This window comes from Massilioclostridium coli, from assembly GCF_900095865.1.
GTDB classification, from domain to species: domain Bacteria; phylum Bacillota; class Clostridia; order Oscillospirales; family Ruminococcaceae; genus Massilioclostridium; species Massilioclostridium facile.
The window spans coordinates 519,042-1,441,787 of the sequence record NZ_FMIZ01000007.1 but is presented as its reverse complement, the minus strand read 5'-3'; the positions used below and the strand labels follow the sequence as shown (position 1 = coordinate 1,441,787).

Here is a 922,746-nt window from a genome sequence, read left to right as displayed (position 1 = left end):
AGGGTTCTTCAGCCTTTTCCTGTCGCACAAAATCATGTTATTCGATAATGCGTTTAAGCCGTAATACAACGCTTCGCCGCTTTGGAACAGCTCTTGTACCGTAAAGGGGACGAAAATGGCGGTGCTGGAAGTCGTCAAGCCCCGCTGGATTTGGATTAGGTTTTCGCCCAATGGGATAGAGGACATAAGCCCCTGTTCCTGCCGGTAGTCAAGGCGGGTGAGCATACAGTTGTATTTCTGTGCGATACTTGCGGCCTGAAATACGTCGTTGTCCAATTTCTGCTTTGTGTCTGCCACATTCAAAACTAACAGCGTAAGCAAAAACATTCGCTCGTTCCGGCTCTGCAAATCCCGCAAAAGGTTTTTCGCTTCGCCGCCGTAGGTGGCAAGGTCGGACGGAATTATATCCATATCGTAGCCGCTGCGGATTGCCTTTTTCTGTTCCTCGATTTTCATACGGTCAAGGTCGGTGATTTTCCGCTTGATCGTCTTGATCGCTTCGTTGTGGTCGATACTCTGAATGTGCAGATTGACGACAATCCCGTTTTCCGCTTCCATGAAGTCGGCAAGCATACGGTCTGAAAGTTCCGGCGCGGCAATCTGCAAAAAGGAAACCGCGCCAAACTTCCCGCCCATTTGAAACATTCGCCCGTCGCCAAAACGGAAAGAGGACGGGGCAATAAAGTCTTTGACGGAAAGGCCGCTTACGGGTAGCCATTCCCACGCAAAGTTGAAGCGTTCCCCGTCCGGGTGGAAAAGCCCATGCAGCACTTCAAGCCGCTGCTTCCCGTCCAATACCCGCGCCGCCGCGCCGATCACCTTAAAATGGTTGAGGGTGTCCGTTTCGATACGGGCAAGCCGCGCCCGCGCCGATTTAATATCTTTTGCTTCAATGGTAAAGGTGAGAAACTTTGTCTTGATAAGCCCGTTGTTGCCGCGTTCAAGCTGTGTTTGCAGCATTTCGGTGTATTCGGCTCTGATACTGTCAAAGTCGTCATTCTGTGGGGCAATCGTGATACTGCTCTTGAAATCCTCCTTGTTCGCATGGCGGCTGATTAAGGAAAGCTGCACACTGATAGAAGCGTCAAAAGAGTTATACATATCGCAAAGGGCTTCAAAAATGGCGGTCTTGTCGTCCGGCTGCGCAAGCTGATAGTTAATATCTTCAAACTCAATGCACTTGGAATACCGCCCGTTTGCAAGGCGGCAAATCCCGTCCTTATACATTCGTTCAAACGGTATGCTGTCCTGCGCCGTATGGGGCTTCCCGTCGCCCTTTGACTGCCGGATAAGCGCGTCGATCTGTTTCTTTTCCTGCCGCGTAAGTTTACGCTTTTTGTTTTGGGTCTTTCCCTTTTCCTTTGACAATCGCCCGTACCTCCTTATCTAATCGCTCCTGCCGCGCAAGGGCGGTATAAAAATTGTTGGTCTGATAAGGTCGCTCTTTGGGGCGAAGAAACTTCACTTCCACAAATTGCCGTATAATCACTTCCAGCGGTTGCCCGTTCTTCTCGTACATAGCGAGTAGGAACATGGGCAGCATGGCAAGCACCATGCACAAAGCCGCCGTTGTCGTTCCCGCGCTGTCCTTTGTCAAAAAGAATAGCGGTAGCCCGATAGCCACCGCCGCGCCGAAACAGAGTAATTGTCTTTTGGTAAGGTTGAACATTACCTTGCTCTTGATTTTGGTTAAATCCTTTGGGACGGTTACATACGCCATTTCAAACCTCCTTTCCGGCAAACCGTATGTCGCTTTTGATTTCATTTCCCCATACGTCCCAACCAGGGGTATGCTGCCTTGCAAACAGTTCAATACGCGGTAGGTCGCCCATAAGGGCAAGTATCTTTTCCCGCGTTATATCCGGCTTTTTGCTGTGCTGCTCAACAGGGGAAATAATAAATTGATGTACCTTGTTTGATTGTCGCTTCGGGTGTCCTTTGGTAGCAAGCAAGCAGATTTCCGCATTTCCTCGCGTCCAAAAGCCCAAGCCATAAAACCAAGTGGGCGATTTCCGATTTTGCTTTAACCATACAAAGGCAACGGATTTATAGGTAAATCCCCAAGCCTTGATTAACTGCAACGCTTCTTTAAGCTGCGGGAACGTCGCCCATAGGAATAAAATACAGTCCTTATCCGCAATTTCTTTGACGGGTAAAGCGCAAAGTTCCTCAATACTCATAGTGGGATAGTGCTTTTCCGCTGCGCCCTGTACCTTGCTTCTCGCGTATCTCCAAGGGGGATCGGCGTAAATGATTTTGTATTTCTTCATCTGCACCCCCTTAATGCGCGCTGAATACGGATTTTGCAAGGCTTCCCGTTTTGAAAAGCGTAAAACACAAGAGGACGGTATAGCCCATGCAAGACCAGATCGCGCCGGATATGTCATCGGTTGCTGCGATTGTCTGTATCAAAACCGCATAAATACCGACGCACACAAGAATTAGAAAAGCCTGAAAACCGAGGGCAAGCAAGGATTTTAAGTAGTTCTGTCCCATGCCGCCCCATTCACGATTTACCATTGTCGCAACGGGGATAGGGGCGATACTCGTTACAAGGTATATTTCAATCATGCGCCCGTACACCACCAGCATGATACAGATAGACAACGCTTTCATGGTAAGCCCCACAAAGAGTGATTGAAACCATAGCCCCAAAAGCCCGCCGACGCTCATAGCGTCCAGCTTTGCTTCTATATCGGTGATAACGGTTGCAATATCTATGCTTGTGTCGGATATGATAACGCCCGCGCTGTCGTTGACGACGCTCTGTGTAATGTCAAATACGCCCATGACGATGTTCCAAGTATTTGTTACCAGCAGCACCGCAACAAAGGTTTTGAAAATCCACTTGAAGAAAATCCAAGTGTCGAGATCGTGCAGATTGTTTTTCTCAATTACAAGCTGGATTAGTTCGTAGCACATGGCGAAGTAATTGATAATATGAAGAAAGATCTACCTGGAACCATAGCAGAATCATTCTATAGCTTTATATCGGCAAAACAGTATCATAAATATCCAGAAGCATTTTGTAGTAGCAAAAATGTTGCAATGATACCGATGCGTTATAAACCTCCAAAAAAGAATCTCTATGGATTTAGTAAGGATGCCTCTAAGGAAGTATTTGAGGGATTAACAATTACATATACATGCATACAACTTGCTGTATATATGGGATTTTCTGAGATATATCTCTTAGGTGTTGATCATAACTATTCCATTGAGATTGATGATGATGGAAATATAATCAAGCAGAATACAGGGGAGAAAAATTATTTTGCAGAGGCGGAAGTTCCGATTGATTCAATTAATTTACCAAAAGTTGTAGAAATGACACGGGCGTATCTTACAGCAGAAAAATATTGTAAAGCTCATGGCATTCATATCTATAACGCTACAAGAGGAGGTAAACTTGAAGCTTTTGAAAGGGTGGATTTTGATTCCATTATTGTAACAGAAAAAGACAAGGGGCAGGATAATGCATAAGATTAATCAGGTGAAAGCAGGAGCAATTGTTTCTTATATCACAATTTTTTTCAATATTATTTCAGGTTTTCTCTATACGCCATGGTTAATAGGGCAACTAGGCCAATCCAATTATGCATTATTTTCTCTTGTCAATTCAGTTATGACTTATTTTGTATTGGATTTTGGATTAGGTGCCTCTATTACACGATTTATTGCTCGGTATCGTGCTGAAGGAGCTGAGCATAAAGTTGAGCAATTATTAGGTGTTACAACAAAACTATTTTTAACTTTAGATTTTATTATTTTGATTGCTCTTATTACTGTATATTCTCTTTTAGGGAAAATTTATGTTAGTTTGACACCTGCCGAACTTGAAAATTTTAAAGGCATTTTTATCATCGCTGGAACCGTATCCTTATTATCGTTTCCGTTATTGCCTGTAAATGGAATCTTTACAGCATACGAACGATTATATGCTCAAAAACTGTTTGATTTATTGGCTAAAATTATTACTGTATCCGCAGTAGTAATTGCACTATTGCTGGGAGGGTCACTGTTTACAGTGGTCTTTTTTAACACATCAATTATATTTTTAGTAAATTTAATAAAGTTTCTCTATATTAAGAGAAAAGAAAAAATTAAAATTCAAATTACATATCGTGATAAAGCCATGTTAAAATCAATTTTTGGTTTTTCAATTTGGGTTATGATTGCATCAATAGCAGATCGATTCTTTTTTACTTTTATCCCATCTTTACTAGGTATTATCTCTAATACAGTTGAAATTTCTATATTTGCTGTTGCGGTTTCGGTTGAAAATTATATTTGTTTATTTGGTTCTGCATTTAATAATTTATATCTCCCGCAGGTAACACGTATGGTAATTGCAAAAGAAGATAAAAAAAAGATTACAGATTTAATGATAAAAGTGGGACGAATACAACTGATTATTGTTTCTCTGTTTGTAGTTGCACTTGTTTCTATGGGAAAAGAATTTGTCATATGCTGGGTTGGGGAAAAATATATCCGGTCTTATTATGTAATGATTTTAATTTTAGTCCCTTCTTTGGTGCATTTTTCCCAAGCAATTGGAACTGAAATGATTTACGCAACAAATAATGTAAAATATAGGGCGCTAGTGTACTCTTTGGGGAGTGTTATAAGTATTATTACCACACTTACTTTGGGGAAAAGCTTTGGAGCTATTGGAGCGGCAGTAGGGATATCTTTAGCCCTTATTTTATCACATATTATCCTAATGAATTATATTTATTACAAAAAGCTTGGCTTGGATGTTATGCGATATTTTAAGGAATGTCATTTTAAAATGTATATCCCATTATTAATTTCTTGTGGGATTGGATTTGTTATCTCCTCAATTTATCCAACTACATCTCTACGGCTATTTATTGTTAAAGGCGCTATTTGGGGAGTTATTCATTGTGTAATATTATGGTTGTTTGTTTTGAATTCTTCAGAGAAGGCACTTGTTAAAGGATTTATTTATAAATTAAAAAAAGGAGCGAAAAAAAATGGCTAATTTTTTGGTTACTGGAGCAGCCGGTTTTATTGGTTCACATCTTGCAAAAAAACTCGTTATAGATGGTCATCAAGTAACAACAATTGATAATCTGTCAACAGGTTTTATTGAAAATATTCCCTCTGGGGTAAAATTTATTGAAGGAAATGATTATGATCCTGATATAATTGCAAAGTTAGGAGAGCAAAAATTTGATGCAATTTTTCATATTGCGGGTCAAAGTGGCGGTATGACAAGTTTTGATGATCCAATTTATGATATGAACTCAAACATTGCAAGCACCCTTATTTTATTAGACTATGCCAAACGGACTGGATGTAATCGATTTATTTATGCAAGTTCAATGTCAGTATATGGAGATGAAAATCCATGCCCTGTGACAGAAGAAAGCGAAATCAAGCCAAAAACTTTTTATGCAGTTGGCAAACTTGCTAGTGAACATTATATGCGAATCTATTCAACATTTGGTATTCGTTGTACCTCGCTTCGATTTAATAATACATATGGAATTGGACAAAATATGCAGAATTTGCGACAGGGAATGGTTAGTATTTTCCTGGCACAAGCAGTAAATACAAAACGGATTCATGTCATGGGAGATAAAGAACGTTTTCGTGATTTTACTCATGTTAGCGATAATGTAAAAGCCTGTTTGCTAGCTGCCCAAGGACAAGAAGAGTCATTTTATAATGTGTACAATGTATGTACAAATCGAAAAACAACTTGTGAAGAATTAATCTCTGAGATATGTAAACATTTACCTTATTCTGTTGAAATTGAGTATAGTGGCAGTACACCTGGTGATCAATTTGGAATTTATTGTGATTATACCAAAATTCAAGAGAAACTTGGCTGGGAGCCTACAGTACAACTGGAATCTGGAATAAAGGAAATGGTTGAGTGGGCTTTAGACAATAAAACAAATAATACTTGATGTAGTAAGTAATAGATAAGAAAGTGAGAGTCAGATGAACGCAGAAAATAAAAGGATGCTTCAAATTATAAAAGAACTTCGAGAAGAGTATGGGATGATAGCGATTAAAGCTGAATTTGAGGCTGAAGGCAGTAGACTTGATGAGCTTATTATGCTAAATCAAGTTGTATTTTGTGGGAACACCAAGCTCAATATTAAAATTGGTGGATGCGAAGCTATGCGAGATATTGAGCAATGTAAACTTTTAGATGCATCCGGTATAATGGCACCTATGATTGAAACGCCTTTTGCTATGAAGAAATTTAAGGATGCTGCGAATAAAGCATATGCAGATCATATCGAAAATATTGAATGGATTATAAATGCGGAAACTGTTACCTGTGCGCAAAATTTTTCTGATATCTTAAACGTTGCAAAAGGTTTTTTGAATACGGTGGTAGTGGGGCGTTCTGATTTAAGTGCTTCCATGGGAGTTAGTAGAGATAAAATTGATGGTGAGGCAGTTTTTCAACAAGTTTTACAGCTTTGTGAGATGGCAAAAAAAGAAGGTTTAGTATCTTCTATTGGTGGCGGTATATCAATTGATACAGTGCCGTTTTTGATGAAACTTGGCGATTCTATTGATTTATTTGAGACTCGGAAGGTTGTTTTACCACGTCCTGATTCGGAGGCTAAAGCTACAAGAATGATAAGTTTAGCTTTAGAATTTGAGCTTTCTTATCTTCGTAATAAACATCAATTTTATCATCATATGGCAACAGAAGATCTTGCGAGGATGAAAGCGTTAGAAGAACGATTAAAAGAAAATGGACTTAAACTGAGATAGATTGATTTAAGAACATTTTTACTTTTGAAAAGGATATATTATCTTTAACAAAGCTAGTATATCAAACAATTATAAACTTTATTTTTGGTAGTGCTTAGTTTAAGAAAGAGAGCTATTTTACTAACCATAATAGTTGGCAGGTAATGGCTTTCCTGCCGGTATTACATAGCTTTATAGCAAATAAAGATTATTATATTTGCTGCTGTTTCAAACATATTACAAAAAAGGCAGAAAAGGATTTTAATTGGATACTTTAAATTATGATTCAAAATCATTCTATGGTTCTGCTAAATTGATAATTATTCAAATGGGAGAGGATATAATCATGAGTGAAATATTTAATCCATCAGTTTTACCAATAAATATTCCTGATCGTATGAAAAACGCTACTCTTTTAATTACAGGAGGGACAGGCTCTTTTGGGAATGCGGTTTTAAATCGTTTTATTACATCCGATATCGGAGAAATCCGTATTTTTTCCCGTGATGAGAAAAAACAGGATGATATGCGGCATGAATATCAGGCACGATTTCCTGAGTATGCGGATAAGCTAAAATTTTATATAGGAGATGTCCGTGATATAAATTCAATTAATACCGCTATGGTTGGAGTGAACTATATCTTTCATGCCGCAGCCTTAAAACAGGTGCCATCTTGCGAATTTTTTCCGATTGAGGCAGTAAAGACCAATGTAATAGGAACTGATAATGTCCTTACAGCGGCGATTGAAGCTGATGTAGAGACAGTGGTTTGCCTATCAACAGATAAGGCGGCATATCCTGTTAACGCTATGGGAACCTCAAAAGCTATGATGGAAAAGGTTATCGTCGCTAAAAGCCGCACTAGTAAAAATACGAAGATTTGCTGTACCCGTTACGGTAACGTGATGTGCTCTCGCGGTTCGGTGATTCCGTTGTGGATTGATCAGATTCGAGCTGGTAAACCAATCACAATTACAGAACCATCCATGACAAGGTTTATTATGTCCCTTGATGAGGCAGTTGATTTGGTGTTGTTCGCTTTTGAACATGGTCATTCAGGGGATATCCTTGTACAAAAAGCACCTGCTTGCACGCTTGAAACACAAGCAAAAGCTGTTATGGAACTTTTTGATGGTTGTGAGAAAGACATAAAGGTTATTGGTATCCGCCATGGTGAGAAGATGTATGAAACACTACTTACCAATGAGGAATGCGTCCATGCCATTGACATGGGTAACTTTTATCGAGTGCCATGTGATAAAAGGGGCTTGAATTACGACAAGTATTTTACAGAAGGAAATACTGAAAGAACCAAACTCAGCGAGTTTAACAGTAATAATACACAGTTGTTAACTGTAGAAGAGACAAAAGCTAAGATTGCTTCACTGGCCTACATACAGGAAGAATTGGCAAAGGATGGACGATAGAATGGGAATGAATATCTTAGTAACCGGTGCCAAAGGTATGGTAGGTACCGCCCTGATGGCCAATCTGAAGAATATTAAAGAAAAGAAAAACCATACTCGTCCAGGAATCCAAATTGATGAGATTTACGAGTACGATATTGATTCTACACCAGAAGATTTGGATGTCTACTGTCAATCTGCTGATTTTGTATTTAATCTAGCAGGAGTCAACCGCCCAGAAAATCCAGAGGATTTTATGAAAGGAAATTTTGGCTTTGCAAATCTTCTTTTGGATACTCTAAAAAAATACCAGAACAAAGCTACTATCATGCTTTCTTCCTCCATTCAGGCAACTTTGGCCGGGCGCTTTGGCAATTCTGAGTATGGCCGTTCCAAGAAAGCTGGGGAGGAACTGTTTTTTGATTACTCCAAAGAAACAGGGGCTAAAGTAGCGGTTTACCGCTTTCCAAACCTCATGGGGCATAGCCGTCCAAAATACAATTCGGCGGTATCTACTTTCTGTTGGGCAGTAGCCAACGATGAGCCATTTACGGTCAATGATCGAAGCACCGAATTGGAATTGCTGTATATTGATGATTTGATAGAGGGAATGTTTGACCTGCTGGAAGAGAAAGAAATTCACTGTGAATTTGATGGTGTGGAAACAGTAGTAAATCCTGAGGGACGCTACTGCTGTGTACCGGTAACCCATAAAGTGACGCTCGGTGAAATCGTGGATCTTTTGCAGGAATTTAAACAGCAGCCAGTTACGTTAATGATGCCGAAGATGCCAGAGGGTTCCTTTGCGAAGAAACTGTACAGTCTGTATCTGACCTATCTTCCTGTGAAGAAGTTTAAATACGCCTTGAAGATGAATGTGGACGATAGAGGTAGCTTTACAGAACTTATCCACACAGCTGATTGTGGTCAAGTATCTATCAATATTAGTAAACCAGGGATCACCAAGGGGCAGCATTGGCATAATTCCAAATGGGAGCTGTTTATCGTTGTGGCTGGACATGGCTTGATCCAGGAACGCAATATCCATACAGGTGAAACAATTGAGTTTGAAGTGAGCGGTGATAAGATTGAAGCTGTCCATATGATTCCGGGATGGACCCATAATATCATCAACTTGAGTAATACAGAAAACCTTGTAACGGTGATGACGTGCAATGAGATTTTCAACCCACAGCGTCCGGATACCTTCTTTGAACCAGTATAAGAGAACGGAGCGTAAAAAACATGAGTGAAATAAGGATAGATTATTCTGATATCCATTTTAAAGACAACGGGAAGTTAAAACTTCTCATTATCGTTGGAACCCGTCCGGAAATTATCCGCCTGGCGGCAGTTATCAACAAATGCCGGAACTATTTTGATTGTATCCTTGCCCATACCGGACAGAATTATGACTACAATCTGAATGGTGTATTTTTTCGAGACCTTAAATTGAATGATCCAGAAGTTTATATGGATGCTGTTGGGGATGATTTAGGATCAACTGTTGGCAATATTATAAATTGCTCTTATAAATTAATGAATCAAATAAAACCAGATGCGTTACTTATTTTAGGGGATACCAATTCCTGTCTTTCCGCAATTGCAGCAAAACGACTTCATATTCCGATTTTTCATATGGAGGCAGGAAATAGATGTAAAGATGAGTGCCTGCCAGAAGAAACAAATAGGCGGATAGTAGATATCATTTCTGATGTTAACCTAGCCTATTCTGAGCATGCTCGGCGTTATTTGGCTGAATGTGGGCTGCCTAAGGAACGCACTTATGTGACAGGTTCTCCTATGGCAGAGGTATTACACCAGAATTTGGAGGAAATTGAGAAATCCGATATCCTAACGAGACTTGGATTGAATCAAAAGCAATATATCCTGCTTTCAGCGCACAGGGAAGAGAATATTGATACAGAAAAGAATTTTATCAGCCTTTTTACCGCGATCAATCGACTAGCAGAAAAGTATAATATGCCAATTCTGTATTCTTGCCATCCTCGCTCCAAAAAACGTTTGGAACAGTCTGGTTTTCTATTGGATCCTCGTGTGATACAACATGAACCCTTGGGGTTCCATGACTATAATAATCTTCAGATGAATGCCTATGCTGTTGTTTCGGATTCTGGCACCCTACCAGAAGAATCCAGTTTTTTTACTTCGATTGGCAAGCCATATCCAGCTGTATGTATCAGAACATCTACTGAACGTCCCGAAGCACTTGACAAGGCATGTTTTATCCTTGCTGGAATTGATGAAAAGGGACTGATACAAGCCGTTGAAACAGCGGTGGATATGGTAAAGAATGGGGACAACGGTGTTCCTGTACCAGACTACACTGATGAATTGGTATCCACAAAGGTTGTGAAAATCATCCAATCTTATACTAGTGTAGTGGATAAAATGGTATGGAGAAAATTTTAAAATAGATGTTTATGTTAAATTGAACAATATACTTGGTTTTGTCCTCAGTTCTATAAGAGGAATCTGTGTGATTTAACGGAAAATTTTTAATTCTAGTTATATAGCCTACTGAGTCCCCATTTGGCTATGATCTTTTAGAATAGCATACACTCTATTGAAAAAATGCAAACGAAATCTTTCTTTATTACGATTTAAACATTTTATTATATTTTTAATTGTCTATTATCAGATCGCTATATGGAACCATGGCTTTCGTTTTTTGATTAGGGATCTTCTTTCTTCTGTTTTTGGAGATAGTTCAATTCGTTTAGATTCTGTCTTTCCCTATCGTATAAGGAACCTACACGGATACAGCACCATAAACAAAATAGCACGATAAAACTAATCGAAACGCCAGTTATTAGTAAAATGATTTTCATATGGAACCCCTTTCTGAAAACAGGCACTATCAATTTATATGAACAGTGAAATTTTATACTGCGAATCTAGTTTTCAAAGATAAAAAATAGATTTTATTCTTGATTAACATGTATCGTAATATATTTTTGTTATGATCATTCAGGATAGTATAACGCTGCTTTTTTAAATGGTATATGATTCATGAAATATTAATAGTATTTTCAAATCAGAGTATTTTATACAGCTTTATAGCTGTTAGGTAGCAAATTATTGATTAAGTTTAGAAAGAGATAAAGCAATTTCATTATAAGTATTTTAACTTAGTATAGAAATCTGCATAAAAATATATTTTACAATCCATAAGCAAAGAGAATAGGAGCTGAAAAATGGGAACAATCAGTAAATTAATCCAAGGGGTCGAATGGATCTCAAATGGACTGTTAAATGTACCAATGGTATTTATTTATATATTAATAGGAGTTTTCCTCTGTTTAGTTGGAGTATATTTGTTCGCCAGTCTGAGAAAAACATTCGATATTCGGGAAATATGTAAAAAATACAGCCTTTGGGGAATGCTGGCTGTATTTGCTATTTGGGTGATAGGGGTAAAAATATTATTCCATTCTCCTGTAGGCAGCTCAGGATTTCAGGTGGTACCAACAACTTTTCATATGGAATGGATTTTAAAAGCGATATGTAATGTTATACTGTTTATTCCAATTGGATTTTTTCTGTTCCTCCAACGGAAAAACAAAAAAACAATCTATTGGGATTGGCTCATAGCTGTTGGATTCAGCTTGGTTGTAGAATTGGCACAATGGATCTTCCAAAAAGGCGTTTTTGATTTTGTTGATATCTTATGTAACTTGATTGGAGCGGTTTTAGGATCTTGTATTTTATTATTATTCCAATTTTCCTTTACAAAAAAATCAGCCCTTCGTATTTTACTGCGTGTTGTCATTATCTTAATTTGTTTGGGGATTTTATTATCCATGACAGCGTTTGGAACTTACCATATTTTAAAAGTAAATGGTGCGAATTCTTTTGCGGCAGCAGTGCAGGGCCAAGTTCCAGAAACACAGGAAGAACAACCTGCGGAGCTACAGGAAGGGGATATTTATTATAACGGAAAAGTATACCGTTGTAATCAAGATACTATTAATATCCTGTGTATGGGGATCGATAAAAAAACAGAAAATATTGAAACAGTAGAAGGAGTATCTGGACAAGGTGGACAAGCAGATGCGATCTTCTTGATTTCTTTAAACCCGACAACCAATGATATGAATATCATTTCAATTTCTAGGGATACGATGGTTCAAATCAAAAACTATGATTATTCTGGGAACTTTACTGGAGAATCAGTTAACCATTTAGGATTAGCCTATTCCTTTGGGGATGGGGCGCATACCAGTTGTGAGATGATGAAAGAGGCGGTATCCGGATTATTTTACCAAATGCCGATTCATGGTTATTGTGCCGTGAACCTGGAAGCAATTGAGAAACTCAATGATGCGGTAGGAGGAGTTACGGTTACCGTTCCAGAAGGATTTTCTAAATTGGTTCCATCTTTACAAGATGGGAAAACAGTAACGTTACAGGGAGAACAGGCAAGTAAATTCCTACAACAACGGGATACTGGTTTGGAAAGCAATGACGACAGGATGAGCCGGCAAAAACAGTATGCGGTAAACTTCCTAAAGGCAGCAGAACAAAAAATGAAAGAAAACCCAAGTCTACCATTACAGATGTATCAAGAATTGTCACAGCAGATGGTTACTAATATCGGGATAGACCAGGCAATATATTTAGCTTCCTTGGTATTGAATTCTGGATTTACAGCGGATGATATGGTAAAACTTCCAGGGGAAACCACCAGTGGAGAATATTATGCGGAGTATCATGTCAATGAAGATGAACTTTATCAGATGATCATCGACAACTATTATGATGAAGTGAAAGTAGGGGATGGGACAGAGTGAAAACAAAAAAGATATGGCTACTCCTATCCATTCTATGTGTATTATTGGCGGTAGTTTTGACAGCAGTGTTTGTGGGGATGAGCTTGCAAAAGAAAACCGCACAGCAATTCTATGAGGATGAAAGACAAAAGGCAACAGTTTCCCAAACTTCAGAACCAGAAGAGCAGGAAGTGAAACAAGCGCCTCCAGTGGATATTAAAAAATTACAGGAAACAATGCCGGATGCTTATGCGTGGATTAATATTCCGGGTACAGTGATTGATTACCCTATTGTGCAACATCCGACCGATAATTCCTACTATATGTACCGTACCTCTGACGGGAAAGAAAATGTAGCAGGTTCTATTTTTACAGAGAACTATAATACAAAGGATTTTCAAGATCCAAACACCCTGATTTATGGGCATAACATGAAAGATGGTTCCATGTTTGCAGCACTTCACAAATATGAAGATAAAGGGTTTTTTGATCAGAATAAAACTGTCTATATTTATACCGAAGATGATATCTTAGAATACCAGATTTTTGCGGCTTATTTGTATGATAATCGACACTTGATGCAAAGCTTTAATTTTAATGACCCAGAAGTATTCTCTAGGTATCTAGAAGGAATTTTGGATACTCGAGACATGAGTAGTAATATTGATAGAAATATTAATTTGACAAAGGAAAGCCATATTATCACATTATCCACTTGTGACCGCCATGGAGATAATTATCGGTATCTGGTACAAGCAGTAATGGTGGAACAATAACATAGGTAGAAGTATGGAATTGTAGGCATATATAATTATAAAATTTTTGAGAAAGGAGGATGGTAGAGATGAAAAAACTTAAAAAAATGTTAGCAGGGCTTTTAACAGTAGCGATGGTAACGATGATAGGTGCAACATCTGTAGGAGCTGTAGAGTATAACAGTATTTCCAATGGTACTGGCGGTATTGTAAGCGCTGATGTGCAAGGCGGAACAGTAACGTTAAATGACACCTTTGAAACAGCAGAACTACAAAAGGAAGTAGACCAATTAAATACCCAATTGAAAGAAAGCTTAAGTGAAGCATTGGGGATAGATAAATTGGATTTATTCTCAGTAGAGGGAGCTTATGAAGGTACAGCCGATATCAATGAGTATCATTTTTTAACGAAAATTTATAACATGGATTTGGACGTATCTCCAGCACCAACAAAAAGCAATCCAGTAAATGTGGATTTTATTTGTAATACCACAACATCCAATATCGATGTATTTGTACTGCACAAATGTGCGGAAGATGGCTGGGAACTGTTAAATACAACCCAGAGTGAAAACAAAGTAACAGCAGCGTTTCACTCCGCGTCTCCGGTAGCATTAGTATATGTAAACAAAGGGACAGATGGATCTGGAAGCACTGGAACATCTCCTCAAACCGGGGATAATCAAATGGGGCTGTTATTGCTGGTAGTAGCTGCAGGGTTAGCGACCAGTGGAGTAGTATTTTATAAAAAATATAAAAACATAAACGGTTAACGCTCATAAAACATCCAATAAAGGATGCAAACAACGAGGGTTAAACGAAAACAGGAACATATCTGCTTACGACATACCTTCTATAGATAGAGGATAGGATAGATAATCTATTCTGTCCTCTTTTTGTTTTGGTCAGTTCTACTGGAGATAAAAACAAAGTCTCTATGGAAGCAGTGTTCTATTGATATTAATCTCATTTTTAGAAAATTTACGGAAATCTATCTAATGTTAAATATGCATAATAAAACTAGATAAGTTTTATGAATTTATTCTATTGTGATGAAATCTATATCAGAGTATAATAAGCTTGTATTTTATTTGGAAGCTATGGTTATTCCAATGAAAACACAGTTTTAAAATCTAGGAGGAAAAAGAATATGAAGATGAAACGGCTTTTAAGCGTTGTGCTTTCTGCAACGATGGCAGTATCTGTTGTTGGTACAGTACTTCCAGCGTTTGCCTTAGAGGGCGATGGTTTGGAAGTCTCCGCTTTCCAAACAAGTTCTAATAGTGATATTGGAATTGACGCAGATAATGTGCGTTTCGCATGGAATATTAATGCGCAAGAACGTGGAGTATTACAAACACATTATTCTGTTATTGTAAAAGATACACAAGGTAATCCAGTTTGGGAGAGTGGCTGGGTAGAATCGGATGACCAATCCGGTATTACTCCAAAAAATTTAAAACCAGAAACGGTTTATACCTGGCAGGTTAATATTCGTGACCAGCATGGACATGAATCTGGATTTAGTGAACCAGAAACATTTGAAACAGCACCAGAACAACTAAATGGAAATTGGATTGGGTCTGGTTATGGAGTAGTTCGTAAGACTTTCCAGCTTGATCAACCATTGGATCAAGTCGACCGTGCTAGAGCTTATATGACATCTACCTCTATGATTGAAACCAGAATGAATGGACAAAAAGTAGGGGAATGGGTTCTTGGACCAAAAAAACCAGTTCCTGATGTTCGGGTATATTATAATACTTATGATATTAAACCTTATCTATTAGATGGGGAAAACACAGCAGGGATTATGCTGGGTAATGTTACTCCAATGGGTGGAAAAACTTTAGGAACAATTAAAATCTATTATAAAGATGGCAGTGTTCAGGAGATTAACACTGGAACAGATTGGAGAGGAAGCACCAGTTCTCCGGTAACCAGAGCTACTTTTGAAACAGGGGAAGACCAGAACCCCAACTTGCTGGTTGGATGGGATACCAACGATTATGTAGAGGATAATACTTGGTCCAACGCCAGAATTTGTGGGTCCACTTCCATGTACTGCGAAGATGGCAAGTTGGTAGTTCCAGCAAATGCAGGCACTTACTACACCAATCAGTCTTTCTCCGGCAATTATACTATTGAAACAAAAGTTTCTGTTCAACAAAACGCCTTTGGCTTGGTTTTTGGTTCCGGTAATCCAAATGGCGCTTTGTGGCAATTTAATGTAATTGAAGGGAATCTGTTTAAAGTACATAATCCGGGTAACTGGTCTACCAACCAGTCCTACGTCAATGACCAAATCCAGTATAATCAAGATTTGATCATGAAAGTTAAAATAACCGGAAATACCGTGGAATCCTACTTAGAGGATACTTTGATTGATACCCGCACTTTTGAAGATGGGCAAACCGCTGGCAAAATTGGATTCCGTTCCACAGTGGATGAAGCCTTTACTATGGATTATTTAAAGGTAACCGATGAATCTGGAAACATTTTGTTTGAAGATCATTTTGATAAGATTGACTCAGATAAATGGAATGTTCCAGCTGACCCAATTGTAGAACCTGCAGTTTCCGCAACAAAAGTAATTAAAGAAGTAGAACCAGTTAGTATTCAAAAAGTTACGAAATACGATAAATCGAAACCTTATGCGGCGGATGGTCAGCTATATTTACCTAGAACAAGTGGCGAAGAGACTTATTATACCAATCAAAGCTTCTATGGAGATTATACTATTGAAACAGAAGTAACGGTGAAAAATACTGCTTTTGGGCTTCTGTTTGGTTCTGGAAATCCAAATGGAGGATTGTGGCAGTTCAATGTTGCGGAGGGAAATGTGGTAAAAACACATCAACCAGGAGATTGGTCACAGCGTGATTCCTATCCAAACACTAAAGTCCAATATGATACCCCATTAAAGATGAAAATTGAGGTAAAAGGCAATGAAGTAAAAACTTATTTGGAAGATGAATTGATTTGTACCAATACCTTTGCGGATGGGCAGACCTCGGGGCGATTAGGGCTTCGTGCTGGTGTTCAAGAAGAATTCTCCGTAAATTACATCCGTGTAAGCCAAAACGGTGAAGTGATTTGGTCAGATGAATTTGACAGTGTGGATACAACAAAATGGAATTTCCCAGAACCAGGAGAAGCGACAGAATGTTATGTTGTTGACTTCGGCAAAAATATGTCCGGATATGCGCGGTTGAATGTAAAAGGGCAAAAAGACGACGTAGTCACCCTGCGCTATGCGGAATTACAAAACGATGATGGAAGCATTTACGCAAATACTACCTACCATTTCCCTTATAATAACTATACCTTGACTGGTGGAAACGATACATTTGAACCAAAATTCTTCTCCACTGGGTTCCGTTATGTTGAAGTGGAGAATTTTCCAGGGGAACTGACAGCAGAAAATATTACAGCTTGTTTTGTCAGTGATGATATTGAGGAAACAGGTAGCTTTACTTCTTCCAATGATAGATTAAATAAAATATATGACATGTACCATCAATCCCAGTTATCTAACCTGGTGGGGAACTACACCGACTGCCCTCAACGTGAAAAAGATGGCTGGACAGGGGACGCTTCTGTTATTAAAGAGGCAGCTTCTATGATGTTGGCAGATTATAACTCTGCGGAAGCATATATGAAAACCATGTATGATAATATTTATCCAGATGGCCAGCCTTTAGTTCGTGTACCAAAACCAGCATCTATGCCTCAAGGTACTGATGAATACGGATATATTGATCCAACCTGGACATCCGCTTATTTTGTATTCCCATACCAGACCTATATGCAAACCGGAGATTCCTATTATATCGAAATGGCTTATCCAAGTATGATGGAAGTATTCCAATTCTATCAAAATTTGGACACTGACCACGATTATATTATTACAAACAATACTTTTGGCGACTGGCTGGGCTATGATAACCAAAATGGTAAAGTGGACCGTAATTGGCTTTCCGCTTCCTATGTATACTATTCCGGTGTATTACTGTCCGAAATGGCTGAAATCATTGGAGAAGACCATACAGAACTGGATGCTTATTTGGAAAATATGAACCAGGCAATCCAAGCTAAATTTAACCAGGGAACTTATTATAGTAGTGATACTCAGACAGCGAATGCTATGGCAGTAGATTTGGGGATTGTTGCGGAGCAGGACAAAGATACGATTGTCCAAAGCATTTTAAACAATGTTTCTAACGCAAATACTACATTAATGACAGGCGTATTAGGGACAAAATCCATTTATGATACATTATCCGAAGCAAACCAACACAAAGTGTTGTTGGATTTGACAACCACTCCAGATAAATGTTCCTTTGGATATATGTTAGACAATGGCGCCACAACCTTGTGGGAATACTGGGATAAAGCAGGTGAAACCTTTAATTCCAACAATCCTCCAGGGGAGAACCGTTGGGATTCCCAAAACCATGCGATGATGGGCGGCGGTTTAGGAGCCTGGGTATATGAAGGCTTAGGCGGAATTACAGCAACTGGAGCAGGTTATGAGGAAATTATCTACCGTCCAGGTATCGAAAGCGAACTGGAATATGTAGATAGCTCAATTGATACCATCAGAGGGTTGGCGGAATCCAATTGGGATATAGTAGACGGCGATCTGGTATGGGATGTAACTGTTCCAGCAAACAGCACCGCAACGATTAAAATCCCAATGAAAGACGCAAAAACTATTACCGAATCCGGCAATGATATTTTCCAGAAAGATGGAAATGGAATAACCTATGTAGGCCAGGAAGAAAACGGTGACTATGTATACACAGTAGGCAGTGGAAGTTACCACTTTGTAGCGAGTGAACAAGGTAGCGTAGTAGAAGAATCAGATAAAGATATCTTGAACAAAGTGATTACCTACGCAGAAGAACAGAAAGCATCTGATGACTTTAACAATGTCATCAAAGATGTACAGGAAACCTTTAATGCAGCATTGGATGCAGCGAAAGAAGTAGCAGCAGATCCAGCAGCAAATCAGGAAACAGTAGATGCAGCATGGAAGGCATTAATGACAGAAATTCATAAACTGGGCTTTGTGAAAGGCGATATTGCTTCCTTAGAATCTTTGGTAGTATTGGCGGAAACCTACGACATGAATGACTATGTAGAAGCAGGTCAAGCAGAATTTAAAGAAGCATTGAAAGCAGCACAGGAATTACTTGCGAATAAAGATAACGCAATGCAGACAGAAATCGAAACAGCAGAAAACAACCTGTTGAATGCGATGCTGAACCTGAGATACAAAGCGGATAAATCCATCCTGGAAAAAGTAATTGCAGAAGCGAATAGTAAAGATGCAAGTGCATACACAGAGGAAAGCTATGCAGCACTGCAAGCGGCAGTAAAAGATGCAAATGACGTAATGGCAGATGAAAATGTGACTCAGAAAGAAGTAGATACAGCAGTAACAAATGTACAAACTGCAATGGATCAGTTAGTAGCAGTAGATGGAAGTATTCCAGAAGAAACAACACCATCCACTAATGATACAGCTACTCAAACTGGACAGGAATCTACAACAAAAGCAAATGCAGCAAAAACAGGCGATGTTGCTCCAATTGCAGGGTTAATAGTATTGGCAGCAGCGGGTGCAACAGCCATTGGAGCAAAGAAACGGAAAAAATAAAATTTAGTTGTAATAGCGAAATAAGCTATTGGAATGAATAAAAAAAGCCACCAGTTCTATTTTAGAACTGGTGGCTTTTGTACTTCGTGTTTTCATATAGTGCTATAAATCAATTTAAAAAAATTCTATTGTAATTGGTTAGTAGGAAAGACAATGGAGTAAAAATCCAGTTTTTCTCTACTAATAAAGCTTTTTCCAAAGCTTATAGAAACACTTATAATTATGATGTGGACTTTAATAAACAGCATACAGGCCTAACATAGACAAAGGATAATGCACAATGTCTTTCGACAGTTTTACGCTTTGAAAAATAAGGGACTATCCGCTATGTGGGTGTATATCAAAGGCTATACCAAAAATATCCAATCAGATACAAGTTAATTCTTCTTTAGATATGATGAATGTAGCAAAATACTACAAGGATTAAACAAAGGAAAAATAAGTCCACGCATGAATACTTTTCGCTTTGTACAAACCATCTGTTTAACAGGTGATTCTAATGGAAGGCAAGATAAACTAAGTATCCCGCTGTACATAGAACAGCTCCAACACTATAAATTACGGTTTGCAATTTAGGCTTTAACTTGTCCTGTTTTGATTTTGCTAATAGCAGCAATGTGAGAACTATCGTAGAAATTGATCCATAAACCAACAAAGAAACTCCACTTTGGTCGTAGATAGTACCATGTACCAAAAACAGATCTGAAACAAATAAAATAGTAAAATTAAATAGATTGCTTCCTACAATATTGCCAACAGTTGCATTGAAATTTCCACGGAACACTAAACCGATGGAGGAAGCTAATTCTGGTAGGGATGTAGCAACCGCAAGTAACAGGGCTCCTGCAAATGTTTTACCTAAGCCTAAATCAACAGCGATTTGGTCAGAAATAATTGTAATCAGAACGCTAGCAACTACCAGCAATATACTGTTGATTATAAATCGAATGACGATTTGTTTGGTGCTCATATCAATGACCAATGGGTCATTTTCCTCTTCCCCTTCTGAAGAGGACATTTTCCGTACCGCAAATAGATAGACTACCATAATCGCAATGGATACCCAACTTACTGTAAAAATTTGAAATTCTAACTGGGCATATAACACTAAAGATACCAATACCGTAACAACTAACAAGGCATAACATGTATTTTTGTGGGCAAATGCTAAAGAAGAGTTTTTGAATTTTTTCATACCAAACAGCATCAATGCTCCTAACACCGTAATGTTAAATAGGTTACTGCCTAAAATATTTCCAATTACCATATCTGGCTGTTTTACAATTGCCACCGCAGTAATGCTAGTAATCAGTTCTGGGATACTGGTGACAGCCGCCAACATAACCCCGCCTAAAAACGCCCCAGATAAACCAGTGGTTTTATCCAGTAAATCAATGTAATAAGAAAGCCTTGTAGCAAATAAAATGACGGCTGCAGCTAAAATAAAATAGAATAGATAGATCAATCCAACACCCTCCGTTAATTTGCTTTTTTGTCCAGAATATGGATATCCATCTGTTGGTATGGAATATTGATATTGTGTTCATCAAAGCATTTTTTAATTTGTTCCTGTAAATCAAAGTGTAGATTCCAATAATTTTCGGTTTTCACCCAGACACGGGAGGTAATATCAATAGAGCTTGGACCCTGCTCTAAGACGCCAAAGAATGGTTCCGGATCTTTCAAAGCAAGGGGATGGTTGCTAACAATTGTTTTAATCAGTTGCTTTGCCTCGTCAATATTATCATCATACCCAATAGAAAAAGTTAAATCTAAGCGGCGGACAGGCTCTGCGGAATAGTTGATAATCTTAGCGGAGGTGAGTTCCCCATTTGGAATCATAATGTTTTTATTATCCGGGGTAATCAGGCGGGTGTAAACCAATTCTATTTTTTTCACAGTGCCTTCTACTCCGTTGGCTTCAATATAATCCCCTATTTGGAAGGGCTTACTAAACATCATAATGACGCCCTGCGCAAAGTTTGCTAGAGTTTCCTTAATTGCTAAGCTAAGTGCTAATCCAACTGCACTGAATAACGCGACAAACTGTGTGGTTGGTACGCCAAAAATAGATAATACCGCCAATGCGATAAAAATATAAAATGCTACCTTAATAATTGCTTGAACAAATTTAATGGCCTGTTCACTGACTGTTGTTTTTTTGATCGCTACATTGGTGATTTTTAAAAGGAACTTTAAGATTATTCTTCCAATGATAAAAATAATTAAGCACAGCAGCAATTTTCCTCCATATTTAATAATAAAATCGAGTGCTGCGGCTCCAATTTGTTCCCAGTTCCATTGCATGGAAATTCCCTCCTATGTTATCGATTATCTATTATAGCAATAATGAGTATTTTATGATTTAAAACCATTATATCGGTGTTTTTGGCTGACGTCAACTTATTTTCAAAAAAGCTTTGTATCTTTCAGAGAAAAAAAGAATTATTATTTGGCTATTAGTTACAATATTTTTTTGTATTTGAAACAACAGGTAAAATTAAGCCATAAAAAGGTAAAATAAGTACCTTGTAGGGATTAGAAAATTTTTTTATAATAAATCTAAATTGATATAAATAATTTATTTATATAGTTATTTATAGTTAAATTTCATAAAATTATTGGGCAAAAGGAGAGTGTAAAAAAAATGAAACAAAAAAAGACATCAAGGCTGTTGGCATCTGTCTTGGCAATCGCAATGGGCGCTACTATGACAAGTGGATTGTTCACAGCACAGGCACAAGAAGAAATTGGAGAGAACACCATTATTCATGCATTTAAAAATATTGATGTGGACTCCAAACCGATGGCTCGTTTTTGGTTTCCTGATGCTGGAGCAGGAGCGGATGCGGATGACCTAATTTCGGAGCAAATTGAAGCTATGGCGAAGGGCGGTTTTGGCGGCGTTGAAATTGCGATGATTGCAGACGAAACTACTTATACCAATCAACAGGCGAAAGAATATGGCTGGGGTACAGAAAACTGGGTAAATGTACTGAAAAAGACGTTGCGGGCCGCCAATGCGATTGAAGGCGGTTTTAAGGTGGATATTACAATTACCTCCCATTGGCCGCCGGTTATCAATACAATCGACCCAAATGAAACCACCGCTTCCACAGAATTATCCTACCAATATACCAAAATCACACAGGATGATTTAAACAATGGGACAAAAGATCTGGCTATGCCGGAACAAAAAACAACGGACAGCAGAAATGGTTACTTCTTAACAGTAGACCGTTTTACCGACGCTTCCGCTATTCAAGTAGAAAGTGTTGACGCGGATGGAAATTTAACGTTTGATTTTGATTCCATTACCAGCTTGAAAGATTCTGTTTCGGTGAAAGAAGGAGCTGGATATGCGGCCGGTATTCCGGACGAGGCAAAAGCGGAAGAAATGGCCGGTGGCGATAAAACGCAAAAACAGGCTATTTTAGATAATATATATGAAGCATTTGGAGATGTACCAACAGAAGAAATCCCAGATGGGGAAAAATTTGATTCCCAGGGAAACCGGAAACGGATGGCAGACTGGCAGGATATCTACCAAGCAGACCTGAGTGGTTTGAAAGACCAACTGGGGGCTCTGGATAATGACATGGAGATCAAAGCGGGCGATTGGGTTTTATTTGGCGTATTTGAGAGAGGTACAGGACAGGTTCTCTCTGGAGGCGGCATCAATACCATGTATGGCCGTACCTATGCGACTGATTATTTTAGCACAGAAGGGATTCAAGAAGTAATTGATTACTGGAATGAGCATTTCTTAAGCGATCCAGAACTAGTTTCCTTATTAAAAGAAAATGGAAGCAGTATTTTTGAGGATTCTATTGAAGCAAGCCACACAGGGCCATTCTGGACCCATAATATGCTCAATGAATTGGATGAAGGGTATGCGTATGCAGATGAGTTTGCCACAGTAGTTGCAGTTAACTCCGCAAAATCATCCGGTGGAGGATTCCCAGGAGGCCCTGGTGGTGGCGGAAATACTACACCACCAATCCAGTTTAACAATGATGTTACAAGCCGGATTGTAGAGGATTACAACCTAAAATTAGGGGAATTATATGAGAGCGACCATGCTTCCGTGATTAGTGAATGGGCAAAAACATTTCATTATAATTACCGCGCCCAGGGCTACACCTTAACCGGGTTGGATATTGCCGGCGCAGCAGCGGCTTTGGATATCCCAGAAGGGGATAACGCTACTTCCGGCGATGGCTTGAGAAACCTTTCCGCAGCGGTGAATATGTACGATAAACAATATCTTTCGATGGAAGCAATCACTACTATTAAGATTGCAAGCACCTGGGAAACAATTGCTGGTATTTTGAACTCTAACTTTTCTCATGGTGTTAACCGTGTGATCTTACATGGTACACCATACGCAAAAACATTTGATAATAATCATACTGCTTGGCCAGGCTGGGGCTGGGGCGGCGGTGGCGCCGGTGTTGGTGAGTTTACCGCATGGAACCAACGTCAAATCTATTGGGAGGATGTCAATACCATAGCTGATTTTATGTCCCGCAACCAGGCATTATTGCAAAATGGTACAGCAAAAGTAGATGTTGCTCTATTAAATGACACCAGTTCTTCCTTTAGTATTTTATCCGGTAACTGCATGCAGGGATTGTTGGACAACGGTTATTCCTATAACATTTTAAGTGAAGCCTTATTAAAGAGCGAAAACGCAAATGTGACCAACGGCGTATTATATGAGGATGGCCCGTCCTATAAAGCGGTTATTTTAAATGAAGCAAACGTATTATCTGTGGATACTTTGGAAAAACTGAACCAGTACGCAGACGCCGGTTTGCCAATTATCCTGTATAATTGCAGCCCATCCCAGGTATATGGAACCGAAACAGCGGACAATAATGATGAAACATTGGTACAATTGGTGGACCAATTAAAACAGCATGAAAAAGTAGCAAGTGTTTCCTCAGAAGAGGAGCTGTTAACAATACTGGATCAGCTTCAGGTTTCCTCAGCAGCTTCTTACCAGGCTTCGGGTATTGAAACTTCCCACCGCACCGATTCCACGAATTCCGATTACTATTATATCTTTAATAGTACAGAGGAGACACAAACCACAACAATGACATTAGAAGGGCAGGGAACTCCTTACATAATGGATTCTTGGACTGGTGAAATTACTCCAATCGCTCACTATACCCAGACAGAAGATACCATTACCTGTGATGTTACCCTGGAACCACAAGAATCTACCATTATTGCAATTGCACCGGACCAGGAAGAATTTGGATCTTCACAGGATGTTCATGTAGAGGAAGCAAATGGAACCGTTGTGTATGATGGAAACGATATTGTATACCGTTCTAATACGGTTGGAACCGATATGGTCAAATTCTCGGATGGAACTACAAAAGAAATTACGATTGATGAAACAATGGCAGAGATTGATTTGAGCGGAGAAGGCTGGAATCTCCAACTGGACAGTTATGGGCCAGATGACAGTCCAGAAAATCTAGATGAAAACGGGGAACTGATTGATCCAACCGCACATAAAATCACTACCTTAAATTACGCAAATATCGCATTGATTCCTTGGACTTCTTTGGATGTTTCCGAAGATGATTTAAAAGCGCTGAGTACTTCTCTCAATGAAGTCACCAGTATGCGGGATGTATCCGGTATTGGCTATTATACCAAAACCTTTACTTTGCCAGAAGATTGGGATTCCTCTAAAGGTGCTGTTGTTACCTTTGCTCATGATGAAGATATGGTAACAAAAGTAACTGTGAATGACACAACCATTGATAAGATCGACTCTATCAATGAAGTTGTAGATATTGGAAATTATCTGAAGCCAGGAGAGAACACCATTCAAATCAAATTAGATACCACTGTAAAGAACAGGATTAGTTTGGAAACAGGTTATGTGGATTCTCCATGGGTTACAGAGAGCCGTGATACGGATTATGGCTTAACCTCTGTAGTTCTCAAGCCGTATACAGAAGTTGTCCTATCCGCGGATATGCCAGAGGAAACCGCTGATAAAGGTATTTTAAATTCTGTCATCAAATATGCGGAAAATGCGAAAGCCAGTGGAGAATATGATAATGCCATTGAAAGCGTACAAAAATCCTTTGACGCTGCTTTGGAAAACGCGAAAACAGTAGCCGCAAACTACAGCGCAACTCAGGAAGATGTAGATGCAGCATGGAAAACTTTATTGAATGAAATTCATAAATTAGGCTTTGTAGCTGGCAATAAAACAGAGTTAGCAAGCTTAATCGCAGCGGCGGAAAAAATTGACCTGAGTAAATATGTAGAAGCGGGTCAAATAGAGTTTACCGCGGCTTTGGAAACAGCACAAACAGTATACAAGAATGGAGACGCAATGCAGTCAGAAATCAATGAGGTATCGGATAATTTATTAAATGCAATGCTAAACTTACGGTTCAAAGCAGATAAATCTGTTTTAGAAGATGTTCTTGCACAAGCAAATAAGATTGATGCAAGCGCATACACATCAGAAAGCTACGCAATACTGACAGCAGCAGTAAAGGATGCAAAAGCAGTACTGGAAAATGAAAACGCAACCCAGGAAGAGGTAGATGCAGAAGTAGCAAATGTACGTGCAGCGATAGAAGATTTAATATCAGTAGAGAATACAACAGAAACCTCATCTACTGATAATAATACTATCCAAACAGGGCAGGAAAGCACAACCACAAAAGCGAATACAGCGAAAACAGGCGATTTTGTCCCAATCGCAGGCTTGGCAGCAATCACATTGGCTGGTGCAGCATTATTACTCACCTGTAAGAAAAAATAATAAATAGTAAATTTCTTTTTCTCTTAATATAAGCAAAAGGCTGGTTTTTAACTAGCCTTTTGAAATATCAGTAATTAGGTAGAAAAATAAATGATTAATAAAGTCTAGTCAGGAAAATGTTAAATAGGAAAAGTGAAAACAATAGATTTAATTGTACTCATACACCCTATACCAGCTTCATATAACAAAGATAGTTTGATAAGAATTAAAAAAGGACATCTGTTCAAATAAATAGATATCATTTTTGTATGTTTTACTATTTTTCAAGTTCGCAAAATATATAATAGAGGGTTTCTCGTTCATTCATAGAAATTACTCTATCATATCTTTAACAATAGATAAAAGATTATTAAATTGTATAGGTGTTAATTTTTCAAGTAAACAATAATCTCGTTTACTTTTTCTGAATTAGAGTTATCAATATCAAATTTAAAATAATCGCACATGCTTAAAAATGCTGACATGAAAGGCAGATTTTTACCTGATTTTATATTTTAAATCCTTGATAGATTTCATTATTTTTTGAGCGACTTGATTACATTCTTCTAAGCTTTTACGGAACGTAGATTCTCCAAATGATTCCCTAAAAATATTGTAGATTAATTTTCCCAAATCATTTTCTTTGCGAAAAGAATCTACTATCATCCGACTTTCGCCATCGTACTCATCATTTGGGCAAAAAGCCAATAAATCGATAGGGTCCCATTCATCAATATGTTTTTTTACAGTATTAAAATCTAATATTTCCATCACATCTATATGGGTTACTTAATATAAAAATCTGGATTACGCTTTAACCAAGCATGATCTCCATTATAATCCATATTTTGATCAACCTCTTCTAAATCAATATTTTCAATATTTTTATTATTTAAATCCCCAAATACTCCAATGAATCTTAAGTCTTTTTCAGGAGTCCCTAGTAGAATTCCTCGTGCATGTTCACTATGATCAAATTTTTCTTGATAATAATGTAATACGATTTCCATTATATCATCGGCATCTAATTTTATATATTTTATTTTTTTACCCATTTCATTACCACCTATTTCATGTTATGCCTACATTACTATAACCTAAGTTTACACATAAAAGGGATATTTGTAAAGAAATATTTTTATATGTACGGAACAGTAAATGCTATTTTGGAATAAGGTAAAATTTTTATTTTTAGCAACAAAAAAGAGCTGCTTTTTAGCAGCTCTTTTTCTATAGAATTTGTGATTATTTATTGCAAGCTTCATATGCAGCAACTGCACATGCAACAGTAGCACCAACCATTGGGTTGTTACCCATACCGATCAAGCCCATCATTTCAACGTGAGCAGGAACGGAGGAGGAACCAGCAAACTGAGCATCACCGTGCATACGGCCCATGGAGTCAGTCAGACCATAGGAAGCAGGACCAGCAGCCATGTTATCTGGGTGCAGGGTACGTCCTGTACCACCACCGGAAGCAACGGAGAAGTATTTTTTGCCGTTTTCGATTGCCCATTTTTTATAGGTACCAGCAACTAAGTGTTGGAAACGGGTTGGGTTGGTGGAGTTACCTGTAATGGAAACGTCAACGCCTTCTTTTTTCATGATAGCAACGCCTTCGAGAACGTCGTTAGCACCATAGCATTTTACCTGAGCTCTTTCACCATCGGAGAAAGCAACCTGGCGAACTTCTTTTACAGTGCTTGTAGCAAAATCAAAATCAGTTTCCACATAGGTGAAACCATTGATTCTGGAGATGATGTAAGCAGCATCTTTACCCAGACCGTTCAGGATAACGCGCAAAGGTTTTTTACGTGCTTTGTTTGCGGTTCTAGCAATACCGATTGCACCTTCCGCAGCTGCGAAGGATTCATGACCAGCTAAGAAGCAGAAACATTCTGTTTCGTCACGCAGCAGCATTGCGCCTAAGTTACCGTGACCTAAACCAACATTTCTCTGTTCTGCAACGGAGCCAGGAACGCAGAATGCTTCCAAACCTTCACCGATTGCTTCAGCAGCGTCAGCAGCGGTTTTGGAACCTTTTTTAATTGCGATTGCTGTACCCAGAGTGTAAGCCCATACAGCATTTTCAAATGCGATTGGTTGGATGCCTTTTACCAATTGTTCACAGTCAACGCCATGCTCTTGACAAAAAGCTTGTGCGTCTTCGAGAGTAGACCAGCCGTATTGAGCCAGGCATTTCTCGATTTTAGGCATTCTTCTTTCTTTACCTTCAAAATTAGCCATAGTACGAAACCTCCTTAATTATTCTTCACGAGGGTCGATATATTGTTCAGCATCTTCATAACGACCATATGTAGCGATATTTTTTTCGTAAGCTTCTGCTGGAGCCACGCCGTGACGGATATCTTCCATCATTTTGCCCAATCTTACGAATTTGTAACCGGTAGGTTCGCCTTGGTTGATAGCAACGTTTAAGATGTATCCTTCTGCTAAGGACAGGTAACGAACACCTTTTGCTTTTGTGCTGAAAGTAGTACCAACCTGAGAACACAGGCCTTTTCCTAAGTCTTCCAGAGCAGCGCCAACTGGCAGGCCATCTTCAGAGAAAGCAGTCTGGCTTCTACCATATGCCAACTGTTTGAAAATTTCACGCATAGCAACGTTGATAGCATCACAAACCAGGTCGGTATTTAAAGCTTCCAACAAGGTTTTACCTGGCAGAATTTCGCCAGCCATAGCAGCGGAGTGGGTCATACCAGAGCAGCCCAATGTTTCTACTAAAGCTTCTTCGATAATACCATTTTTAACATTTAAAGTTAACTTACATGCACCTTGCTGTGGAGCACACCAGCCCACACCATGGGACAAACCAGAAATATCAGAAATTTGATAAGCTTTTACCCATTTTCCTTCTTCAGGGATTGGAGCAGGACCATGGTTGGGACCTTTTTTGAGAACGCACATGTTCTCGACTTCATGTGAATAATTCATAAAGAGACTCCTTTCGGTTAGTTTCCAAAAATAAAATTGCCGAAGCAATGCAGACTTAAGTAATCACAAAATTACTCAATTATTTTTATTATAATATGTTTCTTTTCTTTTATCAAGTGGAAACAGCTAGTTTTTTAGCGAATCCCAAAGAATCGTTGTATTCTAACGAGAAAAAACGAACAAAAAAGTATTTTTTTGTATGATGGGTTAAAATGTTAACAAAGAGATGGAATGATGGCATAATCTATTTCAAAGAAAGAAAAATAAACAGGATATTTTTGCTTGGGAACCGGAAAAACCTCCATTCCAATTCAAAAAATCACATAAAATCAGTTCGGACAATCCTAAAAAGGGAGATTGGGCATGGTTCCATTCTTTTGATGGCTGCATAAGATAAGGTGAGCAGAAAAATCCGCAGACAGAGCGGGGAGAGTGGCTTGGATGGACGAAACAGCCTATTACAGGCCTGCAGGGGAGCTTTCCCCAAATGCGAATCTGCTTCAAATAAAAGGCCCGCTTTTTTGCAAGATAGAAAGCGGGTCCGATTTTATAGTAATATGAATTATGGTGTAAATAGTTAGCGATAATGATTAAAATAATGTTATCTTGCTGAGAATACTATATTTATTAAAGGTGGGATTACCATGTGGTTTGTATTTCATATTATCTTCCCAGTTGTTTTGATATAGAGTAATTGCATAGCGGCTTTTATTACCACAACAGTTGGGATACCATAATTAACGCAGGGATTGTTATGATACATAAAATTGTGGATACGGTAAATACTGAGCTGGCCGTCTCAATATCGCCGCCAAACCGGGACGCAAAAAGCATTGTTCCCGTAGCGCATGGAGCAGCGGACAGAATGAGCATGGTAAGTTTTACTTCATAATCCAAAGGGAGTATCGTCAGGATCATCAATACAATTGCGGGGATTAAAATCAATTTTAAAAAGGAAACAATATAAACACGTATTGAGGTAAACGCTTTAATCAAATTGGTCTGGGCAATAAATACACCGGATACCACCATGGAGAGTGGTGTCATCAATCCAGCCAGGGAGCTGACAGCAGAAGCCACTGGGGCAGGAAATTTAATTTGAAATAAAAACATAGGAAGCCCGATTATAATGCTGATAATAGCAGGAGAAGTAATTGCAGTTAGGATCAGTTTTTTATCCATTTTCCCAGTTAAAAGGCTTACCCCTTGGGTCCAGGTCATCAAGTTAAACGCGATAAAAAACGCGCTGGCATAAAAAACCCCTGTTTCGCCTACCGTTGCCAATAGCAATGGTATTCCCATATAGGCGGAATTTGGATAAATAGTGCCAAAACGTTCTGTAGCAATAGTATCATGGTTTTTTCCTTTCCATTTTAGAACCAGAGAAACGATGACTCCAAGAAACAGGACAAGCACGGAAAGTACAAAACAGATTCCAAGATTAGCAATTAATTTTGGATTGGAATCCGTTTGATAAGTATCTAAAATTAGGGCGGCAGTAACAATGGTAAGGACAAAATTAGAAATTTGTTTGTTCGCACGATTAGTAAACATTCCAATGCGATAACATACAAATCCAACTGCGATTAATACAAACATCATAACTACTTGGCTTAATATTGTAAGGGCAGAATCCATAATAACCTCCATCCTGCTTTGCAAAACTGGTTTACAGGGCAGGTTCTATATATGATATATTATTTATACTAGTTCATAAACCGTTCACACGGTTTGTTATTATACCCTTGATAGAAAGAAAAATCAAATAAAAAGATAAAAATAGGTTAGATTTCTAGTTTATTGTTAAAAAATTTGTCCATTGGATAATGCTACTATTCATAGTGACGAAACCAATTCAATAATTTTTTAAAATTTTACAATTTAGGTTGACGGATAGAAAAGAATCAGCTAATATAGTCATAGGTATCATTTTATAGTAAGAAAACTGGCGTTATTTACTCTAATAGTAGGAAAATAACCCGTTTTTCTATGAGAAAATCAAAAAATTCTGTTCTGTGTTCAGATTTTATCAATATTTAATCAGTATAATAGAAAACAGAACAATGGAGTATGATCATAAAGGAGTGTTATTTGTTGCAGAAAATTTGCCCTTCTATTTTGTCGGCTGATTTCGCTGAATTGGCAAAAGATGCAAATCGTATGGCAGACGCTGGTGCGGATATGCTGCACGTGGATATTATGGATGGACAGTTTGTCCCAAATATCTCGTTAGGGCTGCCTGTATTAGAGTGTTTAAATAAAAAATGCGATTTACCAATGGACGTGCATTTGATGATTGTCCGTCCCCAAGATTACATCCAACGTTTTGCAAAAGCAGGAGCGGATATCATTACTTTTCATGTAGAAAGTGATTGCAACCCGTTGGAGTGTATTCAACAGATTAAAGCCTGTGGGTGTAAAGCGGGAATTAGTATTAAACCAAATACTCCCGTTATGGAAATTAAACCATATTTGGCTTTGGTAGATATGGTTTTGGTAATGACAGTAGAGCCTGGCTTTGGCGGGCAAAGCTTTATGCAAGATATGATGGGTAAGGTGTGTGAACTGCGCAACATTTGCCCTGATTTGGATATTGAAGTAGATGGTGGTATTAACCATGAAACAGCTAAGATTGTAACAGAAGCAGGTGCTAATGTATTGGTAGCTGGTTCTTATCTATTTGGTGCAGAGGATGCCTCTGCAGCGATTGCTTCTTTACGTTACTAGTTTTTTGGATGGGCAAGGGTTTCGATCGCGGTAGTTGGAATAATGCATTGGCTGTATTCTTGTAGGGAAGCGGTATACAAGCTGCCTTTTCCCTGTAAAATACCATACTCGCTAATAATAGCGGTAAGTTTTTCTTCCAGCTTGCAAAAAGAATAGACAGATAGGAAATAAATATTGCCCATTCGATAAAGAGAACTTTTAAAAATAAGGTGGCTGTAATACTGGAACAGTGTTTCGCATACACGAAATACTTCTTCGATAGAAGAAAACGAAAATACCAATGGAATATTACATTGGCTTGTTTTATTGGAGACCTGTTTGCACATGTTGATATATAAAATACAACCGTCTGGCTCAACAGGAAAAGCTTCGATGAAAAGTTTTCCTTTGGTTAGATCTACACAAGTTTGTTCTTTTATCCTATATAACATGGCAACGATTGCTCTGCGTGTTACTGGATCATTATAATCCATTTCTTCATAAGTGATATCAAATTCCTGCATATCATCTGAAGTTAAAATCACTTTAATTGTTTGCTGATCCAGTAGTTCTATCTTCAAAATGGTTCACCTCTTTTTTTCAGACGTAATGAAGCCAACTAGTTGGGAGGAGTTATGAGAACTTTAGTGGGAACAAAAAAAGGGCAACGTTATGATGTCATGTTAGCCCTGTTGGCACTTTTTGTGCTACCAATATATTATTATGGAGTCCGTGTATTGATTATGCTGGCTCTTGCGTTGGTTACGGCAATTGTGGTAGATTTTGCCGCACGAAAAATTTTTAAATATAAACCGGGGCGTCGTGTCCGTTATAAAATAGATAATACTTCGATTATCACAGCTATGATCTGTACTTTGCTGTTGTCAGCAGCTGTACCTTATTGGATGGTGGTTGTAACAGTAGCAATTGCTTTATTAGTAGGAAAGTATCCATTTGGTGGTAGGGAGCACAATATTTTTAATCCTGCTGCTGTAGGGTTAACATTTGTAGGTTTATGTTGGCCTGAGCTTGTATTCCAATACCCAGAGCCAATGCAGGCTGTGGATTTAAGCAATCGGGTTGGAGGAAAATTAGTCCATTCCATGGAGTACCAGTTAGGTTTAGGTGGTGTTCCAAGTGTGGATAAAATGGATGTTATCCTCGGAAAATTTGCAGGTCCAATGGGCGCTACATTGGCACTTGTATTGTTTGCGTGTGGAATTTATTTGCTGGTGCGTAGAACCATTTCGATTCATATTACAGCTTCTTTGTTGATTACAACGTCTTTGATGGTTGTAATAGCACCAAGGATTTCATCTAGTCTGAAAGCTACTTTGGGTTATGAATTGGTTGCTGGTGTATTGCTGTTTGGTAGTGTATTTTTAGCGAATGATCCAACCACAACGCCAACTAGTAAGTTGGGGAAAGTATATTTTGGTATTGTTTTAGGATTATTGACTACAATTTTCAAATACTATGGTGTAAACGAATATGGTTTCCTTTATGCGTTATTGATCGCGAATGCCTTATCTAGTTTTTGTGATAGTTTGGCGGATCATACCATCTCTCTTTGGAAACGCCGTCGTACTCCGAAAAAAAGCCATCCGATTGGAGAGGAGGAAAAGGCATGACACAGAATCAGAGAGAATTAAACTGGAAATCTTTAATTTTTGACAACATGGTATTGGAGCGGGGACTTTTATTAGCACCTGTGGTAATTATGTCCTATACCTTAAAAAATGCGATAGCGTTGAGTTTTGCATTTGCTGTGATTACGTTTATTACAATTTTAATCTCCTCTTTTGTTCCCAAAGCAATTCCATATACCATCCGTGTTATTTTTAATGTATTGCTTGCTTCTGTTGTGTTTATACCAGTGGCAATGCTGATTGATCAAATAGAAACCGGTTTGGTTTATAAACTGGGTATTTACCTTCCTTTATTGGTAACCAACTCGTTAATTGTACAAAAGAGTGAAACACGTTTTCGGAAAGCTCCTTCCAAAGGAAAGATGGTTCTTGACCTTTTGCTTCAAATGGTAGGGTTTACAATTGTTGCCTGTCTAGTCGGAGCAATTCGGGAATTGTTAGGACGTGGCACTTTATGGGGATACCAAATTGGGATGGAAATTGCCCCAGCAGTATTATTACCATTTGCCGGATTTATGATGATTGCGTTTTTATCTGCGATTGTCAACCGGATAAAACAGGAATACCATCCAAAAAAGAAAAGGAGGGGTTAGTAGATGTCATCACAATTAATTGGTTCTACTTTAAATTATACTGGTACCTTCTTTTCCATGATGTTAGTGGCAATTTTTTTAGAAAACACGATTTTTAGCCGTACTTTAGGGACCAGTACTGTGTTGTTAATGTTACGTAAAAAGATAAACCTGTTACTGTTTGGTATTATTTTAACAACTATTACAGTAATAGCTTCTATTATTACGTATTTTGTAAATCCATTGTTGCAGAACTTAGAGTATCGGTACTATATTACCCCATTAGTATATGTTGCTATTATTGGGGCTGTATATATTGCAGCTGTTTTATTGGTGAGCGCTTTACCAAATCGTTTCTCGAAAGAAATAAAGCCAATGATCCATTTATCTGCTTTTAACTGTACTGTATTAGGGGCGTTGTTATTAATCAATTCTTTAAAAACGATTAGCTTTTGGTCCGCAATTGGCTTTGGGCTAGGAACAGGGTTAGGCTTTATGTTAGCAGTATTCTTGCTGGCGGTATCCTATTCTTATTTATATAGTAATCATATTCCAAAACCATTTCGGGGTTTCCCAATTACTATGATGTATATTGGTATCCTTTCTATGGCTTTCTATGGGCTGATCGGGCATCAGCTTCCTGTATAAAAACAAAATATAGTAATAACAATATGGAGGTTTGCGCATGTCAAAGCCAGTTAAAGTAAAACGATATGATAAAATTTACCGTGGAAAAGGGCCTTCTGGTGGTGGGTTTTGGAAAATTTTCCGTTGGATAATTGCTTTTTTACTGATTGTAGCGATTGCGTTTTTTATCTTTAGCCAATTTTTGGGCAATCAAAAAAATAGTACGCAAACAAATAGTTCCAGTATGGATATATCTTCTGTGGATGCTTCTTCCGAAACATCTTCTGAGGAGACAACTTCTTCTGAACCTGAGCCAGAATCACAAGCTACAACTAGAGTGTCTGTGGAGATGCCAGAAAACCTGTTAACTAATCCAGCTGGATTGCAAAGCTTTTTAACACAATCCAAAACGCAAGGATATGATAGTGTTATTATTCCATTTAAGACAGAAAAAGGACAGGTACTGTATCAAACCCAGGTAGTTGCTGCAACCCAATGGGGCGCAGTAACCCAAAACCCAGTGAATGCACAGGAGATTTATACTACTGTAAAAAATGCTGGACTTACTCCAATTGCGCAGCTATCTGCATTCCAAGATTCTACTGCTGCAAATGGAAGCCGTGATAATGCGATTACTTACCAGGGACAGCCAAAAACAACCTGGTTACAAGGAAATGAAAAAATCCGTTGGCTGAATCCTTATAAAGATAGTGCAAGAGCATATATTAAGGATTTGGCTGCGGAATTGCATACAATGGGATATGAATATGTTATGCTGACGAATGTACAATTCCCAACCGCAAAAGATACAAGATATGATTTATTTGATAATGGTGTATCCAAACAGGATATTTTAAAGCAGTTTATTCGTGAGGTAAACGCAACTGGTGTAAAAGTAATTCTCTCTTATAGCTGGGATGCAGCAACAGGTGCTGGGGAAATGGCTTATGGTGGCGATCCATCTACTTATGGTGCTGCAATCAATGCCCCTGTAATTGATTTGTCTGCTTATCCATCCGGATTAGAACAAAATGGTTCTGTGATTACTGACCAAACACAAATTGTACAAACTGTTGTTACGACAATTCAGGCAAATTCCGGAAACTCGGAAGTGTTGCCGGTTCTTCAAGCAGACCAGAATAGGGATCAACTTTTATCCGCATTAAGTAGTATTAATGTAAAAAGCCATCTTGACTTACAGCCATAATTGTTATTGGGCACAATGATTGAATATATTAAAAAGGGGTTATGTCATATGAAAGAAATGGAGCTTTACAATCAATGGAAATCTATGAATTTAGAAGATCAGGATTTGATTCGTGAATTGGCAGAAATTGAAGGCGATCAGGAAGCAATTAAAGATAGGTTTTACTGTGAGCTGAAATTTGGTACTGCTGGGCTTCGTGGTGTTATAGGCGCAGGTACCAACCGGATGAATATCTATGTTGTCCGTAAAACTACCCAGGCAATGGCGGAATATTTAAAACATGATTATGAGAATCCAGCGGTTGCAATTAGTTATGATAGCCGGATTAAATCCGATGTTTTTGCAAAAGAAGCTGCTAGTGTTTTAGCAGCGAATGGTGTAAAAGCTTATATATATCGTCAACTGATGCCAGTTCCATGCTTATCTTTTGCGGTGCGTGAGTTAAACTGTCAGGCTGGTATTATGATTACAGCAAGTCACAATCCTGCAAAATACAATGGCTATAAAGCGTATGGTCCGGATGGCTGTCAAATGACTTCTGAATCCGCTGATAAAGTGTTAGAATACTCCGCGAAAATAGATGCTTTCCACGATGTAAAATTAATGGATTTTGACCAGGCTGTCGCAGAAAGCAAAATTGAATATATTAGTGAAGCGGTAGAACAAAAATATCTAGATGCTGTGAAAGCCAGATCGATTCATCCAGAAGCTTTGGAAAAAGCCAATATGAGCGTTGTCTATACTCCATTGAATGGTGCAGGCAATATGCCGGTACGGAAGTTATTAGCACAAATGGGTGTTCAAAATGTTCATGTTGTTGCGGAACAGGAAAATCCAGACGGAAACTTTCCAACCTGTCCATTCCCAAACCCGGAAATCCGTGAAGCTTTGGAACTGGGAATCCGGGATTGCCAAACAGTAAAACCAGATATTTTACTGGCAACAGACCCAGACTGTGACCGTATGGGAATTGCGGTTCCAGATAAAGAGGGAAACTATGTACTGTTAACTGGAAACGAAGTAGGCGCGTTGTTGCTGGAATACATTTGTAAAGAGAGAACTGCCCTTGGAATTATGCCTAAAAATCCAATCGCAGTAAAAACTATTGTTTCTACTAATTTAGTTTGTCCAATTTGTGAAGAATATGGGGTTGAACTGAAAAATGTGTTAACTGGATTCAAATATATTGGGGAACAGATTGGCTTGTTGGAAGCAAAAGGGGAAGATGACCGGTTTATCTTTGGGTTTGAAGAAAGCTATGGTTATCTAGCAGGTAGCTATGTGCGTGATAAGGACGCTGTTATTGCTTCTATGATGATTTGTGAAATGGCTGCGTTTTATCGTCAACAGGGTATCAGCGTTTTAGATGCTTTGAACCATTTATATGAAAAGTATGGGGTATATCGCCACGCTACCATTAGTTTTGTTTGCGAAGGGGCTTCCGGTATGGAACGAATGGCTCAGATTATGTCGGATATTCGTAAAAATCGCCCTACTTCTATTGGTGGCAGAAAGGTAATCCGTTATGCAGATTACAACGCTTCGAAATCCACTGATATTGCAACTGGTGAAGTAACAGAAATTCATCTTCCCAAATCCGATGTTTTAGAATACATTTTGGAAGGTGGAGCAACTGTTATTTTACGTCCATCTGGTACAGAACCAAAAATTAAAGCTTACTATACTGCTACTGCCCCAACTTTGGAGGAAGCAGAACAAATCCAAAAAGAACTGCAAGATGATTTTACCAAAATTTTAGGGTTCTAAGGATGATTTTATTTGATTCTATTGATCAATAGTAAAAATTAAGCTTTTCAGAAAAGCAATATGTTGTTATGATAATGAAAAATACTGGCTTCGTTTTTTAAGCGGAGTCAGTTTTATTTTGAGTTAGATGTATTCCTTTTAGAAATCTACAAAATGATAATAGTTCCATCTTGTAAAAAATTAAATTCATTTATTTGCGTTCTAACAAAAACAATTGTATAATAAGACTGGAGTATTTAGCTCAGTCTTATTATTGATAAACAATCTTGATACCTCCTTATAAAAATAGAAAAGAAAGAAGGAAACTGAGTGGAAAAATCTACAAAAACAAAAAATTTTCAACTTATCAAAAGGTTTGCCCCTTATTTTAAAAAATACCGTTGGATTTTAATGATGGATTTATTTTGCGCATCCTTAACTACGATATGTGAGCTGGTGCTGCCTTTAATCGTGCGTTATTTAACCAATTTAGGGATGAACGATTTACAGGCATTGTCAGTAAAGGTGATTTTATCTGTTGGTATTTTTTATTTGATTTTGCGGATTATTGATACATTCGCCAATTATTATATGGCGAATATTGGACATGTAATGGGTGCCAAGATTGAAACTGATATGAGAAAAGATTTGTTTTCCCATTTACAAAAATTATCTTTCACTTATTTTGATAATACAAAAATAGGACAGATTATGGCACGTTTTACTAGCGACCTGTTTGATGTAACAGAATTTGCCCATCACTGTCCGGAAGAATTTTTTATTGCTGCTTTAAAAATTACCGTTGCATTTATTATTTTAGCTCAGGTAAATGTATGGTTGACTTTAATTGTATTTGCGTTTATTCCAATTATGCTGTTTTGTTCTTTAAAATTCAATAAAAGTATGAGAAGAGCATTTAAAAAGTCCAGGGACCAATTGGGGGAAATTAACGCCAAAGTAGAGGATAGCTTGTTGGGAATCCGTGTAATTAAATCTTTTGCTAACGAGGAAATGGAGCAGGAGCAATTTCAAAAAGGGAATCATAAATTTTTGGATATAAAAAAAGAGATGTATCATTTTATGGCTGGATTCCAAAGTTGTACCCGTATTTTTGATGGCATTATGTACATTGCTGTGGTAGTAGCTGGGGCATTATTTATGTTGTATAGAAAAATTACGCCAGGAGATTTTATGGCTTATTTATTGTATATTACAACATTGTTAACCTCGATCCGCAGAATTGTCGAGTTTACAGAACAGTTTCAGCGAGGTATGACAGGTATTGAACGTTTTACTGAAGTGATGGATGTTCCTGTAGATTTAGGGGATTCACCAGAGGCCATTCCTTTTCAGCAGGTGAAAGGAGAAGTTACCTTTGATCATGTTGGATTCCAGTATGCCGATGGAGGAAAAGAAGTATTATCCAATATCAATTTAAAAGTTCCTGCCGGAGAAAATATTGCGCTGGTTGGGCCATCTGGTAGTGGAAAAACGACTTTATGTAGTTTAATACCACGTTTTTATGATGTCACTTGTGGAAAAATTTTAATTGATGGAGAGGATATTAAACGCTTTACATTACATAGTTTACGTTCTCAAATAGGGGTAGTACAACAAGATGTTTATTTGTTTTCTGGATCAGTTTATGATAATATTGCCTATGGAAAATTAGGAGCATCTAAGGAAGAAGTAATAGAAGCTGCTAAAAAGGCTGGTGCGCATGAATTTATCATGAAACTGGAACATAAATATGATACCTATGTAGGAGAACGAGGGGTAAAACTGTCTGGAGGTCAAAAACAGAGGATTAGTATTGCTAGGGCATTTTTAAAGAATCCACCTATTTTAATTTTAGATGAGGCAACATCTGCTTTGGATACCGAGAGTGAACGGTTAGTACAGCGTTCTTTAGAAGATTTATCGGTGGGGAGAACAACATTTACCATTGCCCATCGTCTTTCTACGATTAAAAATGCGACTACAATTTTGGTGTTAACTGAAAATGGAATTGAGGAGCAGGGCAACCATCATGAGTTATTGCAAAAAGGCGGTATTTATGCCCATTTGTATGAAGATTCTTTGCCGGAGGATGTAGGATGAAGTTACTTGTAAGTGCGTGTTTATTAGGAATAAATTGTCGGTATTGTGGAACAGGATGTAAAAATGAACTGGTGTGTTCTTTAACAGAACATCACCAGTTGATTCCTGTCTGTCCAGAACAGCTAGGAGGGATGTCTACACCTAGAATTCCCTCCGAGATTGTTTCGGAACGAGTAATTAACCAAATTGGAGAAGATGTTACAAACGCCTTTCAAAAAGGTGCTGAAGAAACATTACGTATAGCAAAATTATTGGATTGTTCAGCAGCGGTTTTAAAGAGCCGTAGTCCTTCCTGTGGATATGGAGAAATTTATGATGGGAGTTTTACTGGTACCAAAATTGTGGGGAATGGAGTTACTGCGGAATTATTATTTCAAAATGATTTTGCGATTTATAATGAAGACAACTGCAATGCTTTAAGAAATATGAAATAAATTTATTTAAATTATATAAAATGTTTAAAATATTTAAATATTTTTATATAAAAATACAAAATAATGTTGTCTGAATTTTTTTGCGAAAAAAATCAAAAAAACTGTTGACAAATCAAAAACAGTCTGGTATAATAATATTCGTCGCTGATGAGGATTACAACTTGCGGGTGTAGTTCAATGGTAGAATCCCAGCCTTCCAAGCTGGTTGTGTGGGTTCGATTCCCATCACCCGCTCCATTATGTAACATTTGTTACATACGCGCCAATAGCTCAGTTGGATAGAGCAACTGCCTTCTAAGCAGTAGGCCTCAGGTTCGAATCCTGATTGGCGCACCATTAGTTATGGTGGATTTAGCTTAGTTGGTTAAAGCGCCAGTTTGTGGCACTGGAGACCATGGGTTCGAATCCCATATTCCACCCCACTAAATTGTAACTGGAAGAAGTTCTTCCAGTTACAAATCTTTATTGGACTGTCGCCAAGTGGTAAGGCAACGGACTTTGACTCCGTCATCCCGCTGGTTCGAATCCAGCCAGTCCAGCCAAAGCCTTACATTTGTAAGGCTTCTTATATTGGGGTGTCGCCAAGTGGTAAGGCACCAGATTCTGGCTCTGGCATTCCGAGGGTTCAAATCCTTCCACCCCAGCCATGTGTGGCGAACAAAATAGATATCGCCTGAAAAAAGCCCGAGATTTCGGGCTTTTTTTCATTTTTCTAGAGGATTTTTAGGTGACACGCTCCGTAGATATCTTTTCGTAAAAAATACGGACTAGAAGGGTTCGAACCTTCACAACAGAATAGAAAGATAATAGTAAGCAGATAAAAAGCAATTTTTATCTGCTTTTTTGTATAAGAAAACCCCCGACTGTGTCAGGGGTTCCCAAAAGCTTTAGCGGTGAGTATGCAAAAAAACTCCTTTTGGTAAAATATAAGTGCGGCCTGACAACTGCACAAAAAACCAAAAGGAGGACATTCGAGATGAATGACAATAAAAGTTTAGCACACACAACATGGAATTGCAAATATCACATAGTCTTTGCGCCAAAATACAGAAGGCAAATTTTCTATGGAGAGCACAGAGTAGAAGTGGGGAAAATATTAAGGGAATTGTGCGAATGGAAAGGGATAACGATAATAGAGGCGGAAGTGTGCCCAAATCACATACACATGCTGGTAGAAATACCACCAAAAGAAAGTGTATCAGGATTCATGGGATATTTGAAGGGAAAAAGCAGTATATTGATACACGAAAGACATGGAAATTTAAAGTATAAATATGGGAACCGAAGCTTTTGGTACAGGGGATACTATGTAGATACAGTAGGGAAGAATAAGAAAAAGATAGCAGAGTATATACAAAATCAGCTGAAAGAAGACCAATTACATGACCAACTAACATTGAAAGAATACATGGACCCGTTTACGGGTAGCAAGTAACAATCCATTCGCAGGTGTCAGGACGTAAAAAGCGCCTGGGGGCGCTGCTAGTAACAGAGCCTTACAGGCGCATCTGTAAAACCCCCGGCTATGCCGGGGGATATTTATTAAAAATAGAAATAATTAATTTTTTAGAAAGACTCAATCTATATCATGCAAAAAATGATAAAAAAGCAATATCCAAATTTATTGAGTAGTCCAAAATAGACCATAGAGTTATAAAAAATATTTTGATTCATCAATTCGAAGAAACAATTCTTTGTTCCACGGATACTTTAAAAGGAAAATAGCCTATTATTCACCTTAAAATAGATAAGAAAAAACCACCTTCCATTGGACAGGATAGCTGTGTCCAAGTGATGGAAGGTGGTACCTGTCATCATGACAGGAGAAAGGGAACTCATCATAGTAAAGATATATTATTACAGAAAATATAATTAAAAATAATTATATTTTATATATAGTATTTTTTCAGCTATTTAAAATATTATAAATTTTTAATGAAAATTTAACAATAGATAAATTAAAATGGGGTTCTTGTTAGTAATAACAAATAAAAAACGACAAAACCTCAATTAATCAGGATATGGAGAAAAAACAAACCTAAATTTAATAATCTGCTAATTTTGATGGTGTTTTCGATATTGATATGGCGTTAATTGATAGCGTTTTTTAAATTGTTTATTAAAATAAGTGCGATTGGAATAGCCTAATTCTTCAATAATGTCTGAGATAGAAAGATCGGTATCTTCCAAAAAACTTTTTGCCCGTTTTAACCGGGCATCTAATAAAATCTCAGAAAAGCTGACACCGGTTTGTTTCTTGATTAATTTTGAGAGGTAACTGGGATGATAGTTGAATTTTTCTGCTAAAGAAGCAATAGTAATACAATCGCAATGATCGGAAATATATTGGATCAGATGGGATATATCCTGACTATTCAGTTCTTCTTCAGTATGAATTTGTTGACTGAAATTCCGTACCAGACATACCATCAAACAGGTAAACAGATGGTTGAGCATAATATCACGGCATTCGTTGGCCTCATAAAATTCGTAAATTAAATTCTGGATGATTGTTTCACATTGGAAATCTGACTCATTGTGAAATACAAGATATTGGTCCAGCTTTTGCTTATTCTGCATCGCTTTTAAAAACAGCTCATAATCCAACTGATGGTTGGTAATTAATTTCATGTTGATACTATCAATAAAAGATTGTTGTATCATAATGTTAAAAATGATATTTTCAGGTTTATTATCCCGGATGACATGAATCGCATTGGTATTCAAAATACAAATATCCCCTTGTTTTAAAGGAATAGAGCATTGCTTTTGTCCAATTTGAACCCAGTTGGTACAACTGCCATGATGGACATAAACCATCTCAATAAAACAATGGGAATGAAATTTTCCATATTGGTCCCGTGGATGGGGCATAATCCAAAAACTAGTTTGATGGTTGCCAAAAAAATACCGGTCGCTTAACGTCCTCTTTTCTAGAGAATTTGGACGTTCTGCCTGCCATTGTTTTTCGTGCTGCCGTAAAAAGCGCAAAAATTTTTCTGCTTCTTTTTCGTAATATGCGGATAAGTCCATAAGAACCCTCCCATGTCTTGATTTCGTTTTTAACAATTATACCATATCTTAATTGTGAAGTAAAATAATTTCTGTTGATATAGAACATCAAAGGATACAAACAGTACTTCAATTGATATAGGAAACTGTCAAAATATTTGATATAGTAGAGTAGTCAGTAGACAACTAGATACTTAAATTGAGGAGGAAGTAATTTATGAAGAAAAAGTATTCGTTAGTTGCTGCGCTATTAAGTACAGCAATGGTGGCAAGCATTGTTACATCAGCTATGCCTGTTGCCGCAGTATCGTCCAATACGATGACGATTGGTAGCTTGACAACAGAATTCCAAGAATTGGCGGAGGGGTTAGAAGTAGAGCAACCACGCTTTGGATGGAAGATGGATTCCAATCTGATTGGGGCAAAACAAACCGCATACCAGATTGTGGTAAAAGACATGGGTGGAAAGATTGTCTGGGATAGTGGAAAGCAAAAAGATGATTGTTCTATTTCGGTGCGATATGGTTCTACAGGAACAGCGCAGGAACTAAAACCGGAAAGCAAATACCAATGGAATGTTACCGTATGGGATGAAACTGGTGTAAGTAATACCTCTGATACCAGCTATTTTACAACCGGCTTATATGGCAATTGGGATGGCGCGCAGTGGATTATACCATCTAAACAGGAAAGCGGAGCACCTATGCTAAGGACGGAAAAATCTTTAAAGGGTAAAGTTGCGGATGCGCAGTTGTATATAGCTTCTTTAGGGGTTTACAACGCGTATCTGAATGGACAGGAAGTTATGAGGCAGGATGTAGACGGCAATATAATTGATGACACGTTAAATCCGGGCTGGACTGACTACAACAGCTATGTGAACTATCAAACCTATGACGTTACCCAATATATCACTGGTGATGCCGTGGCATTAGGGGTTCAGATGGGAAAAGGATGGTACGCAGGTGAAATTGCACAGAGTTATTATACAGGAGTAATCGGAGAAGATGACGCCAGCGAACTTGCTTTGTTGGCAAAGCTGTCCATTACCTATGAGGATGGAACAACAGAAGTCATTACGACGAATCCAGCTGATTGGAAATCCTATGACAATGGGCCAATTATATTTAATGATTTTTACCAGGGGGAACACTACGACGCACGTCTGGAAGAAACTGTAGCAGGCTGGAATCAACCTGGATTTACGGAAGATAATTGGGACGCGGTAATAGCAGGGGAATACACTGGAGCAGTATGTGCGGCAAACACAGCAAACTACGCTTATATTCATGAGAATTTGACGCAGCGGCCAATTGGTGGGGAAGATTGCTATAAATATCGGGAAGATGAAATCCAAAAACCGATATCTGAAGGGGGAACCTCAGAATATGCAACCGGTAATGTAGTAGAATATCCTGTAGACGTCAATGACGATATTACATTGTTGCCTGGAGAAACTTTAATCCTAGACTTAGGCCAAAACATGGTGGGTGTATCAGAACTGACAATTTCTGGTGCGGAGGGGACAACCATCCAAGTGCAGCATGCAGAGATGCTGAATGATGGAAATTTAAACCCCGAAATGGAAACAGGCGGCAGCGACGGCCCAAAAGGAAGCCTGTATCAAGCTTCGTTACGAGGTGTGGCGGCAATGGATTCCTATACCTTAAAAGGAGATGCAGAAGAAACCTGGAAACCATCCATAACCTTTCAGGGATTTCGATATGTTGGCATCACGGCTGATTCGGAAGTGACTATCCATAATATATCTGGCAAGGTGATCAACTCTTTAAATGGCCAGACTGGTTATATTGAAACTTCTGATAGTGCAATCAATCAATTATATAGCAATGTTTTGTGGAGCCAAAGAGGAAACTATTTATGGTTGCCAACGGATTGCCCACAGCGTGACGAACGCTATGGGTGGTCTGGAGATGCCCAGGTGTTCGCTGGCACAGCAACCTATAATTTTGATGTGGCATCCTTTTTGCAAAATTATGTTACTATGGCAAACGACCAGGCAGCAGGCAATGATGATGTATTTGGCGCAATCATACCAACCTGGGGTGGCATGGGTGGAGGAATCTCCAAGCAGCTAGCTTCCGGTTGGAGCGATGTAGGGGTAATCGTTCCTTGGACTTTGTACCAGAAAACCGGTGATATTTCCTATATTAAAAATAGCTATCCTTCTATGGATGCTTATATGGATGCAGTAGCGGAAAAAGGCTATGGAAAATCCATGTTTGGGGATTGGCTGAACTTCCAGGCAACCGCTGTGGCTTATATGAACACCATGTACCGTATTTATACCGCTGATTTGATGAAACAAATGGCAGAGATTATTGAAGACGACACAATGGTAGAAAAATATACGGAACTTTACAATACAGAAAAAGCTGCTGCCATTGAAAAATATATTACTGCTGATGGCAATGTGCTGTCCTCTTCCGCAGATGGCGTTTTAGGTACTACCGATATGCACGATTCTACTTATGTAGATAACTCCCAGGCATCTATTTTATGGGCTTTAAAATTAGGATTGTATCATACGGAAGAACAAAAAGCGACCATGGTGCAGAACCTCTTAACTGATATCGCCAATAAAGGCGGTTCCATCCGGAAAGGACAAGGGGAAGATACCTTGGCAATCGGCTTCTTAGGTGTAAATGTAATTCTTCCCGCCTTGACAGATGCGGGTTGTGTGGATACTACCTATGATTTGTTATTGCAGGATGAAATGCCATCCTGGTTATATGAAGTAAAAAATGGTGCAACAACAATTTGGGAAAGATGGAATTCCTACTCCAAAGACAATAGTTTTGGGGATTCTTCTATGAACTCTTTTAACCATTATTCCTATGGAGCATGTGTAGAATGGATGTACCAGTATATGGCTGGCATTGATACTGACCAAGGGGAAGGTGTTGGATTTAAACATATTATTTTACAGCCAACCATTGATGCTTCTGGCAGAATTGATTTTGTGAACGGGTCTTACAACAGTTATTACGGCAATATTGTTTCCAATTGGGTTGCAACAGACGGTAGCCTGAGCAACTATGAAGCAGTCATACCAGCCAATACTAATGCTACCTTATACTTGCCAGTAAGCGAAGAGGCAGTAGCGAATTTTGCAGCAGTGGATGGAGTTACCTATATAGGCATGGAAGAACATAATGGTCAAATGGCAGCAAAATTCAACCTGGAATCAGGCGGTTACAACTTTGAACTGAAAGATGGCAAACTATTAGCAAACATTACGGATGGATATGTAGTAGGTGAAACAGCGGATAAAGGCATTTTAAATTCTGTGATTACATACGCAGAGGATGTCAAAGAAAGCGGGGAATATGATAATGCCATTGAAAGCGTACAGAAATCCTTTGATGCTGCTTTGGAAAATGCAAAAGCAGTAGCGAAAAATGAAAATGCAAGTCAAGAAGAAATTGATCAAGCATGGAAAATACTGCTGAATGAAATCCATAAATTAGGATTTGTAGCAGGAGATAAAACAGAACTGGCATCCTTGATTGAAGCAGCAAATGAAATCAATGCAGAACTTGACCGTTATGTAGAAGCAGGCAAAGCGGAATTTACTACAGCTTTGGAAGCAGCAGTAGCGGTATATGAAGATGGCGATGCCATGCAGGCAGAAGTAAATGAAGCAGCAGACAATCTGTTAAATGCAATGCTGAACCTGAGATACAAAGCAGATAAGTCTATCCTGGAAGAAGTCCTTGCAGAAGCAAGCAAAGTGGACGCGAACGTATACACAGCAGAAAGCTATGCAGCATTACAAGCAGCAGTAGTAGAAGCAAGCAATGTATACAGCAACGAAAACGCAACCCAGGAAGAAGTAGATGCAGCAGTAACAAGAGTACAAACAGCAATGGATAACTTGATAGCAGTAGATGGAACACCTGCAGAAACTCCAACCGAAGACAATGGAACACAGACAGGACAGGAATCTACAACACCAAAAGCAAATGCGGCGAAAACAGGCGACTTCGCACCAATTGCAGGATTGGCAGCGATCAGTCTGGCAGGCATAGCACTGTGGATCACCCGTAAGAAAAAATAATCAATTGTAAATTTCTTTTTCTCTTTTCTTTCATATAAAAAACACCAGCTTTTCTATTAGAAAGGCTGGTGTTTTTTATATGAGAGATTATAATTGTTACAATTAAATAGAGAAAAATATGGCTGAAGATTATATGGTATTAAATTTTTTTAACGTAGTATGTTTCTTTCGATATTCTGCAGGGGTAATGTCGCAATATTGTTTAAAAATTTTTTCAAAATAGCTTCGTTCATGGTAGCCTAGTTTATCTGCAATTTCCTCAATCGAAAGATTCGTATAGGATAGTAGATAGTAGGAATTTTTCAATCGGATACTCCGTAAAATATCTGAAAAAGTCCGTCCAGTCTGTTTTTTAATATATTTACTCATAGATGTTGTCGTATAATGGAAATGATTTGACATGTCTTGTAAAGTTACAGTTTTATAATGTTGTGAAATATACTCTATTAAACTGGAAAATTCTAAATTTTTATCAGGTGACGTTTGTGTAAGAAAATCTTGGTATTGTTCCGCCAGCTCATATAGTAAACAGATGAAATTCGCTTTTTTTACCTGTTGTTTTTTATCCGGGTTTTGGACACATTCCACAATCAGTTTTCTTAAATAAAATTCACAATCCGTATCGGTTAAAATATCAAAAATGTAAAATTTGGATTTGTTTTTTCGGTTATAGATAGAATCTAAGAAAAATCCTAAAAAACTGTCGTTTTCACTCATTAGCTGAACAAAAATTTCATCAAATAATTTTGTGCTTATCAAAATATTTAAAATAACAGAATTAGGATAAACATACATGGTATGCAAGGTGTCCGTGTTCATAATGCACAGCTGATTTTGATAAAAAGTATGTTCTATCCCATCTAAAAAACATTGGCAGCTTCCCTGATACACATAGATTAACTCAAAATATTCATGGCAATGATACAATAATTTACCATTAGGAGAAAGTACTTTAGGACGATGTAGGTCAGGAGAAACAATAATATTATTCTGCTGATCTTCTGTGTAAACAACATATTCCAATCCTTGCTTACTTTTAACTGGTAAATTATTATATTTAAGGATATTTTTTATCCCAACTTTTTTAATAAAATCTGCTATATTAAGTAGATATTGATTTATGATTTGATTAAAGTTTTGCATGATAACTCCATTCCCATGTGTTTATCAAACTTATATAAAATATTATTTTATATTTCATTTATTATAACAATAAAAAGCAAAAAAGTATATATAAATAGGCAAAAATCTATCTACCATAAAATAAAAAAATTTTTTATACTTTAGATATCATTTGAGTTCAAGGAGGAAATAAAATGAAACGAACTAGAAAACATAAAGTGGTTGCTTGTATGTTGGCCGCTCTCATAGCAGTCAGTGTAGGATCATATTCTATGACTGCATTGGCGCAAACAGATTCAAGTGGAACCAATACATTATCGAATGAATTTAAAAATGTTCCCAAAGAGGCAAAATCCAGAATTCGTTATTGGGTTCCACAGGCCGCCATGGAGGAGGAAGATCTAAAGCAAGATATTAAAAATCTTGCGGATATGGGGTATGGATGCGTTGAAGTAGTTGCGATAACGGTATCTGACAGTATTGGAGAAGAGAATATATGGGGTACGGATAATTGGAACCATATGATGAAGATTATCCTTCAAACCGCAAAGGAATGCGGAATAACAGTTGACTTTACCAATGGACCAGCATGGCCAATTGCAATGCCGAATATCTCTAGCGCCGATGATGAAGCGGCGTTATATGAGATGACCTATGGAGTAGTAGATGTTGCGGGGGGAACGACATATCAGGGAATTGTTCCAGAACGGACTACTATTCGGCAAGAAGGCACACCTAAATTAAACGCGGTTTTAGCTTATCGAAAAACAGCGGATAAAACGATTGATTTTAACAGTAGGATAGATTTGACTGACCAGGTTGTATTAGATTGGGAAAATCAAGCAAACAGTACGATCACCTTTACTGCTCCGGATGATGGAGACTGGGTATTATTTAGTTTTTTTGAACAACCAGCAACACAAAAAACCAATGGGGATTATGTCATTGATCATATTGGATTAGCGGGAGCGCAGGCAGCAATTGATTTTTGGGAAAACAATCTGATTCCAGAAATCAAAGACTATTTGGATGTAGTAGATTCTATTTTCTGTGATTCTCTAGAATATGATGTAGCGATGGAGTGGACAAGAGGATTTGAGGATATTTTCTATCAACAAAAAGGCTATGATATCAGACCATATCTTCCTGTAATCGGTCAGACAGGAACTTATCCGGTTACCAATATTGCAGGTTATCAATTTAGCGATGATAGTTTGACTGAGCAAGTAAGAAATGATTATTTAGATGTAGTCAGTTATTGTTATAATGAATACCATTTAAAACCAATGCAGCAGATGGCAGAAAAATATGGCTTAAACTTGCGTTATCAAGTGGGATATAACAAACCATTTGAGGTGGAATCTGCTGCATTATATACTGGAATTCCAGAGGGAGAAGCTTTAGGCAGAAGATCAATTGATAATCTTCGTACTATGTCAGCAGCCGTGCATATGGGGGATAAGCCACAGTATTCTTTTGAAGGTGCCGCCGAGTTCATAAATGGTTATGGACAAACCTGGGAGGATTTAATGTGGTGGCTCAAACGCAGTTGGGCCGGTGGTGTTAATATGCAAACATTGCATGGTGCCGGATATGCTGGAAATTATTATGGCCCTGGAAATGAAAATGGGAATGTTCCAGGAAATAAATGGCCTGCATTTTCACTAGGAAGCGGAATGGTTTCTAATGTATGGAATTGCATTACTTCCCCTGAACAAGCTTCTTATTATCTTAACTATATGGGACGTCATAATTATATTTTACAAAAAACTACAAAAATGGATATAGCCGTTTACCGAAATGAATATTTAAATGATGGGGTTGGTGGAGATGGAAGCTATATCTATCCAGATGATGGCATACTAAACAGTTATGGATATAGCTATGAATTTGTTTCTCCTACTTTGTTGGATTTGGAAAATGCTACGATCATCAATGGATGTCTGGATGAAGAAGGTCCAGCTTATAAAGCAATGGTCATTCATAACCAGAAAGGGATGCCGGAAGAAACAGCAGAAAAATTGCTTTCCATGGTAGAACAGGGATTCAAACTAGTATTTGTAGGGGAGACTCCATCCCAGGAAATGTATTATGAGGATGTATTATCTGGAAACAGCGACGAAAAGTTACAACAGACAATACAACAAATATTAAACAACCAAAATGTCATTCATGTGGACAACTATGATCAGGTACCGCAGGCATTAGAACAATTAGGGGTTCAGCCAGATGCGGATTATGAAACTCCAGCCGATGTACTGTCTATGCACACAACGGATGAAAATATAGATTATTATTATCTCTATAATTACAACAAAGTCCCATATGAACAAGGTAGTGAAATGTTTGGTGAAACAGATGCTTCTTATCCTAATATTAATAAGGAAAAATATTTTGTAGATAGAACGCTTAATATTTCTTTGGAAGGAGAAGGAAAACCATATTTGCTAAACGCCTGGACAGGTGAAATCACCCCGATTGCAGAATATAAATTAGAAAATGGCAAAGTAAATCTTACTTTAGATTTTAAAGGCGACGAGGAAATGATGATTGCTATTTTAGACGACCAAACCGCAATTCAAAATGGAATCCAGCCAATGAATACCTATGTGGAATCTTCCCAAACCCAGTCTGGAAATCTAGAATATGTAGACGGAAATTTGATATTCAAATCCATAGAGCCAGGAGAATATCAATTCCAATTAAACAATGGAATTGTAAAGGGAACAGCGCCAAATGTGCAGGAAAGTTTACCAATTGAGAACTGGAACCTGAAAGTAAATTATGTAACTGCGCCAGAAAACGGTAGCACCTCCTATTATGACTCCGTGTGGAAAGAATCAGAAACCATTCAATTAGACCAGTTAAAATCCTGGAGTGAAATCGCAGGAATTGAAACAGTTTCTGGTGTTGGAACCTATACGACAACATTCAATCTGGAAAAAGGCTGGGCAGAAGGATATGGTGCTACTATAGATTTAGGCGATGTAGAGGACAGTTTCACTGTAACAGTAAATGGGACGAAAGTACCATTTCCAAACCAACTGGATACTGTAGTAGATATTGGACCATATGTAAAATCTGGAGAAAATACAATTGAAATAGAAGTAGCATCTACATTATACAATGCAGTGAATAACAAAGCAGAAAAAATATCTGGATTATTAGGAAATGAAGGCGTTGTTAACGTAAGACCATATGCCTGTGTAGAAATAAAAGAAACAGCGGATAAAGATATTTTGAATTCTGTGATTACATACGCAGAAGCTGCCAAAGAAAGCGGGGAATATGACAATGCCATTGAATCGGTACAAAAATCCTTTGATACAGCATTGGAAAACGCCAAAACAGTAGCAGCAAACGCAGCAGCAACTCAAGACGAAGTGGATGAAGCATGGAAGACACTGCTGAATGAAATCCACAAATTAGGCTTTATCGCAGGAGATAAAACAGAATTAGCAAGCTTAATCGCAGCGGCGGAAGAAATCAATGGAGAATTAGACCGTTATGTAGAAGCAGGCAAAGCGGAATTCACCGCAACACTGGAAACAGCACAAACAGTATACAAGAATGGCGACGCGATGCAGGCAGAAATCAATGAAGTAGCGGATGATTTGTTAAACGCAATGTTGAACTTGCGGTTTAAAGCGGATAAAAGTATTCTGGAAGAAGTAATAGTAGAGGCAAATAAGATTGATGCATCTGCATATACAACAGAAAGTTACGCAGCACTGACAGGAGCAGTAAATGAAGCAAAAGTGGTACTGGGAAATGAAAACGCAAGCCAGAAAGAGGTAGACGCAGCAGTAACTAATGTACAGAGTGCAATGGATAGCTTAGTAGCAGTAGAAGGTATAAAAGAAATACCATCTACAGAAGAAAATGCTACCCAAACAGGGCAGGAAATGACAACTACCAAAGCGAATGCAGCGAAAACAGGCGATGTTGTTCCAATTGCAGGCTTGGCAACAATCACATTAGCAGGAACAGCATTATTATTTGCCCGTAAAAAAGATAGATGATTGTAAATTTCATTTATTTATTATAAAAAAACATCTCCAGCTTTCAATGAAAGTTGGAGATGCTTTGTTTTTTCTGTATGTGTAAATTAAATAAAAGGTAAATAAATAACTTTTGAATGGAAAACCACATTAGTAATTATGAGTTCTTAGTAGCGTTCTCTCCTTTATATTGTTTGCGATATTCTGCAGGGGATAACAAAAATTTGGATTTAAAAAGTTTATAAAAATAACTTGCATCATTAAATCCTACCAATGATATAATTTCTGAGATAGGAAGATCGTTGGATTCAAGGTATTGCTTTGCCTTATTTAACTTAAATTCTTTTATAATTTCCACATAATTTTTGTTTGTATGCTTTTTGATCATGCGAGAAACATAGCTGGGGGAGTAACCAAATTTTTCTGCAATGGAATCCAATGTTGCGGTAGAAGAATGTTGATTCATATATGCAATAATATCTGCTACTGTACGGTTTTTTTGTTCACCATTTATGGTATTCGCGTTATTTTTATAATACATCCTAGTAAGCTCAGCAAATAAGTAAATTAGCATGGATTCGATTACCTTTTGAAAACAAACATTTTTATTAATATATTCCATAATGATGGTCTCCATAATAATAGCAATTTTACTTTCTGGATCATAAGGAAAATACAAATAATCGTTTGCTTTATTAATCTGATACATATAGTCAATAATAAAATTAGAAAAAAGGTGGTTGTCAGAAAGCAATGTCAACATGGAGTTTTCTAAGATAGGGATCGGTATCTTTATATTAAACATACAATCTTGATCATTTAGTGTATATGGGCAATGCAAAGTATTTGGATTAAGCAGCAAAATATCTCCTTGTTTCATTTCAATCCGTTTATTTTCAAATAAATTTACATTACCACCCTGATAGATATAAACTAATTCATAATAATCATGACGGTGCAGATATCCTCTTTGGTCAAATTCAGAAGGAAGTTTATGTAGAGAGATTTCTATTGTATCTTTATAATAAGAATGAACAACCCAAAATCCATATTTGTTGACAGTCTCTACAATATACTCTTCTAATTTTGGCCTTCTAGACTTATCAAACTTTTTTTCTTTATCACGATGGATTTTAATATATTCATTGATTGAATAGATTTTTTCCTTTTTTTCCATACGAATGCCCTTTCTTCTCAATTGTTTTCATATTAAATAGTACCGTGTCTGGAAGGACTTGTCAAGCTTTGTAAGAGAAGAAAGATAGCAAAGGACAAAAAATTACCAGTATTTAGTTCATAAATGCCCATTGTAGCAAAAATGGATAAATGTTATAGTATTAATTGCAAACACAAAATATATTTTATATATTTTGTCGGAGTTTCCTGTTATATCATTAAAATATAATAGGGTTATCATTTTCTTTGTATAGTGGAAAAATAAAGTGATTGCTATAGTTATAGTTGGGCAGCATGTTTGGCGTAATTGGCTAAAAAACCATTCTATTTTTAGTAAGATTTTTTGTTGTAAAGCCATCATGAAAGCAATCCGAATTTTGTCCTCTTTACAAACCATCCATTTCTAAAGGAGGAAAAACGATGAAGTTAAAAAACAAAGCAAAAAAAGCCCTTGGCGTATTGCTGGCTGCTACCATGCTTTCTACAGTAGCGGCATCTGCTGTTAGCGCGATTGGCGACAATGTTGCTGGCACAGCGGATTTTGCCAGTAAACTGGAATCCCAGTATACCGATCCAGATAGGGTGTACAGTACAGAAGTGCGCTGGTGGATCGGGGAAGCATCCAATACAGATGAAGCGCTGCTGGAAGAAATCCAGGCATTGTATGACGCAGGGTTCCGTGGCGTAGAGCTATGTATGCAGTCGGATGGAAACGCACCGGATGACACCTACGCATATGGTTCCGAGATGTGGTCCCACAAGTGGAAACTGATGATGAACAAAATCCTGGATCTGGGCATGACATTGAGCTTAACTTCTGGTACCAACTGGTCAACCTCAAACGTACCAGGGTTGGATCCAGATAGCCAGGAAGCAAGCCAAGTTGTGGCAATGGGATCCCAGGTAGTCAAAGCAGGGGAAAGCATTACCGCATTGCCAAAACCATCTACCCAGAGAGAAAGCAACAAAGGGAAATTTGTTGCCGCATATGCAGGGAAACTTGCTAGTACGGATGGAGAAAGCTATGTTGTAGAACCAGGTTCTATGATTGACTTAAGTAATCAGGTAACAGCAGTAGAAGGCGCAACTGTTTATGACCAGGCAATCAACTGGACAGCTCCAGCGGATTCTGATTATGTGGTATTTGGATACTGGACCCATGGGAACTACAAAACAGCTTCCCCAGCGGCGGAAACTTGCTACGCAACCAACTACTTTGATACCAGAGGGGTTGACGCTTTACGTTCGTTCTGGGAAGAGCATTATCTAAATGACCCAGAATTGAACGAGAAGATCAAAGAGGGCGATGTACAGCTGTTTATGGACTCCATTGAGTTGAATCCTGACGGTGGTATTACCTGGTGGACAGAAGATATCCGGCAAGAATTTATCAACCGCAAAGGCTATGATATCATGCCGTACCTGTTCTTAGTAGATGGCTTGCCACAGGTACAAGCAGTACATGATCCATATTATCCACCAGCAGAGGGTACTCATGACTTAGAAAACGATAAGGACACCCGGGAAAAAATTATCAACGACTGGGTAGATGTATTGACACAATTGTATTGTGAAAATATGCTACAACCATTAAAAGAATGGTTAAATTCTGTAGGAATTGAAACACGTGCCCAGATTTCCTATGGTCGGTCATTTGAAATTACAGAACCAGCGATGTACGTGGATTATCCAGAAGCAGAGAGCTTTAACCAATACAACCAGGTTGATATTTTAAGATTACATAGTGCTGGCAACCATCTGTTGGATAAAGTTCTTTCCAGTGAAACAGGGACAGAACTCAGCACCTATTATACCCCACAACAGCTTCGTTTGGAAGATGCTTATACCATGTATGCTTCCGGTTTCCAACGTTTGATTTGGCATATTTGGAGCGCAGGCTATACCTATGGTGAAAACGCTGCATGGCCAGGTTGGGGTTCCGGTTTTGACCGTTGGGGAACCCGTGAACCTTCCTACAAAGATTTTGATGAATTTAATGCTCATCTGGGACGTATCCAGCAGATGTTACAAACCGGTAATTCCAGAACCGATGTTGGCTTTATCCACAACAACTGGAACCAAGGTGTAAGATTTGGTGGAGAATCTGGAGATGGCCTCACTGGTATGCAGTACATGATGGCTCATCAAGGCGTTTACTACCGTTCTACTGAACTGCAGGATAACGGCTATACCTATGATTATCTCAGCCCTGATATACTCAAAGCAGAAGGTGTTTATTTTGATGAAAACACCAAGACAGTAGAACCAGCAGGTTATAAATCCCTTGTTCTTTACCAGGATTGGTTAGATGTTGACGGTGCGAAATTAATCTATGAATGGGCACAAAAAGGCCTGCCAGTCTTTATTATGGAAGGGGCTGCGGAACGCACTACCTTTAATGATGGTAAGGACGAAGAATTGGCTTCCATTATGGAACAGATGAGAGCCCTGCCAAATGTAAAAGATGTAGAAATTTACGATGCTTCTGAAGACTTTGATTACTTTGACAAAGTAGCGGAAGGCTATGACGATGGTCTGTACGATGCAATGCAGGAAATGGGCATCCGTCCATACGCTGAATTTAATGGGGCAAACCATCAGTTATTGACCCAAACCCGTGAAGCAGAAGATGGTAGCCGTTATTTGTATGCTTATAATTACTGCTCCAACGATTACCATGAAAACAGCTTCATTGATGAAGTAAAAACAGAAGACCATGGAACCAACATCAAGACAGAAATCCGGATGGATGGCATGTATATCCCATATACCATCGATTCCTGGACAGGTGAAGTAACTGAAATTGGTAATTACTATTATGAAGATGGTCAGACTGTATTCCCAATCGATTTGGACTATGATGATATCGCTCTATATGCGTTTGAACCAGTAACCGAGGAATCATTCCACGCAACTTCAACCAACGCAGATATGGCATATGGAACAGAAAATGGTGTAGCAGTACGAGCAACTCAAAGCGGCACTTATACTACTGAACTGAGCAGTGGCAGAACAGTAACAGAAGAAATCAACGTACCAGAATCCTACCCAATTACTAACTGGGATGTAACAGTAGAATCTTGGACACCATCCGAAAATGTACTCCGCAGTGAAGAAACGATTGGTGATGTACACACAGTAAATACTAAAGTTGACACTGATAAGACAGATATCAATGTAAAACTGGATGAACTGACCACATGGAATAATATTCCTGAAGTAGGGGAAAGCGTATCCGGTATTGGGTATTATGATGCGAAATTTAATTGGGATAGCAGTTCCGCTGATGGTGCATATATCGACTTTGGCGATGAATTCTATTCCAGCATGAAAGTATGGATTAATGGACAGAAAGTTGGCGGAGATGTAAGTACGAACCCAACCAAAGTTCCACAATCTGTAATTGAAGGATATGAAGGAACAGAACAATACACAGGTGGTATCAGTTCTACAGACCCAGTAGCGGATATCAGTGAATACCTGGTAGACGGTGAAAATACGATCCATATTGAATATAGTTCTCCATTAGGAAATGTTCAACTTTCCCGTGGCGCAATTAAACCTGGCGGTGGAAGAAACTGGTGGGGTGAAATGAGACAGACAAAATACTTACCATATGGACCAAGCCAGGCAGTAATCGTTCCTTTCGTAGATTCCGAATACGAAGTAGCGGATAAAGATATTTTAAACACTGTTATTGACTATGCAGAACAACAAAAAGCATCTGATGAATTCAATAATGTCATTGCGGATGTGCAGAAAACTTTCAATGCAGCATTGGATGCAGCCAAAGCAGTTGCAGCAGATCCAGCAGCAACTCAGGAAGAAGTAGACGCGGCATGGAAAACATTGATGACCGAAATCCATAAACTAGGCTTTGTGAAAGGGGATATCACTTCCTTAGAAACTCTAGTAGCATTGGCAGAAGGTTATGACATGAATGACTATGTAGAAGCAGGCCAAGCAGAATTTAAAGAAGCATTGGCAACAGCACAGGCAATCCTTGCAGACAAAGACAACGCAATGCAGGCAGAAATCGAAACAGCAGAAACTAACCTGTTGAACGCAATGCTGAATCTGAGATATAAAGCAGATAAATCGATCTTAGAATCTGTATTGGCAGAAGCGAATGGTAAAGACGCATCTGCGTATACAGCAGAAAGCTACGCAGTATTGACAGCAGCAGTAGCAGAAGCAAATGACGTAATGGCAGATGAAAACGCAACTCAAGAGGAAGTAGATGCAGCAGTAACAAACGTACAAGCTGCAATGGATCAGTTAGTAGCAGTAGATGGAAGAGTTCCAGAAGAAACAACACCGTCCACTGATGATACAGCTACTCAAACTGGACAGGAATCTACCACACCAAAAGCAAACGCAGCGAAAACAGGCGATTTTGCTCCAATTGCAGGATTAGCAGCAATTACATTAGCAGGAGCAGCTCTGTTGTTCACCCGTAAAAAAAGATAATTTATTTTGGGTAATGTTCTTGTTACAATAATATTGAAAATCTCCAACCTTTTTATATAAGGTTGGAGATTTTTTGTTCGGAAAAAGATAGTGGTTTATCAACTAAGAAAAGGTATCAATTTTTAATAAAGGATGATATCAAAGAATTGTTGAAATATAATAAAAATTAACTTATCATGCTTTTGCAATCATCATTCTACGGTACGTTGATTGAAAAATAACAGATTTTTGAGTACAATGTGTTTGGGGGTGAAAAAATGGATTGCAATAAAATTGGAGCCATGATAAGACAATTGCGAAATGAACTGAATATTACGCAAAAGCAATTAGCAGATCAAATGAACATTAGTGATAAAACAGTATCAAAATGGGAAAGGGGTCTGGGATGTCCCGATATTTCTTTACTGTCAGAATTAGCAGCCAATCTTGGGGTAACGATAGAAGATATTTTAATGGGAGAGAAATCTCAAAATGATTTTGTAGGAGGTAATATGAAAGATTCCAGTTATTATATATGTCCATCTTGTGGCAACGTAACGGTTTGCACAGGAAATGCGACAGTGTCCTGTTGTGGAAAGAAACTGTTTCCATTAGAGATTAATAAAGCTAACGAACAACATAAATTAACCATAGAACAGATTGAGGATGATTGGTATATCACCAGTGAACATCCAATGGAAAAAGAACATTATATTTCGTTTGTAGCTTTTGTTACGGGAGATAAACTACATTTTATAAAACAGTATCCTGAATGGAATTTGCAGGTTCGTATCCAAAAAAGAGGACATGGAAAATTATTGTGGTATTGTACACAACATGGATTGTTCTATCAATTGCTATAAATGAGATTGTAAGCTATTTTAAGGGAAAAGTTTAGTTTGGGTATAAATTGGTATAAGATTTGATGATCGTTAAAAACTCTCCATGGTTTTCATTCCATAGAGAGTTTTTTCGTTGTATTGTTTTTGTGAAAAGACTAGTTCTACCCATAAAAGTAAGATTTGGATATAAATATTAAATAAAAAATAGGATTTTAATAAGAATTTTGATTAAAAGAAAAAATTTTCTACCACAACAGGTAGTTATCGATTGATGGATGAGGAGAACGATATAAGTAGTGGATTTTTCATATTAATTTTGTTAATAAGATTTTTTCAATTTGCAAAAAGCCTTTAAGTCCATGAGAAGTATAATCAATTTTAATCTAAATAGAGAATTCATAGCTCTAAACTAACATCAAAAAACTTAAGAGTTTAGAGGATAAAAAGTAATGTTACTTACAGGTTTTACTAATCGAAAGATTAAATTACGACTTATATCAGTGGAAATTGGAAATTTTGAAAACAAAAATTCCTTCATTAAATATATACATATAGTAAGTATAAAATTGACTTATTCATGTAGAGATATAAAGAATGACTCGATTGTCCTTTCATTTATCAACAGAGTTATATGACTCTTTTAGTAAGGATAACCTTCTTCTTTTTTACCAATATGGGACCAAAAGTATAGCATTAATTCCCGAGCATTGGATGCGCAAAATACAGGATTTAGATCAATAACCTGTTCTGGGTCCGTAATCCCAAAACCATAAGTTACTGGAATGAAGTCTACTCCTGCTTGGATTGCTCCTTCTCCATCATATCTGCTGTCGCCAACTAAGACAGCAGAATCTTTTGATACACCCATCCGCTCTAACGCGATGGAAATCGTATCAGCCTTTGTCAAAGTTTCTTCTGCGTCTAGTCCAACAATTGTATCCATATATTCTTCCAATTGAAAATGAGAAAGAACACGATGAGCAGAAGTTTCTTTTTTTAATGTAGTGGTTGCCACATGGCAGTTCTCCTCTTTTAAAAATTTTAAAAGCCGAATGATACCTGGATATACTTTGCCATTTTTGCAACCTTCGATTAAATATTCATGCTGGATTTTTTTTGCTTTCCATGCATCTTCCTCTGTGAGATGATGAAAATTTTGATAACTGTATACTGGAGGCGGTCCAATGAATTTTCTCATTTCTTCTTTTTTGATTGGGGCTAGCCCCATTACCTTTTCTACATGCCGGATTGCTTTAAAGATACCAGGGGAAGTATCCACTAAGGTTCCATCTAAATCAAATAAAATGGTTTGGTATTGTTTTGGCATTTTTATTCTCCTATTCAAATCGATTTTTAGCAAGTTAATAAGCCGTCTCATCATAAATCTTAATGATAGTTTCTTTTTTATGATATCATAACCAAGCAGTAAAATCTACAGGAAACATAAAAATAGATGTTGTTTTTTAGTTATATATTTAAAATAATAGAAAAATTAAAAAAATATTAGAAAATAGATGAAAATAGGATGAAATTAAGATTTAATTTAATAAATTTAGAAATTTTGTCAGTTTATCACATTAGCGATTTATCGTGCTAAAGTATATAATATTATTAATATTAAAAACAAACTGCATGAAAGCAGAATTGGGGTTTATTATGGATTTTTTAAATATTATGCTAACTTTGATAAAAAGCGCAGGGTATACTGTTTCTCTGTTTGCGATTGTTATTATTTGCGCAATACCGCTGGGCTTTTGTGTTACGATGGTTGCAAGATGTAAATTTAAGCCGATTGCCTGGCTGGCAAGGGCTTATATTTATGTGGTACGTGGTACACCATTGTTATTACAACTTTTGTTCTTCTGCTTTGGATTATATTATCTGCCTTTTATTGGGCCTATGATTATGATTAAAAATCGTTTTGCAGCAGCAACCATTGCGTTTATTATCAACTACTCCGCTTATTTTGCGGAAATTTTCCGTGGTGGCTTATTAGCAGTGGATAAAGGACAATATGAAGCAGCACAAGTATTAGGTTTGCGGAAAGGCCAAACAATGATAAAAATTATCATTCCTCAAATGATTCGCGTCTGTCTGCCAACTTTAAACAATGAAGCTGTTACCTTAATTAAAGATACCGCATTAATGTATGCGGTGGGTATTGTGGAAATCCTAAATCAGGCAAAATCAATTGTAAACGGTTCGATGGATATTTCTGCTTATTTGGCAGCAGCAATTATCTATTTGGTGTTAAATACAATTTTGAGTTTTGGTTTAAAAAAGCTGGAAAAGAAATTTGCTTTTGGAAAAACCGATTGAGATTGAAAACCATACCACACAAGTATTACCGTTTTAAAATGGTAGAATGGAGTTTATGATTATGGCATTAATCCAAGTAGAACACTTAAAAAAATCCTATGGAAAATTAGAAGTGTTAAAAGATATATCATTTGAAGTAGAGCAAGGGGATGTAATTGCGGTTATTGGCCCTTCTGGTTCCGGAAAGAGTACCATGCTGCGCAGTTTGATTAATCTCGAAAAGGTAAATGGTGGTTCTATCAAAATTGATGATAATTATCTTGTAAAAGATGGAAAATATGTTTCTGGTTCCGAGATGAAAAAGGCTACTTTAAAAATGGGGATGGTATTTCAACACTTTAACCTATTTCCTCACTTGACAGTGCGCAAGAATTTGGAACTTCCACCTAAAACAGTCCAGAAAACAGTAAAAGAAAAACTCCGTGCAGACAGCAATTATTATTTAGAAAAAGTAGGATTGTTAGAAAAAGCGGATGTTTATCCGGCAAATTTAAGTGGTGGGCAGAAACAACGTGTTGCAATAGCTAGGGCGTTGATGATGCATCCTGAAATTTTGCTCTTTGATGAACCAACCTCTGCTTTGGACCCTGAGTTGACAGGGGAAGTATTGTCCACTATCCGCACATTGGCGGAAGAAAAAATGACAATGATTGTTGTTACACATGAAATGGGATTTGCCCGTGAAGTTGCAAATCGTGTTGTATTTATGGATCAAGGGGTCTTTTTGGAAGATGGGACTCCAGAAGAAGTATTCAATGCACCAAAAACCCAAAGAGCAAAAGATTTCTTTAATAAAGTAATTCATTAAATAGAAAAAAGCCTTCTTACTGAAAAAGAAGGCTTTTTTATGTAGTAGAGGCTTGAGTTACAAAACGATTTTTTGTTACATTATTTATGATTGAAATATTGCTAAGTGTTTAATTAGTTGAGAAAAAACTGCTAGATAAAAAATATAAATAGTAAAACAGCCTATCTTTTTAGATAGGCTGTTTTAACATAGGATATAGGGATTCTATTGATTTACATGGGAACTAGCAAATTTAATGTTCAATCATACGGCGCATCATAGAGAATTGTGGTCGCCGTACCGTAACAGAACCAACTTTACGTTTTGGTTCTACAAGCTCATACCGTTGCATACAAGCAAGTAATTTTTCTTTGGATACATCATCCATATCACACAATGGTAAACGACATTTTCCGGCGTTATATCCCATAAAGTTCATTGCCTGTTTTACAGGGATTGGATTGACATCAGAAAATAAATTTTCAATTAACTCTAAATAATAGAGCTGTAGGGTATCGCTTTCTACGGTATCTCCATTAAAATAACTTTGGCAGATTTGATGGGTATCCTCTGGTACTACATTTGCCAATACCGAAATAACACCTTTTGCACCTAGGGCTAAGGCTGATGTAATCTGGTCGTCATTTCCAGAATAGACATCTAATTGGTCACCACAAAGGGAAACTGTTTTTGCAATTTGAGAAAAGTTTCCGCTGGCTTCTTTTACTGCTACAATATTAGGGATTTTGCTTAAACGCAGATAAGTAAGAGGCATGATATTTACGCCAGTTCTACTTGGTACATTATACAGGATAACTGGAATGGAAATTGCTTCTGCACAGGCTTTAAAATGAAGATATAACCCTTCTTGGGAAGCTTTGTTGTAATAAGGAGTAACCAGTAATACAGCGTCAGCACCAACCTGTTCTGCCTGTTTGGAAAGTTCAATTGCGTGGGCTGTATTATTGCTTCCAGTCCCTGCAATGACTGGAATGCGGTGATTTACCTTTTGTACAGTGTGTTCGATTACATCTATGTGTTCTTTATCGGAAAGAGTTGATGCTTCTCCTGTCGTGCCAGTAATTACAATAGCATCTGTTTTATTTTCTATTTGGAATTCTAATAATTCGTCTAATGTCTCATAATTCACAGTTCCATCTGGGTTCATTGGAGTAATTAATGCAACACCAGAGCCCTTAAAAATAGTCTTTTTTGACATAAAAATGAATCCTTCTTTCTGAATTAACCTAAATTTAGGATTTTGTTCTGCTTATTACCTTAACACACACAGAATAAAAAGGGGATTAAGATACATTGTTTTTCCGTAAAAAAAGGATAAAGGCAAATGCGAAAAGGTAAAAACTGCAAAATTTCTTTTATTATGTGGGGAAGTATCACTGGATTTCTGAAAAATTTGCCTATGTTGCCTAAGTTTCAACGGTATCTATTGGGCATAATTAACAAGCAGAATCAAACTATTCATAAAAAACACTTGATTATGTATTGGTTAGTATATATAATAAATAGTATATTGCGTTTTGTAAGATACCGCCTCCCAGGCGGCCAGCTTAGGTGGCGCTAAATTTACGAAAAAATAAGGAGCTAGTACCATGGGTTTACTGGATAAAATTTTTGGTAGTTACAGTGAGAAAGAGGTTAAACGAATTAAACCTCTAATGCAAAAGGTTTTGGATTTGGAACCAAAATACAAAGAGATGAGCGAGTCTGAATTAAAAGACCAGACCAACATTTTGAAAAAACGTTTGGCTGATGGTGAAACAACAGACGATATTTTGCCAGAAGCATTTGCAGTTTGTCGCGAAGCTTCCGATCGTGTATTGGGAATGCGGCATTTCCCAGTTCAGATTATTGGTGGTATCGTATTACATCAGGGACGTATTGCGGAGATGAGAACTGGTGAAGGTAAAACATTGGTTGCTACTTTGCCAGCTTACTTGAACGGTTTGACCGGAAAAGGGGTACATATTGTTACAGTCAATGATTACTTGGCAAAACGTGACTCTGAATGGATGGGTAAAGTATACCGTTATTTGGGCTTAACAGTGGGTTTGATTGTGCATGATTTGGACAATGATGCACGCCGTAAAGCATATAACTGTGATATCACATATGGTACCAATAATGAATTGGGCTTTGATTACCTGCGTGATAATATGTGTATTTATAAAGAACAAAAAGTACAACGGGAATTCTACTATGCTGTTGTCGATGAAGTTGACTCGATCTTAATTGATGAAGCGAGGACACCATTGATTATTTCCGGACAAGGGGATAAATCTACTGAACTATATACTCTGGCGGACCGTTTCGCAAAAACCTTAACTGTACATAAAGTTGCGGAATTGGACGATAAAGAAGAACAGGAATCTGTAGATGAAGATGCTGATTACATTGTGGATGAAAAAGCAAAAACAGCTACTTTGACCCAGAAAGGTGTAAAAAAGGCAGAAGAATATTTCCATGTGGAAAATATTATGGATGCTGAAAACAGCACTTTGCTGCACCACATTAACCAGGCAATTCGTGCTTATGGTATCATGAGAAGGGACAGCGATTATGTTGTAAAAGACGGCGAAGTAATTATCGTTGATGAATTTACTGGTCGTTTGATGATTGGCCGCCGCTATAACGAAGGCTTGCATCAGGCAATTGAGGCAAAAGAAGGTGTAAAAGTAGCAAGGGAGTCCAAAACACTGGCTACTATTACCTTCCAGAACTTCTTCCGTTTGTATAAAAAACTGTCCGGTATGACTGGTACCGCAATGACAGAAGAAGGGGAATTCCGTGAAATCTACAAATTAGACGTTGTGGAAATCCCAACCAACAATCCTGTACAAAGAAAAGACTATAATGATGTAGTATATAAGACAGAACAGGGCAAATTTAACGCAGTAATTGAACAAATTATTGAATGCCATGAAAAAGGGCAACCTGTACTGGTTGGTACTGTTACCATCGAGAAATCTGAATTGTTAAGCTCTATGCTGAAACGCAGAGGGGTTAAACACGAAGTATTAAACGCGAAATTCCATGAAAAAGAAGCGGAAATCGTTGCACAGGCTGGTAAAAAAGGTGCGGTAACCATCGCAACCAATATGGCTGGCCGTGGTACCGATATCATGCTTGGCGGTAACGCTGAATTTATGGCAAAAGCGGAAATGCGGAAAAAAGGCTATACCGAAGAGTTGATTGCAGAAGCAACTAGTTATGGTGAAACCGACAATCAAGAAATTTTGGAAGCAAGGGAAACTTTCCAAAAATTAAATAAAAAACATAAAGATGAAATTGCTGGTGAAGCGGAAGAGGTAAAAGAAGCAGGTGGTTTATTCATCATTGGTACCGAACGTCATGATTCTAGACGTATTGATAACCAGCTGCGTGGTCGTTCTGGACGTCAAGGTGACCCTGGTGCTAGCCGTTTCTATCTGTCTTTGGAAGACGATTTGATGCGTCTGTTCGGTGGTGAAAAACTTCAGGCAATGATGAATGCACTGAAAATTGAAGAAGACCAGCCAATTGAAAATAAAATGCTGACCAATTCTATTGAGTCTGCACAACGCAAAGTAGAAGGCAGAAACTTCAGCATCCGTAAATCAGTATTGCAGTACGATGATGTTATGAACTCCCAACGTGAACTGATCTACGCACAGAGAAATAAAGTATTAAACGGTGAAAACCTCCGTGATTATATCGTAAATATGATTAAGGATATGGTAAGTGAAACGGTGGACCGTTATGTGGTAGAAACAGAGGTACACGATGATTGGAACATCGAAGGGCTGAAAAATTACTTCCTCCACTATATTTTGGAAGAAGATGATTTGGTTTACACTCCACAAGAATTGGAAGATGAAACGATTGATCATATCAAAGAAATTATTACAGAAAAAGCTTTGGCAAAATACGAAGCAAAAGAACAGGAAGTTATGCCAGAACGTATGCGCGAACTGGAACGTGTTGTTCTGCTGAAAGTGGTTGACTCCAAGTGGATGGATCACATTGATGCAATGGACGAATTAAAACGTGGTATTACCTTACGTGCATATGCTCAGAGGGACCCAGTAATTGAATATCGTATTGAAGGCTTTAACATGTTTGATGATATGATTGCCTCTATCAAAGAAGATACTGTACGTCTGCTCTTAACAGTACGTATCCGTAGCGAAGAAGAACCAAAGAGGGAACAAGTTGCAAAACCAACAGGAACTTCCGGCGGATCTGATACAGGTGCTGTTTCCAATCAGCCTGTTAGAAAAACTAAAGTAGGACGGAATGATCCATGTCCATGTGGCAGCGGCAAAAAGTATAAAAAATGCTGTGGCAGAGATGAAAATACAGAAGATTAATTCTAGTATGAAATAATATTAAAAGAGAAAAATCCAACCAGAAATTTCTGGTTGGATTTTTCTGTTTTATGATTAAGTGAGACAAAGGTAAAAACTCAAAAAATCACCACTATGAGGATGGATTAAGATATATCTAATTTGGTAAAATAAAGATAGTTTAATCCTTTAAAATTAAGTAGGATAATTTCTGTTTCGTTTGGAATACTCAGTAAAATATTAGAAGTTGTAGCGAAAGGTTATTTTTCTAATTGGAATGGAAAAATTGTAATATACTAAAAGAGCCTAGTAAAAGAAATTGATAATTATTTTTTCAAGTTTAATCACTAAGTGGTTTTAATAAATGGAATACTGATAATATTGCTAGTGGCTAAATCTTTAATGCATCTATTTATTTAAGTTTTTAAATGAAATCAGATCATTTTGATTTTTAATATTTTGAGAAGAGAGAGTTTCTGAATCAAAGAAGATTTAAACTAAAACTTATTCAGCTTGTTCTGGTGTAGCTATCAGCATATCTTTTTTATGGAAAGATTTTTTTACTGCTAAAAAGATTGCGTTACAGATAGGAACGACCATAGAAATGCCAAAACAAAGAAGGAGCTGTATGCCGCTTAATGGTACTGTACGGAACAATAAATTACATTGTGGTAGGTAAATTGCCAACAAAACAATGATGGCGGAAATTAGAACGGAACCAACTAATTTCATATTGTTAAATAGAGGAATGGAAAATATGGATTTTGTTTCGCTTTTACATTCGAATACATGGATTAATTGAGTAAGCACCAGGGTAAAAAACGCTCCTGTCCTGGCAGCATCTACACTTAAGGTCATACGGAACATCGTAATAAAAACAGTTAGCGTTGTTAATCCAATCAACACACCACGGAAAATAATCGTGTATACTAATCCATGGGCAAAGATGCTTTCTTCTGGGTGGCGTGGACGCTGTTTCATGACATCTTTTTCAGCAGGGTCCAATCCAAGGGAAATCGCAGGTAGTCCATCTGTTACCAAGTTTACCAATAAAATCTGCATGGGTAGCAGAGGCACAGGCATCCCCATCAACATTCCAGCGAACATGGTCAATACTTCTCCAATATTGCAGGAGAGCAAGTAACGGATAAATTTCCGTATATTTTGGTAGATAACGCGGCCTTCTTCAATTGCGGCAACTAAAGTGGAGAAATTATCATCTAATAGGATGACATCCGCCGCTTGTTTTGTGACATCACTTCCAGTGATCCCCATAGAAACCCCAATGTTGGCTTCTTTAATAGCAGGGGCGTCATTTACTCCATCTCCAGTCATAGCAATTACATTCCCTTTTCGCTTTAAGGAGCGGACAATTTTTAATTTATGACTAGGGCTGACACGGGCAAATACCGTGACTTTCTGTACTACATGATCTAAATCTTGGTCACTCATCTTTTCCAGCTCCCGTCCTGTTAGGCAAAGGTCACCTTTTTGATAAATGCCAATTTGCTTTGCGATAGCACAAGCAGTCAGTTTGTGGTCTCCTGTAATCATAACCGTTTTGACACCTGCTTTTCGGCAAGTAATTACTGCTTGTTTTGCTTCTTTTCTTGGAGGATCCATCATGCCAGATAATCCGAGGAAAATTAAATTTTTTTCCTGTGGTGTTCCTGATACAGGAGCATAGGCAAATCCTAGTACCCTCATCCCTGAGCCAGCCATCTTGTTATTTTGCTGCTCCAGTCTCTTCTTGTCTGCAGGGGTGATCATAGCGGCAGTATTTCCTTGTTGAATCCGGCTTGATTTTTCTAGAATGACATCATATGCTCCTTTGGTGAAAATCCATTCCTGACCTGCTTTGTCTTTGACAATGACGGACATACATTTTCTGGTACTATCAAATGGAATTTCCTCCATGCGTACATACTCTGTTTTCAAGCTTTCTGAAGTGATACCGGCTTTGGCGGCAGCCAATAAAAGAGCAGTTTCTGTGGGCTCTCCAACTGCTTTCCATCCAGATTTCCCTTTTTGATGGGAATGTTGTAACTGAGCATTGTTACACAGGACACAGATTTCCAGTATTCTCTTATAAGTGGGGTTAGAAGTTGGTTTGATAGGAACTCCTTGTTCGATGAATTGGTTGTCATGGGAGATTTCTACAGATTGGTTAAAAGTAATCAATTGTTGGACTGTCATCTTATTTTCGGTTAAAGTCCCTGTTTTATCAGAACAAATAACTCCTGTACATCCCAGTGTTTCTACTGCATGGAGTTTTCGGATTAATGCTTTTCTGCGAATCATCCGTTTTACTGCTAAAGCTAAGGAGATTGTGACAATAGCGGGTAATCCTTCTGGGACTGCTGCAACAGCCAGAGAAACACCGGTAATAATCATCTGCATCAATGGTTCACCCCGAATCAATCCTGCCACTGCTACAATAGCCGAAACAGCTAAGCAGCCAATCCCAATTAGTTTTCCAAGTTCGTTTAATTTGTTTTGCAACGGGGTCGGGTCCTCTTTGATTTCGGAAAGCATATGGGCGATTTTTCCCATTTGAGTGGACATTCCTGTGGAAATAATCTGAGCTTTTCCATGGCCTTTTGTTACCGTTGTACCCATATAAACCAAGTGGGGTTGATTTAATTTGTTTTCTAAGGTGGCAGAAGAGTTTTCCTGTTTATGGACAGGGACGGATTCCCCGGTGAGCACTGATTCATCTGTTTGTAGAGAAGCAGATTCCAATAAAATTGCGTCAGCTGGTACGCGGTCTCCAGCTTCAATTTCAATGACGTCACCGGGAACCAGCTTTTCGGTTTCTAGACGCACCAACTCGCCATTTCGGTAAACTTTTGCCATAGGGGCAGACATCTGTTTTAAAGCTTCCAGTGTTTTTTCTGTTTTAAATTCCTGGATAAATCCCATAATAGCATTGGCGAGAACGATAACCGCAATAGAGATTGCTTCCACCAGCTCCCCCATAAAAATAGAAGCAGCAGTAGAAATTAATAAAATCATCACGAGAGCATCTCGGAACTGGGATACAAAAATGGGAAGTGCCTTTACTTTTTTTCCGGATTTTAATCGGTTTTCACCATAAGAGGCTAGAAGCCGTTCCGCCTGAGCAGAAGTTAATCCCTTTTTTTCAAGAGATGGCTGCTGCCTTATTGGAGTGGGCTCAGATAAATCTCGGTTCATAAATTCCAACCATTTCACATTCATTCCTCCATCCTTGGTGGACAACATTTCTTACTGCTATAGGTATGAATGAAATGTCTGCTTTATGATTGGAAAAATCGCAATAAAAAACCCTTGAGGAAGTATCCTCAAAGGTAAACTTTTGTTTTTAACAATTTACACCTTTATTTCTGATACAAGAAATGGTACAATAATACAAGATTTTATTCTTCTGACAATTTGTGTTCGCAATTTTTTATGAGGTTTAACAGAGCCGATTTATCCGCAGGGTAACGCTGGTCTAAAACCTCCATCGAGATAGCAAGCTTGTCTTTGTTGCTGATTTGTTCCAGTTCTTTTGGAAGCGCACCCGTAGTAATTGCGGAGATAACTGCTTCATTTAGCAGCATGGCGGATTGTGCCTTTGCTGTTGCCAGTTCTTTTGGAAGCATAAACATTTCTTCATTATTATTTCTATTTGCCTGGAATATCAAACGGAACAGCCGGTATACACTTAGCGTCATAAAAGAAGATGCTTCGTTAATCAGTGTTTTATTTTCTGATTTTGCTAATAAATCGAATAGAATATTCATAGAACTGAACAGTAATTTTTTGTTATATACTGCGGCCAGTGTTTTGGGGTTAGGAAGTTCTTTTTTTTCAGCGGCATCTGGAAGTTCTTCCATGGTTAAAGTGGTACCTTGCCGTTCAGGAGACCTGCCCAATAAAAAATCGCAGGACACATGGTAAAAATCAGCAGCTTTTACAACAAAGGCTAAACCGCATTCACGGATTCCTTTTTCATAGTGGGATAATAATGCCTGGGATACTCCCAGTTCTTGTGCAGCCTGTTTTTGGCTGATTCCTTTCTCTTTGCGAAGTAAGGTCAAAATTCTTGGAAATTCTGAATTCATTAGTTTATCCTCCAAAATTGATAACGTATAGTAAATTATAGTATACCAGCTACCTTTTGTAAAGGAATTTTTGAAGAAAAAACATAGTTTTTTAGAAAAAATGTCGGTGCTGTTTTTGGGCATTTTGTCTATTGACATTAAACTATAGTAGATAAAAGAAACAAGATATACAATATTTAGTGGAATAGGAGATTTAGTTGACATGAAAACCTTTAAGCTTTATATGATTCGCCACGGAATTACACAGGGAAATTTAGAAGGAAAGTATATTGGTTCTACAGATTTGCCCCTTTGTGAACAGGGAAGGGAAGAGATTGAAACCTTGGTAGATACCTGTGAATATCCTCGTGTACAAAAAGTATATTGTAGCCCTTTAAAACGTGCAGTAGAAACAGCGGATATTATTTATCCGGATACTTTTATACAAAAAGTGGATGCACTAAAAGAATATGACTTTGGTGTATTTGAGAACCAAAGTTTGGAACAACTAAAAGAGGATGCCGCTTTTCAGGAATGGATGGAAGGAGATATGGATACTGCCCCGCCTCAAGGGGAAAGTAAAGAACAGTTCCAAAAAAGACTGGAATTTGGTATCAATCAAATTTTTATGGATATGATGCAGAATGATATTACTAGTGCGGCATTAATTACTCATGGTGGTGTAATTGCAGCACTATTAGCTGCCTATGGTTTGCCACAACGTGGAGAGTTAGAGTGGCAGACGAAAAGCGGAAAAGGATATACTGTAATGACTTACACCCAGCTTTGGATGAGGGACCAGTTTTTTGAGGTATATGACCCAATTCCTTATTCTACCTCAGAAGATGATTTTTCTTCTATGCAGGAATATAGCTTTTGGGATATAGAAGAACAGGATGAAGAAATCGAATAGAATGGAAGTGATAGAATGACAGTCAACAGCCATATCAGAAGGAATACCGGACGTGCTTTACAGGCAAACTGGAGCAAAGGGATAGCCATTGGCTTGGTTTTCCTAAGTATCCATATTTTGTTATTACTAGTAGAAAAGACAATATATACTTTTTTATCCAGTTCTGGATACAAAAATTTGTTTAGCTCTATTACTGCTGTACAAAAATGGATTAGCAGTGGCCAATATGATACAGTAGCCCATCTGGTTACCCTACTGATTGTGGGGATTGTTTCACTATTTTTGGTATCTCCTATTTGGTTTGGTGGTATTAAATGGGCATATGCAGTGGCTTCCGGTGAGAATTCCCCTATTGCTTTGATATTTTATTTTTATACCAGCGCAAAACGCTATTTTCACAGTATTGGTATTATCTTATCCGTTTTTTTCCGAATGTTAGGATATCTGATTGTATCTTTATTACCTGCCTGTGCTATATATTCTTTAGCTTGGTTTTATCAGTCTTCTGGCTATTATAGTGCTTATATTTATTGGGTCATGCTAGGATTTACTTGGCTGTTGTTATTTACAGGATTAATCTTTTTTATTTATGTTTGTTCTAAATACTATTTGGTGGGTTTTTTATTTGTAGAAGATAGTTCTTTGAAAATAGCACAAATGATTCGGTTATCTTCCTGTATAATGAAGGGGGAACGGTTCCAATTAATTATGTTATTGATTTGTATGGTTCCATTATTGGTGTTGTGTGTAATATTTATCCCTATTATTTTTGTCATTCCTTATCTATCAGTAGAACTAGCATTATTTGCAAAATATCAAATTGAACACGCCAAACGGGAAGTGCTGGCGGAAAGTTTATAAAATTAACTTTTCTATTGCGTCAAATTGTGCTATAATAAATCGGATATAGAAATTTTTAAGGGGTAATTGAAATGGCAAATACCAAGAATATACAAAGAATTGTCGTAAAAGTAGGTACCTCCACTTTAGCACATCCAACAGGAATGTTAAATATCCGCCATGTGGAACATCTGGTAAAAGTACTTTCCGATTTAAAAAATGCTGGAAAAGAAATTATTCTAGTTTCTTCCGGCTCTATAGGGGTTGGTTCTGGAAAATTGGGGTTAAAACAACGCCCTGCTGATATTCCTTCCAAACAGGCATGTGCTGCAATTGGTCAATGTGAATTAATGTATGTATATGATAAACTGTTTGGAGAATATAATCACATTGTATCCCAGCTATTGCTTACAAAATATATTATTGACGGTGGCAGGCGTGAAGTAAATGTGTTGAACACGTTAAATGCGTTGCTGCAATATAACGCAATTCCAATTATTAATGAAAATGATACAGTTTCTACCGAAGAAATTGAATTTGGTGACAACGATACCTTATCCGCTATTGTAGCGAAGATAGCAAAAGCGGATTTACTGGTATTGCTTACTGATATTGATGGATTGTACGACAAGAATCCTGCCAAATATCCAGAAGCACAATTAATTAAACAAGTAGATATTATTGATGACCATATTCGTGAAATTGCAGGAGGACGAGGCAGTTCTTTGGGGACTGGCGGGATGATTACGAAAATCCATGCAGCAGAAATTGCAACAGAAGCAGGAATCCCAATGTTTATAATAAACGGGGAAGAACCGGATTTGTTGTATCAAGTAATAGAAGGACAAAAAGTAGGGACTTATTTCCCAGTAAATCATCAGTAAAATAGAAATGGAGGATGATTATGGTTGAACAATTAGGAAAAAATGCGAAAGCAGTGTCCAGCATTATTAATACTGCTTCCACAAAACAAAAGAATGAAGCTTTACAGTTGATTGCTGAGAAACTGGATCAATCTGTTATGCTAATTATGGAAAAAAATCAGAAGGATATTGAAACTGCTCGTTCCATGGGAATTCCAGAAACAATGATTGACCGATTGCTATTGAATGAAGCACGTATTCATTCCATGGCAAATGCGGTAAGGAAATTAATCCAGTTAGAGGATCCTACCGGTGTTGTAGAAACTGGATTTACTCGTCCAAATGGATTGAAAATTACAAAAGTGCGTGTTCCAATGGGAGTAATTGGAATTATATTTGAATCCCGTCCCAATGTGTCGGTTGATGCTGCAACCCTTTGCTTAAAAGCGGGAAATGCTGTGATTTTGCGTGGTGGAAAAGAAGCAATCCAATCCAATACGGTACTGGTGGACTTAATGCGAGAAGCAGTAGAACAAGCTGGATTTCCCAAAGATATTATCCAACTGGTTACAGATACTTCCCGAGAGAGTTCCACTCAATTAATGAAACTAAATGGTTATTTGGATGTGCTTATTCCTAGAGGAGGCTCCGGGTTAATTCAGGCAGTGGTACAAAACGCTACTGTCCCTGTTATCGAAACTGGTACAGGAAACTGCCATATCTATGTAGATCAAGATGCAGATTTAGAAATGGCTGCTGAAATTGTGTACAACGCAAAAACCAGCCGTCCATCTGTATGCAACGCAGCTGAAAGTCTATTGGTACATAAAGCGGTTGCGGAAGAATTTTTGCCAATGGTGAAAGAAAAATTAGATAAAAAATCTGTACAGCTATTTGGCTGTCCAGAAACTATCCGTATTTTAGGAAAAAGTGTATTTCCAGCAACCGAAGAAGATTATGCTACTGAGTATTTGGATTATAAAATGTCAGTACGTGTAGTAGACGATATTGACCAAGCAATCTCCCACATCCAAACCTATTCTACAGGACATTCAGAAGCGATTATCACTAATTCTTTACCAGCATCTGAGAAATTTACTGCACAGGTAGATTCCGCTGCTGTTTATGTTAATGCTTCTACCCGTTTTACCGATGGCGGTGAGTTTGGTTTTGGTGCAGAAATAGGTATTTCTACCCAAAAGCTTCATGCAAGAGGTCCTATGGGGCTCCCTGAACTGACTACGATTAAATATATTATCCATGGAACAGGACAGGTTCGATAAATAAAGCAGGAGGACACTTATATGAGTAAGCAGAAAGATCAAAACCAAGATGTGAAGCAGGCTCCAGTAGAGCAATCTGTACCGCAAAAAACGGAAACCCTAGATAAGACGGAATCCTCCAAAAAAGAAATGCCAAAAGCTGTATTAACAGCACCTGCGGAGGAAGAACAGCAATATCATAATGGACCAAATAAATTTGTATTAACCATGAAAAAGTTTTGGAATGGTTTACGCCATATGGATAAAAATGTGGTTTTTGGTGGTATTATTGGTATTTTTGCAGTAATCGGGGTAATTGTAACAGGAATAAAACTGGTTGATGTAATTGGAGATGTTGCGACTAATCAGAAAGAAATTGCAAAATTTGAACAATTTTTAACTCCTGTTGTAATGCTAGACCCTGCACCAGTAGATGATATGAATAAACTAGGGGATTCTACTATCGTTTCCGCTGCGTTATGGGATATTATTTTAAACACTGACCAATCTGAATACGCAAGTGATGATTTTTCTATCTATATTCCAGCTGTTGATGTAGAATCTCATGTTAAAAAGTTATTTGGAAATGATATTACCTATCAAAATGTAGCTGTTACTGATAATGAATATATTTTTGAATATTCTCCAGATACCAAGATGTATATGGTTCCAAAAGAAATTCAGTTCCAAAATTATAGTCCTAAAGTAGAAAAAATAACAAAATCAGAGGGTATGTATCTAATTAAGGTTGGGTATATTGCCCAGAATAATGCTTGGGGTAGCAATTTGAAAGGTAACCACACGGAGGAACCTTTTAAATATGTAGAATACCAATTAAAATCAGATGAGAAGAATCAGTTTTATATCGTAGGCATGGAACAGGTAACAGAAAATACATCTTCTACAGAAACAACAAGTTCAACAGATGCTAGTAATGCTTCCTCCCAGGGACAGAGTGAGGAAACTGAAAATACTCAAACAGATGAGACATCTTCTAATCAAACAAATATTTATACAGAAGATGATACTATGGAATCTTCCAGTTCTCAGATAGAGATCCAACCGGAAGGTTAAATTGATGGTAAATGAAATCTCATAAATTGGATATCTTGTTATGAAAAAGATAAGTGTATTTTTATTTGCCTGTATTTTAGTGCTTTTTTCCAGTTCATGCTCTTTGAGAGGACCTCACTTAATGGAACGTCTTTTTGACACTGACACAGAGGTTGCGAATCGTAACTTTGAACAAGTGATAAAAGCAGTACAAAACCGGGATACAGATTCCTTAAAAACATTGTTTTCCAAAAACGCAGTAGAAAGTTCAGAGAATTTTGAAAAAGACGCTATTGCTTTATTTGATTTTTTTCAGGGAGAAATGGTTTCCTATGATGATTGGGGTGGAGGAGGCGCTGATGCAAGCAGGGATCAGACAGGTGAATGGAAATTCATACTCTCCACTTATGATGTAGAAACAGATAAAGCTCAATACCGTTTTGCAATCAAACAATTTACGAAAGATACCACTGATCCAGACAATATAGGTATTGATTCGTTATATGTTATCAGAGCGGAAAATTCTAATTTGCAATATGCCTATTGGGGAGAACATAAGTGGAAGCCAGGAATTACCGTTGAATAGAAAAATTAAGAAAAAGCTACTATGTAAAAAACATAGTAGCTTTTCCATTTGCTTTAAAGTTTTGCACACTTTATTTGATGTTATTTATCTGGATTTTAAGGAAAGAAGATAACTGTTTAAATACATTGACGGATTTTTGTTTCATATCGCAAAGAAATTATCTGGATAAAAGTAGTTTTGGTTTATAGCGTTTTATAAGAGTAACAGAAAAGACTTCTTGTTTTTCATCAGTAAGATAAAACCCGTTGGATTAGTAAAAAGCAAGGTTCTTTGGATTATCTTTAAGGAAAAATTACAGTTGGGGAATAAAGCTCCAAGTGGTGTAGTAGGAAAGAACCTACCCCCTGATTTTGTGATGCTGGGTGAATAGATAATTTACTTACATATCCTGTATCATTTTCCAATCTACCACGGATGGAACCAATTATTGTTTGGATATGATTTACTGCTTCCAAGATGACAGTTCCCTTTTGGTATTGCTGTTCTACTTCTTGCAATGTTTCTGTCAATGGCTGTATATTAAAAAATCCGGCAGTGCTCTGCTTCTTCAGCAAAATCAAGTTTTTGTATTGCGAAAATTTTCGGCAAATCATCAAATTTTACTTTTGTAATTGTAAACTGTTTCATTTGATTTTTCCGTTGGCCTTTAAATCCTGTTTTTTTAGCTCGCTACCCTCATAAAGTAAACGTTGCAAGGTAGCAAGATCACCTGTTAATAAAGCGTCTCGGTATTGGGAGAGGTGGGCAATGATCGTATTGATTTCATAGAGCAATGGTTCCTTGTTCAACCAGAATAACTCAGTCCACATTTTATCGTTTAACATAGCGACACGGGTTAAATCCTGGAAACTTCCTCCAGTAAATCCACGCTCATATAAAGCGGTAGGGCTTTTCATATAAGCGTTAGAAACAACATGGGCTAGCTGAGAAGTAAAAGCAATAATTTTGTCATGCTGCTCTGGCGATGTCCGCACAATTTCCCCGAACCCCATCCGGACCGCCAAATCCGTTACCAGATTTACCGCATCTGGATTGGATTGTTTGGAAGCAGTTACAATAAAACTCGCCCCTTGGAACAGACTATCCGTAGAATAGGAGAAACCAGAAAATTCGCGGCCAGCCATTGGGTGGATACCAACAAAGTGGACACCATAGGGTAAAAGGGCTTTTTCGCAATTGCTGACAATTCGGTTTTTGATTCCACAAGTATCCGCAACTACACTGCCAGGTTTAAACTGAGAAGCATGTTCTGTTATAAAATCAATGGTTTGTTGAGGATAGAGGCAAACAAAAGTTAAATCCGCAATGGAAATATCTTCAAAGTTTGCCTGGCGGTCGATCGCGCCTGATTCCACTGCTTGATTAACCGTATTTTGGTCAATATCCATTCCTAACACAGTATCTGTCGTATGTTTTTTTATGGTACGGCAAAAGCTTCCTCCAATTAAACCCAATCCAACGATAAGAATGTTCATATCTTACTCCTTATGCTTTTAATAGGGTTTTTCCTTCAAACTCCAACTGACGTTTGATGCTTTCCATTACATTATCAAATTGGTCAGGAGTCAGGGATTGTGCACCGTCGGATAGTGCTTTGCTTGGGCAGTTATGTACTTCAATCATAACACCGTCAGCGCCAGCGGCAATTGCGGCTTTCGACAATGGTTTTACCAAAGAAGTCAAACCAGTTGCATGGCTTGGGTCAACGATGACAGGAAGATGGGAAACCTGTTTTAATAGAGGAACTGCGGATATATCCAGGGTATTTCTTGTCATTGTTTCGTAGGTGCGGATACCACGTTCGCACATAATTACATTGGTGTTGCCACCAGCCATAATGTATTCCGCACTCATCAGCCATTCTTCAATGGTATTTGCCAAACCACGTTTTAACAGGATTGGTTTATTGCAGTGGCCTAATTCTTTTAATAGCTCAAAGTTCTGCATGTTGCGGGCGCCAACCTGGATAATATCTACATCGGCGAATAGGTCAATATCCCGTAAACTCATAATTTCGGTGACAATCTGTAGACCGGTAGCCTTTTTTGCTTTCAACAGCAATTCTAACCCTGTCGCACCTAATCCCTGGAAAGAGTATGGGGAAGTACGGGGTTTGAATGCGCCCCCACGCAGGAAATTTGCCCCTGCGGCTTTTACATGTTCCGCAACCTCAACGATTTGTTCTTCTGTTTCGACAGAACAAGGTCCGGACATTACAGTAAAGTAGCCTTGCCCAATTTTTTGGTTACCCACTGTTATGATGGTATCGTCTGGATGAAATTTTCTGTTGGCAGCCTTGTATGGTTCGGATACACGGCGTACATTTTCTACAACCTGGCGTGCCATCAGGTTTTCGATATCCACTTTGGTGGTGTCACCAATTAAGGTGATAATCTGTTTGTGTTCCCCTTTGATGACATCAGTTTTTAGTCCCAATTGGGTCAAATCGTTGAGTAAATGGTTTACATGGTCTTTTGGTGCGCCTTCTTTTAAGATAACAATCATTGGTAACAATCCTTTCGTCATAACTGCGGTTTTCATTGTTTACTCCTCCTCATTCTTAAGGGGAGTTTTTACAACTTATTATCTCCCCAGGCATTTATTTGGCAGATAATAAGTTGTGCAACAAAAAAGGTTGATAGCTGTCAAAAGCTATCAACCTAATTTCCGCTCCATCTATTTTGGATAAATCAATTATCGGTTTTCTAACTTATGACAACACAAATTACCTGCGCTAAAAAAGTAAGCCCAGTTAAAATAATAATATGTAAAGACAAAATTATTATTTTGCATTGTCATAACGTTTGATCTCCTCTGAATCGAATTTATTCTTTCTGCTGTTAGTATAGCAGACGAAAAACAGATTGTCAACCACTAATTTGAAAATTTATTTAACTTATTTTTGAATAACATAAAGAATAATATTGAAAAAACACAATTTTTAAGGAGACATTTTTTAATCGATAACTTTGATCTAGATTTATATAAATTTTAAAAGGAATATTAATTTTTATTACGCATTACAGATTCTGTTGTTAGTAAATAGGTGATCGAACCACAAATAAATTAAAAAATAAGCTATCAACTTTTAGTGATGCTATTGGAATAGTTTTTCTATTTATTCTAGTCAGGATAAAACGATTTTCACATAAGATTTTTCATTTTACTTAACAAAGAAGAATAAATCGATTGTCGTAATAATTGGTTTGGTAAGTTGTTTTTGTTTCATTTCTAATTCTCCTTTTGCTTGTTTCATTCATATTATAGATAAATAGATAAAGTCAAAGTTCCTCCCTTCTACAAATAAATAGTTTTGCTCCAGTATATTAAGCCAAAAATATTGTAGCAATAATTAAAGTAATTTTCAATAATAAAAAATATAATTATGGAAAAATTACAATTAATCTATCTTGGATTTGGAGATAATTTTAATAAAATAAGAATTTGTCATATAAAAAATAAAAATCTATTGACAAACCTTCGGTTTTTTACTATCATAATAGTAATAGAAAAATGCGATGATAGGGAAACAAGCATAAAATTTCTGGCACAGAGAACTGTTGGCTGGTGGAAAACAGGGCAGTGTTTATGTGATAAAATCCCCCTGGAGCAGTCTACTGAAACAGTAAATGGATTAGGTTGGAACGGTGTTCTCCCCGTTATAGGAGATCTGTATTAAAGGATACAGAATGAGTGGTCAATGGCGATGACAAAAAGAGTGGTACCGTGGAAGGTTTGCTTTCACCTCTTAACAGTAGGAGAGGTGGGAGCTTTTTTTATATCCAAATAACAACTTATTGTGGTTTGCCATTTTGTTCAAAAACCTGAGCAGACAAAGGTTTGCTTAAAAAATAAAATGACTTTTAGAGGTGATATTATGAAATTAACAGGGTCCCAAATTATTTTGGAATGTTTGTTAGAGCAGAATGTGGATACGATTTTTGGCTATCCTGGTGGGTCCGTCCTGAATATCTACGATGCTTTGTATGATTATCAGGATAAAATCCGGCACATTTTAACTGCTCACGAACAGGGGGCAACCCATGCGGCAGACGGTTATGCCCGTGCTACTGGAAAAACCGGTGTAGCTTTGGTAACTTCTGGCCCAGGTGCTACCAATACCGTGACAGGGATTGCGACCGCTTACATGGATTCTATTCCTTTGGTTGTTATTTCCGGCAATGTTCCAGTACCGCAATTAGGCTTGGATAGTTTCCAGGAAGTGGATATTACCGGTGTAACCATGCCAGTCACCAAACACAACTTTATCGTGAAAAAAGTAGAAGATCTTGCGCCTACGATTCGCCGTGCGTTTAAAATCGCGAATACAGGCCGAAAAGGCCCTGTATTGGTAGATATTCCTAAAGATGTGACAGCAGCAATCTATGAATATGAAAGAAAACAGCCGGAACCAATTGAACAGGTGTACAGTGACCCAAGTGAAAAAGCTCTGGCAAATGCTGTGGAACTGATCTCCAACGCAAAACGTCCGTTAATTTATACTGGCGGCGGTGTAGTGGCATCCGAAGAGGCAAACCTGGCAGTGAAAAAACTGGCAGAATTAATGGATGCGCCGGTATCTTCTTCCTTGATGGGGCAGGGAGGATTTGATAATTTTGACTCCCGATATATCGGCATGATGGGGATGCACGGCAGTGTTACTGCAGCAAAAGCAGTAACAGACTGTGATTTGTTCTTGGCAATAGGAACCCGTTTTAGTGACCGCGTGATTTTGAAGATCAGCCGGTTTGCGCCAAATGCACAGATTTTACAGATTGATATTGACCCTGCTGAAATCAATAAAAATATTAAAGCGGACAATATTTTGATTGGGGACGTGCGCCAGGTTGTAGAATTGCTCAACCAGAGGTTAACTCCAACACCTCATCCAGAATGGATGGCGCAAATTCAGGCATGGAATGAGGAATTCCCAAATATCCAAAAAGGGAAAGACGAAGACGCAGTTACCCCACAGGAAGTAATCGAGACACTTTGTGAACTGACCAATGGTGATGCGATTATCACAACAGAGGTTGGGCAAAACCAGATGTGGGCGGCACAGTATTATAAACTGAGACGTCCTCACCAGTTTGTTTCTTCCGGCGGGCTGGGGACGATGGGCTTTGGCTTAGGGGCTGCAATGGGTGCCCAAGTTGGCTGCCCTGATAAGCAGGTGGTTAATATTGCGGGTGATGGCAGCTTCCAGATGAACTGTAATGAATTGGTAACCATGGCGAAATACCAGATTCCAATGATTGAATTGGTGTTGAACAATGAAGTGTTGGGAATGGTACGCCAATGGCAAAGGCTGTTTTATAACAAGCGTTTCTCCCAAACCACCTTGGATCGTGGTGTAGACTATGTAAAATTAGCGGGGGCTTATGGAATAGAGGCATATAATATCACAAAAGCCAGTGAAATCCGCCCAACATTGGAAAAAGCTTTGGCTGCTCATGCTCCAGTTTTGATTAACTGTGTGATCGATCGAGATATCAACGTTCTGCCAATGGTACCAGCCGGCGCACCAATCGACGAACCAATTCTTGAAATTGAGATAGATAACTAAGGAGGGGCAATGATGGAACAAATGCATATTATTTCTGTATTGATGGATAACACTACAGGTGTATTATTAAGGATTGCGGGTTTGTTCAGTCGGCGTGCTTATAATATTTCCAGTATTGCAGCGGCAGAAACGGAAAATCCAGCAATTACTCGTATGACAATTGTAGCCCACGGGGATGACGCTACTCTAGAGCAGATTGTAAAACAGTTGATGAAACTGATTGATGTACGGGAAGTAAAAGTAGTGGATAGCAAAACCGCCGTCTGTAGAGAACATTTGTTGTTGAAAATGTACCACACAGATGAAAACCGTGTGGGGATTATTGGGACAGCAAATTTGTTTGATGCCAAGATTATTGATAGTTCTGAAGATACCATTACCTTTGAATTGACAGGGGAACATGCGAAATTGCTCTCTTTTATCAATATGATGAAACCATATGGAATTAAGCAATTGGTAAAAACAGGTATTTCTGCTTTGGAACGGGGCTAAAATTGGTTTTTCATTGTGGTGCCAGGGATGTCCTGGCGCCATTTTTTGTTATTGTTTTTAATAGAATCCCCCTTATGAAAAATTAAGTATATGATTTAAACAGATAAAATATTTACAGTGACAATAACTGATGCATCAAAAGTTTTGCAGCAAAAAAATACAAAAATTTTTTTAAAACAGTTTGAATCTATAACTTGCAATATTTATTCTTTTTCATGTTTATTATTTATTTTTAAACGAGAGATCATTTTTTAAAAGATTTATTTAATTTGTAGAGGTTTCCTAGGGAAAGACTTCTATTAGGTGACAGTGGTATAAGGATGAAGCTATTGGTTAATCCTTACAAAGAGGAATTGAAAAAAATAGAAGATTAACAGTAGAAAAAAACAGCAGTTTATGGTAAAGTAAAAGAAGAGATATCTTATTGGAGGATTTTATTTATGGCAAAAAAGTTGCTATTTATTATAAACCCAAGGGCAGGAAAAGCACAAATTAAAAACCGTTTGGTTCAAATTTTGGATTTGTTTACAAAATATCACTACGAAGTAACTGTACATGTCACACAGGCTAGGATGGATGGTTATGAATGTGCCAAAAAAATGGCGGAACAATATGATATTGTTGTATGCAGCGGTGGGGATGGAACCATGAGTGAAGTGGTAAAAGGAGTTATGGAGTGTAAACACCAACCTTTATTAGGGTATATCCCTGCAGGGACAACTAATGACTTTGCCTCCAGTTTGCATCTATTTAAGGATATGAATAAATCTGCAAAAACAGTGGTAGATGGGGTACCATATTTGTGTGACATTGGCCATTTTAATCAGGATATTTTTACTTATGTTGCGGCATTTGGTGTATTTACGGATGTAACTTATCAAACACCACAGGGGGAAAAAAATACATTAGGGCATCTTGCATATATTTTAGAAGGAGCAAAAAGGCTGCATACGATCCGTTCTTATCATGTCATCGTTGAACACGATGGAGAAACGATTGAGGATGATTTGATTTTAGGTATGATAACAAACTCCAGTTCCATTGGTGGCTTTAAAGGAATTAGTGGAAAGAATATTCAAATGGATGATGGATTATTTGAGGTTACTTTAATAAAGCCTTTGCGAAATCCTTTGGAATTTCAGGCTGCTGTAAACGCATTGATTTCCAAAACCCCAAACCCGAATTTGATGTATCATTTTAAAACTTCTAAAATAACGTTCCAATGTCAAGAACCAATTGCTTGGACATTGGATGGAGAATTTGGAGGGGAACAAACAGAGGTAACAATACAAAACCAAAAACACGCAATTACAATTTTGCGTCCAGTTAGAAAACGCTAATTGTTAAATTTACACGAAATTATATTGAAAAAAGAAAGAAAAGTTTTCGGATATAACGATAATAAGAATTATTACTAAAAACACTTGCATTTCTTATTTTAGTGTGTTATACTAAAGCCATACCAAATGGTTATACAAAATTTTAAATACATGATTACGTAATGGAGGAATAAAACTATGAAAAAATTTGTCTGTCAAGTATGTGGATATGTTTATGAAGGTGAAGCTGCTCCAGAATTTTGCCCACAATGTAATGCTCCTGCTTCGAAATTTACAGAACAAACTGGAGAAATGTCCTGGGCTGCTGAACACGTTGTAGGTGTAGCAAAAGGCGTTAGCGAAGATATTCTGGAAGATTTAAGAGCAAACTTCAATGGGGAATGCACAGAAGTTGGTATGTATTTAGCTATGGCTCGTGTTGCACATAGAGAAGGTTACCCAGAAATCGGTTTGTACTGGGAAAAAGCTGCTTATGAAGAAGCAGAACATGCTGCTAAATTTGCTGAACTGTTGGGTGAAGTTGTAACAGACTCCACTAAGAAAAACCTGGAAATGAGAGTAGAAGCGGAAAACGGCGCTACTGCTGGTAAATTTGATCTGGCAAAACGTGCTAAAGCTGCTAACTTGGATGCAATTCATGATACTGTTCATGAAATGGCTAGAGACGAAGCTCGTCACGGTAAAGCATTCCAAGGCTTATTGAACAGATATTTTGGTAAATAATTTTATCTTATAAATTTTAAAAGGATATGTTATCTTTAGGATAACATATCCTTTTTTTTGGTGCATTTATGCGTAAAAATAAACCCCCAGTTATACTGGGGGAAGATAGAAAACTTTAGTAAATAAAAAACCTTCTTGTTGTAAAATAGTAGTGGTTTGGCGACCGCATTACTAAAACAACAAGGAGGTTTTTGATAAATGAAGAACGAAATAAAAAGCACTGCACATTCAAAAAATCGCTGTGAATACCATATCGTATTTGCGCCGAAATACAGAAGAAAAGAAATATACGGACAGCTGAAAAAAGATATTGGAGAAATATTGAGAAAATTATGTGAGCAAAAAGGAGTAGAAATAATAGAGGCAGAAGCATGTCCGAACCACATCCATATGCATGTAAGTATTCCGCCATATATAAGTATAGCACAGTTTATGGGATATCTCAAAGGGAAAAGCAGTTTGATGATATTTGACAGACATGCAAATTTAAAATATAAATATGGACAGCGAACATTTTGGTGCAGAGGATATTATGTAGATACGGTAGGAAAGAATGAAAAAGTGATAAAAGACTATATAAAGAATCAGCAGGAAGAAGATTATACTAGAGATCAGATAAGTCTAAAAGAATATGTGGACCCGTTTACGGGTAGCAGGAATAAGTAAGCAAAAATAAACAGCCGCACGAGAGCGGCTGCTTGAAATAGTAATGCAGTGCTAAACTTCAGAGTCCCTTGAGGGACTAAGCCAGTAATGTCCCCTTTTAGGGGCTATGCAAACCACCAGTTCACTGGTGGTTTTGATTGAGGTGTTTTTATAAATAAAAAATATCCTCGTAATTTATTTTGGATTGGCTTTATCATCAATATTTTTGGGAGATTTTCTTTTTTTCTGGAAATTGTTTTATTGATTATGAGATTTGGAACTGTGTTTGTATATTGGAATTACGTTGTTCATTTTGATGGTTGCCATATCATTGATTCAGCAGCTATCATTCGGCACATTAGTTTGACAAGTGATGACCCTAATTTTAAAAAAATACAAAAAGCAATCCTTTCTTCAGATTGGAAAGAAAATACAATCAATATTGTGGAAAATCGATTGGAGAAGAAAGAGTAAATAACATTTTAGGATTTTAACTTTATTATATTTTATAAATTAAAAATCTCCTCTAAAAAATAAGTTTTTAAAATATCATGCAAAAACATCACTATAGTAAATTAATTGATATCCTAAAAATCCTAAGCTTAACATGATCAGCAATGCCAGCAAATAGTGTTTAGAATACCACTCTTTTTTACAATTGATAAAATATAACGAAATTCCAATAAAAAACCACATAAAAATAACATCTAGCATATGTGAATATTGTTGAAAATGGGATATTAACATTAAACTTTCTGATAAAAAAGTAGCGGGTAACATTACTTTACACAAATATTTTATGGTTCCTTTTCCATATTGTGATATGTTTCCTCCTAAGCCAAATATAAATCCGAATATAACTGCACAACAAAGCCATATTGCTTGATGAAATCCAATGGTAAAACCTGTTTTCCAACTGATAGAATAATATCAATATGTTGTTACGCATATTAACAAGTAAATCATGCTTGATATGATAGATTTCCATTTTTGTTTGTAAGATTTGGCGATATAAAATGCTGGAACAACCCAAACTGAACCAGAGTTTGCCAGACTATTTAACGCCCCTGGAAGATATTTTTGTCCAAATACAGTAGCTAGACCTACTACTATTCCAATAAAAAAGCTGAATAATAGAAATGAACATTTTTTTAACATTAATACCTCCAAAAATATTTCAAATTTTCCGATCAATCTTAATGTAGGCATTTTATTATATCATAATACCCTTAAAAACACTAGAATCTATTTTGAATTAAATTGTTATCTCGCTATAAAACAGGAATAGGATTATCTTAAATAACTAAAATAAAAACATTAAATTTATAATAAATTACAAAATTTTTAATAATTTAAAAGAATGGATTGACATTTTTGTTTTTTTGTAGCATAATACAGTAAGACACTTTAGCACCTAAGCGTGTTAACGTGCTAAAGTAAACGTTTGAGGTGAGAGTATTGCAAAAGTATGTAGTGATATGGGCGACAATTGTTATTTATATTGTTGCGATGTCTGTAATTGGCATTATTAATTCCAAAGCAACCAAAGGGATTGCTTCTTTTACTGTAGGAGGGCGAGATGCTGGAGGATGGATTTCAGCGCTAAGCTATGGTACAGCTTATTTTTCCGCTGTAATGTTTATTGGTTACGCTGGTACTTCCGGTTGGAAATACGGCTTATGGGCTGTTTTGATTGGTTTAGGAAATGCTATCTTTGGCTCCTGGCTTGCCTGGAAAGTATTGGCGTCTAGAACAAGGGAAGTTTCCCACCGGCTAAAGATTAAATCTATGCCGCAACTGTTTTCTTTGCGCTTCAAAAGCCAGCGGATGAAAGTATTTTCCGCTATCGTTATTTTTATCTTTTTAATTCCTTATTCTGCTTCTGTTTATAAAGGATTGAGTAGTGTATGTTCTGTACTGCTAGGAATTGATGTAACAGTATGTATGATTGTAATAGCGGTTGCAGCCTGTGTTGTTTTGGTAATAGGAGGCTATTTAGCAACCTTAAAAGCTGATTTTATGCAGGGTATTATCATGGCAGTTGGAATTGTTCTATTGATTATTTTTGTGATGATTTCTCCAGCTGTTACGGATAACGGTAGCATATCTGGCATGGTAGATTTTATGAAACAGAATAAAATGATGCCATTATCTACGGGAGATACAATTGCTTTGATTTCTACAATTTTGATGACCAGTTTTGGTACTTGGGGCTTGCCTCAGATGATCCATAAATATTACGGGATTAAAAATGAAAAAGAAGTAAAACGAGGTATTGTTGTTTCCACTATTTTTGCTTTGTTGGTATCTGTTGGCGGATACTTTATTGGTTCTTTGTCCCATTTGGTATTTGGCAACCAATTGCCAGAAGGTGGAGTAGATTATATTGTTCCTAGAATGTTAGACGCAGCGAATTTGCCAAATATCCTGTTGGGAATTGTTCTGGTATTATTAATTTCCTCTTCTGTATCTACGTTATCTTCTATTACATTGACAGCATGTTCTACTTTTTCTTTAGATTTGTTAAAACCTGCTTTTAAAATGAAAGAAAAATCTTCTGGTTGGGTTATTCGTATCCTATGTATTCTGTTTGTATTGGCTTCTTATGTTATCGCAAATACTAACACCCCAATTTTGGATATGATGTCCTATTCCTGGGGGATTGTCTCCGGTTCTTTCTTAGCACCTTATGTATTGTCCCTGTATTTAAAATGGTTGAATAAGGCAGGGGCATGGTCTGGTATGATAGGAGGATTCTCCATTGCTATGTTACCAGCAGTTAGTAAAATTATCCTGTTGATCATGGGTAGCCCTAATGGAACAGAAGGATTCATCGGAGGCTTAAATTTCTTAGCAGCTCAAGGTCCAACCTTTGCGGTAGTGGCTATGGTAATTTCCCTGCTACTTTGTGTAGTTGTAAGTAAACTGACAGCAAAAGAAAAAGTTGATAACCTGTTTTTCTATGAAGGTGTTATCGAAAACGAATAGTCTGTTGGTTTTTTCCATAAAACATGTTATAATCAAATTATTATATTTTATGATAAAAAAGCTATCAGTGAGAGAGTTCTATTTACTGATGGCTTTTTGTTGCCCAAAAAGGAGAACGTCTATGTATTTTATTGGAATTGATTTAGGTGGTACTAATATTGTAGCATCTGTAGTGGATGAACAATACCGAATGTTATCCAAAGTAAAATGTAAAACAAACCTTCCACGTTCTGCAGAAAAAATTTGTGATGATATGGCGAAATTATGCTATCAAGCAATGGAGGAAAGTGAAGTTCCTTTGCAGGAAGTGGATTCCATTGGAATTGGAACTCCTGGACATATTGATCCAGCACAAAAAATAATTGAATTTTCCTGTAATTTCGATTTTCATAAAGTACATTTGGCAAAGCTGATGGCAGAGAGGATTCCTCTTCCCGTTTATTTGGAAAACGATGCTAACGCAGCTGCGTTAGGGGAACTGCTTGTAGGAGCAGGAAAAGGTGCTTCTTCTATGGTAATGATTACGTTGGGGACCGGTGTAGGCGGAGGCGTTATATTTCATAACCAAATATATAGCGGATTTAATTACTGTGGAGGAGAACTAGGTCATACTGTTATAGAACAAAATGGATGGGATTGTAATTGTGGAAGGAAAGGCTGCTTTGAAGCATATTCTTCTGCAACTGGTTTAATCCGCATGACCAAAGAGGCAATGGAAACCCATCCAAAAACGGTTCTACATGATATTGTGGAACGGACAGGAGAATTGAACGCAAAAACTGCTTTTGATGCTATGAGGATGGGAGATATCGTGGCAAGCAAGGTTGTGGATACCTATATCCATTATTTAGCTTGTGGATTAACCAATATGATAAATATATTTCAACCAGAAATCCTATGTTTAGGAGGTGGTGTCAGCAATGAAGGGAATACCTTATTGCAGCCTTTACAACAAATAATAGATGCGGAAGATTACGCTAGGGGAACCGCTAAAAGGACAAAGTTGGCAGTAGCTCAATTGGGGAATGATGCTGGGATTATTGGAGCTGCATTTGCGTTCCGTTACCAATAAAATTCTATTTTAGGGTTGAAGAATTGGAAAAAATATTTTATAATGATAAAATATCTTAAATAGATTGATTGAATGGAGGAAATGCAATGAGCAATCCAATTGTAACAATTGAAACAAATCATGGTGGTGTAATTAAAGTAGAATTGTATCCAGAAATCGCACCAAATACCGTAAATAACTTTATCTCGTTAGTACAAAAAGGATTTTATAATGGTACTATCTTTCACCGTGTTATCCCTGGGTTTATGATTCAAGGTGGGGATCCAAACGGCATTGGTACAGGAGGACCAGGATACCATATTAAAGGAGAGTTCTCTTATAACGGATTTGAGAATAATTTGAAACACACAAAAGGTGTTATTTCTATGGCAAGAGCTGCCCATCCAGATAGTGCTGGCTCTCAGTTTTTTATTATGGTAGAAGATGCTCCACATTTAGATGGTCAATATGCTGCTTTTGGGAAAGTAATAGAAGGTATGGAAGAAGCAGAACGTATTGTAGGAGTACAACGTAATTTTAGTGATAAACCTTTATATGATGAAGTAATGGAAAAAGTTACAGTAGAAACTTTTGGTGAAACTTATCCAGAACCAGAAACTCTCTAATCAGTTGATGAAGAGTTAACATAAAAAGCATCTGCTTTTCGAAAAGCAGATGCTTTTTTCATAACAAATTAAAATAAGATTGACAAAGAATAAGCTTTTTGTTATAATAATTGTAAACTTAAAAATAAATAGGAGTTTACAATTATGAAAATGAGTATAAAAACAATGTGTGTAATCGCTATTATGACAGCTGTTATTTGTGTAGTGTCCCCATTTTCTATTCCCATCCCTGGTGTAGTACCAATCTCATTGGGTACACTAGGGGTTTACATTGCCTCCAGTTTGTTAGGGGCTAAAAAAGGGTTTATTGCTGTATTGTTGTATCTGATAATAGGCGCAATAGGACTTCCAGTATTTGCTCAGTTTACAGGAGGAGTCTCCATTATAGCTGGACCAACGGGAGGATATATGGTGGGCTACCTCTTGATGGCTTTACTGACTGGATGGTTTACAGATCACTCAAATAATATTGTATGGAAAATATCTCTTGGTATGGTATTAGGAACTTTAGCTTGTTATTTGTTGGGAACAATATGGTTGGCTTATACTATGAAATTAGATTTGATAGCAGCGTTATGGGCAGGCGTGATACCATTTATTCCAGGGGATATTGTAAAAATTGTTTTATCGGTTTCTTTGGCGAAAGTATTGCGTCCACAGTTGTCCCGATTTTTATCTTCAACCCAAAAAACTACCGCAGTATAATATTCTATAAAAATCCTGCTGAGTTAATCAGCAGGATTTTTATATTGTTTTTGTATGGTAAAACCGAGAATAGAAAATGAATTTATGCGTTATTTTTTATGGAAAATGGTTTTATGTAATTCGTACAATGCTACGATCTTATAGAATAAATGATTTGGATTGTAAATATTGTAGGAAAAATAAGATGTATTTTATTTATTTTTACAATAATTTTTTTCTGTTATTTTATTTTTTTATTTATTCAAAATTATTTAAATTTATTCCACTAAAATAATAAAATAAACCTTTATTTTTTGGGATGATTGCAGTATAATAAATCTTTAGAAGGGAAGTTTTACCCTGTTTTTGTACTTTTTTACTTGAAGAAAATGAATCAATCAAAAAAATAAAATTACGTTCTATTTTTAGTCAAACTACGTCCTTCAAGATCGAAAAAAAGTACGGTATAATAGTGATAAACGGTTGTGATAAATAATTAACAACCGATATTAGATTTTTTTACACATAGGAGGAAGTTAACATGGTAAGAAAAGGTTTTAAAATGCAGTTGTTCCCAGGACAAGAAGCTGAGTATGAAAAACGTCATAACCAACTGTGGCCAGAAATGAAAGAAATGATCCACAATTACGGTGGCCATAACTATTCTATCTATCTGGATAAAGATACCAAAGTTCTCTATGGCTACATTGAAGTAGAAGATGAAGCCAGATGGGCAGAAAGCGCTAATGACCCTGTATGTAGAAAATGGTGGGATTTTATGGCTGATATTATGGAAACAAATCCAGACAACAGCCCTGTTTCAATTGATTTACACCCAGTATTCCATTTAGATTAATTTATCGCTTTACCCGCGTTTTACGCAGATAAGGAGGCTTTATTATGATAGGAAAAATTCAAATTCCAGATACTGACCTGGTTGTTTCCCCCATCGGTTTAGGTACTGTAAATGCAGGTACCGCTTGGGATGGGGAAGAAGGATTTGCGATTCTGGAAGAATATATTAAAATGGGAGGAAACCTCATTGATACCGCCCGCGTTTACTCCGATTGGATTCCAGGAGAAATCGGACGTTCCGAACGTGTTATTGGTGATTGGATTGCACATCGTGGCCATCATGATGATTTTGTACTGATTACCAAAGGAGGGCATCCACCTCATGAAGATACTTCCATTAGCCGTATGACAAAAGCTGATATGGAACATGACTTGGAATTGAGTCTAAAAGCTCTTCGTGTGGACTGTATTGATGTTTATATGTATCATCGTGATGATACCAATCAATCTGTAGCGGATTTGATCGAAGTAATGCAGGAATTTGTAAATCAGGGAAAAATTCGTTACTATGGTTGCTCCAACTGGTCTGTATCCCGTATGGAAGAAGCAATGGCCTATTGTAAACAGAAAGGTTACAGAGGCTTTGTAATGAACGAAATGTTCTATAATATTGCATCCGATACTATGAGCGAACCAGAAGATCCAACCTTAGCAATTATGGATCAAGAAATGATTCGTTTCCATAAGAATTATCCTGTACTTGCGGTTCCATACTTTAGTGTTTGTAGCGGATTCTTCCATAAACTAATTAATAAAGGTCCTGAAACAGTTCAGGATAGCCCATATTATACACCAGCAAATCTGGAGTTAGCCAAAAAAATCCAAGGAATTGCAGTGCGCCATAACGCATCAATTTCTCAAGTATTATTAGGATTCTATTTCCAACAAGGCTTCCCAGTTTGTCCATTAACCGGAGTTCATTCTACTGCTCAGTTGAAAGACGCTATGGGGACTTTAAATGTGGAGTTTACTCCAGAAGAGTTTGCAAAATAGTTATTTAATGATTAAAAAAACAGGTATCTGAATATTTCAGATACCTGTTTTTTGTTGTCTTTAGGCTTAACAAAACCTTGGCGAAATAAGAAAATTTTACAGTGAAAATTCCATTCTGCTTGAGAATGGAATTGAAGATTTCGGAAAAAGCAATTTGAGAATTTTGCATACAGTTTTCTTTCCTCATAAGGGTACGGAAAGAAAACCCGATTTAGTTTACCAGTAGCAGAGAATGCGATGGTCGTCTTTCAATACCCCTACCAGGGGTCTGAACAAATCACTAGTTTACTAGTAGTTTTGATTTGGTTAAATAAAATTTTAGCGCTGTTAGTGGCAGAAAAGTTTATTCGCTTTAAAAATTATTTAGTAAACAGTTTATTTTCAAGAAATACAATATTAGAATACAAAAGCACCCGAATGAAAAAAATCTGTTTTTATCAAATTTGATTTTTATTAGAATTGATAAGCCTTATCAATAGTATCTCTGTTTTATAACTAACTCTAAAGAATTGAGGAAAAATACGATACGCTTTATGGATATAAGCAAAAAACAGGAAAAATTTATTTTTAAAACAAAAGATATAATCACATACTATGTTACACTTTATATCCATTTTATGATTAGTTTTTATGGGATTTGTATTCCTCTCCCCAATTTTGCATTGCTTCTAAAATTGGTTTTAAACTTTGACCGAGTTCAGTCAAGGAATATTCTACCTTAGGTGGCACTTCGGCATAAACTTTTCGATTTACTAACCCATTGGCTTCCATTGTCCGTAATTGAGCAGTCAGCACTTTTTGGGATACATTACCCAAAGATTTTTTTAATTCTCCAAATCGTTTTGTTCCTGGCATCAGGTCACGTAAAATCAATACTTTCCATTTATCTCCGATTAACATTAAAGTTGTTTCCACTGGACAATCTGGTAAATCTTTTCTTTCTGTTTGTTCTATCATAAATTCCTCCAAAAAATAAATAGATCTATCATCTAAATAACTCTAATAGTTTCTTTTTGGTAACTATAGCACAATAAAGTGCTTACTTTACAAAATTAAACTACAGCTTTATTATAAAGTTATAGAGGCAAAAAAGTCAAGCCTTAAATTGATATGGAGGTTATTATTATGAACAAAACTAATTTTACACTGGTGAAACTTACAAAAGGCGAAGTAAATATCTATGATTTTGGAAATATCAAGTTACATGCCTATAAAACCAATGATTTTATTGATGATGAAGTGTTTATTATTGAAAAAGAAGGAAAAACGGTTATTATCGAATCTCCTTGCTTTTTTGATAACAATCAGGAACTTACAGATTATTTAAAAGGAATGGAAGTTGTAGGAATATTAATAGCGTATCATGGAGCGGGAGCTACTTTCTTACCTAATGTACCAAAATATGCAACACAAAATGCGATTGAGTACTCTGAGAATGGAGGTGGCAAAGCCTTAATAAATCAATTTAGTAATGCTTTTGGTGAAATTTTTGATAGCTCTATACATCGTATTACAAATATATTAACAGAAGGGAAAAACAGGATAGGAGAAATTGATTTTATAATACATCCAACAACAGAAGCCTTTGATATTGAAATTCCAGAAATTAATCTGGTATATACTCATATGCTTGGACATGATTGCCACTCCATTGTCGCTGGTGTAACCCATGCGGATGTTATAATTGCTCAGCTAAAAGAATATTTGGAAAAAGGTTATACAATGATTTTAACATCCCATTATACACCAGAAGACTTAAAAGATGTGCAGGCTAAAATTGATTATATAGAAAATCTTAAATCTATTGCGCAAATGGCGGACAGTGCAGAAGAGTTTAAAAAAGAAATGCAGAAACAATATCCGGAGTATAGTGGAGAAAATTATTTGGATATGACAGCAAATTTTTTCTTTGCATAATGTAAATTCTAGATTTAAGGTGTTTTATGGATTAGTAAGATAAAAATAATTTAAGGCATAGCTTAATGAGCTATGCCTTATTGGTTAAAAATAAAAATATTAGAACTCGATTCCTATTCGTTAGGCTACAAATAAATCTTTTACTTTATATGCGCGGAACAAAAATAAAATAGTTAATACAAATAATACAACACCTAAGACAGGTAGGGCTATAATTAAAATTTGACATAGAGTTTGTCCCAAAGCCGCATTTACTGTTATAAAATTTTGGAACATTGTAGCGTAATCTAAAATGAGATAGAATAAATATTTAATCCACATTGCAGATGTAATAAGTCCTGCTGCGCCAACCGTTAAAGAAAGGATATATCCTGTTTTAGAACGTTGTTTAATTCCCCTTGTGGCCAGAAAAATTGGTAAAAGGAAAACCAAAGCAAAAATTGGAGAAAGGATAAACGGAGAAAGCAACAACACTAAAATAGAACATAAAAGAAAATAACGATAAAATCCTGTGATTTTAGATGTTTGTCCAGAAAAATCACCATATGCTGCAGTTAAATAAGTAAGATATCGATTAATTGTATCACTTAATGTTTTTGCATTCATACTGGGACGAAAATAATTTTCTACCAAAGCATTTCCTTTATTTACAAGGGAATCATATACTTCTTGATACTGTTCATCAATCGTAATGGATTGATAATCTGCCTTGATTTGATCTAGTTTTTTACAAAATTTATCTCGTTTATTCTGTAACAGATCAAAATGTTTGATTTTTATATTTAGTTCCTCAATAATATTCAACAATTCGGTTGGATTCATTTGGTATCCTCATGTTTTGATTGATTTGATTTTGTGGCTTTATTTTTGTCATCACGGATTACTTTTGGAATAGAAATTGCCATGGTAGCAAGGATAATGCCCCAAAATAGTATTAAAAAAATAATGGACGATACATGCATATTTATTACCTCCTATTGCTTAGATAATTCATGCTGGTATGTTTTCCGTAACATACGTAGCGTCATAATAAAGCCAAAAATAAATACGACAATAATCATACCACGGCCTAAATTAGTCCATAAAGCATAGGTAGCTGGATCCCCACCTTCTGGTACAATACCTGTCCAAGAGAAGAAACCGTTTTTGGCGTTTTCAATTGTTGCATTTACAATTACCAGTAATAAAATTGCTGGTGTGATAATACGAATAAATACTGTAACAACCCAAGAAGGTACTTTTGCTTTTGCACCAGAGTTAATTCCTTCCAATGTTTTTTGTGGTTTTACAAACCAACCTACAATAATTAATTCGATAAATCCTAAGAACAATACCAAATAACTACCTACCCAGGAATCCAGGGTTTCGAAGTAGATTTGAGTTGCGCCATTGCTTAACATTGGTTCTAGAACAACTGGGATACCAATTACAATCAATGAAACAAAGGCAACCCAAGAGGCAACTTTACGAGAAGAATGCAATCCTTCCTCAATAAATGTAACCAGATAGTTAAACAGTGCCAAGGCAGAGGTAAATCCCGCAAAGAATAGCAAGAAGAACCAACAAGCACCTACAATATTACCCAATGGCATATTCATAAATGCATTTGGAAGAGAAATAAACGAGAAGCCAATGCTTCCACCTTGCAATAAATCATCTCCCATAAATACATAGGCGAGAGGGACTACTGCGGTAGAAGCTAATACAACTTCCGCAAATTCATTTAAAGATACTGTAGCAATAGAAGATACGACAATATCATCGTCTTTTTTTAAGAAGGAAGCATAGTTTGAGATAAGCCCCATCCCTAAAGATAAAGTAAAGAAGATTTGCCCACAGGCAGCTAAAATAACGCTCCAGTTTACTTTAGAGAAATCTGGATGCCACAAAAAGTCTAACCCTGCAATTGCGGTTAAGTTAGGTGTTTCTGGGCGTGCTTGGGTAAACAAAGCAAAACACGCCAATACAATGCCGAAAATATATAATGTTGGCATCATTATTTTAGACCAGGCTTCAATCCCTTTTTTGATTCCTTTACTTGCAGCCACAGCTAACAATAACGCTGCGATTACCCAGAAGCCAATAGCTTGGACTGGATTGGAAATTGCCGATTGGTATGCAGCTGTTAAATCTGCTCCATGTCCTAATTGGTTAAACAAGGATTGTACCGCATAGTTGAGGGACCAACCTACAATGTGGTTATAATAAGAATTGATTAATACAGGAATAGCAAATGCCAATGCACCACAGATAGTACCAATTGCTAAAGCAGTTTTTGGCTTTACTTTTTCTCTTGCTTGTAAGTAGATCATTGGTCCGATAGTTCCATGGCCATGCTGTCCGCCAAAACGTCCTAAATGCCACTCTGTAATCATAATCGGCAAACCAACAACTACTAAAGCGATGAAATATGGTATCATAAATGCGCCGCCACCATATTCTGCTGCCATACGTGGGAATCGCCAGAAATTGCCTAATCCCACCGCGTTTCCAGCCATGGCTAAAATCAAGCCAAGCTTAGAGCCCCATTCACCGCGGTGATGGGTTCCTTTTTGTTTTAACTTTTCCATAATTGAATACCCCTATTTTGTTAGATATATGAATATATTCTATAATATTTTTTAATAAATTGCAATAGAAACATTACATAAATTCTGTTTAATAAGAATAAAATACAAAATTTTGGTATAATCGCACGAATTATATTTTACTTTTTTATGAAATAACACTTACAAAATAGCAAATTCTATTGAGTTAAACGCAATGTCTTGTTATAATAAAAGCGGAATAATTAACGACAAAAAATGATTTTAGTATTTAAGATAGATTTGATTGAGGTGTAAAAATGAAAAGAAGGATCATTTGCTTGTTGCTTTGTGTATGTATTAGTGTTATGTTAGCAGGATGTGGGGGTTCTGGTGACGCTACAGGAAAGTTGATGAGTTATAGCTTAACAGATGACCCACAAAGCCTTGACCCACAGGTAGCATCTGATTATAATTCCATGTTAGTCATCCAAAATATTTATGAAGGACTGCTGACGAAAGAGGAAGATGGCAAGTTGTCCGAGGGCGTTGCAACAAGCTATGATGTTTCTGATGACAAAATGGCCTATACTTTCCATCTTCGTTCTGATGCAAAATGGATGCACCGTTATAAGAATGACCCAGAAGATGGAACAGAAAGTTATAATACTCCGGTAACAGCATATGATTTTCAATTTGCTTTCCGCAGATTATTAAATCCCAATACGAATTCTCCTTTTGCGGCAAACTTTTATTGTATTAAAAATGCAAAGGCAGTCCATGAAAATGGGCTTTCGGTTGATCAATTAGGGGTAGTAGCGGAAAACGATACCACCCTTACAGTTTATTTAGAAGCACCAAATGCGATGTTTTTAGAACTGATGACAACAACGCCAGCAATGCCTTGTAATGAAACATTTTTTAATGAAACAAAAGGAAGATATGGTCTGGACTTAGAGCATACCCTTTCCAATGGCCCTTTCTATATGAAAGAATGGTCTGTAGAGCATTATGTGCGTATTCGTCAAAATCCAGTATACCAATCTGCTTTGCCAACAGTAGCTTCTGGTGCTAATTTGACGATCCGTACTTCAGAAGAGGCGCTGGAGGCGTTAAATAGTGATACCATAGATATTGGTATTTTAACAGCGAAAGAGTATTCACAGCTTTCCTCTAAGGACTTTGTTTCCAAAGATTTTGAAAATACAGTATGGGGACTGGCGTTTAATACAGAAAGACCAGAATGGAGTAATCAGGATATTCGGATGGCATTTATGATGAGCATAGATCGCAACCAATATGAGTCGTATTTACCAGAATCTACCGTAAACACTAATGCTGTTGTCCCTTCTTCTGTTAAGATATTGGATCAATCGTACCGAGACCTTCCAGAGTCAACTATTCCAAACTATTACAATGTAGAACAAGCAAGGCAACATTTACAAAACGGGTTAGCACAATTGAATTTATCTGATATTAATCAAAAAGAATTGATTGTACCAGAGGAAGTTGAAACGTTAGTGCAACAGATTTCTCAGCAATGGCAAAGTAATTTAGGAGTTTATTTTAAAATTACCGGTTTATCCGATAAAGAATACCAGCAAGCTTTAAAGACAAAAAATTATGATTGCGCTTTAATTTCTGTTACCAATACGGGAAGTTCTCCAGAAGATATATTATCTCAATTTTTGGATGGAGAACAGGTACAAAATTCTTCTCCTGCATTTGTTCAGGCAATGAATCGGGCAGAATCCGCTGTAAGTGTAGACGATATGATATCAGCCTGCCAACAGGCAGAACAGATTTTGTTATCTGACTCTGTATTTTTACCATTGTATTTTCAAAAAGAATATTTTGTCACCCGCACTGGGGTAGATCATTTGGTGTTTGATTCAGCTGGACGTCTGATCCAATTTAAATATGCAACAAAACAAAAATAGAATATGAGGTGACCATGAATGAAATGCGGGGTATCTACAGCGTGCTATTATCCAGAACTCACAGAAAATGCGTTATATGAATTGGTTTCCCATCAGGTTCCATACATTGAGATTTTTTTAAATACTTTTTCAGAACTAGAAGTTCCGTTCGTGAAAAGGTTACAGGAGATATTAAAGCAGGGGTTGACACAGGTAGTTTCTGTGCACCCCTTTACTTCTGGTATGGAACCACTTTTATTTTTTAGTAATTATAAAAGGCGTTTTGAGGATGGGGTTTGTCTATACCAGCACTATTTTGAATTTTGTAATAGGATAGGGGCAAAATATTTGATTTTTCATGGGGCGCATAAAGATGTTTTGTGTGAAGACAACCTATATTTTGAACGGTTTGATAAACTGAACGAGTATGCAAAATCAGCTGGAATAGAATTGTTACAGGAGAATGTTGCCCGCTGTAAAAGTCGTAATATTGATTTCATCCAAAGAATGAAACAACAACTAGGGGATTCTGTCCATTTTACTTTGGATACAAAGCAGTGTATTCGCAGTGAAGTATCACCAATAGAAATGTTAAAAGTAATGGGAGAGCAAGTACGCCATATTCACTTTAGCGACCGGAAAGGACAACAGGATTGTTTGTTACCAGGCAAAGGGGATGGAAAAATTTTGGGGCTGCTTCCCATACTTAAAAAACAAAATTATCAAGGAACTGTCTTTATTGAGGTATACCGTAAAAGTTATCAGGAGTATTCTGAGATTATACAAGGATATCAATTTTTAGAAAGCTATATGGCAAATTTGCTATAAAACGGCAATACCAATTGTGGACTTTAACGAAAAACGGGTTGCAAAAACGTTTTTGTTGTTTAAATAAAACAAATTGTCGTATTTTTACGAAGTGTTGATTTATTTTATAGAAATATTTTCCATATTGTATAATTTTTAAAATGAAAACAAATAAGTGGTAATCGGATTTAGCAATAATGTTGAAGTTTTGTGAAAAATAAACAACACAATACACATAGTGTTTAAATGTTTGTTGATTGTTGTCGAATAAAAATAGTGGATTATTATGGGAAGCTGTTATATAATAGTGCCTGGAAAATTAAAAACGCTTTGGGAGGAAAAGCAATAATGAATCAGGGCAAAATTATTAAAACTATTTTAAGTGATGGACAACATAACTATGAAATGACGCACCATGCTGTAAAGGACGTAGATATGGGAGAATTTACTGAATATGGTATTCGTATTACAGAAATTACGACAGGACAGTTAGTGTATGAATACCAAAACCTATCTGAGTCTGAAGAAACAACATGGTGTTTTCTTTCTTTGCTGGCAGAAAATGATGTTGACATTTGTCACATTGATGATGTACTCTATGATTTTTTAGTAGAAACCACATCAATTTATTAAGAAAAAGATTGTATTTTTCCAATTTTTATGATACTATAAAAAATAGAATAAGATTTTTATTCAAACCTATCGGTTAGTGAAAATAGGTACTATTTTATTTTACTTATGCGCATAAAAGCGCAACGTAATAAAAAATAGAATAAGATTTTTATTTAAACCTATCGGTTAGCGAACATGGATACTATTTTATTTGTTGACAACACATTTTTAACAGAACCAAATATTTAATTATTACAATGTATAATTAGTATGGTATTAAATTAGACTGATATAATATATGGTCTGATAGAATTTATTGTAGTATAAACACTTCATTGTTTTACTAGTTTACTATAGTAAATATTATTTTGTTTCTATCAATTTAAAGTGTAGCAGAATAAAATAGCACTGTGTTATATGTATTATTTTAATGAAAAAAATTTTATTTTGTTATGGCAGATTAGCTTAAAGAGTTAGTTTCATAAAAAGGGGAGATGTTCCAGTGAAATGCCCGTTTTGTGGTTATAATGAAAGCAAAGTGATTGATTCCCGTCCAACAGAAGAAGGATCTAAAATTAGGCGTAGAAGAGAATGCATCCAATGTGGTGGACGTTTTACTACTTATGAAATAATTGAAACTACACCGTTAATGGTGGTAAAAAAAGACCATTCCCGCCAGCCTTTTGACCGTCAAAAACTATTAAACCGGTTATTAAGGGCATGTGGAAAGCGTCCAGTTTCGATTGAAATATTGGAAAAGGCAGTTGCTGATATTGAGGCTTCTCTGCTTAATTCATTTGTTCGGGAAGTATCATCCAATGATATTGCCGAGTTGGCAATGCAAAAACTAAAGGATATTGATCTAGTAGCATATATCCGATTTGTCTCGGTGTACCGTGAGTTTTCTACTTTAGATGAATTTATGGAAGAGTTAAAAAGCTTGAAATAGTTATAATATATTGAAAAGAATAGGAATTTCGGCATCTCTCATATCCAACATCAGTTGTTGGATGTAGCTTAACCTGGAAGAGAACTCCGCATAATCTGTGCGTTGGAGGTATTGTTCTAATTCAGAAATTGTTTTGCTAATTTCATCTATATTATTATGGCGGATATATAATGTTAAATAACGGTGTTGCCGTTCCCAAAAGCCTGAGAGCTGATAATTCAGTTCTTGGGCTTTTGTTATATTGTTTTGGTCCAATGCGGTTTGTATGTTGGTGGTGTATTCCTCTACCTGGTCTGTCACAAAATTTAAATGCCACAGACCAACTAAACTGATCGTTAAAATAACAGTAATAATCCCTAACGAGACAAATAACCGCTTCATGATATAGCCTCTTTTCGAATAATCTGATAGGTTTGTTGGGGTGTAGTTGTCATAATAAAAACATCCTTTTGGGATAAATGTTTTTTCTTTAAAATTTCGTTTATCCAATTTGGATCAATATGATATTTTTCTATATTTTCTTTTACTAAAATGCCATCACTGATAACGATAGTAGGAGGGATTTCTTCCTGTACTTCCAAATTCAACATATTGGCTGTAATAGTTTGGCTCGCTCCTTTTTTTACCACGCTAATTTTGCCATTGGTTTCTACCAGAGCATATAATACTTCTGATACGTTAAAAATATCTTTGGAACGTAGACCTTCCATCAAGTCATCAATAGAGAACCGCAGCTTTTTTAATTCTTGTTGCTTTAGAACTCCATTTTCAATGATGACTACCGGACTTCCAGAAATAAATTTACGCAGCTTTTTCCATCTTAAAGTAAAGACAGAGAGGATAATCTCAAAACAAACTAAAATTAAGATAGGGACAGCTCCTGCAAGCATGGGGATATTGGTATCTTCGATTGGTAGGATTGCCATATTGGAAATCATCATTGTTATAACCAATTCTCCAGGTTGTAATTCACCAATTTGGCGTTTTCCCATAAAACGCATACAAAATATAATTAGAATATATAACAGAATTGCGCGGATCATAACAATCAACATACCAAAACCTCCTTTACTCCTTTTAGTATACCACCTATCGAGCGAATAAATGCAATAGTATTATGTATAATTAGAATCAGATGAAACAAGATAACAACAAACTAGAGAATAGGAGGATAGGCAAAATGGAACATAAAAAAGCATTGACAATCTATCGAAAGATTAAATTAACTAACGATATTATCACAATTGTTATTAACTGTATTACATTGTTGCTGTTATGGAGGGAATGGTATCGAAATAAAACCTGAATTTAACCACAACAAAAGGCTGAAATAGTGGATATGGATACAATGAAAATAAACCTTTCAATTATTTCTGTCTGATATAAAAATGGAGAGGAAATAAACGATATTGTAAATTTTAGAGGAAATTGATATCAAAAAACCTCAACCAGTTTTCTGGTTGAGGTTTTTTGATAATTGTTATATAGTTTCAATAAAGAAACAATGCTATTTTTTGCGTTTTCTCAAAGCGATTATCGCTGTACCAGCCAATGCTAACAAAACAATGCCCGCAATTGGAGCAACATCCCCTGTAGCAGCAGCCTTTTCAATAATATTTGGGCTATTTTGTTTTTCCAAGCTTGCAACTGCCGCAATCAAATTTTCCACCTGGGTATCAACTACAGATTGGTTTTCTTTACTCAGGTTTTCATCTTGTAATACCGTTTTTGCCTCTTGGATTGCCGCATTAAGAACTGCAAGACTTTCAGGGGTATAACCGGAAGTATCCATGGTTTCCAATTGTGCTACCATGTTTTCCAGAATAGATTTATCTGCCTTATAACGCAGTTGTAACATAGCATTTAATAAGGTGTCTGTTGCGCTATTGACTTCGTCTTGTGTTGCATCTGGCTTTGCATAAATGTTTTGAGCTGTTTTCAGAGCTGGCACAAATACTTCCCATGTATTTGGTGTGAATTGATCCTGTTGATAGCTATCACATTGTTGTAGCAAGTTTTCCAACTGGGATTTATCCACTGTTTCAGAAGGTTTTTCCTCCAATGCTTCAAAAGCAGACTTTAGTTCATTGTATGCTTTTTGAATTTCGGTGTCAAGGGCATTTTCGTCATCTAAAACAGTTTTGGCATTAGCTAATGCGGTTTTAAAGTTTTCTTTTGTTACGCCATCCAGATAATCATCTAAATTTGTATCTTTTACCTGGTCATACAACGCCTGTAATTCTGTTTTATCTCCTGCCTGGAAGCCTAATTTATGGATTTCTTTGATTAAATTGCTCCATGCTTCCACAACATCTTTTTGGGTTGCGGCAGGGTTATCATAGACATTTTGGGCGTTACCCAATGATTTTTGAAAAGATTGTTTTACAGCAGGAATTGCGTTTGCATATTCCTCTGTTTGCTGTAATCGTTTTGCCTCATCAATTACAGTTTTCAAAATCGTCTTATCTGTTTGAGAGGAAGAAGATGTATTTTCATCAATAATAAATACGGATTTTACAGCATCAATATCCAGTTTAATCCGGGTAATACCATTGTCCACAGTGTATTCAGGTGCGTATTTTGTTCCTGTATGTGGATCCCAAACCATTGGATTTTTAAACTCTTTGCGGATATTGACATAAGTGTTTACTGGATTATCGCTGGAATTCGCGAAATAGTAAATATCATTATTCTCTTTTACTTTGTGGATATAGGTCAAATCTCCGCCAGAAGTGGAAACAGGGTCAATTTCGACATCATAGTTTTCTACAACATTGTCCAATGCAGGTCCTAATGTTTCACGGAAATTAACACCGACAAACTGGCAACGTCCACCGTTTTCATTGCTGTTATCCGCTATTTTTTCTGGTTCTAATGCCAAGTTTTCACTATCATTATTGTATACTTCAAATTCCTGGATGGAAACACTATCGGAAACAATAGTATCCACGTACAAACGGAGTTTTGTTGTGGTAACTGGCTCAAAATAATTGGTTTTGTGATCTCCAATAGAAGTTCCTTCTGCGCAATTTACCCATTGAGAACCATCCCAGTACTGAATATGGTATTGAGTAACACGGTATGGAGCACTTTCGGTAATCACTGTTTTGTTTACTGTAGTAGGAGCGCCAAAATCAACTTCCAGCCATTGATCACCGCCAGAGAGGTCGCCGGCATTCCATCTGCTATCCAGGGAAGCAACACCATCAAACGCTTTTTCTGCTGCATAAGTAGGATTATTTTGGAAATAGGAAGATGCAGTGTAGGTTCTTGAGTGATTGCCATAGATAAAGTCTTCGTCTACACCAAACATGTATTTGATTGTGTCAACTACATCCTGGTTATGTCCTTTTTCAGACGACATATAAGGTAATTGAGTTGTTGCCACTACTTTGCCGCCGTTGTCGTAGAATTCCCGGATTTTTTTCAATGCTTCCCAACTGATGGTTTTACAACCGGGAATCACAATCACTTTGTAGTTTTCGTAGTTGACTTCATTATTCAGTTGAAAAGTATCGCCTTCTACGGTACATTTTTCCGCGATTACTTCTGGATGTAAATAGGTAAAATCACGGCGTAAGGTAGAAGAAAGATAATCTCCAACTTCCATGTAGTCCGCTTCTTCCGGGGTAACATTGCCGGTGTAAGGGTCGCCAATATCAAACTGGAAAGCGCCTTGCAGAGTATCGATTGGATAGAGAACCCCAATATCGGCTACATGACGTCCATTTTGCAGCAGTCCGCTGGTTCTGCCAATAAAATTGTTATAGTTGGCAAGTTCAGGACCGTACTGTTCGCTTCTCCAGGAAAGTTCTGGTGGATTTTGTACATTTTGGGTGTTGTTGTACCAGATTGCGTGAGGTACAACATAGTTAATTCCTTTTGCATATTGGTTCATGATGTCTTTATACATCACTGGGATGCCCATGCCTTCTCCCATGCCGCCGTAGGATTCGGTCATTACCAGGCCTTTATCCCAGTTGTTAGCGGAGGAGCTGACAATTTTATATGCTTTACGGGCACGGTCATAGCTGAATACTTCATCCACACCAGGTATATCCTGATATTTGAATACCTTCATCAGATCCCCGTCAGAAGTAACAGGGTTGACGTTTTCCTCTTGATCCATGTGGCCGGTCATTTTAATGCCATGTTCATGACACCAGTCAGTCATGGTTCCAATATAATTGGAAGCGAACAGTTCCGCACGGAATCCCATAAGTGCGTTTCTGGCATAGGAAGTATCTTCTCCGATATCATACCACAGAGCAGGGTAGAGGGTAATTGGATTATATCCATTTGCTTCCTCAAACATGGTATTGAATTCCCCAGTCCAGGTTCTGCCGGACGCACGGTAAAGTGGTGGTTCATCAAAGAAAGCAGAATCAATAACGGTTCCAAAATATTCAGAAAATTCCTGATAGTAGGCTTCATGAGTGATATCGACAAAGTGTTCTACAGCAGATTTGCTGAGATAGTCCACCAAATCATCCCCATCTTTTACAGTAGCAAAAGCCATCAGTTTCCAGTTCCCTTCTGGAACAGTATAGGTCACACGGTCTACCGATTCTTCCCCAGCGCTTGGGGGTGGGAGTTTTGTAGAGCCGTTGAATAGTTCTATTTCATAAATAGAGGCTAGTTTAGAATCATCATCTGTTCCGGTTAATCCAGCGCTGTGGATCATCAAACGGAACCTTTTCGCAGTGACTGGGGAATCAAATTGAATTTCTTTTTGTTCACCGATTGTGGTTCCGATGGAAATATCAATCCAGTTTTCACCGTCAAAATATTGGATTGCATAACTGTCAATTCTCCCTAAAGCCTCCCGGATTACGATACGGTCTACCGTGGTATCTTCCGCATAGCGGGCTTCCAGCCACTGGTCGGTGGTTTGACCTTTTCCGGCATTCCACCGAGTGGAATAGTCACCATCAAACGCTTTATCAGCAGTAAAAGTTTCCCCATTGATCGCAGGATGGTTAGAAGAACTATAAACACCTGGGGTATCCTCTGTAACATAGGAAACATGGTCGGAAATATCAATGATTTCCTTGGTATCCATATTCATTGCTACAGCGCCTAAATAGCTACGGTATTGTCCGGTTGGCAATGGTACAGAAGCTGTAGAGGGTCCGGTTACGTCTTTTTCGGTTTTGTCCAGGCGTTTTAGGGTGTCTTCTGGATATTGTTGTGCTAGCAATCCACCAGCACGTCCGCTTGGAAAACCGTTCTCATCATACAAACACATTTTCATACCAAGTTCTTCTGCTGTTTGCAGAGCATATTCGTATAACTCAAGATATTCGTCGCTCATATAGCCTTCCATCCAGTTTGGAAGGATTGCCACACCGGCATAACCGCTTTCCTCTTTGGATTTCACTAATGTTTCCCGAATTTCCTCTTTGCTCATGTTGGCAAGCTGGTCGTTCCAGAACCACAGAGGACGGGACTTGGTTTCAAAAGACGGATTTTGGAAAGATGACCATAACGCATCTGTGGAGGTTTTAGTCACTTCTGCCGCACTAACAGAACTCACCGCTACTGTTGCAGCCATTGTAACAGCAAGCAATGCGGATATTAATTTTTTCATGCTCTCTTTTTCTCCTTTACATCTAATTATTGATTGGTTATAAATACGATACGAATAAAGTATAGCAAGTTAAAATTATAAAATCTATCCTAAAATTATCCAAAAAATAAATTTGTTTTTCATCTATATTTCATGAGAAATACTTTTTGTAGTATCATCATTTGATTTATAAGAGAATAAATAGTTTGTAAGATGGTACACTTTAGTGTCTTGTAATAAATAATATGATATAATTAAGGAAAACAAATCAATTGTTGCTTGAATAGATTATAATATAAAAGCATTATATAGCATAACGCATTGACCAAGAAATCATAAAGGAGAATTGGATAATGAAATGGGCAAACCCTAAATTAAAACAAAAATTGGAGCATTGTTTTGATCCAATCCTACTAGAAAAACAAGCGGAACAGGAAGAAAAGACAATGTACCAACAGTTTGTGTTATTGGAATGGGCAGGAAAATCTCTGGAAAACGCGGATGTTACAGGATGTAAATTTTCAAATTGTCGGTTTACCGGTGCCAACTGTGCCCATTCCAGCTTTGTTGATACGGTATTTATCAATTGCGATTTTTCCAATGTAGATTTTCAAGATTGTTATTTCCAGCGCTGTAGTTTTCTCCAATGCCGGATGGTAGGGGCGGATTTTTCTCAAAGCATGATAAAAATGGTATTGTTTCAGGAAAACAACATGGATTTTGTCAATTTTGATCATCTTCAGGCAACTGGAATGAGAATAGAACAAACCAGTATGAAATCCAGCCATATTATCCAGAATAAATGGAAGCAAGTAGAGCTGAAACAGGTGGACTTTACTCAGGCAAATTTTTTGCATACCATGCTAAATGGAATGGATTTCCGAAAATGCCGCATAGACGGAATCTTAGTTTCTGGAAAAGAACTAAAAGGAGTAATAGTAGACCGTTTCCAAGCATCTGAACTGGCGAGGTTATTAGGTATTATCATATTGGAAGAATAAAAAAGCAGCTGTTCTGATGGATCAGAACAGCTGCTTTTGGTTATGTTTTTTATGATGAAATCGTTGGTTCTACTATAGGTAATGATAACGTATATTTTCTTTGTATTCGTTTCTGGAGGAATTAAATGGAGAAAAATTCACATTATTATAGTTTCGTATTCCGGAAAAGTATTTTAAAGTCCACTATATATCCGGTAGAATAATATGATATCATTTTTGTCTTACACTGCTATGTGTAAGTTTCATTAATTGAAAAAGTCACAATAAATAGATAGAATAAAAGCTAACAGGTAAGATTTTATTCATTTACTATAAAGTGACCATTCTTTCATGAAAAAATAGCTTACACAATCATCATGGCATCGCCAAAACTAAAAAATCGGTATTTTTCTTTTACGGCGGTTTGATATGCATTCATGATAGAGTCATATCCAGCAAACGCAGATACCAACATAATCAGGGTGCTTTCTGGCAAATGGAAATTGGTAATCAATCCGTCGATTACTTTAAACTGATACCCTGGATAAATGAAAATATCTGTGTATCCATCTTCCGCTACGATTTCACCATTATGTGCTGTGCCAACAGATTCTAATGTGCGGCAGCTGGTTGTTCCTACAGCGAAAACACGCTTACCATTTTGCTTGGTTTTCCGAATAAGTTCGGCAGTTTCTGGGGATATTTCATAGTGTTCTGAGTGCATTTTGTGTTTGGTGACATCATCCACTTTGACAGGGCGGAAGGTTCCCAGCCCTACATGCAAGGTGACAGCAGCAATATTCACCCCTTTTTGACGAATTTTTTCCATCAATTCTTTGGTGAAATGCAGTCCGGCAGTAGGAGCGGCCGCCGAACCAACCTCATGGGAATATACTGTCTGATACCGTTCCTGATCCTGCAATTTTTCGGTGATATAAGGAGGGAGGGGCATCTGCCCAATCTGATCTAAGATATGAAAAAAATTTCCTTCATAGTGGAATTTGACAATCCTGTTCCCATCCTCTAACACTTCCAGTACTTCCGCTTCCAATAGGTTATGGAAATTAAACCTGACGCCAGGTTTTGCTTTTTTGCCAGGTTTGCAGAGAATCTCCCAAACGTCCTGCTGCTTCTGTTCTAACAGCAAAAATTCTATTTTGGAACCTGTATCGACTTTTTCCCCATAAATGCGGGCGGGCAGTACGCGGGAGTCGTTTACAATTAGAGTATCCCCTTCGTTTAAATAATCAATGACATCATAAAAATGCTTGTGGGTGATTTCCCCGGTTTCACGGGAAAGCACTAGCATCCTAGAATGATCACGGGGTTCTATTGGGGTTTGGGCAATGAGTTCCTGAGGCAGATCAAAATAAAAATCACTGGTTTTCATAAACTTCCTCCAAAATATAATAAAATATTAATTGACATCTTTTACAAGAAATGATATGATAAAACTATAATTGAAAAACCGGATAGAGGTTGCGCGGTTCAAAAGTATGCTGTAACGAGATTTGGCCAGAATCGTTATTGAGTTTCAGCCGAAAGGGGAGAGCGCCGAAGCAGTTTAATTGGCCACTGAACTGCTGGTGGTACATTGAACAAATGTACTGCTGTCATCATGTATTATGGTGGAGAGCTATCGGCGTAATACGTCAATAATTTCTATTATATTGCATTTCTAGCCGGTTTTCAACCGGTTTTTTATATTTTACCAAGTAATAAATATTTTTGGAGGATTTGAAACATGAAAACATATAATGTAGGTATTATTGGTGCAACCGGTATGGTGGGCCAACGCTTTGCGACTTTATTAGAAAATCATCCTTGGTTCCATGTAGTGGCTTTAGCTGCTTCATCCAGAAGTGCTGGAAAAACTTATGAAGAAGCTGTCAGTGCAAAATGGGCTATGACAACTCCAATTCCAGCAGCTATGAAAGATATGATTATTATGGATGCAGAAAAAGACGTGGATAAAATCGCTGGTATGGTCGATTTTGTGTTCTGCGCTGTTGATATGAAAAAAGAAGAAATCCGCGCATTGGAAGAAAAATATGCAAAAGCGGAATGTCCAGTAGTATCCAACAACTCTGCCCACAGACACACCCCTGATGTTCCAATGGTGATTCCAGAGATCAATCCAGAACATCTGGAGGTAATTGCTGCACAGAGGAACCGTCTGGGTACCAAACGTGGTTTTGTTGCTGTAAAATCCAACTGTTCTTTACAAAGTTATGTGCCACCACTGCATCCATTGATGAAATATGGTGTGACCAAAGCATTGGCTTGTACTTACCAGGCAATTTCCGGTGCAGGAAAGACATTCAAAACATGGCCTGAGATGGTGGATAATGTAATCCCATTTATTGGTGGGGAAGAAGAAAAATCCGAAGTAGAACCACTGAAAATCTGGGGTAAAGTAGAAGGGGACCGCATTGTGGATGCACAGACTCCAAATATCACAACGCAATGTCTCCGTGTGCCTGTACAGGATGGACACACCGCTGCTGTATTTGTAAGCTTTGAGAAAAAACCAACCATTGAGGAAATTAAACAGGCTTGGGCTGAATTCAGTGGGGAACCACAAAAATTAAACCTGCCAAGTGCCCCAAAACAGTTTATCCATTATTTTGAGGAAGACAATCGCCCACAGGCAAAATTGGATCGCAATCTGGAAGGTGGCATGGCGGTTTCTGTTGGACGCCTGCGGGAAGACAAACAATATGATTATAAATTTGTTGGCTTATCCCACAACACCCTGCGTGGTGCAGCGGGGGGAGCTGTATTGTTAGCTGAATTATTAGCTGCCAAAGGCTATATGGATTAATTCGTCCATTACGATAAACGCATCCTGAATAGAATAGGAGTGGAAAATATGAAAAAAAGATTATTTACCGGAGCAGGTGTAGCGATTGTTACCCCTATGAATGCTGATGGTTCCTTAAACTATGACAAACTGGGACAGTTAATTGATGATCAGATTTCCCATGGTACTGATGCTATTATTATTTGTGGTACTACTGGTGAATCTCCAACATTAAACCACGAAGAACATGTTGGCGCAATTAAATTTGCTGTGGAACATACAAACAAACGTATTCCAGTAATTGCTGGCTCTGGTAGCAATGATACCGATTATGCGGTTGCTCTGTCCAAAGAAGCGGAACAATTGGGAGCAGATGGCTTGTTGGTTGTAACACCATATTACAATAAAACATCCCAAAGAGGATTAATTGTACATTACAATACCATTGCGGATAGTGTGAATATTCCATTGATTGTATACAATGTTCCATCTAGAACAGGGGTTACTGTTCAACCAGAAACGTTATATGAAATGTCCAAACATCCAAATATTGTTGCTGTAAAAGAAGCAAGCGGAAATATTGGTGCGGTTGCGAAAATCAAGGCACTATGCGGTGATAATCTGGATATTTATTCTGGCAACGATGATCAGATTGTACCAATCCTTTCTTTAGGTGGTGCAGGGGTTATCTCTGTATTATCCAATGTTATGCCACAGGAAACCCATGATATTTGCCAATTGTATTTTGATGGCAAGGTAAAAGAAAGTTGCGAACTGCAGTTGAACCTGTTGGATTTAATCAACGGCTTATTTATGGATGTAAATCCAATCCCAGTAAAAGAAGCGATGAATTTGATGGGAATGCAGGTTGGGGAATGCCGTCTGCCATTGTATAAAATGACGGATAGCCAGATTGAAAAATTAGCAGGGTTACTGAGAAAACACAATTTGATCAAATAAAAGGGCGGTTGTGAACGATGACAAATATTATCATAAGCGGAGCTTGTGGCCACATGGGTCGTGTAATTGCCGATGTTGTAGCGGGTAGGCAGGATTGTACCGTAGTGGCTGGTATTGATAAATTTATTGATAAATATGCGGATTTTGAAATTTATCCATCTGTTTCGGAATGTCCCGTAAAAGGGGATGTGATTATTGATTTTAGCAATCCTTCCTTATTGGATGACCTTTTAAGGTATGCGAAACAGAACCATACCCCAATTGTCATTGCGACAACTGGGTATACTCAAGAACAGATTGACCAAATTAAAGAGTCTGCAAAAGAAATTCCAGTATTCTTTACCTTTAATATGTCTTTGGGGATTAATTTACTGGTGGATTTGGCAAAGAAAGCGGTTGCTGTCTTGGGAGATCAGTTCGATATCGAAATTATCGAAAAACACCATAACCAAAAGGTAGACGCTCCAAGTGGTACTGCAATTATGTTGGCAAATGCGATTAACGAAGCATCTGGCAATCAATATGAGTATGTATATGACCGTCATGCAGTACGCCAAAAACGGGATAAAAAAGAAATTGGCATGCACGCTGTTCGTGGTGGCACCATTGTTGGGGAACACGAAGTGATGTTTGCTGGCAGGGATGAAATTATTACATTGTCTCATAGTGCCCGCTCCAAAGAAGTATTTGCGGTTGGCGCAGTAAATGCTGCAGTATTTCTGAAAGAACAGCCAGCAGGGCTGTACGATATGAGCCAATTAATTCAATAGTGATAAAAGGGATGCCATAAATTGAGGCATCCCTTTTTTGTATGGTGCTTTTCTTTCGGTGTGAAAAATACTAGCGGCGCAATCGATGTAAGCCTAGGAAGTATTATGTAAATCACAAATGGATTTCCATTTATTTGTTTAATGAATAGAAATACGGAATACCAATTATTATCCGTATAAGAGATAAACTGGTTAATGCTGTTGAAAGTGTAATTGTGCCAACAAAATCTTTTGATGAGGGATTTAAAAAAGAGTTTTAGTGGTAAGTATCAATATCTCAACTATAAAATAATACCAAATAGAGATGAAAGGAGTTATGATTCTGAAAATATATAGTTGATGACACAAAACAGGAAAATGGCTAAAGTAAAAAAATTATTTTTAGATAGCACATAATAGGCATATGTAAAGATAATATGGTGATAAACATTTTATAATTTTACAAAATTAGTTGAATGCAAAAAAATAGGTTTTATGATTGTTCCGTAAAACCTATTGCATTAAAATATCAAAATTAATTTCAAATGAATTTTTCTGTTTTTGAATGGTAATCAACTTGTTGTCATAAACAGAAGAAAACATAACATGGCTGGTATAGCTGGTTAACTGAGCTTTTTGGACATATTTAAAAATAGCCACTTCTGCCGCTAAAATATCTTTTTGATGACAGAGGGGTTTCACTGCATCATTCATGGTAGCATATAAATCCAAAGGAGAAAAATTCAACTCGGACACTTGGATTGTTCCCCGAATTTCAGAGATTTTTCCGGTGGGGTCTCCTGTTATCCGAAATTGTACTGCGCCTTCGGATAATTCATATTGAAGGATTTCCTGATTTGGGCTTTGCAGCTGTTCTGAAGCTACGGTATACGTATTGGGAGAACTATAAACAATCTGTCTCATATAATCGTAACTAACAGTTTGAATATTTCCTCTTCCAAACAACACCATTACTGCATTGATATTATAAACAACCGCGATGGTAATCGAAAGGATAATACCAATTATCAAAAACCATGCGATGAAATAACGAGGGGTATTTTTTGCAAACATTTTTTGATCTCCCAACAAAAACCCCCCTTTATCCTCTCGGTTCATTTTGGAAAATAAACTAGATTACCATACATATTTTGCGGTTTATTTTGTGTTCTATGTAAAATACAATTAATCCGCTTTATAATTTCCTAAAAATTTAAATCCAGTCAATTCCGAAGAAAGTTCGTTTAGTAGATGGATGGATTGTTCTTCCAATATATTTCCGGAAAAATCAAGATAGAATACCACATCGAAATTTTTATTACCAATTGGTTTAGATTCAATTTTGGTTAAATTAACGCCGTTAACCGCAAATTTTGTCAGCAGATTATACAAAGAACCAACTGCGTTAGAAATCGTCAAAGATGTGGCGATAGTATCGCATTCTGGGCGTGGATATAGCTTTTTGGAAATCACCATAAAACGGGTATAGTTTTCATCGTTGTTTTGAATATTCTGCTGTAGGATTTGCAAGCCATGGGTTTTGGCACTTTCTTGGGAACAAATTGCCGCAATTGGTAAATCGCTTTTCGCGACAAATTCAGCAGCAGCGGCAGTATTTGTATAAGACTCCTGTGGTAAGTGGTGGAGCGCTAAAAACTGGCTACATTGGCGCAACGCCTGGTTGTGGGAGTATACTTTTTGAATATCCGTAGCTTTGATTCCAGGACGTACAGCCAGGCAGTGGTCAATTTTAAGGGTAATGGTGTGGTTGATATAAAAGTTATGATATTTCATCAGCTCATATACTTCATCTACAGAGCCCGCGTTGGAATTTTCCAGTGGTAAAATTCCAAAATCCACTTTTTCATTCTGTACTGCCTGGAAAACATCCTCAAATTGGTCAAACATAGTAATTGTGGCATTTGGGAATTTTTTTTGGCAAGCTAGATAAGAATAAGCCCCTACAACTCCCTGACATCCAACTGTGGGGTGTTCTGGCTGCTGATGGCCTGCCTGGATTTCTTCTAATAGCTTCAGGGTATCCAACGTGTAATCCAATACTTCTTTTTGCTGTAGGCATTTGCTGATATTCATCAGGGTAGAAAACAATACCTTAGCGCCTTCTGCGTTTTCGGGCGCAGCTTGGGAACTAATCCGCTGTATAATCTGATCTTCCCGGTCTTTATGGAAAATAGGGAGATTATTTTCTTTTTTATAGGCCGCTACCCCTTTTACAATTTCCATTCTTTGCTCAAATAATTGCAGTAAATTTTGGTCAATCTGGTCAATCTGGCAGCGTAATTCATCCAAATTCATGGTTCATTAGGTCCTTTCTAGAAATCTATTCTTAATATTTAATAAGAAATCAAAAATTTCATTTGATATTATTATAGCGGAAAATAACTTCCTTTACAAGTATATGGAATAAAAACCAGCCATACTGTTCATACTTCTGCCAGGAGGTGGCATAATCAATGCGAAAAAAATTACATTATAGTTTGGAAAATCCCCTTGATATGGATTCCAGCATACGGTTAGAGAAGAAATTAAATGACATCAAAGGGGTAAGGGCGTTCGTAAACGGAGCAGCGGCAGAAGTAAATTTATCCATACCGAAACAATCTGATATGGAGGTGGGATTGGAACAGATTATTGATGATGAAGCAATGTTAAAATGCTTTCATGACCATGATTTATTCGATCCACAATATCAATTCTGGCAAATTTATGATGTTGCCACAATACCAGATTTGGATTTGGAATTTTTTGTGTCCCGTATGGGAGGGCTATTGAAAAGATCAAAACTTCCTTCTTATAAAGTGGTAGAATCCTTGGCAAAGCAGAACAAGATCAAGCTTTCCCATGTCAAGGGATTAGAGTGGGAAGAGCAGGCAATTAGTGGGAAAATACAGGGAAAGCGTGTTTCCTGTGGCACGGGGGAATATTTTCACCTTCCAAGGGCAACGTTTTCCCAACCAAAACTCTATTTTGCATGCGAAGATAATGTTTTGGGATATATCGAGTTTACAGCAGATAAACGGATATAATAAAATACCATGAATATTTCGCCTATAATAATAAGAATCTCCTGTTATAGTTTTACCCTATAACAGGAGATTTTTTACAATCCCATTTCTAAAAGGAACAGGAATTTATTGTTTTGTATGGTTCGTTACCTTATAACTTAAGGTCATTAAACTGTCACTAAGATGTACATTTTCCGCCACCACATTTGGGTAATCCATCATAATATCATAGTGGCTAAAATTCCAAAAGCCTTGGATTCCTAATTCAACCAGTTTTTCTACAATCGCATGGGCACTTGTCTTGGGCACACAGAGGATAGCGACAGTAGGGGAGTTTTGTTTGCAAAATTCACCCATTTCTTTTACATCTATTATGGTTTGATTCGCAATTTTAGTGCCAATCAGGTTGGGATCACGGTCAAATACCCCAATTAATTCAAATCCTTTCCCTTTAAAACTGGAATAGGAAATAATGGCACGGCCCAAGTTACCAGCACCGATTAAGATTGTTTTTTGTTGGCTTTGTAAGCCAAGAATCTTGGAAATCTCTTCGTGGAGATGTGGCACATTATAGCCATACCCCTGTTGGCCGAATCCACCAAAACAGTTTAAATCCTGCCTAATTTGGGATGCGGTCAACCCCATTAAATTGGATAATTCACGGGAGGAAACCCTTTCAACACCGGTACGGAGCAGTTCACCAAGAAATCGATAGTACCTTGGCAGACGGCGGATCACCGACATAGATACTTCGTTGTTTTTTGGCATGGTCTTTACCTACCTTTTTATTAGAGTTTTGTTGTGGTTTCCATGACATAGTTTCCGAATTCTTCTGTGGTAGCTCCATCAGAATGACCGGTTACTTTGAGTTTCTTTTCTTCATACATGCAGATATCCAAAGCACGTTCCAAGCGGTCTGCTTCTGCCTGGTAACCAATGTGAGACAACAGCAGTACGGTTGCACGCAGCATAGAGCATGGATCTGCGTATTTGTCACGGCCTTCATTTACCATACGTGGTGCGGAACCGTGGATTGCTTCAAACATTGCATATTGTTTTCCCAAGTTTGCGCTGCCGGCAGTACCTACGCCACCTTGGAATTCAGCAGCTTCGTCAGTGATGATATCGCCATACAGGTTAGGCAAAATGAATACACGGAAATCTGTTCTTCTTTTTTTATCGATCAATTTTGCGGTCATGATATCGATATACCAGTCATCTGTTGTGATTTCTGGGTATTCTTTAGCAACTTCTTTACAATCTCGCAGGAAATTACCATCTGTTGTTTTGATAACATTTGCTTTTGTAACAATGGAAACACGGTTTTTACCGTTCTTTTTCGCGTAATCATATGCCAAACGGGCAATGCGGTCGGTACCCTGTTTAGTGGTAACGGTGAAGTCGATTCCCAAATCTTCGTCTACATTGACACCGCAGGAACCCAAAGTGTAAGCGCCTTCTGTATTTTCCCGGAAGAAAGTCCAGTCAATCCCTTCTTCTGGCACTTTTACTGGACGAACATTCGCAAACAGATCCAGTTCTTTTCTCATTGCAACGTTGGCGCTTTCGATGTTTGGCCATGGGTCGCCAGCACGAGGGGTAGTAGTAGGCCCTTTTAGGATAACATGGCAGGATTTCAATTCAGCCAGTACATCGTCTGGGATAGCTTTGCCGCAAGCGACACGATTTTCGATGGTTAAACCATCAATTACTTTAAATTCAATTTTACCTGCCGCAACAGCATCTTTTAATAAGTATTCCAAAACTCTTTGCGCTTCATGGGTGATAACTGGGCCGATTCCGTCACCGCCGCATACACCAATAATAATTTTGTCTAATTTTTGGTAGTCTACAAAATCTTTTTGCGCTTTCATGCGTTCAATACGTTCCAGCTGAGATTTGACTACTTTTGCAAATTGTTCTACTGCAATATCCACTTTGCTCATGTTTTTGTCTCCCTTAATTTAATAATATCTTATACTTCTAGAATATAGCATATTGTTTAACAAATATTATAGCATATTGTTAAGATTATATCAATAGTTAGGATCGAATTCCGGTTGTTTTTATCAATTATAAACCCAAAATATAGAAGATAAAAATTTTTGATCCATGAATTATCTTGAAGTAGTACAATCGGTTGGTTTTTCTGTTATAGTTCTTATTTTTTAATCAAAAATAGGATAAACATGTTCGCTGTATACGATTGGTATAATAAAATTGTGTGAATTTTATTGATTCTCCCTGTTTTTTTCAGGATTGCAACTGGGTTGAATGTTGTGTCTGATTTATAGTATCACAAATTCTATCCCTGTAAGCAGAAGAATAGCCTTATCTATCGAACTGAGTATAATGTGTTCTACAATCCGTTTTTTGTGAATAAACTGCTATTTCAAAATCAACGGCTGTTTTGGGTCTGTATTGAAACAATATTTTGATGTTACAATTCATCATTTGTGGATTAGCAATACAATATTCCTATAATAAATTTCAGAACTACTTTATATCCACTTTTGGTAGAACTAGAGGTTTTCTATGAGAAACTCCTATAACAAAAAGCAGGCTACTACGGATAGTAACCTGCTTGTCATTATTTTAAAAATCCTTCAATGATGCGTTGGGTTGCCTGTTCTTCTGTTAAGCCCAAAGTGCAAAGCTTCAAAATTTGTTCCCCAGCGATTTTACCAATAGCCGCCTCGTGGATAAGTTCAGCGTCCACATGGTAGGCATCCAGCATGGGGGCAGCGCTTACTGTTCCTTGGTCCACTAAAATAGCATCACACTCAGAATGGCCCATACAACGGTTTTTTCCACTGATGCGGGAATAGAATTCCTGATGAGAGTGACCTTTTGCCACCGATCGAGAAATTAAGTCAACTCCAGAATCCTCCCCATTTAAATCCACTTTGAAGTCAGTTTTTGCTGTTTCGTTTCCATCGGTCATAATACGTTCCCGAACCAGTAATTTAGCTCCGGCAGCCAATGTCCCTGATGTGGTCCTGATGGTGGAATCTACCCCGCTTAATTGTACTGTGTCCATTTCTAAGCTGGCGTTTTCCCCTAAAGTGATTTCTGTGACAGGGTCAATCCTTCTGATGCCTTTTCCATTTCCAGTACCAATATGTTTTTCTTTGTAAAGCACATGGGCACCTTTGGATAAGAAAAAGCGGTGAATTCCGTTATGACGAGCGTCGTCTCCATCTGTATGAACACCACAACCTGCGATAATAGTGACATCCGCATCCTCGCCAATGTAAAAATCATTGTAAACCAGGTCGTCAATACCGCCTTGAGTCACACAAGCGGGAATTGAAACGGTTTCTCCTTTGGTGCCAGGCATTACACGTATCACCAGACCTGGTTTGTCCTGCTTGGTTTCTATTTTAATATTCTTGGTGGATTGTCTACCAGCACATTGTCCATTTTCACGGATGTTAAATGCTCCAACAAATTTTCCCTGAAAATCAGAAACAACTTTTAAAAATTCTTCTGTGATATGGTTCATACCTGTGCCTCCTCTTTGTGGAATGGGCAACGTGTTACTTTTTCATCCTGTAACAACGTTGGCAAAATCACTCGTTTTGGCCCTGCATCTCGTACTTTGCCATCTGCTACTACAATAATTTCATCTGCAATTTGCAAAATTCTTTCCTGATGGGAGATAATCATCAAGGTTCCGGAATGCTGTAAGCGCAGCTCTTGGAACGTTTCTACTAATCGGCTAAAACTCCAGAGGTCAATCCCTGCCTCCGGTTCATCAAAAATGGAAAGTTTTGCGTTTCTCGCTAGTACAGAAGCAATTTCAATCCTTTTAATTTCACCGCCAGATAAGCTGTCATTGAGTTCACGGTCAATATATTCATTCATACATAGTCCAACGTGACCTAAAAGATCGCATAGCTGGGCATCATCCAGTTTTTTTCCCGCAGCTAACTCCAACATGTCCCGTACGGTCAATCCTTTAAAACGCACTGGTTGCTGGAACGCGTAAGCAATCCCCAGGCGGGCGCGGTCCGTGATATCCATATGAGTGATATCTTGGCCATCGAATAGGATTGTCCCGGAAGAGGGCTGTTCAATTCCCGCAATCAATTTTGCTGTGGTTGTTTTTCCACCACCATTTGGTCCGGTAATAACAACTAGTTTATGATCCCGAACGGTAAAGTTCACGTCTTTGATAATTTCTTCCCCGTCTGGGAGTTCCCAAGCAATATGTTTTAACTGAAGCATAGTAATCCCTTTCTATTTGAGTACATAGCAACTTAACTTATTGTGTAGTGATTTTTAAAATGGGCTGGCCATAGAAATCAGGCTATTCCATTACATGTTCCATGCCTTGGTGGATGACACGGCATACATGGTCGTCTGCCAGAGAATAAAAAATCATTTTACCCTCCCGGCGGTATTTTACCAGCCGGTTGTTTTTTAAAATTCTCAGTTGATGGGAAACTGTAGTTTGGGAAAATCCCAACAGTTGGGCTAAATCCCCTACACAGAGCTCTGATTCCACCAATGCGCATAGTATTTTAATGCGGGTAGAATCACCGAATACTTTAAATAGCTCTGCCAGATCGCACAGAACCTGCTCGTTTGGCAAAGCTTTTTCCATCTGTTTTGCAGCCGCTGGGTGGAGGCGTAAATATTCGTTCGTTTCTGTTGTAGCTTTTGTTGGCATCAATAACCCGCCTTTCATATGATCAACTATTCATATGTTAAAATGAAATGTTTGATTTGTCAAGAGATAAATTATTTCGAACTTGCTAAATATGTCCAGTCCTGGTCCACAAATTCCTCTAAACAGCCATATTCCCGCATAGAAAGAGCATCTAAATTTTTTCCTACAATAATGTGGTCAATTAAATAGATATTTAATGCAGATAAAGCTTTTTTCAATTCAATTGTAGAAATTTGGTCAGATGCGGAAGGGTTGGCTAATCCAAATGGATGATTGTGGGCAAGTATTATGTTTTTAGCATTATAACGAAAAGAAAATTTTACAATTTCTTCTATGGGTAAGGAAACAGAATCGGAAAATCCTTCTGCAAGCTTTGTACAGCTTACCATATGATTGGTATTATCCAAACAGACAGCATATAAGACTTCCTGTTTTAAACCAATAAATTTAGGTTTAAAAAATTCCATTAATTTTTGTGGAGTATCATATTTTTGATGGGGCTCCGCCTTATCTTCCAAATAAGCCCTTGCTAAATCTGGTATGAGATGAAGCAGGATAGCCGCATGTTCCCCAATGCCATCCACTTCCATTAATTCATCCAAAGAGGCATCTAACACAGCAGAAAAAGAACCAAACTGGTTCATTAGCTGATGTGCGATTTCATTGGTATCTTTTTGAGGAATCGCAAAAAATAGTAAAAATTCTAAAATGTTATGGCCTGTAAACGCATCTAAACCTAGGCTGAGATACCGAGCCTTAACCCGTTTACGATGATCTTTATGTAAATTGTTTGCCATACCGTTCAACTCCATTGATTGATAAAAACACGACTAGTGGTTTTGTTCTATTATACAATAGATTGGAATAAAATGCTAGAATATATCAATTCAAAACAAAATTTTATCTCTTTCGTCGTTTCTTTACTATCTATTTGTTCTCATTTCTGCTATAATAAAATAGAATTTTATCCGCTTGTAACTCCATAAATATTATTTTGAAATCTTACAATATAAAAAAACAATGCGGATATTATACAATCTATTATGGAGGAACATTATGAAAGAATATACCATTGGTTCCAATGACGCTGGGCAAAGGGTGGATAAATTTATTTTAAAAGTAGCAAAACAGCTACCAAAGTCTATGCTATATAAGATGATCCGGAAAAAGCGGATCAAACGAAATGGAAAACGTTGTGATGCTGCCGACCAGTTAGTGGAGGGAGATTTGCTGCAACTGTATATCAATGATGAATTTTTTGGAGAACAAAAGGAATCTGTTATTTTTAATCCGCTGCGGCGGGAATTTGATATTGTTTATGAAGACCAGAATATTTTGCTGGTCAACAAGCCTATTGGGCTTCGGGTACATGGAGACCAAGGGGAAACTGAAAATACTTTGGTACACCAAGTACAACAATATCTGATTGAAAAAGGGGATTATTGCCCTGAACAGGAACAAAGCTTTTCTCCCGCATTGTGCAACCGTTTGGACAGGAATACCCAGGGGATTGTCATTGCCGCCAAAAATGCGGCATCCTTGCGGATATTAAACCAGAAAATCCAAGAACGCCAAATTCAAAAATATTATCTTTGTATGGTAACAGGAGTTCCAAAACCAGAACACCAACTACTGGTTGGCTATTGGAAGAAAAACCAAAAAAATAATCTGGTAACAATCTCCCCTCAACCTGTTCCGGATGGAAAAAAAGTGATGACCGAATATACAGTACAAAAACAAAATGGGGAATATAGCCTGCTGGAGATTCAGCTCCATACAGGGCGGTCTCATCAAATCCGGGCACATTTGGCATCGATTGGGCATCCTTTGGTAGGGGATGTAAAATACGGCGGGGAAAAACAAAAGGGATACCAATGCCTTTGTGCCTATAAATTAAAATTTCAGTTTGATACCGACGCAGGAATATTAAACTACTTAAACCAGCAGGAATTTTCCCTGAAACAAGTCTGGTTTAAAGACCAATCTAAGAAGACCCAGTAGAAATATTTCTACTGGGTTTTTATAAAGTGAAGTAATATAAAAAACATAAAAAAGTAAATTTACATTTATAGTTTAATATTTCTAGTTTTTCATTTCTTCCACTAAAGCTAACATAAAATTTAACTTTCAGGTAGTCCATTCTATACATTTCAATATAGATATCAGGAATACCTTCAGAAAAATAATTTTCTATATAAAAATCTTTTAATGGAGCTAAACATTTAGATTTTTTTATCATCTTTCCTTTCTGTATTTTACCATTCTTTTTTATTTTTGTTTGATATACCTTTATTGCTTTTATTCCATTTGAAGATGAAATTGAAATAATTTCTCCTTTTATCTGCGAATTCGTTAAACATAAGTAATTACACTTCTTTATTTCCTCTTTATTTCTTTGTATATTTATTTCTTTTTTAAATTCATCATGGGATAATATTTTAGATGTTTTTATTTTCCAAATAACCCCTATAATGTATACAATAAAGAGAAATAAAGTTATGATAGAACATATATTTGATATACATGACCAAGTTTGCATTTATATCTTTCCTCTAATGAATTATTTATTTTAGTATATCACTAGTTTTTTAAAATTTCTATTGTCAAATTATATCAAAATAAGTTCTATATTTTGTTACTAACGTGTTACTAGTAGAGTTATTAAAATACATTCAACGAAGTATTGCAGTCCAATGAAATTGCGGAAAAGCGGCAGTTTTGGGGCTTGATTTTGTTGAAAAAATAAGGTATCATATTTGGTGTAATATAATTTGGAATGGAACAAAACCTCAGTTTTTTACTGGGGTAAAGAAAGGAATCTTATAATAATGAAACATATTGTGATTTTATGTGATGGGATGGCAGATTATCCTGTGGAGCAGTTGAATGGGAAAACTCCAATGTCAGTTGCCAAAAAACCTCATATGGAACACTTAGCAAAAAATGGCTGTGTCGGTCTGGTTAAAACAGTAGCGGAAGGGTTAAAACCAGGTAGCGATGTAGCGAATTTATCCGTGCTGGGATATGACCCAAAATTGTACTATGCAGGGCGTTCTCCACTGGAGGCTGCCAGTATTGGGATTGATTTAAAGCAAACGGATGTTACTTTAAGGTGTAATTTAGTGACTTTATCTGATGAACCCAATTATGAGGAGAAAACAATTTTAGATTATTGTGGCGGGGATATTTCTACCGAGGAAGCTGAGGAACTTATTGAAGAACTGGAAGACCAATTGGGGTGTGAGGAGTTCCATTTTTATTCCGGCGTCAGCTATCGACATTGCCTTGTTTGGAACCATGGTACAACAGATTTGGGAACCGTTACCCCTCCCCACGATATTACAGGGAAGAAGATTAAAGAATACTTGCCATCCCATTCAAATGCAGCGAAGCTATTAGATTTGATGAGAAAAAGCTGTGAGATCCTGGAAAACCATCCTGTCAATAAAAAAAGGATTGCAAAAGGGTTAGCACCGGCCAATGCGATATGGCTTTGGGGTGAAGGCTATAAAAAACCATTGCCTTCTTTCCAAGAAAAATATGGCTTAAATGGTGTCATGATTTCGGCAGTAGATTTATTAAAAGGGATTGGGATTTTAACCAAAATGAAAGTAGTAGATGTTCCTGGCGCTACAGGTTACATTGATACAAATTTTGATGGAAAAGCAGAAGCCGCAATTGAAGAATTGCTGGATGGAAAAGAATTTGCTTATGTCCATGTAGAGGCTCCAGATGAATGTGGCCATCGTGCGGAAATAGACAATAAAATTAGGGCGATTGAATTAATTGATGAAAAAATTGTTGGCCCTATTATCCAAGCAATGCAAGAGCATAATTTGGATTATAAAGTAATGGTTTTGCCGGATCATGCTACCCCTATTTGTAAACGGACCCATACAAGTGACCCAGTACCATTTTTATTTTATTCCTCTGCGAGGGAATATGAATCTGACATTCCATGCTTTGATGAAGAAAACGCAAAAGAAACAGGCGTTTTTGTAGCAGAAGGTGACACTATTTTGGAAAAATTTATTGCGTATTAAATATTACATTTTAATGTTATATTTAATAAAACGCATAATCAAATATAACAAAAAGGCTCCATTGAATGAATTATTCAATGGAGCCTTTTTTGTTCTACAGAAAACAAATGTGGCTAAGAAAAAAGATAAAATAGGATTGTCATGATATAGAATAAATGCCGAAAATTCGACGTTTATCGACAATACAAAGACAAATTTATATACTTACTTTTTTTACAATTATGATAAATTTAGGGATCAAATAAAGAAGAAATTTTCTATTTGTAATAAGATTTAACGAAAAAAGTAAATTTGACTATCAGTTGATGTCATAATTACTTGCTATTCACATACAATGATTGCTAATGACAATTACTAGATGTCATGAGGTGATCGTATGTATAAAAACAGAAATAACGGTAGAAATAATGTTTGTGGTAAAAAGATAGCTAGATTAAGACAACAGAGGGTACCAAAAACTTCACAAAGGGCGTTGGCGGATTTATTACAGTTAGAAGGGATGGATCTGGATAAAAACACAATTCAAAGAATAGAAAGTGGAAAGAGATTTGTAACTGATATTGAACTAAAGGTTTTCGCAAAGATTTTTGGAATTACAGCGGATGAGCTATTGCGAGAAGATAGTTGAAATCAATCATTGAGTTTCCTGCAGTATAAGAAGGATAAACTTTAAAGAATGAAATTACAGCCTTACTTTTAAGACGAATTTCAATATATTATAACTGAATCAGTAAACTAGTGTATTGTTATTATTTTATGTATGGTGCAGTAAAAGCAAAAAATCTAGTAATTGTTATTGCCTATTGTGTTAATACAATATATTGTATTTTAGCGTTATCTACGATACGTGGAATTTGTCTACAACACCAAAATTGGATTGATTTTTGGCAGATTTACATTTATAATATCTTGTGTAATCTCGAGATGAATCAAACACGAAAGAAAGGTGTTGAAATGAAAAGAATAATTGCAGGTATGGTAGTGATTAGTATGTTGCTATTGGTTGGATGTGGCGGTAACCAGGAGTCAGAATCTAGCTCTATTCCTCCTGTTTCCAGCAGCAGTTCGCAGGTGTCTAGCAGTATTCCTAGCAGTTCTTCTGAAGAATCTAGTACCCCTCCTGTGGTGGTTGGGGATGGCAATGGGGAAAATGCAACTACTTCCGATTCTGTTGCATCTTCCCAACAAACCCCTCAGGTGGTTTCGGTTACCATTCCAGAGGGAAGTACTTTTATGGATATTGCTCGGGCATTAGAAAATAATGGAGTGTGTTCCCAGGCCGCTTTTTATCAAGCAGCACAAAATTATACAGTACAATCTTTTAACGTTCCATCCTCGCCTGATCGCTGCTTTAAAATGGAAGGCTATTTATTTCCAGATACCTATCAATTTTATGTGGGGGAGGACCCAACCAGTGTATTGCGGAAAATGCTCAATAATTATGCCGCAAAATCCGGAATGCCTTCGGATCAGACGTTGATTTTGGCATCTATTATTGAAAAAGAAGCACGCAGCACCGAAAATATGCAGCTGGTTTCTTCTGTTTACCATAACCGTATCAATGCGGGAATGCGGTTAGATGCAGACCCAACTAGAGAGTATGTGAACGATTATATTACAGGGAATTCCCTTTTGGGGGATACCAGCAAATATGCTGCTTTGTACAATACCTATAAATGTAGTATACCAGCCGGACCCATTTGTAACCCAAGCAAAAGGGCAATTGAAGCAGCTCAGAATCCACCGGCTACGAATTATTACTATTTCTTTTTTGGAAACGATAACCAAAACCATTATTCTGCAACTTTGGAGGAACACAATCAGCAAATAGCGCAATATGGGGTTCAATATCAATAGCAAATAGGCGGCAAAAAACAGGCGGAATTTTCCGCCTGTTTTTTGCCGCTTTCCCCCAATAAAACCCTCGTTTCTACCAAGGTTAGATCAAAAAACCTTGATTGAAAATTACTTTAGAATATTGTCGGCCCAATCAGAAACAAGTTTGTTATAATCCAACCAAAGATTTCGGAAGTTTTAGAAATTAGATGTAGGTAACAAAACTGGGGAAACAATGTGGTGATATTGTTCTGTATTCTTTTTGGGGGATTAAGTGAACCATTCGATTACGATTGTGGTCTACAAAAATTGAAATCATAGTTTGTGATTATCCCTTTTAAAACTGTAATTTTCATTGAATAGGTGGATTTTTCCCCTTTGATTTTATCAGCTATTTTTGTTGATAGGGAATATATGATTTCGTTATTAATCCTCTGAAAATCCAAATCCTTTAATTGCACGGAGAATATGGAGTTCCATCGCTGTTTTTGCCCCATGGCCATTCCTTTGAGCAATAAATTCCATAATTAGACGGTGATCATTAACGGTATCCTGGATAATGCCCTTGCTGTCCGCCTGATTGGAGAGCAAAACACCAGAATCAATTGCCTGATAAATCATCGGCATCAGCCGCTCCACAAAGCTATTATGGGCAGCCACTGTAATTGCTTGGTGGAAAGCTTGTTCAATTTGGGTACGGTCTTTCCCTTGTAAAATGAGTTCTTCTTCCTGTTTCCCATATTCCAAAATTCGTTTGATTTCCTGCTCTGTCCCTCTTTTTGCGGCATAATAGGCAGTTTGTGGCTCTACCATTAATCGCATTTCATATAATGCTTGGACATCCAACTGGGTTTTGGATAGTTCATTAAAGTCAATGGGATGTTCATAATCCGGACGTTCTACCACAAATGTACCTTTTCCACGTTTAATTTCCAATACATTATGGGATGCCAGAATCCGTATTGCTTCCCGCAATGTTGCCCTGCTTACCTGCAATTGGGCGGAAAATTCATTTTCATTCGGCAGTTTATCTCCTGGAACAAATTTTTTTTCAATGGTAATATAGGACAAGATGGTATCAGCAACCTGTTGAGCTAAATTTTTTTCGGTATCTTTCATAATCGTTTCCTTTGCAGTTAATGTTGTCTGACAACTATTATAGCGAACTATGGATTTAGATACAAGGGAAATTTATCAAATAATGAGAGAGAATTCGGAAAACTGTTGCCAAAAACAGCAACTTTGTAGTATAATAAACAGTAATTATAATAAGACTATCAAGCTTATTTGAATATCGTGAAAGAAAGTGGGAAATTTATGCGTAAAGAATTGGATAAGGTATATAATCCAAAACAATTTGAAGATAGGATTTACGCTGATTGGACTGAAAAAGGTTATTTCACTCCTGAGGCGGATCCCAAAAAACAACCCTATACCATTGTAATTCCTCCTCCAAACATCACTGGTCAGTTGCATATGGGCCATGCGTTGGATGAGACATTGCAGGATATTTTAATCCGTTGGAAAAGAATGCAGGGTTATGCAGCTCTGTGGGTTCCTGGAACCGACCATGCTTCGATTGCGACTGAAGCAAAAATTGTAGAGGCAATGAAACAGGAAGGTTTGAGCAAAGCTGACCTTGGCCGTGATGGCTTTATGGAACGTGCTTGGGCTTGGAAAGAAAAATTTGGCGGCCGTATTATTGAACAGTTGAAAAAACTGGGCTCTTCTTGCGACTGGACCAGGGAACGCTTTACCCTGGATGAAGGCTGTAGTGAAGCAGTAAAAGAAGTTTTTGTAAACTTATATGAAAAAGGTTTGATTTACCGTGGGGAACGGATTATCAACTGGTGCCCTCATTGTTTGACTTCTATTTCCGATGCAGAAGTAGAATACAGCGAGCAGGAAGGCCATTTCTGGCATTTGCGTTATCCTTTGGCAGATGGCAGTGGCTGGTTGGAGCTGGCTACTACTCGTCCAGAAACTATGTTAGGGGATACTGCAGTAGCTGTTAATCCAAATGATGACCGTTATAAGCATCTGGTTGGCAAAACACTGATTCTGCCATTGGTAAACCGTGAAATTCCAGTGGTAGCAGACGATTATGTTGATATGGAATTTGGTACTGGTGTAGTAAAAATTACCCCTGCCCATGACCCAAATGACTTTGAAGTTGGTTTACGCCACGATCTTCCAATTATCAATGTAATGACGGATGATGCCCACATGACCGAAGATTGCGGCAAATACGCAGGTATGGAACGTTACGAGGCGAGAAAAGCCATTGTTGCTGATCTGGAAGAAGGTGGATTCCTAGTAAAAGTGGAACCGCACAACCACAATGTAGGGGAATGCTACCGTTGTGGCACCACAGTAGAACCAAGAGTTTCCAAACAATGGTTTGTGAAAATGGAACCTTTGGCAAAACCTGCAATCGATGCGGTACGTAACCATGAAACTGATTTTATTCCAGAACGTTTTGATAAAATTTACTACCACTGGATGGAAAACATCAAAGACTGGTGTATTTCCCGTCAATTGTGGTGGGGCCATCGAATTCCAGCTTATTATTGTGACAGCTGTGGGGAAATGGTGGTTTCCAAGGAAGAAGTTCACACCTGTCCAAAATGCGGCGGGCATATGACCCAGGATGACGATACTTTGGATACCTGGTTCAGTTCTGCCTTGTGGCCGTTCTCCACTTTGGGCTGGCCGCATCAAACCAAGGATTTGGAATATTTCTATCCAACTAGTACCCTGGTAACGGGTTATGATATCATTTTCTTCTGGGTAGCCAGAATGATTTTCTCCGCTGTAGAACACACTGGAAAAGCACCATTTAAAAATGTATTTATCCATGGTTTGGTTCGTGATAGCCAGGGTAGAAAGATGTCTAAATCGTTGGGCAACGGGATTGACCCACTAGAAGTAATCGATGAATACGGCGCTGACGCGTTACGCTTTATGCTAGCAAATGGTACAAATGCTGGGAACGATATGCGTTACAGCGATGAAAAGGTAAAAGCGGCTAGAAACTTCGCCAATAAGCTTTGGAATGCAACCAGGTTTATTATGATGAATATTTCTGGCAGTGATGAAGAGGTGCTGGGTTTACCAACTGAATTGTCTATTGAAGATAAATGGGTATTGACCCAGTTAAACGATTTGGTTCGGGATATGACCGACAACCTGGATAAATTTGAAATCTCCGTTGCATCCCAGAAAATCTATGATTTCATCTGGAACATCCTGTGTGACTGGTATATTGAGCTAACTAAGCCACGGTTACAGGCTGGTGGGGAAACCGCTTTAAATGCGCAAAAAGTATTGGTTTATGTGATGACTAGCACATTAAAACTGCTGCATCCATTTATGCCATTTATTACAGAGGAAATCTGGCAAGCCATCCCACATGAAGAGGAAAGTATTATGATTTCCAAATGGCCAGAATACCATGAGGAACTGGATTTTATAGAGGAAAGCAACGAATTCCAGAAGGTAATGGATGCTATTAAGGGTATCCGTAACGCCCGTGCTGAAATGAATGTTCCTCCAAGCAAAAAAGCGAGCTTGTACATTCAAACAGAATCCCCTGCTATTTTTGAGCAATGTGCTGTTTTCTTTGAAAAATTAGCAAGTGCCCAATCGGTTGAAGTAGGTGGGCAATTCCAGATAGATGGAGCAGTACAGGTGGCAACTGACGCTGCCCGTATCTTTATCCCAATGGAAGAATTGATTGATAAATCCAAGGAATTGGAACGTTTAAATAAAGACAAGCAGAAATGTGAAGCTGATATTAAATTCCTGAGTGGTAAATTAAATAATCCAAAATTTGTGGATAAAGCACCTCAGGCAGTAGTAGACGCGGAACGTGCCAAATTGGAAAAAGCAACCCAGCGTTTGGAAAAAATCAACGAAAGTATTGCCGCGCTTGGCTAATCCAAACAAGAATTACCTGCCGCCCCATTTCCTTGTGAGGCGGCAAGTTTTTCCTATTATTGAATTGATTGCAACAGAATGGATTTTGGATGTTGAGGTGAAAGTTAGATGGAACAGGCCTACCAGCGCGCGTTGAATTTTGTGCATAATATGCCGGCTTTTAGTAGTGTGCCAGGGGTATTTCGGATTAAAAGGTTACTCCAGTATTTAGGGAATCCCCAGGAACAATTAAAATTTGTCCACATAGCAGGAACGAATGGAAAAGGATCTACAGCTGCTATGTGCGCAGCCGCATTCCAAGAAGCAGGCTATAAAACAGGGCTTTACATTTCCCCTTTTATTATTGATTTTCGGGAGCGATTTCAAATTGATGGGGAGATGATTTCCAAACATGAATTTGTAGAGCTTTATATTCAGGTAAGAGATGCTTATGAGCGGATAACTGCGGAAGGACTAGAGTGTAATGAATATGATTTTATCACTGCCCTTGCGTTCCTGTATTTTAGGAGGAACCACTGTGATATCGTTTGTCTGGAAGTTGGTTTGGGCGGTGATGCGGATGCCACAAATATTATTCCGCCACCTGAGGCTGCGGTCATTACAAAGATTTCGTATGATCATATGAAGGTATTGGGAAATACAATCCAACAGATTGCAAAAGCAAAAGCAGGAATTATTAAGCATGGTTCTCCTTGTATCTGTTATCCAGATCAGACAGAAGATGTTTTGGAAGTGATTATGCAAACCTGTGCCACGGTGCAATCTCCATTAATTTTACCGAATATGTACCAAACGGAAATCTTACGCTGTGATGAAAATGGTACCATTTTTCTATATGGTGGTAGGGAATACCATCTTAAGCTGTTAGGAAAACATCAGATTGATAATGCAATTACTGCAATAGAAACATTGCGCAATTTAAAAACAATTCAATTAACTGAGCAGCAGATTGCCAATGGTATAGCGAAAACGACTTTTCCCGCCCGGATGGAAATATTACAACATGACCCAATTGTTGTGTTAGATGGTGCCCATAATCCAAATGGTTTTGTTGCGTTGGCAAAGTCCATCCGTATGTTCCAATGTTCCCCGAAAATTGGGGTGTGTGGTGTCTTAAAAGACAAAAGCTACCAACAGGAATTGGCGTTGTTGGATGGGGTGTTGGATCATTTAGTTGTTACGAATGTGGATTCTCCCAGAGGATTGGCAGCAGAAGAATTAAAAAATGTAGCGGAAGGAAACCACTTTCAAGTTAGTTTATCAGATTATCCTCAACAAGCATACCAGCAGGCGATCAAACTAGCTGGAAAACAAGGAGGGGTATTTATCTTTGGCTCTCTTTTTTTGGCAGCAGATTTAAGAAAATATTTGCAAAAAGAGAAACTGTAGTTTCCTAAAAATGACAATATTTTTATTATAACTGTCTTATCATATGGATAAGGCAGTTTTTTATTGGATAAAAAATCATTGTTTTATTGGTGAAGGTGTCCTATAACAATATTTTGCTTCAAATATTAAACGGAATACAATCTTTCTGTAATAGGAAATTACCATTGGAACGGCAATCACTTGTTTAAGGCTGTGAAGCAAGCAATGAATGTGAAAACTATTTAGTATGTGGTTGTATCAGGGAAATAGACCTTCTTGGAACCCACTAGAATCAAGTTTAATTACTCGGTTTATTTTTCCGTAAGTTTTAAAAATCATGAACTATTGCTATTGGTATTTTTTATTGGTTTATCAATAACAGGGTTACAATATGATGATAAGATTTGGTGAATTTTTAGGATTGGCAAGTATAATTTCTTGGAAATATTTGTTTGTTAGAATATTTATCCTATCTCTATTTAGGCACAAAGAGAAGAAAATTGATTTTGAATGATATCCAACTAGGAGAGATCTATTTTTTCAAACATTAGATGTGTAACCTATAACATTTTTGGATCGTTTTGTAAACAGAAAAGGGGGATACTGTTTGATTGGAAAGTGATGAAATGATGGTAAATAAGAATGGAGGATATATAACATGGAAGTAAAAATTGAATTGAGCGGACAAGTGATGACAGCTTATCTGTCCGGAGAAATCGACCATCACAGCATACGTCCTGTTCGAGAAGAAATTGACCGTTTTGCGGAAGGTGCTATCCCAAAACTGTTATTACTGGATTTTACCGATGTTACTTTTATGGATTCCAGTGGAATTGGCTTAGTGATGGGACGGTACAAGCTTTTAAAATCAATGGGTGGAGAAGTAAAGGTGACTAATCCGACTCCCCACATCAAAAAAGTAATGCATTTGGCTGGTCTGGACAGGCTTGCAGTGATTGAGGACAAGGAGGGAAAATCATGATAGAAAATGAAATGAAATTGACAATTCCAAGCCATTCTTCTAACGAAAGTTTTGCTAGGATCGCAGTGGCGGGATTTTTTGCCCAGTTGGACCCTACCATTGATGAAATTGCGGATATTAAAACAGCGGTTTCAGAAGCAGTTACCAATGCCATTGTACATGGATACGGAGACAAGATTGGCTTAATACATATTCGGGCTCAAATTCATACAGACAACAAGGTCGTTATCCGCATCCGTGATACAGGATGTGGAATTGCTGATATCGAACAGGCTATGGAACCAATGTATACCACTTGTAAAAATGGGGAACGTTCCGGTCTGGGATTCTCTGTGATGCAAACGTTTATGGACAAAGTAAAGGTCAATTCTACTCAAGGGAAAGGGACAACCGTTGTATTGACTAAGAAATTAAAGTCCCGTAACCATGATTAAACCAGCGGAACGGCGGGAAGAATTTGTAAAGCAAAATCTTGGATTAGTTCATTCCTGCGCTCATCGGTTTTATGGAAAAGGCATTGAATACGATGACCTGTATGCTGCTGGCTGCATGGGGTTGGTAAAGGCAGTAAATGCTTTTGATGAAGAGCGAGGAGTTCGGTTTTCTACCTATGCTGTACCAGTCATTTTAGGAGAAATTCGAAGGCTGTTTCGAGATGGTGGAACGGTAAAAGTAAGTCGAAGCTTAAAAGAACTTTCTTTAAAAGTCACCAAAGAACGGGAAGCTTTTGCTCAACAATATGGGTATGAACCTACGGTTGAACAATTGGCGGAACGAATGGGAATGGATAAGGAAGAAGTAGTGGAAGCGATTGGAGCTGCTACGCCTGCATTATCCCTTACTGAAAGTGAGGAGGAAGGTGGAGGACAGCTAGATCTTCCAACAGAGCCAATGGAGGAAAAACTTGCGATTACCATTACCATCAAACAGATTTTACTGGAACTGGAAGAACGGGATCGAAAGCTGATTTTGCTGCGGTATTTCCGGGGGCGTACCCAATCGGAAACCGCTGAGGAATTGGGGATGACACAAGTACAAGTTTCCCGTAGAGAGAAAAAAATTCTTTCACATTTTAAAGAACAATTGGAATAGAATAAGGGGGAGAAGCTACTCCTCCTTATTTATTTGCATAATAGATAGAAATCGAAGAACTTCACGCAAGACAACCAATTTATTTAAAATAAACATTATGTTATAGAATCGTACAGCGATAAAATAGACTTTGTAATGATAAGTTAAGAGGTGGTTATATTATAAAATTTTTCATTTCTATTGTGTGGCAGTATGAAAAAACGAATTATCCTCTGTGTGTTGCTGAACCGATATAACGTCATTGCCGGAAATTAGGCTGAGGTAGTTACGATAGGAATACATCTTCGTTCAATACTCTTTTACTTTTCAAAGCTTTACATAAGGATATCAAAAGAATTGATAGGATGATGGAGATAAAAAAGAATTTTTGTAAAAATTTGTCTTATTCAAAAAACAAATAGAAAATGTTATTTATTTGTTCAAATATTTATGATATAATTTTTCGTTAATTAATGAAAAAGGTTGAGGAGGTGTTCAGATTGTTTTTCCATTATAAAGATCAAATTCCCTCTGACCAGGTGTTTCATGGGTTGGATATTTCACATATTATCGCATTGCTGGTAATTGCTCTGGTTGTTACATTATTGTTGCGGTATATGAAAAGAATGCCAAAAAAACAAGCGGATCATATCATTCAGATTGCTGCGATTGTACTGCCTTTAGTAGAGCTAATTCGAGTACTTTGGCTGATTATGGTTGGTCAGACAGATTGGGTCCGTTTATTGCCTCTCCAACTTTGTGGTACGCAGATTTTTTACATACCACTAGCTGTATTTACCAAAAATATGGCGATTAAAGAATTTACCTGTTCTACCGCTTTATTGGGTGGAATTGTGGCGTTGCTTTGCCCATCTGGTATTGCTGGATATTATCCTTTGCTCCATTTCCAAACATTACAAAGCTTTACTTTACATGCGATTTTATTATTTGTACCATTAGCTATGATGTATGTGCAAGGATTTCGTCCAAATATTAAGAATATGCCAAAGGTAATGGGAATTTTAGTACTAACCGCTAGTGTAGCTGGTGTTGTTGATGCATGCTTTAACGTAAATTATATGTGTTTGCGTACTCCACCAGAGGGAACGCCATTAGTGGATATTTATAATGCTTGTGGCTACGGATTCTATTTATTTGTATTAGCCGCCGCTATGACATTAGCTGTATTTTTAACTTATTTACCGCATATGCGGAAAAACAAAAAAGAGAAGCAAAAAGTATCTGCCCAACAAATTTCTTCTTGATTTTTATAATATTAATGGAAAAGCGCTCTGTTTTAAATAGGGCGCTTTTTGTTATTAATTTAGAGTTTAATCGAATCCTTAATTTTATTAAAAGCAAATAAAAACTTTTTGAAAATGGATTTGTAAAAACAAAAAATAAGGATTTTGGATTAATTTTTGAGCTAATTTATAATAAGCAAATATGATTCCCATGTCTTTTGAAACTGCGAAAGAAGTGTTAAATATAACTTTTAAACTATTATATTTATAGAAAAAATAACAAAATATACAACACAAAAACTCTGTTGAATTTATCATTCACAGAGTTTTTTTATATAAAAAAGATAGGAAACAGGAGAGTTTATTGGCTTCGTTCAGCAAATAAATAGAGAATTTTTCACACCAAAAACACCTAAAATTTGATATATTTCGACTTTTATAGGAATCATTCACATTTTTACTTTTCGATAATTATAATAAATTTAAACGGCAAATAAAGGAGAAATTTTCTATTTGTATCAATATTTAATCAACAAAGTAAATTTGACTATCAGTAAATGCCATAATTACTGGCCACTACCATAAAATAATTGCTGATGACAATTACTAGATGTCATGAGGTGATTATATGTATAAAAACAGAAATAACGGTAGAAACAATGTTTGTGGTAAAAAAATAGCCAGGTTAAGACAAGAAAGAGTTCCAAAAACTTCACAACGGGCATTAGCGGATTTGTTACAACTAGAAGGGATTGATTTGGATAAAAATGCAATTCAAAGAATAGAAAGTGGAAAAAGGTTTGTAACAGATATTGAGTTAAGGGTTTTCGCAAAGATTTTTGGAATTACAGCAGAAGAACTTTTACAGGAAGATAATTTTGATTAATATTATTTATTGTTAGTAAGAAAAATAATGGATTTTTGAAAACAAAATGGGATAGTAAATATTACGATTGTAACAACAAGTAAAGTAAGATCAGAATCTTCTGCTAAGAGTTGATCGTTATCCTATTTTAGATAATAACATCTAGTAATTGTTATTATCCATTATTGTATATTAACTTTTTGATTTAAAATAATCTGGATTTATTGGATAAATAAAAACGTTATTTTCTTTTTTACTGTTGGAGTATAGAGAACTTTTGGTTACAACAAAAATAACTTATATAACTATATTTTGGCTGTTGATAAATTGTGGAAGATGAGAGAATTGTAACTATTTTAATAATCTTTTTATTTTTTGTCATAATGCAGTATAAAATAGTATAAAAGTTCAAATTCTGTATGATTTTTCCATAAATAATTTGGATGAAATTCCATAAAAAAACTTGCAATTTATACAGCAATCCGATATAATAAAACTTAAGTGGTGAAAAGTGGTTGAAAAAGGTGAGTTTCCCCTAAAAAATTGATAGAAGGTGGTTGGAATATGTTAATCGGCGAATACAGTCATACGATTGACGCAAAAGGTCGTATTAATTTTCCAGCAAAACTTCGGGAATCACTGGGTGGAAATTTTATTATTACCAGAGGGTTAGACCACTGTTTGTATGCTTATTCTTTGGAGGAATGGGAAAACCTGACTGAAAGCATTAAAAGCCTACCTCGTTCAAAACGCCGCAATATGGAGCGCTTTTTCTTTGCTGGTGCGATTGAAGCCCAACCGGACAAGCAAGGAAGGATTATTGTGTCCCAAAATTTAAGGGAATATGCTTCATTAGAGAAAAATGTAGTGGTGGTAGGAGCATCTGACCGTGTGGAAATTTGGGACCAGCAGGCATGGCAACAGTCCTTTGAAGAATGTACCCCGGAAGCAATCGAAGAAATTATGGATGAGCTGGGATTTTAATTCTAGCTTGGATGAAAGATAGAAAAATGGTAGAAAGGAATTAAAATGGAGTTCAAACATTATTCTGTTATGCTACAGGAATGTATGGATGGCCTAAATATTAAGCCAGATGGTATTTATGTAGATGGTACTGCTGGTGGAGCAGGACATTCCACTGAAATTGCAAAACGTCTGACAACTGGTCGGTTGTATTCTTTTGACCGTGACCCAGATGCTGTGCAGGTAGCAACGGAGCGGTTATCCGTTTATTCTTGCGCTCAGGTAATCCATTCTAATTTCAGCAATATGCAAGAAGAGTTGATTCAACGGGGAATTACCCAGGTAGATGGTGTGTTGCTGGATTTAGGGGTTTCTTCCTTTCAGTTAGACCATGCGGAGCGAGGGTTTTCCTATTTGAACGATGGTGAACTGGATATGCGGATGAGCAAAACAGGATTGAGCGCAAAAGATTTGGTTAACACCTATCCATTAGAGGAAATTGCAAGGATTATCCGTGATTATGGAGAAGACAAGTATTACTACAGTATTGCGAAAAATATTGTAAAACACCGTGAAATAGCTCCGATTGAAACGACAAGTCAGTTGTCCGAGATTGTCAACAACTCTATGCCAATGAAGGCAAGAAGGGAAAAAAATCCAAGCAAACGGACATTCCAAGCAATTCGTATTGCCGTGAACCAAGAGTTGGAATGTTTATCTACTGGTTTGGCAAAGGCGTTTGATTTATTAAGCCCAGGTGGAAGGCTAGTGATTATTACATTCCATTCGTTGGAAGACCGAATTGTAAAACAGTTTTACACCGAAATGTGTAAAGGGTGTACTTGTCCGCCAGATTTTCCAATTTGTGTTTGTGGCAACCATCCAAAAGCAAAATTTATCAATAAAAAACCAATTTTACCTTCTAAAGAAGAACTGGATCAAAACCGTAGAAGCCAAAGCGCAAAATTGCGGATTTTAGAAAAACTATAATATGGCAGACGAAACACCGCTTTCTTCCCCTGTTGTGATAAGGGACAAGCCTTATTATAGAAAAATCAAATAAAAACAAAGGGGAAATCGTTATGAGCCGGAAATCAAATCTTGCATACCAAAACTATGAAACAGCCCAAGAACAAAAAAAGCAGCAGCCTACGATTAAAAAGGTTTCCAAACGCCGTACGGCAAATTATATTCGTCCCTATAAGGCGATTGCTTTAATTATCGTTGCAGTGGTGATTACTTCTTCTATGGTGTTGAGCATGGTACAATTAAATGAGATCAATGACCAAATTAGCGCTGCTACAGCAGAGCTGGAAACCCAGAAAAGTGAAGCAGTACGCTTGAATATGGAATTAAACAAAACGATGAGCATCAACAATATTGAAGAGTACGCAGAAACAGAGCTGGGAATGATTAAAATGCAATCGAACCAAGTGGAATACATCAGTTCATCCGCTGGGAACAGCATTGAAATTCCGGAAGAGAAAGATACCACTATTTTTGAAAAAATCAAAGACGCGTTTACTAATTTTTTGGAATACCTTGCAGGCTAATCCAATATGATACAATAAGATCAGATTATTTTAAGAAGAATACCATCATAGGGTTGAGAAAGGTTCTTAACCCTTGTTTTTCTTTCCTCACCTGAAATCGTTTGTGTGATAGGAGGCAGCAACATGGCAATATCACCGACCAAAAACATGAAATTTAAATTAAATATTATTATTTTTTCGGTTGTATTAGTGGCATTTGTTACCTTAATTGTTCGGATTGTATACATAGCTTGTTTCGCGGAATACGATGGTGTAAAATATGGTGTTAAAGCTTACAATCAGCAATTAGGCGCAGATACAATCAATGCAAATAGGGGGACAATCTATGACAGAAATATGACCCCTTTAGCGCAGAGTGCTACTGTTTGGACAGTATCCGTTGCGCCAAACCAGATTACTACAGATGAACAACGCCAACTGGTAGCCCAAGGGTTATCTGATATTCTGGGTTTGGACTACAACGAAGTGCTGGAAAAAACCAAAAAGAATACCAAATATGAAATTATCAAGAAAAAAGTGGAGAAACCCGAAGCGGATAAAATTACTGCTTACATCGAAGAAAAGAACAAAGAAATTGACGCGGAAAATGAACAGATTCGGGAGAACAATAAAAATGCCTTAGAAAAACAGGAACTAAAGCAAAAAGTAAAAGGAATCCACATGGTGGAGGATAGCAAACGCTATTATCCACAGGCAAATTCTGCTTCCCATATTATTGGATTTACTGGATCGGATAATCAGGGACTTTACGGTGTAGAGTTAGCTTATGATGAAGAACTAAGTGGCACTCCAGGTAAAGTGGTAATTGCCCAGAACGCTTTGGGCGGGGATCTGCCTTTTGACTATGAATATTACTATCCAGCTCAGGATGGAAACAGCTTGGTGTTGACAGTGGACGAAACCTTACAACATTATCTTGATAAGGCGATTCAGCAGGCGATTGATACCCATCATCCTACGAATCGTGTTGCGGGTGTTATGATGGATGTGAACACAGGGGAGATTCTTGCGATGTCCACCAATGGGGGATATGATTTGAATGACCCTTATACAATCAGTGACACCAATCTGCAATCCCAACTGGAAGGATTACAAGGGGATGAGTTGACCGAAGCTACCAAAAAGGCAAGGGAAAAAATGTGGACCAACAAGGTGATTACTGAGACCTATGAACCAGGTTCTGTTTTTAAAGTAGTAACAGCCTCCGCAGCATTGGAGGAGAAAACCCAAACATTGGATAGTACCTTTAACTGTACAGGTTCCATTCAAGTGGTATCCGGTGCAAAACCAATTCACTGTTGGAAAACCAGCGGGCACGGCTCCCAGAATTTTACCCAGGCGGTAGTGAATTCCTGTAACCCTGCCTTTGTACAGATTGGCCAGTCTTTGGGGTCGGATTTATTCTTCCAGTATTTTAAATTATTTGGGATGACTGAGGCAACTGGAATTGACCTTCCAGGGGAAAATAAATATCCATTGTATTATACAGCGGATCAGCTGGGTCCAGCTGAACTAGCTAGTGAAGCATTTGGTCAATCCATGGGAATTACCCCAATGCAGATGATGACCGCATTTTCCGCTACAGTAAACGGCGGCTATATGGTTACTCCCCATGTGGTAAAACAGATTATTGACCAGGATGGGAATATTACCGAAACTAACACCGGTGAAACCAAACGCCAGGCAATTTCAGAAGAAACTTCTGAAATGATGCGTGGGGTATTGGAACAGGTGGTTTCTGCAAATGGAGGGAGCAACGCTTCCGTTCCAGGTTACCGCATTGCCGGGAAATCTGGTACAGCGCAAAAGCTTTCCTATACCAATGCTACAGGGGACGTTGTATATGTATCTTCTTTCGTTGGTTGTGTCCCTGCGGATGACCCACAGTTTGCTTTGCTGATTTTAGTGGATGAGCCGCGTTCCGGATTATATTACGGTAGTGCGGTTGCATCCCCAGTATTTGCTCAGGTAATGTCAGATGCAATCCCTTACATGGGAATTTCGCCAGAATACACGGAAGAAGAGTTGCAAAACCAGGGGGCAGCGGTTCCTTCCGTAGAAGGTTCTAACTTAGCGGATGCCCAGACACGGATTAATAGTGCGGGGCTGGTGGCGGAAACCATAGGCTCTGGTGGAACAGTCGTAAAACAAATTCCATCCGCTGGCTCCAAGATGCTAAAAGGCGGAAAAGTAATTTTATATACAGAAGAACAGGAAACCACAAAGGTAACGGTTCCGGATGTCATTGGCAAAACCCAGGCGGAAGTAAACCAGATCCTGGCGGGATACGGATTGAATATCGCGTTGACCAATAGTGGAATTCAAAACCAAAAGGCAAAAGCTACCACTCAATCCCCTCCAGCGGGGACAGAGGTGGAAAAAGGAAGCGTTGTTACTGTGGAATTTTTGACCAATGATGAAACAGGTTGATAAATGCATAGAAATGAATAGAATGCCAATCTTTAAGGTAAGTCAGTAATTCAATGGGGAGGAACAAAAAATGAAGCTCATCCAATTATTAGACGGGATTAATTATACAGGAACAATAACTGACTGTGAGATTTCTGATGTAAGTTGTGATTCCAGAAAATTGACGGATTCTAGTGTGTTTGTCTGCATCAAAGGGGTGCAATCAGATGGACATAATTTTGCCCAGTCCGCTTTGGAGAAAGGCGTCCCTTATATTGTATGTGAACGGGATTTGGGATTGAAAAACCAGATTTTAGTGGAAAATTCCCATTATGCTTATGCAAAAATGTGCGCCAACATGCAGGGAAATCCAGCAAAAGACCTAAAGTTTATTGGGGTAACAGGAACCAATGGTAAGACAACAGTCACTAATATTATGAAGGCTGTTTTAACCAATATGGGCTTTAAGGTCGGATTAATTGGAACTATCCGCAATGAAATTGGGGACACTGTGTTCCATACCGAAAAAACAACTCCAGATGCGGCTGATTATCAGGCACTACTTGCAAAAATGGTGGAAGCTCACTGTGATTATGTTGTATTAGAAGTTTCCTCCCATGCGTTGGACCAATGCCGTCTGGCAGATACCCATTTTGAGGTGGGGATCTTCACAAATTTAACCCAGGACCATCTGGATTATCACCACACCATGGAAAACTATTTCCTGGCGAAAAAGAAGCTGTTCGATTGTTCTGATTGTGCTGTGATTAATATGGATGACCCGTACGGAAAACGTCTGATGGAAACAATCCCATGTCGTTATATTACCTATTCGGTGGAGAATCCATCAGCGGACTTTTTCGCGAATGAGATTGAGATAAATAGTTTGGGTGTCCAATTCCAGATGAGAATAGGGGATATTGCTAGCAAGATTCATTTTGGTACCCCAGGAATGTTCTCGGTGAAAAATGCTTTAGCCGCTGCGGCCGCCTGTATCCAAATCGGAATTTCGGTGGAAAAAGTGGCGGATAGCATTACAAATGCTTCCCATGTAAAAGGTAGAAGCGAAGTGGTTCCGACAGGACGGGATTTTACCATCATTTGTGATTATGCCCATACACCAGATGGATTAAAAAATATTTTGGATTCGATTAATGGCTATAAAAAAGGTAGGGTAGTAGCCCTATTTGGATGTGGCGGGGACCGCGACAACAAAAAGCGTCCAATTATGGGGCAAGTTGCCGCGCAAAACGCCGATTTTTTAATCGTAACATCCGATAATCCACGTACAGAAAATCCAGAGGCCATTATTGACCAGGTTCTGGTAGGAGTAGAAAAAGAAAATACCCCTTATGTGCGGATCACCAACCGGAAAGAGGCTATTTTTTACGCGGTACAACATGCACAAAAAGATGATGTTATCCTATTGGCGGGAAAAGGTCATGAAGATTATCAGGTTTTGGGAACGGAAAAAGTCCATTTTGATGAACGGGAAATTGTTGCCGAAGCTCTGAAAACACTGTCTTGATTCCATTTTTAACAAATTCTTTGCGATGATTTCCTTGTAATCTTTCCAGAAAAGGATTAAACTAGTATCAAGCAAAACAATGGAATCCATCAAATTTTTGGTTGCAAAAGGGAGAGATGAGATTGAAACCAATAGCTTTACAGGAATTAGAACAGGCAACAAACGGAACTTTATACCATCCAAAACCTCTTTTGATCAATGGTATTGTGATTGATAACCGGTTGGTAACGCCAGGATGTTTATTTGTAGCAATCCAAGGGGAACGGTTTGACGGCCATGATTTTATCCCTTCCGCAATAGAACAGGGGGCTGTAGCTGTGGTATCCCAGAAAAAGCTGGAGATTTCTACCCCATATCTATTGGTAGAGGATACACGGAAAGCCTTGCTAGATTTAGGACGTTATTGTCGGCAACAGTTTCATGGAAAGTTGGTAGGGGTTACTGGAAGTGTAGGTAAAACTACCACCAAAGAGATGATTGCCACAGTGCTTTCTTCCCAATACCACACTTTGAAAACCGAGGGAAACCTGAACAACGAAATTGGATTGCCCAAAACCCTGTTTGGTTTAGATGACCGTTATCAAGCTGCTGTGATTGAGATGGGGATGTCCAACCTAGGGGAAATCCATCGCCTTTCTACCACTGCTTTGCCTGATATTGGTGTGATCACCAATATTGGCGTATCCCATATGGAGAACCTGGGGAGTCGTGCTAATATTTTAAAAGCAAAGCTGGAAATTCTGGATGGAATGGAAGAGGGGGCGCCCCTTATTGTAAATGGTGACAACGATATGCTCTGCAATTTACAAGTGGAAAACCATCCTATTATATTTTGTGGTATTTCTGGTGAACATCTGAATTGCCGTGCAACCAATATCAAAACAGATGGATTATCCACTACATTTGAGATTGTGTATCAGGATACAAACACAACAGTGTCGATTCCAACTATTGGAGAGCACAACGTGTTAAACGCCCTTTTTGGTTTTGTTATCGGGCGGTTGTGTGGAATTACATCACAACAGATTGTGGAAGCACTAAAAAAATATCAACCTGCTGGAATGCGTCAAAATACACGGCTTGTTAATGGTATGATTGTAATTGAAGATTGTTATAATGCAAGTCCAGATTCCATGAAAGCAGCTTTTTCCGCTTTGCAGCAGATACCCGCAGAAGGAAGGAAAATTGCTGTACTAGGGGATATGCTGGAGCTGGGGAAAATTTCTTCCCAGGCGCATTATGATACCGGCGTATTGGCAAAACAATGCCATTTGGACGCACTGTTCTGTTATGGGTCGGAATCGAAACAGATTGCGGCTGGAGCAAAGGGAATACCGTTCCTTTGCCATTATGACGACAAACAGAAGATGGCTTCTGATTTAAAAGCCTTTCTTCGTCCAGGAGACGCTGTTATTTTTAAAGCAAGCCGTGGCATGAAATTAGAAGAAGTAATACAGGAATTATTTCAAAAAGATTAAGCAATAGAGAGGAATGTTTTGTATGACATGGATCGCTGGTATTACCACATTGCTGGTTGCATTTGCATTAACTGCGATTTCTGGAAAATTTTTAATCCCATTTTTAAGGAAGTTGAAGTTTGGTCAAACAATTAAAGAGATTGGTCCTACTTGGCATGAAAAAAAGAATGGTACTCCTACCATGGGTGGTATTATGTTCGCTTTTGGCAGTACTGTCGCTTTGATTGTGGGGATGTTTATCCTGACTATTAACCATACTGAGGCAACGGGCACAGAGGCGGTTGACCACATCCGTGTTTGGTCGGGTTTGGCAATTGCGTTTGGCTTTGGATTGATTGGATTTATTGATGACTTTATCAAGGTGGTAAAAAAGCGTAACCTGGGTTTGACTGCAAAGCAAAAAACCGTATTCCAATTAATTCTTTGTATTGGATACGTCGCTACTTTAGCGATGAGCGGTGCGGTTTCTACAACGGTTATCTTTCCATTCATCGGACAGTTTGATTTTGGTTGGGTATTTTACCCACTGGTTGTAATCGGCATTTATTTTGTGGTAAACGCGGTCAATTTAACCGATGGAATTGATGGGTTAGCTTCCTCTGTTACCGTTGTTTATGCCATTGTCTTTATGATTTTAACGACTATGTTGAAATTTGACAGCATGTATATTTTCGCTGCCGCAATCGCTGGCGGATGTTTGGGATTCCTAGTATGGAATTTCTATCCCGCAAAAGTATTTATGGGGGATACTGGATCCATGTTCCTGGGTGGTGCTGTAGTGGCGTTGGCTTTTGGCATCGATCGCCCAATGCTGATTGTATTTGCTGGTATTATTTACATTATCGAAGCTTTATCTGTTGTCTTACAGGTAATCAGCTTTAAAACAACCGGGAAACGCATCTTTAAAATGAGTCCAATCCATCACCATTTTGAAATGTGTAATTGGAGTGAAATCAAGATTGTATCTGTATTTACACTGGTTACCGCATTATTTGGTGCTCTTGGTATATTTTCCGTATTTCTGGAATTATAATAGAAAAGGGAATAGGAAAACAGATCCTTTCTGTTTGGTATAGGATCTGTTTTTCGCATATACATGACATTAGAAACAAAAGGAGGGAGCCTATGGCGGAAATTATTCAGCTTCCCACTCGGGGAAGAAAAAATCTAAAAAAGAAATCCAAACAAACAATCAAAACCGGTAGGTTGGACTCTGTCTTTTTGATTTTAATTCTGGTGTTGGTTGCGTTTGGCCTTGTTATGCTGTTTTCTGCCAGCTATGCCAATGCTTATTACTATGAAGGCAATAGTTTCCGGTATATCAGCAAGCAGTCACTAGCCTGTGTGTTGGGACTAATCGCCATGTTTGTCATTTCTAAATTTGATTACCATCATTGGCGGAAATTAGCGGTTCCACTGTTTGCAGTTGCTATCATTATGTTAATTGCTGTACTATTTACCAGTGGAGATGAAAATGGATTTAAACGGTGGGTTCAGGTTCCAATTTTAGGGCAGTTCCAGCCTTCTGAGGTCATGAAATTTGCCTTAATCGTATTGTTTTCCGCAATGATTTCCACCAATTATAAAAAAATGGGGACCTTTTTATATGGCGTCCTGCCATTTGGGATAATACTAGTCCTGGTTGTAGGGTTGCTGTATTTGGAGCCGCATCTTTCCTGTATTATTTTGATTGCGGGGATTGCAGCTGTAATGATGTTTGTTGGTGGAACAAAATTCCGCTGGTTTGCTATGATTGGCTCTGTGGCTATTGTCGGATTGATTGCCATGCTCCTACTCAAGGGGAATTATCAGAGCGACCGTTTTTATTACTGGCTCCATCCGTTTAGCGACCCATTAAATAAAACCATGCAGACCGACCAGTCATTGCTTTCGATTGGCTCCGGTGGATTACTCGGGCTTGGGTTGGGGAACTCCAAACAGAAATACATGTATCTGCCCGAACCACAGAATGATTTTATTTTTGCGATTATCTGTGAAGAACTGGGGGTAATTGGTGCGGTTATTGTCATCTCGCTGTTTATCCTGTTTGTGTATAAAGGGTTTTCCATCGCATCCAAGTCGCCGGATAAATTTGGTATGATGCTATGTGTGGGAATCTCTGCGCAAATTGGGATACAGGCATTATTAAATATCGCCGTTGTCACCAACAGTATTCCAAACACTGGTATCAGTTTACCCTTCTTCAGCTATGGGGGGACTGCGTTGGCGATGCAGCTGGCGGAAATGGGCGTGATATTGAATGTCTCGCGACATGCTTTAATAGAAAAAACATAGGTAAGGTGAAAAGAATGAAAGTTTTGTTAGCAGCTGGTGGAACCGCAGGACATATTAACCCTGCAATCGCAATTGCGGATACCATTCAAAAACAGGATCCATCCGCAAAAATCTTGTTTGCGGGGACGCCAAATGGGATGGAATCCACTCTGGTTCCCAAAGCAGGGTACCATTTTGTTCCCATTAAGGTAAGGGGATTTCAACGAAAACTGACCTTAAAAAATATTGCCCGTAATATTGACGCGGTAAAATGCTTGATGACTTCTGATTTTGTGGCAAACAAAATCATCAAAGAATTCCAGCCGGATCTGGTGATTGGAACCGGTGGGTATGTTAGTGGACCAATCGTAAGGAAAGCAGCCCAAAAAGGGATCAAAACGGCAATTCATGAACAAAACGCTTACCCTGGCGTTACCAATAAAATGCTTAGTAAACAGGTGGATTTGGTAATGCTGGCGGTGGAAGAAGCAAAAAAAATGTTCCCACAGCAGGCAAATATGGTGATTACCGGAAACCCGATCCGGGAAAGTATCTTATCCACAACAAAAGAAGAAGCTCGGAAAGAATTGGGGATGGATGATGAAATGTGCATCCTCTCGTTTGGAGGAAGTTTAGGCGCTGTCAAAGTCAATGAAATTGCGGCGGATATTATGCAGTGGCACAATAAAAAGAAAAAGGTGAACCATATCCATGCCTGTGGCAGATTGGGAAAGGATATTTTTCCACAGATGCTAAAAGAACGCCATGTGGATTTAAACGGAAACCCAAGAATAGATGTACGGGATTATATCCATAATATGGATACTTGCCTGGCAGCAGCAGATTTGGTGATCTGTCGTGCTGGAGCGATTACTTTAAGTGAATTAGAGGCTACTGGAAAGGCGTCCATTTTAATTCCTTCCCCAAATGTAGCGGAAAACCATCAATATCATAATGCGATGGTGCTACAAAACCATGGCGCCGCTGTTGTAGTGGAAGAAAAAAATTATGACGCCAAGGAAATGGTTGCCCTGGTGAATGGTTTTTATGAGGACCGGGACAAGTTGCGCCGATTTAGCAAAAATGCTTCTAAATTGGCAATTTTGGATACATCTGATCGAATTTACAACGCACTGCAAGAGATCATGCAGTAACGGTAGCAATTTTTCCACAAAATACATAGGATATCCTGCAAAGAAATTTTTATCTGCTTTGTGGGGGTGTTTTGGTTGGAAGAATTGAAAGTATATGGAGGCAATCCCCTTATAGGGGAATTGTCGGTGCAGGGTGCCAAGAACAGCTCTTTGCCGTTGTTGGCAGCAGCAGTTTTGGTAAAAGGAAAAACGGTATTACATAATTGCCCCCGTTTACGGGATGTAGAGATTGCGTTCCAGATTATGCGCCACCTTGGCTGTATTGTCAAACGGGAAGATGATACTGTAGAAATTGACAGCACAACGATTTCTTGCTCTGAGATTCCAGAAGTGTTAATGGGAGAAATGCGTTCCTCTATTGTATTTTTAGGAGCGATTGTAGCCCGTACAGGGATGGCGACCGTAAATTTTCCAGGTGGATGTGAGTTAGGACCCAGGCCAATTGATCTGCATCTGGCTTGTCTGCGTCAGTTGGGGATTCTAATTGATGAGCACAATGGAATTTTGGATTGTTCGATTGATAAACTAAAGGGGAGTAAAATTACCCTTTCTTTTCCCAGCGTAGGCGCAACTGAAAACGCGATCCTTGCTGCTTGTACAGCGGAAGGGGAAACAATCATTACTAACGCTGCGGCAGAGCCAGAAATTGTAGATTTAGCTTGTTTCCTGAACCGTTGTGGAGCTAAAATTTATGGGGCTGGGGAAAAGACAATTGTGATTCAAGGAGTTTCCCGGCTACAGGCATCGGAATACCGGGTGATTCCCGACCGGATTGCTTTGGTCACCTGGCTTTGCGCTGGTGCTATTACAGGTGGAGAATTATTGTTAAAACAGATTGTTCCAGAACATATTGAAGGCGTACTTCCCTTTTTAGAGCAGACTGGCGTCAAATTGCTGGTAGATCATCACAATATTTATCTCCGTTCTACCGGAAAATTGAATGCCATGAGTGCTATCCGGACGATGCCATATCCGGGGTTCCCAACAGATGCCCAGCCCATGATGATGGCATTGGCTTCAAAAGCGGCTGGGACAACAGTTTTTGTAGAAAATATATTTGAAAATAGATACAAACATGCAGTGGAACTGACCAAAATGGGGGCGGATATCACATTGGAAGGCAAAGTTGCTGTAGTAGAAGGTGTCCCTACCTTATCTGGCGCCCGGGTAAGGGCGACCGATTTGAGAAGTGGAGCTGCATTGGTAGTTGCCGGTTTGGCCGCGGAAGGGATTACCTATATTTCAGATCCTTATCACATCGATAGGGGCTATGAGCCAATTGAGGAAACACTGTGCCAGTTGGGTGCGGTAATGAGCAGGATCAAATAAATCGGAGGTTTTGGATGAAAAAGGACGTTCCAATTAAGCGAAAAGTAAATCACCGTCCTGATCCCCGTGAACAGGCAAGAGCTGCAAGCGGGGTGAAGCGCAGAAAACGTCGTTTGCGCAAATACACCATTTACTATATACTGCTGTTGTTGATTGTGCTTACGGCGATGATTACCTTGTCTATGACGGTGTTTTTTAATATACGGGCATTTGATGTACAGCAAACTGGGGAGTACACAGCGGAACAGTTAATTGCATCCACTGGCGTACAAAAGGGAGATAATCTTTTACGCTTAGATACGAAAAAAATCCGGCAAGAACTTTTAAAACAATATATCAATTTGGATGATGTAGAGGTAAAAAGAAAATTACCGGATACCTTGCAAATTATTTGTATACCATCCGAGGTAAAATGTAGTATCCAAACTGACGGCGGTTATTTATATATTAGTAACGGAAATCGTATCCTCGAAATCAACCAGCCGGAACCAAAAGCCGGAACAGTTGTGATAAAAGGCTGTACGGTAGAGCAACCAGAAAAGGGAAAATATCTAAGTGAATTACATGTTTCTGATATAGACCGCTTACGAAAGTTGCAAGAAATACTTGGGATGATAGAATTTCCTGATATTACCTCTATTGATATTTCAAATCCATTACAAACAGATATTACCTATCAAAACCGTATTGTCATTCAAATCCAAAGCAGTGATGATATGGAGTATTTATTGCAGGCAGCAAAAAAAATTATTCAAGAAGATATTGGTGTTTCTGAAACAGGAAGGATTTTTTACGTACAAAGTACGCAGAGTATACATTTTCTGCCAGAAATGGTCGAATAACCCCTATTTTTCGGGATTTTTTCATGCAAAAACTTTTTGAAAAAATTATAAAATCTTCTACATAGTGTTGAAATTCTAATTGAAATCTGATAAAATAAACATTATGATTATTATGTTATTTATCATAGATTACAACGACCAATTTGGATGTTGATATAGGAGGACGTAACAGTGCCAAATACAATGATTGAGCATGGGGCAGAACAAGTTGTTAATATTACAGTAATTGGTGTTGGCGGTGGTGGAGGTAACGCCATTAACCGTATGGTAAGCGAAGGACTTTCTGGTATGGAGTTTATCGCAGTAAATACCGACCGCCAGGTGTTGAGTAAATCGTTGGCTTCCCAAAAGGTTGAAATTGGTTTAAAAGCAACCAAAGGAACTGGTGCAGGCGGTGACCCAGAAAAAGGGGAACAGGCTGCGGAAGAAAGCCGGGAAGAGATAGCAACCGTATTAAAAGGAACTCAGATGCTGTTTATTACAGCTGGAATGGGTGGTGGAACCGGAACAGGTGCAGCTCCCATTATTGCGCAGATTGCCCGTGAAATGGGAATTTTAACCGTTGGTGTTGTTACAAAACCATTTAAATTTGAAGGTGCCCGCAGAATGTTGCAGGCAGAAGCAGGGATTGCGGAATTGAGAAAAAGTGTAGATTCTTTAGTCGTTGTTCCAAATGAGCGGTTAAAAATGCTTTCTAATCAGAAAATTACTTTGGCAAATGCTTTTGAAGCAGCTGACAATGTGTTAAAACAAGGTGTTCAGAGTATTTCTGAATTAATCAATACTACTGGTTTTATCAACTTGGATTTTGCTGATGTCAGTACCATTATGCGTGATGCCGGGTATGCCCATATGGGTGTTGGATATGGCCAAGGTAAAGAAAAGGCAATTGAAGCAGCTGAAATGGCAATTTCCAGCCCATTGTTGGAAACCTCTATCGAGGGTGCAAAGGGCCTGATTATCAATGTAACAGCATCTCCAAATATTGAATTTGATGAAGTAGAAGCCGCTTCCGGTAGAATCAGTGAAGCTGTTCACCCAGATGCAAGTATTATTTTTGGTGTGGCGTTTGATGATTCTTTGGAAGATGAAATGCGGGTTACTGTAATTGCCACAGGGTTTGATACGGATTTTAAAGAGAAAATTTCAAAAACCACTATGGCAGATGTCAACAATAATACTCCAGCAGAAGAAAAAGCCCCAGAACCAAATCCTGCTGTAGGATTAGATCCAGATGACCATACTTTTGATGTAATTATGGATATCTTTAAAAATAAAAATTAAGGAAAAAACTATTAGGATTATATTAAAAATTCCCTCAGAAGAATCTGGGGGAATTTTTTCTTGTTCTCATAGAAATTTTTGATTTTACCATGAAAGGTATCACGTAAAAAGAATTTTCGATTCCAAGTTCAAGAGATTTGTTAGAAAAGCACTAGAAATCAAGGGTTTCAGGTTACAAGGAAGTATATTTTTCAATTAGGCGGTATAGCCCCGTTCAAGGGCTATGCCGTCTTTTCCTGTTTATTGGCTTCTTTCTGTTCTGCCTGCGGGTCAGTCGGCAAATGAATTTCTCCTACAAAGTTAAAGACAATATCTACTTTCTGAAAACGCTTGCCGTCTATCTTCTCCGGCGCATGGACAATGATTTTCTTCACAAACTCATTAACGATAGTGGGCGTTAATTCTGTTATTCCCACATACTTGCGGATAATAGCGGCGAAGCTGTCAAAGTCGCTTTTATTCTGTTCGTAGGTATCAACTTCCTGCTGTTCTGCCTTTACCTTTTCTGTCAGTTCTTTCTGTTCTGCTTCATACTCAGCGGACAGTTTCAAAAACCGCTCATGGCTGATTGTGCCGTTGATGTCGTCCTCATAAATCCGCACAGAATACTAAGCCGGAAAACATTCCCTGCCGTTCTGCCTTTGTGGGGCGGCGTTTATTTGCCCTTAATTCCTGTACCCGTTCAAAGACAGCTTCTTCAACGATTGTTTCATGGGTGTTGCGGAAAATCGCCTGCTGTTCTTTTGTGGTGGGAATACGCTTTTTCAGCTTGTGGGATTTGGAATAGCTTTTGAAGTTTACAGTATGCCCGCAGTAGTCCATGCGCTCTAAAATGCCAACAATCGTGCTGTCTTTCCAGTTATATGGATTGTCAGGCAAGGATTTTCCCTTTTTCTTTGAATAATATGCTTTTGCTATCAGCACTTTATCTGCTTTAAGTACTTTGGCTATTTGCGACGGTCCTTTTCCGGCAACACATAAATCAAAAATCCTCTTTACCACAGCGGCGGCTTCTTCATCTACAATCCATTTCTTTCTATCATTGGGGTCTACCTTATAGCCGTAAGGCGGCTTAGTCAGATGTTCTCCTGCCATACCCTGCGCCCGCTTGATTGCCTTTACCTTTTTACTGGTATCTTTGGCGTAAAAATCGTTAAACAGGTTTCGGAAAGAGGTAAAATCATTGTCGCCCTTTGCACTGTCTACACCGTCATTGATTGCGATATAGCGCACATCTCTTTCAACGAAAAAGATTTCTGTATAGTAGCCGACTTTCAGATAGTCACGCCCCAAGCGGGACATATCCTTGACAATAACGGTCGCTACATTTCCGGCTTCAATCTCTGCAATCATACGGTTAAAATTCGGTCTGTCAAAGGTTACACCGGAAACGCCGTCATCAATGAAAAAGACCGGATTTGTAAAGCCGTTATCCGAAGCATATTTTGTTAAAACTGCTTTTTGATTGACAATGCTGTTGCTGTCCCCGTCCAATGCGTCCTCTTGACTTAAACGGGCGTATAATGCGGTTATCTGTTCGGGCTTATATGTATTTGCTGTCATGTTCATTCCTCCTGTAATGAACGCCCGACAGACAGGTTGCTATCTTTATTATAGCGGACATCTTTTCCTTTGTCAGTAGGCGTTTTGAGGTTTTCTGATTTTATGAGCCGCTTCATCTTTTCAAAAAGTGGTTCAGAGCCGCCGCAAGAGGTAGACACTTCATAGAATGTGCCACCGATTTTATAAATCACTGTTTCATCTGTCGGATGCCCTGTTTCTGCCTATCATCTGTTATTTCCTGTTTTTGTTTCCGTTCCATTCCTTTCCCGTCCTTTCTTTGATTTGTAATGTGATAAGTTTCTCAGCAAGCATAGGAAAAGAGTACCCTTTTCCGAAAATGCCCTGCATTTTGCTTGTTGGGAAGTATCCCAAACCCTCTGATTTTCCTCTCACTACCTACAACACCGTACAGAGCGATTTTGCCGAAGTTTTGGAAGAAATTTTTCAAAAAGTTTTTCTTACTTCCAAGTACGCCGGATTTGCAAAAATGCCAAAGACAAGAAAAAGAAAAACGCCATAATCCAAAAGTGATTACAGCGTATTCGACCATATAAATTCAATTTTTATTTAAGGATTTTAATTCAGATTATTTTCTCCCCATTGTTTCATAAATTCTAAGACAGGCATAAAACTTTTGCCAAGTTCGGTCAATGAATATTCTACTCTGGGTGGGACTTCCTTGTAGTCAAAACGGGAAATAAAACCGTCTGCTTCCAGTTCACGCAATTGCTTTGTCAGAGAGGATTCTGTTATATCTCCGATGTGTCGGCGTAGTTCTCCAAAACGTTGTATATTTTGAAATCCAATATAATAAAGTATTTCAATTTTCCATTTTCCGCCTAAGATTTTTTGAATTGTAGAAACAGTGGCACAACGCTCAATCGACATTTGGCTTTTCTTCATGTATTAACCCTCCAATCAATTACAATATACCATTCTTACAATCAAAAATCAATGTACTATAAAAAAGTACAGTACTTTTCAAACAAGCGTACAGTGATATAATGAGGATAGCAAGGGAGAAAGGAGAGATTTTCATGCACTATACAGGAACGATTTGGCGACCGCCTTATGAAGCGTCTTCACTGCTTTTGGAAGTAACGGCAGGCTGTACACATCATCAATGTAAATTCTGCACTTTATATGACGATTTACCGTTTAAATTCAGAATGACACCTATGGAAGATATTGAAGCCGATTTAAAGGAAGCTAAGGGACAATTTCGTATATGGATTGGTCATAAAATATTCCGTACTTTTTTAACAGGGGCAAATCCTTTTATCTTAAAGGCTTCCCGTTTAATTGAAATTTCAGACCTGATACGGCGGTATTTTCCAACGAATCAATCAATCGGGTGCTTTTCAAGAATTACAGATATTACATTAAAAACAGACGAGGAACTTTTGCAGTTAAAAAATGCAGGATATGATGGCTTGACCATTGGAATCGAAACGGGTGATGACGAAGCCTTAACTTTTATGCACAAGGGATACACTTCAAATGATATTGTCCTCCAATGTCAGCGTTTGGACAGAGCAGGTATCAGCTATAACTTTTTCTATCTTACAGGAGTATCCGGTGCAGGAAAAGGAGAGATAGGAGCAAGAAAAACAGCAGAGGTATGCAATCAACTGCACCCTCAAATCATAGGCGCAAATATGCTTACCATCTATCAAAACTCTGAATTATATGAGGAAATTCAAAAAGGAAACTGGAAAGAAGAACAGGAAATCGAGAAATACAGGGAATTGAAAACCCTAGTCGAACATTTGAATATTCCTGTCTGGTTTGCCGCCGGAGGTGCTTCAAATGCTATTCCGATTCAAGGTACACTGCCGCGAGATACCAAGAAAGTTATTTCTGTATTGGAACGAATTATTAGCAGTGTTGATGAAAATGAACTGCGAAATTATAGAAAAAATCTCCGGCATTTGTAAAGGAGGAATCCAATATTGCACTTTACAGGAAGAACATGGCGACCACCTTATGAAGCAAGTTCCTTTATTGTACAAGTAACGTCCGGTTGTACACATAACAAATGCAGTTTTTGCAGCCTGTATAAAAATGAGTGCTTCCGTATGTCGCCATTAGAAGAATTTAAAGAGGACTTAGCAGAGCTGGCAAGTTATCAACCTACTGCAAGACGTATTTTTTTAACAGGTGCAAATCCTTTTGTGATGAGTTATGAAAATTTAGCAGAACGGGCATTGCTTATTCATGACTATCTTGTAGAATGTCAGACGATTGCTATGTTTTCCAGTATTCGTGATATAAAAAATAAAAAGGTATGGCAGTTAAAAAGGCTTCGAAGTTTAGGGATTAACGGAATCAGTATTGGTACGGAATCGGGCGATAACAGCACTCTGCTTTTAGCAAATAAGGGCTATATTGCAAAGGACTTGATTGAACAATGCAGAAAATTAGATGAAGCAGGAATTGAATACTATTTTGTATATATGACAGGACTTGCCGGAAAAGGAAATGGTTATCGAAATGCTGTCAATAGTGCGAAAGTATTCAGTAAAGTAAATCCGCGTTTTATTTCCGTAGATTCATTGACACTATTCCCCGATACAGAATTGTATCGAATGGCACAGGAAAGGGAATTTATCCCTGCGGGAGAAAAAGAGCGTTTAGAAGAATTACAGACATTTATTAAGCATTTGCAGATACGAACCCATTTATTTGCAAACTCTGTTTCTAATTTTTATCCAACCACTGCTTTTCTCCCAAAAGAACGTGATAGAATCGTAAGTGAACTACAATATATCATAGATACAGTCAGCGAAGAAGAAATGCAGGAATACAGAAGAAATCTTCATACGCTAGGATAATGTTAGTATGCCGTCCAGCGGTAATAAAAAAACCGTTGTTGCGGTAGAGTTTTCATGCGCTCAATTAAGATATGGATTGCCAAACGGCGGTTTTGAAATAACAAGCAAAACCGCCGTTTTCTTATCATAAAAATGAGAATACAGAAGGGGGCTGATGTCGCTCTTTCAGAAATATATGGCGGTATTCAGGAGGTATCGCCATGTCCCTTTTTTACAGTTATAACTTTATTTCGTTGTTAAAAAAAGCCCATTCCATGCAACGGGATTTTGCGGTTATGAAGATGAATACACAAATCATCATAATTGCTTAAATAACTCATATTACCAAACGCCTATGCGGTTTTATGCCTGCATGGGCGTTTGTTGTAATAGCCCCCTACTGGGAAGAAAGGGGGTGAGTTATGATGAAGTATTCTGAACAATTCATGGAGCATATCGAATATGCCTTTGCCGCGTTCTGTAAAATCGTTCTCCGCAATGCGGCAATCAGCGCGTACCGCGATTTTGGACGGAAACAGAAGCATGAAGTATCACTTGACTATCTGATGTCGGAAACGTCTTTTGAACCGTTAGCAACCGATAACTATTTTGAGCAGTATGTTTATGAGAAGCCGGCTGTTTCTGTCGTTCAAGGGAAAGAAGTGGTCGTGACAAGTAAACGATTAGCCGACGCATTAGCTAATCTGTCAGAACAAAGGCGTACTGCTCTGCTGATGAATTTCTTCCTCGGTTACAGCGAAAGAAAAATCGGGAATGAGTACGGAAGAAGCAGAAGTACAGTCAACTACTGGAAACTGGCGGCATTGAAGCAGTTAAGAAAAAAACTGGAGGAAACTAAACATGAGGAATAAGAAACTGATACCCTTTGAAACCATCGAGAAAGCTGTTGCAGGCGAGCCGGAAGCCATAGACGCGGTACTGCGGCATTACACTGCGCGGATTAAATATCTGTCTACCTATCGTGGACATATCAACGACGATATTCAAGACCGTCTGAAAGCACAGCTTATCAAAGCTATCCTGCAATTCCGTTTTGACAGGTAGTAGCAAAGCCCGAAAACGCCGTCAAGGATAAAATGAACGCAAGCGTCCTTGACGGCGTTCTATGCCCTTGCTGTCAGTCAGCCAAGAGCGCAATCGGATAAACCGCTTACGCTCCCAATTTATTATGGAATGTTATACGATAAAGTGTGCTTCTCACCTGATTTAAGCGGCATTACAGCGGAGATAAGGGCAGGGGGGAGGGTTTTATACTCCTACCCTTAAAAATGGTGTTCTACTGCGTAACATAACAAACGATATTTTTATATTGCTGTTCCATTCCTTTCCATTCCGGCGGCTCTGCCGCTTTGCCTTGCCCCAAAGGAGAGGGATTAGGGAAAGGATAGGAAGGGAATGGATATTTGATTAAATCCGTATTTGGTATTTCTTTAGTTATTTATATCTTTATTTAATTGCGTTGGATTTTCCAATGTCGGATAAACCGATGTCGGAAAATCCAATATCGGATAATCCAACAGCGGAAATTATGCTGTATTCAAAAACTGTCTAATCCACCTGCTTTATAAAACTGCTGATTTGGGGTTAGGTATGTTACGCAATAGAGGGGAAAAAACGCTTGATTTATGCGGCTTGCAGAACGTGAAAAACGCTTAGACGATATTTTATACTTCTACCCTCAAAAATGACGTTCTATTGCGTAACAAAGTGAAGATAGAAAAACAGAGAGCCGACCACTATTGAAAGTGATTAACTCTCTGTTTCTGTTTGCACCCTGTCTGTCAACGTTAGTGATAAGTTGTTGTGAATACTTCCTTATCGGCGTAAAACTAAGAATAAAATTGAATTTTTAATGGGACTTATATCAGCATAACTGGTTAATTTTTGGAAAAGACAAGGGTACTGACTAAGCATTATAAAGGAATATTGCCGACAAAAGTTTTAAGATATACTGAAATTTAGTTCCCTTGTGCTATTTGTCCTAAACACTATAAATGGGGAGTTATCTTTCTACTAACATTTTTTATTGAGAGATTGTTGTTTGCATCTTGCTAGTTTATCGAAATAAAAGTGTTTTTAGGGGACTCCTTTACAGACAGATCAATCAATGAAAAAGGAGCCATATGACGACGGCCCCTTTTTATCATCCAATCATTTCATTATCAGTATTCATGATATTTACATGTTTTACAGATATTAGCGTAGTCCTTTTTCTCTTTAAACTTTTTTGGCATAGAATGAATATCAATAATACCATCAATACAATCTTGGTTTTCAACACATTCGATATCCTGCACTTTCTTGTCTACCAGAGGGCAAAATGGAAACTTATTTGCTTTATTTACCATGTTTTTAGAAAGATATTAAGCGTATATTGTGATTAAGATAAAGCAATCATATTGTCGATTGCACGTTTCGCTGCAAGGCGGAGTGTTTCTTCTAATTGGATTTCTTCCCCACCTGTTCCATTAATAGCATGATATACATCCATCAAGTTGGTTAAACGCATGTTATCACAGATTAAGCGTTTGGATAATGGGATAAATTTGCGGTCGGGGAATTGGAGACTTAATACATCGGCAATGGTTTTCTCGGTACCAATAATGCAATCTTCTGTTGTATTAGCGGCAGCTTGTAAAATAGCGGCGGTGGAACCCACTACATCTGCATATGCTAAAATTTTAGCGGGTAGTTCCGGGTGCATTAAAACCTTTGCATTTGGATATTTTGCTTTTGCTGCTTCGCATTCTTCCACTGTAATAGCATGGTGCACTGGACAGCATCCATCCCATAAAATAATATTTTTGTCAGGACATTTTTCTTTTATGTAGGACCCTAGATTTTGGTCAGGAATAAACAGGATATTTTTTTCTTTTAGGTTACGAACAATATTCAATGCGCTGGAAGAAGTAACACAGACATCACAGACAGCTTTTAGCTCCGTTGTAGTGTTGATATAAGCCACTACTTTATAATCAGGATACTGTTGTTTGAATGCTACAACACGTTCTGGGCTGATTTGTTCCGCCATAGGACAGGTCGCTTCCGCAACAGGCAAAAGGACTGTTTTTTCTGGGGAAAGTATTTTAATGGTATCTGCCATAAACCGAACGCCACACATAATAACTGTTTGTTGTGGTAAATCTTGCGCTTTTACACTAAGAGCGAAAGAATCACCTGTAATATCCGCAATTTCTTGAATTTCTGGAGCTTGGTAACTATGGGCCAGGATCGCAATATTTTTTTCTTTTTTTAGTTGTAGGATTTTATCCTGTATTTCTCTCATCATAACCTTGTTCCGCACAAACTGTGCAATCCTCCTATATCATTATTTGCTGTTCCATTACCAGCACTACCATTTATTATATCCGGCTGTAAATTTAAAGTCAACTAAAATTATATGATATAGTCATGATCACCCGTTCAACGGGTGGCATGAACAAACCCTAGAAGGGCATAATACAGACAATACCCCTAAAGGGGTTGCCAACTGCATAATTTTTTCAGGCCGCCGCTAAAGCGGCTTATTTTTATACCTTGGTATTCTTGCTACCCGTAAACGGGTCTATATATTCTTTGAATGTTAATTGATCTGCTGCAATATCCTCTTGCAGCTGGTTTCGTATATATTTTGCTATTACTTTTTTGTTGCGCCCTACTGTATCTACATAGTACCCTTTGCACCAAAATTGCCGATTCCTATATTTATACTTCAAATTTGCATGTAGGTCGAATATCATCAAACTACTCTTCCCCTTGAGATATCCTATAAATTGAGATACGTTATATTACTTACCAGCATATGGATATGATCTGGGCATGCTTCTGCTTCGATGATCTCTACTCCTTTGTTCTCACATAATTTTCTCAGTGTTTTTCCAATATCCACTTTTATTTTCCCGTAGATAATTTGTCGCCGATATTTCGGTGCAAAAACGATATGATACTTGCAATTCCATTTCGTGTGCGCTAAACTATTTGTATTGTTTATTTTGAACGATCTCCTTCATGTTTTTTGGCGGTTGGCAAACCCATTTCTATTCTACATGAAGGAGTTATTTTTTCTACTCACTGGCTTCCGCCTTTTTAGAACCATGGGCTATGCCCATGGTTTTCGTTACATAAAAATATACCGCTACACTAGAAAAGTAGCGGTAAAACCTTGATAGAGGATTAAGCATATGTTACATCATAAATATAGTATCCTTGTATTTGAGAGACCATTTGGATAGTAACAGAACTATTTGACAGACTTTCTAGCATATCACGATTGCTTAAAATATGCTTAACTTCTAATTTTTCCATATCATTTACATTTAGGTCTAATTGAAATAGATCAGGTGACTCATTAGACTTAAATGTTGAATCTTCTGTATTAGTTAACTCAATTCCAATATGAGCATAACGATTATAAATATCATTATATTCACCTTTTGGGTCCAATAATTCCCAACGATCAATATTTGGATAAACATTTGTAGAGTTAATAGTCGGAGCACCCACCATAATGGGAAGATTAATAATAGGGAAGAAAGCGGAATCTACAATCCACTTTCCTGTTCCTTGATCTTCATGGGTAATATTATAAATTTCTTGTGTTAAAGGATTATCATAAACCACTGATAGTCCTTTATTTATTGGGTTAACAAGTCCACCTGCAAATAAAACCATTCCTATACATAGTAACGGAAAAATAGATTTTGCCCATTTTCGGCAGATTTGCAAAATAATAAAGGTGAAAATTGCTACCACGCAACATATGACAATTAAACGCATCTTAGTTGCATAGACGGGTTCATCAATATTACAAAGGAATGCAATAATAATTCCTGTAAAAATAGAAATTATTATTGATAATAAATAAGAAAATTTTGCTTTGAAAAGAGTAAGTGCACGGAATAGAACTAATAAATTAATAAAACCTAATGGTACTATAACACGTTCTGGCTGACAAAAACTGAGTAGAGTTATTTTGGATAATATTTCTGGCCACGGCAATGCGCAATATGCAAATAAAAAGATGTCAGAAATCATAAAGCTGATAAGATATGGGTCTCTTTTTTTCTGTTTGAATATAACCCATAATCCTAATAAGAATCCAATTGGTGCAAAGTCAATAAACGCAGAAGCTTCACATGTATTTTTAATAAGATTTTCATTCCAAAATGGGAAGAAGAGATTTAATAAGGAAGTAAATGCAGAAATGCCCTCTCCTCCGCCAGTTAGCTGCCTAGATCCAGGATATACTGTATTCATAGAAGCGGAAATAACATCATGGGATTTTAAAAATATGGCAGCCATACTTCCACCAAGTAGTACAATAAAGAGAAACCAAATTGGAATATCTTTTTTCCAATTAAAACAAAATTTTTTGCGATTTGCTAGAATAATACCAATTAAAACAGCTAAAAAAATGTAACCAAATGGTATTTGCCAAGATGGATAGAATGTTAAAATATATGCTCCACCGCAGATTACAAGTCCCAACATTAATAAAATGCGATAACGATATTTTTGAGTTCTCATATAATGGTAAACAATTAAAATAGCTAGTTGTCCGAAAATCAGCATTTCGACAAAACCACAAATTGCAAACCACCATTGTACTGTTGGGGCAAACGCAACTAATGCGGCATACGCAACAGATAAGCCTTTTCTTTGTTTGGTAATAAACATACCAAACTCCAAAGAAACAAGGAATAACGCGATTAACCTACCATACCAGAAAAAAGATAACCCTTTTGCTGGGCCTAATGCCAGATATCCCCAATGGAAAGGGCGAAAAATTTCTGCCCAAGTCCAAACAGGTTGAGAATAAACAATAAAAGTATCAGTGGCAGCGCCACGGATTGTATCACTAAAATACGGAAAGGGACCGGATTGATTGAAATATTGAGAAAATGCCATTGGTGTTTGTACTGCCCATTCATCGCTGCGGATGGTGCGTTCTATACCAAATACGACACTATCTGTATTGGTATCATTTGGAAGATAATGTTTCCACATTGCAATAGAAGAACCACTTAATTCAAAAATAACACAAATCGCCAAAATAATAATACCAATAACATATCTCCATCGATAAACTTGTTCTCCAATTTTTTTTCGATAGGGGAATGTCAAAAAGAACAACAAAAATGTTATTACAAATAAAATGAGTACAACCCAAATATTAATTGATGACAGCATATCTTTGGCACCAAGAACCATTTGATCGATTTGCTGCATTGTGCTTGAATTGCCTATTGCAAAAAAAGCAACTAAAAAAATAGAGACTACCAGAGAAATTAAGGCAACAAAGGCTGTGTCTTTTCCTGTTCGTCTCTCAGATAATAATTTCATAATAGCTGAATATTCCTCCTTTTAATTTCAAATTAAAATTATTTTAAATCACCGTTTTGTTGTATATTCTTTTTGCATTTTATTAACTTTACAACTATTCGGTAAAACTACGAATAATATTCTAACATTATGAGGGTATTTCGTCAATCAATATTTTATAGAATATACTATTCTCAAAAAAATAATATCTATGAAAATTTTTTATTTTAATTTTTTAAGGATTTAACATTCCGTTCATTGAACATTTTATTACTTTGGTGTATAATATATCATACTAATTCATAATAATTTTATGATTTTGGGAGGGTATCATGAAAAAGTTTTTGCAATTTGTGATGGGCGTTGCTGTTGTACTGGCTTCTATTCGATTGGTACAAATGTTGATAGAATACGCATATGAACATTTGGGCAAACGCTATGTTACCTCAGAGGAATTGAACCAGAAATAGAAATGGACAAGAACGGGCCGTCAATTTTAGGCGGTTTGTTCTTTTTGTTTTAGTTTACATTTTATTGGAAATGTGATAATATAATAGAATAGTTTCCATGATTTTAGAGATGGATTTCTTTCTTTTTTGGAAGAAACACTAATAAAATCTATTTTGTATTTACGCTATGAACTAACAGTAAAGATGGTGGGATAAATGGTAGAAGAATCAATTCAAACAGACCAAACCTTACAACAAGAAAAAATACAACAACTAGTAAAAATGAAGAGGAGAAGGTTCCCACCAATTCCAAAATGGAAAAAAGACTTGATGGATATGGTTGAGGTAATGGTAGCGGCATTACTGGTTTTAGTGCTGGTATTTACTTTTATTTTCCGTATTGTTGGAGTAAAAGGGGATTCTATGCGGGAAACTTTACATAATAATGACCGCCTCATTATTTCCCATTTAATGTATGAACCAAAACAGGGGGATATTGTAGTTGTAGAACTGCCAGAATTATTTGATACCCCAATTATTAAGCGTATTATTGCGACCGGTGGGCAAACAGTGAATATTGAAGAAGACGGGACGGTTACCGTGGATGGAAAAGCATTAGACGAAAGCTATACCAATGCCTTTACAGAACCAAAAGAACTTCAATTTCCAATTACCATACCAGAGGGAGATGTGTTTGTAATGGGGGATAATCGTACCAACTCTACCGATAGCCGAGATTTTGGCTATGTGAATGAAAAGAATATTTTAGGTAAAGTAGTGATACGGTTGTATCCAATTAATAAATTTGGCACAGTGAATTAAAGAAACAGAAAGGATATTAAAATTAATGAACGAGCAACAGCCTACCATTCAATGGTTTCCAGGGCACATGAAAAAAACCGAACGGTTGATTGAAAAAAATTTACCTTATGTGGATGTGGTAGTAGAACTGATTGATGCCCGTGTTCCATACAGCAGCAGAAACCCTTTGCTGGGAAAACTGATTGGAAATAAGCCACGTGTTGTATTATTAAATAAATGTGATATGGCTGACCCAAATGTTACCGCAAAATGGTTGCGCTGGTTCCAACAGCAGGGAATTCCAGCTATGGCGGTCGACTGCCGTACTGGGAAAAATATTAAGAAATTCCAGCCATTTGTCCGTGAGGTATTGAAAGAAACTATTGAACGTCGTGCCAATAAAGGGATGATTGGTAGAATTGTACGAGTTATGGTGGTAGGAGTTCCGAACGTGGGAAAATCTACCTTTATTAATAAACTAGCTGGATCAAAACGAGCAAAAGCGGAAGACCGTCCAGGAGTAACCCGTGGAAAACAGTGGGTTCACATTGAAAATGATGTGGATTTACTGGATATGCCTGGTGTGCTGTGGCCAAAATTTGAGGATCCTCAGGTAGGGATACACCTTGCGTTTACTGGAGCGATTAAAGATGATGTGATAGATTTAGAATATTTAGCAATGCAGTTATTGGAATATTTAGCACAACATTATCCAGAGCGCTTAAAAGAACGGTTTAAGTTGGAAGACACTTCTGATATGGAGGCATATGAACGGTTAGAAGCTGTGGGAAGAAAACGTGGTATGTTGATTTCCGGCGGGGAAGTGAACACAGAGCGTGCCGCAATAGTCACTTTGGATGAATATCGAAGCGGAAAACTGGGCTGTATCTCTTGGGAAGAGCCTTCGGAGGAAACAGCATGACTTTATATGATTATGACAGGGAACAGCAGATTTCCTGTCTATGTGGTGTAGATGAAGCGGGACGAGGACCTTTGGCTGGCCCTGTAGTGGCAGCAGCGGTTATTCTTCCATTGAATGAAGAAATTGAAGGAATCAACGATAGCAAAAAGCTTACTGAAAAAAAGCGGGAAGCCCTTTGTGAACAGATTAAGCAAAAGGCAATTGCTTATTCGATTGGTTCGGCCTCTGTAGAAGAAATTGATACTTATAATATTTTACAGGCCACTTTTTTAGCAATGAAACGGGCGGTAGAAGGATTAAATAGAAAACCAGATTTTGTATTGATTGATGGCAACAAAAATCCCGATGTGGGAATCCCCAGCAGGTTTGTTGTGAAAGGGGACGCTACCTCTGCCAATATCGCAGCAGCTTCTATTTTAGCAAAAGTGACCCGTGACCATTATATGATGGAACTGGATCAGCAGTATCCTGAATACCAACTTGCCAAGCACAAAGGATATGGCACAAAACTCCATCATCAGATGATTTTGGAATATGGAATGGCACCAATTCATAGAAGGAGCTTTTTGGTAAAATTGCGGGCAAAGGAGCCTTCTATTAGCTTATATCGTGGAGAATACGGGGAGAAGATCGCTTATGGCTATTTAAAGAAGAATGGCTATACCGTTTTGGCGAAAAACTATCACTCCCCTTATGGAGAAATTGATTTAATTGCACAAAAAGATGGCATCCTCAGTTTTATTGAAGTAAAATTACGTGATGTCAGTTGCCTTTATGAGGCGGAGGAATCTATTACTAAAACGAAACAAAAAAAGATTATCCAAACTGCAGAATATTTTTTGCAGCAACATTCAACCCAATTGCAACCTAGATTTGATATCATTGGCATTACCCTTTTAGGAGAACAACAGGTAAACATTCGATTTTTGTCTAACGCCTTTGTATTGGAGGAATCATGATGAATTATTTTGACCTGCACTGTGATACCATTTATGAATGCTTAAAAACTAACCAACAACTAGACCATAACGATTTGTCAATTGATTTGTATCGGGGACAATCCTGTTCCAATTGGGTACAGACATTTGCTTTTTGGATTTCCGATGATTTGCGAGGGGAAGCCGCTTACCAGGATTTTTTAAGACAGTATGATTTTTTTCAATCCCAATTGGAGCAAAATACACAATTGAGATTGTACGATGGTAAAGCTTTTTCTAACTATTGCAACGCAATATTATCTGTAGAAGGTGGAGCTGTTTTAGCAGGAAAAATAGAACGGATTCAAGAGCTTTCCAAACGTGGAATTCGCATGTTGACCTTGTGTTGGAACGGTGAAAATGAAATTGCTGGAGGGGCACTGTCTCAGGGCAGGTTTACCAAGTTTGGAAAACAAGTGGTAAAAGAACTAGAACAGCAAGGGATTATCGTGGATGTTTCCCATCTGAATGAACCTTCTTTCTGGGAATTGTGTGATTTTGCTGAAAAACCATTTATTGCAACCCATTCCAATGCGAAAGCGATTTGTAATCACCCAAGAAATTTAACTGATGATCAAATTATTGAAATCCGAAATCGAAAAGGTCTAATAGGTTTAAATTTTTATTTGGACTTTCTTGCAGAACGTACGCCGGTTATTATGCAGAACTTATTCCAACACATTGATTATTTCTTAAATTTGGGCTGTCAGGATGTATTGGCGATTGGATCAGACTTTGATGGCGCTACAGTGCCAGAATGGCTTTGTGGAATTGAAACAGTTGCAAACCTATATGAAAATATGGTAGAATACTATGGGCGAGACATAGCAAATAAAATTTATTTTGAAAATGCACAGAATTTTTTCTCTCACTAAGTTCTGTCATCTTATAAAAAGAAATCTATTTATGTTTTCCTAATAGGATAAAAATATGGATTGAATAATTGAAGACATATGCTCTATAAAGATAGTCGTCTCACAAAATATAGGAAAAACATAAATATACTCGTTTATCAAATCAGATTACTCCGTTGATATGAAAGAATGGATAGTATTATTGTAAAAATAGAAATTTTAATAATAAAGGAAGCGTGAAAAAAGATGTTGTATAACAGCACCCGAAACAATCAGGCAGAAGTTTCTGCTGCACAGGCTATTGTCCAAGGAATTTCCAAAGAGGGCGGTTTGTTCGTGCCGGAATCCTTTCCACAGGTTGCGATGGAAGACCTGGTTGCTATCAGTTCTAAAGGTTATGTGGAACGTGCAGAGTTTATCCTGGGTAAATTTTTAACGGATTTTACTCCAGAAGAGCTGCACCATTGTGTGAGCAATGCTTACCGCGCGGATAAATTTTCCAGTGACAGCACAGCGGAACTGGTACATATTTATAGCGGGCGTTATATGTTGGAGCTCTGGCATGGCCCAACCTGTGCGTTTAAAGATATGGCGCTGCAATTGCTCCCATATTTGTTAACCACTTCCGCAAAAAAAGTATTGTCTGATAAAGAGATTGCCATTTTAGTTGCAACCTCTGGTGATACTGGAAAAGCTGCTTTAGAAGGCTTTAAAGATGTAGAGGGGACAAAAATGCTGGTGTTCTATCCAGAAGATGGCGTCAGCAATATCCAGAAAAAACAAATGGTCACCCAGGAAGGGAACAACCTGGAAGTATGTGCGATTAAAGGGAACTTTGACGATGCGCAAACTGGTGTAAAGCAAATTTTTACCGATAAAGCGTTGGCGGAAAAATTAGCGGAACACAATATTGTATTTTCCAGTGCTAACTCGATCAACTGGGGCCGTTTGGTGCCACAGATTGTTTACTATTTCTCCGCTTATTGTGATTTGCTGAAAAACGAACAGATTCAGCCTGGAGAAGCAATCAATGTTGTAGTGCCAACCGGGAACTTTGGCAACATTTTATCCGCTTATTACGCAAAGAAAATGGGGCTTCCTGTTCAAAAATTTATCTGTGCTTCCAATGAAAACAATGTGTTAACTGATTTTATCGCGACTGGGATATATGACAGGAACCGTCCGTTCCACACCACGATTTCCCCATCCATGGATATTTTAATCTCCAGTAACCTGGAACGTCTGATATATGATATGTATGATCGGGATGACAAAGCAGTTTCCGCTTTGTTTGACCAGTTGGCAAAAGACGGGCGTTATGAAGTGTCCGATGCGGTAAAAGCAAAAATCCAGCAGGAATTCTATGGTGGATGCTGTGATGACGAACAGACAAAACAGACCATCCAGCATGTGTTTGAAAAGTATTCTTACTTGTGTGATACCCACACTGCTGTTGCGGTTAAAGTATATGAAGACTATCGGGAAAAAACTGGGGACACCACAAAAACGGTGATTGCTTCTACTGCTAGTCCATATAAATTCACTAACAGCGTATTGGCTGCCATTGGCGGGGATACCACGGTGGATGATTTCACACAGATTGAGGAATTAAGCAAATTGTCCAATACCGAAGCGCCAATCCAATTGGCAAGCTTAAAAGAAAAACCGGTTCGTTTTACCCAATCTATTGAGAAACAAGAGATGGAAGCAACCGTATTAAAGGCATTAGGATTATAGTAAAACAGAGGAAAAGGCGGGCAATTTTTCTGTCCGCCTCTGGTTTGTCCCGAAGTCTGGTAAGCTGGCTTTCTTGGCGACATACGGAAAAGGAGTTGGAACATGAGTTTATACACAATTGGAGATCTGCACCTTTCATTGGGAGTGGATAAACCCATGGATATTTTTCCAGGCTGGGAAGGATATGTGGAAAAACTAGAACAGAACTGGCGGCAAAAAATTCAGCCAGAAGATACCGTGGTCATTGCTGGGGACATTTCTTGGGGAATGAATATGGAACAGGCAAAACCGGATTTTGCTTTTCTCGACCAGCTTCCAGGGCGGAAAATCCTATTAAAGGGGAACCATGACTATTGGTTTTCCACTAAAAAAAAAGTAGAGGATTTTATCTCGTCCAATGGCTTTTCCACGCTGAACATTCTGTTTAACAATTCCTACGAATATGACAACTGGTCATTGTGTGGAACCCGTGGCTGGATCAATGAACCAGGGGAACCCGCCGACCAGAAGGTGTTGCTGCGAGAGGCGGGAAGACTGACCTTATCCTTACAAACGGCAATAAAACAGCCAATGGTATTTTTACACTACCCACCAATTTATGCGGGAAACCGCTGTGAGGAAATGCTTCATGTTTTGGAAGATTACCAGGTAAAGCGGGTATTTTATGGCCATTTGCATGGAAAATCCTGCGCCTATGCGGTAGAAGGGGTGCAGCATGGAATTGAGTACCGGTTAGTATCCGGAGATCATATTCTATTTAATCCTGTGAAAATTATGTAATTTCTATACAAAATTATCATTGGAATTGTAGAAAAAGAGAAAAAAAAGAAAAAAAGAAAAAAACGCTTAACAGTCCCTAAAATTTATGATATAATCAATGGGATACCAATTTAATTGAAATTTTCAGGAGGAATTTGAAATGGCGTTAGTAAAATTTGATAACGTGGCTACCAATAAATATGATGTGGAAGTTTCCGTTGACGCAAAAACTTTTAACGATGCCTGCGACAAAGCATATAAAAAGAATGTGAAAAAAATCAATGTTCCAGGTTTCCGTGTAGGGAAAGCTCCTCGCAAAATTATTGAAAAAATGTATGGTGCTACCGTTTTCTATGATGATGCAATCGAAGCAGTATATCCAAAAGCATTATCCGAAGCAATTGAAGAAGCAAAATTGGATGTAATTGCAGTGGAAGCTTTGGAACCTGTAGAAGCAAACACTGAAAAAGGTTTGGTATTTAAAGCTACTTGTGTAACAAAACCTGTTGTTACTGTAAAAGATTATAAAGGCATTAAAGCTACAAAAACCGTAAAAACAATTGCGGCTGCAGAAGTAAACGCTGAAATTGATAAAATGCGTGAAAGAAATGGTCGTATGGTAACGGTGGAAGATCGTGCTACTAAAACAGGCGATACCGTTAACTTCGACTTTACTGGTGCTGTAGACGGCGAACCATTTGATGGTGGCGAAGCTGAAAACTACACTTTGAAAATTGGTTCCGGTCAATTTATTCCAGGTTTTGAAGAACAAATGGTAGGAAAAAAAGTTGGGGAAGAATTTGATGTAAAAGTAACTTTCCCAGAAGAATACCATGCAGAGGACCTGAAAGGGAAAGAAGCTGTATTTACCTGTAATATCCATGAAATCAAAGCAACAGAATTACCAGCTGCTGATGATGAGTTTGCAAAAGATGTCAGCGAGTTTGATACCTTAAAAGAATTAAAAGCTGATGTAAAAGCAAAACTGGTAAAAGCACAGGAACAAATGATGGAAGTTGAAGTGGAAAACCAGCTGTTGGATACTGTTGTAGAAAACATGGAAGGTGAAATTCCAGAGGTAATGTACGAAAAGAGAATCGACGAACTGGCTCGCGATTTTGAATACCGCCTTTCTTCCCAAGGCATGAACATGGATATGTACATGCAATATACAGGTATGGATCAAAAAGCAATTCGGGAACAGTTCAGACCTCAGGCTGAAAAACAAGTAAAAACTCGTTTGGCTTTAGAAAAAATTGTAGAGCTGGAAAATATTGAACCAAGTGAGGAAGATATCGAAGCGGAATACAACAAACTGGCTGAACGTTATAAAATGGAAGCTGATAAAGTAAAAGCTTTAGTTCCAGTAGAAGAATTGAAAAAAGATTTAGCAGTGAATAAAGCAATTGATTTCTTAAAAGAAAACGCTGAAATTGAAGAAGTAAAAGTGAAAAAAACAACTGCTAAAAAATCCACAGCAAAAAAATCTACAAAAAAAGAGGATGCTGAGGATACTACTGAAGAAACCAAAGAAGAATCAGCTGAAACAGCAACAGAAGAAGCTTCTGACGCTGAATAAACAATTTTATCCGATTTCAATGATCTGCCCTTGTTTTCCTACGGGGGCAGATTTCCTTGATTACAGACCGTTTTGGAAAAGATATATTTTAATTTACAAATAGCTGCAAAATTTTTTTACATTTATATAGTAAAATAAATATTATCTGCAAAGAATAACTTTACAAAGAACGGAGAATGATAGATTATGGCTTTAGTACCAATGGTAGTAGAACAAACAAGTAGAGGGGAACGTTCTTATGATATTTTTTCCCGTCTGCTCAATGACAGAATTATTATGTTGTGTGACCAGGTAACGGATGCTTCCGCCAGCTTAGTAGTGGCGCAATTACTGTATTTGGAAGCACAGGACCCAGAAAAAGATATTCAGCTATACATTAATAGCCCAGGTGGTTCTGTAAGTGCTGGTTTGGCAATTTATGATACCATGAAATACATTAAATGTGATGTGTCCACTATTTGTATTGGTATGGCGGCATCCATGGGTGCATTTTTACTCTCTGCCGGCACCAAAGGCAAACGTCTTGCCCTACCAAATAGTGAAATTATGATTCATCAGCCATTAGGCGGTGCACAGGGGCAAGCAACCGATATCCAAATCCATGCAGAACACATTTTAAAAACTAGGGAAAATCTGAATAAAATGTTGGCGGAAGCAACTGGCCAGCCTTTGGAAAAAATCCAACTGGACACTGAAAGGGATAACTTTATGTCCGCACAACAGGCAATGGAATATGGATTAGTGGACAAAGTAATTGAAAAAAGATAAATCATGATAAAGAAATACTTTTAAGGAAAGGTGAACCATGGCAAATGAAACCAACGGTGGGATGATCCACTGTAGCTTTTGTGGGAAACCAGAATATCAGGTAGAACGGCTTTTGTATGGGCATAGCGCTTATATTTGTGATGAATGTGTAGATTTATGCTATCACATGTTGGTAGATGATGGCGTATTTATGGAGCCTTCAGGAGCTTCCCATGGCCGTTCCAGAAAAACAAAAGATAAAGAAGAACAGCAGACCTTTTTAAAGCCTGCTGAGATGAAAGCAATCCTTGACGAATATGTTATTGGACAAGATGAAGCAAAAATTGCGCTATCCGTTGCGGTATATAACCATTATAAACGTATTTTTGCAGCAAAAGATTCCGATGTGGAAATCCAAAAAAGCAATGTGCTGCTGTTGGGACCAACTGGTGTAGGAAAAACCCTGTTAGCCCAAACTTTAGCAAAAACATTGGAGGTACCGTTTGCAATTGCTGATGCTACCACATTAACGGAAGCCGGTTATGTTGGCGAAGATGTGGAAAATGTATTGCTTCGTCTATTACAGGCTGCTAATTTTGATGTGGAAGCTGCGGAACGAGGCATTATTTATATTGATGAAATTGATAAGATTACCCGTAAGTCTGAAAATGTGTCTATCACTCGTGATGTTAGCGGGGAAGGAGTTCAGCAGGCATTGCTGAAAATTTTGGAAGGTACCGTTTCCAATGTCCCACCACAAGGGGGAAGAAAACATCCAAACCAGGAATTTATTCAGATTGACACCAAAAATATTCTATTTATTTGTGGCGGTGCGTTTGAAGGGCTGGAAAAAGTAATTGGTAAACGGATGGACGCTTCTTCCATGGGATTTGGCGCCAAATTAAAAGATAAAAAAGAACAAAATTTAGCAGCGATGATTCAACATATTGAACCCCATGATTTAGTGAAGTTTGGTATGATTCCAGAATTGGTAGGGCGTATCCCAGTGATCACTACATTACAGGATTTAGATGAAGCCAGCCTGGTTCAAATTTTGACGACACCAAAAAATGCTTTGGTAAAACAGTACCAATATTTGTTCCAATTGGATGGTGTTACCCTGGAATTTACCGATGAGGCCCTTACCGCTATCGCCAAAAAAGCAATTGAAAGGAAAACAGGGGCCCGTGGTTTGCGTGGCATTATGGAGGGCATCCTTTCAAAACTGATGTTTGAACTTCCTTCTAAAAATGCTTCTAAGGTTATTATTACAGAACAAGTGGTAGAAGGAAAAGACGAACCAACTGTTATTATGTCTGATAGTACCAAAGCTTCTTAAAATATGGAAATGCTAAGTAAACTGTGGTGAATTGTAGCGAAAATGAAAGGATAAAAATAAAACCTCCTGTGGCAAATTTTTCCATAGGAGGTTTTATTTTTATCCTTTTTCATGGGGAATAAGATTGAGCAATACAAATGATACAGAAAAAGCGAATAGGTTGTATAGGAGAAGATACTTGTTTACTGGTTGCCTGAATAAGATGGTGCCCATACTATCAGTTATCGGTAGTTTTATTGATCTAAGAAGATACAAGTGTGGAAACATAGCAATGCAGTAATTTGAAATTATAATTTTAGTTTTAAAAGAAATAAAAAGTAATTATGACCATTAGAGAAACACAAATAAAAAATTATTAGTTAAAATATACGCTCGCCCAAAAACACGAAACAAATTCCTCGTATCTAGAGGAATTATGGCTGATTTTAGAAAAAATAAGTTTGTATTTAGAAAGATACTGTGACTGCTTGAAAAAATACGTCATTTCTTGTATAATAGTAATACTTATCAGTCGAGTAAATTTGTAAGTGATCGACTGATGATAGTGAAATGAGTGAATTGAAAAAAATGGATTTTTTTATACATAAGGAGAACGAATATGGCTTATAAAGTAACAGCGAAATGCAATTTAACAATGCCGGTTATTGCAGCCCGTGGCACCGTTGTATTTCCAAAATCGTTCCAACATTTGGATATTAGTCGTCCAAAAACCATTGCTGCCATTCGCAAAGCAATGGATGGGAACCGTAAGATTTTTGTGGTTGCCCAACGGAATATTATGATAGAAGACCCATCCGAAAACGATTTATATACAGTTGGTACTGTAGTGGAATTAAAGCAATTTGTGAAACGTTCTGAAACAGAATATCGGATTATGGTAAGGGGTGACTATAAAGCCCAATTGATCAGCTTGACATCCACCATTCCTTACCTAGAAGCTGAAATTAAACGGATTCCAAATAAACGCCAGCACGCTACAGAAGTGGAGCTGGAAGCGGCAATCCGTGCGGTGAAACAAGCATTTCAGGCTTATTTGATAATTGGACAGAAAATTTCCCGGGATTTGATCCTCTCGGTGGAAACAGAACAGGACCCCAATAGCCTGTTGAGTTTGTTAACCACCCATATTCCAATGAAATACGAAGCACGCCAGGCGATGCTGGAAGAACCAAATGTATTGGAGCGGCTGCATTTGCTGGTAAACGCTTTGACGGAAGAAGCGGCAGTGCTCTCGCTGGAAAAGGAAATTTTTGAAAAAGTACAGGATAATATTGACCAGAACCAAAGGGAATATTTTTTGCGGGAACAGATGCGCGTGATCCATGAAGAGCTGGGTACTGGTCCCGATGTAGATGAAGAAGAACAGGCCAATTATATTGAAAAAATTCAGGCGATCCAGCATATTTCGGAGGACGCAAAAGCGAAATTAATCTCTGAAGCCAAGCGCCTGGAAAAAATGCCACCAGGTTCCCATGAAACCTATGTAATTACCAACTATTTGGATACCTGTTTGGAACTTCCCTGGGATAATTTTACCGTGGATTCCTTGGATGTGAAAGCGGCAAAAAAACAGCTGGATAAAGACCATTATGGGTTGGAAAAAGTAAAAGAAAGAATTTTGGAAAATTTGGCAGTCCGTCAGTTTGCACCTGACCTAAAAGGACAGATTATCTGCCTGGTCGGTCCTCCAGGGGTGGGAAAAACCTCGATTGCCTCCTCTGTAGCCAAAGCTATGAACCGGCGATTTGTCCGGATTGCCTTAGGAGGAATCAGCGATGAATCAGACATCCGTGGACATCGTAAAACCTATGTTGGCGCAATGCCAGGGCGGATTATCGCTGGAATCAAACAGTCCAAATCCCGTAACCCATTAGTGCTGTTGGATGAAATTGATAAAATGGGTTCCAGCTTTAAGGGAGATCCATCTTCCGCTATGTTGGAAGTATTGGATGGGGAACAAAACGCCACTTTTGTGGACCATTATATTGAAGTGCCTTTTGATTTAAGCGAATGCTTGTTTATCACAACAGCAAATAGTTTAAGTACTATCCCAGTCCCATTGCTGGACCGTATGGAGGTGATTGAGCTTTCCAGTTATACCATGGAAGAAAAATTCCATATTTGCAAAGAGCATCTGATTCCAAAACAACGGAAAAAACATGGTATGGACGCCAAGACTATTCGTTTTACAGACGATGCGATTTATAGCATGATTGATCATTATACCAGGGAAGCTGGTGTCCGTAAATTGGAACGCCTAGTGGCGTCCCTGTGTCGGAAAACAGCCAAAATCATTGCGGAAGGAGAAGCGAAATCCGTCCGTTTTACAGCAAAAAATCTGGAAAAATATCTGGGACCAAAGAAATATTTAGGGGATAAAATACCAGATACCGATCCAATTGGCTTGGTAAACGGCCTTGCTTGGACAAGCGTAGGCGGGGAGCTGCTTCAAATTGAAGCGGGTATCATGGATGGAAAAGGTATTGTTCAGCTCACTGGCAGCTTGGGAGATGTGATGAAAGAATCCGCCAATACTGCTATCAGCTTTGTGCGTTCCATTGCCGCTAAGTATGGAATTCCAACCGATTTTTACCAGAAAAAAGATATCCATATCCATCTGCCAGAAGGCGCTGTACCAAAAGACGGCCCATCCGCTGGTGTTGCTTTGGCAACTGTATTGGTTTCCGCTTTGGCAGGGATTCCAATCCGCCGTGATGTGGCGATGACAGGGGAGATTACTTTGCGTGGAAGGGATCTTCCAATTGGTGGATTGAAAGAAAAAGCGATTGCGGCGTATAAATCCGGCGTGAAAACAGTGCTGATTCCTTATGATAACCAACCCGATTTGGAGGAAGTTGATCAGGCGGTAAAAGATGCGCTAACCTTTATCCCATGCAAAACTGCGGAGGAAGTGCTGGAATACGCTTTGGTACAGCCAAGAACAGATCAAAAGCCGCAGAAAAAACGCAGAAAAGGCAGCCTTTCAGAAAAAAATGGGAGTGTAACATATGAAATATAATCAGGCAAAATTTATCACTTCTTATGGTTTGCTTAGCCAGATTCCTCCTTCTGAGAAGATAGAAGTTGCCTTTGCGGGGCGTTCCAATGTGGGCAAATCTTCTTTGTTAAACCGCCTGTTTTCCAGAAAAAATTTGGCGAGGGTCAGCTCGGTTCCAGGAAAAACAGCGACCATCAATTTTTATCAGGTGGAGGATGTTTATTTTGTGGATTTACCTGGTTACGGCTATGCCAAAGTGGCCAAAACCGAAAAGCAACGTTGGAGCGAGCTGATTGAGGGGTATTTCCACAGTGATAGGGATTTGGCTTTGGTGGTACAGTTAATTGATATGCGCCACCCTCCTACCAAATTGGATTTACAAATGATTGATTTTTTAATTGAATCAGAACTGCCATTTTTGATTGTGTTGACTAAAATGGATAAATTATCAAAACGACAACAACAGGCACGTTTAGAGGAATTGCGGCAAGAACTGCCATATGCTGACCAGATTACCATACTGCCTTGTTCCGCGGAAACAGGGGAAGGGATTGAGGAGTTGCGGGAACTTCTGGACGATGTTTGTACCATAGAGGATGAGGATATATAACGTCCTAAAACAGGAAAGGGTGATAACATGTTTGTATCAAACAATTTAGCGGTTAATGAAAAAGGACATCTCACTTTTGGCGGGCTGGATACGGTAGACCTTGCTGTTCAATACGGCACCCCACTATATTTAATCGATGAGGATATGGTGCGTGACCACTGCCGCCAATATAAGCAATCAATCGAAGAATACTATGACGGAAAAGGTCTGGTCTGCTATGCGAGCAAAGCGCTTTCTTGTAAAGAAATATATCGGATTATGAAGAGCGAAGGCTGTGGTGTGGATACGGTTTCCATTGGTGAAATTTATACTGCTCTCAGTGCTGGGTTTCCAGCTAGAGATATGGTGTTCCATGGAAACAACAAAACAGAAGAGGCCCTTTCTTTCGCATTGGAACATGGGGTAGGCCGCATTGTGGTGGATAACCTGACGGAGTTAAAAAAATTGAACCGCCTGGCTGGGGAAGCTGGCAAAAAGCCAACCATCCTGCTCCGTGTAAAACCAGGTGTTGATGCCCATACCCATAGTTTTATCAGGACTGGACAGATTGATTCTAAATTTGGTTTTGCCATTGAAACCGGGGAAGCATTGGAAGCCGCTGTGGAAGCCGCAAAAATGGAACATATCAACCTGGTAGGGGCACATTGCCACATTGGTTCCCAAATTTTTGATATTGACCCATTTAAACTGGCTGCTGAAGTGATGTTGGGATACATGAAAGATGTCTATGAAAAAACCGGTGTGGTGCTGACAGAGCTGAATTTGGGCGGCGGTTTTGGAATCAAATACACAGAGGAAGACGCCCCTGTACCTTATGCGGACTATATGAAACAGGTTTCCGATGTAGTAAAACAAAAAGCTGCTGAATACGGGCTTCCTGTGCCATTTATCCTGATTGAGCCAGGCCGTTCCATTGTAGGGCCTGCTGGCATCACTGTATATACTGTAGGCGCCAGAAAGGAAATCCCAAATATCAGGAATTATGTTTCTGTAGATGGTGGGATGTGTGATAACCCACGTTATGCGCTGTACCAGTCCAAATACGATGCGGTTCTGGCAAACAAAGCGGATCAGCCAAAAGATGACGTGGTGACCATTGCTGGGGAATGTTGTGAAAGTGGTGACCTGTTAGGGGAAAACGTCCCATTGCAGCATGCGGAATCCGGTGATATTTTAGCTGTGCTGGCGACAGGCGCATACAATTATTCTATGTCTTCTAACTACAACCGTAACATGAAACCCGCTATTGTAGCGGTTTACCAGGGAGAAAGCCGCGTTATTGTAAAACGGGAAACATTGGATGATTTAATCCGCAATGATATCTAATAAACACATTCGCCCTTTGAATTGTTTCAAAGGGCGTTTATCGTTCCGGTTATATATTTTGAACTGTTTGGGAGGAACCTAAAATGGATCAGTCGTTATCCAATATGAATCCGAAATCGTTTCGTTATTTTACTACACAATCAATATCTGTAATAAAAAGCATAGCCATTAAAACGAAATCATAAGTGGGTTACAATCTAGATAAGTTATTTAAAAGAAGAATGGCCAACTGGTTTTTCAAAAGGCCACGTCGGTTTAAGAATACAATGAAAATTTTATGAATCCTGCTATCAGCCCTTTACTTTTACAGTTTAATGTGCTAAAATATTTACAAGATTTTGTTTTGTAAGGTGGTAGCCATGAATAATAAATTAGAAGACCAATATATGGATTATTTATTCCAATGTATTTTAACCCTAAAATCCGTGGAGGAATGTTACCAGTTCTTTGAGGATTTATGCACAGTAGCAGAATTAAAAGCCATGTCCCAAAGGATGCACGTGGCAAAAATGCTGACAGAAGACAGGGTATATAATGATATTGTAAAAATGACAGGCGCCAGCACAGCAACCATCAGCAGGGTAAACCGTTGTTTGAGCTATGGAACAAACGGTTACCGCATGGCGATTGACAGGGCAAAAGAACAATGAGTGGATACCAAGGATTTGCCTATGTATACGATGAACTGACAGATGATATTTCCTACCAAAAACGCGCGGCGTATTTTGATGGCATTATCCAGTCGGTCACCCATCAACGGGGAATCCTGCTGGATTTGGCCTGTGGGACGGGCTCTTTGTCCGAGGAATTCGCTAAACTAGGGTATGACGTGATTGGCGCGGATTGTTCGGAGGATATGCTGGCGGTTGCCATGGAAAAACGGATGGAAAGCGGTTTGGATATCATCTATCTTTGCCAGTCCATGCAGGATTTGGACCTGTACGGGACGGTGGATGCGGCTGTGTGCGCATTGGATAGCTTAAACCACATCACAGAGCTGGATGAATTGCAAAAGGCAGTGGATAAAGTGTCGTTGTTTCTGCATCCAGATGGGGTATTCGTCTTTGATGTAAACACCGTTTATAAACACCAGCAGGTGTTGGGAAACCAAAATTTTGTGTATGATTATGATGATGTCTATTTGGTATGGAAAAACACTTTACTACCCCAAAATACCATCCAAATTGATCTGGATTTGTTCGAAAAAGAAGGGGACCGCTATTTCCGTACCAGTGAAAGCTTTCAGGAACGCGCCTACACCCAGCAGGAGCTGGAACAGGTGCTGAAAAAAGCAGGATTGAAAATAGAAGCAATCTATCATGAAGATAGTTTACAACCGCCTATGGAAACAAGTCAGCGGTTGATTTATGTTACAACAAAGGAGAATCAAAAATAATGTCTAATTTGGTAAGGGCAATTACAGCGGATGGTTCCGCTGTGGCAATTGCGTTGAACTCGACAGAGATTGTGGGAGAGATTGAAAAAATCCACAAGACTTCCGCAGTTGTTACCGCTGCGTTGGGCAGACTGGCAACAGGAGCTTCCCTTATGGGATATATGTTAAAAAACGAACAGGATAGTATTACATTGCGTATCAAAGCAGACGGCCCAGCAGGGAGCTTAATCGCTGTGGCAAATAGCCATGGCAATGTAAAAGCTTATGTGCAAAACCCTGTTGTGGAAATCCCGTTAAACAGCAAAGGAAAATTGGATGTTGCTGGTGCTGTAGGGACGGATGGTTTTTTAAGTGTAATTAAGGATATTGGCTTAAAAGAACCTTATTCTGGACAGGTACCCCTTGTATCCGGGGAGATAGCGGAGGATATTACTAGCTATTACGCTATTAGTGAGCAGATTCCAACGGTGTGCGCTTTAGGTGTTTTGGTAAATCCGGATTTAACTGTCAAATCCGCTGGGGGTTTTCTTATTCAGCTATTGCCTTTTGCGGATGAATCCTGTATTGATATAATTGAAAAAAATATCAAAGAATTGCCCCCTATTTCAGAATTATTTGATTCTGGCTTAACACCGAAGGATGTTTGTATGCGTGTACTGCAAGGATTAGAACCAAATGTATTGGACGAGACCAATGTTGCATATAAATGTGATTGTAGCAGGGAACGGGTTTCCAGAGCATTAATCAGCCTGGGAAAAGAAGAATTACAGGATATGATTGATGGACCGGATGAAACAGAAGTAACCTGTCATTTTTGCAACAAAGCCTACCATTTTAGTAAAGATGAACTGCGAGGATTATTATCTCAAAAAAAATAAAAATAAAATGAAAAAAAGTGTTGACAAATAAAAAGTGGTCTGGTATAATAATATTCGTCGCTTGAGGGAACACCCCGGACGGCGGATAAATGGGAGCATAGCTCAGCTGGGAGAGCATCTGCCTTACAAGCAGAGGGTCATAGGTTCGAGCCCTATTGTTCCCACCATACGGCCCGTTAGTTCAGTTGGTTAGAACGCTTGCCTGTCACGCAAGAGGTCGTCAGTTCGAGTCTGATACGGGTCGCCAACCAGTTGTCTGAAAGAGATTGATTACAAGGGCGACTGAAATGCCTCTGTAGCTCAGTCGGTAGAGCAGAGGACTGAAAATCCTCGTGTCGATGGTTCGATTCCGTCCGGAGGCACCAAAAGACCTTTTCTGAAAAGAGAAGGCAAACATGCGGGTTTAGCTCATCTGGTAGAGCGCCACCTTGCCAAGGTGGAGGTAGCGAGTTCGAGCCTCGTAACCCGCTCCAATAAAATGGCGCCATAGCCAAGTGGTAAGGCAGAGGTCTGCAACACCTTCATCCCCAGTTCAAATCTGGGTGGCGCCTCCATAGAAAACCCTGAATCTAAATTAGATTCAGGGTTTTCTTTTGTTGATTAAGAAAAATCACCGGTTCTAGAGGTATCCTATAAAAAATTTTTAGCTACAGACATCGGGCAAAGTGAGCCGCTAACAATAATCTTGTGATAATAAAAGGTGCCGTTAACGCAGTGATTTTCTATTTACGGGATGTGGGGTAAGTGACGCAAAAGGAATAAAGTTTAGTCTATTTGGAGATATTTGCCAATAGACCCTTATAGGGTTAAATTAATCCACTAGCTTAGTGTATTTGTCCTATGATAAAGTAGACAAATAAAAACATTAAAGAGGGCTGGTTTACCAGCAGTGGAGCAAGCGATACAATGATCATACTCCTCTGAGGACTGAGCAAATCACTAGCGTACTAGTGGTTTTGATTGCTTGTTTTAGCACAATAAATCTACCAGGGGATGGATTGAAAAAAGGGTTCCTCTTCAAAGGAAAGTATTTGTGTAATAAAAAATATTATTTGCTACCACAAGGTTGTTTACCTATTTACCAGATAGCAGGGTATGTGATAATAAAATTTAATTATATAACCTCCCTTCTAGGAGCAGTATATGACTGGGTAGTTTTGATCACTTTATTATGTGGATGATAGAAAAATAATATTTTGTCAGTGATTATTTATGATCCTTTTATGGCGCCATAATTATTTTAATACTAGTTTTTAATTGAAAAACCATGCTATGATAGAAATATCAATATAAAATAATGAACACGAAACACAGTTTTAGCCCTGTTATATTTGTTTTATATTGATTGGCTTTCGATAAAAGGGTTTAGAGGGATACTATTTATGAAAAATAAAAAAATTTTGGTTATGATAATAGGCTGTATACTAATTTTATGGATCATTGCAATGGCTATATACATAACGTCAAAGTGTATGTGGTATCATGAATATATCAGCTCGGCTCCATTATGGGTCTATCTGATTCCTACTTTCTTTATTTATGGAATACCAGTTCTAATCGGGATTTTTACTATTTTCATTTTATTAAAGAGAAGATAAATATGAATAATATTTTATCAAAAGCAAAAAGAAGAAGGAAGATTCTGTACATTTAATGCAAAATCAGGAGTTGACATTTGTCAAAACGCACAGATATTACGATTATAAGTGACTTTTTGTTCGACATATGTTATAATAAATTTATCACGTTTACAAGGAGATAATCATATGTTTTTCAAAAGACGCTCAAAATCAAAACAAGCAGAAAATTCAGTTGAGGTAACACAACAAGACCAACTACAGCCAAAAGTTCCAGAAGAAGAAACAGATACTGTAGCAGAACAGCAGTTAGAGCCTGCTGCTCCTGATGAAACAAAAGAAACGCCCCCTGTTGAACCAGCATCACAAACAGAACCAGCTTCTGAAGAACCAGAGCCAGAAATCGGATCAATTAGAACAGAAACAACAGAAAAATTGTTAGCAAAGATTGAAACTTATCAAAAAGAATTGTTTGAAGCAAAAGCTGCTCGGGATGAAAACCGAAAAATGGTGACAAATCGCCAATTTACTTTGTTATTAGGCGGAGTTTCTACTTGCCGTAAAGTACCGGGTATTCCAGGTCATCCCGGTTATGATAACTTATTTTTGACCAAAGACGAAAATCAACAGAAGATGATTCGGGACCATCTTAGAAAAATGTATGGTGTTGTAGATAAAGAATCTTTAGAAAAAACTTGGCGATTTTTATTTACTTCCGGTGCAGAATATGAGGACTTTTTGCATTTTTGGAGCGGTACGCCATCCTTTGAATTGAATAAATTGAACCCAAAAGCAAAAGAAATCTTTTTAAAAGCAAAGGCTTATGCGGAAAATTTCCGTCCAATTGTGGGGGAAAAAGGATTTTTTGCCTGGGATATTAACGAAACGATTACATTATATCGTACAGCGTGTTCGGCTGGTATTATTACCCCACAGGAATTTTGGGAAAGGACACAGCAGTTGGTACGTTTTGCTATTGCACGTTACCATTCCTGGGAAGAATACGCTGTCAGCTTATTGTGCGGCGCTACTTATTTTATGTTCCGCCAAGATAAAATGCAAGAAACCATGTTAGAGAACTTCTTAAATATTAATATTAATATGGTACAATTTTTGTTTGGCCCACAAGGTAAATGGACTACTGCCATGTGGCCAGAACGATTAAATTAATGCACAGATAAACCAAATTGATATCTTTACCACAAAAAAGAACGGTATTGATTTGTATATCTAATGATAAAAAACCAGAGATATTATCTCTGGTTTTTTTAAATAATATCTTTAGATATAGAAAATCTTCTGGCTTTTATCGGGAAAAAGTAGTACAACAATCATAACGGCGAATTTTTTGCGGACCGAAAAAAGGCAATATGAAAAAATAGGTAATTAAAATGGTATTATTTGGTCGAAATGCCATTGATATCATAGGTTATAATCCAATAATAGTCCCTGTGTAAGCCATCAGTTGAGTGGTGGTTTTGATTGACATCGAATAAGCATAGTGATTTAATCGATGGTCAATAAAAGTTTAGTAAATGAAAAATAAGTTTCAAAATTAGCGGGAACCTAAAAATAGCAACATACTTTAGAAAATTCAAAAAAACCCTATAAACAGTTCTAAAGAAGGGGCTTGCATGCAATATATGATTAATATATTCTCTTTAGAGAGCTACCACAACATTCTTTTTTCTGTTCCAACCATATAGTTTCACGGAAAACTATAGTGGCAAATCTCGTTTCCGAAACGACACAATACCGGCTGCATAAAAAAGAACACCGAAAATCAACAAAATACCTGCCTGCCATAATGCAATGGATTCTCCGGCAGTAAACCCATCTACATTAAATAGGGTCAATGGGGTAATATAACGCAATACTTCAAATTTTTCCCCGACCTGTGCTACCATCTGTATCAATACAAAAAGGATACATAATCCAGCAGAAACTCCTACTGCCTTACGGGTTTCATTCCATACACAGGAACAGAAAAAAGCGATTCCGCTTAAAAAAATATGCAGGCATAACAACCCAACATTAAGCAGAAAGAATTTTGGTAAATCCAATTCTTTTGGAAACAGGATTCCAGAACAAATACTACAAAATACAGTGACATATCCAACTAAGAAAAATACACCAATCAATAATACAGCGGCCTGTGTTCCAGCAATTTTCGTCCTTGTAGTTGGAGTAGACAATAAATATGCCATGGATCCATGGTCTATATAACGTACCATTACCATACTGGATAGAATCAAGGAAAAAATCATGGGGAAAACAACAAACAAAAATCCATACAAGTAGTTGGCAATAAATTCAATCAGGCTGGTTCCAGCATCTGACATGCCAAATGCAGCGAATAATTGGGACATGCTTTGCTCCATCATTTTTAAGCTTTCCCCCAATTTAGGGTCAAACATACTGATAATCATCCCGCCATATATGGATAGGACAATGGTAAAAATCAATACTAATTTCCAATGAGCTTTTATTTCCCGGCGTAATAACACAGTACTCATTTTGTCTTTCCTCCATAATAATACAAAAATACTTCTTCCAATGTTTGAATGCTTTGTTGAAGGTCACGCACCGGATAGCTTGCTATCTTTTTTAAAAAGGAATCTATATCACCTGTAACGGAAACAGTCACAGTATCCCTTTTGCGTATTGTCCCTGTTATTTCTTGTGAAAGCGCAATAGCAGACGGTTCATCTTTCAATTGGACTACAAAGGTTTTTCGACGAGTACTGCGCAATTTTTGGATATTTTCCACGGTTACCAGCCGTCCCGCGCGTAAAATTGCCGCACGGGTACAGGTTCGTTCTATTTCCTCAAACGAATGGGATGACATGAAAACCGTTCGTCCAGCAGATTTTTGTTCATTGACCAGTTCTAAAAACCGGTTTTGCATGAGAGGGTCTAAGCCACTGGTAGGCTCATCCAGCAGCAAAACTTCTGGTCGGTGCATAAAGGCGCATATAATCCCCAGCTTTTGTTTTGTCCCTTTGGACATCCTCCTGATACGAGCTGTATCATCAAATTCCAATTGTTTTGCTAGTTTCTCCGCTTCACCTACTCCATCCATCCCTCTCATCTGTGACATAAAACGGATCAGCTCCCTGCCTGTCATATCCTCCGGAAAAGCGATCTCTCCTGGTAAATATCCAAGAGTTTTATGGATTTCAGCGGACTGGGAAAAACAGTCTTTCCCGTTTATCATTACCTGGCCTTGATCTGGATGAATAAACCCCATTAAATGCCGCAAAGCAGTTGTTTTTCCAGCGCCGTTTGGACCTAAAAATCCAAATACTTCCCCTTTTTGGATAGAAAAGCTGAGGTCAAATATGCCTCTGCCCTGTCCATAATCTTTGGTAATTCCATTTACTTCAATTACAGCCATTTTACAATCCTCCTATCGAGAATGATGAAAATACTTTATCTTGTATTATAAATAGTTTTATCTTGTAACACAAGGGGAAGGAAGATTAATTTTGCATTATGAATTCGATTAGAACATGGAAATTACCTAAATAGAAAAAGAATATTTATTATATAAAAACAGCCCTCTTAAAAAGAGGGCGTTGCTCCTATTAGGAAACTGTTTTTATTTGTGGGCATAAATATTCTTTAATAAAACCAAGTTTTTTATGGTACAGTTTTACAATAAGCCCTACAATAAATGCGGAGATAACTGTACCTTCTCGGATTCCTTGGAACTGATGAAAAAATAGGAGGGAAAGAAGAGTAGCTGTCAACATCAAAGTAACATCAAAACACACTTTAACTGAACCAAATTCTTTGTGGGTAACAGTAGCGATTGCGGCAACGATCCCCTCCCCAGGGACCATCAGTACATTTGCGGATACTTCCAAATAAATGCCAAACGCAAGGATTGCACAGCCCAATAACAAAGAAAATAGTTTCGTGAGATATGTTGCTGGGGTAAATGCTTGTAATAAAAACATGCTTACATCAATAAATCCACTGAATATAATATTCACAACAATTTGTAAGAATTGGATTTTTTGGAATTTCTTTCGCAACAAAACCACTTGAAGCAAGATAAAAATCATATTCATTACAAAAGTAAATTCCCCTAAGGTAGGACGAAACTTCAAACTAAGGACACAGGGAACACTGGAAATAGGGGAAGTTCCTAGTGCCGCTTTCGTAATAAAACCAATACCAAAGGAATTAATCAGTACACCAAGAATAAATACAAGATAGCGTTTGCATAGTTGTTTGTTCAAAATGATAAGACTTCTTTCTTTTGTAAATTTGTTAAAATATTATCTATAATTCTTAGTATACCATAATTTCGAATTTTTCGCAAGATTTAGAACTTTTCATCTTCTGTCATGTTATTTGTTAATTGGGAAGAAGAGGCGGGATTTACATGAACCATACAATGTTTTACAGTAGGAAAACGATGCTCGATTTGGTCGTGCACCATTTGCGCAATTTGATGTGCTTGGTTTAAAGTTTGCTCTCCATCAGCGCGAATTTCAATATCTACATAAACACGGTCACCAAATAGACGAGTTTTTATTTGATCAATCCCCATTACACCGGGCTGTTCCATGATAGTTACACGCATTTCTTCTTCGGTTTTTTCATCACAGGATTGGTCAGTCATTTTGCTGATTGCGTCCATAAAGATGGAAAAAGCGGCTTTTACAATAAAACAGCAGATCACAATACTAGCCAGTGGGTCGAGAATAGGAAATCCTAAGCGGGCACCTAAAATACCAACAAAGCTACCTACCGAGGATAAGGCATCAGAACGATGGTGCCAGGCATCCGCCATCAATGCGCTGGAATTGATTTTTTTGGCAGCATGCCTTGTGTACCAATACATCCCTTCTTTTACAATAATTGAGACAATTGCAGCGATTAACGCCAGCATTCCAGGTATGGATAGTTCGTTGGGATTACCAGAAATAATTTTGGTTATGCCAGTATAACCAATGCCAATACCAGTAGACGCTAAAAAAATAGCTAATAAGATGGCTGCAACACATTCCATTCGCTCATGCCCGTAGGGATGACCTTTATCCGAAGCTTTGCCAGATATTTTTACCCCAATCATGACAATAATCGTGCTAAATACATCAGAAGCAGAGTGGACGGCGTCAGATAGCATAGCGCCAGACTTTGCGAAAATACCCGCTAGAAATTTAAAAATAGATAATACAATATTGATTATCATGGTAATCCAAGATACACGCATGGCAATCTGTTGGTTTGTTTGTTGTTTCATAAAAAATCACTCCATTCAATGGGAAACAAATCTTTGCAGGGGGAGATAGCAAAAATTTTCCAAGAAATAAAAAAACATCTGCGGAACATAAAAAATGTCCCACAGATGCGAAATATTCTTCATCTGCTGTCGCAATTATGCAACCCGGCTACAAAAGATCTGCCTGCTCATTTTATGTGGTCAAATTGCTATTTTATCCCATAAACAATTAAAATTTTATTTATCATATCATATGCAGTTTGATTTGTCAAGGTGAAAGTTGTATAAATATTTTGAAATAGTCTGCATTAAAAATTTATTGGGTTTTACAAATAACAGAATAGGAATTTACTGCTAATAAGTCGGATCTTTTTATATTTGAATAGTTGGAGATACAGCAACATTTATATGATGTTAATACGGTATAGAACGAGTTTAATACTGTATTTATTTGATTTATGATACACTTGAATATAGAAATATGGAGTATTGTATATTCCTAAAGAAAGAAGAGATTATGATGTATCAAATATATTATGTACCAGACAAAAGATTAAACTTATGGTTCCGTTTTTGGAGGGCCTTTGGCAATAAAATAGAACAATTTCCAAATGCGGTTTGTTCAGCTATTTGTTTGGGGCTTCCCCTTGTTTTACTAGCTATTGTTTGTGCCGTTGCTTCTATTGCCGCGGTACCAATCGCTTTATTGTTTGGCTTTGCGTTTTGATTGGTATTAAGGAGGTATTTATGCACCATAAGAGAACTGCGGCACAAAAAACAATTTCATTTCCTGCTTGGGCAAAACACGCGGATGCCTCATCTATGTTATTACAAATACTATATTGCTTGAGTATAGAATTGGAAATTGATCCAAAAGTTTACCAAATGAAAAAAGACCATGCTTTATGGATCTTTTTCCCATATTCTTATTTTTTGTGCGATAGTTTTTGGGATGAATACGGAGTTTGTGCGGCTTTCATTTCTCAACAATATCCAATTTCTTTTTATGGGATGATTGGGGAAATGGAATCTGCTGAATTACAAGCAATCTGTTCAGAGGATCAGAAACAAATTCTACTTCAAAAACGGAATATTTCTGGAAAAGACTTTGGACAGATGGGTGAGCTTTGCGTAAAAATACAAGTAGAGGATTTGGAAGAATTAGAGGATCTGTATCAGATTTTACAGCATCTTACCTACCGCAGCAATTATCTACCTATCCGGCGTTCTATTCATAATCAAGACAAATTTTCAGATTTTACTGAGGTAGATCCCAACACCTTTTATCGATATTTAATTTTTGAATGCCAGGAACAGAAAATTTCTTTTTTGCAATCCCTTTCTGTAGAACAACAAAAATATCTTTGGATGTTATTTTTAAATGACCAGGTGAGTGTCATGGAATTTGAGTATTTAGTAGAGAAACTCCAAGAAAAAGAAGAAATTTCTTTATTTCAGTGGGAACTTGCTCTCCGTCTTGCCTTAAGCGAAAAAGGGATTACAATCTCCTATGATAATGAAGATTTTCGTGTCACTGACGCGAATGGGTTGAGGCTTCGGTTTGATTATCGGACTGGTTCTGCAGCAGAAAAAGTTTTTTTAAAAATTTTATTTCCAGTGGTTCCAGAACGAAATTAAAAGGAAAGTCTTTATATTATCTTAATACAAACTTCCTGTTCTTAATAAAATTCTAATATAGCAACAAGGATTATCTGCTATAATAGAAAATAAGAAACAATAAAAATGGAGGAGATCTTATTCCTTATGATGGATCAAAGACCGGACCCAGAGTTGTTGCTGGGCCAAATAAAAAAGGAACAGGAACAAAGCGCCCATAAAAGAGGAAGACTAAAAATATTTTTTGGTTATGCGGCTGGTGTGGGGAAAACCTATGCCATGTTGGAAGCTGCCCACCAAGCAAAGAAAAAAGGGGTTGATGTAGTTGCGGGCTATATTGAACCCCATGTACGTCCAGAAACTCTAGCATTGCTGGACGGATTGGAGGTTTTACCTCCTTTAAAAGCTCACCATAAAGGAATTGTGTTAAATGAGTTTGACCTGGATGGAGCGTTAAAACGTCATCCACAGCTTATTTTAGTGGATGAATTAGCGCATAGTAATGCGGATGAGTGCCGGCATATCAAGCGTTATCAGGATATTAATGAACTGCTTACAGCAGGTATAGATGTATATACCACCGTAAATGTGCAGCATCTGGAAAGCCTGAATGATATTGTTGCATCTATTACTGGCGTTACAGTACGGGAGCGTATCCCTGATTCTGTATTTGACAATGCAGACCAAGTAGAATTGGTGGATATTGAACCGGAGGACCTAATTTCCCGTTTAAATAATGGAAAAATTTATCGAGAGCAGCAAGCTCAAAAGGCGTTAGATAATTTCTTTACAGTGGAAAATCTAATTTCCTTGCGGGAAATTGCCCTCCGCCGTACTGCTGACCGGGTCAATAGGGTTTCTGAAAAAAAGAAGAAAAAATCAACTTCCTATACAGAAGAACATATTCTAATCTGTTTATCTGCTGCCCCTTCCAATGCGAAGGTAATCCGGACAGCGGCCCGTATGGCAAGCGCATTTAAAGGAATGTTTACCGCATTATTTGTTGAAACGCCGGATTTTGTGAATATGAACGATGCAGACCGGATGATGTTGCGGAATAACCTGAAATTGGCAGAACAGTTAGGGGCAAAAATCGCCACAGTATATGGAGAGGATATTCCCGCGCAGATTGCGGAATTCGCACGGTTATCCGGCGTTTCTAAAATTGTACTAGGACGCACCAACGCCAAAAAAAATCTTTTATTTCCAAAACCTTCTTTTGCTGACCGTTTAACTCAAATGGCGCCTAATCTGGATATTTATATTATTCCAGATAAACATACGCACCCTTACCGAAAAATGAATTTTCTACAGAAACATCAGTACACTTTTTCTGTCAAAGATACGGTAAAAGCATTGGGTGTATTGATCATAGTAACATTGATTTGTTTGGGATTTTTTGAATTGGGATTTAGTGAAGCCAATATTATTACTATTTATATTTTAGGTGTACTATTAACCTCGATTATTACCTCAAATATCGTATATAGTCTAGTTTCAGCGCTGTTTAGTGTACTTGTCTTTAATTTTTTGTTTACAGAACCCAGGTTTACCTTTTCCGCAAATGGGGCAGAATATCCAGTGACTTTTGTGGTAATGTTTATTGCGGCGTTTATTACAGGTACGTTGACTATGAAATTAAAAGACCAGGCAAGACAAGTTGCGAGAAGGGCATATCGTACCTCTATTTTATTGGAAACGAATCAGAAATTACAACAGGCGAATACGAAAAGTGAAATTATCTGTGAAACCGCAAACCAGTTGATTAAATTATTAGACCGCAATATTATCTTTTATGGCAGGGAAAACAATTCTCTCCGTCCACCAGCTGTTTTTTGTCGTTCTGAATATGAGGAGGATATTTTACAATATACCACTCATGAGGAGCAAGCGGTAGCGAAGTGGGTGTTTAAAAACAATAAACATGCAGGTGCAACAACTAATACTCTACCAGGAGCAAAATCCCTTTACATGGCGGTTCGGGGAAAAGAACAAGTGTATGGTGTGGTAGCAGTTGTATTGAACCATGACGAACTGGATTCTTTTGAAAACAGCCTACTGATTTCCATGCTTGGTGAATGTGGCCTTGCCTTGGATCAGGAATATTTAAATGAAACCAAAAAGCAGGCTGCTATGAAGGCGCAGCAAGAACAACTGCGTGCCAATTTACTGCGTTCCATTTCCCACGATTTAAGGACGCCATTAACCAGTATTTCTGGTAATGCAGGCATGTTGATGTCTAGTGCGGATTCTTTGGACAAAGATAAAAGGATGCAATTATATACAGATATTTATGATGACTCTATGTGGCTGTTTAATTTGGTCGAAAATTTGCTCTCTGTTACTAGAATTGAGGATGGCAGTATGAATATCCGCTCTGAAGTAGAGTTGCTGGAAGAAGTAATTACAGAATCTCTTCGCCATATTAACCGAGAAAGTGTAAAACATCATATCCGCGTGGAAATGGAAGATGATTTGATTATGGCGCGAATGGATTCCCGTCTCATGATTCAAGTATTTATCAATATAATTGATAATGCGATTAAATATACACCAGAAGGCTCTCACATTACGGTTTCAGTCAAGAAAAAAGGAAAATGGGTAGAAGTATCCATTGCCGATGACGGTAATGGAATTCCTGATAACGAAAAGGTGAATTTATTTGAAATGTTCTATACTACCCATAAAGGAGTGGCGGATAGCAGGCGAGGCCTTGGCCTTGGTTTAGCATTATGCAAATCCATTATCAATGCTCATGGAGGGGATATTTGTGTAAAAGATAATCACCCTCATGGTGCAATATTCCAATTTACACTACCGGCTGAGGAGGTAACCATTCATGAATAAACCATTTTTATTGGTTGTGGAAGATGATCATGCTGTCCGCAACTTAATTACAACGACCTTGGAAACTCAAGACTATAAATATCATACTGCAGTGAACGGAAACCAGGCATTGATGGAAGCGGTTTCTCAACACCCTGATATTATCCTGCTGGATTTGGGATTACCAGATATTGATGGGGTTGATGTGATTAAAAAAATCCGTACATGGTCCAATGTACCCATTATTGTGATTAGTGCTCGCAGCGAGGATCAGGACAAAATTGATGCTTTGGATGCTGGTGCGGATGATTATTTGACAAAGCCTTTTAGTGTACAAGAATTATTGGCGCGTCTTCGTGTAACATTACGTCGTATTAGTTATACCAATAGTATTGCGGAACAAGAAAAGTCTATTTTTGTAAATGGTGGCTTGAAAATAGACTTTGCTTCTGGCTGTGCTTATATTGATGGGAAAGAGCTGCACCTTACCCCAATAGAATATAAACTGCTTTGTTTATTAGCGCGTAATATTGGTAAAGTGTTGACCCACAAATTTATTCTAAAAGAAGTTTGGGGCAGTACTTTGGAAAGTGATATTCCATCTTTGCGGGTATTTATGGCGACATTGCGCAAAAAAATTGAGCAGAATACCAGTAATCCAAAATATATTCAAACTCATGTTGGAGTAGGATACCGGATGTTACGTATTTCTTCAGAAGAATAAAGAGAAAAACCTCCTTCTTTGTGAACACAAGGAAAGAGGTTTTTTAATAACAAGCACAAAAATAATGGGTTATTATCTGTAATAGTCAGGATAGGCATACAATGTGGTAAAAGAAATTTTTTAGTAACTTTTCATGATTAAAAATATTTATACTTAGTTGTAGTGAATCTGATTAAATTGGGGTAATTTTACTTTAGTGGAAACAAAAACACGTTGAAAAATAATAAAAATCCTATTATGATAATAGGGGATAAAAGTAACACAAATTATTTATTAAAATTGTGGTACTATATCTAGTATATTAGATAAGGAATAACCCAATTTATTCTATAAATTAGGAATCAATACTGCAATTTACACAAAAGATCCGTTTTGAACTGTGGATAGTGCCATATTGTGTGAATAAGTTTTCAAAAATCGAGAAATCACTTGATATTTTTCTGATTTTCAGTTAAAATTTATATGTTAAATAGAACTAAATTAGGGTATTTTGTTCTGTTTGGTATTGTAAATCCTGATATTTTTTTGGAAGTTCAATATCGCAGATCAGCTGCCAAAACTGATTTAAATGGCAAATTCTACAAAAATATTGGGTATCCAGTTTGCTGGAGTCAAACAATAAAATGGGCCGTTTGGTACTGTTAATAAAAGCTCTTTTGATATTAGCTTCATCTTCCGAAGGGACAGTTGCTCCAATGGTTAGGTCAATTCCTCTACTGGACATAAAAGCCAAGTCGGCATGGAAATGGGAGATGAATTCACAGGCAGCAGACCCAACAATGGATTTGGCATTTTGTCGAACCATCCCTCCAGCACAGTAAACCTTTACCCCTTTGTAATCTGCCAGGATATCCGCTACACGGATGCCATTGGTTACTACTGTAATATCCGAATAGTTTTTCAGGTAGCGGGCTAACCGGCAAACTGTACTACTGGAATCTAAAAAAATGGTTTGTCCATTTCGGATATACCGGAGCGCTTTTTGAGCAATCATGTCTTTTTGCTCCATGTTTTCACTTTCTCGTAAGGCAAGGGGAAATTCTGATGTAGTGCTCTCAATAATGGCAGCGCCACCGTGAGTTCGTTTAATTAGCCCATCTGCTTCCAGTTTTTTTAAATCCCTGCGGATCGTCGCACCACTGGAATAAAGCTGTTTGCAGAGGTCTTCCACAGAGGCAACATGCTGTTTGGATAAAATTTCTAAAATATCATTTTGTCTTTGTAATGGTAGCATAATTTTCTCCCGTTATTATTTTTGTAATATCCTTAAAATCAGTTGTGTTTTATTAAGGTTGATTATTTATGATTATTTATGATTAAATTTACCCCTATTGGTGTGCATTAATCTAAATTTACGCCAGATATAGACACAACAAGGATTTTCCTATATAATAATGGTAGCAAATTATCGGGAAAAAAGCAATCAATTTTAATCATAAATTAGAAAGGCGGTTGATTGATATGGACATTTCTGTGGTGAATTTAACACAAATGTACTATCATCCGCCCATTTGTGCTAAATTTTATTTTTGATTCCTATACTGTATTTATACAGTATTAAGATAACATATTTAAAGGAGATGTGAGTATATTGGGTAAAAAACGTGTGCTGGCATTCGATTTCGGTGCTTCCAGTGGTCGTGCAATTATTGGTGAGTTTGATGGTAAGTCCTTCCAAATGGAAGAAATCCATAGATTTACCAATGACCCTGTTATGGTGAATGGAACTTTTTATTGGGATATCCTCCGTTTGTTCCATGAAATTAAAACAGGTATTACCAAAGCAATCCATGCAGGCGGTTTTGATGCAATTGGTATTGACACTTGGGGGGTTGACTTTGGCCTGTTAGATAAAAACGGCAACCTGTTGCAAAATCCTGTCCATTATCGTGACTCCCGTACAGATGGTATGCCAGAAAAACTGTTTTCTGTTGTTCCAAAAGAAGAAGTGTACAATGAAACAGGAATTCAAATTATGAAATTCAACACAATTTTCCAGCTGTTCACAATTGCGCAAAAAGAACCAGAACTGTTGGAAAGAGCAGAAACAATGCTGTTTATTCCTGACCTGTTTGCTTATTTCTTAACAGGTGTGAAAAAAGCGGAATATTCTATTGTTTCTACTTCCCAGATTATGAACCCTAATACAGGGGAATGGACTTATGACCTGTTGGAAAAATTGGGTGTTCCTACTTCTATCCTTCCAGAAATCATTGACGCTGGTAGCATTTATGGCATGTTGTCTGATGATATTTGTGAAGAATTGGGCGCTCCAAAAGTTCCAGTAATTGCAGTATGTACACATGACACAGCTTCTGCTGTTGTATCCGTTCCTTCTGAAGAAAAAGACTTCATCTATATCAGCTGTGGTACCTGGAGCCTGTTTGGTACTGAATTGGATAAACCAATTATCAGCAAAGCTTCTGAAGAATTGAACGTAACCAACGAAGGTGGTTATGACAGAACAGTCCGTTTCCTGAAAAATATCATGGGTACTTGGCTAATCCAGGAATCCCGTAGACAGTGGATCAGGGAAGGCTTTGAAGTTACTTTTGCTGATCTGGAAAAAGAAGCACTAGCTTGTGAACCATTCAAATGCTTTATTGATCCAGATTGCTTAGACTTTGAAAAACCAGGCAACCTGCCAAAACGTGTACAGGAATTCTGTGAAAGAACCGGCCAATATGTTCCTCAGAACCGTGGCGAAATCATGCGTTGTATCTACGAAAGTTTGGCAATGAAATACCGTTATGCTTTCAATGCAATCCGTGAAGTAACTGGCAAAACTTATAACACAATTCATATGCTGGGTGGCGGTACCAAAGATAGACTGCTTTGTCAGATGACAGCAGATTCCTGTAATGTAAAAGTAGTTGCTGGTCCAATCGAAGCAACAGCTACTGGTAACATTGCGGTTCAGCTGATTGCGTTAAATGAAATTAGCGGTTTGAAAGAAGCTCGTAAAATTGTAAAAGATTCTGTTGAACCAAAAGAATATGATGTAAAAGACGCAGCGAGTTATGATGCAGCTTATAGCCGCTTCTTAGAAATCGTTGGTAAATAATATAACATAGATTGGGGCATATAAAAGTTATGAAGATTCTGGTTATTAACTCAGGAAGTTCTTCATTGAAGTATCAATTTATTGATATGGAGACAAATGATGTTCTCGCCAAAGGATTATGTGAACGCATCGGTATTGATGGCGTAATTACACATAAAAAAAGCGGCGCAGAAGATTATAAAAAAGAAGTGGATTTAAAATCCCACGACGAAGCAATTCAGTTGGTACTCAGCATGTTGCAGGATGATACATACGGCGTGATTAAAAGCATTGATGAAATTGATGCTGTTGGTCACCGTATCGCCCATGGTGGTGAAAAATTAAAAGAATCCGCCGTAATTAAAGATGAGGATTTGGAATATTTATATTCCATTCAAAATCTGGCGCCACTGCACGTTCCACCTGCAATCAAAGGGATTGAGGCTTGCCGTAAATTGATGGACGGTGTTCCACAGGTTGGTGTATTTGATACCTCTTTTTATTCTACAATGGAACCAGAGAGCTATGTATATCCTCTGCCTTATGAATTATATGAGGAACATCAAATTCGTCGCTATGGCTTCCATGGAACTTCCCATCGTTATGTTGCGTCCCGTGCAGCAGAAATGTTGGGTAAAGACATCAAAGATTTGAAAATTATCACTTGCCACTTGGGGAATGGTTCTTCCATTACCGCTGTTGACTACGGTAAAGCAGTGGATACCTCTATGGGATTCATGCCAAACGGTGGTATCCTGATGGGTACACGCTGTGGTGATATCGATCCTTCCATCCTTCCATACATGGTGAATGCATTGGGAATGAGTGGAGAAGAAGTAGAAACCATTATTAATAAAAAATCCGGTTTGTTAGGCGTATCCGGTGTTTCCAGTGACGCCCGTAATGTTAGGGAAGCCGCTGCACAGGGAAATGAAAGAGCACGCTTGGCGGAAAAAATTCTGGTACACGGCATTAAAAAACATATTGGTAGCTATGTAGCGGAAATGAATGGGCTGGATTGCATTGTCTTTACTGCTGGCTTAGGTGAAAACAGTGCGGATGTCCGGGAATGGGTATGTGAAAACATGGACTACCTGGGTATTCAAATGGACAATGAAAAAAATGCGTCCGCACCAAGAGGCCAAGAAGCAGATGTTACTGCGGAAGGCGGAAAGGTAAAAGTATTGGTAATTCCAACCAACGAGGAATATATGATTGCGCTTGATACTGCTACTTTAGCAGCACAAGATAAATAAAAAAACTTTAACTGAAAAAGTGAGGTAATGAAAAATGGTATCAGGATACGAAATCAAAAAAGAGATTTGCGAAATCGGTAGAAGAATTTACATGAACGGTTTCGTTGCTGCTAACGATGGTAACATCACCGTTAAAATCAGCGATAATGAGTATTACTGCACACCAACAGGCGTATCTAAAGGTTTTATGACCCCAGATATGATCTGTAAAGTAGACGCAAAAGGGAACAAATTAGAAGGTAGAGCTGACTGCAGACCTTCTTCCGAAGTTAAAATGCACATGAGAGTGTTCGCTGAAAGACCAGACGTAACAGCTGTTGTTCATGCTCATCCTCCTGTAGCTACTGCTCACGCTGTATGCAATATCCCTCTGGATACTTTCATCATGCCAGAAGCGGTTATCTTCTTAGGTACAGTTCCAATCTGTGAATATGGTACCCCATCCACAAACGAAATTCCAGATTCTCTGATGCCTTATATTCAGACAAATGACTCCTTCCTGCTGAAAAACCATGGTGCTCTGACCATCGGTAACACATTGGAAAAAGCATATTTCCTGATGGAATCTACAGAATTCTTTGCAAAAGTTAGCATGTACTGCCGTCAATTAGGTGGCGCTCAACAGTTAGACTGTGACCAAATTAACAGATTGCTCGAACTGCGTAAAGAATTTGGCGTACCAGGTGCACACCCAGGTTGCCCACAGTGTGAAGTTCTGCCAGGTTCCGCTGTACCAGTGAACTCTGCTAACCCAGACGGCAGCCAGGTAAGACATCCAGCAGCTGTAATCCCATCTACACCTCCAACCAACACTGCTGCAAACGTTGATAACAGCCTGATTGCTGAAATCACTAAAAAAGTAATCGCTCAACTGAACAAATAATTTTTTGACAGAAAAGCGAGTTTGGTTGTAATGCAAAGGGAACTTTGCACCCCAGGAACCATAGGTTCCATATCAAGTATATTTTAGAAAAAACCGTTTGCGCCCTTGTCCTCTTGGACTTAGGTTTTGACTAAAATCATGCTAGTAAACAATCATTAAAGGAGGTGGGCGATGAGTATTTATACGCGTAATGGCGATACAGGGTTTGCCAGTACAAAAAATCGTATGAGAATCCCAAAAAACAGCCCTGTGTTTAAACTGTTGGGAGCATTGGACGAATTCTCATCTGCCCTTGGTTTATCAAAACAAAAACTGCCTCAAACCATCAGAGATGTTGTAGAACAAATCCAGCAGGATGTCATTGCGATTTCTGGCGAAATCGCTGGCGGTGAAAAATTCACCACCAAAGAGAAAGTGGATCATCTGGAGCAAGCGATTGATTCCATTATGACCCAACTGCCAGAGATCAAATCCTTTATCCTCCCGGGTGAAACCGAAGGAGGAGCGGCTTTGGACTTAGCCAGAACGGTTGTACGCCGGGCAGAGCGTGAAGCTGTTGCCGCCTCTCAAATGGGTGGTATGTCCCGCGATACAATTGCATGGCTAAACCGGATTTCCGATCTGGTATATGCATTGGCTCGAATGGCTGATTTTTCCGGCGGCACACCAATTTCCAAACCTGAAGAAGAGACAGCAACCTCAACCCCTGTTGCAACTCCTGCGGTTGCGGTGGCAGCAGATGAAAAAATCACTGTCGACGGCAACCAATTTTGTGATAAGGCGGAGCGTTTATGTGAAGCTGTTATGACAAAAGCGCGGGCAGAAGGTTTGGGTGTTGTAACCGCAGTATGTGACAAAGGTGCCAACCTGGTCGCGTTCAAACGGGATGACAATGCATTTCTCGTCAGCATTGATGTGGCGATAAACAAGGCATATACAAGTGCCTCCTTAAAAATGACTACTGAAGAAGTAGCCAAACTGACCGAGCCCGGGGCAGGCCTAGAGGGCTTGCAATACACCACAAATGGGAAATTAATCCTGTTTGGCGGCGGTGTCCCCTTGTATGATAGTAATGGGGAACTGGTTGGTGCATTGGGTGTCAGCGGAGGTACAGCTGACCAAGATAAAGGGCTCGCCGAATATGGTGCTCAGCTCTTTACAAAATCATTTTAATATATTCGATTAAAATGAAATTTTCATGAAGGGGGTTTGGAAAAAGAATGGTATTTTCCCAAAATCAAATTGATTCAATTGTACAAAGTGTTGTTGCTCAGATGCAAGGTACAACTCCTACATCTGCTCCAGCATACGATTCCACTCAATATAACGGAAGACAATACTTGGGCGTTTACGCTACCATGGAAGAAGGCATTGATGCCGCTGCTGATTCTTATAAAGTAATCCGCAACATGAGCGTAGAACAACGTGAAAAAATCATCACCGAGATCCGTAAACTGACCCGTGCGGAAGCAGAAATTATGGCAAAACTCGGTGTTGAAGAAACCAAAATGGGACGTGTTGAACATAAAACACTGAAACATATTTTGGTTGCTGATAAAACACCTGGTACAGAGGATATTCAGACAGAAGCACAGTCCGGTGACGGCGGCTTGACTCTGGTAGAGATGGCTCCATTTGGAATCATCGGGGCTATTACACCAAGTACCAACCCAAGTGAAACAGTAATTTGCAACTCTATTGCAATGATTGCTGCTGGTAATGCGGTTGTATTCAACCCACATCCAGGCGCAATTAAAGTTTCCAACTATGCGGTAGACCTGGTAAACCGTGCATCTTTGGCAGCGGGCGGACCAGCTAGCCTGGTTTGTTCTATGGTAAAACCAACCATGCAAACTGCAGATGTAATGTACAAAGATCCAAGAGTTAGAATGTTGGTTTGTACAGGTGGTCCTGGCGTAGTAAAATCTGTTCTATCTTCTGGTAAAAAAGCAATCGGCGCAGGCGCAGGTAACCCACCTGTTATTGTTGACGATACTGCTGATATTAAAAAAGCTGCAAAAGACATTATTGATGGATGTACATTCGACAACAACCTGCCATGTATCGCTGAAAAAGAAGTATTTGCTTTTTCCAACATTGCAGATGAACTGATGTACAACATGCAGCAGAATGGTGCTTACTTTATTACAGCAGCTCAGGCTGATGAACTGGCAAAAATCGTTTTGGTAGAAAAGAAAAACGAAAAAACCGGTAAAATCACATACTCTGTTAGCAGAGACTGGGTTGGTAGAGATGCGAAGAAATTCGCAGCTGCTTTGGGGATTGAAGTGGACGACAGTGTTCGTTGCCTGATCTGTGAAGTAGAAGAAGACCACTTGTTTGTTCAGACTGAATTGATGATGCCAATCCTTGCTGTTGTCCGTGTCAAAGATATTGACGAAGCAATCGAGAAAGCTGTCCGTGCTGAACATGGAAACAGACATTCTGCTCATATGCATTCCAAAAACATTGAAAATCTGTCAAAATTTGCGAAAGCAATTGAGACAACGATCTTTGTTAAAAATGCTCCATCTTATGCTGGTATCGGTTTTGGCGCAGAAGGCCACACAACCTTTACCATTGCAGGACCAACTGGTGAAGGCTTGACTTCCGCAAGAAGCTTTACAAGAAAACGCCGTTGTGTAATGAAAGATATGTTCCATATCATCTAATTGGTTTTCCATTAGATGATATGGTAAATTGATAGAAAATAGAGGTGCATATAAATGGATTCTAATCAAATTAATGACATTGTACGCCAGGTTCTGGCTGAAATGAATGGTGCAAAACCTGCAACTCCAGCTGCTCCAGCTGCTTGCAACAATGCTCCAAAAATTCCTACTACTGCTAAAGTAGCTATGCTGACTGGCTTAAAAAACATTGAAGTAAAAGAATTCCCTATTCCAGAATTAGGCGATGATGATATCCTGGTTCAAGTTGAAGGTGCTGGCGTTTGTGGTACAGACGTTCACGAATGGAAAATGGACCCATTTGGTATCATCCCAGTTGTATTGGGCCACGAAGGTACTGGTACTGTAATCGCAAAAGGTAAAAACGTTACCTGCGATACTTCTGGTAAACCATTGAATATTGGCGACAAAATCGTTACTTCTGTAATGAGCTGTGGAGAGTGCGGTATTTGCCGTATGCATCCAGAAAACACAAACCTGTGTGATGGCCAAGGTGTATTTGGTTTGGTACAGGATTCCGATCATAACCATCTGACTGGTTGGTTCGCAACCCACATGGTAATTAAAGGGGATAAAAACCCAACTTACTTTGTTGTAAATGACCTGAACCTGAAAGAAAGAATGTTACTTGAACTGGTTACAGTTTGTGTACATGCTCTGGAAAGAGGAAAATCCACAGGTCTGTTGAACTTTGCTAGCACCGTTGTATTACAAGGCTGTGGCCCTGTAGGTTTGACAATGCTGTCTGTTCTGACAGTTGCTGGTATCAACAACGTCATTGCAATTGACGGCAATGCTCAGCGTTTGGAAATGGCGAAAAAATTAGGCGCTAACATGACCATTAACTTCTCTGAAGTAAAAGACTTGGAAGAAAGAGTTAAAATGGTAAAAGAATCTTCCTTGACTGGTTTAGGCGCAGACTTCATTTACCAATGTACAGGTGCACCAAAAGCAGCAGCTGACGCTTATGAATACATCAGACGCGGCGGTGGATTCTGTGAAATGGGCTTCTTTGTAAACAATGGTACCTATGAAGTAAATCCACACTTTGCTATGTGTCAAAAAGAAATTAACATGGTTGGTTCTTGGGACTACAGCGCTCAGGATTACCCAATCGGTATTGCATTCCTGAAACAAGCTAGAAAATTAGGCGTTCCAATCGAAGAATTGATCACTCATTCTTATCCATTGGATCAAATGAATGAAGCTATGGAAACAAACGTAGCTCAAAAAGGAATTAAGATTTGCTATATTGCCGAATAAGCAAAAGTATGTTATAATAATAACAAACAATAGCAACTCTGTAAGGGAGAAAGATTTATGGCATTAGGAATGATTGAAGTTTACGGTTTTGCAACATCCATTGTGGTAGCTGATGCGGCAGCAAAAGCTGGCAATGTAAAGATCGTCGCTATCGAAAACAACAAACCAGCTCCAGCAGTGGTGGATACTGTAGCAGTCCCTTTGGTAATGTGTGTGCGTTTAGAAGGGGATGTAGCAGCTGTGGAAGCAGCTGTAGAGGCAGGCTCAGCGGCTGCAAAACAACGCGATCTTTATATTACTTCACATGTGATTTCCCGTGCAGAATCTGACACCAATAAATTAGCTTATAAAAATACGCTCGGAAGAGATAAATTATATAAGCACAATAAAGAAACAAAATAAAAGATTTGTATAATAAATTCAATTTCAGAAAGGATTTGAATATCATGGTAGAAGCTTTAGGTTTATTAGAAACAAGAGGTTTAGTTGCTGCAATCGAAGGCGCAGATGCAATGTGCAAAGCTGCAAACGTTACATTAGTTGGTTCCGAAAAAATCGGTTCCGGTCTGGTAAACATCATGGTTCGTGGCGACGTTGGAGCTGTAAAAGCTGCTGTTGAAGCTGGTGGTCAAGCTGCTTCCCGTCTGGGCGAAGTTATTGCTACACACGTAATCCCAAGACCACACAACGATGTAGAAAAATTGCTGCCAACAAAATAATTAATTGAGGTGACTGCGATTGGATAAGGCAATTGCGTTATTAGAAGTGCAAGCGTTGACTGCGGCAATCGCCGGACTTGATGCTATGTTAAAGGCTGCCGATGTCAGACTTATCCACGTTGAAAAACGTTTGGGCGGTCGTTTGGTAACCATCGTAATTGATGGTACAGTATCTGCGGTAACCGCAGCTGCTGAAGCCGGTGCACAAGAAGCTGACAAAGTTGGCTCTGTAAAACTTTGCGAAGTAATCCCAAGTCCTCATGAGGAATTAATTCCATTCCTTTATTCGGATGATTTGGATGATTAATCAGCAATAGGTTTGCTGTGCAAATAATCGGTAAAGCCGAAAAAGCGCAGCTTCTAAATGAAAAAATTACCCCTATATAGGGAAGATGAATTCGGTGGCAAAACACCAATTTTCATTAGGAGGATATAATAATGGAAGCTTTAGGTATGGTAGAAACAAGAGGTCTGGTAGCTGCAATCGAAGCAACAGATGCTATGGTAAAAGCTGCTAATGTTACATTAATTGGTTCTGAAAAAATCGGTTCCGGTTTGGTATGCGTAATGGTTCGCGGCGATGTTGGAGCTGTAAAAGCTGCTGTTGAAGCTGGTGGTCAAGCTGGCTCCCGTCTGGGTGAAGTAGTTGCTACACATGTAATCCCAAGACCTCATTCTGATACTACAAAATTGTTCCCTAACTTATAATAGTTAAGCAATCAATCTGTTTTGTTGCCTGCCTTGTTTGGCAGGTGGCAAAACAAAATTTAATTTCAGAATAGAGGATGGCGCCTTATGAATGTTAATCCAGAATTAATTGCGAGTGTTGTAGCTCAAATTTTGGCTGAAGGTAGCGCAAAAGGCGCAGGCGAACCAAAACCTGTTCCTGTTGGTATCTCTAACAGACACATTCATCTGTCCCGTAAAGACTTGGATACCCTTTTCGGTGAAGGCTATGAATTAACTCCATTAAAGGATCTTTCTCAGCCTGGTCAATATGCTTGTAAAGAGCTTGTCACAATTGTTGGGCCTTCTTTAAAACCAATTACCAATGTAAGGGTTTTAGGGCCAATTAGAAAAGAAACTCAAGTTGAAATTTCTCGCACAGATAGTTTCGTGTTAAAGGTAAAACCTCCAGTACGTGAATCCGGTTCTTTGGAAGGTTCTGCTCCGATTATGGTTGTTGGGCCAAAAGGAGTTATTAACCTGGACAAAGGCTGTATTATCGCAAACCGTCATATCCATATGAGTTTGGAAGATGGTGCTGCTTATGGCTTGAACGATGGCGATTATGTTGACGTTGAAGTACAGGGCGAAAGAAGAACCAAATTCTATGATGTACAGGTTCGTGTAAATAAAGCGTTCTGCTTGGAAATGCATGTAGATACTGATGACGCTAATGCAGCTGGCTTAAAAAATGGTGATATTGTAACTGTTGTAAAAAGATAGTTTTGTTCCTGCTTTTGGCTGGTAAGGCGTACATAAGCCATTCTTCCGTATTTCCTATCAGGTTCGCTTATGCAAATTTAAGATAGAATGGAGAGTTACCATGTTAATGGGACAAGTAGTAGGGAATATTGTATCCACCAGGAAACACGAAAGCCTGGTCGGTTCCAAAATTCTTGAAGTCAAACTATTACACGAGAATAAAGATATAGATGAATTTATGATCGCAATTGATTGCGGCGTAGGTGCAGGTATCGGTGACCGTGTATTGATTACAACAGGTAGCAGTGCCCGTTTAGCGCTGCGCGACAAAGAAACAGCTGTTGATGCTGTTGTTGTAGGAATTATTGATGAATAATGCGGAGGGAAACTTGTTTTGAAAATTGATGAACTGAAAAGTTTAATAGCATCCGCTGGGGTTGTTGGAGCCGGTGGAGCCGGATTCCCAACTGCATTTAAACTGCGTGATGGTATTGATAAATTTATCATCAACGCCGCTGAATGTGAACCATTAATTTATACTGACTATTATTTATTAAAAAACTCCTTGAATAAAGTGCTGAAAGGTGCAAAAGCTATCATGGATGCCTGTGGTATTCCAGAAGGTTTTATGGCTGTTAAACAGCACACCGCTGCACGTCTTTCTTGGACAGATGGTCAAAAATTAACAGATGGTATTTCTGTTCATTGCCTGCCGGATGTATATCCAATGGGCGATGAAATCATCATGATTTATGAAGTAACTGGCAGGATTGTTCCTCCTGGTAAACTTCCTGGTGATGTAGGATGCGTTGTAAATAACGTAGAAACCCTGTATAATGTTGCAAATGCTATGGATAATCAGCCAGTAACAGAAAAATGGGTAACAATTAACGGTGATTTGACCAATAAAATGATGATTGGTGTTCCAATCGGTACCCCTGTCATTGAAATTTTTGATAAACTGGGTATTAAAGTTCCAGAAGGTGATATCGTTGTAGATGGTGGTCCAGCAATGGGGAAACCAATCGATTATAAAACTGCGGTTATCACTAAAACCACAAAATCTTTATTGATTTTGCCTGACAACATTCCTTGTACTGCAAGTATGTTAGGTGATATGCGTGTTACTATGACGCACGCTTCCTCTAACTGTTGTTCTTGTACTATGTGTACCGAACTATGTCCAAGGGCCTTAATTGGTTACCCTCTGGAGCCACATAAAATTGTTCGCTCTGTAACCAACCGCGTAACTAGCAATCCACAGGATTATTTGGTTGCTACTACTTGTAGTGGTTGTGGTGTTTGTGAACTATCTGCTTGCTGTCAGGGTATTAGCCCACGTAAAGTTTACACTGCTGTAAAAGGCGAATTGGGAAGAAATCGTATGAGATACGTTCATCCAGATGATAAACCTTTACAGGTAATGAGTGAACGTGACAACAGAATGTTGCCAAGTACAAGATTTATGCAGAGAATTGGTGTGGATAAATATGATACTGTTATCCCAGAATTCAAAGCAGAAGTAAAAATAGATCCAACTCACATCAGTCTCGCGCTGAGACAACATGTCGGCGCTCCTGCTGCACCAAATGTAAAACCTGGTGACAGTGTAAAAGTTGGCGATATTGTTGGTAAGGCTGCTGACGGAATTTCCGCAAACATCCACAGCTCTGTTAACGGCGTTGTAGAAAGCGTTGATAACGGTGTTGTAGTAATTAAAAGAGTGTGAGGTGAGAGACGATGTTACAAACAGTTGGAGTTATCGAATTAAAAAGTATTGCAAAAGGTATTCTGGCTTGTGATGAGATTTTGAAATCCGCTGAAATCCAGTTGATTTCAGCTCATACAGCATGTCCTGGTAAATACGAAATTATTATCACTGGTCAGCTCTCTAACGTACAAATCGCGATTGACCGTGCAACTGATAACTATGGCGAATATGTATTGGATTCTACTGTAATGGGTAGAATTGAGCCTACTGTTATCAAAGCGCTGTTTGGTGGCGTTGCAGATTGTGCGAAAGGTGCAATTGGTGTTATTGAAACATTCTCTGGTACCAGCGCAATCAAAGCAGCTGATAGCGCTGTAAAAGCGGCAGCTGTTGAAATTATGGAAATGAGCATCTCCCGTGGTATGGGCGGTAAAGGTTATGTTGTTGTAACAGGCGATATTGCTGATGTTACCGCTGCTGTTGAAACAGGTGCTGAATATGCGAAAAACCAAGGCTTGCTGGCAGGTACATCCTTGCTGGCTGCTCCTCACGAAGACCTGTGGCAGTACATCTAATGTAGATGATAAATATTTGATAAAAAAGACCAACCAAAATTTTTGGATGGTCTTTTTGTTTATTATAAATTTGGAGGAAATGATATGGATCAAATGATAGATTCTTTAAGACAGAGTATTGCAAAACCTATCCTGGAGATAGGGGCAGATTTTACTGAGATTGGAATAGATTCAATTATAGATTCCATTTTGGATAACGATATTTTGAAGTCTATCCCTGTTGTGCAAACCTTAATAGGAGTATGTAAAGTATCATACCATATTCATGAACGAAACTTAATGAAGCAGACTTTATGTTTTATTCAAGGAATTCATGATGGCAGTATTTCATCAGAAAAGCTTAATTCCCACTTGAGTAAATTAGATCAGGATCCGAAACAAGCGGAGAAAGAACTTGGTAGAGTATTAATCATTTTAAATAAGCAAATTGATGGTATACAATCGAAAATAGCAGGATGCTTTTATAGGGCATATGTAAACCGGAATATCTCTTGGGAAAAATTTTGCGAACTAGTAGAATCAAATTATCGTATGTTCATAAGTGATTATACAAAATTACAAGAGATATATGAGCAAAATAATATTGTGATAGATGGATCGATATCCTACCAGATAGATCGACTGGTTTCTTTGGGATTATTACGAATTACAAACCATGCTAATACGGTTGGTACAACATTAGGTGACTTGGATAATGGTTTTACAAAAAAACATGTAACTATTACATCCTTTGGAGAAGTTTTTTGCAAATATGGAGACTTATAGAAAAAGCTGTATATTGGAATGAATACACAGCTTTTTAATAAGTTAGTTTAAAAGCATCCTGCTAAATGAAAAATAACGGGTTTCCATATCGTTTGTTTCTAAACAATTCGATTTGATATACTAGATAAGCAAGCGAAAAAATATGAAGTTGGTGATTGGTATTTTAACTTTAAATAGGTTTTGTATTGGATGAATCCATTCTGCCTTCTTTGAGAATTTTCTGGTAAAGGTAACCTTCCCTCACACCATAAGGGCTGACCTGGATTTCCTCACAGCCAAAATGCTTTATCATTGTTTGTAGAACAATCATTCCAGGAATGATTGTATGGATCCGGTCTGGAATTACTTTCAAAACTTTTCGTAGTACTTCAGGTTCCATTTGGCTAAGTTGTTTGAGTAATTTTTTTACATTTTTTGCTGGAATTGATTTGTTTTCATCTGGTTGTTGAAAAAATGAGTTGTTTAGTTTTAAAGTTGCACGGATAGTTCCGCCTACACCACATAAAGCTGGAAATTGACTATCCCGAAAATCTTTTTGTTTATCTAGTTGTTTTTTGACATAATCCCGGATTTTTTTCTGTTCCTTTTTGGTGGGAAAAAGTTTACCGACAAATTGAGTAAATAATCCCAAGGAACCCACCTCCATACTGGAGGCTTGCAGGATAGATGCATTTTGGTAAGAAACCAATTCTGTGCTGCCACCTCCAATATCTACCAGGATACCTTCTTTCATATCTAAAATATGGGTAGCACCTAAAAAGTCCAGAATAGCTTCTCGTTTACCAGAAATGACATCAATTAGAAAACCCGTTTCTTTTTGGATCATCTTTACTGCTTGGATGGTGTTGGAGATTTCTCGTAAAGAGGCAGTCGCGAATACAGATACTTGTTGAATAGAAAGGTGTTCTAGTAGGGATCGGTATTGATTTAATACACGGATAGCAGTGTGGATCCCTTCTTCAGACATACATCCATCCTGAATATAGCTAGCCAGCCCAGCCATAGTTTTTTTATGCAATAAAGGAATAATGGTTCCTTCCTGTAGTTGGTAAACAGAAAGCCGAATGGTATTGGAACCAATATCAATGATGCTGCAAATCATAAAAATTCTCCTTTTTAATGATGATTATGTAACATTATAGCTGGTTTTTTACATAGAATAGAGTAAACCAGTTTGATAGGAGGTTTTGTATGCCTAGAATCTATTTAAGTCCGTCCACCCAGGAATACAATACTTATGTGAGTGGCGGAACAGAAGAATATTACATGAATTTAATCGCAGATGCTATGGAGCCTTATCTTTATGCCAGTGGAATAGAATTTGTACGGAATACTCCGCAAATGACTGCCGCATCTTCCATCCGTCAGGCAAACCAAGATGGAAATTTTGATTTTTATTTATCGTTACATTCCAATGCGGCACCGGAGAGCGATGCGGGAAAGTACCGTGGTACAGACGTTTATTATTACCCGGGAAGTATCAATGGAAAACGGGCTGCCGATATTTTTGCTGATAATTTAAAGGCGATTTATCCTTTGCCAGATAAGGTACAAACACGTACTACCACTTATTTAGGGGAAGTAACAAAAACTAGATTTCCAGCGGTATTAATCGAATTTGCTTACCATGATAATCCGGAAGACGCTGCGTGGATTACCAATAATATTGGAACAATTGCCCGAAATGTAGTTCTGTCTTTGACTGAATATTTTGGAATTCCATTTATTGAACCACAAGGTACTAAAAATGGGGTTGTTAATGTCACGAGCGGCGGTTTATATTTGAGAAATAAGCCGTCTGTAATTGCTGATATAAAAACTACAATACCAAATGGCTCCCGAGTAAAAATATATGGCAGTTGGCAGGATTGGTATGTGGTAGAATACAATGGTCAAGTTGGTTACGCCAGCAAACAGTATATTCAGTTGGTATAACAAGCTGGTAGTTTCAGTATAACCTATTTTAAGGCTTGTATTCTTTTAAACAAGCCACTTAACCGGATTTGAATAGCGTTCTACTTGATCTACAGTAGCGTGTAAGTTAGACAATGTGTGGCTAGAATCTTGTGATTAGTAAAATCGAATTTGTGTTTTCACTGGTAAATAATAAAAGTAATCGCAGGAAGTTTTGCTATTTTGGATTAGTTCATTCAGATTTTGATACCCCATGTTAAATCACCTCAAATTTATTATTTGAGGAAAAAGGATGACCATACGAAAGAAAATAATTTTATTTTAGTTGTATAAAACAATCAAACTATTTTTGTTTGTTATTCCTATGGTATAATAAAAAAGAAACTGTTATAATAATTAAGACATTAAATGTCGCCTAACCATTGTCGGACGGTTGGGCGGCATTTTTTTACTTTTTAAGGAGGATTTTTATGCCAAAAACAAAATTTCAAGAGTTTATTTTTACTTTATTAACCTCTGGCTGTATGATTTTTCTTATGGGAGTATACAATGTAGCGCTTCATACAGGCGGATTGCAGTATGGTACTTTTGTTCATGCGGCGATATCATTTCCGTTGGAATGGCTGATCGGGTTTTTATGTGCCTTTTTTATCGCCAGTAGGACAGCAAAATACCTTGCTTTGCGGATAGCGTTGCCGCAGGATAGACCTATTTTCAAAATTTTGTGCATCCAAACATTTACTGTTTGTACTATGGTTCCACTGATGAGTCTGTTGGGAACAATTGAGTCCAGCGGGTTAACAGTCAATATTTTAGTGATATGGATTCAAGCTATGGTACTCAACTTTATTATTGCCTTTCCATTGCAGATATTTGTGGTAGGTCCACTTTGCAGATGGATTTTCCGCTGTATTTTTAGTCGTACCAATCATAAGGAAGAAAAATCGATAGAACGGGAAATGATACAAAATGGATTTGCGGAATAATGCTTGTTATAGTCAAGACAAACTGCCAGTAGATTTTTTACTGGCAGTTTGTTATTTGGATTAAAATTTCTTTAATTTGGCGTAAAATAAGAAAAGAGCGGGGATTATCTGAAATAGCCCGCTCAAAAAATCAAAATAAAAAGTTGGTTTATTGGTGGGATTGGTTTTTATACTGCTGGTCAATCCAATCCAGGCAAGCAACAAAACCATCCTGGTCCAGAGGAAACTCCTGTTCCGCCAATAACTCGCTTTTTTCGTAACAGAACGGTCCAATCCATACAGCGGCTTTTAGGGTGTTTTCCATAGGAAAGATTTTATATTGGAATTCCTGATGGATACTTCCACTATATATATTTTTAAACTGGAAATAATCTAAATTTGGCATATCAAAGTGTTTGTATTTCATAAGTTCCTCCCCAAACAATACATTATCTATTATTATAATCCAAAACAGCTCATTCGGCAAGTTGAAGATAGGGGACATTTATGATAAAATGGAACTAATTTTAAATGGAGGTGTATCTGGTGAAAGAAAAGATATTGGAGCTGTTAAAACAATCGAATGAATACCATTCGGGTGAGGAATTGAGTCAGAGGTTTGGGGTGACAAGGGCAGCGGTTTGGAAGTCGATTAAACAACTGGAAGCCCTGGGCTATGTAATTGAATCCAAAACCAGAAAGGGATACCGCTTGGTTGGTACACCAGATATCTTGTTTGAATCCGAATTGACTGATTTACTACACTCCAAATTTTTATCTTATTCTATCCATCATTTAACCAACACTTCTTCCACCAATGATTTCGCCAAACAGCTGGCGGAACAAAATCAGCCAGAAGGGCATGTAGTGATTTCCGAATATCAAACGAAAGGCCGAGGTAAGAAACACAGCCAATGGGAAGCCGCTCCGGGAAAAGGGATTTATCTTTCAGTTGTGCTGCGCCCGGAAATCGGCGTCATGCAGCTGCCGAAACTCACCATTTGTGTACAAACCGCGGTTTGCTTAGCGCTGGAACAGGTAACCCAGGAAAAAATCCAGTGCCAATGGCCGTACTCCCTTTACTGTCACGGAAAAAAACTATGTGGGATTTTACTGGAAAGTTTCGGCAGTATAGAGCAACTAGATTATACCATAGCGGGGATTGGTATCCAGGTCAACGCGGATGAGGATGAACTGCCGGATGGGATGACCTCTTTGTTGCTGGTGACCCAACGGGAACAGGACCGGAAACAGCTTGCAGCGGCGGTTTTGAACCATCTTGACATTATCTATCACCAGTTTTGCCAGGGACAATTTGGGTCTGTTTTTCAGCAGTATTGGCACCATTATAGTTTCCAATCCATGCCGGAAGGGGATTGGGAGTATGCAGGCATTGCGGAAGATTACACCTTACAGGCAGTGGAGCAGAACACTGGAAAAACCATCTGTTTATGAATGAATAAAATGAAAAAACAGGCTGTTCTATATAGCCTGTTTTTTCATTACTTACGAAATAGATCGTCATCAAAAAATTCTTTTAATGAAATTTGAAACGCAACACAGAGTTTATTTGTCGTTATGATATCAATATCTTTTGATTTGTTGATTAATCCTTCCAGGTCGGCTGGAGATAAATTGGATAAATAGGTAAGTTGATTAAGAGGAATACTTTTTTCTTTGCAAAGATTTAATATGCGTTGCTGAACAGCTTCGTTCAAATTCATTTTAATCACAGTTCCTTTTCTAATAAAATAAAAGGATATTATTTAGGCTGTTTTTCAAACAAGCCTGTTGTTTATAAGTCTTTTTCCAATTCTAAAAAACTGGTATCATCTACTTTTTCATCCCCTCCAATAGGAGCATTATACCGTCATAAACACCATGTTTATACATCTGTTTTTCATATAAATATTGGTTTTCACGTTTTATTTTATCGTATTTTTCAATGTATTCAAAAACCAGCCTATAATCCTGAAAAGTATCTCGGATTTCCATTCTTAGTTGTTTTATAATGTTCATGTGTTGTTTGTACTCTTGGTTTTTTACAATGGCCATATGCATAATTTCGGCTCTTTCTTCACATAATTCGCCAATAAAATCATGACTTTTTTCTAGCTGTAAATCTTGTTCTAATTGATCCAATAAATTTTCAAATAAAGCTTTCGTCATATAAATCCTCCTTAACGATTTATCGTTAATATTGGGATGCAATGCTGTTATACTATGTTTATAAGGAGGCGGTGTTATGAATTTATCAGAAGCTGTAAGATTGAGGATTTTGCAACTATGTGAACAAAACCATATTACAATCAATGGCCTTGCTATGCTGTCTGGAATCTCCCAATCAACAGTGAACAGTATTATAGATGGCACAAGCAAAAATCCCACATTATTAACGATTTTGCGCATATGCTTAGGGCTACAAATAGAACTCAAAGATTTTTTCGATGATGAGGTGTTTTTTGATTTAGATGATGAATAATCCTGGCATAATACCGCTGTATCGGTAACGTTGTATCGTTTATTTTGCTATATTGATACAGAGGTGATGATTATGGATTTACAGCAAGCTGTAAAATATAGAATTTTAAATTTGTGTAATGAAAGGCAAATTACGCTAAATAAATTGGCTACGTTATCTGGCATGCCACAGTCGACGTTAAACAGTTTAATAGATGGAACCAGTAAAAACCCAACTTTATTGACAATTCTGCGTATTTGTCTGGGATTAAACATAGAACTGAAAGATTTTTTTGATGATAAAGTATTTTTTGACTTAGATGATGAATAACAATACATTACTTTCTGGTTGTATGTTTTGTATAGGACCTATCTTTCGTATAGCAGAAAATATCTTCTTGTCATTTATCATTTTTATAGTAACGAATAATCAGTTGCTAATTATTGAGGGAATCAGATAGAAAACAGGCTGTTTGTATGAAAAATAGCCTGTTTTTGTCTATCTGCCTTTTTGAATTTTTTCATTTTATTTACTATTTTTATAGGAAAAATTTTTTCCATAAAAAAGGATTGGTAGTTCAATTACCAAAAGAAATAGAAAAATTTGTTGTATTTGTTAATGCTTTGCATAAATTCACACTATTTTTGTGATAAGTTATTGAAATGCACTTTACATTTGCCTGTATTTCATGTAAAATATAGGTTAGATTAATCTGCTAAAACGCAATATTGAGAAGATGGAGGTTTAACACATGGAACCCAAATATAAGCGAGTATTGTTAAAATTAAGCGGTGAAGCTTTAGCTGGCGATAAAAAATTCGGCCTGAATTATGATGTAATTAATCCAATTTGCGAACAAATAAAAAAATTAAGTGATTTGGGCACACAGGTTGCCATCGTAGTAGGCGGGGGCAATTTCTGGAGGGGCCGTTCCAGCGGGGCAATGGACCGTACCCGCGCTGACCATATTGGTATGTTGGGAACCACCATGAATGCTCTTGGCGTGGCGGATGCTTTGGAAGAACAGGGCGCGATTGTACGGGTACAAACCGCGATTACCATGCAGGAAGTAGCGGAGCCATACATTCGCAACCGGGCGATGCGCCATATGGAAAAAGGGCGTATTGTCATTTTTGGCTGTGGTACTGGAAACCCATTCTTCTCTACGGATACAGCGGCAGCGTTGCGTGCAGCTGAGATTGAAGCGGACATCATTTTTAAAGCAACCATGGTAGACGGTGTTTACGACAAAGACCCAAATAAATATGACGACGCTGTAAAATATGATAATCTCACCTTTGATGAAGTAATCGCAAAAGGTTTAAATGTAATGGATAGCACTGCGGCTGCCATGTGCAAAGACAATAATATTCCAATTCTGGTATTTAACTTGGCTCAGCCAGAAAACATTGTTAAGGCTGGTTTGGGCGAGCCGATTGGAACCATTGTAAAATAGTTTACAGGAGGAAAGACAGATGAAAGAACTTTTGAAAAAAGCAGAGGAAAAAATGCAAAAAACCGCCGACCGTTTGGAGCATGAATATACCACCATCCGTGCTGGCCGTGCGAACCCTGCTGTATTGGATAAAATTATGGTAGACTACTATGGTGTGCCAACCCAAATCAACCAGATGGCGGCTGTTTCGGTAGCGGAAGCCCGTATTCTGGTAATTAGTCCTTGGGATGCTAGCAGCTTAAAAGCGATTGAAAAAGCAATCCAAACTTCTGATTTAGGGATCAATCCAACCAATGACGGTAAAGTAATCCGCATTGCTTTCCCTCAACTGACAGAGGAACGCCGTAAAGAGATTGTAAAGGATGTTCACAAACTCCGTGAGGAAGCAAAAGTGGCTGTCCGTAACATTCGTCGGGATTATATGGATAAGTTAAAGGCATTGAAAAAAGAAAGCGGCGTCAGTGAGGACGAAATCAAAGATGGCGAAAAGAAATTACAGGTTTCTGTTGATAAATTCTGTAAAGTTATCGATGAGATTGCGGCTGCAAAAGAAAAAGAAATTATGGAAATCTAGTAAGAAACGAAAAAAGGGGGAGCTTATCAACAATGAGCTCCCCATTGTCAGTTTAGGAGGTATTTGGAATGGAACAGTTAACAATTCCAAAGCATATTGGCATTATTATGGACGGAAATGGACGCTGGGCAAAAAAAAGAGGCTTGCCTCGTTCCGATGGACACACTGCTGGCGCCAAGCTCATCAAATCTATTGCCCGCAGATGCAACGAATTGGGAGTAAAAAACCTGACAGTATTCGCTTTTTCTACCGAAAACTGGGCGCGCCCACAAGAAGAAGTTAGTTCCATTATTAATCTGCTGCGTTATTACCTAAAGGAAATTGATAAATATGTTAAGGAAAATATCCGCATTCGTTTTATAGGGGATTGGTCTGGATTTGATCAGGATATCCAAGATAAAATGGCAAAATCAGAGGAAGCCAGTAAAAATGCTACTGGGCTGGTGTTCAGTATTGCGTTGAACTATGGCGGTCGTGCGGAGATTACCCATGCCGCGAAACAGATTGCTCAGGAAGTTGAAGAAGGGAAGCTCGCTATCGAAGAGATTACCGAACAGACTCTTTCTGACCACATGTATACTGCTGGCATGCCGGATGTAGATTTAATTATTCGTCCCAGTGGGGAATACCGGTTATCCAATTTTTTAATTTGGCAGTCAGCTTATGCGGAATATGTGTTTATGGATGATATTTTATGGCCAGACTTTAAAGTGAAAGATTTGGACCGTGCCATTGAGGAATATTCCAGAAGAAACCGCCGCTTTGGAGGCATTTAAAAGTAAACTAAAGGAGAGAATTGAACTATTATGAAACAGAGGATTTTAAGCGCTGTTGTTGGGCTATCGGTACTGGTTGTTATTTTGTGTTTTTACCAGACGGTTGTGTTAAATATCGGGATTGCCTTGATTGCTGTTATTGGAACCTATGAGATTTTAAAGACAACCGGTAATCTATCCCAGAAACTGTTTTCCGCTGTGTGTATGGTCTTTGCTGCCGCTGCCCCGTTTATGAAAATGGATGGATTTCCAGATGTGAGAACGATAGCGATTTTAATATTTTTATTGATTATATTTACCATTTTGCTCAAAACCCACAATCAGCTTCACGTTTCCGGTTTGGCAATCTGTGTATTAGGGACGTTTGGAATTTCTTTTACATTGTCCAATCTGGTTTATATCCGGGATGATTTTTCCGCTAACAGCCTGTACTACATTATGTTGATTTTTGTGTTGGCATGGATTTGTGATGGCGGCGCTTATTTTGTGGGGCGTGCTTTTGGAAAACACAAAATGGCTCCTCAAATTAGCCCCAACAAAACGGTGGAAGGTGCCATTGGTGGGATTGTCACCAATCTGGTTTTGGCGGTAGTGTTTACTTTAATTTATACCGCGGTATGCCATTTGGAATTCCCGGCAAAAAATTATATCCCATTGTTGATTTTGGCATTTATCTGCTCTTTCGTGGGAATTTTAGGGGACTTAACCGCTTCGATTGTGAAACGGCAGTATAAAATAAAAGATTTTGGGAATTTAATTCCAGGACATGGCGGGGTAGTGGATCGGTTTGACAGCATCTTTTTTGTTGCCCCAGTCATCTATGTGTTTGCTGGATTTTTCCCGATTTTGTAAGGAAAGGACGTAAAAATGAAACGAATTAGTATCCTGGGTTCTACTGGTTCGATTGGAACCCAGGCTTTGGATGTGGTAAAAAAACAGGGATTCCAGGTGGTTGCGCTAGCGGCAAAATCCAATTATCACCAGTTGGCAAATCAAGTCAGGGAATACCATCCAAGCCTTGTGTGTATATATGAAGAAGAATACCTGGTTCCTTTGCAGAAAGAATTGGACGGCATGGAAGTGCAAATTGTCACCGGCATGGAAGGTCTGTGCCAGGCTGTTACAGTTCCAGAAGCGGAAATGGTGCTGAACTCGGTTGTGGGGATGATTGGATTGCGTCCAACTTTGGAAGCGATCTATGCCCACAAAGATATTGCTTTGGCAAATAAAGAGACCTTGGTAACCGGCGGTGAGTTGGTAATGAAAGCGGTCAAGGAATACAGGGTAAACCTGTATCCGGTGGACAGTGAACACTCTGCCATTTTTCAGTCATTGCAAGGAAACAAAATAGAACAGGTCAGCAAAATTCTGTTAACTGCTTCCGGTGGCCCGTTTTTTGGAAAGACAAAACAGGAACTGCTTCATGTGGGGTTACAGGATGCTTTGAACCATCCAAACTGGAGCATGGGTAAAAAAATCACGATTGATAGCGCCACCTTAATGAATAAAGGGCTGGAGCTGATCGAGGCAGTTTGGTTATTCCAGCAAAAGCCGGAAAACATAGAAATAGTGGTACAGCGGGAAAGTGTTGTCCATTCCGCTGTAGAATATGTGGATGGTTCTGTGATTGCTCAACTGGGTACACCGGATATGAAGATCCCCATCCAATACGCCTTTACTTATCCGGAACGTGTGGATTGTGATGTCAAACGGCTATCTTTGTTTGATTATGGGACATTGTCGTTTTATCGTCCGGATTATGAAACATTCGATTGCCTAACAGCCTGTAAAGAGGCCATTAGTAGGGGTGGTTTGTATCCTACTCTGGTCAATGGCGCCAATGAAAAAGCGGTGGAATTGTTTTTACAGGAGAAAATCTCCTTCCTGCAAATTGGGGAAGTCGTAAAACAAGCTTTGGAACTTTCCCTGCCGTATCAAGAAGTAACCCTGGAACATATTTTACAGGCGGATCAAGCCGCGCGGGAATTTGTTACGCAATATTTTCATCTTTAATACCATAAGGGAGGTTCTTTGTTCATGTCTACTGTTGTCACCATTTTGATTACCATTCTCATTTTTTGCCTCATTATTTTGATACATGAACTGGGACATTTTCTAGTTGCGAAGGCAAGTGGGATTAAAGTCAATGAATTTTCCATGGGTATGGGTCCTGCAATATGGAAAAAGCAGGGGAAAGAAACCCTTTATGCCATCCGCATTTTTCCCATTGGCGGTTATGTGCAGATGGAAGGAGAGGACGAAAATTCCGAGGATAAACGTTCGTTTAACAATGCCCATGTATTAAAAAGGATTGCCGTTGTTTTAGCGGGGGCAATGATGAATTTTATTTTGGGTCTTGTGCTGATGGGGATTATCACGGCTTGCCAGCCTCAGGTTCCATTGGAGGAAGTTGGGGAGGTTACCAGCGACCAAAGTGTTTTCCAGCAAGGGGATAAGCTGCTTTCAGTTAACGGCCATGGAGTGGTTTCCGCTGCGGATTTCCGGTTCCAAATCCAGAGGGTTGCCGCGGATGAACCGTTAAATGTCACCGTAAAGCGGGACGGTAAAAAGATGGAATTAAAAGATGCTACTTTTAACACAGAATCAGATGGTCAGCAGGTTCGCTCTCTTGGATTTATGTTGCAGGTGGAAAACCTGAATGTGGGAAATTTCTTTTCCAGCACATTTGGCAACACAGCATTTTATGCCAAACTAGTGTGGACTTCTTTGGCAGATCTGGTGACAGGTCAGGTGAGCTTGAGTAGTGTTTCCGGCCCTGTTGGAGTTGGTCAGGCGGTAGGTCAGGCACAGAGCATGGGGATTTTATCCGTCCTTTCCTTGTTTGCATTAATTACGATTAACGTTGGCATTTTTAACTTGTTGCCATTCCCAGCATTGGATGGTGGAAGGTTTGTATTTTTATTGATTGAACTGATTTTCCGCAAACCGGTAAAACGGGAAATTGAAGGCTACATCAACGCAGCTGGTATGGCATTGCTGTTGTTACTCATGGTTGTGATAACCGGTAAAGACATTATACAGTTGTTTATTCATTGAAAATAGAAAGGAGCCCTGAAATGGTCAGACGGAAGGTAAAACAGGTGGCATTAAAAAATCTGGTATTTGGCGGGGAAAAGATTTATATCCAATCCATGCTGAACAAGCCAGCGGAAGATATTTCGGGCAGCGTGGAACAGGCGGTGGAGCTGGAACAGGCTGGCTGTGAGATTATCCGTGCCGCTATTCCGAACAAACAGGCGATCCGTTTAATCGACGCCATCAAGCAGAAAGTATCCGTCCCATTGGTGGCGGATATCCATTTTGATTATCACCTAGCACTGGAAGCAGTGCAAGCTGGGATTGATAAAATCCGGATTAATCCAGGAAATATCGGTTCGGATGACCGGGTAAAACAGGTAGCGGACGCTTGTAAAACTGCTGGTATCCCTATACGCATTGGGGTGAATTCTGGCTCGGTGGAAAAGCATATCCTGGCAAAATACGGCCGTCCTACGCCGGAGGCTTTGGTGGAAAGCGCCATGTATCATGTATCATTGCTCCATAAATTTGATTTTGATGATATTGTCATCTCAATTAAATCTTCGGATGTAGAAACTATGATTCTGGCGTATGAGCTATTGGCGGAACAGTGTGATTATCCTCTTCATTTAGGGGTGACGGAAGCGGGGACGGAACGCATGGGGCTGATCAAATCCTCCATTGGGATTGGCAGCCTGCTGGTAAAAGGAATAGGGGATACGATCCGGGTTTCCCTGACCAGCGACCCTGTCGATGAAGTTGCTGCTGCACGAGATATCCTCAAAGCCATTGGATTACAGAAAAATGAGATAACCCTCGTATCCTGTCCAACCTGTGGGCGTACCAAAATTAATCTGATTGAGCTGGCAAACCAGGTGGAACAGGCAGTACAGAATATTCACAAACCAATAAAGGTTGCGGTGATGGGATGTGCGGTTAACGGCCCAGGGGAAGCTAGGGACGCAGATTTGGGGATTGCAGGCGGAGACGGATGCGCTGTGATTTTTAAAAAAGGCGAGATCATTAAAAAGGTGCCGGAACAGGAAGTTTTGGCAGCTTTATTAGAGGAAATAGAAGCATATTAACAGGACAGAACGGAAGGAATATCATCGATTATGCAACATAGTTTGAAGCATCTTTTTGCTTCTTTTAGTCATTTGGAACCAGTACTCTCCCAATTGGATTGTGGGGAGATTTTACAGGTTATTTCTGCGGAACGGAGAACCGTACTAAAAATTCACCTGAAATGTACAAGCCTTGTGCCATATCAAACCCTCCATCAGTGCGAACAGGAATTGGCACAGGCGTTGCAGCTGAAACGGGTGGAGATCCATCCTAAATATACGCCGGATATGTTTACCGTTTCTTATTTTCCGGAAATTGTTTTAAAAATGAAGGAAACCTCCTCCATGATCAACGGATTTTTGGATGAATGTGATACCAATTACGAAGGAAATCACCTGACAGTATTCCTCAAACGGGGTGGATACGACATTCTTATGCAGTTACAAGCGGATAGAAGGTTGGCCGAACTGATTTTTGAACTCTTTTCTTTTTCTCTGACCATCAGTTTTGATGGAATAAAATCCATTTCCAAAGAGGAACAAAAGGAGCTTCGCAAGCAGATTCCAGAACCAGTTCCACCAATCCGGGAAGAAATTCCGTTACCACAAGATGCTCCACCATGGGAGGACCAACCTTCTTCCCTTGTGGCTTCTCCTGTTCCCCAAAAACAAGAAAAACCGCAGGAGATAGTGTTGAACCTTCGTGACTTGCCGTTTTTACGGGAAGGCTCTAAATTAATTTTAGGAAAAAAGATCAATATTCCACCAACTTCACTGAATGAAATACACGAACCACGGGAAGGGATTGCTGTTTGGGGTGACCTGTTTGACTCTCAAAGTAGAGAGTACAACGAGGGGAAAAAACAAATCCTCAGTTATTCAATTACCGACTACACCAATTCTATTACCTTTAAGCTCTTCTGCGACACTGACAAACTCAGCAAGTACAGCGACCTGAAAAAAGGCGCCACTGTCTTTATCCAGGGGGATATTGACTATGATAAATACGATCGGGAACTGGTCTTAAAGCCAAAAAACATGATGCTGGTGCAAAAGGCTCCAAGAATGGACACTGCGGAAGAAAAGCGGGTAGAATTACATATGCATACCAATATGTCTGCGATGGACGCTATTACACCGGCTTCTGAGCTGATCAAAACAGCCCACCGCTGGGGGCATAAAGCGGTTGCCATCACCGACCATGGTGTGGTGCAGTCCTTTCCAGAAGCGATGAGTACCGTGGATTCCATTCGCAAAGAGAATCCGGATTTTAAGGTAATCTACGGGGTGGAAGGTTATTTTGTGGACGATTGTATCGCCGCTGTATACGGAGGGCAAAATCAGCCTTTCGATGGGGAATTTGTGGTGTTTGATACTGAAACCACCGGTTTAAATGCTCAGGATGAACGATTGACGGAAATCGGGGCGGTTGTCGTAAAAAATGGGGAAATCCTGGAGGAATACGACGAGTTTGTCAATCCAGGAAAACCAATACCACCGAATATTACTGAACTTACTGGCATCACCGATGAAATGGTGGCAGATGCTCCAGGGGAACGGGAATCGTTGGAGAAATTTTTCTCGTTTGTCAATGGGCGTGTCTTGATCGCCCACAACGCCAAATTTGATATGGGATTTCTGTCAGCCGCTGCGGAACGTTGCGGTATACCATGTGAGTTTACTTATATTGATACGGTTCCAATTGCACGCACATTGTTCCCCAATATTAAAAACTATAAGCTAGATACTTTAGTAAATCATCTAAAATTAGGGGACTTCAACCATCACCGTGCCTGTGATGACGCCCGTGTGTTGGGATTAATTTATATTGAAATGGTAAAGTTGCTTCAATCGGAGAAAAAAATTCATTCCATTGCGGAAATCAACCATTCGTTGGGCGGTGCGCAGGATTTTAAAAAACAGCGCCCTTATCATCAAATTATTTTAGTTAAGAACTCTTTGGGACTAAAGAATCTTTACCGTTTAATTTCATTTTCTCATTTGGATTATTTCTTTAAAAAGCCTCGTATTCTGAAAAGTATTTTGAGTAAATACCGGGAAGGGTTGTTGATTGGAAGCGCCTGTGAATCTGGTGAGCTCTACTGTGCTATTAAGGAAGGAAAAAACTGGAATGAATTGAAGCGGATTGCCTCCTTTTATGATTATCTGGAAATCCAGCCTTTGGGAAACAATGAATTTATGATTCGTTCCGGTATTGTCCCAAATCGGGAAAAATTGATGGAGCATAACCGCACCATTGTTAAATTGGGGGAAGCTCTAAACAAGCCAGTTGTGGCAACTTGTGATGTGCATTTTCAGAATCCAGGGGATTCTATTTACCGCGCCATTGTTATGGCATCCATGAAATACAAGGATGCAGATCAGCAGCCTCCTTTATATCTTCATACCACCGATGAAATGCTCCAGGAATTCCAATACCTAGGAGAAGAAAAAGCTTATGAAGTTGTGGTGAAAAATCCGAACCTGATTGCGGATATGGTGGATAAGGATATCCGTCCATTTCCCAACGGAACCTATACGCCAGAAATTGAGGGAGCGGAGGAGGATTTGCAACGGATTACTTGGGAACGTGCTAAAAGTATTTATGGCGATCCTCTGCCGGAACTGGTCAGCAAGCGTTTGGACAGGGAATTGACTTCTATTATTGAAAACGGGTTTGCCGTACTGTATATGATTGCACAAAAGCTGGTTTATAAATCCAACCAATGTGGATACCTAGTTGGTTCCCGTGGTTCAGTTGGCTCCTCATTTGTAGCTACTATGGCAGGAATCTCTGAGGTAAACCCATTGGTTCCCCACTATGTTTGTCCTAATTGTAAATACAGTGAGTTTATCACCGATGGTTCGGTTGGCTCCGGTTACGACCTACCGGAAAAGAAATGCCCTAATTGTGGGGCGGAATTGAATCGAGAAGGCCACGATATCCCATTTGAAACCTTCCTTGGATTCCACGGGGATAAAGCGCCGGATATTGATTTGAATTTCAGCAACGAGTATCAGTCCAGTGCCCACCGCTATACCGAGGAATTATTCGGGAAAGACCACGTATTTAAAGCGGGTACGATTTCCACTGTGGCGGAAAAGACCGCTTACGGCTATGCGTTAAAATATCTAGAAGAACGGGAAATGACGGTAAATAAAGCAGAAGAACTTCGCCTCTCGATTGGCTGCCGTGGAATCAAGCGCACCACGGGACAGCACCCAGGGGGAATGGTAGTTGTCCCAGATGGCTATGATGTGTACGACTTTACCCCTGTACAGCATCCAGCTGATAAATCGGACAGCGATAATATCACTACCCATTTCGACTTCCACTCTTTGCATGATACTATTCTGAAATTGGATGAATTGGGACACATTGTCCCCACCATGTATAAGCATCTGGAGGATTTGACCGGGATTAAAATCAATGAAGTAACCACTAGCGATGAGCAGGTCATCAGTCTGTTTACTTCCCCAAAAGCTCTTGGAGTAACGCCGGAACAGATTTTCTGTAAAACTGGAACGCTCTCCTTACCAGAAATGGGTACCTCGTTTGTTGTACAGATGTTGATTGACGCACAGCCAAAATGTTTTTCCGATTTGTTACAGATTTCTGGCTTATCCCATGGTACTGACGTATGGCTGGGCAATGCTCAGGACTTGATCAAACAGGGGATTTGTACGATTTCCGAAGTAATTGGTACTCGTGATAGCATTATGACCTATCTGATCCACAAAGGATTGGAACCGGATATGGCATTTAAAATCATGGAGATTACACGTAAAGGAAAAGCCCCCAAACTATTGACAGACGAACACAAAAAGGCAATGAGGGATTGTGGAGTACCAGAATGGTATATTGACAGCTGTTTGAAAATCAAATACATGTTCCCACGAGCTCATGCTGCAGCTTATGTTATCTCTGCAATTAAGTTGGGATGGTATAAAATATATAAACCGTTGGAGTATTATGCAGCCTATTTTACAGTGCGTAATGGTGATTTTGATGTGGAGACCACGATGCAAGGACAGGAAGCTGTTTCCAGAAAGTTGGAACAGCTTCGTGCAAAGGGGAACGACCGTTCTGTAAAAGAAAATGATACCTATGATACTCTGCTGATTATCAATGAGATGCTTTGCAGAGGATATGAATTCCTTCCCGTGGATTTGTATCGTTCCCATGCGATCAAATACCTACTTGAAGATGGGAAGATCCGTCTCCCATTCTGTGCGTTGAAAGGCTTAGGTGAAGCAGCTGCGAACAACCTTTACCAAGCTGGGCAGGAAGGAGAATACATCTCGGTAGATGAGGTGAGTAATCGTGCCGGAGTTTCCAAATCAGTGATTGAAATTCTGGAAACAGCGAATGTTTTTGGCAATATGCCAAAAACCAGTCAAATGACTCTATTTAATTTATAAGAAAAGAAAATTGGTTAAAATATCGGGATGATCAACTCATCCCGATATTTTTGATTATGTTTTTAGATTAGAAAAAATCTCCTGGTTTTACCGGAGGAAGAAAAAGAGTAGTGCAAGAACAATAATGGCTAGCTTTATACGAATCCAAAATGGGAAAGGCTGTATGAAAAAAGATATCCAAGTTAAAGTGACCGTGTTTATAGGTATCAGTCATGTGATGCAATAATATAATTCATTACCTATTATAAGGGACTATTACTGTTTGAACTCGGTGAACTTGACTGTTTTATAGGGAGGATAAAGACATAATTTTCTTTGATTTTCTCAATTTGTTGCATACTTATATTTTACAAAAACATGATGAAAGATTTTAAAAATCAATAAATCGTGAATTTTGTTCTATAATTGTAAAAATAAAACAAAGGGCTTGATTTTAAATCAAAAAAGTATTATACTTTATTTTAGCACTCAAGGTATATGAGTGCTAAAACTTTGACTTAATTTTTAAGAGGTGTAAAATCAGCATGGAAAAGAAACAATTTAAAGCAGAATCCAAACGTTTGCTTGATTTAATGATTAACTCTATTTATACACATAAAGAGATTTTTTTAAGGGAATTAATTTCTAATGCTAGTGATGCAATCGATAAGCTTCATTTTAAATCCTTAACCGATGATTCTATTGGATTAACCCAAAGCGACTATAAAATCCATCTGGCTGCGGATAAAGATGCCCGTACTTTAACGATTACCGATAATGGAATTGGTATGACCAAAGATGATTTGGAAAATAACCTGGGGACCATTGCTCAGTCAGGCTCTTTTGCATTTAAAAAAGAAAATGAAACCGGTGATGATGTAGATATTATTGGTCAGTTTGGGGTAGGGTTTTACTCCGCCTTTATGGTGAGTAAACATGTTGCTGTCATCAGTAAAGCATATGGTTCTGATCAGGCTTACCGCTGGGAATCCGATGGTGCGGACGGTTATACCATTGAGGAAACCCAACGAGATGGTTTTGGTACAACAATTATCCTGACCATTAAAGATGATACGGAAGAAAATCACTATGATGAATTCCTGGACGAATATCGTATCCGTGGTTTAGTAAAGAAATATTCCGACTATATTCGGTACCCAATCACCATGGATGTAGAGAAGGAAAGGAAAAAAGAGGGCTCCGAGGACGAATATGAATCCTACATTGAGGAGGAAACCCTTAACAGCATGCAGCCAATCTGGAAAAAGGCAAAAAATGAAGTAACAGATGAGGACTACAATAACTTTTATAAAGAAAAATTCTTTGATTTTACCGATCCTATGAAGGTAATCCACAGCAAAACTGAAGGTTCTGCCACCTACAATGCATTGCTGTTTATTCCATCTAGAATTCCATATGATTTTTACACAAAAGGGTATGAAAAGGGCTTGCAGCTGTATTCCAGCGGTGTTTTAATCATGGATAAATGCGGAGATTTACTACCAGATTATTTTGGATTTGTAAAAGGACTAGTGGATTCTGAGGATTTATCTCTGAATATCTCCAGGGAAATGCTTCAGCACGATCGCCAGTTAAAATTGATTGCTAAAAGCTTGGAAAAGAAAATTAAAAACGAACTTACCAAAATGCTGAAAAACGAGCGGGAAAAATATGAGAACTTCTTCAAGAATTTTGGTATTCAATTAAAATTTGGGGTATATTCCGATTATGGTGCCCATAAAGACGAATTGAAAGATTTGATCCTGTTCCATTCTTCCTTTGAAAATAAATACACTACATTGCAGGAATATGTTTCCCGCATGAAACCGGAACAGAAAGAAATCTATTATGTTTGCGGTGATAAGTTGGAACAGATGGAACATCTACCACAGACCGAAATGGTAAAAGATAAAGGGTTTGAAATCCTCTACCTGACAGATGATGTAGATGAGTTTGCGATGAAGACACTGGGAGAATACGAAGGCAAGCAGTTTAAATCAGTATCCAGTGGAGAGCTGGACCTGGAAACTGATGAGGAAAAAGAACAGGTAAAACAGCAGCAGGAAGAACATAAAGACCTGTTTGCTGCAATGAAGGAATCACTGGGGGATAAAGTAAGTGAAGTACGTTTGTCCCAACGGTTAAAAACCCATCCAGTATGCCTGACTACTAGTGGGGAGATTTCCTTGGAAATGGAAAAAGTATTGAATTCTGTTCCAAATAACCAGAAAGTTTCCGCCCAGAGAGTATTGGAAATCAACGCAAATCATCCAATTTTCCAAAAACTTTGTGCTTTACAGGATAATAAGGAAAAACTGGCTTCTTACGCAAAATTATTATATACCCAGGCCAGCTTGATGGAAGGACTTCCGGTCGATGATCCAGTGGAATTCTCCAACCTGATTTGTGATTTAATGGTAGAAGAATAATCCCGTATTTTATTTCTAGCTGTGCCTAGAACTTACAGTATCGTTAAAAGCAACAGAAAAGTGTGATTCATATAGATGACAGCCTGGTAATTCATACATTGCCAGGCTGTTTTTTATGTTCTGTTTTTCAGGATTTTCACATGGAATAATAGATTTGAAATCCTCGATTTCATAGCAAAAAATTAAAAAACTCAATTATCTATTGTCTAAAGTGAAATATGAAAAGAACTGTTTACAACGATAATACAACAATTATAAAGCCTTATTTAATGGCTGATACGAAGAAAGAACAAGACAGGTGAGAAATAACACTTGAACTATTGTGTTATTTCATATATTCTATATATAATTGCAAAAGTAGAAGAGAAGTGACAATTCATTTTACTTATTTTATCATTTACTTGTTTAGGAAGGAGGACCTCATACATGAAAACAAAGGTAAGAGTGATTCGTCTGATTGGAGCTATTGTATTTGTACTGGCGATTGTTTTTTTGTATTGGGGAGTAAAAGGAATTACCAACATACGCCCTGCTTCTGATTATGAGGACATGGGTATTCATACTTTTGTGCCTGATCGAGTTTTGCCTGTTTCAGTGGAAAATACTTCTACCGGACGAGATAAACGGCTTTATCCTACCAAGACAATATATGTAGTTTATTATCAAGCTTTGGATGGAAGTGGATATCAATGGAAAGTAGAAACTGGCAACAAGAAAAGTGATGCTAATCAGATTCTGTACGAAGGAAAAAGTGTGAAACAGCGAGTATTGTCCATTAAAGATACCAAAAAATATATCACTGTGGAAGATGAACTGACAATTGATACTTATGTAAAAGGACAACTACACCAGTATATCTGGATGGTTGGATTGTCCATTGGCTATTTGATATTTTGTCTTGTAGTATGGATGGTTATAAAACGGCGTAAAAATAATAAAACAGAAGAATAGCAATCGTTTTGTCATGCAAATTCCTTGCTTATTTTGATATTGCAATAATGGAATCTATTTTTGATAAAAGAAACGATATATTGCCAAGTGTTATCAGAATAGGAACCGATTTTATACATAAAATGATGTGACTGACGATGAGAGGAATCTGTTTCTTTCCGTAAGTTTTTAAACGATCCATGATTTGTTTGATAATTGTTTGCATATTGATTCCTGTTGATTAAAAAATGATTTAAAAAGGAGGTTTATACAATGAAAAGAAAAAAACTTATTCCAATCATTAGTGTTGTTTTTTCATTTGTCTGTGCGATTCTGTTATTCCTAAATTGGAATGTAGAATCGTTATTTCAACAAGATGAAATGCCAGTTACCATGAGCAATATAAAACATGATACCAAAACAGATTTTACTGGATCTATAGCAGGTGAGGATATTCCACGATTGGTTAGCGCAGACGATTTTTCAACAATGCAAACGAAAGTGGATTATATGACAGCAGAGCCAATTGGGATTGTTGCTACTGGTGTTTCCAGCTTAAAACCATGGGTAGACCATTACGCTACAAAAAGCTATAAATGTAGAACGTCAACTGGTAGTCGTCGGGCCGAGGTAACCCAATCGAAATTTGATATTTGGAACAATTATAATCCATATTATCTGTTAGAACTTCCAGATCATACCTATCTATTGGCACAGATACCACAGACAGCAGCAGATGCAATCAAAAAAGGTAAAAATATAACTCTTCCGATCGGTCAAAAAGTAGGAATAACAGATACTGCTAAGAGATATCTTACTCCTATCTGCAAAGAATATGGGGTCGATATAAATGGTGTGTACTATGCTTTTAATAATCAATGGCAAAAAGAACACCACTCTACCTTTTTGTTGATACGCTTTGGAATCTCTGCTGTTCTTTGGTTAGTGCTATCTGTGGGAATAACCCTTTTGGGGAATAAAATTTTTTAAAAAAAAGAACAAGCTAAAATATAATAAGAAAAGAAACAATATCGGATTTTGGTGTGATGTTATTTTTAATAGGTAAAACAATTTCTCTTTGCATCATCAATGGGAACAATCTTCTGTGAAAATGTTGGTGTTTGTTGAATATATACAAATATTTAGGTAGATGTTTAGTAACTATAAATTTGTATTTTGAATCACTTTTTGCTATAATAGAGATGTTCAGGTGTTTTTTACATAGTAGCACCTGTTTACAATTTTCCATGTAAAAAAACTAAGTATGGGAGTAATGAACGTGTATAAGATCGTAAAAAAAAGAATGCTTTCTAGCAATATCTTTTTAATGGATATTGAAGCGCCACGTGTTGCCAAATCTGCAAAACCAGGGCAGTTCGTGATTGTAAAAATGGATGACAAAGGAGAACGTATCCCTTTGACAATCTGCGATTATGACGCAGAAAAAGGTACTGTTACGATTGTGGTGCAGACCATTGGTTCCTCCACAAAATTAATGGAAGAATACGAGGAGGGGGATGCTTTTGAAGACTTTGTTGGTCCTTTGGGCAACCCTAGTGATTTGATTGATGAACCAATTGAAAAATTAAAAGAGATGAAAATTCTATTTGTTGCCGGTGGTGTTGGTACTGCTCCAGTTTACCCACAGGTAAAATGGCTGCATGAACAAGGTGTGGACGCAGATGTTATTATCGGCGCAAAAACTAAGGACATTGCTATTTTAACTGAAGAAATGGCTGCTGTTGCAGGCAATTTGTACTTAGCTACCGATGATGGTTCTTCCGGCTTTAAAGGGATGGTAACCGATCGTCTGAAAGCTTTGGTGGAAGAAGAAGGCAAACATTATGACCGTGTTGTTGCTATTGGACCAATGATTATGATGAAATTTGTTTCTTTGCTGACCAAAGAATTGAATATTCCTACTATTGTCAGCCTGAATCCAATCATGGTGGATGGTACTGGTATGTGCGGCGCTTGTCGTGTTACTGTAGGAGACAAAGTAAAATTTGCTTGTGTAGATGGTCCTGAATTTGACGGGCATTTGGTAAACTTTGATGAAGCAATGCAACGCCAAGCAATGTATAAAACCGAAGAGGGCAGAGCTGAATTGCGCCGCAGAGAAGGGGATACTCACCACGGCGGATGTGGACATTGCGGAGGTGACGAATAATGGATAGATTTAAAAGAATTCCCGTAGCAGAACAACCTGCTGATGTACGTGCAAAAAACTTTGAAGAAGTTTGCTTGGGTTATACCGAGGAAGAAGCAATCCAAGAAGCATCTAGATGCTTGAATTGTAAAAAACCTTTATGTGTAACCAAATGTCCTGTAAGTATTCATATTCCAGAATTTATTCAACAAGTAAAAGAGGGTAATTTTGCAGAAGCTGCAAAAATTATTGCACAGGATTCTGCTTTACCAGCTGTTTGTGGTCGTGTTTGTCCACAAGAAACCCAATGTGAAAGTAAATGTGTATTGGGAATTAAAGGTGAACCGGTTTCCATTGGTAAGCTGGAGCGTTTTGTAGCTGACTGGGCAAGGGAACACGATGTTGATTTGAGTGCAAAAGAACCAGATAACGGCATTAAAGTAGCTGTAATTGGCTCTGGCCCTGCTGGTATTACTTGTGCTGGCGATTTGGCGAAATTGGGTTACGAAGTAACCATGTTTGAGGCCCTTCACGAACCAGGCGGAGTTTTGGTATACGGTATTCCAGAATTTAGGTTGCCAAAATCCACTGTTGTTGCCCATGAGGTAAACAACCTGCGGAAATTAGGCGTTAAAATTGAAACAAATGTTATTATCGGCAGAACAGTAACTATTGACCAACTGTTTGATGAAGAAAACTTCCAGGCTGTATTCATTGGCTCCGGCGCTGGTTTGCCAATGTTTATGGGGATTCCAGGGGAAAACGCCAACGGTGTATTCTCCGCGAACGAATTCCTCACAAGAAGTAACCTGATGAAAGCGTTCCGTGACGATTATGATACTCCAATCCGTGCAGGACAAAAAGTTGCTGTTGTCGGTGGCGGTAACGTAGCAATGGACGCAGCAAGAACAGCATTGCGTTTGGGTGCTGAAGTACATATTGTGTACAGAAGAAGTGAAGCAGAACTTCCAGCTCGTGTGGAAGAAGTTCACCATGCAAAAGAAGAAGGCATTATCTTTGACCTGTTGACCAATCCAGTAGAAATCCTGGAAGATGAAAAAGGATGGGTAAAAGGTATGAAATGTGTTCGTATGGAATTGGGTGAACCAGACGCTTCTGGTAGAAGACGTCCTGTTCCAGTAGAAGGTTCTGAATTTATCATGGATGTTGACACTGTTATCATGTCTCTTGGTACTTCTCCAAACCCATTGATCTCCTCTACCACAAAAGGTTTGGATATCAACAAATGGAAATGTATTGTTGCGGATGAAGAAAGTGGCCAAACTTCCCGCGAAGGTGTATTTGCAGGCGGTGACGCTGTAACTGGTGCAGCTACTGTTATCCTGGCAATGGGTGCAGGGAAAAAAGCAGCGGCAGCAATGGATGAATATTTAAAAAATAAAAATAAATAAGTTTATTGAGGACTAAGAAAAAACCTCCTGAAATTCCTTTTCAGGAGGTTTTTTCATGGTGTCTTTGGACATGAAAAAAAGAGTAGTGGAACAATTCTAACGACAGGCTTTATATGGGCTGAAAAAGGAAAGGCTGTACGAAAAAAATAGCGAATTGCCTCATTTATGGGTGGTATGTGCGATATTAGTAACATAGGGGATAAACTGGCAATAACATCTTTAGAGGCTGTGCAAGCTACCACTTGAACTGATAGTTTTGGCTCATAATTGTATTCGGAAACTCTTGGTTTTATCGGGAGAGGTATCTCGTCAAAAAGGTTTTCACTTCCGGCAAAGCAGGTTATTAGAAAAGAAACTGGAATCAAGAATAAAACGAAATGGAACTTCTTGAACAAGAAGGAGGGTAGATGTAGTTGAAGAAAATTTGCAGTGTGTTTTTCAATGCTTGTAGCTTGCCTTTTTAGGGCGATTCAAGCTTCCGACTCATTTGTAGGTTTAAACTAGAGAAACTAGGATAAATGGATAAGATGACGAGTAGATTGTGGCGTTTTAAATAATAAAATGGAACTAGTTGATATCCCCATTTATAAATAAAATGCTTATTCGATAGTATAATCACTTTAACTTTTTTCTGCTGGGCAAAACAGGAATAAGCATGACTTTTTAGGAATCAGATACAAAAAAATAGAAAATAATTTACATATTAACATATTTACTTTATTATAAATATTATCTATAATAAGAAAAGAAATATTGTTTTTTTAGGCGGAATAAGATATAAATACAACTGAATTGTTCGAATATGGTTTTGAATCAGTAAATGGATATTTTATTCCCAAATTCCACTTAGCAATGGTTGAAATGGGCAGTTTTTATCATTGCGTAATTTCATGAATAAAAGCGGGGTACTTATGAAACAGAAACTAGCATTAAAATTACTTTCTTTTTTTCTCTCGGGGATCATGGTGGCAGGGATAATGTCCACTACAGCATTCGCTTCAGAAAATACACAAACAACATCACAAATTATTTCTCAGTTAGAACAACAGAATGAGCCGGTAGAAATACAGCCTTTTTCCAATTATGAAGGAGGAGCACGGTTATCCAGTCAGGCAAAGGATATTTACAATGGGTTGTATGATCTGGTACAGAATATTGTTTCTGGCAAAACAAGGACAGCAAAAATAAGTTCTTTAAAAATTTCCCATTATAAATCCTCTACATTGAGTTCTGATTTTAACAAAGCATTAAACGCCTTATTAACGGACTTGCCAGAACAGCTATTTTGGTATGATAAAACCCAAGGCTGTGTTTATACCGATTATAAAAATGGAAATTTGGATGTTAAAATGAGTGTGGCCAAAGATTATCGGGATAGCAGCGCTTCTGCGGAATCAATCCGTATCAACGGCCAGACAAAATATTATTATTTTACAGTAGATTCTTATAAAATGAAACGCGCTACCAATGCTTTGATTACAGCCCAGAATGTTGTGGCACAAGTGGCAGGAAAGAGCTTAGTAGAAAAATTATCTTATTTTAATCAGTGGATTTGTGACCATGTAAATTATGCGGATGCTACTTCGTCTTCTTATGGCGACTTGTTCCAACTGGTTTATGTATTTGATGGCAACGCTTCAACCAATGTTACATGTGAGGGATATGCGAAAGCATTCCAGTATTTATGCGATATGGCGGGGATTCAGTGCTACACAGTAAACGGCTATGTAGGAAACACCGCTAGTTCTGCTTTTGCCCATATGTGGAATGTAGTGCCAATGAATGGTTCCAATTATATTGTAGATGTAACAAATAATGACAGTTTTCTCAACAGTGGTTTTGGATATGAAAGCTTTTTCCTGGCAGGTGGCCCTACCAGTAATGGCTGGACTACTATAACGGTGGATAGCCTAAACAAAGCCATGTACCAGTACCGTGATGATTCGATAAAACCTGTGATTTCCAACAGCAATTATAATAGCAATTCTGGCTATCAAACATCGGATAGCAGTACCAGGCAGACAGTTCGTGTATCAGGCGGCGTGGTCTATCGATATGGGGAAACTGGCAGCAGCACCAGTTTAACGGCACCAATGGGAACCCGTGTTACTGTCAAAGCGGACATGGCTAAAAACGAACTGTTTACTAAATGGGAGTTATCCGGCATTGATGCACTTCCAAATGTTTCTCCAGCAAACTGGGAAACTTCCGAAACTATTAGTTTTGACTTGCCTATCGGGGTAACCAGTCTGAACTTAACAGCGGTTGTAAAAGAATTGCCCGGTGTTTTGCCTTATTATGATGTTTCTTATAGTGATTGGTTTTTTAATGCAGCAAGGTTCAATTACGATAGAGGTATCATCACTGGAATGAATGAAACAACCTTTGGCCCAAGTGTGAGCATGACCCGTGACCACATTGTAACGATGTTATATCGTATGGATGGGAAACCAAGTGTAAGCTACAGTCCGATTTACCCAGATGTACCAGCAGGGGATTTTTATACAGATGCAGTCATGTGGGGACATCAAACAGGAGTAGCAACAGGCTATGATAATGGGTACTTTGGAATTGGCGATGAAATCACGAGAGAACAGACAGTAACTATGTTATACCGATACGCCCAGCATAAAAAATTGGATACATCTGAACGGACATCATTAGATGAATATCAGGATGGAAAGGATGTTAGTGGATTTGCGAAAGACGCAATGGAATGGGCAATCGGTACAGGAATCATCAAAGGGGAAAACAACCAGAATATTATCAACCCACAGGGATCCACTGACCGTGCGGGTGGAGCAACGATGATTATGCGGTTTATGGAATACTATGACTTATAAAATAGGAAAAATTGTTGATAGCATTTTAAAAATGTCATCTTCAGAGAGAAGTATATTAAGAAAGTAACTGTAAAGAATAGCTGTTTATAAAGTTTTATTTATTCTGATTTGGAAATACTGATTACATGATGTTTTTATTTTTATCAGTGAGTCAGATTGATGTAGTTCCAATGCGAATAGAGGAAAGCATAAAAGAAATATCATACAGGTTTCTATAAAAAAAGCCAGTAGGGTTAGTCTAGAAAGAATATCCCTATTGGCTTTTTCATTTCAAGAATGGTGTGTTGTCATACAACAAAATTATTTTTGTGAAAGAACCACAGTAATATAGTATTATTATGATGTGGTATCAGTATTGGTCAAGCATAAAAACAAGATAGATTTTTTTGTATTCTATCTGATTTTATATGTTGCTTTTCGTTATATATAAAATATAGTTGACCTTTATTTTTTATTGGATTTCTACGATATAGGCATCAAATTGAGGTAGGGTAACGGTAGAACCTAATACAGATTCATAGCTGGTTTCCCCTTTTAACTGTCCGTACATAGTGATCACGTCATCTTCCAAAACCCGGGTAGAAGATTTGGCGTAGTTTTTTACATAAATAGTGTCTGTCCAATAAGTAGAGTAGGTTCCTTGTTTGGTAATGTTGACCCGCAACGTATCATATCCATACCCTGCCATTACTTGAACTACTTCTCCTGTAAATACAGCATATTTTCCGTTGTATTCGGAAGGATTGCGGGCTATTTGTTCAAAGCTGTATTTTTGACAGTTGCCTTTTAACCATTGGTTCTTTTCTTCCTCTGTCATATTATAGGATTCGCTGTTAATAATTTGGCCGCAAACAGTACATTTTTGGATGCGGGTTCCGGCATCTGAATAGGTAGCTGGTGTTTGAATCTCCCAATCCGCTAAGGTATGGTCTAATTTTGGAATGATCTTTGGTATCCTTGCTCCACATACAGTGCATGTACTTTCTTTCGAGCCTTCCTGTGAACAAGAAGCAGGCTGGGTTTCTGTCCATTCACCTGGTGTATGCCCCAAAGCTTCTCCTGTCCGTTCGCCGCATAGTTTACAGGTTTTTGCTTCTGTGCAAGTAGCATCTTTCCATTGGTGGTCACCCAATTTATCATCTGCGGTTTTTCCACATTTGCTACAGGTTTTTGGTGCTTGGCAGGTTGCTTCTTCCCATTCATGGTCACATCCACAGGATGTTAAGAATAAACAGGTACAAACAACCGCAAGAACGATTGTTAATCCTTTTTTCATATAAATTCCTCCATAATTTTACTTTTCATCCCTATTATAGCAAAAAAATAGTATTTCGTCTACAATTTTCGACAAAATAAAATATAATTTGCAAACATATGTTTTTGTGATAAGTATTTTGTTCGTAATAATTTCATTTGTAATACAGATTTTTTTACAAAAATGGAAAAAAACTCTTGACTTAGAGTGCGCTCCAAGTGATATGATAAAATCCATAAGGAGGGAAAATAAATGGAATTAACAGAAACGAAACAACAAAAACAGTTTTTAAAGGAAAGCAGCTGTTTTTCAGAAACAGACCCGGAATTTTCTGAATTGTTCCAGAATTTTGCGTTTGACGCTGTAATTGACCAGGGAAATTTGGATAACCATACTCGAATGATGGCGATTATTTCCACTTTATTAGGGTGCCAAGGAATAGAAGAATTTACTGCAATGCTTCCAGTTGCAGAACAATCGGGAGTAACACCTGTTGAATTGAAAGAGATTGTTTACCAGGCGGTGGCCTATTTAGGTTGGGGTAGAGTGCGCCCATTTTTGTCTGCGTTAAACCAGTATTTTGAGAAACAAGGCATTTCGCTCCCATTGGAAGGGCAGTCAACTACTACACCTGAAACCCGTTTACAGGCCGGAATACAAACTCAGGTAGATATTTTCGGGGATGGTATGAAGGAATTCTACAAATCTGGCCCGGAAGAATCACGCCATATCAATTATTGGCTGGCGTCCAACTGTTTTGGAGATTATTACACACGTAAAGGATTGGATTACGCACAGAGGGAATTGATTACTTTTTGTTTCCTTTCTGCCCAAGGAGGATGCGAACCGCAATTGATCAGCCATGCAGCAGCCAACATGAAGGTGGGGAATGATAAGGAATTCTTGATCCAGGTTGTTTCCCAATGCCTGCCCTATATTGGGTATCCACGGAGTTTGAATGCGTTGCGTTGTATCAACCAGGCGGCGGAACAAGCATAAGGATGTGATAGGTATCATGGATATCTTAAAATGCTATCTTGTCTATTTGTAAACTGTTAGGCTATCAGTAATTTTTTGATAGATAATTTCTCGCAAGACCGAACGTATTCATTTGTTTTTATCATATCTCAAAGTGAAGAAAGGAAAAGACTGGTTGATAAGTGGCGGTATTTTGAGGCGGAAACATCGTTTTCAGGATCTGTTTTTTAAATTTTGCAAACGGTCTGTTTTGTGGATAGATTCCAGCCCGATGTTACGCTGAAGTTTGTATATGCTAGATACAGCAAAATAATAAAGCAAAAAGGAAGTGTTTGAATGAAACCATTGGTATTGTATTATTCTTACAGTGGAAATACAAAACAAGTTGCAGAAAAAATCCACCAGGAAATTGGTGGAGATATTGCCAGAATTGAAACAGTGACTCCTTATACTGGGGATTATAATACAGTAGTTAACCAAGGAAAAAAAGAGGTTGACCAGAGGTATCATCCTCCTATCCAGCCAATCGGGGTTGATATCAGCCAGTATGATACGATTGTGTTGGGATCTCCTGTCTGGTGGTATACCTATGCCCCTGCGGTAGCAAGTTTTTTGGAGCAAAATTCCCTGGCGGGTAAAAAAGTGTATCCATTTATTACAGATGGCGGATGGATTGGACACACAATTAAAGATTTACAACAAAGTTGTCCAGACGCCTTGGTACAACCGGAAATTGATATCTATTTTAGAGCTTCCAGCATGGCAACTTCCCAGGAGGAACTCAGCCGTTGGATTCATCAAATATCTTAAGGAAGGGAGGAATATTATGGAGTATCGGATATTAGGAAGGACAGGGCTACAAGTCAGTGAGATTGGTCTAGGATGTGAGGGTTTTAATGGACGTAGCATGGAGTTTACTAGAGAATTGTTTGAGTATGCTATTTCCCAGGGAGTAAACTGCATGGATCTGTATAGTCCAAATCCAGAATTGCGGGACAATATTGGAACGGTATTGCAAGGCAGGCGGGAAAACTTTATTATGCAGGCACATCTTTGCACCATTTGGCAGGATGGGCAGTACAAAGCCACCCGTAAACAAAATGAGGTAAAAGAATCGTTTGAGGATTTGTTAAAGCGCCTGAAAACGGATTATATTGATATTGGTATGATCCATTATGTGGATTCGGTGGAAACTTGGGATGAAATTGCCAATGGCGATGTGATACAGTACGCTCTGGAACAGAAAAAAGCGGGGAAAATCCGTTTTATCGGATTGAGCAGCCATAATCCAATTGCCGCGTTAAAAGCGGTAAAAAGCGGATTAATCGATGTATTGATGTTCAGCATCAACCCCTGTTACGATTTGTTGCCGGGGGATGAGGATTGTGAGAACCTCTGGTCGGAAGAAAGCTATTCCAAGGATTTGATCAATATGGATCCACAGCGGGAACATTTATATGAAGTCTGCCAACGCTTAGGCGTTGGAATCACCGTCATGAAGGCGTTTGGCGGAGGTGACCTGTTGAGTAAGTATTCTCCAGCAGGTATGCCGCTTACCGTTAACCAGTGCATCCACTATGCGCTGACCCGTCCCGCTGTTGCTACTGTCATGTCCGGCATCCATTCCATGGAGGAATTGCGGGCAAATCTGGAGTATGAAACCGCATCTGAGGAAGAGCGGGATTATGCTACAGCATTTGCGTCTCTTCCAAAAATCAGCTGGAAAGGGCATTGTATGTATTGCGGACACTGCGCTCCATGCCCGAAAGGGATTGATATCGCGGCAGTGACAAAGTTCCTTAACCTAGCCAAAGCACAGGGGGAAATTCCGGAAACAGTACGGGAACATTATGCTGCATTGCCTCATTTAGCTAGTGAGTGCGTCCAATGCGGGCAATGTGAAAAACGCTGTCCGTTTGAAGTACCTGTGCGAAATAATATGAAACAGGCACAAGATATTTTTCAGAAATAGAAAATAAAATCTAATTTTAAGGATACCTAGTGTTTATAAGAAGATATGCACACTATGGTATAACACAATCAAAATAAAGGAGATTTGACTATGTCTACTATTACATTGAATAAAACCGCATTTAAGGCAAAAACCATTACTACTATTTTGGCAATCGCTACTGCGATTGTTTTACCACAATTGTTCCATGTCATGGGAATTATTTCCGGTACTGGAGCGATGTTGGGCTCTGTATTTTTACCAATGCACATCCCTGTATTTGTTGCAGGATTAATGGCAGGGCCAGTTGTTGGCATCATTGCCGGTGCGGTTAGCCCATTGGTCAGTTTTGCGATTTCCGGTATGCCAGCAGCAGCGTTATTGCCGTTTATGATGTTTGAACTGGCTGGATATGGTTTGGTAAGTGGTTTGTTGGTTCATGTCAAAATGCCTGTATTCGCAAAACTGGTTATCGCTCAAGTTGCCGGCCGTGTAGTAAGAGGAATCGCCATCGCCATCGCTGTATTTGGTTTTGGAAACCAAGCGGTTCAACTTGCTTCTATCTGGACCAGTGTTGCCCAAGGTCTGCCAGGCATCCTGTTACAATGGGCAATTATTCCACTGTTGTTATACCGTATGGAAGGGCTCAAAAAATACTATGAATAATCTACAAAAAGCAAAGGAAATTTTGCTGCAACAGCCTTATACCTGTGTGGTGTGCAAGGAGGATACCATGTATACCAGTCAATCCAGAGGGGTTGCCCCTTTGGTGGAATGGATTCAAAGCGGCACAGATTTAACAGGGTTTTCCGCAGCTGATAAAGTCATCGGAAAAGCATCCGCGCTGTTGTTTGTGATGTTAGGGATAACAGCGGTGTACACTCCAGTTGTCAGCGAAAAGGCGGCGGAAGTGTTCACCCAATATGGGATTGAACTGGAATATGGTCAAAAAGTCCCTATGATTATCAACCGTGCGGGAACAGGTCCCTGTCCAATGGAAAATGCTGTGGAAGGGATTTCTGATCCGGAAACTGCTTTGCAGAAAATACAGCAAACCTTAATAGAATTAAACATAAAATAGGATTCTTTTTGCAAGCGAAACAATTTGTAAATTGGCATGTAAAAAGGATAATGATCAATATGAGAAAGAAGGGATTCCGTTTGAAACGGCTTGGATTTGGTATGATGCGCCTTCCAAAAATCGGGGAAGACGATGCTAATATTGACATGGAAACTGTCTGTAAGATGGTGGATACATTTTTGGAAAAAGGGTTTACCTATTTTGATACAGCCTATATGTACCATGAATTTAAAAGTGAAATCGCTTTACGGGAAGCATTGGTGAAACGTCATCCACGGGAGAGTTTTACTGTGGCGACTAAAATGCCCACCATGTTTTTGAAAAAGCAGGAGGATTTGGACCGGATTTTTCAGGAACAGCTGGAAAAATGTGGAGTAGATTACTTTGATTACTATCTGCTTCATAACCTGAAGATTGACCACAATCAGATTGCGGAAAAATTCCATGCCTTTGAGTTTATCCAGCAAAAAAAGGAGGAGGGAAAAATCCGCAACATTGGTTTTTCCTACCATGATAACGCTGAGTTGCTGGATGAAATTTTAACCAAACATCCAGAAGTGGACTTTGTCCAACTGCAACTGAATTATTTGGATTGGGAGAATGAAAGCATTCAATCCAGAAAATGCTACGAGGTTGCCACTAAACACAAAAAACCAGTTGTAGTTATGGAACCGGTAAAAGGCGGCACACTAGCAAATGTACCGGAATCAGTGAAACAACTGTTCCACCAGGCGCACCCAGACTGGTCGTTTGCTTCGTGGGCAATCCGTTATGTTGCCAGCTTGGAAAATGTAATGGTAGTATTGAGTGGAATGTCCAATATGGAACAGTTGTTGGACAATACCGGTTATATGGAAGATTTTAAACCGCTGACAGCAGAGGAACAAAAGGTGATCTCCCAAGCGGTAGATCAAATTAACAAATCCATCGCAGTCCCTTGTACTGCTTGTGAATACTGCGTAGCAGGCTGCCCAAAAAAGATTGCTATCCCCAAATATTTTGCTTTGTATAACGCGGAACAGCTATCTTCCAACAAGGGATTTTCCATTCAGTCGGTTTATTACGAAAATTATGCCAAAACTTATGGGAAAGCTTCTGATTGTATTGAGTGTGGCCAGTGTGAGCGCGCCTGCCCACAGCATATTGACATCATTCAGCAGTTGAAAAATGTCGCCAAAGCGTTTGAATAATTCTGCTGGAAGGGTAGGTTATTTCTATCGCTAATCGGGAAAAGGCGGTTAGGGGATAATGTTTCCGATTTTATCCAATGTTTGGAACTTCTGTGTTTTATTTTCTCATGCAATATATCATCAAATAAAAATGATAGAGAAAGGTCCTAATAAAAAACTGCTATAGTATCTATTCTCTAAATAGTTTTACGCTAAAAACTACCATAAAACTATTTATATAAAAAAACAAGCCATTTTAAAATGGCTTGTTTTTTTATATAAGGGTATACCTATAAGTTGTATTATCTAGCTAGGAAATAAAATTTCCCTTTTGCGTATTATAGAATGATCCTGTATCAGAGTGTTTTGTTGCAATTGACATCCGCAACCTTATACTTGATAAAATGGAGGATGTCCTATTATAAATACGAGAGAAAAATGAAAAAATTATCTTTTTCTGCGAGTGAATAATAGCATACCACTTGCAAAAGCGATGGCTGCCAGCCCTGCGATTGGGGCGAAGTCGCCTGTTTTTGCTCCGTTCGTTTTGGATGTAGTGGATTCCTGTCCGGTCTGGGCAACATTTTCTGTTGGTGTTTCAGCAGAAGTTCCATCTACCGCTACCAGGTTATCCATTGCAGTTTGTACATTTGTTACTGCTGTGTCCACTTCGTCCTGGGTTGCGTTTTCATTTTCCATGATTGCATTTGCTTCATTTACTGCTACTTGCAGTACTGCGTAGCTTTCCGCTGTGTAAGCGTTCGCATCTTTTCCGTTTGCTTCCGCAATCACTTGTTGCAGGATGGATTTATCCGCTTTTAACCTCAGGTTGAGCATCGCGTTTAACAGGTTGTCAGCCACGGTATTGACTTCTGCCTGCATGGCGTCGCCATCTTCATATACTCCTACTGCTGCTTCCAATGCTGCGGTAAATTCCGCTTTTCCTGCTTCCACATACAGGTCAAGTTTAGCGTTGATACCGTTGGCTGCTTCGATCAGAGAAGCTAGGGCGGTTTTATCTCCAGCTACAAATCCTAATTTATGGATTTCATTCAGCAATGTCCGCCATGCCGCATCCACTTGTTCCTGTGTCGCTGCATTATTTCCTGCCACTGCCTTGGCGTTTTCCAACGCTACGTCAAAGGATTTTTGTACGCTTTCAATGGCGTTGTCATATTCGCCGCTGGCTTTGGCATCTTCCGCATAAGTAATCACCGCATTTAAAATGGAAAGATCCAGCTGTTCCACTTCAATTTTCAGTTTTGCCATGGTTGGCAAGCCGTTGGCGAACCGGGCTACCACATAGGCGGAACCTTCCCGGTTTGCCGTCACAGTTGGCTGGTTGGTATCCAGGTTGGAAAGGCTTAAAACATCGGATACCATACCCTGTTCATCCTCAACAGTCCAAATCAGGGAGTTATCCTCCAGGCTGGAATTTTCCACTGTAGCGGTGACTTCCATCTGGCTGCCAGCCGTCATCCTGTCGGAACTGCTGGTTAAGGTAATTTTACCGGTTTCCACAGGGGATGAATCTATCTGTTCGTTGTAAACCTCAATTTCCGCCAATTGCAGCCGGTAGTAGTAGGTTTCCTGTTTTGCTGGAGTCCCCAGTTTGGTTGGGAAAATCCGAATATAACGGGAGGTCTGGTCGTCAAACTGGTAGGTTTGGGCGCCATCGATGGAAGAAGCCTGTTGCCCGGTTACCTCCAATACGGTTTGGTAATCCCCGTTTTCATCCATTACCTGAATCTGGAATTCCTCCGGATAGTTTGGGGTTTCCCCATCCGCGGTAGTGGTGTCGGTACGTGGATAGATCACCAACTCATTAAATTTGGAAGCGGTGCCAAGATCGATTTCGACCCAAGGCTGGTTGGAAGTTAATTCCGCTTCAAAATATTTGTTGGAGGAGAACCCTCTGGCGCCTTTGGTGTTGGAATCCGTCTTGCCATCGGTCAGATAATTTGGTTTCCAGTCAGAACTGTTTAAGCTGTTGTTCGCTTTTACGGTTTTTCCAGCCGCCAGGTTTACTTTTTCCACCTCGTGCATGGATTTAAACTGGGCGGTCAGGCTGATGTTTTCATTAAGCTGTACATAGAGCGGACGGTTGGTTGTTTCCATTTTTCCAGTCCATCCAATAAACTGGAAATCCCCTTCGGTTGCCGCCACCGCTTCTATGGAAACAATGCTTCCCGCTGGATAGCTTTTGTTGAATGGGAACTGTTCCAGTTGCCCGTTGATCCGTACAGTGCCCTCCCCAACAGCGTTCAGACTGAGGGTGCATTCTTCCGCCGGATGGTTTTTGTTGTAAACTTCCAGCTCCATCAGCTGTACACGGTAAGGGTTGATGGCGGATTCATCCGCTGCGTAATCCCCCATGCGGGTTACATGGATTCGGATATAGCGGGCGGTCTGCACCTCAAAATCGATGCTAACCGGTGTTTTGTTCGGATTGGGGTCTACCACCACCTGTTTCACATCGGTGAAGGTTTCCCCATCATTGCTGACCTGGATGGTGAATTCCCGTGGAAAGTTGGGGGAGAGGTACTCCTCTGTATGGGAATTTGTCCTTGGGTAAAGCACAACGTTGTCAAACGTCTGGGTTTGTTTCAGGTCAACGGTGATGTCATATGGGGTAATGCTGCCGTCTTCCGCCACGTTTTTAATGACATTGGTGCTCATGCCGGTGTCCAGGTTGCCATCGGTCAGATGCTGGTTGGTCCAGGTGGAATTATTGATGGTATTGGTGGCCGTCACATTCCCGCCAAGGGCAAAATTGCTTGTTTTGTTGTACGCCGCGTTTAACAGGATGGTGGTATCGTTGGTCACTGTCAGGGTCAGGCTGCGTTCTGTGGAGAACAGGCTGCCGCCCCAGTTGATAAAGGTATCGTCCAGCGCTGTAATGGTGGCGTTTTCATTTTTCGGTACGGCAATCGTAGCCGGAAGGGTGTATTCCGTCCCCTCGTACTCAATCCTGGATTGGGAATCCACAGGGTCCTCAATGTGGACCAGATAATACTGTTTTTCCACTTCATCCTTAAAGTTGGCGGTTAAGCGGACCGGATGGTCTACCTGGATTGTAATGGTAGGATCCTTGGAAGCGTAGCTGCCGGACCATCCGGAAAATACCTTGCCTTCTTCCGGAACCGCTTCTACTGTGAGTTCAGAGCCAGCGGCAACCGTGTCGGTATAAGGAAGGTTGATTTGGGTTCCGTTTAACAGGATGGAACCGGATGCCCCATTGATTTCGATTGGATACTCCTGTGCTGTTCCAGGCTGGGCTGCTTCCGCATGGAAGTTCCAGCTGCCGGGCTGTACTACAAAATAGATGTATTCGCTGTCGTTTCCTGTGTAGGTAACGCCCTGTACAGCATCCGCCGCTGCCCCGTTGGCAAATACCACAGTATCCCCAACAGAAACCGTCATGTTTTCTTCCGCGAAGCGTGGAATGGCGATGGTAGCAGTGGTGTTGGCAGGGGAGGTGAAACCAAAATCAAATGTTTTGGCAGCAGCGTCCCGTTTTAAATCCACCTTGATTTCCCCTTTTACGGTGGAAACAGTCGAGCTGATCTGGTTTAACTCACCCATATCCGGTTTGATCTGGTATTCCGAATACCCTGGGGCAGTTGGGGCAATGCCGGCCATGTATCTGGACATGGTAACCAGTGGGCCGCCTGACCAACCGTGGTTGTTGGTGCCGGAGCTCTTGTTCCAATACTCCCACAGTGTGGTGTAATCATCTTCCACCATTGGAGTATAGCGGGTTTTCATCCTTGCCTGGGCGTCTTCCATCAAATCCATTTTACACAAAGCGTCCAGGATGTATTTTTCCATATATGGGCTGGAATTGTAGGTGTTTTTTAACAGCCTCTGGATGGTTGGATACTGGGTTTCATCCGCCAAGCCCGCCAATACAGCGATGGCGTTTCCACGGTCATCCGGTTGGGCGACAGCGTTGGAGCGGAAACCATCCTCTGTCCAAAGCGTCTGGTAGCCACGGTAAAGGGTCTGCATCCGGGCATCGTATAGGGCGATATCCTCATCGCGTCCGATTTCAGCCGCCATTTTTTTCGCTGCCCCAAGCGCCAGGTAATACCAGGCGTTTTCCAGGGTAATCATATCGGCGTTGTCGCCCCAGTCGGGCCATTCCGCTGTACCATAATGGTGAACCACTAAACCGTCGTCCCCAATTTCCCAAAGGTTCAGGTAGTTTTTGGCGGAATCATACATTTGTTCCAGAATTTCCTTGTTGCCGCTGTACATATAGTAATCCCAGTAGCCGTTGATCCCCGCTAGCTGCTGTACCGGGTATTCCAATAAGCGGGCACGGATTGGCACAATGGTTTGCAGCACATCGGTTTCCGGGTCCACATAGTTGGCCATGGTGTCCAGGCCTTTTTCGTACAGCAAAAAGGCGGAGGGGTCAAAGGCGTACGCAGCGATGTTCATATCGTTGGTGGCGTCCCCCCACCACTGGGCACGTTCCCGGTCAGGGCAGTCCATAAAATTATCCCTCATATTAATATACAGGGAACGCTGCGCCTTTTGCCACAGGGTGTTATAAAAATCATCCTCACTGGAAAAACTGCCGGCAAATTCGGTATCATATCCAGTTTCTCGGTATTGCAGGCTGATAATCTCCACGCCGGCCGGGATGGTGTAGAACACATGCTGCCCATTGAACCAGCTCAGCGCCTCAAATTCCTGTTCCCCCTCTTTGGTGATGTAGGTGTTCATCACTGTGCCATAGCCCCGTTCGTTTACTTCGGTGCGCATTTCAATTTTCTTTCCGGCAGGGGCTTTCACCTTTAAGTATGGGGTGATCTGGGCATTGTAAGGCAGGTCCATCTGGATGACCTCATCCTCGGTGGTGACGTTTCCCCGGTAGGCATCCATGTTCAAATATTCTTTTAAGCCATAGTCCTTCCATTGTGGGATGGAGCGTTCGTATAGCTGGTTCCAAGGGGCGCAGGGGGCTTTGCCCAGTTCGGTGGCGTTTGCCCAGGAACTGTCATCAAAGTTGGGGTCAGTCCAATCCCCAATTTCCAGACGGGCATCATAATACACGTTGTATTCTGGCAGACGGTAGTTTGGCTGGTCTTCGTTAAAGGGGTTGTCGTCAATATAAGCGGCATCCTTGCAGACCTTCCAGCTTTTATCCGAAACCACTTTCCGGTCCCCAAAATCCGCCTCAAACAAAAAGCCGCCTTTACCAGAAGAATTATCCGAGAAGCTCTGGCTGAATTTTCCTTCCCCTAAAGCTACACGGGGACCCCAGTACCATACCTGTACCGCAATGGTATTTTCCCCTTCGTGAAGATAAGGAGCAAGTTCCACTTCATCAAAATAGGTGTCTTCCGGCGTTGGCCCACGTTTCAATTGGCCCTCGAATACCACCGGTTCCCCGTTTACAGTCAGCCAGTAGCGGGTGTCCACCGCGATTCTGGCTGTGACGGATTCCGGCACCTGGTCCAGCGTAATCTCCTTGCGGAAATTCATCCAGGTATTTCCGGTATCGCTGTCATCCCAAATCCAGTTTGCCGTCCAGTCAGTAGTGGGTTTGTTCTCCGCATCCTCCACGCTGGCGGTTACGGTCAGCACTGGCGTACAGAGCAGGCAGCAGCTTAACACAAGGCTAAGCAATTTTTTCATTTTCCTCAAAGTCTTTTCCTCCTTTGTGCTATGAAATAGTAAATTGATTGCTATCCTCCTTTTCCAACAAAATTGTTGTTACTCCAGTTTCCCTGTTCCTTTCCTTTTCAGTATAATCGATTTCAAAAGAAAAAAATATTTCCAAATTCCACAAATATTTTAGTCGTTATTTGTGAAACTAGAAAACTCTTAATTTAATTACCAATAAAATTAATAGTAAGGTATCTTTTACTTTATTTTATGATCACACTTGTTGGTGCGGCCCAAAAATAGGGCATTTCCTATAATTTTTATTGTTGAATATTGTTAAAATTTCTAAAAAGTATATAGAAGTATTGTGTTCATAGTAATTATACGATATAATAAAAACGTAAAATATATTTTTACATGAAAAACCATACTTTTTCTGTCGGAAAAAATATAGTAAAAAAGCCCATAAATGGGCTTAATTTGTAACAAAATACAAACTTTTTCCAACGAACGAAAAAGTATTACTATCCAGGCAGCTCCACAAAATGATGTGGATTACACTGTTACTGGCTGGACAGGAGACCAAACCGCAGAAGGTTCCACCATTACTGTAACTCCAACCAAAGATATGACATTAACAGCTCAAGTAGAATGGATTGGTCATGATAATCTGGCATTGAACAAACCGGTTAGCAGTAACGCTGGCTGGAATACCGGAGATTGGTCCAGTGAAAAACTGGTAGATGGAATTTTAGTAACCCAAGGCGGTAGTGCAGGGTTTACCACAACTCAAGGTCATACTCAGGATGTAGATTACTGGGTAGAAATCGACCTTGGAGAAGATACTACCTTTAACCGTGTACAGCTCTACCCAAGGTCAGATACTGTTGGCGTGAACGGTGGAGTAGCCTCCTTCCCAAGAAACTTCTCTTTTGAAGTAAAAGCGGATGGCGCAGAAGAATATACCACAGTATCTTCTTACGAAGATTACGAAGCAAGCCAGGGCAAACCATCTGTGTTTGAGTTTGAACCTGTAACAGCTCGGTATATTCGATTACACGTAACCAAACTGGGTGACGCAGCACAGGCTGACCCGAACTACTATTTCCTGCAATTGGCGGAAATGGGTGTATATGACACAACTGATATTCCAAATCCACCAGTAGAAACCAATAAAGATATCCTGAACAAAGTGATTACCTATGCTGAAGAACAGAAAACATCTGATGACTTTAACAATGTTATCAAAGATGTACAGGAATCCTTTAATGCAGCATTGGATGCAGCAAAAGAAATTGCGGCTGATCCAGCAGCAACTCAGGATGCAATAGATGCAGCATGGAAAGCATTGATGACAGAAATCCATAAATTAGGCTTTGTCAAAGGAGATATTACTTCCTTAGAAGCTCTGGTATCCTTGGCAGAAGGCTATGACATGAATGACTATGTAGAAGCAGGTCAGGCAGAATTCTTAGAAGCATTGAAAGCAGCACAAGATTTATTAGCGGATAAAGACAATGCAATGCAGACGGAAATTGAAACAGCAGAAAGCAATCTGTTGAATGCGATGTTGAACCTGAGATACAAAGCAGATAAATCCATCCTGGAAAAGGTAATTGCGGAAGCCAACGGCAAAGATGCGAACGCATATACAGCGGAAAGCTATGCAGTACTGGAAGCAGCAGTAGCAGAAGCAAACGCAGTGATGGCGAACGAAGATGCAACCCAGGAAGAAGTAGACGCAGCAGTAGTAAGTGTACAAGAAGCAATGAAAGGTCTGGTAGCAGTAGAAAAACCATCTACCGAAACACCAGATGACAACAAAGCAGACGGTACACAAACAGGGCAAGAATCTACCACAACAAAAGCAAACGCAGCCAAAACAGGTGATGTTGCACCAATCGCAGGAGTAATGGCACTGGTATTGGCAGGCGCAGCAGTAGTAGCTCTGAAAAAGAAAAAATAATTGTATTTCCAAAACAGGAAAATAGAAAAGTGCATAACCTGCTGTGTTAAGTAAAGAAAAATCCCTATGTGGATAAACTGAACTGCACCCCATTTGTTAGACAGTATGATATAATGTCTAACGGATGGGGTGATTTTAATGCCAAAAGGAACACCAAACAAATGATACACACTAGAATTTAAGAAACTGGTAGTGGAAACCATGCAGAAAGAAAAGCTGAGCTATAGAGAAACTGCACGAAGATTTGAAATCAATGACCACAAATGGATCATGGCATGGGAGCGCATCTACTCGACCGAAAGTTCGGAAGGCTTTGCCATGGAACGGCGTGGACGTAGCAGCAAAGGACGACCTCCAAAACAACTGCCAAAAAAGGTGGAAGAAGATTTGCTGGATGAAGTACAGCGGTTGAGAGCGGAGAATGACTACCTAAAAAATTTGCAAGCCTTGGTTTTGAAAGACGAGCGACACCAGCAGAAAAAACGCTGGTAGTTCAGAAGCTGAGGCAAAAACATTCTCTGAAGATACTTCTTTCAATCGCTCAATTGCCCCGAGCAAACTTCTACTATCATCTAAAACGGATGAAACACTCAGATAAATATGAATCATCTACTAAGGAAGGGATTATGGCGATCTACCACGAGAATAGAGGGCGATACGGTTATTGTCGCATCACGGCGGAGATGCTTAATCGTAGAATCAAGGTAAAGTGAAAAGGCTTGCCGCCTGTAATTCACAGACAGCAAACCCTTTCGACAGTTTGAATCATTTTTGATTTGAATTATTGTCTAATTTTTTGGGGTTACTTCAGCAAATTTACTGCTCCATATTGTGCAGACAGTACAAAAAAGACCTCTAGTGCAGAAATATTGAGTTTTAGCAGGAATAGCGCAGCATGAGCGTACTGTTTCGATCTGGATGCGCTCGTGTTTGTGAAAATGGATATATCGGTCAATCATATCGTTTGGTTCGGAGAAAGTAGCGGGTTTGTACCAGTAGATGCATTCTGCTTTGAGGATGGAGAAGAAATTTTCTGCCATTGCATTGGCATATGGGTCCTTGTATCTTTCTCCGGTTTGGTCAGTCTACCTACAAAACCGTAGTAATCATTTCGAGATACCTTAAAGAAATTGCACATACTTGTTACTGGATACTCTTCTCGATGACCATATATTACTGCATATTTTACTGGTGGCCTCATTTCCTTCCTGCCAACTGCAGAAAATTCCACAGCAGTTTGTTTTTCATTTGATTTTATATGCCTGTTCCGCTAATCCCTACTTACTTTCGTCCATCCTTTGGGCTGTAGCATAATTCCTGCTGCCTGTTTTCTTTGCTTACGATGTTCTCGTTTTAGCAGTTCTTTCACCACATAGTTATCTTTGAACCCAAAATATTCTGACTTTTTCCTGCCTGAATCATTCCCTTGATTTCTGGTAATATTTCCTATACGTGCGTGTAATTTCTTTTTTGCATAATTAAGCCCTCTGATGTATCTATTTTCCTACATCAGGGGGCTTCTGTCTATTGTTTGTTTTTACTGAATCTGTTCAAAAAACAGTGGAGGATTTTTATCGGTCATAAAGGAAATGGTACAATGTAACAAGAAATACAAACAATACTTCGTATATAGGATAGATGGAACGGAAACCCATAGAATCATAGTCCATCTTTGAAAAAATATGCTATCCTTTCCCATAGGAGAAGAGCAAGTTATGGAAGATTTGTATTCTGGAAAAAAGAGAAGTAGAAACCGTTTATGAAGCAGGCTGTTCCAGTTTGATGTTTCGGTTCAGTTTTCTCATTTCTGGAATGATGAAAAAGGCAACAATGACAGCGGAAGCTGCGTCCGCGATTGGAGCGGAATACAAGATTCCATTTAACCCCATGAACAATGGAAGGATCAAAATCAAAGGGATAAGCAATAAAAGCTGACGCAGCATGGATAGAATCGAAGCTTTTAGTGGTTGACCAGTTGCCTGGAAATAGTTGGTGGATACAATCTGGAACCCAGCACAGAAAATACTGAACAGGTAAATCCGTAGGCAGCTCACCGCAAAATCAGTAAACTGAGCGTTTTCGTTGCCAAAAATACTGATGATTGTTTCAGGCATTGTCTGGCAAAAAATCCAACCAATCAAAATTAATGCTGTCGCAAAGATAACTGCCATCAAATAGGTCTTTTTAATCCTTCTGTATTGCTGTGCCCCACGGTTAAACCCCAATATTGGCTGGGCGCCAATCCCAACGCCTACACCAAACGCTGCCATAATCATGGATACTTTCATCACAATCCCCATTGCGCTTAGGGCAACATCCCCACCAATTGAGCTTTGATTACCATAGTATACCAGTGAGTTGTTCATCACAACCTGCATAATACAGGCAACCGATTGGGTAATACCAGAGGAAACACCCAAGGTGATAAACCGCCAAATCCTTCTCCAGGATAGCTTTTGGTATTTCTTTTTCAGTCGCATGTGGATGGGCTTTTTCACCTTTTTCACAAAGTAGATTGTCAACACAACGGCGGAGATAATCTGGGATGTAATTGTGGCAATAGCCGCCCCTTTTACCCCCCAGTGGAATACAAAAATATAAATTGGGTCAAGGATGGTATTTAGCACAGCCCCAATCAGCATCCCATACATAGACAACCTTGGATGCCCGTCCGTCCTGGCGAGGTTGGATAAGACAATCCCGATCATGTTAAAGGGGGTACCAATTAAAATAATGGATGTGTAGTCAATAGCATAGGGCATAATATTTTGTGTAGCGCCAAATAAGGTTAAAATTGGTTTTAAAAAAATAAGCCCCAGTACCATCAAAGCTACACCAACCAAGATGGTAAATAAAAAAGCGTTGTTTAACGTACGTTCTGCTTCTTCCTCGTTCTTTTCCCCTAGGCGGATTGCGGCGTAGGCGCTGCTACCGGCTCCAATTAAGGTACCAAATGCCAGGATAATCGTCATGATTGGGAAAGCGACAGTGGTAGCGGCATTCCCCAAGTATCCGACCCCTTGGCCGATAAAAATCTGGTCCACAATATTGTAGATGGAGTTAATCAGGCAGGAAATAATTGCGGGGACAGAAAAAGAAATCAATAAACTGGAGATTGGTTTATATCCCAAAGGGTTTTTGGGTGTCTGTTGGGATATGGTAGTGCTATTTTCCATGGGTGCGTTCTCCTTTCTGTTCTGCTATTTCGGTTACAATCGCACAGGAATGTTCTGCCATCATCCGCAGGGTTTCGGTAATCTCCTGTTCCTGTTCTGGTGTAAAGCCTTCCACCAGCTGGTGTTTCCAGTGGTCACGGGTTGCGTATATGCGTTCCAAAACTGGCTTTGCTTTATTGGTAAGGTACAGGTGGCGGACACGTTTGTCATTCTGGTCCGTTTCAATCCGCACATAATCCATTTCGGATAATTTTTGTACTGCTTTGGTAACCGTTCCTTTGTCAAACCCGCCCATTTTTGCCAAGTCATACATGGTCAGGCCTTCATTTTCCGAGATAAATCCCAAAAAGAAATACTGTCCACTGCTAATTTTGGTATCCGATAAAGCCATATCAAAATAGCGGTTGGTGTTCCGGTATATCATCGAGATGTATTTTAATAAAGTAATTGGTAGCTTCGACAAATTTCTTTTCCCCTTTCTATTTGTTGGATAGCCAACTATTTTTGCTGGGGACTATTATAACGTAAATTAGTTGGATTGTCAACCTTTTTAGAATGGGCTTATTGCAAAATTAGGCTTTAGGGGAGGGGAAATCAAAAAAACAGGCAGGTATCCGCCTGCCTGTTTGGTTATCCATATATTGTATCCCATCGCTATTCTATGATAAATCCATTTCCTGCTCTGTGAATTGAGCATTTTGTTCCATTGTACGTATGGAGGATTTGGCAATCAAAGCAGCAATTAGGAAAGTGACGATTTCGGCGATTGGTACCGTCCACCAAACGCCGTCCATCTGCCAGAGGCGGGGGAGTACCAACACTAGTGGCACAATCAGGATAAAACCACGGAGCATCGAGATCAAAAACGATTGCCGGGCATGTGCCATAGAGGCAAAAAAGGAGGTGCATGCGATATTAAGCCCCATAAATAAAAAGCCGATAAAATAAATGTGAATACCACGGGTTGCCAGCTGTATCAGTTCCTGGCTGCCCTCCCGGTTAAACGCTGCGATAATGCCGCTGGAGAAAAACAATCCGGAGAGATAAAACAGTACTCCAAATCCCAGGGCAACCGTTAGTGCCATCCATAGGGTGCGTTTGACATTTTTGGTTTTTCCAGCGCCGTAGTTATAGCTAACAATCGGTTGGATTCCCTGTCCAATACCATTGTAAATAGAGAGGCATACCAAGGCAATATTGGCGATAATACCATATGCCGCAACCCCCATATCCCCAGTTAAATCCAGGATAACATAATTAAACAGTAGAATAACAGACCCGGAAGAAAGTTCCCCTACAAAGGTAGCCAGCCCATTGCTGAGGATTTTCCCGAACCGCTGCAGCATCAGTTTGCAGCGGGTTAGACGGAACCCATTTTTCTTGCGCAGGAAATGGGTGGACAGAATGATCAGGCTGATGACAGGGGAGCCTCCTGTTGCCAAAGCCGCCCCAAACATCCCCATCTGGCAGGGGAACACAAAAACGTAATCCAAAATAATATTGCTAAAACTGCCACACAGCATGGCAATCATTGCTAAATTGGGGTTGCCGTCATTGCGGATAAACGCCAGTAGACAGTTGTTTAAAATAAATACAATGGAAAACGAAAAAACAGTCCGGATATAAATCGAGGTCAATTCCATTACATTTTCATGGGCGCCCAGCAAAGTTGCCAGCTGTTCCGGGAACCCTGCACCAATCACAGTAAAAACCACACCAAGGCCAATTGCCAGCACAAATGAGTGGGTAAAAACCTTATTGGAAGTAAGGTGGTCTTTCTGTCCCAAAGCAATGGAAAATTGTGTTCCCCCTCCAATGCCAATCATTAAACCTGCCCCGTTGAGAACGCTGTAAATAGGGAGCGCCAGGTTTAAAGCCACAATCCCCTGGCTTCCAATCCCGTTGGCGACAAAAAAGGTATCCGCCAGGATATACAGCGAGAAACAAAACATGCTCAATACATTTAAAGAAACATATTTCGCAAAACTTTTGGTCGGGTTTTTTACTAATTCAGTGTTGTTCATCATGATCTCCTTATCTGTTTTATTTGCTAAAAAAGCAGAAAAAAAGAACGGCTCTTTCTGAAAAAAGCCATTATCATTCAATTGGATTAGAAAACCGCCAATCGTTGGTTTTCCATAAAAATAGGGCGGAAAAAACCGTCATAAGAAGAAGCGGGTTTTGGTTTGCTCACTAGAAGGGTTCCACAGTTGATTGTCAAAGGGTTCGTTCCCTCCCACTGGAATGCTTTGTAGCTGGAGTCCAATCCATGTGCTTCCAATAAATATCGCCATACTCGCTTGATTATATCAGTGTTTCTTTTGATTGCGTTTCTTATGTTGTGCCGAACGCGTGCATCAGAAAAAGAAAATAGCATCCATTTTATAAACAGCCAGGTTTGCATTTCAGAGGATACCCTGGCGTAGGGCAAGAATAGTGGATTGTCCCAGCAAAATTCCTTTGTTACCATTTCAAATCTTTTCTAAGGACACTATTTCCACATCCTGTTTGGCAGGGAACCAAATAAAAGAATACCAATACGCTATAAACCTACAACAACCTGTAGGCAACGCCATTCAATGGAATTTTTGTACCCATCTAATCTGTGTTTAGATAGTATTTCAAGTATCTATTTTGTTTTACCAGTTCCAGTATACCGGTCTATGCTAAAAATGTCAATCCTTTCTGAAAAAACGGGAAAACAGGAGATTGAATTCCTACTGATATTATAGTATAATAGAAGCGAGGTGATTCAATATGACAATTTCTACAAAAGGCCGGTACGCTTTAAGGGTAATGATTGATATTGCCCAGCATCCGGCAGATGAATATATTTCTTTAAAATCCATTTCAGAACGCCAGGAAATTTCTATGAAATATCTAGAGGCGATTGTGTCAATGCTGGCCAAAAGCGGGTTTGTAGAAAGCCACCGGGGCAAAAACGGAGGCTACCGTTTGGCACACCCCGCACAGGATTATACTGTCCGGGAAATTTTAGAGTTAACCGAGAAAAATCTGGCGCCAGTTGCCTGTTTAAGTTGTGATGAGAATACCTGTCCCCGGGCAGGGGAGTGCATTACTTTGCCCATGTGGCAGAAACTGGGGCAAATGGTGGATGGATATTTAGAAAGCGTTACCTTAGCGGATTTGGTCAACCGGGAATACCATTGATCTTTTATTGTGTTACACCAATAGTGCGCAAAAACAAAATAAAATAGTTCCTGTCAAAATAACCCCCTAAGGGGTTGTAGTAAAAGTCAAATCCTATTTTTTATTGTGTTGCACCGACAGTGTGTAAAAACAAAATAAAATAGTTCCCGTCAAAATAACCCCCTAAGGGGTTGTAGTAAAAGTCAAATCCTATTTTTTATTGTGTTGCACCGACAGTGTGCAAAAACAAAATAAAATAGTTCCCGTCAAAATAACCCCCTAAGGGGTTATAATAAAAATCAAATCCTATTTTTTATCATTCCAGCAGGCTTGTTGTTATCAAAAACAGCAAGCTTGTTTCGTTTTAGAAGAGAAAGAAAAGCTTCCCCAAAAAGTATGGGGAAGCCCAAAATAAACAAGTACTACATCAATAATTTGCCTTTTATTTCCGTTCTGTCTATTCCATTGGAGTAGATGCCTGCATCTGCTCGGTCTGCCCATCCTGCTTTTTTCGGATAAACACTTGGGTAACGTGGCGGTTTTCCACCTTGGTAACATCAAAAATTAAACCATAACATTCCAGGTGTAACTTTGTCCCATCCCTTGGAATCTCCTTTAGCTGGCTGAATACCAAGCCGCCTACTGTATCCACTTCCAGCTCCTCTGGCAGTTGGATGTTCAGTTCATCCTCCAGCATATCCAGTGGCAGGGTACCAGAAACACACCAACAGTTTTTCTTAATCTGGTAGATTTCCTTTTCTTCACTTGGGTCAAATTCATCGTAGATGTTGCCTACAATTTCCTCCAGTAAATCCTCTAGGGTAACAATGCCGCTGGTTTCCCCATATTCGTTGATGACAACTGCAATGTGGATTTTTTTCGCCTGCATGTTCCGGAACAGGATATCACTGTGGATAGTTTCCGGAATAAAATAGGCAGCGTGGAGCAGTTGGCGTAAGGTCTTTGGATGTTCCGCCCGCAGGTTTAGCAGGTATTCCTTGGCGTATAAAATACCGGTTACATGGTCAGGGGTGTGGTGATAAACTGGAAAGCGGGAAAAACCTGTGGTATGGATGGCGTGTAAAATCTCCTCAGTGGTTGCCTGGTCAGAGAGCGCCACCATATCCATCCTTCTGGTCATTACTTCTTTTACTGGGGTGTCATCAAATTCAAAGATATTCTTGATCATTTCCCGTTTGCCCTTTTGGATAGTGCCTTTTTCTTCTCCAAGGTCCATCATCATCAGGATTTCTTCCTCGGTTACAGCTTCATCTTCCTCTTTGGTTTTCATGCCCAGCAGGCGCAGTACGCCGTTGGTGGAAACAGATAAAAACCAGATAACAGGTTTCATTACCACCGCGATAAACGAAACTACGTTGGCAGCCAGTTTCGCAATTGCCATTGGCTTTTGCATGGCAATCCGTTTCGGCACCAGTTCGCCAAAAATCAGGGTAAAATACGAGAGGATAATCGTAATTAAAATAACGGTAATGGTATTTAAGGCGGAAGGGGAGATACTGTGGAAGCCAAGAGTATTGACCATCCAATCCACTAATGGGTCAGAGAAGTTATCCGCTGCGAACGCACTCCCTAAAAATCCGGCTAAGGTAATACCAATTTGGATGGTGGATAAAAATTTAGCGGGTGTTTCGGAGATTTTCAGGATTTTTTTGGCGGATTTATCCCCACTTTCCGCCTGCTTTCGCAGTTTGTTGGTGTTTAAAGATATCACCGCAATTTCGCTGGCAGCAAAAAAGGCGTTTAACGCAATCAATACTACCTGCAGTAAAAGCTGTAATAAAATGGTTGTCACAATGGTTCCTCCTTGTGTATATGTAATTTCATATTTTATAAAACAAAAACAAGCACAGGAGCCCCTTGCCTATTACAAAGGGATTCCTATGCTTGTTATTTCCAAAAAGAATGGTTGCTATTCGCTCCAGGGTCTCCGTCAGCCATAATCTTTAGTAGCCTTTCTCATAAATATGGTATCAAAATTTTGTGGGTAAAACTTGGCTCTATTGTACGATACCCTACGGGAAAAGTCAATGACAAAACCATGTCCAGTGTGAATAATTTGTAAATCTTACAGCAATTTCAGCAGGGATTCTACCACCAATACCCCGCCACAGGCATACAGCGCAACAGTAAGCAGTCCTTTTTCAAAATAGGCGAGGATTACCGCCACCACTAGCCCTGCTACTGCAGACCAGACGTTTCCGGTAGAAAAAAAGATGTCCGGTATGGTCATCGCAGCAAGCACCGCATAGGGAACATAAAATAGAAATGATTTGATAAAACGGCTTTGGATTTTCTTTTTAAAAATCACCAGGGGCAGCATACGGATCAAATAGGTCACCCCAGCCATCACCGCTACATATAGCAGAAATTTTTCAATACTCATGTTCATTGGGGGTCCTCCTCGTTAATTGGGAAGAATTTTGCGCCAATTGCCGCTGTAAGGATGGTGCAGATGATAATTACAAAACCGGGGGAAACCTGGTTCAGCACTGGCAGCCACCGGAATGCGCAGCTTAGTCCAGCGGAGAGCAGCACAATCCAAAGTACAGGGCGGAAATGCTTTGCCGGTGGGATGATAATCGCCAGGAACATGCCGTAAATCGCAATGCCCAGTGCGGAACGGATAAATTCTGGAAGGAAAGTGCTGGCTGCCGCCCCGATTAGCGTGCCAATCGCCCACCCAAAGTAAGGGGTGAGAATCAACCCGTACAGATAGCGTTTCCCCACTTCCCCCCGTTGGCCGCTGGCAACCGCGAACACTTCGTCGGTGTTGCAGAATGAAATCACAAACCGATCCAACAGGTTTACATGCTTCTCCAGCTTTTGGGAGAGGGAAAGGGACATCAAGGCGTAACGCAGGTTGATGATGAGCTGGGTCAATGCCATCTCAAACATCCCGCCAGAAGCCGCCATCAAGGAAAGCCCAGCAAACTGCCCAGCGGACGTAACATTGGTCATCGAAATCATTACCGCGCCCCATACTGGGATGCCCTGAGCCACAGCAGCCATGCCAAACGTAAAAGAAACCGATAAATACCCCAAAGCAATGGGAAGCCCATCCCAAAACCCCTTTGTAAAACTGTTTGTTACCATAACAAACCCAAACCTCCAAAATTTTTATTGTATCGTAGCAGGCGGTATCCGCCTATTTCAAAAACGAATCTATTGATGATTGCCTTGATCCCATATTGCAGGAAACAAGTTCCCTCCTAATAATGACTATTGGAAAACTGCCTACCAAAACCATGCACTGTAATGCTATGATATACGGCATCCATCTACCTTATGGGAAACAAAATCAATCCAATCAGAGGGGAATTACTACAAAAATACATGAAAACAACCGTAACCCCATACCTACAAAAAGCAGATGCGTTTCTTATTTACCCCCTCTAAAGGGGATACAGATACTGCAATCCTTCCACTTGCCAAAACCTTGAGGTGTCCTTTTCCCCTATATGAAAAAACGCAGATGCAGTATTGCTTGGTTATCCACAAAAAAATTTACTCCGATTTGGTTAAATCAAGGAACGAATTCCCATAATACAAGAAAAATGTTCCAGTTCTTTTTACAGGATAGCCGGAAAAAAGAGACACCTATCCAGTATGCTATCTTCTGGCATTTGGTTGAAAAATGCCGAAATTACCATAAACCAGCAATATTTTATTATAAATGCAAACCTGTTATTTGTCCAGTTTTTCTTTGCCGGAAATTCGGGGGAAAATATTTGTGTTTTTTTCAATTATGTGGTATATTAATTAAGATAGTAATGTTTTGCTTATCTGGTTAAATTTTCAACAGGAACCAAGGAGGAAACACCATGAAAATCAATCAAACCACATCTACGGGCCATTTAAAAATATCGGAAGAAGTAATTGGCGCAATTGTAAAACAAACGGTAATGGAAATAGAAGGCGTCGCTGGCCTTGCTTTGGTACCTGTCAGCAAAAAAGATTATTTGTTAAAAGCCAAAAAACCAAAGCAAATTATGATCGAAACCAATGCGGACAGCGTAAAAATCACCTTGGGTATTTTAATGGATAAAGGCTATGTGATCAAACGCACAGCAGAAAATGTACAACGGCAGGTAAAAGAAGCCGTCCAGAATATGGCTGGTGTCGCTGTATACCAGGTGAATATTTACATCGCAGGAATCCTTCAGGATTAGTTGCCCCGCAAGAAAGGATAGTACCATGAAAAGACATGAAATACGTGAAAACGCCTTTGTGCTCGTTTTTGAAAAGATTTTTAACGATGATGATTTAACACAAATTGTAGAAATTGCCAAAGAGTGTGACGACTTACAGGTAAACGAGGAGGTCATCCGCATTGTAACTGGCGTGCAGCAGCATGTGCAGGAACTGGATGCGGTGATTTCAGAACATTTGACCAAATGGAGTATTTCTCGCCTTTCCAAGGTGGTGTTGGCGATTTTGCGCCTGGCTGTTTATGAGATTCTGTTTGAGGACGCCATTGAGCCGCCAATTGCGATTAACGAAGCAGTAGAACTGGCAAAAACCTATGCTTCCCAGGAAGACGCTGCTTTTATCAACGGCGTGCTGGGTGGATTTGTACGGAAGCTGGAAGAAAAATAAATGAGAGTATTAGGGATTGATACTAGCAATTATACCTGTTCCACCGCGTTTTATGATACACAGTCCCGTCGGATGGAGATGGCAAAACACCTTTTGCCTACGCCGGAAGGAAGTTTGGGGCTGCGGCAATCCCAGGCGGTGTTTGAACACACGAAACTGCTGGGGAAGATGATGCAGCAGTTATTTGAAACCGCTGACGGGCTCCCCGAAGCCATTGGGGTTTCAGTGCGCCCGAGGAATGTGGAAGGTTCCTACATGCCCTGCTTTTTAACGGGCAAAATGGCAGCGGATTCCATTGGGGCGGTATTGGGGATACCAGTACATGAGTTTTCCCACCAGCAGGGGCATATTGCCGCTGCTTTGTATTCCGCCAAACGTCTGGAATGGCTGCACCACTCCGAATTTATCGCCTTCCATGTTTCCGGTGGTACTACCGACTGTTTATTGGTGAAAACTGGAAACGGGACAATCGACCAAATTAAGATGGTGGGGACTTCCCTCGACTTAAAAGCCGGTCAGGCAATCGACCGGGTAGGGGTGAGTTTGGGGCTGCCATTTCCATCGGGACCTTATTTGGAACAGCTTGCATTGCAATGTACCGATAAAATCAAAACGCATCCCATGCTCAAAGGGCTGGACTGCTGTTTGTCCGGCTTGGAAAACCAGTGCGGTAAATTAAAGGAACAAGGGGCGGAACCCTCCTATATTGCCCGTTATTGTTTGCAGTACATCCAACAGACGTTGGAACGGATGCTGTTGGCAGCGATGGAACAGTATGGCAAAAAACCGGTTTTATTTGCCGGTGGGGTGATGTCTAACCGGATCATCCGGGATTATTTCACCGGAAAATACCAGGCGTGTTTCGCGAAACCGGAGTTTTCCTCGGACAATGCGGGGGGGATTGCGGTATTAGCAGGAAAAATGGAGGAACTTGCGTGACCAGTTACAGTGTTTCGGATGTAAACCGGTTTATCAAACAAATATTATTGGCAGAGGATATCCTCCACCGGATTGCGATCCGTGGGGAGGTCTCCAATTTTGTCCACCATCTTCGGTCTGGACACTGCTATTTTACGTTAAAAGACCAGAATAGTGCCCTAAAATGTGTCATGTTCAAAAGCAACGTGGCTCATTTGCGTTTTATGCCAGAAAACGGCATGCAGGTAATTGCCCTGGGAGATATCCAAGTGTTTGAGCGAGATGGCGTTTATCAGCTTTATTGTACCGATATTCAGCCGGATGGTGCCGGTGCCTTGGCAATGGCGTTTGAACAGCTCAAGCAAAAGCTGGCAAAAGAAGGGCTGTTCGACCCGGAGCGGAAAAAGCCGCTACCAACTCAGCCCAATACCATCGGTGTGGTAACCTCCAAAACCGGGGCGGCATTACAGGATATCCTGCAAATTTTATCTAGGCGCTACCCTATTGGTACCGTGAAAATTTTCCCTGCCCAGGTACAGGGGGAACAAGCCGCTGGCTCTATTTGTTCTGCTATCCATTTGGCGGAACAGGTTGGGGTGGACGTCCTGATTGTAGGGCGGGGCGGAGGTTCCCTAGAAGACCTTTGGGCATTTAATGAGGAAGCTGTGGCAAGGGCGATTGCTGCCTGTTCCATCCCGGTGATTTCTGCTGTGGGGCACGAAGTGGATTTTACCATAGCGGATTTTGTAGCGGATTTGAGGGCGCCAACCCCTTCCGCAGCAGCAGAACTGGTTGCTCCGGATTTACAGTATCTATTATCCGGTATCGACAAGCAGCGGGAGTTGTTGTATAATTATACAGTAGATTGTATACAGCAGCGGGAACACCAGCTTGTTGGGTTGGAGCACCAGTTACGCCTCCATTCCCCGGCCGGCCATCTGGCAGCGGGGCAGGCAATGCTCCACCAACTGGACCATCGGCTGGAAACCTGTTTCCAGTCGTCTTATTCCCAAGCCCAGCAAAGGTTTGGCTCAGCGGTTTCCCTGTTGGAAAACCTCAGCCCGCTCAAAGTGCTGGGGCGTGGGTATTCCATCACCTTTAATGAGGAACACAAAGCGGTCAAAAATTCCCGCCGCCTGAAAATAGGGGATACACTGACAACAAAATTTTACGATGGTAGTATGGTGGAAAGCACCATTACCAAAAAAATGAGGTAACCAATGGAACAACAGCTTTCTTTTGAAAAAGCCATGGCAGAACTGGAAAAAATCGTAGCAAAACTGGAAAAAGGCAACCTGTCTTTGGAGCAGAGTTTGGAGCTTTACGAAAAAGGAACAAAGCTCTCCGCCATCTGCCATGAAAAACTTCAGTCAGCCCAATTAAAAATTGAGGAAATTACAAAACAAGAGGAAAATTCTGGGGGAGAACAATGAGTTTTACACAAACCTTACAAGAATATATCCAAATGGTGAACCAGCAGTTGGAAGAATACCTTCCGAAAAAAAGCAATTTGCAGCATGTGGTAGACGACGCTATGGCGTATAGCGTGGAAGCAGGAGGAAAGCGTCTCCGCCCAGTGCTTACCCTGGAGGTATGCCGTATGTTGGGTGGGGATATCCAACATGCCTTGCCATTTGCCTGTGCGGTGGAGATGATTCATTCCAGTTCATTAATCCACGATGACCTTCCCTGTATGGATGATGATGAACTCCGCAGGGGAAAGCCATCCTGCCATATTGCATTTGGGGAAGCCAACGCCCTTTTGGCGGGGGATGCCCTCCTGCTGTATGCCTTTGAGGTGATGGCAAAAGCCCATCAAACCCACGGGACAGGCTATGAGGAAATCGCAAAAGGGATAGAAACTCTTTCCCATTGCGCTGGTACCGACGGCATGGTAGGTGGCCAGGTAATTGATTTGACCTATGAAAACCAACGGATTGAATATGACATTTTGCATCAAATGCACCTGTTAAAGACAGGGGCGCTCATCCGTGCTGCCTGCCAGTTGGGGGCAATTGCCGCCAAAGCCTCTCCGGAACAAATCCAGCGGATTGGTGCTTACGCCGAAACTCTGGGGCTAGCATTTCAGATTTGCGATGATATTTTGGATGTGGTGGGAGATCAGCAGCTGCTGGGCAAACCAATCGGAAGTGATGAACAAATGCAAAAAACCAACTTTATCACCTTGTTCGGGTTGGAAGGTTCCCGCCAAAAAGCGGCTGAGTTGACTGAGTTGGCAAAACAGCAGTTACGCCAGTTTGACCATCCAGAATTTTTGCTGGAATTAACCGATATGTTGCTGGAACGGAAAAAGTAAAAGGAGAGGTTTTGTATGTACAGTATCACAGGGGTCCTTCATAATTATCCCTTGATTGCTGCTTTAGCGGCGTGGGTGGTGGCCCAGCTTGCTAAAACGTTGCTTGACCTGGTTACCAATAAAAAATTTAATCGGGAACTGCTTACAGCGTCCGGCGGTATGCCAAGTTCCCATTCCGCTACCGTGTGCGCCTTAACTTTGGCAATCGGACGATGTTCTGGATTAAATTCCGCCGCCTTTGCCATCGCGGTGATTATGGCGGCAATTGTGATGTATGACGCCATGGGTGTGCGGTATTCCTCTGGGGAGCAGGCAAAAGTATTAAATAAAATTATCCTATTGTTAAAACGGACAGACTGCCCGGACGATAATCAGAAACAACGGCTGGAAAACACCTTAAAATCTTTAGCAAAACCTTCGGAGCAATTGGACGCGGAGGAAGAGGACGACGAGGAGTTAAAACAAATTAAAGAAAAACTTGGGCATACACCGTTACAAGTATTAGCTGGTGCTTTATTGGGGATTGTGGTAGCGTTGCTCATTCCAACCTCCATTTAATTATTGTTATAACAGCACCGGGGGAGGGTTTATGAATCAAAATTCTTTATTAAGTCGAATCAATTCCCCAAGAGATTTAGACCAATTAACAGATGCTGAGTTAAAACGCCTTTGTGCAGAAATTCGCACCTGTATTATCCAAACGGTTTCCAAAACTGGGGGGCATTTGGCGTCAAATTTAGGGGTTGTGGAACTAACTGTGGCATTACACCGTGCCTTTGAAAGCCCCAAGGATAAAATTGTGTGGGATGTAGGTCACCAGTGTTATACTCATAAATTGTTGACAGGGCGGAGGGAACAATTTTCCACCTTGCGCCAGGAAAATGGGATTTCCGGCTTTCCACGCCCTTATGAGAGCGAGCACGATTCCTTTATGGCTGGCCATAGTACCAACTCAATTTCCGCTGCCTGTGGAATTGCCCGGGCGGAACTGTTAAAGGGCTCCAACCGCTCTGTCATTGCGGTGATTGGGGATGGTGCCTTTACCGGCGGAATGGCATATGAAGCCTTGAACAACGCAGCGGGGCTACATAATTTAATTGTCATTTTAAATTATAATGAGATGTCTATCTCCAAAACAGTGGGGAGCTTTGCCCGTTACCTTGCCAACCTGCGTTCGGAACCCACCTATTTGAAAACCAAAAGTTCATTGGAAAACATCCTGGACCACACCCCAGTTGTGGGGAAAGGATTGAAAAAAGTCCTTTCCAGCTCCAAAAAAGGGATTAAAAATATGCTGTACCACAGCAACTTTTTTACCGATTTGGGGTTTGCCTATCTGGGCCCGGTGGACGGGCACAACCTAGAGGAGCTATCCCGTGCCATGAACTGGGCAAAAAACGCGGATAAACCAGCGTTGATTCAGGTGTTCACTACCAAAGGGAAAGGCTATTCCAAAGCGGAACAAAACCCCGGAGCTTATCACGGGGTATCTAATTTTGACATTGAGCAGGGTAACCCTGATTTTATAGAAGAAGATAGTTTTTCCACCGCTTTTGGGAAAGAGCTGGAGCGGATTGGACGGATGGACAAAAAAGTCTGTGCGGTAACCGCCGCCATGAAGTATGGCACCGGTCTGCAATATTTTTCCTCCACGTGCCGTGACCGCTTTTTTGACGTAGGCATTGCGGAAGAACACGCCGTTACCTTTTGTTCCGGCTTGGCGTGCAATGGGATGCGCCCTGTATTCGCGGTGTACTCCACCTTTTTGCAGCGTGGATACGATCAGATTATCCACGACGCTGCCATCAGCCGGAACCATGTTGTGCTTGCGGTAGACCGTGCTGGCATTGTGGGGAACGACGGGGAAACCCATCAGGGGATTTTCGACGCCGCTTACCTAAGTCATATCCCGGGGGTTACAGTTTATTCCCCAGCGGACTATGAGGAAACCTGCATCTTTTTGAAAAAAGCACTATATGAAATTGACGGCGTTGTAGCGGTACGGTATCCAAGGGGGTCCGAGCCGAAATTGCCGGAGTTTCAGGAGAAAAATACGGATTATCAATGGATTGGGGAAGGCAATTGTCTGATTGTCACCTATGGCAGGATTTCTGCTGATGCTATCCAGGCTGCCCAAAAGCTGGGGGAAGTCTGTCCAACGGCAGTGTTAAAGTTAAACCGGATTTCCCCATTGCCGGAGGAAGCAGTGAAAAAAGCCAGCCAGTACCAAAGAATCTTTTTCTTTGAGGAAGGGATTCGCCTGGGTGGAATCGGGGAACATTTCCTTAACGCCCTAAATCAGTATGGTTTCCAGGGTTCCTATACTTTGACGGCGATTGATCACTTTATTCCTCAGGCATCCGTAGAGAGCAGTTTAAAACAGCTCCATCTGGATCGGGATGGTATGATAAAAACAATTGTAGAACAGATAAATGAGGTGTAGTTTTGGCAAAACAGAGGATTGATATTTTATTAGTTGAACGAGGGCTGGCACCCAGTCGGGAAAAAGCGAAAGCGTTTATCATGGCGGGGGAAGTACTGGTGAACAACGAAAAAGTGGACAAAGCTGGCCAAACCGTCCCAGAGGATTGCGAAATCACCTTAAAAACTGGATTAAAATATGTTAGCCGTGGCGGATTGAAACTGGAAAAAGCGATGCAAAAGCACCAGTTAGATTTAAACGGAAAAACCTGTATGGACATTGGGGCATCTACCGGCGGCTTTACCGATTGTATGCTGCAAAACGGGGCTGCCAAGGTATATGCTATTGATGTGGGCTATGGCCAGTTGGCGTGGAAACTCCGTACTGATGAGAGGGTAGTGAACATGGAGCGCACCAACGCCCGATACCTGACCCATCAGGAAATCCCAGAGGAAATTGATTTTTCCTCGGTAGACGTTTCGTTCATCTCGTTGACTATCATCCTGCCGGTGTTACATCTCCTGCTCAAAGAGGGCGGGGAAGCCGTTGTGCTGGTGAAACCACAATTTGAAGCGGGAAGGGAAAACGTCGGAAAGAAAGGGGTAGTCCGAGACCCCAAAGTCCACGAGATGGTAATCAAAAAGATTTTCCGTTTTTGCTGTGAAAACGGCTTTTATGTTAAGGATATTGACTATTCCCCAGTAAAAGGGCCGGAAGGCAATATCGAATACCTGTTTTATCTCCAAAAATCCGACCAGGTTTCCACTATTACTGAGGAGGAGATTGCCCAGGTAGTAGCTTCCTCCCATGAGGAACTGGAACAAAAACATTAACTGCTGCTGGATTACTAGCAGCTTTACTATAAAACCAACCTTGCCACAGGCGAGAGGAGTCCACTATGAAAATACTGTTTAACCTCAATTTGGAAAAAGAAAATACAAAGCAATGTACCGAACAGGCGGTTTCCATTTTGGAGCAGGCTGGTGCGGAATGTTTTTTGGAATACGGCATGGCATCGGTGTTCGATGATAGCTACCACTATGCGGATAAGGAAGCAACGATGGCGGACTTTGACCTAATTGTGGCAGTGGGCGGCGATGGAACCATCATGGATGTGGGGAAACAGGCAGCCCTGTATGATAAGCCGGTGCTGGGGATTAATTCCGGACGGCTTGGGTTTATGGCAGGGGTGGAAACGGATGACCTGACCCCATTGCAGCAGCTGGTAACAGGGGATTATACTGAACAGCCCAGAATGTTGTTGGAAATCGTACTCAAAGCAAAACATGGAGTGGTTCAACGGTATATTGCGGTGAACGACCTGCTCATTACCAAAGCGGCGTTGAGCAGCTTGATTGATGTGGATGTGTTGTGTGGAGAAAAGCTGGTGAATGAATACCGGGCGGACAGCATCCTGTTTGCAACCCCTACCGGTTCCACTGCCTATTCCCTCTCCAATGGCGGACCGATTGCCGATCCAACCTTATCGTATATTTCCATGTCCCCGATTTGCCCCCACTCTTTTGCCTCCCGCACCTATCTGTTCCACGAAAATACCGTGTTGACAGTAAAACTGGGGGATAAAAATCGCAATTCCGCTTATCTGGTGATTGATGGGCAGGTTGGTGCGGAGCTGGGACAGAATGATATCGTGGAAATTACAGCCAGCCAGCGGAAAATGCGGCTGATTTCCTTAAATAATAAAGAATTTTATGAGGTAGTAAGCAAAAAATTTGTTGTGAGCTAACGGCTTTATCAGAAAGAAGGGAAAAACGCAAATGAAATCCAAACGTCATGATAAAATTATCGAATTAGTATTGACAAAAAATATTTATACCCAGGAAGATTTGCTGCAAGAATTATCAGAATGTGGATTCCAGGTCACCCAGGCAACCATTTCCCGGGATATTAAAGAATTGCGCCTGACCAAAGAAATGGATGACCAGGGCAACTACCGCTATGTAACCGGCGCGAAAAAAGTGCTGGATTCTGTTTCCAGCAAATTTGGGACTATTTTTTCCGAGTCCGTATTAGGGGTGGATTATGCGGGGAATACCATTGTGGTAAAATGCCGCCATGGTATGGCAAACGCTGCCTGCGCCACGTTAGACGCCACCGAATGGGCAGGGGTTGTGGGTACTCTGGCTGGTGATGATACCATATTTATCTTAATGCGTACCCAGGATGATGCCGCTACTTTTACCAAGGAACTTTATAAATATCTTTCAAACTAGGATGGTGTCCCATGCTTACAGGTTTGTTTATTCAAAATTTAGCAGTAATTGAAAAAGTGTATATGGAATTCGGCAAGGGCTTCCATGTGTTTACTGGGGAAACCGGGGCAGGGAAGTCGATTGTCATTGACGCCATTAATGGGATTTTAGGCGGGCGCTGCTCCAAGGAGCTGGTGCGCAGCGGAACGGAAAAAGCGGTTATGATTGGTTCGTTCCAGGACGTTCCTCAGCAGGTAGTGGATATCTTGCGGGATAACGGTGTGGATTTAGAGGACGAACTGGTCATCCAGAGGGAAATCTCGGTGGACGGAAAATCCGTAGCTCGTATCTGCGGTCGTCCGGTTACCGTTGGGCTGCTAAAAGAAATCGGTTCCCATCTCATCAATATCCATGGGCAGCACGATAACCAGATTCTGCTTTCCCCCGAACGCCATATGGAAATACTGGATTGTTTTGGCGAAATCAACACCTTGCTAAGCGAGTACCAGCGGAAATTCCATCGCTTTACCAAGGTGGAAAAAGAACTGGAAGAGATCAACGAGAAACAGCAAACCAAAAACCAGAAGTTGGATTTGCTCCACTATCAAATTGACGAGATTGAGCAGGCAGATTTGGAGTTGGGGGAAGATGTGGAACTGGAGCATGAAGCAAGAGCGATCCGCAATTATGCCCGTATCACCGAGAGCCTGCATGAAGCGTACCAGGCATTGGATGGCGAGGACGAACTGCCAGGGGCTTCCTCCAAATTGGTGGATGCTGTCAACGCCTTGGAATATGCTTCGGAATATTATAACGGCGTGGATGAGCTCAAAGAACGCCTCAAAGGGATTGCTTATGAGGTGGAGGATATCCGCCATGAGGTTGCCTCAAAACTGGAAGAGTTCGATATGACCCCCAACCGTTTGGATGCCATTGAAGCGCGCTTGGATGAGATTTTCAAGTTAAAACGGAAATACGGGGCAACCATACAGGAGGTATTGGACTATCAGCAGAACTGCCAAAAACAATTGGAACAGATTGAAGGCTACGATATCCGGCAGAATGAGTTGATGGTAGAGCAAAAGCAGCTTCGTTTGGCATGTGGGGAACTGGCGGAACAACTGACGGAACAACGGCGTAAAGCCGCAAAACAGTTGGTAAATACCGTTGCCCATGAGCTAAAATTTTTGGATATGGCAAATGTTACCCTCCAGGTGCATTGGGAAAAAACACCCTTCCAATCCAAAGGGCGGGACAAAATTGAATTTTTGATTTCCACCAATGTAGGAGAACCGCCAAAGCCAATTGCCAAAATCGCTTCCGGTGGGGAACTTTCCCGTATCATGCTGGCAATTAAAAATGCTTTGGCGGATAAAGACCAAATCCCAACCCTGATTTTTGATGAGGTGGACACCGGTGTCAGCGGTTCCGCAGCGCAAAAAATCGGGTTAAAGTTAAAACAGGTTTCCAAGAACCGCCAGGTATTCTCGGTTACCCATTTGGCACAGATTGCTGCTTTAGCGGATATCCATTTCAGGATTCGGAAATCCGTAAAAGGGAACCGCACTTATACCGAAGTAATCCCATTGGATGAACACGGCAGGGTGCAGGAAGTTGCCCGTATTATGTCCACCGGGGAAATTACCGATTTGATGATGAAAAACGCCCAGGAGATGATCCAGCGTGGAAGGCAATCTGCTGAATCATAACAATTTCATTTCTAGAATCAATCATAAAATTTTTCCGATATGGTTGATAAAATGCTTCCTATCATGATTTGTCATATTAGGAAAAAATGATTGCCTTATCAAAGCAATTGGATTATTTCATTGCACACGCTATAACGGTACGCCTTGTACTTTGTCCTATATATTATTTTGCTTGGTGTGACCGACTTTTCGTTTGGACGCTTTTTATTTTAGCGTCAGTTAATACATTTTTATATGCTTGTTTCGCTTTGTTTGGATATAGCGTTCAACGGACAAACTATAATTCTATATTTACGATCATTAAATTATCTTTACTTGTTTTTGTTATTCTATTTTTTGCTTTATAGTTTGTCTATTTCATCAGAGATGATAAAAATAAGCTGTTAGCTTGGATTTTTTTATCTTACCATTCGCATTGAACCTGTTCGTCACAGATTCAATGGATCTGCCATAACTCCATCTTTATGATAATAAAACTATCAGTGTTGGTTTGTATGATTGTATTTTTGATTGGCTGTTTTAGATTTGCGTTTGTTAGCGATTATAAACAGTTTCTTAGAGAATTATTAGAGAATATAAAATGTACATTTCTTTCTACCATATTCTTTTTTCGTTTCGTTGTTTGATCAAAAGCATCCAAAGGTATGAATAGATGAAGCAGAAGGATTGGAATCAGTAAAATCCTCTCATAAGAAAACGAAGCCGAAGGTGATACAAAAAGCTATGGAATGAAAAAGCATATATGACGAAGCAAGCTGTTGAGCTTGCTTTTTTCTTTTTGAGTAGGAAATTATGATGTGAAAGAACACCATCAATATTCGCAAGTGTGAAAATTTATTTGTGCAGATTTCCAATGCCGCATTGCAGGATGAGAATCTGTCATTAAAAGCGAACGGGACTTTAACAGTGTATGGAATGAACTGAAATAACATGGATATTTAAAACAATACCTCATCCCCAATGCTAAAAATGGGTTCTTTGTGTATTAATATGAGCTGTTGGATAAGCCGGATTTATCACATACACCGCTACTGAATTTAAAATTGAATGGTGAAATTTTCGAACCAGACCAAGTGCAAAATGTAGGCGGTATCAATAATATTAAACATAAGAATACGAATCAGAATCATATGGAGGTATCATGTCTTGTAATTGTGGAACAGGATGTTAAAAACCTGAAATTCGTTACAAAAGACAGTACATATGTTATTTAAAGGCAAAATGGGATTACAATTAGAAAACTACTGACATGGAAGAAGGTCAAATAGCTGCTTTGGATACGGTGATTGGCTTTATTGGCGATTTACTTGTAACCAAGCGAAAATCATTGCGGATTGGACAACGGACAATTCAGACAACACAATTAAGGCAGCTCTTCTTAAACCTGAAATTTGAATATCTACAGGAAGTCTACGAAAATCTCTCCACTTGCAGATCAAAGATTAAGAATTTAAAGCAATATATCTGGTCGTGCTTGTATATCCTTTATCAAATGAATGTGACTAAGAAATATATTAACAACTAATATATTGCATATTGTTAAAATTACTTCGATTTACTTGAAAAAATTATCTTTCTTTATATAATATGAATGGGAAAAATAAGCGAAAAGCAGAAAATTATTTTTCAGTTACAAAATTTATTATTCATGATAGGATGCCTGTATTTGATTTTTTGCTTTTAGCTGTTGTTCCCGGTATTCTCCTGGCGTTAAATGATATTTTTCCTGAAAGAGCTTATGAAACCAGGTACGATTAGAATATCCCAATTTTTGAATAATTGAGGAAATAGATAGTTTGTTTTCCCTTAATAGCATACAAGCTTGTTGTAATCGAATATCTGTTAAAAGAGCTTGAAAACTACTTCCACTATATTGTTTAATTAATTTCGAAAGATGCTGCGGATGATATCCATATTTTTTTCCAAGTTCATCTAATGTGACAGTAGCACTATTTTGTTCAATATATTCTAACATTTTGGAAAAAGTATCTTCTTGTTTGTTTTTCATGTGGGATTGATCGACTGTAGATTGATAAGAACGGATTAATTCAATCATAAAGCAATCAAACAGGTATGAAATTTTAGGGGATTTATAGATTTTTTTAGAAAACTGTTCTTGAATCATTTTACAGAAAAAATCTGTTTGTTCTGTTTCGGTGTTATTGGAAAATAAAATATAATTTTGTTCCTGGCGTCGTTTATCAATAGATTTTAAAAAGAAATTGGTAACAAAATCATTAGAAGAATATATTTTAAAATGGAAACTATCCATGATAGATTCTTTAACCAGCAAATTAAAGATAATATCTTGTTTTACATTATTTAACTTTATCTGATGCATCGCGTTCGTGTTCATTAGGCAGATGTCTCCTTGTTTTAAAGGAATGGAAACGGAATCAATAATATTTGTACAGGAGCCTTGATGAATATAAACGAATTCAAAAAAATCGTGTTTATGGGGAGGGTTTCCATACGTATTCGTATGTGGAGCAATAACGATACTTGCGTCTTTAAAAGGATAATAATCCTCTTTTTCTGTATAACCAATGGGTCGTTCTCTTTTATCTTTCAATTTTAAAAGGATCTTAGCCATGAATTTTTGGTGATCTTCATAAAATTTCTGAATATCCATATTTTCACCTTACCTTTGTATTGATACACTAAAATTAGTTAATATGATATAGTCAATATCACAATAAAACATCTATTAACTTTGTTTTCGATACTGGTTAACTTGGATTTCGACATCGAAATTTATCCTCACTTATGATAACATAAAACTCAGTTAAGTTCAAATTGTATAAAAATAAATTTATTTGAAGAAATAATTAGATTTAATACACAATTTGAATGATGCGGTTTTATTTATTATCAACAAGGAGGAAGTAAAATTGAAAGGAAAACGGCTTAGTAAAGCGTTGGCGGTAGCCCTTGGGCTTTCTATTATGGCTACATCCATGGTATCTACGGTGTCCGCTATCGACACAACAGATGAAGGCGCAAAGACATTTGCGGAAAAAATGAACGATCGCTTTCAAAATCCAGAGAATGAGTACAAAGTAGAAACAAGATGGTGGTTAGCGGAAGGTTCCCATACAGACGAAACACTGCGGGAATCCATTAAAGAATTACACGATTATGGGATTGGTGCAGTGGAGTTTGTTACATTAGATGAATCCGCTTATTTGGATGATGCCACTTATGCATGGGGCTCTGAGGAGTGGATTCACGATTCCCATTTGATTGTAGAAGAATGTAATAAATATGGGATGGGAATTAGCTTTACATCTGGTACCCACTGGGCATCAGCAAACTTGACAACCATTAATCCAGATGAGGAAAAAGCTTCCCAGGAATTGAGTTATACTACAATTGATGTTTCTTCCGGTCAAAAATATGATGGAAAATTAATTTTACCGGAATTACCGGGTACTGCTACCAAAGCGGATCTGGTAAAAGTAACAGTAGCAAAAAAAGCCAGTACAGATGGTAAAGTTACCAACCTGGACCAGAATTCCATGCAGGATATCACCAGCATGGTAGCACAACAGGCAGATGGAAGTTACAACATCCAGTACACTGCTCCACAGGATGGAGATTATACTGTTTTCGCATTTTGGCAGCATGGTACTTCGGAGACTTATAAACCAGCTTCTACTGGAGAAGCCTACACCATTAACTATTTCTCTAAAGAGGGTGCTAATGCTTTAATTGAATATTGGAATGAACATGTGTTGGATGAATCTTTGAAACAGCTCATTAAAGAAAATGGAGATGTATCCTTGTACATGGATTCTCTGGAGCTTAGTCCACACGGTGTAAATACAACAGGGAACCTGTGGTGTTCCAACTATCTAGAAGAATTTCAAAACCGTCGTGGTTATGATTTAACCCCATATTTGCCGTTGATTATTACTCCAGGTTTCGCAGTACACACCGAAAAAAATTATATTTATAATCTGGAAGGAAATTCTGATTTATGTACCAGTATTTTAAATGATGTATTCCAAACCAATACCGAATTATATATGGAAAATTGTTTGGATGTGCTTCGTGATTGGTGCCATGAATTTGGTATGACATTGCGTGCGGAACCAGCATATGGACAGATGTTTGATATTACCCAGCCAATTAAATCGGTTGATTATGTAGAAGCGGAATCGTGGGAATTTGGTTGTGAACCAGAAAAATTCCGTAGTCAGGCCGGAGCAGCGCACTTATACGATAAAACATATTCTTCCGAGACCGGTGCGCTATTGAGTCATAACTATACTCAAAGTAACAACGATTGGCGACAGGTATACTATACCCAGTTTGCTTCTGGTGTGCAGAGGACAATTTTACATGGATATTCTTCCGCATATGGTCCAGAACAAAATGTACAATGGCCTGGATATGAAGGGATGCAGACAGTATTTTCAGACAGATTTAATAAACGCCAGCCAAATTCCATTGACTATGCAGATTTAAACCAACATTTAGCACGGACGCAGAAAGTCCTCCGTCAGGGTGTTCCACAAATGGACATTGGTATTTTACGAACGGATTATTATTGGAACTGCTTACAGTGCTTCCAGGGTTTTGATTATTCCCAAAATGTACTCCGCCGTCATGAAGGTATCTACTGGCAAGATATGACCTTGCAGGATGCTGGATATACCTATGATTATTTCTCACCAGTATTATTGCAGGATCAGGATATTACCTGTGAAAACGGTCTTGTTCAGGCGGACGGAGTAGGATATCAGGCTTTGATCGTATATCAGGAAGAACTGCCCTATGAAAGTGCCCAGGTATTATATGAATGGGCTAAAAACGGGTTGCCAGTAGTAATTATAGATGGCCCTACTCAGGAACAGATGAGAAACAGTATTGTGAAAACCAATGAGTCTGCTGCCATTACAACTGGCTTTAATGATGGTAAGGACAAAGAGTTAGCCAGTGTTATGGAACAATTGAAAACATTAGATACTGTAGCTGTTGTTGAAACACAGGCAGAAGCATACGATGCCTTAGTTGGATTGGGAGTTCATCCGCGTGCAGAATATACCGAATCTAACAACAACTTAATGTCTGTGATGCGGAAAGATGATGACGCAACCTATTTATATCTATACAACTACATGTATACGGAAAATGAAAACTATAAAGGACAAGTATCAGTAGATGGAATTTATCAGCCTTATGTATTGGACACTTGGTCAGGGGAAGTGACAGAAGTAGGGGATTTCGCTTATGAAAACGGTAGGACGATCCTAAATGTAGATTTAGCACCAGGAGATATTATGGTATTTGCGTTAGATCCAAATGATCAGGCAGCAAAAACAGTCGTATCTTCTACTAATGTGGATAAAGTAGTCATTGAAGACGGCAGTCCTATGATGTATGTTCCATCCACTGGGGAAGCATCCATTGCCTATAGCAATGGTACCAGCTATACCACGAGTGTGACTGTTCCGGAAGATATGACTCTGGATACCTGGAACCTGACAGTACAGGACTGGAAGCCTGGAGAGAAAGTAACCCGTACAGAAGATAGAGGTTTAGGATATACCACAACTGAAGTAACTTATGATACCAATAAAGTGGATATCAATGTAGGAGAAACAGAATTAATCCCATGGAAAGATATTCCTTCAGTAGGGGAAAAAGTATCCGGTGTAGGAACATATACCACAAGCTTTACATTACCAGAAAACTGGAATACAAAAAACAACGGCTTGATATTCCAAGTAGATTCCATGAATGGTGGTACTGCGGCGGTAACCGTAAACGGACAAAAAGTAGCGGTAAACATGGATAACTGTACTGCCGATATTTCCAAAGCCGTACAACCAGGTGAAAACACAATTGAAGTAAGGGTAACCAGCAGTCTGCGTAACAAAATGATTGATGTAGGATATTCCGGATGGATGATGGGTACTCCAGACATAGATAATTACGGTATGGAAGGTACAGCAACTTTACAAACTTATTCTAAAGTGACAGCAACAGATAAATCTATCTTAAATTCTGTAATTACCTACGCGGAAAACGCAAAAGCCAGTGGCGAATATGACAACGCCATTGAAAGCGTACAGAAATCCTTTGACGCTGCTTTGGAAAATGCGAAAACAGTAGCAAACAATGCTGGGGCTACCCAGGAAGAAGTGGACACAGCATGGAAAACCTTGCTGAATGAAATCCATAAATTAGGATTTGTAGCTGGGGATAAAACAGAACTGGCTTCTCTGATAGAAGCAGCAAACGGAATCAATGCAGAACTTGACCGTTATGTGGAAGCAGGCAAAGCGGAATTCACCGCAGCATTAGAAGCGGCACAGGCAGTATATGAAGATGGCGATGCCATGCAAGCAGAAATCAACCAAGTAGCGGATGATTTATTAAATGCAATGCTGAATTTACGGTTCAAAGCAGATAAATCTATCCTGGAAGATGTCCTTGCGGAAGCAGGCAAAGTGGACGCAAACGCATACACAGCAGAAAGCTACGCAGCATTACAAGCAGCAGTAGCAGAAGCAAAGGATGTATACAACAATGAAAACGCAACTCAGAAAGAAGTAGATGCAGCAGTAACAAGTGTACAAACAGCAATAGATAACCTGGTAGCAGTAGATGGAACCCCTGCTGAAACTCCAACGGAAAACAATAATACAGCTGGAAGCCAGACAGGACAGGAATCCACCACACCAAAAGCAAATGCGGCCAAAACAGGCGATTTTGCCCCAATCGCAGGGTTAGCAACGATTACTTTAGCTGGTACAACATTATTACTCACTCGTAAGAAAAAATAATATTTTTCCAAGGGTTTTCGGTTACAAGGAAGTATATTTTTCAATTAGGCGGTATAGCCCCGTTCAAGGGCTATGCCGTCTTTTCCTATTTATTGGCTTCTTTCTGTTCTGCCTGCGGGTCAGTCGGCAAATGAATTTCTCCTACAAAGTTAAAGACAATATCTACTTTCTGAAAACGCTTGCCGTCTATCTTCTCCGGCGCATGGACAATGATTTTCTTCACAAACTCATTAACGATAGTGGGCGTTAATTCTGTTATTCCCACATACTTGCGGATAATAGCGGCGAAGCTGTCAAAGTCGCTTTTATTCTGTTCGTAGGTATCAACTTCCTGCTGTTCTGCCTTTACCTTTTCTGTCAGTTCTTTCTGTTCTGCTTCATACTCAGCGGACAGTTTCAAAAACCGCTCATGGCTGATTGTGCCGTTGATGTCGTCCTCATAAATCCGCACAGAATACTAAGCCGGAAAACATTCCCTGCCGTTCTGCCTTTGTGGGGCGGCGTTTATTTGCCCTTAATTCCTGTACCCGTTCAAAGACAGCTTCTTCAACGATTGTTTCATGGGTGTTGCGGAAAATCGCCTGCTGTTCTTTTGTGGTGGGAATACGCTTTTTCAGCTTGTGGGATTTGGAATAGCTTTTGAAGTTTACAGTATGCCCGCAGTAGTCCATGCGCTCTAAAATGCCAACAATCGTGCTGTCTTTCCAGTTATATGGATTGTCAGGCAAGGATTTTCCCTTTTTCTTTGAATAATATGCTTTTGCTATCAGCACTTTATCTGCTTTAAGTACTTTGGCTATTTGCGACGGTCCTTTTCCGGCAACACATAAATCAAAAATCCTCTTTACCACAGCGGCGGCTTCTTCATCTACAATCCATTTCTTTCTATCATTGGGGTCTACCTTATAGCCGTAAGGCGGCTTAGTCAGATGTTCTCCTGCCATACCCTGCGCCCGCTTGATTGCCTTTACCTTTTTACTGGTATCTTTGGCGTAAAAATCGTTAAACAGGTTTCGGAAAGAGGTAAAATCATTGTCGCCCTTTGCACTGTCTACACCGTCATTGATTGCGATATAGCGCACATCTCTTTCAACGAAAAAGATTTCTGTATAGTAGCCGACTTTCAGATAGTCACGCCCCAAGCGGGACATATCCTTGACAATAACGGTCGCTACATTTCCGGCTTCAATCTCTGCAATCATACGGTTAAAATTCGGTCTGTCAAAGGTTACACCGGAAACGCCGTCATCAATGAAAAAGACCGGATTTGTAAAGCCGTTATCCGAAGCATATTTTGTTAAAACTGCTTTTTGATTGACAATGCTGTTGCTGTCCCCGTCCAATGCGTCCTCTTGACTTAAACGGGCGTATAATGCGGTTATCTGTTCGGGCTTATATGTATTTGCTGTCATGTTCATTCCTCCTGTAATGAACGCCCGACAGACAGGTTGCTATCTTTATTATAGCGGACATCTTTTCCTTTGTCAGTAGGCGTTTTGAGGTTTTCTGATTTTATGAGCCGCTTCATCTTTTCAAAAAGTGGTTCAGAGCCGCCGCAAGAGGTAGACACTTCATAGAATGTGCCACCGATTTTATAAATCACTGTTTCATCTGTCGGATGCCCTGTTTCTGCCTATCATCTGTTATTTCCTGTTTTTGTTTCCGTTCCATTCCTTTCCCGTCCTTTCTTTGATTTGTAATGTGATAAGTTTCTCAGCAAGCATAGGAAAAGAGTACCCTTTTCCGAAAATGCCCTGCATTTTGCTTGTTGGGAAGTATCCCAAACCCTCTGATTTTCCTCTCACTACCTACAACACCGTACAGAGCGATTTTGCCGAAGTTTTGAGAAAAATTTTCAAAAAAGTTTTTCTTATCTCTTAATACGGAAAAGTTTCTGAAATGCCGAATAAATAACCGTTTAGGGGAAAAATATTTCGAGTATCATTACTTAAAACCTTCCTCAATCTTGACACCGTAAAGTTTTGGCTTTATAATATAGACAGTGTAAAGATTGGAGGAATTAGCATGGCACAGCAACGACAGACTTATCATCACAGGGACTTGCGAAACGCATTGATTGAAACAGGTATTCAGATTGTAAATACAGAGGGAGTAAATGCTTTTTCTTTGAGAAAGGTAGCTGCGGCGTGTGGTGTCAGCCATGCTGCCCCTTATAGCCATTTTCAAAATAAAGAAGAACTGCTTGAAGCAATGCAATTATTTATCACAGATAGATTTTCTAAACAATTAGAAAGTGCCGTTCAAAAGAATAATAATGTTGCAGAAATATTGAAAGATATGGGGATAGCCTATGTATCTTTCTTTGTAGACAACCCCTCTTATTTTCAATTTTTATATTCTCAATCCAATATAAAAATTGACTTATCATTATCAATACCAGACGACCAAAACTATAAACCTTATATTATCTACAAAAATATTGTAAGTAAATTATTAGAGCAGACGCACTATTCGGAAGAAAAGCAAAATGATATTATCATAACCATTTGGGCTTTTATACATGGCGTTACTTCATTAGCCACCATGAATAATGTAAATTATGATAATGATTGGAGAGAGAAGGTCATTGATTTTATGGACGTTTTTCAACTTTCCTTTTTAGATAATACGGGAGAAAAAATATGATAGGGATTTATTTTAGCGGAACAGGAAATACAAAATATTGTTTAGAAAAGTTTGTTGCTCTATATGATAGGAACATTGAAATAACCCCTTTAGAAGATACAGGTACAATGGAAAAAGTTACATATCATAAAGACATTATTTTTGCTTATCCAATCTATTACAGTAACTTGCCTAAAATTGTACGGGATTTTATCTGCGAAAATTCTGATATATGGAAAGGAAAACGTGTTTTCATTATTGCAACAATGGGACTGTTTAGCGGCGACGGTGCGGGTGTAGCTGCAAGATTGTTCAAACGATACGGCGCACAGGTATGGGGTGGACTTCATTTGAAAATGCCGGATTGCATTTGTGATGTAAAAGCCTTAAAGCGTACTCCGGCTCAAAATAAGCAAATTGTTATACAAGCAGAAGAACGCATAAAATCAGCGGTGTGTAATTTGAAAAATGGTACTCCAACTAAAGACGGTTTGGGATTTTTATGCTATATTGCAGGGCTTTTGGGACAGCGGCTTTGGTTTTACCATAAAACACAAGAATATTCAGACAAAATACAGATAGATACCGACGCTTGTATAAAGTGCGGGAAATGTGCATTGGTGTGTCCTATGAATAATTTGTCATTATCCAAATGTAAGATTGTAGCAAACGGACGGTGTACCTTATGTTATCGGTGCGTAAATCAATGTAGCGAGAAAGCAATTACTATTTTGGGGAAACAAGTGATTTTCCAACATTCTGTTTATGATTTCCATTGAAAGTAGTCTGATTAGAAATGAGGTGGTGTATTGCAAAAAGAAAAATGGATTTTATGTCCTGTATGCAATAATAAAACTCGATTAAGAATACGGGAAGATACAGAAATAAAGAATTTCCCACTATACTGTCCGAAGTGTAAGCAGGAAAATCTTATCAATGTAAAAAATCTGAATATTTCAGTTATCACAGAGCCGGACGCATTGACGCAGAGCCGATAATCACAAGAAATAAATCTTATGATTATTGGCTCTTTCTGTTTTGTGATAGGAAAACAAACCGCCATTTCCTGTATATAAAATGGAATAGCGGCAAATACACAATTATTTTTTATAGACATGGCGGTGTCGGGAGATATTGCCATGTTTCTTTTTCAAAATTTTAATTCTATTCCATTGTTAAAAAAAGCCTATTCCATGCAACGGGATTTTGCGGTTATGAAGATGAATACACAAATCATCATAATTGCTTAAATAACTCATATTACCAAACGCCTATGCGGTTTTATGCCTGCATGGGCGTTTGTTGTAATAGCCCCCTACTGGGAAGAAAGGGGGTGAGTTATGATGAAGTATTCTGAACAATTCATGGAGCATATCGAATATGCCTTTGCCGCGTTCTGTAAAATCGTTCTCCGCAATGCGGCAATCAGCGCGTACCGCGATTTTGGACGGAAACAGAAGCATGAAGTATCACTTGACTATCTGATGTCGGAAACGTCTTTTGAACCGTTAGCAACCGATAACTATTTTGAGCAGTATGTTTATGAGAAGCCGGCTGTTTCTGTCGTTCAAGGGAAAGAAGTGGTCGTGACAAGTAAACGATTAGCCGACGCATTAGCTAATCTGTCAGAACAAAGGCGTACTGCTCTGCTGATGAATTTCTTCCTCGGTTACAGCGAAAGAAAAATCGGGAATGAGTACGGAAGAAGCAGAAGTACAGTCAACTACTGGAAACTGGCGGCATTGAAGCAGTTAAGAAAAAAACTGGAGGAAACTAAACATGAGGAATAAGAAACTGATACCCTTTGAAACCATCGAGAAAGCTGTTGCAGGCGAGCCGGAAGCCATAGACGCGGTACTGCGGCATTACACTGCGCGGATTAAATATCTGTCTACCTATCGTGGACATATCAACGACGATATTCAAGACCGTCTGAAAGCACAGCTTATCAAAGCTATCCTGCAATTCCGTTTTGACAGGTAGTAGCAAAGCCCGAAAACGCCGTCAAGGATAAAATGAACGCAAGCGTCCTTGACGGCGTTCTATGCCCTTGCTGTCAGTCAGCCAAGAGCGCAATCGGATAAACCGCTTACGCTCCCAATTTATTATGGAATGTTATACGATAAAGTGTGCTTCTCACCTGATTTAAGCGGCATTACAGCGGAGATAAGGGCAGGGGGGAGGGTTTTATACTCCTACCCTTAAAAATGGTGTTCTACTGCGTAACATAACAAACGATATTTTTATATTGCTGTTCCATTCCTTTCCATTCCGGCGGCTCTGCCGCTTTGCCTTGCCCCAAAGGAGAGGGATTAGGGAAAGGATAGGAAGGGAATGGATATTTGATTAAATCCGTATTTGGTATTTCTTTAGTTATTTATATCTTTATTTAATTGCGTTGGATTTTCCAATGTCGGATAAACCGATGTCGGAAAATCCAATATCGGATAATCCAACAGCGGAAATTATGCTGTATTCAAAAACTGTCTAATCCACCTGCTTTATAAAACTGCTGATTTGGGGTTAGGTATGTTACGCAATAGAGGGGAAAAAACGCTTGATTTATGCGGCTTGCAGAACGTGAAAAACGCTTAGACGATATTTTATACTTCTACCCTCAAAAATGACGTTCTATTGCGTAACAAAGTGAAGATAGAAAAACAGAGAGCCGACCACTATTGAAAGTGATTAACTCTCTGTTTCTGTTTGCACCCTGTCTGTCAACGTTAGTGATAAGTTGTTGTAAATACTTCCTTATCAGCGTAAAACTAATGGATAAGGGCTTTTTATTTATTATGCACTTACTTTTCCAAGGCCCATTTCCTGGCCAATGTTCAGGATGTGGTCGCCAATTCGTTCAAAATCCGTAAGCATTTCAGAATAAAGGATGCATGCTTCATCGGAGCATTTGCCTTCCTGCATCCGTTTTGTTTGGTTGGTGCGATAGGATTCTGTCATATCATCCATCTGCTGTTCCAAATCTGCAATCCGTTGTACTTCTTCTGGAGCGTTCTTTTTCAAGTTTTCCAGGCAATCCAGTGCTTCAATACTGACTTTTTTCATCTCAGCCATTTCAGAGAGTTCTTCTGGGGAAAAATGGATTTTTTTATCATGGATCATCTTGGTGTATTCGCAAATGTTCATTGCGTGGTCTCCAATGCGTTCCAGGTTTCCACATACCTTAAATAATGCGCTGATATACTGGGAATCCCTTGGATTACTTTCCTCTACCATGATTTTAGAGATGTATTTGGAGATCTCTTTGTTCAAATAGTCAATGTAATCTTCCCGTTCCTGTACTTTCTCCACCAGTTTTAAATCCCTTTGCTGAACAGCGTCAAAACCGTTATCTACATTATGTTTTACCATCTCCATCATACGGCGGAGTTCCTGTTTAATATTGGTAAGAGCAATAGCGGATAACCCAATTTGATGTTCCCCTCTGGCAACAACAGGACGGATAAATTCCAAATGCATTACGTCATCATGTTCTTCTTGTTTGTCTGGCAAGATTTTGGTTGCCAGTTTTGCTAAATAGGTACCAAATGGTAATAACAGAATGGTGGTAACAATATTAAAGATGGTGTGCATATTTGCGATTTGTGCAGCCACATTGTCCGGTGTAAGGCTTTCCACCCAAGAAGTAAGTGGGGTAGCAATACAGACAATCGTAAAAATAGTAGTACCAATTAAGTTAAACAGTAAGTGGATGATGGTTGTGCGTTTTGCGCTGCGGTTGGTACCAATGGAGGCGAGTACAGCTGTAATACAGGTACCAATATTTTGTCCAAACAATACAAACACCGCATTTGGCAAGCCGATTAAGCCGCTTACTGCCAAAGCCTGTAAAATACCAACCGAAGCAGAAGAGGATTGGATAATCGCGGTAAAAATCATACCAGCCAAAATACCTAAAACAGGGTTGGAGAATTTGGTCATTAAAGAAATAAACGCATCCGATTCCCGCAGTGGCATCATAGCGGAACTCATCATTTCCATACCAATAAATAGGGTACCAAGTCCTGCCACAATTAAACCATAATAATGTACTTTTTGTTTTTTAATAAATACAATCAAAGCAACGCCGACAAAAGCGAATAATGGTGCAATTGCTCCAATGTCCAACGCAATCAGCTGGCCAGTGATGGTAGTACCAATATTGGCACCCATAATAATCCAGACAGCCTGACTTAATGTCATCATACCCGAGTTTACAAATCCCACTACCATTACTGTAGTAGCGGAAGAAGATTGAATCACAGCAGTAATACCTGCCCCAACAAGAACGCCTAAAAATCTGTTTGATGTCAGCTTCTCCAGGATTTTTTTCATTTTGTTGCCGGCTGCTGCTTCCAAACCATTGCTCATCATTTGCATTCCGTATAGGAAGAGCGCCAATCCTCCAAGAAGACTAAAAATATCGGTAATCTTCATGTTTTCCTCCGTCATTTTACAAACTTTTTATTTTGTCTATATTATTTATACCGAAAATTTAAAGTAATCGCAATATATTATACAAAGATTTAACCTGATTTTACATAGATTTTACATTAGAGTAGAATTTGAGAGCGATAACGTAAATTTTTTATGTAAAATTATGGCGTAAATTTTACATAAATAGGTGGTTATTTTTACGGTTTCCTGTAGAAAGACAAGTCATTTTACATAGATTTAACTAAAATTGCGGGATAGCACCCGATTTTCTTCCCAATGAATTGGAATAATACAATTTTTGATTGACGAGAAATTTTTCCAATGGTATAATAATAGTATTCAATGATATGTCGAAATATCGCAAAAAAAGGAGGAATTTTTATGAAGAATAGGAAAATATTCAAGCGTGTCCTGGCAGCGCTTATCAGTTCCGCTATTGTTTTTTCCGCTACAGGGGTAACCGCTGCGGCGCAAGGGCTGGTGGAGCTGCAACATGCCATCGCGTCCGCCATCCAAACCCAAGACCAAAGTGATTTTCAAATCGAGGATGGCGTATTGGTAAAATACCTTGGTGACGGTGGCGATGTTATCGTTCCAGACGGTGTAACCAAAATAGGGGATAGAGCTTTTGCTAGTTGTAATGATTTGACCAGTGTAACTCTTCCGGATAGTATTACTACAATTGGTACATATGCATTTCTTTGGTGTGAAAATTTAAAAAATGTTGTAATTCCACCTGGTGTTACAGAAATAAGTGAAGGTATTTTTAATGGTTGTTCTAATCTTAAATCTGTTATCTTGCCAGATGGAATTATTACAATAGAAAGCTATTCATTTGCTGGATGTGAAGAATTATCTAACATTAATTTACCAGATAGTATTACTGCCATCGGAGAATTTGCTTTTGAGTATTGTGAAAAATTAACTGAAGTTACTCTTCCATCTAATATCAATATAATCGAAAACTCCACTTTTACTAATAGTGGCTTAACCAGCATTATTATTCCAGATGGTGTTGTTAGCATTGGGAAATTAGCTTTTATGGGATGTATGGATTTAAAAGCTATCCAGTTACCAGATACGCTAATGAAAATAGATTCTGAGGCATTTGAAATGTGTAGTTCATTAGATAATATTCAACTGCCTGATAGTATTAATCAAATTGGGGAAGGGGCTTTTCATAGCTGTATTTCTTTAACTTCTATAGTTTTACCAAATGGTATTACTGAAATTAAAGACGAAACCTTTGTTGAATGTAGTAGTTTAACTAATATTGTAATTCCTGATAAAATTAATCAAATTGGAGAATATGCTTTCAAAAATTGTAGTACTTTAGCATCTATTATTCTTCCAAGTGGTATATCTGAGATTAAAAATGGTGCATTTTTTGGCTGCAATAATCTTGATAATATTGTAATACCAAATCAAGTTACTAGTATAGGAAAGCAAGCATTTTTTCATTGTATAAGTTTAAGCAATATTACGATTTCAGCTAGTGTTAGCTATATTGATGATACAGCTTTTTCCAATACTGATAATTTAAAAACAATTTATGGCATACCCGGTTCCTATGCAGAAACGTTCGCAAAAGAAAACGGTTATGAGTTTCTCGATGTTAATACAAAAGGTGTTTTTCAAATAGAAGATGGTGTATTGATAAAATACCTTGGTGATGGCGGTGATGTTGTCGTTCCAGATGGAATTACAAAAATAGCGGATAAGGCTTTTGAAAACTGTGCTAATGTTACATCGGTTGTACTTCCAAATGGAGTTACTACAATAGGAAATAGTGCTTTTTACGGTTGTAAACAGTTATCCACCATCCATTTTCCAGATACACTTACTACAATTGGTACATTTGCTTTTGCTTGGTGTGATAGTTTAACGGATGTTTTACTTCCAAGTAGTATGACGGAAATAGGGGCAAGTGCCTTCGCTACTAGTGGTTTAACCAGTGTAATTATTCCTAATAGTGTTATTAGTATTGGAGACGAAGCTTTTTTGCAATGTAAAAATTTAACAACCGTTGAAATACCGGACAGTGTAACAAAAATCGGGAACGATGCGTTCCGCTTGTGTACAAAATTGGAAAATATTAACCTTCCCAATAGTATTCATGAAATAGGAGCAGATGCTTTTGGTAATTGTGATGCCTTAACATCAATTGTTCTTCCGAACGGTATTACTGAAATTAAAGAAGGTACTTTTTTTAGCTGTGATAATCTTGCCAATATTGTAATTCCTGATGGTGTTAATAATATAGGGGTATGGTCGTTTACTATGTGTAATAGTTTAGTTAGTATCACAGTACCATCTAGTGTTACTTTTATTGATGGAACAGCTTTTTCCCATAATGATAATTTTAAAACAATCTATGGAACACCAGGTTCTTATGCAGAAACGTTCGCAAAAGAAAATGGCTATCAATTCTTAGATGTAAATATAAAAGATGTTTTCCAAATCGAGGATGGCGTATTGGTAAAATATCTTGGTGACGGCGGTGATGTCGTAGTTCCTGATATTGTTACGGAAATTAAATCCTACGCTTTCCAAGGATGTGAAACTGTAACGTCTATTATTATTCCAGATAGTGTCACATCAATAGGAGAAGGTGCTTTTGATAAATGTAAAAATTTAAAAGAAATCGCTCTACCTAATGGGATAACCTCTCTTAATATATGGCTTTTCTATGGGTGTGAAAGTTTAACAACAATAGAGATACCGCATACTGTAAATCATATAGAAGGACAAGTATTTTATGGCTGTAAAAATTTAAAGTCTATTGTTATTCCAGGTAGTGTAGAAAATATAGAAGCAGGGGCATTTACAGGGTGTGAACATTTAACTTCTCTATCAATTCCAGATAGTGTAACAAGTATCGGAAATTTCTGTTTTAGAGATTGTACCAGTTTAACTTCCATCACACTTCCAAAACAAATCTCCACTATCAGTAATGAACTTTTTTCAGGATGTAAAAATTTAAAAACGATTTCTATTCCTAACAGTGTTACGAAAATTGGTGATTATGCTTTCCGTGATTGTAATAGTTTAACGGCTCTGACTTTACCAAATAGTATTACAAGCATAGGATTTGGAGCGTTTTATAATTGTGAGGCGCTGAACAAACTCAATATTCCACATAATGTAACTCAAATTGGTGATTTTGCATTTTATGGATGTAAAACATTAAATGCAATTCATATACCAAATGGTATAGAAAAAATAGGGACAAAAACATTTTATGACTGTAACAGTTTAACCAGCATGGAAATTCCAGATAGTGTTACCTCTATTGGGGAAGCGGCATTTTATGGATGTTCCAAATTGTCGGACATCAAATTACCAAACAATATTACCAGTATAGCAAAAGATACCTTTTATTCTTGCGAAAGTTTAACAACAATCAATATTCCAAAAGGGGTAACCAATCTAGAAGAAACCGCATTTTATGGTTGCTCTTCCTTAGAATCCATTGAAATACCAGCTAGTGTTATTGTAATTAGAACCAATGCGTTTGAGAATTGTCCAAAATTAAAAACAATTTATGGAACGCCAGGTTCTTATGCTGAACTATTTGCAAAGGAAAATGGTTATCAATTTACGGACATTAATGTTGCGAATGGGTTCCAAATTTCTAACGGCGTCTTGGTGAAGTATACAGGAACTGATAAAGATGTAGTAGTTCCGGATGGCGTTACTAGAATCGGTGCGGAAGCATTTCGAGGAATGCAAGATATATATTCTGTTACATTGCCACAAAGCGTTACTGCCATTTCAGACTATTCATTCCAAGAGTGTTATAGTTTAAGCTCTATTAATCTTGAACATGTAACTTCTATTGGAGAAAAAGCTTTTTTGCGTTGTCGTGATTTAATATCTGTTACCTTATCAGATCATTTAGTTAGTCTTGGTGTAGGAGCTTTCCAAGATTCGGGCTTAACATATATCTCTCTTCCAAAATCCATTACTACGATTCCAGATTTTGCGTTTTCTAAAACTAATATAGAAACACTTGCAATACCAACTCATATTACAAGTATTGGGGAAAGTGCATTTAGTGATAATCGAAAGTTAACTTTTGTTTCTTTGCCAAAAAGTATAACAAATATGGAAAGAAATGTGTTTCAAAACTGTAATAAATTAAATGAAGTAAAATTTGATGCAAACATTAGTGAAATTCCATATGGCACTTTTTCCAATTGTGATGCGCTTCAAACGATTACGATTCCAGATACTGTAACATTTATTGGTATGTCCGCCTTTGAAGATTGTGACCAACTTAATTCGATTGAAATTCCAGACAATGTAACATCAATTGGTTGGTATGCATTCAAAAATTGTGGTCAGCTTACCAATGTTAAATTATCAAAAAATATAAAAAGTATTGGGGGTCTTGCTTTTCAATCAACTCCTTGGGGATTAGAGCACCCTTATATCATCAAAGATACAATCTTAATAGGTACAGGATGCGCTGTGGGTGATATTGTAATTCCAGATGGTATTACTGAAATTGCCCCCAACGCTTTTGCGGAATGTGACATTTATTCCGTTTTATTTCCAGATAGTGTAACTGCTATCGGTAAATATGCCTTTTCTTCCTGTAAAAATTTATCTTCCATTAAATTCCCAAAAAATTTGACAACAATCGGTCAATATGCTTTTCAAGATTGTATTGCAATTACCTCTCTTGATCTTCCAAACTCTCCTATCACTATGGAAACAAAAGTATTTTCAGGCTGTGATGGTTTGACTACTCTTGAAATTCCAAGCAAAATAAAAACGATTACTGACGCTTTTTATGAGTGTAAAAATTTAAAAACCGTTACTTTTTATGGACCTACAAATGTAGATTGGTTTTTTGGCTTTTGGAGTGTAGAAACTATTTATGGTTTAAATGATACCCCTGCTCATTGGTGCGCATATCATCAGGGCATTGATTTTGTTTCCATCGACCTGCCTTATGCTGATGTCTCCGCATATGACTGGTTCTATGATGCAGCAAGGTTCAATTACGATAGAGGTATCATCACTGGAATGAATGAAACAACATTTGGTCCAAGTGTGAGCATGACCCGAGACCACATTGTAACGATGTTATATCGTATGGATGGGAAACCAAGTGTAAGCTACAGTCCGATTTACCCAGATGTACCAGCAGGAGATTTTTATACAGATGCAGTCATGTGGGGACATCAAACAGGAGTAGCAACAGGCTATGATAATGGGTACTTTGGAATTGGCGATGAAATTACGAGAGAACAGACAGTAACTATGTTATACCGATACGCCCAGTATAAAAAATTGGATACATCTGAACGGACATCATTAGATGAATATCGGGATGGAAAGGATGTTAGTGGATTTGCGAAAGACGCAATGGAATGGGCAATCGGTATAGGAATCATCAAAGGGGAAAACAACCAGAATATTATCAACCCACAGGGATCCACTGACCGTGCGGGTGGAGCAACGATGATTATGCGGTTTATGGAATACTATAGCCTATAATTTTTAAAAACAGTCTCTGAAAATATAGCATAAAAATAGCATCCTTTTTTTGGGATGCTATTTTTGTTATATCCGGCAGTTTCCAAAAGTAGTATCCTTATTTAGAACAGGTCAAAGTATCTATCAAAAAACCATAGAGCAAAATGCAATTAGAAATTTATAGCAACTATTCGGGATAGAAGTTGGAAAAATAAGACAAAGTTGTTGTATTATAACCATTCATGTTGTATAATATGGATAAAATCAGGACAAGGGGGAGCTAGAATGTATATTAACAAAATGGAAAATAAAGGTCCGACCTATTTAGCGGAAGGGGATATCTATGTTCATTTGGACAGTATGAAAATCGAGGAATTGGAAAAGATTATCCAGAACATTAAAAAGGAACTTTCCGCCGTTCCGGAGAAAGAGGCCAAAACAATTGTGGAAACAGTGGATACTGTTCATACGGAACTGATGAAGCCCAAGCCAAGATGGGAAATCCTCAAAAAATGTGTGGAAGGTTTAGGGTGCGCCGTTGCTATTACAGATAAAATTCCTACATTAGTAGAGAATATCAAAAATTTAATTGGAATTGTTTCTTCTTGCCTATCATAGGAGGTTTATATGGGACAGGACGGAATCCGGATTGAGGAGATGAAAAACCAGGGGCCAACCTACCTTTCGGAATACAATATCCATCTTCATCCCAACGGGGAAAAACAATACAGTATCCTCTGCTCAGCCATCCCGCTGAAAGAAGGGTTTGTTGGCAGGGAACAGGAGTTGGAAACACTGGAACAAAAATTCCAGGAAGGCAGAACGGTATTCCTTTGGGGGATAGGCGGCATCGGGAAAAGTGAGCTCGCCAAACAATATGCCACCCGGTGGAACGGTAGTGTAGTATGGGCAAATTACGCTTCCAGTTTGCGGGATGTTGTTCTAGGGATAACTTTGGGAGGTTTTTCTATTCCAGCGAAAGCGAAAGCGGAAGAATTAGAACAGTATTATTTGCAAAAAAAGGCCGTGATAAAACAATTGTGTGCCCAGCAAAGGGTTTTACTCATCGTGGATAATTTCAATGAAACAGAATCCGATGAGATGGAAGATCTGGAATCAATGGGATGGTATCTGTTGTTTACTACCCGGAATGATTGGAGTCAGTATGGGAAACAGCAGGTTAAGGTGATGCCATTGGAATCGGAACAGGCTAGGGAGGTGTTTTTTCATTCTTACGGAAGCACGGATTTTACAGAGGATGAACTTGCCCAACTGGATGAGCTGATTCAGCTGGTGGATCGACACACCATGACGGTGGAGCTTCTGGCAAAACAGATACGGGAGGAAGAAATCTCCCTGGCGGAAATGCTGGAGGAACTAAGGGAAAAACTCAAAGATCATCAGGATACCGTAATCCCCTTGAATAAGGACGGAAAGCAGTCCCAAAAAAGTATGTACCAACATTTGCGCGCTATTTTTGATATTAGCAGGGAGAAACTGTCGGAGGATCAAATTTATCTGTTAAGGAATTTATTGTTAGTTCCTTACACTGGTGTGGACGGGAAGCAGTTCCTAAAATGGTGTGGGATGGAATCAACCAAACTACCCCAACTGAAACAGTTGGTAGCCCGTGGATGGGTGCGGAACGAAAATACCCACTATTCCCTCCATCCTGTGATGGCAGATATTCTAGAGAATGACCTAACCCCCAACATCAAGGACTGCTGGTGTTATCTGGAAGCAATTTTCGATTATCTAGGTTCCTACTGCGATACCTGCCAGCAAAGGCAGGAGATTTCCCAGTTTGGAGACGCTGTAGCGAAACGGATTGAAGGGGATGACGTGGCATATGCTAATTTTTTCCTCAAGTACGCTGAATTGCTTCGCCAAGGAGCCAACTTTCCAAAAGCGTTGGAATATGATCAGAAAGCGCTTAACATTTTTCTCCAAACAGTTGGAAAAGAGGATGTGTATACTGCATCTGTTTACAATAGTATGGGGCTAGTATACTGCGATTGTGGCAAATATATGGACGCTTTGGCGTATTACCAAAAATCCTTGCAAATTGTCCGGAACACCTTAGGAGAAGAGTGCTTGCAGGTTGCTACAGAGTATGAAAATATTGGTATGGTATACCAATACCTGTGCCAGTATGATGTTGCACTGGAATATTACAACAAAGCACTGAATATTCATCAGAAAAAAATAAAAGAAGAGCTGCGGCTTTATTCCATTTATGGAAATATTGGATTACTTTATTTTGAAAAAGGGGATTATGCTGCAGCATTGGAATATTATCAGAAGGCGATTGCTTTGGACGAAAAATATTCCAAGGGGCATACAGCAGCATCGGTATACAATAATATGGGTTCGATTTATGTTATCTTTGGGGATAATGAAACCGCTTTAGAATATTATACGAAAGCGTTGCAAATCAACCAGAAGATACTGGGGGAAGAACATCCAGAAACCGCAGCCTGTTACCATAACATTGGAGGTGTCTATAGCAGGCAACAAAAATTAGGGCTAGCATTGGAATATTATCAAAAAGGGCTAGCAATCAACCGCAGGGTTTTTGGGGAACAGCATCCCAATATTATTGTCAATTATCTGAATATTGGAATGGTATACCACCGAAAAGGAGAATATACTACAGCATTGGAGTATTACCAAAAGGCGTTGGAAATCGACCAAAATCTTACAGAAGGATTTCATAAATCCACCGCAACGATCTATAACAATATTGGTGGAGCCTATTATGGTATGGGAGATTATCCAAATGCGGTGAGGTATTTTCAAACAGCACTGGAAATAGAGCTGGAATTGTTAGGGGAAAACCATCCCAATATTGTCACCTACTATAACAATATTGCTCAAATGTACCAGGATTGGAAACGATATCCAAAAGCGTTGGAATATTATCAGAAAGCGCTAAAAGTAACCCAGAACCTGTATGGAGAACAGGATACTAACGTGTCCATGGTGTATAACGCAATCGCCTATTTATATAGTTGCCAGAAAAATTATGCCAAAGCGTTGGAGTGTTATCAAAAATGCCTGCAAATCGAACAAGGGCAGACAAAAGAAAATATTCAGGCAGTCACAACCCTTTTCCATAATATTGGTCATCTTTACAGCCTCCAAAAGGAATATTCAAATGCGCTGGAAGCTTACCAAAACTCTTTACGTGCCAGCCAGAAGGCTTTTGGGGAAGAATCTATGGAGGTAGCAGAGGAATATATCTTAATTGGGGATTTATATGAAATCCAATGTTTGTATGATAAAGCGATTGGCTTTTACCAAAAAGCCTTACGTATTCATCAACATATCCTTGGAGAACTGCATCCGGAAATCGCTGTGGATTACAATGAAATTGGCCATGCCTACTTTATGCAGAGGAAGTTTTGTAAAGCATTGGATTATCTGGAACGCTCCTTTTTCATCCTCAGGGATACGCTGGGGGAATCCGACCCACAAACTCTTTCTTGTTTGCGTAACCTGCTCTTTTTAAAACAGCAGATAGAACAGCCATTTCAATAAATTTAGTATTAGCATTTCCAAATCAAAAGTTTTGGCGTTCCCTTGGCAATTGTACAGCAGCTATGTTATTCTATAGGAAAAAGGCTATTTAGCAAATGTATCAATTATATTCCTTTCTCGGTAAGTTAAAAATAAACGGTATGTAGAGAAAAGATCCTACAAATAGAAATTGAAACATATTATTATTCTAGGAATACGAAAAATCGTTCTCTCTATAGGAGAAACCAAGGAATACCTACTGCAACCCTCTTACATATTATAAGAACCCTCTACTTTTTTGGTAGAGGGTTCTATTGCGTATTTTTATTATATTAATAATTGGTAGAAATTTTTGGATAAGTCCATTTCGCAGTTTAATGTGGTAGTTTTTAAAAATAAAACTTCAAATAAAATTTTGTAATAAAATAGGACAACCAGTAAAACGCAATGAATATGCACGCATATATCAAACCGGTGTTCCAAAAAGCATCTATAAATCCATATGTGTACGCACTTCCTATGGATAGAATAGAAAATGTAAAACCGTTGATCAGAAAGAACAGCAGGATTAACGCTAAAAACCGCAAGCAGGGGATATTATATTTTTTTATTGCCCGGTATCCCAGTAGTAACCCAAAAACTGGTTGAAATAAAAAAACAGTTGGAAAATAGACCACGCAAAGCCAAAAATATCCCCACTCAATATCATTCACTACAAAATATCTTGCAATCATAGTAACCGCAACAAAGGCGTCATAAATCAAAAAATCCCGTATCGCTTTTCGCATAGCGGTTTTCCCTCCAATAAATCTTTATTTCAAAATACAAAAAACATGATAAACCATATATATAATAAATTTATAAAAATTTATAAAAAACAATTAAAAAATAGTTTAAAATATCAGTTTTACAGTTTGTGAAATGGAATTTTCTATAGGATTGTATACAAACAGTCACCATAAAAAGATTGAATTCATAGATTGGTCCATGTTTTTTATTTTGATTACTTTTTTGATAGGGACATTGGATCTATTTCCCTTATGATCGGGAATAAAATAAAAAATTCCAAAAATAGACGAAAATACTCTTGTTTAGACAGAAAAATTCATAAAATTGTGTTACAATGGAAACAATATCTAACATTTACAATAAGTCAATTCAGTAAAGGGGGAATTTTAAGATGTATCAGGCAAGGTTCCGGCTACAGGATGGAAAACAGCAGCCGTTACGGGAGCATATTTTAGGGGTCGCCAGTCTGTCAGAATCATTTGGGGCGAAATTAAACCTTTCTCAAACCATGCGCCTGGCGGGTTTGCTCCATGATATGGGCAAATACGACCAGCAGTTCCAGGATTTTATCGAAGGGGAACGGCAGCGGGCGTTGCAAAATCCAAAGCAGTACCTTTCCCAGAAACGGAAATCCGATTTTGACCATGGGGTATATGGGGCAAAATATTTTTTCCAAACCTTTTATCTGGGAAAAAGCCGGCGTGGCGCCATCGTGGAAATCATCGCCATGGCGTGCTGCTACCACCATGGCGGATTAAAAGATTGTGTGGATGTCTGTAATCAATCCCCTCTTTTGGAGCGGTTCGAAAAACTAGACCAACACAGGATGGAACAGGCATACCAACGGTTTTCCCAGGAAATCCAAGAAGATCTTACCAAACTGTTCCACCAAGCGTTAGAAGAACTGGTTCCTATTATCGAAGGGGTTACAAAAATGAAAGATGGGGTGTTCTGTTACCATCTGCTGATCAAAACCATCTACAGCATGCTGATTGACGCTGACCGGATGGACAGCATGTGCTTTGAGGAAAACAGGGGAATTTCCTCTGTAATAGAACGGGAACAGCAATTCCCAGTATGGGAGGAATACCAGGGTAGGTTTGAGGTTTATCTGTCCCAGCTCAACCAGAAACCACCTGCGGAACCCAAAACAGAGCAGGTAAACCGGATTCGGCAGGCGATCTCAGAGGAGTGCTTTCTGGCGTCCAGCAGAGGGACGGGCATCTATCATCTGACCGTCCCCACTGGGGGAGGGAAAACCCTTTCCAGTATGCGGTTTGCCCTCAATCACAACCGGCTACACCAAAAACAGCGGATTGTCTATGTCATCCCATATACTTCGATTATCGAGCAAAACGCTGAACAAATTCGGAAAGCCCTGGGCTACCAGTGCGATTTGCTGGAGCACCATTCCAATTTGTTGGAGGATAACCAGCAGGAGGATTACAAACTGCTCACCGAACGTTGGGACAGCGATATTATCTTTACCACCATGGTCCAGTTTTTAAACACCTTCTACCATCGGGGAACCCAGGATATGCGCCGGCTCCACCACCTGATGAACGCTACCATCATCTTTGATGAAATCCAAACTCTTCCTATCAAATGTATGGATTTGTTCACTAGTGCGATCAATTTCCTGCACCAGGTAGGGAATTCTACCCTAGTACTCTGTACTGCTACCCAGCCCTATAGGAATCTTTCAGGGCATCCCGTGATACAAGAATCAGAATATGCTGAAATCGTGCAAGATGTCTGCCGAAATTTTGAGAGGCTCAAGCGGGTACAGGTGGTCTATGAGCCAAAGAAATATGACTTGGAACAATTTCGACAGTTCCTTCTGGAACGGAAGCGGGAAGTAAAAAGCTTGCTTGCGGTGGTAAATAAAGTGGATACCGCTTCCACTGTTTTGGAAATGCTGGAGCAATCCCCTGAACTGGAGGGGACAAAGCTGTTTTATCTGAGCACCCGTCTGTGTCCAGCCCATAGGGGCAAGGTGTTGGAAGAACTGAAGCAGGCGCTAAAAGATGGGAAGGACTTAATCTGCGTCAGCACTTCACTCATTGAAGCTGGGGTGGATATCAGCTTTGAGGCAGCGGTCCGCAGCTTAACCCGTCTGGATTCGGTTGCCCAGACAGCGGGCAGGGTCAACCGCAATGGGGAGCGGGAACTGGGTTATTGCTACGCGGTAAAATTACAGGAAGGCTCTTACAATAACATGCCGGAATATCCAATTGGAATCGACCACGCGGATAGCGTGCTGCGGATGACCTCAGACGGCTTATCTCCATCCTCTATTAAGGAATTTTTTCAGCTTTATTATCAGGATATGCGGATTTCCGAACAGTTTTCTTATCCTTTGAATGGTTCCCCGTCTATTTATAAGCTATTGCAAAACAAAGGGGAAAAAAGCCAGCTGTTTACCACAGTAAAATTCCAATCGGCAGCGCAACCTTTTGAGGTGATTGGGAACGACACAATCCCGGTGATTGTCCCTTATGGGGAGGGGTTACAACTCATAGAGAAACTGGAAGAGCTTCATGAATTTTCTCCTATGGAGGAAAAGAAAAGGTTGCTCTCCCAATTGCGGAGATACTCGGTCAACTTGTACCGCTATCAGCTCCAGACGCTCAAAAACGCCGTTACCCAAAACCAGGCGACAGGGGCATACCTTTTAAGCTCCCTTCACTATGACGATTGCCTGGGGGTAACCTTGGAGGATGGCTTGGCGCTGTTTTAAGGGAAAAAAGAAAAGCTTTGCAACAAGCAAGGACACACCCTCACCTGTTACAAAGCAATTCTTTCGTCAAAATACAACACAATATTTCAATCCACGCAAATTGCGACACTTTTAGTATACCATAAAACTGTACAAGAAGAAAGCCACTTTTTTATGAAAAATTTCCCTTTACAAAATACGACAAAAGTGGTAATATAAATTTATATCAAAATACAAAACAATAAAGTTAGAAAGGAGGAACAGCGATGAAACCAAACCAAGTTACCTTTAAGGTTTCTGGTAGATTCGCCTTATTCACCGACCCCATGACCAAAATTGGCGGGGAAAAATCCACCTTGATGATTCCTACCGCCGAAGCATTAAAAGGCATTGTGTCATCGGTGTACTGGAAGCCCTCCATCCTGTGGTTCGTTGATGAGGTAACAGTGTTAAATCCCATCCGCACTGAGCGGAAAGGCATCCGCCCCATCAAATACTACGGGGGAGGGAATGATTTAGCGTATTATACTTATTTATCAAATGTGTCCTACATTGTCAAGGCGCATTTTGAGTTCAACCTATATCGTCCCGATTTAAAACAGGACTGGAACGAGCATAAACACTACTGGGTTGCGAAACGCTGCATCGAAAAAGGAGGCAGGCGGGATGTCTTTTTAGGGGCGCGGGAATGCCAGGCATACGTGGAACCAGTTACAGGGGAGGAACAGAGCTGTTACAGCGATTTGGAGCAGATGGACTTTGGGCTGATGTTCCACTCGTTTGTTTACCCTGACCAGAACGGTACCAACCAATTGGAGGCGTTGTTCTGGTATCCTAAAATGGAGCGGGGCGTGATTCGCTACTGTAAACAGGAGGATTGTGTCCAACGGATTCCAGTGAGGGAGATGAAACCGAAACGGTTTGATTCTTCCAACTTTTCCGGTTTGCAGGAGCCTGGGCTTCTGGAGGGCTACCAGGAAGGGGGCGGCGCCCAATGAGTTACATGATGACGTTGTACCGTACCTATGAAAGGCTGGAAAAAGACCCCGCTAATTTCACCCAAAGAGGGCTGCTTAAGGTGGGATTCTCCACCCAACAGGCGCATGTGGATGTCAAGCTGGGCAAGGAGGGGCAGTTTATCTCTGCAACCCCTGTGGAAAAAGATCAAGCGGATACGGTGATACCGGTAACTGAATATTCCGCCAACCGGACATCCAAACCATGCCCCCATCCTTTATTCGATAAACTAAAGTACATAGCGGGGGATTATCCTCGGTTCTGCAAAGAGGATAACGCCGAAGCCTATCAGGCGTATATGGAACAATTACAAACATGGTGTGAATCTTCGTACAGCAACCCAAAGGTCAAAGCGGTTTACCAGTATCTGAACCAGAAAACATTGATTCACGATTTGGTGGAACAGGGTATTTTTTCGGTGGATGAAAACGGAAGGTTGACAAAGAAATGGGAAAACCAGCCTAATTTAAAACTGCCGGTGGGCAACCAATCCGATGCCTTTGTACGGTTTTCGGTGATTGGGATTGATTCTGTCCCCGCGTTGTGGCAGGATGGAAAACTGCAAGACCAATATACAAACTACTACTTGAGCCAGGAGGGCAGCAAAAAACTCTGTTATGTCACAGGAAATCATGTAAGGGCCTGCACCATCCATCCGTCTAAAATCAGAAATTCCGGTGATAAGGCAAAATTGATTTCTGCCAATGATACCACCAATTTTACTTTCCGTGGACGGTTTGAAACAGCGGAACAAGCGTATACCATATCCTATGAGGCGTCCCAAAAAGCCCATAACGCCTTAAAATGGCTGATTCAGAACCAGAAGCAAGTTGCCAGAATTGGTGACCGTGTATTCGTTCTGTGGGGAGTGGATGGGGAAGAACTCCCCGACCCCATGGCGGATACATTCCAGTTCTGCTTTGAGGAGCAGAGTGTGGAAATTAATACTGAACAGGAGTTTGCCCAACAGTTTAAAATGGCGATTACAGGTTATCACGCTGAAATCAGGAAGGACAGCCAGCTGGTGCTGTTGGGGTTGGATGCTGCTACTACCGGAAGGATGGCGGTGGTTTTCAACCGAGAGTACAATGGACTGCAAGGAAACGAACTGATTGACAACATAGAGCGATGGCACAAAACCTGCGCCTGGAATATCCGTTATTACAACGAGATAAAAAAACAAGAATACCATTTTGGTGCGCCGTCCCCAGTGAATCTGGCAAAAGCGGCGTTTGGGGTGAGCAGGGGCAACTATCTGGAAGTGGGAAGTAATAAGCTGTTAGCAGATACTGTGCAGCGGATTCTGCCCTGTATCTGTGATGGGGCGAAAATTCCACGGGATATTGTAAAAGCTGCTGTCAACAAGGCGAAATTCCCACAAAACTATGGCTATGGGTCCTTATGGGAACAAGTTGCTTTTGCGGCATGCGCCTTATATAACCGTTATTTATATGATTACGATAAGGACAATCCGTTGATTTATAGAATGGAGGAATTTGTTATGGGAGAAAATGGTGTTTTTAATTGTGTAAAAGAAACTGATGATATTGAATACAATTGCGGAAGATTTGTGGCACTTGCTGATGCTATTGAAAATCAGGTGCTGTGGGGAAAAAATAAGCCGGATGACAACGAATCTTATAAAGAAGTTCGCCCTACCAATGCGAGAAGGCTTCTTACGCGGTTTTGCCAGAGCCCTTACGACACGTTAACAGTACTTTACAATAAGGTGAATGTTTACATTATGCAATCCAAGGGGATAAAACTCTGCGATTTATGCGATTTATTAGACGAAATGGTCAGTAGAATTGATACGAAAGAACTGAAAAAGAAACGAAATTTGGGGGCGGCATTTTTATCTGGTTTTTGCAGCCAAAGGATACAAATTATCAAAGAACGGCAAATAAAAAAATCACAGAAGATGGAGGAAGAATAAAATGGGTGTATTACAAAATAAAATTGATTTTGAGGCAATTATTACAGTAAATAACGCAAACTGCAACGGCGATCCCCTCAACGGAAATATGCCAAGAATCACTGATGAAGGGTTTGGGGAGATTTCGGATGTCTGCATCAAACGGAAAATCAGAAACCGCCTGATGGATATGGGGGAATCCATCTTTGTCCAGTCCGATGACAAAAATGTGGATGGTTATGACAGCCTGAAAGAGCGGGCGGATAAAAACCCCGCCTTTGGCACAGAACTGAAAAAAGGGAAAAAAGCCAATGCGCAAGTAGCCTATCAAGCCGCTTGCCAAGAGTGGATGGATGTACGCAGCTTTGGACAAGTATTCGCTTTTAAGGGGGAAGAACTTTCCCTCGGAATAAGGGGGCCGGTTTCCCTCCATCCAGCATTTAGCGTGGATCCAATCAATATCACCACTATCAAAATCACCAAAAGCGTCAACAGTGAGGATACCAAAGGAGGGAAAGCATCAGACACCATGGGGGATAAGCACCGGGTTGATTTTGGTGTGTACCTCTTAAAAGGGAGCATCAACGTCCAGCTTGCAGAAAAAACCGGATTTACCCAGGAGGACGCGGAAAAAATCAAAGAAGCTATCCGCACCCTTTTTGTCAACGATAGTTCCTCCGCACGTCCGGAAGGCAGTATGGAGATTCATAAGCTCTACTGGTGGGAACACAACTGCAAAATTGGCCAGTATTCCACCAAAAAGGTTCACGATAGCCTTTGTGTTTCCAAAAAACAAGAGGTCAGCACCCCAAAAAGCATAGACGACTATCAGATTTCCTTCACTCCACTGGAAGGGCTAAACGTACAAGAATATGATGGCCTATAAAGAGGAAGATTTCCTGATGCTCTCTGGGATACAGCACTTTGTGTTTTGCAAGCGGCAGTGGGCGTTGATTCATATTGAAGAGCAGTGGGCGGATAACCTGCGAACCATAGAGGGGAATATCCTGCACCAGAGAGCCCATGAGGGGTCAACTTTGGAAAGCAGGGGACAGCTGCTCATTTCCCGGGAGATGCGGGTGTTTTCCCAAAGGCTGGGTATCAGCGGGATTTGTGATGTAGTGGAGTTCCACCGCTGCACCCAGCAGGAAGGGATTTCCCTATTCCAAAAAGAAGGTTTTTACCAGGTTGTTCCGGTAGAGTACAAAAAAGGGGAACCCAAAATCAGCGATGCGGACAGGCTTCAGCTTGTGGCGCAAGCAGTTTGCCTGGAAGAGATGCTGTGTACCGATATCCCATATGGATATCTGTATTATGGTGCCACACGGCACCGGGAAAAGGTGGAGATTACCCAGGAGTTTCGTCAAAAACTGGAGAATGTATGCGCCCAGATGCACGATTTGTTTCAACGGCGACATACGCCAATGGTCAAACGAACAAAAGCCTGCAACGCCTGTTCCTTAAAGGAAATTTGCCTGCCAAAATTGTTAAAACGCCCTTCTGTCCATGATTATATCAGGAGGCAAACCGGGGAGGAGGAGCCATGAGAAAACTATTAAACACCCTTTACGTAGTTTCCCCCGAGCGATATCTGGCGTTGGAAGGGGAAACCGTACTGGTACTGGAACAGGGGAAAACGGTTGCCAGAGTTCCTCTGCACAACTTGGAGGGGATAGTTACATTTGGGTACACCGGTGCCAGTCCCGCCTTGATGGGAGCATGTGTCAAACACAATATTTCCCTCTGTTTTATGAGCCAGCATGGCAGGTTCTTAGCTAGTGTTGCCGGGGAAATGAAAGGCAACGTGGTGCTGCGCAAACAACAGTATCGGATTTCGGATGACGAAACCCAGTCAGTAAGGATTGCCAGGAATATGATTGTGGGAAAACTCCACAACAGCAGATGGGTTTTAGAGCGTGCCACCAGGGATCATCCCTTACAGGTAGATGTAGAAGAATTGAAAAAGGTCAGTTCTAATCTTGCGGGTTCTATCAATCAGTTAATGGAAAGCAGTTTATTGGAGGAAATCAGGGGAATTGAGGGAAATGCTGCCAGCCAGTACTTTTCGGTGATCGACCAGTTGATTTTGCGGAACAAGCAGGATTTTTTCTTTCGTGAACGGAACCGCCGTCCCCCCTTGGACAATATGAATGCCATGCTTTCCTTTTTGTATACCCTTCTTGCCAATGATTGTACCTCCGCTCTATCCTCAGTCGGATTGGACCCTTACGTGGGCTTCCTCCACTGCGAACGGCCAGGTCGAGCTTCCTTGGCAATGGATTTCATGGAAGAACTGCGAGCCCCGTTTGTTGACCGTTTTGTCATTGGATTGGTGAACCGGAACATGGTAAAGCCCACTGATTTTATCCAAAAGGAAAATGGGGCTGTGTTGATGACGGATTCTGGTCGGAATGCTATTTTAAAAGCTTGGCAACAGAAGAAAAAAGAGGTGATCAAGCATCCATTTTTGGAGGAAAAGATAGAATGGGGGCTAATCCCTTATGCCCAAAGCCTGCTGCTTGCCAGATATATCCGAGGTGAGCTGGATGAATACCCGGTGTTCTTATGGAAATAGGAGGGGACAATGCTGATTTTAATCACCTATGATGTGAATACTGAAACAGAAGCGGGCAAAAAGCGCCTGCGTAAGGTGGCAAAAGAATGTGAAAATTACGGCCAACGGGTGCAGAACTCTGTATTTGAATGTATCATGGATGCAGCCAAAAGCCGTGAAGTAAAAGAGAAGCTCCTCCGTCATATTGACGAGAAAAAAGATAGTCTCCGCTTCTATTATTTAGGAGAACAGTATCAGAAAAAAGTGGAACATTACGGGGTGAAAGATAGCCTGGAACTGGAAGGGGAGCTCTTAATTTAAGCTTGTGGGTTGGTGCGAACCATAAGCTCTCATAGAAACCTCGTGTATTCGCACCAGAAAATGCGGAATATGGCAAAAATACATCCTAATTAAGCGGTGTAATTTTGATGTTATCAGAACATTGCCGCAATATCTAGGTTGTAGTTTCTCATTATTGCCATATTTTGCGGTCGCTGCCCACACGGGCAGCGTGGATTGAAATCCATTTTTCCTCTTGAAACCGGATGCGGAAGGCTGGTCGCTGCCCACACGGGCAGCGTGGATTGAAATTATCTTTTCCTCCAAAAATGGATGCTTGATCACCGTCGCTGCCCACACGGGCAGCGTGGATTGAAATCTCCCCTGTAACTGGTTCCACGTATGCCTGGCATTGTCGCTGCCCACACGGGCAGCGTGGATTGAAATCAGATAGTTGCCCCTGCTCACCCCAAACGCCGCTGTCGCTGCCCACACGGGCAGCGTGGATTGAAATCTGATTTCAGCGTGATAACCTGTAATCGCCATTTGTCGCTGCCCACACGGGCAGCGTGGATTGAAATATATCCTGTTTTCTCTTTAATAAAACTATCCAATGTCGCTGCCCACACGGGCAGCGTGGATTGAAATTAAAAACTGAAAATAAAAAGCGTCCGCCATTGTAAGTCGCTGCCCACACGGGCAGCGTGGATTGAAATTTGTGGACATAAATGGTAGGTCTTGGACTGCTACAGTCGCTGCCCACACGGGCAGCGTGGATTGAAATATTGCTAAGTATTGCTGGTTGATTCAACATAATTGTCGCTGCCCACACGGGCAGCGTGGATTGAAATATTACACACTTACACCCACCGCCCCTGTATCTGGGTCGCTGCCCACACGGGCAGCGTGGATTGAAATGCTATTATACCCATAAAGTAGCATCCGTTTATGGTCGCTGCCCACACGGGCAGCGTGGATTGAAATATATTTTCACATCCATTTCTTAAATTTCGTCAAGTCGCTGCCCACACGGGCAGCGTGGATTGAAATGAAATCGCAAATAAAAACGAGAGCTCAATATAAGTCGCTGCCCACACGGGCAGCGTGGATTGAAATAGAAGTTAAAATAGGAGAGGAGGGAGCCCCCGTTGGTCGCTGCCCACACGGGCAGCGTGGATTGAAATTTTTTATTCCTTGTCCAATTTCATTTTTTTCCCAGTCGCTGCCCACACGGGCAGCGTGGATTGAAATAATTAAACAACTTTCACCATATATTTCCGGTGCAGTCGCTGCCCACACGGGCAGCGTGGATTGAAATTCAATTGTGTCCTGTCTTGTGCAAGTATGCACTGTCGCTGCCCACACGGGCAGCGTGGATTGAAATAATATGCCATTAAAAGAAGTAAGACAGTTTATAGGTCGCTGCCCACACGGGCAGCGTGGATTGAAATTAAATCAATATTTGTTAAGCACATTGTAATATAGTCGCTGCCCACACGGGCAGCGTGGATTGAAATTAAATTCAACACTTATATTAGTCCCAAACATTTTGTCGCTGCCCACACGGGCAGCGTGGATTGAAATATTTTTTAACCTCCTTATTCAATATGTCATTAAGTCGCTGCCCACACGGGCAGCGTGGATTGAAATTATAAAATGTTAAATATTATTAATATTTAATAAGTCGCTGCCCACACGGGCAGCGTGGATTGAAATATGCTTGTTATAGGATTGTACTAATTGATAAAGGTCGCTGCCCACACGGGCAGCGTGGATTGAAATAATTTTAGCCGTAGAAAGAGGAATTGCTGTTCCCGGTCGCTGCCCACACGGGCAGCGTGGATTGAAATTATGAAAAAAATTACACGATGTGTACACTCTTATGTCGCTGCCCACACGGGCAGCGTGGATTGAAATACCTTCTAAATGCAAACTATCCGTGTCAGCATATAGTCGCTGCCCACACGGGCAGCGTGGATTGAAATATTAATGGAAATGTGCAAAAAAGACAAAAACAAGTCGCTGCCCACACGGGCAGCGTGGATTGAAATAACAAGTAATTAAAAACATTGTTAGAGATTCTAGTCGCTGCCCACACGGGCAGCGTGGATTGAAATAACAAGTAATTAAAAACATTGTTAGAGATTCTAAGTCGCTGCCCACACGGGCAGCGTGGATTGAAATAATGATTTGTAATTCATTCATCATGCTACCTCCGGTCGCTGCCCACACGGGCAGCGTGGATTGAAATTAAGTAAAAACGATAAAGATATTTGTACTAGGAAGTCGCTGCCCACACGGGCAGCGTGGATTGAAATAATTCCTACCGGGTTTTCTCATGTCCATTATTCAAGTCGCTGCCCACACGGGCAGCGTGGATTGAAATCAGTTACAAGGCACGTTTCAAGGCGCACAGTTGGGTCGCTGCCCACACGGGCAGCGTGGATTGAAATTGGAATTGCAGCAAAATATGGGACAAGCTACCAGGTCGCTGCCCACACGGGCAGCGTGGATTGAAATTTTGGTAATTTTTTTGTTTTGTCTAACGAAAAAACAGGTCGCTGCCCACACGGGCAGCGTGGATTGAAATATTTATGGTCATTTGCTTGCCCCCATTACACATTGTCGCTGCCCACACGGGCAGCGTGGATTGAAATATTTTTACGTTCCTCCGTCTTGGTTTTCTCTATGTCGTCGCTGCCCACACGGGCAGCGTGGATTGAAATTATGAAAAAAATTACACGATGTGTACACTCTTATGTCGCTGCCCACACGGGCAGCGTGGATTGAAATACCTTCTAAATGCAAACTATCCGTGTCAGCATATAGTCGCTGCCCACACGGGCAGCGTGGATTGAAATATTAATGGAAATGTGCAAAAAAGACAAAAACAAGTCGCTGCCCACACGGGCAGCGTGGATTGAAATAACAAGTAATTAAAAACATTGTTAGAGATTCTAGTCGCTGCCCACACGGGCAGCGTGGATTGAAATAACAAGTAATTAAAAACATTGTTAGAGATTCTAAGTCGCTGCCCACACGGGCAGCGTGGATTGAAATCTAAAATCGCTGTTAAAAACTCACGGATAGAGCAGTCGCTGCCCACACGGGCAGCGTGGATTGAAATAAATTGTGGGGTAGCTTTCGCTCCAATTTTTCCGTCGCTGCCCACACGGGCAGCGTGGATTGAAATAAAAAATCTTCGGACGCAGTTTTAAGCTTATCGCCGTCGCTGCCCACACGGGCAGCGTGGATTGAAATAACTCCTTGTTGTACAGGTCCTTGCCATCCTTTGGTCGCTGCCCACACGGGCAGCGTGGATTGAAATATCTAAAATGTATTCTCTTGTAGAATTTAAAAATGTCGCTGCCCACACGGGCAGCGTGGATTGAAATTTGGCCACAATGTTGATTATGTAGCGTGATGAGTGTCGCTGCCCACACGGGCAGCGTGGATTGAAATCCCTGGAGATAATAGAGATTATCATCTTGTGGTGTCGCTGCCCACACGGGCAGCGTGGATTGAAATTAAAATCTCAAGAAAATGGTAATAAATAAGTTGGGTCGCTGCCCACACGGGCAGCGTGGATTGAAATGATGTCGTATAAATAGATATTAACCATAATTACGTCGCTGCCCACACGGGCAGCGTGGATTGAAATTTATCGTTATCTTTATTTTATCACATTTAATACAAGTCGCTGCCCACACGGGCAGCGTGGATTGAAATTTTTATATTATTACGGATAACCGTAATAATGTCGTCGCTGCCCACACAGGCAGCGTGGATTGAAATTATTTTATCAAAATCAATATAACAATAAAGTATAGTCGCTGCCCCCACGGGCAACGTGGATTAAAATTGTTCCTCGATTTTCATCTTGTGAAGGTCTGTTATTTTATTGTTGACATATAGGCAATGTGGATCGAAAGGATGAGCTGGCAATCGGGTTGAAGTTTTATCATATGCATTCTAAAAGTAAAAACACGGTATCCATTTGTTGGAAACCGTGTTTTTTATGCCCGTTTTCTATGTTCTGCCAGCAAAGAAATCAACAGATAAATTCCAAATGCCAACAGGGTGAAATTCAAATAATACGCTAAATATCCTCCAAAAATAAGCAACAATAGGCAGAATCCCCAGGAGCATATCTGAACGGACCGATAGGCAAGGTGGAACGGGAAGATACATTGGAACAGCAATTCCAATAATTTCCCTCCATCTAGGGACTTTACCGGGAGAAGGTTAAAACAGCCAATTAGTAGATGGATGCTGGCAAACAGATTTTGTTGCACTGCCAGATGGAGGAAGAACGCCAGAAAATTTACCCCGCTGCCCGCCAGAAGAATCACTGCTTCCTGCCAAGTTTTTAGCTGTTCCATTCTCTGGCCTTGCATGCGGATTCCGCCTAATTCAAACGAGATCAAACGGGGAGTCTGGTGAAAACAGAAAAACGCCACCATATGGCCGCATTCATGGATGCAGGAAGCAATCAGTGCCCATACAGGTATCCCAGTCTGGTCAGTCAACAAAATCACAGTAAGCACAGCAAAAAACAAAAAGTTCAGCCGTATCTCAATTCCAAACAGCTTAAACCGCAGCATAAGTATTTTCAGAAAAACTATCCAATGGATTCACCCAAATCCCGTCTTTTTGCATGGCAAAATGCAGGTGAGCCCCTGTAGAATCACCAGTGGAGCCAACTAGTGCAATCTTTTTGCCTTGCTTTACTTTGTCACCTTCGGATACCAGCAGTTTTTTGCAGTGGGCGTACCAGGTGGTAAAACCATGGTCGTTCTGTATGGTAAGGTAGTTTCCATAACTATCCGAATAGCTGGCAGTTTCCACCGTTCCCCCAATAGCTGCTTTGATTTTTGTCCCTTCGTCCGCTGCGATGTCAATCCCTTTGTGAAAATCCGCCTCCCCATTTAGGGGATATGCCCGGAATCCATAGCCGGAAGTGAGTTTGCCTTCCACAGGGGGAGTGAGCTGCTTAGGATAAGTCACGGTTTGTAGGGTAGCGTCTGTCGGGGTGGAAACGGCGGTTTCCGAAACTGGTGTTTGTTCCCCTCCAGCCGCTTCCTGGGAAGATTCTGCTGGCTGTGAGCTTTCTTCTCCAGAAGAAGCTCCCTCCGAACTGGTGGAATCTTGGGAGGAAGCCTCTTTCTCTCGTTGGATGGGCTTCATCTTGTCCATAATTGAACCGAATGTCTGTTGTACCTGCCCCATGGTTTCACTCCAGTGGATGTCCGCCTGGAAAGCGGATTGATACTCGGCAACAATTGCCTGGTATCCATCCGCAAAAAACAGTTTGCAAAATAATATGATGATGGCCGCTAAAATACAAATGGCCAACTGCATGGAAAATACCCCAAACCCAGATTTTTCCTTTTTGGATTCCTGGGGCGGTTCCCAAGGCAGTAGATTGTTCAAGTCATCCTCAGCTTCCGGCGGGAGAGGGGATTCTTCCAGCAAAGTTTGGTTCCATGGTTGTTCCATCAAATATCACCTCCATACCCGATTATATGTACCTCACCGTTGGAATAGAAGCTGTCACACAAAAATTGGTTTTTGCGTATGATAATACAAACAGAGGGAAACGGCGGTGAATCCAAAATGAGGAGAAGGAAGCGGAGGGATTGTTCCTGCACAATTATCATTGGCCTGGGAATTCTTCTATTATTTTTGACGATTACCCCGTTACGGAGCCTGTTGGTATTGGCGGCGTTTGCCCTAATTATTTCCGGCGTTATCCTGTGTGTTAGAAAGTGAGGAATTTTTTATGAAAGTAGTTGTAGTAAAAAGCCCAAAACTCCTTGCCCCATTCTTGCGGTTTCTCTTTAAGATTAAAAAGGAAACTACATAAAAATGAGGCATAAAATCCTCTCATTCTTGGATTTGATACACAATTTGAGGTAATCCAAAGAATGGGGGGATTTTGGTACTATTAAATGATCGAATCCTTTGAAAAAAACGAGAGGATTTCCTCTACGCTGACAGGGGACATCCTATTGGCATCCACACCGACATCATACCGGCGGATTCCCTGCTGTAGGTTGTGGTAATTATAATCTACATAGTTGTGTTGGTGCCCATGCAGGTGGATGCTTTGGTCAAAATAACCGTTCCACTCCAACATAGGGTAGTGGAACAGCACAAACCTGGTGTTACAGTACACCAGTTCCGCATAGTCTTTCACCCAACTAAACAGGGACTGGTCAAAACTAGGCCTGTCCACAAACCCGTCGTGGTTGCCACGAATTAAATATTTTCTTCCTTTTAATTGGGATAGGGCTTCCATCGCCAATACGGAACCCTTCATGGTCACATCCCCCAAAATATATACCTCGTCCTCAGGGGAAACCCGTTGGTTCCAGTTAAGGATTAGTGCCTGGTTCATCTGCTGGGCGTCATGAAACGAACGGTTCACGTGGGTAATGATTTTATCGTGGTAAAAGTGCAAATCAGCAGTAAAATAAATCATTTCATCTCCTCTTTTTGTAGTGATACTGTCATTGTAGCATATTTTACTGGAATCGTCATTGGGGTTTAGCAGTATCTGATTTTCTTGCAGTTATTGTTTTTAAATAATTAAAAAACTCCACTTTTATTTTCTGTTTTTTGGTTGAACCAAATTGCGAATTTTGTTATAATAAATAAAATGGTAGAGACAAACAACATCAGCCGGATGGCTTGGCAAAACGGGATGAACAATGTGGCTCAGTGGACAAGTATAGACACTTTGGCATATATTAAATAGGAGTGATTGGGGATTTTTCGATAAGTAAAAAATAGACTAGGGTTTTCTTTGAAATACCAACCAAGCACTCTATATTTATAAGTAGTATTTTACTGATGCACATGAGGATGCAATATAATATCTAGTTTCAAATACAACCTGACAATTATAGAATAGGTAGGATTTTTTATATACATATCACACCAACAAATATTGATTTATCAGTAACTTTATTTTACTGTGGCATACTTTCCCTATCACAAAAATACGTTATTTTCATCTTTTTACCGCTTACCTGTACGAACAATGCGGTACTACAATCATCAAACAGATAATCCATTGGTAATAAGAAAAAAGGGCTGTTCCCTGGAGGAGTTTATGACATTAGAACAACAATTTATTCCATTAAAACGAGCTTATTTGGAACAAAAATATTCCCATATGAACGAGATGCAGCGCCAGGCTATTTTTACGGTAAAAAATCCTTTGTTAATCCTGGCAGGAGCAGGCAGCGGAAAAACCACTGTTATTGTCAACCGCATTGCTTATATGGTGGCATTCGGAGATGCTTATGCTTCAGAAAAAATTCCGTTTGATCTGAGCCAGCAGGATATTGATCTGTTGCAGAGGGCAGTGGATGGTGAATCAGTAGATGAAGAACAGGTGCGCCAGTTGATTGCGGTGGATTGTCCACGTCCATGGAACATCCTGGCGATTACCTTTACCAATAAGGCGGCAGGGGAATTAAAAGAGCGTTTGGAAGCCATGCTAGGAGATGTCGCCCTGGACATCCATGCGGGAACCTTCCACTCCCAATGTATGCGAATCCTGCGCCGTGACATTGAGCGTCTGGGCTACCAGAAAAACTTTACCATTTATGATACGGACGATAGCATTCGGGTTATCAAAGATGGCCTGAGTCAGATGGGTCTGAATGATAAGATTTATCCGCCAAAAGCAATATTGGGGGAAATCAGCCGTGCCAAAGATCAGATGCTGACTCCAGAGCTATACGAAGCTCAAAATTATGGGGATTTCCGGAAAAAAGAGATCGCCAAACTTTACCGTTTCTATCAGAACAGCTTAAAATCCTCCAATGCCCTGGATTTTGACGATATTATCCGTTTAACGGTAGTGTTGTTGGAAGAAAATCCGGATATATTGGAATACTACCAGAACCGTTTCCGTTACATATTAGTGGACGAGTACCAGGATACCAACCATGCCCAATATCGCTTGGTCAGTCTGTTGAGCCAAGGACACCAGAATCTCTGCGTAGTAGGGGATGACGATCAGAGTATTTATAAATTCCGTGGAGCTACCATTGAAAATATTTTGAGCTTTGAGAACCAGTTCCAAAACGCAGTTGTTATCCGGCTGGAGCAGAACTACCGCTCCACCCAAAATATTTTAAGCGCTGCCAATGCGGTAATTTCCAATAACCTGGGAAGGAAAGGAAAAAATCTTTGGACAGACCAGGGGGACGGGGAAAAAATCAACGTTCTGCGGCTGCTCAACGAGAATGCGGAAGCGGAGTTTGTGGCGGATACCATTTCCAAAAACGTGATTGACGGTATGGCGTACCATGATCATGTGATTTTATACCGGATGAACGCCCAGTCCTCCGCATTGGAGCATTATTTTGTGCGTTCAGGTATCCCTTACCGGATTGTCGGAGGAATGAAATTCTACGACCGCAAAGAAATTAAGGATATCCTGGCGTATTTAAGTGTGATTAACCAAACCAGTGATAACCTCCGCCTAAAGCGAATTATCAACGAGCCAAAGCGGGGCATAGGAGCCAGCACGGTTGCTAAGGTGCAGGAGATTGCGGACGGTATGGGGATTTCCATGTTTGATGTCTTGAAAGAGGCGGATACCTATGCGGCTCTTTCCAAAAAATCCACTCCGTTAAAACAGTTTGCCGGAATGATTTTGGACTTGCAGGAACAGGCAATGGAACTGCCTCTCCAGGAATTGCTGAATCAGGTAATGGAACTGACCGGTTACAGAGATGAACTCAAACGTCAGGGCAAAGAGGGTGAAACTAGGCTGGAAAATATTGAGGAATTAAAATCCAACCTGATTAAATTCACCGACGAACAGGAGGAGGAAGCAACCCTCTCCGGCTTCCTAGAAGAAGTGGCATTGTATACCGACCTTGACCAGTACAACAGTGAGGAGGACAAGGTTACTATGATGACAATGCACTCCGCCAAAGGGCTGGAGTTCCCTGTGGTGTTTATCGTGGGGATGGAAGAGGGGATTTTCCCAGGCATTCAGTCCATGTCCGATCCAGAGGAACTGGAGGAGGAACGCCGTCTGGCATATGTGGCGATTACTCGTGCCAAAAAGCGGCTGTACATCACTAACGCCTCTCAGAGAATGCTGTTCGGGAATACCCGTTACGCTAGACCATCCCGTTTTCTTGGAGAAATTCCAGAACAGTATAAATCAACAGAGGATAAAACAGTTACCCATACATCTGAGGCATTCCGCCGGTCCACCCGTCCCATTCATATTAACCTGGGCAATGTGGGTACCACTCAAAAGCCAAAACAAGCAGTGGTAAATTTCGTTGTAGGAGACCGGGTGAAACATGCCGTGTTTGGGGAAGGCATTGTAGAATCCATGCAGCCGATGGGGAATGATACCCTGTTGGAAGTCAATTTCCAAACAAAAGGCAAAAAAAAGATTATGGCGAATTTCGCCAAGCTGACGAAATTATAAAGTCTATGATATCCCATTGTTGTAGCTGTTTATTTTCCTATACCAGGGGGTTATCTATTTCTATACATTAGGCTGTTTTGGTATCATTCCATAACAGCCTTATAATCGTGGTGTCTTGTAATAAAATTATTTTAGATGGTTTTTATTTATGCTAATAAAGTGTCGGATATTATAGAAGCCACACAATAAAATACGGCTGTTATGGGTTTTGGTACAGGCTCATATTAGCCGTATTTTTTTCATATTGTTCTATTATGAGGAAGTAAGTGGTATTGCAAAACAATGAATATAGCATTTTACACAAAGTTTAACCCGAAGATTTTACATAGATTTTATTGATATTCGACGAAAATTTGACATAAATCCCAATTAATAGGAAAATTGCTTTCTTTTTTTCGTTTCGTATGGTATACTTTTTCCATCACACTTAAAATGGGTATAGTATCTGCTATTTCCCAACCAAAAAACCCAAAAATGGGCTGAATCTGTACCTGTTTTTGTCGAACGAAAAGGTATGATTTTCAGTGTACGATAAAATACAATCACATATAAAATGGAGGTAAAAAAACAATATGGAGTTTACAACCAATCGAAAACGGATTACTATCTCGGCAATTTTAACAGCGGTGTTGTTGGTTTTGATTGTGTGCAATATCCCCGCTTTTATCGACCAAGATAGCAAGCAATTTCAGATTGGATGGTTTTTGCTTACAGTGGTAGTTGCTGGTTTGTTTGGCGCTGTAACAGCCTTCCGCATCCGGTTTCAAGAGGAAAAATGGGAAAAAAGAGTAAGCATCCTGCTGCTTTGCTGTTCCCCAATCATAACGTTTGGAATCGTTGAATATGTCAACAACAATGTTAATATCTTTTTTGATTTTAACTTAGCGAATTTTGTCATGAATTTGCTGTGGTATTACCTGGTATATGGAGTCATTTATGCCCTGACTAACCGGATAAGGGTGACAATTTGGATTTCTAATACTCTGTTTTGGCTGTTTGCAATTGTTAATTATGCGGTCACCCTCTTCCGAGGGGAACCAATCCTACCATGGGATTTTATGTCGGTTGGAACTGCACTGAGTGTTGCTTCTAACTACACTTTTGTTATGACCTGGAATGTATTGCTTGCTACTTGCCTGATGTTGCTATGGAATATGGTGGCTTCCAAGCTGACCTATGTGAACCGTAGCTTGAAAGCTAACATCATTGGCAAAGTGGCAATTGTTTCCGCCAGTATTGTATTTGTCACCGTCTTTTACCAGGAATCTACTCTGCCAAAGCTGGGACTTAGTGTCTATACCTGGCGCCAGGCACAGTCCACCCATGACCATGGCATCGTGCTTTCCTTGGCGATGAACACCCAGTTTTTGATGGTGGATTCCCCAGAAGATTATTCAGTACAGCAGGTAGAGGCGATTTCCAATCAGATTGATACCAGGGATTTTTATCAAGTGTCCGAAACTTCTATGGAACAAAAGCCAAATATCATCGCAATTATGAATGAATCCCTAGCGGATTTCCGTCAGGTGGGGGATTTCCAGACCAACCAGGAGCTCATGCCTTTTCTGACAAATCTCACCGAGAATACCATCAAAGGAAATTTATATATGTCCATCCATGGCAGTGGAACCTGTAACTCCGAGTTTGAGTTTTTAACCGGGAACAGCATGGCGTTTTTGCCCAGTGGCTGTCGGCCATACCAGCAGTATATTACAGACGATACCTATTCTCTGGTAAGTACCTTAAACGACCAGGGATATACCAGCTTGGCGGTGCATCCTTATTATGCGGCGGGTTGGAACCGTGACAGGGTATATCCATTGCTGGGCTTCCAGGATTTTGTTAGCATGGAGGATTTTGAAAATCCAGAGTACATACGAGAATACATTAGCGACAAATCTTCTTATGATAAAGTAATCGACCTGTATGAACAGAAGGACCCAGACGAAAGGCTGTTCCTGTTTAACGTTACCATGCAGAACCATGGGGGATATCTGGATTACTCCAATGGATTCCAGAACACAGTGGAAATCCTCAATAAGCCTGAGGGACAGGAGTTCCCAAAAACGGAGCAGTACTTGACTTTGATACAGGAATCCGACAAAGCGTTTGAATATCTGGTGAACTATTTTAGCCAGCAGGAGGAACCCACTATTATTTTAATGTTCGGTGACCATCAGCCTACTTTGGAAGATGAGTTTTACGATTTTCTAGTTGGCCCGTTTGATCAGCGTACCTTTGAAGAACAAATGCGGAGTTTTATCACTCCATTTTACATCTGGGCAAATTATGATATCCCAGAACAAACGGTGGAACATATGAGTGCCAACTATCTTTCCAATCTGTTGTTGGATGTTGCTGGGTTGGAAAAGACCGAATATAATCAGTTCCTGGATGGAATTCAGGAACAGTTGCCGGTGTTCACCGCCATTGGCTATGTGGATAATCAAAATAACTATTATCGGCTTGAGGATTATAAAAACGACCCTGTATATGCTTCCCTGATTGATTCTTATGATATGATGCAGTATAATTACCTATTTGACCCAAAAAACCGATTAAATAGCGTCTTTACCATTTCCGACCAGGCAGGCTAGTCCATCATGGAAATAGCTAGCTTAAATTACGATTTTTTCTATCATCAGTTGGAAGTGGGAAAACGGATCAACGAAACCTGCTTTTACTTTGCGGATGATGAGCGGGAAGAAGAACATTTTCTTGGGTTTATGTCCCAATACGAAAAACCGTATTGGGTGGGGTATTGTGATATTCCTAACGGAACGGCCTTTCCAACTGCCCAGGAGCTTGTAACTGCCAGGATATTTCAGGGGAAATCCCTTCAAGAAAGATGGCAAAATGTTCGTATAGTCAGTATTGAGGGCGTCAGTTTGAAAGACTGGCTGGAATCTTTGGAATACTTTTTCTGATACTTTCGTGTAAAAACAGGACATCCTTTAGAAGTTGTCCTGTTTTTTGCATATTTTCCCCAAATACTGCAACACTATGGATGAGGTGTTGTAACGTGAATGAAGTTTTGATAAATCTCCTTTCCATTGTGTTTCGGACGCTCCTTTCCTTTGTATTTTTATTTTTGCTCTCTCGCTTAATTGGGGTGCGGCAAATCTCCCAGCTCACCTTTTATGATTATATTGTAGGTATCACGATTGGATCTATTGCGGCTACGTTAACCATTGATGATACCATTCCAATTTATGCCTGTCTAGTTGCAATGGCATTGTACGCGATCCTGACAGTATCGATTTCGATTATTACGATGAAAAGCATCAAGCTGCGCCGTTTTTTTTCCGGTACCCCTACGATTCTGATTTATAAAGGCTCCATTATTGAAAAATCTATGAAAGACTGCCATTATGATATCAATGATTTACTGTGTGAATGTCGGAAAAATGGGTATTTTAATATCAGTGATATTGAGTATGGGATTATGGAAATCGACGGAAGTGTCAGCATTCTTCCAAAGACGGGGAAACGTCCTGTCCAGCCGGAAGATTTAGGGATGGCGCTGCCTCAGGAACATCTCTGCACTAACGTAATTATTGATGGGAAGGTAATGGAGCACAATTTGGAACAAACTGGCTATGATCTGGCCTGGCTAAACAAACAGCTAAAACAACAAAAACATCGTACGGAAGATGTGTTGTTGGGTTCTTTGGAAACCAATGGAACCCTTACCCTTTTACTGAAAAACCAGCAGTTAAAAAACAAAAATTATTTTATTTGAAAGAAATATACCATAATACCTATAACAAAAATCCCATCTAAAAAACAAATGGAAGAAAATGTTACCTAAACAGGTCAGAAAACGATAACTGCCCAAGCGAACGCAGCGAAAACAGGCGGTGTTGTTCCAATTGGGAGGTTGTCGGAAATCGCCTTAGCAGATGCAGCTCCCTCAAAAGAGATAATCTTTAAGATAACAAACAAATTTTTCTTTTCCATTGAGGAACAATCCGGAGAATCCGTCCTGGATTCCCGGGTTGTTTTTACTTGATAGAGTGTTAGATTTTATACCAGAAAGTACAAAAAATTACCACTTTTTAGTTCATGAATGCCCATTGTGATAAAAATAGATAAATATTATAATATTAATCGCAGATACAAAATATATTTTATATATTTTGTAAGCAATTTCTGTTATGTTTTAATAATATAACAGATTAATCATCTATCTTGTAAAGCGGAAAATAAAGTGATTGCCACATTTACAGTGGTGTAAAAGGATGTTTTACCATAGAAAACTGATGGAAACATTTAGTTTAGGGAGCATCTTATTTTACGGCTGTTTTTTGGGCGGCATGTTTGGTTTAATTAATTGCAAAAATTTAAAATAAATTTTTGATAGAAAACCATCATGTAGGCTATCCTGATTTTGTCCTCTTTACAAACCATCCATTTCTAAAGGAGGAAAAACGATGAAGTTAAAAAACAAAGCAAAAAAAGCCCTTGGCGTATTGCTGGCTGCTACCATGCTTTCTACAGTAGCGGCATCTGCTGTTAGCGCGATTGGCGACAATGTTGCTGGCACAGCGGATTTTGCCAGTAAACTGGAATCCCAGTATACCGATCCAGATAGGGTGTACAGTACAGAAGTGCGCTGGTGGATCGGGGAAGCATCCAATACAGATGAAGCGCTGCTGGAAGAAATCCAGGCATTGTATGACGCAGGGTTCCGTGGCGTAGAGCTATGTATGCAGTCGGATGGAAACGCACCGGATGACACCTACGCATATGGTTCCGAGATGTGGTCCCACAAGTGGAAACTGATGATGAACAAAATCCTGGATCTGGGCATGACATTGAGCTTAACTTCTGGTACCAACTGGTCAACCTCAAACGTACCAGGGTTGGATCCAGATAGCCAGGAAGCAAGCCAAGTTGTGGCAATGGGATCCCAGGTAGTCAAAGCAGGGGAAAGCATTACCGCATTGCCAAAACCATCTACCCAGAGAGAAAGCAACAAAGGGAAATTTGTTGCCGCATATGCAGGGAAACTTGCTAGTACGGATGGAGAAAGCTATGTTGTAGAACCAGGTTCTATGATTGACTTAAGTAATCAGGTAACAGCAGTAGAAGGCGCAACTGTTTATGACCAGGCAATCAACTGGACAGCTCCAGCGGATTCTGATTATGTGGTATTTGGATACTGGACCCATGGGAACTACAAAACAGCTTCCCCAGCGGCGGAAACTTGCTACGCAACCAACTACTTTGATACCAGAGGGGTTGACGCTTTACGTTCGTTCTGGGAAGAGCATTATCTAAATGACCCAGAATTGAACGAGAAGATCAAAGAGGGCGATGTACAGCTGTTTATGGACTCCATTGAGTTGAATCCTGACGGTGGTATTACCTGGTGGACAGAAGATATCCGGCAAGAATTTATCAACCGTAAAGGCTATGATATCATGCCATACCTGTTCTTAGTAGATGGCTTGCCACAGGTACAGGCTGTATATGATCCATATACTCAACCTGCGGAAGGTACCCATGACCTGTATAATGATAAAAATGACCGGGAAAAAATTATCAACGACTGGGTAGATGTATTGACACAATTGTATTGTGAAAATATGCTACAACCATTAAAAGAATGGTTAAATTCTGTAGGAATTGAAACACGTGCCCAGATTTCCTATGGTCGGTCATTTGAAATCACAGAACCAGCAATGTATGTAGATTATCCAGAAGCAGAGAGTTTGAACCAGTACAACCAGGTTGATATTTTAAGATTACATAGTGCTGGCAACCATCTGTTGGATAAAGTTCTTTCCAGTGAAACAGGAACTGAATTAAATACCTATTATACCCCACAACAACTTCGCTTGGAAGATGCTTATACCATGTATGCTTCCGGTTTCCAACAGTTAATCTGGCATATTTGGAGCGCGGGCTATAGCTATGGTGAAAACGCTGCATGGCCAGGTTGGGGCTCTGGTTTTGACCGTTGGGGAACCCGTGAACCTTCCTATAAGGACTTTGACGAAATGAACGCACATCTGGGACGTATCCAGCAGATGTTACAAACCGGTAATTCCAGAACCGATGTTGGCTTTATCCACAACAACTGGAACCAAGGTGTAAGATTTGGTGGAGAATCTGGAGATGGCCTCACTGGTATGCAGTATATGTTGGCTCATCAGGGTGTTTACTATCGTTCTACTGAACTGCAGGATAACGGCTATACCTATGATTACTTTAGCCCTGATATGCTCAAAGCAGAAGGTGTTTATTTTGATGAAAACACCAAGACAGTAGAACCAGCAGGTTATAAATCCCTTGTTCTTTACCAGGATTGGTTAGATGTTGACGGTGCGAAATTAATCTATGAATGGGCACAAAAAGGCCTGCCAGTCTTTATTATGGAAGGGGCTGCGGAACGCACTACCTTTAATGATGGTAAGGACGAAGAATTGGCTTCCATTATGGAACAGATGAGAGCCCTGCCAAATGTAAAAGATGTAGAAATTTACGATGCTTCTGAAGACTTTGATTACTTTGACAAAGTAGCGGAAGGCTATGACGATGGTCTGTACGATGCAATGCAGGAAATGGGCATCCGTCCATACGCTGAATTTAATGGGGCAAACCATCAGTTATTGACCCAAACCCGTGAAGCAGAAGATGGTAGCCGTTATTTGTATGCTTATAATTACTGCTCCAACGATTACCATGAAAACAGCTTCATTGATGAAGTAAAAACAGAAGACCATGGAACCAACATCAAGACAGAAATCCGGATGGATGGCATGTATATCCCATATACCATCGATTCCTGGACAGGTGAAGTAACTGAAATTGGTAATTACTATTATGAAGATGGTCAGACTGTATTCCCAATCGATTTGGACTATGATGATATCGCTCTATATGCGTTTGAACCAGTAACTGAGGAATCATTCCACGCAACTTCAACCAACGCAGATATGGCATATGGAACAGAAAATGGTGTAGCAGTACGAGCAACTCAAAGCGGCACTTATACTACTGAACTGAGCAGTGGCAGAACAGTAACAGAAGAAATCAACGTACCAGAATCCTACCCAATTACTAACTGGGATGTAACAGTAGAATCTTGGACACCATCCGAAAATGTACTCCGCAGTGAAGAAACGATTGGTGATGTACACACAGTAAATACTAAAGTTGACACTGATAAGACAGATATCAATGTAAAACTGGATGAACTGACCACATGGAATAATATTCCTGAAGTAGGGGAAAGCGTATCCGGTATTGGGTATTATGATGCGAAATTTAATTGGGATAGCAGTTCCGCTGATGGTGCATATATCGACTTTGGCGATGAATTCTATTCCAGCATGAAAGTATGGATTAATGGACAGAAAGTTGGCGGAGATGTAAGTACGAACCCAACCAAAGTTCCACAATCTGTAATTGAAGGATATGAAGGAACAGAACAATACACAGGTGGTATCAGTTCTACAGACCCAGTAGCGGATATCAGTGAATACCTGGTAGACGGTGAAAATACGATCCATATTGAATATAGTTCTCCATTAGGAAATGTTCAACTTTCCCGTGGCGCAATTAAACCTGGTGGAAATAGCAGAAATAATTGGTTTGGTGAAATGAGACAGACAAAATACTTGCCATATGGGCCAAGCCAGGCAGTAATCGTTCCTTTCGTAGATTCTGAATACGAAGTAGCGGATAAAGATATTTTAAACACTGTTATTGACTATGCAGAACAACAAAAAGCATCTGATGAATTCAATAATATCATTGCGGATGTGCAGAAAACTTTCAATGCAGCATTGGATGCAGCCAAAGCAGTTGCAGCAGATCCAGCAGCAACTCAGGAAGAAGTAGACGCGGCATGGAAAACATTGATGACCGAAATCCATAAACTAGGCTTCGTGAAAGGGGATATCACTTCCTTAGAAACTCTAGTAGCATTGGCAGAAGGTTATGACATGAATGACTATGTAGAAGCAGGCCAAGCAGAATTTAAAGAAGCATTGGCAGCAGCACAGGCAATCCTTGCAGACAAAGACAACGCAATGCAGGCAGAAATCGAAACAGCAGAAACTAACCTGTTGAACGCAATGCTGAATCTGAGATATAAAGCAGATAAATCGATCTTAGAATCTGTATTGGCAGAAGCGAATGGTAAAGACGCATCTGCGTATACAGCAGAAAGCTACGCAGTATTGACAGCAGCAGTAGCAGAAGCAAATGACGTAATGGCAGATGAAAACGCAACTCAAGAGGAAGTAGATGCAGCAGTAACAAACGTACAAGCTGCAATGGATCAATTAGTAACAGTAGATGGAAGTGTTCCAGAAGAAACAACACCGTCCACTGATGATACAGCTACTCAAACTGGAGAGGAATCTACCACACCAAAAGCAAACGCGGCGAAAACAGGCGATTTTGCTCCAATTGCAGGATTAGCAGCAATTACATTAGCAGGAGCAGCTCTGTTGTTCACCCGTAAGAAAAAATAATCAATAATAAACTTCTTTTTCTCTTAATATAAGAAAAGTCTGGTTTTTTAACCAGATATAGAATGTTAAAGGAACCCCAATTTTTCACGAAATTGGGGTTCCTTTTTTGTACCATGCTCTTAGCAGCTATTTCTAATCCACGGGAATAGGCTGTTTACCATTTACGTCAGATAGTGTAAAACTATCCTTCAGCAATTCCGGCTTTTTTCATAAACTCCTCTGTGGAGATTCCGCTGGGACGATTATACCGATTAAGGAAATACAAACACTCGGGATCTTTGGTAATGATGTTTTCATGTTCATAGCAGGAGAGGGAAGCCAGGAACCCCATTTCCTTGATCAAATCAATCGACCCTTTACTGGAGGCTCCATAGGGATAAGTGAAGGTAGTTGGATAACTTCCGGTATACTGGCGGAGTAAATCCTGAGTTTTTTGGAGGTCATTCTCAAAATTTTTCCGGTACTCCTCATCCGATTCCCCCCATTTCCGTTTTGTCCCTTTTCTTCCATTTCCCTGGTGGTGCATATCATAGCTGTGGTTTTGGAATTCTACTAAACCAGATTGGGACATCTCCAAAATATCATTCCAGGTCAGGTAAGCGTAAGCAGGATTGGGTTCATCAATTTCACTGAATTTTTGGCTATAGCTCCCTACAATAGAAATTACCGCTTTTATTTGATGCTCTTGGAGCAGTGGGAACAGATAGGTATAGTTGTTGTAATAGCCATCATCCAGGGTAATCATAACCGGTTTTTTTGGCAATGGTACATCGTCATATACATAATGGATTAAATCAGCCATAACAATGGTAGTGTATCCATGTTCCTTCAGGTAAAGCAAATCGTTTTCAATGGTAGTAGGGGTAACGGTGTATTTCCCTGATTTACTGGTGTCCTTTAAGATGCTGTGGTACATTAGGATGGGAACAAAAACCCCTTCTTCCTCCGTTGTTGAGGATTGAACTTCCGCCTCTGTGGGAATTGTTTTTGTACGGCCCCAACCCAACAGTAGGGCTATAGCCAAAACCACAACAAGCAAACCGCATAAAATTTTTTTCCAGTTGCAGATGATTCGTTTCATGCCAGCCTCACCTCTTGTTCCAGTATATTGGGTTTTCATTAAATTTATACAAATTTGTTTGTTTATTCAAAAGATGTATGATATAATAAAATTGTTATATCAGCATTTTGTTAGCATAGACTTACTATGACACTATTTTATCGCAGAAAGGAAATCATTTATGGGAATTGTAGGAAGCACAGTAGGCCTTATTTTAGCGGTTATTTCGTTAATCTCATTTGTATGTTGTGTATTTTCCCTAATCTGGATTAGCAAACTGCTAAAAGACCATCGGGAAAGCCTGGTGGAAGACGTGCAAAATATCTTTTTTATTCCAATGCGGATATTAAAAATTTCTCTGCCAATTACTGCCATATTTGCGATTGCGGTAATCTGTTATATATTTTATATTCGTTAATATACCGTTGAAGGAGGGCGGCAATGAAAATACAGGAATCAGGTGAAAATTACCTGGAAACAATTTTGGTATTGGAACAACGGAATGGAATTGTAAGATCGGTCGATATTGCCACAGAATTGGGGTTCGCGAAACCCAGTGTAAGTCGAGCTATGGGAATTCTAAAAAAAGCGGGCTATATTGTGGTGGATGGTCATGGGCATATCCTGTTGACAGAGGAAGGCAGGGAAAAAGCTCGTCAGGTTTACGAGCGACATACTACCATTTCGACGTATTTGCAGTTTAGCCTTGGAGTGAGTAAAGAAGTTGCGGATCAGGACGCTTGCCGGATGGAACATGTGATTAGCCAGGAAAGTTTTGATAAAATCAAACTATTAGTAGAGAGTTGCCGCGCACAGGGCGTGCTGTAAAAAATAGGATAAAAAAGGGGACTCCCAGCCAGGTGAAATGGCTGGGAGTTTTTTGTACTATATTACCGGGATACTCTACTGATTCCATGATGGATAAAAGAAACCTTTTGCTTAGAAAAATACTTGATGATAGAAGATTACCGTTTTATCATGTTATATATTCCTTTTTGTGGGTTTTAATTGTTTCATATTGCCGATAACAGCCCATTCATTTACCGCGTTTATATACACGAATTCATGGTTTCCTTAATATCGGGCAGCTAAAAGATATGGTTCCTGCTTTTGAAAATATTGCTCAATTTATGGGAGAAAGACAACTTTAACTGTTAGAAAATGTTAATTTTAACGATTAAAATGAAAATATTGTCGTAATATGTGGAAAAAAGTAGCTGCCCACAAAAATTTTTTTGCTATTTTGGTTTACAATATTGTTATTACACGAAAAGGAGGCATTTATGAAAAATGCAACAACAAAAGATTTATGGTTACATCCGTGTTTCAACCAAAGAGCAAAACGAAGATAGGCAATTAATTGCCATGCGGGAATTTCCGGTAGAAAAAAAGAATATCTACCTGGATAAATTCAGTGGAAAGGATTTCAACCGCCCCCAATACCAAAAACTGATGCGTCGCATTAAAAAGAATGATGTGATTGTTGTCAAATCCATTGATAGGCTGGGCAGGGATTATGAGGAAATCCAGAACCAATGGCGAATTATTACAAAAGAAAAACACGCCAATATTGTGGTGTTGGATATGCCTTTATTGGACACCCGGCAAAAAAATGATGATGTAATGGGTACCTTTGTTGCGGATTTGGTGCTGCAGATCCTATGTTATGTGGCGCATACTGAGCGGAGCAATATCCGCCAACGACAGGCGGAAGGGATTGCGGCAGCGCGTTTGCGTGGCGTGCGTTTTGGCAGACCTAGAAAAGCGATTCCAGATGCGTTTTGGAAGCTGAAAAAAGACTGGGAGCAACGAAAAATATCTTCCCGTGAAGCTGCCAAAATTTTGGAAATATCTCAAGATACCTTCCTTCGATGGGTACATGGAAAATAGGAACTATTATTTTACATAGCCTATATTTGTCATAAAAAACTAGACAAAATCGTTCACTTAAAATCAGACGGATTGCCCGTGTTAATTACAATTTCCCCCCTTCTATAGTAAGATAATTTTATTATATATTATTTGCAGGAAAAAGTCTACTTTATCAGGCAGCATTGCCGTTAGGGTGGAAAAACTTTAAAAGCTGGGCATGGATGGTAATGGGCAGTCCGTCCAGTTGGTTTTTAACGGCTTGTATTGCCTGTGAGGACATGCGATAAATGCATCAAATTTATTTAAAATTTTTGAGGAGGAAAATTTATGATGCAGGACATAGAAAAAAGCCGTTTTCGCCTGAAACACCGCTTATTGGCGTCTTTTTTGACATTGATGATGCTATTTAGCTGTGTATTCACGAATATCCCTGTAATGGCAGCGGATGACCCCATTGGGACAAAAACCGTTGACCCTATTACAATGAGGGATTGGTCGAACGACTATATATCAAATGATACCACCCGAGTTGGACGTATTTGGACCGATAAATCGGTATCGGCTGAAGACGTCACATTAAACCCATCTGGAACGGAAGAAATTCCAGTGCGGCGCTCTGACAGCGATAACTTCCTGGTAGGGCTATCCGCAATCAGTTCCAACAAAAGTATTGTGGGACAATCCACAATTCCAGTAGATGTTATGCTGGTATTGGATGTTTCCAACAGTATGTCTTCAACTTCGATTGAACGAATGGTAAATGCTACGAATGACTCTATTAAAAATTTATTAGAGTTAAACGTTAACAACCGTGTTGGAGTTGCGTTGTATGCTTCTGGTAATGGCGTTTTGCTTGAACCAGACCACTATTCCACCACTGATAATACCAGTAATTTTTTGGAATACAGTAGCTGGCGTGATGAAATTGAAGTTACCAATGTAGTACGGGATAGTAATAACAATCGCGTTTCAAACTCCCAATCAGTAGGAGGAGGAACTTACATCCAAAGCGGTGTTTATGCTAGTCTGCAAGAATTTTTAAAACTGCCAGAAGATTCGCTGTCAGTAGAAGGTACAAAACGTATTCCAGTTATTGTACTGATGAGTGATGGTAACCCAACTTATGGAACAACAAATTATACTGCTGTAGGGAATAGTAACATGGGAAATGGTACTTCTAATTCCAGTACCAATGAAGTTGGCTTTGTTACTCAATTGACCAATGCATATACCCGTTCCCAGTTAGAACAGCGCTATAGCAGAGATGCTTTGTTCTACACCCTTGGCTTTAATGTTGGGTCAAGTAATATTGCGAAAGCTGTATTAGACCCGTCTCGCAATAATACCCAAGGAATGCAACAATATTGGCGAACATATCAAAGTACGCCTGTGGGACAAAGTATGAATTTAGGAAGAAGCAGAATCACTGTAGTTGATGGAATTGACAGCATAGAATATGTTGATCAATATTTCACTGCAAATAATGAAGACCAACTGCAAACAGCCTTTGAGTCAATTGTGGAGGAAATTATCATCCAATCCCGTTATTATCCTACGGATACCGATTCCAGTGGTTCTGAACTTTCCGGCTATATTACCTTTGAGGATGAAATTGGTGACTATATGCAGATTAAAAACCTAAACGGTCTATTTTATGGGGAACGTCTGTATACAGGGGCAATTTTCACCCGAAGCATTAAGGAATCCATCGACTATTGGGGCGATTTGGATTATCAGGATGACGCATATGTTTACCAATATGTGCAATCCGTCATGGAGCGTCTGTCAATCGACGAGGCTACAGCAGTAGCTTTGATTGAGAACGCTTATCAGTATGGGCAGATTTCCTATACCAACGATAATGAGTTCAGCAACTATGTGGCATGGTATGGTGCAGCGGATAAAAGCTATATCGCTCCATATAAACCAGGTCAGCCTGCACCGGATAGCGCGGTTTATCTAAACCATTCTTATGTCTATTCTGGCGAACCAGGTATATCAGGCGGTGGGGTATATGGAACTGACCTGATGTATGTTGGTCCCCGTGTACAAACCGAGATTGCTACCGGAAAGCAAACGATGATGTTGTCAATACCGGCAGCATTAATTCCCGTGTTGCGGTATACCGTTACTTTAGATACAGACGATTTGGAAACAGCAACTACTGCACAAACTGATGTAACAGTAGTGTTCCCAATGCGTTTCTTCTATGAAGTTGGCGTAAAAGATGGAATTACCAAAGACAATGTTAGTTCGGTAGTTTCAGAGGATTATCCATATCAAAACGGAAATGGGGAATATAGTTTTTATACCAATGCTTGGAACGACCTTACAGACCAGGACGATACTGCTGGGACCCATGTGAATTTTGATCCATCCCAGGAAAACGAATTTTATTATTATCCAAAGGATACCATGATTTATGAAAAAATAGGGGAAAACTACCGTCCAGTAACATCTGAACCGGTGCAAGGTGAAACCTATTACTATCAAACCCAGGTGTTCAGTACGGAAAATAATACGATCCAGCGTAACTGGAACGAAATTACTCCACAGGCATTAGCGAAAAAAGATTACAACGCCGAGAGTGGATGGCATATCCCAAAAGGGACATCCAAATATACGAATTCCTCCTACGTTACTCCAAAAGCAGATAACACAACTGGCACAGCGGTAAACTCCTTGGAACCTTCCCTGGTGGTAGGGCAGGACGGGCATATCAGTGTGCAGGTTGGTTTGGGTAACAACGGTAAAATTGTTGTATCCGCCAATGATGGCAGTTTGACCATCAGCAAAGCGGTTGCTGGCGATTATGCGGACCAGCAAAAAGACTTTACCTTTACGATAAACCTGAAAGATACAAATAACCTGCCGTTATCTGGTAGTTTTGCTTACATCGGCTCCAAAACTGGAACTATCTCGGATGGCGATACCATTACTCTGAAACACGGGGAATCCATTACCATTCAAAAGCTTCCGATTGGAACCAATTACACTGTAACCGAAACTACAGCAAATGGTTATATCGCGGACCAATTGGTAAAAACAGGGGTAGTAAGTGGTAAGGATGAAAATGGTGCGGTAGCTGCGTTTACCAACACCTATAGTTTTGACCAGCCAGGCAGCCTTTCTGGCAGCACCTATTTATCCGGTACAAAAACCCTTGGCCGTGACTGGCTGGATACCGACGAGTTTACATTTACCTTGGCAGCAGGGAACGATAGTACCCAGCAGGCCATTACAGATGGAAAAGTGGTTCTTCCAACTGCTACAACTATGGTAAATAAGGATAACCAGAATTACCGTTTTGGCGATATTACCTTTACTGCCCCCGGCGATTATTCCTTTAAAATTACCGAGGAAAAAGGCAATATTCCTGGTGTGGGTTATGACAGCCATACCGTAATAGTCAATGTAAGTGTAACCGATGGCAAAGATGGTACCTTGATTGTAGGGCAGCCAACCTATACAGGTAGCCGTAATTTTGTAAACACCTATACGCCGGATTCTGTTACCGTAACAGGGAATGCCGCAATTAGTGGTACAAAATCATTGACAGGCGCTACCTTAACCAAGAATCAGTTCACCTTTACTGTAACCCCGCAAGGCAATGCGCCAGCTCCAGCAAAATCTACTGCCACCAATGATGGGCAAGGCAACTTCAACTTTGGTGACATTACGTTTGCTACCGCTGGAACCTATTCCTATGAAATCAGGGAAGTAAATGCCGGTGCGGGTGGATTTACCTATGATGACACCGTTTACACCGTGACATTCCAGGTAGAGGATAACCCTGCAACCGGAAAACTGGAGGTAACATCCAAAACGATTTCCAGCAATCCTGCAGGAAAAACCGCAATCGCCTTCAACAATGGCTATGACGCTACGGATACCACTTATACCATTCGTGGTAAAAAATCCGTCACCGTAACCGATGGCAATTTCACTTTGCAAAATGGTCAGTTTAACTTTACCTTAACATCGGTTAATGGCGCACCAATGCCAGATGGCGTCGCTGGAAGCCAGACTGTTTCCAATGTTGGGGAAGACTTCACCTTTGGAACCATCAACTTCACAGCCCCAGGTACATACCAGTACCAGGTAAAGGAAAACAGTGAGAACCCAATCACAGGTATCTCCTATGACGGTTCCACCTATGATGTCAGCATTCAGGTAGACGACCAAAACGGTACACTGAATGTTACAAATGTTTCGATTACAAAGGATAGTGTCCCGGCGGAACTCCGGTTTACTAATACCTATACTCCAGAAGATATTACTTTGGGTGAAGATGGAAACGCCGCTTTGGGCGGAACCAAAACAGTAACCCCAACCCCAGGTAATACCTTTGAATTGAAAGACAACCAGTTCAACTTTACTTTGAGCCCCGTTAATGGTGCACCAATGCCAGATGGCGTGGTTGGTAGCCAAACGGTTTCCAATACAGGTAGCAGCTTTGCCTTCGGCAATATTACCTATACCCATACTGGGGAATACCGGTATACCATTACCGAGGTATCCGGCAATATCACTGGAATAGGGTATGATACAACTACTTACACCGCAATTGTTACCGTATCGGATAACAACGGCAAATTGACCGCTAGTGTTGCTTATGAAGGTGGCACATCCACCACAACAGCAGCGTTCAACAATACCTACCAGCCAACCACCGTTGTAATTGGGAACAATACCAACGCTGGCATCGCTGGCAACAAAACAGTAACTGGCGATTATACCTTAAAAGGGAATGACTTTACCTTTACCCTAGCGGCCGTTACCCAAAACGCGCCAATGCCAACCCCAACCAGCGTTACAAACACTGCCCAGGGTGGCTTCGCGTTTGGTGAAATGACCTATACCGCTCCAGGGGTTTACCAATATGAGGTAAAAGAGGATAGCGCAGTGGCCCCAATCAATGGTATGAGTTATGATAACACTGTTTATCTTGTAACCGTTACTGTAAAAGACAATGGCGGAACCCTTTCAGCAGATGTTTCTTATGCTATAAAAGATGGGGATGCGGTTGATGCGATGGTATTTAATAATACCTACCAGCCACAGTCTGTTACTTTGGGCGGGGACGCTGCTTTAGGCGGAACCAAAACCGTAACAGGTGATTACACCTTAAAAGCGGATGAATTCAGCTTTACCTTAACCCCAGTAGATGGCGCGCCAATGCCTCAGGGGATTACTGGCAGCCAAACCGTGAAAAACGATGCTTCCGGTAATTTCAAATTTGGGGATATCACATTCACCAAGGCAGGTACATACCAGTATACCATTACCGAAGTTTCCGGTAACATCCCTGGTATGAGCTATGATGGTGCTAACTATACCATTACTGTGACAGTAGGGGATCAAAATGGGCAATTGGTCATTGAAAGAACTGTGATTGCCAGCGATAAAACGCAGGGCCCAATCCATGTGGTTCAATTTACTAACACCTATGAACCAACCGCTGTTACCGTTTCTAATTTAGGCGGTACCAAACAGTTAACTGGACGTGCCCAAAAAGCAGGGGAGTTCACCTTTGAATTAACTAGCAAAGATAACGCTCCAATGCCAGAAAAAGCGACTGCCCAAAACAATGTGGATGGAAAATTCACCTTTGGCAGCATCCAGTTCACCCACCAAGGGGAATACCACTATACCATTACCGAAAAAGCTGGGACAGACTCCCATATCGGTTATGATACCTCTAGTTTTGATGTTACCATAAAGGTAACCGATGTAGATGGCAAATTGCAGGCAGAAGTAGTTTATCCAGATGGTGGGGTTGTATTTAACAACACTTATACACCTGATGAAGTTATCGTTGGACCGGATGGAACGGTTACCGCAATTGGCGGGACAAAAACAGTAACTGCGTTGGAAGCTGGCAACAGCTACACCATGAAGGGCGGGGAATTTGAATTCACCTTAACCCCAGTTACCAAAGACGCCCCAATGCCAAAAGAAACTACTGTTACCAACGATCAAGCAGGTAACTTTGCGTTTGGCAATATCATGTTTGATAAAGAAGGCGAGTATGAATATCAGATTGCCGAAACCAAAGGGGATAATACACTGTTTACCTATGACCAGACTGTTTATACGGTAACCGTTCAGGTAACCGATAACAACGGCCAACTGGAAGCAGTTGTTTCCTACGCTGGTGGAACATCCACAGATAAAGCTGTATTTGATAATAAATACGACCCTGAGGACGTTACTTTAGGTGAAGATGGAAACGCCACTTTAGGCGGGACAAAAACTGTTACCGCATCTGAAGGCAACAGCTATACCCTTAAAGAGGGAGAATTCAGCTTTATCCTGAAACCGGTGGATGGCGCTCCAATGCCAGAAGGCACTCAGGGCAGCCAGACCGTTGCCAATGATAAGGATGGCGACTTTACATTTGGTAAGATTACCTATACCCATGCTGGTGAGTATCAATACACCATCTCGGAAGAACCAGGTAGTATCTACCATATGACATACGATGCCACCGTTTACAACGTAACTGTAAAAGTAACCGACAACAACGGTAAACTGGAAGCTGCTGTCTCTTACGCAGGCGGTACTTCTACTGATAAAGCCGCTTTTGATAACAAATACGACCCTGAAGAGATTGTTGTTGGGCCGGATGGAACAGTTGCCGCGATTGGCGGAACCAAAACTGTTACTTCATCCGAAGGCAACAGCTATACCATGCAGGGCGGGGAATTTGAGTTCACCTTAACCCCGGTTACCAAAGATGCGCCAATGCCAGCATCCAATACTGCTGTAAATGGCGTGGATGGAAGCTTCGCGTTTGGCAATATTGCGTTTGATAAAGTAGGCGATTATGAATACCAGATTGCTGAAACCAAAGGCAGTCAAAAAGGGATTGCCTATGATGAAACAGTATACACCGTAACCATCAAAGTGACCGATACCGACCAGGATGGCAAGCTGGAAGCAGCTGTTTCCTATACCGGCGGGACATCCACAGACAAAGCCGCTTTTGACAATGGCTATGACCCTGAGGACGTTACCCTGGGCAAAGATGGAAACGCAGCTTTAGGTGGCTCTAAAGAACTGGCTGGACGTGATTTGAAAGCAGGGGAATTTGAGTTCACCCTGACGGCAAACGACAAAGCCCCAATGCCAGAAGGCGTTACCGGAACCCAGACTGTGAAAAATGATGGCGCGGGCAACTTTACCTTTGGCAACATCACCTATACAAAACCAGGCAACTACGAGTATACCATCTCGGAAAAACCAGGCAGTGTAGGCGGCGTTACCTATGATGATGAAGTTTACACCGTCATTGTTGAAGTAACCGATAACGGCGGCCAACTGGTGGCGAATGTCCAGTATATTGATGGCGAAAACAACCAGGCTGTATTCCATAACACCTATGCCGCTGCGAAAACCAGCGTTACCCTGGGTGCGATGAAAAACCTGGAAGGCCGTGAATTAAAAGCGGGAGAGTTCTCCTTTGAACTGAAACAGAACAATATTATGGTCGATACCAAAACCAATGCTGGAACCGGTGCGATCCAATTCGCTCCAATCGAATTTACAACCGCCGGAGTCTATACCTATACCATCGTGGAAACAACAGGCAGTTTAGGCGGAATTGCCTACGACCCTGCTGTTTATACCGTAACAGTAACTGTAACTGACGACCTGCAAGGCCATTTGAACGCAGTTGCTTCTTACCAGAAAGACGGTGTGGACGTAACCAGTATCCAGTTCAACAACAGCTATAAAGCTGCTCCAACGGATGTAGTGTTAAATGCGACCAAAGTTCTGGAAGGCCGTGGCCTGAACGCAGGGGAATTCACCTTCCTGCTCAAGGACAACAGCGGCGATGTCATCAGCCAGGTAACCAACCAAGCCAATGGCAACGTTGCGTTCGATTCCATCCATTACGACCAGGCAGGCACTTACTACTACACCATCGAAGAATTGCCAGGCAGCTTGGGCGGTGTTCGTTATGATAAAACGGTTTATGATGTAACCGTTACGGTTACAGATACCAAAGATGGCAAATTACAGCCTTCTGTAGCGTATACAAATCAGGGCGTTGCGGTTGTTGGCAACCCTGTGTTTACCAACCAGTATAAAGCCGACCCTGTTACCATTGGGGAAGCAACTAGCAACGCATTGCAGGGCAGCAAAGTCTTAACAGGCCGCGACCTGCAAAACGGAGAATTTACGTTTGAACTGGTAGCAGTTACCCAAAATGCTCCAATGCCAGCGTCCAACACCGCTGTAAACCGGCAGGATGGCAGCTTTGTATTTGGGGATATCACCTATCATGAAGCGGGCAGTTATGTTTATACCATCAAAGAGGTTGCTGGCGATAAAGGCGGTATCAGCTATGACGCTGCTTCCTTCACCGCAACTGTCACCGTAATCGATGATGGTTCCGGCCAGTTGAAAGCGGAAGTTGCTTACAGCGAACAGCCTGTATTCCACAACACCTATACTGCTGCTGCAAGCGATGGCATCACCATTGACGCGACAAAAGTATTAAACGGCCGTGATATGACTGCTGGTGAATTTGAATTTGTTTTAACAGGCCAGGACGGCAATACAATGACAGTAAACAATACCGCTGCTGCGAACGGCCAGCCGGGCAAAGTGACATTTGGCCCAATTACCTACGATAAGGCTGGTACCTACATCTATACCTTAACCGAAAAAGCAAACGGTTTAGGCGGCGTTACCTATGATAGCGCTTCCTACACTGTTACAGTAACAGTAACAGATGATAACCTTGGAAAACTCCATGCAGCAGTAGCGTACAGCAAGGATGGCCAGGAGGTTTCCACACCGCAGTTTACAAACACCTATTCTGCTGGTACAACCAATATGACTTTCCATGCCAATAAACTGTTAAACGGTCGTGACCTGAAAGATCAGGAGTTCAGCTTCTCCTTAAAAGGCGAGGACGGAACACTGATCCAGCAAGTGAAAAATAACCAGGCAGGCGCAGTAGAATTCAGCCCAATCACCTACGATAAAGCTGGTACCTACATCTATACTGTTACAGAAGATAACGGCAGTTTAGGCGGTGTTGCTTACGATACCGCAGTTTACACGGTAACCGTTACTGTAACCGATGACCTGCAAGGGCATTTAAGCGCAGCTGCTTCTTACCAGAAAGATGGCCAGAACACAACTGGTATCCAGTTCACCAATACCTATACCGCAAAACCTGTAACCATTGGCGGAACTACCAGCACGCTGTTGGATGGCTCCAAAACGTTGGATGGCCGTAACCTAAACGCAGGCGAGTTTGAATTCGCCCTGGCTCCAGTTACTGATAACGCTCCAATGCCATCCGAAGCTGTTGTGAAAAATGTTGCTGGCGGCATGTTCTCGTTTGGTGAAATCACCTATACAGAAGCCGGTACCTACACCTATACTGTTGTGGAAAACAACAACGATTTAGGTGGTGTAACCTACGATAATACCGTTTACACTGTAACCGTTACCGTAACGGATGATGGCAACGGCAACCTGATTGCAGCTGTTGCGTACAGTAAAGATAACCAGCCTGTTGAACATATGGTATTCCATAACCAGTATACCGCTGCTGGAACACAGGCGACTATCCATGCGAACAAAGCACTGGATGGCCGAGATATGAAAGCAGGGGAATTTACCTTCCTGTTAACAGACCAGAGCGGAAAAGTTGTTGGTAAAGCTATTAATACAGCAACTGGTACTGTTTTATTTGACCCAATCAGCTATAACACAGCTGGAACCTATACCTATACTTTGACAGAACAGGATAACGGCTTGGGCGGTATTACTTACGATACTTCCGTTTACACCGTAACTGTCACGGTAACCGATGATGGCAATGGCCAGCTACATGCTGCGGTTTCTTACGCAAAAGACGGCAAGGCAGTTGATCAAGTACAATTCAACAACCTGTATACCACCGACAGTGTTACCGCATCCATCAGTGCGGATAAAGTGCTAAGCGGGCGCGACATGCAAACAGGGGAATTCTCCTTCCTGTTAAAGGATGAGGATGGCAATATTATCGGCAAAGCAACCAATGCGGCGGATGGTTTCATCCAGTTTAATGGGATTGAATATACCCAACCAGGTACCTATTTCTATACGCTTTCTGAACAATTCGGAAATGCGGAAGGAATGTCTTATGATGCTACGGTTTATACCGTAGTAGTAATTGTAACAGATGATGGAGAAGGGCACTTAGTTGCAACGATAAAATATTTAGGTGGTTCTAAACCAGTATTCTATAATACTTATACAGAACCTGTTGCTCCTCCAGAACCTGTTCCTCCAGTTGTAAACCCTGACGAGCCTCCAAAAACAGGCGACGATGGTTTATCAATCTGGCTTATGCTTCTAGCTCTTTCCACCTTAGGGCTTGCAGCATTTATGAAAAAATCACGTAAAAAACGTGGTTCCCATAACGGTTAACCCATTTTTTCCGTTATGTTAAGGAAACCGGCCTATCTAGGCCGGTTTTTTTATTTGTTGAAACGTGAAAAATCGTCCAGTTCTATCATAGGTGGATAAAAAATATCGTTTACAAAGGGGACAGGGAAAATTAATATTGGTGATGTTGTTATCCATCTACTAGCGGCTAGCATATGCCATTTCAAGGTGAAACCGAAAACAGGTATATTGTCCGTTTATGGATGGTTTTCTATTATATTTTTTCCTCCAGTAAAAACACTAACTTAATCATCATATAATGTTTTGCTTTGAAAAGCAGACGATGAAAGCAACAAAAAGAGGATTCCTGATTGTTGTGGAACCATTTTATTTTTAGAGGAAGAGCTGAAATACCGCGATTTCCGGCACAACGCCAAACCTTGCGGAAATATGGGTGGTGCCAATACCAGTATTTACATACAGGTTAAAGTTGGAAGTGTTCCCGATGGAATACATCCCTTCGCTGTATTTAGAAGATAGGGAAGTGTTGGATAAAGCAAATTCCTTTAGGGCAGGAAAAAACGGAATGTTGATTTGTCCTCCATGGCTATGTCCGCTAAAAGCAAAATCATAGTTGGAACTCAGGTAGTTTTCAGCGGTATCCGGCATGGGTCAATAGGATATGATAATCAAAATGACGGCTTTCCTTTGTACTTGGTAAGGAAGGATTTCCGAGCAAAGAATCGTCCAGCCCTGTAAACAAAATTGTTTTTCCGTTATTTAGAGTCACAGAATAGTCCTGGTTTTTCAATAACTGAAATCCAGCGGATTCCATAAGATACTGATACTCATTTTCCGCCCCTCCACCGTAATCTCGATTTCCCCAAATGGCAATTTTAGCATAATTTGCTTGGATTCTTTGTAACTCCGCAACAATGTTTTCGTCATCGTTGTATTGTGCATAATTGTCATATAAGTCCCCTGTGAACAGAACAATATCAGGGGTTTGCCCGTTTATCTTGTCCACTACTTTTTTCAGGTTTTGATCGGTAAAATCCTGTTTGATATGTAAATCGGATATCTGCACCATTTTGTAGCCAGTAGTACCCTCCTGTTGCTGGTTGATATTATATGGATGGACTTTAAGTCGGTATGGTTCTATCTGGAATGCGTAAAAGATACATCCGGCTATAGCAACGATGAAAATAAGGAATAATAGGGCAATGTTACGCAATACTTTCATTAAGATAACATCTCCTTTGTCTTGGTTTTGATAACACTATAAAGGGGAAATATGACGTTTATATGATAAAATAGAAAATAGTATGTAATTTTCAATAGGAATCTATAGGGTCCTGCGCAAAAATTTTTGACCGATGTAAACTAAAAAAGTTACGAAACAAATATTTTTTGATGTATTGCAGTTTCGGACTTACAAATCGTATTGGAGCGTCACGATATAGCGCCATCCTATATAAAAAAGGTAACTTTGTGGTGTTTTCCAATATTTTGGTACAATCAGGGGGATTTTGCTTGATTCAAAGGGAAAAAAATGTTATAATATACCCTGTATTATTTTCGAGAGGTGTCGGTTTGGAACAGAAACAAGCTGTTTTTATAACAGAACAAGAAAAACAACAGCAGCAGGAATATGCGCTGAAATGTAAAGAAATCCTATCCCAGCGGTATTTGCAGCAGCCTTTGTGCCATGTGCACACCTATGGCTGCCAGGCAAATGTGGCAGATGGGGAACGGATTAAAGGGATGCTGGTGGAAATGGGCTACGGCTTGACGGATACCCCGGAACATGCCAGCCTAATATTATACAACACCTGCGCTATCCGCGAAAATGCGGAGAACCATGTGTTTGGAAACGTAGGGCAGCTTTCCCATTTAAAAAAGGAACATCCTGATTTAATCATTGGGCTGTGTGGCTGTATGGTACAGCAGGAACATATCACCGAAAAAATCAAGCATAGCTACCCTTATGTGGATATGGTGTTCGGTACCCATGTGCTTCACCGCCTGCCGGAATTTGTTTACCGTGCGCTGCAAAAGCAAAAGCGTATTTTTGAGATTCCGGAGAGTGAAGGCGTTATTGCGGAAGACCTTCCGGTGGTGCGGGACAGCCAGTTTAAGGCTTCGGTGCAGATTATGTATGGCTGTAATAATTTTTGCACCTACTGTATCGTTCCCTATGTAAAAGGAAGGGAACGCAGCAGAAAACCGGCGGACATCCTCCAAGAGGTGGAAGGGCTGGTACAGCAGGGGTACAAAGAGATTATGCTCCTGGGACAGAATGTCAACTCCTATGGCAAAAATCTGGAAGACGGTATCCGCTTTTCCCAGTTGCTTCGCCAGATCAATGATATACCAGGAGATTTTCAAATCCGGTTTATGACCTCCCACCCAAAAGACGCTACCAGGGAATTGATTGACACCATAGCAGAATGCGATAAAATCTGTAAACATCTGCATTTACCGGTGCAATGTGGGAACAATAGGGTATTAAAAGCGATGAATCGCAGCTATACCCGGGAACATTATCTGTCTTTGATTGACTACGCAAAACACAAAATCCCAAACCTTTCGTTAACCAGCGATATTATTGTAGGGTTCCCAGGGGAAACCTATGAGGAGTTCCAGGATACCCTTTCCTTGATTCGGGAAGTGCGGTATGATTCTCTGTTTACCTTTATTTATTCCCCACGAAATGGAACCAAAGCGGCAGCTATGCCTGATCCAATTCCAGCAAAGGAGAAATCCCGCTGGTTCCAAGAACTGTTACAGGCGCAGGCAGAAATTGCTGTGGAAAACCTAAAACGGTACGAGGGGCAAACCATGCGTGTGCTGGTGGATGGCTTTGGCAAACAGGAAGGAACCCTTTCTGGTAGGAACCAACATAATATGGTAGTCAACTTTACCGGCAGCCCAGAGCTGATTGGCGAATTTGTAAACGTTCGGATTACCGAGGCCAGAAAATTGGCGTTGGTTGGCGATATAATTTAGAATTTATAAGGAGAATACAAGATGGAACCATTAAAATTAGCAAGAGAATTAGGGAAAGCAATTCAGGAGTGTCCAGAATACCAGGCACTGCACAACGCCAAAGTGGCAAACGACAACGATGCAGAATTAAATGATTTGATTGGCCAGTTCAACCTGAAACGGATGGAAGTGGAAAATCTGATGAATAATAAAGACGCTGACCAGGCGGAAACTCAACAGAAAAACGAACAGCTCCGCGACCTGTATGAAAAAATCATGGCAAACCAAAACATGCAGACCTTTAATCGTGCCAGTGACGCCATGAATAAACTGATGAACTACATCAACAATATTCTGGTTGCTTCTGTAAACGGCGACGACCCAGAAACCTGTGACATCGAGCCTCAGGGATGTTCTGGAAGCTGCTCTAGCTGTGGTGGCTGCCACTAATTTGTAACATCGAGATTTTGACACCCAAGGGAGGAACATGATGGATAAACTTTCACCAATGATGCGGCAGTATCAGCAAATCAAACAACAGCATAAGGATCATCTGCTGTTTTTCCGCCTGGGGGATTTTTATGAGATGTTCTTTGAGGATGCTCTGATTGCGTCAAAGGAATTGGAGTTAACCTTAACAGGAAGAGATTGTGGTTTAAAGGAACGTGCGCCAATGTGCGGCGTTCCTTTTCATAGTGTGGATACTTATATCAAACGGCTGGTGGAAAAAGGTTACAAAGTGGCCATCTGTGAGCAGATGGAAAACCCTGCCCTTGCCAAAGGGATTGTCACCCGTGAAGTGATCCGTGTCATTACCCCGGGTACTATCTCAGAAAGTAACATGTTGGAGGATGGCAAAAACAACTATATTTGCAGCATCCTGGTACAAGGCAAAAACTTCGGTATCAGTTTTGCGGATGTGTCCACCGGGACGGTGTTTACTTCCGAATTCCGCTCTTCCAATTTAATGGTGGATATCGTCAATGAGCTGCAACGGTTTTCCCCTTCCGAGATTCTCTTTAACCAGGAGTTTGTCAACCTTACGGATGTAGCAAAATACCTGAAAAACCATATGAAATGCACCGGGGAACTGATGGAGGATGAAAAATACCAATCGGCTGTGGTGCGGCAGCAGGTGGAAGAACAGTTTGGAAAATCCCTGGATGACCTGGGCTTGAGCCAGTTCCCGTTGGCAACCGGATGCCTTGGGGTCTTAATTGGCTACCTGATAGAAACCCAGAAAGACGGGGTAAAACGTTTGATTGACCTCCAGCTTTATAGTGAGCACCAGTATATGGGGGTTGATCTTGCTGCCCGTAAAAACCTGGAGTTGACCGAAACCCTCCGCAGCGGGGAAAAACGTGGCAGCCTGCTCTGGGTGTTGGACCACACCAAAACCTCTATGGGAAAACGCTTGATGCGGAAATTTGTGGAGCAGCCGCTGATTAACCCAGTGCAGATTCTAAAACGCCAGGATGCGGTGGAGGAGCTTTGTAAAGACTTAATCAAGCGGGACCGGCTGATGGAGCTGCTCTCCAATATTTACGACCTGGAACGGCTGATGACCAAGGTGATTTACGGCTCGGTGTCCCCAAGGGAACTGAAAGCCCTCTCGTTCACTGCCCAAAGCCTGCCCGAAGTAAAACAGGAACTTTCCACCTACCAGTCCTCCCTGTTGTGCGATTTGAACCAACGGATTTCCAACATGGAGGAGATCCACAATTTAATCGAGAACGCCATTATTGATGAACCTCCAATCACTATGAAGGAAGGCGGCGTAATCAAACCAGGGTTCCATCAAGAGCTGGACGAGTTGCGGGAAATCCGGGACAACGGCAAGGATTACATCCTGCAAATGGAGGAAAAAGAGCGGGAACGCACCGGCATCAAAAAGCTGAAAATCAACTACAACCGGGTGTTCGGCTATTATATTGAGGTGACAAAATCCAATCTGGCGGACGTGCCGGAAGATTATATCCGCAAACAGACCCTTGCCAACTGTGAGCGGTTTATCACCCAGGAGCTAAAAGAGTACGAACAGAAAGTCCTGGTGGCAAATGAGCGGATTATCGTCATTGAGCAGGAAATCTTTGAGGAACTGCGAAAATTTGTTGCGGAACAACTAGTTACAGTACAGCAAACCGCTGAAGCAGTTGCCACGGTGGATGTACTTTGTTCCCTGGCGGAAGTAGCGGATCAATACCATTATACCCGTCCGGAAATTGTCACCACAGGGCAGATTGTTATCCAGGATGGCAGGCATCCGGTGGTAGAAACCGTGTTGGATGTTCCGTTTGTACCCAATGACACCTTACTGGATACCAGCGACAACAAGCTGGCTGTGATTACCGGCCCGAACATGGCGGGAAAATCCACCTATATGCGGCAGGTGGCGCTGATTGTGCTCATGGCGCAGATGGGAAGTTTTGTCCCTGCCAGTTACGCGAAAATTTCCATTGTGGATAAGATCTTTACCCGTGTTGGGGCGTCGGATGACCTTTCCGCTGGACAATCCACTTTTATGGTGGAGATGAGCGAGGTTGCCCATATCCTTAAACATGCCACTAAAAACAGTCTGGTCATCCTGGACGAAATCGGACGGGGGACTTCCACCTTTGACGGGATGAGCATCGCTAAATCGGTGGTAGAATACATCATGAAATCCAAACAGCTTGGTTGCAAGACCCTGTTCGCCACCCATTACCATGAACTCACCAGTATGGAACACGAAATCCATGGGATTGTCAACTACAATATTGCGGTGAAAAAACACGGGGATGACATTACCTTTTTGCGCAAGATTGTACGGGGTGGAGCGGATGACAGCTATGGCATCGCAGTGGCAAAACTGGCGGGGATTCCTGCGCCGGTGGTAAAACGGGCCAATGAGATTTTAAAGGAACTGGAATCCGGTTCGTTGGCAACGGTACAGACCAATTCTCTGGCGGATCAAATCGAACAGGCACCGTTGCAAATTGCCTTGGGCGCCCCTCTAGTAGAAACAGTAGAACAGCCAGAACACCCTGTTTTGGAGTTGCTTCGCCAGATTGACCCGGACGAGCTGACACCAAAAAAAGCCATGGATTATTTATATGAACTCAAACAACTGCTAAAATCATAGGGAACGGAGGTGCCCTTGTGCCAAAAATCAACCTGTTAGACAAAAATGTATCCGAACTGATTGCCGCCGGCGAGGTAATTGAGCGTCCCGCTTCGATTGTAAAGGAATTACTGGAAAACGCCGTGGACTCAGGGGCAACCAATGTTACCATTGAAATCCGGCGGGGCGGTAAATCCCTCATCCGTGTGACGGATAATGGCTGCGGCATCGCCGCCGAGGATGTACCGAAGGCATTTTTGCGCCACGCTACTAGCAAAATTTCTGATCAGGATGATTTAGATCGCATCGGAACCCTGGGGTTCCGTGGGGAGGCACTAGCCTCTATTTGTGCTGTGGCTAAGGTGGAACTGTTGACCAAACCGGCGGAACAGGAATATGGAACCCGCTATCTGATCCAGGGTGGGGAAGAAGTTTCGTTGGAACCCTACGGCTGTTCAGCAGGAACTACCATTCTGGTGCGAGATGTGTTCTACAATGTGCCTGCTCGTTTGAAGTTCCTGAAAAAAGATGTAACCGAGGCAAATTCCATCCAGTCCATTGTGGATAAAATCGCCTTGAGCCATCCGGAGGTTTCGTTCCAGATGCTAAGGGAGGGGAAACAGGTGCTACATACCCCTGGAAATGGGGATTTATTCGCAGTGATTTACGCTGTGTTTGGTAGGGAATTTGCTACCTCTTTGATGAAGGTGGACAGTAATCATAAGGTGAAGGTAACCGGATTTACTAGCATCCCTACCCATACCCGCTCCAATCGGAGTATGCAGCATTTTTTCATCAACGGGCGCTACGTTAAATCCAAAACCTGTATTGCCGCTCTAGAAGAGGCCTATAAAGGCAGTATCATGGTGGGGAAATTCCCTGCCTGCGTGTTGGAGCTTTCCCTCCCATTAGATAGTGTGGATGTCAATGTGCATCCAGCGAAAATCGAGGTGCGTTTTTCGGACGAACAGGCGGTATTTGAAGCGGTGTATTTTGCGGTAAAACAGGCAATCGCTAAGGATAACCAGTTGACGCAGCAACCGGAGCAGCCACAGGTAAAGCCACATATTGAGCGGGTGGTATTCCATCCACGGCAGCAAGAACAGACTACACTTCCGAAAAAGGCAATATTCCAGCAAAGTAAGCCCGACTACCATTCTGAACCAGAACCGTCCATTAACCAAGAGAACTACCAGTTTTTAAGCCGGAGTTCCTTCCAAAAAAAACAACCAGAACAACAACCAGTTTCCCGCTTAGAGGACAGGATTATTTTGGAAGAACCTTTACCAGAGGAGCCAAAACCGGAATCTGTTCCAACATCAGAGCCACTTCTCCAACAGCAGGAAACCGTGGTGATGGAATCCCAACAACCTCCGGAAATCCGCCTGATTGGGGAACTGTTCCAGACTTATATTCTGGCAGAAATTGACGGAATGTTTGTGGCAGTGGATAAACACGCCGCCCATGAACGCATTTTATACGAGGAGCTAAAGGCTCAGAACGACCATCCCATGGAACGGCAACTGTTGCTTTCTCCCATCCGTTTGACCCTGTCCAGAGAAGAATACGGCTGTGTGTTGGACCACCTGGAACAAATTCAGCACATGGGATTTTTGGCAGAAAATTTTGGGGATAGCTCCATTTTAATCCGGGAAATTCCTTTGGTGTTGGATCAGCACAACTGTCAAGAGGTGTTTGAAGATTTAATTAACAACATCTGCCAGAATAAAAAGGATATTACACCAAAGGTGCTGGATGATTTGTATCATTCTATGGCATGCAAAGCAGCCATCAAAGCCAATGACCACAACACCCCGGAAGAACTCTATCAGTTGTTGCAACGGGTGTGGACGGATGAATCGATTCGGTATTGCCCTCATGGCAGGCCAGTCATCCTTACGTTTACAAAAGAAAGGTTTGAAAAACAGTTTGGAAGAACATAATAAAATTCCGTTAATCGTTGTAGTAGGGCCTACTGCGTCCGGAAAAACCGATTTAAGCATCCAAATCGCCAAGCGATTCCAAGGGGAAATCGTTTCGGCGGATTCCATGCAGATTTACAAAGGAATGGATATCGCCACCGCAAAGCCCACCAAAGAGGAACAGCAGGGGATTCCCCATCATCTGATGGATTTCCTTGACCCTCGCCAGCCATTCAGCGTGTCCGATTATGTACAGTTGGCAAACCAGGCGATTGATGGTATCCTTGCCCGTGGGAACCAGCCCGTCTTGGTGGGGGGAACCGGACTGTATGTGGATTCTCTGGTGGAAAATATCACCTTTACCGAAACGGAAACCGACCAGCAGTATCGAAAACAACTGCAACAGCTGGCGGAAGAACAGGGCGGGGAATATCTGCTGCGCCAATTGGAACAGATTGACCCAGAATATGCGAAAACCCTCCATCCCAACAACTGCAACCGAATTATCCGTGGACTGGAGATTTACCATACCACTGGTGTTCCTATGACCCAACACCTGCAAAACAGCAGACTACACCCTTCCCGTTTTCATCCGTGTTACATTGGGCTGAACTACCAGGACCGCCAGCATTTGTATGACAGGATTAACCTGCGGGTAGATTTGATGATGGAACAAGGACTGCTGCAGGAAGCAAAGGCTGTTTACGATACGCCGGGGCTGAAAACTGCTTACCAGGCCATTGGCTACAAAGAGCTGAGCCGTTATTTTTCCGGTGAGGAAAGCCTGGAACAGGCGCTGGAAACCATCAAGCAGCAAACCCGCCGCTATGCCAAACGCCAACTGACATGGTTCCGCAGAAATCCCAATATTCATTGGATTTTCCCCGATTCTGTGGAAACTATCCAAACAATTTATGAACAAAGCTTTGAAATCATAGAAAAATCCTTGTATTTGTGATAAAATTAAAACAATCAATCAAACGGAGGGGGATAACAAAAAAATGAGAACCAATGTAATCCGCATTATTACGGTTTTGTTATCCTTCTGTATTTTGATCAACCTGGGGTATCAGGTGTATTTGCGGTTGTCCGATCCCTACCAGACCGAGATTGTATATGATTATACCTTAAATGACAGCGTCCAAACCGAAGGGCTTGTTTTTAAGGACGAAACGATTATCCAGCGCCCAGAAGGAGAAGGGGTTGTAAAATACCTGTACCAAAATGGGGATAAAATCGCAAAAGGCGCCAATGTTGCCATGCTCTATCAGAATGAAGCAGACGTAGCAGCAACTGCGCAGATCGAACAACTGACAGCCCAGATTGAACAATTGGAAGAAGCGCAAAGCGAAGGGGTAAAACAGGAAGCTAACATTTCAGTGGTGAACCAGCAATTGACCAATACCTATGTGGAGTTTATCCAGCAGCTGGAACAGGGCGGGGGTTCGGATTATGCTTCTTATCGGAATGATCTAACTTTTATGTTGAACAAACGGCAGATTGTAACGCAAAAAGTCACTGATTTTAACGGTCAGATTCAAACCCTCAATCAACAAAAATCTGAGTTAGAGTCCTCAATCACCTCCCAACCCCAAGCGGTTAACGCCTCCCAGGCTGGCTATTTTGAGGACAAGTTGGATGGCTATGAGGAACAGTTGACCCACGCTTATTCTGATACCGTTACAGCTAACGAGTTAAAACAACTTTTGGAGCAATATAAGGAGCCAGATCCATCTGCGGAACAGCAAACCAACATTATTGGCAAAGTGATGACAAAACCAGACTTGCGCTATGTTGCTCTAGTGCCCACCGCTAAATTGGATCAGGTAAAACAAGGGCAGGCCTGTACGCTGCGGTTTGAAGATGTAGACGCCGCCATTGAAGCGGAAATCTACCGCATTGATAAAAATCCACAACAACACGAAAGCCTGGTGGTGTTCAGCATTACCCAGATTACCGGAAATCTGATTTCCATCCGTCAAAACAAGGCAGAAGTTATTTTTAATAGCCATACCGGTTTAAAAATCCCAAAAACCGCTTTGCATACGTCCGAGGATGGTACACCAGGGGTTTATATTAAGCATGGCGCCAACCTCAACTTTAAAAAAGTGGAGATTCTTTATGAAAATGAAGAATACATTTTGTGCGCGCATCATTCCACAGAGCAGGAGTATTTGCAATTATACGATACCATTATTGTACAAGGGAAGGATCTTTATGATGGAAAACCAATTCGATAGTCAACGGGTGGAGCAGATTCGTGCCAATGTGACGCGGATAAAAGCCAATATTGCACAGGCGGCACAAAAGGCTGAGCGCTCTCCACAGGATATCCAGCTGATGGCAGTGACTAAAACCGTCCCGCCTGAGTATGTTAACGTTGCTATTCAGGAAGGGGTTACCCTGTTAGGGGAAAACCGTGCTCAAGAGTTGATGGAAAAATACGATGCTTACCAGTTGAAAGCGGATCATATCCACTTTATCGGTCACTTACAGCGCAACAAAGTAAAATATATTATTGATAAGGTTTCCATGATACACTCGGTGGATTCTTTGGAACTTGCCAAGGAGATTGACAAGCAGGCAAAAAAACACCAGTTGATCATGCCCGTGTTGGTAGAGGTGAATATCGGCAGGCAGGAAACCAAAAGCGGTGTTGATCCTAATTTACTAGAACCTTTGCTGGATGGACTTTCCAGTTTAGGGAATATTTCGGTACAAGGGCTGATGGCAATCCCGCCAGCGCAAGAAAGTGAGAAATATTTTGCAAAAATGCAGCGGTTATATATTGACATCAAAGCACAAAACAGAGATAATATATTTATGAACTTTTTATCCATGGGAATGAGTGCTGATTATATGTTGGCAATCCAATACGGCGCAAATATTGTGCGGGTTGGTTCTGCTATGTTTGGCGCTAGAAGTTATCAAATAGGAGGATTTCAAAAATGAGTTTTATGGACAAACTAAAAGGTATGGTAGGCGTAGAGGACGAGGATTACGAAGAGTACGAAGAATATGATGACAACCGTGAAGTGTTTTCTGCCAAAGAAGAAAACGACCACAGATCAGATAGAGACAATAGTAAAAATAAAGTAATGAACATCAACGCAACTGCGCAATTAAAAGTAGTTCTGGTAAAGCCAGAACGCTTTGAGGATGCAAGTTCTATTGCGGACCACCTCAATGCGAAGCGCACCGTTGTGTTAAACCTGGAATCCGCTAGCAAGGAGATTGCCCGGCGTTTGATCGACTTTTTAAGCGGCGTTGCCTATGCCAACAACGGTCAGATTAAACGGGTAGCAAACAGTACCTTTATTATCACTCCATATAATGTGGATGTAATGGGCGACCTGCTGGACGAACTGGAAAATAACGGCGTATTTTTCTAATATGACAGAAGCGAACCAGGAAAAAGCACTACTGGAAGCGAAGGTGGAGGATATTTTCACCATTGCCCGGGAGAAAAATTATCCAAAGTACACCTCTTTTCTCAACGAAAGCCAGGTGTATTTTGCGCAGGCATATATCCAAAAACGCCATTATGCGAATTATCTGTTTTACGGTGGTTGTAAAAATAACCGTCGGTTGATGTTGGGGGCGTTTCCGGATTATATGCAGCCTGATCGTGAGGATTTTCCAATTGTTTCCCTGAAAATCCAACACCCTTCCCATTATGAACTGAGTCATCGGGACTTTTTAGGCTCCATTATGGGATTGAATATAAAAAGGGAAGCGGTAGGAGATATGATTCTTCAGCCAGGGGGATGTTCCCTCTTTGTCCGGGATAGCATCGCCCCTGTTATTTTACAGGAACTGTGCAAAGTAGGCAGGGTTGGAGTATCGGTCAGCCAGGAGGATTTATCTCAGATGGAACTGGTGGAATCTTTTCAGGAACGGGCGGGTACAGTGGCTTCCATGCGATTGGATGCTGTAGTCGCTTTGGCGGCTAGGGTATCCCGTGAAAAAGCGGTATCTTTGATTCAATCCGGCATGGTTATGGTCAACTATCTGGTAGCGCAATCCAACCATGTTGCATTAAAGCCTGCGGATATCCTTACCATCCGTGGTGTGGGCAAGTTTTGTATTACAGATGAAATCAGCCAGACAAAAAAAGGAAGGTTTCATATTACCATAAACCAATATACGTAGAGGGGGATTTGTTTTGAACGCCAATGAATTAAGACGGCAAACGTTTGATAAAGGCGCGTTTGGATTTAAACCGGACGAGGTAGAAGCTTGTTTGTCCAAAGCGGCAGATGCTTGGGAAACAATGGAAAATGAAAATAAAGAACTCAAAGAGGAAATTAAAAAGCTACATGCCCAGATTGAACGTTATCAGGAAGACGAAGAGAGTGTAAAAGAAATTATTGTCAGCGCGCAAAAACTGAGCAGCACCGTAGTACATGACGCCAAAATAAAAGCGGCTGCTATGGTGGAAGAAGCGGAACAGAAAAGCGATAAAATGATTACCGACGCCACCGCAAAAAGTAATAAAATGATTGCGGAAGCGGAGGAGCAAAGCCAGAAAATGATGGCAGAAGCCACCGTAAAAAGTTCCAATATGTTAAAAGATGCACAGGAAAAAGCAGGTTCCCTGGTTTCCGATGCGAAAACCCGCACCGAAACTGAAGTGCTGCGCTTGAAAAAAATGCAAAAAGAGGTTTCCGCTTTCAAATCTAACTTATTGGGAATTTACAAAGCCCATCTGGATTTGATTACAAAACTGCCGGAAGTAAAAGATACAAAACCAGAACCATCCAAACCAGTTGTGGAGGATATGCCTGAAGCGCCAAAGCCACAGGATATTCCAGCGGAAAAACTGGAAAAACCTCCAGTAGCAAAACAGCCGGCAGAAGTGAAACCTGTACCGGACCCAAAACCGGTAGAATCCGAAAAAGTGGTGCAGGAACAAGGTTCTCCATTCCGGATTACCATTACTGAAACAAAAAATTCGCCAAATGCTACAAATAATGCCAACCGCCCTGATTTTAAATCCAGGTTTAGCGATTTGAAGTTTGGCGAACAAAAATAAATTGTGATAAGACAGAAACAATATTAAGGAGAGAACAAACTGATGGCACAAGATTATAATAAGACTTTAAATCTTCCAAAAACGGATTTTCCCATGCGTGGAAACCTGCCAAAAAGGGAACAGCCTTTGTTCCAGAAATTTGACCAGGAAAGATTGTACTACAAGATGATTGAAAAAAATGAAGGCAAACCGTTGTACGTGTTGCATGACGGCCCTCCATATGCCAATGGTGCAATCCATCTGGGTACTGCGTTAAATAAAATTTTAAAGGATTTTATTGTAAAGCATAAAAATATGAGTGGTTATCAGGCTCCTTATATTCCAGGCTGGGATACTCACGGTCTCCCGATTGAATTAAAAGCGTTAAAAGCGGCTGGCGCGGATAAAAACACCATCACTCCAGTAGAACTGAGAAAAATGTGTGGGGAGTTTGCCCTGGAACATGTGGAAAATCAAAAAGCACAGTTTAAAAGCTTGGGCGTATTGGGAGATTATGAAAACCCATACCTGACCCTCAAACCGGAATTTGAAGCCAAACAAATCGAAGTATTTGGCGAAATGGCAAAGAAAAACTTTATCTATAAAGGCTTAAAACCAGTTTATTGGTGCCCAGAATGTAATACCGCTTTGGCGGAAGCAGAAATTGAATATGCGGAAGATCCATGTTATTCTATCTATGTAAAATTCAATGTGACCGAGGATAAAGGCTTCTTTGAAAAACAGGGGATTGATAAATCCAAAGTTTATTTTGTGATTTGGACTACTACTACCTGGACATTACCGGGCAACGTTGCCATCTGTTTAGGTCCAAATTATGATTATACTCTGGTGAAAAACGGGGATGAATACTATGTAATGGCTCGGGAACTGGCTCCATCCGCAATGGAAGCTGCTGGCATTACCGATTATGAAATGGTTGGTAACTTTGCTGGCTCTGAATTTGAATATATGAAAGTTGCCCACCCATTCCTCGATCGTGAATCTTTGGTAATTGTAGGGGATCACGTTACTCTGGAAAGTGGTACTGGATGCGTACACACCGCTCCTGGCCATGGTGTGGAAGACTTTGAAGTCTGCCGGAACTATAAAGAAATTCCAATTGTGGTTCCAGTGAATTCTGACGGTATCTTAACCGAAGAAGCTGGGGAATTTGCCGGCTTAAAAACCGATGATGCCAATAAGGCAATCGCGAAAAAACTGGATTCCACCGGAAACCTGTTTGCTATTAAAAAGATTATCCACCAATATCCTCACTGTTGGCGTTGTAAGAGCCCAATCCTGTTCCGCGCGACAGAACAGTGGTTCTGCTCCGTAGATGATTTTAAAGAGGATGCTGTAAAGGCAATCAAAGAGGTAAACTGGATTCCTGGCTGGGGTGAAGGACGTATTGAGAACATGGTACGTGACCGCAGCGACTGGTGTATTTCTCGTCAGCGGGTATGGGGCGTTCCAATCCCAATCGTTTACTGTGAAGATTGTGGCAAAGCGATTATCAATGATCAATCTATCCAGGCGATTGCGGATATGTTCCGTAAAGAGGGCTCCAACTCCTGGTATGAGAAAGATCCATCTGAGTTCTTGCCAGCGGATTTTGAATGTCCTGATTGCCATGGTAAAAAATTCCGCAAAGAAACTGATATCATGGATGTTTGGTTTGATAGTGGTTGTACCCATGCCTCTGTTGTGGATGAAAAGAATGGCTTGCGCTGGCCAGCGGATTTGTACCTGGAAGGGGCTGACCAATATCGCGGTTGGTTCCAATCCTCCTTACTGACAGCGGTTGCGACAAAAGGTACCGCACCATATAAAAACGTATGTACTCATGGTTGGGTAGTGGATGGTGAAGGGCGTAAAATGTCTAAATCCATGCAAAACGGTGTTGCACCAGAAAAGATTATCGAACAATACGGTACGGATATCCTTCGTCTATGGGTCGCTTCTTCCGACTATCATGCGGATATTAGAATTTCTCCAGAAATCCTGAAACAGCTCTCCGAAGGTTACCGTAAAATCCGTAACACCGCAAGATATATTTTAGGGAACTTAAATGGGTTCAATCCGGATACCGACCAGGTTTCCCTGGATGACCTGCACGAATTAGATAAATGGGCATTGTTAAAATTGGATGCTCTCATGAAAAAAGTGGATGAAGCATACAATAGCTTTGATTTCCATATTGTATACCATGCAATCCATAACTTCTGCGTTGTTGATATGTCCAACTTCTACCTGGATATTATCAAAGATCGTTTGTACTGTGAAAAAGCAGATGGCGTTGACCGCCGCGCCGCACAAACCACCATGTATCTGATTTTGGACGCATTGACTAGAATGGTTGCGCCAATCCTGGCATTTACTTCAGAAGAAATCTGGCAGAGCCTGCCACATACTTCCTCTGAGAATACCGAATCCGTTCTGTTCAATCAAATGCCAGAACCAATCGGCATCACAGTATCCGATTCTTTCATGGAAAAATGGAATAAAATCTACGAAATCCGTGAATGTGCGAAAAAAGCATTGGAAGAAAAACGTGCCGCGAAAGTCATCGGTTCTTCCTTGGATGCAAATGTCATCATTCATTGCAACCAGGAAACAGCCCAATTCCTGGAAGGCTTTAAGGACGACCTACAAACAATCTTTATTGTTTCCGGCGTGGAAATCTCCCAGGATGGAACAGGCGAGTTCAATTTTGAGGAACAAGGTCTTTCCATTGATGTTGTGAAAGCAACTGGAGAGAAATGTGAACGCTGCTGGATGTACAGCGATACCGTTGGTTCTCATCCAGAACATCCTACTTTGTGCTCTCGTTGTGCAAGCGTAGTAGAATAAGAGAATAAAAATAGGGCTGTTGCCATCGTTTGACGGCGGCAGCCTGTTTTTCGGTTGGAGGGCGTAATGAAAAAAATCATTTTTGGGGTAGTAACCGTGCTTTTGGTTGTGTTAGACCAACTGTTTAAATTCCTGGTAGCCCAATGGTTGCCTATGGAAAATGATACTACTACCATTATTCCAGGGGTACTAAACTTTACCCATATTGAAAACGATGGTGCGGCGTTCAGTGCGTTCGCTGGACAACGCTGGTTTATTATTATCCTTACAGTGGCGATTATGGCAATCTGCCTTTATTTTGTGTTTACCAATAAAATTAAAAGCTGGTTCCTTCACATTACTGGTGCCATGGTAGTTGCTGGCGGTTTGGGAAATTTGATTGACCGCTTGTTTCGTGGCGGACTGGTATTCGATTATATTGATGTGAACTTTGCCCCGTTTGAAAATTTTGCGGTATTTAATTTTGCTGACTGTCTAGTGGTAGTTGGAGTGATTCTGGTAATCATCGGCGTGTTTGTGGAGGATTATCAGGAAAATAAAAAGAATAAGCTTTCCCAGCAGGAGGGTGAATAAATGGCGGAACAGCTGGAGCTTGTTGTTGCCCAGGAGGAAAAAGGAAAGCGGCTGGATGTATTTTTAGGGGAACAGTTTTCAGAGAAAACCCGTTCTTTTTTGCAAAAAATCATTTCCCAGCAGGCGGTGACTTGTCAAGGTAAGCCTTTAACGAAAAACTACCGCCTAAAAGGGGAGGAACAACTTTTTATTGTCATGCCAGACCCAGTGGAACTGGATGTTCAACCAGAAGATATTCCTCTGGATATTGTGTACGAGGACAGTGACCTGCTGGTGGTGAACAAACCAAAAGGAATGGTTGTCCATCCGGCTGCGGGGAACTACACTGGTACGCTAGTCAACGCTTTGCTTCACCACTGTAAGGGAAGCCTTTCAGGGATTAACGGAGTAATCCGCCCCGGAATTGTCCACCGGATTGACAAGGATACCAGTGGGCTTTTGATTGTAGCGAAAAACGACCAATCCCATGTAAAGCTGGCGGAGCAGATTAAAAACCACTCGTTTGAGCGGACGTATGAGGCTGTTATTTATGGTAGATTGCCCCAGCAGGAAGGGGGTGTGGACAAGCCGATTGGCAGGAGTGAAAAAGACCGGAAAAAAATGTGTGTTACCCAGAAAAATTCCAAGCCAGCCGTTACCCATTATACAGTACTAGAGGAATATTCCCAGTTCTCTCATATCCGGCTGCGGCTAGAAACAGGAAGAACCCACCAGATTCGTGTCCACATGGCCTCCCTTGGACATCCCGTTGCGGGAGATCCCATTTATGGTCCGAAAAAATGTATTACAGAGTTACAAGGGCAATGCCTGCACGCCAAAACGATCGCTTTTGAGCATCCAACTACTGGGGAATGGCTCTCGTTTGACAGCGAACTGCCGGATTATTTTCAGAAATTTTTGGCAAAACTAAGGTAAATGGAAAACAACGAAAAGGAGTAGCCCATGAAGTTAGACCAATATTTTTTAGCAACGGATATGGATGGCACTTTGTTAACCAGCCAGAAAACCATCTCCCAGCGCGACCGCGAAGCAATCAAACATTGGAAAGAGCTAGGCGGGGAATTCACCATTGCTACTGGACGGTCTATGCTGTCCGCGAAACGGTATGTAGAAACCTTGGATATTACCATGCCCGTTATCCTGTTTAACGGCGGAATGGTGTACGACTACCAGCAGAAAAAAGTCCTGTGGAACGCCTGCTTATCCCAACGTTATATGGATGTAGTCAAACAGGTAAAGCAGAAGTATCCCCAGGTGGGGATTGAGGTGCTGGGTGCGGAAACTACATATATCTTTCATCCCAACGATATTGTGATTGACCATGTCAACCGGGAAAAGCTGGAATATCAGATGGTAGAGGAGAAGGAACTTCCCAAAGAGGCAATCAAAGTCCTGTTTGGCGTGCCGGAGGATTTAATGGAAGAGTTTGCTGCCCATATGTACCAATTAGAAGAAACTGAATTGGTATTTGTGAAAACCCACACCGTGTATTTTGAGATGCTGCCTGAGGGGATTAATAAAGGGGTAGGACTGGAACACCTTTCCCATACACCTCAGGCGGAAGGAAAACTCTCGATTGCGGTAGGGGACTTTTTCAACGATATGGAAATGCTGCAAAAAGCCCATTTGGGTGTAGCGGTGGGCAATGCGTTGCCAGAAGTAAAACAGATTGCCGACTTAGTGGTTTGCACCAATGAGGAAGGGGCAATCGCAGATACAATGGAATACGTCATCAACAATCAAGACAACGAAAAATGAGGAATGTGTAACAATGTTAAAATGGATTAAAAATATGTTATCAGGCTTAGTCATTGGTGTTGCCAATATCATCCCAGGGGTAAGCGGCGGTACTATGATGGTTATTTTAAATATGTTCGATAAAATTATTGGCGCGGTCAGTGATTTTAGAAAAGACGTAAAAGGGAATATTATTTTCCTGTTCCAAATTTTGTTGGGTGCCGCTGTTGGTATCATCCTGTTTAGTAAATTAATCACCTATATGTTGGAAAACCATCTGGTTGTAACCAACTTCTTCTTTATCGGCTTGATTTTGGGAAGTGTGCCATTGGTATTCCGCAATGCGTTCCCAAAAGAACAACTGAAAGATGGAAAGAAATCCGTTAAAATCAGTTCTGTTATCTGGTTTGTGCTTGCTTTAGCGCTGTTGATTGTGATTTCCTTTACCAAAACTTCCGAAACCACGACCAATATCCAAACAGTAACTGTTACTTTCCCAATGCTGTTGCAGCTGTTCTTTGGTGGCATTATTGCGGCGATTGCGATGATTATTCCAGGGGTAAGCGGTTCGTTTGTTATGGTGCTGTTGGGTATCTATCCATTGGTGTCCGGTACTGCTGCTGCATTGTTCCCAATAAACGTTTCCCTTTGGATGAGTACCTTAATTCCAATTGGTGCTGCCGCCGGCCTTGGTATTATCATTGGCTTGATTGTTGGTGCAAAACTCATTAACCTGGTCTTGAAACGGTTTACCCAGCAGACCTATTTTGGCATTTTAGGGCTGCTGTTTGGCTCCCTGTTCTGCATCTATCCAGGATTCCTCTGGAACGTGGAAGGCGTCGTGGCAATTTTGGTTGGTTTGTTTGGATTTGCCCTGGCGTTCTTCTCCAGCAGTGAAAAATTAAAACAATACTTTGAAAAGAAAAACCAAAACGCGTAATACATGAATCAATAAAAACGGCTCCTGCTTTCAGGGGCTGTTTTTGTCTGGATGGCTTTGTGGTAGATTGGAATTACAACCTGTTCGATGCCAGATAGATGGAACAGGATAAATGGGGGATAAAAATGGAAAAAATCTTAGTAATAGAAGATGACCAAAGTATTAAAGATGAACTGGTTACCCTGTTACATGCCAATGGGTATTGTACAGTGGAACAACCTCCTTGTGATTTGGCGTTGCTGGATGTCAATCTGCCTGGGGAGAGCGGTTTTGAAATTTGCCGGAAACTGCGCCTGCAATCGGATGTCCCAGTGATTTTTTTGACAGCCCGGGTTTCCTCAGAAGACGAACTGCTGGGCTTTGGGGTCGGAGCGGATGATTATATCCGAAAACCCTATAATTCTTCCGTGCTTCTGGCGAGGATTTCCCGCCTGTTAAAGCGGAAAACCAATACCGTTGTATCGGTAAAAGGGCTGACCCTAAACTTGGCGGAACTGACGGTGGGGTTTCAAGGGCAAACGGAGGAGCTTACCAAAAATGAAACCCGCATTTTAGCATGTTTGATGAACAAGGAGCTTTGTACCCGGGAGGAAATCATTGAAGACCTTTGGAACAACAGCTTATATATTGACGATAACACTTTAAGTGTGAATATTAACCGCTTGCGGGAAAAACTAAAACGCATGGGAGCCAACGAACATATCCGTACCGTAAGGGGAGTGGGGTATAGATTATGAAATTTCGTGAATTTTTCCGTTCCAAAGCAATTACCCTCTGCTTTTTAGGAATTGGTGGAATCATAATAACGGTATTTTTACTTTATAGTAAAGTATCATTAGGATTAATTGGGATTGCCATTGGATTTTTGGCACTGCTGGTAATCTGTTGGCTGGTGTGCAATTATCTCGTAGAGCGTTCCAAACTCAACCATCTATTTCAGCTGCAACAGCAACTGACTGAACCTTATTTGTTGGGGGAATTGCTGCCGTTGCCAAATAACCTGGTAGAACGGCAATATTATGAGGTAATGAAAATCATTTCCCGTTCCGCCATTGGCATTGTGGAACAATCGGTACGGGAAAAAGAAGAGTATTGTGATTATGTGGAGAGCTGGATTCACGAAATTAAAACTCCATTGACTGCCTGCTCCCTCATTTTAGCCAATGATGCAGACCCTAGAAAATTAAAACGGGAATTAAAACGGGCGGACAACCTGACCGAGAGCATTTTGTACTACGCACGGATGCGTTCGGTGGAACGGGATAACCAAATCCAGCGGTTCCAGGTTGCCCCTGTCATCAATGAGGCGGTAAAAAGCCAGATGGAACTGCTGATTGCCGCCAATGTCAGCATTGATGTTTCGGGTGATTTTATGGTGTATTCGGATCAAAAACCCCTTTGTTTTATTTTAAAGCAGCTATTGATTAACAGCGCCAAATACAGCCCGGGCTGCCACATTGTAATTACAGCAGAAAATGGGACGATTACTGTGGAGGACAATGGGATTGGGATTCCAAAACACGAATTAGGCAGGGTAACAGAGCGGGGTTTTACTGGAACCAATGGCAGAAGACTGGGTGGAAGTACAGGGATGGGGTTGTACTTGGTCAAAGAACTGTGCAACCAATTGGAAATTTCCCTGGAAATCCAGTCCGAACCATCCAAATATACCCGTATTTCCTTTACTTTTCCCAACCTTACAAAAATGTAAGAAAACCATAGGGATAGTGTTAGAAAAAAATCCCCTGTTTCGTGGTATAGTAAAAGACGAAATGGAGGATACGGTCATGAATGAAATTTTAAAAGTAAAAAATGTTGTGAAATATTATGGGAGTGGAAGCGTAGTAACCAAAGCGTTGGATGGAATTTCCTTTACCGTAAACAAAGGAGAATTCACTGCCATTATGGGGGCTTCCGGTTCGGGAAAAAGCACTTTGCTCAATGTGATTTCTACTATTGATAGGGTCAGCGCTGGGGAAATTTATGTGGAGGATAACAATATCGCAGAAATGAAAGAAAACCAGCTTTCCACATTCCGCCGGGATAAGCTGGGTTTTATCTTTCAGGAATACAACCTGCTGGACACTTTAACGGTAGGGGAGAACATTACACTTCCTCTGAATTTAAAAGGGGTTAGCCTATCCAAAACCAAACAGGCACTGGAGGTTATCTCCAAGGAATTAGGGGTATATGACCAGTTGGATAAGTTCCCCTATGAACTGTCCGGCGGACAACGCCAGCGGGTGGCCTGTGCCAGAGCGATTATTACCTCCCCGGCGATTGTACTAGCGGATGAACCAACCGGTGCGCTGGATTCAAAAAATTCCCGTATTTTAATGCAAACATTTGAGTTGATGAACAAATCCCTGAATTCTACCATCTTGGTAGTAACCCACGATGCAGTGGTTGGTTCCTATGCAGACCGTGTTTTGTTCTTAAAAGATGGGAACATTTGGAGTGAGGTCAACCGTGGTGACCGTGACCGGAAAACCATGTACCGTGAAATTCTATCGGTGATGGCAGCCCTTGGGGGTGATGCGGATGTTCGGTAAATTGGCTTTCCGGAATGTAAAACGTCAAGTTGGAAACTATCTCATCTATTTTATTACGGTTTCCATTACTGTGGCATTAATGTTCGCGGTAAACAATGTTATTTTTAACAAGCAGCTTATGGCTTTTGCGGAGTCCATGCAGGAGCTAAAAAGTGGATTAATCGGCATTACTGTATTTGTCTCGATTATTGTGGCATTTGTTTTGGGATATGCTACTTCCTTTATATTAAAACTGAGGAAGCGAGAGTTTGGAACCTATCTTACCCTGGGGATGACCCGGAAAAACATCCTTTCAATTTTTATCTTGGAAACCATGATTTTATGTGTAGCCGCCATTTTGGCGGGAATCCTGTTGGGAGTTTTTATCTACCAGGGATTGATGGCGTTGATTACCAACCTGATGGAGATGGAATTTTCATTCGCCTCCTACTCCGCCAGCGGGCTTTTGCTGACAATTGCTTTAGTGGTAACGGTATTTTTGTTGTCCTCTATCACTTCTTCTTTGTATCTCAACCGGGTAAGCGTGTACCATTTGTTGCATGGAGACCGGATGGTAGAAAAAAAGGTAAAACACCCTATGTTTTGGATGGCTATCGCTGTATTATCCGGCATTGCCATTGTGGGTTGCTGTGTAGTATTTTATCAAACTGTCCTCAATATGTTCCAAAATACCGATTCGGATCAAGCTGGATTTCTTATTTTTTCTTGTTTCGTTACACTAGGTGTTGCTTTAATTATCTTCCATATTGGGGTTTCCAAAAGCATTGTCAATCTATTATTAAAAAATGAAAAATTCCGCAATCGCAGAACCAATACTTTTATCCTAAGGCAACTTTCCGGAAAATTAAGCACCAACGCGGTGATGGCGGGGTTTCTGTCGTTTTTGATTGCGTTTGCCATTATTGGTTCCAATGTATCATTTATGCAGAAAACTAGTGAGAAACTGACGCTGGATAAAAATTATCCGTTTGATATTACAGCCAACCTAGATCCAAAAGACCCAAGCCCAATTAGTATGGAACAGGCGGAACAGACCATCCAGAATTATTCGGAGATTGAACGCAAAATTCCATATCGGTATTACGCTTCCCAAGATAATACTCTATATCGCCAAACCAAATGGTCTGGGGAAGGATATGAAGGGTTAAATGATACCTTTATTACCGAAAGTGATTTTAATCAGCTTTGTGAGGCATTGAGAATTCCCACTGTTACCTTAAATGGGACCTATAAAATTATAGCGGATATCCCACAAGTGCAGGCTTACGATTTTTCCTCCACCCAGTTGGATTTAAACGGTAAAACCTATTGTTATGGTGGAATTTTAACCGATGTTCCAATGTTTTCCTACTATTATTTCACAGCGATTGTGCCGGATGAAGCAGTACAGGGGTTAGACGTGGAATTGGATTGTATGGCGTATGATTTGAAGCAAGACCGCTATGATGCCGAAGCATTGCGCCAGGAGCTCAGCTATCAAACCACCAGCAGGAATGGGCAATATTTGATTGAACGCTGTGATTATGATTTAAAAGAGTATGGCAGAATCCAACGCAATAGTAATACCGCTATTTTTATAGTAGGTGCTTTGTATATTTCCATTGTATTTGTATTTTTGGCAATGGCGATTTTAGCGCTAAAAACACTCTCCAGTTTGTCGGATGACCGACAAAAATATCGGATTTTATTCCGGCTGGGAACAGGGGAACAGGAACAGAACAGGACGTTGTTTTACCAGATTTTCTGCTTTTTCCTGTTGCCGTTTGTAGTCCCAGTTTTGTTGAGCGTTCCAACTGCGCAAATCTGCATCAAAATTATGGAGATGTCGGGATATGCGGGGAATGTAAGCGAAGTTGTAACAACGACAACGGCAATTGCGTTCGTAGTGGTAGCCATTTATGTTCTGTATTTTATCGCTACCTATCTTATTGCCAAACGGAATATTGTCCATCATCAACAATAGTTTACAATCTGGAGTAATCATATGCCATTCCGTAAAGGGAGTTCCATATCTTTGTAAAATTAGAATTCTATTTCGGAAAACCAATACTTATCTGTAAGTATTGGAGCATATGATTTCTTCTAACAGAAAAATATACTTTTCACAAAAGATTGCTCTGTAATTTTTAAGAAGAAACTTAAAAACTCTAACATGGGTACAATAATCTACTCAAAAGTTGTTTTTCAAATCAAAACATTCATTAGATTAGCATCCTTACTGGCAACACATACATTGTGTAATTATAAATCTATAATATTCTTGTGTTTATCTTTTCTCTGCTATAAAAAAACCCAACTTTTCTATAGAAAGGTTGGGGTTTTTTTATAAGATTCAAATTTTACATTAAAATCAAAATAATGAAAAATATTAGGAAAACATTCAATGATTATCCATAAAACAGAAATTATATACCATAAAAATATTTTATTTAGTGAAATAATTCTATTGTTTTTTCTCAATAACGAAGGTATAATGAAATTATATCTTTTTTATAGGAGGAGAAAAAGACGATGAGGAAAAATTATATTTTAAGAGGAATCAGCACTATATTAGCAATGCTTTTTTTGTGTTTATACAGTATTCCTGTTGTGGCAAAAACACAAGAAAAAACTACTGGAAATCAACTGGAATTGATTGATCTTTCTAACCTGAACACAGAATCTGGTTATTTGTATGAACGTGCAAATGCAAATTACGATCGTTTAGAAAGCGACCAATATAATGTACAAAAAGCAATTGCTGGCGATCCAAGCTGGCCAGGAGATATGCAAGGACGTATTATTTTAGGTTTAGTTAGCCAGGCAAAGACATTGCACCAACGTGAACCAGTCACGTTAGAAGCAATGATGGATGAAATGGAAAAGAATTTAATCGATGGAGCATTTATGAACTCGAAATTAAATCCAGATATGGCAAATGAACAGTTGTTTTCTGGACATAGTTGGTTTTTGCGTGCGATGTGTGAGTTGTATCAATGGAATGGAGATCAACGAGCATTAAATGTTATCAATAATTTGGTACAGAAATTATTAATTGAAGGAAAACCTGCTATTGAAAGATATCCAATTGAGCATTTAAGCGGTGGCGGAGGTGTATCTGGAGAGATTATTGGTCAACAAAACGGTTGGGAATTATCTACAGATACAGGTTGCATCTTTATGATGTTAGATGGAGCTACCCATGCATATGAAGTGACACACAACCAAGAACTAAAACAGGTAATAGATGTGTTAATTCAAAAATTTATGAAAGCGGATGTAGTCGATTTAAAATTCCAAACCCATGCAACTTTATCGGCAACGAGAGGGTTGCTACGGTTTTATCAGGAAACAAATGATAAAAAATATTTAGATTATGCACTACAACGTATGAATGAATATATTACTTATGGTATGACAGAAGCATATATGAATTATAACTGGTATCAACGCCCAGAATGGACAGAGCCATGTGCAATTATAGATTCTTATCTTGTTGCTATGGAATTATTCCGCTTTACAGAGGATATTGCTTGGTTAGAGTTAGGACAAAAAATTTTATATAATGGTATTGGTGCGGCACAACGGTCCAATGGAGGTTTTGGAACAGATAGCTGCGTAGGTGTTTCTAACCAAACTTTAAATTTACACGGATTTGAGGCAACACAATGTTGCACAATGCGCGGTGGAGAAGGAACGACAAAGGCAATTCGGTATCAGTATATGATAGGGCAGGATAATGCTTTGTATGCCTTACAATATGGAAATAACACGCTAAAATTTAATGGTATTACCCTACAACAAATGAGCAATTATCCAGAAGACGGAAATGTTGAGTTTTCTGTATTAGATTGTAATCAAAATACTAATTTAAATCTTTGCTTATTTGTACCATCGTTTGTTTCATCTTATCAAGTTTGTGTAGATGGTAAAACGGTAGATGCTCCAGTAGAAAATGGATTTATCCACCTCAATTTATCTGTAAAAAAAGGTACAAAAATATCATTCCAGTTTGATTTGCCTGTTGTTTTTCACAATACAAAAGAACAAAATGGACATATTTCCGGTTTGATCTATTCAAAAGGTTTTGTAGAATTGGGATGGTTCCAAAACCAACAAAATATTGCGGAACAAAATCTACCTTTTTCTGAAAGAACATTAACACCAATCTATGAACGTTTCCACTTAAATTCAACTGAAATCAGTTCTACCCCAGTACAGATAATTTCTGACCGGTTTAATATAGCTTCATCGGGAATTGGAATTTCTTCCAGTGGAAATTATACTGGCATAAATGATGGAAATCGAACAAATGGGTGGTTCTCAGAATCTCAAGAAACCTCTAACAATTCACAATGGGTAGGTATTGGTTTTGATAACATCTGCCCAATTGATATAGTTTCTATTTATCCATCCAGCAGCCAGGGATTACCACAAAGTTTTACAATAGAAGTCTCGAATAACAATAAAGATTGGGAAGTCATTCAAAATGTTTCAGGACACAATCCTTCTTTACCATATATTTTGGAATTAGAACAGCCAAAACAACTTCAGTTTATTCGTATAACAAGCAGTGAACTTAGCCAAATGGATGATGGAAAATTCTATATGGCAGTAGGGGAGGTAGAGTTATACAGTTCCTCTTCAAAAGTTCTTTCTATTACATCAGATATGGCATCTATTTCAGATCAAATTTCTATAAATGGTAAAACTCCTGTTTCTTTGCCTTATCAACAATTAATTTTTCCAGGAGAAGAAATTCAATTGCAAATCATTCCAAATTTAAACAATGAATATACATTTTATCAATGGAATGGAGATATTCAATCGGATAAAGAAACCATCCATATCACACCACAGGAACATACAAATTTAATCGTTGAACACGCCTACAGTGGCATTGAAAATTTAGCATTAGGTGCAACAGTAACTTCTAATAACCAAATGTTAATTGACCCAGATTGGATGCCTCAAAACCTTACAGATGGAATTTATCAATATCCGAACCAAAAAGGTGCAAATGGTTTTACAAGCAATGGCTTATCCTCTCAAAATGTTGCGGAACAACCAATAGAAATTCAGTTGGATTTAGGGTCTAACCAACAATTTAATCAGATAAAGCTTTATCCAAGAACGGATTGTTTAGCTGAAGATGGTACAATTGCATCATTCCCCAAAGATTTTACAATTTCAATTAAGGGTGAGCAAGAGGAAGAATTTAAAACAATCTATACTGCAGTTGACATACAACCAGAAAAAGGTTCCCCATTTACTGTATTGTGGGACGAAATATATACAGCTCGATATATAAAAATTGCAACAACAAAACTAGGAAAAGCTGTATTTGATAATCCCACTGTGTATTACCTACAATTATCTGAAATTGTACTTAATAATACGTTAAACCAAAAAGAAAACTATACACTTGCAGTAGATGGCGCTAAAGGTGTTCCAGTAAAAGTAAACAATAAACAGGTTACCTTACCGTATACAGAAGAATTTAAACAAGGTACTAAAGTAACTGTAGAACCAATTCAAGATGATTTTTATTCTTTTTCAAATTGGGAAGGAGACATTTATCAGGAAAATCCAACACAACAAATTATTATGAATACAGATCATTCTTTGCGCTTAAATGTAACACAAGGTACGTTATTACCGCATTCTGAAATGACAGCTAGTGCTACTAGTGAAACAAATCCTCCAGATTTCATTAACGGTCCAGCATCTTTTGCAATTGATGATAACCCTACTACAATTTGGCATACCAACTATAAAACAAGTGGTCCAGTTTTGCCACAAAGTTTAACCTTACAGTTCCAACAGCCAGAAAATATTTTCCAAGTTGTTTATATACCACGTACTGATAAGGATAGTAAAAATGGTATTATTCAAAAATATCAGTTAGAAGGATTGTTACAGGATGGAAATTGGGAAGTATTATCAAAAGGAAATTGGCCAGGCAATAATGATACCCAATCGATTACAATAAAACCAACAAAAGTAACAGCGATTCGTTTAACAGCGTTAGAAGCAGTAGGTGGATATGCAAGTTGTGCGGAATTAAATGTTTATGTGGATAACCGTATGGTTCCATCTGGGGACAAAACAGTTTTGAATGCTATTATTGCTTATGCAGAAAATGCCAAAGCAAGCGGGGAATATGATAATGCCATTGAAAGCGTACAAAAATCCTTTGATACAGCACTGGAAAATGCCAAAACAGTAGCAGTAAATGAAAATGCAAGTCAAGAAGTAATTGATCAAGCATGGAAAACATTGCTGAATGAAATTCATAAATTAGGTTTTATAGCTGGGGATAAAGAAAGTTTAGCTAGTTTAATTGAAGTAGCGAAAAAAATTGACCTGAGTAAATATGTAGAAGCAGGTCAAGCAGAGTTTACCACAGCACTGGAAACAGCCCAAAGGGTATACCAAGATGGGGATGCCATGCAGGAGGAAATCAATGATGTAGCGGATAATCTGTTAAACGCAATGCTGAATTTACGGTTCAAAGCAGACAAATCTATTTTGGAAGATGTTCTTGCAAAAGCAAATAACATTGATGCAACTACATATACAGCAGAATCTTACAATATATTGACAATAGCGATAAATGAAGCAAAAATGGTACTGGAAAATGAAAACGCAACTCAGGAAGAAGTAGACGCAGCAGTACAATCTGTGCAGGCTGCAATGGATCAGTTAGTAACAGTAGATGGAACTGTTCCAGAAGAAATGACTTCATCCACGAATGATATAGCTACTCAAACTGGACAGGAATCTACCACACCAAAAGCAAATGCAGCCAAAACAGGCGATTTTGTACCAATTGTTGGAATCGCAACATTGGCAGTTGCAGGAGTTGTACTGGTTCTCTCCCGTAAGAAAAAATAATTGCTATACCGATTGATTACCAAATGATATGGTATATTGTTAAAGCATAGATATTGGTTTAAATGTACATGGATATACTTCAACTACATGGGTAGTTGAAGTACCTGTACGAGATCCAGCATATGGTGCGGGTTATTGGCGGCATTATCATGTTATAGAGGGTGGAAGACGAATAGAAGGATATAGACTCTATGTTTCATAAAATCAATATAAATTATAATGACATAATTCAGAACGAACAAATTCTTATTGAATTCCTTTCTAAATTTTCAGATAATTTTTCGATTACTGTATTAATTCAAAAGCCATATTCTCAAAACCCTCCAATTTATAAATACTGTAATCAGATTACTCCTTATGCTACTCAATTTATTTTTGAAAAAAAAAGACTGGCCAGTCGATTTTTTAGGACAACTGAGACATCAAATAATGATAATTTGCCGTTGTTGTAAAGAAAGCCGCAAAGAACTTTTAAAAATACCAAATCTTTTTATCACATCAGACGATGATGTACCAGAAGATATTTGTTTTTATCGCAATGATAAATTATGGTTTGCAACAGTAACACATGAAAAACTATCTTTTATGCAAAATCCAACGAAACAAGATCTTGCGTTTCTGAAAGAACATAAAATTGCATTTAACAATATTTGATGAAGTAAATATATCATTATTCTTTCAGTAGAGAATCATCTAAAAGCATAAGTTTTCGGATAGATTCTCCCTTCTAGGGGTATATCGCATTATCCAATCGAAAGTAGAGAGTATGTATTATAAAAGATATTGGAGATGAGATCTAAATATAAGAAAAACTACAGCTAAAAATTTATATGAACAACTATTTATGACAGAAGTAAAGTCCAATCCTTTGAAAAACGTAGAACATTTACAAGGTAATTATTATTATTCAAGATTCAAGATAGAAAGCAACTAAAGGATGGATTAAAATGTAACAAATCTTATAACACACCAGATGACTCAAAAGTGATAATTCATTTTGTATATAATACCAGAACCGGTAAATTTGCTGATTTTAAATTAAAGTAAAGGAATTATATCATGAAAGTAAAATGTGTTACAAAAAAACATATAACCGATACTGTGCCTTGTTTTATAAAGCCATACTCTGTTCCAAAGAATATTGATTATTTTGTTACTTTCAGTTTTGGTACTGGTGTAGATGGAGGAGTAGAATATCCTTTATTTGTTGGTGCGGAATATACAGTATATGGAATAATGGTTCATGATCATATTATGTACTATTTAATATCGTATGAGGAAGCTTGTCCACCGGATTGGATACCAAGTAGTCTTTTTCAAGTATCTGACTGTTCTATTCCATATTTTTGGGTTTTCCAAAATGGATTTAAAGAGAATGACGAGATTTTATTTATCATAAGCCATTATGAAATTGCAACTGATTTTTGCCATATGTTAGGTGTATTACAGGGATATTCATCGGATGATAAAAAATTTAGAAAGGCAATGAGTGAATATTAAAATTAGTAACAAAGTACTATGCCAATTGGTATAGTACTTTGTTATTCTGGTGAATTAGCGCAAGACTTTACAAATAGAATCTTAAGTGAAAAATATTGGTAAAGGTGCAGGCTCAGAATATAGTAAAATAAAAAAATGGGCGTATAGAACTTTAGGTTTAAAATAGGAGGGGTTTCATGTTTGTATATCAATTAACGCATCAACGAAAAGTAGAGTACGATAATAAAGAACAAAAATGGATTTATTGTGGTAAAACAATAGGATACTATTCTACTAGAGAAAATGCAGAGAAAACGATAGAGAAATATAAAATAATTGAGGGTTTTATAGATTATCCGGATGATTTTGTGATTGTAGAATACGAAATGGATTTTGATGATTTTGATTTTATATAGGAGGAAGACACTATGAAGTCAATTTTCGAATTAACACATTTTTATAAAGATGAAGATGGCGATGATATCGCAACAGATATTGCGGTATATTCTACCAGAGAAAAAGCGGAACAGGCTTTAGAAAAATTTAAAAAACACCCTAAATTTATCGATCATCCAGATGATTTTAATATTGATGAATATCGATTGGATGAGGATAATTGGACAGAAGGATTCTTTACTTATGAATGGTAAGTATGTTATAAAAGAATGTATATTTCTTTTTCGGAGCAAGCGATGATAACAGTTACATTTGTTCATAAGGACGATATTTTATCTGGCGAAGCACAGTATATCAAAAATGAGAATTCATTTTTTTATGAGCCATGGAATGATGTAAACTTTTCCATTCTAATTAGAAATGGATATAATAGTTTGGATGTGAATTTACAAACGAAAAAAGCGCTCCAATTAACAGGACTAAATCCTCAAATGAATTGGATTAGAAAAAATCTCATCGTTCCAAAGGCTCAACCAGGGAATTTATTCATACTACCTGACCAAAATTATCAAACAGGTACTGGAATTCAGTATGCTACAAATTGGCAGACATATTTTAACCCGGATACAGGTTGGGTTTGTATCGGAAATCCAAATGATTTTTGCGAAGATAGTGCAGTCCTATTTGCAAACAATACGATTGCTATGATCGAAAATAACAATATAAATTCCATCTGGATAAAGCCTACCTTTGTTTAAAAAAGTAGATATACTGAATATTTGACAAAAAAGTACGATGCCAATTGGTATCGTACTTTTTTCATATATCCCACAGCGTATTGATTATTTTACTTGATATGCTTTTTGTTATAAGCAAACTACATTTATTTGTCTCATTGGAACGAAAAATTTAACTGGGATAGATTGCGCTTGAACGCGCTTATCGAAAATGGTTATTTGTGTAATCATTGAAAAAGAACAATGGTTTCAAATCTATTGACTTACCCTGATCAAAACAGAAATCTCAATAACAACAGCAAACATTATCCTAAAAGAAACTGTTACAAATTTGTCATCCATTTCGTTATCTCTCTACAACAATTGTGAGGATAACGAAATCTTTATTTCCATGTTATGTTCAGAGTCCTTATTACAAATATGACAAGTTCTCTCACTTAAAATTTCCTCTCTGCCATCACAAATGGCTTTTTCCCACTTCTAAATAATACATAGTCGTCACTTGTTTCATGTTTATGCAAGCCGATTGAACCGTCTACATGAATGAAACAAGAAATCATTTTTTCTGTTCTTCCACAGCAACCCATCATATCTGTTTCATTATTTATTCCCTGCACAGACATTCCCTTTATCTCATTAAACTTCACTAACATATCCATTTTCCTCAATTTTAATGTTTCTATTATCGTACTGAGGAAATAATGTACAGCTATTAAGCAATCTTATTCTGGGATGGTAATATCATCTAAAATGCCTGTTAAATAAGCGATGGTAACCCCGTAGTTAGTCATAGGGATATCCTGCTTTTTGGCACGGTCAATCCGAGAAAGCACATATTTCCGGTTAAACATGCAGGCACCACACTGGATAATCAAATCATAAGGCGTTAAGTCCTGAGGGAAATCTGTCCCGCTGACCATCTGGATATCTAACCCTTGTCCAAATCGTTTGCGCAGTAGATTTGGTATCTTTACTCGTCCAATATCTTCGGATAAGGGTGCATGGGTACAGCATTCCGCAATCAACACTTTAGAGGATTCGGTTAATTTACCAATTGCTTTTGCTCCTTCTAAATAATACTGGATATCCCCTTTATGTGCGGCAAATAAAACGGAAAAAGAGGTGAGTAGAGATTTTTGGGGTTTACGTTCGTACACATACCGGAATACCTGGGAATCCGTAATTATCAGCTTCGGAGGGGATTGCAGGCTTGCCAAAGCAGCGTCCAGTTGGTCGGTGGTAACACTCATCACCAAGGCTTTTTTGTCCAACAATTCCCGGATTGTCTGTACCTGGGGCAGAATCAATCTGCCTTTTGGGGCTTGGATATCCTGTGGCATTACCAGTAAGACAAGGTCGCCTTGCTGTACCAAAGAACCAGTAATATCCTTTGCACCATAATCTTCTGGCAGAAGCCTTGCCAACGCAGGTTTTAACTGTTCGATCCCTTGACCTGTTTTCGCGCTGACCAAAAGAGGGGAAAGCCCGGTTTCATTTTGAATGGCTTCTGCAATCCCAGCCCCATCCTGGACATCTACTTTATTTACTACAAACAGGACGGGGGTATTTTTCTTTTTAAAATATGTATACCAGTTTAATTCACCGGATAATTCTGTATCCGAACAGACAATCACCGCTAGTTCTGTTTTTTCAGCAGCTAACTTGGTTTTTTCTACCCGGATTTCGCCCAGTTCTCCCACATCGTCAAACCCTGCGGTATCAATGATGACGCAAGCCCCTAATGGGTTGATTTCCATTGCTTTGTAAACAGGGTCAGTGGTTGTTCCGGCGTAATCGGATACAATCGAAACCTCCTGACAGACAAACTGGTTAATTAAAGAGGATTTTCCACTATTCCGCTTGCCGAAAAATCCGATGTGGAGCCGGTTAGCATTGGGAGTTTGGTTTAAATTTTCTGCCATAAATCCTCCTTAGAAACGAAAATCCCTCTTGCCATCTGCAATATCATGGATGTGTTCATAAGCGATTTTTTGTACTTTTGGGTTTGGTATTTTTTTCAATTCCTGCTCAATCAGGGCTTCTCCAATTTTTCTAGTGTCCTCGCTTGCGTAGTCCTCCAAATATTCTTTTAACGTCATTAAAGCGTTTGGATGGCAGCAGTTTAAAATCTGCCCGTTCTTACACAAACTCATAAACCGGTCGCCAGTTCTGCCTTCCCGGTAGCATGCAGTACAAAAACTTGGAATATATCCTAAACGCATCAGCCAATTTACTACTTCATCCAAAGTTCGATTGTCGCTGACATCAAACTGGGCAGAATTTTCTTCTTCTGGTTCTGGTTCGCAGTAGCCGCCCACACTGGTACGGGAAGCACCGCTGATTTGGGAAACACCCAAAGGCAGGACCTTTTCACGGACAGACTGGCTTTCTCTGGTGGAAATAATCATTCCGGTATATGGAACCGCAATACGGATTAAAGCGCAAATTTTTGCGAAAATATCATCACTAATACTGTTGTCAAACGCAGAAGGGTCAATATCATCCGCATGTTTGATCCTTGGTACGCTGATGGTGTGTGGGCCAACCCCGTGGACAGCTTCCAGATGTTCCGCGTGCATGAGCAAGCCGGCAAATTCGTACCGGTAAAGTTCTAGTCCGAACAATACCCCTAAGCCAACATCGTCAATCCCACCTTCCATCGCGCGGTCCATGGCCTCGGTGTGGTATGCGTAATTGTGTTTTGGACCTGTTGGATGGAGCTGTTCATAGCTTTCTTTATGGTAGGTTTCCTGGAATAAAATATAGGTTCCAATTCCAGCTTCTTTCAGTTTACGGTAGTTTTCCACTGTAGTTGCCGCAATGTTTACATTAACACGGCGAATCGCACCATTTTTATGCTTGATGGAATAAATGGTTTTGATACATTCCAAAATATATTCAATTGGGTTGTTCACTGGGTCTTCTCCAGCCTCAATTGCCAAACGTTTATGTCCCATATCCTGTAAAGCGGTTACTTCCTTTACAATTTCCTCTTGGGTCAGCTTTTTACGGGCAATGTGCTTGTTTTTAGCATGGTAAGGGCAGTATACACAACCATTGACACAGTAGTTAGATAAGTACAATGGGGCAAACATAACAATGCGGTTGCCATAAAAATCCAGCTTGATTTGGTGCGCTAGCTTGTACATCCGGTCAATTCGTTCTGGGTCCTCACACGCAAGCAATACAGATGCTTCTCTATGGGAAAGCCCTTTACGCAGTTCCGCTTTATCCAGAATTTGATCTACTAACTCCAGGTTGTCTTTGTTTTCATCCGCATATTGTAAAGATGCCAGAATCTCCTCGTGGTTGATAAATTCTTCTGCTTTTAATGATTTTGGGTCGTAGTTGTACATCATAAACATCCTCTCATTTTTGTTCTATTCTTTTGGATAGTCCCCACGGGAGGTTACAACCTGGTAACCAATCCGCTCCATCCGTTGTTTCAGGTCAGCGAGGCTTTCCGCTGCCTCTGCCCCTGTACTGATTTTATTATTGTATAATAGATATTTTTTCCGCACTGCGATAGGGGAAAGATTTGGCATGACCACATTTGCCCCTGCCAGTATTCCCAGTTCACGTCCGTTGGGGTCGATTGTCCCCAACGCGGTCGTGGCGGGAAGAAGTACTTTTGGCAACAAGAGTCGAATGATACTCAATAAATTCACCGTCATTTCCAGCGTACCAGCGGGTTCATCCGCAAACGGGGTATCACAATGGGGGATAAATGGTCCGATCCCTACCATTTCCGGCTGGAACTGAACCAAAAATTCTAAATCCTCTATCAAGTTATCCAATGTTTGGAATGGGGAACCCACCATAAAGCCGCAGCCGGTTTGGAACCCAATCTGTTTTAAGTCGGATAAACATTGCATCCGGTGCTTTAAGGTTAGTTCTGAGGGATGCAGCTTGGCATAGTGCCCACTGTTGGCAGTTTCATGCCTCAATAAATAACGATTTGCCCCAGCATCAAACAGTTTTTGGTAACTTTCACGGCTTCGTTCCCCTACAGAAAGGGTAATAGCACAATCTGGATAACGTTTCCGAATTTGTGCAACATAAAGGCACAGTTTTTCATCAGTAAAATAACCATCCTCTCCACCTTGCAATACAAAGGTTCGGAATCCCAATCGATAGCCAGTTTTACAACAAGATAAAACCTGTTTCAATGTCAAACGATATCGTTCCGCTTTTTGGTTGCTTTTTCGGATACCGCAATAGTAACAGTCGTTTTTACAGATATTAGTAAATTCAATCAACCCACGGATATATACATCCGTTCCATAATACCGTTTCCTCACATGACGGGCAGCCTGTTTTAATACTTCCCAAGCTGGATGAGTGGGGAAAGATAGTAATTCTTTTAATCCCTCTTTTTCTGGGAATTCCCCCTTTAATAATTGGGCTACTATTTTATGAATTCGCTCCATGGCCACCTCCAATGTTGGAATAAATTGTTTTTGCGCTAATCCCTTCAATCCGTCCAATTTTGCCGGACAATGCATTGATGGTATCCTGCGGAGCATCTACGGCAAGGCTGATAATATTAATATTCCTCTGGCGGTAAGGAAGTCCCATCCGACCAATGATCATATCGCCGTACTCGTGAAGCAATGTATTGAGTTTCTCTACCGATTCTTGATTTTCCACAATAATGCCAATTAGCGCAATCCTTGTTTCCATAAAAAACCTCCAAAAAATAGCCATGCCTGAAAAAAGACATAGCTATCCTGTATTACTGATAATATAGAATAGTCCGTCTTTCGCCTTAACCAGCGTTTTAGCGTCAGGAAAACTATCAATATGTTATCTGAACATGGAAAGAACCACTTACCATACAGACAAAATTTATTATACTTCCAAAAGAGAAAATCTTCAAGTAGTATAATAGCCAAAAATCATACCGATATTTTGGCGGAAAGAAACGATAAAAAGAAAAACTTGACAGTTCACAAAATGTTTTACTAGCAACAAATCTGTAATAAAAAGGGGTTATTTTTAAATGGCTCCCGTATAATATAACAATTTTGGTATTGGATTGACTTTTTGATTTGATTATGATAGCATCTATTTAGAAAATTTTCTAAATAGATAGCAAGGACGTGATTGATTGGGATTTGCGGAAACCTTTAAAGCTTTATCCGACCCTGTGCGGAGGCAGATATTAGTTTTACTAAAGAATGGAAAATTAACAGCAGGTGAGATTGCTAGCCATTTTGATATGACCCATGCGACCATATCGTACCATCTTTCCCAATTAAAAAAAGCGGATTTGGTATTAGAGTCAAAATACAAAAACTTTATTTATTATGAGATGAATGTATCAGTATTAGAAGAAATTATTTTATGGATTTCCCAGTTTAACGGAGGCGATTCAAATGAAAAAAGCGAATAAAACAATGGTAATTACTACAATCCTTTGTTTGCTACCCATTCTTCTTGGTGTACTTTTGTATCCTAAATTACCAGACCAAGTACCAGCCCAATGGGGAAGTGATGGACAGGTGAATTGGTACCAACCAAAAGCTATGGCGGTATTTGGTATGCCTGCTTTTCTTGCGATAATCAATTTAGTCGTCCATATTGGAGTGAACAATGACCCCAAACGAGCCAATGCAAGCAGAATGTTAAAAAATATTGGTTTTTGGATTTGTCCTATTATTTCGCTGATTTTTGTTCCCATTAGTCTATTTGCTTCGATGGGGATGGAAGTTCATGTTGCTTTCTGGACACCACTTTTTGTTGGTGTTTTGCTCATTATAATAGGGAATTATCTTCCCAAATGCAAACAGTCCTATACTGTCGGCATCAGGCTTCCTTGGACATTGGACAATGAAACCAACTGGAACAAAACCCATCATTTTGCAGGATACCTTTGGATCATTGGCGGTATTATCACTATAATCAGTTCATTTTTCTCTTTTTGGCCAGCAATTTTTCTTGTAATCCTCCTTATTGTACTGATTCCCATTGTATACTCTTTTGTGTTATATAAGCGGGGAAATCAGATTGGAAAAACCAAATAGTGGCTAACAATAAAAAAGAAACAACACAGGTAAGTCTGGTAAGGAGCCCACCTGTGTTGTTTTTTTACATATGGCATTAGTCAAGCTCGTAAAGTTATTGTACGATAAAATGACAAACTGGTTTTCTTTTATAAAAATTCATATTTCCCTTTTTCCAATCATACAATGCCTGTGAAAGGAGAGGGGACAATATGGATGGAAACGTAATTTTTGATTTGTTATCCCATTATGGCATGTTCGCTATTTTTTTGTTGATTATGATAGAATACGCTTGTTTTCCAATTTCCAGTGAAATTGTCCTTCCATTATCCGGGATGGTAGCTGCACAGCTGGGGCATAAGGTCACATTTGTTATTTTGATTTCTGTCATTGCGGGAATTTTAGGCTCCAGCTTTTGTTATTTTTTAGGAAGGATTGGCGGGAACGCTATGATGGAATGTATGTTGTGTCGGTTTCCAAAAGCGGCACGGCAATTCCAAAAAACTTGTGATTGGCAGCAAAAATACGGTAAACTTTCCGTTATGATTGCCCGGGTCATTCCGATTTTCCGCACCTATATTTCTTTTGCCGCAGGGATTACCAAACAGAATTATCTAGTTTTCGTGGTATATTCTGGTATTGGTATTTTATCTTGGAATACGATTCTGATTTCCTGCGGATATTTGTTAGGAGAAAACTTTGACGTGCTTGGGCCATACTTTAGCGCTTATTCCAAATGGGTCTTGATTTTATTAGCAGCCGTCATTACAATAATAATTATAGTAAAAAAAAATGCGAAACAAGAAAAAATGTAGTAAAATATAAAGGAAGTGTAATCCAATGGAACAACGGGAAAAAACTATCCGTCTTTGGTTTGATATGTGGCTACAAGGGAAAGACCTTGGAATAGATCGTATTTTTACCCCTAATTGTATTTATATCGAGAGCTGGGGACCAAAATACGAAAGTTTGAGTTTGATAAAACACTGGTTTGAGGAATGGAACACCCGTGGAAAAGTGTTGGTTTGGGAAATAAAGCAATTTTTCCATCAGAAAGACCAAACAGTGGTGGAGTGGTTTTTCCATGACCAGATGAACGACGGAAGGCAGGAAAAATTTGATGGCGTTTCTATCATACATTGGTCGGAGGATGGGAAAATCAGCTCTTTAAAAGAGTTTGGTTGCCGGATTCCCCATTATAATCCATACCAAAATGGAGATCAACCGGAATTCTTCCATTGTGATATGTGGATAAATGAATGAAAAACAGCCCTGTTTATGATTGAAGCAGGGCTGTTTTTTTAATGGATTGATGTTTTAGACTGTTAAAATATCCCAAATACCATAAGCGAGAACCGAAACCGCAAAAATAATAAGAAAGGCTACTATTACTTTTACCATCGACTTTTCGTAAATTTGTATGTGGTTGATTCCACTTCATGCCATCCGATAAAGTTTTTTCTGTTCTAATGTTAAATCAGGAGTGCTGAATTTTGACTTTTTTATATCTCGAATGAAGCATACAATCATATAGATAGTAGGGATTTCCAATGTAATCACTACAAGAATGGTGTGTTGGAACCCTGCTATCATCAAAATAATATTCGTTAGGAAGATAATAGCAAGAATAATTGTAATTCCTTTTTTCAAGGGGCTTGTATCCTTAAAAAAATTTCGTTTCATTTTATCCCGCCTTATTGTAACTTGAATTTACAAAAAAACAATAACTGGCACGAGTACAGCCATAAAAACCATAAGAGCAATCCTTACAATCATTCTGTAATACTCACGATCCTCATCTTTTGTTTCTTTTAAATGATATTGTTTCATATACCGTACCATCATTGTAATCATTGCAATGGGAATAAATTCCCATCCAACAAAAATAGCGATCTTACTTTTTACTCCAAAAGTCAACAGAAAAAAATTCAAGAAAAAGCCAATTACAAAAATCAATAATCCGCCTTTTAGTAGTGGCAGAAGGGATCTACGGTTTGGATCTTCCATGTTATTCACCTTCTTATAAGTTTTATCCTCTATTGTTATAATACCAAAACGTTTTTCTATTTGCTACTGTTAAAAAATATAAAAAACAAATTAAATTTTATACATGATCCCGAAAATAGCAGAAAAAATGTTCCAACCAAAAAAATAGTTGGAACATTTTTGTCTATTCAAAACGTTTTCCATCAGAACGGAGAATATCAGTACGCAGTACATCACAATGGGTCATTATGTTTGGATAAGTTTTGCAAAATTCATCCAGATATAGGCTTGGATTAATATTATTAGCACCGGCTGGCAGCTTTACTTTCCACAGCAGGCAATCTCCATCCAGTTGATACTGGCTTTCCAAAAGTTCCGGCTTAATATCAATTCTTTTCATGCCTTTTTTGGTTTTCTTTTCCACCTCAATCCAAGGCTCCGAAAGGAAATCTGTCCAAGAGGTTTCTAGCTCCTGTAAATCATCCCCATACAGCCGGATTTGGTAACAGGCTGCCGCAATTGTATCCACTTTATCCCGTTTTTCCGCTACACGGAATACTTCCAGCCCCTCTGGGAGTGCCTCGTTCATTCTCTGTTTGACTTCCTCAAAGGAAACTTCTTCAATTAAACGGAAGTCCATTACCTCATAGTTACTCTCATATCCTAAGGAAAGGGGGAGGGCAAACGTCAAATAGATATGGGTATTGAACCCCTGGGTATACCATACCGGTAATCCGGCACGTTTTAACGCACGCTGCATGCAACGATTAATATCCAAATGAGAAATATACTTTAACCGTCCAGTTTTTTTGTAGAAAACACGGATATCTTTAAAATCATTCAAAGCAAGGCCCCCCAATCAGTTTATTGGCAGAACAGCCAGAACACTGCAACCGGCAGTTTGGCGTCACTTTTGCCTGTTTTGCCTTTTCGTTTTCCCGTTTCAGGAAAGATTCGCTGATCCCATAATCCAGATGAGACCAGGGCAGCACTTCGGAGAAGTCACGGCGGCGGTTGGCGTAAAATTCCATAGTCAAACCGGATTCTTCCATCGCTTCCTGCCAACGGTCGAAGAAAAAGTTTTCTTCCCAGGAATCAAAATAACAGCCTTTTTTCCAGGCGCGGTAAAGGACTTCTCCCAAACGACGGTCACCCCGTGCCAGTACCGCTTCCAATTGGCTGGTATGGACTTCATGCCAACTCAAACGAATTTTTTTGGTCGTCGTGCTTGCTACCATATGTTTTTGTTTTTCTGCTACCATTTCTGGAGTATCCTGTGGTTCCCATTGGAATGGGGTAAATGGTTTTGGCACAAAAGTAGAAGCACTGATGGAAACACTGACCCCACCTTTTCCTTTTTTACGGTTTGGTAGGCTGTAATATAGGTCAACTACCTTTTGCCCCAGTTGGACAATCCCTGCTACATCGTCCATGGTTTCGGTTGGTAGCCCCAACATAAAATAGAGTTTTACGGAGGTATATCCACCTTCAAATGCAATCCGGCAGGTGGACATCACTTCTTCTTCGGTGACATTTTTATTGATGACATCCCGCAAACGTTGAGTTCCCGCTTCTGGCGCAAACGTCAAGCCGCTTTTGCGGACTTTCGCGATTTTTTCCAGTAATTCGTCGGAGAAATTATCAATCCGCAAAGAGGGGAGGGAAAGGTTGATTTTGTTTTTTTCGGTATAATCCATAAATGTGTCCAACAATTGTGGCAGCTGGGAATAATCGCTAGTAGAAAGGGAGGACAAAGAAACCTCCTCAAAGCCTGTGTTTTCACACAGGGCTTTCCCTTGGGCACAGAGGACATCCGCAGATTTTTCCCGCAAAGGACGGTAGAGGAAACCAGCCTGGCAAAAACGGCATCCACGAATACAGCCACGCATTAGTTCAATCATACCACGGTCATGTACTGTTTGGATAAACGGCACAATAAAAGTATCCGGATAGGTGACGTTGTCCATATCCTTGATAATCCGTTTGGTCACTTTTTCCGGTGCTCCATGGGTTGGTGTAATGCTGGCAATAGTGCCATCCTGGTTGTAATCCACTTCGTACAGGGATGGCACATAGATTCCGCCTATCTGGGCAGCTTTTTGCAAAAACGCTTCTTTGCTCCAGCCTTGCTGTTTTGCCTCATCATACAGGTTTACCAGTTCCTGAATCACTTCTTCCCCTTCTCCCAGCATAAAGAGGTCAACAAAATCCGCCAAGGGTTCCGGATTACAGGCACAGGGGCCGCCTGCCACGACCAGGTTGTGCAGCCCTTTTCGTTCTGAAGCCTTTACTGGAACACCACCTAAATCCAGCATATTTAAAATATTAGTATAGGAAAGTTCATATTGCAGGGTAAAGCCGATAATATCAAAATCGGATAATGGGTCAAAGCTTTCCAAAGCGTACAACGGGATGTTATGCTGTTTCATTTGCTTTTCAAAGTCCAGCCAGGGCGCAAAAACCCGCTCGCACCAGCAGTTTGGCATATCATTCAACACCTGGTACAGGATTTTCATTCCCAGGTGGGACATCCCCACCTCATAGGTATCAGGAAAACAAAAGGCGAACCGTACTGTTACCTGGTCTTTTTCTTTGTAAATACAGCCTAGTTCCCCACCTACATAGCGGGCTGGCTTTTGTATCAATGGTAGCAGCTGTTCAATGGTTTGTGGTACCATAATTTTAATATCCTCCTCATTTATTTGTGATAGAAAAGGCAAAACATAGCCTGTTTTTTAAAAAGACATATATTTTTAAATTATACCATAATTCCCGTTGTTTCTCAAGAACAAACAAAATAGAAGAGAAATTTTTCCTAAAATGCTGTTTGCTTCAAAATAAAGAGCTAGTTTCTACAAAAAATTTTTGTTTTATAGGTTATTATTCATATTGGAACCATGAAAAAATAGAAATTATCCAATTGCGATTAGAATAGTTTCCTTCCTTTCTGCCACACTAATAAGGAGTTTATAATGGTAAAAGGAGGAGCATTTATGAGCGAAGAAAATTTTGAGCCTGTGATTAAACCGGATGAGGAAACCAACAATGATAGCGCTGTAGAGGAACGCAAACAGGATTTAAACGAAATTATCGAAACAGGGTCGATTACAACCCAGGGGAAATATCCCATCCATTGTTTGACGATTATCGGACAGATAGAAGGACATTATATCCTTCCACCTCAAAATAAAACTACCAAGTATGAGCATGTGATTCCGGCATTGGTGGCGATTGAGCAATCTCCGGATATTAAAGGGCTTGTTATTATCCTGAACACTGTAGGTGGGGATGTGGAAGCTGGTTTGGCAATTGCGGAATTAATCTCCGGAATTAAGAAACCCACTGTTTCTTTAGTGCTGGGAGGAGGGCATTCCATTGGTGTACCATTGGCGGTTTCCGCGAAACGGTCTTTCATTGTACCATCCGCCAGTATGACAATTCATCCAGTTAGGATGAGTGGTCTAGTGCTTGGTGTACCACAAACCCTTTCCTATTTTGAGAAAATGCAGGATAGAATTATTGGTTTTGTCACAGAAAACTCCAATATTACAGAGGAAAAATTCCGCCAGTTGATGATGAATACCGGGGAATTAGTAATGGATGTTGGTACCGTATTAGATGGAAAAATGGCGGTGGAATCCGGTCTGATTGATGAATTGGGTGGAATTTCGGATGCGATTGAGTGTTTGTATCAAATGATTGAAGAGGAGGAAAAAGCGGATGATACAAACGATAATTGACTTAAATGAAGTATTTGATATGAACTATGCGAAAAAAATTCCTGAACAACAGTATAAAAGGGTTGATAATTGCATACTATTTGGTGTAAAATGTAATGAGGGTTTTCGTGTAAACCAGATTTTCAGCACCAATCCAGCTGATTATTTAAATCCCAGCTATCAATCGGGAAATATCATTCATTAACCTGCGGTTTTCGCAGGCTACATAAATGGAGGAGAATATTTTGTCAATTATCGAATCATTTATTCAAGCCATCGTACAGGGGCTGACAGAATTCCTGCCAGTTTCCAGTTCAGGACATCTTTCGTTAGTACAGCACTTTTTTGGGGTAAATGGGGAAAGCGCCGTATTTTTTACCATCCTGCTCCACTTGGGTACCTTGGTAGCCGTATTTATCGCGTTCCGAGAATTAATCTGGAAATTAATTAAAGAGTTCTTTTCCATGATTAAGGATATTTTTACCGGAAAATTCTCCTTTAAAAAGATGAATCCAGAGCGAAATATGATTATTATGTTAATCATTGCGTTGTTGCCGCTGATTCCAGTGTACTTCTTCAAGGATTTCTTTACCGGAGTCGCTTCCGATGCGGACATCGTTGTAGAAGGGATTTGCTTCTTATACACCGCAACGATCCTGTTTTTATCCGACCGTTGTGGTCATGGTAAAAAAACAATTGGTCAGATTAATACCCGCAATGCTTTAACCATTGGTATTTTCCAGTGTGTTGCGTTGCTGCCAGGGGTATCCCGTTCCGGTTCTACGATTTCCGCTGGTTTATTCTGCGGTTTATCCCGTAAAACAGCTGTGGAATTCAGCTTTGTACTTGGAATTCCAGCCATCATTGGCGGATGTCTATCCGAATTTGGAGACTTAAATGCAGAAGGGGTTGCAAGTATTGGTATCGCCCCCATGATAATTGGGTTTGTGGTATCCGCTGTTGTAGGTTTCCTAGCAATTAAACTGGTGCAATGGCTGATTAATTCGGACAAATTCAAAATTTTCGCAATTTACACTGCGATTCTCGGTGTAATTGTACTTGTGTTAGGCATTATTGAACATGTTTCTGGCCAGACAATTATGCAGATGATTGCGTAAAAATCGTTTTCAATAGTTTATGTTTATGGCAACACACTGGAAGGGAACCGTTCCTTTTCTTTGTGTTGCCTCATTGTCGTTTTATTGACATGGTTTTAAATTAAAAAAGACGGAGGAAGAGGGATGGCAACAAAAAAGCGGACATCCACCAAAAAGACAAAATCTGCAACAAAAAAAACAACTACACCCCGCAGCAGTTCCACTAAGGGAAAAACGCCTGTGAAAAAGACGACTACCAGAAAACCAGCTGCCAAACGGGAAGAACAGCAACAATACCAAAACCATCGGAGGCATCTAGTTTGCATTTTGACGTTTGGGATTGGTTTATTGGTTACTGCATTCGCCTTTATTACAGGGCAGAATATCTGGACAGGTGTCCACAACTTCCTGTTTGGTTTGTTTGGAATACCAGCCTTTTTTATTGGGCCGATTATCATGGTGATGGCGGTCCTTTCCGCAAGGGAAAGAACTGTTTTTTCCATCCAACAAAAACTGTGGCAGATTATTGTATTGTTTATCCTGATTTGTGGGGAAGTACAAGTGTTAAGCAGCCAGCAGCCTGTAGGCGCTAACTTGGGGGATAAACTGCTGTTCTGCTATGATACTGGAACCCAGATCAAAGGCAGTGGGCTGGTAGGCGGATTGATTGGAATGCCATTGACCGCTGCTTTTGGCAAAACGGCATCAGCGGTTTTGCTGGCTATTCTCATTTTTATTGTATTGCTCATTTTAACCGGCGCAACGTTAATTGGATTTTTCCGTGGTATGGCAAAGCCAGTGAAAAAACTGGAAGAAGGATATGTCCAACGTCGGGAACTGCGGGAAGAAGGGCAGGGAAGCCGGTTTGATATTGATGTAGACCTGGGACCGGAATCTATGCCAGAACATCCAGTAGCTTCCCCAAAACGGTTTTGTGTCCCCGATATTGGGGAAGAAGAACCAAAACAATCTAGAAAAGAGAAAAAACGAAAGAAACAGGAAGCTATCCCTGAGTTAACAACAGAGGAGATTTCTGCTGTTCCAGAAGAAGCCGCCCAGTTGGATGACCTGGTGAAAAAAGCGGCTGTCCCACCAGAAGAGCAACCGGAGATAAAATCCGACCCAACCATTGGGGACGAGCTTTCCACTCGTTTGCAGGAGGATCACCAAAACCAATATAAATTTCCTCCGATCAGCCTGCTAAAAGCACATACGAAAAGCAATAACCGGGATGTTAGTGGGGAACTGCGTGCCAACGCTGACCGTCTGGTGGATACCTTAAAAAGCTTTGGGGTGGAAACCAGGATTATTGATATCTGCCGTGGGCCAAGTGTAACCCGCTATGAATTGCAGCCTTCTGCCGGGGTGAAAATCAGCAAGATTACCAATCTGGCGGATGATATTGCCCTCAATTTGGCGTCTGGCGGAGTGAGGATTGAAGCACCAATCCCCAACAAAGCTGCTGTAGGAATTGAAGTCCCCAATAAGAAAAACGATATCGTCATGCTGCGGGAAATTGTGGAGGATCCTTCCTTCCGCCAGGCAAAAAGCCCGTTGTCCTTTGCTTTGGGTAAGGATATTGCTGGAAATCCAATGGTGGCGGACATCGGAAAAATGCCCCATGTGCTGATTGCAGGCTCTACCGGTTCTGGTAAGTCGGTTTGCATCAACTCGTTGATTATCAGCTTAATCTATAAGAGTTCGCCGGATGATGTCCGTTTGTTGATGATCGACCCAAAAGTAGTAGAATTAGGAATTTATAACGGCATCCCCCATCTGTTGGTTCCAGTGGTAACCGATCCCCGGAAAGCTGCTGGCGCATTGGGATGGGCCGTTACCGAAATGCTCAACCGATACAAATTGTTCGCGGACAACAGTGTCCGGGATATTAACGGCTATAATCGGATGGCACACAATTCAGAAGACGTTGCGCCGTTGCCCCAAATTGTGATTATCATTGACGAGTTGGCCGATTTGATGATGGCAGCCTCCAACGAGGTAGAGGATTCGATTTGTCGGCTGGCGCAGATGGCACGTGCAGCGGGAATGCACCTGGTTATTGCGACCCAGCGCCCCTCTGTGGATGTTATCACTGGCGTAATCAAGGCAAATATTCCAAGCCGTATTGCGTTTGCGGTTTCTTCCCAGGTGGATTCCAGAACCATTTTGGATGGCAGTGGGGCGGAAAAATTATTGGGAAAAGGGGATATGTTATTTTCCCCTGTTGGTTCCCAAAAACCCACCCGTGTACAAGGCTGTTTTGTCAGCGATGATGAGGTAGAACAGGTAGTGGAATTCGTTAAATCACAGGAAACCGCCGATTATAGCGATGATATTATCGAAGAAATTGAAAAACAGGCAGTGGCAGAACCGCAAAAACAAAATGGTGGTGGAGGTTTTGATGACCACGACGTCATGTTACCAGAAGCCATTGAGTGTGTTGTGGAAGCGGGACAAGCCTCTACTTCTTTCCTGCAAAGGAGGCTGAAGCTGGGGTATGCCCGTGCGGCACGAATTATGGATGAGATGGAACAACGTGGAATTGTCGGACCTCAAGAGGGGAGCAAGCCACGTCAGGTACTGCTCAATAAACAGCAATGGATTGAAATGAACCTCAATCAGAACAACGATTAGTTTAATTTTTTGGAATGGAGTTTTTTATGTCAGGATTTTTACCTATTTCCAAACAGGATATGAAAGACCGTGGAATAGAACAGTTGGATTTTATCTGTATTACAGGGGATGCTTATGTCGACCATCCCAGCTTTGGGATGGCCATTATCTCCCGTGTCATTGAATCCGAAGGGTTTACCGTTGGGGTAATTGCCCAGCCCAACTACCATAACCTACAGGATTTTCAAAAACTAGGGAAACCAAAATACGCTTTTTTGGTGAATTCCGGAAATGTGGATTCGATGGTCACCCACTACACCGTCGCAAAACGGCGTAGGCATGACGATGCCTATTCCCCAGGGGGAAAGGGAGGCTACCGCCCAGACCGGGCAGTCAATGTATACTGCCAAAAACTGCGGGAAGCTTTTGGGGAAGAACAGCCCATTATCATCGGCGGGCTGGAAGCCTCCCTTCGCCGTTTTGCACACTACGATTATTGGGATGACGCAGTCCGCCCCACAATTTTACTGGAAAGCAAAGCGGATTTATTGGTTTATGGTATGGGGGAATTGCAGACAAAAGAGATTGTCCACCGCCTTGCCAACGGAGAGTCCATCAAGGAGTTAACTGATATCCGAGGTACATGCTATTTGACAGAACCAGTCAACACCCCGTGGGGGGCAAAAGAATGTCCCAGCTTTGACCAGGTAGTCGCCAGTAAGGAAAGCTATGCGAAAGCTTGTAAAATCCAGTTCTTAGAACAGGATCAGATTACAGGTAAGACAGTAATCCAACGTCATGGAAACTGGATGTTGGTGCAAAACCCTCCCATGCGTTCCTTAAACCAGAAAGAGCTGGACCGTGTGTACGCTTTGCCATATATGCGGACTTACCACCCGGTATATGAACCAATGGGTGGTGTCCCCGCAATCCAGGAAGTAGAATTTTCTATTGCCCATAATAGAGGATGTTTTGGGGACTGTAACTTCTGCGCCATTACACTACACCAGGGCAGACATGTTACCTGCCGCAGTGAAAAATCCGTCCTTGCGGAGGCAAAAAAGTTAACCCAATTGCCAAACTTTAAAGGGTATATCCACGATGTGGGAGGGCCAACAGCTGATTTCCGCAAACCTTCCTGCCAGAAGCAAAATGAACATGGAATGTGCCGGGGCAAAAAATGCCTCGCTCCAACTCCATGCAAAAACCTGGAAGTAGACCACAGGGAATATTTACATATGTTGCGGGAACTCCGACAGTTGGACGGGGTCAAAAAAGTATTTATCCGTTCGGGAATTCGCTACGACTACCTGATCGAGGACCCTGACCCCACATTTATGAGGGAATTGGTAGAACACCATGTCAGTGGCCAATTGAAAGTAGCACCGGAACACTGTTCCAACCGGGTTTTGGATTGTATGGGAAAACCCCATGTGGAAATCTACAAAAAATTTATGGATCGGTTTTACCAAACTACAAAAGAGGTGGGAAAAGAACAATACCTTGTGCCTTACCTGATGTCCTCCCATCCAGGCAGTACCTTAAAAGAGGCTATTGAGCTGGCGGAATTCCTGAAAAAAGAGCATATACGCCCAGAACAAGTACAGGATTTTTATCCAACCCCCGGAACCATTTCCACCTGTATGTTTTATACCGGGTACCATCCATTGACCATGGAAAAAGTATATGTGCCAAAATCATCCGAAGAAAAAGCGATGCAACGGGCATTGCTCCAGTATTTTATGCCAAAAAACAAACCTTTGGTACTTAAGGCGTTACGCCAGGCCAAACGTTTGGATTTAATCGGAACAGGCCCTAACTGCCTTGTCCGCCCGGATGGTCCTTCCTCCAATCCACAAAAACAAGCGACCAAACAAACGAAAGGAAAACGGGGAACAAAATGGCAAAAAGGAAAAACTACAAGAAAAACCGGAAAACGAAACTAGGCCGTGTTGAAGGAATCATTGCCACAGTTCTGGTTGTGGCGGCAGCAATTGCCTATTTTATTTATGACCAGCTTCCTGCCCAGCCTTTGCCTGGGGATGGCGTCAGCGTCCATTTTATTGATGTCGGCCAAGGGGACAGTACCTTGATCCAATACGATGGGCATAATATTTTAATTGATGCCGGGGAAAATGATCAGGGGAATGTGGTAGTGGATTACCTAAAATCCCAAGGAGTGGATAAGCTGGACTTGATGATTGGAAGTCATCCCCATTCCGACCATATTGGTGGAATGGATACTGTTTTAAAAGCATTTGACACCGAAACCATTCTGATGCCGGAGTTGAGCAAAGAAAACACCCCCACCACGAAAACATATCTGGAGGTGCTTTCCGCAGCGGAGCAACAAGGAAAAGCCATTACAGCTGCAGCGCCAGGTCAAACGTTTACCTATGGGCAGGCAAAAATTTCGATTCTAGGGCCAGTTCAGGAGTATAATGACCTAAACAGCAACTCTGTTGTGGCAAAATTCAGCTATGGAGATACCTCTTTCCTGTTTGGTGGAGATATGGAAGCACAAGCAGAACAAGATCTCTTGGAATCTGGTGCCAACGTCAAATCAACGGTACTTAAATTGAGCCATCATGGAAGCAATACTTCCAACAGTCAAGATTTTTTAGATGCGGTACAGGCTAACGATTACGTTATCTGTGTTGGTTCTGGAAACAGTTATGGGCATCCCCATCAAGAAATATTGGACCGAATAGCTGGAAAATCTGTTTACCGCACCGACCTGAACGGAACCATTGTATTCCATTCGGATGGGGCAAATTTAACGGTTACAACCGAAAGATAAAGACAGGTGATGGATAATGTGGAGTGTAGACCGGATAGAAAATGGTATTGCTGTACTAGAAAATGACCATAGAATACGGAAGAAAGTCCCCCTGGATCAGCTCCCGGTTGATGTTACAGAAGGGGATGTTCTGGTGGTACAGGACGGCAATTATGTGGTGGACCAACAGGAAACCAACCGCCGCCGGGAACAGGCTTTTCAATTACAGCAGCGCCTTTTCCGAAAACAATAATAAAACAACCTTCTGTTTTTCATGACAGAAGGTTGTTTTATTATACAAGCCTTTATTGTTCAAAGCAGATTTGGTTTATTGTTGAGTTATCTGCAGTTATACCCAAACGAAACAGGTCAAAATAACCTGTTTCAGTAGATAATACAAACAGGCTATTCATTTTTTGGAGGATTAAAAGCCACAATATCACTTTTTTGTAGGAAAAGGTGATTGCGTATTCTGTGATAAAATTACGCAATCAAAAACCCAATTTTCTATGGATATAAATCTATGAATATAAATAAGTAGGATAAACGATTCAAATACATACAGACTACCCTTATTTTGCCTGCGTTTCGTTATATAGTCCGCCAGCACAACGGCGAAAAATCAAATTAATCAAAAAATTTTCCCTTATAAAAATTAGGGTTTCCAAGTTTTTTTGCTGTTAAGCGGAACATAACGCATCCGTCTGGACATACAATATCCTTGCTATATTTGCTGTTTCCTCCAATGTTTTCTAAATCGCCGCCACTTCTCACAGCCTCCATGATGGGAAACAGAACCATCATTACTTTGGAACAGATGCCCTGTCCATCCTGATTAACAGGGCACCCGTAAGTACAGGTGTATTGGTCACCAATTTCCTCTCCATTTCGGCAATACCGCTCTGTATGGTCGCCACGCAGAAAGCCTGTCACCTCAATTTGAAATTCATATTCCTCATCATACCATTTCTTCATATTTTAACCTCCCAATCATCTTTTATCGTTTTTACAATATAACTCAATTATACTATATAGCCACAAGGAATGCTATTGTTTTTTGATTGCTGGAAACAATCTCATTCAACATGCCACCAAGGTGATTCTATTGGTATCCTTTTGGTGTTTTCCTCGAAAAAATAGTTTGAATCTAACCCCGTTCCATGGTATGATAAATGGAGAAAAAGTTTTAGCAGACTTGTAAAAAAATTCTATTCCATCACAATTCTATGACAATTCCGTGGTAGAATCATACATGAGGTGAAATTATGCTGAAAATATTAGTAGCAGAAGACGAAGCAAAACTGCGGTATATTATATGCGGTTATTTAAAAAATGAAGGATATCAAGTAGAAGAAGCTGCGGATGGAGAGGAAGCTTTGGAAAAATTCTATAGCGACCACTTTTCTATGGTTTTACTGGATGTAATGATGCCAAAAATGGATGGATATGAGGTGTGCCAAGAAATCAGAAAAGTTTCAGATGTCCCAATTATGATTTTAACAGCCAGAAATACAGAGTTTGACGAATTGATGGGTTTTAAATATGGAGCGGATGAATATATTTCTAAACCATTTAGCCCTAAAATACTGGTAACCCGGGTAAAAAGCCTGTTAAAACGTGCTGGCCTGCTACAGGAAAGCGAGTTTATCCTGGGGGATTTAAAAATTGTATACCGGGAGCACTGCGTTTACCAAGGGGAGCAGAAAATTGCATTGACCCCAAGGGAATACGACCTGCTTTGTTATCTGGTAGCGAATAAAAACCTTGTCCTCAGCCGTGACCAGATCCTGCAATCGGTTTGGGGAATGGATTACGAAGGGGATTCCCGTACTGTAGATACCCATATTAAATGTTTGCGGGTAAAAATCCCAGTTACTCAACAGTGGATTAAAACGGTAAGAAAATGTGGATATAAATTTGAGGTTAATGAAGAATGAAAATCGGTATTAAAAAGAAACTATTTTTAATCATTTTCTTGATTTTTTCCCTCAATATTATAACCGTCCTTTTATTTGGCGGAACCTTTTTGGAACAGTTCTATATCCACAATAAAAAGCAGGAACTGATTCAATCCAGTATTTCTATTCAACAAGCCTATAGCCAAGATGGTATTACGGGATTACAGGAACCTTTACAAGAATGTGCCGCCCAAAATACTACTGTTTTGGTGTATGACCAAATCCAACGGAATTTTATTTTTTTGGGTAACCAGAATACCAATGTAGACCCAAGGATTGAATCTGAATTATGGCTCCGTCAAGCGGAACAAGACCAAATTTTTAATAAGCTGCAAGGACGAAAATATGTGTTTATGGAAGCGGATGGCCAGCTGACGGATTCCATTTATTTTTATACCAAACTAAATGAGCATACTTATCTGTTTATGGAAACTCCAAAAGCCTACATTGAAACAACAGCCAATACGGCGTTGCAGTTTTTTGCATATGTTTCTATAGGGGCTTTGGTGTTGGGAATTTTGGCAACCTATTTTATGGCGTCTAAAATTGTCCGTCCCATTAAACAGATTGACTCTACAGCACAAAAAATTTCTAATATGGATTTCAGCGAAAAATGCGATGTGCATACTGGGGACGAAATTGAAGCCCTTGCGAATAGTGTTAATAAAATGTCGGATGCGTTAAAACAGAATATCGATATTTTAAAACGGGATTTGGAGCGGGAAGAACAAACCAATAAAATGCGCCGTGAATTTGTAGCCAATGTATCCCACGATTTTAAAACCCCGTTGAGTTTGATTTCCGCTTACAGCGAAGCCCTAAGGGATAACACGGAACCAGAAAAATCAGGGGAGATTTGTGATATTCTTGTGGAGCAAAGCAATACCATGAGCCAACTAGTCAATCAACTACTTACCTTAACCCAGTTGGAAAGCGGGATGATGACATATGAAATGTCCTTTTTCAGTATCAATGAGCTGGTTTCTACCGTAATACACAACTGTAAAATTTTACTGGAGAAAAAAGGTATTACAGTGCAGTCCAACCTTGAGGAAGAAATGATGGTTCAGGGGGACTTTAACCGGATTGTCCAGGTGTTTACCAATATCTTTGAAAACGCGATCAAATATGTGGATGAAAAGAAAAAAATTTCCGTTTGGCTTACCAGGCAAAACGGAATGGTGCGGGTAAACCTGTTTAACTCCCATCCTCCTATTCCACAACAAGATTTAAACGAGGTGTTCGACTTATTTTACCGTGCGGATAAATCCCGTACGGCAAGTGCTAAAAGCTATGGGATTGGTCTCGCAATTGTAAAAACCATTATACAAGCCCATGAAGGAAATTGTGGTGCTTACCATAAGGATGACGGAGTTGTTTTTTGGTTTGAGCTCAAAGAATTTGTATTTGAAGATGACGAGGAAGAATTTGAATAAAATAATTCATTTTCTTGCTCATATCTGTTATAATATTATCTAGCTATAGAGAAACAAATCGTTTTTTGCCAAGTGCAATTTATGATGTTTCTATCAATAGATTTAAAACAGGAAAGGATTTTTATTACTATGGAAAATATTATACCAGGCTTACACGCAGAACAAACGATTACAGTTACTAAAGAACTGTTGGCATCCAATGTGGGCAGTGGGGACTGTGATGTATATGCAACCCCAATGTTGGTGAATTTCATTGAGAACACCGCCGCCAATCTGGTAAAAAACCATTTAAGCGATCCGGCGCTCACTTCAGTTGGAACATTGATAAATATCCAACATCTGGCGGCTACCCCAGAAGGAATGCAGGTTACAGCAAAGGTAGAAATCACCGAAGTGGACCGTAAACGCATTGTATTTACTGTTGAAGTACAGGATGCGGTGGACTTGATTTGTAAGGGCACCCATGAACGTTTTGTAGTGGAGAAAGAGAAATTTTCTTCTAAAGCAAAAAATAAAGCTAAAAAATAATCACTTGCTACTATATGGCTGATGAATTTATCAAATATAGATTCATCAGCTTTTTTGATAGAATGATTGTTTCGATAGGGGTTATAAATCAGTATCACAGTATAAGCTTAAGAGAAAAAAGGAGAATTTGATGGGGGTTTTAGGGGTTGTATTAATCATTATTGCCTGTATTTTTGTTATTTATCGGATGGCAACAGATAAAAACACAACTACAACACAATTTATACTGTGTACTGGCATATTTATATTTGCATTTATGATTCTATTCTTTATTCCAGAAAACCTGAAAAATTTATTTGGAATCCTTTTTAGTATCTATATGACAATAGCGCTTATCATAATGTGTGTTATCGAATGGAAAAAATGGAAAACTAAAAAGGAGAACCGAAAAAAATATCCCCATCGCCATAAAAAGAAAAGCCGTTGATTTATTCAACGTCTTTTTTATCAGTTGCTTTTTAATTGCCATCTGGAACCACGGTATCGGATCGCAAAACAAATAGCGCGGAATAACCAGTCAATTGTCATGGCAACCCAAACTCCAAATACTCCTAAATGAAGGAATTGCGCTAACACAAAGCTAAATGCGATTCTCCATACCCACATGGAAACAATCGAGGTGACCATACAAAAGCGTACATCATTAGAAGCACGTAGCGTATTTGGTAGAGTGAACGAAAACGGCCAAATAGTAACACAACAAATGGAATGGTATAGAATCAACTGTTTTGTAATCATCCCTGTTTCTGGAGTTAGATTATAAATCCATAAAATTAGTGGCAATCCCAGATCAATGATGATATTAATTAAAATCATCGACAGATAGGTAATTCGCAATAATTTACGGGTGTAAAATCGAACCTGTTCATAATCTCCGGCGCCGACGCAGCGGGAAACGACTGTAATCGTGGCTAAGCCAATCGCCATTCCAGGTAAAATCTGAAAATTCGCAATCGTGTTAGAAACAGCGTTTGCAGCAATGGAAGCGGTACCAAAACCAGCTACTAGGCTAAGTACTAAAATTTTTCCTAATTGGAACATACTATTTTCTAGACCATTTGGGATGCCAATCCGCAAAATTTTTTTGATGAAATGGAAATTTAGTTTAAACTGAAATGGTTTTGTGAGATGGACTAATAAATTCTGTTTCCGCAATAATACAATAATTAAAATCGCCGCAACAATACGGGAAAACAGGGTAGGGATTGCCGCACCGGCAACTCCCATTTGGAATCTGTATATTAAAATCGCGTTTCCAATCACATTAATGATATTCATAATAAGTGTAATGATCATCGAAATATTGGAGTTTCCCATAGTGCGAAATAGAGCGGCTCCTCCATTATACAGGGCGATAAATGGAATGGACAAAGAAACTATTACTAAATATGTATTGGCATACCCCATAACATCGCTATCAATTTTTCCAAAGACACCATGCAAAATCCAGTTTTTACACAGATACATTAGAACCATAATTATAATTGAAAAAAATGTAATAAACAAAACCAATTGGTCGGCAGCTTTGCAAGCCTCTTTTTGCCGCTTTTGTCCTAAATATTGTCCGGCAACGACGGCACCTCCTGTTGCCATAGCAGCAAACACATTAATTAACAGGATGTTTACGGTATCTACCAAAGAAACACCGGATACTGCCGCCTCTCCAACGCTTGCAATCATAACACTATCCGCCATCCCAACAGTAACTGTTAAAAATTGCTCTATAATCAATGGGATGATTAGTTTTACTAACATTTGATTGTCAAACATCAACGAATTTTTGGATAATTTTTTTGAAAATGATTTCAAATAACATCCTTCTCTCATCTTTATAGGATCGAAGCTATGACAAGAAATTTACTTGTCATAGCTATTATTGTTTCTATAAACTGTTTTAAAGATTCCTTATTTTTCTGGGAAAATCGGAATATTAAAAAAGTATTTCTGAATTTAATTTTATCAAATAGTTTTCAAACTAGACAAGTTGTTTTACTTTACATATACTAAAACGAGTTGATTGCCTTTAGCACTTTAAAAAACGTATTTCATAGAACATAAAATATTTGGCTTTGCTAAAAAAGGGAGTATTCATTGCTACTTCGCATTAGGAACTGACAATTAAAAGCTCAAAAACCCGCACTTGTAAAGTGACCCAACATCGTGTAAGCCTTCTAAAACTGGCTTTCCTTTAGCAGCTGTTGCAAAGCCAGTTTACTCATCTTCGTTAGAGCTGATTTTCCAAGGAAAAAGGAACACAACGAAAAAAGGAAACGTTGTACAACGTCTCCTTTTTTTACATAAAATTATTTTAGAATCCAAATTCCTTTAACACAATGGTTTTTGGTTTGATACCAACAATTTTATTTATCATTTTACCATCTTTCAGCAACATCAGGGTAGGAATAGTGCGGATTCCAAATTCAGTTGCCAATTCTTTGCTTTCATCAATGTTCATTTTTGCGACAATTGCTTTTCCATCCAATTCATCCGCAATTTCTTCTAATACAGGTGCGAACATTTTGCATGGAGAACACCAGTCAGCATAAAAATCCAAAATAATTGGCAAATTGGTGTTAAATACAACTTCATTGAAATTTTCTTCATTAATATGGATTGTACTCATTTTACATCTCTCGCTTTCTGTTCCATATCAGATATTTTAATATTGCCAGGATCATCGGTATTGCTGGCGAATAATGTTTCCGCTATACCGATATCCAAACAGTCAAAAAACATGCCGGCTGCTAGTTGCAGCATGGGAAAAAATTTGGTGGTATCCGCTCCACAGGTAGAGATTAAAACACCACGGCGCAACTTTTGGTTCACACCTTTTCCATCCTTGAATTTAACCGCATATTTTTGTTGAGCACGGTCAATCAATGCTTTTAAAGGGGCGGGGAAACCGCTAAAATAAACGGGGGATGCAAGAACTACTGTATCCGCCTGTTGTATTTTTTCCAACAGTTGGTCGTATTGGTCTTTTTGGTTCCAGATACACACACCAGTTGTATCACATTTTTCACAACCCAAGCATGGTAGATATTTTTTCTCGTAAGCATAAATATATTCTATTTCCATCTGGTTGTGCAGCTTATTCTGCAGTTGTTCTAAATATAAGCTGGTTAATATGTGAGTATACCCTTTTTTGTTTGGAGACCCAAACAGTACTAATACTTGTTCCGGTTTACTCATGGGCATCACAATAAGAACAACACATAACGCCATCTTTATCGCGGTAAAAATAACGTTTTAAATAAGTTTCACTTTGAGTAATACACCGTGAGTTAGAACAAATTTTTTCAGGATAAATTTCTCCTTTGATACTTGTTTGCGTATTTTGTTCCAAAATATGCAGAATTAAGGACATACGGGCGTACACGCCATGGTTTGCCTGCTTAAAATAAACAGCCCTTGGATCATCATCCACAGCGATTTCAATCTCATCCACTCTTGGCAATGGATGGAGAATGCAAAGGTCCTCTGGAGCCAAACGCATTTTCTGGGTATCCAACCGGTATACATCTTTTTGTTTCAAATATTCTTCTTTGGATTCAAACCGTTCCCGTTGAATCCGGGTCATATACAATACATCCAGTTTTGGAAGTGCTTCTTCTAATGTAGAAATTTCTTCGTATTCACAGTTGGAATTGAGGATGATTTTTTTCATGTAATCAGGAATCGTCAATTCTTTGGTGGAAATTAAAATAAATTTATTGCCAGGGTAATGGATCATCGCTTTGATGAGAGAATGGACTGTACGCCCGAATTTTAAATCCCCGCATAATCCAATTGTCAGATGGTCCAAATGCCCTTTTTCGTGCATTAAGGTTACCAAATCGGTTAACGTTTGGGTTGGGTGGAGATGCCCTCCATCGCCTGCATTGATAATTGGGCACTCTGCCACTAATGAAGCCGCTTTTGCGGCGCCTTCGGAAGGATGACGGATCGCGATTACATCAGCGTAGTTGCTGATTACTTTTACCGTATCCTTTAAATTTTCACCTTTGGAAACAGAAGAGGTTTGGGGGTTGTCAAACCCAATAATCTGCCCGCCCAGTTTTAACATCGCGGTCTGGAAAGACATCTGTGTTCTAGTAGAAGGCTCATAGAATAATGTTCCCAAAATTTTTCCAGATAATTTTCCATAATACGCTTCTGGATGAGCTTCGATTTCCACTGCCTTGTGGACAATTTGATCCAGTTCCTGGATCGAAAAATCATCAAGGTCAATTAAATGTTTCATCGTTTCACTCCCAAAATTATAATGACAATCATTTTATTTCTTACTTATTCTATCACAGTTTGACGAATTTTAAAAGAGCCATGCTTATTTTTTTGAAAAAGAAAAATTTTTGCAAAAAACAGTTGACAAACAAAATGAATCACGTTATAATACAAATAAAGAACAAATGTTCTTTTTGGATGAAAGGAGTTTTATTATGAAACGTTTTATGTATTTAGTTTCGTTCCTTGGTGTTTTAGTAGTATTAGGAGCACTTGGTTCCTTTGACACAGAAAAAATTAGTATAACTGTCTTTTTTGGAAAATCATTGGTAGGAATTATGCTGATTATTAGTGGTGTAATTGCATCTTCTTTTTGTGTAAAAGCAAAAGAGAAAAAGCGTCATCCTTATTTCATACGTTTTTTATCCAATAAACATATGAAAAAGCATTTTAACCATCCTGCTGCATAAAAGAACATATGTTTTATTCCATGAATTAATTTTTGCAATCCACATTTTTAGGTTGTGGTTCGGTGTAATAGGATTCTGAAATAAAAGTAAAGAATTAAACAACTCCCATGTTACATCCTTTACTTTTTAATTCCCCGATGCTCAAGTAATAAAAGGATTTCAGTATACTTTTTTCTGTTTCCTGTAACAATGAAACAGTATTGCCTCCCAACGATACCGTTTCAACGGTTATGCCTGATTCTATCCTCTAAAATTTCAGCGGACAGAAAACCACAACAATAGTATAAAAGCACTTATGTGCAAAATAAACCCTAATCTACAAAAATAGATTAGGGTTTATTTTTATTATAATAGGGAAAACTTTTTATAATCAATAAAATTATATAATATTTATTAAAATATTTTAAAAATTAATAAAAATACTATTTCGTTTTACTATAATATGGTGTATAATAAACTTAATAAAAGAAGAAAGGGATGACATCCAATGGAAAAAAGAAGCAACTTTTGTGGTGTTATTCAAAAAACAACCATTGATCTCTTACAATTCTAACACAAAACAGTATTAAAATAATAATAATATAAACGATTCTGATAGATGGCAAGCCGGCAAATATAGCTTCTTCTTATTATTTGTTAAACAGGCACCAGTTTTCTGTGTTGCCAAAAGATAAACCAGTTATTTTTCATAAAATTTATTTTCCATTGCATAATGCCGGTGTGATAGGAAAAAAATAGTTATGTTTTTGTCAATAATGCAGAAAATAGTAAAATTCATAAAAAATGGTTTCTTTTTCATCGTTTTGTGTTATAATAGAATTATGTTAAAAGTACATAAAATACTTTAAACGTTTTATTGTATTTATACAACACATCCTTCTGTGAAATTGAGCAATATATCAAATTATATCATTTGTATTTTGTTAATTATCCACAAATATGAAAGAAGCAAAGTGAGGTTTTCATTTTAGATGCTGGAACAAGTTATCAATATCGATCGAATGGAACATACTTTGGCATTGTTCGGTAGCTTTGATGAGAATATTAAATTGCTGCAATCTGAGTTTCATGTTACAATCATGAGCAGAGGTAGTGATATTAAGGTATCCGGTGAGGTAGAAAATGTTCTTTTAGCGCAAAAAGCGATTGAACAAATGCTGGTTGCCTTAAATCGTGGGGAAACATTAAACGAACAAAACGTGCGTTATATTATTTCCATGGTGAAAGAAGGCAAGGCGGAAAGCCTGACCCAGCTGGTGACAGATTGTATTTGTATTACCTCAAAAGGAAAGCCAGTTAAAGTAAAAACGCTGGGCCAGAAAAATTACACTGAAGCAATAAAGAACAACACAATTACACTGAGTGTTGGTCCTGCGGGTACAGGAAAAACCTATTTGGCTGTGGCAATGGCGGTGCGCGCCTTCCGCGCCAACGAGATAAACCGGATTATTTTAACCCGGCCCGCTGTAGAGGCAGGGGAAAAGCTGGGGTTTCTTCCTGGAGATTTACAAAATAAAGTTGACCCTTATTTGCGCCCACTATATGATGCTCTCTTTGATATGATGGGCGCGGAACATTTCCAACGGTATTTAGAACGCGGCAATATTGAAGTAGCCCCTTTAGCTTATATGCGCGGTAGAACATTGGACGACAGCTTTATTATTTTGGATGAAGCGCAAAATACTACATCAGAACAAATGAAAATGTTTTTAACCCGCTTAGGGTTTAACTCAAAAATTGTCATCACAGGGGATGTTACCCAAATTGACCTTCCAGATCGGCATAAGTCTGGTTTGATTGAGGCAACAAAAGTTTTAAAAGGGATCGAGGATATTGCAATTGTCCGGTTTACTGATAAAGATGTTGTGCGTCATAAATTAGTACAGGATATTGTAAGAGCCTATGACCAATACTATAAGGAGGATAAAAAAGGCCATGCAGAAAGTAAAAGTTCTCATAAGCAACAAACAAAACGCGGTTAAAATTCCAAGTGGGATCAGATTATTGATTCGCCGCTGTTGTCATGCTGTACTCAATTATGAGAATTTCCTGGAAGATGCAGAAGTAAGTGTTTCTTTTGTAGATAACAGTGAAATTCAAACATTAAATGCGGAGTATCGGGATAAGAACGCGCCAACTGATGTCCTATCATTCCCTTTAGGTGAAAACGGCGTGTACGATAAAAATCCAGATGGTGCCTGCATGCTGGGTGATATTGTGATTTCTATGGAAAAAGCGGTAGAACAGGCTCGCTTATATGGACATTCTTTACAGCGTGAAGTAGCTTTTTTAACGGTGCATTCTATGTTCCATCTGCTAGGGTATGACCATGAAGAAGGCGGCTTGCCTGCTGTGCAAATGCGTGAAAAAGAAGAAAAGGTACTTACAAATCTAGGTGTCGCACGTGGAGCAAGCTACGTATTAACGGATGAAATTTAATAACAAAGAATTCAAGGGGCTGGTAAAAAGTTTTTCGTATGCCTTCCGTGGAATTTGGTTTTGCATCAAAAACGAACGGAATATGCGGATTCATATTACCGCCTCTGTATTCGTTTTAGCCTTTTCCTTCATCTATGGTCTAACCCCAAACCAATATGCCATTTTGGCATTGACGCTGGGCAGCGTGATGATGTGTGAGCTTGTGAATACAGCAATTGAGGCAGTGGTAAATTTAACATCGGATTCCTATGATAACCTGGCACGGATTGCGAAGGATGTAGCCGCTGGGGCAGTATTGTTATGTGCTATTGCGGCTGTTGGCGTGGGAATTGCCTTGTTTGGAAATTGGGACAAGCTACTTGCTACCATCCAACAAATTATTTCAACACCTTGGTATATTATTGGATTTGCCTTATGGTTAGTACTTGGGATTGTATTTATCTTTCATGGGTTTCGGCCCAAAGAGCATACTGATACCGTCAAGATTTACCGCCCTAAAAAGTCCAATACAAAAATGAAATAGAATGACTATTCAGAAAAATAGCAATTCCAGCGATGAAACTGCTATTTTTCTGTTGTTTTATAGGAAGTTCACCATTTAAGGAGACAGCATGAAATATTTTACTGATGTACCTGCACAACACGAAATGATGTGTGAATTATTTCAGGCGATGAAAGAGTTAGGCGGTTCTGGCAGCCTTCACGAAATTGACGAAAAGACGATCGAATTGCTAAATATCTCACCGGAAATTCTGGAAGTAAAGCACAGTAGCAGCAATAAAACTGAGATTGAATATCGTCTGGCTTGGACCAGGTCTTATCTGAAAAAAGTAGGGATTTTGGAAAATTCCCTCCGTGGGGTGTGGTCATTAACCGCAAAAGGCCAGGAATTGGAAGAAATAGACCCAGTGGAGATTGTACTACAGGTACGTAAAATGTTGCGATTAAAAAAGCAGCCTGACCCAGAATATCCCGAACAGGAAGAAATAGAAAATGAAGGGTTAGCTGTACCAGATGAAATCCAGGATTGGCGTGACCAGTTAAAAAATCTTTTGTTCCAATTAAAACCCGATGCCTTTGAACGTTTAACCCAAAGAATCTTACGGGAATCCGGCTTTGTCCAGGTAAAAGTAACTGGAAAAACCGGAGACGGAGGCGTGGATGGTACTGGTATAATTAAACTAAATGGAATGATTAGTTTCCATATGATTTTCCAATGCAAACGGTATACAGGAACCGTCCCTTCCAAAGAAATCCGGGATTTCCGTGGAGCCATGCAGGGTCGTGCGGATAAAGGGCTGTTTATCACAACCGGACGTTTTTCTTCCTCCGCCATTCAGGAAGCCAACCGTCCAGGCACCACTCCAATCGACCTGATGGATGGCGACGATTTAGTAGAAAAACTAAAAGAATTACAACTTGGCGTCCTACCTGTTACCGATTATATTATAGACGAATCCTGGTTTTTATCAATATAGATTGACAATACCTCTGATACGGGGTAAACTAAAAAAGAAGATTGAGGAATGTTATGCTAACCGTTGATAGCCTAGTATTTATTTTTATAGCAGTATGTTTTATCATCGGTATTGGATGTGCAATCGTCCAGTATTTTGTAAAACGGAAAATACAAAAACAATTGTGTGAAATAGAGTTACAACATGAAACAGAGATAGAATCATAAAAGGAGTGGTTATGATCGATACACGTTCCGCATTTATTGCGATTGTAGGAAAACCAAATGTAGGGAAGTCTTCCCTGTTAAATGCTTTAACAGGTCATAAAATCGCGATTGTTACTAATCGCCCCCAAACCACACGTACCCGCATTACTGGTGTGCTGACAAAAGGACAGACACAGTTTGTATTTATTGATACCCCCGGCTTATTAAAAGCAAAAAATAAACTAGGGGAAAAGATGGTAAAGACCGTAAAAGACAGTGTTGCTGATGTGGATGCTGCTGTTTTGGTGGTGGAGCCAACTGGAGAGGTCAACAAGGCGGAACTGGATTTAATCGAAGGGTTCCGTTCCCGCAAACTGCCTGCTATTTTGGCGGTGAATAAAATTGACCTGGTAGAGCAAAAAGAAAAATTAATTGAACGGATTGCGAAATTTACACATCTTTACGATTTTTCCGCTGTCGTGCCGATTTCTGCCCTGCAAGAGGATGGGGTTGATATTCTGCTCCAGGAAATGGAACAATTTTCTATGGAAAGCGTCCATTTCTTTCCAGATGATGCTGTGACCGACCAGCCAGAACGTGTTTTAGCTGGGGAAATGTTGCGGGAAAAAATCCTGTTGAATATGCGGGATGAAATTCCCCATGGTACAGCGGTTTCGATTGAACGATTTCAGGAACGGGGCGATATTTTACATATTGATGCAACCATTTTCTGTGAGCGAGATAGCCACAAAGGAATGATTATTGGAAAAGGCGGAAATATGCTGAAAAAAATCGCCAGCGAAGCGAGAAAAGAACTGGAAGATTTTTTCCAGATCCAGGTAAACCTGCAATGCTGGGTCAAAGTAAAAGAAAACTGGCGCAACCGGGAAGGTGTTATGCGCAGTTTAGGGTTTGAATAAACTTGAACGAATTACCAGTTATATTTTTTCTTTGATTGGCGAACACTGTAATTAGAAAGTGTTCAATAGAAGGGGTGTTTGCCAATGGAAAGCCAGCAAGCGTGGAATATTTTTTGCCACACAGGTAAAGTTCAAGATTATTTAACCTATTGTTCTTTGAAGCAATCGGAGGGAAACCCCTGTTATGATCATCAAAACCCAAGGTGTCATTCTCAGCCAGCGGAGCTATCGGGACAACGAGAAATATCTGACCATCCTCACCAAGGATTGCGGTCTTATTGAAGCACGCATCCGTGTTTTTGGTCAGATCAAACGGACGATATTCCAATCCATCTGCCCGCCAGGCTACTATAAAATGGATTTGTTTGTCAACAAACAAATGTACTATACAGTAGATACAATTGAAAAAATAGAAGATTTTTTTACACTGCGTTATGATGTGGAAAAACTGGCTTTAGCAGGGTACTTTTGTGAACTCACGCAGGCTTTGGTGCCAGCCAAAGAACATGTGTGGGTTTATTTGCGTTTGCTGTTGAATACACTGTATTTATTAGAGCAGGAAAAACGCAGCCCGCTGTTTTTAAAGGCGGTGTTTGAGCTGCGCAGCCTTTCGATCAGCGGGTTTATGCCAAATCTGGTGTGCTGCCGGGAATGCTGTGAATATGAGCAGAAACAGATGTATTTCCTTCCCTTGGAAGGGGAGCTGATTTGCTCTGACTGTATGCGGGAACATCCCGTTCAGAGGAACGACCTCCCTATTCTATTAAACAAGCCGGTGCTTTCTGCCATGCGGTATATTATTTATAAGGATTTTGATAAGCTGTTTGATTTTTCTTTATCTCCTGTTTATTTAAAACAGCTCTCCCAAGTGACCGAGTATTATATGCTTACCCGCTTGGAAAAAGAATTTAACTCTTTGGTGATGTACAAACAGCTCAAAACGGAGGAACCATGAGAAAACTACATAAATACTATAAAATACTGGAATTGGATAAAATTTTGGACCAGTTGGCGGAGATGACCTGCTGTGAGGAAGCGGCGGAAATGGCACGCAACATCCTGCCGTTCAATCGTTTGGACAAGGTAAAGGCAGAACTTGCCAAAACAGATGGAGCCTCTGTCCTCTCTTCCCGTTTTGGTACACCTAATTTTATCCGATTCAAAAATCCAGAGGCTGACCTGATGCGTTTGGAATCAGGCGCTTCCTTAAATAACCGAGAATTGCTTAACATTGCGGCAATCTACCGCCAGTGCAGAATTCTGGGGGAATGGAAAGACCATTGCGAACAGGTTCAAACCGCACTTGATTCCTATTTTTCCAATTTGGCGGAAAACAACTATTTAGAATCGAAAATAACGGATATTATCTTATCAGAGGAAGAAATCGCTGACCACGCCAGCCCAGAACTGGCGAATATCCGACGTAAAATCCGACAAAACGGATTAAAAGCAAGGGAATCCTTAGAGAAGATCATCCGTGGGAACGCTCAAAAGTATTTGCAGGAAAGCATCATTACTATGCGTGATGGAAGATATGTGGTTCCAGTAAAGGCAGAAAACCGTTCCGAAATTCCAGGGTTGGTGCACGATACTTCCTCCAGTGGCGCCACCTTGTTTGTGGAACCTATGTCCGTTGTAGAAGCAAACAACGAAATACGGGTTTTGCTCAACAAAGAAAAAGAGGAAATTGAACGGATTTTGGCGGAACTCTCTGCTGAATGTGCCCAATACACCGAAAGTATTCAGAACAACTACCGTTTAATTCTGCTGCTGAACCTGTATTTCTGTAAAGGTAATTTGGCGGTAAAGATGAAAGCTGTCCTTCCGGAAGTCACAGATGATGGCTATACCTGTTTGAAAAAAGCACGTCATCCATTGATCGACCCACAGCAGGTGGTTCCAATTGATTTAGAGCTGGGAAAAAAATTCCACAGTTTAATCATTACAGGCCCCAACACAGGCGGTAAGACAGTAACCTTGAAAACCCTTGGTTTACTGACATTAATGACCATGTGTGGTTTTATGATTCCAGTAGCAGATGAAAGCCGCATCTCTATTTTCCGCCGTGTACTAGTGGATATCGGGGATGAGCAGAGCATTGAGCAAAGCCTTTCTACCTTCTCTGCCCATATGACAAATATTATCAATATTTTACGCTTGGCAGACCGGAATTCTCTTGTATTGGTGGATGAACTTGGTTCCGGTACTGACCCAGTAGAAGGCGCTGCTTTGGCGGTATCGATTATTGAATCCATCGCCAAAAAAGGCGCAAGGCTTGTGGCAACCACCCACTACGCGGAATTAAAAGCCTACGCCTTGAAAACACCAGGGGTAGAAAACGCCTGCTGTGAATTTGACGTGACAACTTTACGGCCTACCTACCGCTTGTTAATTGGCGTACCTGGACGTTCCAACGCTTTCGCGATCTCCCGCCGTCTTGGTTTGGAAGAGGATGTGATCCAGCGAGCGGAAAGCTATATCTCCACAGATGACCGCCGCTTTGAGGATGTTGTGGACCAATTAGAACAGACTAGGCAGGAATTTGAGCAGGAACGGGAAAAATACCGTGCTACCAATGCTGAGGTAAATCGGTTAAAAGCGGAATTGGAACAGAAAAATAAGACCATTGACAACCGGGCAGAAAAAGAGCTGGAACGAGCTCAGGCACAGGCACGGGATTTGGTTGAACGGATTCGTGGCCAGTATAACCTGCTATTAAACGAAATTGATGAACTGAAAAAACAGAAGGAAAAAACCGACCTAAAAGAGCTGGCGGAAAAAGCACGGAGCCAGATGGGTTCCAGGATTAACAAACTGTACAATGAGGCAAATCCTGTTCGGGAACGGAAACAGGAAGAATATCAGCTGCCCCGTCCGCTGAAAGTTGGGGATGAAGTATTAATTTATGATTTGAATAAAAATGGTACTGTCATCAGCTTATCAGACAAAAAAGGAATGGTTGGTGTGCAGATGGGCTTGATGAAAACCCGTGTGCCAGAATCCAATCTGCGCTTACTAGAGTCCAACACGACCAAACAAAAGCAGTCCACTGTCCGCAAAGTCCGTAACAATGCCCAGCGGAAGGTTTCCACTGAACTGGATTTGCGTGGCTGCAATATAGAAGAAGGGATTCTATTGGTGGACCGGTTTATTGATAACTGCGTACTATCCAATATTAACCAGATTTCTATTATTCATGGAAAGGGGACTGGACTGCTGCGAAAAGGAATCCAATCCCACTTAAAACGCCATCCTAGCGTAAAAAGTTTTCGCCTAGGTACCTTTGGTGAAGGGGAGTCCGGCGTTACTATTGTGGAATTAAAATAGGAGCAGGGAAGTATGTCAAACTACAAACCAAAAAATGGGTTACAACTGTTCATATCCTTAATTGGAAGTGTCATTTTGGGATTGGCCATTGGGTTTCTTGCGAAATACAGCGATACAATTTCAGGAGACGGCAGTTTGTTCAGCGGAATGATGCAAACGGTCAGCCAATTGACGACAGCGGTTGGAATATGGATATTTATTGGTTGCCTATTGGCAGCATGGAGTAGATCCGCCCCCATCGCCGCTGTTAAAGTGGGACTATTTTTTGGCGGGATGTTCGCCAGCTATTATGGATACCAATATTATGTTTATCATTTCTTCCCCTTTAAACAGTTTATTTTTTGGCTCATCATGGCGGTAATTGCTATTTTTGGTTCTATTTTTGTCTGGAAAGGCAGATACCATTATGGATGGGTTGCCGCATTGGGAGTGGCCCTTCCAGTAGCGCTTTTCATTTTAATTGGAAAAAGCTTTTTTTATACCTTCCATTGGCTAGAATGCCTGAATTTAATCTTTGGCATCCTATTGTTGGTGTTAATACCAAAATCCAAAGACTGGCGCCAATATCTTCAAATTTTATTTTTAACAGTAGTATTTTGCGCAGTAGGTTGGCTAATTCCACTACCTATTTAAGCAGTTCTATTAGAAAAGGAAAAGAATTGGGGGAAACATATATGGCAAAACGATCCTACTCTCAACAGGATAGAGAACAGATTAAAGAACAATTACTCCAAACTGGTTTGGAACTATTTGCGAAACAGGGATATAAAAATACTAGATTAAGCCAGATTTTTGAAACAGTTGGTATCTCTAAAACCTTTTTTTATACTTTTTTTGTTTCAAAAGAAGAACTAGTACTACATATCCTCAATTATCAGCAGGAAATTTTATTCCAGGCAGCTAAAGAAATCATGGAACAAGCAGAAACTACCTGGAAAGAAAAACTTCTTCATTTTTTCTCTATGTGCATCCATCACAAAGAATATGGGATTTTTATTATGACACAGGAAGAAGAAGTCATGGTATTCCGCAACCTTGCCCCAGAAAATTATCAGTTATTCCAACAAGGACAGATGGCTTTTTATGAAAATTTACTCCATATATGGGAAATTCCAACAGAAAAAATTAATCCTAAAGTATTATGCAATCTGGTATTATCCGTTGTGATAACTTATAATTCCGCAGCGGATTCTATGCCGTTCTTTTATTCCGATTTAGAGGTATTGGAAGAAACAGCCCGTTTACAATCCAATTATATTGTCACTCATTTAGAACGGATTAAAAATCAAAACAAACTAAAATAAAATTTATGCTTGAGTAGGGAAGAGTGGAAAAGGAGAAAGCATAGGCAATATTTTTGTTGCCTATGCTTTTTTTATATAAATTCTATAATACTTCCTATTTTTCGTTTCCTTTCGCCTTAAAATGTGCCAATGGGTTATTCTCCACTGCCTGCTGTACTTTTTCATTTGAAACATGAGTATAAATTTCAGTGGTTCCCACATTAACATGGCCTAATAGTTCTTTTAGTACCAAAACATCCACATCCCCTTGTTGGTACATTAACGTTGCAGCGGTATGCCGTAACTTGTGGGTAGAAAATCCCATACCACCAAGACCAGATTCCTTTAAAAATTTACTAACAATGAGTTGTACCTGACGGGCTCCAATCCGTTTTCCAGAACGGGAGGACAAAAACAAAGCCTGTTTATCTATAATAACCTTTAAGTTTGCCCGTTCCTGCTGTATATATTGTTTCAAAGCCTGTTTACAGGCATCGTTTAAATAAACTAGGCGTTCTTTGTTTCCTTTTCCCAGCAACTTTAATTCCGCTGCCTTTAAATCCAAATCCTGTATGTTAATTCCAACTAATTCGGATAAACGCATCCCACAGTTTAAAAATAGAGTTAAAATACAAAAATCACGCCAGCGGGTAGCAGACTTAGTTGCTTGGTAAGCTTGGTTTAACAGTGCAACGCTTTGATCCATATTCAAATGAACAGGAAGCGTTTTTCTTACAGTTGGCAACTCTAGATTTTTAACGGGATTTTCTTGCAAAATTTGGGTATTTACTGTTAAATATTTAAAAAATCCCCGCAAAGAGCTTACTTTTCTTGCCCTAGTTTTACTGTTGTTGTCTCGGTCTTTCATGGAGTAATTCAAAAATTCATAAACATCAGATAACTGAATGGTACGGAAAAAATCCGCGTTTAAATCATAGATTGGGATTTTTGCAAACTCTGTATCTTTGGGAATCAGGTTCCGGTGCATCTTCATAAAACGGAAAAATGTTCGCAAATCAACTGCGTATCCATCTACCGTGCGAACGGAACGGCCTTTAATGGTAAGCATATAATTTAAATAATCTTTTGCCAATGGTGGCATATCGTGATAATCGCTATAATTCATGGTAAACATCCTTACTTAACTTATGTAAATAATAAATATAAAATATAACTGTATTTATTATATCACAAAATGCATTACTTGTATCACAATATGGGATATTTGAAACAGCAACTATTTCTGTTTTCAGCTACCCTATATTTCGCTAAATTTTTATTTAGCGAAATTGATATAAAGATTTTTCTACCCTCCCTTACGATTTTATTTTCTTTTTTAGTGTTATTAAAATCACTTCAGGACGGTTATTAATCCGTAACGGAAAAAGGCTATTTCCCAATCCTCGATGGATAACGAGGTCTGTTTGTGCTATGTGATAGAGCCCTGCATCATGTTTTGGGAAAAATCCCTGCATTGGTGCAATCATTCCTCCTATCCCTGGAATACGGATTTGCCCGCCATGGGTATGCCCGCTTAAAACCAAATCCAATTTATTTTCCACATAAGCTTGAAAAAGTTCTGGCCTATGGGATAATCCAATGGTAAAAATATCTTTTCCTCTTTTCATTTTGTTTAATTTTTTATTTGTTTGTTCGCATAATTCCTGAAGGCTATTTGGAGATGGACAAATAAACCCTGGATCATCTAATCCAAGCAAGGCAATTGACGCCTCGTTTTTTACTAGAGGAACGGATTGATCCCGAAGAATAACTACTCCAATACCTTTAAGCATTTTTTCAAATTGTTGATATTCTGGTATACGGGATTCATGGTTTCCAGTAACATAATAAACAGGTGCAATTTCCAATGCCTGTTTTGTGAAGGATAATGCGATATCAAAATTAGTTCGTCGTGCGTCAACCAAATCTCCTGTAATAGTGATAATATCTGGTTTTTGCTCTTTCAATAACCGCAATAATTTTTTGTTATTTTTGCCAAACTGCGTATTATGGAAATCGGATAAATGTGCTATTTTAAAACCGGAAAAAGAACTTGGTAACCGATGGCTATAGATTACGATAGGATGTAATTGTAAACCTTTGTTTTGCCAATTTGCCCAAACTATAAATGATGCAACTGCTGTTGCTCCACAAGCAGCAGCAAACATCTGTTTTTTGTTGTGTTCAGAATTTGGTTTCATTTGTTTCCCCTTTTTACTGGTATTTTAAATTAGCATACCAAAAAATAATAGAAAAAATAATAGAAATTTTTAAATATACTGCAAAAAACGCTTTACCCTATTTTGAGTAAAACGTTTTTCTTGTTATTCGGTTTCATTAGGAACTGTATTTTCTTCTATAAGTGATGAATTGGAGAGTAAAATTTCTTTTTGTACCCCAATTTCCTGCTCTACAGTATATTCCATTTGCAATATTTGCTGCTCCCCTTCCTGTTGGAAATTTTCTTGACGGTTGATAATTTTTGCTCCTTTTAAATTTTCCGCTTCCCATTGTTCCGCTTGTTCTACTAACATTCTTCTAGCACCCTGCTCATCCAATTGTAAAGTTTCTGTTTCATATACCTGATAAGTAATTTCTTCAATACCAAACGGCATTGTCAGACCAAAAATACATAGTGGATGGTATTGTGTGGATTTTTCTTTCATATTGTCATTCGTTTTTTCAAAAAAGAGCGGAATCCTTCCACCAAAAATAGAAAAATATTTTTTGTTCTTATCGATACCTGTATAAATGGTGCGTTCTGAATTCAGATTTTGAGAAAAAGACGCTGTACGAATTACCTCCGCTGTTACTGAGCCATAAGCATGATAATAATGGGTTTGTTCTAACTGGTCATCTATTACCCCGCTAATCAATAAGTCTCCTTCTTTCACAACATCTCCAGATTTTACAACAGCCTGCCCTCCTAAAGGGTTGATATCTCGGATAATTCCTGTATATCCTGCCACAACATTACACGGAGAGGAAGGTGTAACGGTTTCTGGCTTTGGTTCGATTTCACTAATTTCAATCATAATATGGGTACCGATTTCATTGATGGAAATCCAGGCAAATCCGCCAAACTGTTGCTGCAGTTGACTTTCCACTTCATCGAAATTAATGCCAAATTTAAAAGCACCTTTTTTAATCCCCATTTGTTCTGCTACCTGTAATATCTGAGCATCTGATAGCCGATAGTTTCCGTTAATATCAATCTGCCACACAAAACAGGACATTACCATTAAAAAAGCAAAAAATCCAATCGTCCCTATTAACAGCCCAAACCGAAATCGATACCGATGGAGTAAAAATGGCAGACCATGGCGGGTTGATATTTTTATTTGACAGTGGCGCTTTCTTGCTATACGTGAAAATTTTTTGTAGTCACGGCAATAACAAGAGCATTCTATTTTTCCATCTTTTTTTTGTACCCTCCAGATGGAAATATCCTGATTCAATCCATCACTAATCGCTTTTCCAGACTCTGCCCCTATCAAGTAAAACGAAACCCATCCTTTCATCCACCGCAATCCATTTATCAATGTTTTACACCGCCATTCACATATTCTACCCGTTCTACCATGCCCTGAATGATAATGTTATGCTCTGTCATATAAAGCATACATAGTTTTTGCCCCATAATGCAAAGCAGATTTTTTCCATCTGTTAAATGTATCATGGTATCATCATAATCTAAAATGGATTTTACACCTTCTACAGTTGCTTGATGCCCACAGATTAATTCTATTTTCATTCTACCCAACAGCAATTCTGGAGCAAAATCCAACGACCGGTTTAATTTTTCAAGTAATTGTTTCAGATTTGGCTTGTTTTTCATACCGGTACTCCCCCTGAAAGATACTTCTTGTTTCATATCTATGAAAAAAATATCTGTGGTATACTGATAAAATAAAATCAATAAGGCTTTATGAAAAAAATACTGCTGGCAATTAAGCCAATTAATCATTGTTTTTCTTTTTTATTATGATATAATAGTTCCATTAATGATTTCAAATTTCATCAACAAAAAAGAAGGAGTATTATGGAAATCAGAGCTTATCACCCTACCGATTGTGAGCAAATTGCACAACTATTTTATGAAACAGTGCATACCATAAATGCGAAAGACTATACTCAAGAACAACTGGATGCTTGGGCTACGGGAACAGTAGATATGGTTTTATGGAATCAGTCATTTCTGATACATGATACTTTAGTAGCAGTTCAGGATGATAAAATCATAGGGTTTGGGGATATGGATCAAACTGGTTATTTCGATCGGCTATATGTACATAAGGATTATCAACGCCAAGGAATTGCAACATTATTATGTAACCAATTGGAGAGAAGATATCAAGGCAGATACATTTCTACCCATGCTTCTATTACAGCAAAACCTTTTTTTGAACATAGAGGTTATCTGGTTATCGCGAAGCAGCAGGTAGAGCGGCTAGGCATTCTGCTCGTGAACTACCGAATGGAAAAACAAAAATAAACGATTGCTGTTTGCAAAAAGTAGTGTTATACTGATACGAAATGGAGGATAATCAAGATGAAAAAAGTAAGAATTACCGTATTAAAAACCACATTGGACCAGGAATTAGTGGAAGAATATGGTGTCATTGGATTAAGAGCTTGCCCTATGTTAAAAGCTGGGCAGGTGTTTTATGCTGACTACGCAAAACCAGAACATTTCTGTGATGAAGCATGGAAAGCCATCTATCAATATGTATTTGCATTAGCACATGGGGATGGAAAAAGTTTGTTTTATTACGGTGATTGGATCAGAAAACCAGGTGTTGCAATTTGTAGCTGTAATGATGGCTTACGCCCAGTTATCTTTAAACTAGAAGCAACCGAAGAAGAATCTGAAATCAACTATATACCAATACAATAACCCAAATGCTGCCTTGATGATTCTGGGCAGCATTTTTTTCATAAAGCCTTGCTGTATCGTTTGTTAATACATATTTTTTCCATCCTTTCGTCATATATATCAGGTTAGAGGGGTGGTAAAATATGAAACTGAATCATAAAAAATTGGTGCAGCTTTTCATCGCAATTATTGGCTTGATATTTTTGGTTTTATTGTTAATATTCGCTGAACAAGTTGGAGATAGTGTTCGTACTGGAGTAGAAATCTGCTTATATACTTTGATTCCCTCCTTGTTTGTATTTATGGCCTTGGCAAGTTTCTTTGTCAATTCTGGATTATTAAATCATGTACTCTCCCCTTTTGGTTGGATTTGTGGGAAATTGTTCCATATCCCTAACCATTATGGTCCATTGTTGTTTATGAGCATGATAGGAGGATATCCTGTTGGAGCAAAATTGATTGCGGAACAAATTCAACAGGGAAAACTTTCTCCACAAATCGGGCAGAGGATGCTTTGTTATTGTGTTAATTCGGGTCCGGCTTTTGTCATTGGCAGTGTTGCCCTTCCCCTTTATCAAAATAGAAAACTGGGGTTTTTCCTGTTTTTTTCTAATATTGCGGCATTTTTTGTGGTGGGAATTTTAACGGGAATCCATCAAAAAGCGATTCAAACACCAATCCAGCCAAAACGTCAGCAAATCGCTTCTACTTTTGTCCATTCAGTTTTGTCTTCTATCAAATCCATGGGATCTATCTGTGGATTTGTATTGATTTTTTCCGCTGTCATTGGGTTGCTTTATGACACAGGGGTGATACAAAGTTTGGTATCCTTATTTGGTTTTTTTATGGATCCCAATTTGGCAAAGGGTTTATTGGTTGGCTGTTTGGAAGTAACCAATGGGACAATTGCCTGTGGAGATATTCCAGGAATTACTAGTATTCTAGCTGTGGCAGGATTAACGGCATTTGGAGGATTTTCAGTACATTTTCAAATTAAGTCCATCCTTTTGCCCACTGGTATCTCAATGAAACCCTTTTACTGTTACCGCCTGATATATGTATTGGTCAGTGTCGTAGGAGTTTGGGCACTGTTGCAATTGACCCAAACCAGTGTTTCTACTTTTGCGGCTGCAACTGGGGTACAGGGAATCTGGTTTAGTTTTTCACCGGTTTCCTCTATCTTTTTAATCCTTTTATCTTTGTTGTTATTGTTAAGTGATCGAAAATCTGATATAATAAAATAGATTAAGCATGTATATAGGGGGTAAAATGATTGTTTGAGAAATTTTTTCGTGGTAATATTCCACCAGCGTGTGAATACTGCGAATATGGTAAACCCACAGCGGACCATCAGATGATTTTATGTGGGCGCAATGGGGTTGTTTCTCCTTTTTTTAAATGTAGGAAATTCAAATATGACCCTTTAAAGCGGGTTCCAAAGGTCTTGCCTCCTTTGGATGGATATTCTGAAAAAGATTTTTCATTATAGGACAGGAGTAGCCATGAATTATCAATTAAATTTAAATCAATGGAGCGGAATGTTTGCCGTCCCAAACTGTGCTATGGAATATATACGGGAAGCCAGTGGAAATACAATCAAGGTATTACTAGCCATTTTACATAGCCCTTCCCAAAAACCAACCCCAGAAGAAATCGCTTCCACATTGAGTTTATCTTTGGAGGAAGTGAAAGATGGTATCCGTTATTGGATTGAAAAAGAAGTACTAACAGCAGTTACACCAGAACAGCAACCAATCGTAAAAATTAGTAAACCTTCTGCCACTAGTATTTCCTCGAAAGAACTGGCGGAACAGCGGATGAATAACGAAAAAGTCCGTTCCTTATTTGAAACAACCGAGCAAATTTATGGTAGACCTTTGAACACTACAGAACGGAAAACATTGTTATATATCTACCAATCCACCTTACTGCCAGTGGACGTAATCTTGATGATCATTGAATATTGTATCCGGATTGATCGGCAATCGATTCAGTATATTATGCGGGTTTGCCAAGACTGGGCAGATCAGGAAATTAATACCCACGAAAAAGTAGAAGAACAAATTCGTATACAATTAGAAAAAGACAAAGGGCAAAAATTGATTTGCAGCTGTTTTGGTATCCGACGTAAACTATCCAAAAAAGAAGAGCGGTATGTGGAAAAATGGTTGAACCAGTATCAGTTTAACATTAATATGATCCGTCTAGCATATGAACGTTGTGTAGATTCTATCAGCGAGCTTTCTTTTCCATATATTAATGAAATTTTGACCAGATGGCATAAAAATAAGATTACAACACCGGAAGAAGCAACTACCTACGATAGTAAAGTAAAGTCCCAGAAACAAGAGGATTCCAGTTCCCCATCTTATGATTTAGACGAACTTGCAAAACGTGGGATGTTTATTCCAGAACTATAATTTGCTTAGGATTATATTTGGTATAGTAATGGATAGGAAGGAAAAATAATTATGCTGAGCAAAAAAGAAATTTACGCGCAAGCATTGCGGATATTAGAACAGCGCCGGGAACAAACTCGTTTGACAGCGGAAAACCATTTATTAGAGGCTTGTACCCGTGCACCAGAAATCAGCCAATTAAAAAAGAAATTAGGTCAAACTAGTATTCAATTGGCAAAGGCGATTTTATCCCATCAAGGGAATACTCAAGCGATTTTAGAACAGATTGAACAGGAAAATATATTGACTCAACAGCGGATTAAACAAGTATTAGTAGAGCATCATCTTCCAGAAGATTATCTAGAGGAAAAGCCAAATTGTACAAAATGTCAGGATACTGGCTATTGCGGCAGAAAGCAGTGCCAATGCTTGCGGGATATTATTATCCGGATTTCCGCGGAAGAACTGCAAAAAAATACACAGTTAAAACTAAAAAGGTTTGAGAATTTTCAACTATACTATTATTCCAAAATTCCAGAGGATACTGGGGTTTCTCCCTATGACCACATGGGTCGGATCTTACAATATTGTAAAAGATATGCGGAACAATTTGAGCCTCATACCAATGGGATTTTTATGTCTGGAAAAACCGGGTTGGGAAAAACACATCTTTCTCTGGCAATTGCCCAGAGGGTGTTGCAACGGGGGTATACCGTTATTTATAGCTCTGTTTCTGAAATTGTACGAAAAATTTCTACCCAATACTTTGGGCGAGAACAAGGTAATCAATCAGAGGATATTTTTGAAATTCTAAACCAGGTTGACCTATTGATTCTGGATGACTTAGGGGCTGAGTTTGAATCCAGTTTTAGTACTTCCGCTATTTATGATTTAATCAATGCCAGGATTTCTGCTGGACACCCTACGATTATCAGTACCAATTTAACACCAACAGAACTGCAAAAACGCTATTCAGAGCGTATTGTATCCCGTCTATTCACGCAGCTTACCCCACTTAATTTTATTGGACAGGATGTGCGCACAAAACTGGCAGCAGATAACAAAAAGTTTTAAATAATAAATTATAACATTTTGAGTCATGACCTCCGGCAAAGCCGGAGGCTTGATTAATCCCTAGAAGGGTATTTTACTGGCGGGCATCTAAAGACGCACTGAACATTCTTTCTCTTGCATCTATCTACTGCTCCGCCGCACGTAAAACAGGCACTTATGCTTCTTTCCGAGCTTGTATAAACTTGCTAGATTTGTTAGTAGCTCGCTTCGCTCGATACTTGAAGCGAAAGCTTTTTTACGGGGCATCTCCACCGGCTATGCCGTTGATTTCCCTAATCAAAAAGAAAAAATAGGAGGTATAAATTTTTATGCCTCCTATTTTTTATAATGTCTTTGGATATGAAAAAATCCCCCAGTTTTACCGGGGGATGAAAAAGAATAGTAGTTAAGTTAAAACAGTACTATTTTTAATCTATTTATAGATTGTCAGTGCGTATGATACAATACAATTATAATTTAGTATCCTGGGGGCTAAACCGGTAATAGCCCCTTGAGGCTATGCAAGTCACCAATTCAACTGGTGGTCTTGGAAATAAATTTAAAATAGTTAGTCTACTTGAAATTGTAACTCATCCACTTTTTTACTGACCAAATCTAAAAAGTGGAGATAGAGTGCTTTCCCTAGTTCCTGGTAATCAGGTTCTCCTGTATGGCCACATAGTTCAGCAAAGGTTGCACCAATACATTCCACTGCATTAGCGGAGCTACGTATACATAAATTATAATAAGAAAATGCTGCATTTTGTTGTACTACTTGATAGATATGAGGAGCCTGCTGCTCAATAACAGTTAAAAATTGGTTTCTTGCTGTTTCAGCTAAAACTTGATTTGGGCAAAATTTATAGAAGCCAAACCGGACTGTATAAATCAATAACAAACGGCGCTGTAAAACTACAGTGTCATTTTCTTTGGTATCGTACCCAAAAACAAATTCGCCATCATTCCGGATGGATTCTTCTGCCATAATTTCACCTAAAGAACGGGCTTTATCCAAGTTTCCGTTCTCTTTTTGCAGGTACATCTGGGCAATTAAAGATTCTGTTTCCTTTAACTCTTGCTCAAAGGAAACCTCCTCCTGCTCAGATCTATCAAAAATTTTGATTGTTTCATCAGACATATAGAACCCTTCTTTTTCTTTGTATTATTGTAGTATTAGCGCCAAATTAAATTTGGTTTATTTGCTTTAACGCTAATGCTAACTGGTCGGGACAAGATGTATTTTTAAAACCACAGTGTATTCCTTCTAAACGTTGGATTACATCCTCTACAGGTTGTCCAACCGCCAAAGCAGCAATCCCTTTTAGATTACCATTACAGCCACCATAAAATTTAATCTCTTGAATAATGCCGTCTTCGACAGAAATATCAATCTGCTGGGAGCATACCCCTTTTGGACGATATGTATAGTTCAAAATAAACCTCCTGCTATTTTACACAACTTGCAACAGCTTCCGCTACTCGTAACGCTACCTGTTTATTTAATGCATCTGGAAGGATATACTCTGGATTTAATTCCTCATCTGTTACCATACTGGCAATTGCGTAAGCTGCTTTTAGCTGCATTTCATCCGTGATATCGGTAGCACGTGCCTGTAAAGCCCCTTTAAAAATTCCTGGAAATGCCAATACATTGTTAATCTGGTTCGGAAAATCGCTCCTGCCTGTGCCCACAATATAAGCGCCACCCTGTTTTGCTTCATCCGGCATAATTTCTGGAACAGGATTTGCCATAGCAAATATAATTGGTTTTTCTGCCATACTGCCTACCATTTCAGGAGTTACCAAGCCAGGACGGGATACACCAACAAAAACATCGGCTCCTACCATAGCATCTTTTAATGTTCCCTTTTTGTTGTTTTTATTTGTTATTTTTGCCATTTCTGCCTGAGCGTCATTCATAAAATCAGCACCCTCATATAAAATGCCGCCAATATCACACATGATTGCATCGCCAATGCCTAACTTTAAGAGGAATTTAGTAATAGCAATTCCTGCAGCGCCAGCTCCATTTACTACAACCGTAATATCTTCCAGCTTTTTGCCAGCTAATTTAACCGCATTGATCATAGCGGCAGCCACAACAATTGCGGTACCATGCTGATCATCATGGAAAACAGGGATGTTCAGTCGTTCTTTTAGTTTTCGATCAATCTCAAAGCAACGTGGAGCCGCAATATCTTCCAGATTAATCCCGCCAAAACTCAAACCAATTAGTTCAATGGTGCGGACAATTTCATCCACATCTTTGGAGTTTACACATAACGGAATCGCATCTACATCCGCAAATTCCTTAAACAGAGCACATTTTCCCTCCATAACAGGCATGGCAGCCAATGGACCAATATCCCCTAGCCCAAGTACAGCGGTTCCATCTGTAATAACGGCTACCAGATTACCACGGCGGGTATATTTATAGGATAAATCCGGGTCTTTCTCGATTAATTTACAAGGTTCCGCAACACCTGGAGTGTATGCCAAGGAAAGATCCTCCTTGGTTTCAATTTTGGCACGGGAAATCACTTCGATTTTCCCCTGCCATTTTTCGTGCATTTCAACAGCCTTTTGTTTTACGTCCATAATTTATAGCCTCATTTCACATCTTTGTCCAATTGGAATAATAAATCAATATATTTTTGAGGGGTATAACATTTCCCCACATTTGTCAAACTTGAATTGTACATACCGTGGAAATCCGAGCCACCTGTTGGAATTAGGTTATGTTCCAACGCCAGATTTAACAGATGTTCGGAATCCCCTTTTTGATTGCGGGGATGCCAGACTTCAATGCCATCTAATCGTTTTTGTTCTAATAGTTCGTCCAATAAATCAAAGCTATCATATACTCGCGGATGAGCTAAAACAGCAATTCCTCCAGCAGAATGGACGGTTTCCAACACTTCGTAAACATCTGGGTATTCAATTGGGACATTACAGCTGTGTTCTCCTGAACCAAAAAGTTTATCGTATTCTTCCCCATAAATCGAGAGCGCATAGCCAGCGTCCATTAAAGCATGCATAATATGTTGTCGATAAATACATTTACTGCTAAAAGAATACCGTGTAATCCGTTCCGCGGCAATTGGATATTTGTGCATCACCCGTTTTGCCATTTCGATCCCAGCTTTTTTCCGCTGTTCTGTAGTACGGTTACAAATAGCAACCAAACGGTCCGGTTTTTTCGGAAGGTAGCACAAGATGTGCACCTTTCTTTTTCTTTTTACATCGTAGGCGGATAATTCCACCCCTTGGATTACTTCTATTCCATATCGCTCCCCTAACACACGGGAACGGGAGAAAGAAGACATACTATCATGGTCTGTAATGGCTATAAAATGTAGCCCCACCAATTTGGCATTGCTGATTACTTCTTCAATCCCGACAGAACCATCGGATAAACTTGTGTGACAATGTAAGTCCCCACGCATGATTCATTTACCTCACTTGAAACTATTCTCCATCTCATTGTTGGTTGTATTGGTTGAAATGGGCGAACTATCCTCATTACTATTATGTACTTTTTGACGGCAATGATAAAGTGTAAAATTGTTAATTATGTATCAAATCATCAAAAATTTCACTAAAAAAGCCCTATTTTATCCACAAAAAGCAAAATTTACCCTTTTCGGTAGCATGTATCGTCTATTATCCATGCCTATACTCCGCCAAAAAAACCAGCAAAAAGAAAAGTACAAATACAATCAATCAATGCCGATACCAGTAAGATGCCAAATAAAACGCCAAATTTTGTACAATATAATTTGAGCATCCCCTTTGTTTCAAGATTTTTATCCGGTAACAAAACCGAAAAAAAGAGGTTTGAAAATTTAATGCTCTCCCTTGTCCCCAATATCAAAGCAAACGTAGAAATTGCCGCTGGCGGAAGGAGAAGCAACAGGCAAAACAAAACACCTTTTATACCATCTTGCAAATAAAAACTCCCCATAGAAAGTCCAAGACCTAGCCCTCGGAATATGGGAACAAATCCGGCAAAGGGCTGCCCTATGGCGCAAAAACCCAATAAAAACAACGTTAACAACAAGGATGCTGTAGAGCCTAGAGAATTAAGGAAGGTGTATACCAAGGATTGTTCCGCCCTCTGGTCCATGAAGCCCTGAGTCAAAAACGAGAGTTTATTCAACATTTCCTCAGAACTCGTCCCTGCCAACACAGCACCGTATATCATCCCAATGATAAATAGGAGCAATATAAGCTGAAAAAAAGTTTTCTGGTTCCAACGGATGGTTAATTTTCCATTGGAAATGAATTTGCCTGTCCGTTTCATGAGATACACTTCCTTTAAGATTGGTTTACCCCATATCTATGCAGAAATGTTCCCATTTATTCGTTTATTTGGAAAGCTCGTACGCCCGTTTCGTGCAGGCATCACAAGCCCTGATGATAGTATCAGTAAAATTATCTTGATAGAAAACATCCAACCCGGCCAAGGTGGTGCCGCCTGGAGAGCTTACCATCTTGATTAATTCATCAATTGAATGGCCGGAATCGGTCATCATAGAAGCGGAACCCTTTAAAGAAGCAGTGAACAGATGTAGCGCAACTTCTTCCGAGATCCCCTCTTTTTTGGCATATTCCAAAAAGCCTTTGGCAAACAAATAAATATAAGCTGGAGAACTACCATTAATGGCGATAATCTCGCACATTTTGTCTTTGGAAATCACTTCTACAGCACCGCTCAAGGCGAATAACTGGCGTACAAACTCAAATTCCTGGTTGCCGGTATGGTCACCCTTGCTCATGGCAGTTGCCCCCTGCCCCAACAGTAATGGAGTGTTTGGCATAACCAAAACCACTTTTGCTTCATATCCCAGCGCCTGGCACAGGTAAGATTCTGTGATCCCTGCCGCGATGGAAACAATAACGGCGTCTTGATTGATGATTGGTTTCAGGTTTTCCATTACCTCGGCAATATTTTGTGGTTTTACTGCCAACACAATATAATCAGCTTTGGCAACTTGTTCTAATTGCTGACAGACCTGTACCCCTTTTCGGGACAAAGTCTCATAATTTGCCTGTTTAATATCATATGCCAATAGAGAAATCCCTTCCATTTTACTGGAAATAATACCAGAAATAATGGCGGAAGCCATATTCCCCGAACCAATAAATCCAACTGTCTGACTCATACAAAATTCCTCCCTGGAGTCCATTTTTAATCTTGTTCTGTGTCGGCCATTGCAGCTTTGATCATAATAGCGCATTCCAAACGTTTTTTCTCCAATTCACAGGATAAATGATGTGGCTGGAACACACTGCCTGCATATTGCAGGTTATTTGCATTGCAACCGCCGCTACAATAAAATTTTGCCCAGCAGTTTTTGCATTCCTGTTTATCATAAATAGTGGTTTTTGAGAAATATTCTTTTTTATCCAAATCCAGGGTACCTTCGTCTAGGTTCCCCATTTTCCAGTCTTCCATCCCTACAAATTGATGGCATGGATAAATATCCCCTTCTGGTGTTACCGCTACATACTCGTTACCGCAGCCACAGCCACGCAGGCGTTTAATTGCACATGGTCCTTGGTTCAGGTCAATCATAAAATGGAAAAAGTTAATACCACTACCAGCTTTTTTCCGCTTGATAATCTCTTTTGCCAATGTTTCGTATTCCTCAAAAATACGTGGTAAATCTTCCTCAGTCAAGGCATAAGGCTGGTCATCCGAAGTAACAACTGGTTCCACAGAAAGCTGATCAAATCCAGCATCATTGATGTGGAGAACATCTTTGGCAAAATCTAGATTATATTTAGTAAAAGTTCCCCTAACATAATAATCCTTATCTCCACGATGGTCTACCAAGTATTTATATTTTCCAATAATGGTATCATAGGAACCAGTCCCATCCACGCGGGGACGCATCCTATCGTTGACCTCCGGACGACCATCCAAAGAGAGGACACAATTGGACATCTCCTGGTTGATGTAATCTGCTTTTTTCTCATCCAACAACATACCATTGGTGGTAATAGTAAACCGGAAATTTTTATTGTATTCTTTTTCTTTGGAACGGGCATAAGCCACCACTTCTTTGACTACATCAAAATTCATCAAAGGTTCCCCGCCAAAAAAGTCCAGTTCAATATTATGGCGTGTGCCGGAGTGTTCCAACAAGAAATCAATTGCTTTTTTACCGGTTTCAGCAGTCATTAATTTTCTGCCGTGACCAAAATCTCCTGTGGATGCGAAACAGTATTTACAGCGCAGGTTGCAATCGTGGGCAACATGTAAACACATTGCCTTGATTGGGGATGAAGTGAGAATATCCGAAAACTGCTCATAATCGTCTTCACTGAACAGGATCCCCTCTTGATAAAGTCCATACAGTTCATTATAGGTTTCTGCCACATGTTCTTTTGGATACTGGCTAAATTTTTCATACAGTGATTCCGGGCATACTTCCACCATAGGTGTGGAAAGCTCGTCCAGCATATCATAAGAGAGGTCATCCACAACATGCACCCCTCCGCTGTGTACATCCAGTACAATGTTATAGCCATTTAATTTGTATTTATGTATCATCCGGTTCTTTCACTTTCCTTTTTTATATTGGTATTTATAAAACTGGTTTATTCCCATAAAATATCCCGTCCGCAAAGCGCGGACGGGATATGAGGTTGCGCTTATTTGCTCAGACGCTCGCATTTTTGGTTTGCCACTGTGCAAGATGTTTTGCATGCAGACTGGCAAGATGCTTGACATTCGCCACAACCGCCTTTTGCAGCAGTTTGTTTTAAGTTTGCGTTGTTCAAAGTTTTAATGTGTTTCATATTATACACCCCTTTGCCACAAATAGTTTTGTATTATTATAACATAATCTGGAACGGTTTTCAAGCATAGGCCATAAAAATTTATCCTAATATTCATTTTATAGGATTTTGACCATCATATAAGAAAAATGTCATATCATGATGATACCCTTTGATTTGGAAGGAACCATTTTTACTTTTTCTCCTTGTCATTCCCATGTGCTCATAAAACGGGTAATTGCAGCTGGTATCCGTAAACAAATAAAACTTTCTCAATTGTTCCTGTTTAAAATAATCCATCAGGCGTTGAAATAGTTGTTTGCCCACTCCTTTTCCCCGACTTTCAGGATGGATTGCGAAAAAAGCGACTTCCGCATCATAATTCAAATTGGAATCCCTCAAAAATTCCTGGTCAATTTTTTCTACTGTTTGGAAAATCCCACTTACACTCCTTGCCTCTCTTGACAAGATAATAGGAATTGTTGAACGAATTTTTTGAAAATAAAAACGCCTTGATAATGGAAATCCTTTTAACTTTTTTCCCATAATAATGCCAATTGGTTTTCCGTTTTCAACCGCCACCTGGGTAAAAGTCTGATTCGCTAGACAATTCCCAAGATATGCTTTTGCGAGCTTTGCTGCTGTTTTTGGGGTACAGAATTTGTCATACCCCCAAGTAATCCGGATGATATTTTCTAGTGCTTTTCGGTCTTTGCTTTGATATTCCCGAAAGATAATTTGCTGTTGCATAGTCTGCTCCTTATCAATTTATTTTTTATCATTTTGTGATATAATAATCATAAATCATCCAGTAACTGTACAGTCAAGGAGAATATAAAAATGTTAGAAAACAGAAAAAAACAGTTCACAATTGGACAATTTGCAGCGTTGCATCAAATTAATAAAAAAACATTGATGTGGTATGATGAAATTGGGTTATTCCGTCCAGCAATCAAAAAAGAAAATGGATACCGATATTATACCTATCAACAAAGCTTTACTCTAAAAACAATTTTAATGTTACGCGAATTAAATGTTTCTATTCCAGAAATCCAGGAGTTGATGCTAGACCATTCCAGCGAGAAGTTAAGTTTTCTTTTTGGGGAAAAAATCAAAGAATTGGATCAGAGAATTTCCCATTTAAAAGAAATCCAAAAAACTTTGGAATATCACCAAAAAACCATTGTGGGTTTATCCAAAGCTGACCTCTCTAAAATTAGCATAACAGAAAAAGAAGAAGAATATTTAGCAATGGTCAACATCAATCATCAAACTTCTTTGGAACAGGAGGTCACAACAATGGTTGAAGAAATGAAAAAACATCCATTATGTTGGCTGCACAATGCTACATATGGTTCCATGATACCAGTAGAGCGGTTATATCAAGGAAAATGGGAGGAATATTCCGCATTATTTGTGGTTGTTCCAAATGTAACTGAACAATCCGAAATTCGAATAAAACCAAAAGGTCTTTATCTAACGGCATACTGCAAAGGAAATTGGGATAAAATTCCTCAAAGGTATCGAGAAATTCTAGCCTATGCCCAAAAACACAATTTAATTTTAAATGGCTATGCTTATGAAACAGGGGTAAACGAGATTGCAATCCATACGATGGAGGAGTATATCACAAAAATAGAAATTCCCGTTCAATTAAAGTAATCAAACGGGAATATTTTATGATATTACAAGCAATTTCCGGATAGGTTTCTATATTAAGAACGGGATTTTCTTAAATTTACCCCAAAGATTCCGCCAATCATCGCTGCCACTACAACAGCGATATATTTTGTTAGGTTCTCGGCAAATGAGGAACCATCTGTCACAAAAAAAGAAGCAAAAAATAGAACAACAAAAAAGATTAAGCCTAAACCAACCCCTACCAACAATCCTTTTTTTCCTACAATTTTTGCCGCAATCAGCCCTCCCATAAAACTACCAATTGCCGCGGACATTGTTACCACAATCGAAATAGCAGTTGCTGGTACATTAAATTTGACAATGGCAAAGGCAAACAGGGCAGATAACCCAATCATCACCAAGGTACCAATCAATACACCAAAAATAATTGCCCGAAGCCAAACCACCATTGATTTATTTTGATGATCTGCCATGTTCATCCCTCCATCCTTTTGTTATTTGTAATATATTCCGTTTTGATGGACAATATTCCAATTTATATAAATTCCCGATACAAACAGAAACCCCGGGGGAATACTGATTCCACCGGGGTGTAGAATTTCCTGGTTATCTTCCTGCAATTATTTTGCGCTGTCAAGAGATTCGTTGCTTTGGATTGCCCAACGTTTAATTCTTACTTTAGAACGGTCGCTGCCTGTTTCAATGACAATATAATCGTCCTTTAATACAACTACACGTCCAATAATACCGCCGATTGTAACAACTTCATCGCCAACTTGCAAGCTGTTTCTCATTTCAGCAGCTTGTTTATCTTTTTTCTTTTGTGGGCGGATGATAAGAAAATACATTACGACAAACATCAATACCAATAAGATAATTGGCATAAACATTGAAGCTCCACCAGTTGCAGCAGTTTCCAATAACATTCCAAATTCCTCCATTATTTATTCTAAGTAACAACGTACATTATACATGGTTGTCCTGCTGATTGCAAGGGATTTCATAAAAAAATTGTAATGATTTACAATTTATACATAGAAAGGATTATATTCCAGTAATCCAAGCTTTTAACACTGCCGCGATCTCACGGAACCAAAACATAAATTCCAAGTCAAACCGGCAGGTTCCACTAACAGAATATGCTGTAACGCCTAATTGATCGGCGAACATTTGGGCACGATAACGGTGAAACGCATTGGTAATAATTACAATTTGTTCCCCTAAATGGTTTTGCTGGATTACTTGCAAGGAGTATTGTAGGTTCTGTTTTGTATTAGATGAGTTTCCTTCTTGATATATCCGGCTAGGGTCTATCCCTTGTTGAACCAAATATTTTTCCATAATTTCCGCCTCGGTGTAATCCTCATTTTTTCCTTGTCCACCACTGACAATACAGCTACTTTTTGGATTTTCTTTTAAGAACGCAACAGCTGCATCCAATCTAGCTTTCAACATCCGGCTAGGCTGGTCCTGTATAATTAAAGTCCCCAATACTACAACTGTCCCTTGAAAATCCTTTCCTTTCCAGGTGTGGACGCCAAACGCCATAAAGCAGGAAACAATTCCGCCACACAGCACACCAATTGCCACCAATCCACAAACCAGTCGATATGTTAATCGAAGCCACCTGATCTGGGATAAATCCACACTGTATGGCAGGATAACAAGCCCAATCAACAAGATACCAAAACAAAAGAATAAAATAGGAAGGCTCTTACTGCTAAGCGTAAAAAGCTTGATAATCCCCAGCAGGGCAAAAAGGAGCCCTATGATTCCGACAATCCAACTCAATAAGAACAACACCTTGTTCATGCCCCAACAACAATAGTGGCAATTACCCCACTGCACACTCCAATTGCCATCACAACACACAAAATAATCGCTATTAACCGTTTTACATTGTCTTTCATTGTTTTAATCCTTTCTATTCCGGTTTATTTTTCCATATTACCAAGTCGTCAAAATTCTTTCTTGGCCTTTGAGGTGGAGATTCTTCTGGATACCCCAACGAAACAGCAGCTAGCAACTCGCCTTCTATATTGAGCCAATCACATAGTTCTTGATAGGCAAAATAAATATCACAAATCCATAGGCTGCCAATCTTTTTTGCGGTTGCCGCCAATAGGATATTCTGAATGGCAGCACTAACCGATTGATGGTTACATATCTCGAATACTCGTTCTTCCTGGGAAAGTTCCGCAAAGATATTGTCCCCCAAAGTGTTAAATACAAAAATCGTAACCGGTGCCTGCTCCATAATCCGCAGTGTGTATTTTGCTCCACTGAGATGCTGCCTATTGTTTGGAAGCAGCGGAGCATCATGTTCTTCCCGGTCAATCCCTTTCTGGAAGGCCTGAAGCATTCCTTGTTTGGCATCTCCTTGTACCACTACAAAAGACCAAGGCTGCCTGTTTTTAGAAGAAGGAGCATTCATTCCGCACTCTATGATTTCCCGAATATCTTTTTCCGGGATGGGATGACTGGAAAATTTCCGGATACTCCTTCTTTTTAGAATTTCTTGTAACATTTTACCTTTCTCCTGTTTTTGGTTTATCCAAGTATTGATTTCAGATTTTCTAGCTCTTTGGCAATGGTAGGTTGAATGCTACCATCCTCCGCAAATATGGATTTGTAGTCATATAAACCAAAGCCTTTGCAGTTTGATAACTGGCGAATACATTCTACCTGTCGCTTTAAAATATCATTGGAACTTTGCGCAACGGCCTGCCATTCCTGTTTTCCATTCCCTGCATGGGCATCGTTATCCAAACCTATTTTGTAGCAGGCGAGACCAATATATAGTTTTGTTTGGGTACCTTCTACCAACTGGTTCCACTGGGCGGCGGTTTGGTCAAATGGCTGGGAAGAATTCTGGAAACCAAAATAGATTTGAGGGACAATATAGTCGATTATACCATCGGTTTTTACCCATTGTTCCACATCTGCGAACAATTTATCATGGTTAGCGGAAAGGCTGGACTGAGGGCTGACTCCAACCTGAATTTCCGCTTTTGCCTGATGTGCAGCCTGATAAATTCCCTGCATCATTTGGGTAACACTGGAACGCCGCCAGTCTTCAATACCAACATTGCTTCCCAATTTTTGAAAGTAGCTAGTATCATTCTGGGGTAATTGGTCAACTCCACTGGGATAAAAATAATCGTCCATATGGATACCATCAATATCATAATTTTCTACCAGTTCCTTTACCCCATTTGAGATGAGTTGTTGTACTTCTGGGTTTCCTGGAATCAAAATCCATCTTCCTGTACTATCTTGCATCATATAATCAGAACGTTTGGAAGAATCATACCATGATTTTATGGGATAAGAATGAGCAATTTGTGAAAATTCTTGGTCAGTCATCGTTCTCATTGGATTAACCCAGGCATGTACAGCAATATTTTTTTGGTGTGCCTGCTCAATAAAAATCTGTAGCGGGTCGTAGCCGGGGTCCTTTGCCAGGGTTCCGGAACAGGAGGATGACCAAGGATAGTATTGGGAAGGATACATGGCATCTCCAAAAGAACGTACATGCAAAAATAGGGTGTTACAATTTAACGATTGTAGGTTTTCCAGTACATTTTGTGCTGCCTGGGTAAACGCCTGCTGATCTTTGCCCTTGAATAGGATATTCCAATCCAAATAGGAAAACCAAACACTACGCATTTCCTCATTGGCATCGTTTAAATCAGAAAAATCTACCTGCTGGTTCATGGCGGGAATTTCACCATAATCTTGTTGGCTAATGGAAAGGGATATCCGGTTCAAATAAAAAAAGCCTAAAGCGGCCACCAATAAAAGCGCAATCCAAACAAAGCGTTTCATACAAATCACCCAGTTTTTAAAAGATAACCAATCATATGAAACAAACAGAAAAATTATGCTTTGGACTCTAACAGGAACAGTTTACTACAAAAAACAAAACTGACTCTGCATCTATACAGAATCAGTTTTGTTTCTAACAGAATCCTATTTTTTATACCTGATTAATACAAATCATTTACATTGCAGGATAACGCAGTAGCTAATTTATGCAGCGCCATCAACTGTGCTGTTTGATTGGTATCTAGACTTCCTTGCTCGAACTCCTGTATTTCTTGGAGACTTACACCGGATAATTGTGCCAGTTGGGACTGCGTTAGCCCACGACGTTCCCGAATTATTTTTAAATTGTTCATCTATTACTCTCCTTTTTACTACTTTTTCTATTATGATACCCTAAAATGAGAATACTAATAGAAAAAGAGGAGGGGCACATTAAAAAATGTACTTTTCAATTAAATATCTGAATTAATCTCTGCTTGATAGTTTTCTGTGATGAGAGTTAAGGAGCCATCTTTTTTTAGACGGATGGTAATATCCTTGGTTTTACTGCTATCAATCTGGATTTCAATCCCATCTTCAATCTGTTTTGTCTGCAATCCATATGGCGCTAACTCAGATTGCATTTCCGGTTGCTCATCAATTACACTTTCCATATGTTTGGAAAGCTGATATGTATCCTGAAATTTCATTTTGTATTTCATCTCATCCAATACTTGATCTAAGCTTTCTTCCGATGGAGCAACTTTCAGTTCTCTTGATAGAGGTCTGGAAAGTTCTTTTTGGATAGTACCCTGTTCGTTTGTTGATTGGGCAATTGCCGCAAACTGTTGCGAAATATTTTGTTTGGAAAGCTCCATAGTAGGTGTTTGAATATTAGACAATTTATCTTCCATCATAAGTTCCTCATTTTTCTGATTTTCTTCTGATTTTTTACCATGTTTTACAGTGCGGATAAGTTGAACAATTTGGTAAACTACAAACAATGCACATGGAACTACTACAATACAGATAACAGCCAATGTTGTTTGTAAAAACTCAAATACTGCCCCCAAATAAGGAATATCGGTTTTTACTGCAGCGATAATGAAATCATAAGAAATATGGTCCTGGTTGGAAACCAAGGTAACTACTTTTTCGTTATTTTGAGTTAAAACAGTATCAATTTTCGCTGTTTGCAAACCATCTTCTGTCCGATAAATAATTTGATCCCCTTTTTGATATTCCTCTTTTACTTCGCTAATAGCAAGGGAATGTTGATCCTCCAAAGCATACAGATAATTTCCAAACACATGGAAATCCTCCCCTGCTTGTTTTGTTTGGAAGGTTTGAAACACAAACAATCCATAAAAAACTAATATGATAATATAAACAATAAAAATTGTAATTTTTGTTTTACGAAACCGTTTTTTTGCCACACATGTTCTCCCCTTTGTTGATTTTTTCATTCCAATCAATTATCCTTATTATCCTATTTTTTTCATAAAAAGTCAACCGCATTCTTCCATTTATCCAAATAAATTACGGAAAAATTGTCCCCGGTTTCGTTTTGGATGGCAACAATTGCATTGTTCTAGACAAACTAGTATCGCGTCTTCCCCTATTACATTGATATCTTTCCAGCAAATCACAATATCTTCTTCCTGCCCTAATAGGCCAAAAAATTTTTTTCTTCCTCCAATTACAATTGCCTGGATTTGTGCAGTACAGCTATCCAGTTCAAAATCATCTACTGTACCAATTTTAACACCATCTTTTAAATTAATTACGTCTTTACAGCGTAAATCTTCCCCACGTATTAGCATAGAACCCACCCTCTTTTGCAATAGTTTTAAATTTTATTTAAAAACAAGGATAAAAATAGGACAAATTTATACTTTTTTACCATTGACAAGCTTTTTCTCCTGTGTATAATAAAAAGTAAGGATAAGGAAAATGAATCCAAATCCGATTCCAAGATTAGAAAAGGAGTATGCGTTATGGTAACAGAAAAAATGTTTAACTCAATTGAAGAAATCCAACGTTTACAAGAACTTGCTTGCAGCACAGATGAGGACGTCACATTACATTCACTCGATGAGCAAATTGCTGTAGACGCAAAATCCTTTATTGGATTGTTCTCTTTGGACTTTAACCAGCCAGTAAAAGTGGTTTGTGATTCTGAGGAGTTCCACAAAAAACTGGCAAAAATTTAAAGATTTTCATTTGAAAAAGATTGATGCAAACAAAAATAATAGGATCGGAACTTTATCATTCCGATCCTTTTTCTTTTCCTGTGTTTTTATATTACGCCAAAACCTGGTCTCTATGGACACGGGTGCTTACTTGGGATTTACAGATAATAATCGCCAATACCCGCACAGTTACCTCAATACATGCCTGTAAAGCGCATACCATATCAAATCCTGGTTGGGTTTGTAAACGAACATAGTTTTCATATTGTTCATCTAACCGTTCTAATAAATCGGCTAAGTTAGTGGTAATTTGGGCATCCGCTAAAAAATTTACTTGCTCGCATGTACGACGACGCTGTTTGATATAATGGTTTAACAAGCTTTCATATTTAAAGTGCTCCCGCAAACTGCCTGTAAATTTCTCTGAATGGGCATAACAGAAAAAATCACACAGATAATGGCAAATTACCCCTAAACGGTCTGCCAAAACAAAACGGTTCATTTTCTCTTTCTCACAATTGGCTAAATCGGAAATTTCCTGGCGGATATTTTCATACATATCCTTTTTATAATGAGGAATTTGTTTACACTTTGGAGAAAAATCAGGCCTCATATTGCCATAGGCAAAAGTCATAACTGGTAAATGCACCCCAAATTCCCGTTGAATATATCTGCGGACAATCCGGCTCACATGTAAATGTGAATAGACGTTCAATACACACAGCTCCTTTACACACATAGTTTGCTATAAGGTTTCTGTTTTTATTTAAAATTAATAATTGTTTCTAATTCTATATCACGGCTATTATAATACAATGTATGCAATTCGTCTATAGATATGAGGAAACTTTTATATTTTTTTTGCAAACTATGTATAATTTGCTGCAGATTTAACTGATTTTATTTATATATATATGCAAATAAAATAAAAATAATATGATAAAATTTTCCTAAAATGGGAAAAGGGCTTTAATATGCTCTAGTTACATTATTTGTAAAAATAAAAAATTGATTTTGTTTCATGTGAAACAAAATTTACATTTTTTTACTTAATTATAATTTATTTTGGGGACAAAGCAATAATATATTAAAAGAATATTCTCTACTCTAAATTTAACTTCTATTATTATCATATGGTATATTCGTTAGATATGCAACAAAAATTTTTAATTGATAATATAGAAATCCTCTAGTTTAATATTGTAGTAATGTAATAAAAAATTTTTATATTTTTGTTAAATATGATAATTTATAGAAAAGCTATTGACAAAATATAAAATGGTGTGTATAGTAATAGTCAAAGTTAGTTATAACTAACTTATAATTTTTTACTTGACAAGTTAGCATATGCTAATTTATAATAGTAAAACAGGTTAAACAATTGATTTGCAGTAACGCATAGCAATGCCAAAAAATAATTGCACCATTCTGGTGCTTTTTATAAGATGAAAAGTTAGCACATGCTAACAAAATAAGGAGGATATTATGAGCATCGTCATTATTGGAGGCAACGAGTGCATGACCTGCCAATATCAATCCATATGTAAAAAATATGGCTGTAAAGCAAAAGTTTTTGCAAAAGAAAAAGGGGCGTTGAGAAAAAAACTAGGATGTCCAGATTTAATGATTTTATTTACCAATACAGTATCCCATAAAATGGTACTTAGTGCATCCCAAGAGGCGAAAAAGAATCATGTACCCATTGTCCGTGTGCATACCAGCAGTGCCTCTGCGCTGCACAATGTTCTGGCGGAACACTGCCCACAATAACGGATAGGAGGATTGCCATGTTTGAAAAATATTTGGTAGAACTATGTTCCCCTACTCTGGCTTCCTTAAAAACAGCCAGTCTGTTTAACTTTTCATTTTCTTCTGATTTGGAGTTAGAACAACAACTAAATTGCTGGAACTACAAACTCAATCAAAAAGGAATTTTTATTGTAGTGTTACGAAAAAAAGAGCACCATGCGTTGGTTTATGTGTTCCGCAAATCTAAATTAAAACAGGATTTGAACAAGCCGGGTGTTCGCTGCTTTTTAAAAAGCTGTGGATATATGGAAACTGACCTTGATAGCGCTATCCAACAGTTACAGGGTCGTTTTTGTGAGATGGATGAATTTCCTCATGAAATTGGCTTGTTTCTGGGGTATCCATTGTGGGATGTGGTTGGATTTATTGAAAATGAAGGAAAAAACTGCAAGTGTGTTGGTTGCTGGAAGGTTTACTGCAATGAATGTGAAGCAAAACAGACATTCGCCAAATTCAAAAAATGCAGGGATGTGTATTGGCGGCTATACAACAATGGACGAAGTATTTTGCAGCTGACTGTGGCTGCTTGATATACTATTTTTTAAGAAATGAGGTTAATATTTATGAGTAAAGTTGCAGTTGTATACTGGAGCGGTACAGGAAATACTGAAGCGATGGCAAACCAAGTTTTAGCTGGTGCTATCGAAGCAGGTGCGGAGGCTACCTTGTTTACCGCATCCGAATTTGACGCAGATATGATGGATCAATACGACGCTATAGCATTTGGGTGCCCTTCCATGGGAGCAGAAGAACTGGAGGACAGTGAGTTCCAGCCGATGTTCACCACCTGCGAACCAAAATTGAACGGTAAAAAAATCGCTTTGTTTGGTTCCTATGGCTGGGGTGACGGCGAATGGATGCGTACTTGGGAACAAACCTGTAAAGGAGACGGCGCGAACCTGGTTTGTGAAAGCGTTATTTGCAATGAATCCCCTGACAGTGATGGAGAAGCAGCATGCCAGGCGCTGGGTAAAGCCTTAGCGAATTAATTTGTTGTAACATGTATAACTACACATTGTACAGGTACCGTATTTCACCATTTAGAAAAAGTTGAAATCATATCAGTTGTTATCAGGATGTAGTGTTTTTCTGCGTCCTGATACTGCTGTTTCTATAAACCCTTGGCTTTATCCCCTATTTGGTGTGTACTATTTTTTCAGAATATTAGTTTAGTATAGAGGAGTATTTCAAATTATGATGATTAACAAACGGTTGATTGGCACTGTCAGCGAAAGCAAAAAATACATCGCTGCCAACGTGGTGTTGCAATGGTGCAGCCTGCTTGCCAACATCAGTATGATTTTTGCGATTAGCCAACTATTGCAAAAATTGTTGACACAAACCCTGGGTGCCACCACTATAATCGCCACAACAGCCATTATACTTGTGTCAATCCTAATCCGGTTTGTCTGTACTACTGGGGCAGCTAAAATGAGCTATTTTTCTTCCAAATCGGTAAAAAAGATCCTGCGGCAAAAAATTTACCAAAAACTGCTAAAATTGGGAGGGTCTTATACGGATAAGATTTCTACTTCTGAGGTAGTGCAGATGTCAGTAGAAGGGGTAGACCAATTGGAAACCTATTTTGGAGCTTACCTACCCCAGTTCTTTTACAGCATGCTTGCGCCTGTTACCCTGTTTGCTGTATTGAGCGTGATCAGCTTGAAAGCTGCAATCGTCCTGCTGATCTGTGTACCACTTATCCCAGTTGCCATTGCGGCGGTGCAAACCTTCGCCAAGAAGCTTTTGTCGAAATATTGGGGGCAGTATACCGCTTTAGGGGATACTTTCCTGGAAAACCTGCAGGGGCTGACTACCCTGAAAATTTACCAATCTGATGACTTCAAAAACCAGGAAATGAACCGGGAGGCGGAAAAATTCCGTAAAATCACCATGAAAGTGCTGACTATGCAGCTCAATTCTATTACCATTATGGATCTGGTGGCTTATGGCGGTGCTGCTTTAGGGGTGATTATCTCGGTAAACGAATTCCAGGCGGATGCCATTTCCTTTATGGGATGTTTCGCGATTATCCTGCTGTCCGCTGATTTCTTCCTACCCATGCGCCAGCTGGGTTCGTTCTTCCACATTGCGATGAACGGGATGGCTGCCAGTGATAAAATCTTCCGTTTGCTGGATTTACCTGACCCAGAGCCGAAAACAGCTACAGTGTCTTCTGATCACTATGCTATTCAATGTAAGGATTTGCGTTTTTCCTACAATGAAGGACGGGAAATCCTTCACGGCGTCCATATGGAATTTCCAATGGGGAGATTTATTTCCTTGGTTGGGGAAAGCGGCTGCGGGAAATCTACCATTGCTTCCCTGCTCATGGGACGAAACCAGGGCTACACAGGAAGTATCACCATTGGGGGGATCGAATTATCCCAAATTGCGGAGTCCAGCCTGATACGGACGATTACTTATATCAGCCATAACAGTTATTTGTTAAAAGGGACGGTAAGGGATAACCTGCTGATGGGGAATCCAAACGCTACCGATCAACAACTTTGGGCAGTATTAGAACAAACCAATCTGGCGGATTTCCTCCGGCAGGAAAACGGATTGGATACCCTATTGCAGGAAAAAGCCAGCAACCTTTCCGGCGGGCAGTGTCAACGCCTGGCTTTGGCACGCGCCTTACTGCATGATACCCCGATTTACATTTTTGACGAGGCAACCTCAAATATTGATGTGGAGAGCGAAAACGATATTATGGAGCAAATCCACCAACTGGCAAAAACAAAAACCGTCCTTTTAATTTCCCACCGCCTTGCCAATGTGGTTGCTTCTGATTGTATTTATGTATTGGAAAAAGGCAACCTGGTAGAGAGCGGAACCCATCAGCAGTTATTGGAAAAACAAAATGTATATGCCCATCTATGGGAATGCCAGCAAAACCTGGAACATTATCAAAAAGGCGGTGAAACCCGATGAAAAAAAGAAGCAACTTTCAAATTATGGGCCGTTTGGTAGGCCTGGTAAAACCTTTAATCGGATTTATGATACTGGCAATTGTCATGGGGGTAATCGGATTCCTGGCAGCTATCTCCATTACGGTATTTGGCGGATACGCCATGTTGGACGTGCTGCAAATGTCAACCCCAATTACCTTAAAAACAGCTGTGGTATGTGTTATTGTTTTTGCGTTGGTTCGTGGGTTCCTCCGGTATGCAGAGCAAGCGTGCAACCATTTTATTGCCTTTAAACTATTGGCGTTAATCCGGGATAAAGTGTTTCAAGCATTGCGCAGGCTCTGCCCCGCCAAACTGGAGGGAAAGGACAAAGGAAATTTGATTTCGGTTATCACCTCAGATATTGAACTGTTGGAGGTCTTTTACGCCCACACCATCTCCCCTATCGCTATCGCCATTTGTATGGCAGTGATTATGACCATATGGATTAGCTGCTACCATTGGTTGCTGGGACTAATCGCTCTGGTAGCATATCTTGTGATTGGGGCCGTAATTCCAATTGTTATTTCCAAAAAAACCGGGGATAGCGGGATGGTGTTCCGTTCCAAATCCGGTGAATTGAGCAGTTATGTTTTGGATAGCCTGCGGGGATTAAAGGAAAGCATTCAATACAGCACTGGGGAACAACGCCTGGAACAACTGAACCAACACACTGACCAGCTTTCCAAAGAGGAAGCAAAGATGAAACGGCGTACTGGCCAGAATATGGCAATTACCAACACGGCTATTTTGGTGTTTGACCTGATCATGTTACTGGTAGCCGCTCTGTTATACCACAACCAAATGATAGCGTTTGACGGGGTATTGATTCCAGTGGTTGCGATGATGTCCTCTTTTGGTCCGGTGGTCGCCCTGGCAAACCTGGGCAGTACCTTACAAAATACTTTCGCGGCCGGCAACCGTGTACTGGATATTCTGGATGAATCCCCTGCCGTGGAAGAAATTACTGGAAAACAAGAAATCAACTTCCAGGGTGCAGAGGTAAAACAGGTTACGTTCTCTTATGGGAATGAAATGATTTTGTCCAACCTGAACTTGCAAATTCCGCAACACCAGGTAACCGGCATTGTAGGGAAAAGTGGCAGTGGAAAATCCACCCTGTTAAAATTGATGATGCGGTTTTGGAAGGTACAGCAAGGGGAAATCGCTATATCCGGCAAGCAGATAGACCAGATCAACACCACCAACCTGCGGGAAATGGAAAGCTTTGTAACCCAGGAAACCCACCTGTTCCACGACAGCATTGAAAACAATATCCGCATCGCCAAACTGGATGCTACCCAGGAAGAGATTGTCGCCGCATGTAAAAAAGCTTCCATCCATGAATTTATCATGAGCTTGCCAAATGGATACCAAACCAATGTGGGGGAATTGGGGGATACCCTATCCGGTGGTGAAAAACAGCGGATTGGCTTAGCACGCGCGTTCCTGCACGACGCTCCGCTGATTTTGCTGGACGAACCCACCAGTAATCTGGATAGCTTAAACGAAGCGGTTATCCTGAAATCATTGCATGAGGAACGGCAGGATAAAACCGTTGTTTTGGTATCTCATCGAGAATCCACCATGGGGATTGCAAACAAGGTGTATTCTGTGGAACACGGGAGGATGAGCTGATGGCAAAAGATTTACAATCCAAACGGGAACAGGAAAAACGGATGGTTTCTGAAATGATCTTGCTGTATTGCAGGAAGAACCATCACACCCAGCGGCTTTGTTCTAATTGCCAAAATCTGTTAGATTATACCGTGGAACGAAGTAATAAATGCCCTTTTATGGAAACAAAAACCTTTTGTTCTGCCTGTAAAGTACATTGTTATCAACCAGAAATGCGGGAGAAAATCCGCCAGGTAATGCGGTTTTCCGGACCAAGGATGTTATTCCATCACCCTGTTATGGCAATCCGGCATTTCATCGAAACCAGAAAAGAAAAGCGTAAAAATGGAGCGTGATGTATGAAAAAAATAATTTATATCACTGTAGGATGTATCGGTTTGGGTTTGGGCTTTATTGGGGCAATATTGCCGTTGTTACCAGCATTCCCTTTCCTGCTATTGGCGGCGGTTTGCTTTGGAAAAAGTTCTAAAAAATTAAACGATTGGTTTGTGGGCACAAAACTGTACAAAAACAATCTGGAAAGCTTTCGTAAAGGGCAAGGAATGACCTGGAAAACCAAAATGAAAATTATGGTGATTGTTACCCTAACCATGAGTGTAGGTTTTATCATGATGAGCAACGTACCAATTGGTCGAATTGTCTTGGTTGGCGTATGGGTATTCCACATTTTTATTTTTGTCTTTGGAATCAAAACAAAAAAACAGGAACAGCCAAACCATCAGATGTTCCACCCATATCATGATATTTGTGAGGATTAAAACTGTGCCATCCTGGAAATAGGACGATTGGTTTCGCTACATTAATTTTAAAACCGCCTTGAATCATCAAGGCGGTTTCTTGTTGTCTGCCTAAGTGAACCCCCTAGTTTAGGGTAGAAAAAAGTTCGGAATGGTTTGCCATTAGAACGCCCGGTTTATGGGAAAAAGCATATAGAACATCAACCAATGGCAAATCGCTCGCATGTCGGTATTTGAAGGAACCTAAGAGGTAATGAAATGATATTGTTTCGCACTCCTTGCGAGGTGCTAAGCCGGTAAAAGAACCTTCTAGTACTTACCACAATCCACCACTAAATTGGTAGATTTGCCGAGACTCCTTTATTCCGCCGGGAATAAAAAAATGCAAGCAACCTGTTCCCGCATCGTTTGGCTTTTAAGGTACTAGGCTCCCCTTGTTTTCGCTTTTTCAAAGACAAGGGCTTTATGAAGGTGTATACTGTGGTATCGAGAAAATCGATTGTTCCCCTATCCAAGTGTATAAAATAATAATACATCTGTACACCTTCCATACGGTTCCAATTATTTTGATTTCTGCTGTTTCAAAAGGATTCCGCATACAATGACCGCAACCAAAAACAGCAGGATCAAGTACCACAAGTTTTCTAACCGGAATCCATTATCCTGCATTAAGAGGTTTCCCCAAGTAGCGGGAAAGAGTTTTCCAATTACCTGAAAAGCTTTTGGCAGCAGTTCCATCGGAAACATAATACCCGAAAGCAGAATGGATGGCAAAAACACAAGCTGTGAAACCATCGTCAGCTTTGCTTGGCTTTTTACAACTAAGCCCAAAACACTTCCAATACTCAGTGATACAGCCATATAGAGGGCAAGCGCAAGGAAAAACAGCGGAGGGTTTACTGGCAAAGACGCCTGAAACAAGATGGGAGCCAACAAAAATAGGATGATACACAACATCATTAAATGAAGAAATGCGGAGACAAACATTGTGGCTAAGCCTAAACATATGGGCACTCCATTTGCTTTGTACATCTTTTTTATGTCACTGCCATAGGTTTCGGCTAAAGAGGGAGGCAATCCGATCAAAGCACCCATAGACACCCCCATTACAATCATTGCCGGTATCAGTGTATGTTTCATTTCCGGCATGATAGAGGTAAAAACGCCACCCATAAGTAGAAAAAAGAGGAGCGGAACAAGATAACAGGTGACCAATAACGATTTACTTCTGATATCCAGTTTCCATTGTAACGCTACGCTATACAAAAAATTTTTCATTTCTCCGACCTCCTTGCCATTTCTAAAAAGTGCTGTTCCAAGGTACCCCTATCCACCTTAATATCCAATACCTCAATCCCTTTTTGTTTTAACTCGTCCAATAGGGAGAGCAGGCTGTCTTCGATATTATCAGTTTCAAATGTATTACTTCCCTGCTGGGTTTTGATATGAATCCAGTATTTTTTTCCGATTTTGTCTGTTAGTTCTGAAGGTGTTCCGCAAAACACAATCTTTCCATCATTTAAAATCGCGATCCGGTCGCACAGTGTTTCCACTTCCGCCATATCATGGCTTGCCAAAACAATTGTTTTTCCCTGCGATTTTAGTTTTCGGATTTGAGTATGCAGCGATAATCTACCCTCAACATCAAGTCCTGCTGTTGGCTCGTCAAGAAAAATAATATCTGGACTACTGATCAGGGCAAGGGCCAGGTGCAGCCGCCTTTTCTGGCCTGTGGATAGCTGTATATATTGCTTTTTCTCGATTTCCTGAATTCCCAGTGACTGAAGTATAGCGATATCAACCTTAGCTTTATTCCATCTGGCAAATAGTTTGATGGCTTCCATGGGTTTGATATGGGCTGGCAGGGAGGATGACTGTAACTGAATACCCATTTTTCCATTTACGATAACCATTCCACTGTCATACTTCCTCAATCCCTCCATACATTCAAGGGCTGTAGTTTTTCCCGCCCCATTCACACCGAGCAGGGAAAACACCTCTCCTTGCGCAATTTGAAAATCAAGCCCTTTGAGGACCATATGTTCACCATAGCTTTTTGTTAATCCATGAACTTGAATGGCATCAATCATGTTTCTACCCCCTCAAATGGATTAACACCAAGCCTGGAAAAATAGATTTCCAAAGCTGGTTCCAAATAGGCATTTAGTTTTTTCTGTTTTTCTTCCCATTCATTTGTGGTATTATTTAACTTTCCAAATTCTATCAGTTTTGGCAGCATACTCATATCACCTTCTGTAAACTCCATAATTAAATCCCAATACACTTTGGTAAGGGTCTGGCATTTTTCATTTTCAGGTGGGATATTGTCTTTTTGGAGCTGTATGATTTCATCACTGATACGGTTAAACCTCTCTATAAAAGCAAAGCCACTTTCCTGGTCAAAGCGTGTGCGGATATAGTCCAGCATATCATCATCAAAATATTTAATCAAAAAGTAAAACTCGTTATTCATTTGCAAGTTAACGATAATATCCGCATATTTTTTGAAATTCACTGTTTGCATTTGTAGCACTTCTGTCCGTAATTGCTCTATTGCTGCCAAAGAAGCGGATAGTTGCTCTATTTTTTGGCGGATATCATCTGCCTGCTTACTAAGCGCGTTCGCGACATCAGAGGGAGTATCCAAAGAGATTAGCTGTTGTTTGATATCTGCAAGGGAAAAACCTAATGATTTTAAGGATAAAATCTGATGCAGTGTAATTAAATCCTTATCGGTATAAAGCCTACGCCCGCCTTCGCTCTCTGCGGATGGAGAAAGTAGCCCCTGTTTATCGTAATATTGTAGGGTACGGACTGTAACCCCCATTTTCTTTGCCACTTCACCAACTGTCATATATCCTTCTGGTATTGATTTCGATTGTTTCATCATTATTCCACCTCCTATATTGATTATAAATCATTACGTTGCGTCACAAGCAATACCTTTTTGAAAAAATTATTATATATTAACAATCTTTCTTCACTTTTGCAGGTAGCTTAGGTAAGCGATTTAAGAGTTTACTAAAAAATGATAGTTTGTTTCACTAAACATGCTCGAAGCCATCGTTTTTTTGTGATGGTTTATAACAAAAGCGGCAGAGAAAAATCCTCTACCGCTTCCTAATATAAAAATTCTGACATAGCTACCATTTGATTGTAATTACGATTTTTGTTTGATAAGGAATGTTTGCTGGCCGATTTCCAAGAATTCTAACCAAACATCAATTCCACCAGAAATACCAGGTAGTAGATTTGGATAAACTATCCGCTAAAGAGCCGATATTCCCCTCTTCTACAGGACATTGGTCGATAATGTCCGGACAGAAGGCGTATTGCTCTAAAGCAAGCTGTAAAGCTTTTTCTCGTGGAACTGGGGTCGAAAGAGAAAATTCCAATACATCGTGGGTAATTACTGCTGGAACTGCCCCATATTCATGATACCAGTATTTAGCAATTGCAATCATCTTCAATGGAGATGGGCAATCATTCCAACCTCCAAAAGGAATCCAGGCAAACACTTCCCAAGGATTTTTTACTGGAATTTTTGCCAAGGTAACTGGAACTGTCATTTTGGTGTTAAAATCCCAGTATCCATAAAATACGCTAATAGCATCTCCACCAATCATTGGGCCTTTAATTTTAGCATCCCAATCCAATCCATGCTGTTCGGTTTCTTCTTTTCTTATTTTCAATAGATAATCCAGTAGCTGTTTTCCATCGGGCAATGGAGAACTCAAAATTCGTTTCCGGTAAGCTGCTACCCTTCCTGGATGAAATCGAGCTGAGATCCGTTTATTTTCTGGATCTGAATTCATAAAAAGATTTTCCCATAAAAGATCATCTTCTGAGGTAACTAACATTGGGGTAAATCCCTGCTGTTTTCCTTCTACAGACGCTTTATAAAACGTTTCCATTAATGGGTCATCATCTAACATTGGCTGAAAAAGCTGGCAAGGACAATTGAAATAATCGGACATTTCTGTACTTAGTAAATCTTTTTTTGGGTTTGTATTCATTGATGTTCCTCCTTGATCCAGGCTGCTAACGCTCTGGTAGGAATCCGCTTATAGGGGGAATCCAAATAAAATTGCTATAAAATTAAAAAGCCTATCCTTCCGGTATGCCCAACAATCCATAAGGATAGGTTTTAAAAAAGCAGGAAACAAACTTTTATAGGCTCCTTTTTTCCTTAAAAATCAATTTCCCACATGACCTATTTCTATATTATACCATAAGTTATCACTTTTTACAATATATGATAAATAAATTATTTGTTTTCGGGCAGTATGTTCACATAAAATACGAAAAATGGCTAATGCAAGTTTTTTAGAATGATACTATTCAAACAGTTTATTTAAATCAATTGAAAAACCAATTTTTTTTAATTGTTTTAGTACATCCAATTGCCAGTTTCCCGTATTAGTATTCACAATGTCTTGTAAATCAGGCGGAAGTTCCAATAAGCCACTGGATAATAACAAAGTTTTATCTTTTCCAAGCTTTCCAGTTAAATACCCCGCCCCAAATAGAACAGATTGCCCTGCACGAGAGTGAAATTCTTTTTCCTCATTTGGTTTTCCAGTATCATCTTCGGAAAACAAGACAATGCTTGCGATAATATCCTGGTTTGCCTGTACCTGTTCCATCATGGTATACCCTTGGGTTAACATAATTGGTTGTATATTTTGTTTCTCCAACAATTTGATTACTACATCTTTAAACTGGCTATTACGACCATGAAGCAAAAATACTTTATTGCTGAATTGTTTTGGTTCTACATGGGCAGGTTTTTCCGCTATTGTCCCCCCTAATTTTTGAAGGTAATTTTCAAATTCAATTTTTGTTTGTTCCAATCCTTCTATACAATCCGCAGAAGCACTGGAAAAATCCCAAGATTTTGGGGTGAAATTTCGTTTATGGAACTGGGTGTACTCTGAGCTAAATTCACCATATTGTTTTGAAAGGAAATTTAATACTTTACTGTGCCAGGCATTAAAAGCCGGATGTTGGAATGTGACATTTTTTTCAATTAATTCATCAATTTCCTGATATAAATGTTCCAATTTATCTTTATTATTCATAATTACCACTCCTCAATCCACTGTTTCCAAATTCTATTATAATCAAAAAACGTAAATTTGTCGAATCCATTTTATCATCTTACAGAGTTCACAGAAAAAATGGTAATTTTTTGTAAATTCAGAGCATGGACAAAACTTTCTTACATGATTATAATAAATAATTAGAATCTATTAGAGGAGGACCAGTATGAAATTTAGAAATCCGCTTTTGGTAGTATCCAACCTGGAACAATCAAAATCCTTTTATTCAAAAGTATTGGGGTTGCACGTTACTGTTAATTTCGGCCAAAATGTTACATTGACAGGAGGCATATGCCTGCAAACGAAAAAGAGTTGGCTGGAAATAATCGAGCATCCAGAAGAGGAATTATATTTTGGAGGAAAAAATACAGAACTCTATTTTGAGGAAGATAATTTTGACCAATTTATTGAAATGTTAGAGGATTTGCCAGAAATCCAATACGTCCATCCAGTAAAAGAGCATCCATGGGGACAACGGGTTGTCCGCTTTTATGACCCAGATATGAATATAATTGAAGTTGGTGAAAACATGAAAATAGTTTGCCAACGGTTTTTAAGTCAGGGATTGACCATAGAACAGGTGGCAAAACGGATGGATGTCCCTGAGCAATATATAAAATCCTATTGCTATTAAGAAAATCCTCTTTTTAATAAAAAGTGAATGTGAAACAAAAAAATCGTATCCTCAATAGGATACGATTTTTTTGTATTTAGTAGTGTCCATTTTATTAAGAATACGAAATGTCACTATCATAATGTGATAATGCAAACTGTTTTTGCCAATTGTGTTTTCCATAAATTGTTCTATCAAACGGTTTTATGTATTCAAGAAACGAACCCTCAAAAAGATATATTGTTGTAATAAAAAGGCAGTCAAAACAAATGTTTTCCTTACCAAAAATTACAATATTTAAATTTTTTATAGTTTTTATTTGCTGTATAGGCCGTAAAGTGTTTTGTGTTTACAATAAATTTCTTAAAAATATTTTTTATATATGTAAAGTAAATTACTTTACTTGCTATAAAGAAAATATGATATTTTCTTAATTTTTAAAGATATTTGTCTTGAAAATATCTTTATATCTTGTAAAGTAAGTAACTTTACAAGATATAAACCGCTTATTATTTTCTAAATATGGAATAAAAACATCTCTTATTCTAAAAGTTATCTATTTCAAATAGTTTTATTCCTCGAACCTCTTGCACACACTATGTTTTATCAAAATATTGTGTAAAACACAGGTCTCCCCTATTGTGAAAGAGGAGACCTGTGTTAAATTAATGAGGGCTTTCTTCTAAAATATTGGTTATTTCTGTTTTGGTAATAACTCCACAAGCTTCCATTCGCTTTAGAACCTGACGTAATCGCTGCTCTGCTAGTTCTGGATTATCACTTGGAGAATATGCGGAAGGCGCATTGGGGATACCTGCCAGCATAGCTGATTCATAGGGGGTTAGTTCTTTTGGTGATTTTCCAAAATACTTTTGGGCAGCGTCATAAATTCCGTAACAGCCGTTTCCAAAATAAATGGTATTAACATATAGCGATAGTATTTCTTTTTTGGTATAGTTCCTTTCCAAATCAAACGCTACAAAAATCTCAGCAAATTTTCGCTCTAACTTTTTTTCCTGGGTAAAATACAGATTTTTTGCTAGTTGCTGGGTGATGGTACTTCCCCCTTCCGCAAAAGACAGGGTTTTTATATCATTCCAAGCTGCTCTGCAAATCGCAATTGGATCCACACCATGGTGTTGTTGGAACCGATGGTCTTCCACCGCAACAACCGCATGGATATAAAATTCTGGAAGTTCCTCATAGGGAGTGTAATGCTGTTTGGATTCAATCCCCTCTACAAGCTGAGATAAAGGATTATCTTTGATTACCCCTTGATACAAAAAATATCCTTTTGCACCATAAATAATCCCTATCGCCAACACAATACAAAGAAAGATCGACCCAATTCCAAGAATCCATTTTATTAATTTTTTCATCAGGGATAAAGCACTCCTCCCATTTAAAATCTTCAATTACTCCCGTTGCAGATGCCGTAGAATGAAATCCGCTAACATCCAAATGGATACTACTAGAAATAATAAAACCGCAATTGGAATGGCTATTACAGCAATGACTGCTAGGGAAAACCATACAGTAACAGTTTGTAGACATTTTTTTGATTTTATACCGAAACGATGAAAATATTGATTATTCTTTCTAATAATATGGTTTGCTGTTTGCATACCAGCAGCCTCCTTCCAATTTTACACAATCCTTAGGTTTGGTACTCCACATTTAGTTCTATTGAACCACTAAAATCCTCATAATCTACCATGATGTAATTCCCTCCGCCAGTAAAACTGAAAGTGGTATGGAAACTTCCATCCGCTTCTGGCGTTAGGATTGTGACCTCTGTCCCCATCCGTATCCTGATTTGTGCAGTGCCAGCCATTGGTTGGATGTTACCTGATACCGATACTGTACGACTTTGGATGGAGGTCCCGCCAAAAACTACATCTTTGCCGGTTTGATGGTCACATAGGGCAGTATATTTTCCAGTATAATCGTCCCGTCTGTTCCGTTCCCCGATTAAATCTCGATCCCTAGTAAGTTGGTGCCTGCCAATATCTGAGATAAAATTATTAAAATTGTTTAATACCGTATCCTTGATCCGTTCACGGTCCTCTGTGTGGAATACACATCCACACAGGCTGACCGAAATCAGGAGACTAAGGATAATTAATACCAGCCGTTTCATGCCGCTTCCTTCTTCCTGTTACTTACAATGCTGTAATAAGATTTTGAAGTTACCAAATATACAATAATGTAGAACAAAGCAAACAATAAATAACTTCCGATGGTAATGCCAATCAATAAACCAGTATTTGTTAAGCTAAACAAAACCAGCATTTTCTTAATTAGTGGGAACGCAAACGCCGTATGCACTCCAGCTGCGATCAAAGGCAAGAAAAATACAGTCAATACCTGAGAATTAATACTTTTTTTGATTTCTTTTTTGGTCATACCGACCTTTTGTAAGATTTCAAACCTGCCTTGGTCTTCGTAACCTTCTGTCACCTGTTTGTAGTACATGATTAAAACAGCACCAAGGATAAATACAATCCCCAGAAGGACTCCTAAGAAAAACATTCCACCATACAAGGCGTAAAATCCTGACCGTTCCGCAGCAATGCCTTCTGAAATAACTTTTGGAAACTGGTTATCTTCCTGCTGCATTTGAGCAATTTTCCGATCAATTTGGTTTTGAATTTCTATCTGGGTATGGTCATCACAATCCAGATTAAAACCGTAGTAGTCTTTGCAAGCAGAAGCTATTTCATCTCCATAAATGGAATATTGTGCATTATAAATGCCAATCATCGTATCTTTTGGTACAAACAAGTAAATAGAAGATGTTATCATCATCGCATCGTCCCCATTTCCTACAAATTCTGGCACTGTTTGCTTGATTGTTACGGTGCCAAAGTTTTCAAGAGAAATGGTATCATAGGGATAATCTGATTTTGTTGCAAACAAAAGTGCTTCATTTTCCCTTAATATTTCATTGGTTCCCATAAGCCTGTTATAGTCATCAATTGGAACCACATAAATTTGGCGTACATTTTCAATAGAGGACATTAATTGCATGGTATCTATTTTGCTTTGGTCAAAAATCACCTGATCCTCCTGGAAAAAGCCACCTACAGATAAATACTGATAATGTAACTGATCTTGTTCCTCTTGGTTATTTTGTTGTAATACTTGGCCAATTGTGTTGTGAATATCGTCAATGTAATGCCCCTCCATTGTGGTAGTTTCCACCACAATATCCCGAGGATAACGGGAGTGCAGGCTGTCTTCCGCTCCAATGTACAGGCAGGCTGTGGATGAAATAATCACTAGTACCATAGTGGACAGAATACAGATAGAAGCCAAACCTGCCCCATTCCGTTTCATACGGTATACCATGGAGGAAACCGAAACGAAATGGTTTGTTTTATAATAATAGCGTTTATTTTTCTGTAATAACTTGCACAGCGCAACAGAACCTGCAATGAATAGGAGATAGGTTGCTATAATTACCATAATAACCGCTACAAAAAACCACATCAACGCAGAAATTGGATCTTGGATAGACAAAGCCAGATAGTAGGCAGCTGCTAAAAGAATAACTCCTAAAAAAGCAACTATCCAGTTTGCTTTTGGCGGTTTTTCTCCTACATTATCACTACGCAATAATTGGATTGGATTAGAGAGATGGATTTGCCGCAGAGAATTTAATAAAATCAAAAAGAAAATTCCAGCAAATACAATGAGTGTTACCCAAATTGATTGAAAACTGACGGTAAATGAAAAACTAATGTCCCCATCTAACATTTGGGTCATAATCAATTCCCCAACCTTGGAGAACAGGATACCACAAATCAGTCCACCAATTATGGAAATCACCGCGATAATAATGGATTCCCATATTAAAATACGAGCCAAATTCCTTTTCCCCATCCCTAGGATGTTATACAGCCCGAATTCTTTTTTTCTTCGGCGGATTAAAAAAGAGTTGGTGTAAAACAGAAAAATCAACGAGAACACACCAATAACGCCGCAACCCATTGAAAGGATGGATTGCATGACATCTCCACCCCGCATGTTGTACAATACCTGGCTGGATGTTAAAAATAGGATAATGTAAAACATCATAACCATTCCAATACAGGTTAAAATGTAAGGAAGATAGGTCTTTTTATTTTTTGCAATGCCGGTAAAGGCAAGTTTGGGGTAAAATCCTAATTTCATTATTGATCACCGCCTGTTGCCAAAAGTGTTAAGGTATCCGAAATTTTTTGGTATAGCTGTTGGTCGGTACTATTTCCACGGTAAATTTGATGGAAAACTTCTCCGTCCTTGATAAATAATACCCTTTGGGCATGGCTCGCCGCTTTGACCGAGTGGGTTACCATCAGAATGGTTTGACCATCCCTGTTAATATTGGAGAATAGCTCCAACAATTCATCAGTGGATTTGGAATCCAAAGCGCCGGTTGGTTCATCGGCAAGAATGAGCCTTGGATTGGTAATCAACGCCCTAGCAACTGCTGCACGCTGTTTTTGACCACCAGAAACTTCGTATGGATATTTGGATAATAACGGTGTAATTCCCAGCTTTTCCGCAATAGGAGTGAGTTTCTGCTTCATTTCCTGAAAATTTTTCCCCGCAAGTACTAATGGTAAAAAGATATTATCTTGAAGGGAAAAAGTATCTAGAAGATTAAAATCCTGGAATACAAACCCCAGGTTATCCCGGCGAAAGTTAGCAATTTCGGAATCTTTAATTTTGGATAAATCCTTTCCATCCAATAGAACACTTCCTCCAGTTGGCTTATCTAGGGCTGCTAAAATATTTAAAAGGGTGGTTTTACCAGAACCGGACTCTCCCATGATAGCAACATATTCCCCTTTTTCAACACTGAAATTTACACTCCGGAGAGCTTGAACTTGATTTCCTCCAAAACGTGTTGTATAGATTTTTTTCAGATTATTTACTTCTAATATTGGCATAATCATGAACCTCCATCTCGTATATGAACTTTACAACCCTATTATAACCGAACAGGGAAATGTACTGCCATCGAATCAGCTTACATTTCCCTGTTCTCACCTTACAAATTTGTAAGATTATGATTTCTTATTTGACACAAACATTGGAGTTAAAACAATAACATTACACAAGAAAAGCTATTTCTTATTTATCGTAATAAAGCATATTTACAGGCCTTTTATGTGATTCATATCTGTGTCATTCTACTTCTAAATTGGCACTATTCAGATGAATCCGTACTACCGTTCCACTATCTAAATCAGAAGAAAGCTCAATCCGATGCCCTAAATTTTCACAGATACGCCGGCAGAGGTATAGCCCAATACCGCTAGCTTTTTTGTCACTCCTGCCATTGTAGCCGGTATACCCTTTTTCAAATACCCGGGGCAGGTCTTCCGGGGCGATGCCAATACCAGTATCTCGGATACATAATATTTTGGGCTGTTCCAGTTCTATCGTGATTTGACCTCCTGATTTGGTGTATTTTAAAGCGTTGGATAATAACTGTTCTATCACAAACAACAGCCATTTTTCATCCGTCAACACGTTACAGCCCAAAGCATTGTACCGCAGGGTAATCTTTTTCCGGATAAACTGGGTGGCAAATTTTCTGACAGCCTGTTTTACCATCTGATCCAAATCGTATTCTCGTATGACATAATCAGTAGAACTGGAATCTAGGCGGAGATAGCACAATACCATCTCCACATATTGTTCAATCCGAATTAAATCATCCGATAATTCCCTACTCAGGTCGGTATCCTGGCTTTGCAGGTTCAGTCTCATGGAAGCAATCGGCGTTTTGATTTGGTGTGCCCATATGGTATAGTATTCCACCAGATCTGTATATTTGTTGTTCATCTGATCCGACAGTTCCTGCCTTTGCTGGTAAAGGGTATAGATGATTTCTTGATAATCCTGTTCCAATAATTGTTTGGTTGAAGGAAGATGTTCTTTGGTAACATTAATCTGTTCACATACCTTTTTTAGCTGATGATGTTTCCGATAAAACCGCTGGAAATCCAGTATCATCGCAATCATCCCCACAAAGGCGCAAACTGCCACACCATAGCCCACGGCGGATACAGGCAGGCGGTAAAGGAAAAACACAACTGCGAAAATGACGCCAAAGCTGATGAATACTACAATTGACTTTTTGTGGTAGTTAAAATATTGGAGTAGCAATTTCATGTTTTATCATCCTTCTGTTGGTTCAATCAAATATCCCATCCCAACCTTAGTGGCAATAAACTGTATCAGCCCTGCTGCATCTAACTTTTTCCGCAGCCGATTTACATTGACACTCAGGGTGTTTTCATCCACAAAGCTGTCGCTTTCCCAAAGGCGTTCCATTAATTTTTCCCGGCTAACAACCTTACCTTTCTGTTCCATCAAGGTTTGTAGGATTTTAAACTCGTTTTTGGTCAGGTCAATGCGGGTCCCCTGATATGTGAGGGTGGCGTCCGCTGTGTTTAACATGGCTCCTCGGTGCTCCAAAACAGGAACCTGCCCGCTATAATCGTAGGTCCGGCGCAGAACTGCCTGAATTTTTGCCATCAGCACCGATTGGTCAAACGGCTTGGGGATAAAATCATCTCCGCCCATATTGATTGCCATAATTAAGTTCATATTATCCGAAGCAGAGGAAAGGAACACAATGGGGATTTTGGATGCTTTGCGAATCTCGCTACACCAATGGTATCCATTAAAAAATGGAAGGGAAATATCCATCAGTACCAAATGAGGATCATAGGCAGAAAATTCTGCCAAGACATTCCGAAAATCCTCCACACATTTTGCTTCCAATCCCCAAGAAGAAATTTGTTGCTGGACAGCAGAGGCAATCCCCCTATCATCCTCTACAATTAAAATCCGGTACATGGTTACACCCCTTTTGTAAAATTTCATTCTCCTATCCCACCGTTATGACAGGTTAGTAGTACCTGCTAATAAATCAAAAGATAGAGATGTTTATCATTCCATCACATAAAATAGAACATTTTTCATAAGCTGCGTAAATTGGATTTTTCTAACATATACTGGATAAAACCAGAACAACCATTTTCTAGTAACATTCAGCATTGTGCTGTTTAAACTACATCCACTTGTCAGCCGATAGATTGCTGTTTCTATTATAACAATATAACTGCTTGGTTATCAGTGTAGTGTTACCAAAAGGTTTTAACTTATGATATAACTGAACTTATTATACCTTAGGAACTGAAAAATAGCAATAAAACCATTTATGAAGAAATCCTTTCAAAATTAGCAAAATAAATTTAATAGAGATAAATCAGCTTTTTGGAACCAGTTTAGAATGATTGCCATAAGATAAAGAAAAAGGAGGTTTTTTTATGGAATATAGTACCTATCAGAGTATTACTGGAATTATTCAAAATATCAGCACGGAAAATTCCTGCTGTACTTGGATGGTTTCCGTACGGAATGGCTCAGATACTGTAAACTTTATTGTAACGGGTGACACTAAAATTATAGATAACACAAGATTGCGGAGGGGGATGCGTATCACTGCTTTTTATGATGCCAACCTGCCGGCGCCCGCTATTTTTCCACCCCAATTTCAAGCCGAGTTGATTGTGCCATTGCGGAACAACCAACAGGTGACCTTAAAATATTTTGACGCTAATCTGGTAGCTGAGGATAATTCCTTAAAGCTGAACCTAAGCCCTTTGACCAATGTGGTGACTGAAAATGGCCAGCGATACCGCTGTGCGCCAGGTAATGCGGAAATGTTGGTTTATTATACTTCTACCACTTTTAGTATACCACCGCAAACCACCCCACAAAAAATTATTGTCATGTGTCCAACCGAATAAGGAATATCCCCCTCTGGTAAAAAATACTAGAGGGGGATATTCTTGCTAGCCAACTTTTTATTGCATCCACTATAGTTTTTATATGTTATCTTTATTTCCCGCTAAACACTGGAAAAAAGCTGAATTCACCATAATCGCTGATTTGTTCTATGACAGCTAATTGCTCCATATCCTGGTCTGAAATGGTAAAATCCAACTGAGCATTTTCCAGCATATGAGCTGGATTTGCTGTCTTTGGTAACGGCAAGGTACCCAACTGTAAATCGTAACGAATACAGAGCTGTGCTACAGTTACCTGATATTTTTTCGCGATTTCCGCAATTTTTGGATGGTTGAGGATTTCCCCATGAGCAACAGGAGAATATGCCTCCACAAGGATTTTTCTGCTCTGACAGTAAGAAATGAGGTTTTTTGGTGTATTGCTGATATGCACCAGTAACTGGTTTACCATAGGGGAAACCGTACAGGAGAAAAGGATATTTTCTAGATCCTGTTCTTTAAAATTAGAAACACCGATTGCCCGAAGTTTCCCTGCTTTGTAAGCATCCTCTAACGCACGCCATGCTTGACAGTTGCCTTCCGCATAATCTCCACCGCGGAAATCCGCCCATGGCTGTGGACTGTGGATTAACATCATATCAATGTAGTCCAGCCCCATCAATTTCAATGAACCATCAATCGCCTTTACCGCAGCGTCGTAGGATTTGATTTCCGCTGCCAGTTTGGTGGTAACAAACAATTGTTCACGGGTAACACCGCAAGTACGGATTCCCTCCCCGACACCACGTTCATTTTCATATGCCTGGGCAGTGTCAATGTGGCGATATCCTATCTTTACTGCTTCACAAACCGCTTGAGGTGCTTTGCTATCTTCGATAAACCATGTACCCAATCCCAATTTTGGTATTTCTGCTCCGTTAGAAAGGGAATATTTTTCTTGTAAAACCATTTGTAATGAACTCCTTTTTGTCTATTTCAGTTTGCTGTATTCTTCTGGGGAAACTGGTTCTAGCCATTCGTTGGAACTACCTTCTGCTGGTACTTCTATTGCTAAATGCTGGAACCAGCTATCCGGTGCCGCTCCATGCCAGTGTTTTATTTCTGGAGGGATGTTGACCACATCACCAGGTTTCAACTCCTGAGCAGGTTTTCCCCATTCTTGATAGTACCCTCGACCCCCAGTTACCAGTAGAATTTGCCCGCCTTTATGGTGGATGTGCCAATTGTTTCGGCAACCTGGTTCAAAAGTGACATTCCCAATACCAACCCCCTGAGTAGTAAGCATATTTAAATAGCTCTGACCAATAAAATATTGGGTAAAAGCATCGTTTTTTTCGCCAACCGGAAAGACCGCCCCTTCCCCTAATTCTTTTTTAATATCCATTTCAAAAACCTCCTATTTCATTGATTGTTTTTATTGTATCACTTAGAGCAAACTCCAAGTCAAGCAATTTTTTTGAAAAAATTGCAATTGAATCTGTTTTTGTTGCAACAATAGAAAATAAATGAAATGATAAGGCGGTTTTCAAAAATTGGATGACGAAGCTTTTCATACTACCCTGATGTCACAAGGTCCTACTTTTGCTTTCGTGGGATAATCTTGTGAATTAATGAAGGAAAAATGCCACCGTAAGCCTGATTCCGACGTTATGAGATGTAAGTCAACCAGCTAAAACAGGACATTCTGCATCTAAATAGATAAAACTAAACATCTTTAAAAGATATATTATATCCTTTTGGCTAGAATTACAGCTTCACCGGCATACATGATTCATCATCATGTTTTGTTTGAACCAATTCAATAGCTTCTTTTCCAGAGATATGTTCTATAGAAATTTCCACCATACAGAGCTGTTGGTATTCCCGTTCTATCTCTTGTTTTCTTCCCTTTTCATCATTTGGACAATACCGTTTTGCCAACAATTCTATAGCATTCCTTTTTTCGGATTCTTCCTCTATTATTCGGGCTATACCAAAAACAATAACGCTTCGGAAATAGGTAGTATATTCTTCTGGGACAACTTTATCTTGACCAATAACACAAAAAGATACTTTTGGATTTTTTGTAATAGCATCCAGTTTATGGCCCGTTTTAGCACAGTGAAAATACAATTTGGAATCCTGATATACATAACTGAGTGGTACAGCATATGGATAGCTATCGTCTCCAGATACAGCCAATACCCCTGAACTGCCGCAGCACAAAATGGAAATACTTTCTTCCAAAGATAATTCTTGATTTTTTCGGCGCATAGTACGAAACATAACAAATCCCTTTCTTCACTAAAATAAATAATTTCGACCAAAAAATTTTTGCCATTTCTTCTCTTAGTTGAGTGAATGGCTTTCTTAACAAAAAACCGGTATGATTAAATCACACCGGTAAAATAAAATTCAACTAAAATCAAGAATGGCAATGACCACCACAGCTATGATGTTCCCCACAATGATGGTCTCCTTCATGATGGGAGCTACAGCTTGCTTCAGGATTGAACATCAATTTGCCTGCAAGATAATCGTTTACTGCCTGGTCAGCATTTCCCTGCACACCTCCGAATAGTTGGATACCTGCCTGTGCTAATGCGTTTTTAGCTCCCGCACCAATTCCACCGCAAATTAACACATTTACATTGTACATTTGAAGGAATCCAGCCAAAGCACCATGCCCACTGCCATTGGTATCTACTACTTCTGCACGGATTACTTCCCCATTTTCTGTTTCATAGATTTTAAATTGGGCTGAATGTCCAAAATGTTGGAATACATTTCCGTTTTCGTAAGTAACTGCAATTTTCATTGTAATCTTTCCTTTCATATAATTTGATTTAATAATAGTAAGCTTGATAGTTTTTTAAACGGGTATTATTTATACACAATAAAAAATCATGTTTCATTTTGTTATTGGAATTTCAATTGTTTATAATACCTTTCATCACCTGATTTCTACTCCAAATCATTTGGATTACTATATATCTCCTAATTGGTCACTGCTTTTTACAACAATGGCAACAACGGCAATTCTGGTTACTTCCATCACAAAGAAGATATTCGCCTCCTTCAATCCGAAGTTCTCGTCCTTGCATCAGGCAAATTGCTAGTTTTTTACGTGCTTCTGCATAAATCGCTTGAACTGTTGCCCTTGCTACATCCATTTGTTCAGCGGATTGCTGCTGGCTTAATCCTTCCAAATCAATGAGACGTATTGTTTCAAACTCATCCAATGTCATAATAACAGGAGGCTGCTTTTTTAAGGAACCATCTAATACTCCAAAACGCCGACATCCTGGTAAAGCACAAATCCTTCTTCGTTTACAAGGTCTAGGCACGAATTTTTCCTCCCATCTATTTATAACATATGCCAGAAATATATTTTTATTATAACGCTATTTCTGGCATATGTCAACTATTATATGTCAATTGATTGGAGCAAAATTACTATATTTTTGCGTTAATTTCTTTTCAGATATCCTATAAATTATTTATTTTTTATATCAATATATGTGGAACCCTATGCCTACTAAACTATTTGCTATAAAAGACAATCCTCTATTTTAGTGGTTGGAATACTTCTCATTGCATCAAAGAAGAAGCCCTTCGTTTGAATTTAATTCCTACCTACATAGCGAGAGATTTGATAATGTATATTGTCTATTTTTCATGTGTTAATGAAAAAACGGTATAGCATATGCTATACCGTTTTTGACTGTATTATAAATTCAAATTATTTTCTTTTGCGAGAAATCAGCAATGCTGTTCCTGCTAATGTGATTACTGCCAATCCTGCGATTGGAGCAACATCCCCTGTTTTTGCTGCGTTTGCTTTGGCTGTAGTGGATTCCTGTCCGGTCTGAACAACATCTTCTGTTGGAGTTTCAGCAGAGGTTCCATCTACTGCTACCAGGTTATCCATTGCAGTTTGTACATTTGTTACTGCTACATCTACTTCATCTTGAGTTGCGTTTTCATCCGCCATCACTTCGTTCGCTTTTGCTACTGCTGCTTGTAGTGCTCCATAGCTTTTCGCTGTGTAGGCGTTAGCATCTTTGCCGTTTGCTTCGGCGATCACTTGTTGCAGAATGGTTTTATCTGCTTTCAACCTCAAGTTGAGCATCGCATTTAACAGGTTGTCAGCCACGATATTGATTTCTGCCTGCATAGCATCACCATCTTCATATACTGCTACTGCTGCTTCCAATGCTGCGGTAAATTCTGGTTTTCCTGCTTCCACATATAAGTCAAGTTTAGCATTGATGCCATTAGCTACTTTAATCAAGGAAGTCAGAGAGGTTTTATCACCAGCTACAAAGCCAAGTTTGTGGATTTCATTTAGCAATGTCCGCCATACCACATCCACTTCTGCTTGGGTTGCTCCAGCGTTGGCTGCTACTGTTTTTGCATTTTCCAAAGCAGCATCAAAGGATTTCTGTACACTTTCAATCGCGTTGTCATATTCTCCACTGGCTTTGGCATTTTCCGCATAGGTAATCACTGCATTCAAAATGGATTTATCAACATTTTGTGGTTTTTCTATTAAGCCATCCACTGCCTGTTGCAGTGCTTCAACAGCATCATCTATCATCTGTTGGGTAGCAGATGTATTTTGTAGTACTTTATCTGCTTGTTCCAACGCCGCCTTCAATTGGTTTGCTGTTTCCTCAGTATAGATAGACAAGTCGATTAGCGAAGTTTCGTCAAACGCTTTTTGTAGCACACGTTTATCCACTGTGAGGAACTGTGGGTTTTCCACGCCGCAATCCACTGTGAGTTTAGCAAGCTGTGGCTCCCAAGCGTTTCCGGTCATTGGTTTAAACTGGATTTTAAAGAAACGCATCCCTTCCGGTATCTGATCAAATTGATAGGTAATACGTACCCAGGAAGTATTTCCTTCCCTGGTAGCATCCTGAATTTCCAATGGAACATAAGTACTATTATCGGAAGAAACAGAGAACGCAAAGTCATTCTTCCAATCTGAGTTTTTGCCAGTAAATGTTACTAGATTAATAGATTTGATGTCATCGGATAAATAGTAAACAATTTCTTTTTCAGAAAGAGATGTACGGCAAATACGGGTACCATCCCCAAAGAAATATTTATCTGTGTTGGCAGTATCAAAACGCAAGCCAGTAGAATCGGTAAACATACTGTTATAATCACCAAATTCATCAACAACATAAGTATGTTTGTCTTCTTCCCCTGGTTTTCCAATTGGTTCAGGGGCAGCATATTTAGAGGTAAAGGAGTATCTGCCAGAACCTACGCTGTAAACAGCAAAGCCATTATTCATCCGCAGGAAGCTTACTCCTTCTGCCTTATCAGCCGCAATGCCACTTTCAAAAACAGTGTTTTGGTCCGCTGTGGGTACATAAACAGTTGCTGTTGTATTGGCTGGAATCTCTATATTCAAAGAAAATGTTCCATCCTCTGTTCTGCTCCAAGCAGATGATAGCTTGCCACGTACAGTATGTAAACTAGCTTGTGCGTTTGTTAAATCGCCTACCACATATGGTTTGATAACACTGGTGGAGAAGCCTGCGCCTTCATAGTTAATACCGGCAATTGTTTTATAAAACCAATCGTCGATGGTAGCGAACATGTGATGATCACGGGAACGTGTTCCCTCTGTCCAGCATTCCCACATTGAGGTTGCTCCTTTGGATAGCCAGTAACCAAAGCCTGGGTATTCTTCTGTGTTTACTATATTATAGGCAATATCTCCGTACCCTGCCTCGGTCAACTCCGCAAAGACATATTTAATACCAAAGATTCCACTTTCCATTTTGGAACTTCTACTGCTAAACTCGTAAACAACATGTGGGATCACTTCTTCTGGTACCATACCCAGCGCCAGTGGCAACGCCTGTGCGGTTTGATAGAAAGTTCCCCCTTTGTTCAAACAATAGAACCCTTGTTCTTCATCGTAAAATTTATTGTTAAACGCCTCTTTGATGGTTTCCGCTTCCTGTGTATAGTAATCGATATCATCGGTATAGCCAAGGACTTCCGCTGATTTGGCGATGATATCAGCCATATAGTATACATATGCAGTAGCGGTTATTGGGGTAATGCGGTTGCCAGAAACATTGGCATGGTCTCCCCACATACTATCCGCGATATTGTCTTTCATCAGGCTTCTTTGGTAGCTAAATACGGTTTTCATCGTTTGATAATTGTCGGCCAAAGTACGTTTGTTCCCTGAAATTTGATAATTCTGCCAAGGAACAAGACAGATAGCGGCACTCCATTCCGGAGCATTGTCTTTTGTTTCGTTCCACATTGGGGCAGTTTGTTCCATATATCCGTTTTCTTTGGATTGGTCACGGATATCATTCGCCCATTTTTCATAATAACGGACCATGTCAAAGTTATACATGCCCATTTCCTGTGTTAAATGGCCATCACCTAGATATCCCAGGTTTTCATAAACAGGTGTATCCGAAGGATAACTGTGCAGGTTGTTTAACAAGGTGGCTTTCCCAATTTCGTGGATTTTGTTAAACATCTCGTTGGAACTGGAAAATTCGCCGGTTTCTTCTAAATCCGCGTTAATCACCTTTCCGGTAATGCTATCAAGGGTTGGAACACCAGGATAACCGGATACCTGGATGTACTGGTACCCTTTATAGGTAAAGCGTGGCTGCCAGGTTTCCTCTTCCCCGCCTTTTAAGATGTAATAATCGGACGATGCCTGTTTGACAAATCCGTCAACATCCCAATCGTTAACTAAATCTTTTCGGTTCAAAGTTCCTTCTTCTGTGAGCGTTTCCCCATATTGGATGGTAACCATATCACCAGCGTTTCCCTGTACATTTAGTTCTGCCCAACCGGTGACAACACGCCCCATATCAAACACGTAAACGCCTTCTTTTGGATTGGTCATGCTGACAGGATGTACCTCGTCAACCACTTTGTTCGCATCAGCAGCTTGTGGTTCCACCGTTCCAGTGGGAGCTTCCATTAAAACAGCCTGTTCCCATTGGGAATCATCAAATCCAGGCTTATCCCAATCTGGGATTTCCAGGCGAGCATCATATACTTCTCCATAATATGGCTCATCGAAAATGGTGGCGCTGTCATGTGTTTTCCAGGATTCATCCGATACAACCTGCATGGTTTCGCCGTTTTCAAATTCAATACACAGTTTCATCCGCAATTTGGGCTGATCTGCCCAAGGCGCTTTGGACCAACCGTTGGTCTGCCAGTTCATTCCATTGCCGATTGTCCCATAATATCCCCTACCTAGGGTGACGCCAATCGTATTTTCAGATGCAAGCAATTGATCAGTTACATCATAGGTGGTATAAAAATAGCGCTGGTTATACCGAGTAACCAATGGGTCAATCATATTATCTCCAACGCGTTCCCCATTAAGTGTTAGTTCATAGTAACCAAGCCCAGTGATATAAGCCCTGGCTGACTTCACTTTTTTATCCTGAACAGAAAATTCTTTACGCAACATTGGGGCTGCATCAAACACTTTGCTGTTGTCATCTTCAATTTGAGGTAGATTGACTTGTTTCTTCCAAGGGTCAACCCCATAAGTTAAAACTTGATCTGGTATTTCCCAGCTGGAATCGTCATAGGTAGGAAGCATCCAACCTTCCTCTGGGGTTAAACTGGATTTCCAGCTTTCGTCTGTTACAAATATGTCGTTTGTTCCATCGTTATAACGGATAATAACTTTTGCGATAAAACCTGCATATCCTTTCGAGGCATTGGTGATTTCAGCCGAAATTTGATTTTGTCCTGCAGTAAAAAGATTAGTAATATCTACAGCGTCGCCTTTACGCCAAGCATTGGCTCCTTCTATAGCAGCAGCCTGTGTCCCGTTGACATAAACGGTTCCATAATCGTCGCCGCTGAACGCCAACAATACCTTTTGGACTGATTTTTCCGTATTTGGAGCAATCGTTTTGCGGAAATACCTAGTTTCTCCAGGAACATATTTATAATCTGTCCCGTTTAAAACCCATATCCAATTGGATTCTTCAAGATTGAGCGATTCAGGAGATGCAACAGAGGAGGCTTTTCCAATCCAATCAGCGTCCTTCCATTGTTCTTCTGTCAGACCGGTTTCCCAACTGGCTTGTTCACTCCAATCGGACACCGCATTATCTTTATCCCATACACGAACATTCCAGGTATATTTTTGCATAGGAGAAAGTTCTTCGCCCTCATACTCAATACCAGTAGTTTCATTTGATTCTACCTTACCACTGTCCCAAACAATATCCCCGCTTTCATCGGCTACTTTTATTTGGTATGCAGACTGCACCTGAGCCCTAGCCTGGGAATCCACTTCCCAACTTAAAGTAGGGGCATCCATATCAATTCCCATTGGATTGGTTTGATACTCTGTTTTTAAATGAACGGCACTGATCGCCGCAGCATGATCCCCATCAATCGCAAACACTGGTATAGCACCTTGAATTGCGATACCAGCCGCTAGCGTCAGAGAAATCAACACTTTTGTAATTCTTCTTTTCAAAAAAATTCCTCCTTTACTTTTTAGACGGCGTATGAAAAATTAGTTAACCTCACTCCTTTCCAATTAAAACTTTTTATGATTACAGAATGGAATCATTAATAACTTGAATTAAAACCTACAATTTTTGAAAACAAGTTATTTTAAATAATATATTGTATTATTTAATTAAATTTATATATATTATAACATATTGATTGTAATAATACATCCTATATAATTGACAAAAAATATATCCTAAATTTGTAATAGCCTTTTGTTTTATACGGAATAATACCCATTAAATTATATTCATTATATCTGAACCATTTGAATTCTTTATTACTCAATCTATAAAAAAACGGATGAACAACAATTTACTGTTCATCCGTTCTTTAAAATTATACCATTATACTAATTTGATTATTATGGATGCTGTGGTTCATCCCTCGTATTTTAATAATTTTTGGATACTAATTGGAAGTATGCTTTTGGATGGGCACAAACTGGACAAACCTCTGGAGCTTGTTTGCCAATATGGATATGACCACAATTGGAGCATTGCCATACCATATCTCCATCGCGGGAGAATACAATACCTTCTTCGATATTAGAAAGGAGTTTACGGTAACGTTCTTCGTGTTCTTTCTCAATTTTTGCTACTTCGCGGAATAAATACGCAATTTTAGAAAAACCTTCTTGTTCCGCTTCTTCCGCAAATTTTGCGTACATATCGGTCCACTCATAGTTTTCCCCTGCCGCTGCATCTGCCAGATTGGTTTCAGTGTCTGGAATAGCTCCATCGTGTAGCAATTTAAACCAGATTTTAGCATGTTCTTTTTCGTTGTTAGCGGTTTCTTCAAATAATGTGGCAATTTGTACATAACCGTCTTTTTTTGCTTTGGATGCGTAATAAGTATATTTATTTCTTGCTTGAGATTCTCCAGCAAATGCTGTCCATAAGTTTGCTTCTGTTTTACTACCTTTTAATTCTGGCATAAGAATAGCCTCCTTTTATCTAATTTTAGCTAAATTATACCATAATTAGAAATATTTTTCAACCCTATTTAATAAACAAATAAGAAATATTCCTATTTTTGATCATTCTAATAATTTATAAACAAGAAATTTTAATAGAATTGTTGTATTGCTATCAAAGGTATCTTAATGTGGTATAATTTTACTTGTTACCCACTATAATATCTTCGAATTATTTCAATTTTTTATACTCATATTTTGCATGTAGTTGCTAATCAACTTTAGAGATCATGAATACGAAAAACATTATCAACAATATTTAAAATTGTCTTTGGTTCAGTCTTTTGATTTAATCCTAGTAAAATCCGTTTTTTATTCAATATGACAAAAATCAGCACCATCCATTGAATAGATGATGCTGATTTGCTTATAGGACTATATTTTAGTGTAACATAAAGTCTTTAAAAATTATTGTTCTTACGGCATATAAACAATGTTATTCCTGCAACTGCCAGCACTGCGATTCCAGCAATTGGAGCAAAATCCCCTGTTTTCGCTGCATTTGCTTTTGTTGTTGTATTTTCCTGTCCGGTTTGGATAGTATTGTTATCGGTAGTTAGTGTTTCGTTTTCTGTTCCTTCTACTACCATTAAGCCATCCATTGCACTCTGTACATTAGTTACTGCTGCATCTACTTCTTCCTGACTTGCGTTTTCATTTTCCAGTACCGTTTTTGCTTCATTTATTGCTGTTGTCAGTACTACGTAACTCTCTGTTGTATATGCAGATGCATCAATCTTGTTTGCTTCTGCTATTACTTCTTCTAGAATACTTTTATCCGCTTTGAATCGCAAGTTCAACATTGCATTTAACAAATCATCCGCTACTCCATTGATTTCCTCCTGCATTGCGTCGCCATTCTTGTATACTGTTTGTGCTGTTTCTAGTACTGCTATGAATTCTGCTTTGCCGGATTCCATATAACGGTCTAATTCTCTGTTGATTTCTTCCGCCGCTGCGATTAAGCTTGCTAATTCTGTTTTATCCCCTGCAATAAATCCCAGTTTATGGATTTCATTCAACAAGGTCTGCCATGCCTCATCCACTTCTGCTTGGGTTGACGCACTATTTTCTGCTATTGTTTTTGCATCTGCCAACGCTTTATCAAAGGATTTTTGTACCGATTCAATTGCGTTGTCATATTCCCCGTTTGCTTTTGCCTGTTCTGCATAAGTAATCACAGAATTTAAAATATTTTTGTTTACCTCTGTAGGAGAAGTAACCTCAATTGTTTGTTCAACATACGGAATGATCCTTGCTTGAGTTGGTCCATAACTACGGTATTTAACGGAATAACCTTCCATATTTTGTGTTTTTTCCTTTTCTTTTATTGCACCACGGTCAAGCTGAACATTTGTCAGATTCGAGCTATATTCCATTTCAATTGTATTTTCTCCCTTAACCAGATAATCAGAGATATCAATAACAGGATTATTCATATTAACATCAGCTGTTTTTTTGCCGTTGATTGTTAGCTGCATTGACTGTACTAGATTTCCAAAATCAAGGTATGCGCCATTGGCGTTTCCATCCCAATGAAATGTTGCTGAATAATACCCTTTTCCGGAAACACTCTTTCCGATTTCGGGTATTTGATCCCATGTAGTAAGTTGATCCAAAGTAACATTTGTATTTGTTTTTACAGTATCCATTGTATGCTCTGTAGTTGCCAGCCCTAATACTTCTTCTGTACGGAAAATTTCTTCTCCAGGAGTCCAGCTTTCTACAGTTAAATTCCAATTTGTAATATCATATGGTTGTGGTACGTCAAAAGTATATTTGACCTCAGTTCCATTACTTAATTTGGTAGTAGAATCGCCGCTTTCCGTCGCACGTACAACGATTTTATCATTCATCGTATATGTTTTGTCTGCATCAGTAGATACTACATGTAGTTTTTCCTGTTCCACTGGCTCAAATGCGTAAAGGGCAACATCTCCATAATCCAGGCTAATTGGGAATACCGTTTTTCCATCTTCATAGCGATAGTTGGAAACTTCCGTAACTTCACCTGACCAAGCATCAATATAATATGGAATAAAAGTTCCATCCATTTTGATTTCGGTCTGAGCGTTTAAGCCATGTCCCATCCCTGTAGTATGGTTTTCTCCACAATATTTATCATTGCAATAGTTGTACGCATAAAGGTACATATTATCGCCATCCTGACGAACCTGGGTTAATAGTTGATAGTTCTCCTCGGCAAATTCTGAGTAAGGGTCTACACCTAATTCTTGAAGTGCTTCATAAACATCGTCCGCTGATGCTACACTTTTAACAGTAGGTAATGTTTTAAGTTCTTCTATAATTGCTTTTAACTGCTCATCGTTTCCGTCATTGTATGGAGTTTGAACTGCTGCATTATCCTGGATGACAACTTTTAAGCCTTGTTTTGCATAATCCAGGATTGCTTGTGCTCCATCTAAAGTAAGCCAGTTTTCATATAAAACAAGCGCTTTATATCCAGCTAGCTCTAAAGTCTGTGTTTCAGTATCAAAATACACATCCTCTGAATTAAAGAATTCTGGACTAAAGTAATCATAGGTATATCCATGGTCTTGTAATTCAGTAGACTGGAAATAACCAGGCATTACTTCATGCCGGAGTAGCCAGTTCTGATGCTTTTGTTTACCAGAAACAGAAGGAGCCAAAATTAATTCACCATATTTCATATGGACCATGCCAATATCGGTACGGGATTTTCCTTCACGTAACAACTGCTGTACCCTTCCCAGATGGTCATTAAATTCTTTATATTCACTATATCCTGGTTCCCGTAATCCAAAAACAGGAAGAGAGGAGATACTTTGGAATCCTGGCCAGTTTACTCCAACAGATTTTGGTGCCCACTGGGAAGTCCAAACATGCCAGTTCATTCGGCTAACACCAGCCGCAAATTGTACATAAGCTTCCTGCATCAGGGTCTGGTAATCATACGCATAACTATAATCCACATGTGCTCCCGTTTCACTGGATAAAATTTTGTTTTCAAGGTGAGCACCACCGCTCCAAAGACGATACATATCAAGCTGATTTGCCTGATTATAGCGTTCTGTTTCCGGATAATCTACCGCCATAGATGGTTCAGAAATTTCAAGGTATTTTCCATAAGAAATTTGTGCACGCAATTTTATTCCATATTCATGTAACCAATCCCGCAACGGAATTAAAAGGTTTTCCATATACAATTCTGTTTGCACATCATGGAAATCATTCAGGATACGTTGGCCAAGGTTGGCATCATCCAGGTTATATGTACCATATACTTCTGGGTGCCAATCAATTCCTTTTGGTTGAGGAAGGCCCACACCCAAAATCAAATATGGTGTAATGTCATATCCCTTACGGGCTTTAAATTCCTCCGCAAAATCATCCGACCAGTTTGCAAAGCCTTTTCCAGTTGTGTATTCCAAAGAATCCATAAATAATTGGACGTCACCTTGTTTGATTTTTTCATTTAAAGCCGGATCGTTTAATACATGTTCCATCCAGTATTCTTTAGTAGCGTTTACACCTTCCTGATCAAAATAGTTAATACAATAGGAAGGTTTCGTGGCTGGTTTTGATTCCTGTGCAGTCCCTTGTTGCCAGTAGTACATTAAAATATAATCGCCATTATCAGGAGCAGTCCAATCAAGGGTACCGGTACGGTTATCCTCATTCAGAACAACCTGGTCAGTAACATCAATGATGTTGTTAGAATCAAGTTCAATTGCCGAGTTTACCTCACCTTCGACCTGTTTTAAACCAGCTTGGAACATTCCATCAACTACTTCTCCGCCATCAAAGCCGGTGTCAGAAGGATCTTCAAAGTCCTCCTTAAAAATAACGGTTCCTGCTGCGTCTTTAACAATAATATTATCATAACGTCCCAATTCTTCTGTGCCGTTAGCATATTTAATATTGTGACGGAACATTAATTTACCCAATGTAAAATCGCCAGTTTTGTCTGTAGGTATATTGTATGTAACTGCGGAAGTATCACTTCCATTAAAATAGGTGTCAATGGTTTTTCCGTCTTTTACTTCAATTTTCATATGGATTTTTTTACCAAATATTTCTGAAGCATTATATCCAATCGCTTTTGTGATATCCAGATTTTTTGTGTCAACCCACTGTCCGTTTTTACAAACATGGGGGCGTAACAACACTTTACCATTTCCTCCATCCAAGGTATTAATCTGCCACATTAAAAAGTTGTTTTTATCTTTTGCACCAAAGCATAAACCAGTATTTTGTTTATCCAAAATTACATCGGTTTCAATGGTAAAAGTATTTGGATTAGAACTGTTTTCCCGTGTTTGAATCACACGATAATCCTGAGTAATTGGATTGTTTCCTGTTTTTTTGTAAGCATAGGCACCGATAAAGGTGGCTTTTTCCCGAAGGTCCCCATTGGTAGGCATTGCCCCCGTACGGGAAGTTCCCGCTGTAAGCTGCTCATTTAGCTGAAATACACACTGATTTGCCGCTTGGCTGTCCGGATCCAATCCTGGAACATTGGTAGTATTCCAGTTTGTTCCAGAAGTCAGGCCCAATGTCATTCCTAAGTCAAGTGCTTTGTTCATCACTAAATGAAAATCATGGTTCCATTGGTCAGAACCATATCCATAGTCTCCAGCATTAATATTTCCATTATCAAGTTGACACAGCTCTATGCCACGAAATCCAGCATCATAAATTGCTTGTACCTCTTCTTCCAAAGTTTCATCTGTGTGTGCACCTTCTGCCATCCACCAGCGTACTTCTGTACGGTTTTCAATATCTGGAGTAGTATAATGATTGACTAATTGGTTATAAAAATCTGAACTAGCCCCTTCCGCTGTTGCTGTAGAAAAGTTTCCTATTAGGATACTGGTTGACATAGCCAGCACCAAACCTAAAGATAAAAGCCTTCTTCGCTTCATTTTTCAATTTTCCTCCTCATAAAAACATTGATGTGTAAATCAATTAAATCTCTTGAATTAGATCAAAAAAATATCCATGTTTATTTCAATGTGCATTATGATATTACAAACCTCCTTTCACAACTTAAGTTGCACATTTAAATAACAATATTACATGATATGGTAGTACATGTAGTAAAAATTAGCGCCCATTCCAAGCTTTATTTGGCTTGTATTTCTAATTTATACTACGCATTATTAGAAAAACTATGGTATCACATGGATACTATTTAAAAATAAATCCCATTTTTTACTTATTAAATTGTAATATATTACCTGATGCGAAACAATATAAATATTCGACAAATAATAATATAACTATTTTATATCAACATTTTTTGGTTTTATTTTTCTTTTTAATGTTTTTAGCTATTACGTTTTGATTAAGTTATTTTTTAGTTTATTCTATATTCAATCCACCAATGCATAAAAATTTACATAGAAAGTAGTATGGTTATCCGATTTATAGAGGTTAGATACATTAATTTCATTCCATATTTTATCAAAATTTTTTATTGTCAATATTTTTTTCAAATTATTTACTTCATTCGATACAATTTTTAAGAAGATATTACCTGTTTAATCGTATTTTTTCGCAAAAATTAAGTTTAAAGACATAAAAAAACAACACCTCCTAAAAATGGAGATGTTGTTTTTTTGGAGTGTATCATTTTATTATAACATTTCTAGATGGGGAAACCGGTTGGGGCTAGTTTCCCCATCTAATGTGGAATTGGTATTACGATTGAGGGTCAACTGTATTTTCTGATGTAGGATTTTCTTCTGTTTTTGGATTCACAAGAAAATCAAACGCATCATTTTTATAAATCAATTGGATGGTATCCCCTGCTTTCATTTTGCCTTCCAGCATTTGTTCTGAAAGCAAATCTTCAATTTCAGAGGTAATGGCACGACGCAATGGACGAGCACCATAAACAGGGTCAAACCCTTTTTTCGCAATGGCTTTCACTGCATCTTCTGTATAAGTCATAGAAATTTCTAGGCTGTTAACTCGTTTTACAAGGCTATCTAGCATTTTTCCTGCAATCTTTTCGATATTTTGATCGTTAAGTTTATGGAACACGATGATATCGTCCACACGATTGAGGAATTCCGGACGGAAATGACGTTTTAATTCAGACAATACTTCATTTTTAATCTTTTTATCATCTTGTAATAACGCATTTGCATCATTGGAAGCAGCCGCAAATCCAAGGTTTTTGTGTTCCGTGATAAACCTTGCACCAATATTGGAGGTCATGATGATAACAGCGTTACGGAAATCAACACGACGTCCCTGAGAATCGGTTAAAATACCATCTTCTAGAATCTGAAGCAACAGATTGAATACATCTGGATGAGCTTTTTCGATTTCGTCAAACAGTACTACGGAATATGGATGACGGCGAATACTGTCGGTTAGCTGGCCACCCTCATCAAATCCAACATATCCTGGAGGAGAACCAACCATTCTGGATACCGAGTGTTTCTCCATATATTCGGACATATCAAGACGAATCATTGCATTTTCATCCCCGAAAAGGGATTCTGCCAGGGCTTTACACAATTCGGTTTTACCAACACCAGTTGGCCCCAGGAAGATAAATGAACCGATTGGACGTTTTGGATCTTTTAATCCAACACGGCCACGACGGATGGCTTTGGCAACAGCGGTAACTGCTTCATCTTGACCGATAACACGTTTATGAAGGATGTCCTCCATGTGTAAAAGACGTTCACTTTCTGTCTGGTTTAACTGCTTGACAGGGATGCCAGTCCAGCTAGCAACGATTTCTGCAATTTCTTCCTGACCTACCTCGCCAGTAACACGAGCATTCTTTTCCTGCCACTGAGATTTTTCTGTTTCCAGCTTGTTTTTCAGCTCTTTTTCTTGGTCACGGAGTTTCGCTGCAGTTTCAAAATCTTGGGTGTTTACCGCTGCGGACATCTCTTCTTTTATCCGTTTAATTTCATTTTCCAGGTCTTTTACATTGTTTGGAGCTGTAAAGGCTTTTAACCTTACTCTTGATGCTGCTTCATCAATTAAATCAATTGCCTTGTCAGGCAAGAAACGGTCGGTGATATAACGAGATGACATCTGCACAGCAGCTTTAATGGCTTCATCTGTGATTTTTACTTTATGGTGGGCTTCATATTTATCCCGCAGCCCCATCAAAATTTTAACGGCATCTTCTTGGGAAGGCTCTGATACAGTAACTGGTTGGAAACGACGTTCCAAAGCAGCATCTTTTTCGATGTATTTGTGGTATTCATCAATGGTAGTGGCACCAATTACTTGTAGTTCCCCTCTCGCCAATTGTGGCTTCAGGATATTTGCAGCATCTACAGCGCCTTCTGCCGCACCAGCCCCTACAATGGTATGCAATTCATCAATAAACAAAATGGTGTTTTTGGATTTTGCCACTTCGTCCAGAGCGCCTTTAATACGTTCCTCAAAATCACCACGGTATTTCGCGCCTGCCAACATAGCAGTTAAATCCAGGGAAACAACACGTTTATCTTTCAAGATTTCTGGTACTTCCCCTAAAACAATTTTTTGAGCGAGACCTTCTGCAATTGCTGTTTTACCAACGCCAGGTTCCCCAATTAAACAAGGATTATTTTTGGTACGTCTGGATAAAATCTGGATAACACGTTCAATTTCTTCCTGACGTCCAATTACTGGGTCAATTTCTCCATCCTTAGCCATTTTTGTTAAATCATGGCCATATTTATCCAACACGCCAGAGGATTTTCCATTACTAGAAGAAGCACCACCCTGTTGGTAGGGGTTTCCACCCTCTGCATTGATTGGTCCATTGGAAATTTCCTCAACACACTGGTTATATAGTTCGGAAGGATTGGCACCCATTTCCTGCATAAACAGGACACCATAACTATCCTGCTCATTCAACAGAGCAATCAAGATATGTTCTGTCCCCACATAACTATGGCCCAACTGTCTAGCTTCTCGGATAGAACGTTCCAAAATCCGTTTTACTCTTGGGGTAAAGTCATTTGGCGTCATCTGACTAGAAATTCCTTTTCCAATAGCTTCGGTTAATTTTTGTTGAACAGAATCCTCTGTAATCCCCTTTTCATGAAGAAGGGTGGCGGCAACGCTATCTCCACAAGCCAAACCGTACAGCAGGTGTTCTGTACCTACACAGGTATGGCCTAATTTTCCTGAAATAGAGATGGCATCATTTAATGCTTTATTTGCTTTTTCGGTAAATCCATTAAATACATACATAATAATGACCTCCTTTATTTTTTGGTGATCTATTTATATTAACGGTATCATCTATTTGGTAAGAATCTGTTGTACCATTTGGGCACGGGCAGCGTCTCTTTGATGGGCATCTAAATCCTTTTTATAGTACAAGCACAAAGATGATGGCATATAGTAAGCAGTAATCTCATTGATTTGTTCTAGAGAAATATCCGTTAAAATTCCCATGGAAACACCTAAACGGACGGAGGATAATAACTGACTGCATTCTTCACCAGAAATTAATTTGGCATATTTTAAAATTGCGTAACTTCTCCAGATAGCATCCAAAAATCCATCGTTATCCTTTAACTGGTTACGGGCATTCTGTTCTTTTTCTATAATCTGTTTAGCAATATTTTCCAAATTTTGAATTGCATTCTGTTCCGAAATTCCTAGTGTAACCTGATTGGAAATGGTATACATGTCCCCTTGAACGTTAGTCCCTTCGCCAAAGCTTCCACGGATGGTCATACCAAGCTTTCCAAGATTATTAGATAATTGTTGGATGGCATTAAACTGTTTTAGTGCTGGAAGATGAATCATGACAGATGCACGCATCCCTGTCCCCAAATTAGTTGGGCAAGCGGTTAAAAATCCTAACTTTGGATCAAAAGCGTAATCCAGTTCATGGTCAAAATAATCATCAATTTTATTGGCAAGGTCTAGCGTATGTTCTAGGTCAAAACCAGTAGAAAGTACTTGAATCCGGATATGGTCTTCTTCATTGACCATAATGCTAATACTGTCATCCTCTGAGATTGCTACAAAACCTGTTTTCGTATTTCGACTTAAATCCAGGCTAATTAGATGTTTTTCCAGCAAAGAATAAATTTCCTTTTCACTCATATCCGAAAGTTTTAGATATCGGAATTTATTCTCTCCCATTTGAAGCTGTTCCAAAGCCTGTTGTACCAGTTTGGATAATTGATTTTGTTGGTCGATGGTCATTCTATCCTCAAAAGGAAATTGTTTCAAATTTCTGGCTAATCTGATCCGGGTACTTGGAATCAGATTGGATTGTGTGCCATTTTTGAAATACCATTGTTTTAACGCTGTCATATAGATTCACTCCTTACTGTTCCAATTCCTGTTCCAGCTGTTTAATCTGGTCTCTTAATTCAGCGGCTTTTTCAAACTCTTCCTGTTCTACTGCCTTTTGCATCTGGGCTTTTAACTGGTCAAGTTCCACTTTTTTCTTGTATTCCACACCAGCAGCATTAGAAACTTTTCCAACATGCTTTGTTTTTCCATGGATATTTTCTAGTGTAGGAAGCAATTCTTTTTCAAATGTATGGTAGCATTCATCGCATCCCATCCGTCCTAACCTTACGATATCATCCCAAGTGGAATGGCATTTGCTACAAGTTTTGCGGGTACCAATGGTTGGAGCTCCAAAGGCATTGGTTAGAAAACCGGAAAAAATATCATTCATATTAAATCCTGAAAAACCTCCCATTCCAATCCCCAATTCTTTTGCACAATCTTCACATAGGTGTAAGGTCGTTGTTTTTCCGTTTACAGTTTCTTGATAATAAGTTGTAGCTTCTTTTTTCTGGCATTTTTGGCAAAGCATAAATAAGACCTCCTTTATCAGTCCATTGCATTCAATAACATTGTTTTAAATAACCTGGCCCGTACTCTTGGTCGGTATTCCACTGGAACCAAGTTTTTGTAAGTATTCTCGCTGATGGCGGACATTATTATTTTAGCCTCTTTTTGGGTTAATAACTTGTCGCAACACAGGTTTTGTAAAATAATTCTTGCGGAATGTTCATCCAATGTGTTCCCCACCGAGTTAATCAGGTGCATCATCACATCGCGTTGGGAAGGTTTTACTCTCATAATTTTGATATAACCTCCGCCGCCTCGCTTACTTTCTATAATATACCCCTGCTCGGGAGTAAACCGGGAGGTGATAACATAGTTAATCTGGCTTGGAACACAGCCTAGTTCCTCGGCAAGTTCATTCCGTTTAATCCTAGTGGCCCCGCCTTCCTGATCTAATAGCTGCTGGATTGTTTCAGCAATCATATCTGTGATATTCATTTGATTCACCTCGTTTGACTTTTCCTGATCTTTGACTTTATTATACCTTTAAAGTCAGTTAAAGTCAAAGTCAACTAAAGTCAAAAATCAATTTATTTTTCTCTAAAAATCAAAAATACCTCTTGTATTCTACGATTTTCAAATGAAATCTATTTTTTTCTTTTATTTTAAGCTTTTTATTAATTGAATGAAATTTAAACTTGCAGCAAAATCTACAAACTACCGAAAATCGGCATTGCCCTTTTAAAATAAATATTAGATTACCACAAAAAAGAAAAGTCAAACCATTCTTTGACCAAACGAAAGGTCAAAAAACAGTTTGACTTTTTTGCACCGTAAATTAATCGACCAACAAACGGGTTAACAGTTCTTTATTGCTATTAATTTCCGTCCGGAAAAATAATTGGGTCATAAAATGGGCACATAGGATCAAACCAAGCGGTCCAATTATTAGCTCTATACTCTTCACCGCACAGCCTATGAGAAAGAACAAACACGCAAAAGCTGTAAAAAACACCAGAAAGATCGTTACATAAGATTTGAGCCGCATCGTAATATGTATCATAGTTTTTCCTTCTTTCAGCTCAATAATTCCATAAATATCCGGTAAGAAACTGTTCCGGACCATCGGAACCGGAGTAATATGAAAACCGTTCCGATACAGTTCTCCATAATAAGGAGCTCCGTAATTTAATTTGGGAAAACCAGATTTATTGGGGTTACTGGATGTAGTATTACTCTGGATAATTTTCAAAATTGTTTCCGGGCTTTTATGGGAAACAATATCAAATTTACTCCTTGGTAAAAATTTCATATCATCTACCTTCTTTTCCTCAAATAGCATTGGATATCAAAATTATTCCAATAACCTAGTCAGTATTTTTTTATGTTTTTTCATTTGTATCCGGAAAATGATCTGCGCTATTATATGAAAGGCTAACACCATAGCAGGCAATTTGATACTTAATAAAATATCGCACTTCATAACAGTAATGAGAAGAAGGAAAAACAAGAGAGAACCAGCTGTAATCAATGCTAAAAAAATCTTAGCAAAACGGTCTAACTTCATGGTAATGTGTAAAATCGTTTTGTCTTCTTTTCGATCCAATACCCCTATAATATTCGGTGAGAAATAGACTTGAAAAAGGGATTCTGAAACCGGTGAAACACAAAAACCATTCCAATATGATTTTCCATAATACAAAAAATTATCATAAGGATTGGAACTGTATATTCGAAAAGGATCTCTAGTAACAGGGGCTGTATTCCGATTAATAATTTGAATAATGGTTTCCCCAGTTTTATGGGAGATAATATCAAACTTGTTGGTATATAAAAAGCCCATAACTTTTCTCTCCATAATCACACCACTTATTCCATTTTCTGTCCATCAATCATTACTGATGTGGCAATTGGCTTGGTATCTTCGCTTCCATCCCACATATAGGTGAGATCAAACTCACTGGTTGCCTGGTTCCCAGCATCATCGTTACAATTCACATGGCCAATTACCTGATAAGAGGTTCCACTAGTAGTAATAGTCCAATCTTTTCGGTCTGATGAAAATACAGCTGTCTCTGGATAAAGCAAGTATTCTTTTACTACTTCCTGGCTTTGCTCCATCAAAGTCTCTTTTTGCGCAATGGTAACGATTCTGTCTTCCACCTGTTCCCACACGGTACCATCTTGATAGAAAACAATTTCGTTATTACCGCTATCTACTTCACATACCGTTTCATCTGGATAAAGGTATGCCTTAAATTCATTTTCCTCATAAATAATTGTAAATGATTTATTCCCATTTTCCAAAGTTTCTGTTGTAGTAAACTCCATATTTTCGGTTACCATACCCACTGCGGCACAGGCATCATAAATATTCTGGATTGCCTGTGTAGAAACACCATACTGTTCTGCCAATTCTTCCTGAATGGATTTATGAGAAGATTCTGGTTCAGAAGACATCTGGGAAGCAGATTCCTGGAGACTTCCCTCTTGCTTTCCACAGCCCGTAACCATTAACCCCATACATAAAGCAGCCACTACGATAGCCACTGCTTTTTTGCTTTTATTCATTTTAACTTCCCCTTTGTATCGGTTTCTATTTTCTATCTTACAGTTTCATTGTAACTTCTTATTGGTTTCCATTATATCATAAACTCAATTTTTTGTCATTACAGATTCTTCGTTTCCGTTATTGTATAGTTAATAATACATATGGAATACATTTATATATTTCCTCTGCATATATCGCAGAATAAAAAAATATTTTTATTGTTATTTTAAATTATCTCTCTTATACTAATTTATTCTAATAAAATCATTCTTTTTCTTTTATTATCTTGTATTTTATTTTGTGTAACACCTAAAACAGGGTTTACATAGTATAAGGTGTAATTCAAATTAAGGAGGCATTTTTTATGGCTTGTTGTAACAATAATTTTGGTGGAAATGGTTTCTTTGGCGGTAACTGTTGTTGGTGGATTATCATTTTAATCCTGATCTTCTGCTGCTGCGGTGGTAATGGTAGTGGATATGGCAACAACAATGATTGCTGCTGTGACTAATTAAAATTCCATAATTTCAAAATATATCCCTGTTACCTAATACCACTCCTAAAAAGGAATGGTATGGGATAAAACCAAAATAAATACCCCCGGCTTTGCCGGGGGTATTTCATATGCAGGGTATATCAGCACATGTCATATCATGTTAATGCAGTCTCTGATAGCTGAGAAATGTATTCACAAGTTCTAAAAATTCCTTATTATTAATCCTCTTATAGATATTCGGAATATGCTCTTGTGTTTCTCTCACTGTAAATATAAGGATGTCGGTTTACAAACAAATTTCCAATTAAGCAGTATAGATTCTATTTAATGGCTATGCTGTTTTTTCTGCTTATTTGTTTTATCTGGCACCTTTTAAATCAATGTAGCTACTGTAAACGGTTTGTTTAAAAAATGAATTATATTTATTTCCGTTTTCACTTAAAGATAGTAGCATAAAAAAATCCGTTGTAATAACCTTACAACGAATTTTAATTCTTATTCAAATTCAAGCTCTTGCTGAGAAGAAATCAGGCGGTCCAATTTTTCTACCTGAGTATGGACAATACTGCCACAATCTTTACAGACGGTGTACACCAAATTACTCAGGTTCCAAGAATTCGCTACTTTGCTAGAACCAGAAATCGCCTGTACCCCATAGCCTTTGATAAAATCAGTTCCCCCACAATAGGGGCATTGTTCAATTTTAATTTCTTTCATAACATCATTTCCTTTTAAAAAGAACACCATATGGTGGAAATAAAAATGTATGATTTGCAATCACGATTGAATCAGTTGTTATTTTCCGATATTATTATAAATCAACTGAATAGATTATAAACCCTCTCGGATTCTTCTCACTGCTTCTTCCACAGCGGCTACATCTCCTAAGATGCCAAGGCAGGTTAAATGCTGCGGGCAATTTCCTGCAATTTCAAACACAGTGACCCCAGCGGCTTTTTGTGCCAAATCACTGGCATAGATTAGGTCACACACATCCCCGTGACAAAGTGCCAAAGCGTTGCTAAAATCTAGCTTTTCTTTGATATCCTTTAACCTGCACCTTGCAGCTACAATATCCTTTGTGCCTTGGGATATATTTTTAATGACCCTTATTTTCATTCCAAAGTCCGCCATGAGAAGTATTCCCCTTTTTGTAAGATAATAATATTATACTGCTATTTTTTCTTTTTTTCAAGTAAAGGATGTCCGTTTTTATTGAAAAGGACTATAACGACCCTTTTGTACTGGCATATATTGTTTCTTTTCAATAAAATTAAAGCAGTGGATACCAGCAAAAGTGGCGTGTTACACGCAAAAAGATAAGAATGACCCACCATGGGAAAAACACGGTGAATCATCCCTACCACGATCAAACAGGTTGTGCTTGTTTGGTTTTTGTGGAAACCTGTTGTTTTTGCTCCTTTTCTTTTAATGCGTCTTTCGCAGTGGAGAGCATGAGTTTTAAACGGTTTTCCTGATTTACTTTGGTTGCACCAGGGTCATAATCAATTGCTACAATATTGGCGTTTGGGTTGTGGTTGCGGATTTTACGGATCATCCCTTTCCCAGCAATATGGTTTGGCAAACAGCCAAAAGGCTGAGTACAAACCACGTTTTCAGTACCGCTGTGGATGAGTTCTACCATTTCAGCAGTCAACAGCCAGCCTTCCCCCATTTTATTTCCATAACCAATGTATGGTTTTACCATCTTTTTAATGGTTTCAAAATCTGCAGGAGCCTGGAATTTATCGCAAGCGGCAATGCTGTCAATAAAAATTTTTTGCACTTCCAATAGGTATTTTTTGAATTTTGTCACTACAAAATATTTTAATTTGCTGCCGCCATATAGGTCAATATCCACAATACGGTTATCCACTTTAAAGATGATAAAATCCATCAGACCTGGAACAACAACCTCTGCCCCTTCATCAAACAGAAATTTTTCCAAGTTATTGTTTGCTAATGGAGAGTATTTTACATAAATTTCCCCTACAATACCAACTTTTACTTTGTTGGTTTTTTCAATTACCACATTGGAAAAATCCTTTACCATAGCATCAAAGTTAGCTTTCATTGGCTTTTTGCCAAAACCGTTGCTGTGGCGGTATTGGTCTGTTAATCGTTTTACCCACTGCTGTACTTTTTCATCTGTTTGCCCTTGGATGACTTCATAAGGACGGAGTTGGTTGGATAACAGCATGAGCATATCCCCATACATCAAGGCGGAAACCAATTTTTGAATCAGGCTAATGGTCAAGGAAAAACCCGGATTTTTCTCCATACCAAAACTGACAGAAACCACCGGAACCTGTGGGAATCCCGCTTTTTTCAAGGCTTTCCGCAACAGATGAATGTAGTTGGAAGCACGGCATCCTCCCCCTGTTTGGGTGATAAACAGCGCAGTGCGGCTAGGATCATATTTTCCGCTTTTCAATGCGTCGATAAACTGCCCCACTACCAGCAAACAAGGGTAACAAGTATCATTATGTACATACTGTAAGCCTTCCTGCACCACATTTGGACCAGAGTTGGTCAACAGTTCACAGTTATAGCCTTCGTTTTGTAAAATATTCTGAATCAAGCTGAAATGGACTGGAAGCATATTGGGGATTAACAGCTTGTATTCGGATTTCATCTCTTTGGTAAACAGGAGCCTCCCGTTTTTATCATATACTAATTTTGCCATAGATTAACCTCCGTGTTTCCTTTCTTCAATTGCAGCGAACAAGCTTCTGATACGGATTTTGGTCGCACCAAGGTTGTTAATCTCATCAATCTTAATCTGAGTATACAGTTTGCCTTTGCTCTCCAACAAGGAGCGGACTTCGTCGGTAGTAATGGCATCTACTCCACAACCAAAGGATACCAGTTGAATCAAATTCATATTGTCGTGTTTCGCCACTTCTTCGGTTGCCGCATACAGGCGAGCATGGTAGGTCCACTGGTTCCAGACGCCAGTTTTTGGATGGTCTTCCTGGGAAATAATCGAATCCTCCGTCAACACAACCGCACCGTAGCCGGTAATGAGGCGATTGATGCCATGGTTGATTTCTGGGTCAATATGGTATGGCCTACCCGCTAAGATTATGACAGGATAGTTGTTCTGTTCCGCGTAAGCCAGTGCTTCTTTCGCATAAGCAGCCATATCCTGACGGAATTTTTCATAAGCGGTATAAGCCGCATCACAAGCACGTTTGATTTCGTCTTTGCTGACTTTAAAGTACTGGTTGAAGATCTGATAAGCGTGTTTCGTAAAGTCCTTGCGGCGGTCAACCCCTACATAATCCATAATAAAGGTAACATCCTGCATCTTTGCTACATTGGCTTGGATAACCTCTGGATAATAGGCAACTACCGGACAATTATAGTGGTTATCGCTGATTCCTTCGTCAAAGTTATAAGTCATACAAGGGTAGAAAATCGTCGTAATCCCCATATCCAACAGAGCTTCAATGTGACCATGAACCAGTTTGGCCGGATAGCATACAGTATCCGAAGGGATGGTATGCTGACCTTTAACATAGAGTTCTCGATTGGAACGAGGGGAAAGGACAACCTCAAACCCCAGTTCGTTGAAAAAGGCATTCCAGAATGGCAGATTCTCGTACATATTCAACGCCATTGGGATACCAATTTTCCCACGGCTTCCCGGCTTGGTTGGAAGGGATGTTAAGTAATTGTATTTATATTCAAATGCGTCATATTCAATTTGGAATTTGCTGTTTCCAGTAAAGCGGTCGCACTTATTTCCAGAAATAAAAGTTTCCCCATCGGAGAATTTATTGATGGTCAAGCGGCAGTGGTTTTCACAACCCTTACAGGTGGTAGCTGTTACGTTGTGGGTAAAGTTTTGCAGCCCTTGTAAATCCAGAGTAGTAGACGCCCCGGAAGTATTGTGCATGGCGTACAACGCACAACCGTAAGCTCCCATCAAACCGGAAATTGGGGTGCGGATTACATTAACCCCTAGTTCTTTTTCAAACGCACGGAGTACAGCGTCATTTAAAAAGGTTCCCCCCTGCACCACGATATTTTGTCCCAGGTCTTTTGGGGAATTGGCACGGATTACTTTATAAACCGCATTTTTCACGATACTGATGGACAAACCGGCGGAAATATCCGCTACTGTTGCCCCTTCTTTTTGTGCCTGTTTCACAGAGGAGTTCATAAATACGGTACAACGGGAACCCAAATCAACTGGCGTTTCGGCAAACAGCCCTTGTTTCGCAAATTCTTCTACTGTGTAACCCAAAGCAGTAGCGAAGGTTTCCAGGAAGGAACCACAGCCGGAAGAACACGCTTCGTTTAACATAATGCTATCCACCGCATTGTTTTTCAGTTTAAAGCATTTCATATCCTGCCCACCGATGTCGATGATAAAATCAACATTTGGCATAAAATATTTTGCTGCGTTAAAATGCGCCACTGTCTCCACCAGACCAAAATCCAGTTTAAAGGCGTGCTGGATCAGTTCTTCCCCGTAACCAGTAACTGCACTACCTTTGATGGTAACCCCATCCCCCATGGTTTGGTAAATCTCCATAATAGCGTCCCGAACAATTGGTACGGCGTTCCCACTGTTGGAACAATATTTCTGGTATAAAATACCCCCATCTGGAGTGATTAACACAATCTTTGTAGTGGTGGAACCAGCGTCTACACCCAGGTAAGCATCTCCCTGGTAGGTTGCCAAATCCACATAATTGATTTTAATCTGGTTCTGGCGTTCCAGAAATGACTCATATTCCGCTTGATCCCGAAATAAAGGCTCCAATGTGGTCTGTACATTCTTTTTCCGTTCTTTTTTTAAAGAAGTAATAATATCAGATAACTGGCAAGTATCCAAGTTTTCGGAATATACTGCTGCTCCCAATGCAATAAAGTACTGGCCGTTTTCCGGGAAAATAGCATGTTCTTCATCCAGTCCTAAAGTATCCACAAAACGGGCGCGCAACCCTTGAAAGAAGGTCAATGGACCACCTAAAAAAACAATCTTTCCTTCGATTTCTCTGCCTTGTGCCAGACCACCAATCGTTTGGCTAACAACTGCCTGGAAAATACTTGCCGCCAGGTCATTCTTTTTGGCACCTTGGTTGATCAAAGGCTGGATATCCGATTTGGCGAATACACCACAGCGGGAAGCAATGGTGTACAGCTTTTCATAATCTAGGGAGAGGCGGTCAAATTCATCCAAATCAACCCCTAGCAAGATTGCCATCTGGTCGATAAACGCTCCTGTTCCTCCTGCACAGCTTCCGTTCATACGAACTTCTGGCATACCGGACAGAAAGAGAATTTTCGCGTCTTCCCCACCCAATTCGATAATCGCGTCAGTATCAGGATAATAGCGTTTTACCGCCAACTGGGTAGAGTATACCTCCTGCACAAATGGAATATTGTTTTCCTGAGATAACCCTAAACCAGAAGAACCTGTAACAGAAATCCTCACTGGGTCGCCTTTTACAATAGTATCATTGATATGTGTTAATAATTCTGTTGCTTTTTCCCGCACTCTAGCGCGGTGACGTTCATAGGATTTATAAACCATTTTATCCTGTTCATTCAATACCACACATTTAATAGTAGTGGAGCCAACGTCAAGACCAACTCTGTAAATTCCCAATGTTCATTCCTCCGAAAAAAATAACCCTAATCAATTTTATGTAACGCATCAAGCGCGTCTTTTTCCAAACAATATAATAACGAAAAATGTCAAATCCTATTATATTCTCTCGAATTGTAAAATTCACCTTAGTAATGTAAATTTGATTGCTTTAATATGAATATAATATGAACAAAACTCTTGTTAGATAACATTATACATTATTATAACATAGTGTTTTTCTAAAAATCAAGGCTTAATTATGGTAAATGCCTAAATTTATGGAAATTGTTTGTATAACAATGCCAAAATACTAGGAAACAGAACTAGTTATTAATAATATCCAAATTAATATATTATAAATACAAACCTATAGTTTATAAATTGGGCATAAAAATACCCTGCCCTATTTCACCACGAATGTATACAATATTTCGCTAAAGTTTAATTTAGCGAATCAATTATCTTGCATGAATAAAAAGCGGCGAGAAAAATGATCTTGCCGCTCTTTTAAAAATTATTTTGTGCCTGTACTACCAAACCCACCTTGGCCACGTTCTGTTTCATCCAAAGAGGAAACTTCCTCAAATTCCGGCTGCTCTACCGGCATGATAACCAGCTGGGCAATGCGGTCGTTTGGTTCCACGGTAAAAGCTTTTGTGGAATGGTTCTGTAACCCCACAATCAATTCCCCACGATAATCGCTATCAATCACACCAACGCAGTTTGCTGGGGTAATATTGTGTTTAATTCCCAGCCCGCTTCTCGCAAATACAAAAGCGGCCAGTTTATTTGTAGGCAGAGCAATTGCCAAACCAGTTGGGATTTTTACAGTCTCCCCTGGCTGGATGGTAATTGTTTCGGTAATGCAGGCATGCAGGTCGCACCCAGCACTTCCAGAAGTAGCTGGTTTTGGAACAATGGCGTTTGGATTTAATTTTTGAATGCTAATTTTCATTTTGGAAACTCCTTGCGGTCAAAATTTTGCCATGCAGAATACGGATACAAAATCTACTATCACACAGCAAACATGGTTTTATTTCTTGATATTAATAACATTTACTCCATCCGCAACTTTTGCAGATATTGCAGCCACCTTCAAAGGCCAATGGTTCTCCACACTGTGGGCAGAGGATGGATTCTTTATTGATATTTTCCACCTTTTTTGGCTTTTCCTTTTTGGTTGGTATTGGTTTTGGCTTTGGTTCCTGATTCCCCAGTTCTGCCTGTACTTCATTGTACATATCCAACAGTGCGTTCCCCACTGCCATCGGGCAGCAAGACCCTTTGGAAGTATCGTTACGGGTTGCCTTCCGTACTGTATAAGATGGACAGGAACCTGTGCTATTCAATTGGTCAATAATAGTGTAAATATCAATTCCACCACGGGCACTGATAGAAATCATACGGGAAAGCCCAATCATGAAATTATTGCATCCCCCAGTACTTCCTTTACTCAAATAAGTCTCCAGCAATGCACCAGTGTTAGTATCAAACAATGCAATACAGTGGAGGCTGCCACAGCCTGTCATCAATTTACGCTTTTTGCCGATAACATCATCGCTTACCTGGACTATGTCCCCTCTGCCCAAACCTTCTCCAGCAGTTGGAACCTTCTTTTCATCTGGTGTGGAATCGGTTGTTAAGATTCCAACCCTTTGGCAGCCATCACGGAAGATCGTAATTCCTTTTAGCTTATTCTCATAAGCATACATATAAAGGTTTTCGGTTTCTTCTACAGTGAACTGGTTTGGTACATTAACAGTGGAGCTGATAGAAGCATCAATATGGGTTTGCCAAATCGCTTGCATCTGAATCCGCTGTTTGTAATCCAGCGTCATAGCAGTAATAAAGTATTCCGGCAAGTCGCTGTCATCCATGATATTATGCTCTTTCATAAAATGTTCTACAATTGGAGTGTATACCTTATAGTAAACATCCTTACCATGGAGAGATTCTGTTTTACGCTCGTAATAGTTGGCGAATATTGGTTCAATTCCCCCGGAAATCCCCAACATGGTAGAGAGAGTTCCCGTTGGGGCAATGGTCAACAATTGAGAATTGCGCAGCCCATATTTTTTTACCAAATCCCTAGTTGCTTGAGAAGTATTTTTCAGGAAATATGGGGTTGTAGTGATTTCCTGGATATTGCATTTTGGGAATGGTCCATGTTCTTTCGCCAAACGGGCAGATTCCGCAATCGCAGTATCCGCCATAGCAAAACCAATTTTGTCGCACAGCGCAATGGCATCTTTGGAACCATAAGTAATTCCCAATTTAATGAGCATATCTGCTAATCCCATAATACCCAGCCCAATCTGGCGCCAATTACGAACGCTTTCTTGCTGTTCTTTTAATGGATGTAGTGGAAGCCCTTCCTCCAACACGTCATTTAATCCCCGTACCGCAATGCAAACCGCCTGTTTAAATCCATCAAAATCAAAAGCGGCGGATTCAGTAAATGGATCGTTGACAAAGTTAGTAAGGTTTAAGCTTCCTAACAAGCAGCTCCCCCCTGCTGGGAGAGGTTCTTCCGCACATGGGTTTACCCCGGCGTATTCAAATTCTTTTGTATTGCTTAACAGATTCCAGGAACGGATAGTATCCCAGAACAAAGCTCCAGGTTCCGCAAAATCCCAGTTGGTTTCCGCAATTTTGTGGAAGAGTTCCTTTGCGTTGACTTCTTTTGTAATCTGTTCCCCGGTTTCCAAACGGGTATAGTTCAAAGTGTATGGCTGATTCTTTTTCACAGCCTGCATAAAATCATCAGTAATACGGATAGAGATATTTGCTTTGGTCACCTTGTTCAAATCAGTTTTGATCCCAATGAATTCTTCTACATCCGGATGGGAACAGGAAATCGAAATCATCAATGCGCCACGCCGCCCATTTTGACCAATCAGTTCTGTTACTAAGGAATATAAATCCATAAAGGACACCGACCCACTAGTATGTTTGGCAGCGTTGTTAATCCTTGCACCCCGTGGAGAAAGCTTAGAAATATCCGTTCCACATCCACCACCATAACTATAGGTGCGCGCCAATTTGGTAGCACATTCAAAAATACTTTCAATATTATCTTCTGGAGGGGAAATCACATAACAGTTGCTTAAACTTACTTTTTTGCCTAAATGTTGCAATCCTCTATTGGATAGAATACGACCGCCATATAGAAATTTTTGCTCTTTTACCAACTGCTTTAGTTCCTCTGACCCTCCAGTAATACGATCCAACCAATGGTCAAAAGTTTCATTCTCATAGCAGTATTTATTTTTCCATATATCCAGTCCAAGCTGATTATGTTCCCCTAGCCATTCTTTTGCTTCCATTTTATTATAAAACCCCTTTAACTATAATCATATACAACATATTGTTGTGAATACTATCATATCACACTAGAAATAGAAAATCAACTTTTATTTCTTATAAAAAACAACGGAATTTTCTGAAAGTTTCTACGGGTTTATTGTTCCCCTTTGATAATTATCGCCAAAAACACTAAGTCTTCTTTGGAAGGATTTGAAATCCCATGGCTATGCCCACTAGGAGTAAAGGTCAAATCCCCTGCTGTTACTGGATATTCTATACCGTCATCGTTGTAAATCCCGTTTCCCGATAAAATATAGTAAGTTTCACTCTCGTTAAAATGGGGGTGGTATTTTAATTTCCCTCCGGTTGGCATTACCACTTTTGCCACCATGCGGCATTTACCATCCATCTGCTCGGTATTTAATAGATGTTCCACCATCATTGTTCCTTGTTCGATTTCACGCAGTTCTGTTTTCCGTTCTTCTGGCTTTGTTATCATAGCAATTTCCTCCTTCAAGCAAAATCAGACCATACTGGAAATGGACATCCGATGATCTGATTGGTAAAACATATACTATTATTATGGCACGAATTGCAGAAGAAAGCAATGGACAAAATAGATTTTTACCATTATAATAAAAAACAGGAGCTATTTTGTTTGTGAAGATTTACAGCGTGCAAAATAGCATTTGGTTCAGAAATATCAGCCAGATCATTTGTACATGGAAACCATATAATAATGGTATTTTTCAGTGCCTAGTAATAAAAAATATAATTCGATTTTTAAAACTTGAGTATTGCAACATAAAAAACAGAAAGGAAGTTTTTATGGGCTGTAAAATTGCGTGCTGCCAAATGGAAGTAACCAGGGACAAGGAAAACAATTTGGAGCGTGCCGCTAAGATGGTGGAAACAGCAGCTCAGCAAGGAGCGGAATTGATTGTGCTACCAGAAATGTTCCAATGCCCCTATGAAAACCAGGCATTTCCGGAATATGCGGAACCGGAAAACGGTAAAACCGTCCGTTTTTTAGCGGAATTATCTCGAAAGTACCAGTGTATCCTAGTTGGAGGTTCCATTCCAGAGCAGGAAAAAGGACACTACTACAACACCTGCTTTGTGTTTGAACATGGTAACTATTTAGGAAAGCATCAGAAATACCATCTATTCGATGTCAATATTCCTGGAAAAATTTCGTTTCAAGAATCCAGTATCCTTTCTTCTGGAGAACATTTTTCGGTTTTTTCAACCAGTATCGGAAAAATTGGCGTGGGTATCTGTTTTGACCTGCGGTTTCCGGAACAATGGATACAAATGGCGCTGGATGGGGCAAAACTTCTCATTTGTCCAGCAGCATTTAATCCGGTAACCGGTCCAAAACACTGGGATCTGTTGTTACGTGCCAGGGCGATTGACAGCCAATGCTTTGTGGCAGCCTGTTCCCCTGCTTATCATCCTACTGCCAGTTATCACGCTTATGGACACTCCTGTGTGGTTTCCCCTTGGGGGGAAATCCTCCATCAGTTAGAGGAACAGCAGGAAATCCTATTTGTGGAAATTGATTTGGAGCAGGTAGCGGAAGTAAGGCAACAAATTCCTATTTTATCTGCTGACCGATTTGCAACGAAAAGGAAGTGAAATAGAAATGGAAGAATTTTTATCCACCCATATTGGCACAATAATCTGCGTCCTTATGGCTATTACAATGTTATTGATTTCCTTGCCTTTTTTCATTGGGCGGGAAAAAGCTGCCGGTTTGGTTGCCGGTTTTAATACCTTAAGTGAGGAAGAACAAAAACAATATGATAAAAAGAAAATTAGCAAAGGACATGCGATCATTTTTGTGGTTTCATCTATTATCTTTGTAGTCGGAACAGGATTGAGCCTGTTAAACCAGTGGTTGGCTCTTATTTGCTTTCTGGTATGGTTGCTTTATTTCCTACACAACGTATCATCCAACCCGAAAAAAGCATTCTCTAAATATTTAAAATAATCAAGTTATAATAAAAAACTCCTAATGGAACAAATCATTAGGAGTTTTTTCATATTTACGTAAAGAAAACCTCTCTCATCTCATACCTCTGCGTATGGTTATTCTATATTGGCCATAAGAACAACAATACTGTGCGGAATTTCATTGGGAAGAGCATTTTTGTAATTTCAATTCACGCTACCCGTGGGGGCAGCGACCTGGGCAATGGAATATATTTCGCCCCAAGTTCAATATTTCAATCCACGCTGCCTGTGGGGGCAGCGACTCTGGCTGATCTCACCAATTGTCCAGCCAATCTATTTCAATCCACGCTGCCCGTGGGGGCAGCGACTTTTATTGACTGTTTGGATTTCGATACGATTGGAATTTCAATCCACGCTGCCCGTGGGGGCAGCGACTTATCGGTAATGCTACCTACAAAAGCAATGATGATTTCAATCCACGCTGCCCGTGGGGGCAGCGACAACTTACGAAAAGAGATGAAGAACCTTAACGATATTTCAATCCACGCTGCCCGTGGGGGCAGCGACTGTATGGTCGGCTTACGGAGATAGTATCCCTATTATTTCAATCCACGCTGCCCGTGGGGGCAGCGACCCAACAAGGGAATTAATAACATTATAGCGGCGATAATTTCAATCCACGCTGCCCGTGGGGGCAGCGACACGGTTGGATAAATTCCTGCGGGGCTGCCGGAAAATTTCAATCCACGCTGCCCGTGGGGGCAGCGACTGTAGTAGCAGCGGGAATAACTTGCCAATGGAAATTTCAATCCACGCTGCCCGTGGGGGCAGCGACCTGCGTAATTGCTTAAACCCTGTCATATCAACCAAAAATTTCAATCCACGCTGCCCGTGGGGGCAGCGACGTTTCAACCTAACAAAATAAATTATAAAACTTTATTTCAATCCACGCTGCCCGTGGGGGCAGCGACTGGCATTGTCTATTACAAGGTAGTGTTTCACGTATTTCAATCCACGCTGCCCGTGGGGGCAGCGACAAAGGCAAGACATCCACTGTGGTTAACAATTTTATTATTTCAATCCACGCTGCCCGTGGGGGCAGCGACCGCAAAATATAGTAAGTTATAAAATTTTCACCCTAAATATTGAAATGATAATATAATATTACCATTGAATCAAGGTAGATGTTTACCATATTCCGCATTTTTTAGTGCGAACGCATAGAAAATTTATGAGAGCTTATGGTTCGCACCAACGATTATTCTCTCTAAAACACCTATTTTAGAAACATTGAAAAATAATTTAAATGCACAAATTCAAAATATTATTTTTTCAGTTCCCACTCTTTGATTGTTTTTGCTTCCTCATACATCTGACAATAACTCTCATGGCGGGTAATTCCAATTTCCCCACGCTGAAGCGCTGCCAGCACTGCACAGCCTTTTTCTACTGTATGAGAACATCCCGTAAATTTACATTGGTTTAAAAAAGGAGTAAATTCTCGGAAACAATACTGTAATTCCTCTTTTGTAATCACTTCGTATTGCATAGTATCCACCGTGGAAAATCCAGGTGTATCCGCTACATATCCACCATTGATTTCAAACAGTTCAACATGGCGGGTGGTATGCCTTCCCCTGCCAAGTTTTGCACTGGTTTCCCCTGTTTTTAGTCGTAATTGGGGCATGAGACGGTTCAACAAAGTGGATTTTCCCACACCAGTATTACCGCAAAATCCGCTAATTTTTCCTGGCAGACAGGTTAGAATTTGGCCTAAATCCTCATCATCATTTACTACAATGGTTTGAAATCCAGCATGCTGGTAAATAGACTGTATTTTATCTGGGGATTCCAAATCTGATTTTGTAATAACAATAATAGGTTCAATCTGTTTGTGTTCCGCAATGGCAATTAATTTATCGGTAATAAAAAAATTTGGTACAGGCTGGGTACAGGACATTACGAAAAAAAGTTGATCCAAATTTGCCAAAGGTGGGCGGATAAAATCATTTTTTCGGGGAAGGATTTCCCGCACCACATTGTCCTGAGGGTCAAACAATACTTGGTCTCCTACATAAGGAGACACTCCTTTTTTACGGAATACCCCTGCTGCTTTGCACTCATATTCTATTGCAGAATCAGCGGATTTTACACTATAAAATCCGCTGATTGCTCTTATAATTAATCCCTGCTCCATGTACCATACCTATTTCTACTACTGATGTTATCATTAGAAGAACTATTATTTGGAGTGCTACTTTCATCCTCAATTTCAGAAGAGGATGGGGCAGAAGATTCTGGTTGACTGGAAGATGGAGTCTGGGAAGATTCTGGCGCAGAAGAAGTAACTACTCCTGTACCATCACTAACGGTCAAAGTAATTGTTGCACCAACCGCAACAGTATTTCCTCCTCTTGGGTCTTGAGAAATAACCGTACCTGCTGGTTTGTCACTTTTCACTGTGTGAATATTAACCTTTAATCCCTGGCTTTCCAAGGCACTGCGGGCACTACCTTGGTCTTTCCCTACAACATCCTGAACATAGACAGTATTGCTCTGCCCATAGCTGTAATATACCGTTATCGCCTGTTTTGGATCTACTTTTGTACCCGCTTTTGGATCTGTGCTAATCACACAATTAGCTGGCACACTACTATCTTCTTTTTTTACCTTATTGATGGAACCAGTAAATCCTTCTTCTTTTAATCTGGCCACTGCGGCATCAATATCCAAACCGGATACATCCGGTACTTTTACCTGTTGGGAACCTTTGCTGACATAAAGAGTTATCTTGCCGTTTTCTTTAATTTTAATATCTGGGTCAGGTTCCTGATCAAAAATCAAGTCTTCCGTATATTCGGAATTGTATTCGCTGACAATTTTAAAATCAATCTTTTTATATTCTTCCATGTTCTGTACATCATGGTAATTCATACCGGTAAAGTCCTGTACCACAACATCTTCTGGAGCAGGCTGTTTTAATACCAACATTAAGGTAATCAAAATTGCCGCAATGACAACAAATGTAATGGATACCCCCAATAGGATTGGCAGGAATTTGGATTTTTTGGTTTCTTCTTCCTCTTCCTGTTCCTCATCCTTCTGGGCCACATTAAAATATTTTGTAGTCCCTTCATCAAAATATTTATATTCAAATACAATGCTTGGATTCCGTTTGAATTCATCAATATCACGGAGCATCTCCGCTGCGCTTTGGTACCGTTTATTTGGGTTTTTTTGCATAGCGCGGACAATGATTTCCTCCAATCCTTCTGGAATGTCAGGATTGATGGAACGCGGAGCCGGCGCAATCGCTTGCATCTGTTTTACAGCAACTTCTTCTGGGGTTTCCCCGTCAAATGGCAGTTTTCCCGTCAGCATCTCATAGAGCATAACACCCACAGAATACAGATCCGATTTTTCATCGGTTACCTCGCCGCTTGCCTGCTCTGGACTAATGTAATGGACAGAACCGATTGCCTGTTCGGTATTACGTTTTTCATCCCTTGCAAAACGTGCAATGCCAAAGTCCATGACTTTAATGGTGCCATCCTCCAGCAGCATGATATTTTGCGGTTTGATGTCCCGATGGACAATCCCTTTATCATGGGCATGTTGTAAAGCGCGGAGAATCTGAACGGTAAACAGTACCGCATCTTTCCAACTCAATACCCCTACTTTTTCCATGAATTCCTTTAAGGTAATGCCGTCAATCAACTCCATGACAATATATTGAATACGGTCGCCAAAATTCACATCAAAGATGCGGACAATGTTAGGGTGGGATAACGCTGCAACCGCTTTGGATTCATTGCGGAACCGGCGCAGGAACTCCTCATTGCCCTGATACTCTTCTTTTAAAATTTTAATTGCCACATATTTCTGGTCTACAATATCAAAAGCCTTATAGACATTTGCCATACCGCCCATGCCAATTAGCTCTTTAAACTCATACCGTCCGTCTAAACGCTTGCCGATGAATTTATCCATTCAAACTTTCCTCCTGTTTCACTTAAATTGTCCATCAAGATTTTATGAAAAATGGAATACATCAGCATTCCAATACAACTGCGGTAATATTATCATGGCCGCCATGTTTTTTTGCCGCCTGCAACAGACGTTTTACCGATTGGCGGGCATTATTTTGTTCTAAAATCAATAAAATTTCCGCTTCGCTGCAGCAATTGGTTAATCCGTCCGTGCAAAGGAGGATTTTATCGCCATATTTGCATGGAAATTCATTATAATCAATTTCCACAGTAGCTTCTACCCCAATTGCGCGGGTAATCTGGTTTTTCTGAGGGTGGGATTTTGCTTGTTCCTCCGTAATCTGACCATGTTCCAATAAATATTGAATAAAAGAATGGTCTTTTGTAAGCTGGGTCAGTTTTCCTTTCCGAAGCAAGTATGCCCGGCTGTCCCCAACATGACCGATATACAAAATGTCGTTCATCACCACTGCCAAAACAGCGGTTGTCCCCATTCCTGCCAAAGCAGGCTGCTGTTGGGCTTTTTCATAAACCACACTATTAGCAGCGTTCAATGCAGCCAATATCAAGTGGTAAACAGAACGAGGGTCCATGTATTCTCTTAGGTTTTGCATTACCTGAGTACTAATAATATCCCTTGCTAATTGGCTTGCCACATTGCCGCCATTTTCGCCGCCCATGCCATCACAAACCAATGCAAAACCAACAGACGGGGTCAAATCTCCTGACATAAAGGTATCTTGATTGGTCTCACGGACTAAGCCTACATCCGTTTTACCAAATATTTGCACAAAAAATCCTCCTTTAGGATCGATTATCCCGCCGTAGTTGGCCACAAGCAGCATTAATATCCTGTCCCAATGTTCTGCGGACAGTGACATTAATGCCACTTTGTTCTAACAACCTGGAAAAACGGATTACATTTTGTTTTTTACTTGCTTGATAATCTCTCTCTTTGATTTCGTTTACTGGAATCAGGTTTACATGGCAGAGTAAGGGTTTTAACCTTGCCGCCAGCTCATTGGCATCCTGTTCCCTGTCGTTTACCCCTTTAATTAAAGCGTATTCAAAAGAAATCCTACGGTTTGTTTGCTGAATATAGTAACAACAGGCTTCCAACAACTCCTCAATGGGGTACTTCAAGTTTACCGGCATCGTTTTAGAACGCATGGTATTGTTGGGGGCATGAAGGGAAATGGACAGGGTGATCTGCAATTTTCTATCAGCCAGTTCGTAAATTCTGGGGACAAGCCCACAAGTGGATAAAGTGATATGCCGCTGGCCTAAATTCCTGCCAGAAGGATGGGAAATCAGTTCCAAAAACGCCATAACGTTTTCAAAATTATCCAACGGTTCCCCAATACCCATCAGGACAATATTAGAAATCTTTTGCCCGGTATCCTGCTCAGTGCGGTAAACCTGCTCCAGCATTTCCGAGGGAGTAAGGCAACGAACAAATCCAGCTTTGGTGGAAGCGCAAAAACTGCACCCCATCCGACAGCCTACCTGGGTGGAGATACAAATACTGTTTCCATACTGGTATTTCATGAAAACAGACTCCACACACTCCCCGTCCTGGAGTTCATATAAATATTTTACCGTATCATCAATACGAGATACAAGCTTTTTTTTGATTTTTAAGCAATTCAAATAAAATTCAGCGGATAATTCTTCCCGCAATTGTGCAGAAAGATTGGTCATTTGTCCAAAGTCGGATACATTCCGCTTATGTAGCCATTCAAAAATCTGTTTCGTCCGGAAATTTGGCTGACCTTTTTGTTCCATTACCTGAGCCAACTGCTGATAGGTAAGCGATTTGATATCAATCAAACTGTAATTCCCCTTTTCTTCATAGCACAAAGATAAAAACCATCGCTGTCAAGCTGGTTTGGTAAAAATGTCAAATCATAGCCTGCATGAGGATAAAATTGGGTGAGTACCTCAGGCAGCTGGAGTGGAGAAAATTCAGGATGTTGGAGCAAAAATGCCTTGGTTATCTCCTGATTTTCCCGTTTAGACAAGGTACACGTGGAATAGATTAACACGCCCCCTGCTTTTACATATTGGCTGGCTATTTCTAAAATATTCATCTGTATTTTTGGCAAGCCCTCCACTGATTGTTCTGATTTATATTTGATTTCCGGTTTCCGGCGGATTACTCCAAAACCAGAACATGGTACATCACATAACACCAATCCAAATTTACCTATTTTTTCATGATAAATAGAGGCATCAGATACCTGGGCATGTACCGAAGAAAGCCCCAAGCGTTTCGCTCCAGATTTAATCAATTTTACCCGATGTTCATGGAGATCACAAGCTGTTATTGGAACGGTATCTTTTAATTCCTCGGCAATGGTAAAGGTTTTTCCTCCTGGAGCAGCACAAACATCCAAAACAGAATCTGGATGATAAGCTGCTACAACCTGTCCACATAGTTGGGAAGCCACATCTTGGACATGGAACATTCCCTGCTCAAACAAAGCTGTATCTGCCAACGAACCACCATCCAACACTTCAACACAGTTTTCCATTAGATGGGGTTTTAAGGTAAATCCTTGTTCTTCTAATTGGATGGAAAGTTCCTCTTTTGTAGTTTTTAATGGATTTACTCGCAAAGTTAACGGCGGTCTGCCCATTTGCTGTTGTAGTAGCTGTTCCGCTACTTCCCTACCGTATTCATTAAACAAACTTTCTACTAGCCAGACTGGACAGGAATACCGTAGGGAAAAATACTGTACCGGTTTTCTTTCTGAGTCAGGATAGTTAATTTTTTTCCCATCCCGCAAAAAGTTCCGCAATACCGCATTGACAAAACCAGATGCCGCTTTTTTGTGGATTGCCTTTGTTAGGTTAACGCTCTCGTTCACTGCGGCAAAATCATCTACCTGAAGGGAGATCATCTGATATAACCCCAAACGCAGGATATTGCGAATTTCAATCGTCATTTTTTCGATAGGATGTTTGGAATAGCAGGTAATAATATAATCCAGGGTAATTTTGCTTTCCAACACCCCGTAAAACAGTTTGGAGGCAAAATCCCGGTCACGGGAATCCAGATCTGAGTGCTTTAGCAGGGATTCCATCATTAAATTGGAATACGCCTGCTGTTTTTCCATACGGTTTAAGGATTCCAATGCGATTTGTCGTGCTGTTTTCACTGAAGTTTCTCCTTGTTCTTAGTCGTCTCTACGGTTTCCAGCAATTGCTAATAAACGGAACAGCTGTAGGATTGCGGTAATTAAGCTTGCTACATAAGTCATAGCAGCAGCGGAAAGCATTTTTTTTGCCCCAACCATCTCATCCGGTTCCAAATAATAGTTGCTTTCCAAGGTGCGTAAAGCACGGCTGCTAGCGTTGAATTCCACTGGCAAGGTAACCAGTTGGAACAGGACAACTGCCGCGAACAGCACAATACCGATAGTGAGCAGAATATCCATCTGGAAAATCAACCCGATAAAAAATAATGGCCAGGAAAGCTGGGAACCAATTTGAGTAATAGGGATGATTGCACCCCTGAGTTTCATTGGCACATAACCCTGGCTGTGCTGGATGGCGTGGCCAACCTCGTGGGCAGCAACCCCCAACGCAGCCACCGAAGTGCTGTTATACACCGAACTGGACAACCGCACTACATTAGTGCGGGGGTCGTAGTGGTCAGTAAGTTGACCGGAAACCATCTCAATTGCCACATGATTTAAACCGTTCTGATCCAGAATCATCCTGGCAATCATGGCGCCGGTATATCCACGGCGGTTGTACACCTTGCTGTACTTTGCGAAATTGCTTTTTACTTTAATTTGTGCGAAAACCGTAATGATAATTGCTGGCAGCATATAAAGGATATAGCTGAAATAAGGATAAAAATAATAGCCCATTTTATACAAACTCCTGTTTTATAATATCGTTTGTAGATTGCCGAAAATTCCACCAACCGATCATTTTCTTAATGGCATAATGAAAACACAACTGGTTTACAAAGTAGATATCATTTCTAAGGTGTCGTTGAATGCCAAGAGAGAAAAAATAACGTTTGATTGAAAATAAACTATATTTTAAGCAAGTATACTTAATTAGATTGATTCGACAATCTCAACTTTCCTATTTTCTGTAACAGATAAAATAGAATCATGATTAGTATACCTGGAAAAGATGAAAAATTAACAGATGTTTTGTATCCAAATCATTGCAAAAAAATGACGGGCATACTGATTAGCCAAGGCATTCCCCTTTTGCCAGCTTTTTTCCGTTTAAAAAGGAACGGCCATCCATCCGTTTAGAGCCTTCCGGCTGGACTTCCAACAACTCCACCGCATCTTCCCCACAGGCGATGATGCAGCGTTTGGCATCTAACAATTCTCCTGGCTTACCGTTTTTTCCTTTTACAATAGCGGAATGGTATATTTTTAATTTTTTGCCGTTTAACATGGTGTAGGCAGCGGGCCAATCGGATAGCCCTCTGATTTTATTATGCACCAGCTGGGCTGGTTGGGCAAAATCCAACAGGCTCATTTCCCTGCTCAGCATAGGAGCGTAACAGCTTTGGCTGTCATCTTGCGGGATACGTGGCGCTGTTCCTCCCTCTATCTGTTCCAGTGTTGTTAGTAACAAATCCGCACCGATCTCTGTCAGGCGGTCAAACAATTCAGCAGAAGTTTCATTTTCTCCAATTGGAGTTTCGGATTTTAAAATCATATCCCCGGTGTCCAAACCTTCCGCCATATACATGGTGGTCACCCCTGCCACTGGGTCACCGTTGAGGACACTCCACTGGATAGGAGCTGCCCCACGGTATTTCGGCAAGAGAGAACCATGCACATTGATGCAACCATAAGGTGGGATCTCCAATACTGCTTTTGGCAAAATTCTGCCATAAGCCACCACTACAATCACATCTGGATGAAGTTCCCGAATGAAATTGATCTGTTCATCGTCTTTCAAGGTAAGTGGCTGGTATACTGGCAGATTGTGCTGTAATGCCAGCTGTTTGACTGGTGGGGGCTGTAATTTATATCCCCTTCCCTTTGGTTTATCCGGCTGGGTAAAAACCGCCTGAATCGTATGGCCGGCATCAATCAATTTTTGCAGGCTCGCCACCGCAAAATCCGGCGTCCCCATAAAAATAACATTCATTCTATTCACGCACCATTTCTGTTGCTAAATCTTTAAATACAACCCCGTTCAAGTGGTCAATTTCATGGCAAAGCGCCCTTGCCATCAATTCTTTCCCTTTTACCAGGATGGCATTGCCGTTGCGGTCATAGGCTTTTACCTTTACTTTATTAGGGCGGGTGACAATCCCAAACTCATTTGGATAGGAAAGGCAGCCTTCGGAACCAGTCTGGGTACCGGAAGTTTCCAAAATTTCTGGGTTGATCAGTTCAACTAGCCCTTCCCCAACATCAATCACTACAACCCGTTTTAAAACACCTACCTGAGGGGCAGCCAAACCAACCCCATCCGCTTGATACATGGTTTCCGCCATGTCGTCCAGGAGCTGATGAAGGCGTTGGTCAAATACGGTCACTTCACGGCATTTTTTCCGCAAAATCGAATCGTCATCTATCACAATATTTCGTAAAGCCATAGGTATGATCTTCCTTTCTTACTGTTAATTGATTTCGCCGTTGATATCACAATAAAGATGCAGGTTGGAACATTCCTTACGGGAGGCGGTGTAAACCAGCACTTTCCGCATCAATTGGCGGAACGCCGTGTTGTTCCTGCATTTTAAGATAATGCGTTGGCGGTATTTATTATTCATTTTATAAATATAAGGTTTGCTGCGCCCCAATACTTTCATGGGGATGTTCTGCCGCAAGCCTTTTGTTGCCTGTTTTAATACGGTGAGGAACAACCTTGCCCCAATATCCACCTGTTGTTCCTGCCTGCCAGTGATCCCCACCAGGCAGATATCGCAAAATGGCGGGTAAAAAAACGCCTCACGCTCCACAATTTCATCCTGGTAAAAGGATTGGTAATCCTGGGAAGCTGCCTGCCGGATAACGGGGTGGTCGGGGTTATAGGTCTGGATATATGCCCTGCCCTTTTTACCGCCCCTTCCGCTTCTGCCCACCACCTGGGTCAGCATGGAAAAAGCGTGCTCATGGCATTTAAAATCATCCCCAAACAACATGCTGTCAGCAGAGAGCACCCCCACCAACGTGACATTGGGGAAATCCAGCCCTTTGGCTACAATCTGGGTTCCAATTAAAATATCATATTCCCCTTTGGAAAAACTCTGGATTTTGGATTCCAAAGCCGCCCTGGTAAAGGTGGTGTCAGCATCCATGCGAAGCACCCGGGCATCTGGGAAATACTGTTGTACCTCTTCTTCAATTTTCTGGGTACCCTGTCCGGTGAGCATCAGATGGCCTCCACCACATTCTGGACAGGTTTTGGGAAGCTCCTGGGAATATCCACAATAATGACACATCAGGTAGCCGTTGGCACGGTGGTAGGTCATACCCACACTACAATGGGGACATTCCGCCACCCAACCACAATCCACACAGCTCAACACAGAACGGTATCCCCGCCGGTTTAAGAGCAAAATCGACTGTTCCCCCTGACGCAGATTTCTGGCGATTTCTTCCGCCAGATATTCGCTGACACCGGTAATCAAAGAAGATGGCTCCTGACGCATATCAATCAAGGTCACCTCAGGGAGCTGGGCATCCGCATAACGTTGATTGAGCTCATACAAGGAATACACTCCTTGCTTTGCTGCATAGTAGCTTTCCACCGAAGGGGTGGCAGACGCCAGCAGGAGCAAGGCTTTTTGCTGGATGCACCGGTATTTTGCCACATCCCGAGTGTGGTAACGGGGGGACATATCCGAGGATTTATAGGTAGATTCCCCTTCTTCGTCCATGATAATCAGCCCCAGCTGTTCCAATGGGGCAAAAACCGCGCTTCTGGTACCAATGACGATTTTAACTTCTCCATTTTTGATCCGTTTATATTCATCCATCTGTTCCCCCATGGAAAGGCTGCTGTGCATCACAGCGATTTCCGAGCCAAACGCCAACTGGAATTTTTGGAGCATTTGAGGAGTAAGGGAGATTTCTGGCACCATCAAAATGGTTTGCTTGCCCATCTGTGTCATCTTTTCAATGAGCTTGAGGAATACTTGGGTTTTTCCACTTCCAGTAATCCCGTGGAGCAGCGCTACGCTAGGACGGTTGGTATAGTATTGATGCAGCAGGCCATCTAATACTTCCTGCTGCTGTGTGGTCAATACCAACTCCGGCTTTCGCGTTGGCATTGCCGCCTCATATGGGGTGCGATATACTTCCTGTTCATATAGGGTGACAATCCCTTGCTTTGCCAGGTTTTTTACCACAATATCTGTGACACCACAAAAATAACATACCTCTTTTATCGAAACTGCCCCCAGTTCCAATAAAAAAGAAACCACCTTTTTTTGTTTCTGGGAAAGTTTACAGCTAGAAGGGTCAAACTCTGGGTCGGCTATTTTGACCATATTTACTGTTTTATCCCCTAGTTTCCGTTTGGAAGAAACCGAAGGGGTTAACACCTGTTGCTGAATCAAAAAATCAATATCAGAACGGTGTCCAGATTCCAACTGATGCTGAACAATCCTATCCACTTCTTGCTGATTTGCCGCTTTCCGCAAAAACGAGAGCAGCTCCAGCTGGTGAGGAGAATAATTTTCCAGCCCCTCCAGCCGGTCGATAAACTGATAGCTTTTTTTTAAAAAATAAGAGAAACCCGCTGGCAAAATCGTGCGGATCGCCTCATAATAAGTACAAAAAGTAGAATGCACCAGATAAAAAACAATGTCAACCATTTTACTTGACAAAATTGGCTGATCATCTAAAAATCCGGCAATTGTTTTTAATTTTATTTCTGGCTGGTCATTTTTTATGTCAAGGATAACTCCTTGTCGATACTGGTTGGCATTACCAAATGGCACGCTAACCCTACAGCCTATTTTTGCCTGAGCTTGTTGATGGTCTGGCACAGCATAATCAAACAGGCGGTCAAACCGGATAGAGGTTTTTTCCACTGCTATTTTCGCAATCAATGCCAGCCCTCCTTTTTATCCCCGATGTGCTAAAATTTGATCTAACAATACCTGAGCCAAAGCCTGTTTGGACATTTTCTTCAACGGGGTAATCTGGCCTTTGGTAATCAGGGTTACAATATTGGTATCCACCCCAAAACCTGCCCCTGGATCGGATATACTGTTAGCAACTATCATATCCAGGTTTTTCTTTTCTAATTTTTGGGCAGAATTTTCGATTAAATCCTGGGTTTCCATGGAAAAACCACAAAGGAATTGCCCATGGCGTTTCCTTGCGCCCAATTCGGCAAGAATATCCTTGGTTCTAGTCAGTTCCAGCTGGGAATCCATCTCCCCTTTTTTCAATTTATGGTCAGCAGCTAATTTTGGTTTGTAGTCCGCCACCGCTGCTGTTTTGATAATAATATCGTACTCATTGGAAATATTGGTGACAGCGCGGAACATATCCTGGGCGGTGACCACTGGAACTACTGTAACGCCTGCTGGCCGTGGCAGATTCACTGGGCCGGAAACCAAAGTGACATTTGCCCCCCGCATACAGGCGGCTTTTGCGATGGCATAGCCCATTTTTCCGGTGGAATGATTGGTAATATACCGCACTGGGTCGATTGGCTCCTGGGTAGGGCCAGCGGTTACCAAAACCCGAAGCCCTTTCATGTCCTGAGTATAGCAGACTTGTTGACAGATCCGTTCATAAATCTGCTCTGTTTCTGGCAGGCGACCTTTTCCACTATCTCCACAGGCGAGCATACCGGAATCTGGTTCCTCCACAAAAAAGCCATAGGAACGAAGCTTTTGCAGATTATCCTGGGTTATCGGGTTTTCATACATGCGGGTGTTCATAGATGGATACACCAATTTTGGGCAGGTAGCCGCCAAAACGGTGGTAGTCAGCATATCGTCCGCAATGCCATGCGCCATTTTGGCTATGGTGTTAGCGGTTGCGGGAGCGATTACCATAAGATCTGCTTTTTTTGCTAGCTCGACGTGTTCTACTTCCCAGTTATCCACCCGCTCAAAGGTAGAAACACAGCATTTATTTTTGGTTAATGTTTCAAATGTAAGGGGTTGTATTAATTCCGTTGCATTCTGGGTCATAATCACGTGGGTTTCGCAACCATTTTTGGTCAGCCGGCTTGCCAAATCCGCCATTTTATAGGCGGCAATCCCTCCACAAACCCCTAATACAACAACTTTTCCTTCCAGCATAAAATGCCTCCAACACTATTGTAATTTTGTAACCTCATCGGATTCCACCATTTTGCACTGGCCTTTCGCGAATTCCTCCACTGCCAGGGAAACTGGTTTGCCTCCTACAATATCGCCTTTTTCGTTGGCCTGGTCTACAATTTCACGGGCACGTTTTGCAACGGCAACCACCAAAGAATAGTAGCTCTCACCATGTTTTAAAATCTCTGTAATTGCAGGTCTATTCATACTCATATTAGCTCAACACTCCTTTAATCAACTCAACATTTTGTTCGGTTTTACATTTTTCCGCCACGATAATCGCCTTAACTTGGACGATAGCATCCTCTAAATTGTCATTGACAACGATATAATCATATTCATAAGCTTTGGAAATCTCAGTTAGCGCTTCGTTTAAACGCTGCTGCACCACTTCCTCAGTTTCTGTTCCTCTGCCACGAAGGCGCTGTTCCAACACCTCTAAACTTGGAGGCATAATAAAGATACTGACAACGTCATTTTCTTTCATTACTTTTAAGGCGCCGTTTACGTCGATTTCCAAAATCACATCATGACCCTGTTCTAGATGTTCGTATACCTCTTTTTTAGGGGTTCCATAATAGTTACCACAATATACATTGTGCTCCAAAATCATTCCGGTAGAAAGGCGGGATTCGAACTCCTCCTTTGAGAGGAAATAATAGTGTTTGCCATCCTGTTCCCCTTCTCTTGGCTGACGAGTTGTAGCAGACACTGAAATAAACACATTAGGATCCTCTGCGATAACTTGGTTAATTGTGCCTTTCCCGCTGCCGGATGGACCGGATAGCACCAATAACAAGCCTTTATTCATTTGCTTCATCCTCCCCGTCTGTATCGTCGTTTAAACGGTTGGCAACAGTTTCTGGCTGTAAGGCGGACAGAATAACATGGTCGCTTTCCATTACCACAACCGCCCTGGTACGGCGGCCATAAGTAGCGTCAATCAAACTGCCTTTTTCCTTCGCGTCCCCGATAATGCGTTTGATAGGGGCGGAATCTGGGCTAACGATTGCCACCAATTTGTTGGCAGAAACCATATTCCCAAACCCAATATTAATCAATTTCATTGCTATTTCCCCCTATTCAATATTCTGGATCTGTTCCCGTATTTTTTCAATGACGGATTTTTGGTCGATGACAATTTTAGAAATTTCCAAATCGGTTGCTTTGGAACCGATGGTATTGGTTTCCCGATTAATTTCCTGTACCAAGAAGTCGCATTTCCTGCCCACAGGCTGGTCACTTTGCAGCAGTTGACGGAACTGTTCCAGATGGCTATGCAAACGGACCGTTTCCTCATCTACTGCCACTTTATCCGCAAAGATAGCTGCCTCGGTGAGGATGCGAGCTTGGTCAATCTCCTGGTTTTCCAACACTTCCTGTAATTTGGCGAACAGACGCTCTTGGTAAGCAGCCACAGTTTTTGGGGATTGTTCTTCTACAACAGCAACCATCTGTTCAATCTCATCCAGTTTTGCAAGAAGGTCGGTTTTTAAGCGTTCTCCCTCTACAGTGCGCATTTCCAGGAACTGGTCCAATGCTTCCTGTACCACGGGCTGGACGGATGCCCAGATTACTTCCTCATCCTCAATCACCTTATGTACGTTGAATACATCCGGGAATCTAGCCACAGTGGAAAGGGAAAGGTCATCCTGCAACTGCAATTCCTCTTTAACGTTCCGCAGTGCTTGGACATATCCTTTGGCTACAGTGGAATTGATTTCAATTTCCGCATCCGTGCCTTCCAAAGTATAAATGCTAACAGATACTTCTACCTTACCACGGGAAACCATCCCCTGGATATAGGATTTTAGTTTTTCTTCTAAATAGCCATAGGTGCGTGGTACCCTGGCGTTAAACTCAAAATAACGGTGATTCACCGATTTAATCTCCACCAGGACTTCACGACCATTGATGATTTGATGGGCACGACCAAACCCTGTCATGCTTTTAATCATAAAAACATCCTCTCATAATGGTTTATTACAAATCATTGGATATATGATTTTTTCTATATTGCATAATTATATATTAAAATTATTATACCAAAGATATAGAGTCAAAGCAAGGTTTTGTTCATATATTATTTACAATTAAAAATATATTTACTCTTAGAGCTACGAGAAAACCATGTTGTACCAGGAATATGAGTAAATGAAATTCCACAACTTATAATGCGAATGACTATACAAAAACCGCCAGTCCTTTTTGAAACTGACGGTTCTATATCGATAAGTAGGTTTTATTATTCCGCAATGGAGACAACCAGCCTACTGGTTGTAACATCGATTTTCTGTCCAGGGTCAATGCTAGTTGCCACTACTGTGCCAGAAGCAGCTCCTTCTGATGAAACGGTTCTAGTATCATATAAAATGCCCAAATTATCCAGCTGGCTCTTATAAGCGGACCAGCTTTGTCCAGTATATTGTGGGATTTCCCGATATTTTGAGCCGTTGCTGACGGTTACCTTTACCGTTTGTCCCTCCTTGATTGGCTCATCTGGTTCAATGCTTTGTTTGATAATAACACCTTCTGGATATTGCTCATTATATTCATACTCCGCTTCTACCGTCAACATCGAATATTTGGAATCTGTTTTTACTACATTCAAGTATTGCCCTACTAAGTTGAGCATTAAATATCCATCCTGGTTGGATACTGTTGCACTAGAAGAGGCTTTTGAGGAACTCTCTTTGGAAGAAGTTTGGGAAGAACTTTCTTCAGAGGAACTCTCCTCCACTTCTGAACTGAGGATACTGGAAGTATTTTTATCTTTATCATTGGAATTATTTCCAAACAGATAGTACAATACTAACGCGGAAACCAAAATTAATACAGCTGCGGTAATCCCCACCGCAATCATAATATATTTTTTGGTGTTGTTGGTTTCCTGGTCTAGTTCCTGTTCCTGGATTAAAGATTCCACCTTTTCCGCGATCGCAGCCTGCTGCCTTGGAGGGGCGGATAAATCAGCGTACAGGTCGGTCATGGTCTGGGTACGAATACGGAAGGAAAGGGTCATAGCGGAGGTAATTGCCACTGAAACGTTGTTTGGAACCGCTGGATTTAACACTGCTAATTGCACCAAATTGTCTACACAGGTACGGCTTTTGGAATCCGTTGGCATAGTTCCTGTTAAGGTTTTATACAATACCGCTGCCATACCATATACATCCACCCAAGAACCATAGGACTGCTCCTCATTTTCGTATTGCTCCGGAGCGGCATAACCATCATATATTACAACTGGAAGTTCCGCATTGGTCATACGCATAGATGGGATACAGAATCCTCCAATTTTCACCTGGCCTTTTACTGTAACATAGATGGTTTCCGGACTTAGTCCCCCATGGACTAATCCCATGGCATGAAGCTGACCTAAATGCTTAATAACAGGCAAGAACATTTTAGAAGTTTCTTCCCAGGAAAGTTCTCCATAATGGTCTAGCAGATAATCCTTTAGTTTAACCCCTTCTACATGCTCCATAATCACATAGCAAGTGTTATTTTGGGCGAAAATCTCATAGGCTTGCACCAATGTAGACATTGTCCTAATTTTAGATAAAGCCTGGTTTTGTGTTAAAAATTCTTTTGCCGCCCTTTTAAACAGCTCGAATTTTTCCGACTCAATCTCCAGTTCCTGAGTTTCCGGATTACGGGTAACAATGGAATCTGGCAGGAACTCTTTCACTTCTACCACAGTGTTGATTTGAATATCATATGCAATATATACAGCACTCTCATGGGTTGAATACAGCAGGTTCCCAACTATGTAACGGTTATCTAAGAGGGTTTCTGGCTTTAAGTATGCTGGGTTAACCGGTACACTGCCGTTGACATAACCGCAGTTAGGGCAAATAACCGCATTCCCTTTTGGGTGCATACATCGGTGACAAATAGGTGATTGGTTGTCCATTGAAGTTGACCTCCTGAAATTAAGCTTTTTCTTCTTTTAAGTGTGGAAGTAAATGTTCCTGTACCATCTTTGCGGCAGTTTCTACAAACAAAGCGCAAGGACGTTTTTGATAATATTTTTCATCTCGTTCGGATGGGTTCTCTTTCACAAGGCATTTGGCGTTGGTAAGCAGTTCTCGACAACAAGTAGTACCCATTTTTTGTGTGAACTCCTGATCCAACTGTTTGATCCAATCATAAAGTTCTTTTTTGGATTGGATGTCTGTACGGTCATAGCCATCATGTGCTAGCCCTGCCAACAGAAACATTCCGGTAACAGCGCCACATTTTTCCCGCAGGCCGCCCATACCGGCACCAAAACCAGAAGATAATAATAATGCTTGCTGTTCTGGAATGCCAAACAAGTCACTAAATGCCGCAAAAACAGACTGGCTACAATTGTAACCTACATAAAATAAATCCAATGCTTTTTGTACACGGTCCATAGTTATTTATTCTCCAAACTGTTCTTGAATTTCTGCGTAATACGGAATCGAATCCGCTGCGCCAGAGCGAGATACCGTAATAGAGGAAGCTTTTGATGCCAATTCCAGCGCCTGTTTTGGCGTGGAGCCAGTGAGCAGGGCGTTAGCGAAATAGCCGGTAAAGGTATCCCCCGCCGCGGTGGTATCCACCACATTAGATGGGTAGATTGGATGAGATTCCATACCATCCCCGTCATAGTACATTGCCCCCTCTTTCCCCAAGGTGAGCAACACCGCTGTATGGTAGCGGTTATATAAGGTAGTTAAAATCTCTTTTGGTTCGGTTTTGCCAGAACACTGCCCGCCTTCCACCTCATTGACAATCAACAGGTCGATATATTCCAGAGGATACTCTAGCAACTTTTGCTCAAATGGGGCGGGATTGAAGATAATTTTCATTCCTTTATCATGCGCCTGGAGGATGATTTCTTTTAAAGAGGAAATCTCGTTTTGCAGAACGACCACATCTCCTGCTGTAAAGTGAGAAAGGACTTCGGTGACATCTTCTGGTGTTATCATCCGATTGGCTCCCCCATATAGGATAATACTGTTTTCCCCTTTCCTGTCCACCTGAATAATGGTATGACCGGAAGCGCCTTCAATGGTTTGGACATAACTGCAATCCACCCCATGCCGTTCCAGTACATCTAAAAGAAGTTTGCCATCCTGTCCAACTTTTCCAGCATGGTAAACCTTCGCGCCGGCTTTTGCGAATGCGATGGACTGATTCAGCCCTTTTCCGCCGCAGAAAATATCTCTTCGGTTGGAGCTGATGGTTTCTCCTGGCAGCACCAAATGATCCAAAGAATACACATAATCAATATTTAAAGAACCAAAATTCAACAGTTTCAATTGTATCACCTTCACTTCAGTTTCGCAACCTGATTACACACTAAATCGACAAATTTTTTTCGGTCCACCGCAAACGCTACATTAGCGTTAGGGGTGCGGCCGGTTTTATGATAATAGTCTACAACAGTACATCCTGCCGTATATTCCCCTTTTGTTTCCACCGCCACATTTACCGGTACCATTGTAAACAGTTCCGGCTGGAGTAAATAGGCTGCCACGCAGGGGTCATGCATGTGCATTCCTTCCACATGGTCTGGCGGAGCCAGAACTGGTTGCAGTGAATGGACGCCATGGAACGCCACCATTTTCGCCAGCAGCTTCCCGGTACGGTTGCTCAGCTGGCTCAGCCGCTGGATATCCTCCTGATAAAATTGTGCCTGGCGAGTGACATCCAATCCAAACATCTCAATGGGCACTCCGCTTTCAAATACAAGTTTTGCAGCTTCCGGGTCCACTGCTATATTAAATTCCGCACAGGGAGTTAAATTTCCACCATAGTAGGCTCCTCCCATTAATACAATACGCTGGATATTCTGTTTTAATTCAGGATAAGCAGCTAAAAAAATCGCAATATTGGTTAATGGCCCTGTGGCTGCTATGATAATTCCAGGAGTTTCTGCCACCAATTCTCCCATTAACTGTATAGCAGATTTATTGGTATGAGGTGCTGGACTTTGTTCCAGCACGACCTCCCCCAAGCCGGTATCTCCATGAATATCCCCCGCAATCAACAGTTCACGGTAAAGAGGTTTTTGTGCCCCTTGATATACTGGAATTTGCTCTTTTCCCATCAAATACAATAGGTTGCGGGCATTGGCATAGGTTTTGGAGGGTAGCTGGTTCCCTGCACAGGTAGTAATCGCCTTTAGGTCAATCTGTTCTGCTGCTGCCAGTACCGCTATGGCGACAGCATCGTCAATTCCTGGATCACAATCTAGCAAAACAGGAAGTTTCATATGATTCCATCCTCCTTTTCTCATACTTTCTATTGAAAACAGGAAAAATGCCTACTATTCATATTAGATAGCCATTTATTCCTAACAAAAAACAATTTCCATTCCAAATAGATTTTTGAATAATCTTTCAATTCCTTTATAATTTTTTCTACCCATAATATCGCATGTTTATTATTTATTGATAAACGAACAAAGTTCCATCTTATTTTACTATGATAGAACAAAAGTTGCAATAAAAATACGTTGATATTCATATTTCGTTCAATTTCTCATCTGGACAGGAAACAAAAAAGCCCTGACCTAAATCAGGGCAATGATATTTATTCTGCATCCGCTTTCCACAAACCGTGAAGGTTACAATAAGCGTAAGCAGTAACCAGCTTATCCCCTGGCACAACCGCAAAATTGGCAGTGGTACTTTCGCCTGGTGCTAAATGCCGGATTTGGAATCCGTGTTTGGTTTCCACCGCTACCCATGTAATATAGTGTTCTTCTGCCATTGGATGTGGTGTGGAACCAACTGATACTGTAACAATATTTCCATTTACTGTTACAACAGGAACGTGTTTTTCCACAGCAGCGTCCACAGAACCAGGAACCAGCTCGGTCATTTTTTGCCCACAACAAACAACTGGAACCCCTTTATCCTCTACCAAAGTAACAATATTACCACAGTGTTCACAAATAAAAAATCTTTGTTTCATAATGCTCATCCTTTCATGGATCAAATAACATCAAAAGTTGTTCTTAGTAAATATGGTATCCACCATATTTACTATCATACACAAGATCTATTTTGATAAAATAGATGATATCTTTATTGTACATCATATAAAAAAATTGTCAAGTATATCCAGAAAAATAGCGTTTACCGCCAAAACAATAGATTGCCAAATAATAAATCCATCGTTTGTGGATACCTTAATAAGGTATCGGAAGAGATCACAGCAATCGTTACAGCCGCAACTCCTAATTGGATAACAAACTATTTGGCTGGATGAATAGCATCACGAATTTTATCCTTCCAAAACAGTTCACAAGCAGCCAATATAAAATCACTGCATATTCCAGCAATAGCTGTAAGTTGCCCAATACAATTCCTTGAAGGCGAAACGCCAAAGCATCTATATGGAAATATAAGGCTGTAATTAGGTAAATAGTAAATACCAAAAATTTTATGATATTTACCAAGCTGCCAAATAAAAACAAGGCTTCATTTTTTTGCACTGACCTCTTGGCTTTCCAATACGCGCGATTATGGAACCCTGCCAAAACCTCGAATAGGAGAACTACAAAAAGGAAATACTGGCAGATAAAATCGGCTAATCAGTGGGGAAACCCTGTGTCGAACAAACAGCGAAAGAGCATTATTATCCCCGCAATCAACATATCAATTATAAGCATATGAGATTGACTGTATGAAACCAAAAAGTTCTAACTCTCCTTACTCTTCATGTTCTCCTGTGGCAAATAGTTCATCAATCGTAAGATGAGGAAAAAATTTTGCCTGAATGATTTTGCACTCCATCAGCTTCAAACGGTCTGGATGGTTGAGTTTAGCGGACATAGTAGCTGGATTCACCCCAATTGCATCTGCCAACATATGGCTTGTGACCCTCTTCCTGGCCATCTCTGCCCGAAGGTTTGGAAACATAGCGTTTTCTCCTTTCCAAATTATTACTTTTCTTCCATTATAATCTGGTTTCTCTAGGATGTCAATAAAAACACAAAAGATATTTTTAAAAACAATATATTAAATTATAAAAAACAAAACAATTGGGAAAATAAAACAATCAATCAAAATAGGAGGAGAAAAAATGGAGCAAAAAGAACAGCAAAAATTAAAAAAGATTATTGTAACCCGTTATGGGAGTATCCAAGATTTTTCAGAGAAAAACGATATTCCTCCTTCTGTGTTGGAAAAAATATACAAAAAAGGAGCTGGAAATTTAGGAATTACTACAGCTAGAAAGCTCTGTAATAGTTTAGGAATTGACTTGGATGCTCTGGCGGAGGGAAAGGTAAAACAACGGAAACCCCGAAACAACAGAACGAATTTCCTTTCTCAAAATAATCCATAACATACAGCAAAACCGGTACAAAAAATGTACCGGTTTTACTGTGCCATTTATGGCAGGAAAAGAAACTAAGGATAATAGATGAAGGTAATCGTAATTAATGATTGCGCTTTCTGCGGATGCCAACTACAGCTGCCGCGGATGCGCCCAACAATGCCAATGCCCCTGCGATTGGAAGAACATCGCCTGTTTGTACATGACCGCCATTTCCACTGCCGCCATTGCTGCTTCCACCATCACCACTGGATGGGTCGGATGGTTTGGAAGATGGATTTTCTGGTTCAGAAGGTTCAGACGGAGTTGGATCCGGGGTTTCACTGGACAATGTAACGGTTGCATATGGCTGAATGGTCACTTTGCCCATCAAACCGCTATTAACGGATTTTCCAATTGCATTCGCTAACAGGGAAGCTACTCTGATTTCCAAAGTATTTTCACCTGGTTTTACATAGTCTTTCAAATCTACTACATAATCAATCTGGTCACAAGTATCAATTTCTTGACCATTGATGATAATAGAATAGGTATCACTCAAATCTTCCAGTTTCAAATATGCGCCAAGTTTTTCATTGGTGGAATCCAGGGTAAAGGTGGTGTGATAGGTTCCAATACCCGAAACATTCCCGCCTACAGCCTCAATTTCAGACCAAGGAACCAAATCTGTTTTGCCTACCTCAATAATTTCTTTGTTGGTTGCCAGGGCATTGCCTTCCCCTGCTGTCCAACTCTCTACTGTGAGGTTCCAATCGGTCAGTTCCTGTGCCGCTGGGACATCTGCTACAGTTCCATTATAAATGGTTCCATCTTCCAGAAGGGCATGGTAGTTGCCATTTGCGGTAACTTTTCCTTCTAGGGCTCCATTGTTATAGCTAGTATCGATATTATTTTCATAAATCACATTGGATTTTGGTGCCGCAACGCCCATATCTTCTTCAGAAGCCATCGCTATAATGGTAGTGTCGCTATCTGGAAGGTCAATACTAACCTGGGCACCGGTTTCTGTTTTGGTGTAGTTGGTAATTGGTGTTACTTCCCCTGTCCAAGAATTCAACAGGTACGGAACGCCAGACCCCGTCAGATTTACGGTAAAGCTTTCATCTTTACCAGTGCCAGTGGTAACAGAACTTTGGCTTAGTTGGGCACTGGAGTTGAAGAAGTAATAGTAGTTGGAATTTCCTTCCTGGCGGCGGATGGTTTGTACATCATCAATAGGAGTAGTAAATTCCGCTGCTGGGGATACATTAAATTTTTCCAGAGCTGCTGGAACATCTGCATAGCTAGCTACCTGTAAAACCGTATCACAAGCCAGCAGTTCATTTAACGCCTGGGCAAATTCCGCATCCGTTTCTCCTTCATATAGGCCATGGGTTGGCAAGTTTCCAATAAAGACAATTGGCAATCCTGCCTGTGCATAGGTTGTCATATTTTTGATAATATCAATTGGCATAGAATCCAATGGATCGCTCTTTTTATCTGTAGTGTTATCAACTAACATCGCACGATAACCAGGACCTTCTGGATTTAACACACCGTCTTTTACGATAGCGGAATCCAGCTCAAACAAACCTGGAGTATAGAACTGATAAGAATAACCCGCATCAGCCAATAGGCCATCGTCATAATAGAACTCTGTTACGCCTTTTTGCCAAATAGCCGCATTGTATTCCTGGCGGTAAATGGCAATATCCGTTTTTTGCACGCCCTGTTGCAATACATATTGGGTGCGGTTAATATAACCGGTAATATCGTTGACATTTTCCCAAGATGGCATACGGGAACTCCATGGTCCAGAGGTTCCAGTTCCAAATGCGTGGTAACCTGGCCACTGCACTTCTGGGGAGAAGGCATAGGAATAGCCGTGGAGCATATTCTGGTTTACCCCTGCCGCCATATTTCGATTCATGGTTGCCAATAGGTCATCATATGGGTAGGCGTAGCAACTACCATAAGTAAAGGATGCGCCTATTTCGTTGGAAAGCAGCTGTTTTCCACCCATATCACGTCCTGCCGCCATTAAGCGGTAACGGTCGGATTCATTGGTAAAGGTCAATGGTTCCCCTTCTGGAATATCAATATACGCGCTGGCTTTACCGGAATCAACAATCGCGCCGTAAGCCTGCATACGGTAACCCATACCATAAGTTTCGTTAGCCCAATTGGAGAAAGTCTGAATACGATTTTCAATGATCATATCACTCTGGGTGTCCAGATAATCCTGGCGGACTCTTCCAACAAAATTATCCTCATCTTCATCAAATACGAAAATAGCCTGTTCACCACTATCGTTTTCCGCTTTATCCAACCCCATTACAAATGGGAGGGATTCCTGTACACTATATCCACAATTGTTTTGGAATTCTTCTTCCATGTTGGTGGACCATGCGGTCAGCCCTTTTAACTCCAAAGAATCCTCAAAGAAATAACCTCCAACTTCACGGAGTAGTTGTTTAATTTCGTCTGTGAATAACGTATTGTCCAAATAATTGGTAATTGTTTCCGCACCCGCTACAGAAAGATGGTCTACTACCCAGCAGGATTTTCCTGTATCTTTGGTAGTATCCGTATAATCCATAAACTGGTAGCTTCCGTCTACTGATTGCCCTGTACCACGGCTGTAAACAGAGATTAAAACATAGGTATCTTCTGTATCATTGGTATAAGTAACGTTAAAGTTTTCTTTATTTACCGCATCGGTATTGGTGATTTCCTGATAAGTATCTTTATCCAAAGTGTACTGTTCTCGATCTACCAGATTGGAATTGAACATCCCCTGTACGACTTTTGCAGTACCTTCTTTTACTAATTTAGCAACATAAACACCTTTCAGTTTATTTTGAATCACTGGGCTGTCAGTTGTAACACTAACTGGGTCAATTATACCGGAGAAGCTTTCACCTGGCGCTATTTTCTGAATCCCATAGGTTAACTCTTGAGCAGCTTCGTCATCATTTGGAGTGATTTCGTTAGAAGAAACCGGCCAATGTGGCCCAAGAGTAATATCCACCTGGAGACCGTAGTCTTTTGCTGCCTGTAATACAGTCAACAAAACCTTTTGCCAGTTTTTTGAACCATAGAGAAAACTTCCATCCTCATTTCCAGCTTCTAGTGTATCCTGCTCTGTTTCTGTTAAGCTGCGCACGTCAGCAAGTTCAATACCACCATAGCCCGCATCCGCCATTTCTTTGATTTCACGTCGAATTTCCTGTAAGCCTTCTTCACTGGAAGCAGCCCATGCCCCTGGCATCCAATATCTTGTTTTCAATTTGGATTGATTTCCCTCTGGGGAGGAAAATTCTGCTGCGAAGCCCTGTGTTTCAGCGGAAACTGGAACCACTGTTGCGGTAACGGATGCTACCATAACAGCCGCAAGCAGAGCCGACATCCCTTTTTTCCATAGTTTCATTTCAAAAAACTCCTCTCTTTTTATTGAATTTACCTATCGTGGTAAATTCAGTATATCATTTTTACAAGAAAAAGTTTAGTTGTTTTTTTGCAGTTTTGTGGTTGTTTTTATGCCTGTTTACCAGATTAAGGTTGAAAACTTATATTTTTTTAGTATAATATAGAATGGAAAGGAAGATCTAAAATGGCAATTAATATGCATACTTATATTCAGTTAGCACATAAACAAATGGATCAATATCATATTCGTTTTTCAAAACAAACGCCCGATGAACGCAATACAATCAAGCAGCAAAACTTATCACGGGGTTACCATACAATTGAGGATAGTCAATGGTTTGTTCATGGACTTGAAGCAATTGTAACACTACATGATTACCGGTATACCAATACCAATCATGGCTACCCACATAATCATGATTTTTTTGAAATGAGCTATGTTTATCAAGGGAATTTTTATAATCAGATCAACCAGGAACAGGAAATTATACAGCCCAGCAATACTCTGGCATTGCTTAGCCCAAACGCCATCCATAGTTGTTGCATTAAAAAGGAAACCGATATTGTGTTTAATATTTTGATGAAGCGTAGCCTAGTAGAGGAAATCTTTTTGCGGATGTTATCGGAAAACACCATTCTATTCCGTTTTTTTATGGATTCCATTTATAATGTACATCAAAACCAATCCTATTTGATGTTCCAATGCAATGACCATTTGACCAATCTGGTACAAGAAATTATTCAAGAACATTTTGACCAGAAAGAATTTAAAGAAACCATTATTGTAGCAAAATTAATCCAGCTATTCGCGGAACTCTCTCGTATTTATTCACAACAAATCGAACAATTTCAGACCCTCTCTCGGCATGATAAAAACACAAAAGAGATGATGGATTACATCCAAAAAAACTATGCAACTATTTCATTGGAATCCCTCTCTGAAGCATTCCATTATTCTACAGAATATACTTCTCGTACGATAAAAAAACAAACTGGCCAAACATTTAGCAATATTATCCGGCAGATACGATTGGAAAAATCCTGCTATTACCTTGCGAATTCTGACCTTCCAGTGGAACAGATAGTAGAAATTATTGGGTATCATGATATCCGTCATTTTTATAAAATCTTTAAAAAGGAATATCAGCTTTCGCCAATTCAATACCGGGAACAAGCCAGAAAAAATGGATTTTTTTTGCCCAAACAACCTGCGTTTGAAGCGATAGCTGAATAAAATCATCCAAATAATTTCCAACAAGTTCGTCATACATCTATAAAGATGCGATATATCTTATAATATATCATAGAAAACAATAAATCCGAACCCATCGCCAACCGGCACAAGGTTCGGATTTATTCGTTGTGTCTAAGAACTACAAAAAAGATATTTTTATTTTGAAAGAATAACAAGACATTGAAATAATATATCTAATCTACGTATTTCTTCAAAATATATTTTTTCTTGTTCAGAAAAATTATTTACTCCTAATGTGTTTGCAATATGATTTCTTTTTTTATCTTGTTCTTCCTGAGATAAAAGATGATCAAGATAAATACGATAATCATGTAAAATGTAAAGTGGTGAAATTATCTCATTAATATTAATCTCATTTGATATATCATTACTTAGTTGTCTTAAAATCTCTTCAATTAAACGAATTGATTTCCATTTATCGTAATCTTTATCATAAGAACTAGCATATAAACGTTTATATAAAGATTTTAAACCCGATACACTGAATCCTTCTATAAGAATTTTATCGAAGGCATTAATTACTTCGGATATACTCTTTTCGTCAAATACTACTGGTCTTTTTACGTTTGCCCTCTGAAGTTCACATTCATTTTGCAAATGAGACAATTCTATCCCATATTTTTTCTTAATATTCGTAATAAAACTCTTTTTGTTTAAAATAATTTGCTGCTCTTTTATTGGTTTGCTAGGAATACAATTCATTTGAGCCTGATAAAATTCTGAATCAATAAGTAAGTGATCTGACTTCACATTGAAACTTTTTAAGATCCCTTGGCTCATATCATCCATTGAGTCAATATCTCCTAACCAAAATATTAATTTTTCATTTGTATTAAAGCCAAAAGGAACCGCCCATTCATATTGGTAAAATCCCTCTTTATCATTTTTTCTAATGTATCCATATGATTCAGAAAACATATCAACATCATAATCTAGATCTGCTATAAAATAAAGTAATGCTTTTTTATCAAAATATACTGGTGTGAGAAAACCCTCTTCAGAATGTTCAAAATCATATCTTAACCCAGGTATACTTTCATAATCTTTATAATCGTATATAAAATTTTTATTTGATGCATAGTTATATATTTTATTATAATCTCTTGATGTACTGTAAATTTCTCTATTCCCTGTTCTTTTCAATTCACTATATAATTCACATAAAATTTCTTGTGCAAAACGACTATAATATATTTCACCACACGTTTTACACTTTAACATCGGCATTTCCTCTATGTCCATAATTTTATCAAGCACATTTACACAAACGTGTTCCATATCCACTTCAACAATTCCATCACATTTGGAACATTTGCTCATAAAGTATAAATTCATTACTTTTTCAAATTCTATTTCCGTTTGGTAATAAAACATCTTCATATTTATCTTTTCCTTCCAACAATATTATTGTAAACACCTATAAAACAGTTTACTTTTTTACTATTAGGCAACTTATATTCCAGCAGAAAGATTGAATATACGATATAGAAATTTAATTAAAGCTGAAATAAGATTTATTCTTTAAAGACAGATATGATAGTAATTGCAAAAGATTTGAACTAGATTTCGCAAGTAAAGACTAATTCTTACGATAGTTTACCAATCTCAAAAATCTCCTTCCCGCACATTAGAAATAATAAGAAACTCTTGCCTCTACATCTATTGGAAAATTTCATTTTTAAATTCCAATTTTTATCCTTTGTTTAATCTATTTATATAAATTAGTATTACTTAAAAAATGATTAAGCTTTTTCAACTCCTGCTTAATTTCTTTTAATTCATTTAACTTTTTTAATATATCTTCCTGTTCAGTACTCACTGAATAAAGTACAGCATAATTTTCTAAATCAATATAAAAATCAGTTTTATATGATTCTCCATTAGATTCATATAAAATAATTCCCTTCGCTGGGAGTTTTTTAGGATTTTCTCGATATTTATTTGTGCCGAAAAAAAGGTCATAATGTTGCCCAACTCCAATAACACATGATTTTTTACTCTGTTTTTTCAAGAGATCAGAAAAATCTGTTTCATTAAGATTATCTATAAAAGTTGAATCAAGTAAAATTTTTACATTATGGGCTGTATATTTACCATGATTTACAAAGCGTAGGCCATAAAAAGCACGTTTTTCATATAAAAACTCTACTTCAATGTTTGTTCTATTTTCTTTTATATATTGCTTACGCATTTCGTTTAATTGAGCTTTGGAAGCATTTGCAGATCTAATATTGGCCCAACAAATAAAAATTGTTGCTACCACATAAACTGCAGTTATAAAAAAAGTCATAGAACCACTATTCTTATTCAACCAAGAAATGACATCTATTTTGATCACCTCATTATAACAATTATTTTGATTTAATGCTATTAATTACTAATATATTTTACCAAAATTCATCTATTACTGTAAAGTATATTTTTTCACTTTTTTCAAACTTCTTGTATCACTTCATATCCCCCTACAAATACAATTCTGATTCTTTGTTTCGATTCTACTACTACTTTTTCTAATATCTGACGGACAATTTGGTCATTAAATTCGATAGGTTGGTATTGTAATCGGCTTAATGTATTACTTATTTCCTCCAATCGAGAATTTGTTCTCTCCTGTTTTTCTTCGTGCTCCTGGCATTCTTCTAACTGCTTTTCTAATTTTCGTTTTTGTGCGATCAATTTCTCCAATTTCATTTCATTGGTTTCTCTGTCTTGTATGTCATCTGTTATTTGGCAGAGAATTGAATTAAATTCAGATTCTATTTTTTCGATTTCAATTTGTAGATTAAGCCTATTTCTTTCACCACAGTTACTTGTCCCTATTCCCATTCCAATATTTATTTTTAATACTTCTAAAACATCTGCATTTTGTTTTGCCATTTTTACAATAGCATTCATAATAGCATTTTGCAAACTGCTTTCTTCCATACTGGGCGAATTCTTGCAATATTTCTTTCCAAAATCTAGTCGGTTGATACAACGCCAAACAATTTTCTGTTTTCCTCGTATATTCCATGTACATCTTCGATATGGTGTCCCACATTCTCCGCAGATGAGTAATTCTGTCAACGCATATTTGCTTGAGTATTTTCCATTTTCCGTTTTTGTTCCTACCCGTTTTACTTTCTGTTTTCCAGATCTTCTCGCAAGTTCTTCCTGGACACGTCCGAAGGTTGCTCTATCTATAATGGCAGGATGGTTATCTTCTACATAATATTGGGGACGCTCCCCACAATTTATTTTTGTTTTTTTACTAAGGCAGTCTACTACATAAGTTTTATTGAGCAACGCATCCCCTTTATATCTTTCATTTTTAAGAATTGATTTTATCGTTGAGGTTTGCCATATCTCTTTGCCAGCCGGCGTTGGAATGTTTTTCTCTGTTAAATATTTTGCTATTTTATTCAAACTATCTCCCATCAGAAAGCGATGATAAATTTCTTTAACAATTTCTGCTTGATCCGGATCAATTTCTGGCTGACCATCCTCTCCTTTTCGATATCCAAGAAAATTTTTATAGTGGAATGAAACATTTCCCTTTCTTGCGCTTTGTTCTTTACCCCACCGGACGTTTGCACTGATATTCTCTGATTCACTTTGAGCAATGCTTCCATATATGGTGATATAAAACTCAGATCCATTTTGTATACTATGAAGCCCTTGTTCTTCAAAGAATACATCTACGTTTAGTTCTTTGAGCAACCTAACATAATGGAGGCAGTCTACAGTGTTTCTGGCAAAACGGGAGATTGACTTTGTTAGAATCAAATCAATTTTATTCCGCTTGCACATCCGTATCATTTGCAAAAATTTATCACGTTTCTTGACGCTTGTGCCAGTGATGCCTTTATCGGCGAATATCCCTACCAGTTCCCATTCCGGTTCATTGTTAATTTTTTCTGTATAATACTTTCTCTGCACCTCATAACTATTTAATTGTTCTTCTTCCTTGGTTGAAACTCTACAGTAAGCAGCCACACGTAGTTTTTTAGTTCCTGTATTGATTGGATCGGAAAGGTTCGTTTTGGCTGGAATATACCGTACTGTTTTTTTCATTTTCCGTTTATTTTCCATATGATCACATCTTTGAGTTAATTACTTGACCATTTTTTAAGATCAAGTTCACCTTATTGCTTTTATCAAATTGAATAGCTCTAACCGTTTTATGGAACAGTTCTGATGAAAAAACTGAAAGCGGATTTGATTGTTCAAAATCCGCTTTCAGTTGATTAGTAATGTATTCATTAGAACTCAAATTATTATATTTAATAGCAGCGCATTCCAATGCTTTTTGCTGTAATATCTTTTTGTTAAAATCATACCCTTCGATCATTTGAAAAATTTCATTTTCTAATTGACATACTTTTTTAGATTCTATCAATTGAATTTTTGGTTGTTGTATTAAATCTGGATTATAAATTATTGTATTAAGTATTTCTAAAATACTTTTTATAAAATCTATGTCACTAATTTGAACTTCTTTTTTACATTGCCTGTTTTGACAAATCCATTTTTCTTTACATTTCATACGGCAATTATGCATCCTTTTCATGAATCCACCACAATAAGAACAGCATACAGGAACTTGAATCTGATAAATATCTGATTGACGATTTATTTGTTTCTGTGTATTTCTTTTTAGTTTTAATTCTTGTACTTGCTCATATAACAGTGTATCTACAATTAAAGGATATCCTTGTTGTCCAGTATAACGTTTATCTTCGATAATACGTTTTACTTTGGCTTTATTCCAATTAGTAGTACCAGGCATATATTCAATATTTTTATAATTTAATTCATTTGAAATTGCTAGAAGCGATTCCCCATTTAAATAAGAGTGAAAAATCAACTTGATTACTTTTTCTTCTTTCGGATGTGTGATGATAGATCCATTTTGATAGCAATATCCAAATGGAATGTTTCTAATTTTCATAGCTTTTACTTCCCTCACTCATCAATTTTCTCAGTTAACGTAAGCCCTCCGATTAAGGTGAATTTCAACTCATTTTGATTGAGTACCACTATTTTATCTACTATTTGTGAAAATAAATTCTCATCAAAATGATATAATTGATAATGTTCTAACAACTCGTTCAATTCTTTTAATTCATTCAGTTGCTTTTCGTCCTTGTTATTCGATATATTTTTACGTCGTTCTATTCGAAGCTGATTGATTTGATTATTGATTTTTGAGGATTGTTCTGTAAATTCTATTGTATTTAGAATTCCCTTATTATATAGCTTTGAAATAACATGATTCTGTGAACTCAAATCAGCAATTTTTTGATCTATCAAATGCGTTGCTTTTTGATTTTCATTTGTTTTATATTGTATACATTCCATTTGATGAACTAAACTGATTAAAATATATTTCCTATGCATTGCTAATTTAAAAACCAACTTACTAAATGTATGATAAATATCATTTTCACGAATCCATTTACTTTTGCAATCTGTTCTTCCTGCTGCTTTATAGGAACATAGCCAATAAGCAATTTTTCGTACAATCTGCCTGCGATAAGTATGACCACAATCTACACATCGAATTATTCCGCTTAAAGGATATTGCTTTCTCTTTCCCGCTTTATTATCTTGCATTCTAAATTTTTGTAGTTGCTTAACACTTTCATAAATTGGTTTAGTTATAATGGATGGATTGCTATTTTCAACATAGTATTGAGGCATTTCTCCTTTATTTTTAATTTTTCGAAATGGTAATGTAGTTGTAGTGTACATTTTTTGAAGTAATGCATTACCTATATATCTTTCGTTATTTAAAATATAAGTAATGGTAGAACTATACCATTTCTTATTTCCATACCTTTTACAGATGTTATTATTATTCAAACTATTTGCAATCGCTTGTTTACCAAACCCTTGCAAATACATATTGAAGATCTGTTGAACAATTTGTTTTTCTACGTTATTGACGATTAACTTGTTTTCCTTCATATCAAAGCCATACGCTGGTCGGCAACAATTGAAATCACCTGATTCCATACGTTTTTTATAACTCCAACGCATGTTTTCTGATATACTCTGGGATTCCTGTTGCGCAATCATTCCGGGAAATGTTACGATCATTTCTGAGTTTAGCTTATTACTATCAATTCCCTCTTTTTCAAAGTAGATCGCAATCCCATACTCTTTTAACATACGCAATACAATCAATAGATCCTGTGTATTTCGTGCGAAACGTGATACCGATTTTGTAATGATTCGATCAATATTTCCTTTCTTACAGTCAGTTAATAAGCGGTTTAATTCATCACGTTTGTTCATACAGGTTCCACTCAATCCCTCATCCGCATAAATATCCACTAGTACATATTCAGGATGATCCTTGATGTAATTGGTATAATATTGTATTTGCGCTGCCAATGAATGTATTTGATCTTCAGAGTTGCTGGAAACACGGCAATATGCAGCTAATTTACATGGTTGTACTGTCTCTTTGTCAGTGAGTAGTTCTGTTACGGTTTTCATCATTTTCTCCTTTCTGTTGTGTTGGTTGCCACCTGTTTTGTGGCAACCAACACACTACCACAAGAGTTCAGATACATCCAGCAAAAATAAAAAAGTTATCAGTTTAGACATAAAAAAGTTTTTCACCGTAATGACTCATGATCATTTTTATGATGTCATGATATTCTGTGGAAGTAAGTAAATTCATCTCAGATAATTTATTCAATAAACTTATGCTGTAATAGATAGAAGAATAATTCATTGCCCTTTGTTTATCCATAACTATCTCCTCTCATATATTCACTCAGATGGAAGTAAACCTATGCTAATCAACAACGCTTCCTCAACTTTTTTCATTGTATGTTCGTCCAATGTACTCATCAAATTAATCAAACGCATTTTATCCACTGTCCGTATTTGTTCCAACATGACAAATGACTTTCTATTTAAATGTCCTTTTGGTATGTAGACATGTGTTGCCAAATGACTGCCTCGTCGGCTGGTAATTGCCGCTATTATGGTCGTTGGACTATAATGGTTCCCTTTATCATTTTGTATGATCAGTACGGGACGACATCCGCCTTGTTCTGATCCACGGGTTGGCTCTAAATCTGCAAAATAGATTTCTCCACGTTTTACTTCTTTTATCATTTATGTCCTCCTAATAAGTAAACACAAAAATGGCAGCTTATTATTCACAAACTGCCATTTTTTATTGTTTCATTTTATCTTTTTTCGTTTATTTGTCCTCGACACCCTAACGACTCAGGAATATATACAGCGGGTCTAGCATACCTCTCACGGGAATTGCACCCCTGCGCTCATCACCCAGCAGCCCTCAGGCTGGTGTATCATTATCTCTTTTGCCTGTCATCGCTTTTTTGGACGCTACCCCAAACAGCTTGTTGCTTCCACAACGACAAAAGTTACGTACTGTATATATTGATATTCAGTTGTCAAAGTGCTGTGAGAAATTGTTTCCTCACCCAATGCACTTTTAACCACGGGGTGACCACCCATCAAAAAATATTTTTTTCAATTTTTTTGTAGCCGTATAAATACTTTTCCACACTGCATTCTGATGAACACCTTCCTGTTTGGCAATTTGGCGGGTAGAAAGGCCATAAATAATGTGTAGAAGGAAACGCCTTTTTTGAATATCCGTTAAGGAGCTATCTTTTAATAATTCAGACGCTGATTGGAATGCCAATTCTTTTTCCAGCTGTTCTATGTAAGTATCTTCTAATGTATCCTTGGAGCAAAGATTTGTTTCTTCCAATCGATGAATCGAAACATTTTTCTTTGTAACTCTATGGTCTGTTTTGGATTGTTCATAATAAATTTGGTCTGATATAGCTTTCAATTTCTGAAAATCTTGTTCAGTTTTGCCTGGGTTCTCTTTTAGGTAATCTTCCAATGTAACCTCAATCGTTTCACTGTTAAAACGATATACGATCCCTTCACTGAATTTGTTTACTGCATAGTCGCTTTTACGATAATTATTCATAATAAAACCTCCATCAATAAAATTTCTTTAGAAAATTTCATTGACGGAGGGTCACGACATCCGTAGCTATATTTTCGTAAAAAAGCATAGAAACCAATACCAAGTTTACCGAGAGCACACTTGATATTGGTTTCTATACTATGATTCTTTGAAGAGCTCTTAAGACCTAATGTGAAATGCATTAGATCATAAACGAAGAAAATCTACAAATTTTGCAAAAAAAATACCCGATTGACTTATGGATCAACCAGGTATGCAATATGAGATTTTATTTTTCGTATTCTTTCCTTTTTCATCCTCAGAGCCCTTCATATTTGTCATAAACCAATTATTGCAATATGAATATTTTATCTATCATAACACGAACAACAACGATTGTAAATATGTGCCGATTTGTGAATATTAAGAAAGAATTTTGGATACTACTATTTGCATTAAAAAAGCGTATTGTGTAAACAATACGCTTCTGAAAAAATATATTACTTTATGTTGGATAAAAAATAATAACCACTGATTTCTCTTTGTAGTTCTTTGTGTATATTATGTAATTTTTGAATCTTGGATAGCAAAACTCTTTGTTCTATGTTCTTCGAATTGCTCATCCCATTAAGTATTTTTCTTCTATCATTCATTAAGCATTGAATTTTAGTATTCTTTGCTATTTTTTCGGAATCAACATTTGTTCCGAATATTACTTGGATATCCTGCAATACCGCTCTTTTATTTATCGGTTCTTTGTCATCTTGAATTAAATTTATGATTTCTATTTGTTTCGCCTTTGCGATTTTACATAGCTGTCTTGTTTTTAACTCATAGTCCCTAAACACCCCAATTAATGTAGATGATACACTGAGCAAATATTTTTGAAAATCATCATCATTTTTATATTCTTCATATAGGTTTAACCATCCATCAAACTGTTGTAAATCATGTGTTTTCTTTTTTTCTTTACTGCTCCAATCATTTGTAATAAAGACTATTTTAGTTTTGGGATATTCTTTTTTAAATTGTATTACCTGTAAGCAGAATTGGAATTCCAACTCGTTTCTGCATTGGCTTAAAAATATACATTTTCCTTGCTCAATGCAGCTTTGAATTGCATAATTCATAGCATCTAAATAGATTTCTGGATCATATTTTGTGGTATAATTGAGATTGTATCCACTGAAATATGGAAGCGCAAAAAGAACAGTTTTCTTTTTATTTCTTTGAGAAAGACATTTGATTTTCATTGTCTGTATTCCTTTTTTTCCTACTTCTTTTACGATTCTTAGCCATCGCCGTTATGTCTGATTGAGTCACATTTTGGGCAATATCATTCGCGGCCTGGGCAATTAATTTTAAGATATGTACTTGATTACTATCATAGATGACCGCTAACCTTTTTATTTCTTTCATCGTGATATCCATTCTGGATAATTGCTGTATGATCTGATAATTTTCATTCTGTATTTCGTTATATTCTTGGCTCTTAAGAACATTTTCCCGAATCATTTTGCCATAATGGTAACTATAACATAGCTTTAATGATTTCTGAAAATCTTCATCAAAACCAGAATTAAATAGTAGATCGTAATGCAGCCCATTGCCAATATCAGATTTACTGCGATCATCAAAAATATTAATAAAAGAACAATGGTATTCTTTCGCCAGCTTTACAATAGTAGATACGACGAGATTTGACAGAGCAAAATTCCCAATAATACACGATACCTTTTGAACTACAGAATCCAAAAACTTTGTGTAATTATAATAGTTTTGATTCTCAGTGAAATAATAGCTGCCATCCATTTTCTCCTGTATAGACACGAAATCTGTTTGGTTCACAAAATTCCGCCAGGAAACCATTTCTATATTTTTCTTTTTTAAACAGACAAAATATACCTTAATGGGATAATCCTTTTTTAGTTCCAGCAACTCTTTTGCACAGCTTATTTCAAAGGCGTTATGGCACATACACAAAAATGTATCATACCCTTTTTGAATGACTTTCCGCAATTCATATTGGATTTCATTCATTTGATAATAACACTTTGTTTGAGCGTTATAAGTCTGGGAATAGGAGGCTATCAGAGCTGTTTTTTCTTTTTCTAATTTTAAAGACTCAATTTCATGGTATTCCATTTGTTCGCTCCAGAGCCTTTCCTTAAATATGGATGGTTTTGCTGTATACAGTTACAGATTCTACGATAGATCCAGAACTGCTGTACACAAGTACAGTTGTCTTTGCCCGGTAGTATCCTGATACTGATGTGGAATATATCGTGGATAAAACTTTGGCTCCATTTCCAGGATTGTACGTCCGGCTGTTGGATCTCATGACACTCCAATTTGAATTGTTGGTGGATTTTTCTATGTAAACATTCTGTACGATTTTGTTTGAGCTGAACGAAACATAATTTCCGCTTCCTGTAAACGTGTTATTATTGTAGCTGATATCGCACCACACCTGATTCAGATAATCCAAGTATGGGGTTACTTCTTCTGTGTTCCCATTGCATACAAACGTTTGGCTGGTTTGTTGTGGTTCTGCCGCATAAACCGTTGTTGCTGTAGTTGACACTAGCATAACAGAAGCGAGACATGCGGATAAAATTTTTGTTTTTAATTGTTTCATTTTCCTCACCTTTCTGGCTGAACACTCTTTGCCATTTGAATTAATATATCTTTATCAGTTCCGCTTAAAGTCCATATATATGTATTATCAGTAAACACAATACTATATGTGGTCTTATTATCGAAACTTTTCGTCAATAATTGGGCTTCCATCTGATCAAGCCAAATTGTTTCTGAATCAGTATTCTCCATATCCAATACTCCCCCAGATTCCTGCGGTTGTTGCGTGAAATAGATCTGATTTCCTGATTCATTTGCTGTATATTCAATAGTTACCATATTATTGGATGATATTTGCAAATTCGTTTGTGTGTAGTCCTCTGGAATCTCCGGTGGATAAATTTCAATATCCCCTATAACTTGGCTATAGCCATGGACAACGCCATACTCATTGTCTATTCCTGCCAAGATATCAATCGCAGCCCGTCGAAATGCTCCGACAGAACAAACTGCAATCAATAGAACCATTAATAATATGGATAGCACAACTGCAATTCTGCCAACCCATCTGATTTTTGGATGAGGTTGGCTTTTTTTAAATTCTTTGTTTAATTTACGCCGAAATCGATTCAACTGTTCCTTATTTAATTGAAATTTTTCTTTTTCAGAAAGAGCGTCATTTTTATTTTTTAGTTCATCCCCAAGACTATTTGTGAAATCTTCTATACTGTACATTAATAACATTTCATCATTGAGTTCTTGGATTTTATTTATCCGTTCATTAATTGTCATTTAAGTTTTCTCCCTTTATCAGTTTGAGAGCCTTTTTCCTGGCTCGGCTTAGATATACATGGATACTATTTGAAGGTATTCCCATAAGCTTTGCAATATCAGTTAGCTTCATATCAAGAAAATAGAAATAAAGCAACAGATCCCTATCACGTTCATTCAGTTGAGATAAAACACTTAATATTTCTATTCTGGAAAACTCCTGTTCCGAGCTGGAATCGGTATAATTCTGTATTATTTTTGTCTCCAGTTTCTGAAGCCGGTGCTGCTTGCGTTGGTATTCAATTGCTACAGTCTTAAGAGTATAAGTTAAATAAACAATCTGTGCCTTTTCTTCTAAACTCCTCAATGTATCAACGTACTTGATCAGCTTCAGGAAAGTCATTTGAATCAAATCATCCGCATTATCATCGCCACAGAAAGAAATGGCCGTATACTTCATAATTGGATAAAACTTACGATACAGGCTTTCAAAAAACTCACGATCATCCTCATTGTTTAACAGATTGAAAAATAAAATCATTTCTTTTTCCTTTTTTCATTTTAGGTGTTCTGTTTTTGCAGTCCCAAACCGTTTTTAAATATAGAGGTTTCTTTTTGATGCAAACGTTCTTGTTTACTTAAATGATAAATTGTTATTTATGGCATATGGAATTTTTGAATGGTCTGGATACAATTTCTGCAAAGCAAAGACCCGTTAATTTCATGTAGGTCATCTTCGGCCTTACAGATTTTGCATTGTTTTGGAATTGGCGCAAGGATAATTTCATCATTTTCCATCCAGATATCAATATCTGTTTCCCCATCGGCAATACAAAATGATTTTCGTAATTCTTTTGGAAGAACAATCCTTCCCACTTTATCGAGATTGCGAACGATTCCTGTTGATTTTCGAATACTCATATTTCCTCCTACTTCACAAAAAGATGAATTAATCATTTTATTTTTATAATAATGACGAATAAAACACCATATTAAATTAAAAAAATAATTATAATTATTATTAAGGTGATTTATTTGATAATTTTATAGAATTAAAGATGAATAATTCACCTTTAATGGATAAAAAAATTTATTACTAAAAATATCAATCTATAATACTATATATGGTGATAAAATGAATGCTGAATTTTTTAGACAACGATTAATTGAATTACTAGAAAAAAATCAAATACCACAATCAAGAATGAGCTTAGAGCTAGGACGTAGCCCCAGCTATATTCGTGGTCTTACTTCTGGTCGCTCACTTCCTAAAATGGATGCGTTTTTTGATATTTGTGAGTATCTGAATATAACTCCAGCAGAATTTTTTGCACCATTAAATGACAGTTCTGTAGTAGAACAAACAACCAGTGATTTTTTGAAATTATCTTCAGATAGTAAATTAGCATTGAGAGATATCATTAAAAGGCTTAAATAAAAATTAATACTTTTACATTATAATCCATTTATTTCTAATTGTAGCATAAAATTTCATAAACTGCAACCATATTTTTTAGTTATAGTTTGTTCTTTTTCCTAGAATTATATTCTATTATTAAAAGTAATTATAAAAGAGGAGGGTTCAGTTATGAAATTAGACTATCATGTTATTGGTCAACGAATTAGATTAAAAAGACGTGAACTGAATCTAACTCAAATGAAATTAAGTGAACTTATTGATGTAAGCGAAACTTATATGTCAGAAATTGAGCGTGGAAAATCGAAAGTAAGTTTACAAGTAATATCCAATATAGCTAGAGTGCTTCATACAAGCTTGGACTATTTAGTCTTTGGAATTCCAGAAGAAGAATTAAAAATGGATATGGATAGCTTATATCAAGATATTTTAAATTTATCCCCTGAAGAAAATAGAAGTTTAAAAGCATTTTTAACAGCATTAAAACAAAAATAGCTAACCACTTAATTAATATAATACATGATAATTCTTTTAGAAAGATAGAATCTACAAAATAAATCATCCACGTAAACTTGATTTTTGCGTGGATTTTATTTTTGACATTATAAAAAAATATAATTTAATCACAACTTACTAACTACTGAAAGAGCCGCCTGTAATTTAAGCGACTCTTGCTCATTGTATACTTATTTTTGCAACAACCTGTCTTAGGGTGTTACCGATAATACCTTTATTTTCAATAGAGCGATGTTTATTTTGATTGTCAACCAGTTTGAATCTTTTCAAACTGGTGTTTTTTATGTTTTTCCTTTTAGAAAAGCTTCAGGATGGATCACATGGTCGTTGACTGGGTCGAGGGCAAAAAGGGCGGGGTCGGTCAACATAATTCCCCATTGAATCGAGAAATGGCCGAATCTTCTTCGGAGAGTATCGACAGACTCCTCCAGCCATTCCTGCTTCTGCCGTTTCGCTGCATCCGCAAACAGAGATAACTGCTGTGTAGCCTGTATCACAAAATTAAAAGATTATACACCTAAACTTTTTATTGGGGGTTTCTGGTTTGTACATCTAGAAAAAACTATAAATTTGAAAAATTATTTAGATGCCATAGAAAGTCACATAGCTAACAAATTAAAATTGTAATAGATAGATTAAAGAATATTTGTCTTTGAACCGGTTTATAAAACGATTTTTTAATTATATCTAAATATCAAAAACAAGGAGGTATATATAATGGAAAATAAATATATAAATATTTACAATTTTAAAATTGAACCAAGACAGGAAGTAACATCAGGTGCCCAATTTTCCTATATCATAGACGGTACATGGCATAACTTCAGTGGTAAAGTAGAAAACCAATTATTAGATGGACTCAGGATTACCACCAATGCCAGTGATTATTATTTAATGTACCGTACGAAAAATGCGGGTGAAAGCGGATACTATCCAAGTGTAAGCAGTAGAGGTTCTGACTTTGCTGGTTCCAGTACGGGTAAAAAAATGCACTTACTGCAAATCAAAGCACATAATAACTCTGGAGCAGAAACATCGGATGTAGTAGTTATGTACCGTGTCCACGCTGATTTCAAATGGCAGCCATGGGTATGCAGCGTAAACAATTTGTCTATTATGCAAAGTATCCAGAACCAATATGGGTTAGATGGTAAATTAGATACAAGCGGAGATGATTTCGCTGGTATTGATGGATATATGGTCAGTGGTGTTGAGATTCGTATTTTCAAGATAGGATCTACAGGTGGTTCTGGTGGTGGTGAAATCACATCAGGTGCCCAATTTTCCTATATCATAGACGGTGCATGGCATGACNTGATGGATATATGGTCAGTGGTGTTGAGATTCGTATTTTCAAGATAGGATCTACAGGTGGTTCTGGTGGTGGTGAAATCACATCAGGTGCCCAATTTTCCTATATCATAGACGGTGCATGGCATAACTTCAGTGGTAAAATAGAAAACCAATTATTAGATGGACTCAGGATTACCACCAATGCCAGTGATTATTATTTAATGTACCGTACGAAAAACGCGGGTGAAAGCGGATATTATCCAAGTGTAAGCAGTAGGGGTTCTGATTTTGCCGGTTCCAGTACGGGTAAAAAAATGCACTTACTGCAAATCAAAGCACATAATAACGCTGGAGCAGAAACGTCGGATGTAGTAGTTATGTACCGTGTCCATGCTGATTTCAAATGGCAGCCATGGGTATGCAGCGTAAACAATTTGTCTATTATGCAAAGTATTCAAAACCAATATGGGTTAGATGGTAAATTAGACACAAGCAGTGATGATTTCGCTGGTATTGACGGATATATGGTCAGTGGTGTTGAAATTCGTATTTTTAGGCAAGGCAGTACCGGAGGCGGTTCAACTGAAACACCAACAGGAAAGTATAAAATTATTGATGCTCCGTTTATTGCACAAAATCCAAAATGGCCTACCGGATGTGAAAGCGTTAGTACTGTAATGGCTTTGAATTACATTGGGAATAATATAAGTGTCGATACATTTATTGATAATTATCTGGATATGCAGCCTTATCCATTTGATCCAAATGAAACTTTTGGCGGTAATCCAAGAGATGGTGGAAGTTATGGATGTTATGCACCAGTTATTCAAAAAGCATTAAATAAAATTTTGCCGAATACAGGCTACTCCTCAAAAGTATTGAGTAATGTATCATTACAGGAATTGTGCTCCAAATATATTGACAATAATATTCCTGTAATTATGTGGGCAACTATGTCAATGAGAAAACCTTATGTCAGCAAAATATGGAACTACAATAATAGAGTAATAAACTGGATTGCTCCAGAACATTGTTTGTTGTTAGTCGGCTATGATGATAACAACTATATCTTTAACGATCCATTAGAACATAAGCAAACATACTACAGTAAGTCTTCTGTAGAAGCTGCTTATGATGGATTAGGAAAACAAGCTATTATACTCGAAAAAAATGAACCTGTCACTCCTCCATATATTTATGAGAGACCTTCTATTCCAAATGTTAAACCAGAAAATATCTCTATTTTATCATTAATACCACAATTTATAGAATTAGAAAATTTGTATAAACAATATCATGATGATAAGATTAAAAATGAACCTGGATTACAAACAACTCCAACTCATATTGTATTAGGAATGGTAAATTTTATTAGGTCACAACAATATGATGAATATGAATGGTATTTCACAACAATGCGCCCAATTGATACTGATTTTGTTAATAGAGTGAAACAACATGTACCAACAGGTTCAGATAAAACACTATTTGAACAGATGGAACCGTATATTCAAAAAGGAACAAGATTACTTGTATCAGATGGAGATAGAGGGTTAATTGATCTAGCGCATATGGCAGCTACTATAGATGCATATATCAATGAAGGTCTGCCACCACACTTTTGGGCCGGTTGGGGTGGAGACCTAGCGACTGGAATGGCAGACACAACAAAAAGTATTAATCCAAATGTTTCATTTAATGAAATGCAAAAAATGGCAGATCGAATAATCGGAAATGAAGATTCAAGTTGTAATTATAGTGATTTCTGTTCAGATTTTGATGCTTATAAAATCAGTACTAAAATTAAAGAGTCTTATGGTACAAGCAACTGGAATTTTCATATATTTTCTGATATAATTCAATCATACTATACAAATTATTATCCATTATTCTCCAATCGCTTCAAATGGATTACAGAAGAATTGAATTGCTCTACTGATTTGAATAGTTTAAAAGATGCAATTTATTCTGCAATGAATGGTTTAGACGAAAGAGCTCCACTTTTTGGGTTGCTAGTTTTAAAGGCAAACAATCCTTCAGATAAAGTAAATAAAGCTTGCTGTAATTCTTTTTCAAATTATATTTATTCTATTCTTAATGAATAATATATTTTGACAAAAATATGCTAAATAAAAAAGATGGTTTCTATTTGAACTGCTCCAAAATGTGCAGACAGAACAAAAAAGGCTACTATGGTAGTCAATATTAAATTCTAAGCAACAAACTGACTTCGTTTTTCAAGCGGAGTCAGTTTTGTTTTTGTATAAGAAAACCTCCTATGGTAATTTCTTTAAGTTTACCATAGGAGGCCTTTTTTTACTATTGTCTGTTTTTACTGGACTTGTTCAATAGAAACCGCCTTTTAATTTAATTATGAATCTTTAAAAATAAAATTTTATGTAAAATTTTGTGATGAAATATGACAACAAATAAAATACTATAAAAATACAAGCATATAAAACATTTGCTTTAATATATGGAAAAACGTTCATATATTCATATAACAATATACTGCTTAGGGATGGGATACACAATGTAAACCAAGTTATTAAAAAAAACAATAGACTTAATATTAAAAATTTTAAACAAGAAATATTGTATTTTTTTATTGCGCGATATCCCAATAATAATCCAAAAACAAATTGACCTAAATAAATGGTAGGATAATAAATTATAAATCCCCAAAAATACATCCATCCGCTATTACTTGGCAGTATATATACTATCATCATTATCAAAGCAACAAAGGCATCATAAATTAAAAAATCGCGTATTGCTTTTAACATAATATATACCTCCTAATGATTTAAACTCTCAATCCCTTATAGTATTTCTTTCTTACTCTACTTTTTGTATTACATCATCATTTGATATCCATCCTTTAGGAATATCAAAACTAAAAGAAATGTATCCGTTTTTATTATTTTGGGTAATATTATCCATTGAAAGTGGACATAAATTTTTTAATTGCATTTTTCATTTTAATTCTCCTTTTTTATTTTTATTATAACATAAAGCAATAGAGAAAAATATAGGTAATATGTCAAACAAAAGGATAAACAGTGCAATTTTATTTGACAGTAAAGGGATAAAAGTATCATTTCAACATTTTATCATAAGGCTGGAAACTGAAAATAGGGTTTCCAGCCTTGTTTTTTGCATATTTTATATTTTCCCTTTTAAAAAAGCCTCTGGATGGATTACATGGTCGTTGACTGGATCAAGGTTCGAAAGTTCCGTGTCAGTTAGCATAATCCCACGCTGTATGGAAAAATATCCAAATCTTCTTCTCAGGTTGTCGATGGATTCCTCCAAGCATTCCTGTTTCTGCCGTTTTGCTGTGTCCGCAAACAGAGATAACTGCTGTGTGGTCTGTACCATCAAATTGCAGGCTCTTACCCCCAGACTGCGCACCGGATTTTCTGGTCTGTGCATTTGATACAGGGCATATGCCTGTTGAAAGAGTTCCTTCGCCGTACAACTTGGATACAATAACCGTCCCTGCCGTTCATAGGATTTCAACTGATTATCCCGTATTGTAATTTGCACGGTACGGCACAGAAAATCAGCAGCCCTCAGCCGTTCCGCCACGCTCTCCGAGAGTACATACAACGTAATTTTGATATCATCATCGGTAATTAAATCTCTGGGGGCGGTGGTGCTGTTCCCGATGGTTTTGATAATCCGGTTGGAGTCAAAAGTACTGACCTCAGAAGTATCCATCCCATTGGCAAACAGCCAGAGCATGATTCCATTTTTTCCAAGCAATCGGTAAAGAAAATCTTTGTTTGTCCGTGCCAAATCCCCGATGGTGTGGATACAGTGATTGGACAACTTCCGTTCCGTAGCCTTCCCTACATAGAGCAGGTCTCTAGCTGGCAGCGGCCATACTTTTTGCTGAAAATGCTGTTGATCAATCACGGTGGTTGCGTCAGGCTTTCTCATATCTGAACCTAACTTCGCAAATACTTTGTTGTAGGAAACTCCCACGCTTGCTGTTATGCCTAATTCAAACTGAATCCGTTTCCGCAGCTCGTCTGCAATCTGTTTACCCGAACCAAACAGTTGGGTGGAACCGGAAACATCCAACCAACATTCATCCAAACCAAACGGTTCCACCTGGTCAGTATAATCCGAATAGATATCCCTGGCGATCTCAGAATAACGCATGTACAAATCATAGTGGGGCGGCGTAAACACAATCTCTTTGCATTTTTTCTTTGCCATCCAAAGAGGGTCACCCGTCTGGATACCATAAGCTTTTGCCTGGTAATTCTTTGCCAATACAATTCCGTGCCGTTGCTCTGGATCGCCAGCCACAGCCACTGGTTTTCCTCTCAGCTCTGGATTGTATAAGCACTCGACACTGGCGTAAAAATTATTCAAATCGCTGTGCAGAATTACTTTTTGCTGCAACTGATTCACCTCTTTAAAGAACATCTGTTCTTATTATAAAGGTTTTTTCTTAAATTTTCACTGGAAATATCTTCTAGGCAACAGTATACACCAGAGAGGGAAACTCTCCACGCAAAATTTCTGATGTACTGTTGGAATCCTCAATCCATTGCTCAATCTGATTTGGCAATAGAACAACGGGCATCCGATGATGAATCTCCCGTATGGATTCATTCCCCTCTGTTGTCAGGATGACGTACCTCTGTTCTCCTTTGTATTCGTTGTAGATTCCAGCCATATATAAAACATTGCTTTGAGGCAATAAAAAACGGTATTTCTGATGTGCTTCATCTTGACTCCATTCATAGAATCCGGTAGATGGGATCACGCAACGACGGAAAATAAGGCTCTCACGGAACATCTTTTTCTCAAACGCTGTTTCTGAACGAGCGTTTATGATAACTCCTTTATTTTTGAAATGGGGAAATCCCCAAATTGCAGCATCTGGATGAATACTACCGTTTTCCTGTTTCAGAATAGGTGCGATATTGGTAGGAAAGATTTCTCCAGTTTTCATCTCCACGCTGGGATGCTTCGCGCTTACTTCCTGAATGATTTTTAAGATTTCCTTGTTTTGTTCATCGGTAAATAAACTGTAACGTCCACACATATTACCCTTCCTTCCCTTCTACGAACCATCGGGGTTCCTCATAAAACAAATAGGTTTGATGTCCATTGATTCTAATAGTATAGCGAATTCCCTGACCACCAGCTTTCAGACTGGCAGCTCTCCTTCGATCCAATACACGGTCAATAGGAAAAATAGTCCCATCCTCCCACCTAATTGACAAAGGTGTCAGGTTTCCCTCAGTATCAAATTTTGCGGTAACCTCTACAAATACCTTCCTAGCCAAATAAAAACCTCTTTTCCTGTTTTTATTATCCTTTGCATTTATTAAGATTGCTATACGAAATAAAAAATATATAAAATACAATTATCTTTTCTGTAATCATATATCTTTACTATGATGAGTTCCCTTTCTCCTGTCATGATGACAGGTACCACCTTTCCGATGGAAAGTGATTTTTTCTTGTTTATTTTAAGGTGAATAATAGGCTATTTTCCCTTTAAAGTATCCATGGAACAAAGAATTGTTTCTTCGAATTGATGAATCAAAATATTTTTTATAACTCTATGGTCTATTTTGGACTACTCAATAAATTTGGATATTGCTTTTTTATCATTTTTTTGCATGATATAGATTGAGTCTTTCTAAAAAATTAATTATTTCTATTTTTAATAACCCTAAATTGTTATTGTATATTGATCAAAAAATATCTCCAGCCTTTCTTTTAGAAAAGCTGGAGATATTTTATATGAGAGAAAAGAGAAATAGAAATTTACTATTGATTATTTTTTCTTACGAGTGAGTAATAATGATGCACCAGCCAATGTGATGGCTGTCAAGCCTGCGATTGGAGCGAAATCCCCTGTTTTGGCTGCATTTGCTTTTGGTGTGGTGGATTCCTGTCCAGTTTGAGTAGCTGTATCATCAGTAGATGACGTTGTTTCTTCTGAAACAGTTCCATCTACTGCTACTAACTGATCCATTGCAGCTTGCACATTTGTTACTGCTGCATCTACTTCTTCCTGGCTTGCGTTTTCATTGTTATATACATCCTTTGCTTCCGCTACTGCTGCTTCTAATGCTGCGTAGCTCTCCGTTGTGTATGCATTCGCATCCACTTTGCCTGCTTCCGCAAGAACATCTTCTAAAACAGACTTATCCGCTTTGAATCGTAAATTCAGCATTGCGTTTAATAAATCATCCGCTACTTGGTTGATTTCTGCCTGCATGGCGTCGCCATCTTCATATACTGCTACTGCTGCTTCCAATGCTTCGGTAAATTTTGCTTTTCCCGCTTCTACATAACGGTCAAGTTCTGCATTGATTTCATTTGCTGCTTCAATCAAAGATGCCAGTTCTGTTTTATCCCCAGCTACAAATCCTAATTTGTGAATTTCATTCAACAGTGTTTTCCATGCTGCATCCACTTCTTCTTGAGTTGCTGCTACATTGTCGGCTACTGTTTTCGCATTTTCTAAAGCAACATCAAAGGATTTCTGTACACTTTCAATGGCATTGTCATATTCTCCGCTTGCTTTCGCATTTTCCGCATAAGTAATGACAGAATCCAAAATAGATTTATTACTTTGTATTTCAGCTATTGGAACTTTTGTATAAGTGATCAAACTAGTATTTCCTACCATTCCATAATTATCTGAAGTTACTGGAATCAGCCATCCACTATATCCATTTTCCGTAAGTCGATTTCGCAGGCTACTGGTCACTCTTACTTCAATACTATTTTCTCCAGGAACTACAAACTCACTAATATCCGCTGTAGCGTTATCCATATTAATTGGAACTTGAGTACCATTGATAAACAGTGCTACTGTGCCGCCTGATACAGAATCGGCCTGAAACACAAGACCATCTTGTTCTAATTCCCAATCTTCTGGCAAAGCAAAAGTATTGCGATAGGTTCCTACGCCGGATACATAAGGACCTACGGATTCTATGTCTTTCCACGGAATCAGTTCAGTTTTCCCTACATGGATTAGCTCTTTTTTGGTTGTATAAGCAGCTTCAGTGGTAGTGTACCCTAGTCCTCTATCCTCTGTACGGGTTATTTTTTCTCCTGGTTTCCAGTCTTCTATCGTTAAGTCCCAATTATCAAGGTTGATATCCTCTGGAGCTTGTACCTCAACCTGATAGGTTGTTCCATCACTATAGGAGAGTGTTGTAGTACCACTTTGTGTTACATACATACTAGAATCTGTAACCTGATATACATTGTCGGTGGTGGCCACAACAGTTGGTTGGGTTTCGTCTGCACCATTTGGATCTAATGCAAATACCATAATATCTCCAGGTCCGAGGTCAACATTGAGGATTGTTCTGCCATCTTTGTAAGTATACACACCTGTTTCTTTTACTTCACCTGTCCAGGTATCTAAAATATATGGTTTATAAATACCATCTACAGAAACTTGACCAATATAGTTTTCGGTATCAGTGTACATATAATTATATAAATATAGATAGGTTACATCATCGTCTTTCCGTAAAACAGAAAGCAGATTTTGTTGGTCACTCTCCACATATTCCGCACGTGGATGGACACCTAGCCCAATTAAAGCATCGTATGCTTCCGCCTGCGTTTGTACACTTGCCACATTATCTAACGTTCTCATTTGATCCATGATTTGTTTTAGTTGTTCATCTTTCCCATCATTAAATCCAGTAGTAATTGCCGCACCCTGATTATACTTTGTAATATCTGGATGGACGTCTTCCTCTGTCGGCCCGTCTATTAACACAACAGGGAGCCCAGATTCTGCCCATCGCAACAGTACCTGAGCACTTTCATAAGGCATCTCTTCTTCAAATACAATTAAGGCCTGGTATGCTGCGCTATCTGCCTGAACAACACCATTGTTGTAGGTGATGTCCTGATCTTGTAAAAGATTAGGTGAGAAATAATCATAAGTATAACCTGCATCCTGTAAAGCAGTATCTTTCCAATAGATTCCTTTATGTTGGCGTAAATGGTTGGTATCATAACTATCAGTAGCATTCCAATAAGAACAGTCCATCATATATTCATTTCGTAAAATGCCTATATCCATTTGGATAGACCCTTGACGTAATACTTTTTGTGTTCTAGCTACATGGCTGTTAAACGCTGGATAATCAATGGAATTTGGTTGACGTTTGTTAAAACGCTCTGAAAAAACAGCACCCATTCCTTCATATCCAGGCCATTTTACATTTTGTTCCGGACCATATTCAGAAGAATAGCCATGTACTACAGTACGTTGAACACCGGCTGCAAATTGAGTATAAAAAATCTGTCTGAAATAATCGTTGTTATACAAATAGTTTCCACTGAAAATAGCACCAGTTTCAGAAGAATATAATTTATCGTATAAATGAGCTCCACCCGCTTGTCCGCGGAAACGATCCAGTTCAGAGAAAAACTCTAGAGACTCTGTTTCAACATAGTCAACTGATTTAATTGGCTGAGATAACTCAAACAACTGGCCATAAGAAGTTTCCGCACGTAAGGTCATACCAAAACTGTGCAGCCATTCCCGAATTGGTTCCAGACAGTTTTCCATATACAACTCTGTATTGGTCTGATAAGTATCTCTGCGGATTTTTTCTGTCAGTCCATTGTCTCTATTTTCGCTTTCTACTTCGTATTTATACTCAGGAATAGGTGTTCTATTTGCAATAATTAATGGTAAATATTTTGTTAAATCATAGCCGCGACGCTTTTCAAACTCCCGTAAATAATCCTCACTCCAAAGCTGCCCTGCGGTATCCTGTCCTTTTGTACGTAGTTCCAAAGAATCCATATAAAGGGAAACATCACCATTCTTTTGAATTTGTTCCCTTAAATCTTCTGTAAGAACATTTTCCTCCCAATAATCAATTAATGCGTTTGCGCCGTCTTTGGTCAAATAATTAATGGTATAGGATTTTCCAATAGATGGTTTATAGTTTTCAGCAGTACCATACTGCCAAAATACAAAAACTGTATAATTTCCATCAGTAGGAGCGGTATAATCAATACTCCAAATTCCATTTTCATCCTGTGTTGCAGAATCTGTAATATCTGTTAGAGAATCTTCACTCAATAGAGGTATCCCATCATCTGCTGTCCCTTGTGACTTCGCAACAATTACTTTTTCCAAACGCATTTTTGTCGCGCCTTCTGGAAGTCTTACTTTTGGCAATTCACCAGAATAATGTTCTCCTCCTGCCAGATCAATGGTTTTATATCCCAGTTCCTGGGATGCCGTCTGATCATCTGGTGTAATATTAACTAAATTAGCGGTTGCCCAGTTTGTTCCACTGGTAAAACTCACACCCATTCCTAACTTTGTACATTCTTCTACAATTAAATGGGAATCATGAATCCACTCCTCCGATCCCCACGCATAGGTAGCATCATCCAAATAAGCAGATTCGTCCAATGTCACAAACTCCAACGCACCAAATCCAGAATCATATAGTTCATGGATTGATTCAATTAAAGTTTGATCTGTGTGGGATCCTTCTGCCAACCACCACCTTGCTTCAGGCTTATAATCCATTTCTACATTTTGAAAGCGGTCGCTGATTTTTTGTGCAAAATCCTCCGCCTGTACTGATTGCGCCCCTACGGATAATACAGTACCAGCCGCTAGAGACACACAAAGGACAGATGCAAGTAATTTGCTCAACATGTTTTTGTTTTTCATGGTAATTCCTCTCTTTCTTTGATCAATTGATCAATATTTTATTAAATTGTATCATTTTTTTAGTTACTATAGTATGATTCAAATTGTACAAAACATCTATTTTTTATGATAAATGATGAACAATAATAGAATTATTTTTATAATACTATAAAGTCAAGAGAATATTTTCTGATTACGATGTGTTGACAATAAAGCTTTATTTATGATATCTTGAATAAAAGGGGAAATAAAACATGAAAGAATTGGACTACCAAAATTTTAACAATATAATTAAAAGTATTTATCAGTCACCAAACTTTGCACAAGACTTTTGGAAAAAATTTTTTGATGATAAAGATGCTGTGGCATATATGGAATTTATCCGAAAACAGACAGATTTTTCAAAACAGTATCCACCGCTTGAATTCAAAGAAAATATGTTTTTTGATGACCAAGAAGAGATTACTGTCTGTATTGATGAGCAGATAGAAAAAAGACCTAAAAATCAGAAAATAAAATTTGAACACTATCATTCTTTTTTTGAATTAGCCTATGTATTTTCTGGAAGTTTTTATACTACAGTGGGAGGCAAAAAGTATTTGCTTCCAACTGGTTCTATCCTAATGTTTAATACAAAGGCAAGCCATTATATTGAGGCAGGAGAAAAAGGCGGTATTTTAATTAATATATTAGTTAGAAAGTCAACTTTTGCAAATTCTATGTTAAACATGATCCAAAAAAACGATTTATTTTTTAGTTTTTTCCTTCACTCTTTATATGATGCTAAAAACGAACCCGTCACGTTCCGATTTATCGCTGAAAAGGGCAGTGTAGCAGAAGAACTTATTTATCATATTGTGAAAGAATATGATAACAAATCAGCCTATAGTCAATCTATGATGAGCTATCTATTTTGTTGTTTATTAACCCAACTAACCCGGCAATATCAAGAAAAAACCTCAAAACCAATGTTAAAAAATCAAAAAGAGAGTTTCGATATTGCTCAGATCATTGCATATATGAGTGAAAACTGTAATTCTATTACTTTAGCACAAGTAGCAGAACATTTTCATTACAGTACCACCTATATTTCCAAATCAATCCATCGCGCTTCAGGAAAAACATTTACGGAACTGCTAAATTCATTTAAAATGGAAAAAGCAACTTACTATTTAAAGAATTCCGATTTTTCTATTGAAAAAATCTCACTTTTATTGGGATATTCAGAACGCTCCACCTTCGATAAAACATTCAAAAAATATCATGGAAAAACACCGATCCAATATAGAAAATCCAGTAAATGATTCAACCTAAAAGGTAGACACCTATATTTTGTAACTTTGTGCTTTATATAAATAGCAAAGGGGATTACTTAATTTTACAAAAGTGTATGTGTATAAATAAACCAGGGGATCCAATTAGATCCCCTGATTTTTCATTATATAGAAAAGAGAAAAAGAAATTTATAAGTTATTATTTTTTCTTGTGGATGAATAACAGGACCGCTCCTGCTAAGGTGATTACTGCTAATCCTGCGATTGGTGCAAAATCGCCTGTTTTCGCCGCTGTTGCTTTTGGTGTGGTGGATTCCTGTCCTGTCTGGCTTCCAGCTGTATTCTTGTTTTCCGTTGGAGTTTCAGCAGGGGTTCCATCTACTGCTACCAGGTTATCTATTGCAGTTTGTACACTTGTTACTGCTGTGTCTACTTCTTCCTGAGTTGCGTTTTCATTGTTGTATACATCGTTTGCTTCTGCTACTGCTACTTGTAATGTCGCATAGCTTTCTGCTGTGTATGCGTTTGCATCTACTTTGCCTGCTTCTGCAAGAACATCTTCCAGGATAGATTTATCTGCTTTGAACCGTAAATTCAGCATTGCGTTTAACAGATTATCCGCTACTTCATTGATTTCCGCCTGCATGGCGTCTCCGTCATTGTATACACCCTTGGCTGCTTCTAATGCTGTGGTGAATTCCGCTTGACCTGCTTCTACATATTTGTTCAGGTCTATTTCTTTTGCTGCTTCGATTAAACTAGCTAAGCTGTCTTTATCACCAGCTACAAATCCTAATTTGTGGATTTCATTCAGCAGTGTTTTCCATGCTTGGTCAATTTCTTCTTGACTTGCATTTTCATTTTTCGCTACTGTTTTCGCATTTTCCAGTGCTGTATCAAAAGATTTTTGTACACTTTCAATGGCGTTGTCATATTCCCCACTTGCTTTTGCATTTTCCGCATAGGCAATGACAGAATCCAGAATATCCTTATTGGTTTCAGTCGCTGTAAAGGTATAACTTCCTGCTTCGGAAATTTCATAAACAGCATAATCCTTTTGATATGCCTGTTTAATTCCCTTATACTGGGCATTGCTGGATGTTACAACTCCTTGACCTGATTCCACTGGAACCCAAATTTCAGCGTTGTTTCCCGGGGAAACCACTGTCATGTCCAAAGTAGTATCTGTCTTATTGATAGTTACATCAATATTACCGATTTCAGACGGTACACGGGTATTGATTTCTTCAAAATTACCTAACTGTGGTACTACGTGCCAGGTGGAATATCCTGCCCCAGTTGGTTCCACACCTGCTGCGTAACGGGACATGGCAATCATACTACCGCCAGACCAACCATGGTTTTTGGTTCCACTAGTTCTATCCCATAATTCCCACAAAGTACTATCAGTAGAAGTATTTACCATTTCCATCATGCGTTTTTCAATGCGGCTCATGGCATCTGTATCATACCCCATCATATACAATGCTTGAATTACATATTTCTCCATATAGATACTAACATTTTCATAAGCTGGTGTAGATTCTGTACCCATAAATACATCCCGCATTTGAGAATATCTTTCTTCTGGGATTAATCCAAAAATAACGCCTAAAGCATTCACACGATCATCTACTACATGACTGCCATTTTCCAATTCAGATGGCTGATACCAATCAGTTTCATTCCATTCTGTTGCATATGCCTGTAAATCTTCATTCCAGAATTTTTCAAAGTTCTGCTCAATACTTGCCAAACGTTCGTCCAACCAGTCTTTTTGTTCCTGTGTTGCCGGAACACCTTCTACATCTGCCAATGCTCTTACCGATTTTGCGGAAATATACCACCACGCATTGGTTTCCACCAAAGTATCCATATTATTGCCCCAGTCGAGCCAATTACTCATAAAATCATTATACATAGTAGTATCCGGTGTACGAACAGAAATTAGTCCGGAATATTCCCCATCTTCCATAATATCATAGTTAGTTAAATAATTGTACAATGGCTGATAGGTATCCTGCACCAGTTCTGTATCCCCTGTAAATAGGTAGTAATTTTCCGCTGCCAATGCAGTTCCTAAAGATTGCGCACAAATCTCCTGTTCCAACACACCTGGACGTACATTGCTCATAAAATAATAGGTTCTGCCATTCCGTTCTCCGACTTCCTGCCAATCGCAAATATTGCGGATCGCTTTTTCACTGATAGCGTTTGCTTCTGGTCCTAAAGAATAGAAAGCTTCTTCTATTTCATTAATGGCGTCCCCGATATATTGACCTCTTTCCCGGTCAGGGCAGTCCATATACTGGTCACGGATGGTGACATATAAAGAACGGGTTGCCTTTTTCCAAAGCTCATCATAAAAGTTATTATCTGTATTTGCCTCTTCTTCTGTCCAAGTATGCCCTCCTGTAAAGGCTGCTACAGATGGATCGTTTTCATTCACGGAACTATCAAAATATCCAACAAAATCAGTATTTTCTCCAGCAGGCACATTATATCCTGTTTCACGGAATCCAACTTCTTTTACTTTAACGCCATCTGGAACATCAAAATACAAGAAGTCCCCGTTGATCCAGTTCTTTCCCTCAAATTCCTGGGCGCCCTTTTTGGTGATGTAAGCAATATGCTCATCTGATAAATCGTAAGTATCGGTATACATTTTAATCGTTTTTCCTGCTTCTGTTCCATCATCTAAAATGATATATGGAACCATCTGGCAGTTATAAGGCAATTGTGCCTGGTATTTTTGTCCATTATCAGAAAGTGTTCCCAGCATTGTCAATTCCGAAGTTTGCATACCATTAGAAAAGTTACTACCTTGAAATATAGAGCAATCTTCTGCTGTTTCAAAATTATTGGCATAACTACTTCCATCTATTCCTTTGATTGTGATGTTTTTAATGGTAGCAGCACCAATCCCTGTTCCTGATAACTCTCCTGCATAACCAAACGATAATTGGTTTGATGCTAAATTATCAGTTAAAGTATATATAAGTACATCGTTTAAATATAAATTGGTTTCCTGTTCATTGATAACATCCAAACGGATATTAATATTATCTTTATAATTTTCTCTTGTAAGAATATTTGAAATATCAATATTAGCAATAGATTTTTGTGAATCTGATAAATACAGAGTCGCCTTATCGCCACCATCCAGATAATTGATACAATCAATATAAGCTTTATAATAATGATTGGCATCTGTAGCACCAAAAAGGAAACTTATATTCGCAAGTTTAAAACTAAGAATATTGACAACAGACAATGTAAGGTCAGTTTCAATAGAATATGTATTTGAAGTAATCCCTAAATCAGAAATGGGAGTGGTAACAATTTGCGGGGAATAACCGTCCACAGGAGTAAACTCCAGTGGTTTCCTGCCATAATCCTTCCATTGTGGAATTGGCCGTTCTACCAGATCATTCCAAGGCCCATCCCCGGCATAACCTGGATCTTGCTCATCCTCTCCGATATTTTGCGCCAAACTCCAGCCATTTACTTCAGATGGGACATAGTCTGGATTAATCCAATCAATCTCCTGTCTTCCGTCATACAAGACATTGTATTCTGCTAACAACCCACTAGTAGAATGGGAATCCTTCAGATTCGCCGGGCTCCTCATACTCCACCATAAGCCATCTCCAGTTTCGATTATCTGATTGGTATTGCTGTCGATCAGATCGGAAGATACCAATAATCCACCGCTACCACTTGGATTGTTATGCCCTACTGTATTCCCCCAATACCATACCTGGATTGCGATAGTATTCTTCCCAGGCTGTAGATAATCTACAATATCTACAGTATCATAATAGGTGTCTTCTGGATTTGGTCCGCGTTTTACGCCACCCTCCCAAACTACTTCTTCTCCATTGACATACAACCAATATTTCACATCTACTGCGATTTTCAATTTCGCCATTTCTGGAACAGATTCCAATGTAAAATCACGGCGGAAATTCATCCAAACATCCTGTTCAGATGCCAGACCATTCTCATCCAGTTCATCGCCATCCCAAATCCAGTTGGATGTGCCCCAATTTTCTGTTAGAGGCTGTTCATCTGCCTGCGCTGGAAAAGCAAACAAAACACTGGTTGCCAATGCCGCTGCCAACAAGCTAGAAAGCATACGGTGTAATTTAAAACTTTTCATTTTTATGTTCCTCCTTAATTTTTAATTATATTTTAACAAAATATAATTTAACTTAATATATAAAAAAGTGCAAATATCCTTTAAATATTCCTATAAAGTGCAAAATAAAGATTCCTTTCTTAATTGACAATTTAAATATAGAAATATTATAATATGCTGTAAGGAGGAGAAAAAGAATGGATAGAAATATAAAACAACAATTAGAAAAAATCATAATGAATGAAACTACAACTCACAATCAGATGAACAAACTTGCATATCGTATTTTTCATGCAAAAAAATTTGGTTTCTCGATACCAACCGATAAATTTCATTTACCATCCGGTATTTATTTCCAAAACGAACAAAAAATTGTAGTAACAATAGATTATCAACATGATGGTTCTGGGTATACAGCCCCTCATAGCCACGATTTTTTTGAGATGTTTTATGTATACCAGGGTAGCTGTTTTTCTACAATTAACGATGAAGACTGTGAGTTCAAACAGGGTTCTCTATGTATTTACAATTTGCAAGCAAAGCACAGTATCACTATTCCAACCCAAAACGATATTATCTTTAATATTTTAATCCATCCATCCCTCATGCAAAAAACCTTTTTTACCATGCTTTCTGATAATAATAACCTTACAAGATTTTTTATTGAATCCATTCAAAATGGCGATATGGAATCTTCATATTTAATTTTTGATTGTAGCCAAAATAAATCTATTCAATTTTATTTGCAGAATATGATTGTGGAATATTTTACGGGAAAGGACAGCCAGCAGACGCAAAAATATCTTCAAATTTTACTGCTTGGTCTACTGACAATGTTATCCGTAGAATACCAACGTTCTTTTCAAGAAGATCAACAAACTGATATGATTAAAACAAAAATATTAGAATATATTAATACATACTACCAATACGCCACTCTTTCCAGTATGGCAGAGTATTTCCATTATTCTAAACGGAATATGATTTATTATATTTATAAACACACAGGGAAAAAATTCTCCGAACTACAAAAGGAAACGCGTATCAATGCCATCAAAAACTTTTTAACTACTACAACTTTACCAATAAAAGAAATTGCTGACAAAGTTGGCTATAGTTTTAACTTTGCAACAACGGTATTTAAGCAGGAAACTGGTATGACTATGTCCCAATATAGGAAAAAAAATAAAAAATGAAATTTCTCTAACCTTGATTTTCTTTTCTGTAATAATATATCTTTACTATGATGAGTTCCCTTTCTCCTGTCATGATGACAGGTACCACCTTCCATCATTTAGGCGTAGCTATTGCGTGGAATGGAAGGTGGTTTTTTCTTATCTATTTTAAGGTGAATAACAGGCTGCTCTTTCCTCCTTTGGATCGATACCGTTGTTCTGTTTCCAGGTATCCGGCCGCGCGAAGGTCATGTAAAGCACGCCGCACGGTGGATTGGGACAGCTTTAAATCATACGCAATGGTTGGGATGGACGGCCAGCACTGGCTTTCCTTATTGGCTCGGTTGGCGAGATATAAATAAACTGACACTGCCCTGTGAGGCAAGTCTGCACAGTAGATGAGATGTAACTGTTTCATGGAAAATCCTTCCTTTCCTTTAATACTGTTTTCCGGTTGAATAATTCCTGAATGGGATTCTGCTCCCATTGCGGTTCCACAGGCTTCCCACACTTTTTAGAAATGGCATTCATCAATTGGTCTTTGGAAGCATATGTGATCGTTCGATTTCCTTGTTCGGGCAGAGCGTATTCTTCCTCAAATATGATCCCCCATTTGAAATACAGTTTTAACTGTACCTTCATGGGATAAAACCCTGTTTTCATCACAATGAACTGTCCTTTTGGCATGCTCTTTAACTCGTCTGGAGTCATCAATGGACGTTCCATCATCTGAAGGGATTGGCTGGGATCGTTTTTCCCTCTGCTGACAGAACCACTTAACACGGTTCGGCTTCCCAACGATTTGGATAGAATTTGTGCTGATTCCGAGTTTGGGGCAAACCCACCAAAGATGGTCAACTGTGTGTTGTCGATGATGATTTCCGCCCCTTCTTTTCCATAGTTCCGTTCCAATTGGGCAAAGGATTGAATGATGGGTACAATGGAGAGCTTACGGGAACGGGAAGCGGAGAACATCATTTCGGCTGATTCTATCCTTGGAAGGGTTCCAAACTCATCGCAGAAGAACAGCACACGGTTCTTCAATTTACCACCTTGTTCATCCGCTACCGTTAAAATCTCACGGTAAAATTGCTGGATCAAAAGGGAAATCATGAAATAGGTGTTGGGATTTTCTTCTGGCATAATAAGGAATACAGCACACTTTTCCTGGCAAAACTGTTCCGCATCTACCTCTGGGTCAAAACAGAGAATCTGCTCCAATTCTGAATCCAAAAAAGCGTTCAATCGGGATAGGGCTGTACTGATTACAGACGACATGGCCTGTTCCGCCGTATTCAACGCCGCCCCAGCGAACCATCTTGCCTTATGGGTGTCCGGCAGCATCTCAATCAATTGCTGGAACTGGTTTTTGCCTTTCTGTTTTGAAGGAGCCAGCAACTCCTGAATGATTTTAAACACCGACACAATATGCCGTTCCTTTGGTTCACAGAACTCCGCAACCAACAGAATGGTAGCTGTCAGCAACCCTTCTGCCGCATCGTAGAAATAGGCGTTCTGTCCAAAAGAACTGGCGTCCATACCGGAGAGGATGATTGTTTTGGCGATGATCTTTGCGTATTTTTCTGCCTTTGCCTTGTAGACCAGCTTGTCAGAATCCAGATAAGCATCCATGTATTTGTTGACCAGATAAAGAAGATTGTTGGAATGTGACCTAGTTGGATTTCTCAAATCAATGACGGATAGTTTGTAACCATAATACTTTTGAGCAATTGTTCCGTAATTTCTGGCGATGTCCCCCTTGGTATCGGTGGTCAAAAAGGACATCCCACAGGCGCAGGCATACTCAATGTTTGGATACATCCAAAATGCGGTTTTACCGACACCAGCAGCTCCAATCATCAGGGCGTGAACATCATCCGTGTCAATCATCGCCATGGTCTTTTTCTTTGCTTTGGTACACCCAACCAGTACCCCCTGGTCGATGGGAAGGGATTTTCCTTTCCGCCACAGGTCTGGGGTAAATGGAAGATGGACATAGGTGGATTTGATTTCCCGTTTGTTTGCCCAGCGTGCTGTCCCATACTGGCCATCCCCAACCGTTTTGGATTTAATTCCATTGAGATTGTACCTATGGGATAAGGCGGAAATGGCCATAAAAAAGACAAACATGATAGCTCCCGCAAGAATTAGTATCGCAATTGGTGGCATGGTTCCTGTTCTCCTTTCATGGATTGGTTTTGTATAGAAATTCCCAGGCATAGGGCATCCAGTCCCAGCTTTAGCACCTGATCTACCTGTTGTTTGATTTCTGATTGGGATAGAACAGATTCCTGTTTGAATTCTTTTGTAATGGTTTCCATCTCACTTTTCATCCGGTTTACGCGAAAAGAATAGCTTCCATTATCTTTATGGGGCTGGTACAGGGAGGCCATCCGTTCCAGATACCAGTGATCCAGTTCCTCAATCCCAAACTGACGGTGGCGGACAATGGAAAAGGCGAGGGTAAACCTCGCCATGTCCAACGTCCGTTCCCAGACTGCTTTTTCATAATTGGGATTGAGTCTTTCCAGCTGTTCTACCATCTGTTCCATGCTGTCACAGCCGTATTGAAGCAACAACTTGGGATGATGAAGGTATTGGTTCAGCATTACCTGATAGTCAAAGTGCAGCGATTTGCAGAGGGATTCTATCATCGTTTGGTTCGGATGATCCACTGCTGGAAGGGATGAAATTCCATGACACGCCTTCAGCTGCTCATTCCAATCTTTGTATTCTTCCGGTTGTAGGAAATGGACAGAACAATCAGATTCATTTTGAATTTGCTCTTTAATCCGGTAACAGCCCTCAATCCCTGCTTTGTCATGATCCAGGCAAAGATAGGCCTCATGAATATTAGGATTTTGCTTGATGATTTTGAGGGCTGCCTGTGCCGCCACGGAACAGAGGGCAACATAGGAATGTTCTTGCCATCCCTGTTGATATATAGTCAGGAAAGACAACAGATCAATGGGGGCTTCAAACACATACAACCGGTTGCTGGTACCAATGTGAGAAAAGCTATATGCGGCAAGGCTGCCGGATACATTCCCTTTGTAGTTGACAGCGGAATGGGTTCCACGCTTATGGGCATGACGGGGCTGTCCATGTTCGTCATACCCCACGAAAACAGCGTTGTGGTTGGTATCCTCATAAATCATGTTCTGTCTCACAAAATAGGAGAGAATGTCTTTCTCAATCCACCGCTGTTTGATGAGATAGGCGTATACTCTGCACATGGAAGGATTCTTTTCTGGCAGTTCAAAGGGTTTCCGTTCTTTTCCCATTGTTAATTGACAGGATGGTGTTTCGGATGCCGATTGTCCAAGAATATATTGCATGGCTTCGGGATAGCTTTTGTGATAGAATCGCCTGACAAAGCTGACGGTATCTCCACCAATCCTCTCATATTGATGGAACCACAGATTGTTCCGGATCGAGATTTTCCCACTGCCATCGTCCCACTGGTATTCGCTTCCCACCTGTTTGGGGTTGATCCCAGAACTGCGGAGCAGCTCTACAATATCGGTGTTTTTGGCACGTTCTTTTTGTTCCTCTGTAAAATGTAGATATGCCATTGTTTTTTCCTTTCTATTCATTTTAAACCCAACTGATGTTTTTTCTCCTGGATCTGTTTTCTGAGTTTTCGGTCTGTCTTGAGCATGGGATCATCTATCCCTATTTTTTCAGAGAAGATACGGGCAAGCTCCTGGAATAACCGTAACACGGAACAGATCACCGCTTTTTGACCATCTCCTTCTGATACCAAAACAGTCGGCACATTTAACTTGAGAGCCTCCTGAATCACAGCGTTCCGGATCGGTTTGAATTCTGGATTTTGAGATAAGGGAACCCGTTTTACAGAAGAGTTGGAGTAGATTCCATGGATGTTTTCTTTCTTCAAATACCACAATTCATAAAGTCTGCTGATTCGTTGGTCTTTGGCAAGTTCGTCCACAATGGAATCCACCAGCCCTTTCACATCCGCTTTCAAATACCCATATACCTTCTTGCCCTTGGTTCTGCTAAGCCGATCCGCAAGTTGTAACAACAATTGTTCGATTTTCTGATTGGTATCACTTCCTGTGCAGATTTGTTCCACGATCCTCTGTGCCATCTGTTTTTCCTCTTGCCGAAGCTGGTTCCGGTATTCAGTCTGTTCCTCATACACCGATTCCAGGTCCCCAGCAAAAATATCTTTTGCCAGGGATGATCGGATGTTCTCCATCCCTTGCCTGGTAAGATATCCCTCATTCTTTACCGTGGAATAGGCGATCAAATGAATGTGGGGATGGTGGCTTTCATTGTGGAACGCCGCGAACCATTTCAAATGTTCCATTGGAATTTTTAAATTGGAAGCCAATGTTTCTGTCTGTGTCCGAAGCAGATCCCTCCACCGGATGCCATTGTCAAATCCCAGCCGTTCTGCATCTTTCCGCCGTAGGGAAACAATCATTGTCCACACATTCCCTTGGTGGGAGTTCAGTTCATCCGACACCTTCTTTAATTGGACAGGGATGTTGTCATCGGTAAATAAGCCATGAGAACCAAACCGTTCTGCTCTGGGGCGGGTGGCAATGTAGTCCACATAGGTTTTGGTGTTTTCTATGGAATCCATATTGTTTTCCAGTGCCTGTGTGATCACCTCAGAAGCCGATCCTCTGTCCATTTTTTTCAGATAGTCCTGGTATTCAAAGGAATCCTTTGTATCTGGAAAATCACAAAGGATCTGTCGAATCAGTTCCTTTTGTTTTTTTGTGGCTGGAAGGAATTTTTGGGTATCGTCAATTTTATCTACCTGCTCCCTTGTGGCAATGTATCGGGCGTATCCACCAAGTTTTCTGTTGGGTTTCAGGTATTTGAATTTGGTGATCAGTCTTGCCACGGATCGCCTTTCTGCCAGTCTATCGCATCCTCAAATTGGAAGGAGCCATTTAACCGTTTCACCTCGTTGATACATTCCTTTCTCAGCCTTTGTAAATCCTCTGGGTTGATCTGACTGCTGGCGGCCACCACATTCATGGCTATGGCAAGTTCTACTGCTAACTTGAATATCATCCGGTTGATTTTATTGTCGCTCTCCGCCACAATCCCCTTGAGGGTGGAGACGAGGATGTTGGGCAGATAGCTACTATTCTGATTGGAGGATAAATATCCTGTATAGAACAGGATCGCCTTTTCGATATATTCGCTTCGGCTGGAGCAATTGTCTTTCTTGTAATACTCCTCGACCAAATCCAGGGAGGACTCCTTCACCCAGAGGGCAAACTTCCGTTTTGGTTCCTTTTCTTCCAAAAAACATCCCTCCTTTTTCTAATTCCGGATATGACCCATAAAGGAACGGCGTATTTCCGGCAGCTTTCCCAGGTTTGACCCATGGGCTGACCCTAAGGCTAAAACACCGACCCATACCCTTTGGATCGAACCGATCCCGCAACGGTCGGCTCTGCCGTCCGATGTATCAGGAGCCGGAGCGACCACCGACCCCGGCTCTTTGTCCTGCTTGATTTTCGACCTTCCATTTTTGGATAAAAAGAAAGACCGTAGAACATTTCTACGGTCTCATTCTGTTACATATTCTGTGTTGGGGAACTGCCCTGTTCCGGTAAAATGGAAAGGTATTCGTCTAGTCGACCTTCTTCCAGCTCTGCAACCATGTCCGCAAAGGGGGTTAGATTTCCATTCACCGCATATTGTTCCAGAGCCTCAAAGTATTCCAGACGGTTTTCTTTTGCAATAGAGATGGGGAGAAATTCGCCTACCATAAGCTGATAGTTCATCAGCATACGGGACGTCCTGCCATTTCCATCCACAAAAGGATGAATCCTCACGAACTCCGCATGGGTCCATGCGGCTAGCTCAATTGGGTTTAACTCTCCCTTGTAAGGCAAATCAGCAAAAAAGGTTTTGACTTGACGGTACATTTCACTGGGCACAGGAGGTTTGAACCCCGCACCGGAAATGCGCACTTCCACATTGCGGTAAATGCCTCCGGTTAAGATATTCTCCATCAACAGAGCATGGATCTCTTTTGTAATTGCCTCATCCAGAGATTTTCCCTCCGCAACGCACCGTCTGACATACGCGAACGCTTTGGCATGGTTGGTAACCTCATAAATTTCTCGAAGGGTCTTTCCTCCCACAGAAAGGCCATCCTCCAAAATTGCTTTTGTCTGGATTAAAGTCAGGGTATTCCCTTCTATGGCAGTGGAGTTGTGGGTGTATTCCACCTCAAAGTTCTGTTCAAAACTTGCGAGAGCTTCTTTTGGGATGGACTCCCATATCCTGTCCAATTGCTCTTTTTTCTGCAACAGCAGCTCATAATTCACGCCTGACTCACCTCACTATATATCTGTCATAATTGTTAATTATAGCATGCTACAAATGAAATGGCAATATTTGAATGATTTTATTTGGAAGTTCAATGACCTTTTTCATTACAACAGATTCCAGTACCAGATATTTCTGTCTATTCCTATCTGCTATTAATTCCATAACTCTATCCTTCCCCTCTTTCAATCATTGATAACGGATACCAGGCATGTAAAACCAGTGGGTAAAACTCCGTTTTGATAACTGTGTCTTGACCACACCCTTTTCGGTGTTCATGGATTCGATTACCGTATCGTTTCCCAGATAGATTCCCACATGCCCTGGCTCCCAGACAATGATTCCAGGTACCTCAGGGATGGTATCGATCGTCCCTTTTTCAGTGGCTGCTTCAAAGGTATTGTTGGCACTCAAATCCTGAATTCCATTTGTACCATAGTTAATTTCTCCGGTATTGGGGTCAAACCATCCATATGCCTTGATCAGCCCAATGCAATCGGCTGTCCGTTTCCCCATCCAGTTCTGACGGATAAAAGATTCAAATGGAACTACCTCATCTGGAAACTGCTGTAGTTTCTGTCGTAGGATTGTTTCGCTTAATACCGTCCCATAGGTTCCATAGACATACCCCCAACCAGTCTGACAGGCTTGTTCTGCCCATGTGGCTAAATCCAGGTTGTTTTTGGTAGTAGGGTCTTTGAATCCGGATGTGTCGATGGCAACTGTTCGGATTCCTGACATGACCTTGGTAAAATCCTCAAACGAAAAAGATGTGCCAAACACCTGGTTGACCAAATCAATCAACTGCTGGTCTGTCTGATCCAAATTGAAACAGGAAACCAGCTTATCCACAAAACCCCCTGATGTGGATTGGTTCCCCAAAGCAAGGTAGAGGATCTGCGCCTCCATGGTGCGGGAAGCAAACCCCTTTTCTCTCATTTTTGTTTCAATCTCCTGGAACATATCTTCCACCTCTTTCATCTGAGCAATCTGTTCTGGTGTTAAGTTTGCTTCCACCTGCTGCGCCACCTGTTCCTTGTCCACCTCAAATTCGCTGTCAGCAATCCCCAACACAACAACGATGGGGATGAGAAGGATCACCACAACCCCCAGGATGATACCGCCCACAGCCTTTCTCAAGTTTTTGTCCATCAATACGGTAATCGCCGCTTTGATTGCCGCACTCATCGTCCCCCTGCCTTTCCAAACAGGGATTGCTTGTATTCACTGGCTATCACCTGCAACAAATAGCGTTCATTTCCGCACCGATAAAGGCAGGTACCACGTTCCGGGTATTTGATCAAATCAAACTCGGACGGTTCCAGCTGCAGGGTATCCAACACCGACTGTACCTCCACATGCCCCAGGTTGAACAAGAACTGATGGGCGGGGATGGAGAACAGGGGTTTTGTGAATTCAGATACCTCAGGGATTAGAAAGTCATTGATATTCTGGCTGGTGATAATAATGGAAGAATCCTTTTTGCGGACACGTTTCATGGCGTTCCGAATATATTCGATGGCTGTCCGGTTGGTCAAGAACAAATAGAGCTCATCAATGGAAGCCACGGTGTTTCCTTTGGCCAACAGCTGGTTGGACATGTAGGACAGGATGTTAAACAGCATGGCGTCCTTCAACCGCTTGTTGGTATCCAACAGCCCTTTCACCCCAAAACAGAGGAACTGTCCATCCCGTATGTTGCTGTGCCCGTTGAAATATTTGGACTCAGAACCCACGCACATGGAATGGAGTCCCAGGCAAACCTGCTGCAGCTCCTGTTCGGTGTACAGGTGTTTTTCTTCTTTCTGGAATACCTGGTATTCCTGCTCACACAATTCATAGAAGTCCTGTAAGGTGGGGTAATTCCTTGACTGCAACTTGGAAAAATCGGTATTGTCGGTGATCTTGAATTGGGTATACAGTTTGGAGAGCAGGAGTTCGATGGTATCAATCTGCGCGTCTGTGAAATCCTTGTAAGACCGAAAAAAGTCTTTTAAATAGGCGATGTGCTGGGACAGGATGGTATCTTTCTGGAAGGCTTCCGGTTGGTCATCTTCTTTTTCTTCCCCAGTATTCCAGAGTTTTGGTTCCAAAGGGTTGATCATGAACTCGCCTGACAGAAAATCAATGTAACTTCCTCCAAGGTTCTCGGTCAGCTCCCTGTATTCCTCCTCTGGATCTAAGCATAGGATTGCCTTGCCGGATTCCCGCAAGTTGGTGATCAGTGATTTCATCAAAAAGGATTTTCCCTGTCCACTGTTTCCCAAGATCAACGCGTTGCTGTTGGTTTTGTCATCCGTCCGTTTGTCAAAGTCCACCAGAATATTGGTGCCATACTTATCCCTTCCAATCAACAGGCCATTGGGGTCGTTTTTTCCAGAATAGTTAAAGGGATAAAAGTTGGCAATGCTGGACGCTGGCAGAACCCGTTCAAACTGCGCTCCAAACTGGTTGACGCCCACTGGCAGAACAGAGAGAAATCCTTCTTTTTGCCGCAGGGTCAATCGGTCAATCGACAGTTTGGAACGGGTCAGTTCCATCTCAATATCCGATTGCAGTTCCTTTAATCCATCCAGATTTTTGGCTCTCAGTTCCAGAAACACGGAACAATGAAGGAGAGGTTCCCGGTTTTTCCGCATGTTCGCCAGCAATTCAATGACATCCTGCAAATTTCCCTCTGCCTGTATGGTTTCGGTCACATCGTTGGCGTTGGACATCATCTTGTTCCTTCTGGCGGCGTTCTGGATGATCTTCCTCTGTTCCAGATTGGTGACCATTCTGGTATAGATATGCAGGGTTACTCCTTGTTTGTCCGCCAGTTGGGACAGAATCGCCTGTTCCTCGGTGGAAGGGGGGTATTCCCGTATCACCCAAACACAGCAGACAAAGTCCCCCACATAGTAATGGTCGTTTTGAAATTTGATGGTACTGGGTAAGACCATGTCAAAGAAATCCTTGGTTCGGATTTCTTCCAGTTCTTCTTCAGTCAATTCCTTTTTTCGTTTCAATAACATAGCATCATCCTTTGATTCAAAAACGGCAATGCTCATTGGAATTGCCGTGTCATTTATTGTTCCATCTCAAAGTGTTGAACGCCATCCACATCTGGCATTTGCTCTCCAGTAATTGCGGTGCCAAAATAGATGGCAAACATCTGCTTGATCCCCTCTTTGTCCATCCGTTTCACGTCAAACCCCTGTTCTTCCATCACCTTCTGGGCACGGTTGCTCTCCTGGAACACTTGATCCTCTTTCCTGTTCTGCAGTTTTAACGCAAAGAAGAACTGCCTGGCATTGGCCATTTCAACCTGAATCTGATCCAGATATTCCATGTCTTTTTGCAGTGCCTGAACCACAAATGGGTTCTTTTCCTGTTCCAACCTCCCTTTGATAGATTCCTGGTTCTGATCAAACCGTTCGTTGGAATCCATACAGACCATCTCCAGTTCTGGTATGGCCGAAAGTGTCATCAACAGATGGTGTATTTTTGTTTCCACACTGGTACGGGACAGCACCGAGATGTTCACAGGGGAAACAGAGAAGAAGATCACCTCATATTTTCCAACGGCAATCCCATAGTCGGTAAAGCTGCTGATCCCAATCAAATTCTGTACTGAACGTCCTTTTTTCTTTTGTTTCATGGTTACCTCCATTCAAACGTCTGTTCTGTGAGGATAAAATACCGCACTGCGTACCGGATAAAGTCCAGGATGGTCACCTCGCTCAGGCGGATGGTGAGAAAAGCGTAACAGATACTCAGTGCCAGCGGCAAAACAAACCCCAGCTGTACCAGGGAGAGGACGGAGAGAAGAAGTGCGATACAGAGGATGGCGAAATCTCGTAAACTCCACAGCCAGAGGTTTGCGGCTGCCTTTAGGTTTTGCGGGTAGATATATTTTTTCATACTTCCTCCTATTTGATTGCGTGTACGATATTCCGGGTTAAATTCACCGCCGTTGTGGTGGCGTGAACTACGCTCATCATATTCACCCTCGCGCTGGAGTCCAAACCGAACTGCTGAGCGATTCTTGGGATTTCATTGGCCGCCAGCATAACCCCCAGCCCCAGCAGCATATTGTTCTGGAAGGTGAACAACCCCAAGAGAAGCAGGGTTGTCTGCATAAAGGCGGTGAAACACAGGGCCATAATCTGTTTGCACCATTGGGTGAATCCATCGGAATACCCACGGGGCAGGGAAAACAGATAGAGGCTACCCACTCCGATCTGGATCAACAGGATACCGCCCCGTTTGATATTCGCAAAAAATATTTTTATGATACAATAGGCAAAAGCGATCATGGATAGAAGATTGAATATGCTGGAATACACCTGGTTGGACACGGAAAAGAACCCGTCCAGGATACTCATACTGGTTCCAGCTATATCAGCGGATTGGTTTCCCGCAAATATGGCGGACAGGTCATGGGAGAAGGTGTTTTGCAGACTGATACAGAACTTGTACAGCTCCACTGGTACAGTACCCATCAGGCTGGCGGCAAAAAATCCTTTTAACAGATTCAATACAGACGTCTTGATATCCGCTCTCCCGGACTGGTACTGGATAGCAAGGTCGAATACGGCCACCACCGAACCCACCAGAAACAACGCCCAGCCTAACAAAGTAAAGAGCTGGATTGCCGCTTCAATCCAGCTCAATTCAAATATATCCGCTCCCATATTTCCCATCATTAAGAAAAAGTCAGCGATTGCGTTGTAGATCGCCTCATAAATCCATTGAAGCATAGTATCCCAGATCACGCTGGATATCTCTTCTCCTATCCCTCCAAACATCCCCATCACGGTATCCGCGATTCCTCCAACCAAATCTCTGAGCCATCCAAACAATTAGCTTCACCTCCAGTATTATTTTAAATTTGAATTGAACCTGCTTCAATATCCAGTTCCTGTCCTGGCGTATCTGAAAACAATTTTGGCAGAATGGATTCCAGTTCAGAAGGATTGTTTTTCCTTGTAACGCACATTTTATATATTGGTGATTCTATATAGCTCAATGGTTTTCTTAAAAGGGAAATATGATCCAGTACCTCTGGTGGGTAAAGTTCCTTCTCCTGTTTAAAGCTGTAGTACAATTGCCGCATGGTTGACAGGATATCCATATCTTTGATTACAGCGTCAATTACTGTACGGTTCATTGTATCGATCATCTCGTCCATATTCTGGTCCAGATGCTGGTCAAGTATCTCCATTTTTTCCTTGTGTGTGCTACAGGAAATGGCTTCTGGGTCAACCAGAATGGTGATGGGCTTCAGAGGTTTATCACATTGGTAAAACCCAATCACACGTTCCATTTCAGGATGAATATCAAACCCTTTCTCTAATAAATAACATTCTGATAATTTCTGCAGAGGGTGGTCCAGTTCCAGCATTTGTTCCAGATATTCTTGCGGGTATAGGTGATTGTTCTTCATGAAATTATCATATACGATCTGTATACTGCATATCTGTTCCATCTGTTCGAGCAGTTGTGTCCGATTCCGGTTCATCCCCAGCCAACTGTATTGGTATTGATCATATTCTTCTTCTAGTTTTTTACACAAACTCCGAATCAGATGATACTTCTGGTTCAGTTTGGGGACAAATTCCGTCAAATTGGAATCGCTCCAATCAGGTGAAGCGGCTGGGTTCAAGTGAATATTACCCATCATTTCCAGGTTCGCTTTTTCTTCGAATGCTTCGCTGGTAGCAGACCCGTAATACTGAAATTTTGCTTTTCCTTCTGGAATGCTGTAATTGACCAGGGAATCAGGATTGTGTAAAGCGTCAAAATACATTTCCTTTCCCTGAGCGACCAGCCAATTACAAAAGTAACGGAAGGATGCCTGGTCATGAGATAAATTGACCGCTTCACACGCTGCCAGCAAATCATTCCGGTCAGCCAACTTCACATAGGTGTCTTTGATTTCAATCCATTGTAGAATCCTCATTGAGGGTAATTCCATGAGCTTTTTCTTGGTAGCTGATATCACTGCGTCCTCGTCATTGCTGTCCACTGTTGCGTTGATTTCATCAATGAATTTCCAAAAGATATCCCTTTCCATACCATTCTCCCTTCTTTATATACTAGATATCTCTTCCCCTATCCCTTCAAAAATTCCCATCACGGTATCCGCGATTCCTCCAACCAAATCTCTGAGCCATCCAAACAAATGGCTTCACCTCCATTTCTTATTGAATCAATCACTGCTGTAGTTCCATTCCTGAAGATTCCAGCTCTTCCGAATTGTATTTCCGATAGAGTTTTGGGACAATTTCAGGAAGCTGGGAATACTCCCAGTCAGATGGGATATCTGGTGTTAGATGGAGCTCTTCCCGGATAGACCGTTCCACCTGTTCTTCCAAAGGATACTCCTTTTTCTCACGAAAAAGGTCTCTCCCGGTTTTGGCTTCATACGCTTCACTGGCAATCCATCCATAACGCTCAAAATTGGCGCTTCCCTTTGGGATATCATAGTTTGCCAAGGAATCAGGATTGTGTATGGCGTTGAGATAGATTTCTTTTCCCTGGGAAATCAGCCAGTAACGGAAATCAATAAATCCATCGGTACTGCTATGGGACAATGTCGCCGCGCAAGCCGCCCATAAATGATTCCGGTTTGCCAGATACCGATACGTTTCTTTGATCTGATCCCACTGGGCTATCTCGCTTGGGGGCAGTTCCATGAGTTTTTCTTTTGTGGCTAACAGCACTGCCTCCTGGTCATTGCGGTCTACCTTTGTGTTTACCTCATCAATTAAATTCCAAAATGCATCCTTATTCACGCTTTCCTCTCTCCTTTATACAATTGTCCAGATATATAACGGGGCGGTGAGGGTAAAAATCAGGCAGGCAAATAAAATCGCTGGAGCCGTAAACTCAAACTGTCCATGACGGCGGTAATCAAAATATGCTGTACCCAACTTGACAAACAGCAGGATTGCCAATACCAGATCAACTACTGGAAATACGACATTGTCCACAACAGTGGTGATCTCGCTTTTGGCTGATGACCAGGTCTGCTCAATGGCGTTTGCCACATTCCCCTCCGCAGCGAACGCAGGGAGGGAGAACAGAAAAACACACAGACATGCGATGAGCATTATCCGTAATAATTTTGATTGTTTCAACCATAGTTCCTCCTTTATTGATTTTTGTTTTTTACCTTGATAATAATCAGGGCAATGCCACCGCCCAATACCACAGCGCAAAGGCCGATCCAGAATCCATTGAGGGGAATATCCCCTGTGGCTGGCGTTTCGATGACTGGTGAGGGTTTCCTCTCATTGGTCATAACCGCTTTGACAATCTGGCCGTCCTCTGTGATCTCAAATTCATGAGGTGTGGTATCCATCCGATACCCATCTGGGGCGTCGAATTCTTCATAGGTGTAGGTTCCATATTGAAGTTGGAATCGGGCAATCCCATTCTCATCGGTATATCCTTCCTCTACTACCTCGCCAGCTTCATTGCGGATCCGGAACCCTGCGTTGGGAAGCGGCTTTCCATCCACTAGATCGGTTTTGGTAATCTCCAATTCCCCATAGATATGCCGGTTTTCTACCTCAATCACAACCAACTGTTGATCCTCTGACACTGTGACTGGATAGGAAGTTTCATTGGGCACAAAGGATGGGGCTGGCTGTAGTTCACGGACAATCCATTCCCCATACGGAACATCGGAAAATGTGAAGAGCCCAAACAGATCGCTGGTCGCTGTCTCAATTGCCGTTTCCTCTGTGAATTCTGTTTCATCTGGAGCGAATAAGCCGAACAAGGCTCCCTCAATGGAATTGCCATCTTCGTCCACCTTTTTGCCCTCTACTGTTCCACGGATGATTTCATTTTCAATGGGTTCTCCATTGTTGACTGAAATCTCTATTACCTCCATGCTTTGATCGGATACCACAGTATTCACAGGATACTTGGTGGAATCCAAAATATATGCAGAATCTGTCTTGTATTCCTGTACATAGTAGGAGTGGTTTACTGGCAAATCAGACTGGAAGGCTACCATCCCGTTTTCATCGCAGGAAACCAGTTCGATCAAACCATCTTTTGGTATTACACTTCCATCTTGTGCCTGGATTTCTTCTGCGGCATAGATTCCAAATACAACGGATTGGAGTTCTCCTTGAACGCCAAACAGTTTGTCTTGTTCCATTGCTTTGTTCCATCGGAGGGATACTCTCTGCCGCTGGTTGTAGATGGATTCCTCCAATTCCGTCACTTCCACTTCCTGTCCCGCATAGGTGAGCTCCACTGTATGAGGCTCTGGCTTTACCATCCCTGCTGGAACATTTGTTTCTTCCATCTGATAGCTGCCCAGATACAGTTCTTTGCTGGAAGCGATTCCGTTTTCATCGGTAGTGATGGTGTCCACCACCTTGCCTTTTGGATAGCGTACCGTCCCATCCAATGTCACGATATCTTCCGCCGCTGTAATCCGGAACTCTACTCCTGACAAATGATGTTCCTGGTATACAGGCTGGTATCTTCCATCCTCTGTCTTTGTCACAGAGGAAAAGAGTTCACCAGTCTTTTGTATGATGATCTTTCCTTTCTGTGGGGTATTGTATTTTTCCACAGTAATGGTGGTTTCTGTCCCATCTACGGTAAATGGAACAGGTGTTTCCGACAATACATACCCATAGGGGGCTTGCTGTTCCACCAATTCGTAGTTTCCCACTACCAAAGGTTCCGGCAGCATCAACTTCCCGTTGGATGCGGTGTAAAAGGTATCGATTTCTTCCGGAGTTGGATAGTTTACATGCTGAGTGATAAATTCTCCGGTGGACAGATCACGGACTTTGAACCCAATCCCAGACGCCGCAATGATTTTTCCTGTTTCACTGTCCTTCTTGACAATCTCAATATCCGATTTGAAAATTGCGTTGTTGATGAGGTAGCGGTATACTTTCCCATCTTCCTGAATCAATACGTCAAACTCCGGCATCAGCTCTGTCCCTTGCGCACCTTTTGTCTGTTTGACCGTGTATATTCCATAGGGGAGGGCTTTGCTCTCCGCAAATCCATTTTCATCTGTAGTCAACAGATCCCGTTCGGTTTCCTTCGCCTGCTCATAGCTTCCTGACTGTTTGAGGAACAGCTGGAATTCCGCCCCCTGTTCTGGCGTTTCAATTTGAGTGTCCCCATCATCGTGGTGTTTGATGATTTGGATGTTTCCCTTGATTACTTTTTCAATGGCTTTCATAGACAATGGATTGTATTCAATCTGAAAATTTCCAGGCTCCGCACCGATAAAATAGGTTTCATCATTTAAGAGATACCCTTCTGGGGGTTGGATTTCACGGATCGTCCAGTTATCCCCACAGGGATACCAGCCGGTGGTGAAACTGCCAGAGGAATCAGTGATATAGGTATCAACCAATTCATCTCCTTTGTACAATCCATAGATTGCCCCTGCAAGGGTAGCGTCCCCCTGGGTGGTTCCTGCTTCTAATACCCTCATCGGTTCCAGTGTATCTTGATCCACTTTTTTCAGAGTAACGGAAAATTTCTTTAATATATTTTCAAATTGGTATTCTGTTGTCTGGTCCCATTCCACCACAGCATTCTGTGGTTCTGGTATGACATATTTCTGATCAGTATCCACTTCTTCCAATGTGTAGGACTGCCCAATGAAAAGATCCGAAAAGGTGGCAATTCCACTTTCATCGGTTACTGCGTATGCGTTGACCTTATCCCCAGACTGGGAAGTGCCATACAGATGGAACTTGACCCCTTCCACAAACGAATCTTCTGAACTTTTTATGACCTTTAATCCTCCACGTTTCAAACTATTGTTGAAGGTAACGGTGCTGGTTCTTCCTCCAATAACGGTAACCTGTTGCGGTTCCTGTGGCTCGTAGTTCTCTGAGGGAAGTTCGGATACCGTATATTCTCCTGGCTGGAGGTTTGGGATCATGATTTTTCCTTCTCTGTCCGTGTAATAGGTTCCGTTTGTCCCATTTCCTTCTATTGTGAAGCCGATATTTTCGATCTTATCGTCCTCCGAGGTTTTGATGATTTCCACGCTTCCATAATTGGTTTTCACATTCAGGTAACCTACAATTGGATCGCTGATGGTTTCCCCGTAGGTGGCGATGTCCTGCCCTCCTCCTGTGTTAGGGTCTATTACATGGTCTGTCCAGACCAGCACCCCTTTCCGATTGGAGTTTTGTTTGTTCGCCGTAACCTGGACTGGATCTGTGAGAGGGATTGGGGAAGTGATAGTCAATTGATCCCCATTTTTCGAAAAAGACAATCCAGTTCCGCTGAATTCAAAATTGGAAAGGATGTTGTTCCCATCCTGGATGGTGGCGGAATACTGGCTTCCATCCCATGTGAGTTCCACTGTCTGCGCCTGTTCCGGCATTCTGGAAAAACCGCCTGGAAGGGTGGTATGCTGTTTGACCTTGTTGGCGATATCGGTATAGTGGCTCATTATCAAGGAATAGAGGGGATGGTTTGGCTGGATAGCTTCTAATACATTGGATGCCCCTTTTGCCACAGCGTCAACCTTATTAAAATCCACATCCCGTTCCCCAACGCATACTTCCCAGATCAATAATTGGGTTGCCAGATACTGTGCCGCTTCATCCGCCCTTTGGGGATCAGTGCACACCCAGTTCAGGCTGTTGTTCCCACACCAGCCGTTGATCATAATCCGTCCAATATATGTTTTTATCTGGTCTGGGGTCAACACGTCATTATATTGGGAAGGATAGTTGTTCCAGAAATCTTCTCCTTCTCCTGAAAGTCGGTCGCCTCCTTTTAAAGCGATTCCTGGCTCAATACAGTAACAGCTTTTCCCCTCATACCCGTCCACCGAGATGACAGTAGCATGATCTGTTTCTTTAAAACTCCATCCATTCAGCAGATTGATGTTGGAATGACCCCACCCCTCCTTGTTGGGGTCATTGGCTCTTGGCAGGTTGATGATGGAGACAATTTTTTCTTCCGCTGCTGATGCTGTCATACCCAATGTGATAGAGCAGAATGTCATCACCATTGCCAACAACAGGGCGACACTTTTTTTCATACAGGTTTTCATAAGAACCTCCTAACATATATCTTTCGATCTGCTTTCTCAATCATTTACTCCTATTTTTGTGGCAGTCACAGAGCCGTTCTTTGCGAAGGATGATTGTGTTATGATCCCTCAATTCAAACGACAGGATATCGTTCTCTGACAGCCCCATTTGAATTTGGAATCGGAATGGGATTGTAATCCTTCCTTTTTTCCCTAATATCCGGTAGATCCTCATTCTTGGCTCCTTTCACATCTGCGGCAGGGGCAGGTTTCGCATTCATTTCCGCAGCTCTCCACATAGGGGCAGAATTCATTTTCATTCAGCACATGGAGGATGATCCGGTCATCACTCACATAGGACTCAAAGAGGTTGTCCGGGGTTAAATTTTCGTACTCATCAAATCTTGCCCCGATCTCTTTTAAATCCCCTTTGGAGACCGAAAACAACACATCCCCCTGCTGGATCGCTTCCAGCAAAGATTGGAGCAACCTCTGCAGCTGCTCCAGCTTATCTTGATCTCTTGGCCTTATCTCTGGAATGGGTTCCATACAATCTTCCTTTCTTTCATAATTTCCTCATACCCCTGCTTTCCATTGTCAAACAGGGAGATTTGGTTGGACTGTTTTAATTTCTCTGTGGTGTCATAATTGCTGATCAGGTATTCGACGTACATTTTTCCCGCCTCATACCGCTGTGCCATATTGCTCAGCCGTTCCATTTCCTCTATCATAAACTGGCTGGTCGCGTAAAGCTGGTAAACCACTGGGCATGCGTTGTAGGAGATCAGGATTTTCCCCTGCAAGGCACGGGCTGCGTTGGCCAATCTTTCATGGTCTTTCTGCCCAAAGTTTGCGTTGTCGTAATAGGTTTCGGTTTCTACATATGGGGGGTCCGCGTAAAACAGGGTATTGGGGCTGTCATACCGATGGATCAGTTCCTCGAAATCCAGGTTTTCCACTACAACTCCATTGAGCCTTTGGCCTGCCAGCTTCATTTCTGGAAATCGTGACCATAGACTGCATGACCTTCCTCCATAGCTTTTCAATCTGGCTGCGTAGCTGAACTTGATCTGCTGGTAGTAGTATGAGGCTCGCTCTATATCACTTAGACCAACTGGGTTTTTTAACAGCAACCGAATCCGTTCAAATTCTTCCCTTGCGTTCAGTGCTGGGGTCAATGCGTCAATCAATTCTTCCGGCTGATCCCGGATACAGCGGTACAGGTTGACCAGGTTATGGTTAAAATCATTGATCACCTCCAACTGTGATCGGTTTTTATGAAAAAACACCCATGCTCCTCCCGCGAACAATTCCGCATAGGTGTTCTTCTCATATCCGGCTGGAAACCTGTCCACAATGATTTCCCTCAACAGCTTTTTTCCTCCCACCCAACAAATTGGGCTGTTCAATCATGGTAACTCCTTTCATAGCTTTATTCCCTCCGATGATTCTGTTTTCCCAGTAAATATCTGATTTGATCCAATTGGAGCAGCACTTCTTTGCGGAACTCATAGCAAAAAACAAGAAATACTGCCAAACCAATTGCCATCAACCCTTCCAGCAATAGACCTAATAACGCGAAATACAATGTCATATCGTTTTCAATCCTTTCTTGTTGTCACATCTGCAATGAAACAGGTTCCATATCTTCTGATTGGTTTGTATATTGGGAATACTTTTGCAGGTCGATTTGCAGCAACCCGCCACACACAATTCCGCAGCCTACATGGTTGTTCAGATATTGTTCTCCTATCTTTTGATAAGTTTCATAAGTTGGATTTGCTGTTGCTTGATCTGACAGCAATCTACCCAAGGTTTTCACGTCCGGTACATCCGGCGTGTATTGGAAATATTCCATACATTTTGTCAAATCCAACGCCGAACGGACGTCATGGCATTTGGTGTATTCCATCATGGCATTCAGTTTCTCTTTTTCCTCTGGACTGAATCTGGACAGTTCTTTGCTCAGCTGTTTCAGGCTGGGAAGGTCATCCGGCGATAGTTTCTGAAACCGTTCGGTAATCTCATCTGGGTTCGCTATCTTCAGGACGCAGTTGGGAGGAATCCCTTCCAACCATTGTGGCTCGATTGGCATTGCAATCTCCACCGTCCGTTTTTCCATATCTCGTTTCATTCTCTATTCCTCCAATACTTTTTTGCCATGCCTACCAATGCACAAAGCTGAACAAACCAGACGGAACAGTTCCTCTGGAAGGAGGTTCCGATTGGCTAAATCTGAGATGGAGACCAGTTCTGTCCCGCAATACAGGTCTTTGGCCACCGCAAACAGGGTATATTCCGTTGGCTTTAAACTTCCCAGAGACATATTCTCAAAATCAATGCTATCTCTTGTCACTCTGGCAGAGGCAATCTGCCAAATGGAGGGCTCCGCTGTCAAAAGGTACACTGTTGCCAATAGATTCCTGTTTTTCTGGTTCATCCTGTCTATTACCTGTTCAAATATTTTTCTATGCTGGTTCTCGGTATACATATTTTCTGTTCCTCACTTTCCGGGCAGAAAAAAAGCAGGTAAGATTTTCTCTTACCTGCTTCTTTCTTTTACATGGATAAATAGCTTCCTTCTTCTAAATCTTCCTCCTGTTCCTCCGAATCGGTTTCCTCATAATCTTCATATTCTTCCTCTCCTACATCAAAATCAGATGTTTCCTCATTCTGATCAAATTCCTCATTTTCTGATTCACCTCCCATTTCAGATTCTTCTGTTTCTTCCTCATCAAATCCTTCTGTTTCCACACCCCCTGATTCTTCGTCAAAACCGGTTGTTTCTTCCTCAGTTGGTACTTCCTTGTCTTCTTCGATTTCCTTTCTTTCTAGGGCTTCACTGTCCCTCTCTATTTGTTCCTGTTCCCTTGCTGTCCGCATTTGTTCCAGTTCCTCACTGACTCGTTCCAGCTCATCCTCAATCAACCCGATCACGAATTCTTTTTGGGTTATCTTCCTCCCGCAGTTCTGCTCATGCCAGGTCAGATATTCCTTCACTTTCTGGAACAGATCTTCGCTCACCTGGAACGCCAATGTCCTTGTGTTTCCCACTGTCTGCTCATTCCTTTCATAATGTTCTAAAATCAACATCTCAACAAATTTGCTCATTGTCATTCCCTTGGTTTTCATTTCTTCGCTGATCTTATTGTGCAGTTCCAAGGGTATTTTGCAGGTGAGCCCTTTGGTTTCCATCCACTCTCCCTCCTTCATGATGTTCTACTTTTATTTGTTTCTTTGATTGTTTCTTAGTTTCTAATCTTCAATACCTCCTTTAATTCAATATGTACTTTTCTTACTTATTTCACAAAAAATTAACTTTTATAAATGAAAAAAGCAGATAAAAATTGCTTTTTATCTGCTTATTATCTTTTCTATTTTTTTATTCACATGAGTTCAGATCCTCAAATTATGAATTTTTTATGAAATATATCTATGGTTCGTGATCTGCGAAATCTCTCCGCTAAAACGAAAAAAAGCCCGAAATCTCGGGCTTTTTTTGGGTGATATCTTTTTTGTACACCTAACATGGTGGAGCCTAAGGGGAAGCAGTCGAACTCGGCGGCTTCCCCTTTAACAAAAGGGTCGCCGTCCGCTCCTTTCAGCATATCCCACGTGATTTCGGTCTTATCCTCCGAATACCACGAGGTCACGACCAGCTTCTCGTCGTAGAGATAAATCTTATCGACGAAATACTCCAATATCTTATCGCGCGTCTCCGGGTTGTCGAAGTCCGCGTGGAGGAACTTCTCGAAGTACGCCTTGATGCTGTGCTCGTCCTCGCACAGCGAGACCTTGACGTTCTCGGCCTGTATCGCGTCGTTCAGGGATGCCTTCTGCGCCTCAAGCTGGTTCAGGCGCTCTATGAGGGTGTCGCTGAGCGCACCACCCTCGATTGCCTTCATCAGGTTCGCGATGCCCTTCTCGACCTCCTTGCGCCTCGCCTCCAGACCTTCGAGGTATCCCGTCTCCTTGTAATGCTCCTTGTAGTACACGGCGGCGTCCACCGCAAGGGACATCAGGTTCTCCGAGTCGTCGATGATGTACCTCAGGACGTCGGTCACGAGGCCCTCAATCCAGTCCTTCTTGACCTTCTTCTTCGCGCACAGCTTCTTCCGCTGGGCGGAGCAATAGTAGTAGTAATACGTGCGCCCCGTCTTGCTCGTGCCCGAGACACCTTGCATCGTCTCCCCGCACTCGCCGCAGTACAGCTTCCCAGTCAGCCAGTAGCGAGGAGCGCCATCCTCGTCCATTCCTCGCGCCCTCTGGGAACCCTTGCGCTTGTTCTCGGCGAGGCGCTTCTGCGCCCTGTCGAACGTCTCCTCGTCGACCAGAGCAGGCATCCCGCCGGGAACGACGAACTCGCCGTGTCTGTACTCGCCGATGTACGCGCGGTTCTTGAGCATCCTGTGCATCGTCTTCACACCGAAGGGGTTACCCCTCGACGTACGCAGACCGGCCTCGTTGAACTCGTCGCAGATGGACTGCATGGGTTCTCCTTCGGCGTACTTCGTGAACATCAACTGCACGAACGGCGCGGTATCGGGGTCTATGACGTACTTGCGCTTCTTGTCCACCTTCTCTGTCTTGAAGCCGAACACCTTATGGCCGTTGAAGTTCGCGTGCTCGGCGTTGAAGTCCATCCCTCGTTGGATGTGCACGGACAGGTTCCGGCTGTAATACTCCGCCAGAGCCTCCATCAGCCCCTCGATGAGGATTCCCTCGGCGGTGTCCGTCGGGATGTTCTCCGCCAGCAGGTGTATCTCGCACCCCGCGTCGCGAATCGTCTTCTTCGCCATCGCCAGCACGTACTTATCGCGACCCAAACGGTCGGTCTTCCACGCGATGAGGGTGTTCGGACGGATTTTTGCGACCTCCGACAGCATAAGCTGGAATCCCGGACGGTCTTCCTTCGTGCCGGATATGGCCGCGTCCTCGTACTCTCGGACGATTTTCAGCCCGTGCGCGTCCGCCCATTCGTGGGCAAGCTCGCGCTGCTGTTCGATGCTCGCCTCGTTCTGCGAGTGGGAGGAGTAGCGATAGTACGCGATGGCGAGGTTGTTGTCGTTGAGCTTTGATTTCTTTCTCGCCAAACGAATCACCTCCATTCGTTTAGACACTTTCTATTTCAATCTCAATTGATTAAATGCTTTTTGATTAGTCCGCAAATGCTCAATTTGTGCTTTCTTCCGACTTGTCGGAACAATGCTCCTTCACCCACCCGTGGATGATTGCCGCGATGGTCGTGTTCCTCTCTGCTGCCATAATCTTCAGCTTTCTCTTGTCCTCCACCGTTATGGAAAGCGAGAGAATCGTCCTCTCGGGGGCGGCTCCACTCTTGGTCCCATCCATCCGTACTCCCTCCCTAGGTAAACTTTATATAATTATATAATTGCAACGCAAGAGTGTCAATCTCCGGCGGGAGGCACCGGACAGCGTGATGATGTGCGCCGACCGGGAAATCCCTTGATTTACGTGCAGATTTTATATATAATTATATAATAATATGTTGGATTTTGCTCTGACAATGAGGTGCGGCCTGCCGCACCAAAAGTGAGAGTGGCAGCTTACACATAAAAGGAGGTTCTTTCATATGACTCTAACACCGACCGTCAAGCGCCTGCTTGCCGTGACGGCGTCCCTCGCCATGGCTTTATCACTGGCCGCATGCGGAACCGCTAAAACGGGGGAAGAAGCGCCGGGCCATCGAATCACATTGACCATCACGGCCGACAAGGGCTGGGACGAGAATTCCACGCCTGCCATCGTCCACATCAAGGGGCTTGATGAGGACAACGCTTCCGTTGACTTCTATCACGCCGTGAAGGCTGATAAGGACGGGAACAAGGGCACATCTAAAGTGGAAGTTGACAAGGGACGCTACGACATCGATGTCATCAGCCCTGTCAATAAAGACGGCTCAGCTTACGAGTTGTTCGACACAGGTGATGCGACAGAAGTCGCAATCTCCGACGAACAGGACGAAGTCACTGTCGACTGCCAGATGACCTTCATCTCCGCAGACAAGGTGACGGACGATATGCTCAAGGCAATCGTGACCGACACGAAGACCGCCGTTGAGAACGGCGACTCCACCCTCAAGGGTGACAACGGAAAGGCTATCCTCGACAAGCTCGATAGCAATGTGAACGCCAACCCGAACACCTCTGACGAGACGAAGGAAGACGCTTCCAAAGCCGACGAGGAAGTCAATGTCGACAGCGAACCTGCCGACACTACCAGCAAGCCTGCTGACAAGCCTTCCGACGGAAACGCCAGCTCTTCCAGCTCCAACTCTGGAAATTCCAACTCTGGAAACTCTGGAAACAGCGGTTCCAACTCTGGCTCTTCCAGCAACACTGGAAACTCCAGCGGTTCCGACAAACCGAGCAAACCTGCCCACCAGCATTCGTGGAAACAGCACACCGCACAGAAGTGGGTGTCCAACATGGTGACAGTTCCTGACTATGAAACCCAGAAAGTCGCTGTTGGAACAAATTTCATCTTCGCTGAGGATGGATATGTCGCAAGTAACATCAACGACGCAAAGGCTCACGCTAAGGAGCTTATTAAAGCTGGTTATATCGGTAATTACCGTATGGAAACCATCTACGAAACGAAACAGGTTCAGGTCGGTTCCCATCAGGAAGACCATGGTCACAACGAGACCTATGTCGACTACGAATACTGCGACTGCGGTGCCCGCCGTTAATCGCAACCGTCCATACCACGGCTATGCCAGACCCCTCACGGGGAACGGCATAGCCGTATTTTTTTTTCAATTCTCCGCCACAGGCGGTACGGCGGATGCCCGCCAAACTATCGCGATACGACTCATGGCATAGGCGAAGACGCCTGAGACCCTCCGAGGGGCTTTCTGAAGCCCACCGTTCCATCATCCCTAGACCCCTTTCGGAACGATTTTCGGGAATCGTCCCATAGACGAGCCGAAGTCGATTTTTCGACGTTTCCGCCTCTTTCGGGGAGAGACCCTTGAAAGGTCTTTTCCAAGCCCATCTCAAGCCCACCCGCGCTCTCGACCGTCGATATGCCTTCGGCATCGGGTCGGCGCGTGAAGGAGAAGGCCCGAAAGAAAGGGAGACGCGAGATGAACGGCTACGGCATCGAGACCTATGCGGACTTGGCCAAGACGGTCGGCGGGATGGTCCTCGCCAACGAGATGGCGCATCGTCCGCTGGAACTCGTGAGCGGGGATTTCGCACCATGGGACGAGATATTCCAGTGGTACATCATCAGCTACCCCGACTTCCTGATGGAGCACACGGACGAGCCGGTGTTCCATGACGAGGAACTCGACCTGTACGTCTGGGGAATCACCCACTTCGGTACAGGCTGGGACTGCGTGCCCGCCCCCGAGATTCGCTGAGAATGACGGTTCCCGCAAGGGAGCCGTCATTTCTTTACTCCCCGAGGTACTTGTCCTCGTCGCGCACGCGCTCCGTCGCCTCGGCCGTCTGCTGCATCTTCGGCGTGACGCCGCGATGCTTGACGGTGCGGGCGGCCTCGTTGTCCAGAGCCTCCTCGGCGGCCTTCAGGCGCTTCTCGGCGTCCCACATGTTGCCGCGCGATTCGTAGAGACGACGCTCGGCGTCCTCCTGCATCCTGCGGCGCTGGTCCTCCATGAACTGGAGCATCATCATGCGGAACATCCGGGCCATCATGTCCGACATCATGCGGGAGACGGGGTCGGTCCCGGTCCTGCTCGCCAGCGTGTACAGCCCGAATCCCATTGCGAGGCTCGGGCAGGCCCCCTTCAGGGCGTCGCGTGCCTCCTTGGAATCGCGGAACTCCCTGCGGGCGCGTTCCACATCGGCCCGGAGCTGGGCGAGGGCGTCTTCCGGGTCGTTCTCTGCATTCGCGAGCGCCTCGTACTGCTCCCCGGCGATAGGCATGCCCTCGCTCTTCCTGCGGCGGGCGTACACGCTCTTCAAATCGGAGGCCATGTCCTTTACGTCGGACTCGCTCGGTTCGTACATGTCAAAATCATGCTGGGCAGGGGAATCCTGCTGCGTATCCTCCATGCCGACCATCTGGGAGTCCTGCTTCGGAACTGGAGATGTCTCCAATGCCTCACGGGTCTGCTGTCCCTGCTTCTCCTCGAAGAACCGCTCGACGCCTTCCTTCGTCAGGTCGTCTGCGAGGTTGGAGGCACGGCGCTTTCGGGTCCTACGCTTCGGACCCCATTCGTCCCGCATCCTGTAAGACCATCCGACGGACTTCTCGCCCGTCTTCTTGTCGACTTTCGATGTCTCATTGAGGGTCACTCCGGCGAACGCAAGACGCTGCTTGAAATCATCAATATCGCTGGCGTCGTCCCTTGCTTTTGCCACCGCATCGCCGAGATGGCGGTCGAAGGAATCGTAGTCGAACGAGTCCCGTTTCTCCGCCCATGTCGACTTGTCCTTGTCCGCTCCTATCACGGACAGACCCCACTCGAGGCTCAGCTCGTCGTTCACCGCCTGCACGCGCGGGGCGAACAGGCTCGTGTCGTCCTTGTTGATGACCTGCCCGGTGCGGCAATCGTGGTTCGCGATTGTCGCGTGGGCGTGGACGCATCCGCCCTCGCCGTCCACGTGCATGGTCACCCAACACGGGGAGTCGGGGGCGAGTCTATGGCAGAGCAGGTAGGCGTGCTCCATGCCCCTCTGCACATCGTCGGGATGGCCCGGATTCAACTCGTCGAGCGCCCATGAGACGCGAAGCTCGTAACCCTCGTTGACCATGTTCGGATGGACGGCATGAAGCCCGTTGCAGTACGCGATGAACTCACCTCGGGAGGGCATGTCGCCCATCTGGGCGGCGATGCGGTCCGTCCCGTTTTGCAGGTGGTCGCGTCTGCGCTTTCCCTCTCCGAACTCGGTGTAGGACATGCGGCCCCGGACGTCGGGCAATGCCTGCACATACGTCGTCGACATCAGACATCACCTCCCGTGATTCCGCCATGCAAATCGGCCCGAAGCTCCTTGACCTCGTCCGACAATCCTTCGATGGATTCCCTCAGGCTTTCGAACGCCTTCTTGTCCGGTTCCATCTTGATTTCCTCAAGCATGCCCATCCCTTTCACGCGGGCGTTGAAGGCCCGTGCAATCTGGTTGATGTTCACGCCGATTCGGTTCAATTCCATCAGCATCCGGTCGAGCTGCGGAGTGTCCGCAACGACCTCGTGCTCCGTGTGGGAACCGGCGGAACCGTACAGCGCGCCACGCAGATAGTTCGAGCGCGTGCGTCCGCCTCTCTTCCCATCCAGAAGGGCAAGCTCCTCGGCGTTCATGCGCACCTGAACCACCGCCTCGCGACGGTCCTTCTTGTAGCGCTGGCGGGTCGCCTTGCCGCTTCTTTTTTCAACTTCTTTTGCCATGCAAAACACCTCCTTGTTCGCAATCCAAATGCGATGTGCATTTCTCGTCGCACTTTGCTGCAATCTGCGAAACGGGGAAGGGAGCAAGCATTGACCATGTACGTACAAAATGCGAATATCGCATTTTTCCCGCCATGGTCAGCTTGCGAGGGGGCGGCTTCGCCGTCCCCTTCGAACCCCCGAATCTGTCCCCTCCGACTCAACATGTTCTGTCCGACAGAACCACGCGACCGAATGTCGGACACGGGGACGACTCCCCATGTCCGAACCTCCGGCGCGTTTTAATCGAAGGGGCGGCGCTCGGGATTGAAGCCCTCGACGCCGAGAGAACCGCGGTCGCCGTCCGAAGAATCGGCGTCGCCCGCAGGTTCGCGCACGACTGCGCTCGGGTCACCATCGGAAGGATTTCCGCCGTTTCCATGTCCGGCGTCCCTGTGCAGCGTCTTGACGAACGCGAGCACCTCCTCGGCGGAACCCATTTCCTTCACTTCGGGGAAGACCGCCACGAGGGCATCGGCGTACGCCTTGGTCTTCGCAGCCTGCTTCTCGCGGCGCAACTTCTTCGCCTGAGCCTCAAGCTCGCGCGCCTTCTTGTCTATGTCATCGAATCTCTTGATAGCCATAATCAATCACTCCTTATCTATTTGAATCTATCTCTTCACTTGCGGTCGTTTCTCCGGACACCATGTACGCCGGAATCGACCCCACCTTGTTCCGCACATAGCCTCGATAGCTGTCCTTCACGTCGGGCTGCGCCAGACGCATCTTGTCGTTTCCCCGGTAGTCGTGATTCATCCACTCCTGTACCTGATATTCGAGAATCAGCATCTCGGGGACATCCATCCGGTTCGCCGAGCGGACCTTGTCCTGTAACTGCCATCCGTATTCCGGTGCAATCAGTTCGAGCGAGGAATAGAAGGAGTTCCGGCTCAGCATCTTTCCCTGAGGGACGTTCGTCTGGAACCAGTAGCGGTACAAATCGTATAGAAACTTGCAAGGGAGCAGGTCCCATGCGGCTTGGTCGAACACCTCGTCCGCGAACTGGCGAAGAGGGTCGTTGTCGACTCGGAACACGTCCAGCGACTTCTCGGATGCTTCGGGAACGCTGAACTCGTCGAAATCCATCTCGTACAGGGTGTGGAACAGGACGTATTCGAGGACATCCTTTCGTCCCAGATAATCGTCCTTGATGTATTTCCGCTCGCAGCCCTCGAATCGCTTCTCGAACGGAATCACGAGCAATCGCCTGTACATGGATTCCGACTTGTCCTTGAGCTTCGGAATCTCGTTCACGCATTGAATCATCAACCCACGGAAAAGGCACGGCATTGGAGCCTTGTACTTGCGGTTGAGCAGGAACGGGTCTCCCGTGATGACCGACTTGAGCGTGGCCGCCTTGTCGATATACGTTCCGACGTCGTTCTCGTCCGTGATAATCGCCTGTACGCGGGTAAGCTCCTCAAGCATGAAATCCTGCCCGAAATCCTTCAGGGGAATCGAGGCCCAAGAGCCTTTCCCGAGCAGGTTCCGGACGAGGGCGCAGAACGTGCCTTTTCCGTTGTTGCCCTGAGTGGAGTACAGCCAGACGGATTTGTTCCACGGCATGTTCGGACGCAGGGAAGCCCCCAGCACCTCCCAGAGAACCTTGACAACCTCGGGGTCGTCGGAAAGCTCCTCCATCCACGAGACCACGTCCCAATCCGTTCCGTCTTGGTCGTTGTGGATGACCGGATTCCGGGCGTTCGGGACGAAATCCACGTTCGACTTGCTGGTGAACACGTACTTCGGGTCGAAATCCAGCAGAATCTTGTTCTCGTAGTCGAAGATTCCGTTGTTCACGGGAACGAGTGCCTTGTCTTTGCAAGGCTCCACCTTCGACACGAGGACGCGCAGCTTGTTCTCGGTGTTGCGCATGTCCACATCGCTGATTCCCGGGTGGAGAGCCGTAATCAACCTCCGGACCGTCTCGGTGCGGGTGTCGTACAGCCCTCGACGCTCTCCATCGGACTGATAGACCCCCACGTCGAAATTTCCGTCACCTTCCTGACCGTTCAGGCGGATTCCGACCGCGTGGTACAGGCGAATTATCACGCTCGCCACCTGCCAAGGCGTCAGGGCCTTCAGTTTCCGTACGCGGTCAGCAGGGGCTTTCGCGTTCGGGTACGCGTCCTTGATGGGCGCTCCCATAGGGGCGTTCGGGTCGCGGGGACCGAGGTTGTATTCCTCGATTGCGTTGTTGGTCGCCTGAAGAAGCTCCGCCTCGATGCTCTCGAACGGCAGGTCGGCGTCCTCGTCGAGGCCGTCCAGATAATCGTCCGTGACCGCCTTGAGCAGCCCGTTGTATGTTAAGTCTTGAAATTCGCTCATATCTGTGGTATCATTAATATAGTTAAATGGTACCGTCCCGTAAGCGTCGCCAGCGCTGGGGCGGTTTTCTTTTTGCCTCATAACCTCACCTCCTTAATGAATCCCGTGAGACACCAGATATTTCTCGAACGTCTCGCGGTGAATACGACGACTGCGAATCGTGTCAGTCATCACTACGAAGTCCGCGTCATCGGCCTTCATCAGCGAACGCACGCGCCCGATTCCTATTTCGAACAGGGTCGACGCCTCGGCACTCGTCAGGAACGGCTTCGCCTTCAGAGCCGTGATGTAGGCCGCGTATTCCTCCATCGTCAGCTCGCTCCCGCCGAGAATCTTCTTCGTGAACCCCTTCTTCTGTTTTGCATTTGCCATAAAGCAACCTCCTTTTTCCTGCCTATAAACGCAAAAAAGCGGCGAACCAGAATCCAGCAATCAAGCTGAAATCTGATTCGCCGCTCGTCACGTTCGTGCGATTTCCGTCCTATTTGGACGGGTAGACGCTGTTGCCATCCCGTATCGGCTCGTCAGACCGATGCAGTTTCGAGGGCGGACCCTCATCGGCTTCCTCCCGAGCCTAAGGCTCGGTCTCAGATAGGCTTACGTCGGTATATCCCGGCCGCTATCCATCGGCAATCATGTCGCGAATTTATGCATATATTATACAACACAAAATGACGGAAAGCAATACCAAACATCACATACCAGCAGGTCAGGGGCATGTCTAACACTATTTCCCGCCATAAATGAGCAGAAACATTATGCAAAAAAATCGCAGTACAGGGGGAAGAGGGGTGCTCTCAGGTAAATGTTCCAGTTTTGTTCCACTTTTGTTCCAGTTTTTTCAGGCAAAATGGAACGCTGATTTCCCGATGGTTCTCGACCCGAAACGCCGTTGTTCCAATTGTTCCAGTTTTTTTCAACAAACTTTTTTATATATACGGATTTCTCTTTTTTCTTCTCGCGTAAATAAAGGTTTATAAAAAAGTGGAACAAATGGAACAATCGAAGAAATGCCCCGAGAATATGCGGGTTTCGTCTGTTCCAATTTTGTTTTGAGAAATGGAACAAGATTTTTCAAATCGGGCTGGAACACCGAGAAAATGCGGGAAATGTCTGTTCCAACTTTTTTGGAACAAAATGGAACAACAATACCTTGAGCACGTCACCCTTCCCATGTACCCAGTCCATAAAGCGCATCGAGCGAAGCGAGATGCAGGTTGTGCTCTTACATTCTTTTCAGAACGTCCTCAAAGCCGTTTTAGGGCACAGAAAAGCCCGAAGGGTAACAAGTACCTCCTCGGGCTTAAAACGTCTTAAAACGCAAAATACGATGTCAGGAAAACGAAAAGGGGACGCCCTAAAGGGCATCCCCAAATCTATACACAAGCGCGAACTCATTCTTGATGAAGAAGAGTTCGACGCTTCCTCTTTTGGTGGAGATGACGGGAGTCGAACCCGTGTCCAAAAAACGATTCATATAGTTTTCTACGAGTGTAGTCTGTTAAAAAATGTCTCCTGGAAACTGTTAACAGACAAACTGTTGCCAGGATAAGCCTTCATTAGACCTTATTCCAGTCAAGGCACCCTGGATAAAGTTCACCACAAATAAAATAAGCGTGTTAGGCGACGGGTGGTCAGGTCATCCTAAGACGGGCAAGCTTAAATTAAGCTGCGCAAAGTTCGTTATAGCTATTATTATTTTTAGCGTTTAAAATTTAGGTATGCCTTTTATAGAGCTGGCATCTCCTCTACTCGCTTACCATACTTCACATTCCCTGTCGAAACCGTTGCATCCCCATATTAATAACGGGAGCGTTCTTTCATGGCGCGATCCATCTCACGTTTCGCGTCACGTCTGGCAATGTCAGCACGTTTATCGTATAATTTTTTCCCTCTACATAAGCCTACTTCCATTTTTACCTTGGAATTTTTAAAATATAAAGACAAAGGAATCAAGGAATACCCTTGCTGTTTGACTTGATCAAACAGTTTCACAATCTCTTTTTTGTGCATTAATAATTTACGTACACGCAAAGGGTCGCGGTTAAAGATATTCCCTTTTTCATAAGGGCTAATGTGCATATTGTGAACAAAAATTTCGCCATCCTCAATATAGCAAAAGCTATCTTTGAGATTCACGCCACCCTGACGTAAAGACTTTACCTCGGTTCCCACCAATTCAATTCCCGCTTCCAGGCTTTCCTCCACAAAATAATCGTGGCGAGCTTTTCTGTTCTGCGCAATTATTTTTCCGCCTTGTGGCATAAATCTCACCTCACTTGTTATATTTCGTTGCGGTTTTCCAATGCTTTGGACAAAGTCATATCATCCGCATACTCCAATTCCCCACCAACGGGAATTCCATATGCCAGCCGTGTTACTGTTACATCCAAAGGTTTTAACAATTTGGAAAGGTACATGGCAGTCGCTTCCCCCTCAATGGTCGGATTGGTTGCCATAATCACTTCATGAACCTCTGTATCCTGGATTCTTTGCAACAACTGCTTAATACAAAGCTGTTCTGGTCCAATCCCATCCATGGGAGAGATTAAACCATGCAATACATGGTATACTCCATGGAAACCCCGAGCGCGTTCAAACGCAATCACATCCTTTGGTGTTTCCACAACACAAATTGTGGTATGATCCCGTGTTACATCCGAACAGATATCACATACAGGTTTCTCCGTGAAGTTTTGGCAGATTTCGCATTTTTTAATCTTCTCATGTGCTTCTAAAATAGAATTCGCAAATTCTGTTGCATCCTCTTTGCTCATTGTCAACACATAAAACGCCAAACGCCATGCGGTTTTCATTCCAATTCCAGGGAGGGAAGCAAACTGTTCCGCCAATTTTTTTAATGGGATAGCTTCGTGCGCCATATTACATCAAACCTGGGATGGAAATTCCACCAGTAATTTTCTGCATATCTTCTTCTGATTTTGCTTCTACTTGAGCCATTGCTTCATTAATTGCACTGATAATTAAATCTTGCAACATTTCCACATCATCTGGATCTACTACTTCAGGTTTAATGTGCAAAGCAGTTACTTCTTTTTTTCCGCTCACAACGGCTTCTACAACGCCGCCGCCTACACTGGAAGTAAATTCCATTGCTTCTAATTCAGCTTGAGCTTGCTCCATTTTCGCCTGCATTTCCTGTGCGCGTTTTACCATATCATTTACGCCGCCACCGTATCCTTTTGGCAATCTTGATTTCATGTTCTGTTCCTCCAATATTATGTATTTTAATCAAACACTATTCTTGTTTTTCCTTAATTTTATTCTTCTATCACTGGAATTCCAGAAGACCGAGCACGGTCTAAAACATCATCCAATGGATTTTCTTCGGTTTCCTGTGTCTTTGTCCCTTTAATTAAAATCCGATATTTCCGGCCAGTGTAACGGAAGATGATTTCATCCATCAATTCTTTTTTACTCTGGACAGTTTCTTTAAACACAGCGTTTGGGGATTGAATCAATAACCGATCCCCGGAAGTCATGGCATAGGACCCTCTTAAGATGCCAAACAGCATTCCAGAACTCTCCCCTATTTCCTGAACAATTTCATTCCAACATTCCAATGGTTCTGGCCGTTGTTTTAGCTTTGGTTCTGTTTTGGTTGAAGTTGCTGACTGTTCTACTGGTTTAGTTTGTGTTGGTTGTTCCAATTGGTTCTTCTCTTCTTTTACAGAAGAATCCATTTTTTCAGACTCTACCGGAGCAGCAGCTATACCATATTTCAATTTACTTTCCAACTGATCTAAACGGCGGTTAATACTATCTAACTGATAATCATATTTTGGAGAAGAAAGTTTGACAAAACAAATTTCCAACTCCAGCCGTTTATTGCTGACCCTACCCAGTCGGTCCATTGTATCCTGCAACACTGTCAGGCAATGGATAATTTGGGAAAGCTTCAAGGGTTCCGCTTCTTGTTGGAACTGGTGTAACTCTTCATCAGATACAGAAAGCATTTGTTGATCCCCTGACCCCACTTTTACCATCATTAAATTGCGGTAAAAATGAATCAATTCTTCACAAAGACGTTCTAAATCCTTGGATTTGGAGTAGAGCTCATCCAGTAAAGTCATTGCCCTTGCTGTATCCTGCTCCATAATTGCCTGATGGAATTCAAACAAATATTCCCTTCCTGCTACACCAGCAGCAGACGCAACTACATCAGCAGTAATTTCAGAAGAATACGCAACACATTGATCCAATAAACTCAATGCATCTCTCATTCCCCCATCTGCAAGGCGGGCAATCATCCCCGCTGCGTCCGGTGTCAAAGAAAAATCTTCCTGAGTACTGATTTTCAGCAAGCGTTGCACGATATCATCGGTTTTAATCCTTCTAAAATCAAACCGCTGGCAACGCGATAATATTGTAACCGGTATTTTATGTACCTCGGTAGTTGCTAAAATAAAAATAACATGAGCCGGAGGTTCTTCCATAATCTTTAACAAGGCATTAAACGCCCCTATACTCAGCATGTGGGCTTCATCGATGATATATACCCGGTATTTACAAGACACTGGCGTAAAATTTGCCTCATCCCGCAATTCACGGATATTGTCCACCCCATTATTGCTGGCAGCGTCAATTTCCACTACATCTAAAATGGAACCATCCTCAATCCCTTTACAGATTTCACATTTTAAACAGGGCTGCCCATCCACTGGATGCAAACAGTTCACAGCCTTTGCTAAAATTTTAGAACAAGTAGTTTTTCCTGTTCCCCGGGAACCAGTAAAAAGATAAGCATGCGCCACATGGTTATGTTTGATTTCATTGGTAAGGGTTGTGGTGATATGGGGCTGGGAGATAACATCATCAAAATTTTGAGGACGCCATTTCCGATAGAGAGCCAGATACATACCATTTCACCCTTTCTTAGAAAAACAACCCACCCACAATGTGGATGGGTTTGTACTTCCGACCATGTTTTTCCAGTTAACAGCCTCACAAGCAGGTATTCAGGTGAATCTGCGGCGCACGGCAGAAGCTGCTTAATGCTGCTCGGTTCCCCGCCTGACATGGTTCGCAGAACGCCATCGCACAGAGCCCAAACACCTGCGTGTCAGGCTGTTAATTGAAATTGCTATATTATTATACTATAACTGGAACGAAAATACAATAGCCAATTGCAAATTTTTTGTAAAGCTAGATTATATTAAATGCCATGCAACAATGAAACCTTATATAAAAAACACCGAAATATGTGAAACAAAATAATATTTTATCTTCTCTAGTGATAACGATATTCAGGTTTAATAAATGAAACTCCATTTTGTTTCATATCCAGCCAGTCCCCTGTCAGTTCTTCTGAAAGGATTTCATACACAAACAGCCAGTTTTTGTTGAAATCCTCCTCATTTTGGCTCAGTTGCAGAGCATATTTTTTCAGTTCTTCCACGGTATCGTTTGCTCCTTGCCTTTGGAAATACAAAAAACTCAACAGGCAAAACAAGCAATCCCCGCTATGGACTACCTGAGCAATATGGAAATTTGGAAGCTCAAAACCGTATTTCATCGCATAATAAATGGCATAACAGACTGCTTCATAGTTATGTTGTTGTAAACCGGACTGATATATTTTCTGGGATAGAAACGCAATCTGTTCTGAAGTTACACCAAGTTGTGAAAAAACTGTAGTCTCCAATTGAGGGATTAAATAAGGATAAAGCAGTACCAAATGGAATATGGTTTTGATGCTGTATTCTTTTGCTCCTGGAGTTAATTCTTGCCCTTTTAATACCTGGATGGCATAATTCAGGATAGCAGAATTCATCTGGTTTGCTTGCATTAATTCGATAGCAGAATCCAAATATGCCCTAGCAGATCGGAAATCAATCTGATGATGGGAATTTAGAGGGACAGAATTGATTTTACGTACCCACTGTTCTACTGATGCAACGGGGAGCTCACATATTTCAGTCTTTTTGTGGTTTAAGGATAAATCAAAGCTTTGCAGCTCTTCCCCTAAATCCACCAGAAATTTCTGCCCATCTTCATAGGAGGGGACATAGCAGGTGTAATCGTCAATATTGCGGATGTACCGCCAGCCTTTCTGATAAAGATGACAGTCAATTGCGGTTAAAATAATCTCAGATAAAACATTGGAACTGTGCGGCCCAATCAATAAGCCACGGGATTCCCCATTGTTCGTATGCTGGGCATAGTGGCTCAATTGATGGCACCACTGGGCTTCTGGTTTATTTTCCTTGGCGGCTTCCTTCCCCACCAAAGCCCAAGAAATTGCCTGTGCGCAAATGCTAGGAAAACAACTGGAAATATCCGCTTTTACTAAATACTTGCATCCTATCATCAAATCTGGTTCCGGCATCCCATCCAGTTTCCAATTTTTATAGTTCATAAAGAAGATAGGGGTTTTTCCCTCCATTTTGCGGATGTGGATTCTGCTGACCATATAATCCTGTTCTACAGTCTGTTTTGTAAAATGTTCTTTCAACCTATCCCAATAATCTGCAATGCAACGACATAACCGTTCGTATGCCATAGGGTTTGGAATACCTAACATACGGGGAATGTTGATATTCCTCATGCTTTCATACGAAATATATGGTTCCTTTTGGTCAAAAAATGGATTTGAGCGAACCTGACAATAGGCAAAAAAAGGTTCTGAGGTTAAAACTGGCGGGAGTTTTTCGGTAAACATTCCATAGGCTACTAGTCCTTTATACAGTTCTTCCGCCGTAAGCTCATCCATAAATTCAGCATAGGTTTTTGGCATAGTTACACCTTCTTATCGTTGATCATCCTTTTTATTGTTTCAATGACAGAATATTTTATGCCTTCACTTTTCCTTTCCTATTTCATTTATTTTACGGATTAAATCCTATGCGAAAATGCCTATTTCTACTACTATTATGTGAACCTATTGTTATGTAGTATACAGCCCTTTTGAAATATTTATTTTTCTCTACATAGAAGCAAAAACGAAAAATGGCATAGTCTTTTGACTATGCCATAAAATGATTTATTGAATTGAGTCAATACGGAAAATGCGTTTATACAGGTCATTCCGTTCCATCAGCAACATCAATGGAATGCCAATTGCATAACACACAATCGCTTGACCAATGAATACGCTGAAAAAGTTCATCCAAAATGCTGCCATGCTGGCCGCACCATCGGTGAAGAAAATAGTAATCTCTATCCCAACAATGATTGCGTTTACAATAACAGCCGGGAAAGGCCCTAACAGATATCTTACTGCGCGGTTTTTGGATTTTCCAATCCATCGGGTTAAAACAGCAGCGATTAACGAAGCCATCGTTCCAAACAGCACATCCCAAATCATTGTTTTTCCTAAGGATAAACCAATAATATTAGCGAGCAGGCAGCCGACTGTCAACCCTGGTATTGCAGATGAAGTGTACATTGGCAATACAGTCAATGCCTCACTTAGCCTGAGCTGAACGGCCCCATATGCAAATTGGGCAATTACAAAAGTTAACACTGCATACATGGCCGCAATCAAAGAAGCGGATACTAATTGATAGATTTTTTTACTATTTTTCATTTTTTCAAAGTCCTTTCGTAGTTTTGTTTTAAGTCAGGAGTTTGCGACTGACTGGGATGGCCTTCCACCCCAATTTTTGTATCTTAACGCACAAAAGTGCGGAACAAAAAGGTAGGGCATCCAATCCAGTTGGATGCAGGTCCGCTGTTTAAGCGGAAAATTTGCCATATCCATGGCTAGAGCAAAAAGAATATGTAAAAGAACAAAAGGGTGAAATCAAACAGGATTCCAACGCCAAACAGCGCCGCCATCATTTTGTTTTCTGTCACCAGGCTCAGGACTACCCCAATCCCCATGACAACCAATAAAATAACAGACAAGATAAAAACAGCCATATTGTTTGACCTCCTATTTTGGCGGAATCTCTAGTAAAACCGGTTTCCCCTTTGATTTTCCGTGAAATCCCCTGTAAATCCTTTGGAATGGAAAGTACCCTTTTGTCCATTTGATAACCAAATCACCGAAAATGGATGGTAATATCACGCTTGCAATGCCTTCATAATCATCTCTTTCATCATAGCAGGGTTGCCTTTTCCTTTGGTGGCTTTCATACATTGCCCCATCAGGAAGCCCAACGCATTGGTTTTACCATTGTGGTAATCGTCAACGGATTTCTGGTTATCCGCCAGAACTTTTGCAACAACCGCTTCCAGTTCAGAACTATCGGAAATCTGTGCCAATCCTTTTTCTTTGATGATATCATCCACTGATTTTTCAGTAGCCATCAGTTCCTCAAATACGGTTTTTCCTGCGGAGTTGGAAATCTTGTTATCCTGGATTGCCACAATCAATTCCGCTAAACGTGTTGCATCAAGTTTGGTTTCAAAAATGGATTTTCCAGTTTCATTTACCACTTTTGCAACATCGCCCAGTACCCAGTTAGAAGCGTTTTTCGGCAGTACCTTGCTGTTGGCAGCCAGTACGTCCTCGAACAGTTTGGTACGTTCTAGGTTATCCGCAATCAGCTCTGCATCTGTCTGGGACAAGCTATAATCCTTCATGTAACGGGCAATTTTATAGTTTGGCATTTCCGGAATCTGTTTTTTCAAGTCCTCAATATAGGATTCTTCCAAAACAATGGTTTTCAAGTCTGGTTCCGGGAAGTAACGGTAATCGTGGGCATCCTCTTTGGAACGTAGTGGGACAGTCTGCCCTTTAGCGTCATCCCAACGGCGGGTTTCCTGTTCAATTACTCCGCCAGCTTCCAATACTTCCACCTGACGTTTGAACTCATATTCAATGGCACGTACCGCGCCGCTAAAGGTATTGACGTTTTTCATTTCACAACGGGTTCCAAATTCCTGGCTGCCCTTTTTGCGGACAGAAACGTTTACGTCGCAACGCATGGAACCTTCCTGTAATTTCGCGTCAGAAATTCCTAAATATAATAAGTAAGATTTGATGGTTTCCAGATAAGCCCTTGCTTCTTCGCTGGAACGCATATCCGGTTCGGAAACAATTTCAATTAATGGCACACCGCAACGGTTGAAGTCCACCAGGGAACCCGCAAAGCTATCATCATGCAACAGCTTTCCAGCGTCTTCCTCGATGTGGATACGGGTAACGCCAATCCGTTTCATTTCTCCATCTACGATGATATCCAAGTAGCCGTTTTCACACAATGGTACATCAAACTGGGAAATCTGGTAAGCCTTTGGCAGGTCAGGGTAAAAATAGTTTTTACGGTCCTGTTTGGAAATTGGGTGGATGGTACAGTTCAAAGCATGCCCCATCTTGATAGCGTATTCCACTACTTTTTCATTTAAGGTTGGCAGTGTCCCCGGCATACCAGTACAGATTGGGCAGCAAATCGAGTTTACTTCCAAACCAAATTCGTTTTTACAAGAACAATATATTTTTGTGTTGGTACAGAGTTCCGCATGGACTTCCAGACCAACGACCATTTCGTAATCAGACATGGGTGCCCCTCCTAGTTCAATTCTGGAATTTGACCAAATCCGCCCACAATATTTTCATAGCATTTTGCTGTGTTGAGCAGGGTTTGTTCAGAGAAATGTTTACCAATCATCTGCATACCGATTGGCATACCGTTGACGTCTTTTCCACAAGGGATATTGATAGCTGGTAGGCCGGCAATATTCACGGTAACAGTACAAATATCGTTTGCGTACATTTTTAGTGGATCATCAATGTTCTGCCCAATATGGAACGCAGTACATGGAACGGTTGGGGTAACAATCAGGTCATATTGCTGGAAACTGGTTTCAAATTCCTGGGCAATCTGACGTTGCAAGAATTTTGCCCGTTTGTAGTAAGCATCATAATAGCCGGAACTCAACACAAAGGTACCCAACATAATACGGCGTTTTACTTCATCGCCAAACCCTTCGCTTCTGGTATTCTCATACATTTCAATCAGGTTATTATAATGTTCAGAGCGGTATCCATATTTTACGCCGTCAAACCGAGCCAAGTTGGAAGAAGCTTCCGCGGAAGAAATAATATAATAAGCGGAAAGGGCGTAATCTGTGCCTGGCAAGGAGATTTCCGATACGGTAGCGCCCTGTTTTTCCAATTCTTTTACAGCATTCATTACAGATGCCTTTACTTCCTCGTCGATTCCTGCCCCAAAATATTCTTTTGGAACCGCAATCTTCAAGCCTTTCATATCCGGATTTAACTGTTTGCGGAAATCTGGGTATTCTTTATATTCACTGGTAGCGTCGTGCTTGTCCCATCCACAAATAGCAGAATACAACAACGCAACATCGTCCACTGTTCTGCCCAAAGGACCAATCTGGTCCAAAGAGGAAGCAAACGCAACTAGCCCATAACGGGAAACACTGCCATATGTAGGCTTTAACCCTACCACACCACAGAAAGAAGACGGCTGCCGGATGGAACCGCCGGTATCGGAACCCAAAGCAATTGGACATTCCCCTGCTGCTACCGCAGCTGCGCTACCGCCAGAAGAACCGCCTGGAACTTTGGTTAAATCATGAGGGTTACAGGTCTTTTTAAAATAGGAAGTTTCGGTGGAGGAACCCATTGCGAACTCATCCATATTTAACTTCCCAGTCATAACAAAATCCTGCTGGTTCAGTTTGTCAATCACAGTAGCGTTGTAAGGTGGTACAAAGTTGTACAACATTTTGGAAGAGCAGCTAGTCAATACATCTTTGGTACAGATATTGTCTTTTACGCCAACTGGTATTCCAGCCAAAGGGGAAAGCTGTTCCCCAGCAGCAATTTTAGCGTCTACTGCTTTTGCCTTTTCCACTGCCTGCTCTTTGCAAAGGGTGACATAAGCGTTTACTTTATCCTCAACTTTGTCAATCCTGTCAAATACAGAATTGGTAATTTCTTCGGCAGAACATTTTTTCTCTGCCAGCATTGCGCCTAACTCTGTGGCGGATAATTGATATAATTCCATGGGTGAAGCTCCTCCTTTATTCCATTACTTTTGGCACAACAACACAGCCAGCCTGTACTTGAGGCGCATTTTTCAGCAATTCATCCCGGCGGAAGCTGGGCTCTACCTCATCTTTGCGCATGGTCATTGGGTGGTCTGGATCAATCAGTGTGCCGTCCCCTTGAATGTCTGGAAGATGTTCTACCATCTGAATGATATTTGCCATTTCGTTCGCGAATTTTTCTTCCTCACTTGGGTCAATTTTCAGCCTGGAAAGTTTCGCGACATGCTGGATATCAAATTCCATTTTTCCTACCTCCTGTAACAACTTTTAGTATCTAAATATCTATGTAGTTGGGCAAACAAAATTTGCCCATGAAGCAACTGGTTTATTTTGCCAACAGCTCTTTGAGCTGTTCTTCCTTTAAAATAGAAATCCCTAAATTTTGCGCTTTAGTCAGCTTGCTGCCGGCTTCTTCCCCCGCTACCACGTAAGAAGTTTTTTTGGATACACTGCCGGTTACTTTCCCTCCTGCTGCCTCAATGAGTGCTTTTGCCTGGTCACGGGTCATGGTGGGCAATGTCCCAGTCAACACAAAGGTAAGGCCTTGTAAAGCAGTTCCTTTTTCTACCTGTTCAGATTTCATATTTACCCCAGCTTGTGCCAGTTTTTCAATCAACTCTTTGGTTTTTGGCTGCTGGAAGAACTTTACGATATTGTCCGCCATCACGTCACCGACGCCATAGATTGCAGAAATATCCTCTGGTTTCGCTTCCATCAACTGATTGATGTCAGCAAATTTTTCGCAGAGCAATTTTGCCACGCTCTGGCCTACATTGCGGATACCCAGCCCAAACAACAGCCGCCATAAGGGGTTCTGTTTGGAACCTTGGATCGCATTGATTAAATTTTCCGCTGATTTATCCGCAAACCGTTCCAGGTTTAACAACTCTTCCTTTTGTAAGGAATACAGATCAGCGGTGGACTGTATTAGCCCTTGTTCCACCAAAGCGGTGACATTGGCAATCCCCAGACCTTCTATGTTCATGGCACCTCTGGACGCGAAGTGGATAATATTCCGCAAACGGGTTGCCGGACATTCTGGGTTTTCACATCGCACTGCAACTTCATCTTCATTGTGGATAACCGGGCTGCCGCAGACTGGACAGTTTTCTGGTAGATGGAAGGGTTCGCTCTGTTCCCCATGGGAAACCACTGCCACCACTTCTGGGATAATGTCCCCCGCTTTTCGGACCAGGATGGTATCTCCAATCCGAATATCCTTTTCGTCAATAAAATCCTGGTTGTGCAGCACCGCACGGCTCACCGATGTGCCTGCCAGTAAAATTGGGTCAAATACCGCTACTGGAGTCAGTACACCCGTTCTACCTACATTTACTTCGATTTCTTTTAATACAGTAGGCTTTTCCTCTGGAGGGTATTTAAACGCCATCGCCCATTTGGGATACTTGGCACCTGCCCCCAGCAATTCGCGCTGGTTAAAATCATCTATCTTGACCACTGCGCCATCAATATCAAACGAAAACTGCTCCCTGGCGTCTCCAATCCTACGGATTTCCTCCAACGCCTGTTCTATATTAGAAACCAGTTTATACTGGGGAACGGTTTTAAAACCAAGACTTGTTAAATAATCCAGGGATTCTTTATGGGAGCTCAATTCTTTCCCTTCTATTTGCTGGATGTTAAATACAAAAATATCCAACCCACGTTCCGCAGCAATTTTGGAATCCTTCTGTCGAAGGCTGCCTGCCGCCGCATTGCGGGGATTTTTAAACGGCTGTTCTTCTTCCAGCTCCTGCTGCTCCACTAATTTTAAAAATTTTTCACGGGGCATATACACTTCCCCACGTACCTCCAAATAAGGTAATGTTTCACGGAGCCGCAAAGGAATCGAATGGATTGTCCTTAAATTAGCGGTGACATCCTCCCCAATAAATCCGTCCCCACGGGTAGATCCACGGAAAAATTCACCGTCACGATATTCCAGCGAAACGGATAGCCCATCAATTTTGGGTTCCACTACATACTGGAACTCAGAGAGCTTTTCCCGGACACGCTGGTCAAACTGCAACATTTCCTGTTCGGAAAAAGCATCCTGTAAACTGCCCATCTGAACAGTATGAGTTACTTTTTCAAAACTGCTTAACGCCTGTCCTCCGACCCTTACAGTGGGGGAATTGGGCGAACGGAGTTCTGGAAACGCTTCTTCCAAGTTTTCCAGTTCCCGCAATAATTTATCGTATTCAAAGTCGGAAATTTCCGGCCTATCTAATACATAGTATTGATAAGAAGCTTCATTTAATTGGGATGTTAGTTGTTCTACACGTTCCCGTGCTTGTTCGATTTGCAAAAATATCCCTCCGTTTTACTCTAATCTTATATATTTTACCATAGATTGCATTTTTTTAAAAGGATTATTTTCAAAAAATATAAATTGTGTTTTTCTCTAAATTTGTAGAAAAAATCACATTGCTTCCATTTGCCGCATAGATTATACCACATAGTGTTGCGCTCAGAATAGATTACGGAAGGCAAATGGAAAATTCCTTACAGTTGTATTGATAAATGGGAGGTGTCGTATGCCGGTTTCCAAAAACTTTAAACGCTCAAAATCCAAACGAAAAAAATATGGGTTCCGGTTTATTGTAATTGGAATAATTCTGCTGACCTCGTTTTTTTTGCTGGATTCCCAGCTACGCCCTATTGTCAATCAAATGGCAGGCTATCAGGCAAAAGAATATGCAACAACAGTAGTGAATCAAGCTGTTAGCAAACAGTTGGAAGAAGATCCAGAATCCTTTGAAAACCTATCCAAAATGGAACGCCTAGAGGATGGTACCATCAGTTCCATTCAGGCGAATATCCCTAACTTAACACAAATTCAAACCAATGTTATTCATACAATTACTCAAATCCTCTCTGAAATTGGAACCACTCAAGTAAATATCCCTTTAGGGAACTTAACCGGTATGCTAATTTTTTCTGGTAAAGGTCCTAATATATCAATTCAGCTTCTTCCGCAAGGGACAGTACATACCCAATTAACCAGCCAGTTTGAGGACGCCGGTATTAACCAGACAATCCATCGGATTGTATTGACAGTAAAAATTGAAATGCTTGCTCTTTTTCCCTGCTATTCCTCCGAAGTCAATGCTTCTATTGACTACATTTTATCAGAAAATATCATTGTGGGAAAAGTCCCCCAATATTATACCCAAATTATTGGCGAATCAGAACAATCTCTCGAAACTGCAACAAACCATAGCAATTCCCAAAGGCTTAGTTCCATGGCTCCAGAAACGCAATAAAAAGTTCAAATAAAAGGTTGTTTTGATAATATTTGAATTTTTTCTTGCATTTATGTCGAAATTATGTTAATATAATGAAGTTAGTTTGACTTTAAGTAATAGTTCAAACAAAAAGTTCTCTGGAGAGTCTCGGTTTACTGAGCGCTGAAGGTGTACGGCATTCTAAAAGAAAAAGGATGTTAATCTCTCAAGCAAAAGGACAGAGCGCATAAAGCTTATGTTCTTACTCTTTAAGAGGGCCGAAATCAAATTTGATTTTGGCTTTTTTTATTGCATCAGATGTATGGGGAATGTATCAAAAATAATACAAAAATATAAGTTGAAAAAATATCAATTTATATTTTTCATAAGAAAACACGATACAGCCTTGCATCTACCCAAATAGAATTTTAGTTAGAGAGGATTGTGTGTTTTCTTATGTTGGACAAAATAGGTGAATGGCTAACCATTATTGATGGCTGGGTATGGGGAATCCCTTTAATTGTATTGATTTTAAGTGCGGGTATCTTTTTAAGTATCCGGCTTGGTTTTTTACAAATCCGCCATCTTCCAAAAGCGCTAAAATTTATGGTGAAAAATGAGGAAGGCGGCGACGGTGAGGTATCCAGTTTTGGAGCGTTATGTACTGCTTTATCCGCAACCATTGGTACTGGTAATATTGTCGGGGTTGCAACAGCATTGGTTGCTGGTGGTCCTGGGGCTCTGCTTTGGATGTGGCTGGCTGCATTCTTTGGCATGGCTACCAAATATGCGGAAGGTGTTTTGGCCATTAAATACCGTACGATTGATAAAGATGGACATGTTTTGGGCGGCCCTTTTTATTATATCGAAAACGGCATGGGCAAAAGGTGGAAATGGCTCGCGAAAATCTTTGCCTTTTTTGGAATGTGTGTAGGTTTGATGGGAATTGGTACCTTTACACAAGTAAATGGTATTTCTTCTGCAGTCAATAACTTTTTTGACCCCAATAACCAGCATACAATTACTATTTTTGGAATGGAATATTCTTGGTCCGTTTTAATTGCCGCTGTAATTTTAACCGTTTGTGTTGGTTTGGTTGTTATTGGAGGTTTAAAACGTATTGCTACGGTATCCCAAGTTGTTGTCCCAGCAATGGCCATTTTGTATGTAGTATTCTGTGTATTAGTATTAATCTTTAATGTAACCAAAATTCCAAATGCAATTGTTACAATTGTAGAAAGTGCATTTGGCTTACGTGCTGCTGTTGGCGGTATTTTAGGTGCCATGATGGTAGCCATGCAGCAAGGGATTGCCCGTGGTATCTTCTCCAATGAAGCTGGATTAGGTTCTGCGCCTATCGCTGCTGCTGCCGCAAAAACAAAAGAACCTGTTCGCCAAGGTTTGGTTTCCATGACAGGTACATTCATTGATACAATCATTATCTGTACTATGACAGGTCTTTGTATTGTTTTAACTGGTTCCTGGGATATGGGATTAGAAGGTGTTGCGGTTACTACTAATGCGTTCCAAGCGAGTTTACCATTTCCTCCTGTTGTATCCTCTTTTGTATTAATGCTCTGCCTGGTATTCTTTGCATTTACCACTATTTTAGGATGGAATTATTATGGGGAACGTTGCTTAGAGTATTTGTCTGGTGGAAGCAAAAAAGCTGTCATGACCTACCGCTGGCTGTACATTACCGCTATTTTTATTGGCCCATTTATGACAGTATCCGCTGTATGGACAATTGCTGATATCTTTAATGGATTGATGGCATTACCAAACTTAATTGCAATTTTTGCACTAAACGGTGTAGTAGTAGCGGAAACGAAAAGATATTTTAATAGTAGAAAAAGCAAATTGCAAAAATAAAGCTTCATCTTAAATGAACAGGGAACTCAAATGAGTTCCCTGTTATTATTTATAGAAAACGAGATAATCGTCATAAGCAAAAAACTTAGATGATAAAGAAAAATTCCTATCCTTTCCTAGTAGTGATGAATGATTGATCCCAAAATGATATACGCAACTTAAATCTTTGGAACGATATATGAAATATAAGGAGATTATTGATGTACAGGATCATTTCTCTGATTTAAACTATTGTGAGGATTGCTTTCTGGATTTTACTTGTACTGCTTTCTTTATTGTATTAACCAGGCAAAATAGTAAAAATCCCATTATTCCACCAAGAGTATTGTAGGTAAGATCGGATAATTGGAATGCTCCTAATCTAGTAATCAATTGTATTGTTTCAATCAAAAGGGATGTACCAAAGCTAATACTGAAAGCAAGTTTAAGCTGTTTCCACCAGGAATATTCCCGTAATTTTGGAAAGCTAACATATAACAAACTTAAATATGGGATGAAAAAAATAATATTTTCTATGGATTCATAATTTACTTTACCATTACTGCCAATTCCTAGCCACCAGCCATCCATCCATTTCTGTAACGGATTATCCCAGATAAATGTCCTGCTCAACAAAGTGTAATCAAACAAAAAATAAAGATAGATACAGAAAAGTAATCTCGCACGGAAAACAGAGTGATTTTTGAATTTGGAACACCATTCCTTGATTACCTGCTTCCAACCGAATCTTTGCAGATAATTCATAACAACCGTTGTCAAAACAGCAAATAGGCTGGCAGGTATAATATAATGGGAAAACGCATCTAAAATATCATATAAAATTGTTACGACCGCTTGCATAAATCCCCCATTTAATGATATGGTATTATTCTTTCTCACTATTCCTATTTTACAACTTGTTTTTTAATGTTCCTTTTCTAATCCTTTTGCAATAGGTAAACTCTGGGCTTATTGAGATAAACCCAGAGTTTAAAATGGTATGTTTGTTTTGATTAAATTGCATCTATCCCGTGTTCCCCGGTTCGAATACGAATGACATCATCCAAATCATAGATAAAAATTTTACCATCTCCAACATTACCAGTATATGCCACTTTTTGGATTACATCCACTGTTTTTTTCACCCATTCCTCTGTGGAGACAACAATTTCAAATTTTACCTTTGGTAACATATTGATTTCTACTTTATTTCCACGTACTACATTGGTGTATCCTTTTTGATGTCCACATCCCATGACTTGATAAACAGTTATTCCATGTACATCTATTTCGTTTAACGCTTCCTGTAAATCAATATATTTCTCTTGGCGCACAATCGCCTCAATTTTTTTCATTGAAATAAGCACCTCTTTTCCGATTAATCCATACCATTAAATGTTGGGTAAGCATTTTCCCCGTGTTGTGAAATATCCAACCCGATCTTTTCGTCCTGTTCAGATACACGCAATTTGCCAAACAGCCGTGTGATTCCATAACAGATTAATGTACCAACCACTGCAATTGCAATTGTGATGATAATACTTTCCACTTGTGCTACAAACAGGTGGTAATCTCCAAAGAACAACCCATCCCATTGCGCTGTGGAAGTAACCCCGCCTGGAAGCTCTTTCATCGCAAACAATCCTGTTGCGATACCGCCCCAGATACCGCCGATTCCATGGCAACCAAACGCATCCAAAGCATCATCAATTTTTAATTTTTTCTTTAATAAAATTACACTGAAATAGCAAATTGGGCTAACCAGTAAGCCAATAATAACACTAGCCCATACAGGTACAAATCCAGCACCTGGGGTAATTGCCACCAAACCAACAACCAAACCTGTACAGCTGCCTACAATAGTTGGTTTTCCTGTCATAATCGTATCAATAATCATCCAGGAAATCAATGCGCTGGCAGAAGAAACAGCAGTGGTTGTAAACGCGTGAACTGCCAGGCCATCTGCCGCAAGGGAGCTGCCTGCATTGAATCCGAACCAGCCAAACCAGAGCAATGCCGCCCCAAGTACCACAAATGGAACATTGTGTGGCGCATAACTTGCCCGATGGTATTCCCGGCGGTTTTTCAACAGCAATGCCAATGTTAATCCTGTTACACCGGAGCTGATATGTACTACGTTTCCTCCAGCAAAATCAACACTGCCGATTTGTGCTAAGAATCCGCCACCCCATACCATATGTGCCAACGGATAATACACTACCAAAGACCATAAAGCGGTAAAAATGAGCAAAGATTTAAATTTCATACGTCCTACAACGCTTCCGGTAAACAATGCCGGTGTAATGATGGCGAACATCATCTGAAATACAGCGAAACATGCATCCGGAATCGAAAGCCCTCTGGTGCTTTCTGTCATGCTAACATTATTAAATCCTAAAAATTCCAATCCGCCGATGACAGAACCATGATCTGTCCCAAAAGACAATGAAAAACCAAACAAAATCCACATCACAATAGCAACACCACAAATAAACATACAAGCCATCATTGTATTAAGTACATTTTTACGGCGTGCCAACCCTCCATAAAAGAAGGCAAGCGCTGGCGTCATTAAAAAAACAAACGCCGCACTTATTAAAATAAAACCTATGCTTCCTGCGTTCATAACCATTCTTCCTTTCAAGGTAAAATAAAAAAAGGCGCTTGACAACTCATTTGTCAAACGCCTTTGTTTGTGCTTCCATTGTATCACCCCATTTATTTTTTGTCAAGTGATTTTTTAAATTCATAATATTTACATAATTATCAACTACAATGATGGTATAAAATTGTGAGATTGGAAGGTTTGACGTAAAATAAAATGAAAAAAATAAGAATTATTTTCATTTTACTGTTGTATTTTTTGTGTTTGTGATTTAAAATAGAATTGTACTATTCTATCATACAGAATATGGAGGGAAGTCAATTGAAAAGATCTAAAAGAATTGAAGCCTTAGATAAAAGGGCTGTAAATTTAGATGGCTATATTAATGAGTGGCCAGAAATGGGCTTTGTTGCTATGAGCAGCCCATATGACCCAAAACCATCCATTAAAGTACAGGATGGCATAATTGTTGAAATGGACGGAAAAACAAGGGATGAGTTCGATTTTATCGACCAGTTTATTGCAGATTACGCAATTAATATCGACCGTACGGAACATTCCATGAGTGTTCCATCTTTAGATATCGCCCGGATGATCGTAGATATCAATGTTTCCAGAAAAGAAATTTTGGAATTGGTTTCCGGTATTACACCAGCAAAAATGACAGAAGTAATGAATCATCTGAATGTAGTGGAACTGATGATGGGGATGCAAAAAATGCGTGCCAGAAAAATCCCTGGAAACCAAGCTCACATTACCAACCTAAAAGACGATCCAGTTCAGATCGCTGCGGACGCGGCGGAAGGCGCACTGCGTGGATTCTCAGAAGAAGAAACCACAATGGGGGTTGCCCGCTACGCTCCATTAAGCGCTATGGCACTGTTGATTGGTTCCCAATGCGGTAGAAAAGGAGTATTGACCCAGTGTTCAGCGGAAGAAGCAACCGAACTGGAACTGGGTATCCGTGGACTGACAACTTATGCAGAAACCTTGTCCGTTTATGGAACAGAACGTGTTTTTGTAGATGGCGATGATACCCCATACTCCAAAGCGTTTTTAAACTCCGCTTACGCTTCCAGAGGGCTGAAAGTTCGTTTTACTTCTGGTTCTGGCTCCGAAGTTTTAATGGGATACAGTGAAAAGAAATCCATGTTATATCTGGAATGCCGTTGTTTGTATGTAACCAAAGGTGGCGGTTCCCAGGGGATTCAAAATGGTTCTGTAAGCTGTATTGGTGTTACAGGCTCTGTGCCAAGCGGTATCCGAGAAGTTATTGCGGAAAACCTAGTAGCTGCTATGCTTGGTTTGGAATGTGCTTCTTCCAACGACCAGAGCTTCTCCAACTCCGATATGAGAAGAACTGCTAGAACTATGCTGCAATTTTTACCAGGAACCGATTTTATCTTCTCTGGCTATGCGGCAGAACCAAACTATGACAATATGTTCGCTGGTTCTAACTTTGACGCAGAAGATTTTGACGATTACAATGTATTACAACGGGATATGCAGGTAGATGGCGGCCTCCGTCCAGTAAAAGAAGAAGAGGTAATCCGGGTAAGGAACACTGCGGCTAAAGCAGTACAGGCTGTCTTTAAACAGTTAGGAATTGCAGAAGTAACCGATGAGCAGGTAGAAGCGGTTACTTATGCCCACGGCAGTAAGGATACCTTGGACCGTGACGTTGCAGCAGACCTGGTTGCGGCGGATGATGTATTAAAACGTGGCATTACTGGTATTGATGTAGTAAGAGCATTAGCTGACAGCGGTTTTGCAGAACTGGCTGACAGTGTTTTAAATATGCTCAAAGCCCGTGTAACCGGTGACTATATGCAAACAGCGGCAATTTTGGATACCAACTTTAACGCTGTTTCCGGTGTAAATACTCCAAACGACTATATGGGGCCTGGTACTGGCTACCGTGTAGAGGGAGAACGTTGGGAAGAAATCAAGCGGATTCCGCACATTATCGACCCAAATCAGATATAAGGAGGTTACCGGTATGCAAGTCAATGAAAATTTAATCAAGCAGATTACAGCTGCTGTTTTACAACAGATACAAACAGAGTTAAACCAACCCGCTTCTGTGGATTCCGGTTCCAGTTCCTTACAGGGCAGAGAACGTATCAATCCACAAAAAACTTCCTATAAAGGCTATCCTATCGCCCAAAAAGGGACAAACCCAAAAGAAGTTGTTATTGGCGTAGGCGCTGCGTTCCAAAGGGAGATCAAAAAAACAATCTGTGGTTTGGACCTGAACGAAGTCATCCGCAACCTAAAAGCAGGGATTGAAGAAGAAGGCATGGTTCCAAGGGTAGTGAAAGTGCTGAAAACTTCCGACGTTTCGTTTATTGGATTGGAAGCCGCAAAACTCAGCGGTTCCGGCATTGGCATCGGGCTGCAATCCAAAGGGACAGCAATCATTCACCAAAAGGATTTATATCCCCTCTCCAATCTGGAACTGTTCCCACAGGCTCCATTGATGACATTGGAAACCTACCGTAAAATTGGGCAAAATGCTGCCAAATATGTGAAAGGCGAGCAGGTTACCCCAATTAAGAGCATCAACGACCCAATGGTTCGCCCAAAATACCAGGTAAAAGCGGCTTTGATGCACATTGCTGAAACAGAACAGGTAGACCTGGATATGCCAGCGATTGAATGGGAGGAAGCATAATCATGAAATATCCATTTGCACAATATGAAGCAGATAAAATCACATCCAAAACAGGAAAAAAATTATCCGACATTACCCTGGAAGAAGTAAAAAGAGGGAATGTCAGTGCGGAAGACATTAAAATTTCCAAAGAAACTTTGTCCGCGCAGGGTCAGGTGGCAATGGAAGCAGGAAATCCTTCCATGCAGAAAAACTTTGAACGTGCCGCTGAGTTGGTAGACGTACCAGACGAAGTAATCTTAAAAATGTATGATAAACTCCGTCCAAACCGTTCCACAAAAATGGAACTGGTTTTAATGGCAAAAGAATTGTTGGAAACCTATCATGCTCCTCATTGCGCCAAACTGGTTTTGGAGGCAGCTGAGATCTATGAAAAGAGAGGCATCTTATTAAAATGATTTTAGCAGGTGTTGATATTGGGAACTCGACAACTGAAGTATGCGTGGCTTCTGTTGACCAGAATGGTCAATTGGAATTTCTTTCTAGTTCGGCAAAAGTAACAACGGGTACCAAAGGGACGGTTGCCAATGTACACGGTATCAAAGCAGCCCTTGCAGAAGCGATGTCCAAAGTGGGCATGGGAATCCATCAATTGGATTTAATTCGGCTCAATGAGGCTGCCCCCGTTATTGGGGACACTGCAATGGAAACCATCACGGAAACCATTATTACCGAGTCCTCGATGATTGGCCATAATCCATCTACCCCTGCAGGCGCTGGACAGGCTGTAGGACAGTTATTATTCATTGAGCACATTCACCAGGCACAGCCAGGTATCCCCTATATTGTAGCGGCTTCTTCTGAGCATCCTTATGAAGAAGTGGCGGCACTGTTAAATCAGTATGAGAGTTCCCTTCAAGTAGAAGGTTTAATCTTACAGGCAGATGAAGCTGTTCTGGTCGAAAACAGGATTCACAAAAAAATCCCAATCATTGATGAAGTGCGGAAAATTACCGCTGTTCCAGAAGGAAAACTCGCTGCTATTGAAGTGGCACTTTCCGGCCAGAGCATCCGCATGCTGAGCAATCCTTATGGAATTGCTACCTTGTTGCAGCTAAATGCGGAGGAAACCCGCCTGGTTACCCCAATTGCAAAAAGCTTAATTGGCAAGAGAAGTGCTGTAGTAATTAAAACCCCAAACGGAAATGTACAAGAAAATGTACTTCCAGCGGGTGAAATTTATATCCAAGGTGATCATAATCAAGCAATCAATGTAGATGAAGGTGCAGAAAAAATCCTGGAAGCATTGCAGAATGCAGGACAGGTTTGGGATATCAGCGGCCAGCCAAATACCAATGTTGGCAATATGTTCTCCAAAATCAAAACCAGTATGAGCGAGGTAAGCGGTGAAAACAACCAGCAAATTCGGGTAACTGATATTTTGGCAGTGGATACCCTTGCCCCTGTAGCAATTTCTGGCGCATTAGCTGGGGAAACCTGTATGGAAAAAGCAGTTGGAATTGCTGCTATGGTAAAAACCCAACAGCTTCCTATGCAGCAAATTGCGGAACAATTGCGGGAAGAACTCCACACAGAAGTAAAGGTGGCTGGTGTTGAGGCGATTATGGCAAGTTTAGGTGCTATGACAACACCAGGAACAGAACTCCCCCTTGCTATCCTAGATATGGGTGGTGGTTCTACCGATGCCGCTGTGTTAAACCAAGATGGTTCTGTCAACATAACTCATCAAGCAGGTGCTGGCGAATTGGTTACCATGCTAATTCAAACTGAACTGGGATTAAATGCCCGCTCTACAGCTGAACTCATTAAGCGTTATCCATTGGCAAAAGTGGAAAGCCTATTCCATTTGAGGTTAGAAAATGGTGAAATGCAATTTTTTGATGAATCAATTGACCCTCGTCTATTCGGACATGTTATTCTATTAACGGAAGACCGTTTTATCCGAATTGATGAAGAGATTCCAATGGAAAAAATTGTACAAGTCCGTAAAGAAGCAAAACGGAAAGTATTTGTCACCAATGCAATCCGTGCCCTTGGGAAGGTGGCAGTTGACCATCAAATTAAAAATATTGGCAATGTAGTTCTGGTTGGTGGTTCCGCGGAGGATTTTGAAATTCCGGAAATGTTGATGGAAGAACTAGCAAACTACCGGATTGTTTGTGGACGAGGCAATATCCGTGGTAGCGAAGGCCCAAGGAACGCTGTAGCTACCGGACTAGTTATGTCCTATGTAGGAGAACAAAAATAATATCGCTATCCCCTTTTGGCTGAACCAAAAGGGCTCCTACTGAAAATACGATGCTGAGGTTGATACTATGGTAGTGAAAAAACCATCTATTCTGGTATATGTAAACCATCCAGATGAAACAATATTAAAAGAAGTATGTGCTGGCATTGAGGAAGAAGGCGTATTATTTACGGTGGAACAACAGCAACAAGAGGATTTACAGGAGCTCTCGTTTGAGGCTGCTAAAAATTCTATGTTAGGTTCTGGAATTGGAATTGTAGATGACCATATTGCGCTACAAATTTCCAACATCGCAAAATCCAAAAATCCATTTGTCTTTTATCATGCCTCCAAACTCCAGTGCAGGTTAATCGGGGCGAATAGTGCCCGAGTTGTCAAGAAAAAACCGTTAAAAAACTTATAATATAAACCTGATGGTTCCAGTTCAACAGTAGTATGGAATCCATCAGGTTTTTGTGTTGTTCAGTTTCCAAATATTAAATGATTGTACAGCATCATGTAACCAATCCCGTTTATCATACAAAAAGGGCATGTGAAATTAACCTTCATTTTTCATTACAAAATAGTAATTCTTCCCCTATTTCAATGGTTTTGATTTCATATTTTTCGTTGAATTAAAACTTCAAAAAGCACATCTCATTTGCATGAAAATTTATTTGCTGATTAAAATCAAACCAACTGCGCAGATTGCCATACCTATCATCTGCCGTAGGGAAATTACTTCTTTATACAATAAAACTCCTACTATAAGTAATACACATGCCAGCCCGATATTGGTTACTAAGGAACCGACGCTTACTTTCCAACCTGCACGGTAAAGATTGATATATCCAAACTCAAGTGCCACAATGGCAATGCCAAATACAATAGAGGTCCAGTTAATTTTACTAAACTCTGACATCAAGTTTTTATTGGGAGACGTTATGAAAAACAGCACCATCGCTAAAAAAGCGGCTACCAAATAGGTTACAACAAGGGACGCGAATGAATTCACATTTTGCGGTGTTGACTTCGCTGCAATATTATAAAAAGTATTTGCTCCAATTACTACTAAAACTGGCCAGAGATAATTCCACATTCGTTTTTCCTCCTTATATCTTTAAAGTTAGTCAAATAGCTGATATTACTAATAATACAGCGCAGATTATTAATCCAATAAAAATTTAGTATCCATAATTCGGACTTTTTTATTTCATAATACGAGCTTAGTAGTATAAAATACAAATAATATTTTATCGTTTTATTTTTTGTTTTGATAACAAAAAATACCGCAAGCAAAAAACCTTTGCTTGCGGTAGGTGTTCACCCGACTTTTTATTCCTAGGCACTATTGTAAAATAAAACAGTTACCATTTTATGAATCTTTTCATCATATGTTAAGTATAACATATTGTTTATGTAATGGAAAGGGGTTTTTATGAATATCTATACGAAAAATGGCGATCAAGGAAATTCTACTTTGATAAATGGGGAACAAATTCCTAAATATGATGAACGGTTCCATCTGCTAGGGTCTATTGATGAATTAACCAGTCAGATTGGAATGGTAAAGATCAAAAGTGACCATCGGCTGCAAGCAAATTTGACCCATATCCAAAAATTATTAATGACAATCATGGCATCGGTTGCTGACACTACTAACCCGGATTATCTGTTGGACGAAACTGAAGTTACTTGGCTGGAACAACAAATTGACCAGATAGAACAATCTTTTCCTAGGAAAAAAGAATTTATCCTACCAGGAGAAACCGAGTTATCTACCCGCTTAGATGTAGCCCGAACTGTATGCCGGAGGGCAGAACGTTGGATGGCAGCGGTTAACAGCAAATATCATGTAGACCAAACTTCCATGAAATTTATCAACCGCCTCTCTGACTACCTTTATATAGAAGGCAGATATGCCGATTATCTTGATTAATACAAGAAAATGCCGGGGCATTTTGGTTTATCTCTTATATTTTAATCGTATATAACATCTTTTCCATTATAATATTTTCAATGGAAACACTACAACTAGCATCGTTTTAAGTAGTTCTAACCTAAATACAATGTGTGTCTTTTTAACGGGCTACATTAGGCTTTCCCACAGTTTTTATTTTTCATCCGTTATAATACTGCTACCATTATGTCAAGAATTATATGGAGTAATTTTGTACTAGCATTTTACTGATAACCTGCCCTGATGGAATTTCTACCCGTTCCGCTAACTGCATAGCTTGTTCATGCCTTATGATTCTATTGTCTTGCTTTTACAATAGAATCATATTATAATAGAACAAAAAATCTATGTTGTTCAAACAACAAAATGGAGAAAAAATATGGTAACTCAATTCATGGCAAACCATCCTTTGTTTTGTAATATACCCCAACAGGCGATACCATCTATTTTAGAGCAGCTGAATTGCCGAACAGAAAATTTTAAAAAGGGTGCTATTCTTTGTCATATAGGGGACTATGTACAGTCTATGGGAGTAGTTCTTTCCGGCAGTATTAATATCGAAAATAATGATATCTGGGGAAACAAAAATATTCTTGCTAACATCACACCAGGGCAGGTATTTGCGGAAACCTATGCCTGTATCCCAAACGAGGCATTAATGGTAACCGTAACAGCAGCGGAGGATTCCCAAGTATTGTGGATAGCAATTGGAAAAGCGCTGCTCCCCTCTCCAACAAATCCGTATTTCCCAGTGTTAATTAAAAATCTGCTGTCTATTATGGCATCCAAAAACCTGCACCTAACCCGTAAAATTAATCACACTTCTTCTAAAACAATCCGTGGAAGAATTCTTTCCTATCTTTCTTTTCAAGCAACCAAACAAGGAAAACAATCCTTTAAAATTCCTTTTAACCGCCAGCAGCTGGCAGATTATCTAGAAGTTGACCGCAGTGCCTTATCCAACGAATTAAGCAAAATGCAAAAAGAAGGGTTGTTGACCTACCATTTAAATCAGTTCCATTTAAACAAGATTTAATTCCTGTTTATCGAATAGGAATAATGAAAATAATTTTTACGAAAAAGAAATAAATTTTACAACTTATGCTGATTTATGCGTTTTTAACTTTACAATCGAGCAAAATTTGTTATAATCTAGTAGTTAGTTGAAATTAACTTGTTAAATGGAGGCTTTATGAATCTACTTTTGATGAGCAAATTATTATCCATCATTTCTGTTTTATTATTACTAGTTTGTATGCTGGCTCCGGTTAAAAAAACCGCTTTTGCACAGAAGCATCCCATTGTGAAGTCTATTTTAAAACACCATAGTATATATGGAATCCTGCTATTGATTATAACTTTATTCCATGGTATTTTAGCGGGAAACCAGCCTGGAATGATTAGTGGTAAAATAGCATGGATGATTCTTCTACTTCTGATTATTTTTTCCATTCCTAAAAATAAAATGAACTCTCCTATTTGGAAAAAAATTCATGTTATTATCTCTATTCTCTTATGTCTTATTGTTATCTTCCATATCGTAATTGCGTTTATTTGACGTTGCATGTAAAATCAGATAAAATAGAAACGTATTTATTTTATCAGGAGGATTTTATGAATATTCTAATCATTGACGCTTGCATACGAGAAGAAACCTCTCGCACTAAAAAACTATTGGATCAAGCAATTACTACGATTCAGCAAGTACATCCAGAAGCGAATATCGAAACAGTTTCGTTGGCACAAACCAATTTAAACTGGTTTGACTATCAATCTTTAAAAGAAAGGGATGCCTTGTTGGCGCAAAAAAAGTTGGAGCATCCTCGTTTCCAGCTGGCTCACCAATTCGCACAAGCTGACGGGATTGTAATCGCGGCACCTTATTGGGATGCCAGTTTTCCCGCTATTTTAAAGGTATATATTGAACATATTTCGGTAGAAGGTATTACCTTTGGCTGTGATAACAATGGTTTACACGGCATGTGCAATGCAAAATATATGCTCTACCTCACCACCAGAGGGAGTACCGCAGCCGAATTTGAACAGGCAACCCCATATTTAAAAGCTCTTTGCTTCCAGTTTGGAATCCCTTCCTTTTTGGATATTTCCGCAGACGGATTGGATGAGTTCAACGTGGATTCCAACGCTGTGTTGCAAGAGGCTCTTACCAATACAAAGCTGTTATGTGAAAAACTATAGGATAAATCGATTCCCCAGTGCAAACTGGGGATTTTTTATGGGCTTTTTCCCTATCTTTTTAAAAAAGTTTCCAATATGGTTATATGTCATAAAAAACCAGAAACAAATCATCTACCACCGTTGTTCCATTTTTTCCATCGTGCTATGATAAAAACAACCTGTTAAAAATAAATAATGATTCTATTATTTTAACAGTAATTCTAGCAAATTAAGCCAACAAAACAGGATGGGGGTGAATGGATAGGTAGTTGAAAACTACCAAAATAGGCTTATCATTGCTGGATGGTCCTGTACTGCTGCAAACAGAGCGGACTTGAAAAGGAACTTTTTCAATGCACAAGTGAGGAAAAAATGAGGTGAATCATGAACAAGAAAAAATTATGGAAAAAGTTACTGGCTGGCTTAACAGCCGGTATTGTCGCTGTTTCCGCATTATCCATTAACGTCAATGTATTGGCGGCGGAATCAGATGGAACAAGTAATACCGATAATTTGTTGATTAATTCGTTTCTAAATCCAGATGATACTTCTGGTCTAATGGCCCGTTACTGGTTCCCAGACGCAGGTGCTGGATACGACAGTGACGGTGATGGTCGTGGAGATTATATTTACATGGTTGAAGATATGATCAACGAATTTATTGAAGCTGGTTTTGGCGGTGTAGAACTGACCATGCTGGCTGATAATGCGGATTACTACGATGTTGGTGGAAGCGAATTGGCTTCAAAAATCGGCTGGGGCACCGAGGCATGGTCCAACATTATTGCTGCCGCAGTGGATACGGCAAACCAATACAAAGAAAAAACTGGACAGGAATTTATTGTTGATGTTACCATCACTGCACACTGGCCAATGATTATTAATACCATTGATCCAAATGATGATAATCAGCAACAAGAACTTTCCTATACTTATCAAAAATTAACAGCTGCTGACCTGGGATTGACAAGGGCAGCCAGGAATGATGTTTACCTTGACCTTCCTGCTATGAAAACCAAGGATGAATCCAATACCGATACCAACCGCTCTACTTTTATCTTTACCGATAAGCTGGTTTCTACGGTAGCGGCAAAAGTTGCTTCTGTTGACCAGAAAGGCAATCCAGTATTGGACTATGATTCAATTGTAAATTTAACAGATTATGCTAAAAAAACTGAAGCATATTCTGCTGGTATTCCAAATCCTGATTGGACTTTTATGAAACTGGTTGATGATGGTGACGGATACTACGAATGGGAATACTACACCGCAGAACAAGCACAAGCGCAATTGGGCGTTAAATTGTTGACAGAACCCGTTGCTTTGGACCCAAACGATCCAGGAAGATATTTGGATGACGCTACCATTACTGTTAAAAAATCCACTTTTAGTAGTACCGTTACCATTGTATACGCAGATGGAACCACAACCTCTTTTGAAACCGGCGGCCCTGCTGGCAACCAAGGGATTGGCGAAACATGGTTCCCCGCAAACACTGCTGTTACAGTAACTGAAAAAGATGGAAAAACTTATTATTCTACTGAGGGTGTTGACCCTAACCTGATTTTAGTTGTAAACGCTGATTATTTTGGAGAAAAACGTATTGCTGAAACAGGAATTATGGCGGATACCCAATATGAATACTATGTAAATGGTAACAAAATGAAAGAAGCATTGGGCGAGGAAGTGCTTGCCGGTTTGGATTCTGACGACAATATCGAAGCTGGCGACTATGTGCTGGTAAATACTTACCGTCGTGGTACAGGCCAGGTTGCTTCCGGCGGTGAAAATATCACAATGGAAGGGAAAACCTATGCTATTGATTACTTCAATTCCGATGGCGCAAACGAAGTGTTGCGTTATTGGAATGAAAACATCCTTCCATATGTATACACAAGAGAAGATGGCTCTACCACTACCGTACAGGCAGCATTGGAGGAAAACGGCGGCACCATTTTTGAAGATTCCATTGAATTAAGCCATACTGGACAATTGTGGTCCAAAAACCTGTTAGACAATTTTGCTTCCTATAATGGCTACAGTATTGCTCCATACGCAAGTTTAATTGCTGGTTTAAGTTACAACGATACCACAGCTGCTAATAGAATCAATGAGGATTACAGCCAAACATTGTCTTACCAATACACCCACGAACATAATGCTGTAATTAGCGATTGGGCAAAAGGATTTGGCTATAGCTACCGTGCACAGGGACATGGTTTAAGCGCAGTGGATGCTGGTGATTCCGCTTTGGCTGCTGATATTCCGGAATCCGATAATGGCTCTGATGGCAACGGAACCCGTACCATTGCCGGAGCTGTAAACTTAAATCCAGACCAACACTATATGTCTATGGAAGCTTTGACCTTTGGTACAGGCTTTAGTGAAACTCCTGCATGGTACTATTGCCTGAATACATTAAACCGTTATTATTCCGAAGGGGTAAACAGGGTTATTTTACATGGTACTCCATTTAAAAAATCATACACAGATTATGATAAACAGTGGCCAGGCTGGACCTTTATGAGCTTTATGGCTTGGAACAGCCGTCAGACTTGGTGGGATGATGTGGTTATCTTCACAGATTATATTGCTCGTGTGCAAGGTATTCTGCAAGACGGAACCGCAAAAATACCAGTCGCAATCCTGAAAGATGCCGCAAATTCCAATTTATCTGCTTCTGAACTGATGTCCAATGAACAAGATATGGTGGGGAAAGGTTATACCTACAATATCCTGACCAAAGGTATGATTGAAAGCGAATATGCTGCTACAACTACCAATGAGGATGGAAAAACCGTATTATCCTCTGAAGCTTCTGATTCTGGATAATATCTCTAAGATGTCTGTAGAAGCAATGCAAAAAATCGTAGATTTCGCAAAAGCTGGTTTGACCATCGTGGATAACAACGGAAATATCAACGCTGTTTACGGCACTTCTTACAACGGCGAGGATGAAACCATCCAAAGCCTATATGCGGAACTGCAACAACAGCCATCCTATGTAAAGGTTTCTTCTGATGATGAAGCGCTTGCATACATTGAGGAAAACATTGACTCGGGTGTTTCCTACGATGCGAAATGGCTGGAATCTACCCGTTTCGACGATGTTGACGGAAGCAAATACTATCTAATGTACAACGAATCCGATGAATCCGCATCTAGCGAACACGGTGGTGGCCCTGGCGAAGAAGCCGGTGATATTTCCACCATGGTTACTTTAAAAGGGAATGGTGCTCCTTACAAACTGGATCCAGCCACCGGAGAAGTAACTGCTATCACAAACTACACATCCAACAATGGAACCGTAAGCTTCCAGTTGGATATTGAAGAAGGCGACCTGTTCTATATTGTAGTTTCTGATAATGAAGCAATTGCCGCACAGGCAATTATTCCAGAAGAAACGGCAGAACAGACTACAATCGAATTGGGTGGAGAAAATACTTGGAACCTGGATCTGCAAAGCTGGGGACCATTGACCGAAGGCAACACAGATGAGGACGGCAATTTAATCGACCCAACTTTATCTGAAAAAATTGATCTGAACGGTTTAACCACAACTCTGGTAAACTGGAAAGATTTAAGCCTAACCGAAGAACAACTAAACACTTTGGGGGTTAGCAAGGCTTCTGATATTTCTGGTATTGGAACCTATAGTATTACTGTAAACGTTCCAAACTACGGTGATCAAGCAAAAATTTGGGCAGTGCTCAACTACGATTATAACAATCTTTATAATGCGGTAACCCAGATTACTGTCACAAACTCCAATGGTACTACTGATGTAGAAGGAATTAACCCTCTGCACCATTACCTGGATTTAGGCACTATTTTAACCCCAGGAGAAAACACCATCACCATTAAAGTATGTGGCGATTTGGAAAACCGCAAAAATGCGTCTAATTCTGCTGCAACAATGATGGCAGCCGATGCACCAGCACCTCCAGGAGGAGGCCCAGGTGGCCCAGGTGGTTCTTCCACATCTGAAAATGGATTGACCAACGCTAGCCTGAACCTCTACACAGTAGGTGAAGTGAATAAAATCGATAAACACATTCTGGAACAAGTAATTGCAAACGCGGAAGAATGCGTTGCCAATGGTGAGGTAGATAACGCTATTACCAGCGTGCAAAAATCTTTCAATGAAGCTCTGGAAAACGCAAAGGCTGTTTATCAGGATGAATCCGCATCCCAGACAGCTGTTGACCAGGCTTGGCTAACCCTATTAAAAGAAATCCAAAAATTAGGATTCATCGCAGGGGATACCACCAATTTGAACCTGTTAATCGAATACGCGGAATCCCTAGTTCCAGAACAATATGTGGACTTCTCCGCAGTGGAAACAGCATTGAATTCCGCAAAAGAAGTAGTGCCTGGCGAAGCAATGAAAGACGAAGTGCAACAAGCTACGGATACTTTATTAAACGCTTTGTTGGATTTGAGATTGAAAGCGGATAAATCCGTATTGGAACAGGTTATTGCAGAAGCAAATAGCAAAGACGCAACCGCATACACAGCAGAAAGCTACGCAGTATTGACATCAGCAGTAGAAAAAGCAACTAATGTATTAGCTGACGAAAACGCTACACAACAAGATGTTGACACAGCAGTTGAATCCGTACAAACCGCAATGGATGGTTTAGTTGCATTGTCTGGAACCTCTGTTGAAGCTCCAACAGAAAACAATGCTGTTGACCAAACAACTCAAATTGGACAGGAAACTACAACCACAAAAGCAAATGCTGCTAAAACTGGCGATGTTGCTCCAATTGCAATGGTTGTTACATTGGCAACAGCAGCTAGCGCTCTTGTACTGTTGAATAAAAAAAGAAAGTAATTGATTTTACACTTAACTATTTTATATGGTTAAAACCAATGATTTAATGCAAAAAAGGTCCCAAATTTGGGGCCTTTTTTGATGTTAAAAAACTGTAGTTCATTAATTGGGATTGTATGCTCTCTGTCTTAATCTAATGGAAATAATTTTTTTATCTGGAATCATTCTTAATAAATATCCTGTTAATGAAATATATACATTCATTGTTTTAGGATTTACTGCCCGCTACTGATGGATCGCCTTACGATTTCTGTTTGTAATTTTTTAGATATCATCAAAATCATTGAGCAAACCAGCGGTATACCTATCCATTTAATATTAAAACCGTTTACCCGCTGTTTCGGCATTTCGCTTAATGTTTATTCATCCCCTTTTATAAATACGGCAGACAGGATAAATTCCCAGCTACCTTACAGGATAGCTGGGAATTATGGTTTATCTTTTTAGGATTGCGTCAATTGGTTTCATTTTAGATATTTTTCGGATTGGTAGTAAGCTTGCGATAATCGTAATAACGAATACAATTACAAAAATTAATCCAATTTGGCGTATTCCAAACATCAGCGGAGTTAGACCAATGCCAATTGTATTGATTATCATTGGATTTAATACCGCGCACACAACTCCTGTTCCAATGGAGGCCAATATGCCCGAAATGAGTGCCAGGAAAAATCCTTCCCACATAAAGATTTTAAATACATCCATTCCCCTCGCACCAAGGGCACGCAAAATACCAATCTCTTTCTTCCGGTAAGCAATACTGGAGAAGATAAAGTTTGTAATCAAAATTAAGGCAAATACTGCAAATACAAGGCTAATATAAAACGCAACTTTTTTTGCAAGATTAAAAAACTCGTTCATGTTAACTAAATCAGAACTATAAACTGTAGTTGCCTGGTATTCTCCTCCTGGAGCGAATTCGGTAAATAATTGCTGTAATTCTTTTTGATCAGAGCAATGGAACAGTAATTCGTTCCGTTCGATTGGGTATGTTTTAAATTGTTCTACATTCTGTTCTGAAACATAGGTATATATGCGCCCATTTTGCTTATCCAATGGCACAACACCTATAATTTCCAGTTCCTTCTCCTCCGTCAGATTTTTATCGTTCATTCCTTTTACACAAAAACGAACTTTTTCTCCAATTAACTGGCGGTACTGAGAAACAAAGTGCTCAAAATAGCTTTTTTCCATTGCCTCTAAATCCGCATCTTCTGGCTGTTTTGAAAGATATTCCTCCAAAGCTGCCTCATAACTATTATCAGAATAAAGCATAGCAATATCTTCTGGAGATAGTAAAATTTGATGATCATTCAATTTATCAATCGTCTGATAATTGGTACCATCAAAATAAGTGAGTGGCTTGTTTGAATAGTTAATATTCGCATAGAATCCAGTACCATCTTCAAGGGAAAGGTCATAAATATAATTCATATTTACCATTGGAGTATCTGGAATATTAAGATATTGGAAGAAATCTTCTGCCACATAAATACGGTTATAGGTGGCTTTAACCTCAGAAGATAAGTCGTTATATAATAAATAGGTTGTTTTGTCTATCGTTTTTTTGATTGTTTCATATTTACTTAAATCATATTGAATTACGCCGACAATCTTTACTTTTTTTATGCCATTAAAGTTGATATATAACCCTTTTTCCACTAATTCTTGGTCGTTTGCAGGGTAATAAACATCTGTTAAGTCCAACTCATTTTCTGTATAAGGCTGTATTCCATATTTTTGGATGATACTAGACACATAATTGGAAATTACAATTTCATCTTCATTTTGCGGTAGATGACCAATCACATTTTCCTTAATCCAAGTTTGGTTTTCTGGTAAAGGAACCACTTGCATTTGTGTATAGGCACCAACTGTATAATAGTTATCTTCCATAGAATTGGTTGGCTGGTTAATTCCCAGAGAGGTATATTGTAGTTGTGTCTGGTCTAAAGAAATGCGATAGCTGGAAATAAATTCTGGGATTTGATCTTTCACAGCATCAATGTCCTTTTGTTGCCAAGGCAGATTGATAGAATACCAACTAGTAGAAGATGGATCGATATGTTGAATAGAAACCAAGTTTTTCTCATTCTCTACCATTAATTTAGCATGTGCTTTTGCCATTTGGAAGGATGCCATGGTATCAGACATTCCCAAAAAAAACAGGGCGCAGGCAGTTAAAAATATAGTAGCGCACAAGCGGATTTTCTTATGTTTTAAACTGCCAACCCCTAACCGAAAACTCTCCTTTGTTGGCAGTTTAGAACGGATTAGCTGAAATTTTTCTGATATTTGCGGAACCTCAGTGATTTCCTTGGTATCTCGAATGACCGCTCCATCCCTAATCTCAATAATACGGTCCGCATATTCCTGAGCAGACTCTTCATCATGGGATACAATAATAACTAATTTTTCTTTGCTGATCTGCTTTAATAAATCCAATACCTGCCGGCTTGTTTTACTATCTAAGTTACCAGTTGGCTCATCCGCTAAAATAATTTTAGGGTCTTTAATCAACGCCCTTGCAATTGCCACCCGTTGCTTTTGTCCGCCAGAAAGCTCATTGATTTTGCGGTCTTTTAATTCTGATAACTCTAATTTTGAAAGTAAACTTTGTATTTTTTGGTGGTCTACTTCTTTCTTTTGTAACTGTAGAGCCAGTATGATATTTTCATATACCGTATAATCTTCTAATACATGAAACTCTTGGAAAATGAATCCAACATAGGTATTCCGATAAGAATCAAAATCTTCTTTGGTAAAATTAGAGCTGCTTTTCCCTAAAATAGTAATTTCTCCGGAATCGTATCGATCCAACCCACCGATAATATTTAATAACGTGGATTTTCCACTCCCGCTTTTTCCAAGCAAAAACGTCATGCCTGTATTTTCAAACACCAATGAGATATCATTGACAGCGAGCGTATTTCCACCCTTTTTTGAACGGTATTCCTTTTTAATATGTTTTAATTCTAGCATACCATCTCTCCTTCCCTATTGTATGGTGTGGTTTTAGTATACTTGAAAATACTTACAAAGCTACTACTGAAAAAATGACGAATTCTTTACGAAGCTATGATATTAAACGAAAGAAATGATTTCAAATATGGCAAAAAAATGAAAAACACTATTATTGTAATTAGATAGTTTTCATTCTATGAAATAAATATTTGGTTTACTCCCTCACAAATTAAAAACTTTTTTTCTATAAAAAAACAGTTGCCTATAGAATTTTCTATAAACAACTGTTTCTTTTATAATTAAAATAATATATCTTACTAGAAAAGTATTTTTGATTGTATTTTTACCAATGTAAAAGGATTAACCTTTCTGTTTTGCTTGCAATTCAGCAATAGCATCTTTTCTGGAAAGGTTAATTCTACCCTGGTCGTCAATCTCGGTAACTTTTACCACAATTTCGTCCCCTTCGTTTACTACGTCGGTTACTTTTTCTACCCGGTTAAAGTCCAATTTAGAGATATGAACCAATCCTTCTTTTCCTGGAGCGATTTCTACAAACGCACCAAAGTTCATAATACGGGTTACTTTTCCTTTATAAATAGCACCTACTTCTGGGTCTTTTGCAATGGTTTCCACAACTTCCAGTGCACGTCTGGTATTGTCCATATCAGTACCCAAAATAAATACATGGCCTTCTTCATCAATGTCAATTTTAACATCGCATTCTGCGCAGATTTTTTGGATTACTTTTCCGCCTGTACCAATAACATCACGGATTTTATCCACATCAATTGTAGTCTGCAACATTTTTGGCGCATATTTCGATACCGTTTCTCTTGGCGCTGGAATCGCTTTAAGCATAATTTCATCCAAAATGTACAAACGTGCTTTTCTGGTCTTTTCAAATGCTTCCGCAATGATTTCAGGAGTTAATCCATCTACTTTGATATCCACCTGGATAGCAGTAATCCCTTTGTGAGTACCACCTACTTTAAAGTCCATATCACCGAAGAAGTCTTCCAAGCCTTGAATATCTACCATAGTCATAAAGCTACCATCTTCCCTGGTAATCAAGCCACAGGAAATACCAGCAACTGGCGCTTTAATTGGAACACCAGCAGCCATCAGTGCTAGGGTAGAACCACAAATAGAAGCTTGGGAAGTAGAACCATTGGAGGATAATACTTCGGATACTACACGGATTGCGTATGGGAATTCCTCTACGGATGGGATAACTGGCAGCAAGGCACGTTCCGCTAAAGCACCGTGACCAATTTCACGTCTACCTGGGCCTCTGCTTGGTTTAGTCTCCCCAACGGAATAAGATGGGAAATTATACTGATGCATATAACGTTTGGAAGTTACTTCATCAATCCCGTCTAAACGTTGTTCATCACTCATTGGTCCCAATGTAGCGATAGAAAGCACTTGGGTCTGTCCACGTGTAAACATACCGGAACCATGTACCCTTGGCAATAAATCAACTTCAGCAGCCAAAGGACGGATTTCATCCATACCACGGCCATCCACACGTTTTTGTTCCTCTAATAACCAGGTACGTACCACGTGTTTCTGCAATTTATATAAACACTCGTCAATTACTGGAATATCGTCTGGATACAGTTCGTCAAATTTTTCGTGTACACGTTCTACAATTGGCTGTAAACGTTCATCACGAACTAATTTATTATCTGTATCCAAAGCATATTTTACATCCTCAATCGCCATATCTTTGATTGCTTCAAACAGCTCATGAGGAACTTCTTTGGATTCAAATTCAATTTTTGGTTTACCTACTTCCTGGCGGATACCATCAATGAAATCAACCATTTTTTTGATTTCCTCATGGCCAGTACAAATGGCATTCAGCATGGTTTTTTCATCAATTTCATTGGCGCCAGCTTCAATCATAACAATTTTTTCCTTAGAACCGGCAACTGTTAGGTTCAGATCTGTTTTCGCACGTTGTTCCACATTTGGATTCAGTACAATTTCACCATCAATAAGACCAACACTAATACTTGCTACAGGCCCATTCCATGGGATATCCGAAATGGATAACGCAGTGGAAACAGCAATCATTGCAGTAATTTCTGGGGAATTATCAATGTCAGAAGCCAATACAGTAGCCACTACGCAAACATCGTTTCGCATATCTTTTGGGAACAAAGGACGGATTGGACGGTCAATAACACGAGAAGTTAAAATAGCGTTCTCACTTGGGCGAGATTCTCTTTTTAAGAAGGAACCTGGAATTTTACCAACAGAGTATAGCTTTTCTTCATAATCTACGGACAATGGGAAAAAGTCTACCCCTTCTCTTGGAGCTGCAGACATAGTAACATTTGCCATAACAACGGTTTCACCATATTTTACCCAACAGGAACCGTTTGCTAATTCACTAGTTTTCCCTGTTTCGATAACCAATTCACGGCCTGCGAATGTAGTTGTAAACGTTCTGTGATTATTTAACATAATTACCTCCTAATATTGTGCAGGCCAGGTTTAGCATTAAATCCTATCCATCTGGATGGACACGATTTAGTGCTAAAAAGCCTGTCCCATCGCACAAAATAATACTAAAATTTTTGTAAAACAGCCAAAATCTTTCTGCTAATTTTAGCCAGTTTTTACTATGTTTAAAATGCAAAGCATCCAATAAAAAACGCACAATAAGGCAAGCAGGAAAATTCTGCTTGCCTTAAAAGCGATATTATTTACGGATACCTAATTTTGTGATTGTTGCACGGTAACGTTCAATATCTTTTTTCGCCAGATAGTTGAGCAGGTTACGACGGCGACCAACCATTTTCAGCAGACCTCTACGAGAGTGATGATCTTGTTTGTGGATTTTTAAGTGTTCTACCAAATCGTTGATTCTTCTAGTTAAGATAGCGATTTGTACTTCTGGGGAACCAGTATCACCTTCGTGGGTTGCATTGTCAAGAATTACTTGAGTTTTTTCTTCCTTACGTAACATAACGCAATTCACCTCTTTAAAAAATTTTGCTTATGCCATAGAAAAAGGTAGCGATGTTTCCCTTGATAACAGGGCATACGCCTGAATCCATGTGCACAGCGTTATTATCATACCATAATTTAATTGGTTTGTAAAGGACTTTTTCAAGATAGATTTTACCGATTTTAACAAAAACAAAAAACACTTTTCTATTAGTACCCTTTTAACAAAATGCAATACATTACATTGTAAAATTACCCTATTTTATGTATAGAGATTTATTTGATATAATTTTCGTAATATAAAATCGGTAAAATTCACAGTTGATTCGTTCCTTTTCCTGTGCTATAATAAAGGCGCATAAAAGGAAAGGATGGAAAGCCACCATGGATCATGAGGAATTACTACAGCAACTTACCTCTGTATTGCAAGCACAGACAGAATCCATTCATCAAAAAATTGAGCTGGAAACCGGAAAAATCTGGTTGCATATTGAAAATAAAATAGAGCCAACCATGAATTTAATACTAGAAAACCAATCTGATATTATAAATCACAGGCAAAAGGTAGACCAGCTGGAACAAAAAATTGAAGATTTACAGCTTCAGGTATTAGCATTACAAAATGTGGTTCAGACAAATGCAAAATGAGTAACAGCCCTAAAATCTTAGGGCTGTCTTTTTTGTTATGAAAATTCCTCTTTCGGTGATAGAATGTCTCCAGTAGTTTTTGTGAACCAATAAACCAGGTTTGTAATATTTTGAAATAAAAAACCTCATTTTCAATTTGTTCTAGCCAAATATCTACTACTCTAATCCTCTTGCCCCTAAATCGGATAGCATAGAATTTTTCAAATCCCACAATTTAAAAGAAAGGTCTACATAATATTTATGTGGAAATTCAAACCGTTTTACTTCATCCCAAAGCAATTCTACTTGTTCCATGCAATAGTTGCGGATTTCTTCTAAACTTGGCATCTGGTACACCAGTTTTCCCCGTTGGAAAATCGGCTGTAGCAATTCTTTTTTCTCAATATTGGTAAGGAATTTCTTTTTCCAGCTTGCGTTAGGGTCAAAGATAGTCATTCCATGTTCCACATTAATCTCTTCATCCCATAAAGCCACCAAATCCGCTACGTTTCTTCCAGTTTCTTTGCTGTAAAAACGGTAAAGCTTTTTCAAATGGGGTAAATTCACTTTTTCAATCGTTTCACTGAGCTTAATCCGTGGTTGCAATTTACCATTGTGTTCCACCGCACATAATTTGTATACCCCTCCAAATACTGGGGCACTTTTTGCCGTAATCAAATTTTCCCCTACGGCATAAATATCAACAGCAGCCCCCTGCTCCTGTAAATCACGGATAATATTTTCATCCAATGAGTTAGAAGCAATAATTTTCACATCCTGATAGCCCGCTTGATCCAATAACGCACGGGATTTTTTGGATAGATAAGCGATATCCCCACTGTCAATGCGGATGCCCTTTGGTATAATTCCTTTTGGTTTGAGGATTTCATCAAACACCCGGATAGCATTTGGAACACCGGATTTTAATACATTGTAAGTATCCACCAGGAAGATACAGTTGTCTGGATAAATATTGGCATAACATTTGAATGCTTCGTATTCCGAATCAAAAGTTTGAATCCAACTGTGTGCCATTGTCCCAGCCACTGGAATATCGTATTCGTTGGCGGAAATCACGCAGGAGGTGGAGCTACACCCGCCAATATAGGCGGCACGGCTTCCATAAATAGCCGCATCATATCCTTGTGCTCGACGCGCACCAAATTCCATTACCTCTTTGCCACGTGCCGCCCGGACAATTCGGTTTGCTTTGGTGGCAATTAGAGATTGATGGTTTACTGTGGTCAACAGCATTGTTTCAATAAATTGGGCCTGGATAATGGGTCCCTTTACGATAATAACCGGCTCATTTGGAAATACCGGAGTCCCCTCTGGCACGGACCAGACATCACAATCAAACGTAAAGTTTTCTAAATAATCTAAAAATTCCTCCGAGAACATCTTGCTTTTTCGCAAATATTCCAGATCATCTTCCGAAAATTTTAAATTATCCAAAAAGGTAATCAATTGCTCTAACCCTGCAAAAATTGCAAAGCCAGCATTATCCGGAACTTTCCGAAAAAACATATCAAAAACAGCCTCTTTATCCTGGAATCCACATTCCAGGTAGCCATTTGCCATGGTAATCTCGTAAAAATCGGTTAACATGGTTAAATTACGGGAAGTTGTCAAATTAATACTCATCACTTTCGCACCAAATCTGGTGCTAAACCTCCTTTTTCCGTTGTTTTAGCCTTATTATAATACCCCCTGCAACCAAAAAGATGTTGCCCGGGGGTATTCCATAAAAACAAAATACAAATTAATCTTTCTCTTCCCCACGGAGAACCACACGGCGAATTTTTCCGCTAATGGTTTTTGGCAGCTCATCCACAAACTCAATCACACGTGGGTATTTATATGGCGCAGTAGCATGTTTTACATAGTCCTGCAACTCTTTTGCCAATGCATCAGATGGCTTATAGCCGCTAGTCAAGACAATCGTAGCCTTGATTACCTGACCACGTACTTCATCAGGAACCCCAGTAATGCCACACTCCAAAACCGCAGGATGTTCCATCAACACACTTTCAATCTCAAAAGGCCCAATCCGGTAACCGCTGGATTTAATAATATCATCGGTACGGCCAACATACCAATAATAACCATCCTCGTCACGGTAGGCGGTATCACCAGTATGATATACACCACCTCGCCATGCCTGTTTATTCAGTTCTTCATCTTTGTAGTAACCGGCAAATAGCCCATATTGTGGACCATCTTCCCGTGGACGCACTACAATTTCACCAACTTCCATTGGCGCAACAGAATTACAATTTTCATCCACTAAATCCACGTGATACATTGGAGAAGGGATTCCCATGGAGCCTGGCTTATTGTTAAAGTTGAACAGGTTTGCCAAAATAACGGTAGTTTCTGTCTGTCCAAACGCTTCCATCAATTTGATTCCAGTAACTTCCAAGAATTTTTTATATACTTCCAGGTTCAATGCTTCTCCCGCAATGGTGGCATATTCCAAGGAAGACAGGTCATAGTTTCCCATTCCTTCCTTGATAAAGAAACGGAAAATAGTAGGAGGAGCGCAGAAAGTAGTTACTTTATATTTTTCAATCACAGCTAACAAATCAGTAGGAACAAATTTATCAAAATCATATACCATAATACCGGCTTCCATCAGCCATTGGCCGTAGATTTTTCCCCAAGCCGCTTTTGCCCAGCCTGTTTCAGAAACGGTTAAATGTAACCCTTCTGGATTTACATGCTGCCAATATTTTGCTGTAATAATATGTGCCAATGGATAGGAATAATTATGCACTACCATTTTTGGATACCCTGTGGTTCCAGAAGTAAAGTACAGCAACATCGGATCGTTTTTGCTTACTTCAATCCGTTCCAAAGCATCTGAAGCGGATTCTATTTCTTTGGTTAAATTGATAAAACCTTGTTTATCCTGACGTACAATAAACTGTTTTTGCAGGGTTGGACATTCCGCTTTTGCTTGATTAATAAAATCAGATACTTCCCCATCCGGTGTAGTAACAACCGCTTTAATATCAGCGGACTGTACTCGATAAACGATGTCCTTTGTTGTCAACAGATGGGTAGCAGGAATAGCAACAGCGCCAATTTTATGCAGCCCCAGCAATGTATACCAATACTCATAGTGGCGTTTTAAAATCAGTAATACAGTATCCCCTTTTTTGATACCATGGGATAAAAAAACATTGGCTGCTTTATCACTAAGGGTTTTCAGTTCACCAAAAGTGAACATTTTCTCTTCCCCTTCCACATTACACCACATCATGGCTCTGCGGTCAGGCTCCTGGCTGGCAATTCGGTCTACAACATCATAGGCAAAATTAAAATTGTCAGGACAATGGATTTGAAAATCCACAAGAACTCCGTTTTCGTCGAGTTTTTCTGTACAATACTCTTGATGAAGATTTAACATAAATCTGCCCCTTTATTTTTATATAGAAATTTTTTGCTGGGATACGCAAACCAACGGTTACCCGGCATCCGTTCTACAAAGTTACGATTATAAAAAGCAAAATGGATTCCGTCTTTTCCATTTAATATCGAAAAGATGTCAAAAATCATGGTAGTTCTATCCAGCTATATGGATTATTATATCACACAAACTGTAAAATATCAATTGGATTTTCCGCTAGGAAATCCGCTCCGGCATCCATCAGTTCCTGCCTACCTCGAAATCCCCATTCCGCCCCAATACATTGTAACCCTCCATTATGGGCTGTCATAACATCCACATCAGAATCTCCTATATAAATACATTCTTGTGGAGTTTTTTTCAAGGATTCCATCAGGAACCGGAGAGAAGCAGGATCAGGTTTTACTGGAAACTCCGCTCGTTTCCCTAATAATTTCGCAAATTGGATTTTCGGAAAACACCGTTCCATCAAGGTTTCTACAAACTGGTCATCTTTATTGGAAAGCACAGCACATTCAATCCCCAACTGAGTCAATTGCGTTAATGTTTCTGGCATTCCATGATAAGGTTTTGTCTTGTCCATACTATGTTGGCTATATCGCTCCAGCATTTCAGAGTAAAGCTGTTGGAACTGCCCTGTTTCGGGAGAAAGCCCTGTCACCCGTTCCATTAGTTTTACCATACCATTTCCCACAAAATAATAATATTGCTCTGTAGGGAATGTTTTCATTCCATGTTGTTCCAGTACATAATTAGTGCTATCCGCCAAATCCTCAATCGTATTGATTAGGGTACCATCTAAATCGAAAATACAAAGGGAAACCATACAATTACCTGCTTTCTTTATTTGTTACATTCCAATTATAACCTGTATCCTGTTTCAACGCAACTATTGTTTCATCTGCAAAACATCTTGTCTTTTTTTGTTATTTTTGGTAGAATTATAGCAAAAGCTTTCATGAATATCAGGAGGAAACGATGTTACGTCATAGATGCCCTTGGTGCGGAGAACGGATTCCGTCTACATTTTGGAGGTATACAATTACTTCCCCGTTTACAAAACTATTTGACCCTAACGTTTTGGATACTTGCCCCCACTGTAAAAAGAAATATAAAAACTATTGTAACTCTATCGCTATAGTATTCCTTTTCACTTTATTTTTATATGGGGAAATCTTTTATTCTATTATCAAAGCAGTAAAAGTATCCTCAGCTATTTATTGGATATTTTTTATTTTATTTCTCGTGACCGTTCTCATAGAAACCATCTTGTTAAACCGTATTCCCTATACCCGAAATTATAGGGAGAAAAAAGACAGTAAAAAATCAATTATTGTTACATCAATAATTGTTATTTTCATGCTTATCTTTTGCATTATCCCATTGATAAAAAATAATATGACTGCGTTTACATGGATCGCTCTTTTTATATGGTTGTCTTTGTTTTTGTTTGCCACAATCAAATACTTGGTGGAACAAAAGGAAAAGCCAAAAGTCGACCCATTGCCAATGCAAAAACGCACTGTCAACGCAACAATCAGCTGGGAAAGCCATAAAAATAAAGGGTTGCTTTATCCAAAATTTCAGGTTATGAATGGTGAAATTTTTCCTGTTTGTTTTATTGATGAAAATGGTGTCCCTATCAGTTTAATGCTTTGCGTTGTAATGGAGCATTTCCATTGGACGGATTCTCATCATTGTGTCTGTACCATCCAGCTCGTTTTAGATGATGCTCCAGAGGACAAATTGCTCCAAAAAGGAAATCGTTTTTACCTCTACCATAACTATGGGTTTGCGGCAACAGGAACGATATCATAATAGCCACACAAATGGGGATTTCGTTCATTTTTTGATAAGTAATTTGGCTATTAAAATAATGCTATAATTTTTCTTTCTAGAATATAAAATATACTTTTTATCAGCTATAAACTTATCCCCAAAATTGATCATGTAACTATAATAAAAAACTCTTATTCTTAACGATATCACACGAGGTGAATTTTGTGTGATATCGTTAAATTATTTTTTCATGTATTTTATCACTACTTTTTGTTGTGACCGATTGGATTGATATCATCTTATAATCTTTTGCATCATTTTCTAAAACAAAAAGGCCGCTGCAAAAAGCAGCGGCTCATAAATAATTCATTAAAATTCAAACGCATCATGCACAGCATTTAATGCTTTGTTGCTATCAGCGCGGTCAATCAAAACAGAGATTTTAATTTCACTAGTAGAAATCATATGGATATTTACGTTTGCTTCATACAGAGCTTCAAACATTTTTGCTGCAACCCCTGGATTGGACTGCATGCCAGCGCCAACAATTGAAACTTTGGAGAAGCTTCCAGCAGCATCAATATGATCCGCACCTAATTCTTCCAGGTTTTCTTCTAATGCTTCTTTCGCCAGATCAAGTTGTCCTGCTGGTACAGTAAAGCTGATATCCTTTGTGTTGTGGCGGCCGATGGATTGTAAAATAATATCTACATTAATTTTTTTCTTCGCCATCAAGGTAAATACTTTAAATGCTACACCTGGATCGTCTGGCAAACCAACTACAGCAATCCTTGCTACATCATCATCTTTTGCTACGCCTCTAACCAATAATTTTTCCACTTTAACTGCCTCCTTCACTTTTGTGCCAGGTTTTCTTTCCAAGCTGGACACAACTTCCATTTTTACACCATATTTCTTCGCCATTTCCACAGAACGGTTATGCAGCACTTGCGCTCCTAAAGAAGCTAACTCCAGCATCTCGTCAAAGGAAATTTCGTCTAATTTTTTCGCATTTTTTACAATACGTGGGTCCGCTGTATAAACACCATCAACATCGGTATAAATCTGGCACAAGTCTGCGTGTAAAACAGCCGCCAAAGCAACAGCGCTGGTATCGGAACCACCACGACCAAGAGTAGTAATATCATCAAATCTATTCAGTCCCTGGAACCCTGCAACGACTACAATCCTATGTTTATCTAGTTCTCTATGCAAACGGTGTGTGTCAATTTTTTTAATGCGGGCATTCCCATAGTTTGTTTGGGTCAAGAATCCTGCTTGTCTCCCAGTCAAAGAAACAACTGGGTAACCCAGCTTTTCAATTGCCATCGCCAACAAAGAGATTGAAATTTGTTCTCCAGTAGAGAGCAGCACATCCATTTCCCTTTTTGAAGGGTTGCTGTTAATTTCAGCTGCTTTTTCAATCAAGTCGTCGGTGGTGTCCCCTTGGGCAGAAACAACAACCACTACATCATTGCCTGCGTCGTATGTTTCGGTAACAATTCTTGCTACATTGAAAATACGTTCTGCGTCTCTCACAGAAGTACCGCCAAATTTTTGAACAATTAAGCCCATTTTACTATCCTCCATTTGTTTGAAAACAAAACGGCAACTACCGTTTTTTTCTAAATTGAATATTCTCCCATCAATCGCTGAACACCTGTGTTCCACAGTTGTCGATGGAGAGCTGCATGATACGGTAACCATACAATTTATATTGATCCAGGGTTTCCCGGATATTCATCGCAAAGAAATGATTATCCTCTGCGGTGATTGCCATAATAGTAGGACCCGCTCCACTGATATAGGAAGCATAAGATCCAAATTTGTAAGTTGCGTCCAAAATTTCCTTACCACATTTAATCATTGGAATTCGGTAAGGTTGTTGCAAACAGTCATCCGCTGCTACCCGTAAATTTTCATATTTTCCTTGCAATAAGGAAGCAGAAAAAAGCGCCGCACGGGAAAGATTAAATACTGCGTCCTTAAAATCTATTTTTTGGGGCAAGGCAGCTCTAGCTGTCTCGGTTTTCAATTCGAAATCCGGAATAATCGCATAAAAGAATAAGTCACGATGAACTTCCTGTTTCACCCATCTTACTTCTTTGCCATCATAAACAGAAGTCACAATTCCACCCAATAAAGCAGGGGTTGTGTTGTCTGGATGGCCCTCAATTTCAGCTGCTAAATCCACCAATTCATCTACTGAAAATGGTTTGCCCAACATATGGTTGGCCCCAACTAGACCAGCGATAATACAAGCAGAACTGCTTCCCAATCCACGGGTCATGGGAATATCGTTTTTTTGCCGGATACGCAATCCTTTTAATGGTTTCCCGCAGAGGTCATATACCTTTTTAGCGGAAACAAAAACCAAGTTATCTTCTCCAGATGGAACCTCTGTCTGATCCAAAGAAGTAATCAATGTAGTATCGCTTTCTTCCATATAAACATAGTTATAGAGGTTCACTGCCAAACCCAAGGAATCAAATCCAGCACCCAGGTTTGCGCTGGTAGCGGGAATTTTTATTTTAATCATGCTATTACCTCAACCACGTCAACTATACGTGGAAATTTTCTTATTTTGATAAAAGATAAAGTCTAAATATATAAGTCCGTAACCATTCAAAACAACCGGATTTCAAAAATCCCTCTATATTTTCAGAATTACGACATTATTTTTATTGTAAAATGCGCAGTTTGGAAACAGGCTGGATACCATTCTGTTCTAAATCTTGTTCCAAAGTATGGCTTTCTCTTGCCACCATAGGTTGTGTTACAAACGCAATTTCATCTTCTGTGCTGCCATCATAATCCAAAAATTCTACTTCTGGCAAACGTTGTTCCACATAAGCTTTCGCCGCAGATACATCGGCTGTTTTTACACGCATATAATAGGCGACAACATCGTCTAGATAATCTGCTACCATAGATTCTCCATTGTCAATCCAAGTTTGAGAAATACTTGTACCATGGGATTTTACCGCATCTACAACATCTGCAACCACTGCGCTTGCGGTTGGGGATTTGCCAGCGCCACGACCAACAAAGGTTACTTTATCCACCATGTTTCCCTTTACTGTAACAGCATTAAATACACCGTCCACGCTGGAAAGCATATTATCCTGTGGAACCAACATTGGACCAACCATGATAGTAACTTTTCCATTTTCTACAGGAGCCGCACGGCCAATGAGTTTAATCTCACCACCCCAACTACGGGCATATCGTACATCTGCCAATGTCAGCTTACTAATCCCTTCTTTATGTACATCCTTTGGATAGATATGGTTGCCATAAGCCAAAGCTGCCAAAATACAAATTTTACGGCAAGCGTCATCCCCTTCAATATCCGCTGTTGGGTCTTTCTCCGCGTAACCTTTTTGCTGCGCTAATGCCAACGCCTCTTCAAAAGGCATATTATCATCCAACATTTTGGAAAGGATAAAGTTTGTGGTTCCATTTAAAATACCAGTGATTTCTTCTATTTTATTTGCCGCCAAGCACTGGTGCAATGGACGGATGATTGGAATACCGCCACCAACACTGGCCTCAAAGAAATAGTTTACATTGTTTTGTTTGGCAATTTGGAGCAGTTCCGCACCTTTTTGTGCAACCAATTCTTTATTAGAGGTTACAACACTTTTGCCTTTTTCCAAACAAGCTTTTGTAAACTCATATGCTGGAGATACCCCACCCATCATTTCACATACGACCGAGATTTCCTCATCATTTACAATGTCCTGGAAGTCTTTTGTAAAAAGATTGCTATAGCTTAGTCCGGGAAAATCCCTTAAATCCAAAATTCGTTTTACTTCAATGGTCTCTCCACAACGTTTTTTTAACTGTTCTCCGTTAACCAATGTAATTTCCACTACACCAGACCCAACTACGCCGTGTCCCATTACTGCTATCTTTGCCATTGTAAATGCCCCCTAAATCTTTTTTACATCGATTACTCCTTGCAGGCTGGAGATTGCGCAGAGCAAATCGTTAATTTTTACATTGTCGTCATTTAGTATAACAGAAACAGTTACATTTGCCACTGTTTCATTTGGAATATTTTGGTTCACTGTTAATAAATTTGCATGGTTTTCGTACAACTTGGTTAATACAGAGGATAATACCCCAGGTTGGTCATTTAATGTTAATCCCAAGGTGAATATCTGTTTGCCAGTATTATCCTGATACATAAATACATGGTCTTTATACTTATAAAATACGCTGCGGGAAATTCCCGCCAGTTTACATGCCTCGCTGGAGGTTTTTGCCTGGCCACCCTTTAATAAATATTTTGCCTCCATCACTTTATGGAATACCTCAGGAAGCACTTTGGGGTCCACCAGATAAAACTGTGTATCTGCATCCATATCCGTTCACCACCAGTAAACAATTGTCTCTCACAAGAAAACAGTATAACGCTTTTTCCACAAATATGCAACCCTATTTTTGTTGCATCCAACAGTTTCATCTATATGCAATAATTTATTTCATAAACTATTGTTTTTTTGTAAAAATAAACGATTAATTTTATCATAAAAAACGAAATACGTTGTTTTTTGTTGTATATCGTTATATAAAACAAATGGATAAATCAATAAAATACTATCGATTTAGCATCTCTGAAAAATAATTTTGTACAACATTCATGGTGGATTTCAGACAGGGAGTACGATATTTATGAGGATGGTACACCATAAAATAATGGCGTTCCAGTTGCGTTTCTGCCAAATATAGTTTTTTTAAACTATGAATTTGAAGTTTTGAATCGACAAGTTTTTCGGGCAAAATGGCAATCCCTAAACCAGATTCTGCACAGGCAATTAAACTTTGAAAACTTGTACTTTCCATAACTGGTACAATTTCAATCCCTTGCTCCTGAAACACATTGTCCACACATTTCCTTGCCCCACTGGTTTTTTCCCGCAGCAATAGTTTCTCTTGTTTTAGCTGTTCCAAGGAAATACAATCATGAACAGGATAGTCAGGATGGCAGACAGCAATCATTTGTTCTTTGGCCAATGGAATAGTAAGCATACCTGTATTGGTCCGGATTTGATCCATAACAGCAAAATCAATTTCATTCTGGCACAGGCTCTCTTCTAATTGAGAGGAGTTTCCCACCATAACTTGAAGTTCCAACTGTGGGATTCCTTTTTTTATTTGTTGCAGTAAAGAAGGAAGGCAAGCCTCAGCTAATGTAACGTTTATCCCAAGCCGGTATCTTTCCCCCTGTTTTAAGTCCCGTATTACCTGAACGGATTCCTCCACCTGAGAAAGCACCGTATCCGTATATTGTAACAGTTTCCGTCCTGGTTCCGTCAAATAAATTTTACGGTTCATCCGTTCAAAAAGTTGAACTTGATAAAACTGTTCCAACTCTTTAATCGCTAGGCTCACTGCCGGTTGTGCTATATTAAGCTGTTCTGCTCCGCGGGTAATACTTCCTGTTTTGCATACTGCCTGAAAAATACGAAAATGCCGTAATGTCATTACAATCACCAATTCATAATAAAATTATTATAATTACTATAATAACATAATAATTGATTTATGAAAATACTGGCACTATACTAAAAATAGTAGATAATTTTAGATTTAGCATATCAGTAAAGCGATCACAAAACAACATATGGTGTTACCGTATTTTTGAAAGATAAAAGCTTTATTGGGAGAATTTTTTGTAAAATTAAATTATCCCTTTCGGAAAAGAGATTCGGAGAGGTAACAATCGTAAATTTAATTTTCACCACAGATGCTAAATAACTAATGGAGGGAACATATGGCACGGGACACAAAAAAATTACTTCGTCTTTTTACAACATTTTTAAAAATTGGGGCATTCACCTTTGGGGGTGGATATGCTATGATTCCCTTAATCCAAAAAGAAGTAGTTGAAAAACAAAAATGGCTTACAGATGCGGATATCCTGGATATTGTAGCAATCGCAGAATCCACCCCAGGGCCAATTGCCATCAATTCCGCTACTTTTGTGGGATATCAAACATCCGGAGTAATAGGGGCATTTCTTGCCACTGTTGGGGTTATCCTGCCTTCTTTTTTGGTAATTCTCCTCGTTTCATTTCTATTGCGGCAATTTGGAACAATAAAACCACTTCAATATGCCTTCCAAGGAATTCGAGCTGGCGTCCTCGCCTTAATTGCCAATGCACTATTTTCAATGTATCGCCAGGCGCCAAAGCATTTATTTTCTTATCTGATTATGTTAACTGCTTTTATTCTGGTAGCATTTGCACAGGTCAATGTAATCTTTGTTATTCTGGGATGTGGTATAGCAGGGATTCTGTTTTGCTTGTTCTCCAAAAGGAGGATAAAATGATATATTGGGAATTGTTTTTTACATTTTTTAAAATCGGTGCATTTACGTTTGGAGGCGGATATGCTATGCTTCCTTTCATTCAGGCAGAGGTACAGCAAAAAGGCTGGATGGCATTGCAGGATTTGGTTAATTTTATTGCGGTAAGTGAAAGCACTCCTGGACCATTCGCTGTAAATATTGCTACCTATGTGGGTACGGAAACGGGAGGTTTTTTGGGAGCATGTTTTGCCACAATTGGGGTTGTCCTACCCTCTTTTGTAATCATTTTAATCATTGCCAGATGCTTAAAAAAATTCCAAAACAGCAGCTTGGTAAAAGGCTGTTTGTCTGGATTAAAACCAGCTGTAGTTGGATTAATTGCCGCATCCCTCCTATCGATTGGGCAGACTGTATTTTTTCCGGATGGATTTTACTGGACCGTATTCCTCTCCCCTGCTTTTCTCTGCTCCTTGGTAATTTTTACGCTAATGCTTTTTCTCCAATGGAAAAAATTTCATCCTATTTGGATTATCCTTCTATCCGCTGGTTTAGGGCTTGTTGCTGGTTACCTTGGTTTGTTAGAGCCAACAATTGCAACCTAATTACCCTTTTCGCTAAAAATATCTGTTAATTATCCTAAAATACATTCAATACTATTGATTATTTTAATGGTTATTGTATAATTGTTATGGAAGGCTGAATTTGGAAATAAGGAGGTATTTGTGACGGAAACTACAGCCTTTTAACTCAGTTGAAAAGGAGGAAAACCAAGAGATGAAGAGGTTCAAATCTGTTTCCAAACGGATTGCTGCAACGTTGGTGACGATGGCAATGACAGCGACTATGCTTCCTGTCATCCCTACTTCCGCACAGGAGAATGATTCTGTACTTGACACCACCGCTCAATACTATTTGGTAAACAAAGCAACAGGGCAAACTTTGGAACGCACATTGGACACCAGTTACGCCCCACCAAGGGAAGATATCTATATACTTGTGACCAATGAAAAATCTGATTCCAACAACAACCAAAAATGGATGATTGCTCCCAATGGAGGCAAAGGCTATCGCATTAGTTGTATAGAGGGCAACAACGTAGGTATCCACAAAACTGGGGAGACTTTTGAGGATATTCCAGGAGCCAATAATGTAGTTGGTGTGGAAAATAATTCTGCCCCAATGCAGACCTGGGAAATGGAACGTACAGAAGATGGCTATTACACTTTCTGTAACACCTACAATCAGGATGCTTCTACTTATGATAAACCACAGTATCTTTCTTCCACTTCAAAAGAATATTTAGGGACAGAAGGAAGCTACTATATTGCGGCAACCGCTGAAAACAACTCGGACAACACCCTTTGGAAACTGGAAAAAGTGGAGGGAACAGGATACCCCGACTTAGAACCGCTGGAACCATTTGAACCAGTTGAAAATAAGGTAGATGATGTGCAAACTATGCTGGACGAAGGTTCTGTCAAACTAGAAGGGGTAACCGACAAAGCGGCACTGTTAACACAGAACGAAGAACTTAAAAAACTGGACTGGAAACGCCTAGTTGACCCATTCCGCTATAAACAGGACACCAACCCTGAAACATGGCAAAACTGGCGTGGTGAGTTCTGGGGCAAATATGTACGTGGCGCTTGCTTCACCTACGCCTATACCCAGGACGAAGAATTATACAAAATGATTGAGGATACTGTTCGTGACCTGCTCACTACTCAGGAACCAAGTGGAAGGATTAGCTCCAATGCCACTGATAACGAGTTGGGTACCCGTGATATCTGGAATCGTAAATACGTAATGCTGGGACTGGAATCCTTCCTAGAAATCAGCAAAGAGGAAGAGCTAAGCAACCAGGTAATGGAAGCCCTATGCCGCCATGCGGACCAGATGCTGACCATCCTTGGACCAAAGTCAGAGGGGAAAACACCAGTTGTAGAAACAGGAGACTGGAATGGACTATCCTCTGCATCCATTCTGGAACCAATGGTGAATCTGTACCGTATGACCGGATACCAAAGATATCTGGACTTTTGTACTGAGATTGTAGACGTTGGTTTTACAAGGGTGGGTATTAATCTGATTGATCTGGCAATCGAAGGTGAAAAACTGCCAAGTGAATATATGACCAACCAAACCAAAGCGTATGAGCTCACTTCTTGCTTTGAAGGGCTGGTGGAATATTACCGTGTTACCGGTATTGAAAAATACCGCACTGCCTGCTTAAACTATTACCGATTGGTAAGTGAAAATGAACTTACCGTAGCTGGTTCTGGTGGAGGCTCCGGCTCTGGCAGCGATTATCCCTATCCAAATCCAGGTGGAGAAGAACAATGGAACCATATGGCAGTGAACCAGACAGACTCCAGTATCCAGCATATGCAGGAAACCTGTATTACCGTTACTTGGATGAAATACTGCTTCCAAGTATTACGGTTGGCTGGAGATGCTAAAATTGCGGATGATATCGAACTTTCCGCTTATAATGCTCTAATCGGTTCTATGAAGCTGTATGGTGCGGAAACAGCTGATTATCCATTCTTATTTGATTATTTCAGCCGTCTAAACGGCACTCGTTTAAACGCGGGCGGTGGCGCAATTTTTTCAGTAGCGGATGGACAACCAATTGGAAGCTGCTGTTCTGCAAATGGTGATTCTGGAACTGGTTTACTACCATATATGCAGCTTCTTACCACCGAATCAGGAGTGGTATTTAATCTTTACAATCCAGGTTCCCTTCAGGCAGTAACACCATCCGGAAAAGCCGTAGAGTTTGCGGTTGACACTGTTTATCCAAAAGAAGGAACTATTAAAATTACAGTTACCCCAGAACAAGCAGAACAATTTGCTGTTTCTCTGCGTATTCCAACATGGAGTAACGAAACTACTTTAACTGTAAACGGTGAAACAATAACGGCAACACCTGGAGAGTACGCTATAATCAACCGTGAATGGACTGCTGGAGATACCATTGAACTCACCCTTGATATGCGTACCCGTATTATCAATGATTTAAAGGGTGTTGGTAAAGTTGCGTTACAACGTGGCCCTATTACATTGGCAAGAGATGTTCGGTTTGGGGAAAATATTGACATGCCAGTCTCTATTGCCACAGATAAAGACGGTTTTGCAATAGTTACTCCAGTTGACACTGAAGTACCATGTAATATGGCATTCTCCGTTGCTACAACAGATGGTGGTTCCTTTACTGTCATGGATTACGCCTCTGCTGGACAAACCTGGGATAACAATTCCCGTTATGCGACATGGCTGCAAACGGCGATGGATACTGGCATTACAGAAGGCGTAGAATATGGTTTGGAAAGCAAAAACAGTGGTTTGATGATGTCTGTTACCCTGAGCAACAATAATGTGGAACGGGGTACAGAATTAACCGACCCTATTCCAGATAACCAGATTTGGAAATTCCAAAAATCTGGCGAGTATTACCAGATTGTGAACCCAGCTACCGGAAAAGTATTAGCATATGATACATCAGCTTCTTCTAGCAATGGTGCCAATGTTCTTGTACAGGACAATACCGGTGCTGACAATCAATTATGGAATGTATTTAGTACCCAACAAGGTTACATTACCATTGCTAGCAAAGTGAATCATTGTTTGGTCTCTGAAGCTGGTGATAGCAATAATATTCATTTATGGGAAGATGTTGCAAATCCAATGCAATCCTGGAAATTGATTTCCACAGAAACACCAACAGTGGACAAATCCGCATTGGAAAACCTGTACAATAGCCTGAAAGATACGGATTTAAGCCAGTATAAAGATGGCAGCGCAAAAGATACTTTTAAAGCGGAACTGGAAAAAGCAGCTACATTATTGGGAAGTGATACCGCTACCCAAGATGAAATCAACAACGCTGTAACCAGCTTGCAGGCAGCATTTGACGCATTGGAGAAAAAACCAGTGGATAAGCATATCCTGCAATATGTTATAGAACAGGCAATTGCGAAGAAGGACACAGATGAATACAAAAATGTGATTCCAGCAGTAAAAGAAAGCTATAACAAGGCACTGGAAGAAGCACAAGCAGTGTATAATGATCCAAACGCAAGTCAGGAAGAAGTAAACCAGGCATATGCGGAAATGATCGAACAAATCCAAAACCTGAACAAACAAGCAGGGGATAAAACAGAACTGCAAGCGTTATACGATCAGGTAAAAGATACGGATCTGGATCAATACCTAGATGGGGAAACAAAAGAGAACTTCAAGACAGCACTGGAAGCAGCAAAAGAGGTCTTGGATGACGAAAACGCATTGGTAAAAGATGTGGAAACAGCGTATAACAACCTGAAAGCGTCCTATGAAGCACTGGAGAAAAAACCAATAGGAGAAGTGGACAAAACCATCCTGGAAAAGGTAATTGCAGAAGCAAACCGTCTGAAAGAAACAGATGAATACAACAATGCGATTCCATCAGTGCAACAAAGCTTTGACAAAGCATTGGAAGAAGCACAGAATGTATATGATAACCCATCCGCAACCCAGGAAGAAGTAAACACTGCATGGCAAACCTTGCTGAAAGAAATCCATAAGCTAGGATTCCAAAAAGGTGACAAGACAGCCTTACAGGAACTGTATAACCAGGTAAAAGACACCGACCTGAGCCAATACCGTGATGGAGCAGCGAAAGAAAACTTCAAAACAGCATTGGCAAATGCTGAAACGGTATTGGCAGATGAAGAAGCAATGCAGAAGGAAATTGACAAAGCATACAATGACCTGAAAGCAGCCTACGAAGCATTGGAAAAACTGGCAGACAAGAGCCAGTTAAAAGCACTGTTAGACGAATGTGCAGGATACCAAAAAGAAGAATACACCCCAGCAACATGGGAAGTATTTGCAGGGATTCAAGAAAAAGCACAAGAAGTCTATGAGAATGCCAATGCGACACAGGAAGAAATAAACGCAGCGATCGATGAACTGTTAAGCGGAATGTTGCAACTGCGATTCAAAGCGGACAAATCAATTTTGGAAACTGTAATAAAGGTAGCAGGAGAAATTGATGGAAGCAGCTACACAGCAGAAAGCTATGGAATACTGCAAGCAGCAGTAGCAGAAGCAAACGAAGTGATGGCGGATGAAAACGCAAGCCAAGAGGAAGTAGATGCAGCAGCAACAAGAGTACAAGAAGCAATGAAAGGGTTGGTAACAGTAGAAACACCAGCCGAAAATAATCATGCAGACGGTACACAAACAGGACAAGAATCTACCACACCAAAAGCAAACGCAGCAAAAACAGGAGATTTTGCTCCAATTGCAGGCTTAGCAGTGATCACTTTAGCTGGTGCAGCATTATTGCTTACTCGTAAGAAAAAATAACATCTTACACAATTGAATAAGGCAAAAAGGCATCGTTTAAAACGATGCCTTTTTATGTAGTAATGCAATCGAGCAAATTTGTTCCATAATGCTTTATCTTGGGTTAAAAACAACACGATTAATAGAACAGATATCATGATATTTTGTGGATGTTATAATTCCTTTTTTATTGACCTCTGATGTAATGCAACATACAAAGAAGAATGTTTTTTATGATTTTTCATATATTAAAATTAGAAGCCAAAACAATTTACTAAAACACCAATAAAGGGGGGTTATAAATGAAAAAAACAACAAAAATTTATTTATTCTCGATTGTTTTCACCTTATTAGTAGGTGGAATTTCTGGTTTACTGATACGGGATGGAATCAATGCTTATGATGCTAACATCATCAAACCTCCACTGACACCTCCTAATCTAGTATTTCCAATTGTTTGGTCCATTCTTTATCTTCTTATGGGAATTGGCATTGCCCGTATTTTAACGATAGATGGGCCACAGCGTTTAAAAACCAGAACATTATTGGTTTATATTGCGCAATTATTTTTTAATTTCTGCTGGAGTTTGATTTTCTTCAACGCACAAGCTTTTTTATTTGCGTTTATCTGGCTGGTAATACTATGGATTCTGATTCTTATAATGATTTTGCTTTTTGCCAAACAGAGTAAATGGGCTGCATGGCTACAACTCCCCTACCTCATCTGGGTCAGCTTTGCTGGCTATTTAAATTTAGGGGTATGGATACTCAATTAAAGATCTTTTTTCATATCATTAAAAACCTTTTCACCAAACATGCTTTTTGTTGTTGTGAAAAGGTTTTTCTTATGGCCTTTTACTTCTTTTTCATTTTTCATGATTCATTGTTTCTAAGATCAATTTTACCGCAGATTGCAGCCCATGTTCTTCCCTTATTTTTTCGGATAGTTCTTGGGCTGTTTGCAGCCGTTCCTGATAATGGTTTTCCATATCATGGATACTACAAATTACGTCTTGCTCCCTAATATGCTTTCCGTCCAAAGGTTTACATGCTACCCCAAGATTAAAAAGGATGTTGGCAAACCCAATCTGGTCGAGGACATGTGGCACAGGTATGGATGGAACGCCATAGATTAACGTAGCTGCCGCCGTTCCAAAACCACAATGATGTACAACCATTTTACACTTTTGGAATAAATAACTATGAGGAATAGAACCCACTGCAATCATTGTGTCTGGCAGCTTATATTCTTTTAATGTTTTTTGAAATCCTTGAATCATTGCCCTCTCACCACATTTTTCAAAAGCTTTGACAAAAGCGTCTAATTTTGCAGTTTCTGCTTTATCTTCAAACGACATTGCACCAAGGGCTAAAAGAATTGGCTTTTCTCCAGATTTCAGGAATTCTCGCAGTTTTTCATCTGGTTCATATCCTTTTGCTTCCTGATACCAAAAGCCAGTGAGGATATGTTGCGGTTCCCAGTAAGGATTGCGCTGTTTTACATAAGTACTAATGGGGATTAAATCCAGTTGTTTAGACATTATTTTACCAATGTCCTTGGCAGGTTTTAAACCATATTGTTTTCTGATTTTATTATAGGGTTTCGCAATTTGCTTTGCGATAAAACCGCCAAATACTCTATCCATGAATGTTTTCGGCTTTCGTGCCTGTGGTATCATCTCTGTTTGGAGAGTAACATTTACGATTGGAATATTTAAAACTTCCGCTTCGGTAGCTCCCATCTGGGAATGGGAAACAATGATAAGGTCTTTTCCAATAGATGCTTGATAGACTTCTCTTGAAGATTGTTCCACAATTTTGAATACAAACCGCATGGTTTTTAACATACTGAGGGCAGGGTTCTTATTTTTCCCTCGGATAATTGCTGCTTCTTTTTCAATATCTATATCTGGACCAATCGGTATAAATTTGACACCGGAAGATTCTATCAAGTTTTTCCAGCATGGGTGGGAGCCTAGTAAAACTTCACATCCATGTTGAACCAGTTCCTGTGCAAGGTATATGTATGGCTGTACATCTCCTCTTGTACCCATCGTAAACATCGCTATTTTTTTCATAAAGCTTCCTCCTACAGGAATGGTTGTTCTACTAAATTAAGTTGGTGATATCAAATATCCCAGCTAATCTCTTTAAACGCAACAGATGAAACTATTGTTCAAATTGTAACCCATCCCACAATTTTTTCCTGGAATATTATTGCAATGGAATATTATTTTTTTGCTGTTGTTCTTTTCGAAAATGCGCTGGCGTGACACCATACCGTTCTTTAAATAATTTATAAAATGGCGCAGGATTCAAATATCCTACTTTTACCGCAATTTCCTCTACAGACAAGCTGCTATTTGATAAAAGTTCCTGTGCTTCATTCAATTTGTTCGTAATAATAATTTCATTAAAGGTCTTTCCTGTCGCCTTTTTAATCAAGCGGGAAAGGTATTTTTCAGAATAATGGAACTGCTCCGCAACTTCTGGCAATGTGGCTGTGTGATAATGTTGATTCAGATAGGATAAAATAGAAAATATTTTTTTCTGATGTTCCTGAGAAGATTGCTGTAACTCCATTTTCGTAAAATAGCTCCGGGCTATTTTTCGAAAAGCGATTGCCAAATAAAATTTGATCATGGTTTCATGTCCAATTTGGTCGTTAAAAAATTCCTCTACAACTCCCTTTATTGGAATAGCAATATCGTTTTCCGGATCATAAGGGCAGTACATAAAATCATTTAATTGATTGATTTGATAAAGGTAATCCATAAAAAAGTCGGAAAACAGTTTATTGTCAGATAAAAGTTGCAAAAAAGACTGGTCGAACGCCTCTTTGGTAATTTGGATGTTAAATACCACATCATCAATGCTATTTACACAAAGATGGTGCCCAATATTAGGGTTGAGCAAAAGGGCATCCCCTTTGTTTAACACCAGTTTGGAGTTAGCAAAATAGTTTGTTGCTGTCCCCTGATATACATAAACCAACTCAAAACAATGATGCCGATGAAAATATATGTAATCCTTTTGATGGGGATAATATGGATGGGGAAATACCTTAATTTCTTTTTCTTTCCATTGGTTATTTGGGGCAACTTCATGCTTTTTAATATAATCTACTGCTTTTTTCTGCCTCTCATCAAAGTGTTCCATTGCCTCTTTGGAAGAAAACAGCTTTTGAAAGCTAGCTACCATTTGTTCGATTGTTTTCATTGTATCTACTCCTAAGGTTACCAAAAGAGAGAATTTTGGCGTGTTGATGTGATTGTTTCTGAACCTGTTACTATTATATAATTATGTCATTCAATCGTCAATCAAAATTATTGTATATCACAAAGGAGAGGATGTCATGAATAAGAAAAACCGATATATCTCTGGGCTATTAGCTGTAGCTTTGGGTCTTTCTGTTACAGCAGGCAGCTTTACCTCAGTCGCCGCAACAGAACAGCCAGTAACCCAGTTGGTAGAAGCGCAGGTGGAACATCAGACCAATCCAATTGGAATGGAACAAAACCCAACTTTTAGCTGGAAAATGCAATCAAAACAGATAGGTGCTTCCCAGCAGGCTTATCAGATTGTAGTACATAAGGGCAATGAGAACGGCGAAATTGTTTGGGATACTGGAAAACAGCAGGATACCAAATCCACCGCAATCCAGTATAATTTTGATGGCAACGCAAAACAGTTGGAGCCACAGACTAGATATTATTGGACCGCTACTGTGTGGGATCAGGACGGCAAAACCAGCCAGACTGAACCAGCATATTTTGAAACTGGTTGTAATTGGGACGGCGCTTCCTGGATTACCATCCAAAACTATGAGGACGGAATGGATTCCTTGCTGTTCCGTACAGAACAAAAACTAAGTGGAAAAGAAGTTGCTTCCGCTCGGTTATATATCACAGGATTAGGCGATTATGAAGCCTATATTAATGGCAAGGAAGTACAAGGTGAACTTAATTCTATTTTAGCTCCCGGATGGACGGACTACAGCAGCTATACTCATTACCAGACTTACGATGTTACAGATTACTTCGCAAACGATGACCAAACCGTTACCCTGGGTGCTATTGTGGGAACTGGTTGGTACGACAGCGCGTTAGTTGACGCAAAAGCCAACGGATATGCTGCTGCCATTGGTGATGAGGAACTGATGGAACGTTGCTTATATGCCAAAATGGTAATTACCTATGCGGATAACACGACCCAAGAAATTGTTACCGATAATGAAAACTGGAAAGCTAGCAGTATCACGCCATATGAAGAGGATGGTATTTATGAAGGGGAAACCTTCAACGCTTCCGTTGCGGCAGATTTGGAAGGCTGGAACCAATCCGGTTACGATGTTTCTAACTGGTCCTCTGTAGAAACATTACAATATAAAGGGAATGTTACCGCAAGTGATGATGGTATCATTTACGATTATCAGGAGCTTCCAATGGAATCCGCTTATTCCTATAACACTTCTGATATTATCACAGCGGATGCTGGCAGCAATTATGCCCAAGGGGAGATTGATTTCACCAAGGCAAACTCCTATCAATCTGGTGATGAAATCCATTTGAAGGCTGGAGATACCCTAATCGCTGATTTTGGGCAGAACGCTTCTGCAACTGTTGCACTTCAGGTTTCTGCTCCTGCTGGAACCAAAATTTCCATGCAGCCTGGGGAATGTTTAAGTGACGGCAAAGACGGCAGCTTTACCAAAGGTACATTAATTCCTGGTGCATGTGCTGGTAGAGGATTCCGTTATATCGCTTCTGGTGAAGGCGTAGAATCTTATCGGGCACAATTCCACTTTACTGGATACCAGTACCTCGAAATCAAGGCGGATCAGGATATTACGTTATATAACCTTTCCTCTATGGCAGTTTCTTCTATCGATAAAGAAACCGGTTTCATTGAAACTTCTGATGAATTGCTGAACCAGTTCATTTCCAATTCCAAATGGAGCCAGGTCAGCAACTTTAACTCCGTCCCAACTGACTGTCCAACCCGTGAATACTATGGTTGGTCTGGAGATGCCCAACTATTTGCGGAATCCGCTATGTACCATTTTGATTCTGCTAATTTCCTAGGAAATTATATTGATATAATGAATGATTTTTATAACACTTATGGTGTTTATGCCAATATTATGCCAATGCACACCAATAGCTTTTTCAATAAGTTAATCGGCGCTGGTTGGGCAGATGCTGGCATCATTATTCCTTGGGTATACTATCAACAAACAGGTGATATTTCTTTTGCTAAAACCTACTGGGATCAAATGACCGAATACACTGACAAAATCGCTGCCAATGGCCATTCTTACTCCCTAGGCGATTGGATGGGTATAGGAGAAAGTTCTGGAACCCCATTTACTGCAAACGCTTACAACATTTTAGTGAATGAGCTAATGTCGAAAATGGCAAAAGCACTGGGCTACCAAGATCAAGCAGACAAATATGCACAAAACGCAGAAAACAAACGTCAGGAAACCATCGAAAAATATGTTACTCCAGAAGGAGACGTGCTTTGTGCCTCTGCGGATGGTGGCGGAGAAGGGTTTATTGATAATGCTCAAACCGCACTTGCTTGGGCAATCAAATTAAAACTGTATAACACAGAAGAACAAAAACAAGCAATTCTTTCCAACTTGGCCGCTAGTGTGGAAAATGAGAATCAGTCCGTTTCCACTATTAGAGGAGAAAACACACTTTCTACTGGCTTCTTAGGAGTAAATGTCCTACTCCCTGCTCTAAGTGAAACAAGCAATAGCGATACAGCTTATAACTTGATGACCAATGATGATATGTATACCTTCTTATATTCTGTTGCACATGGTGCAACTACGATTTGGGAAAGCTGGGATATTTGGACAGAGGAGAATGGATACGACACTAGCAATATCTCCCAGAACCACTATTCCTATGGTGCAGCTTCTGAATGGCTGTATGAATATGCAGCTGGAATCCAAAAAGATGAGGAAAATCCAGGATTTAAACACTTCATCTTACAGCCAGAAGTGGATGATAGTTTAAGCTATTTGAATGGGTCTTATGATTCCTATTATGGTAAAATTGTTTCCAACTGGAAAGCAGACCAAGGAGAATTGACTTCTTATGAAACAGTAGTTCCTGCTAATACAACTGCAACTTTATATCTTCCAGTCAGTGAACAGGCTGTAACAGAGTTTACGGCAGTAAATGGCGTTCATTTTATAGGCATGGAAGAACACAATGGTAAACTGGCAGCAAAATTTGAATTGCAGGCAGGCGGTTATCATTTTGCAGTAAAAGATGGAAAACTTATGGTATCCATTGCAGATGGCTATGTAGTGAAAACCAATAAATCCATTTTAGATAAAGTAATTGCGTATGCAGAAACACAACAAAGTTCTCCAGAATTTGATAATGTGATTGCAGATGTTCAGAAATCTTTCACACAGGCTTTCGAAAACGCAAAAACAGTTTCCAATAATGTAGCTGCATCTCAAGAAGAAGTAGACGCAGCATGGCAGACCTTGTTGAATGAAATCCATAAACTAGGCTTTGTGAAAGGGGATATTTCTTCCTTAGAATCCCTGGTAGCATTGGCAGAAACCTACGACATGGATGACTATGTAGAAGCGGGCCAGGCAGAGTTCCAGGAAGCATTGAAAGCAGCACAAGATTTGTTAGCAAATAAAGATAATGCAATGGCGGAAGAAATAGAAACAGCAGAAAACAATCTGTTAAATGCAATGCTGAACCTGAGATACAAAGCAGATAAATCTATCCTGGAAGAAGTCCTTGCGGAAGCAAGCAAAGTAGATGCAAACGCATATACAGCAGAAAGCTATGCAGCATTACAAGCAGCAGTAGCAGAAGCAAGCGATGTATACAACAAGGAAAACGCAAGCCAGGAAGAAGTAGATGCAGCAGTAACAAGTGTACAAACAGCAATGGATAACCTGGTAGCAGTAGATGGAACACCAGCAGAAACTCCAACCGAAGGCAATGATACAGCTGGAACACAAACTGGACAGGAATCTACTACACCAAAAGCAAATGCGGCGAAGACAGGCGACTTTGCACCAATTGCTGGAATGGCAGCATTGGCAATAGCAAGCGGAGTGTTATTGTTCACTCGTAAGAAAAAATAGTCCAATCAGAATGTTTACTTACTTCTCATTCCTTTTATAATAAAAGATTCCTAACTTTGTCAATTGATAAAGTTAGGAATCTTTTTTAGCGGCTAGATTTATAACTTCAAAATGAAATCAAGAGAGTTTTATAAACTAATATTGATAAAGAGAACACACCTATTTTTAAGTTTCTATTTTGTTACCCTATTGATTATATTTTAGAAAATAATCGCCTTTTATCTCAGTACTCAAAGCTGTTATAAGAGGCGATTTTTTGAATAAACTTATTGGTAACCAAATTCTATGCTTTTCATCACAAAAGCCATTTGTTTGATGGATTCTATAAAATAAATTTTATTGGAGAATCCATCATAACATTTATATTTCAGCTTATATCATTTTATAAATCCACTTTTTCAAATCGTTTGGCTGAGATTCGGTATGCAAAAAACAGAGATACCACATAACACAGGATACCAATCATTAAAATAGGGGTTTGTAATAGCAAATCCTGCAAGGCATAACTGTCCAACCAAGAGAAAATAGGAATATGAGCAGAAGTTTCTACCGCTATCATAAGCAGAACCATAGGTAACGCAGCGATTACAAAAGATTTTCCCGCTTTGTATCCACTTTTATAATACGAAGTAAAAAAGATAAAATCAAATATGGCATAGATAATAAAGCCAAAACCATACCAAGCTACTGTAGCATCCATACCCACCACATTGTTTGGCATACCAACAGCATTCCTGAGGAAAACAAATGGAATGGAAATCAATAGTTGAAAAAGCTGGATTGAGAGAATCAACATACATTTTCCCATCACAACCTCCCGTTTGGTTACAGGGAGGATAACGGTATACCAAATATCATTGGTTTCCCGCGCATATAAAAAAGTAATATAAGGTGCTAAGCAGCCAAACATAAAAATAACGGTATAAGGATAAGATGGCACAATCACAAGGCATCCCAGCAAAGCGAATATGAGAGAGGTTGGATGGGCTGCTAAAACCAGTTCTTTATAAAGAAGTTTCATCCAAGTTTCTCCTTTCTGTCCTCAACATAATTTCCTCCAAAGTCAAAGGATTCCTATCTCCAGGTTCTTTTAAATGATGAAATGACTGGAGAAACGTCTGTTTATCTGTGCTTTTTAATACATGCCCATTTTGGATATAGGTAATATCGTCAGCACAACGATCCAAGTCTGAAGTGATATGGGTGGAAAAAAGAATAGACCGTTTTCCATCCTTGACGATACGAGTAAAAATGTGTAGAATCTCATCCCGTGAAATGGGGTCCAATCCTGAGGTGGGTTCATCGAAAAGATAAAGCTGAGCGTTGTGAGAAAGCGCCAAAGCTAACAAATATTTTACTTTCATACCATTGGATAGTGCCTTAAACGGTTTGCGTTCATCTAAAGCAAATTGATTCCGGTAATTTTCATATTTTTGTTGATCCCATTCTGAATAAAACTTTCTAGTCACATAGGTAATAGAGGAAAGTTTTTTTAATGGATAAAAGTCAATTCCTCCAAATACAACACCAATTTTTTGTTTCCATTGCTGTTCCTTTTGAAAAAAGTTCTGTCCCATCATAGTTACGGTTCCAGATTCCGGTTGTACTATGTTTAAAATAGATTTTAAAATTGTACTTTTTCCAGCTCCATTTTTTCCAATCAACCCCATAATATGTCCAGGTTTTACGGTAAAGGAAACATCTTCTAGAGTAAAACCTGGATAATGTTTGCAAAGATGTTCCACCCGAAGCAATTCGTTCATGGAATTTCCTCCTTTTCATCAGTGTCGAGGATATCTTTTAAAAAAGCGATATTCTGTAGGATGGTGTCTCCTGAAATTAAGGCGATACCAGCACTTGCTGGATTTTCATCCCCTAATACCACCAAAAGGTCTCCTGGATTGATATGGAAAACCTCTCTCGCCTTTTTTGGCAAAACAATTTGCCCCCGTTCACCAACCTTAACCGTACCAAAAAGATGTTTTCCCTTGGGTGGAATCGGCATCTGTTCCTCTTGTGGATTAAAATGAATGAAATCATCTAGCGATACATCATAAAGCGATGCTAGTGCATCACAATTGAGAAGATCTGGCATAGTTTCCCCCGCTTCCCATTTTGCTACTGTCTGTCGGGATACTCCTATTTTTTCCGCCACTTCTTCCTGGGAATATTTATGGTATTGCCGCAAAGCGGTTAAATTTTGAGAAATACAATTTGATTGTTTTTTCATATTTTTCAAACCTCCTGCCATTATTATAACGTATTGTATCAGAAATTCTACCAACTGTCCTTAACAAAAAATGTTTGTTTTTATTGCGGTACTTTCTATCATGATAAGCAAAATAGAATTTACCAAACTATCTATACTTCATTCTGATAACATACCGCACTACTTGTTTCATTCAAATAAACTTTTTTTCTGTCATTTAAGAATGGATAATATTAGAAAAAAAGTTGCCCATTATTTTATTTACATTCTATTCGATTTGGATTCACAACTTATTTGAATCCAATTTAAAAAGGGTTCGTATTGATTTGTTATGCTATCGAAAAAGTCAATGTTTAAAGCACTGAAAAATGGAGGAAGAAAAGATGGAAGATTCTAAAAAAATATATTGGGGCGTGGGAATTGCCTTGCTTGTGTTTCCAATCGTGGGGATTGCAACGAATGCTATTTTAGGGGGTTTTGGTTTACAGCTCCGAATGTGGTTAATGGTTTGCATTGTAGTTTGCTTGGGGATTGATATTGTTGTAGCTTTAGGGGCAATCTGGTGGAAAGTAAACTGTAACCACCGCTCAATTGCTACTATACTACTTCCTTTTATGCTGATTATTGGCGGGGCTGTGCTATATTTTGGGGCGATGATAAGCGCTTTTGCCTATGAACCAGAGCATGTTGTAGAAATCAAAGGAACTAAAATGATAGCAAGGGTGGATTCTTTTTTAGATAAATCCGCTTATTATTATCCATACAAAAATTGGCTGGTTTGTGGGAAAGAGCAATTAGGATATGCCTATTTTGGTAGTGGAGGCACAGACCCTTATGAGTATGAGGATAATCCAACACCAATTAGGTGCCATATTGAAGATGAACACGGTAATATTTTGTTAGCATATGGATATTAATATGGAACGTATTTTATCTTTTTAATGATTACAAAATGATATCATTTCCATGAAAAGAAATTCAATTTGTCATTTTTCCAGTTTTGTTGATTACATTTTATAAAATTTTTATAGAAAATATCTTTTTTCTATTGACAATAATAGTGGATTATATTGTATAATAAAGGTAATGAATTCATGATATATCCGTTGGACAAGACTGGGTTTATAAAAAAGAGATGTGATTGTTGAAAGGATAAGGCAGTATTATTTTTTTGTTTTGATTTTCGACAATTTTCTACTTATTTTTTCGTTTCTATCAAATGAAAAGGAGGAACAACCATGCGGGATAAAGCGTTTGCTATCATAGAGGAAATAAAAAAAGCGGTATTGGGCAAGGATGATATCATCCAAAAATTACTCATGGTGATTTTGGCAAAAGGCCATATTTTATTGGAGGACAATCCGGGGGTAGGAAAAACAACAATGGCACTGGCTTTTTCCAAAGCGATGGAATTGGATTATAAGAGAATCCAGTTTACACCAGAAATTATGCCTGCTGATGTAGTTGGGTTTTCGGTTTATCAAAAAGATACTGGAACAATGGAATATCAGCCTGGAGCAATTTTATGCAATCTATTTTTAGCGGATGAAATTAACCGTACTAGCTCCAAAACGCAAAGTGCTTTGCTGGAGGCAATGGAAGAAGGGAGTGTTACTGTAGATGGAATTACCCGGGAAATTCCTCAGCCATTTACTGTCATCGCTACCGAAAACCCTATGGGTTCCGCTGGCACCCAATTGTTGCCCGAATCCCAATTAGACCGCTTTATGGTACGCCTTTCCATAGGTTATCCAAAGTTGAAAGACGAAGTGGAGATTTTAAAGCGGTTAAAAGGAAAATCTGGCTTGGGGAAAGTTCATTGTGTCGTAACCGCTTCTGATTTATTGGAGATGCAGCAACAGGTAGAAGAAGTTCATATAGATGATTCCATCTATGAGTATATCGCGCGTTTGGTAGTCGCAACCCGAGACCACCCCCACATCCGTATGGGGGTAAGCCCACGTGGTTCCATTGCCTTGGTTCGGCTTTCCCGTGCAGCGGCATGGATCAATAACCGTGATTACGTAGTTCCCAAAGATATAGAACAGATTTTATATGATGTTTTAGAACATAGGCTAGTGTTAAATGCCCAAGCTAAAGTAGAGGGTACAACCAAACACAGCTTACTCCAGGAAATTTTAAAATCTACCCCAGCTCCAAAATTGGTATAAGGGGTGGTTTTATGTGGAAAAACCGTTTCACCTATGGCCTAATTTTATTGGCCATGATTTTGTTTATTATCTTTTTAAAGGAATATCTTTCGTTTTTTGTACTGATATTTTTCCTCATTCTTCCTGTAATCTCCTTGCTATTGCTTTTGATAGAAAAAAACCAGGTAGAACTGGAGTTCCAGTTGTTTCATTCGATTGTAAAGCGGGAGGAACAGGCAACACTGCAGCTCTCAGTGAAAAACCGATGGGCGTTTTTACCAATTCCAGTTCGTATTACCCTTCAAGTAGAAAACCAACTATTTCAGGAAACCAGCCAGGAAACCTTGCTGCTGCCTGCTGGAAGAAAAACACAGGTTTTACAACAACCAATATCATCTACTCACTGTGGAAGAATTTCTGTCCATATCCGCGAAGTAAGGATTTACGACCCTTTACAGCTATTCTATTTCCGAAAAAAACAACTTCCAGAACGCCGGTTTTTCCTTGTGATGCCAACCATAGTTCCTCTTTCCTTGGAAGTAGGCCCCCAACTGGAAGAGAATGTGGAAAGCGACCGTTTTTCTACGAAAAAGCCAGGAGATGATCCAGCTCAGGTATTTGAAATCCGCCCTTACCATCCAGGGGACCGAGTCCATCGGATACACTGGAAACTTTCCTCCAAAATGGATGAATTGATGGTAAAGGAATACAGTTTGCCAATTGCTTCTCGTATTCTGTTTTTAGTAGCAGGAACCCCGCTAAAAATGCTAGATGATATGATGGATATCGTGACCTCTATGCTTAATTTTTGCCAACAGAATGAATTGGAATATTCTTTTGCTTGGTATGAAGAAAATAAAGGGCCTGTTTTTGTGCCAATTTCGGACGAAGAAAACCTCACTGTGACATTATCCTGTTTGTTTTCCGTCAAGGAGCAAAAAGGAAAATCTTTACTAGAACAAATGGGCAACGGAGGGAATGGGATCTCCCATTTACTTTATCTTTGTGGGCAGCCTGATCTCAAACTGATGGAACAGTTTTCAGAGATTGCCCCGAATATCCGCCGTACTGTGCTGCAAGTAGACAATGAAACAGTAAAGGAATTGCCAACGGAATGGGAACGGATTCTCGTAAACCCATCCCAATTGGAAACAAGTTTATTGCAGCTTTTACTATAGCCAAGGGGGGAAATCAGGGATGAAACACAAAATGACCAAAACAAAGCCAGGGTTATTATTAGGGAAGATAGAAACATCACAAAAGGAGCCTTCCCCTGTTTCCCGTTATCTATTTTATCTATTATTAAGCCTATTAGGGGTAGGTGGAATGTTTGGCTGTTTCTTAACCGCATTTTCCATCCCGTTGGACTGGGCACTATTCTCCGTTTTTACCTTGATTTTTGTAATGGTATTTCCATGGATTATGATTCAGAAACGGTTTAAATTATGGATTGTAACAGGAATCACTATTTTAGGGATGCTATCTGTATTGCTATTCCATTCCTATGTACAAAATGGTATCCTGTGTATTTATAACCGAATTGTTTCCACCTACATGGAAAATTCCAAATACCAGTTTTTTGTTTTTTCCCTTTCGATATCGGAACAAGAACAGCAACTATTTTGTACCGTTACTTTGATTTTCCTAGCATTTTTTATGGTGCTTTTATTGGATTTTTTCCTTACCCAATTTCAGCACACTATCGTTGCTGTTCTTCTTACAGTTCCATTTATTGGTGCGGCATTAATCTTTAATATCATTCCTAACTTAGTTGCGGTAGGTATGCTGCTTTGCTTTTGGGCTTTCCTTTTGTTTGGAAGAATATTGTTTCAAAATACAAAAGGAAAACGGAAAAAACGCCGGATTGGGGGAAGAAATTATATCCATCCAGCAGCAATTTCAATTGTGGCGGTATTTTCTGCTTGTATGGTTGCGATTTTCACCTGCTTTCCCAGTGAAAGTTATCAACGAGCTCCTATTTGGGATAACTTGCAAACTCAATTAAAAGAAGTTTCTACCACATTTTCCAACCTGTTCTCCAAAAGTGGCCAAGTAGGAAATGCCACCAATTACGTAAATTTGCGAACAAGTGGAAATATTGAGTATACAGGAGACACTGTATTACAGGTAAAATCCGATAGTATTAAAACAAGAACCTATTTAAAAGGATTTGTGGGCAGTGTTTATGATGGGGATGGCTGGCGATTGTTAGAAGGAGAGGGATTATCCCGTTATCCAGAAGGGCTTCCACAAGCGCAGTTATTTTCAGAACAGTTGATACAAAACTTGCCTATGGGGGACGAAATCGGCCGTATTAATCAACAGATGGAAATAAAAAATATTGCAGTCAATTCCAAATGTGTTTATTTGCCATATGGGATTAGCAACCACAATGATGGTTTGGAACGGATGGAACCGGTGCAAGATGGATTTTACCGCGCCAAAGGGTTAGGAATAAAAGAATACCAGGTTACTTATTACCCTGACCTAAAAGATGACGCAGAAAATCTTACCCTATATGACCGTATTGCCTATCAACTCAATATACAAAGCAGTTCTGTAATGCAGCAGTATCATTTCAATCATAAAGATTGGAGTGTGGAACAAAAGGATAATTGGAGATGGTCGGACGAAATCAATGATACTGGAATTTTTAGTAGTCAAGCGGTAGACACAATCCAAACAGTACAGGAATATACCAATTTTGTATCCGATACCTATACCCAACTTCCAGAACATCTTCGAAACGAATTGCTCCAATATCTGGAACAAAACGGATTGGAAAGTTCATCTAGGGAACTGGATTCCCGTTTCATTTCGGATGTACTGCGGCTAGTCCACAGTTCCAACCGGTATACTCTTACTCCAGGAGATACCCCAGAAGGGGAAGACTTTATTACATATTTTTTATTCCAAAACCATCAGGGATATTGCCGACATTTTGCTTCCGCTGTTACTGCACTGTTCCGGGCGGCTGGAATACCAGCAAGATATGTGGAAGGATATACCGTATCCCCTACGAATGCCCAAAATAAAGACGGCTGGTACAATATTCCGGATTCCAGTGCCCACGCTTGGGTAGAGATTTATTCCAGTGGCATAGGATGGATTCCGATAGAGGCAACGCCGGGGACAGATAATCGCAACAACAATAATACTTCTTTACAATATTATTCTGACACTGTGCCCGAAGAACAGGACACATCTTCTTCTACCTATTCCGAAACTCCAAGCCCTTCCCCAGGGATTCAAATGGAAGTAGAACAGGAAAACGGAATCCATTGGAAAGGCTTTATACCATATACAATCGTAATCGTTATTTTCCTATTAAGTACAATAGGATTGATTATGAACCGAAAAGTAAAAGTATCTCATCGAAAAAAACAACTTCTCCAACCAGATAGGAATAAAGCAGTATTAGGTGCGTATCAATATATCGAAAAAATGATCCAATTCCACACACCAAAAGCTGATATTTCCAAACGAATGCCAACAAACCTGTATCAACTGGTATTAAAAGCAAGGTTTAGCCAACATACCATAACTCAACAAGAATTAGATTCCATTTTAGACTATACCCATCGTTTAGAAAGAAAACTCTACGAACAGCTCCCCTTTTATAAACAGTTTATGGCGAAATATTGGAAAGGGCTATTTTGACGCAATTGGTCCATAAAAGATATATTAAGAACTATCATCTTTCAACTGATTTCCAAACAGCAATATGATAGTTCACATCAAAAAAGTTCTAAAAGGATACTGCCAAGAGTTCCACTATTGATATTCCTTGTTCCATAACATAGAAATGGACAATCGCCACACGGAAAACTCTCTGCCATAAAACAATTCAGGGGGGCGTCAAAATTTTTTATTGACCAATACTATTAGTGGTTTTTTCCAATTTAAGCTGTATAACAAAAACCTCCTAGAGTATTTTTATTCTAGGAGGTTTTTATTTTTTATTTGTAAATGATAAAGAAAATTATCACGGAAGGATAAATTTCAAACTAGTATTATATTCTACAAAATTTGATCTAATGCCGCAAATTGTTTTGAGGCCTGCTGTATGAGTTCATCTGGCTGGAAAGATGGCATTTGCTCTAATTGGTCTGCCATCTGCTGTGGGTCTATTGTTTTTAAGTCTTGTAACTCTAATACGAACTGGCTTGGTACATCTGCCAAAGTGTTTCTAGTTTTAAAATCATAGATGATAGGCAGCACTTTTTTCCTTGCAAGCCATCCTAAAATAATACTATGGAACCTAGTCCCCACTATAATTTCCGACTCATAAAACAACGAGCAACATTCTTCTAAGTTAGTATCATAAAAATAAGTGGACAGGTTTTCCTGATATTCGGATGGAATTTTTCCTATCATCCGTTGGATTGCGGTTTCATCCCCTTGCATTTTACAGAACGAAACAAATTGAACCAAATAGCCTTTTTTCAAGTAACAAATTGCAAGATTTTGAAGGAAAGTTTCATAGTCCTTTTGATATTGGCAAATGCTGTACTTCCCTCCCCTATCCTTGAGGTCAATAGCGGAAATCAAAACTTGTTTTTTTGTAGGTGGACGATGCTTTGGTTGGTAGTTAAAAACAACATCTGGTGCCCAAGTGATATTATTGTGATTTGGAAACAAATTTTTTGAATACTGGTCCCGAAAGCAAATCCCTGTATATTGGCGGAATAGTTGTTCATACTGCTGGTAGTATTCTGGATTCTCATAAGGGCCAAAATTCGCACCAATTACAAATATTTTTTTACTATCCCGAACTAAGCGAGAATCTGCCTGATAAAAATTGCTCCAATCATCAAAATGTTGTACAAATACAGAGCCTCCTATATGGACAACCGCATCGGAACCGCGAACTATATCATCTCGGTTCCAAGTCTTTTTGAAAATACCGTCTCGAAAGGTAACCGTCTTGTTTGGTGGTGCAATAACAGATAAATTGGTTATATCCTGGTACCTGTGTTGATAGGATTCATCCGCAAACACAAAAAATTTTACTTTGGGATACCGTTTGCACAACAGTTTTACCATCAGGTCATCTCCTAGATTTCCTGCCATATACGCATGGATATATACTTTTTTCAATTATGCCATTTCTCCTTTTTTCTTGTTGAGATATTTAGTATTCCAAAATAAGGAATATTCATACTTTTTCCCTCAAAGGGAAATTGTCTAACATAGACTGTTTTTTTGGGGATTTTAAAGCTTATTTTTCCTATTTTTCAGTTGAACGAAAAGGTATACATTTATTGCAAATTACAGCAATTGATATCTTGGATTACAACAATAAAACCACTTGACAATAAGATACCTGGTTTTCCGTATTTTTTCATCACATAGTACTGTGGTATGGAATTGTTGACACTACCACTAATTTGTATTGTGGTATTCCATTACACCCAATCACTTCAACCGGTCAATCCTGATTATGATTTTGTTCGCTATATTGGTCATACATAAGGGTTCTGTCTTATTCCAATTATATCTTGTTTATTATAACAGAACTGTTTTTTATACTCAAGTTTTTTCGAATATGTTTCCATAACTAGAAATTTGTTTGGACATTTTAGAAAAATTAACTGGCTCAAATCAAAAGAAAAAACTGAAAATTAACCAAAAAATAAAACATAGGATTGACAATAAAAAATTTTTCCCTTATAATGGAGAACAGGATGATATGTTAGGTATCTAACAGATAGGTTCCTAACAAAATGGAGGAAAAATAAATGGTAAAATCGAATATTGATGATAAAAACCATGCTGGTAGACTGATTCACATGCTCTCCCATCAATTAAAACGTCAAAGTTTTATAAACGAAGTGGATTGCGGCCTTACAACAGCTCAAAAACATGTTTTGGAATACATCTTAATGGAATCTTTAACTAGGGATGTTTACCAAAAAGATATTGAGGAAAATTTTAAAATACGTCGTTCCAGTGCCTCTGGAATGTTACAGCTTTTAGAGAAAAACGGTTTTATCCAACGGGAAAGCGTCAAACAGGATGCCCGACTGAAAAAGATTATCCCTACCAAAAAGGCAGAAGCAATACGCAGCGTTATCCAAGAAAATATCAACGAGATGGAAACCCAATTACGGGAAGGGATATCTGACACAGATTTTACCATTGGGATGGATGTATTGCGTCAAATGCTTTATAATCTTTCGAAAAATGAAAATAAAATGGAATCTTCTAATATTGGTACCAAACAAGGGTATTAAAGATGAATCCGCCAAAAATGCTTTAACACCACCTTTGATAAACTAGCACTGAAACGATTTTTTTAATAGAAATTTTTAGACAATACTCTTTAAAGCATATTTGAAGTTACAGAAATTCTATAAAAATATAGCGTATAGGAGGTATAGGAATAAATGAAACGAACAATCTTTCAATCCATACGGGAATACAAAAAACAATCTATTTTAGCGCCTGTTTTTGTAGTTCTAGAAGTACTAATGGAAGTATTAATTCCATTGCAGATGGCAAAAATTATTGATGTAGGGATGGCCGGAGACGGCAATCTGCCATACATTATTAAAATGGGGATTATCCTTGTTGTAATGGCAATGTTAGCATTAATATTTGGCGCAGTTGCCGGAAGGTTAGCAGCACAAGCTGGGGCTGGTTTCGCAAAAAATCTGCGACATGATATCTTTTACAAAATACAAGATTTTTCTTTCCATAACATCGACCATTTCTCCACATCCGGGTTGGTTACCAGGATGACAACCGATATTACCAACGTACAAATGGCATACATGATGACCATACGCTTGATGGCAAGGGCGCCTATTATGATTATCCTCTCTTTGATTATGACGCTGACCATCAACGCTCAAATTGCGTTAATTCTGTTGATTACTATTCCAATTTTAGGCGGAATTTTGATTTTCATCGCTAAAAAGGCACATCCCCACTTTATTAAAGTGTTTGATGAATATGATGTGTTGAATAACTCGGTACAGGAAAATGTAAACGCTTCCAGAGTAGTAAAAGCATATGTGCGGGAAGACTATGAAATTGAAAAATTCCACGGTATTTCCAAAGTTGTATTTAATCTGTTTACCAAAGCAGAAAAAATTGTCGCATGGAACTCCCCTGTTATGCAGTTTACCATGTATGCGGTTGTACTGCTAATGGTATTGATTGGAGGAAAAAGCATCATCTTCCAAACCATGGAGACTGGTGAACTAACTAGCGTGATTGTATATGCACTGCAAATCCTTATGTCGTTGATGATGGTTTCCTTTGTATTTGTTATGATTATGATTGCAGAGGCTTCTGCTGACCGTATTAAAGAAGTACTCAACGAAGTTCCAGAAATGCAGAACCAGCCTAACGCACAAAAAACCGTGAAAAACGGGGATATTGACTTTGACCATGTGGACTTCAGCTATGCTGGAGAAGGCGGAAACCTTTCCTTAAAGGATGTGAACCTGCATATTAAATCCGGTCAGACCATCGGGATTATCGGTGGAACCGGAAGCGCAAAATCCACTCTGGTACAGCTGGTCCCAAGATTGTATGATGTGACAAAAGGCTCGGTAAAAGTTGGCGGTGTTGATGTACGGGAATACGATTTGGAAGCCCTGCGTGACCAAGTTTCTATGGTATTACAGAAAAATGTACTGTTTACCGGAACGATTTACGACAACATCCGCTGGGGTGATGAAAACGCCAGCAATGAAGAGGTTCAGCGTGTTTGTAAACTGGCACAGGCAGATGGGTTTGTACAGGAATTCCCGCGAGGGTACCAAACCAAAATTGTGCAAGGCGGTAACAATGTTTCCGGTGGACAAAAACAGCGGCTTTGTATTGCCAGAGCATTGCTAAAAAAGCCAAAAATCTTAATTTTAGACGATTCTACCAGTGCGGTTGATACTAAGACAGATGCTTTAATCCGGAAAGCATTTCGAGAAGAAATTCCAAACACCACAAAAATTATCATTGCCCAGCGAATTTCTTCCATAGAGGATGCGGACCAGATCATCGTCATGGATGATGGAAAAATCAATGGCATTGGCACCTCGGAAGAACTGCTGAAAACCAATGAAATTTACCGTGAAGTATATCTGTCCCAAGTAAAAGGAGGTGAGGATGATGAAAAATAAAGCAAAAAGCTACCAAAACAACCTAAAAACCGCAAAACGGCTTTTAAAATATGTAACTGGAAAACACAAGGTTGCTTTGGTTGCAGTATTTATTTGTATTATTATCAGCTCGATTGCCTCAATCTCGGTTTCTCTCTCTTTAAAATTCCTGTTGGATGATTTTATTGTACCTTTGATTGGCAATACCGACCCAAACTTTAGGGAACTATATATGGCCTTGGCTGTACTGGGAACCATCTTTTTATTAGGCGTAATTGGAACCTTTGTTTATACCCGCTTAATGGTTAATATTGGGCAGGGTGTATTAAAACGGGTCAGGGACGATATGTTTGAACACATGCAAACCCTCCCTATCCGGTATTTTGACCAGCACACCAACGGTTCGATCATGAGCCTTTACACCAACGATACCGATACCCTCCGCCAGATGATTGCCCAAGCGCTGCCACAGGTGTTAATGTCCCTTATTACGATTGTTGTTACCTTTATTTCAATGTTGGTACTCAGTCCACTGTTGACTATCCTTGCCGTTGTTATGATTGGTATCCTGATATTAGTCACCAAAAAAATCGGTGGTAAAAGCGGAAAATACTTCATTAAACAACAGATGGATATTGCGGATGTAACCGGGTTTGTGGAAGAACGGATGAATGGCCAAAGGGTTATTAAAGTATTTAACCATGAACGGATTTCAGAAGAAGAATTTGACCAGCTCAACGAAAAACTCTATGTCAGCGCATCCAATGCAAACAGTTTCGCCAACATGATGGGGCCTATTATCGGCAACATCGGAAACCTGCAGTTTGTTCTGACCGCTGTATTAGGCGGCGCCCTCTCGGTTGCGGGAATTGGAGGCATCACCCTTGGGGTAATGGCTTCCTACCTACAATTCACCAAAAGCTTTACCCAACCGTTTATGCAGGTAGCGCAACAGTTTAACTCCATCATCATGGCGTTGGCTGGTGCGGAACGTATTTTCCAAATGATCGATGAACAACCAGAAGTCGATGACGGCTATGTTACCCTGGTAAACGCTAAAAAAGCAGCGGATGGAACCCTGACAGAATGTACGGAACGCACCGGTGTATGGGCATGGAAACACCCTCACCACGATGGTACGGTTACCTATACCGAGCTAAAAGGCGATGTGCGGTTCTATGATATGACATTTGGTTACACCGACGATAAAATTGTCCTCCACGACCTGACACTCTACGCAAAACCCGGCCAAAAGCTGGCGTTTGTTGGTTCAACCGGCGCAGGGAAAACAACCATCACCAACCTGATCAACCGCTTTTACGATGTACAGGATGGGAAAATCCGTTACGATGATATCAACATTAATAAAATCAAAAAAGCTGATTTACGTCGCTCTTTAGGAATTGTATTACAGGATACCCATCTGTTTACCGGTACCATTATGGATAATATCCGATATGGCAAACTGGATGCCACCGATGAGGAAGTATATGAAGCCGCAAAACTTGCCCATGCGGACCAGTTCATCAACATGTTGCCAAACGGTTACCAGACTATGCTGAGCGGGGATGGCGAGGAACTCTCCCAGGGGCAGCGGCAGTTGCTTGCCATTGCTAGGGCAGCGGTTGCGAACCCACCGGTTTTAATCCTGGATGAAGCTACTTCCAGTATCGATACCCGTACCGAAAGCATTGTACAGAAAGGGATGGATAACCTGATGAAGGGGCGTACTGTATTCGTCATCGCCCACAGGCTTTCCACCATCCGGAACAGCGACGCGATTATTGTACTGGAACACGGCAGGATTATCGAACGTGGTACCCACGACGAACTACTGGCTCAAAAAGGAACCTATTACCAGTTATATACCGGAAAACTGGAATTATCCTAACCATAAAAACAGCAATATGGCTGATAGTACAGCACCATCTATTTTGTTAGATGGTGCTGTTTTTGTTGATTAGGGAAACCACCGGCTATGCCGGTGGAGGTGCCTCGTAAAAAAGCTTTCGCTTCAAGTATCGAGCGAAGCGAGCTACTAACAAGCAATCTAGCAAGTTTATCAAGCTCGGAAAGAAGCATAAGTGCCCGTTTACGAGCGGCGGAGCAGTAGATGCAAGAGAAAGAATGTTCAGTGCGTCTTTAGATGCCCGCCAGTAAAATGCCCTTCTAGGGCTAGTGCATACCACCAGTTCAACTGGTGGTTTTGATTGATGTCTTTCGACGAAGAAAAATCCCCCAGTTTTACCGAGGAAAGAAAAAGAGTAGTATATTAATAACGACGAGCTTTATGTAAGCTGAAAAAGGCTTTTTTATCTACCCCTGGTGGGTTGTTAAGCTTAAAGACAGACAAGGAAACCTCCCCTGGCTATTACCGCAACAGAGGAGGTTTTGTGTATCTGTAATCTTTTATTCCCCGTACAGGAATTTTTTTAGAATTTTGGCGTTTTCATTAAAGTTTACCGCATACATACTCCTGCCACCCATCCCTTTCATACTGCCATAGGTGCCGGATACTGGGACGGTCATCTCCTCTGTCTGGGATTTTACATATTTGGGTGCTAACATCAGAAGGCTGGTAATTTCGGATTCCTTTAAATTGGTCTGTACCAGGGGGAGAACCCGGTTTAACAGGTTGTTCAGTTCCAGTAGATCTAAGTGTTTTACCTGATTCATGGCCGCCTGGATCACGGTGCGTTGCCGTTCCACCCGCCTCCAATCGCTGTCGATATACCGGCAGCGGGCGTATAGCATGGCGGTTGCCCCATTCAGATGGTTTTCCCCCGGTGTTACCCTCTGCACCTGGTTGGCAATCCCCATCTCCCGGATGTGGTCTTCCGCATAGGTTCCTTGAGGATAGTTGATATAATCGGATTCCGCCTGGCTCAGGCTGATGGTAACCCCTCCCACGGCGTCAATCCCCTCCATAAAGGTACTGATATTCACCCGGATGTAACGGGTGACATCGATTTTATAGCACTCCCGGATTTCCCGCATCATCAGGTCCGCCCCGCCATACCGGAAAGTGTGGGTAAGCCAATCATATTGCCCTTTGTACTGCCCTGCCAGGATGGGGACGGCGGTTGCCCGCTCAAAACTCACCAGTTTTAGTTTGCCATCCTTTTTGTTCACCGAAAGCAGCATACAGGTATCCCCACGGGCGTTATTGCTGAAGGTTTCGCTGCGTTCATCTGTTCCGATGAGCAAGATGTTGAACACATCCTCCGAGCCGAAAATCTCCCCTTCCGCCTTTACTGTATCCTGCTGCTCCAAACCGGAGGTGAGCTGCTCCATCTCGGAGGCGCCGTCCTGGAACTCACTGGCAGTGGGGTCGATGGGTTCGGTTTGGGATACCGTCCCGTCGCTGTACTGCATCAGGGACAATTTGGAATGGTAATACCCATATACCACTCCAAACACCCCTACCACCGAAGCGAGGATGATCAGTAATACCCCGATAAAGCCAGATTTCCATTTCGTTTCCTGTTTGCTCATGATTTCCTCCTTGAAGATGAATCTATTTCAATTTGTGCCAGGTTCTTTTTTGTGATCTGCCAAAGCCGTTCCTGTTGGGAAAGTAGCCTATCCCATGTTTCCATTGGGTTCCGCTCATACACCTGTTCAAACTTGGCCACAATCCGCTGGGCAAGGTGACCCACATCCGCAGTCAGTTCCACATACCAGTCAGTTGCCTGGATATCCTCCAAAAACCACTTCATTTTATCGTGGGTGCCGAAAGATATCAGGGCACAGTTTAAGCCAAAAGGAATCATTTGGGAGTGTCCCCGCATCCCCAGCACAACATCCATCCTCTGGTAAAACGAAATCAGCTTATGGGGCAGCCAGAAAGCGGCGTTGACCACCTGGCATCTGACCCCCTCCCGTTGGAGGTATTCCACAAATTTGCCATCCACCTCACAATGGAGGAGATAATACAGCCGGTACCCCTTTTGCTCCAGGGCTTTTGCCGCCTTTGCCACCTGTTCCAGAATTGTCCGCTTGTTTGCGCCGAACCGCAGCTCCTCCCGGTCAAACGCCATATTGAGGGCGATGTTTCCGGTTTGTTGTTTCCTGGGCAATTGGTACAGCTTGCGGATCAATGTCGTGGTACAAGGCTGGTATTGGATTTTGGAACCGAAGGGCTCCCCCACCAGATTTTGGATTGCTTGGATGCTGCCATAGTTCCGCAGCCCTACAAATTCGGCTTTTTGTAACAGCAGTTTTAGGTTCTCCACAAACGCAATGTTGTTCTTTTGCCCCCTAAAATTGTTAAACCCAACCGAATACACCACAATGGGCACTTGGATTTGTCGAAGCAGTTCCGAAGAAATCGCCCATTGCCATCCACTTTTGCTGTTGGGGTTGGTATCTGGCAAAAACAACCCTCCCCCGCCGATGATCAGTTTTTTGGTGGAATTGATCCGTTCCACCACCTCCTGGGTGACTGGTTGGCTGACGGTTTGGATATTCCACCCTTTTGGGGAATCCAGCTCGAAGGTTTTCCGCACGCACTGAGACAGGACAGTATCCCCTACATTGCCGGCGACATCATAGGTCACATGGGTATACCTGGGGGAAATTCCAATTTTCCGCTCTTTGAGGCGGTACAGCCGGTTGCGGATGGGATGGTAGATTTCCCGCCCTCTGTAATAGGCAAACCGTTTGATTTTAGGAATGAGTTCCATGATTCCCCTCCCTGAATTTGATTTTTTTGAAAAACTGGAACAAATGGTTCCGAAACACAAATAAAAAGAGAATAAAACCGATACCAATGAGCAGGTAACGGAGCAACGGCCTAGTATAACTGAACATGAGCATACCGGAAACAACCGTTGTCACCCCCAGGGAGAGGAACAGGAAGGAATCCTGATACAGCCTGACCTTGAGGATGCGGCGGGTGATGAAAAAATGGATGAACAGCAGGGCGGTATAGCTGGCAAATGTGGTGTAGGCTGCCGCGATATATCCGAATAGCGGAATAAAAATGGCGTTTAGCCCAATGTTGAGCAGCGCGGCGAAAATCGTCCCCCTGGAAACGTATTTGGTTTTTTTCAGGTGCATCTCGATGTTCACATAATGGGTGTAGATGTACTGGCAGATAATCCCCAGCACAATCGGAGGCACACACCATATCCCTTCCGCATACTGTTCCCCGCCTAAAATCCGGATTGCCTCAGGGGCAAACCCGATACATGCAAACCCGATAAAACACCCCAGCAGAATAACCGGCTTGACGTTTTTACGGATGGCGTCAAAATTCCTGGCAAAATAATTGTCGTGGAACCAGGGCAGCCAGCCTTCCGCCACAGCGTTTGTCACAATCGAGAGCAACAGCCCGTAATTGGCGGATAAGCTGTACAGCCCCGTCACCTCCGGCCCACAGATTTTCGAGATAAACAGCCGGTCAGACTGGGAAAGGATATTCATGGAGATGGTATGTACCACCAGCGGACCGGAAAGCGCCAAACCATACTTCCAATATTCCCAACGAAAATGGATCTGACCTTTCCACAGGGAGCGTATCCAAAATACCGCAGAAAGCGCCACTGTGGGCAGGACAATCCCGATCACCCGGGCAATATATTTTTTGTTGTCCACAGAGAGTACCAATACCAAAGAGATGGCTACCGTTGTCAGGGCGGTGTACCAGGCAATGGCGATGTTCTGCTTATACTGGTACCGGTAGCGATATCCATTTTGCACAAAGGCAATTGCTGGGGAAAAAAACAGGTAGACCACCAACAGCACCACCAGCAATGGGTCCAGTTCCAAAAAACGAGAAACCGGCTTTAAAAACACCAGCAGTACCAGGGAAATTCCTCCGGTTACTACTGCGGAAAGCAGTTGCATGGAACCGATGTATTCCTCCAGCTTACCGGGAAAATCCAATTTGGCACGCCCGATGCTGTACGTCAGGTTTAAGGTGCAGAAGGTAAGGAGCAGGGCGTACCAGGAACTAAAGGTGGCGGTAATGCCATAATCGGTCTGGGATAGGATGCGGGTAAAAATCGGGGTGGTGAGGAGGGACACCGCCTTGACCATCACCGAAGAAACCACATACCACAGCCCCGCTTGAAAAGCGATATTTTTATCCTGGCTCATGGCTCCTCCAACAACTGTTCCACAATCTCCCGGATAACGCCCTGCCCGCCTTTGGCGGAGGCGATGTAATCCGCCGCCTGCTGTACGCAGGGCATGGCGTCAGAAGGGCAGCAGCCATAGCCAACAGTCCGCACCGCTTCCAGGTCATTGATATCGTCCCCCACATACACCACTTGTTCCAGAGAAATTCCATATTTCTCACAGCGCTTCTGGATGGCGGCCAGCTTATCCTTACAGCCGGATTCCAAAAAATCCAGCCGCAATTTATCCGCCCGCCGTTGGTTCAGCTCTACTTCCTCGCTGGTGATGATACCGGTGATAATCCCCTTTTCCCGTAGCATCCCAAACCCCATGCCGTCCCGGGTGTTGAATTTTTTCAGCTCGTCCCCTCGCTCGGAGTAGTACATTCCCCCGTCGGTCAGGCAGCCGTCGCAGTCGGTGAGGAACATCCGGATATTGGAAGGACGCCTGATAAGAACAGGGTTGTTTTTCCGCATCAATGCTTCCACAATCGCCCAATCCCTTGGTTCGTCCACCTCGAAAAAACTGTCCTCATCCATTTCCACTGCCTTGATTTTTCCGGAAACACGGTTTTGGGTGCGAAGCAAATCCTCCCGGGAACAGATGTAAAACGCCCCGTTTTCCACCAGATACCCCTCAAATTCTTGCCTGCGGGGTCGCTGGAATACATCGTAGTTGGTAGGCAAGGCAAACCCGTTGTTTACCTTCCACTGGAACCGCTTTTGCCGTACCACCGAAACAATGCTGTCCGTGCCATCTGTTTGCAATGCCTGGAACCCGTTGGTCAAATCCTGGCTGGACAGCAAGGGGGATGTTGCCTGGACAAGGGCGATGTTTTCAAACTCGTGCTGTTGGGCAAATTCCAGCATCACCGATTCGGTGGAGGCGGTATCGGTAGCAGTTTCCTCGCTCCTGCCCACCACCTCCAGTTTGGAGAACAGTTGTGGTTCTTTGGCTTGGAACTGTTCCACCACCTGTTTGATCTCCTGGCTTTCGGTGGAAATATAAACACGGTCAATCTGGGGGCACTGGCAGGCGGCTTTCGCGGTCCAGTAAACCAATGGTTTCCCACAGATTGGCTTGATGTTCTTCATGGGAATGGATTTGCTTCCACCCCGTACCGGAATTAATGCGATATTCATATAGAACCCCCTTTTTGTATGGTTTCCCTGCCATAATCATCCTGGTAGCGGATGATGTCATCCTCCCCAAAATAGTCCCCAATCTGCACTTCGGTGAGGATCAGGGATTCGGTTTTATCCAGGTTGGCAAGCCGGTGTTTGCAGGTTTTGGGGATGAACAACGTGGTGCCACAGCGCACGTTCCGATAGGATTCCCCAATCTGCACCATCCCTTTCCCATGGACTACAATCCAGTATTCTTCCCTATGATTGTGAGATTGGAGGCTGAGCTGTTCCCCCGGGTTCACCGAGATAATTTTGGACTGGTAAAAATCGTTGAGTACGGTAGTTTTGTAGAATCCCCAAGGACGGTGATACACCTCATAATCCACAACGCCTTCATCCAGCTGGAAAAAGTCATAGTTTAGATCCGCCCGGATATCCTGTAACAGCAGGGCGTGCATCTGTTTTTTGGTGATGATGTTTACCAGATGGCCGTAGGCGTCCACAATCGGGATAAAATCAATCGACTGGTTTTTGAACAGCTCCCCAGCAACCGAAATTGGTTGGGTATTTTTCAGGCTTTTGCAGGCGGTGTGATAAACCCCTTCGATGGGCTGCCCCACCAATATCCCTTTGATGAGTGCACGCCGAATATCCCCATCCGTGAGGGTTCCTAACACCATGCGATGGTAATCCGTTACGATTAAAAAGCCTTTGGTGTTGTGGTCAATCCGCTGTAACGCCTCCAGCAGCGTATCGGTGGGTTCCACCAGATAATCCGTTAGCCTGCTGTTCATTCCAAATCCCCCTTTGCCCCTTATCTGGGGCGGTATTTTAGTTTTTCCCGCTGCACCTGTTCAATGGGGAGGACTTCCTCCTCTTTATAGGTTAGGGCCTGCTGGGTGTGGTGCAGTTCCCCCACCAGTTTGCGCAGATCCTCCGGTTCCAAAGAAGCGGCATGATCAGTGCCTTTCCAGCTCCTGTCCAGGGTATAATGGCGTTCTATCAAATCCGCCCCCAAAGTATAGGCGGCGATATCCACCCCAATCCCCAGATGGTGGCCGGAAAACCCAATGGCTTTGACACGGTTGCCATACTCTTTGCGCATGCGGGTAATCTCCAAAAGGCAGACATCTTTGTATGGCACAGGATAGCCAGAAGTACAGTTGAACAGCACCAAATCCTTAGCACGGCGGTTCTTTTCAAATAGCCGTACAATCTCTTTTTCCTCCTGGCGGGTGGTCATACCAAACGAAAGCTGGATTTCCCCCTGATAATGGTCGCACAGCCACTGGAGCATCTCGTAGTTGTTGTTACAGGCGGAGGGGATTTTGATAAACTCAGGCTGGAGGGAAGCGATTTCCTGGGCGGAAGTTAGATCCCACACAGAGGTGGAGTAGATCACGCCGTATTCCTCACACCATTTTTTTAACTGGGCGTGCTGTTCCAGGGTGAACTCCAGGTATTCACGGTGTTCCCCGTAGGTTGCCCCGTAGGAATTGACTGGGTTGGGGTGAGGGGCGTTGTACTGTTCGGGGGTGAGTAACTCCCGGTTATTCCGCTTTTGGAATTTTACCGCATCTACCTTACAGTAAACCGCCGCAATCTGGATGAGCTGTTTCGCAACCTCCATTTCCCCCATGTGGTTGCATCCGGCTTCAGCTATGACAATTGGTTTTTGATACATATAACTACCTCCGTATTTGATTGAAGTTGGTGACTGCCTGGTTTGGAATAGGAACAACACAGTACACCGGGGCAGCGCAGGCAAACAAAAGATAATAAATGGTGTACTGGAAGGTGTGGTAAAGCCAGCCCTCGGTGGTGTATAGCACCAACATGGCGAAAAAACAAAGGGAGGCTACCAGTAAAATCCTGTTGCTGGTAGTGTGGTAGGCGGTAAACCGTTTGCCAATGAGGAACCACACCGCCACAAAGCAGCTAACCCCTAGCAGCCCTGCCTGCATGGTGATTTCCAGAAAATAGCTGTGGGCGGAAACCAGAGTTCCACTGGTGATGTCAAACGGAATTACTGTCAGCCGACCTCCCGCGATTGTCCCCTGCCCCAACCAAAGGTGTTGACGGATGATCCGAAATGCTTCGTCCCAAATCCCCGTCCTACCGGAAAAAGTCAGGTCTTTTTTGAGTATCTTTTCCACTAGGTAGGGAAACCATTCTTGTACCCGGAACACCACAATGCTCACAAATACAACAATGTACAACAGCACCAGCCAGAAAAATAGCCTTTTATGGAATCGGGGATATTTGAGAAGCGCCACCGTTACAATACTCAGGTACGCCACCGCACCGCCCACTACGCCAGTAGCGGTCCAGGAAACCACAACGCTTCCATAAGCAAGGGTGATTATGGCAAAGTTCCACAGGGTCAGCCTTCCGTGGTGGGCGAACGAGTTCACCGCTACCACCAGCATATAGGGCACCATGTAATAGGGCAGTTCGTTATCCGACACCAGTAGGTTATAATAGTTCCCACTGGTGGGGGATACCCCAAAATAATCCGGCTTTACCAACTGGAAAAACAGGTTGAGCAGAATCAGCAGCCCCATAAGGTACTGGATGGTATTGAGTACCATCATGGGATCAATCTGAAAAAATAAATCCATAAGCAGCAAAAATGCCGCCAGCTGGACACTGTAATAGATGGCGTAAGCCAACGGTTTTCCGGTGTGGTAGGTGCTGTACACCATAATGGCGACGAACAGCAGCAAAAACCAAGTGATACTGGAGGGCATCCGCTGCTGCCAGATGTAAAGCAGCAGGATCAATACCAGTTCAACGGCACAAAACCATTTGGGAACCAATCCGGTATACAGGTTGACCTGAATGAGGGGGAGGAACAATGCCCCAAAGAGGAACGCATATGGATTGAGCCTGCGTTTGAGCAAATTCATCTTGTCCCCTCCTTTTGTAGCATTATGTGAAAAGCTGTTCCAGTTCCCCGATGGTTTCCGGAAGTTTTACCATCCCTTCAAAGCATGCGGCAAAGCGGTCCAGCTCCACCTTGAAATCATGGGATATCTCTTGGGGTTCCAGCAATTTTGCCAGCGAGATGGTGGGGATACCATAAAAAACCGAGGATGTAACCAACGTTGTTGTGGTAAACCCTACCACACACCTTGGAAGCTGTTCCAGCTGGCTGAACAGCTGCTCCTGAGCTGTTTGATAATCGGTATCCATCACACAATCCAACGATTGGTATCTGGTTATAGTATGTTCCCTGGGATGGGGTTTAAACACCACCGGAATGTTTTTTTGGCGGCAAAAATCACAAATATGCTGGTATAACTTCAGGTCGGCATCCTGTTGGAGCTGCCCTGTAGTATGGTAAAGCTGGTTGCTGATCACCACAGCTTTTTCGTACTGCCGCTTTAATTTTGAGGAAACCGGGATGTTTTGCAGCTGGAAGGCTTTCCGGTATAAATGGGATACCTGCCAGTTGGGAAGAAATTTTTCCCGCACCCCAGGCAGCAGCAACGGACGTTCTTCCAGCCGGTGGCTCCGCTTGAGCAGATGGTTCCGCAGCGGGTTGAAAACCCCGTATTGAAGCAGCCCTCCCAAAAACTGTTTCCAGCTGCGGGTGTTGTGGAAAACCTCCTTTGCCCAGCCCCAGGGGGAACGCATATACGCCCCAAGGCCCTCGTCAATCACCACCCCAATAGCAGACCTGCCCCAAGCATCTTCCAGCTTGGACATCAGCCAGTATTGAGGGGCCACCGGAGATAAAAAGAAAACGTTATCCTGTCGGGGCCGATTCCAAAAAAAACGGTAGTAGCAAAGTTTTGCCCGCAGTTTCTGGGGAAACGTTTTTGCCACAGAACGGGTAGTAACCCAAAGGATGTTCAGTTGGACCCCTTTTATCGTGGGGATTGTTATGTTTTCCAACGCTTTTCCGTAACCCTGTGGAACTAAAATCAAACCATTGACCCTTTTGTGCTCCTGTTGCTGTTGAAGGACAAAGGAAAGCACCCCATAATAGTGCCAGGGGGTTGTGATGAACGCCATCAGGTTGATCCCTTTACTCCGGTACTGCTGCAATAATTCTTCAAAAGAAACCACTTCCTGTCCCATATTAACCCTCTTCTGGCGGGAATACCCGGCTCAACTGCTCCAAGTAGGCATATCCATGTTTTTCATCTGGTTCCAGGTATGCCCCTTCCGCCCACTCGTTCCAAGCATTTAAAAAGATTACTGGCTGCTGACCGCTGCGCAGCACCTTTTCTCTTAGTTGGGACAGATAGCAGTAAAATTTTTCCGGCGTTGCCCCCAGATGAACCAATCCGGTTTTGGTGCGGGCGGTATTATCCCAATCCACAAATGCCCCTTCAATCAACTTTGGGGAGGGGTTGGAACGGATTATCCGTTCCCACATCCGGTCATAATCCAACCTGGCCTGTTTCTTTTCCGCTGGCTGGCGTTTGTGTTTGACCGCCTCAAACAAGCGTTCCACCATCCATTGGCAGTGGATGGGCTTTAAACCGCGGTAGGCAGCTTGTAGGCGACGAAGTTTTTTCATTTTTTCCTCAGTGTACGCCATAGCAAAAAAAGGATGGAATTTAATCTGATAGGAAAAACGCCCCATCTGGTAGGAAGGGGAAAAATACCAGTTGGGATTTTGGATCATAAAACAAATTCCAGGGAACCCCTGTTTTCGCATCTCGGTTTCCCAATACTCCAGCATCTGGTCCACCTGTGGAATCTGTTCCGGTTTGTAAATGAGGAATACCGGCTTTCCATCCAAAGTGATATACCGCTTATCTCGGAAAAATGGGAGCAAATACTCCAAATGGGATTTCCATTCCTTTTTGCCGCCGTAATCCTGGGCGACAATTAGTTCCTGATTGCCGCCGTCCCAGTTCTTCGTCCAATTCTCGTTTGCCCAGCTAAAGCAGAATGGAATGGTAACCTCAGGGTTTGCCAACATTTGTTCCGCTGGTTTTTCCAGCAGCTTTTTGCCGTTCTGGAACCAGTAGTGGTAGTAACAGAACCCAAACACCCCATGCCGCTGCGCCAAATCCGACTGCCAGATTTTCACTTTGTCATCCATGAGGTTGTAGTAATTCTGGTTGAGGGGAATTTTCGGCTGGTAATGGTTTGGAAACAACGGCTTTGCCTTTTTGGTGTTGGTCCACTCGGTGAACCCTTTCCCCCAAAACCTGTCATTCTCCGGAATGGTGTGAAACTGGGGCAGATAATAGGCGATCACTTTTATCCCTTTTCCATCGTTAATCTCCGCCATGGATATCCCTCCTTTCAAACTTCCCTTGTTGTGGTGATTGCGGAGCAACCCCCATTGTTTTTGATGGGGGTTACCGGAAAGCTCTCGTTTGACATCACTTACCGGATCATCCGCAGCCTCAATTTTCAAAATTTGATTTTGTCGGCCCGCTTTGCCTGAAACCAATGTTTTTTGGCTGGATATTTCCAACGGCGTAGCAATGACTCCAAACCTCTTTGCGGGAAAATGATACCTCGTTGTCGGTTGCCTTGGGCAGCGCTCCGCCTGATTGCTGGCTGGTCTGATCTGGCAACCGTTTGGAAAACCAGTTTTTCCTTTTTTCCATTCCGTATTACGAACCAATTTTTAGTTCTTACCTATCCGGTTTCAACGCCTGCTTTAACCGGTCCAAAAAGGCGGTACCATACCGCAAATCCGGCTCCATATAGGCACCTTCCCCCCACTCGTTCCAGGAATTTAAAAAAATCAGCCTGTGTTCCGGCTGTTTGTGTGCTACCTGCCGCAGTGCCTGCTGAACCGCAACCGAAAAATTTTCCGGCGTCCTGTTGTAATAGATAATCGCCCGCCGCCCCGACCTTGGGGTGCGGTCCCACCCCGCCATCAGCTGTGGGTACACATTCTCTTTGGAGTCCTGGGAAGTATAAAAATTCCGGACAATTTTGCCATAATCGTATTTGTCCAACACCAGCCCAGGGGAAACCCTCCGCACCGCTCCGTGGAATGTTTTTTTCAGCTTTCCGCCGGTTTTGATTTCAGCGTATTTCCGGTTAACCGACTGGATGGCGTCAAACCCCATGGCGAAGTATTCCGCAAAACAATCCTCCACCGCCTGTTCCAAATTTGCCAGTTTACCCGCATCCAACGGGGGGACGGATTCCGCCAGCGCCACAAAATGGAACCCTTTTAGCCCGTTTTGTTCCGCCAGATGGTTCCATAAGGTGAGGAACCTGCCGCAATCCGGCATCCCTTTTGGATCGAAAATTACAAACAAAGGTTTACCATCCACCCGGATATACCGATGGTCCTGAAAAGCAGGAAGCATGGTTTGAAAATGCAGGATGTCATCCTGTTCCCCAGGGTATTCCTGCTTGAAAATAGTGGTATCCTGTTGCAGGGTTTTCCCCTTCTGCCAGGTTTTGGTGGACCAATCATGGTTTGCCCAGCCAAGGCAAAAGGGGTAATCCGGTTTTCCGGTTTCCAACACCCGCTGGAACGGCATCTCCAACACCCGTTTGCCGCCCCCAAACCAATAGTGCCAATAGCAGAACCCTTCAATTCCGGCATTGCGTGCCAGTTCCGCCTGGGCGATCTGTATCTGTTGCAGGCGCAAGTCATAAAACCCCAAATCCGCCGGCAGGTTGGGCTGATGGTGCCCTCGGAACAAGGGTTTTGCCTTTGTTACATTGGTCCATTCGGTGAAACCCTTCCCCCAATGTTGGTCGTTTTCCGGGATGGGATGGTATTGGGGAAGGTAAAACGCGATTACCCTGGCTTTTTTTCCGCTCATCTCCTGTAACCTTCTTTCTGTTTTGGGGGATGTTTTGATTGAATTGCTTCCTGATAAATCGCCATTAGTTTGGGATAGTGGGCAGTTCCGGTGTAGTATTTCTGATAGATTTGACGGGAACAATCTGAAAACATCTGCTCTTCCTCCGGTGTAAGCAGTTCCATTTTGCGGATCGCCCCAGCCAGGCTCTCTTTGCTGCCATGGTGGAACAAAAATCCGTTTTCCCCTTCCCGAATCAACTCGGGAATACCGCCAATATCCGAACCGATGATAAGCCGCCCCAACATCAGGGATTCAATGGCGGAATACGGCCCATTCTCGTACCATTCGGAGGGGAGGACAACCGCTTTGGCGTTCCCCACTAGGTGAAACAGTTCCTGTCCAGAACGGAACCCCAAAAGTTCTATCCGGTGGGTTGTTTTTTTCGCCAATATTTGTTCTAATTCTTGCTTTAGCGGTCCGGTGCCTACAATCAATAGCCGAATCCCTGTTTGAATGGCGGAATGAATCAAGGTTAAAATTCCCTTTTCCTTGGAAAGCCGCCCAAAATATAGGTAATAGTCCCCTCTTTGGTTGGGGGCTATCTTAGGCTGTTTCAGGTCCAAAAAGTTGGGCAGATGCACCACCCGATCTGGACGGACTCCAAACTGGAGAAATTTCCGCCGGTAAAACTGGCTTGGGGTAATAATTTTATCGATAACATCGTATTTTTTGGTTGCCTGGTTAAAATAGGCCTCCATGGTTCCCAGCAGGCTTTTCGCGGTGGAATCCTTGATACATTTGTACTTGGTGCAGTTAAAATACCGCTTGCCTTTACATCGCTCGCAGATTTTCCCGTGGGTCATCATCTGATAATTGGGGCAGAGCATCTGCAAGTCATGGGCAGTATATACCACAGGGATATGGTATTTTTTCAGCACGTCCAAAATCGAAAGGGAGAGCTGGTGTTGGAAAATATGCAGGTGGGCAATATCCGGTTTTTCCTTCCGGACCAGCTGTTCCAGTTTTTGTTTTGCCTCCTGGGAATAGATCAGCTTGACCCCCAGCTTCATCTGGCTGGCAATGTTCTGCCGGGCATTGTAGTCGATGTTTTCTACAAAGTATCTTTCATAGGGGGAGGGGAAATTTTTGGGGTCCTTCATGGAAAAATCCACCACAGTATGGTGATGTTGTTCTAGTAGGCGCTTTAGGGCAAAATAATAGGTTTCGCTTCCGCCTTTGATATAAAAAAACTTGTTTACCATTAAAATTTTCACAGCTACCACCTATCAACGCAAAAATAAATTTTCGTATTGGTCTACGATAAAATCCCAGGTATACCCCTGATGGATTCGTTGTTTTGCCTTTTTCCCCAATTGGTGGATTTGTTCCGGTGTAAAATGATCTGCCTGGTCAATCAGGTGGGAAAGGCTGCCCTGCTGTTTCGTCCAATAAACCGCCCCATCCTCCGCCACCTCGCGGTTGAACCCCACATCCAGCAAAAGGTTTAAATCGGTCGTTGCCAGCGCTTCCAACAAGCTGGGGTTGGTCCCTCCTACTTCGTGGCCATGAAAATAACCGTAGGCGTTTTCCCGGATTTTTTTCAACAATTCATAATCATAGACAGTGCCAACAAAATGGATTCTACTATCCTTTTGAAAATTGGTTTTCTCCTGCAACTGCTGTAAAAAATGTCTACTCACATTGGTGATGAGAGCAAAATCTTTTTTGGTATTTGACCTCATAAACTCCTGAAGCATGGTAAGGTAGTTGTTTTCCGGTACAAAACGCCCCACTACTAGATAATATTCGTTTGGACGCAATCCCCTTTTTGACATCCAGTCCAAATATTTTGGGTCGTCATCCCGCAACCTGGATGGATGGGTATCCGCTCCATAGGCAATATAGGTGGTTTTGGGATGGTACTGTTTATATTCTTCCAAAATATACTGCTCTATATTCTTGCTGTCGCAGATGAGTAAATCCGCATACTTTACCATAAACCTCTCAGAAAATTTCCAGTAACGGCGTACCGGAACGCTCCATTTTTCCCGCTTCCATTCATGTCCGTCTGGATTGACGTAAAGAGTTCCACCAAGCTGTTGAATCCGACGTTTATAAGGGGCGATAAATGGGCCAATCCGGCAGGCGAGGACGTAAAAAATGGGATTTTGAATCCAGGGGCGGTTTTTACAATACTGGATGCAGTATTCCAGCCCTGCCAAATCATAATAAACCGCTTTTGCTGGCCCCATAGGAGGAACCTTGATGTTAATGCAATTGACCCCATTATATTCAAACCTGCCTTTTTGGTCGGACATCCGCACTACGTGGTAGCGGATCTGGCTAGATTTCTGGTGTTGAGTCAGTTTTTCCACAAAGGTTTCAAACCCTCCGTAGTTGGCTGGAATCCCTTTGGAACCCACAATAAAAACCTGTTTTTGGCTGCGCTCCTGTTGTTCTGCCGTTCTTGCTCTACCCTCTGTTGCCATAACATCACCTTTCTTTTTCCCTGTTAAAATGGGTATGTAAAACTGCTAGTAAGTCAATGCCATGGTAGATCCGTTTGCCTAATCCGTAAAACAGGATTATGGAAGAAACACTCCAGTATTACACAGTACAACAGGAACCATTCCATAAAATCCAACTAGTCATGACCATCAGCTAAGCTGGTAGCTTGGGTAAGCCCTAAAAGGGCATAGTACCGACAAACATCGAAAGACGTACTGAAATATCTGTCTTTTGCATCACTTGCCCTGCCGCCTGTAAACGGGCAGTTTTCTTCCAACCATAGTTTTTTCGTTACGATAAGATTGCTGGTAGCAGTTCGCTTTGCTCGATGCTTAAAGCGAAAGCTTTTGGGCGAGAGCCTTCACCAGCATAGTCGGTGGTTTCCATAATAAAAAAATTCCAGGTAAACCAAATTTTGGTTTGCCTGGACAATGGTATATGGAAAACAACCGTAGCGAACCAATAGCATATGATGGGGGACATTTCTGATCCCTGCCCCTCTTGATTGGGCTGTGAAATCTTCCGCCTCTCACAACGGTTTATCACAAACTCCACCCTGGTAAAACAGCCCTATCAAAATGAGTTAAGGCTGTTTCCAAAGCAACAGAAGGGCAACTGTTTTACTACCAGTATGCGCTAATTGTACAATTTTATACCGGACAGCTTTATTTTCCCTGTCCGGTAAACACAACTCCTACGGTTTGGAAGATGATCCGCAAATCTACTTTTAAGTTGGAATCCTGTATGTATTGAATATCCAGCTCCATCCACTCCTCAAAACCGATGGAATCCCGCTGTTTTTTTGCCTGCCAGTAACAGGTCAAACCCGGGGTAACCGTCAGCCGCTGGGCATGGTAATCGTTGTACTGGGCAACCTCCCTTGGCAGCGCTGGACGTGGGCCAACCAAGCTCATATCCCCTTTGAATACGTTCCAGAGCTGTGGCAGTTCATCTAAACTGGTTTTACGGAGAAATTTACCCACCCTTGTAATGCGTGGGTCGTGTTCCATTTTAAATACTGGGCCGTCTTTTTCGTTTTGGCTTTGCAGCTGCTCCAATAGCTGTTCCGCATTTACCACCATGGTACGGAATTTATAAAAGCGGAAGTGTTTTCCGTTCCGTCCAACCCTTGTTTGGTAAAAGAATGGGCTGCCTGCTGGGTCATCCAGATAAACGACCAGGGCAATTATCAAGAAAACTGGCAGAAGCACCAGTAAAACAGAGCCGCTTGCCATCACATCCAAACAGCGTTTTGCCATAAAATAGCTTTTTTTCTTTGGAACTTGGGTTACAACGGATTTTTGTTGTAATCTTGTGATTGTAGCATCCATCATGTTACATTCTCCTTTTTATGTAGCCTTGGATGAGCCTGAGGCTACATCCAGATTCCGAATCTTTTCTTTGGGGTGTACGGTGGGTCAATCCTGAAAAATTTCCCCTGGAAAACCCTGTCCGCGTTTTGTTCCAAACGGTTCTGATATTTTTTCAGTTCCGCCATGCCTTCCGCCAAATTAGGAGGGCGGCGGTCCAGGGAATGGACGTCTGAACTGATGATGTGGACCATCCCCCATTGGATTAATTTCCGTAAAAATTTGTTGGTTTTTCCTTTTTTGAGCAAAGAACCTGCATTGACCTGGATCAATACGCCTTGGTGAATCCATTTTTCCAGCAATTCTGGGTTGTCCATCAAAAAGTGGTAACGTTCCACATGCGCTAGGATGGGGATAAACCCTTCCCCGAGGATATCAAACAGGACATCCTCAATCAGGCTGATATCCGGCCGCATGGAAAATTCCATCAACAGGTAGTTTGTACCCTCAATGCAAAATTGTTTTAAATCCAGCTGGGTCAATCCAGTGGAAAAAAAGAGTTCCGCCGCTAGCTTTCCCTGAAACCGCAGCCCCTGACGCTCTGCTTCCTGCATCAGCCTTTGGTGGGATTGTTCCCTCGCTTTTAAGAAATCATCTGGCAGCTGGCGTTCAAAATAAAAATGTGGGGTAAAGGCAATCTGGTTTACACCGGTGGCAATTTCCGCTTTTAACAATTGGATGGATTGCTCGATGTTTTTTGCGCCATCGTCAATCCCGGGCAGGATGTGGGTGTGTAAATCGGTCATACTCTGCCTCCTTCCTGCTGGTTCCCGTAGCCGTAGCCATAACCGTAACCATAACCATAGGAATTGGATTTTTTGGAATCATAGGCGTTTAACACCGAGCCTATGATTGGGATACCCGCATTGCGCAGGTTGGAAACAGAACGTTTCACGGTTGCTACTGGAGTTACTTTGTGCCGCACCACCAGAATCGCGCCATCCGCGAATTTCCCCAGGGCAGCAGCGTCGGTGACCAAGGAAACCGGCGGAGCATCAAAGATAATGTAATCAAACAGGGGTTCCAGCAGGTGGATCAGTTCCTCCATTTGGGGGCTTGCCAGCAATTCGGAGGGATTTGGCGGATATTTTCCCGCTGGAAGTACGGTAAACCCTAATTCTTTTGACTGGAAAGCGGCTTCCGAAAGATCGGATTTTCCACTTAAAACACCGGATAGCCCTTTGGCAAACGCTTTGGTTTGGGCGCCCTGTTCGGTTTGCAGGTAGCTTTTTAAAACCGATTGGCGTAAATCGCAATCCACAAAGATGACCTTTTTTCCTGCTTCCGCCAAAGTGGCAGCCAGGTTCATCGAAACATTGGTTTTCCCTTCCCCTGCGATGGAGGAAGTGATAATCAATTTTTTGCAGTGGTTAGTGGAGGACAAAAATTCTAGATTGGTCCGCAAAGTTTTAAAGGCTTCGGTGTAGGCAAACGAGGTGTTCACCCCCAAAGTTCCCAATTTTACTCTTTTAATTTTTCTATTTGCCATGTCGCCTTCCTCCTTCCAATGGGATCACACCAATTACAATCGAATCTGTAATTTCCGCTAGCTGCTCTTCAGTATTCACCGTATTATCCATGGATTCACGGATGAATATGATAATAGCCGCAACCGCTAAACCAGAAAAAACAGATAATAGCAAATTCCATTTTAAATTGGGGGTTACTGGCTTAGAGCTGGTGCGCGCCTGGCTGATAATTTTACAGGAACCCGCCACCCGATCCTCAATTAGCTGAGGGGCAATCTGTGATATTTTTTCTACAATTTTGCGTGCGTATTCCCCATTTGGATGCACCATGGAAACCTGCATCAGTTGAGTATTGTTCACCGGGGAAACATCAATCTGGGCAGCAAGCGCTTCGTAGGGCATGTCCAAACTCAGTTGGGAAATCACAGGGTTTAACACAGTATCGCTTTTGATAATTACCGCATAGGTATCCACCAGATGGGTAGCAGCGTTATAATCGCTGGTAGTTAAAGTGCCGGTTGCCTGCTGGCTGTTGTTGACAATCATAGTTGTGCTGGCCTGATATTTTGGTGTGATGAAAAAAGCGGTAATCAAATATCCCGCAAGACCTCCAACCAGTGCTAAGCTGATCATAAGGAGGGCATAACGTTTTAAAATTTGGAAAAATTTATTTAATAATACACCTATTTCCATTTGTTTTTGTCCTTGGCCTTTTTCGTTTGATAATAATAGGCCTTGCATAGCAGCATACTGCTGAATGGAATTGTTTCGCAATTGCATCTGCGTTTTTTAACCCCTTTCTCATAACAGTGGTTGGATATATAAAAGGAATAGCCTTGTTCCAATATTGATTCCAGCTAGGTGTTGATTTGTTATTTTTACAATATTAATTTATTTATATATAATTATACTTTGTAATAATATAAATAAAAGTCATTTATTTACGTTTTTGATATCTATATCTTACATGATAAAATCCCTATCTGTCAATAGGGTTTTAAGGAAATTTGTTTTCCTAATTTGGTAAATAATGCTAAACAAATTTTAAAATTAGAAATTTTTTCTATTTGATAAAATAAATAGAAAAATCTTATAATCCCCTACTACAACAAAATGAAACTAACCATAGTATTACATCATTGGAGATGATTATGCAGATAGTGAGTAAAGGGAAATCATCTGCAAAGTTTCTGATCAAATCCTTGGTAAAACCAACTTTAAAATGAAATTTTTTCCATTTTTATTGTATGTCAACCCATACGATTGCAAAAACAGAGGGAGACTAGTGTGTTCCCTCTGCCAACTGGGGGCCCAATCGGATATATGTCATAAAATACCACTTCACAGCCAACAGGTGCCAGCGTATAATAGAGTTGCAGAATGAAAAACACCTGATACCAACAAAATATTCTGTTTCCCCCAAAACAGGAATCTATCCCCTCTTTTATGGTTCCATTCTGCAATGCCTATCATGAGACCCACGATTTTAGAACTTTTTTGGTTCATTTTTACTGAGACTCCTTTATTTTTTGCGTTGTGATACAAACTCACATAAACAAAATTACATCTATAAAAAACGACTTGATCCGTGCTATGATGTTTTGTTTCCCTTCAAAAACCATGTTCTCATAAGCAGTTTTTCTATCCAGTCACCTATTGGGCGTGATAGGCAATTTTGAAAGGCAAAAGTAACGTAACTATTGCCAACAAAAAATGGCAGCTATTTGTTAGCTGCCATTTTTCTATTGCCTTTTTCAAATCAGTCAACCAATGGCTTGCACAGCCTTTCCCTTTTTGGTTCGCATAAAATCCGCCATTATGATTGCATTACTCTTTTTCTTCTCCTAGTAAAATCAGGAGACTTTTCCACATTGATGGACAGTAAAAAAACCTGTTCCTTTTGGTGGAAGTTTTTTTGTAATATAGGTTGGAAATGATGGTATCCTTTTTTGAAAAATAACAAGTTCACAACAAATGTCCCTTGAAAATCAATCTTGATTTGAATATGATAAAATTGCTGTTTGTACAACTATTATATTTACCCCCAATAAACAGGCTTATTTTTTATCAAACTTATCCAAGCAAAACCAAACCAAACAAAATCATCTATTTTTTACTTGGCAAATGGCCTCCATGTAAAAACCAACACCAATGGAAGGAGAGGACGATTATGGGAGAATTAAATTACACGATTATTGCAAAAGCCAGTTTATCCGGTAATATGATCCAAACAGTCAAAGCCAAACAGGGCGACCAACAAAGCAGGTTTGTCAAAACCACGATTTTAAAAGATGCCCAGGAGCCATATATTATCCCGGATGGGATAACAGCGTGGGTTGCTTTCAAAAAGCCGGATGGTACCCAGGTATTTCAAGAAGCAATTGTTACCGGTGCCAGTGAAGTTACTTTTGAACTGACCAAACAGATGCTGGCGGTTCCTGGAAAAGCGATGGCAGAGATTATTCTGAAAAAAGAGGATGCCATTTTATCCACCGCCATGCTAAAAGTGATGGTTCTGGAACAGATTTTAGACGGTGAGAGAATAGAAAGTGAAGATGATTACCAAGGGCTACTAGAAACAATTGGAAAAGCGGAGAGCGCTGCAGAAAAGGCAGAACAGGCAGCTAATAAAGTAAACGACGCGATTCTGGACCTCCGAGATGGCGCCACTTATATTCCCAATGTTTCTGCCGAAGGGATTATCAGTTGGACCAATGAACAGGGATTGAAAAACCCTGATCCCATCAATATCAAAGGGCCACAAGGTACTCAAGGGGCGCCTGGCTCCACTGGAAAGGCTGCCAGCATTCAGATTGGAAAGGTATCTACCTTGGAGCCAGGGCAACCTGCTACGGTAACCAATACTGGGACAGATACAGACGCAGTGTTAAACTTTGGCATTCCTCGTGGAGTGAACAACACAGGGGAAAGTGGAAACCTGGCGGAAGCAATTATTTCAAACGCAGAGGGTTCCACAATCCAATTAACGGATAGTAGCGATAGGGCTTTACAAGGATTAACAGTTTATGGAAAATCCACGCAAGATGGAGAACCGGATCCAGACAACCCTATCGCTATCACCAATATTGGAGATAATGACGATATTATAATCACACTTACTGATAATAATACAACCACACAACAGATTGCACTTAGTACAGCAGGTGGGTTGGCAGGTGTTCCGACAACTTCTGGCGGAAATGTAACAATGGATGGACAGCAATATGTGTCAGAGACTATCCAATTATATTCTGATGGTACCGGCAAACGGATTACCCCTGTGAAAACCCTCGTGCTGGATGGCTCAGAATCCTATTCGGTCAATGCTTCGTCTACCAATACAACCAGATTTTACATTAGTGTTGCCGATATCAAAGGTTCCCTTGCTCCAGCGCTATGCAGCCACGCCAAATATAAAGAAGTTTGGGGTGGAGACGAGGTTGGGTTCTATTTAAGCTCCAACTATATCGTATTCCGCATGCCAAAAGCAGTGGTTGGTGAAACAAAAGACAGCGTCCAACAATGGATTGCGTCCCAACACAGCGCAGGTACTCCGCTAACAGTAATCTATCAAACTGCTACATCCGCCGAATCAGAACTGCAAAAAGAGGAAATACCACAAATCCAATCTGTTTATACCCATTACCCCAATACCACTATCAGCAACAATAATAACACTTATCTGGGTGTTCACTATGTAGTGGATACCAAGATGTACATTGATCGTAAATTTGCTGAATTACAGCAATCTATTGTTACCACACAACAGCAATTATTATAAGGAGGAATATTATGTACGAAATCATTCAAAATGTCATCCAAAGTGGAAGATATGAACTAAGTGATATGCTCAAAAAAATTGATACCATGTGGATACAAGGGGAAATCACGGAAGAAGAGAAAACCGAACTGGTAAAACTGGCGCAGGAAAACGCAGACCCAACCAACAGCTACGCCCCATTACAGGAACAGATTGGCCAACTGTTCGAAAAATATGACCAATTGGAATCCAGGGTTACAGCCTTAGAAGGTAGCGAAGAACCGGAACCAGAAGAATGGCCAGAATACGTACAGCCAACAGGAACACATGATGCTTACAACACAGGGGACAAAATTACCTACAAAGGGAAACACTATATCTGTAAAGTAGACAATTGTGTATGGAACCCAGAGGAATATCCTCAAGGCTGGGAAACGGCAGAATAACAAAGTGGTATTTACCAGAATAAACTGGTAGGAATATAACACCCAAACGCGTGACCCAATGAAATAAAAATCCCATGATACAACAAAACCGGATTTGGCTACCAACCAAATCCGGTTTTTTCGAGTGGGTATGAAAGAAAACAGGAGGAGCCCCACTCTTTGAGCGGTACGAGCCTGTCCCAAAACAGCTCCCTGCATTTTTTTAATGTGGTTATAAAAGGCGATAGGAGGAGCCCCACTCTTTGAGCGGTACGAGCCTGTCCCAAAACAGCTCCCTGCATTTTTTTAATGTGGTTATAAAAGGCGATAGGAGGAGCCCCACTCTTTGAGCGGTACGAGTCTGTCCCAAAACAGCTCCCTGCATTTTTTTAATGTGGTTATAAAAGGCGATAGGAAGAGCCTCACTCTTTGAGCAGTACGAGTCTGTCCCGAAACAGCTCCCTGCATCCTGACGGATGTGTATTGTAACATTCAACAATTAGTCAGATAAAAGAACAGTTTAGTTTCCGTACCCTGGCGGGTGTTTTTTAATGTGGTTATAAAAGGCGATAGGAGGAGCCTCACTCTTTGAGCGGTACGAGTCTGTCCCAAAGCAGCTTCCTGCATTTATACCCTTACGGGTGTGTATTGTAACCAGGGATTTGCTTATATATTGTTATTTCCTTGATTTGTTACCGTACCCTGGCGGGTGTATCTTTTTCGAGTGGTTATAAAAGGCAATAGCAGGAGCCCCACTCTTTGGGAGGTGCGAGCCTATCCCAAAACAGCTTCCTGCACCCTAGCGGGTGTGTATTGTAACTGTTGGATGATGGTTTATATATAAAAAATGGGGAAAAGTTGCCGTACCCTGGCGGGTGTGTATTGTAACTGTTCCTTCCGATTACCTGAATATGTTTAAGCTATTGCCGTACCCTGGCGGGTGTTTTTTAATGTGGTTATGAAAGGCGCTAGGAGCAGCCTCACTCTTTGGACAGTGCGAACCTATCTCGAAACGGCTCCCTACATTTGTACCATCACAGATGTTTATGGTAACGCTATTCTATGCCGATTCAGGCGGATATTGAAAAAGCCCTTTATCAATCCAGCAATTCCAGCTGGTGCGAAACTAACGGGTTTTTATGGGCGTTTCTGGTTCGCACAGAAAACCGGACCATCTATACCCAGTATACGCCAAATGAGGGCGGATTGAAAACCGTATCCGATTACATTCCCCCATGGTTTATCATCTAGGCAAAGGATACTCATTCAAATACAGGTGTTCCGCTTTCAACCGTAGACAATAAAAATATTGCAGCCAATGGGGCTGTTTTTGTATTTGCTGTGAGAGTTTTAGAAGGCTGCGTTTTCCTACCCTCCTATCCAAAATAGCAAACATCCTAATAATTGGATTGCTATGGTAAAGGGATTCTTGAATAGACAACGAACGATATATCTTTAAGGCTTCGCAAAATTCCTCGTCCGTAAATTCTTCCCGTTCCTCCACAGGTAAACGGATAAATCTGTGAAACTCTCTCCATGCGTCCCGTGGAGTGTAATCATGGCATTGTTTCTGTTTTTCCCGATAGTGCTGGAACGCTGTGGTTTGCCAGGAAAACCGTTTCCGTGCCCTGCCATCCACTCTAATTTCAATCAATTCAAATCCATACGTTTTGCGGAAAGAATTGCAGAAATACTGTACCCTCCCTTTTAAGGAATCCGCCAGCATCTCCTGTTCTAGATAGTTCCGCATGCCGCTCCAGGAACCCAATATTCTTTTCATTTGATTCTCCCTCCTTTATCAACCAGTCAAGGTGTTTTTCCGGTAGCTGGTTGGGGTTTCGTGAAATGTTTCTTTAAATAATCGGTAAAAATGCACCCTATTCTGATATCCTACTTTTTCGATAATCTGAGAAATGGGCAGGTCGGTGTGTTTTAAATAGTAGGCGGCTTTGTTCAGCCGGCATTCCAACAGCAGTTGGGAAAAACTCTTGCCGGATTTCCGCAGCAGCTTGGAGAGATAGCCTGGAGAATACTGAAAATACTCCGCCAACTGGTTCAGGGTAACATCGGCAAAATGTTCGTTGATATAGGTAACTATCTGATACATCACACGGTTGTTGTCGCTTTCGTACACGGCAAGCTTGTTTTCCTGTTGATAGCTCCTTGACAATCGGGCAAATAAAGCAATCAGGCTGGAAAGCACCATACTGCTGGCGTTTCGTTCCCTGCTGAAAAATTCCCGTATCATTAGTTCAATGGATTCTTTTACCTCTGGGTTGTCGCTGTTCTGAAAATAGAGGTAACGTTCGATTTTGGTGTTGTGGTAAAGGTAATCCGAAAAGAAATAGGAAAACATTTGGTTATCTTCCAGGATGTTCGTCAGATATTCCTGGAATAATTGTTTGGAAATCATGATATTAAACACCAAATCATCTGTACTTCTACGGAATACAGAATGCAATACATTCGGGTTGAGCAAAAGAATATCCCCCTGGTGCAAGGTGAACTGGTTGTTGGGCATGCAGTTTTCAAAACTACCCCGATAGACATACACCATCTCAAAATAATCGTGGTTATGGAACAGCTTTGGGCAGTGGGTTTCCGGTGGGATACAGTGCATGATAATATCAATTCCCTTTTTATTAAAAAGAGGTTTTGTTTCGATCTTATCATCCATTTTTCCCATGGTTATTTGATGCCCAAGTTGTTTTTTTTGCTTACTTCCCTGATTTTTCAGCTTTTCAAAATCCATAAGTACCTGTTCCACACATTGGTCCATTGTCAACACGATGTTCCCCTCCTAAAACAACCTGATTGGTATACAAATACAACTTATCTGATAGATTGTTGTGTTTATTAAATTGTACTATAATTTAATTGAAAAGTAAAGCTGAATTGTATTAAATAGAGTAACTATTCTTTTTAATAGCGGATAAAATTGGATTAAAATCCATATAATCCCTTATTTTAACAAAAGAAACCAACTCAATCCGTATACTTTTCAGGAAACACTCGCCATAGGATGGCAAATTACATTGGAAAGGAGGAACAAGCTATTATAAATAAAAATAGAAACCATCCATCATAAAGTAAAATAGAAACGAGGAAAAAACATGAAAAAACGCATTTTATCTTCGATACTCGCCCTGGGCATGTTGGCTAGTATCGCAACCGGCACAGTGGCCAATGCTACTAACGCAAATTCGCCGGAAGCAAAAAGTTTCCAGCAAACATTAACCGAAAAATATGTGGACCCTGACCGAACCTATAGCACCGATATCCGCTGGTGGATTGGCGAGGCTGCCAACACCGACGAAGTGCTGTTGGATGAAATCCAGGCAATTTATGACGCGGGTTTCCGCAATGTGGAACTTTGTATGCAAGGAGACATGGGCGCAGATGATGATACCTATGCTTATGGCTCAGAAATGTGGTCCCACAAATGGAAACTGATGATGAACAAGCTGCTGGATTTGGGTATGGGTGTTTCCCTGACTTCTGGCACCAACTGGTCTACTTCCAACGTTCCAGGGCTTGACCCGGACAGCCAGGCAGCAATGCAGAATGTTTGCCTGGGCAGCACAACAGTAGAAGCTTCCGGTAAATTAACCGCACTGCCTGTTCCAGAAACACGCAGGGATGTGGCAACCTTTATAGGTGCGTACGCCTACCGCGAAACCGCTGATAAAGTAGTGGATTATGATTCTATGATTGATTTAAGCGGTATGGTAACACAAGGGGCAAATGTTTGGGAACAAAACTTAGACTGGACCGCCCCAGATGATGGCAACTACCGTATTTTCGCTATCTGGAGCCAGGGTACTGCACAATCTGCCAGCCCATCTATGGAAACTTCCTACACCACCAACTACTTTGATGAACGCGGTGTAGAAGCACTGAAAGAATTCTGGCAAGAACATTACCTCAACGACCCAGAACTGAACGAGAAAATCAAAAACGGTACGGTAAACCTGTTTATGGATTCTTTGGAAATCAACGCAAGCACTGGATTTACCTGGTGGTCAGAGGATATGGCAGATGAATTTATAGCAAGAAAAGGCTATGATATCCGCCCATATCTCTTCCTGCTGGATGGAGTACAGGCAAATGTACGTAACCCATATGAAGAATTTATTGGTACTTATGACCTTGCAGACAATACTGATCTACGCGAAAAAATTTCCAATGACTTTTTGGAAGTAATGACTGACCTGTACCGGGAACGGATGTTGACCCCATTAAAAGAATGGCTCAACTCCTATGGTATTGAAACCCGCGCCCAGATTTCCTATGGTAGAACATTTGAAATCTCCGAGCCAATTATGGATGTGGATTATCCGGAAACAGAAAACCTGAACGATTACAATCAGGTGGATATGTTCCGCTTATGGACAGGTGGTTCCAAACTGGAGAATAAAATTTTATCCTCCGAAACCAGTGCTACCAAACTGGCGTATAACTATTCCGCCCAGATGCATCTACACGACGCTTATTCTGCTTTTTCGGCAGGTATCCAGAGAATCGTATGGCATGTTTGGGCTTCCGACTATGGCTACGGCAACTACGCATGGCCAGGGTTCGCACCAGGTGTATTTGGTTTAGACTGGTTCCATTACTTTGGAAGACGTAATCCAGGTTACCAGGATTATGATGAACTCAACGCCCATTTGGGACGTGTACAACAACTGATGCAAACCGGTAAATCCCGTACCGACATTGGCTTTATCCACAATAGTTGGACACAAGGCGTACGGTTTGGCGGAGGCACCGGCAACGATATGACTGGTATGAACTGGCAGCTTGCCCACCAGGGTGTCTACTACCGCTCCACCGAATTGCAGGACAACGGCTATACTTATGACTACTTTAGCCCAGAATTCCTGTACGACGATGACGTTTACTTTAATGAAGAAACCCAGACCATCGAAAGCGCTGGCTATAAAGCAATTGTCCTCTATCAGGATTGGCTAGATGTAAAAGGCGCGGAACGGATTTTGGATTGGGCGAAAAAAGGCCTGAAAGTCGTTATTGTGGACGGTGCTGCAGAAAAAACCCCATTTAACGATGGCAGCGATGAACAATTGGCAGCAATCATGGCAGAACTGAAAACACTGCCAACCGTACGGACCGCTGAAATCTATGACGCTCCAGAAGGGTTTGACTATGCCAACGCCAAAGTAGACGGTGGTTATGATGATGGCGTTTACGAAGCATTGCAAGAACTGGGCGTAACCCCATATGCTGGCTTTGCGGAACCAAATCATCAGTTATTGACCCAGACCCGTCAAGACGAGGACGGCAACCAATACTTATATGCTTACAACTACTGTTCCAATGACTACCATCAGAACAGCCATGTAGAAAGCGTACAGAACGAAGACCATGGCACTAACATTAAAACTGAAATCAGAATGGATGGCATGTTCATTCCATATTCTATCGACCCATGGACAGGTGATGTAACCGAGCTGGGCGAATACCGCTACGAAAACGGACAGACTGTCATTTCAATTGACCTGGATTATGACAATATCGCATTATTCGCCTTTGAAGCAGTGGATCAGGAAAAAACCCATATTGTTTCCACTAATGCGGATTCCGCCTATATTCAGGATGGAACCATGAACATCCGCGCTACCCAAAGTGGGACCTACAACACCACTTTGAGCAATGGCGCAACCTATCAATCTAATGTGGAAGTTCCAGAAGCATACGACATCACCGACTGGGATTTGACCGTAGAATCCTGGACAGCAGGCGATGAAGTTCTAGAAAAATCCGAAACCATTGGGGATGTTACTACCGTAAACCGCAAGACAGCAACTAAGAAAACCGATATCAACGTAAAACTGGATAAAATGACAACCTGGACAAATATTCCAGAAGTTGGCCAAGGGGTTTCCGGTTTAGGCCACTACGAAGCAACCTTTAACTGGGATGCTAGCAAAGCGGATGGCGCTTACCTGGACTTCGGAGACAATCTGGAAGAAAGCATGGAAGTATGGATTAACGGACAGAAAGTTGGCGGAACCGAAAGCTCCAAAAAACCAGGCTACACCGGTGGTGTTAGCTGGACAAAACCAGTAGCAGATATTTCCGATTACTTGGTAGACGGTGAAAACAGCATTGTTATTGAATACAGCTCCACTTTGGCGAACGTTCAATTTGAACGTGGCGCAGTAAAAGTGGAACACAATGCCGCTAGTTGGTGGGGCTACAATATCGACTATGTGGATTATGGTCCAGAACAGGCAGTGATTGTTCCATATAGCGAAGTTTCTTTGGAAGAAAGCCAGGCAAATAAAGGTATTTTGAACTCTGTGATTCAATACGCAGAAGCTGCCAAAGAAAGTGGCGAATATGACAATGCCATTGAAAGCGTACAGAAATCCTTTGATGCTGCTTTGGAAAATGCAAAAACAGTAGCAGGCAATGCGGCAGCAACCCAGGAAGAAGTAGACGCAGCATGGAAAACCTTGCTGAATGAAATCCACAAATTAGGATTTGTAGCTGGGGATAAAATAGAACTGGCTTCCCTGATAGAAGCAGCAAATGAAATCAATGCAGAACTTGACCGTTATGTGGAAGCAGGCAAAGCGGAATTCACCGCAGCATTAGAAGCAGCAGTAGCGGTATATGAAGATGGCGATGCCATGCAAGCAGAAATCAACCAAGTAGCGGATGATTTATTAAATGCAATGCTGAATCTACGGTTCAAAGCAGATAAGTCTATTCTGGAAGAAGTCCTTGCGGAAGCAAGCGAAGTGGACGCAAACGCATACACAGCAGAAAGCTATGCAGCATTACAAGCAGTAGTAGCAGAAGCAAGCGATGTATACAACAACGAAAACGCAACCCAGGAAGAAGTAGATGCAGCAGTAACAAGTGTACAAACAGCAATGGATAACCTGGTAGCAGTAGATGGAACCCCTGCTGAAACTCCAACGGAAAACAAGAATACAGCTGGAAGCCAGACAGGACAGGAATCCACTACACCAAAAGCAAACGCAGCGAAAACAGGCGACTTTGCACCTATTGCTGGAATGGCAGCAATAGCAATTGCAGGAGCTGCACTGGTTCTCTCCCGTAAGAAAAAATAACTCATAACGTTTTCTTCTTCTCTTCTTTTAATATAATCATAAAAATCCGTCAGGAATATTCCTGGCGGATTTTCATTTTTATATCAATAGAATTTTAAATACTCGTTCCGATATTGGGAGGCGTTACATCGTCATTTTTGAAACAGCTTGTAAAAATAAAATGCGTTTTGGAAGGCGATTTTTTCAATAATCTGAGCGAGAGGCAGGCCAATTTACATTAGTAGGTGGATTTATCAACCGGCAATCAACAGCAGTTGGGTGAAATTCTTGCCGGATTTTATCCATATTTCGGAACCCTGCCCTAGAAAATACTGAAAATATTCTGTCATCTGATTTAAGCAATATCCAAAAAATAGCCTTTAATATATGCCATCATATTGCTGTCGTTTTCGTACACTACAAATTTATTTTCTTTTTCGTAATTCCTGGATAGCCTAAAAAATCACGAAGCAGGAAAGCTTCATGTTGTTGTAACGAGACTCTTTCAAAGAAAGGAAATACTTCATCTTGGTATTGTGTGGTCGAGATAATCCGAAAAGAAATAGGAAAACATACGGTTATCCTCCAAAATATTGGCGAGCTACTCCAGAAACAACCTAATTGGTATACAAATACAACTTATCTGATAGATTGTGTTATTCATCAAATTATACTATAATTCAACTGGAAAGTAAAACTGAATTGTATTAAACAGAGCAATAATCTATTTTATAAAGGGAATAAAACCAAATGAATCTTTATATACTCCCTTATATTCACAGAAATAATCAACCCAATCCGTATACTTTTCAGGAAACACTTGCCACAGGATGGCAAATCACACCGGAAAGGGGGAACATATTGTTACCAAAAATCAGCAACCATCCATCATAAAGTTCATAGAAACGAGGAAAAAACATGAAAAAACGCATTTTGTCTTCGATACTCGCCCTGGGCATGCTGGCCAGTATCGCAACCGGCACAGTAGCCAATGCTGCTGATGCAAATTCGCCGGAAGCAAAAAGTTTCCAGCAAACGTTAACCGAAAAATATGTGGACCCTGACCGGACCTATAGCACCGATATTCGTTGGTGGATTGGCGAGGCTGCCAACACCGACGAAGTGCTGTTGGATGAAATCCAAGCACTATACGATGCTGGTTTCCGCAACATAGAGCTTTGTATGCAGAGCGATATGGGTGCAGACGATGATACCTATGCTTATGGCTCAGAAATGTGGTCCCATAAATGGAAACTGATGATGAACAAGCTGCTGGATTTGGGCATGGGCGTTTCCCTAACTTCTGGCACCAACTGGTCTACTTCCAACGTTCCAGGGCTTGATCCAGACAGCCAGGCGGCGATGCAAAATGTTTCTTTAGGAACCACAACGGTAGAAGCTTCCGGCAAGTTAACTGTACTGCCTGTTCCAGAAGGGCGCCGAGATGTGGCAACTTTTGTAGGGGCATATGCTTACCGTGAAACCGCTGATAATGTAGTGGACTATGATTCCATGATTGATTTGAGTGGTATGGTAACACAAGGGGCAAATGTTTGGGAACAAAACCTGGATTGGACTGCTCCAGACGATGGTAACTACCGCATTTTTGCTATCTGGAGCCAGGGTACTGCTCAATCCGCCAGCCCTTCTGCGGAAACCTCCTATACCACTAACTATTTTGACGAACGCGGTATAGAAGCTCTGAAAGAATTCTGGCTGGAACACTATCTTAATGACCCAGAACTCAATGAAAAAATCAAAAACGGTACGGTAAACCTGTTTATGGATTCCATCGAAATCAAGCCAGGTTCCGGATTTACTTATTGGTCTGAGGATATGGCAGACGAATTCATAGAACGGAAAGGCTATGATATCCGCCCATACCTTTTCTTACTAGATGGAGTAAAAGCAGATGTTTTTAACCCTTACAATAAAATAGATGGTACTTATAATTTAACCGATGATAATAATACAAGAGAAAAAATCACCAATGACTTTTTAGAAGTATTGACTGATATCTACCGGGAAAAAATGTTGGTTCCATTAAAAGAATGGCTCAACTCTTACGGTATTGAAACCCGCGCCCAGATTTCCTATGGGCAACCAATGGAAATTTCGGAACCTATTATGGATGTGGATTATCCAGAGGCGGAAAATCTAAACCAATCCAATCAGGTGGATATCTTCCGCTTATGGACAGGAGGCGCTAAACTGGAGAATAAAATTTTATCCTCCGAAACCAGTGCTATTAAACAAGCATATAGCTATTCCGCACAAAAACATCTGAAAGACGCTTATTCCCTTTATGCGGCAGGGTTCCAGCGGATTGTATGGCATGTTTGGGCTTCTGACTATGGCTACGGCAACTACGCTTGGCCAGGGTTCGCTCCAGGTGTATTTGGCTTGGATTGGTTCCACTATTTTGGTACCCGCAACCCAGGCTACCGGGATTATGATGAACTCAACGCCCATTTGGGACGTGTACAACAACTGATGCAAACTGGTAAATCCCGTACCGATGTTGGATTTATCCATAATAACTGGACACAAGGAATCCGTAAAGACGGAGGAACTGGAAATGACCTTTCTGCCATGAACTGGGAGCTTGCTCACCAAGGTGTCTACTACCGCTCCACCGAATTGCAGGACAACGGCTATACTTATGATTATTTCAGCCCGGATTTCCTGTATGACGATAGCGTTTCCTTTAATGAAGAAACCCAAACTATCGAAAGCGCTGGCTATAAAGCAATTGTCCTCTATCAGGATTGGCTAGATGTAAAAGGCGCGGAACGGATTTTGGATTGGGCGAAAAAAGGCCTGAAAGTTGTCATTCTGGATGGCGCTGCACAACGTACTCCATTTAATGATGGCAATGATGAGAAACTGGCGGAAATCATGGCAGAACTAAAAACACTGTCAACCGTACGGACCGCTGAAATCTACGATGCTCCAGAAGGCTTCAATTACGCTGACGCAGTAGAAGGTGGATATGATGATGGCGTTTATGAAGCATTGCAAGAACTGGGTGTAACCCCATATGCAGAATATGTGGAACCAAACCACCAGTTATTGACCCAGACCCGTCAAGACGAGGACGGTAACCAATATTTGTATGCTTACAACTACTGTTCCAATGACTACCATCAGAACAGCCACATTGAAAGTGTACAGAACGAAGACCATGGCACCAACATTAAAACTGAAATCAAAATGGATGGCATGTTCATTCCATATTCTATCGACCCATGGACAGGGGAAGTAACTGAACTGGGCGAATACCGTTATGAAAACGGTCAGACTATTATTCCAATCGACCTGGACTACGCTAACATCGCATTGTTCGCTTTTGAAGCAGTAGATCAGGAAAAAACCCATATTGTTTCTACCAACGCGGATTCTGCCTATATTCAAGACGGAACCATGAACATTCGGGCAACCGAAAGCGGAACCTACAATACAACATTAAATAACGGAACCACTTACCAATCCAATGTGGAAGTTCCAGAAGCATACGACATCACCAACTGGGATTTAACCGTAGAATCCTGGACAGCAGGCGATGAAGTTCTAGAAAAATCCGAAACCATTGGGGATGTTACTACCGTAAACCGCAAGACAGCAACCAAGAAAACCGATATCAACGTAAAACTGGATAAAATGACAACCTGGACAAATATTCCAGAAGTTGGCCAAGATGTTTCCGGTTTAGGCCACTATGAAGCAACCTTTAACTGGGATGCTAGCAAAGCGGATGGCGCTTACCTGGACTTCGGAGACAATCTGGAAGAAAGCATGGAAGTATGGATTAACGGACAGAAGGTTGGTGGAACCGAAAGCTCCAAGAAGCCAGGCTACACCGGCGGTGTTAGCTGGACAAAACCAGTAGCAGATATTTCCGATTACTTGGTAGACGGTGAAAACAGCATTGTCATTGAATACAGCTCTACTCTGGCAAACATCCAATTGGAACGTGGTGTTGTAAAAGTAGAACACAACGCTAGCGGTTGGTGGGGCTATGATATCGACTATGCGGATTATGGTCCAGAACAGGCAGTGATTGTTCCATATAGCGAAGTTTCTTTGGAAGAAAGCCAGGCAAATAAAGGCATTTTGAACTCTGTGATTCAATACGCAGAAGCTGCCAAAGAAAGTGGCGAATATGACAACGCCATTGAAAGTGTACAGAAATCCTTTGACGCTGCTTTGGAAAATGCGAAAACAGTAGCAAACAATGCTGGGGCTACCCAGGAAGAAGTGAACGCAGCATGGAAAACCTTGCTGAATGAAATTCACAAATTAGGATTTGTAGCTGGGGATAAAACAGAACTGGCATCCTTGATTGAAGCAGCAAATGAAATCAATGCAGAACTTGACCGTTATGTGGAAGCAGGCAAAGCGGAATTCACCGCAGCATTAGAAGCAGCAGTAGCGGTATATGAAGATGGCGATGCCATGCAAGCAGAAATCAACCAAGTAGCGGATGATTTATTAAATGCAATGCTGAATCTACGGTTCAAAGCAGATAAGTCTATTCTGGAAGAAGTCCTTGCGGAAGCAAGCGAAGTGGACGCAAACGCATACACAGCAGAAAGCTATGCAGCATTACAAGCAGCAGTAGCAGAAGCAAGCGATGTATACAACAACGAAAACGCAACCCAGGAAGAAGTAGATGCAGCAGTAACAAGTGTACAAACAGCAATGGATAACCTGGTAGCAGTAGATGGAACCCCTGCTGAAACTCCAACGGAAAACAATAATACAGCTGGAAGCCAGACAGGACAGGAATCCACCACACCAAAAGCAAACGCAGCGAAAACAGGCGACTTTGCACCAATTGCTGGAATGGCAGCAATAGCAATTGCAGGAGCTGCACTGGTTCTCTCCCGTAAGAAAAAATAACTCATAACGTTTTCTTCTTCTCTTTTCTCTCAATAAAATATACAAAACGGCTTTGGGTTTGAGCTCAAGGTCGTTTTTATTTTTTATCCAGAAAATAGTTCATGCCATCACACTGTTCAACATAAGCTGAGTATCTTCCCTCTCCTGGTTTCGTTTTTTGACTAAAAAATCACTGTAAAGCCACTAATTTTACATTTCATGTGGGAAATGGACGAAATACTTTCCATATTTTAGTGTATTTTCCATATTTTTTAAATATTTTGCAGAAAATCACTTGCATACAGGCTATTTTTCGTTTATAATAAAACTACAAAAATTATTATTTTTATAGATGAAAACTATTTTGTTTTTCTAAATTATTTGGTGCGAATGACAAGCAAGCAGAAATTCTCAGCGGATTCGCACTGGCTAGAAATACCGGGTTTGCACCCCGCTGGGATGTAAATCTGTTTTAAAAAGAAGGTGATATCACCAGGGTTCGCACTTTTCTGCCCCTGAACCCCCGAAAATATTGGGCGCATTTCCCCCGCCGTTACAATACACACCCGCCAGGGTACGGCAACCAAAGAAAGATGCTGCAATAATGTTTCATCTGGCTGGTTACAATACACACCCGCCAGGGTACGGCAACTAAATATTCTGTAGGAACAAAAAACATATTATTTTGTTACAATACACACCCGCCAGGGTACGGCAACATTGCACTAATCAATTTGTTACCACTGATTTTCAGTTACAATACACACCCGCCAGGGTACGGCAACAAATTATTCAGGGTTGCTTTTTAATAAGGGCAATAGTTACAATACACACCCGCTAGGGTACAGGTGCAGGAGCTGTTTTGGAACAGGATTGCACTGCCTAACGATGGGGCTCCTCCTATCGCCTTTCATAACCACTCTGAAAAGATACACCCGCCAGGGTACGGCAATAAAATATTTAATAAAAAAGATAATAAATAAGACTGTTACAATATACACCCGCCAGGGTATAAATGCAGGGAGCTGTTTTAGGACAGGATTGCACCGCCTAAAGAGTGGGGCTGCTCCTAGCGCCTTTCATAACCACATTAAAAAAACACCCGTCAGTGTACACAGGCGCAGGGAACTGTTTTGGGACGGGATTGCACCACCCAAAGAGTGAGGCTCCTGCTAGCGTCTTTTATAGCCACTCGGAAAAGACAGACCCGCCAGGGTACGGCAACATATCTGGATAGCCATTTTTGAATTGCTCTTTATAGTTACATTACACACCCGTAAGGGTACGGCAACTTGTCTGATAAGCCTAATGCGCCTAACGCAATTAGGTTACAATATACACCCGTCAGGGTGCAGGCACAGGGAACTGTTTTGGAATAGGATTGCACCGCCTAAAGAATTGGGCTCCTACTAGCGCCTTTTATAACCACATTAAAAAAACACCCGTTAGGGTACACAGACGCAGGGAGCTGTTTTGGGACAGGCTCACACCGCCTAAAGATGTGGCTCCTCCTAGTGCCTTTCATAACCACTCGAAAAAAGGCTCCTGCTAGCGTCTTGTATCACCACTCTGAAAAATCTGAAAAAATCAAAAAAGTATGAGGTGAAAGCTATGAGAAAAAAGAACAACGATCATTCAAAACCCTGTCCAATTTCATCCTGTGCAAAAGGGGTAATAATTGTACTTATGGCTATTGTTTTGGTAGTTTCATCGATTGCCGCAATTGTAATATCATCTACTGCAAACAGCAAGGTGAAAGAACTAGAACACCAGATATCCCAAATTACCACCCAGCAACAGGCGGGCATGGATTCCCCTACGGAACAGACCGTTGCTTTTTTGGAATCCGAACTGCAACGCCACAGGGAATTTATCCAGGACCAGGAAAACCATTTGATCTGGCTGGTTTCCGCAGTTGGCGCGCTGGCGATTTTTCTTCTTTCCATTACTGGGCTTTCCAATCGCCGCGAAATTAAAAATACGATTGAGGAAAATTATAAGCAGGAAGTGAATTGGCAAATAGATAAAATGATTGGTGGGGAAAACAACAGAATTTATTTGGAAAATGCTGTACAAAACGAAAAAGATGCAAAACAGAAAAAAGTTTTGTTTGTGTATGAAAGTGATAATGAAGAAAATGCCAAAGATAGATACAGTAAAAAAATATTGGAATATACACAAGATGAACTTGAAGATTTAGAATTTAATGTAAGCCGTAAAATAAAAGGTCACGATTTTACAAAAGAGAATTTAGAAAAGATAATCAAAAAATACGATGTAATTGTGTATGAAGTTGGTGCCGAAGAGGATAATGATAAAAAAGGAACTCCTTTAACCGTGGTGCCATAAGAAAACATGAAAAAATCCAGTAAAATCAATGTTTTTTAGGGCAGCGGAAAACGGGGCGTGTCAAAACAACTGAATTATCAGACAGAAACAGGGTGTTGTCAAGCATGACAGCGCCCTTTTCTGTTCCCCGGCCAAGCCGCAGATTTTGAAAAAAGTCTGCGGCTTTTCTTTTTGCCCAAAAGCAGAAAGGAGGCGACGGCCTATGTATTTCACTTCCGGCAGCGACCGGGCCTTTGAACAGCTCATGCAGGGCAAGCCCGGTTTCGACCACTACGACAGCGGCGAGGCGGTCACGCCGGAGGACTGCGGCACCTGCCTCTTTTATCGCCCGCACTGGAAATATCAATTCTGCGTCTATGCGGAATGTCCCTACCAGCCGGGCAAGCTGACCGCCTACGACGCGGTGACATTTCGAGTGAAAGGAGTTGAGAACATGGCAGTATTTCGTGTAGAGCGTAACAAGGGCTACACGGTGATGTCCAATCACCACCTGCGGAACAAGGACTTATCCCTGAAAGCCAAGGGCCTGTTATCGCAAATGCTCTCTCTGCCGGAAGATTGGGACTATACGCTGAAAGGTTTGTCCCTTATCAACCGGGAGCAGATCGACGCGATCCGGGCCGCGATCCGGGAGCTGGAACAGGCCGGGTACATCGTCCGATCCCGTGAGCGCGACAGCCAAGGACGCTTGCGCGGCGCGGACTATGTGATCTATGAACAGCCCCAGCCTGTGCCGGATTCACCTACGTTGGAAAATCCAATGTTGGATAATCCAACGCAGGAAAAGCCTACGTTGGGAAAACCAACGCAATTAAATAAAGATATATCAAGTAAAGAAAAATCAATTACTGATGTATCAATTACCGATCCCATTCCTATCCTTTCCCGACCCTCTCCTTTGGAGGACGAGGCGGCACAGCCGCCGGAACGGAAAGGAACGGAAGCGAAATCACAGAGCGCCATAGAGATTTATCGTCAAATCATCATGGACAACATCGAGTACGAACACCTTTGCCAGCACGTCAAGGGCATTGACCGGGAAACGCTGGACGAGATTGTGGACTTGCTGGTGGAAACCGTATGCAGCGCCCGCAAGACCATCCGTATTGCCGGGGACGATTACCCGGCAGAGCTGGTGAAATCTAAGTTTATGAAGCTGGACAGCTCTCACATTGAGTTTGTCTTTGACTGTTTGAGCAAGAACACTTCGGAAATCCGCAACATCAAGAAATACCTGCTGGCTATGCTGTTCAATGCGCCCAGCACGATCAACGGTTACTATGCCGCGCTGGTGGCCCATGACATGAACACCGGCAAAATCTGAAAGGAGGACGGCCCTATGAAACAGGGTGCATTGATTTTCGACGAGCGCAGCGACCGTTACGACATTCGCTTTGATCTGGCGGACTACTACGGCGGCCTGCACTGTGGAGAAACCTTTGACGTGATGGTGGGCGGCAGGTGGAAGCCCACCCGCATTGAGTACGGGGCCAACTGGTATCTGGTTGGCATCCGTGCCGACGATCTTTCCGGCCTGCGGGTGAGGATTTAATCGGGGACAACCGGCGCAAGCGGCTGTCCCTTTTCTGTTTCCTGCGGCGGCTGACGGTGCCACCTTAACCGTCCCGCCGCACTTCTGCGAAAGGAGGGATAGCGATTGCAGGAGGAAGTAACCCAAAAGACAATAGCCTTTTCCATCAAATCGGCCAAGCTGACAATCCAAGTGCTGCAAGCGGCGGCCCGCAAGTTTCTGGAAACCCAAAACAAGGGCAAGACCAAGCTGCACCACGGCCAGCAGAGCCTAAAGCAGCTCAAAAAGCACGGGGCGGCCCTGTCCAATATCGAGATCACCGACGCCAACATTGGACTGTTTAAGCCCTGCGCCAAGAAATACGGCGTGGACTTCACGCTGCGGAAAGACGCCACTACCCAGCCCCCGCACTACATCGTGATTTTCAAGGCCAAGGACGCCGACAACATGGAACAGGCGTTCAAGGAGTTCACGGCCAAGAAGTTGCAGCGGGAGGAACGGCCCTCGATCCGCAAGGACATTGCCGCAAGCAAGGAAAAGGCAGCGGCCCGCAACGCTGACCGGGCCAAGGAAAAATTCAAAGAAAGGGGGCTGTCACGATGAAGCCGGAAATGAAAAAACTGATAATCGCCAATCTGCCCTATCTGCTGTTTGTCTATCTGTTCGGCAAGCTGGGGCAGGCGTACCGTCTGGCGGAGGGCATCGACCTTTCCCAAAAGCTCCTGCACTTTGCGGACGGCTGCGCGGCGGCCTTTGAAAGTGCCGCCCCCAGCTTCCACCCCATTGACCTGCTGATCGGCGTCGCCGGTGCTGCGGCGCTGCGGCTCATGGTGTACTGCAAAGGCAAGAACGCCAAGAAATACCGCAAAGGCGTGGAGTACGGCAGCGCCCGATGGGGCGGCCCCAAGGATATAGCCCCCTATATCGACCCCAATTTTGACAACAACATTCTGCTGACACAGACGGAACGGCTCACCATGAACAACAGGCCGAAAGACCCCAAAACCGCACGAAACAAGAATGTCCTTGTAATCGGCGGTTCCGGCTCCGGCAAGACCCGGTTCTTCGTGAAGCCAAACCTGATGCAATGTATGTCCAAGGACTATCCGACCTCGTTTGTGATAACCGATCCCAAGGGCAGCTTGATCGGTGAAGTGGGCCAGCTCCTTATCCGCAGCGGCTACCGCGTGAAAGTGCTGAACACCATCAATTTTTCCAAGAGCATGAAATACAACCCGTTTCGGTATCTGCACTCGGAAAAAGACGTGTTGAAGCTGGTAAATACCTTGATCTGCAACACTAAGGGAGAGGGCGAAAAAAGCGCAGAAGATTTTTGGGTGAAATCGGAACGGCTGTTCTACACGGCTCTGATCGGCTATATCTGGCAGGAAGCGCCGGAGGAAGAAATGAACTTCACGACGCTGCTTGAAATGATAAATGCCAGCGAAGCCCGTGAGGACGACCCGGAATTTCAATCGCCGGTGGATTTGATGTTTGAGCGATTGGAGGAACGCGATCCAGACCACTTTGCCGTCCGCCAGTATAAAAAATTCCTGCTTTCGGCGGGCAAGACCCGTTCCTCAATCCTTATCAGCGCAGGCGCAAGAATGGCCCCTTTTGACATCCGGGAAGTCCGGGAGCTGATGGAGGACGACGAACTGGAACTTGACACCATCGGGGACGAGAAAACGGCGCTGTTCCTGATTATGTCGGACACGGACACCACCTTTAATTTCATTCTGGCAATGGTACAGAGCCAGCTTATCAACCTGCTTTGTGACCGGGCCGATGATAAATACGGCGGGCGGCTGCCGGTTCACGTCCGCATGATACTGGACGAGTTTGCGAACATCGGCCAGATACCCAACTTTGACAAGCTGATCGCCACCATCCGAAGCCGTGAAATCTCGGCTTCTATTATTTTGCAAAGCCAGTCACAGTTAAAGGCCATCTACAAGGACGCTGCGGAAATCATTTCCGATAACTGCGACTGCACGCTTTTTCTTAGTGGGCGGGGCAAGAACGCCAAGGAAATCTCTGACGTGCTGGGCAAAGAAACCATCGACAGCTACAACCAGAGCGAAAACCGGGGCGCACAGACCTCTCACGGATTGAATTATCAGAAGTTAGGAAAGGAGTTGATGTCACAGGACGAAATCGCAACGATGGACGGAGGCAAGTGTATTTTGCAGGTGCGCGGTGTCAGGCCGTTTTTCAGTGAGAAATACGACATTACCCGTCACCCCCGCTATAAATACCTTTCCGACGCCGACAAGAAGAACTATTTTGATGTGGACAGGTACTTGACCGCCCTGCGCCGGAAACGGCAGCGGGGGGTTTCGCAGGAGGAAACCTTTGACCTCTACGACATAGACCTGTCGGATGAAGATATGGCCGCCGTGGACGAATGATCGGCGGCTTTCCCTTATCAACAAATCATATCAAACTGAAATTTATGGAGGTAAATTTATGGAATTTTTCAATAGTGCGGTTACTACTTTGCAGACTATCGTTGTGGGCCTCGGCGGTGCGCTGTGCGTTTGGGGCGGCATCAACCTTCTGGAAGGTTACGGTCAGGATAATCCGGCCAGCAAGTCGCAGGGTGTTAAGCAGCTCGTCGCGGGCGGTGGTGTTGCCCTGATCGGCGTCACTCTGGTTCCCCTGCTGTCTGGTCTGCTGGGCTGATCTTCCCGGCTGTCCGCCAACCAGCCCAACCATAACTATTAAATCCTGAAACCCCGCAGCGCTCTCCCGGTTCCATGCGGGAGAGCGCTGCAAAGGAGGTGAACCCACATGATAGGCGAACTCATAGGGGATTGGATCAAAGGCATTTTAATCGACGGCATCATGGGCAACCTGTCCGGGCTGTTCAGCACGGTCAATACGAAAGTCGGGGAAATCGCCTCGGATGTGGGGACGACGCCGCAAGCGTGGAACAGCGGCATATTCAATATGCTGCAATCCCTGTCGGACACGGTGATCGTCCCCATTGCAGCGGCGATCCTTGCCGTTATCATGTGCTATGAGCTGATAGACATGATCGTGGAAAAGAACAATATGCACGACTTTGACACGTCCATGTTCTTCCGTTGGATTTTCAAAAGTGCTTTTGCCATTCTCATTGTGACGAACACATGGAATATCGTCATGGGCGTTTTCGACGCCACCCAAGCCGTCGTCAACCAGAGCGCCGGGGTGATTATCGGGGAAACCAGCATTGACTTTGACACCCTCATTCCCGACCTTGAAGCACAACTGGAAGCTATGGACATCGGGCCGCTGCTCGGCCTGTGGTTCCAGACCCTTGTTGTGGGGCTGACGATGAACATTCTTTCCATCTGTATTTTCCTTGTGACATACGGAAGAATGATTGAAATTTATGCCGTGACCGCGCTGGGGCCGATCCCCCTTGCCACGCTGGGCAATGCGGAGTGGCGCGGCGTCGGCCAGAACTACTTGAAATCCCTGTTGGCGCTGGGCTTCCAAGCCTTTTTGATTATGGTGGTTGTCGGCATCTATGCGGTGCTGATCCAGCAGATCGGACAGGCAGCGGATATATCCGGGGCCATTTGGGGCTGTATGGGCTACACGGTTCTGCTCTGCTTCTGTCTGTTCAAGACTGGCAGCATATCGAAAGCCGTCTTTACTGCACATTAACAGACAGGAGGACTACCAACCATCGAGGAAGTACAAAAGAAACGATACCACATCATTTACGCCGATCCGCCGTGGCGGTATGAGTGCAAGAAAACAGGTGCGGCGGAACATCACTATCCCACCATGAGCATTGACGAGCTGTGCGCCCTGCCGGTGGAAACGCTGGCGGAAAAGGACTGTCTGCTGTTCTTGTGGGCCACATTCCCGCAGCTCCCGGAAGCCCTGCGCCTGATCTGGGCATGGGGCTTTACGTTCAAGACGGTGGCCTTTGTCTGGTTGAAGCTCAACAAGAAAAGCCCCACATGGTTTTATGGGCTGGGCTACTGGACGAGAGGCAATGCGGAAATCTGCCTGCTTGCCAAACGAGGCAAACCCAAGCGCCGCAGCGCCGGTGTCCATCAGTTTATTATTTCCCCTGTGGAGGAACACAGCAAAAAGCCGGACGTAACCCGCGACAAAATCATTGAGCTGGCGGGCGATCTGCCCCGCGTGGAGCTGTTTGCCAGACAGAAAGCGCCCGGCTGGGACGTTTGGGGAAACGAGGTGGACAGTGATCTTTCCCTGACCCCACAAGAAAATGTATCAGAAACGAGGTGATTTGAATGGCTTATGTGACCGTCCCAAAGGACTTAACCCGCGTAAAATCCAAGATTGTGTTTGGCCTTACCAAACGACAACTGATCTGCTTCGGCGGTGCGCTTCTCGTAGGCGTCCCGCTTTATTTTTTGCTCCGGGGCCGGGTGACTGGCAGCGCGGCGGCCCTGATTATGGTGTTCGCCATGCTGCCGGGCTTCCTGCTGGCCCTGTACGAGCGCCACGGCCAGCCCCTTGAAGTGGTGGTATGGCAGATTGTCCAGTGCTGCTTCATCCAGCCCAAGGAAAGGCCATACCAAACCGACAACGCCTATACTGCCCTCATGCGGCAGCACCAAATGGAAAAGGAGGTAAATGCGATTGTCCGAAAAGCAAAGAAACGAGCCGCCTGTAAAGCTCACCCGCGCCGAAAAGCGGGAAATACAGGCCATCATCCGCAAGTATAAGGGCGACGGAAAAGCCCATTCCGCACAGGCCAGCATCCCGTATCAGTCCATGTACCCGGACGGGATTTGCAAGGTGACGGCCAACACGTTCAGCAAATGTATCGAGTTTGCCGACATCAGCTATCAGCTTGCACAGGCCGACACCAAGACGGCCATTTTTGAAAACCTGTGCGATCTCTACAACTATCTGGACGCCTCGATCCACGTTCAGCTTTCCTTTGTCAACCGCAAGACCGACCCCAAGCAGTACGCCAAGAGCTTTGAGATCAAGGCGCAGGGTGACGACTTCGACGACATCCGGGCGGAGTATTCCGGCATCCTGCAAGACCAGCTTGTGCGGGGCAACAACGGCCTCACCAAGCGCAAGTTCCTCACATTCACCATCGAGGCGGACAACCTGAAAATGGCCCGCGCCCGTCTGACCCGCATTGAAACCGATCTGCTGGGCTATTTCAAGACGATGGGGGCCGTGGCTCATGTGCTGGACGCCAAGGAACGTCTGGAAGTGCTGCATGGGGTACTCCACCCCGACGCCGAGCCGTTTCAGTTTGAATGGAAATGGCTGGCTCCGTCCGGCCTCTCAACAAAAGATTTTATTGCCCCGTCCTCGTTCCGCTTCGGCAATTCCCGTATGTTCGGGCTGGGCGGCAAGTATGGGGCCGTGAGCTTCTTAAACATCCTGTCCCCGGAACTGTCGGACGAAATGCTGGCCGACTTCCTCAACACGGAAAACGGCATTGTCGTCAATCTCCATGTGCAGGCCATCGACCAGAGCGAGGCCATCAAGACGGTTAAGCGCAAGATCACCGACCTTGACGCCATGAAGATACAGGAACAGAAACGAGCTGTCCGCAGCGGCTATGACATGGACATCCTGCCCAGCGACCTTGCCACCTACGGACAGGACGCCAAGGAGCTTTTGAAAACCCTGCAAAGCCGAAATGAACGAATGTTCCAGATCACCTTTCTGGTGATGAACACCGCCGACACCCGGCAGAAGTTGGAGAACGATGTATTTTGGGCCGCAGGTGTGGCGCAGAAATACAACTGTTCCCTTGTCCGTCTGGACTACCAGCAGGAACAGGGCCTTATGAGCAGCCTGCCGCTGGGGGCCAACCACATCAAGATCGAGCGTTCCTTGACGACTTCCAGCGTGGCCGTGTTCGTGCCTTTCGTGACGCAGGAGCTTTTCATGGGCGGCGACGCCATGTATTACGGCGTCAATGCCAAGACCGGAAACATGATTATGCTGGACAGAAAACGGGCGCGGTGTCCCAATGGCTTGAAGCTGGGTACTCCCGGTTCCGGCAAATCCATGAGCTGTAAATCCGAGATCGTCAGTGTGTTCCTTTGTACGCCGGACGATGTATATATCTGCGATCCAGAGGCGGAATATTACCCCCTTGTGAAGCGGCTCCACGGCCAAGTGGTGAAGCTGTCGCCCACCAGCAAATCCTATGTGAACCCGCTGGACATCAACCTGAATTACAGTGAGGACGAAAACCCGCTGGCCTTGAAAAGCGATTTCGTGCTGTCGTTCTGTGAGCTTGTCATGGGCGGCAAGAACGGGCTGGAAGCCATCGAAAAGACAGTCATTGACCGTGCTGTGCAGGTAATCTACCGGCCCTATCTGGCAGACCCCCGCCCGGAGAATATGCCGATCCTGTCCGACCTGCATCAAGCCCTGTTAGACCAGCATATCCCGGAGGCTGACCGTGTGGCGCAGGCACTTGACCTGTATGTAAACGGCAGCCTAAACGTCTTTAACCACCGCACCAACGTCAACATCGAGAACCGCATTGTGGCCTTTGACATTAAAGAGCTGGGCAAACAATTAAAGAAGCTCGGTATGCTCATTGTCCAAGACCAGATTTGGGGCCGTGTGACCCAAAACCGTAGCCAAGGCAAGGCGACGTGGTACTTCTGCGACGAGTTCCATTTGCTTTTGCGAGAGGAACAGACGGCGGCTTTCTCCTGCGAGATTTGGAAGCGGTTCAGAAAATGGGGAGGCATCCCGACCGGGGCGACCCAGAACGTCAAAGACCTGCTTTCTTCCCCGGAGATCGAAAACATTCTGGAAAACAGCGACTTCATTTGCCTGCTCAATCAGGCGTCCGGCGACCGGCGTATCCTTGCGGAGCGATTGAACATTTCCCCGCAGCAATTACGGTATGTGGACAATTCCGAACCCGGCGAGGGGCTTTTGATCTATGAAAATGTGATTCTGCCGTTCCGCAACCCCATCCCGCAGCGCAGCCAGCTTTACAAGATTATGACGACCCGGTTAGGCGAGGGCGAAACGGTATGACAGACAAGGAGGTGACGCCCTATGAAGCAGTTGAAACCCCGTGATAAGGTGACGCAGCACATGACCCGCGACGGCCTGACGCTGGACAACCAGACCACCGGCAAGAGCATCAACATTTCCAGCCGGGAGGCCGAACAGGACTATTCCGCAGCCGAGCCGGGCGGCACCGCTGAAAAGGTGCTGGAACGTGCCGGGGACATCCGGGAGCGCAGCAAGGCGAAGCGGGCCGCCAAGGATGGCGCGAATACGGCAGCGCAGGCCACCGGCCCGGCGTCCCGCCTGCAATTCACCGCCGAGGAATGGGCCGATCCCGCCCTTTCCAAGTACGTTCACAAGGCGGAAAAGCGGGCGGATAAGCTGGACGCAGCCAAAGAAGCCCTGCCGAAAAAGCGCGTCGTCACCAAGGAAACCGTCTATGACGAGGCCAAGGGCAAGGCCAAAACCAAGCTGCACTTTGACAAGGTGGAGAAACCGGCCCCCAAGCTTAAACCCAACCCGGCCAGCCGTCCGATGGAGGAAGCGGGCCTGTATCTGCATGGAAAAATCCATGAGGTTGAGCATGAGAATGTGGGCGTCGAGGGCGGCCATAAGGGAGAAGAACTTGCCGAGCGCCAAGCGGGAAAAGCCATTCGCAGCGGCATCCGGCGTCATAAGCTCAAACCCTACCGGGCCGCAGCCAAGGCCGAGAAAAAGGCCATTGCCGCCAATGCGGAGTACATCTACCAGAAATCCTTGCGGGACAACCCGGAAATGGCGCAGGCGGTGAAAAACCCGGTGGCCCGGTTCTGGCAGAAACAGAAAATCAAACGGGACTATGCCAAGGCAGCACGGGCGGCGGGCCAGACGGCACAGGGCGCAGCCAGCGCCACCAAGACCACCGCCGCAGCCGCCAAAAAAGCCGCCGAGAAAAGCAAACAGGCCGCGTCCTTTGTGGCCCGGCACTGGAAAGGTGTGCTGCTGATCGGCGGTGTGGGCCTTATGCTCATGCTGATTATGGGCGGCCTGCAATCCTGTACGGCCATGTTCGGCAGCGCAGGAACCGGCGTGGCAGCCACGTCCTATCTGTCCGAGGACAGCGATATGCTGGGGGCGGAAGCCGCCTATGCGGACATGGAGGCCGATTTGCAGTATGAGCTTGACAACTACGAAAGCCTGCACCCCGGCTATGACGAATACCGTTTCGATCTGGACGAGATCGGTCATGACCCCTATGTGCTGACTTCCATCCTGTCGGCGCTGCATGAGGGCGTCTATACGCTGGGCGACGTGCAAGGCGACCTTGCCATGCTCTTTGAGAAGCAATATACCCTGACACAGACCATTGAAACCGAAACCCGATACCGCACCGAAACCCGGACGGACAGCGAGGGCAACACCTATACTGTGCAAGTTCCCTACACCTATTACATCTGCAACGTGAAGCTGGAAAACTTCGATATGTCCCATCTGCCTGTTTACATCATGGGCGAGGAACAAATGAGCCTGTATGCGGTGTATATGCACACGCTGGGCAACCGGCCTGACCTGTTTCCCAACGGCACCTATCCCAACGCTTCCACCGTCAAGGAGCCGACCTATTACGACATTCCCCCGGAGGCTTTGGAGGACGCCACCTTTGCCGCAATGATGGCCGAGGCGGAAAAGTATGTAGGTTATCCGTATGTGTGGGGCGGCAGCTCTCCCAGCACCAGCTTTGATTGCAGCGGCTTTGTGAGCTGGGTAATCAATCACAGCGGATGGGACGTGGGACGGCTGGGCGCACAGGGCCTTTGCAATATCTGTACCCCTGTTTCCCCGGAGCAGGCCAAGCCCGGCGACCTTGTATTTTTCGTCGGCACCTACGACACCCCCGGCGTTTCCCACGTCGGCATTTATGTGGGCAATTCCGTGATGTTGCACTGTGGCGACCCTATTTCCTACACCAACCTCAATTCGAGTTATTGGCAGCAGCATTTCTATTGTTACGGGCGTCTGCCTTGACGCCAGAAAGGAGTTTTGACGATGGCAAACAAACTTGACCGTATCGAAAAGGACATTGAGAAAACCAAGGCCAAGATCGCGGAGCTGCAAAAGCAGCTTCGTGAGCTGGAAGCGGCAAAGACCGAGCAGGAGAATTTGCAGATCATCCAGCTTGTGCGCGGCCTGAACATGAAGCCGGAGGAATTTGCGGCGTTCCTGCGCGGCGGCGCTTTGCAGAGCGCCCCGGCCCCGCAGCCGGATTTTGAACAGGAGGACAATGCCAATGAAGAATAAGATCATTCGCACGTTTACCGTGACGCTGGCCGCCGTGCTTTGCCTGACGGCCTTTTCCACCACCGCGTTTGCCGGTGGCACTGACCCCAACCCGGAGCCTTTGCCGGAAACCACCGAGGCACCGCAGGAGGAAGAACCCACCACCGGCGGCATGGAGCCGAAGGGCGTACCTGTTACCCCGGAGGGCAATGCAACACTGGTGGATGATTTTTATGGGGATAAGCAGCTTATCACCGTTACCACCAAGGCGGGCAACTACTTTTATATCTTGATCGACCGCGCCAACGAGGACAAGGAAACCGCCGTTCACTTCCTCAACCAAGTGGACGACGCTGACCTGCAAGCACTGTTGGAGGACGGCAAAGCCGCCCCGGAAACCTGTACCTGTACGACCAAGTGCGCGGCGGGAGCCGTCAACACGAATTGCCCGGTATGTAAAACCAATATGACCGAGTGTACCGGCCCGGAGCCGGAACCGCAGGAGCCGGAGGAAACCGAGCAGCCGCAGGAAGATGAAGCGAAAGGCAGCGGCATGGGCGGCCTTGTCGTGTTCCTTGTGGTGGCCCTGATCGGCGGCGGCGCGGCCCTTTACTTCTTCAAGTTTAAGAAGCCCAAGGCCGACACCAAGGGCGGCGACGAGCTGGACGAATACGATTTTGGCGAGGACGAGGACGACGAGGACGAACCGACCCCGGAGGACGAGGAACCCGCGCAGGATAAGGAGGAATAAGGAATGAGTATTCAGTTGGTAATTGCAGAGAAACCGAGCGTCGCCCGCAGCATTGCGGGCGTGATCGGTGCAGATCAGAAACGGGACGGCTACATGGAGGGAAACGGCTATCTGGTGAGCTGGTGTATCGGCCACCTTGTTTCCCTTGCCGATGCCGGAGCCTATGACGAGCGTTTCAAGAAGTGGCGCTATGACGACCTGCCGATTTTGCCGCAGGAGTGGCAGTACATCATCCCCGCCGAGAAGAAAGGACAGTTTGCCGTGCTGCGCTCCCTGATGGAACACCCCGACGTGACGGGCCTTGTGTGCGCCACCGACGCCGGGCGCGAGGGTGAGCTGATTTTCCGTTTCGTCTACCAGATGGCGGGCTGCAAAAAGCCGTTCAAGCGCCTTTGGATTTCCAGCATGGAGGACGCCGCGATCCGCGAGGGCTTTGCCCACCTGAAACCGGGGGCCGACTACGACGACTTGTATCAATCGGCCCTGTGCCGGGCGCAGGCCGATTGGCTGGTGGGGATCAACGCCACCCGGCTTTTCTCCATCCTCTACCACAAGACCCTGACCGTGGGCCGTGTCCAGACGCCTACCCTCAATATGCTGGTTGACCGGGAGGCCAAAATCAGCAATTTTAAGAAAGAGAAATACCACGTTGTCCATATCGCGGCGGGCGGCATGGAGGCGGCCAGCGACCGCTTTCTGAACCCCGATGACGCCGACGCCACCAAGACGGCCTGTGCAGGAGCGCAGGCCGTTTGTGTATCGGTGAAGCGTGAGAAAAAGACGGAGCAGCCGCCCCGCCTTTACGATCTCACCACCTTGCAGCGGGAGGCCAACCGCCTGTTTGGATTTACCGCCAAGCAGACCCTTGACTATGCCCAACAGCTCTATGAAAAGAAGCTGCTGACTTATCCCCGCACCGACAGCCAGTACCTTACCGACGATATGCAGCCCACAGCGGAAAGCATTGTGTCCGGCCTGTGGCCGCTGCTTTCCTTTGCGGCAGGGCTGGACATTGCCCCGCAGTTTGGCCGGGTGCTGAACAGCAAAAAGGTCTCCGATCACCACGCCATTATCCCCACGATGGAGTTTGTGCAGAAAGGCTTTGACGGGCTGACCGAGGGCGAAAAGAAACTGCTGTCCCTTGTGTGCTGCAAGCTGCTGTGTGCTGTGGCCGCGCCCCATGTGTATGAGGCTGTCACCGCCACATTCACCTGCGCCGGGAACGAGTTCACCGCCAAGGGCAAAACCATTCTCACCCCCGGCTGGAAAGAGATTGAGCGCCGCTTCAAGGCGTCGTTCAAGACCGACGCCGACGAGGACGCGCCGGAGCTGGCAAGGGAGCTGCCGGAGATCACCGAGGGCCAGACCTTTGACCCGGTGAAGGCCAGCATCACCGAGCATTTCACTACGCCGCCCAAGCCCTATACCGAAGATACGCTGCTGTCTGCTATGGAACGTGCCGGGGCCGAGGATATGCCGGAGGACGCCGAGCGCCAAGGTTTGGGAACCCCGGCAACCCGTGCTTCCATTCTGGAAAAGCTGGTGCAGATGGGCTTTGTGGAGCGCAAAGGCAAACAGCTACTTCCCACCAAGGACGGCCACAACCTTGTGTGCGTACTGCCGGAAGTGCTGACTTCTCCCCAGCTCACGGCGGAATGGGAAACCAAGCTGACGGCCATTGCCAAGGGCGAGGCCGACCCGGAGGGCTTCATGGTGGGCATTGAGGAAATGACCCGAAACCTGATTTCTCGTTATTCGCAGATCAGCGAGGACGCACAGAAGTTGTTTCAGGCCGAGCGTGTTGTTATCGGCAAGTGTCCCCGCTGCGGCGAAGCCGTCTACGAGGGCAAGAAAAACTATTACTGCGGAAACCGGGCCTGCCAGTTTGTCATGTGGAAGAATGACCGATTTTTTGAGGAACGAGGCAAGACGTTCACCCCGAAGATCGCCGCCGCGCTGCTCAAAGACGGAAAGGCAAAGGTAAAGGGCCTGCGCTCCATGAAAACCGGCAAAACCTATGACGGAACGGTGCTTTTGGCCGATACCGGCGGGAAGTATGTCAATTACCGCGTGGAGAAAAAGAGCTGACGGAGTAACGTAGCAAGCATAGGAAGTGTAGCCACACTTCCGACAAATCCCTGACCCGGCCACCCTGCCGGGCCGGGGATTTTGCTTGTTGGGGAAAGCCCCAAACCCCTATGAATATGAAAGGAGTGAACCCATGAGCGAAGTGTTTTCAATCCTGCTTCATAACCGACAGCGTTATGAGCAAGGCAACGAGGGCCTTTGGTTTTCTTTGCCGACCACAACCGAAAAGCTGCAAGAAGCCCTGCGGGAAATCGGGATCAGTGCCGACAATCCGCAGGACTTTTTCTTGTACGACTACCGAAGCCCGCAGGAGCGTCCCATTAAGCTGCCCCGCGATCTGGTGTTGTCCGCTGATGTGGACGAGCTGAACTTCCTTGCCGCGAGGCTGGAAAAACTGGACGCCGCCGAGCTTGCGGAGCTGAACGCCGCCCTGACAAGCCCGCAGCGCGACTTCCACAGCATCGGCCAGATCATCGACTACCCCGACAACGTGGACTACTATGTGCATCTGCCGGATGTCACCGGCACGGGCCAGTTGGGTGACTACTACCTGAACCGTTCCGGCATGGTGGATATGCCGGAGGAATGGAAAGCGGGAATTTTCCTGCCCCGTTTCGGCCTGCATATTGCCAATACGGAGCATGGTGTTTTCACCGACTACGGCTATCTGGTGAAAAGCGGCGACGAGTGGCAGCGTGTCCATGAGGGCCAGCCGGTGCCGGAGGAATACCGGGTGATGGCTTATCCCGCGCCGGAAATTCTGCGGGACGAGGCCCCGGCCCGGACGGTGCAGCCAGAGGCAGCGCCCACCGCCGAAGCTGCGGCCCCGCCGCCCGTCGTCCCCATTATTCTCAACAGCCAGAACAGCGCCGACCGCATGAAAGAAATCACCGACCGGCTGGAAACCGGCATACAGGAACTTTTCGAGAGTGAACGCTACAAAGCCTATCTCACCTCTATGGCAAAGTTCCACAGTTACAGCTTCAACAATACGCTGCTGATCGCCATGCAGGGCGGCCAGCTTGTGGCGGGCTACAACAAGTGGCGGGACGATTTTCACCGCAATGTGAAACGGGGCGAGAAAGGCATCAAGATTCTGGCCCCCGCCCCCTACAAGGTGAAAAAGGAAGTGCCGAAGCTGGACGAACAGGGCAAGCCGGTCATGGACAAAGACGGCAAGCCTCTGACCGAAGTACAGGAAACACAAGTTCCGGCGTTCAAGATCGTGTCTGTCTTTGACGTGAGCCAGACCGAGGGCGAACCCTTGCCCTCTATTGGTGTGGACGAGCTGGCCGGGAATGTGGAGCAATACGAGGACTTCTTCAAGGCGCTGGAACAGACTTCCCCCGTGCCGATGGCCTTTGAGGACATCCCCGGTGGTTCTCACGGCTACTACCACCTGACGGAAAAGCGGATCGCCATACAGGAGAACATGAGTGAGCTGCAAACTTTGAAAACAGCCATCCATGAGATTGCCCATGCCAAGCTCCACGCCATTGACCCGGAGGCCCCTGTGACCGAGCAGGCCGACCGGCCCGACAGCCGCACCCGCGAGGTGCAGGCCGAGAGCGTGGCCTATGCCGTCTGCCAGCACTACGGACTGGACACGTCCGACTATTCCTTTGGGTATGTGGCCGGTTGGAGTTCCGGCAAAGACCTGAAAGAGCTGCGGGCGTCCCTTGAAACCATCCGGGCCACCGCCCATGAGCTGATTACCACCATCGACGGCCACCTTGCCGAGCTTCAGCAACAGCGGCAGGCGCAGCAGGCCGTGGAGCAAATTGTGGAGCCGACTGTGGAACAGGCCGCCGAGCAGCCTGCCCCCGACAGTGTGTTTTCCAAGCTGCCCCCGGAACAGCAGCAGGAAATGACCGACAGTGTAAAGACCATGCTGCAAACCCTGATTGACGCCGATGTGAAATCCACCGGCGAGGTGACACAAGGCACGTTGGACGCTATTCAGACACAGGGCTTTGTCCTTTCCAGCGACAGGACGCTGCAACGGGCCGAGGCCCAAGAAGCTGCCTACCGTCTGGAAAGCGGCAATATTCTCTTTATCCAGACCAGCGAAAACGGCTTTGACTATACCGTGTACGGCCCTGACTACAAAGAGATCGACGGCGGACAGTTGGACAATACGGAGTATTCTTTGTCGGAGGCCCGCGACGAAATTTTTTCCGGGATAGCACCGCAGGGCCATGTAACGGAAACCATCACCGGCGACGCACTGGAAGATTTTCAGGAGGCCGCAGAACAAGCCAATGCTATTTCCGTACAGCCGGAGCCGCAGCCGTGGAATGGGATTGACGGCCTCTTGAACAACAAGCCCATTATGCCGGAGGCCACCCCCACAGAACGGGCCAACGCTCTGATCGACTGGGCCGAGCGTGACGGTCAGCGCATGGGCAACGAGGAACGCCGGTTGATCGTGGAGTATGCCGAGACTGTGGGCGATACGGACAAGGTGATCGAGCTTATCAACCGTCTGTGCGAACAGGGCTATGAAATGCAGCACGGCCACATGGATGATTTTGTGAGAAGCCAGATTGAAAGTGAGATTGCCGTTGCCAAGGCGGAACAGCAAACCGCCCTTGATCCGGCAGCGGAGCCGGTTGTAACGATCCTTTTCACCGAAAGCCCCCATCTGGAAATGGGCCAGCAAATGCCGCTGCATGAGGCCGACGCCTTGTTTGCCCGGCTGGACGCAGAACATCGAGGCGGCGGCTACTATGACAAGACCGACTTCCGCATTGATTTTACATTCCAAGGAGAGCCGCACAGCTATTCCGGGCGGCAGGATTTTGGCGACCGGGACGGTTCCCTGATTGAGCATATCCGGGAGTATCAGACCTTTTATCTGAACGACGAAAAATGGAAAGACCATCTGACCCGGCAGGGAGGCCCGGAGGCATGGGCGGAGGATCACGCCAGCCGGGAAGCCTTTCTCACCGAGATCATCCCCTACATGGAGCTGCATTGCAACCTGTCCCGGCTGGAACAGGAGGCGCAGACCCGTTTGGCGTCCAGCGACACCCTGACGCCGGAGGAAACCGCCTACTATGGGGCGCTGGTGGACTACGCTATGGAGTGCCGTCCGCTGCTCAACCACGGAGAGCCTTTGCCGGAAATGCCGAAACTGACCGACTTCGACCAGAGCTTGCAGGACTACAAGGCGCAGGTGGAGGCCGAAATTGCACAGGAGGCCGCCGACGCCGGTATGACCGTAGAGGAATATGCGGCGGCTGGCTATGAGGCCCCGGCCCAGCCGCAGGAGGTCAAAGAGCCGCCCCAGCAGGAAGCCCCGGAACAGCAGACAAAAGAACCTGCGGCGTCCGACTACTACTATTCCATCAATGAGGGCGCGGCCCGCCGTGCCAAGGAAATGAACAGCTTTTCCGACTACAAGCCCGGCAGCGCCACAGCCGAATACCGGCATTATGTGGATAAAGCCTTTGCGCTGGCACAGGAACAGAAAAAGCGCGTCGATCCCATGTACCATGAGAAGATCGACAGCCTGCTTGACACCTATGCGCGGAAACTGGCCGCCAACATGAACCATGGCTATGAGATTGACGCCCGTGTTCCGTCCATTTTGATTGCCGGTGGTTCCAATTTCCCGGTACGCCAGAAAGAGAAACAGAACGCGGCCCGCGACAGCAATATGCAGGAATGGCAGTACATCCAAGGGCTGCTTGATAAAATCCGCAGCACCGGCATGGGCGGCATCCGGCAGGACGACCCGCAGGCCATTCCCAAGCTGCAAAAAAAGCTGGCCGGTCTGGAAAAGGCGCAGGAAACCATGAAAGCGGTCAATGCCTATTACCGCAAACACGGCACACTGGACGGCTGCCCGCACCTCTCTCCTGAAAACATCGAAAACCTGAAAGCGGATATGGCATCCGGCTGGCACTATGAAAAGAAGCCGTTTCAGAGCTGGGAGCTGTCCAACAACAATGCGGAAATCCGCCGCGTCCGGCAGCGGATCGAAAGCCTGACCCGCGCAAACGAAGTGGCCTATGTGGGCTGGGAGTTTGACGGCGGCCATGTGGAGGCCAACCGGGATCAGGGCCGCTTGCAGGTGTTCTTTGACGGCAAGCCGGAAGCGGACGCCCGCCAGCAGTTGAAAGAACACGGTTTCCGCTGGGCGCCGAGTGTGGGCGCATGGCAGCGGCTTTTGAACGACAATGCCTACCGTGCGTCGGACAGGATTGCTTGTATTCAGCCCCTTTCCGGCATCAAGCCCACGGAGCTGCAACGCAACAGCAGCCGGGAGCAGAGGGCGCAGATGGCACAAGAACAGGCCGAGCCGGACTACTTCTACCGGGTACACGCCAACCCCCGCAGCGACAGCCGGGAAAACCTGTATATGCTGCAAGCCTATATCCCGCAGGACAACGGCAGGGCCAAGATTGGGGATGTTCTCTACATCGGGACGCCGGAACGGTGCCGGGAGCTGATGGATCAGCTTAATACCGGGGAGCTGACGCAGGAGGCCGTCAAGGAGCTGTATGCCAAGGAACAGGAGCAGCCGGAACAGAAACCCACCCCGGAACAGGAACCGGCACCAGAGCCGGAGCCGGAACAAGAACCCGTGCAGGAGCCGGAAACCGCCCCGGAGCCGGAAGTTACTTCCGACACCGAACCGCAGGCAGCCCCCGCAAAAACCCTGACGGAGTTGCAGGAAAAGGCGCTGGAAATCGCTGACCGATACAAAGACCTGCCCTTGCAGGCCAAGATTGATGTGATCGCGCAGGCGTTTGGCTGTAAGACCGGCGAAATCCACACGTCCCCCTGTACCGGCAAATGGCGCGGCACCAGCGATATGACGATCCGTTTTGACAACGGCGCGTCCCTGTTTATCGGCAACCGCCTAACGCCGAAAGCCAAGACGGTCAAGGTGCAGACGGAATGTGTCAACCGTACTTTGGTGCAGTACAACCCGGAGATCGTCAAGGCCACCAAGGAAGCGGCCCTGCCTGCGCTGTTGCAGCGGGAGGCCAAGGACAACGAGATCGCGGCCCAAAAGGGCTTGAAGCCCTACACGCTGCTCAATGTGGAGTTCAACGAGGGAGCCGATGAAAAGACCGGCGGTTATATTGGCTGGTACTATGTGACGCTGGCCGTGGACGGCAAAATCTGTACCCATCTGGAAACGGGATTAAACCATGACATTGCCAGCGGCAAGGTGAGCGACACCCCAACACGGGCCGACTACTACCCGGCAGGAGCCTTGAAAGAGGCCGATGTAGACTACGTTTTCAATAACGTGGGCTTTTCCTCTGCGTCCACCCTCTATACGGTGCCGTTGCGGGACGATGTGCGGGAACGGGCCGAAAAGACACTGGCCGAGCGCAGCGCCGCCGCGCCGGAGGCAAGCCGGGAATGGGGCTTTTACATCATTCCCGATCTGAAAACATGGGCCACCAATGCCGAGCAGCAGACCCCGATAGAGCATTTCGCTACCTTTGAGGAAGCCAAGGCCCGGTTCGACGAGCTGCGGAGCCAGCCCTATAACAGCGAGGCCAAGGATTTGAACACCGATGGCCGACCCTATGCCCATCTGACGCTGGGCATGGAAAGCAAGGACGGCATGAGCGCCGCCGATATTCTTCATGTACGGGCGGGCCAGAATTATCTTGTGGAGGACTTCACTCGCATGGAACGGTTGCGGAGTGATCCCGTGGTACTGGAAAGCCTCTCCCGTGTGGCACAGGAAATCGGCTTTGACCGGGTGCGGCCCTATGTAATGGAGAATGGCAGCTATAAGGCTATGCCGGATATGCCGTTCACCCAATGGGAAAACCCGTATTTCACCGTCGATCCCCCGGCACAGGAGCAGGGCGACACCTTTACCATCTACCAGCTCAAAGGCGGGCCGGAAACACGGGACTATCGCTTTGAGGCTTACGAGAGCTTGCAGGAAGCGGGGCTGGCCGTTGACCGGCAGAATTACGATCTTATCTACACGGCCCCGCTGGACGGCAAAACCACGCTGGAGGACATCTACCGTACATTCAACCTTGACCGTCCCGCCGACTTCACCGGCCACAGCCTTTCCGTTTCCGACGTTGTGGTGCTGAACCGTAGCGGCAAGGAGGAAGCCCATTACTGTGACAGCTTCGGCTTTACGCCGGTGCCGGAGTTTTTCTTGCAGCGGGAAAAACAGCTTACGCCACGGGAATTGCTCACCGGCGAGAGCATCCAGACCCCAAGAGGTAGCTTCCTTGTAACCGACATGAGCCGGGAGCAGTTGGAGGCCGCAGGCTATGGTTTCCACCACCAATCCGAGGACGGCAAGTATCTTATCATGGGCAACGGCACAGACGCTTTTGCCATCCCCGCCCAGCAGGAAAGCCCCATCAAGGCCGCTGAAATGACGACCGAGCAGAACTACAACATGATCGACGGTGTTCTGAACAATGCCCCGACCATGAGTGAACTGGAAGCCAAGGCCAAAGCCGGGGAACAGATTTCCTTGTTCGACGTGGCCGAGGCAGCCAAGGCGGAGGCCCAAAAGCCCAAGCAGCCCCAGCGCCCGGCGCAGAAACAGAAAAAACCGTCCATCCGGGCGCAGCTCAAAGCCGCCAAGGAGGAACAGCAGAAGAAACCGCCGCAGCGGGAAAAAGCACAGGAATTGGAGGTGTGACACCATGAACAGGTTTGAGAATGTGGATGTTCTGGCCGCGCTGGAACAGCTCATGCGGCAGAACACCGCCTTTTATCGCAGCGATTTTGAGATCGACAAAGAGATCATCGGGCGGGCCGCTGCCAGCGACAATGCCGAGGACAGGACGCTTTTGTGGATGTCCCGCCCGTCCGGGACGCACTGTTTCCGGGAAAGTGATGTGTACCTGCAAGGCACCCGGCAGCACAACACATGGAAGTTTTACGGGGAGCAGACCCGTGACCGGGTGCTGGCCTACGCCGTGGAGCTGACCGGCAAGGTGCGGGGCGTCATTCGCGGCAATCTCTATGAGCTGGACTATCCCCAGCACTTCCGGCACGTCGCAGCCGAGGCGGTACAGGCCGACAACATCATCCTGCACTATGAAAAGGGCGACCGGGAGCAGCCCGCCGGTCTGTACTTCGACGGGCGGCCCGATCCCAAGTTGGGGGCGTTCCTGCGGTATGAGGCCAAGCCTAATGAGCCGGAACACCTGCGGGAGCTGTTGCGGCAGGAACAGAAAGGCCGGGCGCAGCTTGCGCCCGGCGACTTCAAGGCCCACGTCACGGCGCTGCATGACGGCATGATTTTGGCCGAGGCGCAGCGGATCGTGGCCGGGCTGAAAGATCTGTCCGCCCCCAACAGCCCCAACAAAACGCATTTCATGGTGGAGCTGTCCCCGTACTTCGTCCAGATTGCGTCCAGCAAGGACACCGACCGGCTGTTTTCTATGCTGCCCTATAAATCCCTGTGCTTTACCGGCATGAAAGACCGGCACGGCCTGTATGCGGTGATCGGCAAGGACGAGAACCGGGACAAGGAAGTGCGGAGGCCCCGCGCTTCCATCCGCAGGCAGCTATCCGAAACCAAACAGGCCCAAGCCCCGAAAAAGGCCCCGGCCAGAACCAAGAAAAACGAATTGGAGGTATGACAATGGTACCGTTTACCGTAGAGGAAGAAAACCTGATCTGTATGTATCACAAGAGCGACCGGCGCAGAACGGCGGCCAACATTCGGGCCGCCCTGCCGGACATGGACGAGGACATGGCGGCGCTGGCCCGCCAGACCGCCGACAAGCTGGACGCCATGCACGACGCCGACTTTGAGGCGCGGCAGTTCCATTTCACGGACGAGTGATCCAAGTATAGCAAAGCGCCGGGCGCGGTGGCTGTATGGCCTCTGCGTCCGGCGCTTTTTAGTATATTACACTGTATTGTTCATATAATATCGACTTTATACTTCATAATTTGTATAATTTTACCATAAAACATAAGGGGATTGCGCGATTGAAATGAATGAAAGAGGTGATTCCATTGGGATGATAGTTTGATGGCATTTTCTATTTACGATACCTAATAAGGAGGAATGACTGTATGTTGAAAAAACACTTAAAGAAAATTGTGAGTTTGGTGCTTGTCACCATGATGGCCATAGGAATGTCGATTACTGCTATTGCGGCTGAACCCTACCAGAATGAGTTGGAAGCCGTCATGGATACCTCTCCCGCTGATTCCGGGCAAGTCACTCATTACGATACGACCACGGGTGAAATGCTTGTTGAGGATGGTGAACTTCTTACTTTCGACGAAGTTGCCATCCCTGTTCCTAAAGGATCTGCTGATACTCCCAGTGAGCGAGGAATTGAAATTTATCTTGTCCGTGCTGGAATTAAAAAAACCAGTGGTGGCGAATTTACTTGGTATTTTAATGTTGATTGCCCAACCTCTCCTTTTGTGAAACCAAATATTAAATTGACAGCTCAATTAAAGGGGAGTTTTACAACATTATCCGGCTCTTACTCAAATGTTGGGGGTTCTGTTTACCATACATATACATCCAACAGTGAGTATGGCGTAGATTACACATGGACAGTTCCTGCAAAAACAGGGTATTATTATGTTGCCTACACTATTACGGACTATGATAATGCTACTTCTGGAAGTGGCGTAACAACAACTGCACTTTCTAATAGAACAGGACACGCTTGGAATTTTAATTTTTCTGATTCTGTAAGCGGGAAAAGCCTACCCATGCCGCCTGCTAACTATGCCAAAGGTGCAACAACTACTCGTCCGTCTAATTTAGCTGATACCTACTATAATACTTACACCGCCAATACGGGCGTTACCTTAAATCGCAGTTTATACGATGTTCACCATATTCGCCCGCTTGCATACGGCGGAAGTAATGCGTATAGCAATCTGATTCATCTTCCAAAAGCAACACATACACAGGTAACAAGTTGGTGGGCTGGTTATTAACGGCATCCTTTTCAAAGAAATCTCACAAAAATCAAAAGTTTAATTAGTCAACAAAAAAGTTGCAGAAGAACACTGTTGAAAGTGTCCTCTGCAACTTTTTTAGATATTCTCTTGCCGTGTTAAACCAGTTATATTATAAAATTCATCTGTAAACTTTATCTCTTTATACGGAAAATCCTTTTGGAGTTTTTTGATATAATCAAATGGATTTTCTATCGGTTCAACCTCTAAATTAGAGGAAATATTTTGAAGTATGCTTTGCACTGGCTCACTACTTGTATATCTAACTTCATCAGGATCATTCATAAAGTTTTCAAAAGCATCTTTATCCATCCACACTACTTGTTGAATTGCATTTGTTGTTTTCAGAGAAAGAAGCAACCTTAAAAAATCTGTAAAATCTTTAGCAAGTGGATAAACATAATAATTACAGCACGTTTCTGGATTTACGCAAAAAACAATCTCCTTAAATCCCTTGATAAAGCAATAATGTATTCCATTATCCCACCCAATAATTTGGGCTCCAATCGGCGTACAAAAAAATGGTTCTCTCAATTCGATTGATAGACCTATGGGCGAGGTGTCTAAATTTAATTTCTTGAACTTATCAAATATATTCTCCATAATCAGCTCTCCACATCAAAAATCCTATTTTGTAATCGTACCTTTCATTTTCCTTTCTGTCCATTAAAAAACACAACCAAGGCCCCCGCTACGGCAACGGCTACAATCACACCGAGATCAGTAGATCCATTAAGGAAATCATTTCCTATTGCCATGAATACAACTCCTACAATAAGGGTAACTATCAATGTTATAATTGATTTGAGCATAGTATATTTTTCCCTTTCTTTTAACTTGTAGATACACACTTGATATTCTTTTCTTAGTATATCATCAATGTGGTTTTAGAGCAATACAATATGAAATATAAAGTGTAAGAGTGATCTAAGCATCGCAAAGCGCCGGGCGTGGGGGCTGTGTGCCTCTGCGTCCGGCGTTCTTTTTCTTTATGCCTGCCCCATCGGGAAGTGTGGCAGTTCTTCCAGCAGTTTCAGAATAAGGTGCTGCTTCATATCTTCGTCAACGGCCAGCACGTCGATCATGGGGGTGTAGTGTTCGATCACTTTATCTTTGGCCCACTTCTCACCAGCGACGGCGGCCTTGATGGTAGCTGTGTCCAGTAACATTTCCTGTTTGGCCATCGTGTCAACTCCTGTCGTTTTTTGTCTTATTCCAGCATACCACAGAACCGGCAGGAAAACCAGCGGCGGAAAGATTTTCCTACGCATTTCAAAGCCCGTTTCGACGGGTATGTGATAAATCATTCTGCCACCCCATCGACCACCGCCGAAAAGCCTTGATTTCCGTAGACTTTTTGCCCCCTAAATGCGTAGACAGGAAGATGTTTTCCTCTCTGTTGTCTTTTTGTAGACATTCTCCTTGTAAACTAAATTAAAACTATAACTTAAAATAGGGAAACTGTGATAAGCGGAGGTTGAATATGCAGGTTTTGATAATAGATAACGATATTGCATATAGAAATGGCGTTAGCATGGCTGCTTCCAATAAACATTGGATACCTGTATCATGTGGAGATATTAGAACAGCAAAGCAGATTATATCCTCTACATTGCCAGATTTGATTATTTCTGATTGTTTATTGTATGGTGAAACTGTGATAGACTTATTAGTATGGATGAAACTGCAAAGGATTGATATTCCTGTTATCGCGGTGTCTGCGGCTGCGGATGAAGCCTTATCCGCAGCCGTGATTAAAAATGGTGCCGACTGTTTCTATGATAAACTGAACTTCACCCTTTCCAAAATATATGAGGTGTTGGAAAAACACCAAAGTTAGAGTTGATTTGCCCGTGGAGGAACGCATGAAAGAAAAGATTTTGGTTGTAGACGATGATAAAAGTATGGTTAATATGATAAAAGATGTTTTAGAGATGGAGGGGTATGCTGTTACGACTGCATTTGACGGAGAGCAAGCTCTAAAACAAGTCCAAAAGCAGTCTGATATAATACTTCTTGATATAAACCTGCCCAAAATGGACGGCATAGAGGTTTGCGAAAAAATCCGTGACTGCGTACATTGCCCTATATTGTTCTTATCCGCCCGTATAGAAGAAAAAGACCGAATTATCGGTTTGAAAGCGGGTGGTGATGATTATATTGTAAAGCCGTTTTCGATTGGCGAATTACTGGCCCGGATCGAAGCTCATTTAAGGCGAGAGGCAAGAATCCAAGGGAAAACAGAATTTCGATATGACAACGATTTGATTATTGATCTGAATAGCCGAAAAGTAAGTTTTGATAATCAGGTCATAGAACTTACAAAGTCTGAATTTGATATAGTGGCGTTATTATCTCGTCATCCCGGACAAGTTTTTGATCGAGAAATGATCTATGAAAAACTATGGGGACTGGATAGGGATGGCGATAATAAAAATGTAACAGAATTGATTCGGAGAATCCGTAACAAGATTAGAGAACATACAGATAGGGAGTTCATTGAAACGGTTTGGGGATGTGGATATAGATGGGCAGCAAAATAAAACGGTCACTTTTTAAGTATTTAATAATATCATTAACAATATCCATCATACTTTCCATCGCAGTTCAGGACGCAGCACAAAATATTTCTGACAATATTCAGCTAAAGTATACGGATTCTTCAAAACTATATGAGTATCAAAACGGATATTCTCAACTTTTTGGTGATGTGCCGCAAATCCCCGATGTCTCCCCGGAAATAATGATACCATCAGATCGTATAGCAAAAGAGCTTTGTGATTTTATTTCAAGCTGGTGCATTTTGTTTTTTACACTTTTCGGTGTCTTTTTATCGCTCACATTATTCTATAAACGCAGGTTGAAAACACCATTTTCAGTATTAAATGAAGCTGCGGATAAAATAAGCAGACAGGATTTGGATTTCAAAATCTCTTATGTCTATGATGATGAATTAGGCCAGATTTGTGCTGCATTTGAAAAAATGCGCGAAAAATTAGCAGAAAACAACAGCTCAATGTGGAACATGATAGACGAACAAAAGCAAATGCGTTCAGCCTTTTCTCATGATTTACGAACACCACTGGCGGTCATGAAAGGTTATGTTGAGTATTTGTTGCGGTACTATCCTAAGCACAGATTATCAGAGGAAAAAGTAATAGAAGTGCTGGGAGAATTGCAGAGCCAAACAGAAAGAATATCCTGTTTTGCTGGCACAATGAAAAACATAAATCGTTTGGATGAAATTATTATAAGCAGAGCGTATGTCAGCCAAGCCGATCTCCTTGCTAAAACAGAAGCAATTTTGACTGTTCTCGCTCAAAAATATGCGAAGCAGTTTGAGGTGCATAGCGAACTGAAAGAACAACAGTTGAATTTGGACATATCTATTTTCCTTGAAGTTCTTGAAAATCTAATTGATAATGCTATGCGTTTTTCGGTTCAGTGTGTTCGTGTGGAGTTTCGCTACTCTCAATCCCTATTGAATGTCTGCGTGCATGACGATGGAAAAGGGTTTCAGCCAGACGAATTAAGTAAAGCGGTCAAGCCTTATTATCATGGCGAAAGCGTAGGAACAGAGCATTATGGCATGGGTCTATACATTTGCAAAATGCTTTGTGAGAAGCATGGAGGATTTCTCCGGGTATATAACTCACCGGGCGGAGGTGCCTGCGTGGAATTTAATATTGCTGCATGAATCGGGCAATAGCGGTAGATTTAAGAAAATCACCGCTATTGTTTTTTTGTAGTTATTTTACCGATATACTTAGGATAAGAAAACGGATAAGGGGGACGATTGCATGAATTGGAGTTTAGTCAAAAAGGATTTTATGCTGCTGCTGAAAAGTCCGCTTACCTATATTGGTGTCCTTTCTATGGTTGTGATTCTGTATATCACCGTATCGCCATACATCAAACTATATGACGATTTTCAGCCAGACGGAGAAACAATGGAATATTCTTACGATGGCAACATTACGGATGGGTATATTCCGACACCGGAAAACGAACGGTGGGAGTATGTATCACAAGAAATGGAAGCCTATCTGGTAAGTGAATGTGAAATGAGCCATGAGGATGCACAAAAGCAAATGGACGAAGTGCTTAGTAAAGGCTGGACAGTGCAAGAAATTAGACAATTTTTCATTGATGAATATGGGATAGTCGGTTTTCAATCTGTATGGAATATGAGTGCCTATAAAAAAGCTGATGCTGGCGAGGTGCAGCAATATTTGGATTCAGTATTTCAGGAAGAATCATATACGAGCTATTTGGGAAGAAAATATGCGGATTATCTCGGAATCACTTCTATACTTTTCACAATATCTGTTTTTGCAATTTTGCTTATGCGCGACATGAGGAAAAGCATTTACAGTTTTATTCATACGAAACCGATCAGCAGCCGGAATTATGTTCTGGGCAAATATATTGCTGGAATCTCAATGGTCTTACTCTTTGTTGTTATACTAACAGCGATTGTCGATGTTGTCGCTGTAAGTGCAGGAAACAGCTATGGATACAAAACAAGCCTTTGGGATATTTGGGCCAATATCATAATGTATGATCTGCCCGGAATTCTACTCACAGGCTGCATTATGCTCTTTATTTCAATTTTGTTCAAGAACGTAATTCCGGCAATTCCGGCAATGCTTTTGTATTTCATTTACGCCAACATCGGTACGCTGAGTTCCGCCGAGGATTACCACTATCAGGTAAAGCCCGGAGCAATATTTATACGCTTTCCTCAGTTGTTTACTGAAACAGAAATACCATCTGGAATTGTAAGCAATCAAATTTTTCTTTTGATTTTAGCTATTGTTCTGCTTATTGCCAGTATTCAGATATGGGAAAGGAGGCGTGATACATGAAGTATGAATTAAAAATAGCACTGCCTATGTATAAGATCATTTATTCTATGCTCTTTATGGTAATTATCATTTTGGTAAGGCCAATTATGTCCTATAACGAGATTGTTTCTGTTCTGGAATCAAGTGTTGCGCTTCTTGCAGGCGTGTTCATGGCTGATATTTATTATATGGAGTATATGAATGAAAGAATCTCCACTTACTCTTTATTCCCTATAAAACAAAAACGTGGTTCGATCCTAAAACGCGCTTTTATTAGCCAACTATATTTAATTGTTTTAGTTGCTGTTTTTTATTGGGGTTTCGTGTTAGTGTATCATCCTACAAACTATTCTGGTGTTCCCGTCATAAGTCTATACGCTTCCTGCATGGGTGCCTGCGCCGCAAGTATGTTTTTTATGGGAACGTTTTGCTTTACCGCTACAAATCTAATGCGGAATATAGGGCTTGCTATCGGCCTGCTGTTCTTCTTTTGGCTGCTTTTGACATCTACGATCATTCGTGTGTTACCAGAAATATTACAGCTATTCAAGCTGTCAGGGGAAGTTGTTCAGGATGGTTATTTAATTCCTTTTTGGCCGAGCAGAATATTATACGTTGTATGTGCAGTTGCTTTAATGTACTGGAATCTACATCTGGTAAATCAGCAGCCGGATTTTAATAAAAAAAGGTGGTGTAAACATGGGAATAAAAGTATGTGATTTAGTAATGGAATACAAAAAGGGTGTGAAAGTCCTAAATCATGTAAACTTGACTATCGAACATGGCATATATGGACTTCTGGGGGAAAATGGAGCCGGAAAAACAACACTGATGAAGATATTGGTTACACTTCTTACTCCCACATCTGGTACGGTTGAAATAAACGGCCTCACTGTTAAGCCGGAAAATTACGAGATCATCAAAAAGCAAATTGGATACTTGCCGCAAGAGTTTGGCCTATATCCCAATCTTACAGTGCGTGAAGCATTGGAGTATGTTGGGATTATGTCTGGCATGGAAAAAGCGGAGTACCAGAAACAAATAGACTATTATTTGGAGGCCACAGGGTTATCTGCACATCAGAAGAAGAAAAATCGGCAGCTCTCCGGTGGAATGAAACGCAGAGTGGGGCTTATCCAAGCTCTCTTACACAATCCATCTGTTTTAATTGTCGATGAACCCACAACAGGGCTTGACCCGGAAGAACGCATCCGAATTAGAAATCTATTGTTTGATTTCTCTGCGGACAGAACAGTTCTTTTTTCAACCCATGTTACGGAGGACTTGGCTGCTACCTGTAATCAACTCGCTGTAATGAAAAAAGGTCACTTTCTCTATTCAGGCAATATGTCTGAACTAATTGAGCAGGCACAAGGTCATGTTTGGAAGTGTAGGGTATCGAATGAAAATAAAGCCAGAGAAGTAGAACAGCGATACCATGTTTCAGCGAAACAACTTACAAGTGATGGATTGTTGATGAAAATAATCAGTTCGTCACATCCTGACATCGAATGTTGGCCCTGCGAAGCATCACTTGAAGATGCCTATATTTATTTATCTAATATAAAAACTTGATGTTATGCCGGACGACGGCAAAGAAAAAAGCCGTCGTACAGCAGCCCTTTTGACACGCCCATACGACCAGCGGCGGCTTTGAGTTATCAAGGCCGCCGCTTTCCTTTGTTCGGCGCAGGATCGGCGGCCCACGGAGGGAGCCGCCATGCTGATATACCCTGTTTTTCAAAAGCATAGCTTGTTAAAAAAAGCCTGTATCCAACAGGGGGCAGCTCCGGCCAACGATATGAACTATACCATGTAAGGAAACTTCATAACGCTTTCATATTCGCCCGGTGGGTCTACGACCTGCCGGGCGAATTTTGTCGATTCCTGCGGTTTTTCGGTGCGGGCCGGAGCTTCCGCAGCAACATAGACACAGGGGGCGACGCAACCGGCCCCGGCTTCTCACTCTCCCGCAGATCGGGGGTGAGAAGATGAAGTACACTCCTGATGGTTATAGAGAACGCTGCCGGTTTGACGCTTTCTGTAAAACTGTTCTCCGCAATGAGGCCAGAACCCACCTGCGGGATTTGGGACGCCAGCGGAACCGAGAAATCGAGTTCAGCGCCTTATCGCAGCAAGAAATGGACAAGCTCTGCACAGTGGACGAATACCCAAGCGACAGCATCCTATTCACAGCCTATGGCTATGCCTTACATATCCATGACGAGCTGGTGGCCGCTGCCTTTGCCAGTCTGCCGGAACAGGAGCAAGGCATTTTGATCCTGCATTGTGTGTTGGGGCTGGCAGACGGAGAGATCGGCAGTCTTGTGGGAATGTCCCGCAGCGCCGTCCAGCGGCACCGCACCAAGGCCCTGAACGAATTGCGGAAACGATTGGAGGAAGAAAGGAGGAAACCGAAATGAAGCAGCCGACTTTCTGTGGGCGGGAGTTGTTGTCCCTGTCTGTGATCGAGGCGGCCCGCGCTGGTGATCCACTGGCCGTGGAGCGCGTCTTGCGGTACTATGAGGGCTACATAAACAAGCTCTGTACCCGGACGCTCTACGATCTGGACGGTACGCCCCATGTGCGGGTGGACGAGTACATGAAGCGCCGATTGCAAAGCAGACTGATCCGGGCCATCCTGAACAGCCCATAAGAAAGCGCCGGACGCGGCGGCCTGTTGGCCCTGCGCCCGGCGCTTTCCTATGGGGGATATTCTACGCATTTCAAAACCCGTTCCGGCGGGTATTGGAGCAATCCTATTGCCGCCCCGTCAATCGCTTGCCAGAAGCCCGCTATGGCGGCCTATTCAGCGGCTTAACTGCGTAGCTTGCAGGTATCTTTTCCGCTGCCTTTCGGCCTCTTGCTTCCGGCGCATCCGCACCGCGCAATCCGGGCAGTATTTGGCCCGGTTGGATTTCGGTGTAAATGCAGCACCGCATACGGCGCACCGCTTCATGCTGTCCCGGCTCTGGATGATCTCGGCATACAGCGCCCCATCCAGCGGGAGAACAGCGGCACGAAACCACCGGCACAGCAGCGAATAGGAAATGCTCTGGACACACACACATTCCTCGCCGTCGTCCAGCAAAAGGCAGTTCCCGTCACAGTAGTTGCAGCACTCATGCGTCAGCTTCCGGGCCTTGCGATATTGAGGGTAATTCATTCTCGGTATGCTCATAGCTCTTGTGCCTGCTCCTTTCCCGGCATCACCCGCAAAATGCTGTCCACATTCTGCTTGATAATGCCGTATTCTTTCAGCTCTCGCTTGACTTCGCCGTACTGTTCGTACAGCCGCGCTTTCTGCTTGTCCAGCTCCCGGTACTCGGCTTTCAGGGCGGCCAGATCGGGCAGCCTTGTGATTCCGGCGTCCTTGATGGCCTTTGCCGCAGCCTCGTACAAAATGAGCTGGCTTTCATGTTCGCGCCGGAACGCGGCCTTGTCTTTGGCCTTGCGGTATTCCAGCACCACGGGCCGGAGCTGCTTGTAGGTGGTGAGGTTCTTTATCAGCACCGCCATGTTCCCAAGACGATGTTCCACATCTTTGAGGGACGCAGCCGCCTCGTCGTTGGCCGCGCTGATCTCCGCGACCTTGCTTTCCAGCTCGGCATATTGCTCTATGCCATGCTCGGTAAGGAAGTTGATTGTCTTTGCGGCCTGCTTCAAATTTTGGAGCTTCGCCCAACGTGCATAGCCCGCGCTCTGCTGGGCCTTGATGTTGTTCTCCAAGTCGATCCGCAGGGTGATACCCTTGCGCTGCCGGTTCGGGCCTCTGTCCACGGCCAGCCCCTTGATCCGGCTGGTGATGGCTTCCTCGGTGTAGTTCTCGCCCAAGGTCTTGCAGCGGGTGAAGCGTTCCTGTCCGGGGGCGCGGAACGAAATAAATTTACCCTGCTTGATCTCATAGCCCTGCGCCGCCATGAGCCGGAGAAAATCGTCAAAGTTTTTGGCCTGCGGGATTACTGCGTCAATGGCAGCTTTCAGTTTGGCTTTCCAGCTCTTACCCTTGCGCCCGGCATCCCATTCCGCATAGCTCTTGCCTTTATCCCGGCTGGGCTGTACCACCGACAAACCGTGTTCCCGGCACAGCCGGTCACTGGTGCGCCGGATATAGGCGTAGCTCTGCCGATTCGAATTGTACTTGCGGTGGTTTACCATATCCACAGCACAGAAAATCAGGTGATTGTGGACGTGGCCCTTGTCGATGTGGGTTGTCAGCACATAGGAGTATTTGCCTTGCAGCACTTCCTCGGCAAGCTGCTTGCCGATCTCATGGGCCTGTACCGGCGTGGCCTCGCCGGGGGCAAAGGATTGGATCAGGTGGTGGGCCAGATTGTTGCCTTTCTGGATCGCCTGCGCCAGCAGCATTTCAAATTCTATGTCCGCTGTTTCATAGGAGCAGCCAAAGGAGGACACCAGCATTTTGTCCTCGGTCTTGTCCGGGTTCTCGATGTAGTCCAACGCCTTTTTCAGCGTTGACTTGATAGGATGTATCTTTGTAACTGCCATATCTTCGCCAGCGCCCCTTTGATGTCCTCAATGTCCTGCGCGTACACAGTCCCGGTACTGTTGATACGCCGGGCAATCTGATTGACATTGACGCCGATCTTTTGCAGCTCCGCGGTCTGCGCCCGGATGTCGCTGGTGTCCATGTGGACGATATACCCGTCAATGAGCATTTTCCGGGCATAGGCGGAAAAGTTCTTCGTGTGGAGCTGGGCCATTTTCTGCTGGATCAAGGCCCGTTCTTCCGGCGTCACAGGGACGCGCAGCACAATGTTTCGTGTTCGGTTTGCCATTCATTCACCGTCCTTTCTGAACAGGGGTTTGGGGCTTTCCCCAACAAGCAACCGGCCACGGCCCGCAGGGACAGGGGCGGGCCGGTTTTCGGAAGTGTGGCTACACTTCCTATGCTTGCTACGTTTCTTCTTCTCCGCTACTAAAACGCTCCCAACACGTCCAACTGCCCGCAAAATGCGGGATTTCTCTGAAAAAAGGGCAAAAAAATAAGAGAGCCTTGCGGCCCTCTGGCAAAACGGAAAACGGAGGATGCTTTCACACATCCCCCGTTTCTTTCGCTGATTGTTCAATTTTCAGCGCCCCGTCGATTGCGCCCTCAATGACTGGCAAATAGTGTTCCGGGCAAAGTTTCAGCTTGTGGCTGACCCGCTGCCGCTGTTCGCTGTCCCCGCGTATGATTTCCGGGTTGAAATACTGCTCCACGGGAAGCCCGCAGACTTTGATAAGCTGGATCACAACCGGGAGGCTGGGGATCGTGCCTTTATTTTCAATATTGGCAAGATAGCGCCATTCAATTCCCACTATTTCGGCCAGCACCTTGCGCGTCAGGTGCTTTGCTTTCCGCGCAGCTTTCACATCTGCGCCGAAAGTTTCAAAGCCGGGGCAATCTTCAACTTTCGCCATATAACATCACCCATCTACATTGTATAGTTCATAGTATCCCGATGGAATGTTGCTATATGCAGGTAGATTAAACTTTATAATTCATATAATTGAATGAATAACATTCATTGACATTTCAGAAAATGGTGCTATACTGATAGATGGAAAGGAGGTCAATGCCATGAATACTGCAAAAGAAAACTCAAAGGCAGCCTTTAACCAACAAGCTGCTACCTATGACAAAGATATTAAGGGCCAGCACGCCCGATCCCTTTATCCTGTCCTGTTGGAAAAGCTGTCGCATATTCCATTCCAATCTGCCCTTGATTTAGGATGCGGAACTGGCGAGATGTTGAAACTTATTTTGCAAGAAGATGTTGGCAAAGAATTATACGGAATTGACTTATCAGAAAAAATGCTTCATGTTGCAAAGTCGAAGCTACCGGAGCAAGTGAAACTGTTGTTGGGAGATAGTGAGGCACTCCCTTTCCCGGACAATACCTTTGATGTCGTGTATTGCAATGATTCGTTTCATCATTATCCAGCTCCGATGAATGTCCTAAGAGAAGTACACCGGGTATTGAAACCCGGCGGCACGTTCCTAATGGGCGATTGTTGGCAGCCACTTGTAGGACGCATCATTATGAATTTCTATATGCGCCACAGCAAAGAGGGGGATGTCAAGATTTACTCCGAAGCAGAAATTGTTTCTATGCTTTCAAAATATTTTCGCAATGTATCGTGGGAGCAGATTGGAAATACTGCGTGTATTGCTATGGGCGAAAAATGATTGATATTCACTCATTGATTTTTTCGTGTGGGGGTGATATGATAAAAGAAAGGAGGCTCAAAACTATGCGAATTACAAAAGAGCCGGAAGTACGCAAGCAGGAAATTTTAGACACTGCCCTCAAATTGTTTGGGGAAAACGGTTATGAAAAAACCTCAATTACAGATATAGCAAAAGCCATCGGTGTGGCACAAGGTTTGTGCTATCGCTATTTTCCGTCCAAAGAGGCTTTATTTGACAGCGCGATTGAACAATATGCCGATGTACTGGTAGAGCAATTTGCAGATGCCGAAACAGACGACCGCAAAACCTTACGTCAGATTATTGAAGAAATGCCTGCCACTATGGAAAAACAGGACACAAAATATTATTCTGTTTTTCACGGAACGGAGAACAGAAAATTTCACGATCAGCTTGCCCTCAAGGTATGTGAGAAGTTGGTGCCACTTGTAGAAAAACTGCTGCAACGTGCCAAACAAAAAGGTGAAATCCATTTCGATGATTTGCAGGCCGCCGCGACATTTTGCGTATATGGGCAGCTTGGTATTCTACTGGCAGACGATCTTACACAAGAAGATAAATCCAAACGGATTCGTGAATTTCTCATATTTGCACTTCACCTTTGAGATGATCCCCCGTTTTGGGACGGGGGATTTTCAAAAAGCAGGAAATGAATAGCTTTCATTCAACTAAGCGTGCCGCAAACAGCGGTGCTTATTTTGGGCTTCAATATGAATGTTGTTCATTCATTATCTATGGAAAGGATAGACTATTTATGCCAACGAAAATTGATTTTATAGGTGGTAACACAAAGCGTTGCCTTATGGCAATGGCGCTGCCGATGATTGCCGCCATGTTCCTTAATATGATGTATAACCTTGTAGACAGTCTGTGGATCGGAAATCTGCTCGGTGAAACGGCCTATGCCGCTTTAACAAATTCTACTCCTATCATTTTAATTTTGACTTCTGTTGCAATGGGAGCAACAAACGGTGTGTCTATTTTGATCTCCCAAGCCATTGGTGCAAAGGATAAGAAAAAGGCCGAAAGTTTGATAGCCACATCGTTCTGCGTAGCAGTGACATTTTCCCTACTTGTCACCATTTTGCTTGAAATTTTTCTTCCGGGAATTTTGAAAGCCTTGAACACTCCTGCCGAAACTTATGATATGGCATACAGCTATTTGGCAATTTATATCCTTGGCTATCTGGCAGTTTACCTCTACTTGTATTTCACTGCGGTTTTGCGTAGCTTTGGTAATTCCATGTTTCAGGCTGTTGCAATGCTGGTATCAACCATTTTGAACGCCGTCTTTGATCCTGTTTTTATTCATTTCATCGGGTTTCATGGTGCCGCGATTGCGACATTGCTTTCACAGATGATTTGCCTGCTGTTTATGCTGACCTATCTGAAAAAGAAAAAGTTATTTACATTCAAAATCTCTGCTTTTAATTGCAGTGATGTCCTGCTGCTGATTCAAAAAGCAATTCCCTCTGTAATTCAGCAAAGTATTCCAGCAATCAGCACAACTTCCCTTACGGCACTCGTTAGTACATATAGTGTAACGGCAATAGCGGCTTATGGGGTAACGGGAAAACTGGAAACTATCCTGTTCTATCCGGCTATGGCTCTGAACATGGTTTTAACTACAATCATCGGCCAATGCGCTGGTGGAGCGCGATATGATCGAGCAAAAGACTATTTGAAATGCGCTTTGGGATATGGGTGTGGCCTGCTTGTGATCCTCTCTGTTCTGGTGGTTGGATTTTCCAAACAGCTTTCCGGCCTGTTCGTCAGGAGCAGCGATGTCGCGGTCATTGTCGGTACATATTTCCTGATTGTCAGCATCGGGTATGTTCTCAACACAGTCACAAACTGTTATTTGGGTGCGCTTAACGGCATGGGAAAACCGTCAATAAGTATGTTCTTGATGATTTTCTATTATATCGTGGTTCGGATGCCTTTGGCCTATTTGCTATCTTATTTGGGATTTGGCCTAAACGGGATTTGGGTTGCGGTACTGGTTAGTCATATAGTAGCCAGTCTTGCAGCTACTATGACGGGGACAGTTCTTATAAGGAAGAAAGGAAACATTAAAGCGTAACGACTTCTTTCGGACATAATATGTTGAAATAGCTGCCGGACGACGGCAAAGAAAAAAAGCCGTCGCCCAGCAGCCCTTTTGACGCGCCCATACGACCAACGGCGGCTTTGAGTAATCAAGGCCGCCGCTTCTCTTTGCCCGGCACAGGATCGGCGGCCCACGGAGGGAGCCGCCATGCTGATATGTCCTGTTTTTCAAAGGCATAGCTTGTTAAAAAAAGCCTATACCCAACAGGGGGCAGCTCCGGCCAACAGTATGAACTATACAATGTAAATAAACTTCATATTGCTTTCATTTTCGCTCGGTGGGTCTACGACCTGTCGGGCGAATTTTGTCATTTCTGCGGTTTCAAATTTGCTCTGGAAGTTTTTCAAAAAAAAGTCCAAAAAGGAGGCGTGCAGCGGGCAGCAAAGGGTATCGCAGGATTAGTAGTAGCGGAAAGGGAGAGAACCACCCAATCCCCCAACAGAAAGGGGGTGAAAATGATGGAAGCTATCCCCCGCGACTATGGACAAGGCCAGTTCGATGCCTTTTGCAAAAAAGTGTTGAAGAATGAGGCACGGGCTTATCTGCGGAATATGAAGCGTCAAAGAGATCGTGAAACGACGTTCAGCGACCTGCCGCAGCATGAGTTGGACAAGCTCTGCACCGTAGACCGCTACCCCAGCGACAGCTTTGTATTTAGCTCTCATGGGTACGATTTACATATCGACAACGAGCTTGTGGCCGACGCTTTTGCCAACCTGCCGCAACAGGAACAAAGCATTTTGATCCTGTACTGCGTACTGGATATGGCAGACGGCGAGATCGCCAGCCTCACAGGGATGTCCCGCAGCGCCGTCCAGCGCCACAGGACAAAGACACTGAAAGAGTTGCGTGTAAAATTGATGGCGCTCATGCCGGAAGGAGGTTGACGCGGATGAAAGAACCTGCCTACAAAGGCAAAGAGCCTTTGCCCCTTTCAGTGTATGTGTCCGCCCGTGCAGGCGATCCCCAAGCCGTAGAACGGTTGCTTCGGTACTATGACAATTACATGAATTGTCTGTGTACCCGGACGCTCTATGACGAGGACGGCTATCCTCATTTGTGTGTGGACGAGTACATGAAACGGTGCTTAGAAATCAGGTTGATCCAAGCTATCGTTAAAGTTTAACGATAACCGCCCGGCTGGATGCAGCGGCTTACCCTTTCCCCGCCAGCAAAAGGTCTGTGGCGTCACAGTTCCTTGACAAAAATGCCCGCAAGATAACGGCGGCGCATCATAGGGCAGCGGACACATTCTGCAACTTCCGCATCGGCGTGGTGCGCCATGACCTCATATCTTATGAGAGAGCGAGAACCACCGGGCCGAGGGCAAGGCAGCTCTTAAACAGCGGAGGTAGCGACAATGATACTCCCTTATAGCTAAACGAAGCTCCGTTTTTTCCGGGGTTTCCAAGTCCGAGCGTTAAAAGCGTCGCAGGCAATAGGTAGGGCCGCGTGAGAACCACGCGGGGGTGAAATTCCCGTGGAGCTGCGCCAACAGCCGTCCGTACTGCCCATTTCGTTTTACACCAATGTAAGCGAAAGGGGGATTACTGTATGAGTACAGTAACAAGTCAGAACCAGACCGCCCCCGTAGTACGTCAGTACGAGATCGGAGGCGTTCGATATATTGTGAAAGCGACCGTCAAAGACGGCGCGAAAGAAACCGCAGTCAAGAAAATCCGTCGGCTGCTTCAAAATGATTTGAGCAAGGCAGCCACTTAAAAATTAAAGATTTTTTCATTTCCTACAAGCAGACGGATGGGGCATGATATGGTATAATATACTTGTATCATGCCTCGTTTTCCGGCTGCGGAATAGGAGGAACTTATGAGCAAACAGCCGGAAATGGTGATTGCACGGAACTCCCGTGCGACACGGAATAACGATACTACTTTGAACCTTGACAATCAAATGTACCAACAGCCAGTCACTTCCTTTCAGCGCGTATCCAACGACGCGCCGTTGAGCGAGGAAACCAAGACGGCCATCCAAAACACGGTGCTGCAATTCTATGTCCACAGCCAGCCGCAGGAGGAAGCCGAGGGCATTACCGCCTGCTATGAGCGTCTTTCCCAAGAAGATAAGCTGGACGGCGAGAGCAACAGTATCAGCAACCAGAAGCGGATTTTGGAAAAGTATTGCCGGGATCACGGCTATACAGCCATCCGCCACTACGACGAGGACGACGGATATTCGGGAACCAACTTCAACCGGCCCGGATTCCAGAGGATGCTTGCCGACATCAAGGCGGGCAAGATCAAGCGCGTTGTCGTTAAGGATATGAGCCGGTTCGGGCGTAACTATCTGCAAGTCGGAATGTATACGGAAATGCTGTTTCCAGAGTACGGCGTCCACTTTATTGCCGTCAATGACGGTGTGGACAGTGTGCGCGGGGACAGCGAATTTACCGCCATCCGCAACGTATTCAATGAAATGTACGCCAAGGACACCAGCAAGAAAATCCGGGCAACGTGGCAATCCAAAGGACGCTCCGGCGAACACCTTACCACTATCCCGCCTTATGGGTACAAGAAAGACCCGGAGAACAAGAAGCGGTGGATCGTGGATGAAGAAGCTGCCGCTGTTGTCCAAAAGATTTTTGCACTGTGCATGGACGGCATGGGGCCGACGCAAATTGCAAAATGGCTCCAAGAAAATAAAGTTCTTTCGCCTGTTGCTTACTGCTACGAAAACGACTTGCCGACAACATCTAAACGGCCAACTGACCCTTATAAATGGGCAACAAAGACGGTAGTACATATTTTGGAACGCCTTGACTATTTGGGCCATACGGTCAACTTCAAAACTTCCAAGCAATCGTTCAAGAGCAAGAAAGTATTATGGAATGATCCGGCGGATTGGGTGATCTTTGAGAACACACAGGAACCTATTATTGAGGAAAGCGTGTTTCTGATCGTCCAGAAAATCCGACAGGGCCGCCGCCGTCCCACTAAGATGGGCGACATGGGTATGTTCTCCGGCCTGCTGTTCTGTGCGGATTGCGGCGGAAAGATGTACTTGTGCAGAGCCAATCACTTCAAACCTGAACAGGAATATTACCTTTGCTCAACTTACCGTAAAGACCGCACTTTATGTTCGACCCACTCTATCCGGCGCGTTGTCCTTGAAGAAATCGTGCTGCGAAACCTGCGGGAAGCCATTCAGTATGTGACGCAGTATGAGGACGACTTTGTGCAGCGGGCCGCAGATCAAAGCCTGCGGGAACGGGATAAGGAGCTGGCACAAAAGAAAGACACTCTGGCGCAATCGCAAAAGCGGATTGCCGAGCTGGATGTTATCATCAAGCGACTGTATGAGGATAACATTTCCGGCAAGCTCTCCGACGAGCGTTTCATCAAACTGTCCCGTGACTATGAGCTGGAACAGACCAACCTTACAAATCTTGTCGAACATCTGCGGCAGGAAGTCAAGGAACAGGAGAAGCAGAAAGTCAACGTCAGACAGTTCATTGCAGCGGTCAGAAAGTACACCGATATGCAGCAGCTTGACGCTTCCATTCTCCGGGAGTTTGTGGATAAAATTTATATCTCCGAGGTTTACACGCCGGACGACAACGAGCCGCGCATTAAGGTCAGAGAAATTGAGATTGTCTATAACTTCATTGGTGCATTTGATTTTGAGGAAGCAAGGGAGCAATCCCAAGCAGCCCAAAAAGAAAAGAAAACCGGCGTAGCCTAAACTACGCCGATTCTCTCACATAAATGTTTTCTTACGGAACCACGCCTTTATATGTATCCTTTTTCGAAGCCTGTGACCAATTCCATAAATACGGGGTAATGTATTATGATAAAGGTCGTTTAACTAACTTTGATACAAAAGCCAGGCTTTATACCAGCACAGTGAATATGAGATTAACCCTTAGACAGCAGATTTTTTCTATTTTATATCATTAACAGATTGGTTCGGAGGTGGAAAAATGGAAGCAACAAAAATGGCGGTGTGCCAGATATTCCGGATTCTGAAGGAGGTATATGGGGAATCGGAACAGGAGTTTACCCAACTGTGGGACAAATGGAATGACGCTTACAAACGATCGGCGGAAAGCACCCAATGGGATAACGAAGTGGACCGGCTTGTTTTGGGAAAGAAGAAAAAGAAAGCTGGTACCCTCCAGCCATTGTCCTGCATTTTTGATGTCTTAAAAGGGGATGCGATGGCGAACGGTAAAATCTATTCCGCCATGACGGAAAACAGCTTCCAATATCCCACCAATCAGGAGGGGCAACCGCACAACTACACCGATAGAAAAACAGAATTTTTAGAAGAGGCAAAGGGGATACCCTGCACCAACGATGGTGTGCTGGCGCTTTATGAACTCTGCCGGAGGCAGTTCTACTATTATCCTTCCGGCTATCCCTACCTTTCGGTGTTTGAGCGCATCCACCTCAGCTGTTGTTTCGCCTGCTGTATGGAACAACCCCTTGTTCCGGAACAGCCTTTTTTGCTGGTTTCCTGTGGGTTTTCCGGTATCCAGGATTTTATCTATACGGTTTCAGGAAAAGATTCCTTGAAAATACTCCGGAGCCGATCGTTTTACGTTGATGTTCTGGTGGAACATTTGATGGATGAATTGCTGGAACAGTTTTCCCTTTTTAGAGCCAATCTGCTCTACAACGGTGGGGGAAATGGATATTTGTTGCTCCCCAACTCTCCTGACGCAGAGGAAAAGATTTCGAATCTGTTCAGCGATGTGAACAACTGGCTGCTGGAACAGCTGGGAGGTTCCCTCTATGCCAATTATAGCTGCGTCCCCTGCTCTGCTGAACAACTGGTGGACAAGGAAAAATGGCAGAATGTTTTTAAGGAGTTATCGGAACAATCCATCCAGAAAAAATACCAGCGTTACACTGGCGAGCAGTTGGAAAAGCTCAACCAACAACAGAATAAAGACAATCGGCGGGAATGCAGGATTTGCCACACTAGCAGTACATTAAACCAGGACGGAGTTTGTGAGAACTGCCAGGAGTTCCAGGAAATTTCCAGCGAGTTAATGAGTTCGGATAACTTGATTGTAATCACCAATCACCAAGAAGATCCGTGTCAACCAACAGATCATGAAAAAAATAAGTTCCTGCGCCTGCCGGCAGCCGATGGGAACACGAAGTTTTTATATATGCTTTCCGACAGACACAGCCTTTTCACCCAGCAGGGAAAAAACGTTCGGGTTTACCATCCCAATCCGAAAAAGCCAGTTGATGTAGGACAAATCCCCATTTATCTGGGAAACTATTTTTATCAGGAGAAAGAAAAAGATCCAATGCCCACCTTTGAGAAGCTAGCGGGATTATCTCAGGGGATTTCCCGGATTGGAGTATTGCGCGCCGACGTGGACTCGTTGGGCAAGACTTTTGAGAAAATTGGAGATGACGTCGCACAGGATGGCAGCTGCCGCCTGCGATGGACCAACGAACTTTCCCGGCAACTGACCCTCTTTTTCAAACATCATGTCAACTGTATTTTGCGTGGTGAATTTGGCGAGCTTACCAAAGAAAATGGGGAGCCGTATCTGCCATTTTCGCTATCCAAAACACCGGAAAACGGCAACCGAAAACTTGTGGTGGTTTATTCCGGTGGGGACGATATGTTTCTGGCGGGCGCATGGGACCAGATCATCGAAGCCGCAGTGGATTTATACCAATGTTTGAAAAGATACACCGATGGCGCCCTCACTTTTTCCGCCGGGATTGGGATTTTCCCGTTTAAATACCCGCTACAGGCTATGGCGTCCGAAACTGGTATGCTGGAAAGTGCCGCCAAAAAACTGGAACACAAAAACGGGGTTGCCCTATTTGGAATGGATACCAGGCAGGCTGGCAATCCAGAGGACGAAACTGCGACAAAATTCCAGCTTTACTGCCAAGCAACCTACCACTGGGAGGAATTTATAAATATCGTTGTTATGGAAAAATTGCGGGCAATCCAGAATTATTTTTCCAAAATGGAACCATCGGAACAAGGAAGCGGGAATAGCTTTTTATTCAACCTATATGAACATATCAGCCGTTTGGAGCAAAATCTAGACGAGCCAATTCGGATTGCAAGGGCAGCCTATCTGCTGGCAAGGATGTCCCCTCAAAAATCCGGAAAAAATGATGCCGCCAAACAAAAGGCTTACCAGGAATTTTCCGCCAATATGCTGAACTGGATCAAAAATTCAGCCGATCGGAAACAGCTATTGACCGCCATGCGGCTTTTTATCTACCTGAACCGTGAAAAAACCAAGGAGGAATAAACATGGAAAAAACATATAGTGCTAAGCCGAATAAGAAAAATTCACGTAACATCAATGACATCGAAATATATGAAGTTGATTTTTCGAAGCATCAAGATAACCAATTTTATATCAATCATGCAGAAGAAAGGATTATTAAAACCAGTGAACATATCAACGATAATAAAAAGATACACTCAAAAAAACCAGCTAGTGCTTCCTTGGATTTTAAAGAGCTTACTACAACTCAAATGCGCAATATCTATAACAGGTTTATTCCTATCTATCATCAGGTTTTATCCACCCCAAGTAAGGATGACCAGCTTCCAGAAGGAATAAAAGAAAAATTAGGCATGTTCCGATATCAACTGGTGTACCAATGTGGCCGGATTGATGATGTAAATATATTTTGCAAAGTATGCGGTGTTTTAAACGGATTAGATCATATCAACAACAGCAAAAAGAATTTTATGCATTACATGCACTATATGGAAGCGCTGGTGGCTTACCATTATTACTACACCAACAAAAAGGACAAATAAGGAGGGGCTTGCCATGTATGGAAAATTAAAAATCACCGGAACCATCCAGGTAGTTACTGGTTTACATATTGGGGGTTCGACTGAATTCGCCGCTATTGGGGCGGTGAACTCCCCTGTCATCCGTGATCCGCTCACCCATCTCCCCATCATTCCAGGAAGTAGTATCAAGGGGAAATTAAGGTCGCTTCTGGCACGGAACTACGTGAATGAACTTTCTGATTTAGAAAAAAACCATGACAACGATCCACCTGAAGTAATCCGTCTGTTTGGAACATCCGCCAGCAACAATAATGTCAAGGGACAATCAGACAACGCACAAAGCAGCACCGATAAAACCAGCCAGGAATTGACCGTTTCCCGCCTGCAATTTTTTGATTGCTTTTTGAGCAATTGGAAAGATTTAATTAACCTGCCTGGTACGGATGATGTGACCGAAGTGAAAACTGAAAACACCATCACAAGGCTCACTGGAACTGCAAAACCCCGCTCGATTGAACGGGTAATACCGCAAGCGGAATTTGCGTTTCAATGTGTTTACGATATTTATGGGGACACCGAAGATAAAATCCGAACAGATTTTGAGGTCCTGGCGGAGGGGCTGGGTTTATTGCAGCTGGATTACCTGGGCGGAAACGGAACCCGTGGCTATGGGAGAATCCGTTTTATCGGGTTAAACGTGGAGAATCCAATTCCATCACAGAATTTTTCGGATGGCAATTTTGTATTGGAATTAAGTAATATTTTAAAAAACGCGGTTGGAGAAAAGAACGGGCAAGATGAGGGGGATAACGATAAAAACAAATCGGAAGCTTCTTCTGTCAAGGGTTAGGATGTGAGCCTATGGATCAAAGAAAATTGATATATGCCGCCTACCGGTTAAAGTTCTTAACACCGGTACATATTAGGCCGGACAATGGGCAAAACCCTTTGCATTCTTCTGGGACATCCCTCCATTCGGATACCTTCTTTTCCGCCCTCTGTGTGGAGGCTTCCCACCAGTCTGACCAGGCGGTGGAAAGTCTAATCGAAAATGCGGAACAGAACCATATCCTCCTTTCTGACCTGTTCCCCTACCGGAACGATGAATTGTTCCTGCCAAAGCCGATGATTTTGGATTTGCTGCAAAAAATGGAGAACGACCGTGACAACCGTAAGCGGCTGAAACGCCTCCCCTATATTCCCCTTTCCCTTTGGGAACGCTACCTGCAATTCGACCAGATGGAGGATTTTCTGGATGAATGCGAGGGAATCGTGTCAAACATCGCTTTCCCCGACCAGCGGCAGCGGGTTCAGGTTTCCTGTCAATCGGAAGAGGATTCGGAACCTTATTTTGTCCAGGCAACCCGTTTTCACCAAGGCTGCGGCTTATATTGCGTGATGGGGTTTGCGGATGGAGAGATAAAGAAACAGGTAGAAGCCTATCTGGAACTGTTGGGCTGGACGGGGATCGGCGGAAAACGCAGCTCCGGCTGGGGGAAATTTCAGTTTACCCCTATGCCGTTGCCAGAGAAGCTGGAAAAAATGGTGCGGACGGAAAACGCCAAACAATGGGTTACCTTGAATACCAGCCTTCCCTCCAATTACAAAGTGGCGGAAACAGGATACTACACCGTGTGCCGCCGGGGTGGATTTGTACACCAGCAGGACTATAAAAAACAGACGGTGTACGCTTTTAGCCCAGGTTCCAGTTTTTCTGACAAGTTTGAAGGGGTTGTGAAAAATGTCGCGCCATCCGATAAACAGCCCGCTTACCGGATGTTAAAACCATTGTTTTTGGGGGTGGAGGTATGACAGAAAAAGCAAAAGAGCCATATATCAAACGAAAAGAATTGGTTTTAACCACCAAAGCCCCTTTGTTTATTGGAGATGGGGAGAAATTGACCAAAAAGGAATTTGTATTGATTCCGAAAACCAAACAGGTCTACATGATGGACCCTGTTTCGTTTTTCCGGTGGTTGGACAGGAATAATTTGGTGAAGGCTTACGAGGAATTTGCCCAGGACGTTAAACAAAAACGGCTGTATGAGGATTTTTTCCAAAAGCATCTATATCAAGGAGAAACTAACCAGCAAAAGAAGATCCAGCAAGAGCTGGATCAGCTGGATGGATATTCGGTGTCGGCGGGTAACTGCTTTGTTGGTAAGGATTCCAAACAAGATCCCCTGCGGGAAATCCACACCTGTATCAAAGACGCTTACGGCAACCCGTATGTTCCGGGAAGCAGTATCAAAGGGGCGCTACGGACAGCTATCCTGGCAAAAATGCTATCTGGGAAAGGGGAAGCTATCTTTCTTGATAAAGAAAAAGAAGCAAAAGGGCAACAAAAAGAAAAAATGAAGCATTGGAGCCAAAAATCGTATCAGGAAATTTCTTCTATTTCCCAGAAGATAGAAAACAATTCGCTTAACCTCCTAAATTTAGATAACGAAGAGGAAGAATCGACTGATTCCAACAATGCGCTCACTTCTATTTTAAGGGGAATTTCGATTTCGGACAGCATTCCAATTCCAAAGGAAAATCTAATTATCTGCCCGAAAATCGATTATGTGGCACAACGAAAAAATCAAAATTCATCTACAGATGAAATCCATTTCAGATACAACCGTATTCCAATTATGCGGGAGTGTATCAAACCGGAAACGGAAATTCATTTCCAGATTGCTTTGAATGATGACTATTTAGATGATAATTTAAAAGATACTAAAATTAATTTTGATTATTTGGAAGAGGCAATCCAAGCGTTCTATGAACTGCAAAACAACTGGTTTGTCCGGCGATTTAGGGGCTGGGAAAATTATGGAAAGGAAAACGATTGCCGCCTGTATTTGGGCGGCGGGGCTGGATTTCATTCCAAAACCCTGTTGCAGGCGATTTACCATGGGGACGCTGCAAAATATACTTCTACTATTTTACAAAAGCTGTTTGAGGAACATCAGCATTGTGAGGATTATAAAAAACCAGGGATATCCCCCCGTGCGTTGAAAATCACAAAATATGATAACACCAATTTTTTAATGGGAGAATGCGAGGTGGAGTTTCGTTGATTGTCCAGATGAAATTGAGCCTTCGGGATGAGAGGGGAAAACGCCTTTTATCGGAATACGCTTACGGAATTTACAGCGATTTGCTCGCCTGCATCCCAGAGGAATACGTGGATTTCTTGCACGAGCCATCCGAAAGCCGTCCGTTGTGCCACTATCTGCTTCCCAACAGGGAGGACGCTGGCAAAGGGGAATTTTTCCTGACCCTGTTTGACGGGGAACTGGTTTCCGTTTTTGCTCCAGCTGTCCTTGCCACGGAAGAATTTTCCCTGCACAAATACCATTGCCGTTTGATGGTGGAACAGGCAAGCCGGAAAACCATCCGGTTTGACCAGATTGCCCAGGCATGTTTTGGACAGGATAAAACGCCGGTCTCGTATGTGGTGCGGTTCCTTTCCCCTACGGTGTTCCGCACCCAGGACCAGTATGCCCTCTACCCCACAGCGGAACTGATTTTGAAAAGTGCTATGAACCGGTTCCATCTGTTGGACTGCGGGCTGGATGTGGTGGACGGGGACGCGCTGGAACAGCTGGTGCAGCGGGCAAGGATAACCGATTACAGCCTGCGTAGCCGGAGGTACTCGATCAAGGATACCACCGTGTATGGTTTTTCCGGCTGGGTTCGGTTAACGGTGCGGGGTCCGTTGCCGTTGCGGCAATTGTTCCGGCTGTTGCTATCCGCCTTGCCTTATACCGGAGTGGGCGGCAAAACTGCCCTGGGAATGGGCGGCTGCTCGGTGGAGGAGTTTTGACGGAAACCAGTTGCAATCCCCAGTAAACCGGATTATAATGGAAAGAGATAGCAGAAAATTGCCATCCAAGTCAGTGGGATGTGAATCATTCCATACTTGTGCGAACCGGAAGTAATCATGGGAATCCGTTGGTTTCGCACTAGGCGGAATTGCTGGACTTGTGGGGTTTTTTCTGAAAAACCCATCTGTGGAATAAACATAAAAAAACAGGTTCGCACAATAGCGTGCGCAATCACTTGAAAATACTGGATGCGTTTGACCCGCCGTTACAATACACACCCGCTAGGGTACGGCAACTACGTTTTGTTACTAGTAAGTTACTAGTCAAGCAAGTTACAATACACACCCGTAAGGGTATAGATGCAGGGGGGTGTTTTGGGATGGGATTGCACTGTCCAAAGAGTGGGGCTCCTGCTAGTGCTTTTTATAACCACTCGAAAAAGACACCCGTCAGGGTACGGAAACCCTTAAAAATGTTCTTAATTCCTTTTCTAATATCTGGTTACAATATACACCCGTAAGGGTACAGGCGTAGGGAGGTGTTTTGGGACAGGATTGCACCGTCTAATGAGTGGGGTTGCTCCTATTGCCTTTTATGACCACTCGAAAAAGACACACCCGTAAGGGTACGGCAAGCGGCATTATACACAAGTCACGCTAACGTTTAACGTTACAATACACACCCGTAAGGGTACGGTAACTTATTGACGCATAATAGGAAATGAACATGTGGGTGTTACAATACACATCCCGCAAGGGTATAAATGCAGGGAGTTGTTTTGGGATGGAATTGCACCGCCTAAAGAGTAGGGCTCCTACTAGTGCCTTTTATGACCACTCGAAAAAGATACACCTGCCAGGGTACGGAAACACACTTTTAGACCGCTTAATCCAAAAATCATACCGTTACAATACACACCCGTGAGGGTGCCAGGCGTAGGAAGTTGTTTTGGGATGGGATTGCACCGCCTAAAGATGGGGCTCCTGCTATCGCCTTTTATAACCACTCGAAAAAGACACACCGTCAGGGTACGGTAACTGTGGAGCTACTAAAGATACCCTGCTCTATTGCGTTACAATACACACCCGTCAGGGTACGGTAACAATAATAGAGACTTTCCCACGCACAGTGTTTGTAGTTACAATACACACCCGTAAGGGTATATACAGGGAGCTTGTTTTGGGATAGGATTGCACTGCCCAAAGAGTGGGGCTGCTCCTATTGCCTTTTATAACCACACTAAAAGACACCCGCAAGGGTACGGAAACGGTCCCTAATTTGTGCATTTCGTCCCACGCCACCGCGTTACAATATACACCTGTCAGGGTATAGGTGCAGGGAGCTGTTTTGGGATGGGATTGCACTGCCTAAAGAGTGGGGCTCCTGCTAGCGCCTTTCATAATCACTCTGAAAAGACACACCCGCAAGGGTACGGCAACTCCACTTAATCACCCCAATATTATGTAGATATATCGTTACAATACACACCCGCAAGGGTACGGCAACTGAGATAATATCGCAAGGATTTCTTCTTCTCGCTCGTTACAATACACACCCGCCAGGGTACACAGACGCAGGGAGTTGTTTTGGGATGGGATTGCACTAACCAAAGAGTGGGGCTCCTGCTAGCTCCTTTTATAACCACTCGAAAAAGACACCCATCAGGGTACGGCAACGTCCATCCGGCTGTTGATGTACCAATAACAATCCGGTTACAATACACACCCGTAAGGGTACGGCAACTTATTCAAAACAGCAATACCAAACATTATGTAGAGTTACAATACACACCCGCTAGGGTGCAGGTGTAGGGGGTTGTTTTGGGGATGGGATTGCACTGCCTAAAGAGTGTGGCTGCTCCTATTGCCTTTTATGACCACTCTGAAAAAGCTCCTGCTATTGTCTTTTATAGCCACTTGAAAAAAGCTTTTGCTAGCGCCTTTGATAGCCACTCTTTTGATTGGATTCGGTTTTCACCCAAAAAAAGCGGTAGCCGGCGGAACAATTACCGCCGGCTACCGTTATGGTATCGGAATCAAAATTCATCTAAAATCGTATTAATGTAAACTTACCATTCCCTTTCATGCTCACTATTCCGGATTTTTTTCTGTTGAATGGCATAGGTCAGAATAGCAGCCCCTTCCGCAATCAGGAAAAGAGCAAATAACAGCATGGTCACAATATGCAGCAAAGCAACAGAAGGTTCTACATCCAGCTGCCTTCCTTCCCCAAATAGGTAAAGGAAAAAGATCCATCCACTGGTAGCAACTAGTGCGATACACCCAATGAGGGCAACCGGAAGTTTCCGCAACAAATGGAACCCACCCAACAGAAAAAAGAGAATATGGATTCCAACAATCACAATACATTGGTAGCAAACCATGGTATGGAATTTTCCCCAAAACCCGCTTACTATATACCCTGATAGGAAGCAGAGGAATGCTGCCCCAATAAATGGCGCTGCTTTCAGATAGATAAAATGATATCCATAGGCAAGCAGTAAAAGCCCTGCCAGGGCAATCGAAGCGGTAACCAGCACTGTCATGTAAGTCAACAGCAGTGTATTTGAATTTATGGTTTCCCCTACTGTATGGTGGAGGAATAGTTTTGCCATATTGATAAGCTGGACCACTATGGCGAAAATAAAAACAATCCCTCCATAGCGGGCAAAAATACAGTTTTTTTCTTTTTTGTCATCGATTAAATTGTGTAATCCCCGAAACATTTTTTCTCCTTTTTCCTTCCAACGGCATGGAATTATAGTTCTCCTTCTTCCTCGCTGTCCAAGATTTTTCTTTCCTTAATGGCATATACCAGAATCGCAAATCCTTCCCCAATCAGGAAAATGGCAATTCCCCACATGCTCATCATCTGGAATACGGATGGAAAGATATGGTCTAGCTGGTTTCCAGTAGGGAGGGCAACGGTGTAGGAATAGATAACCCAACCACTCATTGCCAGCAAAAGGACGCATACCGGAGCGGCAACCACCAATTTTTTTAACAGATGGATTGCCCCCAGCAGATAAATCACCCCTTGCAGGAAAATGACTGCTGTGTACTGGAAATAATTCCAAGGTTCGGTCTGGCTTTCGCTCCATAGTAGGATGGACGCAGCCCCAAGGCAAAATACCAGCGCGGCCCCTGCCAATAAACCAGGTTTGGTAAATTCCAGCCGTTTGCCCCGAATTAAAAGCAGGATACCCCCTATTAAAATGGAAATCAACACAAAGCAAAGGAACAGGTTCAGGTAGCTGTAAGTTTCATCCAGGCTCTGGCCTTCTTCCCAATAAGTGAACAGCAGCCTACCCATGTTGATGAGCTGTACCAGGATACTGTACAAAATAACGGTAATGCCACAGGTAATTAAGGTTCTATCTTGTTGTTTTCTCATAAAAGATAACCCCCTTTTCTTCTATTATTATCTTTATCATACTACTTTCCAATGCTATTTTCTATTGGCAGATTCACTTATCTTTTCGTCAATTTATTGGCAAAATCACAAATAATATTTACTTTTTCGTAATATATTTCAGATAGAAACAACAATGTGGCTGTTCGAAAAGACGAACCGATTGGAATGGGGGCTATTGGCGAAATGAGAATTTACGTTTTCCACAAAAAATAGACCAAACTTGTGATATAATAGAATAAAAATGAGTTTGGCCGTAAAAAAACATCCAATCCTACCGGAGTTTTTTCAGCGCGGCATTGTTTTGAAAAAAGGAGGTGCATGCCGTGACTGGGGTTTTGCTCCTGATTGGCGTTGTCATTATTATCTGTATCCTATCCAACCGTTTTACCGAAAAACTACCCATCCCCTCCCTTCTGGTATTCCTTGCCCTGGGAATCTGTTTTGGAGAAAATGGGGTTTTCCGCATCCAGTTTAACGATTATCAAATATCCGAAACCATCTGCTCTATTTGCCTTATTTTTATTATGTATTATGGTGGTTTTGGCACCAACATCAAAGCGGCAAAATCCGTCCTGGCAAAGTCAGTGCTGATGTCCACTGTGGGTGTTATCCTGACGGCAGGATTTGTAGGGGCGTTTGTCCATTTCTGTTTTGGGATTGGCTGGCTGGAAAGCCTGCTGGTTTCTTCGGTTATTGCTTCTACTGACGCAGCGTCAGTGTTTCATATTCTCCGCTCCCAAAGGTTGAATTTAAAGGATAATACCGCGTCCCTGCTGGAGATTGAGTCCGGTTCCAACGACCCCATCTCCTATATGCTCACCGTGGTGCTGGTCACCATGCTTTCCGGCAAGGAGATTTCGATTCCATTGATGTTGGCGCAGCAGGTTGTGTTGGGGATTGGCTGTGGCATCCTCCTTGGCAAGCTTTCGGTATGGGCGTTAAACAAATTCCATTTTAATATCGCCCAGGGCAGGACAATTTTTGTGTTTGCTGTGGCGGTGCTGGGGTATGCTCTGCCAGCGTTTATTGGCGGAAATGGCTATTTAAGCGTCTACCTCTGTGGTATCATCCTGGGAAACGCCAAAATTCCAGATAAACGGGAACAAGTCCACTTTTTTGATGTGCTGACAGGCGTCTGCCAGATGATGATCTTTTTCCTGCTAGGCTTGCTAGTGACGCCGACGGAACTGCCTGCGGTCATCCTTCCAGCGTTGTTGATTATGCTATTTATGACGCTGGTGGGAAGGCCTCTAGCAACCACTATGATCCTGCTGCCATTCCGTTCCTCATTCCGGCAAATTGGGGTTGTCTCCTGGGCAGGGCTGCGTGGAGTCGCTTCCATTGTGTTCGCCATCTATGCTGTGTTAAACGGCGTTCCCCTAAAATACAACCTGTTCAACCTGGTATTTTGCGTGGTGCTGTTCTCCATTTCCCTTCAGGGAAGCCTGCTACCATGGGTGTCCAAAAAATTAAAGATGATTGACAACAAAGCGGATGTCCGTCGCACCTTTAATGATTACCAGGAGGAAAGCGATATTAATTTTGTCAAAATACATATCGGCACAGGACACCCATGGGTTGGGAAAAACTTAAAAGAAATTCCATTGCCAGCCGAATTTTTAGTAACCATCATCCTTCGGAAACAGGACCAAGTAGTAGTCCCCAACGGGGACACTGTCATTCAGGAAGGAGATCTCCTAGTAATCGCAGGGGAAGGGTTTGAGGATAGAGAAAACCTCACCATGCAGGAAGTAACTGTGGAGAAAGGGCATAAGTGGAACAACCTACCATTGAGCCAGGTGCCAATTCCAAAAGGGACGTTAATCGTCATGGTGCAGCGCCCTGGAGAGACGATTATTCCCAGCGGAGATACTGTGATTCGAACCGGCGATGTGCTGGTGGTTGCCCGGTTTTAAACTGTCCCCTTTCACTCGTCCAGTTTGCGTTGGAAGATATCACCCCTCGTCAAAACCAGTGGCTCGCGCAATCCTGAAAAGGGGATATTACTGGCTTTACTCCGATCAAAGGTGCTAGCTGCCAGCTATAAACAGGTCAAAAATAGTACTATTTTCGGTACAGCCTTTCCTTTTTCGGCTCGCATAAAGCTTCCCCTCTTAGGATTGTCGCGCTACTCTTTTTTCTTCCCCCGATAAAACCGGGGGATTTTTTTCACATCGAAAGACATCATGAACCGTTTGACGTTCCACAACAACGTGAAGCGGTTTTTTTCTGTATGGGTTCCCGCAATTGGAATCCCTGGATTTGCTGGAAGGGGAAAAAGCTTTGATTTTAACCATCGAACAAGGTGGATAATGGTACGGGAGGTGGGACTGTATCAAAAAATTTTACCTATTCACAGGCTGTGGGGTAAGGGAGCGAAACAATAGTTTTAAGAGGCTTGCTGGTAACAAATCCTCTCAGGGTTTTCCCATGAAGCATAGTCATGACCTCCGGCAAAGCCGGAGGCTTGATTAAGCCCTAGAACGGCATTTTACTGGCGGGTATCTAAAGACTCACTGAACATTCTTTCCTCTTGCATCGCCGCCCGTAAACGGATACTTATGCTTCTTTCCGAGCTTGTATGAACTTGCTAGATTGCTTAGTAGCTCGCTTCGCTCGATACTTGAAGCGAAAGCTTTTTTACGGGGCACCTCATCAAAAAAACGGCTGCCAACATAGCAGCCGTTATGGTTATAGTACCGTCAAATCCGCTTCCAGGGCTTCCGCATATCCTTCCGCTTGTTCTTTGGTAAACTGTTTGTCCAGCTGTACCAGAACAATACCGGTTTTAATTTGGTAGCCATATCCACTCAAAAACCGGTACCCAACCTGTTCTTCCGCCCTCTCCCTCATCTTTTCTGGGGAAGAAAAAATTTCCACCGTTCCGTTATCAGGGTTTGGGGTATACCGGGGCTCCAGCCTGGAGTCAGAAAAATCCCCCTTTTGCCGGTAGGCAGGGGTAACATCCGTCTCTTCCTGGTATACAATTTCATTTGTAACAGGAAGCCCCGCCTCTTTCAGTGCTAAAATGACATCCCCAACGCTTTGGTAGGGGGATTCCGGCAGTGTTTTCCCGCATCCACTACTTGCCCCCACAAACAGTAAACTCAGCGCAAAGCAGGCTATCTTTCTTGCAAACATCATACCTAATCCCCCTTTTTTTCTTGCTTGATTTTAGTATAATACAGCCGCCGGAGGAAATCAATACCAATTGTCGAATTTTGTCATACTAGCTAAATGATGGCAGTTTTATCTGTGCAATCTTTCCCATTTTGGAATCCTTTACAAGCATATTCCCCTCCACCTCCACTGTTGACAATCGGTTTTGTTTGTGTTATCCTGAAAACCAGAATAGGTGCTTTTGGTTCATCAGCTTTGCCTGATGATGAAAAGGGAATCCGGTGAGAATCCGGAACAGTCCTAACCTCTACTGTAATTGCGGACAAAAAAACACTGCGGTTAGCGGCCATTGTTCCACTGGAATGAGAAGGCGTGTTTTTGCGGGGGAAGCATAAGTCAGGAGACCTGCCATTGGTACCCTCTATATTCAAACGGTACTTTAGGTTGGAAGTAGCGGCGGCTTTCCTATACAATTCAATTGGATAGGTAGTGTTTGCTGGTGTCTTTTTTCCCTGTGCCGTTGGCGGTACAGGGATTTTTTCTGCCCCGCCATAAACCGTTCTATCCCATAAAAGGAGGAAGAAAATGAAAAAGGTTTTATCCAAAGTTTTATCCATGGCCCTAGCGTTTATGCTGGTGTTTTCCAGCATGGTATCCCCGGCAGTGGCGGCAAATCTGCCAGAGGTGGAGGAGTATCTGGACACCACCTATGCCAACGCCATCGACCCCTATGGCTCGTTGCAAAAAGACGATGCTGGGCGGTATGTCATACCGCTTTCCAAAACAAGTGTTTCCTTAAAAAAAGACGCTTCCAGCAAGGAGTACGCCGCTTCCTGGAGTTCCAGCGATGAGGCTTATGCCAAAATCACCAGTAACTACAGTTCCAGCGCTACCTTGAAAATCATCCATCCTACCGCTGAAGAAGGGGAAAAAGTGGTTGTTTTGACCTTAACCCTCACAGATAAAAACGATGGCGCCACTGTGCGGGGAACCAGGGATTTTGTCCTTGCCATCGCCCCACAGTTGCCTGTTTACCATTTGGAGGTAACAGCAAAGGATGCCAGTGGAGCGATAATCCCGGATGCCAGTGTACTGGTGCAGGATAGCAGAGGGATTGCCCAGTATCCTTCCGGTGGAGGATATTCTTTAAAAGGGGAAACCGAATACACCCTGACTGTCTCCGCCGTTGGATATATCCGGCAGATCCAAACCATTACCCTGTCACAGGATACTAGCTTGGAAGTAACCCTACAGCAGGGGAGTTCGGTCAATTTTCGGGTAACCACCGCAACCGGATCTGTAACCGATTACGCCACCATCCAGGTCACTTCTTTAGATGGCTCGCAGAGTTTTAACTGCGTCCTGGATGAGTATGGGTATGAAACCACCCTGTTTGAACTGAAACCAGGGACCTACCAGTACCATATTTCCTACCAGAACGATAGCCAGACAGCTTCAGGGCAGTTTACCGTGCCGGAAAACCAGCCGTCCGTGGAACTTCCCGTGCAGCTCAGCTATACCCAGTACAAAGTAAAGTTTGCTGTGCAGCCGGCAAACGCCACTGTTTCCCTTTATAAAAATGGTGCCCAGGGCGCCTATGGAGACCCTATTTTACCGGATGAAAACGGCTATTACACCGTTATTTTTGGGCAGTACCGGTATACAGTGGAAGCGGAAGGCTTTGTGACCATAAGCAAAACCTTTAACGCCACCGATACTTCCTTAAAAGAGAATGATTATGTAATCACGGTAAAACTGGAATCTTATGATGACAAAATCCTCTCCAATGCGGATAACCTGCTGTTTGAGGTATCCGGGGAAGGGATGCTGTTACAGGAATACACCGGCGTCCACAGCGATATTGATTTTGGCTATTACGCCGATATTGATTCCGACTATGACGATGTAAACCTGAACGATAGCCTGGAAAGCTTCCTCAGTAAGGAGCTTGCGGTAGACGGGGTTCAGGTTGAAATTACCGATGTCCTGAATATGGACTACGAGCAGGATTTCAGTGTGGTCCAAAAAGATGGTACCATCCTTTATTCGGCTGTGGCAGACGCCATGGTGGATGAAGACCTGGGGGGAGCTGTATTTACTGTTTCCCTGGTATTGGGCTATGGCAACAGCACCAAACCAAGTGAGGTAACCGTTATTGTGCCGCAGCACCTTACCAGCCGTCAGGAACGCCTAGATGCCGCAGCGGAATATGCCATCCTTTTTGACACCATAAAGGGGGATAATACAGACCAAAACCAGATTACCGCCCCGCTTACGTTAACAGATTTGGCGTCGGATATGAACGAGGATTTCTGGTATTATTCCATCTTCAGTTCCTGGGAATCTGACCATCCGGAGGTCATCAACCCGCAAACAGGGAAAGTGACCCCAGCTGAAAACAATACTTTAGTGACCCTTTCGGTCAAAGCGTATTATTCCGCCGCGCAAATCGAGGAAGCTGGCTTCCTGTTTGATCCAGGCCCATTGGGGGATAACCAAAGCATCCGTTCGATTACCTTGGTTGTTCCAGGCACCAATCCTGCGGATAAAACCATCCTAGGCAAGGTAATTACAGAAGCAAACCGTCTGAAAGGGACAGAAGAATACACAAACGCAATCTCATCTGTGAAAGAGAGCTTTGACAAAGCGCTGGCAGATGCAGAGGATGTCTATGATAATCTAGCAGCAACAGATAAAGAAGTAACCGATGCATGGATGAAGCTGCTGAAAGAAATCCACAAACTGGGCTTCCAGGCAGGGGATAAAACACAATTACAGGCATTATATGATGAAGTAAAAGATACCGACCTGAGCCAGTATCAGGATGGGGCATCAAAAGAAAACTTCCAGACAGCATTGGCAAATGCGGAAACAGTACTGGCGGATAAAGACGCCATGCAAAAAGAGATCGACAAAGCATATGACGACCTGAAAGCGGCGTATGATGCGCTAGAAAAACAGGCGGATAAGAGCCAGTTGAAAGCATTACTGGATAAATGCGCAGAATACAAAGAGGAAAACTATACCCCAGGAACATGGGAAGTATTCGCAGGAATCCAGGAAAAAGCACAAAGCGTGTATGACAATACGGAAGCGAGCCAAGCAGAAATCAACGCAGCAGTGGATGAACTGTTAGGCGGAATGCTGCAACTGAGGTTCAAAGCGGACAAAACAATCCTGGAAACAGTAATAGAAGCAGGAGGAAAAGTAGAAGGAAGCAACTACACAGGGGAAAGCTACGCAGCATTACAAGGAGCATTAGCGGAAGCGGAAGCAGTACTGGCGGATGAAAACGCAAGCCAGGAAAAAGTAGACGCAGCAACAGAAAAAGTAAGAGCAGCAATAGAAGGACTGGCAGCAGTAGAAGGAGCAACAGAAACACCATCTACAACAGACAAAGCAACCCAGACTGGACAAGAAACCACTACAACCACAGCAGCGAAAACAGGGGATGTTACCCCAATCGCAGGCTTAGCGGCAATCACCTTAGCAGGCGCAGCGTTGCTGATCTTCCGCAAACGGGCTAAATAAAAGTGATTCGAGGACTATTTTGCTTCTGTAGATTGACAGCATAACTACCACTTTACAAAAACTTAGTGGAGGTCAAATCTTTTTTATAAAAAAGCCTGGGAATCCTTGTTGGGTTCCCAGGCTTTTTGCGTGGTATTATGATAGATGATAAAAGGTTTCTAAGAATATCACTATTTTATGCAGGTTTGACCCTCTCAAAACACAACTGGGTTGGGGGATGGGGCGCCCAATCCCATAGTGGCTTTGCCAGCTCAGGCCGGTCAAACCATCCGTCATATCGTTGTCGGAGACGTATCTTGATCAGGATGAACTGGTTAGTCTGCGAAAAGGGGGGTGGATAGATATCGGTCCCCAGTATCCGGCAGGAGTACCACAATGGTTTTCCCCTGGTTTTCCGGACGTTTCGCCAGCTGGATCGCGGCAAAAACAGCCGCGCCGGAGGAGATCCCCACCAGCACCCCTTCGGTGCGTCCAATGAGCCTGCCTGTGGCGAAAGCATCCTCGTTGGAAACAGGGAGGATTTCATCATAAATTCCGGTGTCCAGTATATCGGGGACAAATCCGGCGCCAATCCCCTGGATTTTATGGGGACCTGCCACCCCTTTGGAGAGGACGGGGGAACTAGCGGGTTCCACCGCTACTACTTTGATGTTAGGGTTTTTGCTTTTCAGGTACTGCCCTACCCCAGTTATGGTGCCGCCGGTGCCAACCCCTGCAACAAAAAGGTCCAGATTGCCTTCGGTATCCTCATAAATTTCCGGCCCTGTGTGTTCCAAATGGGCTTTGGGGTTGGCGTGGTTGGCAAACTGTCCAGGAAGAAAACTGTTTGGTATTTCCTTCGCCAGTTCTTCCGCTTTAGCAATTGCGCCCTTCATCCCTTTGGTACCGTCTGTCAATACCAGTTCCGCACCGTACGCCTTCATCAGCTGCCGGCGCTCCACCGACATCGTCTCCGGCATGGTGATGATCAACCGGTAGCCTTTGGCGGCTGCCACTGAGGCAAGACCAATGCCAGTGTTGCCGGAAGTTGGCTCGATAATCACCGAATCCGGGGTGAGTTTTCCCGCTTTTTCCGCTTCCTCGATCATCGCCTTGGCAATGCGGTCTTTCACCGAGCCTGCCGGATTAAAATATTCCAGCTTCGCCACAATTTTAGCTTTTAGCCCCAATGAGTGTTCCAGATGTGTCAGTTCCAGCAATGGGGTTTTTCCAATCAGCTGGTCTGCGGATGTATAAATATTAGCCATGATGAACGCCTCCTCTATTCCGCTTTTACAGCGGCAAAGCCCTGTTCCAAATCAGCGATGATATCATCGATATGCTCTGTGCCAATGGATAAACGGATGGTGTTTGGGTGAATGCCCTGTTCCTCCAGTTCTTCCGGAGTCAGTTGGGAATGGGTAGTGGTAGCTGGATGGATTACCAGGCTTTTTACATCTGCCACATTTGCCAACAGGGAAAAGATTTCCAGGTGGTCAATGAATTGGTGAGCCTCTTGCTGACCTCCCTTTATTTCAAACGTAAAGATGGAACCGCCGCCGTTGGGGAAATATTTTTGGTACAAAGCGTGGTTTGGATGGCCGGGCAAAGAAGGATGGTTCACCTGTTCCACCTGAGGATGGTTTGCCAGGAATTCCACTACTTTTTTGGTGTTTTCCGCATGGCGGTCCAGCCGGAGGGAAAGGGTCTCCACCCCTTGCAGCAGAAGAAAAGCGTTAAATGGGGAGATGGTTGCGCCGGTGTCCCGTAGCAAGATCGCCCGGATATAGGTGACAAAAGCGGCTGGACCAACGGCGTCCGCGAAGGAAACCCCGTGATAACTTGGGTTTGGGTCAGCAATCGCTGGGTAGTTGCCGCTGGATTTCCAGTCGAACTTGCCCGAATCCACGATAATACCGCCTAGGGTGGTGCCATGGCCGCCGATAAACTTGGTAGCGGAGTGTACCACAATATCCGCGCCGTGTTCGATTGGACGGATAAAGTATGGGGTTCCAAATGTGTTGTCAATCACCAAAGGAAGATTGTGGGCATGGGCGATTTCAGCGATGGCGTCGATGTCAGGAATGTCGCTGTTGGGATTGCCCAGGGTTTCCAGATAGATTGCCCGGGTGTTGGGCTGGATTGCCCCGGTGATTTCCTCCAAATTGTGGGCATCCACAAAGGTAGTGCTGATTCCGTAATGGGGTAGCGTATGCTCCAACAGGTTGTAGGTTCCACCGTAAATCGTCTTTTGAGCGACAATATGGCCGCCATCCTGTGCCAGCGCCTGGAGGGTGTAGGTGATTGCCGCCGCGCCGGAAGCCAACGCCAAAGCTGCCACACCGCCTTCCAGAGCAGCCAGCCTTTTTTCCAGCACATCCTGGGTGGAATTGGTCAAACGGCCGTAAATGTTGCCAGCGTCCGCCAGCCCAAAGCGGGCAGCGGCATGGGCGGAATCATGGAAAACATAGGAGGTCGTCTGGTAAATGGGAACCGCTCTGGAATCGGTAGCGGGGTCGGGATGTTCTTGGCCAACGTGTAATTGCAGTGTTTCAAATTTATATTTGCTCATGATATAGTCCTCACTTTGTCAATATTTTAGTAATTTGAGCATAAAAAAACCGGGGCTTTTCCTTTTCGCTCCCGGGCAATGGCAAGTATCCGTTTTGGTGTTGTGTACAACCACAATTATGGGTATGTCAAAGCACCAAGCCATATTCATATGCCCGGGAGAATAACATTCGACAACAACACATGGTATTTACAGCAACAATTGTATTTCTCATTGCGTTCGCCTCCTTTACTGCGTCTTGCTCAAATTGGATGCTATTATATTACACCTTATTTCCTATCATGTCAATAGGTATTTAAAAATTTGCAAAAAAATTTTTTCCTAACAGCGGGCAAATCCCCAAAAATAGTTGTTTTTCTGGTTGGGATTGGGCTGGCAGAACCTACCTGTAAAACAAGCTATCCTATTTTACAAAGGGAGAAAACCTTAGTTGGAGGTGTTGTTGGCCGATGGGGTTCCAGTAGAGTGTATCCGTTTTATGTTTTATGCAGTTTTTGCAAATACGGCAATATTGGTTGATTGGTTCCGCACAATTTCCTCCCATTGTAAAGGAATCCTGTGCTGATGTATCTCTGTTTTTTATGATATCCGATCAGAAAGGAATGGAATAGGAGTGTTTGTTGCCCACTGTTCCACCATCATAAGAGAAGAAGATTCCGCAATCGGAGGAACACATGGAAATTAGAACGGTTGTTATGGTATTTTTCGGTGGTAACATCATTCTATCTGAGAAGGTAAACCTGGCAAATTTGTTCCAGGATTATGCGGACTACCGAACGGTTGGTTTGTTTTTTCATTGTTTTATTTTGGTAATTATTACGGTGCATTTTCAATTTGTCCCTATATTTTGTATTTCATCCCAAATTTTCCATTGTTTTCATGAAATTTTCATGGTAACAATTTGAAAAAATGCAGTTCGTCCCAAAATAATCCGTATCATCCCTAAAACACCAATATTTTTGTTATTTTTTCTAAATTCAGGGAGAAAAAATTCAGCGTTTCAAATAAAATTTTAATTTATATTTTGGTTAACATGCTGCTTTTACAAGAAAACGAATCATTTTATCCCTAAATTGGATGCATTTCGTCCCACAGGAAGTGCAGTTCGTCCCAGGAAAATATTTCTCCTTCCACAAGAATCCCGCTAATAAAAAACTGTTTTTGAAAGTTTGACATCTAGTAAATGTTATACTAGCTGATTTTGAATATGGATGTTCGAATTTGTTTTCCAGACCCTCTTATAAGATTCATATCCTGGAAGCTGTCCTCCATCCTATCAATAAAATAAGAGCCACCTATGTTGTAGTGTTACCTACACCAAAGGTGGCTCTTTTCTATCAATATAACCGCACATACAAACTTAGGGATTGCTTCCATCCCCCTTTTGTGATGATACTGGAGAATGATTCTTTCGGGTATGGCTATTTTGTAGGGGCGCAGAGGCGGAGGAGATGGTCAAAGTCCTGTTCTTCCAAATCAACCAGGGAAGGGAGACAAATCCCCTGCTGCGCCTGCTGACGTTGGGAAAGGATCTGGATTTGTTCCAACGGGACGCCGCCCAGGTATTGCAGGATTTCAAACCGCAGGCTTTGGAGCCGTAGTTCCATCACCGCTTGGGAAACAGAAAATTCTTCGGCAAGCTGGATACGTAACTGGAATATTTTATGCCAATGGGTCAAATTTTTACTTTGCTCCTTGATTTTTGGCAGCAACATCCGGTAAGGGATCAATAATTCAGCTGCCCCTTCATTCGCCTGCCACTCGATAAGCCCATCCTGCTGGGGCTGGATTTCGTCAAAACAGTTAAACGATTTGCCCAATTTTCCACGGTGGAGGTACAAATGAATCATTTCATGGCCACAGAAAAAATTCTGTTCCGGCTCGGATAAATTGGAGTTTAAAAGGATGACATCAATCTCGGTTGTACCATCCTCCTTTTTTCCACCAACCTGTGCCATTCCACGCAGCCCAGGAGTGGTAAACGCCAACTTCCCAACCCCTACCCTACTTGGATGGCTTTCACAAAATTCTACCAGGTGCAACGGGTAATCCTGCTGGGTAAACGACAATTTGCGGCGGAGCCGTTCAATATCCTGGTAAAGCCTCTGTTTGGTATACGCCATTTTAATCCTCCTGCTGTTTTGCCCGCAACGCTTTGATCGTCTCTATCGCCAGGCGGATATCCTCCGGATCAATTTTATTTTGCTGGGCGTCCTTGGCGAAGCTCAGATAAATGCTGCTGAGCTCCTGCTGACTGTTTTTTTCCTCCCCATACATCAAGTAATCCACCGATACCCCAAAATAATCGGCGATTTTTTTCATTTTTTCAAATTTCGGCTTGCTTTTGCCGTTTTTCCAATCACTCAATGAGGACTGGGCAACGCCGGTTGCTTTGGATACCTGATAGGGGGTTACTCCATTTTCTTCCAAAAGTTTTGCAAAAATTTTGTACATAATTAGTCACCTTTTACAAAAAACACACAATACGCAGGTTTTTTCAAGAAAACCTCTTGCAATACTTAAGAAATCGTAGTAAACTAATAGCATACTACGAAAACTTAAGTAGTATTTCCCTCATATTTCGGTTTTGATTTGTTTTCATTTCTATTATTATACCGCAAAACCGAAGTAAAAGCAACTACTATTTTACTACGAAACAGGAGGTTTTTTTATGTTTCACCTTTACACATGCGACCAGGTAGCCGAACGCTACCAAGTAAAAACAGTAACCATTTGGAATTGGATTCGGACCAAAAAGCTGCCCGCTATCAAGCTGGGCAAGGAATACCGCATCCGGGAGCAGGATTTATGGGAATTTGAGCAGAAACATCTGACCGTTCCAAAGAAGGTGGCGGCGGAATGAAGTTCGCACAATGTTTTTGTGTATTAACAGGGCTGCTGATTGTTCACGGCAGCCTGGGGCTTTCTGACCAAGAACAGGTGAGCCTGGCTGGATGCCTACTCCGGTGCGGCGTGGGGCTGAGTTTGATGGTAGGTGGAATCTGGCTGCCAAAACTCTTTCCACGCAAACGGAAAGCCAAAAAACTTCCATTCTGCCCTGATTCCCTTTCTACCCAACAGGAAGAGAAAAAATGGAGGGATGGAACATGACGGAACAAGAGATTTTGCGTGTTTTAAACATTGGGCAGCTCACCACTAGGGAGATTGCCACCTGTATGGGCTACACCGATTTGGAGCTGGTTTACCCTATCATTTCCCGGCTGATTTTAGATGGGAAAATTACCATTTGCGGGTATGCCACCGACCCTATCAGCCTGCGTACTGTTGCCCTTTATAAAAGAACATATGTTCCTATTATATCCCATTCCGACGATTTTGTCCAGAAGAAATGGAAAAATAAAGGAAAATATGGCACAAAATAAACCAATTTTCTAGGATGGTGACCACATGCAGAAGTTCTTTGTTTTGTTTTTTGATTACCGCCCGCAATTGGAACTGTTGAGTAATGCCCAACGTGGGGAACTTCTGCTTGCCCTATTTGACTACGCCCAATACGGCAAAAAGCCCCATTTAGACCAGGTTACCAACATGGCGTTTTCTTTTATTGCGGCACAAATTGACCGGGATAAACAAAAATATGAGGAAAAATGCCAGAAGGGAAGAAAAAACGCACAAAAAAGATGGAGCGCGGAATGCCAACCCATCCCGTCGCATCCTAATACAAAGGAAAAAGAAAACACAAAGGATAAGACAAACACAAAAGAAAAGGAAAAGAAAACGGATTTTGATCCCCCCTCCCCTTTTGAGGAACAGGTTTTTTCATTATACCATCATATTTGTATCTCCTTCCCTCCCTGCATGGCCATCACCGAAGGCCGGCGGAAAGCAATCCAAAACCTGCACAGAAAGGGGTTTGGGCTAGAGGAGTTCAAACAGGTGTTTGAGGCAGCCCAGCAAAGCAGTTTCCTAAAAGGGGAAAATTCACGAAAATGGACCGCTGGATTCGATTGGATGATAGACGAAACCAATATTGCCAAAGTGTTGGAGGGTAACTATAACGATGCCTACAGCCAGGACAAGCCTTCATATAATTTAGAGGAACTCGCCCAATTTGGAATGCACATTCCAGAACTTTAAGGAATCCAAACGTTTGTCCCACACATAAACTAAAACCAGGAGGTGGTGTTGGTGCATCAAATCATTTTTGCAGAAGCATGGGCGCTACAGGTTTTAATCCTCTGCGCAGCGGTGGGAGGTTCCTGCCTGACGGCTTTAATCCTGATTTTTTACGACCATTGGAAAGGGGATTGATTTCCAAAAACAGAAAAATATAACGGTGTAAATGTTGTTTGTCCCTGTATTTTGAATTTCGTCCCATATTTTCCATTGTTTTCATAAAATTTTCATGGCAAGGATTGAAAAAAATGCAGTTCATCCCAGAATAATCCGTATTATCCCTAAAACTTCAATATTTTTGTTATTTTTTCTAAATTCAGGGATTAAAAATTCAGCATTTCCAATAAAATTTTAATTTTTATTTTAGTTAATATGCTGTATTAAAAGGAAAATTGACGTTTTTACCCCCTAATTGGATGTATTTCGTCCCACAGGAAGTGCAGTTCGTCCCACAAGGATTTGACAGGGCAAAAGAGGAGTAAGGGCACAAATAATTGTAGTTTGACATTTACTAAATGTCATTTCAGTAGTTGAAACAAACAACTGGTATGTTTTTACATATTATAAGAGTGCAACAACAGCCAATTGACAAAATTAAATTTACGAATATCGGAAAATATAACGGTATAAATGTTGTTTATCCCTATATTTTGTATTTCGTCCCAAATTTTCCATTGTTTTCATAATATTTTCATGGCAACGATTTGAAAAAATGCAGTTCGTCCCAGATAGGCGTATCCCATCCCAAACTAGTAGAATAAGGGTAGGATATTCCGGTGGAAAAAGAAAGGAAGCGTTACATTATGACAATACAAGAGAAAAAACAGGTACTGGCACAGTACCAGACTACAAAACGGGAAATTATCCGGCTAACCAAGGAACGGGATGATTGGAATGACCTTGCTTATCGAATTTCCGCCAACTATTCTGACACGGTGGTTTCCGGTGGGTGCAAGGTGGACAAAATCCAAACTTCCATTGAACAGATGGACCGGATTACCCAACTGATTTGCGACCGGATTGAACAGCTTGTTTTATTAAAACAGCAGATTGAAGAGGCAATCCAAGGGATTGATGACCAGGTGCTGCGGCTTTTACTGGAATACCGTTACATCAACGGTTTCACCTGGGAACGGGTGGCGGAGGAAATCAACTACGATTACCGCCATACCATACGGCTCCATCGGAAAGCGCTAGAAGTCATAGAATGTCACTTCGTCCCTGTGATACAATTACAATAGAAATTTAGGAAACCACAGGATGGCAACATCCTAATACCGGCGGCGCAGCAGTTTTCTCCCCCCTTTTTACCATGCTGTGCCGCTTTTGTTCCATTAGAACCCCGGGAAGAAGGGCTTTTATTTGTAAAATGTTGTAATCTGACATCAGGTAAGTTTTGGTATATTTTCACAATCCATTTCCTAAATAATTGATGAATTGTGATAACATGAACTTTAGCTCGTGTTAATGCCCTCCGGTTCTGGGTTACAATCCCAAAGGGAGGTAAAAACATGTCCATAAAAAAAGATTTTTCCAACTTATTGTACCAAGCAAGAAAGGAAAAGAAACTGACACAGGAACAAGCCGCTGAATTATGTAAAATCAGCGCACGCCATTACCAGGATATTGAAATTGGACGGGTAAACCCGAAACTGACCACCGCTGTACGTTTAGCATCGGTTTTGGAAATTAGTTTAAATGAACTAAAACCCGGCAACACAAACCAACCGGACTGCTACTTATACTTAGTAACAGTGGAAAACCGAAAATCTTCTGAAAAATCCGGCTGCCAGTATGGGATACAGATTTGGGCAAACCGTTCAGGCTGTATTTCTTACCTGGAGACAATCTCTGATATTTCGGAAGATCTTCGGTTTACCCTGATGTTGGCTGAAACATGCACCGAATGCCAGATAGAACCAGATCAGTTCCCCTATGTTTGGGAGGATAATTTGATCGCGTTCTATTCCCCTTTTGCAAAAGTATGATGGAAAAAGCGCTTATCGAAATCCGATAGGCGCTTTTTTCCTGGCTAGCGTTGGAAGAAAACAAAAAGGCTGTGAGGACAAAGAACCATTTTTACCTAATTTTAGAAAATAGAACAGCTAAAATACAGGTTATCCCTAATTCTTGCATTTTGTCCCATAATTTCTTTTATTTTCATAAAATTTTCATGATAGCCTTTTCCAAAAATGCAGTTCATCCCAAAAGATATCATCTTATCCCAAAATCAGGATTATTTTTGTTATTTTATCCAGATTTAGGGAGAAAAATTTCGGCGATTTCTCTAAAATATTTATATCTATTTTGGGTAATATGCTGTATAATCCAATAAAGTAGCTCTTTTCTCCCCCATTGGCGTGTCGTTCGTCCCAAATAAAATGCCGTTCGTCCCACCAAAGGGCAAGAAAAAATATCCAATTTTTACCTCCAAAATTTTGATAATTCGACAAAAAATTTGCTTTCGTCCTAAATATTGGTAAATTCTCTTGCATTCCCCCCAAAAATCCGCTATGATAAATAGGAAAATGATGCTTTTTAAGGAGAATACAAATGAAAAAATTAATTGCGTTGCTGTTGGTTGCTTGCACTTTACTGTGTTTTTCTGGCTGTGGCAACCAGGGTATGGACTATACCAAGGCAGAATGGACAGATGCGGAAGTTGGACCTGCAAGTTACCAGGTTCCTACTGACTGGGGAGAGCCAGATGAGGACTATAATGGGTCGGATTATCTGACCAATACCTACACCGCCGATACTTTTCAGATTAGTATGGACTTTATGTCCACTGAATTTAAGTACAATAAGGTTCCAGCTTATGAAAACGCGGTGGACTACAAAAACTTTTTTAAAAATAAATATGAAGATTATAAAGACGGATCTGTAACTACCAATTACTACTACGAGGATTTCCAGGAATTCGATGATGTTAAAGTGAACGGGAAAAAAGCCCAGCATTATTCCTATGTATTCACAGATGAAGGAGAAAAAACCCGCAAATATTACGAAGTCTACTCTGTGGATATGTCTGGCAAAGGAAGACAGGGAATTGTTACGCTGCGTGTTTCCCCCATGGAAGGGAAAAAGCTGACTAAAAACGCCCGGAAGGCCGCAGAACAATTATTAGATTCTATTGACTGGTAATGGAGGGAAAAATGAAACGATTTCTTACAGCAATATTCGCGATAGGGTTCGCTATATTATGTACTGGCTGCCAAAGCGACCCAGGGCAGGACTACACCCAGGAAATCTGGAATCACCAACACCTGGGGTCAGTTGCGTATCAGGTTCCGGAATCCTGGGGAGAACCGGAATATGACTCACCAATTGAAGTCTTTCAATCTCACATCTATCATGCGGATACCTTTTGGGTACAGCTTACCCTTTATGAGACAGGAAAATTGACTTCTGCTTATGAAAACGCCCAAGATTATGCAAATTTCTATCAGGACGGAGATGAAGATGAGGATGTAGACAGAAGCCCGTCTGAACCACTGGATTCTGTAATCATGGGAGACCAGAATGCGGAACATTTCTGTTATAAAACTCGCTACGATGACACGAAAGATTTCACTTATACCGAAGTATATGCGGTAGATGTGGCAGTTCCAGGCGACTGGTTCGGCAAAACTGACCTGTTTGTGCTGGAATTCCATTCCTCCGATGGGGATGGACTAAAGGAAAACGCCAGGAAAACCGCAGACCAGATAGTGGAAAGTGTTGTATGATAGGAGGCTTGAGATGAAAAAGATTGTTGCATGTATGATGGGTTTCGTGCTGGCAGCTGGATGTTTGAGCGGCTGCGGAGAAAATAACTGGGTTGATGTTTCTACTGGTGCTGTAAACTACCAGGTTCCACCGGAATGGGAAGAAAAATCCGAAGAACATAACTACTCAGATTTGATAACGACCCAATTTTCAATGGACAATTATACATTCATTTTAAACTATTTTGATTTGACTGTAGATAAAGACCCTGTCTATCAGAACATTGATGACGCATCTGAAATGTATGAAAAGGAAGAAAATTTTGATGGATACTATTTCGATGATTATGAGAAATTAAACCCAATCAAAATTGACAAATATACTGCAAAGCACTTTACATACTCACTTAATTTTACAGAAAGCGGAAAATCGGTAGATGGTGAATATTTTGGATTTGACGTGGAAGATGGCATTGTTATTATAACAGTTACCCATGAAAAAGATTTGGATAAGGCTTCTACAAATCTAGTGCATAAAGTAATCAAATCCATTACTGTAGAAGAATAATTGTGGAGGAACAGAGATGAAAAAGATTGTTGCGTGTATGATGGGTTTCGTGCTGGCAGCTGGATGTTTGAGCGGCTGCGGGGGAAAAGATGATACGATCGACTACACCAAAGGGGCTTGGATTGACCATTCCACTGGTCCGGTGGATTACGAAGTACCTCAGGAATGGGGGGAAGCATTCGACTACGAACTTTTGGATATGGATACCACTACCTATTCCGTGGATGATTTTTCCCTGAACATTTTTTATACGGATTTATCTACCGATGAGTTCCACATCTACTCCAATTTGGACGAGTCCCTCACCCCTTATGTGGAGGAGGAAAAGACCGATGACTACAGCTATAGTGAGTATACGGAGCTCTCCCATGTTACCATTGCCGGGGAAGAGGCAAGGCATTTTTCCTATCTGAACCAGGACCCTGAAGATGATTCCATCAGCTATAATGAAGTATTCGCTTTTGAAACAGAGGACGGCTACATGAAAATTACCGCCAGCACCGACCAGGAAAAGCTGGGGAAAAACTCCATGAAAACCCTGAAAAAGCTAATTGGAACCATTTCTGTGTGATTTTGAGGAGAAAAAAAGATGAAAAAGAATTTTTTATACATAGTTGCAGCTCTACTGATATGCGGAGGGCTATTATGTGGCTGTGGGAAAACTGCCCAGGTGGAAAGCTCTTCTCTGCCCGCTTCCAGCCAGGTTTCCTCTCAAGAGGAGGAAACGGTTCAGACCTACCAACTATACAATAAGCTGGAATACGAATTCCCTTCCAGCTGGGAACAAAGCATTCCTTCGTATGAATTGAACAACCTGATTGCTACAGACGGATTTTATCGCATGACGGGCAATAGTTCGGACGGGTTCAAAAATGCTGCCTCTATTTCGATTTCCTTTTATCAAGAGGATGAGCCGGACTATTTTCAGTTCCATTTGGATTTTTCGGTAGAACAATTTGAGTATGAACGCTATCCTGATACAACAATTGGAGGGAAACCCGCTGCCCATTTGGTGAGAAAAAAGACCGATGGGCAAATAGATCATGAGTACGCCTTAGATTTTGGGAATGGAGTATACTGTAGTATTTTCGTATCGTTACAACCAGCCTATGACCCAACGGGGGAAGTAGCAAAGGAAATCGAAATGATTTTGGATAAAATAAAGGTAATTGGATAAACGGAGGTTGAAAATGAAAAAGTGGATTATTAGCATTATTGTTGTTTTGGCGAGTTTGGGCATTTTATGCGGATGCGGCACAAATGTTCCAAAAGGATGGGACACCTATCAACTTGGCGATAAAATCGAATACAGTTTCGCGCCAGATTGGGAAATCATCGAATATGGCAACGGGGAAAGCGATACGGCAGCCGGATTTGAATGGATGGACGGCGAGGAATGTATTGGGGTGGGAACTATCCTCCTTTCCGAATGGGAGGAAGAGGACGCCCAAGGCTATGTGGAATATTTAAAGGGAGATGACTGGGAAGCTGGTAAATCCACAAAAATCGCTGGAAAAACCGCCATGGCTTTTGAAAAAAAACATGAGGACGGCTCCATAGCAAAACAGTATCTGGTGGATTTTGGCGACGGCTGGTACTGCAATGTACAGACGTTCAGCGAAACCAAAGAAGTTGAGGAGAAAATCGACCTATTTGTAAAAAGTATCCATAAGATTTAAAGGGAACGGAAAAAGGCGGCAATATTTGCTGCCTTTTTGTTGGAAAATTTTCATAGATATGGTATAATGGATATAATTTATTGTTTTTACCAAATAGAAGGTAGGCGGCAAGGACTCAACCCTGTTTTATTTGGTGGAACTACTGGAGGGACCGATGGGCTGCCAATGGATAGCCGATACTGTTCCAACGATAAAAGGAATACGGGACAGGAAGAAAGAAAAAACGGAAAAGGATTTTAACGGTTATTTCAATTTTTCGAAAAGGGGTTTTTGACATGAAAAAATCTTTGGCAGTATTGCTGGCGGGAATCCTCTGCGCCGGTGTGGTAACTGGATGTTCCAATGTGAGCATGAAAGGCTGGGAAACCTACGACATCGAAGGACAAATGACGTTCCAATACGACCCTTCCTGGAAGGCGTATCCTGACACCGAATATGGGCAGATGACCTTCATTATTGATGAGTTTAGCGGTGGGGCAATGACATTCCACCTATATGAAAAACGGGACAATGAAACCGTGGCGGAAACCATCCAATGGTTTTTAGACGAGAACAAAGAGAATGACCAGGCGAAAAAAAGTTGGCCAAAGAAAATTGGTGGAAAAACAGCGGTTGTATTAGAATCCACTATCGAAAATAACCACACCTACCTTGTGGCTTTGAATGAGGATTACTGGTTAAATGTCACCACAATGGTGGAGGATGGCACTGGAAAACGCCAGCTGGAACAGGAAATGGATCAAGTACTGGATTCCATCCGATTTACGAAATAGAGGTACGAGATGAAAAAAATTTTGATGGCAATGGTAGCGGGCATCCTTTCTGCCTGCATGGTAACTGGGTGTTCCACCGTGGATACCAAAGGCTGGGAAACCTACAACATTGGGGATAAAGTCCACTTCCAATTAGACCCTTCCTGGGATATTGACGAGGATAAAGAAAACAACTGGATAGATTGCTATATTGAAACCACAAATAATTTTGGTCAGTTAAGCATTTTTTTAAAGGAAAAACTTGAATGGGAATCCGTTGGTGGAACTATACAACTTTCATTACAGTCATTTCAGGATTCGGATGGAGAATACAAAAAAGGCTGGCCAGTGGAAATTGGTGGAAAAACTGCGTTCCATATAGAAACCACAGAATATGATTGTCACCGATATACGATTGCATTGGATGATCAATTTTGGGTGGATGTTATAACTATGACGGAAGAGGGTACCGGGCAAGAAGAAGTAAAAGAGATTATCGACCAGGTGCTGGATTCCATACGGTTTTCTTGATAGGAGTGTAACATGAAAAAAATTTTGGCAGTATTGCTGGCGGGAATCCTCTGCGCTGGCATGGTAACTGGGTGTTCCACCGTGGATACCAAAGGCTGGCAGGAACAAACAGTTGGCGATACCGTCCGTTTTTCCACCCCTAGTGATTGGGAAACCGAGGTATTCCAGTTTGCCGAACTGGATTCGGTTCGGTGTTATCTGGAACAAGGGGACAGCTATTGCGAGGTAACCATCGAATCCTACCAGCCCACTTCCCCTTCCGATGTGGAAAGCTACTACCAAACTACGATTGACAGCGAAAAGGAGAGCTTACATACGATCGGAAGTCTCCAGAAGGGATGGCCTAAACAAATCGGCGGAAAAACGGCGTTCCACACCCAGATGAACTCCTATATGGGTGGTTCATCCGTAGAAAATGAAATCAACATTTATTACCTGATGTCCGGCAACACCGGCTTATCCATCCGGACGACTGTCCCCCAGTGGGAAAACCAAAAAGAGCTGGAACAGACGGTGGATCAAATTTTACAAACCATAACATTTTCTTGATTGAGGGATACGATGAAAAAAATTCTAACAGCAATTGCGGGCATCCTCTGCGTTGGGATGATGGTGGGATGTTCCCCCAACACCAGCGGATGGGAAAGCTACCAGATTAACGGAATCATTGAATACAAGGCCCCACCGGAATGGGAATGCCAGGACAGCTGGTATGAGAACACCCATGTACTACAAAATGGGGACAGCAGCATGTCGATTTTTTACACCGAGGCAGAGGACGGCCAGCAGGCTCTGGAAGCATATGTAGATGAAATCAAAAACGCTGAGCCAGAAGAAAACATTCAGGTTGGGGAATGGAAGGAAGAAAAATCCGAGAAAATCAGCGGGAAAGACGCCCTCCACTACACCCAGAACTGGGTTTACAACGGCACCGACTGTCAGTTTGACCTGTATGGCTTCGCCTATGATGGCGGGTATGTGGTGATTAATTCCCAAACCCCGTATGACGACAGCAAAAATGATATACAGGAGCAGATAGACGATATTATCTCCACAGTAAAACTGGAGCAGTAGCTCCTTCCCCCTCCAAAAAAATAATTGGAATTTTATGCAACTTCCCAATAGGTTGGGGAAGCAAAATGGTGTATAATGATAGAAAGAAGTTTTTTTGGAAAAGATGATAGCATTCATTTTTATATTACATACTAGCATACATAGAGGTTCACCATGAAAAAATTGATCAGCATGATTTTACTGCTTTGTTTTTGCCTGTGCCTGGCAGGATGTTCCCAGGAACAAACAGTGGAGGCAAAAAATTGGGTTTCCATGGGGTCGCTTTTGTTCGTTCCCCCTACCGATTGGGCAAACGGGAACAACTCCCGTGACCACCAAACCTATTCTGTTTCCACCGAGGGTTCTGACCAGCCAGCGGTTTCGGTGGCGATTGACAGCTATAAATTCATGTACCAGAATAAAGAGGATTTAGGGGAACAGATGGTCCGAGGGATTTTGCCCCAGTTCCAGAACAAAAACTACCAGCCAGGGGAAAACACCCAGGTCGCTGGGAAAGACGCCCTCACCTATACGGGAAATGGTATGGCGGAACAATCCCTACAGGCGATTCTGTTTGAAACCACTGACAGCGTGGTTTCCGTTACAGTGGATTACCGGGATGATTCCCAACGGGAAGCCTACCAGGAGGATGTAGACGGTTTTCTGGAATCCATCCAGATTCCGGAACAGCCTGAAACCCAGCATATGGTTTCCGCCCGTATCAAAAATGTGAGCTACTCCTTCCCTTCCCAATGGGAACAGATGCCTCCCACTGTCACTGATGGCGTGACGGAACACATTTATTATGTGGGAAGTTACCCCAGCAAGATTACCATTCAATCCATTCCAGATGGCAACCCGCTGCTGGATACCCTCCCCACCCAAGAACAGATTGAGGCAGCTACTGAGGACAATCCTCCGGACTCCCCTTACCAGTTCTGGAAGGTGGATACCCTGGCAGGGTACAAATCCCTTCACTTTGGCAGAGTCATTTCGGACGACCTGATAGAAGAACAGTACCTGTTGGATACCCCAAACGGAACCTTGCGGCTGGTAATTCAAAGTTACGTGGACTGTACCAAGGAAACCAAAGAACAAATCCAAAGCTTTTTCAATACCTTCCAGGTTGACCCTAAGGAGGCTATATAGGCAAACGGGAAAAGGAGATGTTGCTATGAAATTAGGAATTATCCGGTGTATGCAGACGGAAGATTTCTGCCCCGGAACAGCAGATTTTCAGGCTATTCGGGAAAAAACCGGTGTATTCTCCCAAGTAACAGAGGAGATCATCCTTATTGGCTTTATCAATTGTGGGGGTTGTCCTGCTAAAAAATCAGTATTGCGAGCAAGAGAACTGATAAGGCGGGGTGCTGATACCATCGCCTTTGCAAGTTGTATCCAAAAAGGTACTCCGATTGGATATCCCTGCCCGTTCGCAAAAAAAATGAAAGACTTGATTATTTCTGATTTGCCAGATAATATCCGGTTCCTTGATAATACCCATTGACCCAAAGGGGAGGGAGAAACAATGAACCTATACCCAATCATCGCAATTGGCGTTGGCGCTTGTTTGCTGCTCATCTGCTGGCTGATCGCCAAATGGATGGATAAGGTGCAGAAAAAGGACAAGCCTAGGGCTTTTTTTCAACGCCACTTCCGTTTGAGTATCTTCATGATATTGGTCTCCATTATAATGGCAGGCGCTGCGATTTCCTATATCATCTACTATATATCACAAATATTTGGGCTGCTTGTGTACAATATTTCTAAATTAGACGCTGTTATTATTGTGGCGCTGATTACTGGAGCCCTCTCCTTGATTACCGCAATTGTCGCCAAAATCATCGGGTACCAAAAATCCAGGCAGGATTATCTTGCCAAAAAAAGAGAACAACCCTATGAGGAACTGATTGAAATCATGGATAAAATCCAGCAAAATATGGAAGCCGGATACAGCGCTATGGAAGGGCTAACTGAAGAAGAACTATCCACAATTTCCAAGCAGGTTACCCTTTGGGGTTCGCCAAAAACCGTTTCCACATGGGTGGAGCTGCGGGAAGAACTCCGGGAAGATACCGAGGTGGACCATAGATTCTTGATGGAAGAGCTGGTAAACAGGATGCGGAAGGATTTAGGCTTGGCAAAAATCAAAAGAAGGAATTTCCTTTCTTCCTTGCTGCGCGATATTCGGCATAGCAAACCAGCCACTGATGAAACATCCATAAAAATGATAAAAAAATAGCGGATATCCTACGATACCCGTTATTTTTTTACCACTTTTTTAAAAAGCCACCCAAGAGGTGGTTTTTTCTACCTAATTTTTGCCAGCGACGCGATTTGCTTCGCTTGATATAAATGGCCCGCCCCGATGGCGTTAAACTACGGGAACTTTTTCAAACTCCCCTATCCAGCGCAGGTAGGGGAGTTCATTGTTCCAGCCCCTCCGGGCAGGATGGCCCCAACAACCATACATCTGTTTTGTAACCGTATTGCCTTCCAGTTGCCCAGAAAGTTTGGAACAATTCCCCGCTGTTACGGAAAACCGGTATCCGTTCCAGCAAAAAACACAGCCCGGTGGAATCGCTATGGGTTCCATCCGGTGATATGGATTGAATTTTAAGAAAAGAAAGGATTTGACTATTATGGCAGTAACAACACCAACCAAAGGAACAGAAATGGCTTTTATTGATTGTAAGATGATCGTTGTAACAACAGAAGAGGATTCCCCTCGCAGCGTTGCTATCACATCCGGCGCAAAACTGGGCGTAGAAGCTCTGCTGGACACAGTGGAAGCAGTAAAACTGAACATCAAAGGCGTATTAAAAGCACAGAAAAAAGAATCCAAAATCATCACCGGCCACACCCTGACTTTGACCGACAACATGACTATCTTGGAACTGATGGAAATCGTACAGGGCGGCACACTGACAAGAGATCCAGAGTCCCACGAAATCACCGGCTATGAACCACCAGTGGTTGGGGAAGCATACAAACCAGTGAAATTCAAACTGGAAGCTTACTCCGCACAGATGGACGAAGGCGGCAACGAAATCGGCTACGAAAAAGTAACCTACCCAGGCTGTACTGGCCAACCAGTTGGCTTGAACTCTGAGGACAATGTATTCCGTGTAACCGAATACACCATTACTTCCGCACCAAGCAAAGGCGAAGCCCCATACAAATGGGAATACGTAAAAGCCCTGCCAGAAGTAAAGGAATCCACCGAAGTAGGCGCATAATCATAACGATACTATAAGAACAGGAGGAAAAACAATATGGCAGTAACCACTATGGATGAACTAAAACACTACGCAGAAGGCACCGAAGTAGAGCTATCCGGCTTTGCAGAAGGCCAGCCTTTTGTGGTAAAACTCAAACGCCCTTCCCTGATGCTTCTGGCACAGAACGGAGATATTCCAAATACGTTGATGGCAGCCGCTTCCGAGCTGTTTAACGATGGCATCAAAGGGCTGAACCCAAACAACTTCAGCCGTATGGCGGATATTTTCACCGCTATGGCAAAGGCCTCAATGGTTTCCCCTACCTACCAGGAAGTGGAGGAAGCCGGCCTGAGCTTAACCGACATCCAACTGCTCCAAATCTATAATTTTTCCCAAACGGGGGTGGCTCCGCTGCAACGATTTCATCAAAAGTAAGCAACTTTTGAACGTAATCGCCATCGCGAACCACAGCCATACCAGCCCCAGCCAGGTAATGGGGATTGACGACCCATACACTGCCTATTGTTTTGATGAAACCTGTTTGTACATCAGCCAGCGGATGGAACGGGGCGACCGCCCCAGATACCTGGTACAATGCAATGGGTTCCGTGAATTCTACGACCGGATCCAGGGGCGGTAAATAAACGCAACGGGCAGCATGGGTTCTTTCCCTGTGCTGCCCTTTTTTGCGTTCCATCCATTGTTTATCCGTCCTATTCACCAAATTCTGGTTTCCATTGTTATGCAGCGTTACAAAATTTTTCTATTAATCCAAAAATCACCTTGTCGATTATGGCAGAATTATGGAGAATATGGTATACTGTTTCCTAGAAGATGGAAATGGAGGAGAAAAGGATGCGGAAGATTTTGATTGGGCTGTTGGCAGTAGGTATTTGTATTGCCGGCTTTGTATATTGTACCAGCCGTGGGCAGGATTCTAGAGAACATTGGATTCTGGAACGGATTGGTAGGCAGATAATTTACGAAATCCCGATGGAATGGGAATGGTCTAGTGAAGAAAACCGGCATTATTACCAGACTGAGGTGGACGGGGAATCCATTTACCTTACCATGCTGCTATATAACCAAGGCGAATATTGGGATAAAGCCCAGTATATCGCCTTAACTGAAACCGTCAAGGGGGATAAGATTACCCGCTTGCCAGAGATGGAAATCGCGGGGCAAAACGCCTACCACTATTGTGAAACCATCGAGGAAAGGATCTATGAATCCTATGTATTTGATACCGCCCAAGGCGTGTTTCGGATTTTGATTGCGTTTCCATCCCATTGGGAGGAAAACCCCATCCAAAATGAACTGTTCCGGATAGCAGAATCTTTTTCGGATCACCGGAACCATTCCAAAAAAGCTGAGGGCGGTTCCTCCAACTCCTCTGATGGGACACAGGGAAAAACCAGCGGTTCCCTCGCCATGGAGGAGGAAGTTTGGAACCAGTACCAGCTGGCGAACATCACCTATGAAACCCCAACTTCCTGGGTGATGGAACAACAATTGGATACCTGCCATACGTTTCAGATTGGCGAAACCAAATTGGAACTCATTCACGAAGTCCAGATAGAGGGATTTGATAAAGCCTCGGAATATATTGACTACCTGGAACAACAGAACCATCCGAATGACACCTTCCAGGACGATGTGAAAATTTACGGAAAGCCCGCTTACCATGTAACCCACAACGAGGATGCCACCAACCTAACCATCGAGGAATATTTTTTTGATACCCCTCAGGGAATATTCCGGATTCGGGTAACGGAAACCAGCCAGACCGGGGACCAAATTCCAAAAGAAGAATTTGACGAGTTTTTGGATTTTATTGTGATTAAAACCTAGTTCGTATTTTTTGAGGGGTGCGGGTGTCGGGAAAGAGGTTGTTTTGTCGAACTGACAGAAATCTCCTGTTTTGTGTTGTAAATTTGGAAATAATATGCTACAATGATAGTAATTCGTTGCCAAATTGGCAATACATTTAGGAGGATTGATTGGATGAAGAGAGTTATTTCAATTGCGCTGGCGCTCTGCCTGTGCTTAATCTGCTTTGTGGGCTGCGGAGAAAAAACCTATGATGGGTGGGAATTTGTTACTACTGGTGAAGTTTCTTATCAAATAAGCAAAGATTGGAGAACTAGAGAACAACCCGGAAACACAGAAAGTTATATTACATTTGAATATTATGTAGATGAAAATCATTCTTATGGGATGTCATATATTAAACCAGATGATTTATCTGAAAAAAATAAAACAGACCATGATATGATAGAAGAACGTTGGTTTAAACTATATATCAAAAACAAGGATGGTTTTAAAGAATTGCCAGAACGTGAGGTAGCTGGCAAACAAGCGTACCACTGCCGTATAATTGATGGATTTAACTGGACACAGGAATATTATGGAATTGATACACCAAATGGTTATACTGTATTTTGGGTTCGTCATTCTGATACAATGGATACAAATATAGTAGAAGATGAATTTTTCAAATTACTTGATAGTATCAAAATTAAATAAAAGGAAGATAAAAGATGAAACAATTAAAACGATTTGGAGCTATATTACTCATAATTTCCTTATGCCTGATTTGTTTTGTAGGCTGTGGTGGTGAATATGCTGGATGGAAAGATACCGCTGTTGGCGAGCTACATTTCAAGATTCCAGAAGATTGGGAAAATTTTAATTCAACAGACGATTCACAAGTATATAATATCGGTAAAAAAGATGACAATGTGAGTATAACCATTTCATTACAAGACCCACGATATACAGATAAAGACGATTTTTTAGATGCTTGGATTAATAAAAATGGAAGCGATATACAGGTTTTAGAAGATGAAAAAATTGCGGGTGAACCTGTACACCATTTTATTTGGAACGCTTTTTTTCGAGAAGATGTAATTATTGACGCATATTTACTGGATATCCCCTCTGGTGTCGTAAGAATCCAAACATTGTATCCAGCAGATTTAGATGAAAATCCAGTTAAAGAACAATTTGATTTAATAGTAAAGTCCATGAAAATTGAAAAATAAAAATTAAATCCATTAAAACCACCTGAAATCAGGTGGTTTTTTTATTCAAAAATTAAGCAAGGAGGTAGATATCATTATGTTAAACAGTGCTGATGCTAGCAAACTGAATAGACAAATTAAAGATATGAATGATGAATTAAAAAAGTTATCTCAGCAGTCACAATCAACTGAAAGACAAATTGATGACCTTAATACATCCTTTTCAGAATCTATAACATCATTTTCAGGAACATCAGAAGAATTGCAAAAGATAAATACATTATTAGATGAATCGTCTAATAAAGGTGCTATATTTGAAGGGTATGCTACGCAGTTTAATAATATTGTAGGTGCTGCAAACACTGCTTCTAGTGCAGTAACTGATATGTCTAATAAAATGAAAAATCAAACTAGCACTTTTGATCTTGTTACTACTGGTATACAAACTGTATCTGATATATTAGTTACAGCTGCTACTGGTGGTGGAATCGCTATAGCCAGTATGGCTGTATCCGGATTATTGACTCTATTAAATGAAGTTTCTCCAGCAATTCGTAATCAAATTGATCCGATAGGAGAATTAACCAATGAAATGGAGTCAACTAAAGGGGCTTATGACAAATTAAAACAATCCCAAGAAGAACAGTTGCTATTAAATTTATCTAATATTGATTATACCCAACAATTGGTTCAGGAAATGGATTCATTAATTGATCAAAACGGCAATGTAAAAGCTGGTTATGAGGATAGAGTAAGATATATTTATGATAAATTAAAGCCAGCTTTAGGGGATTCTATTCAATGGACCAATGAGGAAAAAACCGCAATTTCCATGAATACAGAAGAAATTCAAAAAAATATGAATATGAGAAAAGCCCAAATGATTTTGAAATCAAAAGAGGGCACTTATCTCGAAGCATTAAAAAATATGGAAAACGGAAAACAAGCTGAAAACGATTCAAAAATTGCGTATCAACAAGCAAAAAAAGATTTAGAGGAGTTACAATTAAGACGGCTACAAACAGGAGAAGAACTTTCATATCAGATTTCTGCTGCTGAAGACAAATTAAAAGCTGCCGAAGAAGATATGAAAAAACAGAATGATATTATGTTAGAATATCAAAAAGATATTTATGAATATGAAAATCTTCAACAAAAAATTGCTTCTGGTGATGAAAGTGTTATAGCAGAAATCAATAGTTCAGTTTCATCTAATTATTCCTCTGCTGCTATGAGTTCTGTAGAAGAACTACAAGGGAATGTGGACTATGCCTTGCTTACTTATGAAAATTTAAAAGAACAATTTAACAATGGTGTAGCAGGTATTACAGATGAAATGGTACTTGATGCTAGAGATAAATGGATAGAGGCTAAAGAAGCCTTAAAAGAAGGGACAGCACTATCCATAGAAGCATTAAGAGAATCTTTATTAAGTGATGTTATTGAAGATGATGATTCAGGTTTAGCAGATACTTTAAAAAATTTAGGGTTTGATGTTGGCAAATCATTAAACGAAAACATTGCTGATGGCGTACTTAACGATATACAAGTTATTAGAGATGCTGGGAATGATGCTGTTATTGGATTTACCAGTTCGTGTTATGATAGTACGATTGATGCAACACCTGAATTAATTAACTTGTTTAACTCATTAGGTGTTCAATGTAATACTACCATGGAAAATGGTTTAACTGTAGAAAAGTTAACAGCTCCTGATGTAAATGATATTGATGCTGGTACTTGGACAAAAAAGAACGTAAGTAACATTCAGTCTAATTTTAATAAACCTGAGAACGCAATAAAAATTACTGCACAAATGGGGGTAACTGCAATGGATGTGCATGCAACCAATACCACTGGTTCATGGACTATCGCTGTTGCACCTCATAAGTATACTGGCTATGCTTCTGGCGGGTTTGTGGATAAAGAACAGCTCAGCTGGATTGCGGAGGGTGACAAGCCGGAAGTTGTGATTCCGTTAGACCCTGGTAAGCGCACGAGGGCAATGCAGCTTTTCGCTCAGACTAGTGAGTTGCTCGGTGTTTCCGTACAGGCGCGCAACGGCTTCCCGCTGGGCGATTCCCTCTCCCCTTCCACCAGTGTGGTGGATTATTCCCGCCTGGCCGCCCTCATTACCGATAGCCTCAAATCCTCCGCTATCCAATGCAACCCTGTGTTCCAGGTTTCCCAGGGGGATGTTTACCTGGATTCCGAAAAAGCTGGCCGGGCGCTTACTCCGGTGATTTCCCGCATTCAAGCAAAAACCGCTAAATTTGAAACGAGGTGACCCTTTTTGGAAATTTTTACTGCAAGCCCTTTCCAGTTCAACGACCTCTCTCAAGACCAACAGGTCGGCGAGGACTGCTGGATGGACCATTTGAATACCTTTACTGAATTCCAGGCGGATTTGATTTCGTTCACCGTCTCCCCAGGCAAAATCGAAACCAACACCCTGGAACATCCCGAACTCAACACGTTCCACCACTTTAAAAGCCGTGTTTGCTGTAAATCAGCAGAGGCGGCTTTTTACGTGTTCGGCGAAAACCGGGATATGCTCTCCCAGAACATCTCCAACCTGGTTTCTGCCGCGCTCAAAACCACCATTAGCCTGGGGAATTCCGATTTGATCTGGCGCGCCGTGCTTACCAAGTATTCCACCGAGGAAACTGGCATCGACTGCTACTCCCAGGTGGAACTTTCTTTTGATGTCATGGAAAGTCTCCCTCTTACTACGGTAAAATTAAAGGGAAATGATACCATCCTCAACGCTGGCAACTGCACTTCCGAGTGCATCATCTCCTTTACCCCTACCAAAGAGATGGACCAGTTTTCCATCCGGAACCTGTTCACCATCAATAAACCGGAAGTCGGAAAGACGATTGTCATCGACAGCATCAAAAAAACCGTCACCGCCGATGGGGTGAATATCTGGCCAAAGGCTTCCCTTTCCAGCTTCCCCACCCTCTCCCCCGGGCTGAACAAAATCGAGATGGTGCCAGAACCGCTGGAGGTAACGTTTTCCTATTACCCTATGCTGATTTAAGGAGGTTCCCATGATTATTTTATACGATACCAATAACCAGCCCATGTATCCTTTGGAGGTGGACCCGGACTCCTACGTCATCACTCACAAGGCCAGCGGCTTGGATTTGCTCAGCTTTGACCTACCCGTTAACCACGAACACCTCCCCCACTTGGGGGAGGAAATCCGGGTGGAGGCAGAAGGCAATTTGTATGTGATCAAATCCTTGGACGATTCCGGCGACGGCGTCTCGGTGGACTGCGAGCTGGATTTGGACGCCTGGAAGACGGAGATACGGAAAACCTTCACCACTGAATCCGGTGAGGGGGATACCAAAACCGATACTCCTATCACCCTTGCCCAGGTGCTGGAACAAATCACTCCCACCGGTTGGAGCTGTAGTACAAGTGGGTTGAATTCCAGCCAGACCGCTTCCTTTAAGCTGGAAAATGTCACTAATTACGACATCCTTTCCAAGGCGATGAAGGAATACGATGACGTAGGCTACCGCTTCGACACAAAGGTAACCGCAGGTGGAAAGGATAAAACCCTCTCTGTATTCAGTACCAACAACAAAGAGCCTTCCGCTGTGTATGTCACCGACGAGCTCAACCTGGAAAGCTTAAAATTTTCCGGGGATTCCACCGATTTGGTCACCCGGCTGTACGCTTATGGCAAAGATGGCCTGACCATGGCGGGGGCTTCTGGCGGCTCGGATGGCCAGACCTATGGCTTAGAATATGTAGAGGATACTTCCTATACCAAACAGATCATCTGCGGCGTGATGAAGGATACCTCCATTGAGGACGCCAACGAGCTAAAAGCAGCCGCTGAGAAAAAGCTCAAAGAGCTGGCTTACCCCAAACGCTCCTACCAGTGCAGCGTGGTTGATCTGGCAAAACTCAACCCAGAATACAGCTTTTTAACCTTCCAGATGTACCAGGTGGTTACCTTAATCGACCGCACCAGAAACACCACGGTAAACCATCAGGTAGTGGAGTACAAGGAATATCCCCTCAAACCCGAAAAAAATGTGGTGACCCTTTCTACCACTGCCCCAAGGATTGAAACCAGCATTGGCAATATCCAGAATTCCATCCAGGAACAGCAGGATTATACCAATAATGAGCTGCAAAACGCCATCCAGCACGCCACCGATTTAATTACCGGCGTGGACGGCGGAGTAATTAAAATCCGGTTCCAGAATGGCAAACCGGCAGAACTTTTGATTTTACAAAAAGATTCGGATGACTGGACAAACACCCCTATGTGGCGCTGGAATGCCAATGGTCTAGGCTATTCTAAAGAAGGTTTAAATGGTAACTATGAGTTAGCTATGACGATGGATGGACAGATTAATGCGAACTACATTGCAACCGGGCACCTATCCGCAAATAGGATATCCGGTGGTCTCCTGCAAAGTACCAATAAAAATCTTAATTTTGATTTAGATAACGGGACATTAACAGTTCCTGGATTAACAGTTTACTCTCCAAATGATAGCACGATTGGCTTTAGTGGCGATGGAGAAAAATACATTACATTTAATTCTAACAGCGGTAATGCTGTCTTTATTTATTTTAATTCTAGGAATAATTCATCTAGAATTGGAAATTATGGCGAAGGTAATGAAGGAAGTATTTATATTGAATCTGGAATGGCCGGGCAAACGATGCAGCCTGGAAAAATTATATTCCGTGGAATTAACTCCACACCAACAAGCAATGCCGATGCGAATGTAGAGATTTACGGCTCATTAAATGTAAATGGTGTTAATATCACCCGGGCTGTTCAGGCGTTAGTGGAGATTCAAGCACAGCAGAGGAACCTGACCTCCGAGCAGCAGGCAAAGCTCAGCGCGATCACAGAAGAATTGGAACAGGCGGAACGGAAACGCTCCCAGCAGGAACACCCTGAATCATAGGAAAGAAAGAAGGAGAATTATTTTGCAACATATTCAAGAAATTATTTTAGATATTGGGCTTATCGGAAAAAACCAACGGGTAAAAGCCAAACAATGGGATAACCAAACCCGTATTGTCAAAGCAATGGTTTTAAACAACGGGGTGGCAGCAGAATTTGATTCTGATGTAAAAGCCCGCTACTCCTACTGTAAACCGGACAATACCCAAGTGCTAGGGGATGCGGAACGCAATGGCAACCTGGTCACTATTCTGCTTGACCCTCAATGCTTGACGGTATCCGGCATTTGCTATTGTGACATCACCTTTTACCAGGGGGAAGCGGAAATTTCCACCGCAACCTTTGAGGTAGAGGTTTACCCTGGCGTATACAGCCCGGACCGATTGGAAAGCAGCGATGAATACCTTTCCCTCTCCAAAGTGTTGGAAGAAGCCCAAACCGCTGTGGAAGAAATGGAACATTTGAATGATGAGGTAACTTCCGGAGAGGAAGAACGTGTAAAAGCCGAAACCCAACGGAAAACCAATGAATCCAATCGAAGCAGTGCGGAAAGCGTTCGTATCCAAAACGAAAACAACCGGATTGCGGCAGAAACAAACCGCGTCAATGCGGAAAACAGCCGTGTTACCGAATTTAACACCATAAAAAGCAAATCCGATACCGCAATCCAAAATGCCCAAAGTGCCGCCAAACGTGCCAATGATGCAGCGGCAAGCGTAGAAGGTACCGAGCTTGGTGACGTTATGAACAAATTCAACGACTATGTACCAAATACACGCACCATCAACAGTAAGCCGTTATCTTCGGATATTTCCCTTACCTATACCGACGTCAATGCTGTGCCTACTACCCGCACGGTAAATGGTAAGCCTTTAAGCCAAAATTTAACCGCCGCGGATATTGGCGCCTGCCAGCCTGGTTCCATCCTTGTTTGGACTACATCTACCGCACCAACCGGCTGGCTGCTTTGCAATGGTTCATCCGTATCCCGCACCACCTATAGTGCCCTATACAATAAAATTACCACCAAATATGGCAGCGGAAATGGTTCCACTACATTTACACTGCCTAATTTAAAAGGGCGTGTTCCGGTTGGCGTTGGCAGTTCCCCCTTTACCTCACTAGGAAACAATGGGGGTTCCACCAGCGTTACCCTGACTGTTAGCCAGATTCCACAACATAATCATGGTCAGGTTGTCACAGCAGGGGAAAACGGAACCAGTACTAGAATTGACTATGCTGGAGATGGCGCGGGTAACATTTATACACAAGGCGCCAAAAGTGAGAATACTGGTGGAGGATCATCCCACACCAACTTACAGCCATACTTAACCGTAAACTACATCATTAAATATTAAGGAGGAAAACAATTATGGCATTAGCAAAATTATTAACTGGAGAATATGGACGGATGGATGGGCAGTATCACCGCATCCAACAAGTAATTTATGATTACGATACCAACCAGCTTCATTTTACTATTTTCCACTATGCGGACCAATCATTCCGCGACCAGGAAAAAGCGGAAGTGGAAGAGAAAAAAGAAAAAATCCAGCGTTATTATGAATTGGAAGCAAAAAAACAGGAGTATGACGAGAAAAAAACCGGTATGCCTTTTGAGGAATGGGAAGAACTGGCTGGATTAAATATTCAGGAATTATCCAAACTGGATTTTGAACCCCGCCATATTGGCAGCACAAATTACACCATTGAAATTACCGGCGACCCAAGGGAAGAAATTTACAATGCAATTGAACAGACCATTGGCCAATTTGAAGGGGCAGTAGAAATTTGATTGATTTTATCCTGCACTATTGGGTGGAATTTATTTTAGGGGTTATCTCCGCCGGGGTAACCGCCATGTTCGCGATGTGCTACCGGAAACTGGTGCAAAAGGGTCGGGAACAGGAATCCATGCGGGAGGGCATCCTTGCCATCCTGCATGACCGTTTGTACCTGATTTGCCAATACCATTTAGGCCAGGGGGAGATTTCCCCCAACGCCTTAAAAAACATTGAATACATTTACAAAAGCTATCATAAATTAGGCGGAAACGGCACTGGAACGGAACTGTACCAACGGGTAAAAAAATTGCCGTTAACGCTGGAAGGAGTGGATTACGATGAAAATTAACTGGAAAGTACGGTTGCAAAACAAAACTTTCCTGATTGCGTTTATCGGCGCAATTTTGACGTTTGTTTATACCATTCTGGGGATGTTCGGGATTGTCCCTTCCATTACCCAAAATATGTTGACCGATGCGATTATGGCTCTTATCAATATTCTGGTGGCTTTGGGCGTTGTCACCGACCCTACAACCCAAGGTATTGGGGATAGTTCCCAGGCAATGTCCTATACCATTCCAAAATAGGGATCATAAACAAGTGTGATATTTGTTTTTACAAACCTGTAACTTCTTATGCCAATAAAAACAGGACGTGATCGGTTTTATCTTTTTCTGTTAACCAAAACTTACAAATTGTTTTTTCCGATTGCAAAAATTTCTTAGGAAAAAAGTCCTCTAGACAAAATATTGATTCCTTATCATTCACGTAATACCAAGATACAATCTATCTCCCATCTTTTTTAATACTTGACCAATTTCAAAAAGCAGATTAAAAAAGACATAAAACTCCCCCGGTTGAGCAGAAGTGTTCCGGGAAACTGTTGTTGTTTCCCGGTTCACACCCGCTTAACTGGGGGAGTTTTTCTTTGGTAAAAATAATCCGTAAAATACGAGTTTCGATGCTACCTAATCGTTGGCGCTTTTCTTTTTGGTAATAGCAACCGCTGCCATCACAACCATTCCACTGGCCAAAAGCAATACCATCCAAAGAAGAGCATTGTGGTTCTCGCCAGTTTGGGAATTGGATACATCAGAACCCGATGTGGAATCCTGTGCTATTGCCGTACCACAAACATCACAAGTTCCATCCCTATCTTGATCCAAATGTGTGGTTTTCGCAATCTTACCATCGCCTAGTTTCCATGCTTCCAGATCAACAATCTCTGTCAAACAGGAGGCGTCTTCAAAATATTTGCCACAAGAACAGGTGTAGTAATCTTTTACGCCATCCGCAGTACATGTTGCTGGCGTGCCAGGAACCAAAGTACCCAGATGTGTGTGTGCCAATGCTGTTTGATAGGTATCCCCACAAGCATCGCAAACATATTCCGCCAAACCGCCGCCTGCTTCAGTAGGAGGAACCAGGATATGCTCGGTATAGCTGTGTTCATGGCCATCGGTTACCACAACCGACATTGGGATATCTTTTGCTATATAGTGGAAATAACTATCGCCATGGTCCACTGGGTCCAAAGTCAAAGAACTTTGCTCTGTCCCCAAAAACTGCATAAACCGGGACGAGGTTTCATCAATGATAAGGTTCGAAGATTGTATGGTGGTGCCTTTTGCGCCATCCACTTTGGTTAAGGAATCCGCTAAGTGAATATATCCATAGGACTGGTCATCCGGGCTGGACGTAAAGCGATAGTCATCGGTCAAAATAGGCGCCCGATGTTCCCCTTCTCCAACACAGGAAGCATCCACTGTACCACCATTTAAATATAAATCGCCAGAATATACATAAATACCGGAAATAATACCACGGGCAGTGATGTTGGCACCTTTTTCCACAGTCACCTTAGGGGAAAGCGAACTGGAAAAGCCTATTGCTCCCTCCATATCCACTGTAGCATTTTCCAACAACACACTGTCTGCCCAATTTACTGAGAATCCAGCTGCATCTCTCGCCTTCTTAACCGCGCCAAAATAATCGTTTCCACCACGGAAAACATGATTGCCTCCGGTAATGGAAATATCTTCTCCACAAAACGCATATACCCCAGTACCAATTGAATTTGTTGCCGTGGCAGTAAGGCTGCCTCCGGAAACGTGCATATAATCGCCTGGTTCCGAATACATATCCGAACTACTACCAACATAAACGCCATAATCCGCAGCAGTTGCGGTTACAGTACCGCCGGACATATCAAACTTTTTCATCGCATTTAACGCAGTACCAGTATCTCCTGGTGCAAATACAGTTAAATCTCCACCAGTGATTGAAAGATTATCTGCTTGTAATTTTCCCACAACATTGGTTTTTCCACCAGAAAAAGTCGCTGTTTGGCGAATTTCAACCAATTCACTTTCCACAGAAAGGACACCCTCGACCTGATGGAGATTTGAAACAGATAAAGTATCATTGATCAGAATATTTGCGGTACCATGGTTTTCAAAATTTTTGATACGGTTAAAACATGGATTTAGTTGATTTCCTCTAATATCTAATGTGCCATAGTTATATAGCTGTGACAACAATAAATAAAACCCACTATTTTCTATATCATCCAAGTTACCTTCTAAAACACCATGTAAATAGATAGGGAAATAGCAAACTGCTGTAATCCGTGTTTCATTCTCCACATGTTTCGTAGGAGCCAGTGTTAGGCGCATCCCATCAGCAATTTCTACCCCCATATACTGCCCTACTATTTTTTCGTACAACTTATCAAACTGTTCCATCACCCAGTTATATTCTTCCTCTGTGAAATCCTCTGGTGCGGAACCATTGCAAAGATAATCCAAAAGGATACTCTCATATTCTGCCAACCCATCGTCTAACCCCAAAAAAGAATACTCTGTGCCGCTAAGAGTCAAATGATCTCCAGAAAAAACCATTTTCCCGCGGAAAACAGGGACAAACATCAAAGCATAATCCACATCAACAATCGAACAATCCCCATTTACCACAATATGTAATGGAATATTACTCAATAAGCCAAAAGAAATTGTATTACTGTCTTGAAATTGTTTTGTAACCTCTTGGTTGGATAAGCCAAGCATTTTAAGAATTTCATCCGGTGTAAAGGAAATATCGCTGGTAATTTTCGCGTTGTCCAAGGTTAAAGTATACACGCCATCCACTTGGGTCATTGTAGCGGACCCTCCTTGTGCAAAGCGGATAGTATCGCCAACGCTTATTTTTTCACCGCCTACCCACACAGAGGGGGTAAGACTCTGCTCATATTCTTCAATTGCGGGAATAGTATCCACTTCTACATCCGGCATCGTGTACGCAGACACGCTAAATACCGGCAATGACCACAGGAAAAGAGTCACCATGAGCAAAAAAGAAACAACCTTTTTCATTGGAATAAACATCTCCTTACGATTTATATTTTGTAACAAAAATATGAAATATCCTAATATTTGTGACGATATTGTTACAATATTATTATAATATTCTTTCTTAAAAAGTCAATCATTTTCGTTAAGATTGGGAATCAACGCAGTTTAATGGTAACCCTCCATTTCCATCTTGATTTCATTTTTCTGTTTTCTAGAAAAGGATCTGCTCTTATATTGAAAAAACAGATTTTATTTGATTCAGGATTCCTTCCTTTTTATATAATGGGTATGGCTTTTCCGAAAAGGTTCTATCACTGCTGCGAATCCCCACTTTTCTAAACTGTATTTTTATGATTCAGATAACAGAAACCCACTATAAAAATCCCCCAGCTCGATGGAAGTATGGGAACATCACGCTGAGTTAGGCGTTTATTTCCTTTCTTCCCTATTTTTTGGTGTAATCGGAAGCCAGCAAAATGAAGTTCCATATTCTACTGCATATACTCAAACTCTACTCCAATGTTAAAGAAATATATCCCCGCATTTCATCGGTACCCACTTTACTGAACATCCGATCAGCAGGGATAGTCGGGAAGTTTATAGTCATGACCTCCGGCTAAGCTGGAGGCTTGATTACGCCATAGAAGGGCATTTTACTGGCGGGCATCTAAAGCACTGAACATTCTTTCTCTTGCATCTACTGTTCCGCCGCCCGTAAACGGGCACTTATGCTTCTTTCCGAGCTTGTATGAACTTGCTAGATTGCTTGTTAGTAGCTCGCTTCGCTTGATACTTGAAGCGAAAGCTTTTTTATGGGGCATCTCCACTGGCTATGCCGGTGATTTCCCTAATCAACAAAAAAATAGCCAGCCCTTTTAAACCGATCAAGGGCTGGCTATTTTGTAAATTAATGATTCCTCTTACATGTTTTCTTGCGAAAAAACATGTATTAAAAAACATATAGATCATATCGAACACATTTATATATTACTATATTTTGTGAAAGAATGCAAGGGGGTTCCATCAAAATAATGGAAAAAGATTCCCATTATTTTTTGTATATAATACACAAATTTGCAAAAATGAACTTTGACCGCTCCATGTTAGCCAATAAAATATAAGTGAAAATGCAAACCAATTTGTTTTACCATGGGCAGATATCCTTTTATAGACAAAGAGAAAAACAGCCTCCCCTTTCCCCTTAGGAAGCTGTTCTTCTCCAAAAATAAAAAACTTAAGATAACATCTTCTTGGTTCCAATAACATCGGTTATTATTAGAACCATCTTTAGTATAGCATAGTTTTCTCCAAAAAACAATATCTGTAATTTAGCCTTTTTATTACATTTTTATCTATTTTTCGACGAAATTCTTTTTTGTTTTCGTTTTTTTTACTTTATTTTCGCGCCAAAAAGGAGCGAATCCAAAAAAATCATCGAAACTTTGTGCATTTTAACAGGAACGAGCCACCAAGCTACCCGGTATACTATCGCTATTGTCACAAACAATTCGCTGATTGGCATAGCGAACTAGATGGAATCTGCCTCCCAGTATCGCTGGCAACAGATAAATAAGTGCCCAATCACCACCATCTCATGGAAAATCAATACAAAAAACGATATCCCCGATTGGATTAGAAATGGGAAATAATCTATGTCGTTGTGCAAAAATGCCGCTAACATTTGGATTCCATAAAAAATTTGTCAAGGATTGAAAAACTATTTTCCATCCGGTACAATAAACATAGAAAAGACGCCCACCATTTTTTTGGCTCGGTATCAAACCATCCAAAATCCATATAAACTTTGCGTCTTAAAACGGGAATCCATCCGCTGAAAAAGCAAATCTGGTTCCCAGCGTAACAGGAGGTATCACATGGAATACAAGATCCGGCCCCATCACGGGCTGTGCATCGCATTTTTTGAAGGAAAGGGCTACAGCCCAGAATTTGTCCGCCATATGGAACAGACCATCGCCAACCTGAAGCAGGCTACCATCCAACTGGTACAGGAGACGGACGAGATTTGTTCCCACTGCCCCAATAACCAAAACGGCGCCTGTACCCAGGCGGACAAGGTAACGACGTTTGACCGGAAGGTTCTGGAACTCTGCCAACTACAGCCGGGCCAGCGGATCACCTGGCAGGAATTTTTTTGCCTAGTAAACCAAAATATCCTACAGCAAGGAAAAAGAAAACAGGTGTGCGCTGATTGTGAATGGGATTCCATCTGTTCCAGCAAAGGCGATTGATATTGCCCCCCTTTGCCACTGCCGAAGCGGGAAAAACCCGAGTATAATAAGGGCAGTAACACCAAAGGAGGAATCTCAATGGGCAGCAAGCTGACTGAACAACAACAGCAGTTTATGAAAGAGCACATCAACCAGTACAAGCAGCGGGAATTCGCCCAGATGTTCGGGGTATCCATTGGGCTAGTCAATTTAACCTTAAAGCGCCTGACCCGCCCCAATATCATCCCGCTGCCAAAAAAGGAAAAGCCCCAGCCAAAATGGCCCACTACAAAGGATATCTGCACGGCCAAAAAATGCGTCTGGCGGACGGACTGCGGCAAACAAATCGCCATCTGCCTACGCCATGGTATGTATTGCCCCTATCGACGTCTGGCACCAAAATAATCCACTATCTTGACAGAAAAACAGATTGGTTGTTATACTAATATTAGCAGATAATCCGTTTTGAAAAGAGAGAAGGAATTTTTATGGAACGCTCAGATCTCATCCAACAGTTTAGCGATACAAGGGAAAAACAAGTAAAAGCGCTGTTTGGTTCTTTGGTGATTCTGAACAACCAGCTACAAACGCTATTTAGCCAGTTTGACTCGGAAGTAACGTTAAAGCAGTTTGTGCTGATGACCATGATTAAAGAAGAGAAAGAAGGGCTTACCTATACCCAGGCTGGAAAACTAATGGGATATTCTCGCCAGAACGCCAAAAAGCTGGTTGCTACCTTGGAGGAAAAAGGGCTGGTGCAGGTGGTTTCATCTGAGAAAGACTCCAGAGCGGCAAGAATATTGCCCACCAAACTGTTTTGGGAGTATTTTGATGATATCCAGATATTGCATCAAAAAATGCTAAAAAGCCTGTTCCTGTCTTATACCGACGAGGAATTGAAGCAGTTCTTCCAGCTTTTCATGAGGTTGTACCACGGCATGGAGCTATTTGAAAAGGAAATTAGAGGAGGAAATTAAATGAAGGCGATTGTTATTTACCGTTCCAAATACGGGGCGGCAGAACAGTATGCCCAGATGCTTGCCCAGCAGTTGGGATGTGAAGCGATGGACGTTCGCCACGTTACAGGGCTGGGACAGTATGATACCATCCTATTTTGTGGCGGGGTTTATGCCAACGGTATTGGAGGGATTTCCTTTTTGAAGAAAAACCTTTTACAGCTTGCGGGAAAGCGGGTTGCCATCTTCGCGGTGGGGGCTTCCCCCTACGAGGAAAAAGCAATGGATGCCCTAAAACAACGCAACCTGAAAGGCGGTCTGGAGGATATTCCCCTATTTTATGGGCGGGGCGCCTGGGATGAAGGACGTATGTCCTGGAAAGACCGTACCATGTGCCGGATGCTGAAAAAAATGGTTGCCAAAAAAGACCCCTCTACCTACGAGCCGTGGGAAGCCGCCTTGGTGTCCGCCGGAGAAAAATGCTCCTGGGTTAGCCCAGATTATCTCTTTCCCCTGCTGGAGTATTGCAAAAATCCTTGACAATAAAAAAGAAATATATTATGGTATAATTGTAGTAGAATTAAAGGGGTGAAAACATATGCCTGAAATCAGCCTTTTTTATGGTATTCGTATTACAATGAATTGGAAAGAACATAATCCACCACATTTCCATGTAGAATATGCAGAATTTAAAGCTAGCGTACGTATTCAAGACGCTGTTATTGACCAAGGTTATCTACCAAACAAACAGTTAAAATTAGTGCTTGCCTGGTGTGAAATCCATAAAGATGAATTAATGCAAAACTGGGAACTAGCGAAGGATGGAAAACCTTTAAATAGAATTAACCCATTAATCTAAGTTATTGTTCTAATCCAAAGGAAGGGGGAGCAAAATGAACCATAGTAATCTTGACTACACCCGTTTTTTTCCTTCTGTATTACAGGTAATCCCAACAGATGATTACCAGGTTTATGCTTATTTTAATGATGGTTCTATCCGATTAGTGAATATAAAGCCGTTCATAAAACCGGATACAGTATTCGCACCACTAGAGGATATCCATATATTTAAGGAAAAACTGGCTGTAATCAACCAAACTATCGCTTGGGATATGGGAGGTAATAGAGATGAACAAAACTGTATTGACCTTGACCCAATCGCAATTTTTAAACAACCTCCTGTTGCTGACCCTTTTGCCGCAACAGAGGCATAACGGATAAAAAATAGGAACAGGGCTGTTTATACAGCCCTGTTCCTATTTTATGGGTTGCAGTGTTTACAGGGGGAATACCCTTTGGCAATGGCTTCTTCCCTGCTGGATGCGGTTGCCTTGTTGGAATCTTTCATTTTTTTGATATCGCCACAACTGGAGCGATGGAACTTTTTTGTATTGGTATTTAAAATATAGGTCTCGGTAGAAGCGGGTGCGGATGGCGCTGTTGGCGTATTTTTAGGTTGCTGCGCTGCCGGTTGTTGTCGCTGTGCCTGCTGCTCTTGTTGTTTCCTTTGTTCTTCCTGTTGTCTGGCGGCTTCCGCTGCGGCAGCTTCTTCCGCCGCTTTTTGGTCTTTTAAGCTTTGTAATGCGGTTTCCGCTTGGGTTAAGGTCTCCGAATTGGTTACAAACTGTTTTGCTTCTTCAGGAAGCTCATTCCATTTTTCCCGTGCCGCCGCAATGGTCGGTTCGGAATCCAGCGTCACTTCCCCAATGGTTCCAATTGCCTGGGAAACTGATTGTGCTTGCTGGCGCAATTTGTCTTTTTCAGGGTCTGTTACAGTGATAGAAACCTTATTGCTGACAATTTTACCTTTTTCCGTTGTAATAGACACGGAAACCGTGGTTGTCCCTTCTCCTACAGCAGAAATTTCATCCTGGTTGATGGTAACGATGTCCGTATCGTCGGACTGATACTCCAAATGTTTTAGTATAATCCCCGTTGGGGTTGTTTCCACGTCAAACTCAGTGGTGTCCCCAACTTCCAGTGTTTCGGATGTTACGGTGAAAGTAAGGTTGGTTAGCTCCCTTTTTGGTAGCTCACAACCCACAAACACAAAACAAACCGATAATAAAACCGCAATGGCTGAAAAAATTCTTGTCTGTAATTGTTTCATCAATACAATCTCCTTTTATGACAATTAAAATATGTCCTATGATGTAATCTAGTTTAATCCCAAATTACAGAAAAATTTGTCGAATTCCCTCAATTTACAAATGATAATGGAAAAAAAGGGATTGTATGTATGTTTTACGTAACAACGGCTATTTGGGCTGTTGGCTGTTTTTGGTTTTTTCTTTGTTTTGTTCTTTTAATAGCATCATCATGCCCTGCAAGCGGAGCTTATCCTCAATAGGAATGGTTTTTAACAGCTTACATATTTCCCATGCTTCCTGAAATTCTTCTTTTACATTGGTCATAATATTTCCTCCTATATAACCATATTAAATTGATATCCTTTGTTTATTTTAAATTTAAACTATGTTTATATTATAATATCTATTGTCTAAAAAATCAATACTTTTTTAATTAAAACATTGACCTTGCCAATTTATTATGATATGCTATAATCAAATACAATAATGGGAGGAAACTATGAATCAAAGAGTAAAACAGTTACGAAAAGAATTAAAATTAAACCAAAGTGATTTTGGAAAAAGGTTAGGTGTGACTCCCGCAGCTATTTCTAAAATAGAAACAGGAGAACGAAAATTAACGGTACAAATGGCAAAATCCATTTGCAATGAATTTCGAGTAAACCAAGAATGGTTGATTCATGGAGCCGGTGAGATGTTTCAAGAATTCCCCACCACTCTGTTAGACCAATTATCAGCGGAATTTGACCTTGACGATATGGAAAAACAACTGGTAAAAGATTTTATCACTCTGGATAAAGAACAACGCCAAATGATTACTAAGTTCCTACGAGGCTCCATAAACCAATAAAAGCAGAAAGCAAACCAGCTTCCTGCTTTATTTTTTGTTGTTCTTTGTCGTTTTTTGTGATATTATGGTTATAAAAGGAGGCGCTACCATGAATCAACGTGTAAAAGAATTGAGAAAAGCCTTGCATCTAAGCCAAAGCCAATTTGGCAAAAAATTATGCGTGACTGGACCAGCTATTTCACGGATTGAAAAGGGTGATAGGGCAGTTACAGACCAGATGGCAAAAGCAATTTGCAATGAGTTTAACGTAAACCCTGATTGGCTATACAACGGCACAGGAGAAATGTTACGGGAGTTCCCAAGCCCATTGATGGAACAGTTAGCCCAAGAATTCAAGCTAGACGAACTGGAACAGGAATTCATTCAGGATTTCCTCACCTTGGATGCCACAGAACGCCAGATTATTGCCCGCTTTTTAAGGGGATCCAAATAAAAATGAATTGACATTTTTCAATGATTATTGTATCATAAGAATCAAATGCGTCGTATGTTTTCGGACTGCGTCTGGGGAGTCACTCTGTGGCTCCCTATTTTTTATGCTTTTCAAAAAATTTCAAACATTACACCTGTTTCAAACAAAATAACGTTAATTTTGTATAACTAGTATAAAAATTATATAAATATTTTGTGCATATTTTTGATATTATTTCTTGTATTATTTGAAAAAATGTTGTATAATGGAATTATACCAAAAGAAAGCAGTTGGCTAAGAGGAATCTTCTTTCTCTGTGCTAGCTCATATAACAGGCTGGGACTTGTTGAACACACAAATGCTGCAAGTTTTCTTACAGCATTAACATATTTCTACTTGTTATGAACTTCTTTGTATATTTCTTCTATTCCTGCTGTTATAAATGGTAGGAATTTTATTTTTTGTAAGGGATTTTTTAAACCATATCATTTCATACAACAAAACAGCCCTACCGAAAAAGGTAGAGCTGTTTTTTCTTTTTTATTCCATGGCAGCATTAATTGCCGCAATCGCGCCATCCGCAACAGCGGTTGCCACCTGACGCACCTGTTTTACACAGATGTCCCCTGCGGCATACACGCCGGGCAGGGCTGTTTGCATCTTTTCATTCACCGGGATAAAGCCATCCTGCAATTTTAACTCGGAATACATCTCGGTGTTTGGGGTGGAACCAGCATAAACAAAAATACCACAGCCAGGATCTTGAATGACCCGTTTTTCCCCTGTTTTTTCCGAAGTAATCTCCAAGGTATCCACACAGTCCTTTCCGGAAACTCTGGTTAAGCGGGAGTTCAGACAGACTTCCATATTTGGGCTTGCTTTTACTTTGTTCAGGAACTCTGGAATCGCCCCCAGTTTCTCCTCAAAATGGATGATGGTTACCTTTTTCGCCAGTTTGGAAAGGTAAATCGCCTCTTTGATTGCTCCGTCGGCGCCGCCAACCACATATACGTTTTTTCCAGCATAAGCTGCGCCGTCCTTTGCGGCATTCATGCCAATTCCCTTGCCTTTGAATTCCGCTTCCCCAGGAATCCCTAAGGTTCTGGCAGTAGTCCCGTTGGCGAGGATTACTGTGCGGGATTGGTAATAATCTTTATTGGTGACAATCTCTTTGATATCGCTTTCCAGGGTAACCGAAAGCACTTCCTCATCGACAATTTTCACGCCAGCGCCCAAAGCCTGGGATTTTAACCGTTCTGCGAAGGTTTCCCCGGTTTCCGGCTCCACCAAAGCGGAATAATGGGTTACAGTGGATACTTTTCCGATTAACCCGCCTACCTGCTCTTTCTCGATGAGCAAAGTGGATTTCCCCCTACTCACAGCATAAATAGCAGCGCTAATTCCCGCTGGGCCAGCTCCAATAATCACAATATCGTACATGTTACAACCTCCTTTTAAATCTATCGTTATTGGATTACGTCATATGTTTCCTCATAGATAAACTGAATTTTGTTATGTTTGGTACACAAAATATGTGGTAGAATCCAACGAAATACAAATTGGTTTCGTTGAGCCTCATATGGATACTATTTTATAGCCGTACAGTTCAAAGCTTTCATAGACTATATCAACACTTACAAGGCGGAACATTTTATCTTCCTTGGCAATCTCAAATCGGAATGATTGCTTTCTTCCGCAAATATTACTACCCCACGAAACAAAATAGAATCCTGTATTTCAAAAATCAGTATTATTTCCTATGATTAATAGCTTACAACACAAAGCAAGAAAAGTCAACTGTTTCCAGGCAAAAATAAAAATAGTTATTATTTTAAATAATAACTATTTTATCCTTTTTTCTATTTTTCCTGAATTGGAGGGTTTTATCCATTTTTTAGCTTCTGGATAAAATCAATATCCGCCGGAAGCCAGTTGACTGTATCCAATTCCCCTTTTGCCAGCCAGCGGGCGGATTCGTGTTCCAGCAGTTCCAGATTCCCCGAAACCACCTGGCAAAAATAACAGTACATCGTTAGGTGACAATCCGGATAATCGTATTCGATCACATCCGCCAGTTCCCCTACCTGTACAACGGTGTTTAGCTCCTCTTTGATTTCACGTTTCAGGGCTTGTTCCGGTGTTTCCCCTGGCTCTATCTTCCCGCCGGGAAATTCCCACCAGCCTTTCCATTTGCCATATCCCCTTTGCGTGGCAAAAATGCGCCCCTCTTTTTGGATCACTGCCGCCGCCACTTGTATTGTTTTCATCCATTCCACTTCCTTTCTAATCCTTGTTCCCTTGACCCGCTTCAGGAAAATACCGATGCAGTGCTGAACAAATGGTATGGTCTAACGAAATCAATGTATGGAGTCCATATTCCCAATAATTTGTGTGGAAAAAAGGTGATATTCCTTTTTGGTAGGAAGCATCCTGTCCAATACACTGGATCGGATATTGTTTCAATTCCCGATTACTATAGATACATAATTCCATACAAGTTTCCGTACATTTCCCACGAAAGATTACATCATTTTCCCCTATTACAGCATACTCCAATTGATTCACAATATCTGCATTTGGGATTTCATCCCCATACCATTGGTATAACCCTACTAAAATAGATTCATCATGCCATGGAGTATCCATACTAGAAAGAAAAGGAATTTTTCTGATTTTAATGACCCTCAACAAAACATACTTATGAAGGAACTCTGGATAAAGGATTGTTGGATTTGTAATTTGGTACGCCAGCAAATCCCCCACCGCCCAAGGAGAATGCCATACAGATGGTGGCCTCATTTTTTTCGCTGCCGGCATAGGGGAATTTAAGGTGTCTTTTAGTTTTTGTAAGACCGTTATCCTCTTTTTTAATAATTTTTCATCCTGTTGCCATCGCTCTAAATCGGTGCCAGCATCAATAATCGCAATCGCCTGCTGTTTTACTTCGGGCAATAATCGCCCCTTTTTCCATTGGCTCAGCGCCAATGCCAGCCAGAATACCGTTTCATCCTCTGTACCCTGAATTTCCGGGTAATCGGTTTCCAGTAAATATTGGGTTGCTTCCTCACTGGTTTTTCCTATCATTAATAGTGCATGATATTCATCCCGAATATCACATGCCACATCATCCGATAAAATCGCTGGTCCCCATACTCCCATCTACTGTTTACCCCCCATGTTTCATAATCTATTTGAAAAAATTTCCAAATCCTTCTTCAAATTCCAATAAGCATTCACCATTTACGGATATCGCAACAATAGGCATTACATATCCATCATAAAAATATCTTGGTGCTGTGATAAACTCAACTTGATCGCCTATTTTTATTTTTGTATCAATGCCGTTATCCTGTGCTATTCGTAAATTTTCTCCAACAATTTTAAAGTCTGTATCATCAAAAGTTGGTGTTAATTCCGAAAAGCCCAAATATAACCTGGTATTATCTTCACTGTAAGCAATGTGGGTCACTGTTCCAACCGCATTTACATAATTATCCCTCTGTGAATAGTACTTGACTTCTCTCACCCAATAGCTGCACCCTGAACAAAATAGAACAGTACACAGTATAAAAATCAGAACTATCGGTTTTTTCCTCATCTCCTCAACCCCTCTATTCCAGCAATATTGAACGATTTATTTTGCTTCCAGTCCATTCTTAGAAAACGATATTGTGGTATCCTCATTCAGATACAGCTCGTAGTCCTCTGTCAGGTTGTTGACGCTCATATAAAAAGAATAGCTTATAGTACCATCGGGTATTTCTGTTGAATAGAATAAAAACTCGGAATTCTGGTTATCGGACAGCTCAAATTTGTTATTTTTCTCAGTTCTCCAATCACCAAGAATATAATAATCGTCTGTGTGATTGATTTGATAAATGGTAATAAAACATCCTCCCGATTTGGTACTGGGATAGTACGACCCAATTCTACGTTCTGTGGTGAGATTGGAGAGCTGATATCCACTGGATTTTTTTGGTAAAAACTCCATACCAGTGGTACTGCCCTTGATAGAAAGAATCAGACAGGATTCATCGCCCTCTAACACATCTGTAATGTGGTCCATATTCATATAGTAATACGCGGACCTGGCAGTGGGGAAGGTAAGAAAAAGGTTCTCCGGTGGGAACATCGTAGATACCGACCACAACACAAGAACCAGGATAGCGCTCAGTATGGTCATCCATTTTTTATGTACCCATTTCGATTTCCGAACCAACACCAATAATGCTACAAAAATGGCTCCAAATACAAGGAACCGGATGCTCGCACCTACCATATTTTTTCTCCTTTTGATTCAAACTCTTTTTTGAAATTGTTTATCGCGCTGGAAACGGCAACACTTTCTTCCTGCTTGGAGCACTCCAACACCGCCTGTTTGATTTTGCGGCAATTGGAAGGAGTAACCATATCGCCCAACAGATGGAACCCAGCACTACGAACACGGTAATCCGGATGGCGCAAATTCCGCAACAGCAAATCCAAATAGCGTTCCTCCCGCTTTAACAGATAGAGCGACCGGTAACAGCCAATTGTTACCCCTGGAGCTTCCTCCGTTTGCAGATGTTCCAGCAGTAAATGGAAACATTCTTCTTGTAGTTTTTCCCCCAGTGATAACGCAATATCTGCCAGCGATAGCACAACATAGCTTCGCACCAAAGGGGTATCCTGCAATTTCATTGTCAGCAACTGATAGGACGCTGGGCTTTTGGAACTTCCCAAAGAATCACAGGCATTCACCCGCACCAATTCTTCCGGATCATTTACCAGGGGGTACAAAAGCTGGAGCAGGCTTTCCTCCTCCACATTCGCCAGCACCTGTGCCGTCCGCAAACGGACTTCCCCGTTTTTACACCGGATAAAAGCGGGGCAATACCGTTTCATCTGGGCAAGGTTAGGCTGTTCTTCCCAACGGTCCATCAGATCTAATTTTTGGTAAAAAGACAGCTTTCCCATTTCTTTTTCCTCCTTGGGGAATCCATCCGTTAAAACCCATTTTGTTTCAAATCTGCCACCAGCTGCACATAAAATTCCCGCACATCAAAACCTGGGATGTTCTCCCGGTTCAGGTCAATCATATCCCCATGGGAAATTCCACGGCTGCCCGGTGTAGTTAAAAAGGTGTGTTTATGGTTGTGGAACTGGAAAGAGGTTTCTGCCACCAATCCATCATTGCCGCCATCAAAATGTTTTACTAGCGGGTAGGAAAAATTCAATGGGAACTTCCCACTGATGGCGTGGTTTAATTTGGAGCCCACTGTCTGGTAATAAACCTGAGGGGAATCGGGCATCTGTTCATTTAAGTTTTTGCAGGCGTTGGAAGAAAGGTCGTTCACCGCTGCCAGAAAATCCGGGGAGGTATCTCCCAACCTTTTTAAGGTACTGTTATATTTGGAGGCAATTCCGTTTTGGAACTTGACCGAAACCTTATTGAGCAGGTAATCCACAAACAAGCATCCCTGATGCGGAGTGTTGATTGTGGTGAGGGAAGCCACATAGGGTGCCGCTCCCATCTGGCTGATGGCGTACCGGCAATCCAAGCCGCCTTTGGAATGGGCGATGATGTTCACCTTTTCGCATTTGGTTTCCTCCACAATTTGCTGAATCCTTTTGGTCAGCTCACAGGCGCTTTCCCGTACCGAAGAAGCGGAATGGTGGTTCCCATAAAACAAAACCGCCCCGTTTTTCTTCAGCTCCTCCGGAATCCTTCCCCAATAATTCAGATATTTAAAATCCCGGAAAAATACCCCGTGTACCAATAAAATAGGGTATTTTGTGTGGCAGATTTGTTCCTGCTGCCGTTGCTGGTTTAACCGCATTTTTTGGGTTTCAAACGAAACCTCCGAACAGACAACATAGATAATGCTGCATAACGCCCACAGATTGGCGATGGGAATCCATCCACAGACAATCCCAATCACCCTCCTTCGGATTCCCAGCTGTAGGGAGGTGCAGTAAACACGGATAATCCCGTTCCAAAACAGGATGCTCTCGGTTAAAATGGCAACCAACGCGCTCACCACCCAAACCAGCCAGTGGCTTGGAAACAGCTGGAACGCCATTACAATGTGGTACACGCCGGATACCACAGAGGTCGCCAAAAATAAGATTAACAGTTCCGCCCCATCTGCCGCAATCCGGAGCCGAAAGGTGGGAACTTTAAAATTGTGGATAGAAGGGAATACATTGACAAAAAGAAAAAACAGCAACAAAAGCGGTAGAAGGTACCAAAGTTTCCATTCTACCAGAAAGAAAACACAATTTACTATCATGGAAATAAGAATGATGTACAAAATCCTTACCAGATTTTTCACAGAATTCCTCCTTACAAAATGTTTTTTTGGTAAAATCATAAACTACCGTTTCCATCCAGGAAAACAGTTGCACCCACTGGTTGAATATTGTCGTACCCGATTCTGTAGAAATCAATTTGTATTTCTTAAGGATACCAATGGATCACCAAAAAAGTACAAGCAGGAAGTGAAATTCACCCCCTGCTTTTCATTTATGATTGGGAACTTTCGGTTTGAGTAGGCCCCTCTGAGGAATCCGTTGAGGATGAACTGGACTCTTCTGGGGTTGAACTGGATTCCTCTGGCTGTGAGGTTTCCGGTTCAGAAGAAGTATTTCCTTCCGGTGGACCTTCCGAAGGAGTGGATTCTACTGGTTCGGACTCCTGAGGAGGGGTAGATTCCGCTGGTTGGGAAGATGCCTGGGAAGAATCCTGGCTTGGTGGATTCCCTTCAGAAGGCATCGATGGAGTTGTTTCCGGCGCAGAAGATTCTGGAGCCATTGGTTCTTCAAAATCAGGAGCCGGTTCCGATTCCATCCTTGTACCGTCTTTTACAATCACAATCGCCTGGCTGTACATACCACGGTAAGCGGTTTCTACCATTGCTTTGCCATAATAGGTTTGCGGCTGCCTACGCAATGGGTCGTTAAAGATATACCCGCCGTCATCATATCCCACCATCAATAGACAGTGTTCCGGTGTCATCCACTGGATGGTCTTTCCGTTGTATACCCAGCTATTTCCCAGTTTTGGCGGCTGCATATCCATACTAGCCCATAAAATAACTGGAATATTATTGTCAATATACTGAATACACAAATCTTTTAATGGTACATTATTTAAGATTCTTGCGGAATAACCTGTACCAGCTAAAATCTGATCCAAAGCCTTTTTAATCACTGGAGCATAGCATCCATAGCCATGGCTTGAGCGAGGGTCTCCGCCAAAGGACTCATTCGGGTCAAAAGGCCAACCTGTTTTATATAAATAGTTGTCGATAAAGGTATCCACACTCATATTGATACCTGCATAATTTAACGCCATTACGGTGCTGACACTTTCGCATCCGGTTGGATAGGTACCTAACTGGGAGATAAATGGCGCTTGTATTACTTTGGAGTTGCTGGAAGGTAATTTTGGCCTTGTTTCTTCATAAATACGGATATCAATCCCGTTGATGTTTTTTCCTTCAATTCCAGCATTATCTCCTCCAGTATCCAAGCTTCCTGGAAGATTGAATTTTTTCTGTACCCGTTCCATCCAATCTGGATTTGCGTTACTTACCCATGGCAGCCATCCAGTATCCGCAGTATGTACCCGGTACATAATTACAACACCCGCTACTAAATTGGTGCCGCTTGTACTACCTTTCGCTTCAATATCCAACAACTGGATACGCCTTCCCGGATACCCAGCATAATCTCCCCCTGTACTGGTAACCCTTGGGTAAAAAGAGGTTTTTCCTTCGTTTAAAGTGCGGTAGGAAAAATAATAAGGTTTATTCGGGTCCGTTTCGATTTTAAACCCATCAATAGGATAAGCCGTCGTGCCTCTATCAAAAGAGTACCAGTTGTTATTGGATAAATAGCTTAAAGAAGCAGTTGTTTCCATCATAATCGTACTTGGCGCCAGATAGCGCATCACAATTGTTGCCCCTATTGCCCTGCTGGCTTCTCCCTGTGGATTAATAATAGGTTGGCCATTCTCTCCTGTAATAATCTCGTTAGCAAGTGCCCAGCTTACAGCATCCATGGAGAACCCACTGACTGAACTACCATCCAAAAAATTACTAACAGGCAGTTTGAGGGAAGTATCTACTCCTTTATAGTTAGCGTAACGGTACATAATAGTTACCATCTGCTCTTTAGTAATAATATCAGATGGTCCAAAATTTCCTTGGTCATATCCGGTAATAATGCCATTCTGATTCGCCCACATAACGGGTTTAGAGTAAAACTCGCCCTCTGGGACATCTGGAAAAACAGGGGAATAATTCACAGCTGGCTCCCCTTCCATACGGTATAAAATGGTGGCAAAATGGGCACGGCTCATAATGGTTTCTGGCTCAAAGGTAGTAGGTGTCATACCCGTCATAATATTATGGTCGTACATATATTTAGCTGCGTCATAAATCCATCCTGAATCCGGAACATCGGTATACGGAAGACCGGCTGCCCTAGCCTGAATCTCCTGCTGTTGTGCCCGTGTTTCTTCCTGAATCGTTACCTGCTGTAAATCCGCCGCAGAAGCTGTAATTGCGGTAGAAAACAGCAGAACAGAGCTGATACAAACAGCTACTATTCGTTTAAATATAGTCAATTTTTTCATAGACTCCTCCAAATTCTTTGATATTTCGACAACAAAAAGATAAAAAATTATCCCATTGTTAATCTACTCAATATTCTTATTATATCATAGATTACACCACAGTCAATTCATATTTATTACATATTTTACCATTATAAACAAAAATTTCGAGCAAATTTTATAATAAATACTACAAATCAGATTATTCATATATAATACATAAATAACTATCAGCTGCAACTTTATCGAGTTGCAGCTGATTGGTTTTTGATTACAAAACTTTTTATAGCTCTTTATATTTGATACCATTCCATAAAGCGCATCATGATAGTTGCTCCTCCGGCACGGTCAGCAGAACCCTGTGGATTGATAACTCCCTCGTTATTTTCTCCTTTGATGATACCGGCTGCCAGAGCCCATTCCATGGCATCTTTTGCAAAATCACTTACGTCTGCTCCGTCTTTGTATTCCTCCAAAGATGTCTCTTGAGAAGTATCCAGCCCTTTATATTGTGCATAACGGTAAAGCATCGTTACCACTTGTTCTCTGGTTATTTCATCCCCTATGCCAAAATAGCCGTTTTCGTATCCTGTCGCTATTCCAACCTGATTTCCCCACATTACTGCGTTGGTATAAAAATCATTTTCTGGCACATCTGGGAATATAGGTTCATAAGCTACTTCCGGTTCCCCTTCTAAACGGTATAGCATGGTAACAATGTGGTCACGTGCCATACTTACGCTTGGACCAAAGGTGGTTTCATCCATCCCTGTCATAATCCCACGCTGATATGCAAATACTACAGCGTCATAAAACCAGTCACCATAAACTACATCAGTAAAGGGTTCATTAATATCAATAAACTGGTACCCTTTTTTATTCGCAAATATTTCTGGATACGTTTCGCTTATACCATAAATAGTAGTTAGCTTTGTACATCCATCAAATGAAGTTTCACTTATTTTAGTAATATTTGGCAGCATAACAATCGATTGCAAATTTTCACAACACGCAAACGTCCAATTATGAATGGTAGTAACACCTTTAGGGATTGTAATATTTGACAAACCATAACACATTCCAAACGCAAACTTTCCTAACTCAGTAATGCTATCTGGCAATACTATATTTGTCAAATTCGTACAATAATAAAATGCAGCATTTCCTATACGAGTAACTGTTTCTGGAATTACAACACTGGTTAGCTCTTTACAATGGGAAAAAGCATAATCTCCAATACTACTCACCGTATCTGGAATTACTACATCTCCACCAGCTCCAGTATATTTTATAAGCACCCCATTTTCAATTTGGAAATCACCTTGCTGCTCCGTATAAGAAACCGAAGGCTGTGATTGTAATGGCTGTGCTGCTACAGATGCCCCTGTAATAGAACAGATCATTACCATACTAACAAACACAGCTAATGCCCGCTTTACAATTTTGAAATTTTTCATACCAATACCTCCTTTTTGTTCTGTTTATTAAAATATAATAACCTTTTTAAAAGCTACCGCAAAATTAATTCTATTTTTTATAAAAAAAGTATATAATTATTGTAACATATTACAACAAACAGTACAACTAAAAAAATTAACAAAAATCTTCAAGTTATTATAGTAAAAATAATTGTTAATAATTATTTTTACTATACAAATCATCAAAGGAAAAACAATATTGGTCAAATAAAAAGTTGAATTTTAGCAAGAATGATATATTATTTAAATTCCGCTCCTCTACTTACTATATTTTAACACAAATTATAACTGATAGTGTTCCATAAAGCGCATCATGATAGTTGCTCCTCCAGCACGATCAGCAGAACCCTGTGGATTAATAACTCCCTCGTTATTTTCCCCTTTGATGATACCAGCTGCCAATGCCCATTCCATGGCATCTTTTGCAAAATCACTTACATCTGTTCCGTCTTTGTATTCCTCCAAAGATGTCTCTTGAGAAGTATCCAGCCCTTTATATTGTGCATAACGGTAAAGCATCGTTACCACTTGTTCTCTGGTTATTTCATCCCCTATGCCAAAATTACCGTTTTCGTATCCTGTTGCTATTCCAACCTGATTTCCCCACATTACTGCGTCGGTATAAAAATCATTTTCTAGTACATCTGGGAATACAGGTTCGTAGGTTACTTCTGGTTCCCCTTCTAAACGGTATAGCATAGTAACAATATGGTCACGTGCCATACTTACGCTTGGGCCAAAGGTAGTTTCATCCATCCCTGTCATAATCCCACGCTGATATGCAAATACTACAGCATCATAGAACCATTCCCTGGATATTACGTCTGTGAATGGCTGGTTTAAATCCACAAAGAGGTATCCAATGCTACCGGCAAATAATTCTGCACAACTTCCGCCATAACCATAAATCGTTTGAAGATTTCTACATTCATCAAAAGCATCTTGATGTATCACAGTAACCTGTTTTGGAATTGTAATATCAGTTAAGCTAGTACAATAACGGAACGCACCGTTATCAATTTGTTCAACAATTTCTGGAAGGTTTACATTTACTAAATTTCTACAAAAAGCAAAAACCCCTTCTTTTAACATCGTGATTTGACTTGGAATTATAATATCTGTTAAACTCTCGCAATAAGTAAATGTATACATTCCAATATCCGTAACACTTTCTGGAATAGAAAGATTATTCAAATCAAAACACAGATAAAAAGCAAATTCTCCTAGTTTTATTACGCTATTTGGAATATTGATTGTAGTTAAGTTGTTGCATCCAGAAAACGCATAATCCTCAATTGCTGTAACTCCATCTGGAATATGTACAGTTCGAACTTGTGTACAATTTTCAAAAGCGTGTGCTCCAATTTTCGTAACACCATCTGGAATCACCACATTTTTTGCAGTACCAGTATATTTTACCAATGTCCCATCTTGGATGTCAAACTTTTGAGTAGATGTATTGCTAATAAATTGGTATCCATATTTTTTCGCAAAGGTTTCTGCATAGGAACCTGCTGTTCCATAAATCGTTGTTAATTTATCGCATCCATCAAACTGATGTTCTGGGTTCTCAATATTTGTAATACTGTTTGGAAATTCGATACTGGTTAAGTTGCGGCAACTCCGAAATGCCCATTCCCCTATACTGGTTACTGTATTTGGTATATTCACGGTTTCTAAATAAGTACATCCATGGAACGTAAAATCTTCAATTCTTGTAATGCCCTCTGGAATCGTAATCCGTGATAAATTACAACATCCGCTAAAAGCACCTTTTCCTATGCTAGAAACACTCTTAGGAATACTGATAGTAAATAATTGGATACAAGATTCAAAGGCATTCTCTCCAATAGCAGTAACAGTATCTGGAATATGGACAGAAGATAAATACATACATTCACTAAAAGCGTTATCCCCAATTTTCGTAACGCCATCTGGAATCACTACACATCCTATTGCGTACCCTGTGCCAAATAAGGTAGTGCCCGATATAAAAGTCGGATGATTTTTCCCCCAGATGGTATTACTAAACGCAGACATTCCTACACTTTCCAAATGGCTTGGGATATCAACATTTTTTAATTTATCACAACTATTAAAAGCATACTCTCCAATTACTGTAACGCTATCCGGTATATGCACAGATACCAAAGTTTTGTTTTTATTAAAAGCTCCTTCTCCAATTTTGGTTACCCCATCTGGAATCACCACATGCTCATCGTTTCCTGTGTAAGATATTAACACGTCATTTTCAATCAGGAAACCGTCCTGCTGTGCTGTGTAAGAAGCAATAGACGATGTTGCGTGTATTCCTTCTGCCGCCGCAGATACCCCTGCCATTGAACAAGCCATTGCCATACTGACAAACACAGCCAAAGACCGCTTTACAATTTTAAAATTTTTCACACAATTACCTCCTTTTATCTATGAAACGAAATCTATAATTTTCGGTTGAATATGTAAATATGATTGCGTTTTATGGGCTTTCTTCCAATAACGCGCATAAAGGAGAGTAAAAAATGAAAAAATTATTTGTTGGCGCATTGTCCGTTGTGTTGTCAACCGCAATGGTAGCACCTACCTGTTTCGCAGTAGCACAAAATAAAGAAGAGGATATCGCAACAGCGGTTTCTCACTACAACCAGGCTTCCTACACCAGGGCTTTGGAAGCAGCACAACAAACTACTTCTACCGAACAGGCTGTACAGGCGGCTATGGTTCAGTTGGGCACAAAAGCGGATGCGGATACAACAAAACCATCTGTCAATTATGATAAAATCCAATATTCTCAAACAATGGAGATGGTAACAGAAAATATCACCCCAGAAAAAGCAGTAGAACTGTTTACCGACCCAAGCTATGTTACCGATGATTCTGGCAGCGCAACGATTATGTGCGATAAATGGATCATGGAAAACGGTGCCGATGGACTGGCTGCTTTTGACGCAACCGTTGCAGGTAAATATAAATTAAGATTTTATGCTGTAGACGCTGCTGGAAACCGCAGTAATAGTTTTGACATTTATGTCAGTGTAGGCGATACTACTACCCCAACTGTAAATTATGATAAAATCGCTTATTCTCAGACATTAGAACTAACCCAGGAAGAAATCACCCCAGAAAAAGCAGTGGAACTCTTTACAGAGCCAAGCTATGTTACGGACAATGATAAAAATATGAAAATTGTCTGCGATAAATGGGTAATGGATAACGGTGCGGATGGCTTTGCTGCCTTCGATCCAACGACTGCTGGCACCTATAAACTGAGATTTTATGCTGTTGATACTGCTGGCCATGAAAGTGGACGTTTTGATATTTATGTAACAGTACAGGATACTACAAAACCAACCATCAACTATAAAAATATCCAGTATACCCAAACTCTGGAACTGACCCAAGACGAAATTACTCCAGAAAAAGCAGCAGAACTATTTACTGACCCAAGCTATGCAACCGATAATGATACAAACATAAAATTTGTCTGCGATAAATGGATTATGGAAAATGGCGCAGGCGGACGTCCTGCATTTGACCCATCTACCGTTGGTGCTTACACCCTGCGGTTCTGGGCAGTGGATACCGCTGGCAACCAAAGCGCACGTTTTGACATTACAGTAAAAGTACAGGATACCACTGCTCCAACATTGGATCAAGATAAAATTGATTTTGAACAGACCATGACTGTTACAAAGGAAGAGATCACTCCAGAAAAAGCAGTGGAACTGTTCACTGACCCAAGCTGTGCTTCCGATCTTTCCGGCAATGTGACTATTGTCTGCGACGAAGATGTTATGAACAACGGTGCCAATGGCCTTCCAGCATTCAACCCAAGCAAATCCGGTACCTATGTACTGCGCTTCTACGCTGTAGATGGTTCTGGCAACCGGAGCGAAAGCTTTGACATTACCATTCATGTGGTAGATACCTACAACTTAAACTTGTTGGTAGAAGTAGCAAAAAGCTATGATTTAGATCAATACCAAGATGCAGGAAAACCTGAATTTATCGACGCGTTAGCAAAAGCGGAAGAAACATTGGCAAACATCGAAGACCTTTCTCAGGAAGAATTGGATGTAGTTGCAGATAACCTCTTAACAGCTATGTTAAACTTAAGATTAAAACCATAATTTTGGTATGATCCATCCAACTGCTTTGCTCTAATGCAAACAGTTGTATCCTATCAAAATTCATCAAAACCCGGTGATGCCATTGTGGCAGTCACCGGGTTTTTGTTGTTATGGAAATCACTGGCTATGCCGGTGGAGGATTTTTCCAAAAAGTTTCCGCTTTCAACATTGGGCGAGCTTTATCGTAACAAACAGTATCGTTGGAAGAAAATTGCCTGTAAACAGCCAGCAGGATAAATGTGATGCAAAAGGAAAAGGGGTTTAGTGCGTCTTTAGAGGCTTGCCCTATTCCCGGGGGCTTATTTAAGCTACCAGCTTAGCTAGTGGTCATGACGATAGAATCCTCCTATTTTATCGGGGGAGGTATTCCACGAAAAGATAGACGAGCTTCGGGATAAACGAACAATCCAGGGGGGATTCTGATGGGGATATGGCGCTGACTATTTTGTGATATATTACAGTAAATAGGGGGATAAGATTGATTTTATTGGAACTATATGTTAATATAAAGTTAGTTCAAACGGAAAAATAATGATTATGACAATAGATTTTTTGATTGGTGAGAGTATATATGGATAAGTTAGTGATTGGGGTTTTGGCGCACGTGGACGCAGGAAAAACCACCTTGCTGGAAGCCTTGCTATACCAGGGCGGGTGCTTAAAAAAACTGGGCAGGGTAGACCACCAGGACGCTTTTTTGGATACCCATACCCTGGAACGGGAACGGGGGATTACGATTTTTTCTAAGCAGGCTGTCCTACCTTTCCCGCAGGTGGAACTGACCCTGCTGGATACCCCGGGACATGTAGATTTTTCCAGTGAAATGGAACGGACGTTGCAGGTGTTGGATTACGCTGTTTTGGTCATTAGTGGGTCGGATGGTGTCCAAGGGCATACCCAGACCCTGTGGAATTTATTAAAACGGTACCAAGTTCCCACTTTTTTGTTTATCAATAAAACCGATTTGGATGGGGTAGACCCTTCCGCTGTAATGGATGAGCTGAAACAGCGGCTGGACCCCAATTGTATTGATTTTCGGGATGTGTTCCAGGAAGAGTTTCTGGAAGCGGTCGCTGTCTGCGATGAGGCTGTGATGGATTCCTATTTGGAGAACAATACCATTACCCAGGAGGAGATTGCTTCCCTGGTTCAACAAAGGAAGCTGTTCCCCTGCTATTTTGGGTCCGCTTTAAAACTGGATGGGATTGAATCGTTTGTCCATGGCTTGCTGCAATATACCAAACCGGTTGCTTACCCGGATGAGTTTGGGGCAAAAGTTTATAAGATTGCCCGTGACCCTCAGGGAAACCGGCTTACCTACCTAAAGATTACCGGGGGTGGGCTGAAAGTGAAAACCATACTTCACGGCACTGGTATGGATGGTGGTGTATGGGAGGAAAAAGTGGACCAGATTCGGATTTATTCTGGTACCCGTTACCAAGCAGTGGAACAAGCTACAGCGGGGACGGTCTGCGCCGTAACAGGGCTAAAACACACCTTCCCAGGGGAAGGGCTGGGGTTTGAGCCATCCTCCTGCCACGCTGTGCTGGAGCCGGTGCTCACTTATCAAGTAATTCTTCCGGAGGGATGCGACCCCCATACCACATTGTTAAAGCTGAAACAGCTGGAGGAGGAAGACCCACAGCTTCACCTTATCTGGAACGGGCGTTTGCGGGAAATCCATGTCCAACTGATGGGGGAAGTACAGCTGGAAATTTTAAAGCAGTTGATTTTAGACCGGTTCCAGCTGGAAGTTTCGTTTGGAGTGGGCAATATTGTCTACCGGGAAACCATCACCCAGCCGGTGGAAGGGGTAGGCCATTTTGAACCCCTCCGCCATTATGCGGAAGTCCATCTTCTGCTGGAACCTGGCAAACCGGGAAGTGGGGTGCAGTTTACTACCTGTTGCAGTGAGGATGTACTGGACCGGAACTGGCAAAACCTGATTGTAAGCCAGCTACAGGAAACAGAACACATTGGGGTACTGACCGGTTCCCCTATTACCGATATGAAAATTACCTTATTAACAGGGCGTGCCCACTTGAAACACACCGAAGGGGGGGATTTCCGGCAAGCGGCTTACCGTGCCTTGCGTCAGGGATTAAAATCCACCACCAGTATTTTATTGGAACCGTGGTACCAGTTCCAGCTGGAACTCCCTTCGGAATATGTAGGGCGGGCGATGTCAGATTTACAACGGATGTCCGGGGTATTTGAACTACCCCAGACCCAGGGGGAAACCACCGTTTTAACTGGAAAGGCGCCTGTCGCTACCATGCGGGATTACAGTATTGAGGTCACCTCGTATACCAAAGGGCACGGCAGGCTGTTTTGTAGCTTTTTGGGCTATGAACCCTGCCACAACCAGGAGGAAATCATCCAACAAATCGGCTATGATAGCGAGCGAGACATCGAGCATCCGGCTGATTCGGTGTTTTGTTCCCACGGGGCGGGATTTACGGTGAAATGGGACCAAGTGCGGGAATACATGCACGTGGAGAGCGGCTGGAAGCAGCCGGACCCAGAGGAACCAAAAGAAACAATCAAATCCCCTTCCAGCCCTCTGCCATCCAGGGAGATGGATGAGGAGCTACAGGCAATTTTTGAAAAAACCTATGGCCCTATCAAGCAGAGGAATATCCTTCCTAGGGATGTTGCTCGAGAGGAACTGGAATTTCAAAAATCCACCCAGGTGTACAAAGGGCCAGAATATCTTTTGGTGGATGGGTACAACATTATTTTCGCCAGCGAGGAACTGAAAAAAATCGCTCAGGACAACTTGGAATCCGCCCGCATCCGGCTGATGGAAATCCTCAGCAATTACCAGGGGTTCCGGAACACCAACGTAATACTGGTGTTTGATGCTTACAAGGTAAAAGGGAATCCAGGAGAAGTCATCCGTTACCACAACATCAGTGTGGTATACACCAAAGAGGCAGAAACTGCTGACGCTTACATCGAAAAGACAACCTATCAGTTGGCAAAGGATTACCAGGTCAAGGTTGCTACCTCCGATTATGCGGAACAGTTGATTATTTTAGGGCATGGGGCACTGCGGATTCCTGCCAGCTCTTTTTTAAAGGAGATTGAACTGGCGAACCAGCAGATTGCCGAGATGGTAGAGAAAAACAACTGGAGCGGGAAGTCCCTCAATGTAGGGGCAGCCTTTTCCAAGGCGCAGCAATCCCCACAATAGCGGGGATTGCGGTTGTTATTCATAATAAGTAACGATGTTTTGTCCTGTCGGCAGAAAGGGACGTATCTTGCTGTTTTGTCGACAAAATTTGATAAAATATGGTTTTATGATAGAAGAATGCTAGGTGTGTCGGGAATAGTTTTTAGGCTTGGCACAACCAAAAGGGGGTTCAATTGGGATACTTGGCAGCATGTAAGTTGTCTACCAAGTAGGTCCCAAATGGATAGGGCTGTTTCATCACAATAGTGAAAGAAAGGAGGAACGTTTGTGACAGCCAAAGAATTCATTTCATAGAAAAGGAGAGTGCATTATGAAAAAGTTAATCAGTGCAGTACTGGCTGCGTCGTTGGCTGCCAGTGTACTCACGACAGGGGCATGGGCTGCCGGACAGGCAGAAGTGGATACAAACCCTAATTATGTAGAAGGGGAAGCAATTGTATGCGTCAATGGAGGAGCAGACGCGCTTTACCGGGCAAATCGGAGTAGGAGCGCTGGCTTTGAAGTGGAAACCCTGATGGAAATCCCATCCGAACCGCAAGGAAAAGCCCGTTCCGCATCCAATCAAGCGGAACAGAGCCTGGTGCTGGTAAAAAGCCAGCAGGATACCCAGGATTTGATTGAAGAATTGGAAAACAATCCGATGGTAGCGTATGCGGAACCAAACTACTATGTGGAGCCATATAATAGCCCTACTGACCCTTATTACGACTACCAGTGGGCATTGGATAACAAGATGGACAATGGTGTTGACACTGGTAAGCAAACTGTAGATGCCAACCTGAATCAGGCATGGAACCAGGTGGAAAGCACTACAACCGATACCCCTGTTGTGGCGGTATTGGATTCTGGTGTGGACTACAACCACCCGGATTTACAGGGCGTCATGTGGGACGATGGATTAAACTATCCTGTTTTAACCCAGATGGGTGGTGGAAAGTACGGTTATAACCCTAGCGCCGGTGGCGTAATGGAGCAGACTGACGATCCAATGGATACTTTAGTTGGTCACGGTACCCATTGCGCCGGCATTATCGCCTCCCAATGGGACAACAACAAAGGGGTTGCCGGAGTCAGTTCAGACGTGGAAATCATGGCTGTCAAATTTTTGGCAGGAGAACAGGATACCATTAGCGGAGCGTTAGAAGGATACGCCTATATCCAGGCAGCAAAACAGGCCGGCGTCAATGTTGTGGCGATCAATAATTCCTGGGGGACTACAGAATATAATGGAACACAACTTCATTCCATTACAACCGCTATTGACGCAGTGGGAAAATTAGGGGTGTTATCCTGTTTTGCCGCGGGGAACTCCTCCACCAACAACGACTTGAACGTGGGCTCTAATCCAAACTACAACCCTTATCTGGTAACCGTCGGCGCACTGGAAAGCCAGGGGCATGCCGCTTATTTCTCCTGTTATGGGGAAACTACGGTGGATGTATTCGCTCCAGGGACACAAATCCTTGCCCCAACTAGTTCGGATACCAGCATACTCCCTTATGATCAGCACGATATGCCACCACAGTACCTCCCACAACTGATGGAGGAAAGTGAATCCTATTTTTATGAGGATTTTGAGGATGGGGATACATCGGTTACTTTGCAACTCATTGATGGGGAAGGCAATGTAGTGGAAACCGCAACACAGCAGGAGCTGACTCCAGGCTATACCAGTTCCAAAGGGCTGCAGCTTCCTTTGACTGGGATTGAGGAAAGGGAAAACTTCGCGATCCAGATGAACTTCCAAAAATCTGACTTGGCCAATATCGACTTGAACCAGCCTGTCTACTTCGCGTTACAGGGTGGAATTGACAATGCCATGTATGGAAAAACGTTAGTGGTTCAATATTATAATGAAGATGGCAACTGGGAGGAGCTTCCCAGCACAACTTATTCTGAGGAAGGTCCTTTGTCTGCCCGATTGCGGTTTGCTGACTATAACTGGAACCAATCCTCCTCGGAGCTGGCGGAAACCTCTTTCCTGCAAGCAGAAGGTGACACAGTTTCTTTGCGTTTCGTACCGAAAAACGGAACATTAGAGAACAAAACAGGGGACGCTGTATTCCGGTTGGATGATGTTGGATTTGGAAAATCCGCAATCCCTTATTATTATGCGGATGGTACTTCTATGGCTTGCCCAATGGTAACAGGGATTGCCGCTTTATTAGCTTCCAAGGCGGATGAATCCGGCGCAAGATTGTACGATGTCAACGAGGTTTCCGCCCGTATCAAAGGGGGAGTGAACCGGGAAGAAGCGATTGGCTTAGAAGATAAGTCCGTATCCCAGGGCTTTATCGACGCAGCGGCCTGCTTTGACGACCAAAAATTAGTGCCTGTACTAAATGATATCCAGGTGGATGGGAGCACCGCAACCCTGACCGGGTATTTCTTTGGGGAACAGGGCAATTTGACCGTTGGAGGAAAAGAAGCGACTGTACAGGAATGGAACGATAATTCGATTACTTTTACCTTGCCAGAAGATGTTTCCGGCAAACAGGAAATCATGGTAACCTCCAAAGATGGGGATTATGGCCGTGATTTCTTCAATATCAGCGTGCCAACGAAAGGGTTTACTTCCTTAAATGCGCCAAACCTTGATTATGGTTCCTTTATGGGGTATGGGTTGACTTCCGCTGATGGTTTGCCATTCGCTATGGCAGCGGCTGGCGATAAGATTGTATCTTTCGGTTATATGGCAGATACCAATGATTTCTATTTAGAAATGTATGATATCCCAACCAACCAGTGGGAAAAAGTGGCGCTTCCAGAAGAAATCCTGTATTTAGGATGGAGTGAGTTTTCCTCCATGGCAGCGGGAACGGATGAAATCTATTTGAGATATATTTCAAGTGAAGGCTCTAACATGTTGGGTACTTACCACCTGGATACCAATAACTGGACAACGACGCCAACCCAGTTATCCGGTTCCGAAGCATTGGTGGTTTACCAAAACCGCCTGATTGCGGTTGGCGGGGAAGTGGTTATGGATAACGGCGACGGAACATTTGATTGCAACCCGCTTGCCAGTGTTGCTGTCATCAACCCATACACCGGAGAGATTGTGGAGATGCTGCCGGATATGCCAGCGGCCCGTGCCGGAGCCAAAGCCTATGTTTCCGGCGACCAGTTAGTGGTGACAGGAGGCTATTTCGGACTGTGGGGCGTGCTGTTAGGGGATGAGATGGAAACCTACCACAACACCATGGTTTACGATGGAACCACATGGACCGAATATGAGGATGATTTCCTCAGCGACAATAACAGCCAGTTTGACCCTATGCAAACCCTGGATTACGCCATCGGCGCAACCGATACCGGCTTAATTGTAACAGGACCTGTATCCGGTTTGGGGCAGGATTCCATGATGGACACTTGGCGTTTTGACGCTTCCAATGGCAACTGGAGCGGGGACACAAACCTGTTATATCACCAGGGCAAAACCGTCCGTAACATTGGGGTAAGCTATCAGGATAAATTCTATGTGTTGTCTTATAACGGGGAACAATTAATATTCCGGTGTGCGGATATCCAGTGTACTGGCCCTACAGCCAACCCAACCGAGATAGACCCTCCTTATTTGGATACCCCGGCAAACCTGGCGGATAACTGGATTTATGATGCTGCCCAGTATATGTATGAACACGGTTTGATGACGGGGATGACAGATACTATTTTTGAACCTGCCACTACGATGAGTCGTGCCCATTTTGCAACTGTTTTATACCGTCTGGAAGGGGAACCAGAAGCAGAATTCAACCCAATATTTCCAGATGTTCCAGCAGGTGATTTTTATTCCAATGCAGTTATGTGGGGAAATAAAAACAATATCATTACTGGCTACAATGAAGGAATTTTTGATCCTGCTGGTATGGTAACTAGAGAGCAAATGGTAACGATGATGTACCGTTACGCACAATACAAAGGTTACGATGTATCCAAAAAAGCATCTTTGGATGACTATGTGGACGGCAGAGACGTGAGCGGATTCGCAAAAGATGCTATGGAATGGGCGCTTGCTGTTGGAATCATCAAAGGTGAAAATAATCAGGGAACTATCAATCCACAAGGAGAAGTAAGCCGTGTAGTAGGGGCTACTGTATTTATGAGGTTTATGGAACGATATCAGTTATAGTGGTGGATAATATTGGATAAAATAAGATAATAATCAAGTTGCTGGCCCTGCTTTTAAGGCAGGGTCAGTTTTTGTTTTAAAAGCTTTGTTTTTGACCTTGGAAAAATCGTTTCCATTTTTAATGATAATTTAATGTTATTTTATTATTATTTTATTATTATTTTATTGTATTGCTATTTGAAGTATGATATAATAAATCTATACTTTTTCATTCGACAAAATACGATAAATTTAGCGATTATTTTGTTTATTATTTTTGTTTTTTTGGGTGCTTTTTGATATGAACGAAAAAGTATACTTTTTCATTCAGTAAAAAATTTGCAAAAAAAGACCCAAACAGGGTCTTAATAGGCATAAAATTACATATTAAAACAAAATATGAAAAAGTATGAATTTTTAATATGTATAAGTATATATTAGTATTCTTTTGAAAAAAAGTCAATACCAGGATAAAAAATTTACAGGTTCTTTATTTTTTGATAAAATCTGTTAAAATGTTATTTTTTTAATAATTGCCAATTGATAAAAGTGAAACAGATTCTCTGCTAAACTCTACCCAGAAAATCCGCACAAAACAAAAAGGTTTCTACCCCTTTGAATTTAAAAAATTAAATGACCTGTCAAATACTTTCTGTTTCTGCCTTTCCAATCTATTGCCAGAAATAAGTCGTGTTCTTTATAAAAAAACAGGAAACCCAAAAAGGGTTCCCTGTTTATAAGACACCAAAACGATTATTTTCTTTTCTTAGTTGCAATTACAGTACCTGTTGCCATTGCCAAAATCAAAAGTCCTGCAATTGGAGCAAAATCTCCTGTTTTTGCTGCGTTTGCTTTTGGTGTGGTAGATTCTTGCCCTGTTTGTGTACCGTCTGCATGATTATTTTCGGCTGGTGTTTCTACTGTTACCAACCCTTTCATTGCTTCTTGTACTTTTGTTGCCGCTGCATCTACTTCCTCTTGGCTTGCGTTTTCATCCGCCATCACTTTGTTTGCTTCTGCTACTGCTGCTTGCAGTATTCCATAGCTTTCTGCTGTGTAGCTGCTTCCATCAATTTCTCCTGCTACCTTTATTACAGTTTCCAAAATTGATTTGTCTGCTTTGAATCTCAATTGCAGCATTCCGCTTAACAGTTCATCGATCGCTGCGTTTATTTCTTCCTGTGTCGCATTGGCATTGTCATAGACTTCTTGTGCTTTTTCTTGAATCCCTGCAAATAATTCCCATGTTGCTGGGGTGTAGTCTTCTTCCTGGTATCCTGCACATTCATCTAACAGTGCTTTTAACTGGCTCTTGTCTGCCAGTTTTTCCAATGCTTCATAGGCTGCTTTCAGGTCATTGTATGCTTTGTCAATTTCCTTCTGCATTGCTTCTTCGTCTGCCAATACCGTTTCCGCATTTGCTAATGCTGTTTTAAAGTTTTCTTTCGCCGCTCCATCACGGTATTGGCTCAGGTCGGTGTCTTTTACCTGGTTATACAGTTCCTGTAAGGCTGTCTTGTCACCTTTTTGGAATCCTAGCTTATGGATTTCTTTCAGCAAGGTTTGCCATGCAGTGTTTACTTCTTCCTGGGTTGCGGATGGGTTATCATATACATTCTGTGCTTCTTCCAATGCTTTGTCAAAGCTTTGTTGCACTGATGGAATCGCATTGTTGTATTCATCTGTTTCTTTCAGACGGTTTGCTTCTGCAATTACCTTTTCCAGGATGGTTTTGTCCACTTCTCCTATTGGTTTTTTCTCCAGTGCTTCATAGGACGCTTTCAGGTTGTTATACGCTGTTTCCACATCTTTTACCAATGCGTTTTCGTCATCCAAGACCTCTTTTGCTGCTTCCAGTGCTGTCTTGAAGTTCTCTTTTGTTTCCCCATCTAGGTATTGATCCAGATCCGTATCTTTTACCTGATCGTATAACGCTTGCAGTTCTGTTTTATCCCCTGCTTGTTTGTTCAGGTTTTGGATTTGTTCGATCATTTCCGCATATGCCTGGTTTACTTCTTCCTGACTTGCGTTTGGATCATTATACACTGCTTGTGCTTCTTCCAGTGCCTTGTTATAGCTTTCTTTTACTGCTGGAATCACATTTTTGTATTCATCTGTGTCCTTCTTCGCAATTGCCTGTTCTATAACATATTGCAGGATATGCTTATCCACTGGTTTTTTCTCCAATGCGTCAAATGCTGCCTGCAAGCTGGTTACAGCGTTGTTGATTTCATCTTGGGTAGCGGTATCACTTCCCAATAATGTAGCTGCTTTTTCCAGTTCCGCTTTAAAAGTATCTTTTGCGCTGCCATCTTTATACTGGCTTAAATCCGTATCTTTCAAGCTGTTGTACAGGTTTTCCAAGGCCGTTTTATCCACAGATGTTGCGGTTGTATGATAAACACCCATTTCTGCCAATTGCAGGTAGTTTGTTTCTCCGGCAGGTGGGTCGCCTAACCGTGTTACACGCAAACGAATGTAACGGGCATTGGTCAGGTCAAACTCAAATACAGCGGGTTTTCCTTGTGGAGCCTGATAATCCGTATATTCTGCAACCGTAGTGTATTCGGATGCGCCATCCGCTTTGATCTGGATACTGAAATCCCTTGGGAAGGATGGCGTTCCACCAGAATTGGATTTTACATCGCTACGTGGGTATAGATGGATACGGTTCATCTCAACATCAGCACCTAAATCCAATTCAATCCAATAGTCTACCATATCAGTAGAGGTCTGGCCAGAAGTAAATCCACTATGTTCTCCATTCGATGTTAATATACCATCTACCAAATATTCTGGAGCCCATGTTGATACAGTCCAAGAACAGTTGCTATCCACTTTGCTATTAAGCGCCAAATTTTCGTTTCCAATCCAAGTGTTGCTTACAGTCAACGCCATATCGGCTGTTGGGGTAACGGTAATCTTAGATTCGTTAGACAAAACATCGCCGGACCATCCCACAAACTGATAATCCACATCATTGATTGGTTTTGCTTCCAGCGTAATGGTCTCGCCAACAGTAGCTTTTATGGTAAGAGGCAGGCTTTGCTGGATGCCGCCATTGACAGAAATCTGGTTTGGTACCGTGTCGTCTGCATTTCCAATGGTAACATAGCAATATTCTGTTACTTCTGTTTGGAAGGAATAGGAACCTGCAACCGCTTCAAAGACTGCTTTGCCATCTTCCATACCTTTATACGCTAAACCGTCTGTTTCAACGGTTACATCTTCTGGAGTTTTTCCGTTTACAGTGAATGGTTTGCCATCCTCTACGGGCAGGTAAATGGTCGCAGTGGTGTTTGCTGGAACAACTGCTTCATAAGACCAAGTATTGCCTTCATATTTCCAATTGCTGATAATTTTACCATAAGCGGAGTTGTATTCGCCATTGACAAAATCCAGTGACTGGTCAGGGGTTGGCTGTAAAATGATATGCTGGAATCCAGGCTGGTCAAAATCATACAGAATACCAGCCATGTAACCGTACATCCATTCTGCCACTGCACCGTAAGCGTAATGGTTAAAGGAGTTCATACTAACATCGCCAAAACCGGTCTCTTTGGTATAAGAATTCCATCTTTCCCACATGGTGGTTGCGCCCTGGTCAACAGAGTACAGCCAAGATGGATTGCCATGCTGTAACAACAGTTGGTAAGCAACATCATCCGCGCCGATTTTGCTCAGAGTCTGCATGATAATAGCAGTGCCCAGGAAACCGGTTTGCAGTTTGTTTCCATTTCTGCTAATGTTATCCAGCAATTGCTGTTTTACTGTTTCAAACGAATCCTCATTTGGCAACAGGTCAAGGTATAAGGCGTACAGACATGCTGTTTGTTCCCCACGTTTTAAGGAACCATCCTCGTTGACATATTGCTGCTGGAAGTACTCTTTTTCGATTTCATAAATCTGCTGGTATTTTGCCACGTCTTCCGGTTTGCCCATCACTTCGGCCATTTCTGCCATCATCTGGGCATCCCAAGCGTAGAAAGCAATTCCTAACAAGGATTTCATATCATCGTCATTGCTTTCATAAGCCAGCCAGTCGCCATAAGCGTGGCCCGCGCCTTTTTTATTGGTGGACGCTAGGTATACATCTATGTATTTCTGCATGGAAGTATAGTTTTCCTCAATAAAGGTTTTGTCCCCATACATTTTGTACATGTTATAAGGTACAATAATACCGGCATCAGACCAACCTAATTGGCCAGACCCTCCGCCAGGGGCAGTATCTGGGTAGGCTCCATTACTTGCCTGATCGTCCCTCATATCCCGCATCCATTTTTGCAGGAATGCTTTGGATTCTGCGTTATAAGCAGCTGCTGTGGAGAATACTTGGGTATCAGCAGTCCAACCCTGGCGTTCATCACGCTGTGGGCAGTCAGTTGGAACAGACAGGTAGTTGCTGTACTGGCCCCATACGGTATTGCTGATTAACTGGTTTACATCCTCATCTGAAGTAGAAAGTTTTCCTGTATCTGTTTTTACAGAGGTTAAAACCTCGCCTTTTAAGTTGTGGATGGTAATCTCACTGGTTGCAGTAACTTCCACATAACGGAATCCATAGAAAGTATGGGTGGAGAAATAGGTTTCAACACCATTCCCATTCATAATATAATGGGCGGTAGCTGGTGCTGTACGCAGGTTAGCGGTGTAAATACTGCCTTCTGGTCCATCATTTCCACGGGATTTTAAGCCATCGTTATCGTTGAGCATTTCCCCGTGGCGGATGGTTACTGTAGTATCTTTTGGTCCTTCTACCTGGATCACTGGACGTCCAGCAAAGTTTTGGCCTAAATCAAATACCGCAGTTTCACCTGCTTTTAAGGTAAAGGATTCCCCATCCTGATAATTGCCTGTTACGTTGATGCGGCCATACTGGTTTTCATTTTCGTCTACTACACCATGATAAACTGTGATTTCTTTTGGATGCAGTTCCAAATCGGTACGTACCCGTACAGAATCTCCCGCTTGTGCGGAAATTTCCCCTCGAAACGCGGTACAAATATCCGCATAGTTCCAGTTGGAATCATCAAAGCCGTTTTCACGGTAGGATAAATCTGCGTTGGCATCGTAAGTTTCGCCTTCGTAAATATCCGCGCTGATCACTGGACCAGCATAAGCGGTTCTCCAGGTTTGGTCTGTACCCATCACTTCGGTATGGCCATCGCTGTAGGTCAACAGCATTTTCGCACGGAATCCATTATTCCTTCCACTATTCGCGATACGGCCATTCCACCAACCAGAAGTTACATTCGCTGTAATGGTGTTGTCCCCACCAGACTGAACCATAGAGGTAACATCATAAGTATTGTACAACACACGGTCTCCTACAGCGGTATAGCCTGGTTTTAACTCATCATATACCACAGAACCATCGGCCATTACCTGACCAACCCGTTCCCCGTTAAGATGGACGTCATAAACGCCCAAACCAGTGGTATACAGCTTCGCAGAAACCAAATCGTCTTTTACATTAAACTGTTTCCGGAATGTTTGCGCGCCATTATTTTGTGCCTCAATTGGCAACAAAATATCTACTTTCGTTACAACAAAGGCGCCGTCTTTGATTTCCCCTTTCCCAAATGGGTTTTCCCCATTTTCAAAGGTATAGTTGTATAATACAGTACCTTGTTCGTTATCTGTATAATCTGTTAACTTAAAGTTATCTACTGTACCATATTCGGCAACGCCGTCGGTTACACTGGAGCGAACCCCCAAATAACCTGCCTTTACAGGAATACCTGTAGTACTCTGGTCGCTGGTGGAACCAATCATAAAAGTACTTACTAAAGTATCATTGATGTAGGTTTCAATCCTAGTACCGTTGATATCCAGATGCATATGGGCTGGTGTTGTTTTAAAATTCTCTACGCCGCCAACCGCATCTGTAACATCTACATTTTGGGAATTATAAGTAGCATACGCTCCATTTTTCCAGGTATGTGGTTTTAAAATGACCTTACCTTCCTGGTCTTTCGTATTCAACTGCCACATGTAAAAATTAGACTGGTCAACCGCATTGAAAATTGCGCTAACCGCATAAGTTTCACAGGTCATGTCCACATCCACGGTATAGTGGGTTTTATCATCCAATGGAGGTTGTTCCTCGCCTTTTTCCAGGCAGTCAGCATTTAACCCGGTATTCAGGCGGCCATCCTGGATAGAACCAGCGGTAAACGGATTTTCGCCATTGTCAAAATGATAGTTTTTTACTACAACACCGTTCTCATCTTCCGCATAATCAGTCAAAACGATATTGTCCAGCCAGCCTATTTCCTTGCTGGAAGTACGAAATCCTATTTTTCCGATTGTTCCATTGAAACCGATGCCCCCCAGTTGGGATAGTTCTGTAACATCTACTTTCGTGCCATTTAAATAAGTGGTGATACCAATGTCTTCATTCACTTCCAGTTTCACATGCTGGACATCGGTGATTTCACCTTTCACCCCACTGGAAATATCTATAGATTTAAAACCATTGTAGTTTCCGCCAATTTTCGTGTGAGGGTTCAACATCATTTTCCCGCTGGAAATATTGAATTGCCACATGAGATAGTTGCTGGTATCCTTTGCTTCTAACAAGAACCCAACAGCGGTATTGTCCACTTGTACATCAAACTCGATGGTATAGTTTGTCTTACCTACTATTTCCGGTGGTTCTGTGGAAGTGCCCATCTGAATCCATCTAGAACCATCCCAGGCATCTTCTCCCATTAACCCTACTTCAAAGGTAGCAACATCGGATGCAATGGACTTGCCATCTTTATCCCAAACTGTTACCTGCCAATAATAGGTTGTGGAGTTTTCCAAAGGTTCCCCTGCGTATTGGATGCCTACCGATTGGCTGGTTTCCTGTTTTTCAGAATCCCATACGCTCTCTTTCAAATCCTTATCTTTTGCCACAAGAATTTGGTACGCTGTTTGTTTCTGGCCTGTTATAGTAGAATCCATTTTCCAACTGAATACTGGATTTGGAGTATCAATCCCCATTGGATCTACCAGGTCGTTTGTTTTCATCTCAATGATTGTGGTATCCTGTTCCGCCGCAAAAATATTTGTTGGCATAACAATACTAAGCGCCATTGCAACTGCCAAAATCAGCGCCAGGATACGATTTTTCTTTTTCAACCTCACTGCCTCCTTTTCGTTTGGTTTTTGTTCGATTGCCCATATATTTTTTCACATTCCTCCTTTCTTCTTGGTATTTTTGTACATATTCCATTATACCACAAGGCCAAATGATTACAATATCAGCCCTTTATTTTTGGAAAATATTACAAATAAAATCCCGTTTACTTGTAATAAATGAATAAAAGCAAGCGGAAATCAAAATTTTTGAACAGAAAAAATAGAAAACCGGTTTCTTACAGATGTTCCAAAGACAAAGGCCTAGCGATATTACTTCAGCTTATCCCCTGTACTATCCCATCCGCTATCAATAGAATCATATAACAAATGGGTTTATTTCGGTTACTTTGGGATTACACAAGTTTTTCATCCCAATTCCAATTGTTAAGATTCCAATAAAACCAAAACGTTCCTCAACAACAAAAAACAGGCCTATCCGTTTGGATAAGCCTGTTTTGCAATGATATAAAATCAATTATTTAATCATGCCAGCAACTTCGTCAGCAAAGTTGTCGTTACGTTTTTCGATGCCTTCGCCTTTTTCAAAGCGGACAAAGTCAACAATTTTAATGCTGCCGCCCAGTTCTTTCGCAGTTTTTTCTGTGTACTGAGCAACGGACATATCACTATCTTTTACGAATGGCTGTTCTACCAAGCAAACTTCTTTGTAGAATTTGTTGATTCTACCAGCAACCATTTTTTCAGCAATATTCGCTGGTTTGCCTTCGTTCATTGCTTGAACAGTCAGGATTTCTTTTTCTTTTTCCAGGTTTTCTGCTGGAACGTTTTCTTTGTTCAGGTATTGTGGAGCAGCTGCTGCAATCTGCATTGCAACGTCTTTTCCGTAAGCAGCAAAGCCTTCTTTGTCAGCAACATCGGTATCAAATTTAACCATAACACCAATTTTGCCTTCGCCGTGAACATAGGAAACCAAATCGCCTTCCAGACGAGCAAAACGACGGATTTTGATGTTTTCGCCGATGGTTAAGATTTTTTCTCTTAAAGCTTCTTCTACTGTTTCATCAGAACCAGCCAATTTTGTTGTATTTAAAGCTTCTACATCTGCTGGATTGCTTTCCAAAACGGTTTTTGCAACAGCGTCAACAAAAGCAACAAATTCTTTGTTTTTCGCAACAAAGTCGGTTTCTGCGTTTACTTCTACAACAGCGCCAACTTTTTTATCTGGGTCAATTACAGAAACAACTAAGCCTTCTGCAGCGATTCTGCCAGCTTTTTTTGCAGCAGCAGCCAAACCTTTTTCACGCAACAGTTCAATTGCTTTTTCGGTATCGCCGTTTGCTTCTGTCAATGCTTTTTTACAATCCATCATGCCTACACCGGTTCTTTGACGCAGTGCCTGCACATCTTTTGCAGTAAAGGATGCCATTTTCATTTCCTCCTAATTGATAAAATACAGTACTTGTTATTTTATAGAAAATTATTCTGCTTCGGTAGCTTCTGCTTCTGCAGTTTCTGCTTCCGCTGCTTCTACAGCTTCTGCGTCAACAGCTTCTGCAGCACCCTGTTTTGCTTCTAATACAGCATTTGCCATAACGCTGGAGATCAGTTTTACAGCACGGATTGCGTCATCGTTACCTGGAATTACGTAATCAATTTCATCTGGGTCACAGTTGGTGTCAACAATCGCAACAACTGGGATGCCCAATTTTTTTGCTTCTGCTACAGCGATTTTTTCTTTGCGTGGGTCTACTACAAACAGAGCGCCAGGCAATTTTTTCATATTTTTAATACCGCCCAGGAATTTTTCCAGTTTTTCAATTTCCAGGTTCAGTTTTGTTACTTCTTTTTTAGGCAACAGGTCAAATGTGCCATCTTCTTCCATTTTGCGCAGTTGAGCCAAACGGTCAATTCTGGTGCGGATGGTTTTAAAGTTGGTCATCATACCACCCAGCCATCTTGCGTTTACAAAGTGCATGCCGCAACGTTCTGCTTCTTCTTTTACGGATTCAGCAGCCTGTTTTTTGGTACCAACAAACAGGATTTCTTCGCCGTTTGCAGCAACTTCGTTGATGAAGTTATAAGCTTCTTCCAATTTTTTTACTGTTTTCTGCAAGTCAATGATATAGATACCATTTCTTTCAGTAAAGATGTAACGAGCCATTTTAGGGTTCCATCTTCTTGTTTGGTGGCCAAAGTGCACACCTGCTTCAAGTAGTTGTTTCATAGATACTACTGCCATTTTTCATTACCTCCATTTTTGGTTATTCATTCCGCCATTGCTTGTTAACAAAATACTTTGCGACTGTAGTTACAGCACCGTGCCAGTATCCAAGCAATGTGTGTATTACGCATTTTTGCGCAATTTCTTATATATTCTACCACAATTAAAATAAAATTGCAAGTATTTCTTTTTTGTTTTTGCTTCCTTATTATATAAGTTCACTTTACCCTCATATTATCCATATTTTGTAAACAAGAACAAACTTGTCCGCCAATTCCTGATTATGTTCGGTAAGTTTTACCATCCATAAAATTGAATTTATTTTTTCCCTTTGTCAATACTGAAAACATCAAATGTGAGATGGGTGAGAAACGATGTATGTAAATAAAGTAGAAATTTGTGGAATTAATACTTCCTCTTTAAAGGTACTAAAAGAAAAAGAGAAAATGGAACTACTACAACAGATGAAACGGGGAGAAAACCCAAAGCTTGCCCGGGAAAAGTTGATTAATGGCAACCTAAAACTGGTACTGAGTGTGATACAGCGGTTCACCAACCGAGGGGAAAACCTGGACGACCTATTCCAGGTAGGGTGCATTGGGCTAATGAAAGCCATCGACCATTTTAATACAGATTTAGATGTAAAATTTTCTACCTATGCAGTACCCATGATTATTGGGGAAATCCGCCGGTATCTCCGGGATTACAACGCCATCCGGGTCAGCCGTTCCCTGAAAGATACCGCCTACAAAGCGATGCAGGCAAAGGAAGCACTAACCGCCCGGAATTCCACCGAGCCAACCATCGAGGAAATTGCCAAGGAAATGGGGGCAAAACGGGAGGATGTGGTGTTGGCATTAGAGGCGATTGTGGACCCGGTTTCCCTCTACGAGCCAGTTTATTCTGACGGTGGGGATACCATCTATGTCATGGACCAGATTGGGGACCAGTCGGACGACTCCAACTGGCTGGATGAAATCTCGATTAAAGAATCCATCCAAAAACTAAATGACCGGGAAAAGAAAATCCTCTCCCTCCGTTTTTTCAACGGAAAGACCCAGGTGGAAGTGGCGGACGAAATCGGAATTTCCCAGGCACAGGTTTCACGGCTGGAAAAAAGCGCGTTGGATAAAATCAAAAACAACCTGTAGTCAGCTATTCCCAGGTTTTCCAGATATCGGGGCAGTATCCCACGGTTGCCTGTTTGCCGTTGCAGACAATTGGTGTGCGGAACATTCCTGGATTCTCCAGCAGCCGTTCTTCCTTATCGCTCTCATATGCCTGATACGCCATAAAACAACGCTCATATTCTTTGGAATTTGGGTCAATCAAAGCGTCCAAACTGCCTACAGCCTGTCTCACCCTGCGGTATTCCCCTTTGCTCATACCGATTTTCGGCAGGTCAATCAGCTGATATCGGATGTTCCTTTCCTTAAAATACCGCTCCGCTTTTTTTGTATCAAAACATTTCTTCTTTCCAAATATTTGAATATTCATGATTTCCTCCTGGTCTGAGTTTATTTTTCATGCACTGAAGTGTGCCAAATGGAATTAGAACCATCCTTTTTCCTGTTTGATTTAGCCATCATGAGCGCACAGAAAAATGCTGTTTGTTTTCATATATTCTTCCAAATATTATGTTTATTGTATCATTTTCCGTGAGATTGCTCAACCTCCTTCACAATTTTTTCTTTTTTCCAGGCTATTCTTGTTAATATGTTCATGCTAAAATAAATTTGTTCAATAGATTATAGATCGTAAATTGAGGGATGAACTATGGATTGGTTGAAACGTTTTTTATCAGGAAGATATGGAACCGATCAATTGAATATCGCCTTAATCGGGGTGTCTATTACGGCTTCCTTCCTGGTTTCTTTTTTCCGGAATCCTATTTTAACGCTGGTGATGAACCTTCCTATTTTAGTGGCGTTATGGCGGATGCTTTCCCGCAACATAACAAAACGTCAGCGTGAAAACGAGCGTTTTTTACAATGGGGGGCAGATTTGTGGGCAAAACACCAAATTAGAAAGCAACACAAAAGGGATCGCCAACTTTATTTCTATATGGAATGTCCAAATTGCAAACAAAAATTGCGTTTACCCAGGGGCAAAGGAAAAATCCACTGCACCTGTCCAAAATGCAAAGCAGAATTTGACCGCAAGACCTGAGAAACAAGATATCTCTCCTATATAAAAAAGCTATTTGCAATTTTGGGCAAATAGCTTTTTGCTTTTTCTGGAATATTATAACACCCAGCAGTGGAGAAAAAGGGATTCCCCTACCATAACAAAACAAGCGGAAACAAACGCTTTTTGATGGTAACACCGATTCTAAGCGAGGATATCCCATTCCTTTTACAGTAATTTTGACCAATAAGAAAGAAGGATCTTTATGAAAGTATATGAGATAAAATCGGGCAATACCAACTGTTACCTAATCCAAATGTTCCGGTCGGGGAAATGGGTGCTCATCGACGCCGGAACAGCGGACGATAAAAAATTCCTGGAAAAAATACAGCAGGTAACCCCTCTAGAACAGATCAGCCTGCTGGTTTTAACCCACGGACATTATGACCATGTGGGATATGCCGCGGAACTGCAACAAAATTATGGGGTGAAAATTCTGATGCACGCTGATGACCAGGAGTTGGTGGAAAATGGGAAAATGGATTTTCCACCAGCTAACAACAAAATAGGTAAACTAATCCGATGGTATCACCTGCGGAAACGGAGCAAAAAAATATATCCCCCATTCCATCCAGATATCGTCATCAACCAACAAACCAAGTTAGAGGAGTTCCCTGAATTGGAATTTCTTCCGTTACCTGGACACACCATGGGCTCCATTGGGGTGGTTTATGGGGAAATCCTGTTTGCAGGGGATTTGATGATGAACTTGTTTTCCCCATCCCCGTCCTGGTTCGCGGAAGATTTTGAACTGTTGGCCCAATCCATGGATACAGTCAAAAACCGGAAACTCTCCATGATCTACCCTGGCCACGGGAAACGCTTCCCTCTCAGGGCACTTCTTTAACGCTTTGATGGTAGAGCAAAACTTTTATATTATGCTTCTCCTGATAAAACGGGAAGTTTCCATGAAAATCAAAACCACGAGTAAACGGGTAGCTTGTTCGATTTCGTCTTTTGGAAAGAGCGCTAAAACCTACCGCTGGTAAACCAGTTGCTGGCTATACTTTGTTTACCACCTCTTATTTTGGATTCTCCTGTAAAATTTTAAAACCCTTAGTTGAAATACGAACAAACCTTGTTTCTAATTGGGGTAGCAATCTTCTCAACCCAGTTTTTTATCCCCTCTGGCTCTACCAAAGGGATTATACTGAAATCAATCTTGCTGATGCTGGCTTAACCTTTTGAGGATCAAACCATATCATCATATCACACGCACCGTCACCCATAAGCGGGTCAAAAATAGTACTATTTTAATTTTTTTGTATTACTTTGCCTTTTTTGGCTTGCATAAAGCTTGCTGTTATTATTATTGCTCCATCTTTTTCCCCGGTAAAATCAGGGGATTTTTTCCACATTAAAAAACCGGCGCATCTGGAACTGCGTCGGTTTTTCTGTTTTTTTCACTTTATATACCCAACGGTTTTATTTCACCAATAGGGTAAGGGTATCGTAAATAAAAATAAGGGAGATAATTCCAATAAACGCACCATTTACAATCAGGTAAGCGAGTTTTAGCTTTTTCTGTTTAATCGAAATACACCGCAATCCCAACAGGATGCAGGAAATCATCAAACCAATAATAATCGCCACTAAAATAACATCAATCCGTTCCACCTGTTTTAAGGTAGCGATAGGACGAGAGAGGGCAAATCCGAACAAGTAGGCCAGTGGCATAATCAACAAAACCCCGGTGGATTTGGCGTAATCATACCGTTTTTCCCGCAGGAAAACACCGGATATCACAGCGATTAAAATAATGATAATAATGGCTTCTGTTACCATGGGTTAGTCCCCTTTCTTGATATGTTCCCAGTATTGTTTCGCAGCCTGTTCGGTTTTGTTGGGACCATACTCATAGTATACAGTACCAACCAAATCGTCTGGCATATACTGCTGTGGAAGATAGTGGTGGGGATAATCATGAGGATAATGGTAGTTCTGCCCTTTTATCTCATTTCCCTCCCCATCGTAGTGCATATTCTGCAAACACCTAGGGAAGGTCCCCCCTTTTCCTGCCCGAACATCTGCCATGGCACGGTTGATGCCCATATAAGAACTATTGGATTTAGGAGCAGTTGCTAGCAACACCACCGCTTCCGCTAAAGGGATTCTGGCCTCCGGCAGCCCCAACTGGACCGCAGCGTCCACACACGCTTTTACAATGGCAATCGCCTGGGGATATGCCATCCCAATATCTTCTGAGGCTACTACCAGAAGCCGCCGGCAGGGAGAAAGCAGGTCGCCCGCTTCCAGCAGCCTTGCCAAATAATGGAGCGCCGCATTTTCATCGCTGCCCCGGATGGACTTTTGCAGGGCGGAAAGCAAATCATAATGCTCATCCCCTGCCCTGTCGTACCGCATGGCACTTTTCTGGGTCAGCTCCTTGGCAAGTTCCAGGCTGACGGTTTTTTTGCCGTCTTTCAGGTCAGCGGTAAGAACACAAATTTCCACTGTATTCAACGCCTTACGGACATCCCCGCCACAACCACGGGAAATATGTTCCGCCACACCAGGCTCCAGTTCCAGCTCCACCTGCTGTTCCTCCGCAAGGAGATGGAACCCCCGCATCACAGCGGGCTCCATCTCCTCAGGGGAAATTGGCTTAAACTCAAACACAGTGGAACGGCTTAAAATCGCGTTGTAAATATAAAAATAGGGGTTCTCCGTTGTGGAGGCAATCAGGGTAATCCGGCCGTTCTCGATATATTCCAACAGGCTTTGCTGCTGCTTTTTGTTCAGGTATTGGATCTCGTCCAGATACAGGATAATCCCGTTCTGCCCCATGATGGTATCCAATTCCTCCACCACCTGCTTGATGTCTGCCAAAGAGGCGGTGGTCCCGTTGAGTTTATGCAGGCGTTTGCCAGCGTTTTCTGCAATCATACGGGCTACTGTGGTTTTCCCCACCCCAGAAGGCCCATAAAAAATCATGTTGGGAATCTGGTTGGAAGTAATAATCTTCCGCAGCGGGCGGCCTTCCCCTAGTAAATGGGTCTGCCCTACTACCTGGTCAATGGAAGTGGGGCGGATTTTATCAGCCAACGGCATAATGATGTTCTCCTATTGTAATTGATTATTCGTATAATGGGTATTTATTACAGATTTCTGTCACCATGTTGCGGACTTTTTCTTGGTTTGCCTCAAAGTCGCTTGCAACCAGGTAGATACATTCCGCAATCACATCCATATCCGCTTCGTTTAAGCCCCTGGTGGTAACCGCTGGGGTACCAATGCGGATACCGCTGGTTACAAATGGGCTTTGTGGGTCGTCTGGAATGGCATTTTTGTTTACAGTAATATAAACTGCATCCAGGTTGTGCTCCAGTTCTTTCCCGGTAATATTGAATTTTCTTAAATCAACCAGCATCAAGTGGTTGTCTGTTCCGTTGGAAACCAGGTCAAAACCACGTTTTACCAGACCTTCTGCCAACGCTGCCGCGTTTTTCTTTACTTGTTCCTGATAAGCACGGAATTCTGGTTTTAAGGCTTCTCCAAAGCAAACGGCTTTTGCTGCGATGGTGTGCATCAATGGGCCGCCCTGTGTGCCTGGGAAGATGGCTTTATCAATTTTCTTTGCCAGTTCCTCATCGTTGGTTAAAATTAAGCCGCCACGTGGTCCACGGAGGGTTTTATGGGTAGTGGTAGTAACCACATCTGCGTATGGCACTGGGGACTGATGCAGCCCTGCCGCAACCAAACCGGCAATATGAGCCATATCCACCATAAAGTATGCCCCAATTTCTTTGGCAATTTCACCGATTTTCGCAAAATCAATTTCCCGTGGGTAAGCGCTGGCACCGGCAACAATCAATTTTGGTTTGTGTTCCAAAGCCATTTCCCGCACTTTATCATAGTCAATTCTACCTGTGTTGACATCCAAACCGTAGGAAACAAAGTTGAAGTATTTTCCGGAAAGGTTTACTGGAGAACCATGGGTTAAATGTCCACCATGAGCTAGGCTCATCCCCATTACGGTATCCCCTGGCTGCAACAGTGCAAAGTATACAGCGGTATTTGCCTGGGCGCCGGAATGTGCCTGCACATTGGCAAACTTCGCGCCAAACAGGGTTTTTGCACGGTCTCTCGCGATATTTTCCACAATGTCCACCGCTTCACATCCACCGTAGTAGCGTTTTGCTGGGTAGCCTTCCGCGTATTTATTGGTTAACACAGAACCCATTGCCGCCATTACTGCTGGCGATACAATATTTTCACTGGCAATCAGCTCCAGGTTCCTGCGCTGGCGTTTTAATTCCTGTTCCATTGCCTGCCCAACCTCTGGGTCAGCCTCCGTTACAAACCCAATGGTATCCATCATATTTTCGTACATTGGTAACACTTCCTTCTTTACATGTAATAATAATTTAAGAACAGGTTTATTATACAACAAAATACACTGGTTGACAAGCCAATCTATCCCGATGTTTATTTGACATTTGCCCTACATTGTTATAAAATATAATTAAATTATAAGTAGGAGGAATTCTCATGGGATACACAATAGCCGAGAAAATTATTAAAGCACATCTTGTTAACGGCGAAATGGTAAAAGGTACCCAGATTGGTCTAAAAATTGACCAGACCTTAACCCAGGACGCAACCGGCACAATGGCTTACCTGCAACTGGAAGCTTTGGGCGTTGACCAAGTAAAAACAGAGCGCAGTGTCGCTTATATTGACCATAACACATTACAGTCCGGTTTTATGAATGCGGACGACCACAAATATATTGGAACCGTTGCGAAAAAGCATGGTATTTATTTCTCTCGTCCTGGCAACGGCATCTGCCACCAGGTACATCTGGAACGCTTCGGCAAACCAGGCAAAACTTTAATTGGTTCTGACAGCCATACCCCAACTTGCGGCGGTATTGGTATGTTCGCCTGTGGCGCCGGCGGTTTTGATGTAGCAGTTGCCATGGCAGGGGGCGCTTACCATATCAATATGCCAAAAATGGTACGTATCAACCTGGTTGGCCAGTTAAAACCTTGGGTTTCCGCCAAAGATATCATCTTAAAAGTGCTGCAAATGCTCACCGTAAAAGGTGGCGTTGGTAAGGTAATCGAATATGGCGGCGAAGGCGTGAAACACCTGTCTGTTCCAGAACGTGCTACCATCACTAACATGGGCGCTGAATTGGGCGCGACTACTTCTATCTTCCCATCCGACGAAACCACAAAAGCTTTCTTAAAAGCACAAGGCCGTGAAGAGGACTGGGTAGAATTAAAAGCGGATGACGACGCAGAATACGACGAAGTATACGAAATCAAATTGGACGAACTGGTACCAATGGTTGCCTGTCCACATAGCCCTGACAACGTAAAAACCGTTGCGGAAGAAGGACAAATTAAAATTGACCAGGTATGTATTGGTTCCTGCACCAACTCTTCTTTAACAGATATGATGAAAGTCGCAGCCATTTTAAAAGGCAAAAAAGTACATCCAGATGTTAGCCTGGCAATCGCTCCAGGTTCCAAACAGGTTCTGACCATGATGGCGCAAATGGGTATTTTAACCGATTTAATCGACGCTGGCGCCCGTATCCTGGAAAGTGCTTGCGGTCCATGTATTGGTATGGGGCAATCTCCAAAATCCGCCGGTGTATCCCTGCGAACATTCAACCGTAACTTCCTGGGTAGAAGCGGGACAGCGGACGCTCAAGTTTATCTGTTAAGCCCGGAAACAGCGGCTTATTCCGCACTGAAAGGCTATCTGGCTGACCCAACCGAATTGGGCGACATGCCAAACTTCCAGGTTCCAGAACACTTCATTATCAACGACAATATGATTGAGCTGCCAGCCGCTCCAGAAGAAGCTGACAACGTGGAAGTAGTAAAAGGGCCAAACATCAAACCATTCCCAGTGGCTTCCCCATTGGAACAGACCATCAAAGCTCCAGCAGTATTAAAGGTAGAGGACAACATTACCACCGACCACATTATGCCTGCTGGTTCCAAAATCCTGCCATACCGTTCCAACATCCCATACCTGTCCCAGTTCTGCTTTGAAGTATGCGACCCTGCATTCCCAGAACGGGCAAAACACGCTGGAAGCGGTATCATCGTAGGCGGCTCCAACTATGGTCAAGGTTCCTCCCGTGAACACGCTGCCCTGGTTCCATTGTACTTGGGTATTAAAGCGGTTGTTACCAAGAGCTTTGCCCGTATCCATGAAGCAAACCTGATTAATACTGGTATCCTGCCATTGACATTCGCAGACCCAGCCGATTACGACAAAATCGAACAAGGGGATATCTTGGAATTGCCAAACATCAAAGACGCTATCGCAAACGGCACACCAATCACTTTGGTGGACAAAACAAAAGGTATTTCCATCCCTGTCAACTGTAACCTGGACGGCAGAAACAGAGAAATCATCCTGGATGGCGGTTTGTTAAACTATTTAAGATCAAAAATGTAATTGTTACATATTATACAAAACAGCTTGGAATGAACGTTTCAAGCTGTTTTGCGTTAGTGAAAAATATCTACCGCGGACAACTACAAGACAAATCAATTGAGTGATGATCAAAAGCTCTTATTGGAAAATCAACAAGGCGTTGTAGCAACTGACGGGCAGTACAGCATTTGCCAGTATCCTCTCAGGACGTTACATTTCCCTGCTTCACCAGTAATATGGCTTTGTGTTCTCCTATTTGAAAATATAGGGCAGATAGTTACAACAAGAATAGTGGGGTTTTCCTAGATGTTCCAAAACGTCCTTACGATTTTGATTAGTATATATCCCCATTGAAAAGACAAAATAATGACACAGAATTGAGGAGGTTCTTTATGCCATATATCCACACAAAAGTAAGCAATGAAATTTCACCCGAACAGGAAAAAAGCTTAAAAACACAGCTAGGCGAGGCGATCTCCCTGCTACCTGGAAAATCAGAACAGTGGCTAATGCTGGATTTTGAACAGCAGTGCCATATGTATTTCCAAGGCAATCAAAATAACCCCTGCGCTATGGTGGAAGTGAAGGTGTTTGGCGGCTTCACTGGGGAGCAGTATGAAGCACTAACCGAAAAAATTAGCCAGATTTTCCATCAGGTGCTTGGTATCCAGCCATCCCGCATTTATGTTACCTACTCTGAATTTGAGCATTGGGGCTGGAACGGGTCTAATTTTTAAACTAGTTTTTTCCCATTGGTTTTCCAATGGGACTTTTTTGTTTATAAATCACAAAAAACGGCAATGATATAAAATAGTGTTCATCAAAAATCAGAACCAACTTTACTATGGAGTATTTCAGCATCTTATCCTAAAAATCGAATGGTTTCTATAATAGTGGATTGTTTGATTTCATTTATATACCCTACCATTACAACACAAAAATAACATCATTTATTTCTCCTATTTTCGACAAAAACGAAAAAATTATCCGGCTTTTTGGTAAATTTTCTTGTGTATTGGTAGAATTTATGGTATAATTTTTTAGTTGTAATCAATTTGTTACTATTATCGTTCCAAAGACATCAATAAAAGGAGGATATTATGAAGAAGCTTCGTATTTTGGTGATTATTCCTGCTTATAACGAACAGGAAAGCATCCAAAACACAGTGGAAAACCTAAAACAAGCCTGTAGTACCATGGAACATCAAGTGGATTATGTAGTAATCAACGATGGCTCCAAAGATAATACACTTAATATATTAAAACAAAACCATTTTTCATTTATTGACTTGCCTGTCAACCTGGGGATTGGCGGCGGAATGCAAACAGGATATTTGTACGCCTACCAAAACAATTATGACATTGCCATCCAACTAGATGGAGATGGCCAGCATGACCCACATTATATCCAAAAATTAATTCAACCTTTGGTGAATGGACAAGCTGACATGGCAATTGGTTCCCGCTATATTGAAAAAACAGGATTCCAGTCCACTGGGATGCGTCAATTGGGGATTAAAATCATCAGCACCAGCTTAAAAATCCTCTGCCGCTCCAAAGTATTGGATGTAACCAGCGGATTCCGTGCCTGCAATAAAAAATTAATCCACTTTTTTGTGGACCACTATGCCCAGGATTATCCGGAACCAGAAGCGATTATCTCTGTCATCCGCAATGGGTATAAAATTGAAGAAGTGCCTGTGGTAATGAACGAACGCCAAGGAGGAACCTCCTCTATTTCCGGCTTTAAGTCTATTTACTATATGTGCAAAGTAGAACTGGCGTTGCTCATCCAGGCAATCCGTAAAAAGGGGGAATAAAAAATGTCACTTGCATTACAAATCGTGTTATTGGTTTTGGTTGTCATTTTTCTGCTTGCCATTATCCACCTATTACGGAAAGGAAAACTCTCTTTAAAATACTCTTTAATCTGGATTTTCTCCAGCATTATCCTGTTAATTATGATTATCTTCCCGCAACTTTCCATTCAGGTATCCAAATGGATTGGTGTGGAAGTCCCTTCTAACTTTATCTTTATGCTGGAAGGTATTTTTGTCCTAGTTATTTTAATTTCACTCACCTTAATTGTATCCAACCAGACAAGCCGTTTAACCCGCTTAACCCAAGCTGTCGCCATTTTGGAGCGTCGTATCCGGGATTTAGAAGAAAAAACCTCTGATTCAACGGACTCTTCTTCTACAAAGAATTCTAATAATGACACAACAGATCAGCAATAATTGTTTGTAAAAATGGGGGAATAAAAATGCAATATATTATCGCCGCGCTTTATATTTTATTATCTTGTTCTGGACTGGTCCTATTCAAACTAGGGAGCCAAACAGGAATTAGCCTGGGGGTATCATCTGGGATTTTCAGCTTTAAAATCAGCTTAATTTCGATTTTTGGAATGTTATGTTATATCTCCAGCTTTTTGATCTACCTGGTTTTGGTATCCAAATTTGATTTGAGCAAAATTTATCCAATTACCACTGGTATTATCTTTATTGGTGTTATGGTGGCCTCTGTGCTGTTCCTGCATGAATCTGTCAGCTGGGTTCAGATTTTAGCAAGCGGGCTCATCCTCATTGGTGTCGTACTGCTCAGCTTAAAACGCTAAGGAATATGAAACAAAAGGAAATCCTTTTTCTACCTATTCAGTGAGGATTTTCTCGTTAAAGGTGTTTTACACTAATTATTTTAAAGTCACGGTCACCATCTAAGTGCATCTGTCAAGAAAAAGTAGACACCAAAAATACCATAGTATTAAAAGCCCAGTTCGGTCTTGTACTGAACTGGGCTTTTATAGCCTAAGACGGCTGCGGACCGCCTGTTATTGAAGTAATATACATACCTATCCAAGAGTAAGTGAACATCGTCCGTGGTTGCCAACCTAAAGTCAAGGTAGAGTTCTTCTTTCACCCATCCGTTTCGTGCTTCTATGATTGGATTATCTGTTGAAGTTCCCTCTCGCGACATTGACCGAAGTATGTTATAGTGTTATGGGCTCGGAAAAAAGCATATAAGCAATGGTTAATATTGCATACAGATACTTACCGGTATCTGAGAAATCATGAATAGTATATCACGTGATACAAAGATATTGTTTTGTACTCTACTGAAGTGACGGCCTTGAGTTTTTGACGTTACATAATCACTTACCGGAGGAGATAAGTAGCCTCTTTTTACCCCTACTCATTTACCAATTGTAATCTTTCCAAGTCTGTACAATGTCCCTGATGGTATTGATTTTGGTAGACACATCTATTTTTTAGCATTTCATCTTCCAATATTTCTATAAGGATGTGATCAAAAAATTGGCCGGTTTCGTAATTTTTGTTCCTAACTGGATGCTTTATTTTTATCTTTCCCTTTACCAATCGTACTGGATTTCAGTATTCTAGAGAATAAAACGCCTTATTTTTTCCATTTTTTATAAATTGGATCATCAAAAAGTACTACCTGAGAAATAGAATCAGGTTATATCGCTTGTGCTGATTTTGTCGAAGATATATTGAAAAAAGCTTTCCCGAAAGAAAGCTTTTTCCTATAATAGGATACACTATACTTCCTTCAATGAGACGAATCCGAAAAGATCTAGGATTAGTTTCCCGTCCATACGATGTGGTTTATTTTCGTTGCTGCTGTGCTTAGCCACAAACTATATTGGATAGTCGCAACAAAATCGAAACAGTAATACCAAACAGATAGCCAGTGAAATTTTTCTATCCAATGCGGAAAAGGTATTCCGTTTACGAGAAAATGGCTTTTCTTTTTGGTAGCATTATGCTAGCTTAATTTTGCTTTGGGGAATTGGACATTTCCGCCAATGCCTTTTTAAACTGGAAGATAAACAGGATAGCGGTAAAGCTGACGGCCAGAAAATCCGCAACTGGTTCAGCCAGATAAACCGCTGTTGTTTTATTGGAAGAAAAAATAAGTGGTAAAAGGTAGATAAGTGGAATCAGCAAAATAAATTTACGCATGACCGCAACTAAAATAGATGCTTTTGCGTTGCCCAATGAGTTGAATGTCATTTGGCATGCCATTTGGATTCCAAACAGCAGCAAGCAAGCTGTATAAATCCGCAATGCTGTTTTGGTGAATTCCAACAAAGCTGGATCCGAAGTAAACAAGGCTGCAAATACTTGAGGGAATAACAGAATTAGCGCCCACAGTAGACAAGAGTAGAACAGGCTTGCTTTTAGCAACAGCCGAAAAGCAGATTTTACCCTGTCCACATTGCGCGCACCATAGTTATAGCTGATAATTGGCTGCGCCCCTTGCCCCAGCCCCTGTAACGGAAGCATGGCAAACTGCATTACACTGGTTAAAATCGTCATGGCTCCAACCGCAATATCTCCACCGTATCGCAATAATGAGGAGTTAAAGCAGATAGAAATCACGCTCTCGCTTGCCTGCATAATAAATACAGCAAGCCCCAATGCCAAACTTGGCAAAATGATTTTTGATTTTAGCATTAAGTGACGTTTGCGGATCTTTAAAAAGGTCCTTTTGCCAAACAAGAAATTTAACACCCAAATACAGGAAACTGCCTGGGAAAGAATGGTGGCTAAAGCAGCTCCACGTACTCCCATACCGAATCCAAAGATAAAAATTGGGTCTAGCACAATATTACATACTGCACCAATTAACACAGATAACATCCCTGTTTTTGCAAAGCCCTGGGCAGTAATAAAGGCATTCATCCCCAATGTCAACTGTACAAAAATCGTCCCAATGGCATAAATGTTCATGTAGCTGACACCATATTCAATGGTATTGTTGCTGGCGCCAAATGCCATAAGAAAATCACGGTTCCAAATCAACAAAACTGTTGTTAACAACAATGAAATGATAATTTGGAGGCTAAAACAGTTCCCCAAAGTTTTTTCCGCCAGCTCTTTTTCTCCTTTTCCCATATAAATGGAAGCTCTTGGAGCGCCCCCGTTGCTGACTAATGCGGCAAATGCTGTTACAATCATAATCAACGGCATACAAACTCCTACCCCTGTTAGCGCCAAAGTGCCTTCTTCTGGGATATGTCCGATATAGATGCGGTCTACAATATTGTACAACATATTAATGATTTGTGCTGTTACAGTAGGCAGCGCCAATTTCCAAAGTAGTTTATTCACAGGCTCTTTGCCTAAAAAATCTTTCTCTTTTTCCACAGTTAATCCATCCTTTCCATCGCTGATTTGGCATTGTTTCGGATCCGATCATTCCATTCCGCATATAGTTCCCGTTCTTGTTCAGAAAAACCCGCAAAGATTTCTTCTAGGAATTTTTCTCTAATCCGCTGTATTTCCTCTAAAATTGGTTTTGCTTCTGGACGCAAGGAAAGATGGATTTTTCTCCGATCATCTTGGTCCTGGCTGCGTTCCAACAAAGATTTTTGGATTAAATTTTCTACTGCCTGGGATACGTTCCCTTTGGAAAGCATCCGCAGTTCCACAATATCACCAGCGGTATCCCTACCAGGGTTGTTCTGCAAAAAACTGATAATATCCGTCTCAATCTGCGTTAAATGATAGTTCTGGCAGACGGTTTTGAGCATGGCTTCGTATAATTTGATAAGTTTTCGGATGCTAATTAAAATATCGGTATTCCGTTCCATCCAATTCCCCCTAAAATAGTTTTATTTAAAACAGTTCTTTTTTAAACTATTATACCTTTTTTTCTAATTTTGTCAAGCAACCGTAATGAAAAACCATCTACTCAGAATTCTTCTTATAACAGATGGTTTTTTCTATTTTAGATAAATGTATTTGTGGCTTAGGTGTTCTTATTTCAGGAATGGACACCAAACCTTTCTTGCCAATTACAATTGACATTTCTACTACTATGTGTTATTATATAGTAGTAATAAGTAGTACAGATTACCTGATTGAAAAAGGAGAACAAAAATTGGAAAATATAACTGAAATGCTAAAAGGGATATTAGAAGGCTGTGTTCTAGAATTGATCAGCAGGCAGGACACCTACGGCTACGAGATTACCCGCCAATTGAACACAATGGGATTTACCGATGTGGTAGAAGGGACAGTTTACACAATTTTAGTCAGGCTAGAAAAAAATAAGCTGGTAGACATCCAAAAAAAGCCATCTGCGCTCGGCCCGCCACGGAAATTCTATTCACTTAACGATGCTGGGCGGGAAGAACTCCGCTTATTTTGGGAAAAATGGGAGTTTCTATCCTCAAAAATCAACGAATTAAAGGAGAATAACAGCAATGGGTGATTTTTTGAACAACTATTTTAATATAGGAAAAATGATTAAAGAAAAACAGGAATACAAAAAGCAGATGGCAAGGGTTGCTACCCTACCAGCTGATTATCAATACGTGTTCCAAAAGATTCAACACCATATGTGGCAGTTTGTTTCCGGCGCTGGATATGATATGATGGAGGTCCAGTACGGGCTGATTGATTTATTTGAGGAAGGCGCTGCTAATGGTAAGACTATTTTAGAGGTAACAGGCGAAGATGTTGCTGCATTTGTAGAGGAACTTTTGAAAAACACCAGAACCTATACACAGGATTGGCGAAGCAAACTCAACCATGATATTCAGAAGAAACTGGGTAACAAACAGCAAACAGGTTTCTGGGCAGAGCCATGGAAGATAGATTAAAATAAGAAAAACCAACTGCTATTGATTTGGATTGCAATTTTTGATTTTATCCCCATACAACCATTTGAACTATTGATAAAAGTCATGACCACCCCTAAGAGGGGTGGTCATGACTTTAAGGAAATTCTTTCATTGTTGTAGTAATAAATGTATTCATCAATGAAAGCGTTAACGCTTTTGAATTTTTCGCCGTAGAACATTTTAACTTTAAGTCGGCCAAAAAAGTTTTCCATAGCACCATTATCCATACAGTTGCCCTTGCGGGACATGCTTTGCGTTATGTTATGCTCGGTTAGCAACTTTTGGTGCTCGGCGCACTGATACTGCCAACCTTGGTCTGAATGAAATATCGGTTTTGCATCAGTAGGCAGTTTTTCAAACAACCCGTTTAACATTTCTCTAATTTGCTCTAAATTAGGACTCGTTGAAATGGAATAAGACACAACTTCGTTGTTAAATAAATCGAATACAGGAGAAAGATATACTTTGCTATCACAGACATTAAATTGCGTAACATCGGTTGTTAATTTCTCAAAAGGTTTTTCTGCATAAAAATCTCTTTTTAACAGATTGTCTGCAACCTTTCCAACCGTTCCTTTGTATGAGTGGTATTTGTCATTTTTGCGTTGTTTGCCTTTTAAGCCAAGGCTGTTCATCAACTTTAAGACAGTTTTATGGTTAATTACATAACCTTTGTTACGCATAGCGATTAAAATTCTGCGGTATCCGTATCTGCCTTTGTTGGTATTAAATATGTCCAGTATTTCTTTTTTTCTGTTTTATACTTATCCATGTTTTGGTGCTTTAAGTAGTAATAGTATGTGCTGCGAGCAAGACCGGATAATTGCAATAAATCTTTCAGCGGATACTTTCGCCTTAGTTCAGAGATTATTTGCGCCTTTTCTCGCTCTTCCGTTCTTCCGCAAGAACTAAGGCACTCAGTTTTTTAAGTATTCTATCTCCATTCGTAAACGTTGGTTTCCGGCGATTAAATCTTCTTCCACCTTTTTATCTAATTTTGGCGGTCTACCTTTCCTTGTTCCGCCTCGTCTTTCTTTCATCAGACCTTCGGCTCCTTCTTCCAAATATATGTGTTCCCACCTTTTTACCGCATTTATATAGTTTAAATCTTGTCCTCGTGATACATTCCAATATTTTCGTACAGTTTCTCGATATCCAAGATGGTGTTTTCGCATATCCATGATAACTCCTATTTTTAATTCTGCACTATAAACCTTGTTTCTTCTTCCTGTTTTACTCATAAAAATATGCACTCCAAAAGCGTCTAACTTTTGGGGTGCATCTCACATTATAAGTGGTGCTGATTTTATATCTTTTTAATGATGTAAGGAAAACAATTTGCCCGTTACTTTAATGATGATATCGTTTGCGGTACTCTGTTGGAGTGCAATTCATTTTTTCTTTAAACACTTTATAAAAATGGCTAACATCATTGAATCCAAGCATTAAAGCAATATCAATGATCGAGAGGCCGGAACTTTCTAAATAGTATTTTGCTTTGGTTAATCGACAATCCCGTACGATTTCGGAAAAATTTTTTCCAGTATGTTGTTTGATCATTCGTGAAAGATAAGCAGTAGAATATTGAAATTGTTCCGCCACTTTTTGTAGAGTAATCTCCCCAGGAGATTCCTGAATATAAGTGATAATTTTCATCATCAATCTTTCATGGCTGTTTTTGGGAAGGGAAAACGAATTTTTAGAATGACGTGCAAGATAGGCGAACAACTCTACTAGAAGGGATTGTATCACTGTTTCATAACAACTTTGTTCCTCAAAACATTCCACAATTAAACGCTCAATGGTATCAATAGACAGTTTATCTGGTAAAAAAAAGAGGTAGTCTTGCGCAATATTAGTCTGAAACATACATTCCATAAAAAAAGAGGAAAACAGTGTATTGTCTTTTAATAGAATATCTAATGAGTATCGAAAAAAATCTTGACGAAACATAATGTTAAATACACAGTCATTATCCGTTAGTGTTTCCGGACAATGGGCTGTATTTGGATTAAGTAGGAGGATTTCCCCCTCCTGCATGGTAATTGAATTTTCTTGAAAATGATTGATACAACTACCACGGTAAACGTACATCAATTCATAGAATTCATGTTTATGCAAAAGCATCTTTGGGTTTACGTTTTTAGGCAATGGATGCAGGGTAATCTGAGGATTTTTTATATTATTATTAGGAAAATTTTTCATTAAAAAATATCCTTTTTGTTGTACTTCTTCCAATTGTTTTTGGCGCATCTGGTTTAAATTCGGAGAGCTAACACGGATTTTTTCCAATTCACGCGTTTGTTTGATATAAAAATCAATCGAATTCAATATGTCACCTTCTCCACAGTAGTTTTATAAATTTCTTCTTAAAAAGATTATCATATCATATAAAAAAAGTCAAATAAATACAAAAAAAATACAAATGAATCCTACGACATTATTTTTCTTTGGATTTATAATAAAGGTATTCTTTTTGGATAGATAGCAGAAAGAAAATTTTAAATTGGAGGCAAAATCATGAAAAAGAAGACAAGAATTGGTGCTTTATGTTTGGCACTGGCAGTATCTGCGAGTTTACTGGTAGGTAGTATGCCAGCTGTTAACGCATCCGGAACGTCAAATGGGTTTGCGGATGAATTAAGTGACAAATATGGTAACCCAAAGATTGAAAATCGTACCGAGGTTCGTTGGTGGATGGCAGAAGGTGGGCACACGGATGAAACCTTGGAAGAAGAAGTACAGGCAATTTATGATGCGGGATTCCGCGGTATTGAACTGTGTCAATTGGACGTTAAAGGATTAGATGCATCTATTTATGGATATGGTTCGGAACAATGGGACCATGACTTCCATCTGGTATTGAACAAAGCATTGGATTTGGGCATGACAATTGGGCTGACATCTGGTACCAACTGGTCTACAGCTAATGTACCGGGATTAGATCCAGATAGTCAAGCTGCTAACCAGGCTGTTTTCCAGGCGAACGAAACTATACCAGCTGGTCAGTCAAGATCAGGTAAAGTACCAACAGAGACTATTACGACAAATAGTTTTGGTGGGACCAATAAAGTAACTTTGCCAGAAAAAAATGAATTTATTGGGGCATACGCATATAAACGTATTGGAATCGAGACGAAGCCGATTGTGATTGACAATGATTCCATTATTGATTTATCCGACCAGGTTTCTAAAAATGATCAAGGAGATTATTTGTTAGATTGGACAGCTCCGGACGATGGAGATTACGATATTATTTACTATTGGCAAGTAGGGACAGCGCAAGTATCAAAACCAGCGGTAGAAACATCCTATTGTATCAACTATTTTGATCGTCGGGGTTTTGAAGCCTTAAAAGAATATTGGGAAGAACATGTTTTATGTGATGAAGAGCTAAACGCCAAAATCAAAGAGGGCGATGTACAATTGTTTATGGATTCCCTGGAGTACACGACCGGAACAGGATTTGTAAACTGGACAGAAGATTTCGCGGAGGAATTTGAGGCAAGAAAAGGCTATGATATTCGTCCATATTTGTTCCTAGCAATCGGGTTACCTGCTCCAAAACGGGTTTCTCCTCCATCAGATGTCTATGGAACCTATAACCTGGAGGACGCTAATCTGGGGCAGCGAATTTTGAACGACCTGAATGATGTGCAAACCGAATTGTATATGGAAAATTTGATGGAACCATTCCGGGAATGGCTCAATAGTTATGGTATTACATTGCGGGCACAGATTTCTTACGGAAAATATCTGGAAAACTCAGAGCCAATCCAGTCTGTAGATTATCCAGAGGCAGAAACTTTGAATCAGGAAAATCAGATTGAAATGTATCGAACTTGGTCTGGCGGTTCAAAGCTTCAAAACAAAATTCTATCCAGCGAAACCAGTGCTCTTGGCGGTACTAGTTATGCGTATGACTATCAGATGCATTTACAGGAAGCATATACCCTGTATGCAGCAGGTTATAGCCGTATTAACTGGCATATTTGGACTTCTCAATGGGCACCAGAACCAGTTGAAGTGGATTGGCCAGGCTTCCGCAGCAATTCCAGTTTTAACGTATTGAGCTTGCGGTACCCATCTTATAGTGAATATGATGAATTTAATGATCATCTTGGCAGAGTGCAGCAACTGCTTCGTGAAGGAAAGTCCAGAAGTGATGTTGGTATGGTTTATATGAAGTACGGAATGCCAATTTTAGCACCATCACAATTTTCTAAAAATGATGAGAACAACTGGCTCCTCCGCCATGACTATATGCCTGGATATATCCAAACGACTGAGCTCCAGGATAATGGATATACCTATGATTATTTTAGTCCAGATTTCCTAGATGCAGAAGGCGTATACTATGACGCAGAAAATGGAACTTTAGAGTTGGCCGGATATAAAGCTTTGGTTCTTTGGCAGGATTGGTTAACACTGGATGGAGCTCAGAAAATTTTGGAATATGCAAAACAAGGGCTTAAAGTAGTTATTGTAGATGGAGCTGCAGTACAAACACCTTATAATGATGGAAGCGATTCTGCTTTGGCAGAAGTTATGTCAGAGTTGAAAACATTGGATTGTGTTGCAACAGCCGCTTCAGATGATGACATTGTGGAAGCATTACAAAGTTTAGATGTTACTCCATATGCAGGCATGCCAGAAAACCATCAACTTTTGACACAGGTTCGTCAAGATGAAAACGGAAATGAATATCTCTATGCCTATAACTACTGTAATGGAGAGTTCTGTGAAGAAGATCATGGTACCAATATCAAAACGGAAATTTCAATGGATGGTATATTTATTCCATATGTGATCGATGCATGGTCCGGCGAGGTAACACAGGTTGCAAACTACCGTTACGAAAATGGCAAAACGATATTTACAATTGATTTAAATTATGGCGATGTAGCGTTGTATGCCTTTGAAAAAACGGATACAGAACAACTCCATATCACTGATACAAATGCAGATAACGCTTACGAAACAAAGGATGGCGTTGTAATCCGCACCACAAAAAGTGGAAATTACTATGTAACTACAAGTGATGGCAAAACCGTAAAATTCAACACAGAAGTTCCAAATGCTTACGATATTACCAATTGGGATGTAACTGTAGAAAAATGGAGTAAAGGGGAAGAAATTTTCCGTACCGAAACATTAGATGGAGTTACGACAACAGAGCATACATTTAACACAGTGAAAACGGATGTTGATGTGAAGCTGGATTCGCTTACTACTTGGGATAATATTCCTGAAGTTGGAAAAGAAGTATCCGGTAAAGGATACTATTCTGCAACTTTTGATTGGAATGGTAACGCAGATGGAGCATACATTGATTTTGGGGATATGGTGATGTCCATGACGGTTTCTATTAATGGTCAACAGGTATCCGACCTTAATATGAATGATGCAAAGCTAGATATTTCAGATTACCTCCAAGTTGGAAAAAATACGATTCAACTAGAGTATAGTTCCAATTTGAATAATGCAGCCATTGCCATTGGTGCATTGAATGTAACAGAAGAAGGTAAATGGGTAAGTTGGCCGGGATATCGTGTGGACTATTGTTCTTATGGACCAGCACAAGCGGTGATTGTTCCATATAATGAAGTTTCTTTGGAAGAAAGCCAGGCAAATAAAGGTATTTTGAACTCTGTGATTCAATACGCAGAAGCTGCCAAAGAAAGTGGCGAATATGACAACGCCATTGAAAGTGTACAGAAATCCTTTGACGCTGCTTTGGAAAATGCGAAAACAGTAGCAAACAATGCTGGGGCTACCCAGGAAGAAGTGAACGCAGCATGGAAAACCTTGCTGAATGAAATCCACAAATTAGGATTTGTAGCTGGGGATAAAACAGAACTGGCTTCTCTGATAGAAGCAGCAAATGAAATCAATGCAGAACTTGACCGTTATGTGGAAGCAGGCAAAGCGGAATTCACCGCAGCATTAGAAGCAGCCAAGGGTGTATACAATGACGGAGACGCCATGCAGGCAGAAATTAATGAAGTAGCAGACAATCTGTTAAATACAATGATGAATTTACGGTTCAAAGCAGATAAATCTATCCTGGAAGAAGTCCTTGCGGAAGCAGGCAAAGTAGATGCAAACGCATACACAGCAGAAAGCTACGCAGCATTACAAGCAGCAGTAGCAGAAGCAAAGGATGTATACAACAATGAAAACGCAAGCCAGGAAGAAGTAGATGTAGCAGTAACAAATGTACAAGCTGCAATGGATCAATTAGTAAAAGTAGATGGAAGTGTTCCAGAAGAAACAACACCGTCCACTGATGATACAGCTACTCAAACTGGACAAGAATCCACTACACCAAAAGCAAACGCAGCGAAAACAGGCGACTTTGCACCAATTGCTGGAATGGCAGCAATAGCAATTGCAGGAGCTGCACTGGTTCTCTCCCGTAAGAAAAAATAACTCATAACGTTTTCTTCTTCTCTTTTCTCTTAATATAAGCAAAAGGCTGGTTAAAAAACCAGCCTTTTGTAATATCAGTACTTAGGTAGAAAAATAAATGACTAATACATCGAATTAGAAAAATGCTAAATATGAAAGTGAAAGCAATAGATTTAAGAACCTATATCAAACTTCATATATCAAAGAAATATTTGGACATTTGGATGCTTGGGATAAAGTTTCCTTTGAAAACAAGCAAAAAGTCGTAGATTTGATGATTTCTAAAATCTGTGCTACAAGCGAAAAAATTGATATCATATGGAAAATTTAATGGTATTGAGTTTTGTCTCTTGTAAACTACGCTACACTACACTATATTTCGGCGGAATACTAATCAGCATGTGGATATGATCTGGGCATGCGTTTGCTTCTATGATTTCTACACCTTTCCATTTACACAAATCTTTAATGATTTCTCGTATATCTTTTCTTAACTGATTATAGATTACTTTTCTTCGATATTTCGGCGCAAATACGATATGGTACTGGCATCTCCACTTTGAATGTGCTAAACTTTTTATGTGATTCATTGACAACTCCTCCTTTTGCTTCGTAATGCGGTCGCCAAACCTGCATTTATTTTAGCAAAAGGAGATGTTCTTGTATCTAAAGATTTTTATTCTCACCGTCTGATGGAGATGATTCAATGATATTCCCATGAGTTTGCCGATATTGAGCTGGAGTCATACCAAATAGCTCTTTAAAATTCCGGTAAAAATGGCTAGAATCATGGTAGCCAATGGATTCCATAATGGATTTAATGGACTGGTTGCTTTGCCCTAACATTTTGGCAGCATATAAAAAACGTTGTTCCTTTACAATATCCTGAAATTTCTGTCCCATGGTTTTTTGAATCAAAGAACTGAGGTAATTTTTATTGTAATGGAGATGTTGGGCTAGCATATCCAGGCTAATATCCTGTAGATGTTCCGAAACAAAAGCTAAAATCTTGGATACAGGCACCTCACTTTCTTCCAAATCACTTTGGAACAGCCGGATATCCTGACGGTGCCGCCGCAATAACAACCCCAAAAAAACAATCATGGAACTATCTACAATTGGGGAGGAATACGCCTCATCGCAAAAATACTCCTCATACAATTGTTGTATCTTCCCTTGTAATAAAGTATCTTCCCCACAACGGAACATCAAATAGGAATCCGTCCTCCCTTCCAGCAATGCAAACCGGAAAAAAGAAGAAAGATGGTCAAATTCGGATAACAGGCTGGTAAAAGTATAATAAAAAGTGGGTTTACGTATCAAGATATTCACAATAACACTGGTTTCATTCTCGGTGTAAAGGGCGTGCATCAAATGGGGCGGTAAAATACAGCAATCCCCCTGTTGTAGATAGTGTTCTTCCCCATTGATCGAATGAATACAATCCCCCCGCCATACGTAGGTTAACTCAAAAAATTCATGCCCATGCCAGTTCATAGGGGAATAGCAAAGATGGCGCATAATAACAACATGCTGATGCCCATAAAAATACTGGTTTTCCGGTGTGATAAAATGCTCCTCCAAAGAATGGCTCACAAAAGGGGCTGCGGGGTTCAAAAACTCATAGCCGTACTGTTGATACAACTCCCTCAGTTCATCTGCCGCCTCCCTAGTTGGATTTTTTTCATACAGCCATCGCTTTTTCAGCAATAATTCCTTTTGGCACATCGTGCCCAGTGAACAGTATTCCATCCGATTCCCTTCTTCCTTATTTCACAATTCTTTTATCATTATCTTACCATATTCTCCGTACAAATTCAAAACAAAAACCTTAAAAACCCCAGGATAGAAGTGATTTTCTACCCCGGGGTTATTATAGGATGAAAGAGTTTTTGTTTCCCCTCTAAACCAGTTAGAGGGGAAACAGAGAGGAAATAGAACGATTTTACAAAAACTAGGAATTATGGTTCCGTTTTCTGCGAATGATATAAGCGGTTACGCCTGCTGCGCCGAGTGCCGCCAGAATGCCTATTGTGGAAGCATCACCAGTTTGCACATTCCCTTCGCTGCTGGTTCCGTTTCCACCATTGGTTCCACCATTTTCGGTTGCGGTGTAAATCACTGCTTCATCATATGGTACTAAGGATACTGCGGTTAAACCGTAATCCTGCACATAGCCTTGTTCGTAACGTTCCTGGAATACTGGGTTTTCTACCTGAATCCTGTTATTCAATGGGGTTGCCAATTTAATAGAAATGGTGTTTTTCCCTTCTTTCAGATATTGGCCAATATCCACAATATTTTTACTCTGGTTGATTCCGCCCAGGTCATGTCCGTTTACAATGATTTCGGTTACTTCGTCGTTACCATGTTCAAAATTCAGGTAAGCCCCCTGCCCTTCTTCCAGAGAATCAATCTGGAAGCTGGTGCTATAATGTCCAATGCCAGATACATAGGACATGGATTCCACGCCTAGTGTAGCCAATTGTTCTGCTGTTGCCGGCAGGTTTTTCCAGCTTATCAAGCCAGTATTAGCAAAGTTCACCGTTGTTTTATCCGATTGGGTTGCCGGTGCGTTTGGATCTGCACTTGGGCCCCAGCTTTCCACTGCAATATCCCAGTTTTTCAATGTCATTTCTTCCATCGGGTTTAATTCGCAGGAAATATTGCTTCCGTTGGAGAGTTCCGCTGTCACTGCGCTTTTCGCTTCGCTGCGGGCTACAATGTCATTCCCTTCTACTACTGCGTTATCCGCTGTGGTATTGGTGACATGTACTTTTGGAGCCGCGCCAAATTCCGCTTCGTTTTTGGAAATCGCTATAATAGCAGATTCGTTGTATTCCAAATCCAACTGGGTTGTAGTCTGGTTTCCGGATTGGTTGTACCATGCAATTGGAGAAATTTCTCCTGTCCAAGCGTCCAATTTGTATGGGGCGCCTTCCCCTGTCATGGTAACTGGCACTGAAATGGATTTTTGGTCCCTAGAACCATTGTAGAAATAATAGTAATAGGTTCCGTCTGTTTCATCATAACGGCAGTAGCTGCGCAAATCCTGGGTAGATGGATAGGATACTCTGGAGGAGATTCCAAACTGTTCTAACTGGGTCAATACACCTGGTACATCCTGAATCACCGCAACGTTATCAAAGCTCGTGATTTCCGCCATAATTGCTTGGACTTCTGCGTCGCTGTCAATCTTATCGCCATCAACTACCGCACCGCTATTGATACTGTCAGCAGAAACGCCGGATACCCTTGCAGGGGTTCCACCTACAAAGATGATTGGCAAGCCCTGTTTCGCAAAGTTGAGCATCTGTTGCGCTGCTTCTACACCAATGGTATCTGTGTTGTATACTACCATTGCTTTATATTCTGGACCGTTTGCTACCAATGTCTTGTTTTCTACAACCGCATTTTCATGGAGGATTCCCGCTTCCCCTACAATATCATAGGTATAGCCTTGATCCAAAGCATCCACTAAAACGGATTGGTCGTAAATTTCACAGGTGCTGCCATCATCTCCTGAATCTATGGTTTTTGGAGCATACAGCAATACATCCATTTTTGGCAGGCCGTTTTGCAGGATAGCCTGGGAAGCTGCCATGTACTGGGTCATCACATTGACATCCTCAAAATAAGGCTGGCGGTTCGTCCATGGATCTGCCGCGTTGGCGCCAAATGGATGCCATCCTGGCCATTGGGTATCCAGACGGTCGGTGCCATCCGAAGTAAAGGTATGGGCTTCTGCATAAGCCGCACCGTGCATCATCATTAAATTGACGCCTAATACCCAGTTATCGTTTAATTTTTCCACTGCTTTATCCCAGGAAATTGCATAGCTTGCCCCATATGGATAGTTATCTTTGATGGAAGTCCCCCTGGAAGTTGCCAAAACTTCATCGGTCACATATTTTTTGCCCGCGATATGGGTAGCACCGGATAAAATACGGAATTTATCATAGTTGGTTTTCCATGCCAAGGATTCCCCTTCCGTAATGTCCAAATCTAGTGAAACCGCACCAGTGTCTACCGAAATTCCTTTGGTAATATATGCCTGGGTCCGGTACAGAGCATCCAGGTCATTGTGGCACCAATCCAACATGCTACCTACAAACAAATTCTGGTACATGTTGCTTAATACAGTAAAGTAATCCTCAATATAGCGGCTGCTGTTGGTACCATAAAATTTGGTTGGGTCATAGCCAGAAACTTTATCTGTGCTGCATGTTTTTGCGCTGGTGATGTATGGTAGATATCGGGTTAGATCATAGCCAGCGTCCTGTTTAAAATACTCCTGGTATTTAGTAGACCAGAATGGGCTTGCGCTCAAAATCTCAATCGAATCCTCAAAAATAGAGCAATCCGCTTCCCGGATTAACTGGGCAAGCTCCTCATCACAGAGGATGTATTTGTCCCACAGCTCTTTGGTGACATTGGCGCCAGTATCACTGAAATGGTCCACTACATATGGTACATTTTCCTGGCAAGCGTTAATTGGGTAAATAACTGCCCCGCCAGAAACAACCTTAGAATCTGTACCCAAGGCATAGCCACTGCCTCTGGTGTAGAAGCCAAACAATAACCAGTCTCCTGCCTGTACTTGGCCGCCCTGATTGATTTGGGAAAGATCAATCCCCAATTTAGAAGTGTCAATGGAATAATAGTTCTGGGTGTCCGCCATACGGTCACGGTCGCCAAATACATATTCGATATTCTCATTGGTAACCGGCTGATTTTTTTGTTCCTCGGTGCTTCTTCCCCCTTCCAGATCCATGGTAACACCGTCATAAATCTGCTGCATATAAGCGTCATTCATATCCGGCACACCAGCTGGAGTTGTTTTCTCCAATTTCACAACAGCGTCCGAAACATCCTTCATGCTATCCTCTTTTAGCACAAAGTTGCCATCTGCATCTACACTTTCCACCTGTGCAACGGTTGCCGCCAAAAAGTCATCCGTAAACACAAATGGACATCTCATGGAATCCAGCACACGGGTTTCTGGCATTGGCAGGTCTGTTATACCAGACTGGGTGATTTTTGTGTAAGAGTGTGCCAATTCCTTACTTGCCCCATCATCATTTGGGTCAATCATATTGGAGGAGACTGGCCACATTGGGGTACTGGTTAAATCCACACGGAACTCAGTTGGAAAACTCTTTGCTGTTTTAAAGATTGTTTTTAACAGGTTCCTCCAAGCTTCGGTACCAAACCCATATTCGGATGGGTCAAATACCGAGTAACGGGGAACCATCGCGATTTCCACGCCACGGTAACCCGCTTCATACATGGAAGTGATTTCGTCCGCTACAATTTCCGGGTCAGCGGCAGCGTCCGGTAGCCAATACCGAACCATTGGTTTCGAGTTTTCTTCCGGGTTTTTAAACTCGTGGATAATGCTGCCTTTTTGCACTGCTGTGCTTTCCAAGGCAGTTACTGTGGTTGCCCCAACCGACGCAAGCAATGCCGCGCTGGTGAGAACCGCAATCATTTTACGTCCTGTTGTCTTACTTTTTCTTTTCATGGATTTTTGCCCTCTCTTTTTTTACTTGACCACAATGTGGTCTATTTGACAAAAATCATTTTACTAAAAACAAAAAATAAGTGCAATAAGTAGATGAATTGATATGAAATTGGGGTAATCAATCCAACCATTGTCCCCTATAGGATTGTTTTCACTCCCGTAGTCCCCAAAATTCAGTTCCCACTGGCAAATTAATGCTGCCCGTCTCAGGATGGTGGACTTTCCGATATTCCGCCGGCGTCATGCCAAATAGTTCCTTAAAATTCTCATAAAAATGGCTAAAATTGTGGTAACCGATTAAATCCTTGATTTCTTTTAAAGGTAAATCCCCCTGCACAATCATTTTAGCGGCGAATAAAAACCGCTGTTCCTTTACAATATCCTGGAACTTCTGCCCCATGGTTTTTTGGATGAAAGTGCTTAAATAATTCTTGTTGTAATGAAGGTGTTCCGCCAGCATGTCCAAGCTGATATCCTGTAAATGTTCCGAAATAAAAGAGAGAATCTCGGAAACAGGTACTTCTTTTTCCATACGAGCATTTTCAAAAAATAAGATATCCTGATGGTGGCGGCGGAGCAACAGTCCAAAAAAGATCATGATATAATGGTCCAAAATGGGGGCGGCATAAGCCTCATCCTGAAAATATTCTTCATACATCTGCTGTACCATGTGCTGTAAAACAGCATCTTCCCCACAGCGGAACATCAGATAGGAATCATTTTTTTCCTCCAGCAGGGCGAACCGGAAAAACGAGGAGAGTTCATCAAACTCGGAGAGCAGGTTGGTGAAAGTATAGTAAAAGGTAGGTTTCCGGATGAGAATATTGATAATGACGCTTTGTTCATTTTCGGTATATACTGCATGGATTAAGTGGGGAGGCAAGATACAAAAATCTCCCTGTTGCAGTTTAATTTTTTCCTGGTTGATGTAGTGGTCACAGTCCCCACGCCAGACATAAATCAGCTCAAAAAACTCATGGCCATGGAAATTCAATGGATTATAACAAGGATGGCGGGAAATTACCACATGGCGGTGCCCATAAAAATACCGGCTCTCTGGGGTAAAAAAGTGGTCGTCCATGGTATGCCCCTCAAATGGAACACGGATATCCAAAAAATCGTATCCATAATTCTTGGAGAGTGCTTCCAGCTCCTGTTTTCTTTGTTCGGTTGGTTCCTTTTCATACAGCCAGCGTTTTTTTAATAGTTCCTCTTTTTTGCACATTGACTGAAATGGCCGGTAAAATGGTACCATCGTTGTCTCCCTCCATTTGTTTCTTCCTTTTTATCATAGTATAATCCAACCAGGTTGTCAAACCATAGCTTTCTCAACCATAAGCTGTGCTACAGAATAACCTTGTTGTGTTTCGGTTTTTAAGTAAATTCACAATACAAATGCAACAGCCTGTTTCTATGGCAATCTGATAAAATCCATCGTACCGGAAATCTTCTTTTTTGTTTGATAAGAAAAGTGTAGATTTACTGCTATTTGATAGAATAGGCAAGCTTTTCTCCTATATATTTATGAACACGCAAAAACATCCCCACCTCAATCCAGGCGGGGATGTTTTCTGTATTGATATAGAAAGGAATCTACTGGGGAGTATCAAACTGTGTTGCCACAAAGTAGTTGTTCTTTGTGGATATCAAAGGATAAAAGGAAGAATTTGTAGTTAAATAAAATCCAACAGATTCAATTGTTTTCCAGCTTGCACCGCTTTTTTCTGGTGTGCCTGCCCTGTTTCCAGTACACCTTCTGGAAATCCTTCGGTGAATTGGGAATATTCTTTTGGCGCCGTCATCACCAGTTTATCTTTTGCCCGGGTCATCCCCACGTAAAACAACCGGCGTTCTTCCTCCAAATCTGCTGGATGGGCTTCGGATTCCAATGGCAAGCAGCCTTGCTGCAATCCGGCTAAAAAGACAATGGGGAACTCCAACCCTTTGGAACCGTGCAGGGTCATCAAAGTTACTGCCCCTGCATCATACTGGCTGCAATTTCTCGCCAAATCCCCTTCTTCCCCCAGTAAAAGCGCCTGTAACAAAGCAGGCATATCAGGGTAAAAAACTGCCATCTGTTCCAATTTTTTCAGGGGTTTGGAGTCCTGCCAGTGGAGGAATACACACCAATCCTGCAACAGTTTCCACGGCTTTTGTTTCTTTATGAGTGGCTGGTACGCCTTGACCGCTTGAAGCCACTGCTGTAGATGTCCAATTTTAGCGAAATCTTCCTCCAGCTCAAGTAGATTCTGTTTTTCCAGTTGGGAAACCACATACTGGATGATATCTTCTGGACAATTCCAGATTAATTTTAAACTGGTGGACAGGGCGGCGTGGTCGGATTCATCCCATAAAAAGCGGAAAAACTGAATAGTACCCCGCACGGACTCTTCCATCAGGAAATCATCCCGCCCTTTGACGATGTAGGGAATCCCTTCTTTTTGGAAGCATTTTTCCAAAATCCGCGCCTGATGATGGGTACGGTACAACACAGCGATATCGGAAAACTCCCAAGTGCGGGTATGGTCGGTGGGGTGCCCCAACATTTCAGTATCCAGCATATCAATCCCACCTACTAGGCGGTTGATTTCCTTGGCAATATAAATCCCCTCCGAAAGCTCGGTTTCCGCATAGAGGAGGGAAACTGGTTCACCGGATTCCTTATTTGCTTCCAATATCCGTTCATCAAAGGAAGGGTTTGGGGCAATAGCGGCTTGGGCAGCCCGGATAATCTCCGGTGTGGAACGGTAATTTTGGGTTAACCGGATGAATTCAGTGTCTGGGTTGGTTTCCTTCAACTGTTCAAAACAGTGGGCGTCCGAGCCACGGAACCCATAAATCGACTGGTCAGGGTCCCCTATCGCCATAAATCCCTTACTGTGCTGGCTCCACAGCCCAATCAGTTCCCGTTGTACCTGGTTGATATCCTGATATTCGTCTACCATCAAATAATGGAACCGTTTTTTCTTTGCTGGGGTAAGCTTCCCAGAGAGTTCTATCATACGCAGCAGTAAGTCATCAAAGTCCAGCCTACCCTGTTGCTGCAATTGGGCTTGGTATTGCTGGAAAACCGGTTCTAACTGTTCCAAATCCTCCACTGCAATGCCGTTTTTGTATTTGGAAAGCTCCTGCAAAAACTTGCGGGGGGAATATTTGATTTCCTGCTGGCGAAGCAAATCTCCCGCCATCTGCATGGCTTCAGATTCATCCAGCAGGTGGACTGGGTTTCCTTCCAATTCCTCCAGCAGTTCCATACAAATGGAATGGAAGGTTCCAATGGTCATGGAACGCACGGTGCGCTTGCTGCCAAACTGCTGTTCCAAACGTTGGCGCATCTCCTCCGCTGCCTTGTTGGTAAAGGTAACTGCCGTGATTTCAGCAGGCTTAACATTACAGCGTTCTACCAAATAGGCGATACGGGAAATCAAAGTTTTGGTCTTTCCCGTCCCTGGCCCTGCAATGACCGCTACCGAACGTGCCTTGGTAGTAACAGCTTTGAGCTGCTGCGGATTTAATCCACTTAAAATATCCTGGGATACTTCCTGATTTTTTTCGGTTTGCTCTACTTCCTCTGTAGGCTGTGGAGCAGAAAAAGCCGGCTTCTCCTCTTTCTTTACAGTAAAATTCTGCCCACAGGTGGAAAGCAGGTTAATTTGCCCTTGGAATCCGTCGATTTCCTCCTTGGTTAGCAGCTGGATGGTTCCATATTCCCCATCGTAGCCAGGAACCCGTGTGACCTTGCCTTGACGCAGCCGCTTGATTCCTTCCTGGACACAAACTCCTGCGACTTGCCCAATCTGCTCCAGTGGAGCCTCCCGCAAGATATAAAATTCCGGCCCAATTTCCCGCAGCATAGTTTCATACTGTTTTTTTACTTTCACACTGATGCTGGAAACCCCAATCGAAGCCGCAATCACTTCTGGCAATGGAACCAGGCTTTCAAAATAGGCCGCTCCCGGCAGCTGGAACCCTTCCTCCCGGTCTGCCAACTGCTCTACACGGTGCTGCACGCCAATGGTGATTTTTTTGCCGCAAATCGGGCATTTTCCGCCAAATTTGGCGGTTTCGGATGGTTTTAAACAAAGGTTGCAGTTGCGGTGGCCATCGTAATGATATTTCCCCTCTTCTGGGAAAAATTCAATCGTACCAGCAAATCCTCCCTGCTTCCCTTCCTGGATGGCATGGTACAGACCTTGGTAGGAGAGTTCTGTTTCCAACAAATTTGCTTCCCGCCCCAGTTTTTGTGGGGAATGGGCGTCCGAATTGGACACCAGGGTAAACCGGTCCAGAGCGGAAACCATCCAGTTCATTGGCGGATCGGAGGACAGTCCAGTTTCCAGTGCGTGGATATATGGGGTTAAGTCCTCAAAACATTCCTCAATGGTATCAAACCCGGAAAAAGCCCCAAACAACGAAAAATGTGGCGTCCAAATATGGGCTGGGATAAAAATCGCATCTGGACAGCTCTCTAAGGTAATTTCTAATAAATCATGGCTATCCAACCCTAAAATTGGGCGTCCGTCCGAGTGGATGTTCCCAATTGCCTCCAGCTTTTTGGAAAGCTCCTCAGCCGCCTCCAGGCTAGGCAGTAAAATCACATTGTGTACCTTGCGGACTTTTCCATTCTTTTTATAAATCGAACTGATTTCCCCCGAAAGCACAAACCGGGTATTTTGCTGTTCTCCGGCAATCCGGTCCTCAATCTGATATTCTGGCTTTAACTGGTAAAGCCCCTGCTCTGCTGGAATTAGTTTCTCTTTTAGTTCTTCTCGCCAAGCTGGATGGGTAAAATCCCCCGTTCCAATCAATTGTATTCCTTTCCGCTTTGCCCAAAAATCCAGGTGTTCCGGAACACAGTCCTTGCTGGTTGCCCGGGAATATTTTGAGTGAATATGTAAATCAGCAATATACATGGCAAATCCCTTTCCTATGATGGTTTAGTTCCATTATATTCCTATTTTCGATAAAATTCAATCCTGAATTTGACGATAGGTCAAATTCGTGGTATGATACACCCAAATATCGTTATGAAGAACAAGGAGGTTTTTATGACAGAGAAAGAAAAGGCGCAGAAAGGTTTGCTATATGACGCCAATTATGACGCAGCGCTACTGAAGGAACGGGCAAAATGCCAGGAATTGTGTTATGAACACAACCAACTCCCACCATCCAAAGTGGAGCAACGGAAAGAACTGATCCGGAAAATTTTAGCGAAAACCGAAGGGGATTTCTGGATTGAACAGCCATTTCGATGCGATTATGGTTATAACGTTTCAATTGGAAAAAACTTTTATGCCAACTACAATTGTATTATTTTAGATGGTGCAAAGGTGACCTTTGGGGATAACGTATTTATCGCCCCCAACTGTGGCTTTTATACAGCGGGGCATCCCTTAGATATCGAACAGCGCAACCAAGGTTTGGAATACGCCTATCCGATTACGGTGGGGAACAATGTATGGATTGGCGGCAACGTCACTGTATTACCAGGTGTCACCATTGGAGACGGGGCTGTTATTGGTGCAGGCAGTGTCGTGACAAAGGATATCCCAGCCAACGTCATTGCTGTGGGGAACCCTTGCCGTGTCATCCGCGAAATCACGCCAGAGGACCGGGAAAAGTACAAAAAATAGTATTTAAATCCCTTCATTAAAATATTGGTTTATCGCTTCTTCCAGAATAAACAAAATTCTAATAAACTACAAAATTTTTACTATATATAAATAGGTATTGATTGTCTACTAAAACGAAGCCAATACTTTTTTATTAAAGTAATTTTTTGATAAACGGGATTCGACGGAATAGAAATGAAATCGCCATACCCGCAGAAAATACAATAATTTCCATTATTACAGCAGCTAAAAATGGATTTACCGTCTGAAATAGAGAGTCTTCTATACCAACTGCCTTTAATTTATGAATAAAAAAATCTGAAAAAAGATAAGTTCCAAAAGTACAACCGCCAATTTCTTTTATAATCCGTTTTCCTTTTTCCCCAAAATGAACCTTATCAAATAGGTATTTTACTACAATAAAAAGGCACGCACTTGGAGCAATAACAGTAATCAATGTCCTGTCGTCAAAAAACAAATAATTTTTTGGTGAGGATAAATACTCTTTATAGGTTAATACTACGCTTATTGCGATTCCAACAATGTATATTGCAATGGCAATAAAACATTTTTTTAAATTAATTATGAGATAATTTTGAATATAAAAGCCTAAAAGCAATAATCCAATATAACAACTAAAAATAAAAAGTTGAAAATGATCAGAATAAGCAGCGGATGGGATATAATGGACTATAATAGGCATTCCACCTAATATTATAAAAGAAAAAAAGAAATAATATTGGTAATCCCTCTTTTTCATACTATTTGCTAATTTTTGTAGTATAGGCAACATAATTAGAATTGCCAAATATAAGTACATATACCATAAGGCATTCGTAGCTGGATTATGATAAATAGAAGTAAAAAATGATACAATTGAAATTGGGCTGTTCGAGGTTAAGCAGCCATCAACATAATATAATAAAGAAAAAACAATTAGTACAATGGTAAAACGCAATATTTTTTTGCCTATATTTTTATAACTATCTATTTTACGCAATAACAGTACCCCTGATATCATTAGGAATAACGGTACAGCAGCTTTACAAATAAAAAAATAAGTTAATCCTAAAAACCAAGTTTCACTAGGGGAAGTACGTAAAAAAACTCTGCTATCTGTATGATTTACAATTACTAAAAAACATGCTATTATCCTTAAAACATCCAAGTACATATAATAGGTACTATTTTTTTCAATTCCATTTTTCACTTTAAAACTCCATTCTATTTTTGTTGTATAAAATGTTATCTTTATTATAATAAAAAATAATCTAGAACTCAACAACTAGATTGCAAAATTTTAGAGCAATGATATCAATCATTACAGTAAACAATCAATTTACACCAACATTTATTCTTAGAAAATCATATCAACTATATCATTTTCAAAACCAATTTATAAAAGAATTATTCTGATTCATCCAAGAATATTTTTGTAAAAGTTACAATAACTTCTTACATAAATAGATGGATCCAATTTAATAGGACTTTTATTTGTTTTTGATGATTTTTGATATAACTATGAATATTTTTATAAAATATGTTAAAATCCCCCTGTATCATCTATACAGGGGGATTTTAGTAATAGTTTATTTGCTTCGTAACAGGACTACAAACAATTATTCATTTGCTTCTTTTTGTTCCTGTTCTTTTTCTTTTAAGCGTTCTGCTTTTTTCTTGTCAGCGATTTTCTTCGCTTCTGCCTGTCTTTTGGCTTTTTCTTTTGCTCTTTGCTCACGTTCTTTTTCTTTTTGCGCTTCTAATTTTCTTTGTTCTTTTTCAGGATCAACCTCTTTTTTTGGACGATCTTTCCAAAGAACCCACAATGGACCAGAAATACATACAGAGGAGTATGCACCAGCAATCATTGCGATAACCAGAGGCAATACGAAGCTAATCAAGGTATCAATACCAAATGCCAAGGATACAATCAGGATTACCAGCAATGCCAAAACTGTGGTTAATGTTGTATTGATAGAACGAGACAGTGTCTGGTTGATACTTTTGTTTACCAGTTCCCTAGTTGGTACATGCTCGCCCATAATCTGTCTGTTTTCACGAATACGGTCATAGATAACAACAGTGTTGTTGATGGAGTAACCCAAAATCGTTAATACAACCGCCATAAAGTTATCGTTGATTGGTAAGCGGAAGAATACAAAGGTCGCAAAGATAAACATTACGTCATGCGCCAATGCAATAATTGCCATACAACCGGCGGAAATACCACCAATTTTACGGAAACGGAATGCAGTGTAGATAACCAACACAATAAATGCAAATATAATTGCTACCAGGCATTTAAAGAAGAACTCTGTCCCTGTTTGAGGATTAACGCTGCTTACCGTAACTTCGGTTGCGGCGTCCTCAAATTGGAAATTATCTGGATAAGTTTCTTCCAATTTTTCGGACAAAGCATTGGTTGTTTCAATCGAAAGGTCTTTGCTTTCGGATAATGTAACAACCATATTTGGGTTACCAGTAGAATCTGTAGATGTTTGGATGGAAACATTGGTTCCCAATTGTTCCTCAATCGTGCTTTCTACTGCTTTGGTATCTATCTCACCAGAGCAAGGATAGGTGAGGATGGTACCGCCTTTAAATTTAATATCCACATTTACCCCAAGGATAAATGCACAAATAATCGTAATTGCGATGATTGCAATGGAAATGGAAAAGAAAATCTTACGTTTTCCGACAAAATCTATATTTGGAGTTTTCATTATTTAGCACCTCCATATAATTTAGGATTGCGGAAGCACTTAAATTTAGACAATGATTTTATCATCAATTTGGAAGCTCCAACGCCCATAATAAAGTTACCGATAATGCTTACCAGCAAAGTAAATCCGAAGGAGTAGATAGTTCCTTCAGTAGAAGATCCAAACATAAAGAATACCCAACTCAATAGTTTGGAGAAGATACTATCCGGTGTACCAAACGCACCCATCAAGATAATCGCGATTAATACAGTGGTCAAGTTACCATCTACTACGGCAGTCAAACCACGTTTGTAACCAGTGTCAATCGCAGCATCAATGGATTTTCCATTATGTAGTTCTTCCCGGATACGGGTAGCAATCAGAACGTTTGCGTCTACGCCCATACCAACACCCAGGATGATACCGGCGATACCAGGTAACGTTAGGGTAAAGCTTGGGAACGGCGCAAAGAAACCAGAAATTGCTGCCAAGGACAAGGTTACCTGCCCAATCAGCGCGATAGACGCTACTGCACCTGGCAGACGATACATTATAATCATAAACAATGCAATTACTGCAAACGCAATAATACCTGCAATCGCCATCATATCTCTAGCCTGTAAGCCTAAGGTTGGAGAAATGGAGTTATAACTCTGTGTTTCCAGTTTAAATGGCAGCGCACCGCCGTTGATTTTATCTGCCAATTCAGAAGCGGATTCCGCCGTAAAGTTACCGGTAATTACTGCTTTACCATCTGTAATTTGTGCGTTTACTGTTGGAGCGGAAATCATAGTATCATCCATCCAGATGGAAATGGTACCATTGGAAGCGTATAACTTGCCAGTGGCATCAGAAAATTTCTCCGCACCTTCATCGGTCAACTCCAAGCTAACCTGATACTGCTGTTGGGAACTGGAACCAGAAGTAGAGCCATAAACAGCTTTTGCTTCTTTTACATCTGAACCAGTTAAAATAATATTTTCCGCTGTTGTACCGGATGGAGCGCCTTCGCTATCGGTCTCCTTCCCTTCACGGAAGGTCAATTCAGCGGTTTCACCCAATGTTTCAATTGCTGCCTGGGCATCAAAATCCTCTTCGTCAGCAGGCCATGGGAAACGGACAATGATTCTGTGTTTATTTTGGTCGGTATAAACTTCACTGTCAGTGATATTTTGTGCCAGCAAACGCTGTTTGATCACTGCTTCAGCAGCATTCATTTGTTCTTCGGTTACATCTGTTACATCTTCTGGTGGAGCAAATGTAACGTCTACCCCTCCTCGGATATCAATGCCCCAACGGATATCCTGTAAGCCTTTGATGTAAGTAGTGGTATTGTCGCCCCATCTCGTTTTTACACCAAATGCCGTTACCACCGCAAAGATGATAATCAGCACTAAAACGATGAAAAACGTTGGTTTTCCCTTACGTTTCATGGATTGTTTCCTCCAATAAATTAAAATTAGTTAGTAAATTGTTATACAGTTAATTCTGCATTTTCACCCAAAACATCCTTGTTGGCATCCAAAACAGGCTGTACACATTCTTGCAGGAACTCGGTAACCTGTTCTACACTGCGTCCAACAAAGTTAATTGGTTTTAAGATGGCATGGATTTCGTCATAGGAGAGGTTGAAAGAAGGGTCCGCACAAACCCGTTCAATCAAATCGTTTTCCCCGCCCTGCTCTTTCACTACTTTACCAGCAGCAATGGAGTGTTGGCGAAGTTTTTCATGCAGCTCCTGACGGTCTCCACCTTTTTTCACCGCTTCCATCATGATGTTTTCGGTTGCCATAAATGGCAATTCTTTCATCACACGTTGATGGATTACTTTTGGGTAAACAACCAAACCGTCTGTTATATTTAACAGAATGTTCAGGATCGCGTCTATCCCTAAAAATGCTTCTGCAACAGCAATACGTTTATTGGCGCTGTCATCCAAAGTTCTTTCAAACCACTGGGTACCAGCGGTAAACGCCGGGTTCAACGCATCAATCATGACATATCTTGCTAAAGAAGTAATTCTTTCGCTGCGCATTGGGTTGCGCTTATATGGCATGGCAGAGGAACCAATCTGGTTAGTTTCAAAAGGTTCTTCCATTTCTTTGAAATTTTGTAAGATTCTTAAATCGTTACTAAATTTCATAGCGGATTGTGCAATCGCGCTTAAAGTGGAAACAATGTTGTAATCCACTTTTCTAGAATAAGTTTGGCCGGATACTGGAACCACGCCGGAAAAGCCCATTTCTTCTGCAATAGACTGTTCCAAAGCCTTGATCTTATCCGTATCGCCGTCAAACAATTCTACAAAGCTTGCCTGGGTGCCTGTGGTACCCTTAGAGCCCAGCAATTTCAGGTTTTTAATCCGAAACTCCAGTTCTTCCAGGTCCATGAGCAGTTCGTTCATCCAAAGGGTAGCCCGTTTCCCAACAGTAGTCAGCTGGGCTGGCTGAAGGTGGGTATAAGCCAAGCAAGGCATGTCCTTATACTGGTTCGCGAACTTTGCCAATTTTGCGATGACATTGACCAGTTTGCGTTTTACCACATACAGGGCTTCCCTCATAATGATTACATCGGTATTATCGCCGACATAGCAGGAAGTCGCGCCAAGATGGATAATCCCTTTTGCATTTGGGCATTGCTCACCATAGGCGTACACATGGGACATAACATCATGGCGAACCAGTTTTTCACGCTGTTCTGCTACTTCGTAGTTAATCGTATCCACATGGGCTTCCAGCTCTTTTACCTGTTCTTCCGATACAGGCAAGCCCAAATTGTGCTCCGCTCTAGCAAGGGCAACCCATAATTTACGCCAGGTTTTAAACTTCATATCCGGCGAAAAAATATGTTGCATCTCTTTGCTGGCATACCGAGTACAAAATGGACTTTCATATACGTCTCGACCCATTGATTTGCCTCCTTATAAAAAAATGCTTTATTTCAGTAGAACCCCGCAGCCTGCCAATAGAGGCGTACGGTTTTCGTGATGTGAAACTACACATAAAATTTCATTCCACACTAACTATGATATTTTACCATATTTTTTAGATTTATACAAGTATTTGACGGATAAAATCCATAAATTTGTACATTCAATCCAGAGTTCTTCGAAAAAAATTGTATCTTAAAAATGAAAACATTGTATATTTATCCAAAAAACAACTTAAAATGTAGTTGATATTGACAAAATTCTCCGTATCCATCAATTTTTTGCGGAAAGGGTTTCTTCTTGCAAAAATTCCCGAATTTGGTCTATCTTTGCCACTGTATCTTGATAACCCGCTTCATATAGCCGTTTTAAAGTGGGAATATCCTTCTCAAACCGCCCAACATTTACTTCAGCGGCTGGTCGGAGCAAAATCGCTTTCCCTTCCTGCTCCAACTGCTCGCAAAAGGCTACTGTTTCATTGTAGGCAATATGCCGGTTCAGCACAATTGGTTCCAATGCAGGGAATTTTTTGCGGATAAGCTTTGCGGAAAGCCGGGTGGATTTCCCGGCTGTTTTCTGGTAGCCAACCTCCCTGGTTAAAACAATCAGGTTTTTCGGATTCCCATCTGCAATGGATTTCCGGATGGGGATTGGGTCCGCCATCCCGCCGTCGTAATAGCCGTTGCCATTTAACTGGATGACAGGGAAAAACAGCGGCAGAGCGCAGGTGGCCCGCAGTATGGTAAACTGGCGGTCTGCCGAATACTGGTCAAAATACTCCACTTTTCCTGTTTTTACATTGGTCACCCCAGCCAGTAATTTGCCCTGATAGGCTTTTAATGCTTGATAATCGTATGGGATAAGCTGATTTGGAATTTCGTCATAAATAAAATCCATCCCAAAAATACTTTTTTCCTTAAAATAATTGCGGATACTAAAATACCGTTTATCGTTGCGGTATTTTTCAATGATTTCCCAGTTTCTGCCCCGCTGTTTGGACACATAGGAATAGGCGTTACTGATCCCTGCGGATACCCCTATTACATAGGGAAACATAATCTTATAATCCAACAGCGCGTCCAGCACGCCATCGGTATACAGGCCGCGCATCGCACCGCCTTCCACTACTAAACCAGCCATTTTCATTCACTTCTTTCCATTTCATTTATTGGTTTGCCTGCTTCAAAAAAACCTTACTGCCAGAACCGGCCGTATTTTTTTCCACCACAAACTGATTAGCAATCTGTTCCCGCAATTCTGGCACATGGGAGATAATTCCCACCATCCGGTTTCCCTGGTTTAACTGGGTAAAACAATGGATTGCCTGGCGTAAAGCGTCGGAATCCAAACTGCCAAACCCCTCGTCAACAAACATGGTGTTGAGCTGAATTCCACCGTTTTGCTGCATAATAATGTCCGCCAACCCTAACGAGAGGGCCAACGATGCCAGAAAGGTTTCCCCACCGGACAATGTACTGATATGCCGGGTTTGCCCGGTGTAAAAATCCATTACCTGAATATCAAAACCATCTGTCTGGCCTTTCATCCGTTCCATGCGGTATCTTCCATTGGTCATCTGGTCAAAACGCAGGTTTGCGCGGGAGATGATCCTATCAAAATAAAATGCCAGTACATATTTTTCAAATCCCATCCGTTTGGTGGTACCTTTGGTCAAATCGGACAACTTTTTTAAAATTCCGTATTTCTCGGTTAACTGTTGGATTTTCTCCAAATGTGCCCGATATTCTTCCTCGCAGGATACATTCTGATGGAACTGTTGCAGCAACTGTTCCCGCTCTTTGGTCAACCTCTGTTTTTCCTCTTGAAGCTGCTGCTGTTTCTGTTCCAATACGGACAGCTGCAATAGTTCCTGTCCATTCAATTGCAGCGCAAGTTCCCGCAACACAGCCTGTACGTTGCTGCACTCGGTTTCATAAGAACGGATATCTGCTTCCAATTGAGGAATTTGTTCCAATTGTGCCACCAAGGTCTGATATTCCTGTTCTTCCAAATGGGACTGCTGCAAGAATTGAGTAAACTGCCCTTCCAATTGGCCTTTTTGTTGTTTTTTCTGTTCCAATTCCTGTTCCAGTTGGATGATTTGCCCCTCCAACTGGCTAAACTGGGTTTGAAGCTGGGTATCCTGCTGTTCACAGGACTCCCGCTGAGAACGGTACTGGGACAATTTTAATTCTAATTGGGAAACCGATTGTTGGATTCCTTCCAGTGTGGGCAATATCCCATCCTCCTGCCGGATTTTCTCCCGCAATGGAATCAAATATTCTGTAGTTTGTTCCAGTTGGGAGTTTAGCCTCCGCAACTTTTCTTGATAGGGTTCTTCCGAATCCCATCCTTCCAAAGGCGTTTGAAGGATTTCTTTTAATTGGGCTATCCTCTGTTCCAGTTGTTCCTGAAAATCAGGTGTGTCAATCTTCCAATCGGATAGTTGCTGTTGTTTTGCCTCCAACTGCTGCTCCAGCTGTAACAATTGGGTTTGGACTTCATCCCGCTGGTGTTGTAGGGATAAAACCTCCTGGTAAGAAACAATTTGCTCCTCTCCTCCCGGCGCTGGGCAAGGATGTTCCCGGGAACCACATACTGGACAGGGCTGCCCTGGTTGAAGCTGTTCCCCAAGCAAAAAGGCCTGTACCTCAAAATATCGTTTACAACCTTGTTGGTATTCGGTTTCCTTTTGTTCCAGCTCCCCTCTTTTTTGCTCCGTTGTTTGCATCAAACGGAAAAGTTCCTGCAACTGGGTGGACTCCACAACCATCCGCTGCCGCTCCACTGCCTGTTCCGTCCAGGAAATACTTTGCTCCAATTCCATCTGTTTTTGCTGGAATGTTTCCAATTGCTCCACCAACGGGAAAAGCTGCCGCAAGGAATCCAGTTGCCGTTGTGCCCGCTCCATCCCTTCCGCCTGGGCATACAGTTGTTCCTGTTGATGGTATAATTCCTGCTTGGATTGGCGCACTTGCTGCAATTGCTGTTGTAATTCGTTTTTCCTGTTTTGTCCCTCCAGGAACATTTTTTCAACATCCCGCAGCTGCTGTTCCATCCCCCGAATTTGTTCCACCTGTTTGAGCTGCTGCAAAAACTGCTTTTGTGCAGCTATTTCCGCCTGTTGCGCTTCCAGCTGGTTTTGTTTCCCCTGAAATTTCTGAAGGCGCTCCTGCTGTTGGTGCAATTCCCGTTGATGAGTTAGTTGGTTCGCAGCTTGCTGGAATTCGGTTTCCTTTTGATGAATGTTTCGTTCTAACTGTTGTAGTTCCTGTTCCATCCGCTGGTTCTGCTGCTGCAACAGCTTCAAGCAGGCTGCGTCATCCGGGAATTCTGAATGGAGTTCCTGTTCCAAAGCGGAATCCACAATATGGATTTTAGAACGCAGGTTTTGATTCTGCTGGATTAATAGCCGGTTTTCCTGTTCCACCGATTTGGTAGAAGAATAAAATGCGTCGGTTACCTTTTGGAAATACTCTGTACCAAATATGGTACGGAAGGTAGCCAGCTTGTCAGTGTTTTTTTCGGTAAGCAGCTTTTGGAACTGCCCCTGTGGCAACATGACAATTTTATAAAAATGGTCGCTGCTCAACCCGATGATTTCCTGCTCTATTTTTTGCTTAATTTCTTTTAAATCGGTTATTTTTTTGCCATCTGGCAACGTCAGTTCTGCTTTGTGTTTCCTGGTAACAAAGCCCTTTCCCCTCTGTTTTGGGGAAAGTTGTTCTGGTTCCCGATAAATTTGATAGGTTTCTCCATGGGATTCAAACCGGAACTCCACATAGCATAGCCGGTCTTTTGGGGCAAAATCACTTTTTAGGGTACGGGGTTCTTTGCGTTTTCCATTCACTTCCCCGTACAGTGCAAAAGAAATGGCGTCAAAAATACTGGTTTTTCCAGCTCCAGTATCCCCAGTGACTAGAAAAAGCGCATTTTGCTGTAATTTGGTAAAATCCAATATTTGTTCGGTAGGAAACGGCCCAAAAGCGGAAAACCTTAACTGTAACAATCTCATGGCTTCCCTCCTTGGTCTAATTGTAGAAGTATCTGGTCTACCAATTGTTCCTCCTGTTGGGTCATTTCATTCCCTACTGTTTCCAGATAAAATTTTTTTAAAATATCCTTTAGAGATTGGGATAAAGCCGGTTCTTCCCCTTCCAATAAAGGCTGCTGGTATTCCAAAGAACTATAGTGCATCCCCAAAATATTGGGAAATCGGACACGCAACTGTTCCATTGCGTTTAAAACATACTCCTGGTCCAACAATTCTACAAACACATAATCGTCCGATTGCTGCAACATCAATTCCTGGAATTTTCCCTGTATCTTGCGCACATCCCGCAAGGTTTGAAATGAGTGCAAGGATTGTTGGATGGTCTTATTTTGAATTTCCAGCAAAACAATCCCTTTTTTTTGTTTTTCCTCGCTTAAGGAATATTTCAAAGGGGAACCGCTGTAAAAACCATTTTCCCCAGCGGATTGGGGTGCGTGCAGATGCCCTAACGCCACATAATCAAACTTGGGAAATATCCCTAAATCAATTAAATCGCTCCCCCCTACCGAATATTCCGACTCGGAGTATAAGCAACCATCTTTGGCACTGCCATTCAAATAAAAGCCGTGTGCCATCAACAGGTTAAGCGTATTAGGGGAAGGAGATATCAAAGAAGCAATTTTTTCCGCAGCCTGCTGGTATCCAACGATTTTTTCTTCCGGATACAGCTCCCGCACTTGGGCTGGATGGAAATAAGGCAGCATCCAAATAACAACTGCTTCATCCCCACAGACAAGGGGAATTTTTTTGATTTCCCGTGGTAGGTTCCCCTGCATATACAAGCCAGAAGATTCTAAAAACCGGTTGGAGAACGAAAGGCGCTCGGGTGAATCGTGGTTTCCAGCAATGATAAACGTTTTAATGTTTCGCCGCAACACTACTTCAGTCAAAAATTCATCCACCAGCTGAACCGCCTGAGCAGAAGGGACGGAGCGGTCATATAAATCCCCCGAAATCAACAGAGCATCAACCCTATATTCTACGAGGAAATCCACCAGCTGGGATAAAAAATAGCGCTGGTCCTCCAATAGGCTGTATCCATTCAAGGAACGCCCAATATGCCAGTCCGAAGTATGTACCAGTTTCATCCAATCCCCCTATTCGAAAAACAATTAACTTAATTATAGCATAAAAAAATTGGTTTGAAAACATTCGATATAGCGAAAATAGCACTACTGAAATCATCCAGATTTCCTTTTTCCCTGCGGAATGATAAAATGAAATTCATCTAAATACCCTCTCTTCAAGAAACATTGGACGCCACTAAGTAGCTTTACGGATAAAAACAAACTAGCATTATAGAAAAATTTATTTACTTTGGTTTTGCATCACAAAATTCATTTTCCTTCCGAATGGTAGAAAATATTTTCCCTCATCTTTTTCCTATACAAAAGAGAACAGCCATAATTACTCTTGGAAAAAAAGTATAAATACCCTCCATTGTCCAAACCCAAAAGTTTTTTAAATCTCCTCTCTCGCTTTTTCGAATTGGGAAACTACCTGTATTTAGAGAAACCATTTTCATTTCGTGACTTCCTTTTTTGTACAAGCACAGAATACCCAGTTTTTTGCTGTATAAAAAAACAGCCTGGCAAAAGCCAAGCTGTTTGATATATTGAAACAGTAAAATTATTCGTTGATAGCGGAAACTACGCCGGAACCTACTGTACGGCCACCTTCACGGATAGCGAAACGCAGACCTTCTTCGATAGCGATTGGAGTGATCAGTTCAACGTCCATTGTTACGTTATCGCCAGGCATACACATTTCTGTGCCTTCTGGTAAAGAGATAACACCAGTTACGTCAGTTGTTCTGAAGTAGAACTGTGGTCTGTAGTTGTTGAAGAATGGAGTATGACGGCCACCTTCTTCTTTTTTCAGAATGTATACTTGACCTTTAAATTTGGTGTGTGGGTGGATGGTACCTGGTTTACACAGAACTTGACCTCTTTCGATGTCAGAACGTTGGATACCACGCAGCAATGCACCGATGTTGTCACCAGCTTCAGCATAGTCCAGAATTTTACGGAACATTTCGATACCTGTAACAACAGTTTTGCCTCTTTCTTCAGTCAAACCGATGATTTCAACTTCGTCACCAGTGTTCAATTGACCTCTTTCAACTCTACCAGTAGCAACTGTACCACGGCCTGTGATGGTGAATACGTCTTCTACAGGCATCAAGAATGGCAGGTCAGATTTACGTTCTGGAGTTGGAATATAATCATCAACAGCATCCATCAGTTCAATGATTGGAGCATAAGCTGGATCGCTCAGATCGTCTGGAGCTTCCAAAGCTTTCAGAGCGGAACCTTTGATGATTGGAGTATCGTCGCCTGGGAATTCATATTCATTCAACAGGTCACGGATTTCCATTTCAACCAAATCTAAGAATTCTGGATCGTCAACTTGGTCAGCTTTGTTCATGAATACAACGATGTAAGGAACGCCTACCTGACGGGACAGCAGGATGTGTTCACGAGTCTGAGGCATTGGGCCGTCAGCAGCAGATACAACCAGGATAGCGCCGTCCATCTGAGCAGCACCAGTGATCATGTTTTTAACGTAGTCAGCATGTCCTGGGCAGTCAACGTGAGCGTAGTGACGTTTGTCGGTTTCATATTCAACGTGAGCAGTGTTGATTGTGATACCACGTTCTCTTTCTTCTGGAGCTTTGTCGATCATATCGTAAGCTTCGTATTGAGCTTGACCTTTCAGAGCCAGAGTTTTTGTAATAGCAGCAGTTAATGTTGTTTTACCATGGTCAACGTGACCGATTGTACCAATATTAACGTGTGGCTTATTTCTTTCAAATTTAGCTTTTGCCATTGTATTTTCCTCCTCATTTTTAAGAAAAAACTTGCATAGTTTTATTCTATCATAAATCTAGAATTTTTCAAGTAATTTCACAAAATTTTTATAGAAATGCGAATTAGTCAGCATTTTTAGCCCTAGAGCTCATAATCTTCTCGGAAATGGATTTTGGAACTTCAACATAGTGGCTAGGTTCCATGGAGTATTGGCCACGGCCCTGAGTTTTAGAACGCAGGTCGTTAGAATAACCAAACATTTCAGAAAGAGGAACAAATGCGTTAATTTCTTGTGCACCGTTTCTGCTTTCCATACCCTGGATTTGACCACGACGGGAGTTCAAGTCACCAATAACATCACCCATGTAATCTTCTGGAACAATAACAACTACTTTCATAATTGGTTCCAAAATAACTGGGTCTGCTTTTCTCATTGCTTCTTTGAAAGCCTGAGAAGCAGCAATCTTAAATGCCATTTCAGAGGAGTCAACTTCATGGTAAGAACCATCGTACAAGGTAACTTTTACGTCTACTACCTGGAAGCCAGCCAATACGCCTGCTTCCATAGCACCTTGGATACCTGCGTCAACTGCTGGGATGTATTCTTTTGGAATCGCACCACCAACAATGTTGTTAATGAATTCGTAACCTTTACCGGATTCATTTGGTTCGATGATCATCTTAACATGACCGTATTGACCTTTACCACCGGATTGACGAGCATATTTATGGTCAATGTCGTATTTACGGCGGATGGTTTCTTTGTAAGATACCTGAGGAGCACCAACATTTGCTTCTACTTTAAATTCGCGGAGCAAACGGTCAACAATAATTTCCAAGTGGAGCTCACCCATACCAGCAATAATTGTCTGGCCGGTTTCTTCGTTTGTATAAGTTCTGAAAGTTGGGTCTTCTTCTGCCAGTTTTGCCAAAGCGATACCCATTTTTTCGGAACCTGCTTTTGTTTTTGGCTCAATTGCCAAGCTGATAACTGGTTCTGGGAATTCCATGGATTCCAGAATAACTGGAGCCTTAGGATCACACAGAGTATCACCAGTACCGGTATTTTTCAAACCTACAGCAGCAGCGATATCCCCTGCGTAAACAGTTTCGATATCTTTTCTGTGGTTTGCGTGCATTTGCAGGATACGGCCAATTCTTTCGGATTTTCCTTTTACAGAGTTGTATACAGTAGAACCTGCATCAACAGTACCGGAATAAACGCGGAAGAAACACAGTTTACCTACATATGGGTCGGTTGCGATTTTAAATGCCAAAGCTGCAAATGGTTCTTCATCAGAAGAATGTTTTACAACTTCTTCGCCTGTATCAGGGTCAGTACCTTTAATTGCTGGTACATCTACTGGGGATGGCATATAATCAACAATTGCATCCAGCAGTTTCTGAACCCCTTTGTTACGGTAAGAAGTACCGCAGGCTACAGGAACCATCTGGTTTGCAATGGTACCTTTACGGATAGCGGCTTTGATTTCATCAACTGTCAATTCTTCGCCATCCAGGTATTTCATCATTAAATCTTCATCCACTTCAGCAACCGCTTCCAACAGTTTTGCACGGTATTCATCCGCTTTTTCCTGCATGTCAGCTGGAATGCCTTCTTCGTCGATAACATTACCCAGATCGTCTTCGTAAATATAAGCTTTCATTTCAACCAGGTCAATCAAACCTTTGAAAGTATCTTCCGCCCCGATTGGCAGCTGGATTGGAACAGCGTTACATTTCAGACGGTTGAGCATCATGTCAACTACGTTGTAGAAATCAGCACCCATGATGTCCATTTTGTTCACGTAAGCCATACGTGGAACGCCGTAGTTGTCAGCCTGGCGCCATACAGTTTCAGACTGAGGTTCTACACCACCTTTGGCACAGAAAACAGTAACGGAACCATCCAGTACACGCAAAGAACGCTCTACTTCTACAGTAAAGTCAACGTGTCCAGGAGTGTCGATAATATTGATACGATGCTTATTCCAGTATGCAGTAGTAGCAGCAGAAGTAATAGTAATACCTCTTTCCTGTTCCTGCTCCATCCAGTCCATTGTAGCAGCACCATCATGAGTTTCACCGATTTTACGGTTAATACCTGTATAGTACAGGATACGCTCAGTGGTAGTGGTTTTACCTGCGTCAATGTGAGCCATGATACCAATATTTCTAGTCATTTCTAGAGATACGTCTCTTGGCATAATTTCCTCCTAAAAATAATGTTCTACCAAAATTATGGTAGGCCTTGTTATCTTTTCTATCTGTTGTGTAAAATCAATTTTACACCAAACAATAATATGGAAAATCGGTTCGGCTTGTCCTTCTCAAAAAAGGCAAACCAAACCAAACTCCAAATCAGATTACCATCTGTAGTGAGCAAAAGCTTTGTTAGCTTCCGCCATTTTGTGAGTATCATCACGTTTTTTGCATGCTCCACCTGTGTTGTTCAGAGCATCCATGATTTCACCTGCAAGGCGTTCTTTCATGGTTTTTTCATTTCTCTGACGAGCATACAAGGTGATCCATCTCAAACCTAAGGTCTGACGTCTCTCTGGACGTACTTCCATTGGTACCTGGTAAGTAGCACCACCTACACGGCGGGCTTTTACTTCCAATACAGGCATGATATTTTCCATTGCTTCCTGAAAAGCTTCCAAAGGATCTTTTTCAGTTTTTTCTTTTACAATATCGAATGCACCGTAAACAATTTTCTGTGCAACACCTTTTTTACCATCCAGCATAACGCTGTTGATCAAACGTGTTACCAGTTTAGAGCTATAAAGTGGATCTGGCAAAACATCACGTTTTGCAATTTTACCTCTTCTTGGCACTTCGCTTCCCTCCTTCATAAAATGAATTCATTGGTACTCGAAAGCAAGAAACTTCCGTAGGGTGCCAAAATAGGGTCATCTATCTATAAGAAGCCTAATTTGGCATAATAATCCGGTCGTTTACACTACTTTCCAGCTTTTGGACGTTTTGCACCGTATTTAGAACGGGCTTGTTTTCTGTCAGCAACTCCCTGAGCATCGAGTGTTCCTCTGATGATGTGGTAACGTGTACCTGGTAAGTCCTTAACACGTCCGCCACGGATCAAAACAACGCTATGTTCCTGAAGGTTGTGTCCTTCCCCTGGAATGTAGGATGTTACTTCGATTCCGTTGGATAAACGGACCCTGGCAACTTTACGAAGAGCTGAGTTAGGTTTTTTAGGGGTCATTGTTCTTACCGCGGTACAAACACCACGTTTTTGTGGAGAACTCTGATCGGTAGAAACCTTCTTCATGGAGTTAAATCTTTTGCCCAATGCTGGAGCGTTAGATTTTGTCTCTTTGTCATGTCTGCCTTTACGAACAAGCTGGTTAAAGGTTGGCATATGGCACCTCCTTACATGGTTAATGATCTATTTGCAAACACAGCATTTGGCGGTTTGAAAAATTCCAAGCCGCCAAACGTGTATTTCACACAGTTATTTATTATATATCCTACAGTGTGGTTTTGTCAAGAGAATTTTTATCATTTTCGATTACTTCTACATTTTGATAGCAGGATAAGCCTGTACCAGCGGGAACCAGCTTACCAATGATAACATTTTCTTTCAAACCAATCAATGGGTCAACCTTGCCTTTGATGGCAGCGTCGGTCAATACTCTGGTGGTTTCCTGGAAGGAAGCAGCGGAGAGGAAGCTTTCGGTTGCCAAAGATGCTTTGGTAATACCCAGCAGCACCGGAATAAAGGTTGGCATCTTCAATTCTACGCCAGATTCTTCCATCTGCTGTTTCATCTTACGGCGGGTAGCGATCATCTCACTGCGTTCGATTACGGTATCTGGCAACAGGTTGCTGTCACCTGGATCATCCACACGAACTTTACGCATCATCTGGCGAACAATAACCTCGATATGTTTATCGTTGATATCAACACCCTGCATACGGTAAGTTTTTTGTACTTCGGAAATCAGGTAGTTCTGTACGGCCTGCTCGCCTTTTACTGCCAATACATCGTGTGGATTGATTGGACCTTCTGTTAAAGGAGCACCTGCTGTGATTTCTTCACCATCTTCTACCTTGATACGGAAGCCGAATGGAATTGCGTAATCTCTTTCTTCCCCGTTGGAATTAGTCACAAAGATATGACGGGTGCGTTTGATTTCTTCCATGCGAACTTTACCACTAATTTCAGCGATAATAGCGGAGTTTTTCGGACGTCTGCCTTCAAATAGCTCTTCAACACGTGGAAGACCCTGTGTAATATCTTCAGCGGATGCGATACCACCAGTATGGAAAGTACGCATGGTCAACTGGGTACCAGGTTCACCGATGGATTGTGCGGCAATAATACCAACCGCTTCACCAATTGCCACGGTGCTGCCTTTTGCCAGGTTTGCGCCATAACATTTCGCACAAATGCCCAGTTCGGATTCACAGGTCAAAATAGAACGGATGTGGATATGAGTAATTCCAGCTGCAACCAAACGTTTTGCGTCTTCTTCGGTCATCATCTTATCCTTGGACTGGAGAAGTTCACCAGTTTTTGGATCTACACAATCCTCTACCAGATAACGGCCAGTTAAACGTTCGTATAGTGGTTCGATAATTTCGTTGCCTTCCCGGATTTCGTATACTTCAATACCGTTGGAAGTACCACAGTCGTTCTGACGGATGATTACTTCCTGGGATACGTCAACCAAACGTCTAGTCAAGTAACCAGAGTCAGCAGTTCTCAATGCGGTATCCGCCAAACCTTTACGGGCACCACGGGAAGAAATAAAGTATTCCAAGATGTTCAAACCTTCACGGTAGTTCGCTTTGATTGGAATTTCGATGGTGGTACCGGATGTGTTGGCAATCAAGCCACGCATACCAGCCAGCTGTCTAATCTGGTTGATACTACCACGCGCACCGGAGTCCGCCATCATATAGATTGGATTGTAATCATCCAGGTTAGCGGTCAGCGCATCGGATACCTTTTTGGTGGTAACATCCCATGTTTCAATTACACGGTTGTAACGTTCTTCATTGGACAGCATACCACGACGGTACTGTTTGGTGATTTTTTCAATCTGAGCATCCGCTTCTTCCAGATACTGTTGTTTTTGTGGTGGGATAACCGCATCACAAACCGCAACCGTGATGGCACTCTTGGTGGAATATTTATAGCCCTGGGCTTTGATTTTATCCAGTACTTCAGAGGTAGTGGCAACCCCATGTTTCGCAATACAACGGCTTACAATATCCCCTAACTGTTTTTTGCCGACTTTAAAGGTGATTTCCAGGTCAAACTGCTGTTCCGGATTGGTTCTGTCCACAAAGCCTAAATCCTGTGGAATTGGCTGGTTAAAGATAATCTGACCAACCGTTGCGTCAATCAGGCGGGAAACCACTTTGTCACCAACAGTTCTAGTTACTTTTACCTTGATTGGAGCATGTAAGGTAACATCCCCTTCATTGTATGCCATAACCGCTTCATTGTAATCACGGAATACTTTGCCGGTTCCCTTGTCGCCTTCTTTACGTAAGGTCAGATAATAGGAACCCAAAACCATATCCTGGGTAGGCACTGCAACCGGACGTCCATCAGAAGGTTTTAACAGGTTGTTTGCTGCCAGCATCAAGAAACGTGCTTCTGCCTGGGCTTCCGCGGACAATGGTACGTGGACAGCCATCTGGTCACCATCGAAGTCCGCGTTGTACGCTGTACAAACCAATGGATGCAGCTTTAATGCTTTTCCTTCTACCAATACGGGTTCAAATGCCTGGATACCCAATCTATGCAAGGTAGGCGCACGGTTTAACAGAACTGGATGCCCTTTGATTACCGTTTCCAAAGCATCCCAAACCTCTGTTTTTGCCCGTTCTACCATTTTTCTAGCGCTTTTAATATTGTTGGAAACACCGGTTTCCACCAGGCGTTTCATAACGAATGGCTTAAACAGTTCCAAAGCCATCTCTTTTGGCAAACCGCACTGATACATTTTCAGTTCAGGTCCTACTACGATAACAGAACGTCCGGAATAGTCAACACGTTTTCCCAACAGGTTCTGTCTGAAACGTCCCTGTTTCCCTTTTAACATATCGGAAAGGGATTTTAAAGGACGGTTATTTGGTCCGGTTACCGGTCTGCCACGACGACCGTTGTCAATCAAGGCGTCTACTGCTTCCTGCAACATCCGTTTTTCATTGCGGACAATAATATCAGGCGCATTCAATTCCAACAAACGTTTTAAACGGTTGTTACGGTTAATTACACGGCGATACAGGTCGTTCAAGTCAGAGGTAGCGAAACGTCCACCATCCAACTGAACCATTGGACGGATATCTGGTGGAATTACTGGGATAACATCCATAATCATCCATTCTGGACGGTTGCCAGAATGTTTGAACGCATCCACTACTTCCAGGCGGCGAATCGCTTTGACACGTTTTTGTCCGGTAGAGTTTTCGATTTCATCTTTTAACTGTTTGGAAAGCACATCAAAATCTACTTCCTGCAACAATTCTTTGATTGCCTCTGCACCCATGCCAGCGCGGAAATCATCTTCGTATTTTTCCCGCATATCCTCGTATTCTTTTTCGGTCAGCATCTGACCTTTTTCCAATACAGTGTTGCCTGGGTCGATGACAATGTATTTCGCAAAATATAGGATTTCTTCCAAACGGCGTGGAGAGATATCCAACAGCAATCCCATACGGGATGGGATGCCTTTAAAATACCAAATGTGGGAAACTGGGGCAGCCAGTTCGATATGCCCCATACGTTCCCGGCGCACTTTGGCACGGGTGACTTCAACACCACATTTTTCACAGATTTTTCCTTTATAGCGGAGGCGTTTATACTTACCACAGTGACATTCCCAGTCCTTTGTAGGCCCGAAAATACGTTCACAGAACAAACCGTCCCGTTCTGGTTTTAAGGTACGGTAGTTGATTGTTTCCGGTTTTTTTACCTCGCCATAAGACCATTCCCTGATCTGATCAGGAGAAGCCAGACCAATTTTAATCGATTCAAACACATTAAATTCCATTCCGACATCTCTCCTTTTTATTCATCAAAATCATCTAAACCAAAATCCAAATCAGCGCCAAGATCTTCTGGTTCTGAAACGTCAAAACCTTCAAAATCCTGCTCTACTTCTACATCTTTAAATGCTTCTTCATCTTTGAATGTTTCGTCTTCTTCCACAACAGGCTGCAAGCCAATATCGTCATCATCATCAAAGGATTGACGCAGATCGATTTCGTTGTTGTCTTTATCCAACACACGCACATCCAAAGCGAGGGACTGCAATTCTTTAATCAATACTTTAAATGCCTCTGGAGCACCTGGTTTTGGCACGTTCTGGCCTTTTACAATCGCTTCGTAAGTTTTAACACGTCCAACGGTATCGTCGGATTTTACAGTTAAGATTTCCTGCAAGGTGTAAGCTGCGCCATACGCTTCCAAAGCCCAAACTTCCATTTCCCCGAATCTCTGGCCACCGAACTGGGCTTTACCACCCAATGGCTGCTGGGTAACCAAACTATATGGACCGGTAGAACGGGCATGGATTTTATCGTCAACCAGGTGATGGAGTTTCAGGTAGTACATATAACCTACGGTAACAGGGTTGTCGAATGGTTCCCCAGTACGTCCATCATACAAGATAGTTTTTCCATCTTCACGCAAGCCGGCTTCTTTTAAGCATTCACGGATATCGCTTTCATGGGCACCGTCAAATACAGGGGTCATAATCTTCCAGCCCAACGCTTTTGCTGCATAGCCGAGATGTACTTCCAATACCTGCCCGATGTTCATACGGGAAGGTACGCCCAATGGGTTCAATACAATATCCAGAGGACGGCCATCTGGCAGGAATGGCATATCTTCCTGTGGAAGGATACGGGAAACGACACCTTTATTACCATGGCGGCCCGCCATTTTGTCCCCAACGCTTAATTTTCTCTTTTGTACAATGTAGCAACGCACTACCATGTTTACCCCTGGAGAAAGTTCATCGGAGTTCTCTCTGGTAAACACTTTTACATCCACTACAATACCATATTCACCATGTGGTACACGGAGGGAAGTATCCCTTACTTCACGGGCTTTTTCCCCGAAGATTGCACGGAGCAGGCGTTCTTCAGCTGTCAGTTCGGTTTCCCCTTTTGGAGTAACCTTACCAACCAGAATATCTCCTGCACGCACTTCCGCACCAACACGAATAATACCACGTTCGTCCAAATCTTTCAGGGCATCTTCCCCGACGTTTGGAATTTCACGGGTAATTTCTTCTGGACCTAATTTGGTATCCCTTGCTTCCACTTCATATTCTTCAATATGCAGGGAAGTATATATATCTTCACGCACAATTCTTTCATTGATTAAAACCGCGTCTTCATAGTTATAACCTTCCCAGGTCATAAATCCGATCAAAGCGTTTTTACCCAAGCTGATTTCGCCGTGGTCCATTGCAGGACCGTCCGCGATTACCTGGCCTTTGGTAACGGTTTCACCTTTGGAAACAATTGGCTTCTGGTTTACGCATGTACTCTGGTTGGAGCGCATAAACTTAATCAGTTTATAGTTGTGTTCGATGTGGTCAGCATCCTCAATGACAATTTCATCCGCTGAAACATGTTTTACTACACCGTTTTGTTTTGCCAGTACAGCAACACCGGAATCCACTGCTGCTTTGTATTCCATACCAGTACCAACCACAGGTGCTTCTGTTCTTAACAGTGGCACAGCCTGACGCTGCATGTTCGCACCCATCAAAGCACGGTTTGCGTCGTCGTTTTCTAGGAATGGAATCATGGCAGTCGCAACAGATACAACCATTTTTGGGGAAACGTCCATGAAGTCAACCTGTTCCCGTTCTACTTCGATGATCTGGTCACGGTAACGGCCAGTAACACGAGGGGTAGCAAACTTGTTGTCCTCTGTCAGTTCTGCGTTCGCCTGAGCGACAATGTAGTTATCTTCCATATCAGCGGTCATGTAAACCACTTCATCCAACACAACGCCTGTTTCTTTGTCTACACGGCGGTATGGGGCTTCAATAAAGCCGTATTTATTCAATCTTGCAAAAGAGGCGAGGTAGGAGATCAAACCGATGTTTGGACCTTCTGGGGTTTCAATTGGGCACATTCTTCCGTAGTGGGAATAGTGAACGTCACGCACCTCAAACCCTGCCCTATCACGGGACAAACCGCCTGGACCCAACGCAGATAGACGACGTTTATGGGTCAATTCTGCCAGAGGGTTGTTCTGGTCCATGAACTGGGACAATGGAGAAGAACCAAAGAACTCTTTAATCGCAGCCACAACAGGACGGATATTGATCAAAGCCTGTGGGGTCATGGTATCCATATCCTGCGCCTGCAAGGTCATTCTTTCCCGGATAACACGTTCCATACGGCTGAAGCCGATACGGAATTGGTTTTGCAGCAATTCGCCTACGCTACGGATACGGCGGTTACCCAGATGGTCGATATCGTCAATGGTACCAACACCATAAGCCAGGTTATTTACATAGTTAATAGAAGCGAAAATATCATCTTTAATGATGTGTTTTGGAACCAGCATATCCACACGTTCCCGGATCGCCTCCTCAATTTCTTCCTGGGAGGAGCAGGTTTCCAAAATATCTTTTAATACACGGAAGCGGACTTTTTCCCCGATGTCGAACGCTTCTGGGTCGATGTCCACAAAATCGGTGATATCCACCATGCCGTTGGAAATCACTTTAACGATTTCGCCTTCCACATCAATATAAGCGGTATCCACACCAGCTTTTTCGATTGCCAGCGCACGTTCATAAGTCAAAGTTTCGCCTTTTTCCCCTAAGAGTTCGCCAGTTAACTCGTTTACCACTGGTTCTGCCAATACATGGCCGGTCAAACGATTTGCAATCGCCAGTTTTTTGTTGTATTTATAACGCCCTACTTTAGAAAGGTCATAGCGGCGGTCATCAAAGAAGAGATTTCTTAAATGGGTAACAGCGCTATCCAGTGTTGGTGGTTCACCTGGACGGAGTTTACGGTAAACTTCCAGCAACGCTTCTTCCCCATTTTTGGTATTATCCTTGTCCGTGATGGTCTGCACCATGCGTCTATCTTCGCCAAAAATTTCGTAAATTTCCTGATCAGTGCCGTATTGGTCGGTAAATACTTCCGCATCGCTTAAATTGGAATCATCTTTAATGCGCAGCAAAGCACGGATAAATACCGTAATTGGAATTTTACGGTTTTTGTCAATCCGAACATAGAAAACATCATTGGAATCGGTTTCATATTCCAGCCATGCGCCACGGTTTGGAATGACGGTGGTAGAGAATTTTTTCTTACCGGTTTTGTCATATTCACTGCCATAGTAAACCCCTGGGGAACGAACCAACTGGGAAACAATAACACGTTCCGCACCGTTAATGACAAAAGTACCGCTATCCGTCATAAGAGGGAAATCACCCATGAAAATTTCCTGCTCTTTAACCTCGCCGGTCTCCTTGTTAATCAGCCTTGTTTTTACCCGCAGCGGAGCCGCATAGGTGGTGTCGCGCTCTTTACATTCCAGCACATCGTATTTGAGCTTATCGTCAAAGCGATAATCCACAAATTCCAATACCAGGTTTCCGGTATGGTCGGAAATATAGGCCGAGTCGCGAAAAACTTCTTTCAAACCCTCTGTCCGAAACCATTCATATGAATTTTTCTGCACCTCAATCAAGTTTGGCATTTCCAGCACTTCATTGATCCGTGCAAAGCTCATTCTGGTTTTTTTTCCTAATTTAACAGGTTTGACATTCACCATAGGCTTAATTCCTCCATTCTATTTTCAACGCAAGCACCCTTTATAAAAACTTAAATGTATTGCACAATTCCCAAAAAAGTTGCAAAAAGTTTTCACAAAGTTTACTATTGCATTTTGTCCGATTGTATGATACAATAATAACAGTAGAGCATACAAGTCCATTATGATACAGTATAATATTGTACCACATGGGTATACTAAAGTCAAGAATAAATAACAAAAAAGCTTGAGGAATTTTTTTCTCAAGCTTTTTTTCATATAGTTTGCCTATTTTACGCCATGTTCCCCTAGGTAGGATTGGATAGGATTCCGATTTTTATACCAATATTATGTAATTAAATGGTTTTAAAGGTTACTTTGGATAATTCCTCCCGCACCTGGTCGGTAATTTTGGAGTACACCCGTTGTACCTTGCACCCCATTCCAGAGCACCAATCCCCACAGTTGTGTTCCTCGTTTAGGCAACGGCTAAAACAATACCGGCCTTCCATTGTTTCAATTACTTCCAGCAAGGTGATTTCATCGGCGGACTTGGCGATTTTGTAGCCGCCCTGTGTCCCTTTATAGGATTTTACAATCCCCGCCGCCACCAGTTTCCGCAGAATTTTTAAGGCAAACCGCAGGGTCACCCCAGTATTTTCCGCAATGGTCTTGGCGTCGTACTTCATACCGTCCCGGCATAAAAAACTGACAATACGGACAGCATAATCCGATTCCAGATTAATATACATTGATTTTCCCTCGAATCCATTAATCCAAAAAGTCTTTTAATTTTTTGGAACGGCTTGGATGCCGCAGTTTCCGCAGAGCTTTTGCCTCAATCTGGCGGATACGTTCCCTGGTAACATTAAATTCTTTTCCCACTTCTTCCAGGGTACGGGAACGACCATCTTCCAAACCGAAACGCAGGCGGAGTACTTTTTCCTCACGGTCGGTTAAGGTGCTCAGCACTTCTCCTAGCTGTTCCCTTAACAAGGTGTGGGAAGCTGCTTCTGCTGGTGCAGGTGCATCGTCATCCGGAATAAAGTCGCTCAAATGGCTGTCTTCTTCTTCACCGATTGGGGTTTCCAACGAAACTGGTTCCTGGGATACCCGCATGATTTCCCGCACTTTATCCACCGGCATTTCCAGTACTTCCGCAATTTCTTCCGCACTGGCATCGTGGCCATTTTTATGCAGCAACTGGCTGCTTATTTTTTTTACTTTGTTAATGGTTTCCACCATGTGTACCGGAATACGAATGGTTCTTGCCTGGTCTGCAATGGCACGGGTGATTGCCTGGCGAATCCACCAGGTCGCATAGGTGGAGAACTTAAATCCTTTGGTATAGTCAAATTTTTCTACCGCTTTAATTAAGCCCAGGTTGCCTTCCTGAATCAAATCCAAAAACTGCATGCCACGGCCTACATAGCGTTTCGCGATGCTGACTACCAAACGAAGGTTTGCTTCGGAAAGGCGTTTTCTAGCATATGGGTCGCCGTCCGACATCCGCTGCGCCAGCTCGATTTCCTCCTCTGCTGTTAAAAGAGGAACTTTGCCGATTTCCTTTAAATAAACCTTTACCGGGTCGTCAATATTGATCCCTTCCGCCGCAATTGTGGCTTCCAAGTCCTGGTTGAGGTTAACATCCAAAGCAAAATCAATATCCAAATCTTCGTCAATATCTTCAATCACTTCTATGTTATACTGTTCAAAGGACTCATACAGTTTTTCCACCTGGTCTACATCAAAATCCAGTTCTTCCAGAGCAACTGCAATCTCCTGGGAGGTTAATTTTCCTTTTTGCTTCCCTTTTTCCAGCAGTTCAGCAGTAACAGCCTTTGGGTCCACTGGATGGTTTGCAGGTTCATTCGTAACATTCTTTTTAGCAGGCATAAAGGTTCCCCTTTCACATTCATTTTTTTCCTTTGTTTTTGAAAAGCTCCTGACGATATTGCTCATAATCGTCTAGAGAGAAACGGCTACGTTCCGCATCCTGCAATTTATGGGCGTGTTGCAGGATAACGGCAATGTAATCGTCTAAGCTTTCTTTGGTATGGTTTAAATCTCTGTTTTCGGATAAAATCCGCGCCAAACGCCCCATTTCATCCGGAGAAAGCTGCTCGTTAAAATAGGTTAATTCCAACGGGCTATTCTGTTGTATTTTTTGTATGATTAAAGCAAATAATTTTTGGTTCCAGCTAGTGATAAACTGCTCCGGCTGAATCCGTTCCAAAATATAGCTGACAAAATCAGGATGGTTTAATAGAAAATAGAGGATTCCTTCCTCCGCTTTTGCCTCTTTTGGATATTTTACACGTTCCGGATTGATTTTATCCACATAAACTGCTTTTCCAGACTGGATTTCCTTCCATTCTTTGCTTTTTTTCCGTCGATACTGCTGTTTTCGCAGGTGTTCGACCTGTTCCAACACGGCTGCTTTGGAAAGATTGCATTCCACAGCCAAGCTCCCAGCGTAAACATCCCGCTCCAGCTTATCATAAAGTTCCGAAATCATCAGGCAATACTCATGGATGTATTTGACCTGTTCTTCCGGTTCATCCAGGTTGTACCTGGATTTTAGCCGCTTTAGTTTATTTTTGATTACATTTTCGGATTGCTCCAATAATACTTTAAAACGGTCTGCACCGTAGGTTTTAATGTATTCATCCGGGTCTTTTGCTCCGGTGATTTCCAGCACCCTTGCCTCCACACCAGCTTCCTCAAACAGATTGGATGCCCTGGTGGTGGCAATCTGCCCCGCTTCGTCCGAATCGTAAGCAATAATCACATCATCGGCATATCGGGAAATCAGCCGCGCCTGTTCCGCAGTGAGCGCCGTCCCCAACGTTGCCACCACATTGTGGAATCCAGCCTGGTACATGGCAATCACATCCATATACCCCTCCGCTAGAATCAGGGTTTTTTCTGGTGAATTTTTGGCGAAGTTTAAGGAAAACAGGTTCCGGCTCTTTTTAAATACTGGCGTATCTGAGGAATTCAGGTATTTTGGCTTGCTATCATCTAAGACCCTACCACCAAACCCAATCACATTCCCCCGCAAATCAATGATGGGGAAAATAACACGGTTCCGAAATTTATCGTAATACCGCCCGTTTTTGGATTTTATCGCCAAATCCGCCAGTGCTGCTTCCTCATAAGAATAGCCTTTGGATTTGATGTGATCTAACAGAGCATGCCATTGGTTGGGGGCGTACCCCAAACCATAGGTTATGATGGTCTTTTTGGTCAGCCGCCTTTGGGCAAAATAAGCCAGCCCTTCCCTTCCTTCGGGAGATTTCAAACTCTGGTGGAAAAACCGGGCAGCTTCCCGGTTTAACGCCAAAATCCTGGAACGCTGTTTCGCTAGCTTATCATCCTGGCCATCCTCCGGGACAGTCAACCCAACCCGGGCAGCCAGAAATTTGACCGCCTCCACATAATCCAGGTTTTCAATCTTCATAATAAAGGTGATGACGTCTCCACCTGTGCCGCATCCAAAACAATAGAACGACTGGGTATCCTCATATACCACCAAAGAAGGGGTTTTTTCCAAATGGAACGGGCAAAGGCATTTTTTATTTCGCCCTTCCCGCTTTAGCTCCACATAGGAGGAAACAATGGAGGTAATATCGCATGCCATCCGCAGCTGTTGAATAAAGCTTTCACTAATTGCCATAGGCATCCCTCCTTATTGTTTTAGTCCTTTCCAAGAATGGGGTACAAACAAATCCAAATACCGCTCCACAATATAATGGTCGGACATCCCGGAAATATAATCGCACACAGCACGGTGTAAATCCTCTTTTTGGGCAATTTGCCGGTAAAACTCCGGCAGCTCTTTTTCATGGGTAAGGTAATAGTGATACATCTGCTCCACAACCTGTACCGCTTTCGCTTCTTCTGCCTGTTTTGCAGGCACCGCTAAATACACATGTTCAAACATAAATTTCCGCAGCTTATTATGCGCCTGTAACACTTCTGGTGCTATGGCGATATCCTCTTTGGTGTACTCCAAAATTGAGGTGGCAATCGTCGTAATCCGCTTGCTTTTCGTATCCCCTAGCACCTCAATGCAGTCCTGAGGTAAATCCTCTTTGGTCAAAACGCCAGCCCGGATGGCGTCCTCAATATCATGGTTGATATACGCCACTTTATCCGCGATTTTTACCAAGCGGCCTTCCAGGGTTTGGGCGTGCCCGAAGGAATGGTTGCGGATTCCATCCAGGGTTTCCGCCGTCAGGTTCAGCCCTTTGCCTTCCTTTTCTAGCACGGTGACTACCCGCACGCTGTTTTCCGCATGGTGGAATTTATGGGGGCAGATTTCATTTAACACCCGTTCCCCCGCATGGCCGAATGGGGTGTGCCCCAGGTCATGCCCCAGGGCGATGGCTTCGGTCAAATCTTCGTTGATTCGCAGCCCCCTGGCGATTGTACGGGCAATCTGCGCCACTTCTAAGGTATGTACCAAACGGGTCAGGTAATGATCAGAATCTGGAGATAAAAAAACCTGGGTTTTGTACCGCAGCCGTTTAAAGGCTTTACAGTGCAAAATGCGGTCCCGGTCCCGCTGGAATTCCGTGCGGATATCACAGGGCTTTTGATAGGTCGCTCTGCCCTTGGTGTTCTTTGCCAAGGTGGCATATTTGCTTAATGTCTGTTCTTCCTGTTGTTCAATCCGTTCCCGAATCGTCATTTTTATCTCCCCTTTCCGCATCTATTTTCCTGTTCTAATAATAATATACCGAAAAAGGACAAAAAAACCTTTTTTATTTTTTCAATTTTTTATTTTTCTTGGTTTAGGTTGAAAATAAATCCTTTTATTTGGGATTATTTACCTTCATCAACCCAATTACCTCCAAATTGTTTTCTACGATAACGCCTATCATATCAATAGCCCTATTTTATAGAAAACTATCCCCTATGGAAATGTTTTAATCCAGGCATTCTTTGTAGGAAAATCCCCCACTCCGTCAGGAATAAGAAAAGTCGTTATAATGGTGTGATTTTTCCTGTCTATCTCTATATCGGTGACATACAACAATATGCGCTGTTTTATTGTCCTATTCTTCGATATAAGGATAATCGGTAAATACCTGTTCTACCGTATCGAGGATAATTTGCCCATTACACGCCTCAATCAAATCCTTTTTTAGCTGTTCCGCCGTATCCAAACGAACCAGAAGCTGTAGGGTAACCCGGTCAGCAAAATCGGATTGTTCCAATTTGATATTGTAGTTGGGCAACAGGTAATTAATTTTACCATATAGGCTATAGTCAAAATTTAAAGTAAGGCGCTCACAGTCACACATCAAAATTTTTTGTGCCGCATGTACCGCAATGCTACATCCATGGGAATAAGCCCGTACCAGTCCTCCTGCCCCCAGCAGGATTCCGCCAAAATAACGGGTCACCACAGCACACACATCGGTCAACCCCTCTTTTTTCAGGACTTCCAGCATGGGGACTCCTCCTGTCCCTTGAGGTTCCCCATCATCGGAATACCGTTCAATCCGCTCTTCCCTTACAATATAAGCGGAAACATTGTGGGTGGCGTCATAATGCTTGGATTTGATTTCAGCGATAAACGCCTCTGCTTCCGCTTTTGTTTTCACCGGTTTAATAAAACCAATAAAGCGAGATTTCCGCTCGATAAACTCATCAGTAGCATAATCCGCAATTGTCACATAATCCAATTGAGATTCCCCCTTTTGTGGGATATCAAAAAAATCGTCTGTAAAAAGAAGGAAAGCGGTGTACTGATACACCGCTTACTGTTCTTATTTGTTGAGATTAAATCTTCTGTTAAATCTATCAACACGTCCGCCGGCATCAACCAATTTTTGTCTGCCAGTAAAGAACGGATGGCATTTAGAACAAATTTCAACTTTGATGTCTTTTTTGGTAGAACCGACTTCAATTACATTACCGCAAGCACATGTGATTGTGGTTTTTTCGTAATTTGGATGAATTCCTGGTTTCATGATCGCATTCACCTCCAAGAGTATAATTTCTATTCGAATATTCCTGTTATCAAATACTCATTGCCTATCTATGATAGCACAACACAAATAAAAAAGCAAGCGTTTTTTTAAAATTTCACAAAAATAATAATAGAAATGACACTTTTAATTGGATACCTACAATTTTCCCTTCTTTAGATTATAGTACTATCTTTTTCATTTTTCTATCAATAACGGCTAACTTCACTCATAAAATGATAAATTCTGGAAAATTTGATATAGGTTTAACCTAATTTTGCTTCTCTTTTTACACAATTGAGATAGAATGGTAATTGTTCAAAATATATTGTTCCCATTCGTGATATACTGAAAAAAACAGGAAATTCAAAGATGGATAAAGGAAAATTTATATTTTAGGACATAAAATTATCGTAAACAAAGGAGAACGTACTATGCATTTTTCAAAAAAATGGCTAAAAGGCAGTATTGCAGCGTTACTTTCCGCTACATTGCTGTTAGGCCAAGCGCTTCCTGTTAGCGCAGCTATAATGTCAAAACAACAAGAGGAACAATTAAAAATTGCTGTTTTGTCCGACACCCACTATTTGTCCCCTGATATGATCAAGGATACCACCGATTATACCAATCACCTGAACAGCGACCGTAAAATGTTTACAGAAAGTGCTGCCATTTTAGATAAAATGTTGGAAACCGTAAAGGAAGACCAACCTGATGTACTGATGATCTCTGGCGACTTGACCAAAGACGGTGAAAAAGAAGGCCATGAGCAACTGGCAGAAAAATTGGAACATTTAAAAGAAGAAGTTCCAAACTTAAAAGTATATGTTGTACCTGGCAACCATGACCTCCGAAACTCTAATGCTATGAACTTTAATACGGAAGATGGCACCGCTATTCCAGCAGGACGCACAGAACCAGAGGATTTTAAACAAATCTACAGCGATGTAACATTTGAAGATGAAAGTATTATTGATACTTACACTCCTCCTGAAGGAAAAGAAGCTGGTGGTTTATCTTATGTAGCTCGTCCAGAAGATGGCTATACTGTAATTGCGATTGATTCTGCACGTTATAGTGCCGACAATACCGATTCTGGCTTAGATGAACACGAAACTTCCGGTGCCATTAGTGCCGATTTGGAAAATTGGATTTTAGAACAAATTAAAGAAGCAAAAGACCGTGGCGATACTGTTATCGGCTTAGAACACCATGGTATGGTTCCACACTTCGAACTGGAACCTACTATTTTGCCAATGTACCTGGTCAACGATTATGAACGTTTAAGTGAAGAATTCGCTGACGCCGGTATGCAGTATATTTTTACTGGTCATATGCACGCCAACGATATTGCAACTATGACAACAGAAGCTGGAAATACTCTGTATGATATTGAAACCGGATCAGTTGTCACTTACCCGTCTCCAATGCGTTTTGTAACCATTAACAGAAATCTGGACAACGGGGTTGTAACTGAAAACATGTCGGTTTCTACTACAACAAACCTAGGCCCAATCACCTTTACGAACCCATTAACAGGAGAAGAACAGACGATTGAAGATATTACCGCGTATGGTCAGCAACACGGCTTCTCTGTTGATATGGTATCCACCACTGTAAATGGTTTCCTCCACGGTTATTATGACCAAATCACGGAAGCTGGTGGAGTCAAACCAGCGTTGGAAGCTTTGATCAACAATTTATTGGGCGATACCCTCCCCGGTGATGGTAATTTAACCATTGAACAACTTATTGATGTTGCACTTCCTCTACTTCTCCCAACAACTCCAGAGGCAGGAACCAACGTTTATTATGAGGGCAATACCATTAAAATTTGGATTGCCAGTGATGAAGCCCCAGATGCTGCTCCAGGAGAAGATCCAGATGGATATTGGGCATCGATCCCTGTACAGGGTTTAAAAGAAGCTTTAACTCCTGTATTTGGTACATTGGACAGTATGGTGGCGAACCCTACTATTTTAGATAATGCCATTGATGCTTTAGCGAGCGATTTATTAGCAGTCCCTGTATACCAGACTGAGTCAGAAACAAAAACCATTTTAGACCTTGCGAACTATGCATACCAGAGCCATTTAGCTGGAAACGATAACAAAGACAACATGCCTGCATGGGTAGCTTCCGCTGAGCAAGCTATTAGCAGTGGTGAAGTAGTTGACCAAATTGTGAATCTGCTTATCCAACATGTTTCCAACCTGCTTACCCAGGTATTGGATCAGGTATCCTTAAAAGACCTGACAGGTATCGCTGGCTGGAACTTGACTACAAAAGAATGGATTCCAGTGGAAGGGAGGACTGTTTTAATCCAACCTTTAAATGACAATACCAAAACCATGATTAACCTGATGGCAATGTTTGTAGGATGGACAGCTGAAGGTAGCACCAGAATGATTCCGGATGGCTACACTGTTCAGGACTTGATTACAAAAATCAACAATGTTGGTGGCTTAATTGGGATCAGTGTCAACTTTGAAGAAATCCTATCAGAATTGATTAACGGTACGCCAGCTGATCCAGAAACAGGTACAGAAGCAACAGAAGGTTTATTAACTGAAGAAATGCGGCAGCAACTGGGCGATTTTGCAAATAGCATTGTAAATTCCCTAGCGATTGATAGCAACTATCCAAAAGATAATAACACTACCATTACAAACCAATACACGGTTGAAAAAATTAACAAAACAATTTTAAACCAAGTAATTACCTACGCAGAAAATGCCAAAGTAAGCGGAGAATATGATAATGCAATCGAATCCGTACAAAAATCCTTTGATGCTGCTTTGGAAAATGCAAAAACAGTAGCAGGCAATGCGGCAGCAACCCAGGAAGAAGTAGACGCAGCATGGAAAACCTTGCTGAATGAAATCCACAAATTAGGATTTGTAGCTGGGGATAAAATAGAACTGGCTTCCCTGATAGAAGCAGCAAATGAAATCAATGCAGAACTTGACCGTTATGTGGAAGCAGGCAAAGCGGAATTCACCGCAGCATTAGAAGCAGCAGTAGCGGTATATGAAGATGGCGATGCCATGCAAGCAGAAATCAACCAAGTAGCGGATGATTTATTAAATGCAATGCTGAATCTACGGTTCAAAGCAGATAAGTCTATTCTGGAAGAAGTCCTTGCGGAAGCAAGCGAAGTGGACGCAAACGCATACACAGCAGAAAGCTATGCAGCATTACAAGCAGTAGTAGCAGAAGCAAGCGATGTATACAACAACGAAAACGCAACCCAGGAAGAAGTAGATGCAGCAGTAACAAGTGTACAAACAGCAATGGATAACCTGGTAGCAGTGAATGGAACCGTAAATGAAACAACAACTACCGACAACAACGCTACTCAAGCCGGACAAGAAAGCACTACAGCCAAAGCAAACACTGCAAAAACAGGAGATATGAATCCAGTTGCAGGAATTGCAGCTATCACAGTTGCAGGTCTTGTCCTAGTACTCACCCTCAAAAAGAAAGCTTCTAATATCTAAGCATATTCCATTTAAAACAATAAAGAAAAACCAAAGCCACTTTATTTTGGGGCTTTGGTTTTTTCTTTGCCGTTTAAGAGGAACGAATCAAAAGTAAAATCCTATCATGAATCAATAACAGCAATCCTTTTTGTGCTATTCCATCATATTAAACCATATGAGAAGGTAAAATAGCATAATTTATCATTTCGCCTTCCTTCAAACCGTATATCTTAAAGAAGAAGAAAAGTATCTATATTGTTGGAGAATACTCCTATAAAAAGCTTCTGTTACCATTAAAATCTTGCAAAAGGAGAAACTGAAACGATATAGCATTGTTTCAAAAAGCGCCTCAGTCTTATAATTTCAATAGATTGAGGCAATCAGATAAGCTGGTTGAGATAACTATCATTAACTAAATGCACTAACAGACAACCATTTTTATATTTGTTCTTAATTCAACTAAAAACCATTCTTTTTAGAACCATAAAAGGTTTTTTATTTAAAACTAGAGATTTGTTGTACCTGAAAGAAATAAAATTTCCCTGTTATAGAAAGATAACTACAACAGGGAGCAACTCTAATTTGAGAAGGAAAACTAAAAAATGAACTATTCTTATCCTATTTTCCAGGCATTGCGGTCAACGTTTCCGTTAATCCCTTTTACCTTGCCCTTATCGGTACATTGCCAGATGGTAAAATCGTGGTTCCAAGTGACACTCTCACTCCAACGGGCTAACCATTTTTGATAGGAAGTTAAACGGCTCAATTGAAGGTTATTCTCATACCAGGACTGGCTGGCATAAATCATAGTTTGTTTTCCAGCGGAAGCCACTGTCTGGCAAAAGGCAGCTACCGCATCCGTACGGGCGGAAGTGCTGGTACGGTTTCCACGGGGTTCGGTATCGCCGGCGCCTGGATTCCAGGCAACATATTCAGTATCAATAATAACAGGGCCGGTAACTGGTAAACCACTAATAGCGTTTAATGCAAATTCGGCTTCTGCCCTACCCTCATCGGCGTTGATTGCCTGGGAAAAGAAATAAACACCGCATTCAATTCCAGCAGCAGCTGCCGCACGTACATTTTCCTCAAACCGGGTGTCGATTACAATCTTTCCGGATACACTACCACGGTATCCCACACGGATTAATGCAAACTCAATCCCATCGGATTTTACCGCTTGCCAGTCGATTTTTCCTTGATGGACTGAAACGTCAATCCCCATTTTAGAGGAAAGTTCTCCATTGCCATTAAACCAATACCCTATATTATTGATGTTCTTCCAACCTGTCATCTTTTGTCCGTTCTGATAACAGTAGGTTTTTCCATCCGTTTCCCACCATCCCGTATAATTTGGATCAGTTGGGAAGGTTGGGCCTGGCTGGGGAGGAGCTGTATCTCCCCCTTGTTCTGGCTGGGATGGAGCAGAAGATGCTGGCGGTGTAGTTGGGGTATCTGGAATCGTAATGGAACCCCCTGGACCAGCATCTGGATGCTCATTTTTTTGCGGGTCCTCTTTTTTGTTCTCCTCAGTTGGTTTAAACTGGGGGTCTTTTGTTACCTTTCCTGTAATTTTTTGTACAGGAGCCGGAGCGGGAGGCGCACTGGAAACTGGCTCGGAACTCTCTGGCTCAGAAGATGAAACCTCTTCCGATGAAGATTCGATTTCCGAGGAGGAAGATTCTACACTTAGGGAAGAAACAGGAGGTCGTGACGAAACAACCGTTTTTTCAGGAACCGCCTGCTGCTTTGCCAATACAGAAAGGACCGTTAAGCTGATTGCGATACAAAAACTAATGCCAGATAAAATAATGCGTTTTAACATCCTCATTCTCCTTTGATATTTCGATCAATTTTGTCATAATAGAAATTGGTTCCGTTATACTTGTCCATACAAATAAAGTGGGCCTACCTGTTAGGAAAAGCCCTATTTTATTTACCAAAAAATAGAATCCAATTCAAAAAACGATCTAGGTTCTATTTGAAGCCAAACATGATTTACAATAGATGGAATAAAATCATTTCTGTTCCATAAAATTAACTGTTATTTTTAGCGGTACATTCAGCACATATCGGTCGTTTAAAAGCCATCAAATACGATGTAAAACAAAATACTAGTGCCATAAGTAAATAAGTCTACAAATAGAAATTTTTGTTTGTCACACTGTCAGTATATCTCCATTTCGCCAACCATAAGACTGGAGACTATTTTTCATAGGAAACGTCTTGAAAGTCCCATTCCATAAGCTCCCAATCCAATATTATTTTTTATGAAACAGCAACGTTTGCCAAACGAAATATTTCCTACTCTGCAACCCGCCAAACTTATATTTCAATTCAAATATAAGTTTCGTATTTTTCTATCATAGCAAGGAAAAGAATCGTTTGTCAAACCCATATTTTTCCTGACAAAATAGTTTAAATCATTTACCAAAAGCAGGTTATCTCATATACAAAAACAGGAAAATAAATTGGAGAAATACGATAAAATAAAACGAATAATACGACAAAAATCAGCAGATTAAATAAGCTAATTTCCGAATTACGGATATCTTTAAAAACTGGGGAAAATCATGAATAAACGATTAAATTTTCTATGTCATTTCATCCACTTAGAAGTAACAAATAAGAAAATACCGTTTTTCGGTAAGTAGTTTGCATAATATCCGGATACCCCATACATCACAAAAGGCCGGTTTTATCAAACCGACCTTTTGTGTATTCTATTGAGAGAAAAGAGAAGAAGAAAACGTTATGAGTTATTTTTTCTTACGGGAGAGAACCAGTGCAGCTCCTGCAATTGCTATTGCTGCCATTCCAGCAATAGGTGCAAAGTCGCCTGTTTTCGCCGCATTTGCTTTTGGTGTAGTGGATTCCTGTCCTGTCTGGCTTCCAGCTGTATCATTGTCTTCGGTTGGAGTTTCAGCAGGGGTTCCATCTACTGCTACCAGGTTATCTATTGCTGTTTGTACACTTGTTACTGCTGCATCTACTTCTTCCTGAGTTGCGTTTTCATTGTTGTATACATCTTTTGCTTCTGCTACTGCTGCTTGTAATGCTGCGTAGCTTTCTGCTGTGTATGCGTTTGCGTCCACTTTTCCTGCTTCTGTAAGAACATCTTCTAGGATGGACTTATCTGCTTTGTATCTCAGGTTCAGCATTGCATTCAACAGATTGTCTGCTGCTTCATTTACTTCTGCCTGCATGGCGTCTCCGTCATTGTATACACCCTTGGCTGCTTCTAATGCTGCGGTGAATTCCGCTTTTCCTGCTTCCACATAACGGTCAAGTTCTGCATTGATTTCATTTGCTGCTTCTATCAGGGAAGCCAGTTCTGTTTTATCCCCAGCTACAAATCCTAATTTGTGGATTTCATTCAGCAAGGTTTTCCATGCTGCGTCTACTTCTTCCTGGGTTGCTGCCGCATTGCCTGCTACTGTTTTTGCATTTTCCAAAGCAGCATCAAAGGATTTCTGTACGCTTTCAATGGCATTGTCATATTCGCCACTTTCTTTGGCAGCTTCTGCGTATGCAATCACAGAGTTCAAAATACCCTTATCTGCCTGTACATCCGCCTGATATACGTTTAGTTGGATTGGTCCTTCTATTCCAGTATTAATTACTTCTTCCTTTCCACCTAATCCTGCAATATATTCAATATATTTTCCATAGTAGATATATTCAGGATCTTTGGTTTCATTATAATATTCACGGAAACCAATTCGACGGTTATTTCCTAGCGGCTGTGTTTTAATGATAATTGTATTAATACCTTGTTTTAATGCTGATGTAACATCAATTTCGTATGGAACAAATTCTACTTTTCCTATTTCGATATCGTTTACAACAACAGTAACTGGAGAATAAACGATTCCAAGATCAAGCATAAAACGTTTTCCTTGTTCAATCTCATTTTCATCTAAATCTAATTGAGTAGTATAAGTCCCTTCATTGCTCACATATTTTAATACACCATTTTGGAATGTATCGCTGGACCAATCACCAAAAACATCTTGATCAAACGTTACAGTTTGAACCTCACCTCTTTGCTTTGCACCAATGTTATCGGCAGTCACACTCAGGGTAAATCCTTCCAATGGGATTGTTTCATCCACTGGTTGGGTATTAATGCCATCTGGAATTCCTTCAGATAACTCAGATTCTTGGAAACCAACCTGTTCTAATTCACATACCAACCCAATTGCTGCTTCAGATTCCAGGGTTACAGTGATAGTGTTGCCATCCTTTTCCGCTTGGTAAATTTCCCCGCTGTTCTGATCCAGCCAGTAGCAGTTTTCCAAAGATGGATCAATGTCCAGGGTAACAGTCATTTGCTCTTTAGAAGTATTGCGGATATATGCCAGTTCTCCTCCTGTTTCCAGGCTTCTTCTTGCCAAACGTACGTTGGTATTATATTCACAAGAAATTGGAGCTGTTACATTTTGATCTAATGCTATCGTATATTCTTCCATAGTAGAAACACAGGCAACATTATCATAATTAGTTGTAATTGCCGTTGCGGCATCTACTACTTGTTGGTCTAATGCTGCATAATTTCCATCTGCATAGCTTGGCTGCTTGTTTGGTAAATCCCCATAGAATATAATTGGAGCACCCTGTTTTGCTAGTTCATTTAATGCGTTAATAGTTTCTACTGGCATAGTCTGATCCTGAATCAACAGTACATCGTAGGTCATGCCAGATGTAGCAGCCACAATCTTGCCGTCCTGGTAAGAGAATTCATTTTGGATTGCATCATCGTTGACAGCATCATAAGTATAGCCGTTGTAATTCATCGTTTTGACTGCGTCTGTTTCTTGAATACTTCCAAACAGTGGCATATAAATTGCCACATCCGAACTTGGATTTCCCTGTTGCATCATATAATTGGCGCGTGCAGCATACATATTTAAATTATTGAAATATGGCCAAATCGGATTGACTTGACCTACCTCAATACCAATTCCAGGCCAAGCTCTCCAGCCTTCTTCTCCATAAACTTGGTTAGCCTGTGCCTCTTCAGAACCATAGTAAATAGAACTTAGTCCATGGTAGAAGAAATTGTTTACACCGCTGGTTGCCATTAAATCATACCCATTTTTAATAAATTGAGGGGTACACTGGTACGGAGTGGAACCCAAGGTATACACTTCGGAAGTAACCAGATTTTTGCCATACAAATGGGCGCCTGAAGAAACGCGGCGTAAAGAGTATTCACTTAATCCTTCTGTTTCCGGGATATCCACATAATAAGAGGATTTAATTGTGTCGATTGGAGGATTATAGGCCTGCTGGCGGTATACCATACTGTATTTGGCCAATTCATTACTAAAGGATTCCATTCCTTCTAGAAATTGCTCATTAACTAGTTGATTATAATCATATACTATCCTAGATTTTTCATCTTCAGACAAATTATAAGTTAAAAATGTATTATTTGTTTTAGGAATGACTCCAAAACCAAAACAGTTTTCTCCCTGTTTATATAAAGAAGGCAAATATTTTGTTAAATCATAACCAATTACATTGGTATCTGAACTTTTTGCGGCATCGTATACTTTGTAATTAAAGTATTTATCTGTATAGAACTCATAGCTATCATTAAAAGCAGCACGAATAGTATCGCTATATTTGGATACAATTGGTTTCAATCCATCTTCATTGCCCAGCCATTCATTTACAAATTTAGCACAAGCTTCTCCATCCAGATGATCTACCACATAACTATGGTCAGCAATACCACGAATCGGGAATGCCCCAGATGGAATAGAATATAAAGCAATTACTTCCCACTCCCCTTCTGTATCCGGTGTAAGAGTAATAATATCACCATCATTAAATTCTTCTTCACTCATATCAATTACCGTAGTATGATTGATATCCAATACAACCTGATTCTCATAGGTCTTATTCACTTCTTTTGTATTGATATCAATAAATCCATTGCCAGCAGTTAAGGGTGTACCATTGCTATCTTTTTTTGCAAAAATAATGGCTTCGAGTTTTTTAACGCCAGTCCATTCTGTCATCAAAATACCATCAGCTTTTTTATCTCCATACAAAGGTGTTACTTCAACATCTGGAATAGTGACTTGAATTTGATTGTTCACATTGTCAGCTTGAACACTTATAGAAGTACGACCAAGAGCCATATTTTCCATCCCGTCCTCCGCTGTAATTGTTTTATAACTTGCATCATAGCCAGAGCCCATATTTAAATCTACCGTAATACCTTTTTCTTCGGCTGCTGCAATAACTGCCTCAATTTTTTCATAGTAAACATCATTGTCATAATCTTTCAAACGCTCATCTGGATAGATCGTTTCTTCTGCTGAAGAACTTCCATTTTCGGAAACATATCCTGCATTAAATGGTGATATCTCTACCATACCAAAACCGTTTTCCGCTAAATAATCAATCTGTTTCAACAAATCCTCTGTTGTCGTACCAGGAGAAATCCACCACCGTACGCCAGGACGGTATTCCATACCTGGTTTCGCAAACTCTGATGCGGAAATTGCACTATCCATATTACCTGCCAACGCGGTTTGTGTCATACCAATGCCCATACTTGCAACCATTGTAACACTTAATACAGCGGCAAGCATTTTGGTTTTTAATGTGTGTTTCATTTTTTCCTCCATTTCTGCCTTGGGTTTCAGTTTTATTACAGCGCTGTTTGGTTTTATTGTAATGGATTTACCAATTGATGTCTATGTATAATTTTGTGTTTCGCTATGTACAAAAACAATTTTTAAACAAAATAATATTGATTTATTTTGTTGATATTATATAATATAAAATAGAGGTTGTATTGAGAAAAGAGGAAATTGTATGGGAAAAGAAACATTTTTACAAGAGTTATTAATCTTTCGTCCTATCGAAAAGGCTTTCCGCAATATTTATCAGATATACCATACATTAGATGGGACAGGGAAAGAAATCGAATTTTTATTGCAACAATTATATCAAAATTATCCATTTGTCCAAACTTTTCAAAGTCAATTTGAAAGCGACCAAAAATATCAATTATCTCAGGATTTTTTTCTAAAAGAAAAATCCGTTTCAATTTCCTGCCATCCTAGATATATGCTGGATAATTTCCATATCCATGATTTTTTTGAAATGATTTATGTACTATCTGGAACCTGCCAGCAAATTTACCGCGGAACCTCTTATTCGCTTCATACGGGGGACATTGCAATTATGGCGCCTTATACCTCTCATAATATCCGCGTCACAAATGATGAAACCATTGTGATTAACATTTTATTTCGCAAGGAAGTATTAGACCAGCTATTGGCGGATCTCGTTCAGGAACAAAATATAATCTCTGAATTCCTGCGATGTGCCCTTTACAATGAACGGGTGGAACACCAAATTATCATCCAGACCGGCCAAGATGAATCGCTCATAGGCATATTAGAAACCATGTATCAGGAAAACCAGAATCAAAAGCCTTTAAAAAACAGTTTGATGATCTCCTACTTAAATATGTTTTTTATTCAGTTGATTCGTTCCCATCTAAACGATATTAAAGCGGTAGATACTCATGCTAATGTGGATTCGGATATTATCCCGATTCTAGCAGAAATACAAGAAAACTTTAAAACCATCACTTTAAAGGACCTCTCTTTCAAATACCATTATACAGAAGCCTATTTGAGCAAAAAAATAAAGACATTTACAAAACACAGTTTTTCGGAGCACATTAATGAGTTACGCCTGCAATACGCGTGCAAATTATTGCAGGAGACAGACTGGCCTGTGGATAAAGTTGCCAAGGAATCCGGCTTTTTTGACTTAAGCCATTTTTCCAGGCATTTTAAAACTAGTTATGGAGTTGCGCCTGGAAAATACCGAAAACAAGCCAAAGAAAATGTCCAGTCATGACCTCCGGCAAAGCCGGAGGCTTGATTAAGCCATAGAAGGGCATTTTACTGGCGGGCATCTAAAGACGCACTGAACATTCTTTCTCTTGCATCTACTGCTCCGCCGCCCGTAAACGGGCATTTATGCTTCTTTCCGAGCTTGATAAACTTGCTAGATTGCTTGTTAGTAGCTCGCTTCGCTCGATACTTGAAGCTAAGCTTTTTTACGAGGCACCTCCACTGGCATAGCCGGTGGTTTTCCTAATCAATAAAAACGGCTGGAATTCTTTTCCGAATAGAATTCCAGCCGTTTTGCTGTAAAATACATTGTTTATTGTGGATTTAATACCATTTTTAACGAAGTATCCTGGAAAAAGGTGTTCGCGTTATACAGGAATAAGACCTCATTAATTTCATACAAGCTGACAATATCGTCCATGGTATCATAATAATAACGTGGGTCTACCATGACAATCTCCTCATAATAGGGAAGTAAAAATGGTACAAAGCTATTTGCGTAGGAGTCCTTTAACACCAACAGCTTGCGTCCATTCCTTACCGTGGTTTGGATATCTACTACAGAATGGTTCCCACCTAAAAATACAGCGTAAGCATCTTTTGTTTTCAGTTTTTCCGCATCATAAATGCTGGCTGTTTTTTCCTCTTCCTCCACATAGTTTACCACATAAGTCGGTTGAGTACTTGGCTGGTAAACTTCAATTTTATCCCGTTTATCAGGCAAAAATCCGCTGGTAGAACTCAACGTACCCTGAAAATCATTGCTGACAACGGATTGGGTGTAGGTCATGGAAGATGTATCAATCCCCATGGTTGGAGCCGCTGCTTGAAATGCCACATAGGCTCCATCCGTTGTCCAGTGATGGTCGGTATGGTAATAAAGGTCCTCTGTGGAAGTGAGGAACGCATCCCGGATGTCAATTGTCTGGATTGAACTGGTAGAAAGCGCCCCTTTCAACTGGTCTAGATAGGGATTCTGGTCAATGACAGGGGCGTTGTTTGGCAATTTATCCCGATAAATATTCTCCGCCGTCGGGGCAATCAAAGCATACTGCTTCAATTCCGGATACCTTCTGGAAAAACGCTGCAGTTCCTCGATTGTCTGGTCCAAGTTTTCCTCATCCGGCTTGGTAAACTGCTGGATTAAATAATCATCTTTCCCTAAATAAACCCCATTGGATTCCCTTTTTCCCAACCACACATCAATTTGGGATTTTAGCCGAACCCAAAAATTACGGAATACAAACTGGTCGTTTACATAAGTTTCGTATTCGGTGCTAAATCTGCCATCCTCCAGCTTGTCTAGAGATAAAGCCGGCCTGGTTGCCAGCATACGGTTTTCTTGTTCCGAAAAACTCTGGTCTTTCTGAATCAGGTTCGCTCCAAACAAAAAGAACAAACCAATGAAAAAAACCGGCACCATAATACGTACAAAACGAAGGATTGGATTGGATTTATACTTTTTCATCGACTGTCCCCTTCTTAAAATCGAAAATACAAAAATGGGTTATACGTATCGTAAACCAAATAGGCTACACATGCCAGGCATAACACCACATTTATCACAACCGCCAACCATGGCCTTTTTTGCATCCAGTGCTTGAACACACGGTAAATGCCTGGACCACATACCAGGGCAGCGATTGCCATTAAGATAAAATTGCTTTGGAGCAAGTATAGCCCTGTGCTGTCCCATAGTGCGTGATGGAAAAAATCAAACATATTTTGCAGGTAGCTCCATGCGTCCGCCATAGAGGTATTGCTGAAAAAGACCCATCCTATCATGACAAGGAGAATCGTACACAGCCAGTTCAACCATGTTGGCATCCGCTGAATTAGTTCCACAAACACATATTTTTCTAAAATTAACAGGACGCCATAATACAGCCCCCATACAACAAAGTTCCAGCTCGCTCCGTGCCACAATCCGGTCAATCCCCAAACAATCAAAAGGTTGCAAATATGCCTTGGGACGCTTACCCGGTTCCCGCCAAGGGGGATGTACACATAATCCCGGAACCAAGAGCTCAAGGAAATATGCCAACGGCGCCAGAACTCAGTAATACTCTTAGACACATAAGGGTAGTGGAAATTTTTCATAAACTGGAATCCAAACATTTCCCCCAGACCAATCGCCATATCGGAATAACCGCTAAAATCAAAATAAATCTGGAAGGTATACGCAATAATACCAAGCCAGGTTGTTAAAATAGAAGTGGAGCCTGGCTCCAATCCCTGTACATAAGTATAAACCTGCCCTAAATTGTTAGCAAGTAATACTTTTTTGGCAAGCCCTTTAATAAAAAATTCTGCCCCAAGTCCCAGTTTGGTCAGAGTAACATGGCGATTCTCCAATTGGACTGAAATATCGGTATATTTGACAATTGGCCCAGCAATCAGCTGTGGGAACATGGTCACATACAAACTAAAATGAATAAAATTGCGCTGTACCTCTACTTTTTTCCAGTATACATCAAAGATATAAGATAAAGTTTGGAAGGTATAAAAGGAGATACCAATTGGCAAGGCGAGTTCTTTGTAAGGAAGGTTTACCACAAACAAATCGTTAATTGTGCCAATCAGGAAACCAGCGTATTTAAAAAAGCCCAGTAAAAACAGATTTACAACTACCGTAAAGATCAAGCTGGCCTTTGCCTTTTTTGGCCGGTGGGCAGCATTGCGCTGGGCAATATCCAACCCCATTACATAGTTAAATAGGATGGATAGCAGCATTAAAATCACATAAACAGGTTCGCCCCAAGCGTAAAAAAACAGGCTGAACAACAGTAGCACAAGGTTTTTCCATCGCTTAGGGACGATAAAATATACAATTAATACAATGGGAAGGAAACAAAACAAGAAGAAAATACTGCTAAAGACCATTGTAAAACCCTTTCTAATCCTTTAGTTTTGAATGGAGGATAAAAATTCTTTTTCCCAATCCTGCACGGACCCTGATACGCCAAAAAAAGCATAATCCCCTTTAAACTCAAAAACCGCATCTGATAACAGCGCTGTTTGCTCCACTCCGTAGCCTTCAAAACTCTTTTTTTGGGTTTCCAAACGGTTCTCAACCGCTGTTTCCAGGGTTTCCTTTTGACTGGAGTCTTTCATTTTTACAATTAACAGCTCATCCACATCCATAGGGGAAATCGAACGGTATAAGATACAGCCGTCATAGTCTTCCTCATTCAAACTATAATAACGGCGCAAATCATTGGCAGTGCCTTTGGTCAATTCAAATACTTTTTCATTATGCAGCATCACCTGCTCTATTTCTGCTACCGGCTTATCCGCATAGTTATCCGTCCAGCAAATTCCCACCAAAAAAGCCGCTAAACAGATAACGCAAAGAAACTTTGCTAATTTCATATCCATCCAGCCTCTCTTGCCATATGCTGTAGCCACAATGGGTAATAATTCGCGTTTACATGAATACCATCGGATTCATAAAATTCTGGATGGGCTTCTATCAAAGAGTTGTTATCAACAAACACCAACCCCAATCGGGAACACATCTCCTGCAGTGCTTGGTTGAACTCAGGGTATTTCCCATACAACGGCTGTTTATCAATCGCGGTTTGGTTGATTGGAAGGATAGAGTTGATATAGATTTTGGTATTTGGCAGCCGCTGCTGAATACTTTTAATCTGTTCCTCATACGCTGTTACAAATTTTTGAGCGTCTCCCCTACAATAGGTCAGGTCGTTCATACCAAACGCCAAAAACAGGTTTTCCGGACTTAGACCAACGGCAGTATCAAATAATTCTTGGGCAGTTTCAACACTCACACCCCGCTTATATACGACATTATTTGCTGGAAGGTAATTATAAAGCTCTAAAGCCTCGGTAATGGAATCCCCCGCAACCACCGAATTTTTAAAATATTTTTTTAGATCCTCTTTGCTCACTGTCAGCTGGTCGGAAACCCCAGAGCTGACAGGAGGTTCGGACGATTGTTCAGATGATAAAGAAGAATCCACCTCATTTTGAGCGGAGGAAAGGTCACCTGATGTAATGCCGCTTAAATCGACAGAACTCGTATTTTCTTCCTGTTTTTGTGATTGCCGATATAAAATAAAAATTGCCGCAAGACAGACAACAATGATACAAATAAAGATCAAATTTTTTTTAGACGAAGCTTTTTTCTGTTTCACAATACTGAATCCTTTCATCTACAGTAATTCTATTTTCCCTATTCCACTATAACATAAAAAAGCCCAAAACTAGGCAAATAGAAAATTTTATTCTTCTGTATTTTCAAGATATGAATAGTAATACTTTTTCGTTCACAGAAAAAGCAACAAAAAAAGACCCAAATAGGGTCTTGATTGCGAATCAATTATCAATTAAAATAAAGCATGAAAAAGTATATTTTAGCGGTTCTGTTTATCTTAAAACACAACAGGAGCTACAATAAACATTTCCTTTTTTAACGAAATTTCATTTTTTATTGGAGTAAACTGAAATGAAAAATACGTTATATTTTGTGCAGCCACATATCAAATAATAGCAAAATAAATCTTTATTATTTTAACACATATAAGCCTAAATACCAATAAAAATAATATGACTAATTTGTGAATCTCATAAAATATTATAAATTGTGACAAAATAAACCGAATATATTTTGATGAATTTATCTTTTTTTCAGCGTTTTCACTTAATTTAAGGCCCTGTATTTGTCGAAAAATAATATGAAACTATTATAAATTGATTTTTACCATCTGTCAATTCTATCATCACCCTATTTTTCAAAAAAACAATACTATTGAAACCACTTTTTATACTTTATAGCATTCACCGGTTTGATTAAAACAATTGTTAAACTGAACGATATCAAAATTTGCTCATTACCCTAACTTTGATGTTATCACCTTCTGTCGGATTTTTGGTTGACATGTCAATTTTTAATTTAATTATAGTAGCTTCTCCAAGAAAAACAATATGATAGAGGAGATTGAAATGATTTGTAAAAAGTTTGTAATCTTCTTTGGAAATAATGTTATCCTTTGTAACCCTCACGTTACGATTCGTTCAGGATTTTCCCTTTCTTTGGAGGTTCATCCTGGGCTTCCTCCTTAGATATCTCATGAAACTACAGTTCAGTTTCCCTATGCTTTTACCATTTTATTTGCCCCAATTTACCAAAAATCAGGAAAGCCTTTTGCCAACTTTTACGTTCTGGCAAAAGGCTTTTTTCATCTCAACAATTAACGGAAAGAAATCTGGTTATTGTCAATATGGTCAATAATCGCCAAAGATTCCAAATGTACCCCCATCTCCCGGATGATTTTTCCACCATCCTGGAATCCTTTTTCAATGACAATCCCACATCCAGCAAGGGTTGCTCCAGATTGTTCAATAATCTTAATCAATCCCTTTAAAGCTTCCCCTCGGGCGAGGAAATCATCAATGACCAAAACGTGGTCCTGTTCTGTTAAAAACTTAGCTTCTACCTGTACGTCAAACTCAATCCCTTTGGTAAACGACATGACTTTTGTGGTCAACAAAGCACCATCCAAGTTTTTGGATTTGCTTTTTTTCGCGAACACCACTGGTACATTCCCAAAATATTGGGCAGCGATTGCTGCGATCCCAATTCCAGATGCCTCGATGGTTAAAATTTTATTGATGGAAGTGTCTGGAAACAAACGGCGGAATTCCTTTCCAATTTCTTGCATCAATACAATATCCATTTGATGGTTTAAAAAACTATCTACTTTTAGAATATTACCCTCTTTTAATTTTCCATCTTTTAGAATTCGCTGTTTTAACAGTTCCATAATACCACATATCGCCTGTCTGGTCAGACGATTTACTCCTTTCTAAAATCATAGCAATCAAAAACTGGCTATTTATCATAATTATTCTGTATTGTAACACTTTTTTCATCAAAACACAACATAAAACACATATTTTCTCAATAATTTGAGCAAATCCCCTTGTCGTTTTTTTATTTTGCCAGTATAATGAAATTATTAAAATGATATTAAGGAGTTATGTATGAAAAAAAGTAATGATGCATCGACCCAAAACATCTATTGTTTAGACGGACGTGTGCCTTTGTTAAAGGCGATTCCGTTTGGATTACAGCATGTTTTAGCAATGTTTGTTGCGAATATTGCTCCCATTATGATTGTAGCAGGGGTTGGCAACCTTACTGCCGACCAAAAAGCAATGCTGATCCAAAATGTAATGTTTATTGCCGGGCTTGGCACTTTAGTCCAGCTTTACCCGCTTTGGAAAGTAGGCGCTAAGTTGCCGATTGTGATGGGGATCAGTTTTACATTTGTAACAATCCTCAGTTATGTAACGGTTACTTACGGCTATGCTGCGGCAGTGGGATGTACCATTGTTGGCGGTATCATTGAAGGCACATTGGGGCTGTTCGCGAAATATTGGAGGAGAATCATTACTCCAGTGGTATCTGCCTGTGTTGTCACCACGATTGGATTTTCTTTGCTGAGTGTAGGCGCAACTTCGTTTGGTGGAGGTTCTGGCGCCGCCGATTTTGGTTCCGCTCAAAACCTGATTTTAGGTACTGTTACACTGATAAGCTGTATCTTATTTAATATTTTCGCCAAATCCTTTTTCAAACAACTATCGGTTTTATTCGGCTTAGTTGTAGGTTATGTATTGGCGATTTTTATGGGCAAGGTGGATTTTTCCGCTTTGGCTGACACACAAATTATTTCTGTCCCACGCATCCTTCCATTTATGCCAGAGTTTAACATCAGCGCCATTATTGCGGTAACCGTTATCTTTTTGGTATCCGCGACTGAAACTATTGGGGATATCTCCGCCCTGTCCATCTCCGCATTAAAACGTGACGCTACCGATAAGGAATTCAGCGGCGGTTTGGCATGTGATGGCTTTTTGAGCTCGGTATCCGGCTTATTTGGTGGTATGCCAATTACTTCTTTCAGCCAAAACGTGGGGCTGGTTGCCATGACAAAGGTGGTAAACCGTTTTACCATTATGATGGGTGCTCTAATTATGATTTTATGTGGTCTGTTCCCTGTGGTGGGAGGCCTGTTTGCCACATTGCCAGAAGCGGTATTGGGTGGCTGTACCATTATGATGTTTGGCTCGATTGTGGTCAGCGGTATCCAGATGATTATCCGGGCTGGCTTAACCGAAAAAAACACCATGATTGTAGTATTGTCTTTAAGCATCGGAATTGGATTTACTCAGGTTAATGGGTTGTTTAGTATCTTCCCAGAAATGGTGCAGGAACTGCTGCAAAGCAACTGTGTTGCCATCGCCTTTGTGGTAGCATTGATTTTGAATCTTGTTCTGCCAGAACATATGGGGAATAAACAGAAAAAAGAGGCAATAGCCGCAGAATCAGAACAGGAAACTGAATCCGAAGAAAAAGTAGAGACAACAAAATAATCCGTTCAAGCTCCTCCCTGAAAAGGGAGGGCTTTTTTATGGTTTTTATGGAAAAATAGGAAAATGCTGCAGAAATGGAATTCTATTGCCCTGTTACAGAATCATATCGTAAAATTTTAGAGACTGTACTGCTAGCTTATAAAAGAACCACTAATAATACCCAGTAAACAGACTGTCATAATCAGTGCAAGAAATTTCTCACAAAGGATACATGGTAATCCCAATTTGCTATTTTGGGAAGATGGCGATGATCAATTTACGAAATGAATTGATGTTATGATACAATACCTATATGGAACTGCACCAATGAAATGGGAATCACAATGGGGAACTTCCCTCTTTTGTATTGCAAGGAAGCTCTCTGAAATAGAGTGTTATTTCATTGGAAAACATGACAACCTTGGCAAACAGGTGTATAATGGAATAGATTTATAAATTCGTAGGGAGGCTAAAATATGAATATTGCAATCAAACCATATCAAATAGAGGATGTTCAACAGGCGATTTCCATTTGGAACGAAGTGGTAGAGGATGGGGTTGCTTTCCCACAGACAGAACTGCTGACACCCGAAACAGGGCATGAATTTTTTTCCCAGCAATCCTATACCGGCATTGCTTATGAGGAAGGCAGTAACCAGATTGTTGGGCTGTATATCCTTCATCCAAACAATGTAGGGCGTTGTGGGCATATCTGTAACGCAAGCTATGCGGTAAAATCTTCGATTCGTGGGCAACATATTGGGGAAAAATTAGTGAATCACTGCAAAGCAGAAGCCAAAAACCTGGGATTCCAGATTTTACAGTTCAACGCAGTAGTAAAAACCAATCTGCCAGCACTCCATTTATATCAAAAATTGGGGTTTACTCAGCTCGGTACCATTCCAAAAGGGTTCCGCATGAAGGACGGAAGCTATGAGGATATCATCCCCCACTACTGTACACTATAAATGAAATCCAACAACAAAACCTCCATAGTAGAAAAAACTACTATGGAGGTTTTATGATATCCAAATCTTTTCGATTCAAAAATAATTTGTTGGTAACCAAAACCAATATTGAACGGACAGTATGACAAATCCTGAAACGACGCCATACTGGTAATCCCTTAAATTATTATCATGGCATTCTGCCCGCAAACGGATATCTTCCATTTAATCCTGTGGGAAATCTGCCAATTTATACAGGATTAGGTGCCTACCCGTTGCTTCATCCCCTGATTAGAACTATGCTTATACTAATACACCTTAATTTCTCCGATTGAACTGAAGATGGATTCCTTATAGAAAGAACAATCAAAATAATCTGGCTTTTTGCCTATTATTGTTTCAATTTCTGTTCCAGTTCGGCGGAAGGGTTAACATAAGCGGTCTGCTGATTTGTAAAAATCACCATCCCCGGCTTTGCGCCGTTTGGCTTTTTCACATATTTCACCAGGGTATAGTCCACTGGCACCAGCCTGCTTTCCCTTGCTTTGGAATGGTATGCCGCCAAGATACATGCTTGTTCGATGGTGCTATCCGGAATTTCTTTACCGTCACTGAGGATAATCACGTGAGAACCTGGGATATTTTTGGTGTGGCACCATAAATCATAGTTTTTTGCCTCTTTTAAAGTCAGGCGGTCGTTCTGTTTGTTGTTACGTCCACACAGAATGGTAAATCCATCGGTGGACTGGTATTTTAATGGAGGCAGTGGCTTAGTATGCTTCGCGTTGCGGCGGGTATTTTTTAAATAGCCCTGCTCCATGAGTTCTTCCCGAATTTCAGCGATTTCCTGGTCGGTCGAAGTACGGCTGACGGTATCAAACACGCTGTCAATATAAGCGAGTTCCTGTTCCGACTGCTCCAGCAAACCAGTCAGCATTTTTTCTGCTGTAATCGCCTTTTTATAATCCGAATAATACCGCTGGGCATTTTGGGCAGGGGTAAGCATGGGGTCTAATAAAATCGTAACTGGTTTATTGTCGTCATAATAATTTTCCAGGGTAACCCTGGTTTCCCCTTTTTGAATCCGGTACAGGTTAGCGTTGATTAAATCCCCAAATAAGCGGTACTCATCCCGGTTCATGCTGTGTTCCAGTTCATTTTTCTGGATTTCCAGCTTGCGGGAAATCCGTTCCGATGTATTCAACAACATCTTTAATAGGTCGTGGGAACGCTGTTTCATCCGGGCAACCCTGTCCCGTTCTACATAAAAATAATCCAACAGGCTGCTGGCGGAATCAAACAGTTTTGCCTCTAAAAATCCGCCATACTGGGCAATGGGCAGGAAAGAAAAATCCTTCGGTTTGCCCTGGTCCAGTAGCACAGTAAATTTTGTGCGGTTATGGGTTAAAATATCCCGAATGTTGTCAAAGCACTGGCGCAGGCGCGCTGTTTGTTGCCCGGTTAAATCATCCCGCCGCAGTTCTGTGCCTCCTGTGGTGTAAAACGCCATTTCCCGGGATAAAATTGGGGAAATCCCCTGGATCGTACGCAGCAGCATTTTAGAAAGTTCCCCATTAGGCTGTTCATTCAATGCCTGTATCAGTTCATCATTGGTGCTGGTCAATAAATTCTTTTTATTCTGCAATGGAGGTATAGTATAGGTCAAATTGGGCAGAATCATCCGCACGCCGGACATACTGGCGTCTACCCGCTTAATCGCATCTAAAATTTTACCTTCCTGGTTGATGACAATGATGTTGGAATGGCGTCCCATAATTTCCACCGCTATGGTCATTACCACCGTGTCACCCAGCTCGTTCGTGGTTTCAAAGTCCAGGTAAAGCACACGGTCCATTTCCAACTGCCGCACCGCAACCAGTTTCCCGCTGCCCAGGTGTTTCCGCAGCAACATGCAGAACATAGGGGGAACCTTCGGGTTCTCTGGAGGATGGTTGGTAAAATGGATTCTGGCATTGTCCGCGTTGGCGGAAAGCAACAGCCTTCCAGAACCTCCTTTCCAGCGCAGCACAATGATAATCTCCTCCCGGGAAGGCTGATGGATCCGGTCAATACGGGAGCCAAGGTATTGTTCTAATTCTGTTTTGATAGTCGATAAAAAAGCGCCGTCTAAAGCCATTGGTTTAATCTCCTAAATAAAGCACTGGATTTTGAAAATCCGCTAAGATAAATTCGGTTTGCGGGAACTCCTGTTCCAAACGCTGTTTCAAAGCGGGGCAAACTAGGTTTTCGGTGTCAAAATGTCCGGCGTCCACAAAGGTAAATCCACTGGAATGGGCATCCAGCAAAATGTGGTGTTTTGCCTCCCCTGTTACCAGGGCATCCGCACCGGCCTCCATTGCGGGATACAGGGCAAAATCCCCACCACCGCCTAATACCGCCACTTTCTGGACGGGACGGTTCCCCACGGTATAACGTAATCCGTTGGCACCCAATGCCTGTTTCACATACTGGGCAAACGAATCTGGCTCCATGGGATGGGTTAGCTCGCCAATCCTACCCATTTCTTCCCCGCCTTCCAGGAGGGAAACCTGCTGCAAACCCAGTTTTTCCGCCAGCACATCATTCACGCCGCCTTCCGCCTTGTCCAAATTGGTGTGGGCAGATATTACGCTGATGCCATGCTGCGCCAACAGGTAAACAGGGCTGTCTGCCATCAATTTTTTCAATGGATGGAAAATAATTGGATGGTGGGTAATAATCAGTTCCGCTTTTAGCTCGATTGCCTGCTGAATTACCTCTTTGGTAGCGTCCAACGCAATTAAGGCGCGGGTAACGTTGCACTCTCCATCCCCCACCAGGAATCCGGCATTATCAAAGTCCTCCTGGATATCAAAAGGGGCAAAAGAGTCGATATAACGTTCTATTTGTTTTACAGTAGCCATAAAAATCCTCTCCTATTCTGTCACAGGACGGTTTAGATACTCTTGTAACGCTTCCACTAGCTGTTGAATTTGTTCCTGTTTTTCGTTTTTTTGCTTCGCATGCTCCAGCCCGTGCAGCATACGGGTATATTTTTTTAACTGGCGCTGGAGATATTCCTGTCCATCCTTAGTGGAGGGCAGTATTTTTCCCGCCACAGCCTGAAAGTCAGATAATTCTAAGGTTTGCCCAGTGTATTCCACCGCCATAACGCAGTAAGTGTGGGTAGGTTCTAAAACCGGAATTTCTTTTTGGATGGTAAAGCCGTTATAGGCAAGCCATTTCCGCAGCTTGTCCGCAAAGGTCATGGGCTGGAGAACCAACCGTTTTCCCGGCTGGAATACCCATTTTGCCGGTTGGATTAAATCCGCAATCAGTTCTCCCCCCATGCCGCACATAATAATTGTATCCACTGTTTGGGAGATTTGCTCCAACCCATCGGATAAAACTGTGGTGACCGACTGCACCAATCCATAACGCTGTATCAACGCCTTTGCTTGGGAAAGGGGCTTTTCGTTTACATCCGAAGCATATACATGTTTCGCTTTCCCTTCCATCACCAAATGGGCCGCCAACATGCCGTGGTCGCATCCAATATCCGCCACAATTGCCCCTGGACGTACCAGGCTGGCGGCAGCGGCCAACCGTTGATCCAACACAAATTTTCGCATTTTGTCCCTCCGTAAACAGCTTCATTTTGTTTCTTTGTTATTATAGCATAATCTTTGCGTTCTGTCATCCAGCCTATTCTTGATTGCCCAGTTCACAAACATCAATTGAAAAATCCGTGTAATCCCGGTAACATAAATTTAGCCCTACATTCTTTGGAACTCCAGCCACCCTTCCAGTACAGCTGTACTGCCAAATGGTATAGGGCTGGACAATGTCCGGCGGTTCTATTTGATAATCTGCCACCCATCTGGCACAGCAATGTTCCGAACACATTTTCAGCCCCTGATTCCACCGATGGGAAAAATCAAAAATAGAAGGGAAATATCCCTCCAGTTTTACCTTCATGGCAAACGCAGAACAAACACCGTTAATTTGTTCCTGGTCCATCCCCAAATGCCATAAACGGCTGCAATCATACGCAACAGGGTAACAGACAGGAATGGACTGGATGGATTTCAAACAAAATTCAGCCTCCCTAAATGCTTCATCCGCGTTTGCCGCCTGACCACAATGGTAGATGCCAATGGGGATACCATTGGAAACCGCCCCCATTCCGTTTTGATACAGCTGGTTATCCTTTCTACAACCAATTCCGGAGCATAGCATAGCAAACTGGATTCCCTGATATTTTACCAACTCCCAATCAATTTTTCCCTGGTATTGGCTTACATCAATTCCTTTCCGCTCCATAATCCCCCTCCTTTGTAAAAATCCCCTATTAGTAAGATATGCCAATAGGGCTAGATTTGCCTGTTTTGCTGTGTTATAATAGGGACAAACAATGAATTAGGAGAATTTGATGGAACGTATTTTCACAACAGTGATTTCCCAACAGCAGGATGGTCAAACGGTAGCATCTATTTTAAAACAGCTTGGCTTTTCCAACGGCATGGTACGCCGACTAAAACGCATCCCCAACGGTATCCAGCTAAACGGGAAACATGCCAAAACCCCTGATACTGCCCAAACCGGCGATCAGCTCCGATTGGTTTTGGAAACCGCTGATGCTGTTTCGGAACATATTGTGCCGGTAAAAGGTGATCTGGATATTGTTTACGAGGATTTGGATTTACTAATTTTAAATAAACCGGCGGGAATACCTGTCCATCCATCCCAGGGGCACTTTGAGGATAGCCTGGCAAACCGGGTGATGGCATACTACCAAAACCAGGGGCTTAACTTTGTGTTCCGGGCGGTAAACCGGCTGGATCGAGGGACGTCCGGTTTAATGGCAGTGGCAAAACATTCATTTACCCAAGACGCCCTTTGCTCCCAAATGGGGGAAAAACTGATGCAGCGCAGCTACCTTGCAATTGTGTGCGGTACACCCCAGCCTGCATCTGGAACCATCCGCCTGCCCATTGCCCGGGAAGAAGGCAGCACCATTAAACGGATTGTCAGCCCAAACGGGGTGGAAGCAATTACCCATTACCAGACAATCCGCTCCAACAATGGATACAGCCTATTGCGGATTCAGTTGGAAACCGGGCGTACCCATCAAATCAGGGTTCATTTTTCCCATTTAGGCCATCCATTGGCAGGGGATTTTTTGTATGGTACCCAACTTCCAGAACTTCCACAAGGGCATGCCCTTCATTCAGAACAGCTAAAATTATACCACCCTATTTTGCGGAAATGGATGGTATTTACTGCCCCATTGCCAAAACCACTACAACAGTTGATTGATTAGGAGGATATTGTGACACAACAAGAACAAACCATTTTACAACAGCTCCCTTCCCTTTTATTGAGCTGGTACGACCAACAGGCAAGAATCCTACCTTGGCGGGAACAGCCTACGCCATACCGTGTGTGGATTTCCGAAATTATGCTGCAACAAACCCGTGTGGAGGCAGTAAAGCCTTATTTTGAACGGTTTGTAACTACCCTGCCCACCATTGCCGACCTAGCCAATGTGGATGACCAGCTTTTATTGAAATTGTGGGAAGGTCTGGGATATTATAACCGCGCCCGCAATTTAAAGCGGGCAGCTAAGTTTGTAGTAAAAGAATATGGTGGGGAACTGCCAGCGGATTACCAGGCATTATTAATGCTTCCTGGCATTGGAGCATATACAGCGGGGGCAATCGCGTCCATTGCGTTTCACATCCGCCGCCCCGCTGTGGACGGAAATGTTTTGCGGGTGATTTCCCGTATCCTGGCGAAAAAAGATGATATTACGTTGCCAAAAGTAAAAGAAAATGTAGAAGAAATGATAACAAAAATTTTGCCAGAACAACGGGTGGGGGATTTTAACCAGTCCTTAATGGAGCTAGGTGCTACAGTCTGCCTTCCCAATGGGGAACCTCTTTGCCAAACCTGTCCTGTCCAAGCTATTTGTCAAGGATATCAACAGGGTATCGCTCCAGAGCTTCCCATAAAAACAAAAAAAGCGGATCGAAAAATCCAGGATAAGACCATCCTACTATTGCTGTGTAATGGCAAAGTAGCAATCCGCCAAAGGGAAAACAAAGGGCTTCTAGCTGGACTATGGGAATTCCCAAGCATTGATGAAAAACGGAACAAAACCCAGCTGGAAAGGGAACTGATCCAACAGGGCTATCTGGTTTCATCGATCCATCCAGTTGGGAAAAGTAAGCATATTTTCAGCCATATTGAATGGAGGATGAACGGCTATCTGGTCCACCTGAATTACCCTGTGCCGGAATTCACCTGGGTAACCGAGGAGGAACTCCAAGAGCAGTACCCTTTGCCAACTGCCTTCAAGTTTTACCAACAAGCACTGGAAGAAGATATACAAACCAGTCTGTTCCAATAGGATAATGCAATATTCCAAAAGTAATCATTGAAAAATAATAGCTTGATATTCGCAGGAAAGATAAAAATGGAACCAGAAAACTTTTGTTCTGTTGATAAAAACATAAATTCTTTCAAGAAAATGTCATTCGGTTATTTGGTATGACAGGATGGTGGTTGTTATGATTTCTGTACTAATCGGTATTTTGGTGATGTTTATCTTCAAAATAGTCCAAATCTGCAAAGACAATATCCCGCCCAACAGATATGCAATACAGACGCTTTGATGCAGAATTTTTGTTTTCAGACGGATAAAACAAAAAAGGAAATTATCGCAGCATTAATCTGCCATTCCATATATGATATTTTCGGCTATAATTATGACCCGCAAACAGATATCATCCACTTTTTTGATCAGCTCATACCAGGATACGATACCCGCTATCAAATTATTTTTTTGAATGTGACTAGTTTACCTGTTTAAAAATATCCCAGCAAAATCATTTTTACTTCAAAAATAATTTTCTCTACCATCAAAATGAATTTTGGATCAAAAAATTGAATGCCAAACCAATCCCCTATTTTCCGTCTTAAAGTTAGAAAAGCTTTTGACACTACCTTGAAAAACCCTGTTGTTTTTGGTACAATCAAGGTAGCAAAGATAAAAACACAGCCTGGTTGGTAGTCCAGGCGCAGCGATGATGCTGCCAGTAGCCCTCCTCCTTGGTCGTCCCTTCTTTGTGCTATTTTATTGTTTAAGGAGGGCTTGCCAATGGGCACAATATCCAAATTCACTGTTCTGTTTGAACCCCCTTTTTGGGTGGGTATTTTTGAGCGGCAGCAGGGGAACCATTACGAGGCTTGTAAAATTATTTTTGGAGCCGAACCAAAAGAGGGAGAAATCTATGAGTTTTTCCTTCATCACTGGGGTTCCCTGCGGTTTAGCCCAGCAATTCAAACTGAGGCGGTAAAACAGCAAAGCCATAATCCGAAACGCCTGCAACGGCAGATTCAAAAACAGTTACGCCAAACCGGAGTTGGTACAAAGGCGCAGCAGGCATTCAAACAGATGCAGGAACAGGGCAAGCAGGAACGGTGTATCCGCAACCGTCAACGGAAACAGGAGCAAAAAGAACTTGTTTTCCAACAAAAACAACAAAAGCGGAAAGAAAAACACAAAGGGCATTAACCCACAAAAAATACTGGCAGTCATTACGACTGCCAGTATTTTTGATACTGCCGTTTTTATAACCTTATCATAAATGAAGCGAAAATCATCATGGTAAACTTTTTGTATAGCACCAAAATGTTAGTAATGCTGACTTTCCATGTTTATAAGCAATGGCTGTCTAGTAGGTTATGCTTCGTAATATTGGATTGAAAGCCACACTGATATATTTTTCACTGTACTTTAAGATTATTGCGATGTTTTTATAAAATGGTTTTTGATTGTTTCAAAACTTTCCCTCTGACAGAACCAAAATGGATTCAATTTTACTCTAATGTAAACAGCCAGCCCTATTGAAATGAGGCTGGCTGTTTTTTGTTATGTTTATTAATCCATGATGTCTACATCTTCGCCACGCAGGATTTTATTGATATTACGCACTGCACACATTTTTCCGCACATGGTACAGGTATCTTCTCGTTCCGGAGTGGATTCCGCACGGTATCTTCTTGCTTTTTCTCCGTCCATGGCCAACTCAAACTGTTTTTCCCAGTCTAAGTTGCGGCGCGCTTCGCTCATCTGGTAATCCCAGTCTTTCGCACCCTTTACCCCTTTGGCAACATCAGCGGCATGGGCGGCAATTTTAGAGGCGATAATCCCCTCTTTTACATCGTCTACAGTTGGCAGGCGAAGATGTTCTGCCGGTGTCACATAGCAGAGGAAAGAAGCTCCATAAGTTGCGGCAATTGCACCACCAATGGCTGCGGTAATATGGTCATACCCTGGAGCAACATCAGTTACCAAAGGCCCTAACACATAAAAAGGCGCCCCTTTACAGATGGTCTGCTGAATTTCCATATTCGCACGAATCTGGTTCAATGGCATATGTCCTGGCCCTTCAATCATTACCTGGACGTTCTTTTCCCACGCCCGCATGGTCAGTTCGCCCAAGGTAACCAATTCCTCAATTTGAGAAATATCCCCCGCATCTTCGATGCTTCCTGGACGGCAGGCATCCCCCAGGCTTAAAGTAACATCGTATTGCTGGCAAATATCCAAAATTTCATCAAAATGCTCATAAAATGGGTTTTCGTTCCCTGTCAGCTCCATCCACGCAAAAATAATGGAACCCCCACGGGAGACGATATTGGTATGGCGTTTTGCCTGTTTAAAACGCTTTGCGGTTTCTTTGTTGATGCCACAGTGGATGGTCATAAAATCCACACCATCTTCGGCGTGCATTTTTACAATATCAATCCACTGCTGGGAGGTAATCGCTTTTAACGCTTTATTATAATATACCACAGCGTCATAAATTGGCACAGTACCCAAAACAGCTGGACATTCGGCGGTTAATTTTCTGCGGAACACCTGGGTATCGCCAAATGAACTTAAATCCATAATAGCTTCCGCACCCAAATCAACAGCGGTCATTACTTTTTTCATCTCAACATCTAAATCCAGGCAGTCCTTAGAGGTTCCTAAATTAACATTGATTTTTGTTTTTAGTTTGCTGCCAATCCCATGAGGTTTTAAACAGGTATGGTTTTTGTTTGCAGGGATTACTACCTGGCCTTTCGCAACCAGTTCCATTAACTCTGTTTCCGGAATCTGTTCCTCTTTGGCAACAGCCGCCATTTCTTTGGTGATAATTCCTTTTTTTGCTGCATCCATCTGTGTTGTATACACGGCAAAACATCCTTTCTTTCATTGCATGGTTTGGATTTTTAAACTCTGCCGAGCAAATGGCGGAGTATCACCGGGCATAAAAAAACAATACCCAGCTTTGCCACCGCAAAGAAGGTATTGCTGAAATACAACCTATATCCCTACGCTGGCATTATCCAAATCAGGTTCTTAGGGTCGAAGTTTGATTACTTCCTCTCAGCCTGCCATACAAGCTCCCCCTGTTATTCAGTTCTGTCCATTAGCCTACCACAGTACCAAAAAATTGTCAAGTAAAATAGAAAAACCCGGGATAAAAAATCCCGGGTAAAAGGTATCAAAAAAAGAAATTATTCTTCTCTCATTTTAGCGAAGCATTCGCTGCAATAAACTGGACGGTCTTCACGTGGCTGGAAAGGAACTTTTGCTTCTCCACCACAGGAAGCACAGGTTGCAGTATACATTTCTCTGCTTGCCTTGGATGCGTTTTTACGGGCATCACGGCAGCTTTTACATCTTTGTGGTTCATTAACAAACCCTTTTTCAGCGTAGAATTCTTGTTCACCAGCGGTAAAAACAAATTCTGCTCCACATTCTTTACAAGTTAATGTTTTGTCTTCGTACATTTGAAAAACCTCTCTTAAATAACAATAATATTTGCCCCAGACGGATTCGCACCATCACCTTTGAAAAAACAACGCTCTGCTTTAAGCTACCGGGCCATGGATGATATAGGACATGCGCTAATTTACTAAAAACTTTAGCTTCTTCCGGATTCGAACCAGGGCATTGTCAACCGACTTTTTTGGTACATGCAGCCGTTTTGACATCGCATCGTAGCTGTAGCCTTGCAGATACAAAAACAAGGTTTCCTTCTCAAACGAAGACAAAAGTATTTTGATTTGCCGGTTCATTTCCTGTTGTTTTTCTTTGGCAAGAAACAACAACTCAGGGTCTGCCGGCTCAGAAGAATCCACTACAATAGATTCTTCCAAAGGAAGGGATTGGTTCAGCAAACTATGTTTTTTTGCAGCCGCACTTTGAGCTGCTTTTAAAATCCTGTTGCGGATACAAGTACTGGCATATGTCTGGAACGAAGTATCTCGATCCAACTGATAGGTGCGAATTGCGTCTAGCAACCCAATCAACCCTTCCTGGATCAGGTCTTCCTGCTCCATTCCGTCCACATGGAACTTGGATGCAAGTTTTACAACAAGCCCCATATAGGTTTCCACCAATCGCCCTGCTTCTGATTCAGTCAGATCATTGGCTTGAAAAGCATCTGGATTGTATGGATGTTCCATAGAATTTTGCCTTACCTTCCTATGATTTACCCTTATCATACCTTATTCCGTGATAATTGTCAAGTTTTTTCTTCCCAGATAAACTGCACAATTTTGACATATTTTTCTTTGAAATTACGATATATATGATTATTTTATTATTAATTTTAAAATAAAACATAAAAATAAGAGTGATTTCCTAAAAAACTGTCTCATATAAGACAGTTTTATGATTATATAAAATCAATTTGTTTTTTGTTTTGATTGATAGGGCAATGGATTTTTTTAAAATGTTTTCATGAAATAAATCAAAAAATATGGTATACTAATAAAATATGTATTTTACCATCAGAGCTTAACTTTGCTTTCTGATGTAATTTTAACCAATCGAAGGAAATGAATATGAAGTTTATCCTAGTATCTTTAAACGCCAAGTTCATCCATTCCAATTTGGCAATCCGAAGTATACAAAAATATACACAGCTACATACTGGCATTATGCCAGAAATACGGGAATACACCATCAACCAGCCGGAAGAGCTGATATTACGGGAATTATTTGAGGAACATCCGGATATTGTGGGCTTTTCCTGTTACATTTGGAATATTGATATGATTTTGCGCCTTGTGGTGCAGTTAAAACAAGTTGCTCCTGATATAACTATTGTATTGGGAGGACCGGAAGTGAGCTACAACTCCAAAGAACTACTAGAATCCTATCCAGTGGATATGGTCATCCGTGGTGAAGGGGAAAAAACCTTTGCGGAATTGGTACAGGCTCTTCAGAATAAGGTCAGTCTTAACAGTGTAAAAGGGCTAACATGGAAAATTGGTTCCCAATTGGTCGAGAACCCTCCTCAACCCCCTTTGCGTTTGGATGATATCCCATTTGTTTATGACGATGAACGGATGGCACAGTTCCAAAACCGGATTATCTATTATGAATCTTCCCGCGGCTGTCCATATCAGTGCGCTTACTGCCTCTCCTCTATCGAAAAGGGGGTAAGGCTGCTTTCGGAGCAACGGGTGGAACAAGATTTACAGTTCTTTTTGGACCATCGGGTGAAACAGGTTAAATTTGTAGACCGTTCGTTTAACTGCAACAAGCATCACGCCCTGCATATTTGGAAATATGTAGCGGAACATGATAATGGCATTACCAATTTCCATTGTGAAATCAATGGGGATACACTGGATGAAGAATCTATTTCCTTTTTACAAACCGCAAGAAAAGGGCTCTTCCAGTTTGAAATTGGCATCCAGACCACCAATGAAAAGACCTTGAAGGAAATCCACCGAAAAAATAACTTTGACCGGATTTCCCAGGTAGTAGCTGCCTTGCAGAAAAACAAAAACATCCACCTTCATCTGGATTTAATTGCCGGGCTTCCCCATGAGGAATATCACAGTTTTGGAAAATCCTTTAACGATGTATACGCTTTGCATCCGGATCAATTTCAATTGGGATTTTTAAAACTACTAAAGGGGTCGGATTTAGAGCGGCGCCAAAAGGAATTGGGGATTACCTGCCGGAAAACTGCTCCATATGAAGTCCTCTTTACCAGATGGCTGCCATTTGAACGGACCTTGCAACTAAAAATGATAGAGGAAATGGTGGAGCAATATTACAATTCTAACCGTTTTAAAGCCTGTATCCGCTATTTGGAGACCCTATTCCCTACCCCGTTCTCCCTATATGAGAACTTAGCAGGATTCTACCAGAAAAAAGGCTACCACAAGGTTAGCCATACCAAAGAACAGGCATATACTATTTTATATGAATTCCTAATGGAACTCCCCAAAGGAAATTTGGAATATTTCCAGTGGCTGGCGAAATTCGACCTGTACTCCCACGAAAAGGCGAAAAAAATCCCGTCTTGGATTCCAAATGACCTAACCACAGAGCAAAAACAGCCAATTTACCAGTTCTATAACCAGCCGGAAAATATCAAAACCTATCTTCCAGACTACCAAAACCTGAACGGGCTACAGATATATCGAATGGCACATTTAGAAAAATTTCCTTTTCATCCCCTTACAGGCCAACAGCAAGAATGTTACCTCCTGTTTAACTACCGCCAAACAGACCTGCTAGGGAATGCCCTTGTCATAGAATTACCAGTAGAACAGATTGAAACAGAAATGGAGAATTAATCAATGGGATTTATCGGAGATAAATTGGAACAATGGAAAGAAAAAAGACGGATTCGGGAAGAAGAGCGGGAACTTTACCCATTTGGAAAGCCAAAAGAACAAAGTCGTTTTATTGTGTTAGGCGGATTTGGCAGGCGTCATAAACAAAACCTGGCCAATGTCCAACAGGCAGTACAAGAACTGGAGTTTGATGACAAAGTACTCTACCTTAGCGATAATCGGGATATTGTACGCTATGGTGTATTATATACCCCAGCTTTGGTCGTAGACGGAACCGTGGTTTCCAAAGCGGAATTTCTTTCGGTAGAAGAAGCAAAAGATTATATTATCGAAGCGTTGCAAAATGAAAACTCTCCTTCTGATAGCCTGGAAGGGACGGAAGAAGAGCTATAGCCGTTTGCCGTTGTCCGGATTCAGGAATCAGAACGTTACTTTGGCAATATTCATCAAATCAGGGTTGATTTCGGTGGTTTAAACGTAAAATTTCTAGTTGCGTTTGCTGTCTTTACTCCGTAAATCCTTTTACGTGGAAATTTGCTGCAGAGCCTAAATTTTCCGTAAGTAATCAAAAACTGTACAAAACTATCAAATAGAAAAAACCGGTATCTTTTGAGCATTACCCTCCAAGGTACCGGTTCTATTTTTTACAAATTTGGTTTCTATGTTACTGAAGGGTCGAAAAGCAAAATGGAAACAGCTTCTAGGTCTAGGTTCCGTTGTCAAAGATAAAACTAATTTCCCCACTGTAGTACAAATTTTATTATCTCAATACAATCGAACGTTACCCTTCTATCTATCAAATCCTGCTGGTAAACATTTAACCTGCTGTATTTTCCGTAAGATACCCTAGTGAAACTAAAATATCTTGTATTTCGTCTGGATGATCGGAGGAATAGGCGTAAATCACCGTATTATTTTGATACAACACAAGGCTGTAAACTCCGTTTTGTGTGATGGCAAACTGTTTTCCTCCACCAGGCAGTTCTGTTTCGTATTCAACACGCTGATCAAACTCCAATTCCGGTGCAATATCGTATGAGATCCGGTTATACACCCCATCGGTTGTTTCTCCATCCGAATATTCGTAAAACTCAAAGGTTGTTTCCCCTTTTACGCCAGCCACCACATTGGTGAGTTTGTGTTCATCATAAAACCAGTAGGTTGTGGCTATGTTTGCGGTTTCAAACCCTCTGTCAGACAAAGCCGTATGTACATCTGAAAAGTGAAGGTTTCCGGTGATGGATGGCGGCTGTATACTGGTGGTTTGATGATTTATAAGCTGTGTAGCAGCCAAATGGCTTACGATGAAAAACAAGAGAAAGATACTACCTACCACTGTGCACGCAATAATCCGTTTCCCTCTGTATTTGGATTTCTCCCTTTCATACTTTATCGCAAGTTTTTCCGCCATCCGTTCCTCCATAGGATGGTTTTGCCTGTAAACTTTCCCCACTACCACAAGGGCAATATTGATGAGGGCAAGGATGATATTGCCGGCAAAGATATACTGTTCCTTGTTGGCAAAAGGAATGATGATGCCAAACTCAGCAAGTATCAATGCGGCAAGCCCCGGTAAAGTGCTAATCCCATACCAGCGTAACAGTTTCCTTATTTGTTCAGGATCTTCCGCCTTTTCCGCTAGATAGTGAAATATCCTCCTCTGGTTTTTTTGTAACCTGGTACGGGAAGTTCCCACCAAAGGTTTGTTGGAAAAATGGCGTAATGCCTCGCCAAAGGTCACGCCAGCCTGATTTAATGCTTCCTTAAAAATCCAAAATGAGCAGAATAAATTCACCGGCAGCAAGAGAATGGAAACGATAATGTTAAACTCCAAGGTATCCATATAGAAAATTCCCATCCTTTATCAGTGATAATCCCATTACAGGGATTGATAAACCTATTATATCTCTTTGGCAACATAAAATCTACCATTCATGCTGGAAATAAAAATTTAAAATATCAGTATGGCATAGAATCAGAAACGATAAAGGGCGTAAACCAACTTTTACAATAGCATTGAACAAAGCTTCTATCAGTAATCCTACCAAATATACCAGATAAAAAATTTCTGTCAAAAACAAAGGCGGCATGGCAAAACGCCACACCGTCTCTGATAAAGCCAATATTCTATAGAATAAATTTCCTTTCCAATCCACTTTCCAAAAGCAAAATTTTTGGGGTTAGTAGTTTATTACATGTAATTCAAAATAGGCTTGCGGATGGGCACATACAGGGCAAACTTCCGGCGCCTTATCCGAAAAGTGGATATGGCCGCAGTTCCGACAAATCCATGCGTATTCCCCATCTTTTTCAAACACTTTGCCATTCTGCAGATTTTCCAGTAAAGTAGTGTACCGTTGTTCGTGGCTTTTTTCAATCTCCGCCACCCCACGGAACATATTGGCGATTTGAGGGAAGTTTTCTTCTTCCGCTACTTTGGCAAATTCAGCGTACATCTCTGTCCACTCATAATTTTCCCCAGCAGCAGCATCCCGCAAACATTCATCCAACTGTGGAATCCCCTGGTTTAGCAGTTTAAACCACAGTTTCGCATGGGCGCACTCATTATGGGCTGTTTCCTCAAAAATGGCCGCAATTTGTTCATACCCCTGTTTCCTCGCCTGGCTGGCATAGTAGGTGTACTTATTGCGAGCCTGTGATTCACCGGCAAAAGCAGTTAATAAATTCTGTTCTGTTTTTGTTCCTTTTAGATTCATACGAACACCTCATCATATGCCGGTTACAGGTTACTCCTGTAATCAGCTATTTTTTACTGAGGCACAGTGTTCACAAACACATTTAATGCTTACATCACAACTGACAATCTGGTGGAATCCTTCTCCTTTAATTGCTGAAGTTAAATCCAGTTGCTTAGGGTCAATCTGGAAATCGAACATTTCGTTACATTTCACACATATTGCGTGATAATGAGGGGTAATATTGCCGTCAAAACGGTCTGGTGCCCCTGCTACTTCAATCTTTTGGATCATCCCAAGTTCAGCCAGTTGGTTTAAATTGCGGTAAACTGTACCTAAGCTAAGATTAGGATGCTCTTTTTTTAAAGAAGAATACACATGATTTGCAGTAGGATGCACTAAATTTTTCTTTACATAGTCCAGGATAATCTCCCGCTGTTTTGAGTATTTCATCGTAGTTCTCCTTGTCTCGATAATAATTACAATAATAATTACTAATATAATACAATATTAAAATATCCTTGTCAAGATTTTTACACTTGTAAATTTTTCCTGCTGGACAAACCCTTTTTTGTCCAGTATAATAATAGGGATTAAAAATTTAGTTTAAGGAGAATGTTATGGAACTGAATTATTTAAATGCTTCCGGAAAATCAGCTGTTACCGGAAACCCACCGTTGAAAGAAATCCTAAATGCAATCCAAGCATTTGAGCAAAACTTGGAGGAACATCAGGAAATCGCCTTAAAATTAGGTGGATTTGGGCAATCCCTGACCATGTTTGCGGAAGAAATCCAATGTATCAACGATAATATGATTCTCTTTAAAGGGGTATCCCCCCACGGCGAAGCCTGTACCTTAATCCAGCACATTAGCCAGGTAAACTTTATCCTTGCAGCTGTGCCAAAATCCAGGGATGCCGAAACCGCCCGCAGAATCAAATTTATGATCTAGCTACCAGTTTATTGCATTGTATGGTATTTCGTTTCAAATGGGGTTTTATATAGAAGAATTTGATTTTTTAGATTACTGCCCATTCATGAATCAATACAATAACATCAAACGACCGATGAAATAATACGGTAACATCAAACGACTGATGAAATAATACGGTAACACCAATATGAGAAAAAGCGTATGTATTTTCTAATACATACGCTTTTGTTTTGATAGAAAGTTGATGAAAAACTGATTTAAGGCAAGCGGTGGATACAGTTGACAGGGCATTGCTCAATACATTCCCCACAGGAAGTACATTTTTCATAATCAATCCTGGCAATAAAGTTCTCCACATGGATGGCATCATATTGACAGGTACGTTGACATTTTCCACATCCGATACATCCGTTACTGCACACATTCATAACGGCCTTACCACGTTGCGGGTTATTACAAGCTACAACAACAGGCTTATTCACCGGTTTTAAATGGATTAAATTTTTGGGACAGGTGTCCACACATCTACCGCAGGAAATACAGGTCTCCTCATCCACCCAGGCAACCCCGTCCTGTATGGAAATCGCTTCTACTGGGCAGATTTTGCTGCAATCTCCATAGCCTAAACATCCATAAATGCAGGCTTTATCACCGGAATACAGCTTAGATGCTGCCTGGCAGGTCAGTTCCCCCTGGTAATCATATTTGGAATGGGTTGCATGGAGGTTTCCGTTACAATGAACATAAGCGGCTTTTTTCTCAATAGCCCCTGCTTCTACCCCCATAATTTCCGCAACCTGTTTGGCTACGCTGGGCCCCCCTGGAACACACTGGTTTGGCGCAGCCCCGTTGGCAACCGCTTTTGCATAGTCATCACAGCCACTATAACCACAAGCACCACAGTTGATACCTGGTAGACAATCCCGGATTTTTTCTACCTTTTCGTCCTCTTTTACCCCTAAGAATACCGAGGCGATGGAAAGCAGCAACCCCGCTAGTAACGCAAGCCCGATGAAAATAAGAATTGGCAGGAAATATAATTCAAACATCTTTTCTCCCTCCTAACCAAAAATATTTTCGATGATGCCGCCAAATCCCATAAAAGATACCGCTAAAATAGAGGCGGCGATCAGGGTAGATGGCATGCCACGGAATGATTTTGGAATATTGCAGTTCTCCAGCTTTTCCCGGATTCCACTAAACAGCACCAAAGCCAGCAAAAAGCCGATGCCCGCGCCAAACGAGTTAACCAGGGATTCCAACAGAGTATATTGGCTATCAATATTCAAAACAGTCACACCAAGTACAGCGCAGTTTGTGGTAATCAAAGGCAGGTAAACCCCCAAAGCGTGGTACAATGGTGGCAAAAACCGTTTCACCACAATTTCAACCAGCTGCACAAACATGGCGATAATCAAAATAAACGCGATTTTATTCAGGTACTCCAGCCCAAATGGTTTGAGCAGGTACATATAAACCGGATAGGTGATCAGAGTAGACATTACCATAACAAAGGTTACGGCAAGGCTCATCCCTACGGCGGAATTCAACTTTTTAGATACCCCTAAAAACGGGCAGATCCCCAAGAATTTCGCCAATACAAAGTTGTTGACAAAGATGGCGCTGAAAAAAATCATTAACATGTTTTCCATTATTCAGCACCTCCGCATCCATTGCACCCTTCACAGGATGGACAGGCTTTTTTCTTTTTGGCAACCTTGCCTTTGGTAAGTTTATTCACCACAGCAATGACAATCCCCATGACAAAAAATCCTCCTGCTGGGTTGATAAAAATCGTCATTGGAGGGATGGATTCTGGCAAAACCTGTAGATTAAACCAGGTACCAACCCCAAAAATTTCACGGATGGACCCAATCACTACTAAAGCCAGGGTAAATCCAAGTCCAGTTCCCAGAGCGTCAATCGCGGATTTCCCAACGGAATTTTTGCTGGCGAATGTTTCCGCCCGCATCAAAATAATACAGTTTACCACAATCAACGCCACATATAACCCCAACGCTTTATTTAAATCTGGAAAATACCGTTCTAACAAAAAGCCAATGATGGTTACAAATCCGGCAATGATGACAATATACGCTGGAAGCCGTACTTCCCCAGGAATGACTTTTTTCAGCAGCGAAATTACAATATTGGAACCAAGGAGTACAAACGTAGTTGCCAACCCCATACCAATTCCATTGGAAGCCGCTGTGGTAACAGCCAAAGAAGGGCACATGCCAATCATTAAAACCAAAACCGGATTTTCTTTGATTAAACCGTTGATAAAAATCTTCATGTTGGACATTATTGTCCCCCTCCTTCCTGTTCTTTCCCCTCTTTTACCAGGGATAATGCTTCTATCGCGGTATTTACACCAGTGGTAACCGCTTTCGAGGAAATGGTAGAACCTGCAATAGCATCTACATTTTCTCCGATTGTAGCGGTGCCCTGCAAGCCCGCGAACTGTTTGGTAAATTCGTCCCCTTCGGTTACTTTTGTCCCGATGCCGGGGGTTTCCTGGGCGCTGACAATCGCCACGCCTTTCACGCTGTCATCGGATTGGAACCCCACTACCAGTTCCATTTCTCCACCATATCCAGTGGAGGTGACGCCAATCACATATTCGCCATTTTCGGTTTTCGCAGCTCCAGTTACTTCTTCTGGATAGTTGTCATTTAAAATTGTGGTGAGCTGGTCAGTACCCATCAGCTCGGTTGCCTTTGCGGTAGCGGCTTCGGATAAGCCCACAGTTTCCGGCAGTTTGGTGAGGTTGTACACCACTGATACCACGCCGGAAATTACAATCGCAATGGCAACTAATACCACAGTGGGACGGATAATATGTTTTGCTGTGTTTGCCATTATGATTTCCTCCCCACTGGTTTTAGTTTTGTGCCACGGTCAATAAATGGCACAACCATATTCATAATTAAAATTGCGAAGGAAACCCCTTCTGGATAGTTGCCGAACTGCCGAATCAACACTGTCATTACGCCACAGCCCAAAGCAAAAATGATCTTCCCTTTTGTGGTAATTGGCGAGGTAGCATAGTCGGTTGCCATAAAGAACGCCCCCAACATTAAGCCCCCTGCGAAAATCTGCTTTACTGGGTCTTCCCCTAACAAGAAGGAGAATACAAATACGGTTCCGATGTACACCAAAGGGGTAACTGGATTGATCACACGGCGGATGATCAAATAAACGCCACCGATAATTAGTGCCAAAGCACAGGTTTCTCCGATACATCCCCCTACATTTCCAAAAAACAGTTCTGAAACAGAATATTTACTCAAATCAACCAGAGGGGTTGCCCCTGCAATCGCATCTGGATTGCTGCTAAATACTGGAGCCTCCCAAGACGTCATCTGGGTGGTAAACCCAACCAGAAGCACAACCCTAGCGGCAATGGCTGGATTGGCAAAGTTCTGCCCAATTCCGCCAAACATCTGTTTTACCAATACAATTGCAATAAACGCACCGATTACTGTCATCCAAAGGGGAAAATTGACTGGTAAGTTCATGGCCAGCAAAAGTCCCGTTACCACAGCGCTTAAATCTCCAATGGTATTGCTGCGTTTCATTAATTTCCGGCACGCCCATTCAAAAAACACACAAGAGACAACCGAAACCGCAGTTACTGCTAAAGACCGTATCCCCAGCAGCACCGTCCCTGCTATCAAAGCTGGAACCAGTGCGATAATCACATCCAGCATAATGGAACGTGTCGTATTTTTCGCCCTAATATGCGGTGATGGCGACACAAATAAATTTTCCAACAAATTTCACTCCATTCCAAATTTCTCTTATTTTTTCGTGGCTTTTTTCACCAGTTCTTTTGCCAGCTGGTTTTTCTGCGCCAGATTCCTTTTTGCTGGACAGATATAGGAACAACAACCACAATTGATGCAAAGGTTCACCGAAAGCTTTTGCAATGCCTCCGCATTTCCCGCGTCATAAGCGATTTCCAAGCTCCGAGGCATTAGCCGCACAGGACAGACCTGGGAACACTTCCCACAACGAATGCAGGCAGTCGTTTCCGGCAGTTCCGCCATGGATTTGGAAAACGCCAAAATCGCGTTGTTGTTTTTGATAATCGGGGTGGATAAATCCTCAATTGCTACCCCCATCATTGGTCCACCACAGATAATTTTTTTTGGCTCCTTGGTAAAACCACCGCAAAAATCAATCACATCCTGGATGGAAGTCCCAATGGGAACACGCACATTTTGTGGGTTGGCGATACAATCCCCATCCACTGTCAAACGCTTCGCGGTCAATGGCATACCTGTTTCTAGATAGCGGCCCAGTTTGGAAATCGAGGTGACATTCATTACAATAACGCCAACATCAGCTGGAAGCTGCCCCTCTTTTACAACCCTGCCTGTGGTGACATAAATCAGCACTTTTTCCGCCCCTTGCGGATATTGTGAGGTCAAAGACATCACCTGTATCTCTGGAATGCTATCGGTCAATTGTCCCATCAATTGCAACGCCTGTTTTTTGTTGTCTTCAATGCCAATAATCACTTTTTTGATCCCAAGATAGGTCTGAATCTGCTGGATTCCCTTTACGATAGCGGAGGCGTTTTCAATTAATTCCCGGTTATCCGAGGTGATATACGGCTCACATTCCGCCCCATTAATAATAAGGGTATCCACTTTCCCTTCCTCAAATGAAAGTTTTGTATGAGTGGGGAATCCTGCCCCACCAAGTCCGACCATACCATTTTCATACACCGCCTGGATAAAATCCTCCTTAGTACGAATCACAGGGGGTTTTACGGTTTCGCTCACCGTTTGCAGGCCATCTGATTCAATCACCACAGAAGGGACGGAATTTCCTCCAAATGTAGTATAATCTTTTAACGCAATTACCTTGCCCGAAACACTGGAATAGATCGGGGCAGAGAGTTGATCCCGGTTTTCACCGATTTTCTGTCCTAACTTGACCTCATCCCCCACTTTTACCAACGGAATACAGGGGGCACCCAAATGCTGTGTCATTACAATGGTAACTTGTTTTGGCGCAGGCATACGAACCGTTTCCATATCCGCCGTATTTTTATGGTGCTTTAACTTAACGCCCGGCAACCTTCTTATTGCTTTTTGGATAGACAAACCTTTCACTCCATTTCTATAAATAATAAAGCAAAATCCTCTGCAGCTTCTACAGAGGATTACCCCAAACAATCAAAAATTAATGTTTCGTTCGAGTTTAGGCAGCTGCATTCCCCAAACTTTTTATTTCATAAAAAAATAAAATACAAGGATGGATAACATATCATGTTATTGATTACAAACCTGTCCTACCACATCCATCCTCAACACTTACATTTCCTTTTTGCAAGGAAACCATGCAGCTGATGTTTTTATTAGGATATGACTGGAAGTTTTGTTAAAAATTTAAGTTTATTTTATCATAAACCGTTCATGAAGTCAATCAAAATTAGTTAAAACTTTTGTAGATTGTTATCTAAATTTGATTTTTTCCTTTTATTTTTTTGTATTTGATGATAACACCTGACGGTGCAGGATGGGCAATACTACCTGTAGGAGTTTCCCTGTTATTATCCCCATAATTACGCCAGAAATTACTAAAACCGGCGTATATGCCCAAACAACCTGGTTTAACAAGATGCTTGCACCCAACAGCTGCCCGATATTATGGAAAATCCCTCCAAAACAGCTCGTAAAAAAGGCGGAACAATGGAACATTTTTGCCAAAAGCAGCATGATAAGAAGAGAACATATCCCACCGCATGCCCCTAAAAACGCCGCTGTAACCCCTCTTGTTAGCAAAGCAAAACCAAATTTTAATAGCAACAGAATCCCACTGTACCCTGTCCCAAGGTAAAATAGACAGTACATAACTACAATATTGGATAAGCCCAACTTAATCCCTGGTACAGCAACTACCAAAGGTGGAATCAGATTCTCTAAAAAAGACAAAACCACTGCCAGGGCAAACAAAAGTGCCAACTGGCAAAGCTGTTTGACTTTAAGATGTTGTTTCATGTTTTATCCTCCCCAGATAATTGAATGTAAAACCGGTTTGGCATACAAACTGCCCGATCTCCGGATTTGGAGAGCCAACCGGTATGTTCACAGATTTTATCTGGACAATCCACCTGGTAAAACCGGATTTGATGGTCTTTGATTTCCACATGTACTCGTCCTTGTTCATCTAGTGTTAAAATTTTATCCTCTGTATCCGACAAAGAAATTTTTTCCACTAACTGGTCGTTTTGGTAGATTTCTGCATACAACGCAGGTTTTTGATACAGCTTTTGCCAGGCAAAAATGCCAGCACAAACTCCTACAATAAGTAAAATTATAACAATTTCAACGATACGTATTTTCTGGTTCTTGTTTTGGTTCATTTTGTCCCTTCTATCTGATATTGGGATGCTGCCTCTTCTGACAATTGGAATTGGTTTTTCAAGGAATCGCTGATCAAAACCTTCCCTTGCGTGTCAATGGCAATTACTTGATAATCCTGCAAATGCTGTTCCACATAATCCTTGCCCATGATAAACAGCCAGGTGGAAAGAAAATCTGCCTCTATCCCTGTATCTGCTACTACTGTGATCCCCATCAGTCCGGTTTGGGAGGGCGAGCCTGTCCGTGGGTCCAGGATGTGGTGGTAACGGAGTCCATCCTGTTCAAAATACCGCTCATAATCCCCCGATGTTCCCACAAAGCAATCGGTGATTTCCAAACTGCCAATTAAATCATTGGCTGTCCCTCTGGGATCACGGATTCCCAACTGGTATGGTTTACCATCCAACTGAGTCCCTTTCACATAAATACTACTATTAGCAGAAAATATAGCTGATTTGACGTTTTGTATATTATAAATTTCTGCTGCCTGGTCAGAAACAGCTCCTTTTACGATGCCGCCCAGTTCTATTTTCGTTCCTGGTTTTGCTAACCGGACAGCACATCCTTCCCGGTCCAATTGTACATTTTCCCATCCAACGGTTTCCATCGCCTGGTCAATCTGCTGTTGAGTTGGAACTTTTGGGTTTTCCCCAGTAATCCCCCACAAATCAATCAGCGTACCCATGGTAATGTCAAAAACACCATCACTTTGTTGGCAGTACTGGAGTGCCCTCTGCAACAGGTCAAAAGTTTCCCGACTAACCGGCACCCATTCTCCATTGGATTGGTTAATCTTGGTTATTTCCGATTCCAGTTGGTAGCTGGAAAGCCTCTCATCTGTTTGGCGCATCAAATTGGATACCTGCTGGAATGCCTCCTTGCAGTTGGTTCCATATCCCGTTTGTGTTACCAGGCTATCCAAAGCAAAATCAGTCTGCTCCACCTTTTTCGTAGTAGCTGACTGTTGTATCCCCATCCACAGGAGCGCAATACAACAGATTACTACCAAAACAGAAAAAAATATTTTTTTTAAGTTCATTTTTTATTCCTATGCCTAAATTTTTATTTCTATAATATAGATTATTTCTAAAATAGTTACATTTAATCATAAACAATTGGAATAATAAAGTCAAGCGAACCAATGCTTTTATCATTCTAATAAAGATAGGAGAATATTCATGAAACGAAGTTTAACAATATTATTTACTGGCATCGTTGCGTTGGGGTGTTTGACAGGATGTTCTGGAAAAGATACTGTAGACACCAATACTGTTTACCATGCGGAATACGCCAACCCTGTCCACGGATATATTCCATTTGTGGATTTAACTGTAGATGCCAATAAAAAAATTACCAGCATCACCTACAACTGGAAAAAAGAAGATGACAGCTCTGCTCTAAAATCGGATGATGAGGAATACGCCAAAACCTGGCGGAGCGTCAATCCCGATATGGATCAGAATGTAGCCCGGGAAAACCTGATGAACCAATTACAGGAAAAACAGGACATTTCCAAAGTAGACACAGTGGCCGGCGCAACCATGGCATCCAGTGAGTTTAAAGAGCTCGTCAGCAAATTAATGAAAGAGCGAGTGCAAAAAGGGAACAAAAAAGAATTAGTCATTGACAATTCCACCAGCAGCACCTGATCCACTCTAACCAGGGAAACCAAATTGGTTTCCCTTTTTTGATTGATGTTACGATATTATGAAACTTCTTGTAAAGCGCTATAGGGGAAATTTTTTCATTCGACAAGAAAGGGATCAAAACAAAAAATAATCCATTTTATAGGAGATATTATCCAAACTATTTTTGTAGTTTTCGGTTTTTCTAAAAAAATTTAATGTAACATATTACATAATAAAAAACATCAATTGACATTTCTCAAAAAAATGATATAGTATAGTTATACGAAAATAGTCCAATATGGGAACACGTTTTGATAATTAATGTAAATTAATTTTTATTGTAACCTTAAATTAGGTTATCCATTGATATTTTCTTTTCTAAATAACGACAAAGGAGGGCAGTTGCTACAGGGGAGGAAAAGAGATACCAATTGTTAACAAATAATGAATGAAGTTGCTTTTTATACTTAGTTATAAAAAGAGCAAAAGGAGAAATGTATGGGTAAAACAAAACGCTTTTTAAGCATTGTTCTTACTCTGGCAATGGTATTGGGCATAATGGTGCAACCGGGATTATTCCCAGCAGCTGCAGAATCTACCAACAGCCATGAGTCTCCCTATATCCAGTCGGACAACTGGATTTGGAGTAGTGATACAATCACCAAAAACAGTGTTTCTTATTTCAGACGCAGTGTGGACTTAAAAGAAATGCCAACCAGTATTGACATTAAAACTTCCGCACATAACTATTTAAAATTCTATTTTAATGGGAACCTGCTCTCTGGGCTTTGTTCCCCAGCAACTTCTACCATCCCAGACAACAAAAACTATTTGCATTATACCCTTACTGGTGATGAGTTGAACCAGTTGTTAGACCAGGCAAATCCAACCCAGGTTGCTTTTGCTTCTATGGTACAATACCTGGGCGATGGTGGTATGAACTACATCAATGGTGTGCCTGGCTTCTGGGCAGATATCACTGTCACCTATGGGGATAATTCCACCGAAACCATTGTAACCGATTCCAGCTGGGACGCATTGGCAGAAACTCCTTTTAAAGGAAACACACCAAGCCAACAAAGCCGTAGGATGACAGCACAGTTGGATTACGACGCGCAGAAAATGCCTGACCCTCTGGCATTTGCCCGCTATGATTATGATACTACTTCCTATACCGCAGGAAGCTGGGTGGATGCTATCCCTGCAAAAACCGAAGCTTCCACATGGAAAATGCGGGAACAGCAGATTCCAGAAGGTACTGTGCATGAAATGATTACCCCAACCCCAGTTGGCGTACAGGAACCAGGGGTTCAGGTATTCGATGTAGGCAAAATTGTATCTGGTTTCCCACGGATTAAAACCTCCGCACCAGCAGGTACCCGTATTTGTATGCGTTATTCCGAAGACCTTACCGCGGACGGCCGTGTAAAACACAATGTTGCCAATGAAGGTAGCGAAAATTACTGTGACTATTACACCTTCTCTGGTAACGATGTAGAAGAATTTTGTCCGGACTTTACTTACAAAGCATTCCGTTATGTAGAAGTCGTTGGATTGCCAGAAATGATTGACCCATCCGAATTCCAGGTAGAATGGGCTTCTTCCGGTATTGAAAACACCTCTACTTTCAGTTCTTCTGATGATATGGCAAACAAAATTTATCAGATGTGCATCAACACCCAGTACAACAACACCCAGAACATGCCTGTTGACTGCCCTCACCGGGAACAGTCACAATACCTGGGGGATGCTCAAATGCAGTACGATTTATTCTCCTACGCATTTGCTTCTGATTACAGCGATTTCCTTTATAAAACATTGCTGGACTTCTCCGGCGCACAGCATGAAAATGGACAATTCCCATTTATTACACCTACCACGGTAGAAAACTTCTCAAATCAGATTCCAGAATATGATATGCGTTACCCAGATCTATTGTATCAATACTATTATTATACTGGAAAAACTGACGCTTTAGAGGAATTTTATGAGGTAGCGGAAAAAGCCGCAGCCCATTGGGAAGAATACATTGACGGCACCGGTTTGATGACAAAACCTCCACTTTGGTCCATTAGTGACTGGCCATCTTCGATTGTCGATGACTCTGGTAAATATCAAACTACTATGAATTTACATATGTATGATGTGTTTGATAAAATGTCATTGATCTCTGAAGTACTTGGTAAAGACGCAGAAGCAGCTAGCTATCGCCAAAAAGCCGAAGATATCAGCGCAGCAATTACCGCTAACCTGATTGACCCAGAAACCGGTATTTATATGGACAGCTATGGCAGCGAAAAACGGAACCCAGGGGTAACCGCATTTGCGATTTTCCTCGGACAAGCTCCGGAATCCCTGCGCACCCAGCAACTGGACTATATCGCAAAAACAGAATTGGAATCCACTTCTGTATTACCTTCTAAAGTTATCCTGACAAAACCAGTCCTCCACGTTCTGCTTCAAGGTAACGACTCCCACAAAGAAGCAGCTTACGAGATCATGACCCGTACTACAGGGTTAGAATGGGGCCGTATGGTTGCAGATGGATATCAGACCTGTTGGGAAGGCTTTGAAACAATCAACTCCCACAGCCATGCTTGGACTGCTTACCCAGCAAAAATGTTCCTGGCTTATCTGGCTGGTATCACTTATAACGACGTCAACTACACTGGCGTTCAGGTAAAACCTTACTTACCGGCAGACCTGAGCTATGTGGAAGGCAGCCTGGAAACACCAGCAGGGGAAACAATTGCTGTACGGTTGGATAAAAATCAAGACAACAGCAAATCCCTGAATGTAAACACACAAGTAGCCGCACGCATTGGTGTTCCACGCTTTGATATGGAAAACACCACTGTTTCTTTGGACGGAACCGTTCTGTTTGAAGATGGCGCTGCTACCAACACAGTAGAAGGCATTACCTATGTGGGTAACGACGCGCAATATATTTATTTTGACGTAGTTGCTGGCAACTACACCTTTGATTCCGCTGTAAAACCAGCAGGTACAGAAGAAAGCTATACCTTAACAGTTAACAGCAACGAAGGCGGAAAATTGCTTGTAAATGGAAAAGAAATTACCACTCCATCTACCCAAACGATCGCAAGTGGAGAAGAAGTATCCATTGAAGCTATCGCAAATGATGGCATGGTATTTGATGGCTTTAGCGGTACTTATGCTTCCTTTGAAAACGCAATGACCTTTACCATGGGGGCAAATACCACTATTGATGCTTCTTTCTCTGAAAAAACAGATAAAACATACCGCATTGTAACAATTGATGCTCCAGAAGATTCTGGATTGTATGTACAAACTGGTGATAAAACGATTGAACTTCCAGCAAAAATCCCAGTGGTAGAAGGCGAACCTGTCACTTTAACCGCAGGGGAACAGGAAGATTCCCGTTGCCGGTTTATCGCATGGTCAGGTGACCTGTTCAGTTCCAAACGGGAAATCACTCTGGATGGCAAGGAAAATGTAAACCTTACTGTAATTCCAGAATATATTGGGGAAGAAAATTTAGCTTACAATAAACCTGTAACTGCTAACAATTCTTATTCGGAAGGCCAATCTTGGGATCCAACCAACCTGACCGATGGCTATACCACAGTTGGGCCAAATGGACAGCTTGGATTCACCTCACAGGCATATACAAACCAGGATATCACCGAAACTCCTCACGAATTAGTGATCGATTTGGGCAGGGACCGTAATTTTGACACCCTTGTCCTCTATCCTAGAACAGACCAAAAAGGTGATAACGGAGAAACCCTTTGTTTCCCAGAAAGTTATCAAGTTTCTGTTTGTGAAGATGGCTCTACAGAGTATAAAGAATGCAAACAGGTAACCGATGGTGACAATCCAATGGGACAACCTGTTACATTGGATTTGGGTACACAGCATGGACGTTATATTAAAATAACTACTACAAAATTGGGTTCACCTGTAACAGAAGGTGGAAATTTAAAATACCGTGTACAATTGACAGAACTGGAACTGTACAACAACGACCAAAGCACCAGTGAATTTGTGTTAAACATTGAAGCAGAAGGTGGAGATGGTTCTGTAAAAGTAAATGGTACTGTAGAAAAATTACCATTAAACCGCACCTATCCAAAAGGCAGCAATGTTGTAATTGAACCTGTTGCAGGTACTGACTACCGCGCGGAAGGTTTTAGTGGAGATTTAACAACAGGCCCAGAACCTGTTTATGTTGCAATGAACCGTGATTACAGTTTAATTGCCAACTTTAAATCCACTATTGCCGCCAAATCCGATAACCTGGCATTGGGTAAAACCGTAACTGCTGCCAATTCGGATGGCGCAGGCGCACAATGGGGTCCTGACAAATTAACAGATGGTTTACAAACTTCCACAGGTTCTTCCGCAGTAGACGGCGTGAAAGGTTATACTTCCAAAAACTATGCCTCCGCCGATGTTTCCAACGAAGATTTGTGGATTGAAATCGACCTTGGAAAAGATACCGATTTCCACCAGATTATGCTTTACCCACGTACTGACGTAGCTGGCGCAAATGGTGGTACAGAATCTCCAAACTTCCCAGTAGATTACCGCATTGAATACAAGATGGACGGTGATAATATTTACCGTACCATTGGGGATTTCAAAGATGTAGAAAATCCACAGGGTCAACCAGCAGTACTAGATTTTGGCATCCAAAACGGACGCTATATCCGTATTATTCCAACCAAACTTGGTTCTCCTGCAATCGACGATGTAGGTGGAGCACGTCCTTATCGGTTCCAGTTATGCGAAGTAGAAGTTTACGCAGTTCCAGCGGCACCTGATAATATGGCAACATCCGCTGAAATTACCGTAAAAGACTTTGCTGCCAACGCAGGCGCATGGAGCATTTCCAACTTAACAGATGGAAAACTGCGTTCTGAAGGCCGTGGTTCGGAAGGCGGTATTAAAGGCTTTACCTCAGCGGCACGTCCAAACGGACAAAACGATATCTCCGCCGACCCATTCTGGATGAACTTTACTTTTGATAGCCCACAGGATATCAACCAATTTGTAATGTACCCTCGTTCTGACGTTGACGCAAACGAAAAGAACTCTGGTGATTCCGCAAACTTCCCGGTAGACTTTGATTTACAGGCGAAAAATGAACAAACAGGTGAGTTTGAAACCATCTTTACCATTAAAGATTGTCCAAACCCAGGTATGGCACCATATGAAATTAACTTTGATACCGTTCATACAACCACCTTACGGCTGGTTGTTTACAAACTTGGTATGCCATCCTTTGATGAAATTTCCAAAGCTCACTATGTACAGTTGGCTGAAACCCGTGTTTCCTATGTTACAACAGAATCCATCAATATTGGTGATATTAAAGTTGATATGGTAGATGCTCCTGACATCATCACCACCAATACGGATTCCGTTCAGCTGAACGCAAATGTTACCCCATCTGATTTGGCGAACAACAATATCCGTTGGAGCATTGAGGATGAAAATGGATTTGTATCAGATATTGCGGATTTGATCGGCACAGATACAAATACACCTATCCTGGTACCTCGTTCCGCTGGTTCCGCTTATGTAGTAGCACGTTTCACCAACGGCTTACCAGTAATGGACCGTATCCCAATTACCATCGTAGAACCAATCAATGCAAATAAAGATATTTTAAACAAAGTAATTGCATATGCAGAGCAACAAAAAGCATCTGATGAATTCAATAATGTCATTGCGGATGTACAAAAATCCTTCAATGCAGCATTGGATGCAGCAAAATTAGTCGCAAAAGATGAAATGGCAACCCAAGAAACTGTAGATGCAGCATGGAAAGCACTGATGACAGAAATCCATAAACTGGGCTTTGTCAAAGGTGATATTACTTCCTTAGAAGCTCTGGTTGCATTGGCAGAAGGTTATGACATGAATGACTTTGTAGAAGCAGGTCAGGCAGAATTCTTAGAAGCGTTGAAAGCAGCGCAAGATTTATTAGCGGATAAAGACAATGCAATGCAAGCAGAAATCGAAACAGCAGAAACCAATCTGTTGAACGCGATGCTGAACCTGAGATACAAAGCGGATAAATCCATCCTGGAAAAAGTAATTGCGGAAGCCAACGGCAAAGATGCGAACGCATATACAGCGGAAAGCTATGCAGTACTGCAAGCAGCAGTAGCAGAAGCGAACGCAGTAATGGCGAACGAAAACGCAACTCAAGAAGAAGTAGACGCAGCAGTAACAAGTGTACAAGAAGCGATGAAAGGTCTAGTAGCAGTAGAAAAACCATCTACCGAAACACCAGATGACAACAAAGCGGATAGTACACAAACAGGGCAAGAATCTACCACAACAAAAGCAAACGCAGCCAAAACAGGTGATGTTGCACCAATCGCAGGAGTAATGGCACTGGTATTGGCAGGCGCTGCAGTAGTAACCCTGAAAAAGAAAAAATAATACTTTTTTATATAAAAAAGCTTATTTTTTCACTGTGTAAGTGAAATAAAAAATCCTGATGTGGATGGTTCATTCCATCCGCATCAGGATTTTTCTTGCTTTTTGGAGACTAATCTCAACTTACCAACGAATCAATCACTCTAAAAGGTATCAAAGGCACAAAAAATTTCCTCCATTTACATCTATTATCCTAATATTTCAAAAATTTTGTTCCGTTCTATTTTGGTTCGTAATACCTTTTCAAAACATTTATTTCGCTCAAAATTGGAAACAAAAACTGTTTGTAGAACTTTCCCGGTAAAACCAGAAGTTTCCGTAACAGCCAAAATCCAATCGTAAACAAATCTTTTAGAGGGCTGAAGATAGGTTTCCTGTAACTAGTTTCCGTACTTTATATGCCACCTGTAATTTTAACTTTCCCTAACAACTTGCTAATCCCCTCTTTAGCAAAGCCTTGTTTCTTATTGGGTTTGAAATCTTCTATCATAATTTTCAAACAAAGCTATTTTATCTACTCCCTAGGATTGTCCTCTTTAAGCGACAAAAACCCCTGCTTTTTGTAACACGAAAAAGCAGGGGCTCCATTTATTTTTTACAGTTCATCTACATTCTCTAAGTTATGCCAAACTTCCTGTACATCATCATTGTCTTCTAAGCATTCCAGCAAACGACTCATTTTTAATTTGCTATCCTCATCGGTTAAAGTGGTATAAGTTTCTGGAACTTGTTCTACCTGTGCGGTAGTGAAAGTATATCCTTTTTCAGATAACGCATCCCGTACAGCGGAAAAATCGGATGGTGCTGTCACAATCTGAGCGCAGCCATCACTAAACTCAAAATCATCCGCGCCAGCTTCTAAACAATCTTCCATTACTTTGTCCTCGTCCAGGTCTTCCCCTTCAATGACGATGACCCCTTTAGGGTTAAACATAAAAGATACGCAACCTGTTGTCCCCAAATTACCGCCAAATTTATCAAAATAATGGCGCACATCGGATGCGGTACGGTTTCTGTTATCGGTCAAAGCTTCTACAATTACCGCAACACCATTTGGACCATATCCTTCGTAAATGATATTTTCGTAATTGTTTTTATCTTCCCCACCAGCCGCTTTTTTAATAATGCGGTCGATATTATCATTTGGTACGTTGTTCGCTTTCGCTTTGGCAATCAAATCACGTAATTTGCTGTTGTTATCTGGGTCTGGTCCGCCTTCCCGAACAGCAACTGTCATTTCACGGCCAATCTTCGTAAATATTTTTGCCTTTTGGCCATCGGTTTTTTCTTTTTTCCTTTTGATTGTACTCCACTTAGAATGTCCTGACATATCGATAGATTCCTTTCATTTAGTCTTATTACAAGCCAATTTGGCTACACATGGCTTCCTATCCACAAAAACTGTGGAACAATATCTAATTTATTATAGCATACTAAGAGAATTCACGCAATCCCTTTGGATAATGGTTTTTCATCCGTCCATTGGAGGCTTTTCCTAGCCCTAATGGATAATCGTCCACCCAGATACCACAGTATCCTTTCTGTCCGGGATCACAACTGATCTCCATCCCTTTTAAGTACTGGAACACCCGCTCATCCCGAAAAGACAGGTTAAGGCATTTTTCTGCTTTTATATCAAAGTGGCATTTCATCAGATGATGTTCTGGAACAAACCTATTTTTTACCACACGTCCTGCCAGAACACCCGCACGTAATACCTTTACCCCATGCAAAACAGGCATTTGGGTAGGCAGGATAGAAACCATATCTCGATTTAATACAACGGTATCCGGCAAGGTATCCTGGAATGTTTCCTCCCAAAACTGGGCGAACAATGGGATATCCTGTGATTTCGCGCTGGGTTGGAGGGAAAAGCTGGATTCCCCTTCCTTTCGCAGCCTTGCTACAAAGTGCCCTTCCCCACCCTGATAGGGGAATACACGGTGCATTTTACTCAAATCATACGGAACATCCAACCAATTCTGACGGGAAGGCTGTCCAATACAGGCTGGAACTTGTTCCAAGCTGAAATCAGGGTTACGATCTAAAAATTCGCACACCACCATTTCATTTTCCTCTAATGAAAAGGTGCAGGTGGAATACACCAAAACACCCCCTGGCTTGACTGCCCGCTTTGCACTCTCTAAAATCTCCAGCTGGCGGTTGGCACAGCTCAATGAATGTTCCGGCGTCCATTCTGCAATCGCGTTGGCGTCCTTTCGGAACATTCCTTCCCCAGAACAAGGGGCATCCACCAGCACACGGTCACACATACCATCTAATTGCTGGCATAGCTGTTCTGGATGGGCATTGGTGACTACTGCGTTTTGGATTCCCATCCGTTCAATATTGGAAAGAAGGATTTTAGCACGGTTGGCTACATATTCATTGGTAATCAAAACGCCTTTTCCCTGCATCCGAGCTGCAATCTGGGTAGATTTCCCTCCTGGTGCCGCACAAAGATCTAAGACTGTTTCCCCAGGTTGGGGATCCAAAGCTAAAACCGCCGTCATTGCGGATGGCTCCTGTACATAAAACGCTCCGGCATGATGATGGGGAAGATGTCCAATGCCTTCCCCTTGTTCCAGATAAAATCCTTCCGGACAATGGGGGATTGGAGATAATTTCAGGTTAGAATATTTTAAAAACTGTGACACATCCCCTAGCAAGGTATTTACACGGACACCACGGGTTGGCGGTTGTTGATAGCTCTCCAAAAATTGAGGATAGTCATCCCTCAATAGTATTTTCATTTTATTTAAAAAAATGGAATTGAAATCCATAAAAAACTCCTATCCTATTTTGTATAAAACAAATTTTCCATCACATAATAACACTGTAAGTGAGGTGATAAATATGAGTAAAAATCAAACTCCAAATACACAGGACAAAAACAATTATGCTCCTGAAAACCGTAAACAACAATGTCCAACCAACAAAAAACAAAATCAACCACAGAATAAAAAACCTTCTGAAGATTTCAGATAATATTTAATTAAAAAAGAAAAAATCCGAAACAAACCGACGAAAAATCCGCCGGTTTGTTTTTTTATCATAAAAGTGTTAAAAAGTACCTATTTTAATTTATCTTCCGCTGATTGGAATCCATATCCAGATACTTCCGACGCATCTGTAACAATCATAAACGCATTTTCATCCGCATCTTTTACAATGTGTTTTAAGCGGTAAAATTCATTCCGTGTAACTGCACACAACAATACTGTTCGGCCATCTCCTGAATAGGCACCTTTCCCTTCCAACACGGTACAACCTCGGTCCAACTTATCCATAATGGCTTTTGAAACAGCATTCCCATGGTTGGTAATAATTAAAATCATCTTTCCCATATCTGTACCATAAATCACATAGTCAATCAGTTTCGAGTGAATAAATGCCACAATAATACCATACAGGATGGTTTCCATTTCACGGAATACAATGGCAGACGCAGCGATAACTACCGCATCGGTAAGCAATACAACATTACCGAGCTGAACATGGGGAACTTTTTTTTGAATCAAACGGTTTAAAATATCTGTACCGCCAGTGGAGCCCCCATAAGAATATTGTAGCCCCATCCCTACGCCAATTAATACAGCGCCAAACAAAGCTGTCAACATTTTATCAAATTCCGGATAGGTAAACTGGGAAAGTACCATATCATACAAAGTAAAGGTCGCCAAAGAGAAAAATGTTTTGAAAATAAACTGGTGCCCCAATTTCCAAAATCCAATGACAATCAACGGGATATTGATAATTAAGGAAGCAGTACCAACTGGAAAGCCTGTCAATTGATAGAGAATCGCAGCGATACCAGTAACGCCTCCTAACGCGATTTTAGATGGCACAATAAAGATAGAAACACCTAGTGCATAAATCGCAGACCCGATGGCAATCATCAAATAATCCTTAACCAATGCTTTTACTTTGCTTTGCTGCATAGAAAAAACGCCCCTTTATCTTTACCACAAAAGTGGATAAAATACTGCCATTTAGGACGCTGGAAAACGGTAACAACATGTTTCTCCGGCGTATATTGGATTACGAAAAATCCATATTATTTATCATAAGCAAAAATAATTCATTTATACGCTCTATGTCGCCTTTTAGGTATAAATACCCAAATAAGGTTTCTAAGCCTGTTGCGGCACGGTATTCTTTGGGGTGGGAGCTTTTTGGCACATGGTTGCCAGTAGCATTCCTTCCCCGTTTAAAGATATCCATTTCTTCTTCGGTCCAATACTCTTTTAAAAACTCAACCGCTTTACATTGGGAAGAAGCGCATACAATTTTAACTGCCCTTTGATGCAGCTTGTTCACAGGCATACTGCCTGAAGATGTAATATATTCACGAACCAGCAGTTCAAATACAGCGTCCCCTAAAAAAGCCAGGGTCAATGGGCTGTACTGTTTTGGCTGGGTGTCTGGTTTTATAAATGGTAACGTAAAACCACTGCCCTTCTCTATTAATATACGAAATCAAATTGCCATCCAAACAGGTCAACAGTATCCCCTTCTTGGATGCCCATTTCTTCTAACCGCGCGATAATCCCTGTGTTACGCAACACACGCTGGAAGTATTGCAATGACTCATAATCATCAATATTGACTGTGCGCAAAATACGTTCCAAGAACGGTGCGTCAATATAATAAATGCCATCTTCCAATCGGATTTCAAAGGATTGCTGTTCTTCCTCGCTGATTTCCAGCGGAACATAATCGGGTTCATATTCACGGATTGGTGGGAGATCCCGCAACGCATTGGCAATGGTAGATACCAATTCTTTTGTCCCCAAGGTAGTAGCGGCGGAAATAGATAAAAAGTGGTAACCTTGTTGTTCAATATAGGTACGCAATGTATCTATCTGTTCCTGAGTTGCCATATCGGATTTATTGCCCACTACAATCTGAGGACGCTGGGCTAAATCTTCGCTAAAATTCTTTAGTTCCTGGTTGATTAAATTAAAATCTTCAATAGGGTCCCTGCCTTCACTGCCGGAAACATCCACTACATGGACGATTAAACGGCAACGTTCTACATGGCGCAAAAAGTCATGGCCTAATCCAACGCCATCGCTGGCACCTTCAATCAACCCAGGAATATCCGCCATGACAAAGGAATTCCCTTCATCTATTTTAACAACCCCTAATACCGGGGTTAAGGTGGTAAAATGATAGTTGGCGATTTTTGGCTTAGCTGCACTGACCACCGAAATCAAGGTGGATTTTCCCACATTCGGGAAACCAACCAGTCCAACATCCGCTAGCAGTTTTAATTCCAACTGTACCTCAAACGCTTCCCCAGCAAACCCTGGTTTGGAAAAACGGGGAATCTGCCTAGTAGGAGTAGCAAAACGAGCGTTGCCTTTTCCTCCACGGCCTCCATGGGCAATTATGACTGGTTCATCCCCGGAAATATCTGCCATGATTTTTCCGGTTTGCAGTTCACGGATAATTGTTCCCCGTGGGACTTTAATCACTAAATCCTGCCCATTTTTTCCGGTACAGTTACGGCCGCTTCCATTTTCGCCCCGCTCGGCCGCATATTTGGTTTTATAGCGAAAATCAATCAAGGTGGAAAGATGGTCATCAGCTTGGAAGATAATGTCCCCCCCTTTTCCGCCATCGCCGCCATCCGGACCGCCAGCAGCCACGTATTTTTCCCGGTGGAACGCAACGGCGCCATCACCGCCGTCACCAGCTTTTATTTTAATTTTTACAACATCAATAAACATAATTTTAGTCCTCACAATCTACTGACATCATCACAATGGATGATTGATTTGGACAAAATTATTTTAGCTTTTTTACTTTATACCATTTCCAGTATTTTGTAAAGGGGAGCTAAAACAATTTTATGGGATCTTTAACAAGTTAGAAAAATCACAATACTATTTTTAGATTACATGCAATCCAATTGGTATTGGGATTGATGCCTTAAATAGAGCTGGTAACAAACAGCCCTATATTCTGTTTCCCCTTATTATTCCAAAACCATCGCAATAAAAACGGTTTTGTAAAAAAATAAATCCTGAGAGGATTCCCAGGATTTATTCATTCATCAAATAAAATTAGTCTGCGTATACGCTAACTTTTTTACGGTCACGGCCTACACGTTCAAATTTTACTTTACCGTTTGTTAAAGCAAACAGAGTATCATCAGAACCACGACCTACATTCTCGCCCGGATGAATGTGGGTTCCTCTTTGACGAACGAGGATGTTACCAGCCAATACAAACTGGCCATCAGCACGTTTTACGCCCAAACGTTTGGATTCGGAATCACGTCCGTTTCTGGTAGAACCAACACCTTTTTTATGAGCAAAGAACTGCATACTAATTCTTAACATAGCACTTACACCTCCGATTTGGTAATTAAAATAGTTCCTGGGTAATCTTCTGACAACAAACGGATGTGCAACGCAAGGGCTTGCAAAAAACTTTGCGCCTCTGGTTCCACTTTTTTGCCGTCAAAGACCAGTTGAATGTTGTTTTCCGTTACCTGGACAGTCGGTGTCTGATGGAGGATTTCTGTAATACCGTTTATGGTTAACTGTACTGCTGAACTCACTGCAGCACACACAATATCACGTCCTGCCTCGTCAAACATTGCATGTCCGGAAACCGAAAAACCAACGAAATTGCCGTTTCTCTCGGCCAGCCGAAACTGTATCATTAAGCGTTAATTGCTTCGATTTTCAGTTTGGTATATGGCTGTCTGTGACCCATTTTACGTTTGGAGTCTTTTTTAGGTTTGTAAGTGAAAACAGTAATTTTTTTGCCTTTGCCGTTTTTCACAACAGTAGCAGATACGGAAGCACCATCAACATAAGGAGCTCCAACAACCATACCGTCTTCTTTTCCTACAGCGATTACTTTGTCGATAGTAACATTGGATTCTGCTTCTGCATCCAACTTTTCTACAAAGATTTCGTCGCCAACAGAAACCTGGTATTGTTTTCCGCCTGTTTCAATAATTGCGTACATCAGTTTTTTCCTACTTTCTTTAAGAACTCGCTACAGGAAGGCGGCGCACGGGCGCACTTATAGCCCAACGTATGCGGCTTTTTTATTGTAACATATGATAAAACGGTTTGTCAACCTTTATTTTTGGTTTCTTTTGTGCTGCAATTTGGCTGCGGTAACTGTGTTGCGCATCAGGGTGGCAATCGTCATTGGCCCTACTCCACCTGGTACTGGTGTCAGATAACCCGCAACTTCCTGTACCTCGTCATATTTGACGTCGCCGCATAATTTACCATTTTCCAAGCGGTTCATCCCAACGTCAATGACAACAGCGCCTGGTTTTACCATATCAGCAGTTACAAAGTTAGCTTTGCCTACAGCGGCAATTAAAACATCTGCTTTACTGGTAATTTCCTTTAAATTCTGGGTTTTGGAGTGGCAGATAGTAACTGTGCCGTTTTGGTGCAGCATCAACATCGCCATTGGCTTTCCTACAATATTGCTGCGTCCAATGACAACGCACTGTTTACCGGTTAAATCCACACCGGTGGAGGCAATCAGATCCATAATCCCCGCTGGAGTACAAGGCAGAAAGTCAAAATCGCCAATCATGATTTTCCCCACATTATAAGGATGGAACGCGTCCACGTCTTTGATTGGGTCAATCGCATTTAAAATCGTTTCCTCATTGATTTGTTTTGGCAATGGAAGCTGTACCAGAATCCCGTTTACTGTAGTACTTTGGTTCAGTTTTTTCACCAGTTCCAGCAGTTCTTCCTCGGTTGTGGAGGCTGGCAACAGGTATTCTTCCGAATGAATACCAAGTTCCTCACAGGTACGTTTTTTAGAACCAACATATACCTTGGAGGCTGGGTCATCCCCCACCAGAACAACCGCTAGACCAACTGGAATCCCCTGTTGTTTTAAGGTAGCAACTTCCTGTTTTACCGCTTCTTTTACCTGAGCGGAAATCTTTTTCCCATCAATTAACTGACTCATCGTCTTGTTCCTCCTGTGATTCATTGATTGTATTGGATTGATTTTCTTGTTTTGTAGAGACTTCATCCGAATCTGTTGAAACCGTTTCCGGTTGCTCAGCCAACTGGACGTTTTCCTGAATGACGGGACTGCCCTCTGATACAGCCTGCTGCTGCTCTATTTTTTCTGCTTGTTCTGTTTTACTTTCGGATTCCTGTTTTTTTGCCAGCCATTGCTTCCATTCGTCCGAATCTGCATATAGTAGAGAATGGTCTACCCCTGCATATTTTCTGCGGATGAGGATAATCGCAATAACAGCCAAAACGACTAGCACTCCAGCGAGCAATTGGGAAACACGGATTGGTCCCAGCATCAGACTATCAGTACGCAAACCCTCCACGATGCAGCGTTCAAATCCGTACCAAGCCAGGTACATCAAAAAGACTTCCCCATCAAATTTACGGCGTTTGCTGTAGATATGGAGTAGTACAAATCCAGCCAAACACCAGATGGATTCATACAAAAAGGTAGGGTGAACCGGTTGCGTTGGGTCAACACTCATGCCAATGCTGTTGAGATAATCCATTTTGCTGTACAATTCACTTTGAATTTTTGGGCTAAACATCCCCCAAGGGAGGTTGGTATTGCAGCCATAAGCCTCAATGTTAAAGAAGTTCCCCCAGCGTCCAATTCCTTGTCCGATTAAAAACCCTAAACCAGCTAAGTCAAACATAGGTGCCAGTTTGACTTTTCGGAATTTGCATACAAGTCCGCCAACGAGCAGGGCACCGATAATCCCTCCATAAATCGCCAATCCGCCGCTTCGGGTGGAAAAGATGGAAAGCAGGTCGTCTTTATACATATCCCAGCTAAAGATAACATAGTACAGCCGGGCCCCAACAATGCCGCCGATTAAACCGCCGATGATTACCTCAAACATCCTGTCATTATCTACGCCAAACCGGTTGCTGTTACGATAGGCGTATAAAATCGCTAAAATCAATCCAAGCCCAATTAAAATGCCATACCAATAAACTTGGAAATCACCAATTTGAAACGCCACGTTGTTTAAATTTAATTCTATCCCTAATTTCGGAAAACTAATACTATTCATGGTCCTCTCCTATGTATTGCGGGAGTCCCCGCAATGGTTTATTTTATGATTCTTTGCCCACTGGAAAAACAATGGAAATTACAGATTTTTCATTGTCATATTGTTTTAAAAAGTCCACGACATCCTGGTATTGGATGTTCGCCACCGTTTCAATCCGGTCGTACACATCCACACCGGAAAAATAGGAATCCAACAGGTTGCTGGCAACTGCTTCCACATTGTTGAATTGGCGCATACAACGACCATACAACATTTTTTTCGCCAGCTCAAATTCTTCTTTTGGGATGCCGTCTTTTTGTAGCTGGGATACTTTTTGCTGAATAAAAGCATAAACCTGGTCTGGATCACGGGATTCCCCTTCAAACAGATTGCAGAAATATCCATTTCCGTCCATTACCTCACTGCCAATGGCTCCGCCACTGATTAAGCCGGTATCATAAAATTGACGGTACAGTTCGCTGCCTTCCCCTACCAGCAGTTCGTTGATCAAATCGGAGGCAACTTCCGCTTTTAGCTGTTCTTTCCCACTGGCCGGCTGCATTTTATAGCCAATACAGAACAATGGCAGGGCAATTTCCAACGAGATTTCCTTGCGGTTTTGGACAATTTCCGCTGGTTCCTGATAGCTTCCCCGTTCAATCGTGATTTTTTCATTTTCTTTCAAATTAGCGTTAATAATCTGTAACGCCTCATCCGGGTCAAAGTTACCTGAAATCGCCAGCACCATGTTGTTCAAGTTGTAAAAAGTGTTATAGCAACGGTACAACAAATCCTTGTCAATGTGGGAAATACTCTCCACAGTACCGGCAATATCCACTTTTACTGGATGATTTTGATACATGCAGCCCAGTGCGTTAAACAATACCCTCCAGCCAGCATCATCGTCATACATGCGGATTTCCTGACCGATAATTCCCTGCTCTTTCTCCACTGTTTCTTTAGTGAAATAAGGGGACTGTACAAAGTTTAACAGGATTTCCAGTGATTCCTTGAAATTGTCAGTACAGGAAAACAAATAAGCTGTTTTGTCAAAAGAAGTATAGGCGTTAGCGTTGGCGCCAGTTTTAGCATACAAACTAAAGGCGTCCACTCCATCCTCACTCTCAAATAATTTATGCTCTAAATAATGGGCGATACCATCAGGAACTGTAACAAAATCATCATCCAAGTTGGTTTTAAACGAACGGTCGGTGGAACCATATTTGGTGCCAAACAAGGCGTAGGCGCTGCTATAGCCTTTCATAGGATAAAGAAGGATGGTCAACCCAGTTGGATGTTCCACTTTGATATATTGCTCTTTGATCCGTTGATTGGTAATCATCTGTTTATTCATGGTCATCCTCCTTACTGGTTAGTACGTATACGGTATCCAGCTGTACCTGGTTTGCTGCTGCAATAATGTCTTCCCGGGTACAATGGTCCAGCATAGCAATCTCATCTTGTGGAGTATATTCAGTACCACAGCAAATCTGCATCAGATACCAAACTTCCAGGTTTGCCAGGCTGTCTCCCACCGTTTTTGCTGCATTCATCAGGCTCAAACGGGTGTGGTCAATTTCTTCCTGGGTAAAGTCCCCTTGTTTCATCAATTCCAGCTGGTGAAGGATTTCCTGTTTTGCTTTTTCAATATTCTGGTTTTCAATGCCGCAATCCACCGTCATAATCCCCTTGATTTTATCCATACGGGCTGCACAGTAGTAGCACAGGCTCATTTTTTCACGGACATTCAGGAACAGTTTGGAAAACGGTGTTCCACCATAAATAGCACACATCAGCCGCATGGCATTGGTCTGCTGGTCGGTTGCTTCCGTACCAGTACGGAAGCCCAACACCATTTTGGACTGTGCCACCTGAAAACGCTCAGTCACCTCTTGGAGCTTGTCCACCTGTTTTACAACGGAATTCTTCATAGAATAAGTATTCTCCCGCTGTACATTGGCAAACGCTTGCTGGAATACCTGTTTCGCAACCTGTTCATTTCCACAGCCTGCATAAATAATCTGAATATCCGCAGTGGAAATCACCTGGCGGTAAGCATTGGTAACCTGCTCTGCTGTCAGGGTTTCCGCCTGTTCTACTGAACCATATTTATTATTTCCATAAGGTTCTGTGTTGCACATCAATTCGGTTAAACGCCCGATGGCATAAATCCGTTTTTCATTGATTTCGCTGTTGATTAAGTCAATCAGGTTTTGTTTTTCAATTGCCAAATCCTGCTGGCGGAACAGCCCTTGTTCCAGATTTGGTTTTAGCAAACTTTCACATAAAATGGTAGCAGCCTGTTGGGTAAGAGCTTCCCCTTCTAACCCGTAGGTATCATCCAAACAGGAAATCGAGAGGTTTAACACCTGGTTATCCCCTATTTTACGTACATCAGCTTCCAAATAAGCCCCGTATAACGACATTAACTTGCGGTTAAGCTGTGTCATATCCGGGCAACTCTGGTTCCCTTTTCGCAACAAAAACGGGATAATCGCCCGCTCAGTAGCGGTAGTTGAATCTAATGGTAAAAACAGATTGACAGAAATGCGGTTTGTTTTAAAACGTTTATCAAGAATCGAATTAAAATAAACCCCATTCGCAATCTGTTCCCTTTTTAATGGATACATGGATAGAATCCTCCTTTACAAAAACCGGAAAAGCCTACTGCCCCAGTTTATCATTTCATTATATCATTAGATATTTTAGCACATTTATACAGAACTGTCATTACCATACTGTTAAAAAACGGCCGGATTTCCATCCAGCCGTTTCTATTTGATGCTTTTTTAGAAAGAAATTTCGTGCGCCAGGTTGTAAAGTTCCATTGGAAATTCTTTTTTCATATTCAGGGCTTCCTGAATATCAAAATCCACAATCTGATCTTTTTGCAGGCCGACAACACGGTTGCCAATCCCTTGGGATAACAGTTCTACCGCATGGTAACCCAAACGGCTAGCTGCAACCCTATCCCGTACAGTTGGGCTTCCGCCACGCTGTACATGGCCTAAAATAGTTGCTCTGGATTCGATCCCAGTAGCGGATTCAATCTCTTTGGCCAGCTCGGTTACATTTCCAATCCCTTCTGCCACCATAACGATAAAATGATGTTTACCAGAAGAACTTGCCCGACGAATTTTTTCAAACAAATCGTTTAAATCCAGCTCTAATTCTGGAACAATAATATAGCTGGCACCACAGGCAATCCCGGTATTCAAGGCAATATAGCCGGCATGTCTTCCCATTACTTCCACCACGCTGCAACGGTCATGGGACATGGTAGTATCCCTCAATTTATCCACCATTTCCATAGCGGTATTCATAGCAGTATCATAGCCAATGGTATAATCAGTACACTGAATATCATTATCAATGGTACCAGGAATCCCTACACATGGTACCCCTCTTGCGGACAGATCAGCCGCTCCACGGAAAGAGCCATCCCCACCGATAACAACAATCCCATTGATGTTGTTGTCAAAACAAGTTTTTTTCGCTTTGCGCAAGCCTTCATCAAAGCGGAATTCCGGACAACGGGCAGTATACAATTTGGTACCGCCATACTGGATAATATCAGAAACACTTCTTACATTTAAAGGGATAATTTCACCATTAATTAATCCGTTATAACCACGTTGGATTCCCACTACTTCCATTCCTCTGGAAATTGCGGAACGCACAACCGCACGGATTGCAGCATTCATCCCTGGGGCATCCCCACCACTGGTTAAAACGCCAATTTTTTTCATTTCCATAACCGTATCCTCCTCGCATTCTATCTAGCAATGGTTGCATCAATAATGCTCTATTCTTATTGTATAGCGATCAAATTCAGTTGTCAATAAAAATACCCAAATTTGTTATGTTTTTAACAATGTTTTTGCATTTCCACAATTTTCATTTTTGTTCCGGGGTATTTTTTTATATTCTATCAAAAGAAATCCATAACACTCTTTGATAAATAGGCTGCTATTTTACTACCACATTTCCGTTGCCAAGCAGGTAAACCAAACGGTTTTGTTCCGCCTGATCCAACCGTATTCCTTTTTTAGAAGATAGCTTTACATATTTGTTCTCATCCTGTAAATAAAAGGATACCTGGCACAACCCAGGATGGGAGGCAATTTCCTGTTTAATAGCAGAAATCCGCTTGTCGGTACGGGAGTCCAATTTTAAATAAACAGTTTTTGGCTTTTCCTTTTGCAAACAGACTAGGTCATTACACAGCACCTTTTTGTCCCCATCTTTTTCTGAGATAGAACCATTCACCAATACAGGCGCACCCTCTGAGATAGATTG

At 41.1% G+C, this 922,746-nt stretch carries 779 protein-coding genes, 10 tRNA genes, 2 other RNA genes, 6 pseudogenes, 2 CRISPR repeat arrays, 5 riboswitches and 1 other annotated feature (2 of these 805 running past the window's edge); of the genes and pseudogenes, 419 read left to right on the top strand and 378 right to left on the bottom strand.

The features are described from left to right. From BQ2683_RS11650 to BQ2683_RS11635, 4 genes and pseudogenes are all read right to left on the bottom strand, one after another. Positions 1–1,368, bottom strand: partial view of a VirB4-like conjugal transfer ATPase, CD1110 family gene (locus tag BQ2683_RS11650; RefSeq protein WP_002604478.1) — the 5' portion only. The gene continues 1,029 nt to the left of window position 1, outside the view; only the first 1,368 of its 2,397 coding nucleotides appear in the window; it begins with the start codon at positions 1,366–1,368; its stop codon lies beyond the left edge, outside the window. After that, complete coding sequence (locus tag BQ2683_RS11645) at positions 1,328–1,720, bottom strand: PrgI family protein (RefSeq protein ID WP_002604479.1); 393 nt, start codon at positions 1,718–1,720, stop codon at positions 1,328–1,330. Before BQ2683_RS11645 ends, BQ2683_RS11650 begins: the two co-directional genes overlap by 41 nt. A gap of 1 nt (position 1,721) precedes the next feature. Continuing rightward, on the bottom strand, positions 1,722–2,270 hold the full coding sequence (locus BQ2683_RS11640) for an MT-A70 family methyltransferase (RefSeq protein WP_002604480.1): 549 nt from the start codon (positions 2,268–2,270) through the stop codon (positions 1,722–1,724). Positions 2,271–2,280: 10 nt separating this feature from the next. After that, positions 2,281–2,928, bottom strand: a pseudogene (locus BQ2683_RS11635) (VirB6/TrbL-like conjugal transfer protein, CD1112 family); the annotation flags it as partial. A 12-nt stretch (positions 2,929–2,940) separates the two neighbouring features. Between BQ2683_RS11635 and BQ2683_RS11630 the strand changes: the two are divergent. The 7 genes from BQ2683_RS11630 to wecB all read left to right on the top strand — a co-directional run bounded on the left by BQ2683_RS11630 (position 2,941) and on the right by wecB (position 10,585). Next, positions 2,941–3,483 (top strand): motility associated factor glycosyltransferase family protein, encoded by a 543-nt coding sequence (locus BQ2683_RS11630; protein ID WP_069989192.1) that lies wholly within the window; start codon positions 2,941–2,943, stop codon positions 3,481–3,483. Beyond that, positions 3,476–5,005 carry an oligosaccharide flippase family protein gene (locus BQ2683_RS11625; RefSeq protein WP_069989191.1) on the top strand — a complete coding sequence of 510 codons (1,530 nt, stop codon included), beginning with the start codon at positions 3,476–3,478 and terminating at the stop codon, positions 5,003–5,005. Before BQ2683_RS11630 ends, BQ2683_RS11625 begins: the two co-directional genes overlap by 8 nt. Beyond that, entirely contained in the window at positions 4,998–5,939 is a 942-nt protein-coding gene (locus tag BQ2683_RS11620) for an NAD-dependent epimerase/dehydratase family protein (RefSeq protein WP_069989190.1), read from the top strand. The genes BQ2683_RS11625 and BQ2683_RS11620 overlap by 8 nt, the downstream gene beginning before the upstream one ends. A 34-nt stretch (positions 5,940–5,973) precedes the next feature. Beyond that, a complete protein-coding gene (locus BQ2683_RS11615) occupies positions 5,974–6,765 on the top strand; it encodes an aldolase/citrate lyase family protein (RefSeq protein ID WP_069989189.1) in 792 nt (263 codons plus the stop codon). A 376-nt stretch (positions 6,766–7,141) separates the two neighbouring features. Continuing rightward, positions 7,142–8,173: a polysaccharide biosynthesis protein gene (locus BQ2683_RS11610; RefSeq protein WP_141720236.1), complete on the top strand. Its 1,032-nt coding sequence runs from the start codon at positions 7,142–7,144 to the stop codon at positions 8,171–8,173. A 7-nt stretch (positions 8,174–8,180) separates the two neighbouring features. Then, the gene (locus BQ2683_RS11605) at positions 8,181–9,377 is read left to right on the top strand and encodes a polysaccharide biosynthesis C-terminal domain-containing protein (RefSeq protein ID WP_069989545.1); all 1,197 of its coding nucleotides are present in this window, start codon (positions 8,181–8,183) and stop codon (positions 9,375–9,377) included. Between the two features lie 20 nt (positions 9,378–9,397). Beyond that, positions 9,398–10,585, top strand: a complete 1,188-nt coding sequence (gene wecB, locus BQ2683_RS11600; RefSeq protein ID WP_069989187.1) for a non-hydrolyzing UDP-N-acetylglucosamine 2-epimerase — start codon at positions 9,398–9,400, stop codon at positions 10,583–10,585. A 263-nt stretch (positions 10,586–10,848) separates the two neighbouring features. On the opposite strand, the gene BQ2683_RS13465 is transcribed toward wecB, so the two are convergent. After that, a complete protein-coding gene (locus BQ2683_RS13465) occupies positions 10,849–11,004 on the bottom strand; it encodes a hypothetical protein (protein WP_159427381.1) in 156 nt (51 codons plus the stop codon). Between the two features lie 366 nt (positions 11,005–11,370). Here BQ2683_RS13465 and BQ2683_RS11595 point away from each other — a divergent pair, with 366 nt between their 5' ends. The 4 genes from BQ2683_RS11595 to BQ2683_RS11580 all read left to right on the top strand — a co-directional run bounded on the left by BQ2683_RS11595 (position 11,371) and on the right by BQ2683_RS11580 (position 19,365). Further along, complete coding sequence (locus BQ2683_RS11595; RefSeq protein WP_069989186.1) at positions 11,371–12,966, top strand: LCP family glycopolymer transferase; 1,596 nt, start codon at positions 11,371–11,373, stop codon at positions 12,964–12,966. Then, complete coding sequence (gene srtB, locus BQ2683_RS11590) at positions 12,963–13,721, top strand: class B sortase (protein WP_069989185.1); 759 nt, start codon at positions 12,963–12,965, stop codon at positions 13,719–13,721. Before BQ2683_RS11595 ends, srtB begins: the two co-directional genes overlap by 4 nt. A gap of 68 nt (positions 13,722–13,789) precedes the next feature. Continuing rightward, positions 13,790–14,473, top strand: a complete 684-nt coding sequence (locus BQ2683_RS11585; protein WP_069989184.1) for an LPXTG cell wall anchor domain-containing protein — start codon at positions 13,790–13,792, stop codon at positions 14,471–14,473. Between the two features lie 377 nt (positions 14,474–14,850). Continuing rightward, positions 14,851–19,365, top strand: coding sequence for a family 78 glycoside hydrolase catalytic domain (locus BQ2683_RS11580; RefSeq protein WP_069989183.1), 4,515 nt, complete (start codon positions 14,851–14,853; stop codon positions 19,363–19,365). 496 nt (positions 19,366–19,861) lie between these two features. Here the strand turns inward: BQ2683_RS11580 and BQ2683_RS11575 are convergent, their stop codons facing one another. Next, on the bottom strand, positions 19,862–20,830 hold the full coding sequence (locus BQ2683_RS11575; protein ID WP_069989182.1) for a sodium:calcium antiporter: 969 nt from the start codon (positions 20,828–20,830) through the stop codon (positions 19,862–19,864). A gap of 14 nt (positions 20,831–20,844) precedes the next feature. Beyond that, positions 20,845–21,672: a mechanosensitive ion channel family protein gene (locus BQ2683_RS11570; RefSeq protein ID WP_069989181.1), complete on the bottom strand. Its 828-nt coding sequence runs from the start codon at positions 21,670–21,672 to the stop codon at positions 20,845–20,847. Between the two features lie 340 nt (positions 21,673–22,012). On the opposite strand from BQ2683_RS11570, the gene BQ2683_RS11565 reads away from it, so the two are divergent. After that, positions 22,013–26,170 (top strand): glycosyl hydrolase, encoded by a 4,158-nt coding sequence (locus BQ2683_RS11565; RefSeq protein WP_069989180.1) that lies wholly within the window; start codon positions 22,013–22,015, stop codon positions 26,168–26,170. Between the two features lie 477 nt (positions 26,171–26,647). On the opposite strand, the gene BQ2683_RS11560 is transcribed toward BQ2683_RS11565, so the two are convergent. The 5 genes from BQ2683_RS11560 to BQ2683_RS11540 all read right to left on the bottom strand — a co-directional run bounded on the left by BQ2683_RS11560 (position 26,648) and on the right by BQ2683_RS11540 (position 30,742). Further along, complete coding sequence (locus BQ2683_RS11560) at positions 26,648–26,920, bottom strand: DUF1871 family protein (protein ID WP_069989179.1); 273 nt, start codon at positions 26,918–26,920, stop codon at positions 26,648–26,650. A gap of 14 nt (positions 26,921–26,934) precedes the next feature. Next, a complete protein-coding gene (locus BQ2683_RS11555) occupies positions 26,935–27,204 on the bottom strand; it encodes a hypothetical protein (RefSeq protein ID WP_069989178.1) in 270 nt (89 codons plus the stop codon). Positions 27,205–27,394: 190 nt separating this feature from the next. After that, positions 27,395–28,396 carry a GGGtGRT protein gene (locus tag BQ2683_RS11550; protein WP_069989177.1) on the bottom strand — a complete coding sequence of 334 codons (1,002 nt, stop codon included), beginning with the start codon at positions 28,394–28,396 and terminating at the stop codon, positions 27,395–27,397. Between the two features lie 18 nt (positions 28,397–28,414). After that, positions 28,415–29,104: an iron-sulfur cluster assembly scaffold protein gene (locus tag BQ2683_RS11545; protein WP_069989176.1), complete on the bottom strand. Its 690-nt coding sequence runs from the start codon at positions 29,102–29,104 to the stop codon at positions 28,415–28,417. Between the two features lie 711 nt (positions 29,105–29,815). Beyond that, positions 29,816–30,742: an AEC family transporter gene (locus tag BQ2683_RS11540; RefSeq protein ID WP_069989175.1), complete on the bottom strand. Its 927-nt coding sequence runs from the start codon at positions 30,740–30,742 to the stop codon at positions 29,816–29,818. Positions 30,743–31,195: 453 nt separating this feature from the next. Between BQ2683_RS11540 and rpe the strand changes: the two genes are divergently transcribed. Then, positions 31,196–31,831 (top strand): ribulose-phosphate 3-epimerase, encoded by a 636-nt coding sequence (gene rpe, locus BQ2683_RS11535; protein ID WP_338061269.1) that lies wholly within the window; start codon positions 31,196–31,198, stop codon positions 31,829–31,831. Here rpe and BQ2683_RS11530 read toward each other — a convergent pair. After that, positions 31,828–32,391, bottom strand: a complete 564-nt coding sequence (locus BQ2683_RS11530; protein ID WP_069989173.1) for an adaptor protein MecA — start codon at positions 32,389–32,391, stop codon at positions 31,828–31,830. The genes rpe and BQ2683_RS11530 overlap by 4 nt on opposite strands. A 54-nt stretch (positions 32,392–32,445) precedes the next feature. On the opposite strand from BQ2683_RS11530, the gene BQ2683_RS11525 reads away from it, so the two are divergent. From BQ2683_RS11525 to tnpA (BQ2683_RS11465), 13 genes are all read left to right on the top strand, one after another. After that, positions 32,446–33,441, top strand: coding sequence for an RnfABCDGE type electron transport complex subunit D (locus BQ2683_RS11525; RefSeq protein WP_069989172.1), 996 nt, complete (start codon positions 32,446–32,448; stop codon positions 33,439–33,441). Next, positions 33,438–34,052 (top strand): Rnf-Nqr domain containing protein, encoded by a 615-nt coding sequence (locus BQ2683_RS11520; RefSeq protein WP_069989171.1) that lies wholly within the window; start codon positions 33,438–33,440, stop codon positions 34,050–34,052. The genes BQ2683_RS11525 and BQ2683_RS11520 overlap by 4 nt, the downstream gene beginning before the upstream one ends. Positions 34,053–34,055: 3 nt before the next feature. Then, positions 34,056–34,679 (top strand): Rnf-Nqr domain containing protein, encoded by a 624-nt coding sequence (locus tag BQ2683_RS11515; protein ID WP_069989170.1) that lies wholly within the window; start codon positions 34,056–34,058, stop codon positions 34,677–34,679. A gap of 37 nt (positions 34,680–34,716) precedes the next feature. Beyond that, a complete protein-coding gene (locus tag BQ2683_RS11510) occupies positions 34,717–35,865 on the top strand; it encodes a putative glycoside hydrolase (protein WP_069989169.1) in 1,149 nt (382 codons plus the stop codon). 48 nt (positions 35,866–35,913) lie between these two features. Further along, entirely contained in the window at positions 35,914–37,632 is a 1,719-nt protein-coding gene (locus BQ2683_RS11505; RefSeq protein ID WP_069989168.1) for a phospho-sugar mutase, read from the top strand. Positions 37,633–37,941: 309 nt separating this feature from the next. After that, positions 37,942–39,711 carry an ABC transporter ATP-binding protein gene (locus BQ2683_RS11500; protein ID WP_069989167.1) on the top strand — a complete coding sequence of 590 codons (1,770 nt, stop codon included), beginning with the start codon at positions 37,942–37,944 and terminating at the stop codon, positions 39,709–39,711. Further along, a complete protein-coding gene (locus BQ2683_RS11495; protein ID WP_069989166.1) occupies positions 39,708–40,145 on the top strand; it encodes a 2-thiouracil desulfurase family protein in 438 nt (145 codons plus the stop codon). The genes BQ2683_RS11500 and BQ2683_RS11495 overlap by 4 nt, the downstream gene beginning before the upstream one ends. A gap of 163 nt (positions 40,146–40,308) precedes the next feature. Beyond that, positions 40,309–40,382: transfer RNA gene (locus BQ2683_RS11490), tRNA-Gly, on the top strand. Between the two features lie 22 nt (positions 40,383–40,404). Further along, a tRNA-Arg gene (locus tag BQ2683_RS11485) sits at positions 40,405–40,481 on the top strand. A gap of 9 nt (positions 40,482–40,490) precedes the next feature. Beyond that, a tRNA-His gene (locus BQ2683_RS11480) sits at positions 40,491–40,567 on the top strand. Between the two features lie 44 nt (positions 40,568–40,611). Beyond that, positions 40,612–40,687, top strand: a tRNA-Gln gene (locus BQ2683_RS11475). A gap of 29 nt (positions 40,688–40,716) precedes the next feature. Then, positions 40,717–40,792 (top strand) — tRNA-Gln (locus BQ2683_RS11470). A 329-nt stretch (positions 40,793–41,121) separates the two neighbouring features. Beyond that, positions 41,122–41,580 (top strand): IS200/IS605 family transposase, encoded by a 459-nt coding sequence (tnpA, locus tag BQ2683_RS11465; protein ID WP_069989165.1) that lies wholly within the window; start codon positions 41,122–41,124, stop codon positions 41,578–41,580. A 620-nt stretch (positions 41,581–42,200) separates the two neighbouring features. Here tnpA (BQ2683_RS11465) and BQ2683_RS11460 read toward each other — a convergent pair. After that, positions 42,201–43,178: an AraC family transcriptional regulator gene (locus tag BQ2683_RS11460; RefSeq protein ID WP_069989164.1), complete on the bottom strand. Its 978-nt coding sequence runs from the start codon at positions 43,176–43,178 to the stop codon at positions 42,201–42,203. Between the two features lie 196 nt (positions 43,179–43,374). Between BQ2683_RS11460 and BQ2683_RS11455 the strand changes: the two genes are divergently transcribed. Beyond that, positions 43,375–47,238 (top strand): family 78 glycoside hydrolase catalytic domain, encoded by a 3,864-nt coding sequence (locus BQ2683_RS11455; protein WP_069989163.1) that lies wholly within the window; start codon positions 43,375–43,377, stop codon positions 47,236–47,238. Positions 47,239–47,367: 129 nt separating this feature from the next. Here BQ2683_RS11455 and BQ2683_RS11450 read toward each other — a convergent pair whose 3' ends face one another. After that, a complete protein-coding gene (locus BQ2683_RS11450) occupies positions 47,368–48,381 on the bottom strand; it encodes an AraC family transcriptional regulator (protein WP_069989162.1) in 1,014 nt (337 codons plus the stop codon). A gap of 173 nt (positions 48,382–48,554) precedes the next feature. On the opposite strand from BQ2683_RS11450, the gene BQ2683_RS11445 reads away from it, so the two are divergent. Next, positions 48,555–52,382, top strand: coding sequence for a glycosyl hydrolase (locus BQ2683_RS11445; protein ID WP_069989161.1), 3,828 nt, complete (start codon positions 48,555–48,557; stop codon positions 52,380–52,382). A 136-nt stretch (positions 52,383–52,518) separates the two neighbouring features. Here the strand turns inward: BQ2683_RS11445 and BQ2683_RS11440 are convergent, their stop codons facing one another. Further along, on the bottom strand, positions 52,519–53,538 hold the full coding sequence (locus tag BQ2683_RS11440; protein ID WP_069989160.1) for an AraC family transcriptional regulator: 1,020 nt from the start codon (positions 53,536–53,538) through the stop codon (positions 52,519–52,521). Between the two features lie 419 nt (positions 53,539–53,957). On the opposite strand from BQ2683_RS11440, the gene BQ2683_RS11435 reads away from it, so the two are divergent. Beyond that, on the top strand, positions 53,958–58,007 hold the full coding sequence (locus BQ2683_RS11435; protein WP_069989159.1) for a glycosyl hydrolase: 4,050 nt from the start codon (positions 53,958–53,960) through the stop codon (positions 58,005–58,007). A 257-nt stretch (positions 58,008–58,264) separates the two neighbouring features. After that, positions 58,265–58,849: a helix-turn-helix domain-containing protein gene (locus tag BQ2683_RS11430; protein ID WP_069989158.1), complete on the top strand. Its 585-nt coding sequence runs from the start codon at positions 58,265–58,267 to the stop codon at positions 58,847–58,849. A 619-nt stretch (positions 58,850–59,468) separates the two neighbouring features. Here the strand turns inward: BQ2683_RS11430 and BQ2683_RS11425 are convergent. Beyond that, positions 59,469–60,155 carry an HAD hydrolase-like protein gene (locus BQ2683_RS11425; protein ID WP_069989157.1) on the bottom strand — a complete coding sequence of 229 codons (687 nt, stop codon included), beginning with the start codon at positions 60,153–60,155 and terminating at the stop codon, positions 59,469–59,471. A 329-nt stretch (positions 60,156–60,484) separates the two neighbouring features. On the opposite strand from BQ2683_RS11425, the gene BQ2683_RS11420 reads away from it, so the two are divergent. Together BQ2683_RS11420 and BQ2683_RS11415 are read left to right on the top strand one after the other, a co-directional pair. Beyond that, the gene (locus BQ2683_RS11420; RefSeq protein ID WP_083256481.1) at positions 60,485–61,147 is read left to right on the top strand and encodes an amino acid ABC transporter permease; all 663 of its coding nucleotides are present in this window, start codon (positions 60,485–60,487) and stop codon (positions 61,145–61,147) included. Positions 61,148–61,208: 61 nt separating this feature from the next. Continuing rightward, positions 61,209–61,955 (top strand): amino acid ABC transporter ATP-binding protein, encoded by a 747-nt coding sequence (locus BQ2683_RS11415; RefSeq protein ID WP_069989155.1) that lies wholly within the window; start codon positions 61,209–61,211, stop codon positions 61,953–61,955. A 232-nt stretch (positions 61,956–62,187) separates the two neighbouring features. Here the strand turns inward: BQ2683_RS11415 and dapA (BQ2683_RS11410) are convergent, their stop codons facing one another. After that, positions 62,188–63,153, bottom strand: a complete 966-nt coding sequence (dapA, locus tag BQ2683_RS11410) for a 4-hydroxy-tetrahydrodipicolinate synthase (protein WP_069989154.1) — start codon at positions 63,151–63,153, stop codon at positions 62,188–62,190. A gap of 391 nt (positions 63,154–63,544) precedes the next feature. Here dapA (BQ2683_RS11410) and secA point away from each other — a divergent pair, with 391 nt between their 5' ends. Further along, on the top strand, positions 63,545–66,301 hold the full coding sequence (secA, locus tag BQ2683_RS11400; protein ID WP_069989152.1) for a preprotein translocase subunit SecA: 2,757 nt from the start codon (positions 63,545–63,547) through the stop codon (positions 66,299–66,301). 480 nt (positions 66,302–66,781) lie between these two features. Here secA and BQ2683_RS11395 read toward each other — a convergent pair whose 3' ends face one another. Beyond that, positions 66,782–69,490 carry a cation-translocating P-type ATPase gene (locus BQ2683_RS11395; RefSeq protein ID WP_235843918.1) on the bottom strand — a complete coding sequence of 903 codons (2,709 nt, stop codon included), beginning with the start codon at positions 69,488–69,490 and terminating at the stop codon, positions 66,782–66,784. 185 nt (positions 69,491–69,675) lie between these two features. Then, positions 69,676–70,365: a helix-turn-helix domain-containing protein gene (locus BQ2683_RS11390; RefSeq protein ID WP_069989151.1), complete on the bottom strand. Its 690-nt coding sequence runs from the start codon at positions 70,363–70,365 to the stop codon at positions 69,676–69,678. 202 nt (positions 70,366–70,567) lie between these two features. On the opposite strand from BQ2683_RS11390, the gene BQ2683_RS11385 reads away from it, so the two are divergent. The 6 genes from BQ2683_RS11385 to BQ2683_RS11360 all read left to right on the top strand — a co-directional run bounded on the left by BQ2683_RS11385 (position 70,568) and on the right by BQ2683_RS11360 (position 75,861). Next, on the top strand, positions 70,568–71,257 hold the full coding sequence (locus BQ2683_RS11385; RefSeq protein WP_069989150.1) for a histidine phosphatase family protein: 690 nt from the start codon (positions 70,568–70,570) through the stop codon (positions 71,255–71,257). Between the two features lie 15 nt (positions 71,258–71,272). Continuing rightward, positions 71,273–72,118, top strand: coding sequence for a DUF975 family protein (locus BQ2683_RS11380; RefSeq protein WP_069989149.1), 846 nt, complete (start codon positions 71,273–71,275; stop codon positions 72,116–72,118). Positions 72,119–72,189: 71 nt separating this feature from the next. After that, on the top strand, positions 72,190–72,981 hold the full coding sequence (gene proB / locus BQ2683_RS11375) for a glutamate 5-kinase (protein ID WP_069989148.1): 792 nt from the start codon (positions 72,190–72,192) through the stop codon (positions 72,979–72,981). A 14-nt stretch (positions 72,982–72,995) separates the two neighbouring features. Next, on the top strand, positions 72,996–74,243 hold the full coding sequence (locus BQ2683_RS11370; RefSeq protein ID WP_069989147.1) for a glutamate-5-semialdehyde dehydrogenase: 1,248 nt from the start codon (positions 72,996–72,998) through the stop codon (positions 74,241–74,243). Positions 74,244–74,264: 21 nt separating this feature from the next. Continuing rightward, positions 74,265–75,296, top strand: a complete 1,032-nt coding sequence (locus BQ2683_RS11365; RefSeq protein WP_069989146.1) for a hypothetical protein — start codon at positions 74,265–74,267, stop codon at positions 75,294–75,296. A gap of 121 nt (positions 75,297–75,417) precedes the next feature. Further along, positions 75,418–75,861, top strand: a complete 444-nt coding sequence (locus tag BQ2683_RS11360; RefSeq protein WP_069989145.1) for a DUF5104 domain-containing protein — start codon at positions 75,418–75,420, stop codon at positions 75,859–75,861. A gap of 281 nt (positions 75,862–76,142) precedes the next feature. On the opposite strand, the gene BQ2683_RS11355 is transcribed toward BQ2683_RS11360, so the two are convergent. The 3 genes from BQ2683_RS11355 to aroF are packed head-to-tail and all read right to left on the bottom strand — an operon-like array spanning position 76,143 to position 78,366. Next, positions 76,143–76,454 carry a GNAT family N-acetyltransferase gene (locus BQ2683_RS11355; protein ID WP_083256478.1) on the bottom strand — a complete coding sequence of 104 codons (312 nt, stop codon included), beginning with the start codon at positions 76,452–76,454 and terminating at the stop codon, positions 76,143–76,145. Positions 76,455–76,484: 30 nt separating this feature from the next. Continuing rightward, the gene (locus BQ2683_RS11350) at positions 76,485–77,336 is read right to left on the bottom strand and encodes a prephenate dehydrogenase (protein WP_069989143.1); all 852 of its coding nucleotides are present in this window, start codon (positions 77,334–77,336) and stop codon (positions 76,485–76,487) included. Positions 77,337–77,346: 10 nt separating this feature from the next. Beyond that, a complete protein-coding gene (gene aroF, locus BQ2683_RS11345; protein WP_069989543.1) occupies positions 77,347–78,366 on the bottom strand; it encodes a 3-deoxy-7-phosphoheptulonate synthase in 1,020 nt (339 codons plus the stop codon). A gap of 1,004 nt (positions 78,367–79,370) precedes the next feature. Continuing rightward, positions 79,371–79,613 (top strand) — a binding site (T-box leader). Between the two features lie 125 nt (positions 79,614–79,738). Here aroF and ilvB point away from each other — a divergent pair. The 6 genes from ilvB to BQ2683_RS13460 all read left to right on the top strand — a co-directional run bounded on the left by ilvB (position 79,739) and on the right by BQ2683_RS13460 (position 85,101). Beyond that, the gene (gene ilvB / locus BQ2683_RS11335) at positions 79,739–81,427 is read left to right on the top strand and encodes a biosynthetic-type acetolactate synthase large subunit (protein ID WP_069989141.1); all 1,689 of its coding nucleotides are present in this window, start codon (positions 79,739–79,741) and stop codon (positions 81,425–81,427) included. Between the two features lie 12 nt (positions 81,428–81,439). Then, on the top strand, positions 81,440–81,919 hold the full coding sequence (gene ilvN, locus BQ2683_RS11330) for an acetolactate synthase small subunit (RefSeq protein WP_069989140.1): 480 nt from the start codon (positions 81,440–81,442) through the stop codon (positions 81,917–81,919). 440 nt (positions 81,920–82,359) lie between these two features. Beyond that, complete coding sequence (locus tag BQ2683_RS11325; RefSeq protein ID WP_069989139.1) at positions 82,360–83,259, top strand: diacylglycerol/lipid kinase family protein; 900 nt, start codon at positions 82,360–82,362, stop codon at positions 83,257–83,259. A gap of 177 nt (positions 83,260–83,436) precedes the next feature. Then, positions 83,437–83,982, top strand: a complete 546-nt coding sequence (locus tag BQ2683_RS11320; protein WP_069989138.1) for an NADH peroxidase — start codon at positions 83,437–83,439, stop codon at positions 83,980–83,982. A gap of 198 nt (positions 83,983–84,180) precedes the next feature. Beyond that, positions 84,181–84,648, top strand: a complete 468-nt coding sequence (gene tnpA / locus BQ2683_RS11315) for an IS200/IS605 family transposase (RefSeq protein WP_069989137.1) — start codon at positions 84,181–84,183, stop codon at positions 84,646–84,648. 246 nt (positions 84,649–84,894) lie between these two features. Then, the gene (locus BQ2683_RS13460; protein WP_069989136.1) at positions 84,895–85,101 is read left to right on the top strand and encodes a hypothetical protein; all 207 of its coding nucleotides are present in this window, start codon (positions 84,895–84,897) and stop codon (positions 85,099–85,101) included. 75 nt (positions 85,102–85,176) lie between these two features. Here the strand turns inward: BQ2683_RS13460 and BQ2683_RS13675 are convergent. Further along, positions 85,177–85,785 (bottom strand): annotated as a pseudogene (locus BQ2683_RS13675) (DUF6518 family protein). 300 nt (positions 85,786–86,085) lie between these two features. Between BQ2683_RS13675 and BQ2683_RS11300 the strand changes: the two are divergent. From BQ2683_RS11300 to BQ2683_RS11275, 6 genes are all read left to right on the top strand, one after another. Further along, on the top strand, positions 86,086–87,615 hold the full coding sequence (locus BQ2683_RS11300) for a sodium:solute symporter family protein (protein ID WP_235843917.1): 1,530 nt from the start codon (positions 86,086–86,088) through the stop codon (positions 87,613–87,615). A gap of 121 nt (positions 87,616–87,736) precedes the next feature. Then, entirely contained in the window at positions 87,737–88,687 is a 951-nt protein-coding gene (locus tag BQ2683_RS11295) for an ROK family protein (RefSeq protein WP_069989134.1), read from the top strand. Positions 88,688–88,773: 86 nt separating this feature from the next. After that, entirely contained in the window at positions 88,774–89,292 is a 519-nt protein-coding gene (locus tag BQ2683_RS11290; RefSeq protein WP_069989133.1) for a peptidylprolyl isomerase, read from the top strand. A 144-nt stretch (positions 89,293–89,436) separates the two neighbouring features. Continuing rightward, complete coding sequence (locus BQ2683_RS11285) at positions 89,437–89,997, top strand: biotin transporter BioY (RefSeq protein WP_069989132.1); 561 nt, start codon at positions 89,437–89,439, stop codon at positions 89,995–89,997. 520 nt (positions 89,998–90,517) lie between these two features. Next, complete coding sequence (gene rhaM / locus BQ2683_RS11280) at positions 90,518–90,832, top strand: L-rhamnose mutarotase (RefSeq protein ID WP_069989131.1); 315 nt, start codon at positions 90,518–90,520, stop codon at positions 90,830–90,832. A gap of 44 nt (positions 90,833–90,876) precedes the next feature. Further along, positions 90,877–91,824, top strand: a complete 948-nt coding sequence (locus tag BQ2683_RS11275; protein WP_069989130.1) for an aldo/keto reductase — start codon at positions 90,877–90,879, stop codon at positions 91,822–91,824. A gap of 621 nt (positions 91,825–92,445) precedes the next feature. Here the strand turns inward: BQ2683_RS11275 and BQ2683_RS11270 are convergent. Continuing rightward, a complete protein-coding gene (locus BQ2683_RS11270) occupies positions 92,446–92,781 on the bottom strand; it encodes a winged helix-turn-helix transcriptional regulator (protein ID WP_069989129.1) in 336 nt (111 codons plus the stop codon). 168 nt (positions 92,782–92,949) lie between these two features. Between BQ2683_RS11270 and BQ2683_RS11265 the strand changes: the two genes are divergently transcribed. After that, positions 92,950–93,741 (top strand): hypothetical protein, encoded by a 792-nt coding sequence (locus BQ2683_RS11265; RefSeq protein WP_069989128.1) that lies wholly within the window; start codon positions 92,950–92,952, stop codon positions 93,739–93,741. 120 nt (positions 93,742–93,861) lie between these two features. Here the strand turns inward: BQ2683_RS11265 and BQ2683_RS11260 are convergent, their stop codons facing one another. The 3 genes from BQ2683_RS11260 to BQ2683_RS11255 are packed head-to-tail and all read right to left on the bottom strand — an operon-like array spanning position 93,862 to position 96,311. Then, complete coding sequence (locus BQ2683_RS11260; protein WP_069989127.1) at positions 93,862–94,563, bottom strand: hypothetical protein; 702 nt, start codon at positions 94,561–94,563, stop codon at positions 93,862–93,864. After that, positions 94,560–94,703 (bottom strand): hypothetical protein, encoded by a 144-nt coding sequence (locus tag BQ2683_RS13455; RefSeq protein WP_159427380.1) that lies wholly within the window; start codon positions 94,701–94,703, stop codon positions 94,560–94,562. Before BQ2683_RS13455 ends, BQ2683_RS11260 begins: the two co-directional genes overlap by 4 nt. 12 nt (positions 94,704–94,715) lie before the next feature. Beyond that, entirely contained in the window at positions 94,716–96,311 is a 1,596-nt protein-coding gene (locus BQ2683_RS11255; protein ID WP_069989126.1) for a sodium:neurotransmitter symporter family protein, read from the bottom strand. A 275-nt stretch (positions 96,312–96,586) separates the two neighbouring features. Between BQ2683_RS11255 and BQ2683_RS11250 the strand changes: the two genes are divergently transcribed. From BQ2683_RS11250 to nrdR, 4 genes are all read left to right on the top strand, one after another. Then, positions 96,587–98,206, top strand: coding sequence for a peptide ABC transporter substrate-binding protein (locus tag BQ2683_RS11250; RefSeq protein WP_083256474.1), 1,620 nt, complete (start codon positions 96,587–96,589; stop codon positions 98,204–98,206). A gap of 18 nt (positions 98,207–98,224) precedes the next feature. Then, positions 98,225–99,013, top strand: a complete 789-nt coding sequence (locus BQ2683_RS11245) for a sugar phosphate isomerase/epimerase family protein (protein WP_069989124.1) — start codon at positions 98,225–98,227, stop codon at positions 99,011–99,013. A 327-nt stretch (positions 99,014–99,340) separates the two neighbouring features. Next, positions 99,341–99,625, top strand: coding sequence for a DUF6514 family protein (locus BQ2683_RS11240; protein WP_069989123.1), 285 nt, complete (start codon positions 99,341–99,343; stop codon positions 99,623–99,625). Positions 99,626–100,106: 481 nt separating this feature from the next. After that, positions 100,107–100,553 (top strand): transcriptional regulator NrdR, encoded by a 447-nt coding sequence (gene nrdR, locus BQ2683_RS11235; protein ID WP_069989122.1) that lies wholly within the window; start codon positions 100,107–100,109, stop codon positions 100,551–100,553. On the opposite strand, the gene BQ2683_RS11230 is transcribed toward nrdR, so the two are convergent. Together BQ2683_RS11230 and BQ2683_RS11225 are read right to left on the bottom strand one after the other, a co-directional pair. Beyond that, positions 100,554–100,934, bottom strand: a complete 381-nt coding sequence (locus BQ2683_RS11230) for a DUF4363 family protein (protein WP_069989121.1) — start codon at positions 100,932–100,934, stop codon at positions 100,554–100,556. Next, positions 100,931–101,608, bottom strand: coding sequence for a DUF421 domain-containing protein (locus BQ2683_RS11225; RefSeq protein ID WP_069989120.1), 678 nt, complete (start codon positions 101,606–101,608; stop codon positions 100,931–100,933). Before BQ2683_RS11225 ends, BQ2683_RS11230 begins: the two co-directional genes overlap by 4 nt. A gap of 125 nt (positions 101,609–101,733) precedes the next feature. On the opposite strand from BQ2683_RS11225, the gene BQ2683_RS13755 reads away from it, so the two are divergent. Beyond that, positions 101,734–101,859 (top strand): hypothetical protein, encoded by a 126-nt coding sequence (locus BQ2683_RS13755; protein WP_268873775.1) that lies wholly within the window; start codon positions 101,734–101,736, stop codon positions 101,857–101,859. A 201-nt stretch (positions 101,860–102,060) separates the two neighbouring features. Here BQ2683_RS13755 and BQ2683_RS11220 read toward each other — a convergent pair whose 3' ends face one another. Then, positions 102,061–106,143, bottom strand: a complete 4,083-nt coding sequence (locus BQ2683_RS11220; protein WP_069989119.1) for a glycosyl hydrolase — start codon at positions 106,141–106,143, stop codon at positions 102,061–102,063. 332 nt (positions 106,144–106,475) lie between these two features. Here BQ2683_RS11220 and BQ2683_RS11215 point away from each other — a divergent pair, with 332 nt between their 5' ends. Then, complete coding sequence (locus tag BQ2683_RS11215) at positions 106,476–107,123, top strand: pentapeptide repeat-containing protein (protein WP_069989118.1); 648 nt, start codon at positions 106,476–106,478, stop codon at positions 107,121–107,123. A gap of 343 nt (positions 107,124–107,466) precedes the next feature. On the opposite strand, the gene queA is transcribed toward BQ2683_RS11215, so the two are convergent. Further along, complete coding sequence (gene queA / locus BQ2683_RS11210) at positions 107,467–108,492, bottom strand: tRNA preQ1(34) S-adenosylmethionine ribosyltransferase-isomerase QueA (RefSeq protein ID WP_069989117.1); 1,026 nt, start codon at positions 108,490–108,492, stop codon at positions 107,467–107,469. Between the two features lie 75 nt (positions 108,493–108,567). Further along, a riboswitch (Lysine riboswitch) is annotated at positions 108,568–108,749 on the top strand. 97 nt (positions 108,750–108,846) lie between these two features. Between queA and asd the strand changes: the two genes are divergently transcribed. Genes asd through dapB form a run of 3 tightly spaced genes read left to right on the top strand, consistent with a single transcriptional unit; the run spans position 108,847 to position 111,635 of the window. Next, positions 108,847–109,926, top strand: coding sequence for an aspartate-semialdehyde dehydrogenase (asd, locus tag BQ2683_RS11205; protein WP_069989116.1), 1,080 nt, complete (start codon positions 108,847–108,849; stop codon positions 109,924–109,926). A 48-nt stretch (positions 109,927–109,974) separates the two neighbouring features. Next, the gene (dapA, locus tag BQ2683_RS11200; protein WP_069989115.1) at positions 109,975–110,865 is read left to right on the top strand and encodes a 4-hydroxy-tetrahydrodipicolinate synthase; all 891 of its coding nucleotides are present in this window, start codon (positions 109,975–109,977) and stop codon (positions 110,863–110,865) included. A gap of 17 nt (positions 110,866–110,882) precedes the next feature. Continuing rightward, positions 110,883–111,635: a 4-hydroxy-tetrahydrodipicolinate reductase gene (gene dapB / locus BQ2683_RS11195; RefSeq protein ID WP_069989114.1), complete on the top strand. Its 753-nt coding sequence runs from the start codon at positions 110,883–110,885 to the stop codon at positions 111,633–111,635. 492 nt (positions 111,636–112,127) lie between these two features. On the opposite strand, the gene BQ2683_RS11190 is transcribed toward dapB, so the two are convergent. Together BQ2683_RS11190 and BQ2683_RS11185 are read right to left on the bottom strand one after the other, a co-directional pair. Next, a complete protein-coding gene (locus BQ2683_RS11190) occupies positions 112,128–112,688 on the bottom strand; it encodes a hypothetical protein (protein ID WP_141720219.1) in 561 nt (186 codons plus the stop codon). A gap of 111 nt (positions 112,689–112,799) precedes the next feature. Then, positions 112,800–113,930, bottom strand: a complete 1,131-nt coding sequence (locus BQ2683_RS11185) for a chorismate mutase (RefSeq protein WP_069989112.1) — start codon at positions 113,928–113,930, stop codon at positions 112,800–112,802. Positions 113,931–114,088: 158 nt separating this feature from the next. Between BQ2683_RS11185 and BQ2683_RS11180 the strand changes: the two genes are divergently transcribed. Further along, on the top strand, positions 114,089–114,661 hold the full coding sequence (locus BQ2683_RS11180; protein ID WP_069989111.1) for a hypothetical protein: 573 nt from the start codon (positions 114,089–114,091) through the stop codon (positions 114,659–114,661). A 105-nt stretch (positions 114,662–114,766) separates the two neighbouring features. Here the strand turns inward: BQ2683_RS11180 and BQ2683_RS11175 are convergent, their stop codons facing one another. The 6 genes from BQ2683_RS11175 to BQ2683_RS11150 form a co-directional block, all read right to left on the bottom strand. After that, on the bottom strand, positions 114,767–115,408 hold the full coding sequence (locus BQ2683_RS11175; RefSeq protein WP_069989110.1) for a redox-sensing transcriptional repressor Rex: 642 nt from the start codon (positions 115,406–115,408) through the stop codon (positions 114,767–114,769). A 20-nt stretch (positions 115,409–115,428) separates the two neighbouring features. Further along, entirely contained in the window at positions 115,429–116,586 is a 1,158-nt protein-coding gene (locus BQ2683_RS11170; protein WP_069989109.1) for an isocitrate/isopropylmalate family dehydrogenase, read from the bottom strand. Between the two features lie 644 nt (positions 116,587–117,230). Next, complete coding sequence (locus BQ2683_RS11165) at positions 117,231–118,145, bottom strand: SufB/SufD family protein (RefSeq protein WP_069989108.1); 915 nt, start codon at positions 118,143–118,145, stop codon at positions 117,231–117,233. Further along, positions 118,142–118,870, bottom strand: a complete 729-nt coding sequence (locus tag BQ2683_RS11160) for an ABC transporter ATP-binding protein (RefSeq protein ID WP_069989107.1) — start codon at positions 118,868–118,870, stop codon at positions 118,142–118,144. Before BQ2683_RS11160 ends, BQ2683_RS11165 begins: the two co-directional genes overlap by 4 nt. An 82-nt stretch (positions 118,871–118,952) precedes the next feature. Next, complete coding sequence (locus BQ2683_RS11155) at positions 118,953–119,315, bottom strand: ArsR/SmtB family transcription factor (protein ID WP_069989106.1); 363 nt, start codon at positions 119,313–119,315, stop codon at positions 118,953–118,955. Between the two features lie 71 nt (positions 119,316–119,386). Continuing rightward, positions 119,387–120,112, bottom strand: coding sequence for a JAB domain-containing protein (locus BQ2683_RS11150; protein ID WP_069989105.1), 726 nt, complete (start codon positions 120,110–120,112; stop codon positions 119,387–119,389). A 259-nt stretch (positions 120,113–120,371) separates the two neighbouring features. Between BQ2683_RS11150 and BQ2683_RS11145 the strand changes: the two genes are divergently transcribed. Next, positions 120,372–121,316 (top strand): RluA family pseudouridine synthase, encoded by a 945-nt coding sequence (locus BQ2683_RS11145; protein WP_069989104.1) that lies wholly within the window; start codon positions 120,372–120,374, stop codon positions 121,314–121,316. Between the two features lie 19 nt (positions 121,317–121,335). Here BQ2683_RS11145 and BQ2683_RS11140 read toward each other — a convergent pair whose 3' ends face one another. After that, positions 121,336–121,854 carry a hypothetical protein gene (locus tag BQ2683_RS11140; RefSeq protein WP_069989103.1) on the bottom strand — a complete coding sequence of 173 codons (519 nt, stop codon included), beginning with the start codon at positions 121,852–121,854 and terminating at the stop codon, positions 121,336–121,338. Positions 121,855–122,143: 289 nt separating this feature from the next. Here BQ2683_RS11140 and BQ2683_RS11135 point away from each other — a divergent pair, with 289 nt between their 5' ends. The 3 genes from BQ2683_RS11135 to mltG all read left to right on the top strand — a co-directional run bounded on the left by BQ2683_RS11135 (position 122,144) and on the right by mltG (position 125,215). Beyond that, positions 122,144–123,358, top strand: a complete 1,215-nt coding sequence (locus tag BQ2683_RS11135) for a cofactor-independent phosphoglycerate mutase (RefSeq protein WP_069989102.1) — start codon at positions 122,144–122,146, stop codon at positions 123,356–123,358. Between the two features lie 376 nt (positions 123,359–123,734). Beyond that, positions 123,735–123,986, top strand: coding sequence for a helix-turn-helix domain-containing protein (locus BQ2683_RS11130; protein WP_069989101.1), 252 nt, complete (start codon positions 123,735–123,737; stop codon positions 123,984–123,986). Positions 123,987–124,312: 326 nt separating this feature from the next. After that, a complete protein-coding gene (mltG, locus tag BQ2683_RS11125) occupies positions 124,313–125,215 on the top strand; it encodes an endolytic transglycosylase MltG (protein WP_069989100.1) in 903 nt (300 codons plus the stop codon). 405 nt (positions 125,216–125,620) lie between these two features. On the opposite strand, the gene BQ2683_RS11120 is transcribed toward mltG, so the two are convergent. Then, a complete protein-coding gene (locus tag BQ2683_RS11120; protein ID WP_069989099.1) occupies positions 125,621–126,313 on the bottom strand; it encodes a FadR/GntR family transcriptional regulator in 693 nt (230 codons plus the stop codon). A gap of 198 nt (positions 126,314–126,511) precedes the next feature. On the opposite strand from BQ2683_RS11120, the gene BQ2683_RS11115 reads away from it, so the two are divergent. The 19 genes from BQ2683_RS11115 (at position 126,512) to ftsZ (ending at position 149,477) form a co-directional block, all read left to right on the top strand. Further along, entirely contained in the window at positions 126,512–129,133 is a 2,622-nt protein-coding gene (locus tag BQ2683_RS11115) for a valine--tRNA ligase (RefSeq protein ID WP_069989098.1), read from the top strand. A 108-nt stretch (positions 129,134–129,241) separates the two neighbouring features. Beyond that, on the top strand, positions 129,242–130,522 hold the full coding sequence (locus BQ2683_RS11110) for a bifunctional folylpolyglutamate synthase/dihydrofolate synthase (RefSeq protein WP_069989097.1): 1,281 nt from the start codon (positions 129,242–129,244) through the stop codon (positions 130,520–130,522). A 637-nt stretch (positions 130,523–131,159) separates the two neighbouring features. Beyond that, positions 131,160–131,483, top strand: a complete 324-nt coding sequence (locus tag BQ2683_RS11105; protein ID WP_069989096.1) for an STAS domain-containing protein — start codon at positions 131,160–131,162, stop codon at positions 131,481–131,483. Then, positions 131,480–131,917 carry an anti-sigma F factor gene (gene spoIIAB, locus BQ2683_RS11100; RefSeq protein WP_069989095.1) on the top strand — a complete coding sequence of 146 codons (438 nt, stop codon included), beginning with the start codon at positions 131,480–131,482 and terminating at the stop codon, positions 131,915–131,917. The genes BQ2683_RS11105 and spoIIAB overlap by 4 nt, the downstream gene beginning before the upstream one ends. After that, positions 131,910–132,575 (top strand): sigma-70 family RNA polymerase sigma factor, encoded by a 666-nt coding sequence (locus BQ2683_RS11095; RefSeq protein WP_069989094.1) that lies wholly within the window; start codon positions 131,910–131,912, stop codon positions 132,573–132,575. The genes spoIIAB and BQ2683_RS11095 overlap by 8 nt, the downstream gene beginning before the upstream one ends. Positions 132,576–133,054: 479 nt before the next feature. Next, entirely contained in the window at positions 133,055–133,819 is a 765-nt protein-coding gene (locus BQ2683_RS11090; protein WP_069989093.1) for a YwaF family protein, read from the top strand. 607 nt (positions 133,820–134,426) lie between these two features. Next, positions 134,427–134,684, top strand: coding sequence for a helix-turn-helix domain-containing protein (locus tag BQ2683_RS11085; protein WP_069989092.1), 258 nt, complete (start codon positions 134,427–134,429; stop codon positions 134,682–134,684). Positions 134,685–135,227: 543 nt separating this feature from the next. Next, the gene (gene mraZ / locus BQ2683_RS11080; RefSeq protein ID WP_069989091.1) at positions 135,228–135,647 is read left to right on the top strand and encodes a division/cell wall cluster transcriptional repressor MraZ; all 420 of its coding nucleotides are present in this window, start codon (positions 135,228–135,230) and stop codon (positions 135,645–135,647) included. A gap of 45 nt (positions 135,648–135,692) precedes the next feature. Further along, positions 135,693–136,616: a 16S rRNA (cytosine(1402)-N(4))-methyltransferase RsmH gene (rsmH, locus tag BQ2683_RS11075; RefSeq protein WP_069989090.1), complete on the top strand. Its 924-nt coding sequence runs from the start codon at positions 135,693–135,695 to the stop codon at positions 136,614–136,616. A gap of 92 nt (positions 136,617–136,708) precedes the next feature. Beyond that, positions 136,709–137,179 (top strand): hypothetical protein, encoded by a 471-nt coding sequence (locus tag BQ2683_RS11070; RefSeq protein WP_069989089.1) that lies wholly within the window; start codon positions 136,709–136,711, stop codon positions 137,177–137,179. Positions 137,180–137,302: 123 nt separating this feature from the next. After that, complete coding sequence (locus BQ2683_RS11065; protein ID WP_069989088.1) at positions 137,303–139,609, top strand: penicillin-binding transpeptidase domain-containing protein; 2,307 nt, start codon at positions 137,303–137,305, stop codon at positions 139,607–139,609. A gap of 70 nt (positions 139,610–139,679) precedes the next feature. Continuing rightward, complete coding sequence (locus BQ2683_RS11060) at positions 139,680–141,116, top strand: UDP-N-acetylmuramoyl-L-alanyl-D-glutamate--2,6-diaminopimelate ligase (protein WP_069989087.1); 1,437 nt, start codon at positions 139,680–139,682, stop codon at positions 141,114–141,116. Positions 141,117–141,238: 122 nt separating this feature from the next. After that, positions 141,239–142,594, top strand: coding sequence for a UDP-N-acetylmuramoyl-tripeptide--D-alanyl-D-alanine ligase (locus BQ2683_RS11055; protein ID WP_069989086.1), 1,356 nt, complete (start codon positions 141,239–141,241; stop codon positions 142,592–142,594). Positions 142,595–142,616: 22 nt separating this feature from the next. Further along, a complete protein-coding gene (gene mraY / locus BQ2683_RS11050; RefSeq protein WP_069989085.1) occupies positions 142,617–143,627 on the top strand; it encodes a phospho-N-acetylmuramoyl-pentapeptide-transferase in 1,011 nt (336 codons plus the stop codon). 92 nt (positions 143,628–143,719) lie between these two features. After that, on the top strand, positions 143,720–144,889 hold the full coding sequence (gene ftsW, locus BQ2683_RS11045) for a putative lipid II flippase FtsW (protein ID WP_069989084.1): 1,170 nt from the start codon (positions 143,720–143,722) through the stop codon (positions 144,887–144,889). 14 nt (positions 144,890–144,903) lie between these two features. Next, positions 144,904–146,022 carry an undecaprenyldiphospho-muramoylpentapeptide beta-N-acetylglucosaminyltransferase gene (murG, locus tag BQ2683_RS11040; protein ID WP_069989083.1) on the top strand — a complete coding sequence of 373 codons (1,119 nt, stop codon included), beginning with the start codon at positions 144,904–144,906 and terminating at the stop codon, positions 146,020–146,022. 66 nt (positions 146,023–146,088) lie between these two features. Beyond that, positions 146,089–147,351 carry a UDP-N-acetylglucosamine 1-carboxyvinyltransferase gene (gene murA / locus BQ2683_RS11035; protein WP_338061275.1) on the top strand — a complete coding sequence of 421 codons (1,263 nt, stop codon included), beginning with the start codon at positions 146,089–146,091 and terminating at the stop codon, positions 147,349–147,351. A gap of 14 nt (positions 147,352–147,365) precedes the next feature. Continuing rightward, on the top strand, positions 147,366–148,193 hold the full coding sequence (locus BQ2683_RS11030; protein ID WP_069989081.1) for a cell division protein FtsQ/DivIB: 828 nt from the start codon (positions 147,366–147,368) through the stop codon (positions 148,191–148,193). A gap of 183 nt (positions 148,194–148,376) precedes the next feature. After that, positions 148,377–149,477, top strand: coding sequence for a cell division protein FtsZ (gene ftsZ, locus BQ2683_RS11025; RefSeq protein WP_069989541.1), 1,101 nt, complete (start codon positions 148,377–148,379; stop codon positions 149,475–149,477). Positions 149,478–149,698: 221 nt separating this feature from the next. Here ftsZ and BQ2683_RS11020 read toward each other — a convergent pair. The 3 genes and pseudogenes from BQ2683_RS11020 to BQ2683_RS11015 all read right to left on the bottom strand — a co-directional run bounded on the left by BQ2683_RS11020 (position 149,699) and on the right by BQ2683_RS11015 (position 151,943). Continuing rightward, positions 149,699–151,040: pseudogene (locus tag BQ2683_RS11020) on the bottom strand (DUF4368 domain-containing protein). Between the two features lie 2 nt (positions 151,041–151,042). Beyond that, on the bottom strand, positions 151,043–151,231 hold the full coding sequence (locus tag BQ2683_RS12960; protein ID WP_235843915.1) for a hypothetical protein: 189 nt from the start codon (positions 151,229–151,231) through the stop codon (positions 151,043–151,045). Positions 151,232–151,616: 385 nt separating this feature from the next. Next, positions 151,617–151,943: a winged helix-turn-helix transcriptional regulator gene (locus tag BQ2683_RS11015; RefSeq protein ID WP_022268433.1), complete on the bottom strand. Its 327-nt coding sequence runs from the start codon at positions 151,941–151,943 to the stop codon at positions 151,617–151,619. A gap of 134 nt (positions 151,944–152,077) precedes the next feature. On the opposite strand from BQ2683_RS11015, the gene BQ2683_RS11010 reads away from it, so the two are divergent. The 4 genes from BQ2683_RS11010 to BQ2683_RS10995 all read left to right on the top strand — a co-directional run bounded on the left by BQ2683_RS11010 (position 152,078) and on the right by BQ2683_RS10995 (position 154,918). Then, positions 152,078–152,977, top strand: coding sequence for a radical SAM protein (locus BQ2683_RS11010; protein WP_069989080.1), 900 nt, complete (start codon positions 152,078–152,080; stop codon positions 152,975–152,977). Positions 152,978–152,992: 15 nt separating this feature from the next. Continuing rightward, positions 152,993–153,874 carry a radical SAM protein gene (locus tag BQ2683_RS11005; RefSeq protein ID WP_069989079.1) on the top strand — a complete coding sequence of 294 codons (882 nt, stop codon included), beginning with the start codon at positions 152,993–152,995 and terminating at the stop codon, positions 153,872–153,874. 404 nt (positions 153,875–154,278) lie between these two features. Beyond that, positions 154,279–154,725: an RNA polymerase sigma factor gene (locus tag BQ2683_RS11000; RefSeq protein WP_069989528.1), complete on the top strand. Its 447-nt coding sequence runs from the start codon at positions 154,279–154,281 to the stop codon at positions 154,723–154,725. Further along, positions 154,715–154,918 carry a helix-turn-helix domain-containing protein gene (locus BQ2683_RS10995; RefSeq protein ID WP_006876091.1) on the top strand — a complete coding sequence of 68 codons (204 nt, stop codon included), beginning with the start codon at positions 154,715–154,717 and terminating at the stop codon, positions 154,916–154,918. Before BQ2683_RS11000 ends, BQ2683_RS10995 begins: the two co-directional genes overlap by 11 nt. Before the next feature lie 1,336 nt (positions 154,919–156,254). On the opposite strand, the gene nadA is transcribed toward BQ2683_RS10995, so the two are convergent. The 3 genes and pseudogenes from nadA to BQ2683_RS10980 all read right to left on the bottom strand — a co-directional run bounded on the left by nadA (position 156,255) and on the right by BQ2683_RS10980 (position 160,216). Further along, positions 156,255–157,178 (bottom strand): quinolinate synthase NadA, encoded by a 924-nt coding sequence (gene nadA / locus BQ2683_RS10990; RefSeq protein WP_338061268.1) that lies wholly within the window; start codon positions 157,176–157,178, stop codon positions 156,255–156,257. A gap of 226 nt (positions 157,179–157,404) precedes the next feature. After that, positions 157,405–157,865, bottom strand: a pseudogene (gene tnpA, locus BQ2683_RS10985) (IS200/IS605 family transposase). A 182-nt stretch (positions 157,866–158,047) separates the two neighbouring features. Next, positions 158,048–160,216 (bottom strand): DUF7657 domain-containing protein, encoded by a 2,169-nt coding sequence (locus tag BQ2683_RS10980; protein WP_069989077.1) that lies wholly within the window; start codon positions 160,214–160,216, stop codon positions 158,048–158,050. 311 nt (positions 160,217–160,527) lie between these two features. Between BQ2683_RS10980 and BQ2683_RS13450 the strand changes: the two genes are divergently transcribed. From BQ2683_RS13450 to BQ2683_RS10875, 22 genes are all read left to right on the top strand, one after another. After that, the gene (locus BQ2683_RS13450) at positions 160,528–160,665 is read left to right on the top strand and encodes a hypothetical protein (RefSeq protein WP_159427379.1); all 138 of its coding nucleotides are present in this window, start codon (positions 160,528–160,530) and stop codon (positions 160,663–160,665) included. Positions 160,666–160,860: 195 nt separating this feature from the next. After that, entirely contained in the window at positions 160,861–161,466 is a 606-nt protein-coding gene (gene lepB, locus BQ2683_RS10975; protein WP_083256468.1) for a signal peptidase I, read from the top strand. Between the two features lie 25 nt (positions 161,467–161,491). Then, positions 161,492–162,367 (top strand): ribosome biogenesis GTPase YlqF, encoded by an 876-nt coding sequence (gene ylqF / locus BQ2683_RS10970; protein WP_069989076.1) that lies wholly within the window; start codon positions 161,492–161,494, stop codon positions 162,365–162,367. Further along, the gene (locus tag BQ2683_RS13835; protein WP_069989075.1) at positions 162,364–163,326 is read left to right on the top strand and encodes a ribonuclease HII; all 963 of its coding nucleotides are present in this window, start codon (positions 162,364–162,366) and stop codon (positions 163,324–163,326) included. Before ylqF ends, BQ2683_RS13835 begins: the two co-directional genes overlap by 4 nt. After that, complete coding sequence (locus tag BQ2683_RS10960; protein ID WP_069989074.1) at positions 163,326–164,219, top strand: dipeptidase; 894 nt, start codon at positions 163,326–163,328, stop codon at positions 164,217–164,219. The genes BQ2683_RS13835 and BQ2683_RS10960 overlap by 1 nt, the downstream gene beginning before the upstream one ends. Before the next feature lie 225 nt (positions 164,220–164,444). Then, positions 164,445–165,935 (top strand): threonine synthase, encoded by a 1,491-nt coding sequence (thrC, locus tag BQ2683_RS10955; RefSeq protein WP_069989073.1) that lies wholly within the window; start codon positions 164,445–164,447, stop codon positions 165,933–165,935. A gap of 102 nt (positions 165,936–166,037) precedes the next feature. Continuing rightward, positions 166,038–166,715, top strand: a complete 678-nt coding sequence (locus tag BQ2683_RS10950) for a metallophosphoesterase (protein ID WP_069989072.1) — start codon at positions 166,038–166,040, stop codon at positions 166,713–166,715. 139 nt (positions 166,716–166,854) lie between these two features. Then, positions 166,855–168,273: a trigger factor gene (gene tig, locus BQ2683_RS10945; RefSeq protein WP_069989071.1), complete on the top strand. Its 1,419-nt coding sequence runs from the start codon at positions 166,855–166,857 to the stop codon at positions 168,271–168,273. A 186-nt stretch (positions 168,274–168,459) separates the two neighbouring features. Next, positions 168,460–169,041, top strand: a complete 582-nt coding sequence (gene clpP, locus BQ2683_RS10940; protein ID WP_069989070.1) for an ATP-dependent Clp endopeptidase proteolytic subunit ClpP — start codon at positions 168,460–168,462, stop codon at positions 169,039–169,041. Between the two features lie 37 nt (positions 169,042–169,078). Then, positions 169,079–170,359: an ATP-dependent Clp protease ATP-binding subunit ClpX gene (gene clpX / locus BQ2683_RS10935; protein WP_069989069.1), complete on the top strand. Its 1,281-nt coding sequence runs from the start codon at positions 169,079–169,081 to the stop codon at positions 170,357–170,359. Between the two features lie 598 nt (positions 170,360–170,957). Next, complete coding sequence (lon, locus tag BQ2683_RS10930; protein ID WP_069989068.1) at positions 170,958–173,378, top strand: endopeptidase La; 2,421 nt, start codon at positions 170,958–170,960, stop codon at positions 173,376–173,378. Next, on the top strand, positions 173,368–173,967 hold the full coding sequence (gene yihA, locus BQ2683_RS10925; protein ID WP_069989067.1) for a ribosome biogenesis GTP-binding protein YihA/YsxC: 600 nt from the start codon (positions 173,368–173,370) through the stop codon (positions 173,965–173,967). The genes lon and yihA overlap by 11 nt, the downstream gene beginning before the upstream one ends. A 27-nt stretch (positions 173,968–173,994) precedes the next feature. Continuing rightward, positions 173,995–175,293: a diaminopimelate decarboxylase gene (gene lysA / locus BQ2683_RS10920; RefSeq protein ID WP_069989066.1), complete on the top strand. Its 1,299-nt coding sequence runs from the start codon at positions 173,995–173,997 to the stop codon at positions 175,291–175,293. 359 nt (positions 175,294–175,652) lie between these two features. Then, positions 175,653–175,943, top strand: a complete 291-nt coding sequence (locus BQ2683_RS10915) for a YerC/YecD family TrpR-related protein (RefSeq protein WP_069989065.1) — start codon at positions 175,653–175,655, stop codon at positions 175,941–175,943. Further along, positions 175,940–176,689, top strand: a complete 750-nt coding sequence (locus BQ2683_RS10910; protein ID WP_069989064.1) for a class I SAM-dependent DNA methyltransferase — start codon at positions 175,940–175,942, stop codon at positions 176,687–176,689. Before BQ2683_RS10915 ends, BQ2683_RS10910 begins: the two co-directional genes overlap by 4 nt. Further along, positions 176,689–177,567: an Hsp33 family molecular chaperone HslO gene (hslO, locus tag BQ2683_RS10905; protein WP_069989063.1), complete on the top strand. Its 879-nt coding sequence runs from the start codon at positions 176,689–176,691 to the stop codon at positions 177,565–177,567. Before BQ2683_RS10910 ends, hslO begins: the two co-directional genes overlap by 1 nt. A gap of 91 nt (positions 177,568–177,658) precedes the next feature. After that, positions 177,659–177,734, top strand: a tRNA-Val gene (locus BQ2683_RS10900). A gap of 3 nt (positions 177,735–177,737) precedes the next feature. Further along, positions 177,738–177,814 (top strand) — tRNA-Asp (locus BQ2683_RS10895). Between the two features lie 42 nt (positions 177,815–177,856). Further along, a tRNA-Phe gene (locus BQ2683_RS10890) sits at positions 177,857–177,932 on the top strand. A 32-nt stretch (positions 177,933–177,964) separates the two neighbouring features. Continuing rightward, positions 177,965–178,040 (top strand) — tRNA-Gly (locus tag BQ2683_RS10885). A 7-nt stretch (positions 178,041–178,047) separates the two neighbouring features. Further along, positions 178,048–178,121, top strand: a tRNA-Cys gene (locus BQ2683_RS10880). Between the two features lie 1,212 nt (positions 178,122–179,333). Further along, entirely contained in the window at positions 179,334–180,314 is a 981-nt protein-coding gene (locus BQ2683_RS10875; protein ID WP_069989062.1) for a DUF1266 domain-containing protein, read from the top strand. Between the two features lie 548 nt (positions 180,315–180,862). Here the strand turns inward: BQ2683_RS10875 and BQ2683_RS10870 are convergent. The 4 genes from BQ2683_RS10870 to BQ2683_RS10855 form a co-directional block, all read right to left on the bottom strand. Continuing rightward, positions 180,863–181,660 (bottom strand): ABC transporter permease subunit, encoded by a 798-nt coding sequence (locus BQ2683_RS10870; RefSeq protein ID WP_069989061.1) that lies wholly within the window; start codon positions 181,658–181,660, stop codon positions 180,863–180,865. Then, positions 181,657–182,541, bottom strand: coding sequence for an ABC transporter ATP-binding protein (locus BQ2683_RS10865; protein WP_069989060.1), 885 nt, complete (start codon positions 182,539–182,541; stop codon positions 181,657–181,659). The genes BQ2683_RS10870 and BQ2683_RS10865 overlap by 4 nt, the downstream gene beginning before the upstream one ends. A gap of 190 nt (positions 182,542–182,731) precedes the next feature. Further along, positions 182,732–183,391: a YczE/YyaS/YitT family protein gene (locus tag BQ2683_RS10860; protein WP_069989059.1), complete on the bottom strand. Its 660-nt coding sequence runs from the start codon at positions 183,389–183,391 to the stop codon at positions 182,732–182,734. An 86-nt stretch (positions 183,392–183,477) separates the two neighbouring features. Further along, positions 183,478–184,401, bottom strand: coding sequence for a cation diffusion facilitator family transporter (locus BQ2683_RS10855; protein ID WP_069989058.1), 924 nt, complete (start codon positions 184,399–184,401; stop codon positions 183,478–183,480). Positions 184,402–184,493: 92 nt separating this feature from the next. Further along, positions 184,494–184,582: riboswitch (NiCo riboswitch) on the bottom strand. Between the two features lie 545 nt (positions 184,583–185,127). Between BQ2683_RS10855 and BQ2683_RS10845 the strand changes: the two genes are divergently transcribed. The 3 genes from BQ2683_RS10845 (at position 185,128) to BQ2683_RS10835 (ending at position 189,547) form a co-directional block, all read left to right on the top strand. Beyond that, positions 185,128–186,018, top strand: coding sequence for a hypothetical protein (locus BQ2683_RS10845; protein ID WP_069989056.1), 891 nt, complete (start codon positions 185,128–185,130; stop codon positions 186,016–186,018). A 126-nt stretch (positions 186,019–186,144) separates the two neighbouring features. Continuing rightward, positions 186,145–188,844 (top strand): sensor histidine kinase, encoded by a 2,700-nt coding sequence (locus tag BQ2683_RS10840; protein WP_069989055.1) that lies wholly within the window; start codon positions 186,145–186,147, stop codon positions 188,842–188,844. Continuing rightward, on the top strand, positions 188,837–189,547 hold the full coding sequence (locus BQ2683_RS10835) for a response regulator (protein WP_069989054.1): 711 nt from the start codon (positions 188,837–188,839) through the stop codon (positions 189,545–189,547). Before BQ2683_RS10840 ends, BQ2683_RS10835 begins: the two co-directional genes overlap by 8 nt. A 475-nt stretch (positions 189,548–190,022) precedes the next feature. Here the strand turns inward: BQ2683_RS10835 and BQ2683_RS10830 are convergent, their stop codons facing one another. Beyond that, positions 190,023–190,781 carry a DeoR/GlpR family DNA-binding transcription regulator gene (locus BQ2683_RS10830; protein ID WP_069989053.1) on the bottom strand — a complete coding sequence of 253 codons (759 nt, stop codon included), beginning with the start codon at positions 190,779–190,781 and terminating at the stop codon, positions 190,023–190,025. 357 nt (positions 190,782–191,138) lie between these two features. Between BQ2683_RS10830 and BQ2683_RS10825 the strand changes: the two genes are divergently transcribed. The 15 genes from BQ2683_RS10825 (at position 191,139) to BQ2683_RS10755 (ending at position 203,880) form a co-directional block, all read left to right on the top strand. Continuing rightward, a complete protein-coding gene (locus BQ2683_RS10825) occupies positions 191,139–192,611 on the top strand; it encodes a rhamnulokinase (protein WP_141720217.1) in 1,473 nt (490 codons plus the stop codon). A gap of 29 nt (positions 192,612–192,640) precedes the next feature. Next, positions 192,641–193,846: an acetate kinase gene (locus BQ2683_RS10820; RefSeq protein WP_069989051.1), complete on the top strand. Its 1,206-nt coding sequence runs from the start codon at positions 192,641–192,643 to the stop codon at positions 193,844–193,846. Between the two features lie 34 nt (positions 193,847–193,880). After that, a complete protein-coding gene (locus BQ2683_RS10815) occupies positions 193,881–194,729 on the top strand; it encodes a class II aldolase/adducin family protein (RefSeq protein ID WP_069989050.1) in 849 nt (282 codons plus the stop codon). Between the two features lie 171 nt (positions 194,730–194,900). Next, positions 194,901–195,902: a cob(I)yrinic acid a,c-diamide adenosyltransferase gene (locus BQ2683_RS10810; protein WP_069989049.1), complete on the top strand. Its 1,002-nt coding sequence runs from the start codon at positions 194,901–194,903 to the stop codon at positions 195,900–195,902. A 47-nt stretch (positions 195,903–195,949) separates the two neighbouring features. Beyond that, entirely contained in the window at positions 195,950–197,401 is a 1,452-nt protein-coding gene (locus BQ2683_RS10805; RefSeq protein ID WP_069989048.1) for an aldehyde dehydrogenase family protein, read from the top strand. Positions 197,402–197,455: 54 nt separating this feature from the next. Then, positions 197,456–198,682 (top strand): zinc-binding dehydrogenase, encoded by a 1,227-nt coding sequence (locus tag BQ2683_RS10800; protein ID WP_069989047.1) that lies wholly within the window; start codon positions 197,456–197,458, stop codon positions 198,680–198,682. Positions 198,683–198,739: 57 nt separating this feature from the next. Beyond that, positions 198,740–199,084 carry a BMC domain-containing protein gene (locus tag BQ2683_RS10795; protein ID WP_069989046.1) on the top strand — a complete coding sequence of 115 codons (345 nt, stop codon included), beginning with the start codon at positions 198,740–198,742 and terminating at the stop codon, positions 199,082–199,084. Positions 199,085–199,128: 44 nt separating this feature from the next. Further along, positions 199,129–199,401: a BMC domain-containing protein gene (locus BQ2683_RS10790; protein ID WP_186996341.1), complete on the top strand. Its 273-nt coding sequence runs from the start codon at positions 199,129–199,131 to the stop codon at positions 199,399–199,401. A gap of 19 nt (positions 199,402–199,420) precedes the next feature. Beyond that, a complete protein-coding gene (locus BQ2683_RS10785) occupies positions 199,421–199,708 on the top strand; it encodes a BMC domain-containing protein (RefSeq protein WP_069989044.1) in 288 nt (95 codons plus the stop codon). A gap of 125 nt (positions 199,709–199,833) precedes the next feature. Next, complete coding sequence (locus BQ2683_RS10780; protein ID WP_235843933.1) at positions 199,834–200,109, top strand: BMC domain-containing protein; 276 nt, start codon at positions 199,834–199,836, stop codon at positions 200,107–200,109. 87 nt (positions 200,110–200,196) lie between these two features. Further along, entirely contained in the window at positions 200,197–200,850 is a 654-nt protein-coding gene (pduL, locus tag BQ2683_RS10775) for a phosphate propanoyltransferase (RefSeq protein ID WP_083256465.1), read from the top strand. 100 nt (positions 200,851–200,950) lie between these two features. After that, a complete protein-coding gene (locus BQ2683_RS10770) occupies positions 200,951–201,205 on the top strand; it encodes a EutN/CcmL family microcompartment protein (RefSeq protein ID WP_069989042.1) in 255 nt (84 codons plus the stop codon). 18 nt (positions 201,206–201,223) lie between these two features. After that, on the top strand, positions 201,224–202,558 hold the full coding sequence (locus BQ2683_RS10765) for a 4Fe-4S dicluster domain-containing protein (protein ID WP_069989041.1): 1,335 nt from the start codon (positions 201,224–201,226) through the stop codon (positions 202,556–202,558). Positions 202,559–202,569: 11 nt separating this feature from the next. Beyond that, the gene (locus tag BQ2683_RS10760; RefSeq protein ID WP_069989040.1) at positions 202,570–203,115 is read left to right on the top strand and encodes a BMC domain-containing protein; all 546 of its coding nucleotides are present in this window, start codon (positions 202,570–202,572) and stop codon (positions 203,113–203,115) included. Positions 203,116–203,199: 84 nt separating this feature from the next. Beyond that, positions 203,200–203,880, top strand: coding sequence for a hypothetical protein (locus tag BQ2683_RS10755; protein WP_069989039.1), 681 nt, complete (start codon positions 203,200–203,202; stop codon positions 203,878–203,880). Between the two features lie 169 nt (positions 203,881–204,049). Here BQ2683_RS10755 and BQ2683_RS10750 read toward each other — a convergent pair whose 3' ends face one another. Beyond that, positions 204,050–204,982 carry a Ppx/GppA phosphatase family protein gene (locus tag BQ2683_RS10750; RefSeq protein WP_069989038.1) on the bottom strand — a complete coding sequence of 311 codons (933 nt, stop codon included), beginning with the start codon at positions 204,980–204,982 and terminating at the stop codon, positions 204,050–204,052. 89 nt (positions 204,983–205,071) lie between these two features. Here BQ2683_RS10750 and BQ2683_RS10745 point away from each other — a divergent pair, with 89 nt between their 5' ends. Beyond that, positions 205,072–205,815 carry an N-acetylmuramoyl-L-alanine amidase gene (locus tag BQ2683_RS10745; RefSeq protein WP_069989037.1) on the top strand — a complete coding sequence of 248 codons (744 nt, stop codon included), beginning with the start codon at positions 205,072–205,074 and terminating at the stop codon, positions 205,813–205,815. 449 nt (positions 205,816–206,264) lie between these two features. Further along, positions 206,265–206,780, top strand: coding sequence for a DUF2798 domain-containing protein (locus BQ2683_RS10740; RefSeq protein WP_069989036.1), 516 nt, complete (start codon positions 206,265–206,267; stop codon positions 206,778–206,780). 148 nt (positions 206,781–206,928) lie between these two features. Here the strand turns inward: BQ2683_RS10740 and BQ2683_RS10735 are convergent, their stop codons facing one another. Then, positions 206,929–207,186: a hypothetical protein gene (locus BQ2683_RS10735; RefSeq protein ID WP_069989035.1), complete on the bottom strand. Its 258-nt coding sequence runs from the start codon at positions 207,184–207,186 to the stop codon at positions 206,929–206,931. Between the two features lie 119 nt (positions 207,187–207,305). On the opposite strand from BQ2683_RS10735, the gene BQ2683_RS10730 reads away from it, so the two are divergent. Further along, positions 207,306–208,214 (top strand): biotin--[acetyl-CoA-carboxylase] ligase, encoded by a 909-nt coding sequence (locus BQ2683_RS10730; RefSeq protein WP_069989034.1) that lies wholly within the window; start codon positions 207,306–207,308, stop codon positions 208,212–208,214. Positions 208,215–208,261: 47 nt separating this feature from the next. Here the strand turns inward: BQ2683_RS10730 and BQ2683_RS10725 are convergent, their stop codons facing one another. Further along, positions 208,262–208,483 carry a helix-turn-helix domain-containing protein gene (locus BQ2683_RS10725; protein ID WP_069989033.1) on the bottom strand — a complete coding sequence of 74 codons (222 nt, stop codon included), beginning with the start codon at positions 208,481–208,483 and terminating at the stop codon, positions 208,262–208,264. A 109-nt stretch (positions 208,484–208,592) separates the two neighbouring features. Then, entirely contained in the window at positions 208,593–208,928 is a 336-nt protein-coding gene (locus BQ2683_RS10720) for a hypothetical protein (protein ID WP_069989032.1), read from the bottom strand. Between the two features lie 76 nt (positions 208,929–209,004). Between BQ2683_RS10720 and BQ2683_RS10715 the strand changes: the two genes are divergently transcribed. From BQ2683_RS10715 to BQ2683_RS10640, 16 genes are all read left to right on the top strand, one after another. Further along, positions 209,005–209,241, top strand: coding sequence for a helix-turn-helix domain-containing protein (locus BQ2683_RS10715; protein ID WP_069989031.1), 237 nt, complete (start codon positions 209,005–209,007; stop codon positions 209,239–209,241). A 72-nt stretch (positions 209,242–209,313) separates the two neighbouring features. Continuing rightward, positions 209,314–209,550: a helix-turn-helix domain-containing protein gene (locus tag BQ2683_RS10710; protein WP_069989030.1), complete on the top strand. Its 237-nt coding sequence runs from the start codon at positions 209,314–209,316 to the stop codon at positions 209,548–209,550. Positions 209,551–209,971: 421 nt separating this feature from the next. After that, positions 209,972–210,676, top strand: a complete 705-nt coding sequence (gene pyrH / locus BQ2683_RS10705) for a UMP kinase (RefSeq protein WP_069989029.1) — start codon at positions 209,972–209,974, stop codon at positions 210,674–210,676. Positions 210,677–210,695: 19 nt separating this feature from the next. Continuing rightward, positions 210,696–211,250 (top strand): ribosome recycling factor, encoded by a 555-nt coding sequence (frr, locus tag BQ2683_RS10700; RefSeq protein ID WP_069989028.1) that lies wholly within the window; start codon positions 210,696–210,698, stop codon positions 211,248–211,250. 68 nt (positions 211,251–211,318) lie between these two features. Continuing rightward, entirely contained in the window at positions 211,319–212,026 is a 708-nt protein-coding gene (locus BQ2683_RS10695) for an isoprenyl transferase (RefSeq protein WP_069989027.1), read from the top strand. A 30-nt stretch (positions 212,027–212,056) separates the two neighbouring features. Next, on the top strand, positions 212,057–212,878 hold the full coding sequence (locus tag BQ2683_RS10690) for a phosphatidate cytidylyltransferase (protein WP_069989026.1): 822 nt from the start codon (positions 212,057–212,059) through the stop codon (positions 212,876–212,878). 15 nt (positions 212,879–212,893) lie between these two features. Continuing rightward, positions 212,894–214,039: a 1-deoxy-D-xylulose-5-phosphate reductoisomerase gene (locus BQ2683_RS10685; RefSeq protein WP_069989025.1), complete on the top strand. Its 1,146-nt coding sequence runs from the start codon at positions 212,894–212,896 to the stop codon at positions 214,037–214,039. A gap of 24 nt (positions 214,040–214,063) precedes the next feature. After that, on the top strand, positions 214,064–215,083 hold the full coding sequence (locus tag BQ2683_RS10680) for a M50 family metallopeptidase (RefSeq protein WP_069989024.1): 1,020 nt from the start codon (positions 214,064–214,066) through the stop codon (positions 215,081–215,083). 2 nt (positions 215,084–215,085) lie between these two features. After that, on the top strand, positions 215,086–216,150 hold the full coding sequence (ispG, locus tag BQ2683_RS10675; protein ID WP_268873783.1) for a flavodoxin-dependent (E)-4-hydroxy-3-methylbut-2-enyl-diphosphate synthase: 1,065 nt from the start codon (positions 215,086–215,088) through the stop codon (positions 216,148–216,150). 30 nt (positions 216,151–216,180) lie between these two features. After that, on the top strand, positions 216,181–220,551 hold the full coding sequence (locus tag BQ2683_RS10670; RefSeq protein ID WP_069989022.1) for a PolC-type DNA polymerase III: 4,371 nt from the start codon (positions 216,181–216,183) through the stop codon (positions 220,549–220,551). Positions 220,552–221,075: 524 nt separating this feature from the next. Continuing rightward, the gene (htpG, locus tag BQ2683_RS10665; protein WP_069989021.1) at positions 221,076–222,959 is read left to right on the top strand and encodes a molecular chaperone HtpG; all 1,884 of its coding nucleotides are present in this window, start codon (positions 221,076–221,078) and stop codon (positions 222,957–222,959) included. 426 nt (positions 222,960–223,385) lie between these two features. Next, positions 223,386–223,910 carry a hypothetical protein gene (locus BQ2683_RS10660; RefSeq protein WP_069989020.1) on the top strand — a complete coding sequence of 175 codons (525 nt, stop codon included), beginning with the start codon at positions 223,386–223,388 and terminating at the stop codon, positions 223,908–223,910. 252 nt (positions 223,911–224,162) lie between these two features. Next, positions 224,163–224,879 carry a hypothetical protein gene (locus BQ2683_RS10655; RefSeq protein ID WP_069989019.1) on the top strand — a complete coding sequence of 239 codons (717 nt, stop codon included), beginning with the start codon at positions 224,163–224,165 and terminating at the stop codon, positions 224,877–224,879. Positions 224,880–225,168: 289 nt separating this feature from the next. Further along, positions 225,169–226,059 carry a sulfide/dihydroorotate dehydrogenase-like FAD/NAD-binding protein gene (locus BQ2683_RS10650; protein WP_069989018.1) on the top strand — a complete coding sequence of 297 codons (891 nt, stop codon included), beginning with the start codon at positions 225,169–225,171 and terminating at the stop codon, positions 226,057–226,059. Then, positions 226,059–227,450, top strand: a complete 1,392-nt coding sequence (gene gltA / locus BQ2683_RS10645; protein WP_069989017.1) for an NADPH-dependent glutamate synthase — start codon at positions 226,059–226,061, stop codon at positions 227,448–227,450. Before BQ2683_RS10650 ends, gltA begins: the two co-directional genes overlap by 1 nt. 911 nt (positions 227,451–228,361) lie before the next feature. Continuing rightward, positions 228,362–230,293 (top strand): S-layer homology domain-containing protein, encoded by a 1,932-nt coding sequence (locus BQ2683_RS10640; protein ID WP_159427378.1) that lies wholly within the window; start codon positions 228,362–228,364, stop codon positions 230,291–230,293. Between the two features lie 451 nt (positions 230,294–230,744). Here the strand turns inward: BQ2683_RS10640 and BQ2683_RS10635 are convergent, their stop codons facing one another. Then, the gene (locus tag BQ2683_RS10635; RefSeq protein ID WP_069989015.1) at positions 230,745–231,569 is read right to left on the bottom strand and encodes a hypothetical protein; all 825 of its coding nucleotides are present in this window, start codon (positions 231,567–231,569) and stop codon (positions 230,745–230,747) included. Positions 231,570–231,800: 231 nt separating this feature from the next. On the opposite strand from BQ2683_RS10635, the gene BQ2683_RS10630 reads away from it, so the two are divergent. From BQ2683_RS10630 to BQ2683_RS10605, 6 genes are all read left to right on the top strand, one after another. After that, positions 231,801–232,547 carry a carboxymuconolactone decarboxylase family protein gene (locus BQ2683_RS10630; protein WP_069989014.1) on the top strand — a complete coding sequence of 249 codons (747 nt, stop codon included), beginning with the start codon at positions 231,801–231,803 and terminating at the stop codon, positions 232,545–232,547. Positions 232,548–232,862: 315 nt separating this feature from the next. Further along, positions 232,863–233,336, top strand: coding sequence for a flavodoxin (locus BQ2683_RS10625; protein WP_069989013.1), 474 nt, complete (start codon positions 232,863–232,865; stop codon positions 233,334–233,336). Positions 233,337–233,352: 16 nt separating this feature from the next. Beyond that, positions 233,353–234,498, top strand: coding sequence for an aldo/keto reductase (locus BQ2683_RS10620; protein ID WP_069989012.1), 1,146 nt, complete (start codon positions 233,353–233,355; stop codon positions 234,496–234,498). Positions 234,499–234,588: 90 nt separating this feature from the next. Continuing rightward, positions 234,589–235,143 (top strand): ECF transporter S component, encoded by a 555-nt coding sequence (locus tag BQ2683_RS10615; protein WP_069989011.1) that lies wholly within the window; start codon positions 234,589–234,591, stop codon positions 235,141–235,143. Continuing rightward, positions 235,136–235,558: a DUF1893 domain-containing protein gene (locus tag BQ2683_RS10610; RefSeq protein WP_069989010.1), complete on the top strand. Its 423-nt coding sequence runs from the start codon at positions 235,136–235,138 to the stop codon at positions 235,556–235,558. Before BQ2683_RS10615 ends, BQ2683_RS10610 begins: the two co-directional genes overlap by 8 nt. A gap of 59 nt (positions 235,559–235,617) precedes the next feature. Further along, positions 235,618–236,748, top strand: coding sequence for an aldo/keto reductase (locus tag BQ2683_RS10605; protein WP_069989009.1), 1,131 nt, complete (start codon positions 235,618–235,620; stop codon positions 236,746–236,748). 426 nt (positions 236,749–237,174) lie between these two features. Here BQ2683_RS10605 and BQ2683_RS10600 read toward each other — a convergent pair whose 3' ends face one another. Beyond that, the gene (locus BQ2683_RS10600) at positions 237,175–242,376 is read right to left on the bottom strand and encodes an alpha-L-rhamnosidase-related protein (RefSeq protein WP_235843932.1); all 5,202 of its coding nucleotides are present in this window, start codon (positions 242,374–242,376) and stop codon (positions 237,175–237,177) included. A gap of 439 nt (positions 242,377–242,815) precedes the next feature. Between BQ2683_RS10600 and BQ2683_RS10595 the strand changes: the two genes are divergently transcribed. Beyond that, positions 242,816–244,312 (top strand): discoidin domain-containing protein, encoded by a 1,497-nt coding sequence (locus BQ2683_RS10595; RefSeq protein ID WP_069989007.1) that lies wholly within the window; start codon positions 242,816–242,818, stop codon positions 244,310–244,312. Positions 244,313–244,513: 201 nt separating this feature from the next. Next, positions 244,514–244,804, top strand: a complete 291-nt coding sequence (locus BQ2683_RS13555; protein ID WP_076939168.1) for a transposase — start codon at positions 244,514–244,516, stop codon at positions 244,802–244,804. A 296-nt stretch (positions 244,805–245,100) separates the two neighbouring features. Here the strand turns inward: BQ2683_RS13555 and BQ2683_RS13930 are convergent, their stop codons facing one another. From BQ2683_RS13930 to BQ2683_RS13440, 6 genes are all read right to left on the bottom strand, one after another. After that, positions 245,101–245,352 carry an IS3 family transposase gene (locus BQ2683_RS13930; protein ID WP_141720214.1) on the bottom strand — a complete coding sequence of 84 codons (252 nt, stop codon included), beginning with the start codon at positions 245,350–245,352 and terminating at the stop codon, positions 245,101–245,103. Then, entirely contained in the window at positions 245,268–245,513 is a 246-nt protein-coding gene (locus tag BQ2683_RS13505) for a hypothetical protein (protein WP_162493157.1), read from the bottom strand. Before BQ2683_RS13505 ends, BQ2683_RS13930 begins: the two co-directional genes overlap by 85 nt. Before the next feature lie 556 nt (positions 245,514–246,069). After that, positions 246,070–247,488, bottom strand: coding sequence for an MATE family efflux transporter (locus BQ2683_RS10585; RefSeq protein WP_069989006.1), 1,419 nt, complete (start codon positions 247,486–247,488; stop codon positions 246,070–246,072). Next, positions 247,478–247,951: a MarR family winged helix-turn-helix transcriptional regulator gene (locus BQ2683_RS10580; protein WP_083256462.1), complete on the bottom strand. Its 474-nt coding sequence runs from the start codon at positions 247,949–247,951 to the stop codon at positions 247,478–247,480. The genes BQ2683_RS10585 and BQ2683_RS10580 overlap by 11 nt, the downstream gene beginning before the upstream one ends. Before the next feature lie 196 nt (positions 247,952–248,147). Then, a complete protein-coding gene (locus tag BQ2683_RS10575; RefSeq protein ID WP_083256461.1) occupies positions 248,148–249,512 on the bottom strand; it encodes an MATE family efflux transporter in 1,365 nt (454 codons plus the stop codon). A gap of 86 nt (positions 249,513–249,598) precedes the next feature. Continuing rightward, positions 249,599–249,754 (bottom strand): hypothetical protein, encoded by a 156-nt coding sequence (locus BQ2683_RS13440; RefSeq protein ID WP_159427376.1) that lies wholly within the window; start codon positions 249,752–249,754, stop codon positions 249,599–249,601. A gap of 491 nt (positions 249,755–250,245) precedes the next feature. On the opposite strand from BQ2683_RS13440, the gene BQ2683_RS10565 reads away from it, so the two are divergent. Then, positions 250,246–250,659 (top strand): RrF2 family transcriptional regulator, encoded by a 414-nt coding sequence (locus BQ2683_RS10565; RefSeq protein WP_069989004.1) that lies wholly within the window; start codon positions 250,246–250,248, stop codon positions 250,657–250,659. Between the two features lie 436 nt (positions 250,660–251,095). Here the strand turns inward: BQ2683_RS10565 and BQ2683_RS10560 are convergent, their stop codons facing one another. The 3 genes from BQ2683_RS10560 to BQ2683_RS10550 all read right to left on the bottom strand — a co-directional run bounded on the left by BQ2683_RS10560 (position 251,096) and on the right by BQ2683_RS10550 (position 253,752). Then, positions 251,096–252,451: a hemolysin family protein gene (locus tag BQ2683_RS10560; RefSeq protein WP_069989003.1), complete on the bottom strand. Its 1,356-nt coding sequence runs from the start codon at positions 252,449–252,451 to the stop codon at positions 251,096–251,098. 273 nt (positions 252,452–252,724) lie between these two features. Continuing rightward, entirely contained in the window at positions 252,725–253,048 is a 324-nt protein-coding gene (locus BQ2683_RS10555) for an AzlD domain-containing protein (RefSeq protein WP_083256460.1), read from the bottom strand. Further along, on the bottom strand, positions 253,045–253,752 hold the full coding sequence (locus BQ2683_RS10550) for an AzlC family ABC transporter permease (protein ID WP_069989002.1): 708 nt from the start codon (positions 253,750–253,752) through the stop codon (positions 253,045–253,047). Before BQ2683_RS10550 ends, BQ2683_RS10555 begins: the two co-directional genes overlap by 4 nt. A 728-nt stretch (positions 253,753–254,480) precedes the next feature. Here BQ2683_RS10550 and BQ2683_RS10545 point away from each other — a divergent pair. From BQ2683_RS10545 to recN, 12 genes are all read left to right on the top strand, one after another. Continuing rightward, positions 254,481–254,828: an Asp23/Gls24 family envelope stress response protein gene (locus BQ2683_RS10545; RefSeq protein ID WP_069989001.1), complete on the top strand. Its 348-nt coding sequence runs from the start codon at positions 254,481–254,483 to the stop codon at positions 254,826–254,828. A gap of 25 nt (positions 254,829–254,853) precedes the next feature. Further along, positions 254,854–255,255, top strand: a complete 402-nt coding sequence (gene nusB, locus BQ2683_RS10540) for a transcription antitermination factor NusB (RefSeq protein WP_069989000.1) — start codon at positions 254,854–254,856, stop codon at positions 255,253–255,255. Further along, the gene (locus BQ2683_RS10535) at positions 255,256–256,194 is read left to right on the top strand and encodes a tRNA (adenosine(37)-N6)-threonylcarbamoyltransferase complex transferase subunit TsaD (RefSeq protein ID WP_069988999.1); all 939 of its coding nucleotides are present in this window, start codon (positions 255,256–255,258) and stop codon (positions 256,192–256,194) included. Beyond that, positions 256,191–257,390, top strand: coding sequence for an exodeoxyribonuclease VII large subunit (xseA, locus tag BQ2683_RS10530; protein WP_069988998.1), 1,200 nt, complete (start codon positions 256,191–256,193; stop codon positions 257,388–257,390). The genes BQ2683_RS10535 and xseA overlap by 4 nt, the downstream gene beginning before the upstream one ends. 3 nt (positions 257,391–257,393) lie before the next feature. Further along, a complete protein-coding gene (xseB, locus tag BQ2683_RS10525) occupies positions 257,394–257,606 on the top strand; it encodes an exodeoxyribonuclease VII small subunit (RefSeq protein ID WP_069988997.1) in 213 nt (70 codons plus the stop codon). After that, positions 257,603–258,490, top strand: coding sequence for a polyprenyl synthetase family protein (locus tag BQ2683_RS10520; protein ID WP_069988996.1), 888 nt, complete (start codon positions 257,603–257,605; stop codon positions 258,488–258,490). Before xseB ends, BQ2683_RS10520 begins: the two co-directional genes overlap by 4 nt. 15 nt (positions 258,491–258,505) lie before the next feature. Beyond that, a complete protein-coding gene (locus BQ2683_RS10515) occupies positions 258,506–259,048 on the top strand; it encodes a divergent PAP2 family protein (protein ID WP_069988995.1) in 543 nt (180 codons plus the stop codon). A gap of 31 nt (positions 259,049–259,079) precedes the next feature. Beyond that, positions 259,080–260,933, top strand: coding sequence for a 1-deoxy-D-xylulose-5-phosphate synthase (gene dxs / locus BQ2683_RS10510; RefSeq protein WP_069988994.1), 1,854 nt, complete (start codon positions 259,080–259,082; stop codon positions 260,931–260,933). A 2-nt stretch (positions 260,934–260,935) separates the two neighbouring features. Further along, positions 260,936–261,745: a TlyA family RNA methyltransferase gene (locus tag BQ2683_RS10505; protein WP_069988993.1), complete on the top strand. Its 810-nt coding sequence runs from the start codon at positions 260,936–260,938 to the stop codon at positions 261,743–261,745. 65 nt (positions 261,746–261,810) lie between these two features. Then, on the top strand, positions 261,811–262,659 hold the full coding sequence (locus BQ2683_RS10500; RefSeq protein WP_069988992.1) for an NAD(+)/NADH kinase: 849 nt from the start codon (positions 261,811–261,813) through the stop codon (positions 262,657–262,659). A 31-nt stretch (positions 262,660–262,690) separates the two neighbouring features. Then, on the top strand, positions 262,691–263,146 hold the full coding sequence (locus BQ2683_RS10495) for an arginine repressor (RefSeq protein WP_069988991.1): 456 nt from the start codon (positions 262,691–262,693) through the stop codon (positions 263,144–263,146). Positions 263,147–263,157: 11 nt separating this feature from the next. Next, entirely contained in the window at positions 263,158–264,834 is a 1,677-nt protein-coding gene (recN, locus tag BQ2683_RS10490; RefSeq protein ID WP_069988990.1) for a DNA repair protein RecN, read from the top strand. A 1,642-nt stretch (positions 264,835–266,476) separates the two neighbouring features. Here the strand turns inward: recN and BQ2683_RS10480 are convergent. Further along, positions 266,477–267,427, bottom strand: a complete 951-nt coding sequence (locus BQ2683_RS10480; protein WP_268873782.1) for an AraC family transcriptional regulator — start codon at positions 267,425–267,427, stop codon at positions 266,477–266,479. A gap of 298 nt (positions 267,428–267,725) precedes the next feature. On the opposite strand from BQ2683_RS10480, the gene BQ2683_RS10475 reads away from it, so the two are divergent. Beyond that, positions 267,726–271,628, top strand: a complete 3,903-nt coding sequence (locus BQ2683_RS10475; protein WP_069988987.1) for a glycosyl hydrolase — start codon at positions 267,726–267,728, stop codon at positions 271,626–271,628. An 85-nt stretch (positions 271,629–271,713) separates the two neighbouring features. Here the strand turns inward: BQ2683_RS10475 and BQ2683_RS10470 are convergent. Both BQ2683_RS10470 and BQ2683_RS12950 read right to left on the bottom strand, forming a co-directional pair. Further along, a pseudogene (locus BQ2683_RS10470) lies at positions 271,714–273,040 on the bottom strand (DUF4368 domain-containing protein). A 2-nt stretch (positions 273,041–273,042) separates the two neighbouring features. Continuing rightward, positions 273,043–273,231, bottom strand: coding sequence for a hypothetical protein (locus BQ2683_RS12950; protein WP_235843915.1), 189 nt, complete (start codon positions 273,229–273,231; stop codon positions 273,043–273,045). Positions 273,232–273,653: 422 nt separating this feature from the next. Between BQ2683_RS12950 and BQ2683_RS10465 the strand changes: the two genes are divergently transcribed. From BQ2683_RS10465 to BQ2683_RS10450, 5 genes are all read left to right on the top strand, one after another. Beyond that, on the top strand, positions 273,654–274,274 hold the full coding sequence (locus BQ2683_RS10465) for a TetR/AcrR family transcriptional regulator (RefSeq protein WP_069988986.1): 621 nt from the start codon (positions 273,654–273,656) through the stop codon (positions 274,272–274,274). Next, positions 274,271–275,032: an EFR1 family ferrodoxin gene (locus BQ2683_RS10460; protein ID WP_069988985.1), complete on the top strand. Its 762-nt coding sequence runs from the start codon at positions 274,271–274,273 to the stop codon at positions 275,030–275,032. The genes BQ2683_RS10465 and BQ2683_RS10460 overlap by 4 nt, the downstream gene beginning before the upstream one ends. 30 nt (positions 275,033–275,062) lie before the next feature. Continuing rightward, positions 275,063–275,251, top strand: a complete 189-nt coding sequence (locus BQ2683_RS12945; protein ID WP_006876093.1) for a cysteine-rich KTR domain-containing protein — start codon at positions 275,063–275,065, stop codon at positions 275,249–275,251. Positions 275,252–275,596: 345 nt separating this feature from the next. After that, complete coding sequence (locus BQ2683_RS10455) at positions 275,597–276,043, top strand: RNA polymerase sigma factor (protein WP_069989528.1); 447 nt, start codon at positions 275,597–275,599, stop codon at positions 276,041–276,043. Beyond that, a complete protein-coding gene (locus BQ2683_RS10450) occupies positions 276,033–276,236 on the top strand; it encodes a helix-turn-helix domain-containing protein (protein WP_006876091.1) in 204 nt (67 codons plus the stop codon). Before BQ2683_RS10455 ends, BQ2683_RS10450 begins: the two co-directional genes overlap by 11 nt. Before the next feature lie 810 nt (positions 276,237–277,046). Here the strand turns inward: BQ2683_RS10450 and BQ2683_RS10445 are convergent. Further along, entirely contained in the window at positions 277,047–278,687 is a 1,641-nt protein-coding gene (locus BQ2683_RS10445; RefSeq protein ID WP_069988984.1) for a Na/Pi cotransporter family protein, read from the bottom strand. Positions 278,688–279,068: 381 nt separating this feature from the next. On the opposite strand from BQ2683_RS10445, the gene BQ2683_RS10440 reads away from it, so the two are divergent. The 10 genes from BQ2683_RS10440 (at position 279,069) to cas2 (ending at position 297,008) form a co-directional block, all read left to right on the top strand. Next, positions 279,069–284,195 (top strand): leucine-rich repeat protein, encoded by a 5,127-nt coding sequence (locus BQ2683_RS10440; protein WP_069988983.1) that lies wholly within the window; start codon positions 279,069–279,071, stop codon positions 284,193–284,195. Between the two features lie 264 nt (positions 284,196–284,459). After that, positions 284,460–284,792, top strand: coding sequence for a hypothetical protein (locus tag BQ2683_RS10435; RefSeq protein WP_069988982.1), 333 nt, complete (start codon positions 284,460–284,462; stop codon positions 284,790–284,792). A gap of 9 nt (positions 284,793–284,801) precedes the next feature. After that, on the top strand, positions 284,802–287,714 hold the full coding sequence (locus BQ2683_RS10430) for a tetratricopeptide repeat protein (RefSeq protein ID WP_069988981.1): 2,913 nt from the start codon (positions 284,802–284,804) through the stop codon (positions 287,712–287,714). Between the two features lie 1,159 nt (positions 287,715–288,873). After that, positions 288,874–291,222, top strand: coding sequence for a CRISPR-associated helicase/endonuclease Cas3 (locus BQ2683_RS10420; RefSeq protein ID WP_069988979.1), 2,349 nt, complete (start codon positions 288,874–288,876; stop codon positions 291,220–291,222). 245 nt (positions 291,223–291,467) lie between these two features. Then, a complete protein-coding gene (gene cas5c, locus BQ2683_RS10415) occupies positions 291,468–292,199 on the top strand; it encodes a type I-C CRISPR-associated protein Cas5c (RefSeq protein WP_069988978.1) in 732 nt (243 codons plus the stop codon). Next, positions 292,196–294,154, top strand: coding sequence for a type I-C CRISPR-associated protein Cas8c/Csd1 (gene cas8c / locus BQ2683_RS10410; RefSeq protein WP_069988977.1), 1,959 nt, complete (start codon positions 292,196–292,198; stop codon positions 294,152–294,154). Before cas5c ends, cas8c begins: the two co-directional genes overlap by 4 nt. 1 nt (position 294,155) lies before the next feature. Further along, on the top strand, positions 294,156–295,019 hold the full coding sequence (gene cas7c, locus BQ2683_RS10405) for a type I-C CRISPR-associated protein Cas7/Csd2 (RefSeq protein WP_069988976.1): 864 nt from the start codon (positions 294,156–294,158) through the stop codon (positions 295,017–295,019). After that, positions 295,009–295,680 carry a CRISPR-associated protein Cas4 gene (gene cas4 / locus BQ2683_RS10400; protein ID WP_069988975.1) on the top strand — a complete coding sequence of 224 codons (672 nt, stop codon included), beginning with the start codon at positions 295,009–295,011 and terminating at the stop codon, positions 295,678–295,680. The genes cas7c and cas4 overlap by 11 nt, the downstream gene beginning before the upstream one ends. After that, complete coding sequence (gene cas1c, locus BQ2683_RS10395) at positions 295,677–296,708, top strand: type I-C CRISPR-associated endonuclease Cas1c (RefSeq protein WP_069988974.1); 1,032 nt, start codon at positions 295,677–295,679, stop codon at positions 296,706–296,708. The genes cas4 and cas1c overlap by 4 nt, the downstream gene beginning before the upstream one ends. A 9-nt stretch (positions 296,709–296,717) precedes the next feature. Further along, positions 296,718–297,008 (top strand): CRISPR-associated endonuclease Cas2, encoded by a 291-nt coding sequence (cas2, locus tag BQ2683_RS10390; protein WP_069988973.1) that lies wholly within the window; start codon positions 296,718–296,720, stop codon positions 297,006–297,008. 169 nt (positions 297,009–297,177) lie between these two features. Continuing rightward, a CRISPR array of direct repeats spans positions 297,178–300,828; the repeat unit is 33 nt; unit sequence GTCGCTGCCCACACGGGCAGCGTGGATTGAAAT. Positions 300,829–300,982: 154 nt separating this feature from the next. On the opposite strand, the gene BQ2683_RS10385 is transcribed toward cas2, so the two are convergent. Continuing rightward, positions 300,983–301,570: a site-2 protease family protein gene (locus BQ2683_RS10385; RefSeq protein ID WP_069988972.1), complete on the bottom strand. Its 588-nt coding sequence runs from the start codon at positions 301,568–301,570 to the stop codon at positions 300,983–300,985. After that, positions 301,557–302,465, bottom strand: coding sequence for a M23 family metallopeptidase (locus BQ2683_RS10380; RefSeq protein WP_069988971.1), 909 nt, complete (start codon positions 302,463–302,465; stop codon positions 301,557–301,559). The genes BQ2683_RS10385 and BQ2683_RS10380 overlap by 14 nt, the downstream gene beginning before the upstream one ends. A gap of 283 nt (positions 302,466–302,748) precedes the next feature. Between BQ2683_RS10380 and spoVM the strand changes: the two genes are divergently transcribed. Next, positions 302,749–302,832: a stage V sporulation protein SpoVM gene (gene spoVM / locus BQ2683_RS13925; RefSeq protein WP_366472167.1), complete on the top strand. Its 84-nt coding sequence runs from the start codon at positions 302,749–302,751 to the stop codon at positions 302,830–302,832. Positions 302,833–302,913: 81 nt separating this feature from the next. On the opposite strand, the gene BQ2683_RS10375 is transcribed toward spoVM, so the two are convergent. Beyond that, positions 302,914–303,450, bottom strand: a complete 537-nt coding sequence (locus BQ2683_RS10375; RefSeq protein ID WP_069988970.1) for a metallophosphoesterase — start codon at positions 303,448–303,450, stop codon at positions 302,914–302,916. A gap of 633 nt (positions 303,451–304,083) precedes the next feature. Between BQ2683_RS10375 and BQ2683_RS10370 the strand changes: the two genes are divergently transcribed. The 5 genes from BQ2683_RS10370 to BQ2683_RS10350 all read left to right on the top strand — a co-directional run bounded on the left by BQ2683_RS10370 (position 304,084) and on the right by BQ2683_RS10350 (position 314,924). Then, entirely contained in the window at positions 304,084–306,435 is a 2,352-nt protein-coding gene (locus BQ2683_RS10370) for an ATP-dependent helicase (RefSeq protein WP_069988969.1), read from the top strand. 572 nt (positions 306,436–307,007) lie between these two features. Then, positions 307,008–309,032: an LTA synthase family protein gene (locus BQ2683_RS10365; RefSeq protein WP_069988968.1), complete on the top strand. Its 2,025-nt coding sequence runs from the start codon at positions 307,008–307,010 to the stop codon at positions 309,030–309,032. A 6-nt stretch (positions 309,033–309,038) separates the two neighbouring features. Next, complete coding sequence (locus tag BQ2683_RS10360) at positions 309,039–309,362, top strand: hypothetical protein (RefSeq protein WP_069988967.1); 324 nt, start codon at positions 309,039–309,041, stop codon at positions 309,360–309,362. Positions 309,363–309,457: 95 nt separating this feature from the next. Further along, positions 309,458–310,177 carry a DUF421 domain-containing protein gene (locus BQ2683_RS10355; RefSeq protein WP_159427375.1) on the top strand — a complete coding sequence of 240 codons (720 nt, stop codon included), beginning with the start codon at positions 309,458–309,460 and terminating at the stop codon, positions 310,175–310,177. Positions 310,178–310,868: 691 nt separating this feature from the next. Further along, positions 310,869–314,924, top strand: coding sequence for a glycosyl hydrolase (locus tag BQ2683_RS10350; RefSeq protein WP_069988966.1), 4,056 nt, complete (start codon positions 310,869–310,871; stop codon positions 314,922–314,924). Between the two features lie 181 nt (positions 314,925–315,105). Here BQ2683_RS10350 and BQ2683_RS10345 read toward each other — a convergent pair whose 3' ends face one another. After that, positions 315,106–316,005 (bottom strand): polysaccharide deacetylase family protein, encoded by a 900-nt coding sequence (locus BQ2683_RS10345; RefSeq protein WP_069988965.1) that lies wholly within the window; start codon positions 316,003–316,005, stop codon positions 315,106–315,108. Positions 316,006–316,165: 160 nt separating this feature from the next. Between BQ2683_RS10345 and BQ2683_RS10340 the strand changes: the two genes are divergently transcribed. The 4 genes from BQ2683_RS10340 to BQ2683_RS13265 all read left to right on the top strand — a co-directional run bounded on the left by BQ2683_RS10340 (position 316,166) and on the right by BQ2683_RS13265 (position 328,293). Then, on the top strand, positions 316,166–316,402 hold the full coding sequence (locus tag BQ2683_RS10340) for a hypothetical protein (RefSeq protein ID WP_069988964.1): 237 nt from the start codon (positions 316,166–316,168) through the stop codon (positions 316,400–316,402). Positions 316,403–316,425: 23 nt separating this feature from the next. Continuing rightward, positions 316,426–316,812, top strand: a complete 387-nt coding sequence (locus tag BQ2683_RS10335; RefSeq protein ID WP_069988963.1) for a metal-dependent transcriptional regulator — start codon at positions 316,426–316,428, stop codon at positions 316,810–316,812. A 462-nt stretch (positions 316,813–317,274) separates the two neighbouring features. Further along, positions 317,275–317,874 (top strand): recombinase family protein, encoded by a 600-nt coding sequence (locus tag BQ2683_RS10330; RefSeq protein ID WP_069988962.1) that lies wholly within the window; start codon positions 317,275–317,277, stop codon positions 317,872–317,874. A 309-nt stretch (positions 317,875–318,183) separates the two neighbouring features. Continuing rightward, positions 318,184–328,293 carry a Spy0128 family protein gene (locus BQ2683_RS13265; protein ID WP_069988961.1) on the top strand — a complete coding sequence of 3,370 codons (10,110 nt, stop codon included), beginning with the start codon at positions 318,184–318,186 and terminating at the stop codon, positions 328,291–328,293. Positions 328,294–328,644: 351 nt separating this feature from the next. Here the strand turns inward: BQ2683_RS13265 and BQ2683_RS13660 are convergent, their stop codons facing one another. Beyond that, on the bottom strand, positions 328,645–328,920 hold the full coding sequence (locus BQ2683_RS13660; RefSeq protein WP_235843914.1) for a metallophosphoesterase family protein: 276 nt from the start codon (positions 328,918–328,920) through the stop codon (positions 328,645–328,647). Then, a complete protein-coding gene (locus BQ2683_RS10320) occupies positions 328,904–329,494 on the bottom strand; it encodes a metallophosphoesterase (RefSeq protein ID WP_235843913.1) in 591 nt (196 codons plus the stop codon). The genes BQ2683_RS13660 and BQ2683_RS10320 overlap by 17 nt, the downstream gene beginning before the upstream one ends. A gap of 350 nt (positions 329,495–329,844) precedes the next feature. Between BQ2683_RS10320 and miaB the strand changes: the two genes are divergently transcribed. From miaB to BQ2683_RS10190, 25 genes are all read left to right on the top strand, one after another. After that, positions 329,845–331,260 (top strand): tRNA (N6-isopentenyl adenosine(37)-C2)-methylthiotransferase MiaB, encoded by a 1,416-nt coding sequence (miaB, locus tag BQ2683_RS10315; protein WP_235843912.1) that lies wholly within the window; start codon positions 329,845–329,847, stop codon positions 331,258–331,260. Positions 331,261–331,281: 21 nt separating this feature from the next. Further along, on the top strand, positions 331,282–331,689 hold the full coding sequence (locus BQ2683_RS10310; protein WP_069988960.1) for a YlbF/YmcA family competence regulator: 408 nt from the start codon (positions 331,282–331,284) through the stop codon (positions 331,687–331,689). A gap of 40 nt (positions 331,690–331,729) precedes the next feature. Beyond that, the gene (mutS, locus tag BQ2683_RS10305) at positions 331,730–334,360 is read left to right on the top strand and encodes a DNA mismatch repair protein MutS (RefSeq protein WP_069988959.1); all 2,631 of its coding nucleotides are present in this window, start codon (positions 331,730–331,732) and stop codon (positions 334,358–334,360) included. A gap of 17 nt (positions 334,361–334,377) precedes the next feature. Next, positions 334,378–336,282, top strand: coding sequence for a DNA mismatch repair endonuclease MutL (gene mutL / locus BQ2683_RS10300; RefSeq protein ID WP_069988958.1), 1,905 nt, complete (start codon positions 334,378–334,380; stop codon positions 336,280–336,282). Then, on the top strand, positions 336,194–337,219 hold the full coding sequence (gene miaA / locus BQ2683_RS10295) for a tRNA (adenosine(37)-N6)-dimethylallyltransferase MiaA (protein ID WP_235843911.1): 1,026 nt from the start codon (positions 336,194–336,196) through the stop codon (positions 337,217–337,219). Before mutL ends, miaA begins: the two co-directional genes overlap by 89 nt. Before the next feature lie 43 nt (positions 337,220–337,262). After that, entirely contained in the window at positions 337,263–338,501 is a 1,239-nt protein-coding gene (locus BQ2683_RS10290) for a biotin/lipoyl attachment domain-containing protein (RefSeq protein ID WP_069988957.1), read from the top strand. Next, complete coding sequence (locus BQ2683_RS10285) at positions 338,479–339,213, top strand: YggS family pyridoxal phosphate-dependent enzyme (RefSeq protein ID WP_069988956.1); 735 nt, start codon at positions 338,479–338,481, stop codon at positions 339,211–339,213. Before BQ2683_RS10290 ends, BQ2683_RS10285 begins: the two co-directional genes overlap by 23 nt. Beyond that, complete coding sequence (locus tag BQ2683_RS10280) at positions 339,210–339,653, top strand: cell division protein SepF (protein WP_069988955.1); 444 nt, start codon at positions 339,210–339,212, stop codon at positions 339,651–339,653. The genes BQ2683_RS10285 and BQ2683_RS10280 overlap by 4 nt, the downstream gene beginning before the upstream one ends. A 1-nt stretch (position 339,654) precedes the next feature. After that, complete coding sequence (locus tag BQ2683_RS10275; protein WP_069988954.1) at positions 339,655–340,413, top strand: YlmH family RNA-binding protein; 759 nt, start codon at positions 339,655–339,657, stop codon at positions 340,411–340,413. Positions 340,414–340,426: 13 nt separating this feature from the next. Then, positions 340,427–341,296 (top strand): DivIVA domain-containing protein, encoded by an 870-nt coding sequence (locus BQ2683_RS10270; protein ID WP_069988953.1) that lies wholly within the window; start codon positions 340,427–340,429, stop codon positions 341,294–341,296. Between the two features lie 42 nt (positions 341,297–341,338). Then, the gene (gene ileS / locus BQ2683_RS10265) at positions 341,339–344,125 is read left to right on the top strand and encodes an isoleucine--tRNA ligase (RefSeq protein ID WP_069988952.1); all 2,787 of its coding nucleotides are present in this window, start codon (positions 341,339–341,341) and stop codon (positions 344,123–344,125) included. 66 nt (positions 344,126–344,191) lie between these two features. After that, a complete protein-coding gene (lspA, locus tag BQ2683_RS10260) occupies positions 344,192–344,698 on the top strand; it encodes a signal peptidase II (RefSeq protein ID WP_069988951.1) in 507 nt (168 codons plus the stop codon). After that, positions 344,699–345,613: an RluA family pseudouridine synthase gene (locus BQ2683_RS10255; RefSeq protein WP_069988950.1), complete on the top strand. Its 915-nt coding sequence runs from the start codon at positions 344,699–344,701 to the stop codon at positions 345,611–345,613. 27 nt (positions 345,614–345,640) lie between these two features. Beyond that, positions 345,641–346,456, top strand: a complete 816-nt coding sequence (locus BQ2683_RS10250) for a Cof-type HAD-IIB family hydrolase (RefSeq protein WP_069988949.1) — start codon at positions 345,641–345,643, stop codon at positions 346,454–346,456. 13 nt (positions 346,457–346,469) lie between these two features. Further along, complete coding sequence (locus BQ2683_RS10245; RefSeq protein WP_069988948.1) at positions 346,470–347,375, top strand: DUF368 domain-containing protein; 906 nt, start codon at positions 346,470–346,472, stop codon at positions 347,373–347,375. 125 nt (positions 347,376–347,500) lie between these two features. Continuing rightward, positions 347,501–348,112 carry a response regulator transcription factor gene (locus BQ2683_RS10240; protein WP_069988947.1) on the top strand — a complete coding sequence of 204 codons (612 nt, stop codon included), beginning with the start codon at positions 347,501–347,503 and terminating at the stop codon, positions 348,110–348,112. Continuing rightward, positions 348,109–349,086, top strand: coding sequence for a sensor histidine kinase (locus tag BQ2683_RS10235; protein ID WP_069988946.1), 978 nt, complete (start codon positions 348,109–348,111; stop codon positions 349,084–349,086). The genes BQ2683_RS10240 and BQ2683_RS10235 overlap by 4 nt, the downstream gene beginning before the upstream one ends. A 76-nt stretch (positions 349,087–349,162) precedes the next feature. Next, positions 349,163–349,927: an ABC transporter ATP-binding protein gene (locus BQ2683_RS10230; protein ID WP_069988945.1), complete on the top strand. Its 765-nt coding sequence runs from the start codon at positions 349,163–349,165 to the stop codon at positions 349,925–349,927. Then, a complete protein-coding gene (locus tag BQ2683_RS10225) occupies positions 349,917–351,890 on the top strand; it encodes an ABC transporter permease (protein WP_069988944.1) in 1,974 nt (657 codons plus the stop codon). Before BQ2683_RS10230 ends, BQ2683_RS10225 begins: the two co-directional genes overlap by 11 nt. 548 nt (positions 351,891–352,438) lie before the next feature. Continuing rightward, complete coding sequence (locus BQ2683_RS10220) at positions 352,439–356,803, top strand: discoidin domain-containing protein (protein WP_069988943.1); 4,365 nt, start codon at positions 352,439–352,441, stop codon at positions 356,801–356,803. Between the two features lie 357 nt (positions 356,804–357,160). Further along, positions 357,161–357,457 carry a hypothetical protein gene (locus tag BQ2683_RS10210; RefSeq protein ID WP_141720212.1) on the top strand — a complete coding sequence of 99 codons (297 nt, stop codon included), beginning with the start codon at positions 357,161–357,163 and terminating at the stop codon, positions 357,455–357,457. A 405-nt stretch (positions 357,458–357,862) separates the two neighbouring features. Beyond that, complete coding sequence (locus BQ2683_RS10205) at positions 357,863–358,303, top strand: hypothetical protein (protein ID WP_069988940.1); 441 nt, start codon at positions 357,863–357,865, stop codon at positions 358,301–358,303. A 176-nt stretch (positions 358,304–358,479) separates the two neighbouring features. Next, positions 358,480–358,698, top strand: a complete 219-nt coding sequence (locus tag BQ2683_RS10200) for a DUF7336 domain-containing protein (RefSeq protein ID WP_069988939.1) — start codon at positions 358,480–358,482, stop codon at positions 358,696–358,698. A gap of 12 nt (positions 358,699–358,710) precedes the next feature. Beyond that, positions 358,711–358,932 carry a DUF7336 domain-containing protein gene (locus tag BQ2683_RS10195; RefSeq protein ID WP_069988938.1) on the top strand — a complete coding sequence of 74 codons (222 nt, stop codon included), beginning with the start codon at positions 358,711–358,713 and terminating at the stop codon, positions 358,930–358,932. Between the two features lie 42 nt (positions 358,933–358,974). Further along, positions 358,975–359,436, top strand: a complete 462-nt coding sequence (locus BQ2683_RS10190; protein ID WP_069988937.1) for a hypothetical protein — start codon at positions 358,975–358,977, stop codon at positions 359,434–359,436. Between the two features lie 416 nt (positions 359,437–359,852). Here the strand turns inward: BQ2683_RS10190 and BQ2683_RS13500 are convergent, their stop codons facing one another. The 5 genes from BQ2683_RS13500 to BQ2683_RS10165 form a co-directional block, all read right to left on the bottom strand. Continuing rightward, positions 359,853–360,068: a hypothetical protein gene (locus BQ2683_RS13500; protein WP_162493156.1), complete on the bottom strand. Its 216-nt coding sequence runs from the start codon at positions 360,066–360,068 to the stop codon at positions 359,853–359,855. A 69-nt stretch (positions 360,069–360,137) separates the two neighbouring features. Continuing rightward, positions 360,138–361,337 (bottom strand): [FeFe] hydrogenase H-cluster maturation GTPase HydF, encoded by a 1,200-nt coding sequence (gene hydF / locus BQ2683_RS10180; RefSeq protein WP_069988936.1) that lies wholly within the window; start codon positions 361,335–361,337, stop codon positions 360,138–360,140. Positions 361,338–361,346: 9 nt separating this feature from the next. Then, positions 361,347–362,771, bottom strand: a complete 1,425-nt coding sequence (gene hydG, locus BQ2683_RS10175; protein ID WP_069988935.1) for a [FeFe] hydrogenase H-cluster radical SAM maturase HydG — start codon at positions 362,769–362,771, stop codon at positions 361,347–361,349. Between the two features lie 24 nt (positions 362,772–362,795). After that, positions 362,796–363,836 carry a [FeFe] hydrogenase H-cluster radical SAM maturase HydE gene (gene hydE, locus BQ2683_RS10170; protein WP_420806787.1) on the bottom strand — a complete coding sequence of 347 codons (1,041 nt, stop codon included), beginning with the start codon at positions 363,834–363,836 and terminating at the stop codon, positions 362,796–362,798. Continuing rightward, positions 363,829–364,098: a TM1266 family iron-only hydrogenase system putative regulator gene (locus BQ2683_RS10165; RefSeq protein ID WP_069988933.1), complete on the bottom strand. Its 270-nt coding sequence runs from the start codon at positions 364,096–364,098 to the stop codon at positions 363,829–363,831. The genes hydE and BQ2683_RS10165 overlap by 8 nt, the downstream gene beginning before the upstream one ends. A gap of 427 nt (positions 364,099–364,525) precedes the next feature. On the opposite strand from BQ2683_RS10165, the gene BQ2683_RS10160 reads away from it, so the two are divergent. From BQ2683_RS10160 to BQ2683_RS10145, 4 genes are all read left to right on the top strand, one after another. Next, positions 364,526–364,810 (top strand): autorepressor SdpR family transcription factor, encoded by a 285-nt coding sequence (locus BQ2683_RS10160; protein ID WP_069988932.1) that lies wholly within the window; start codon positions 364,526–364,528, stop codon positions 364,808–364,810. Beyond that, positions 364,794–365,441 carry an SdpI family protein gene (locus BQ2683_RS10155; RefSeq protein WP_069988931.1) on the top strand — a complete coding sequence of 216 codons (648 nt, stop codon included), beginning with the start codon at positions 364,794–364,796 and terminating at the stop codon, positions 365,439–365,441. Before BQ2683_RS10160 ends, BQ2683_RS10155 begins: the two co-directional genes overlap by 17 nt. A gap of 191 nt (positions 365,442–365,632) precedes the next feature. Further along, positions 365,633–366,235 (top strand): DedA family protein, encoded by a 603-nt coding sequence (locus tag BQ2683_RS10150; protein ID WP_069988930.1) that lies wholly within the window; start codon positions 365,633–365,635, stop codon positions 366,233–366,235. A 25-nt stretch (positions 366,236–366,260) separates the two neighbouring features. Next, entirely contained in the window at positions 366,261–366,683 is a 423-nt protein-coding gene (locus tag BQ2683_RS10145; RefSeq protein ID WP_069988929.1) for a nuclear transport factor 2 family protein, read from the top strand. A 174-nt stretch (positions 366,684–366,857) separates the two neighbouring features. Here the strand turns inward: BQ2683_RS10145 and BQ2683_RS10140 are convergent, their stop codons facing one another. The 4 genes from BQ2683_RS10140 to BQ2683_RS10125 form a co-directional block, all read right to left on the bottom strand. Next, positions 366,858–367,103 (bottom strand): hypothetical protein, encoded by a 246-nt coding sequence (locus BQ2683_RS10140; RefSeq protein WP_069988928.1) that lies wholly within the window; start codon positions 367,101–367,103, stop codon positions 366,858–366,860. Positions 367,104–367,130: 27 nt separating this feature from the next. After that, on the bottom strand, positions 367,131–367,427 hold the full coding sequence (locus BQ2683_RS10135) for a hypothetical protein (RefSeq protein ID WP_069988927.1): 297 nt from the start codon (positions 367,425–367,427) through the stop codon (positions 367,131–367,133). Positions 367,428–367,590: 163 nt separating this feature from the next. After that, on the bottom strand, positions 367,591–368,250 hold the full coding sequence (locus BQ2683_RS10130) for a TIGR03936 family radical SAM-associated protein (RefSeq protein ID WP_159427374.1): 660 nt from the start codon (positions 368,248–368,250) through the stop codon (positions 367,591–367,593). Beyond that, positions 368,243–370,084, bottom strand: coding sequence for a TIGR03960 family B12-binding radical SAM protein (locus BQ2683_RS10125; protein WP_069988925.1), 1,842 nt, complete (start codon positions 370,082–370,084; stop codon positions 368,243–368,245). The genes BQ2683_RS10130 and BQ2683_RS10125 overlap by 8 nt, the downstream gene beginning before the upstream one ends. Positions 370,085–370,399: 315 nt before the next feature. Between BQ2683_RS10125 and BQ2683_RS10120 the strand changes: the two genes are divergently transcribed. The 7 genes from BQ2683_RS10120 to BQ2683_RS10090 all read left to right on the top strand — a co-directional run bounded on the left by BQ2683_RS10120 (position 370,400) and on the right by BQ2683_RS10090 (position 377,867). Continuing rightward, positions 370,400–371,146, top strand: a complete 747-nt coding sequence (locus BQ2683_RS10120) for a ClpP family protease (protein WP_069988924.1) — start codon at positions 370,400–370,402, stop codon at positions 371,144–371,146. Further along, positions 371,127–371,330: a YlzJ-like family protein gene (locus tag BQ2683_RS10115; RefSeq protein WP_069988923.1), complete on the top strand. Its 204-nt coding sequence runs from the start codon at positions 371,127–371,129 to the stop codon at positions 371,328–371,330. Before BQ2683_RS10120 ends, BQ2683_RS10115 begins: the two co-directional genes overlap by 20 nt. Before the next feature lie 40 nt (positions 371,331–371,370). Continuing rightward, positions 371,371–372,243 carry an undecaprenyl-diphosphate phosphatase gene (locus BQ2683_RS10110; protein WP_235843910.1) on the top strand — a complete coding sequence of 291 codons (873 nt, stop codon included), beginning with the start codon at positions 371,371–371,373 and terminating at the stop codon, positions 372,241–372,243. 123 nt (positions 372,244–372,366) lie between these two features. Beyond that, the gene (locus tag BQ2683_RS10105; protein ID WP_069988921.1) at positions 372,367–374,856 is read left to right on the top strand and encodes a DNA translocase FtsK; all 2,490 of its coding nucleotides are present in this window, start codon (positions 372,367–372,369) and stop codon (positions 374,854–374,856) included. A 26-nt stretch (positions 374,857–374,882) separates the two neighbouring features. After that, the gene (locus BQ2683_RS10100) at positions 374,883–376,781 is read left to right on the top strand and encodes a YgiQ family radical SAM protein (protein WP_069988920.1); all 1,899 of its coding nucleotides are present in this window, start codon (positions 374,883–374,885) and stop codon (positions 376,779–376,781) included. Beyond that, complete coding sequence (locus BQ2683_RS10095) at positions 376,736–377,635, top strand: ComEC/Rec2 family competence protein (protein ID WP_069988919.1); 900 nt, start codon at positions 376,736–376,738, stop codon at positions 377,633–377,635. Before BQ2683_RS10100 ends, BQ2683_RS10095 begins: the two co-directional genes overlap by 46 nt. A 16-nt stretch (positions 377,636–377,651) precedes the next feature. Further along, complete coding sequence (locus BQ2683_RS10090; protein ID WP_083256451.1) at positions 377,652–377,867, top strand: DUF3006 domain-containing protein; 216 nt, start codon at positions 377,652–377,654, stop codon at positions 377,865–377,867. Between the two features lie 374 nt (positions 377,868–378,241). On the opposite strand, the gene BQ2683_RS10085 is transcribed toward BQ2683_RS10090, so the two are convergent. Continuing rightward, positions 378,242–378,589 (bottom strand): TIGR04076 family protein, encoded by a 348-nt coding sequence (locus tag BQ2683_RS10085; RefSeq protein WP_069988917.1) that lies wholly within the window; start codon positions 378,587–378,589, stop codon positions 378,242–378,244. A 290-nt stretch (positions 378,590–378,879) separates the two neighbouring features. Here BQ2683_RS10085 and BQ2683_RS10080 point away from each other — a divergent pair, with 290 nt between their 5' ends. From BQ2683_RS10080 to BQ2683_RS10070, 3 genes are all read left to right on the top strand, one after another. Next, entirely contained in the window at positions 378,880–379,551 is a 672-nt protein-coding gene (locus tag BQ2683_RS10080; protein ID WP_069988916.1) for a response regulator transcription factor, read from the top strand. An 89-nt stretch (positions 379,552–379,640) separates the two neighbouring features. Further along, positions 379,641–381,008 carry a HAMP domain-containing sensor histidine kinase gene (locus BQ2683_RS10075; protein WP_159427373.1) on the top strand — a complete coding sequence of 456 codons (1,368 nt, stop codon included), beginning with the start codon at positions 379,641–379,643 and terminating at the stop codon, positions 381,006–381,008. A 129-nt stretch (positions 381,009–381,137) separates the two neighbouring features. Continuing rightward, the gene (locus BQ2683_RS10070) at positions 381,138–381,536 is read left to right on the top strand and encodes a thioesterase family protein (protein WP_069988914.1); all 399 of its coding nucleotides are present in this window, start codon (positions 381,138–381,140) and stop codon (positions 381,534–381,536) included. A 447-nt stretch (positions 381,537–381,983) separates the two neighbouring features. Here the strand turns inward: BQ2683_RS10070 and BQ2683_RS10060 are convergent, their stop codons facing one another. From BQ2683_RS10060 to pyrB, 4 genes are all read right to left on the bottom strand, one after another. Then, entirely contained in the window at positions 381,984–383,306 is a 1,323-nt protein-coding gene (locus BQ2683_RS10060) for an MATE family efflux transporter (protein ID WP_235843931.1), read from the bottom strand. A gap of 538 nt (positions 383,307–383,844) precedes the next feature. Beyond that, on the bottom strand, positions 383,845–384,159 hold the full coding sequence (trxA, locus tag BQ2683_RS10055; RefSeq protein WP_069988911.1) for a thioredoxin: 315 nt from the start codon (positions 384,157–384,159) through the stop codon (positions 383,845–383,847). Next, positions 384,156–384,728 (bottom strand): flavodoxin family protein, encoded by a 573-nt coding sequence (locus BQ2683_RS10050; RefSeq protein ID WP_069988910.1) that lies wholly within the window; start codon positions 384,726–384,728, stop codon positions 384,156–384,158. Before BQ2683_RS10050 ends, trxA begins: the two co-directional genes overlap by 4 nt. Next, entirely contained in the window at positions 384,721–385,779 is a 1,059-nt protein-coding gene (gene pyrB, locus BQ2683_RS10045) for an aspartate carbamoyltransferase (RefSeq protein ID WP_069988909.1), read from the bottom strand. Before pyrB ends, BQ2683_RS10050 begins: the two co-directional genes overlap by 8 nt. A 196-nt stretch (positions 385,780–385,975) precedes the next feature. On the opposite strand from pyrB, the gene BQ2683_RS10040 reads away from it, so the two are divergent. The 10 genes from BQ2683_RS10040 to BQ2683_RS09995 all read left to right on the top strand — a co-directional run bounded on the left by BQ2683_RS10040 (position 385,976) and on the right by BQ2683_RS09995 (position 395,883). Beyond that, entirely contained in the window at positions 385,976–386,230 is a 255-nt protein-coding gene (locus BQ2683_RS10040; protein ID WP_069988908.1) for a hypothetical protein, read from the top strand. Positions 386,231–387,201: 971 nt separating this feature from the next. Then, the gene (locus tag BQ2683_RS10035) at positions 387,202–388,212 is read left to right on the top strand and encodes a PhoH family protein (RefSeq protein WP_069988907.1); all 1,011 of its coding nucleotides are present in this window, start codon (positions 387,202–387,204) and stop codon (positions 388,210–388,212) included. Continuing rightward, the gene (ybeY, locus tag BQ2683_RS10030) at positions 388,166–388,669 is read left to right on the top strand and encodes an rRNA maturation RNase YbeY (protein ID WP_069988906.1); all 504 of its coding nucleotides are present in this window, start codon (positions 388,166–388,168) and stop codon (positions 388,667–388,669) included. Before BQ2683_RS10035 ends, ybeY begins: the two co-directional genes overlap by 47 nt. Beyond that, the gene (locus BQ2683_RS10025; RefSeq protein WP_069988905.1) at positions 388,659–389,192 is read left to right on the top strand and encodes a diacylglycerol kinase family protein; all 534 of its coding nucleotides are present in this window, start codon (positions 388,659–388,661) and stop codon (positions 389,190–389,192) included. The genes ybeY and BQ2683_RS10025 overlap by 11 nt, the downstream gene beginning before the upstream one ends. An 88-nt stretch (positions 389,193–389,280) precedes the next feature. Then, a complete protein-coding gene (locus BQ2683_RS10020; RefSeq protein WP_069988904.1) occupies positions 389,281–390,147 on the top strand; it encodes a restriction endonuclease in 867 nt (288 codons plus the stop codon). A 217-nt stretch (positions 390,148–390,364) separates the two neighbouring features. Next, complete coding sequence (gene era, locus BQ2683_RS10015; RefSeq protein ID WP_069988903.1) at positions 390,365–391,252, top strand: GTPase Era; 888 nt, start codon at positions 390,365–390,367, stop codon at positions 391,250–391,252. Positions 391,253–391,436: 184 nt separating this feature from the next. After that, the gene (recO, locus tag BQ2683_RS10010; protein WP_069988902.1) at positions 391,437–392,207 is read left to right on the top strand and encodes a DNA repair protein RecO; all 771 of its coding nucleotides are present in this window, start codon (positions 391,437–391,439) and stop codon (positions 392,205–392,207) included. Next, positions 392,204–394,579 (top strand): endonuclease MutS2, encoded by a 2,376-nt coding sequence (locus BQ2683_RS10005; protein ID WP_069988901.1) that lies wholly within the window; start codon positions 392,204–392,206, stop codon positions 394,577–394,579. The genes recO and BQ2683_RS10005 overlap by 4 nt, the downstream gene beginning before the upstream one ends. Positions 394,580–394,591: 12 nt before the next feature. Next, positions 394,592–395,212, top strand: a complete 621-nt coding sequence (locus BQ2683_RS13435; protein WP_069988900.1) for a DUF6518 family protein — start codon at positions 394,592–394,594, stop codon at positions 395,210–395,212. A 41-nt stretch (positions 395,213–395,253) separates the two neighbouring features. Then, positions 395,254–395,883, top strand: a complete 630-nt coding sequence (locus BQ2683_RS09995; protein ID WP_069988899.1) for a TetR/AcrR family transcriptional regulator — start codon at positions 395,254–395,256, stop codon at positions 395,881–395,883. Between the two features lie 94 nt (positions 395,884–395,977). Here BQ2683_RS09995 and BQ2683_RS09990 read toward each other — a convergent pair whose 3' ends face one another. From BQ2683_RS09990 to BQ2683_RS09975, 4 genes are all read right to left on the bottom strand, one after another. Further along, entirely contained in the window at positions 395,978–396,988 is a 1,011-nt protein-coding gene (locus BQ2683_RS09990; RefSeq protein WP_069988898.1) for a tyrosine recombinase XerC, read from the bottom strand. A gap of 190 nt (positions 396,989–397,178) precedes the next feature. Continuing rightward, on the bottom strand, positions 397,179–398,063 hold the full coding sequence (locus BQ2683_RS09985; RefSeq protein ID WP_235843909.1) for a metallophosphoesterase: 885 nt from the start codon (positions 398,061–398,063) through the stop codon (positions 397,179–397,181). Between the two features lie 123 nt (positions 398,064–398,186). Then, on the bottom strand, positions 398,187–399,383 hold the full coding sequence (locus BQ2683_RS09980; protein ID WP_069988897.1) for a sporulation protein YqfD: 1,197 nt from the start codon (positions 399,381–399,383) through the stop codon (positions 398,187–398,189). Between the two features lie 17 nt (positions 399,384–399,400). Then, complete coding sequence (locus tag BQ2683_RS09975; RefSeq protein WP_159427372.1) at positions 399,401–399,700, bottom strand: YabP/YqfC family sporulation protein; 300 nt, start codon at positions 399,698–399,700, stop codon at positions 399,401–399,403. Between the two features lie 204 nt (positions 399,701–399,904). Between BQ2683_RS09975 and BQ2683_RS09970 the strand changes: the two genes are divergently transcribed. From BQ2683_RS09970 to BQ2683_RS09945, 6 genes are all read left to right on the top strand, one after another. Beyond that, a complete protein-coding gene (locus BQ2683_RS09970; protein ID WP_069988895.1) occupies positions 399,905–400,357 on the top strand; it encodes a GNAT family N-acetyltransferase in 453 nt (150 codons plus the stop codon). A gap of 57 nt (positions 400,358–400,414) precedes the next feature. Continuing rightward, on the top strand, positions 400,415–400,759 hold the full coding sequence (locus BQ2683_RS09965) for a TIGR04076 family protein (RefSeq protein WP_069988894.1): 345 nt from the start codon (positions 400,415–400,417) through the stop codon (positions 400,757–400,759). Between the two features lie 122 nt (positions 400,760–400,881). Continuing rightward, positions 400,882–401,982, top strand: coding sequence for a hypothetical protein (locus BQ2683_RS09960; protein ID WP_069988893.1), 1,101 nt, complete (start codon positions 400,882–400,884; stop codon positions 401,980–401,982). A 29-nt stretch (positions 401,983–402,011) separates the two neighbouring features. Further along, the gene (locus BQ2683_RS09955) at positions 402,012–402,227 is read left to right on the top strand and encodes a hypothetical protein (protein WP_069988892.1); all 216 of its coding nucleotides are present in this window, start codon (positions 402,012–402,014) and stop codon (positions 402,225–402,227) included. Positions 402,228–402,240: 13 nt separating this feature from the next. After that, positions 402,241–403,158: a DnaD domain protein gene (locus tag BQ2683_RS09950; RefSeq protein ID WP_069988891.1), complete on the top strand. Its 918-nt coding sequence runs from the start codon at positions 402,241–402,243 to the stop codon at positions 403,156–403,158. A gap of 51 nt (positions 403,159–403,209) precedes the next feature. After that, the gene (locus BQ2683_RS09945) at positions 403,210–404,211 is read left to right on the top strand and encodes an ATP-binding protein (RefSeq protein WP_069988890.1); all 1,002 of its coding nucleotides are present in this window, start codon (positions 403,210–403,212) and stop codon (positions 404,209–404,211) included. A 547-nt stretch (positions 404,212–404,758) separates the two neighbouring features. On the opposite strand, the gene BQ2683_RS09940 is transcribed toward BQ2683_RS09945, so the two are convergent. The 9 genes from BQ2683_RS09940 to BQ2683_RS09900 all read right to left on the bottom strand — a co-directional run bounded on the left by BQ2683_RS09940 (position 404,759) and on the right by BQ2683_RS09900 (position 411,726). Next, positions 404,759–405,328 (bottom strand): hypothetical protein, encoded by a 570-nt coding sequence (locus tag BQ2683_RS09940; protein WP_069988889.1) that lies wholly within the window; start codon positions 405,326–405,328, stop codon positions 404,759–404,761. A 46-nt stretch (positions 405,329–405,374) separates the two neighbouring features. After that, positions 405,375–405,623 (bottom strand): TIGR03905 family TSCPD domain-containing protein, encoded by a 249-nt coding sequence (locus tag BQ2683_RS09935; protein ID WP_069988888.1) that lies wholly within the window; start codon positions 405,621–405,623, stop codon positions 405,375–405,377. Positions 405,624–405,636: 13 nt separating this feature from the next. After that, complete coding sequence (locus tag BQ2683_RS09930) at positions 405,637–406,788, bottom strand: NAD(P)-dependent malic enzyme (RefSeq protein WP_069988887.1); 1,152 nt, start codon at positions 406,786–406,788, stop codon at positions 405,637–405,639. Positions 406,789–406,799: 11 nt separating this feature from the next. Next, positions 406,800–407,636, bottom strand: coding sequence for a PHP domain-containing protein (locus BQ2683_RS09925; RefSeq protein WP_069988886.1), 837 nt, complete (start codon positions 407,634–407,636; stop codon positions 406,800–406,802). A 227-nt stretch (positions 407,637–407,863) separates the two neighbouring features. Next, entirely contained in the window at positions 407,864–408,493 is a 630-nt protein-coding gene (locus BQ2683_RS09920; protein ID WP_069988885.1) for a stage II sporulation protein M, read from the bottom strand. 64 nt (positions 408,494–408,557) lie between these two features. After that, positions 408,558–409,355: a pyrroline-5-carboxylate reductase gene (gene proC, locus BQ2683_RS09915; protein ID WP_069988884.1), complete on the bottom strand. Its 798-nt coding sequence runs from the start codon at positions 409,353–409,355 to the stop codon at positions 408,558–408,560. A 26-nt stretch (positions 409,356–409,381) separates the two neighbouring features. After that, positions 409,382–410,749 carry a thioether cross-link-forming SCIFF peptide maturase gene (gene scfB, locus BQ2683_RS09910; protein ID WP_069988883.1) on the bottom strand — a complete coding sequence of 456 codons (1,368 nt, stop codon included), beginning with the start codon at positions 410,747–410,749 and terminating at the stop codon, positions 409,382–409,384. Positions 410,750–410,850: 101 nt separating this feature from the next. Then, positions 410,851–410,997 carry a six-cysteine ranthipeptide SCIFF gene (gene scfA, locus BQ2683_RS09905; RefSeq protein WP_069988882.1) on the bottom strand — a complete coding sequence of 49 codons (147 nt, stop codon included), beginning with the start codon at positions 410,995–410,997 and terminating at the stop codon, positions 410,851–410,853. Between the two features lie 93 nt (positions 410,998–411,090). After that, positions 411,091–411,726 carry a GNAT family N-acetyltransferase gene (locus BQ2683_RS09900; RefSeq protein WP_069988881.1) on the bottom strand — a complete coding sequence of 212 codons (636 nt, stop codon included), beginning with the start codon at positions 411,724–411,726 and terminating at the stop codon, positions 411,091–411,093. A 90-nt stretch (positions 411,727–411,816) separates the two neighbouring features. Between BQ2683_RS09900 and BQ2683_RS09895 the strand changes: the two genes are divergently transcribed. Next, on the top strand, positions 411,817–412,638 hold the full coding sequence (locus BQ2683_RS09895) for a MerR family transcriptional regulator (RefSeq protein WP_069988880.1): 822 nt from the start codon (positions 411,817–411,819) through the stop codon (positions 412,636–412,638). Positions 412,639–412,691: 53 nt separating this feature from the next. Here the strand turns inward: BQ2683_RS09895 and BQ2683_RS09890 are convergent, their stop codons facing one another. The 8 genes from BQ2683_RS09890 to BQ2683_RS09855 form a co-directional block, all read right to left on the bottom strand. Next, positions 412,692–413,090, bottom strand: coding sequence for a TIGR04086 family membrane protein (locus BQ2683_RS09890; RefSeq protein WP_069988879.1), 399 nt, complete (start codon positions 413,088–413,090; stop codon positions 412,692–412,694). A 147-nt stretch (positions 413,091–413,237) separates the two neighbouring features. Next, a complete protein-coding gene (gene yajC, locus BQ2683_RS09885; protein ID WP_069988878.1) occupies positions 413,238–413,543 on the bottom strand; it encodes a preprotein translocase subunit YajC in 306 nt (101 codons plus the stop codon). A 118-nt stretch (positions 413,544–413,661) separates the two neighbouring features. Then, the gene (locus tag BQ2683_RS09880; protein WP_159427371.1) at positions 413,662–414,408 is read right to left on the bottom strand and encodes a YdcF family protein; all 747 of its coding nucleotides are present in this window, start codon (positions 414,406–414,408) and stop codon (positions 413,662–413,664) included. A gap of 133 nt (positions 414,409–414,541) precedes the next feature. After that, entirely contained in the window at positions 414,542–415,144 is a 603-nt protein-coding gene (locus BQ2683_RS09875) for a nitroreductase family protein (protein WP_069988877.1), read from the bottom strand. A 23-nt stretch (positions 415,145–415,167) separates the two neighbouring features. Beyond that, positions 415,168–416,445, bottom strand: a complete 1,278-nt coding sequence (locus tag BQ2683_RS09870) for a glycoside hydrolase family 10-like protein (protein ID WP_069988876.1) — start codon at positions 416,443–416,445, stop codon at positions 415,168–415,170. A gap of 161 nt (positions 416,446–416,606) precedes the next feature. Continuing rightward, positions 416,607–416,798: a helix-turn-helix transcriptional regulator gene (locus BQ2683_RS09865; protein WP_069988875.1), complete on the bottom strand. Its 192-nt coding sequence runs from the start codon at positions 416,796–416,798 to the stop codon at positions 416,607–416,609. Between the two features lie 99 nt (positions 416,799–416,897). Next, entirely contained in the window at positions 416,898–417,860 is a 963-nt protein-coding gene (locus BQ2683_RS09860) for a hypothetical protein (RefSeq protein WP_069988874.1), read from the bottom strand. Positions 417,861–417,950: 90 nt separating this feature from the next. Then, positions 417,951–418,247: a YlmC/YmxH family sporulation protein gene (locus BQ2683_RS09855; protein WP_069988873.1), complete on the bottom strand. Its 297-nt coding sequence runs from the start codon at positions 418,245–418,247 to the stop codon at positions 417,951–417,953. A gap of 174 nt (positions 418,248–418,421) precedes the next feature. Here BQ2683_RS09855 and BQ2683_RS09850 point away from each other — a divergent pair, with 174 nt between their 5' ends. Continuing rightward, positions 418,422–418,637 (top strand): hypothetical protein, encoded by a 216-nt coding sequence (locus BQ2683_RS09850; RefSeq protein WP_069988871.1) that lies wholly within the window; start codon positions 418,422–418,424, stop codon positions 418,635–418,637. A 91-nt stretch (positions 418,638–418,728) separates the two neighbouring features. Here BQ2683_RS09850 and BQ2683_RS09845 read toward each other — a convergent pair whose 3' ends face one another. Continuing rightward, the gene (locus tag BQ2683_RS09845) at positions 418,729–419,331 is read right to left on the bottom strand and encodes a zinc dependent phospholipase C family protein (protein WP_069988869.1); all 603 of its coding nucleotides are present in this window, start codon (positions 419,329–419,331) and stop codon (positions 418,729–418,731) included. Between the two features lie 770 nt (positions 419,332–420,101). On the opposite strand from BQ2683_RS09845, the gene BQ2683_RS09840 reads away from it, so the two are divergent. The 7 genes from BQ2683_RS09840 to BQ2683_RS09810 all read left to right on the top strand — a co-directional run bounded on the left by BQ2683_RS09840 (position 420,102) and on the right by BQ2683_RS09810 (position 425,775). After that, a complete protein-coding gene (locus BQ2683_RS09840) occupies positions 420,102–420,386 on the top strand; it encodes a DUF2325 domain-containing protein (RefSeq protein ID WP_069988867.1) in 285 nt (94 codons plus the stop codon). Between the two features lie 17 nt (positions 420,387–420,403). Continuing rightward, entirely contained in the window at positions 420,404–420,955 is a 552-nt protein-coding gene (locus BQ2683_RS09835) for a DUF3793 family protein (protein ID WP_069988866.1), read from the top strand. 33 nt (positions 420,956–420,988) lie between these two features. After that, positions 420,989–421,414 (top strand): flavodoxin, encoded by a 426-nt coding sequence (locus BQ2683_RS09830; protein WP_069988864.1) that lies wholly within the window; start codon positions 420,989–420,991, stop codon positions 421,412–421,414. A 208-nt stretch (positions 421,415–421,622) separates the two neighbouring features. Further along, positions 421,623–423,362, top strand: coding sequence for an ATP-binding cassette domain-containing protein (locus BQ2683_RS09825; protein ID WP_069989519.1), 1,740 nt, complete (start codon positions 421,623–421,625; stop codon positions 423,360–423,362). Beyond that, on the top strand, positions 423,359–425,017 hold the full coding sequence (gene cydC, locus BQ2683_RS09820; protein WP_069988862.1) for a thiol reductant ABC exporter subunit CydC: 1,659 nt from the start codon (positions 423,359–423,361) through the stop codon (positions 425,015–425,017). Before BQ2683_RS09825 ends, cydC begins: the two co-directional genes overlap by 4 nt. Continuing rightward, positions 425,017–425,352: a nitrous oxide-stimulated promoter family protein gene (locus BQ2683_RS09815; RefSeq protein ID WP_069988860.1), complete on the top strand. Its 336-nt coding sequence runs from the start codon at positions 425,017–425,019 to the stop codon at positions 425,350–425,352. Before cydC ends, BQ2683_RS09815 begins: the two co-directional genes overlap by 1 nt. Before the next feature lie 3 nt (positions 425,353–425,355). Next, a complete protein-coding gene (locus BQ2683_RS09810) occupies positions 425,356–425,775 on the top strand; it encodes a YbaN family protein (protein ID WP_069988858.1) in 420 nt (139 codons plus the stop codon). A 540-nt stretch (positions 425,776–426,315) separates the two neighbouring features. Here BQ2683_RS09810 and BQ2683_RS09805 read toward each other — a convergent pair. The 5 genes from BQ2683_RS09805 to BQ2683_RS09785 form a co-directional block, all read right to left on the bottom strand. Next, positions 426,316–427,032, bottom strand: a complete 717-nt coding sequence (locus tag BQ2683_RS09805) for an ABC transporter permease (RefSeq protein ID WP_069988856.1) — start codon at positions 427,030–427,032, stop codon at positions 426,316–426,318. Further along, entirely contained in the window at positions 427,029–427,844 is an 816-nt protein-coding gene (locus tag BQ2683_RS09800) for an ABC transporter ATP-binding protein (RefSeq protein WP_069988854.1), read from the bottom strand. The genes BQ2683_RS09805 and BQ2683_RS09800 overlap by 4 nt, the downstream gene beginning before the upstream one ends. Next, a complete protein-coding gene (locus tag BQ2683_RS09795; protein WP_069988852.1) occupies positions 427,841–428,644 on the bottom strand; it encodes a MerR family transcriptional regulator in 804 nt (267 codons plus the stop codon). The genes BQ2683_RS09800 and BQ2683_RS09795 overlap by 4 nt, the downstream gene beginning before the upstream one ends. A gap of 331 nt (positions 428,645–428,975) precedes the next feature. Further along, the gene (locus tag BQ2683_RS09790; protein WP_069988851.1) at positions 428,976–429,770 is read right to left on the bottom strand and encodes a DUF4253 domain-containing protein; all 795 of its coding nucleotides are present in this window, start codon (positions 429,768–429,770) and stop codon (positions 428,976–428,978) included. A 321-nt stretch (positions 429,771–430,091) separates the two neighbouring features. Continuing rightward, on the bottom strand, positions 430,092–430,835 hold the full coding sequence (locus BQ2683_RS09785) for a TIR domain-containing protein (RefSeq protein WP_069988849.1): 744 nt from the start codon (positions 430,833–430,835) through the stop codon (positions 430,092–430,094). Between the two features lie 187 nt (positions 430,836–431,022). Here BQ2683_RS09785 and BQ2683_RS09780 point away from each other — a divergent pair, with 187 nt between their 5' ends. Then, on the top strand, positions 431,023–431,490 hold the full coding sequence (locus BQ2683_RS09780; RefSeq protein WP_069988846.1) for a VOC family protein: 468 nt from the start codon (positions 431,023–431,025) through the stop codon (positions 431,488–431,490). A gap of 644 nt (positions 431,491–432,134) precedes the next feature. Here BQ2683_RS09780 and BQ2683_RS09775 read toward each other — a convergent pair. The 7 genes from BQ2683_RS09775 to BQ2683_RS09745 form a co-directional block, all read right to left on the bottom strand. Further along, positions 432,135–432,848 (bottom strand): transglycosylase domain-containing protein, encoded by a 714-nt coding sequence (locus BQ2683_RS09775; RefSeq protein ID WP_069988845.1) that lies wholly within the window; start codon positions 432,846–432,848, stop codon positions 432,135–432,137. Positions 432,849–432,884: 36 nt separating this feature from the next. Then, positions 432,885–433,094 (bottom strand): hypothetical protein, encoded by a 210-nt coding sequence (locus BQ2683_RS09770; RefSeq protein ID WP_069988843.1) that lies wholly within the window; start codon positions 433,092–433,094, stop codon positions 432,885–432,887. A gap of 32 nt (positions 433,095–433,126) precedes the next feature. Next, positions 433,127–433,609, bottom strand: coding sequence for a hypothetical protein (locus BQ2683_RS09765; RefSeq protein ID WP_069988841.1), 483 nt, complete (start codon positions 433,607–433,609; stop codon positions 433,127–433,129). Next, a complete protein-coding gene (locus BQ2683_RS09760; RefSeq protein WP_069988839.1) occupies positions 433,606–435,645 on the bottom strand; it encodes an FtsX-like permease family protein in 2,040 nt (679 codons plus the stop codon). The genes BQ2683_RS09765 and BQ2683_RS09760 overlap by 4 nt, the downstream gene beginning before the upstream one ends. Further along, a complete protein-coding gene (locus tag BQ2683_RS09755; RefSeq protein ID WP_069988837.1) occupies positions 435,645–436,406 on the bottom strand; it encodes an ABC transporter ATP-binding protein in 762 nt (253 codons plus the stop codon). Before BQ2683_RS09755 ends, BQ2683_RS09760 begins: the two co-directional genes overlap by 1 nt. A gap of 238 nt (positions 436,407–436,644) precedes the next feature. Further along, positions 436,645–437,637 (bottom strand): sensor histidine kinase, encoded by a 993-nt coding sequence (locus tag BQ2683_RS09750; RefSeq protein ID WP_069988835.1) that lies wholly within the window; start codon positions 437,635–437,637, stop codon positions 436,645–436,647. A gap of 6 nt (positions 437,638–437,643) precedes the next feature. Then, positions 437,644–438,327, bottom strand: a complete 684-nt coding sequence (locus tag BQ2683_RS09745; RefSeq protein ID WP_069988834.1) for a response regulator transcription factor — start codon at positions 438,325–438,327, stop codon at positions 437,644–437,646. A 473-nt stretch (positions 438,328–438,800) separates the two neighbouring features. Here BQ2683_RS09745 and BQ2683_RS09740 point away from each other — a divergent pair, with 473 nt between their 5' ends. Then, positions 438,801–439,283: a hypothetical protein gene (locus BQ2683_RS09740; RefSeq protein WP_069988832.1), complete on the top strand. Its 483-nt coding sequence runs from the start codon at positions 438,801–438,803 to the stop codon at positions 439,281–439,283. A gap of 91 nt (positions 439,284–439,374) precedes the next feature. Here the strand turns inward: BQ2683_RS09740 and BQ2683_RS09735 are convergent, their stop codons facing one another. The 15 genes from BQ2683_RS09735 to BQ2683_RS09665 all read right to left on the bottom strand — a co-directional run bounded on the left by BQ2683_RS09735 (position 439,375) and on the right by BQ2683_RS09665 (position 461,121). Further along, entirely contained in the window at positions 439,375–440,232 is an 858-nt protein-coding gene (locus BQ2683_RS09735; RefSeq protein WP_069988830.1) for an aldo/keto reductase, read from the bottom strand. 21 nt (positions 440,233–440,253) lie between these two features. After that, complete coding sequence (locus tag BQ2683_RS09730; protein ID WP_069988828.1) at positions 440,254–440,667, bottom strand: cupin domain-containing protein; 414 nt, start codon at positions 440,665–440,667, stop codon at positions 440,254–440,256. A gap of 362 nt (positions 440,668–441,029) precedes the next feature. Then, entirely contained in the window at positions 441,030–441,548 is a 519-nt protein-coding gene (locus BQ2683_RS09725; RefSeq protein ID WP_069988826.1) for a pyridoxamine 5'-phosphate oxidase family protein, read from the bottom strand. Positions 441,549–441,687: 139 nt separating this feature from the next. After that, positions 441,688–442,080 (bottom strand): NifB/NifX family molybdenum-iron cluster-binding protein, encoded by a 393-nt coding sequence (locus BQ2683_RS09720; RefSeq protein WP_069988824.1) that lies wholly within the window; start codon positions 442,078–442,080, stop codon positions 441,688–441,690. A gap of 187 nt (positions 442,081–442,267) precedes the next feature. Next, positions 442,268–442,609, bottom strand: coding sequence for a DUF134 domain-containing protein (locus tag BQ2683_RS09715; protein WP_069988822.1), 342 nt, complete (start codon positions 442,607–442,609; stop codon positions 442,268–442,270). A gap of 395 nt (positions 442,610–443,004) precedes the next feature. Then, positions 443,005–447,768: a family 78 glycoside hydrolase catalytic domain gene (locus tag BQ2683_RS09710; RefSeq protein ID WP_069988818.1), complete on the bottom strand. Its 4,764-nt coding sequence runs from the start codon at positions 447,766–447,768 to the stop codon at positions 443,005–443,007. Between the two features lie 432 nt (positions 447,769–448,200). After that, positions 448,201–448,743: a rubrerythrin gene (rbr, locus tag BQ2683_RS09705; protein WP_069988816.1), complete on the bottom strand. Its 543-nt coding sequence runs from the start codon at positions 448,741–448,743 to the stop codon at positions 448,201–448,203. Between the two features lie 440 nt (positions 448,744–449,183). Further along, entirely contained in the window at positions 449,184–453,689 is a 4,506-nt protein-coding gene (locus tag BQ2683_RS09700; protein ID WP_069988814.1) for a glycosyl hydrolase, read from the bottom strand. A 778-nt stretch (positions 453,690–454,467) separates the two neighbouring features. Beyond that, entirely contained in the window at positions 454,468–456,981 is a 2,514-nt protein-coding gene (locus BQ2683_RS09695; RefSeq protein ID WP_069988813.1) for an ATP-dependent Clp protease ATP-binding subunit, read from the bottom strand. A gap of 51 nt (positions 456,982–457,032) precedes the next feature. Next, the gene (locus tag BQ2683_RS09690) at positions 457,033–458,061 is read right to left on the bottom strand and encodes a protein arginine kinase (protein ID WP_069988812.1); all 1,029 of its coding nucleotides are present in this window, start codon (positions 458,059–458,061) and stop codon (positions 457,033–457,035) included. 13 nt (positions 458,062–458,074) lie between these two features. Next, positions 458,075–458,575, bottom strand: a complete 501-nt coding sequence (locus BQ2683_RS09685; protein ID WP_069988811.1) for a UvrB/UvrC motif-containing protein — start codon at positions 458,573–458,575, stop codon at positions 458,075–458,077. Between the two features lie 17 nt (positions 458,576–458,592). Further along, positions 458,593–459,048 carry a CtsR family transcriptional regulator gene (locus tag BQ2683_RS09680; protein WP_069988810.1) on the bottom strand — a complete coding sequence of 152 codons (456 nt, stop codon included), beginning with the start codon at positions 459,046–459,048 and terminating at the stop codon, positions 458,593–458,595. Positions 459,049–459,388: 340 nt separating this feature from the next. Next, the gene (locus BQ2683_RS09675; protein WP_069988809.1) at positions 459,389–459,862 is read right to left on the bottom strand and encodes a hypothetical protein; all 474 of its coding nucleotides are present in this window, start codon (positions 459,860–459,862) and stop codon (positions 459,389–459,391) included. Between the two features lie 42 nt (positions 459,863–459,904). Further along, the gene (locus BQ2683_RS09670) at positions 459,905–460,393 is read right to left on the bottom strand and encodes a hypothetical protein (protein ID WP_069988808.1); all 489 of its coding nucleotides are present in this window, start codon (positions 460,391–460,393) and stop codon (positions 459,905–459,907) included. Positions 460,394–460,419: 26 nt separating this feature from the next. Further along, complete coding sequence (locus BQ2683_RS09665) at positions 460,420–461,121, bottom strand: hypothetical protein (protein WP_069988807.1); 702 nt, start codon at positions 461,119–461,121, stop codon at positions 460,420–460,422. Between the two features lie 344 nt (positions 461,122–461,465). Here BQ2683_RS09665 and BQ2683_RS13510 point away from each other — a divergent pair, with 344 nt between their 5' ends. Continuing rightward, positions 461,466–461,612 (top strand): hypothetical protein, encoded by a 147-nt coding sequence (locus BQ2683_RS13510; protein WP_162840611.1) that lies wholly within the window; start codon positions 461,466–461,468, stop codon positions 461,610–461,612. A 480-nt stretch (positions 461,613–462,092) separates the two neighbouring features. Here the strand turns inward: BQ2683_RS13510 and BQ2683_RS09660 are convergent, their stop codons facing one another. The 7 genes from BQ2683_RS09660 to BQ2683_RS09630 form a co-directional block, all read right to left on the bottom strand. Next, positions 462,093–462,314 carry a hypothetical protein gene (locus BQ2683_RS09660; protein ID WP_069988806.1) on the bottom strand — a complete coding sequence of 74 codons (222 nt, stop codon included), beginning with the start codon at positions 462,312–462,314 and terminating at the stop codon, positions 462,093–462,095. 114 nt (positions 462,315–462,428) lie between these two features. Then, the gene (locus tag BQ2683_RS09655; protein WP_083256444.1) at positions 462,429–462,731 is read right to left on the bottom strand and encodes a BMC domain-containing protein; all 303 of its coding nucleotides are present in this window, start codon (positions 462,729–462,731) and stop codon (positions 462,429–462,431) included. Positions 462,732–462,966: 235 nt separating this feature from the next. After that, positions 462,967–464,283 (bottom strand): 2-hydroxyacyl-CoA dehydratase, encoded by a 1,317-nt coding sequence (locus tag BQ2683_RS09650; RefSeq protein ID WP_069988805.1) that lies wholly within the window; start codon positions 464,281–464,283, stop codon positions 462,967–462,969. A gap of 3 nt (positions 464,284–464,286) precedes the next feature. Further along, on the bottom strand, positions 464,287–467,220 hold the full coding sequence (locus BQ2683_RS09645; RefSeq protein ID WP_069988804.1) for an acyl-CoA dehydratase activase-related protein: 2,934 nt from the start codon (positions 467,218–467,220) through the stop codon (positions 464,287–464,289). Between the two features lie 496 nt (positions 467,221–467,716). Next, positions 467,717–468,157: a dUTP diphosphatase gene (gene dut / locus BQ2683_RS09640; protein ID WP_069988803.1), complete on the bottom strand. Its 441-nt coding sequence runs from the start codon at positions 468,155–468,157 to the stop codon at positions 467,717–467,719. 91 nt (positions 468,158–468,248) lie between these two features. Next, on the bottom strand, positions 468,249–470,528 hold the full coding sequence (locus BQ2683_RS09635) for an adenosylcobalamin-dependent ribonucleoside-diphosphate reductase (protein WP_069988802.1): 2,280 nt from the start codon (positions 470,526–470,528) through the stop codon (positions 468,249–468,251). A gap of 134 nt (positions 470,529–470,662) precedes the next feature. After that, positions 470,663–471,007 carry a cupin domain-containing protein gene (locus tag BQ2683_RS09630; protein ID WP_069988801.1) on the bottom strand — a complete coding sequence of 115 codons (345 nt, stop codon included), beginning with the start codon at positions 471,005–471,007 and terminating at the stop codon, positions 470,663–470,665. Between the two features lie 329 nt (positions 471,008–471,336). Here BQ2683_RS09630 and BQ2683_RS09625 point away from each other — a divergent pair, with 329 nt between their 5' ends. After that, positions 471,337–472,146 (top strand): carbon-nitrogen hydrolase family protein, encoded by an 810-nt coding sequence (locus BQ2683_RS09625; protein WP_069988800.1) that lies wholly within the window; start codon positions 471,337–471,339, stop codon positions 472,144–472,146. Positions 472,147–472,153: 7 nt separating this feature from the next. Then, positions 472,154–472,501 carry a DUF3784 domain-containing protein gene (locus tag BQ2683_RS09620; RefSeq protein WP_069988799.1) on the top strand — a complete coding sequence of 116 codons (348 nt, stop codon included), beginning with the start codon at positions 472,154–472,156 and terminating at the stop codon, positions 472,499–472,501. Positions 472,502–472,665: 164 nt separating this feature from the next. After that, positions 472,666–473,570: a CRISPR direct-repeat array (repeat unit 33 nt; unit sequence ATTTCAATCCACGCTGCCCGTGGGGGCAGCGAC). A gap of 218 nt (positions 473,571–473,788) precedes the next feature. Here the strand turns inward: BQ2683_RS09620 and rsgA are convergent. From rsgA to BQ2683_RS09515, 20 genes are all read right to left on the bottom strand, one after another. Continuing rightward, entirely contained in the window at positions 473,789–474,661 is an 873-nt protein-coding gene (gene rsgA, locus BQ2683_RS09615) for a ribosome small subunit-dependent GTPase A (RefSeq protein ID WP_069988798.1), read from the bottom strand. Next, entirely contained in the window at positions 474,646–476,454 is a 1,809-nt protein-coding gene (pknB, locus tag BQ2683_RS09610) for a Stk1 family PASTA domain-containing Ser/Thr kinase (protein WP_069988797.1), read from the bottom strand. Before pknB ends, rsgA begins: the two co-directional genes overlap by 16 nt. A gap of 61 nt (positions 476,455–476,515) precedes the next feature. After that, positions 476,516–477,244 (bottom strand): Stp1/IreP family PP2C-type Ser/Thr phosphatase, encoded by a 729-nt coding sequence (locus BQ2683_RS09605; protein ID WP_069988796.1) that lies wholly within the window; start codon positions 477,242–477,244, stop codon positions 476,516–476,518. 13 nt (positions 477,245–477,257) lie between these two features. Then, a complete protein-coding gene (gene rlmN, locus BQ2683_RS09600) occupies positions 477,258–478,283 on the bottom strand; it encodes a dual-specificity RNA methyltransferase RlmN (RefSeq protein ID WP_286165422.1) in 1,026 nt (341 codons plus the stop codon). Further along, a complete protein-coding gene (gene rsmB / locus BQ2683_RS09595) occupies positions 478,280–479,614 on the bottom strand; it encodes a 16S rRNA (cytosine(967)-C(5))-methyltransferase RsmB (RefSeq protein ID WP_069988795.1) in 1,335 nt (444 codons plus the stop codon). The genes rlmN and rsmB overlap by 4 nt, the downstream gene beginning before the upstream one ends. A gap of 18 nt (positions 479,615–479,632) precedes the next feature. Further along, positions 479,633–480,331, bottom strand: coding sequence for a zinc metallopeptidase (locus BQ2683_RS09590; protein ID WP_069988794.1), 699 nt, complete (start codon positions 480,329–480,331; stop codon positions 479,633–479,635). Between the two features lie 334 nt (positions 480,332–480,665). Continuing rightward, positions 480,666–481,586, bottom strand: coding sequence for a methionyl-tRNA formyltransferase (gene fmt, locus BQ2683_RS09585; RefSeq protein ID WP_069988793.1), 921 nt, complete (start codon positions 481,584–481,586; stop codon positions 480,666–480,668). 1 nt (position 481,587) lies between these two features. Next, positions 481,588–482,040 (bottom strand): peptide deformylase, encoded by a 453-nt coding sequence (def, locus tag BQ2683_RS09580; RefSeq protein ID WP_069988792.1) that lies wholly within the window; start codon positions 482,038–482,040, stop codon positions 481,588–481,590. A gap of 24 nt (positions 482,041–482,064) precedes the next feature. Continuing rightward, on the bottom strand, positions 482,065–484,503 hold the full coding sequence (gene priA, locus BQ2683_RS09575; protein WP_083256442.1) for a replication restart helicase PriA: 2,439 nt from the start codon (positions 484,501–484,503) through the stop codon (positions 482,065–482,067). A gap of 15 nt (positions 484,504–484,518) precedes the next feature. Next, a complete protein-coding gene (coaBC, locus tag BQ2683_RS09570; protein WP_069988790.1) occupies positions 484,519–485,712 on the bottom strand; it encodes a bifunctional phosphopantothenoylcysteine decarboxylase/phosphopantothenate--cysteine ligase CoaBC in 1,194 nt (397 codons plus the stop codon). A gap of 15 nt (positions 485,713–485,727) precedes the next feature. Beyond that, complete coding sequence (gene rpoZ, locus BQ2683_RS09565) at positions 485,728–485,946, bottom strand: DNA-directed RNA polymerase subunit omega (RefSeq protein ID WP_083256441.1); 219 nt, start codon at positions 485,944–485,946, stop codon at positions 485,728–485,730. A 1-nt stretch (position 485,947) separates the two neighbouring features. Beyond that, entirely contained in the window at positions 485,948–486,553 is a 606-nt protein-coding gene (gene gmk, locus BQ2683_RS09560; RefSeq protein WP_069988789.1) for a guanylate kinase, read from the bottom strand. Beyond that, the gene (gene remA, locus BQ2683_RS09555) at positions 486,537–486,800 is read right to left on the bottom strand and encodes an extracellular matrix/biofilm regulator RemA (protein WP_069988788.1); all 264 of its coding nucleotides are present in this window, start codon (positions 486,798–486,800) and stop codon (positions 486,537–486,539) included. The genes gmk and remA overlap by 17 nt, the downstream gene beginning before the upstream one ends. Before the next feature lie 12 nt (positions 486,801–486,812). Next, positions 486,813–487,691 carry a YicC/YloC family endoribonuclease gene (locus BQ2683_RS09550; protein ID WP_069988787.1) on the bottom strand — a complete coding sequence of 293 codons (879 nt, stop codon included), beginning with the start codon at positions 487,689–487,691 and terminating at the stop codon, positions 486,813–486,815. 287 nt (positions 487,692–487,978) lie between these two features. Then, a complete protein-coding gene (locus BQ2683_RS09545) occupies positions 487,979–489,649 on the bottom strand; it encodes a protein kinase domain-containing protein (protein WP_069988786.1) in 1,671 nt (556 codons plus the stop codon). 19 nt (positions 489,650–489,668) lie between these two features. Next, the gene (locus BQ2683_RS09540) at positions 489,669–490,133 is read right to left on the bottom strand and encodes a C-GCAxxG-C-C family protein (protein ID WP_069988785.1); all 465 of its coding nucleotides are present in this window, start codon (positions 490,131–490,133) and stop codon (positions 489,669–489,671) included. A gap of 6 nt (positions 490,134–490,139) precedes the next feature. Then, positions 490,140–491,033, bottom strand: coding sequence for a ribokinase (locus tag BQ2683_RS09535; protein WP_338061274.1), 894 nt, complete (start codon positions 491,031–491,033; stop codon positions 490,140–490,142). Between the two features lie 2 nt (positions 491,034–491,035). Beyond that, entirely contained in the window at positions 491,036–491,980 is a 945-nt protein-coding gene (locus tag BQ2683_RS09530; protein WP_069988783.1) for a nucleoside hydrolase, read from the bottom strand. Positions 491,981–492,300: 320 nt separating this feature from the next. After that, positions 492,301–492,684 carry a desulfoferrodoxin family protein gene (locus tag BQ2683_RS09525; protein WP_069988782.1) on the bottom strand — a complete coding sequence of 128 codons (384 nt, stop codon included), beginning with the start codon at positions 492,682–492,684 and terminating at the stop codon, positions 492,301–492,303. Positions 492,685–493,424: 740 nt separating this feature from the next. Continuing rightward, positions 493,425–493,634, bottom strand: a complete 210-nt coding sequence (locus BQ2683_RS09515) for a hypothetical protein (protein ID WP_069988780.1) — start codon at positions 493,632–493,634, stop codon at positions 493,425–493,427. A 163-nt stretch (positions 493,635–493,797) separates the two neighbouring features. On the opposite strand from BQ2683_RS09515, the gene BQ2683_RS09510 reads away from it, so the two are divergent. Next, positions 493,798–494,061: a helix-turn-helix domain-containing protein gene (locus BQ2683_RS09510; RefSeq protein ID WP_069988779.1), complete on the top strand. Its 264-nt coding sequence runs from the start codon at positions 493,798–493,800 to the stop codon at positions 494,059–494,061. A 94-nt stretch (positions 494,062–494,155) separates the two neighbouring features. On the opposite strand, the gene BQ2683_RS09505 is transcribed toward BQ2683_RS09510, so the two are convergent. Continuing rightward, positions 494,156–497,461 (bottom strand): glycosyl hydrolase, encoded by a 3,306-nt coding sequence (locus tag BQ2683_RS09505; protein WP_069988778.1) that lies wholly within the window; start codon positions 497,459–497,461, stop codon positions 494,156–494,158. A gap of 183 nt (positions 497,462–497,644) precedes the next feature. Between BQ2683_RS09505 and BQ2683_RS09500 the strand changes: the two genes are divergently transcribed. Next, on the top strand, positions 497,645–498,694 hold the full coding sequence (locus tag BQ2683_RS09500; protein ID WP_069988777.1) for an AraC family transcriptional regulator: 1,050 nt from the start codon (positions 497,645–497,647) through the stop codon (positions 498,692–498,694). Positions 498,695–498,850: 156 nt separating this feature from the next. Here the strand turns inward: BQ2683_RS09500 and BQ2683_RS09495 are convergent, their stop codons facing one another. From BQ2683_RS09495 to BQ2683_RS09435, 13 genes are all read right to left on the bottom strand, one after another. After that, a complete protein-coding gene (locus tag BQ2683_RS09495) occupies positions 498,851–500,095 on the bottom strand; it encodes a hypothetical protein (protein ID WP_069988776.1) in 1,245 nt (414 codons plus the stop codon). Between the two features lie 328 nt (positions 500,096–500,423). Beyond that, the gene (locus tag BQ2683_RS09490; RefSeq protein ID WP_205408147.1) at positions 500,424–501,026 is read right to left on the bottom strand and encodes a hypothetical protein; all 603 of its coding nucleotides are present in this window, start codon (positions 501,024–501,026) and stop codon (positions 500,424–500,426) included. A gap of 122 nt (positions 501,027–501,148) precedes the next feature. Next, on the bottom strand, positions 501,149–502,786 hold the full coding sequence (locus BQ2683_RS09485) for a recombinase family protein (RefSeq protein ID WP_069988774.1): 1,638 nt from the start codon (positions 502,784–502,786) through the stop codon (positions 501,149–501,151). A 4-nt stretch (positions 502,787–502,790) separates the two neighbouring features. Then, positions 502,791–503,645, bottom strand: coding sequence for a recombinase family protein (locus BQ2683_RS09480; protein WP_069988773.1), 855 nt, complete (start codon positions 503,643–503,645; stop codon positions 502,791–502,793). Between the two features lie 14 nt (positions 503,646–503,659). Continuing rightward, a complete protein-coding gene (locus BQ2683_RS09475) occupies positions 503,660–505,198 on the bottom strand; it encodes a recombinase family protein (RefSeq protein WP_069988772.1) in 1,539 nt (512 codons plus the stop codon). 279 nt (positions 505,199–505,477) lie between these two features. Next, positions 505,478–505,828, bottom strand: a complete 351-nt coding sequence (locus tag BQ2683_RS09470) for a type II toxin-antitoxin system PemK/MazF family toxin (RefSeq protein ID WP_069988771.1) — start codon at positions 505,826–505,828, stop codon at positions 505,478–505,480. Positions 505,829–506,174: 346 nt separating this feature from the next. Further along, the gene (locus tag BQ2683_RS09465; RefSeq protein ID WP_069988770.1) at positions 506,175–506,684 is read right to left on the bottom strand and encodes a sigma factor-like helix-turn-helix DNA-binding protein; all 510 of its coding nucleotides are present in this window, start codon (positions 506,682–506,684) and stop codon (positions 506,175–506,177) included. A 479-nt stretch (positions 506,685–507,163) separates the two neighbouring features. Further along, positions 507,164–507,916, bottom strand: coding sequence for a hypothetical protein (locus BQ2683_RS09460; protein ID WP_069988769.1), 753 nt, complete (start codon positions 507,914–507,916; stop codon positions 507,164–507,166). Further along, a complete protein-coding gene (locus BQ2683_RS09455; protein WP_069988768.1) occupies positions 507,885–508,808 on the bottom strand; it encodes a hypothetical protein in 924 nt (307 codons plus the stop codon). The genes BQ2683_RS09460 and BQ2683_RS09455 overlap by 32 nt, the downstream gene beginning before the upstream one ends. A gap of 22 nt (positions 508,809–508,830) precedes the next feature. Beyond that, the gene (locus BQ2683_RS09450; protein ID WP_069988767.1) at positions 508,831–509,301 is read right to left on the bottom strand and encodes a hypothetical protein; all 471 of its coding nucleotides are present in this window, start codon (positions 509,299–509,301) and stop codon (positions 508,831–508,833) included. 5 nt (positions 509,302–509,306) lie between these two features. Beyond that, entirely contained in the window at positions 509,307–510,032 is a 726-nt protein-coding gene (locus tag BQ2683_RS09445; RefSeq protein ID WP_069988766.1) for a DUF4367 domain-containing protein, read from the bottom strand. Then, positions 510,022–510,552, bottom strand: a complete 531-nt coding sequence (locus BQ2683_RS09440; RefSeq protein ID WP_069988765.1) for an RNA polymerase sigma factor — start codon at positions 510,550–510,552, stop codon at positions 510,022–510,024. Before BQ2683_RS09440 ends, BQ2683_RS09445 begins: the two co-directional genes overlap by 11 nt. 116 nt (positions 510,553–510,668) lie before the next feature. Further along, entirely contained in the window at positions 510,669–510,932 is a 264-nt protein-coding gene (locus BQ2683_RS09435) for an AbrB/MazE/SpoVT family DNA-binding domain-containing protein (protein WP_069988764.1), read from the bottom strand. A 214-nt stretch (positions 510,933–511,146) separates the two neighbouring features. On the opposite strand from BQ2683_RS09435, the gene BQ2683_RS09430 reads away from it, so the two are divergent. Both BQ2683_RS09430 and BQ2683_RS09425 read left to right on the top strand, forming a co-directional pair. Further along, positions 511,147–511,449, top strand: a complete 303-nt coding sequence (locus BQ2683_RS09430; protein WP_069988763.1) for a helix-turn-helix domain-containing protein — start codon at positions 511,147–511,149, stop codon at positions 511,447–511,449. Positions 511,450–511,599: 150 nt separating this feature from the next. After that, positions 511,600–511,923, top strand: a complete 324-nt coding sequence (locus BQ2683_RS09425; protein WP_069988762.1) for a helix-turn-helix domain-containing protein — start codon at positions 511,600–511,602, stop codon at positions 511,921–511,923. A 302-nt stretch (positions 511,924–512,225) separates the two neighbouring features. Here the strand turns inward: BQ2683_RS09425 and BQ2683_RS09420 are convergent, their stop codons facing one another. Beyond that, positions 512,226–512,441, bottom strand: coding sequence for a hypothetical protein (locus BQ2683_RS09420; protein ID WP_069988761.1), 216 nt, complete (start codon positions 512,439–512,441; stop codon positions 512,226–512,228). Between the two features lie 828 nt (positions 512,442–513,269). Between BQ2683_RS09420 and BQ2683_RS09410 the strand changes: the two genes are divergently transcribed. After that, positions 513,270–515,342 carry a C39 family peptidase gene (locus tag BQ2683_RS09410; RefSeq protein ID WP_069988759.1) on the top strand — a complete coding sequence of 691 codons (2,073 nt, stop codon included), beginning with the start codon at positions 513,270–513,272 and terminating at the stop codon, positions 515,340–515,342. Between the two features lie 276 nt (positions 515,343–515,618). On the opposite strand, the gene BQ2683_RS09405 is transcribed toward BQ2683_RS09410, so the two are convergent. From BQ2683_RS09405 to BQ2683_RS09385, 6 genes are all read right to left on the bottom strand, one after another. Beyond that, positions 515,619–516,023 carry a hypothetical protein gene (locus tag BQ2683_RS09405; RefSeq protein ID WP_069988758.1) on the bottom strand — a complete coding sequence of 135 codons (405 nt, stop codon included), beginning with the start codon at positions 516,021–516,023 and terminating at the stop codon, positions 515,619–515,621. Positions 516,024–516,075: 52 nt separating this feature from the next. Further along, complete coding sequence (locus tag BQ2683_RS13750) at positions 516,076–516,210, bottom strand: hypothetical protein (RefSeq protein WP_268873774.1); 135 nt, start codon at positions 516,208–516,210, stop codon at positions 516,076–516,078. Between the two features lie 192 nt (positions 516,211–516,402). After that, positions 516,403–517,662: a DNA polymerase IV gene (gene dinB, locus BQ2683_RS09400; protein ID WP_476703393.1), complete on the bottom strand. Its 1,260-nt coding sequence runs from the start codon at positions 517,660–517,662 to the stop codon at positions 516,403–516,405. 64 nt (positions 517,663–517,726) lie between these two features. Continuing rightward, positions 517,727–518,302 carry an SOS response-associated peptidase gene (locus BQ2683_RS09395; protein ID WP_069988756.1) on the bottom strand — a complete coding sequence of 192 codons (576 nt, stop codon included), beginning with the start codon at positions 518,300–518,302 and terminating at the stop codon, positions 517,727–517,729. A 1-nt stretch (position 518,303) separates the two neighbouring features. Beyond that, positions 518,304–518,546 carry a hypothetical protein gene (locus BQ2683_RS09390; RefSeq protein WP_069988755.1) on the bottom strand — a complete coding sequence of 81 codons (243 nt, stop codon included), beginning with the start codon at positions 518,544–518,546 and terminating at the stop codon, positions 518,304–518,306. A gap of 497 nt (positions 518,547–519,043) precedes the next feature. Beyond that, entirely contained in the window at positions 519,044–522,946 is a 3,903-nt protein-coding gene (locus tag BQ2683_RS09385; RefSeq protein WP_069988754.1) for a glycosyl hydrolase, read from the bottom strand. A gap of 233 nt (positions 522,947–523,179) precedes the next feature. Here BQ2683_RS09385 and BQ2683_RS09380 point away from each other — a divergent pair, with 233 nt between their 5' ends. After that, on the top strand, positions 523,180–524,229 hold the full coding sequence (locus BQ2683_RS09380) for an AraC family transcriptional regulator (protein ID WP_069988753.1): 1,050 nt from the start codon (positions 523,180–523,182) through the stop codon (positions 524,227–524,229). Between the two features lie 169 nt (positions 524,230–524,398). On the opposite strand, the gene BQ2683_RS09375 is transcribed toward BQ2683_RS09380, so the two are convergent. Continuing rightward, a complete protein-coding gene (locus BQ2683_RS09375; protein ID WP_069988752.1) occupies positions 524,399–528,361 on the bottom strand; it encodes an alpha-L-rhamnosidase-related protein in 3,963 nt (1,320 codons plus the stop codon). A 176-nt stretch (positions 528,362–528,537) separates the two neighbouring features. Between BQ2683_RS09375 and BQ2683_RS09370 the strand changes: the two genes are divergently transcribed. After that, entirely contained in the window at positions 528,538–529,536 is a 999-nt protein-coding gene (locus BQ2683_RS09370) for an AraC family transcriptional regulator (RefSeq protein WP_069988751.1), read from the top strand. Between the two features lie 142 nt (positions 529,537–529,678). Here the strand turns inward: BQ2683_RS09370 and BQ2683_RS09365 are convergent, their stop codons facing one another. From BQ2683_RS09365 to BQ2683_RS09260, 24 genes are all read right to left on the bottom strand, one after another. Next, complete coding sequence (locus tag BQ2683_RS09365) at positions 529,679–529,933, bottom strand: helix-turn-helix domain-containing protein (RefSeq protein ID WP_069988750.1); 255 nt, start codon at positions 529,931–529,933, stop codon at positions 529,679–529,681. Next, complete coding sequence (locus BQ2683_RS09360; protein WP_069988749.1) at positions 529,930–531,684, bottom strand: VirD4-like conjugal transfer protein, CD1115 family; 1,755 nt, start codon at positions 531,682–531,684, stop codon at positions 529,930–529,932. The genes BQ2683_RS09365 and BQ2683_RS09360 overlap by 4 nt, the downstream gene beginning before the upstream one ends. Beyond that, positions 531,663–533,090: a DUF3991 and toprim domain-containing protein gene (locus BQ2683_RS09355; protein ID WP_159427370.1), complete on the bottom strand. Its 1,428-nt coding sequence runs from the start codon at positions 533,088–533,090 to the stop codon at positions 531,663–531,665. The genes BQ2683_RS09360 and BQ2683_RS09355 overlap by 22 nt, the downstream gene beginning before the upstream one ends. A 17-nt stretch (positions 533,091–533,107) precedes the next feature. Further along, positions 533,108–534,397 (bottom strand): MobP3 family relaxase, encoded by a 1,290-nt coding sequence (gene mobP3, locus BQ2683_RS09350; protein WP_069988747.1) that lies wholly within the window; start codon positions 534,395–534,397, stop codon positions 533,108–533,110. Beyond that, entirely contained in the window at positions 534,385–534,807 is a 423-nt protein-coding gene (locus BQ2683_RS09345) for a hypothetical protein (protein WP_069988746.1), read from the bottom strand. The genes mobP3 and BQ2683_RS09345 overlap by 13 nt, the downstream gene beginning before the upstream one ends. 275 nt (positions 534,808–535,082) lie before the next feature. Beyond that, the gene (locus BQ2683_RS09340) at positions 535,083–535,841 is read right to left on the bottom strand and encodes a Fic family protein (protein ID WP_069988745.1); all 759 of its coding nucleotides are present in this window, start codon (positions 535,839–535,841) and stop codon (positions 535,083–535,085) included. Between the two features lie 190 nt (positions 535,842–536,031). Next, positions 536,032–537,030 carry a hypothetical protein gene (locus tag BQ2683_RS09335; RefSeq protein WP_069988744.1) on the bottom strand — a complete coding sequence of 333 codons (999 nt, stop codon included), beginning with the start codon at positions 537,028–537,030 and terminating at the stop codon, positions 536,032–536,034. Beyond that, complete coding sequence (locus tag BQ2683_RS09330; RefSeq protein WP_069988743.1) at positions 537,027–538,856, bottom strand: VirB4 family type IV secretion system protein; 1,830 nt, start codon at positions 538,854–538,856, stop codon at positions 537,027–537,029. The genes BQ2683_RS09335 and BQ2683_RS09330 overlap by 4 nt, the downstream gene beginning before the upstream one ends. Before the next feature lie 53 nt (positions 538,857–538,909). After that, the gene (locus tag BQ2683_RS09325; protein WP_083256437.1) at positions 538,910–539,482 is read right to left on the bottom strand and encodes a hypothetical protein; all 573 of its coding nucleotides are present in this window, start codon (positions 539,480–539,482) and stop codon (positions 538,910–538,912) included. Positions 539,483–539,484: 2 nt separating this feature from the next. Then, positions 539,485–539,745, bottom strand: a complete 261-nt coding sequence (locus BQ2683_RS09320; RefSeq protein WP_069988741.1) for a hypothetical protein — start codon at positions 539,743–539,745, stop codon at positions 539,485–539,487. 8 nt (positions 539,746–539,753) lie between these two features. Further along, positions 539,754–540,686, bottom strand: a complete 933-nt coding sequence (locus BQ2683_RS09315) for a conjugal transfer protein TrbL family protein (protein ID WP_338061266.1) — start codon at positions 540,684–540,686, stop codon at positions 539,754–539,756. A 23-nt stretch (positions 540,687–540,709) separates the two neighbouring features. Then, positions 540,710–541,900, bottom strand: a complete 1,191-nt coding sequence (locus tag BQ2683_RS09310; protein ID WP_069988740.1) for a DUF4240 domain-containing protein — start codon at positions 541,898–541,900, stop codon at positions 540,710–540,712. A gap of 139 nt (positions 541,901–542,039) precedes the next feature. Beyond that, complete coding sequence (locus BQ2683_RS09305; RefSeq protein WP_069988739.1) at positions 542,040–542,621, bottom strand: DUF4240 domain-containing protein; 582 nt, start codon at positions 542,619–542,621, stop codon at positions 542,040–542,042. A gap of 15 nt (positions 542,622–542,636) precedes the next feature. After that, positions 542,637–542,942: a DUF3852 domain-containing protein gene (locus tag BQ2683_RS09300; protein ID WP_476703392.1), complete on the bottom strand. Its 306-nt coding sequence runs from the start codon at positions 542,940–542,942 to the stop codon at positions 542,637–542,639. Between the two features lie 38 nt (positions 542,943–542,980). Next, complete coding sequence (locus BQ2683_RS09295) at positions 542,981–546,892, bottom strand: SpaA isopeptide-forming pilin-related protein (protein ID WP_069988737.1); 3,912 nt, start codon at positions 546,890–546,892, stop codon at positions 542,981–542,983. Between the two features lie 40 nt (positions 546,893–546,932). Next, positions 546,933–547,106, bottom strand: a complete 174-nt coding sequence (locus tag BQ2683_RS13260) for an AbrB/MazE/SpoVT family DNA-binding domain-containing protein (RefSeq protein WP_141720211.1) — start codon at positions 547,104–547,106, stop codon at positions 546,933–546,935. Then, positions 547,103–547,420, bottom strand: a complete 318-nt coding sequence (locus BQ2683_RS09290; RefSeq protein ID WP_069988736.1) for a hypothetical protein — start codon at positions 547,418–547,420, stop codon at positions 547,103–547,105. The genes BQ2683_RS13260 and BQ2683_RS09290 overlap by 4 nt, the downstream gene beginning before the upstream one ends. After that, positions 547,399–548,280: a DNA adenine methylase gene (locus BQ2683_RS09285; RefSeq protein ID WP_083256436.1), complete on the bottom strand. Its 882-nt coding sequence runs from the start codon at positions 548,278–548,280 to the stop codon at positions 547,399–547,401. The genes BQ2683_RS09290 and BQ2683_RS09285 overlap by 22 nt, the downstream gene beginning before the upstream one ends. Positions 548,281–548,303: 23 nt before the next feature. Continuing rightward, positions 548,304–548,465: a hypothetical protein gene (locus BQ2683_RS13430; protein WP_159427369.1), complete on the bottom strand. Its 162-nt coding sequence runs from the start codon at positions 548,463–548,465 to the stop codon at positions 548,304–548,306. A gap of 24 nt (positions 548,466–548,489) precedes the next feature. After that, positions 548,490–549,005, bottom strand: a complete 516-nt coding sequence (locus BQ2683_RS09280) for a hypothetical protein (RefSeq protein WP_069988735.1) — start codon at positions 549,003–549,005, stop codon at positions 548,490–548,492. A 3-nt stretch (positions 549,006–549,008) separates the two neighbouring features. Continuing rightward, positions 549,009–549,362 (bottom strand): hypothetical protein, encoded by a 354-nt coding sequence (locus BQ2683_RS09275; RefSeq protein WP_069988734.1) that lies wholly within the window; start codon positions 549,360–549,362, stop codon positions 549,009–549,011. Positions 549,363–549,430: 68 nt separating this feature from the next. Then, positions 549,431–550,066, bottom strand: a complete 636-nt coding sequence (locus BQ2683_RS09270; RefSeq protein WP_069988733.1) for a hypothetical protein — start codon at positions 550,064–550,066, stop codon at positions 549,431–549,433. A 209-nt stretch (positions 550,067–550,275) separates the two neighbouring features. Continuing rightward, positions 550,276–551,973 carry a recombinase family protein gene (locus tag BQ2683_RS09265; RefSeq protein ID WP_235843929.1) on the bottom strand — a complete coding sequence of 566 codons (1,698 nt, stop codon included), beginning with the start codon at positions 551,971–551,973 and terminating at the stop codon, positions 550,276–550,278. A gap of 70 nt (positions 551,974–552,043) precedes the next feature. Then, on the bottom strand, positions 552,044–552,223 hold the full coding sequence (locus BQ2683_RS09260; RefSeq protein ID WP_065532245.1) for a hypothetical protein: 180 nt from the start codon (positions 552,221–552,223) through the stop codon (positions 552,044–552,046). A gap of 241 nt (positions 552,224–552,464) precedes the next feature. On the opposite strand from BQ2683_RS09260, the gene BQ2683_RS09255 reads away from it, so the two are divergent. Together BQ2683_RS09255 and BQ2683_RS09245 are read left to right on the top strand one after the other, a co-directional pair. Further along, the gene (locus BQ2683_RS09255; protein ID WP_069988732.1) at positions 552,465–553,583 is read left to right on the top strand and encodes a hypothetical protein; all 1,119 of its coding nucleotides are present in this window, start codon (positions 552,465–552,467) and stop codon (positions 553,581–553,583) included. A 396-nt stretch (positions 553,584–553,979) separates the two neighbouring features. Next, complete coding sequence (locus BQ2683_RS09245) at positions 553,980–554,258, top strand: hypothetical protein (protein ID WP_069988731.1); 279 nt, start codon at positions 553,980–553,982, stop codon at positions 554,256–554,258. A 34-nt stretch (positions 554,259–554,292) separates the two neighbouring features. Here BQ2683_RS09245 and BQ2683_RS09240 read toward each other — a convergent pair whose 3' ends face one another. The 18 genes from BQ2683_RS09240 to ligA form a co-directional block, all read right to left on the bottom strand. Continuing rightward, the gene (locus BQ2683_RS09240) at positions 554,293–555,807 is read right to left on the bottom strand and encodes a relaxase family protein (protein WP_069988730.1); all 1,515 of its coding nucleotides are present in this window, start codon (positions 555,805–555,807) and stop codon (positions 554,293–554,295) included. Continuing rightward, positions 555,807–556,250 carry a plasmid mobilization protein gene (locus BQ2683_RS09235; RefSeq protein WP_066736972.1) on the bottom strand — a complete coding sequence of 148 codons (444 nt, stop codon included), beginning with the start codon at positions 556,248–556,250 and terminating at the stop codon, positions 555,807–555,809. Before BQ2683_RS09235 ends, BQ2683_RS09240 begins: the two co-directional genes overlap by 1 nt. Before the next feature lie 281 nt (positions 556,251–556,531). Further along, complete coding sequence (locus BQ2683_RS09230) at positions 556,532–556,873, bottom strand: hypothetical protein (RefSeq protein ID WP_069988729.1); 342 nt, start codon at positions 556,871–556,873, stop codon at positions 556,532–556,534. A gap of 13 nt (positions 556,874–556,886) precedes the next feature. Then, the gene (locus BQ2683_RS09225) at positions 556,887–558,698 is read right to left on the bottom strand and encodes a DNA primase family protein (protein ID WP_083256435.1); all 1,812 of its coding nucleotides are present in this window, start codon (positions 558,696–558,698) and stop codon (positions 556,887–556,889) included. A gap of 12 nt (positions 558,699–558,710) precedes the next feature. Beyond that, the gene (locus BQ2683_RS09220; protein WP_009270622.1) at positions 558,711–558,989 is read right to left on the bottom strand and encodes an excisionase; all 279 of its coding nucleotides are present in this window, start codon (positions 558,987–558,989) and stop codon (positions 558,711–558,713) included. A 1,059-nt stretch (positions 558,990–560,048) separates the two neighbouring features. Then, positions 560,049–560,414, bottom strand: a transfer-messenger RNA (tmRNA) gene (gene ssrA / locus BQ2683_RS09210). A 3-nt stretch (positions 560,415–560,417) separates the two neighbouring features. After that, complete coding sequence (smpB, locus tag BQ2683_RS09205; RefSeq protein ID WP_069988727.1) at positions 560,418–560,882, bottom strand: SsrA-binding protein SmpB; 465 nt, start codon at positions 560,880–560,882, stop codon at positions 560,418–560,420. Positions 560,883–560,899: 17 nt separating this feature from the next. Beyond that, the gene (recR, locus tag BQ2683_RS09200) at positions 560,900–561,499 is read right to left on the bottom strand and encodes a recombination mediator RecR (RefSeq protein ID WP_069988726.1); all 600 of its coding nucleotides are present in this window, start codon (positions 561,497–561,499) and stop codon (positions 560,900–560,902) included. Position 561,500: 1 nt separating this feature from the next. After that, positions 561,501–561,839: a YbaB/EbfC family nucleoid-associated protein gene (locus BQ2683_RS09195; RefSeq protein WP_069988725.1), complete on the bottom strand. Its 339-nt coding sequence runs from the start codon at positions 561,837–561,839 to the stop codon at positions 561,501–561,503. Between the two features lie 59 nt (positions 561,840–561,898). Beyond that, positions 561,899–563,497: a DNA polymerase III subunit gamma/tau gene (gene dnaX, locus BQ2683_RS09190; protein ID WP_069988724.1), complete on the bottom strand. Its 1,599-nt coding sequence runs from the start codon at positions 563,495–563,497 to the stop codon at positions 561,899–561,901. A gap of 94 nt (positions 563,498–563,591) precedes the next feature. Then, positions 563,592–563,691: signal recognition particle sRNA small type (gene ffs / locus BQ2683_RS09185), an RNA gene on the bottom strand. Between the two features lie 177 nt (positions 563,692–563,868). Next, the gene (locus tag BQ2683_RS09180) at positions 563,869–565,374 is read right to left on the bottom strand and encodes an RNA-directed DNA polymerase (protein ID WP_069988723.1); all 1,506 of its coding nucleotides are present in this window, start codon (positions 565,372–565,374) and stop codon (positions 563,869–563,871) included. A gap of 246 nt (positions 565,375–565,620) precedes the next feature. Beyond that, positions 565,621–566,166, bottom strand: a complete 546-nt coding sequence (locus BQ2683_RS09175) for a QueT transporter family protein (protein ID WP_069988722.1) — start codon at positions 566,164–566,166, stop codon at positions 565,621–565,623. Between the two features lie 176 nt (positions 566,167–566,342). Continuing rightward, positions 566,343–566,501: a hypothetical protein gene (locus BQ2683_RS13425; protein WP_159427368.1), complete on the bottom strand. Its 159-nt coding sequence runs from the start codon at positions 566,499–566,501 to the stop codon at positions 566,343–566,345. A 144-nt stretch (positions 566,502–566,645) separates the two neighbouring features. Next, positions 566,646–568,085 (bottom strand): Asp-tRNA(Asn)/Glu-tRNA(Gln) amidotransferase subunit GatB, encoded by a 1,440-nt coding sequence (gene gatB / locus BQ2683_RS09170; protein WP_069988721.1) that lies wholly within the window; start codon positions 568,083–568,085, stop codon positions 566,646–566,648. A gap of 11 nt (positions 568,086–568,096) precedes the next feature. Beyond that, the gene (gatA, locus tag BQ2683_RS09165) at positions 568,097–569,560 is read right to left on the bottom strand and encodes an Asp-tRNA(Asn)/Glu-tRNA(Gln) amidotransferase subunit GatA (RefSeq protein WP_069988720.1); all 1,464 of its coding nucleotides are present in this window, start codon (positions 569,558–569,560) and stop codon (positions 568,097–568,099) included. 16 nt (positions 569,561–569,576) lie between these two features. Continuing rightward, the gene (gene gatC, locus BQ2683_RS09160; protein WP_069988719.1) at positions 569,577–569,846 is read right to left on the bottom strand and encodes an Asp-tRNA(Asn)/Glu-tRNA(Gln) amidotransferase subunit GatC; all 270 of its coding nucleotides are present in this window, start codon (positions 569,844–569,846) and stop codon (positions 569,577–569,579) included. Between the two features lie 82 nt (positions 569,847–569,928). Beyond that, positions 569,929–571,911, bottom strand: coding sequence for an NAD-dependent DNA ligase LigA (ligA, locus tag BQ2683_RS09155; RefSeq protein ID WP_069988718.1), 1,983 nt, complete (start codon positions 571,909–571,911; stop codon positions 569,929–569,931). Positions 571,912–572,140: 229 nt separating this feature from the next. Between ligA and yunB the strand changes: the two genes are divergently transcribed. Beyond that, the gene (gene yunB, locus BQ2683_RS09150; protein WP_069988717.1) at positions 572,141–572,869 is read left to right on the top strand and encodes a sporulation protein YunB; all 729 of its coding nucleotides are present in this window, start codon (positions 572,141–572,143) and stop codon (positions 572,867–572,869) included. A gap of 109 nt (positions 572,870–572,978) precedes the next feature. After that, positions 572,979–573,082: riboswitch (glycine riboswitch) on the top strand. Between the two features lie 204 nt (positions 573,083–573,286). Next, entirely contained in the window at positions 573,287–574,702 is a 1,416-nt protein-coding gene (locus BQ2683_RS09145) for an alanine/glycine:cation symporter family protein (protein ID WP_069988716.1), read from the top strand. A gap of 228 nt (positions 574,703–574,930) precedes the next feature. Here BQ2683_RS09145 and BQ2683_RS09140 read toward each other — a convergent pair whose 3' ends face one another. The 3 genes from BQ2683_RS09140 to BQ2683_RS09130 all read right to left on the bottom strand — a co-directional run bounded on the left by BQ2683_RS09140 (position 574,931) and on the right by BQ2683_RS09130 (position 577,313). After that, on the bottom strand, positions 574,931–575,542 hold the full coding sequence (locus tag BQ2683_RS09140) for a VanZ family protein (protein WP_069988715.1): 612 nt from the start codon (positions 575,540–575,542) through the stop codon (positions 574,931–574,933). A gap of 152 nt (positions 575,543–575,694) precedes the next feature. Continuing rightward, positions 575,695–576,036 carry a P-II family nitrogen regulator gene (locus tag BQ2683_RS09135; RefSeq protein ID WP_069988714.1) on the bottom strand — a complete coding sequence of 114 codons (342 nt, stop codon included), beginning with the start codon at positions 576,034–576,036 and terminating at the stop codon, positions 575,695–575,697. A gap of 23 nt (positions 576,037–576,059) precedes the next feature. Further along, the gene (locus tag BQ2683_RS09130; protein WP_333724056.1) at positions 576,060–577,313 is read right to left on the bottom strand and encodes an ammonium transporter; all 1,254 of its coding nucleotides are present in this window, start codon (positions 577,311–577,313) and stop codon (positions 576,060–576,062) included. 279 nt (positions 577,314–577,592) lie between these two features. Here BQ2683_RS09130 and BQ2683_RS09125 point away from each other — a divergent pair, with 279 nt between their 5' ends. The 5 genes from BQ2683_RS09125 to BQ2683_RS09105 all read left to right on the top strand — a co-directional run bounded on the left by BQ2683_RS09125 (position 577,593) and on the right by BQ2683_RS09105 (position 582,572). Next, a complete protein-coding gene (locus BQ2683_RS09125; RefSeq protein ID WP_187118741.1) occupies positions 577,593–579,272 on the top strand; it encodes a propanediol/glycerol family dehydratase large subunit in 1,680 nt (559 codons plus the stop codon). Positions 579,273–579,285: 13 nt separating this feature from the next. After that, positions 579,286–579,960 (top strand): propanediol/glycerol family dehydratase medium subunit, encoded by a 675-nt coding sequence (locus tag BQ2683_RS09120; RefSeq protein WP_069988711.1) that lies wholly within the window; start codon positions 579,286–579,288, stop codon positions 579,958–579,960. A gap of 2 nt (positions 579,961–579,962) precedes the next feature. Then, positions 579,963–580,358 (top strand): diol dehydratase small subunit, encoded by a 396-nt coding sequence (locus BQ2683_RS09115; protein WP_069988710.1) that lies wholly within the window; start codon positions 579,963–579,965, stop codon positions 580,356–580,358. Continuing rightward, a complete protein-coding gene (locus BQ2683_RS09110) occupies positions 580,355–582,169 on the top strand; it encodes a diol dehydratase reactivase subunit alpha (protein ID WP_069988709.1) in 1,815 nt (604 codons plus the stop codon). Before BQ2683_RS09115 ends, BQ2683_RS09110 begins: the two co-directional genes overlap by 4 nt. Positions 582,170–582,236: 67 nt before the next feature. Further along, positions 582,237–582,572: a glycerol dehydratase reactivase beta/small subunit family protein gene (locus BQ2683_RS09105; protein ID WP_069988708.1), complete on the top strand. Its 336-nt coding sequence runs from the start codon at positions 582,237–582,239 to the stop codon at positions 582,570–582,572. Positions 582,573–582,821: 249 nt separating this feature from the next. Here the strand turns inward: BQ2683_RS09105 and BQ2683_RS09100 are convergent, their stop codons facing one another. Then, complete coding sequence (locus tag BQ2683_RS09100) at positions 582,822–583,247, bottom strand: EamA family transporter (protein ID WP_069988707.1); 426 nt, start codon at positions 583,245–583,247, stop codon at positions 582,822–582,824. A 339-nt stretch (positions 583,248–583,586) separates the two neighbouring features. Between BQ2683_RS09100 and BQ2683_RS09095 the strand changes: the two genes are divergently transcribed. The 6 genes from BQ2683_RS09095 to BQ2683_RS09070 all read left to right on the top strand — a co-directional run bounded on the left by BQ2683_RS09095 (position 583,587) and on the right by BQ2683_RS09070 (position 591,123). Beyond that, complete coding sequence (locus tag BQ2683_RS09095) at positions 583,587–584,087, top strand: cob(I)yrinic acid a,c-diamide adenosyltransferase (RefSeq protein WP_069988706.1); 501 nt, start codon at positions 583,587–583,589, stop codon at positions 584,085–584,087. Positions 584,088–584,487: 400 nt separating this feature from the next. Then, a complete protein-coding gene (locus BQ2683_RS09090) occupies positions 584,488–585,144 on the top strand; it encodes a Crp/Fnr family transcriptional regulator (RefSeq protein ID WP_069988705.1) in 657 nt (218 codons plus the stop codon). A gap of 156 nt (positions 585,145–585,300) precedes the next feature. Then, positions 585,301–585,666 carry a hypothetical protein gene (locus tag BQ2683_RS13420; protein WP_069988704.1) on the top strand — a complete coding sequence of 122 codons (366 nt, stop codon included), beginning with the start codon at positions 585,301–585,303 and terminating at the stop codon, positions 585,664–585,666. 56 nt (positions 585,667–585,722) lie between these two features. Further along, positions 585,723–586,307, top strand: coding sequence for an NAD(P)H-dependent oxidoreductase (locus BQ2683_RS09080; RefSeq protein WP_069988703.1), 585 nt, complete (start codon positions 585,723–585,725; stop codon positions 586,305–586,307). A 363-nt stretch (positions 586,308–586,670) separates the two neighbouring features. Further along, on the top strand, positions 586,671–589,118 hold the full coding sequence (locus BQ2683_RS09075; protein WP_069988702.1) for a glycosyl hydrolase: 2,448 nt from the start codon (positions 586,671–586,673) through the stop codon (positions 589,116–589,118). 10 nt (positions 589,119–589,128) lie between these two features. Beyond that, positions 589,129–591,123, top strand: a complete 1,995-nt coding sequence (locus BQ2683_RS09070) for an FIVAR domain-containing protein (protein WP_205408143.1) — start codon at positions 589,129–589,131, stop codon at positions 591,121–591,123. A 435-nt stretch (positions 591,124–591,558) separates the two neighbouring features. Here the strand turns inward: BQ2683_RS09070 and BQ2683_RS09065 are convergent, their stop codons facing one another. From BQ2683_RS09065 to rpsO, 3 genes are all read right to left on the bottom strand, one after another. Continuing rightward, positions 591,559–594,105 (bottom strand): ABC transporter ATP-binding protein/permease, encoded by a 2,547-nt coding sequence (locus BQ2683_RS09065; protein WP_069988700.1) that lies wholly within the window; start codon positions 594,103–594,105, stop codon positions 591,559–591,561. 342 nt (positions 594,106–594,447) lie between these two features. Then, the gene (locus BQ2683_RS09060; RefSeq protein ID WP_069988699.1) at positions 594,448–596,562 is read right to left on the bottom strand and encodes a polyribonucleotide nucleotidyltransferase; all 2,115 of its coding nucleotides are present in this window, start codon (positions 596,560–596,562) and stop codon (positions 594,448–594,450) included. A gap of 238 nt (positions 596,563–596,800) precedes the next feature. Further along, complete coding sequence (rpsO, locus tag BQ2683_RS09055; RefSeq protein WP_069988698.1) at positions 596,801–597,067, bottom strand: 30S ribosomal protein S15; 267 nt, start codon at positions 597,065–597,067, stop codon at positions 596,801–596,803. Between the two features lie 365 nt (positions 597,068–597,432). Here rpsO and BQ2683_RS09050 point away from each other — a divergent pair, with 365 nt between their 5' ends. Next, positions 597,433–597,696 carry a hypothetical protein gene (locus BQ2683_RS09050; protein WP_069988697.1) on the top strand — a complete coding sequence of 88 codons (264 nt, stop codon included), beginning with the start codon at positions 597,433–597,435 and terminating at the stop codon, positions 597,694–597,696. Positions 597,697–597,852: 156 nt separating this feature from the next. Here BQ2683_RS09050 and BQ2683_RS09045 read toward each other — a convergent pair whose 3' ends face one another. The 3 genes from BQ2683_RS09045 to BQ2683_RS09035 all read right to left on the bottom strand — a co-directional run bounded on the left by BQ2683_RS09045 (position 597,853) and on the right by BQ2683_RS09035 (position 601,913). Continuing rightward, entirely contained in the window at positions 597,853–599,319 is a 1,467-nt protein-coding gene (locus BQ2683_RS09045; protein ID WP_069988696.1) for a nicotinate phosphoribosyltransferase, read from the bottom strand. Between the two features lie 118 nt (positions 599,320–599,437). After that, positions 599,438–601,087 (bottom strand): AMP-binding protein, encoded by a 1,650-nt coding sequence (locus tag BQ2683_RS09040; protein ID WP_069988695.1) that lies wholly within the window; start codon positions 601,085–601,087, stop codon positions 599,438–599,440. 181 nt (positions 601,088–601,268) lie between these two features. After that, positions 601,269–601,913 (bottom strand): HAD family hydrolase, encoded by a 645-nt coding sequence (locus BQ2683_RS09035; protein WP_069988694.1) that lies wholly within the window; start codon positions 601,911–601,913, stop codon positions 601,269–601,271. Between the two features lie 152 nt (positions 601,914–602,065). Here BQ2683_RS09035 and BQ2683_RS13415 point away from each other — a divergent pair, with 152 nt between their 5' ends. Then, complete coding sequence (locus BQ2683_RS13415) at positions 602,066–602,905, top strand: hypothetical protein (RefSeq protein ID WP_069988693.1); 840 nt, start codon at positions 602,066–602,068, stop codon at positions 602,903–602,905. 330 nt (positions 602,906–603,235) lie between these two features. Here the strand turns inward: BQ2683_RS13415 and BQ2683_RS09025 are convergent, their stop codons facing one another. The 5 genes from BQ2683_RS09025 to BQ2683_RS09005 form a co-directional block, all read right to left on the bottom strand. Further along, positions 603,236–604,441, bottom strand: a complete 1,206-nt coding sequence (locus BQ2683_RS09025) for an aspartate kinase (protein WP_069988692.1) — start codon at positions 604,439–604,441, stop codon at positions 603,236–603,238. A 70-nt stretch (positions 604,442–604,511) separates the two neighbouring features. Next, positions 604,512–605,405, bottom strand: coding sequence for a homoserine kinase (gene thrB, locus BQ2683_RS09020; RefSeq protein WP_069988691.1), 894 nt, complete (start codon positions 605,403–605,405; stop codon positions 604,512–604,514). Positions 605,406–605,547: 142 nt separating this feature from the next. Beyond that, positions 605,548–606,789 (bottom strand): homoserine dehydrogenase, encoded by a 1,242-nt coding sequence (locus BQ2683_RS09015; protein WP_069988690.1) that lies wholly within the window; start codon positions 606,787–606,789, stop codon positions 605,548–605,550. A gap of 12 nt (positions 606,790–606,801) precedes the next feature. Further along, positions 606,802–607,236, bottom strand: coding sequence for an ACT domain-containing protein (locus tag BQ2683_RS09010; RefSeq protein WP_069988689.1), 435 nt, complete (start codon positions 607,234–607,236; stop codon positions 606,802–606,804). Positions 607,237–607,471: 235 nt separating this feature from the next. Beyond that, positions 607,472–608,359: a LysR family transcriptional regulator gene (locus BQ2683_RS09005; RefSeq protein WP_069988688.1), complete on the bottom strand. Its 888-nt coding sequence runs from the start codon at positions 608,357–608,359 to the stop codon at positions 607,472–607,474. A gap of 289 nt (positions 608,360–608,648) precedes the next feature. Between BQ2683_RS09005 and BQ2683_RS09000 the strand changes: the two genes are divergently transcribed. From BQ2683_RS09000 to BQ2683_RS08985, 4 genes are all read left to right on the top strand, one after another. Next, positions 608,649–609,206, top strand: coding sequence for a chromate transporter (locus BQ2683_RS09000; RefSeq protein ID WP_069988687.1), 558 nt, complete (start codon positions 608,649–608,651; stop codon positions 609,204–609,206). After that, complete coding sequence (locus tag BQ2683_RS08995) at positions 609,203–609,787, top strand: chromate transporter (protein WP_069988685.1); 585 nt, start codon at positions 609,203–609,205, stop codon at positions 609,785–609,787. The genes BQ2683_RS09000 and BQ2683_RS08995 overlap by 4 nt, the downstream gene beginning before the upstream one ends. A gap of 172 nt (positions 609,788–609,959) precedes the next feature. Continuing rightward, on the top strand, positions 609,960–614,537 hold the full coding sequence (locus tag BQ2683_RS08990; RefSeq protein ID WP_069988683.1) for a beta-L-arabinofuranosidase domain-containing protein: 4,578 nt from the start codon (positions 609,960–609,962) through the stop codon (positions 614,535–614,537). A 281-nt stretch (positions 614,538–614,818) separates the two neighbouring features. After that, positions 614,819–615,292 carry a TspO/MBR family protein gene (locus BQ2683_RS08985; RefSeq protein ID WP_069988680.1) on the top strand — a complete coding sequence of 158 codons (474 nt, stop codon included), beginning with the start codon at positions 614,819–614,821 and terminating at the stop codon, positions 615,290–615,292. A gap of 90 nt (positions 615,293–615,382) precedes the next feature. Here BQ2683_RS08985 and BQ2683_RS08980 read toward each other — a convergent pair whose 3' ends face one another. Together BQ2683_RS08980 and BQ2683_RS08975 are read right to left on the bottom strand one after the other, a co-directional pair. Then, positions 615,383–616,594 carry a glycosyltransferase gene (locus tag BQ2683_RS08980; protein ID WP_069988679.1) on the bottom strand — a complete coding sequence of 404 codons (1,212 nt, stop codon included), beginning with the start codon at positions 616,592–616,594 and terminating at the stop codon, positions 615,383–615,385. 136 nt (positions 616,595–616,730) lie between these two features. Beyond that, positions 616,731–617,735: an AraC family transcriptional regulator gene (locus BQ2683_RS08975; RefSeq protein WP_069988677.1), complete on the bottom strand. Its 1,005-nt coding sequence runs from the start codon at positions 617,733–617,735 to the stop codon at positions 616,731–616,733. A gap of 136 nt (positions 617,736–617,871) precedes the next feature. Between BQ2683_RS08975 and BQ2683_RS08970 the strand changes: the two genes are divergently transcribed. Then, positions 617,872–621,648 carry a family 78 glycoside hydrolase catalytic domain gene (locus BQ2683_RS08970; protein WP_069988675.1) on the top strand — a complete coding sequence of 1,259 codons (3,777 nt, stop codon included), beginning with the start codon at positions 617,872–617,874 and terminating at the stop codon, positions 621,646–621,648. Between the two features lie 382 nt (positions 621,649–622,030). Here BQ2683_RS08970 and BQ2683_RS08965 read toward each other — a convergent pair whose 3' ends face one another. The 3 genes from BQ2683_RS08965 to BQ2683_RS08955 are packed head-to-tail and all read right to left on the bottom strand — an operon-like array spanning position 622,031 to position 623,878. Next, positions 622,031–622,669 (bottom strand): ABC-2 transporter permease, encoded by a 639-nt coding sequence (locus BQ2683_RS08965; protein ID WP_069988673.1) that lies wholly within the window; start codon positions 622,667–622,669, stop codon positions 622,031–622,033. Further along, complete coding sequence (locus BQ2683_RS08960) at positions 622,653–623,411, bottom strand: ABC transporter ATP-binding protein (protein WP_069988670.1); 759 nt, start codon at positions 623,409–623,411, stop codon at positions 622,653–622,655. The genes BQ2683_RS08965 and BQ2683_RS08960 overlap by 17 nt, the downstream gene beginning before the upstream one ends. Then, positions 623,408–623,878 carry a helix-turn-helix domain-containing protein gene (locus BQ2683_RS08955; protein ID WP_069988669.1) on the bottom strand — a complete coding sequence of 157 codons (471 nt, stop codon included), beginning with the start codon at positions 623,876–623,878 and terminating at the stop codon, positions 623,408–623,410. The genes BQ2683_RS08960 and BQ2683_RS08955 overlap by 4 nt, the downstream gene beginning before the upstream one ends. A 362-nt stretch (positions 623,879–624,240) precedes the next feature. Here BQ2683_RS08955 and BQ2683_RS08950 point away from each other — a divergent pair, with 362 nt between their 5' ends. The 4 genes from BQ2683_RS08950 to BQ2683_RS08935 all read left to right on the top strand — a co-directional run bounded on the left by BQ2683_RS08950 (position 624,241) and on the right by BQ2683_RS08935 (position 629,667). Next, positions 624,241–624,774, top strand: a complete 534-nt coding sequence (locus tag BQ2683_RS08950; protein ID WP_069988667.1) for a hypothetical protein — start codon at positions 624,241–624,243, stop codon at positions 624,772–624,774. A gap of 321 nt (positions 624,775–625,095) precedes the next feature. After that, positions 625,096–626,028, top strand: coding sequence for an AAA family ATPase (locus BQ2683_RS08945; RefSeq protein WP_069988665.1), 933 nt, complete (start codon positions 625,096–625,098; stop codon positions 626,026–626,028). An 11-nt stretch (positions 626,029–626,039) separates the two neighbouring features. After that, on the top strand, positions 626,040–627,185 hold the full coding sequence (locus BQ2683_RS08940; RefSeq protein ID WP_069988662.1) for a DUF58 domain-containing protein: 1,146 nt from the start codon (positions 626,040–626,042) through the stop codon (positions 627,183–627,185). A 19-nt stretch (positions 627,186–627,204) separates the two neighbouring features. After that, positions 627,205–629,667 carry a transglutaminase TgpA family protein gene (locus tag BQ2683_RS08935; RefSeq protein ID WP_069988659.1) on the top strand — a complete coding sequence of 821 codons (2,463 nt, stop codon included), beginning with the start codon at positions 627,205–627,207 and terminating at the stop codon, positions 629,665–629,667. A gap of 360 nt (positions 629,668–630,027) precedes the next feature. Here the strand turns inward: BQ2683_RS08935 and BQ2683_RS08930 are convergent, their stop codons facing one another. Beyond that, complete coding sequence (locus BQ2683_RS08930; protein WP_069988656.1) at positions 630,028–631,107, bottom strand: polysaccharide pyruvyl transferase family protein; 1,080 nt, start codon at positions 631,105–631,107, stop codon at positions 630,028–630,030. 641 nt (positions 631,108–631,748) lie between these two features. Between BQ2683_RS08930 and BQ2683_RS08925 the strand changes: the two genes are divergently transcribed. The 3 genes from BQ2683_RS08925 (at position 631,749) to BQ2683_RS08915 (ending at position 636,006) form a co-directional block, all read left to right on the top strand. Continuing rightward, positions 631,749–632,243, top strand: a complete 495-nt coding sequence (locus tag BQ2683_RS08925) for a MarR family winged helix-turn-helix transcriptional regulator (protein ID WP_069988654.1) — start codon at positions 631,749–631,751, stop codon at positions 632,241–632,243. 153 nt (positions 632,244–632,396) lie between these two features. Then, complete coding sequence (locus BQ2683_RS08920; protein ID WP_069988652.1) at positions 632,397–634,136, top strand: ABC transporter ATP-binding protein; 1,740 nt, start codon at positions 632,397–632,399, stop codon at positions 634,134–634,136. Beyond that, positions 634,126–636,006 (top strand): ABC transporter ATP-binding protein, encoded by a 1,881-nt coding sequence (locus BQ2683_RS08915; RefSeq protein ID WP_420806784.1) that lies wholly within the window; start codon positions 634,126–634,128, stop codon positions 636,004–636,006. Before BQ2683_RS08920 ends, BQ2683_RS08915 begins: the two co-directional genes overlap by 11 nt. Positions 636,007–636,524: 518 nt before the next feature. Here the strand turns inward: BQ2683_RS08915 and BQ2683_RS08910 are convergent. The 16 genes from BQ2683_RS08910 to BQ2683_RS08825 all read right to left on the bottom strand — a co-directional run bounded on the left by BQ2683_RS08910 (position 636,525) and on the right by BQ2683_RS08825 (position 654,235). Continuing rightward, the gene (locus tag BQ2683_RS08910; protein ID WP_069988648.1) at positions 636,525–637,610 is read right to left on the bottom strand and encodes an LCP family protein; all 1,086 of its coding nucleotides are present in this window, start codon (positions 637,608–637,610) and stop codon (positions 636,525–636,527) included. Continuing rightward, a complete protein-coding gene (locus BQ2683_RS08905; protein WP_069988646.1) occupies positions 637,607–638,800 on the bottom strand; it encodes a polysaccharide pyruvyl transferase family protein in 1,194 nt (397 codons plus the stop codon). The genes BQ2683_RS08910 and BQ2683_RS08905 overlap by 4 nt, the downstream gene beginning before the upstream one ends. After that, on the bottom strand, positions 638,784–640,217 hold the full coding sequence (locus BQ2683_RS08900) for a lipopolysaccharide biosynthesis protein (RefSeq protein WP_069988644.1): 1,434 nt from the start codon (positions 640,215–640,217) through the stop codon (positions 638,784–638,786). Before BQ2683_RS08900 ends, BQ2683_RS08905 begins: the two co-directional genes overlap by 17 nt. Next, positions 640,214–641,380, bottom strand: coding sequence for an N-acylneuraminate cytidylyltransferase (locus BQ2683_RS08895; RefSeq protein WP_069988642.1), 1,167 nt, complete (start codon positions 641,378–641,380; stop codon positions 640,214–640,216). The genes BQ2683_RS08900 and BQ2683_RS08895 overlap by 4 nt, the downstream gene beginning before the upstream one ends. After that, entirely contained in the window at positions 641,377–642,159 is a 783-nt protein-coding gene (locus BQ2683_RS08890; protein WP_069988640.1) for a CBS domain-containing protein, read from the bottom strand. Before BQ2683_RS08890 ends, BQ2683_RS08895 begins: the two co-directional genes overlap by 4 nt. Before the next feature lie 20 nt (positions 642,160–642,179). Further along, positions 642,180–643,049, bottom strand: a complete 870-nt coding sequence (locus BQ2683_RS08885; RefSeq protein WP_069988638.1) for an N-acetylneuraminate synthase family protein — start codon at positions 643,047–643,049, stop codon at positions 642,180–642,182. A gap of 4 nt (positions 643,050–643,053) precedes the next feature. After that, positions 643,054–644,274, bottom strand: a complete 1,221-nt coding sequence (locus BQ2683_RS08880) for an O-antigen ligase family protein (RefSeq protein WP_069988637.1) — start codon at positions 644,272–644,274, stop codon at positions 643,054–643,056. A gap of 22 nt (positions 644,275–644,296) precedes the next feature. Further along, positions 644,297–645,451 (bottom strand): polysialyltransferase family glycosyltransferase, encoded by a 1,155-nt coding sequence (locus BQ2683_RS08875; RefSeq protein ID WP_069988635.1) that lies wholly within the window; start codon positions 645,449–645,451, stop codon positions 644,297–644,299. A gap of 1 nt (position 645,452) precedes the next feature. Beyond that, positions 645,453–646,619: a glycosyltransferase WbsX family protein gene (locus BQ2683_RS08870; RefSeq protein WP_205408142.1), complete on the bottom strand. Its 1,167-nt coding sequence runs from the start codon at positions 646,617–646,619 to the stop codon at positions 645,453–645,455. A 352-nt stretch (positions 646,620–646,971) separates the two neighbouring features. After that, positions 646,972–648,126, bottom strand: a complete 1,155-nt coding sequence (locus tag BQ2683_RS08860; RefSeq protein ID WP_069988633.1) for a glycosyltransferase WbsX family protein — start codon at positions 648,124–648,126, stop codon at positions 646,972–646,974. Beyond that, entirely contained in the window at positions 648,123–649,382 is a 1,260-nt protein-coding gene (locus tag BQ2683_RS08855) for a glycosyltransferase (RefSeq protein WP_069988632.1), read from the bottom strand. Before BQ2683_RS08855 ends, BQ2683_RS08860 begins: the two co-directional genes overlap by 4 nt. Positions 649,383–649,394: 12 nt before the next feature. Then, the gene (gene cps2T / locus BQ2683_RS08850) at positions 649,395–650,597 is read right to left on the bottom strand and encodes a beta 1-4 rhamnosyltransferase Cps2T (protein WP_069988631.1); all 1,203 of its coding nucleotides are present in this window, start codon (positions 650,595–650,597) and stop codon (positions 649,395–649,397) included. 684 nt (positions 650,598–651,281) lie between these two features. Then, complete coding sequence (locus BQ2683_RS08840) at positions 651,282–651,947, bottom strand: sugar transferase (RefSeq protein WP_083256508.1); 666 nt, start codon at positions 651,945–651,947, stop codon at positions 651,282–651,284. Between the two features lie 44 nt (positions 651,948–651,991). Beyond that, entirely contained in the window at positions 651,992–652,732 is a 741-nt protein-coding gene (locus BQ2683_RS08835; protein WP_069988628.1) for a tyrosine-protein phosphatase, read from the bottom strand. Further along, positions 652,729–653,475, bottom strand: coding sequence for a CpsD/CapB family tyrosine-protein kinase (locus BQ2683_RS08830; protein WP_083256433.1), 747 nt, complete (start codon positions 653,473–653,475; stop codon positions 652,729–652,731). The genes BQ2683_RS08835 and BQ2683_RS08830 overlap by 4 nt, the downstream gene beginning before the upstream one ends. Beyond that, positions 653,465–654,235 carry a YveK family protein gene (locus tag BQ2683_RS08825; RefSeq protein WP_069988627.1) on the bottom strand — a complete coding sequence of 257 codons (771 nt, stop codon included), beginning with the start codon at positions 654,233–654,235 and terminating at the stop codon, positions 653,465–653,467. Before BQ2683_RS08825 ends, BQ2683_RS08830 begins: the two co-directional genes overlap by 11 nt. A gap of 1,390 nt (positions 654,236–655,625) precedes the next feature. Here BQ2683_RS08825 and BQ2683_RS08815 point away from each other — a divergent pair. From BQ2683_RS08815 to BQ2683_RS08805, 3 genes are all read left to right on the top strand, one after another. Then, positions 655,626–657,236: a BppU family phage baseplate upper protein gene (locus BQ2683_RS08815; RefSeq protein WP_069988625.1), complete on the top strand. Its 1,611-nt coding sequence runs from the start codon at positions 655,626–655,628 to the stop codon at positions 657,234–657,236. Between the two features lie 11 nt (positions 657,237–657,247). Continuing rightward, a complete protein-coding gene (locus BQ2683_RS08810; protein ID WP_069988624.1) occupies positions 657,248–657,661 on the top strand; it encodes a hypothetical protein in 414 nt (137 codons plus the stop codon). A gap of 1,041 nt (positions 657,662–658,702) precedes the next feature. Next, positions 658,703–658,891: a hypothetical protein gene (locus BQ2683_RS08805; protein ID WP_069988623.1), complete on the top strand. Its 189-nt coding sequence runs from the start codon at positions 658,703–658,705 to the stop codon at positions 658,889–658,891. On the opposite strand, the gene BQ2683_RS08800 is transcribed toward BQ2683_RS08805, so the two are convergent. Both BQ2683_RS08800 and BQ2683_RS08795 read right to left on the bottom strand, forming a co-directional pair. After that, the gene (locus BQ2683_RS08800; protein WP_069988622.1) at positions 658,884–659,420 is read right to left on the bottom strand and encodes an SF0329 family protein; all 537 of its coding nucleotides are present in this window, start codon (positions 659,418–659,420) and stop codon (positions 658,884–658,886) included. The genes BQ2683_RS08805 and BQ2683_RS08800 overlap by 8 nt on opposite strands. 18 nt (positions 659,421–659,438) lie before the next feature. Beyond that, on the bottom strand, positions 659,439–660,419 hold the full coding sequence (locus BQ2683_RS08795) for an AraC family transcriptional regulator (protein ID WP_235843928.1): 981 nt from the start codon (positions 660,417–660,419) through the stop codon (positions 659,439–659,441). Positions 660,420–660,753: 334 nt separating this feature from the next. Between BQ2683_RS08795 and BQ2683_RS08790 the strand changes: the two genes are divergently transcribed. Both BQ2683_RS08790 and BQ2683_RS08785 read left to right on the top strand, forming a co-directional pair. Then, complete coding sequence (locus BQ2683_RS08790) at positions 660,754–664,740, top strand: glycosyl hydrolase (protein ID WP_069988620.1); 3,987 nt, start codon at positions 660,754–660,756, stop codon at positions 664,738–664,740. Between the two features lie 897 nt (positions 664,741–665,637). Continuing rightward, complete coding sequence (locus BQ2683_RS08785) at positions 665,638–669,621, top strand: glycosyl hydrolase (protein WP_069988619.1); 3,984 nt, start codon at positions 665,638–665,640, stop codon at positions 669,619–669,621. Positions 669,622–669,977: 356 nt separating this feature from the next. Here the strand turns inward: BQ2683_RS08785 and BQ2683_RS13920 are convergent, their stop codons facing one another. Beyond that, entirely contained in the window at positions 669,978–670,232 is a 255-nt protein-coding gene (locus tag BQ2683_RS13920) for a hypothetical protein (RefSeq protein ID WP_420806772.1), read from the bottom strand. 979 nt (positions 670,233–671,211) lie between these two features. Between BQ2683_RS13920 and BQ2683_RS08775 the strand changes: the two genes are divergently transcribed. The 18 genes from BQ2683_RS08775 (at position 671,212) to BQ2683_RS08690 (ending at position 694,481) form a co-directional block, all read left to right on the top strand. Continuing rightward, complete coding sequence (locus BQ2683_RS08775) at positions 671,212–671,949, top strand: hypothetical protein (RefSeq protein ID WP_069988617.1); 738 nt, start codon at positions 671,212–671,214, stop codon at positions 671,947–671,949. A 202-nt stretch (positions 671,950–672,151) separates the two neighbouring features. After that, positions 672,152–673,273, top strand: a complete 1,122-nt coding sequence (locus BQ2683_RS08770) for a DUF6017 domain-containing protein (protein ID WP_069988616.1) — start codon at positions 672,152–672,154, stop codon at positions 673,271–673,273. A gap of 15 nt (positions 673,274–673,288) precedes the next feature. After that, positions 673,289–673,501, top strand: coding sequence for a DUF5348 domain-containing protein (locus BQ2683_RS08765; protein WP_002574007.1), 213 nt, complete (start codon positions 673,289–673,291; stop codon positions 673,499–673,501). Between the two features lie 105 nt (positions 673,502–673,606). Beyond that, the gene (locus BQ2683_RS08760) at positions 673,607–674,083 is read left to right on the top strand and encodes a PcfB family protein (protein WP_069988615.1); all 477 of its coding nucleotides are present in this window, start codon (positions 673,607–673,609) and stop codon (positions 674,081–674,083) included. Continuing rightward, positions 674,080–675,891 (top strand): VirD4-like conjugal transfer protein, CD1115 family, encoded by a 1,812-nt coding sequence (locus BQ2683_RS08755; protein ID WP_069988614.1) that lies wholly within the window; start codon positions 674,080–674,082, stop codon positions 675,889–675,891. Before BQ2683_RS08760 ends, BQ2683_RS08755 begins: the two co-directional genes overlap by 4 nt. 58 nt (positions 675,892–675,949) lie before the next feature. Beyond that, positions 675,950–676,165, top strand: coding sequence for a Maff2 family mobile element protein (locus BQ2683_RS08750; protein WP_002574004.1), 216 nt, complete (start codon positions 675,950–675,952; stop codon positions 676,163–676,165). Between the two features lie 108 nt (positions 676,166–676,273). Then, positions 676,274–677,137, top strand: a complete 864-nt coding sequence (locus BQ2683_RS08745) for a VirB6/TrbL-like conjugal transfer protein, CD1112 family (protein ID WP_002574003.1) — start codon at positions 676,274–676,276, stop codon at positions 677,135–677,137. Between the two features lie 51 nt (positions 677,138–677,188). Continuing rightward, positions 677,189–677,734 (top strand): MT-A70 family methyltransferase, encoded by a 546-nt coding sequence (locus BQ2683_RS08740; RefSeq protein ID WP_442477683.1) that lies wholly within the window; start codon positions 677,189–677,191, stop codon positions 677,732–677,734. A 5-nt stretch (positions 677,735–677,739) separates the two neighbouring features. Next, entirely contained in the window at positions 677,740–678,177 is a 438-nt protein-coding gene (locus BQ2683_RS12940) for a PrgI family protein (RefSeq protein ID WP_076939157.1), read from the top strand. Further along, complete coding sequence (locus tag BQ2683_RS08730) at positions 678,086–680,485, top strand: VirB4-like conjugal transfer ATPase, CD1110 family (protein WP_187118740.1); 2,400 nt, start codon at positions 678,086–678,088, stop codon at positions 680,483–680,485. The genes BQ2683_RS12940 and BQ2683_RS08730 overlap by 92 nt, the downstream gene beginning before the upstream one ends. Positions 680,486–680,506: 21 nt before the next feature. Continuing rightward, on the top strand, positions 680,507–682,465 hold the full coding sequence (locus BQ2683_RS08725) for a C40 family peptidase (protein ID WP_069988610.1): 1,959 nt from the start codon (positions 680,507–680,509) through the stop codon (positions 682,463–682,465). Positions 682,466–682,486: 21 nt separating this feature from the next. Next, entirely contained in the window at positions 682,487–682,738 is a 252-nt protein-coding gene (locus BQ2683_RS08720) for a DUF4315 family protein (protein WP_069988609.1), read from the top strand. Beyond that, positions 682,728–683,468 (top strand): DUF4366 domain-containing protein, encoded by a 741-nt coding sequence (locus tag BQ2683_RS08715; RefSeq protein ID WP_069988608.1) that lies wholly within the window; start codon positions 682,728–682,730, stop codon positions 683,466–683,468. The genes BQ2683_RS08720 and BQ2683_RS08715 overlap by 11 nt, the downstream gene beginning before the upstream one ends. Before the next feature lie 3 nt (positions 683,469–683,471). After that, the gene (locus BQ2683_RS08710) at positions 683,472–685,556 is read left to right on the top strand and encodes a DNA topoisomerase 3 (protein WP_069988607.1); all 2,085 of its coding nucleotides are present in this window, start codon (positions 683,472–683,474) and stop codon (positions 685,554–685,556) included. Between the two features lie 133 nt (positions 685,557–685,689). After that, positions 685,690–692,202 (top strand): YodL domain-containing protein, encoded by a 6,513-nt coding sequence (locus BQ2683_RS08705; RefSeq protein ID WP_235843908.1) that lies wholly within the window; start codon positions 685,690–685,692, stop codon positions 692,200–692,202. Between the two features lie 4 nt (positions 692,203–692,206). Next, positions 692,207–693,151 carry a hypothetical protein gene (locus BQ2683_RS08700; RefSeq protein ID WP_069988606.1) on the top strand — a complete coding sequence of 315 codons (945 nt, stop codon included), beginning with the start codon at positions 692,207–692,209 and terminating at the stop codon, positions 693,149–693,151. A gap of 2 nt (positions 693,152–693,153) precedes the next feature. Next, complete coding sequence (locus BQ2683_RS08695) at positions 693,154–693,357, top strand: transposon-transfer assisting family protein (RefSeq protein ID WP_069988605.1); 204 nt, start codon at positions 693,154–693,156, stop codon at positions 693,355–693,357. Positions 693,358–693,641: 284 nt separating this feature from the next. Then, positions 693,642–694,481 (top strand): HNH endonuclease signature motif containing protein, encoded by an 840-nt coding sequence (locus tag BQ2683_RS08690; RefSeq protein WP_141720207.1) that lies wholly within the window; start codon positions 693,642–693,644, stop codon positions 694,479–694,481. Between the two features lie 99 nt (positions 694,482–694,580). On the opposite strand, the gene BQ2683_RS08685 is transcribed toward BQ2683_RS08690, so the two are convergent. After that, positions 694,581–695,105, bottom strand: a complete 525-nt coding sequence (locus BQ2683_RS08685; protein ID WP_069988603.1) for a hypothetical protein — start codon at positions 695,103–695,105, stop codon at positions 694,581–694,583. 386 nt (positions 695,106–695,491) lie between these two features. After that, a complete protein-coding gene (locus BQ2683_RS13915; RefSeq protein WP_235843907.1) occupies positions 695,492–695,809 on the bottom strand; it encodes a helix-turn-helix domain-containing protein in 318 nt (105 codons plus the stop codon). Positions 695,810–695,985: 176 nt separating this feature from the next. On the opposite strand from BQ2683_RS13915, the gene BQ2683_RS08675 reads away from it, so the two are divergent. From BQ2683_RS08675 to BQ2683_RS08640, 8 genes are all read left to right on the top strand, one after another. Next, on the top strand, positions 695,986–696,342 hold the full coding sequence (locus BQ2683_RS08675) for a response regulator (protein ID WP_069988602.1): 357 nt from the start codon (positions 695,986–695,988) through the stop codon (positions 696,340–696,342). Between the two features lie 25 nt (positions 696,343–696,367). Next, the gene (locus BQ2683_RS08670) at positions 696,368–697,045 is read left to right on the top strand and encodes a response regulator transcription factor (protein ID WP_069988601.1); all 678 of its coding nucleotides are present in this window, start codon (positions 696,368–696,370) and stop codon (positions 697,043–697,045) included. Beyond that, positions 697,030–698,199, top strand: coding sequence for a HAMP domain-containing sensor histidine kinase (locus BQ2683_RS08665; RefSeq protein ID WP_069988600.1), 1,170 nt, complete (start codon positions 697,030–697,032; stop codon positions 698,197–698,199). Before BQ2683_RS08670 ends, BQ2683_RS08665 begins: the two co-directional genes overlap by 16 nt. 103 nt (positions 698,200–698,302) lie before the next feature. Further along, entirely contained in the window at positions 698,303–699,370 is a 1,068-nt protein-coding gene (locus tag BQ2683_RS08660) for an ABC transporter permease (protein ID WP_069988599.1), read from the top strand. Beyond that, the gene (locus tag BQ2683_RS08655; protein ID WP_069988598.1) at positions 699,367–700,068 is read left to right on the top strand and encodes a hypothetical protein; all 702 of its coding nucleotides are present in this window, start codon (positions 699,367–699,369) and stop codon (positions 700,066–700,068) included. The genes BQ2683_RS08660 and BQ2683_RS08655 overlap by 4 nt, the downstream gene beginning before the upstream one ends. Further along, entirely contained in the window at positions 700,049–700,924 is an 876-nt protein-coding gene (locus BQ2683_RS08650) for an ABC transporter ATP-binding protein (protein WP_069988597.1), read from the top strand. The genes BQ2683_RS08655 and BQ2683_RS08650 overlap by 20 nt, the downstream gene beginning before the upstream one ends. Before the next feature lie 416 nt (positions 700,925–701,340). Next, positions 701,341–701,772, top strand: a complete 432-nt coding sequence (locus BQ2683_RS08645; RefSeq protein WP_069988596.1) for an RNA polymerase sigma factor — start codon at positions 701,341–701,343, stop codon at positions 701,770–701,772. After that, the gene (locus BQ2683_RS08640; protein WP_069988595.1) at positions 701,769–702,005 is read left to right on the top strand and encodes a helix-turn-helix domain-containing protein; all 237 of its coding nucleotides are present in this window, start codon (positions 701,769–701,771) and stop codon (positions 702,003–702,005) included. The genes BQ2683_RS08645 and BQ2683_RS08640 overlap by 4 nt, the downstream gene beginning before the upstream one ends. Positions 702,006–702,158: 153 nt before the next feature. Here BQ2683_RS08640 and BQ2683_RS08635 read toward each other — a convergent pair whose 3' ends face one another. The 4 genes from BQ2683_RS08635 to BQ2683_RS08615 form a co-directional block, all read right to left on the bottom strand. Next, positions 702,159–702,530, bottom strand: coding sequence for a cysteine-rich VLP domain-containing protein (locus BQ2683_RS08635; RefSeq protein ID WP_069988594.1), 372 nt, complete (start codon positions 702,528–702,530; stop codon positions 702,159–702,161). Continuing rightward, complete coding sequence (locus BQ2683_RS08630) at positions 702,527–703,858, bottom strand: relaxase/mobilization nuclease domain-containing protein (protein ID WP_069988593.1); 1,332 nt, start codon at positions 703,856–703,858, stop codon at positions 702,527–702,529. Before BQ2683_RS08630 ends, BQ2683_RS08635 begins: the two co-directional genes overlap by 4 nt. After that, a complete protein-coding gene (locus BQ2683_RS08625; RefSeq protein WP_069988592.1) occupies positions 703,819–704,148 on the bottom strand; it encodes a plasmid mobilization protein in 330 nt (109 codons plus the stop codon). Before BQ2683_RS08625 ends, BQ2683_RS08630 begins: the two co-directional genes overlap by 40 nt. A 256-nt stretch (positions 704,149–704,404) precedes the next feature. Continuing rightward, on the bottom strand, positions 704,405–704,773 hold the full coding sequence (locus BQ2683_RS08615) for a helix-turn-helix domain-containing protein (RefSeq protein ID WP_069988590.1): 369 nt from the start codon (positions 704,771–704,773) through the stop codon (positions 704,405–704,407). A gap of 160 nt (positions 704,774–704,933) precedes the next feature. Between BQ2683_RS08615 and BQ2683_RS08610 the strand changes: the two genes are divergently transcribed. The 14 genes from BQ2683_RS08610 (at position 704,934) to BQ2683_RS08550 (ending at position 720,307) form a co-directional block, all read left to right on the top strand. Continuing rightward, a complete protein-coding gene (locus tag BQ2683_RS08610; protein WP_069988589.1) occupies positions 704,934–705,542 on the top strand; it encodes a class I SAM-dependent methyltransferase in 609 nt (202 codons plus the stop codon). 65 nt (positions 705,543–705,607) lie between these two features. Next, entirely contained in the window at positions 705,608–706,168 is a 561-nt protein-coding gene (locus BQ2683_RS08605) for a TetR/AcrR family transcriptional regulator (protein ID WP_069988588.1), read from the top strand. Positions 706,169–706,317: 149 nt separating this feature from the next. Next, the gene (locus BQ2683_RS08600; RefSeq protein WP_069988587.1) at positions 706,318–707,646 is read left to right on the top strand and encodes an MATE family efflux transporter; all 1,329 of its coding nucleotides are present in this window, start codon (positions 706,318–706,320) and stop codon (positions 707,644–707,646) included. 485 nt (positions 707,647–708,131) lie between these two features. Further along, entirely contained in the window at positions 708,132–708,560 is a 429-nt protein-coding gene (locus tag BQ2683_RS08595) for a sigma-70 family RNA polymerase sigma factor (protein ID WP_069989503.1), read from the top strand. Positions 708,561–708,565: 5 nt separating this feature from the next. Next, positions 708,566–708,799: a helix-turn-helix domain-containing protein gene (locus BQ2683_RS08590; RefSeq protein ID WP_069988586.1), complete on the top strand. Its 234-nt coding sequence runs from the start codon at positions 708,566–708,568 to the stop codon at positions 708,797–708,799. Positions 708,800–709,227: 428 nt separating this feature from the next. Beyond that, positions 709,228–709,395, top strand: coding sequence for a transposon-encoded TnpW family protein (locus tag BQ2683_RS13060; protein WP_083256431.1), 168 nt, complete (start codon positions 709,228–709,230; stop codon positions 709,393–709,395). Between the two features lie 105 nt (positions 709,396–709,500). Continuing rightward, positions 709,501–711,372, top strand: a complete 1,872-nt coding sequence (locus BQ2683_RS08585) for a recombinase family protein (protein ID WP_235843906.1) — start codon at positions 709,501–709,503, stop codon at positions 711,370–711,372. A 238-nt stretch (positions 711,373–711,610) separates the two neighbouring features. Next, positions 711,611–713,926: a type III-A CRISPR-associated protein Cas10/Csm1 gene (gene cas10, locus BQ2683_RS08580; protein ID WP_069988585.1), complete on the top strand. Its 2,316-nt coding sequence runs from the start codon at positions 711,611–711,613 to the stop codon at positions 713,924–713,926. Positions 713,927–713,928: 2 nt separating this feature from the next. After that, entirely contained in the window at positions 713,929–714,447 is a 519-nt protein-coding gene (gene csm2, locus BQ2683_RS08575; RefSeq protein WP_069988584.1) for a type III-A CRISPR-associated protein Csm2, read from the top strand. A 13-nt stretch (positions 714,448–714,460) separates the two neighbouring features. Further along, positions 714,461–715,276, top strand: a complete 816-nt coding sequence (csm3, locus tag BQ2683_RS08570) for a type III-A CRISPR-associated RAMP protein Csm3 (RefSeq protein WP_069988583.1) — start codon at positions 714,461–714,463, stop codon at positions 715,274–715,276. Between the two features lie 11 nt (positions 715,277–715,287). Beyond that, on the top strand, positions 715,288–716,238 hold the full coding sequence (gene csm4, locus BQ2683_RS08565; protein ID WP_069988582.1) for a type III-A CRISPR-associated RAMP protein Csm4: 951 nt from the start codon (positions 715,288–715,290) through the stop codon (positions 716,236–716,238). Continuing rightward, the gene (gene csm5 / locus BQ2683_RS08560) at positions 716,235–717,491 is read left to right on the top strand and encodes a type III-A CRISPR-associated RAMP protein Csm5 (protein ID WP_069988581.1); all 1,257 of its coding nucleotides are present in this window, start codon (positions 716,235–716,237) and stop codon (positions 717,489–717,491) included. Before csm4 ends, csm5 begins: the two co-directional genes overlap by 4 nt. Then, positions 717,488–718,240 carry a CRISPR system precrRNA processing endoribonuclease RAMP protein Cas6 gene (gene cas6, locus BQ2683_RS08555; RefSeq protein WP_069988580.1) on the top strand — a complete coding sequence of 251 codons (753 nt, stop codon included), beginning with the start codon at positions 717,488–717,490 and terminating at the stop codon, positions 718,238–718,240. Before csm5 ends, cas6 begins: the two co-directional genes overlap by 4 nt. A 1,821-nt stretch (positions 718,241–720,061) precedes the next feature. Further along, the gene (locus tag BQ2683_RS08550) at positions 720,062–720,307 is read left to right on the top strand and encodes a hypothetical protein (protein WP_141720206.1); all 246 of its coding nucleotides are present in this window, start codon (positions 720,062–720,064) and stop codon (positions 720,305–720,307) included. A gap of 2 nt (positions 720,308–720,309) precedes the next feature. Here the strand turns inward: BQ2683_RS08550 and BQ2683_RS08545 are convergent, their stop codons facing one another. Then, a complete protein-coding gene (locus tag BQ2683_RS08545) occupies positions 720,310–720,966 on the bottom strand; it encodes a hypothetical protein (protein WP_069988578.1) in 657 nt (218 codons plus the stop codon). A 32-nt stretch (positions 720,967–720,998) separates the two neighbouring features. Beyond that, positions 720,999–721,634, bottom strand: coding sequence for a hypothetical protein (locus tag BQ2683_RS08540; RefSeq protein ID WP_069988577.1), 636 nt, complete (start codon positions 721,632–721,634; stop codon positions 720,999–721,001). A gap of 344 nt (positions 721,635–721,978) precedes the next feature. Between BQ2683_RS08540 and BQ2683_RS08535 the strand changes: the two genes are divergently transcribed. Continuing rightward, entirely contained in the window at positions 721,979–723,571 is a 1,593-nt protein-coding gene (locus BQ2683_RS08535) for a potassium/proton antiporter (protein ID WP_069988576.1), read from the top strand. A gap of 775 nt (positions 723,572–724,346) precedes the next feature. On the opposite strand, the gene BQ2683_RS08530 is transcribed toward BQ2683_RS08535, so the two are convergent. Beyond that, entirely contained in the window at positions 724,347–724,799 is a 453-nt protein-coding gene (locus tag BQ2683_RS08530; RefSeq protein ID WP_069988575.1) for a hypothetical protein, read from the bottom strand. A 201-nt stretch (positions 724,800–725,000) separates the two neighbouring features. Continuing rightward, positions 725,001–725,202: riboswitch (cobalamin riboswitch) on the top strand. A 158-nt stretch (positions 725,203–725,360) separates the two neighbouring features. Between BQ2683_RS08530 and BQ2683_RS13055 the strand changes: the two genes are divergently transcribed. After that, the gene (locus BQ2683_RS13055; RefSeq protein ID WP_069988574.1) at positions 725,361–728,306 is read left to right on the top strand and encodes a carboxypeptidase-like regulatory domain-containing protein; all 2,946 of its coding nucleotides are present in this window, start codon (positions 725,361–725,363) and stop codon (positions 728,304–728,306) included. A 314-nt stretch (positions 728,307–728,620) separates the two neighbouring features. On the opposite strand, the gene cysK is transcribed toward BQ2683_RS13055, so the two are convergent. After that, positions 728,621–729,553 (bottom strand): cysteine synthase A, encoded by a 933-nt coding sequence (cysK, locus tag BQ2683_RS08520; protein WP_069988573.1) that lies wholly within the window; start codon positions 729,551–729,553, stop codon positions 728,621–728,623. A 14-nt stretch (positions 729,554–729,567) separates the two neighbouring features. Then, entirely contained in the window at positions 729,568–730,857 is a 1,290-nt protein-coding gene (locus tag BQ2683_RS08515; protein ID WP_069988572.1) for an O-acetylhomoserine aminocarboxypropyltransferase/cysteine synthase family protein, read from the bottom strand. Positions 730,858–731,531: 674 nt separating this feature from the next. On the opposite strand from BQ2683_RS08515, the gene BQ2683_RS08505 reads away from it, so the two are divergent. Then, positions 731,532–731,762 carry a hypothetical protein gene (locus BQ2683_RS08505; RefSeq protein ID WP_069988570.1) on the top strand — a complete coding sequence of 77 codons (231 nt, stop codon included), beginning with the start codon at positions 731,532–731,534 and terminating at the stop codon, positions 731,760–731,762. Between the two features lie 516 nt (positions 731,763–732,278). On the opposite strand, the gene BQ2683_RS08500 is transcribed toward BQ2683_RS08505, so the two are convergent. Continuing rightward, positions 732,279–732,980: an ImmA/IrrE family metallo-endopeptidase gene (locus BQ2683_RS08500; RefSeq protein ID WP_069988569.1), complete on the bottom strand. Its 702-nt coding sequence runs from the start codon at positions 732,978–732,980 to the stop codon at positions 732,279–732,281. Position 732,981: 1 nt separating this feature from the next. Continuing rightward, positions 732,982–733,311: a helix-turn-helix domain-containing protein gene (locus tag BQ2683_RS08495; protein ID WP_069988568.1), complete on the bottom strand. Its 330-nt coding sequence runs from the start codon at positions 733,309–733,311 to the stop codon at positions 732,982–732,984. Positions 733,312–733,528: 217 nt separating this feature from the next. On the opposite strand from BQ2683_RS08495, the gene BQ2683_RS08490 reads away from it, so the two are divergent. The 35 genes from BQ2683_RS08490 (at position 733,529) to BQ2683_RS08330 (ending at position 756,844) form a co-directional block, all read left to right on the top strand. Beyond that, complete coding sequence (locus BQ2683_RS08490) at positions 733,529–733,720, top strand: helix-turn-helix domain-containing protein (RefSeq protein ID WP_069988567.1); 192 nt, start codon at positions 733,529–733,531, stop codon at positions 733,718–733,720. Next, on the top strand, positions 733,717–733,968 hold the full coding sequence (locus BQ2683_RS08485) for a hypothetical protein (RefSeq protein WP_069988566.1): 252 nt from the start codon (positions 733,717–733,719) through the stop codon (positions 733,966–733,968). The genes BQ2683_RS08490 and BQ2683_RS08485 overlap by 4 nt, the downstream gene beginning before the upstream one ends. Beyond that, a complete protein-coding gene (locus tag BQ2683_RS08480) occupies positions 733,965–734,240 on the top strand; it encodes a hypothetical protein (protein ID WP_069988565.1) in 276 nt (91 codons plus the stop codon). The genes BQ2683_RS08485 and BQ2683_RS08480 overlap by 4 nt, the downstream gene beginning before the upstream one ends. A 25-nt stretch (positions 734,241–734,265) precedes the next feature. After that, positions 734,266–734,955 carry a DUF6291 domain-containing protein gene (locus BQ2683_RS08475; RefSeq protein WP_069988564.1) on the top strand — a complete coding sequence of 230 codons (690 nt, stop codon included), beginning with the start codon at positions 734,266–734,268 and terminating at the stop codon, positions 734,953–734,955. A gap of 51 nt (positions 734,956–735,006) precedes the next feature. Beyond that, the gene (locus BQ2683_RS13745) at positions 735,007–735,129 is read left to right on the top strand and encodes a hypothetical protein (protein WP_268873773.1); all 123 of its coding nucleotides are present in this window, start codon (positions 735,007–735,009) and stop codon (positions 735,127–735,129) included. A 668-nt stretch (positions 735,130–735,797) separates the two neighbouring features. Further along, positions 735,798–736,235, top strand: a complete 438-nt coding sequence (locus BQ2683_RS08470) for a hypothetical protein (RefSeq protein ID WP_069988563.1) — start codon at positions 735,798–735,800, stop codon at positions 736,233–736,235. A 270-nt stretch (positions 736,236–736,505) separates the two neighbouring features. Further along, positions 736,506–736,982, top strand: coding sequence for a helix-turn-helix domain-containing protein (locus tag BQ2683_RS08465; RefSeq protein WP_069988562.1), 477 nt, complete (start codon positions 736,506–736,508; stop codon positions 736,980–736,982). Between the two features lie 565 nt (positions 736,983–737,547). Next, positions 737,548–738,138: a hypothetical protein gene (locus tag BQ2683_RS08455; RefSeq protein ID WP_069988560.1), complete on the top strand. Its 591-nt coding sequence runs from the start codon at positions 737,548–737,550 to the stop codon at positions 738,136–738,138. 11 nt (positions 738,139–738,149) lie between these two features. Beyond that, positions 738,150–738,722, top strand: a complete 573-nt coding sequence (locus tag BQ2683_RS08450) for a hypothetical protein (RefSeq protein WP_069988559.1) — start codon at positions 738,150–738,152, stop codon at positions 738,720–738,722. Positions 738,723–738,735: 13 nt separating this feature from the next. Next, positions 738,736–739,269 (top strand): hypothetical protein, encoded by a 534-nt coding sequence (locus BQ2683_RS08445; RefSeq protein WP_069988558.1) that lies wholly within the window; start codon positions 738,736–738,738, stop codon positions 739,267–739,269. Positions 739,270–739,285: 16 nt separating this feature from the next. After that, on the top strand, positions 739,286–739,840 hold the full coding sequence (locus BQ2683_RS08440; protein WP_069988557.1) for a hypothetical protein: 555 nt from the start codon (positions 739,286–739,288) through the stop codon (positions 739,838–739,840). A gap of 18 nt (positions 739,841–739,858) precedes the next feature. Then, the gene (locus tag BQ2683_RS08435; protein WP_069988556.1) at positions 739,859–740,446 is read left to right on the top strand and encodes a hypothetical protein; all 588 of its coding nucleotides are present in this window, start codon (positions 739,859–739,861) and stop codon (positions 740,444–740,446) included. 13 nt (positions 740,447–740,459) lie between these two features. Continuing rightward, the gene (locus tag BQ2683_RS08430; protein WP_069988555.1) at positions 740,460–740,948 is read left to right on the top strand and encodes a hypothetical protein; all 489 of its coding nucleotides are present in this window, start codon (positions 740,460–740,462) and stop codon (positions 740,946–740,948) included. 66 nt (positions 740,949–741,014) lie between these two features. Then, entirely contained in the window at positions 741,015–741,188 is a 174-nt protein-coding gene (locus tag BQ2683_RS13400; RefSeq protein WP_159427366.1) for a hypothetical protein, read from the top strand. A gap of 35 nt (positions 741,189–741,223) precedes the next feature. Next, positions 741,224–741,721: a hypothetical protein gene (locus BQ2683_RS08425; protein ID WP_069988554.1), complete on the top strand. Its 498-nt coding sequence runs from the start codon at positions 741,224–741,226 to the stop codon at positions 741,719–741,721. Between the two features lie 9 nt (positions 741,722–741,730). Then, positions 741,731–742,231: a hypothetical protein gene (locus tag BQ2683_RS08420; RefSeq protein WP_069988553.1), complete on the top strand. Its 501-nt coding sequence runs from the start codon at positions 741,731–741,733 to the stop codon at positions 742,229–742,231. A gap of 12 nt (positions 742,232–742,243) precedes the next feature. After that, positions 742,244–742,780 carry a hypothetical protein gene (locus BQ2683_RS08415; RefSeq protein ID WP_069988552.1) on the top strand — a complete coding sequence of 179 codons (537 nt, stop codon included), beginning with the start codon at positions 742,244–742,246 and terminating at the stop codon, positions 742,778–742,780. A gap of 12 nt (positions 742,781–742,792) precedes the next feature. Next, complete coding sequence (locus tag BQ2683_RS08410; protein ID WP_069988551.1) at positions 742,793–743,305, top strand: hypothetical protein; 513 nt, start codon at positions 742,793–742,795, stop codon at positions 743,303–743,305. Positions 743,306–743,458: 153 nt separating this feature from the next. Further along, complete coding sequence (locus BQ2683_RS08405; protein ID WP_069988550.1) at positions 743,459–744,433, top strand: hypothetical protein; 975 nt, start codon at positions 743,459–743,461, stop codon at positions 744,431–744,433. Positions 744,434–744,458: 25 nt separating this feature from the next. Continuing rightward, positions 744,459–744,791 carry a CGGC domain-containing protein gene (locus tag BQ2683_RS08400; protein ID WP_069988549.1) on the top strand — a complete coding sequence of 111 codons (333 nt, stop codon included), beginning with the start codon at positions 744,459–744,461 and terminating at the stop codon, positions 744,789–744,791. Between the two features lie 21 nt (positions 744,792–744,812). Then, positions 744,813–745,526, top strand: a complete 714-nt coding sequence (locus tag BQ2683_RS08395; RefSeq protein WP_069988548.1) for a hypothetical protein — start codon at positions 744,813–744,815, stop codon at positions 745,524–745,526. 187 nt (positions 745,527–745,713) lie between these two features. After that, entirely contained in the window at positions 745,714–745,887 is a 174-nt protein-coding gene (locus tag BQ2683_RS13395; protein WP_159427365.1) for a hypothetical protein, read from the top strand. A gap of 39 nt (positions 745,888–745,926) precedes the next feature. Beyond that, a complete protein-coding gene (locus BQ2683_RS08390) occupies positions 745,927–746,523 on the top strand; it encodes a hypothetical protein (RefSeq protein ID WP_069988547.1) in 597 nt (198 codons plus the stop codon). Positions 746,524–746,559: 36 nt separating this feature from the next. Beyond that, positions 746,560–746,940, top strand: coding sequence for a hypothetical protein (locus BQ2683_RS08385; protein WP_069988546.1), 381 nt, complete (start codon positions 746,560–746,562; stop codon positions 746,938–746,940). A 7-nt stretch (positions 746,941–746,947) separates the two neighbouring features. Beyond that, positions 746,948–747,145: a hypothetical protein gene (locus tag BQ2683_RS08380; RefSeq protein WP_069988545.1), complete on the top strand. Its 198-nt coding sequence runs from the start codon at positions 746,948–746,950 to the stop codon at positions 747,143–747,145. 215 nt (positions 747,146–747,360) lie between these two features. After that, on the top strand, positions 747,361–748,356 hold the full coding sequence (locus BQ2683_RS08375; RefSeq protein WP_069988544.1) for a hypothetical protein: 996 nt from the start codon (positions 747,361–747,363) through the stop codon (positions 748,354–748,356). A gap of 153 nt (positions 748,357–748,509) precedes the next feature. Next, on the top strand, positions 748,510–749,031 hold the full coding sequence (locus tag BQ2683_RS08370) for a hypothetical protein (protein ID WP_069988543.1): 522 nt from the start codon (positions 748,510–748,512) through the stop codon (positions 749,029–749,031). 14 nt (positions 749,032–749,045) lie between these two features. Continuing rightward, complete coding sequence (locus tag BQ2683_RS08365; RefSeq protein ID WP_069988542.1) at positions 749,046–749,549, top strand: hypothetical protein; 504 nt, start codon at positions 749,046–749,048, stop codon at positions 749,547–749,549. Positions 749,550–749,625: 76 nt separating this feature from the next. Beyond that, positions 749,626–751,815: a hypothetical protein gene (locus tag BQ2683_RS08360; protein WP_069988541.1), complete on the top strand. Its 2,190-nt coding sequence runs from the start codon at positions 749,626–749,628 to the stop codon at positions 751,813–751,815. A gap of 81 nt (positions 751,816–751,896) precedes the next feature. Next, the gene (locus BQ2683_RS08355) at positions 751,897–752,571 is read left to right on the top strand and encodes a phage distal tail protein (RefSeq protein WP_141720205.1); all 675 of its coding nucleotides are present in this window, start codon (positions 751,897–751,899) and stop codon (positions 752,569–752,571) included. 10 nt (positions 752,572–752,581) lie between these two features. Continuing rightward, complete coding sequence (locus BQ2683_RS08350; RefSeq protein ID WP_069988539.1) at positions 752,582–754,474, top strand: phage tail spike protein; 1,893 nt, start codon at positions 752,582–752,584, stop codon at positions 754,472–754,474. Between the two features lie 22 nt (positions 754,475–754,496). Beyond that, a complete protein-coding gene (locus BQ2683_RS13650) occupies positions 754,497–755,831 on the top strand; it encodes a phage tail protein (protein ID WP_083256429.1) in 1,335 nt (444 codons plus the stop codon). Between the two features lie 14 nt (positions 755,832–755,845). After that, complete coding sequence (locus BQ2683_RS08340) at positions 755,846–756,268, top strand: hypothetical protein (RefSeq protein ID WP_069988538.1); 423 nt, start codon at positions 755,846–755,848, stop codon at positions 756,266–756,268. Beyond that, complete coding sequence (locus BQ2683_RS08335; RefSeq protein ID WP_083256428.1) at positions 756,265–756,606, top strand: hypothetical protein; 342 nt, start codon at positions 756,265–756,267, stop codon at positions 756,604–756,606. Before BQ2683_RS08340 ends, BQ2683_RS08335 begins: the two co-directional genes overlap by 4 nt. Continuing rightward, complete coding sequence (locus tag BQ2683_RS08330) at positions 756,596–756,844, top strand: phage holin (protein ID WP_069988537.1); 249 nt, start codon at positions 756,596–756,598, stop codon at positions 756,842–756,844. Before BQ2683_RS08335 ends, BQ2683_RS08330 begins: the two co-directional genes overlap by 11 nt. A gap of 381 nt (positions 756,845–757,225) precedes the next feature. Here the strand turns inward: BQ2683_RS08330 and BQ2683_RS08325 are convergent, their stop codons facing one another. Beyond that, a complete protein-coding gene (locus BQ2683_RS08325) occupies positions 757,226–759,628 on the bottom strand; it encodes a hypothetical protein (RefSeq protein WP_069988536.1) in 2,403 nt (800 codons plus the stop codon). Between the two features lie 1,853 nt (positions 759,629–761,481). Here BQ2683_RS08325 and BQ2683_RS08320 point away from each other — a divergent pair. The 6 genes from BQ2683_RS08320 to BQ2683_RS08295 all read left to right on the top strand — a co-directional run bounded on the left by BQ2683_RS08320 (position 761,482) and on the right by BQ2683_RS08295 (position 764,005). Then, positions 761,482–761,856 (top strand): DUF1284 domain-containing protein, encoded by a 375-nt coding sequence (locus BQ2683_RS08320; protein ID WP_069988535.1) that lies wholly within the window; start codon positions 761,482–761,484, stop codon positions 761,854–761,856. A gap of 78 nt (positions 761,857–761,934) precedes the next feature. Next, a complete protein-coding gene (locus BQ2683_RS08315; RefSeq protein ID WP_069988534.1) occupies positions 761,935–762,240 on the top strand; it encodes a hypothetical protein in 306 nt (101 codons plus the stop codon). An 83-nt stretch (positions 762,241–762,323) separates the two neighbouring features. Then, the gene (locus BQ2683_RS08310) at positions 762,324–762,812 is read left to right on the top strand and encodes a MarR family winged helix-turn-helix transcriptional regulator (RefSeq protein ID WP_069988533.1); all 489 of its coding nucleotides are present in this window, start codon (positions 762,324–762,326) and stop codon (positions 762,810–762,812) included. After that, complete coding sequence (locus tag BQ2683_RS08305; RefSeq protein ID WP_069988532.1) at positions 762,813–763,331, top strand: flavodoxin domain-containing protein; 519 nt, start codon at positions 762,813–762,815, stop codon at positions 763,329–763,331. 58 nt (positions 763,332–763,389) lie between these two features. Further along, complete coding sequence (locus BQ2683_RS08300) at positions 763,390–763,650, top strand: DUF4160 domain-containing protein (protein ID WP_069988531.1); 261 nt, start codon at positions 763,390–763,392, stop codon at positions 763,648–763,650. A 34-nt stretch (positions 763,651–763,684) separates the two neighbouring features. Continuing rightward, positions 763,685–764,005 (top strand): DUF2442 domain-containing protein, encoded by a 321-nt coding sequence (locus tag BQ2683_RS08295; protein WP_069988530.1) that lies wholly within the window; start codon positions 763,685–763,687, stop codon positions 764,003–764,005. A gap of 47 nt (positions 764,006–764,052) precedes the next feature. Here the strand turns inward: BQ2683_RS08295 and BQ2683_RS08290 are convergent, their stop codons facing one another. Together BQ2683_RS08290 and BQ2683_RS13390 are read right to left on the bottom strand one after the other, a co-directional pair. After that, complete coding sequence (locus BQ2683_RS08290) at positions 764,053–764,901, bottom strand: Ada metal-binding domain-containing protein (protein WP_069988529.1); 849 nt, start codon at positions 764,899–764,901, stop codon at positions 764,053–764,055. A 148-nt stretch (positions 764,902–765,049) separates the two neighbouring features. Then, entirely contained in the window at positions 765,050–765,205 is a 156-nt protein-coding gene (locus BQ2683_RS13390; protein ID WP_159427364.1) for a hypothetical protein, read from the bottom strand. 175 nt (positions 765,206–765,380) lie between these two features. On the opposite strand from BQ2683_RS13390, the gene BQ2683_RS08285 reads away from it, so the two are divergent. Both BQ2683_RS08285 and BQ2683_RS08280 read left to right on the top strand, forming a co-directional pair. Next, entirely contained in the window at positions 765,381–765,731 is a 351-nt protein-coding gene (locus BQ2683_RS08285) for a helix-turn-helix domain-containing protein (RefSeq protein WP_069988528.1), read from the top strand. Between the two features lie 88 nt (positions 765,732–765,819). Next, entirely contained in the window at positions 765,820–766,164 is a 345-nt protein-coding gene (locus BQ2683_RS08280; RefSeq protein WP_069988527.1) for a helix-turn-helix domain-containing protein, read from the top strand. A gap of 519 nt (positions 766,165–766,683) precedes the next feature. On the opposite strand, the gene BQ2683_RS08275 is transcribed toward BQ2683_RS08280, so the two are convergent. The 10 genes from BQ2683_RS08275 to BQ2683_RS08230 form a co-directional block, all read right to left on the bottom strand. After that, the gene (locus BQ2683_RS08275; protein ID WP_069988526.1) at positions 766,684–767,583 is read right to left on the bottom strand and encodes an NAD(P)/FAD-dependent oxidoreductase; all 900 of its coding nucleotides are present in this window, start codon (positions 767,581–767,583) and stop codon (positions 766,684–766,686) included. A gap of 443 nt (positions 767,584–768,026) precedes the next feature. Then, the gene (gene mutT / locus BQ2683_RS08270; protein ID WP_069988525.1) at positions 768,027–768,410 is read right to left on the bottom strand and encodes an 8-oxo-dGTP diphosphatase MutT; all 384 of its coding nucleotides are present in this window, start codon (positions 768,408–768,410) and stop codon (positions 768,027–768,029) included. A gap of 16 nt (positions 768,411–768,426) precedes the next feature. Further along, positions 768,427–769,302, bottom strand: a complete 876-nt coding sequence (locus BQ2683_RS08265; RefSeq protein WP_069988524.1) for a hypothetical protein — start codon at positions 769,300–769,302, stop codon at positions 768,427–768,429. 28 nt (positions 769,303–769,330) lie between these two features. Further along, on the bottom strand, positions 769,331–769,669 hold the full coding sequence (locus tag BQ2683_RS08260; RefSeq protein WP_069988523.1) for a hypothetical protein: 339 nt from the start codon (positions 769,667–769,669) through the stop codon (positions 769,331–769,333). A gap of 108 nt (positions 769,670–769,777) precedes the next feature. Further along, complete coding sequence (locus BQ2683_RS08255) at positions 769,778–770,422, bottom strand: hypothetical protein (protein ID WP_069988522.1); 645 nt, start codon at positions 770,420–770,422, stop codon at positions 769,778–769,780. Continuing rightward, positions 770,416–771,099 (bottom strand): HEAT repeat domain-containing protein, encoded by a 684-nt coding sequence (locus BQ2683_RS08250; protein ID WP_069988521.1) that lies wholly within the window; start codon positions 771,097–771,099, stop codon positions 770,416–770,418. The genes BQ2683_RS08255 and BQ2683_RS08250 overlap by 7 nt, the downstream gene beginning before the upstream one ends. Before the next feature lie 29 nt (positions 771,100–771,128). Continuing rightward, complete coding sequence (locus BQ2683_RS08245; protein ID WP_069988520.1) at positions 771,129–772,457, bottom strand: lipase family alpha/beta hydrolase; 1,329 nt, start codon at positions 772,455–772,457, stop codon at positions 771,129–771,131. 191 nt (positions 772,458–772,648) lie between these two features. Continuing rightward, positions 772,649–774,763 carry an S-layer homology domain-containing protein gene (locus BQ2683_RS08240; protein ID WP_069988519.1) on the bottom strand — a complete coding sequence of 705 codons (2,115 nt, stop codon included), beginning with the start codon at positions 774,761–774,763 and terminating at the stop codon, positions 772,649–772,651. A gap of 272 nt (positions 774,764–775,035) precedes the next feature. Next, entirely contained in the window at positions 775,036–776,199 is a 1,164-nt protein-coding gene (locus BQ2683_RS08235) for a leucine-rich repeat protein (RefSeq protein ID WP_069988518.1), read from the bottom strand. Between the two features lie 303 nt (positions 776,200–776,502). Beyond that, positions 776,503–778,626, bottom strand: coding sequence for a leucine-rich repeat protein (locus BQ2683_RS08230; RefSeq protein WP_069988517.1), 2,124 nt, complete (start codon positions 778,624–778,626; stop codon positions 776,503–776,505). A gap of 113 nt (positions 778,627–778,739) precedes the next feature. Between BQ2683_RS08230 and BQ2683_RS08225 the strand changes: the two genes are divergently transcribed. The 3 genes from BQ2683_RS08225 (at position 778,740) to BQ2683_RS08215 (ending at position 787,675) form a co-directional block, all read left to right on the top strand. Then, the gene (locus BQ2683_RS08225; protein WP_069988516.1) at positions 778,740–780,347 is read left to right on the top strand and encodes an Ig-like domain repeat protein; all 1,608 of its coding nucleotides are present in this window, start codon (positions 778,740–778,742) and stop codon (positions 780,345–780,347) included. 571 nt (positions 780,348–780,918) lie between these two features. Next, positions 780,919–783,543, top strand: coding sequence for a translation factor GTPase family protein (locus BQ2683_RS08220; protein WP_069988515.1), 2,625 nt, complete (start codon positions 780,919–780,921; stop codon positions 783,541–783,543). 310 nt (positions 783,544–783,853) lie between these two features. Beyond that, a complete protein-coding gene (locus BQ2683_RS08215; protein WP_069988514.1) occupies positions 783,854–787,675 on the top strand; it encodes a S8 family serine peptidase in 3,822 nt (1,273 codons plus the stop codon). 732 nt (positions 787,676–788,407) lie between these two features. Here the strand turns inward: BQ2683_RS08215 and BQ2683_RS08210 are convergent. The 3 genes from BQ2683_RS08210 to rpsB all read right to left on the bottom strand — a co-directional run bounded on the left by BQ2683_RS08210 (position 788,408) and on the right by rpsB (position 796,982). After that, positions 788,408–794,782, bottom strand: a complete 6,375-nt coding sequence (locus BQ2683_RS08210) for a family 78 glycoside hydrolase catalytic domain (protein WP_069988513.1) — start codon at positions 794,780–794,782, stop codon at positions 788,408–788,410. Between the two features lie 475 nt (positions 794,783–795,257). Then, positions 795,258–796,169, bottom strand: coding sequence for a translation elongation factor Ts (gene tsf, locus BQ2683_RS08205; protein WP_069988512.1), 912 nt, complete (start codon positions 796,167–796,169; stop codon positions 795,258–795,260). 51 nt (positions 796,170–796,220) lie between these two features. Next, on the bottom strand, positions 796,221–796,982 hold the full coding sequence (rpsB, locus tag BQ2683_RS08200; RefSeq protein ID WP_069988511.1) for a 30S ribosomal protein S2: 762 nt from the start codon (positions 796,980–796,982) through the stop codon (positions 796,221–796,223). A 356-nt stretch (positions 796,983–797,338) separates the two neighbouring features. On the opposite strand from rpsB, the gene sigG reads away from it, so the two are divergent. Next, entirely contained in the window at positions 797,339–798,115 is a 777-nt protein-coding gene (gene sigG, locus BQ2683_RS08195; protein ID WP_069988510.1) for an RNA polymerase sporulation sigma factor SigG, read from the top strand. Between the two features lie 4 nt (positions 798,116–798,119). Here the strand turns inward: sigG and BQ2683_RS08190 are convergent, their stop codons facing one another. Next, positions 798,120–798,461 (bottom strand): arsenate reductase family protein, encoded by a 342-nt coding sequence (locus BQ2683_RS08190; protein ID WP_069988509.1) that lies wholly within the window; start codon positions 798,459–798,461, stop codon positions 798,120–798,122. 279 nt (positions 798,462–798,740) lie between these two features. Here BQ2683_RS08190 and BQ2683_RS08185 point away from each other — a divergent pair, with 279 nt between their 5' ends. Both BQ2683_RS08185 and BQ2683_RS08180 read left to right on the top strand, forming a co-directional pair. After that, a complete protein-coding gene (locus BQ2683_RS08185; protein ID WP_069988508.1) occupies positions 798,741–799,133 on the top strand; it encodes an Rcat domain-containing protein in 393 nt (130 codons plus the stop codon). A 223-nt stretch (positions 799,134–799,356) separates the two neighbouring features. Further along, positions 799,357–799,998 carry an MBL fold metallo-hydrolase gene (locus tag BQ2683_RS08180; RefSeq protein ID WP_069988507.1) on the top strand — a complete coding sequence of 214 codons (642 nt, stop codon included), beginning with the start codon at positions 799,357–799,359 and terminating at the stop codon, positions 799,996–799,998. Between the two features lie 578 nt (positions 799,999–800,576). On the opposite strand, the gene BQ2683_RS08175 is transcribed toward BQ2683_RS08180, so the two are convergent. The 3 genes from BQ2683_RS08175 to glyA are packed head-to-tail and all read right to left on the bottom strand — an operon-like array spanning position 800,577 to position 803,484. Beyond that, entirely contained in the window at positions 800,577–800,936 is a 360-nt protein-coding gene (locus BQ2683_RS08175; RefSeq protein ID WP_069988506.1) for a hypothetical protein, read from the bottom strand. 3 nt (positions 800,937–800,939) lie between these two features. Next, entirely contained in the window at positions 800,940–802,202 is a 1,263-nt protein-coding gene (locus BQ2683_RS08170) for a replication-associated recombination protein A (protein WP_069988505.1), read from the bottom strand. Between the two features lie 25 nt (positions 802,203–802,227). Further along, positions 802,228–803,484 carry a serine hydroxymethyltransferase gene (gene glyA, locus BQ2683_RS08165; RefSeq protein ID WP_069988504.1) on the bottom strand — a complete coding sequence of 419 codons (1,257 nt, stop codon included), beginning with the start codon at positions 803,482–803,484 and terminating at the stop codon, positions 802,228–802,230. A gap of 158 nt (positions 803,485–803,642) precedes the next feature. On the opposite strand from glyA, the gene BQ2683_RS08160 reads away from it, so the two are divergent. From BQ2683_RS08160 to BQ2683_RS08140, 5 genes are all read left to right on the top strand, one after another. After that, positions 803,643–805,574: an aconitate hydratase gene (locus BQ2683_RS08160; RefSeq protein ID WP_069988503.1), complete on the top strand. Its 1,932-nt coding sequence runs from the start codon at positions 803,643–803,645 to the stop codon at positions 805,572–805,574. Positions 805,575–805,945: 371 nt separating this feature from the next. Beyond that, complete coding sequence (locus tag BQ2683_RS08155) at positions 805,946–806,290, top strand: phenylpyruvate tautomerase MIF-related protein (RefSeq protein WP_069988502.1); 345 nt, start codon at positions 805,946–805,948, stop codon at positions 806,288–806,290. A 363-nt stretch (positions 806,291–806,653) separates the two neighbouring features. Further along, positions 806,654–807,373, top strand: a complete 720-nt coding sequence (locus BQ2683_RS08150; protein ID WP_069988501.1) for a glycosyltransferase family 2 protein — start codon at positions 806,654–806,656, stop codon at positions 807,371–807,373. Positions 807,374–807,376: 3 nt separating this feature from the next. Beyond that, positions 807,377–807,790, top strand: coding sequence for a DUF2304 domain-containing protein (locus tag BQ2683_RS08145; RefSeq protein WP_069988500.1), 414 nt, complete (start codon positions 807,377–807,379; stop codon positions 807,788–807,790). Positions 807,791–807,816: 26 nt separating this feature from the next. Then, positions 807,817–808,170: a DMT family transporter gene (locus BQ2683_RS08140; RefSeq protein ID WP_069988499.1), complete on the top strand. Its 354-nt coding sequence runs from the start codon at positions 807,817–807,819 to the stop codon at positions 808,168–808,170. A 146-nt stretch (positions 808,171–808,316) separates the two neighbouring features. Here BQ2683_RS08140 and BQ2683_RS13910 read toward each other — a convergent pair whose 3' ends face one another. The 3 genes from BQ2683_RS13910 to BQ2683_RS08130 form a co-directional block, all read right to left on the bottom strand. Further along, positions 808,317–808,529, bottom strand: coding sequence for an IS3 family transposase (locus tag BQ2683_RS13910; RefSeq protein WP_076939156.1), 213 nt, complete (start codon positions 808,527–808,529; stop codon positions 808,317–808,319). A gap of 815 nt (positions 808,530–809,344) precedes the next feature. Next, positions 809,345–810,724, bottom strand: coding sequence for an MATE family efflux transporter (locus tag BQ2683_RS08135; protein WP_069988498.1), 1,380 nt, complete (start codon positions 810,722–810,724; stop codon positions 809,345–809,347). 2 nt (positions 810,725–810,726) lie between these two features. Beyond that, positions 810,727–811,170, bottom strand: a complete 444-nt coding sequence (locus tag BQ2683_RS08130) for a MarR family winged helix-turn-helix transcriptional regulator (RefSeq protein ID WP_069988497.1) — start codon at positions 811,168–811,170, stop codon at positions 810,727–810,729. A 290-nt stretch (positions 811,171–811,460) separates the two neighbouring features. Here BQ2683_RS08130 and BQ2683_RS08125 point away from each other — a divergent pair, with 290 nt between their 5' ends. Continuing rightward, positions 811,461–811,793 carry a PadR family transcriptional regulator gene (locus BQ2683_RS08125; protein WP_069989497.1) on the top strand — a complete coding sequence of 111 codons (333 nt, stop codon included), beginning with the start codon at positions 811,461–811,463 and terminating at the stop codon, positions 811,791–811,793. Beyond that, complete coding sequence (locus BQ2683_RS08120; RefSeq protein WP_069988496.1) at positions 811,786–812,184, top strand: DUF1048 domain-containing protein; 399 nt, start codon at positions 811,786–811,788, stop codon at positions 812,182–812,184. Before BQ2683_RS08125 ends, BQ2683_RS08120 begins: the two co-directional genes overlap by 8 nt. Positions 812,185–812,291: 107 nt before the next feature. Here BQ2683_RS08120 and BQ2683_RS08115 read toward each other — a convergent pair whose 3' ends face one another. The 3 genes from BQ2683_RS08115 to BQ2683_RS08105 all read right to left on the bottom strand — a co-directional run bounded on the left by BQ2683_RS08115 (position 812,292) and on the right by BQ2683_RS08105 (position 814,536). Beyond that, positions 812,292–812,945, bottom strand: coding sequence for an IS3 family transposase (locus BQ2683_RS08115; protein WP_268873780.1), 654 nt, complete (start codon positions 812,943–812,945; stop codon positions 812,292–812,294). A gap of 177 nt (positions 812,946–813,122) precedes the next feature. Then, positions 813,123–813,446, bottom strand: coding sequence for a helix-turn-helix domain-containing protein (locus tag BQ2683_RS08110; RefSeq protein ID WP_076939155.1), 324 nt, complete (start codon positions 813,444–813,446; stop codon positions 813,123–813,125). A gap of 109 nt (positions 813,447–813,555) precedes the next feature. Beyond that, positions 813,556–814,536 (bottom strand): AraC family transcriptional regulator, encoded by a 981-nt coding sequence (locus tag BQ2683_RS08105; protein WP_069988494.1) that lies wholly within the window; start codon positions 814,534–814,536, stop codon positions 813,556–813,558. 189 nt (positions 814,537–814,725) lie between these two features. Here BQ2683_RS08105 and BQ2683_RS08100 point away from each other — a divergent pair, with 189 nt between their 5' ends. Next, positions 814,726–818,637 (top strand): glycosyl hydrolase, encoded by a 3,912-nt coding sequence (locus BQ2683_RS08100; protein ID WP_069988493.1) that lies wholly within the window; start codon positions 814,726–814,728, stop codon positions 818,635–818,637. Positions 818,638–818,984: 347 nt separating this feature from the next. Here BQ2683_RS08100 and tnpA (BQ2683_RS08095) read toward each other — a convergent pair. The 5 genes and pseudogenes from tnpA (BQ2683_RS08095) to BQ2683_RS08075 form a co-directional block, all read right to left on the bottom strand. After that, a pseudogene (gene tnpA, locus BQ2683_RS08095) lies at positions 818,985–819,206 on the bottom strand (IS200/IS605 family transposase); the annotation flags it as partial. Positions 819,207–819,282: 76 nt separating this feature from the next. Continuing rightward, positions 819,283–820,368, bottom strand: coding sequence for an AraC family transcriptional regulator (locus BQ2683_RS08090; protein ID WP_069988492.1), 1,086 nt, complete (start codon positions 820,366–820,368; stop codon positions 819,283–819,285). A gap of 202 nt (positions 820,369–820,570) precedes the next feature. Further along, on the bottom strand, positions 820,571–824,140 hold the full coding sequence (locus BQ2683_RS08085; protein WP_069988491.1) for a glycosyl hydrolase: 3,570 nt from the start codon (positions 824,138–824,140) through the stop codon (positions 820,571–820,573). A gap of 151 nt (positions 824,141–824,291) precedes the next feature. Beyond that, positions 824,292–825,395 (bottom strand): helix-turn-helix transcriptional regulator, encoded by a 1,104-nt coding sequence (locus tag BQ2683_RS08080; RefSeq protein ID WP_069988490.1) that lies wholly within the window; start codon positions 825,393–825,395, stop codon positions 824,292–824,294. 418 nt (positions 825,396–825,813) lie between these two features. Beyond that, on the bottom strand, positions 825,814–829,053 hold the full coding sequence (locus BQ2683_RS08075) for a UvrD-helicase domain-containing protein (RefSeq protein ID WP_069988489.1): 3,240 nt from the start codon (positions 829,051–829,053) through the stop codon (positions 825,814–825,816). A gap of 135 nt (positions 829,054–829,188) precedes the next feature. On the opposite strand from BQ2683_RS08075, the gene BQ2683_RS08070 reads away from it, so the two are divergent. Beyond that, a complete protein-coding gene (locus BQ2683_RS08070; protein ID WP_069988488.1) occupies positions 829,189–829,773 on the top strand; it encodes a sugar O-acetyltransferase in 585 nt (194 codons plus the stop codon). Positions 829,774–829,906: 133 nt separating this feature from the next. Here BQ2683_RS08070 and BQ2683_RS08065 read toward each other — a convergent pair whose 3' ends face one another. The 20 genes from BQ2683_RS08065 to rpmE all read right to left on the bottom strand — a co-directional run bounded on the left by BQ2683_RS08065 (position 829,907) and on the right by rpmE (position 859,005). After that, positions 829,907–830,962 (bottom strand): acyltransferase, encoded by a 1,056-nt coding sequence (locus BQ2683_RS08065; RefSeq protein ID WP_069988487.1) that lies wholly within the window; start codon positions 830,960–830,962, stop codon positions 829,907–829,909. A 409-nt stretch (positions 830,963–831,371) separates the two neighbouring features. Further along, positions 831,372–832,475 (bottom strand): protein translocase subunit SecF, encoded by a 1,104-nt coding sequence (gene secF, locus BQ2683_RS08060; protein WP_069988486.1) that lies wholly within the window; start codon positions 832,473–832,475, stop codon positions 831,372–831,374. After that, positions 832,475–833,887, bottom strand: coding sequence for a preprotein translocase subunit SecD (locus BQ2683_RS08055; protein ID WP_069988485.1), 1,413 nt, complete (start codon positions 833,885–833,887; stop codon positions 832,475–832,477). Before BQ2683_RS08055 ends, secF begins: the two co-directional genes overlap by 1 nt. Positions 833,888–833,928: 41 nt before the next feature. Further along, positions 833,929–835,362 carry an adenylosuccinate lyase gene (purB, locus tag BQ2683_RS08050; RefSeq protein ID WP_069988484.1) on the bottom strand — a complete coding sequence of 478 codons (1,434 nt, stop codon included), beginning with the start codon at positions 835,360–835,362 and terminating at the stop codon, positions 833,929–833,931. A 294-nt stretch (positions 835,363–835,656) separates the two neighbouring features. Then, complete coding sequence (locus tag BQ2683_RS08045) at positions 835,657–836,523, bottom strand: patatin-like phospholipase family protein (RefSeq protein WP_069989495.1); 867 nt, start codon at positions 836,521–836,523, stop codon at positions 835,657–835,659. A 25-nt stretch (positions 836,524–836,548) separates the two neighbouring features. Beyond that, positions 836,549–839,398 carry an SbcC/MukB-like Walker B domain-containing protein gene (locus BQ2683_RS08040; protein ID WP_069988483.1) on the bottom strand — a complete coding sequence of 950 codons (2,850 nt, stop codon included), beginning with the start codon at positions 839,396–839,398 and terminating at the stop codon, positions 836,549–836,551. Continuing rightward, a complete protein-coding gene (locus BQ2683_RS08035) occupies positions 839,395–840,525 on the bottom strand; it encodes an exonuclease SbcCD subunit D (protein ID WP_069988482.1) in 1,131 nt (376 codons plus the stop codon). Before BQ2683_RS08035 ends, BQ2683_RS08040 begins: the two co-directional genes overlap by 4 nt. Positions 840,526–840,809: 284 nt before the next feature. Continuing rightward, the gene (locus BQ2683_RS13385) at positions 840,810–840,962 is read right to left on the bottom strand and encodes a hypothetical protein (RefSeq protein ID WP_159427363.1); all 153 of its coding nucleotides are present in this window, start codon (positions 840,960–840,962) and stop codon (positions 840,810–840,812) included. A 104-nt stretch (positions 840,963–841,066) separates the two neighbouring features. Next, complete coding sequence (gene tuf / locus BQ2683_RS08030; RefSeq protein ID WP_069988481.1) at positions 841,067–842,266, bottom strand: elongation factor Tu; 1,200 nt, start codon at positions 842,264–842,266, stop codon at positions 841,067–841,069. 103 nt (positions 842,267–842,369) lie between these two features. After that, on the bottom strand, positions 842,370–844,454 hold the full coding sequence (gene fusA / locus BQ2683_RS08025; RefSeq protein ID WP_069988480.1) for an elongation factor G: 2,085 nt from the start codon (positions 844,452–844,454) through the stop codon (positions 842,370–842,372). A 159-nt stretch (positions 844,455–844,613) separates the two neighbouring features. Further along, complete coding sequence (rpsG, locus tag BQ2683_RS08020; RefSeq protein WP_069988479.1) at positions 844,614–845,084, bottom strand: 30S ribosomal protein S7; 471 nt, start codon at positions 845,082–845,084, stop codon at positions 844,614–844,616. Positions 845,085–845,209: 125 nt separating this feature from the next. After that, the gene (gene rpsL / locus BQ2683_RS08015) at positions 845,210–845,629 is read right to left on the bottom strand and encodes a 30S ribosomal protein S12 (RefSeq protein WP_069988478.1); all 420 of its coding nucleotides are present in this window, start codon (positions 845,627–845,629) and stop codon (positions 845,210–845,212) included. A 109-nt stretch (positions 845,630–845,738) separates the two neighbouring features. Beyond that, entirely contained in the window at positions 845,739–849,278 is a 3,540-nt protein-coding gene (gene rpoC, locus BQ2683_RS08010; RefSeq protein WP_069988477.1) for a DNA-directed RNA polymerase subunit beta', read from the bottom strand. A 17-nt stretch (positions 849,279–849,295) separates the two neighbouring features. Further along, the gene (gene rpoB / locus BQ2683_RS08005; protein WP_069988476.1) at positions 849,296–853,042 is read right to left on the bottom strand and encodes a DNA-directed RNA polymerase subunit beta; all 3,747 of its coding nucleotides are present in this window, start codon (positions 853,040–853,042) and stop codon (positions 849,296–849,298) included. A 335-nt stretch (positions 853,043–853,377) separates the two neighbouring features. After that, complete coding sequence (locus tag BQ2683_RS08000; RefSeq protein WP_069988475.1) at positions 853,378–853,773, bottom strand: RrF2 family transcriptional regulator; 396 nt, start codon at positions 853,771–853,773, stop codon at positions 853,378–853,380. A gap of 19 nt (positions 853,774–853,792) precedes the next feature. Then, positions 853,793–854,917, bottom strand: coding sequence for an RNA polymerase sigma factor RpoD (rpoD, locus tag BQ2683_RS07995; RefSeq protein ID WP_083256426.1), 1,125 nt, complete (start codon positions 854,915–854,917; stop codon positions 853,793–853,795). Positions 854,918–854,936: 19 nt separating this feature from the next. Further along, the gene (gene dnaG, locus BQ2683_RS07990) at positions 854,937–856,700 is read right to left on the bottom strand and encodes a DNA primase (protein ID WP_069988474.1); all 1,764 of its coding nucleotides are present in this window, start codon (positions 856,698–856,700) and stop codon (positions 854,937–854,939) included. A 12-nt stretch (positions 856,701–856,712) separates the two neighbouring features. Further along, entirely contained in the window at positions 856,713–857,717 is a 1,005-nt protein-coding gene (locus tag BQ2683_RS07985; protein ID WP_069988473.1) for a deoxyguanosinetriphosphate triphosphohydrolase, read from the bottom strand. Positions 857,718–858,084: 367 nt separating this feature from the next. Further along, entirely contained in the window at positions 858,085–858,708 is a 624-nt protein-coding gene (locus tag BQ2683_RS07980) for a YigZ family protein (RefSeq protein WP_333724069.1), read from the bottom strand. A 93-nt stretch (positions 858,709–858,801) separates the two neighbouring features. Further along, positions 858,802–859,005 (bottom strand): 50S ribosomal protein L31, encoded by a 204-nt coding sequence (gene rpmE / locus BQ2683_RS07975; RefSeq protein ID WP_069988471.1) that lies wholly within the window; start codon positions 859,003–859,005, stop codon positions 858,802–858,804. A gap of 431 nt (positions 859,006–859,436) precedes the next feature. On the opposite strand from rpmE, the gene BQ2683_RS07970 reads away from it, so the two are divergent. After that, positions 859,437–862,502 (top strand): metallophosphoesterase, encoded by a 3,066-nt coding sequence (locus tag BQ2683_RS07970; protein ID WP_069988470.1) that lies wholly within the window; start codon positions 859,437–859,439, stop codon positions 862,500–862,502. 595 nt (positions 862,503–863,097) lie between these two features. Here the strand turns inward: BQ2683_RS07970 and BQ2683_RS07965 are convergent. Both BQ2683_RS07965 and BQ2683_RS07960 read right to left on the bottom strand, forming a co-directional pair. Beyond that, positions 863,098–864,309, bottom strand: a complete 1,212-nt coding sequence (locus tag BQ2683_RS07965) for a glycoside hydrolase family 25 protein (protein ID WP_069988469.1) — start codon at positions 864,307–864,309, stop codon at positions 863,098–863,100. A gap of 934 nt (positions 864,310–865,243) precedes the next feature. Further along, positions 865,244–869,116 carry a glycosyl hydrolase gene (locus BQ2683_RS07960; RefSeq protein ID WP_069988468.1) on the bottom strand — a complete coding sequence of 1,291 codons (3,873 nt, stop codon included), beginning with the start codon at positions 869,114–869,116 and terminating at the stop codon, positions 865,244–865,246. 202 nt (positions 869,117–869,318) lie between these two features. Between BQ2683_RS07960 and BQ2683_RS07955 the strand changes: the two genes are divergently transcribed. Further along, entirely contained in the window at positions 869,319–870,377 is a 1,059-nt protein-coding gene (locus BQ2683_RS07955) for an AraC family transcriptional regulator (RefSeq protein ID WP_069988467.1), read from the top strand. A 309-nt stretch (positions 870,378–870,686) separates the two neighbouring features. Here BQ2683_RS07955 and BQ2683_RS07950 read toward each other — a convergent pair whose 3' ends face one another. From BQ2683_RS07950 to BQ2683_RS07930, 5 genes are all read right to left on the bottom strand, one after another. Next, positions 870,687–871,841 carry a DHHW family protein gene (locus BQ2683_RS07950; RefSeq protein WP_083256423.1) on the bottom strand — a complete coding sequence of 385 codons (1,155 nt, stop codon included), beginning with the start codon at positions 871,839–871,841 and terminating at the stop codon, positions 870,687–870,689. A 14-nt stretch (positions 871,842–871,855) separates the two neighbouring features. Next, positions 871,856–873,256, bottom strand: coding sequence for an MBOAT family O-acyltransferase (locus BQ2683_RS07945; protein ID WP_069988466.1), 1,401 nt, complete (start codon positions 873,254–873,256; stop codon positions 871,856–871,858). Between the two features lie 21 nt (positions 873,257–873,277). Then, positions 873,278–873,751 carry a DUF4358 domain-containing protein gene (locus tag BQ2683_RS07940; protein WP_069988465.1) on the bottom strand — a complete coding sequence of 158 codons (474 nt, stop codon included), beginning with the start codon at positions 873,749–873,751 and terminating at the stop codon, positions 873,278–873,280. Then, entirely contained in the window at positions 873,742–874,530 is a 789-nt protein-coding gene (locus tag BQ2683_RS07935) for a GDSL-type esterase/lipase family protein (RefSeq protein ID WP_159427362.1), read from the bottom strand. The genes BQ2683_RS07940 and BQ2683_RS07935 overlap by 10 nt, the downstream gene beginning before the upstream one ends. A 1,056-nt stretch (positions 874,531–875,586) precedes the next feature. Beyond that, positions 875,587–876,159 (bottom strand): xanthine phosphoribosyltransferase, encoded by a 573-nt coding sequence (locus tag BQ2683_RS07930; protein WP_069988463.1) that lies wholly within the window; start codon positions 876,157–876,159, stop codon positions 875,587–875,589. A 220-nt stretch (positions 876,160–876,379) separates the two neighbouring features. On the opposite strand from BQ2683_RS07930, the gene BQ2683_RS07925 reads away from it, so the two are divergent. Next, positions 876,380–877,771 (top strand): uracil-xanthine permease family protein, encoded by a 1,392-nt coding sequence (locus BQ2683_RS07925; RefSeq protein ID WP_069988462.1) that lies wholly within the window; start codon positions 876,380–876,382, stop codon positions 877,769–877,771. A gap of 455 nt (positions 877,772–878,226) precedes the next feature. Continuing rightward, a complete protein-coding gene (locus tag BQ2683_RS07920; RefSeq protein ID WP_069988461.1) occupies positions 878,227–878,718 on the top strand; it encodes a GNAT family N-acetyltransferase in 492 nt (163 codons plus the stop codon). Between the two features lie 370 nt (positions 878,719–879,088). On the opposite strand, the gene BQ2683_RS07915 is transcribed toward BQ2683_RS07920, so the two are convergent. From BQ2683_RS07915 to BQ2683_RS07900, 4 genes are all read right to left on the bottom strand, one after another. Then, on the bottom strand, positions 879,089–880,834 hold the full coding sequence (locus tag BQ2683_RS07915) for an Rqc2 family fibronectin-binding protein (RefSeq protein WP_069988460.1): 1,746 nt from the start codon (positions 880,832–880,834) through the stop codon (positions 879,089–879,091). A 4-nt stretch (positions 880,835–880,838) separates the two neighbouring features. Beyond that, positions 880,839–881,600: a Nif3-like dinuclear metal center hexameric protein gene (locus BQ2683_RS07910; protein ID WP_069988459.1), complete on the bottom strand. Its 762-nt coding sequence runs from the start codon at positions 881,598–881,600 to the stop codon at positions 880,839–880,841. Positions 881,601–881,612: 12 nt separating this feature from the next. Further along, entirely contained in the window at positions 881,613–882,308 is a 696-nt protein-coding gene (locus BQ2683_RS07905; RefSeq protein WP_069988458.1) for a tRNA (adenine(22)-N(1))-methyltransferase, read from the bottom strand. A 73-nt stretch (positions 882,309–882,381) separates the two neighbouring features. Then, positions 882,382–882,999 carry a GH25 family lysozyme gene (locus BQ2683_RS07900; protein WP_069988457.1) on the bottom strand — a complete coding sequence of 206 codons (618 nt, stop codon included), beginning with the start codon at positions 882,997–882,999 and terminating at the stop codon, positions 882,382–882,384. Between the two features lie 109 nt (positions 883,000–883,108). On the opposite strand from BQ2683_RS07900, the gene BQ2683_RS07895 reads away from it, so the two are divergent. Both BQ2683_RS07895 and mutY read left to right on the top strand, forming a co-directional pair. Next, complete coding sequence (locus tag BQ2683_RS07895) at positions 883,109–883,999, top strand: RluA family pseudouridine synthase (RefSeq protein ID WP_069988456.1); 891 nt, start codon at positions 883,109–883,111, stop codon at positions 883,997–883,999. Between the two features lie 9 nt (positions 884,000–884,008). Then, a complete protein-coding gene (gene mutY / locus BQ2683_RS07890) occupies positions 884,009–885,088 on the top strand; it encodes an A/G-specific adenine glycosylase (RefSeq protein WP_235843905.1) in 1,080 nt (359 codons plus the stop codon). A 458-nt stretch (positions 885,089–885,546) separates the two neighbouring features. On the opposite strand, the gene BQ2683_RS13245 is transcribed toward mutY, so the two are convergent. Beyond that, positions 885,547–885,861 (bottom strand): hypothetical protein, encoded by a 315-nt coding sequence (locus BQ2683_RS13245; protein ID WP_141720201.1) that lies wholly within the window; start codon positions 885,859–885,861, stop codon positions 885,547–885,549. Here BQ2683_RS13245 and BQ2683_RS07880 point away from each other — a divergent pair. Beyond that, positions 885,839–886,255 (top strand): YjdF family protein, encoded by a 417-nt coding sequence (locus BQ2683_RS07880; RefSeq protein ID WP_069988454.1) that lies wholly within the window; start codon positions 885,839–885,841, stop codon positions 886,253–886,255. The genes BQ2683_RS13245 and BQ2683_RS07880 overlap by 23 nt on opposite strands. A 366-nt stretch (positions 886,256–886,621) precedes the next feature. Here BQ2683_RS07880 and thiC read toward each other — a convergent pair whose 3' ends face one another. The 3 genes from thiC to BQ2683_RS07865 form a co-directional block, all read right to left on the bottom strand. Next, the gene (thiC, locus tag BQ2683_RS07875) at positions 886,622–887,908 is read right to left on the bottom strand and encodes a phosphomethylpyrimidine synthase ThiC (RefSeq protein WP_069989491.1); all 1,287 of its coding nucleotides are present in this window, start codon (positions 887,906–887,908) and stop codon (positions 886,622–886,624) included. A 135-nt stretch (positions 887,909–888,043) separates the two neighbouring features. Beyond that, a riboswitch (TPP riboswitch) is annotated at positions 888,044–888,152 on the bottom strand. A gap of 97 nt (positions 888,153–888,249) precedes the next feature. Beyond that, on the bottom strand, positions 888,250–888,525 hold the full coding sequence (locus tag BQ2683_RS07870; protein WP_069988453.1) for a zinc-ribbon domain containing protein: 276 nt from the start codon (positions 888,523–888,525) through the stop codon (positions 888,250–888,252). Positions 888,526–888,642: 117 nt separating this feature from the next. After that, positions 888,643–889,203: a sigma-70 family RNA polymerase sigma factor gene (locus BQ2683_RS07865; protein ID WP_069988452.1), complete on the bottom strand. Its 561-nt coding sequence runs from the start codon at positions 889,201–889,203 to the stop codon at positions 888,643–888,645. A 381-nt stretch (positions 889,204–889,584) separates the two neighbouring features. Between BQ2683_RS07865 and BQ2683_RS07860 the strand changes: the two genes are divergently transcribed. Next, on the top strand, positions 889,585–891,336 hold the full coding sequence (locus BQ2683_RS07860; protein ID WP_159427361.1) for a B12-binding domain-containing radical SAM protein: 1,752 nt from the start codon (positions 889,585–889,587) through the stop codon (positions 891,334–891,336). A gap of 3 nt (positions 891,337–891,339) precedes the next feature. Then, on the top strand, positions 891,340–891,729 hold the full coding sequence (locus BQ2683_RS07855) for a thioredoxin family protein (RefSeq protein WP_083256421.1): 390 nt from the start codon (positions 891,340–891,342) through the stop codon (positions 891,727–891,729). A 424-nt stretch (positions 891,730–892,153) separates the two neighbouring features. Here BQ2683_RS07855 and BQ2683_RS07850 read toward each other — a convergent pair whose 3' ends face one another. The 3 genes from BQ2683_RS07850 to BQ2683_RS07840 all read right to left on the bottom strand — a co-directional run bounded on the left by BQ2683_RS07850 (position 892,154) and on the right by BQ2683_RS07840 (position 894,485). Next, the gene (locus tag BQ2683_RS07850) at positions 892,154–893,179 is read right to left on the bottom strand and encodes a hypothetical protein (RefSeq protein WP_069988450.1); all 1,026 of its coding nucleotides are present in this window, start codon (positions 893,177–893,179) and stop codon (positions 892,154–892,156) included. A 337-nt stretch (positions 893,180–893,516) separates the two neighbouring features. Continuing rightward, complete coding sequence (gene rbr / locus BQ2683_RS07845) at positions 893,517–894,053, bottom strand: rubrerythrin (RefSeq protein WP_069988449.1); 537 nt, start codon at positions 894,051–894,053, stop codon at positions 893,517–893,519. Positions 894,054–894,095: 42 nt separating this feature from the next. Then, positions 894,096–894,485, bottom strand: coding sequence for a Fur family transcriptional regulator (locus BQ2683_RS07840; protein ID WP_069988448.1), 390 nt, complete (start codon positions 894,483–894,485; stop codon positions 894,096–894,098). A 167-nt stretch (positions 894,486–894,652) separates the two neighbouring features. On the opposite strand from BQ2683_RS07840, the gene BQ2683_RS07835 reads away from it, so the two are divergent. After that, positions 894,653–894,985, top strand: a complete 333-nt coding sequence (locus BQ2683_RS07835; RefSeq protein WP_069988447.1) for a DUF6173 family protein — start codon at positions 894,653–894,655, stop codon at positions 894,983–894,985. Positions 894,986–895,052: 67 nt separating this feature from the next. Here the strand turns inward: BQ2683_RS07835 and BQ2683_RS13240 are convergent, their stop codons facing one another. The 10 genes from BQ2683_RS13240 to BQ2683_RS07790 all read right to left on the bottom strand — a co-directional run bounded on the left by BQ2683_RS13240 (position 895,053) and on the right by BQ2683_RS07790 (position 902,386). Beyond that, a complete protein-coding gene (locus BQ2683_RS13240) occupies positions 895,053–895,295 on the bottom strand; it encodes a hypothetical protein (protein ID WP_141720200.1) in 243 nt (80 codons plus the stop codon). Further along, on the bottom strand, positions 895,225–896,016 hold the full coding sequence (locus BQ2683_RS07830; RefSeq protein ID WP_069988446.1) for an RnfABCDGE type electron transport complex subunit B: 792 nt from the start codon (positions 896,014–896,016) through the stop codon (positions 895,225–895,227). The genes BQ2683_RS13240 and BQ2683_RS07830 overlap by 71 nt, the downstream gene beginning before the upstream one ends. Positions 896,017–896,028: 12 nt before the next feature. After that, entirely contained in the window at positions 896,029–896,619 is a 591-nt protein-coding gene (locus BQ2683_RS07825; RefSeq protein ID WP_069988445.1) for an electron transport complex protein RnfA, read from the bottom strand. Beyond that, positions 896,619–897,272 (bottom strand): electron transport complex subunit RsxE, encoded by a 654-nt coding sequence (rsxE, locus tag BQ2683_RS07820; RefSeq protein WP_069988444.1) that lies wholly within the window; start codon positions 897,270–897,272, stop codon positions 896,619–896,621. Before rsxE ends, BQ2683_RS07825 begins: the two co-directional genes overlap by 1 nt. Continuing rightward, the gene (locus BQ2683_RS07815; RefSeq protein ID WP_069988443.1) at positions 897,272–897,829 is read right to left on the bottom strand and encodes an RnfABCDGE type electron transport complex subunit G; all 558 of its coding nucleotides are present in this window, start codon (positions 897,827–897,829) and stop codon (positions 897,272–897,274) included. Before BQ2683_RS07815 ends, rsxE begins: the two co-directional genes overlap by 1 nt. Beyond that, positions 897,829–898,743, bottom strand: a complete 915-nt coding sequence (locus BQ2683_RS07810) for an RnfABCDGE type electron transport complex subunit D (protein WP_069988442.1) — start codon at positions 898,741–898,743, stop codon at positions 897,829–897,831. The genes BQ2683_RS07815 and BQ2683_RS07810 overlap by 1 nt, the downstream gene beginning before the upstream one ends. Before the next feature lie 27 nt (positions 898,744–898,770). Beyond that, positions 898,771–900,084 carry an electron transport complex subunit RsxC gene (gene rsxC / locus BQ2683_RS07805; protein WP_083256420.1) on the bottom strand — a complete coding sequence of 438 codons (1,314 nt, stop codon included), beginning with the start codon at positions 900,082–900,084 and terminating at the stop codon, positions 898,771–898,773. Between the two features lie 375 nt (positions 900,085–900,459). Continuing rightward, a complete protein-coding gene (locus tag BQ2683_RS07800) occupies positions 900,460–900,981 on the bottom strand; it encodes a Gx transporter family protein (protein WP_069988441.1) in 522 nt (173 codons plus the stop codon). Beyond that, complete coding sequence (locus tag BQ2683_RS07795) at positions 900,978–901,346, bottom strand: NusG domain II-containing protein (protein WP_069988440.1); 369 nt, start codon at positions 901,344–901,346, stop codon at positions 900,978–900,980. The genes BQ2683_RS07800 and BQ2683_RS07795 overlap by 4 nt, the downstream gene beginning before the upstream one ends. Further along, positions 901,343–902,386 carry an FAD:protein FMN transferase gene (locus tag BQ2683_RS07790; protein WP_069988439.1) on the bottom strand — a complete coding sequence of 348 codons (1,044 nt, stop codon included), beginning with the start codon at positions 902,384–902,386 and terminating at the stop codon, positions 901,343–901,345. The genes BQ2683_RS07795 and BQ2683_RS07790 overlap by 4 nt, the downstream gene beginning before the upstream one ends. Before the next feature lie 139 nt (positions 902,387–902,525). Here BQ2683_RS07790 and BQ2683_RS07785 point away from each other — a divergent pair, with 139 nt between their 5' ends. Both BQ2683_RS07785 and BQ2683_RS07780 read left to right on the top strand, forming a co-directional pair. Continuing rightward, a complete protein-coding gene (locus tag BQ2683_RS07785; RefSeq protein WP_069988438.1) occupies positions 902,526–902,996 on the top strand; it encodes an FMN-binding protein in 471 nt (156 codons plus the stop codon). A gap of 477 nt (positions 902,997–903,473) precedes the next feature. Continuing rightward, positions 903,474–909,413, top strand: coding sequence for a family 78 glycoside hydrolase catalytic domain (locus tag BQ2683_RS07780; RefSeq protein WP_069988437.1), 5,940 nt, complete (start codon positions 903,474–903,476; stop codon positions 909,411–909,413). 592 nt (positions 909,414–910,005) lie between these two features. Here the strand turns inward: BQ2683_RS07780 and BQ2683_RS07775 are convergent. After that, positions 910,006–910,740 carry a YebC/PmpR family DNA-binding transcriptional regulator gene (locus BQ2683_RS07775; RefSeq protein WP_069988436.1) on the bottom strand — a complete coding sequence of 245 codons (735 nt, stop codon included), beginning with the start codon at positions 910,738–910,740 and terminating at the stop codon, positions 910,006–910,008. A gap of 103 nt (positions 910,741–910,843) precedes the next feature. Continuing rightward, positions 910,844–912,193 carry an RsmB/NOP family class I SAM-dependent RNA methyltransferase gene (locus BQ2683_RS07770; protein ID WP_069988435.1) on the bottom strand — a complete coding sequence of 450 codons (1,350 nt, stop codon included), beginning with the start codon at positions 912,191–912,193 and terminating at the stop codon, positions 910,844–910,846. A gap of 73 nt (positions 912,194–912,266) precedes the next feature. On the opposite strand from BQ2683_RS07770, the gene BQ2683_RS13740 reads away from it, so the two are divergent. Beyond that, a complete protein-coding gene (locus BQ2683_RS13740; RefSeq protein ID WP_268873772.1) occupies positions 912,267–912,398 on the top strand; it encodes a hypothetical protein in 132 nt (43 codons plus the stop codon). A gap of 86 nt (positions 912,399–912,484) precedes the next feature. Here BQ2683_RS13740 and BQ2683_RS07765 read toward each other — a convergent pair whose 3' ends face one another. From BQ2683_RS07765 to BQ2683_RS07710, 12 genes are all read right to left on the bottom strand, one after another. Continuing rightward, positions 912,485–913,351 (bottom strand): YitT family protein, encoded by an 867-nt coding sequence (locus tag BQ2683_RS07765; protein ID WP_069988434.1) that lies wholly within the window; start codon positions 913,349–913,351, stop codon positions 912,485–912,487. A 100-nt stretch (positions 913,352–913,451) separates the two neighbouring features. Continuing rightward, positions 913,452–913,808: a Mini-ribonuclease 3 gene (locus BQ2683_RS07760; RefSeq protein ID WP_235843903.1), complete on the bottom strand. Its 357-nt coding sequence runs from the start codon at positions 913,806–913,808 to the stop codon at positions 913,452–913,454. 68 nt (positions 913,809–913,876) lie between these two features. Further along, on the bottom strand, positions 913,877–915,145 hold the full coding sequence (gene obgE / locus BQ2683_RS07755; RefSeq protein WP_069988432.1) for a GTPase ObgE: 1,269 nt from the start codon (positions 915,143–915,145) through the stop codon (positions 913,877–913,879). A gap of 336 nt (positions 915,146–915,481) precedes the next feature. Next, the gene (gene rpmA, locus BQ2683_RS07750; protein WP_069988431.1) at positions 915,482–915,760 is read right to left on the bottom strand and encodes a 50S ribosomal protein L27; all 279 of its coding nucleotides are present in this window, start codon (positions 915,758–915,760) and stop codon (positions 915,482–915,484) included. Between the two features lie 5 nt (positions 915,761–915,765). Then, positions 915,766–916,086 (bottom strand): ribosomal-processing cysteine protease Prp, encoded by a 321-nt coding sequence (locus BQ2683_RS07745; RefSeq protein ID WP_069988430.1) that lies wholly within the window; start codon positions 916,084–916,086, stop codon positions 915,766–915,768. Continuing rightward, positions 916,086–916,397, bottom strand: coding sequence for a 50S ribosomal protein L21 (rplU, locus tag BQ2683_RS07740; protein ID WP_069988429.1), 312 nt, complete (start codon positions 916,395–916,397; stop codon positions 916,086–916,088). Before rplU ends, BQ2683_RS07745 begins: the two co-directional genes overlap by 1 nt. Positions 916,398–916,514: 117 nt before the next feature. Next, positions 916,515–917,375, bottom strand: a complete 861-nt coding sequence (folD, locus tag BQ2683_RS07735) for a bifunctional methylenetetrahydrofolate dehydrogenase/methenyltetrahydrofolate cyclohydrolase FolD (protein WP_069988428.1) — start codon at positions 917,373–917,375, stop codon at positions 916,515–916,517. Then, entirely contained in the window at positions 917,359–918,468 is a 1,110-nt protein-coding gene (lgt, locus tag BQ2683_RS07730; protein WP_069988427.1) for a prolipoprotein diacylglyceryl transferase, read from the bottom strand. Before lgt ends, folD begins: the two co-directional genes overlap by 17 nt. A gap of 43 nt (positions 918,469–918,511) precedes the next feature. Next, the gene (gene yfmH, locus BQ2683_RS07725) at positions 918,512–919,801 is read right to left on the bottom strand and encodes an EF-P 5-aminopentanol modification-associated protein YfmH (RefSeq protein ID WP_069988426.1); all 1,290 of its coding nucleotides are present in this window, start codon (positions 919,799–919,801) and stop codon (positions 918,512–918,514) included. Next, the gene (yfmF, locus tag BQ2683_RS07720) at positions 919,794–921,077 is read right to left on the bottom strand and encodes an EF-P 5-aminopentanol modification-associated protein YfmF (RefSeq protein WP_069988425.1); all 1,284 of its coding nucleotides are present in this window, start codon (positions 921,075–921,077) and stop codon (positions 919,794–919,796) included. The genes yfmH and yfmF overlap by 8 nt, the downstream gene beginning before the upstream one ends. A 159-nt stretch (positions 921,078–921,236) precedes the next feature. After that, positions 921,237–922,196, bottom strand: coding sequence for a 6-phosphofructokinase (gene pfkA / locus BQ2683_RS07715; protein ID WP_069989485.1), 960 nt, complete (start codon positions 922,194–922,196; stop codon positions 921,237–921,239). A gap of 220 nt (positions 922,197–922,416) precedes the next feature. After that, a protein-coding gene (locus BQ2683_RS07710) for a DNA polymerase III subunit alpha (RefSeq protein WP_069988424.1) crosses the window boundary here: on the bottom strand, positions 922,417–922,746 show its end. 3,105 nt of this gene lie beyond the right edge of the window; only the last 330 of its 3,435 coding nucleotides appear in the window; its start codon lies beyond the right edge, outside the window; its stop codon occupies positions 922,417–922,419.

Excerpts from the sequence above, each read along its gene's own strand:
- BQ2683_RS11645 (WP_002604479.1), bottom strand. The coding sequence starts at position 1,720 with ATGGCGTATGTAACCGTCCCAAAGGATTTAACCAAAATCAAGAGCAAG.
- BQ2683_RS11640 (WP_002604480.1), bottom strand. The coding sequence starts at position 2,270 with ATGAAGAAATACAAAATCATTTACGCCGATCCCCCTTGGAGATACGCG.
- BQ2683_RS11630 (WP_069989192.1), top strand. The coding sequence starts at position 2,941 with ATGAAGAAAGATCTACCTGGAACCATAGCAGAATCATTCTATAGCTTT.
- BQ2683_RS11625 (WP_069989191.1), top strand. The coding sequence starts at position 3,476 with ATGCATAAGATTAATCAGGTGAAAGCAGGAGCAATTGTTTCTTATATC.
- BQ2683_RS11620 (WP_069989190.1), top strand. The coding sequence starts at position 4,998 with ATGGCTAATTTTTTGGTTACTGGAGCAGCCGGTTTTATTGGTTCACAT.
- BQ2683_RS11615 (WP_069989189.1), top strand. The coding sequence starts at position 5,974 with ATGAACGCAGAAAATAAAAGGATGCTTCAAATTATAAAAGAACTTCGA.
- BQ2683_RS11610 (WP_141720236.1), top strand. The coding sequence starts at position 7,142 with ATGAAAAACGCTACTCTTTTAATTACAGGAGGGACAGGCTCTTTTGGG.
- BQ2683_RS11605 (WP_069989545.1), top strand. The coding sequence starts at position 8,181 with ATGAATATCTTAGTAACCGGTGCCAAAGGTATGGTAGGTACCGCCCTG.
- wecB (WP_069989187.1), top strand. The coding sequence starts at position 9,398 with ATGAGTGAAATAAGGATAGATTATTCTGATATCCATTTTAAAGACAAC.
- BQ2683_RS13465 (WP_159427381.1), bottom strand. The coding sequence starts at position 11,004 with ATGAAAATCATTTTACTAATAACTGGCGTTTCGATTAGTTTTATCGTG.
- BQ2683_RS11595 (WP_069989186.1), top strand. The coding sequence starts at position 11,371 with ATGGGAACAATCAGTAAATTAATCCAAGGGGTCGAATGGATCTCAAAT.
- BQ2683_RS11585 (WP_069989184.1), top strand. The coding sequence starts at position 13,790 with ATGAAAAAACTTAAAAAAATGTTAGCAGGGCTTTTAACAGTAGCGATG.
- BQ2683_RS11580 (WP_069989183.1), top strand. The coding sequence starts at position 14,851 with ATGAAGATGAAACGGCTTTTAAGCGTTGTGCTTTCTGCAACGATGGCA.
- BQ2683_RS11570 (WP_069989181.1), bottom strand. The coding sequence starts at position 21,672 with ATGCAATGGAACTGGGAACAAATTGGAGCCGCAGCACTCGATTTTATT.
- BQ2683_RS11565 (WP_069989180.1), top strand. The coding sequence starts at position 22,013 with ATGAAACAAAAAAAGACATCAAGGCTGTTGGCATCTGTCTTGGCAATC.
- BQ2683_RS11560 (WP_069989179.1), bottom strand. The coding sequence starts at position 26,920 with ATGGAAATATTAGATTTTAATACTGTAAAAAAACATATTGATGAATGG.
- BQ2683_RS11555 (WP_069989178.1), bottom strand. The coding sequence starts at position 27,204 with ATGGGTAAAAAAATAAAATATATAAAATTAGATGCCGATGATATAATG.
- BQ2683_RS11550 (WP_069989177.1), bottom strand. The coding sequence starts at position 28,396 with ATGGCTAATTTTGAAGGTAAAGAAAGAAGAATGCCTAAAATCGAGAAA.
- BQ2683_RS11545 (WP_069989176.1), bottom strand. The coding sequence starts at position 29,104 with ATGAATTATTCACATGAAGTCGAGAACATGTGCGTTCTCAAAAAAGGT.
- BQ2683_RS11540 (WP_069989175.1), bottom strand. The coding sequence starts at position 30,742 with ATGGATTCTGCCCTTACAATATTAAGCCAAGTAGTTATGATGTTTGTA.
- BQ2683_RS11525 (WP_069989172.1), top strand. The coding sequence starts at position 32,446 with ATGAGAACTTTAGTGGGAACAAAAAAAGGGCAACGTTATGATGTCATG.
- BQ2683_RS11520 (WP_069989171.1), top strand. The coding sequence starts at position 33,438 with ATGACACAGAATCAGAGAGAATTAAACTGGAAATCTTTAATTTTTGAC.
- BQ2683_RS11515 (WP_069989170.1), top strand. The coding sequence starts at position 34,056 with ATGTCATCACAATTAATTGGTTCTACTTTAAATTATACTGGTACCTTC.
- BQ2683_RS11510 (WP_069989169.1), top strand. The coding sequence starts at position 34,717 with ATGTCAAAGCCAGTTAAAGTAAAACGATATGATAAAATTTACCGTGGA.
- BQ2683_RS11505 (WP_069989168.1), top strand. The coding sequence starts at position 35,914 with ATGAAAGAAATGGAGCTTTACAATCAATGGAAATCTATGAATTTAGAA.
- BQ2683_RS11495 (WP_069989166.1), top strand. The coding sequence starts at position 39,708 with ATGAAGTTACTTGTAAGTGCGTGTTTATTAGGAATAAATTGTCGGTAT.
- tnpA (WP_069989165.1), top strand. The coding sequence starts at position 41,122 with ATGAATGACAATAAAAGTTTAGCACACACAACATGGAATTGCAAATAT.
- BQ2683_RS11460 (WP_069989164.1), bottom strand. The coding sequence starts at position 43,178 with ATGGACTTATCCGCATATTACGAAAAAGAAGCAGAAAAATTTTTGCGC.
- BQ2683_RS11455 (WP_069989163.1), top strand. The coding sequence starts at position 43,375 with ATGAAGAAAAAGTATTCGTTAGTTGCTGCGCTATTAAGTACAGCAATG.
- BQ2683_RS11450 (WP_069989162.1), bottom strand. The coding sequence starts at position 48,381 with ATGCAAAACTTTAATCAAATCATAAATCAATATCTACTTAATATAGCA.
- BQ2683_RS11445 (WP_069989161.1), top strand. The coding sequence starts at position 48,555 with ATGAAACGAACTAGAAAACATAAAGTGGTTGCTTGTATGTTGGCCGCT.
- BQ2683_RS11440 (WP_069989160.1), bottom strand. The coding sequence starts at position 53,538 with ATGGAAAAAAAGGAAAAAATCTATTCAATCAATGAATATATTAAAATC.
- BQ2683_RS11435 (WP_069989159.1), top strand. The coding sequence starts at position 53,958 with ATGAAGTTAAAAAACAAAGCAAAAAAAGCCCTTGGCGTATTGCTGGCT.
- BQ2683_RS11430 (WP_069989158.1), top strand. The coding sequence starts at position 58,265 with ATGGATTGCAATAAAATTGGAGCCATGATAAGACAATTGCGAAATGAA.
- BQ2683_RS11425 (WP_069989157.1), bottom strand. The coding sequence starts at position 60,155 with ATGCCAAAACAATACCAAACCATTTTATTTGATTTAGATGGAACCTTA.
- BQ2683_RS11420 (WP_083256481.1), top strand. The coding sequence starts at position 60,485 with ATGGATTTTTTAAATATTATGCTAACTTTGATAAAAAGCGCAGGGTAT.
- BQ2683_RS11415 (WP_069989155.1), top strand. The coding sequence starts at position 61,209 with ATGGCATTAATCCAAGTAGAACACTTAAAAAAATCCTATGGAAAATTA.
- dapA (WP_069989154.1), bottom strand. The coding sequence starts at position 63,153 with ATGTCAAAAAAGACTATTTTTAAGGGCTCTGGTGTTGCATTAATTACT.
- secA (WP_069989152.1), top strand. The coding sequence starts at position 63,545 with ATGGGTTTACTGGATAAAATTTTTGGTAGTTACAGTGAGAAAGAGGTT.
- BQ2683_RS11390 (WP_069989151.1), bottom strand. The coding sequence starts at position 70,365 with ATGAATTCAGAATTTCCAAGAATTTTGACCTTACTTCGCAAAGAGAAA.
- BQ2683_RS11385 (WP_069989150.1), top strand. The coding sequence starts at position 70,568 with ATGAAAACCTTTAAGCTTTATATGATTCGCCACGGAATTACACAGGGA.
- BQ2683_RS11380 (WP_069989149.1), top strand. The coding sequence starts at position 71,273 with ATGACAGTCAACAGCCATATCAGAAGGAATACCGGACGTGCTTTACAG.
- proB (WP_069989148.1), top strand. The coding sequence starts at position 72,190 with ATGGCAAATACCAAGAATATACAAAGAATTGTCGTAAAAGTAGGTACC.
- BQ2683_RS11370 (WP_069989147.1), top strand. The coding sequence starts at position 72,996 with ATGATTATGGTTGAACAATTAGGAAAAAATGCGAAAGCAGTGTCCAGC.
- BQ2683_RS11365 (WP_069989146.1), top strand. The coding sequence starts at position 74,265 with ATGAGTAAGCAGAAAGATCAAAACCAAGATGTGAAGCAGGCTCCAGTA.
- BQ2683_RS11360 (WP_069989145.1), top strand. The coding sequence starts at position 75,418 with ATGGAACGTCTTTTTGACACTGACACAGAGGTTGCGAATCGTAACTTT.
- BQ2683_RS11355 (WP_083256478.1), bottom strand. The coding sequence starts at position 76,454 with ATGATTTGCCGAAAATTTTCGCAATACAAAAACTTGATTTTGCTGAAG.
- BQ2683_RS11350 (WP_069989143.1), bottom strand. The coding sequence starts at position 77,336 with ATGAACATTCTTATCGTTGGATTGGGTTTAATTGGAGGAAGCTTTTGC.
- aroF (WP_069989543.1), bottom strand. The coding sequence starts at position 78,366 with ATGATTGTTATCTTAAAAGAAGGCGCACCAAAAGACCATGTAAACCAT.
- ilvB (WP_069989141.1), top strand. The coding sequence starts at position 79,739 with ATGAAATTAACAGGGTCCCAAATTATTTTGGAATGTTTGTTAGAGCAG.
- ilvN (WP_069989140.1), top strand. The coding sequence starts at position 81,440 with ATGGAACAAATGCATATTATTTCTGTATTGATGGATAACACTACAGGT.
- BQ2683_RS11325 (WP_069989139.1), top strand. The coding sequence starts at position 82,360 with ATGGCAAAAAAGTTGCTATTTATTATAAACCCAAGGGCAGGAAAAGCA.
- BQ2683_RS11320 (WP_069989138.1), top strand. The coding sequence starts at position 83,437 with ATGAAAAAATTTGTCTGTCAAGTATGTGGATATGTTTATGAAGGTGAA.
- tnpA (WP_069989137.1), top strand. The coding sequence starts at position 84,181 with ATGAAGAACGAAATAAAAAGCACTGCACATTCAAAAAATCGCTGTGAA.
- BQ2683_RS13460 (WP_069989136.1), top strand. The coding sequence starts at position 84,895 with ATGAGATTTGGAACTGTGTTTGTATATTGGAATTACGTTGTTCATTTT.
- BQ2683_RS11295 (WP_069989134.1), top strand. The coding sequence starts at position 87,737 with ATGTATTTTATTGGAATTGATTTAGGTGGTACTAATATTGTAGCATCT.
- BQ2683_RS11290 (WP_069989133.1), top strand. The coding sequence starts at position 88,774 with ATGAGCAATCCAATTGTAACAATTGAAACAAATCATGGTGGTGTAATT.
- BQ2683_RS11285 (WP_069989132.1), top strand. The coding sequence starts at position 89,437 with ATGAAAATGAGTATAAAAACAATGTGTGTAATCGCTATTATGACAGCT.
- rhaM (WP_069989131.1), top strand. The coding sequence starts at position 90,518 with ATGGTAAGAAAAGGTTTTAAAATGCAGTTGTTCCCAGGACAAGAAGCT.
- BQ2683_RS11275 (WP_069989130.1), top strand. The coding sequence starts at position 90,877 with ATGATAGGAAAAATTCAAATTCCAGATACTGACCTGGTTGTTTCCCCC.
- BQ2683_RS11270 (WP_069989129.1), bottom strand. The coding sequence starts at position 92,781 with ATGATAGAACAAACAGAAAGAAAAGATTTACCAGATTGTCCAGTGGAA.
- BQ2683_RS11265 (WP_069989128.1), top strand. The coding sequence starts at position 92,950 with ATGAACAAAACTAATTTTACACTGGTGAAACTTACAAAAGGCGAAGTA.
- BQ2683_RS11260 (WP_069989127.1), bottom strand. The coding sequence starts at position 94,563 with ATGAATCCAACCGAATTGTTGAATATTATTGAGGAACTAAATATAAAA.
- BQ2683_RS13455 (WP_159427380.1), bottom strand. The coding sequence starts at position 94,703 with ATGCATGTATCGTCCATTATTTTTTTAATACTATTTTGGGGCATTATC.
- BQ2683_RS11255 (WP_069989126.1), bottom strand. The coding sequence starts at position 96,311 with ATGGAAAAGTTAAAACAAAAAGGAACCCATCACCGCGGTGAATGGGGC.
- BQ2683_RS11250 (WP_083256474.1), top strand. The coding sequence starts at position 96,587 with ATGAAAAGAAGGATCATTTGCTTGTTGCTTTGTGTATGTATTAGTGTT.
- BQ2683_RS11245 (WP_069989124.1), top strand. The coding sequence starts at position 98,225 with ATGAAATGCGGGGTATCTACAGCGTGCTATTATCCAGAACTCACAGAA.
- BQ2683_RS11240 (WP_069989123.1), top strand. The coding sequence starts at position 99,341 with ATGAATCAGGGCAAAATTATTAAAACTATTTTAAGTGATGGACAACAT.
- BQ2683_RS11230 (WP_069989121.1), bottom strand. The coding sequence starts at position 100,934 with ATGAAGCGGTTATTTGTCTCGTTAGGGATTATTACTGTTATTTTAACG.
- BQ2683_RS11225 (WP_069989120.1), bottom strand. The coding sequence starts at position 101,608 with ATGTTGATTGTTATGATCCGCGCAATTCTGTTATATATTCTAATTATA.
- BQ2683_RS13755 (WP_268873775.1), top strand. The coding sequence starts at position 101,734 with ATGGAACATAAAAAAGCATTGACAATCTATCGAAAGATTAAATTAACT.
- BQ2683_RS11220 (WP_069989119.1), bottom strand. The coding sequence starts at position 106,143 with ATGAAAAAATTAATATCCGCATTGCTTGCTGTTACAATGGCTGCAACA.
- BQ2683_RS11215 (WP_069989118.1), top strand. The coding sequence starts at position 106,476 with ATGAAATGGGCAAACCCTAAATTAAAACAAAAATTGGAGCATTGTTTT.
- queA (WP_069989117.1), bottom strand. The coding sequence starts at position 108,492 with ATGAAAACCAGTGATTTTTATTTTGATCTGCCTCAGGAACTCATTGCC.
- asd (WP_069989116.1), top strand. The coding sequence starts at position 108,847 with ATGAAAACATATAATGTAGGTATTATTGGTGCAACCGGTATGGTGGGC.
- dapA (WP_069989115.1), top strand. The coding sequence starts at position 109,975 with ATGAAAAAAAGATTATTTACCGGAGCAGGTGTAGCGATTGTTACCCCT.
- dapB (WP_069989114.1), top strand. The coding sequence starts at position 110,883 with ATGACAAATATTATCATAAGCGGAGCTTGTGGCCACATGGGTCGTGTA.
- BQ2683_RS11190 (WP_141720219.1), bottom strand. The coding sequence starts at position 112,688 with ATGTTTGCAAAAAATACCCCTCGTTATTTCATCGCATGGTTTTTGATA.
- BQ2683_RS11185 (WP_069989112.1), bottom strand. The coding sequence starts at position 113,930 with ATGAATTTGGATGAATTACGCTGCCAGATTGACCAGATTGACCAAAAT.
- BQ2683_RS11180 (WP_069989111.1), top strand. The coding sequence starts at position 114,089 with ATGCGAAAAAAATTACATTATAGTTTGGAAAATCCCCTTGATATGGAT.
- BQ2683_RS11175 (WP_069989110.1), bottom strand. The coding sequence starts at position 115,408 with ATGCCAAAAAACAACGAAGTATCTATGTCGGTGATCCGCCGTCTGCCA.
- BQ2683_RS11170 (WP_069989109.1), bottom strand. The coding sequence starts at position 116,586 with ATGAGCAAAGTGGATATTGCAGTAGAACAATTTGCAAAAGTAGTCAAA.
- BQ2683_RS11165 (WP_069989108.1), bottom strand. The coding sequence starts at position 118,145 with ATGAACCATATCACAGAAGAATTTTTAAAAGTTGTTTCTGATTTTCAG.
- BQ2683_RS11160 (WP_069989107.1), bottom strand. The coding sequence starts at position 118,870 with ATGCTTCAGTTAAAACATATTGCTTGGGAACTCCCAGACGGGGAAGAA.
- BQ2683_RS11155 (WP_069989106.1), bottom strand. The coding sequence starts at position 119,315 with ATGCCAACAAAAGCTACAACAGAAACGAACGAATATTTACGCCTCCAC.
- BQ2683_RS11150 (WP_069989105.1), bottom strand. The coding sequence starts at position 120,112 with ATGGCAAACAATTTACATAAAGATCATCGTAAACGGGTTAAGGCTCGG.
- BQ2683_RS11145 (WP_069989104.1), top strand. The coding sequence starts at position 120,372 with ATGAAAGAATATACCATTGGTTCCAATGACGCTGGGCAAAGGGTGGAT.
- BQ2683_RS11140 (WP_069989103.1), bottom strand. The coding sequence starts at position 121,854 with ATGCAAACTTGGTCATGTATATCAAATATATGTTCTATCATAACTTTA.
- BQ2683_RS11135 (WP_069989102.1), top strand. The coding sequence starts at position 122,144 with ATGAAACATATTGTGATTTTATGTGATGGGATGGCAGATTATCCTGTG.
- BQ2683_RS11130 (WP_069989101.1), top strand. The coding sequence starts at position 123,735 with ATGTATAAAAACAGAAATAACGGTAGAAATAATGTTTGTGGTAAAAAG.
- mltG (WP_069989100.1), top strand. The coding sequence starts at position 124,313 with ATGAAAAGAATAATTGCAGGTATGGTAGTGATTAGTATGTTGCTATTG.
- BQ2683_RS11120 (WP_069989099.1), bottom strand. The coding sequence starts at position 126,313 with ATGAAAGATACCGAAAAAAATTTAGCTCAACAGGTTGCTGATACCATC.
- BQ2683_RS11115 (WP_069989098.1), top strand. The coding sequence starts at position 126,512 with ATGCGTAAAGAATTGGATAAGGTATATAATCCAAAACAATTTGAAGAT.
- BQ2683_RS11110 (WP_069989097.1), top strand. The coding sequence starts at position 129,242 with ATGGAACAGGCCTACCAGCGCGCGTTGAATTTTGTGCATAATATGCCG.
- BQ2683_RS11105 (WP_069989096.1), top strand. The coding sequence starts at position 131,160 with ATGGAAGTAAAAATTGAATTGAGCGGACAAGTGATGACAGCTTATCTG.
- spoIIAB (WP_069989095.1), top strand. The coding sequence starts at position 131,480 with ATGATAGAAAATGAAATGAAATTGACAATTCCAAGCCATTCTTCTAAC.
- BQ2683_RS11095 (WP_069989094.1), top strand. The coding sequence starts at position 131,910 with ATGATTAAACCAGCGGAACGGCGGGAAGAATTTGTAAAGCAAAATCTT.
- BQ2683_RS11085 (WP_069989092.1), top strand. The coding sequence starts at position 134,427 with ATGTATAAAAACAGAAATAACGGTAGAAACAATGTTTGTGGTAAAAAA.
- mraZ (WP_069989091.1), top strand. The coding sequence starts at position 135,228 with ATGTTAATCGGCGAATACAGTCATACGATTGACGCAAAAGGTCGTATT.
- rsmH (WP_069989090.1), top strand. The coding sequence starts at position 135,693 with ATGGAGTTCAAACATTATTCTGTTATGCTACAGGAATGTATGGATGGC.
- BQ2683_RS11070 (WP_069989089.1), top strand. The coding sequence starts at position 136,709 with ATGAGCCGGAAATCAAATCTTGCATACCAAAACTATGAAACAGCCCAA.
- BQ2683_RS11065 (WP_069989088.1), top strand. The coding sequence starts at position 137,303 with ATGGCAATATCACCGACCAAAAACATGAAATTTAAATTAAATATTATT.
- BQ2683_RS11060 (WP_069989087.1), top strand. The coding sequence starts at position 139,680 with ATGAAGCTCATCCAATTATTAGACGGGATTAATTATACAGGAACAATA.
- mraY (WP_069989085.1), top strand. The coding sequence starts at position 142,617 with ATGACATGGATCGCTGGTATTACCACATTGCTGGTTGCATTTGCATTA.
- ftsW (WP_069989084.1), top strand. The coding sequence starts at position 143,720 with ATGGCGGAAATTATTCAGCTTCCCACTCGGGGAAGAAAAAATCTAAAA.
- murG (WP_069989083.1), top strand. The coding sequence starts at position 144,904 with ATGAAAGTTTTGTTAGCAGCTGGTGGAACCGCAGGACATATTAACCCT.
- BQ2683_RS11030 (WP_069989081.1), top strand. The coding sequence starts at position 147,366 with ATGAAAAAGGACGTTCCAATTAAGCGAAAAGTAAATCACCGTCCTGAT.
- ftsZ (WP_069989541.1), top strand. The coding sequence starts at position 148,377 with ATGATTGAGCATGGGGCAGAACAAGTTGTTAATATTACAGTAATTGGT.
- BQ2683_RS11015 (WP_022268433.1), bottom strand. The coding sequence starts at position 151,943 with ATGAAGAAAAGCCAAATGTCGATTGAGCGTTGTGCCACTGTTTCTACA.
- BQ2683_RS11010 (WP_069989080.1), top strand. The coding sequence starts at position 152,078 with ATGCACTATACAGGAACGATTTGGCGACCGCCTTATGAAGCGTCTTCA.
- BQ2683_RS11000 (WP_069989528.1), top strand. The coding sequence starts at position 154,279 with ATGAAGTATTCTGAACAATTCATGGAGCATATCGAATATGCCTTTGCC.
- BQ2683_RS10995 (WP_006876091.1), top strand. The coding sequence starts at position 154,715 with ATGAGGAATAAGAAACTGATACCCTTTGAAACCATCGAGAAAGCTGTT.
- BQ2683_RS10980 (WP_069989077.1), bottom strand. The coding sequence starts at position 160,216 with ATGAAATTATTATCTGAGAGACGAACAGGAAAAGACACAGCCTTTGTT.
- BQ2683_RS13450 (WP_159427379.1), top strand. The coding sequence starts at position 160,528 with ATGAAAAAGTTTTTGCAATTTGTGATGGGCGTTGCTGTTGTACTGGCT.
- lepB (WP_083256468.1), top strand. The coding sequence starts at position 160,861 with ATGGTAGAAGAATCAATTCAAACAGACCAAACCTTACAACAAGAAAAA.
- ylqF (WP_069989076.1), top strand. The coding sequence starts at position 161,492 with ATGAACGAGCAACAGCCTACCATTCAATGGTTTCCAGGGCACATGAAA.
- BQ2683_RS13835 (WP_069989075.1), top strand. The coding sequence starts at position 162,364 with ATGACTTTATATGATTATGACAGGGAACAGCAGATTTCCTGTCTATGT.
- BQ2683_RS10960 (WP_069989074.1), top strand. The coding sequence starts at position 163,326 with ATGAATTATTTTGACCTGCACTGTGATACCATTTATGAATGCTTAAAA.
- thrC (WP_069989073.1), top strand. The coding sequence starts at position 164,445 with ATGTTGTATAACAGCACCCGAAACAATCAGGCAGAAGTTTCTGCTGCA.
- BQ2683_RS10950 (WP_069989072.1), top strand. The coding sequence starts at position 166,038 with ATGAGTTTATACACAATTGGAGATCTGCACCTTTCATTGGGAGTGGAT.
- tig (WP_069989071.1), top strand. The coding sequence starts at position 166,855 with ATGGCGTTAGTAAAATTTGATAACGTGGCTACCAATAAATATGATGTG.
- clpP (WP_069989070.1), top strand. The coding sequence starts at position 168,460 with ATGGCTTTAGTACCAATGGTAGTAGAACAAACAAGTAGAGGGGAACGT.
- clpX (WP_069989069.1), top strand. The coding sequence starts at position 169,079 with ATGGCAAATGAAACCAACGGTGGGATGATCCACTGTAGCTTTTGTGGG.
- lon (WP_069989068.1), top strand. The coding sequence starts at position 170,958 with ATGGCTTATAAAGTAACAGCGAAATGCAATTTAACAATGCCGGTTATT.
- yihA (WP_069989067.1), top strand. The coding sequence starts at position 173,368 with ATGAAATATAATCAGGCAAAATTTATCACTTCTTATGGTTTGCTTAGC.
- lysA (WP_069989066.1), top strand. The coding sequence starts at position 173,995 with ATGTTTGTATCAAACAATTTAGCGGTTAATGAAAAAGGACATCTCACT.
- BQ2683_RS10915 (WP_069989065.1), top strand. The coding sequence starts at position 175,653 with ATGAATAATAAATTAGAAGACCAATATATGGATTATTTATTCCAATGT.
- BQ2683_RS10910 (WP_069989064.1), top strand. The coding sequence starts at position 175,940 with ATGAGTGGATACCAAGGATTTGCCTATGTATACGATGAACTGACAGAT.
- hslO (WP_069989063.1), top strand. The coding sequence starts at position 176,689 with ATGTCTAATTTGGTAAGGGCAATTACAGCGGATGGTTCCGCTGTGGCA.
- BQ2683_RS10875 (WP_069989062.1), top strand. The coding sequence starts at position 179,334 with ATGTTTTTCAAAAGACGCTCAAAATCAAAACAAGCAGAAAATTCAGTT.
- BQ2683_RS10870 (WP_069989061.1), bottom strand. The coding sequence starts at position 181,660 with ATGAGTACTGTGTTATTACGCCGGGAAATAAAAGCTCATTGGAAATTA.
- BQ2683_RS10865 (WP_069989060.1), bottom strand. The coding sequence starts at position 182,541 with ATGGCTGTAATTGAAGTAAATGGAATTACCAAAGATTATGGACAGGGC.
- BQ2683_RS10855 (WP_069989058.1), bottom strand. The coding sequence starts at position 184,401 with ATGAAACAACAAACAAACCAACAGATTGCCATGCGTGTATCTTGGATT.
- BQ2683_RS10845 (WP_069989056.1), top strand. The coding sequence starts at position 185,128 with ATGCACCATAAGAGAACTGCGGCACAAAAAACAATTTCATTTCCTGCT.
- BQ2683_RS10840 (WP_069989055.1), top strand. The coding sequence starts at position 186,145 with ATGATGGATCAAAGACCGGACCCAGAGTTGTTGCTGGGCCAAATAAAA.
- BQ2683_RS10835 (WP_069989054.1), top strand. The coding sequence starts at position 188,837 with ATGAATAAACCATTTTTATTGGTTGTGGAAGATGATCATGCTGTCCGC.
- BQ2683_RS10830 (WP_069989053.1), bottom strand. The coding sequence starts at position 190,781 with ATGCTACCATTACAAAGACAAAATGATATTTTAGAAATTTTATCCAAA.
- BQ2683_RS10820 (WP_069989051.1), top strand. The coding sequence starts at position 192,641 with ATGAAGATTCTGGTTATTAACTCAGGAAGTTCTTCATTGAAGTATCAA.
- BQ2683_RS10815 (WP_069989050.1), top strand. The coding sequence starts at position 193,881 with ATGGTATCAGGATACGAAATCAAAAAAGAGATTTGCGAAATCGGTAGA.
- BQ2683_RS10810 (WP_069989049.1), top strand. The coding sequence starts at position 194,901 with ATGAGTATTTATACGCGTAATGGCGATACAGGGTTTGCCAGTACAAAA.
- BQ2683_RS10805 (WP_069989048.1), top strand. The coding sequence starts at position 195,950 with ATGGTATTTTCCCAAAATCAAATTGATTCAATTGTACAAAGTGTTGTT.
- BQ2683_RS10800 (WP_069989047.1), top strand. The coding sequence starts at position 197,456 with ATGGATTCTAATCAAATTAATGACATTGTACGCCAGGTTCTGGCTGAA.
- BQ2683_RS10795 (WP_069989046.1), top strand. The coding sequence starts at position 198,740 with ATGGCATTAGGAATGATTGAAGTTTACGGTTTTGCAACATCCATTGTG.
- BQ2683_RS10790 (WP_186996341.1), top strand. The coding sequence starts at position 199,129 with ATGGTAGAAGCTTTAGGTTTATTAGAAACAAGAGGTTTAGTTGCTGCA.
- pduL (WP_083256465.1), top strand. The coding sequence starts at position 200,197 with ATGAATGTTAATCCAGAATTAATTGCGAGTGTTGTAGCTCAAATTTTG.
- BQ2683_RS10770 (WP_069989042.1), top strand. The coding sequence starts at position 200,951 with ATGTTAATGGGACAAGTAGTAGGGAATATTGTATCCACCAGGAAACAC.
- BQ2683_RS10760 (WP_069989040.1), top strand. The coding sequence starts at position 202,570 with ATGTTACAAACAGTTGGAGTTATCGAATTAAAAAGTATTGCAAAAGGT.
- BQ2683_RS10755 (WP_069989039.1), top strand. The coding sequence starts at position 203,200 with ATGGATCAAATGATAGATTCTTTAAGACAGAGTATTGCAAAACCTATC.
- BQ2683_RS10750 (WP_069989038.1), bottom strand. The coding sequence starts at position 204,982 with ATGATTTGCAGCATCATTGATATTGGTTCCAATACCATTCGGCTTTCT.
- BQ2683_RS10745 (WP_069989037.1), top strand. The coding sequence starts at position 205,072 with ATGCCTAGAATCTATTTAAGTCCGTCCACCCAGGAATACAATACTTAT.
- BQ2683_RS10740 (WP_069989036.1), top strand. The coding sequence starts at position 206,265 with ATGCCAAAAACAAAATTTCAAGAGTTTATTTTTACTTTATTAACCTCT.
- BQ2683_RS10735 (WP_069989035.1), bottom strand. The coding sequence starts at position 207,186 with ATGAAATACAAACACTTTGATATGCCAAATTTAGATTATTTCCAGTTT.
- BQ2683_RS10725 (WP_069989033.1), bottom strand. The coding sequence starts at position 208,483 with ATGAATTTGAACGAAGCTGTTCAGCAACGCATATTAAATCTTTGCAAA.
- BQ2683_RS10720 (WP_069989032.1), bottom strand. The coding sequence starts at position 208,928 with ATGACGAAAGCTTTATTTGAAAATTTATTGGATCAATTAGAACAAGAT.
- BQ2683_RS10715 (WP_069989031.1), top strand. The coding sequence starts at position 209,005 with ATGAATTTATCAGAAGCTGTAAGATTGAGGATTTTGCAACTATGTGAA.
- BQ2683_RS10710 (WP_069989030.1), top strand. The coding sequence starts at position 209,314 with ATGGATTTACAGCAAGCTGTAAAATATAGAATTTTAAATTTGTGTAAT.
- pyrH (WP_069989029.1), top strand. The coding sequence starts at position 209,972 with ATGGAACCCAAATATAAGCGAGTATTGTTAAAATTAAGCGGTGAAGCT.
- frr (WP_069989028.1), top strand. The coding sequence starts at position 210,696 with ATGAAAGAACTTTTGAAAAAAGCAGAGGAAAAAATGCAAAAAACCGCC.
- BQ2683_RS10695 (WP_069989027.1), top strand. The coding sequence starts at position 211,319 with ATGGAACAGTTAACAATTCCAAAGCATATTGGCATTATTATGGACGGA.
- BQ2683_RS10690 (WP_069989026.1), top strand. The coding sequence starts at position 212,057 with ATGAAACAGAGGATTTTAAGCGCTGTTGTTGGGCTATCGGTACTGGTT.
- BQ2683_RS10685 (WP_069989025.1), top strand. The coding sequence starts at position 212,894 with ATGAAACGAATTAGTATCCTGGGTTCTACTGGTTCGATTGGAACCCAG.
- BQ2683_RS10680 (WP_069989024.1), top strand. The coding sequence starts at position 214,064 with ATGTCTACTGTTGTCACCATTTTGATTACCATTCTCATTTTTTGCCTC.
- BQ2683_RS10670 (WP_069989022.1), top strand. The coding sequence starts at position 216,181 with ATGCAACATAGTTTGAAGCATCTTTTTGCTTCTTTTAGTCATTTGGAA.
- htpG (WP_069989021.1), top strand. The coding sequence starts at position 221,076 with ATGGAAAAGAAACAATTTAAAGCAGAATCCAAACGTTTGCTTGATTTA.
- BQ2683_RS10660 (WP_069989020.1), top strand. The coding sequence starts at position 223,386 with ATGAAAACAAAGGTAAGAGTGATTCGTCTGATTGGAGCTATTGTATTT.
- BQ2683_RS10655 (WP_069989019.1), top strand. The coding sequence starts at position 224,163 with ATGAAAAGAAAAAAACTTATTCCAATCATTAGTGTTGTTTTTTCATTT.
- gltA (WP_069989017.1), top strand. The coding sequence starts at position 226,059 with ATGGATAGATTTAAAAGAATTCCCGTAGCAGAACAACCTGCTGATGTA.
- BQ2683_RS10640 (WP_159427378.1), top strand. The coding sequence starts at position 228,362 with ATGAAACAGAAACTAGCATTAAAATTACTTTCTTTTTTTCTCTCGGGG.
- BQ2683_RS10635 (WP_069989015.1), bottom strand. The coding sequence starts at position 231,569 with ATGAAAAAAGGATTAACAATCGTTCTTGCGGTTGTTTGTACCTGTTTA.
- BQ2683_RS10630 (WP_069989014.1), top strand. The coding sequence starts at position 231,801 with ATGGAATTAACAGAAACGAAACAACAAAAACAGTTTTTAAAGGAAAGC.
- BQ2683_RS10625 (WP_069989013.1), top strand. The coding sequence starts at position 232,863 with ATGAAACCATTGGTATTGTATTATTCTTACAGTGGAAATACAAAACAA.
- BQ2683_RS10620 (WP_069989012.1), top strand. The coding sequence starts at position 233,353 with ATGGAGTATCGGATATTAGGAAGGACAGGGCTACAAGTCAGTGAGATT.
- BQ2683_RS10615 (WP_069989011.1), top strand. The coding sequence starts at position 234,589 with ATGTCTACTATTACATTGAATAAAACCGCATTTAAGGCAAAAACCATT.
- BQ2683_RS10610 (WP_069989010.1), top strand. The coding sequence starts at position 235,136 with ATGAATAATCTACAAAAAGCAAAGGAAATTTTGCTGCAACAGCCTTAT.
- BQ2683_RS10605 (WP_069989009.1), top strand. The coding sequence starts at position 235,618 with ATGAGAAAGAAGGGATTCCGTTTGAAACGGCTTGGATTTGGTATGATG.
- BQ2683_RS10600 (WP_235843932.1), bottom strand. The coding sequence starts at position 242,376 with ATGAAAAAATTGCTTAGCCTTGTGTTAAGCTGCTGCCTGCTCTGTACG.
- BQ2683_RS10595 (WP_069989007.1), top strand. The coding sequence starts at position 242,816 with ATGGGCTTAATTTGTAACAAAATACAAACTTTTTCCAACGAACGAAAA.
- BQ2683_RS13555 (WP_076939168.1), top strand. The coding sequence starts at position 244,514 with ATGCAGAAAGAAAAGCTGAGCTATAGAGAAACTGCACGAAGATTTGAA.
- BQ2683_RS13930 (WP_141720214.1), bottom strand. The coding sequence starts at position 245,352 with ATGGCAGAAAATTTCTTCTCCATCCTCAAAGCAGAATGCATCTACTGG.
- BQ2683_RS13505 (WP_162493157.1), bottom strand. The coding sequence starts at position 245,513 with ATGAGGCCACCAGTAAAATATGCAGTAATATATGGTCATCGAGAAGAG.
- BQ2683_RS10585 (WP_069989006.1), bottom strand. The coding sequence starts at position 247,488 with ATGGAAAATAGCACTACCATATCCCAACAGACACCCAAAAACCCTTTG.
- BQ2683_RS10575 (WP_083256461.1), bottom strand. The coding sequence starts at position 249,512 with ATGAACAACACTGAATTAGTAAAAAACCCGACCAAAAGTTTTGCGAAA.
- BQ2683_RS10565 (WP_069989004.1), top strand. The coding sequence starts at position 250,246 with ATGACAATTTCTACAAAAGGCCGGTACGCTTTAAGGGTAATGATTGAT.
- BQ2683_RS10555 (WP_083256460.1), bottom strand. The coding sequence starts at position 253,048 with ATGAACATGAGTATTGAAAAATTTCTGCTATATGTAGCGGTGATGGCT.
- BQ2683_RS10550 (WP_069989002.1), bottom strand. The coding sequence starts at position 253,752 with ATGGTAACAAACAGTTTTACAAAGGGGTTTTGGGATGGGCTTCCCATT.
- BQ2683_RS10545 (WP_069989001.1), top strand. The coding sequence starts at position 254,481 with ATGAAAATCAATCAAACCACATCTACGGGCCATTTAAAAATATCGGAA.
- nusB (WP_069989000.1), top strand. The coding sequence starts at position 254,854 with ATGAAAAGACATGAAATACGTGAAAACGCCTTTGTGCTCGTTTTTGAA.
- BQ2683_RS10535 (WP_069988999.1), top strand. The coding sequence starts at position 255,256 with ATGAGAGTATTAGGGATTGATACTAGCAATTATACCTGTTCCACCGCG.
- xseB (WP_069988997.1), top strand. The coding sequence starts at position 257,394 with ATGGAACAACAGCTTTCTTTTGAAAAAGCCATGGCAGAACTGGAAAAA.
- BQ2683_RS10520 (WP_069988996.1), top strand. The coding sequence starts at position 257,603 with ATGAGTTTTACACAAACCTTACAAGAATATATCCAAATGGTGAACCAG.
- BQ2683_RS10515 (WP_069988995.1), top strand. The coding sequence starts at position 258,506 with ATGTACAGTATCACAGGGGTCCTTCATAATTATCCCTTGATTGCTGCT.
- dxs (WP_069988994.1), top strand. The coding sequence starts at position 259,080 with ATGAATCAAAATTCTTTATTAAGTCGAATCAATTCCCCAAGAGATTTA.
- BQ2683_RS10500 (WP_069988992.1), top strand. The coding sequence starts at position 261,811 with ATGAAAATACTGTTTAACCTCAATTTGGAAAAAGAAAATACAAAGCAA.
- BQ2683_RS10495 (WP_069988991.1), top strand. The coding sequence starts at position 262,691 with ATGAAATCCAAACGTCATGATAAAATTATCGAATTAGTATTGACAAAA.
- recN (WP_069988990.1), top strand. The coding sequence starts at position 263,158 with ATGCTTACAGGTTTGTTTATTCAAAATTTAGCAGTAATTGAAAAAGTG.
- BQ2683_RS10480 (WP_268873782.1), bottom strand. The coding sequence starts at position 267,427 with ATGGCTAAGATCCTTTTAAAATTGAAAGATAAAAGAGAACGACCCATT.
- BQ2683_RS10465 (WP_069988986.1), top strand. The coding sequence starts at position 273,654 with ATGGCACAGCAACGACAGACTTATCATCACAGGGACTTGCGAAACGCA.
- BQ2683_RS10460 (WP_069988985.1), top strand. The coding sequence starts at position 274,271 with ATGATAGGGATTTATTTTAGCGGAACAGGAAATACAAAATATTGTTTA.
- BQ2683_RS10455 (WP_069989528.1), top strand. The coding sequence starts at position 275,597 with ATGAAGTATTCTGAACAATTCATGGAGCATATCGAATATGCCTTTGCC.
- BQ2683_RS10450 (WP_006876091.1), top strand. The coding sequence starts at position 276,033 with ATGAGGAATAAGAAACTGATACCCTTTGAAACCATCGAGAAAGCTGTT.
- BQ2683_RS10445 (WP_069988984.1), bottom strand. The coding sequence starts at position 278,687 with ATGAAGATTACCGATATTTTTAGTCTTCTTGGAGGATTGGCGCTCTTC.
- BQ2683_RS10440 (WP_069988983.1), top strand. The coding sequence starts at position 279,069 with ATGAAGAATAGGAAAATATTCAAGCGTGTCCTGGCAGCGCTTATCAGT.
- BQ2683_RS10435 (WP_069988982.1), top strand. The coding sequence starts at position 284,460 with ATGTATATTAACAAAATGGAAAATAAAGGTCCGACCTATTTAGCGGAA.
- BQ2683_RS10430 (WP_069988981.1), top strand. The coding sequence starts at position 284,802 with ATGGGACAGGACGGAATCCGGATTGAGGAGATGAAAAACCAGGGGCCA.
- BQ2683_RS10420 (WP_069988979.1), top strand. The coding sequence starts at position 288,874 with ATGTATCAGGCAAGGTTCCGGCTACAGGATGGAAAACAGCAGCCGTTA.
- cas5c (WP_069988978.1), top strand. The coding sequence starts at position 291,468 with ATGAAACCAAACCAAGTTACCTTTAAGGTTTCTGGTAGATTCGCCTTA.
- cas8c (WP_069988977.1), top strand. The coding sequence starts at position 292,196 with ATGAGTTACATGATGACGTTGTACCGTACCTATGAAAGGCTGGAAAAA.
- cas7c (WP_069988976.1), top strand. The coding sequence starts at position 294,156 with ATGGGTGTATTACAAAATAAAATTGATTTTGAGGCAATTATTACAGTA.
- cas4 (WP_069988975.1), top strand. The coding sequence starts at position 295,009 with ATGGCCTATAAAGAGGAAGATTTCCTGATGCTCTCTGGGATACAGCAC.
- cas1c (WP_069988974.1), top strand. The coding sequence starts at position 295,677 with ATGAGAAAACTATTAAACACCCTTTACGTAGTTTCCCCCGAGCGATAT.
- cas2 (WP_069988973.1), top strand. The coding sequence starts at position 296,718 with ATGCTGATTTTAATCACCTATGATGTGAATACTGAAACAGAAGCGGGC.
- BQ2683_RS10385 (WP_069988972.1), bottom strand. The coding sequence starts at position 301,570 with ATGCTGCGGTTTAAGCTGTTTGGAATTGAGATACGGCTGAACTTTTTG.
- BQ2683_RS10380 (WP_069988971.1), bottom strand. The coding sequence starts at position 302,465 with ATGGAACAACCATGGAACCAAACTTTGCTGGAAGAATCCCCTCTCCCG.
- spoVM (WP_366472167.1), top strand. The coding sequence starts at position 302,749 with ATGAAAGTAGTTGTAGTAAAAAGCCCAAAACTCCTTGCCCCATTCTTG.
- BQ2683_RS10375 (WP_069988970.1), bottom strand. The coding sequence starts at position 303,450 with ATGATTTATTTTACTGCTGATTTGCACTTTTACCACGATAAAATCATT.
- BQ2683_RS10370 (WP_069988969.1), top strand. The coding sequence starts at position 304,084 with ATGACATTAGAACAACAATTTATTCCATTAAAACGAGCTTATTTGGAA.
- BQ2683_RS10365 (WP_069988968.1), top strand. The coding sequence starts at position 307,008 with ATGGAGTTTACAACCAATCGAAAACGGATTACTATCTCGGCAATTTTA.
- BQ2683_RS10360 (WP_069988967.1), top strand. The coding sequence starts at position 309,039 with ATGGAAATAGCTAGCTTAAATTACGATTTTTTCTATCATCAGTTGGAA.
- BQ2683_RS10350 (WP_069988966.1), top strand. The coding sequence starts at position 310,869 with ATGAAGTTAAAAAACAAAGCAAAAAAAGCCCTTGGCGTATTGCTGGCT.
- BQ2683_RS10345 (WP_069988965.1), bottom strand. The coding sequence starts at position 316,005 with ATGAAACGAATCATCTGCAACTGGAAAAAAATTTTATGCGGTTTGCTT.
- BQ2683_RS10340 (WP_069988964.1), top strand. The coding sequence starts at position 316,166 with ATGGGAATTGTAGGAAGCACAGTAGGCCTTATTTTAGCGGTTATTTCG.
- BQ2683_RS10335 (WP_069988963.1), top strand. The coding sequence starts at position 316,426 with ATGAAAATACAGGAATCAGGTGAAAATTACCTGGAAACAATTTTGGTA.
- BQ2683_RS10330 (WP_069988962.1), top strand. The coding sequence starts at position 317,275 with ATGCAACAACAAAAGATTTATGGTTACATCCGTGTTTCAACCAAAGAG.
- BQ2683_RS13265 (WP_069988961.1), top strand. The coding sequence starts at position 318,184 with ATGATGCAGGACATAGAAAAAAGCCGTTTTCGCCTGAAACACCGCTTA.
- BQ2683_RS13660 (WP_235843914.1), bottom strand. The coding sequence starts at position 328,920 with ATGCCGGATACCGCTGAAAACTACCTGAGTTCCAACTATGATTTTGCT.
- BQ2683_RS10320 (WP_235843913.1), bottom strand. The coding sequence starts at position 329,494 with ATGAAAGTATTGCGTAACATTGCCCTATTATTCCTTATTTTCATCGTT.
- BQ2683_RS10310 (WP_069988960.1), top strand. The coding sequence starts at position 331,282 with ATGGAACCATTAAAATTAGCAAGAGAATTAGGGAAAGCAATTCAGGAG.
- mutS (WP_069988959.1), top strand. The coding sequence starts at position 331,730 with ATGGATAAACTTTCACCAATGATGCGGCAGTATCAGCAAATCAAACAA.
- miaA (WP_235843911.1), top strand. The coding sequence starts at position 336,194 with ATGAATCGATTCGGTATTGCCCTCATGGCAGGCCAGTCATCCTTACGT.
- BQ2683_RS10290 (WP_069988957.1), top strand. The coding sequence starts at position 337,263 with ATGAGAACCAATGTAATCCGCATTATTACGGTTTTGTTATCCTTCTGT.
- BQ2683_RS10285 (WP_069988956.1), top strand. The coding sequence starts at position 338,479 with ATGATGGAAAACCAATTCGATAGTCAACGGGTGGAGCAGATTCGTGCC.
- BQ2683_RS10280 (WP_069988955.1), top strand. The coding sequence starts at position 339,210 with ATGAGTTTTATGGACAAACTAAAAGGTATGGTAGGCGTAGAGGACGAG.
- BQ2683_RS10275 (WP_069988954.1), top strand. The coding sequence starts at position 339,655 with ATGACAGAAGCGAACCAGGAAAAAGCACTACTGGAAGCGAAGGTGGAG.
- ileS (WP_069988952.1), top strand. The coding sequence starts at position 341,339 with ATGGCACAAGATTATAATAAGACTTTAAATCTTCCAAAAACGGATTTT.
- lspA (WP_069988951.1), top strand. The coding sequence starts at position 344,192 with ATGAAAAAAATCATTTTTGGGGTAGTAACCGTGCTTTTGGTTGTGTTA.
- BQ2683_RS10255 (WP_069988950.1), top strand. The coding sequence starts at position 344,699 with ATGGCGGAACAGCTGGAGCTTGTTGTTGCCCAGGAGGAAAAAGGAAAG.
- BQ2683_RS10250 (WP_069988949.1), top strand. The coding sequence starts at position 345,641 with ATGAAGTTAGACCAATATTTTTTAGCAACGGATATGGATGGCACTTTG.
- BQ2683_RS10245 (WP_069988948.1), top strand. The coding sequence starts at position 346,470 with ATGTTAAAATGGATTAAAAATATGTTATCAGGCTTAGTCATTGGTGTT.
- BQ2683_RS10240 (WP_069988947.1), top strand. The coding sequence starts at position 347,501 with ATGGAAAAAATCTTAGTAATAGAAGATGACCAAAGTATTAAAGATGAA.
- BQ2683_RS10235 (WP_069988946.1), top strand. The coding sequence starts at position 348,109 with ATGAAATTTCGTGAATTTTTCCGTTCCAAAGCAATTACCCTCTGCTTT.
- BQ2683_RS10230 (WP_069988945.1), top strand. The coding sequence starts at position 349,163 with ATGAATGAAATTTTAAAAGTAAAAAATGTTGTGAAATATTATGGGAGT.
- BQ2683_RS10225 (WP_069988944.1), top strand. The coding sequence starts at position 349,917 with ATGTTCGGTAAATTGGCTTTCCGGAATGTAAAACGTCAAGTTGGAAAC.
- BQ2683_RS10220 (WP_069988943.1), top strand. The coding sequence starts at position 352,439 with ATGAGGAAAAATTATATTTTAAGAGGAATCAGCACTATATTAGCAATG.
- BQ2683_RS10210 (WP_141720212.1), top strand. The coding sequence starts at position 357,161 with ATGCTACTCAATTTATTTTTGAAAAAAAAAGACTGGCCAGTCGATTTT.
- BQ2683_RS10205 (WP_069988940.1), top strand. The coding sequence starts at position 357,863 with ATGAAAGTAAAATGTGTTACAAAAAAACATATAACCGATACTGTGCCT.
- BQ2683_RS10200 (WP_069988939.1), top strand. The coding sequence starts at position 358,480 with ATGTTTGTATATCAATTAACGCATCAACGAAAAGTAGAGTACGATAAT.
- BQ2683_RS10195 (WP_069988938.1), top strand. The coding sequence starts at position 358,711 with ATGAAGTCAATTTTCGAATTAACACATTTTTATAAAGATGAAGATGGC.
- BQ2683_RS10190 (WP_069988937.1), top strand. The coding sequence starts at position 358,975 with ATGATAACAGTTACATTTGTTCATAAGGACGATATTTTATCTGGCGAA.
- BQ2683_RS13500 (WP_162493156.1), bottom strand. The coding sequence starts at position 360,068 with ATGTTAGTGAAGTTTAATGAGATAAAGGGAATGTCTGTGCAGGGAATA.
- hydF (WP_069988936.1), bottom strand. The coding sequence starts at position 361,337 with ATGGCAGAAAATTTAAACCAAACTCCCAATGCTAACCGGCTCCACATC.
- hydG (WP_069988935.1), bottom strand. The coding sequence starts at position 362,771 with ATGTACAACTACGACCCAAAATCATTAAAAGCAGAAGAATTTATCAAC.
- BQ2683_RS10165 (WP_069988933.1), bottom strand. The coding sequence starts at position 364,098 with ATGGAAACAAGGATTGCGCTAATTGGCATTATTGTGGAAAATCAAGAA.
- BQ2683_RS10155 (WP_069988931.1), top strand. The coding sequence starts at position 364,794 with ATGAAAAAAGCGAATAAAACAATGGTAATTACTACAATCCTTTGTTTG.
- BQ2683_RS10150 (WP_069988930.1), top strand. The coding sequence starts at position 365,633 with ATGGATGGAAACGTAATTTTTGATTTGTTATCCCATTATGGCATGTTC.
- BQ2683_RS10145 (WP_069988929.1), top strand. The coding sequence starts at position 366,261 with ATGGAACAACGGGAAAAAACTATCCGTCTTTGGTTTGATATGTGGCTA.
- BQ2683_RS10140 (WP_069988928.1), bottom strand. The coding sequence starts at position 367,103 with ATGAAACGAAATTTTTTTAAGGATACAAGCCCCTTGAAAAAAGGAATT.
- BQ2683_RS10135 (WP_069988927.1), bottom strand. The coding sequence starts at position 367,427 with ATGGAAGATCCAAACCGTAGATCCCTTCTGCCACTACTAAAAGGCGGA.
- BQ2683_RS10125 (WP_069988925.1), bottom strand. The coding sequence starts at position 370,084 with ATGGTACCACAAACCATTGAACAGCTGCTACCATTGATACAAAAGCCA.
- BQ2683_RS10120 (WP_069988924.1), top strand. The coding sequence starts at position 370,400 with ATGAGCGAAGAAAATTTTGAGCCTGTGATTAAACCGGATGAGGAAACC.
- BQ2683_RS10115 (WP_069988923.1), top strand. The coding sequence starts at position 371,127 with ATGATACAAACGATAATTGACTTAAATGAAGTATTTGATATGAACTAT.
- BQ2683_RS10105 (WP_069988921.1), top strand. The coding sequence starts at position 372,367 with ATGGCAACAAAAAAGCGGACATCCACCAAAAAGACAAAATCTGCAACA.
- BQ2683_RS10100 (WP_069988920.1), top strand. The coding sequence starts at position 374,883 with ATGTCAGGATTTTTACCTATTTCCAAACAGGATATGAAAGACCGTGGA.
- BQ2683_RS10095 (WP_069988919.1), top strand. The coding sequence starts at position 376,736 with ATGGCAAAAAGGAAAAACTACAAGAAAAACCGGAAAACGAAACTAGGC.
- BQ2683_RS10090 (WP_083256451.1), top strand. The coding sequence starts at position 377,652 with ATGTGGAGTGTAGACCGGATAGAAAATGGTATTGCTGTACTAGAAAAT.
- BQ2683_RS10085 (WP_069988917.1), bottom strand. The coding sequence starts at position 378,589 with ATGAAGAAATGGTATGATGAGGAATATGAATTTCAAATTGAGGTGACA.
- BQ2683_RS10080 (WP_069988916.1), top strand. The coding sequence starts at position 378,880 with ATGCTGAAAATATTAGTAGCAGAAGACGAAGCAAAACTGCGGTATATT.
- BQ2683_RS10070 (WP_069988914.1), top strand. The coding sequence starts at position 381,138 with ATGGAAAATATTATACCAGGCTTACACGCAGAACAAACGATTACAGTT.
- BQ2683_RS10060 (WP_235843931.1), bottom strand. The coding sequence starts at position 383,306 with ATGTTTGACAATCAAATGTTAGTAAAACTAATCATCCCATTGATTATA.
- trxA (WP_069988911.1), bottom strand. The coding sequence starts at position 384,159 with ATGAGTACAATCCATATTAATGAAGAAAATTTCAATGAAGTTGTATTT.
- BQ2683_RS10050 (WP_069988910.1), bottom strand. The coding sequence starts at position 384,728 with ATGAGTAAACCGGAACAAGTATTAGTACTGTTTGGGTCTCCAAACAAA.
- pyrB (WP_069988909.1), bottom strand. The coding sequence starts at position 385,779 with ATGAAACATTTAATTGACCTTGATGATTTTTCGATCCAGGAACTGGAT.
- BQ2683_RS10040 (WP_069988908.1), top strand. The coding sequence starts at position 385,976 with ATGAAACGTTTTATGTATTTAGTTTCGTTCCTTGGTGTTTTAGTAGTA.
- BQ2683_RS10035 (WP_069988907.1), top strand. The coding sequence starts at position 387,202 with ATGCTGGAACAAGTTATCAATATCGATCGAATGGAACATACTTTGGCA.
- ybeY (WP_069988906.1), top strand. The coding sequence starts at position 388,166 with ATGCAGAAAGTAAAAGTTCTCATAAGCAACAAACAAAACGCGGTTAAA.
- BQ2683_RS10025 (WP_069988905.1), top strand. The coding sequence starts at position 388,659 with ATGAAATTTAATAACAAAGAATTCAAGGGGCTGGTAAAAAGTTTTTCG.
- BQ2683_RS10020 (WP_069988904.1), top strand. The coding sequence starts at position 389,281 with ATGAAATATTTTACTGATGTACCTGCACAACACGAAATGATGTGTGAA.
- era (WP_069988903.1), top strand. The coding sequence starts at position 390,365 with ATGATCGATACACGTTCCGCATTTATTGCGATTGTAGGAAAACCAAAT.
- recO (WP_069988902.1), top strand. The coding sequence starts at position 391,437 with ATGATCATCAAAACCCAAGGTGTCATTCTCAGCCAGCGGAGCTATCGG.
- BQ2683_RS10005 (WP_069988901.1), top strand. The coding sequence starts at position 392,204 with ATGAGAAAACTACATAAATACTATAAAATACTGGAATTGGATAAAATT.
- BQ2683_RS13435 (WP_069988900.1), top strand. The coding sequence starts at position 394,592 with ATGTCAAACTACAAACCAAAAAATGGGTTACAACTGTTCATATCCTTA.
- BQ2683_RS09995 (WP_069988899.1), top strand. The coding sequence starts at position 395,254 with ATGGCAAAACGATCCTACTCTCAACAGGATAGAGAACAGATTAAAGAA.
- BQ2683_RS09990 (WP_069988898.1), bottom strand. The coding sequence starts at position 396,988 with ATGAATTATAGCGATTATCACGATATGCCACCATTGGCAAAAGATTAT.
- BQ2683_RS09985 (WP_235843909.1), bottom strand. The coding sequence starts at position 398,063 with ATGAAACCAAATTCTGAACACAACAAAAAACAGATGTTTGCTGCTGCT.
- BQ2683_RS09980 (WP_069988897.1), bottom strand. The coding sequence starts at position 399,383 with ATGAAAGGATGGGTTTCGTTTTACTTGATAGGGGCAGAGTCTGGAAAA.
- BQ2683_RS09975 (WP_159427372.1), bottom strand. The coding sequence starts at position 399,700 with ATGAAAAACAAGCCAAATCTGAAACAATTACTTGAAAAATTAAACCGG.
- BQ2683_RS09970 (WP_069988895.1), top strand. The coding sequence starts at position 399,905 with ATGGAAATCAGAGCTTATCACCCTACCGATTGTGAGCAAATTGCACAA.
- BQ2683_RS09965 (WP_069988894.1), top strand. The coding sequence starts at position 400,415 with ATGAAAAAAGTAAGAATTACCGTATTAAAAACCACATTGGACCAGGAA.
- BQ2683_RS09960 (WP_069988893.1), top strand. The coding sequence starts at position 400,882 with ATGAAACTGAATCATAAAAAATTGGTGCAGCTTTTCATCGCAATTATT.
- BQ2683_RS09950 (WP_069988891.1), top strand. The coding sequence starts at position 402,241 with ATGAATTATCAATTAAATTTAAATCAATGGAGCGGAATGTTTGCCGTC.
- BQ2683_RS09945 (WP_069988890.1), top strand. The coding sequence starts at position 403,210 with ATGCTGAGCAAAAAAGAAATTTACGCGCAAGCATTGCGGATATTAGAA.
- BQ2683_RS09940 (WP_069988889.1), bottom strand. The coding sequence starts at position 405,328 with ATGTCTGATGAAACAATCAAAATTTTTGATAGATCTGAGCAGGAGGAG.
- BQ2683_RS09930 (WP_069988887.1), bottom strand. The coding sequence starts at position 406,788 with ATGGACGTAAAACAAAAGGCTGTTGAAATGCACGAAAAATGGCAGGGG.
- BQ2683_RS09925 (WP_069988886.1), bottom strand. The coding sequence starts at position 407,636 with ATGCGTGGGGACTTACATTGTCACACAAGTTTATCCGATGGTTCTGTC.
- BQ2683_RS09920 (WP_069988885.1), bottom strand. The coding sequence starts at position 408,493 with ATGAAACGGACAGGCAAATTCATTTCCAATGGAAAATTAACCATCCGT.
- proC (WP_069988884.1), bottom strand. The coding sequence starts at position 409,355 with ATGAGTCAGACAGTTGGATTTATTGGTTCGGGGAATATGGCTTCCGCC.
- scfB (WP_069988883.1), bottom strand. The coding sequence starts at position 410,749 with ATGATACATAAATACAAATTAAATGGCTATAACATTGTACTGGATGTA.
- scfA (WP_069988882.1), bottom strand. The coding sequence starts at position 410,997 with ATGAAACACATTAAAACTTTGAACAACGCAAACTTAAAACAAACTGCT.
- BQ2683_RS09900 (WP_069988881.1), bottom strand. The coding sequence starts at position 411,726 with ATGCAACAGCAAATTATCTTTCGGGAATATCAAAGCAAAGACCGAAAA.
- BQ2683_RS09895 (WP_069988880.1), top strand. The coding sequence starts at position 411,817 with ATGTTAGAAAACAGAAAAAAACAGTTCACAATTGGACAATTTGCAGCG.
- BQ2683_RS09890 (WP_069988879.1), bottom strand. The coding sequence starts at position 413,090 with ATGGCAGATCATCAAAATAAATCAATGGTGGTTTGGCTTCGGGCAATT.
- yajC (WP_069988878.1), bottom strand. The coding sequence starts at position 413,543 with ATGTTATTGGAAACTGCTGCAACTGGTGGAGCTTCAATGTTTATGCCA.
- BQ2683_RS09875 (WP_069988877.1), bottom strand. The coding sequence starts at position 415,144 with ATGTTACAAGAAATTCTAAAAAGAAGGAGTATCCGGAAATTTTCCAGT.
- BQ2683_RS09870 (WP_069988876.1), bottom strand. The coding sequence starts at position 416,445 with ATGAAACGCTTTGTTTGGATTGCGCTTTTATTGGTGGCCGCTTTAGGC.
- BQ2683_RS09865 (WP_069988875.1), bottom strand. The coding sequence starts at position 416,798 with ATGAACAATTTAAAAATAATTCGGGAACGTCGTGGGCTAACGCAGTCC.
- BQ2683_RS09855 (WP_069988873.1), bottom strand. The coding sequence starts at position 418,247 with ATGCTAATACGTGGGGAAGATTTACGCTGTAAAGACGTAATTAATTTA.
- BQ2683_RS09850 (WP_069988871.1), top strand. The coding sequence starts at position 418,422 with ATGGTAACAGAAAAAATGTTTAACTCAATTGAAGAAATCCAACGTTTA.
- BQ2683_RS09840 (WP_069988867.1), top strand. The coding sequence starts at position 420,102 with ATGAGCATCGTCATTATTGGAGGCAACGAGTGCATGACCTGCCAATAT.
- BQ2683_RS09835 (WP_069988866.1), top strand. The coding sequence starts at position 420,404 with ATGTTTGAAAAATATTTGGTAGAACTATGTTCCCCTACTCTGGCTTCC.
- BQ2683_RS09830 (WP_069988864.1), top strand. The coding sequence starts at position 420,989 with ATGAGTAAAGTTGCAGTTGTATACTGGAGCGGTACAGGAAATACTGAA.
- BQ2683_RS09825 (WP_069989519.1), top strand. The coding sequence starts at position 421,623 with ATGATTAACAAACGGTTGATTGGCACTGTCAGCGAAAGCAAAAAATAC.
- cydC (WP_069988862.1), top strand. The coding sequence starts at position 423,359 with ATGAAAAAAAGAAGCAACTTTCAAATTATGGGCCGTTTGGTAGGCCTG.
- BQ2683_RS09815 (WP_069988860.1), top strand. The coding sequence starts at position 425,017 with ATGGCAAAAGATTTACAATCCAAACGGGAACAGGAAAAACGGATGGTT.
- BQ2683_RS09810 (WP_069988858.1), top strand. The coding sequence starts at position 425,356 with ATGAAAAAAATAATTTATATCACTGTAGGATGTATCGGTTTGGGTTTG.
- BQ2683_RS09805 (WP_069988856.1), bottom strand. The coding sequence starts at position 427,032 with ATGAAAAATTTTTTGTATAGCGTAGCGTTACAATGGAAACTGGATATC.
- BQ2683_RS09800 (WP_069988854.1), bottom strand. The coding sequence starts at position 427,844 with ATGATTGATGCCATTCAAGTTCATGGATTAACAAAAAGCTATGGTGAA.
- BQ2683_RS09795 (WP_069988852.1), bottom strand. The coding sequence starts at position 428,644 with ATGATGAAACAATCGAAATCAATACCAGAAGGATATATGACAGTTGGT.
- BQ2683_RS09790 (WP_069988851.1), bottom strand. The coding sequence starts at position 429,770 with ATGAATACAAACCCAAAAAAAGATTTACTAAGTACAGAAATGTCCGAT.
- BQ2683_RS09785 (WP_069988849.1), bottom strand. The coding sequence starts at position 430,835 with ATGAATAATAAAGATAAATTGGAACATTTATATCAGGAAATTGATGAA.
- BQ2683_RS09780 (WP_069988846.1), top strand. The coding sequence starts at position 431,023 with ATGAAATTTAGAAATCCGCTTTTGGTAGTATCCAACCTGGAACAATCA.
- BQ2683_RS09775 (WP_069988845.1), bottom strand. The coding sequence starts at position 432,848 with ATGAAAAAATTAATAAAATGGATTCTTGGAATTGGGTCGATCTTTCTT.
- BQ2683_RS09770 (WP_069988843.1), bottom strand. The coding sequence starts at position 433,094 with ATGCAAACAGCAAACCATATTATTAGAAAGAATAATCAATATTTTCAT.
- BQ2683_RS09765 (WP_069988841.1), bottom strand. The coding sequence starts at position 433,609 with ATGAAACGGCTGGTATTAATTATCCTTAGTCTCCTGATTTCGGTCAGC.
- BQ2683_RS09760 (WP_069988839.1), bottom strand. The coding sequence starts at position 435,645 with ATGAAATTAGGATTTTACCCCAAACTTGCCTTTACCGGCATTGCAAAA.
- BQ2683_RS09755 (WP_069988837.1), bottom strand. The coding sequence starts at position 436,406 with ATGCCAATATTAGAAGTAAATAATCTGAAAAAAATCTATACAACACGT.
- BQ2683_RS09750 (WP_069988835.1), bottom strand. The coding sequence starts at position 437,637 with ATGAAATTGCTACTCCAATATTTTAACTACCACAAAAAGTCAATTGTA.
- BQ2683_RS09745 (WP_069988834.1), bottom strand. The coding sequence starts at position 438,327 with ATGTACCGGATTTTAATTGTAGAGGATGATAGGGGGATTGCCTCTGCT.
- BQ2683_RS09740 (WP_069988832.1), top strand. The coding sequence starts at position 438,801 with ATGGAATATAGTACCTATCAGAGTATTACTGGAATTATTCAAAATATC.
- BQ2683_RS09735 (WP_069988830.1), bottom strand. The coding sequence starts at position 440,232 with ATGGTTTTACAAGAAAAATATTCCCTTTCTAACGGAGCAGAAATACCA.
- BQ2683_RS09730 (WP_069988828.1), bottom strand. The coding sequence starts at position 440,667 with ATGGATATTAAAAAAGAATTAGGGGAAGGGGCGGTCTTTCCGGTTGGC.
- BQ2683_RS09725 (WP_069988826.1), bottom strand. The coding sequence starts at position 441,548 with ATGTTTCGTACTATGCGCCGAAAAAATCAAGAATTATCTTTGGAAGAA.
- BQ2683_RS09720 (WP_069988824.1), bottom strand. The coding sequence starts at position 442,080 with ATGAAAATTGCAGTTACTTACGAAAACGGAAATGTATTCCAACATTTT.
- rbr (WP_069988816.1), bottom strand. The coding sequence starts at position 448,743 with ATGCCAGAATTAAAAGGTAGTAAAACAGAAGCAAACTTATGGACAGCA.
- BQ2683_RS09700 (WP_069988814.1), bottom strand. The coding sequence starts at position 453,689 with ATGAAGCGAAGAAGGCTTTTATCTTTAGGTTTGGTGCTGGCTATGTCA.
- BQ2683_RS09695 (WP_069988813.1), bottom strand. The coding sequence starts at position 456,981 with ATGTATGTATTTAATGGATTTACCGAAAAAGCAAATAAAGCATTAAAT.
- BQ2683_RS09690 (WP_069988812.1), bottom strand. The coding sequence starts at position 458,061 with ATGACAGCGTTAAAACAATGGTATTTCAAAAATGGCACACAATCCAAT.
- BQ2683_RS09685 (WP_069988811.1), bottom strand. The coding sequence starts at position 458,575 with ATGCTTTGCCAAAAATGCCAGAAAAAAGAAGCTACAACTTATTATCAA.
- BQ2683_RS09680 (WP_069988810.1), bottom strand. The coding sequence starts at position 459,048 with ATGAATATCACAGATATGATTGCTGAAACAATCCAGCAGCTATTAGAT.
- BQ2683_RS09675 (WP_069988809.1), bottom strand. The coding sequence starts at position 459,862 with ATGAAATTTTTACCAAGGAGTAAATTTGATATTGTTTCCCATAAAAGC.
- BQ2683_RS09670 (WP_069988808.1), bottom strand. The coding sequence starts at position 460,393 with ATGGGCTTTTTATATACCAACAAGTTTGATATTATCTCCCATAAAACT.
- BQ2683_RS09665 (WP_069988807.1), bottom strand. The coding sequence starts at position 461,121 with ATGAATAAAAGCAAAAAAGCAGTGGCTATCGTAGTGGCTGCTTTATGT.
- BQ2683_RS13510 (WP_162840611.1), top strand. The coding sequence starts at position 461,466 with ATGGCTTGTTGTAACAATAATTTTGGTGGAAATGGTTTCTTTGGCGGT.
- BQ2683_RS09660 (WP_069988806.1), bottom strand. The coding sequence starts at position 462,314 with ATGAAAGAAATTAAAATTGAACAATGCCCCTATTGTGGGGGAACTGAT.
- BQ2683_RS09655 (WP_083256444.1), bottom strand. The coding sequence starts at position 462,731 with ATGGCGGACTTTGGAATGAAAATAAGGGTCATTAAAAATATATCCCAA.
- BQ2683_RS09650 (WP_069988805.1), bottom strand. The coding sequence starts at position 464,283 with ATGGCAAAATTAGTATATGATAAAAACGGGAGGCTCCTGTTTACCAAA.
- dut (WP_069988803.1), bottom strand. The coding sequence starts at position 468,157 with ATGAAAATTAGCATTCAAAAATTAAATCCAAACGCCATTGTTCCAAAA.
- BQ2683_RS09635 (WP_069988802.1), bottom strand. The coding sequence starts at position 470,528 with ATGGAAGCAAAAGAATGGCTAGGGGAACATAATCAGCTTGGACTGGAT.
- BQ2683_RS09630 (WP_069988801.1), bottom strand. The coding sequence starts at position 471,007 with ATGATAACAAAGCCAGAAGAACGGAAAACAGAACTGCGTGAAATCGAA.
- BQ2683_RS09625 (WP_069988800.1), top strand. The coding sequence starts at position 471,337 with ATGGGCTGTAAAATTGCGTGCTGCCAAATGGAAGTAACCAGGGACAAG.
- BQ2683_RS09620 (WP_069988799.1), top strand. The coding sequence starts at position 472,154 with ATGGAAGAATTTTTATCCACCCATATTGGCACAATAATCTGCGTCCTT.
- rsgA (WP_069988798.1), bottom strand. The coding sequence starts at position 474,661 with ATGGAGCAGGGATTAATTATAAGAGCAATCAGCGGATTTTATAGTGTA.
- pknB (WP_069988797.1), bottom strand. The coding sequence starts at position 476,454 with ATGGATAAATTCATCGGCAAGCGTTTAGACGGACGGTATGAGTTTAAA.
- BQ2683_RS09590 (WP_069988794.1), bottom strand. The coding sequence starts at position 480,331 with ATGGGCTATTATTTTTATCCTTATTTCAGCTATATCCTTTATATGCTG.
- fmt (WP_069988793.1), bottom strand. The coding sequence starts at position 481,586 with ATGAATGTTATTTTTATGGGGACGCCGGATTTTGCGGTGGCGAGCCTG.
- def (WP_069988792.1), bottom strand. The coding sequence starts at position 482,040 with ATGGCTTTACGAAATATTGTGATAGATGACGATTCGATTTTGCGGAAA.
- coaBC (WP_069988790.1), bottom strand. The coding sequence starts at position 485,712 with ATGCTGGAAGGAAAAGTTGTTGTATTAGGGGTTTGTGGAGGGATTGCC.
- rpoZ (WP_083256441.1), bottom strand. The coding sequence starts at position 485,946 with ATGAGTATGAATAGACCTGCAATTACAGAGATTTTAAAACATGGTGAG.
- gmk (WP_069988789.1), bottom strand. The coding sequence starts at position 486,553 with ATGAAGCAAATGAATAAAGGCTTGTTATTGGTGCTATCCGGTCCATCC.
- remA (WP_069988788.1), bottom strand. The coding sequence starts at position 486,800 with ATGAAATTGATTAATATTGGGTTTGGGAATATGGTTTCTGCCAACAAA.
- BQ2683_RS09550 (WP_069988787.1), bottom strand. The coding sequence starts at position 487,691 with ATGATTAAAAGCATGACAGGGTTTGGTCGTGCCCATCAAATCATCAAT.
- BQ2683_RS09545 (WP_069988786.1), bottom strand. The coding sequence starts at position 489,649 with ATGGACAACCAATCACCTATTTGTCACCGATGTATGCACCCAAAAGGG.
- BQ2683_RS09540 (WP_069988785.1), bottom strand. The coding sequence starts at position 490,133 with ATGGACCGTGTACAAAAAGCATTGGATTTATTTTATGTAGGTTACAAT.
- BQ2683_RS09530 (WP_069988783.1), bottom strand. The coding sequence starts at position 491,980 with ATGAAACTTCCTGTTTTGCTAGATTGTGATCCAGGAATTGACGATGCT.
- BQ2683_RS09525 (WP_069988782.1), bottom strand. The coding sequence starts at position 492,684 with ATGAAACAAAGATTTTTTATTTGTGAACACTGTGGTAATATTGTTACT.
- BQ2683_RS09515 (WP_069988780.1), bottom strand. The coding sequence starts at position 493,634 with ATGTTTCCAAACCTTCGGGCAGAGATGGCCAGGAAGAGGGTCACAAGC.
- BQ2683_RS09510 (WP_069988779.1), top strand. The coding sequence starts at position 493,798 with ATGGAGCAAAAAGAACAGCAAAAATTAAAAAAGATTATTGTAACCCGT.
- BQ2683_RS09505 (WP_069988778.1), bottom strand. The coding sequence starts at position 497,461 with ATGAAACTATGGAAAAAAGGGATGTCGGCTCTGCTTGCGGCTGTTATG.
- BQ2683_RS09500 (WP_069988777.1), top strand. The coding sequence starts at position 497,645 with ATGGCAATTAATATGCATACTTATATTCAGTTAGCACATAAACAAATG.
- BQ2683_RS09495 (WP_069988776.1), bottom strand. The coding sequence starts at position 500,095 with ATGAAGATGTTTTATTACCAAACGGAAATAGAATTTGAAAAAGTAATG.
- BQ2683_RS09485 (WP_069988774.1), bottom strand. The coding sequence starts at position 502,786 with ATGGAAAATAAACGGAAAATGAAAAAAACAGTACGGTATATTCCAGCC.
- BQ2683_RS09480 (WP_069988773.1), bottom strand. The coding sequence starts at position 503,645 with ATGAAAATTAGAAACATTCCATTTGGATATTGCTATCAAAATGGATCT.
- BQ2683_RS09475 (WP_069988772.1), bottom strand. The coding sequence starts at position 505,198 with ATGAAAACCGTAACAGAACTACTCACTGACAAAGAGACAGTACAACCA.
- BQ2683_RS09470 (WP_069988771.1), bottom strand. The coding sequence starts at position 505,828 with ATGATAAAAGAAGTAAAACGTGGAGAAATCTATTTTGCAGATTTAGAG.
- BQ2683_RS09465 (WP_069988770.1), bottom strand. The coding sequence starts at position 506,684 with ATGAATAATTATCGTAAAAGCGACTATGCAGTAAACAAATTCAGTGAA.
- BQ2683_RS09460 (WP_069988769.1), bottom strand. The coding sequence starts at position 507,916 with ATGAAAATCAAATGTCTTTCTCAAAGAAATAAAAAGAAAACTGTTCTT.
- BQ2683_RS09455 (WP_069988768.1), bottom strand. The coding sequence starts at position 508,808 with ATGGAATACCATGAAATTGAGTCTTTAAAATTAGAAAAAGAAAAAACA.
- BQ2683_RS09450 (WP_069988767.1), bottom strand. The coding sequence starts at position 509,301 with ATGAAACAATTAAAAACAAAAATTTTATCCGCATGTCTCGCTTCTGTT.
- BQ2683_RS09445 (WP_069988766.1), bottom strand. The coding sequence starts at position 510,032 with ATGACAATTAATGAACGGATAAATAAAATCCAAGAACTCAATGATGAA.
- BQ2683_RS09440 (WP_069988765.1), bottom strand. The coding sequence starts at position 510,552 with ATGATTTTATTTTTCAATCTGTTAAACAATGAGGATGATCGTGAGTTT.
- BQ2683_RS09435 (WP_069988764.1), bottom strand. The coding sequence starts at position 510,932 with ATGAGTATTCGAAAATCAACAGGAATCGTTCGCAATCTCGATAAAGTG.
- BQ2683_RS09430 (WP_069988763.1), top strand. The coding sequence starts at position 511,147 with ATGAATGCTGAATTTTTTAGACAACGATTAATTGAATTACTAGAAAAA.
- BQ2683_RS09425 (WP_069988762.1), top strand. The coding sequence starts at position 511,600 with ATGAAATTAGACTATCATGTTATTGGTCAACGAATTAGATTAAAAAGA.
- BQ2683_RS09410 (WP_069988759.1), top strand. The coding sequence starts at position 513,270 with ATGGTCAGTGGTGTTGAGATTCGTATTTTCAAGATAGGATCTACAGGT.
- BQ2683_RS09405 (WP_069988758.1), bottom strand. The coding sequence starts at position 516,023 with ATGTTAAAAGCAATACGCGATTTTTTAATTTATGATGCCTTTGTTGCT.
- BQ2683_RS13750 (WP_268873774.1), bottom strand. The coding sequence starts at position 516,210 with ATGCAATTAAAAAATTTATGTCCACTTTCAATGGATAATATTACCCAA.
- BQ2683_RS09395 (WP_069988756.1), bottom strand. The coding sequence starts at position 518,302 with ATGTGTGGACGTTACAGTTTATTTACCGATGAACAAAACAAGGAAATC.
- BQ2683_RS09385 (WP_069988754.1), bottom strand. The coding sequence starts at position 522,946 with ATGAAAAACAAAAACATGTTGAGCAAATTACTTGCATCTGTCCTTTGT.
- BQ2683_RS09380 (WP_069988753.1), top strand. The coding sequence starts at position 523,180 with ATGAAAGAATTGGACTACCAAAATTTTAACAATATAATTAAAAGTATT.
- BQ2683_RS09375 (WP_069988752.1), bottom strand. The coding sequence starts at position 528,361 with ATGAAAAGTTTTAAATTACACCGTATGCTTTCTAGCTTGTTGGCAGCG.
- BQ2683_RS09370 (WP_069988751.1), top strand. The coding sequence starts at position 528,538 with ATGGATAGAAATATAAAACAACAATTAGAAAAAATCATAATGAATGAA.
- BQ2683_RS09365 (WP_069988750.1), bottom strand. The coding sequence starts at position 529,933 with ATGAAACAGTTACATCTCATCTACTGTGCAGACTTGCCTCACAGGGCA.
- BQ2683_RS09360 (WP_069988749.1), bottom strand. The coding sequence starts at position 531,684 with ATGCCACCAATTGCGATACTAATTCTTGCGGGAGCTATCATGTTTGTC.
- BQ2683_RS09355 (WP_159427370.1), bottom strand. The coding sequence starts at position 533,090 with ATGGCATATCTACATTTTACAGAGGAACAAAAAGAACGTGCCAAAAAC.
- BQ2683_RS09335 (WP_069988744.1), bottom strand. The coding sequence starts at position 537,030 with ATGAGTGCGGCAATCAAAGCGGCGATTACCGTATTGATGGACAAAAAC.
- BQ2683_RS09330 (WP_069988743.1), bottom strand. The coding sequence starts at position 538,856 with ATGTTATTGAAACGAAAAAAGGAATTGACTGAAGAAGAACTGGAAGAA.
- BQ2683_RS09325 (WP_083256437.1), bottom strand. The coding sequence starts at position 539,482 with ATGAAACAAAAGAAAAAAGGACGTTCAGTACAGAATTTGATTGGGATC.
- BQ2683_RS09320 (WP_069988741.1), bottom strand. The coding sequence starts at position 539,745 with ATGAAAAAATATATCTACCCGCAAAACCTAAAGGCAGCCGCAAACCTC.
- BQ2683_RS09310 (WP_069988740.1), bottom strand. The coding sequence starts at position 541,900 with ATGGAAAGGGATATCTTTTGGAAATTCATTGATGAAATCAACGCAACA.
- BQ2683_RS09295 (WP_069988737.1), bottom strand. The coding sequence starts at position 546,892 with ATGAAAACCTGTATGAAAAAAAGTGTCGCCCTGTTGTTGGCAATGGTG.
- BQ2683_RS13260 (WP_141720211.1), bottom strand. The coding sequence starts at position 547,106 with ATGAGGATCTACCGGATATTAGGGAAAAAAGGAAGGATTACAATCCCA.
- BQ2683_RS09290 (WP_069988736.1), bottom strand. The coding sequence starts at position 547,420 with ATGGAACCCATTCCAGAGATAAGGCCAAGAGATCAAGATAAGCTGGAG.
- BQ2683_RS13430 (WP_159427369.1), bottom strand. The coding sequence starts at position 548,465 with ATGACATTGTATTTCGCGTTATTAGGTCTATTGCTGGAAGGGTTGATG.
- BQ2683_RS09280 (WP_069988735.1), bottom strand. The coding sequence starts at position 549,005 with ATGAAACGAGATATGGAAAAACGGACGGTGGAGATTGCAATGCCAATC.
- BQ2683_RS09275 (WP_069988734.1), bottom strand. The coding sequence starts at position 549,362 with ATGTATACCGAGAACCAGCATAGAAAAATATTTGAACAGGTAATAGAC.
- BQ2683_RS09270 (WP_069988733.1), bottom strand. The coding sequence starts at position 550,066 with ATGGAAACCAAAGGGCTCACCTGCAAAATACCCTTGGAACTGCACAAT.
- BQ2683_RS09260 (WP_065532245.1), bottom strand. The coding sequence starts at position 552,223 with ATGGATGGGACCAAGAGTGGAGCCGCCCCCGAGAGGACGATTCTCTCG.
- BQ2683_RS09255 (WP_069988732.1), top strand. The coding sequence starts at position 552,465 with ATGACTCTAACACCGACCGTCAAGCGCCTGCTTGCCGTGACGGCGTCC.
- BQ2683_RS09245 (WP_069988731.1), top strand. The coding sequence starts at position 553,980 with ATGAACGGCTACGGCATCGAGACCTATGCGGACTTGGCCAAGACGGTC.
- BQ2683_RS09240 (WP_069988730.1), bottom strand. The coding sequence starts at position 555,807 with ATGTCGACGACGTATGTGCAGGCATTGCCCGACGTCCGGGGCCGCATG.
- BQ2683_RS09235 (WP_066736972.1), bottom strand. The coding sequence starts at position 556,250 with ATGGCAAAAGAAGTTGAAAAAAGAAGCGGCAAGGCGACCCGCCAGCGC.
- BQ2683_RS09230 (WP_069988729.1), bottom strand. The coding sequence starts at position 556,873 with ATGGCTATCAAGAGATTCGATGACATAGACAAGAAGGCGCGCGAGCTT.
- BQ2683_RS09225 (WP_083256435.1), bottom strand. The coding sequence starts at position 558,698 with ATGAGGCAAAAAGAAAACCGCCCCAGCGCTGGCGACGCTTACGGGACG.
- BQ2683_RS09220 (WP_009270622.1), bottom strand. The coding sequence starts at position 558,989 with ATGGCAAATGCAAAACAGAAGAAGGGGTTCACGAAGAAGATTCTCGGC.
- smpB (WP_069988727.1), bottom strand. The coding sequence starts at position 560,882 with ATGCCACAAGGCGGAAAAATAATTGCGCAGAACAGAAAAGCTCGCCAC.
- recR (WP_069988726.1), bottom strand. The coding sequence starts at position 561,499 with ATGGCGCACGAAGCTATCCCATTAAAAAAATTGGCGGAACAGTTTGCT.
- BQ2683_RS09195 (WP_069988725.1), bottom strand. The coding sequence starts at position 561,839 with ATGAAATCAAGATTGCCAAAAGGATACGGTGGCGGCGTAAATGATATG.
- dnaX (WP_069988724.1), bottom strand. The coding sequence starts at position 563,497 with ATGTATCTGGCTCTCTATCGGAAATGGCGTCCTCAAAATTTTGATGAT.
- BQ2683_RS09180 (WP_069988723.1), bottom strand. The coding sequence starts at position 565,374 with ATGCCAAAAACCTATGCTGAATTTATGGATGAGCTTACGGCGGAAGAA.
- BQ2683_RS09175 (WP_069988722.1), bottom strand. The coding sequence starts at position 566,166 with ATGAAAAATAGTAAAAAAATCTATCAATTAGTATCCGCTTCTTTGATT.
- BQ2683_RS13425 (WP_159427368.1), bottom strand. The coding sequence starts at position 566,501 with ATGGCTGTTTTTATCTTGTCTGTTATTTTATTGGTTGTCATGGGGATT.
- gatB (WP_069988721.1), bottom strand. The coding sequence starts at position 568,085 with ATGTCTGATTACGAAATGGTCGTTGGTCTGGAAGTCCATGCGGAACTC.
- gatA (WP_069988720.1), bottom strand. The coding sequence starts at position 569,560 with ATGGAATTATATCAATTATCCGCCACAGAGTTAGGCGCAATGCTGGCA.
- gatC (WP_069988719.1), bottom strand. The coding sequence starts at position 569,846 with ATGGAATTTGATATCCAGCATGTCGCGAAACTTTCCAGGCTGAAAATT.
- yunB (WP_069988717.1), top strand. The coding sequence starts at position 572,141 with ATGCCGGTTTCCAAAAACTTTAAACGCTCAAAATCCAAACGAAAAAAA.
- BQ2683_RS09145 (WP_069988716.1), top strand. The coding sequence starts at position 573,287 with ATGTTGGACAAAATAGGTGAATGGCTAACCATTATTGATGGCTGGGTA.
- BQ2683_RS09140 (WP_069988715.1), bottom strand. The coding sequence starts at position 575,542 with ATGCAAGCGGTCGTAACAATTTTATATGATATTTTAGATGCGTTTTCC.
- BQ2683_RS09135 (WP_069988714.1), bottom strand. The coding sequence starts at position 576,036 with ATGAAAAAAATTGAGGCGATTGTGCGCCAAGAGAAATATATTGATTTA.
- BQ2683_RS09130 (WP_333724056.1), bottom strand. The coding sequence starts at position 577,313 with ATGGTTATGAACGCAGGAAGCATAGGTTTTATTTTAATAAGTGCGGCG.
- BQ2683_RS09125 (WP_187118741.1), top strand. The coding sequence starts at position 577,593 with ATGGAGGGAAGTCAATTGAAAAGATCTAAAAGAATTGAAGCCTTAGAT.
- BQ2683_RS09120 (WP_069988711.1), top strand. The coding sequence starts at position 579,286 with ATGCAAGTCAATGAAAATTTAATCAAGCAGATTACAGCTGCTGTTTTA.
- BQ2683_RS09115 (WP_069988710.1), top strand. The coding sequence starts at position 579,963 with ATGAAATATCCATTTGCACAATATGAAGCAGATAAAATCACATCCAAA.
- BQ2683_RS09110 (WP_069988709.1), top strand. The coding sequence starts at position 580,355 with ATGATTTTAGCAGGTGTTGATATTGGGAACTCGACAACTGAAGTATGC.
- BQ2683_RS09105 (WP_069988708.1), top strand. The coding sequence starts at position 582,237 with ATGGTAGTGAAAAAACCATCTATTCTGGTATATGTAAACCATCCAGAT.
- BQ2683_RS09100 (WP_069988707.1), bottom strand. The coding sequence starts at position 583,247 with ATGTGGAATTATCTCTGGCCAGTTTTAGTAGTAATTGGAGCAAATACT.
- BQ2683_RS09095 (WP_069988706.1), top strand. The coding sequence starts at position 583,587 with ATGAATATCTATACGAAAAATGGCGATCAAGGAAATTCTACTTTGATA.
- BQ2683_RS09090 (WP_069988705.1), top strand. The coding sequence starts at position 584,488 with ATGGTAACTCAATTCATGGCAAACCATCCTTTGTTTTGTAATATACCC.
- BQ2683_RS13420 (WP_069988704.1), top strand. The coding sequence starts at position 585,301 with ATGAATCTACTTTTGATGAGCAAATTATTATCCATCATTTCTGTTTTA.
- BQ2683_RS09080 (WP_069988703.1), top strand. The coding sequence starts at position 585,723 with ATGAATATTCTAATCATTGACGCTTGCATACGAGAAGAAACCTCTCGC.
- BQ2683_RS09075 (WP_069988702.1), top strand. The coding sequence starts at position 586,671 with ATGAACAAGAAAAAATTATGGAAAAAGTTACTGGCTGGCTTAACAGCC.
- BQ2683_RS09070 (WP_205408143.1), top strand. The coding sequence starts at position 589,129 with ATGTCTGTAGAAGCAATGCAAAAAATCGTAGATTTCGCAAAAGCTGGT.
- BQ2683_RS09065 (WP_069988700.1), bottom strand. The coding sequence starts at position 594,105 with ATGCTAGAATTAAAACATATTAAAAAGGAATACCGTTCAAAAAAGGGT.
- BQ2683_RS09060 (WP_069988699.1), bottom strand. The coding sequence starts at position 596,562 with ATGTTAAATAATCACAGAACGTTTACAACTACATTCGCAGGCCGTGAA.
- rpsO (WP_069988698.1), bottom strand. The coding sequence starts at position 597,067 with ATGTTACGTAAGGAAGAAAAAACTCAAGTAATTCTTGACAATGCAACC.
- BQ2683_RS09050 (WP_069988697.1), top strand. The coding sequence starts at position 597,433 with ATGGATCATGAGGAATTACTACAGCAACTTACCTCTGTATTGCAAGCA.
- BQ2683_RS09045 (WP_069988696.1), bottom strand. The coding sequence starts at position 599,319 with ATGAGTATTAATTTGACAACTTCCCGTAATTTAACCATGTTAACCGAT.
- BQ2683_RS09040 (WP_069988695.1), bottom strand. The coding sequence starts at position 601,087 with ATGTTAAATCTTCATCAAGAGTATTGTACAGAAAAACTCGACGAAAAC.
- BQ2683_RS09035 (WP_069988694.1), bottom strand. The coding sequence starts at position 601,913 with ATGGTTTCCCTTTGTATTTTCGATTTAGATGGTACCCTAATCAATACG.
- BQ2683_RS13415 (WP_069988693.1), top strand. The coding sequence starts at position 602,066 with ATGTTACGTCATAGATGCCCTTGGTGCGGAGAACGGATTCCGTCTACA.
- BQ2683_RS09025 (WP_069988692.1), bottom strand. The coding sequence starts at position 604,441 with ATGGGCTTAATTGTTCAAAAATTTGGCGGTACTTCTGTGAGAGACGCA.
- thrB (WP_069988691.1), bottom strand. The coding sequence starts at position 605,405 with ATGATTAAAATAAAAATTCCCGCTACCAGCGCAAACCTGGGTGCTGGA.
- BQ2683_RS09015 (WP_069988690.1), bottom strand. The coding sequence starts at position 606,789 with ATGGCAAAGATAGCAGTAATGGGACACGGCGTAGTTGGGTCTGGTGTA.
- BQ2683_RS09010 (WP_069988689.1), bottom strand. The coding sequence starts at position 607,236 with ATGGATGCAGATACACAGTTTTATCTGGTGGACCCCAAAGTGCTTCCT.
- BQ2683_RS09005 (WP_069988688.1), bottom strand. The coding sequence starts at position 608,359 with ATGACATTACGGCATTTTCGTATTTTTCAGGCAGTATGCAAAACAGGA.
- BQ2683_RS09000 (WP_069988687.1), top strand. The coding sequence starts at position 608,649 with ATGGCACGGGACACAAAAAAATTACTTCGTCTTTTTACAACATTTTTA.
- BQ2683_RS08995 (WP_069988685.1), top strand. The coding sequence starts at position 609,203 with ATGATATATTGGGAATTGTTTTTTACATTTTTTAAAATCGGTGCATTT.
- BQ2683_RS08990 (WP_069988683.1), top strand. The coding sequence starts at position 609,960 with ATGAAGAGGTTCAAATCTGTTTCCAAACGGATTGCTGCAACGTTGGTG.
- BQ2683_RS08985 (WP_069988680.1), top strand. The coding sequence starts at position 614,819 with ATGAAAAAAACAACAAAAATTTATTTATTCTCGATTGTTTTCACCTTA.
- BQ2683_RS08980 (WP_069988679.1), bottom strand. The coding sequence starts at position 616,594 with ATGAAAAAAATAGCGATGTTTACGATGGGTACAAGAGGAGATGTACAG.
- BQ2683_RS08975 (WP_069988677.1), bottom strand. The coding sequence starts at position 617,735 with ATGAAAACAATCGAACAAATGGTAGCTAGCTTTCAAAAGCTGTTTTCT.
- BQ2683_RS08970 (WP_069988675.1), top strand. The coding sequence starts at position 617,872 with ATGAATAAGAAAAACCGATATATCTCTGGGCTATTAGCTGTAGCTTTG.
- BQ2683_RS08965 (WP_069988673.1), bottom strand. The coding sequence starts at position 622,669 with ATGAAACTTCTTTATAAAGAACTGGTTTTAGCAGCCCATCCAACCTCT.
- BQ2683_RS08960 (WP_069988670.1), bottom strand. The coding sequence starts at position 623,411 with ATGAACGAATTGCTTCGGGTGGAACATCTTTGCAAACATTATCCAGGT.
- BQ2683_RS08955 (WP_069988669.1), bottom strand. The coding sequence starts at position 623,878 with ATGAAAAAACAATCAAATTGTATTTCTCAAAATTTAACCGCTTTGCGG.
- BQ2683_RS08950 (WP_069988667.1), top strand. The coding sequence starts at position 624,241 with ATGGAAGATTCTAAAAAAATATATTGGGGCGTGGGAATTGCCTTGCTT.
- BQ2683_RS08945 (WP_069988665.1), top strand. The coding sequence starts at position 625,096 with ATGCGGGATAAAGCGTTTGCTATCATAGAGGAAATAAAAAAAGCGGTA.
- BQ2683_RS08940 (WP_069988662.1), top strand. The coding sequence starts at position 626,040 with ATGTGGAAAAACCGTTTCACCTATGGCCTAATTTTATTGGCCATGATT.
- BQ2683_RS08935 (WP_069988659.1), top strand. The coding sequence starts at position 627,205 with ATGAAACACAAAATGACCAAAACAAAGCCAGGGTTATTATTAGGGAAG.
- BQ2683_RS08925 (WP_069988654.1), top strand. The coding sequence starts at position 631,749 with ATGGTAAAATCGAATATTGATGATAAAAACCATGCTGGTAGACTGATT.
- BQ2683_RS08920 (WP_069988652.1), top strand. The coding sequence starts at position 632,397 with ATGAAACGAACAATCTTTCAATCCATACGGGAATACAAAAAACAATCT.
- BQ2683_RS08915 (WP_420806784.1), top strand. The coding sequence starts at position 634,126 with ATGAAAAATAAAGCAAAAAGCTACCAAAACAACCTAAAAACCGCAAAA.
- BQ2683_RS08910 (WP_069988648.1), bottom strand. The coding sequence starts at position 637,610 with ATGAGCAAACAGGAAACGAAATGGAAATCTGGCTTTATCGGGGTATTA.
- BQ2683_RS08905 (WP_069988646.1), bottom strand. The coding sequence starts at position 638,800 with ATGGAACTCATTCCTAAAATCAAACGGTTTGCCTATTACAGAGGGCGG.
- BQ2683_RS08900 (WP_069988644.1), bottom strand. The coding sequence starts at position 640,217 with ATGAGCCAGGATAAAAATATCGCTTTTCAAGCGGGGCTGTGGTATGTG.
- BQ2683_RS08895 (WP_069988642.1), bottom strand. The coding sequence starts at position 641,380 with ATGAATATCGCATTAATTCCGGTACGGGGTGGAAGCAAATCCATTCCC.
- BQ2683_RS08890 (WP_069988640.1), bottom strand. The coding sequence starts at position 642,159 with ATGAACAGCAGGCTAACGGATTATCTGGTGGAACCCACCGATACGCTG.
- BQ2683_RS08885 (WP_069988638.1), bottom strand. The coding sequence starts at position 643,049 with ATGTATCAAAAACCAATTGTCATAGCTGAAGCCGGATGCAACCACATG.
- BQ2683_RS08880 (WP_069988637.1), bottom strand. The coding sequence starts at position 644,274 with ATGAATTTGCTCAAACGCAGGCTCAATCCATATGCGTTCCTCTTTGGG.
- BQ2683_RS08875 (WP_069988635.1), bottom strand. The coding sequence starts at position 645,451 with ATGGGACAGGAAGTGGTTTCTTTTGAAGAATTATTGCAGCAGTACCGG.
- BQ2683_RS08870 (WP_205408142.1), bottom strand. The coding sequence starts at position 646,619 with ATGGCGGAGATTAACGATGGAAAAGGGATAAAAGTGATCGCCTATTAT.
- BQ2683_RS08860 (WP_069988633.1), bottom strand. The coding sequence starts at position 648,126 with ATGAGCGGAAAAAAAGCCAGGGTAATCGCGTTTTACCTTCCCCAATAC.
- cps2T (WP_069988631.1), bottom strand. The coding sequence starts at position 650,597 with ATGGCAACAGAGGGTAGAGCAAGAACGGCAGAACAACAGGAGCGCAGC.
- BQ2683_RS08840 (WP_083256508.1), bottom strand. The coding sequence starts at position 651,947 with ATGGATGCTACAATCACAAGATTACAACAAAAATCCGTTGTAACCCAA.
- BQ2683_RS08835 (WP_069988628.1), bottom strand. The coding sequence starts at position 652,732 with ATGACCGATTTACACACCCACATCCTGCCCGGGATTGACGATGGCGCA.
- BQ2683_RS08830 (WP_083256433.1), bottom strand. The coding sequence starts at position 653,475 with ATGGCAAATAGAAAAATTAAAAGAGTAAAATTGGGAACTTTGGGGGTG.
- BQ2683_RS08825 (WP_069988627.1), bottom strand. The coding sequence starts at position 654,235 with ATGCAATTGCGAAACAATTCCATTCAGCAGTATGCTGCTATGCAAGGC.
- BQ2683_RS08815 (WP_069988625.1), top strand. The coding sequence starts at position 655,626 with ATGGGAGAATTAAATTACACGATTATTGCAAAAGCCAGTTTATCCGGT.
- BQ2683_RS08810 (WP_069988624.1), top strand. The coding sequence starts at position 657,248 with ATGTACGAAATCATTCAAAATGTCATCCAAAGTGGAAGATATGAACTA.
- BQ2683_RS08805 (WP_069988623.1), top strand. The coding sequence starts at position 658,703 with ATGCCGATTCAGGCGGATATTGAAAAAGCCCTTTATCAATCCAGCAAT.
- BQ2683_RS08800 (WP_069988622.1), bottom strand. The coding sequence starts at position 659,420 with ATGAAAAGAATATTGGGTTCCTGGAGCGGCATGCGGAACTATCTAGAA.
- BQ2683_RS08795 (WP_235843928.1), bottom strand. The coding sequence starts at position 660,419 with ATGGACCAATGTGTGGAACAGGTACTTATGGATTTTGAAAAGCTGAAA.
- BQ2683_RS08790 (WP_069988620.1), top strand. The coding sequence starts at position 660,754 with ATGAAAAAACGCATTTTATCTTCGATACTCGCCCTGGGCATGTTGGCT.
- BQ2683_RS08785 (WP_069988619.1), top strand. The coding sequence starts at position 665,638 with ATGAAAAAACGCATTTTGTCTTCGATACTCGCCCTGGGCATGCTGGCC.
- BQ2683_RS08775 (WP_069988617.1), top strand. The coding sequence starts at position 671,212 with ATGAGAAAAAAGAACAACGATCATTCAAAACCCTGTCCAATTTCATCC.
- BQ2683_RS08770 (WP_069988616.1), top strand. The coding sequence starts at position 672,152 with ATGTATTTCACTTCCGGCAGCGACCGGGCCTTTGAACAGCTCATGCAG.
- BQ2683_RS08765 (WP_002574007.1), top strand. The coding sequence starts at position 673,289 with ATGAAACAGGGTGCATTGATTTTCGACGAGCGCAGCGACCGTTACGAC.
- BQ2683_RS08755 (WP_069988614.1), top strand. The coding sequence starts at position 674,080 with ATGAAGCCGGAAATGAAAAAACTGATAATCGCCAATCTGCCCTATCTG.
- BQ2683_RS08750 (WP_002574004.1), top strand. The coding sequence starts at position 675,950 with ATGGAATTTTTCAATAGTGCGGTTACTACTTTGCAGACTATCGTTGTG.
- BQ2683_RS08745 (WP_002574003.1), top strand. The coding sequence starts at position 676,274 with ATGATAGGCGAACTCATAGGGGATTGGATCAAAGGCATTTTAATCGAC.
- BQ2683_RS12940 (WP_076939157.1), top strand. The coding sequence starts at position 677,740 with ATGGCTTATGTGACCGTCCCAAAGGACTTAACCCGCGTAAAATCCAAG.
- BQ2683_RS08730 (WP_187118740.1), top strand. The coding sequence starts at position 678,086 with ATGCGATTGTCCGAAAAGCAAAGAAACGAGCCGCCTGTAAAGCTCACC.
- BQ2683_RS08725 (WP_069988610.1), top strand. The coding sequence starts at position 680,507 with ATGAAGCAGTTGAAACCCCGTGATAAGGTGACGCAGCACATGACCCGC.
- BQ2683_RS08720 (WP_069988609.1), top strand. The coding sequence starts at position 682,487 with ATGGCAAACAAACTTGACCGTATCGAAAAGGACATTGAGAAAACCAAG.
- BQ2683_RS08715 (WP_069988608.1), top strand. The coding sequence starts at position 682,728 with ATGAAGAATAAGATCATTCGCACGTTTACCGTGACGCTGGCCGCCGTG.
- BQ2683_RS08710 (WP_069988607.1), top strand. The coding sequence starts at position 683,472 with ATGAGTATTCAGTTGGTAATTGCAGAGAAACCGAGCGTCGCCCGCAGC.
- BQ2683_RS08705 (WP_235843908.1), top strand. The coding sequence starts at position 685,690 with ATGAGCGAAGTGTTTTCAATCCTGCTTCATAACCGACAGCGTTATGAG.
- BQ2683_RS08700 (WP_069988606.1), top strand. The coding sequence starts at position 692,207 with ATGAACAGGTTTGAGAATGTGGATGTTCTGGCCGCGCTGGAACAGCTC.
- BQ2683_RS08695 (WP_069988605.1), top strand. The coding sequence starts at position 693,154 with ATGGTACCGTTTACCGTAGAGGAAGAAAACCTGATCTGTATGTATCAC.
- BQ2683_RS08690 (WP_141720207.1), top strand. The coding sequence starts at position 693,642 with ATGATGGCCATAGGAATGTCGATTACTGCTATTGCGGCTGAACCCTAC.
- BQ2683_RS08685 (WP_069988603.1), bottom strand. The coding sequence starts at position 695,105 with ATGGAGAATATATTTGATAAGTTCAAGAAATTAAATTTAGACACCTCG.
- BQ2683_RS13915 (WP_235843907.1), bottom strand. The coding sequence starts at position 695,809 with ATGATTTATCACATACCCGTCGAAACGGGCTTTGAAATGCGTAGGAAA.
- BQ2683_RS08675 (WP_069988602.1), top strand. The coding sequence starts at position 695,986 with ATGCAGGTTTTGATAATAGATAACGATATTGCATATAGAAATGGCGTT.
- BQ2683_RS08670 (WP_069988601.1), top strand. The coding sequence starts at position 696,368 with ATGAAAGAAAAGATTTTGGTTGTAGACGATGATAAAAGTATGGTTAAT.
- BQ2683_RS08665 (WP_069988600.1), top strand. The coding sequence starts at position 697,030 with ATGGGCAGCAAAATAAAACGGTCACTTTTTAAGTATTTAATAATATCA.
- BQ2683_RS08660 (WP_069988599.1), top strand. The coding sequence starts at position 698,303 with ATGAATTGGAGTTTAGTCAAAAAGGATTTTATGCTGCTGCTGAAAAGT.
- BQ2683_RS08655 (WP_069988598.1), top strand. The coding sequence starts at position 699,367 with ATGAAGTATGAATTAAAAATAGCACTGCCTATGTATAAGATCATTTAT.
- BQ2683_RS08650 (WP_069988597.1), top strand. The coding sequence starts at position 700,049 with ATGGGAATAAAAGTATGTGATTTAGTAATGGAATACAAAAAGGGTGTG.
- BQ2683_RS08645 (WP_069988596.1), top strand. The coding sequence starts at position 701,341 with ATGAAGTACACTCCTGATGGTTATAGAGAACGCTGCCGGTTTGACGCT.
- BQ2683_RS08640 (WP_069988595.1), top strand. The coding sequence starts at position 701,769 with ATGAAGCAGCCGACTTTCTGTGGGCGGGAGTTGTTGTCCCTGTCTGTG.
- BQ2683_RS08635 (WP_069988594.1), bottom strand. The coding sequence starts at position 702,530 with ATGAGCATACCGAGAATGAATTACCCTCAATATCGCAAGGCCCGGAAG.
- BQ2683_RS08630 (WP_069988593.1), bottom strand. The coding sequence starts at position 703,858 with ATGGCAGTTACAAAGATACATCCTATCAAGTCAACGCTGAAAAAGGCG.
- BQ2683_RS08625 (WP_069988592.1), bottom strand. The coding sequence starts at position 704,148 with ATGGCAAACCGAACACGAAACATTGTGCTGCGCGTCCCTGTGACGCCG.
- BQ2683_RS08615 (WP_069988590.1), bottom strand. The coding sequence starts at position 704,773 with ATGGCGAAAGTTGAAGATTGCCCCGGCTTTGAAACTTTCGGCGCAGAT.
- BQ2683_RS08610 (WP_069988589.1), top strand. The coding sequence starts at position 704,934 with ATGAATACTGCAAAAGAAAACTCAAAGGCAGCCTTTAACCAACAAGCT.
- BQ2683_RS08605 (WP_069988588.1), top strand. The coding sequence starts at position 705,608 with ATGCGAATTACAAAAGAGCCGGAAGTACGCAAGCAGGAAATTTTAGAC.
- BQ2683_RS08600 (WP_069988587.1), top strand. The coding sequence starts at position 706,318 with ATGCCAACGAAAATTGATTTTATAGGTGGTAACACAAAGCGTTGCCTT.
- BQ2683_RS08595 (WP_069989503.1), top strand. The coding sequence starts at position 708,132 with ATGGAAGCTATCCCCCGCGACTATGGACAAGGCCAGTTCGATGCCTTT.
- BQ2683_RS08590 (WP_069988586.1), top strand. The coding sequence starts at position 708,566 with ATGAAAGAACCTGCCTACAAAGGCAAAGAGCCTTTGCCCCTTTCAGTG.
- BQ2683_RS13060 (WP_083256431.1), top strand. The coding sequence starts at position 709,228 with ATGAGTACAGTAACAAGTCAGAACCAGACCGCCCCCGTAGTACGTCAG.
- BQ2683_RS08585 (WP_235843906.1), top strand. The coding sequence starts at position 709,501 with ATGAGCAAACAGCCGGAAATGGTGATTGCACGGAACTCCCGTGCGACA.
- cas10 (WP_069988585.1), top strand. The coding sequence starts at position 711,611 with ATGGAAGCAACAAAAATGGCGGTGTGCCAGATATTCCGGATTCTGAAG.
- csm2 (WP_069988584.1), top strand. The coding sequence starts at position 713,929 with ATGGAAAAAACATATAGTGCTAAGCCGAATAAGAAAAATTCACGTAAC.
- csm3 (WP_069988583.1), top strand. The coding sequence starts at position 714,461 with ATGTATGGAAAATTAAAAATCACCGGAACCATCCAGGTAGTTACTGGT.
- csm4 (WP_069988582.1), top strand. The coding sequence starts at position 715,288 with ATGGATCAAAGAAAATTGATATATGCCGCCTACCGGTTAAAGTTCTTA.
- csm5 (WP_069988581.1), top strand. The coding sequence starts at position 716,235 with ATGACAGAAAAAGCAAAAGAGCCATATATCAAACGAAAAGAATTGGTT.
- BQ2683_RS08545 (WP_069988578.1), bottom strand. The coding sequence starts at position 720,966 with ATGTTTCGGGGATTACACAATTTAATCGATGACAAAAAAGAAAAAAAC.
- BQ2683_RS08540 (WP_069988577.1), bottom strand. The coding sequence starts at position 721,634 with ATGAGAAAACAACAAGATAGAACCTTAATTACCTGTGGCATTACCGTT.
- BQ2683_RS08530 (WP_069988575.1), bottom strand. The coding sequence starts at position 724,799 with ATGATGTTTGCAAGAAAGATAGCCTGCTTTGCGCTGAGTTTACTGTTT.
- BQ2683_RS13055 (WP_069988574.1), top strand. The coding sequence starts at position 725,361 with ATGAAAAAGGTTTTATCCAAAGTTTTATCCATGGCCCTAGCGTTTATG.
- cysK (WP_069988573.1), bottom strand. The coding sequence starts at position 729,553 with ATGGCTAATATTTATACATCCGCAGACCAGCTGATTGGAAAAACCCCA.
- BQ2683_RS08515 (WP_069988572.1), bottom strand. The coding sequence starts at position 730,857 with ATGAGCAAATATAAATTTGAAACACTGCAATTACACGTTGGCCAAGAA.
- BQ2683_RS08505 (WP_069988570.1), top strand. The coding sequence starts at position 731,532 with ATGGAAATTAGAACGGTTGTTATGGTATTTTTCGGTGGTAACATCATT.
- BQ2683_RS08500 (WP_069988569.1), bottom strand. The coding sequence starts at position 732,980 with ATGGCGTATACCAAACAGAGGCTTTACCAGGATATTGAACGGCTCCGC.
- BQ2683_RS08495 (WP_069988568.1), bottom strand. The coding sequence starts at position 733,311 with ATGTACAAAATTTTTGCAAAACTTTTGGAAGAAAATGGAGTAACCCCC.
- BQ2683_RS08490 (WP_069988567.1), top strand. The coding sequence starts at position 733,529 with ATGTTTCACCTTTACACATGCGACCAGGTAGCCGAACGCTACCAAGTA.
- BQ2683_RS08485 (WP_069988566.1), top strand. The coding sequence starts at position 733,717 with ATGAAGTTCGCACAATGTTTTTGTGTATTAACAGGGCTGCTGATTGTT.
- BQ2683_RS08480 (WP_069988565.1), top strand. The coding sequence starts at position 733,965 with ATGACGGAACAAGAGATTTTGCGTGTTTTAAACATTGGGCAGCTCACC.
- BQ2683_RS08475 (WP_069988564.1), top strand. The coding sequence starts at position 734,266 with ATGCAGAAGTTCTTTGTTTTGTTTTTTGATTACCGCCCGCAATTGGAA.
- BQ2683_RS08470 (WP_069988563.1), top strand. The coding sequence starts at position 735,798 with ATGACAATACAAGAGAAAAAACAGGTACTGGCACAGTACCAGACTACA.
- BQ2683_RS08465 (WP_069988562.1), top strand. The coding sequence starts at position 736,506 with ATGTCCATAAAAAAAGATTTTTCCAACTTATTGTACCAAGCAAGAAAG.
- BQ2683_RS08455 (WP_069988560.1), top strand. The coding sequence starts at position 737,548 with ATGAAAAAATTAATTGCGTTGCTGTTGGTTGCTTGCACTTTACTGTGT.
- BQ2683_RS08450 (WP_069988559.1), top strand. The coding sequence starts at position 738,150 with ATGAAACGATTTCTTACAGCAATATTCGCGATAGGGTTCGCTATATTA.
- BQ2683_RS08445 (WP_069988558.1), top strand. The coding sequence starts at position 738,736 with ATGAAAAAGATTGTTGCATGTATGATGGGTTTCGTGCTGGCAGCTGGA.
- BQ2683_RS08440 (WP_069988557.1), top strand. The coding sequence starts at position 739,286 with ATGAAAAAGATTGTTGCGTGTATGATGGGTTTCGTGCTGGCAGCTGGA.
- BQ2683_RS08435 (WP_069988556.1), top strand. The coding sequence starts at position 739,859 with ATGAAAAAGAATTTTTTATACATAGTTGCAGCTCTACTGATATGCGGA.
- BQ2683_RS08430 (WP_069988555.1), top strand. The coding sequence starts at position 740,460 with ATGAAAAAGTGGATTATTAGCATTATTGTTGTTTTGGCGAGTTTGGGC.
- BQ2683_RS13400 (WP_159427366.1), top strand. The coding sequence starts at position 741,015 with ATGGATATAATTTATTGTTTTTACCAAATAGAAGGTAGGCGGCAAGGA.
- BQ2683_RS08425 (WP_069988554.1), top strand. The coding sequence starts at position 741,224 with ATGAAAAAATCTTTGGCAGTATTGCTGGCGGGAATCCTCTGCGCCGGT.
- BQ2683_RS08420 (WP_069988553.1), top strand. The coding sequence starts at position 741,731 with ATGAAAAAAATTTTGATGGCAATGGTAGCGGGCATCCTTTCTGCCTGC.
- BQ2683_RS08415 (WP_069988552.1), top strand. The coding sequence starts at position 742,244 with ATGAAAAAAATTTTGGCAGTATTGCTGGCGGGAATCCTCTGCGCTGGC.
- BQ2683_RS08410 (WP_069988551.1), top strand. The coding sequence starts at position 742,793 with ATGAAAAAAATTCTAACAGCAATTGCGGGCATCCTCTGCGTTGGGATG.
- BQ2683_RS08405 (WP_069988550.1), top strand. The coding sequence starts at position 743,459 with ATGAAAAAATTGATCAGCATGATTTTACTGCTTTGTTTTTGCCTGTGC.
- BQ2683_RS08400 (WP_069988549.1), top strand. The coding sequence starts at position 744,459 with ATGAAATTAGGAATTATCCGGTGTATGCAGACGGAAGATTTCTGCCCC.
- BQ2683_RS08395 (WP_069988548.1), top strand. The coding sequence starts at position 744,813 with ATGAACCTATACCCAATCATCGCAATTGGCGTTGGCGCTTGTTTGCTG.
- BQ2683_RS08390 (WP_069988547.1), top strand. The coding sequence starts at position 745,927 with ATGGCAGTAACAACACCAACCAAAGGAACAGAAATGGCTTTTATTGAT.
- BQ2683_RS08385 (WP_069988546.1), top strand. The coding sequence starts at position 746,560 with ATGGCAGTAACCACTATGGATGAACTAAAACACTACGCAGAAGGCACC.
- BQ2683_RS08375 (WP_069988544.1), top strand. The coding sequence starts at position 747,361 with ATGCGGAAGATTTTGATTGGGCTGTTGGCAGTAGGTATTTGTATTGCC.
- BQ2683_RS08370 (WP_069988543.1), top strand. The coding sequence starts at position 748,510 with ATGAAGAGAGTTATTTCAATTGCGCTGGCGCTCTGCCTGTGCTTAATC.
- BQ2683_RS08365 (WP_069988542.1), top strand. The coding sequence starts at position 749,046 with ATGAAACAATTAAAACGATTTGGAGCTATATTACTCATAATTTCCTTA.
- BQ2683_RS08360 (WP_069988541.1), top strand. The coding sequence starts at position 749,626 with ATGTTAAACAGTGCTGATGCTAGCAAACTGAATAGACAAATTAAAGAT.
- BQ2683_RS08355 (WP_141720205.1), top strand. The coding sequence starts at position 751,897 with ATGGACCATTTGAATACCTTTACTGAATTCCAGGCGGATTTGATTTCG.
- BQ2683_RS08350 (WP_069988539.1), top strand. The coding sequence starts at position 752,582 with ATGATTATTTTATACGATACCAATAACCAGCCCATGTATCCTTTGGAG.
- BQ2683_RS08340 (WP_069988538.1), top strand. The coding sequence starts at position 755,846 with ATGGCATTAGCAAAATTATTAACTGGAGAATATGGACGGATGGATGGG.
- BQ2683_RS08330 (WP_069988537.1), top strand. The coding sequence starts at position 756,596 with ATGAAAATTAACTGGAAAGTACGGTTGCAAAACAAAACTTTCCTGATT.
- BQ2683_RS08325 (WP_069988536.1), bottom strand. The coding sequence starts at position 759,628 with ATGAAAAAGGTTGTTTCTTTTTTGCTCATGGTGACTCTTTTCCTGTGG.
- BQ2683_RS08320 (WP_069988535.1), top strand. The coding sequence starts at position 761,482 with ATGGAATACAAGATCCGGCCCCATCACGGGCTGTGCATCGCATTTTTT.
- BQ2683_RS08315 (WP_069988534.1), top strand. The coding sequence starts at position 761,935 with ATGGGCAGCAAGCTGACTGAACAACAACAGCAGTTTATGAAAGAGCAC.
- BQ2683_RS08310 (WP_069988533.1), top strand. The coding sequence starts at position 762,324 with ATGGAACGCTCAGATCTCATCCAACAGTTTAGCGATACAAGGGAAAAA.
- BQ2683_RS08305 (WP_069988532.1), top strand. The coding sequence starts at position 762,813 with ATGAAGGCGATTGTTATTTACCGTTCCAAATACGGGGCGGCAGAACAG.
- BQ2683_RS08300 (WP_069988531.1), top strand. The coding sequence starts at position 763,390 with ATGCCTGAAATCAGCCTTTTTTATGGTATTCGTATTACAATGAATTGG.
- BQ2683_RS08295 (WP_069988530.1), top strand. The coding sequence starts at position 763,685 with ATGAACCATAGTAATCTTGACTACACCCGTTTTTTTCCTTCTGTATTA.
- BQ2683_RS08290 (WP_069988529.1), bottom strand. The coding sequence starts at position 764,901 with ATGAAACAATTACAGACAAGAATTTTTTCAGCCATTGCGGTTTTATTA.
- BQ2683_RS13390 (WP_159427364.1), bottom strand. The coding sequence starts at position 765,205 with ATGACCAATGTAAAAGAAGAATTTCAGGAAGCATGGGAAATATGTAAG.
- BQ2683_RS08285 (WP_069988528.1), top strand. The coding sequence starts at position 765,381 with ATGAATCAAAGAGTAAAACAGTTACGAAAAGAATTAAAATTAAACCAA.
- BQ2683_RS08280 (WP_069988527.1), top strand. The coding sequence starts at position 765,820 with ATGAATCAACGTGTAAAAGAATTGAGAAAAGCCTTGCATCTAAGCCAA.
- BQ2683_RS08275 (WP_069988526.1), bottom strand. The coding sequence starts at position 767,583 with ATGTACGATATTGTGATTATTGGAGCTGGCCCAGCGGGAATTAGCGCT.
- mutT (WP_069988525.1), bottom strand. The coding sequence starts at position 768,410 with ATGAAAACAATACAAGTGGCGGCGGCAGTGATCCAAAAAGAGGGGCGC.
- BQ2683_RS08265 (WP_069988524.1), bottom strand. The coding sequence starts at position 769,302 with ATGGGAGTATGGGGACCAGCGATTTTATCGGATGATGTGGCATGTGAT.
- BQ2683_RS08255 (WP_069988522.1), bottom strand. The coding sequence starts at position 770,422 with ATGGTAGGTGCGAGCATCCGGTTCCTTGTATTTGGAGCCATTTTTGTA.
- BQ2683_RS08250 (WP_069988521.1), bottom strand. The coding sequence starts at position 771,099 with ATGGGAAAGCTGTCTTTTTACCAAAAATTAGATCTGATGGACCGTTGG.
- BQ2683_RS08240 (WP_069988519.1), bottom strand. The coding sequence starts at position 774,763 with ATGAAAAAATTGACTATATTTAAACGAATAGTAGCTGTTTGTATCAGC.
- BQ2683_RS08235 (WP_069988518.1), bottom strand. The coding sequence starts at position 776,199 with ATGAAAAATTTCAAAATTGTAAAGCGGGCATTAGCTGTGTTTGTTAGT.
- BQ2683_RS08225 (WP_069988516.1), top strand. The coding sequence starts at position 778,740 with ATGAAAAAATTATTTGTTGGCGCATTGTCCGTTGTGTTGTCAACCGCA.
- BQ2683_RS08220 (WP_069988515.1), top strand. The coding sequence starts at position 780,919 with ATGGATAAGTTAGTGATTGGGGTTTTGGCGCACGTGGACGCAGGAAAA.
- BQ2683_RS08215 (WP_069988514.1), top strand. The coding sequence starts at position 783,854 with ATGAAAAAGTTAATCAGTGCAGTACTGGCTGCGTCGTTGGCTGCCAGT.
- tsf (WP_069988512.1), bottom strand. The coding sequence starts at position 796,169 with ATGGCATCCTTTACTGCAAAAGATGTGCAGGCACTGCGTCAAAGAACC.
- rpsB (WP_069988511.1), bottom strand. The coding sequence starts at position 796,982 with ATGGCAGTAGTATCTATGAAACAACTACTTGAAGCAGGTGTGCACTTT.
- sigG (WP_069988510.1), top strand. The coding sequence starts at position 797,339 with ATGTATGTAAATAAAGTAGAAATTTGTGGAATTAATACTTCCTCTTTA.
- BQ2683_RS08190 (WP_069988509.1), bottom strand. The coding sequence starts at position 798,461 with ATGAATATTCAAATATTTGGAAAGAAGAAATGTTTTGATACAAAAAAA.
- BQ2683_RS08185 (WP_069988508.1), top strand. The coding sequence starts at position 798,741 with ATGGATTGGTTGAAACGTTTTTTATCAGGAAGATATGGAACCGATCAA.
- BQ2683_RS08180 (WP_069988507.1), top strand. The coding sequence starts at position 799,357 with ATGAAAGTATATGAGATAAAATCGGGCAATACCAACTGTTACCTAATC.
- BQ2683_RS08175 (WP_069988506.1), bottom strand. The coding sequence starts at position 800,936 with ATGGTAACAGAAGCCATTATTATCATTATTTTAATCGCTGTGATATCC.
- BQ2683_RS08170 (WP_069988505.1), bottom strand. The coding sequence starts at position 802,202 with ATGCCGTTGGCTGATAAAATCCGCCCCACTTCCATTGACCAGGTAGTA.
- glyA (WP_069988504.1), bottom strand. The coding sequence starts at position 803,484 with ATGTACGAAAATATGATGGATACCATTGGGTTTGTAACGGAGGCTGAC.
- BQ2683_RS08160 (WP_069988503.1), top strand. The coding sequence starts at position 803,643 with ATGGGATACACAATAGCCGAGAAAATTATTAAAGCACATCTTGTTAAC.
- BQ2683_RS08155 (WP_069988502.1), top strand. The coding sequence starts at position 805,946 with ATGCCATATATCCACACAAAAGTAAGCAATGAAATTTCACCCGAACAG.
- BQ2683_RS08150 (WP_069988501.1), top strand. The coding sequence starts at position 806,654 with ATGAAGAAGCTTCGTATTTTGGTGATTATTCCTGCTTATAACGAACAG.
- BQ2683_RS08145 (WP_069988500.1), top strand. The coding sequence starts at position 807,377 with ATGTCACTTGCATTACAAATCGTGTTATTGGTTTTGGTTGTCATTTTT.
- BQ2683_RS08140 (WP_069988499.1), top strand. The coding sequence starts at position 807,817 with ATGCAATATATTATCGCCGCGCTTTATATTTTATTATCTTGTTCTGGA.
- BQ2683_RS13910 (WP_076939156.1), bottom strand. The coding sequence starts at position 808,529 with ATGTCGCGAGAGGGAACTTCAACAGATAATCCAATCATAGAAGCACGA.
- BQ2683_RS08130 (WP_069988497.1), bottom strand. The coding sequence starts at position 811,170 with ATGGAACGGAATACCGATATTTTAATTAGCATCCGAAAACTTATCAAA.
- BQ2683_RS08120 (WP_069988496.1), top strand. The coding sequence starts at position 811,786 with ATGGGTGATTTTTTGAACAACTATTTTAATATAGGAAAAATGATTAAA.
- BQ2683_RS08110 (WP_076939155.1), bottom strand. The coding sequence starts at position 813,446 with ATGAGTAAAACAGGAAGAAGAAACAAGGTTTATAGTGCAGAATTAAAA.
- BQ2683_RS08100 (WP_069988493.1), top strand. The coding sequence starts at position 814,726 with ATGAAAAAGAAGACAAGAATTGGTGCTTTATGTTTGGCACTGGCAGTA.
- BQ2683_RS08090 (WP_069988492.1), bottom strand. The coding sequence starts at position 820,368 with ATGGAATACTGTTCACTGGGCACGATGTGCCAAAAGGAATTATTGCTG.
- BQ2683_RS08085 (WP_069988491.1), bottom strand. The coding sequence starts at position 824,140 with ATGAAAAGAAAAAGTAAGACAACAGGACGTAAAATGATTGCGGTTCTC.
- BQ2683_RS08080 (WP_069988490.1), bottom strand. The coding sequence starts at position 825,395 with ATGGTACCATTTTACCGGCCATTTCAGTCAATGTGCAAAAAAGAGGAA.
- BQ2683_RS08075 (WP_069988489.1), bottom strand. The coding sequence starts at position 829,053 with ATGTATATTGCTGATTTACATATTCACTCAAAATATTCCCGGGCAACC.
- BQ2683_RS08070 (WP_069988488.1), top strand. The coding sequence starts at position 829,189 with ATGACAGAGAAAGAAAAGGCGCAGAAAGGTTTGCTATATGACGCCAAT.
- secF (WP_069988486.1), bottom strand. The coding sequence starts at position 832,475 with ATGAAAACTCCAAATATAGATTTTGTCGGAAAACGTAAGATTTTCTTT.
- BQ2683_RS08055 (WP_069988485.1), bottom strand. The coding sequence starts at position 833,887 with ATGAAACGTAAGGGAAAACCAACGTTTTTCATCGTTTTAGTGCTGATT.
- purB (WP_069988484.1), bottom strand. The coding sequence starts at position 835,362 with ATGGGTCGAGACGTATATGAAAGTCCATTTTGTACTCGGTATGCCAGC.
- BQ2683_RS08045 (WP_069989495.1), bottom strand. The coding sequence starts at position 836,523 with ATGGCTGGTTTAGTAGTGGAAGGCGGTGCGATGCGCGGCCTGTATACC.
- BQ2683_RS08040 (WP_069988483.1), bottom strand. The coding sequence starts at position 839,398 with ATGAGATTGTTACAGTTAAGGTTTTCCGCTTTTGGGCCGTTTCCTACC.
- BQ2683_RS08035 (WP_069988482.1), bottom strand. The coding sequence starts at position 840,525 with ATGAAACTGGTACATACTTCGGACTGGCATATTGGGCGTTCCTTGAAT.
- BQ2683_RS13385 (WP_159427363.1), bottom strand. The coding sequence starts at position 840,962 with ATGAAAATGGTTTCTCTAAATACAGGTAGTTTCCCAATTCGAAAAAGC.
- tuf (WP_069988481.1), bottom strand. The coding sequence starts at position 842,266 with ATGGCAAAAGCTAAATTTGAAAGAAATAAGCCACACGTTAATATTGGT.
- fusA (WP_069988480.1), bottom strand. The coding sequence starts at position 844,454 with ATGCCAAGAGACGTATCTCTAGAAATGACTAGAAATATTGGTATCATG.
- rpsL (WP_069988478.1), bottom strand. The coding sequence starts at position 845,629 with ATGCCAACCTTTAACCAGCTTGTTCGTAAAGGCAGACATGACAAAGAG.
- rpoC (WP_069988477.1), bottom strand. The coding sequence starts at position 849,278 with ATGGAATTTAATGTGTTTGAATCGATTAAAATTGGTCTGGCTTCTCCT.
- rpoB (WP_069988476.1), bottom strand. The coding sequence starts at position 853,042 with ATGGTGAATGTCAAACCTGTTAAATTAGGAAAAAAAACCAGAATGAGC.
- BQ2683_RS08000 (WP_069988475.1), bottom strand. The coding sequence starts at position 853,773 with ATGTATATTAATCTGGAATCGGATTATGCTGTCCGTATTGTCAGTTTT.
- rpoD (WP_083256426.1), bottom strand. The coding sequence starts at position 854,917 with ATGCCTGCTAAAAAGAATGTTACGAATGAACCTGCAAACCATCCAGTG.
- dnaG (WP_069988474.1), bottom strand. The coding sequence starts at position 856,700 with ATGGCAATTAGTGAAAGCTTTATTCAACAGCTGCGGATGGCATGCGAT.
- BQ2683_RS07985 (WP_069988473.1), bottom strand. The coding sequence starts at position 857,717 with ATGACGATTCGGGAACGGATTGAACAACAGGAAGAACAGACATTAAGC.
- rpmE (WP_069988471.1), bottom strand. The coding sequence starts at position 859,005 with ATGAAACCAGGAATTCATCCAAATTACGAAAAAACCACAATCACATGT.
- BQ2683_RS07970 (WP_069988470.1), top strand. The coding sequence starts at position 859,437 with ATGCATTTTTCAAAAAAATGGCTAAAAGGCAGTATTGCAGCGTTACTT.
- BQ2683_RS07965 (WP_069988469.1), bottom strand. The coding sequence starts at position 864,309 with ATGTTAAAACGCATTATTTTATCTGGCATTAGTTTTTGTATCGCAATC.
- BQ2683_RS07960 (WP_069988468.1), bottom strand. The coding sequence starts at position 869,116 with ATGAAACACACATTAAAAACCAAAATGCTTGCCGCTGTATTAAGTGTT.
- BQ2683_RS07955 (WP_069988467.1), top strand. The coding sequence starts at position 869,319 with ATGGGAAAAGAAACATTTTTACAAGAGTTATTAATCTTTCGTCCTATC.
- BQ2683_RS07950 (WP_083256423.1), bottom strand. The coding sequence starts at position 871,841 with ATGAAAAAGTATAAATCCAATCCAATCCTTCGTTTTGTACGTATTATG.
- BQ2683_RS07945 (WP_069988466.1), bottom strand. The coding sequence starts at position 873,256 with ATGGTCTTTAGCAGTATTTTCTTCTTGTTTTGTTTCCTTCCCATTGTA.
- BQ2683_RS07940 (WP_069988465.1), bottom strand. The coding sequence starts at position 873,751 with ATGGATATGAAATTAGCAAAGTTTCTTTGCGTTATCTGTTTAGCGGCT.
- BQ2683_RS07930 (WP_069988463.1), bottom strand. The coding sequence starts at position 876,159 with ATGGAACTGTTAAAACAGCGAATTCTAAAAGATGGAAAATTAAAAGAG.
- BQ2683_RS07925 (WP_069988462.1), top strand. The coding sequence starts at position 876,380 with ATGAAAAAAAGTAATGATGCATCGACCCAAAACATCTATTGTTTAGAC.
- BQ2683_RS07920 (WP_069988461.1), top strand. The coding sequence starts at position 878,227 with ATGAATATTGCAATCAAACCATATCAAATAGAGGATGTTCAACAGGCG.
- BQ2683_RS07915 (WP_069988460.1), bottom strand. The coding sequence starts at position 880,834 with ATGGCTTTAGACGGCGCTTTTTTATCGACTATCAAAACAGAATTAGAA.
- BQ2683_RS07910 (WP_069988459.1), bottom strand. The coding sequence starts at position 881,600 with ATGGCTACTGTAAAACAAATAGAACGTTATATCGACTCTTTTGCCCCT.
- BQ2683_RS07905 (WP_069988458.1), bottom strand. The coding sequence starts at position 882,308 with ATGCGAAAATTTGTGTTGGATCAACGGTTGGCCGCTGCCGCCAGCCTG.
- BQ2683_RS07900 (WP_069988457.1), bottom strand. The coding sequence starts at position 882,999 with ATGGAGCGGAAAGGAATTGATGTAAGCCAATACCAGGGAAAAATTGAT.
- BQ2683_RS07895 (WP_069988456.1), top strand. The coding sequence starts at position 883,109 with ATGGAACGTATTTTCACAACAGTGATTTCCCAACAGCAGGATGGTCAA.
- BQ2683_RS07880 (WP_069988454.1), top strand. The coding sequence starts at position 885,839 with ATGGGCACAATATCCAAATTCACTGTTCTGTTTGAACCCCCTTTTTGG.
- thiC (WP_069989491.1), bottom strand. The coding sequence starts at position 887,908 with ATGGATGCAGCAAAAAAAGGAATTATCACCAAAGAAATGGCGGCTGTT.
- BQ2683_RS07870 (WP_069988453.1), bottom strand. The coding sequence starts at position 888,525 with ATGTACGAAGACAAAACATTAACTTGTAAAGAATGTGGAGCAGAATTT.
- BQ2683_RS07865 (WP_069988452.1), bottom strand. The coding sequence starts at position 889,203 with ATGGAACATCCATACAATCCAGATGCTTTTCAAGCCAATGATCTGACT.
- BQ2683_RS07860 (WP_159427361.1), top strand. The coding sequence starts at position 889,585 with ATGAAGTTTATCCTAGTATCTTTAAACGCCAAGTTCATCCATTCCAAT.
- BQ2683_RS07855 (WP_083256421.1), top strand. The coding sequence starts at position 891,340 with ATGGGATTTATCGGAGATAAATTGGAACAATGGAAAGAAAAAAGACGG.
- BQ2683_RS07850 (WP_069988450.1), bottom strand. The coding sequence starts at position 893,179 with ATGGATACCTTGGAGTTTAACATTATCGTTTCCATTCTCTTGCTGCCG.
- rbr (WP_069988449.1), bottom strand. The coding sequence starts at position 894,053 with ATGAATCTAAAAGGAACAAAAACAGAACAGAATTTATTAACTGCTTTT.
- BQ2683_RS07840 (WP_069988448.1), bottom strand. The coding sequence starts at position 894,485 with ATGAAATACTCAAAACAGCGGGAGATTATCCTGGACTATGTAAAGAAA.
- BQ2683_RS07835 (WP_069988447.1), top strand. The coding sequence starts at position 894,653 with ATGGAACTGAATTATTTAAATGCTTCCGGAAAATCAGCTGTTACCGGA.
- BQ2683_RS13240 (WP_141720200.1), bottom strand. The coding sequence starts at position 895,295 with ATGAAAAATGTACTTCCTGTGGGGAATGTATTGAGCAATGCCCTGTCA.
- BQ2683_RS07830 (WP_069988446.1), bottom strand. The coding sequence starts at position 896,016 with ATGTTTGAATTATATTTCCTGCCAATTCTTATTTTCATCGGGCTTGCG.
- BQ2683_RS07825 (WP_069988445.1), bottom strand. The coding sequence starts at position 896,619 with ATGGAAAACATGTTAATGATTTTTTTCAGCGCCATCTTTGTCAACAAC.
- rsxE (WP_069988444.1), bottom strand. The coding sequence starts at position 897,272 with ATGTCCAACATGAAGATTTTTATCAACGGTTTAATCAAAGAAAATCCG.
- BQ2683_RS07815 (WP_069988443.1), bottom strand. The coding sequence starts at position 897,829 with ATGGCAAACACAGCAAAACATATTATCCGTCCCACTGTGGTATTAGTT.
- BQ2683_RS07800 (WP_069988441.1), bottom strand. The coding sequence starts at position 900,981 with ATGAAACAACATCTTAAAGTCAAACAGCTTTGCCAGTTGGCACTTTTG.
- BQ2683_RS07795 (WP_069988440.1), bottom strand. The coding sequence starts at position 901,346 with ATGAACCAAAACAAGAACCAGAAAATACGTATCGTTGAAATTGTTATA.
- BQ2683_RS07790 (WP_069988439.1), bottom strand. The coding sequence starts at position 902,386 with ATGAACTTAAAAAAAATATTTTTTTCTGTTTTGGTAGTAATCTGTTGT.
- BQ2683_RS07785 (WP_069988438.1), top strand. The coding sequence starts at position 902,526 with ATGAAACGAAGTTTAACAATATTATTTACTGGCATCGTTGCGTTGGGG.
- BQ2683_RS07780 (WP_069988437.1), top strand. The coding sequence starts at position 903,474 with ATGGGTAAAACAAAACGCTTTTTAAGCATTGTTCTTACTCTGGCAATG.
- BQ2683_RS07775 (WP_069988436.1), bottom strand. The coding sequence starts at position 910,740 with ATGTCAGGACATTCTAAGTGGAGTACAATCAAAAGGAAAAAAGAAAAA.
- BQ2683_RS07770 (WP_069988435.1), bottom strand. The coding sequence starts at position 912,193 with ATGGATTTCAATTCCATTTTTTTAAATAAAATGAAAATACTATTGAGG.
- BQ2683_RS13740 (WP_268873772.1), top strand. The coding sequence starts at position 912,267 with ATGAGTAAAAATCAAACTCCAAATACACAGGACAAAAACAATTATGCT.
- BQ2683_RS07765 (WP_069988434.1), bottom strand. The coding sequence starts at position 913,351 with ATGCAGCAAAGCAAAGTAAAAGCATTGGTTAAGGATTATTTGATGATT.
- obgE (WP_069988432.1), bottom strand. The coding sequence starts at position 915,145 with ATGTTTATTGATGTTGTAAAAATTAAAATAAAAGCTGGTGACGGCGGT.
- rpmA (WP_069988431.1), bottom strand. The coding sequence starts at position 915,760 with ATGTTAAGAATTAGTATGCAGTTCTTTGCTCATAAAAAAGGTGTTGGT.
- BQ2683_RS07745 (WP_069988430.1), bottom strand. The coding sequence starts at position 916,086 with ATGATACAGTTTCGGCTGGCCGAGAGAAACGGCAATTTCGTTGGTTTT.
- rplU (WP_069988429.1), bottom strand. The coding sequence starts at position 916,397 with ATGTACGCAATTATTGAAACAGGCGGAAAACAATACCAGGTTTCTGTT.
- folD (WP_069988428.1), bottom strand. The coding sequence starts at position 917,375 with ATGAGTCAGTTAATTGATGGGAAAAAGATTTCCGCTCAGGTAAAAGAA.
- lgt (WP_069988427.1), bottom strand. The coding sequence starts at position 918,468 with ATGAATAGTATTAGTTTTCCGAAATTAGGGATAGAATTAAATTTAAAC.
- yfmH (WP_069988426.1), bottom strand. The coding sequence starts at position 919,801 with ATGAATAAACAGATGATTACCAATCAACGGATCAAAGAGCAATATATC.
- yfmF (WP_069988425.1), bottom strand. The coding sequence starts at position 921,077 with ATGTATCCATTAAAAAGGGAACAGATTGCGAATGGGGTTTATTTTAAT.
- pfkA (WP_069989485.1), bottom strand. The coding sequence starts at position 922,196 with ATGAAAAAAATTGGCGTTTTAACCAGTGGTGGGGATGCCCCAGGGATG.